This is a genomic window from Enterobacter sp. TMH.L2, from assembly GCF_050847315.1.
In the GTDB taxonomy this organism is placed as follows: domain Bacteria; phylum Pseudomonadota; class Gammaproteobacteria; order Enterobacterales; family Enterobacteriaceae; genus Cedecea.
Genome location: NZ_CP193791.1, coordinates 57,672 through 973,721 on the forward strand (window position 1 = coordinate 57,672; position 916,050 = coordinate 973,721).

The following is a 916,050-nucleotide window of genomic DNA, read 5'->3' on the forward strand; positions in this document are numbered from 1 at the left end:
TAGCCGAGGTCGATGGTCATGCCGCGTTTTTTCTCTTCCGGCAGGCGGTCTGCGTTCACGCCGGTCAGCGCCTGAAGTAGGGTGGTTTTGCCGTGGTCGACGTGCCCGGCGGTGGCGATAATCACTGGGCGAGTCCCTCCAGCAGCAGCGCTTCGTTTTCGAGGCAGCGCAAATCCAGCCACAGGCGGCCCTCGGCCACGCGGCCAATCACCGGCCTTTCCAGCGCGCGCAGAGTTTGCGTCAGCGAGGCGAGCGTTGTGCCACGTCCATCTTTTGGCGTGAAGGTCAGAGCGGCACCGGGCAGGCGATCAACGGGTAAAGAGCCGCTGCCGATTTGCGACATGCACGCTTCAACGCGCACGTCGAACCGCTTGCCAAAGCGCTCTTCAAATGCGGGCAGCAGGCGGCTGGCCTGCCGGTGGATATCTTCGGCGCTGCGGGTCAGCAGGCGCAGGGTTGGCAGGCGTTCAACCAGCGTTTCCGGGTGCTGGTACAGCCGCAGTGTGGCTTCCAGCGCCGCCAGCGTCATTTTGTCGGCCCGCAGCGCACGCTTCAGGGGGTGGCTCTGAATGCGCTCGATCAACGCCTTTTTGCCGACGATAATCCCGGCCTGCGGGCCACCGAGCAGTTTATCGCCGGAGAAGCTCACCAGGCTCACGCCATCGGCGATCAGCTGCTGCGGCATCGGCTCTGGCGGCAGGCCCCACTGGCTTAAATCCACCAGCGAGCCGCTGCCCAGATCGGTGACGACCGGCAGGCCTAGTTCGTTGCCCAGCGTAACCAGCTCGGCCTCGCTAACGGCTTTGGTGAAGCCTTCAATGTGGTAATTGCTGGTGTGGACCTTCATCAGCAGCGAGGTATTTTCCCCTGCTGCCGCGCGGTAATCTTTCAGGTGCGTGCGGTTGGTGGTGCCGACTTCAACCAGCCCGCAGCCCGCCTGACGCATGACGTCGGGGATGCGAAACGCGCCGCCAATCTCCACCAGTTCGCCGCGAGAAACCACCACTTCACCGCCGTCTGCGCAGGCCGCCAGCATCAACAGAACCGCCGCCGCATTGTTATTGACGATGCAGGCGTCTTCCGCCCCGGTCAGCTCACAAAGCAGGTCGGCGATGGCGCGATCCCGGTGGCCGCGCCCGGCATCGTCCAGTGAATATTCCAGCGTGACGGCGGAGCGCATGGATTCCGTCACTGCCGCGATAGCTTCTTCAGCCTGTAATGCCCGGCCAAGATTGGTGTGCAGCACGGTACCGGTCAGGTTGAACACGGGCTGGAGAGCGCTGCGCTGGCTGGCCTCGAGCACGCTACGCGTTTTCTTCGCCCAGTCCTCGCTCCAGTCCGGCAGCTTGCTTGCCGAGCGGATGTGCTCGCGCGCTTCGTTTTGCAGCGTTCTCAGCGTGGCAACCACGCGGGTATGGCCGAACTCGGCAAGCAGGGCGGTAAAGGCGGCTTCGCGCAGCAGGCGGTCGGTCGCCGGAAGATGGCTAAAAAGTGTTTGAGCTGTCGTCATGGCAAGGACTGAATTAAGAAATTTGTGGGCGATATTACAGGGGACAGCGTCCCCTGTCCTGGCCGCAGATCATGCCGCGGGCGGTTCGGTACGGGCAAAACTCTCGCGCTGGAACAGCTGTTCTACCAGCTTGACCAGGTGAGGGCGGTTCACGCACCAGCCCGGTGAAACGCGGCGGAAATTAAGATAGCCCACTGCGCAGGCCGCGGAAATACTGGCCAGATCGAGCGGCTCGGCGGCCAGGGTGCCGTCGGCGGCGTATTCTTCCAGCAGGTCGAGGGCGCGGCCAATCTTCTCGCGCTGACGCACCAGGACTTCTTCAGACTGCTGTTCCGCCGGGCGCAGTTTCTCACGCACCGACGTTAACGCCGCGTCCAGAATGCCGTCGGAAAGCGCCTCAAGCTGGCGCACTTTCAGCGCCGCTTTTGGGTCGTGCGGAATGAGCTCTGGCGCAATGTTTAGCAGCTCAAGGTATTGGGCGATGATCGGCGAATCAAACCAGCGCTCGCCTTCATCGGTGATAAGCGTAGGGACTTTGCCTAGCGGGTTGTACTGCGGAGCCGGGCTGTCGCCAACCCACGGGTTGACGTTAATAAATTCAAAACTGAGGCCTTTTTCAAGCAGGATGACCGAGATCTTTCGCACGTAGGGGCTGGTGTAATTACCGATCAGTTTCATGACATTATCCGTTTTTGCCAACTTGAGGTAAGTATGAAACAGATACCCAACATTGGTGAAAAAGTCTACGCCTGCTGCGCTTTTATGTAATCAACGAAGGCACGCAGCGCGCTGGGCATGTATTGCCGATTTGGGTAATAGAACTGGAACGGCGGCAGCGCAGGCAGCCAGTCTTCGAGCATTGAAACCAACCTGCCGCTTGCCAGGTGTTCTTCTACCTGCTGCTGATAGAGATAGCCGATGCCTGCGCCGCACAGCACCGCTCCCAGCTCAGAGTCGAGATCGTCCACGATGATGTTGCCGCACGGCGTCACTTCCAGCTTGCCCTCCGGCCCGTAAAACTCCCAGCAATAGGGGCGGCCGCTGTGAAAACGAAAGATGACGCTGCAGTGGTTAACCAGCTCGCGAGGGTGCATTGGCGCAGGGTTTTGCGCCAGGTATTCCGGCGTGGCGACGACGCAAATCCTCGCTTTTGGGCCGATGGGAACGGCAATCATGTCTTTTTCCACCGTGGTGCTCAGCCGTATCCCTGCGTCGTACTCCTGCCTCACGATGTCCACCAGCCTGTCGTCGGTGGTCACTTCGACTTTGATGTCGGGATAGCGGGCGGTAAACCCGGCGACCAGCGGCATCAGCACAAGGCGTGAAGCCAGCCGCGAACTGTTGATTTTGAGGGTGCCCATCGGCGTGTCCCGAAACGAGTTCACCTCATCGAGAATAGTATGAATCTCGTCGCAGGCCGGGCGCAGGCGCTCGTAGAGGTTGTTGCCAGCCTCGGTCAGCGAGACGCTGCGGGTGGTGCGGTTGAACAGCCGAATTTTCAGGCGCTGCTCGAGCTGTTTGATGCCGTGGCTGATCGCCGAAGGAGACAGCCCCAGCTCGTCTCCGGCGGCGCGAAAGCTTTTGTGCCGCGCCACGGCGATAAAGGTCGCGAAGTCGGTAAAATTCAGCGCCATTAGTGAAAATCCTTCATTAACCCATCTCAAATACTACGTTTTACAGAATTATCCAGCGGTCGTAAAGTGAACGTACATCCCCACTGTCTGAGATAACTCCATGAAATCAGAGAATATGTATATTGTTTGGGCGCACCCGCGCAGTGAGTCGCTAACCGCGCAGGTGGTGCAGGAAATTCAGGGCGAGGCGGCCGAGTGCGGCATTAACGTCTCCTCCCTCGATCTGTACCGCAGCGGCTTTAACCCGGCGCTGGGCATGGAAGATGAGCCGGACTGGAACAACCCGCAGAAACAGTATTCCCCGGAAGTTCATCGCTTGTTTGGCGAGTTAGAAGATAAAGACACCGTGGTGATCGTGTTCCCGGTGTGGTGGTACAGCTTCCCGGCCATGCTCAAAGGCTATCTGGATCGCGTGTGGAACTTCGGCCTGGGCTACGGGCCAGGCAGCACGCTGGGCAATAAGAAAATCCGCTGGGTGGCGCTGGTCGGCGGCTCACAGGCCGGGTTTGTGAAATATGGCTGGGAAAAAAACATGGCCGATTATATTCACGGCTCAATGGGATATTTGGGCGTGGAAGATGCAAAAATTGAGTTCCTCTATAACACCATCGGCGTGGAAGAGGGGATTGGCGACAGCGACGCCCATTACCAGCAGCTGTTTGCTCAGGCGCGCGGCATTGTCGCGGACTTAGATAACTAACTTTTCATTCCAGCGCGGCATTCAACGTCGCGCTTTCTGCCAGCCGCTTCGCTGTAATTTACTTTCATCCCTTTCTTGCCCGCCGTTTGTTGTCAACGCCCAGATTTTAACTGGATCACATTAGGATTAATCTGCCCCAAAATACTTTGTGAAGTAGGTCACAAATAAATAACAAAGACGTCATAACAAAATGTGATTTTAGTCACATTAAAAGGTCAGTCAGGGTTAAAAATTCCACGGTGTACTTTTTTTACACTGCAATTATGTGATCGTCATCACTCAATGTGGAAGGTGGATCCCTGAGTATTAGTGATCTAAATCACATAATTAGGCGGTTGCTGGACAGATTAACGATTCAGTGCCAGATTCGCGTCACTTTACTGCATAAGGCCGGCGACCCTGCCGCTACGTTAACAATAAACCTCGGGCTGCTTTTCAGCGCGGAACACCAACAAGGGGTATGTGTATGTCATCCGATATCAAGATCAAAGTGCAAAGCTTTGGTCGTTTCCTCAGCAATATGGTTATGCCAAATATCGGGGCGTTTATCGCCTGGGGTATTATCACGGCCTTATTTATTCCTACCGGATGGTTGCCAAACGAAACGCTGGCGAAGCTGGTAGGCCCGATGATCACTTACCTGCTGCCGCTGCTGATCGGCTTTACCGGTGGTCGCCTGATTGGCGGTGACCGCGGCGGCGTGGTGGGTGCGATTACTACCATGGGCGTTATCGTCGGGGCAGATATGCCGATGTTCCTCGGCGCAATGATTGCGGGTCCTCTGGGCGGCTGGGCAATCAAGCACTTCGACAAATGGGTCGACGGTAAAATCAAATCCGGCTTTGAAATGCTGGTGAACAACTTCTCTGCCGGTATCATCGGGATGATCCTGGCGATTCTGGCATTCCTCGGCATCGGCCCGGCGGTTGAAGTCCTGTCCAAAGTTCTGGCGGCAGGCGTTAACTTCATGGTTGTGCACGACATGCTGCCGCTGGCGTCTATCTTTGTAGAACCAGCTAAGATCCTGTTCCTGAACAACGCCATCAACCACGGTATCTTCTCGCCGCTGGGTATTCAGCAGTCCCACGAGCTGGGCAAATCCATCTTCTTCCTGATTGAAGCGAACCCGGGTCCGGGTATGGGTGTTCTGCTGGCGTACATGTTCTTTGGGCGCGGTAACGCTAAGCAGTCTGCGGGCGGCGCGGCAATCATCCACTTCCTGGGCGGTATCCACGAAATTTACTTCCCGTACGTGCTGATGAACCCACGTCTGATCCTGGCCGTTATCCTCGGCGGTATGACCGGCGTGTTCACCCTGACCGTGCTGAACGGCGGCCTGGTGTCTCCGGCTTCCCCGGGTTCTATCCTGGCGGTACTGGCAATGACGCCGAAAGGCGCGTACTTCGCTAACATCGCGGCTATCTGTGCGGCAATGGTTGTCTCCTTCGTGGTCTCCGCCATCTTGCTGAAAACCAGCAAAGTGAAAGAAGAAGACGACATCGAAGCTGCGGCTCGCCGTATGCAGGAAATGAAAGCCGAATCCAAAGGTGGCTCAGCGCCGCTGGCGGTAGGTGCTGGCCTGTCTAACGACCTGAGCCACGTGCGTAAAATCATCGTTGCCTGCGACGCAGGGATGGGGTCCAGCGCCATGGGCGCAGGCGTGCTGCGTAAGAAAGTGAACGACGCTGGCCTGAAAAATATCTCCGTGACCAACTGCGCGATCAACAGCCTGCCGGACGACGTTGACCTGGTGATTACCCACCGCGACCTGACCGAGCGTGCGATGCGCCAGGTGCCGCAGGCGCAGCATATCTCCCTGACCAACTTCCTCGACAGCAGCCTGTACGCTAACCTGGTTGAGCGTCTGGTGGCTTCCCAGAATCTGAGTCAGAAAGAAGAAAAAGTCATGCACAGCCTGGAAGACAGCTTTGTTTCCAGCGAAGACGCGGTGTTCAAGCTGGGCGCGGGTAACGTGTTCCTCGGCCTGAAAGCCAGCAACAAAGAAGAAGCGATTCGCTTCGCTGGTGAACAGCTGGTGAACGGCGGCTACGTGCAGCCGGAATACGTGGACGCGATGTTTGAGCGCGAGAAACTGACCCCGACCTACCTGGGTGAAGGTATCGCGGTTCCTCACGGCACCGTGGAAGCAAAAGACCGCGTGCTGAAAACCGGCGTGGTGTTCTGCCAGTACCCGGAAGGCGTTCACTTCGGTGAAGAGCCGGAAGACGTGGCTCGCCTGGTGATCGGTATTGCAGCCCGCAATAACGAACACATCCAGGTCATCACCAGCCTGACCAACGCGCTGGATGATGAGTCGGTGATTGAGCGCCTGGCGCACACCACCAGCGTCCAGGAAGTGCTGGATTTGCTGGCCGGTAAGAAATAAGACCCTGCCCCTCACCCCTGAGGGGCAGCAGGTGCAAAGCATTACTCCCTCTCCCCTTTTGGGAGAGGGCTAGGGTGAGGGGATTCGCATACAGTATCCTTACCCCAGCCCTCACGGGTGAAATAATCAGGAAGGTTAACGCAATGAAAGCATTACATTTTGGTGCAGGTAATATCGGTCGTGGCTTTATCGGTAAACTGCTGGCGGACGCCGGTCTGCAGCTGACTTTTGCCGACGTAAACCAGGTGGTTCTGGATGCCCTGAACGCGCGTCACAGCTACCAGGTTCACGTAGTCGGCGAGCAGCAGCAGATTGATACCGTCTCCAACGTGAATGCCGTCAGCAGCATCGGCGACGACGTTGTGGCCCTTATCGCTCAGGTTGATCTGATCACCACCGCCGTCGGCCCGGTTGTGCTGGAGCGCATCGCACCAACGCTTGCCAAAGGCCTGGAACTGCGCCGTGCGAACGGCAACGAAACGCCGCTGAACATCATCGCCTGTGAAAACATGGTGCGTGGCACCAGCCAGCTGAAAGAGCACGTCAAGAAAGCGCTGTCTGCTGACGCGTGGGCGTGGGTAGAGCAGCACGTTGGCTTTGTCGATTCTGCAGTTGACCGCATCGTTCCGCCGTCTGAATCCGCCACTAACGATCCGCTGGAAGTGACCGTGGAGACCTTTAGCGAGTGGATTGTCGATAAAACCCAGTTTAAAGGTGACCTGCCGAACATTCCTGGCATGGAACTTACTGATAATCTTATGGCGTTTGTCGAGCGCAAGCTCTTCACGCTGAATACCGGGCATGCTATAACCGCGTACCTCGGTCAGCTGGCCGGGCACCAGACTATCCGCGATGCCATTCTTGATGAGAAAGTGCGCGCCGTAGTGAAAGGGGCGATGGAAGAGAGCGGTGCGGTGCTGATTAAGCGCTACGGCTTTGAAGCCGACAAACATGCCGCGTACATCAAGAAAATCCTCGGTCGTTTCGAAAACCCGTATCTGAAGGATGACGTGGAACGCGTTGGCCGCCAGCCGCTGCGTAAACTCAGCGCGGGTGACCGCCTGGTTAAGCCGCTGCTGGGGACGATTGAGTACGGTTTGCCTCACGCTAACCTGATCAAAGGGATTGCGGCGGCAATGCACTACCACAGCGAGCAGGACCCGCAGGCGCAGGAGCTGAAGCAGCTTCTGGCAGATAAAGGCCCGCAGGCGGCGCTGGCGGAAGTGTCCGGTCTGGATGTAAACAGCGAAGCCGTGACTGAGGCGGTGAAGGCGTATAACGCCATAGCGTAACCCTATGCAGGCGCGGTGGATACCGCGCCTGAAACATGTTTAGTGATGCAGGCAAAAATGGAAGAAACCCAGGCCTTTGAAAACCGCGTGCTTGAGCGACTGAATGCCGGCAAAACCGTAAGAAGCCTGCTGATTGCTGCCGTCGAGCTGTTAACCGAAGCGGTAAATATCCTGGTGCTGCAGGTGTTCCGCAAGGACGACTACGCGGTGAAATATGCGGTTGAGCCACTGCTGGACGGCGACGGCCCGCTGGGCGACCTGTCGGTACGCCTGAAGCTTATCTACGGGCTGGGCGTGTTGAACCGCGCCGAGTACGAAGACTGCGAGCTGCTCATGGCGCTCCGGGAAGAGCTGAACCACGACGGCAACGAGTACAGCTTCACCGATGACGAAATGCTTGGCCCGTTTGGCGAGCTGCACTGCGTGACGGCGCTGCCGCCGACGCCGACCTTCGTTGATGGCAGCGATCCTGAACTGCTGGCGATGCAACGTCAGCGCTATATGCAAATCGTTCGCTCCACGATGGTCCTTTCCCTGACTGAGCTGATCTCCCGGATCAGCTTAAAAAAAGCCTTCCAGAAATAGCCGCTTTTCGCCCTGTCCCTCAGGATCGTGTATCCTTGCCAGCAAGCCATCTTTATTCACGGTAAGTCAAAATGAAAGAAATCGAAAAAGCAGAAATTAAACGCCTCAGCGACCGTCTGGACGCTATCCGCCACGAAATGCCAGGCCTGCACCTGATCAACGAAGCGGAAAAATATGCCGAGCTGGAAAAAGAGCGGCAGAAGCTGGAAATCGAAATCGCTCGCCTGCAGGCGGTGCGTAACCAGAAGCTGAGCAAAGAAGCGCAGAAGCTGGTAGCGCTGCCGTACAAGCGTGCGATTACCAAAAAAGAGCAGGCCGATATGGGCAAGCTCAAGAAAAGCGTGCGTGGCCTGGTAATTGTCCATCCGATGACCGCTCTGGGTCGCGAGATGGAACTGACCGAGATGACCGGTTTCTCCCGCACGGAATTCTGACCGCGTTCTCTTTTCGGTGAAATAAGCCGATAAAACCCGCCTCATCAGCCTGTTAAATCTCCACCCGGCTCTATAGTTAAATGCCGGGTGTGGATTTCTTCTACCCCAGCCCCACCACTGGACAATTTGCCCGCCTTACTGCGAGGCCGCAGGGAATGCCAACCCGTTGTTTATCTTTCTTGCTGCGAGAGTAAACATGAAAAATAAGGCTTTGACTCTGGTTCCCGTCTGTCTGGCCGGTTTAACCGGCATGCTTCCCTTTCCTGCCACCGCCGCCTGTTCGTCGTCAACGCCGAATAGCGGGGACACCGTGACCTGTAGCGGCTCGGGTATTCCGCCGGTGGTTGCCACCGCAGGCAGCAATAACGTTACGATTAATCTCGACTCAACTGTGACCGGGAGTTACTCGCTGACCACCCAGGCGACGCCATTTTCGGTGGACAGCGGCAGCAGTATCAACAGCGCCGGGGCGCTGACTCTCTCTGATAACGGCACGGGCGTGGCGAACCGTGGGGCGCTGTTGCTGGGCGTGAATAACGGTAATACGCTGACTAATGGTGCGACGGGCACGCTGACCACCACCGGGGCCTACAACGACGGCATGGCCGCTAACGGTAATAACAATACGCTGATCAATAACGGCACTATCACCACCAGCGGTAACAATTCTTACGGCATGACCGCAGCCTGGGGGCAGAGCAATCCTGGCGCTGCAGGAAATACCATCACCAATACCGGCACCATCTCCACATCAGGGAATAACGCCAGGGCTATTTCGCTGCTGGGCGGCAGCGGCACGGTGAACAACAGTGGGACGCTGACCACTTCCGGGCGAGATGCGCCCACGGTGTTTTTGCAGGGCAACAACGCCACGCTAAATAACAGCGGCCTGATTCAGGCCACCGGCACCGCGTCCTCCAGCGGCAGCGTGGACGGCGTGGTAGCAAACACGCTCGGCAGCAGTTTTAACACTACGATCAATAACCTGGCCGGCGGGCAGATCGTCAGCAATAACGGCATCGGTATTCGTTCGACTAACGGTAATATCACCATCACCAACGCCGGGCTGATTCAGGGCGGAAGCGGCACGGCAATTCTCAGCGGCAACGGCAGCATTTCGCTGATCCTCCAGACCGGCTCGCAAATTGTTGGCCTGGCCGATGGTGGGCGAGGCAATAACTCCGTGACATTAGAAGGGACGGGTACCTCCTCTAACGCCTTTACCAATTTTCAGACGCTGACCATGACCGGCAGCGACTGGACCTGGGCGGGTACTGGCGCGTTTACCACTGCCCTCGTGCAGAGCGGAACGTTGGATCTTACCGGCATGCTAGGTACCAGTACGGCTTCCGTAACGGCTTCGGTAAGCAACGGCGCGACGCTGCAAGCGAACTCAACCAACTTGCCGCTTTCGGTCTCTAATGACGGGATGGTGCGTTTCCTGCAAAACAGCGACGGCAGCTATTCGGGGAAGATTACCGGCAGCGGAGCTGTTGAGAAAAGCGGTGGCGGCCTGCTGCAGGTAACGGGGGCCAACACTTACACCGGGGGGACAACGCTGACCGGCGGCACGCTGCAGGCTGCAGCAGACAGTGCGCTCGGTGAAGCTACGGGTGGACTTATCTTTAACGGTGGCACGCTTCGGCTCGGCAGTTCGTTCGATCTTGCGACATCCCGTGCGATATCAGTGACTGCCAATAACGGGACGTTTGACACTCAGGGATTCACCTCCGTTGTTGGGCAGGGGATTACGGGGGCTGGTGCGTTAACTAAACTGGGCGGCGGTACGCTGGTGCTCAACGGCGTTAACAGCTATGCGGGTGGCACGGCTGTTAATGCCGGTACGCTGGTTGTAGGCGACAGCGCTCACACCTCTGCGGCAGCTGCAGGCGGCACCACCGTGGCGGCCGGAGCCACGCTGGGTGGTTATGGTACGGTGAATGGTGACGTGACGAACAGCGGAACGCTGGCGGTAACAAATGCGCTGCCGATTCTTTCTGCTGGCCCGCAGGGCAATTTCCAGATTTACGGCAACCTGACCAACGTGGGGCTTGTTCAGCTGGCTGGTAGCGGCGTGGGGAATAGCTTGACCGTAGCCGGAAACTATAGCGGTCAGAACGGCGTGATTGCGCTGAATACGGTCCTGGCGAGTGATGGGGCTGCGTCTGATAAGCTTATCCTCAGCGGCGGTAGCGCTTCGGGCAGCAGCACGCTGAAGGTCACTAATATCGGCGGGGCCGGGGCGCAAACTACGGCAGACGGTATTCAGGTGGTGCAGGCCACTAACGGTGCGACCAGTACGGCAAATGCCTTCACTCTTTCTGGAGGCACCGTCAGCGCCGGGGCTTATTCCTATTATCTCGCCAAAGGCGGCGTCTCCGACGGCAGCGGTGGGAGTTGGTATTTGCGCAATACGGTTGTGCCGGATTCGACAACGTCGGTCACCCCGGCGGAAGAAACGCCTGAGTCCATCGTGGATGCTTCTCACGGCGATGAGACGCTGAATGTCTACCGGCCAGAAGTTGCGCTGTACGCCGAAGCACCTGCCGTGGCCCGCCAGCTTAACCTGCAGCAGATCGACACCTTCCACGACCGTCAGGGCGAGCAGAGTCTGCTGGGCAGTGATAACAAAGCGCCAGCTTTTTGGGCCAGAAGCTGGGGAAGCCATGCGGATATTCATCAAAATGGAGATGTGAACCCGTCCTTCAACGGTACATTGTGGGGGCTGCAGCTGGGGCAGGATTTGTATACCGCCACTGAGGATAATGGGGCGACACATCACTTCGGTATCCTGTTCGGATTCTCCAGAGCGACCGGGGATGTCGATGGCTTTGCGCTGGCAAAACAGGGCATGCGCGTCGGCAAACTGCAGCTGAATAACTACAACTACGGCGGCTATTGGACAAGAGTTGCGGCTTCCGGCTGGTACACGGACGCGGTGTTAATGGGCAGCGCGCTGCGGCTGAATACTAACTCGGTCAACGAGGTGAATGCTTCTTCCAGCGGCAATGCGGTGACCGGCTCTGTTGAGACGGGGCTGCCCGTTTCCCTCGGTGAAGGCGTGACGCTTGAACCTCAGGTACAGCTGATCTGGCAACGAACCTCGCTGGATTCGCTGAACGACGGTGTCTCCGATGTTCGCTGGAACAATGGCAATACCTGGCAGGGGCGGGTTGGGGCCCGGCTGCAGTGGGCGTTTGAGGCGAGCGGCGTGAGCTGGAAGCCTTATCTGCGCGCTAACGTACTGCGGTCATTCGGCCAGGATGATGAAACCGCTTTCGATAGCAGCACAACCATCGCCAGCAATGTCGGGCAAACGGCCGGGCAAATCGGGGCGGGGCTGGTGGCGCAGGTGAGCCAGAACGGCAGCCTTTATGCTACGACAGGCTATCTGACAAACTTCGGCGGCGAACGCCAGCGGGTAGTGACCGGCAATGTCGGCGTGCGCTGGAATTGGTGACTGCTCTGCGGGGGCCAGGGCTTTGCCAGCGTCGCTATTATCATGATGACTTTGTGTTCAGTTTTTTTGAAATAGATAAGCGAATTGTTCCGCTAACAAACAAAGCACGGCGGCGCTATTCTTATCTCATCGAAGGCAGTCAGCCTTCCAACTAAACAAAACGCAAAGGTAATCATCATGAAAAGAATCAAATATTTTGCCGTAGTTATGACTCTCGCTGCTTCCTTCTCCGGCTTCGCTGCGGAAACTCAGCCAGCTGTCAGCCAGAAAATGGGCACCGTATCGGTCAGTGGCGCGTCTAACCTCGACAGCCTGCAACACCAGCTGCAGCAGAAAGCCGAGCAGGCAGGCGCGAAGTCTATCCGCATTGTTTCCGCCGGCGGTGATAACAAAATGTACGGCGTGGCTGAAATCTACAACTAAGTCTTGAATCACGCAGTATGGGCCGCCTTGTGCGGCTCGTGTTTTATCTGAATTCCCGGGCCAGCAGGCCAAAAATCCAGTCATCCTGCCAGCGTTCGTTCAGCCAGTAGTTCTCCCGCAGCGTTCCTTCCGGCTGAAACCCGACTTTCTCCCGCACTTTCTTCGACGGAAAATTTCCGGCGGTGACCGTGGCCACAAGCTTGCGGATGCCGACCTCCGCAAATGCAAAGGCGCACACCTCGTACAGCGATTCATACCCGTAGCCCTGACCGTGAAACGATGGGTCGAGTAAAAAGCCGACTTCCGCGATATCGTCCTCACGCAGAATGAAGCCGGTGACGCCAATCGGCACGCCGGTTTTGCGGTGACGCATCACCATACAGAGCCAGTGGCGGCTGCCCGGCTGCCAGTTGGGAAGACGGGCGTCAAAAGCCTGGCGAATCTCTGTCTCCGGTCGGTTATCGGCCACGTAGCGCATGACGTCCGGCTGCTGCTGCAGGTAGCGGAAAAGTGGCCAGTCGGCTTCGGTGATTTGGCTGAGCGCCAGGCGTGGCGTCAAAAGCGTCGGCATGGCGTTAATCCACAATAAACAGGACGGCACCTGATGCCGTTGAGGAACGGTGAGGCTCCGCGCCGTCGGCCACCTGGTAACTCATACCCGGGGTTAACGTAAACTGGCGGCCATCTTCCAGCTCAGTTTGCAGCTCGCCCTTCAGGCACAGCAAAACGTGCCCTTTTTGGCACCAGTGATCGGCCAGATAGCCGGCGGTGTATTCCACCATGCGCACGCGGATGGGCCCAAACTGCTGCGTGCGCCAAAGCGCTTTGCCGGTGATGCCGGGGTGTTCGGTGGGGATTAGGGTGGCCCAGTCGGTGGTATTAAAAGGCAAGTCGGTGATGTTCATGCGGCTCCTGAGTATTGTTGTTGTTGTCTGGTCCTCCTTTTGATAGCAGTAAATAAAAAACGGTGCCAGCGTGTGGCACCGCTTAAGCGTTATTCCCAGCGGGATAAATCATCCCTCGTCAGCCCCATATCCCTGAGTTGTTCCGGACTAAGTTCGCGTAACGCCCGTAAAGTCTGGCGGCGCTGGCGGCTGCGGCGAAAATACTGGTAAAGCATTACCAGGCCATAAAACGGTCTGCGATGGTGGTTCTCTTCAAAGCCCATGCTGTGACTCCTCGCGGTTTGCCTGGGGGTAATCATGGGGCCAGCGGGCAAAAGCAGACAGATTCAAAAATTACTTTTCTTTAACATACAGAAGGGCTAAAACATGAGCTGAATGGCATTTTTTGCGCCATTCTGTATCGGTTTTTCCTTCTGTATGGCTTCCGGTGAGGATACAGCATGACGCGTTACCAACATCTCGCCACGCTGCTGGCTGAGCGCATTGAGCAGGGGCTTTATCAAAGCGGGGAGCGCTTGCCTTCGGTGCGGAGCCTGAGCAGTGAACACGGCGTCAGTATCAGTACCGTGCAACAGGCGTATCACGTCCTGGAAGACCAGCAGCTGATTTCCCCTCAGCCACGTTCCGGCTACTTTGTTTCGCCGCGCAAAGCCGTGCCGCCTGTGCCGCGCTTAACGCGTCCAGTACAGCGCCCGGTGGAAGTGACGCAGTGGGATGCGGTGCTGGAATTGGTGAACTCCCGGCAGGATTGCGAAGTGATCGCCTTCGGCAGCGGATCACCGGATCTCACCCAGTCGACGATGAAACCGCTGTGGCGAGAAATGGGGCGGCTCGCGCAGTACCAGGAGCCTGAGCTGCTGGGCTACGACGGTATGTTCGGCGTGAAAGCCCTGCGCGAGCAAATTGCCCGCCTGATGCTGGACAGCAACTGCATGGTGAATGCCGATGAGATCGTGGTGACCAACGGCTGCCATGAAGCACTGTCGATTGCGATTCGCGCGGTGTGTGAGCCGGGGGACATAGTGGCGGTTGAGTCGCCGTCATTCCACGGCACCATGCAGATGCTGCGCGGTTACGGTGTTAAAGTAGTTGAAATTCCTACTGATTCTGTCACCGGCATTAGCCTGGAAGCACTCGAGCTGGCGCTGGAGCAGTGGCCCATCAAAGCCGTGATTCTGGTAGCCAATTGCAATAATCCTCTTGGCTTCATCATGCCGGAGGCGCGTAAAAAAGCGGTGATGAATCTTGCCCGGCGCTTTGATATCGCCATCATCGAGGATGATGTCTACGGTGAGTTGGCCTATGAATACCCGCGCCCTATGACGATCAAATCCCTGGATGTGGATGGCCGCGTCCTGCTGTGCAGTTCGTTTTCAAAAACGCTGGCACCGGGGCTGCGCGTGGGCTGGATTGTGCCGGGACGTTACCTCGACCGCACGCTGCACACCAAGTATATCGGCACCGGCAGCAGCGCGACCTTCACCCAGCAGGCGGTAGCGGCCTTTATTCGCAACGGGCATTACCACCGCCATATCCGGCGTATGCGCCAGCACTACCAGCGCAATCTGGAGGTGTTTACCTGCCGCGTGCGGCAATATTTCCCCTGCGGGATTTGCGTCAGCCGGCCTCAGGGGGGCTTTTTGATGTGGATTGAACTCCCGGAAGAAGTCGATGCGGTGCGGCTGGGCAGCGCATTGAAAGAGGCAAAAATCCATATTGCGAGCGGCTCGCTGTTTTCAGCCTCTGGAAAATATCGCCAATGCCTGCGGTTGAACTATTCTTTGCCGTTCAACGCCGTTACCGAGGCGGCCCTGAAAAGATTGGGCGAAATCGTCGAATGTGAGATTTGAAAATGCCCGGCTAAATCGCTCTTTTTATCGCCATTGATTCCCGGCGGGCTGCTTTACACTCGGCTGTAATGGCGAAGTGTGGCCTTGGCATTAATAACCATAAAAAATAGCCGCCTGGGGCGGAAAAAAGCCGTTTTTTCTGCGTTCGGCAACGTAAGGCCGGACATCGACAAAGGACTATCATGAGCAGCGCAACATTGCAGATGCGGGAGCACTTTGAGACGTGTCTGGGGATTATTCGGCAGGCTTCACTTCAGATCCTGCCGCTATTGAATATTCGTGCCGCCGAAGGCAAAGATCCGCAGTGGTTTTTCCAGCAGCTGGAGCAGGCCCGTATGGCGCTGGGCAGTTGGGGGGCGGTGGCGAAACGGCTGAATCTTAACGACTCCGAAATTTCACAATTCACGCTGCTGCTGCGCCATTTGCAGCAGCTGGTGCCGCAGTATGAAAGCGGGCAGGAAGTTAGCCAGAACCAGCTCCTCGCCGCCTTGCGCTTCACCAGTTATCTGGAGCATGTGCGCTTCAAACAGCCCTTGCTGGGCTACTCCACCGAGCTTTCCTCCGACGTTGACAGGCTACAGAAAGGCGCCCAGCAGCAGATGCGCGCCATTGAACTGATGCTGAAAGGGCTGGTCAATCAGGCGTGGGAAAACCAGGCGGAGCTGGTTAATCAGCTAAAAAGCCAGTTTGGGGCTGACAAAGTTCGCCGCTGGCTGAAGCGAGGCGAGCGGGGCGATGTGCTGAGCGGCATGAAGTTCAGCGAGCTGGCGCTGATGCTGGTGGATAAGAAAGAGTTTGCCCATCACTACGCCAAAGTTTACCAAAACTCGCCTCAGTTGGGTTTTCTTATCGACCAACGTAAAACCCTGCAAATCTTCCTCGATGGCACCCGTCAAATCCGCAACGACCTGATGCACAAGCAGCCGCTCACGAGCGTGCAGGTGGCTTTGCTGGATAGCTATTTCGGTGAAATCAGCGGCCCGGTACAAAAAGCCTTTAGCGAAGGCCGCACTAAAGTGAATCCCTCCTCGCTGCTGGACGCGGATGATGCGGCACTGCAAAGCTACCTTGACCAGGCGCGTAAAAATCATGCGGCCCAGGGCGGCGATCCGGCAGAGATCAGAGAATCCATCGAGCGTTATGACCCGCGCACGGCCAAAAAACAGCATGATACTACCGACATGATCTCCACCGCGCTGTGGGCATCGGTAGGGATTGTGGTGGTGGCAGTGGCGGTGATTGGCCTCTATCTGTTAAGTGATGCCACTTCAAAACCTGAGGTGACGGCGGCTCCGCCAATAGTGAGTACGCCGGTGCAGCAGAAAGAGCGGCCGGAATCCAACAGCCCGCGGGATATGCTTGCCAATATGGGCATCACCTGGGACGAAAATAACCTACGGGCGGCGATTAACCGTAATGACGCGCGTATTGTGCGCCTGTTTATGCAGGGCGGGATGAACTGGAAAGTCTATTTTGCCGAGCAGGCGCTGGCGGCGGATGACCGCGATGTGCTGACCATTTTGCTGCAATACCGCCCGCAAATGGACGAAACCCGGCCCTGCCGCAGGCTGATTGGCTCCACCGAGTTAGGCATGAAGAAAGGGCAAAAGCTGACTTCGCTGAGAAAGCAATTCCTCGCCAGCTTCTGCAGTTCAGCCCCGGCGGTACAGCGCCAGAAAGAGGAAGTAGAGCGCGCTCAGCTGCGCCTGGCGGCGCAGAAGCAGCGCTACGAAGATGCGACCGCCCAGGGGCTGGAGCCAGAGCCGGTGGATGAGCAGACCGTCAAAATTCAGCAGGCGATATACAACGCGATGCGCTAGCCGTGCCGGGCAGCCTTCGGGCTGCCCAATGCATTACAGCAGCCCTTTATCACGGAACGTCGCGGCGGTGGCTTCATTCAGATCGTAGCTCGCCAGATCCTGCGGGCTGACCCACGCGTACTGCTCAAACTCTTCGTTAAGGGTTATCTCGCGGTTTTCGCTGATGCAGTCGAACATCAGATAAATCATGTACACCTGCTCCTGGCTGCCGTCGGTGTAGGTTTTCACCCGCACGTCATCGCGGAAGGTCCACGGCTCAATGTGCGAGATAATCAGCGCTTCCCCCAGCTCTTCCCGGATCTCACGCCGTAGCCCTTCTGCCATGGTTTCACCCGGCTCAATGCCGCCACCGGAGAGCGCCCACTGGCCGGGAAACACCCCGCGATCTTGTGGCATTTTGCACAGCAAATATTGGCCCTGATTCTGGATTATCGGGCAGGCAATCACTCTTTGTCGCATGGTCATCTCCCTGAAAATAAGCCGCTGAGTTATAGCACAGATAAGAAAAAGGGTCTGCGCGCTGGCAGACACCTGGGGGAGAATTTTATCCGTTAATACAATAATATTTTTATAATAATTTCATTCAATATATTAATTAGATGAATGCATAAAGATAAATAAAGTAATTTTGTTTTATGTTGTGAGTGAAAATAATGATTGAGGTCTAAGTTTTTACTGTAAATATAAAAAGCATTACGCACCGTATGTATCTGCCGCTTATCATAAGTGACGCTCAAGATGAGCCTCGTTAACAATATACCAGGAAGGTATTTATGCCGGCACTTCAGTTCCCCTGTAAGATATTCAAAACCCAGAAAAAGATGGATGACTATACCGCCAGCGATATGCGCTGCGGCGACCTGTCCGAAATCGATCTGAAGGCCCGGTTTCATTTGGTGGATGTTTCCACCAGAGTGAACCCTTACACGTTGACGGCAATCAGCCCCTTCAGCCAGCCGCAGTCAATGTTCCACGGATCCCGAGGGGAAGGTGATAAACTGACCCAGAGGGAGTGCGCAAACATCCTTTTTGATGAGTTTCGGCACCTATCCCGTCCGTTTGCGTGCCACTCCCCTTACAACATGCTGATTAAGCTGATGATTTCCCATATGCAGAAAAATAGCGACAAATCGTTCTGCCATCCATTACTGGATAGCGCGTTGGAGGCGCATATTTTAAGTGATAGTTCGTCTGAAAACAGTACAAGACTCCGTTTGCAGAAAGTTTTCGGGCAGTATATTGACTGGGAAAACAAACGTTATCCATTAAAAGACATAAAAAAATTAGGGGAGGCAATTATGCGTGGAAAATTGCCAAAATTTGACCGCTTCCAGGACAACTTTAACGGCCTGGGCATCACTGTGCACGATACCTGGGCAACGCATATCACGATTAAGTCCCTGGTAGTTGGTAAAGAGCGATATCGTGCCGTTGTGCATTATAAAGTCCAGGACCACTTTGGGCTGGATGATGAGGACATTTCAAAGGTGAAATTTAACCAGTTCCGTTTTTTCCGGATCTGGTTTGTCCTTCAGCGCTACAGCGAGTTTGCCTTTAAACCCTTTATGACCAATATGCAAGCCACCATTGAAATTACCGGGGGGCGCAATGACATTCAAAAATAAGAAAGCAGTTTCCTTGCTAGTTTTTGCGAGCTGTGTGTTAGCAGGTTACCTGCTATGGGAGTCACTTCGCCCGGTGGAGATTGTCGTCGTGCATCAGAGAAATACCTATAGCGATGTTTTAGTTAAAAATTTCCCTTTGACGAGTAGAGGTAAAATAAACTGGTGGCTGCAAAATCAAGAGATGCTAAAAGCGAAGTATGATATTCCAGGGCCTGAATACTACAGTGGCCACACTATTACGATTTGGCTTTTCGGTGAGGGCTATAAAGAAGAGGGGAAGTATGACCGACTCTGTTTCGATGATATGAAAACAAAAGTTAACTGCATTGATAAGGATGTGGTTTTCATTGTTGACTACAGTAAAAATACGGGGTTAGAGCTCACTGTTAATGGCAGTATCTATAGGCTGGAAGAAAATGGAAATCTTATAAAGATATATTGAGATGTTTTGTTTTTTTGATGTTCAATGTGATCGCTACCATTGAAATTACCGGGGGGCGCAATGACATTCAAAAATAAGAAAACACGTTTTATGTTACTTGGGGTGGGCTGTGTGTTGGCGGGTTACCTGCTATGGCAGTCATTTTGTCCGGTGGAGATTGTCGCTGTTCATCAGAGAAATACCTATAGCAGTGTTCTGGTTAAAAACTTCCCTTTTACGAAAAAAGGAAAAATAAACTGGTGGCTGGAAAACAAGGATATGCTGAAAGCCAGATATGATATTCCAAGGCCTGCATCTTACGGTGGCTACACGATTATTTTTTGGCTTTTCGGTGAGGGCTATAAAGAAGAAGGGAAGTATGACCGACTCTGTTTCGATGATATGAAAACAAAAATCAACTGCATTGATAAAGATTCAGTTTTTAGAATCAGTAACAGTAAAAATAGAGGGCTTACGTTCACGTTTGATGATGGCATTTATAGGCTGGAAGGAAATGGAAGTATTAAAAAGATAGATTGAGATGTTTTGTTTTTTTGATGTTCAATGTGATCGCTACCATTGAAATTACCGGGGGGCGCAATGACATTCAAAAATAAGAAAGCAGTTTCCTTGCTAGTTTTTGTGAGCTGTGTGTTAGCGGGCTATCTGCTATGGCAGTCACTTCGTTCGGTGGAGATTGTCGCTGTTCATTACGATGGTAACTATAGCGATGTTTTGGTTAAAAATTTTCCTTTGACGAGTAGAGGTAAAATAAACTGGTGGCTGGAAAATAAAGATATGCTGAAAGCGAAGTATGATATCCCAAGACCTGCATCCTACGGCGGCTATACGATTATTTTCTGGCTATTCGGTGAGGGGTATAAAGAAGAAGGAAAGTATGATCGACTTTGTTTCTATGATATGAAAACAAAAGTCAACTGTATTGAGAAAGATTTAGTTTTTAGAATCAATTACAGTAAAAACGCAGGGTTGGAGCTCACTGTTAATGGCAGTATCTACAGGCTGGAAGAAAATGGAAATCTTATAAAGATATATTGAGGGTATGTTTTTTATTGATGATTACTGTGGTGGGGGCATTAACAATACAGCACTTTCTCTGCTATTCAAGCATAAGAACATCTCTCAGCCCGGCTGGTGAAAATCACACAATCCGGGCTGAGTTTCCTCAACTTAATCTGCAAAACCCTTTAGAAGCGATACTGAATTCCGACGCCATAGGTGTAGCTGTCGTTACTCAGGCCCGCTGACCCGCTGCCCTGGGTCCAGGTTTCCCCAGTATTATTATTACGGGTTTTTGTTGATGCTTTTGCTTCGGAAAAACGCGTCCACGTTAATTCCGTGTACAGCCGGGTATTTGGCGTGACGTAATAACCGGCGGAGACGGTTGCAGCATAATAATTGGAATGACTACTTTTCTCGCTAAAGCTCAGCTGACGCATATAGTGCTCGTCATTATCCTGAGCATTAACCAGCGGGCTGAATTTAAATTGCCCTGCAATATCAAAGTACTGATAGCGGTAGCTACTGGTCAGCCCAATATACGGCACGCTGAATTTCTGACTATACCCAATTCCCGGTTTCCCGGCGGGGAATTCACCGATAAGTGCACCGTTGAAATAATTGTATGAGCCGCCTCTCGCCGTCCAGCTATAGCGAGTTTCCTGGTAGCCGGTTACCACGCCGAGATTGTATGTCGGCTCCTTCAGCAGCCAGCCGGTAAGATTGAAATCGAACTGGTTGGCATAATTCAGGCTGGTATCCGGGTGGGTAGATTTGTCGCTCCAGTGGCTCTGGCCAGGCGTTTGCCAGTCATAGTCGGACATATGCGAGCCGCGAGAGGCGAAGGTTGTCCAGCCGTTAGCATTGAGGGTGATGTAGCGCTGTGCGTCCCAGCTAATACCGCCTTTAATAATAGGGGTATTTTTGATTTTCCATTTCAGTTCACTTAATTTACTGCCATCACCTTGATTATAAACGAGCTCTTTAGATTCTCCGTTTAAAACGCTGGTGGAAATATTCGTGCTAACTGCATCGGGTGAAAAATTAAAGCTGGTTGAAGCGAGCAGCGCCGGGCTAAACAGCAATGCGGCGGCTACAGGCAGGTGTTTTTGCTTGTGCATGATGTATCGTTCTGTTTTCTATCACATTGGTTTGGTGTTGCAAAAAATAAACCTGTACGGACAGGTTAAGGGCCGTAAAGGGTTATTGTTGCGCGATAAATTATGTTGTTGAAAATTATTATTAGTTTGTCTTGCCAGGCAAAACGGGGGCTATTTTATGGACCGTTCCTTGACAGGGGAAAGATTATTTTCTACTGGTGAATATTTGAGCGGTGAATCGTTTGATTTTAAAGAAAATTAAAATTGTAGCTTTTTGTTACAAGGATATATCATAACTATTCATATGTATTTATTGAGGAAATTTAGCTTAAGTCGAGTTTGGTGAATTTAAATATGTAAGCGAACTAATAATTATTTGGCGATGAAAGCTCTGCTGCCCGTAGCATATTCATTTCATTCTCTTTTTTACATAATGCATGCCACCGCGCCGCTGAGCACTCGGCGTAATATCGAAAAAACGTAAAGCTGCTACCCTGCATGCCGACACTACATCCAGACACTTTGACCAGGAATGACTTATGGAGCCGTTACTGACCACCCCGCGCCTGACGTTGCGCAAGTTCACTCGTGCCGATTTGCCCGTTTTTATTGAATATCGTAACCAGCCGGAAGTTGCTCGCTACCAGAGCTGGGATGGCTATAGCGATGCCGATGCCGAGGCGTTTTATGCCCAGCAGGCGTCGCTGGGCTTTAATACCGATGAAAGCTGGTTTCAGATTGCGGTGGTGCGCAGCGAAGACCAGCGTTTATTGGGTGACGTTGCCGTTCACTTCTTCGATGAAGGCCAGCAGGCAGAGTTGGGCATGACCTTTGATGAGAGGCATCAGCGTCAGGGCTTTGCTTTTGAAGCTTTGCGCGGCGCGATTGATCTGTTGTTCACCACCTTCAACAAGCATCGCCTGGTGGCGACGGTTGATGCCAGGAATGACGCCGCCGCTGGCCTGCTGGAAAAGCTGGGTTTTCGTCGGGAAGCACACTTTCACAAGAATATTTTCTTTAAAGGTGAGTGGGGGGATGAATATGCCTATGCGCTATTGCGCAGCGAGTGGAAATAAACAATAGCCTGCTTAGCGGGCCATTGTTTATTTAGCCGTGGCCAGTAGCGAATAATATCAGTGGGCCAGTGCAATATTCACTTAGCGTTATTTTATGATTTTGTGCGTTTTAATTTAGCGCCTAAGACGATGTTTAGCTTTTGTTTAACCTTTAATTTACATTCTTACTATACTCGTTCCAATCCCTTTCAGGTATGCATTCGCTGTCTTCCGGCGGCGTGCTTCTATTCGTCTTTCAAAAAATAAAATGTTCCGGAAATTCATCTGTTAAAGGCATTGTCCGGAGCAGTGGCAAGGACACCAATATGTCAGATTTAAACATCACTCTTGATACCGCGGCCCTGACGCATCCGCTTTCTCAATGGGGCAATACGGCTGCTGAGTCGGCTGTGAGCGAGCTGGAACAGGGCAAAGTTGTTTTTCTGCCGCAGCTGGCGTTTGCGCTGACCGAACAGGAAACCGCGCTGCTTAACCCAGCGGTCGTGGATCCGAAACGTAAAAACATCAGCTATCAGCCCCTGAAGGATAAATTGACCGGCGTGGCTGTAGCCGGGCAGGAGCCAGAAGTTCGCACCCTGCTAAAACGGCATTACGAATCTTGCCTGCAGCTGATTGCCACTCTTCTGCCGGAATACCAGCAGGTGCTACATTCGCCGACCAACAGCCTGCGCCTGCACCCCGTTAAGCAGTGGACGCAGAACACTTCCTGGCGTAAAGACGACAGCCGCCTGCACGTGGACGCGTTCCCGTCCCGGCCCAACTATGGCGAGCGTATTTTGCGTATTTTCACCAACATTAATCCGGCCGGTGAAAGCCGCAGCTGGCGCGTGGGTGAAGCCTTCCCGACGCTGGCCCAGCGCTTCCTGCCGCGCCTGAAAAGCTATTCCCCGGTAAGCAGCTGGCTGCAGAACGCCGTCGGCATTACCAAAAGCCGCCGCAGCCATTACGACCACCTGATGCTGCAGATGCACGACGCGATGAAGGCCGATGCGGATTATCAGAAGCAGGGCCCGCAGGTGGCCATTGATTTCCCACCGGGCAGCAGCTGGATCTGTTTCTCTGACCAGACGCCGCATGCCGCGATGGGCGGGCAGTTTATGCTGGAGCAGACGTTTTTACTGCCGGTAGACGCCATGCAAAATCCACAGCATTCCCCGCTGAAGGTGCTGGAAGGACTGCTACGTAAGCCGCTGATTTAGCCATAATGAGCGCGTGTAAAAAGCCGCTGGTGCGGCTTTTTTATTGGTAATCCGTAGAGGCAAGACTGCGCTATTTATTTTCTGAAGTAAGTAATGATTTTTTGTAGAAATGAAGGTGAAATTTCTTTTTTTGCCCACGATGGATTAAGTAAATCATCGGGCGATAAGTATAAGTTGCCGTCATCGTCCCGGACTTTTGCATTGAGCGCGGCGGCGATATCCAGCATTTTGCAATACAATGCCTGAGCAGGCGATTTTGCAGAAATATTCCCTGTATGCCAGTCCAGCCAGTTAATTTCATCCCCTCGCCAGATGACATGATAGGGTCCATTTATGGGCGAAAAGCTGAGTTCAGGATCGTTATTTACATACTGAATCCATTCTTCTGCAAGAATAGGATTACTCTCCCCATCCCATGCATGTTCCGTTCTGGTGATATACATTTCCCAGCCCATAATATATCTCCGCTTTGTACATTATTTTTGATATCAGTTTATGCAGAGATAAATATCATGGCTGGATGTTTTTCCACAGATATAAAAAAGGCCAGAGCGATCTCTGACCTTTTAGGCGTTTCCCAGGGGAATTAACGCATGGTGACAAACTCTTCCGCTGCGGTCGGGTGGATCGCCACGGTGTTGTCGAAGTCTTTCTTGGTCGCGCCCATTTTCAGCGCCACGGCGAAGCCCTGCAGGATTTCATCCATGCCGAAGCCGATGCCGTGGATCCCGACGATTTTCTCGTCCGGGCCAGCACAGACCAACTTCATGCGGCACGGCTGGCGGTGAGAGGTCACGGCGGTGTACATGGCGGTGAAGGAGGATTTGTAGACCTTCACGTTATCGTCGCCGTACTGCTCGCGCGCCTGCGGTTCGGTCAGGCCCACGGTGCCGATTGGTGGGTGGCTGAACACCACGGTCGGCACGTTGCTGTAGTCCAGATGCTCGTCCGGCTTGTTGTTAAACAGGCGCTCGGACAGGCGGCGACCGGCGGCAACCGCGACAGGGGTCAGCTCAACCGCGCCGGTGTTATCGCCCACGGCATAAATCCCCGGCACGTTGGTGTTCTGGAACTTATCTACCTTGATGTAGCCTTTGGCGTCCAGCTCAACCCCGGTTACCTGCAGGTTGAAGTTGTCGTTAGCCGGTTCGCGGCCGATCGCCCAAATCAGGGTGTCGACGGTTTCCGCCCGGCCATCTTCCAGCTCAAGCGTCAGGCTGCCGTCTGCATTTTTCACGACCGCTTTCGGAATCGCGTTGGTGTGCAGGGTTGGGCCTTCTGCTTCGATAACCTCCAGCAGCGTTTCAACGATCAGCGGGTCGAAGGTGCGCAGCGGCGCATGTTTGCGCACGAACAGGTGCGTTTCTGAACCCAGAGCGTTAATCACGCCCGCGATTTCCACCGCGATATAGCCTGCGCCAACAACCGCCACGCGTTTTGGCAGGCCCGGCAGCTCGAAGAAGCCGTCGGAGTCGATGCCGTACTCAGCGCCAGGGATGTTCGGGTGGCTTGGGCGGCCGCCGGTAGCGATCAGAATATGGTCTGCGGTGATGGTTTCGCCGTTAACTTCCACGGTGTGGGCATCCACGAACTTCGCAAAGCCGCGGATCACGTCCACTTTATTCTTACCCAGTACGTTGTCGTAAGAGGTATGAATACGGTCGATATAGGCGGTGCGGCTGGCGATCAGCTTGTCCCAGTCGAAGTGGTTCAGCGTGGTGTCAAAGCCGTAGTCCGGGCCGTAGTTGTGGATCGCTTCGGCGATCTGCGCCGCATGCCACATCACTTTTTTAGGCACGCAGCCGACGTTCACACAGGTGCCACCCAGATCCTTCGCCTCAATCAGTGCGCATTTCTGCCCATACATTGCCGCACGGTTAATCGAGGCGATACCGCCGCTGCCGCCGCCAATGGCGAGGTAGTCATAATGTTTGGTCATGATGTTTCCCTTTTGAGTCGAAAATTAGGCGCGATTGTAGCGCGCCGGGATAAAGGTTCTACCGATTACTGTGATAGCCACGTCATACTTCAAGCTGCAGCGGCATTGGCTAGCTTTCTTATTCAGGCACAATCCAGCTCAGCGTGGTGGAGCCGGTCCCCGTTGGCACCAGCTTTTTGTGCAGCCACGGCAGCACGTTCGCCATCTGCTGTTCCAGCTTCCACGGCGGGTTAATCACAATCATGCCGGAAGCCGTCATGCCGCGCTGGTCGCTGTCCGGGCGAACCGCCAGTTCGATCTGCAGGATGCGGCGGATGCCGGTCTCTTCCAGGTCGCGGATCATGCGTTTGATTTGCTGACGCAGCACCACCGGGTACCACAGCGCGTAGGTGCCTGTGGCAAAACGCTTATAGCCTTCGGCAATCCCTTTCACCACGTCCTGATAGTCGGTTTTGATCTCATACGGTGGGTCGATGAGGATCAGACCGCGACGGGAAACCGGCGGCAACTTGGCTTTCAACTGCTGGTAGCCGTCGGCGCGCTCGACGCGGGCCCGGTCGTCTTTCTGGAACTCAGAGCGCAGCAGCGGGAAGTCGGACGGATGCAGCTCGGTCAGCTGCAGGCTGTCCTGCTCGCGCAGCAGGTGGCGGGCAATCAGCGGAGAGCCAGGGTAATAACGCAGGTTGCCGCTGCGGTTCAGATGCTTCACCGCGCCAATATAGGCTTCCAGTTCGGCAGGCAAATCGTCCTGCTGCCAGATGCGGGAGATACCTTCCAGATACTCGCCGGTGCGCTCCGCATGTTCGCTGCTCAGCTGGTAACGCCCGGCGCCTGCGTGAGTGTCGAGATAGAGAAACGGTTTCTCCTTCTCTTTAAGCGATTCAATAATCAGGCTTTGAACGGTGTGTTTTAGTACGTCGGCATGGTTACCGGCGTGAAAGCTGTGGCGATAGCTGAGCATGAGGGATGGTGTTCCGCAAATAAGAAAACAAATTTCCCACAGTTTACCGCAGATTGCGGCGGATTACCGCCCGGGCGCGGCGCTGTTTCAGTTGGGGAGAAAGCGTTTCAAAACATAACGGTGTCATAAAAATGTCAAATCACCAGGATAGCGTCGCTGCCAGGCAAGGTAATCGTTTGAATAAAAGGAAAAATAATGAAACTTCGTATTTCTGTGCTGGCCGCCGCGTTAGCCGTCTCTCTGCCCGCGCTGGCGAAAGATGTGTCTCTTCCTCAGGCCGCGGCGATAGCCAATAGTGTGACCCCGGCCAACAGCAGCCAGGCGTTTGATGAGATTGAAATGCAGTCTCTGGCGGCGTTGCGCGCTGCCCTGAAAGGCGATGCGGATAAACTGACCCGCGACCAACTGGATAAAGCGAAGCAAAGCAAAAAGCTGGCGGATACCGCCTGGCTGAAGGCGAGCGGCTATGACTTCCAGACGAAAGCTAACCAGAAGGCGGGTATTGAGCTGCTTTCTGCCTTCAGCAAGTTGCCGGACTCGGTGATTAAGCAGAACCTTGAAACCGTCACCAACATCAACCTGAACGCCGTGCAGACTTCGCGCCATCAGGCGCTGGCGGATGCCGAGGGCATCAACCACCTTTACTTCCTGAGCGATGCCATGGGGCCGCGCCTGGGGAAAGCCTTCCTGGCCGCCTACGATAAAGGCGAGCTGAGCAAAGCCGCGGCGCTGATTAAAGCCTCCGAAGTCAGCACCAGCGCAGCGAAGAAGCACTTCAATAACCCGCGTCCGTTCCTGATCCAGGGCAACACCATTCACCTCGTGCCGGACGATGTGGTGATTAAAGACAACAAACCGTACACCGCAGACGGCGGCTCCTTCCCAAGCGGCCACACCAACACCGGCTACACCGATGCGCTGCTGATGGCCGAAATGGTGCCGGAGCGCTTTGAAGCCCTGGTTGAGCGCGGTGCGCGCTACGGTTACTCGCGCATTGTGCTGGGCGTGCATTACCCGCTGGACGTGATGGGCTCCCGCATGGTGGCGCAGCGCAACGTCGCCAACTATCTGAACGACCCGAAATACCGTGCGTTGTTTAACGAAGCTCGCGATCAGCTGCGTACCGCGCTGGAAAAAGAGTGCGGCACCACTTTGGCCGAATGTGCGAAATCTTCCGCAAAAGACGATCCGTACCGCGCCCCGGCGATGAAAGAACTTTACCGCTTCACCATGACTTACGACCTGCCGCAGCAGAAGGGTGAGAAGCAAGCCCTGAAAGTACCGCAAGGGGCGGAAGTTTTGCTGGAAGCCGCGCTGCCTAAGCTTTCCGCCTCCCAGCGCCGCGACCTGATGGTGAAAACTGCGCTGCCTGCGGGCTACCCGCTGTCCGGCACGACGGCAGACCAGCAGTTCTGGCAGCGCCTGAACCTGCCAGCGGCCTACGCCATGGCCGCGAAATCCCACTGATTTATCCCCTGGGGCAGCGCCTGCTGCCCCATTTCCCGGCGACCACAGCGCAACGCCCGGGATTGAAATTCGCTACACTTAACCCCATGCTAGACTCCATGCACAAAGCGCCGCTTGAGCGCTTCTCTCTCCCTTTTAATCAGGAACGCGCTTATGACCAATCCTTTACTGACCTCTTTTGAGCTGCCGCCGTTTTCCGCCATCAAACCTGAGCATGTTGTTCCGGCCGTGACTAAAGCGTTGGACGACTGCCGTGCGGCGGTGGAAAGCGTGGTTGCGCAGGGCGCGCCTTATAGCTGGCAGAACCTGGTTCAGCCGCTGGCAGAAGTGGACGATCGCCTGGGCCGCCTGTTCTCCCCGGTCAGCCATCTGAACTCGGTACAGAACAGCCCGGAGCTGCGCGAAGCCTATGAGCAGACGCTGCCGCTGCTGTCCGAATACAGCACCTGGGTTGGCCAGCACGAAGACCTGTATAATGCCTACCGCGACCTGCGTGACGGGGCGAACTACGCCAGCCTGAGCGTCGCCGAGAAGAAAGCGGTGGATAACGCGCTGCGCGACTTCGAGCTGTCCGGGATTGGTCTGCCAAAAGACAAACAGCAGCGCTACGGGGAGATCTCCGCTCGCCTGTCCGAGCTGGGGTCCACCTACAGCAACAATGTGCTCGATGCCACCATGGGCTGGAGCAAACTGATCGCCGACGAAGCCGAGCTTGCCGGAATGCCGGAAAGCGCCTTAGCCGCAGCGCGCGCTCAGGCGGAAGCCAAAGAGCAAGACGGCTGGCTGCTGACGCTGGATATCCCAAGCTACCTGCCGGTGCTGACCTACTGCGACAACCGTGCGCTGCGCGAAGAGATGTACCGCGCCTATTCCACTCGCGCTTCTGACCAGGGCCCGAATGCCGGGAAGTGGGATAACACCCCGGTGATGGAAGAGATTCTGGCGCTGCGCCACGAGTTGGCTCAGCTCCTGGGCTTTGGCAACTACGCGGAAAAATCCCTGGCCACCAAAATGGCGGAAAACCCGCAGCAGGTACTGGAGTTCCTGTCAGACCTGGCCAAACGCGCCCGTCCGCAGGGTGAAGCCGAGCTGGCTCAGCTGCGCGCCTATGCGAAAGAGCATTACGGCGTGGAAGAGCTGGAGCCGTGGGACATCACCTGGTACAGCGAAAAACAGAAACAGCATCTCTACAGCATCAGCGACGAACAGCTGCGCCCGTACTTCCCGGAAGAGCGCGCGGTAAATGGCCTGTTCGAAGTCGTGAAGCGCATCTACGGCATCACCGCCAAAGAGCGGAAAGATATCGACGTCTGGCACCCGGACGTGCGCTTCTTCGAGCTGTATGACGACCAGGGCGAGCTGCGCGGCAGCTTCTATCTCGACCTCTACGCTCGCGAGCACAAACGCGGCGGGGCGTGGATGGATGACTGCGTGGGCAAAATGCGCCGCGCCGATGGCTCACTGCAAAAACCGGTGGCCTATCTGACCTGTAACTTCAACCGCCCGGTGAACGGCAAACCTGCGCTGTTTACCCACGATGAAGTGATCACCCTGTTCCATGAATTTGGTCACGGCCTGCACCACATGCTGACCAAAATCGAAACCGCGGGCGTGTCCGGTATCAACGGCGTGCCGTGGGATGCGGTCGAGCTGCCGAGCCAGTTTATGGAAAACTGGTGCTGGGAGCCGGAAGCGCTGGCGTTTATCTCCGGCCATTATGAAACCGGTGAATCTCTGCCTGTTGAGCTGCTGGAAAAAATGCTGGCGGCGAAAAACTACCAGGCAGCGCTGTTTATTCTGCGTCAGCTGGAGTTCGGCCTGTTCGACTTCCGCCTGCATGCGGAATTCAACCCGGAGCAGGGCGCGAAAGTGCTGCAGACGCTGGCCGAAATTAAGAAACAGGTTGCCGTGGTGCCGGGGCCGAGCTGGGGCCGCTTCCCGCACGCCTTCAGCCATATATTTGCCGGTGGTTACGCGGCGGGTTACTACAGCTACCTGTGGGCCGACGTGCTGGCGGCGGACGCGTTCTCTCGCTTCGAAGAAGAGGGTATTTTCAACCGCGAAACCGGCCAGTCGTTCCTCGATAACATCCTGACCCGTGGCGGTTCGGAAGAGCCGATGGAGCTGTTCAAACGCTTCCGCGGGCGCGAGCCGCAGCTGGACGCGATGCTGGATCACTACGGTATTCAGGGTTAAGCCACCACGTGAAAATCTGTTTACTGACTGAAGCAGGCGCCGACTCCGGCGCCTTATCTGTTTTGAGCGAGCGCTGGCAGCTCGAGCATGATGAAGAGGCGCTGATGGCGCTGGTGCTGACGCCTGAAAGGCTGGAGTTACGCAAACGCGACGAGCCAAAGCTAGGCGGCATTTTTGTTGATTTTGCCTCCGGCGCGATGGCGCACCGCCGTAAGTTTGGCGGCGGGCGTGGCGAAGCGGTGGCAAAAGCCGTGGGCGTGAAGGGCAGCTATCTGCCAGACGTGGTTGACGCGACGGCGGGGTTAGGGCGGGATGCCTTTGTGCTGGCGTCCGTAGGTTGCCGCGTGCGGATGCTGGAGCGCAATCCGGTGGTAGCCGCGTTGCTGGATGACGGCCTGCGCCGAGGCTACGAAGATCCTGAAATCGGTGGTTGGCTGCAGGAGCGATTACAGCTGATTCATGCCTCAAGCCTGACGGCGCTCAGCGATATCACGCCGAGACCGGATGTGGTGTATCTCGACCCGATGTTCCCCCACAAGCAGAAAAGCGCGCTGGTGAAGAAAGAGATGCGCGTTTTCCAGTCTTTGGTGGGGCCGGATGAAGATGCAGACGGGCTGCTTGCCCCAGCCAGAGCGCTCGCGAAGAAAAGGGTCGTTGTGAAGCGCCCGGACTACGCGCCGCCGCTGGCCGACGTCGCCACGCAGAATGCTGTGGTGACCAAAGGGCACCGGTTTGATATTTATGCCGGGACGCCGGAGTAATTACTAAAAAGCTGGAAAGTGCCTCGCAGAAGAGATTGCTTCCCCTCGCAACTTTACGGCTGCATCGGCATGTTGTATGCCATGCAGCCGATCCGACGTTATGCCCGCCAGCTCAGGTACCAGATGACTCCCGAAGAGAACTTGCTGTGGTATCAACTCCGCAGCAGGTGTTTTGCTACGTTTAAGTTTCGTCGCCAGCATCCGGTTGGGCTTTATATCGTGGACTTTGCCTGCTGCGCTGCTCGCCTGGTGATCGAGCTGGACGGTGGGCAGCATGAGATGCAAAAGGGCTATGATGAACGAAGAACGACGTATTTGAATGAGCAAGGGTGGCGGGTGAGGCGGTTCTGGAATAACGAACTGCGGGAGAATCTGGAGGGGATGTTGACGGTGATTCTGCAGGATTTGAGTGAGCTGTGACCCTCACCCCGGCCCTCTCCCTGGAAGGGAAAGGGGGGAAAATCAAAGGATTGGGCTCTATCGAGTCCCCTCTCCCCTTTGGGGAGAGGGTTAGGGTGAGGGGCAATACCGTTACTCGTCTTCTTCATCACGCAGTGGAACAATCAGCATATCCACATGCACGGTATTGATCAGCTGGCGTGCAGAGGACATCAGCTTGCTCCAGAAATCCTGGTGGTGACCACAAACCACTAAATCCATATCGTATTTTTTAATGGCATCGACCAGCACCTGGCCCAGATCGCCGCTGCCGCTCAGGGTTTCGGTAATCGGGTAACCTGCCCCGGTAGACAGCTCGGTGAGCGCGTGGTGAGTCTCTTCGGAAATGCGTTTCTGCATATCGCCCAGATTGACATCAATCAGCCCGGTATACAGATCGGAGTAATTCACATCGACATGAATCAGGGAAACTTTCGCGTTGTAAGGCCGAGCCATGGAGACGGCTTTTTCTACCAGGACTTTACTCTCAGGGGAGAGGTCAACCGCGATCAGAATGTGTTTGTAAGCCATAATGTTACTCCTTCCATAAGTTATCGATGACTCTCGCCGTCATCTTTTAAACCGTAGCGGCATGAGCTACGGTCACCCGATCTAAAGACTTCAATTGTAGATGGTATTTCGCTTTTATCGAACCTTCTTCAGCCCGACAATGCGCCATCCCTCAATCACATTCAAGCGAAAAATGAATGCGGCCACTTTGATAAAGATTAACGCGGTGGTAAAAAAATTAAGGGATCTCCTACACTATTAAATGAGCCGGGCGGGAAGAGATCTGTGACCTGTATCGGTTATTCGTTGCAGGATTGTCTGACAGGGTTTTCGGGGAGAGCGGTCGTCCCGAAGCAAAGGCTTCGAGGGCTTCGCCGGGAGGGGTACATGATCAGCACCGTCGCGCTGTTCTGGGCGCTTTGTGTAGTTTGTGTGGTGAATATGGCGCGCTATTACTCTTCACTGCGCGCGTTACTGGTGGTGCTGCGCGGGTGCGATCCGCTGCTGTATCAATACGTTGATGGCGGCGGTTTTTTCACCTCACATGGTCAACCCAGCAAGCAGGTCAGGCTGGTGCGCTATATCTACGGCCAGCGCTATGTCGATCATCATGATGAAGAGTTTATTCGCCGCTGTGAGCGCCTGCGCCGCCAGTTTATTCTGACGAGTTCGCTGTGTGGTCTGGTGGTGATTAGCCTGATTGGATTAATTATCTGGCACTAGTTGTAGGGCAGCGTTATGGACAAGCATAAAAAAAGCGGGCCAGTTTCCTGACCCGCTTTTTCTTTGGCTACGGCTTACACGAAGCGCAGCGCAATCCAGTACAGCCCGCCCGAGAGCAGAATCGAAGCCGGTAAGGTGAATATCCAGGCCATCAGGATATTGGTTACCGTCTTACGCTGCAGGCCGCCGCCGTCCACGATCATGGTCCCTGCCACGGAGGAAGAGAGCACGTGGGTAGTGGAAACCGGCATCCCGGTGTAGCTTGCCAGACCGATAGAAACGGCTGCCGTCATCTGCGCGGACATCCCTTGCGCATAGGTCATGCCTTTCTTACCGATCTTCTCGCCGATGGTGGTCGCCACGCGACGCCAGCCGATCATTGTACCCAGACCAAGAGCCAGAGCCACCGCCAGAATAATCCAGACCGGCGCGTACTCGATGGTGCTAAGCATGTCGCCTTTCAGTTTCTTCAGCAGGCGCTGGTCGTCGGCGCTCACTTCCGGCAGCTTCGCCACTTTATCGGTGGTGTCGGAGATGCACAGCATAATGCGACGCAGCTGGCTACGCTGCTCAATACTGAGCTTGTCGTAGCTTTCGATATCCGTCAGCATCAGCTTCGCGCGATCCAGCGCGTTAATCGCGTTGGCCGGGTGGCAGTGGAACTGAGCCGGTTCAGTTGCGCCCGCTTCCGGAGAAGGGATCAGCTGTTCCGAGCCGGTGGCTTTCTTCAGCAGGTCAGGGCGTTGCTGGAAGAAAGTTTCGACGTTGTTCACCGCATCGCGAGTACGGGTGATTTCGTAGCCGGAAGCATTCATGTTAACCACGAAGCCCGCCGGTGCGACGCCAATCAGTACCAGCATAATCAGACCGATGCCTTTCTGGCCGTCGTTAGCGCCGTGAGAGAAACTCACGCCGATAGCGGACAGGATCAGCGCGATACGCGTCCAGAAAGGCGGCTTTTTCTTGCCGTCTTGCTTTTCACGTTCCGCAGGCGTCAGGTGAATACGCTGCTTTTTCTTGGTGTTGCTCCAGTAACGGCGCAGCAGGAAAATCAACCCACCGGCAATCACCAGCCCGACAATCGGGGACAGAATTAAGGAAGCGAAGATCCCAATGACTTTCGGGATATTCAGCGCGTCGACAACCGAGGTGCCGGTCAGCAGCGCGTTGGTCAAACCGATACCGATGATGGCACCGATAAGCGTATGGGAGCTGGAGGCCGGCAGACCAAAATACCAGGTGCCGAGGTTCCAGATAATAGCGGCCAGTAACATAGAGAACACCATGGCGAGACCATGAGAAGACCCTACGTTTAACAGCAGATCTGTAGGCAGCATATGCACAATGGCATAGGCCACGCTCAGCCCACCGAGCAGAACGCCGAAGAAGTTAAACAACGCAGCCATTGCCACCGCAAGTTGCGATCGCATAGCGCGGGTATAAATTACCGTTGCTACTGCGTTGGCCGTATCGTGGAAACCATTAATGGCTTCGTAGAACAGCACAAATGCCAGAGCAAGCAAAAGTAAAAGCCCGGTGTGAAGATCCAGGCCGGCAAACAAATGTAGCATAGACGTTACGCCATTTTGAGGACATGAACGCGGCGCATTATGTAAGACAACCTCCACCGCGGCAAAGTGAAATCTGGACTTTTTTTGATTTTAGTCGCCATCTGGCGCACAGGTGGAATGATTTACATTTTGTTTATCAATCACCTGCATTTGTTATTCACCTTAAAGCTGGTGCGACCAGCCTCAGGTCTTTACAATCCGTTGCCTTAAGCATAGTCGGGAGTCGGTCGTGGAAAAGTTTGATGCCATTATTATAGGTGCGGGTGCAGCTGGAATGTTTTGTGCGGCGGTTGCCGGGCAGGCGGGCAGCCGCGTATTGCTGATTGATAATGGGAAAAAACCGGGCCGTAAAATCCTGATGTCCGGTGGCGGACGCTGCAACTTTACCAACCTTTATGTCGAGCCTGCGGCGTATCTGAGCCAAAACCCGCATTTCTGCAAATCTGCGCTGGCCCGCTACACCCAATGGGACTTTATCGACATGGTGGGCAAGCACGGCATCGCCTGGCACGAGAAAACTCTCGGGCAGCTGTTCTGCGACGATTCTGCCCAGCAGGTAGTCGATATGCTGGTGGCCGAATGCGAGAAAGGCAAAGTAACAATGCGCCTGCGCAGCGAAGTGCTGAGTATTGAACGCGACGAGCAGGGGTACACCCTGCAGCTAAACGGCGGCAGCGTGCAGGGCGCGAAACTGGTTATCGCCAGCGGCGGTCTGTCGATGCCGGGGCTGGGGGCGACGCCGTTCGGCTATAAAATCGCCGAACAGTTTGGCCTGAATGTGCTGCCGACCCGCGCGGGCCTGGTGCCGTTCACGCTGCATAAACCTTTGCTCGAACAGTTGCAGGTGCTGTCCGGTGTCTCGGTGCCGTCCGTCATCACCGCAGAAAACGGCGTCAGCTTCCGTGAAAGCCTGTTGTTTACCCATCGCGGCCTGTCCGGCCCTGCCGTTCTGCAGCTTTCCAGCTACTGGCAGCCGGGCGAATTCGTCAGCGTGAATCTGCTGCCGGACACCGATCTGGACGGTTTTATTCATGAGCAGCGCAACGCGCACCCAAACCAGAGCCTGAAAAACACGCTGGCGATGGTGCTACCGAAACGCCTGGTTGAGTGCCTGCAGCAGCTGCAGCAGATCCCGGACGTCACGCTGAAGCAGCTCAACAGCCGCCAGCAAAGCGAGCTGATTGACACCCTGCAAGCCTGGCGCGTTCAGCCCAACGGCACCGAAGGCTATCGCACGGCGGAAGTGACCCTCGGCGGCGTGGATACCAACGAACTTTCCTCCCGCACCATGGAAGCGAAAAAATCCCCGGGCCTCTATTTTATCGGCGAAGTGATGGACGTCAGCGGCTGGCTGGGCGGCTATAACTTCCAGTGGGCCTGGAGCTCCGCCTGGGCGTGCGCGCAGGCTTTGGTTGATGCAGGTTAAGCATTGTTGTCCCCTGCCAGCATGAAAAGGAAGCCATGATGAAGATAGAAAACTATCAGGAAACCGATTTTGCCGGTGTACAGCGCCTTTTAACCAGCGTTTTTGGGAAGGATCATGCGGTGGCCCTTACTCAGGAATTGGCGCTTCGCCTGGTCATTCATCATCCTCAACATTCAGACGTCATTATCGGCCATGCAGCGCTATATATGCGTGAAATGTCCTGCCAGGAGCAGCGCTTTTTAGCTGGAATCATCGGCGATGTGGCTGTCGCCCCCGAGTTTCAACGGCAGGGATTAGCGGCAAGCATGCTGAAAGAACTTCATCAGTGTTTGAAAGATAAAAAGAGCGATTATTCCTTTTTGTTTGCCTACCGGGAAGGCGTCTACAAATCCTCAGGTTACCGGCAGCTAACGCTGCCTATTCGCTACTTCGATGTGGTGGATAACAGGTGGAATACCTACGTCTATAACGGCGGCATGATTCGCTCTACGTCGAAGGTAGCGCTTGAGGGGATAATCGATTTTAACGGCAGGGTTTATTAATGAAGCCCGGTATGCCGGTGAACGACAGGCGCCGTGATAGATTGTGATATGTTATGCACTATTGCAGCTATTTGAGGGCTAAACGTGACAGATTATGACGCATTGCCTGAACAGCGCCAGGCGATGATCCACCAGATCCTGACCGAAACGGGCAGGGTGATCGGGGCTGATGTGGCGCGGAAGCTGGGCGTATCCGAGCACACCATCCGCCGGGATCTGCAGGAGCTGGCGCGTCGCGGCCTGTGCAAAAAGGTTTATGGCGGGGCCATCAGTCAGTTCCAGCAGTCTGCCAGCTTCGAAACACGCGTGTCCCAGGATGTGGGTGAGAAATCCCAGGTGGCACGGAAGTGCGCCGGGATGATCCAAGCTAATACCTGCGTGTTTCTCGACGCCGGTTCAACCTATCTGGCGATGGTGGAGTTTATCCCCGAAGAGCTGGATCTCACCATTGTCACCAATTCCCCGCAGATTGCAGCGGCGCTGAGCGGGCGCACGCGGGGCGAACTGATTCTGTTGGGCGGCAAAGTTAACCCGCTGACCGGCAGCACGCTGGGTTCCGACACGGTCAATCAGCTGCGCGGCATGGTTTTCGACCAGACCTTTATCGGCGTGTGCGGGCTGGATCCGCAGGCTGGCCTGAGCGCTGTTTATTACGAAGACGCCTGTTTTAAGCGGGAAGTGCTGAGCCAGAGTAATGAGGTGATCGCCGCCGTGACGGCCAACAAGATGTCCCAGGTGGCTCGCTATAAAGTGGCACCCTGCGAAGACATTGATATTGCGGTGGTGAGCGCCGAAACCAAAATTGCCGATTTCGGCGGCGTTAACCTGCGGATTGAAATTGCGGGCTAGCGGAACGGGCGGCTAAGAACCCGCCCTGCTTCAACCTTATTTTTGCAGCGCCAGCAGGCTTTTTATCGTGTGCTGGACCGCGCTTTCATCATTGCTGCCGGTAATAAACCGGGCTGCGGCCTTGGTTTCTTCAAACGCATTACGCATCGCGAAGCTGTATTCCGCCTGAGCCAGCAGCTCCAGGTCATTATACCCGTCGCCAAAGGCGAGAGTCTCCGCCGGGCTGACGCTCAGTAACTGCTGGAGCCTTTGCACCGTTGTCCCTTTATGGACGCCATAATCCGCAATATCTATCCACGCCGCTTCGGACACCACGATGTAGACATCCTGTTCAAACGGCCTGAGTACCGGGCGAGTCTGCGGGCAGTTTCCGGCTTCGTCATAGACGCTTATCTTCACGAAATCACAATTGAGTTCGGCAAAAGAGTCCACCAGCGCCAGGCTGGCGTAGGACTGGCGCATTTTGTCCTGCAGCCGCTGCGGCACGTCTTTGCGAATAAACGCGCTTTCGCTGCCGCAGGCAACAATCACGTGGCTGTCACTGGCTGCTTCCAGCGTGTCGATAATGCGTAATCCCAGCGCATTGTTGATAAGCGATTCGTAGACATATTCGCCGTTCCTTTTAATGCGCGTGGCGCTGTCGCCGATGATCCATAAATCCTCGCGGTAATCGGCGAACAGCTCTTCTACCCGCTGGCACTGCTTGCCGGTACAGGCGGCGAAATGGACGCCTTGCTCGGCCATTAAGCGGTGGGTCTGGGCAAATAATTTACGGTCATAGTCGCCGTGGCTATTGAGAAAAGTGCCGTCCAGGTCGGTAATAATTAGCTTTATCATGTTGTTATCCCATCGGTAAGTGTTCTGTAGGCGTTTATATTTTTAGTTTTGAAACGAAGGGCAGGTTGCGGTACTTGTTTTGCCACGGCATGCCGTAGCCAATGAGCAAATCGTCATTGTCCATCATCCAGGCATAACATTGCTCGGCGGGGATCTCTACGCGGCCAGGCTTCACAAATAAGGTGGCGATGGAGAGCGATTTCGGAGCGTAATGTTCGATTAAATGCTCGACCAGACGCTTCATGGTCCCACCGGACTCAATGGCGTCATCCACCAGGATAACGTCCTTCCCCCTGATGCCAATATTGTCGTGGTAAACGATGGTAGAGCTGTTGTTTCTGTCGCCAGGCGTGTGCGGGCAGGAAATATAGTCCATTGAAATATCGAAGGTGAGCTGCCTGACCAGATCGGCGGTAAACAGAATCCCACCGGGCACGACCGTGATCACTACCGCTTCGTGATAGCGACTGTTCAGCAGCCGGGCGACTTTGGTGACGCCTTCGGCAATCGTCGACTCATTCATCACGATCTGTCCTACATGATTGTTTCTCACTGCTGCATCCTCGCTAAAGTGTCATTGCTCGTTGTTGCTCGATTAAAATAAGATCTAATGCTCGATTGTGCAATGTTAGCGTGATGACAGCGTATTTTTTGTGATCTAAAACGATCGTGCAGGCAGGGTATGCTCAATGCTGCATTACCGAGCATTGAGCAAAGGGATCTACTGGCGGAGATTGAAACGGATTGGCAGCGTGAGGGTTATTTGCGGCTGGCCTGGCGCAATATCATCCGTGGGGGCGGGCAGCGGAACCGCGCGCGTCGGCAGGGCAAGGGCTTCGCGATCCAGCGTTGGCGTACCGCTGCTTTTTGCCAGCGCCACGCTAAGGACCTGGCCCTCCCGGTTCAGCGTCAGGCTCAGATAAACCACGCCCTGGGCCTGCTGACGTAAAGCCTGAGCCGGGTAACGTTTGAAGCGGTCGAGCCGCTGGCGCAGTAGCCCGACCCAGTTCACTTCGCCTGGGCTGGGGGCGCTCACCGCGCTGCTTCCTGCCCTGCCGGCGCTTTGCTGCGGGTGGCTGGCGGGCGCATGCGTTTCAGGTGCAGGAGGTGTAGGGGCCGGCGGCACTTCCGCATCGTGCGGCTTAACCGGCTGAGGTTTGGCGATGATTTTATGGTGCATTTTTTTAGCCACAACGAGCTCCGGGTTCGGGGCCTCCACGCTCTTCACCGCTTCTTTTGACTCGGCCTTTTCCTGAGGTGCGGCCGACTGGATCTGTTTGATCTTATCGGGCTGCTTGGCTGGCGTGGCGACAGAGGCCGGATCGTCTGTCGGGAGGATCATCAGCGCAATAGGCGGTGGCGCGGTGGCCGGTTGTTCCTGAGTGGGCCGGTTGGTTAGCCAGAGAAAAACGCCCGCGTGCAGCAAGAGCGCCAGCACCAGCCCGATGCTGCGGCGTGTGGGAGGCAGGCCGTCGGACCAGGCAGGAAAGGGCTGTCTTATCGGCAGGGTAGAAGGCATGACAAAATACTCCGCAGCCGGGCTAAAGGCTGTTGTTTCAGTGGGGATAAGAGAGAGGACACGCGAAACGCCCAAACGGGCAGGCTGACATGAATAACGAGACAACTGACATGGATTACTCCGTCTCGAAGCATTATTCACTGCGTGAAAGGCTGACCCAGTAACGAGATAGCGTATTTATTCTGACGGGCAGGACGCGGGGTAATGCAGCCAGAATCCGATCGGTATCCGCCAGCGGGAAAACGCCGGACAGCCGCAGGGCAGCAATATCTTCGTCGCAGCGAAGAACGCCGGGGCGGTAGCGGTTAACTTCCCGCAGAAAATCGCCCAGCGGCATATTGTCGGCCAGCAGTTTGCCGTGCGCCCAGCCAGGCTCTTTTTCACCGCCGTGCAGGCCCCCGGATTCAGCCCCGCTGAGCCATGCGCCCTGGCCCGCCGCGAGCTGTAGCCCGGCGAGGCCGGAGCTGCGCGGATAAAGCCGGACTGCGCCGTGGTAAACCGCCACGCGGGTAAGCCCCGGTTCCAGCTTTACCCGGAATTGGGTGCCCAGTGCGAGCACTTTGCCCTGTGGCGTCGTCACGCTAAAAGGCCGGGGCCATGCCGCCCGCTTTTCCTGCTGCCCGGTCGTAATCAGCAGGTCGCCGCCGAGCAGCTCAATCTGGCGCTGTTGCCCGGTAAAATCCACGTTTAGCGCGGTTTGGGTGTCCAGTAATAGGCGGCTGCCTTCGCTGAGTTCAACCTGCCGCTGCTCCCCAGTCCCGGTGCGATAATCGGCAATGAACGCTTCCCAGCCGTGCTGCTGTCGCCCCCATTCCAGCGAACCACCGAGTAGCAGCAGAGCGCCTAATCCTTTTAGCGCCCGACGCCTGCCGCTGTTTTTTAACGAAGAGAGGCTCTGCCGCGCCAGTTTGCCGTCAACCTGCCGGAAGCTGGCGCAAACCGCCTCAACGTGCCGCCAGGCTCGCTGATTCTCGGCGCTGGACGCCAGCCATTTTTGCCAGTCGGCTTTATCCTGCTCGCTAACGTCGTCCGACATCATCAGCGTCAGCCATGAGGCGGCGGCCCAGGCGCTGTCCCGGTCGATGGCTTGCCCGTTTTGGTCAATAAAAGGATGGGAGGTCATGAGCTGAGCGCGAAGAAACAGTGCAGGTTGGCTCGCTGGAGATACTGCTTCACGGAGCTGCTGGAAACGCGCAGGCGCTCGGCGATATCGCAATAGCGCATTCCCTGCAGGTGGGCCAGCAAAAAGGCTTCCCGCACCTGCGGCGGCAGGCCGTCCAGCGCAGCATCAATCTGTTCCAGCACTTCCAGAATCAGCAGTCGGGTTTCAGGGGAAGGGTGTTCCATTTCCGGCTGAGTCGCCAGCGCCTCCAGCCAGGCCTCTTCGATTTTCTTGCGGCGATAATGGTTGGCAATCAGCCGTCTGGCGACCGTGGCAAGAAAAGGACGTGGCTGGCGAATGGAGGCCAGATCGGGGCTGACCAGAATATTAATAAAGGTGTCCTGAGTCAGATCCTGCGCCTGTTCCGGGCAGCCGACTTTGTTGCGAAGCCAGTGGTAAAGCCAGCGCTGATGATCGCAGTAAAGCTGCTGCGCAACCTGTTGGGAACGGGACATGATGTGACTCACCATTGATCGGTATCAGGGCGTGATAAATATTTAAATGATAATCATTATTATTTTCATTTCTCTATTTTTATGTCAAGAGATTGCGAAGTATTAATGTATTTTTGCGGGCGACGAGAACGCAGCGCCAGCACTGGCGCTGCGGGTAACACACTAGAATTTCTGCGAAATGGTCAGCTTAACGTTGCGGCCGATACCGGACACGGATTCACCCAAGTACGGGTAGTAGTCGGTGTTAAACAGGTTGTCGACGGCAATGCGGGCTTCCATGCCTTTCACCTGCTCCGGCTGCCAGGACGCAAACAGGCCCTGCAGCGCGTAGCCGCTGGTTTTTGGCAGCGCCCAGATGCCCGCTAACGGGTCGCCATCCTGCGGGGAGCGATCCTGTTTACGCACCATGTCCATGGTCCAGCCGAAGGTCATGTTCCACTCCGGGGCTTTTACGCCCAGCGTAGTGTGGGCGGTGACCGGTGGAATTTCTGCGATCCAGGTTTGGTTGCCCCACGGGTCGCGCGGAGAAGCGTCACGCTGCCCACGAATGGTGGAGAAGGAGAAGCTGCCGAAGATACGGCGGCTGTCGTAAAACGATTCAATCTCCAGGCCCTGGATGGTGTAGCCCGGCAGGTTACGATAGTTCGACAGCGGAGAACCGCAGTTAGCGCCACTTTTCACCGACTGCGCCTCGCACAGCACGCCGCGACGGTAGAAGATTTCATCTTTGCCGCGGTTGCGGAATAGCGTGGTACGAATCTGTACGCTGTCGTCGTCCGCCAGCAAATTATTGAAGTTCAGGATCATCCCGCCGCGAACGCTGTTAATGGTTTCCACTTTCAGGTCGCGGCTGGTGCCGGACACGTTAGACTGCGCGTACTGCACGGTGTACTGCTCATCAATGGTCGGCGCTCGCCACGTGCGGGTCACATCGGCAAACAGCGACACATTCGGCGTGGCTTTCCAGACCAGCCCAAGCGCAGGCGTAAAGCCGTGATAACTTTTGCTGCTGTAGTCGTGGCCGACTTTAGGATTACTGCTGTTGTACATTGAGGCGATGTTTGGCTCACCGGTATTGGTGACGCTGTCGTAGCGCACGCCCGGCGTTACGGTGACGCTGCCGAGCGTCATGCTGTCCTGCAGATACAGGCCGCGCGTTTGCTGTTCCCCGGCGGGCATGTAGTACGGCTGGAAGTAGCCGTAGTTGTAGGCGGCATTTTTCTTGTAGCCTGGGTAGTACATCAGCGCATCGCGTTGGTTTTTATGCCAGCTTGCGCCGATTTCCAGCAGGTGATCCACCGGCCCGCTGCTGAAGCGGCTCTTGTTGCTGATCTCCACCAGGTTGTCTTTGTAATCCACCCAGCTCTCATTGCCGAGCGAGCCCAGGAAGCTGGACGCTCCGGCGGAGTCGGGGCGGGTATCATGCTGTTTGGTTTTGGAGTAAGCGTAGTTCAGTGTCAGATCCAGCCAGGGCTTGTCCGCCGGGGCCAGGTTCCACTTCACGGAGTAGTTTTCGTCGGTCTGGTTGCGGTACACCAGCTTCCTGCGCCAGGCCTCGTCTAACCCGTATTTGTCGACATCCGCCTGACTCGGGGCGGCAATTTCGTCCCGCTTGGCGGCGAAGGGCTGCCAGCCGGTGGATTCGGAATGCATGGCCGAAAGCGTCAGCGTCTGCGCGTCGGTCAGGTAGAGATTGGTTTTGGCAAGCCAGGTCCCCTGGCGGTTAGCGGAATAGTCGAAATGCGTGCCGTCCGGGCGGGTAATATTGCCGCCATCGCGTTTGCTGGCGTAGAGCATCCCGTCGGCAAAGCCTTCTGTCGTTCTGCCATACAGTGCGCCGCTGTAGATATTCTGGTTGTCGTTGGTGTGGAAACCGTACTTCAGCATGCCGCCAAAGTTTTCGCCGGGCTGTAAGAGGTCGGCCGCGTCTTTGGTGACGATTTTGATGCTGCCGCCAAAGCCGCCGTTGCCGTTGGCGAGGTTAAACGGACCCTTATCGACGTCGATTTGTTTGATTAGCTCTGGTTCGATAAACACCGACCCCTGGCGGTACTTCTCAAACCCTTTGGGCGCGCCGTCCAGCGTCACTTTGATGTCCTCCATGCCGCCCATGCCCCAGATATTCAGGCTTTGCCCGCCCGGGCGCGGTGAACCTGCGGAAGAGACACCCGGCAGCTTATCAAGCAGGGCGGCGACGTTATCAGCCTGAATGCGCTCGATATTCTCTTTTTTCAGCGTTGAGCGCCCGGCCACGACGCTGTCATCCAGGCCGCTGAGCACGGAAAGCTCTGGCACGATAATCGGCGCGTTCTCGCCAGAGGCTGCCGGAAGAGAAACAAGCCGATAGCTATTGCCGTCGCGCACGGCTTTCAGGCCGCTGCCCGTCAGCAGATGATCAAACGCGCTTTGTACGGAATAAGTTCCTTTGAGGCCTGAAGTCGTTTTGTTTGACGTCTGATCCGGGGTGAAGACCAGCAGCACGTTGGCGTCATTCGCCAGCGTTTGCAGGGCGCCGCTCAAAGGGCCGGCAGGCACGGAAAATGCTTGGCTGGCGGCTGAGGAGGCTTCTGCCGCCCAGGATAATGTCGGTAAACCAGTTGCCAGCGCCAGCAGGCCGGATAAGGCGATGCCGGACGCAAGCGGGGCGCGAGGGAGCTGTGCAGGTTGGCTCGCGTCGGAAATGGCCGTAGCCTTTCCGTTATTTTTTATCGTCATGATGTATCCCTGAAGGTGAGTCACAAGAAGTACTGCTTCAGAGAGGTCACGCGAGACTGAAAATCAGGCAGAAAATTTTTAAATTAAAAACGGCCGTCGGGTTCTACATCGTCAGCACTATGCGGAATCGTGCCTTGCCGGACTTCATTTTTTGCCACGCTTCGTTGGCCTGTGCCAGCGGGAATATTTCCGTCATCGGCTGCACGTTGTTCAGCAGGCTAAAACGCAGAGCGCTTTCGGTTTCATACGGGGTGCCGGTCAGCGAGCCTTCGATTGACAGCTCCCGGCCAACCACCATACCCGGAGAAAGCACGAGCGGCTGCTGGCCGACCCCGAGCACCATCAGCTTGCCTTTGGGCTGCAGGGCAGGCAGCAGAGAGGACGCGATAGCGTTGTCCGTGACCGTGGTGACGATCGCCTTTACACCGCCGAGTTTTTTCAGCGCTTCGGCAGGATTATCCAGGCTGCTGTCGAGATAATCGCGGGCACCCAGCGCCAGCGCAGCTGGTGGTTTATCGCTTCCACGCCCGATGGCGATAACCCGGAACCCCATTTTAGCGGCATACTGCACGGCAAGGTGGCCCAGGCCGCCAATGCCGAGGACTGCGATGCTGTCTCCCGGCTGAGCACCTGATTTACGCACTGCGTTAAAGGTGGCTATTCCGGCGCAAAGCAGCGGCGCGGCGTCGACTGCGCTTAGCGCATCCGGGATTGCTACAAGGCCGGTCGCCTTCGCCAGCATCATTTCGGCATAGCCGCCGTCCTGCGAGCTGCCGACGACCGGCTGGTGGCTGCAAAGCGTGAACTCGCCGCGGCGGCAGGCATCGCATTCATTGCAGTGCCCGCCAAGCCTGCCCACGCCAACCCGCTGCCCAACATGCAGGCCAGAAGGTACGCCACTGCCAAGTTTCAGCAGTGTGCCGACAACTTCATGCCCCGGCACGCGCGGGTAAGCCACGTTCTTTTCCGTGCCGTCGATAACGCCGCCGTCAGCGCCACAGATGCCGCAGGCTTCTATTTTTATCAGCACTTCGCCTGCGCCAGGTTCTGGTACGAGGCGCTCGACAAGTTCGAGGCTACCGTTGCCGCTGGCCTGCATCGCTTTGTAGGTCATTTGCATTCTCCGGTGAAAAAAACGGCACCCTCAGGAAGGATGCCGCTTAGGCTCAGGCTTTTGGCAACGCGTCGAACGCGTCCAGGGCGCGAGCGGTGTAGGTCAGCGCCGCCCCGGTGTTCAGCGAAATGGCGACCGCCAGCGCCTCGGCAATCTCTTCCCGGGTTGCGCCGTGTTTTGCGGCGGCTTTAACGTGTACCGACAGGCAGCCGTCGCAGCGGGTGGTGATCGCCACCGCCAGCGCAATCAGCTCGTGGGTTTTGGCATCCAGGTGGCCCATGGCGGAAGCACCCGCGTCCATCTTCATCAGCCCTTTCATAAACTCCGGCTGCAGCTTCGCGTAATCGCCCACCACACCCAGTAATTCTTCGCGATGTTCATTCCAGTTCAGCAACATACAAACCTCTTCAGTTAATTTCAGGCGACGCTATAAATGCGGACTTCCGGGGCGGCGTTCAGGAACGGTTTCAGGGCTTCAACTACGTCGCGGGTGAACAGGTCAGAACCCAGATAGGCTTCGGCCTGGGCGGCGGTGTTAAAGCCGTGCAGTACCTGGACGTCCTGCTCGCGGATCAGCAGTTCCTTGGAGACTGCACCGTCGATGGTGGTCAGGAAGGCCGTTTTGTACTGCTGGTAAACGCCCGCGGCTGCGGCGCGATTCTGCGCGCTGATATCAAGGGTGATTTGCAAATAAGCCATGGTTCACTGCCTCTTGTTGTGTGGCTCATGCCGTTGCACGAGCGGAGATGAGGGAGAAAAAAGCGGCAGAGCGAAGAAGAAAAAGGCTGCCGCTTGCCTCTCCGTGTTGGCGCATTATGTGAATCAGTGTGAGGGTTAACAAATGACTTAATCTTGACTGGCAAGATAGATTTTCTTCTTTGGTGGGTGGTTTTTTTGCTGGCCTGGTGATTCTTGTTCATTGTGGATCTGTCTGTCGTGGCGGCTTTGCGCAGAATAGGAAGCCAATCTGAGTATCTGGAGCCACCATGCAAAATAGAAGCGCGTTGCCGCTCAGTCAGCCGACTGCTCACCCGCAAACCCGAGGCTGGATCAGCGGCTTTTTGGGGATGCTTATTTTTAGCGGCTCGCTGCCGGCCACGCGCGTTGCGGTGCTGGAGCTTGATCCTCTTTTTCTGACGGCGATACGAGCCACTCTTGCGGCGCTGCTGGCGGCCGGCACGCTGCTGATTTTGCGGCAGCCGCGACCGCAGCGGGGAGACTGGCTGCCGCTTTGCCTGGTGGCCGTCGGCGTGGTGCTGGGTTTCCCGCTGCTGACGGCTTTAGCACTGCAGCACACAACCTCGGCACACTCGCTGGTCTACATCGGCCTGCTGCCGCTGGCGACCGCCTGTTTTGGCGTGTTGCGTGGAGGAGAAAGGCCACAAGCGGCTTTCTGGCTGTTTTCTCTGGCGGGTGCTGCGCTGGTGGCAGGTTTTGCTTTGAGCCACGGGACAGCAAGCAGCTGGCAGGGCGATGCGCTAATGCTGGGCGCCATTGCGCTGTGCGGGCTGGGTTATGCTGAAGGTGCGGTGCTCACCCGGCGGTTGGGCGACTGGCAGGTGATTTCGTGGGCATTGGTAATTTCTCTGCCGCTTAGTGCCGCGGCTACTGCTTTTACCGTTCCGTCGGCGGGAGACGCTATCAGCGCTCAGGCATGGCTCGCGCTGGGCTATGTGTCGCTGTTCAGCATGTGGATAGGGTTTATTTTCTGGTATCGCGGCCTTGCATTGGGCGGGATTGCCGCCGTCGGGCAACTGCAATTGTTACAGCCCTTTTTTGGTCTGTTGCTTGCCGGATTGCTGCTTCATGAAGAAGTACATACATCGATGATTGCCGTGATGCTTGGCGTGCTGGTTTGCGTGTTCGGCGCTAAGCGCTTTTCCCGCTAAAAAGAAAAACCGCCGGGGAAGGCGGTTTCTCAGAGGTTAGTCGATATTCAGCTCGGAGAAGCTGGTAATGACTTTGCCGACAATCCCGTAGTCGATAGCTTCTTTCGGCGACATCCAGTAGTTACGGTCGGTGTCCTGCTTCACCTTCTCCAGCGGTTGGCCGGTGGCTTCTGAGATCATCTTGTTCACGCGATCGTGCATGCGGATGATCTCTCTGGCTTCGATCTCAATGTCCGTGGCCTGGCCGCGCACGCCGCCCAACGGCTGGTGGATCATAAAGCGCGTGTTTGGCAGCGAATAGCGGTGCTTTTTGTCCGCCGCGAGGAAGATGGTGATCCCGGCGCTGGCAACCCAGCCGGTGCCGATGATATGGACTTCCGGCTTGATGAATTTGATCACGTCATGAATGGTGTCCGCCGCCTCAACGTGGCCGCCCTGGCTGTTGAGGTACAGCTTGATGGGTTTGTCGTTGATGCTTTGCAGCAGCAAAAGCTGGGCAACCACCTCTTTGGTGATCGCCTGAGTGATTTCGCCGGAGATAATAATCGAGCGGGAATCCAGCATTTTTTGCTGCATCAGTCCTGAGGCATTGGCGGGGGTGGCGCTTTCTTCAGGTTCATCTTTTTCTAAATAGGTCAGCATAATCAGGCTCCTGCCAGGTTTATGGCGTAATCAGGGATGCACTTGAGCATAGCACTTCATCCAGACGCTGCACGGCGCGAACGATCTCTTCGTCGCTGTAACCACCGAGGCCCAGCAGAATGCCGGACTTCTGTTTTTCTGGGGTAAACATGTGCGACACCGCACGAACGGCGATTCCGGCCTGCATTGCCCGCTCCACAACCTGATGGTCGTCCAGGCCCTGGCGCAGCCAAAGCACCATGTGCATGCCCTGGTCGCAGGGCTGAAGCCAGGCCACGTCCGGGGAAATGTATTGTTCTACCGCCGCCATTAACACGCGGCGTTTTTCGGCATAAACACCGCGCATTTTGCGCAGGTGGCGGTCGAGGTGCCCCTCTGAAATAAAGCTCGCCAGCACATGCTGGTCTGCCCCTGGCGGCTGCCTGTCCATCAGAATGCGTGCCCCGCAGAAGGCGGAAACCAGCTGCTTGGGCACTACGGCGTAGCCGAGACGCAGCGACGGGAAGAGGATTTTGCTGAAGGTGCCGAGGTAGATAACGTTCTCCGGTCCCAGGCCCTGCAGCGCCGGGAACGGGTGGCCCGCGTAGCGCATCTCGCTGTCGTAGTCGTCTTCAATGATCCAGGCCTGGTTGGCCTGCGCCCATTCCAGCAATGCGGCGCGGCGCGACATGCTGAGCGGCATGCCCAGCGGGTACTGGTGCGAGGGCGTGACAAACGCAGCGCGGGCGTTGGGGGCCAGCTTTTTCCCCAGCTCAACGTCCAGCCCTTCGTCGTCCACGGCGACTCTGACCATGCTACGGTCGCGGAACATCGTCTCAAACAGCGAAGTCGTACCTGGGTAGCCCGGCTCTTCCATCCAGACGGCATCGCCTGCCTCCAGCAGGATTTGCAGGGTCAGGTACAGGCCGTGCTGGTTGCCGGAGGTGATGATGACCTGCTCCGGGGTGCAACGCACCGAGCGCGACTTTCTGACGTATTCACAGATAGCCTCGCGCAGAACCAGAACGCCTTGCGGATCGGCATAGCCCGACGGGGCACCGGCACCCCGCGCCCGAATGCGGTTGCCTAGCCTGCGCCACACGTCGTCCGGAGCCGTGTCGCCAACCGGAACGGAAACGGCAAACGGCTTCGGCGCCAGCGTTTTAAGCTGCTCGCCTACTCTGGCAAAAGCCTGAGCCTGGGCAGACAGCGGGATGGCTGCTGCTGTACGAGCCGCCGGTTCGGGCTGCGGGCTTTCCGGGGCGTAGGCCACGCGGGTGCCGGAGCCGTGTTTCGACTCCAGAAACCCTTCCGCAACCAGCTGCTCGAACGCCTCCAGCACGGTGCCGCGCGCCACGTTAAGGGCGCCCGACAAGACGCGGGTGGAGGGCAGCAGGTCGCCGCTCTTCAGTTCGCCTTTGTGAATGGCGTTTTTCAGCGCTTTGGCTAGCTGCAAACTAAGCTGCCCGCTGCGGCGGTCAAGCTCGCCAATGGCGGGGATATCTACTGCTCGGGCTTTACGTGACATGAATTGTGGCTCGGTCATATAGCTGTAATCTGGTTCTTTATCATAAACCACTTCGAACATAAGCTGGGCAAAATTACCGCAAATGAAGGTCTGCCCATGTATATTCCTCGCCCTTTTCAGGAGCCCGATATGGCTGTGCTGCAGCGGCTGATTCAGGCCAATCCCCTGGGCCTGCTGGTTGTACAAATCGAAGGTGTGCTGGAAGCGTTTGATATTCCCTTTGAGCTTTGCCCTGATGAGGGGGAGTTCGGCGCGCTCCGCGCGCACATTGCCCGTGCGAACCCGTTGTGGCGCGGCCTTCAGCCCGAGCAGGATGTGCTGGTGGTGTTCCGTGGTGCACAAGGTTATATCTCCCCGAGCTGGTATCCGGGCAAGCAGGAGCACCACAAGGAGGTGCCGACCTGGAACTACCAGACCGTGCAGGCGCGGGGGAGGATTGCGGTGCGGGACGATGCGGATTTTGTCCTGCGGCAGATAACCAGCCTGACGCGGCACCAGGAAGCGCAGAGCGAGCTCCCGTGGCAGGTAAGCGATGCGCCTCCTGAGTTTATCGGCTCAATGCTTAAAGCGATTGTCGGGATTGAAATCCCTCTGGCTTCGCTGGTCGGCAAGACCAAGCTCGGCCAGAACAAGAAGTCTGAGGATCAGGCCGGGGCCGCGCAGGCACTAATGGCAAAGGGTGAAGTGGCCATCGGCGAGGCGATGTTAAGCAGCCTCGCAAAGCGTCGTCAGACTTAACATTCGGGCTGCTGAAAGAGGGTGAGCAGCGTGGTGATTGGCTCGTCCAGTGGGGCTAAATCCTTTTTCACGATCAAATGCAGGGGCGTGGCACGCCTTGCCCCGTGACTGAGCGGGAGCGGTTTAAGCGTGCCGTTTTCAATCTGCGGAGCAATCCGTTCTTCAGGCAGCCAGCCGTAGCCAACCTGCCAGGTCACGGCTTCGCACGCGGCATCAAGCGTGGAAAAGGTCCAGTCAGCCGTGGGCGAGGATTCGCTGCTATTTTGCCCGGCAAGGCGGATCAGCGGATAGTTCGCCAGGTCCGCCTCTTCTAAGGGGGCGGGAAGCTGATGCAGGGGGTGATCGCGGTGCGCCACGGCCACAAAATCAACGTTTCTGAGCCACTGCCCGCGGCCCGTAAGATCCTGACGGCGGGTTAGCACCATGACATCCGCTTCTGCCAGATCGGCTGTGTCGGTTTCCAGAATCTCCGTCAGATGAACCTGCGTGCTGGCATGTAATCGCTGAAACTGATGGAGGATGGCGAACAGGCGGGCGCGCGGGAATATGCAGTCCACCACTAAGTCTATGCGGGTGCGGATGCCGTTTTTTAACGTAGCAGCGCGGCTTTCAACGTAGTGAAAGCTTTTCAGCAGCGGGCGAACCTGCGCCAGCAAAAGTTCCCCTTCAGGCGTCAGTACCGCCTTACGCCCTTCTGGCTTCAGCAAGCTAACGCCAAGCCGCTCCTGAAGTAATGCAAGGTTATAGCTGACGGAGGACTGGCTGCGGAAAGTGGCTTCTGCCGCTTTGGCGAAGCTGCCCAGCTCAATGACCAACTCCAGAAGTGCCCACTGCTCAAGGGTTGTTTTATGCATATCATCTAAAAAATGGATGAATTTGATACAAAAGTAGCGTTATTCATCGAAAATGTGAAGGTCTAAGATGCGCTTAACCCCACAGAGGAGCGCCATCATGAGTCACTTTGATAAACACGATTTAAGCGAGTTCGTCGGCAAACATCTGGTTTATACCTACGATAATGGTTGGAACTACGAAATTTATGTAAAAAATGCAACTACCCTGGATTACCGGATCCACAGCGGCATTGTGGCCAATCGCTGGGTGAAAAATCAGGATGCGCACATTGTGCGTGTGGCAAGCAGCGTGTACAAAATTTCCTGGACTGAACCTACGGGTACGGACGTCAGCCTGATTGTGAATCTCGGCGATAAGCTGTTCCACGGGACGATTTTCTTCCCGCGCTGGGTGATTAATAACCCGGAGAAAACGGTGTGTTTCCAGAACGAGCATATTGCGAAAATGGAAGCGTTCCGCGAGGCTGGCCCGGCTTATCCAACGGAAGTTATTGATGAATTTGCCACCATCACGTTTGTTCGCGACTGCGGCGAGAATAACGAAGCGGTGATTGCCTGTGCCGCCAGCGAGCTGCCGGCGGACTTTCCAGAAAACCTGCAATAAGCGTTAGCCCGGCAGGCGTTTTTTCGGCCTGCCGGGACCCAGCAGAATCGCCAGTTTCGCCCCGCCCTGGGTAGATTCCATGAGGATTTTACAAACGCTGGTGAGCGGCACCGAGAGCAACATGCCCACCGGGCCGAGCAGCCAGCCCCAGAAGAGCAGGGAGAGAAATACGACGAAAGTCGACATCCCCAGCCCACGCCCCATCATGCGGGGCTCCAGAATATTCCCCAGTACCATGTGCACCACCAGGAACAGCGCCCCGACCATCAGCATCTCATAGGTGCCGTTGAGCAGCAGAGCCTGAATCATCGGCGGCACGGCGGAGATCACCGACCCAATATTGGGAATGTAGTTGAGCAAGAAGCCCAGCACGCCCCACATCAGCGCAAACTGCACGCCCAGCAGCTTTAGCCCCAGCCAGATAACGATGCCGGTCAGTAAACTGATAAAGGTCTTCAGCGCCAGATAGTGGGTGACGCCTTTCAGCGCTCGGTGCATGCCGGCGATATGCAGCTTAGGGTTGGCCAGCGCAAAACGGAGTTTATAAGGTACATGGCGCACTTCAAACAGCATAAAAATCACCGTCATCGCCAGTAGAAGCACGCTGGCCATCGCCCCGGAAAGCCCGGTCATCAGCGTTGTGGCAAAGGTCATCAGCTTGTCGGAGTCCAGCTTTTGCAGCAGGCGTTCCGGCGACAGCGGCAGGTGCAAAAACGGCATCGCGTGCTCGATTTCACGCACTTTCTGCGTCAGCAGTTTGTTGAACTGCGGCATTTGTTCCATGAAGTCATTCATCGACGTTGCCAGCACGCCAACCAGCAAAGTGAGCATCACCAGCATGACCAGCACCACGATGGCAATCGCGAGCGGGCGGCTGAGGCCGCGGCGCATAAACCAGGTCACCAGCGGGTTGAGAACAATGGCGAAAAATACCGCCAGCAATAGCTGAACGATGATGTCGGCTGCGGCGTGAATACCGGCGAGAATAATCACCAGGGCCGCGAGTTTGAGCAATATATGCAGGCCGGTCTTATCAGGTTGTGGGGCTGTCATGCAGACGTCCGATCGGGAAAATGTGCTTTTAGTGTAGTACTTCCTGGCAGGGCGACGGCGGCAGTCTGTCTGAAAATGAAGGAAAAAAATGGCCCCGCGGAGGCGGAGCCATTGATGTATCGCGCGGCGATTACTTGATGACGATGGTGTTGATGATGTTTTCCGCGTTGGTCTGCGCCAGCTGCTGGTTATCCGCAGGCAGCGTGATTTGCATGGTCAGCAGTTTATCGTCCACTTTGCCAATGATGATGGAAGAGTACGCGGTCTGTCCTTTGGCGGAGATCACGCTGTCCAACTGCTGCAGGGTGTGGCCTTTAATCTCGATGGATTTGTTGGTTACCACCTGAAGCTGCGGGTCGCGTGCGCGCTGCTGCTCTTCCAGGCCTTTTGCCAGCGTGGCAAGGTCGCTCGTCGGGTTGTCGCTGACAATCACGATCACCGCTTTCTGGCCGGTTGCGTCAGAATAAACGTGCATGTTGTTGGACTGGGTGCCCACCTTGCCGCTCTGATCGCTCATGTCCGCTGGCAGGGCAAAGCTCAGCTTGCCGTCCAGCAGTTCAACTGGCTGACCGCTGGCGCTGCTGGCTTCCGCCGCGCCGGTGGTGGCGGTTTTGCTGTCGTTATTATCACAGGCGGCAAGACCCACTACCAGCAGGCCAATACCGACATATTTTACCAGTTTGCGCATCGCGTTCTTCCTTTCCGTTAGCAAGCCAAAAGGCCAATCCCTGCATCTTAACACAAGATATTCAGCCCGCGTTTAACCAGGCTGCAGCGCGGAGATTTCAGATTTATCTGCGAGGCGTTTCAACAGCATATTCAGCAGAACGCCGTACATCGGCAGGAAGAATACCAGGCTAATAAGCACTTTGAAGCAGTAATCGACCACGGCGATTTCTACCCAGTGCTGGGCCATAAAGGCGTCCGGGCTGCGCCAGAAAGCGATAAAGAAGAACGACAGCGTATCGCTCACGTTACCGAACAGCGTGGACACCGTTGGGGCCAGCCACCAGCAGTGATTCTGGCGCAGGCGGTTAAAGACGTGCACGTCCAGAATCTGGCCGAGCGCGTAAGCCATGAAGCTGGCAACCGCGATACGGGCAACAAACAGGTTGAAGTGGGTTAGCGCTTCAAAGCCCTGCCAGCTTCCCATGTAAAACAGCGAGGAGATGCCGTAGGAGATCACCAGCGCCGGGATCATCACTGCGAAAATAATCCGCCGCGCCAGCGGAGCGCCGAAAATACGCACCGTGAGGTCGGTCGCGAGGAAGATAAACGGGAAGCTGAAGGCGCCCCAGGTGGTATGAAACCCAAAGACGGAGACCGGAAGCTGAACCAGATAGTTGCTGGAGGTGATCACCAGCAAATGAAAAAGCGATAGCCAAAACAGCGCATTAGTGCGCTGGCGAGTGCTGAACTGCATCATGTTGTAGCCTTTTTAGTAGTGGGGTGAGGGAACCCAGTCAAAAATGTAAAGCGCGGGGATGATACTGCTTTAGTTTCTCAATGCAATGGTTAATTTTAACGCAATCGTTCACGCGGCTTGCGCCAGATTTTACCCGGCGTAAACTAGCGCGGTTTTTGACGACCTGAGAGTGCTATGACCGATTTGTTCGCAACCCCTGACCACACGCTGGATGCTCTTGGCCTGCGCTGCCCGGAGCCGGTGATGATGGTGCGCAAAACCGTGCGCAATATGCCCGTCGGCGAAACGCTGCTGGTGATAGCCGATGATCCGGCCACTACGCGCGATATCCCCGGTTTCTGCCGCTTTATGGAGCACGAACTGGTGGCCAGCGAAACCGACGCGCTACCTTACCGCTATTTGCTGCGTAAGAGTCATTAATCCCCTCACCAGGCTAATCCGCTGCTCAGAAAAAGAGGGCGGGTGATATGCCAAATCGCCGTGACAGTTTGCGGATGTGATCGGTGGTTAGCTGGCGTTCACCGCTGAGAATGCGGGAGACCATCGACTTGCTGCCAATCTCTTGTTGAAAATCGCTCTGTTTTAGATGGTGATGCTCCATCAGGGTTTTCAGTATGGCTATCCCGGCAGGTATGGCCTGCATTTCCTCGCGGAACGCCTGCACGTCAGGCTGCGCGTTTTCCCAGGCCTGGATCTTACTACTGAGAATCTCAACCAGCGGACTTTCTGGATCATTGATGAGCAGATATTCGACCAGCTCCAGCGCAGCCAGATAATCTTTTTCGCAGGTGCTGCCTGCCAGTAGCGGAACCGCTGTTTTTAAAGCTTCGGCGGCCTTCAGTGCATCCGCAATCATCGCTTCTTTCCCCGGTGTTTTTCAGTAAATCGCATGTATTCGCTGTGCGTCATGACGTGGCGGATGTAGAACTTCTGGCTGGTAAAAAAGATAAGTGCAATCAGCCTGAGTTCATTTCCGGCTATGTTGATGACGTAATGTTTATCGAGATATTTAAAGTTATCCAGCGTGGGATAAATCCGCTTAAGTGAGTCCGGTGTTGGGAAGAAGCCTTTTTCCAGCACTTTGCCAAGGATTTGCAGTTCCTGCTTATGTCTGGGAAATTTTTGACCGGCTTCCACAAGCGCCTTAAGCGTAATCAGGTGCATCACTTCATCCTGAAGTTGACTGATTGGCAATTAATATGCCCATAAGTTGCCAATCAGTCAACTTATGGGCGGGGATTTATTTTTACACAGGGGCATCCTTGCCCCTGCTTGCGGAGTAAAAAACCGGAAGCTGCCTCGAAAACTATTTCTTCCGCAGCAGGCGAATGGCGTTCGCCGTGACCAGCGCGGTAGCGCCTGAGTCTGCCAGCACCGCCAGCCACAGGCCGGTCAGGCCGAGCAGGGTGGTGACCAGGAAAATCCCCTTCAGCCCCAGCGCAATCGTCACGTTCTGGCGAATGTTGTTATGGGTTGCTCTGGCGAGCCGTACCATACCTGCCAGTTCGGTCAGACGGTTGTGGGTTAGCGCGGCATCTGCCGTTTCCAGCGCGACGTCGGTGCCGCTGCCCATCGCGATGCCGATGGTCGCCGCTTTCATCGCCGGGGCATCGTTGATGCCGTCGCCGACCATTGCCAGCGGCGCGGTGGCATTGAGTTTATTCACCGCTGCCACTTTGTCTGCCGGCAGCAGGCTGGCGCGGTAATCAATGCCAAGCTCGCGGGCGATTGCCGCCGCCGCGCGTGGGTTATCCCCGGTCAGCATTACGCCCTGAATCCCGAGCTGGTGGAGTGCCGTAACCGCTTCGCGGGCATCGCTGCGCAGCGTATCGCGCATGGCGATGGTGCCCAGCAGTTGCCCCGCACGCAGCACTACGATCACCGTCTGGCCCTCTTCTTCCTGCTTCGCGATCCGTCTTTGCCAGGTTTCGCTGAGTGTCTGGCCGTCAAGTTTGGACGGTGAACTGAGCAGCAGCGTTTCGCCCTGAATGCTGGCTTCTACGCCAACCCCGGCGAGAGCGCGGTGATTTTCTGCGGCGACAGGAGGCAAGTTGCGCTGTTGCGCCGCGTTGACAATGGCCTGCGCCAGTGGGTGGGTGGAACCTTGTTCAACCGCTGCGGCGAGCGCCAGAAGCTGGTCTTCTTCTGTTCCTTCTTCCGCCGCTATGGCCGTAACCTGAGGTTTACCTGCCGTCAGGGTGCCGGTTTTGTCGAACGCGACCTGCTGGATTTGACCGAGACGTTCCAGCGCGGCCCCGCCTTTAATCAACGCGCCTCGACGAGCCGCCGCGGCAAGACCTGAAGTAATGGCCGCAGGCGTGGAGATAACCAGCGCGCATGGGCAGCCGATCAGCAACAGCGTCAGGCCTTTATAGATCCACGGTTCCCAGCCCTGGCCGAAGAACAGTGGCGGGATGATGGCGGTCAGCAGCGCGAGCAGCATGATGATCGGCGTGTAAATCCGGCTAAAACGATCGATAAAGCGTTCGATAGGCGCACGGCGCTCCTCGGCTTCTTCAATCAGCCGCAAAATGCGGTCGATGGCGCTGTCGCCGGGCTCGGAAATTACCTCCAGCTGAACAAGGCGATCTACGCTGGTGCTGCCTGCGGCGACTTTTTCGCCCTGCTGGCGCTCTACCGGCACGGATTCCCCGGTCAGGGCACTTTCGTCAAAGCTGGCAAAACCGCTGAGCAGGCGGCCGTCGGCGGGCAGTCTGCCTCCGGCGGCAACTTCAATCACGTCGCCTGGGCGAAGATCGGCCTGCGCGACGGTTTCGCGCTCGCCGTCCCGGAGGCGAATAGCGACGTCCGGCTTTAGCGCCATCAAGGCGCTTACCCCGCGGCGTGCTCGGCTGGCGGCATAGGATTCGAGGCGTTCGCCGATGAGGAACAGCAGCAGAACCATCGCCGCCTCGGCGGTGGCGCCGATAAACAGCGCGCCGATTGCGGCGACGCTCATCAGCGTTTCAATGGCGAACCAATTGCCGCTGCGAATCAGGCGCACGGCCTGGCGCGCGATCGGCCACAGGCCAACCAGCGTGGTGGCGATAAACGCCAGGTTGCCGAGCGGATGGTTGAATTGCTCGAGCCCCCAGCTGATCACCATCAGGACGATGAGCAGGATCAGCGGCAGGTTCTCTTGCAGGCTGCTGCTTTTTTCCTGCTTCGGGGCGCTGGCGTCGTTCAGCGTGTAGCCTGCGGCCTTGACCGCTTTTTCTACGTCGTCGCGAATGTCTCTTGAGGCGCTGACCAGCAGTTTTTCGGTAGAAAACACCACCTGAACTTGCTGCACATCGCTCACCTGTTTCACCGCATTTTCCACTTTGCGTGCGCAGGCCGCGCAGTCCATTCCCGCGACATGCCAGCTGTAGCGGCTGCCGTTGTCGGCAATTTCTGGCTCTGGTTTTTGTGCAGAGCAGGCGTCATCTGCGCAGCAGGAGGGGCCTTCCGCCTGCAGCGGGCTTAGTTTGGCAAACGCAAACTGCGGTGGCTTTTTGCCGTCTTGAGGTGTGTTGAGCATGGCGCCCTCCGGTAATGATAATTTTCTCATTACCGATGTTACTCTCTGGAGTTGACTCCAGAGTCAAGCGTCTTTTTTACCGCCGGATATTTCTGGCTGGCCGGCGGCAGTTTTCAGGATTGGCCTTTGCTTCCCCACGGCGCTTCCCCTAGTATTATCCGCAGGTCGGGATGAGAATGAATCGATGAAAAAACCACTGACAATCAAGGATATTGCGGAGCTGGCGCAGGTGTCTATCGCCACGGTCTCCCGGGTGCTGAACAATAACAGCTGGGTGGCGGACAAAACGCGTAGCCGGGTTGAAAAAGTGATTCAGGAGCATAACTTCAGCCCGAATCTGCTGGCGCGGGGGATGATTTCCAAGAAAACCCAGACGCTGGCGATTGTCGTTTCCGATATCAGTAACCCCTACTTTGTGATGCTGGTGGCGCAGATTGAGCACGAAAGTCTGCGGCTGGGCTACAAGGTCACGCTGTACGACACGCAATCGGCAAACAGATCCTCCCGCGAAGCACCGGTGGTGCCCGAAGAGCATATTTTTAATTCCATTACCGACAGCCAGATAGACGGCGTGATCATTCTCGGCGGTAATATCGACTACAACGACATTGCCGCGACTTATCTGCAGGAACTGAAAAAGCTGATCGCCACCGTGCCGGTCGTGGTCGTGGGGCGTAACCTGCCGGGCGTGGAATATGCCTGCGTTGAACGCGATCAGGCGGGATGTGTGCGCTTAGCCACTCGTCACCTGATTGAGAAAGGTTACCGGCGCATTGGTTTTATCGGCGGGTCAAAGAATGTATATATTACTTGCGAGCGCGAGGCGGTATTTCGGGCCGAGCTGGAAGCTGCGAAATTGCCGGTAGAAAATAGTTTTATTGTGCTGAATAACTTTTATTTACAGCATGGCTATGAGGCAATTGAAACGCTGATTTCAACGAATACAAGCTTGCCGGATGCCATTGTGGCAATTAACGATCATGTTGCCAAAGGCGCGATCCGTGCGCTAAAGGATCACAATCTGTCTGTGCCAGATAATATCGCCATAGTGAGCTGTGAATATTTCCCTGGCAGCGAGTATTTTATTCCCCGCATTGCCACTGTTGACCACCAGAATGCTTTGATTGGCAAAGCGGTCATGACAAAGTTAATGGCTATTTTGAATGAAAATGCTGCCGGTATCGCAGTCGAAAAAATACCTCTTACGCTATTGAACGGCGAATCCTGTTAGTTTTCAGCGGCGGATCTCTTTTTCAGACATCCGCCCGTTTCTCCCCTTCACGTTATTTTTTGATCTCGCTAACAGTTGCGCGATCTGGCGTTGACAAGCCTCGTCAGACTCCTCTAGCCTAAAACCTGAAAACGTTTTCAGGTTTTGATTACAGGAGAGCCGATGAAACCGACAATGATGACCTATATCCATGAAGAGCAGGCGACATTAAGCGCCATGCTGTCTCGCTATCCGTCCGATCTTCCGGTGCTCGGTGGGAAGAAAGAGTGGCTGGTGCTGGCCACGGGCTCCAGCATTAACGCGATCAAAAGCGCGAAGTACTACGTGGAAAAACTGGCGGACGTTCGTGTCACCGTCGAAGAGCCGTTCCACTTTCAGCATTACGAAAAATTCAGTGATACCACGGATTTGGTGATAGGCGTTTCCCAGAGCGGGGAAAGCACCTCGACCCTCAACGCGATTCAGCATATTCGCCAGACTCACCCGGCCAAAACGGTGGGCATCACCAGCAAAGCCGGGAGCGAGCTTGCCCGCGCCGTGGACCACTTGATTGATATCGAGATCGGCGAGGAACGCGTCGGCTACGTCACCAAAGGGTACGTTGCTACGATCCTGAAATTTATGCTGCTGGGCGTGTTTGTCGCTCGCCGCAGCGGGAAGATCGACGCTGAACAGGAAGCGGCTGAGCTGCATAAGCTGGACGTTGCGGTGAAATCGATTCCGGGCGTGATTGCCGACACCGAAGCTTTTTTCACCCAATGGCAGGCCGAACTGGCCGCTTCCCCGCGCTTCACCTCAATTGGCTACGGGCCGAGCGTCGGCGTGATCAAAGAGATGGAAACCAAGTTTGCCGAGACGATTCGCGTGCCATCCCAGGGCGTTGAGCTCGAAGCGTTTATGCACGGGCCTTATTTCGAAGTGAATGGCAGCCACCGGATGTTCTTTATTGATACGCCGGGCGTGGCTCGCGAGCGTTTATTACTGCTGAAAGCCTATGAGCAAAAATATACCGACTACGTGTACACCATCAAATTAGGTGAGGACAACGATCCGCGCACGCTGGCGGTGAAAGCCAATATTGATGAGTTTATTGCTCCGCTGATCATGGTTATCCCTTTCCAGATATTGGCTCACCATATTGCAGAGGCAAAGGGCAATAATCTGCCGCAGCGGATCTTTACCGATTTTGGCGTGTCCGTAAAAAGTAAAACGAAGCCAGGCGATTACGCCTGAGGCACAGTATTCCCTACACAATAATAACGTCCCTACCTTGCTACTGAGGAATGATTATGGCTACCTTCAGTCAACTTGCCCGACAGATAATTCAGCATGTCGGCGAGGCAGAAAATATAGAGCATCTTACCCACTGCGCAACCCGTTTGCGTTTTACTATCAAAGATAAAAGTAAGATTAATAAAGATGAGCTTTATAAGTTGCCAGAGGTAGTCAAACTGGTTGAAAACCCAGGGCAATTCCAGATTGTTATTGGGCCAAAAGTTGAAAAAGTCTTTCTGGCTATCACGGCGCAGATGGGGGAGCCGTCCTCAGAAGAAGCCTCTGCGCCGCAGGGCTCGATGATTAATCGCCTGCTGGCCACGCTTTCCGCTATTTTCACGCCTTACATCGGCGTGCTGGCGGGCGTGGGGGTGGTGAAAGGGATTGTGGTGTTGCTGCAAACAATGAACCTGGTGGATACCCATTCGTATGTGTTCACCGTGTTCAATGCGCTTTCCAGCGGCGTTTTCGTCATGCTGCCGCTGTTTATCGCGGTAACGGCTGCGGAGCGCTTTAAGGCCAATAAATTTAGCGCCCTGGCGCTGACGGCGGCGATGATTTTCCCGCTGACGGATGCCAGCGTGCCCGGGGCCTTCCACGTTATGGGCCTGGCGCTGAACGTGAAAATCTACGGCGGGGCGGTGATCCCGGCGGTCTTTGCCGTGCTCTTCCTGAGCCACGTCGAACGCTGGCTGAAAAAGGTGATCCCGGAGATCGCCGCGCTGGTATTCGTGCCTTGTTTGTCGCTGATCGTCAGCGGCTTTGTGGTGTTCACCGTGATTGGCCCGGTGGCTGACTATGTTGGCGTCGGCATCGCCAACGGCTATGCGTGGCTGTACAACCTCAGCCCGGTGATTTCCGGTGCGCTGTTAGCGGGGATTGGGCAGCTGTTCGTGGTGTTTGGCGTGCACTGGGGCATTATCCCGCTGGCGTTAATTAACATTCAGGTCAACGGCTATGACACCATTATGGCGATGTTTATGTCGGCGGTAATGGGGCAGTTTGGGGCGGTATTTGGTGCCATCTTTATTGCCCGTAACCTGAAAGATAAGCAGATTGCGATTTCCGCTTCGCTCTCCGCTTTCTTCGGCATTACCGAACCGGCGCTGTACGGCGTTAACCTGAAATACCGCATGTTATTTGTTTTCGGCTGCATTGGCGCAGCGCTGGGCGGCGGGATTACCGGCCTCCTGGGCGTGAAAACCTACAGCTTCCTGCCGGTGCTGAACGTGTTCGAGCTGGGGCTGTTTAGCGGGCCGGAATCGAAGATGATTTACGAGGTGATTGCTATCGCGGTGGCGTTTACGGTGCCTGCGGTGTTGACCATTATCTACGGCAAAACCCGCAGGCTGGAACCTGCCTCCCTGGCGGAAGGCAGGCGTTAACCTCAGATATACAGGGCGCGAACAATCATAAAGTGCCCGGCAAAGTAGCAGGCGGCGGCAATGGCGCTGTCGCCTCTGAAGCGGTGACGATAGTGGCTGACCAGCCAGACAATGTTGCCCAGCAGCAGCAGGCTAGCCCCCACAAACCCGGAGAAGTTCGGGGCCGTCGGGCGGAAGAAATAAAGCTCGGCGGCAAGCCAAACCATCACCAGCGTCATACCGATAAACGTCAGAATAGGCACGCGCAGCGCTTCCAGCCGCGTCCAGATAGTCGCGACCAGCAGTGCGCCAATAATCAGCAGAGCCAGCGGTAGCGGCCAGAAAATGGCCAGGCTCATCTGGCTGGCAAAATAGATGGTGTACAGCAGATGCGAAAGGAAGAATGCCCCCACGGCGTAAAGCAGACGTTGAGTGGGCAGTAGCGTGAGCGCATCGCCGACCAGCGTTGCCAGAAGACCCGCCACAATCAGGTAGCCGGCCGCTTCAAACATCGGTGCCTGCCAGGCCAGCAGCAGCAGGAGCAACAGGGTCAGCGGCTTGAAGAGCCAGCGCTGCCAGGTGGCGCCGCGCCAGGAAGCATCAATGTAAATCCAGGCCGATAACGCAACAGCAATAAATGACCAAAGCATGGCATATCCTTATTTTAATTGTTGGCGTAACACCGTTCAGTCTAGTGGCTAAGCGGCGCAGATGACAACGGCGCGGCGCCAGGGTTATGCTGAAAAGTGTCTGACAATTAGAGAAAAAGCCATGAGCAAGCCCCCAACTTTCATTATTGCCATCGTTGTGGTCATCGTCGTAGCCGCCTCCTTTCGCTATTTTCAGCAGCGCCGCCAGAATATCGAAAACGACGCGGCGCCGCTGAGCGTAAAAAAAGTGGTGGTGGCGACCAAGCGTGAAAAACCGTCCAACGACCGACGTTCGCGCCAGCGTGAAGTCACTCCGCCGGAAGACTCGATTCGCTATGAGGTTTGGTTTGCGCCACAGAGCGGCGGGATGGAAATGAAAATGCGCGTTGAAGCGGCGGAATACCATGCGGTATCGGTGGGAGATAAAGGTACGCTGAGTTACAAGGGGACGCGCTTTGTCAGCTTCGTCCCCGAAGAGACTCACTTGCCCTGACGCAGCTTTTTCTGCCAGACCAGCAGCTCAAACACGCCAAAAACGAAAATCTTAATCTGTTCACCGCGGGCAAGCGCCGGGCCGTCTTTCGGCTGTGTGGCTTTCAGCAGGCTCAGCTGCAGGCCGTGCATAATCACCATGAAGATCAGCGCGACGTTAACGAAAATGTTCAGCGGGCGCGGATAAGGGTGAACCAGGTTAAAGATCAGAAAGCCCCAGACGCAAAGCATCAGCAGGCGGCCAAAGTTAATCAGAATCGGCATTATGCGGCTCCTTGAGCTTCACGAATAAACAGGCGATAAGCCACCTGACCGGCGACTTTTTCACGGTGCAGCGCCCAACTGGCAGGCACCGCTGGCAGACCATTTTCCACTTCACTTTCTACGTAGATTAGCGCGTCATCCGCCAGCCAGCCGTTTTTCTCGAGCAGGCTGAGCGTTTCATCCAGCAACCCCTTACGGAACGGCGGGTCGACAAAGACGACGTTGTGCTGCGTGCCGGGCTGCGCGAGCACATTCAGCGTATTGGCGTTGAGCACTTTGCCATTGCTGGCTTTTAAGGTCGCGAGGTTCTTTTGCAACTGCTGGGAGACTGCGCGATCCATTTCAATCAGCGTCGCGCTGGCGGCATAGCGGGAGAGCGCCTCCAGTCCGAGCGCGCCGCTGCCGGCAAAACAGTCGAGGCAATGGGCATCTACCATTGACGGGGCCAGCCAGTTGAAAAGCGTTTCGCGCACGCGGTCTGTCGTCGGGCGCAGGCCGGGGCTGTCCGGCACCGGGAGTTTTCGGCCGCGCCATTGGCCGCCGATGATGCGAATCTGGCCGGAACCAGAGGATTGGGGTTTCTTCATTGCTCTCACTGCGATGCTAAATTTTGCGGTTATTCTAGCGGCGCACGCCCGGCCAGGAAACCTTAATCCACTGGCGTGATGCGGCGCCGGGAAAGTGATAGACTAACGCACTATTTTTTATGCCCGTGGCAAGCAGAATCGGGTCTGTGCCATGAATTAACAGCGAGGAGTGTAGTCGCAAATGGCGAAAGAGAAAAAACGTGGCTTTTTTTCCTGGCTGGGATTTGGCCAGAAAGAGCAGCAGCCGGATGTCGAAGCAGAACAAAAAGTAATAGAAGAACAACCGGTTACTGAGCAGGCTCCCGCGCAGGATGAACCTCAACAGCCTCAGGCTGTCGAGCAGGAACAGCAGGACTTAGTTAGTGAGCACTCACTGGAGGAGTCCGAAAAGTTTGCTGAGCAGGTCGTGGAGGTTAACGCCCAGCTTGCAGAAGAAGCGGAAGAGAAAGCGCTGGCGGCCGAGCCGGAAGTGACCGTTGAGCCCGAGATCGTGGCTGAACCAGAGCCTGTGGCGGTTATCGAGCCAGAACCCGTTGTCGAACCTGAGGCCGTTGTCGAACCTGAGGTGATTGAACCTGCGGCTGTTGTTGCAGAGCCGGAAGTCATTGAGCAGCCTGTTGCGGCCGTGGAGCACGAAACGCTGCCGTTGCCGGAAGAGATTGCCGAAAATGTAAATCAGCCTGACGAGTGGCAGGCCGAGCAGGACGAAATCGTCAACGAAGAAGTGGCTGAAGCCGAGGCGCTGTTCGCGCACGAAGCTGCCGTGGAAGATGAAGCCGTGGCTGAAGAAGCGGTTGATGAAGAGCCGGAAGAAGAGGCTGTCGAAGAGACTGCTCCGGTTGCCGTGCAGCAAGAGCAGGAAAAGCCGACCAAAGAGGGCTTCTTCGCCCGCCTGAAGCGTAGCCTGGTCAAAACTAAACAAAACCTCGGTTCCGGATTTATCAGTCTGTTCCGCGGCAAGAAAATCGATGATGATCTGTTTGAAGAGCTGGAAGAGCAGCTACTCATTGCCGACGTTGGGGTTGAGACAACCCGGAAAATCATCACCAACCTGACCGAAGGCGCAAGCCGCAAGCAGCTTCGTGACGCGGAAGCGCTGTACGGTCTGCTGAAAGAAGAGATGAGCGAAATCCTCGCCAAAGTGGACGAACCGCTTAATGTGGAAGGCAAAACGCCGTTTGTTATCCTGATGGTTGGCGTTAACGGCGTGGGTAAAACCACCACTATCGGCAAACTGGCTCGCCAGTTCGAGCAGCAGGGCAAATCCGTGATGCTGGCGGCAGGTGATACCTTCCGTGCGGCAGCGGTTGAGCAGCTTCAGGTTTGGGGCCAGCGCAACAATATTCCTGTTGTCGCCCAGCATACCGGCGCGGACTCCGCTTCAGTTATCTTCGATGCTATTCAGGCGGCGAAGGCGCGTAACATTGATGTGTTGATTGCCGATACCGCAGGGCGTTTGCAGAATAAATCGCACCTGATGGAAGAATTGAAGAAAATTGTCAGGGTTATGAAAAAGCTGGACGAAGATGCCCCGCATGAGGTTATGCTCACCCTCGACGCCAGCACCGGTCAGAATGCCATAAGCCAGGCTAAACTGTTCCACGAAGCGGTGGGGCTGACGGGCATCACCCTGACCAAACTGGATGGTACCGCCAAGGGTGGCGTAATCTTCTCTGTGGCAGACCAGTTCGGCATTCCGATTCGCTACATTGGCGTCGGCGAACAAATTTCTGATTTACGACCGTTTAATGCGGGCGACTTTATAGAGGCACTTTTTGCCCGAGAGGATTAACAATGATTCGCTTTGAACACGTCAGTAAAGCCTATCTCGGTGGGAGACAAGCGTTGCAGGGAGTGACCTTCCATATGCAACCGGGCGAGATGGCCTTTCTGACCGGCCATTCTGGCGCAGGGAAGAGTACTCTGCTCAAGCTTATCTGCGGTATCGAACGGCCCAGCGATGGGAAGATTTTTTTCAGCGGCCATGACATTAGCCGCCTGAAGAGCCGTGAAGTGCCGTTCCTGCGTCGTCAGATTGGGATGATCTTCCAGGATCACCACCTGCTGATGGACAGAACCGTGTACGACAACGTGGCCATCCCGCTGATCATCGCGGGCGCCAGCGGCGAAGATATTCGCCGTCGCGTGTCTGCGGCATTAGATAAGGTCGGCCTGCTGGACAAAGCGAAGAACTTTCCTATCCAGCTTTCCGGCGGTGAACAGCAGCGCGTGGGCATCGCTCGCGCCGTGGTAAACAAGCCGGCTGTGCTGCTGGCGGATGAACCGACCGGGAACCTTGATGATGCGCTGTCGGAAGGTATTCTGCGCCTGTTCGAAGAGTTTAACCGCGTGGGCGTAACGGTGCTGATGGCGACTCACGATATAGGGCTTATCTCACGTCGCAATTACCGTATGTTGACCCTCAGCGACGGCCATTTGCATGGAGGCCTGGCAGGTGAATAAACACAGTGCGCTCAACCATATCAAGCGCTTCAGCAACAAGCTGGATAAAATCAACCAACTGAATAAGTTAGGCGACCTTGGCCGTTCGGTGAAAAAACGTGGCAAAGGGCCGCAGTCTAAAAGTAAATCCCTGAAAGGCGGCGTGAATGAGCAGTTCCGCTACGCCTGGGAAGGGGCGCTTCAGGATCTGAAGAGCAAGCCGCTGGCGACCTTCCTGACGGTCATGGTGATTGCCATCTCCCTGACGCTGCCGAGCGTTTGCTATATGGTTTACAAGAACGTAAACCAGGCGGCGACCCAATATTATCCGTCCCCGCAAATCACCGTTTACCTCGATAAGGCGCTGGACGATAACGCCGCGCAGCAGGTGGTGGGCGCGATTCAGGCGGAGGAGGGCGTGGATAAAGTTAACTACCTCTCCCGCGAAGAAGCGCTGGGCGAGTTCCGTAACTGGTCGGGCTTTGGCGGCGCGCTGGATATGCTGGAAGAGAACCCGCTGCCCGCCGTGGCCGTGGTGAACCCTAAACTGGATTTCCAGAGCACGGATCATCTGAATACGCTGCGTGATCGCGTGGCGAAGATTCATGGCGTCGATGAAGTGCGCATGGATGACAGCTGGTTTGCCCGCCTGGCGGCGCTGACCGGGCTGGTCGGGCGAGTGGCGGCGATGATCGGCATCCTGATGGTTGCAGCGGTGTTCCTCGTCATCGGTAACTCCGTGCGTTTGAGCATCTTTGCCCGCCGCGATACCATCAACGTGCAGAAGCTTATCGGGGCAACCGACGGCTTTATTTTGCGTCCGTTCCTGTATGGCGGTGCGCTGCTGGGCTTTAGCGGTGCGTTTCTGTCGCTGATCCTGTCTGAGATTCTGGTGATGCGCCTCTCTTCGGCGGTGACGGAAGTGGCGCAGGTGTTCGGGACTAAGTTCGATATCAGCGGGTTGGGCTTTGACGAATGCCTGCTGCTGTTGCTGGTCTCGTCGATGATCGGCTGGCTGGCAGCCTGGCTTGCCACTGTTCAACATTTACGCCGTTTTACGCCGGAGTAAAAAGTTTTTGATATACTCATTCCCTGCTACGATAACGTCGTCCGCAGGGAGTGCGTTTTACACCGTAGTGACCCCTGCGATGCTGCAATAACCGTCACACTTTGTGTGTAATCTATTCACAGCTTTACATTGAACTTGTGGATAACATCACTGTCTGAGAGTACAGTGAAGGGTACGGTCTGGGCCTGACGTGTTGTCGGTGCGCCTCAGCCACTTGAATGGCAAGCCGTACTTAGTCTCTAAGAGAGGGTTTGAATGACCAAAGAAATGCAAAATTTAGCTTTAGCCCCTGTTGGTAACCTGGAGTCGTATATCCGGGCTGCAAACGCCTGGCCGATGTTAACGGCTGAGGAAGAGAAGGAGCTGGCTGAAAAGCTGCATTACCAGGGCGATCTGGAAGCAGCGAAAAAGCTGATCCTGTCTCACCTGCGCTTTGTTGTTCATGTTGCGCGTAACTATTCCGGCTACGGCCTGCCGCAGGCAGACCTTATCCAGGAAGGCAACATCGGCCTGATGAAAGCAGTACGCCGTTTTAACCCAGAAGTGGGTGTTCGCCTGGTCTCCTTTGCGGTGCACTGGATCAAGGCTGAAATTCATGAATACGTGCTGCGTAACTGGCGTATTGTGAAAGTCGCGACCACCAAAGCACAGCGTAAGCTGTTCTTTAACCTGCGTAAAACCAAGCAGCGCTTGGGCTGGTTTAATCAGGACGAAGTCGAAATGGTGGCCAACGAGCTTGGCGTGTCCAGCAAAGACGTGCTTGAGATGGAGTCACGCATGGCGGCGCAGGATATGACTTTCGACATGTCGAATGACGACGACGCTGACGGTCAGCCGATGGCGCCGGTGCTCTTCCTGCAGGATAAGTCTTCCAACTTTGCCGATGGCATTGAAGACGACAACTGGGAATCTCACGCCGCAGACAAACTGAGCGATGCGATGCAGGGCCTGGATGAACGCAGTCAGCAGATCATTCGCGCGCGCTGGTTAGATGAAGACAACAAAAGCACGCTGCAGGAACTTGCAGACCGCTATGGCGTTTCCGCCGAGCGCGTTCGTCAGCTTGAAAAGAACGCGATGAAAAAATTGCGCGCCGCTATCGAAGCTTAACGCCAATACACATGTCGCACTAAGAGCGCCCCACTTTATGTTGGGGCGTTTTGCTTTTTATGCTCCGGCATACATGCCAGCAGCACGGTAAACGCCGCTTCCATTTCGCTCTCCGGCAGGCTGGCGAACCCCATCAGTAATCCCTTCTTGCGCCGTTCGGTCAGGTAGTAACGCGATAAGGGCCGCACAAGAATATTGCGGGCGTTCGCGCGCTCAGCAATCGCCACATCATCGGCTTCATCAGGCAGATTCAAAATCAAATGCAGCCCGGCGTTATCGCTAAAATCTGACAGCGCCTGTGGCCCGCAGTGGCGGGAGATCAGGTCGGTCAGGAAGGCGCGACGGCGGCCGTAGAGCAGGCGCATCCGGCGAATATGGGCCGAATAATGCCCGGCGGTAATAAACTCTGCCAGCGCCTGCTGAATAAGCGAATGCCCGCCGCGATACAGTTCCGCATGGGCGGTTTTCAGGTCATTGACCAGCGGGCGAGGCAGCACGACGTAGCCGAGCCTTAAGCCCGGATAAAGCGTTTTACTGAAGGTGCCGATGTAAACCACCGGCGCGTCGGTGACCAGCCCCTGCAGCGCCGGAATAGGCTGGCCAGAAAAGCGAAATTCGCTGTCGTAGTCATCTTCAATAATCCAGCTGCCGTGCTGGCGGGCGAGTGCCAACAGGCGCTGGCGGCGCTCCAGGCTCATCACCGCCCCCAGCGGGTACTGATGAGACGGCGTGACGAAGATTAAGCGCGGCGCTTCGCTCACTTTCTCCGGCGGGCAAAGGCCGTTCTCATCGACGGTGAGCGGCGTGACCCGCACATCATTCATCGTCAGTACGTGGCGGATGCCCCAGTAAGAAGGTTCTTCGATCCACGCCAGGTCATCTCTGTCGCACAGCATCCGGGTGACCAGATCGATAGCCTGGTGGATCCCTTCGGTGATCAGGATTTGGTCGACCTGGCAGTTTACTCCTCGGGAAACACGCAGGTAATCGACCAGCGCATGCTGCAGTTCAGGTGTACCGCCGTTGCAGCTATAGCTCAGGCGCTCCGGTTTAGGACGGCGGCTGATGCGCGCCTGGATCTTGCTGAATAGCGGATGAGGGAAGGCGTTGACGTCTGGTACACCGGGAATAAAAGCTCCCCACTGGCGCGGGCTGGCGCTCACCTGAGAAAGAAGATGCTGCCCGCGGCGGGAAATAGATACCTCATGAGCCGGAGCCGTGCCACCTTCGGCAGGGCTTCCCGTGGAGGTGAAGCGATCCGGCAGCGTTTTTTCAACAAAAGTGCCGCTGCCCTGGCGGGATGAAACGTACCCCTCGGTCATAAGCTGCTCATAAACTGTTAACACAGTGTTACGGGAAATGCTGAGTTCGCTGGCTAAGTCGCGGGAGGCGGGCAGGCGGCTGTGGGGCGGCAATGAGCCATCCAGAATGGAACGGCGCAGCGCGTTATAAAGACGTTTATGCAGCAGGATATCGGTCTCTGCCTGTAGCCTGACAAGAATCAAATCACCCACTAAGTCTCGCAATTGGATCCCTCAGATAAACTGAATTGGCACTCGATTATAGGGCCAATACCTGTGTAAATAAACGACATTGTTTCTGATTTGTTGCGATAAAGTGACTGACATAACAGGAGAGACCAAGGTGAAAAGTGCAGAGCTGAATCAGCGCCGTTTACAGGCCACGCCGCGCGGTGTGGGCGTGATGTGTAGCTACTTTGCAGAGAAGGCAGAGAACGCCACTCTGTGGGATGTGGAAGGCAACGAGGTTATCGATTTTGCCGCCGGGATCGCCGTGCTGAACACCGGCCATCGTCACCCGAAAGTGATTGCCGCTGTAGAAAAACAATTGCAGGCCTTTACCCACACGGCTTACCAGATTGTCCCCTATGAAAGCTACGTTTCACTGGCCGAGCGTATTAACGAACTGGCGCCGATTGACGGCCCGGCGAAAACCGCGTTCTTCACCACCGGTGCGGAAGCGGTTGAGAATGCGGTGAAAATCGCCCGCGCTTATACCAAACGTCCCGGCCTGATCACCTTCGGCGGCGGCTTCCATGGCCGTACCTTTATGACCATGGCGCTGACCGGCAAAGTGGCACCGTACAAAATCGGTTTTGGCCCGTTCCCAGGCTCCGTCTACCACGCGGTCTACCCGAACGCCGCTCACGGCGTGACGACTGACGATGCGCTCAAAAGCCTGGACCGTATCTTTAAAGCCGATATCGCCGCGGATCAGGTGGCGGCCATCATACTGGAGCCGGTTCAGGGAGAAGGCGGCTTCAACGTGGCGCCCCCTGAATTTATGCAGGCGCTGCGCCAGCTGTGCGACACCCACGGCATTCTGCTGATTGCCGATGAAGTGCAGACCGGCTTCGCACGTACCGGCAAGCTGTTTGCGATGGACTATTACGACGTCAAAGCCGACCTGATGACGATGGCGAAAAGCCTGGCCGGTGGCTTCCCGCTGTCCGGCGTTGTGGGCCGTGCCGAAGTGATGGATGCCCCTGCGCCTGGCGGCCTGGGCGGCACTTATGCGGGCAACCCGTTGGCGGTTGCGGCGGCTCACGCGGTGCTGGATGTAATCAACGAAGAACAGCTGTGCAAACGTGCCACCCAGCTTGGTGAACACCTGAAAGAAGTGCTGAATCAGGCGCGCCAAAGCTGCCCGGCAATTGTCGACGTGCGTGGGCAAGGCTCGATGGTTGCAGTGGAGTTTAACGATCCGCAGACCGGGAAACCTTCGCCGGAGTTTACCCGCGAAGTTCAGCTGAAAGCTCAGGCACAAGGACTGCTGCTGCTGAGCTGCGGCGTCTACGGCAACGTTATCCGCTTCCTTTATCCGCTGACCATTCCTGATGCTCAGTTCACCAAAGCGCTGGCCATTCTGTCCAGAGTGCTTAAGGGCTAATCCCCGTAGTTTGCGGCGGCAGGGAAGCCCGCCATACACAAGGCGGCCGCAGCATTTTTTCCCCAGCGTGAAGTGGTTTATCACCCTGATATCCCCTGTTTTCCGGCGGACGTTACCGCCGGAGTAATACGGAAAATATTATGTCTGAAAACTCCACCTTCTCTCCCGCCGTTGTGCGCGGGGAGCGGACTGCTGTCCCCGGTAAATCCCTGAGTTTCGTTGAAGGCGTGTCGATGATTGTCGGCACTAACATTGGTGCGGGCGTGCTTTCTATCGCCTATGCCTCGAGCAAAGCGGGCTTCTGGCCGCTGCTATTCTGGCTGGTGCTGGTGGGCAGCCTGACCACCGTGACGATGCTTTACGTCGCTGAATCGACGCTGCGTACCCGCCAGCATTTACAGCTCAGCGGGCTGTCGCTGCGCTATGTCGGGCGCTTTGGCGCGCTGATGATGTTCCTTTCCGTCTGCGTAAACAGCGTCGGGGCGTTGACCGCCTATATGACCGGCAGCGGCAAACTGCTGCACTCTTTGTTTGGTATCTCCCCGGCCCTGGGCAGCGTGCTGTTTTTTATCCCGGCTGCGGGCGTGCTCTACATGGGCCTGAAAGCCATCGGGCGCGGGGAAAAGTTTATTAGCGTCGGCATGGTGGTGATGATCGCGGTGCTGGTGATTGCGACTTTGCTGAAAGAGACGACCAGCGTCGGCTACCTGCTTGAAGGCAACTGGCTTTATATGGTGCCGGTGTTCAACGTGGTGGTGTTCTGCTTCTCGGCGCAGTACATCGTGCCGGAGATGGCGCGTGGTTTTGCCGACAAGCCCGAAAAGCTACCTAAAGCCATCCTCGTTGGCATGGTGGTGACCTTCGCGCTGCTGGCTCTGGTGCCGATGTCGGTCATCATGCTTAACGGGCTGGACGATATCTCTGAGGTGGCGACGATTTCCTGGGGGAAAGCGCTGGGAGAGTGGGCATTCTTCTCGGCGAACCTGTTTGCACTGTGCGCCATGCTGACGTCGTACTGGGGACTGGGCGGGAGTTTCCTGACCAATATCTTTGACCGCTTCCGCTTGGGCAGCGATGAGCCTTCTCTGAAGCGTTTTCTGGTACTGCTGGTGGTCGCGATCCCGCCGTTTGTGCTGGCCTACAGCGGGCTGGTGTCGTTCGTGAATGCGCTCTATTTTGCGGGCGTGTTCAGCGGCGTGATTTTGTCGATTATGCCGATCCTGATGATTAAAGGCGCCCGCCGCAGCGGCGATGTCACGCCCGGCTGGACCTGCCCGGCATTTATGACCCACCCGCTGATCCAGATTTTCATCGTGTTGCTTTACCTCTGCAGTGCCGTTTATGCGGTTGCTTCCGCTCTGGGATATTTGCCGGCAGGTTGGTGATTCCGAGGTCTGCTCCCCCGCGCCCGGAGGCTTTCCGGCGCGGTTATTTTTTTGTCACATTCCCGTTATCTAACCTTCAAATATGTCTTTCCAAATTATCGCAAATGGCGCTATGTTTAGCATAGTGTGCTGCCGTAGCGCCGGCTGCTGCCCTTAAGTTAGCTATCATATGCTTTTCTTATACCTACAAGCAGAATAATGCGCTAATAAACAACAACACAACAAATTCAATAACCATAACAATGGGGACTCTCAGGATGAAAATGACGGGTAAAGCCTTACTGGCAGGATGCGTTGCACTGGCAATGAGCCACGCGGCGATGGCAAAAGATATTAAGGTCGCGGTAGTAGGGGCAATGTCTGGGCCGGTCGCGCAATACGGCGATCAGGAGTTTACCGGTGCCGAGCAGGCGGTGGCTGACATTAACGCCAAAGGCGGGATCAAAGGCGACAAACTGGTTATCACCAAATATGACGATGCCTGTGACCCGAAACAAGCGGTCGCGGTAGCGAACAAAGTGGTGAACGACGGCATCAAGTACGTGATCGGTCACCTGTGCTCTTCTTCTACTCAGCCAGCGTCTGACATTTACGAAGACGAAGGCATTCTGATGATCACCCCGGCAGCTACGGCACCGGAGCTGACCGCGCGCGGCTATAAGCTGACTCTGCGTACTACCGGTCCCGACTCCGACCAGGGCCCAACCGCGGCGAAATACATTCTGGAACACGTGAAGCCTAAGCGCATTGCTGTGATTCACGATAAGCAGCAGTACGGCGAAGGTCTGGCGCGTTCCGTGCAGGATGGCCTGAAAAAAGGCGGCGCTAATGTGGTGTTCTTCGACGGGATCACCGCCGGTGAGAAAGATTTCTCCACGCTGGTTGCTCGCCTGAAGAAAGAGAACATCGACTTTGTTTACTACGGCGGCTACCACCCGGAAATGGGGCAGATCCTGCGCCAGTCCCGCGCTGCTGGTCTGAAAACTCAGTTCATGGGGCCTGAAGGCGTAGCGAACGTTTCCCTGTCTAACATCGCCGGGGATTCAGCAGAAGGCCTGCTGGTGACCAAACCGAAGAACTACGATCAGGTTCCGGCCAACAAACCGATTGTGGACGCGATCAAAGCGAAGAAACAGGATCCAAGCGGCGCATTCGTCTGGACCACCTACGCAGCCCTGCAGTCGCTGGCTGCTGGCCTGAACCAGAGCGCAGATCCGGCGGCTATCTCTAAATACCTGAAAGGGGCGACCGTGGATACCGTGATGGGGCCGCTGTCGTGGGATGAGAAAGGCGACCTGAAAGGCTTTGAGTTCGGCGTGTTCACCTGGCATGCCAACGGCACAGCCACCGACGCAAAATAAAAGCAAACGGCAACCAAAGGGTTGCCGTTTTAGTGTTTAGTCCCTCTCCCTCCGGGAGAGGGGCGGGGTAAGGGCAGCTTACCTCCCCCAACCGCCGCTCTGCTCGCAGAACCCGGAAGCCTGCATAAACGCCGTCATCACGGCACGATCCTCAACGCCAACATCTGCCAGCCACCAGTGTTTAATCGCCGGGTTATCCCGCATAACCTCTTCCAGCAAATATTGCCCCACGCCCCGGCGGCGGGTAATTTCACGAACGCGCAGAGAATCCAGCGCTCCGGCATCCCCTGTGAGCGTGACGCGCACCGCGCCGAGCAGGCGTTCGTTAAATTTTGCGGCGTAGATCCTTTCATTGTCGCTAAGGGTCAGTGAACCGCTGGAGTATTCCGGCCAGATCTTGCCGAGGTCAATTTTATCCTGAGCGCTAAACTCAAACAGACGAATGATAGTGAGTTTCATAAGTGACCTAACCAAAAAGCGGGAAAACCCCGAGTGTAACCAATTTATTTGCCTCAGACGCTTTATCTTTTTTATGCCGTTCAGCAGTTGATTACTTTTTAGCGAAAAGATAAGCCAGCCTTTAACGCGGCAGATTGAATCCTGACCAGGATAAAGCACTAAAATCCAGTGAATTGTTCGGCTCTTTGTACCGCTATTTTATGCTGATTTTGGTGCTTTTTTTTGTTTAACTATGGCGAAATACAGAATATTATCTCTACTTAATCGCCTGAAAAATAGAGAGTTTAGTCTGATAAATTGTAAAATTTACCGCTAACTCCTTAACGGCACTGATAAAAATGGTCATTGATTATAAAAGGTACTGAGTGCTTTTTAACCAAGTTATGGGGATGGAACGAATGAAGATGAACGCGAAGACATTACTGGCCGGGCTGGTGGCGTTGGCCGTGTCTCACGCGGCAACCGCGGGTGATATCAAAGTGGCTGTTGTCGGGGCAATGTCAGGCCCGGTCGCGCAGTGGGGCGACATGGAATTTAACGGTGCTCGCCAGGCTATCAAAGACATCAACGCCAAAGGCGGGATCAAAGGCGACAAGCTGGTTGGCGTTGAATATGACGATGCCTGCGACCCAAAACAGGCCGTGGCGGTTGCCAACAAAATCGTTAACGACGGCGTGAAGTACGTTATCGGCCACCTGTGCTCCTCTTCCACCCAGCCGGCTTCTGACATCTATGAAGATGAAGGCATCCTGATGATCACTCCGGGCGCGACCAACCCTGAGCTGACCCAGCGCGGCTACGGCATGATCATGCGTACCGCTGGCCTCGACTCTTCCCAGGGTCCAACGGCGTCCAAATATATTCTGGAACACGTTAAGCCGCAGCGCATCGCGATCATCCACGATAAGCAGCAGTACGGCGAAGGTCTGGCGCGCTCCGTGCAGGATGGCCTGAAAAAAGGCGGCGCAAACATCGTGTTCTTCGACGGGATCACCGCCGGCGACAAAGACTTCTCCACTCTGGTGGCGCGTCTGCAGAAAGAAAATATCGACTTCGTTTACTACGGCGGCTACTACCCGGAAATGGGGCAGATCCTGCGCCAGGCACGCGCCGTTGGCCTGAAAACCCAGTTTATGGGGCCGGAAGGCGTGGGTAACGCTTCTCTGTCCAATATCGCTGGCCCTGCGGGCGAAGGGATGCTGGTCACCATGCCTAAGCGCTATGACCAGGATCCGGCCAACAAAGCTATCGTTGATGAGCTGAAAGCGGCGAAGAAAGACCCGAGCGGCCCGTATGTGTGGATCACCTACGCGGCAGTTCAGTCTCTGGCCACCGCCATGGACCGCACCGGCAGCAAAGATCCTGCTGCGCTGGTAAAAGATTTAAAAGCACACGGTGCGAACACCGTGATTGGGCCGCTGAACTGGGATGAGAAAGGCGATTTGAAAGGATTTGAATTCGGTGTCTTCCAGTGGCACGCCGATGGTTCGTCCTCCGTGGCGAAGTAAGGCGAAGGCTGCACAGTCATCCCACCCCCGGCCTATGTCGGGGGTTTTTAAAAGGTTAAGTTATGTCCGAGCAGTTTCTCTACTTCCTGCAGCAGATGTTTAACGGCGTCACGCTGGGCAGTACCTACGCGCTGATCGCCATCGGTTACACGATGGTGTACGGCATTATTGGCATGATCAACTTCGCCCACGGCGAAGTGTATATGATCGGCAGCTACGTCTCTTTCATGATCATCGCCGCGTTAATGATGCTCGGTATTGATGTGGGCTGGATGCTGGTGGGCGCAGGTTTTATTGGCGCCATTATTATCGCCAGCGCCTACGGCTGGAGCATTGAGCGCGTCGCCTACAAGCCGGTGCGTAACTCCAAGCGCCTGATCGCGCTGATTTCCGCCATCGGGATGTCTATCTTCCTGCAAAACTACGTCAGCCTGACGGAAGGTTCGCGCGACATCGCGCTGCCAAGCCTGTTTAACGGGCAGTGGATTGTGGGGGCGAGCGATAACTTCACCGCCACCATCACCACCATGCAGCTGGTTATCTGGGTTGTGACCTTCCTGGCAATGCTGGCGCTGACGCTGTTCATCCGTTATTCCCGCATGGGCCGCGCCTGCCGCGCCTGTGCTGAAGACCTGAAAATGGCCAGCCTGCTCGGGATTAATACCGACCGCGTTATCTCGCTCACCTTCGTCATCGGTGCCGCGATGGCGGCAGTGGCTGGCGTACTGTTGGGCCAGTTCTACGGCGTAATCAACCCGTACATCGGCTTTATGGCAGGGATGAAAGCCTTTACCGCGGCGGTACTTGGCGGCATCGGCAGTATTCCTGGCGCCATGATTGGCGGCCTGATCCTCGGCGTGGCCGAAGCGCTGACTTCAGCCTACCTGAGCACGGAATATAAAGACGTCGTCTCCTTTGCGCTGCTGATTGTGGTGCTGCTGGTGATGCCTACCGGGATCCTGGGTCGTCCGGAGGTTGAGAAAGTATGAAACCGATGCATATTGTTTTTTCGCTGCTCTCCGCAGCCATGTTCTTTGTTTTAGCATCGGTATTTATGGGCGTTCAGCTTAGCCTGGACGGCACCAAACTGGTGGTGAACAGCGCGCCTTCCGTGCGCTGGGAATGGGTCTTCATCGGCACCGCTGCGGTGCTGGTGTTCCAACTGCTGCGCCCGCTGTTCCAGAAGGGCATGAAGAAAGTGTCCGGGCCGAAGTTTGTGCTGCCGGCGCTGGATGGTTCCACGGCTAAGCAGAAGCTGTTCCTGGTGGCGCTGCTGGTTGCCGCTGTGGCGTGGCCGTTCCTTGTTTCACGCGGCACCGTGGACATTGCTACATTAACCATGATTTACATCATCCTCGGCCTGGGGCTGAACGTGGTGGTGGGGCTGTCTGGCCTGCTGGTGCTGGGCTATGGCGGCTTCTACGCTATCGGCGCTTACACTTTTGCGTTGCTGAACCACTATTACGGCCTGGGCTTCTGGACCTGCCTGCCGCTGGCGGGGCTGGTGGCTGCTGCCGCAGGCTTCCTGCTCGGCTTCCCGGTGCTGCGCCTGCGTGGTGACTACCTGGCGATCGTGACGCTGGGCTTCGGGGAAATCGTCCGTATCCTGCTGCTGAACAACACCGATATTACCGGCGGCCCGAACGGCATCAGCCAGATCCCAAAACCGACCTTCTTCGGCCTGGAGTTTAGCCGTACCGCCCGTGAAGGCGGCTGGGATACCTTCAGTAATTTCTTTAACGTGGCCTACGACCCGAGCGACAGGATTATTTTCCTGTACCTGGTAGCGTTGCTGCTGGTGGTGCTGTCGCTGTTCGTGATTAACCGCCTGCTGCGTATGCCGCTTGGCCGCGCCTGGGAAGCGCTGCGCGAAGATGAGATCGCCTGCCGTTCGCTGGGCCTGAACCCAACCCGTATCAAGCTGACTGCGTTCACCATCAGCGCCGCTTTTGCGGGCTTTGCCGGAACGTTGTTCGCCGCACGCCAGGGCTTTGTCAGCCCGGAATCCTTCACCTTCGCCGAGTCGGCGTTTGTGCTGGCGATTGTGGTGCTCGGCGGGATGGGCTCGCAGTTCGCGGTGATTCTGGCCGCTGTTCTGCTGGTGGTTTCCCGCGAGCTGATGCGTGACCTGAACGAGTACAGCATGCTGGTGCTCGGTGGCCTGATGGTGCTGATGATGATTTGGCGTCCACAAGGCTTGCTGCCGATGACGCGTCCGCATCTGAAGCTGAAGAAAGAGCAAGTGAAAGGAGAGCAGGCATGAGTCAGCCATTGTTATCCGTAAGCGGTCTGATGATGCGTTTCGGCGGCCTGCTGGCCGTCAACAATGTCTCGCTCGAGCTGCATCCACAGGAAATTGTTTCGCTTATCGGCCCGAACGGCGCCGGTAAAACCACGGTGTTTAACTGCCTGACCGGCTTTTACAAGCCGACCGGCGGCACCATTTTGCTGCGCGACCAACACCTGGAAGGCTTACCGGGCCAGCAGATTGCGCGCATGGGCGTGGTGCGTACCTTCCAGCACGTTCGCCTGTTCCGTGAAATGACGGTGATTGAGAACCTGCTGGTGGCGCAACATCAACAGCTGAAAACCGGTATTTTCTCGGGCTTGCTGAAAACCCCAGGCTTCCGTCGCGCCCAGAGCGAAGCGCTGGACAGAGCGGCCACCTGGCTCGAACGTATCGGGCTGCTGGAGCACGCTAACCGCCAGGCAAGCAACCTGGCCTATGGCGATCAGCGTCGCCTTGAAATCGCTCGCTGCATGGTGACCCAGCCGGAAATCCTGATGCTGGATGAACCTGCCGCCGGCCTTAACCCGAAAGAAACCCATGAGCTGGATGAGCTGATCATGGAGCTGCGCAATCACCACAACACCACGGTGTTGCTGATTGAGCATGACATGAAGCTGGTCATGGGCATTTCTGACCGTATCTACGTGGTGAACCAGGGAACGCCGTTAGCCAACGGCACGCCGGAGCAAATCCGCAACAACCCTGATGTCATTCGCGCCTATCTGGGTGAGGCTTAAGATGGAAAATGTAATGCTGTCGTTTGACAAGGTGAGCGCCCACTACGGCAAAATTCAGGCGCTGCACGACGTCAGTCTGCATATTAAACAGGGCGAAATTGTTACGCTCATCGGCGCTAACGGCGCTGGTAAAACGACGCTGCTTGGCACGCTTTGCGGCGACCCGCGCGCGGCCAGCGGCCGCATCGTGTTTGATGGCAAAGATATTACAGACTGGCACACCGCGCGCATCATGCGTGAGGCCGTGGCGATTGTGCCGGAAGGGCGTCGAGTTTTCTCCCGCATGACGGTAGAAGAGAACCTGGCGATGGGCGGCTTTTTTGCCGAGCGTGACCAGTTCCAGTCGCGTATTAAACGCGTCTACGATCTGTTCCCGCGTCTGCACGAACGCCGCATTCAGCGGGCGGGTACCATGTCCGGCGGTGAGCAGCAGATGCTGGCGATAGGCCGCGCACTCATGAGCCAGCCGCGTCTGTTACTGTTAGATGAACCGTCGCTGGGTCTGGCGCCTATCATCATCCAGCAAATTTTCGACACCATTGAGCAGCTGCGCAGCGAAGGGATGACCATCTTCCTCGTGGAGCAGAACGCCAACCAGGCGCTGAAGCTGGCTGACCGGGGCTACGTGCTGGAAAACGGCCACGTCGTGCTGGAAGACACCGGCGATGCGCTGCTGGCGAACGAGGCAGTAAGAAGCGCCTATCTGGGCGGCTAATAAAAAGCATAACGGCAACTTCGGTTGCCGTTTTTTTTGTTTGCACTCTCTCCCTGTGGGAGAGGGAACAGCATGGGTTGAGTTTGAATTATTCAGGGAATACACGGGGAAAGAAAAATATATCTCCCGTCGACAAAGAAACATTTCATTCACTCCGCTGTAACTATTCTGTCATCCAGCCGTTATTTTTCTGTCATTCGAGCGTGTCATGTTACCTCGCGAGCATAAAACGCGTGATTTCGCGCATCCGGCACAACAAGAGAGATAACCGAATGACATCGTTACGACACACAGCTTTAGCGCTGACGCTTGGTCTGGCATTTGCCTCCCAGGCGATGGCCGTTACCACGATTCCTTTCTGGCATTCAATGGACGGGGAACTGGGTAAAGAAGTGGATTCTCTGGCAAACCGTTTCAATGAAACGCACCCTGATTACAAAATTGTGCCGGTTTATAAAGGCAACTACGATCAAAGCCTGGCGGCGGGTATCGCGGCATACCGTTCCGGTAACGCCCCGGCCATCCTGCAGGTATATGAAGTTGGCACCGCGACCATGATGGCTTCCAAGGCTATCAAACCGGTCTACGAAGTGTTTAAAGACGCTGGCATCAACTTCGACGAATCTCAGTTTGTCCCGACCGTGGCCGGGTACTACACCGACTCTAAAACGGGCCACCTGCTGTCCCAGCCTTTCAACAGCTCCACCCCGGTGCTGTACTACAACAAAGACGCTTTCAAGAAAGCCGGTCTGAACCCGGATCAGCCACCTAAAACCTGGCAGGACGTGGCGGCATACAGCGCCAAACTGCGCGCAGCGGGCATGAAGTGTGGCTACGCCAGCGGCTGGCAGGGCTGGATCCAGTTGGAGAACTTCAGCGCCTGGCACGGCCTGCCGTTCGCCACCAAAAACAACGGCTTTGACGGCACTGATGCCGTGCTGGAGTTCAACAAACCTGAGCAGGTGAAACACATTGCCCTGCTGGAAGAGATGAACAAGAAGGGCGACTTCACCTATTTCGGCCGTAAAGATGAGTCTACCGAGAAGTTCTACAACGGTGACTGCGCGATCACTACCGCGTCTTCCGGCTCTCTGGCTGACATTCGTCAGTACGCGAAATTCAACTACGGCGTAGGCATGATGCCTTACGACGCAGACGTGAAAGGCGCGCCACAGAACGCCATCATCGGTGGGGCAAGCCTGTGGGTAATGCAGGGCAAAGACAAGCCAACCTACAAAGGCGTGGCCGAGTTCATGCAGTTCCTGGCTAAACCAGAAATCGCCGCTGAATGGCACCAGAAAACCGGCTACCTGCCAATCACCACCGCCGCTTACGAGCTGACTCGTAAAGAAGGCTTCTACGACAAGAATCCGGGTGCGGACACCGCAACTCGCCAGATGCTGAACAAGCCACCGTTGCCGTTCACCAAAGGCCTGCGTCTGGGCAACATGCCGCAGATTCGTACCGTGGTTGACGAAGAGCTGGAATCCGTCTGGACCGGTAAGAAAACGCCACAGCAGGCGCTGGACGCTTCCGTTGAGCGTGGTAACCAGCTGCTGCGCCGCTTCGAGCAGTCTACCAAGTCTTAAGTTCTACCCTCGTCCCCTCCCGAAAAGGAGGGGGCAAAGTACCGCGCTCTCTGTCACAGGAGGGCGTTGTGCTAAGGGGCAAAGCATCGCCTGTTCTAACATTAACCGAGTAACCCTATGTCATCATCTCGCCCGGTGTTCCGTTCAAGTTGGCTACCTTATGCGCTGGTTCTGCCGCAGCTGATCATCACCGTCATTTTCTTTATCTGGCCGGCGGGCGAAGCCCTCTGGTACTCGCTGCAAAACCTTGACCCGTTTGGTCTGTCCAGCCATTTCGTTGGCCTGGATAACTTCGTGCAGCTTTTCCACGATAGCTACTATCTGGACTCTTTCTACACCACCATGATCTTCAGCGGGCTGGTGGCGGGCTGCGGGCTTCTGGCTTCGCTGTTCTTCGCCGCGCTGGTGGATTATGTGGTGCGCGGCAGCCGTTTTTATCAAACGCTGATGCTGCTGCCCTATGCCGTTGCACCCGCCATTGCCGCGGTGCTGTGGATTTTCCTGTTTAACCCAGGGCGCGGGCTAATTACCCACACGCTGGAAGAGTTTGGCTACAACTGGAACCACGCGCAGAACAGCGGGCAGGCCATGTTCCTGGTCGTGTTCGCGTCCGTGTGGAAACAGATTAGCTACAACTTCCTGTTCTTCTTTGCCGCTTTGCAGTCGATTCCGCGTTCGCTGGTGGAAGCCGCAGCCATTGACGGAGCTGGCCCCGTGCGCCGCTTCTTCTTTATCTCGCTGCCGCTGATTGCCCCGGTGAGCTTCTTCCTGCTGGTGGTGAACCTGGTGTATGCCTTCTTCGACACCTTCCCGGTGATCGACGCGGCAACCGGCGGTGGCCCGGTGCAGGCAACCACCACGCTTATCTACAAGATTTATCGCGAAGGGTTTACCGGGCTGGATCTCTCTTCCTCGGCGGCGCAATCCGTGGTGCTGATGCTGCTGGTGATTGTCCTGACGGTGGTTCAGTTCCGCTTCGTTGAACGTAAGGTGCGCTACCAATGATTGAGAACCGTCGCGGGCTGACTATCTTCAGCCACACCATGCTGATTCTGGGCATCATCGTCATTCTGTTCCCGCTGTACGTGGCATTTGTTGCCGCGACGCTGGACAACAAAGCCGTCTTCGATACGCCGATGACGCTGATCCCCGGTACTCACCTGTGGGAAAACATCAGCTACATCTGGACCAACGGCGTGGCGGTCAACAGCGCCCCGTTCGGCCGGATGCTGTTTAACAGCACGGTGATGGCGCTGGTGATCACCATCGGCAAAATCGCCGTGTCGATGCTGTCGGCTTTCGCCATCGTCTGGTTCCGTTTTCCGCTGCGTAACCTGTTCTTCTGGATGATTTTTATCACCCTGATGCTGCCGGTCGAAGTGCGTATTTTCCCGACGGTTGAGGTTATCTCTAACCTGAAAATGCTCGACAGCTACACCGGCCTGACGCTGCCGCTGATGGCGTCGGCCACGGCCACGTTCCTGTTTCGCCAGTTTTTCATGACGCTGCCAGACGAGCTGATGGAAGCGGCCCGCATCGACGGCGCCTCGCCGATGCGCTTTTTCTTTGACATCGTGCTGCCGCTGTCCAAAACCAACCTGGCGGCGCTGTTCGTGATCACCTTTATCTATGGCTGGAACCAGTATCTCTGGCCGCTGCTGATTATCACCGATGCCGATCTGGGCACCGCCGTGGCGGGTATCAAGAGCATGATTGCCAGCGGTGATGGCGTGACGCAGTGGAACCAGGTGATGGCAGCGATGCTGCTCACGCTTGTTCCACCGGTTGTTATTGTTTTAGTTATGCAGCGCGCCTTTGTGCGTGGTCTGGTTGATAGCGAGAAGTAGGAACCTTTCATGGCTGGTTTAAAATTACAGGCAGTAACCAAGAGTTGGGACGGTAAAACCCAGGTGATTCAGCCGCTGACCGTGGACGTAGCGGATGGCGAATTCATCGTGATGGTCGGGCCTTCTGGCTGCGGGAAATCTACGCTGCTGCGTATGGTCGCCGGGCTGGAGCAGGTGACCAGCGGGGATATCTGGATCGACAGCCAGCGCGTCACCGACATGGAGCCCAAAGAGCGTGGCATCGCCATGGTGTTCCAGAACTATGCGCTCTATCCGCACATGACGGTGGAAGAGAACATGGCCTGGGGCCTGAAAATTCGCGGTCTGGGCAAAGAACAGATCCGCCAGAAAGTGCTGGAAGCCGCCCGTATTCTGGAGCTGGATGCGCTGTTAACTCGCCGCCCGCGCGAACTATCTGGCGGCCAGCGCCAGCGCGTTGCCATGGGCCGCGCCATCGTGCGCGATCCGGCGGTATTCCTGTTTGACGAACCGCTATCCAACCTTGATGCCAAGCTGCGCGTGCAGATGCGCCTTGAGCTTCAACAGCTTCATCGCCGCCTGAAAACCACCAGCCTGTACGTGACGCACGACCAGGTTGAGGCCATGACCCTCGCCCAACGCGTGATGGTGATGAACAAAGGCGTGGCGGAGCAGATTGGTACGCCAGTCGAGGTTTACGAGCGCCCGGCGAGCCGCTTTGTGGCAAGTTTTATTGGCTCTCCGGCAATGAACCTGCTGGATGGCAACATCAGTATCGACGGCTCACGCTTTGAGCTGGACGGCGGCGATGCGTTGCCGACCGGCAGCCAGCGCCTGCAGTGGGTTGGCCGGCCAATGACGCTGGGTATCCGCCCGGAACATATTGCGCTAAGCTCACAGGCTGCAGGTGGCATCCCTATTGTGGTGGAAACCCTTGAAATGCTGGGGGCTGATAACCTGGTTCACGGCCGCTGGGGCGGTCAAAAAGTGGTGATTCGCCTTGGGCATCAGGAACGCCCGCAGCCGGGCACCACGCTTTGGGTGCATCTGCCAGAAGAACATCTGCACTTCTTTGATGGCAAAAACGGACAACGTTTATGAGCAACTGGCCTTACCCAAAAATCGTCGCCCACCGTGGCGGCGGTAAACTTGCGCCGGAAAACACCCTTGCGGCAATCGACGTCGGAGCGCGTTACGGCCACACCATGATTGAGTTTGACGCCAAGCTCGCGCGCGACGGGCAAATCTTTCTGCTCCACGACGACACGCTCGAGCGTACCAGCAATGGCTGGGGGGTTGCCGGCGAACTGACCTGGGACAATCTGCTGAAAGTTGACGCGGGAAGCTGGTTCAGCCGTGAATATGCGGGCGAGCCGCTGCCGCTGCTTTCTCAGGTGGCTGAACGCTGTAAACAGCACGGCATGATGGCCAACATTGAGATCAAGCCAACCACCGGCCTGGAAACCGAAACCGGCAAAGTGGTTGCGCTGGCTGCCCGTGAGCTGTGGATCGGGCAAACCGCACCGCTGCTTTCTTCTTTTGAGATTGAAGCTCTGGAAGCCGCACAGCTTGCGGCCCCTGAACTGCCTCGCGGTCTGCTGCTGGATGAATGGCGTGATGACTGGCAGGAACTGACGACCCGGTTACAGTGCGTGTCTATTCACCTGAATCATCAGCTGCTTGATGAGGCTCGGGTGAAGGCATTGAAAGCCGCTGGACTGTATATTCTGGTTTATACCGTGAACGTTCCCCACCGCGCGGCCGTGCTGCTGCAGTGGGGCGTCGATGCCATCTGTACCGACCGCATCGACGAGATAGGCCCGGACTTCTCCGCATAACGCCTTACGGCGTGACTGGCGGCGGCAGCGTTGAACTGTTTGGCTTCAACATGCCGCCGTTATTCCCTCTTAGCATCCCACCATTGGTGTTCGGCAGCGGGTTCATGCCCGGCTGCGACTGCAGGACACGCTGCTGATTATTGTTCAACTGCGTCTGAAGCTGCTGTTGTTGAAGCTGATTTTGCGATTGTATCTGCTGCTTTAACATCCCCTGCTGCTGAGACTGCTGCGTTTGCATCTGCGTCAGCATCCGCTGCTGGCTCGGGTTCTGATAGACCGGCAGGTTAGGGTTGTTGGTCGTGTTGAGCGGCTGTGCGAGCGCGGTTAGCGGCAGCAAGGCTGCCAGAAGCCATACCTTTTTCATCGTTATCTCCTCCCATCAGGGGTTGCTTAAGTTTACTCCGTTTCCTTTATCACGGTGATTATTTCGGATTTGTGAACCAGGCTTAAGCGGGGACTTTCCCCGGGTAAATGAGGATATAACGATGATAAAGCAGTGGAAAATTTTACGCTGGGTAGCGATTCCAGCCCTGACAATCGGGTTGTGTTTGACGGTTATAGCCGCTCCTCCGCCGGTCTCTTATGGCGTGGAAATGGACGTTTACCATCCGGTGCGCGCGGAGCACGGTATGGTGGCTTCGGTGGACGCAGCGGCGACTCAGGTGGGCGTCGATATTTTAAAGCAGGGCGGTAATGCGGTAGATGCCGCGGTCGCCGTGGGTTATGCCCTTGCGGTCACGCACCCGCAGGCGGGCAATATCGGCGGCGGTGGTTTTATGATGCTGCGCACTAAAGACGGCAAAACAACCGCGATAGACTTCCGGGAAATGGCGCCGGAAAAAGCCAGCCGGGATATGTTCCTCGATGATAAAGGCAATGCGGACAGCAAGAAGTCGCTGACCTCGCACCTGGCTTCCGGCACCCCGGGTACAGTGGCAGGCTTTAGCCTGGCGCTGGAAAAGTACGGCACCATGCCGCTGAATAAAGTAGTGCAACCGGCTATCAAACTGGCACGAGACGGCATCATTGTGAACGATGCGCTGGCGGACGACCTGAAACAGTACGGGGCGGAAGTGATCCCGAATCACGCCAACAGCAAGGCTATCTTCTGGAAAGCGGACGGAGAGCCGCTGCAGAAAGGTGACAGGCTGGTGCAGGCCAACCTGGCAAAAAGCCTGGAGATGATTGCCGAGCAGGGGCCAGATGCCTTCTACAAGGGGGTGATTGCTGACCAGATTAGCGAAGAGATGGCGAAGAACGGCGGGCTGATAAGCAAGGCGGATTTGGCCAATTACAAAGCCATTGAGCGTCAGCCCGTCAGCGGGGAATACCGTGGCTACGAAGTCTATTCCATGCCGCCGCCGTCTTCCGGCGGGATCCACATCGTGCAGATCCTCAATATTCTCGAAAACTTCGATCTGGCGAAATACGGCTTTGGCAGCGCGGACGCCCTGCAAATCATGGCCGAGGCGGAAAAATACGCCTACGCCGACCGCTCTGAATACCTCGGCGATCCGGACTTTGTGAAGGTGCCGTGGCAGGCGCTGACCAGCAAGGCTTATGCGAAATCGCTGGCGGAGAAAATTGATATCAACAAGGCTCGCCCGTCGAGCGAAATCAAGCCGGGTAACCTGGCCCCGTATGAAAGTAACCAGACCACACATTTCTCCGTGGTGGATAAAGACGGTAACGCCGTGGCGGTGACTTATACGCTGAATACTACCTTCGGCACCGGGATCGTGGCCGGGAATACCGGCATTCTGATGAACAACCAGATGGATGATTTCTCCGCTAAACCGGGCGTGCCGAACGTGTACGGTCTGGTCGGTGGGGAAGCCAACGCCGTGGGGCCGCACAAGCGCCCGCTATCTTCTATGTCGCCAACTATCGTGGTGAAGGACGGGAAAACTTGGCTGGTCACGGGCAGCCCAGGCGGGAGCCGAATTATCACCACCGTGCTGCAAATGGTGGTCAACAGCATCGATTTTGGCATGAACGTGGCAGAAGCGACCAACGCGCCGCGCTTCCATCACCAGTGGCTGCCGGACGAACTGCGGGTGGAGAAGGGCTTTAGCCCGGATACGCTGAGGTTGCTGAAAGAGAAGGGGCAAAACGTCCAGGTGAAGGCTGCGATGGGCAGCACGCAAAGTATTATGATTGCGCCGGACGGCAAGCTGTATGGCGCGTCTGATCCACGTTCGGTGGATGATTTAACCGCGGGGTATTGATTGCCCCCCGCACAGAGAGGGCGGCAAGAAACACGCTTGTTTTCCCCCTCTCCCTTTTAGGGAGAGGGTCGGGGTGAGGGTAAAAATCACTCCGGCTTAAAACGCGCCATAAAATAGGCATCCACATACTCGCCGTCGCGCAGCGCAAAGCGCTTTCCGGTGCCTTCCACCTCGAAGCCAAACTTGCGGTACACCGCCAGCGCAGCCGCGTTATCGGTATACACCGTCAGCTCGATGCGCTCGATGCGCAGCCACTTATCGCACAGGCCAACCATTTCCTTAAGCAAAGCCGAAGCGATGCCTTTCCCCTGATGATCGTAATGCACGCCCATGCCGAAAGTGGCGACGTGGCTGCGGCGTGGGGACTGTTCCACCGTGACCGTTAGCTGCCCCACAATCTCATCGTCGATGCATGCCACCAGATGTCGGCTCCCCGGTCTGGGGTCGGTAATTCGGTCCAGCCAGGCTTTTAGAGGAGGATGAGGTAGCTGCAGCGTGTCGCGGTAAAGCGCCGGATGGGCATACATTTTCTGTAAAGCTTCCGCATCGCCAGGTTCGGCGTGACGCACAACAACTGATTTCATCCTTTTCTCCTCAATGAGTTATAGAAAACCTTTTAAACATCATTGACTTTGAACAATAAGTCAACGCTATTTTTTTCAAAAAACGCTTTACAAGTGCGAATGATAATGATTATTATTGCCATGCGTTCAGGGGAGACCCCTACGGAGACATCCTGAAAGCACGACATTGCTCACATTGCTTCCAGTATTACTTTAGCCAGCCGGGTGCTGGCTTTTTTTTTGCCCTTCTTATTTGAACCCGTAGCCGCGTTGGCTGCGCTCAGTTGCCCGAATCACTTACCGAAGTAAGCTCATCGGGATGCCTTCCCTTGCCGCCTTGCTACAGCGCCAACTCCTTTGGGCAAACCTTTGTCCGGTTTTAATAAAACGTGGGTGAAAAATGCAGTAAGGTACAGGCAGCTCAAATCAAAAAGGACAATGAAATGACTCTGCACTGTGCCTTCATCGGCTTTGGTAAAAGTACCACCCGCTATCACCTGCCGTTCGTTTTGGTTCGTAAAGACAAACTCAACGTGGCCCATATCTTCCGCCGCAGCGAAAAGCCGGAGCTGGAACAACAGCCGCAGTACGCGGGCATTCACTTCACCAGCCAGCTCGATGACATTCTCAATGACCCGTTGGTCAAACTGGTGGTGATTTGCACCCACGTTGACAGCCATTTTGAGTACGCGAAAAAAGCGCTCGAAGCGGGTAAAAACGTGCTCGTGGAAAAACCTTTCACCCCGACGCTTGCCGAAGCGCGCGAGCTGTTTGCGCTGGCAAAAGAGAAGGGCCTGGTCGTGACGCCTTACCAGAACCGTCGCTTTGACGCCTGCTTCCTGACGATGAAAAAAGCCATCGAGAGCGGCAAGCTCGGCAAGATTGTGGAAATTGAAAGCCACTTCGATATGTATCGCCCGGATGCGCCTGCGAATCCTGGTAAACCGGCGGACGGCGCTTTCTACGGCCTGGGCGTGCACACCATGGACCAAATCATCTCCCTGTTTGGTCGCCCGGAGCATGTCGCCTATGACATCCGCAGCCTGCGCAACAAAGCTAATCCGGACGATACCTTTGAAGCCCAGCTGTTCTACGGCGACCTGAAAGCGATCGTGAAAACCAGCCATCTGGTGAAAATCGATTACCCGAAATTTATCGTGCACGGTACCAAAGGCTCGTTCGTGAAGTACGGCATCGATCAGCAGGAAACCAGCCTCAAAGCGTACATCATGCCGGGTGAGCCAGGGTTCGGGGCCGACAGCAGCGTAGCGACGCTGGAGTATGTTAACGAAGCCGGGGAAACGGTGCACGAGGAGTGGAAACCGGAAGTTGGCGACTATGGCCGCGTCTATGATGCGCTGTACGACACGCTGATCGGCGGCAAGCCTAATTACGTCAGAGAAATTGAAGTTCTCACCAACCTGGAAATCCTCGAGCGCGGTTTTGAACAGCCTTCTCCTGCGACAGTAAGCCTTGCCTGATAACTTTTTGACTCCTCCAACTCGTTCACTTTTTTTGAACAGAGGAGTCAATTTTCACCCTCTATGATCCTCCGCGAAATGGGTCCACACTTATCCCATCAAACGAATTGCGGAGGACATACCATGATCTACTTAAGAAAAGCACAGGACCGCGGCCATGCGAACCACGGCTGGCTGGACAGCTGGCATACCTTCTCTTTTGCCGACTATTATGACGCCAACTTTATGGGCTTTTCGGCGCTGCGGGTCATTAACGAAGACGTGATCGACGCGGGGCAGGGTTTTGGGACCCATCCGCACAAAGACATGGAAATCCTGACCTATGTGCTGGAAGGCGCGGTTGAGCACCAGGACAGCATGGGCAATAAAGAACGCGTGCCTGCGGGTGAGTTCCAGATCATGAGCGCCGGGACAGGGATCCGTCATTCTGAGTACAACGCCAGCCAGACCGAACCGCTGCGCCTGTACCAGATTTGGATCATTCCAGAAAAAACCGGGATTACGCCGCGCTACGATCAGCGCCGTTTTGATGCGCCTCAGGGGCGCCAGCTGGTGCTTTCCCCGGATGCACGCGACGGTTCGCTGAAGGTTTACCAGGATATGGAACTGTCCCGCTGGGCGCTGGCCAAAGACGAACAGTCGGTTTATCAAATTCCGGCCGACCGCCGCGTCTGGATCCAGGTCGTAAAAGGCGATGTGTCCATTAACGGTACGCAGGCAAAAACCAGCGACGCGATCGCGGTCTGGGATGAACAGGCGATTTCCGTTCACGCCAACGAAGCGAGCGAGATCCTGCTGTTCGACCTGCCACCGGTATAACGTTACCCGTCACAGCCTGCCCCTGAAAAAGGGGCGGGTTTTCTTTTGTCCGTGCTAAACTCGGCTGTCGAAACTCACAAGTCGCGCAGGACAATGAAAAAGAAAAGACCGGTACTACAGGATGTTGCAGATCGCGTTGGGGTGACCAAAATGACGGTCAGCCGTTTTTTACGCAACCCGGATCAGGTGTCTGCCGCGCTGCAGGTTAAAATTGCCGCCGCGTTAGATGAACTGGGCTATATCCCGAACCGTGCGCCGGATATCCTTTCTAATTCAACCAGCCGGGCCATTGGCGTCCTGCTGCCTTCCCTGACCAACCAGGTGTTCGCCGAAGTGCTGCGCGGCATTGAAAACGTCATTGATGCCCACGGTTACCAGACCATGCTGGCTCACTACGGCTATAAGCCGGAACTGGAGCAGGAGCGTCTGGAATCCATGCTGTCCTGGAATATCGACGGCCTGATCCTGACCGAGCGCAACCACACGCCCAGAACGCTGAAAATGATTGAAGTTGCCGGTATTCCGGTGGTGGAGCTGATGGACAGCGTTTCTCCTTGCCTGGATATCGCCGTAGGTTTTGATAACTTCGAGGCGGCTCGTCAAATGACGGCCAGCATTATTGCCCGTGGTCATAAACACGTGGCTTACCTGGGTGCGCGCCTCGATGAACGTACCCTCATCAAGCAAAAAGGCTACGAGCAGGCGATGCTCGACGCCGGGCTGACGCCGTACAGCGTGATGATTGAAAACTCCTCGTCTTATTCCACCGGCATTGAACTGCTGCGCCAGGCAAAACGCGAATATCCGCAGCTCGACAGCATCTTCTGCACCAACGATGACTTAGCGATTGGTGCGGCCTTTGAATGCCAGCGCCAGGGGCTGCGTATCCCGGAAGATATGGCGATTGCCGGTTTCCACGGCCATGATATTGGGCAGGTAATGGAGCCGCGTCTGGCGAGCGTGCTGACCCCGCGAGAGCGCATGGGGCGTATCGGCGCAGAGCGTTTGCTGGCGCGTATTCGCGGTGAAATCATTACCCCGAAAATGCTGGATTTAGGTTTTACGTTGTCGCCGGGTGGCTCGATCTAGGCCAAATTTTTTTATTTGATGTAGCTCACACTTATACACTTTGCAAGCTAATGGTTATTGCTTATTGCTCAGCCAGACCGGAAAATGTTATCGGTAACAGTTACCCGTAACAAAACCAGGCGCATTGCTTTGTGTCAGAGTCGGAGCCATCATGAGCACTACTAACCACGACCACCACATTTACGTCCTGATGGGCGTCTCCGGCAGCGGTAAATCCGCCGTTGCCAGCGAAGTTGCCCATCAGCTGAACGCCGCGTTTCTTGACGGCGACTTCCTGCACCCCCGCAGCAACATCCTGAAAATGGCCTCCGGCGAGCCGCTGAACGACGACGACCGTACCCCGTGGCTGAAAGCGTTGAACGATGCCGCGTTTGCGATGCAGCGCACCAACAAGGTTTCGCTGATCGTCTGCTCGGCGCTGAAAAAGCACTATCGCGACCTGCTGCGTGACGGTAACCCGAACCTCTCCTTCATCTATATGAAAGGTGATTTTGAAGTGATCGAAAACCGTCTGAAGGCGCGGAAAGGCCACTTCTTTAAAACCCAGATGCTGGTGACCCAATTCGAAACCCTGCAAGAACCGCAGGCGGATGAAAAAGACGTGCTGATCGTCGATATCGACCAGCCGCTGGACGGCGTCGTCGCCAGCACCCTCGCATTGATCAACCAAGGCAGCGCAGAGTGAGTACATTAACGCTTGTTTTAACCGCGGTCGGCTCCGTGCTGCTCCTGCTGTTTTTAGTGATGAAGGCGCGTATGCACGCCTTCGTGGCTTTGATGGTGGTTTCTATTGGTGCCGGGCTTTTCTCCGGCATGCCGCTCGACAAAATTGCCGACACCATGCAGAAAGGCATGGGCGGGACGCTGGGCTTCCTGGCGATTGTGGTCGCCCTGGGTGCCATGTTCGGTAAAATCCTGCATGAAACCGGCGCGGTGGATCAGATTGCCGTCAAAATGCTGAAATCCTTCGGCCACAGCCGTGCGCACTATGCGATTGGCCTGGCCGGCCTGATTTGCGCGCTGCCGCTGTTCTTTGAAGTGGCTATCGTGCTGCTAATTAGCGTGGCATTTTCAATGGCGCGCCACACCGGGACGAACCTGGTGAAACTGGTGATTCCGTTGTTTGCTGGCGTCGCTGCCGCTGCGGCGTTCCTGTTGCCGGGGCCTGCGCCGATGCTGCTGGCCTCACAGATGCACGCTGACTTTGGCTGGATGATCCTGATTGGCCTGTGCGCCGCGATCCCGGGCATGATTATCGCCGGGCCGCTGTTCGGGAACTTCATCAGCAAATTTGTTTCGCTGGAAATTCCGGAAGACATTTCCGAGCCGCATCTGGGTGAAGGCAAGCTGCCGTCCTTCGGTTTCAGCCTGTCGCTGATCCTGCTGCCGCTGGTGCTGGTTGGCCTGAAAACTATCGCTGCTCGCTTTACCGCGCCGGGTTCTTCGCTGTACGAATGGCTCGAATTCATCGGCCATCCGTTTACTGCGATTCTGGTCGCCTGCCTGGTGGCTATTTATGGCCTGGCGTATCGTCAGGGCATGGATAAAGAAAAAGTGATGGCGATTTGCGGCCAGGCGCTGCAGCCGGCGGGCATTATCCTGCTGGTTATCGGTGCCGGTGGCGTGTTCAAACAGGTGCTGGTTGACTCCGGCGTGGGCCCGGCACTGGGCGAAGCGCTGACCGGGATGGGCCTGCCTATCGCGATTACCTGCTTCGTGCTGGCGGCGGCGGTGCGTATCATTCAGGGTTCCGCTACCGTGGCCTGTCTGACGGCGGTTGGCCTGGTGATGCCGGTTATCGAGCAGCTGAATTATAACGGCGCTCAAATGGCGGCTCTGTCGATTTGTATCGCCGGCGGTTCTATTGTGGTGAGCCACGTGAACGACGCGGGCTTCTGGCTGTTCGGTAAGTTTACCGGCGCAACCGAAGCACAAACGCTGAAGACCTGGACGATGATGGAAACCATTCTCGGCACCACCGGGGCGATTGTCGGGATGATTGCGTTCAGCCTGCTGAGTTAAAGTATCCTGACCAGAAAAAAGGCAGCGCTCTTCGGAGGCTGCCTTTTTTATTACTCCTGAACAGGCTTTCTCCCAGAGGGAGGGATGTCCTACCCCCGCATCCAGGCGCGGATGCCGTCCAGGAACATCTGGGTGGAAATCATCACCAGCACCAGCCCCATCAGACGCTCCAGGGCGTTAACCCCTTTCTCACCCAACAGGCGCAGGAACAGGGAAGACTGCAGCAGAATTGCCACGGTACCGCCCCAGGCCAGCATCAGGGCGGCCACTAAATGCCCCATCTGATTTGGATACTGGTGCGAAAGCAGCATCAGCGTCGCCAGCAAAGAAGGGCCAGCAACCAGCGGAATCGCCAGCGGTACGATAAACGGTTCTTCACCCGCAGGCAGGCCGGATGAACTGCCTTCCTGGCCTGGGAAAATCATCTTAATGGCAATCAGGAACAGAATGATGCCGCCTGAAATCGACACGGTTTCAGCGCGTAAATTCAGGAAGCCAAGAATTTTTTCCCCGGCAAACAGGAAGATAAGCATCAGCAGCAGAGCAATAAGCAGTTCGCGGATCATAATGGCCCGGCGGCGCTTTGGCTCCGTGTGTTTTAGGACCGACATAAAGATCGGCAGGTTACCCAGCGGGTCCATAATCAGGATCAGGAGTACCGCGGCGGATATGATTTCAGTCATCTGTTTTCCCCAAAATCTGGCAAGTTGTTTCTGGTAATAAGCTTTGTTTCTGACTCGGTGGATATCATTGATTAATTTCACTTGCGACTTTGGCTGCATTTTGTAAGGTGGAGTGATGTTCTGGCCCACGGCCAGCGCTTACACACGCAATCATCTCTGCAGGATTAAGTCGCTATGAAAAATGTTGGTTTTATTGGCTGGCGCGGTATGGTCGGCTCTGTACTCATGCAACGCATGGTGGAAGAGCGCGATTTTGACGCCATTCGTCCGGTTTTCTTCTCCACTTCCCAGCTTGGGCAGGCAGCCCCTACGTTTGCCGGCACCACCGGCGGTACACTGCAGGACGCATTTGATCTGGAAGCGCTGAAGGCGCTGGATATCATCGTGACCTGCCAGGGCGGCGATTATACCAACGAAATCTATCCAAAGCTCCGTGAAAGCGGCTGGCAGGGTTACTGGATCGACGCAGCTTCTTCTCTTCGCATGAAAGATGACGCGATTATTATCCTCGACCCGGTAAACCAGCACGTTATTCAGGAAGGCCTGAACAAAGGTGTGAAAACCTTCGTCGGCGGTAACTGCACCGTCAGCCTGATGCTGATGTCCCTCGGCGGCCTGTTTGCCAACGACCTGGTTGACTGGGTTTCCGTGGCGACTTACCAGGCGGCATCCGGCGGCGGCGCGCGTCATATGCGCGAGCTACTGAACCAAATGGGCCAGCTGTACGGCGAAGTCTCTACCGAACTGGCAAATCCGGCTTCCGCTATTCTTGATATCGAACGTAAGGTCACCGAACTTGGCCGCAGCGGCAAACTGCCGGTGGATAACTTCGGCGTGCCGCTGGCCGGGAGCCTGATCCCGTGGATCGACAAGCAGCTCGACAACGGCCAGAGCCGTGAAGAGTGGAAAGGCCAGGCCGAGACCAACAAAATTCTTGCGACCTCTGCTGTTATCCCGGTTGACGGTCTGTGCGTGCGCGTTGGCGCGCTGCGCTGCCACAGCCAGGCATTCACCATCAAGCTGAAAAAAGACGTGTCTATTCCTACCGTGGAAGAGCTGCTGGCCGCGCACAACCCGTGGGCGAAAGTGGTGCCAAACGACCGCGATATCACCATGCGTGAACTGACGCCTGCCGCGGTAACCGGCACGCTGTCGACGCCGGTTGGCCGTCTGCGCAAGCTGAACATGGGGCCGGAGTACCTTTCCGCCTTCACCGTCGGCGACCAGCTGCTGTGGGGCGCCGCCGAACCGCTGCGCAGAATGCTGCGGTCACTCGCATAATTACACTTATTTACCTGAGGGGCTTTGTGGCCCCTCTTTTTTTGCCCGTAATTTAAGGTACAACGGAATTCATTAATTAATTTCACGAGGAGTTAATAAAGCGTTGGCTATGCTTAAGTCAGCACGCGCAAGCGTTTTGGCGAGTATTGGGCGAACTGGCTTACAGGAGTTGCGCGCCGTTCGTCGGGGTCAATGATAAGTGTCGTATCCGCACGCAGGCGTAGGGCGGGTCATCGGTGACACATAAAAAAGGAAAATGCCATGTCTGTTCTGCCGGAAAGAGACGTGATTAATGCGCTAATTGCGGGTCATTTTGCCGATCCGTTTTCCCTGCTGGGAATGCACCAAACCGACGCCGGGCTTGAAGTTCGGGCACTCCTGCCTGACGCCACCGAAGTGTGGGTTATTGAGCCTAAAACAGGGCGTAAAGTCGCCCAGCTCGACTGCCTCGATTCCCGCGGCTTCTTCTGCGGGCTGATCCCTCGCCGTAAAAATGCTTTTCGCTACCAGCTTGCCGTTGTCTGGCACGGCCAGGAAAACCTGATCGACGATCCCTACCGTTTTGGTCCTTTGACTCAGGAGCTGGATAGCTGGCTGCTCTCAGAAGGCACGCATTTACGCCCTTATGAAACGCTGGGTGCGCATGCAGATACCATGGACGGCGTGACCGGAACGCGTTTCTTGCTGTGGGCCCCCAACGCCCGTCGCGTTTCCGTGGTAGGGCAGTTTAACTATTGGGATGGCCGCCGCCATCCGATGCGGCTGCGGCGCGAAAGCGGCATTTGGGAGCTGTTTATCCCCGGGGCGCACAACGGCCAGCTTTATAAATTTGAATTGCTGGACGCCGAAGGGCGGCTGCGTATTAAAGCCGATCCTTATGCTTTTGAAGCGCAAATGCGCCCGGAAACGGCCTCGCTGATTTGCGGCCTGCCGGAGAAAACCACGCTCAGCCCCGAGCGGCAGAAAGCTAACGGTTTTGATCAACCCATCTCCATCTATGAGGTGCATCTCGGCTCCTGGCGTCGCCACACCGACAATAATTTCTGGCTCAGCTACCGCGAACTGGCGGATCAGCTCATTCCCTACGTCAAAGAGATGGGCTTTACCCATCTTGAACTGCTGCCGGTTAACGAGCATCCGTTTGACGGCAGCTGGGGCTATCAGCCGCAGGGGCTTTACGCGCCGACGCGTCGTTTCGGTACTCGCGACGACTTCCTCTATTTCATCAGAACCGCCCACGAAGCCGGGCTTAATGTTCTGCTGGACTGGGTACCGGGCCATTTCCCGACGGATGACGCCGGGCTGGCGAAGTTCGACGGCACCGCGCTGTATGAACACGGCAATCCGCAAGAGGGCTACCACCAGGACTGGAACACGCTGATTTACAACTATGGCCGCCGGGAAGTCAGCAACTATCTGGTGGGCAACGCGCTCTACTGGATTGAGCGGTTTGGCATTGACGGCCTGCGTGTGGATGCCGTGGCGTCGATGATTTATCGCGACTATAGCCGGGAAAGCGGCCAATGGGTGCCGAATGAGCACGGCGGGCGTGAGAACCTGGAAGCGATTGCGTTTTTGCGTAGCACTAACCGCATCATCGGCGAGCAAACCCCGGGGGCGGTGACCATGGCGGAAGAGTCCACCGATTTTGCCGGTGTCTCTCGCCCACCAGGTATGGGCGGCCTGGGGTTCTGGTTTAAGTGGAACCTGGGCTGGATGCACGACACGCTCGATTACATGAAGCTTGACCCGGTATACCGCCAGTACCATCACGACAAAATGACCTTCGGCATGCTGTACAACGGCACCGAAAACTTTGTGCTGCCGCTGTCTCACGATGAAGTCGTGCACGGCAAAAAATCCATTCTTGATCGTATGCCGGGGGATGCCTGGCAGAAGTTTGCCAATCTTCGCGCCTACTACGGCTGGATGTGGGCATTTCCAGGCAAAAAGCTGCTGTTTATGGGCAACGAATTTGCCCATGGGCGAGAGTGGAACCACGACAGCAGCCTCGACTGGCACCTGCTGCAGGGCGGCGATAACTGGCACCACGGCGTGCAGCGCCTCGTACGCGACCTGAATCATACCTATCGGCGTCATGCGGCCTTGCATCAGCTGGATTTTGACGGCTACGGCTTTGAATGGCTGGTGGTGGAAGATAAGGCCAATTCAGTCTTTATTTTCGTGCGGCGTGATGCCGAGGGCAATGAAGTGATTGTCGCCAGCAACTTTACGCCGGTGCCGCGTTACCACTATCGCTTCGGCATCAACCAGCCAGGGCGCTGGCGCGAAGAGCTGAATACCGACTCCATGCACTATCACGGCAGCAACGCCGGTAACAGCGGCACGGTGCGTAGCGAGGCGGTGCCAAGCCACGGTCGCGACCATTCGCTGTGTATTACGCTACCGCCGCTGGCCACGCTCTGGTTGATCCGCGAGGGGGACGCATGACGCAGCTTACCCAAGGCAGTCCGGCTCCTTTTGGGGCGTATTTCGACGGCAAAGGCGTTAACTTCACGCTCTATTCCGTGCATGCGGAAAAGATCGAGCTGTGCTTGTTCGACGAGCATGGCCACGAGCGCCGCTACGACATGCCTGCGCGCTCCGGGGATATCTGGCACGGCTATTTGCCGGATGGCAAGCCGGGGCAGCTGTACGGCTACCGGGTTCATGGCCCGTGGGCACCTGAGCAGGGCCACCGTTTCAACCCGGCGAAGCTGCTGCTCGATCCCTGTGCTCGCGTGGTCGTCGGCGGGGCAGAAGATCACCCGCATTTTCACTGCGGCTACGATGAGCCCAACCTTGAAGACAGCGCCCCGCACATGGCGAAGTGCGTGGTGGTCAGAGAAAAATTTGACTGGGAAGACGACCGGCCGCTCCGAACGCTGTGGGGCAACACGGTTATCTATGAAGCTCATGTTCGCGGGCTGACGTTGCTCCACCCCGGCATCCCGGAAGAGCTGCGTGGGACTTATGCCGCGCTGGGGCATCCGGTGATGATCGACTACTTCAAGCGCCTGGGCATCACGGCGCTTGAGCTGCTGCCCGTGGCGCATTTTGTTACCGAGCCACGCATTTCCCAGCTTGGGCTGAGTAACTATTGGGGTTACAACCCTCGCGCTTTCTATGCCGTTGAAAGCTACTACGCGATAGACCAGAACCCCCACAACGCTGCCAACGAGCTGCGTGGCGCCATCAAAGCGCTGCATCAGGCCGGTATAGAAGTGATCCTCGACATTGTGTTGAACCACAGCGCGGAGCTGGACAAGGACGGCCCAACGCTGTCGCTGAGCGGAATCGACAACCGTAGCTATTATTGGTTAATGGACAATGGCGATTACCAGAACTGGACCGGCTGCGGGAACACCCTGAATCTCAGCACGCCGGGCGTGGTTGCCCTGATGATCGACTGCCTGCGCTACTGGGTGGACAGTTTTCACGTGGACGGTTTCCGGTTCGATTTGGCTTCGGTAATGGGGCGCACGCCCGAATTTCGGCATGACGCCCCGCTGTTTGAGGCAATCAAAAACGATCCTCACCTGTCGCAGGTGAAGCTGATTGCGGAGCCCTGGGACATCGGCCAGGGCGGTTATCAGGTCGGTAATTTCCCTCCGCTGTTTGCCGAATGGAACGATCATTTCAGGGACGGGATGCGCCGCTTCTGGCTCCAGCAGGATCTCTCTTTGGGCGGCTTCGCCTGCCGCTTTGCTGGCTCGAGCGACGTTTATCGCCACGGCGAAAGGCCGCCTTCCACCAGCATTAATTTAATCACCGCCCATGATGGTTTTACGCTGCGGGATTGCGTAAGTTTTAACCAGAAGCATAACGAAGCCAACGGCGAAGATAACCGCGACGGCACCAACAGCAATTTTAGTAACAACTATGGGTTTGAAGGGCTTGAAGCCAGCTTGATTACCAAGGAACGGCGGCGCGACAGCGTGCATGCCCTGCTCACCACGCTGCTGCTCTCGCAGGGCACACCGATGCTGCTTGCCGGGGATGAACACGGCCACAGCCAGCACGGCAACAACAATGCCTACTGCCAGGACAACGTGCTGACCTGGCTTGACTGGGCTGAGGGCAATGACGGCCTGACGGCCTTTACGGCGGCGCTCCTCCAGCTTCGACAGGCTATCCCGGCGCTGACCGCCAACCGCTGGTGGGAAGAGGGTGATGGCAACGTCCGTTGGCTGAATAAAGACGCACAGCCCCTGAACGTCGATGAGTGGCAAAACGGCGTACATCGCCTGCAAATCCAGCTGTCCGACCGCTGGCTTATCGCAATTAACGCGACCGAAGAAGTTGCGGACATCGTTCTACCTGAGGGGGAATGGCACGCTGTTCCTCCGTTTGCCGGAGAGGACAACCCGGTCGTGATGGTTGTATGGCATGGTCCCGCGCACGGAGTTTGCGTGTTCCACAAGTCATGAAAAAGGAGTTCGTCATGGTTAGGTTTGAGAAAAACGATCCGCTGATGTTGGCCCGCCAGCTGCCCATCAAATCCGTTGCGTTAATTCTGGCCGGTGGCCGCGGGACTCGACTGAAGGATCTCACGTCGACCCGCGCCAAGCCTGCTGTTCACTTTGGCGGCAAGTTCCGCATTATTGATTTTGCGCTATCCAACTGCATTAACTCCGGCATTCGCCGCATTGGGGTGATTACTCAATATCAATCGCACACCCTGGTGCAGCATATTCAGCGCGGCTGGTCTTTTTTCAGCGAAGAGATGAACGAGTTTGTGGATTTGCTGCCCGCCCAGCAGCGCGTACACGGTGAAAACTGGTATCGCGGCACGGCGGACGCCGTGACCCAGAACCTCGACATTATTCGACGTTACGACGCCGAATATGTGGTCATCCTGGCCGGGGACCACATCTACAAGCAGGACTACTCGCGCATGCTGATCGATCACGTCGAAAAGGGCGCACGCTGCACCGTGGCCTGCATGCCGGTGCCGGTGCATGAAGCATCAGCGTTTGGCGTTATGGCGGTGGATGCGGACGAAAAAATTATCGATTTCGTGGAGAAGCCGGAAAACCCGCCGACGATGCCCAACGACAGCAGTAAGTCTCTGGCCAGCATGGGCATTTACGTTTTTGATGCGGATTACCTGTTTAAGCTGCTGGAAGAAGATGACCGGGATGAAAACTCCAGCCACGATTTTGGCAAAGACATTATCCCGAAAATCACTCGCGCGGGAGAAGCTTACGCCCACCCGTTCCCGCTCTCCTGCGTACAGTCCGACCCTAACGCCGAGCCTTACTGGCGCGATGTAGGCACGCTGGAAGCCTACTGGAAAGCGAACCTTGACCTGGCCTCGGTGATGCCGGAACTGGATATGTATGACCAGGCCTGGCCGATCCGCACCCATATGGAGCCGCTGCCGCCCGCTAAATTCGTTCAGGATCGCTCCGGCAGTCACGGCATGACGCTGAACTCGCTGGTGTCCGGCGGCTGCATTATTTCTGGTTCAGTCGTTGTGCAGTCGGTGCTGTTTCCTCGAGTGCGTATCAACTCGTTCTGCAACATCGATTCATCCGTCCTGCTGCCGGACGTTATTGTCGGTCGCTCCTGCCGATTACGCCGCTGCATTATCGACCGCGCCTGCGTGATCCCTGAAGGCATGGTGGTTGGCGAAAATGCCGAAGAGGATGCGCGCCGTTTTTATCGCTCTGAAGAGGGCATTGTACTGGTCACGCGTGAGATGCTGGCGAAGCTGCAGGGCTAAAACGCGTAGAAGATTGGCCTGCGCAGGGTGATGCCGTGCGCGGTTATTTTATCGTTCGGCGTTGCCTGATGATTAAGACACAGCGCCGCGACTTTCCATATGGGAGCGATAATGCAGGTCTTACATGTCTGTTCCGAGATGTTTCCTTTGCTGAAAACGGGCGGCCTTGCGGATGTGCTGGGCGCTTTGCCTGCGGCACAAATTGCCGGCGGCGTTGATACGCGCGTTCTGCTGCCCGCCTTTCCTGATGTGCGGCGAGGAATCGAAGATATTCAGGTGGTTGCCCACCGACAGACGTTCGCAGGCCCAATGCGTCTGCTCTACGGCCACTACAACGGCGTTGGTATTTACCTGATTGATGCCCCCCATCTTTATGAACGCCCGGGCAGCCCATACCACGACACGAACCAGTTTGCTTACCAGGACAACGTACTGCGCTTTGCGCTGCTTGGCTGGGTTGGGGCGGAAATGGCCTGCGGCCTGGATCCTTTCTGGCATCCCGATGTGGTGCATGCCCACGACTGGCACGCCGGGCTGACGCCGGCCTATCTCGAGGTTCGCGGGCGGCCAGCCAGGTCGGTATTTACCGTCCATAACCTCGCCTACCAGGGAATGTTCTATGCTCATCACTTAAGTGAAATTGATTTGCCGTGGTGGGTCTACGATATGAACGGGCTGGAATTCCACGGCCAGATTTCGTACCTGAAGGCCGGGCTTTACTATGCCGACCACATTACCGCCGTCAGCCCAACCTATGCTCGGGAGATTACCGACCCGCATTTTGCCTATGGCATGGAAGGGCTGCTGCGCCAGCGCCAGCGTGAAGGGCGCCTGTCGGGCATTTTAAACGGCGTGGACGACAAGATCTGGAACCCGGAAAGCGACCTGCTGCTGGCCTCGCGGTATAACCGCGATTCGCTGGAGGAGAAAGCCGAAAACAAACGCCAGCTGCAGGTAGCGATGGGGCTGAAGGTGAACGACAAAGTCCCGCTGTTCGCGGTGGTCAGTCGGTTAACCAACCAAAAAGGGCTGGATCTGGTGCTTGAGGCATTGCCGGGGTTGCTGGAGCAGGGCGGGCAGCTGGCGCTGCTGGGTGCCGGGGATTCCGTGCTGCAGGAAGGGTTCCTGGCGGCGGCGGCCGAGCATCCCGGCCAGGTCGGCGTCCAGATTGGCTATCACGAGGCATTTTCCCACCGCATCATGGGCGGTGCCGACGTGATTTTAGTCCCGAGCCGCTTTGAGCCCTGCGGCTTAACGCAGCTCTACGGTCTGAAATATGGCACCTTGCCGCTGGTGCGGCGAACCGGTGGTCTGGCTGACACCGTGTCTGATACTTCTCTCGAGAATCTGGCTGACGGTGTGGCGACCGGTTTTGTGTTTGAAGACAGTAATGCCTGGTCGCTGCTTCGCGCGATCCGGCGTGCTTTCGTGCTGTGGTCCCGCCCGTCGCTGTGGCGTTTTGTGCAGCGGCAGGCAATGAATATGGATTTTAGCTGGCAGGTAGCGGCGCAGTCATACCGCGACCTTTATCAACGCTTGATGTAATTACCCATACACCAGGAATCACTGATATGAACGCACCCTTTTCCTATGCATCACCCACGCTGAGCGTCGAGGCGCTTAAACACTCGATTGCCTATAAGCTGATGTTTACGGTGGGGAAAGACCCTGCCATCGCCAATAAACACGAGTGGCTTAACGCGACGCTGTTTGCCGTGCGCGACAGGCTGGTGGAGCGCTGGCTGCGTTCCAACCGCGCCCAGCTTTCCCAGGAAGTCCGCCAGGTTTACTACCTGTCGATGGAGTTTCTGATCGGACGCACGCTGTCGAACGCGCTGCTTTCCCTCGGCATCTATGAAGATGTGAAAAATGCCCTCGAAGAGATGGGCCTCGACCTCGAAGAGTTGATTGACGAGGAGAACGACCCCGGCCTGGGCAACGGCGGTTTGGGGCGTCTCGCCGCCTGTTTCCTCGATTCGCTGGCGACCCTGGGGCTGCCTGGGCGTGGCTACGGCATTCGTTACGACTACGGGATGTTCAAGCAGAACATCGTTGATGGCCGCCAGAAAGAGTCGCCGGACTACTGGCTTGAGTACGGCAACCCTTGGGAGTTTAAACGCCACAATACGCGCTACAAGGTGCGTTTCGGCGGGCGTATTCAGCAGGAAGGGAAAAAGTCTCGTTGGGTCGAAACCGAAGAGATCCTCGCGGTTGCCTATGACCAGATTATTCCGGGCTACGACACCGACGCGACCAACACGCTGCGGCTGTGGAACGCTCAGGCGAGCAGCGAGATCAACCTCGGTAAGTTTAACCAGGGTGATTATTTCGCGGCGGTGGAAGACAAAAACCACTCCGAAAACGTGTCCCGCGTGCTTTATCCCGATGACTCGACCTATTCCGGGCGTGAGCTTCGCCTGCGCCAGGAGTATTTCCTGGTTTCGGCGACCATGCAGGACATTCTGAGCCGCCATTATCAGCTGCATAAAACCTACGCCAACCTTGCGGATAAAATTGCGATTCACCTGAATGACACTCACCCGGTGCTGTCGATTCCGGAGTTGATGCGGCTGCTGATTGACGAGCATAAGTTTGAATGGGAGGAAGCGTTCGAAGTGACCTGCCAGGTCTTCTCGTACACCAACCACACGCTGATGAGCGAGGCCCTGGAAACCTGGCCGGTGGACATGCTCGGCAAGATCCTGCCGCGCCATCTGCAGATCATCTTTGAGATTAACGACTACTTCCTGAAAACCCTGCAGGAACAGTACCCGAACGACACGGGGCTGCTGGGCAGGGCATCGATCATCGACGAATCCAACGGCAGGCGAGTGCGGATGGCCTGGCTCGCGGTGGTGGTCAGCCATAAGGTGAACGGCGTGTCTGAGCTGCACTCCAATCTGATGGTGCAGTCCCTGTTTGCCGACTTCGCCAGTATCTTCCCGATGCGCTTTAGCAACAAAACGAACGGCGTCACGCCGCGCCGCTGGCTGGCGCTTGCCAACCCGGCGCTGTCTGAAGTGCTGGATGAGAATATCGGGCAGACCTGGCGGACGGACTTAAGCCAACTGAACGACCTGAAGCAGCACATTGACTACCCGACGGTGCATCAGGCGGTGCGTAAGGCCAAGCTGGCGAATAAAAAACGGCTGGCGACGTACATTGGGCAGCAACTGAACGTCGTGGTGAGCCCGGACGCCTTATTCGACGTGCAGATTAAGCGCATTCATGAATATAAGCGCCAGCTAATGAACGTCCTGCATGTGATCGCCCGCTATAACCGCATCAAGGCCGATCCTGAGGCGGAATGGGTGCCACGCGTGAATATTTTCGCGGGTAAAGCGGCGTCGGCCTATTACATGGCGAAGCATATTATTCATCTTATCAACGACGTTGCGGAGGTCATCAACAACGACCTGCAGGTTAAAGATAAGCTGAAGGTGGTGTTTATCCCCAACTACAGCGTCAGCCTCGCCCAGTTGATTATTCCGGCGGCAGATCTCTCCGAGCAAATTTCGCTGGCGGGAACCGAAGCTTCGGGGACCAGTAACATGAAGTTTGCGCTTAACGGGGCGTTGACCATCGGGACGCTGGACGGCGCCAACGTGGAGATGCTCGACCACGTCGGCAAGGACAACATCTTTATCTTCGGCAACACCGCAGAAGAGGTGGAGACACTCCGCAGTAAAGGCTACAACCCTCGGGAGTATTACGAGAAGGATGAAGAACTGCGCCAGGTGCTGACGCAAATCGCGACGGGGGCATTCAGCCCCGGGGAGCCGGGGCGCTATCGGGACTTAGTCGACTCGCTGATTAACTTTGGCGATCACTACCAGGTGCTGGCGGATTACCGCAGCTATGTGGACTGTCAGGACAAGGTGGATGAGGTTTACCAGCAGCCGGAGGAGTGGACTATCCGCACGATGCACAATATTGCCAATATGGGCTATTTCTCGTCAGACAGGACGATTCAGGAGTATGCCGACGAGATTTGGCATATTAAGCCGGTGAGATTGTAACTTTTCCCCTCACCCTAACCCTCTCCCCACGAGGGAGAGGGGATCAGAACAAGGATGCTTCTTCATCCCCTACTTAGATGGGAGAAAAGGACCAAATTCTTTTCCCCCTCTCCCTTTCAGGAGAGGGCCGGGGCGAGGGGAAAACTCAGCACAGCTCCAGCTGCACGTTATTCTCTTTAATCACCTGCATCACTCCTGCGGGCGGCACCACGTCGGTATACACGGTATCCACCAGGCTAATACTGCCCAGATTCACCATCGCATTACGGCCAAACTTCGAATGGTCCACGACCAGCAACACGCTGCGAGAGTTTTCGATAATCGCGCGCTTGGTGCGAACCTCGTGGTAGTCGAACTCAAGCAGCGAGCCGTCGCTGTCGATCCCACTGATGCCGAGAATACCGAAGTCGAGACGGAACTGGGAAATGAAGTCCAGCGTGGCCTCGCCGATAATGCCACCATCGCGGCTGCGCAGCTCTCCGCCGGCCAGAATGATACGGAAATCTTCTTTAGCCATCAGCGTGTTCGCCACGTTGAGGTTGTTGGTCACAATGCGCAGATTGCTGTGATTAAGCAGCGCATGCGCCACGGCTTCCGGCGTCGTGCCGATGTCGATAAACAGCGTGGCGCCGTTAGGAATTTGGCTGGCAACCTTCTGCGCAATACGCTCTTTTTCTGCGGTTTGCGTTGCTTTTCGGTCATGCCACGGGGTGTTAACCGAGCTGGAGGGCAGGGCCGCCCCGCCGTGGTGGCGCAGGATCATATTCTGATCGGCCAGGTCGTTTAAATCCCGGCGGATGGTTTGCGGGCTGACGGCAAACTGTTCCACCAACTCTTCGGTACTGACGTATCCCTGCTGCTTAACCAGCTCAATAATCGCGTCATGACGTTGTGTCTGCTTCACAAGCTACTCCAGCATTGTTATGTTCGTTTTCGCGCATTCAGGGTATCTACCAGCGCCATCGCCAGGCCAACCAGCATGCCGGTCAGGTGCGCTGGAATGACAGCGGACTGAGTGAAGACCTCAATAACCAACCAAATTACCGCAAACGCCAGCAGCCCGCGCTGCATCTGAATGCCGCTGTCGGGATCTCGCTCTCCGCGCAGCCAGACATAACCCATCAGCGCAAACACCGTGCCTGACAGGCCGCCAAACAGTGGGCCGGTAAATTTTGCCTGCATAAAACCGCTCAGAAGGGTGGAGATAAGCGTAAGCGTCAGCAGTTTGCCGGTGCCGAGGCGTTTTTCGAGCGCGCCGCCTAAATACCACCACCATAGTAGGTTAAAGAGGATATGCAGCAAGGAGAAATGCAGTAATCCGTGCGTGAAATAGCGCCAAAACTCAAAGCGCTGCTCGGGCACGAGCGGCCAACCAAGCACGGAGATCACCGGACCGAAGCCCACGATATTGAGCAGGACAAACAGCGCGATACACACGCCGATGACGATAAGCGTCAGCGGGCCGGCGCGCTCTTTTATAGTGGCGAAAAAAGGATAGCGTTTATAGCTGAAACCCACGCCGCTGTGGCCGGTACTCCAGCTGGCGGCCTGGTAGCGCGGGTCGCCAGGGTTCGCGACGAACTTTTCCAGCTCGGCGCGGACATACTGTACCTGGTTCTCATCCGCCAGCCAGACATCGCTTTGCGTATGTTGCTGAATCGTAAGAATAACGCCCTGAGTTGCCATGTAATCGACAAAAGCCTGCGCCACGCGCGGGTTGGCGAAAGAGGTAATCATGATCATGAAAGTTTAACCAACTTCGTCTATAAAGCCGTACAAAGGCAAGCAGTATACCTGCAGGGAGCGACAAGGGCTGAACTTTACGCGCCGTGAGCGACTTCAGCCGGGAAATGGCGGTGCCAGGCATCAAAGCCACCGTCGATGCTGTAGACCTGGTCATAGCCTTGCTGCAGCAGATATTGGGCGGCGCCTTTGCTGCTGTTGCCGTGGTAGCACATCACCATGACCGGCGTGTCGAAGTCGGTTTGCTGCATAAAATTCACCAGCGTGTCGTTGGTAAGGTGGTAAGCCCCCGGCGTGTGTCCCATGGCAAAGCTCTGCGGATCGCGGATATCCACCAATACCGCCTGCTGCTGCTGGAGTTTCTGGTGTGCTTCTTCCACACCAATACATTCAAATTGATCCATGGTTTTACTCGTCGAGAAAGAAAGGAAACAAGGGGCATGTTAAGGCATCGCGCCCCGCTGGCGCTGATATTAACGCCAATATGTTATCCATATCACGTAGAAATGTTTTTATTTCGTTACCAAAGCGGGCGAACACTTGCTATCATGAGCGATATCGAACATTTTTGAGCTTTAACGAAAGTGCGTGAGGGCAACATGGAAACCAAAGATCTGATTGTTATTGGCGGTGGAATCAACGGCGCCGGTATTGCGGCGGACGCCGCTGGCCGCGGGTTATCCGTGTTGATGCTGGAGGGACAGGATCTGGCCTGCGCGACCTCTTCCGCCAGCTCGAAGCTGATTCACGGCGGCCTGCGTTACCTGGAGCATTATGAGTTTCGCCTGGTGAGTGAGGCGCTGGCGGAGCGTGAAGTGCTGTTGAAAATGGCGCCGCACATTGCCTTCCCTATGCGCTTTCGTTTGCCGCACCGGCCGCATCTTCGTCCGGCCTGGATGATTCGGACTGGCCTGTTCATGTACGATCATCTGGGGAAACGCACCAGTTTGCCGGCCTCGACCGGCTTGCGTTTTGGCGCAGATTCAGTGCTCAAGCCTGAGATCGTGCGCGGTTTCGAATATTCCGATTGCTGGGTGGATGATGCTCGCCTGGTGCTGGCTAACGCCCAAATGGTGACCCGCAAGGGCGGAGAGGTGAAAACCCGTACTCGCGCCACCAAAGCAACCCGCGAAAATGGGCTGTGGGTCGTTGAAGCGCAGGATATTGATACCGGCGAAACCTTTACCTGGCGCGCGAAAGGCCTGGTGAACGCCACCGGTCCGTGGGTGAAAACCTTCTTTGACGAAGGGCTACATCTGCCTTCGCCTTACGGTATCCGCCTGATCAAAGGCAGCCACATCGTGGTGCCTCGCGTGCATACCCAGAAGCAGGCTTACATCCTGCAAAACGAAGATAAACGTATTGTGTTTGTGATCCCGTGGATGGACGAATTCTCCATTATCGGCACCACCGACGTGGAATACCACGGTGACCCGAAAGCGGTGCAGATTGATGACAAAGAAGTGAGCTATCTGCTGAACGTTTACAACGCGCATTTCAAAAAGACGCTGACCAAAGATGATATCGTCTGGACCTATTCTGGCGTGCGCCCGCTGTGTGATGACGAGTCTGATTCTCCGCAGGCGGTAACCCGTGATTACACGCTGGATATTCATGACGAAAATGGTCAGGCTCCGCTGCTGTCGGTCTTTGGCGGTAAGCTGACGACCTACCGTAAGCTGGCTGAACATGCGCTGGATAAGCTGGAGCGTTACTACCCGAATATCGGCCCGGCCTGGACCAAAGAGTGCCGCCTGCCTGGCGGTGACATCGGTGGCGATCGCGATGATTATGCGGCCAAACTGCGCCGTCGTTACGGTTTCCTGACCGAAAGCCTTGCCCGTCACCTGGCGCGCACCTATGGCAGCAACAGCGACCTGGTGCTGGGCGAGGCCAAAACCCTGGGCGATCTGGGCGAAGATTTTGGCCATGAGTTTTATGAAGCCGAGCTTCGCTACCTGGTTGAGCATGAATGGGTCAGATGTGCGGAAGATGCACTGTGGCGCCGCACCAAACTGGGCATGTGGCTGAACGAAGAGCAGCAGGCGCGGGTGGCGCAGTGGCTGGTCAAGCAGGCGGCTAAAGCGGGACTGTCGCTGGCGTCTTAAAGAGAGTTGAACCCTTTTCAGTCCGAGTGTTGGCAGGTTCCGCTCATCTTCAGATTTTTATCCCCCCTCTCCCCTATGGGGAGAGGGCCGGGGTGAGGGGCTGAAACTAGCCTTCAGAATATCTCCAGCTAAACCCCATACCCCATCATCTTCAGTAATTTCTGTGCATGCTGTACCGCGTCCTGACGGTGCGCCACGCCCAGCTTCTGGTAAAGATTTCGGATATGCGTTTTGATGGTGGTGGCCGCAACATCCAACTCTCCGGCGATCTGCTCGTTGCTATAACCGGAATAAATCAGCCCCAATACCTGCCATTCTCGCTGCGTCAGCGGGCTGGTACGGATAAGCTCCGGCACTTCCGGGTGATTCAGCAGGCGGTTCACAAAGCTTTCATCAAAATGCGCAAACTTATGGCGGTGGTGCTGGTTTATCTCACGCAGGATGCGTTGAGCGCGGTGCTGATCCAGCTCCGGCAGCGTGTTGAGCTGAATAAGCTGGCGCAGCTGCTGCGCCATCGCTTCCCCTTCGATAACGAAGTGACTGATAAACCCGGTGCGGTTTGCCAGCGCCAGAGCTTCCAGCAGCACGCGCTGAGCGTCACTTTTTCTGCCCGCCTGCCAGTAAAGCTGGTTGAGCAGCAGCAGGTTGCGGTTAAGGTCGCTCATCAGACGCAGGCTGCGGGCGTTTTCGTTAAGTTCTTCCAGCACCATTTCCGCCGGATCGTACTCACCCAGCAGGATTTGTACGCGGGCGATATTCCGCCACTGGCTTTGCAGGAAGTGGTTATTGGCAAATTCAGGCTTCGGCGTCTGGCGCAGCCAGTTGGCTGCCGACTTTTTATCGCCAATCATTTGCCAGTAAATCACCCGCACCTTGTCGGCGTTGGAGACCCAGTCGCTGTGCCAGGGACCGTTCCCAAGCAAATTTTCAAGGCGATTAAGGTGATTGCGAGCATTATCCAGGTCACCGCGCGCCAGTGAGCATTGCACCAGCAGCGCCAGACACTGGAGCTGTTGCTGCGGCTGGAAGCTGGAAAGGACCTCCATTCCGCTGCGGGCTGCCGCTTCGGCTTCATCCAGCCGGGCCCAGGCCCAAAGCAGCTGGGCGCGGATACGCTGTAGAAACTCATGCAGTGGCAATTGTTCGAGGTGCTGCTCGCGGATCAGCACAAAGGCTTTCTCCTGGGTTTCCCAGGCGGCCTGTAAGAATCCCTGAGCCAGCAGGATTTCGCTTTGCTGAATGAGACTCCACAGCGCGTAGTGCCACACATCGTGGCGGCGGGCCATTTGCTCGGTCTGCTGCATAACGGAAAGAGACTTCGTCAGATCGCCTTTGCAGTGCAGCACTTCGCCGTGAACCGAAGTTGCTACTATGCGGCTGTAAAAATTGGCCAGCGGCAGCATTTCCAGCGCGACCATGGCCAGACGCTCGGCTTCCGCCGGATCGCCCGCGTTGATGGCAACCTGGGCTCTCAGGGCGTTAAATTCACCGTGCAATGTGTCGTCGATGACCAGGTCCATTTCCTGCTCGGCCCTTGCCAGCAGGGTATTCACTTCGCCGTAGCGGTGCTGGCTTTGCATCAGCCAGGCCTGCAGCAGCACAAGTTTTGGGTTTTCCAGCAGACTTTCCCAGGGCAGCGCCTTCAGTGACTCCTCGAGCAGCGTCAGTTCGCTGTGGTTAAACAGCGCCCACGCGTGGCCCAGCAGAATATCGCGCAGCATATTGGCGTCACCTGCCGCCAGCGCGTGGTGAATAGCCTCGCTTGGGAAGCCTTGCGCCATCCAACTTTCGGCGGCCGCCCGGTGAATATCCGGCAGCTCTGCGGCCAGCTCCCACTGGCAGCGCTGGCGAAGGAAACTGCCAAACAGCGGGTGGAAGCAAAACCATTCGCCGGAATCGTCCATACGCTGCAGGAACAAGCCCTGGCGCTCAATCTCCTCCAGCCGCATCTGGCCATTTTCTTCACCCGTTACCTGGATGATCAATGCGTCATTCATTGAGCGCAGGATGGAGCTTCTCAGCAGGAAGTTGCGGGTATCGGCATCAACGTTGTTCAGGACTTCATCCACCAGATAATCTGAAAGATGGCTGGCGTTAATGCCCGAGAGACGGCGTGCGGAATGTTGAGCTGGCGTATTGCTCTGGCGCGCGGACAAGGCGATTAACTGGAGCGCCGTTACCCAGCCAGCAACGTCATCACACAGGCGGCTGCTGTCCGCTTGTTCAATCGGCGTTGCCAGGCGGTTGTCGAAGAACTGTTTGGCTTCCTGATGCGTAAAGGCGAGCTGCTGGCTACCAATTTCCAGGAGCTGATCGCGCACGCGAAGGTTGGCAATGCCAAGCTGCGGGAGATTGCGCGACAGGATCACCAGTGTCAGGTTTTCTGGCTGGTGGCGAATGAAAAAGCGCATGGCTTCATGAATAACCGGGTTGGCAATCAGATGATAATCATCAATCACCAGGTACAGCGGTTTGTCCCACCCCGCCAGCTCAATGAACAGCTGAGAAAAGAGCGAAGACAGGCTGGCGTATTGCCGCTTTTGCGCCATGATTTCGCTACTGGCGCAGTGGCCGCCGGTGGCGTGCTGCACGGCGGCAATCAGGTAGCTGGCAAAGCGCTCCTGCTGGTTATCTCCCTCATCAAGGGAATACCAACCCAGCTCTTTTCGCCCCGCCGCCCACTGCGACACGAGGGTCGTTTTACCATAACCGGCCGGGCTGGCGATCAGCGCTAAGCGATAGTTGGCGGCAGTTGAAAGCTTCACCAACAGGCGATCGCGAACCACAGTGTTTTCCAGCCGAACGGGGCGGCTTAATTTGGATGGGATTAACATAGTTGATCACTTCACTGTGTATAAATTTCCCCGGCATTTTTCGCGCTGCAGGGCGGGGCTGCCGGACTGCAGAGAAAATAATGGAGGGAAAAGTTCAAGGATGCGATTTTTTTTACGCTTCGTAATTAATGCTTACGGATAAGGTCTGCCAGAATGCTTTTTATTGCAAGGTTGTTGAACTTTCCGAGCTCGGTAAGTTGCACCCTGTCACAGTTCCATTTTTTCATGAATGCGATTGCTCACTGCTTGTGGCAGCGCGGCTGAAACCTGTTACACCGCCGCATCGAGTGGCAGAGATCACATTTTTCGCTCATCCTCGCTACTCCTCCCCGCCTAATCCGCGCCGGGAGGAGGAACTCCCACGGGCTGCCCGGCACACTAACGGGTAATGATTTTCGAACATTACAGGACCGATTTTCTATGTCACAGCCGATCTTCAGTAAAGAACAGTTCCAGTCCGCTCTGACGCGCCAGTGGCAGCGTTATGGCCTCCATGATGCCAGTGAAATGACTCAGCATCAGTGGTGGCAGGCGGTTAGTGGTGCGCTTGCAGAGCACTTAGCGGCTCAGCCAGCAGCAAAACCTGAAGCCAAACAGCGCCACGTAAACTACATCTCGATGGAGTTTCTGATAGGCCGCCTGACGGGGAATAACCTGCTTAATCTTGGCTGGTTCACTGAGGTGAGCGATGTGCTGAAGGATTACCAGATAAACCTCACCGATTTACTGGAAGAAGAAACGGACCCGGCTTTAGGCAACGGCGGGTTGGGACGGCTTGCGGCCTGCTTCCTGGACTCAATGGCCACGGTCGGGCAATCGGCCATCGGCTATGGCCTGAACTATCAGTATGGCCTGTTCCGCCAGTCCTTTAAGGACGGCAAACAGATGGAAGCCCCGGATGACTGGCAGCGCGGGAGCTACCCTTGGTTCCGCCACAACAGCGCGCTGGATGTGCAGGTGGGCATTGGCGGGAAACTCGTGAAGGACGGTAAGCATTCCCGCTGGGAGCCAGCCTTTATTTTCCAGGGCGAGGCGTGGGATTTACCGGTGCTGGGCTACCGAAATGGCGTGGCGCAGCCGCTGCGCCTGTGGCAGGCAAAACATGCTCATCCATTTGATTTGACTAAATTTAATGACGGTGAGTTTCTTAAAGCCGAGCAGCAGGGCATTGACGCTGAAAAGCTCACCAAGGTGCTCTATCCGAATGACAATCACCTGAACGGTAAAAAGCTGCGCCTGATGCAGCAGTATTTCCAGTGTGCCTGTTCGGTGGCTGACATTCTGCGCCGCCATCATCTGGCAGGCCGCAAGCTCGCCGAGCTGCCGGCCTACGAAGTGATTCAACTGAACGATACCCACCCAACCATCGCTATCCCTGAGCTGCTTCGCGTGCTGATTGACGAACATCAGCTTAGCTGGGATGACGCTTGGGCGATTACCAGTAAAACGTTCGCCTACACTAACCACACCCTGATGCCTGAAGCTCTGGAGTGCTGGGACGAGAAGCTGGTGAAAGCGCTGCTGCCTCGCCATATGCAAATCATCAATGAGATTAACAAACGCTTTAAGCTGCTGGTCGACAAAACCTGGCCGGGGGATGAAGCCGTCTGGGCGAAGCTTGCCGTGGTGCATAGCAAGCAGGTACGTATGGCTAACCTGTGCGTGGTCGGAGGCTTTGCGGTGAACGGCGTTGCGGCGCTTCATTCTGAGCTGGTGGTGAAAGATCTGTTCCCGGAATACCACCAGCTGTGGCCGAACAAATTCCATAACGTGACGAACGGCATTACGCCGCGCCGCTGGATCAAGCAGTGCAACCCGGCGCTTGCCACGCTGTTCGACAAGACGCTGAAGAAAGAGTGGGCGAATAACCTCGACGTGCTGGAAGGACTGGAAAAGCACGCCGATGACGCCAAATTCCGCCAGACCTGGCGCGAAATCAAGCATCAGAACAAAGTAAAACTGGCTGCATTTGTGAAGGCTCGTACCGGCATCGTGATTAGCCCGGATGCGTTGTTCGACGTGCAAATCAAACGCCTGCACGAATACAAACGTCAGCACTTGAACCTGCTGCATATCCTGGCGCAGTACAAAGAGATCCGCGAGAACCCGAAAGCAGACCGTGTGCCGCGCGTTTACCTGTTTGGCGCGAAGGCGGCTCCGGGTTATTACCTGGCCAAAAATATTATCTTTGCTATCAACAAAGTGGCTGAGGCGATCAACAACGATCCGCTGGTGGGCGACAAACTGAAGGTCGTTTTCCTGCCGGACTATTGCGTATCTGCGGCGGAGATCATGATCCCGGCGGCTGATATTTCCGAACAGATTTCGACTGCCGGTAAAGAGGCATCCGGCACCGGTAACATGAAGCTGGCGCTGAACGGCGCGCTGACGGTGGGGACGCTGGACGGTGCCAACGTTGAAATTGCAGAGAAGGTGGGTGAAGAGAATATCTTTATTTTCGGCCACACCGTCGAGCAGGTTAAAGCCCTGAAAGCCAAAGGCTATGATCCGGTGAAATGGCGCAAAAAAGATAAAGTGCTGGATGCCGTGCTTAAAGAACTGGAGCAGGGCAAATACAGTGAAGGAGATAAACACGCCTTTGATCAGATGCTGCACAGCATCGGCAAAGAGGGCGGCGATCCTTACCTGTTGATGGCGGACTTCACTGCTTATGCCGAGGCGCAAAAGCTTGCCGACAAACTTTATCTGGACCAGGAAGCCTGGACGCACGCCGCCATTTTGAACAGCGCCCGTTGCGGCATGTTCAGCTCCGATCGCTCGATCCGCGATTACCAACAACGTATCTGGCAGGCAAAACGCTAAGGGAGCGCCATGGAGAGCAAACGTCTTGATAGCGCCGCTCTGGCGGCGGGTATCAGCCCTAACTACATCAACGCCCACGGCAAACCGCAGGCTATTCCTGCGGAGACAAAACTGCGTCTGCTCGAGGCCATGAACCGCACCGCTGTTGCAAAAAAGTCGACCGATCCTGTGCCAGCGGTTCAGGTTTTCACTGCCGGGCAGCGAATGCAGCTGACGCTGGAAGGCGAGGGTGAATTTAGCTGGACGCTGACCACTGAAGAAGGTCATACCCACCGCGGGCAAGTTTCCGGTGGGAAGACGTTATCGCTGCCGACAAAGCTACCCGAGGGCTACCATTCGCTGGTGGTCAGTCGGCAAAAGCAGAGCTGGACGAGCCGAATTATCGTCGCCCCGCCGCGCTGCTATGAGCCGGACGCGTTACTGCAGGGCAAAAAGCTGTGGGGGGCGTGCGTGCAGCTTTATACGCTGCGCTCGGTGGCTAACTGGGGCATCGGCGACTTTGGCGATCTGAAGCAGATGCTGGGGGATGTGGCGAAGCGGGGCGGGGCGTTTATCGGCCTCAACCCGATTCATTCGCTTTACCCGGCTAACCCGGAGAGCGCCAGCCCATACAGCCCTTCGTCACGCCGCTGGCTGAATGTCATCTATATCGACGTCAATGCGGTTGAAGATTTCCAGAACAGCAAAGCGGCGCAGACGTGGTGGAAAACATCCGCAGTGCAGAAACAGCTCCAGGACGCTAGAGATGCCGAGTGGGTGGATTATTCCGCCGTTACGGCCCTTAAAGTTGCGGCGCTGCGTTTAGCGTGGCAGCAGTTCTCGTTGCGTACAGCCAGCGATGAACAAGTCGTCGCGTTTGGCAGGTTCGTTGCGGAAGGAGGAGAAGGTCTGTTCTACCAGGCTGCCTACGATGCGCTTCATGCCAGCCAGGTTAACGAAGATCCTCTGCGCTGGGGCTGGCCGGTGTGGCCGGAAGGCTATCGCGACGCCCATAGCCCGGAAGTGAAGCAGTTCTGCGAGCAGCATTGCGATGAGGTTAACTTCTGGCTGTGGCTGCAGTATCTCGCCTGGCGTCAGTTTAAGGCCTGCTGGGATGCCAGCCAGCATGACGGGATGCCGATTGGCCTTTATCGCGACCTGGCGGTGGGCGTGGCGGAAGGCGGCTCTGAAACCTGGTGTGACCGTGAGCTTTACTGCCTGAAAGCCTCCGTTGGCGCGCCGCCGGATATTCTTGGCCCGTTAGGCCAAAACTGGGGGCTGCCGCCGATGGATCCCCACGTCATGGCCGCTCGCGGCTATCAGCCGTTTATCGAACTGCTGCGCGCCAATATGACCCACTGCGGCGCCCTGCGCATTGACCACGTTATGTCGATGCTGCGGCTGTGGTGGATCCCCTACGGCGAGACGGCGGATAAAGGCGCCTATGTGCAGTACCCGGTGGACGATCTGCTTTCGATTCTGGCCCTGGAAAGCCAGCGCCATCGCTGCATGGTGATTGGTGAGGACCTCGGTACCGTGCCGGTTGAAATCGTCGACAAGCTTCGCGACAGCGGCGTTTATTCTTACAAAGTGTTGTACTTCGAACACGACGGAGAGAAGCAATTCCGGGCTCCGGCCACATGGCCTAAGCAGTCGATGGCGGTTGCCACAACGCACGACTTGCCCACGCTGCGTGGCTACTGGAATAGCGGTGATTTAACGCTGGGCAAAACGCTGGGACTTTACCCTGATGAAGAGGTGCTGGCGGGGCTGTATGAAGACCGCGAAAGGGCTAAACAAGGTCTGCTGGACGGGCTGCATAAATACGGCTGCTTGCCGAAGCGGGCGGGACATAAGGCCGCGTTAATGACGATGACCGACACGCTCAACCGTGGAATGCAGCGTTATATAGCCGACAGCCATAGCGCGCTGCTGGGGCTGCAGCCGGAGGACTGGCTGGATATGGCCGAGCCGGTGAATATTCCTGGTACCAGCGATCAGTATAAGAACTGGCGGCGCAAGCTAACCGTCTCTCTGGAAGCGATGTTTGCCGATGAACGGGTGAATAAGTTGCTGAAAGATTTGGATAAGCGGCGTAAGAAGACGTAGTTTCGTCTCACGTTTCTCGGTCTATTCCCTCTCCCTTTTAGGGAGAGGGTTAGGGTGAGGGGCAAACTAATAGTAAGAGTGCTCACCGCGCTGGTGTTCGGTCAGGTCACGCACGCCTTTCAGCTCAGGGAACTCAGCCAGAAGCTGTTTCTCGATCCCTTCTTTCAGCGTCACATCTACCATTGAACAGCCGTTACAGCCGCCGCCAAACTGCAGAATGGCATAGCCTTCGTCGGTAATTTCCATCAGCGTGACGCGACCACCGTGGCCCGCCAGCTGTGGGTTAACGGTCGCCTGCAGCATATACTCAACGCGCTCCATCAGCGGCGCGTCGTCAGACACCTTACGCATTTTTGCGTTAGGCGCTTTCAGCGTCAGCTGGGAACCGAGCTGGTCGGTGACGAAGTCGATTTCGGCATCTTCCAGATAAGGCGCGCTCAGCTCATCGACATAAGCGGTTAACTGCTCGAACGGCAGCGCCGTGTCGGTCGCTTCAACCGCATCCGGCGGACAATAAGACACACCACACTCCGCATTCGGGGTGCCAGGATTGATTACGAATACGCGGATTTGCGTCCCTTCTTCCTGATTTGCCAGCAACTTGGCAAAGTGGGATTGTGCAGCATCGGAAATACGGATCATAACGATTGCTCAATAGTTGACTATTTTAGTCGGTTATAATACGCCCATCATCGAGGGTCTACAAGGTTCGACACAGGCACCATACCTGGACAGTCGCCGCGCCCTGCCTTTTCAGCAATCGCGCTATCTCCGCAACAGTACTACCCGTCGTCACGACATCATCCACAATCGCCATATGGCGACCCGCAACGGGAATTTCAACCCTAAAGATGCCTTTCAAATTCCTCTTTCTTTCCTTTGCTGTCAACGTATGTTGGGCTGGCGAGGCGCGTATGCGTTTGATTGCAGAGGGATAATGCTCCAGCCCTAGCCAGCGAGACAGCGGAGTAGCAATAAGTGCGCTTTGGTTATAGCCGCGCCGCCACGCTCGGGTATGGTGCAGCGGTACACTCAAAATAGCATCAGGCAAATGAAGCCTGCCCTCTCGCCTGGCTGCCAGAATACGCAGTAGCAAAAGGCGGGCTAAGGCCGGTGCAAGCGAGGGCGTTCCGGTAAATTTCAGGTGATGAATCAGCGTGCTTAACGGCGGCAGGTAATCTGTCACATAGGCCATTGCGTCCCACTCAGGCGCTCTTTGCAGGCAACGTCCGCAGGGCAAATGCCCGCTCAACGCCGGCAAACCACACTGTAGACAGCAGGCCAGGGGCTGAAGCAGCGAGGCGCTGCAGCAGGAGCAAATGCCCCATGTCGGACGGGCAAGCGGTAACCGGCATAGCCAACAGCGGCCAGGGATTGCTAGCATAGCGTTCTCCTTGCTGATGAAAATGAGAACGGTAACTGATGAGTGAGCTGTGGTGGCAAACAAAAGGTGAAGGAAAACGCGATCTTGTGCTGCTGCACGGATGGGGACTGAATGCGGAGGTTTGGCACAACATAGAATCCGAACTCGGCTCGCAGTTTCGGCTGCATCTGGTCGACTTACCGGGGTATGGCCGGAGCAGGGGGTTTGGTGCGCTAACGCTGGAGGAAATGGCCGACATTGTGCTGGCTAAAGCGCCTGAATGTGCCACATGGCTTGGCTGGAGCCTCGGTGGGCTGGTAGCAAGCCAGGCTGCGCTCGCCAGGCCTGAACGCGTGAATGCGCTGGTGACGGTGGCTTCCTCACCCTGTTTTACCGCCGCAGAAGACTGGCCGGGCATTAAACCGGACGTGCTGGCCGGGTTCCAGCAGCAGCTAAGCGAAGATTTTCAGCGTACCGTGGAGCGTTTTCTGGCGTTGCAAACCCTGGGCACAGAAACCGCGCGCCAGGATGCTCGCCTGCTGAAAACCGTTGTTCTGGAACAGCCGATGCCGGACGTGGCCGTGCTTAATGGCGGGCTTGAGATCCTGAGAACCGCCGATCTGCGCCAGGAGCTTTCGCATTCTGCAATACCGCATTTACGTCTGTATGGCCGACTGGACGGGCTTGTGCCACGGAAAGTGGTTCCCCTGCTGGACGCCCTGTGGCCGCAGTCCAGCTCGGTTATCTTCGACAAGGCCGCCCACGCGCCGTTTATCTCTCATCCGGCTGAATTCTGCCAGGCTCTGCTGGCCTGGGGGCAACAACGGCTTAGCTGACGGGCAGTAAAAAGGCGGGGTAGCCCGCCTTTCATCAGATTAACTTAACGCAGTGCCCAAAGTTCCCGGGCGCACTTTTTCCCTTCTGGACAGCTTTTGCAGCTTCCCGTCAGGCAACTGCTCGGATCTTCGCTGATGCGTCTGGCTTTGCCCATCGCTTCCAGTCGATCGAGCATGGCGGCTACCAGCGGCAGAGGCGTGGCAAGCTGCTGGCTTATCTGCTTCGCTTCCAGGCGGCCCTGAAGCGCCAGGGCGTTACGGATATCAATCAGGCTTGCCATCATCGCTCCTTAGTGACAGTCGCCGGTGCTGCTTTGGCAGCAGGACGACGGCGTTTTTCTGGTGGCGAGCAGCGATACGTCCACGCGACTTCTTGCCCGGCGCAGCCCGCCAAGCAGCAGGACGTTGAACAATACCACCGCGAGGATGCAAATCAGGCTGAACTGCGGGTGCTCGCTGAAGGTGACGCTCTGGTAGTAAAGCGTGGAGAGCGAATAGGCAATGTTCAGCCCCCACAGCACAGAAAACGTCATCCAGCCCCGGCTCGATTCACGGGCGATGGCTCCCATCACCGAGATGCACGGAATATAGAGCAGAACGAAAATCAGATAGCTGTAGGCGGCGGCTTCGCTGCCGAATTTCGTGCTCATCACGCCCATCGGCCCGGAGGACATTTCACCGTCGCCTTTGCTTGCCTCAATCGGGTTCGCCAGCACGCTCAGGCTGAAGGTGTTTTTCAGCCCCTGCCAGGTTTCATCGGCGGCAGCGCCCAGTTCATCAAGCAGGTTAAAGCTTGCGGCATCAAACTCTTCATTGTGAATATCTTCGGCGGTATAGAGGGTATTTAACGTGCCGACCACCACTTCTTTGGCCATCGCACCGGTAAACAGCCCAACGGTAGCCTGCCAGTTGTCATCATGGACACCAATCGGCTTAAGCAGCGGCGTCAACACACGGCTGACGGAGGCAAGGGCAGAATCATTGATGCTATCTACTGGCTTGCCGCTAAAGGAGAAGCTGTTCAGGGCGCCGATGAAAATACTGACGATCACGATGACCTTCCCGGCGCGAAGCACGAAGCCTTTCAGGCGCTGCCAGGTCTGTAAAATCAGGCTCTTGAGGTGAGGGACGTGGTAAACCGGCAGCTCCATGACAAACGGCGAAGCTTCGCCGCGCATGATGGTGTGCTTCAGCATCAGGCCGGTGAGAATAGCCATGACAATGCCGAGAATATAAAGCGAGAACACCACCAGCGCGCCCTGCTGGCCGAAGAATGCGGCGGCAAACACTGCGAAAATCGCCAGGCGCGCACCGCAGGACATAAACGGCGCCATCATGATGGTCATCAGCCTTTCGCGCGGCGCATCAAGGGTACGGGCGCCCATGACCGAAGGCACGTTACAGCCGAAGCCGACAATCAGCGGCACAAAGGATTTACCCGGTAAACCCAGCGACTGCATCAGGCGATCCATCACGAAGGCTGCTCGCGCCATATAGCCGGAATCTTCGAGGAAGGAAAGGAACAGGTACATCATGCCGATTTGCGGCACCAGCGGCAGCACGGTATTGATCCCGCCGCCAATCCCCTGGGCCAGGAAAATCGTCAGCCATTCAGGGAAGTGCAGCGTATAACCGAGCCACTGGATGCCGTGAATGAATATCGCCACCGAGCCGCCATCAAAAATAGGCTGCAGCGCGCCGCCGATGTTAATCGCCAGCAGGAACATCAGATACATCACCAGCATGAAGATTGGCAGGCCGAGGTAACGATTGAGGATGATTTTATCCATCGCCACCGTCAGCCGGTTGGGTTCGGCTGTCAGGCTATTGCTAACCGCGTCGCAAATGGAAGCGATGCTTTGGTAACGAGCATCTGCGATCAGCAGCGCGGGATCGTCAATGGTCTCAGCCAGGCGCGCGCGCGCCGAGTCAAGTTTGTCTGTGGCATTGCCCGCATACGCGAGGCTGTAGATATCCCCTTCCAGCATCTGCAGCGCCAGCCAACGGCGCTGCGTCACCGGCATTTCCTGCGGCATATCCTCGGCCAGCTTTTTTGCCTCTTGCAGCAAAATCTGCGGATAGTGCACCAGCTCGTTTTTCTCGTTGGGCTGCTTGCGGTCAATGGCGAGTTTCAGGCTTTCAATACCGCGCCCGCGAGTAGACACCAGCGGCACGACGGGACAGCCGAGACGGGCGGCCAGCGCGTCGATGTCGATGCGAATTGCCTGTTTCTCGGCAATATCCAACATATTGAGCGCCACCACGCACGGGATGCCCAGCTCGAGTAGCTGGAGCGTCAGGTAGAGGTTACGCTCAAGGTTAGAAGCATCCACTACGTTGATTAACAGATCGGCATCGCCGCTCAGGATGTAGTGGCAGGCGATTTGCTCATCAAGCGAAGTTTGTGACGAAATGGTGGTGAGTGAGTAGGTGCCGGGTAAATCAACCAGCGTGACCTGGTGCTCAAGGGTGGAAAACTGACCTTCTTTGCGTTCTACGGTGACACCCGCCCAGTTCCCCACGCGCTGGCGGGCACCCGTCAACTGATTAAATAACGTGGTTTTACCCGAGTTAGGATTGCCGATTAAACCTATGGTTAAGTTTTTCATTTTATTCGTAAACTTCGTTGAATGTGCAAAATAACGCGAACGTTTCCCCGCCGTTACGCCACGGCTTCGATATTGACCAGCGCGAGATCTTTTTTGCGCAGTACCAGGCTTACGCGGCGCGTTTCAATATGAATAGGGTCGCCGAGAGGTGCCACGCGGACGACGTTGAATGAGGAACCCGGCAACATGCCAAGGGACAATAATTTTTGGCGATAAGCCGGACTGATTTCACTGGCGAAGCCGGTAATTTTCCACGCGCTATTCGGTATGAATTGCATAAGACCTACTTAGAGCTGGGCTCTGCATTGACGCTGACTGAATGATCGTTTTATTCACGAGCGATGCGTGTAATAAAAACGAATTAAGCTATCGGAAGAAAGAGAAGAAATATCGTTCAATGCAATGATAATGAGAATGGTTACTGTCGACAATATTTATTTTTCTGAGTGAATTTAACCAAAATAGGAATTTTTCTGGCTGATTTAGTGGGGTTGCTTTTAACGAGCAGAAGAAAGTGGTTTCTTAATTGCATGAAAAATAGAGTAATGGCTTCTCTTTGGTGAACGATGAATGTTATTTCGTTATTGCCGATGTTACAGGGATGATAATTGCTGGTTTCATGGCGGGGTAGATATTGAAAATTGATTTAGATCAAGAGTAGGTTATTTTTCTGCTTTTTGTCGGCGATGGAAAAAATAAGACCTCTCCCCGAAGGGAGAGGTCAGACAATTAACGCTTCTTGCCCATCGCAGCGGCCAGCGCATCCATCATCGCGCTATTCCCACCGGCGGCATTTTCACGCCCGCGCGGTTTTTGTTGTGCTGTTGGCCTGCCTTTTTGCTCGCGAGGTGCGTTGCCACCCCCATTACCGCGACGGCTGCCACCTTCGCCAGGCTGTTCATCAAGGCGCATGGTCAGGGCGATGCGTTTCCGCTGCAGGTCCACTTCCAGGACTTTGACTTTAACGATATCGCCCGCTTTCACCACTTTGTGCGGATCGTCGATGAATTTGTCCGACAGGGACGAGATATGCACCAGGCCGTCCTGATGTACACCGATGTCGACAAATGCGCCGAAGTTGGTGACGTTCGTCACCGCGCCTTCCAGCAGCATGCCCGGCGTCAGGTCGTTCATGGTTTCCACGCCTTCAGCAAACTGTGCGGTCTTAAACTCAGGGCGCGGGTCACGGCCCGGTTTTTCCAGCTCTTTAATAATGTCCGTCACGGTAGGGACACCGAAACGCTCATCGGTAAACTGGCTGGCCTTCAGATCGCGTAATTCGCTGCTGTTGCCCATCAGGTCCTGCAGCGCCTGCTGAGTGGCGGCCAGAATACGTTCGACCACCGGATAGGCTTCCGGGTGTACGGTAGAGGCATCCAGCGGGTTATCGCCGTGGTTGATGCGCAGGAAGCCCGCACACTGCTCAAAGGCTTTGGGCCCCAGGCGGCTGACTTTCAGCAACTGCTGGCGGTTCTGGAAGCGGCCATTTTCGTCGCGCCAGTTGACGATGTTCTGCGCCATCATGCGGGTCAGGCCAGCCACGCGGGTCAGCAGCGGCACGGAAGCGGTGTTGAGATCCACGCCAACTGCGTTCACGCAGTCTTCGACGACTGCATCCAGTTTTTTCGCCAGCTGAGTCTGGCTGACGTCGTGCTGGTACTGGCCCACACCGATAGATTTCGGGTCGATTTTCACCAGCTCGGCCAGCGGATCCTGCAGACGGCGGGCAATCGAGACCGCGCCGCGAATAGACACGTCCAGATCCGGGAATTCCAGCGCCGCCAGCTCGGAAGCTGAGTAAACGGAAGCGCCGGCCTCGCTGACGATCACCTTCTGGGCGGTGACTTTCGGGAACTGTTTTTGCACATCCAGGAAGAAGCGCTCGGTTTCACGGGATGCGGTACCGTTGCCGATAGCGACCAGCTCGACGTTATGTTTTTCACAAAGGGCAGCCACGGCCACGGCGGCTTTCGCAGCCTGACCGGTATGCGGATAAATAGTATCGGTTGCTACCAGCTTGCCGGTGGCGTCAACCACCGCGACTTTTACGCCAGTACGCAGGCCCGGATCGAGGCCCATGGTGGCGCGCAGGCCAGCCGGGGCCGCCATCAGCAGATCGTGAAGGTTGCGGGCGAAAACGTTGATGGCTTCATCTTCGGCGCGTTCGCGCACGGTGCCCATCAGCTCGGTTTCAAGGTGCATTAACACCTTGATGCGCCAGGTCCAGCTCACCACGGCCTTACGCCAGCTGTCGGCCGGGGCATTGTTCAGGCGCAGATTCAGGTGAGAGATGATCAACTGCTCGCAGTAGCTCTCGCGCGGGGGCTCATCAAACTGCGGGTCGGCATTCAGCGACAGCTGTAAAATACCTTCGTTACGCCCGCGGAACATCGCCAGCGCGCGGTGAGAGGGAACGGTGGCAATGGCTTCGTGGTGGGCGAAGTAGTCGCGGAATTTCGCGCCTTCTTCCTCTTTACCGCTTACCACGGCGGAAACCAGATGCGCATTTTTCCACAAATAGTCGCGCACTTTTGCCAGCAGAGCGGCATCTTCGGCGAAGCGTTCCATCAGGATGTAGCGTGCGCCGTCCAGCGCGGCCTTGGTGTCGGTGACGCCTTTGTCGGCATCCACAAAGCGAGCGGCTTCCTGCTCCGGGTCGTGTGAAGGTTCGTTCCACAGCAAATCCGCCAGCGGCTCAAGGCCGGCTTCGATGGCGATTTGCCCGCGGGTACGGCGCTTGGGTTTATACGGCAGGTAAAGGTCTTCGAGTTCGGTTTTGCTCAGCGTGCCGTTGATGGCACCGGCAAGTTCGTCACTCAGTTTACCCTGCTCGGCAATAGACTTGAGGATGGACTGACGGCGCTCTTCCAGCTCGCGCAGGTAGCTAAGACGAGTCTCCAGTTGACGCAGTTGCGTGTCATCCAGACCGCCGGTGACTTCCTTACGATAACGTGCAATAAACGGCACGGTATTCCCTTCATCCAGCAGGCGAACGGCGGCTTCCACCTGTTCGTTTCTGGCCTGAAGCTCACCCGCAATAATGCGGCAAAGCGAATCATTCATCATGGCTTTTCATCTGTGTAGTACGGAAAATTCAGCAAACAGTTATACGGATCGGGGCGCGAAAATGCCAGCCGACGACCCACGGATATTGGGTTTCAGACAGTTCTGTGCACATTACTCGGGTTTAGGGTACTCAATTTCATTGACGTACCACTGCGCTTCTCCCGCCGGCGTTTGCACCACGGCTAAATCGCCCACTTCTTTTTTGAGCAGCGCGCGCGCCATCGGCGAATCAATAGAAATGTAGTCCTTGCGGCCAAAAATCTCGTCGTAACCAACGATGCGAAAACGCAGCATGTCGCCGTCGTCGTTTTCAATTTCGACCCAGGCGCCGAAGAAGACTTTGCCTTCCTGCTGCGGTGAGTAATCGACGATTTTCAGGCGCTCCAGAGATTTGGTGATGTAGCGAACCCGGCGGTCAATTTCACGCAGGCGTTTTTTGTTGTACTGATAGTCGGCGTTTTCGCTGCGATCGCCGAGGCTGGCGGCCCAGGTCACTTTTTTGGTCACTTCGGGGCGCTCTTCACGCCACAGATAATCCAGCTCTTTTTTGAGCTTTTCGTAGCCTTCACGGGTGATTAACGGCGTTTTCATCTTTCTGCCCTACAGCCTGTAAAATCAGAGTGTGATTTAAACCGATGCTCAATAAGGAATGCAACCGGTGCATTTTGGGAAGCAAGTCACCAAATTTTGATTTAAAACGTTGATAACCGACTGTTTAATATGCTTTGTAACAATTTCGACTAGAATGTATACCAGAATTGACTGGTTGTATTAGCGCAGTTTTTTAAGAATACACACTCAACTGTTCGAGCCTTTGGGAGTACAAACGATGCAAGAGAACTATAAAATTCTGGTGGTCGATGACGACATGCGTCTGCGCGCGCTGTTAGAGCGTTATCTCACCGAGCAGGGCTTCCAGGTTCGCAGCGTCGCTAACGCCGAACAAATGGATCGCCTGCTGACCCGTGAATCCTTCCACCTGATGGTGCTGGATCTCATGCTGCCGGGCGAGGATGGTCTTTCTATCTGCCGCCGTCTGCGCAGCCAGAGCAACCCAATGCCGATCATCATGGTGACCGCGAAAGGCGAAGAAGTTGACCGTATCGTCGGCCTGGAAATCGGCGCTGATGACTATATTCCTAAGCCGTTTAACCCGCGTGAACTGCTGGCCCGTATTCGTGCGGTCCTGCGCCGTCAGGCGAACGAACTGCCGGGTGCGCCTTCTCAGGAAGAAGCAGTTATCGCTTTCGGTAAGTTCAAGCTGAATCTAGGCACTCGTGAAATGTTCCGCGAAGACGAGCCAATGCCGCTGACCAGCGGTGAGTTTGCGGTACTGAAAGCGCTGGTCAGCCACCCGCGCGAGCCGCTTTCCCGCGACAAACTGATGAACCTGGCCCGTGGCCGTGAATACTCCGCGATGGAGCGTTCCATTGACGTGCAAATCTCCCGCCTGCGCCGGATGGTGGAAGAGGACCCGGCGCATCCGCGTTATATCCAGACCGTTTGGGGTCTTGGCTACGTCTTTGTCCCGGACGGCGCTAAGGCATGAGGCGAGTTCGCTTCTCCCCCAGAAGCTCGTTTGCCCGTACGCTGTTGCTGATCGTCACCTTGCTGTTTGTCAGCCTGGTGACGACTTATCTTGTCGTTCTGAACTTCGCGATTCTGCCGAGCCTGCAGCAGTTTAATAAGGTGCTGGCGTACGAAGTCAGAATGCTAATGACCGACAAACTGCAGCTTGAAGACGGCACCCAACTTGTGGTGCCGCCTGCGTTTCGTCGTGAGATTTACCGCGAGCTGGGCATTTCACTTTACTCCAACGAGGCGGCGGAAGACGCTGGCCTGCGCTGGGCGCAGCACTACGAGTTTCTGAGCCAGCAAATGGCGCAGCAGCTTGGCGGCCCGACCGAAGTGCGCGTTGAGGTGAACAAAAGCTCCCCGGTTGTCTGGCTGAAGACCTGGCTGTCGCCGAATATCTGGGTCCGCGTTCCGCTGACCGAAATCCATCAGGGCGATTTCTCCCCGCTGTTCCGCTACACGCTAGCGATCATGCTGTTGGCGATAGGCGGCGCATGGCTGTTTATTCGAATACAGAACCGACCGCTGGTCGACCTGGAGCACGCTGCGCTGCAGGTCGGTAAAGGGATTATTCCTCCTCCTTTGCGCGAATATGGCGCTTCGGAAGTGCGGTCGGTAACGCGGGCGTTTAACCATATGGCCGCGGGTGTTAAACAGTTGGCCGATGACCGCACGCTGCTGATGGCGGGCGTTAGCCATGATCTACGCACGCCGCTGACGCGTATCCGCCTGGCGACTGAAATGATGGGGCAGGAGGATGGCTATCTGGCCGAGTCGATTAACAAAGATATCGAAGAGTGTAATGCGATTATCGAACAGTTTATCGACTACCTGCGCACCGGGCAGGAGATGCCGCTGGAGATGGCGGATCTCAACGGCGTGCTCGGGGAAGTTATTGCGGCAGAAAGCGGTTACGAGCGTGAAATCGATACCGATCTGCAGGCCGGCGAAATCCGCCTGAATATCCATCCGCTGTCTATCAAGCGCGCGGTGGCGAATATGGTGGTGAACGCGGCGCGCTACGGCAATGGCTGGATCAAAGTCAGCAGCGGCAGCGAATTAAACCGCGCCTGGTTCCAGGTGGAAGATGATGGCCCAGGCATTGAGCCAGACCAGCTTCAGCATCTGTTCCAGCCGTTTGTTCGCGGCGATAGCGCCCGCAGTACCAGCGGCACCGGGCTGGGTTTAGCCATCGTGCAGCGCATCATCGACAACCATAACGGGATGTTGGATCTCGGGAAGAGCGAGCGGGGAGGGCTGCGAATCAGGGCTTATCTCCCGCTGCCGATAACCCGGGTGGTGACTCATCGGGAAAGCTAGCTGGCCTGTGGCCCAATAAAAAACGAACCCCGAAGGGTTCGTTTTTTTTCGTCTAATGCTTCAGATTTACAGCTTCGGACCGGCTTCGACCAGGGCCGCACCGGCAGGAGTATCGGTGTATTTCTCGAAGTTTTCGACAAACAGCTTCGCCAGTTGCTCAGCTTTTTCCTGCCACTGCTCCGGGGACGCGTAGGTATTACGCGGGTCCAGAATTTGGGTATCAACGCCCGCGAGCGAGGTTGGAATGGCGAGGTTAAACATCGGCAGCGTAAAGGTTTCTGCGTCGTCCAGCGAGCCGTCGAGAATAGCGTCGATGATCGCGCGGGTGTCTTTGATAGAAATGCGTTTGCCGGTACCGTTCCAGCCGGTATTCACCAGGTACGCCTGGGCACCGGATGCCTGCATGCGTTTCACCAGCACTTCAGCATACTGCGTTGGGTGCAGCGACAGGAACGCTGCGCCGAAGCAGGCGGAGAAGGTTGGCGTTGGCTCAGTCACGCCGCGTTCGGTACCCGCCAGTTTGGCGGTAAAACCGGACAGGAAGTGGTACTGAGTCTGGTTCGCGGTGAGGCGGGAAACCGGTGGCAGTACGCCGAAGGCATCCGCAGTCAGGAAGATGACTTTAGTGGCGTGACCCGCTTTCGACACCGGCTTAACGATGTTGTCGATGTGATAAATCGGGTAAGAAACGCGGGTGTTTTCCGTTTTGGACGCATCGTCGAAGTCGATTGTGCCGTCGGCACGGACGGTCACGTTTTCCAGCAGCGCATCGCGGCGAATCGCGTGATAGATATCCGGCTCAGCTTCTTCTGACAGACGAATAGTTTTCGCGTAGCAGCCGCCTTCAAAGTTAAACACACCGTCGTCGTCCCAGCCGTGCTCATCGTCGCCAATCAGGCGGCGTTTCGGGTCGGTAGACAGCGTCGTTTTACCGGTGCCGGACAGGCCGAAGAACACCGCCACATCCCCTTTTTCACCGACGTTTGCCGAGCAGTGCATGGAGGCGATGCCCTTCAGCGGCAGCAGGTAGTTCATGATAGAGAACATCCCTTTCTTCATCTCGCCACCGTACCAGGTGCCGCCGATAAGCTGCATGCGTTCAGTCAGGTTAAACGCCACAAAGTTTTCGGAGTTCAGGCCCTGTTCTTTCCAGTTTGGATTGGTACATTTAGCCCCATTCATCACCACAAAATCAGGCTCAAACGTTGCCAGCTCTTCGTCCGTTGGGCGAATAAACATGTTTTTCACGAAGTGTGCCTGCCAGGCAACCTCGGTGATAAAACGCACTGACAGGCGGGTATCGGCGTTGGCCCCGCAGAAAGCGTCAATAATAAACAGGCGCTTGCCCGACAGTTGATGAGTGACGAGCCATTTGAGCTGGTGCCAGGTTTCTTCGGAAAGCGGTTTGTTATCGTTTTTGCCTTTACCGTTGTCGGCCCACCATAAGGTGTCGCGGGTGGTGTCATCGCGGACGATGTATTTATCTTTTGGAGAGCGACCGGTAAAGATCCCGGTATCTACGGAGACGGCGCCTAAGTTAGTGACCACACCGCGCTCAAAACCCTGCAGGTTAGGGTCGAGTTCTTCGCGGTAAAGGGTGTCGTAATCGGGGTTATAGACGACTTCGCTGACGTCATGAATGCCATAAGCCTTGAGATCTTGCGGGGTTATGCCTTTAACTCGCATTTCACTGCTCCTTAGCCAATTTATACTGCCGAATATTGTAGGGTTGTTTAGGGGGTGTTAACCGCGACCACTATCATAAATTTACGCGCCTGCTTAAATTTAACAGGGGAAATGCACAGGGGATGCCGCAACGGGGGCAGAGTATGGCAGGAATTCGCTGGCTTTCGGGGAAAATATGGCAGATATGTTAATAATTAGGATAATAACGAAGAACTTTGTGAATGAACGCGCTCTCATGCGCAACGCAATGAAACAAGAGCGTCATTTGCAAGTCGCAGCAGGTCGTTACACTAAGTCAAAAATGAGCTAATAAGGGATGACAACTATGTTCATGTCTGAACCGTTGCCTAAGGCGACCCGCTGGGGGATTTTGCTGGTGGGGTTTCTTTTAGGCGTGGTGCTGTACCTCACCGAAGGAGACAGGGTGAGTAGCATCTGGCTGCGAGGGGATAATCAAGCCCTGTATCTGCGCTCCCTGTCCGTAGTGCTGGCGGCGACGCTGGCGCTTATCACCGTGCGTTTCAATGGCCTGCGATTTTGGGGCCTGGCGTTGCTCCCCTTGCCGATTGTGGCGCTGATGAGCGGCTGGGTGAACTGGACGACCCAGGGGCTGGAAAGCTGGAGTCGGCACGATATTGTGCTGGGGTATCTCTGTTCGCTGGCTGTGATGCTGTTTCTGACCTTGCCCTGGCTGCAGGGGCGGCTGCACTCGAATCGCGGTTGGGGAGGCTGGCAGGTATTCTACGGCCAGCTCTGGCGGAACGGTATTACTCTGCTGCTGACCGGGCTGCTGGTGCTCTTTTTCTGGGGCGTGCTGGCGCTTTGGGCCGGGTTATTTAAGCTGGTGGATATCGCCTTCTTTGATCGCCTGTTTTTCAGTTCATCGGCGTTTGCCTGGATTGCTACCTGTACGGCAGCGGCGCTGGCGGTCACGCTTTGCCGTGACCAGGTTCGGGCTATTAACGCGGTAAAACATTTCTTCAGCGTTTTTGTCACGGGTCTTTTACCGCTGCTGTCGCTGATTTCCCTGATGTTTTTGGCGACGCTGCCGGTGGTTGGCCTGGGGTCTATTTCACTGCACTTTTCCTGTAATGCGCTGCTCAACACGCTGACGCTGATGGTGATGGGCACTGCCGCAGTGGCTTATCATCCGGAAAGAGAAACCCGACCTTATCCTGCTCTGCTTGATGGTGCGATAAAGCTGACGTTATTGCTGTCGCCGGTTTATGCCTTGCTGGCAAGCTATGCGCTGTGGTTGCGCGTTTCGTCATACGGCTGGACGCCAACAAGGGTATATGCGGCGCTGATAACCTTCACCGTATTGGTGTGGGCCTTTGGCTATGTCGTCACGCTCGTTCGCCAGCGTCGGGAGACTGTTCTACAGCCGGGAGGGATTAACCGCGCGGTGCTTTTGCTGGCGCTGGCCTTGCTGGTCGCGGTGAATTCCCCGCTTCTGGACCCTTACCGGATCAGCGTTAATAACCAAATGGCGCGTTACCACAGCGGCGTCCTGAAGCCCGAGAAGGTGAGTATGACCATGCTGCAATACGCCGGGCGGCGGGGCTACGATGCGCTCAGCGAGCTGCAAAAAGACCCGGTGTTTGTCGCCAGTCCCGATCGCAGAAGGCAATTGGCGATGCTGTTGAGCAATGGCAAAACGGGCGGTGTGGCGGTGGCGAAGCTGACGGTTGAATCTCTGCGTCAGCGTATCGTGCTGGCGGATAAAAATCGCGTGCCGGAAAACGCGTGGTGGCAGGCCATGGTAAAAGATGAAAGTTACCAGGCTCGCGAGTGTCTGGATGACGAGGATAAGTGTCTGCTGGTTGGGATGGATTTGAACGGCGACGGGCAGGATGAATGGCTGCTGTGCCAGCCGGAAATGAGCTACTGCAAAGTGTACGGCAAGATAGACGGGAGCTGGAAGGATATCGGCCAGGCCCGGGATCTGGATAAAAACCAGATGATGTCAGCGCTGAAGCAGGCCGCCTCTGAAGGAAAACTGACGGCTGCGCCGAAGGTCTGGCAGGACGTGATGGTGCAGGGGCAGCGGGTTAAAATCGACTATTACCGCTGAAAAAAAACGCCTCCGATTGGAGGCGTTATGCAAACTTAGTGAACCTGCGGATCCGCCGGAGAGGCATTGTTGCGGATCGCCGTGATGTCCATGGAGTCAAACACATAGCGGCTGCCACAGTAATCACAGTTCATGTCGATTTCGCCATCTTCGGCCAGAATACTGTCGACCTCTTCATCCGGCAGCGTGCGCAGCGCGTCAGCACAGCGCTCGCGTGAGCAGGTGCATTTGAACTCTACGTCCTGAGGATCGTACAGCGTGACTTCTTCTTCGTGATACAGGCGCCATAGCACATCGTTCGCTGGTAGCGTCAGCAGCTCTTCGGCCTTGATGGTTTCGGTCAGCGTCGCGAGGTGGTTGAAGTCGTCGGTTTCCGCGTTTTGCGCCGGCAGAACCTGCAGCAACATACCGCCCGCCGCCGCTTTACCGTCTACTTCACCGGTACGAATAAACAGACGAGTTGGCAGCTGCTCGGAACGCATGAAATAATCTTCCAGGCAGGCGGCCAGCGTATCCCCTTCCAGACCGACCACGCCCTGATAGCGCTCGCCTTCGCTTGGGGAGATGGTGATCACCAGATAACCGTTACCCACCAGATCTTTTAATGCAGCATCCGCCGGGATATCACCCTGTACACGCGCTACGCCGCGCATTTGCTGTTTGTTGTTGCCGTTAATCACGGCCAGCGTCATCGGGCCATCGCCCTGAAGCTGAACGGTGATATCTCCGTCAAACTTCAGCGTGGCGGTCAGCAGGCTGGTGGCGACCAGCAGTTCGCCCAGAATTTTTTTGACCGGCTGCGGGTAATCATGGTTTTCCATGATCTGCTGCCAGGTTTCGGAAACCGTCACCAGCTCGCCGCGCACGGCGTGGTTTTCAAACAGATAGCGGTGTAGTTGGTCGTGTTGAGTCATCGTCATCTCTCTTACTGGTCGGCGAATTTACGCTTCGCCACCGTGTTTAAATTTCATCAAATCTCGCCGCTCTTTTTTATCCGGGCGGCGATCGGGATGCGGCATGCTCAGCGCGTTCATTTTGCGCGCCAGCGCCACTTTTTCCCGTTTGGCGATGCTTTCCGCCGTCTCTTCATAAAGCTGAGAGGCTTCTGCGGCTGGCCTGCGCTGTTCGGTAATACCCAGGACGGATACGGTGCGCTCGTCGTTTCCCTGGCGCAGCGTGAGTACCGCATGAAGCTCAACCAGTTTGCTTGGCTTACTGCGCTGGCCGTTGTAGTGCACTTTCCCGCCTTCAACCATTTCCCGCGCCACCGCACGGGTTTTGTAAAAGCGTGCGGCCCACAGCCATTTATCCAGGCGTACGCCCTCGGCAGTTTTTTCTTTCATTGCGCCTCCTTAAGCGGAAAGCGACGGGATCAGGCTACGGTAATCGCTCAGGCCTGGGTGGCGCTCAAACGTTTTTTCCGCTTCACCTGAGTCCGGGTTGAGGACGCCAAAGCAGTAGCGAATCCCAAACGTTGCGGCTGCATCAAGAATCGCTTCGCTGTCGTCGATAAAGACGGTTCTGGCCGCATCGAATCCGGTATGCCCGGCCACCGCCTGCCATAAACGCTGATCTTCTTTCGGATAACCAAATGTGTGGGTGGAAAGTAATAAATCAAGGTGCTGGTTCAAACCCGTGTGCTCAAGCTTCACCGCCAGGTTATGCGGGTGCGCGTTGGTGAGCAGAATGCGGCGCTTGCCGCTGGCTTTCGCCGCTTCAAGAAACGGCACGGTATCTTCACGCAGCGCGGCCTTTGGCCCTTGTTCGGTGGTCATGCCACAGATATCCAGCCCGAGGCGTTCGCTCCAGTAGTCGAGACAGTACCAGTTTAGCGTATGCTGCACGGCGTGGTATTCGCGGGAAATTAATTCATACGCATCCTGCAACGGAATGCCGCGCTGAAGGCTAAGGGTTTCCGGCACCAGCTTTTTCCAGAAATGGTTATCAAAGGCCAGGTCCAACAGGGTCCCGTCCATATCCAGCAGCAGGGTGTCCACGTCCTGCCAGGCAATAGCACCAGACATAGCTTTAGTCTCGATTGAGAGAAAATTGCGTACCAGGGTAGCACAACCCGGTACGCAAAGTTTACCCGTAGCGGCTACTTCAGCGGCGTAGGCGGAGTCAGTGTGGGGTTGAGGCAGCTATCATAATAGCGCTGAATTTCAGCCAGCCTCGTACTGGCACGGCGATAGCGAGTCACCGCCAGAACGCCGTTTATCGCGGCGCAGGCCAACATCGCAATCAGCATCAGAGAAATGCCGATGTAGCTCCAGAGGCTATGAGTGTCTGAGATCCGATGCAGGGTGACGTGCTGTGTGCCGTTGGCATCCGTGTAGATGCCGGTAATGATCCCTTCGGCGTGGAACGGCGTGTGCAGCAGCATTTCCGCCAGTCGCTGAAATTCGGTCCATTGTTCCTGGGCCGGGAAGTCATACAGCGACATTGGCGGCAGCGGCTGGTCTACGAAATCACCACCTTCATCGTTGATGATGATGTACCCGCCTGGGGCAGGGCTATTTAATGCCTGTGCGGCGCGGGCGGTTTCACGAATAAAGAAAGGTGCGGTTGAGGTGGCCACCAGGTTATCCAGCGACTCGGCGCTAACTGGCCGTAGAAGGACGTTCACCCCGGTCAGTTTTCCTGAATCCGCGCGCTTGATCAGGGAATCCCAGTCTTTAGTGTTGCCCAGGTTTACTAGCGCATTCTTCAGGCGGACGCACTCTTCTTCTGCGGTACACAGCGCCTGGGTTTTTTTCACAATCCCGGCAAAATCATCCAGCAGGACCATGCCGGATTTCTGAATGGCGTCCGCGAGCTGTGGGTTAACTTTGCTGTCACCTTCTCCACCCTGAGGATGAATTTGCCCGCTGACGGCTTTGGTCAGAGCGACCGCTTTGTCCATGATGTCGGACTCCGGCAAGGGCAGAGGGCGGGCGGTATTCCAGATGATCTGCGAGCAGTCGAAGGGGGTGAATGGGAAGTTTTGCCGCGAGCGATAACCGCCTGGCGTTTGAATATTACACATCCCCGTGCCATTCACTCTCAGCGTATCGCCTACCTGCAGCTTGTATTTGGCGAGTTCCTCAACGCTGGTGGCCTCGATGGACTGAGCGCCCTTCAACCATGAGGCGCTAAGCTTGATAGGCATTTCCAGCGGCACCCAAATAGTCATCATCAGCAGGACCAGCAGCGCGCCGGCGGCAACCAGCAGGTTACGCACCCAGTGCTGTAGCGGGAAGTTACGCACTTCATCATGGAGTGAAAGGAAACGTCCCTGACGCACCACATGGCGGTCAAGATAGATATCAATATCGGTTTTCTGCCCCAGATCTTGAGCCACAAAAGGCTGCCAGTGGGGCGGATACACCAGATCGATAATGCCCAGGGAGATGTTGTTCATCTGTTCCTGGTCAGACTCGCCGAACAGCCCCCAGCGTTTGGGTGTGCCGCGCAGGCAGTGGATCTCGCGCAATGCCGTTTTCGCCGGCGGGGCAAACAGGCCCCACAAACCGGCGGCAATCAGCAGGACGGCGCCGCCAATTAACCAGGGCAGGAACACTGACGGCGTCACGAGACTCAGGAACAGCATGATAAAAGCGATGCAAATAAGCGCGGCTTCGCGCACGCCGTCGGGGCGGCTCAGGGAATACTCTTCCTGAGTTTCCTGGCGAATGTTTAGCAGCTCGATTTGCTCGCTTTCTTCGCCGCGAATGGAGGCCTGATTGCCTGAATAGCCTTCCAGGGCGTACTGCTGCACATCCAGCGTATCGTTTTGCAGCGTATTGCCATTGAGCGAAATCACCAGCGGGATGCTGCTCGTCCGAATCAGGTCTACGTCGTTATCGTTGGTGATGTACTGCTCCCAGAGCGGCGGGAGGTGAACTTCAACAGAATCAAGGTAATAACGCCATTTATTGGCGTCATCGGCAGAGAGGCCGTAGCGAGTGATCGACCGGGTCAGGGAGAAAACTGTACTGCTTTGCGCGGTGAGCGTTAGTCTTGGCAGTGGATTGCTCGCGCCGGAGGGGCCAATCAGCTCCTGGGAACGGGAATAACGCTCGAGGTAATTTTCGACGGCAACGCGCTCTTCTGGGGTTAGTTTGCGCGTGGTGGCACCGGAGAAGGAACGATCGTGCGAAACCTGGGCACGTAGCTTCAGGCTTCGCCAAATCAGCCATCCGGCAATCAGTGCGCAGGCCAGCATAGCAGCTAACAGAAATAATAAGGTGCTCATGCTTTCCCCATCAAACAATCGTCTTTTTCATCAAACTCGGCAAAAGATCGGCCTTTCAAATGGTTAAGGAGTCAGAAGTCATTATCGGCAGGTAAAGCTGCAAACTTGAGCTATTTTTAAGGCGACCGACTTACAGTAACACAATGTTAGCAAAGCGACTTCGTCCGAAATACAAGTAAATTCCTATTCAATAGTACCTGCCTTGACAGCGGGTAAAATTACGTGTTTTAGCGCGCCAAACGTTACAAAAATGTAAATAATAGCCAATGCTCGTTGCACGATATGTGCGGCATACCGCACAATAACTTACCTCTTTCACTGTTGAACCCGGCCACATGAGCAAATCACTAATAAAACCAACGATTTTAAATGTCGAAACCGTGGCGCGTTCGCGGCTGTTTAATGTCGAAACGGTGGATCTGGAATTTAGCAATGGCGTTCGCCGCGTCTATGAACGCATGAAACCGTCTTCCCGCGAGGCGGTAATGATAGTGCCTGTTGTTGATGACCACTTGATCTTAATCCGTGAATACGCGGTTGGCACAGAATCCTATGAACTAGGGTTCTCTAAAGGGCTGATCGACCCGGGCGAAACGGTATTTGAGGCCGCTAACCGTGAGCTGAAAGAAGAAGTGGGCTTTGGCGCGAACCGGCTAACGTTTCTGAAAAAGCTGACGATGGCCCCGTCCTATTTCTCGAGCAAAATGAACATTGTGATTGCGGAAGATCTGTATCCCGAATCCCTGGAAGGGGATGAGCCGGAAGAACTGCCGCAAGTACGGTGGCCGCTGGCGAACATGATGGATTTGCTCAATGAAGATGATTTCAGCGAGGCGCGTAACGTCAGCGCTTTGTTCCTTGTCCGGGAATGGTTAAGGCAGCAGGGCAGGCTGAAAGACTGACCGCTAAAGAATGAAAAAGGGCCGCTAAGCGGCCCTATACTATTTTGGGTTGGATTAGAACAGCTCGTGCTCTTCCCCGTTATCGATAAGCGTCGTGCCTACTTCATGCACGGCCTGTTGCGTAGGCTGCGTACCTTCGATGAAATACTCTTCACGACTGTTGCCGCCGTTGGCTAACTGCCCGGTACTGCGATCAATATTGACAGTGACGATACCCGGTGGTGGCGTCATCGGCTCTTCTGGCACACCCGCCAGCGCGATTTTCATGAAATCATCCCAGGCGGGCTGGGCGCTCTTCGCGCCGCCTTCGTAGCCGGAGATCTGATCTTTAATCGCGCCTGAAGCCGTGGTGCGGCCAAGGTCGCGGCGATGGTCGTCAAAGCCAATCCAGACTGACGTGACCACGCCCGGGCCGTAACCGGAGAACCAGGCATCTTTCGAACTGTTGGTTGTTCCGGTTTTGCCGCCGATATCCTTACGCTTCAAATCACGGCCTGCTCGCCAGCCGGTTCCCTGCCAGCCCGGCTCACCATAAATGTTGCTGTTAAGCGCACTTTTGATCAGGAAAGACAGCGGCGTGTTGATCACGTGTGGCGCATACTCCTCGCCCTGTGCTTTTGCCACCAGACCGCGGTTAGCTTGCTCCAGTTGAGGCATCGGTACGCTGCTGTTTTGCGGCGTTTGCGAAACGGCAACGTCTTCTACGTCCTGGTTTTCCAGTACCGTTGATTTTGGCGTATCGCCGTAAATGACCGGAATATCGCAGCTGGCACAGGCAACCTTAGGCCTGGTCTCAAACACGGTATTACCCGCGTCGTCGACGATTTTGGTGATGTAGTAAGGGTCAACCAGGAAGCCGCCGTTTGCCATGACGGAGTAACCGCGAGCAACCTGCATTGGCGTAAATGAGGCGGAGCCCAGGGCCAGCGATTCGGTATGCACAATATTTGCTGCAGGGAAGCCAAAGCGCTGCAGATATTCTGCGGCATAATCGACGCCCATCGCCCGCATCGCACGTACCATCACCACGTTCTTGGACTGGCCCAGACCCTGACGCAGACGAATCGGCCCGGCGTATTGGGCCGGAGAGTTCTTAGGCCGCCAGTCGGAGCCTGCCCCGGCATCCCAGCGTGAAATAGGCACGTCATTAAGAATGCTTGCCAGCGTCAGGCCTTTGTCCATGGCTGCGGTATACAGGAAAGGTTTGATGTTTGACCCTACCTGACGCAGCGCCTGGGTCGCACGGTTGAACTTGCTTTGGTTAAAGTCAAAACCGCCGACCAGCGCCAGCACGGCGCCATCGTGTGGATTGAGTGAAACCAGCGCCGAGTTAACGTCGGGCACCTGGCTAAGCCACCAGGCATCGTCCACCTTGCGTACCCAAATCTGCTGTCCGGCCTGTACCACGTCCGTTACTTTGCGTGGCGTAGCGCCTTGCGCGGTGTCGGAACGATACGGACGCGCCCAGCGCATGCCTTCCATACTCAGTGAAACAGAGCTGCCGTCGGCCAGCATGGCCGTGGCTTCATCAGGTACGGCGCGGGTGACAACCGCCGGGAAGAGCGGGCCATAAACCGGGAGGCTTTTCAGCGAATCGGTGATTTTTTTCTTATCCCAGGCGCTTTCTCCCACTTTCCACAGCACATTAGATGGGCCGCGGTAGCCATGGCGCATGTCGTAGGCCATGACGTTGTTGCGGACGGCATCCTGGGCACCCTGCTGAATTTTACGGCTCAGCGTGGTGTAAACCTTGTAGCCATCTTCGTAAGCTTTATCGCCGTAGCGGGCGACCATGTCCTGACGCACCAGCTCTGAAAGATATGGCGCGGAGAAGGCGATTTCAGGCGTGTGATAGCTGGCGTCAATCGGCTGACTACGTGCTTCATCGTACTGGCTTTGGCTGATGTAACCTTCGCTCAGCATGCGCGACAGCACCACGTTACGGCGTGCCGTTGAACGATCCATGGAGTACAGCGGGTTAAACGTTGACGGCGCTTTAGGCAACCCGGCAATCACCGCCATCTCGCTCAGGGTCAGCTGATCGACCGTTTTGCCGAAGTAAACCTGAGCGGCAGCGCCGACGCCATAGGCGCGGTAACCGAGGTAGATTTTGTTCAGGTAGAGCTCGAGGATCTCGTCTTTGTTCAGCATCTGTTCAATGCGAACCGCAAGAAACGCTTCCTTAATTTTACGCATCAGGGTGCGTTCGGGGCTCAGGAAGAAGTTACGCGCCAACTGCTGCGTAATGGTACTTGCGCCCTGAGAAGCATGGCCTGAGAACAGCGCTACGCTTGCAGCACGGAAGATGCCCACCGGGTCAACGCCGTGGTGCTCATAAAAGCGGCTGTCTTCTGTTGCGATAAACGCTTTTACCATCACCGGAGGGATCTGGTTCAGGGTCAGTGGAATACGGCGTTTTTCGCCGTACTGAGCGATAAGCTCGCCGTCAGCGCTGTAAACCTGCATTGGAATCTGCAGTCGCACATCTCTCAATGTCGCCACGTCGGGCAGCTGGGGCTCGATGTATTTGTATAAACCGTAAATCGAGCCAGCTCCCAGCAGAACGCAACAGACTGCAAGGATTAATAAATACTTTACGAACTTCACCTTAAATTTCCCATCAGGTTTCAATTGGGCAGTTTCTAAACAACCGCGCGGTAGTATAAAGGCAAGCCAGGAGCTTTGATATACCCGTTACTGTTTCGGGGTCAGGGCTGTTTATCATCCGGATAAGGAGATCGAAACCATGATGTTTCCTGGTTGGCGGATTGGCCTGGATATTCAGGCGGAGGGCATACGTGCCGCAGCCGTACAGTGGCACCGGCAAGGGTGGCAGTTGCGCCATTGGTGGCATTTACCTTTCCCGAAACAAACACTTGCGGACGGCATGTTACCCGAACTGGACACACTGCGCGAGGTACTTGCCGCATGGCGTAAAGAAATCCCCGTGCGCCATCATCTGCGGGTTGGGTTTCCTGCACAGAGGGCTTTGCAACGCCAGGTTCCCAGGCCTCCCCAGCGGTTACAGGAATCGGCTCAAGAGAAGTATATCTCGGGTGCAACGGCTCGCCAGTTGCAAATGCCCTCGGAACAACTTTGCTACGACTACCTAGAGGATGATTCGTCATTTTCCGTGACGGCGGCGAAACAGGCGGATATTGCTGCATTGCAGGCCATTTTTGCCAGCATGAATCTCTTTCCCCGGACGATAACGCCGGGAGACAAAATTCTGAGCGCCTTGCCTCAGAATTGTTATCCAGCGCATTGTCGTTTTCTGGTTCATGAAGAGCCGGGCTACTGGCTGTGGGCATCAGTCAATAACCGCAAACGTTCCGGCTGGCTGGATAAACGGCAGACAGTGGATTTCCCGGCTCTATGTCAGCAGTTGGAGGCCAGCGCCGACGAAATTGCCTTTAGCCATGCCGATGCCGGGCGCTCCTGGCCTGCCGGAGCAGAAAGGCTAAATGCCTGGCAACCCCTTGTCCGCCAGCAGCCGCCGTTGCCGCGTCATGGCGGGCTTTACACGCTCGCTTTGGGGCTCGCTCTGGGAGCCGAACGCTAATGATGCCGCTGATGAACCTTCTGCCATGGCGGCCGTTAAAACGCCGTCATCGGCTAAAACTTTGGGGCAGCCTTCTCATATGTGGCGTGCTTTTAATGATGGGGCTGATGCTGCTCTGGACTCAGTTTCTCGCCATGAAAGTGCGCTGGCAACAGGCCCAGTCAACCCAATATGAGGTGCAGGAATCCGCCCTGAAGACGCTGTTATCACGTCAGCTAACAGAGTTGAAAGATAACCAGCAGCGGTGGGCGATATTGCAGGCGGAGGGGATGCGGAAAGGCAACATTTCACGTTGGGAAAACGTGCTGAATATGCTGGCCTCACGCTTGCCCGAAAACAGCTGGCTGCAGAGTGTTAGCTGGCAAAATGAAAGCGCAACCATCTCTGGCGTAGCGGGAGATGCACGGGAACTGGTGCAGGTTGAAGCAGTTCTGGCTGATTTACCCGGGGCGTTTAAGGTCAAGCCCGGTGAGTTGCGTGATGAAAAACACAAAGGTCTGGTCTTTACCTTCATCTTAAACGCCCCGGATGGCGAACATGCTCAGTAACCTGGATCGCCTCATTGACGGGCATGTTGCATATCGGGTGTTGAGCCTGTTGGTGTGTCTGTTATTAACCGCTTTAGCCTGCTTATGGCTGCTGGTTTGGCCCCTGCGACAAGAATTGCAGGTGAAGGAACAGCACAACCAGCAGCGCTGGCAGCATGTGCTCTCGCAGCAGCGGAAAATTGCCGTTTTGCCGAAACCAGAGCCGCTGCCTGATGCGGTGCCGCTGGAGACGTTTTCTGCCATGGCTGCGGTAAAACGGTCCGGCGGGAGACTGGTGATGTGGCGGCCTGAACCGCGACATTCTGTGTTGGAAATGCTGCTTCCCTGGCCCAATGTGCCGCCCCTTTTTAAGGAACTGACCAGCTATTCAAGCCTGAAGATACCGGCGTTTATCTTGAGTGAGGCCGGGGAAAAAGTGCGGGTTTTGCTTACTCTGGAGTTTATCGATGAAAGCCGCTAGTTGGATGTTACTGGCCGCACTCAGCTCGCCTCTGCAGTCGTCACCGCGTAATCCTTTTCTTTTACCCGTATCACCCTGTGAAGCGCTGCTTAAGCGGCTTGATGGCTGGCAGTTACGCGGCGTGTTTTACCCGACTGGCTCTGCAGAAAGTCTTGCCTTAATGCAATTCTCGGGGAAACGCTGGCAAAGGGTAAAAGAAGGTTTGTTTCTGGAGCCTGGTGTGCAGGTGACCACGCTTCTTGAGCGGCAGCTGAGAGCTTCGCTCAACGACGCCTGCGAAGGACGCTACTACCACTGGAAAATAGAGGGAAGAGTCAATGATAAGGCACATCGTGGCAGGCGTACTGATGCTGATGCCCCTGACGGCGTGGACGAATAATCGCGTCACTCTGACGCTAGATGAAACGCCTGTCGTACAGGTGTTGCAGGCGCTGGCCGAGCAGCAAAACTTTAACGTGATGATTGCGCCTGAGGTGACGGGGAATCTCTCGCTACGTTTGGCCGATGTGTCGTGGGAGCAGGCTTTCCAGCAGGTACTCAGATTAGCAAACCTGACTTCGTCGAAGACGGGCAATATTCTTCAAATCCAGCAGAAACAGGATCCGGCGCAACGGCGCGCTCAGCAAGAGGCCGCTCGTAAGCAAAAAGCGCTTGAGCAGCCGCTGGTACAAGCGGTTTATACGCCGCGATATGCTGAAGTTGCCGACCTTGCCGCGGGGATCAAAGCTAATGAAGAAAAACTGCTTGGGCCCAAGGGCGGCATTACCGTGGATAAACGCACAAACCGGCTGGTGGTGCGCGACAGCCAGCAGGCGCAAAAGCGTGTTGCGGCCTGGATTAAAGACATGGATGTTTCGATGGGGCAGGTCGAGCTGTCCGCGCATATTGTCACCATCAACCAGGATAAGCTGCGAGAGCTTGGCGTGAAGTGGAGCGCCCCGGTAGGTGAGACGGCATCCGGGTTATACCAAACCACAACTGTCTCAAGTGAGTTAGCCGTAAACGCGGCAACCACAACGGTAGGGTTTAATATTGGCCGGATCAACGGCCGTATGCTTGAGCTTGAGCTCAGCGCGCTGGAGCAGCAGCAACAGCTGGAAATCATCGCCAGCCCACGCTTGCTGGTCGCACACCAACAGTCTGCCAGCATCAAGCAGGGTACTGAAATCCCGTATCAAGTCTCTAATGGCAAGAATGAAGCCACGTCGGTGGAATTTAAGGAGGCGGTGTTAGGTATGGAGGTCATGCCGACGATAAGTCACCACGGAACCATTCGCCTGCAGCTTCGCATCAGTCAAAATATGCCAGGACGCAGCATCCAGCACGCAGATGGGGAAGCCCTCGCCATTGATAAGCAAGAGATTGAAACGCAGGTCGAGGTGAAGGATGGTGAGACGCTGGCGTTAGGCGGAATCTTCCAGCAGCAGAACAACCACACCAGGGATAGCGTTCCTTTACTGGGAAATATTCCTTTTATCGGCCAATTGTTCCGGCACGACGGGAAAAAGCACCAACGTCGGGAATTGGTCGTGTTCATTACGCCCAGGTTGATTGCATTACCTTAGCGTGTTTCCTCTTCCGCCTGCGGGTTTTTCTGCCAAACAGCACCCAGGTGTTTGACGGCAGAGAGGAATTAGCTTACAAGGTGTACCGTTTCGGGAGGCTGGGTATTGAGAGCCTGCGGCCGGTAAAGCTGGCGCACGGTTTTCATCCCAAGCTGGGCGCCAGGTGATTTATTCGGTTGCCAAACCCCCTTGAGTGTTGAGATAATTTTTAGTCTGATTCTCGAACTCACGCTTATGAGGTTTCAGTTCATGTCCCGCCGCAGCAAGTTGTTACCGGGCGGGTTTATCATCAACGAATTGTCTTAGTAGTACCGAAAAAATGGCAGAGAAACGCAATATCTTTCTGGTTGGGCCTATGGGTGCCGGCAAAAGCACTATTGGGCGTCAGTTAGCTCAGCAACTCAATATGGAATTTTTCGATTCTGATCAAGAGATTGAGAAACGTACCGGAGCTGATGTGGGCTGGGTATTCGACGTTGAAGGCGAAGAAGGCTTCCGCGATCGCGAAGAAAAAATCATCAACGAACTCACTGAAAAACAGGGCATCGTGCTGGCTACCGGTGGCGGTTCTGTGAAATCTCGTGAAACCCGCAATCGTCTTTCCGCCCGTGGCGTAGTGGTTTATCTTGAAACCACGATTGAGAAACAGCTTGCACGTACTCAGCGCGATAAAAAACGTCCGCTGCTGCAGGTTGAGACTCCACCTCGTGAAGTTCTGGAAGCGCTGGCAGGTGAACGCAATCCGCTGTATGAAGAGATTGCCGATGTCACAATTCGCACCGATGATCAAAGCGCCAAAGTGGTCGCAAACCAGATCATTCATATGCTGGAAAGCAACTGATTCTGGCTTAATCAAGAAACGCCTGCGGGCAAAGCAACAATAAGGTGGGCTCCGCGTAATGGAGAGGCTGACAGTCACTCTCGGGGAACGTAGTTACCCTATTACCATTGCCGCCGGGTTATTCAATGACCCGGCTTCCTTTTGGCCGCTGAAGGCTGGCGACCAGACCATGCTGGTTACCAATGAAACCCTTGCACCGCTCTATCTGGACAAGGTTCGTGGTCTTCTGGAACAGGCAGGCGTTAAAGTGGATACCGTCATTCTTCCGGATGGCGAGCAGTTTAAAAGCCTCGCGGTGCTTGATACCGTCTTTACGGCGCTGTTGGAAAAACCTCACGGCCGCGACACCACCTTGATTGCTTTAGGCGGTGGCGTTGTGGGCGATTTAACCGGTTTTGCCGCAGCGAGCTATCAGCGCGGGGTGCGTTTTATCCAGGTCCCTACCACACTGCTTTCGCAGGTGGACTCCTCCGTTGGCGGTAAAACTGCCGTTAACCATCCCCTCGGCAAAAACATGATTGGCGCGTTTTACCAGCCCGCTTCGGTGGTGGTGGATCTCGACTGCCTGTCGACTTTGCCTGCTCGGGAGCTGGCTTCGGGCCTGGCGGAAGTCATTAAATACGGCATCATTCTGGACGGCGAGTTCTTTGACTGGCTGGAAGAAAACATCGACGCATTGTTAAAGCTGGACGGCAAGGCAATGGCGTACTGCATTCGTCGTTGTTGTGAGCTGAAAGCCGAAGTTGTTGCCGCAGACGAGCGAGAAAGCGGCTTACGTGCTTTACTGAATCTGGGTCATACGTTTGGCCATGCCATTGAAGCTGAAATGGGCTATGGCAACTGGCTGCATGGCGAAGCCGTGGCGGCCGGAATGGTGATGGCGGCGCGTACCGCTCAGCGCCTGGGTCAATTCAGTGAGGCAGAAGTTCAGCGCGTGATTGCGCTGCTGGTGCGAGCCGGGTTACCGGTTAACGGGCCGCAGGAAATGTCCCCTGACGCGTATATGCCCCACATGATGCGTGACAAAAAAGTATTAGCCGGCGAGCTGCGTTTGATTCTGCCGCTGGCGATAGGGAAGAGTGAAGTGCGCGGTGGAGTACCGCACGATGTCGTTCTATCAGCCATTGCTGATTGCCAGCAGGCTTAACAACTAGAATTTTTATAGTATTTAACTTCGGGCGTGATGCAGAGATGAGCATACGCCTTTGAGTGGGGTGTTAAATGGATGAGTTTAAACCAGAAGACGAGCTGAAACCCGATCCAAGCGATCGTCGTCCTGGGCGTTCCCGCAAACCTGACGAGTTCGATAAAGAACCGCAGATCAACGTTGATGACGTCGATCTTGATGCGGACGATCGTCGTCCTTCTCGTTCACGCCGTGAGCGTGAAGAAGAGGTTGAGGAAGAGTACGAAGGTGATGACGGCCTGGCCGCAGAGCCTCGTCCGGCGCGTGGGCGTAAAAAGGCAGCAAAACAGAAAGCACCTGCTTCTCGCCAGCACATCATGATGGGCGTCGGGATTCTGGTCCTGCTGCTGCTTATCATCGGCATCGGTTCAGCCCTGAAAGCTCCTTCATCTACCCCAGATACTGCCGAGCAAAAACCAGGCGCGGAGAAGAGCATCGATCTCTCCGGTTCGAACGGTGCGGCACCTGCCGACCAGGCAAATGCTGCTCAGCCACAGGCAGGGAATACCTCAGTAGCTGGCCAGCAGAATCCGCAGGATGTTTCCCTGCCACCTATTTCTTCTACACCAACCCAGGCCCAGACGCAGCCGCAGCCGGAAGGGCAGCAGCGCGTTGAGGTTCCTGGAAACCTGAATAACGCCCTGACTCAGCCTCAGCAACAGGGCCAGATTGACAACGTGGTGAGCAATTCCACGCTGCCAACTGAACCCGCTACCGTCGCGCCAATCGCTGGCAGCAAAACCGAACCGCGTAAGCTGGCCGGCACCCAGGAGCCAACCCGCACCGTTGAATCTCGTCCTGAGCGCAAGAAAACGGTGATTGAGCCTGTGCGTAAAGCCGAGCCTAAACCACAGGTGAAAGCTGAAAGCAAACCAGTGGCAACGGTGAAACGTAGCGAACCTGCCCCGGCGGTTTCTGCTCCGGTCACTGCACCATCAACCAGCGCAGCTACTTCAACCCCGGCTCCGAAAGCAACAGCATCTACTGCGCCAAAAGCAGCACCGCAAGCTGCAGCGACGGCCAGCACTGGCGGCACGGTAACGGGGGATGCGAGCGCCATTAAGAGTGCGCCAGGCAGCCACTACACGCTGCAGCTGAGCTCTTCTTCAAACTCCGCAAACCTGAATGCGTGGGCGAAAAAAGAGAATCTGCAGCACTATATGGTTTACCAGACTCAGCGTAACGGTCAGCCTTGGTTCGTGCTGGTGAGCGGTGTTTATGCCACGAAAGACGATGCAAAACGCGCGGTGACAAGCCTGCCGGCAGACGTTCAGGCTAAGAATCCGTGGGCAAAACCTATTCATCAGGTGCAGTCTGACCTCAAGTGAAAATAAGCGCAGTCGCTGTCGGAGCCTTTCCACAGCTGGATAAGGTGTAAATAGTAAGACAGCATGAAAAAAAATCGCGCTTTTCTGAAATGGGCAGGGGGGAAATTCCCCCTGCTGGACGACATAAAAAAGCATCTGCCGGAAGGCGACTGTCTGATTGAGCCCTTTGTTGGCGCGGGGTCGGTATTTCTTAATACCGACTACTCACGCTACGTCCTCGCCGATATCAATAGCGATCTGATTAACCTCTACGACATTGTCAAAAACCGCGCAGATGAGTACGTGCGGGAGTCTCGTTTGCTCTTTACCAAAGCGCAAAACGAGGAAGCGATTTATTACGCTTGCCGCACTGAGTTTAACCAATGCACTGACAAATTCCGGCGCGCGGTGTTGTTTTTGTACCTCAACCGCCATTGTTACAACGGCCTGTGCCGTTATAATCTGCGCGGTGAATTTAACGTGCCGTTTGGCCGCTACAGCAAACCTTATTTCCCTGAAGAGGAACTGTACAACTTTGCCGAACGGGCTAAAAATGCCACTTTTGTCTGCCAGTCTTATGATGTCAGCATGGTAAACGTTGCTGCGGGTTCCGTAGTGTATTGCGATCCGCCCTATGCGCCGCTTTCCGCCACCGCCAACTTTACCGCTTATCACACGGACAGCTTCAGTATGGTGCAGCAGCAGCACCTGGCCGAGCTGGCTGAAAGGCTGCGGGAGCAGAGTATTCCGGTGCTGATTTCTAATCATGACACCGAGCTGACTCGCCAGTGGTATCAGAACGCCACCGATTTCCATAAGCTGCAGGTTCGCCGCAGCATCAGTCGAAACGGTGGTAAACGTAACAAGGTGGACGAACTTCTGGCCCTTTATAAAGCGAAGGTTGCCTGAGCCGTTTCGCCCGCCGCCGAAAGATGAATGACTCCTGGAGAAGCGGATGAAACAGTATTTGATTGCCCCCTCAATCCTCTCTGCCGACTTCGCCCGACTGGGCGAGGATACGGCTAAAGCACTTGCCGCAGGTGGTGACGTCGTCCATTTTGACGTTATGGACAACCACTACGTCCCTAACCTGACGATGGGGCCGATGGTGCTTAAGGCGCTGCGCGATTACGGTATCACTGCGCCTATCGACGTTCACCTGATGGTGAAACCCGTTGACCGCATCATTCCTGATTTCGCCGCGGCCGGTGCCAGCATTATTACCTTCCATCCTGAAGCCTCTGAACATGTCGATCGCTCTCTGCAACTGATCAAAGAACACGGCTGTAAAGCGGGCCTGGTGCTGAACCCGGCGACCTCGCTTTCCTGGCTGGATCACGTCATGGACAAACTGGATGTCATTTTGCTGATGTCCGTCAACCCTGGTTTTGGCGGCCAGTCGTTTATTCCACACACGCTGGAAAAACTGCGCCAGGTTCGCGAACGTATTGATGCCTCCGGCTATGATATTCGCCTTGAAGTGGATGGCGGCGTCAAAGCCGACAACATTGCGGAAATTGCCGCCGCGGGCGCGGATATGTTCGTTGCAGGTTCCGCTATTTTCGGCCAGCCTGATTATAAAGCGGTGGTTGACCGCATGCGTTCTGAACTGGCTAAGGTAAGTCATGGATAAGTTTCAAAAAATTCGGGGTGTTGCCTTCGATCTCGACGGCACGCTCATCGACACGGCGCTTGGCCTGAGTCAGGCCGTTGATCTGGCGCTTTATGCGCTTGAACTGCCTGTGGCCGGCGAAGATCGCGTTGTCACCTGGATCGGCAACGGCGCAGATATCATGATGCAGCGGGCGCTTAAGTGGTCGCTGAAAGATAAAGAACCCGACCTCGCCCAGCTGAATATGGCGCGCAAACTGTTCGATCGCTTCTATGCGGAAACGGTGGAAGAGGGGAGCTTCTTGTTCCCGGGCGTAGCCGCAACGCTTGCTGCACTGAAAGAAAAAGGCCTGCCGCTCGCCGTCGTCACCAACAAACCCACGCCTTTTGTCACGCCGCTGCTGGAAGATCTGGGCATTGCCCATTATTTCCAGACCATCATCGGCGGGGACGATGTGAAAGAGAAAAAGCCACACCCGGAAGCGCTGTACAAAGTCATGGAAACCCTGGGGCTGGCGGCGGATGAGCTGCTTTTTGTCGGCGATTCCCGTAATGACATTCAGGCTGCACAGGCGGCCGGCTGCCCAAGCGTCGGCCTGACCTGGGGCTATAACTATGGCGAAGCGATTGGGCTGAGCAACCCGGACGTTGTGTTCGATCGTTTCGAAGACTTATTGCCCGCTTTCGGGCTACCACCTTTAGCAAATCAGGAAGCAGAACATGAGTAAGCCCATCGTATTTAGCGGCGCCCAGCCGTCAGGCGAATTAACTATCGGTAACTACATGGGTGCGCTGCGTCAGTGGGTAAACATGCAGGATGATTATCATTGCATTTACTGCATCGTTGACCAGCATGCGATCACCGTTCGTCAGGACCCGACCGCGCTGCGCAAAGCGACGCTGGACACTCTGGCGCTGTATCTGGCCTGTGGCATTGACCCGAAAAAAAGCACCATCTTTGTTCAGTCCCACGTGCCGGAGCACGCGCAGCTGGGCTGGGTGCTGAACTGCTACACCTATTTCGGCGAGCTGAGCCGCATGACGCAGTTCAAGGACAAATCTGCCCGCTATGAAGAAAACATCAACGCCGGCCTGTTTGACTACCCGGTGCTGATGGCCGCAGACATTCTGCTGTATCAGACCAACCAGGTCCCGGTGGGTGAAGACCAGAAACAGCATCTGGAGCTGAGCCGCGACGTGGCCAGCCGCTTCAACGCGCTGTACGGCGACATCTTCAAAGTGCCTGAGCCATTTATTCCTAAGTCCGGTGCCCGCGTGATGTCCCTGCTGGAGCCGACCAAAAAGATGTCCAAGTCTGACGATAACCGCAATAACGTCATCGGCCTGCTGGAAGATCCGAAATCCGTGGTGAAGAAGATCAAGCGCGCGGTAACCGACTCCGAAGAGCCGCCTGTGGTGCGCTACGACGTGAAAGAGAAGGCGGGCGTTTCTAACCTGCTGGACATTCTTTCCGGCGTCACCGGCAAAGCGATTCCTGAGCTGGAAGCCAGCTTTGAAGGCAAGATGTATGGTCATCTGAAGGGCGAAGTGGCGGAAGCCGTGTCCGGTATGCTGACCGAGCTTCAGGAGCGCTATCACCGTTACCGTAACGACGAAGCTTTCCTGCAGCAGGTCATGAAAGAGGGCGCTGAAAAAGCCCGCGCCCGCGCCGGAGAGACGCTGAAAAAGGTCTACGAAGCGATCGGTTTCGTCGCTCATCCATAATCTTTCCCTATGAATAACCCGCCGCCTGGCGGGTTATTTCTTTTTTGTGACTGCATTCTCCTTTTGTCATTTTCCCCTTTGCCATCTATATTCAATTTTATGAAGATATATTCATTCAATAAATTGAAGATAACCGATGAGCCGCAGCTTTATTAAAAAAGAGGGCGTTGCCCAGTCCAGCCTGGCCCGTTATTTACTGGGTGAGAAATGTGGTAACAGGTTGAAAACCATAGATGAATTAGCTGGTGAATGCGGCTTTTCCGTTGGCCTGACGCAGGCCGCGTTGAAGACGCTGGAGAAGGCCGGGGCCGTGAGCGTTGAGCGCCGTGGCCGCAACGGCAGCTACCTGCTGAGCATGGATAACAAAGCCCTATTGGCGTTCGCGGACATCGGCAATGTAGTGTGTGCTATGCCGCTGCCGTACACCCGGCTTTATGAAGGGCTTGCCAGCGGTCTGAAGGCGCAGTTTGACGGGATCCCGTTTTATTATGCCCATATGCGTGGGTCGGATGTTCGCGTGGAATGTCTGCTGAATGGCGTTTATGACCTGGCCGTCGTGTCCAGGCTGGCAGCGGACAGCTACCTCAGCAACCCGGATCTTTTTATCGCGCTGGCGCTGGGGCCGCACACATACGTGGGCGAGCACAAGCTGATTTGCCGCGCCGGGCAGCAGGAGAGCATCCGCCGTATTGGGATTGATCCTCGTTCGGCGGATCAGCGCATCATGACGGATGTGTATTTCTCCGGGCAGGATGTGGAATTGCTTGATGTGTCGTACCACGAGTGTCTGCACAGAATCGCGAAGGGCAGCGTGGATGCGGTGATTTGGAACGTCAGCAACGAAGCCGATTTGACGGCACTGGGGCTGACTGCCCTCCCGTTAAGCGGGGACAAATGCTTCCTGACGGCATCGGAAGCGGTGGTGCTGACGCGAAGTGAAGATATCCCTATTCAGCAATTGCTGAGAACGGTGGTGGATAAGAATGCCCTGCTGGCGCATCAGCAAAGCGTGCTGAGCGGTGAACAGGAACCAAGCTATTGACAGAGGTAATCAGTATGGAAGACCGGCTCAATCTGCTCTGTGAGGCAGGCGTCATCGACCGGGATATTTGTGATGGCATGAAAGTGGTTGTGACGCAGCTGGAGACCCACTGGGCTATTCCGCTGCAGAACGATCAGGGGGCAATGGCCATCACCCACATGGCTAACGCGCTGATGCGCAGCCGCCGTGGGGAAGAGGTGAACCCACTGGATGAAGAGCTGTTGGCGGAGATTAAAACCGACAGCGTCTTTGGTGATGTTGAGCAGGCCCACCACGCATTGCTGGCGCCGTTCAACGTGCAGCTGCATCCGAACGAAGAAGGGTATCTGCTGGCTAACCTGTTCAGCCTGTGGCTGATTCATAAGGGCTAACGGATTTATTTGCAGCGTTTTTTCTTAGCTTAAATATTCAAAAAAATGATTATTTAAGAGGTTTATTTATCAGGTCGCGAGGCAAGGCATGTTTATTGAGGCACTCAAGGCACAGAACCCGGCGTTGATTGATGCGGCCAGAACGCTTTGGCGGCAGGGCGCGGTACTTCCCGATACCTGGATTATCGATGTCGATCAGGTTCTGGAGAACGGCCGGAAACTGCTCGCGGCCGCGCAGAAGCACGGCATCACGCTCTACTTTATGACCAAGCAAATCGGGCGTAATCCCTGGCTTGCCAACAAGCTGATTGAGTTGGGCTTTAAAGGCGCCGTGGCCGTTGATTTTAAAGAAGCCCGCACGCTGCGTGAAGCCAATGTGCCCGTCTCACATGTGGGCCATCTGGTGCAGGTGCCGGTGGCCCTGGTCGAAGAGAATGTGAACGGCGAGACGGAAATCATCACACTTTTCTCGCTGGAAAAAGCCCGCGAAGTGTCCGATGCCGCGCTGGCGAGCGGGCGTGTTCAGGCTGTAATGCTGAAGGTATTCGCCGAGTACGACCGACTTTACCCGGGCCAGGAAGCTGGTTTTCCGCTCGGTGAGCTGGACGGCGTGGTACGTGCCATTCGCGCAATGCCGGGCATTCGGCTTGCCGGGCTGACGCATTTCCCCTGTCTGCTCTGGAACGAAGAGCAGCAACAGACGCAGCCAACCCGCAATTTGATGACGCTGCTGAAGGCGCGGGACTTGCTGCACGAACAGGGGATTGAGATCGAGCAAATCAACGCGCCGTCGGCCTCAAGCTGCAGCACTTTCTCCATTCTGGCCGAGCACGGAGTAACTCATGCCGAACCGGGCCACGCGCTGACCGGCACCATTCCGGCGAACCAGCATGGCGATCAGCCCGAGGCGATAGCCATGCTCTATCTGACAGAAGTTTCCCATCAGTTTCAGGGCAAAAGCTATTGCTTCGGCGGGGGATATTATCGTCGCGGGCATGCGCAGAATGCGCTGGTGTTCAGCCGCGATGTGCAGCCCGAGCAGGCGCGATTGCTGCCGCCAGACAACACCAGCATTGATTATCACCTGGCGCTGGAGGGCGGCTATCCCGTTGGCAGCCCGGTGGTGATGTGCTTCCGCACGCAGATTTTTGTCACCCGCAGCGATGTGGCGCTGGTGTCCGGCATCCAGAGCGGGAACCCGGTGCTCGAGGCGCTGTACGACAGCCTTGGGCATCCGATTCCGGGAGGTCAACATGAGTAAGTTTCTGGTGCTGGTCATAGACAGCTTCGGCGTGGGCGCAATGGACGATGTACCGGACGTCAGGCCGCAGGACATCGGCGCGAATACCTGCGGACATATCCTGCAGCACTTTCCCGACCTGCGTTTACCCACGCTTGAGAAGCTGGGCCTGATTAACGCGCTGGGCTTTACGGCCAATGTGATGCTGCCGAACGCCGATGCCGCGTATGGCACAGCCGCACTGCAGCATGAAGGCGGGGACACTTTTATGGGGCACCAGGAAATTTTGGGCACAAGGCCACAAACGCCACTCCGTATGCCGTTTTCTGCAGTGATCGACGACGTAGAACGTGAACTGGCTGACGCTGGCTGGCAGGTTGAACGCAGAGGTGGCGAGCTGCAGTTTCTGTGGGTAAATCAGGCTGTCGCCGTGGGAGATAACCTTGAGGCCGATCCTGGACAGGTGTTTAACATCAGCGCCAATCTCAGCACCATACCGTTTGAGCAGGTACGCGCCATTGGTGAAGTCGTGCGCCGCTGCGTCAAAGTGGGTCGGGTCATTGCCTTTGGTGGCTTGCTTGAGAGCAGCGAGCAGCTGATTAACGCCGCGGAAGAGAAACAGGGGCTTTATGTCGGCATTAACGCCCCGCGTTCCGGGGTATACAAAAGTGGGTTCCAGGTGGTGCATATGGGCTACGGCGTGGATGCCAGCGTTCAGGCTCCACAGCAGCTGCATCAGGTCGGTGTTAAAACCGTGCTGGTGGGTAAAGTGGCTGATATTGCGATTAACCCGCACGGCATCAGCTACCAGAATCTGGTCGATTCGCAGCGCATTCTTGATATCACCCGGGATGAGCTGAATAAACCTGGCAGCGCCTTTATTTGTACCAACATTCAGGAAACCGATCTGGCGGGCCACGCTGAAGACGTTGCGCGCTACGCCGAGCGGCTTGAGCTGGTAGACAAAAACCTGGCTCTGCTGATGGCCGATATGCAGGTCGGGGATTGCCTGGTCGTCATGGCGGATCACGGAAACGACCCGACGATTGGCCACAGCAAGCACACTCGTGAAAACGTGCCGTTGCTGGTTTGGCAGCCCGGTATAACAGGCACTTATCTGGGCGCACGCGCTACGCTTTCTGATGTCGGCGCCACGGTTTGTGACTTTTTTAGGGCAGCCGCGCCGCAGAACGGAACGTCGTTCCTGCCGCTGCTGAATGTCTCTTCAACAGGTGGAGTGAATCATGACGGGGTATAAGCATATCGATCCATCGGGCTATACCTATGCCCACGAGCATCTTCATATCGATCTTTCCAGCTTCAAGGACAACATCGATTGCCGACTGGATCAGTACGAGCTGATTTGCGGTGAAATGAAGTCACTCTACGCGCAGGGTGTGCGCAATATCATTGAAATGACCAACCGCTACATGGGGCGCAACCCCCAGTTCCTGCTGGATATCATCCGTGATACCGGAATGAACGTGATGGCCTGCACCGGTTACTACCAGCACGATTTCTTCCCGCCGCACGTGGCCACCACGCCGGTTAAAGTGCTGGCGCAGGAGATGATCGATGAAATAGAAATTGGCATCGACGGCACGGCGTTAAAAGCGGGAATCATCGCGGAAATAGGCTCCAGCGTGGACGTTATCACCCCGGTGGAGAAGCGAGTTTTCCAGGCGGCAGCCATCGCGCATCATGAAACCGGCAGGCCGATTTCAACCCATACGTCATTCAGCACCATGGGCCTTGAGCAACTGGCGCTTCTGAAGTCATGGTGCGTGGATCTTTCCCGCGTCACCGTCGGGCACTGCGACCTGAAAGACAATCTGGACAACATCCTGCGGATGATTGATCAGGGCGCCTACGTCCAGTTCGATACCATCGGCAAAAACAGCTATTACCCGGACGAAAAACGCATTGCGATGCTGAGCGCGCTTAAAGATCGCGGACTGCTCGACCACGTCATGCTGTCGATGGACATTACTCGTCGCTCCCATTTGAAAGCGAACGGCGGGCCAGGTTTTAACTATTTGCTTACCACGTTTGTGCCGATGCTGCTGGAGGCCGGTTTCAGCCAGCCAGACGTCGATTTGATGTTACGTGACAACCCCTCTGTCTTTTATAAGTAAGGATTTCCCATGAAAAAGATCGGTGTCGCTGGCCTACAGCGCGAACTCATCAAACAAACCATCGAAACCGCCGCGCCGGGCAGCTTCGAAGTGTTTATCTATAACGACATGGACGCCGCGCTGAAGGTGAAATCCGGCCAGCTTGATTACTACATTGGGGCCTGTAATACCGGGGCAGGTGCGGCATTGTCTATCGCCATCGCGGTGATTGGCTACAACCGCAGCTGCACCATCGCTAAGCCCGGCATTAAAGCGAAAGAAGAGCAAATTGCCCGCCTGGTTTCAGAAGGCAAAGTGGCGTTTGGTCTCTCCGTTGAGCATATCGAGCACGCCATCCCGTTGCTCGTTAATTACTTAAAATAAAGGCATCCGTATGGAATTCTACCTTCACCTTGTTGTTGTTGCCTTGCTGACCGGGATGACGGCTTTACTGGCGCACCGCTCCGCGGCGGTGTTCCATGACGGGATTCGACCGATTCTGCCGCAGCTTATTGAAGGCAATATGAACCGCCGCGAGGCGGGGAGTATCGCTTTCGGCCTGAGCATCGGTTTTGTGGCTTCCGTCGGGATCTCCTTCACCCTGAAAACCGGGCTGCTTAACAGCTGGCTGCTGTTCCTGCCGACCGACATCCTCGGCGTGCTGGCGGCCAACAGCGTGCTGGCGTTTGGGCTGGGTGCCGTTTGGGGGATCCTGATCCTGACCTGCCTGGTGCCGGTCAACCACCTGCTGACCGCGCTGCCGGTAGATGTTCTCGGCTCGTTGGGTGAGCTGAGTTCTCCGGTAGTATCTGCCTTTGCGCTATTCCCGTTGGTCGCGATTTTCTACCAGTTTGGCTGGAAGAACAGCCTGTTCGCGGCGGTGGTTGTGCTGCTGACTCGCGTGCTGGTGGTGCGTTTCTTCCCGCAGCTGAACCCGGAGTCGATCGAGATTTTCGTGGGTATGATTATGCTGCTGGCGATTGCGATTTTTCAGGATCTGCGCTCCCGGGATAAACATGAACACGATGCTCACGGGCAGTCGGTGTTTGAAGAACGGACGTCCCGTATTATCAAGAATTTGCCGTATATCGCCATCGTTGGTGGGCTGATCGCCACCGTTGCCAGCATGAAGCTGTTTGCGGGCAGCGAGGTCTCCATCTTTACGCTGGAAAAAGCCTACAAGGTTGGGCTGGATCCGACCCAGTCTCAAAGCCTGATTGATCAGGCCGCACTGGCTGAGTTTATGCGTGGCCTGGGCTTTGTGCCGATGATTGCCACGACGGCGCTGGCGACCGGCGTTTATGCCGTGGCCGGGTTCACCTTTGTATTCGCCGTCGGCTACCTGATTGCTAACCCGCTACTCGCTTTTGTGGTCGGGGCGCTGGTGATTTCCGCTGAAGTCCTGCTGCTGCGCTCTATCGGGAAATGGCTGGGCCGCTATCCTTCGGTGCGTAACGCCTCGGACAACATCCGCAACGCGATGAACATGCTGATGGAGATGGCGCTGCTGATTGGCTCTATCTTTGCTGCCATCAAAATGGCGGGTTATACCGGCTTCACCCTTGCGACAGCGCTGTACTTCCTGAACGAATCGCTGGGTCGCCCGGTGCAGAAAATGGCCGCGCCGGTTGTGGCGGTGATGATAACCGGCATTGTGTTGAATATTCTGTTCTTCTGCGGCCTGTTTATCCCGGCCTAAGGGGGGTATGTGGAAAGCTGGCCATTGCAAAGCCTGAGCCTGGCTCAGGCCCAGCAGAAGCAGTTCGCCCTGGTGGATATCATCTGCCGGCATTTTCCTGGGGCTGATTTTCTGAGCCTGGGGGATATCGGCCTGGTGCCCGGTCTGAATCAGCCCAGCACCACGCAGCGGGTTGAGGCCGTTCTGGCTGATTTCTTCTCTGCGCCAGCCGCCGCGCTGGTGCAGGGAGCCGGCACCGGGGCTATTCGTAGCGGGCTGGTGGCATTGCTAAACGCTGGCGATAAGCTGCTGATTCATCAGGCTCCGCTGTACCCAACCACGGCGGTTATCGCCGAACAGATGGGGCTCGAGCTGATTCGGTCAGATTTCAATACGTTAAATGATGTGGAAGCCGCTATTGCGGCTCATCGTCCGGCTGCAGCTTTGATTCAGCATTCCCGCCAGACATTGGATGACGCCTATTCATTGGCTGATGTGGTGGCCTGTTTTAATCGCCACGCTTTGCCGTCGCTGGCCGACGATAATTATGCGGTGATGAAGGTCGACAACATCGGCTGCGAGTGTGGAGCCACGCTGTCGACCTTCTCCTGCTTTAAGTTATTCGGCCCGGTGGGCGTTGGCGTTGTGGTCGGTGATAAATCGGCCGTTCAGGCTGTGCGTCAGAGCATGTACTCCGGCGGCAGTCAGGTGCAGGGCTTCCAGGCTATGGAGGTGCTGCGCGGGTTAGTCTTCGCCCCGGTGATGCATGCCGTTCAGGCGCAGGTGAACGATGCGCTGGTTGCGTTATTGTCTCAGGGCGCTGTGCCTCAGGTTAAAAGTGCATTTATCGCCAATGCGCAGTCGAAGGTGCTGCTGGTGGAGTTTCATCGACCTATTGCCGAAAAAGTGTTGGCGGCCGCACAAAAGCTGGGTGCATTACCTTATCCGGTAGGCGCAGAATCTAAGTATGAAATCCCGCCGCTTTTTTATCGGCTTTCCGGGACCTTTAGACAGTCTGAGCCGGAGCTGGAAAAGCGGATGATCCGCATCAACCCGAACCGCAGCGGCGCAGAAACCGTGTTAAGAATTTTGCGGGAAAGCTGTGCAGAGGCAGAAAAGTAAAAGGGAGGCTGGTGCCTCCCTTGGTATTTAATGGTTTGAGAACCAGTTTAGCCTGTCACGAAGGCTCACCACTCGACCTACAATAATCAGCGCCGGGCTGCCAACCTGGGTGGCCAGCTCGCCTAATTGGTTTAGGGTGCCGTCCACAACGCGCTGATTCACCGCCGTGCCGTTTTCTACCAGCGCAACCGGCATGCTCTCTTCCATCCCGTGGGCGATCAACTGCTGCTGAATAGCCGAGGCCTGATTAAGCCCCATGTAAAACACTAGCGTTTGTTTCTCTGCCGCCAGGTTAGCCCAGTCGAGTTCGCCTCCGGTTTTCAAATGGCCGGTGACCAGGCGCACGCTTTGCGCGTAATCCCGGTGAGTAAGCGGAATGCCTGAGTAGGCGGAACAGCCGGAAGCTGCGGTGATCCCCGGCACGACAGAGAACGGAATTCCGCCGTTGCACAGCGTTTCCAGCTCTTCACCGCCGCGCCCGAAGATAAACGGATCGCCGCCTTTCAGGCGAACTACGCGTTTACCTTTTTGCGCCTCCCGCAGCAGGATTTGGTTAATCTCTTCCTGCGGCACGCAGTGGTAGCCCGCCCGCTTGCCGACAAACACGCGGTCTGCATCGCGGCGGACCAGATTCATGATGTCGTCCGACACCAGGCGGTCATAAACTACAACATCGGCCTGCTGAATTTGCTGCAGGCCTTTCAGCGTCAGCAAGCCAGCATCGCCGGGGCCAGCGCCAACCAGCACCACTTCACCGCGGTGATCGAGCGGGGTGGAGAACAGCGATTCCGTCTCTTTTTCAACGGCAAGCTGGTCTTCGTTGGCCAGATACTGCGCCAGGCGATCGTTAGTGAAAAATTTCTCCCAGAAGCGGCGGCGCTCGCCCATGGTGGCAAAAGTTTGTTTCACTCGGCCACGCAGAGTACCTGCAAAAGCGGCGATTTTACCCAGATGCAGTGGCAGGCTGGCTTCCAGCTTTTCGCGCAGCAGTCGGGCCAGAACAGGGGACGTGCCGCCGGAAGAGACGGCGACCATCAGCGGGGAGCGGTCGATAATCGACGGCATAATGAAGCTCGCCTGTTTCGGCGCATCCACCACGTTGCAGAAGATCCGGCGGGATTCAGCGGCGTCGCTAACCTGCTGATTCACCTCATCGTTGTCGGTGGCGGCAATTGCCAGCCAGCTTTCGTCCAGCAGCGTTTCAGAGAACGCCCCTTCGGCCAGCGTCAGCATATTTTGCTCAGCCCACACCCTAAACTGTGGGCTGAATTCGAGGGCGTTAACGGTGATGTGCGCACCTGCCTCCAGCAATAAACGCGCTTTGCGTTCAGCGACATCGCCACCGCCTACCAGCAGGCAGGCGCGGCCACGTAACTGACAAAATATCGGCAGGTGATCCACGGTCAATCCTCAATTAATTACGTGCGGTTTCCGCTGCGCCTGCGGCGGCAGGCTGCGGGCGTTCGGCTTTCGGCGTAGCATACCAATAACCCAGACCCATGAATACCACGCCGGAAAGGGTGTTCCCCAGCGTGACCCACAGCAGGTTATGGCCGATGCCGGACAGCGTGTAAGCCTCGCTATGATGACCAAACCAGGACAGGGCAAACAGCGTCATGTTGGCGATGGAGTGCTCGTAGCCGGAGGCAATAAATGCCAGCAGGCACCACCAGATTGCGATGAACTTCGCCGCCCCTTCGGTGCGAATTGCCATCCAGATTGCCAGGCAAACCAGCCAGTTACACAGCGCCCCTTTAAAGAACAGCACCATCGCTGGTGCAGTGGTTTTTGCCAGCGCGACGGCGTGCACGATACTGGTATCTACCGGTAGCAGACTACCGCCGCCCCAGCTATACAACAGCGCGACAAATACCGAGCCGACCAGGTTGCCCAGCCAGGTTTGCGGCAGAATCGCCCACATCTGGCCGTGAGAGATGGTGCCGGCTTTCACGCCGAAGGTCAGGAACATGGTGTGCCCGGTGAACAGCTCGGAACCGGCGATAATCACCAGCGTCAGGGCGATCCCGAAGGTCGCCCCCATCACCAGCGGACGAATGGCCGGATCGAGTAAATTACCGAGGGTGAAAATCAGGATGATGCCAAGGCCAACGTAGGCCCCAGCCATGGCGGAACTGACCCAGAAGCCCAGAGGATTTGTCTGCGAGAGACGGTTAATGCGCGCGGCATTCGCTGCACACTTATTGATGGTGTCGGTGAACATTTTTGCTATCCCAATGAAGTTAAAAAATAAAAATTAAAAAAAAACTGATTTCCCCTCACCCTAACCCTCTCCCTGGGGAGAGGGGATCGCCGGAGAAGCCTTTGTGACTTTCTCCCTCTCCTGGAGGGAGAGGGCCGGGGTGAGGGCGAATGGATTACGCTTTTATCTGCACCAGCCCGTCCTGCACGCGCGCTTCATAGTGCGGTACGGAACGGCTTTCATCTTCCAGGCACAGGCCGTCCCGCAGGCGGAAGTGCTGCTTTTTCAGCGGGCTGGCAACCCACAGCTCGGCCTGATGTTCTGCAATCAGTCCGCGGGAAAGCACGCTGGCTTCAAAGAACGGGTCGATATTACTGATGGCGTAAACCTGCTCGTCTTTACGCGGGCGGAAAATAGCCACCTGCGCCGAACCGACGAGGGCGCAAACGCCGGTTGCTGGCAGGATATCGTCTAGCTGACAAACGGTTGTCCACTGGCTCATGCGTGTTCCTCCACTTCTACCAGAGTGACCGGAATACGCTCATGCGGCGTGGCCGGACGGTGTTGATCGCGCTCGCTAACAATTTGCACATTCGGGTCGCGCTGCGGGCTGTTGATAAAGTGTTTGAAGCGAACCTGCGCCTGCGGCGTGTTCACAGTTTCCGTCCACTCGCAGATTACTTTTTCGCGCAGGCGGTTAAGCTCCGTTTCAAGCTGATCGTTCAGGCCCAGCTTGTCATCGACAATCACGCTACGCAGGTAATCAATGCCGCCTTCCAGGTTTTCCAGCCAGACGGAAGTACGGGTAAGTTTGTCGGCGGTGCGGATGTAGAACATCATGAAGCGGTCGAGATACTTGATGATGGTGTCGCGGTCGAGGTCCGCCGCCAGCAGGTCCGCATGGCGCGGTTTCATGCCGCCGTTACCACACACATACAGGTTCCAGCCCTTCTCCGTGGCGATAATACCCACGTCTTTGCCCTGCGCTTCCGCACATTCGCGGGTACAGCCGGAGACACCAAACTTCATTTTGTGTGGGGTGCGGATGCCTTTGTAGCGGTTTTCCAGCTCGACGCCAAAGCCTACGCTGTCGCCTACGCCGTAGCGGCACCAGGTGCTGCCGACGCAGGTTTTCGCCATACGCAACGCTTTGGCATAGGCGTGGCCGGTTTCGAACCCGGCTTCAATCAGCTGACGCCAGATTTCTGGCAAATCGTCCTTTTGTGCGCCGAACAGGCCGATGCGCTGAGAGCCGGTGATTTTGGTATACAGGTTGTATTCGCGGGCGATACGACCCACTTCCATCAGTCCCTCAGGCGTGATTTCGCCGCCTGCCGAGCGCGGGATCACCGAGTAGGTGCCGTCTTTCTGAATGTTGCCGAGGAAGTTATCGTTGGTGTCCTGCAGCGGCGTCAGCTCAGGCTGCAGGACGTAGTCGTTCCAGCAGGAAGCCAGCAGCGAACCCACGGTGGGTTTACACACTTCGCAGCCGTAACCCTTGCCGTATTTGTGCAGCAGCTGGTCGAAGGATTTGATTCCTTCCACGCGGATCAGGTGGTACAGCTCCTGGCGCGAGAAGGCAAAGTGTTCGCACAGGTTGTTGTTCACTTCGATACCGGCTTTGGCCAGCTCGGCGTTCAGCACCTGAGTCACCAGCGGGATACAGCCACCGCAGCCGGTCCCTGCCTTGGTTTCGGCCTTCAGCGCCGCCACGGTGTGGCAGCCTTTGTTGATGGCTTTGATCAGGTCGCCTTTGGTGACGTCAAAGCAGGAGCAGATCTGCGCGCTTTCCGGCAGCTTATCGACGCCGATAGACGGTTTGCCGCTGCTGGCGTGTGCCGGCAGGATCAGCGCATCCGGGTTTTCCGGCAGCTCAATTGCGTTCAGCACCAGCTGCAGCAGGTTGCCGTAGTCGCTGGTGTCGCCCACCAGTACGGCACCAAGCAGGGTTTTATTGTCTTCGCTAACTACCAGGCGCTTGTAAACCTCTTTGCTTTCATCGAGGTAAACGTAGCTGCGGGCGTTAGGCGTGCGGGCGTGCGCATCGCCAATGCCGCCGACATCAACGCCGAGCAGTTTCAGCTTGGCGCTCATGTCGGCGCCTTCAAAGGTGTTTTCCGTGCCGAGCAGGTGGTCGGCCGTGACCTGAGCCATTTTATAACCCGGCGCAACTAGCCCAAAAACGCGGTTATTCCAGCTGGCACACTCCCCGATGGCATAAATATCCGGATCGGAAGTCTGGCACTTATCGTTGATGGTGATCCCGCCGCGCTGGGCCGTTTCGAGCCCGCATTGCGTAGCCAGCTTGTCCTGCGGACGAATACCGGTGGAGAAGACGATGAAATCCACTTCCAGCTCGCTGCCGTCAGCAAAACGCATTGTTTTACGGGCTTCAGTGCCCTGCTGGACGATTTCCTGGGTGTTTTTGCCGGTATGCACACGCACGCCCATGCGCTCGATTTTGCTGCGCAGTTGTTCGCCGCCCATGCGGTCAAGCTGCTCGGCCATCAACATTGGCGCGAATTCGATAACGTGGGTTTCCACGCCAAGGTTTTTCAGCGCCCCGGCCGCTTCCAGCCCCAGAAGGCCACCGCCGACGACGGCCCCGCGTTTGCTGCGGCGGGCGCAGGACTCAATGGCATTAAGGTCTTCGATGGTGCGGTAAACGAAGCAGTCCTGGGTTTCAGAGCCTTTAATCGGCGGGATCCACGGGTAAGAACCTGTCGCCATCACCAGTTTGTCGTAATAAACGGTGCGGCCGGTATTGGAATGGATCACTTTTTCCTGGCGATTGATGGTGATGGCACGTTCGCCAACCAGCACTTTTACGCCATGTTTTTCGTAGTAGCCGTCGCGGACAAGGGAGAGTTCTTCAGCGGTATGATGGGAGAAATAAGAAGAAAGGTGTACGCGATCGTAGGCTTTACGCGGCTCTTCACAAAATACGGTGATGTCGAACTGGTCCGGCGGGGCCTTATCAAGTAAGTCTTCGATAAAGCGATGGCCAACCATGCCATTACCGATAACTGCGATTCTGACTTTGCTCATAATTGCCTCAATTTCTTTTCTATTACCGCCTACCTTAACGATTCAGCTGTGGTGATTATTGATGCAAATCAAATGCGCCTTTATATACCCATTAAGAGGTATATCATTGATTTTGATGTGCTTTTGTAAGTTATGGAATTGTCTGGTTTTCCGCCAGTAGCAGGCGTTAGAGGATATTCAGTTCAGCAAAGGGTTCGCGCGGAGCCGGGCAACAATCAAGTCAACAAAAGTGCGTACTTTGGCGGAAGCGTGGCGGCCTTCGGTATGCACCACATGTATGGGGAGTGGCTCAAGCTCGTATTCGCTCAGTACGATTTGCAGTTCCCCCTCGTGCAGGGCTGGCGCTATCTGATAATCCAGGACTCGCGTCAGCCCCCAGCCTGCTTTTGCGGTGGCAATCGATGACTCGTTGTTGTTGCACTGGAGCGCGGCGTTGATCATGACGCGTTGTTCACCCGCAAAGCGCCACTCCGGTGAGGCCCAGGCACTGGCCGAAGAGACAATACGGTGGTTTTTGAGGTCCGCAGGTGTCAACGGTGTGCCATTTTTTTCCAGGTAACCTGGGGAAGCGCAAACGACCCGGCGCACGGTGCCGACTTTGGTTGCCGTCAGCCCTGAATCGGGCAAATGCCCAATGCGAACGGCGACATCGATTCCTTCTTCGATGATGTTTACCTGGCGATCAACGAACAGTGACCGGGCGCGCATGGTTGGCCACGCATCAAGATAATCAGTGATCGCCGGCAAGACGAATTTCTGGCCGAACAGCACAGAGGCGGTAACCGTCAGGATCCCAGATGGCGTGGCATAGGAGCCTGCCGCTGCCGCCTCGGCTTCCTCTATGCTGGTGAGAATCGTGCGGCAGTCGTTGAGATATCGCAGGCCAGGTTCGGTCAGCTTCACTGTGCGAGTGGTGCGGATAAACAGTCGGGTTCCGATGACCTCTTCCAGGGCAGTAATCGCACGTGTGACCACTGGCGCACTGATATGGAGCTGGCGTGCCGCAGCGGCAAAACTCTCGGTTTCTGCGACTTTGACGAAAATTTTCATCGCCTGCCAACGATCCATGCGCAACCTCATCACCTGCCTGAAAGGAATTTCAGTATCGGGTATTCGCCGGGTATGGCGCAATCCCGGTATTACAGCTCAAGCTGAATGCGGTTTTCTTCTCCCGCAGGCAGCTGCGCCGGAACTGCGCAGCAAATCAGGACCTCATCATCTGCCGTGCTTGCGGACGGTATTTTCGGGTAGGTGACTGAGCCTTTAAGGAGTTTAGTCCGGCAGGTTCCGCAGTGGCCTTCCCGGCAGCTGAATTCCGGACTTAATCCGCGGGCTTCGGCCAAGTCTAAAAGCGAACCTGAATCCGGCATCCAGCGAGCCTCTTTTAGCGATTGCATAAAAGCAACTGGCACGGGGCTGGTGGCCGGAGGCAGGGCGTCAGATTTTGGCATTTGGCTGGCTGTGGTGCGAACCAACGCTGAGGGACCAAAGGCTTCGGCATGGATTCTGTCATCGCCGATGTTGTATTTCCGCAGTCCGTCATAGAGAGATTGGGTGAACGCCGCCGGGCCGCAAATATAGAAATCGTAGTCGTTAAACTGCAGACGGCTCGTGAGCAGCGACATATCAATATGACCATGCACGTCATAGTCTTTATCTGGCCGGGCATCGCCTGGCTGGCTGAGGACGCGAATCGCCTGCACGGCGCCTTTAGCCGCCGCGACCAGTTCGCCAATCTCGTGAGTAAAAGGTAAATCTTCCAGCTGTCTTGATGCCTGGAACAAAAAGGTTTGTCGAATACGTTGTTTGCGTAACCCTTCATAGACAATGTGCCGCAGCATGGCGAGCATCGGGGTAATGCCGACGCCGCCTGCCAACAGGACGGCCGGACGTGGCTCGTGGGCATTCAGAGTGAAATTACCCGCCGGAGCTCGGACGTCAATGCTATCGCCAATGGAAACGCTGTCGTGCAAGTGCCGGGAGACACTTCCGTCCCGCTTAACGCTGATGCGGTAAAAAGCATCTGAGGGAGCCGAGGAAAGTGTGTAAGTGCGGATAACCGGCGCCTCTGCGCCATCAGGCTTCACGCGAATGGGTAAATGCTGCCCGGCGAGATGAGGCAGCAGGCCAGCATCGTCGTCAGGTTGAAGATAGAAAGATCGAATCGAGCGGCTCTCATCCTCAATCTTCGCCACGCGAAAAGGCCGCCAGCGGGTGGCGAGTTCCGTCGCTTTCAGGCGGTTGCTGGCTGCCTGCCAGTCTCCGGTCATCAGCGAATGAGGAGAAAGCCCCTCGGCTTCAAACTTCCAGCGCAGCGCCAGCGCGTTGCGGCGGCGTACAACCCGACGGGCTTTAAACGTCCATAGCCGTTCTGCGCCCTGGAAGGCGGCGATTTCCGGTGAGTCCAGAATGACTTTTGCTTCGCCGGTCATTTGCAGCATGTCGCCGGTGTTAAAGTCCACGAACAGCAGGCCAGCCTGGCCGTTAAGCAGGATGTTACCGAGCGTGGCAAAAAAGAGATTGCCGTTGAAATCGGGAATGGTCAGCGTGCCGTCGTCGCCGACCCGGATGAAGCCCGGTTTGCCGCCGCGGTGGGAAACGTCGGCCTGTCGCTTACCTTCTCTTCCGGCCCAGGAAGCGACAAAAAAGGCATCAGCTGCCTGAATCATTGCGCTTGCTTCAGCGTCCAGCCCCGGAAGGGTCTCTACCGTACCACCTGCATGACTACCGGGCGCGCGGCTAAAAGTGAACTCGCGGAGCTGAATATAGCGCGGGCAGTTGCCAAAGCTTTGGTCGACCTCGACCTGAAAACCGTTGTCCGTTTGCAGGAGCGTGCCGTTCATCCGGTTACGCCGCCGGGTATGAAGCTCGATTCCCAGCAGGCCAATGGAGGCGCGATCCCGTATTCCTTCGGCGGCCGGATCTTCCGTTGTCAACGACGCCGCAATTGTCAGACGGGTCGACGTCGGAGATGTGATAAAACCGGGATCGCCTTCCAGAAGTGTTGCCCACGCTTCACCATTCTGAGAGATGCTGCCGATGACGATAAAAGGCAGCTGAGCGTAGAAGTCACGATGCTGCTCGGGCATGTGATCGCGTATCACTCGCTGGCCTACCTCCGCCATGCGTTCGGTTACGCCGACCTTGTCCTGAAGGAATATTTCACCTTCATGCCAGACGGACTTCTTCGCCAGCTTATCGCTCATTTATTTGCTCTCCCCGGAAGATCGAGATCAGGCGACGGCGTTCAGACCGGCGGCCGTTTTCACGAAAGGCACAAATCCCGGCAGTGCTTCGATACGGCGCAGGAAGGCGTTAACGGCCGGGTAATCAGAAAGATCAACATTCCCTTCAGGTGCGCTGGAGGTGTAGCTGTAAATGGCAACGTCGGCGATGGTCGGGTGGTCGCCGACCAGCCATTCACGGCCGGCAAGATGTTGCTCAAGTCGCCCCAGGACCACGTGTGCCCGGGCAATCACCTCATCGGGATTAAATTTTGCGCCGAAAACCGTCACCAGGCGCGCAGCTGCCGGACCAAAAGCGAGGTCTCCCGCCGCGACGGAAAGCCAGCGTTGAACGGCTGCCGCACCCTGCGGGTCTTCCGGTAACCATGCACTTTGGCCGCTTTTTTTCGCCAGGTAGACAAGAATGGCATTGGAGTCAGGGATCAGCGTGCCTTCGTCATCCAGCAGTGGCACCTGTCCAAACGGGTTAAGCGCCAGGTATTCCGGCTGTTTGTTGGCGCCCGTTTTCAGATCCAGTTCAACAACTTCATGGGGGAGACCGAGCAGGGAAATGAATAAGCGTGCGCGGTGGGCATGGCCTGAGAGAGGGAAGCTATAGAGTTTCATGCTTAGAGTCCTGATTGGCTGAGCGGGAAGATCCCCGAACGATGCAAACAGGTTGCCACAGGCAATAATGGGCAGGAATAAGCCTTATCGGTAATTCATTATTGCGAAAAACGTAATAATAGCGGGAGGGAGAGTGAAAGAACCCTCTCCCCGTTAAAGGAGAGGGTGAGTCGCAGGACTATCAGTGTGCCGCAGCCTCTGCGCCATGGCGGCGGTGCCTGGTGACGAACCCAAGCAGCAGGCACATGACGAAGACGACAGCGTACAGGCCATTGGCGGTGTGCAGAGCAGCCAGAGGGCCACTGTGCGCCACGATTGGACCAGTGACGATGAAGGTCAGCATGGTGCCCACGGTGCCGCAGGTCAGGACAAAGTTAACCAGTTTCGGGGAAGAGACTTTGGTCTGCTGTGAACCCAGGGTGATGATCGTGGTGTAAATGGCGCTGGAGAAGAAACCAAGCGACAGAATAAACCAGGCCAGATGAGCCGGATCACCGTGGTTGAACAGGTACATCAGCACGGTGGCTGCCCCGGCGAGCACGGTCAGAATGCGCTGCAGGTCGAAGAAACGCAGGATGAAGCTGAACGCCCACATGCCGAACATGTAAGACATCCAGAAGTCACTCACCAGCTTACCGGCATCGTTGATGCTCATGCCCAGGCCTTTGGCATATTCCGGAACCCAGGAAATAAAGCCCAGCTGGCCGAGGATGTAGCACAGCGCCGCGATGGACAGGAACAGCACGCCGATGCCCCATTTTTCTTTGGTGACAGGCTGGTCGTCTTTCTTCGCATGTTTGCCCAGCGCCGGGAATTCACAGCCCAGGGTCAGCAGGAAGATAGCGACATAGACCAGGCCGATACATACGTAGACCCAGTACCAGTTGATGCTGCGAGCCAGCAGAATAGCGGCGACCATCGGGAAAATCATCCCGGCCATGCTGAAGAAGGAGTCGGTAAACAGCAGGCGGGAACCGCGCTGACGCCCTTCATACATATGGGTGATCAGGAAGGTACCAATCGACATGGTTATCCCGCTCACAAGGCCCAGTACGAACATGGATGCGGAGAAGATAGCCAGGTTATGACCGAAGATCAGGCCAGCGACGGCCAGCACCATCAGCAGGAAACCAAAGCGCAGCTGGGTTTTCAGCGGCACGATTTCCATCAGCCAGGCGTTCAGGAAGATAGAGATTAAAATACCGGCATTAAGGAACGTAAAAGTATTACTCATGCTGGACACCGGCAGATTAAAGTACTCTGCGATGTTTCCCATCACCATCCCGGTGACGATCACCAACGCGCCAGTCAGGGCGTAGGAGAAGAAGCTAATCCATAAGAGCTTGGTTCGGTTGCTGTTAGTCATAACGAGCCTGTGCAAGGAAATGTAAAGCGCATTGACAGCGCGGCGGACGGGCAGATTTTAGTCATTTGCGTGATCTATTTAAATGAATTATGAATTTATTGCTGAAATAAACTGACTGAATCATGAGGTGTGTCACATATTTCAATCTATTTCAGCGTGTTGGCGCGGCAACTCGTTGATTTGCGTGTAAGTAAAAAACCGTAAATGGCTGGCGTCGGCTGCGGTGCCTCTTTACAATCAAGCCACTTGCTTCACTCACTGCCTTCGTAAGGAATTGTTCATGCTCAAATCGACACTGGCGGCTGTTGCAGCTGTATTCGCCCTCTCTGCGCTTTCACCTGCGGCGCTGGCTGCAAAAGGCGATCCGCACGTCCTGTTGACCACCTCGGCTGGCAATATTGAGCTTGAGTTAAATAGCCAAAAAGCGCCGGTTTCGGTCAAAAACTTCGTGGATTACGTCAACAGCGGTTTTTATAACAACACGACCTTCCACCGCGTAATCCCGGGCTTTATGATTCAGGGCGGCGGTTTCACCGAAGATATGAATCAGAAGCAGCCTAACCCGCCTATCAAAAACGAAGCGGACAATGGCCTGCGCAATACCCGCGGCACCATTTCTATGGCGCGCACCGCAGACAAAGACAGCGCCACCAGCCAGTTCTTTATCAATGTGGCCGATAATGCCTTCCTGGATCACGGCCAGCGTGACTTTGGCTACGCCGTATTTGGTAAAGTGGTCAAAGGTCTGGACGTTGCCGATAAAATTTCCCAGGCGCCAAGCCATGACGTCGGCCCGTACCAGAATGTGCCGACTAAACCTATCGTGATTCTTTCCGCGAAGGTCCTGCCTTAAGTATTTCTGCGCGGGCCTCAATCGCCCGCGCTACGCCTTCCCTGAAGCAGAGAATTTCAATAAGTGGTGAGCCTGGCGTTGGAAAGCGACTAGAATAGCGCGTTCTTTTTTGCCCTGGAGCTGCCATGTTACTGCTTATCGACAACTATGATTCCTTCACCTGGAACCTCTACCAGTATTTTTGCGAACTGGGTGAGGAGGTGTTGGTTAAGCGTAACGATGAAATTGGGCTGGACGATATTGAGCGCCTGACCCCTGACAAGTTGGTGATCTCTCCAGGCCCTTGTACCCCGACCGAGGCAGGTATTTCACTTGCCGCCATTAATCACTTTGCCGGGCAGCTACCGATTCTTGGCGTTTGTCTCGGACATCAGGCTATTGCGCAGGTGTTTGGGGCGGCTATCGTGCGGGCCGAACAGGTGATGCATGGCAAAACCTCCGCCATCAGCCATAACGGCAGCGGCGTATTCCGTGGGCTGAATAATCCGCTGACCGTGACGCGCTATCATTCGCTGCTCATTGATCCCGATACTCTGCCTGACTGTTTTGAGGTCACGGCCTGGACGGACAAACAGGAAATCATGGGCATCCGTCACCGCTCGCTGGATCTTGAGGGCGTGCAGTTCCACCCGGAAAGTATTCTCAGCGAGCAGGGGCATGCGCTGCTGGCGAATTTCCTCCAGAGATGAATTGTCACTTGCCTGTTTTTGGTTTTTTATGCATATTTCGTGATTATATTTTCATTGGTGTCTAACGCATAAAAACGGGTGGGGAATAAATGACAACTGAACAATCAGCGGTTACGCGGGCAACCTTCGATGAAGTGATTCTGCCGATTTATGCACCAGCAGAATTTATTCCAGTGAAAGGGAAAGGCAGCCGCGTGTGGGACACCGCCGGGAAGGAGTACGTGGATTTTGCCGGAGGCATCGCCGTGACCGCACTGGGGCATTGTCACCCTGCGCTGGTGGAGGCGCTGAAAACCCAGGGTGAAACCCTGTGGCACACCAGCAACGTTTTTACTAATGAGCCCGCCCTGAAACTTGCCCGTAAGCTGATTGATGCCACCTTTGCCGAGCGCGTCGTCTTCATGAACTCCGGTACGGAAGCGAACGAGACGGCTTTCAAGCTGGCTCGCTATTATGCTTCGACCCGCCATAGCCCGTACAAAAGCAAAATCATCGCCTTCTACAATGCGTTTCACGGGCGTTCGCTGTTCACCGTTTCCGTGGGGGGACAGGCTAAATACTCCGACGGCTTCGGCCCGAAACCTGCCGATATTATTCATGTGCCGTATAACGACCTCGCGGCGGTGAAAGCGGTGATGGACGATCATACCTGCGCGGTGGTGGTGGAGCCGATTCAGGGCGAGGGTGGCGTGACCGCCGCGACGCCGGAATTCCTGCAGGGGCTGCGCGATTTGTGTGATGAGCACCAGGCGCTGCTGGTCTTTGATGAAGTGCAGTCCGGCATGGGCCGCACGGGCGAGCTTTTCGCTTACATCAACTACGGCGTCACGCCAGATATTCTGACCAGCGCCAAAGCGCTTGGCGGTGGTTTCCCGGTAAGTGCTATGCTGACCACCCATGAAATTGCCTCCGCGTTCCACGTCGGCAGCCACGGTTCTACCTACGGCGGCAACCCATTGGCCTGTGCGGTGGCCGGGGCGGCTTTCGATATCATCAACACGCCGGAAGTCCTCAAAGGTGTGGCGGACAAACGTCAGCTTTTCGTTGAACAACTGCAAAAGATAAACGCACAGTTCGATCTGTTCAGCGACATTCGCGGCATGGGGCTGTTGATTGGTGCAGAGCTTAACGAGAAGTACAAAGGGCGCGCCCGCGAGTTTCTCTACGCTGGCGCGGCAGAAGGTGTGATGGTATTGAACGCCGGGCCGGACGTTATGCGCTTCGCGCCTTCGCTTATTGTCGAGGACGCGGATATCCTGGAAGGGATACAGCGCTTCGCCAAAGCGGTTGCCAGCGTGGTAGCCAGCTAAGGCTAACCCGAGCGTCGCAGACGGCGGTTGAGCCAGATCCCATGATGAGGCCGCTGGCGCCAGGCGACCGAGGAGATGGTATGCATGGTGTTCAGGTGGCCAATAATCCGCTGTAAATGCTGCTCCATGGTGCTTAACGGCCCCGTGGGCAGCGTGTCCGATTCCAGGATATTCGTGTCGTTCGACCCGCCAGGCCCGTCATACTCCAGCCTTTGCTGGCACCGCTGTAACCCAATCTCACAAGACTGTAGATATTTCTGCGCCAGGTCCGGCGTCAGCATGTTGTGTTCGCGCGCCAGCGTGGTCATGGCGTTGATATGCTCGACGATGAACTGGCTGTGCGTCACCCAAAGTTTCATGTCTGCCAGGTAGTGGGAGTTAAATCCTGGCTCCTGCATCGCCTGATTGAGCGAGTTGAACAGCGCATTGTGCGCCTGGTTGACCCGCATACGCTGCCAGGCCAGCGGCGTGGGCTCTGGATCGTTGCTCAATATCAGCCGAATAGCGTCCTGGTCCGCCTCCAGCGCGTCGTGGGCGTTCTGACGCAGCAGGCCGGTTTGCCACTGTGGCCACAGCCAGATCATGCCGCCAAAGGCGATCAGGCAGCCGAGCAGAGTGTCTATCAGCCTGGGAATAATGTAACTCTCGGCGCTGAGGGTGATGAGCTGCAGGGTATATACCGCCGTGACGGTGAAGCCAATGGTGGCCCAACCGTAGCTTTTGCGGATAAACAGGTAACTCACCAGCGTAATCATTAACATCGCCAGCAGGGTGTAGCTGTCCGGGACGTGGAAGTGCAGGGTGATACCCGCGATACACAGCCCTGCCATGGTACCTGCCGCCCTGTGAACAATGCGCACCCGCGTTGCACCGTAGCCGTTTTGCGTCACGAACATCACCGTCATTAGGATCCAATACGGCTTTGGCAGGTGTAAGAAGGAGCCCAGCAGGCTGGCAATGGTCAGCATCACACCTAAGCGCGCGGAGCTGCGCAAAGCGGAGGATTTAAACGAGAGATAGCTTTTCAGGGCCGGGAAAAACGGTAAACGGCGTTCCCTGTCCTCCATTAAATCCCTCACGTACAGCGGCCGCTGGGTTTTCAGTACCCGGGCAATGCGGCTGAAGTGGTAATGGCAGAACTGCCCCACTGGATTGTCCGGATTCTGGCGGGCGATTTTTTCCAGGGCGTCGATCTGCTTATCCATGGTAAAGCGCGTTGGATAGCGGTGGTAAAGAATATCGTCTGCCAGCACGCGCAGGCGCGCGGCGATGGTTTGAGCATTCCAGCGGATCACGGCTTCCGCATGGCTTTGCTCGACCAGTTTTTGCACCTCTTCAGGCTGATGCAGGCTAACCGAAATGTGTTCCTGCAGATCCAGCGCAACCTGGAAAGCGCGTAACAGACGCTTGTAGCCGTTTTGCTGGTTGGCCGATAGCATATGCAGCTGCTGGTAGCAGGTAGTGATCAGGTCGACGGCTTTTTGCTGGCGGGCCAGCAGCGGCGGCAGCGCTTTTTCCGGGTCGGTATGCTGGGTCAGCAGGCTGTACTTTGCTTCGCAGTAATCTGCCAACTGGCGGTACAGCAGGCTGAGCGACTCCCTGAGCGGTTGTTCACGCCATAGCCGGAACCAGAACCAGTTGAAGGCGCCGTACCAGATGGTGCCGAAGATATAGAGCACCATGGGCTTCCAGATCGGCATATTCCCGGCCATGCTGAGCGTAAAAATAGCGGCGATCAGCGATGCGGGCAGCAGGCGGGCGTGAAGTGAGCTGATTTCTGCCGTCACACCGAGCAGCAGAGCCATGACGATCAATATCGCCGGCAGCGGGATGTGGGTGTAAAGCAGCAGAAGCTGCAGGATAAGGCTGCTGAGAGCGAACAGACTGCCGCCGATGATCAATCGTTTGAAGAAGCGCTTGTGCGGCGTGTCCAGCCCGGCAATGTTGCAGCAGGCGGGAACTAACGAGAAGAGAAGGCCGTTTTGCAGGCTGCCAAGCAGCAGGCCGACAGCCACGGGAAGACACAGCACCAGCGTTTGCCGCAGCGCGTAGTTAACTTCTGGGTGGTAAATTAATCTCTTCCACATAGCCTGAATTGTAGAGACAAAAAAGGCGTGTTACCGAAGCGACACGCCTTTATAAGGGCTAATTAACGGGTGCCGTAAACGACAATCGTTTTACCGTGGGCGGAAATGAGGTTCTGATCTTCCAGCATTTTCAGAATACGGCCAACGGTTTCGCGGGAGCAGCCCACGATCTGACCGATTTCCTGGCGGGTGATTTTGATTTGCATCCCGTCCGGGTGGGTCATGGCATCCGGCTGTTTAGCCAGGTTCAGCAGCGTCTGAGCAATGCGGCCGGTCACGTCGAGGAAGGCGAGGTTGCCAACTTTCTCAGAAGTTACCTGCAGGCGGCGCGCCATCTGGGAAGAAAGACGCATCAGGATGTCCGGGTTGACCTGAATCAGCTGACGGAATTTTTTATAGGAAATTTCAGCTACTTCACAGGCTGACTTGGCGCGAACCCAGGCGCTACGCTCCTGGCCTTCTTCGAACAAACCTAATTCACCAATGAAATCACCCTGATTCAGATAAGAAAGGATCATCTCCTTGCCTTCTTCATCTTTAATCAGAACAGCTACGGAGCCTTTGACGATGTAGTACAGCGTCTCCGCCTTTTCACCCTGGTGAATCAGCGTGCTCTTCGACGGATACTTATGAATGTGGCAATGAGACAAGAACCATTCGAGAGTCGGGTCTGTTTGCGGTTTGCCAAGCACCATGCGCGGTTATCCTCTGTTATAAACTGGCTACCAAAGACAAGACGCGGAACCTCTTGTCTGGCGTTGCAATCGTGAAATTTTCCCAAGCCCTGGGAGCTGGCGGGCAGGTTAACCCTGCGGCCTGTAATTAGTCGTTTCCTCTGCTTACGGCATAAACGTCTCTGTATCGCAGCAGCATCCGGATTGTTTTAGCATAGCTTTTGGTTAGTGTCTTGTATTGTCTCGTTTCAGCATGACCTGGATCGCCTTACGTTGCCAGTTTTCACGTAGACGCGTAATCTGAAAGAAATTTTTATTACGGGAGTAGGTAAAATGCAGGCACGTGTTAAATGGGTGGAAGGCATGACCTTCCTCGGCGAATCCGCTTCTGGCCACCAAATTCTGATGGACGGGGACTCCGGGGATAAAGCGCCAAGCCCGATGGAAATGCTGCTGATGGCCGCGGGCGGTTGTAGCTCAATTGACGTGGTGTCGATTCTGCAAAAAGGCCGCCATGATGTGACGGATTGTGAGGTGAAACTGACTTCCGAACGTCGTGAAGAAGCACCTCGTCTGTTCACCCGCATTCATTTGCATTTTGTTGTGACCGGGAAAGAGCTGAAAGAAAGTGCGGTTGCCCGCGCCGTTGAGCTGACCGCAGAGAAATATTGCTCGGTGACGTTGATGCTGGAGAAAGCCGCAGAGATTAGCCACAGCTACGAAATTATTGAAACCTAAGTAGAAAAGGGCGGTATACAGACCGCCCTTACGCCATCAGGCAATTTTCCTGCCTTCTGCCAGCCGCTGCACCAGCGGGGCCATGATCAGCTCCATCGCCAGCCCCATTTTCCCGCCCGGTACCACCAATGTATTGATGTGGGAGATAAACGACCCCTGCAACATTGCCAGCAGATAAGGGAAGTCGATGTCGTCCAGCCCACGGAAGTGAATGACCACGAAGCTTTCGTCCAGCGACGGAATGGCTCGCGCGGCAAACGGGTTAGAGGTGTCTACCGTCGGAACGCGCTGGAAGTTGATATGGGTACGTGAGAACTGCGGCGTAATGAAGTTGATGTAATCGTCCATGGAGCGCACTACGGAATCCATCACCGCTTCCCGTGAATGGCCGCGTTCGCTGGTATCGCGCACCAGTTTCTGAATCCATTCCAGGTTAACGATGGGCACCACGCCTACCAGTAAATCGACGCAGTCGGCGACGTTATGTTGAGGGGTGACTACACCGCCGTGCAGGCCTTCGTAAAACAGGACGTCAGTGGGCTCCGGGAGCGGCTGCCAGGGCGTAAAAGTACCCGGCACCTGGTTCCACGGCACCGCTTCATCGTAGGTATGCAGGTATTTACGCGCTTGCCCTTTGCCGGTCTGGCCGTATTCGATAAAGGTTCGTTCCAGTAACCCGAAGTCGTTGGCGTCTGGCCCAAAGTAACTAATATGGCGGCCAGCATCGCGTGCTTTGCGGATAGCCATGTCCATTTCCGGGCGGGTATAGCGGTGGAAACTGTCGCCTTCAACTTCAGCGGCGCGCAGGTTGAGCTGCTGGAAAATCTTGCGGAAAGCGAGGCTGGTGGTCGTGGTGCCGGCGCCGCTGGAACCTGTGACCGCAATAACCGGGTGTTTGGCTGACATAGGGTGAAAACTCCGTGAGGGATCGGAAAAGAGATCTGTATCTGCTTGTTATACTTTTCAGCCAGTATAGATCACCCTGCCAGTCAGCGGTCAGCCGCGAAACTGCCCGCGCGGCATAATGTTCACCGTTTCATGGAGTTCAGACCAAACCAGCACGGCCTCGCCGCTTTGTAACTGGCGCTTCACGTCGGCGACTTTTTGCGTCAGCGAGCGCTCCTGCTCACCATAATCGGTGCCTTCCCGTAATACAAAAGATTCAATCAAATTGTCGAGCGTTTCAGGGTCGAGATCTTGCCAGGGAATGATCATTTCAGTGGTCCAGGAAGCGGGTTAGCCAGTCGGGAATGCGCTGCTCAAGCCACATCTGTGGGCGCAGCAGAGTCCCGCCGACAAAGCCAACGTGGCCGCCGTAAGTCGTGAGCTGGTAGTGGATATTGGGTGGCAGCGTTTCGCGATCCGGGATGACGTGGTGATCCATAAACGGGTCGTCTTTGGCGTGGATAATCAGCGTCGGAGCGGCAATTTCCGGCAAAAGCGGCATGGCGCTGCACTGGCGATAGTAGTCCAGCGCGTCGGCAAAGCCATGGATCTTCGAGGTAATTAAGTCATCGAACTCGCGAATGCGGCGCAGGCTTTTCAGCTTGCGGAGGTCGATAGGCAGCGAGCCAGGGTAGCTCTTCAGCTTACGGGCGGCATTTTTCTTCAGCAGATTCAGCAGGTAATGCTGATAGACGCGCGAGAAGCCCTGCTCCATGTGGTAGCAACACTGCTCAAGCATCAGCGGGGCGGAAACAATCACGCCGGCTTTCAGCGTGCAGGCAGCGCCCTGTTTTGCCATCAGGCAGGCGAGCATGTTCCCACCCAGCGAAAAACCAACTGCGGCGGTGGGGACTTCACCGTAGCGCTGGTTTAACCATTCGAGGAAGTAAGTACCGTCTTCGGTTTCGCCGGAGTGATAAATGCGTTCTTTACGGTTCGGCACGCCGCTGCAGCCGCGAAAATGCATCACCACGCCCAGCCAGCCGCGTTTTTTCGCCGCTTCTATCATGCCGTGAGCATACGGGCTGTGGAGGCTGCCTTCGAGTCCGTGAAACACGACCAGGCGAGGTTTGTGCATAGCGGTTTGCGGATCTTCGCTCCACGCAAGATCGACAAAATCCCCGTCCGGCATATCCAGCCGCTGCCAGTGGGGTTTGAAATTGATTCGACGACGAATCAAACGTGGGATCATGGTTTGCAGATGCGGGTTACTGAGTCCGCGCATCGGGCGGAAATCGTCACCTTCATCATGATGAATATTCAATTCTAAAGGACTTGTACTGGCCATATCACACTGTTAGTTTCGTTTAGTTCGCTAATTATTCTTCGGGTGTGGAGCACCCAATTCATGGACTTAACGCTTTTTCTTTCGATGCTGGGCTTTCTCTGGGTCGCCGCCATCACACCTGGCCCTAATAATACGCTACTTACCGCATCCGGGGCGAATTACGGTTTCTTCCGCAGCCTGCCGCTGATGATTGGCATCATGCTCGGAATGCAGTGCATTTTAGTGCTTGTTGCCTTCGGCGTAGGCAGCTTAATCCTGCTTTACCCCGCTCTGCACCTTATCCTGAAGATTGCCGGGAGCGTTTACCTTTTGTGGCTAGCCTGGAAAATTGGCACCGCGAAATACGAGCGCCTGGAAACGGATGCGGCCCCGCCGTCTCCGGTACCTTTCTGGCAAGGTGGCCTGCTGCAGGTGATTAACCCTAAAGCGTGGCTGATGGCGCTGGGCGCGGTAGCCAGTTTCAGCCTGGCGGGCGCAGCCTACCTGCATTCCGTGGCGATGATTAGCGTAGGGATTGCGCTGGTGAACATTGTGGCCGGGGTTATCTGGATAGCCTTTGGCAGCCTGATTGGCCTGTTCCTGCGCAGCCGTCGCTCCTGGGCTATTTTCAACGTCAGCATGGGCGTGTTAACCGCCGCCTGCGTGCTGCTTATCTGGCGTTGAGGGCAAACCCTCTCCTCGCGAGGAGAGGGAAACGTTCGCGTTTAGTCGGCCTGCAGCATCTGTTCAAGCTGTTCCTGAATATCCAGCCATTCCATCTCGCACTCTTCCAGCGCCGACTTCACTTTTACCTGCGTTTGCAGGCATTCGTTCATCTCGGCTTTACGGCTCTGGTCGTAGATAGCGCTGTCTGCCAGCTTGTCTTCTACTTCTGCAAGCTGAGCGTTCAGCTTTTCCATCTGCTTTTCAAGCTGGGTAATTTGCTTGCGCAGCGGCTGAGTTTGGGTGCGAAGTTCGGCTTCACGGCGCTTCTGGTCCTTGCGGGCCTGGGCGCTGTTGGCATTATCTTTCGCTGATTCCGCGGGCTGATTCTCCTGTTTTTGCAGGTCGCTCAGCCACTGTTGGTAATCCTCGAGGTCGCCATCGAAAGCTTCCACTTTGCCGTCGTGCACCAGGTAGAGATCGTCCGTGGTGGAGCGCAGCAGGTGGCGGTCGTGCGAAACCACAACCAGCGCGCCCTCAAAGTCGATTAGCGCTTCGGTCAGCGCCTGGCGCATGTCGAGATCGAGGTGGTTCGTCGGTTCATCGAGCAGCAGCAGGTTAGGGCGCTGCCAGACAATCAGCGCCAGCACCAACCGGGCTTTTTCACCGCCGGAGAAACGCGCCGTTTGTTCCGTGACTTTATCGCCCTGGAAACCAAAGCCGCCCAGATAGTCACGCAGTTGCTGTTCCAGCTCGCGTGGGGCAATACGAGCCAGATGCTGAAGCGGCGATTCATCGGCGCGCAGGTATTCCAACTGATGCTGGGCGAAGTAGCCGAGCTTGATGCCTTTGGCCAGGCCGATGTCACCCTGCAGCGGCTGTAATTCACCGGCCAGCAGTTTGATTAACGTGGATTTCCCCGCCCCGTTTCGGCCCAGCAGGCCAATACGCGAGCCAGGAACAAGGTTCAGCTTGATGGAGTTGAGGATCACTCGCTCGCCGTAGCCTGCGCTGACCTTTTCCATCCTCAGCAGCGGGTTGGGAAGGTTTTCTGGCGCACGGAAGCTGAAGTGAAACGGGTTATCGACGTGAGCCGGGGCAATCAGCTCCATGCGCTCCAACATTTTCACGCGGCTCTGCGCCTGCTTGGCTTTGGACGCTTTAGCTTTAAAGCGATCGATAAAGCTTTGCAGGTGGGCCACTTTTTGCTGCTGGCTTTCGTACATCGACTGCTGTTGAGACAGGCGAGTTGCGCGCTGGATCTCAAACGACGAATAGTTGCCGGTGTACTCGAACATATTTTCCTGTTCGATGTGGATAATTTTATCGACCACCGGATCGAGGAAGTCCCGGTCGTGAGAGATAAGAATCAGGGTACCCTGGTAGCTTTTCAGCCAGCGCTCCAGCCAGATGACCGCGTCCAGATCGAGGTGGTTAGTTGGCTCATCGAGCAGCAGCAGGTCGGAACGGCAAATCAGCGCCTGGGCAAGGTTAAGACGCATGCGCCAGCCGCCCGAGAAATCGCTTACCGGGCGTTCCAGCTGTTCATTGCTGAAGCCCAGACCGTGCAGCAGGCTGGAGGCGCGTGAGCGAATGGTCCACGCATCGACCGCGTCCAGCTTGCCGTGAACCAGCGCAATGGCGTGACCGTCGTTGCGTTCGTTGGCGACGTTTAGCTCGGCTTCCAGCTTGCGGAATTCACGGTCGCCGTCGATCACATACTCTATCGCCGGCATCGCAAGGGCGGGCGTTTCCTGATTCACCCAGGCAAGCTGCCAGTTGCCGGGAAAGCTTGCGCTCCCGCCATCGGCGCTTATCTCGTTTTTCAGCAACGCCAGCAGCGTGGATTTCCCGCAGCCGTTTTTACCCACCAGGCCGACTTTTTGCCCGGGGTTGATGGTGGCGGTGGCGTTATCCAGCAGAACGCGGGTGCCGCGACGAATTTGTAACGAGGAGAAAACAATCATAAAGCGCCGTATGTTCAGAGTATGTTAAATTGTCATTGTAATTCGTTAACATGTCGCCTGGGCAACAGGTCGGGCTGCATGGTAGCCCAAAATAATGACTATGACGACGCCCTGGAGGGTAATGATGTCGCAGCCGCCGAAAGTTTTGCTGCTGTATGCCCATCCGGAATCCCAGGACTCGGTGGCTAACCGGGTTTTGCTTCAGCCGGCTCTGCAGCTTGAAAATGTGACCGTGCACGATCTCTACGCGCACTATCCCGATTTCTTTATCGATATTTATCACGAACAGTCATTGTTGCTGGAGCACGATGTCATTGTTTTTCAACACCCTCTTTATACCTACAGCTGCCCTGCGTTGCTGAAAGAGTGGATGGATCGCGTCCTAAGCCGGGACTTTGCCAGCGGCATCGGAGGCAACGCGCTGGCGGGAAAGTACTGGCGCAGCGTGATCACCACCGGCGAGCCGGAAGGGGCCTATCGCTATGACGGCTATAACCGCTTCCCCTTAACCGAAATTTTACGACCTTTTGAGCTCACCGCGGCGATGTGCAAGATGCACTGGCTGATGCCGATTATCGTTTACTGGGCTCGCCGCCAGTCTAAGCCGGAGCTGCAAAGCCACGCGAAAGCTTATGGTGAGTGGCTGGCGAATCCGTTGCCGATGGGAGGCCGTTGATGGAAGGTTCTGATTTACTGTTGGCGGGGGTGTTGTTTCTCTTCGCGGCGGTTGTTGCTGTCCCGGTTGCCGCACGTTTAGGTATTGGCGCCGTGCTGGGTTATTTGCTGGCAGGTATCGCTATTGGTCCCTGGGGCTTAGGGTTTATCAGCGATGTTGATGAAATCCTGCATTTCTCCGAACTGGGCGTGGTGTTCCTGATGTTTATCATCGGGCTGGAGCTGAATCCGTCGAAGCTATGGCAACTGAGGCGCTCTATCTTTGGCGTTGGGGCGGCGCAGGTGATTCTCAGCGCGGTGGTGCTCGCGGGCCTGCTGATGCTGACGAATTTTTCCTGGCAGGCGGCAGTGGTGGGCGGCATCGGCCTTGCGATGTCTTCCACAGCGATGGCGCTGCAGCTGATGCGCGATAAAAGCATGAACCGCAGCGAATCCGGTCAGCTAGGCTTTTCGGTCCTTCTGTTCCAGGATCTGGCGGTGATCCCGGCGCTGGCGCTGGTGCCGCTGCTGGCCGGAAACGGCGACGATCATACCGACTGGATTAAAGTCGGCCTGAAGGCGTTGGCGTTTATCGGCATGCTATTGGGCGGGCGCTATTTGCTTCGCCCGGTTTTCCGCTTTATTGCCGGCTCCGGGGTGCGTGAAGTCTTTACCGCGGCTTCGTTGTTGCTGGTCCTTGGCTCGGCGCTGTTTATGGATGCGCTTGGGTTCTCTATGGCCTTGGGGACGTTTCTGGCTGGCGTGCTGCTGGCGGAAAGTGAATATCGCCACGAGCTTGAGATTGCTATCGATCCGTTCAAAGGCCTGCTGCTGGGGCTGTTCTTTATCTCTGTTGGCATGGCACTGAATCTGGGCGTTTTGTTCACCCATTTACTGTGGATTGCAGTGAGCGTGGTTGCGCTGGTGGCGGTGAAAGCCACCATTTTGTATGGCCTGTCGCGGGTGTATGGTTTGCGCAGCTCTGAGCGGCTGCAGTTTGCGGGCGTGCTAAGCCAGGGCGGCGAATTTGCCTTCGTGCTGTTTTCCGCGGCGGCCTCACAGAAGCTGTTCCAGGGCGATCAAATGCCGCTGCTGCTGGTCACGGTTACGCTGTCGATGATGACCACGCCGCTGCTGATGAAAGGTGTGGATGCGATTCTTGCCCGGCGGTTTAATCCGGGCGAGGAAACAGAGGAGACGCCTTACGTTGAGGACGATCATCCGCAGGTTATCATCGTCGGATTTGGGCGTTTTGGTCAGGTGATAGGCCGCCTATTGATGGCGAATAAGATGCGTATCACCGTTCTTGAACGGGATATCAGCGCCGTAAGCCTGATGAGAAAATACGGTTATAAGGTGTATTACGGCGATGCGACGGAAGTGGAACTGTTGCGTTCGGCGGGAGCGGAAGAGGCCAAATCCATTGTTATCACCTGCAATGAGCCGGAAGATACGATGCGGATAGTCCATCTCTGTCAACAACACTTTCCACATCTTGCCATACTGGCGCGTGCTCGCGGCCGCGTAGAGGCACATGAATTGTTGCAGGCCGGCGTTAAACTGTTCTCGCGTGAAACCTTTTCCAGCGCCCTTGAGCTTGGGCGTAAGGCCTTGCTCACGCTGGGTATGCATCCTCACCAGGCGCACCGGGCTCAATTACATTTCCGCCGACTGGATATGCGTATGCTGCGTGAACTGATGCCAATTCATACGGACAGTGCGCAGATTTCCAGGGTGCGGGAAGCCCGGCGTGAGCTGGAAGATATTTTTGAACGTGAAATGCAGCAAGAGCGTCGGCAGCTGGACGGCTGGGACGAATTTGAATAAGGGTGAAGCCAATGTCAGTGCGTAAGCGTTTTATTGCCGGGGCCGTTTGTCCCAAATGCCAGGCTAAGGATTCTCTCGCGCTGTGGCGCGAGAACAACATTGATATCGTTGAGTGCGTAAAGTGTGGCCATCAGATGCGAGAGGCCGACAAGCAGGTTCGCGAGCACGTTCGCGAGCAGGAGCAAGTGATAGGGATTTTTCATCCCGACTAGCGAGATGGAGCAGCTTTTTTTAAGCTAGAGGGTACAGCGGCGCAGATTTCCGCTACAATCGGCGCCAGTTTTTTCCCTACGCTCGTTCAGGAGATATCATGAAAGTAGCAAAAGACCTGGTGGTCAGCCTGGCCTATCAGGTACGTACAGAAGACGGTGTGTTGGTCGATGAGTCTCCGGTGAGCGCGCCGCTGGACTACCTGCACGGTCACGGCTCCCTGATTTCTGGCCTGGAAACGGCGCTGGATGGTCACGAAGTTGGCGACAAGTTTGACGTTGAAGTGGGCGCGAACGACGCTTACGGTCAGTACGACGAAAACCTGGTGCAGCGCGTACCGAAAGACGTCTTCATGGGCGTTGACGAGCTGCAGGTTGGTATGCGCTTTATGGCGGAAACCGATCAGGGTCCAGTGCCGGTCGAAATTACCGAAGTGGAAGACGAGCACGTTGTGGTTGACGGTAACCACATGCTGGCCGGCCAGAACCTGAAATTCAACGTGGAAGTTGTTGCTATCCGCGAAGCGACCGCTGAAGAGCTGGCCCATGGCCACGTTCACGGTGAGCACGACCATCATCACGACCACGATCACGAGGGTTGCTGCGGTGGTCACGGCCACGATCACGACCATGGTCACGAGCATGGTAAAGGTGGTTGCGGTAACGGCGGCTGTGGTTGCCACTGATCGCTGTGAATGAGAAAAGGCCGCATTAGCGGCCTTTTTTACGTCTGTTATTCAGTAATGCGGCGGCGGCGTCTCTTCGGACTCTGAAGCGATCATCGACGGCTGGCTGGCCTTGAGCTTTTCAACCAGCAGACGGAAATGCTCGCGAAGTTTGACCATCTCAAGCTCGTGCGCCGTCACGGTCTGGTTCAGCTCTTCAATCGTAATCTCCTGAAAGGCAAGACGACTCTCGAGATCTTCCAGCCGTTGTTCGGTGGATTTAGTGTGCATGGCGGTTCCTCTTTTGCCTGCGCGATGGACAATATGCGGTGATTTTACTGAAAATGACCCAGCTTTACAGCGCAGAAGCACGTTGAAGGAAACTTCTTTAAACAAAAAGAATCTCAATTTGACTCGATAACTCGCTGAGAGATTGTGTAGATTTCTTTCACGACGTTATAGTACGTCACTTAGCTTATTTGAAACCCTGGGGTGAGAGGCCCCGGCCCTTGGAGAAATGGATGAAATCATTATTTAAAGTAACGCTTCTGGCGACCACAATGGCCGTTGCCCTTAATGCCCCTGCTTTTGCGGCGCCTGCTGCAGCGAAAGATGCACCTGCGGCTCAGGCTGACAGCAAAGCGGCCTTTAAGAACGACGACCAGAAAGCTGCCTATGCATTAGGCGCATCGCTCGGGCGTTACATGGAAAACTCCCTGAAAGAGCAGGAGAAACTGGGGATCACCCTGGACAAGGCTCAGCTGATCGCGGGCGTACAGGATGCGTTTGCGGATAAGAGCAAACTGTCTGACCAGGAAATCGAACAGACTCTGCAGGCGTTCGAGACTCGCGTAAAAGCCTCCGCTCAGGAGAAAATGGAGAAAGACGCTAAAGAGAACGCGGACAAAGGCAAAGCCTTCCGTGATGCTTTCGCCAAAGAGAAAGGCGTTAAAACGTCTTCTACCGGCCTGATGTATAAAGTTGAGAAAGACGGTACCGGTGATGCGCCGAAGGATACCGATACCGTTGTGGTTAACTACAAAGGTACGCTGATCGACGGTAAAGAGTTTGATAACTCCTATACCCGCGGTGAGCCACTGTCCTTCCGCCTTGATGGCGTGATCCCAGGCTGGACCGAAGGCCTGAAAAACATCAAGAAAGGCGGCAAGATCAAGCTGGTTATTCCACCAGAGCTGGCTTATGGCAAAACCGGCGTGCCGGGGATCCCTGCCAACTCTACGCTGGTGTTTGAAGTTGAGCTGCTGGACATTAAACAAGCGCCAAAAGCTGACGCTAAGCCAGCCGCTGCTGCAGATGCTAAAGCCGCTGACGCAGCCAAAAGCAAGTAATTAGCAGGTTGTTTGAGCCGCCGCCCACCGGGCGGCGGTTTTGTTTTTGGCACCAGTCTTTATTCCCCCCACGCGTAATGAGGAGAATAAAGACTGGAAAGCACATCTTACGTTGTATTACCTTAGCGGGCAGCGTTTCAACCGAGTATGAGTCTGCCCTGACACCATCAAAGCGCGACAGGCTCTCTTTAGAGTAAATTGCTGGCAACGTCTTTTATTCATAACACGCTCAATTTGCAGCAATAAAAATAATGGACGAAGTCTGCTGATTTACCCCAAACGCCCGAGAACCCCGTTGTCCGGACGTTTGTCATCAATCTGAGAGGGTGGTATTTTTTCATGTCCAATTCGCTTTTAACCAACGAAACCAGTGAACTTGATTTGCTGGACCAGCGTCCTTTTGAACAAACCGACTTCGAAATATTAAAATCCTATGAAGCGGTCGTGGACGGGTTAGCGATGCTGATTGGCTCCCATTGCGAAATCGTTCTGCACTCCCTGCAGGACCTGAAATGTTCAGCTATTCGTATCGCTAATGGTGAGCATACCGGGCGAAAAATAGGCTCGCCAATTACCGATCTGGCCTTGCGCATGCTGCACGATATGACCGGGGCCGACAGCAGCGTCTCTAAATGCTACTTCACTCGTGCAAAAAGCGGTGTTCTGATGAAGTCGGTGACGATTGCGATTCGCAACCGCGACCAGCGTGTGATTGGTTTGCTTTGCATTAACATGAACCTCGACGTGCCGTTCTCCCAGATCATGTCGACCTTTATTCCACCGGAAACTCAGGATCAGGAAGTGCCGTCTTCGGTAAACTTTGCGTCCTCCGTGGAGGATCTGGTGATGCAAACGCTGGAATTCACGATTGAAGAAGTGAATGCCGACCGTAACGTCTCAAATAACGCCAAGAACCGCCAGATAGTGCTCAACCTCTATGAAAAAGGGATCTTCGACATCAAAGATGCCATCAACCAGGTTGCCGATCGGCTGAACATTTCCAAACACACCGTTTATCTCTACATTCGCCAGTTCAAAAACGGCGACTTCCTCGGTCAGGATAAGTAATGCGTTTTGCCTTGATGGTTACTGGTCCGGCTTATGGGACGCAGCAGGCAAGCAGTGCATTGCTGTTTGCCCGGGCGTTGCTGGCGGAAGGACACTCGCTGGAGAGCGTTTTTTTCTACCGTGAAGGGATTTATAACGCCAATCAGCTGACCGCCCCGGCAAGCGATGAAGTTGATCTTGTCCGTGAGTGGCAGAGCCTGAGCGCGCAGCACGGTGTGGCTCTGCATATTTGCGTGGCTGCGGCATTGCGTCGCGGTGTGACCGATGAAGAGCAGGCCAAATCTTTGGGGCTCAAGGTGAGTAATCTCCAGCCTGGCTTTACGCTTAGCGGCCTCGGGGCGCTGGCAGAATCCGCGCTTACCTGCGAAAGAATGGTGCAGTTCTAATGAAACGTGTCGCTTTTGTTTTTCGATCGGCGCCGCACGGCTGCACGGCTGGCCGGGAAGGGCTGGATGCATTATTGGCGACGTCGGCACTGTCAGAAGATATCGGCGTGTTCTTTGTTGGCGATGGCGTTCTACAGCTGCTGCCGGGGCAACAGCCTGCCAAAGTGCTGGGCAGGGATTACATCGCCACTTTCCGCATTTTGCCGCTGTACGATATTGAACAGTGTTTCCTTTGCGCTGCCTCAGTAAGGGAAAGAGGGCTTTCGGGGCAGGCATCCTGGGTTATCGATGCGGAAGCGCTTGAGCCTGATGCGCTTCGGGAAAAACTGAATCAGTACGATGTGGTACTTACCTTCTGAGGCTCCTATGCTGCATACCTTACGTCAGTCGCCCTTCCAGTGTGATATCACCGAGATTCTGCGTTATGCCCAGCCTGGTGACGATTTACTGCTTATTGAAGACGGCGTGATTGCCGCGCTGAATGGCAGCCGGGCGCTTGAATTACTGCTTTCCGCCCCCATTACTGTTAGCGCTCTGCAAGAAGATGTTGAGGCTCGTGGCCTCTCTGCTCAAATTTCGTCCAAAATTGAGCCTGTCGGCTATACTGACTTCGTCAGATTAACGATAAAACATAGCCAGCAGTTCGCCTGGTGAGGGCGGATCGCTGTATATTTCTTGACACCTTTTCGGCTCAGCCCTAAAATTCTGCGTCCTCATATTATATGAGGCCGTTTTATTACGTGTTTACGAAGCAAAAGCTAAAACCAGGAGCTATTTAATGGCAACAGTTAACCAGCTGGTTCGCAAACCACGCGTACGCAAAGTTGCAAAAAGCAACGTGCCTGCGCTGGAAGCTTGCCCGCAAAAACGTGGTGTATGTACCCGTGTATATACCACCACTCCTAAAAAACCAAACTCCGCACTGCGTAAAGTTTGCCGTGTGCGTTTGACTAACGGTTTTGAAGTCACCTCCTACATCGGCGGTGAAGGTCACAACCTGCAGGAACACTCCGTGATCCTGATCCGTGGTGGTCGTGTTAAAGACCTGCCAGGTGTTCGCTACCACACCGTTCGTGGTGCGCTTGACTGCTCCGGCGTTAAAGACCGTAAGCAATCTCGCTCCAAGTATGGCGTGAAGCGTCCTAAGGCTTAATGGTTCTCCGTTAAGTAAGGCCAAACGTTTTAAATTAATGTCAAAATAAACTCTTTGAGTTTTGGACAATCCTGAATTAACAACGGAGTATTCCTATGCCACGTCGTCGCGTGATTGGTCAGCGTAAAATTCTGCCGGATCCTAAGTTCGGATCAGAGCTGCTGGCTAAATTTGTAAATATCCTGATGGTAGATGGTAAAAAATCTACTGCAGAATCTATCGTTTATACCGCGCTGGAAACCCTGGCTCAGCGTTCTGGTAAAAACGAGCTGGAAGCTTTCGAAGTCGCTCTGGACAACGTCCGTCCGACCGTCGAAGTTAAGTCCCGCCGTGTAGGTGGTTCTACTTACCAGGTTCCAGTTGAAGTTCGTCCGGTTCGTCGTAATGCTCTGGCAATGCGTTGGATCGTTGAAGCTGCTCGTAAACGCGGTGATAAATCCATGGCTCTTCGCCTGGCGAATGAACTGTCTGATGCTGCAGAAAACAAAGGCACTGCAGTGAAGAAACGTGAAGACGTTCACCGTATGGCTGAAGCCAACAAGGCGTTCGCTCACTACCGTTGGTAATAAATCCTTCGTAGTGTTACCCAAGCGGGCGCTTCATGAAGCTGCCCGCTTTGGGTTACTTAACTTGAACGTCCCAGGATATAGAGGAATCAAATGGCTCGTACAACACCCATTGCACGCTACCGTAACATCGGTATCAGTGCACACATCGACGCCGGTAAAACCACGACTACCGAACGTATTCTGTTCTACACCGGTGTAAACCACAAAATCGGTGAAGTTCATGACGGCGCTGCAACCATGGACTGGATGGAGCAGGAGCAGGAGCGTGGTATCACCATTACCTCCGCTGCAACTACTGCATTCTGGTCTGGTATGGCTAAGCAGTATGAACCGCACCGCGTAAACATCATCGACACCCCAGGGCACGTTGACTTCACCATCGAAGTAGAACGTTCCATGCGTGTTCTTGACGGTGCAGTAATGGTTTACTGCGCAGTTGGTGGTGTTCAGCCACAGTCTGAAACCGTATGGCGTCAGGCTAACAAATACAAAGTTCCACGCATCGCGTTCGTTAACAAAATGGACCGTATGGGTGCAAACTTCCTGAAAGTTGTAGGCCAGATCAAATCCCGTCTGGGCGCGAACCCTGTTCCGCTTCAGCTGGCGATTGGTGCTGAAGAAGGTTTCACCGGCGTTATCGACCTGGTGAAAATGAAAGCCATCAACTGGAACGATGCAGATCAGGGCGTTACCTTCGAATACGAAGATATCCCAGCTGACATGCAGGACCTGGCTGACGAATGGCACCAGAACCTGATCGAGTCCGCTGCAGAAGCCTCTGAAGAGCTGATGGAAAAATACCTGGGCGGCGAAGAGCTGTCCGAGGAAGAAATCAAGAAAGCTCTGCGTCAGCGCGTTCTGAACAACGAAATCATCCTGGTTACCTGTGGTTCTGCATTTAAGAACAAAGGTGTTCAGGCGATGCTGGATGCGGTAATCGATTACCTGCCAGCACCAACCGACGTACCGGCAATCAACGGTATTCTGGATGACGGTAAAGACACGCCGGCTGAGCGTCACGCAACTGACGACGAGCCGTTTGCTGCTCTGGCATTCAAAATCGCCACTGACCCGTTCGTTGGTAACCTGACCTTCTTCCGCGTTTACTCCGGCGTTGTTAACTCCGGTGATACCGTGCTGAACTCCGTTAAAGCTGCTCGTGAGCGCTTTGGCCGTATCGTTCAGATGCACGCTAACAAACGTGAAGAGATCAAAGAAGTTCGCGCAGGCGACATCGCGGCTGCTATCGGTCTGAAAGACGTAACTACTGGTGACACCCTGTGTGATCCAGATTCGCCTATCATTCTGGAGCGTATGGAATTCCCAGAGCCGGTAATCTCCATCGCCGTTGAACCAAAAACCAAAGCTGACCAGGAAAAAATGGGTCTGGCTCTGGGCCGTCTGGCTAAAGAAGACCCATCATTCCGCGTATGGACTGATGAAGAATCTAACCAGACCATCATCGCCGGTATGGGTGAACTGCACCTCGACATCATCGTTGACCGTATGAAGCGTGAATTCAACGTTGAAGCGAACGTCGGTAAACCTCAGGTTGCTTACCGCGAAGCGATTCGCGCTAAAGTTACCGATATCGAAGGTAAACACGCCAAGCAGTCTGGTGGTCGTGGTCAGTACGGTCATGTTGTTATCGACATGTACCCACTGGAGCCGGGCTCTAACCCTAAAGGTTACGAGTTCATCAACGACATCAAAGGCGGCGTAATTCCTGGCGAATACGTCCCTGCCGTTGATAAAGGCATCCAGGAGCAGCTGAAATCTGGTCCACTGGCGGGTTATCCGGTTGTTGATCTCGGCGTGCGTCTGCACTTCGGTTCTTACCATGACGTTGACTCCTCCGAACTGGCGTTTAAACTGGCCGCTTCTATTGCCTTCAAAGATGGCTTTAAGAAAGCTAAACCAGTTCTGCTTGAGCCTATCATGAAGGTTGAAGTTGAAACTCCGGAAGAGAACACCGGTGACGTTATCGGTGACCTTAGCCGTCGTCGTGGTCAGCTGAAAGGCCAGGAATCTAACGCTACTGGCGTACAGATTCATGCTGAAGTTCCGTTGTCTGAAATGTTCGGGTACGCAACTCAGCTGCGTTCTCTGACCAAAGGTCGTGCATCTTACTCCATGGAATTCCTGAAGTATGATGACGCACCTAACAACGTTGCTCAGGCCGTAATCGAAGCTCGTGGCAAATAAGCCAACGCTTTTAACACAATGATCCCGTGCTCTCTCCACAAGGGGAGGGCACAATAGTAAGGAATATAGCCGTGTCTAAAGAAAAATTTGAACGTACAAAACCGCACGTTAACGTTGGTACTATCGGCCACGTTGACCACGGTAAAACCACTCTGACCGCTGCAATCACTACCGTTCTGGCTAAAACCTACGGTGGTTCTGCTCGTGCATTCGACCAGATCGATAACGCACCAGAAGAAAAAGCTCGTGGTATCACCATCAACACCTCCCACGTTGAGTACGACACCCCGACTCGTCACTACGCGCACGTTGACTGCCCAGGGCACGCCGACTACGTGAAAAACATGATCACCGGTGCTGCTCAGATGGACGGCGCTATCCTGGTTGTTGCTGCGACTGACGGCCCTATGCCTCAGACCCGTGAGCACATCCTGCTGGGTCGTCAGGTTGGCGTTCCTTACATCATCGTGTTCCTGAACAAATGCGACATGGTTGATGATGAAGAGCTGCTGGAGCTGGTTGAAATGGAAGTGCGTGAACTTCTGTCTCAGTACGACTTCCCAGGCGATGACACTCCAATCATCCGCGGTTCTGCTCTGAAAGCGCTGGAAGGCGAAGCTGAGTGGGAAGCTAAAATCGTTGAACTGGCTGGCTTCCTGGATTCTTACATCCCAGAACCAGTACGTGCAATCGACCTGCCGTTCCTGCTGCCAATCGAAGACGTATTCTCCATCTCCGGTCGTGGTACCGTTGTTACCGGTCGTGTAGAGCGCGGTATCGTTAAAGTAGGTGAAGAAGTTGAAATCGTTGGTATCAAAGATACTGCGAAATCTACCTGTACCGGCGTTGAAATGTTCCGCAAACTGCTGGACGAAGGCCGTGCTGGTGAGAACGTAGGTGTTCTGCTGCGTGGTATCAAACGTGAAGAAATCGAACGTGGTCAGGTACTGGCTAAGCCAGGCTCAATCAAGCCGCACACCAAGTTCGAATCTGAAGTGTACATCCTGTCCAAAGACGAAGGCGGCCGTCATACTCCGTTCTTCAAAGGCTACCGTCCACAGTTCTACTTCCGTACAACTGACGTGACCGGTACCATCGAACTGCCAGAAGGCGTAGAGATGGTAATGCCAGGCGACAACATCAAAATGGTTGTTACCCTGATTCACCCAATCGCGATGGACGACGGTCTGCGTTTCGCAATCCGTGAAGGCGGCCGTACCGTTGGCGCTGGTGTTGTTGCAAAAGTTCTGAGCTAATCCTCTGATACTTTAATGCAATAGTGAAAAGGGCATCTTAGGATGCCCTTTTTTATGTTTGAAATTTGCTGTTTGCCAGTGAAAGCGATCGCTTACTGCAGTTGGCATCAGTTTTTGCATTTGATTACCATTCTCTGTCTTCTGCCCCGCCGTACTCCTTGTAAAGCCAATCATTCTCATTTACAATTTGCGCAGTTTTTGAGCGGGAGTGATCATGTACGTTTGCTTGTGTAACGGTGTAAGCGATAAGACAATTCGTCAGGCGGTGCGACAACATCACCCGCAGTCTTTTCAGCAACTTAGAAAGTTTATCCCGGTGGGAAATCAGTGCGGGAAGTGCGTTCGACAGGCGCGTGAAATCATGCAAGACGAACTGATGCAGATCCCGGAATTTAAAGAGATCGCTTAAAACACGCTCATTTTTTTGACTTACACCCTGTGACATCTACGCTTCAATAAGTGGAAGCGGAGGATGTCAAAATGAAAGGTGATGTTAAGATAATAAATTATCTCAATAAATTATTGGGAAACGAGCTTGTCGCGATTAACCAGTATTTTCTGCATGCCCGCATGTTCAAAAACTGGGGATTAAAACGTCTGAACGACGTTGAGTACCACGAGTCCATCGATGAAATGAAGCACGCCGATAAGTACATCGAACGTATTCTCTTCCTCGAAGGCATTCCAAATCTGCAGGACCTCGGCAAGCTGGGTATTGGGGAGGATGTCGAAGAAATGCTTCGCTCTGACCTGAGGCTGGAACTGGATGGTGCAAAGGATTTGCGTGAAGCCATCGCCTATGCCGATAAAGTGCATGATTATGTTAGCCGTGACCTGATGATCGAAATTCTGGCCGATGAAGAAGGCCATATCGACTGGCTCGAAACGGAACTGGACCTCATTCAGAAGCTGGGCATTCAGAACTACCTGCAGGCCCAGATACGCGAAGAGTAACCCCGTATGATCAAGACAGAGGGATTTCCCTCTGTCTTCTTTGAAACCTTATCCAAATACCTGCCAGCAAAAATTCCCCCATCCTGAGAGCGCAAGCCAGGGGCCAAAAGGCATTTCAGCGCTGTCACGGCACCCGATCAGATAAAGTATTCCGGCATAAGCGATGCCCAGGGAAGATGCCAAAGCGACAATGAGAGGTAGATGCTGCCAGTAGCTCCAGGCTCCAATTGCCGCCAGTAGTTTGAAATCACCATAACCTAATCCTTCTTTGCCGGTAGCATAACGGAATACTTGAAAGGTAACCCACAGGAAGAGGTAGCCGGCTATCGCGCCGAATACGGCATGATGAACATGGTGAGGGTTAACCAGACTATGAAACAACAATCCCAGCCACAGTAAGGGTAGGGTAAGTCTGTCTGGTAGAAGCATGGTTTTGAAATCACTCAAGCTTAGCGCCAGAGCCAGGCAAAAATAGAGCAACGCAGCGACGGGGAGTAGCCAGGCGATCTGTATGTCGGTCAGTATCATCTTTTTATCCCGCTGAGGATTAAGCCCTCGGATACTACGCGGGTGTGCTGGCTAAACCTATCAACCTTCTAATTTGGCGTGTGATAATGCGCAATGCCTCGAAGATATAGGGAAGGTAAGGCATGAAACTCACTAAATGCAGGATGTCGGTGAAATTTCAACCCATATGACTTGCAAGCTGCCTTGAAACCCGTATAATGCGCGGGCTGTCTTAATAGACCGCTGGTTCAATATGAACCCTGATAGCAGTCAGTCGAAGCAATTCAGTTGCTATCAAACAATGTCCCCAATTGGGGGACTATGTATGAACGATTACACTCCTCCATCAATCGTAATGGATGTGAGTAGTAATTTTTTTCGTCTATAAAATAATTGGAGCTCTGGTCTCATGCAGAACCAAAGAATCCGTATCCGCCTTAAAGCGTTTGATCATCGTCTGATCGATCAATCAACTGCGGAAATCGTCGAGACTGCTAAGCGCACTGGTGCGCAAGTCCGTGGTCCGATCCCGCTGCCGACCCGCAAAGAGCGCTTTACCGTTCTGATCTCCCCGCACGTCAACAAAGACGCGCGTGATCAGTACGAGATCCGCACTCACAAGCGTCTGGTTGACATCGTTGAGCCAACTGAGAAAACCGTTGATGCTCTGATGCGTCTGGATCTGGCTGCCGGTGTAGACGTGCAGATCAGCCTGGGTTAATCAGGTCATTGACGATTGAGAGGTTGAAACAATGATTGGTTTAGTCGGTAAAAAAGTGGGTATGACCCGTATCTTCACTGAAGACGGCGTTTCTATCCCAGTAACCGTAATCGAAGTAGAAGCAAACCGTGTTACTCAGGTTAAAGACCTGGCTAACGACGGCTACCGTGCTGTTCAGGTGACCACTGGTGCTAAAAAAGCTAACCGTGTAACCAAGCCGGAAGCTGGTCACTTCGCTAAAGCTGGCGTTGAAGCTGGCCGTGGTCTGTGGGAATTCCGTCTTGCTGAAGGCGAAGAGTTCACCGTAGGTCAGGACATTAGCGTTGAACTGTTTGCTGACGTTAAAAAAGTTGACGTAACCGGTACCTCTAAAGGTAAAGGTTTCGCAGGTACCGTTAAGCGCTGGAACTTCCGTACCCAGGACGCTACCCACGGTAACTCCTTGTCTCACCGCGTTCCGGGTTCTATCGGTCAGAACCAGACTCCGGGCAAAGTGTTCAAAGGCAAGAAAATGGCAGGCCAGCTGGGTAACGAACGTGTCACTGTTCAGAGCCTGGACGTAGTACGTGTTGACGCTGAGCGCAACCTGCTGCTGGTGAAAGGTGCGGTCCCGGGTGCAACCGGTAGCGACCTGATCGTTAAACCAGCTGTGAAGGCGTAAGGGGATAGCAATGGAATTAGTATTGAAAGACGCGCAAAGCGCGCTGACTGTTTCCGAAACTACCTTCGGTCGTGACTTCAACGAAGCGCTGGTACACCAGGTTGTTGTTGCTTATGCAGCAGGCGCCCGTCAGGGTACTCGTGCTCAGAAGACCCGTGCTGAAGTAACTGGTTCCGGCAAAAAGCCGTGGCGCCAGAAAGGTACCGGCCGTGCGCGTTCTGGTTCTATCAAGAGCCCGATCTGGCGTTCCGGTGGCGTAACCTTCGCTGCTCGCCCGCAGGACCACAGTCAAAAAGTTAACAAAAAGATGTACCGCGGCGCGCTGAAAAGCATCCTGTCCGAACTGGTACGTCAGGATCGTCTGATCGTTGTTGAGCAGTTCTCTGTTGAAGCACCGAAAACCAAGCTGCTTGCTCAGAAACTGAAAGATATGGCTCTGGAAGATGTGCTGATCGTGACCGGTGAACTGGATGAGAATCTGTTCCTGGCTGCTCGTAACCTGCATAAGGTTGACGTGCGCGATGTAGCTGCAATCGACCCAGTTAGCCTGATCGCCTTCGACAAAGTCGTTATGACTGCGGAAGCAGTTAAGCAAGTTGAGGAGATGCTGGCATGATCCGTGAAGAACGTCTGCTGAAAGTACTGCGCGCGCCGCACGTATCTGAAAAAGCGTCTACCGCGATGGAAAAAACCAACACCATCGTACTCAAAGTTGCGACTGACGCGACCAAAGCAGAGATCGTTGCTGCTGTACAGAAGCTGTTCGAAGTTGAAGTAAAAGACGTTAACACCCTGGTAGTTAAAGGGAAAACTAAACGTCACGGACAGCGTGTTGGTCGTCGTAGCGACTGGAAAAAAGCTTACGTCACCCTGAAGGAAGGCCAGAATCTGGACTTCGTCGGCGGCGCTGAGTAAGTCGGAGGAGAAAGACAATGGCAGTTGTTAAATGTAAACCGACATCTCCGGGTCGTCGCCACGTAGTTAAAGTGGTTAACCCTGAGCTGCACAAGGGCAAGCCTTTTGCTCCGTTGCTGGAAAAAAACAGCAAATCCGGTGGCCGTAACAACAATGGTCGTATCACTACCCGTCATATCGGTGGTGGTCACAAGCAGGCATACCGTATTGTTGACTTTAAACGCAACAAAGATGGTATCCCGGCAGTTGTTGAACGTCTTGAGTACGATCCGAACCGTTCCGCGAACATCGCGCTGGTTCTGTACAAAGATGGCGAACGCCGTTACATCCTGGCCCCTAAAGGCCTGAAAGCTGGCGACCAGATTCAGTCTGGCGTTGATGCTGCAATCAAAGCGGGTAACACCCTGCCGATGCGCAATATCCCGGTTGGTTCTACCGTTCATAACGTAGAAATGAAACCAGGTAAAGGCGGTCAGCTGGCTCGTTCCGCTGGTACCTACGTGCAGATCGTTGCTCGTGATGGTGCTTACGTTACCCTGCGCCTGCGCTCCGGTGAAATGCGTAAAGTCGAAGCTGACTGCCGCGCTACCCTGGGCGAAGTTGGCAACGCTGAGCATATGCTGCGCGTTCTGGGTAAAGCAGGTGCTGCTCGCTGGCGTGGTGTTCGTCCTACCGTTCGCGGTACCGCGATGAACCCAGTCGATCACCCACATGGTGGTGGTGAAGGTCGTAACTTTGGTAAGCACCCGGTATCCCCGTGGGGCGTTCAGACCAAAGGTAAGAAGACCCGCAGCAACAAGCGTACTGATAAATTTATCGTACGTCGCCGTAGCAAATAATTTTAGAGGATAAGCCATGCCACGTTCTCTCAAGAAAGGTCCTTTTATTGACCTGCACTTGCTGAAGAAGGTAGAGAAAGCGGTGGAAAGCGGTGACAAGAAGCCCCTGCGCACTTGGTCCCGTCGTTCAACGATCTTTCCTAACATGATCGGTTTGACCATCGCTGTCCATAATGGTCGTCAGCACGTTCCAGTCTTTGTTTCCGACGAAATGGTCGGTCACAAACTGGGTGAATTCGCACCGACTCGTACTTATCGCGGCCACGCTGCTGATAAAAAAGCGAAGAAGAAATAAGGTAGGAGGAAGAGATGGAAACTTTAGCTCAACATCGCCATGCTCGTTCTTCTGCTCAGAAGGTTCGCCTTGTTGCTGACCTGATTCGCGGTAAGAAAGTGTCGCAGGCTCTGGATATTCTGACCTACACCAATAAGAAAGCGGCTGTATTGGTTAAGAAAGTACTGGAATCTGCCATTGCTAACGCTGAACACAACGATGGCGCTGACATTGACGATCTGAAAGTCGCGAAAATCTTCGTAGACGAAGGCCCTAGCATGAAGCGCATTATGCCTCGTGCAAAAGGTCGTGCAGATCGCATCCTGAAGCGCACCAGCCACATTACTGTGGTTGTGTCCGATCGCTGAGACTCTGGAGACTAGCAATGGGTCAGAAAGTACATCCTAATGGTATTCGCCTGGGTATTGTAAAACCATGGAACTCAACCTGGTTTGCGAACACCAAAGAATTCGCTGACAACCTGGACAGCGATTTTAAAGTACGTCAGTACCTGACTAAGGAACTGGCTAAGGCGTCTGTATCTCGTATCGTTATCGAGCGTCCTGCTAAGAGCATCCGTGTGACCATTCACACCGCTCGCCCAGGTATCGTTATCGGTAAGAAAGGTGAAGACGTAGAAAAACTGCGCAAGGTCGTAGCGGATATCGCTGGCGTTCCTGCACAGATCAATATCGCCGAAGTTCGTAAACCTGAACTGGACGCAAAATTGGTTGCTGACAGCATCACTTCTCAGCTGGAGCGTCGTGTGATGTTCCGTCGTGCGATGAAGCGTGCTGTACAGAACGCAATGCGTCTGGGCGCTAAAGGTATCAAAGTTGAAGTTAGCGGCCGTCTGGGCGGCGCCGAGATCGCACGTACCGAATGGTACCGTGAAGGTCGCGTGCCGTTGCACACTCTGCGTGCTGACATCGACTACAACACCTCTGAAGCGCACACCACTTATGGTGTAATCGGCGTTAAGGTATGGATCTTCAAAGGTGAGATCCTGGGTGGTATGGCTGCTGTTGAACAACCGGAACCGGCTGCTCAACCTAAAAAGCAGCAGCGTAAAGGCCGTAAGTAAGGAGAGTCGCTGATGTTACAACCAAAGCGTACAAAATTCCGTAAAGTGCACAAAGGCCGCAACCGTGGTCTGGCGCAGGGTACGGATGTTAGCTTCGGCACTTTCGGTCTGAAAGCTGTTGGCCGTGGTCGTCTGACTGCCCGTCAGATCGAAGCAGCACGTCGTGCAATGACCCGTGCAGTTAAGCGTCAGGGTAAGATCTGGATCCGTGTATTCCCGGACAAACCGATCACCGAAAAGCCGCTTGAAGTGCGTATGGGTAAAGGTAAAGGTAACGTGGAGTATTGGGTTGCCTTGATCCAGCCAGGTAAAGTCCTGTATGAAATGGACGGCGTACCTGAAGAGCTGGCCCGTGAAGCCTTCAAGCTGGCAGCAGCAAAACTGCCTATCAAAACCACCTTTGTAACTAAGACGGTGATGTAATGAAAGCAAAAGAGCTGCGTGAAAAGAGCGTCGAAGAGCTGAACACCGAGCTGCTGAACCTGTTGCGTGAGCAGTTCAATCTGCGCATGCAGGCTGCAAGTGGCCAGCTGCAACAGACTCACCTGCTGAAGCAGGTTCGTCGTGATGTTGCACGTGTTAAGACTTTACTGACTCAGAAGGCGGGTGCGTAATGACCGATAAAATCCGTACTCTGCAAGGTCGCGTTGTCAGCGACAAAATGGAGAAATCCATTGTTGTTGCCATCGAACGTGTTGTGAAGCACCCGATCTACGGGAAATTCATCAAGCGTACGACCAAACTGCACGTACATGACGAGAACAACGAATGCGGTATCGGTGACGTGGTTGAAATCCGCGAATGCCGTCCGCTGTCCAAGACTAAGTCCTGGACGCTGGTTCGCGTTGTAGAGAAAGCGGTTCTGTAATACAGTACCCTTTCTCAAACAAATAAACGGCTCAGCGATGAGCCGTTTATTTTTTCTACCCATATCCTGGAACCGGTGTTATAATGCCGCGCCCTCGTTTATGGGGCTTTTTAACGACCTGATTTCCAGGTCCCGAAGTAGTAGTTGACATTAGCGGAGCACTGAAATGATCCAAGAACAGACTATGCTGACCGTGGCCGACAACTCCGGCGCACGTCGCGTAATGTGTATCAAGGTTCTGGGTGGCTCGCACCGTCGCTACGCAGGCGTCGGCGACATCATCAAAATTACCATCAAGGAAGCAATTCCTCGCGGTAAGGTGAAGAAAGGCGATGTGCTGAAAGCGGTAGTGGTGCGCACCAAGAAGGGTGTTCGTCGCCCGGACGGTTCTGTCATTCGCTTCGATGGCAATGCATGCGTTATTTTAAATAATAACAGTGAGCAGCCAATCGGCACGCGTATTTTTGGGCCGGTAACTCGTGAACTGCGTAATGAGAAGTTCATGAAAATTATCTCTCTGGCACCAGAAGTACTCTAAGGAGCGAATCATGGCAGCGAAAATCCGTCGTGATGACGAAGTTATCGTGTTAACCGGTAAAGATAAAGGTAAGCGCGGTAAAGTAAAAAATGTCCTGTCTTCCGGCAAGGTCATTGTTGAAGGTATCAACCTGGTTAAGAAACATCAGAAGCCGGTTCCGGCCCTGAACCAGCCAGGCGGCATCGTTGAAAAAGAAGCTGCAATTCAGGTTTCTAACGTTGCTCTCTTCAACGCGGCAACCGGCAAGGCTGACCGTGTAGGCTTTAGATTCGAAGACGGCAAAAAAGTCCGTTTCTTCAAGTCTAACAGCGAAACTATCAAGTAATTTGGAGTAGTACGATGGCGAAACTGCATGATTACTACAAAGACGAAGTAGTTAAGAAACTCATGACTGAGTTTAACTACAATTCTGTCATGCAAGTCCCTCGGGTCGAGAAGATCACCCTGAACATGGGTGTTGGTGAAGCGATCGCTGACAAGAAACTGCTGGATAACGCAGCAGCTGATCTGACAGCAATCTCCGGTCAAAAGCCGTTGATCACCAAAGCACGCAAATCTGTTGCAGGCTTCAAAATCCGTCAGGGCTATCCGATCGGCTGTAAAGTAACTCTGCGTGGCGAACGCATGTGGGAGTTCCTTGAGCGTCTGATCACTATTGCTGTACCTCGTATCCGTGACTTCCGTGGCCTGTCCGCTAAGTCTTTCGACGGTCGTGGTAACTACAGCATGGGTGTCCGTGAGCAGATCATCTTCCCAGAAATCGATTACGACAAAGTCGATCGCGTCCGTGGTTTGGATATTACCATTACCACTACTGCGAAATCTGATGATGAAGGCCGTGCTCTGCTGGCTGCCTTTGACTTCCCGTTCCGCAAGTAAGGTAGGGTTACTTCATGGCTAAGCAATCAATGAAAGCACGCGAAGTAAAGCGCGTTGCTTTGGCTGAAAAATTCTTCGCTAAACGCGCAGAACTGAAAGCTATCATTTCTGATGTGAACGCGACCGACGAAGACCGTTGGAACGCTGTTCTCAAGCTGCAAACTCTGCCGCGTGATTCCAGCCCGTCCCGTCAGCGTAAACGCTGCCGCCAGACTGGTCGTCCACATGGTTATGTGGGCAAGTTCGGGTTGAGCCGTATCAAGTTACGTGAAGCCGCCATGCGCGGTGAAGTACCTGGCTTGAAAAAGGCTAGCTGGTAATTGTCACCAATTGAATCACGGGAGTAGAGACAGATGAGCATGCAAGATCCGATCGCGGATATGCTGACCCGTATCCGTAACGGTCAGGCCGCGAACAAAGTTGCGGTCACCATGCCTTCCTCCAAGCTGAAAGTGGCAATCGCCAACGTGCTGAAGGAAGAAGGTTATATTGAAGAATTTAAAATTGAAGGCGACATCAAGCCTGAACTGGAACTGACTCTTAAGTATTTCCAGGGCAAGGCTGTGGTAGAGAGCATTCAGCGAGTCAGCCGCCCAGGCCTGCGCATCTATAAGAAAAAAGATGAGCTGCCTAAAGTTATGGCCGGCATGGGTATTGCTGTCGTTTCTACCTCTAAAGGTGTTATGACTGATCGTGCAGCGCGCCAGGCTGGTCTTGGTGGCGAAATTATCTGCTACGTAGCGTAATTGGAGGAATAAAATGTCTCGTGTTGCTAAAGCACCGGTCGTTGTTCCTGCAGGCGTAGAGGTAAAACTCAACGGTCAGGTTATTTCGATCAAAGGTAAAAACGGCGAGCTGACTCGTACTATCAACGATGCTGTTGAAGTTAAACACGCTGAAAATGCTCTGACTTTCGCTCCGCGCGAAGGCTTTGCAAACGCGTGGGCCCAAGCGGGTACCACTCGTGCGCTGTTGAACGCAATGGTTGTCGGTGTTACCGAAGGCTTCACTAAGAAGCTGCAGCTGGTTGGTGTAGGTTATCGTGCAGCCGTTAAAGGCGACGTGGTGAATTTAGCCCTGGGCTTCTCTCACCCTGTTGAGCATAAGCTGCCTGCGGGTATCACTGCTGAATGTCCGACTCAAACTGAAATCGTGCTGAAAGGCGCTGATAAGCAGATGATCGGTCAGGTTGCAGCTGATCTGCGCGCCTACCGTCGTCCTGAGCCTTACAAAGGCAAGGGTGTTCGTTACGCCGACGAAGTCGTGCGTACCAAAGAGGCTAAGAAGAAGTAAGGTAACACTATGGATAAGAAATCTGCTCGTATCCGTCGTGCGACCCGCGCACGTCACAAGCTCAAAGAGCTGGGTGCAACTCGCCTGGTGGTACATCGTACCCCGCGTCATATTTACGCACAGGTAATTGCTCCAAATGGTTCTGAAGTTCTGGTAGCTGCATCTACTGTAGAAAAAGCTATCACTGAGCAACTGAAGTACACTGGAAACAAAGACGCCGCTGCAGCTGTAGGTAAAGCTGTTGCTGAGCGCGCTCTGGAAAAAGGCATCACCGTTGTTGCTTTTGACCGTGCTGGTTTCCAATATCATGGTCGTGTCCAGGCACTGGCAGATGCTGCCCGTGAAGCTGGCCTTCAGTTCTAAGGTAGAGGTGTAAGATGTCTCACATCGAAAAACAAGCTGGCGAACTGCAGGAAAAGCTGATCGCGGTAAATCGCGTATCTAAAACCGTTAAAGGCGGTCGTATTTTCTCCTTCACTGCTCTGACAGTGGTAGGCGACGGTAACGGTCGTATTGGTTTTGGTTACGGTAAAGCGCGTGAAGTTCCAGCAGCGATCCAGAAAGCGATGGAAAAAGCCCGTCGCAACATGATTAACGTCGCGCTGAACAGCGGCACCCTGCAGCACCCTGTTAAAGGCGTGCACACAGGTTCCCGCGTGTTCATGCAGCCGGCTTCCGAAGGTACCGGTATCATCGCCGGTGGTGCAATGCGCGCCGTCCTGGAAGTCGCTGGTGTTCATAACGTCCTGGCTAAAGCGTATGGTTCCACTAACCCGATTAACGTGGTTCGTGCAACTATCGATGGCCTGGCGAATATGAAATCTCCAGAAATGGTCGCTGCCAAGCGTGGTAAATCCGTTGAAGAAATTCTGGGGTAATTGACCATGGCAAAGACTATTAAAATCACTCAAACCCGCAGTGCAATCGGTCGTCTGCCGAAACACAAGGCAACGCTGCTTGGCCTGGGTCTGCGTCGTATTGGCCACACCGTAGAGCGCGAGGATACTCCTGCTGTACGCGGTATGGTCAACGCGGTTTCCTACATGGTTAAAGTTGAGGAGTAAGAGATGCGTTTAAATACTCTGTCTCCGGCCGAAGGGTCTAAGCACGCTTCCAAGCGTCTGGGTCGTGGTATCGGTTCTGGCCTCGGTAAAACCGGCGGTCGTGGTCACAAAGGTCAGAACTCTCGTTCTGGTGGTGGCGTACGTCGTGGTTTCGAAGGTGGTCAGATGCCGTTGTACCGTCGTCTGCCGAAATTCGGTTTCACCTCTCGCAAAGCAATGATCACGGCAGAAGTTCGTCTGTCCGATCTGGCGAAAGTTGAAGGCGACGTAGTTGACCTGAACACGCTGAAAGCAGCAAACATTATCGGTATTCAGATCGAGTTCGCGAAAGTGATCCTGTCTGGTGAGGTAACTCGTCCGGTAACTGTTAGCGGCCTGCGTGTGACCAAAGGCGCTCGTGCTGCTATCGAAGCTGCTGGCGGTAAAATCGAGGAATAAGTAGCAGATGGCAAAACAACCGGGATTAGATTTTCAAAGTGCTAAAGGCGGCCTCGGCGAGCTGAAACGCAGACTGATGTTTGTTATCGGTGCGCTGATTGTGTTTCGTATTGGCTCTTTTATTCCGATCCCTGGTATTGATGCCGCTGTACTTGCCAAACTGCTTGAGCAACAGCGAGGCACCATCATTGAGATGTTTAACATGTTCTCTGGTGGTGCTCTCAGCCGTGCTTCTATCTTCGCACTGGGTATCATGCCGTACATTTCGGCATCGATCATCATTCAGCTGCTTACCGTGGTTCATCCCGCGTTGGCAGAGCTGAAGAAAGAAGGGGAATCTGGTCGTCGTAAGATTAGCCAGTACACCCGTTACGGCACTCTGGTGCTGGCAATATTCCAGTCAATCGGTATTGCTACCGGTTTACCGAATATGCCTGGTATGCAGGGCCTGGTGTTAAACCCAGGCTTTGCATTCTATTTCACCGCTGTTGTAAGTCTTGTCACCGGGACAATGTTCCTGATGTGGCTGGGCGAACAGATTACTGAACGTGGTATCGGTAACGGTATCTCAATCATAATCTTCGCGGGTATCGTTGCGGGACTTCCGCCGGCCATTGGCCATACCATCGAGCAAGCAAGGCAAGGCGACCTGCACTTCCTCCTGTTGCTGTTGGTTGCAGTATTAGTATTTGCAGTGACCTTCTTCGTTGTTTTTGTTGAGCGTGGCCAGCGCCGCATTGTGGTCAACTACGCTAAACGTCAACAGGGTCGTCGTGTCTATGCTGCGCAGAGCACACATTTACCGCTGAAAGTGAACATGGCCGGGGTTATCCCTGCGATCTTCGCCTCCAGTATTATTCTGTTCCCGGCGACCATCGCGTCATGGTTCGGGGGCGGTACCGGTTGGAACTGGCTGACAACAATTTCGCTGTATTTGCAGCCTGGGCAACCGCTTTATGTGTTACTCTATGCGTCTGCAATCATCTTCTTCTGTTTCTTCTACACGGCGTTGGTCTTCAACCCGCGTGAAACAGCAGATAACCTGAAGAAGTCCGGTGCATTTGTACCAGGAATTCGTCCGGGAGAACAAACGGCGAAGTATATCGATAAAGTAATGACCCGCCTGACTCTGGTTGGTGCGTTGTACATTACCTTTATCTGCCTAATCCCGGAGTTCATGCGCGATGCAATGAAAGTGCCGTTCTACTTCGGTGGGACCTCACTGCTGATCGTTGTTGTCGTTATCATGGACTTTATGGCTCAAGTGCAAACTCTAATGATGTCAAGTCAGTACGAGTCTGCATTGAAGAAAGCGAACCTGAAAGGCTACGGCCGTTAATCGTCGCTTGAGAAGTTACGGAGAGTAAAAATGAAAGTTCGTGCTTCCGTCAAGAAATTATGTCGTAACTGCAAAATCGTTAAGCGTGACGGTGTTATTCGCGTGATTTGCAGCGTAGAGCCGAAGCATAAACAGCGTCAAGGCTGATTATCTCGCATATTTTTCTTGCAAAGTTGGGTTGAGCTGGCTAGATTAGCCAGCCAATCTTTTGTATGTCTATGCGTTTCCATTTGAGTATCCTGAAAACGGGCTTTTCGGCATGGGACGCATAATCTAAATAGTAGGAGTGCATAGTGGCCCGTATAGCAGGCATTAACATTCCTGATCAAAAACACGCCGTGATCGCGTTAACCTCGATCTACGGTGTCGGCAAGACTCGCTCCAAGGCCATTTGCGCTGCGGCGGGTATCGCTGAAGATGTTAAGATCAGTGAGCTGTCTGAAGAACAAATCGACACGCTGCGTGACGAAGTTGCCAAATTTGTCGTTGAAGGTGATCTGCGCCGTGAAGTGAGCATGAGCATCAAGCGTCTGATGGACCTTGGTTGCTATCGCGGTTTGCGTCATCGTCGTGGTCTGCCAGTGCGCGGTCAGCGTACTAAGACCAACGCACGTACCCGTAAGGGTCCGCGCAAACCGATCAAGAAATAATCGGGGTGATTGAATAATGGCAAAGGCACCAATTCGTGCACGTAAACGTGTAAGAAAAACAGTCTCTGACGGCGTGGCTCATGTCCATGCTTCTTTCAACAACACCATCGTTACTATTACCGATCGTCAGGGTAATGCGTTGGGTTGGGCAACTGCCGGTGGTTCCGGTTTCCGTGGTTCTCGCAAATCCACTCCGTTTGCAGCTCAGGTTGCAGCAGAGCGTTGCGCAGAAGCCGTGAAAGAATACGGTATCAAGAACCTGGAAGTTATGGTTAAGGGTCCTGGCCCAGGCCGCGAATCAACTATTCGTGCTCTGAACGCCGCTGGTTTCCGCATCACTAATATTACTGATGTGACTCCAATCCCTCATAACGGTTGTCGTCCGCCGAAAAAACGTCGCGTATAACGCGTCCGTTTTCTAGGATTGTTGGAGAAAGAAAATGGCAAGATATTTGGGTCCTAAGCTCAAGCTGAGCCGTCGTGAGGGCACCGACTTATTCCTTAAGTCTGGCGTTCGCGCGATCGATACCAAGTGTAAAATTGAACAAGCTCCTGGCCAGCACGGTGCGCGTAAACCGCGTCTGTCTGACTATGGTGTGCAGTTGCGTGAAAAGCAGAAAGTTCGCCGTATCTACGGTGTGCTGGAGCGTCAGTTCCGTAACTATTATAAAGAAGCAGCTCGTCTGAAAGGCAACACCGGTGAAAACCTGTTGGCTCTGCTGGAAGGCCGTCTGGACAACGTTGTTTACCGTATGGGCTTCGGCGCTACTCGTGCAGAAGCACGTCAGCTGGTTAGCCATAAAGCTATCATGGTAAATGGTCGCGTTGTTAACATCGCTTCTTATCAGGTAACTCCGAATGACGTAGTCAGCATCCGTGAGAAAGCCAAAAAGCAATCTCGCGTTAAGGCCGCTCTGGAGCTGGCTGAGCAGCGTGAAAAGCCAACCTGGCTGGAAGTTGATGCTGCCAAGATGGAAGGTGTGTTCAAGCGTAAGCCTGAGCGTACCGATCTGTCTGCGGACATTAACGAACACCTGATCGTCGAGCTTTACTCCAAGTAAAGCTTAGTACCAAAGAGAGGACACAATGCAGGGTTCTGTGACAGAGTTTCTAAAACCACGCCTGGTAGATATCGAGCAAGTGAGTTCGACGCACGCCAAGGTGACCCTTGAGCCGTTAGAGCGTGGCTTTGGCCATACTCTTGGTAACGCACTGCGCCGTATTCTGCTTTCGTCGATGCCGGGTTGCGCGGTGACTGAGGTTGAGATTGATGGTGTACTGCACGAGTACAGCACCAAAGAAGGCGTTCAGGAAGATATCCTGGAAATCCTGCTCAACCTGAAAGGGCTGGCGGTAAGAGTTCAAGGTAAAGATGAAGTTATCCTTACCCTGAATAAATCTGGCATTGGCCCTGTGACCGCAGCCGATATCACCCATGATGGTGATGTCGAAATCGTCAAGCCGCAGCATGTGATCTGCCACCTGACCGATGAGAACGCTGCTATTAGCATGCGTATCAAAGTTCAGCGCGGTCGCGGTTATGTGCCGGCTTCTACCCGAATTCATTCGGAAGAAGATGAGCGCCCAATCGGCCGTCTGCTGGTCGACGCCTGCTACAGCCCTGTAGAGCGTATTGCCTACAATGTTGAAGCCGCGCGTGTAGAACAGCGTACCGACCTGGACAAGCTGGTCATCGAAATGGAAACCAACGGCACAATCGATCCTGAAGAGGCGATTCGTCGTGCGGCGACCATTCTGGCAGAACAACTTGAAGCTTTCGTTGACCTACGTGATGTACGTCAGCCGGAAGTTAAAGAAGAGAAACCAGAATTCGATCCGATCTTGCTGCGCCCTGTTGACGATCTGGAATTGACTGTCCGCTCTGCTAACTGCCTCAAGGCAGAAGCTATCCACTATATCGGTGATCTGGTACAGCGTACCGAGGTTGAGCTGCTCAAAACGCCTAACCTGGGTAAAAAATCTCTTACTGAGATTAAAGACGTGCTGGCTTCTCGTGGTTTGTCTCTGGGCATGCGCCTGGAAAACTGGCCACCAGCAAGCATTGCTGACGAGTAACCGGATCACAGGTTAAGGTTTTACTGAGAAGGATAAGGTCATGCGCCATCGTAAGAGTGGTCGTCAACTGAACCGCAACAGCAGCCATCGCCAGGCTATGTTCCGCAACATGGCAGGTTCACTGGTTCGTCATGAGATCATCAAGACGACCCTGCCTAAAGCGAAAGAGCTGCGTCGCGTAGTTGAGCCGCTGATTACTCTTGCCAAGACTGACAGCGTTGCTAATCGTCGTCTGGCATTCGCCCGCACTCGTGATAACGAGATCGTGGCAAAACTGTTTAATGAACTGGGTCCGCGTTTCGCGAGCCGTGCAGGTGGTTACACTCGTATTCTGAAGTGTGGCTTCCGTGCTGGTGACAATGCTCCGATGGCTTACATCGAGCTGGTTGATCGCGCCGAGTCTCAAACAGAAGCTGCTGCAGAGTAATCTGTAGTAACGTAGAAAAACCGGGCTTGCCCGGTTTTTTTATATCCAGAATATCCCCTTCTCTCTTTTCCCCGTATTCTTGTATTACTCCCGATAATTTTGAGGTCGCTATGTGGTTGCTTGATCAATGGGCAGAACGGCATATTCTTGATGCGCAGCGAAACGGAGAGTTCGAGGGGCTAGTCGGTAGCGGTGAGCCTATATTGCTCGACGATGACAGTCATGTTCCTCCCGAGCTCCGTGCCGGATACCGTCTGCTAAAAAATGCAGGTTGCTTGCCGGCAGAGATGCAGCAGCGGAAGGATGCCATTGAGCTGGTTGATCTGCTAAAAACGGTGCATATTCAGAGCGAGGAATATCAGGCGATCGGTAAAAAGCTCGCACTGCTTGAGCTTAAGCTCCGACAGGCGGGTATAAGCACCGACTTCTTACGTGGTGAGTATGCCGTAAAATTGATGCAGCATATCGATGAGGAAAGGTGATGTTTCGTATAGGTGAACTGGCAAAACTGGCGGATGTGACGCCGGATACTATTCGTTACTACGAAAAGCAAAACATGATGGATCACGAAGTGCGAACTGAAGGTGGTTTTCGCCTGTATAGCGACAGCGATCTTCAGCGTCTTAAATTCATTCGTTACGCTAAGCAACTTGGTTTCACGCTTGAGGCCATCCGGGAGCTTTTATCGATCCGTATCGATCCTGAGCATCATACTTGCCAGGAATCGAAAGGGATTGTGCAGAGCCGGCTGAGTGAGGTTGAGTCTAAAATCAAAGAATTGCAGAATATGCGGCGCTCGCTGCAGCGTCTGAATGATGCTTGTTGTGGCAGTGCACACAGTAGCGTTTATTGTTCTATCCTTGAAGCGCTGGAACAGGGAGCAAGCAGCAAAAAATAGCCGCTTGATCTTTTACAGGCTCAGGCATAGACTCGCGGCGATCGTTTAACCCATCTGGAGTAACTATGAGCACCAAATATCGCCATCAAAAAGGGCAAATTAAAGATAACGCCATTGAAGCGCTATTACATGACCCACTGTTCAGGCAAAGAGTTGAGAAGAATAAGAAAGGGAAAGGCAGTTATCAGAGAAATGAGAAACACGGCAAGAGAGGTAACTGGGAGGCCAGTGGCAAACAAGCAATTCGCTTTTTTACCACTGGCTTTCTGCTTTTAATAACCAGTATTAATTCCGTTGGTTCTGCTCTTTCAGCAGGTCACGAATCTCGCTCAGCAGAACTTCCTCTTTAGACGGTGCCGGAGGTGCGGCAGGCTCTTCCGCTTTTTTACGATTCAGTTTATTGATCACTTTGATGGCCATGAAGATGGCAAACGCGACAATCACGAAGTCAAAAATATTCTGAATAAATACGCCGTAGTGCATCACTACCGCAGGAACATCACCCTGGGCATCACGCAATGTTAAAGCAAACTGTTTAAAATCAACGCCACCAATCAGCAAACCCAGTGGTGGCATAATAATATCCGCTACCAGGGAGGAAACAATCTTCCCGAATGCTGCGCCAATAATCACACCTACTGCCAAATCAACAACGTTCCCGCGCATCGCGAATTCGCGAAACTCTTTTAAAATGCTCATTAATCTCTCCTTGTGCCGGCTGACAGTAATAATTCTAACAAAGGTTATCTTAATTTCCATTGCTACAAGAAATAAGAATTTTTTGTTAATTCCATAATTTTAAAATGGTTTTTGTATGAAGAAACAGAGCAGAAAATATTTCTGCTCTGATGAGTTTAGAGGAAGAATGGGCTTGGTTGGAACAGGCGTTCGACATCGCTGACAAATTTCTTATCCGTTAAGAACATAATGACGTGATCGCCCTGTTCTATACGTAGGTTGTCGTTGGCAATCATCACATCATTGCCACGTACAACCGCACCAATGATCGTGCCAGGCGGCAGTTTAATCTCATCGATGACTCGACCCACAACGCGAGAGGTGCTTTCATCTCCATGAGCCACGGCCTCAATGGCTTCTGCAACGCCACGGCGAAGAGATGAAACGCCAACAATATCGGCTTTACGCACATGTCCGAGCAGAGCAGAAATGGTTGCCTGCTGAGGTGAAATCGCAATATCAATCACGCTCCCCTGCACTAAATCGACATAGGCATTACGCTGTATGAGGACCATGACTTTTTTGGCGCCCATTCGCTTAGCCAGCATGGCCGACATGATGTTAGCTTCATCATCGTTGGTGACCGCAATAAAGAGATCAACCTGATCGATATGTTCCTCTGCTAACAGTTCCTGATCTGAGGCGTCACCATAAAATACGATGGTATTTTGCAGCATTTCTGCAAGTTCAGAAGCTCGCTGCTGATCGCGCTCGATCAGTTTTACGCTGTAATCTTTCTCGAGACGATGTGCTAAACCTGCGCCGATATTACCGCCTCCCACCAGCATGATGCGCTTGTAAGGTTTTTCGAGGCGCTGAAGTTCGCTCATTACCGCACGGATATTTTGTGAAGCGGCAATAAAGAAGACCTCATCACCGGCTTCAACAATGGTTGAACCCTGCGGGCGAATAGGGCGGTCGTGACGGAAAATGGCTGCGACACGAGTATCGATGTGCGGCATATGTTCGCGCATGGTGGAAAGTGCATTACCCACCAGAGGACCACCATAGTAGGCTTTTACTACTGCCAGGCTAACTTTCCCTTCGGCAAAATTCACGACCTGAAGTGCCCCCGGGTACTCAATCAGGCGGTAAATATTGTCGATAACCAACTGCTCAGGAGCAATCAGGTGATCGATGGGAACGGCTTCTGCATTGAACAGTTTTTCTGCATCGCGAACATAATCGGGGGCTCGAATGCGGGCAATTCTATTAGGCGTATTAAACAGAGAATAAGCGACCTGACATGCGATCATGTTCGTTTCGTCAGAGCTGGTGACTGCGACCAGCATGTCTGCGTCATCGGCCCCTGCTTCACGAAGTACGCGGGGATGAGAGCCGTGGCCCTGGACTACGCGGAGGTCAAACTTGTCCTGCAGGCTGCGCAGGCGGGCCTGGTTAGTATCGACGACGGTAATATCGTTGTTTTCACCGACCAGATTTTCTGCCAGAGTGCCGCCGACCTGGCCTGCACCCAGAATGATTATTTTCATCGTTTATCGCTTCACGAGTGATGAAACTTATGACTCACCCTGCAGGGAGTCAGCTCTTAATTAGCTTAGCGTAATAGAAGCCGTCACCGTCGTCTGCTGCAGGCAGATTTTGAATGCCCGGAGCCTTATTGTCACCGGTTTCTACCAGTTTGGCATCGGCATGACGCGCCAGAAACGCGCTCACCTGATCCTTATTCTCGTCCGGGAGAATAGAACAAGTGGCATAGACAAGCGTCCCGCCGGTTTTAAGGTGAGGCCAGATAGCATCCAGAATCTCTTTCTGCAAAGCAACGAGTTCTGCGATATCCCTGTCGCGACGCAGCCATTTGATGTCTGGATGGCGACGAATAACGCCGGTTGCTGAGCATGGCGCATCAAGCAAAATACGGTCAAACTTAGTTTCGCCACACCACTGAGCAGGGAAACGGCCGTCTCCCTGTTTTACTTCTGCTTTCATGCCAAGGCGTTCAAGATTTTCATGCACGCGTTTCAGGCGCTGGGTGTCAACGTCGACGGCCATCACTTTTGCATTCGGGGCCGCTTCCAGAATATGCGTTGTCTTACCGCCCGGTGCGGCACAAAGATCCAGAATAGTTTCACCGTTTTGCGGATCTAAAAGATCGACGCTGCCCTGAGCTGAAGCATCCTGCACGGTCACCCAGCCTTGCTCAAAACCAGGTAATGCCTGAACGGGAGCGGGTGAATCAAGGCGAACAGCATCCTGGTATTTGGGATGTATATGGCCTTCCAGACCAGCCTCAGCCAGCAAAGCCATCCATGCTTCACGCGTATGGTGCTGGCGATTTACGCGCAGCCACATTGGAGGGCGCTGGTTATTAGCATCGACAATGGATTCCCAGCAGTCCGGGTAAGCTTTTTTCAAACGCTGCAGCAGCCAGGCCGGGTGCAGAAAACGGCTTTCATGCTTAGCAGCTTCTGCCATCAGGTTTTCTTGCTGGCGCTGGAACTGACGTAGTACGCCATTGATTAAGCCCTTAAAAGCCTGGCGCTTAATCGCGATGGCACCTTCAACGGTTTCAGCCAGCGCAGCATGCGCAGGAATACGGGTATACAGAAGCTGATAGATGCCGACCATAATTAAGTAATGGATTGTGCGCTGCTTTCCAGTCATCGGGCGTGACATGAGTTTGCCAACCAACCAGTCCAGCTGCGGAAGGGTACGCAGCACGCCGAAGCACAGCTCCTGCAGCAGGGCTCTGTCTTTATCAGACACTTTCTGCTGTACCCCAGGCAGTACATTACTTAATGATTGTCCTTGCTCGACAACTTGTTCAATTGTTTGGGCAGCCAGGCTGCGAAGATTCAGTGTTTTTTTCATTATCGTGCTCTGGTTTTTCCAGCGCTATAAACAATAATGCCCAGGTTACCCTGAGCGTATAAATGCGGCTTTATCAGGAGAGGACTGTACCAGGTTCAAACCATTCACGGCGTGAGTTCAGCAGGTCCTGCGCTTTCATGGCTTTTTTACCTGCAGGCTGCAGTTCTTCAAGATTCAGAATGCCCTCGGCGGTCGCAACCTGGATGCCTTGTTTACTGGTGGCCAGAATGGTGCCCGGTGCTGAATTTGTCTGGGTGTTGATCGCCGACGCGCGCCAGACTTTTAGCGGCTGCCCATCGATTTCTAGCCAGCTCATTGGCCATGGGTTAAAAGCACGGATACAGCGTTCCAGTTGAACGGCAGAAAGGTTCCAGTTGATGCGGGCTTCTTCTTTGCTGAGTTTCTCAGCATAGGTCACCAGCGCTTCGTCTTGAACCTCCGGCGTAGCGGTACCGTTGGCTAGCTGTTCCAGCGTGTCCAGAAGGCCTTTAGGACCCAGCCCTGCTAGCTTATCGTAGAGGGTTCCGCTGGTGTCTTCTGCCTCAATCGGACAAGAGAGTTTATACAGCATGTCGCCGGTATCGAGGCCGATATCCATTTGCATAATGGTGACGCCAGTTTCAGCATCCCCGGCCCACAAAGAACGTTGGATCGGTGCCGCACCACGCCAGCGTGGCAGCAGTGAACCATGAACATTTACGCAGCCCAGGCGAGGCATATCGAGTACCGGCTGAGGCAAAATCAGGCCATATGCAACCACCACCATAACATCGGCGTTGAGGTCGGCAATCAACTGCTGATTTTCCGCTTTACGCAGCGTAGCCGGCTGAAAGACAGGAATGCCTTTCTCTTCTGCCAGCACTTTTACCGGGCCTGGCATGAGTTTTTTGCCGCGGCCTGCCGGACGATCTGGTTGGGTAAATACACCAACGACCTGGTGCTGAGAAGACAACAGCGCGTCAAGGTGACGCGCTGCGAAGTCTGGGGTTCCGGCAAAAATAATACGCAGAGAATCTGACACGTTGTTTGTTGTCCTTAAGCTTTCGCTTTCAAACGGTCGAGTTTTTCAACTTTCTGGCGAATACGTTGCTGTTTCAGCGGCGACAGATAATCGATAAACAGTTTACCGACCAGATGATCCATTTCGTGCTGGATACAAATCGCCAGCAGGCCATCTGCTTCCAGTTCAAAGGCTTTACCGTCACGATCCAGCGCGCGAATTTTCACTTTTTCTGCACGAGGTACCAGCGCACGCTGTTCAGGGATGGACAGGCAACCTTCTTCAATACCGGTCTCACCGCTTTTTTCCAGCAGTTCCGGGTTAATCAGTACCAACTGTTCGTCACGGTTCTCGGATACATCAATCACGATGATGCGTTGGTGAATATCTACCTGCGTAGCCGCCAGGCCAATGCCTTCTTCGGCGTACATAGTATCGAACATATCATCAACGATACGCTGAATGTCCGCATTCACTTCTTCAACCGGTTTAGCGACTTTGCGAAGGCGCTCGTCGGGAATATGTAATACTTGCAAAACTGCCATAAATTTCCAGAGCTGTGTTCAGTAGTAGAAAGGATTATTCCCTCTATTCTAGACATTTCCCCGGCTGATTGACAGCATCAGTGACCAATCGCAAGGATTGCTTTGATGGCCTGTGGCAGGGGGATTGAGTGCAGATAATGGAGATTTGGCTACGTCTTATGGCTGTTAAGGGGCTGAGTGGGGATAAGTTCCTAAAAATAGCCCACTTCCTGGAACGATGCCCAAGGGTAGAAAGGGAGAGTCTGCTCGCGGCGGGATTAAATGCCCGAGAATGTGCATTATTTACTGCATTTAATGAGCGTCAGCTTGAAGCGAGTCTTCTCTGGCTCGATAAGCCAAGTCACCATCTGCTGACGGCGGAAGACGCCCTTTATCCTGAGCAGCTCAGAGCCATAAATGATTATCCTGCCGCTCTGTTTGTTGCCGGTGAACCTTCACTACTCAGCCAGAACCAGATTGCAGTTGTCGGTAGTCGCAACCTGTCAGATTACGGCGAGCGCTTTTGCCGGCAGTTCTGCGAAGCGCTTGCACAGTCTGGACTGGTGATAACCAGCGGGTTGGCATTGGGCATTGATGGGGTGGCGCACCGTGCGGCACTGAGAGTCAAGGGCAAAACCATTGCTGTGTTGGGGAATGGATTAGGCAGCGTTCATCCTAAACGTCATGCGATGTTAGCCCGGCAAATTCTCGAGCAAGAAGGGGCAGTGCTATCCGAGTTTCCCCTTTCCTGTACGCCCTGGCCCTCGAACTTTCCGTGGCGTAATCGTGTCATCAGTGGGCTGAGTAGAGCCGTTTTTGTCGTAGAAGCCGGTGAACGAAGTGGATCTCTGGTGACTGCCCGCTATGCCGTTGAACAGGGAAGAGAGGTATTTGCTCTGCCCGGTACGGTAGGAAGTCCTGGGAGCGATGGCCCACACTGGCTTATTCAGCAAGGGGCTAATCTAGTACGAAGTCCGCAGGATATCCTCGATTATCTCGCCTCTGAACTCCATTGGCTTCCCGCTTCGCACAATGTGTCAATATATTCGCCAAATCAACAGGACGGCGCATTGCCATTTCCCCATCTGTTGGCTAACGTAGGAGATGAGGTTACACCTGTTGACGTCGTCGCTGAACGTGCCGGCCAACCTGTGCCAGAGACGGTAGCTCAGTTACTCGAACTGGAGTTAGCAGGATGGATCGCAGCTGTACCCGGCGGCTATGTCCGATTGAGGAGGGCATGCCATGTTCGACGTACTAATGTACTTATTTGAAACCTACATCCACAGCGAAGCAGAAATGCGCGTTGATCAGGATAAGCTGACGAGCGATCTCACCGACGCTGGTTTTGATCGTGAGGACATTTTTAACGCATTAGTGTGGCTTGAAAAGCTGGCCGACTATCAGGATGGCTTGACCGAACCGATGCAGCTTGCTGCCGATCCTCTCTCTATGCGTATTTTTACCGCAGAAGAGAGCCAGCGGCTTGATGCAGACTGTCGGGGCTTTTTACTGTTCCTTGAACAGATTCAGGTGTTAAATCTCGAAACCCGCGAAATGGTGATTGAGCGCGTGCTGGCGCTCGACACAGCAGAATTCGAACTGGAAGATCTGAAGTGGGTTGTACTGATGGTGCTGTTCAACATTCCGGGGTGTGAAAACGCCTACCAGCAAATGGAAGAATTACTCTTCGAGGCAAATGAAGGTATGCTGCACTAAATTAAGTTGCAGCATGAGATGTTATGGCCAAGTCAGCACTGTTCTCGGTGCCAAAAAATGAACCCTGCCCCCAATGCGGGGCAGAGTTAGCAATACGTTCCGGTAAACACGGCCCATTTTTGGGCTGTTCCCATTACCCGGAATGCGATTATGTTCGCCCGTTAAAGAGCCAGGCCGATGGGCATATTGTTAAAGTACTTGATGGCCAGCAATGCCCGGTTTGTCAGTCGACGCTCGTGCTACGTCAGGGGCGGTTTGGCATGTTTATCGGCTGCAGCAATTACCCTGAATGCGAACACACGGAAATCATTGATAAACCCGATGAGACGGCAATAGCGTGCCCCCAATGCCAAAAAGGGCAACTGGTTCAGCGTCGTTCTCGCTACGGGAAAACGTTCTGGTCCTGTAACAGCTACCCGGACTGTCAGTTTGTCATTAATGTTAAACCGGTAGCGGGTATCTGCTCTGAATGTCAGTATCCGCTGCTTATTGAAAAGAAAACGGCTCAGGGCGTGAAACGTTTCTGCGCCAATAAACAATGTGGAAAGCCGGTAACGACGGAACAAGCCAGTGAATAATAACCTGCCTGAAGGCCAGCTCGCGCAGATCGTAGCGGCCCTGAAAGAAGAACAAGTCATCGCCTACCCAACCGAAGCCGTCTTTGGCGTTGGTTGCGATCCCGATAGTGAACTCGCAGTTACTCGCCTGCTTGAGCTGAAACAGCGTCCGGTAGAGAAGGGACTTATCCTTATCGCCGCCAATTTTGAGCAGCTGAAACCTTATATTGATGCCGCTGCGCTTAATGAAGCACAGCTTTCGGTGGTGTTTGCAAACTGGCCTGGCCCGGTGACGTTTGTTTTCCCGGCTTTGCCCTCCACCCCAAAGTGGCTGACCGGGCGTTTTGATTCTTTGGCGGTGCGTGTGACCAATCATCCGCTTGTGAAAGAGCTATGTCTTACCTACGGTAAGCCTCTGGTGTCTACCAGTGCGAACCTTACGGGCTTGCCTCCGTGTCGCAGTTCGGAAGAAGTTCAGCAGCAGTTTGGCCAAAGTTTCCCTGTACTTATGGGGGATACCGGTGGGCGGCTTAATCCTTCAGAAATACGCGATGCCTTAACCGGCGAACTCTTCCGTCAGGGGTAATTATGGAAACTTTCGCCGTCTTTGGTAACCCTATTCAGCACAGCAAATCTCCTCTTATTCATCGCCTTTTCGCAGAACAATTGGGAATTGAACATCCTTATGGACGCGTGCTTGCTCCGTTAGACACTTTTGCTGAAACACTTGAAGCCTTCTTCAATAAAGGAGGGAGGGGAGCCAACGTCACCGTCCCTTTTAAAGAACAAGCTTTTACTCGTGCAGACGAGCTAACAGAGCGGGCGGCGCTGGCAGGTGCGGTCAATACGCTCAAGCGCCAGGAAGATGGACGTTTGCTTGGAGACAATACGGATGGTATTGGCTTGTTGAGCGATCTTGAACGTTTGAAACTGATCAAACCCGGCGATCGTATTCTGCTGGTGGGGGCCGGCGGCGCAGCGCGTGGTGTACTGTTGCCCTTGTTATCATTAGATTGTGCGGTCACGATAACCAACCGTACGTTTGCCAAAGCGGCAGAACTAGCTGATTTATTCAGCCATACGGGAAGTGTTAACGCCGTGGCAATGGATCAGCTCGAGGGGCATGAATTCGATTTACTGATCAACGCCACGTCCAGCGGGATTGGCGGTGAGATCCCTGCGCTGCCGGTTTCTCTCCTTTCCCACCGTGTAAGTTGCTACGACATGTTTTACCAGAAAGGGCTGACGCCATTCTTGAACTGGGCTACGAGTCACGGTGTAGTGTCTTACGCGGATGGTCTTGGCATGCTGGTGGGGCAGGCTGCACACGCTTTTATGCTTTGGCACGGCGTCATGCCAGATGTCGCGCCAGTTATTGAGGCGTTGAAAAGAGAAATGGCGGCGTGAACCAGGCCATTCAGTTCCCGTCTCGTGAAGTCTGGGATGAAGAGCGGCAGGCTATCCGTTTTCCTGCGCTGGTGCAGGGGTTCCAGGTTGAGTGCGCGATAAGCTCATTGGCCATTGCCAGCCGCTTCGGCGGCAATGGCGCCGAAGAGTGGCTTTCTTTATTTCGGGAATATCGTTGGGATCTTGAAGAAGAAGCCGAAGGCCTGATCGAAAGTGAGCAGGAAGGCGATCAAGGGTGGTACTGGCTATCCTGAGCCAGATACTCATCTTTCCAGCGCACATAATTGTTAGCGGAGTAGGTTAATCCGGCCAGCTCCGCTTCAGTCAGGCGGCGAATCTGTTTCACCGGACTGCCTAAATAGAGAAAGCCGCTTTCCAGGTGCTTGTTCTGGGGGACCAGGCTACCGGCACCAATCATCACATCATCTTCTACTACTACTCCATCCAATAGGATCGACCCCATTCCAACCAAGACGCGATTGCCGATCGTGCAGCCGTGCAGCATTACCTTATGGCCCACCGTCACATCTTCACCAACGATCAGCGGGTTCCCTTCAGGTTTATAAGAGGACTTATGGGTAACATGAAGCACGCTGCCATCCTGGATGTTGGTGCGTGCTCCAATTGTCACGGTGTTTACGTCCCCTCGAATAGCAACTAACGGCCAGATACTGACATCATCCGCCAGTTTTACGTCACCAATGACCACGCTGGTGGGATCAACCATGACTCGTTCATCGAGTTGAGGGAAAGTTTTTTGAAAAGCACGCAGTACCGCAGACATAAACACCTCAGGGAAATTCATTACAGAAATAGACTGTGGCCGCTTTCTTGAGCAATGGCAAGGGAGTAAAGGGCGATAAAGAGGGCAGATCGAACAGGATCTCAGCGAAAAGAGTGAAAACTAAACATTCAGAAAAAAAGATCGAAAAAGTACTTGTGCTAAAAAGTGGGATCCCTATAATGCGCCTCCATCGAGACGGCACAGTGAATCACTTCACAAATTAGCCGGTTCGATAAAGAGAAAAAATCCTGAAAATCGGGGTTGACTCTGAAAGAGGAAAGCGTAATATACGCCACCTCGAGTTAGCAAGCGAAAGCGCCTAACTCACTGCTCTTTAACAATTTATCAGACAATCTGTGTGGGCACTCGCAGGATTGATATCTCAGCATCTTCGGATGCAAACAAATATCAAGTCTTGAAGAGTGACTACTGATTTTATAAACAGTTTTAATTCTTTGAGCATCAAACACTTTTAAATTGAAGAGTTTGATCATGGCTCAGATTGAACGCTGGCGGCAGGCCTAACACATGCAAGTCGAGCGGTAACACGGGGAGCTTGCTCCTGGGTGACGAGCGGCGGACGGGTGAGTAATGTCTGGGGATCTGCCTGATGGAGGGGGATAACTACTGGAAACGGTAGCTAATACCGCATAACGTCGCAAGACCAAAGAGGGGGACCTTCGGGCCTCTTGCCATCAGATGAACCCAGATGGGATTAGCTAGTAGGTGGGGTAATGGCTCACCTAGGCGACGATCCCTAGCTGGTCTGAGAGGATGACCAGCCACACTGGAACTGAGACACGGTCCAGACTCCTACGGGAGGCAGCAGTGGGGAATATTGCACAATGGGCGCAAGCCTGATGCAGCCATGCCGCGTGTATGAAGAAGGCCTTCGGGTTGTAAAGTACTTTCAGCGAGGAGGAAGGCATTAAGGTTAATAACCTTAGTGATTGACGTTACTCGCAGAAGAAGCACCGGCTAACTCCGTGCCAGCAGCCGCGGTAATACGGAGGGTGCAAGCGTTAATCGGAATTACTGGGCGTAAAGCGCACGCAGGCGGTTTGTTAAGTCGGATGTGAAATCCCCGGGCTCAACCTGGGAACTGCATTCGAAACTGGCAAGCTTGAGTCTTGTAGAGGGGGGTAGAATTCCAGGTGTAGCGGTGAAATGCGTAGAGATCTGGAGGAATACCGGTGGCGAAGGCGGCCCCCTGGACAAAGACTGACGCTCAGGTGCGAAAGCGTGGGGAGCAAACAGGATTAGATACCCTGGTAGTCCACGCCGTAAACGATGTCGACTTGGAGGTTGTGCCCTTGAGGCGTGGCTTCCGGAGCTAACGCGTTAAGTCGACCGCCTGGGGAGTACGGCCGCAAGGTTAAAACTCAAATGAATTGACGGGGGCCCGCACAAGCGGTGGAGCATGTGGTTTAATTCGATGCAACGCGAAGAACCTTACCTACTCTTGACATCCAGAGAACTTTCCAGAGATGGATTGGTGCCTTCGGGAACTCTGAGACAGGTGCTGCATGGCTGTCGTCAGCTCGTGTTGTGAAATGTTGGGTTAAGTCCCGCAACGAGCGCAACCCTTATCCTTTGTTGCCAGCGGTTCGGCCGGGAACTCAAAGGAGACTGCCAGTGATAAACTGGAGGAAGGTGGGGATGACGTCAAGTCATCATGGCCCTTACGAGTAGGGCTACACACGTGCTACAATGGCGCATACAAAGAGAAGCGACCTCGCGAGAGCAAGCGGACCTCATAAAGTGCGTCGTAGTCCGGATTGGAGTCTGCAACTCGACTCCATGAAGTCGGAATCGCTAGTAATCGTAGATCAGAATGCTACGGTGAATACGTTCCCGGGCCTTGTACACACCGCCCGTCACACCATGGGAGTGGGTTGCAAAAGAAGTAGGTAGCTTAACCTTCGGGAGGGCGCTTACCACTTTGTGATTCATGACTGGGGTGAAGTCGTAACAAGGTAACCGTAGGGGAACCTGCGGTTGGATCACCTCCTTACCTAATAGATACAACCCGCGTAGTGCTCACACAGATTGTCTGATAGAAAACGAGCAGTAAAACCTTATAGGCTTGTAGCTCAGGTGGTTAGAGCGCACCCCTGATAAGGGTGAGGTCGGTGGTTCAAGTCCACTCAGGCCTACCAAATTCTCCGCTATCCTGCGTTACAGCACCACTCACATACAAAAGTATGCTTCGTGGCGCTGCGCCTTGACCAGCGATGAATTCATGGTAATCGAAGGTTTTACGAAATCGATGGGGCTATAGCTCAGCTGGGAGAGCGCCTGCCTTGCACGCAGGAGGTCAGCGGTTCGATCCCGCTTAGCTCCACCATCATTTCATGCGCCAAAACTTACTTCAGAGTGTACCGGTGACGGTGTACTGCGAAGTATTTGCTCTTTAACAATCCGGAACAAGCTGAAAATTGAAACGACATGTCGTCTCATTCTTCCGTAATAAAGAATGAGGTTAAGACATGTTCGAGTCTCTCAAATTTTCACAACAGCGATTGTGTCTTACGAGACATCTTCGGGTTGTGAGGTTAAGCGACTAAGCGTACACGGTGGATGCCCTGGCAGTCAGAGGCGATGAAGGACGTGCTAATCTGCGATAAGCGTCGGTAAGGTGATATGAACCGTTATAGCCGGCGATTTCCGAATGGGGAAACCCAGTGTGATTCGTCACACTATCATTACGTGAATACATAGCGTAATGAAGCGAACCGGGGGAACTGAAACATCTAAGTACCCCGAGGAAAAGAAATCAACCGAGATTCCCCCAGTAGCGGCGAGCGAACGGGGAGCAGCCCAGAACCTGAATCAGTTTGTGTGTTAGTGGAAGCGTCTGGAAAGTCGCAGGGTACAGGGTGATACTCCCGTACACTAAAATGCACATACTGTGAGTTCGAAGAGTAGGGCGGGACACGTGGTATCCTGTCTGAATATGGGGGGACCATCCTCCAAGGCTAAATACTCCTGACTGACCGATAGTGAACCAGTACCGTGAGGGAAAGGCGAAAAGAACCCCGGCGAGGGGAGTGAAAAAGAACCTGAAACCGTGTACGTACAAGCAGTGGGAGCCTCTTTATGGGGTGACTGCGTACCTTTTGTATAATGGGTCAGCGACTTATATTCTGTAGCAAGGTTAACCGTATAGGGGAGCCGCAGGGAAACCGAGTCTTAACTGGGCGTTAAGTTGCAGGGTATAGACCCGAAACCCGGTGATCTAGCCATGGGCAGGTTGAAGGTTGGGTAACACTAACTGGAGGACCGAACCGACTAATGTTGAAAAATTAGCGGATGACTTGTGGCTGGGGGTGAAAGGCCAATCAAACCGGGAGATAGCTGGTTCTCCCCGAAAGCTATTTAGGTAGCGCCTCGTGAACTCATCTTCGGGGGTAGAGCACTGTTTCGGCTAGGGGGCCATCCCGGCTTACCAACCCGATGCAAACTACGAATACCGAAGAATGTTATCACGGGAGACACACGGCGGGTGCTAACGTCCGTCGTGAAGAGGGAAACAACCCAGACCGCCAGCTAAGGTCCCAAAGTCATGGTTAAGTGGGAAACGATGTGGGAAGGCACAGACAGCCAGGATGTTGGCTTAGAAGCAGCCATCATTTAAAGAAAGCGTAATAGCTCACTGGTCGAGTCGGCCTGCGCGGAAGATGTAACGGGGCTAAACCATGCACCGAAGCTGCGGCAGCGACACTATGTGTTGTTGGGTAGGGGAGCGTTCTGTAAGCCGTCGAAGGTGAACTGTGAGGTTTGCTGGAGGTATCAGAAGTGCGAATGCTGACATAAGTAACGATAAAGCGGGTGAAAAGCCCGCTCGCCGGAAGACCAAGGGTTCCTGTCCAACGTTAATCGGGGCAGGGTGAGTCGACCCCTAAGGCGAGGCCGAAAGGCGTAGTCGATGGGAAACAGGTTAATATTCCTGTACTCGGTGTTACTGCGAAGGGGGGACGGAGAAGGCTATGTTAGCCGGGCGACGGTTGTCCCGGTTTAAGCATGTAGGCGGAGCGTTTAGGTAAATCCGGACGCTTATCAAACGCTGAGGTGTGATGACGAGGCACTACGGTGCTGAAGTAACAAATGCCCTGCTTCCAGGAAAAGCCTCTAAGCATCAGGTAACATTGAATCGTACCCCAAACCGACACAGGTGGTCAGGTAGAGAATACCAAGGCGCTTGAGAGAACTCGGGTGAAGGAACTAGGCAAAATGGTGCCGTAACTTCGGGAGAAGGCACGCTGTCATCAGGTGAAGCCCCTCGCGGGTGGAGCTGAAGGCAGTCGAAGATACCAGCTGGCTGCAACTGTTTATTAAAAACACAGCACTGTGCAAACACGAAAGTGGACGTATACGGTGTGACGCCTGCCCGGTGCCGGAAGGTTAATTGATGGGGTTATCCGCAAGGAGAAGCTCTTGATCGAAGCCCCGGTAAACGGCGGCCGTAACTATAACGGTCCTAAGGTAGCGAAATTCCTTGTCGGGTAAGTTCCGACCTGCACGAATGGCGTAATGATGGCCAGGCTGTCTCCACCCGAGACTCAGTGAAATTGAAATCGCTGTGAAGATGCAGTGTACCCGCGGCAAGACGGAAAGACCCCGTGAACCTTTACTATAGCTTGACACTGAACATTGAGCCTTGATGTGTAGGATAGGTGGGAGGCTTTGAAGCGTGGACGCCAGTCTGCGTGGAGCCAACCTTGAAATACCACCCTTTAATGTTTGATGTTCTAACGTAGACCCGTGATCCGGGTTGCGGACAGTGTCTGGTGGGTAGTTTGACTGGGGCGGTCTCCTCCTAAAGCGTAACGGAGGAGCACGAAGGTTAGCTAATCACGGTCGGACATCGTGAGGTTAGTGCAAAGGCATAAGCTAGCTTGACTGCGAGAGTGACGGCTCGAGCAGGTGCGAAAGCAGGTCTTAGTGATCCGGTGGTTCTGAATGGAAGGGCCATCGCTCAACGGATAAAAGGTACTCCGGGGATAACAGGCTGATACCGCCCAAGAGTTCATATCGACGGCGGTGTTTGGCACCTCGATGTCGGCTCATCACATCCTGGGGCTGAAGTAGGTCCCAAGGGTATGGCTGTTCGCCATTTAAAGTGGTACGCGAGCTGGGTTTAGAACGTCGTGAGACAGTTCGGTCCCTATCTGCCGTGGGCGCTGGAGAATTGAGGGGGGCTGCTCCTAGTACGAGAGGACCGGAGTGGACGCATCACTGGTGTTCGGGTTGTCATGCCAATGGCATTGCCCGGTAGCTAAATGCGGAAAAGATAAGCGCTGAAAGCATCTAAGCGCGAAACTTGCCCCGAGATGAGTTCTCCCTGACCCTTTAAGGGTCCTGAAGGAACGTTGAAGACTACGACGTTGATAGGCTGGGTGTGTAAGCGTAGCGATACGTTGAGCTAACCAGTACTAATGATCCGTGAGGCTTAACCTTACAACACCGAAGGTGTTTTAGAGACGAAAGATTTTCAGCTTAGTTCAGGATTAAAGCTCATGGTCATAAGAATGACGGTGAGTAACAGAATTTGCCTGGCGGCCGTAGCGCGGTGGTCCCACCTGACCCCATGCCGAACTCAGAAGTGAAACGCCGTAGCGCCGATGGTAGTGTGGGGTCTCCCCATGCGAGAGTAGGGAACTGCCAGGCATCAAATTAAGCGTGCTGATATGGCTCAGTTGGTAGAGCGCACCCTTGGTAAGGGTGAGGTCCCCAGTTCGACTCTGGGTATCAGCACCAATTTTTAGATTAAAGTTCGGCACGTAGAAAAGAATTTGCCTGACGGCCGTAGCGCGGTGGTCCCACCTGACCCCATGCCGAACTCAGAAGTGAAACGCCGTAGCGCCGATGGTAGTGTGGGGTCTCCCCATGCGAGAGTAGGGAACTGTCAGGCATCAAATAAAGCAAAAACCCCGACCGAAAGGCCGGGGTTTTTTGCTTTCAGAGATGTGCAAAACAGCATAAAAAAGGCCGCGTCCGCGGCCTTTGTCGTTTAATGGATAACCTGAGACAAGAAAGCTCGCGTTCTTTCCGATTTCGGATGGGCAAAAAACTCTTCAGGCGGTGCCTGCTCTACGATCTCTCCACGGTCCATAAAGATAACCCTGTCGGCAACGGTACGCGCAAACCCCATTTCGTGAGTCACGCACAGCATCGTCATCCCGGATTCGGCCAGGCCAATCATGGTATCCAGCACTTCCTTCACCATTTCCGGGTCAAGCGCAGACGTCGGTTCATCGAAGAGCATGATTTTAGGCTTCATGCATAGCGAGCGAGCAATGGCCACACGCTGCTGCTGGCCACCGGATATTTGCCCCGGGAATTTATGCGCATGTTCAGCGATTCGTACTCGTTCGAGATAATGCATCGCCAGCGCTTCCGCTTCTTTCTTCGGCATCTTACGCACCCAAATCGGAGCCAGGGTGCAGTTCTGCAAGACCGTTAAATGCGGGAACAGGTTAAAGTGCTGAAAGACCATGCCGACTTCGGTACGGACTTTTTCTATATTGCGGAGATCGTCATTCAACTCTGTGCCGTCAACGACAATACGCCCCTGCTGATGCTCTTCAAGATGGTTAATACAGCGAATAGTCGTTGATTTCCCGGAGCCCGATGGCCCACACAGCACGATACGCTCACCCTGCTTCACATTGAGATTTATATCTTTTAAAACATGAAATTGCCCGTACCATTTGTTCACATTTTCCAACGTGATCATCGTGTCGGCAGCCTGCAGTGTCATTTTACTCATCATAATCCTTAGTGCGGCGTGCGGCCGGTGTGGAAGCGCTTCTCCAGATGCTGGCTGTAGCGCGACATACTGAAACAGAAAATCCAATAGACGATAGCGGCAAAGACATAGCCTTCTGTCGACATCCCCAGCCAGGCCGGATCGACAGTGGCTTGCTGTACGCTACTAAACAGATCGAACAGGCCGATGATGATCACCAGACTGGTGTCTTTAAACAGCGCAATAATCGTGTTCACCAGCCCCGGGATCACCAACTTCAGGGCCTGAGGTAAAATCACCAACCCTTGCATTCTCCAGTAACCAAGCGCCAATGACTCTGCTGCCTCATATTGCCCTTTGGGCAGAGCCTGCAGCCCGCCACGAACCACCTCGGCCACATAGGCTGACTGGAATAAAATCACCCCGACCAATGCCCGAATCAGTTTATCGATGGTGGTGCCTTCCGGTAGAAACAGCGGCAGCATCACGGAAGACATGAACAGCACCGTGATCAGCGGTACACCTCGCCAAAATTCGATAAACATTATTGAAAGGATTCTCACAACCGGCATGCGCGATCGTCTGCCCAGTGCCAGCACAATACCCAGCGGCAGGGCGCCTGCGATGCCGACGGAAGCAATGATCAGCGTGAGGGTTAATCCGCCCCAAAGACGAGTCTCCACGCGGTCCAGCCCCAGGAATCCACCGTACATCAAGACCCAAACGAGGAGCGGATAGGCCACGGCCCAGGCGGCGATATAGCGACCACGGTGAGGAAGCGACTTCCAGAACATTGCGGCTACGGAAAGTAACCCAATGATCAGTGCAAGGTTGATGCGCCAGCGCAATTCGTGAGGATAAAGTCCATACATAAACTGCCCGAAGCGGTCGTGGATAAAGACCCAACACGCCCCTTCCTGAGTACAGTCGGCTCTTGTCTCACCGACCCAATTCGCCTGGAAAACCGCCCAGTTCAGAAGCGGAGGGATAAGCGTCCACATCAGCCCGAGACAAAGCAGTGTGAGCAGAGTATTCAGCCAGCTGGAGAAGAGATTTTTACGCATCCAGCGCCAGATTCGTTCCGGGTGGTTAGCTGCCTGGCGGGCGTCGTGCGCCGTTAAAACTTTAGTCATCGACATTCCTTAACGCTCGACGAGGGCGATACGGCGGTTATAGACGTTCATCAGCAGCGAAATAACCAGGCTGATAAGCAAATAAACGGACATCGTGATAGCGATGGTTTCGATAGCCTGGCCCGTTTGGTTAAGCACGCTGCCGGCAAACAAAGACACCATATCCGGATAACCAATGGCTGCTGCCAGGGAAGAGTTTTTGACGATGTTCAAGTACTGGCTGGTCAACGGCGGAATGATGACTCTCAGCGCCTGGGGCACAATCACCTGGCGAAGCGTCACCTGCTTAGGCAGACCCAGGGACAAAGCCGCCTCATGCTGGCCAAAGGGGACGGACTGAATACCTGAGCGAATGATTTCCGCGATAAAGACCGAGGTGTAAACCGACAGCGCCAGCGTTAAAGCCGCCAGTTCAGGGATAAGTACAATCCCACCGCTGAAGTTGAAACCGTGCAGAGCTGGAATATCCCAGTGAAGGGCTGCCCCGAAGATCAAATGCGCCAGCAGCGGAAGCACAACGATCAACGCGATCGTCACGGGCCAGGTGCGACGAATCTGCCCGGTTCTCATTTGGTGCATTTTGTTATAGCGATACAGGCCAGCAGAAACGATCAGTGCGCACAGAATGGCAACCGCAAATGCCAGCAGACCTTCCCCCATAATCGGAGCCGGAAGAGACAGCCCGCGATTGCTCAGGTACATCAGGCCAAAGGCATCCAGAGCCTGGCGTGGGCCCGGCAGATTACGCAGCACGGCAAAGTACCAGAAGAAAATTTGCAGCAGTGGGGGGATGTTGCGAAACGTCTCTATATAAAAGGTAGAGAGTTTACGCACCAGCCAGTTATCAGAGAGGCGTGCCAGGCCCACAAAGAAGCCGATAAATGTCGCGAATACAATACAGAGAACAGACACCAGCAGGGTATTCAGCAGCCCAACAACAAAGACTTTGCCGTAGGTATCTCCCTGATCGTAGTCGATCAGATGCTGGACAATGCCAAACCCGGCGGCGCGATCGAGAAAGGCAAAACCGGAGGTAATACCGCGGCTGTCCAGGTTGGTAATGGTGTTGTGAATCAAATAAACCGCCACGCCAATAACCAAGGCGATGGCGATGATTTGATACAGCCAGGCGCGAACCGAGGGGTTAGAAAAAGATAAGTCGGCCTTCACGGCTGGGCGGTGATGACGCATAAGCAAACCTCAGTAACAGGAACATAAATCTGGGGCACCGCAATGGGCAGTGCCCTGTTCTGGTATGTCGCTTAGCGAACTGGTGGGGCGTACTGAATCCCACCGTTGTTCCACAGGTTGTTCTGGCCGCGTTTGATTTTCAGCGGGCTTTGGGCACCGACGTTAGTCTCGAAAATCTCAGCGTAGTTACCGACCTGTTTCACGATGTTGTAGGCCCACTTGTTGTCCAGCTTCAGGTCTTTGCCGAAATCACCTTCTTTCCCTAACAGGTGCGCCATATCCGGCGTGGTCGGGTTGGCGGCCATCTGGTCGACGTTTTTAGAATTAATGCCCATCTCTTCGGCATTCAGCATGGCGAACAGCGTCCAGCGCACGATGGAGAACCAGTCATCGTCCCCGCGGCGTACAACGGGTCCCAGAGGTTCTTTAGAGATGACTTCTGGCAGCACAAGCCACTCTGCCGGATTGCTGAGCTTGATGCGCAGGGCGTACAGCTGAGACTGATCTGAGGCCAGAGTATCGCAGCGCCCGGACTCCAGCGCTTTGGCCGACTCGTCTGAACGGTCAAAGGTGACCGGCGTGTACTTCATCTTATTGGCTTTGAAGTAGTCGGCGACGTTCAGCTCGGTGTCGGTCCCGGCCTGAATACAAACCGTGGCGCCGTCGAGCTCTTTCGCGCTTTTGAGGCCGGCTTTATTGTGGGTCAGGAAGCCGATACCGTCGTAGTAAGTGACGCCGGTGAACACCATCCCCATGCCCGCGTCGCGGGAAGAAGTCCAGGTGGTGTTACGGGAAAGAATATCTACCTCACCAGACTGCAGCGCCGTAAAGCGCTCTTTTGCTGTCAGAGGCGTGTATTTGACTTTAGAAGCATCGCCGAAGACTGCCGCCGCCACGCCACGGCAAACATCCACATCGATTCCGGTAAACTTGCCGCTGCCGTCAGCGTAAGAAAAGCCCGGCAGACCATCGCTGATTCCACATTGCACGAAGCCTTTCTTTTTGACGGCATCCAGCGTGGTGCCTGCATGAGCCTGATTAGCCATCGCAAACAGCGTGCCGGTAGCGACCAGAGTGGCGATCATCATCTTCTTCATAAATGCATCCTGAGTGGCAAAATTATCGTTATTGGCGAAATGGCATCCGGGAGGTGCCAGATCCGTATTCGTGGCAAATGCCCGAGTCATAGTCTTTAAAGCAAAGGGGATGCCAGGTTTTTGCGGGGGCGTCTTATGAAGAAGAAGGCAGGTAGCCATGAAGGTATGGGCAAGAAAATGCGCCGAAATAGTGCAGGCCTGCAACTAACGGCGCATTTCAGAGCAAAATGATTCAGGTGTTGCAGGAAGAAGAAACAAAAAAGCGCGAGAGCCTCGCGCTTTGGTCGAGGGGAGAACTTATTTGGTGAGTGCCACGATACCCAGGGCTACGCCTGCCACTGCAGCGGTACCGGCGGCAATCGCGCCAGCGGTTTCCCAGTTATCCTGAGTGGTGCCTTTCATACAGGTATTGGTGTGCACCAGGCGCCCCTGGTCATCATAGACCGGTACGCAAGGGGAATCGGTCGCACAGCCAGCCAGAAAAGTAGTGAGCAACGCGACAGCGATGAATTTAGTCATTTTGAACCTCGGTTTTACCAAACGCCGGAACAGGGATTGCTCTCGTAGGTGCCCATAACGGTACGAAGCTTTCACGGATGCTGCACCGGTGTGAATGTGGCTATTTTACCACTGCGACTCAGACCACAGGATCGGGGAATAATTGCAAAGCGTGTGAAGTGTAAACAAAGTGAAGGAAAGGGCGATGCAGCGATGAATGATGAGGAAAAACGTCAGATTCGGGGTGTAGAAAAGAGAAAAGGCGCTTTCCCATGCCGAGTCGCGCCTTTTCACAACACTAACTGATTAGTATCAGTTCATGCCGTATTTTTTCAGTTTCTTACGCAGCGTACCGCGGTTGATACCCATCATCAGGGCAGCGCGGGTCTGGTTGCCGCGGGTGTATTGCATCACCATGTCCAACAGTGGCTGTTCAACTTCAGCCAGTACCAGCTCATACAGGTCATTCACATCCTGACCATTCAGTTGAGCAAAATAGTTCTTCAGTGCCTGTTTAACCGAGTCACGCAGGGGCTTTTGAGTTACCTGATCCTGAGAGTTAACGGTGGAAACGGTCAGTACGTCAGAATTTACGCGTTGTTCGAACATAGTTCTGTCAGCTCTTTATTTCATTACGCAAGATTTTCGAAGTATGCCTCCAACGCCTCCAGCTGTTCGCTGGTATCCTCAATGGCGTTGAATGTGCGCCGAAACTGGTCATCTGGAGCGTGCTCCTGGAGATACCAGGAGACGTGTTTACGAGCAATTCGGTAACCTTTTACATCGCCATAAAAGCTATGCAGTTCCCGAACGTGCGAGCAAAGTAAGCGCTTCACCTCTGCCAGAGGCAAGGGGGGCAGCAGCTCTCCAGTGTCCAGATAATGCTGGATTTCCCGAAAGATCCAGGGTCTTCCCTGAGCCGCACGGCCTATCATCAGGGCATCAGCCCCCGTATAGTCAAGTACAGCTCTGGCTTTAAGCGGGTCAGTAATGTCACCATTCGCGATAATCGGAATGGAAACTTTCTGCTTAACTGCCCGAATGCTGTCGTATTCAGCATCGCCCTGGAATAAACAGGCGCGTGTGCGTCCATGAATTGTCAGAGCCTGAATCCCACAGTCTTCAGCCAGTTGGGCAATCTCTACACAGTTACGGTGCGCGGGCTCCCAGCCGGTACGAATTTTCAACGTCACAGGAACATCCACTGCCTTCACTACCGTCGTCACGATGTCCTTTACCAGACTCGGGTACTGTAGAAGCGCTGAACCTGCCAGCTTACGATTCACCTTTTTTGCCGGACAACCCATATTGATATCAATAATCTGGGCGCCATTAGCCACGTTAATTCGCGCGGCTTCTGCCATCTCTTCCGGTACGCTGCCGGCAATCTGCACGGTGCGAATACCCGGTTCATCCACATGAACCATGCGTAAACGGGATTTATCGCTCGCCCAAACTTCTGGGTTAGAGGACATCATCTCGGAAACGGTTAACCCGGCTCCCATCTCGTAGCACAGCGTCCTGAATGGTCTGTCAGTGATGCCAGCCATAGGTGCTGCGATCAGGCGATTTCTGAGCTGGTGGTGTCCGATGCGCATGAGTTAAGAAATGACCATACTGTGCCTGCAAGGCGGCGTATATTACGCATTTTTCACACGAGATGAAAGGCCAAACTTTGAACAATCCTCTGTCACAGATCAATGAAGCGGCAACAAATGCGGCCAGAATACGTAATTCATTCAATTAATCAGATGGTTAGGATTTTTCGTTTATTTCATGCTGTTTTAAATTTTCCTGAAAGTTAGCAGAAATATGCTGTCCAACAGGCTATTTTTACCAGATAAACCGCTGTTTTTGTGGTCAGTTTTGGGGTTTTTATGCGAACAATCTCTCATTTTTACATGTGGCTTGATCACTAAAACTGGCTGAAAACGGCACACGGCCCGATGTCCGTATGCCGTTATTTTGATCAGCCGTGCTTGCGGCCGGTGATACGGCACCACTCTTCTTTTTCCGCAACCGGGTCAAGCGTGAACTTATCGGCATAAGCTTCACATACCCCTTCGGCTTGGCTTGCCAGAACGCCGGAAAGGCCAAGTAAACCGCCCTCAACCGGCAGCACGCTGATTAACGGCGATAACTCACGCAAAGGGCCTGCCAGGATGTTAGCGACCACCACGTCGGCGCTCATGACTTCTGGCTGGTCTTTCGGCAGGTAAAGCTCAAGCCGGTCAGAAACACCGTTACGCTCAGCGTTATCGCGGCTCGCCTGAATTGCCTGCGGATCGATATCGATGCCGATAGCTTTTGCGGCCCCCAGTTTAAGGGCGGCAATCGCCAGGATCCCGGAGCCGCAACCGAAGTCGATCACAGTTTTGCCCGCCAGGTCCAGGCCGTCGAGCCATTCGAGGCACAGCGAGGTGGTTGGATGGGTTCCGGTGCCAAACGCCAGACCCGGGTCGAGCATCACGTTCACGGCAGTTTCATCCGGCACATCGCGCCAGCTTGGGCAGATCCACAGGCGGTTGCCGAAGCGCATTGGGTGGAAGTTGTCCATCCATTCGCGCTCCCAGTCTTTATCTTCCAGCTGTTCCACTTTGTGGTGGAAACCCTGGCCTAACAAAGGGCAGTGCTCGAGGATAGCGGCAACTTCTTCCATGTCGGTTTCCGCGTCATACAGGCCGATAACGTCGGTATCGCCCCAAAGGCGAGTTTCACCCGGCAGCGGTTCAAAGACCGGCGTGTCGTGGGTGTCCTGGAAGGTGACGGAAACCGCCCCGCTTTCAATCAGCGCATCGCCTAAGCTTTCAGCGTTGCCGCCGGTGGTGTTAATTTTAAGTTGGATCCATGGCATGGCGAAACTCTTTATTTATCAGTAGTGGAAACAAGAAGGGGTTCCGGAACGTGGCGACCAAAACGGTTACCTATCAGGAACGCCAGCAAGCTGAACAGGAGCGAAGGCACAATCGGGTGGAAGCCCAGGAGCTGCAGGCCAAAACTGGCGAGCACCGCGTACAGTCCGCCGCCGACAATCATGCCGCTCAGCGCGCCTGCTGCGTTCGCTTTCTCCCAATAGAGGCCCAGCACCAGCGGCCACAGGAAAACGGCCTCAAGGCCCCCGAAGGCCAGCAGATTAAGCCAGATAATCATCTCAGGTGGTCGCCAGGCTGCCAGCATCATCAGAATGCCCAGCACCAGCGTAGTGGTGGTGGAAATGCGCTTCAGGCGGCGCTCCTGATGAATTTTAGTCGGACTTGCGCTAAGCCACAGGTCTTTCACGATCGTCGCGGAGGCCTGCAGCAAGTGGGCGTTCACGTTGGACATAATGGCGGCCATTGGCGCGGCCAGGAACAACCCAGCGGCCCAGGGCGGCAGAACCTGCATCATCAGCGTAGGGATAACCAGATCCGGCACCGTCAGGCCCGGGAGTACCGCTCTGCCCAGCGCGCCAGCAAGGTGCATACCCAGCATCAGGATTGCGACCACAATGGTGCCTATGATGATGCCGCGGTGCACGGCTTTGCTGTCTTTATAAGAGATGCAGCGTACCGCCGTGTGGGGCAGGCCGATCACGCCAAAACAGACCAGTACCCAGAAGGAAGCCATAAACGTTGGCGTCAGAATATCACCCGCGCCCTGAGGGCTGACGAGTTTCGGATCGATGTGTTCTAACGTTTGTACCGCGTTGCCCAGCCCGCCAGCGGCATGAACCACGCCGACCAGCAGCACGATGGTGCCTATCAGCATCACCATGCCCTGCATGGTGTCATTGAGCACGCTGGCGCGGAAGCCGCCGAAGGACGTATAGAGCGCGATGGTGATCCCGAAAATCAGCAGGCCAGTTTCATACTTTATCCCTGCGGCGGTTTCCAGCAGCCGCGCGCCACCGATGAACTGGACGGCAATCGCGCCAACAAATGCGACCAACAGGCTAATGCTGGCAATCCAGACGACGGCCCGATTCTGGTAGCGAGCCTGGAGCATGTCATTCAGCGTGATGGCGTTATAGCGGCGTGCCAGGATAGCGAATTTCTTCCCGAGGATCCCCAGAGAAAGCCAGATCGTCGGGATCTGAATCATGGCCAGCAGCACCCAACCCAAACCGAACTTATAGGCTGCACCCGGGCCGCCGATAAACGAACTGGCGCTGATGTAGGTGGTGGTGAGCGTCATGGCCAGGACGAAGCCGCCCATCGAACGGCTGCCGAGGAAATATTCACTCAGAAAGGTGCCGGATGTGCGCTGGCGCATGGCATATACGGAAAGACCAAAGACCGCGATCAGGTAGATAACCAGCACGGCAATCACTTCATTTTGCATGGTCATCCCCCAGAGGAATGTCGCGGAATAAGTATTTCACCATCAGCCAGCAAAGCAGGATAAACAGTAGCGGCACCAGCAGGCAGGCCATCTCGAACCAGTGCGGCAAGCCGGTGATCCCCTGTGTATTGTCAGGTAAGTAAGCAGCCACTAACCATGCGGCAAGATAGAGCAAGGTCAGCCAGAGCGCCCAGCGCGCTTCTTTATGGGCCTGAACAAAACGGTTGTCCATTTTTGTCCCTTGAGTTCGCAGAAAGCGGGGATTGTAACGCATCCATCCTGTTGGAGGATAAAAAAAGAAAAAGGCCGGAAATCCGGCCTTTTGTCGACATGTTCAACGGAAACTTAGTGCTGAAGACCGAGTTTCTTCTCCAGATAGTGGATGTTGGTTCCACCGTGCTGGAAGTTTTCGTCGTTCATGATTTTGGTCTGCAGATCGATATTGGTTTTGATGCCATCGATAATCAGTTCTGCCAGGGCGTTTTTCATGCGGGCAATAGCCACTTCACGCGTTTCGCCGTAGCAGATGAGCTTCCCAATCATTGAATCGTAGTACGGCGGTACTGTGTAACCGGCGTAGATATGCGATTCCCAACGCACGCCAAAACCACCAGGCGCGTGGAAGCGCGTGATTTTGCCCGGGCTTGGCAGGAAGGTGTTCGGGTCTTCGGCGTTGATACGGCATTCCACCGCGTGGCCGGTAACGTGAACGTCTTCCTGTTTGATGGACAGCGGCTGACCGGCTGCGATACGCAGCTGCTCTTTGATCAGGTCAACGCCGGTGATCATTTCGGTAACCGGGTGTTCTACCTGAATACGGGTGTTCATTTCGATGAAATAGAACTCGCCGTTTTCGAACAGGAACTCAAAGGTACCTGCGCCGCGATAGTTAATGTCGATACAGGCTTTGGCGCAGCGGTCGCCGATGAATTTACGCAGCTCAGGCGTGATGCCCGGGGCTGGTGCTTCTTCAACGACTTTCTGGTGGCGGCGCTGCATGGAGCAGTCACGTTCAGCCAGATAGATAGCGTGCCCCTGGCCGTCGGCCAGAACCTGAATCTCGATATGGCGTGGGTTCTCGAGGTATTTCTCCATGTAAACCATGTCGTTGTTGAAAGCCGCTTTGGCTTCCGCACGGGTCATGTTGATGGATTGCTCGAGCTCCGCGTCGCTGCGCACTACGCGCATACCACGACCGCCGCCGCCGCCGGAGGCTTTGATAATCACCGGGTAGCCGATGCGTTTTGCATGGGCACGGTTTTTATCCATGTCGCCGTCCAGTGGGCCGTCAGAACCTGGTACCGTCGGTACGCCCGCTTTTTTCATCGCGGTGATCGCGGAAACTTTGTCGCCCATCAGGCGGATAGTTTCAGCTTTCGGGCCGATGAAGATAAAGCCGGAACGCTCAACCTGCTCGGCAAAGTTGGCGTTTTCTGACAGGAAGCCGTAACCCGGGTGAATCGCTACCGCGCCGGTGATTTCCGCCGCAGAGATGATTGCCGGGATGTTCAGGTAGCTTTTTACGGACGGAGCCGGGCCGATACAGACCGTCTCATCCGCCAGTAATACGTGTTTCAGATCGCGGTCCGCACTTGAGTGCACAGCGACAGTCTTGATGCCCAGTTCTTTACAGGCACGAAGAATACGCAGTGCAATCTCGCCGCGGTTGGCGATGACAATTTTATCCAGCATGTTCGCCTCGTTACTCGATGACGACCAGCGGCTCGTCAAATTCTACCGGCTGACCATTCTCAATCAGAATTGCTTTCACCACACCGGCTTTATCTGATTCGATCTGGTTCATCATTTTCATTGCTTCAACGATGCACAGGGTGTCGCCCACGTTAACTTTCTGGCCCACTTCCACAAATGCTTTGGCATCCGGGCTAGGGGTACGGTAGAAGGTACCGACCATTGGGGAACGTACGATGTGACCACTGACTTCAGCAGCTGCAGGGGCTTCCATTGCTGGGGTTGCGGCTGGTGCAACGGCCTGAGCCAGACCCGGCTGTGGCTGCGGCTGGTACATTGGCGCAGCGTAAGCCTGTTGCATCATTGGGAAACCAGCGTTTGCCGGGGAGCGGCTGATGCGTACAGACTCTTCGCCTTCAGAAATTTCCAGTTCAGCGATGCCTGATTCTTCAACCAGCTCGATCAGTTTTTTAATCTTACGAATATCCATGAGTGGGTTCCGTACTCTTTGTTTAGATGGATTTTGACAGGCGTTTTACCGCCGTCTGTAAAGCATATGAATAGCCGTCAGCGCCTAATCCGCAGATCACGCCGATGGCCTTATCTGATAGATAGGAATGATGGCGGAACGGTTCACGCGCGTGCACATTGCTGAGGTGAATCTCGATAAACGGGATATCCACCGCCAGTAACGCATCGCGCAGCGCGACGCTGGTATGCGTGAACGCGGCCGGATTAATCAGGATAAAGTCGACAGTGTCTTTGGCCTGATGAATTCGGTCAATCAACGCATATTCGGCGTTAGATTGCAGGTGACTGAGCGTCACGCCAAGGCTGGTTGCCTCCGCCTCAAGCGTGTTAACAATTTCTGCTAACGTCTGGTGGCCGTACTTCTCCGGCTCCCGCGTGCCCAGCATGTTTAGATTAGGGCCATTCAAAAGCAAAATGTGAAATTCACCCGACATCGTGCTGCCATCTCCTGCGATTAGTAGGCAATTTACAAAATATACCTAAGTTTTCCGGTTGTCACCTTTTCGAACCGAAAATGGTCGTCAGAAAAAACCGAAGTCGCACATTATAACGATTTCGTAGCATTTGGCAGCTAAATACTGGTCTTATCAGGGAAGATGATCAACCGATATCCAGTTAAGGATACCGATCGATGTTTATTCTGCGGAGAAGCACACGCTTTTTGGCTAGCGCCACCACTGGCGAAACTTCTTGTAGCGAAGTGCAAGAAGAATGATCGCGCCCAGCGCATAAAGCAAGGGTTGAGGGGACAAAATCTTAACCGACCAGAGGAAATGAATCGGTGCGAGGATCGCGACCAGATAGACGAAGTTATGCAATTTCTGCCAGCGGGCACCCAAAAAACGCTGCGCTCGCTGGGTCGACGTCACGGCCAGGGCCAGCAGGATAATCCAGCAAATGATACCCAGCGTAAGATAAGGGCGGGAAACCAGTTCCTGGCCAAGCAGGCCAAGATTGCTGATCCCTAGCTCAAGCAGGGAATAGCTGGTGAGGTGCAGCGTCGCCCAGACAAAGCACCACACGCCCAACAGGCGGCGGGTACGAATCAATAGCGGCTGTTTAGCGTAACGCGCGAGTGGCGTGACAAGTAACGTCGCCAGCAGCAGTTTGAGCGCCATTCTGCCGGTAAAATGCTGAATGTCTTTTGCCGGGTCGGCGCTAAAAAATCCCTGGCTTGCCGCGTAAAACAGCCAGACGAAGGGCAGGAAAGCGGCCAGATGAAGCCCCACTTTCAGCCAGGTAATCTGTTTTACCGTCAGGCGCACTCAGAAGTTCTCCTTCAGGTTCAGGCCGCGATACAGCGAGGCGACCTGGTCTGCGTAGCCGTTGAACAGCAGGGTGGGCTGGCGCTTAACGTCCAGCACGCCGCCCGAGCCAATAAAGCGTTCTGAAGCCTGTGACCAGCGAGGGTGATCAACGTGCGGGTTTACGTTGGCGTAGAAACCATATTCATTCGGTGCGGCAAGGTTCCATGTCGTAGGCGGCAGCTCGCGCACCAGTTTTATGCTGACAATCGATTTAATGCCTTTAAAACCATATTTCCACGGCACCGTAAGGCGAATCGGTGCGCCGTTTTGCGGCGGCAAAGCTTTACCATAAACGCCCACGGTTAACAGCGTGAGCGGATGCATTGCTTCATCCAGCCGCAATCCTTCTACATAAGGGTATTGCAGCCCACCCCCGATAAACCGGTCCTTTTGGCCCGGCATCTGCTCCGGGTCATAAAGCGTTTCAAAGGCAACGTATTTTGCGTTGCTGGTGGGCTCAACCATAGCGAGCAGCTTGTGAAGCGGGAAGCCAATCCAGGGGACGGCCATCGACCATGCCTCAACGCAGCGCATGCGGTAAATGCGCTCTTCCAGCGGGAAGCGCTTATAAAGGTCATCGTGATCGAGCGTCATGGGTTTAGCCACTTCGCCGCTGACTTTAATCTGCCAGGGATCGGTTTTTAGCCCGCCGGCGTTAGCGGCAGGGTCGGCCTTATCCAGGCCAAATTCATAGAAGTTGTTGTAGCCCGTGACTTTGTCTTCCGGGGTCAGGGCCAGTTTGGCCTGGTACTCTTCTGGCTTAGTGAACGTCAGCGGTTTGCCGGCAGGTGCCGGGGGGCGATCGTGACCTTTGAACCAGGACAGAATATCGGCGTTGGCTGTCTGAGGGAGTGACAGGGCGGCCGCGCTGATGCCCAGCGCTTTCAGTACCTGGCGGCGCTTCATCATAAACACGGATTCTGGCGTAACGTCGGCTTCGGTGAGCCGGGTGACCTTTTTCATGACGTTCTCCTCGTAGCGATAGCCTAAGCATGACCGAGAGAAAGCGTTCCGGCGAATATGTCACGAAAAATTGAAATTTGAGGAGCGACAGGGCGTCGCTCCTCGGGCAAGGTTTAACGCACTTTTACCAGGGTTCTGCCCTGAGCGGCGTTGTTAATGATATCGCTGGCGTACTTTGGCGCTTCTGCCAGGCCGATTTCGGTCGTTGCTTGCTGGTAGAAGGCATCCGGCAAGTCTTTCACGAGGCGTGCCCAGGCGGCCGCGCGGCGATCCGGCGGCGTCATGACGGAATCCACACCCTGCAGGCGAACATTACGCAGAATAAACGGCATGACGGTGGTTGGTAGCGCGAAGCCACCGGCTAAGCCACAGGCCGCCACGCAGCCGCCGTAGTTCATTTGCGCCAGAACTTTCGCCAGCACTTTATCGCCGACGGTATCAATGGCGCCGGCCCAGAGCTGTTTTTCCAGCGGACGGGTTTCGGCGAACTCATCGCGGCCAAGAATACGGTCGGCACCGAGGCTGCGAAGGTAATCATGCGTACTTTCGCGGCCGGATACGGCGGCCACCTTATAGCCCAATTTGTGCAGCAGCGCGATGGCAGCGCTGCCTACGCCGCCGCTTGCGCCAGTGACGACGATTTCGCCGCTTTCTGGCGTCACACCTGCGTCTTCAAGTGCCATCACGCAGAGCATCGCGGTAAAACCGGCCGTGCCGATAATCATCGCCTTGCGCGCATCTAAACCTTCGGGCATTGCAACCAGCCAGTCACCTTTTACCCGCGCGGCTTCCGCCAGGCCGCCCCAATGGTTTTCTCCAACGCCCCAGCCGGTGAGCAGCACCGCCTGGCCTGGCTGAAAACGAGCGTCCTCACTGGTGAGCACTTTGCCAGCAAAGTCGATGCCCGGCACCATCGGGAAATTACGAATGATTTTGCCTTTGCCGGTGATGGCCAGCGCGTCTTTGTAATTCAGGCTGGAGTAATCAATCTCCACGGTGACGTTGCCTTCTGGCAACGCGTCGTGGTCGATCGTTTTTACCGCGGCCAGGGTTTGGCCTTCGGACTGTTCCAGGATTAATGCCTGCATGGGCGTTCCTCGGTCGGTAGCAATGGGAAAAAAATCTTAGCAGACTATACTCCGATACTGATGTGAAGAGCCGACCTGACGCAATAAATGCTCAGAAATTCCCGAGGGGTTTCGTTTGCCTGAGGTCGGCCTTTGCTATTTAATGCTTCCTCGTTTGGGGCCCATGATGAGTGTGGTTAATTTTCACTAACCGGAGTTAACACAGGGATGCGATTAACGACGAAACTTTCAGCCTTTATTACCCTTTTAACCGGGCTTGCGATTTTCGTTACGCTCTTTGGGTGCCTGCTAAGTTTCTATAACTCTGTTCACGACAAAACTCAGCAGCGCATTATGGCGGTTGCCACGATCGTTGATAACCAACTGGTCTCACGCTCACCCCAGGATCTGGTGGATCACTTTAGCGAGCTGATGATACCGGTGGATATCACCGAAATTCGCCTGATGGCGGATAAAACTTACCTCTTCCAGCACGTTTTACCCGAAGGCTATCGCCCGGCAGGGACGCAATATACCTACCGCACTATTAACGTCGCGTTGATGAAGCACCCAGGTATGACGCTGCAGCTGACTTATCTCGACCCGATTGCTGTCTACTATCACGCCATGTTTACCACGACGCCATTAACTGCGGCGGTCGCTTTTATGCTGGTGGTGCTCTTCCTGGCCGGGCGCTGGCTGAGACGACAGCTTTCCGGGCAAGAGCTGCTGGAAATCAGAGCCGGAAAAATCATTAGCGGGGAGCGAGGGGCAGAAGTGCGTGGTTCCGTGCATGAATGGCCGCCGCTGGTGAGCAGCGCAATGGATACTCTACTTTCGGACCTGCAAAGCGCCAGCGAGCAGCGAAGCCGCGTGGATACCCTCATCAGGGCATTTGCCGCCCAGGACATTAAAACCGGCCTCAATAATCGTTTGTTCTTTGATAACCAACTGGCCACGCTGCTGGAAGGCCAGGAGCAAGTCGGTGCTCACGGCGTGGTGATGATGATTCGCCTGCCTGATTTCGAGCTATTAAAAGAGACCTGGGGCAACGGCCCGGTTGAAGAATACTTATTCACTTTGGTTAACCTGCTCTCGACCTTTGTGATGCGCTACCCTGGCGCTTTATTAGCCCGCTATTTCCGCAGTGATTTTGCGGTATTGCTGCCGCACCGAACGCTGAAAGAAGCGGATGGTATCGCCAGCCAACTCCTCAATTCCGTGGATGCACTCCCGTCAACCCGTATGGTTGATCGCAGCGATATGCTGCACATTGGCATTTGCGCATGGCGCAGCGGGCAAACAAAAGAGCAGGTTATGGAGCATGCGGAAATCGCGACCCGCAACGCCGCTTTCCAGGGGGCCAACAGCTGGTCCGTCTACGACGATAAGCTCCCTGAACAGGGCCGGGGCAACGTGAAATGGCGCACTTTGCTTGAGCAGGTCCTCAAGCAGGGCGGCCCGCGCTTTTACCAGAAACCCGCGGTTGATAAGCATGGGGTGGTTCACCACCGTGAAATCATGTGCCGTATCTTCGACGGTGAGCAGGAAGTTTTGTCGGCTGAATACATGCCGATGGTCAGGCAATTTGGTTTATCCGAACAATATGATCGGCAGATCGTGTCCAGGCTGTTGCCGCTGCTAAACTTCTGGCCGGAAGAAACCCTTGCCATTCAAATTACCGTTGACTCGCTGATTCGCGCCCCATTCCAGCGCTGGCTGCGTGATTCGCTGATGCAGTGCGAAAAATCGAAGCGCGCACGGATTATTTTTGAACTTGCTGAGGCAGATGTCTGTCAACACATCAGCCGATTGCAACATGTTGTAAGGTTAATCACTGCATTAGGGGCAAGGGTTGTGATTATCCAGGCGGGATTAACGGTCGTCAGCACAACTTATATAAAAGAGCTGGATGTGGAGTTAATTAAGCTGCATCCGGGTCTGGTCAGAAACATCGGCAAGCGTACCGAAAACCAGCTTTTTGTGAAGAGCCTGGTTGAAGCCTGTAATGGGACGCGAATCCATGTTTTTGCCACAGGAGTGAGGACCCGCGGCGAGTGGCAGACGCTGATTGATAACGGGGTTGCGGGGGCGCAGGGCGATTTTATCGCCGCATCTCAGCCGCTTGACAGTAATGTGAAAAAATATTCACAAAGATACTCGGTTTAACCTGCCGTTTGCCATTATTTCACGTAGAATAACGCGCGCTGCATCTCAAGGGGGCTAGTCAGCCTGCCAGCCAGATTGTCGCAGCCGTTATGAACCGGTTTGCTGCTGTTAGCTGTTCGTTTATTCTACCGCGTTTGCCGCATTTCTGAACGCCATGTAGGAAGACGTTTCAAAAGTGTTACAGCCGTAGTGAACTGCACTATTTTTCACCGTTGCAGAACATTTTTGCGCCTTGTCGCTGTAGCGTGTGGTTGGTAAAGTAAGCGGATTTTGTATCCGCCCCAGCTTTCAGGATTATCCCTTAGTATGTTGAAAAAATTTCGTGGCATGTTTTCCAATGACCTGTCCATTGACCTGGGTACTGCGAATACCCTGATTTATGTGAAAGGACAAGGCATCGTACTGAATGAGCCCTCCGTTGTGGCCATTCGCCAGGACCGCGCCGGCTCGCCAAAAAGCGTTGCGGCCGTAGGCCATGATGCTAAACAGATGCTGGGCCGTACCCCGGGCAACATCGCGGCTATTCGTCCGATGAAAGACGGCGTTATCGCTGACTTCTTCGTGACTGAGAAAATGCTGCAGCACTTTATCAAACAGGTTCACAGCAACAGTTTCATGCGCCCAAGCCCGCGCGTGCTGGTGTGTGTGCCGGTAGGTGCTACCCAGGTTGAACGCCGTGCTATTCGTGAATCCGCACAGGGTGCAGGCGCACGTGAAGTGTTCCTGATTGAAGAACCTATGGCTGCGGCAATTGGCGCAGGCTTGCCGGTATCTGAAGCAACCGGCTCCATGGTTGTGGATATCGGTGGCGGTACCACCGAAGTGGCCGTTATCTCCCTGAACGGCGTGGTTTACTCCTCTTCCGTACGTATCGGCGGTGACCGCTTCGATGAAGCTATCATTAACTATGTGCGCCGTAACTACGGTTCACTGATTGGTGAAGCGACCGCGGAACGTATCAAACACGAAATCGGTTCTGCCTACCCGGGCGATGAAGTGCGTGAGATCGAAGTTCGCGGCCGTAACCTGGCTGAAGGTGTGCCACGCGGCTTCACCCTGAACTCTAACGAAATCCTCGAAGCATTGCAGGAGCCACTGACCGGTATTGTTAGCGCGGTGATGGTAGCGCTGGAACAGTGCCCGCCAGAGCTGGCATCCGATATCTCCGAGCGCGGTATGGTTCTGACCGGCGGTGGCGCATTGCTGCGTAACCTCGATCGCCTGCTGATGGAAGAGACGGGTATCCCGGTAGTAGTTGCAGAAGATCCACTGACCTGTGTTGCCCGCGGCGGCGGCAAGGCACTGGAAATGATCGACATGCACGGCGGCGACTTGTTTAGCGAAGAGTAACAGCCACAGGCCAGGGGGAGCTTTGCGCTGCCCCTGCTTGCTGGTTTGGGAATACGCATAGCCTATGAAGCCAATTTTTAGCCGTGGCCCGTCGCTACAGATTCGCCTTATTTTGGCGGTGCTGGTGGCGCTTGGTGTCATTATCGCCGACAGTCGCCTCGGTATGTTCAGCCAGATTCGAACATACATGGATACAGCCGTCAGTCCTTTCTATTTTGTCTCTAATGGTCCCCGTGAATTACTCGACAGCGTGTCTCAAACGCTGGCCTCGCGCGACCAGCTTGAACTTGAAAATCGGGTTCTGCGTCAGGAGTTAATCCTGAAAAACAGTGAATTGCTGATGCTGGGTCAATACCGGCAGGAGAACGCGCGCCTGCGCGAGCTGCTCGGTTCCCCGCTGCGTCAGGATGAACAAAAAATGGTGACCCAGGTCATCTCCACCGTTAACGATCCGTACAGCGATCAGGTGGTGATCGACAAGGGCAGCGTGAACGGCGTGTACGAAGGTCAGCCGGTTATTAGTGATAAAGGCGTTGTCGGCCAGGTTGTCGCCGTCGCGAAGCTGACCAGCCGGGTGCTGCTGATTTGCGATGCCACTCACGCGCTGCCTATTCAGGTACTGCGTAACGATATCCGCGTGATTGCCGCCGGTAACGGCTGCACGGACGATCTGCAGCTGGAGCATCTGCCGGCCAATACCGATATTCGTGTCGGCGATGTGCTGGTGACTTCTGGTCTTGGCGGCCGCTTCCCTGAAGGCTACCCGGTTGGCGTTGTATCATCCGTTAAGCTGGATACCCAGCGCGCCTATACCGTGATTCAGGCTCGTCCTACCGCCGGTCTGCAGCGTCTGCGCTATCTGTTGCTGCTTTGGGGCGCGGATAAAAACGGTTCGTCGCCAATGCCGCCAGAGGAAGTCCACCGCGTGGCCAATGAGCGCCTGATGCAGATGATGCCTCAGGTTCTGCCGCCGCCGGGTTCAATGGGCCCTCCTGCGCCGGTCCCAGCGCCAGCAACCGGTATCACACAGCCTGCTACGGGAGCACAGTAGTGGGAAGTTATCGCAGCCAGGGCCGTTGGGTTATCTGGCTTTCATTTTTGATTGCCCTGCTACTGCAGGTCATGCCCTGGCCGGATGACCTCAAGTTTTACCGGCCGGATTGGGTATTGTTGATTCTGCTTTACTGGATTTTAGCCCTGCCGCACCGCGTTAACGTCGGGACGGGTTTTATTGTGGGCGCCATACTGGATTTGATTAGCGGCTCCACGCTCGGCGTGCGTGCTCTATCATTGAGTATTGTGGCTTACCTGGTGGCGCTGAAATACCAGCTTTTCCGTAACCTCGCCCTTTGGCAGCAGGCGCTGGTTGTCATGCTGCTCTCGCTGGTCACAGACATCATTGTTTTCTGGTCAGAATTTTTAGTGATCAACGTCTCTTTCAGACCGGAAGTGTTCTGGAGTAGTGTAGTTAACGGTATCCTGTGGCCCTGGATTTTCCTGTTAATGCGCAAAGTTCGCCAGCAATTCGCTGTGCAATAAAAGGTAAACATGACTACGTTGTATCTGGCATCCGGTTCGCCTCGCCGTCAGGAGCTTCTGACCCTGCTGGGCGTTTCTTTCGAGCGTCTCGTGCCTGGCATTGAAGAACAGCGGCAGCCGCACGAAAGCGCGGAACAGTATGTTCGCCGTCTGGCGCGCGAAAAAGCGCAGGCCGGGGTGGAGATGGCCGCCGAAGATTTGCCTGTACTGGGTGCGGATACAATCGTTATCTTCAACGGCGAAGTGCTGGAAAAACCACGGGATACAGAGCATGCCGCACAGATGCTACGTTTGCTCTCAGGCAATCAGCACCAGGTGATGACGGCAGTTGCTATCGCCGACGCCAGTCAGGTGCTGGAAGCGTTGGTGGTGACCGATGTGACGTTCCGCCGCTTATCCGAACAGGATATTGCCGATTATATTGCCAGCGGTGAACCTATGGACAAAGCCGGAGCTTACGGCATTCAGGGGCTTGGTGGCTGTTTCGTTAAAAGGATTAATGGCAGTTATCATGCAGTGGTGGGATTACCGCTGGTGGAAACTGGTGAGTTGCTGAGCAATTTTCACGCGCTGCGTGACGGACGAGGAAAAGATGACGGCTGAACTATTAGTCAACGTTACCCCATCAGAGACGCGGGTGGCCTATATTGACGGTGGCATACTGCAAGAAATTCATATTGAGCGCGAAGCGCGCCGCGGAATAGTAGGGAATATCTACAAAGGTCGCGTTAGCCGGGTGTTGCCTGGAATGCAGGCGGCGTTTGTAGATATTGGCCTGGACAAGGCGGCATTCCTTCATGCTTCTGACATTATGCCGCACACCGAGTGCGTCGCCGGTGAGGAGCAAAAGAACTTTAGCGTGCGCGACATCGCCGAACTGGTTCGCCAGGGGCAGGATTTAATGGTGCAGGTGGTCAAAGATCCGCTGGGCACCAAAGGCGCTCGCCTAACCACCGACATCACGCTTCCTTCCCGTTACCTCGTTTTCATGCCCGGCGCTTCTCACGTAGGTGTTTCCCAACGTATCGAAAGCGAAGCCGAGCGCGACCGCCTGAAGCGTATCGTGAATGAGTATTGCGATGAGCAAGGTGGCTTCATTATTCGTACCGCTGCGGAAGGCGTGTGTGAAGAAGATTTAGCCTCTGATGCGGCTTACCTGAAGCGCGTCTGGACCAAGGTCAGCGAGCGTAAAAAACGCAATCAAACCCGCTACCAGATGTACGGTGAACTGGCGCTGGCCCAGCGCGTATTGCGTGATTTTGCCGACGCGGCGTTGGACAGAATTCGCGTTGATTCCCGCCTGACTTACGAAATGCTGCTGGAATTTACCGCCGAGTACATGCCGGAGATGACCAGCAAAATCGAGCATTACAGCGGCCGCCAGCCGATTTTCGATCTCTACGACGTTGAGAATGAAATCCAGCGTGCGCTGGAGCGTAAGGTGGAACTGAAGTCTGGCGGCTATCTGGTGATTGACCAGACCGAAGCGATGACCACGGTGGATATTAATACCGGCGCGTTCGTGGGCCATCGCAATCTCGACGACACAATTTTTAATACAAATATCGAAGCGACTCAGGCCATCGCGCGCCAGCTCCGGCTGCGTAATCTGGGCGGCATTATCATCATCGACTTCATCGATATGAGTAATGAAGATCACCGCCGCCGCGTGCTGCATTCTCTCGAACAGGCGCTGAGCAAAGATCGCGTGAAGACCAGCATTAACGGCTTCTCCCAGCTCGGCCTGGTCGAGATGACTCGCAAGCGCACGCGCGAAAGCGTAGAGCATGTGCTGTGCAACGAATGCCCGACCTGCCACGGTCGCGGCACCGTAAAGACGGTGGAAACGGTTTGCTACGAAATTATGCGTGAAATCGTTCGTGTGCATCATGCCTACGATTCCGACCGTTTCCTGGTCTATGCTTCTCCTGCGGTGGGCGAGGCGTTGAAAAGCGAAGAGTCTCACGCGCTGGCTGAAGTAGAAATCTTTGTGGGTAAACAGGTCAAAGTTCAGATTGAACCGCTCTACAATCAGGAGCAGTTCGACGTCGTGATGATGTAAATACGCAAATGCGCATTGCAGACGACTGACAAACCTCTGATGATAGAAGAAATACCAGACGTTTAGTCAAAAAAAACAGGAAAATCAATTCGTTGATTTTCGGCTGATAATCACAAAGAGGGAAAAACCACGCTTTTTCCCTCTTTGTCAGCAACCTCAAATGTGCGGATGCGCATTTTGCCCGTAAGGCTGACAAGGAGAGAAAGGTGAGGCGACTGCCCGGCATTCTGCTGCTCACAGGCGTAACGTTGGTTGTTATCGTCGCGCTACTGGTGAGTGGCCTGCGGCTCGTTTTGCCGCACCTGGATGCCTGGCGGCCCGCGCTGCTGGATAAAATTGAAGCCGCCACCGGTTTGCCGGTGGAAGTCAGTAAGTTACAGGCAAGCTGGGAGAATTTTGGCCCCACGCTTGATGTTCGCGACGTTAAGGCCGGCCTCAAAGACGGCGGTACGCTGAGTATCAAACGCGTTACGCTGGCGCTGGATGTCTGGCAAAGCCTGCTGCACGCTCGCTGGCAGTTTCGCGACCTGACCTTCTATCAGCTGCAAATGCGAACCAACACGCCGCTCAGCCAGAACGGCGGAGATGGTACGCTGGAAGCGGACAAAATCAGCGATCTTTTCCTTCGTCAGTTCGATCACTTCGATCTTCGCGACAGCTCCCTTAGCTTCCTGACGCTCTCCGGCCAGCGGGCCGAACTTTCTATTCCTCAACTGACCTGGCTTAACGGTAAAAACCGCCACCGCGCAGAAGGCCAGGTCAGCCTGTCCAGCTTTAACGGCCAGCACGGCGTGGCCAACGTTCGTATGGATCTGCGGGATGAAAACGGGATTCTGAACAACGGCAAGGTCTGGCTGCAGGCAGATGACGTCGACGTGAAACCCTGGCTGGGCCGCTGGATGGAAGACAATGTCGACCTGAAAAGCGCCCGTTTTAGCCTCGAAGCCTGGATGGATGTGAAAGAAGGGGATATCAGCGGCGGCAGCATCTGGCTGAAAAAAGGCGGGGCAAGCTGGCCGGGTTCCGGCAGCGTGACGCACTCGCTTTCGGTCGATAATCTTACCGCTCAGGTCAGCCGGGAGAAATCCAGCTGGCAGATCTCCGTCCCTTCTACCAATATCACGCTGGATGACCAGGCGTGGCCGAAAGGCTCGCTCTCTGTGGCCTGGGTAGCCCCGCAGGATGTAGGCGGGAAACAAAGCCAGCGCAGCGATGAACTTCGCGTACGCGCCAGCAATATGGAACTTGACAGGTTTAATGGCCTGTTGCCGATTGCCGCCAAAATTTCGCCGCAGCTGGGGGATATCTGGACTTCGCTGCAGCCTCAGGGCCACATTGACGTGCTGGCGCTGGACATTCCACTCCAGCAAACCGAGCTGACTCGTCTGCAGGCCCGGTGGAAAGATGTGAGCTGGAAGCAGTGGAAACTGTTGCCTGGCGCGGAGCACTTCTCAGGATCGGTGACCGGCAGCGTCGCAAACGGGCAGCTTAATGCCGAAATAACCGACGCAAAAATGCCTTATGAAACCGTCTTCCGCGCGCCGCTTGAGATTGAGAAAGGCGTAGCGACGCTTGCCTGGCAGAAAAACGCAGACGGCTTCCAGCTAGACGGCAAGAATGTCGACGTTAAGGCTCGCTCCGTTTGGGCGCGTGGCGATTTCCGCTACTTCCAGCCCGCCAGCGGCGATCCGTGGCTGGGCATTTTGGCGGGCATTAGCACCGATAACGGTGCGGACGCCTGGCGCTACTTCCCGGAAAACCTGATGGGCAAAGAGCTGACGGATTATCTCAGCTCGGCGATTCAGGGTGGCCAGGCCGATAACGCCACGCTGGTGTACGGCGGCAACCCACATCTTTTCCCCTACGAGCACAACGAAGGCCAGTTTGAGGTGTACGTCCCGCTTCGTAACGCAAAATTTGCTTTCCAGCCGGACTGGCCTGCGCTGGAAAACCTCGATATCACGCTAGATTTCATCAATAACGGGCTGTGGATGAACAGCAAGTCGGTCAAGCTGGGCGGTGTAACGGCCACTAACTTGACGGCAAACATCCCCGATTATGCCAAAGAAAAGCTGCTGATAGATGCCGACATCAATGGCCCGGGCAATGCGGTAGGGCCTTATTTCAAAGATACGCCGCTGGAGGATTCCCTGGCTGCCGCGCTGGATGAACTCCAGATTGGCGGCGATGTGAATGCCCGCTTACATCTGGATATTCCTCTCACTGGTGAAATGACAACGGCCAAAGGCGATGTGCGGCTGAACAACAACACGCTGCTGATCAAACCGCTGAACAGTACGCTGCATAATCTGAGCGGCAAATTCAGCTTTACCAACGGTGACCTGCAGAGTGAAGCGATGAGCGCGAGCTGGTTTAATCAGCCGGTGAGCCTGAACTTCAACACCAAAACTGGCGATAAAGACTATCAGATTGGCGTCAACCTGAGCGGCGACTGGCAGCCCAATAAAACCGGTGTGTTGCCGAAGCAGGTCAACGACGCGCTCAGCGGAAACATCGCGTGGAAAGGCGACGTGGGTATTACGCTGCCTTATCACGGCAGCGCCAGTTACAAGGTCAATCTGGCGGGCGATCTGAAGAATGTGAGCAGTCACTTACCTGCGCCTGTAGATAAAAAATCCGGGGCAGCGCTGCCGCTGAATATCGCCGTTAAGGGCGATTTAAAGAGCTTCGATCTCACGGGCAATGCAGGCGCGCTCAATCACTTCTCCAGCCGCTGGCTGCTGAATAAGAAACTCACCCTCGACCGGGCTATTTGGGCGACGGACAGTAAAACTGTGCCGCCTCTGCCAGAGCAACCGGGCGTGGAGCTCGATCTCCCTGCAATGGACGGCGCTCAGTGGCTGGCGCTCTTCAGTGAAGGCGCGGCGGACAGCGTTGGGGGATCTGCCGTCTTCCCGTCCGCAGTGACACTGCGGACCCCGGCATTAACGCTGGCGGGCCAGCAATGGCATAACCTGAGCCTGGTTTCTCGCCCGGAGATGAACGGCACGCAGGTTGAGGCCCAGGGGCGTGAAATTAATGCCTCGCTGAACATGAAGAACAACGCGCCCTGGCAGGCCAGCGTTAAGTATCTTTATTTCAACCCGAACTGGAGCGTTCTCCCGAGTGGTGCAAACGGAACGGAGACGCAGCAGGTCCCGGAAAGCGGCGATACGCTTAGCTTCCGTGGCTGGCCAAATGTGCAGCTGCGCTGCGCGGAGTGCTGGCTGTGGGGACAGAAATATGGCCGTATCGATGGGGATGTGACCATTAATGGCGACACGCTGCAGCTGGCCAATGGGCTGATTGATACCGGCTTTGCTCGCCTCACCGCCGACGGTGAATGGGTGAATAAACCCGGCAGCGAACGTACTTCCCTGAAAGGCAAGCTGAAGGGCGAGAAGCTCGACGCGGCCGCGAACTTCTTTGGCGTGAAAACGCCGCTGCAGGGCTCTTCTTTCGACGTTGATTATGACCTGCACTGGCGGGCGGTACCCTGGAAGCCGGATGAAGCTTCGCTGAACGGTATTCTGCATACCAGGCTGGGGAAAGGGCAAATTACCGACGTCAGCACGGGCCATGCGGGCCAGCTTCTGCGCCTGGTCAGCTTTGACGCGCTGCTTCGCAAACTCCGTTTCGATTTTAGCGATACCTTTGGCAGCGGATTCTACTACGACTCGATTCGCAGCACCGCCTGGATAAAAGATGGCGTATTGCATACTGACGACACGCTGGTTGACGGGCTTGAGGCGGATATCGCGATGAAAGGCTCGGTAGACTTAGTCCGTCGCGAGCTAAATATGGAAGCGGTTGTTGCCCCTGAAATCTCCGCGACGGTAGGCGTGGCTACCGCTTTTGCGGTTAACCCAATAGTCGGCGCCGCGGTGTTTGCCGCCAGTAAAGTGCTTGGCCCGCTGTGGAGCAAAATCTCGGTGCTGCGCTACAGCATTACCGGCCCGGTAGATAAACCGAAAATTGATGAAGTGCTGCGGCAGCCGCGCACCAGCGAAGCTCACTGATTTGACGTTAGCGGTTAATTGCCGCAAGCTCCATAAATAAACCATTCCTCGCCAAACGGGCGATAAGCAATAAGAGTAGCGAAACGATGAGTCTTAACCTGGTAAGTGAGCAGTTGCTGTCTGCGAATGGCTTAACCCATCAAGATCTGTTTTCCATTCTCGGGCAGCTGTCCGAGCGCCGTCTCGACTACGGCGATCTCTATTTCCAGTCCAGCTATCATGAATCCTGGGTGCTGGAAGACCGTATTATTAAAGACGGTTCATGGAATATCGATCAGGGCGTTGGCGTTCGTGCGGTTAGCGGTGAGAAAACCGGGTTTGCCTATGCCGATCAAATTACTTTGCAAGCGCTGGAGCAAAGCGCTCATGCGGCCCGCAGCATCGTTCGTGAGCAGGGCGACGGGCGCGCCCGTACGCTGGGTAACGTTCCTCACAGCGCGCTTTATACCAGCGCCGATCCGCTGCTAAGCATGACGCGTGAAGAGAAGCTCGACATCCTGAGACGCGTGGACAGCGTTGCGCGCGCCGCGGATGCTCGAGTGCAGGAAGTTAGCGCCAGCCTGACCGGGGTGTATGAATTGATTCTGGTTGCGGCCACGGACGGGACGCTGGCGGCAGATGTTCGCCCTCTGGTGCGCCTGTCGGTTAGCGTTCAGGTTGAGGAAGACGGCAAGCGCGAACGCGGTGCAAGCGGCGGCGGCGGTCGTTTTGGCTATGAGTATTTCCTGGAAAGCGTGAACGGCGCAGTGCGGGCTGATGCCTGGGCGAAAGAAGCCGTGCGCATGGCGATGGTTAATTTGTCCGCCGTTGCTGCTCCGGCGGGAATGCTTCCGGTGGTACTGGGCGCAGGCTGGCCAGGCGTGCTGCTGCACGAAGCGGTCGGGCACGGTCTGGAAGGCGACTTTAACCGTCGCGGGACTTCGGTCTTCAGCGGCCAGATGGGCCAGCTGGTGGCCTCCGAACTCTGTACCGTGGTGGATGATGGCACGATGGCTAACCGCCGTGGTTCCGTCTCTATTGATGACGAAGGCGTGCCGGGTCAATACAACGTGCTGATCGAAAACGGCATTCTTAAAGGCTATATGCAGGACAAGCTCAATGCCCGCCTGATGGGCGTGGCGCCTACCGGGAACGGTCGTCGTGAGTCCTATGCCCACCTGCCGATGCCGCGCATGACCAACACCTACATGCTGGCTGGGAAATCCACGCCGCAGGAGATTATCGAGTCCGTGGATTACGGCATCTTCGCGCCAAACTTCGGCGGTGGTCAGGTAGACATCACCTCCGGCAAGTTTGTGTTCTCCACCTCGGAAGCCTACCTGATTGAAAAAGGGAAGGTGACCAGGGCAGTGAAAGGCGCCACGCTGATTGGGTCCGGCATCGAAACCATGCAGCAAATTTCGATGGTTGGGAACGATCTGGCGCTGGATAATGGCGTCGGCGTCTGCGGTAAAGAAGGCCAAAGCCTGCCGGTTGGCGTCGGCCAGCCAACCCTGAAGGTTGATAACCTGACCGTGGGCGGCACTGCCTGAGTCAATATGAGGCCGGACTAGCTCCGGCCCGTTTGTTTTGCCTTCCCGTTCCTGCCCTGCACGCCCTGATAAAGCTCCGCTACCTTCACAAAATAGTTCGTCAGATAGTTAATACATACCTGCACCTTCAGCGGCAGTTTGTCTTTTTCGGTATACAGCGCGTACACCGGACGGGGATCGGACTGATAGCGAGGGAACAGGATCTCCAGCTGTCCGCTATTGATCTCGTCGATCACCCACATCAGCGGCGCATAGCCAATACCTGCCCCGGCTTTCAGCCACCGGCTGAGCGTCATCGGATCGTTGGTGACAAAGCGGCCCTGCGGCAACAGGCGGGTCGAGATCCCTTCGGGCGCAATCAGCTCAAATTCATTATCCGGCCGGATGCTGTATTCCAGCCATGAATGGTTAGCCAAATCAGCCGGTTTTTCCGGCGTACCGTGAATGTGCAGATAGCTTTTGGCGGCACAAACCACCATTGGCATTGACCCCAGCCTGCGGGAAAACAGGCTCGAATCCTGCAAAGCGCCGACGCGAATGACCAAATCAAGACCATCGGCAATCAGGTCAGGTGCCGGTATGCCGGTGACCAGGTTGACGGTCAGGCCGGGATGTTCACGCAGCATTTCGGCGGTCATGTCGGCGAGAACATTCTGTGCCATAGTTGAAGAGCTACCGATGCGCAGCGTGCCGATAGGCGTGTTGTTAAAGGCGTAAAGCTGCTCGTGGACTTCCTGTGCTTCGTGCAGCATTTTGCGGCAGCCTTGATAATAAATTTTGCCGGCTTCGGTCAGGCCAATGCTGCGGGTGCTGCGGTTAAGCAGTTTAACCTGCAGCTCATCTTCCAGCTTGGACACGATCTGGCTGATGGAAGATACGCTCATTTGTAGCTGCCTTGCGGCAGCGGTGTAGGAGCCAAGTTCAACGACTTTGGCAAACACCGACATACGTTTCAGTCGTTCCATTGTTCACTCTGAGTGAAAAGTGATTTAGATCACACATTATAGATAACAGGGTAACAGTTACGTTAATATATTATTATTAACATAACTCATACCGCACGCTCGCCCGCCTTTTCTGGCCTCTCCGTCGCGGTTTGTCGTCGAGTTATGTATCGCCTGCATTATCTTATCAAGGTCAAAATGAGTCTATTTCCGGTTATCGTAATATTCGGTCTTTCCTTTCCGCCGATATTCTTCGAATTAATTCTGTCGCTCGCCGCGTTCTGGCTGGCGCGTCGGCTGCTGACCCCAACCGGCATTTATGATTTTGTCTGGCACCCTGCATTATTCAATACAGCGCTCTATTGCTGCCTTTTTTATCTGATTTCGCGTTTGTTCGTTTGAGGTTGATGTGAAAATACTAACAAGAAACATAACCCGTACCGCTATCACGCTTTTGCTGGTGCTGCTGGCCTTCATCGCTATCTTCCGTGCGTGGGTGTTTTACACCGAATCCCCGTGGACACGAGACGCGCGTTTCACCGCTGACGTTGTTGCCATTGCGCCGGACGTGTCCGGGCTTATCACCAGCGTGAACGTTCAGGACAACCAACTGGTGAAAAAAGACCAGGTGCTGTTCACCATCGACCAGCCGCGCTACCAGAAAGCGCTCGAGCAGGCCGAAGCAGACGTGGCTTATTACCAGGCGCTGTCCTCTGAAAAACGTCGTGAAGCCGGGCGGCGTAACTCCCTTGGCATTCAGGCCATGTCGCGCGAAGAGATTGATCAGTCCAACAACTCGCTGCAAACCGTTCTTCATCAGCTAGATAAAGCCCAGGCGACGCGCGATCTGGCCAAACTAGACCTGCAGCGCACGGTCATTCGTGCCCCAGCGGACGGCTGGGTAACCAACCTTAACGTGCACACCGGGGAATTTATTAACCGCGGCGCAGCGTCCGTCGCGCTGGTGAAACAGAATTCGTTCTACATTCTGGCCTACATGGAAGAGACTAAACTGGAAGGAATTCGTCCGGGCTATCGCGTACAGATCACGCCGCTTGGCAGTAACCGCGTGCTGCGCGGCAGCGTCGACAGCATCTCTGCCGGGGTGACAAACGCCAGCAGTACCAGCGATTCAAAAGGCATGGCAACGGTCGACTCCAACCTTGAGTGGGTCCGCCTTGCTCAGCGTGTGCCGGTCAGAATCCGCCTTGATGAACAGATGGGGAATCTGTATCCCGCCGGAACAACGGCCACTGTCGTTGTGACGGGAGAAAAAGACCGCAAAGCGGAGAATGACTCAGCCTTTATTAAGCTGATGCATCGTCTGCGCGAGTTCGGTTAAGCAGGCCGCTATGTATAACATTTCCAGGCTGCACGTCCGCTTTGCGATAAAGCTCGCTTTCGCCATTGTTCTGGCGGTGTTTGTCGGTTTTCACTTTGAGCTGGAAACGCCGCGCTGGGCGGTGCTGACCGCCGCGATTGTGGCCGCCGGGCCAGCCTTTGCCGCTGGAGGAGAGCCTTATTCCGGGGCCATACGCTACCGCGGGATGCTGCGCATTATCGGGACATTTATTGGCTGTGCGGCCGCGCTGGTCATCATTATCACGCTGATCCGTGCCCCGGTTGTCATGCTGCTGGTGTGCTGTATCTGGGCCGGATTCTGTACCTGGATCTCCTCGCTTGTTCGCGTCGAAAACTCCTATGCCTGGGGCCTCGCGGGCTACACTGCGCTGATTATTGTGGTCACTATTCAGGTTGCTCCGCTGACTACGCCGCAGTTTGCCGTTGAACGCTGTAGCGAAATCGTTATCGGGATTGTGTGTGCCATCGTCGCCGACCTGCTGTTTTCTCCGCGTTCCATCAAGCAGGAGATTGACCGGGAACTGGATAACCTGCTGGTGGACCAATACCGCCTGATGCAGCTTTGTATTGCCCACGGCGACAAAGAAGAGGTGGATAAAGCCTGGAGCGGGCTGGTGCGTAAAGTCACCGCGCTGAACGGCATGCGTGCCAACCTGAATATGGAATCCGCCCGCTGGGCGAAGGCCAACCGACGCCTGAAAGCGATCAACACCCTTTCGCTGACGCTGATCACCCAGGCCTGTGAAACTTTCCTGATTCAAAACACCCGGCCCGAATACGTCACGCCAGAATTCCGCCAGCTTTTTTCCGTCGAAGTGGAAACCGCCGACGACGTTTATAAGCGGATGAAAGTGCTGCGCCGAGCGATATCTGCGATGGGCGAAAAGGCCACACCGATAACCATCGGATCCTGGGTTTCCGCCTCGACTCGCTATCTGTTGCTGAAGCGCGGGTTTATCAGTAATAGCCGCGTGAGCGCGATTGAAGAAGAAGTGCTGAACGGTGAAGCGGTGGTGAAGGTGGAATCCGCCGAGGGCCATCACGCGATGATTAACTTCTGGCGCACGACGATTTCCTGCGTGCTTGGAAGCCTGTTCTGGCTCTGGACCGGCTGGACATCCGGCAGCGGCGCGATGGTGATGATTGCGGTGGTGACGGCGCTGGCAATGCGCCTGCCTAACCCGCGCATGGTTTCGCTCGACTTCCTGTATGGCATGCTGGTGGCGCTGCCGCTCGGCGCGTTCTACTTCCTTGTGGTGCTGCCGTCCACGCAGCAGAGTATGCTGCTGCTGTGTATCAGCCTTGCCCTGCTGGGCTTCTTTATGGGCATTGAGGTGCAGAAGCGGCGGCTGGGTTCTATGGGGGCGCTGGCCGGGACGATAAATATTATCGTGCTGGATAACCCGATGACTTTCCATTTCAGCAGCTTCCTCGACAGCGCGCTGGGGCAGATCGTCGGTTGTTTCCTGGCCATGATGGTGATCCTGCTGATCCGAGATAATTCGAAAGAGCGCACGGGCCGCACGCTACTGAACCAGTTTGTCTCCGCTGCGGTATCGGCGCTGACGACTAATAATGCCCGGCGGAAAGAGAACCACCTTCCGGCGCTGTATCAGCAGCTGTTTTTACTGTTGAACATGTTCCCTGGCGACATAGATCGTTATCGCCTTGCGCTGACGCTAATCATCGCGCATCAACGCCTGCGCGATGCGCCTATCCCGGTCAATGACGATCTCTCTGCCTTCCACCGGCAGTTGCGTAAAACGGCGGATAAGGTGATTTCTGCCAGCAGTGATGATAAGCGAGAGCGCTATTACGAAAGCCTTTTAGGCGAGCTGGAAATCTATCAAGAGAAGCTTCGCCTGTGGGAAGCGCCGCGGCAGGTCACCGAGCCGGTGAAACGGCTGGCAGACATTTTACATCGCTACCGGCACACGCTGATTAACGCCTGAGCCCAACCTTAGCCTGAAGAGCCGACGCCTGCGTCGGCTTTTTTCTATCTATACTTAACTGCGGTCCATGGGATGAACACTTATGAACAGGAGCTATTATGACGAATCAGACACTCCCGCAAAGTGAGCTTTTTAAAACCGGCTATCTGGTCGCAGGCAAGTGGCATTCGCTCGAAGACACTTTTGATGTGCTGAATCCTGCTACGGGAGAAATAGTGGCCAGAGTGGCAAGAGCCGGCAAACGAGAAACCGAAGCCGCGATTGAGGCCGCCAGCAAAGCTTTCCCCGCCTGGCGGGCGAAAACTGCCAAACAGCGATCTGAAATTCTCTACCGTTGGTTTGAACTGATGCTGGCGAACAAAAGCTGGCTCGCCCGGTTAATGACCCTTGAGCAGGGGAAGCCGCTCAAAGAGGCTGAGGGTGAAGTGGATTACGCCGCCAGCTTCATTCAATGGTTTGCTGAACAGGGCAAACGCGCCAACGGCGAGATTATTCCTCCGGTTAAGCCCGGTTCTCGCATTCTGGCCACGCGTGAACCCGTCGGCGTAGTCGCGGCAATCACGCCGTGGAATTTCCCCATGGCGATGCTGACCCGCAAGCTCGGGCCTGCTCTGGCCGCTGGCTGTACCGGAGTGATAAAGCCCGCGAATAACACGCCTCTTTCCGCTTTTGCTTTGCTTGAACTGGCGAAGCAGGCCGGCGTGCCGGACGGCGTATTGAATGCCGTGGCCGGGAAAACCCAGGAAATTAGCGATGCCATTATGGCCAGCCATCAGGTGCGCAAAATCTCCTTCACGGGTTCAACGGCGGTGGGCAAAACGCTGATGCGTAATGCCGCAGAAACGATGAAAAAAGTGTCGATGGAGCTGGGGGGCAATGCGCCTTATATCGTGTTTGATGACGCGGATATTGATGCGGCGGTAAAAGGTGCCATTGCTAACAAATTCCGTAATGCTGGCCAGGTTTGCGTCAGCGTTAACCGTTTCTTCATCCAGCAAAATGTGTACGACAGTTTTGTGAATAAGCTTGCTGCAGAGGTTGGGAAGCTGAAAGTAGGCAACGGCCTGGAAGAGGGCGTGATTGTCGGGCCGCTGATTGAGCAATCTGCGGTGGAAAAAGTACGAGAGCATGTTGATGACGCGCTGGCGAAAGGTGGGAAAGCGCTTGTCGGCGGCAAGCCCCATGCGCTGGGCGGCAATTTCTGGCAGCCCACCGTTATCATCAACGCTAACGATGATATGAAACTGGCCAGGGAAGAGACGTTTGGCCCCCTTGCGGCCTGCTTCCGCTTTGAAACGGAAGAAGAGGTCATCGAAAGAGCCAACAATACGCCATTTGGGCTGGCGGCCTATTTCTATACCCAGAATTTACAGCGCGTTTTCCGCGTCTCTCAGGCTCTGGAAAGTGGCATGGTTGGGATCAATGAGTGTGCTGTTTCTACGGAACTTGGGCCCTTCGGCGGCGTGAAAGAGTCGGGGTTAGGGCGTGAAGGCTCCGTGCTGGGGCTGGACGAGTTCCTTGAAGTGAAAACGCTACATATCGGCGGGCTTTAGCTCAGCGCTTGCTTAAAAGAGTCGGGGCGGCAGCGATGAAAAAATTTACTTTTGATTTTAACCACATCGAGGACAACCTGGCTTTCTATCGCCAGTTTGCGGAGCAACTCGCGCTACGCAAAGAGCAGGTTCACGACCTGGATAGCCTGTGGGACGTGGTCACGGCGTCAATGTTACCGCTGCCCGTGGAGATCGAATTTGCGCATTTGCCGGAGAGCAAGCGGCGCAGGTTCGGGGCGCTCATTCTGCTTTTTGACGAGGCAGAAGAAGAACTGGAAGGCCAGCTCCGCTTTAACATTCACGGCTAGCGTTTGAGCCGCGGCCATAAAAAAGCCCCCGGCGAGCGGGGGCAAAGTCGTAGGACAAGTACGACGAGGGTTTATTTGTACAGCTCTGCGGTTGCGTGCCAGTTATCGCCGCTACGGGCTTCAATCACGCGGTAAGCAGAGGCACCTTGTTCTGTGGCTTTCTGGGACAATTCCTGACGCATATCCATTGGTGCGCTGCCGACCTGGCTTACAGAAATGGAACCCATGGATTGCAGGCCTTGAGCTTGTTCGCTGTTGATCTGGTGTGCGGCAGCGTTAGCGCCTAAAGAGATAAAGGACAGCAGGCTCAGTGCGGCGATAGTTAATTTGGTTTTCATAGTCTTTACTCCTGAAGGTTTAACGTGGCGGCCGGAAGGGCTTAATCGCGATTTTTCTACTTAGGGCCGCCGAGGCTTAACGTTTCTACTCAACTCTATTCAACTGGCTTAGGGCTAAGAACGCTTATTTGTACAGTTCTGCCGTTGCGTGCCAGTGTCCACCGGTGCGGGCTTCGATCACGCGATAAGCGGAAGCGCCGTTTTGCTCAGCTTTTTGGTTCAGCATTTCGTGCATATCCATCGGAGAACTGCCGATGTCATCCACGGAAACGGTACCCAGTGACTGGCGATTCTGCGCTTGCTGAGCGTCGATAGAGTCAGCGGCGAAAACGCCGAATGACAGAGCGGAGAGCAGGCTGGCGGTAACTAAAGTGGCTTTCATGTTCATGGTTTTTTCCTCGTCGTATTCTTTTGGTTGGGTCATCGTTCTGTGACCCTCATCACGAAATCAAGTATACACTAGTTACGGTAAAAATTAATACCCTGCTAATTGTTGCCTATGCAACTTTAAATTAACGAAATGATTTTTTATTCCTGATAGTTATTAAAAAGACGTTTTTATCACGGCTTTTTTGTTAAATATAAGTAAAATCATAGATATGGGTGAATTTGACTATTTGTGCGGTAACACGCAGAACAATGCCCTGTGGAATGGTATTGAAGCAATTCCATACGCTGGATTGAGGTTTATTTACGGAAGATTACCAACTGAGAGGCCCGCCGCGTCATGACGGCGGGCTGAGAAGAGGGGGAGTGATTACAGCTCTTGTTCGAACAGCACCAGGATGGCTTCGTACAGCTCTTTCACCGTGAAGTTATTGGCTGGCGTGGTGAAAATAGTGTCGTCCCCGGCAATGGTGCCCAGAATACCTTCCGCTTTTCCCAGTGAGTCCAGCAGGCGAGCAATGAGCTGTGCGGCGCCAGGGCTGGTATGGATCACTACGACGGCGTCGTTATAGTCGATATCCAGAACCAGGTTTTTTAGCGGGCTGGAGGTCGTCGGGACGCCCAGCTCGGCAGGCAGGCAGTAGACCATTTCCATTTTTGCATTACGCGTTCTTACCGCGCCGAATTTGGTCAGCATGCGGGACACTTTGGATTGGTTGATGTTTTCGAAGCCGTCGTTTTGTAACGCCTGAACTATCTCGCCCTGTGAGCTGAATTTCTCTTCTTTAAGTAATGCTTTGAAAGCCTTTACTAATTCTTCTTGTTTTGAGGAGTTACGCATAAATAACCTATCCTGGGTAAAAGAGATAACATTATTATGCATTTAAATGAATTTTTATGCAAATTGTTCATCTTCCTTCAGGTGCCTGATTTTACGGCGGCCTGAATAGCGTGGGAGAATCATCCGGCGGAGATCAGCCTGAAATAATGTTATGAAAGCGGGCGATTTTATCAAATTTCGTTATCGGCGAACATGCCTGTGTCACGACTCGCAAATAAGCTTCAAAGTAAATTAAATGTTATCAAAATGATGTTGTTTTGGTGTGCGCGGAGGGGTAATGTAACCGCCGTTGATGTAACCACATCAGGTCGTGACCGGGCGCTATGGCGTCGTTCCTCCCGGCGAGTAAATGCAGCAGCAACGCGGTCGGTGATTGCTTTATATCGCAATCTGGCGGCGGGAAGATTGTAATTACCTCCTCTCTGGATTATGGTCGCCACCGCATGGAGTTACGGCACGATTTTGCTAACCATAATAAGGAGTTTAGGATGAAAGTTGCAGTCCTCGGCGCAGCTGGCGGTATCGGCCAGGCGCTTGCCCTTCTACTTAAGACCCAACTGCCTTCAGGCTCAGAACTCTCTCTGTATGACATTGCGCCAGTAACCCCAGGGGTTGCGGTGGATCTGAGTCATATCCCGACTGACGTGAAAATCAAAGGTTTCTCCGGCGAAGATGCTACCCCTGCGCTGGTGGGTGCAGATGTGGTGCTGATCTCCGCAGGTGTTGCACGTAAACCAGGTATGGATCGTTCCGACCTGTTCAACGTGAACGCGGGTATTGTGAAAAACCTGATCGAGCAAGTGGCGAAAACCGCCCCTAAAGCTTGCATCGGTATTATTACCAACCCGGTAAACACCACCGTGGCGATTGCCGCAGAAGTGCTGAAAAAAGCGGGTGTTTACGATAAGAACAAACTGTTCGGCGTCACTACGCTGGATATCATCCGCTCCAACACCTTTGTTGCCGAGCTGAAAGGCAAGCAGCCAACGGATATCGAAGTCCCGGTGATTGGCGGCCACTCTGGCGTAACCATTCTGCCGCTGCTGTCCCAGATCCCTGGCGTGAGCTTCACCGAGCAGGAAGTCGCTGACCTGACCAAACGTATCCAGAACGCGGGTACTGAAGTGGTTGAAGCGAAAGCCGGTGGCGGGTCCGCAACGCTGTCTATGGGCCAGGCTGCGGCTCGTTTCGGTCTGTCTCTGGTTCGCGCTTTGAAAGGCGAAAGCAACGTTGTGGAATGCGCTTACGTTGAAGGCGACGGCGAGCACGCACGTTTCTTCTCCCAGCCGCTGCTGCTGGGTAAAAATGGTATCGTTGAGCGTAAAGCTATCGGCACCCTCAGCGCATTTGAGAAAAACGCGATGGAAGGCATGCTGGATACCCTGAAGAAAGATATCCAACTGGGCGAAGAATTCGTTAAGTAATCGACGCCTGGATAAAAAAAACCGGAACTCAGGTTCCGGTTTTTTTATGTCTGCCGTTTAGCTTCCGGCGGGGTATTCCTGCACGGTGACCTGCAGCGTGAGTTTCTTGTCTTCACGCATGACTTCGACCGGAATCACCGAGCCTGGGCGAATTTCCGCCACCTGGTCCATGGTTTCCAGCGCCGAGATAGCCGGTTTGTGGTTAACCGAGATAATCACGTCGTTAACCTGAATACCAGCCTGAGCTGCCGGGCCGTCCGGGGATACAGCATTAACGATAATCCCTTGTAGCTGATCGATGCCGGTGGAAGGGCCATGCAGCGGGGTGATTTCTCTGCCGCCAATGCCGATGTAGCCTCGAATAACCCGGCCATCGCGGATGAGCTTATCCATTATTTTGGTCGCCAGTTGGGTCGGTATCGCAAAACCAATCCCTTCCGGCGTTTCGCCGTCATTGCTCTTGTCAAACGACAGGGTGTTGATGCCCATCAGTTCCCCGAGCGAATTCACCAGCGCCCCGCCGGAGTTACCGCGGTTAATTGAGGCGTCAGTTTGCAGGAACGACTGTCGGCCCGAAGGGCTCAGGCCGATGCGGCCGGTCGCGCTGATAATGCCCTGCGTGACCGTCTGCCCCAGGTTGTAAGGGTTACCGATGGCCATGACCACATCGCCAATATGGGGCTGGCGCTTGCCGTTAATAGGAATGATCGGCAGGTTGGTGGCGTTGATTTTCAGCACAGCCAGGTCGGTCAGGCTATCGGACCCAATAAGCAGGGCTTCAAACACTCGCCCGTCCTGGAGCGCAACGATGATTTGCTCGGCATCGTTGATCACGTGTTTATTGGTAATGATGTAGCCGCGTCCGTCCATGATAACGCCGGAGCCGAGCGTCTTGATTTGAAGCTGGTTTTGGCCGTTATTGCCGACGCTGCGATTGTATACGTTCACTACCGCCGGGGCAGCGCGGCGCACGGCCGGATTAAAGCTCATCGGCGTTTCGTCGGTGCTGTCATATTGTGCCGGCGCAAGTGGGCCAACGGCTTTGCGTAACGACGGCATCGCGAGCAGCAGCAGCCCCGCAACAATCAGCCCAATGATCACCGAACGTAAGATCTTTAGAAACATGAGTTTGAGTTAATAAGTGAGAGATCGACCGCAGAATAGCATGAGTTGGACGGACATCGTACAGACGATGTCCGTTTCTCTGCTTCCGTTAACGCAACAGCAAATAGAGGCTCTGTTCGCCGCGAACAACATGCAGCGCAATGACCGCAGGCTTGGTTTCCAGCACTTTGCGCATTTCGGCGATAGTATGAATTCGCTCACGGTTAATGCCGACGATGATATCGTCTTTGTGCAGACCAACCTGAGCCGCAGGCGTGCCTTTATCCACGTTATCCAGACGAATGCCCTTGCCGCCGTCCTTCAGTTGCCCATCGCTTAGCGTGGCACCCTGCAGCGCTGGCAGGATCATTTCTGCGCTTGCGGAAGAGGCGGTGCTCTTGTCCAGCGTCACGTTCACTTCCAGTGGTTTGCCGTCGCGCAGCAAGCCCAGTTTCACCACGGTGCCGGGCTCGGTTGTGGCAATTTTCGCTCGTAATTCGGCGAAACTGCTCAGCGGGTTACCGTTCAGGCTGGTGATGATATCCCCGGCTTTAATGCCCGCTTTTGCCGACCCTGACTGAGGCAGAACTTCACTGACAAAGGCACCACGCTGGGTGGAAAGGTTAAACGCTTTGGCGATGTCGGCGTTCATCTCCATGCCTTTGATTCCCAGCAGGCCACGTTTGATTTCACCAAATTCCATCAGCTGTTTGGCGAGGGTTTGGGCCATATTGCTCGGGATAGCAAAACCAATTCCTACGCTGCCGCCTGCGGGAGCAAGAATCGCAGTGTTGATGCCAATCAGTTCGCCGTTCAGGTTGAGCAGCGCGCCGCCGGAGTTACCCCGGTTGATTGAAGCATCTGTTTGAATAAAGTTTTCCAGACCTTCAAGGTTCAGGCCGCTGCGGCCCAGTGCGGAAACGATGCCGGAAGTCGCTGTTTGACCGAGGCCAAATGGGTTACCCACCGCAACCGCAAAATCACCCACTTTGAGCTTGTCAGAGTCGGCCACTTTGATTTCGGTAAGCCCGGTCGCGTTTTGCAACTGAAGTAGCGCGATGTCGCTCTGATCGTCCCCGCCAATCAGTTTGGCATCAAATTCACGCCCGTCATTCAGCTGCACGCTGATTTTCTGTGCCTGATTAATCACATGGTTGTTGGTCAGGACATAGCCTTTTGCGGCGTTGATGATGACGCCGGAACCCAAGCCTTCAAACTGCTGAGGTGTGTCGGAGGGGGCTTCATCGCCGTAGAATTTTTTGAACTCTTCCGGCACTTTCTGGCTGGACGCTGAGGCGGTGCCTTCAACCTGTACGCTGACGACCGCCGGTAAGACTTTTTCCAGCATCGGCGCAAGGCTTGGCAAAGCCGGCTGGCCTGGAACCTGGGAAGGCAGTGACGCGCTTGCCAGAGGGGATACGCCGAGCGTCAGAGCGACGCTTAACGCTAATGCATTCAACAGCCGTGTTTGTTTCTTCATTGGATGCTGGCTCTCGTCACCTGGAAAAAGGAATGCCCACTCACGCAATTGATGTTATTGAAAGATCAATCGACTCACAATGGCGTAATAAGAAAGCACAAGATAATTAAATGATAGCTGGGTCAGGAAAGGATGGGGCACCTGAACTGTGCCCCGGAAAAGCTAAAACAGGGATTAATCGCGTTTTGCACCGGCGCGAAGCAGGCCGGAAGCACCGTCTGAATAATCACGCGGCATCTGAACCGGCGCCTGATCGTTCCCGGCTTCAGACTCGGCAAGACGGTTACGGAACGGATTGGCTTCCGCTGTCATCTCCGGCAGCAGGCTGCTGGAGCTTTTTGCCATGTGCTGATACAGCTGGCGATAATCGTGTGCCATGTTATCCAGCAGCTCGGCGCTGCGGGCAAAATGGCTGACTAACTCTTCGCGGTACTCTTCAAGCTCCGCTTTGTTTTTTTCCAGCTCATACTGCAGAGCTTGCTGTTGGCGCAGCTTACGATTGCCGAAACGCATGGCTACGGCGCCGATAATAAGGCCCACTACTAACCCAATAAGCGCATATTCCCAAGTCATGAACTTCTCCCGTTATCTTGTGATTCCGTAGGGTAATGTAGCCACTATAACCGTTAACCTAAGAGAAGTGGAATCCTGACGCTGCATCGCTTAGGGTAGAACGGCCTTTTTTTGGACAACCGGTTCGAAAAAGGCAGTGAACGGCTATCCGATTATAAAGGGAAGATAATAATACCATGCAAAATCTCTCTCCTGCATCGCGCTACCAGCAGGCCCTGGCAGAAGGCAGTTTTCAACCTGATGATGTGCAGCGCGAAGCGATTATGCGCCTGGACGCTATCTGGCAAGCATTGTCCGTTGCACCTACACCCGCGCCTGCCGGTGGGTTGCTGACTAAGTTCGGCAAGCTGTTCGGTAAAAAAGAGGTTCAGGCCGGGCAGGAGCCAGCCCGGGGTTTGTATATGTGGGGAGGCGTGGGGCGAGGTAAAACCTGGCTGATGGATATGTTTTTTCAGAGTTTGCCGGGAGAGCGCAAACTCAGGCTGCACTTTCACCGCTTTATGCTTCGGGTTCACGAAGAGCTGGCGCAGCAGCAGGGCCACACGGATCCGCTGGAAATTATTGCTGACGGCTTTAAGGCCGAAACGGATGTGCTGTGCTTCGACGAATTTTTTGTCTCTGATATCACCGATGCCATGCTGCTGGGTACATTAATGAAAGCGCTTTTTGCGCGAGGCATCACGCTGGTGGCCACGTCGAACATCCCGCCGGATGATTTGTACCGCAATGGGCTGCAGCGCGCGCGGTTCTTACCCGCCATCGAAGCAATCAAACGCTATTGCGACGTGATGAACGTGGATGCCGGGATTGATTACCGCCTGAGAACGCTGACTCAGGCGCACCTTTGGCTGTCACCGCTGAATACAGACTCCGCGCTGCAAATGGAAAAGCTTTATGTCGCTCTGGCCGGGGCAAAGCGCGAAGGGGCGCCGGTACTGGAAATCAACCATCGGCCAATGGTGACGATGGGGGCCGCAAACCAGACGCTGGCTATCGATTTCAGCACGCTATGCGTGGACGCGCGCAGCCAACATGATTACATCGCGCTTTCGCGCCAGTTCCACACCGTCCTGCTGTTTAATGTAACGGTGATGACAACGTTGATGGAGAGTGAGGCACGCCGTTTTATCGCTATGGTGGACGAATTCTATGAGCGCCACGTTAAGCTGGTGGTGTCTGCTGAGACCGAGCTATTCAATATTTATCAAGGAGAAAGGCTTAAGTTTGAGTTCCAGCGTTGTCTTTCCAGGCTGCAGGAAATGCAAAGTGAAGAGTATTTACGCCGGCCTCATCTGCCGTGACGATGAATATGTGATATCAACGACAAATTGTGGTCGATCTTTGAGGTCGACTTCTCTATAATCTTGCGACCCCACGTTACAACCAAAGTTTTTTTCCCAAAACTTTTGTCGTGCCGGCATAGGCTATTCGAAGGGGTAGGTTTGCTGGACAATGTCGCGTGAACCTCGACTGATTTTAAACGTTTGGGTGTTCACCAACGTGTAACTATATATTGGGTAAGCTTTTAATGAAAACTTTTACAGCTAAACCAGAAACTGTACAGCGCGACTGGTATGTCGTTGATGCTGAAGGTAAGACCTTAGGTCGTCTGGCTACTGAACTGGCTCGCCGTCTGCGCGGTAAGCACAAAGCGGAATACACTCCGCACGTTGATACTGGTGATTACATCATCGTTCTGAACGCTGACAAAGTTGCTGTAACCGGCAACAAGCGTACTGACAAAGTGTACTACCACCACACCGGCCACATCGGTGGTATCAAACAAGCGACCTTTGAAGAGATGATTGCCCGCCGTCCTGAGCGTGTGATTGAAATCGCGGTTAAAGGCATGCTGCCAAAGGGCCCGCTGGGTCGTGCAATGTTCCGTAAACTGAAAGTTTACGCGGGCACCGAGCACAACCACGCGGCACAGCAACCGCAAGTTCTGGACATTTAATCGGGATTATAGGCAATGGCTGAAAATCAATACTACGGCACTGGTCGCCGCAAAAGTTCCGCAGCTCGCGTGTTTATCAAACCGGGCAACGGCAAAATCGTTATCAACCAACGTTCTCTGGAACAGTACTTCGGTCGTGAAACTGCCCGCATGGTAGTTCGTCAGCCGCTGGAACTGGTCGACATGGTTGAGAAACTGGATCTGTACATCACCGTTAAAGGTGGTGGTATCTCTGGTCAGGCTGGTGCGATCCGTCACGGTATCACCCGCGCTCTGATGGAGTACGATGAGTCCCTGCGTTCCGAGCTGCGTAAAGCTGGCTTCGTTACCCGTGATGCTCGTCAGGTTGAACGTAAGAAAGTCGGTCTGCGTAAAGCACGTCGTCGTCCTCAGTTCTCCAAACGTTAATTGTTCTCTGCCTGTTCAGGCAGCAAGACAGTTGGCAAAAAGCCCGGTCCTGGTACCGGGTTTTTTTATGCCTGTAATTTATATTATTGCTTTTAACGTTTTGAAATTATTTGCCTTTCAGGCAAATTCGATATACGACCACCACAAAACCAGTAAAATCTGGTAAACTATCATCCAATTTTCTGCCCAAATGTCGGCATCCAGTTGTTTTCGCCCTGATAAGGCGTCAGCGATGTTTCGGCGAAGCATTGGGTAATAACGGTCAGGTTAGTCGCCGCTTGCGGCTATTAGCAGTAATTTTCTGGATAAACTTGGAGGTTTTCATGGCTGTCGCTGCCAACAAACGTTCGGTGATGACGCTGTTTTCCGGTCCTACTGACATCTACAGCCACCAGGTCCGTATCGTCCTGGCTGAGAAAGGTGTTAGCGTTGAAATTGAGCATGTGGAAACGGATAACCTGCCTCAGGATCTGATTGACCTCAACCCCAATCACAGCGTACCGACCCTGGTTGACCGCGAGCTGACGCTGTGGGAATCCCGCATCATCATGGAATACCTTGATGAGCGTTTCCCGCACCCACCTTTGATGCCGGTTTATCCGGTTGCGCGTGGTGAAAGCCGTCTGTACATGCACCGCATTGAGAAAGACTGGTATTCGTTGATGAACGTGGTGATGAACGGCTCAGCGCAGGAAGCGGAAGCCGCTCGTAAGCAGCTGCGTGAAGAGCTGTTGAGTATCGCCCCGGTCTTTACCCAGAAGCCTTTCTTCCTGAGCGACGAGTTCAGCCTGGTCGACTGCTATCTGGCTCCGCTGCTGTGGCGCTTGCCGCAGATGGGCATTGAGCTGACAGGTGCGGGCTCCAAAGAGATGAAAGGGTACATGACCCGCGTCTTCGAGCGTGACTCCTTCCTGGCCTCTTTGACCGAACCTGAGCGCGAAATGCGTCTGCAGACCCGAGGCTAATTGATGGATATGTCGCAGCTGTCGCCGCGCCGTCCTTATCTGCTGCGGGCCTTTTATGAGTGGCTGCTGGATAACCAGCTCACGCCACATCTGGTGGTAGATATCACACTACCGGGCGTACAGGTTCCGATGGAGTATGCGCGTGACGGGCAAATTGTGCTGAACATCGCCCCGCGAGCCGTAGGGAATCTGGAGCTGGCCAATGACGAAGTGCGCTTTAACGCGCGTTTCGGCGGCGTACCTCGCCAGGTTAACGTACCTATGGCTGCCGTGCTGGCTATCTATGCACGTGAAAATGGCGCGGGCACCATGTTTGAGCCGGAAGCGGGCTATGATGAAGACGCTGAAAGCCACAACGATGACCAGCCCGTTATCGGTGAGACTGAAACAGTTATGCAGGTTATTGACGGCGATCGCCCGGATCACGGCGATGATGACAATAACCCGGATGACGATCCGCCGCCGCCGCCTCGCGGTGGTCGCCCCGCACTGCGCGTGGTGAAATAACAAAAAGCCAGTCGAAAGACTGGCTTTTTTTATGGAGGATTCGGCGCAATCTGGCAGCCTGAGCCGCCAGATTTTAACGCTTATACTTCGAGGAAGTTCATAATCCCGTCAGCCGCCTTACGCCCTTCAGCAATAGCGGTGACCACCAGATCGGAACCACGAACCGCATCGCCACCGGCGAAGATTTTCGGGTTGCTGGTCTGGAAAGCGTTCTCGCTAGCTTCTGGTGCGAGAATGCGCCCCTGGCTGTCCAGCTCAACGCTGTGCTGCTCCAGCCAGGTCATGCTGTGAGGGCGGAAACCGAAGGCCATTACCACCGCATCGGCTGGCAATACGTGCTCGGAGCCGGCGACGATCTCCGGGCGACGACGGCCATTCGCATCCGGCGCACCCAGCTCGGTACGGGCCACTTTCACACCGCACACCCGGCCATTTGCGTTAATTTCCACGCCCAGCGGCTGCAGATTGAACTGGAACTCCACGCCTTCTTCGCGCGCGTTTTTCACTTCGCGTTTAGAGCCCGGCATATTTTCTTCGTCACGACGGTAGGCACAGGTCACGTGGGTTGCACCCTGGCGCACTGAAGTACGCACGCAGTCCATAGCGGTGTCCCCGCCGCCCAGCACGACAACGCGTTTACCTTCCATGCTGACATACGGCTCTTCAGCTGTTTCGCCGAAGCCCATGATCTGCTTGGTATTGGCGATGAGGAACGGCAGGGCGTCATACACGCCAGGCGCGTCTTCATTTTCGAGACCACCGCGCATCGACTGATAGGTGCCGACGCCCAGGAACACGGAATCGTATTCGCTCAGCAGCTCGTCCATCTGCACATCGCGGCCCACTTCGGTATTGAGTTTGAATTCAATCCCCATCCCGCTGAAGATTTCGCGACGCTTGGTCATCACCTCTTTTTCCAGCTTAAAGGCTGGAATACCGAAGGTCAGCAGACCGCCGATTTCTGGGTGTCGGTCGTAAACCACCGCCTTCACGCCGTTACGTGCCAGAACGTCGGCACAGGCAAGCCCGGCAGGGCCTGCCCCGATGATAGCCACGCGTTTACCGGTTTGCTTCACGCCGGTCAGGTCCGGCTTCCAGCCCATCTCAATCGCTTTATCGTTGATATAGCGCTCGATGTTACCGATAGTCACCGCCCCGAACTCGTCGTTCAGCGTACAGGAGCCTTCGCAAAGGCGGTCCTGCGGGCAAACGCGGCCGCAGACTTCCGGCAGGCTGTTGGTCTGGTGAGACAGCTCGGCTGCCTCAATAATGCGCCCCTCATTGGCCAGTTTCAGCCAGTTTGGAATGTAGTTATGAACCGGGCACTTCCACTCGCAGTACGGGTTGCCGCAGGAGAGGCAGCGGTCGGCCTGAGCCTTGGCCTGCCCCTCAGAGAACGGCTCGTAGATTTCCACAAATTCAATTTTGCGGATCTTCAGCGGCTTCTTCGGCGGATCAACGCGCTGCAAGTCGATAAATTGATAAACGTTTTGACTCATCGTGACCTCTTACTGCGCCTGCACCCGCAGCTCAGCTGCGGAACGACTGCGGTGACCCAACAATGCTTTAACATCACTGGACTTCGGTTTAACCAGGGTGAATTTCGAGGCGAATGCCGGCCAGTTGGCCAGGATTTCTTCGCCGCGCTGGGAGCCGGTCAGCTGAACGTGTTCGGTGATCATGCCTCGCAGGTGCTCTTCATGAATCGCCAGCTCTTCCACACTGAGTAATTCAACCAGTTCCGGGTTCACGCGTTTGCGGAATTCACCGTCTTCGTCCAGTACGTAGGCGAAACCGCCCGTCATACCAGCCCCGAAGTTAACCCCCGTTTTGCCCAGAATACAGACGATACCGCCGGTCATGTATTCACAGCCGTTATCGCCGATGCCTTCAACCACGGTGATCGCCCCGGAGTTACGTACCGCGAAACGCTCGCCTGCACGGCCTGCGGCATACATCTTCCCGCCGGTGGCGCCATACAGGCAGGTGTTGCCGATAATGGTCGCTTCGTGGCTGCGGAAGGCTGAGCCTACCGGTGGACGCAGAGAAATCAGCCCGCCCGCCATACCTTTACCGACATAGTCGTTGGCATCGCCGGTCAGGTGCAGCTCAACGCCGCCCGCGTTCCAGACGCCGAAGCTCTGGCCTGCGGTGCCGTTAAAGTGCGCCTTGATTGGGTCAGACGCCAGGCCTTGATCGCCATGTTGCTGGGCAATGTAGCCGGAGAGCGAAGCTCCAATCGAACGGTCGGTGTTGCGAATATCAAACCAGAACGTTTTACTCTGCTTGTCGTCCACATACGCCTGTGCCTGGTTCAGCAGCTGTGCGTTAAGGTCGCCCTTATCGAACGGCGGGTTATGCTCGGTGCAGTACACCGCTTTGCCCGGCATCGGTTCAGCCGTTTTCAGCAGGGCAGAGAGATCCAGCTTCTGCTGCTTCGCCGTAAACCCGTCCAGCTCTTTCAGCAGGTCGGTACGGCCAATCAAATCAACCAGACGTTTCACGCCCAGCAGCGCCATCAGTTCTCGGGTTTCGCGGGCGATGAATTCAAAGTAGTTGGTCACTTTGAACGGCAGGCCGTGGTAATGGTTTTTACGCAGTTTGTCATCCTGAGTTGCCACGCCGGTAGCGCAGTTGTTCAGGTGACAAATTCGTAGGTATTTACAGCCCAGCGCAACCATTGGCCCGGTACCGAAGCCGAAGCTTTCTGCCCCAAGAATTGCTGCCTTGATGATGTCGAGGCCGGTTTTCAGGCCACCGTCCACCTGCAGACGAATCTTATGGCGCAGGCCGTTAGCCACCAGTGCCTGCTGGGTTTCCACCAGACCAAGTTCCCACGGGCAGCCCGCGTATTTCACGGATGACAGTGGACTTGCCCCAGTGCCGCCGTCGTAGCCGGCAATAGTAATCAGGTCCGCATAGGCTTTGGCTACGCCCGTTGCGATGGTGCCGACGCCCGGTTCGGAAACCAGCTTCACGGAAATCATCGCCTTCGGGTTAACCTGCTTCAGGTCGAAAATCAGCTGCGCCAGATCCTCGATAGAGTAAATATCGTGGTGAGGCGGAGGGGAAATCAGCGTCACGCCCGGCACGGAGTAGCGCAGCTTGGCGATATAAGGCGTCACTTTATCGCCCGGTAGCTGACCGCCTTCGCCCGGCTTCGCACCTTGCGCAACTTTAATCTGGATAACGTCGGCGTTGACCAGGTAGGCAGGCGTCACCCCGAAGCGGCCGGAAGCAACCTGCTTGATACGGGACACTTTATTGGTGCCGTAGCGCGCCGGATCTTCGCCGCCTTCGCCGGAGTTAGAGTTCCCGCCGATGCTGTTCATCGCTTCAGCCAGGGATTCGTGTGCTTCCGGGCTCAGAGCGCCGATGGACATTGCCGCGGTATCGAAGCGTTTAAACAGCTCGGTCGCTGGCTCAACGTCTTCAATTTTGACGGACTCGTCCTGCGGATTCAGCGCAAGCATATCGCGCAGCGTGGCGACCGGGCGCTCGTTAACCAGTTTCGCGTATTGCTGATAGTCGCTGTACTCGCCGCTTTGCACCGCTTTTTGCAGCGTCTGCACTACGTCCGGGTTATAGGCGTGGTATTCCCCGCCGTGAACGAATTTCAGCTGGCCACCCTGATCCAACGGCTTACGTACCAGCCAGGCGCGTTTGGACAGGTTCAGCAGATCCTGCTGGAAGTCGCCGAAGCCTGCCCCGCCGATGCGGCTGACCGCGCCCTGGAAGCAAAGCTCGGACACTTCTTTATGCAGACCCACCGCTTCGAACAGCTTAGAGCAACGGTAAGAGGCGATAGTCGAGATGCCCATTTTGGACATGATCTTGTACAGCCCTTTGTTGATGCCGTTGCGGTAGTTTTGCATCACGGTGCGGTAGTTTTTATCGATGGCGCCGTTGTCGACCAGCTTCGCCAGGGTTTCATAGGCGAGATACGGGTAGATAGCGGTCGCACCGAAGCCCAGCAGCACGGCGAAGTGGTGCGGATCGCGGGCGCTGGCGGTTTCAACAATGATGTTGGCATCGCAGCGCAGGCTCTTCTCAACGAGGCGAGTCTGGATGGCGCCTACGGCCATCGGGGCCGGAACCGGCAGGCGATTTTTCGCAATATTACGGTCGGACAACACCAGCAAGACGGTGCCATTCCGAACCATGCGTTCAGCTTCGTCGCACAGCGCCATCACCGTTTCGTGCAGCGACTTCTCGGTCACGTCATAGGTGATGTCGAGCGTATCGGCGCGATAGTGTTCCTCTTCCAGCGTGGTGAGCTGCTGGAAATCAGACCACAGCAGAATCGGCGATTTAAAGCTCAGGCGGTGTGCCTGGCCTTCTGCCTCGCAGAAGACGTTCATTTCACGGCCAATGCTGGTGGCCAGGGACATAACGTGCGCTTCACGCAGCGGATCGATTGGCGGGTTGGTCACCTGCGCAAACTGCTGGCGGAAGTAATCGTAAATAATGCGTGGCTGGCTGGAAAGCACGGCAAATGGGGTGTCATCGCCCATTGAACCCACGGCTTCCTGGCCATTCTCGCCCAGCACGCGGATCACTGAATCCAGTTCTTCGCTGCTGTAGTTAAACTGTTTCTGATAGCTGGCAAGCGTATCGTCGTCCAGCTCCCGCGAACCTACTTTTTCATCCGGCAGGTCTTCAAACGGCACCAGGCGGCGAACGTTGTTCTCCATCCACTCTTTATACGGATGGCGGCTTTTCAGCTCGGCATCGGTTTCAGCGGAGTGCAGAATACGCCCGACACGGGTGTCGATAACCATCAGCTCACCCGGGCCAACGCGGCCTTTCTCTACCACTTCATCCGGCTGGTAGTCCCAGATCCCGACTTCAGAGGCGCAGGTGATGAGCTTGTCTTTGGTGATCACGTAGCGCGCCGGACGCAGGCCGTTACGGTCCAGGTTACAGGCGGCGAAACGTCCGTCAGACATCACGATCCCGGCCGGGCCATCCCACGGCTCCATATGCATGGAGTTAAAGTCAAAGAAGGCGCGCAGCTCAGGATCCATGTTCGGGTTGTTCTGCCATGCAGGCGGAACCAGCAGACGCATGGCGCGCACGATATCCATCCCGCCGGCCAGCAGCAGCTCAAGCATGTTATCCATGGAGCTGGAGTCGGAGCCGGTTTCGTTCACGAACGGCGCAGCGTCGTGCAGATCGGGGATCAGCGGCGTCTGGAATTTATAGGTACGGGCGCGCGCCCACTGGCGGTTACCGGTGATGGTGTTGATTTCGCCGTTGTGCGCCAGATAGCGGAACGGCTGAGCCAGCGGCCAGCGTGGCACGGTGTTGGTGGAGAAGCGCTGGTGGAACAGGCAAATGGCCGATTCCAGGCGCAGGTCCGCCAGGTCCAGGTAGAAGCGCGGCAGGTCAGCCGGCATACACAGACCTTTATAAATGTTCACCAGGTTAGACAGGCTGCAGATATAGAAGTCTTTATCTTCCTGGATACGTTTTTCGATACGGCGACGGGCGATAAACAGGCGGCGTTCCATATCACGAGGGCGCCAGCCCGCCGGGGCGTTAACGAATATTTGTTCAATACGTGGCAGAGAGGAGAGGGCGATTTCACCGAGCACGTCTTTGTTCACCGGCACTTCACGCCAGCCAACAATAGACAGGGTTTCGTTTTGCAGCTCTTCTTCAACAATGCGGCGGCTGGCGCGGGCAAGCGCGTCATCCTGGTTCAGGAAAATCATGCCAACGGCATAGTTCTTGGCCAAACGCCACTGGCGTTCTTCTGCAACAATGCGGAAGAAACGATCGGGTTTTTGCAACAGCAGGCCACAACCGTCGCCGGTTTTACCGTCGGCAAGGATGGCACCACGGTGCTGCATACGGGCTAGCGCGTGAATAGCGGTACGCACTACCTTGTGGCTAGGTTCGCCTTCTATGTGGGCGATCAGGCCGAAACCACAGTTATCCTTCTCAAGGGATTTATCGTACAACATATCAGTGAACCTCCCCAGGCTCTACGTTACTCCCAACCGTTTGCGCGTGGACGCAGCAAGGGCATGGCGACGGGGTTTGCGCATCATACGCTTGCCTCGCGTGTCGCCCTCTTAATGTCCAACGCATCCGGTGTCACAAGTGTTGAGGACTTGCTTTAGAGGGAATCTCAATTACTGCATAAATATGATGGGCACAGAACCCATCCAGAAAGCTTCCAGCGGATTTCCAACTTATCGGGAAAGAGCACACAGGTCAAATGGCATTCTTATTTATACGGAATCGTACTAAGAGTGGCTTAATTAAATGAATTTAATGGTTTTTTTTGCTTTTTTGGCTATGGGGGGACGACGGTGAACGCCGAGTGTTATGTGATCGTCCTCACTATCCGAAAGGCCGTGAAACTCCAGACCATGCTGGCATGAATGATATTGCCAGCATGATATGCTACTTAACCCCCGCGGAGTGCAGCATGACACTGTTTTTCACCGTTCGTCATATTCTTTAAATAAAGGGCGGCGTCATAAGGAAAAGTAATCAAGTGCTATGTGAATAGAGTTGCACTTATTTTGAGTTTATATGCAGTGGATAAGGCTGCGCCAAAGCGATTGATCCAGGTCATCGCCGGTGCGAGAAGAAAATGGCAGGCTAGGTCCCTTTTTCGGGACGGCCCATCAGATTATGCAGTTACAGAAATTAGTCAATATGTTTGGCGGCGATCTCTCTCGTCGCTATGGGCAAAAAGTCCATAAACTCACGCTGCATGGTGGTTTCAGTTGCCCCAATCGCGATGGGACTATCGGGCGAGGCGGCTGTACTTTTTGCAACGTGGCCTCTTTCGCTGACGAAACGCAGCAGCACAATTCCATCGCTGAGCAGCTCGCACACCAGGCCAGCCGGGTGAACCGCGCTCAGCGTTATCTGGCCTATTTCCAGGCCTATACCAGCACCTGGGCTGAAGTGCAGGTGTTGCGGTCGATGTACCAGCAGGCGGTGAGCCAGACCAGCATCGTGGGGCTGTGCGTCGGTACCCGGCCTGACTGCGTGCCCGACAGCGTGCTGGATTTGCTAAGCGATTATCATGCACAGGGCTATGAGGTATGGCTGGAGCTGGGGTTACAGACGGCGAATGACAAAACGCTGCACCGTATCAACCGGGGGCACGATTTTGCCTGTTATCAGGAAACTACCCGACGGGCCCGAGCGAGAGGTTTAAAAGTTTGCAGCCATCTTATTGTCGGTTTACCGGGTGAAGGCCAGCAGCAATGTATGGACACGCTGGAGAAAGTGGTTGAAACCGGTGTGGACGGCCTGAAGCTGCATCCTTTGCATATTGTTGACGGCAGCATAATGGCCAAAAGCTGGCGGGCTGGTCGCCTTGAGGGGATCGCGCTGGATGAGTATGTCGTCACCGCGGGAGAAATGATTCGCCATACACCGCTTGATGTCGTGTTCCATCGTATTTCGGCTAATGCCCGGCGCCCAACCTTGCTTGCGCCTTTATGGTGTGAGAACCGCTGGGCCGCGATGGTGGATATCGACAGGTATTTGCTGACGCACGGGGCGCAGGGGTCAGCGCTGGGTACGCCGTGGGATCTCTCAGTTCTTTCGTAAATCCTGAGCCCGGTTCCTTTTTGCGGTATATTTAGCGCATCCAAGGCGAAGGAATCGTTCCATGAAGCAAATTCGGTTATTGGCGCAGTATTACGTTGATCTTATGGTGAAGCTGGGGCTGGTGCGCTTCTCCCTGCTGCTGGCCTCGGCGCTGGTCGTGCTGGCGATGGTGGTGCAAATGGCCGTCACCATGCTGCTGAGCGGCCAGGTTGAAAGTATCGACGTTGTCCGCTCTATCTTCTTTGGTTTATTGATTACGCCCTGGGCGGTTTACTTCCTGTCGGTTGTGGTAGAACAGCTTGAGGAGTCCAGGCAGCGGCTGTCGAAGCTGGTGGAAAAGCTGGAGGAGATGCGCGAGCGAGACCTCATTCTGAACGTGCAGCTTAAGGACAATATCGCCCAGCTAAACCAGGAAATCGCCGACCGTGTCAAAGCGGAGGCCGAGCGCCAGACCATGCTGGAGCAGCTCAAAGTTGAGATGCAGGAGCGTGAAGAGACGCAAATCCGGCTTGAGCAACAATCCTCTTTCCTGCGCTCTTTCCTTGATGCTTCGCCCGATCTGGTCTTCTATCGCAACGAAGACCGGGAGTTTTCAGGCTGCAACCGGGCGATGGAGCTGCTGACCGGCAAGAGCGAGAAACAGCTTATCCATCTCAAGCCGCAGGATGTGTACTCTGCCGAAGCCGCTGACAAAGTGCTGGAAACAGACGAAAAAGTGTTTCGTCATAATGTCTCTCTGACCTATGAGCAGTGGCTGGATTACCCGGATGGCCGCAAAGCCTGCTTTGAAATTCGTAAAGTGCCTTATTACGACCGTGTAGGTAAACGCCACGGGCTGATGGGCTTTGGCCGCGATATTACCGAGCGTAAACGCTATCAGGACGCGCTGGAGCGTGCGAGCCGGGATAAAACCACCTTCATCTCCACCATTAGCCACGAGCTGCGTACGCCGCTAAATGGCATTGTCGGCCTGAGCCGTATTCTGCTGGACACCGATCTCACCGCCGAGCAGACCCATTATCTGAAAACGATCCACGTGTCGGCCATCACGCTGGGAAATATTTTTAACGATATCATTGATATGGATAAGCTCGAGCGCCGCAAAGTGCAGCTCGATAACCAGCCGGTGGATTTCACCAGCTTCCTTGCCGATCTGGAAAACCTCTCAGGCCTGCAGGCTCAGCAGAAAGGGCTGTCATTTGTGATGGACCCAGCGCTGCCGCTGCCGCACAAGGTGGTGACGGACGGGACGCGTCTGCGCCAGATCCTCTGGAACCTGATCAGCAATGCCGTGAAGTTCACGCCGAAAGGGGGATTAGTCACGGTACGCGTTCGTTACGAAGAAGAGAGCTGCCTGCGCTTTGAGGTTCAGGACTCCGGGATTGGCATTCCGGTGGACGAGCAGGACAAAATCTTTGCTATGTACTATCAGGTTAAAGACAGTCACGGCGGCAAGCCCGCGACAGGAACGGGGATTGGGCTGGCGGTTTCTCGCCGTCTGGCAAAAAGCATGGGCGGGGATATTACCGTGACCAGCAAGCCGGGTGAAGGTTCGCTGTTCACGCTGACCGTTCAGGCGCCGAGCGTGGCTGAGGAAGTGGAAGACACGCTGGAAGATGACGATATGCCGCTGCCAGCCCTGCATGTGCTGCTGGTGGAGGATATTGAGCTTAACGTCATCGTGGCGCGTTCTGTACTCGAGAAGCTTGGCAATAGCGTTGACGTAGCAATGACTGGGAAAGATGCGCTGGAGATGTTTATACCGGGCGAATATGACCTTGTGCTGCTGGATATCCAGTTGCCGGATATGACCGGGCTTGATATTTCTCGCGAGCTGAATAAACGCTTTAGCAAAGAGGAACTGCCGCCGCTGGTGGCGCTCACGGCCAACGTGCTGAAAAACAAGACTGAGTATCTTGAGGCCGGGATGGATGACGTGCTGAGTAAGCCACTCGCCGTGCCGGCCTTGATGTCGATGATCCAAAAATTCTGGGATAAGCAGATAACGGATAAGGAGCCTGTGGTGACAAAAGTCGATAGTGAAAAACAGCAAGCATTACTCGATATTCCGATGCTCGAACAATATATCGAGCTGGTGGGCCCAAAACTCATTACCGATGGCCTGGCGATGTTTGAAAAAATGATGCCGGGTTATTTAGAGGTGCTCGATTCCAATATGACCGCGCGGGATAACAAAGGCGTGGTGGAAGAGGGGCATAAAATTAAAGGTGCGGCAGGCTCCGTTGGTTTGCGGCATTTACAGCAGGTTGCCCAGCAAATTCAGTCCCCGGACTTGCCTGCGTGGTCTGATAATGTCGGTGAATGGATCGAAGAGCTGAAACAAGAGTGGCAACATGACGTTAGCGTATTAAAAGCGTGGGTTGCGGAAGCTGGAAAAAAATGACCCCGGCCAGGCCGGGGTGCGCGAATACTGCGCCAACACCAGGGAAAACAGGGTTGCGCCTTTTTTAGCGTTGAATTATTGAACGGCACAACCAGCAATTCGCGGGCTGTCAGCCATATAAGATAGCAAACCTTAAAATATTTGTTACGTGAATCAGTAAAATATGTGAAGCATAGCGATCAAATTAACGTGGTTGATACTGATTCACCCGGAACGAAAAGGAACTGACGGATGAAAAAAATAGGCGTAGTGCTGAGCGGCTGTGGGGTTTATGACGGCAGTGAGATTCATGAGGCCGTATTAACGCTGTTGGCCATTTCTCGCGCTGGTGCGGAAGCCGTTTGCTTCGCGCCGGATAAACCTCAGTCTGACGTGATCGATCATTTAACCGGCGAAGCTGCAGCAGAAACTCGCGACGTGCTGGTGGAGGCTGCGCGTATTACTCGTGGCAATATTCAGCCGTTGCGTGAAGCTTTGTCTGAAAACCTTGACGCATTGATTGTGCCCGGCGGTTTTGGCGCGGCGAAAAATCTAAGCACTTTTGCTTCAAAGGGGGCAGATTGTGAGGTTGATGCCGATCTCCGTCGCGTTGCACGGGAATGCCACGAACAGGGCAAGCCGCTCGGTTTTATGTGTATTGCCCCGGCGATGCTGCCAAAGATTCTGGATATGCCTGTGCGTCTGACCATCGGCACCGACATCGATACCGCAGAGTTACTGGAAGCCATGGGGGCAGAACACATCCCTTGCCCGGTGGATGATATCGTGGTGGACGAAGAACAGAAGGTTGTCACCACTCCTGCTTACATGCTCGCGCAAAATATCGCTGAGGCCGCTGCCGGGATCGACAAGTTGGTTGCCCGCGTGCTGGAACTTAGCGCATGAGTAAAGGGCGTTTCGCGCCGTGGCAGTGGGTTAAACGCTGGCTGTTAAAAGCGGTTCTGGCGGTTTTGGCGATTTGGTTCATGGGCATCCTGGTCTTCCGCTTCCTCCCGGTGCCGTTTTCCGCAGTGATGGTGGAGCGGCAGTTCAGCGCGTGGTTCAGCGGTAACTTCGGTTATGTTGCCCATTCTGACTGGGTTTCCATGGATGATATTTCGCCGTGGATGGGGCTGGCAGTGATCGCCTCTGAAGATCAAAAATTTCCCGAGCACTGGGGCTTTGATACTGATGCCATCGAAAAGGCGCTGGCCCATAATGAACGCAACGAAAATAGGGTACGAGGCGCGTCGACGCTTTCCCAGCAAACCGCAAAAAATTTGTTCCTGTGGGATGGACGGAGCTGGCTACGCAAAGGGCTGGAAGCCGGCCTCACGGTGGGGCTCGAAACCGCGTGGAGCAAGCGACGTATTCTGACGGTGTATCTCAATATTGCCGAATTTGGTGAAGGTGTTTTCGGCGTGGAAGAAGCCTCCCGCCGTTACTTCAACAAGCCAGCTAGCCGCCTGACACCTGCCGAAGCAGCGCTGCTCGCCGCCGTCCTGCCTAACCCAGTTCGTTTTAAGGCTAATGCGCCTTCAGGTTATATTCGCCAGCGCCAGCAGTGGATTTTACGACAGATGCGCCAGCTGGGCGGAGAGTCGTTCCTTGAGCAGCACAATTTAAAATAAGCCGCATCCAACGCACTCGCGCGCTCTCCACGACAAGGTAAACGCTATGATGACCTCTTGCCTGAAAGAAGATACCGCCCGGCAAATTGTCCAGCGCACCATGAACATCATCGATCACTCGGTGAATGTGATGAGCGAGCAGGGGGTGATTATTGCCTCTGGCGATCCACGCCGTCTTTATCAGCGCCATGAAGGTGCTGTCCTGGCGCTGACGGAAAACCGGACCGTGATTATTGATGAGGCTTCTGCCCGGCGGCTGAAAGGGGTTAAACCCGGTATTAATTTGCCCATCGTCTTTCGCCAGAAAATCGTTGGCGTGGTGGGGATTTCTGGTGAGCCAGAGAAAGTGCAGGCTTATGCCGAACTTGTCAAAATGGCGGCCGAGCTGATCCTTGAGCAGGCGGAAATGCTTGAGCAAAATCAGTGGGAAAAGCGCTATCGGGAGCAGCTCGCCGCGCAGATTATTTCAGGCCAGCAATGTCTGGCGGAACTGCGCCCTATGGCCAGCGGCCTTGGCGTAGACCTTGAATTGCCACGGGTTGCGCTGATGATTCATTTTCCCTCTCGAGATGTTTTGCGTCAGCGGGAGCTGCTCGAGCGGCTTGGCGGCTATGACAACCAGGCATTAGTCACGCCATTCGGTTTTGAACAAATCGCAATGCTACTACCCCTGGGCGGTGGCCGGCCTGAGGAGTGGCAGGCATTGCTGAAAAAAACGCTGCGCAAACTTCATTCTCAGCTGCTGGCGCATTTTGAAGTCACCCTGTCAGTTGGGGGATGCTTCGACGGCGACGACGCGTTACGACGATCCTGGCTTAGCGCCGTGGCGCTGCATGAGATGGCTTCACGGCAAAAAATTGGCCGGTCGATTTTGTACTATCAGGATCTTTTATTGCCTGTGCTGCTCAACGGACTTTCCGGCAGCTGGCAGGCCGAGGAAATGGGGCGAGCATGGAAAACGCTTTGTGAAGCCGATCCGAAAGGCGTGCTTCGCCGCACGCTGCGCTGCTATTTTGAACAGAATTGTGATCTGTCTCAAACGACAAAATTGCTGCATATTCACGTCAATACATTGCGCTATCGGCTAAGTAAAATAGAGTCGATAACGGCTTTAGATATTAATAAGTTAGATTCGACTCTTCAGCTGTTTATTGGTATGCAGCTCAGCGACTGATTTGTAGTAATCTACAAGAAAACGTTTCTTTCACCGCCCATTTTCTGGTGTTTTCTCTCAAGCTATTTGCAGCCCGCTCAGGGTAATGTCCCGCCGTACCTTTCGATCTCCCTAAAAAAATCAAAACAGGAGTGATTCATGACCACGGTTTCGGCTCTGGGCGCCCTGGTGGCGCTGGTTGTTTCTATTGTCCTTATTTTACGCAAGGTTCCTCCGGCCTACGGCATGATTGCTGGCGCTCTGGCTGGCGGGTTAGTTGGCGGTGCTGATTTAGTGCAGACGCTTTCGCTTATGATTACCGGGGCGCAGGGGATTACCAATGCGGTACTACGCATTCTCGGGGCAGGCATACTGGCGGGCGTGCTGATTGAGTCCGGGGCAGCCAACACAATTGCCGAAACCATTGTCCGTAAGGTGGGTGAGAAAAGGGCGCTGTTCGCTTTGGCAGTGGCGACCATGTTGCTGACTGCCGTCGGCGTATTTATTGATGTTGCCGTTATCACGGTCTCTCCTATTGCCCTGGCGATTGCCCACCGGGCCGATATTTCGAAAATGGCTATACTGCTGGCGATGATTGGCGGCGGGAAGGCCGGCAACGTTATGTCGCCCAATCCTAATACGATTGCGGCGGCTGACGCTTTCCACGTTCCACTCACCGACTTAATGATGGCGGGCGTTGTACCGGGTCTGTTTGGGCTGGTGCTCGCCTATTTTCTGGCGAAGCGGTTGCAGCATCGGGGTTCTAAAGTTGCCAGCAGTGAGTTGATTGCCGGGGAAAAAGAAAAGGCCTTGCCTGCGTTTGGCGCGGCAATAGCTGCGCCGCTGGTGGCTATTTGCCTGCTTGCACTTCGCCCGATTGCCGGCATTGCGATTGATCCGCTGGTTGCGTTGCCGATAGGCGGCCTGATTGGGGCTATAGTGATGGGGCAGTGGCGGCAGACAAATCATTTTATGGTGTCGGGGCTGGCGCGTATGTCTCCGGTGGCGATTATGCTGCTGGGGACCGGAACGCTGGCCGGGATCATCGCCAACTCCGGCTTGAAGGATGTACTGATTAACGGTTTAACGGCCTCCGGTATGCCGTCCTACCTTCTGGCACCTTTTTCCGGGGCGCTGATGTCCATGGCTACCGCATCAACAACGGCAGGAACGGCGGTGGCTTCTGCGGTGTTTAGCTCAACGCTTGTCGATATGGGAATTTCTGCACTCGCCGGGGCGGCAATGATCCATGCCGGGGCGACGGTGCTTGACCATATGCCGCACGGCAGCTTTTTCCATGCCACCGGGGGCAGCGTGAATATGCAGGTTCATGAACGCTTAAAACTGCTTCCCTACGAAACAGCCGTTGGTTTGGCCATCGCTTTTGTTTCAACCCTGATGTTTGGTGTGTTTAATTTAGCGGGTTAATGAGGTTGCCATGAAAATTGTTATTGCCCCCGATTCTTTCAAAGAGAGCCTGAGCGCGATGCAGGTCGCCGAGGCCATTGAGCAAGGTTTTCGCGAGATTTACCCGAATGCAGAGTATATCAAGCTGCCGATGGCCGACGGAGGAGAAGGGACCGTTGAATCGATGGTTGCCGCGACGCACGGGCAAATTATCCCTGTAACGGTGACCGGCCCGCTGGGGCTGCCTGTTGAGGCTTTCTTTGGCATCACGGGCGATGGCGAAACAGCCATCATTGAAATGGCGGCCGCTTCAGGGCTGCATCTGGTGCTGCCCGAAAAACGAAATCCGCTGCTGACCGGCACTTTTGGCACCGGGGAGCTTATTCTGGCGGCGCTGGATCGCGGCGCACGTAAAATCATTATTGGTATCGGTGGCAGCGCGACCAACGACGGCGGGGCCGGCATGATGCAGGCGCTGGGCGTCAGGCTTCGTGATGCACAGGGTAATGAGCTTTGCGCAGGCGGTGCTGCCCTGGCTGAGCTTGCAGAGATTGATGTTAGCCAACTGGATGCCCGCCTGGCACAGTGCGACATTCTGGTGGCCTGTGATGTCGATAATCCGCTGTGCGGTGAGCGCGGTGCGTCAGCGGTCTTTGGGCCGCAGAAAGGCGCTACGCCCGAGCAGGTTATGCAGCTTGATACTGCACTCAGGCATTATGGCGAACAGCTGGAGCACATCAGCGGTAAGGATGTGATTGCCGTGGCAGGTGCCGGGGCGGCAGGGGGCATGGGAGCGTCTTTGTTTGGTTTGCTTCATGCCCGCCTGCAGCCCGGTGTGGAAATTGTCACCGAAGCTTTGCGGCTTGCCGAGGCTGTTCAGGGGGCGGACCTGGTTATCACCGGAGAAGGGCGTATAGACAGCCAGACCATTTATGGCAAAACGCCGATAGGCGTGGCGAGAGTGGCGAAGCGTTTTCAGGTGCCGGTTATCGCGCTGGCTGGCGGTATGACGACTGATTACGGCTTAGTCCATCAGCACGGGCTCGACGCTGTATTTTCGGTGCTTAATCGGGTTCAGACGCTGGCGGAGGCGTTGGAAAAGGCGGGCGAGAATATTTGCGTGACAGCGCGTAACGTTGCCGCAGTATGGAAAATAGGGCGCGGTTAGATCCGCGCACAGCGGTTAGTCTTCGTCAAATCCGGCATTGAACAGAGCAATCACGGCCGCCAGGGCTTGCTCTTCTTCCGGGCCTGTGACTTCTATTTCTATGTGGCCTCCTTTGGCGGAGTCCAGCATCAGGAGGGCAATCACGCTGCTGGCTTCAGCTTCGGTGCCCGCTTCGTTTCTCAGCATCACTTCTGCGTCAAAACTTTGTACCAGCTCAAACAGTTTCATCGCCGGGCGCGCGTGCATGCCCAGCTTGTTGGTGATTTCAACGGTCTGCTTTACGCTCATGTTTTACGTTTTTCCAGCGTGCGGTGACGGGACTGGACGTTCTTCCCGCGTGAGCGGAAGTAGTCAGCCAGCTGCTCTGCAATATAAACCGAACGGTGTTTACCGCCGGTACAGCCAATCGCCACGGTCAGGTAGCTACGGTTGTTGGTTTCAAGCATCGGTAACCATAACTCAAGATAGCTGCGGGTCTGGTAGATAAAATTGTGTACTTCTGTGTGCCTGTCGAGGAAGGCGGCGACAGGGCGATCGAGGCCGGTCATTGGACGCAGTTTTGGATCCCAGTGCGGGTTAGGAAGAAAACGCACGTCGAACACATAATCGGCGTCAATCGGTATGCCGTGCTTAAAGCCAAAAGACTCGAACACCATGGTGAGTTCGCGTTCACGTTTACCCAACAGACGAGTACGCAGCATCTCCGCCAATTCGTGTACCGACATTTCGGAGGTGTCGATGATCAGGTCCGCGCGGGATTTTAGTGGTTCGAGGAGATCGCTTTCTTCGTCAATCGCACTTTCCAGAGAGAGATTTTTGCTGGAAAGCGGATGAAGGCGGCGCGTGTCACTGTAGCGGCGGATTAGCGTATTACGATCGGCATCAAGGAACAGCAGCTGCGGAGAAAAAGCGTCCGGCAGGCTGTCCATTGCGTGCTCGAAGATTTCCGGCGACTCCGGCATGTTGCGCACGTCTATGCTGACGGCAGCAGAGATTTGCCGATCGGCAAGCGTTTTTGCCAGCTCTGGCAACAGGACAACCGGCAGGTTATCCACGCAATAGAATCCCATATCTTCCAGTGCGCGCAAGGCTACAGACTTCCCTGAACCTGAGCGGCCGCTGACAATCATCAGCACCATGTAATCATTCTCCCGATTTATCTGTCTGAGACATCAAACGCGCCGATTATTCATTTTCGCTGTCGTGATCGACTTCTGTTTCAGTAATTATCTGGTAAAGCTCTTCGTCACTGCCGGCTGAGCGCAGCCTACGACAAATGGTTTTATCCGCCAGACGCTTGGCCACCAGGGAAAGCGTGTGCAGGTGGGTTTTTGTCTGGTCAGCAGGTACCAGTAACGCAAATAACAGGTCAACCGGTTGATTGTCGATGGCATCAAAAGCGATTGGCGTTTCCAGTTGAATAAAGACGCCGACGGCGCGAAGCGTATCTTCCTCCAGCTTGCCGTGGGGAATAGCGATACCGTTGCCAATGCCGGTACTGCCCATACGCTCACGGGTCAGTACGGCTTCGAAAACGACCTGCGGTGGAAGGCCAAGCTGTTTGGCTGCCAGTTCGCTGATGATTTCCAGCGCACGTTTTTTACTCTGGCAGTGGACGCCACTGCGAGTACATTCCTGGTTAAGGACATTGCTCAGTTGTAGAGCGGAATCGTTGTTCATCATAAGTTCACCTAAGCACTTTTGTGCAAACGGCCCGCGACTTAAGCAGCGGGCCGGCCATATGCACATCGGATGCCCGGATTATCAGTGTTGTTTTAGTTTATCTTTGTGTTTTGTTAACTGTCGGGCCAGTTTATCAATCAGGCCGTCAATCGCCGCATACATGTCCTGGCCTTCGGCACTGGCATGCAGTTCTCCACCGTTCACATGCAGCGTAGCATCCGCTGTATGGGTGACTTTTTCCACCTTTAATACAATATAGACCTGGTTGATTCTTTCGAAGTACTGCTCCAGTTTGGCAAACTTCGAGTTCAGAAATTCACGCAGTGCTTCAGTGATCTCGACGTTTTGTCCCGTAATGTTGAGCTGCATAGTGTCTTCCTTATCGGTAAAGTCACACCAGCTGTTTACGCTGGTTTGACGGTGGAATGGATAAAGACTCTCGGTACTTCGCAACTGTGCGGCGCGCCACCATAATACCTTGATCCGACAGTATTGAGGTTAACTTACTGTCGCTCAGCGGTTTGGCGGGGTTTTCCGCAGCAATTAACTTCTTCACCAGCGCCCGAATTGCCGTGGAGGAGGCTTCACCGCCGCCTTCGGTATTGACGTGGCTGGAGAAGAAATATTTCAATTCAAAGATGCCGCGTGGGCTATGCAAATATTTCTGAGTGGTCACCCTCGAAATTGTCGACTCGTGCATGTCCACTGCCTGAGCAATATCGGCCAGCACCATCGGTTTCATATGCTCTTCACCGTGCTCAAAGAAGGCCTGCTGCTGTTCGACAATGCATCGGCTCACGCGCAATAACGTATCATTGCGACTTTCCAGGCTTTTAATCAACCATTTCGCTTCCTGCAGGTTGCTGCGGATGAACTGCGAGTCGCTGTCATTGCGCGTGTTGCCGCTCATGGCTGCGTATTGCTGATTGATTTTGAGGCGCGGGATGCTGTCTGCGTTAAGCTCTACAACCCAGCGCGTCAGGTGCTTACGCACCAGTACATCAGGAATAACGTACTCAGGTTCACCCGTTTGGATCGACTGGCCGGGGCGAGGATCGAGGGACTGAATCAGGCACATGGCCTCTTTAAGCGCGTCCTCTTTGATACGCGTGACCCGCATCAACGTCCGGAAGTCGTGATTTGCCAGCAGATCTAAATGATCGCTAACAATAAGCCGGGCTTCCGCCAGCCATGGGGTCTCTTTGGCGTACTGAGAAAGCTGAATTAACAGGCAATCGCGTAAGTCTCGTGCTGCGACGCCGACGGGATCAAAACGTTGGATGCGTTTGAGGACGGCTTCCACTTCGTCAAGGCTTACATCGTCGTGGCCCAGACTTTCCAGAATGTCTTCCAGCGGCACGGTGAGATACCCGGTTTCATCCACTGCATCGACAATAGACGTCGCGATAGCGGCGTCCGTATCGGAAAATGGCGTCAAATCGACCTGCCACATCAGGTAGTCCTGCAGGGACTGGGTGGTCTCGCCCTGGTAGACAGGCAGCTCGTCGTCCAGATAGTCAGTTCCCGTACCTGAAGGCGTACCAGCGGTGTAAATTTCATCCCAACTGGCATCCAGCGGCAGCTCATCGGGCATCTCTTTCTGCTCGAGGGCTTCACGGGTGTCCATTGCTTCGCTCTCAGGCACTTCCTGAGTATCGATCTCATCATGCAGGTCGGTTTGCTCAAGCAATGGATTACTGTCCAGTGCCTGCTGGAGTTCTTGCTGAAGCTCTAACGTTGAGAGCTGAAGCAGACGGATGGCCTGCTGCAGCTGGGGCGTCATAGCAAGTTGTTGGCTAAGCCGTAATTGCAAACCTTGCTTCATGTTCAGAGCAAACGTCCTCAAATAAGTCGTGTAAGACTTCCCACCCTATCAGAGTCTGAACTCTTCGCCCAGATAGACTCGCTTAACTTGCTCGTCTTCAAGGATTTCTTCCGGTGTACCGTGGGCAATCAGGTGCCCCTGACTAACGATGTAGGCGCGTTCGCAGACGGCCAGCGTTTCGCGGACGTTATGGTCTGTAATCAATACGCCGAGGCCGCTGTCACGCAGGTGCTCGATAATGCGTTTGATATCAATAACGGAAATAGGATCAACCCCGGCAAAGGGTTCATCCAGCAAAATGAACTTCGGGTTTGCCGCAAGCGCGCGAGCAATTTCTACGCGGCGGCGTTCACCGCCGGACAGTGACTGCCCGAGGTTATTACGCAGGTGCGAGATATGGAACTCTTCCATCAGCTCGTTAGCGCGATCGTCACGCTGCTCTGACGTCAGATCATCGCGAATCTGCAACACCGCCATCAGATTATCAAACACGCTCAGGCGGCGGAAAATGGACGCTTCCTGCGGCAAATAGCCGATGCCGCGACGTGCTCGAGCGTGCAGCGGCAGCAGACTGATGTCTTCTTCATCAATAATGATGTTACCTGCATCGCGTGGCACGATCCCCACTACCATATAAAACGTCGTGGTTTTACCGGCGCCGTTTGGCCCGAGCAGCCCAACGATCTCACCTGATTTAACGGTCAGGCTGACGTCTTCGACTACGCGGCGGCCTTTGTAGGCTTTGGCCAGGTTTTTCGCAATTAAAGTTGCCATAACGAATCAGTTACTCTTTTTCGGTGCCGGTTGCTGGCCGTTTTTGTTTTGCAGCTGAGACGGCACCAGCACGGTGGTCACGCGTTTGCCTTTCTCGCTAAACGCCTGCATTTTTTGCTCTTTCACCAGGTAGGTGATCTTGTCGCCGGTGATGTTGCTGTCCAGCTGTTCAAGGTAAGCGTTGCCGGTCAGTACAACGAAATCTTTAGCCAATTCATAATGCATGGTGGACGCGTGGCCTTTAACCGGCTTACCGTTGTCCTGCATTTGATAGAAAGTAGCTGGGTTACCGTAGCCATCAATCACCTCTTTGCCTTGTTCACCGCCTGGGCGGGTCACAACGACTTTATCGGCGTTGATTTTGATCGTGCCCTGAGTCACAACGACATTGCCGGTAAAGGTAACGACGTTGCCCTGCATATCGAGAGACTGTTGGTCGGATTCGATATGAATAGGTTGGTCGGTGTCACCGGTCAGTGCCCAGGCTGACAGCGGTACGGCAAAAAGCGAACCAAGCAGAACAAGTTTAAGGCTGAGTTTGTTTATTCTGGATTTCATATGAGGTTTTAACCTTTTCAATCAGCTGTGCAGTTTGGCTGCGTAAGTTGCCACGCATTTTCAGGCCACTGGAGTTAAATGTGGTGCCGTACAAAGTCACCAGGTCGTCAGAAGCGACATCCTGAGTAATTAAATTCACCTGCGCATTGTCCGTCGTGATTCTGCGTAACTGAGAGTCAGGTGTTAACGCTGTGACGACGACGTTGCCATACAAATAAAGCATTTTGTCATCGGTAAGTTTGGCGCGATCCGCCTGAATTTCCCAGGTGGCGATTTTATTTTCATCGTACTGGGTCATGACGGGTTTGGTGAACCATGAAATACCCGTATCCGAGAAGTATTCAACGTGTTGAGCAATAAGCTTATAGTTCAGCGCGCCCTGTGGGTTGTATACGACTGTCGTGGAAAATTCGCTTTGATAAGTTGGCGTATCGCTGTTAACGGTTATGCCGGACTCGTCCTTCTCCGTCAGATTCAGGCCGATAAGCACTAATGCCGCAATGGCAAGCAGGAAAATAATCCAACGTCTGGTCTTGCTCATATGGATTGCCCTTTTGCCTCATCAAGCTTGCCTTGCGCCATCAACAGGAGATCGCAGATTTCCCGCACTGCGCCTCGCCCGCCGCTGATTCTGGTCACGTAATCCGCTTTTGGCGTCAATAATGGGTGGGCGTCTGCAACGGCAACGCTTAAACCGACCCGTTCCATGACTGGCCAGTCGATCAGGTCATCGCCAATGTAGGCAACCCGATCGGGAGAAAGCGCAACCTTTGACAACAGATCGTGGAACGCCACAACTTTATCGGATTGCCCTTGATAAAGGTGGGTAATGCCCAACGTTTCGCAGCGATCTTCCAGCAGTTTTGCTTTCCTGCCTGTAATAATAGCGACTTCAATTCCGGAGGTCAGGGCGCAGCGAATGCCATAGCCATCGCGTACGTTAAAGGCTTTCAGCTCTTCACCGCTGTTGCCCATGTAAATAAGGCCGTCAGACATTACGCCGTCAACGTCCAGAATCAGCAGGCGAATCTCTTTCGCTTTCGCTATGACCTGCGCGCTTACCGGCCCGTAGCAGGTATTAAGCAGCGCATCATGGTTACTCATTAAGGCTAATCCTTTTTTAAACTACGCCCGCGCGTAGCATGTCATGCATATGTACCACACCCAGCAACTGGTCGCCATCCGCCACCATAACCGAAGTAATATGGCGTGACTGCATCAGGTTTAATGCGTCCACAGCTAATGTGCCAGGGCGTACGCGAATGCCTCCCGTTGTCATGACATCCGCAATACGTAAGGTATGTAAATCAACACCCATATCGAACACGCGACGTAAATCGCCATCGGTAAAGATGCCCTCTATTTTCATCAGGTCATTGCAGATGACCGTCATCCCCATATTTTTACGTGTAATCTCCAACAGCGCATCCCGCAAAGAGGCTTCTTTGCTTACGTGCGGGATATCATCACCCGTGTGCATGATATCGTTCACGCGGAGTAATAGCTTACGCCCCAGCGCGCCGCCAGGATGAGACAGAGCAAAATCTTCAGCGGTAAAACCACGAGCTTTCAGTAACGCCACGGCCAGCGCATCGCCCATAACCAGCGTCGCCGTTGTGCTGGAGGTTGGCGCGAGGCCGAGAGGGCAAGCTTCCTGAGGCACTTTGATGCACAGATGAATATCCGCTGCACGACCCATTGAGCTTTCCGGGCGGGCGGTCATGCAAATCAAAGGCACCTGAAGGCGCTTTAATACCGGGATGAGCGCCAAAATTTCGTTCGACTCGCCGGAATTAGAAATCGCCAGGATGATATCCTGTGCCGTGACCATGCCTAAATCACCGTGGCTGGCTTCTCCTGGGTGCACAAAAAAGGCTGGCGTGCCGGTACTGGCAAAGGTTGCCGCGATTTTTTTCCCAATATGACCCGATTTTCCCATCCCCATGACAACAACTTTACCAGGACAATAGAATATCTTCTCACAGGCCAGCGAGAAATCGTCGTTGATGTACTGGTCGAGTTGAGCCAGGCCTTCACGTTCAATATTGAGCACGTCTTTGCCCGCTTGTTGAAAGTCAAAACCCGGCGCTAAATCTATATGAGACATAATTCCCGTTTCCGCTTTATTCGACGACAGGTGGCGCAACGAACCACAGCACCACAATCCATATGATGAATCCACATGTTAACAGAGCGCCCGCGAGCTTGCCGATTTGGCGAGGTTTGCGCCAGCAGAGCAGGGCAAAAACAGCACTTACCGCTAACATCAACCAATAATCCCGGGCAAAAGCTAACGGGTTGAGGTGGCCCGGTGCCACCAACGCAGGAATGCCAAGCACAAACACAACGTTAAAAATGTTCGAACCGATGATATTACCAATCGCAATGTCATCTTCGCCCTTGCGCGCGCCGGCTATGGCGGTCGCTAATTCCGGCAGACTGGTACCAATCGCAATGATCGTCAAACCGATAACCAGTTCGCTTACGCCAAAATAATGGGCAAGCACCGAGGCATTATCGATGACCATCCGCGTTGCCATCGGCATAATAACCAACGCCACTCCCAGCCATAAAAATGCGACGGACAGACTGCCTTCTTGAGGGAGTTCGGCCTGCTGCTCCCGCGTCAGACTATCGATCCCCTGCCGTTCAGCAAGGCGGCCTATTCTAATGATAAAGAGTAGATATAACACTGCGATTGTCAGCAGCATGACGCCCTCGGCCTGCGTCAGTTCACCGTCATAGAGAAACAGACCTGCGGCGGCACTCACCGCCAACATTAGAGGCAATTCACGACGTAGAATATCGGAATTAACGGTAAATGGGTGCAGCAGCGCGGCGAGCCCCAGGATCAGCATAATGTTAGTGATATTTGAGCCGATAGCTGTCCCTACGGCCAAATCCAACTGGCCGTGCAGCGCTGACGTACTGGCGATGATAATTTCAGGCAGTGAAGTGCCAATGCTGACCACCGTCATGCCGATAATCAGCGGCGGGATCCCGATGCTGCGACAAAGTATCGCTGCGGCGAAAACTAAACGGTCGGCACCATAGACCACCAGGAGTAAACCAATAATTAATAGCGCCGTAGCTAACAGCATGAAAAATCCTTTATTAGGGTATAATCGCCGATCCTGGGGGGCTGAAGGGTCGGGCAAAACGAAGTGCAGCCTGAGCCTGGCGATAAGTCTTAATTCTGACTTTATGCGGCGAAAAAGTAAAACAAATGCCAGCTTTCGCTAACCTGCGCAGGTAATATTCTGTAAAAATGTTGGGTTTTAGCATCCCTTTGAGGCCATGCTTGCCGGCAAACATAAAAAAGGAAGGGCGATGAGTCAGACAGAAGCCAATCTGGTTGAGATCCGTGGGATGAGTTTCTCTCGCGGCGAGCGCCAGATCTTCGAGAATATTTCGCTGACGGTACCACGCGGCAAGGTGACGGCGATCATGGGGCCATCGGGGATCGGTAAAACTACGCTGTTGAAGCTTATTGGTGGGCAGATCCAGCCGGACAGCGGCGAGATCCTTTTTGATGGTGAGAACGTACCGTCGATGTCGCGCTCACGGCTTTTTACCGTGCGTAAACGCATGAGTATGCTGTTCCAATCCGGCGCCTTATTTACCGATCTTAATGTGTTTGAAAACGTGGCTTATCCACTGCGTGAACATCTTCAGTTACCAGAACCGCTATTGCACAGCACGGTGATGATGAAACTGGAAGCCGTGGGGCTTCGCGGGGCGGCCAATCTTATGCCTTCTGAATTATCTGGCGGGATGGCGCGCCGCGCGGCGTTGGCCCGTGCTATAGCGCTTGAGCCAGACTTGATTATGTTTGATGAACCTTTCGTCGGACAGGATCCCATTACCATGGGCGTGCTGGTTAAGCTTATTTCAGAACTTAACAGCGCTCTTGGCGTCACCTGCATTGTGGTATCACACGATGTACCAGAAGTATTAAGCATCGCGGATTACGCTTATATTGCTGCCGATCAGCACATTGTTGCTCAAGGTAGCCCGGCGGAATTGCGTGAAAACCACGATCCACGCGTTAGACAGTTCCTTGATGGGATCGCGGATGGCCCGGTGCCATTCCGTTATCCAGCCGGGGATTATCAACAAGATTTATTACCTGGAACGAGGAGCTAAACTGCTCATGCTGCTAAATGCACTGGCATCTCTCGGGAGACGCGGGATAAAAACCTGCGCTTCGTTTGGACGTGCCGGACTGATGTTATTCAACGCGCTGGTAGGGAAACCGGAGTTTCGCAAGCATGCGCCGTTGCTGGTTCGTCAGCTTTATAATGTCGGCGTACTGTCGATGTTGATCATTATGGTTTCCGGCCTGTTCATCGGGATGGTGCTTGGCTTACAGGGCTATCTTGTGCTGACGACTTACAGCGCTGAGTCGAGTCTAGGCATGCTGGTGGCGCTTTCACTGCTCCGTGAACTTGGCCCGGTTGTTGCCGCGCTACTGTTTGCCGGGCGTGCGGGTTCTGCTTTAACCGCTGAAATTGGCCTGATGCGTGCGACGGAACAGCTGTCCAGCATGGAGATGATGGCTGTCGATCCGCTGCGCCGCGTCGTTTCACCGCGATTTTGGGCTGGGGTTATCTCGCTGCCGCTTCTGACGCTTATCTTCGTTGCCGTGGGCGTTTGGGGTGGTGCTCTGGTGGGCGTGAACTGGAAAGGCATTGATGCCGGTTTCTTCTGGTCAGCAATGCAAAATGCAGTCTCATGGCGGCTGGATTTGGTTAACTGCGTCATTAAAAGCGTAGTCTTCGCCATTACCGTAACGTGGATTGCGTTATTCAACGGGTACGATGCTATTCCGACTTCTGCCGGGATTAGCCGGGCAACCACGCGCACCGTTGTGCACGCTTCTCTGGCCGTTTTGGGCCTCGATTTTGTGCTGACAGCACTGATGTTTGGGAATTGAGTTCATGCAAACAAAGAAATTTGAAGTTTGGGTTGGTGCTTTTCTGCTGGTCGCGCTGGTCGCTATTATTTTTCTCTGCCTGAAAGTGGCGAATGTTACCTCTCTGCGTAGCGAACCGACTTATCGGGTATATGCCACCTTCGACAACATCGGTGGCCTGAAAATGAGTTCGCCGGTTCGTCTTGGTGGTGTTGTTATTGGTCGAGTTGATGGTATCGCTCTTGACCCGAAAACCTATTTGCCTCGCGTAACGCTGGACATTGAACAGCGCTACAACCAGATTCCGGATACCAGCTCTCTGGCGATTCGCACGTCTGGCCTGTTGGGTGAGCAATATATTGCTCTCAACCTCGGCTTTGACGACCCGGAACTGGGGTCATCTATGCTGAAAGATGGCAGCACCATTCAGGATACGAAATCTGCTTTGGTTCTTGAGGATCTGATAGGTCAGTTCCTTTACAAGAGCGGCAACGGCGACAATAAGAATTCTGGCGATGCTGAAGCACATTCCGCAGGCCATACTGATGCTGCACCGCAGTCAGGTACTACGAATTAATTTAAGAGGAACAAGTGATGTTTAAGCGTCTTATGATGGTAGCTATGTTGGTTATCGCCCCATTTGCGATGGCGGCAGACCAGACCAACCCTTACAAATTAATGAATGAGGCGGCGCAGAAGACCTTTGATCGCCTGAAAAACGAGCAGCCTCAAATTCGACAGAATCCGAATTATCTGCGGGATATCGTTGGCCAGGAACTGCTGCCTTATGTTCAGGTAAAATACGCGGGGGCGCTGGTGTTAGGGCGTTACTACAAAGATGCCACGCCTGCGCAGCGTGACGCTTACTTCAAGGCTTTTGAAGAGTACCTGAAGCAGGCCTATGGTCAGGCGCTGGCGCTGTATCACGGTCAGACTTATCAAATCGCCCCGGAGCAACCTCTTGGCAATGCTGATATTGTGGCGATCCGTGTGACGATAATCGATCCAAATGGGCGTCCACCAGTGCGTCTTGATTTCCAATGGCGTAAAAATAGCCAAACCGGGAACTGGCAGGCATACGATATGATTGCCGAAGGGATCAGCATGATCACCACCAAACAAAACGAGTGGAGCGACCTGCTCCGTACGAAAGGTATCGATGGTTTGACCGCGCAGCTGCAGTCGATTTCGAAACAGCCAATTACCCTGGACAGTAAAAAGTAATGGCGGAAGAACTAAGCTGGAAGCAGGACGGTGCAACGCTGCATTTCTTCGGAGAGCTGGATGGCGTCACCGTTAATTCGCTTTGGCAGCAGCGTGAGAAAATGGTCACGGGTATCAATCTCTTTGAGCTAAGTGGCTTAACTCGCGTTGATACCGCCGGGCTGGCGTTGCTTATTCACCTGACAGCCATCGTGGCTCGCCAGGGGAACAAGATTGAGCTTAGGGGCGCTACTGATAATTTGCGCACGCTGGCTCAACTCTACAATCTGCCAGAGGCGCTATTGCCACATCTGGCAGGCTAATGATTTCAGCACGTTACTTTCAAAGCCCTCGAACTGCTAAGTTCTGGGGCTTTTTGCTTATTTAAGCGGACGCCACTTTCCTCTAAGATGTGTGGCTTATTTCATCATTTATTAATCGACGAATAGATACCCCATGGAAAATCATGAAATTCAGACAGTGCTGATGAACGCACTGCCCCTCCAGGAAGTCCACGTCTCAGGCGATGGCAGCCACTTTCAGGTTATAGCGGTGGGTGAGTTATTCGCCGAGTTAAGTCGCGTCAAAAAACAGCAAACCGTGTATGCCCCGCTGATGGAATTTATCGCGGATAATCGCATGCATGCTGTGTCTATTAAGACCTATACGCCAGAAGAGTGGGCGCGCGATCGCAAACTGAATGGTTTTTGAATCATCGGCTCAGGCTGGTGATAACGTTTTGAATTTAAAAGAGAGCAGTTTCAATGGATAAATTTCGTGTGCAGGGGCCTACCCGCCTGAGTGGAGAAGTCACAATCTCAGGGGCTAAAAACGCCGCGCTGCCAATCCTCTTCGCCGCGCTTCTGGCGGAAGAGCCGGTAGAGATTCAGAACGTTCCAAAACTGAAAGACATTGATACCACGATGAAGCTGCTGAGCCAGCTGGGTACCAAAGTTGAGCGCAACGGTTCCGTCTATATTGACGCCAGCGGCGTAAATATTTTCTGTGCGCCATATGACCTGGTGAAAACCATGCGAGCCTCTATTTGGGCGCTAGGACCACTGGTTGCTCGCTTTGGCCAAGGGCAGGTTTCTCTGCCTGGTGGTTGTGCCATTGGCGCTCGTCCGGTGGATTTGCACATTACTGGTTTGGAGCAGTTGGGTGCGGAGATTAAGCTCGAAGAAGGCTATGTTAAGGCGTCGGTAAATGGCCGCCTTAAAGGTGCTCATATCGTGATGGATAAGGTCAGCGTGGGTGCAACCGTGACCATCATGAGTGCGGCCACGCTTGCGGAAGGCAAAACGATCATTGAAAACGCTGCCCGTGAACCGGAGATCGTCGATACTGCGAACTTCCTTAACACCCTGGGCGCGAAGATCAGCGGTGCGGGCACCGATCGTATTACTATCGAAGGCGTTGCTCGTTTGGGCGGGGGCGTTTACCGCGTGCTGCCTGACCGTATTGAAACCGGGACGTTCCTGGTGGCTGCGGCAATCTCTGGCGGTAAAATTCTTTGCCGTAACGCACAGCCGGATACTCTGGATGCTGTTTTGGCGAAACTGCGTGAAGCTGGCGCGGAAGTTGAAACGGGTAAAGACTGGATCAGCCTTGATATGCATGGCCAACGTCCAAAAGGCGTAACGGTGCGTACTGCTCCGCACCCAGGTTTCCCTACCGATATGCAGGCGCAATTCACCCTGCTGAACCTGGTGGCGGAAGGGACGGGCGTTATCACCGAAACTATCTTCGAAAACCGCTTTATGCATGTGCCTGAATTAATCCGTATGGGCGCGCATGCTGAGATCGAAAGCAATACAGTTATCTGCCACGGTGTCGAAAAGCTTTCCGGCGCTCAGGTAATGGCAACCGATCTTCGTGCGTCTGCAAGTCTGGTTCTGGCGGGCTGCATCGCAGAAGGGACAACGATAGTGGATCGTATTTACCACATTGATCGCGGCTATGAGCGTATTGAAGATAAGCTTCAGGCGCTGGGGGCTAAGATCGACCGCGTCAAGGGAAGCGAGTAAACATCCTCCCTTAAAGACGGATAGCCGGGGCATGCCCCGGCTTTTTTATAGCTGCCGGATCTTCCGTGTTCGGTCGATAAACTCACGTGTCACCGGGTCGTGGTAGCGTGAAGGCCAGATAACCTGCGGTGCAACACCTAAAGCCTTAGCGATAATAAACTCCCCTTTGGGCCAGGGGCGAGACAGCGCATTGGCGAGTGTTGATGAGCTTAAACCTGACTGGCGTGATAAGGCCGCGAGCGACGTTTTCTTTTTTCGCAGTCCGGCAATAATGTCCGCCGGATGCCAGTCCACAAATTGATTTTCCATAATCTCTCCCTGTGATCTTACTAATCCTGCTCTGAGATGAGCGATGGCACAGGAAATTTATAACATAAAAATTTCCAAATAATTCCAGTAAGTGCAAGGAATAATAGATTCTGTGTTTTCATCCGCAAATATGATGAAAGCTAGTGAGAATGAAATATTTAGGAAAGAGGGAAGGGTTGAGGACCTGTTTTACTGGAAACTTTAGCGCGCCAACTGGCGCGCTAAAGTTGATGTTAGTGGTCGCGTTGAACGGACATGTGCGCCAAAGAAATTAGCGCTTCACGGTAAGGAGTATCAGGCAGCACAGAAAGGGCATCGATTGCTTTATCTGCCTCTTCTTCGGCGCGTTGACGAGTCCATTCCAGAGAACCGCAATCCGACATAGCTCTCAGTACGGGATCCAGTAAATGACGGCCATTTCCCTGTTCGATCGCTTCACGAATCATCTGAGCCTGCTCTGGTGAGCCGTTGCGCATGGCGTGTAACAGCGGCAGCGTCGGTTTGCCTTCGTTCAGATCATCGCCGACATTTTTACCCAGCGTTTGCCCATCTGAGCTGTAATCCAGCAGGTCATCAATGAGCTGGAACGCAGTACCCAGGTACCGCCCATAATCCTGCAGCGCTTTTTCCTGAATCTCCGTTGCGCCTGCCAGAATTCCAGAGCATTGAGCCGCAGCTTCAAACAGGCGGGCCGTTTTGCTGTAAATGACCCGCATATAGCTTTCTTCAGTAATGTCTGGGTCATTACAGTTCATCAGCTGTAGCACTTCGCCTTCAGCGATAACGTTTACGGCCTCTGACATCACCTCCAGCACTTTCAGCGAACCGAGGCTGGTCATCATCTGGAATGCTCGCGTATAGATGAAATCACCGACCAAAACGCTCGCAGCGTTGCCGAAAGCGGCATTGGCTGTGGCTTTACCCCGACGCATATCTGATTCGTCCACGACGTCATCATGAAGTAGCGTGGCGGTATGTATAAATTCGATCAGCGCTGCAATTCTGACATGTGCTTGCCCTTCGTAAGCAAGCGCCCGCGCGGCAAGCACGGCAATCATTGGGCGGATGCGTTTACCGCCACCGCTGACGATGTAGTAGCCCAACTGGTTGATCAGTTGAACATCGGAATTCAATTGCTCAAGGATTGTCGCATTGACACCCGCCATATCTTGCGCGGTTAACTCATTAATTTTTTCTAAATTCATCGCAAAAGTCTGGCTTTCGTCCTGTTTATTCCATATCCATATGGCATAACGAGAGGGTTGAGGTTCGATACTGTAGTACAGATTGTACTGAAAAAACGAGGCAGATAAACGGTGTGTGTGCTGTTGCGTTTTTTTTCTACGGTAATTGACGATCGGGCTTGTCAAACCCTCACGATTTGCGTAATATTCGCGCCCTATTGTGAATATTTATAGCGCTACCTGAAACCTATGTAAGGTAAGCGCGGAAAGCGGAGTTTTATATGTACGCGGTTTTCCAAAGTGGTGGTAAACAACACCGAGTAAGCGAAGGTCAGACCGTTCGCCTGGAAAAGCTGGACATCGCAACTGGCGAAACTGTTGAGTTCGCTGAAGTTCTGATGATCGCAAACGGTGAAGAAGTCAAAATCGGCGTTCCTTTCGTCGATGGTGGCGTTATTAAAGCTGAAGTCGTTGCTCACGGTCGTGGCGAGAAAGTTAAAATCGTTAAGTTCCGTCGCCGTAAACACTATCGTAAGCAAGCGGGCCACCGTCAGTGGTTCACTGATGTGAAAATCACTGGCATCAGCGCCTAAGACCTGAGGAGTAGATTAAATGGCACATAAAAAGGCTGGCGGCTCAACTCGTAACGGTCGCGATTCAGAAGCAAAACGCCTGGGTGTAAAACGCTTTGGTGGTGAAACTGTACTGGCTGGTAGCATCATCGTTCGTCAACGTGGCACCAAATTCCACGCTGGCAACAATGTAGGTTGTGGTCGTGACCACACCCTGTTTGCTAAAGCAGACGGTAAAGTGAAATTCGAAGTTAAAGGCCCGAACAATCGTAAATACATCAGCATCGTTGCTGAGTAAGTTTTTCGGTCCGGTAACGGATGAAAGCCCCGCAACGTGTTGCGGGGCTTTTTACATTGTACGCCTGGTAAATTAAGACAGGGAATGGGCATGGGGCAGCAGGCGGGAATCGGTATTCTTTTAGCGTTAACCACGGCGATGTGCTGGGGGGCGTTACCCATAGCGATGAAGCAGGTGCTTCCGGTGATGGCGCCACCGACCGTGGTATTTTATCGATTTCTGATGGCCAGTATTGGCCTGGGTATTTTTCTTGCGATTCGGGGGAAATTACCGCCGCTCAGGATGTTCCGTAAGCCCCGGTGGCTAGTGCTGTTAGCGATCGCCACTGGGGGATTATTTGGCAACTTTCTGCTCTTTAGTTCTTCCCTGCAGTATTTAAGTCCTACTGCGTCTCAGGTTATTGGCCAGCTTTCTCCTGTCGGGATGATGGTGGCGAGCGTAGTAGTGCTAAAAGAGAGAATACGTGGCACGCAGATTATTGGTGCCATGATGCTCTTGTGTGGTCTGGTGATGTTCTTCAACACCAGTCTTGTAGAGATTTTTACCCGCCTGACGGATTACACCCTTGGTGTTATCTTCGGCGTGCTGGCGGCAACGGTTTGGGTCAGCTATGGTGTGGCGCAGAAAGTGTTATTACGCCGGTTAGCCTCACAGCAGATCCTCTTTTTGTTGTACACTTTATGTACTATTGCACTTTTGCCGCTGGCAAAACCTGGTGTGATTTTCCAGCTCAATAGCTGGCAACTGGCATGTCTGGTTTTCTGCGGTCTGAATACGCTGGTAGGCTATGGCGCGCTCGCTGAGGCGATGGCGCGCTGGCAGGCCTCCCAGGTTAGCGCCATCATTACGCTAACCCCGTTATTTACGTTGCTGTTCTCAGACCTGCTGTCTCAGGCCTGGCCCGAGTATTTCGCCATACCGATGCTTAACCTTGTGGGTTATATCGGGGCTCTCGTGGTTGTGGCTGGTGCGATGTATTCCGCGATTGGCCACCGCCTTTGGGGGCGCTGGCATAAAACCGAAACGGTCACGCCGGTGCAGCGTTCGGGCGAATGATTTACGGAGAAGTAAGATGAAGTTTGTTGATGAAGCAACGATCCTGGTCGTAGCAGGTGATGGCGGTAACGGCTGCGTTAGCTTCCGTCGTGAAAAATATATCCCGAGAGGCGGCCCGGACGGTGGTGATGGTGGTGACGGTGGTGACGTATGGCTTGAAGCCGACGAGAACCTGAATACGCTTATCGATTATCGTTTTGAAAAGGCCTTCCGCGCAGAGCGTGGCCAGAACGGCCAAAGCCGCGATTGTACCGGTAAACGTGGGCATGACGTCACTGTAAAGGTACCAGTGGGTACCCGAGTGATCGATCAGGGCACCGGTGAAACCATGGGCGATATGACGCAGCATGGTCAAAAGCTGATGGTTGCCAAAGGCGGCTGGCACGGTCTGGGTAATACCCGTTTTAAATCCTCCGTAAACCGTACCCCACGTCAGAAAACGATGGGGACTCCGGGTGAAAAACGCGATCTGCAGCTAGAGCTGATGCTGCTGGCCGATGTCGGTATGCTGGGTATGCCAAATGCGGGTAAATCTACCTTTATCCGCGCGGTATCTGCAGCGAAGCCAAAAGTGGCTGATTATCCGTTTACTACGCTAGTGCCAAGCCTGGGCGTTGTTCGTATGGACAATGAAAAGAGCTTCGTTGTCGCGGATATCCCGGGGCTTATCGAGGGCGCAGCTGACGGTGCTGGTCTGGGCATTCGCTTCCTTAAGCACCTTGAGCGCTGCCGCGTATTGCTGCATCTCATTGACATTGAGCCTATCGATGGCTCTGACCCGGTTGAAAACGCCCGCATCATCGTTGGCGAACTGGAGAAATACAGCGAAAGCCTGGCGTCAAAACCTCGCTGGCTCGTGTTTAACAAAATCGATCTGATGGATAAAGCGCAGGCAGAAGAAAAAGCGAAAGCCATTGCCGAAGCGCTTGGTTGGGAAGATAAATACTACCTGATCTCCGCTGCCAGCCAGATGGGCGTCAAAGATCTCTGCTGGGATGTGATGACCTTTATCATCGAGAACCCCATTACGGCGGCTGAGGTCGCTAAGCAGCCAGAGAAAGTCGAGTTTATGTGGGATGATTACCATCGCCAACAGCTCGATGAAATGGAAGCTGAAGCAGAAGAAGACTGGGATGACGACTGGGATGATGAAGACGACGAAGGCGTCGAAATTATCTACCAGAAGTAAGTCTCAACGAAGAAGGCCGGTGCTCCCGGCCTTTTTTATTGGATGTTGTTCGGAAGCCAGCAGTCAGCCTGCAAGCCGCCTTCCGCACGATTGCCCAACGCCAGGCGGCCATGGTGAAGTTGAACAATCCGCTGCACAATGTTCAGACCCAGTCCGCTACCGCCATAGCGTTGATCCATACGCCTGAAGGGCTCGGTGATTTGTTGAAGATATTCGTTTTTAATGCCCGGGCCGCTGTCGGCCACGCTCAAGATCGTTCCACCCTCTTTTTCCGTCAATGCTATATGAATTTCGCCTTTTTCCGGGCTATAGCGGGAGGCATTTTCCAGCAGGTTACGCAACATTAAACGCAGCAGCACGGCATCACCTTGCACGGTCAGAGCGGATGCTGCAGGCCAGATTAGCTTTTGCGAGCGCTGTGCCGCCAACTCTTCCATTTCCATTTTAAGCGGCGCCATGATGTCGTCACTCCAGACCAGCGTATTGTAATGCCCGCTGGCCAGAGCTTGCCCGGCGCGCGAAAGCATCAGGAGCTGTTCAATGGTATGCATAAGCTGATCGATACGTGTTAGCAGCATCGGGGCCTGCGCTACTCCATTTTTTACCATCAATTCCAGATGTAACCTGAGACCAGCAAGCGGTGTTCTCAGTTCATGGGCCGCATCGGCAGTGAATAAGCGCTCCTGTTGAATCGTATGATCCAGCCGGCCAAGCAGCTGGTTGAGGGAATTGGTTACGGCCACCATTTCGTCCATGTCGGAAAACATAGGCAGGGGAGTGAGGTTGTCGGCTGAGCGGTTAGCCAGGCTTGAACGCAGCTGATTCAGCGGGCGGGTTATCCAGGTAATTGCCCAGAAAGAGAAAAACAGCGTAAAGGCAACCATGACCAGAGAAGGCACCAACAGGGAAGCAATCGCTTCACGAATCTCTTTTTCGACCTGCTGGTTTCGGGCTTTTGCGGAGAGCGTTTCACTCACCAAAAAACCAATCTGCTCACGGCTCTCATGCCACAGCCAGACAACGCTAATCAACTGGAAGAAAAGAAGAATAAGCGCCAGCAGGATCATCAGGCGCCGGCGCATGCTGCTCATGAGCGGCTTTCCAGCCGGTAGCCAACGCCGCGCACGGTTTTGATTCTGTCTTTGCCTAATTTTCGGCGTAGGTTGTGAATGTGTACTTCAAGGGTGTTGGAGCCGGGATCGTCCTGCCAGCTGTAAATATCCTGCTGTAGCGTTTCACGGTGGACCGTCTGGCCGATTCGCATCATCAGGCGTGTCAGAAGAGCGAACTCTTTGGGCGTAATTTCTACAGCCTGATTGGCGAGTAGCACCTGCTGAGTCTGCAAATTGAGGGTTAAATCGTCTTCCTGAAGCAGATTGTCGCTGTGTCCCTGGTAGCGACGAATCAGCGCTCTCGCACGCGCCTGCAGTTCTGCAAGCGCAAAAGGCTTAACCAGATAATCATCCGCGCCGGAGTCCAGACCATTTACTCTGTCTTCAAGCGCGTCACGAGCCGTCAGGATAAGCACCGGATTTTTTACCCCACGCCGACGCCATTGACTCAACAGCGTGGCACCGTCTTTGTCCGGAAGCCCCAGGTCGAGAATGATCAGGCTGTATTCACCGCTTTGCAACAAGGCATCAGCCTCCGCAGCCGTCGCGGCGCAGTCCAGCGCGTAGCCTTCCCCACCTAACGCCAGCGCAAGACCTTCCTGTAACAGTAAATCGTCTTCAACAATAAGCAGTTTCATAACTAGTTATTCTGGTAAATGTCTTTGTAAAGCCGGCTTTCGAAGCGCACTAACGGGATGCGGCGATTACGCTGGTCCGCTGGTTCAACGGCATAACCAGAGAGATACTGCACAAAGGCCATGCGCTGCCCGCTTGCCGTGGTGATGAAGCCAGCCAGATTATAAACACCCTGCAATGAACCCGTTTTCGCCGACACTTTCCCATCCACGCCAGCCTGATGTAGGCCGGCACGATACTGCAGAGAGCCATCGTAGCCCGCGAGCGGCAGCATAGAGATAAAGTTTAGCTGATTATCGTTCTGCGCGATGTATTGCAGCACCTGCATCATTGTGGCTGGTGAAATCAGGTTATGACGCGAAAGGCCTGAACCATCGACGACAATACTGTTCCCCAAATCTACGCCCGCTTTTTGGCGCAATATCTGGCGTACAGCATCAGCACCTGCCCGCCAGGTGCCAGGAACACCCAGCCGGTTATGTCCGATGGTCCTGAATACGGTATCGGCAATCATGTTGTCGGATTTCTTGAGCATGATTTTAAGCAGGTCATGCAACGGGGCTGACTGTTTGCTGGCTATCACCGTGCCCGGTTCGTTGGGTTGAGTCTGGCGCAGCAGTGTTCCGCTATAGCTGATTCCTGCCTGCTTCAGTTCATCTTTAATGATGGCACCTGCATAGCTTGCACCATCCTGAATGGCAAAGGCTAAGGGCAGCGGATCGGCACGTTGTGTAAGGCAGCCGGTAAGCGTATAGCGGTTGAGATCGCCCGGGACAACATCCAGTTCGCAGTATTGGGCGTCAGGAGAACCTTTGGCCAGCGTTCTGACCTGACTAAACATCACGACCGGATAGTACGAAGCAATGCGGATATAGGCTAAATCGTCAGCTTTTGGCGCGCTGTATAAGGAAATAGAGAAGCAGTTACGGTCCACGATGGCGGCGGCGGGTGGTGCGCTGAAGCACTGTGTCATGTCGTTCCACGGCCAGCCCGGTGCTTTATCGTGGCTGGCGAAAATAGACGTGTCGACCAGCACGTTGCCCTTAATCTGTTGGACGCCCGCTTTTTTTAATTCGGCAACCATGTTGCGAATATCCTGACGCTTAAGCGTAGGATCTCCGCCGAAACGAGCGATAAGATCGCCGTTAAGTACGCCATTATCGATTTGAGCACGGCTTTCCAGCGTGGTGGTAAAACGAAAATCCGGGCCCAACTGAAGGAGCGCCGCTAGCGCCGTAATCACTTTCTGCGTACTGGCAGGCAGAGCCATTTGTTGGCTGTGATAATCAATGAACGGGCTTGTCGCACCGACTTTTTGTACCATCAGCGCCAGGTTCGCCCCGTCAGGCAACTGGGAGGTGTACTCTTCAACGTTCGCAGCCTGAACATTGATGGCTACGGCAGCGGTCAACCCAATGACAAATCTCAAAAATCGCATAATCTCGCGGTAACGGCCTGGAAACGTGACCGCCATACTACGGTGCATTATGGTGCAAAGTAAACGATGACCCTCAGGGAACTCCAGGGTAAAATACCGGTCAATTTGAAAACTGTTACTGACCTGGAGTCATTACCCCGGGTCGGTTTTCTTTTATTTGTTGCCGGAGAGACTTGCGTTACCGGCCATGCTCTTAAGCCAGCACGGTGTTTACCCTGCTGCAGAGGACTGATTTTAAGAGGTATAACAAATGCAACCTATTCCGATGACCTTACGTGGCGCTGAACAACTCCGCGAAGAACTGGATTTCCTGAAGTCCGTTCGTCGCCCTGAAATCATTGCTGCGATTGCTGAAGCTCGCGAGCATGGCGATCTGAAAGAAAACGCTGAGTATCATGCCGCGCGTGAGCAACAGGGCTTTTGCGAAGGCCGCATCCAGGATATCGAAGCGAAGCTTTCTAATGCTCAGGTGATCGACGTCACAAGAATGCCAAATAACGGCCGTGTGATCTTTGGTACTACCGTAACAGTATTGAACCTGGACAGTGATGAAGAGCTTACTTATCGCATCGTTGGCGACGATGAGGCTGATTTTAAAAAGAATCTTATTTCTGTAAACTCGCCTATTGCTCGCGGTCTTGTGGGCAAGGAATGCGACGATGTTGTCGTAATTCGCACGCCGGGCGGTGATGTCGAATTCGAAATCTTAAAAGTAGAATATTTGTAATTTTTACTACGCTGGCTAAAGGGTTGGCGTATTGTAAAGAAAAGAAAAAGGCCGCATAGCGGCCTTTTATCAACGAACATAGCGTGGCATTTTGCACACCTCTGCTTATTTCGGCAGAGAAATCTTACGCTCTTTAGAAGGGCGGTAGAGCACCAGCGTTTTACCGATGACCTGTACATTACAGGCGCCGGTTTCCCGCACGATGGCATCCACAATTAAGGTTTTGGTTTCGCGATCTTCCGTTGCGATCTTCACCTTGATTAATTCATGGTGCTCAAGCGCTTGTTCAATCTCGGCCAGTACCCCTTCGGTCAAACCATTATTGCCAAGCATAACCACCGGCTTGAGCGGATGGGCCAGACCTTTTAGGTGCTGTTTTTGTTTAGTACTCAGATTCATCGTATTTTTTGCTTACGTTGGGATTGAAAACGGTTCATTCTACCGCCATCTCCAGTGTATCGCCAAATCGGCTGTGCTGATTGTTAGTTAGCCTGCTATTCACGATGAACAAAGTTGGATATTGAGATGACAGGTAAGAAGCGTTCTGCCAGCTCCAGTCGCTGGCTGCAGGAACACTTTAGCGATAAATATGTTCAACAGGCACAGAAAAAGGGGTTGCGGTCCCGTGCCTGGTTTAAACTTGATGAAATACAGCAAAGTGACAAACTTTTTAAGCCAGGAATGACTATTGTAGATCTTGGTGCTGCACCCGGCGGGTGGTCACAATATGTCGTGACGCAAATCGGGAATCAGGGGCGAATCATCGCTTGCGATCTTTTACCAATGGATCCTATCGTTGGTGTGGACTTCCTTCAGGGCGATTTTCGTGATGAATTAGTCGTCAAGGCCCTGCTGGAACGTGTTGGTGACAGTAAAGTGCAGGTTGTCATGTCAGATATGGCGCCAAACATGAGCGGGACACCGGCAGTCGATATTCCCCGCGCTATGTACTTGGTTGAACTGGCACTGGAAATGTGTCGGGACGTGCTGGCGCCGGGCGGTAGTTTTGTAGTGAAAGTGTTTCAGGGCGAAGGTTTCGATGAATACCTGCGAGAAATTCGCTCCCTGTTTACGACGGTTAAAGTTCGTAAACCGGACTCTTCTCGTGCCCGCTCACGTGAAGTGTACATTGTAGCGACCGGGCGCAAACTATAGTACCCTGACGCTGTTTGTTAACACAGTTGTAATATGAGGTTAATCCCTTGAGTGACATGGCGAAAAACCTAATACTCTGGCTGGTCATTGCCGTTGTGCTAATGTCTGTATTCCAGAGCTTTGGGCCCAGCGAGTCAAATGGCCGTAGGGTGGATTACTCCACTTTCCTGTCTGAAGTTAATCAGGACCAGGTTCGCGAAGCGCGCATCAACGGACGTGAAATCAACGTTACCAAGAAAGATAGTAACCGATACACGACTTACATCCCCGTTAATGATCCCAAGCTGCTTGATAATCTGATTACCAAGAACGTGAAAGTTGTGGGCGAACCGCCTGAAGAGCAGAGTCTGCTGGCAACTATCTTCATTTCCTGGTTCCCAATGCTGCTGCTGATTGGGGTCTGGATCTTCTTTATGCGTCAAATGCAGGGCGGCGGTGGCAAAGGTGCCATGTCGTTCGGTAAGAGCAAGGCGCGCATGCTAACGGAAGACCAAATCAAAACCACCTTTGCGGACGTCGCTGGCTGTGATGAAGCGAAAGAAGAGGTGGGTGAGCTGGTTGAATACCTCCGTGAGCCGAGCCGCTTCCAGAAACTGGGCGGTAAAATCCCGAAAGGCGTCCTGATGGTCGGCCCTCCGGGTACGGGTAAAACGCTGTTGGCAAAAGCGATTGCTGGCGAAGCGAAAGTACCGTTCTTCACAATTTCCGGTTCTGACTTTGTTGAAATGTTCGTTGGTGTTGGTGCATCCCGTGTGCGTGACATGTTCGAACAGGCCAAAAAAGCGGCACCTTGTATTATCTTCATCGATGAAATCGATGCCGTAGGTCGTCAGCGTGGTGCTGGTCTGGGCGGTGGTCACGACGAACGTGAGCAAACCCTGAACCAAATGCTGGTTGAGATGGATGGCTTTGAAGGTAACGAAGGGATCATCGTTATTGCGGCAACTAACCGTCCTGACGTGCTTGACCCTGCGCTGCTGCGTCCTGGTCGTTTCGACCGTCAGGTTGTCGTGGGTCTGCCAGATGTTCGTGGCCGTGAGCAAATCTTGAAAGTTCATATGCGTCGCGTACCGCTTGCACCGGACATCGATGCCGCAATTATCGCTCGTGGTACACCTGGCTTCTCTGGTGCCGATTTGGCTAACCTGGTAAACGAAGCTGCGCTGTTTGCTGCTCGCGGTAACAAGCGTGTGGTGTCGATGGTTGAATTCGAGAAAGCGAAAGACAAAATCATGATGGGGGCAGAACGCCGCTCCATGGTGATGACGGAAGCGCAGAAAGAATCGACCGCTTATCACGAAGCAGGCCATGCGATTATCGGTCGCCTGGTACCGGAGCACGATCCGGTCCATAAGGTAACGATTATTCCTCGTGGCCGCGCGCTGGGTGTGACCTTCTTCCTGCCTGAAGGCGACGCAATTAGCGCCAGCCGTCAGAAACTGGAAAGTCAGATTTCCACGCTGTATGGCGGCCGTCTGGCTGAAGAGATTATCTACGGGGCAGAACATGTTTCTACCGGTGCGTCGAACGACATCAAAGTAGCGACTAACCTGGCTCGTAACATGGTGACTCAGTGGGGCTTCTCCGACAAACTTGGCCCGCTGCTGTATGCGGAAGAAGACGGTGAAGTATTCCTGGGCCGTTCAGTGGCAAAAGCGAAGCATATGTCTGATGAGACTGCGCGTATCATCGATCAGGAAGTTAAATCCCTGATTGAACGCAACTATGCCCGTGCTCGCCAGTTGCTGAATGAGAACATGGATATTCTGCACACCATGAAAGACGCATTGATGAAGTATGAAACCATCGATGCCCCGCAGATTGACGACCTGATGGCGCGCCGTGAAGTTCGCCCGCCAGCGGGTTGGGAAGATGCGAGCAAAAACAGCAATAACTCTGACAACAACGGTACCCCGAATGCGCCACGTCCGGTTGATGAACCACGTACGCCAAATCCGGGCAACACGATGTCTGAGCAACTGGGCGACAAATAAGACGCTCACGGAGATGTTTTTGCAGTAATCTATAAACCCCGGGCCTGCCCCGGGGTTTTTGTTTTTGTACAGCCTAAGACGAACGCAAAGGAAGAAGAATGAAACTCACCGCGCAAGGCTCCACGCTGGATCTCTCGCATCCTCACGTCATGGGGATTTTAAACGTCACGCCGGACTCCTTTTCCGACGGTGGTCAGCACAATTCCCTGGTTGAGGCCCTCAAGCATGCAAATGCGATGATCAATGCCGGGGCGACAATCATCGATGTTGGCGGAGAGTCAACCCGGCCTGGCGCGGCAGAGGTGAGCACAGAAGAAGAACTTGAGCGCGTTATTCCGGTGGTCGAAGCGATTGCTCAACGGTTTGAAGTCTGGGTCTCAGTGGATACATCAAAAGCCGAAGTTATTCGCGAATCTGCACGAGTAGGGGCGCATCTTATCAACGATATTCGTTCCTTAACGGAGCCAGGTGCGCTAGCTGCCGCTGCGGAAACGGGGCTCCCTGTTTGCCTGATGCATATGCAGGGCGAACCGAAAACGATGCAACAGGCACCACAGTACGATGACGTATTTGCCGATGTGAATCGCTTTTTTGTGGAGCACATTGCCCGCTGTGAAGCCGCAGGGATTTCAAAAGATAAATTGCTGCTCGACCCGGGCTTTGGTTTCGGTAAGAATCTCTCCCACAATTATCAGTTATTGGCTCGCCTTTCGGAATTTCATCACTACGGTATGCCGCTACTGGTAGGCATGTCCCGTAAATCGATGGTCGGGCAACTGCTTAATGTTGGCCCGGATCAGCGCCTGAGCGGTAGCCTTGCCTGCGCGGTGATTGCTGCGATGCAGGGGGCTCAAATTCTTCGCGTTCATGACGTAAAAGAGACTGTTGAAGCTATGCGCGTGGTCGAAGCTACGCTTTCAGTGAAGGAAAACAAATACTATGAGTAACCGTAAATATTTTGGCACCGATGGTATCCGTGGTCGCGTGGGCGATGCACCTATTACCCCTGATTTTGTTCTGAAGCTTGGCTGGGCTGCGGGTAAAGTCCTGGCTCGTCATGGTTCGCGTAAGATTATTATCGGTAAGGACACGCGTATTTCCGGCTACATGCTGGAATCTGCACTGGAAGCAGGTCTGGCTGCAGCCGGGTTGTCTGCTTCATTTACTGGTCCAATGCCTACGCCTGCAGTTGCTTATTTAACTCGTACATTCCGCGCTGAAGCCGGGATTGTTATCTCCGCCTCACACAACCCGTTCTATGATAACGGTATAAAATTCTTCTCGATCGACGGGACTAAACTGCCGGATGAGGTCGAAGAAGCTATTGAAGCGGAGATGGAAAAAGAGATCACCTGTGTGGATTCGGCGGAGTTGGGTAAAGCCAGCCGTATTGTCGATGCAGCAGGGCGCTATATTGAATTCTGCAAAGGCACGTTCCCAAACGAACTGAGCCTTAATGGCCTTAAAATCGTCGTAGACTGCGCCAACGGCGCGACTTACCACATTGCCCCGAATGTATTGCGTGAACTGGGTGCAAAAGTCATTGCCATCGGCTGTGAGCCGGATGGGGTGAATATTAATGAAAAATGCGGTGCGACCGATGTGCGTATGCTGCAAGAGCGCGTGCTGGCGGAAAAAGCCGATCTAGGCATCGCGTTTGACGGCGACGGCGACCGGGTAATTATGGTGGATAACCAGGGCCTTAAAGTCGATGGCGATCAGATCCTTTATATCGTTGCCCGGGAAGGATTACGTCAGGGGCAGCTTCGCGGCGGTGCCGTGGGTACGCTAATGAGCAATATGGGACTTGAAGTCGCGCTGAAGCAGTTGGGTATTCCTTTTGCCCGCGCGAAAGTTGGCGACCGCTATGTTCTGGAAAAACTGCAGGAGAAAGGCTGGCGAATTGGGGCTGAAAACTCCGGTCACGTCATTCTGCTGGACCAAACCACCACCGGTGACGGCATAGTCGCAGGTTTGCAAGTGCTTACCGCAATGGTTCGTAACCATATGAGCCTGCACGATCTCTGCAGCGGAATGAAATTGTTCCCGCAGATTCTGGTTAACGTTCGCTTTACCGCAGGCAGCGGCGATCCGCTTGAAAACGAAGAGGTCAAGCGCGTTACGGCTGAAGTGGAAGCTGCATTGGGCAGCCGTGGCCGGGTGTTGCTGCGTAAATCCGGAACGGAGCCACTCATTCGCGTGATGGTCGAGGGTGAAGATGAAGCCCAGGTTACCGCGTTTGCTCATCAGATCGCAGACGCAGTGAAGGCCGTTTAATATTTTTTCTTCGCAAACTGATTGAAAAGGCGGCAGTTGCCGCCTGTTTCTTTGGTGGAAATTACTTGTTTGCTGTTTTTTTCCGCAGTCAGTGCATTGTTAATAAATTGCCCTTGCGCACCAGTCTGGCTTTGGTTAGTATTCTCACCCGCTTCAGTGGGTAATGACAAACGTATCCGCTTAACTGGTTTGAAGCAATTGGCGTGCGGTAACCCCGCAAGGAACAGGTTGATTATGTACGAAGCTCTTTTGGTTGTTTTCCTTATTGTAGCGTTGGGCCTTGTCGGTCTTATCATGCTGCAGCAAGGTAAAGGCGCTGATATGGGAGCCTCCTTCGGAGCAGGCGCTTCCGCTACGTTATTCGGTTCAAGTGGTTCTGGTAACTTCATGACCCGCATGACCGGTGTGCTCGCAACGTTGTTCTTTATTCTGAGCCTGGTTCTGGGTAACCTCAGCACCAACAAAACCAGTAAAGGAAGCGAGTGGGAAAATTTAAGTCAGCCAGCACAAACTGAGCAGACTGCGCCAGCGGCACCTACCAAGCCGAGCAGCGATATCCCGCAGTAAGTTTGTCAGCTTCAATGCGGTGACATGAAGGTTACCGTGTTCAAAGAGTGCCGAGGTGGTGGAATTGGTAGACACGCTACCTTGAGGTGGTAGTGCCCGATTGGGCTTACGGGTTCAAGTCCCGTCCTCGGTACCAAATCCTAGCAATTCTTGCATTTAATGCAATTCTGGCGTAGTATTTGCCACGTTTTCGGACGCGGGGTGGAGCAGCCTGGTAGCTCGTCGGGCTCATAACCCGAAGGTCGTCGGTTCAAATCCGGCCCCCGCAACCACTTTCCCTGAGAGTTCTTTTTCAAATATACTGTGAACACCAGTTTCGGTGCCTTCGCGAAGAATTTAGAAAAAAATTCTCCTGGACGGTGTCCGGGCCGCAGTTGCGGCATACAGGGTTCAGTTATATAAAGCCCCGATTTATCGGGGTTTTTTGTTATCTGACTTTAGAATAACTGGGCTATATGCCCTTTTTTTATGTCTTGGGGGTGGGCTTGTCCACATTAGAGCAAAAATTAACAGAGATGATTTCAGCACCGGTCGAAGCACTGGGCTATGAACTTGTAGGCATCGAATTCGTTCGGGGCCGCACGTCTACGCTGCGCATCTATATTGATAGTGAAGATGGCATCAATGTTGATGATTGTGCTGATGTCAGTCACCAGGTCAGTGCCGTACTGGATGTCGAAGATCCCATCACCGTGGCCTATAACCTGGAAGTGTCCTCACCTGGCCTCGATCGCCCAATGTTCACCGCAGAACACTACGTTCGTTTTACCGGCGAAGAAGTGAGCATTGTATTGCGTATGGCTGTGCAAAACCGCCGCAAATGGCAGGGTATTATTAAAGCCGTAGACGGTGAGATGATCACGGTAACGGTCGAAGGAAAAGACGAAGTGTTCGCGCTGAGCAACATCCAGAAAGCGAACCTGGTACCCCACTTTTAATAGTTTGGATTGAGGTGAAAACCCAGGATGAACAAAGAAATTTTGGCTGTTGTTGAAGCAGTTTCCAACGAAAAAGCGCTGCCGCGTGAGAAGATTTTCGAAGCGCTGGAAAGTGCGCTGGCAACGGCGACCAAGAAAAAATACGAGCAAGAAATTGACGTTCGCGTTGAGATCGACCGCAAAAGCGGTGATTTCGATACCTTCCGCCGTTGGGTTATCGTTGAAGAAGTCACTCAACCTACGCGTGAAATCACTCTCGAAGCGGCTCAGTTTGAAGATCCGGCTCTCGGCCTCGGCGATTACGTTGAAGACGAAATTGAGTCCGTCACCTTTGACCGTATCACCACTCAAACGGCGAAGCAGGTTATCGTGCAGAAGGTTCGCGAAGCCGAACGTGCGATGGTAGTAGATCAGTTCCGCGATCAGGAAGGTGAGATTGTTACCGGTGTAGTGAAAAAAGTTAACCGCGACAATATCTCCCTTGAACTGAAATCGGAAGGCATGTCCGGCAACGCTGAAGCTGTGATTCTGCGTGAAGATATGCTGCCACGTGAAAACTTCCGCCCAGGCGACCGCATTCGCGGCGTGCTTTACGCAGTACGTCCTGAAGCTCGCGGTGCGCAGTTGTTCGTTAGCCGTTCCAAACCTGAAATGCTGATCGAACTGTTCCGCATTGAAGTGCCGGAAATCGGTGAAGAAGTTATCGAAATTAAAGCCGCCGCACGCGATCCGGGCTCTCGGGCCAAAATCGCCGTGAAAACAAACGACAAACGTATCGACCCGGTCGGTGCTTGCGTTGGTATGCGCGGTGCGCGCGTTCAGGCGGTTTCTACTGAGTTAGGCGGTGAGCGTATTGATATCGTGCTGTGGGACGACAACCCGGCGCAGTTTGTTATCAACGCAATGGCACCGGCCGACGTAGCATCCATTGTTGTCGACGAAGACAAACATACGATGGATATCGCGGTAGAGGCAGGCAACCTGGCACAGGCCATTGGCCGTAACGGTCAGAACGTTCGCCTGGCATCACAGCTGAGCGGCTGGGAACTCAACGTTATGACCGTTGATGACCTGCAGGCTAAACATCAGGCTGAAGCGCATGCGGCTATTGATACCTTTACCAAATACCTCGATATTGACGAGGATTTCGCCACCGTGTTGGTCGAAGAAGGTTTCTCCACGCTTGAAGAACTGGCCTATGTGCCAATGAAAGAGCTGCTGGAAATCGACGGCCTTGATGAAGATACCGTGGAAGCATTACGCGATCGCGCTAAAAACGCGCTCACCACACTGGCTCTGGCACAAGAAGAGAGCCTTGGCGATAAAAAACCTACTGAGGATCTGCTGAACCTCGAAGGGATGGATCGCCCGCTGGCCTTTAAACTGGCTGCTCGTGGTGTTAGCTCGCTGGAAGACCTTGCCGAGCAAGGTGTTGACGACCTGTCTGATATCGAAGGCTTAACGGATGAGAAAGCCGGCGAGTTGATCATGGCAGCGCGTAACATTTGCTGGTTTGGCGGCGAAGCGTAATAAACTGTAGCAGGAAGGAACAGCATGACAGATGTAACCGTAAAAGCGCTGGCCGCAGAGATTCAGACCTCCGTGGACCGCCTGGTACAGCAATTTGCTGATGCAGGGATCCCGAAGTCTGCTGATGACTCCGTTTCGGCGCAAGAGAAACAAACGCTGCTGGCTCACCTGAACCACGAACATGGTTCAGGCCCAGACAAGTTGACTTTACAGCGCAAAACGCGCAGTACTTTAAACATTCCAGGTACCGGTGGGAAAAGTAAATCGGTACAAATCGAAGTCCGCAAGAAGCGCACCTTTGTGAAACGTGATCCGCAAGAGGCAGAACGCCTTGCTGCGGAAGAACAGGCGCAGCGTGAAGCGGAAGAGCAAGCCCAGCGTGAGGCAGAGGAAGCTGCCAAACGTGCGGCACAAGAAAAAGCTAAGCGTGAAGCTGAAGAACAAGCTAAGCGCGAAGCCGCTGATAAAGCGAAACGTGAAGCTGCGGAAAAAGACAAAGTGAGCAATCAACAAACTGATGAAATGACGAAAGCCGCCCACGCCGAGAAGTCTCGCCGTGAAGCGGAAGCTGCTGAACTGAAGCGTAAAGCTGAAGAAGAAGCCCGTCGCAAACTCGAAGAAGATGCCCGTCGCGTGGCGGAAGAAGCCCGTAAAATGGCTGAAGCTAACGCTGGCGTTTGGGAAGAGCAGGAGAAGGTAGAAGACGATAAGTCTGACTATCACGTCACCACTTCCCAGCACGCTCGTCAGGCAGAAGACGAAAACGATCGTGAAGTTGAAGGCGGCCGTGGTCGTGGTCGTACTGCAGCTAAAGCGCCGCGTCAGAAAAAAGCTGGCGGTAAGCACGGCGAGTCTAAAGCTGACCGTGAAGAAGCTCGTGCAGCCGTTCGCGGTGGCAAAGGTAAGCGTAAGCCAAGCAGCCTGCAGCAGGGCTTCACCAAGCCAGCACAGGCCGTTAACCGTGACGTTGTGATTGGTGAAACCATCAGCGTTGCTGAACTGGCTAACAAAATGGCCGTTAAAGGCTCTCAGGTCATCAAAGCGATGATGAAGCTGGGCGCAATGGCGACCATCAACCAGGTTATCGATCAAGAAACCGCTCAGCTGGTTGCTGAAGAGATGGGCCACAAAGTTATCCTGCGTCGTGAGAACGAGCTGGAAGAAGCGGTAATGAGCGACCGTGACACCGGCGCTGCGGCAGAAACCCGTGCACCGGTTGTGACCATCATGGGTCACGTTGACCACGGTAAAACTTCTCTGCTGGACTACATCCGTTCTACTAAAGTTGCCTCCGGCGAAGCGGGTGGTATTACCCAGCACATCGGTGCTTACCACGTAGAAACCGACAACGGAATGGTTACCTTCCTGGATACCCCAGGTCACGCAGCATTTACTTCTATGCGTGCTCGTGGTGCTCAGGCAACGGATATCGTTGTTCTGGTTGTTGCTGCCGATGATGGCGTAATGCCACAGACTATCGAAGCTATCCAGCACGCAAAAGCGGCGCAGGTACCGGTAGTTGTCGCGGTGAACAAAATCGATAAGCCAGAAGCGGATCCGGATCGCGTTAAAAACGAACTGTCCCAGTATGGCATCATGCCGGAAGAGTGGGGCGGCGAAAGCCAGTTCATCCACGTTTCTGCAAAAGCCGGTACCGGTATCGACGACCTGCTGGATGCAATCCTGCTGCAGGCCGAAGTTCTGGAGCTGAAAGCTGTCCGTAAAGGTATGGCAAGCGGCGTGGTCATCGAATCCTTCCTGGATAAAGGCCGTGGTCCGGTTGCTACCGTTCTGGTACGTGAAGGTACCCTGAACAAAGGCGATATCGTTCTGTGTGGCTTCGAATATGGCCGCGTGCGTGCGATGCGTGACGAGATGGGGCGTGAAGTGACCGAAGCGGGTCCTTCTATTCCAGTTGAGATCCTCGGCCTGTCCGGCGTGCCTGCCGCGGGTGACGAAGTGACCGTTGTTCGTGACGAGAAGAAAGCTCGTGAAGTTGCTCTGTATCGTCAGGGTAAATTCCGTGAAGTGAAACTGGCTCGTCAGCAGAAATCCAAACTGGAAAACATGTTCGCCAACATGACCGAAGGCGAAGTGTCTGAAGTGAACATCGTGCTGAAGGCAGACGTTCAGGGTTCTGTGGAAGCAATCAGCGACTCCCTGCTGAAACTGTCTACCGATGAAGTTAAAGTTAAAATCATCGGTTCCGGCGTGGGTGGGATCACCGAAACTGACGCAACGCTGGCTGCAGCATCCAACGCCATTCTGGTTGGCTTCAACGTCCGTGCTGATGCGTCTGCGCGCCGCGTGATTGAAGCAGAAAGCCTGGATCTGCGTTACTACTCCGTCATCTATAACCTGATCGACGAAGTGAAAGCGGCGATGAGCGGTATGCTGTCTCCAGAGCTGAAACAGCAGATCATCGGCCTGGCTGAAGTTCGTGATGTCTTCAAATCACCGAAGTTTGGCGCGATTGCTGGCTGTATGGTTACCGAAGGTGTGGTGAAACGTCACAACCCAATCCGCGTACTGCGCGACAACGTGGTTATCTATGAAGGTGAGCTGGAATCCCTGCGCCGCTTCAAAGATGACGCAAGCGAAGTCCGTAACGGTATGGAATGTGGTATCGGCGTTAAGAACTACAACGACGTGCGCGTGGGCGATATGATCGAAGTCTTCGAAATTATCGAGATCAAGCGTACCATCTCCTGATAGCCGTACCGCATCAACTATCTTAGGGGGGCCGTGTGCCCCCCGTTTTGTCTGGAGAAATTATTATGGCGAAAGAATTTGGTCGCCCGCAGCGCGTTTCTCAGGAATTGCAGAAAGAAATTGCCATTATCCTGCAGCGTGAAATTAAAGACCCGCGTCTGGGCATGATGACCACCGTTTCTGGTGTTGAAGTCTCCCGTGACCTGGCGTATGCCAAAGTATTTGTGACCTTCCTGAACGACAAAGACGAAGATGCCATCAAAGAAGGCATCAAAGTTCTGCAGGACGCGTCGGGCTATATCCGAACTTTAGTTGGCAAGGCAATGCGTCTGCGCATCGTGCCTGAGCTGACCTTCTTCTACGATAACTCGCTGGTTGAAGGGATGCGCATGTCTAACCTGGTTTCCAATGTCATCCGTCATGATGACGAGCGTCGCGTGAATACGGACGACAGCAAGGAGGATTGATGAGTCGTCCTCGTCGTCGCGGTCGTGATATTCATGGTGTACTGTTGCTCGATAAGCCTCAGGGCCTTTCGTCCAACGACGCACTGCAAAAAGTAAAACGTCTTTATAACGCGAACCGCGCGGGTCATACCGGGGCGCTGGATCCGCTGGCGACCGGTATGCTGCCGATTTGCCTTGGTGAAGCAACGAAGTTCTCCCAGTACCTGCTGGACTCCGACAAACGTTATCGCGTGATTGCCAAACTTGGGCAGCGCACGGACACGTCAGATGCCGACGGCATTGTGGTTCAGGAGCGCCCGGTTAACTTTAGCACCGAGCAGCTTGCTGCCGCGCTGGAGAGCTTCCGCGGGGATACCGAGCAGGTTCCATCGATGTACTCTGCGCTTAAGCATCAGGGTAAGCCCCTGTACGAATACGCGCGCGCGGGGATTGAGGTTGAACGTGAAGCTCGCCCAATCACGGTGTACGAGCTGTTGTTTATTCGCCATGAAGGGGATGAACTGGAGCTGGAAGTCCATTGCTCTAAGGGAACGTACATTCGTACAATCGTTGACGATCTCGGTGAAAAACTTGGCTGTGGGGCGCATGTTATCTTCCTGCGTCGTCTGGCTGTAAGTAAATATCCGATTGAGCGGATGGTCACTCTGGAGCAGCTTAATGAGCTGGTAGAACAGGCACATCGGCAGGAGCGCGAGCCAGCGGAAATGCTGGATCCGCTGCTGATGCCGATGGACAGCCCAGCCTCCGATTTCCCGCTGGTGAATTTGCTGCCTGAAGTTGCCGTCTACTTTAAAAACGGTAATCCAGTTCGGGTGGCAGGCGTTCAGGCCGAAGGGTTGGTGCGCGTCACCGAAGGCGAAGAGAAGAAATTCATCGGTATGGGTGAAATCGATGGCGAGGGCCGGGTTGCTCCGCGTCGTCTGGTCGTCGAATATCCCGTCTGACTTTTGCCGCTACCTTGCGGTAAAAGGGCGCTACAGGTAAAATAGCGCGGCTTAACGGCTGGCCGATTGTTTAACAAACGGTTCAGACGTGCACTGGGGTTGCTGAATTAGAGATCGGCACCCTGTTTATTTATCTATAATGTTGGAGTTGAAAATGTCTCTAAGCGTTGAAGCTAAAGCTAAAATCGTTTCCGAGTTTGGTCGTGGTACTAACGACAGCGGTTCTACCGAAGTTCAGGTTGCACTGCTGACTGCACAGATTAACCACCTGCAGGGTCACTTTGCAGAGCACAAAAAAGATCACCACAGCCGTCGTGGTCTGCTGCGTATGGTTTCTCAGCGTCGTAAACTGCTCGACTACCTGAAACGTAAAGATGTAGCACGTTACACTGGCCTGATCGAGCGCCTGGGTCTGCGTCGCTAGTTCTTGCGAGTTTCAGAAAAAGGGGCCTGTAAGGGCCCCTTTTTTCAACCAGACGGCAGCAATTCTATGGAAACTAATGTATTGTTGCTGAGTGTGATCTTTATTGCAGAGGTTCGCGCGGCTAATGAGAGGCTTTACCCGTCAGAGCGGGTTAGGATTGTCATTAGTCGCGAGGATGCGATGAAGGTCGGGTACCAACGGCGGCGCGTGAAGCCACGTGCTGCCCGTCATTTTAAAGGATCTTATTTTGCTGAATCCGATCGTTCGTAAATTCCAGTATGGCCAGCATACGGTCACGCTTGAAACCGGCATGATGGCTCGCCAGGCTACCGCTGCTGTAATGGTAAGCATGGATGACACCGCGGTATTCGTTACCGTTGTTGGCCAGAAAAAAGCCAAGCCAGGCCAGGACTTCTTCCCGCTGACCGTTAACTATCAGGAGCGTACCTACGCTGCTGGTCGTATCCCAGGTAGCTTCTTCCGTCGTGAAGGCCGTCCAAGCGAAGGCGAAACCCTGATTGCGCGTCTGATTGACCGCCCGGTTCGCCCGCTGTTCCCTGAAGGTTTCGTCAACGAAGTGCAGGTTATCGCCACCGTTGTCTCCGTTAACCCGCAGGTTCACCCTGATATCGTAGCCATGATCGGTGCTTCTGCAGCACTGAGCCTGTCCGGTATTCCGTTTAACGGCCCAATCGGTGCCGCTCGTGTGGGTTACATCAATGACCAGTACGTGCTGAACCCGACCGCTGAAGAACTGAAAACCAGCAAGCTGGATCTGGTTGTTGCCGGTACCGAAAGCGCAGTGCTGATGGTTGAATCCGAAGCTGAACTGCTGAGCGAAGACCAGATGCTGGGTGCCGTTGTCTTCGGTCACGATCAGCAGCAGGTTGTTATCAAAGAAATCAACGCGCTGGTTGCCGAAGCCGGCAAACCACGTTGGGACTGGCAGCCTGAAGCGGTAAACGAAGCGCTGAATGCGCGCGTTGCCGCACTGGCTGAATCCCGTCTGAGCGATGCTTACCGCATCACTGAGAAGCAAGAGCGTTATGCACAGGTTGACGTCATCAAAGCTGACGTTATCGCGACGCTGACCGCAGAAGACGAATCTCTGGATGCCGCTGAACTGTCTGACATTCTGCACGCTATCGAGAAAAACGTTGTTCGTAGCCGTATCCTGGCTGGTGAACTGCGCATCGATGGCCGCGAAAAAGACATGATTCGTGGTCTGGACGTGCGTACTGGTGTTCTGCCGCGCACTCACGGTTCTGCACTGTTCACTCGTGGTGAAACTCAGGCGCTGGTTACCGCCACGCTGGGTACTGCACGTGACGCACAGACGCTGGACGAGCTGATGGGCGAGCGCACTGACAGCTTCCTGTTCCACTACAACTTCCCTCCGTACTCCGTAGGCGAGACCGGGATGGTAGGTTCGCCTAAGCGTCGTGAAATTGGTCACGGCCGTCTGGCGAAGCGTGGCGTTCTGGCCGTTATGCCAGAAGCTGACAAATTCCCGTACACCGTTCGTGTGGTTTCTGAAATCACCGAATCTAACGGTTCTTCTTCCATGGCCTCTGTGTGCGGTGCATCTCTGGCACTGATGGACGCTGGTGTGCCAATCAAAGCCGCCGTTGCGGGCATCGCGATGGGCCTGGTGAAAGAAGGCGACAACTTTGTTGTTCTGTCCGACATTCTGGGTGACGAAGATCACCTGGGTGACATGGACTTCAAAGTAGCCGGTAGCCGTGAAGGTATCTCTGCGCTGCAGATGGATATCAAAATCGAAGGTATCACCCGCGAAATCATGCAGGTGGCTCTGAACCAGGCTAAGGGTGCGCGTCTGCACATTCTGGGCGTGATGGAGCAGGCTATCGACGCACCGCGTGGCGATATTTCTGAGTTCGCACCACGTATTCACACCATTAAAATCAACCCAGACAAGATCAAAGACGTGATCGGTAAGGGTGGGGCTGTGATTCGTGCGCTGACTGAAGAAACCGGCACCACCATCGAAATCGAAGATGACGGTACCGTTAAAATCGCAGCGACCGACGGCGACAAAGCGAAACACGCTATCCGTCGTATCGAAGAGATCACCGCGGAAATCGAAGTGGGCCGTATCTATAACGGTAAAGTCACTCGTATCGTTGATTTCGGTGCGTTTGTTGCTATCGGCGGCGGTAAAGAAGGTCTGGTTCACATCTCTCAAATCGCCGACAAGCGCGTAGAGAAAGTGACTGACTATCTGCAGATGGGTCAGGAAGTTCCGGTGAAAGTACTGGAAGTTGACCGTCAGGGCCGCGTCCGTTTAAGCATTAAAGAAGCAACCGAGCAGTCTCCGGCAGAAGGTGCAGCACCAGCCGCGCCAGAAGCTGAGTAAGGTTTGCCAATTAAGCTCTCCATGGTGACATGGAGAGCTGTTTGTTACGGGACAGGATGTCTCGTTTGCAGCCGGGGGACAGGACGTTCATCCATTTGTTGTCTTCGGGAGTAGGAAATGAAGCCTTTTTTGCGCTGGTGTTTCGTTGCGACAGCTATCACGCTGGCCGGATGCAGCAACTCTGCCTGGCGTAAGAACGAAGTATTAGCGGTGCCATTGCAGCCTACGCTGCAGCAGGAAGTGATTCTGGCACGCATGGAACAAATACTTGCCAGTCGGGCTTTAACCGATGACGAACGCGCACAGCTTTTATATGAGCGCGGAGTGTTGTATGATAGCCTCGGTCTGAGGGCTCTGGCGCGGAATGATTTTTCACAAGCGCTGGCCATCCGTCCCGATATGCCTGAAGTATTCAATTACTTAGGCATTTATTTAACGCAGGCAGGCAATTTTGATGCTGCCTATGAAGCGTTTGATTCTGTACTTGAGCTTGATCCAACTTACAACTACGCGCACTTAAATCGCGGTATCGCCCTCTATTACGGTGGTCGTTATCGTTTAGCGCAAGATGATCTGCTGGCGTTTTATCAAGACGATCCCAACGATCCTTTCCGTAGCCTGTGGCTCTATATTGCTGAACGCAATTTGGACGAAAAACAGGCCAAAGTGGCGCTACAACAGCGTCTCGAGAAATCGGATAGAGAGCAATGGGGATGGAATATTGTCGAGTTCTACCTGGGCAACATTAGCGAAAAAGAGCTAATGGAACGCCTCAAGGCGGACGCAACGGATAACACCTCGCTCGCTGAGCATCTCAGTGAAACCAACTTCTATTTAGGTAAGTACTACCTAAGTCTGGGGGATAAGGACAGCGCCAAGGCACTGTTCAAGTTAGCGGTTGCTAACAACGTACACAACTACGTTGAGCATCGTTATGCATTGTTGGAATTAGCGCTCTTGGGCCAGGAGCAAGACGACCTGGCAGAATCGGACCAGCAATAGCTGACGAACAACGATCGTCCCATAAACTTTTTAACTAAAGTCATCACCTTCACGGGTGAGGGCGTTTTTGTTCGTTAATCAATCAAATTTGAGCCGGTTCACACTTTTCAATGAAAATTGCAGATCAATTTCACGATGAGTTACGTAGACTGGCCGCCATCAACGAGGCACATGTACTACATGACTGATATCATCGAAACCACTTTTTCTGATCTGGGGCTGCACGCCTCCATCATTCAGGCCCTGAACGATCTGGGCTACGAAAAGCCATCACCCATTCAGGCTGAGTGTATCCCACACCTGCTGAATGGCCGCGACGTTCTGGGTATGGCCCAGACCGGTAGTGGTAAAACCGCAGCGTTCTCTCTGCCGCTGCTGAACAACCTCGATCCTGAGCTGAAAGCACCGCAAATCCTGGTGCTGGCCCCGACCCGCGAACTGGCGGTTCAGGTTGCTGAAGCCATGACGGATTTCTCTAAACACATGCACGGCGTGAACGTTGTTGCCCTTTACGGCGGTCAGCGTTATGACGTGCAGCTGCGCGCTCTGCGTCAGGGACCACAGATTGTTGTGGGTACCCCAGGGCGTCTGCTTGACCACCTGAAACGCGGCACTCTGAACCTGTCCGGCCTGAAAGGTCTGGTCCTGGACGAAGCAGACGAAATGCTGCGTATGGGCTTCATCGAAGACGTTGAAACCATCATGGCGCAGATCCCGGCTGAACATCAGACCGCGCTGTTCTCTGCCACCATGCCGGAAGCGATTCGTCGTATTACCCGTCGCTTCATGAAAGATCCTCAGGAAGTGCGCATTCAATCCAGCGTGACTACTCGCCCGGACATCAGCCAGAGCTTCTGGTCTGTTTATGGCATGCGTAAAAACGAAGCGTTGGTTCGTTTCCTGGAAGCAGAAGACTTTGATGCGGCGATTATCTTCGTTCGTACCAAAAACGCGACTCTGGAAGTGGCTGAAGCGCTGGAGCGTAGCGGTTATAACAGCGCCGCGCTGAACGGTGACATGAACCAGGCGCTGCGTGAGCAGACCCTAGAGCGCCTGAAAGATGGTCGTCTGGATATCCTGATCGCCACCGACGTTGCGGCCCGTGGCCTGGACGTGGAGCGTATCAGCCTGGTTGTTAACTACGACATCCCGATGGACTCCGAGTCTTACGTTCACCGTATCGGCCGTACCGGTCGTGCTGGCCGTGCTGGCCGTGCGCTGCTGTTCGTTGAGAACCGCGAGCGTCGCCTGCTGCGCAACATCGAACGCACCATGAAGCTGACGATTCCTGAAGTAGAACTGCCAAACGCAGATCTGCTGGGTGAGCGTCGTCTGGCTAAATTCGCCGCTAAAGTTCAGCAGCAGCTGGAAAGCAGCGATCTGGATCTGTACCGTGGCCTGCTGGCAAAAATTCAGCCTTCCGCTGAAGAAGAGCTGGACATCGAAACGCTGGCTGCAGCATTGCTGAAAATGGCTCAGGGTGAACGTCCTCTGATCCTGCCACCAGATGCACCGATGCGCCCACGTCGCGAATTCAAAGAGCGTGACGATCGCTTCGAACGTCGCGGCGACCGTAATGACCGTGGCCCACGTGGCGACCGTCCAGAGCGTGGTGGTGAAGATCGTCCGCGTCGCGAACGTCGTGATGCTGGCGATATGGAACTGTACCGCATTGAAGTGGGCCGTGATGATGGTGTTGAAGTGCGTCACATCGTTGGCGCTATCGCTAACGAAGGCGACATCAGCAGCCGTTACATCGGTAACATCAAGCTGTTCGGGACCCACTCCACCATCGAGCTGCCGAAAGGCATGCCGGGTGAAGTTCTGCAGCACTTTACCCGCACTCGTATTCTGAACAAGCCGATGAATATGCAACTGCTGGGTGACGCGCAGCCTCGTCCAGAGCGCAGTGGCGAACGCCGCGGCGGTCGTGACGGCGGTGGCCGTGGCTTCGGCGGCGAGCGTCGTGAAGGCGGTCGAGGCCCACGTCGCGAAGGCGCTGGTGCCGGTGCTGGCCGTAGCTTCAGCGGTGAACGCCGTGAAGGTGGCCGTGGCCCGCGTCGCGAAGACGGAGCTGCAACCGCACGCCGTCGTTTCGGTGATGCATAATTGACCTATAATCTGCCGTATTATTTTTAAACGGCAGTGATAAAAGCCCCGGTTATTGCAATCGGGGTTTTTTTATCCCTTTTGTACTCATGTACTGGTACAATGAACCGCATAAGACAATTTCGTCGTGCTCAGTTTTTCAGGGATTCGATATGACAACGTTAACCGCCCCCGGCACAAAGCCTTCATTAATTGGCGGGGTGATGATCATCGGTGGGACAATCATTGGTGCAGGGATGTTTTCGCTCCCGGTGGTGATGTCGGGGGCCTGGTTCTTTTGGTCGCTGGCTGCGCTGGTCTTCACCTGGTTCTGCATGCTGCATTCCGGGCTGATGATCCTGGAGGCGAACCTGAACTACCGCATCGGCTCCAGCTTCGACACTATCACTAAAGATCTGCTGGGGCGCGGCTGGAACGCGATCAACGGCCTGTCGATTGCGTTTGTGCTTTATATCCTGACTTACGCCTATATTTCTGCCAGCGGCTCCATCCTGCATCATACGTTTTCAGAGATGTCGCTGGACGTGCCGGCTCGTCTGGCGGGGCTGGCTTTTGCGCTGGCTGTGGCGTTTATCGTCTGGCTGAGTACCAAAGCGGTTAGCCGCATGACGGCCATTGTGCTTGGTGCGAAAGTCATCACTTTCTTCCTGACCTTCGGCAGCCTGCTTGGGCACGTCACGCCAGTAACGCTATTTAACGTGGCGGAGAGCAATGCCTCCTACACGCCCTATTTATTAATGACGCTGCCGTTCTGCCTGGCCTCTTTTGGCTATCACGGCAATGTACCTAGCCTGATGAAGTATTACGGCAAAGATCCTCGCACCATTATTCGCTGCCTGGTTTACGGCACGCTGATGGCGTTGGGGCTGTATACCATCTGGCTGCTGGGAACGATGGGGAATATTCCACGCCCTGAGTTTATTGGCATCGCGGAGAAGGGCGGCAACATTGACGTGCTGGTGCAGGCGCTGAGCGGCGTGCTCAACAGCCGAAGCCTGGATTTGTTACTGGTGGTGTTCTCGAACTTTGCGGTGGCGAGCTCATTCCTCGGCGTCACGCTGGGGTTGTTCGATTACCTTGCGGATCTGTTTGGGTTTGACGATTCCTCACTGGGGCGTTTGAAAACGGCGCTGCTGACTTTCGTCCCGCCGATTGTCGGCGGCCTGCTGTGGCCGAATGGCTTCCTGTATGCGATTGGCTATGCGGGACTGGCGGCGACTATCTGGGCGGCCATTGTCCCTGCGCTGCTGGCGAGAAAATCACGTAAACGCTTTGGCAGCCCGAAATTCCGCGTCTGGGGTGGCAAGCCGATGATCGTCCTGATTCTGATCTTTGGCGTGGGCAATGCGCTGGTACACATCTTGTCTACCTTCGACGTCCTGCCGGTCTATAAGTAAATGCTAACGGGCCCTCCGAGCTGAGAGGGCCCCACACCACGTTAGCCTAAAAGCTCTTCTTTCACCTGCATGGCCAAATCGAACGAATGTAAGCGCGCCTGGTGATCGAAAATCTGGCCGTTAACCATAATTTCATCCGCTTCAGTTTCGCGCAGAACGGACTCCAGGCCGTGGCGCACCTTCGCTTTATCCCCCACCAGAGACATGCTCAGTGCCTGCTGAACCCCATATTGCTCAGAGGCAGACCAAAGCTGGTGCATATTCTCCACCGGTGGCGGAAGCTGCCCGGTTTCACCGCGACGGAGGCGAACAAAAGCCTGCTGCATGGAAGTAAACAGGAACTCGGCATCGCGGGTGCTGTCTGCCGCCACGATATTGATGCAGACCATCGCGTAAGGTTTTGCCAGCCGCTCGGACGGCTTGAAGTTTTCACGGTAGAGCTGCAGCGCCCGGAACAGCATATCTGGCGCAAAGTGCGAGGCAAAAGCAAACGGCAGGCCCAGCTGTGCCGCCAGTTGAGCGCCGTACAGGCTGGAGCCTAATAGCCAGACCGGTACCTTTTCGCCATAACCCGGCACGGGGCGTACATGCGGGTTCGGATCGCGGGCATCAAACCAGTCCACCAGCTCAGCAACATCCCGGGGGAAGTTATCCACGTCGCCGCTCATATGGCGTCGCAGCGCCCTCATGGTCGGCTGATCGCTGCCCGGCGCACGACCAAGTCCGAGATCGATACGCCCCGGATAAAGCGCATTGAGGGTACCGAACTGCTCGGCAATCACCAGCGGGGAATGGTTCGGCAGCATCACGCCGCCGGAACCTAAATGCAGCGTGGTGGTATTCGCGGCCAGGTAACCAATCAGCACCGAGGTTGCCGCGCTGGCAATACCGACCATATTGTGATGTTCCGCCAGCCAGTAGCGGTGGTAGCCGCGTTTTTCGGCCAGCCGGGCGAGATCCAGAGAGTGGGAAAAAGCCTCCTGCGCCGAGGAGCCTTGAGGGATCGGCGCTAAATCCAGCACCGAGAAAGCAACATTTTTGTCAGTCATAACCGCTCACTTTAGTTACAGCGTAGTCATCAGATTGAAGGTCTTCTTCCAGCCTGGCGCAGGAATACCGCGCCGGCCAGAAAAGCTGCACTTTTAATAGTGCATTAAACGATGACCAAATTTGTTAACAAAGTGAGCTATTATCAGGCCCGAAGCTCCAGCCCGGCGACGCGTCGCCAGTAGCCGTTACAGTCGCTGCGGTTGGCCAGCGGCAGCGGTGCGCTACCGTTCTCATTAGCGCGGAAGGCGTTCAAAATATCCAGCGTCCCTAAGCCCATGGGGGACAGCCGAACAATATCCACCAGCCCTTTCATCGACGTCAGCTCATTGCCGAGGTTATAGACATAGCCGCTCATGGTCTGAATGCCGTTCAGCACAAAGACCTGCTGCTGCTCCTGAGAGCGCATATCCCGGCCATTGGGGTACTTAATGCAGCAAGTTTCGCATTCGTCCTTGGCGCGGTCTTCGGAGCGGGCGGTAAAGCAGCGGGCGGAATAAGCCAGCGGCAGATGGCCATAGCTCAGCACTTCCACTTCGAATTTGTCACGAATGCCGAGCTCATCGCACTGGTTGAGCATATTGGCTAACCAGTCGCGGGAAAGCTCGACCGGCATACACCAGCGCGTCATGCCCTGTTTTAATAACAGGCGCAGCGTCACGGCGTTATAGCAGTTGAGCGCATGCCCGGCGACAAACGGCAGTTTGCGTTCGGCGGCCATATTCACGCTGCCGATATCATTGGCTTCAATCAGAAAGTCGCCGTTTTCTACATAGCGCTTCAGTTCCCCCAATTCTGACGGAGCCTGCACCAGCGCCAGCGTGGAAAGCACCACCTGCTTGCCCTGGCCTGCGAGCATTTTCGCCATATCCAGCCAGTCGCTAACTTTGGTTGCCCGGCGCTTGCTGCATACCGCTTCGCCCAGGTAAATCACATCGGCCCGGCTTTTCGCCGCGGCTTGATAAAACTTTTCCAGCGTCTCTTTTGGCCAATAGTAAAGCACCGGCCCTAATGAATATTTCATGCTTTTCCCTACTGCCATTTGCGGTGATAGGCACCAAGCGTTGTTTGCGTGCCTTCGGCCATAGATCCCAGGGTCTCCATCCAGGTAGGTTGGGCCTGGTAGCCTTTGGGATCGGCCATACAGCGATCGATAGCCTGGCGCCAGACTTTTGCCACCTGAGTCACATAAGCCGGACTGCGCTGGCGGCCCTCGATTTTCACCGACGCAATATTGGCGGCGAGCAGCTCCGGCAGCAGTTCGAGCGTGTTAAGGCTGGTGGGTTCTTCCAGCGCGTGGTAAGGCCTGTCGTCAACCAGATAACGCCCTTTGCAGAGGGTGGGATAGCCCGCATTTTCGCCGTCTTGATAGCGGTCAATCAGCACGTCGTTGAGACGGGACTCCAGCCCCTGGGACGTCTGCTGCCAGCGCACAAAGCGAGCGGGAGAGCAGGCACCCACGGTATTGGGCGACTCGCCGGTAAGGTAAGACGAAAGATAGCAACGCCCTTCCGCCATAATGCACAGGCTGCCAAAAGCGAAGACTTCCAGCGGCACCGGCGTGACGCGAGCGAGCTGTTTGACCTGATGAATAGAAAGCACGCGCGGGAGCACCACGCGGGCAACATCGAAGTGGCGATGATAAAACCGGATCGCTTCTTCATTGGTGGCCGAAGCCTGCACCGATACATGGCGCTCGATGTGTGGATAGCGCTCAGCGGCATATTCCAGCATGGCTAAATCTGCCAGGATCAGCGCATCGGCACCCAGTTGGGCGGCCATATCAACCGCCCGCTGCCAGCGGGAGTAGCCGTCCGGGTGGGCAAAAGTATTGATGGCAATATGCAGCTTACGGCCGCGAAGATGCACGTAGCTGACGGCTTCCTGCAGCTTTTTCTCGGTGAAATTAAGACCGGCAAAATGACGCGCATTGGTATCATCTTTCAGGCCGATGTACACCGCATCTGCACCGTTATCGATGGCCGCTTTCAACGCCGGAAGGTTTCCGGCCGGGCAAAGCAACTCCATATTTTATCCTGAATCATAGGGGGCATGAATACGTGCCCGCGCTGCACAGGGACGGGCAGCATAATTGTTAACGAACCGGAATTTTAGTTAACCTGTCGGCGACAATTTTTGATTTGGGGCAGAGAAAGGCGTATTGCTTAGTGTAGCCGCCGCCAATTCGGCCCCGCAGCAACCTGCGGAATTGTTGATTTGGCGCGCCATCGGGAATTGTCGTTATGGCAAAATAGCGACAAATCTTTTAAAGGAGTTAAACCCGTGTTCGAAAAACTGCGTTCTCGCCTGGTTCAGGCTGGTCCTTCTTTGCTGCGGGTTCCGGTCAAGCTAACCCCTTTTGCCGTTAAGCGTCAGGTCCTGGAGCAGGTGCTGGGCTGGCAGTTTCGTCAGGCGCTGCAGGATGGCGAGCTGGACTTTCTGGCAGGCCGCTGGCTAAGTATTGAAGTACGCGATCTGGGCCTGAAGTGGTTTACTTCCGTTGAGGACAATAAGCTGCTGGTGTGCGACGATGCACCTGCAGATGTGAGCTTTAGCGCTGAGGCCAACGATCTGTTGCTGATCGCCGCTCGCAAGCAGGATCCTGATACCCTGTTTTTCCAGCGTCGTCTGGTCATTGAAGGCGACACGGAACTCGGGTTATATGTGAAGAATCTAATGGATGCCATTGAGCTGGATGCCATGCCTAAACCGCTGCGCATCCTGCTATTACAGCTGGCTGATTTTGTTGAGGCGGGTTTGAAACACAACGCCGCCCCTGAAGGTAATTCGATAGGTGAGCCATGTTAATTCGTGTAGAAATTCCCATTGATGCACCCGGCATCGACGCGCTGCTGCGCCGTTCCTTTGAAGGTGAGGGTGAAGCTGAGCTGGTGAAAGCACTGCGGGAAGACGGGCTGTTAACGCTGGGTCTCGTCGCCACCGACGATGAAGGGCAGGTGATTGGCTACGTGGCCTTCAGCCCGGTCGCTGTAGAAGGCGAAGAGCTGCAGTGGGTGGGGCTTGCACCGCTGGCGGTAGATGAGTCGGTTCGCGGGCAGGGCATTGCCAAACAGCTGGTATACGAAGGGCTGGATTCTCTGAATGAGTTTGGCTATGCCGCCGTGGTCACGCTGGGTTCGCCGGAGATGTATGGTCATCTTGGCTTCCAGCCTGCGGCCCGTTACGATCTGCGCTGCCGCTGGCCTGGCACCGAAGCGGCATTCCAGGTTCATCCGCTGGCGGATGATGCCCTGAACGGCGTCAGTGGCCTGGTAGAATATTCTGACCACTTCAACACCGTTTAGCGAGTTTCCCCTTGAAGGCTTGTCAGCAGGTCTTCAAGGGCTACCTTGCCCACCACCAGCCGCTCTTTCTCGGCCTTGCTCAACTGTTTAATTCGGTATTCGGCCCGCAGCGCCAGCGACCGGTTGCCCACCACCTGACTAAATACCAGATCCAGCTCCCCCTTGCCGCGCAGCGCCTTGGCTCCTTTCCCTGACTGATGCTGGGCAAAGCGGCGAGCTACGTCGGTGGTGATGCCGGTATAAAGGCGGTTATCGGGGCAGCGAATTAAATAGAGATACCAGGGAGTCATAGGGCGGGCGCATAATTAACATTTGTCGCAGAGTAACACTGTTCAGGATGACGATGGAATCACTCAATGCCATCAGCCGCTGGCTGACAAAACAACATGTTCTCAGCTACTGCGTGGGCAGTGGGCACTCGCTTTGGTGCGCGAACGCGTTTTACGTTTTCGACCCTGAACGCGTGGCCTTTTATCTGTTGAGCGAGACTTCATCCCGCCACGGTGAGCTGATTGGGGAGCAGGCCCCGGTCGCCGGGACGATAAACGGCCAGCCCAAAACCGTGGCGCTTATCCGGGGCGTACAGTTCCGGGGGGAAATTCGTCTGCTGGCGGCAGAAGAAGCGGCTGACTTTCGTATTCGCTACCTGAAGCGTTTCCCGATAGCCAAAGTCATGTCGGCCCCGATGTGGGAAATTCGGCTCGATGAGATAAAAATGACGGACAACACGCTCGGCTTCGGGAAAAAGCTACACTGGCTACGTGACGAGTAAATTCATTCTCAGGAGGCAGTATGAGTCGTGTTCTGATCGTCGGCGCCACGGGGCTTGTGGGCGGCCATTTACTCCGCCTGCTTAGTCAGGACTCGCGCGTTACCTCGATTGTGGCACCCACCCGCCGTCCGCTGCCGGTAGCGCTGAACAAGGTTGTTAATCCACACGATCCACAGCTGTCAGACGCGTTCGCGCAGGTCACGGAACCGGTTGATACGGTCTTTTGCTGCCTGGGTACAACACTTCGCGAGGCCGGCAGCAAAGAGGCGTTTATCCTGGTCGATTACACACTTGTCGTGGACGCCGCTCTCACGGGCCAGCGGCTTGGGGCAAAACAGATGCTGGTGGTCAGCGCGCTGGGCGCGAACAGCCGCTCGCCGTTCTTCTACAACCGCGTGAAGGGTGAAATGGAAGATACGCTGATAGCGCAAACCTGGCCGCGTCTGACTATTGCCCGTCCCTCAATGCTGCTGGGACATCGCCAAACCCGTCGCTTAAACGAAGTCGTCATGCTGCCGATTTTTAAAATGCTGCCCGGCAATCTCAAAGCCATTGAATCGCTGGACGTGGCAAAAGCCCTGCTTTTTGAAGCGTTCAACCCCGTTCGGGAAGGAGTAACTATTGTTAATTCTGCCGAACTACGAGAACGCGCTCAGTACTATGCCGTGGAGTAATTGTTCCAGAGAGCTTATGTGGCATTATTTACGTTGGTTTTGTAAATAAAAGCCACATTATTACATGGCTTTTTAATAGCAAAGGCATGCCGCTCAATAAACTATTGAGAAGATAACTGTCAGGTGTTAAAGGCTAAATATTAAAAGGACTGCAGGTAATCAATATATCCTTTGGCGCTATTTTCCAGCTGCTGGGCGGAAACTTCATATTCAGCCCCATAAAATGCGTAGAAGGGCTGATAATCCGCTTCGACATATTTCGCGGTCATTTCAAACGGCAGAAGTATTTCCTGTAACGAATGCTGATAGCGCCCATCACGAGAAAAATCCTCCTCTTTGATACCGGCGCTTACCGCCAGCGCGAACTTACGGCCTCTGAGCTTATGCCCGCTGGTAGAGCCGTAGGCCCAGCCATAGGTAAAGACCTCATCCAGCCACTGCTTTAACAACGGTGGGCTGTTAAACCAGTACAGCGGGAATTGCAGAATAATTTTATCGTGCTGTTCAATCAGTTTCTGCTCCCTTTCCACATCAATAACACCATCTGGATAAGCCTGATAAAGATTGTGGATTGTATATAACTCTGGATGAGTTTCTAATTCGCTTACCCAACGCTTATTAATTTTAGACTCATTAATATTCGGATGAATAACAATAATTAACGTCTTCATGGTTTATTCCTCTTGAGGTGTTTGTCCGTTGGCATTTATTTGATGTTTGCATCATAGGAGGCTTTAAATTAAAGTACAATACTGTCATTGTTGATATGTACTATACCAAAGGATAGTGTTATGAGCGAAAAGGCTGTGCCGGATTCTTGCGCATTTATGGGCGACACGGGCTTTGCCTACACGCTGTCGCTGGTGAATGGGAAATATAAAATGATCATTCTCTATGCGCTGGCTGAGCATAAGCCGGTGATTCGCTTCAACGAGCTCAAGCGCAGCATTGAGACTATTTCGTTCAGAACCCTGAGCCTGACGCTGAAAGAGCTGGAGAATGACGGGTTGATTATCCGGAACGAATATCCGCAAATTCCACCCAAGGTAGAGTACAGCCTTTCAGAGCGTGGTAAGTCGCTGATCCCGGTTTTGGATATGATGTGTGAATGGGGAAACGTGCATCGTCATGATGTGCTGCAGTGAAGCTTCCCGCCGGCTATCGGGAAGCCTGATTTAACGCAGATGATGAACGACCTGGTTACTGCTGCCTCGCCAGATAAGCGCCGGGTCTTTTAAATCCTGAACAAACTTACCGTCCACCAGCACGTTGATTAACGCTACCACTTCCTGCTGTGCGGCGTTCAGTTCATCAATCTTATATCCCGTCCACACCCAGATGTCCTTGCCCGGGCATTCAGTACGCACGCGCTGCACCAGCTTTAGAATCTCGGGCACGTTCTGCGGATGCAGCGGATCGCCGCCCGAAAGCGAGATTCCCTGGCGCTTAACGCGGGTGTCGTTCAGGTCGGTAATAATGCGATCGGCCATTTCTGCGGTAAACGGCATGCCCGAATTTACGCGCCAGGTGCTTTTGTTGTAGCAGCCGGGGCATTCATGCACGCAGCCTGAGACAAACAGCGTGCAGCGAGTGCCGGGGCCATTGACGATGTCGACGGGGTAGTACTGGTGATAATTCATTTTCGCATCTCAATTGACGCCATAGCTGCCTCACTCACCCCGGCCCTCTGTCACAGGAGAGGGAGAAAACCAGCGCGCGGCGTAAGTATTTACACAGACAGTTCCCTCTCCCCTTAGGGGAGAGGGTTAGGGTGAGGGGAGTTCGCTTTATGGCTTAACCGATCTGCCCGTTGCCCAGGTGCTTCACGCGGCGCTTAACTTCTTCCTGCTTGCCGGCGTTAAACGGACGTGCGTCCGGGCTGCCGAGATAACCGCATACGCGGCGGGTAACCGACACGCGCGCCGCATCGTGGTTACCGCATTTCGGGCAGGTAAAGCCCTTGCTGGTACATTCGAACTCGCCGGTGTAGCCGCACTCGTAGCATTCATCGATTGGCGTATTGGTGCCGTAGTAAGGCACGTGCTTGTAGCTGTAATCCCACACATCTTCCAGCGCCCGCAGGTTGTGCTGGATGTTCGGGTACTCGCCGTAGCAAATGAAGCCGCCGTTAGCCAGAGGTGGGTAAGGTGCTTCGAAGTCGATTTTGTCGTAAGGATTCACCTTTTTCTCCACGTCGAGGTGGAAGCTGTTGGTGTAGTAGCCTTTGTCGGTAACGCCAGGAACGACGCCGAACTCAGCGGTATCCAGACGACAGAAGCGGTCGCACAGGTTCTCACTTGGCGTGCTGTAGAGGCTAAAGCCGTAGCCGGTTTCTGCCTTCCAGCTGTCGGTGGCTTCGCGCAGACGAGCCACGATAGCAACAGCTTTCTTACGCAGGGCTTCGCTGTCATACACGTGCTGATTACCGAACAGGGCGTTCACCGTTTCGTGGATGCCGATGTAGCCCAGGGAAATGGACGCCCGGCCATTTTTAAAGATCTCAGACACGTCGTCGTCGGCCTTCAGGCGCACGCCGCAGGCGCCTTCCATATAGAGGATCGGGGCCACTCGGGCTTTGACGCCTTCCAGGCGGGCAATGCGGGTCATCAGCGCTTTACGCGCCAGCAGTAAGCGTTCGTCCAGCAATTTCCAGAAGGTGGCTTCATCCCCTTTGGCTTCCAGCGCAATGCGCGGCAGGTTCAGGCTGATCACGCCGAGGTTGTTACGCCCGTCGTGGATCTGCTCGCCGTTTTCTTCGTATACGCCGAGGAAGCTGCGGCAGCCCATTGGCGTTTTAAACGAGCCGGTGACTTTCACCACCTGATCGTAGTTAAGGATGTCCGGGTACATGCGTTTGGACGCGCATTCCAGTGCCAGTTGCTTAATGTCGTAGTTGGCGTCGCCGAACTTATGGTTCAGACCGTCCTGGATCGCAAAGACCAGTTTTGGGAACACCGCGGTCTTGCGATTTTTACCCAGGCCGGCGATGCGGTTGCGCAGAATAGAAGTCTGGATCAGGCGTGATTCCCAACGGGTACCGAGGCCAAAACCAAAGGTGACAAACGGCGTCTGCCCGTTGGCGGTATGCAGGGTATTCACTTCGTATTCAAGGGACTGGAAGGCGTCGTAGCACTCCTTCTCGGTGCGGGAGTGAGCATATCCCTCCGCGTCGGGGATCTGCCACTCTTCAGCAATTTTACGGTGCTTGTTAAAGCTTTCGGTCACAAACGGGGCCAGCACTTCGTCAATGCGGTTGATGGTGGTTCCGCCGTAAATATGGCTGGCAACCTGGGCGATGATCTGCGCGGTAACCGCCGTTGCGGTAGAAATGGATTTTGGCGGTTCGATCTCGGCGTTACCCATTTTAAAGCCGTGGGTCAGCATACCTTTGAGATCGATAAGCATGCAGTTGAACATCGGGAAAAACGGAGAGTAGTCGAGATCGTGATAGTGAATATCGCCGCGCTCGTGCGCGAGCACCACGTCGCGCGGCAGCAGGTGCTGCTTGGCATAGTGCTTGGCGACGATCCCGGCCAGCAGGTCGCGCTGGGTAGGAATCACTTTACTGTCTTTGTTAGCGTTCTCGTTGAGCAGGGCGGAATTAGTCTGCTCAACCAGGCCACGAATTTCCTGGTTCAGGCGGCCACGCTTCTCGCGCTCAATATCGCGGTCATGGCGATACTCAATATAGGCGCGCGCCAGCTGCTTGTAGTTTCCGGCCATGAGCTGGTTTTCTACGGCGACCTGGATCTCGCCGATGTCGACCTGGCTGCGACCGGCCATCTGCTGACTGACGATATCTGCGACGGTGGCGCAATAGTCCGCGTCATCGACTCCCGCTGCTTTAGCTGCACGCAGAATGGCTTCTCTGATGCGCTCTGAAGTGAAAGGTACCTTGCACCCGTCTCTTTTCATCACATGCGGTGTCATGATTTCTCCGTTTATTTTTAGGTTATCCACAAATGTAGGGGGATCTCCGGGAGCTCGTAGCCAGTTGTCCTGTCAAAATTTCCCGAAAGTTGGCCCTTTTTATCCACAGATAATCCCCAAGCTTATCCTGAGGGCGTTGTCGTTATAATAGTCGATGAATACAACATGTAGGGCCGGGATGCATTCTAAGTTCTATATATAGTGATTTGCATCAAACATGTTTGCGATTTTATTGATTCAGAACAAAGTAAATCGGGGGCGGTAGAAACGGCGGGCGTTGTCTATGGGAGGGAAATTATCCGATTAATTTTTCGTATAAATATTCTACAAACACCCGAGTCTTTGGCGGGATTTTTCCTCCGGCATACTTCACCCAGAGCTGCTGCGGCTCGGGGGCTGAACCCTGCAAAATCGGCACTAACTTGCCTTCGGTGATGGGACGGGTGAGATACCAGTCGGCGAGATAAACGATCCCCATGCCGGACAGCGCGGCATCCATCAGAGAATCCGGCGAGGTGGAGATAAACCAGGCTGAAGGCTCATCAAACAGTGTTTCGTTATTCATCCATTGCTGAAGGCGCCCGGTGCCGGAGTTGCGGTGGATGAGGCAGCGATGCTTCGCGAGATCTTCCGGCGTTTGTGGCGTTCCGTGTTGAGCTAAATATGCCGGTGACGCCGCCGTAATCATTTTCGAGGTATACAGCTCGCGCGCCACCACGCGGTTATCTCTTACCGTGCGGTGGCCGATGGCCACGTCAATGCGCTCGCCAATGAGGTTGACGCTGCGGGCTTCCATCGACATCTCAAAGCGAATCAGCGGATAGCGCCGCTGGAATTCGGCCAGGATCGGCATCAGGCAGTGGCGGCCAAAGCCAGGGATCACGCTGACGCGCAGCAGCCCCGAAGGTTCCGCCCCCGGATTAACCAGCGCCTGGTTCAGCGCCTGCCACAGCGGAGCGACCTCTTCACGCAGCGCAGTCCCTTCTTCGGTCAGTACCACAAAGTGCGTATTGCGCACAAAGAGCACGATGCCCAGCCGCAGTTCAAGCTGACGTATGCTTTTGCTCACCGCCGCGGGCGTAATGCCCAACTGACGGGCTGCCTCGGAAAAACTCTGGCAGTCTGCCGCCGCCAGAAAAGCGGGAATGAGCCGATGAACGTCAGCGGAAAGCATCATACTTGTAACCTTTGGTTGAAACAGATGTGCCATGTTATGGACTACAGGTAAGCCCTGTCATCTGAAAAGATAGCCTCATCCCAAAAATGAGGTCTGAAAGATGAATAAAATATTAGTGCTGGCGGCACATCGTGCCCCTGAAGAATCCCGTATTAACCGCGCTGGCGTTACGGCCCTGAAAAGCATCGCAGGCGTCACCGTGCACGAACTTAAGCGTGAGTACCCGGATCATCAGATTGACGTTGAGCGTGAACAGGCGCTGCTGGTGGAACATGACGCGATTGTGCTGATGTTCCCGTTCTGGTGGTACAGCTCCCCGGCGATCCTCAAAGACTGGCAGGATCAGGTGCTAACCTTTGGCTTTGCCTATGGGACTAACGGCACCGCGCTGCACGGCAAAAAGCTGATGGTCATGACGTCGACGGGCGGCCAGGCGGAGGCTTATCGTGCAGAAGGTGCTAACCGCTACACGGTGGAAGAGCTGCTGCTGCCGTTCCACGCGATGGCGAATAAGACCGGTATGATCTGGCAGGCACCTGCGCTTATTCAGGGGGCGAATACAATTACGGAAGCGCTGATCGACGAAGGCGTCAACGGCTGGCTGAGCCGGGTTCAGGCGTTGAAAGGGTGATTTTTATTCTCACCCCGCAGGGGGGAAGGGGGATAAACAACGGGCAAAACAGTACTCAATCTATCCCCTCTCCCTTTAAGGGAGAGGGTTAGGGTAAGGGTCGGAAGCGGCATTGGGGATTAAGCCAGCGTCCTGGACTAACGCTTAATCCAGTACACCGCCTCAAACGGCCTCAGGCTCATCTCCGCAGGTTTAGGGGCGGCATCAGCGTAGTTACTCATCAGTACTTCCCATTCACCTTCGTGCCCTTCCAGCTGCAGCCATTGCGCCTCTGCGCTAAGGTTTGCGGCAACTACCAGCGTCTGGCCTTCATGTTGGCGGCTGTAACTCCACACCAGCGGGTGCTCCGGCAGCAGATCCTGATAATTCCCCCAGGTCAGCACCGGCTCTGCCTTACGCAGCTTGATCAACTGCTGGTAGGTATAGAAGACCGACTCTTTGTCCTCCAGCGCCGCTGCGGCGTTGACCGTCTGGTAGTTATCGCACAGGCCAATCCACGGCGTGCCTTCGCTAAAGCCGGCATTACTGCCCGCATCCCACTGCATCGGCGTGCGGCTGTTGTCGCGTGACTTACTGGCAAGAATAGCCATCAGCGTGTTGCTGTCGCGTCCAAGGGTTCGCAGCTCGGCAAACATATTCAGGCTTTCCACGTCGCGGTACTGATCGATGCTGGAGAAATGCGGATTGGTCATCCCAATCTCTTCCCCCTGATAGATGTACGGCGTGCCTTGCATGCCGTGCAGCACCATCGCCAGCATCTTCGCGGAGGTGGTTCGCAGCTCGCCTTCGTGACCAAAACGGGACACGATGCGCGGCTGGTCGTGGTTACACCAGAACAGCGCGTTCCATGCCACGTTGTGCATACCCTGCTGCCAGTGGTTGAAGATTGACTTCAGCTCCACGTAGTCAGGTTTTGCCAGCGTCCATTTCTCACCGCCAGGATAATCCACCTTGAGGTGATGGAAGTTAAAGGTCATCGACAGCTCGCTGCCGTCGAGAGCGCCATATTTCTGGCAGTTATCCAGCGAGGTGGAGGACATCTCGCCGACGGTCATCAGGCCGAGCGGCTTAAAGGCATCGCGGCTGAATTCCCGCAGGTACTCGTGAACCCGTGGGCCATCGGTGTAAAAACGACGTCCATCCCCGCCGTTCACGTCATTCGGGAACGTCTGGTCTTTTGAAACCAGGTTAATTACGTCGAGGCGCAGGCCGTCTACGCCGCGGTTGGCCCAGAACTCGCAAACCTGCTTCAGCTCGGCGCGAACCGTCGGGTTTTCCCAGTTAAGGTCTGCCTGCTCAGGCGCGAAAAGATGCAGATAGTATTGCCCGGTTTCCGCCTGCCACTGCCAGGCGTTGCCGCCAAACTTCGAACGCCAGTTATTCGGCAGAATATCCGGCGTGCCGTCGCGCCAGATATAGAACTCGCGGTACGGGCTGTGTTTATCCTGCGCCTGCTTGAACCAGTCGTGCTCCGTGGAGGTGTGGTTAAACACCATATCGAGCACCAGACGAATACCGCGCTGGTGGGCTTCGGCCACCAGCAAATCAAAATCTTCCAGCGTGCCGTAGGTCGGATCTATCGCGCAGTAGTCAGCGACGTCGTAGCCGTTATCTATCTGAGGCGACACATAAAACGGCGTCAGCCAAATGGCATCAACACCCAGCGTTTTGAGGTAATCCAGACGCCGAATCACGCCCTTCAGATCGCCGGTCCCGCTGCCGGTCGTGTCCTGGAAACTCTTCGGGTAAATCTGGTAGATGACGCCGTTCTGCCACCACGGAGGAGTGATATTCATAGCGAGTTCCTGCTAGCTGAAGGGGCGGAATTGCCCCATAAACTGATGACAAACTTCTGGCAGTAGAAAGAACCGTAAGTGCCATCAAAAATAAACAAGGAAAATCAACGGGCTGATTTTCAGCTGATAACCCACAAAGCGAGAAAAAGTCACTTTGCTCTGACGAAAAGGGGGCATTTCTGCCCCCGGTCTATCTCACTACACCACCAGCAGCGTGCCCTGGCGGAATTTACGCTTGTAGACGATGGAGGTCAGGATAATCGGCACAATCACCGCGATAACAATTGCAATGGCGTAGACGCCCCAGAACTTAGGCTGAATGGACAGGATGCCCGGCAGACCGCCGACGCCAATCCCGTTCGCCATCACGCCGTTCAGGCCGCACAGCAGGCCAGCCAGGCCGGAACCGACCATCGCGCACAGCATCGGGAAGTGGTACTTCAGGTTGATCCCGTACATAGCCGGTTCGGTGACGCCGAGGTAGGCAGAAATGGCCGCCGGGACGGAGATTTCACGTTCATTCTGCTTGCGGCTACAGATAATGATGCCGACAACCGCAGAAGCCTGCGCGATGTTAGACAGCGCAATCAGCGGCCAAACCGGTGTCCCGCCCAGGCTCTGGATCATCTGCATGTCGATGGCCAGCGTGGTCTGGTGAACGCCGGTAATCACCAATGGTGCATACAGGAAACCAAACAGCGCGGCGCCGATAGGGGCGAAGCTGCCGGTCATCAGGTGGCGAACCGCGAACGCCACGCCGTCGCCGATCATACGGCCAAACGGCCCGATGACGGTGTGCGCCAGGAAAACTGCCAGGATCAGCGAGCAAACCGGCACGATAACCAGATAAAGATAATCCGGCACGATGCGCTTCATACGAGTTTCGATGAAGCCGAGCGCCAGACCGGCCAGCAGCGCCGGGATAACCTGCGCCTGGTAACCGACTTTCTCAATAGTGAACCAGCCGAAGTTCCACACTTCCGGGATCTTGGTGCCCAGTTCGTAGGCGTTCATCAGCTGCGGGGAGACCAGCGTAACGCCCAGCACGATGCCGAGGATCGGCGTGCCGCCCATTTTCTTCACCGCAGACCAGCAAATGCCCACCGGCAGATAGAAGAAGATCGCTTCACCAATCAACCACAGGAAGTCATAGACGGTTTTCAGCGCCGGGTACATCTGGGCAAGGGTTTCCCCGTTGCTCATCGGCAGGTCGCCAATGACGTTACGGAAACCGAGGATCAGGCCTCCGCTGATAAGCGCAGGCAGCAGCGGGAAGAAGATCTCTGCGAAGTGGGAGATCAGCTGCTCGTGCCATTTCATATTTTGACGCGCCGCCGTCTTGGCCTGCTCTTTGTCGGCGGAGTCCAGCCCGGTCGTGGCGATCAGCGCTTTGTAGTAATCATCCACATCGGTACCGATAACCACCTGGAACTGGCCGGCATTGGTAAAGCAGCCTTTCACCATGGGCAGATTTTCGATCTCTTTAGGATGGGCATTTTCGGGATGGTTCAGCACAAAACGCAGTCGGGTAATGCAGTGGCTGACGGTGGCGATATTCTCGCGCCCGCCAACCAGTTCGATCAGTTTGTCGATGTCTTGTTGTTTTACTTTGCTCATAAGTAACACCCTGGGTAGGAGGTAATGACCTGTTGTAAGGGTAGCCAGGTTTCTATTTTGCGAAAATGGGAACGTTCCCGAAACCGGGCGAAGATCACAAAATCCCGATCAGGGGCGGTTTTATTGCAGGTGACTAGGGATGACGATTTGCCGCAGCTGTTGGCCCTGAGAAATCTGCCCGATCAGCTGTAAAGCCGCGGCACGACCGGCTTCGGCGTAGCCTGGGTCAACGGTAATGATTTCAGGATGCAAGAATTTCATCAGCGGCGTGTTCCCCACGCTCGCCAGTTGAATATCGCTGCGGTTTTGCTGCTGGAGATATTTGCTTGCGCCCAGCGCCAGGGTGTCAGTGGCGCACAGCAGGGCGGTGGTTTTCGGGGTCAGAACTTCAACCACATGCTCGTAGCCCTGCTTCATGGCAAGGCCGGGCAGGGCGGCATTTGGAACGATATCGTGGTCACGGCAAAAAGCGAGATACGCCTGGTGGCGGCGGTAACCGGTGGTGACGTCGCCGTGCGGTACGCCAAGGAAGCTGATGTCCCGGTGACCCTGCTGATAAAGCGTGGACATCAGGATGTGAATAGAGCCTTCATCGTCATAACACACCGAAGCGAAGCCGCTGGCGTCTCGCGCCATCAGCACCAGCGTGGAACGCCATGGCTGCAGCACTTTCTCGTTGATGCCGGTGAAGCCAAACAGAATCACGCCGTCGATGTTGCGGCGGCGCAGCATGCCAAGATGCTCCTCAACCATCTCTGGTGAGAACTGGCTTTCCATCATGATCGGATCGTAGCCCTGCTCGTAAAGGCAAGGCAGCATGGTTTGCACCGCCAGATTTTCCGACAGTGAGTCCAGGCGGGTCACGATAATGGCGACGACTTTATCGCTTTGGCCCCGCATCGCGCGCGCCGAGCGGGAGGGGGAAAACTCATGCTGCTGCATTACCGCTTCAACCCGTTCCCGCGTGCGGGCGCTGACGCCGCTTTCATTGTTCAATACGCGAGAAACGGTAGATTTCCCCACGCCGCTCAGGCGGGCAATATCTTTGATGGTAAGGCGACTTTGCATGGTTGTTCTTTTCCCTGGCGGTCACGGTGCAAATTGGTTGGTTAGACAATGGCGGCTAGCCCTGTTCCCTTTGGGACACGAATGCGGTGATTGTCACTCGTTTGCCACCAACCTGTAATCCGGATTATTTAGAATATACTTATCAGGAGTAAAGTTTTAACGCGCTATCCCGTTCCCGATATGGGCAAAATCTGGTTTACAGACGGTTTAGTTTTACGGGCGTAGTATACCTGGCATTCTCATTATGCCAGAAGGCGTAATGCTATTTTTCTTTCAACGCTACCGGAGATGACATGGAACCCGATCCCAGTCCTCACCCTGAAGTAACAGGAATTTTCCGGTAAGCCACAGGTTAACGCCCGCTGCCTTACCGGTTTTGTAAGGCAGTGACGACCGCTCTCTTTTACGTCCCTGCTTGTTGATGCTCTCCTGCCTGATGCAGCTTTGTTGCGCCTGCAGGAAACTTAGGTACCGCTCAAGACGGTGCTAAGGACGTTTATGCAATTCAAAAACCTCACGCGCCAGCTGATGTCCCAGCTGAGCCGCCATCTGCCGCGCCGCCTGGTGCAGCGCGATCCTATGCCTGACGGGAAAGTGGTGGCGAAGGCCGCCGATATTCCGGCGACGCTGACCCAGGCCTGCCTGAAATATGCCGCCGCCAGCGAAGAGCAGCTCTACGTTGAGTTTGGCAGCCACCCGGAAGGGCTGGACGCTCGCGAAGTCGAAAAGGCGCGCGAAACCCACGGTCTGAACCAGATCCCGGCGCAGCAGCCCGCGCCGTGGTTTGTGCATCTCTGGGTTTGTTACCGCAACCCGTTCAACCTGCTGCTGACGGCGCTGGGGATTTTCTCCTACGCAACGGAAGATGATCTGTTTGGCGCCAGCGTCATCGCGCTGATGGTGGTGATTTCCACGCTGCTGAACTTCATCCAGGAAACCCGCTCCACCCGCGCGGCGGATGCGCTGAAGGCGATGGTTAGCAACACTGCGACCGTGCTGCGTGTGATCAACGAACAGGGTGAATATGCCTACGTCGAAGTTCCGCTGGACCAGCTGGTGCCGGGGGATATCGTTAAGCTTGCCGCAGGTGACATGATCCCGGCGGATCTGCGCGTGATTCAGGCGCGTGACCTGTTTGTTGGCCAGGCGTCGCTGACCGGGGAATCTCTGCCAGTCGAGAAAGTTGCCGTCAGCCGCCAACATGACCAGCACAACCCGCTGGAGTGCGACAACCTCTGCTTTATGGGCACCAACGTGGTCAGCGGTACCGCGCTGGCGATGATTATCGCCACCGGCGGCAACACCTGGTTCGGCCAGCTTGCCGGACGTGTCACCCAGCAGGAAAGCGAACCTAACGCCTTCCAGCGGGGTATCAGCCGCGTAAGCTGGCTGCTGATCCGCTTCATGATGGTGATGGTGCCGGTGGTGCTGCTGATTAACGGCTTCACCAAGGGCGACTGGTGGGAAGCGGCGCTGTTCTCGCTCTCCGTTGCCGTCGGCCTGACGCCGGAAATGCTGCCCATGATTGTGACCTCTACGCTGGCGCGCGGGGCGGTCAAGCTGTCGAAGCAAAAAGTCATTGTGAAACACCTGGATGCTATCCAGAACTTTGGCGCGATGGACATCCTGTGTACCGATAAAACCGGCACCCTGACGCAGGACCGCATCGTGCTGGAAACCCACACCGATATCTTCGGCGAACAAAGCGATCGCGTGCTGCATACCGCCTGGCTGAATAGCCACTACCAGACCGGCCTGAAAAACCTGCTCGACGTGGCGGTACTGGAAGGCGTCGATGCCGATCACGCCCGCACGGCGGTTGCCCGCTGGCACAAAATAGATGAAATTCCTTTCGACTTTGACCGTCGCCGCATGTCGGTTGTGGTCTCCGAGCAGGCCGACGTGCATCAGCTAATCTGCAAAGGCGCGCTGCAGGAGATCCTCAACGTCTGTACCCACGTGCGCCACGGCGACGAAATCGTACCGCTCAGTGAAGGGATGCTGACGCGTATTCGCAGCGTAACCGACTCGCTAAACAGCCAGGGGCTGCGCGTCGTTGCCGTTGCCACCAAATTCCTGCCAGCCCGCAGCGCAGACTACAGCCGCGTGGATGAGTCCGATCTGATCCTCGAAGGCTACATTGCCTTCCTCGATCCGCCGAAAGAAACCACCGCTCCGGCGTTAAAAGCGCTGAAAGCCAGCGGCATCGCGGTGAAAATCCTGACCGGTGACAGCGAACTGGTCGCGGCGAAAGTATGCCGTGAAGTCGGCCTGGAAGTCGGCGACCTGATTATCGGCAGCGACATCGAAGAAATGAGCGATGACGAGCTGGCTCGTGTGGCGCTGCAAACCACGCTGTTTGCCCGCCTGACGCCGATGCACAAAGAGCGTATTGTTCGCCTGCTGCGCGGTGAAGGCCATGTGGTTGGCTTTATGGGCGACGGCATCAACGATGCTCCAGCGTTACGTGCGGCGGATATCGGTATTTCCGTTGATGGCGCGGTGGATATCGCCCGTGAAGCTGCCGACATCATCCTGCTGGAAAAAAGCCTGATGGTGCTGGAAGAGGGCGTGATTGAAGGCCGTCGTACCTTCGCCAACATGCTCAAGTACATCAAAATGACCGCCAGCTCCAACTTCGGCAACGTCTTCAGCGTGCTGGTGGCCAGTGCCTTCCTGCCGTTCCTGCCGATGCTGCCGATCCACTTACTGATTCAGAACCTGATGTACGATGTCTCGCAGGTCGCGATCCCGTTTGATAACGTCGATGATGAGCAAATCAAGCAGCCGCAGCGCTGGAATCCGGCTGACCTGGGCCGCTTTATGGTGTTCTTCGGGCCGCTCAGCTCCATCTTCGATATCGTGACCTTCGGCGTGATGTGGTGGATTTTCAAAGCCAATTCCCCGGAAGCGCAAACGCTGTTCCAGTCCGGCTGGTTCGTGGAAGGCCTGCTGTCGCAGACGCTGATTGTGCACATGATCCGTACCCGTCGCATTCCGTTCCTGCAAAGCCGTCCGGCCTGGCCGCTGATGGTGATGACGCTGCTGGTGATGGCGCTCGGGATTGCGCTGCCGTTCTCCCCGCTGGCGGAGTACCTCCACCTGCAGGCGCTGCCGCTGAGCTACTTCCCGCTGCTGGTGATCATCCTGGCAGGCTACATGATGCTGACTCAGGCGGTAAAAGGTTTCTATAGCCGCCGTTACGGCTGGCAGTAATCCAAATATTGACGAGATGTGATCCACGTCTCGCCACCGCCTTGCTGAAAAATCCTTCACGTGATAACAGATTGTTTTTGCTGTTTTCTGGCCCGTCACGTGAAAGGATTATCCATGTTCAAATCGCTTCGTTTCAGCCTGCTGGCCGCAGGTATCGCCGTTGCCTGCCAGGCGCAGGCCGCCCCGGCAGGGGATCTCCCGTTAATGCCCTGGCCGCAGCAGGTCGAACTCCCGGCCACGCAGGGCAGCCTGGCGCTGACTAACGCCGTGTCTATTGCCATTATCGGCGACAAGCTCGACGGCGCCATTGACCGCTGGCGGCAGCGTATCAGCCTGCAAACCGGCTGGCAGCTTCAGCCTGCGGCTGCACAGCCGGCCAAACCCACGATTGCTATTCAAATCAAACAAGCCGTTGATCCACTGCCTAAAGCTGACAGCGACGAAAGTTATGCCTTAAGCGTGACGGCGGACGGCGTGAAGCTCACCGCTAACACGCGATTTGGGGCAATGCGCGGCATGGAGACCTTGCTGCAGCTGATTCAAAATGGCCCGCAAAACACGTCGATTCCTTATGTAGAAATCAAAGATGTCCCGCGCTTCCCGTGGCGAGGGCTGCTGCTTGATTCGGCTCGCCACTTTATGCCGGTGAACGACATTCTCCGTCAGCTGGACGGGATGGCCGCCGCCAAGCTGAACGTCTTCCACTGGCACCTGACGGACGATCAGGGTTGGCGCTTTGCGTCGACTCATTATCCAAAGCTGCAGCAGCTGGCGAGCGACGGGCAGTTCTATACACAGGCGCAAATGAAACAGGTGGTACGCTATGCCACCTCGCTGGGCATTCGCGTGGTGCCGGAAATCGACCTGCCGGGCCACGGTTCAGCGCTGGCTGTCGCTTACCCTGAGCTGATGAGCGCGCCGGGGCCTTACCAAATGGAGCGCAACTGGGGCGTCCTGAAGCCGTTGCTAAACCCGGCAAACGAAGCGGCCTACAAATTTGTTGATACGCTGATTGGCGAAGTTACAGCCATTTTCCCGGACAGTTACTTGCATATCGGCGGCGATGAGGTGGATGACACCCAGTGGAAAGAAAACGCCGCCATCCAGCAATTTATGAAGCAGCACAACCTGGCGGACTCTCATGCGCTGCAAACGTACTTCAACCAGCGGCTGGAGAAGATCCTCGAGAAACATAAGCGCCAGATGATGGGCTGGGATGAGATTTATCACCCGGATCTGCCGAAGAACATTTTGATCCAGTCCTGGCAGGGGCAGGATTCGCTGGGGGCGATTGCGGCCAAAGGCTACAAAGGCATTCTGTCCACGGGCTTTTACCTCGATCAGCCGCAGTCCACCGCCTACCATTACCGCAATGAAATCCTGCCGGTTGGGCTAAACGGGGTGGATCACATCCGCGAGGCCGACAGCGCACAGAGCTGGTTCTTCAACATGCCTCGCCTGAAAGGCAGTGCGGTAGAGGGCAGTTTTACGCTGGTGAAAAGTGACGGCGGCTGGCGCGGATTTATCGACTTCAAGGGCAAATCCCGCCGTGCAGTTCATGACGTAAAATGGCTGAACCCAACTCAGGTAACCTTTACGGTAGACACCTGGATGGGGGAAACGCGCCCGGTAGTCACGCTGGAAAACGACAAGCTTAATGGCTACTTCCTGGTGGGCAACGTGCGCTATCCGGCGACCGGGCAGAAGCTCGAGGGCATCCCGGATGGCAAACAGCCTGTGGTCCCAACCGAAGCGCAGATGAGCAATATCCTCGGCGGCGAAGCGGCGCTGTGGGCGGAAAACGTGATCTCCCCGCTGCTGGATATCAAGCTCTGGCCGCGGACTTTTGCCGTAGCCGAGCGGCTGTGGTCGGCTAAAGACGTCACAGACGTGGACAATATGTACCAGCGTATGCAGGCCATTGATGCCTGGTCCACGGTCTCCGTTGGCCTGCGTCAGCACACCGAGTCCGTTACGCAGCTCACTCGCCTCGCCGGTACACCGGAGATCATGCCTCTGCAAATCCTCGCCCAGGCCATTGAGCCGGCGCAGTACTACACGCGCCAGCATCTGAAATTCCAGGCCGGGAATTACAACCACTTTGAGCCGCTGAACCGCTTTGCCGATGCGCTTGGGGCCGAAAGTGGGCAGGTCAGGGCGATTAACGGTTGGGTGGACAAACTGATTGCCGACAGGGAAGACGGGAACAGTGCGGAAGCGTTGCGCCATATCTTCACTCGCTGGCAGAACAACACCCCGGATGTATTGGCGCTGATCGACGGCAACTACGTGCTAAAACCGCTCAAGCCGGTTGCTGAAGACGTGGACAAGCTCGCCGGGCTGGGCTTAAGGCTGACGGATTTGGTGGCGAAGCAAGGTTCGCTCAGCGATGACGAGCTGAAGGCCATTCAGGCTCAGCTGGATGCTGCGGCGCAGACTCGTGATGAAGTGGTGATTGCGGCGGTGTATCCGCTGGAGAAACTGCTGCGGGCTGCCGTGAAGTAAGAAAGAAATGGCCCCGTGAAAGCGGGGCCAGAAGCAAAGCGCGACGGCGAACTAGCGGCGAACGGCGATAGCTTCGATTTCGATTTTAACGTCTTTCGGCAGACGAGCCACTTCAACGCAAGAGCGAGCCGGGAAGGTCGCATTATGTTCGTTGAAGAAAGCTTCGTAGGTGGCGTTCACGGTCGCGAAATCATTCAGATCTTTCACAAACACGGTGGTTTTCACGATGTCGCCCACTTTCAGGCCCGCGGATTCAACGATAGCCTTCACGTTTTCCAGGGACTGACGAGCCTGAGCGGCTACATCTTCCGGCACTTCGCCGGTTTTTGGGTTAACCGGGATCTGCCCGGAAGTGATGATCATGCTCCCGAGATCGACACCCTGAACATAAGGACCGATAGCGGCCGGTGCATTTTCCGTGCTAAGCGTACGTGACATACTTTCTCCTTAGTATTGGATATAAACTCCGCCCATTATAGGGACGGGAAATTGCTTGTCATTAGTGGTCGTTAATCTACCAGAACCACGTGGCGAGCGAACTCTTTCTCGCAATACTTGCACTTCAGGCTGATATCGTCGGCGCGCTGCTTCACGGCGAACGAAGAAGCCACCGGCTCGTTGTGGCTGATGCAGTTGGTGTTCGGGCACAGCAGCACTTTCTCGATGCGATCCGGCAGGCTTGGGGTGCTTTTGCCCACCACTTCGTATTCGTCGATGCGGTTCACCGTGGCGTGCGGGGCGTACAGCGCCAGCTGATTCACCTGCTCGTCGGTCAGGAAAGTATTTTCAATTTTGATCAGATCTTTGCGACCCAGCTCGCGGGACGGCAAATTCAGGCCGATGGTAATGCGCTGGTCGGTTTCGGTCAGTTGGAACAGGGTCAGCAGCTTAAAGCCAACCTGAGCCGGAATGTGGTCGATAACGGTGCCGCGCTTGATGGCTTCAACCTGTAATTTATTATCGTGCGTCATCTTCTTGTCCTCTCACTTAAACCAGTTCGCGATTCAATACCAGCGCCAGCAGCGCCTGGCGAGCAAAAATACCGTTCCCGGCCTGCTGGAAGTACCAGGCATGCGGCGTGCTGTCTACGTCGGTGGTGATCTCATCCACGCGCGGCAGCGGGTGCAGCACCTTCATGTTTCCGCGTGCGCCGGCCAGGTCGGCGGCGCGCAGGATAAACTGCGCCTTAACGTTGGCGTACTCAGACGGATCCAGACGCTCTTTCTGCACGCGGGTCATATACAGAATGTCCAGCTCGCCCACCACTTCGTCGATAGACTCGTGGCGGCTCCAGGCAATGCCTTTTTCATCCAGCATGTCGAGAATGTACTGCGGCATCGCCAGGGCATTTGGCGCGATGAAATAGAAGCGGTTGCCGTTGAACTTCGCCAGCGCCTGGGCCAGCGAATGCACGGTGCGGCCATATTTCAGGTCGCCGACCATGGCGATATTCAGGTTCTCCAGGCGGCCCTGAGTTTCCTGAATGGTGAATAAATCCAGCAGGGTTTGGGTCGGGTGCTGGTTCGCGCCATCACCGGCGTTCAGCACCGGGATCTCACCGGAAAACTCGGTGGCCAGGCGGGCCGCGCCTTCCTGCGGGTGGCGCATCACAATGGCGTCCACGTAGGTACTGATGACGGAGATGGTATCCGCCAGCGTCTCACCTTTCTTGCCCAGCGAAGTGTTGCTGCTGTCGGAGAAACCCACCACGGACGCGCCCAGACGGTGAATGGAGGTTTCAAACGAGAGGCGGGTTCGGGTCGACGCTTCAAAGAAGCAACTGGCGATAACTTTGTGCTTCAGCAACTCCGGCTGTGGATTAGCTTTTAGCTTTGCCGCGGTTGCCAGCACCAGTTCAAGTTCTTCACGACTGAGATCATTGATGGAAATGATGTGTTTTTTATAGAGCGGGTTAGTCATGCTTCTCTCCTGTTCTCGGGCCGACGGGCAAAAAAAAGGCCCCTCAACGAGGGGCCTTAGCAATTTGGGAATTTAGACATTCGACGGTGCAACGGGAAGAAAAACGCCCTGCCGCGTCTGCTTTCAGACGTCGAGCTGCGACATTTTTTTGAACACAGTAAACCATGCTTCCTCCCGGCAAATTGTGGCGCATTATACGCGCGTGGGTGTTCTCTGCAAGCGCTAAAATCACACTTTTTCATGGGCGCTGCAATCGGTTGCGGTGCATTCAGGCCTGGCCCAGCATACGCATGATGCGGCGATGCACCAGCGGCGTTTTTTGCACTTCACGCGGCGCAATCCAGACCACGCTGCTGCCGGCGACCACGCCCAAAATCTCTGCGATGGCGTGATGATCGAGAATTTTTGCTATCGCTTTGCCGTAACCTGACACCGTATGCACCATGACAAATTCACTGTTGTGCTCAACGCTTAACACCATTTCGGCCACCGAACGCGCCGCGTTGGGCTGGGGCAAAGTCTGCGGGCTAAGAGCATAGATTTTTTGCCCTTTGGCATTGCGCAATTTGATAACGCCCAGCAGCTTGAGCAGGCGGGAGACGGTGGACTGACTGATGGCTTCGAAGCCGTGCTGTTTCAGGTCATGGCGCAGTTGCTCCTGGGAGTGATAACTCTTGTGGCTGATGAGCTGTTGGCACAGTTCAAGCTGGCGCTGCTCTTTCTCGAACGAGAGGCGGGATGTCCTCATGATCTCTATACACTCCTGTGATGGCCGGTGCGTTTTCATTGCACGGTGGATGAACGTAATTTATTGATAGAAATGATTTTTATTAATTTTATCTTTTTAAAATGTTGCCAATGGATGGAGATGAAGCGTTTAACGCCACAATCGTGGCGTTAATGGCGTCAGGCTATCTGTAAATTTCCACTTATGACCAGTTTTAATGTCCATGCTGCCAGAGCCAGAATGGCCACGGCGATCGCCAGTTCATAGCTTTTCAGCAGCGGCTGACCCTGGGTTTTTTTCTGCCACAGGAACACCAGAATGCCCGGCGTGAATAACAGCGAGCTCAGCAACATCGAATCGCCTGCGGCGTAGCAAAGCCAGAAGCCGTAAGCCGTGGCAATCAGGCCAAGCACGATGCCGCCGGTTCGTGATTCCCCCTGTCCATAGCGCTCCCCGGTCCAGGCCAGCTTCAGCCCGTAGGCTGCGCTGAACAGGTACGGAGGCAAAATGGCCGCCGTGGCAATGGAGAATAGCGCCTGGTAGCCGGCGGCGTAGAACAGGGTAAGGATCAGGAAGAGCTGAATTAAGCCATTGGTGATCCACAGTGAAAACGAAGGTGAATGACGGGCGTTCTCTTTGGCGAAAATTTTAGGGAAAATGCCGTCAATTGCCGCGACACGCGGTAATTCTGCGGCAAACAGCGTCCAGGCCAGCAGCGCGCCGGCTACGGACAGAATCACGCCTCCGGCAACGAACTTCGCTCCCCATGCCCCGACCACGCTTTCCAGCACGCCGGCCATCGACGGATTCTTCAGCCCGGCCAGGCTCGCCTGATCGAGGATCCCCATCGACAGCACGCTGACCAGCACGTAAATCGCCAGCGCGCCCAGCAGACCAATGACCGTTGCCTTACCGATATCCTCACGTTTTGCGGCCCGGGCAGAAACAACGGTTGCCCCTTCAATGCCGATAAACACCCAGGTAGTTACCAGCATGGTGTTTTTAACCTGGTCGAAAATTTCCGGGCGAGATCCTTCGACCAGCATCATGCGGCCCCAGAAATCCGCCGTGAACACGCCAATCCGAAAGGCAATCAGCACCGCGACAATAAAGACCAGCAGAATGATGACCTTGACCACGGTGAGGATGGTGTTGATGTAGGCGGCTTCTCGCACCCCGCGAAGTACCAGGGCATGAACTAACCAAAGCACGATGGAGGCGCCGATAATCGACGGCAGGTTATTCCCGTCGCCAAACACCGGAATGAAAAAGCTCATGGCGCTGAACAGCAGCACCGCGTAAGAGACGTTCCCGAGCCAGGCGGAGAACCAGTAGCCCCAGGCGGACTGGAAGCCAATAAAGTCGCCAAACCCGGCCCGGGCATAGCTGTAAACGCCGCCGTCAAGATCCGGGCAGCGAGCGCTGAGATTCTGATAAATAAACGCCAGGCAAAGCATGCCGACGCCGGTAATGGCCCAGCCGATCAGCAATGCGCCGGGGGACGCTACCGAAGCAAAGTTTTGCGGCAGGCTGAAAACGCCCCCGCCAATCATGGAGCCTATAACCAGCGCCACCAGCGCGCTGAGTCCGAGTTTTCTTTCACTGCTTGTGGAGGTGTCTGCGGCACCTTCATGGGTAACATCGGCCATTTCCTTTTCTCCCGCTGCGCGAAGCAGCACAAGGGCAATACGGGCAGCGAGGGGTTCCCACTGCCCGACAGCGTTACGCGCCGAGCGTGGCGACCATCACGGCTTTAATGGTGTGCATGCGGTTTTCGGCTTCGTCGAAGACAATGGAGTGTGCTGACTCAAAGACTTCCTCGGTCACTTCCAGCCCCTTCAGGCCGTAGGTTTCTTCGATCTCTTTGCCGACTTTGGTGTGTTCGTTATGGAAGGCAGGCAGGCAATGCATGAACTTGACGTTCGGGTTGCCGGTCGCATTAAGAACGCTCTGGTTAATCTGGTAGGGCGTCATGATGCTTACGCGTTCAGCCCAGGCTTCTTTAGGCTCGCCCATCGAAACCCAAACGTCCGTGTAGAGGAAATCCACGCCCGCAACGCCTTCTTCCACGCTGTCCGTCAGCATGATGCGGCCGCCGGTTTCTTTGGCGATGGCGCGGCATTGCTCGACCAGCGCTGCTTCAGGCCAGAAGGCTTTCGGCGCGACAAGACGAATATCCATGCCCATTTTGGCTGCGCCCACCATCAGGGAATTGCCCATGTTGTTACGGGCATCGCCGAGATAAGCGAAGGAGAGATCCTGCAGTTTTTTACCCGGAGCGTGCTCCAGCATGGTCATCAGGTCGGCGAGGATCTGGGTCGGGTGAAATTCATTGGTTAGCCCGTTCCACACCGGCACGCCAGCGTATTCCCCCAGCTCTTCGACAATGTCCTGGCCATAGCCGCGGTATTCAATCCCGTCGTACATCCGCCCCAGCACGCGAGCGGTATCTTTCATGGATTCTTTATGGCCGATTTGCGAGCCGCTTGGCCCCAGATAGGTCACCAGCGCGCCCTGGTCAAACGCGCCAACCTCAAAGGCGCAGCGGGTACGGGTGGAGGTTTTCTCGAAAATCAGCGCGATGTTTTTACCGCATAGCGTTTTTTTCTCAGTTCCGGCCTGTTTGGCGGCCTTCAGTTCACGAGCAAGATCGATGAGGTACTGAATTTCTGCCGGTTTAAAGTCGAGGAGTTTCAGGAAATTACGGTTTTTTAGGTTGATAGTCATTTTCGTTATCCTTTGAATGAGAAGTTTTTTTACCCTCACCCCGGCCCTCTCCCTGGAAGGGAGAGGGGGGAAATGCTGGTGATTCTGTTTCGTTTCCTGTCCCCTCTCCCCTGGGGGAGGAGGAAGTGCAGGCGGCTCGGTTTTATCCCCTCTCCCCTAGGGGAGAGGGTTAGGGTGAGGGGGCTTTCACGGCTCCCGAATTAACGTGCCTTTCTCCCCGGCCAGAATTGCCGGGCCATCCTCCAGCGCACCTATCCCGGCGATACCGTGGCAACTGGCGACAAAGTGACTGCAGGCGGACACTTTTGGCCCCATCGAGCCTGCATCGAAGCTCATGCTTTCAAGCTCGGCTGGCGTCACGCTGGTGAGCGGGCGCTGCGCTGGTGTGCCCCAGTTGAGATAAACGGCGTCTGTGTCAGTGAGGATCAGCAGGGCGTCGGCCTCTATCTGGCGAGCCAGCAATGCGGCGGAAAGATCCTTATCAATGACGGCTTCAATCCCGTGGTAGCCATCGGCTTTCTCCACCACCGGCACGCCGCCGCCGCCGTTACAAATAACCAGGTGGTCACGCTGGATAAGCGCCGTAATGGCATCGCTTTCGACGATGCGTTTAGGCAGCGGGGACGGCACCACGCGGCGGAAATACTGGCCATCTGCTTTTACCGACCAGCCTTTGTCACGTACCAACGCATCCGCCTGCTCCTTGTTGTACACCGGGCCGATGTACTTGGTCGGATTGCTAAAGGCCGGATCCTGCGGATCCACTTCAACCTGAGTCAGCAGCACGCTGACTTCGCGGTCAGGCAGATGATTTTTCAGCGCCTGCTGCAGCATGTAGCCGATCATTCCCTGGCTCTCAGCGCCGAGAACGTCCAGCGGATAAGGACTTACGTTTTGGTAGGCGCTGTTTTGCAGGGCCAGCAGGCCGACCTGCGGACCGTTGCCGTGCACCAGCACCACGCGCCAGGCGTGGGTGAGCTGGGCGATAGTTTTTGCCGCCAGCTCAATATTTTTACGCTGCAGGTCGGCTTCCAGCGGTTCACCACGCTTCAGCAGGGCATTCCCGCCGAGCGCGACTACGAGAGTGGGTTTCTGTTGCATATGCTTTCCTCCCTTAAATCCCGTCGCGTTCCAGCGGGCAGCTCATGCAACGCGCGCCGCCACGTCCGCGGCCCAGTTCATCGCCTGGAATAGGCAGGACGGTGATCCCGGCTTTGTCGTATTTCTCGTTGGTCCAGATATTGCGTTCGTAGCCGATGACCACGCCGGGGCGAACGGTCAGCACGTTGTTGGCGTCGTTCCACTGTTCGCGCTCGGCTTCAAAAGCATCGCCGCCGGTGGTGATGAGCTTGACCTGATCGATACCCAGCGCTTTTTCGATGGCGTTCACCAGGCTGGTTTCCTGCTGGCGTTTGATGCCGCCGTGGCCGTCAGGGGTTAACGTCCAGCACTGCACGTCTTTGCGGACGACTTCCGGGTAAACGGAGAAGGTGTCGAGATCGAGATGAGTCATGACGGTATCGAGGTGCATACAGGAGCGGTGCTTCGGTAGCTCGACGGCAATCACGCGTGTTGCCTGTTGATGCCTGAATAATGATTCAGCGAGGAACTCAATGCCCTGAGGGGTGGTTCGTTCGGACATGCCAATTAATACCGCACCCCGGCCAATCACTAATACGTCACCGCCTTCCAGCGTGGCATGATCGTAATTAATATTTTCGTCGCCGTAATACTTGATGAATTTCCCGTCGGTGAATGCCGGATGCCAGCGATAAATGGCCCTTAAGTTATTTGTTTCGCGCTGGCGAGCGGCTTTTGCCATTGGGTTAATAGAGACGCCGTTATAAATCCAGCAGGAAGTATCTCGGGTGAATAAATGGTTGGGGAGCGGCTTCATAATAAAGTCTGTTGTGGCATGAATATCCACGACCATATTTTTAATGTGTGTCGGAATTTCCCCGTAGGTCAGCCCGCCGGAAAGGCGACGGGCGAGTTCACGATGTGGCATATCAGCCAGCCAGCCGCGAACGTCCGAGGCGAATGCCGGCCCGAGCCGATAGTCTGAAATCTGGGTGTTCAGCAGCCAGGCCTTGGCATCGCTGACGTCCAGCGTTTGCGTCAGCAGGTCGGTTAGCAGCAGAACTTCCACGCCCTGGCCGCGCAGTGTATTGGCAAAAACGTCGTGCTCTTCACCGGCGCGCTCAACGGAAAGCACATCGTCAAATAACAATTCCTGACAGTTTGAAGGGGTAAGTCTTTTCAGGCTGAGGTTTGGGCGATGCAGCATCACGCTGCGTAGTTGACCTATTTCGGAGCCGACATAATGTTTGTCCATGACTATTCCTTTGCATTAATTCGGAGATAGACGTGCCATTGGCGCAATGAATATTGCGTCGCGATTTTATTAACCTGTAAAGTTTTCTTCGAGGCGTATATTAATTTCTTCACAACCATTTAATGTGAGATTTATCACGCGCTCAAGGTGGTTTTTATTTGTTTTGTTATTAATTGATGGCTGTCAGAGAACGGTGATTTAACTGAGATTGATGAATGCATAATTATACGATAAATCGTTTTTAATTATTTTGGTGTGTTAAAAATATGTAAGTTTATTCCTAAGGGTGAATGTCGCAATGTATTGATTATCATTGATTTTTATTTTCTGTTTGCATGATTATTCATTATGGAATCTGTTTAATGCCGTGAAGAGAAGTTCACGGAAAAATAGTTATTTTTATTTTGCTATTAATGCAGTGCATGCAAACTGTGAGCGCAGCGGATTTATTCTTTTTATCTTAATGAAAACAGACTGTTGTGTGGGGCATAAAAAGAGAGGGAGATGAGGTTATGTCCTTTTAGTGCATAAAAAATGCTGGGCGTGCATCAGACGCGCAACATTTTTAGTAATAACCAGGCGGGAGAAAAGAAAACCCCTCGGGCGGAAAGCCGCCGAGGGGCCAGGAGAAGCCCTGGGAGCGAAGAAACTAGTTTGCCAGCGTGGCGACCATCACGGCCTTGATGGTGTGCATCCGGTTCTCAGCCTGGTCGAACACCACGCTGTGGGAGGATTCAAAAACTTCGTCGGTGACTTCCATGCCGCCGTGCAGATCGAACTCCAGCGCCATTTGTTTACCCAGCGTGGTTTGATCGTCGTGAAACGCCGGCAGGCAGTGCAGGAATTTGACCTGCGGGTTGCCGGTTAACGCCAGCATGGCGCTGTTGACCTGATAAGGGCGCAGCAGGGTGATTCGCTCGGCCCACTTCTCTTTGGCTTCGCCCATCGACACCCAGACGTCGGTATAGATGAAATCCGCCCCTTTAACGCCCGCGGCAACGTCTTCGGTTAACGTGATTTTTCCGCCAGTCTTTTCGGCCATGGCTTTGCATTCGGCGACCAGCTTTTCATCCGGCCAGCAGGCTTTAGGCGCCACCAGGCGCAAATCTAGCCCGGTCAGCGCGGCAGCTTCCAGCATGGAGTTCCCCATGTTGTTGCGCGCGTCCCCGGCGTACACCAGCGTCATCTCATTCAGGTTTTTGCCCGGCAGGTGTTCCTGCATGGTGAGCAAATCCGCCAGCAGCTGGGTCGGGTGATATTCGTTGGTCAGGCCGTTCCACACCGGTACGCCCGCATAGCTGGCAAGGGTTTCGACGATATCCTGGCCGTAGCCGCGGTACTGGATGCCGTCATAAATGCGCCCCAGCACGCGAGCGGTATCTTTAATTGATTCTTTATGCCCGATCTGACTGCCGCTTGGGCCGAGATAAGTGACGCGGGCGCCCTGGTCGTAAGCGGCAACTTCGAAAGAGCAACGAGTACGAGTCGAATCTTTTTCGAAGATGAGCGCAATGTTTTTACCAGTAAGATGCTGAATCTCCGTTCCTTTTTTCTTTTCACTTTTCAGCTTGGCGGACAGGGTCAGCAATTCGTTCAGTTGAGCAGGGGTAAAATCGAGCAGCTTAAGAAAGTTTTTCTGATAGAAGTGACTCATTTTTTCCTCGCAGGGCGCAAGCCTTAATTGAATTAAAATTCAATTTATATGTATGAATATTCAATTGCAACCCCGTGTGTTAAAACTTTGCGGTGAAAGGTGGAGGCAAACCCCGGCGTGTGTGAAAATGAGAGTATCTGCCGACACATTTGAGGAAAGGGCCATGGCAAATCCAGAACAGCTGGAAGAACAGCGCGAAGAAACACGTTTAATCATTGAAGAACTGCTGGACGACGGGAGCGACCCGGACGCGCTGTACACCATCGAACACCACCTTTCTGCGGATGATTTCGAAACGCTGGAGAAAGCGGCCGTTGAAGCGTTCAAGCTGGGTTATGAAGTGACTGACCCGGAAGAGCTGGAAGTGGAAGAGGGTGATACCGTCATCTGCTGCGATATCCTGAGCGAATGCGCGCTGAACGCTGAGCTGATCGGTGCCCAGGTTGAGCAACTGCTGAACCTGGCCGAGAAATTCGGTGTGGAATACGACGGCTGGGGCACCTACTTCGAAGACCCGAACGGCGAAGAGGGTGAAGAAGACGGCGACGAATATCAGGACGAAGACGACGACGGCGTTCGTCACTAAAAGTAAGAGGCGCAGCGGCGTTCAGCCGCTGCGCCTGGCATGTGTCATTCTTACCCGATCGGGCAAAATTCTCTTTTTTCCTTTCTTCTTAAATAAATGATTTTCAGGCCGCCTATTCTGCCTTAGCATCGTCATCTTGTATTAAAAATGCGCAAATGAGGCTAAAGTCTCGCCATTTCAATTATCAGTCAGCACAGGATGTGTAATATGACAGCTTCCAGTCTTACTCCCTCCTCGCCCCCGGCACAAAAAACGCCCAGAACAGGTTTTGAAAAGTGGCAGGACGGTATTAATAAGGCCCCCGGCGATACGCGGTGGAATGCCTGGGATTGTGACATCCAGCGGGTAGTCGATGGATACAATCGCCATCTCTCCTCTACGCCAGGCTACAGGACTTTGGACTGGCATCTGATTAAAGCGATGGTCTGGGTCGAAACGGGAGCCCTGAGCTCAGAATGGCATTTCCGACCGATGCAAATCGGTGTTAAGGGCGATCCTGGGATGACATCTTTCCTGTCCGGTAAGGAAGGCGGTGAGCTCATCCTGCCTGACGCGTGGAAAAAACAGTTAACCGTCGCCACGATCAGAACCACGCCGTTAAATAACCTGCGTGCGGGCATCGGGTACCTGCTGATGCGTATGGCGCAATTCGAGCACCGAACGATACTCACTGTTGACAGCAAAATTTATGACGTCACCGTGAAACCCGGTGACAGCCTGGCAAAAATAGCGAAAGCGCAGGGAAGCACTCTGGAACTGCTGCAAAAGCTTAATCCACAGGTCAAGATTCTCCGTGCAGGTCAGACGCTCAAGTGCCAGAAGGCAAACGCTCGCAGAGTGATTGCCGGATGGCGGAGCATTTCTACCACGACGATCGCTCTTCGCTATAACGGCGGCGGCGATCCTAACTATTCCAGAAAACTCGATTACGCATTATCACTGATTAAAAAAGGGAAGAGCGCTTTATGCAAATGACACTGAAAGCTTGCCTGGTTATCGCCGCTTGTCTGCCGATGCTGGCGCTGGCTGACGATCCTCAGCCAGTTAAGGATGCCACGGCCCTGCGAGAAGCGTGTAGTGAATATGCGGAAGCGGGGATGCGTGACTGTCTGATTAAGCAGTCGAAAGAGAGTGAGCAAGTTTTGGAAAAAGCCAGCAAATCCGCCGCCACCAGAATCGCCGAATGGGATGAAGACCAGCGCTATATCGAGAAAGCTAGCGCAGCGCTCGAGACATCAAATCAACGGTTCATTCATTACCGCAACGGTCAATGCCAGCTTGCGGCTTCGCTCAGCGGAGGTGCGGCAGGCAATGCGCGTGAAATCAGGCGGCTGTCTTGCATAGCTGAACTCAACTATGGTCGCGCTGAGCAGCTAACCCACGCGGTTTCAGGGCTAGCCGTGAAATAGTGCAGCACGCTCTTTGTTGCCGGGCTTACTGACAAAAGTGTGGGCAGTGATTATGCTGTCCTTTACGAAAAGTAAGCGGTGCAGCGGCGTTCAGCCGCTGCGCATCAGGATATCCTCATGGACTACCAGCAACTCCTCTCCCCGATTACCCAATTCCTGCAGTGCCCGACGCCCGAGGCGTGGATTCAAAAGGCACGTCGCCCGGAAAATCTGCCGCTGCTGCTAACCGACCACATGGTGTGCGAGCTGAAAGCCGCGCAAACCGCGATGCTGCTGATCCGCAAATACGTTGCCGATAAAGAGAGTTCCCAGGCGCTGCTGGCCTGGCTGCAGCCTTATGAAGCCTTTACCTTCCGTGACGGCGAGGAACCCGATTTTCTCTCGCTCCACAAAGGGCTGAGCAAAAGCATCATGCCGAAAACGGCGAACGGCTGGGGGCAGCAGCTTATCGACAGCATGGTGCTGCTGATCAAAGAAGAGCTGCACCATTTTTGGCAGGTGCGGGAAATTATGATTGCCCGTAACATCCCGTACGCCAAAATCACCGCCAGCCGCTACGCTAAAGGTTTACTGAGTGAAACTCGCACTCATGAACCGCTGATGCTGGTCGATAAACTTATCTGCGGCGCCTACATTGAAGCGCGATCCTGTGAACGATTTGCCGCGCTGGCGCCGCACCTGGATGATGAATTACAGCGTTTTTACCTGTCGCTGCTGCGCTCCGAGGCGCGCCATTATCAGGATTATTTAACCCTGGCGGAGCAGATTGCCGGGGGCGATATCAGTGAACGCGTGCGTTTCTTTGGCAAGGTTGAGGCCGGGCTTATCCAAAGCCATGACGACGAGTTTCGTTTCCACAGCGGCGTACCCGCCGCAGAGTAGAAGGATGTACCATGAACTGGACCCACGTCATTATTGCAGGCTATGTCGGGGCTGTGATCGCCGCGGTGGTAGCGGTATTCCGCAAGAAGGGCTGGGTTGGTAAAGCGGGCGCGGTGGCCATTGCGCTGGTTGCTATCATGGCGTGGAACATCTTTGACGTACAATACCTTATTCCTCGCGATCGGGCCGGGCAGGAACTGGCCGGGCTGGATGACGCGATGGCCCGGATGCCGGTTTACCAGGTGCTGAAAGAGCAGGAACCCGCGCTGTGGATGTCCATTCGCCAGCAGGCGGTAGAGATGCACCAGCAGGGGAAAACCGAGCAGGAAGTGATCGACACCATCCAGCCGCAGATCCTCGCGGTGGAGACGAAGCGCCTGCAAAGCGCGACGGACGACAACGTCGTGGCGTTTATGCAGGTGAACATGCAGCAAACGGCGATGGTGCAAAAATCCAGTGACGACGCCTGTTTCCGCTTCCTGTTTCCGGACGTGAAGGGCGGCATTAACTCCACGAAAATACTGCCTAAGGATGTGACGATGCGCCGCATGCAGGTGGATGCGGCGATGATGCGTTCCGCCTACGGCGCAGACAAACACAGCGTAACTGACGCCGAGCGCGATCAGGCCCGCAAAGACATTCAGCCCATCGTGCAGCAGTTGACTAAGCGCTACGGGAGCGACCTCCAGCTTATGTCGGACCCGCATAAAGCGGTGGGCAAAGAGGGGCTGGTCTGTAACCAGGTTCAGGAGCTGTGGCGCAACGTTCTGCAACTGCCTCCTGCCCGCGCGGCCGGGATCATTCGCCTGTCGGTTGCGCAGGAATAACCCGTAGCGATAGCGATCGAAATCGCTTAAGGCTTGAACAGCTACGCGCTTATCGCTAAGGTAAGCGCGTTTTTTTACCTTCCTGGAAAGCATCATGACCGCTATCGCCCTTATCGACGACCACCTTATCGTCCGCTCCGGCTTTGCCCAACTTCTTGGGCTGGAGGCGGATTTTCAGGTCGTGGCCGAGTTCGGCTCCGGACGCGAGGCGCTGGCCGGGCTGCCGGGGCAGGGCGTGCAGGTGTGTATCTGCGATATTTCAATGCCGGACATTTCCGGGCTGGAGCTGTTAAGCCAGTTACCAAAAGGAATGGCGATCGTCATGCTGTCGGTGCACGACAGCCCCGCGCTGGTGGAGCAGGCGCTAAACGCTGGCGCGCGCGGCTTTTTATCCAAACGCTGCAGCCCCGACGAACTAATTGCCGCCGTGCGCACGGTGGCGACGGGCGGGTGCTACCTGACGCCGGACATTGCCATGAAGCTGGCCGCCGGGCGGCAGGATCCGTTGACGAAGCGCGAGCGGCAGGTGGCTGAAAAGCTGGCGCAGGGCATGGCGGTGAAAGAGATTGCCACCGAGCTGGGACTTTCGCCAAAAACGGTGCACGTGCACCGCGCCAACCTGATGGAAAAGCTCGACGTCAGCAACGATGTGGCGCTGGCGCGACGCCTGTTTGACGGTTGGTGATGCGACCTTTCTTCTCGCGGCTGATTGCCGTTATCGCCAGTTTCTTTATCTTTTCCGCCGGCTGGTTTTGCCTGTGGAGCATCAGCCTGCATCTGGTGGAGCGGCCTGAGCTGGCGGTGCTGTTATTTCCCTTTGGATTGCGTTTAGGGCTGATGCTGCAGTGCCCGCGCGGCTACTGGCCGGTTCTGCTGGGCGCGGAGTGGCTGATGCTTTTCTGGCTCGCGCAGGAAGTGGCGCTGGCGCATCTGCCGCTGTTAATGCTGGGCGGAGTGCTCACCGTCCTGCCGGTGGCGCTCATTTCACGTTATCGTCATCAGCGTGACTGGCGGACTCTGCTGCGCCAGGGCGGGGCGCTTATCGCGGCCGCTTTGCTGCAGTCGCTGCCGTGGCTGAACCAGGGCAGCGATGCCCTGAATGCGCTGCTGCTGACCCTGACCGGTGGGTTAACGCTGGCGCCGACCTGCCTGGTACTCTGGCACTATCTGACCAGCACCGTCTGGCAACCTCTTGGCCCGGCGCTGGTTTCCCAGCCGGTTAACTGGCGCGGGCGGCATCTGATTTGGTATTTACTGCTGTTTGCCGTCAGCCTCTGGCTGCAGTTGGGGTTACCCGCCGAACTCTCCCGCTTTACGCCGTTCTGCCTGGCGCTGCCGATTATCGCCCTGGCCTGGCACTACGGCTGGCAGGGAGCGCTGATTGCCACCCTGATGAACGCCATCGCGCTGATTGCCAGCCAGACCTGGCACGATCATCCGGTGGATCTTCTGCTTTCATTGCTGGCTCAAAGCCTGACCGGGTTATTGCTGGGCGCAGGGATCCAGCGCCTGCGTGAACTGAACCAGTCTTTGCAAACCGAGCTGGCGCGAAATCGCCGCCTGGCCGAACGCCTGCTGGAAACCGAAGAAAGCGTGCGGCGGGAAGTGGCGCGGGAGCTGCATGACGACATTGGGCAGACCATCACGGCGATCCGTACCCAGGCCGGGATCGTGCAGCGGCTGGCGCCAGAAAGTGAGGGTGTTAAGCGCAGCGGCGCGCATATCGAACAGCTTTCGCTGGGGGTTTATGACTCCGTTCGTCGTCTGCTGGGGCGCTTACGTCCGCGCCAGCTGGATGATTTATCGCTCGAGCAGGCGATTCGTTCCCTGATGCGCGAAATGGAGCTGGAAAGTCGCGGCATCGTCGGCCATATCAACTGGCGAATCGATGAGCCTCTGCTTAGCGAGGGGCAGCGCGTGACCCTGTTCCGCGTTTGTCAGGAAGGGCTCAATAACATCGTGAAGCACGCCAGCGCCAGCGCGGTAACGCTCCAGGGCTGGCAGCAGGACGAGCGGCTGATGCTGGTGATCGAAGACGACGGCAGCGGTTTGCCGCCGGGGTCCGGGCAGCAGGGCTTTGGGCTTACCGGCATGCGTGAGCGCGTGACGGCGCTGGGCGGGACGCTCGCTATTTCCTGCACTCACGGCACGCGCGTCAGCGTTAGCCTGCCATTACGTTATGCCTGAGGGGCGAGCATGTTCAGTTTTTTAAAAGTCCCGGCAAGCGCTGCGCCGCTTAGCGAAAAAAGTGAGATTGATGCCCGCTACCGCTACTGGCGTCGTCATATCCTGATCACTATCTGGCTCGGCTACGCGCTGTTTTACTTTACCCGCAAAAGCTTTAACGCCGCCGCGCCAGAAATCCTCGCCACCGGCGTGATGGAGCGCACCGATATCGGCCTGCTGGCGACGCTGTTTTACATCACCTACGGCCTGTCGAAGTTCTTCTCCGGGATTGTCAGTGACTTTTCCAATGCCCGTTACTTTATGGGCATCGGGCTGATAGCTACCGGCATTGTGAATATTCTGTTTGGCTTCTCGACCTCGCTTTGGGCGTTTGCGCTGCTGTGGGCGCTGAACGCCTTTTTCCAGGGCTGGGGATCGCCGGTTTGCGCCCGGCTGCTGACGGCGTGGTATTCCCGCAGCGAGCGCGGCGGCTGGTGGGCCGTCTGGAACACGGCGCACAACGTGGGCGGGGCGTTAATCCCGATCATCATGGGCGCTGCGGCGCTGCAGTACGGCTGGCGTGTCGGGATGATGATCGCCGGTGGCCTGGCGATTATCGCCGGGTTATTCCTCTGCTGGCGGCTACGCGACAGGCCGCAAACCGTGGGCTTGCCTGCGGTGGGTGACTGGCAGCATGACGCCCTGGAAATCGCCCAGCAGCAGGAAGGCGCGGGGCTGACGCGCAAAGAAATCCTCTACAAGTATGTGCTGGTTAACCCTTACATCTGGCTGCTCTCGCTGTGCTACGTGCTGGTGTATGTGGTGCGGGCGGCGATCAACGACTGGGGTAATCTTTATATGTCCGAAACGCTGGGGGTCGGGCTGGTTACCGCGAACTCGGCGGTGACCATGTTTGAGCTGGGCGGATTTATCGGTGCCCTGGTGGCGGGCTGGGGCTCGGACAAGCTGTTCAACGGCAACCGTGGCCCGATGAACCTGATCTTCGCGGCAGGCATTCTGCTTTCCGTGGGCTCGCTATGGCTGATGCCCTTTGCCAGCTACGTGATGCAGGCGGCCTGTTTCTTTACCACCGGCTTCTTCGTGTTTGGGCCGCAGATGCTGATCGGCATGGCGGCGGCAGAATGTTCGCACAAAGAGGCGGCGGGCGCGGCGACGGGGTTTGTCGGGCTGTTTGCCTATCTTGGCGCCTCGCTTTCCGGCTGGCCGCTGGCGCGGGTGATCGACATCTGGCACTGGAGCGGTTTCTTTGCCGTGATCGCGATTGCCGCCGGGATATCGGCTTTGCTACTGCTGCCGTTCTTGAACGCCCAGGCCCCGCGCGAGGCTAACGAAGCGTGATACTCCTCACCCTTTTGCGCCATAAAGGGCAAAACTAAGAAATTTTCCCGGTTCGGCCTGGACGCTGTCTCAGGCCAGTTTGCTCGCTGATTTTTACAATGCCTGCCATTAAGCAGGTATTCAAATCAGGAGTCATCCATGCTGGCCTTTCTAAACCAGGTGCGTAAGCCCACCCTGGATCTGCCGCTCGAAGTGCGGCGAAAAATGTGGTTCAAACCGTTCATGCAGTCGTATCTGGTAGTGTTTATTGGCTACCTGACGATGTACCTGATCCGCAAAAACTTTAACATCGCCCAGAACGACATGATCTCCACCTACGGGTTGAGCATGACACAGCTTGGGATGATCGGCCTCGGTTTCTCCATTACCTACGGCGTGGGCAAGACCCTGGTTTCTTATTACGCAGACGGGAAGAACACCAAGCAGTTCCTGCCGTTTATGCTGATCCTTTCCGCCATCTGTATGCTCGGCTTCAGCGCCAGCATGGGCGCAGGCTCGGTTAGCCTGTTCCTGATGATTGCTTTCTACGCTCTGAGCGGTTTCTTCCAGAGCACCGGCGGGTCGTGCAGCTACTCGACCATCACCAAGTGGACGCCACGCCGCAAGCGTGGCAGCTACCTGGGCATGTGGAACATCTCCCACAACCTCGGCGGCGCTGGCGCGGCCGGTGTGGCCCTGTTTGGCGCTAACTACCTGTTTAACGGCCACGTTATCGGGATGTTTATCTTCCCGTCCGTTATTGCCCTGATTGTCGGTTTTATTGCCCTGCGCTACGGCAGCGATTCCCCTGAGTCCTACGGCCTCGGCACCGCCGAAGAGCTGTTTGGCGAAGAGGTCAGCGAAGAAGACAAAGAAGCCGAAGACAATTCGATGACCAAATGGCAGATCTTTGTTGAGTACGTGCTGAAAAACAAAGTGATCTGGCTGCTGTGCTTCTCCAACATCTTCCTGTACGTGGTGCGTATCGGTATCGACCAGTGGTCCACCGTGTATGCTTTCCAGGAGCTGAAACTCTCCAAAGAAGTGGCGATTCAGGGCTTCACCCTGTTTGAAGTGGGCGCGCTGGTTGGCACGCTGCTGTGGGGCTGGCTGTCTGACCTTGCCAATGGCCGTCGTGCGCTGGTGGCCTGCGTAGCGCTGGCATTGATCATCGCCACGCTGGGCGTGTACCAGCATGCCAGTAATCAGTACGTTTACCTGGCTTCGCTGTTTGCCCTTGGTTTCCTGGTCTTTGGCCCGCAGCTGCTGATCGGCGTGGCGGCAGTCGGCTTCGTGCCTAAGAAAGCTATCGGCGCGGCCGACGGCATCAAAGGCACCTTCGCTTACCTGATCGGCGACAGCTTCGCCAAGCTGGGCCTGGGGATGATTGCCGACGGGACGCCAATCTTCGGTCTCACCGGCTGGGCCGGCACGTTCGCTGCCCTGGATGCCGCCGCAATCGGCTGTATCGTGCTGATGGCCATCGTCGCCGTGTTTGAAGAGCGCAAAATTCGCCGCGAGAAAAAAATTCAGCAATTGAACATCGCTTAAGCGCATTCTGAACTGTTCCAGCCCGGCATAACGCCGGGCTTTTTTATGCCCGCGAATAACGCCAGCGCGAGGCATTACTGGGTAAAGTGATTGCGCTATACTGCCCGGCATTCATTGATAGCAAATTGTCGTTAAGCTGCCGGGTATTTAACTTCATGATTTGGATTATGTTAGCCACGCTTTGCGTGGTGTTTATTGTCGGCTTTCGGGTGATCACGTCGGATTCACGGCGGGCTATTCGCCGACTGAGTGAGCGGCTGGGGATCGACGTGGTGCCGGTTGAATCGATGATCGATCAAATGGGGAAAGCACAGGGCGACGCGTTTTTACAGTATTTGCACCGCCCGGATGAGTCCCATTTGCAAAATGCGGCGCAGGTTTTGCTGATTTGGCAGATGGTGATTGTCGACGGCAGCGATCAAAATCTCCAGCAGTGGTATCGAAGGCTGCAAAAAGCCCGGCTTGCCACACCGATTACTGACGCTCAGGTTCGCCTGGCACAGGGGTTTTTACGAGAGATGGAGCCGGAGAAGCCGGAGATCACGGCTTTTCAGATGCGCTATAACGGCTACTTCCAGCCTGAAGATGGCGTGCACTGGCTGCACTAGTGCACGCTGTTTCACAGAGAATTACAGCGTTTTGAGCATGGTGACTTCGCAATCCACATGGCCGGTGCAGCCTAGTGGGGCAGGAATATGCTCAAAGCCTAAATGTTCGTATAGCCCAACGGCTTCTTTCAGAAACGCGGTGGTTTCCAGGTAACAGCGCTTGAAGCCCTGATCCCGGGCGTGATCCAGCGCCTGCAGCGCCAGTTTCTTGGCTAATCCCTGGCCGCGAACTACCGGCAGGAAATACATTTTCTGCAGCTCACAAATGTCCGGCTCGCTACACGATAACGGCGCCACGCCGCCGCCCCCCACCACTTCGCCGTTGATTTCTACCACCCAGTACGCATGGCCTGGCTGGCTGTAGAGCTGATAAAGCTCGTCAAGATTAGGGTCGGCAACGGTGTAGCCTTTATCGGCGGTCAGGCCGTATTCGGCGGACACCTGGCGAATAACCCGGGCGATAGCCGAATTGTCTTCGGCAGCAATCCGGCGCAGCTGGAGCTTCACATCGACCGGGGCTGTGGTGTTCATCATGTGACTCATAGGCTTAGGGAAGGATAAAAGCAGTTAATAGCACTTCATTACGGAGGGCGCAAGCTGCATAAAAAACGCCCCACACCGAGGTGCGGGGCGAATTATGCCTGGGGCCGATTACAGCGCGGCGATAACGGCCTGCTGTTCAATCAGCTTCGCTTTGGCGTCGGCAAAGCCTTCGAGACGCTCACGCTCTTTGGCGACAACGTCAGCTGGCGCGCGGGCGACAAAGCCTTCGTTGGACAGTTTGCCTTCGATCTTGCCAATTTCGATTTCGATCTTCGCTACTTCTTTCACCAGACGCTCGATCTCAGCGGCTTTATCTACCAGACCGGCCATCGGGATCAGCAGCTCTGCGCCGTCGATAATCTTGGTCACGGAAACCGGACCTTTATCATCGACCGGCAGGATGGTGATGCTCTCCAGGCGAGCCAGATTTTGCAGGAAGGTGCGGTTTTCGCTCACGCGACGAATCGCTTCTTCGCTGCAGCCGCGCAGCAGTACGTCCAGACGTTTGCCTGGCGCGATGTTCATCTCGGCGCGAATGTTACGCACCGCGGTGATCACGTCCTTCAGCCATTCGGTATCTGCGAACGACGCTTCATCAACCTGAGACGCATCGTAGGCCGGGAATGACTGCAGCATAATAGTGTCTGCGGTGATGCCCTTCAGCACTTTCACGCGCTGCCAGATGGTTTCGGTGATGAATGGAATGATCGGATGCGCCAGGCGCAGCAGACCTTCGAGCACGTTCACCAGCGTATTGCGGGTGCCGCGCAGTTCGGCTTCAGAACCGCCGTTCATGACCGGCTTGGTCAGCTCCAGATACCAGTCACAGAACTGGTTCCAGGTGAACTCGTACAGGATGTTGGCGGCGATGTCGAAGCGGTAGCTGTCCAGCGCTTCACGGTATGCTTTCACGGTGCGGTTGAACTCGGCCAGGATCCAGCGATCGGCCAGAGACAGCACCATTTCGCCGCCGTTGAAGCCGCAATCCTGCTCTTCGGTGTTCATCAGCACGAAGCGGCTGGCGTTCCAAAGTTTGTTACAGAAGTTGCGGTAGCCTTCCAGGCGCTTCATGTCCCAGTTGATGTCGCGGCCAGTAGAGGCCAGCGCCGCTAGGGTGAAGCGCAGGGCGTCGGTGCCGTGCGGCTCGATGCCGTTCGGGAACTGTTTCTCGGTGCGCTTGCGGATTTTCTCCGCGAGCTGCGGCTGCATCATGTTGCCGGTACGTTTCTCCAGAAGATCTTCCAGAGAGATGCCGTCCACCATGTCCAGCGGGTCGATAACGTTGCCTTTGGATTTGGACATCTTCTGGCCTTCGTCATCGCGAATAAGGCCGGTCATGTAGACGGTCTTAAACGGCACCTGCGGCTTGCCGTCTTCATCTTTGATGAAGTGCATGGTCAGCATGATCATGCGGGCAATCCAGAAGAAGATGATGTCGAAGCCGCTGACCATAACGCTGGTCGGGTGGAAGGTGCGCAGCGCTTCGGTGTTTTCCGGCCAGCCCAGGGTGGAGAAGGTCCACAGGCCAGAGGAGAACCAGGTGTCCAGCACGTCTTCGTCCTGGTTCAACGCCACGTCGGCACCCAGGTTGTTTTCGGCGCGAACTTCCGCTTCGTTGCGGCCAACGTACACGTTGCCTTCCGCGTCGTACCAGGCCGGGATACGGTGACCCCACCACAGCTGACGGGAGATACACCAGTCCTGAATATCGCGCATCCAGGAGAAGTACATGTTTTCATACTGCTTAGGCACGAACTGGATGTCGCCCTGCTCAACGGCTTCTACCGCCACTTTTGCCAGCGGCGCGGTACGCACATACCACTGGTCGGTCAGCATTGGCTCAATAACCACGCCGCCGCGGTCGCCGTAAGGCACGGTCAGGTCGTGGGGTTTGATTTCATCCAGCAGGCCCATTGCATCGAACTTCGCGACCACGGCTTTACGTGCTGCAAAGCGCTCCAGTTTCTGGAATTCAGCCGGGATGTCGGAGGCGTAAACGGTGGACTCTTCGCCGTTGGTATCGAACACTTCTGCGGCTTCACGGATATCCCCGTCGAAGGTCAGAATGTTGATCATTGGCAACTGATGGCGGCGGCCAACTTCGTAGTCGTTAAAGTCGTGCGCCGGGGTGATTTTCACGCAGCCGGTGCCTTTTTCCATGTCCGCGTGCTCGTCGCCCACGATAGGAATGCGGCGGTTAACCAGCGGCAGTACCACGAATTTACCAATCAGGTCTTTATAACGCGGATCTTCCGGGTTAACGGCCACGCCGGTATCACCGAGAACGGTTTCCGGGCGGGTGGTGGCGACAATCAGGTAATCTTTACCGTCTGCGGTTTTGGCACCGTCGGCCAGCGGGTAACGCAGGTGCCACATGGAGCCTTTTGACTCGCGGTTTTCAACTTCGAGATCGGAAATCGCGGTACGCAGTTTCGGGTCCCAGTTGACCAGGCGCTTGCCGCGGTAAATCAGGTCTTCTTTATAGAGACGGACGAACACTTCTTTCACCGCGTTGGACAGGCCTTCGTCCATGGTGAAGCGCTCGCGCTCCCAGTCTACGGAGTTACCGAGACGACGCATCTGACGGGTAATGGTGCCGCCGGATTCTGCCTTCCACTGCCAGATTTTGTCGATGAACGCATCGCGGCCGTAATCGTGGCGGGTTTTGCCTTCTTCGGCGGCGATTTTACGTTCTACAACCATCTGCGTTGCGATACCGGCGTGGTCGGTGCCCGCCTGCCACAGGGTGTTTTTGCCCTGCATGCGCTGGTAACGGATCATGGTATCCATGATGGTTTGCTGGAAGGCGTGACCCATATGCAAACTGCCGGTGACGTTCGGCGGTGGGATCATGATGCAGAAGCTTTCCTGGCTGGTGTCGCCATTCGGTTTGAAGTAGCCCTGCTGTTCCCAGTGCTCGTAAAGCGGCTGTTCGATATCTTGCGGGTTATATGTCTTTTCCATTGTCTGCTATGTCGTTCCCGGCGGGGTATAGGTCGCCGTAGTCAAGTGGAAACCGGCAACGCGGTACGCTTTGTAGCGCTCGCGGGCCAGTTGTTTCTGGGATTCTTCGTAAGGTACGAAGTCTATCACTTCCAGGAAAGCGGTGGCAAAATCTGCGAACTGTGGCAGCAGGCTAATCAGCAAATCCCGGGGGGCGCTGCCGCGGCGCTGAGGCCATGCCAGCTCAACCGGCGCGCCGTAGCGTGGGCCTTCACCAGCCAGATTGTGCGGGACGAATGCCTGAGCATCTCGCTGCCAGAGCGCTTCGTCGAGGCGAATCGCCTGCTGCTCGTTTTCGCAGGCGACCAGTACCCGCTTGCCTGCACGGAATCCATCCGCAGCCAGCTCGCACACCAGCTGTTCCACGGCACTTAGCCCTTCGGCATGAGTGTCGTTATCCAGCAGGTAAAACGTTGCGTTTTTCATGAGACCAGCTTGTTAAGTTGAATGTTGTTGCCCCTCACCCTAACCCTCTCCCCAGAGGGGCGAGGGAACCAAACGGCGTTTTTTATGCCCGTCCGGGGTGAGGGTAAAGCTTTACGCTTACTCTTCGCCGTTAAACCCGGAACGGTTCAACAGGAACTGGGACAGCAGGGCGACAGGGCGGCCAGTTGCGCCTTTTGCCTTGCCGGAGCGCCATGCGGTGCCGGCGATGTCCAGGTGAGCCCAGTTGTACTTGCGGGTAAAGCGAGACAGGAAGCACGCCGCCGTAATCGCGCCACCAGGACGGCCGCCAATGTTTGCCATATCGGCAAAGTTGGACTCCAGCTGTTCCTGATACTCGTCACCCAGCGGCAGACGCCATGCGCGGTCACCGGCTTGCTCAGACGCGCTTATCAGCTCGTGCGCCAGCGGATTGTGATTCGACATCAGGCCGGTGATGTGATGGCCAAGGGCGATTACGCAGGCGCCGGTCAGCGTTGCGACGTCGATAACCACTTCTGGCTCGAAGCGCTCGACGTAGGTCAGCACGTCACACAGCACCAGACGGCCTTCGGCATCGGTATTTAGCACTTCAACGGTCTGGCCGGACATCGTCGTCAGCACATCACCCGGGCGATAAGCGCGCCCGCCTGGCATATTTTCACAACCGGCAAGGACGCCAATGACGTTCACCGGCAGGTTCAGCTCCGCCACCATGCGCATCACGCCGTAAACGGAAGCCGCGCCGCACATGTCGTACTTCATCTCATCCATGCCTTCGGCAGGTTTGATGGAGATACCGCCGGAGTCAAAGGTTAAGCCTTTGCCAACCAGCACAATCGGACGAGCATCCGGGGAGGCATTGCCTTTATATTCAATCACCGACATCAGTGATTCGTTCTGCGAGCCTTCGCCTACCGCGAGATAGGAGTGCATGCCCAGCTCTTTCATCTGCTGTTCGCCAATCACGCGGGTGACCACGTTTTTGCTGAACGAGTCCGCCAGTTGACGAGCCTGAGAAGCCAGGTAAGCGGCGTTACAGATGTTTGGCGGCATGTTGCCGAGATCTTTCGCGGCTTTGATGCCGGACGCGATAGCCAGGCCGTGCTGAATGGCGCGCTCACCGCTGGTCAACTCACGACGAGTTGGCACGTTGAACACCATTTTACGCAGCGGACGGCGTGGTTCGGTTTTGTTGGTTTTCAGCTGATCGAAGCTGTACAGCGTCTCTTTAGCTGTCTCAACCGCCTGGCGTACTTTCCAGTAGGTGTTACGGCCTTTGACGTGCAGTTCGGTCAGAAAGCAAACGGCTTCCATTGAGCCGGTGTCGTTGAGCGTGTTGATGGTTTTCTGAATCACCTGCTTGTACTGGCGCTCATCAAGCTCGCGCTCTTTGCCGCAGCCAATCAACAGAATGCGTTCAGACAGCACGTTCGGTACGTGGTGAAGCAATAAGGTTTGCCCTGGTTTTCCTTCCAGCTCACCACGGCGCAGAAGCGCGCTGATGTAGCCATCGCTGATTTTATCGAGTTGTTCTGCGATCGGGGACAGGCGACGCGGTTCAAAGACTCCCACAACGATGCAGGCACTACGCTGTTTCTCGGGGCTACCGCTTTTTACACTGAACTCCATGCACTACGCTCCTGAATCTTAAAGACAACGGCGGGGGCTACAGGCTAGAATTGCAAGCTTTCGTAACTCATCTCCGCTGTTGCGATGACTTCGTGTTAATCTTAACGAATGGATTTACGTTTTCTATTGTGTCTGAACATCGTCCCGTAATGCGAGTTCGCCGGGCTATCTAATCTTAGCGATGTTTTCGACGATTAAAGAGAATAAATGACGTATAAGCGATGAAACAAGCGATTTTCCTGCAAAAAGACTCGTTTCTACAGGCGTATTTAATGTGATTATCATAAAGTATCTGGTTCGGGAGACGCTTAAGAGCCAACTGGCGATCCTTTTCATCCTGCTGCTGATTTTCTTTGCTCAGAAGCTGGTTAGGATCCTCGGTGCTGCGGCCGACGGCGAAATCCCGACAAATCTGGTTTTATCTTTGCTGGGTTTAGGTGTGCCTGAAATGGCGCAGCTAATCCTTCCCCTGAGCCTTTTCCTCGGCTTACTGATGACGCTCGGCCGCTTGTACACCGAGAGTGAAATCACGGTAATGCATGCCTGCGGTCTGAGTAAAGCAGTACTGGTCAAAGCCGCGATGGTTCTCGCACTCTTCACCGGAATTGTGGCCACCGTAAACGTGATGTGGCTGAACCCGTGGTCCGCTCGTCACCAGGACGAAGTGCTGGCTGAAGCCAGAGCGAACCCTGGTGTGGCTGCCCTGGCGCAAGGGCAGTTCCAGGTGGCGACCAACGGCAGCGCGGTGCTGTTTATCGAAAGCGTGCAGGGCAAAACATTCAACGATGTTTTCCTTGTTCAGGTGCGTCCGAAGGGCAATACACGTCCTTCCGTGGTGGTCGCGGACTCTGGCCAAATCTTCCAGCGCCCGGACGGCACGCAGATTGTTAAGCTGAATACGGGCACGCGCTTTGAAGGAACCTCAACGCTGCGCGATTTCCGTATTACAGATTTTAAAGACTACCAGGCCGTGGTGGGCCATCAGGCGGTGATGCTTGATCCCTCCGATATCAGCCAAATGAGCATGACCGAATTGTGGAAGAATCCGGAGCCTTCTGCGCGAGCCGAGCTGCACTGGCGCCTGACGCTCATCATGTCGGTGGTGATTATGGCCCTGATGGTAGTCCCGCTGAGCGTGGTGAACCCGCGTCAGGGGCGGGTGCTGTCGATGCTTCCAGCCATGCTGCTCTATCTGGTCTTCTTCCTGCTGCAAAGCTCTTTGCGTTCCAGCGGGTCAAAGGAAAAGCTGGACCCGATGATTTGGATGTGGGCGGTCAACCTGGCGTACCTGGCGCTGGCCGTTGCCCTGAACCTGTGGGATACGGTACCGATGCGCAAAGTGCGTGCCCGCTTTAGCTATAAAGGAGCGGCTTAAATGTTTGGCGTACTTGACCGTTACATCGGTAAAACCATCTTAAACACCATCATGATGACGCTGTTTATGCTGGTGTCGCTGTCGGGAATCATTAAGTTCGTTGACCAGTTGAAAAAAACGGGCCAGGGTTCTTATTCCGCAGCGGGTGCGGGGATGTACACCCTGCTCAGCGTGCCAAAAGATGTTCAGATCTTCTTCCCGATGGCCGCGTTATTAGGCGCGCTGCTGGGGCTGGGGATGCTGGCTCAGCGCAGTGAGCTGGTGGTGATGCAGGCGTCCGGCTTTACGCGTATGCAAATCGCTTCCTCGGTAATGAAAACCGCGATTCCGCTGGTTCTGCTGACAATGGCAATCGGCGAGTGGGTTGCCCCGCAGGGCGATCAAATGGCGCGTAATTACCGTGCGCAAATGCTGCTTGGCGGCTCATTGCTGTCCACAACCAACTCCATTTGGGCGAAAGACGGCCATGACTTCGTATATATCGATCACGTCAACAGCGAGACAGAAATTGCCGGCATCATGATTTACCACTTCAACGGTGAGCGCCGCCTGCTTTCGGTTCGCAATGCCGCGGCGGCGAAGTATGACGCTGAGCATAAAGTCTGGCGCCTGTCGCAGGTTGACGAGTCAAATCTTTCCGATCCAAAGCAGATTACCGGGTCGCAAACCGTGAGCGGGGAATGGAAAACCAACCTGACGCCCGACAAGCTTGGCGTGGTTGCGCTTGATCCTGACTCGCTGTCGATCAGTGGGCTTTATGATTACATCAAGTACCTGAAAACCAGCGGCCAGGACTCCCGACGCTACCAGTTGAATATGTGGAGCAAGATTTTCGCCCCGGTCTCGGTGGCGGTAATGATGCTAATGGCGCTGTCGTTCATCTTTGGCCCGCTGCGTAGCGTGCCGATGGGCGTACGAGTGGTGACGGGGATAAGCTTCGGTTTTATTTTCTACGTGTTGGATCAGGTGTTTGGCCCGCTAACGCTGGTGTACAACATTCCGCCGATTCTGGGGGCGCTACTGCCTAGCGTGACCTTCCTGCTGATCAGCCTCTGGATGCTGACGAAAAGAGCGGGATAAGTTTACCCTCACCCTAACCCTCTCCCTAAAAGGGAGAGGGGATCTCACTGATACTCTTCTGTGTTTCTTGCCTTTTAGTGTTTCTTTCCCCCTCTCCCTTTGGGAGAGGGCCGGGGTGAGGGAAATCAGTGAATAAACATCACCGACACACACAAGATCCCGATAATCAGCGTCAACAGATTCGCCAGCGAACGCCAAGGCTTAAGCGCGGGCACGAGATATGTCGACAGGGTTGGCATAATAAACAGAATCAGTGCGATAAGGGGCCCGCTGATGGCGTAAATCATCGCCAGCGCATTCGGGTTGATATAGCACACCACGAAGGTCAGCAGCGAAATCAGGGTAATAGACAGCGCCCGGCAGAAGGCCCGGCTTCGGTTCATACCTGCCGCGCCCAGCGTGGACTTAACAATCGCCGTCGCCCCTTCAATCACCCCGAAATAGGTGCCCAGGAACGACTTGGACATCGCCACTATCGCAACGATAAAGCCTGAAATACCCAGCCAGGCCGGCGTACCCGGCACCATCGACAGCGCCGACAGGATGGTCAGGCCTTGCGCCTTCGCCGCTGTAATATCCTGAGCCGGAATAGACAGGAAGCAGCTAAACACGAAGAACAGCACGCTGCAGCAAATCACAAAATAGGCGACGCGCATGATTTTCTTGCTGTTATTCATCGCGCTTTCGCCGTGGCTTTCGCGCTGCGCTACGGCAAAAGTAGAAATAATGGGCGTGTGGCTGAAGGCGAAGACCATCACCGGAATCGACATCCAGATCTCACCCAACGCGTGGCGGTCGAGGACTAAGCCCTCGGTCAGTAAGGAAGTCTGCCAGCTGCTGGTCAAATAGAGGGATAAAAACAGGAAGTAGGCAATCAGCGGGAAAACCAGGAATCCCATCACTTTGATGGTGACTTGCCGCCCCATCAGGAAGATCAGGTTCAGCGCCGCAACGACGCCAAGGCTAACCAGCACTCTGATTGTGGTCGTAATCGGCCCGTGTTTGGCTAACTGCTCGATGAGCGAATTGGTAATCGCGACGGCATAAATCAGGATCACCACAAAAAACGCGACGAAGTAGAGCCCGGTGATCAGGTTGCCGATTGTTTTGCCGTAGTAGTGGGTCACGGCGCTGGTGATGCCGCCGCTGCCTGGAGTTTTTGCCGACAGGATAAACTGGCAGAGCGCCCGGTGCGGCCAGTAGGTCAGCGGGTAGGCGATCAATGCCGTAAGAAGCAGAACGATGGCGCCGGCTGAGCCGAGCTGAATAGGGAGAAAAAGGGTTCCTGCGCCAACGGCAGTACCATATAAGGCGAAACTCCACAAAGTTTCTTCTTTTGTCCAGAATTTGCGCATTATTTAATCTTTTCTTCTGACTGATTTCCAAAAACCGGCGTAATCTAGCACAAAACTGACCTGGTGAGTCATGTGGCTGTTATTGCAGAGGTTATTACCCTCACCCCGGCCCTTTCCCTGGAAGGGAGAGGGGGAAAGAAAGAAGCACTGGCTCAATTGAACGGGCAGAAAGAGAAAGATCCCCTCTCCCTTGAGGGAGAGGGTCAGGGTGAGGGGGAAATCGCAGAGCCTACCGCTTACGCCCCCCCATAATGCTGCCCAGTACGCCGCGAATAATCTGGTTCGTTACCTGCCTGGCCGCACTCTTTGCCATCGTCTGCACCACGCCATCGCGCTTGCCGCCTCGTGGCCCGGTGCTGCCGAACAGAATATCCTTCAACCCGCCGAGAATTCCGTCATCCACCGCCACGCCCTGACCTTTGGCCGGTGGCGCGTCCTGCTGCTCTCCCGCGGCCTGCACGCCTTTTTGAAGGATCTCGTAGGCCGATTCCCGGTCAATCACTTCGTCATATTTGCCGTACAGCGGGGAGTGATTCAGCAGGCCGTTACGCTCGTCGTCCGTCACCGGCCCCATGCGCGAACAAGGGGCGATCACCATCGCGCGCTCGACCACAGTCGGGCTGCCTTTGGCGTCGAGGAAGGAGATTAGCGCCTCGCCGGTGCCCAGTTCCTGAATAGCCTTTTCAGTATCGAAAGCCGGATTCGCTCGCATGGTTTGCGCCGCCGCTTTTACCGCCTTCTGATCTTTGGGCGTAAAGGCACGCAGGGCGTGCTGGACGCGGTTACCCAACTGGCCAAGCACAATGTCGGGCACATCGGCAGGGTTTTGCGTCACGAAGTACACGCCGACGCCTTTGGAGCGGATCAGCCTGATCACCTGCTCGATTTTATCCAGCAGAACCTGCGGAGCGTCGTTAAACAGCAAATGCGCTTCGTCAAAGAAAAACACCAGTTTCGGCTTGTCGAGATCGCCCGCTTCCGGCAACTGCTCATAAAGCTCGGACAGCATCCACAGCAGGCTGGCGGCGTACAGCTTCGGCATCTGGTAGAGCTTTTCCGCCGACAGAATATTGATGATCCCTTTGCCGTTTGCGTCGGTACGCATCCAGTCTTTGATATCCAGCATCGGCTCGCCGAAGAAATACTCCGCGCCCTGCTGCTCAAGAGAAAGCAGCCCGCGCTGAATGGCCCCGACGGAAGCGCTGCTGATATTGCCGTACTGCGTCTGGAAGGCTTTGGCGTTATCACCGATGTACTGAGTCAGGGCGCGCAGGTCTTTAAAGTCCAGCAGCGGCAGGCCCTGGTCGTCCGAAATGCGGAAAATGATCTGCAGCACGCCGCTTTGCACATCATTCAGGTTCAGCAGCCGTGCCAGCAGCAAAGGCCCGAGATCGCAGACGGTGGCGCGAACAGGATGCCCTTTCTCGCCGAAGATATCCCACAGCACCACCGGATTGCCGTGCGGCGACCAGTCCGTCACGCCGATATTGGCAAGCCTGGCGAGGAGCTTCTCAGACTCGGCACCTTCTTCGGCCACGCCGGTTAAATCTCCCTTCACGTCGGCCATAAACACCGGCACGCCAATCTCTGAGAAGGACTCAGCCAGCTTCTGCAGCGTCACGGTTTTGCCCGTCCCGGTTGCGCCGGTGATCAACCCGTGGCGGTTCGCCATGTTGGGCAAAATATGCAGTTCAGTCTCTTTGGTTCTGGCAATCAGCAGTGGTTCAGTCATGAGCGTTTCCCTGTGGCAACATTTGTCTAAAGCATAGCCTTCCGCACGAATTGAGCATCAGGATCTTCCCATGTTTACCCCCTCGGCCCGGCGAAGGTCTATGCTTGGCAGATCTCTTACACAACCAGGGAAAGCTATGTCCAGATTCTTTTATAACGATCGCAAGCAGTTGGTTAACGATGCCATCGAAGGCGTCATTGTCAGTTCCCGCTACCGCAACCTTGTGCGGCTGGATATCGACCCGGCCATCCGAGTGGTGGCCCGCAGCGACTGGGACAAAAGCAAAGTGGCGATCATTTCCGGCGGCGGCTCCGGCCACGAACCCGCACATGTGGGCTTCGTCGGCAAAGGTATGCTTACCGCGGCGGTGTGCGGCGACCTGTTTGCCTCCCCGAGCGTGGATGCGGTGCTGAACGCCATTGTCGGCGTCACCGGGGATCGCGGCTGCCTGCTGATCGTCAAAAACTACACCGGCGACAGGCTGAACTTCGGCCTGGCCGCCGAGAAAGCAAAAAAGCACGGGCTGAAGGTCGAGATGGTGATCGTCGGCGACGATATTTCGCTGCCGGATAACAAACAGCCGCGCGGCATCGCTGGCACAGCGCTGGTGCACAAAATTGCGGGCTATGCCGCAGAGCAGGGCAAATCTCTCGGCGACGTGCGGGACATCGCGCAAAAGGCCTGCGACAGCATTGCCAGCATGGGCGTGGCGATGCAAACCTGTAACCTGCCGGGCAGCGATGATGCAGAAGGGCGCATTAAAGGCGGCCACGTCGAGCTTGGGTTGGGCATTCACGGAGAGCCGGGTGCCAGCACCGTGGATACCCAAAACAGCAAAGAAGTGATTGCCACGCTGGTGAAGCAACTGCGCAAAGCGACAGGCAAAGAGAGCGACCTGGCGGTGCTGATCAACAACCTCGGCGGCGTTTCCTCGCTAGAAATGGCGCTCCTGACCAAAGAGCTGATGCATTCGGATCTCGGTTCTCAGATTAAATATCTGATCGGCCCCGCGCCGCTGGTCAGCGCCCTGGACATGAAAGGCTTCTCGCTCTCCGCCATCAAGCTGAGCCCGGACTTTATTCAGGCGCTTGAATCTGACGTGGAAACCGCAGGCTGGCAGCCGATGGTGAAATACCACCCGATGCCGGAGCAGAAGCAGGCGGTTATCCGCGAAGACCACGCGATAAAACCTTCCGCTAACGACGAGGTGAAAGCCCAGGTAGCAAGCGTGACCCAAACGCTGATCGCCCAGGAGAACCACCTTAACGCTCTGGACGCCAAAGTGGGCGACGGTGACACCGGCTCCACCTTTGCTGAAGGCGCGCGCGACATCGCCAACCTGAACGACAAAGGCAAGCTGCCGCTGAACGATACCGCCGCGCTGCTGGGCCTTGTAGGCGAACGACTGGCAACCGTGATGGGCGGCTCCAGCGGTGTGCTGATGTCGATCTTCTTCACCGCCGCCGGGCAAAAAGTCAGTGAGAAGCAGCCGCTGGCGGAGTCTCTGCTGTTTGGCCTGGCGCAGATGAAGCGCTACGGCGGGGCGGATCTGGGCGACAGAACGTTAATCGACGCCCTGCAGCCAGCGCTGGAAGCGCTGAGGGATAAAGACCTGAAAGCCGCCGCGAAGGCAGCAGAGAAGGGCGCGGCCGACACGGCGAAGATGCAAAAAGCCAACGCCGGGCGTTCGTCCTATGTGAACAGCGACAACCTCGATGGCGTGAAAGATCCGGGGGCGGTCGCCGTGGCTGAGGTATTTGCCGGTCTGGTTAAGTGACTAAAAAGGCTCCCGAGGGAGCCTTTTTTACATCAGAAATCCGCTTTCAACACCACGCGGTAGCGGGCTTTGCCGTCGCGCACATGCTGGATGGCTTCGTTGATTTTCGACATCGGGTACAGCTCGATCTGCGGCTGCACCTTCGCCCGGCCCGCCAGCTTCATCAGCGAACGTAGCTCGTGCGGGGAGCCGGTTGCCGACCCGGAGAGGCTGCGGTCCCCGGCAATCAGGGTGAAGGCCGGCACCTCGAACGGCTTCATGACTGCGCCAACCGTGTGGAAGTTGCCACCGTACGCCAGCGCCTTGAAGTACGGCATCCAGTCCAGGTCGACGTTGACGGTGTTGATGATCAGATCAAACTGGCCTGCCAGCGCGGTTAACGCGGCCGGATCGCGGCTGTTCACCACTTTATCTGCACCCATCGCCAGTACTTCTTCTTTTTTGGACGGGTTAGAGCTGAACGCCGTCACCTCGCAGCCCATGGCGTGCAGCAGCTTGATAGCGATGTGCCCGAGGCCACCGATGCCGATCACGCCCACGCGGCTGGTGGCGGTGATGTGGTGCATCAGCAGCGGTTTAAACACTGTAATGCCGCCGCACAGCAGCGGCCCGGCGGATTCGATATCAATAGAATCCGGCAGCGGGATTACCCATTGCCAGTCCGCGCGAATTTTGTCGGCGAAGCCACCGTGGTTTACGATGGTCGGCACGCTGCCTTCCTGGCAGTTTATCTGGCTGCCGCTGATACACGCATCGCAGTGGCCACAGCTTCTTGCCGTCCAGCCGATGCCGACGCGTTGGCCAACTTTTAGCCCTTTGTTCTGTGCCGCCGACCCCAGCGCGTGCACGCGGCCAATCACCTCATGCCCGGCGACCAGCGGATACTGCGAGAACCCCCATTCGTTGTCGATCATCGACAAATCCGAATGGCAGATACCGCAGTACTCGACTTTTACCTCGACATCTTCCGGCAGCAGATCGCCCGCGTCGAAATCCTGAAGCGCCAGCTCCGCACCGGCCTTCGGCGCGGCATAACTTTTGATAACAGACATCGCTCTTCCTCCATATTGGCTCTGCAACCAGTGTAGAACATTGGGGGGAGGAGCGACCTGGTGGAATGTGCCCAGGAGGGTTAAAGCTTTACCCAGCCGCCGCCCTGTTCCGCCGAAGCGTAGAGCGCGGCGACGATCTGCTGCACGACATAACCCTGTTCGGCATCGGCCACCATGGCTGCTTCGCCCTGAACGTGGCGGACAAAGTTTTCCATGGCGCGGAAATGGCGGCGATCGTCGGCGGCCTCCCGATGCTGGAGCGTTTCCAGCTTGCCGTCGCGGTCGTGATAAATATGCGCCGGGAACAGCGTGGCACCGGCGCGTTCGCCGCAGAACTCAACGTTCATTTGCGAGGTTTCTTCCACGTTGAGAATAAAAGAGGTGTCCAGGCGTAGAATTCCGCCGCCCTCGAACTCCACCACGCCGAACAGCGCGTCTTCCACCGTATAAAGCGCCGGATCCCACTCGCCAAATTGCCCGCTGTTTTTCGTGTTGCCCAGCCTACGGAAGCTGTGGGCCATCACCCGCGTTACTTTGGGGAAGCCGAGCACATAAAGCGCGGCGTCCAGCATGTGAATGCCGAGATCGATCAGCGGGCCACCGCCCTGCGAATCCTTGCTGATGAAATTCCCCCACGACGGCACGCCGCTGCGGCGCAGCGCTTTGGCCGTGGTGACATAGACATCCCCCAGCGCCCCGGCCTGAACCTGCTCGCGCAGCAGGGCGCTGTCCAGCGCAAATCGATGATGGAAATTGTAGGCCAGTACCCGGTTGGCCTTTTTCGCCGCTCGCCGCATCTCGTCGGCCTGTTCCACCGTCATCGCCGGAGGCTTCTCGCACAACACATGGCAACCCGCCTCCAGAGCCTGCATCACGTACTCATAGTGCAGAATATTGGGCGAGCAAACGCTGACGATCTCCGGCTTCGCCTCACGTAGCATCTGCCCGACATCGTCATACGCCGCGGGGATATTTAACTTATCCGCAAATGCCTGAGTACGCGCCAGATCGCGCCCGCAGGCAGCCACCAAAGCCAGAGAAGGATTAGTCGCATAGTAAGCCGCGTGCACGTTCTCGGCGATCTGCCCCGGCCCGATGATGGCGACTCGCATGGGGGGAGTGGGATTGGACATGGGGGCTCCATTGTGTGGCCATGCTGAAAGCAAATCACATCGCAAACGAGCGGGAATGTAAACCGTAGAGTTGTTCATGGATGGGGAAATGAGGAAAACGGCAGGTCGCTGAAAAATTCAGCACTTAACGCCACTTACGCACAGCGCCGCTTGCAAGGCCGCCAGCGACAGGTATAATCCACAACGTTTCCGCATACCCCTTCAGTGCCGAAGTGGCGAAATCGGTAGACGCAGTTGATTCAAAATCAACCGTAGAAATACGTGCCGGTTCGAGTCCGGCCTTCGGCACCATCGATATGCAAATGAAAGCTACCTACGGGTGGCTTTTTTTGTGTCTGAGAATTAGAAATTATCCTTGTTTTATTATTACACTGGAAATAATTATTCTTAACTAATGTGTTCAATAAATAATGCTTATATGTGACTTCAGAAAGTCAACTACTTAATTTAGTAGTTGGTACTAGTAATTACATAATAATTTCCGCAGTAATGGAAATTATGAATATCACTTTTAATGTTCAAGGGATTAGTGGTTTTCTGTAATGAATTAAGTAAAAGTTCTATGGAGATCATTAATTAGCTCGTATAAAATAGGCGAATTCTTACTTTAGAGAACATGAAGTTATGTGCGCGATCACATTACGTAAAGCGTTAGGTGTACTTGCGAAGTCATCTTCGTTTTCAGTTACTACGGTGACAGATCGACAAAAGGATGATTTCGATCAGTTAAAGGAACAACTTTTTGTTAAACAAGAGATTGAAACCGAATTACAACGCTATCTGGATGTTGCTAAACTCGGTGAAATCATTTTTTTGTGCGGTAGTAGCGGGGACGGAAAGTCCGAAATTTTAACCCGCTGTCAGTCCGATCCGCGTTATCAGCGGCGATTTATTTTCCATCTGGATGCCACTCATAGCTTTGCCCCTCGACAATCAGCCATTGATGCTTTGAATGAGTTATTTGCTAATCATCATCAGCAGTCGTCTCCATTGCTCATTGGCATCAACACCGGAATGCTTGCTAACTTTGCCCGAGAAGGCGCTGAATGCCATAAGGTGATCCGGTCTGCAATTGACTCATTTTTATCAGGGCAGCAGGATGCAAGCCGTCCTTACCGTAACGAGAATTGTTCTTTTTTTGATTTTGAACACTATCCTAAATTCCAGTTTAACGAAAATAAAAACTATTCATCATTTATTAAAACCTTATTAGATAACTTAACTCGTGACGATGATAATAATTTATTTCAGTTTATCTTTCGGCGCGATGAGTCAATTAATCCAGATCTAAAAGAGGTCGCAAACTTTAAATTGCTTTGCATGCCTGGCGTGCAGAATGTATTAATTACGCAGCTCTTTAAAGCGCGGTTGATTAAAGACCAGTTTGTTACAACCCGAGCGCTGCTAGATTTTTTGCATCATCTGCTGATGGGGCCTGGCTACTTATTTGATAACCTCTTCATCGGTGCAGAAAATGATCTGATTAAAAAAGTTTCCGATTTTGATCCTGCCAGATTGCACACCTATGAACTTGATCAGTTTGTTTTGCGCTATGAACTGGGGCTGGTTGACGCTGATCTCGATGGTTTTTTAGCCGCACTTGGGCCGTTGCACATTAAGTTTGATCGCCAGAGCGTTAAGCCCGGTGACGCAACCTCCTTGATCCGGCTTTTCTGGCTATTACAGCACGAATCGTTGGGTAATGATTATCATCGGAGATTTTCCGTGTTCTTTAACGAATCGTTGTTTGAACGTTACTCAGAAATCTGGCACTTGCATAGAAATTACACAGCAGCTCCGGAGCAAAAAAGATCACTGAATCGCTTCTATGCTTTTGAGCTTATCGCGGGTATCCAGCGCTATGCTAACCGCAAAGCTCCTGAATTAAGTATGCAAAAAGAAGAGTTCTTTTTGGGGGAGTTTGGTGGGGTAAAAATAACCGCACCGGTAGAGGTGAAGCCTGATTGGGATGCTATTCGTAATAAACATACGGCTCACCCAACTGGCTTCGATGTCTATTTAAAGGTGGGGCGAAATCCACTGCCGCATATCCATATCGGGCTTAATTTGTTCGAATTGTTGGACAAGTTGAATAATGGCTATCGTCCGAATAAATACGATAAAAATGCCATCGTGTTACTGGATGAAATTGTTGAGTTGATCGCGGAGCAGGCTAAATCCTGCAGCGAAATTAAATTTTATGATGGCAGACAACGGGTTTATCGTGCAAAGGCGGATGACGATATGATCACTATTAGCGGTATGGAGGGCTAGCAGAATGTACCCTATCGCAAACGAGTTAAAAGTGGGTAACAATCAACTGGATAGTTACCTGCCTGTGCGCAATAAAAATAACGATATTAGCTGGCAATTCGTCACCGGTCTGGTCCTTAGCTACGCCCTGAAACGCAAAATCGAAGCTTACGTTCCCGAACAATTCCGTGAAGATTGTAAAATACATCTGCAGGAGCTGCTTGATGAGCCTGCATTCTGGTCCGTGCTGGAACGGATGTATTTTTCCAGTCAGGATATTTTCCGTGTCTCCCCACTTTTTTTACTGTTCCACGCCCAGTTTAATGGTGAAAAAATAAGTGCGGGCTCAACGGCAGATAAACGACTTGGCACGCTGTTTGCCAATTTGATGGGAGATTTCAGCCTTAGTTATCCCATACAGGACAGACTGAACTTCATCGAGCAGCAAATGCTGAATAAGCTCAATGAAAAAATAAAGCTGTTGGGGAAAGGACCGTTTGCCGAAGAGCAACCGTATCTTCCGTATATGGTAACGTGTTTTCAGTCTGATCTGGCATTTCTGGCAGAACATCCACAGTACCTTTTACAGGAATTGACCAACACCCTCCGTTTGTACGCTTTTAGTTGGTGCGCTCAACTAGCGCTCAATCTGGACAACTGGCAGGATGGCGAACCACAAAGCAAATCACTGTTTTTTATTCTTGATAGCGAAAAAGCCAGCTCCGAACGGGAAAAGGTGAAACGTTATGGCTATAGGTTATTCGCCAGCCAGAGAGAAAAACTGTTCCCGATACTTTCCGCGTTGGAGGTGTTGCAGGTAAAAGGGGCGAAAAAACGCCCTCTCTGGCAGGTATATCAGGATTGTTTGAGTTATTCTGGCACCCCAAATCAAGTGTTAGATGAGCTTAATGATTACATACAAAAATTTATTAGTAAGGAAGAACGAGATCTTCCAGCTCGTGAACGCGCTACAAATCTGGAAAGTGCTTTCAAACAGCTATTATCCGTTGCCATCGAGCAATTCCAGGATAAAAAAACTAACCGTGCGGATATAAATAAGAACTACATTAACGAGCTGGAAAACCAGATTTGCACTGATTTCATTCAGGTCCGTGGTCGGGCAGGGAAAGTGCTGGTACTGAATCAGGATCGTCTTCTGTTACTGACCAATCTCACTGTGGGCAAAAATGACAAACTCCGCCTGCATGAACTGCTGCGTGGTTTTGAACAGCGCGGTTTTTATCTGGACAACCAGTCGGCGCAAACGCTGGTGGCGTTTTATGAACGCATGGGAAATGTAGAGCGAATGAGTGATAGTGGAGACGCCGTGTATGTCCGTAAAACAGTATGAAACCTATCTGGCAGAAACCTTTATTGAATGGGTAGGTGGCATCATTCAGCCCGGTGAGCGCTACCAGTTCAAATCTCCCGATCCCGATAATGCCCTAAAACTCTGGGAAGCATTCGTCTCTCTGGCGGACGGCAATCAGTTGGAAATTGCGCCAGGGCAATATATTGATTGCCTCCCCTGCAATGGTGTTCAGCTTATTCCTGTACTGCACGGAGCCGAGGCTCCAGCATTCACAGAAAACTACATTTCTCATTTGCGTGATGAAGTTGCAGGTCGCAGCGGCATTTTTGCCCAAACAGCGCTGTTGATTATTCACAACAGTATGCTCGATACCCTGATTAACAGCACCAAAGACGTAGCGGCACCGGATGCTATTTGGTACCCACAAACTTTCAGTCATCAACTGGAAAAGCTTATTACCACTGATAGTAACTGTTCGGAATTGTCCCGTTGTTTGCTGGAGGATCAACTGGCGACGGTACTGGATGAAGGCGCGACCGTATTTGGTTTCTCGTCGCTGTATCGCTTGCTGGATGATGGCAATCTGGATTTCTCCGAGCTTCATCTGTTTAAAGATGATGAACTACTGAACTATAGCCAGAAACAGCTACGCACACGACTGAATGAAAACCGGAAATTATATCGCCAGATAGAAGATAGTGTTGAACGCTACAGTGGGCAGCTGGAGAATGTGCTGCCTGAGTTTAGTTCAAAATTCATTCAGGAGCATTTTTATGATAAAGATGACTGGCGTGAGCTCGATTTCTCCGACTATAGGAAAGAGAAAGAACAGAATAGTGAACAAAAACTGGTGCTGGAGAACGTCTCAGTCGTAAACGGCGAGGTTTGGCGACGGGCGAAAAGCGCCAGTAAGGCAGGCAAACGTGACATCAGCCTGCTGGTGCAGGTGCAGCCAGGGCAATCAAAGGCTGAGCTGGAGTTCAGTTTTCAGGGTAATGATCTTCAGGATAACCAGGTAAGGATTGCCCATAATCGTCAGTTAAAGAATGCACCTTTCTGGCGTACCAGCCGGGCGGGCGGCAAGACTTCCCGCATTATGGCGTCGGTGCCTTTTGATGGGCATCCCTGCTTCTTTAGTCTCGAACTGACCAACCGTAATAATTCAGCCGAAGAGTATAAATTTCGCCTGTTATTGGTCGAACAGGGGCAATTCTGGCTAAACGATATTCAGCACTGCTACCGTGTTGAGCCAGGTAAAGATCAAATAACCCTGCAACTGGAAGATAACACGCTGCGTATTGCCGAGTCTGGCAACTTGATCTGTACTTTGGATGACGAGAGCGAAGACATCGACTGCCTGCATTATGCTCAGGTGAATTTTGAGACGCTGGCAAATCAAAGTGACCTGGTTCAGTTTGCGCTCGTTTCCGGTGATTCCCGTCTGTCGTTTAACATCGAGGGGCCGGGAGCAGAAGAAGGGCTAGCGTTGCCGTTGCTTTTTGACCAAAGTCGTTTCAATAAGTTGTTCAAAGAAGAGGGTAATGCAACCTGGAACCGACTAAAAGGGCGCATCATACTCGATAATACTGAACACAAGGTTGTAGGTGTACGCCAGCAGTTGTTGATACTGGAAGCCTCATTAATTGAGCAACGTCTGCTGGGTACGGGAAGTGACGATAGTGAGTTTGCGCTGGATGAACTTCTTGCCAGCTACCCCGATCTCCATAACGCCTATGAGCAGTTATTTGCCTACTATCATCGTCGTAACACACTACCGAGCCTGGTGTCGTGGTCAGCAGAATATCGCACACTGGTCAGCTACATTGTTACTACGTTTGAGCAGTCACTCCAGCAAATCGGCCAGAGCAGAGCGCTGACAGCGCACGAGAAACGTCTTCTGCATCTGGGGATCTGCCGCAATGATAGCCATGAGCGTCTCTCACCACTGCACCCATTAGTGCTGGCCTACCATCTACAACTGGCAGAAACTATCGTTGCGGAGTTGGAACAGCACGATTCGGCTTCATTTGCCACACTACCGCCGATCACTCTTGATCGCTTGATGGTTTCCGGGTTAATGCCGTTTGTTTACCACAGTGAGCATGAATACGCGCAACTACAGCCGGTGGAGGAAAACCGCTTCTGGATTGATGTGGTTCCTCAGCGACAGGTTAGTCATGACTACATTAAGCGTCTGGTAAAAGACAAACTCAATGAGTTCACAGACGCTTACGCCCGGTTGTTCCAGAGCGCTGAAAACAGTGCGTTGATTATCAATGCTATTAATCAAGGGAATGCAAAAGAATTGTTTCTGGGATTAGTAGAATATTTTAAGGAAGAAAAAGAGCACGCTATTTCGGTTCATGTGAACTGCTACGATGAACGTTTGCTACCAAATATGTTCGATCACTTTGCTGAAAGTGGTAGCTATGAGCAGCTTAAAAACGATCTCGATCTGAACAGCGGCGTATGGCGGGCGGAAGCCGATATGCTGATTGATTTGCTGCGTAGCCGGTTAACGTTCAGCAAGTTTGTCCTGCCGTCAGAAAGCGACAAGTTGGCCTATGCACATCTGGCATTTTTCACCAATACAGCACCTGTGGATTGCCGCCAGATCCGCATTGAAGATGCGTCCAGCGGGGTATTGTGTCATGGGTTGATCGCTGGGGAGGGGGCCGAAACGCAGGGGGATGCTTACTTTACCGCGTTTGGACTGCGTGATGTGGTTACTGAGTCCTACTGCGCCCTACGTCTTGCCCGACTAATCGGCTGCCTGTGGCAACCCGCACGTCAAAGCAACAGCCAGTATCATGGACAAGGGATCGGCCTGGCAGTGAGTGGCAATTTTAAACAGCTGCTCAATTACTCTTACAATAGCGCGCTCTGGACCACCATCATTGATCCTAAAGTCACCCTCGACTTTTTCACCAGTCAGAAAGATGTGGTGCTTATCCACTATTCTGACCAGTACACCAGTTGCGCAGGCTACGATGCCGTCACCGTCACGAAGCAGGTTGATTTGTTCCTGCGGTTGCTCCAGACCGGAAGCCAGTCAGGGCAACCTGCTGTTGATAGTCAGCATCTACTGGCTGAATTTAATGCCTTTAACGGTGAATGGCTGCTGAAAATGCTGCGCTCCAGTGAAAGGGAGCGTAAAGAGAAACATGGCATTATTGGTGCGTACAAATTTGTGCAATCCATGCTGCATCAGTCCGATATATGCTGGATTCCGTTATCGGTGGCCGAAATGATCCGCGTGTCCGGCAATGTCGGGCTGAAAATGAAAGAGAGTGATTTATCGAGAAATTTACAGGGTTATCGTAACGGTGCGATCTCTGATGATGTGCTCTTTGTTGGTTTCAAAGAAAACCGCCTCTATCTATTGCCTCTGGAAGTTAAAACCGGGGCGCGACCGGACTACAGCTATGCAGGCCAACAGGCTCGTGAGTTGAAACGCTACTTACAGCAGGACATTCTGGAACCACAAACGCTGGCATCACAATTGTACCGGGCGCTCTTTATTCGTCAGGTGCTGATGCAGGTGGAGAAACTGCGTCTGTACGGTGTGCTGGACAGCAACAAACTGGCTCCCTTGCTGGGTCGACGTGAATGGTGGTTAACGGGCGACTATCAGTTAGGTGAGTTGGCCGACTATGTGGACGGCTTCGTCGTGGCTCATGTGGACAGTGCAACCTGCTTCGATCTCTCTTATAAAGAGACAGCGGAGAATATTTTACAGATAGAAATCCCTTATTCACTGCTGCCTGCGTTGATTGCGGCGCAGGGGGATGAACCACCGTTGGCGGAACGTTACCGGGTGCCGGAAAAATACCGGCTTGAGCCTGAGTGTTATGCCAGTCCGTCACAACCCGAAGTCGTGGTAGAAGTCACAACACCGACTGCTGCACAGTCCATTTCGAAACCTGAGTCGGAGTCGTTACAGCCTGCTGTACCGGTGGCGACACCTGATATTAGCGATACTCCATTACAGGTCCTGTTTGGTCATGATGCTGTGCGTCAGAGCCCGTTACATTGGGAGCCAACCAACACCGCCAAGTTCATGAATACCAATACGGGCATTATTGGAACGATGGGCACCGGTAAAACCCAGTTTACTAAATCGCTGGTCACACAGTTGATGCGTAATCAGTCCTGTAACGTTGAAGGTAAACCTATTGGTTTGCTGATCTTCGACTACAAATCAGACTATGTGGACGAGGCTTTTATTGATGCTACGGGGGCCAAAAAGTACAAGTTATTTAAGCTGCCTTACAACCCCTTATCTCTTTTTGGCGACACGCCAATGTTACCAATCCACACCGCTGGTGGACTATCGGAAACGATGGCGAAAGCCTATGGGCTGGGCCATAAACAGCAGCTCAAATTAGAAAATCTGATTTTAGAATGCTACGAAGCGGCAGGTATTTCGGCGGAAGATCCGACAACATGGTCAAGGACTGCGCCGACAATTGAGGATGTATGGCAGCGCTTCCTCGATCAGGAGAAGGTTGAAGAAGATTCGCTTTACGCAGCACTTTCTAAACTGGCGCGTTACAAGATATTCGAGACTATCCCGGAGAAGATGACCAGCCTGTACGAATTGATTGACGGCGTCACCGTGATCGAACTGGCTGGTTACCCGCCAGAAGTGCAAAACCTGGTAGTCGCACTTACGTTGGATCTGTTTTACGCTCAGATGCAAAAGCGCGGTAAACCGGTGGTGCGGGGGGATTATCGTCAGCTCACAAAAATGATTCTGGTGGACGAAGCCGATAACTTTATGCGTCAGGATTTTTCCAGCCTCCGTAAGATCCTTAAAGAAGGCCGTGAGTATGGCGTTGGTGCGATCCTGTCAACGCAGGAGATCACTCACTTTAAGACCGGGGAAAATAATTATGCCTCTTATATTTTGACTTGGGTGATCCATCGTGTTTCTGAAATTAGGAACGCGGATATCAAGGCGGTATTTAACGTTGATGATAAAGGAGAGCAGGAATCTTTGATGGGGCAGATTCGGCAGCTTGAGAAGCATTTTAGCCTGTATGTTGATGGAGATAAGCAGGTTAAGAAGATGCGTGATAAGGCATTCTGGGAGTTAAATCATGAAAAATAAGATGTTTCGCCCGGCATATAGTGCTAAATCCTCTATTTCTTTCGGTAAGGGAGTCCAGTCATGGGGAAGGTGAGGCATAGTCCATGGGGGAGTGTCCTCAAAGAGTTATGGGGACGGATTGTTAACACATTTAATAGTATCTCTTTCATTGCTTTTTTTCTTGCAGGAATACTTTTTGTCGGTGGTGTTGGATTATGGCTTCCTTACTTGTCAGCAATAATATCTGGGGATGAAAATGCATCATTTTTTGAGAGTGTAAATGTTTTTACTTATTCGTTTGCTATACTTGGAACCTTATGTGTGGATGTGATCTTAAATAACCAAAAATCTACAAAGGATTTTTTAGGCTTAGGGATGATATTTGGTGTTCTTGCTCTTATTTGTTGTGTTGTTGGGTACTTAACAACAAAGACAGGAAGTTCATATTTATTGAATATTGGTACCCTTATTACATTGCTTATATTTATATGTGCTAATGTAAATGACGATAAGTTTGATAATGATACCTCTCGAGCCGAACCTGATCCTACTGGATATCAAGAGGCTGCCCTATCTAATATTAAAGATGGTGAAAGAAATGAATAAATTCCCAATGAAGTTGCCAGCAATTAAAGTAGAACAACCGTTAGGGGATTTTTATGTTGTATCGATTCCTGCTGAAGTTTTGCTAGAAGTATGCTATACAATTCGAGCTGAGATATTAGATGGTTATGAAGACCAATCTATCTCTCACGTTGGTACATTTATCAATAAATTAGTTGGTAACCAAAGGGTTACAACTAGGTCTCGGCTTGAGGAAATAAAGAGATATACTGAAACAGTAGATGCTAGTTTCCCAAACTCAATTATATTGGGTGTTAATTACTCTAGTAATGGAACTTTAGTTACAGATGAAGCTGTACGCTGGGATATAGAGCAAAAAGATAATGGTTTTTATTATCTTACGATTCCAACAGGAGAGAAATTAGCTTCTATTATTGATGGTCAACATCGAGTCTTTGGATTTACTAATTCAAACTGCAAAGATATGGAGTTGTTATGTTCAGTATATTTAGATCTCCCATTAGCTTATCATGGTAGAATCTTCACCAATATAAACATTAATCAAAGACGAGTGGATAAAAATCTAGCTTATAATCTATTCCAATTTGATATGGAACAAGGTGAGCCATCATCTTGGTCACCAGAAACTCTTGCAGTTTATTTCACTCGCGTTTTATCAGAAGATGAAAAATCACCACTTAGAGGAAAGATAAAACTAGGCGTCGTGAATGGAGGTTCAAATTCAACTATATCAATGGCATCAATAATTGATGGGATTTTATCATTAATTACAAGTAATCCAAAAACCGACAGAGATATATTGCAAACTAAAAAAGTTTCTGAAGGTCGTGATAGAAATATGCTGATGAGTATGCCATATAAAGCCCCTTTGAGAAAGTTATATATTGACAATAAAGATAAAACATTATTTGATATCATTTTAAATTTTCTTGAAGCTATTGTAAATAATCTATGGAAATATAATGTATTCAAAAAAACACTAGGTATACAGGCATGCTTTGATTTTCTTAAAATAATCTGCGAAGATGATGGCTATTTACACTTTGATATTAACGAATTGTTTGAAAAATCATCGCTTGTTAATTTTGACGATCCATTTTTTGGTGTTCAGTCAAAATTAAGGGTTAGAATTAAAAACACTCTTATTGTTGCTTCAGGAATAAAAATGCTGAGTGATTTGAATATAAAAAATGATGCGGATTATTCAGAGTACGAAAGACTATTAGCGGATATCTAAAAAATTACGCAATGCCGAAATTTTATTTTTGGCATTGCGTATAAGGTAAATAATAAGTTATAAGGCTTTAACTATCGATAATAATGTACGATAATTTCTTAATCCTGCAATTCCATCTTCAACATGCGATGCCCATGCCTTAATTACCTCCCTCTGCTCCAGTTGCGGATAAAGCATCTTTAAAATCAATTCCGTAGCTTGCAACGTTTCCCCTAGCCACGTAATTTTGTCCAACACCAGCGTACCATCCAGCTTCTTATTATCTCTCTCCGGCGAATAGCGAAACTCACTCTCTACCGAGCGGAAAAACGCCAGTCGGGCGGCAACATTGGGTGTAATCCCAGTATACCCTTTAAGCTTTTTAAGCTGATCTTCAGTCTGACGGCTAAGCGCCATTCGATTTGGGAGCATCAGATAGCCTCCTTAGTTAATTCCCAGAAATAACCAGGTTTCAGGGTCGATGATTTAGTATGTGCATTAAACACAATCTCATAAGCATGAGAGATATCATCACGCAACTGATCGACAAAATAGCGTTCATCTACTTCAGTATCGGTAGAAAGCAATACAACCTGATGACTGGCTTCAGGGAAGTAGTGATTAATCAATTTATCTCGATGTTGAGAGTCCAGACGACCCAATGGTGTATCAATGATCACTGGTAAATCACGGCCAGAGGTTTTCGCCAGCGCCTCAAGAATAGCAATTGCATAAATCTGTTTTTCACCAGCAGAAAGTAACTTACGGTTAATTACTGAGCCATTCTCATCAATTAATTCAACATCAAACGTTTGAGGGTTGATATGTGCACTAAGTTGTAAATCCTCTTTGCGAGCCAACTTACGGTAAGCAAGCTCGAAGTTTGTCGACAGCGTTTTTACCCGAGCCTGGGTTAATACATCACTGTAGCGATCGAGTAAATTTATCGTTTCCTGAGCATTCTTAAACGCACTGCTATAAATGTGCTGATAACGAGCGGCGTCATGCGCTTTTTGAATCTGGCGAACACAATCCAGTTGCTGCTGTTTTGTACGTTTAGCATCTTCCAGCAATGACCGATATTTCTGCAATTGGGTTTCGCGCTGCCTATCTAGGCCACGTAATTTTTCAAAGAGATCCATCAGCTGATCATCTTCAGGAGCGCGGGCAATATTAGCAGCCGCTTGTTCTAACTGTTGTTCAATCTCAGATAACTGTGTGCGATAAAGCTCAAAACGCTGCCATGCTCTTTTACTATCTATCTCAATAGACTGTTGAAGCATACCTGCTTCACGCTCAGAGATATCAAAGAGCAAATCACCTTTTGGTTTCGTTGCCATATAATCTTTTAGATTATCGGTAATCGCTTCAGCTGCTATTTTGCCAGTCCCTGCAGAACGAAATGCAATATCATTTCTGAGTTGCGTTAAAAACTGGCTCAGCTCTTTTTCAAAGCTTTTTGCCTGTTTAATCTGCGTTTCATCAGCAATTTGTTGCAGCAAACGAGACAAAATAGTGGGCGCAAGCGCATAAGGTAGCGAGCCATCGCATTCTTGTCTCAGTGCTTTTTCCAGATGTTCTTTATCTTTTAGCAGTGTTTCGACTTTCTGTTTTTCCTGCGCTTTAGTCTGGGCAAAAGCGCCCCCCTGAGCATTTAGCAAGCCTTCATAACGGGTTATATCTTTAGACAGAAACTCAATCCGCGATTTGGCAAAATCGGCGCTTTCCAGCAGTGCTTCTGTCTGGCAGGCTAATTCTTTACTCTGTTTTTCAAGCTCTGCAATCTGTTGTTGCTGAGAACTTGCTAGCTGACTGGATTGCTGACGCTTAACAAAAATCATTAAATCGTTACGCAGTTTAGAGATGAGATCCAGCCCCAATAAGCGTCGTACGGCAGTACGTAAAATATTACCGGATTCGTCCTCAGCAAGTTCTGCAATTTTCTCGCCATCGAAAAAGAACAAATCAGCAATGCCATGCGGAATTAACTCATTTAGAAATCCCTGGCACTGATCGTAATCCAGCTCACTGAGTGGCTGCCCATCCTGTTGCAGAGAGAGTCGGTCTTTTTTGCCCTTTTTCCATGCTCGCGTAACGGTAAATTCCGCTTCATGGCCGCCCTTATTGTAGGTGAAGGTCAATTCAACAGCTGCTTCTTCAGGTTGCTCATTATAGTACGCGCCGTTGTGAATTAACGAGCTAAGCTGCTCAATATATTCCTGTTGCTGAGTTGCAAGGCCAAATGCCAGCCGACCATACAACGCCAGACGGATCGCCGACAGAATCGACGTTTTTCCCGCACCGTTTAAACCACCAAACAGCACAATAGGGCGATGATTCACTTCTTGCGGGCGCTTTCTTGGCGCCAGATCAATGGTGTGAGTACCGTTAAATACCCGAAAATTATGTAATACTAGTTGTTTAATGAGCACGTTCGTTTTCCTCCTCGATTAAAACAGAGGATTCGCTGGAATCGACAATTCTGCGCTGTAAAACCTGAAGTTCAGCTTCCAGCCTAATGACTTCTTCCTGATGAATATCCCGGTCATTACGTTTTTGTAGCGCTGCCTGTTGCTGCTGTATTTCTTCGAGACTGCCCCAGTCCTGTTTTAGAATGGTACCGAGCTTGTCAAAAATTCCCTGACGGCGGCTTAGCCCTTCCATTGACACTTCCAATTCAATCAGCTTCATGACCATCTCGGGTGCAACGTCAAACCCCTGAGCTATCTGCACCAACAAATCTGCATCGCTGGCGTCAAAGCGAGACTGATCATCAACTACCCAGTCTAGATCCCGCTGATACACGTCACGGTAAATACCGGGTAATGTGTCATACCAGTCTGGTTCATTAGGATCTTTCAACCACTCCTGACGGATAGCGTGCAGCTCTGGCTGGGTAATTAGCGTAATCGTATGGCCTTGTGCATTTAAATCGCGCTCAATCTCCAGCAACTCTTTCAGCCACTGCTGGCGATATTTAAGCCAGTAGGGGCCGGGAACATGCTTACGCTCGGCACTAATTTCTTCGCCATCTTTGGCATACTGATAACTGACCTTGCCAGTACGACGCTTGTAGTTGCGAAACGTATCTTTATTCACTGGATCGGTGGTAAACGCCAGCAGATCGCGGAATTTCAGCAGTGGAGACATCCACTCTTCACCATTCTTGATCAGGCTCTCCATTGCTTTATCTTTAGTGACCACAGTACAGGTCCAGCAGCCAAAGCGGGAGTTACCACAGGAAGGGGTGCTTTCATCGATCACCAGGGGGCACTCACCCTGTGCGGACGAGTCCATATACAGCGTCCACAGAGGACGGTTGTTTCCACCCCACGGGCTTTCCCATTCGTCGATATCTTCAGGAGCATAGCGGAACGCGCCGCGCAGCAGTTTCCAGACGTCTTCTACATCCCAGGTATCAATAGGGGTATAGATAAACGCATTTGCCAGCGTGGTATGCCGGGCCAGGCGTGAGCCATCAATTTTGTGCTTTGCGATGACCTGCGCACGGGAGGCACTCTCGCTACTACGTGAGCCGAGGACAACAATCACTTCATCAAACTGGCTGACCTTATCTTTAATAAAGTCGCTCACCGGATTGATTTTCATACGCTCGGTGCACCAGCGAAAACTACGGGTTGGGGCCGGATAACCTTTCCCTAGTAAATTGACCCAGAAGGTTTCATTAGTTTTGGGCATCACGGCATGTTGAGTGATCGGCAGGCCATTACGTTTTGCGCCTGCCTCAATCTGCGCCATGGTTTTCTTAATCAGATCCACGACCACTGGTGTTTCCACCAGTGTATCTGATGACACCAGAAAAACATCTTTGCTGCGCATTTCCGGGGGCAGGCCGAGCAGGGCCAGATACACCAGCGTGATCACGGCGGAAGAATCTTTCCCGCCGCTATAGCCAATTACCCACGGACGCTTATCCGCGAAATAAATTCTTTGAACCTCAGCAACATATTCGGCCAGAGGGCGTCCGGCGAACTGCTCCTGATTAATAAAATCTTCGTATTCGGCCAAATCGTAGGCCTGAACTAATTTACTCATGAGACAACCATTTGAGCTTCAAGCTCCTGTTCTTCAGGAGTGAGGGGAATTGAGAGCGCGGTTTTTAGTGCATTGCAGGTAAGTTGGATCGCCGTACTGGTTTTACTCAGCTTGCCGTGCTGCATCGCGCGTTTGATTAGATCCGGATTGTTTCTGCGCCAATTAAAGGTTTTGAGTGCAGCAATTTTCTCCGGCCACTGCTCGGGGTAGTCTATCAGCAGGGCATACCCCAGTTGTCCGAGTGCCTGCAAACCAATGCCGTGAGCGTGAACATAGTCCTGACGTAGTTGAACCGGTGAAACTTCTTTTTTTGCGGCTAACTGCCAGTCCGGCATTACATGATAAATAGTCTGCCAATAGCGAGTTGCTATCTGGGTACATTCTTCAAAATTGCCCTCTTTAGGATCTTTTCCCAGCAACGCACGGGTAGCTTGTTTGATGCTGCTTAACGTAAATAATTTATTTGACCGCTGACTGATACCGGATTTTTCTAGCTCAGTCATTCCGACAAACGGCTCTACGGACATTGCCAGATAACGTGCCAGATTTGAACTGGCATCCCGATGATCATACAACGATGCCAGTGACGGGCTGGGACGAATAGCGTATTTATTCAGATCGGCAAACATCTGTTGGCTGCGTTTTAATCCTTCATCGACAAAAAACAGCACCGGAATGTTATCCTGCCCCAACTCTGGGCGTGCTTCTAGAGCATCTTCAATTGCTTTACGACGATGCTGACCGTCATTGATCAGAATTTGCGCATCCATCGGTACGCATAACGTTCCTAGGTTATTTGTACCTGGGTGCTCATCAAACTGGACGTCAACGGCAATGGATGCTGTAAGCGCAGAGAACACATAATCTTTTGGATTTTCCAGAAGATAACGCACCATTTCGGGGATACGCGATTTATTCAGCGTGCGCTGTGCGCGTAGCTCAGGCGGTACGTCATTTTCATCAAAGCTGAATATCTTGGGAATGATGCGCATCGGGCACGTGGCGATGTAGAAAGGACGACCAGCCTGAATGCCACGTATAGCTGGAAAAGAGTAGCAGTAATCTGCATCAACACTAGCCATGCGGTTATCCATGTAAAAAGTGAATGAATTTATGTACGCAATATTTTACGTAACTAATGAGTTGATTTACAGTCTTTTTTACGTAATATTTTGCGTACTAAGATCCATTAATCCATGTAATATTAGTGGTTATCAGTGGCTGAGAAGCTGCTGCACGTTTTTGTGCCTCAATTAAGCTGCATCAAACTAGTCGGAGCTCGTTTCATACCTGCTATTGCACGATACCTTAAAAAAGGGAAACAGATGATTGGAAAAGTAGACACCATGAGTTGTTAAGCAGTTGATTATTTTCGCTTTCTTTAACAATGAGGTTTTTCTGTTAACCTGGACCTGTCATTTCTTTTAACATACTCGAAGAGAGCCGGCTGTCTTTTTTAATTGAGCAGATAGCGTTACATGACACCAAATATATAACTCAATTATTCAAGTGCTGATATCTATGGACAGCGTTAAGTGGTAATTCTCTGTTTCAGAATATGTGGTGAAAAAATCTTAAAAGAGTTGAGCGTTATCTAAATGTGTTCTCGGCTCAAGTGAAAATATCATAATAAATTAGGTAATTTTATATGAATGGTAAATATGGATCTTTGATCGTGAAAACGATGATTACAGCCATACTCCCTCTTTTTTTTGGGAGCTTGCTGTTTTCAGGATTGATTGAAAGCTATAAGAATGATATGAGCTCTCGGAAAGAAATATTAAACGATTACTATCGACCAATGAGAGATGCACGGAATGATTGCCAGAAGAAACATAACGAGCTTTTTTTGCAGTATGGTTTAGTTGCTGGGACTTTAAAGCTTTTTGCAGATGAAACTAAGCGGGTAAGTAAAATGAATTTTAATAGGATCACATATGAACAAGCAATTTTTTATGTTTCAGTAGTTGATACATTTCGCACTGAGCAGGGAAAATTGAATGAGCTCAAAAAAAATGTATCTGATTGCACCAGTGTGTTGAATCGTATGTATACAGAGTTATCAGTTGTTACGGGCAGCTATGATGAATTTGTAAGGATTCTTGCACAAAGAACAGCGTTAATAAATGATCTGTATAGCAAAAGGGCCGATTTTGTGAAGAACTCAAATGGCGATCTAAACGAAGATGAATATATGAAGGTGATTCATGATTTTATCTCATTAGACTTTTCAAATGACGCACTAATAGCTGATAAATTGGAATCTATGCAAAGTGTGATTCTACCGTTGATTCCAACTTATTTGGGTATTGGTGAGAATGAGAGGAAAGTTTTTGATGCAGAGCATGATATGTTTGTAAAGTTGAATGAAATATATTTAGAGGAAATGAATTCTCGTTTTAAGAGAGGGGTTATTGCACGTTTGTTTTTCTGATTTTATTATTGTGAATAATTCTTATGTTTTTTATTGTGCTGTAGTTTTGTGTTATTCTTGAGTTATTTCACATGCGAAATAAAAATTTGATAGGAATATTAATTTTTTAGATGATTTATCCAGTTATACGAACCTAATGCTCAGGCATTAATATGCCGGAGCCTTTAGCAAGTCTGCCAAGTGGTTTCTATGCTTATAGGTTTTTAATGCCTCTAAACAACCTCTTCCTTTCAATCACCCCCCCACCTTCCCCTACATACCGCTCAGGTCATATCTCACTCGGATGCACCTCAAGCGCTTTAGCTATCAAAAATTCGCCTTTCGGCCAAGGGCGCGTAAGCGCATCCGCCAGATGCCAACCTTTAACCATGATTCCCTCCAACTATTAATTTAACGGTTATTTCTTAGTTAGGTAGTTAACTTAAAAGAAAAGGAAATCGCTGGGTACTACTCAGAACGTAGCCTTACACTAGTGAGGAGTAGAACGAAAATAACGTTGTCTTTTGATATTAATTTAACCAATCATATACATGGATTGCAAATTGATGTGGTTATTTTATGAGTGTTGTTTAAATAATAAAATACGTTCTATGAAAAATTATTTTAATATTTGCTTTCCTTCTTTAGCTAACGCTAACTTGTGACCACTATCTCACTTTGCACGATTTAAGAACAATCTCCCAACTGGTTATTAGCTTTAATTATCACAGGGTAGTACGATGGGCAATTAATCATAACACGAAAAGGGATTTTTAATGGTAGTTGGTGAAAGGACAAAACCTACATCAGGTACACCTATAACTCCCGGAGGAGTCAGGCAGTTAACATTAGGTGAGATTGCATTAGCTAAGACACTTTATGGTAACAGTATAAATTACAGCAGGGTTTGGGTTCATAGGAAAAGTTATCTTCCCTTCAATCTACAGCCAGTTGGTGTTGCCATGAGCCCAAATGGAGAGATGTGGTACAGGGAAGGTACATATTCACCGGATTTTTCGTTAGAGAAAGAGATACAAAAAAAGCACTTATTCATGCATGAGATGATGCATGTATGGCAATCCCAAAAAGGGATGTTTGTAATAACAAGAGGAATGTTCTCCCGGTTCGCCGATTATAGCTACAGTCTGGACAAAGCTGATTTACTTCGTTACGGATTAGAACAGCAAGCGTCAATAGTCAGTGATTATTGGCTTTTGTTAAATTATGGCTTGCAGGGTCATAGCGACTTGCATGAATATCGTAATTACAATGCTAATGAACCTGTCCATTCATTGATCTCAAGATACAAATCGATTTTAAAGGGGTTCCCTGGGTGAGGAAAATAGCGTCTATATTTACGATTGTGATTATGCTTACAGGTTGCCCTGGGGGTAAACCTGCGCCACAGGTAAGATATACTTACATCAATGATGAAAAGCTATGTTTCAGCGTTGTTAAAAATGATGTATTGAATTATTACCGAATAGAATCAATTCAGGAAACAGGATACGCCGTAATAAAAAATGATGAAGGGCTACATCTAACATATCCCGATAATTGTATCAATGTGAAATGGAAGTACGGTTATAGCTATGTCATTTCTTATGGCCTGAATGATAAACGCTATATACACCGATTTTTTATTGACAACAATGGGCAGCTCACCAATACGGACTATTAATAATGTCTTTGCCTGCTTATTTATTTTTAGCGGAAATGGAGTGCAAATTGTTGGCGATTGTATACTGCCTGCCGGGGGGCTACAGGGTTATAAGCAGGAACTCAAGAGTCAGTGAATTTTTCTTGGGAATGATCCACACGATCGGTGCCGGATAAAACAGGGAATAGATTATGCCAAACAACACGGTTATTAAGAGCCTGCATTGTACGTTAACGGCTGTGCTGTTATTGCTTGTGGGCGGCTATGCGGCATATCAGTATTACTTCAATGGCTCGCCGAATGATGTGTTTTTCGCCCGCCAAAAAGTCACCGATACTACGTTCTTATATATCACCCGCTACAAAGGCGGAGGCGCTATTTTTTCGGATGTCTATCGCTATTATCTGGGTGGTAACCTACCGGGCGATCCAATGGAGCATCTGACGAATCGTACCCCTTTTTTGATATCAGCAGTAAGCAATGCGCAGGTTACGGGCTCAGGTTACGGGCTATGGCAACCATCTTAACGTCACGCTCACCGGCCGTGTGTATTCGTTTACTAACTCTGACTTGTTCTATTCCGATGGCGTCGCGATTATGCCGGTTATCAGCTTTACGGCTAACGGCAGTCGTTATAATTCCCGCACCAATCGCGCCGGGCTCCCAACATAAACCCCAGCCACCAGAATATCTTTCGTCACCACGCTGCCTGCGCCAATCACCGCGCCGCTGCAAATATGCTCCGTCAGTATAGTGCTGCCGCTGCCTATGGTGACGTTATCGCCGAGGGTAATGGCTATCCAGTTCTCCGGGTTGGGGTCTGGCCTGCCGCTGCGAAACAGGTCGTTGGCGAAGGTGACGCCGTGGCCGATAAAGCAGTTTTTGCCGGTGGTGACGTTTTCGCACAGGAACGAGTGGGACTGGACGCGGGTACCAGAGCCGATCATGCAGTGGCGCTGGATCTCAACAAAAGGCCCGACGAATACGCCGCTCTGCAGCGTGCATTCGTAGAGGTTAACTGGCTCCACAACAGTCACATTGTCGGCTGCAATCACATCCCGGATGCCGCTTTTGAGGATTTTCATTGTTGTTTGCCCCGGTGAGTAGAATGAATTGTATTGAGCATAACTGATGAACTTTTAGGAGTGCAATTTATCGTAGAGCCATTAGTGGCGATATAAATCAACATTTCTGATGTGAATAAAATCTCAATTAAGAAATCTGAATTCAGACTCTTAATAATGTACAACATTTACATAGCGGCTAGTGGCTGCTTATCATGGCGGGCTACCTGGATGGTATAGACAAGAATATACAAGGATGTGATGTATGTCGGCATTGAAATTTCCCTGCAAGATATTTGAAACCCAGAAAAAGATGGATGACAAAAACGCCAAAGATATGAAGTCCGGCGATCTGTCCGAAATCGATCTGAAAGCAAAATTCCACCTGACAGATATTTCTATAAGTGTAAATCCTTACACGTTGACGGAGATCCCTTCGTATGAGCATCCGATGGTACAGTTCTTTCGCCCTAAGAAGGAGGTAAAAAAACTGACAAAATGGGAGTGCGCTCGCATCCTCTTTGATGAGTTCCGGTATTTATCACGTCCTTTTTCGTGGGATGGCCCTTACACCTCTTTGATCGAACTAATGATCACGCACATGCAAAAGTGTGGCGGGAAGTCTTTCTGTCATCCATTACTGAACAGTGCGCTGGAAGAGCAAATATTGAGCGATCGCTCGAAGGAAAACAGTACGCGGCTTCGTCTACAGGAGGTTTTTAGGGACTACATTGACTGGGATAAGAAGTGTTATCCAGTAGAGAAAAAACAGGAGCTCATTGATGCAATTATGGAAGGAAGGTTGCCAAAATTTGATCGCCTCCAGGATCGGGTAAATGGTATGGGAATTACCGTGCATGATACCTGGGCAACGCATATCACAATTAAGTCCCTAACGATTGATAAAGAACAATATCACGCTGAAGTTCACTATAAAGTTCAGGATCATTTTTGGATTGGATGATGATGATATTTTAAAAATAAAATTTAAAAGTATTCGATTATTTCGTATATGGTTTGTCCTGCAACGCTACAGCGAGTTTGCCTTCAAACCCTTTATTACCAATATGGAAGCCACTATTCATATTATTGGGCGGCGAAATGCAGTTAAAAAATAAAATGATGGTGGGTTTTTTCTGTCTGGCTGGATGTATAGTGGCAGTATACTGCTTATGGCTGTTCTTTCGAACCGTTGAAATCGTCGCTGTTCATCAGAGAAATAACTACAGCAGTATTTTGGTCAAGAACTTCCCGTTCACAGACAAAGGTAAGATTGACTGGTGGTTAGAAAATAAGGATGCACTTAAAGCAAAGTATGATATTCCAAAGCCTGCATCTTATGGGGGTTTTACTATCACTATTTGGCTTTTTAAGGATGGCTATAAAGAAGAGGGTAAGTATGACAGGCTTTGTTTTGATGATATGAATACCAAAATAAACTGCATTGATAAAAACAGAGGAATTACATTTACTGTGGATGATGCTATTTATCGAGAGGAAGAGAACGGTAAGATTTTCAGGCTTGAATATTAAAATATAATTTCTGCAGTTTTGAATAAACAGAAAATGCTTTATATTTTAGTCAGTTTTTTGGAGTGATTAAATTGAAAGGTAACATAATAAGGGGACTGAAATTTCTAGCTGGCGGTCTATTGGCAGGATATTGCTTATGGTTAGCATTTCGACCAGTTGAAATTGTTGGAGTTCATAAGCGAAATAGTTACAGCCACATTTTAGTGAAAAACTTCCCCTTAACAAATAAAGGTAAAGTACACTGGTGGTTGAAAAACAAAGCCATGCTCAAAGAAAAATATGATGTTCCAGGTACAGGGAAAGATGCTTTTTTTGAAATTATATTTTGGTATTTTGGGAACGGTTATGTAGAAACCGATGGTTACGATCGGCTATGTTTTGACGATCTGGAGCCACCGTTAAATTGCATCGATAAAGATAAAGCTTTTACGGTGTGGCAGGATAGATATAAAAATACAGTAGTTATTTTTCGTGATGGTCAATATCGATTAAGCGAAAAAGGGGATCTGATAAAATATCAGTGAACGCCCGTTCCCCTGAAGATAACTCCATCAGCACAAAGCCCCGGCCTTCCGGCCAGGACTTCACAGGCTGCTACTTCGTATAGAACTTATAAGTCACCGTATAAGGTACTTTCAGCGTCGCGCCAAAGGTCGCCGGGTCGCAAACCGTGGGGCCGGTTACGCCGCCGTGGGTGTCCACACGCTGGGTGCTGTTCACGTTGGCGAACAGGCCCGGCTGTGCGTCTGAAGTGCCGGTCAGCAGCAGCCACGGAATCGAGCCTTTATCTTTCGACGGGCGAGTGGCGCTTAGCGCTCCGGCTACCACGCTGCCGTCCGTAGCCTGCCAATGCGTGCCGTCGAAGTGTTTGCCGACGAGGTGCTTCAGGCCTTTGTCGCTGAACATAACCGGCTCAACCACGGTAACGTCGTCGCTGGCAATCACGTCGCGGATGCCGCTTTTCAGGATTTTCATCTTGGTTTGTCCTGGCGAATAAAGTGGTCTCCATTAGACAGAGGTCACTGCCCAACGGCCACAACTTTTTGGAACCACCGGCTACATAACATTTTTTTTATCCCATAAATTTCTAAGCGTCAAATTCTGACTATCGAAAAATAAGAAATCGGGACATAGATTATATTGAGCGTTGGTTTTATGCTGTGGAAAAGCAAACCTTAAGGAAAAGGAATGAGCGCACAGGCGGAAGAGGGCAGCCTCAGAAGAATGACATTGGGCGAAATTGCAATGGCTCGCCGGGTTTTCGGCGATTCAATTTCTTACAGCCGAGTATGGATTCATTGCGACAGCTATCTCCCGTTCGGCCTGCAGAAACAAAACTACGCGATGACGCCAAACGGAGAATTGTGGTACCGCAAGACGATGTATAAAGATGATTTCTCATCTGGCAGCGTCTTTCTTGAAGATAAATATGTTTTTATCCATGAACTGGGCCATGTGTGGCAACATCAACACGGGCAATGGGTAAGGCTAAGGGGGGCTTTTAGCTGGGCGGCTGAATATACCTATAAATTAGATAAAGAGGCGCTAATAGATTATTCCCTGGAGCAGCAGGCCTCCATTTTAGCGGATTACTGGCTGTTATTGGTTTATGGTATAGACGCGTGGTCCTACTACCAAAGGCCCGGGCGGATGGGGAAATACAGAGGTACAGAAAGTAGCCGTGAAGTTCCGGTGCTGTATCGCAAAATAGTCACAGGGAAGGTGAGAACAACTCTATGAGAAAATGTTTGTTAGCCGCTGCCGTGCTCTTGCTGGCCGGGTGTCCTGGTCCGGGCGACAGAATGGTGCCGCGTCAGCCTGCAGAAGTCGTGGCCAAAGGTAATATTGTTTGCGTGGTGTCTCCGCTTGGCAGCGACGAGCGCATAACGGCCGTGCAAATTAACGAAGGGCATGGGAACGTGCAGTACAAGACTTTCGATGATGCTCCAGTTTATGTCGCGAAGGGAGACTGTCTGCCAGCCTTTGGTTTTACCTTCTCTCCCGGCAAAAAATACTCAGTCGCTTACGATGTAAAATCTGATAATTCTTCCTCTCATCTGGTCACCGCAGAGTTTTCTGTCACGGAGAACGCTTCCGACGGAATAAGTATTCAGCACCCGAATTAGTGCTTACTCTCTGAATTGATCCCAGCAGCATAAAGCCCTGGCAGTAAGGCCAGGGCTTTATGCTGCTACTTCGTATAGAACTTATAAGTCGCCGTATAAGGCACTTTCAGCGTCGCGCCAAAGGTCGCCGGGTCGCAAACGGTTGGGCCGGTTACGCCGCCGTGGGGGTCCACGCGCTGGATGCTGCTCACGTTGGCAAACAGGCCTGGCTGCGCTTCGGAAGCACCGGTCAGCAGCAGTCATGGAATCGAGTTTTTATCTTTCGACGGGCGAGTGGCGCTTAGTGCGCCGGCCACCATTTTGCCGTCCTGCATGCCTGGCCCGCAGTTCGGACTAGTGTGCACGTGGAAGCCGTGAATGCCCGGCGGCAGGCCTTTCAGGGTACCGGCTCCGATCTAGCAGTGGCGCTGGATCTCAACAAAAGGCCCGACGAATACGCCGCTCTGCAGCGTGCATTCGTAGAGGTTGACCGGCTCCGCAACGGTGACGTCGTCGCTGGCAATTACGTCGCGGATACCGCTTTTTAGTATTTTCATTGTTTTCTGCCCCGGTGAGTAGAATGAATTTTATTGAGGATAATTCATGGCCTTTTAATGAGGCAATTTGTCGTAGAGCTCTGGGGAGCGACGTAAATCAACATCTCTGATATGAATAAAATCCCAATTAAGAAATCTGAATTCAGACTCTTAATAATGTACAACACTTACACAGCGGCTAAAGACTGCTTATCATGCCTGGCTACCGGGATGATAGAGACAACAATATACAAGGACGTGATTTATGTCGGCATTGCAATTTCCCTGCAAGATATTTGAAACCCAGAAAAAAATGAATGACAAAAACGCCAAAGATATGAAGTCCGGCGATCTGTCCGAAATCGATCTGAAGGCAAAATTCCACCTGACAGATATTTCTGCAAGTGTAAATCCTTACACGTTGACGGAGATCCCTTCATATGAGCATCCGATGGTGCAGTTCTTTCGCCCTAAGAAGGAGGTAAAAAAACTGACAAAATGGGAGTGCGCTCGCATCCTCTTTGATGAGTTCCGGTATTTATCACGTCCTTTTTCGTGGGATGGTCCTTACACATCTTTGATCGAACTAATGATCACGCACATGCAAAAGTGTGGCGGGAAGCCTTTCAGTCATCCATTACTGAATAGTGCGCTGGAGGAGCAAATATTGAGCGATCGCTCGGAGGAAAACAGTACGCGGCTCCGTCTGAAGAAAGTTTTTGATATCCAAATTGATTGGGAGCGTAGATGTTATCCTGCAAAATATAAAAATGAGCTAACAGAAACAATTATGAACGGAATACTACCAAAATTCGATCGTCTTCTGGATCGGGTGAATGGTATGGGAATTACCGTGCATGATACCTGGGCAACGCATATCACAATTAAGTCCCTAACGATTGATAACGAACAATATCATGCTGAAGTTCACTATAAAGTTCAGGATCATTTTGGATTGGATGATGATGATATTTTAAAAATAAAATTTAAAAGTATTCGATTATTTCGTATATGGTTTGTCCTGCAACGTTACAGAGAGTTTGCCTTCAAACCCTTTATTACAAATATGGAAGCCACTATTCATATTATTAGGCGGCGAAATGCAGTTAAAAAATAAAATGATGGTGGGTTTGTTCTGTCTGGCTGGATGTATAGTGGCGGTATACTGCTTATGGCTGTTCTTTCGATCTGTTGAAATCGTCGCTGTTCATCAGAGAAATAACTACAGCAGTATTTTGGTCAAAAGCTTTCCGTTCACGGACAAAGGTAAGATTTATTGGTGGTTAAAAAATAAGGATGCACTTAAAGCAAAGTATGATATTCCAAAGCCTGCATCTTATGGGGGTTTTACTATCACTATTTGGCTATTTAAAGATGGCTATAAAGAAGAGGGTAAGTATGACAGGCTCTGTTTTGATGATATGAATACCAAAATAAACTGCATTGATAAAAACTCTGTTTTTACTATAAGGAATAGTAAAAACAGAGGAATTACATTTACTGTGGATGATGCTATTTATCGAGAGGAAGAGAACGGTAAGATTGTCAGGCTTGAATATTAGAATATAATGTCTGCAGTTTTGAATAAACAGAAAATGTTTTAGCTTTTAGTCAGTTTTTTGGAGTGATTAAATTGAAAGGTAACATAATAAGGGGACTAAAATTTCTAGCTGGCGGTCTATTGGCTGGATACTGCTTATGGTTAGCATTTCGACCGGTAGAAATTGTTGCAGTTCATAAGAGAAATAGTTACAGCGATGTATTAGTAAAAAATTTTCCTTTTACAAAAAAAGGGAAAGTACACTGGTGGTTGAAAAACAAAGCCATGCTCAAAGAAAAATATGGTGCTCCAGGGCCAGACAAGGATGGTTTTTATGTAATTACATTTTGGTATTTTGGGGACGGTTATGTAGAAACGGATGGTTACGATCGGCTATGTTTTGACGATCTGGAGCCACCGTTAAATTGCATCGATAAAGATAAAGCTTTTACGGTGTGGCAGGATAGATATAAAAATACAGTAGTTATTTTTCGTGATGGTCAATATCGATTAAGCGAAAAAGGGGAGCTGATAAAATATCAGTGAACGCCCGTTCCCCTGAAGACAACTCCAGCAGCATAAAGCCCCGGCCTTCCGGCCAGGGCTTTATGCTGCTACTTCGTATAGAACTTATAAGTCGCCGTATAAGGCACTTTCAGCGTCGCGCCAAAGGTCGCCGGGTCGCAAACCGTGGGGCCGGTTACGCCGCCGTGGGTGTCCACACGCTGGATGCTGCTCACGTTGGCGAACAGGCCCGGCTGTGCGTCTGAAGTGCCGGTCAGCAGCAGCCACGGAATCGAGCCTTTATCTTTTGACGGGTGAGTGGCGCTTAGCGCGCCGGCCACCATTTTGCCGTCCTGCATGCCTGGCCCGCAGTTCGGACTAGTGTGCACGTGGAAGCCGTGAATGCCCGGCGGCAGGCCTTTCAGGGTACCGGCTCCGATCTAGCCGTGGCGCTGGGGAACGACGTAAATCAACATCTCTGATATGAATAAAATCGCAATTAAGAAATCTGAATTCAGACTCTTAATAATGTACAACACTTACACAGCGGCTAAAGACTGCTTATCATGCCTGGCTACCGGGATGGAAGAGACAACAATATATAAGGACGTGATAAATGTCGGCCTTACAATTTCCCTGCAAGATATTTGAAACCCAGAAAAAGATGGATGACAAAAACGCCAAAGATATGAAATCCGGCGATCTGTCTGAGATTGAACTGAGGGCGAAGTTTCATTTGGTGGACGTTTCCACAAGGGTAGATCCTTACACAATGACGAAAATAAGCCCATTCAGCCAGCCGCAGTCGATGTTCCACGGCTCCCGGGGAGAAGGTGAAAAACTGACCCGGTGGGAATGTGCTGAGATCCTTTTTGATGAGCTCCGGCACTTGTCCATACTGTTTGCGCTGCACCGCCCGTACAACCTGCTGATCGATCTGATGATCACACATATGCAAAAAGGTAATGGCAAACAGTTTAGTCATCAATTACTGAATAGCGCATTGAAGGCACATATTGTTAATGACAAAACCAAAAATAGTACTCTTCGTTTATTAAAAGATGCTCTGGATGCGGAGATCGACTGGGAAAATAAAAGCCTATCTTCTAACGGTAAAAGTGAGCTAAATAAAGCTATTCTAGATGGTAAACTTCCTAAGTTTGATCGTTATAAAGATAATTTTAATGGCCTGGGAATTACCGTGCATGATACCTGGGCAACGCATATCACAATCAAGTCTCTATATATTGATAAAGAGAGATATCACGCTAAAGTTCACTATGAGGTTCAAGATCATTTCGGGCTGGATGATGATGATATTTCTAAGGTCAAGTTTAAGTATTTTCGATTTCTTGGTATTTGGTTTATTCTTCAGCGCTACAGCCTGTTTGCGTTCAAGCCTTTTATGACAAATATGGACGCCACAGTTGATATATACGGAGGGCGTAATGAGAGTAAAAAATAAAAACACTCTCTCTACTATATATATATCCATATTTTTGCTAGCAAGTTATCTTATTTGGCTGTCAACTCGTCCGGTGGAAATTATCGCTGTTCATAAGGACGGTAACCATGCCTCTGTTTTGGTTAAATCATTTCCATTTACAGATCTGGGCAAGATCAACTGGTGGCTTAAAAATAAAAAAATGCTTAAATTTAAATATGATATTCCCAACCCTGGTCCAAACGGCTCATTTACAGTTGTTTTCTGGGATTTTGGTGAAGGCTATAAAGAAGAAGGGAAGTATGACAGAAGGTGCTTTAAGGATAAGAAAACAAAGAAAAACTGCATTGATAAAGACTCACTCATGTTTGTTAAGGATAGTAATAATACAGGGGTTTCATTTTGGTTGGAAAGTGGTATTTATAGTATAAAAAATGATGAAATGGTGCGGGAGGATTATTAATCTGGAAATGAATCTCTTCATATTATAATTGTTATATTGAGTATTATTCTGTTGTCTATCAATCGTATTAATGTTTTTCAAATGAGTGACATGCTTCTAAACCCCTTGTAACCAATATGGAGGCCGCAGAGGGAATTAATGAAGTGCATGATAAAAAAATTCATGGATGTGGTTTTTAACTGGATGAGTATTATTTTTCGGCAGGATTTGACCATCCTTATGCCCTGTCGATTTTGGTGTTAATGACGGTGAGTATTGCAGAACTAAAAATGCCGAGAGGATAAAAACTAAATATCAATAAGCACCCGTTCCCCTGAAGACAACTCCATCAGCACAAAGCCCCGGCCTTCCGGCCAGGACTTCACAGGCTGCTACTTCGTATAAAACTTATAAGTCGCCGTATAAGGTACTTTCAGCGTTGCGCCAAAGGTTGCCGGGTCGCAAACCGTGGGGCCGGTTACGCCGCCGTGAGTGTCTACGCGCTGGATGCTGCTCACGTTGGCGAACAGGCCTGGCTGCGCTTCGGAAGTGCCGGTCAGCAGCAGCCACGGAATCGAGCCTTTATCTTTCGACGGGCGAGTGGCGCTGAGTGTACCGGCCACCACGCTGCCGTCCGCGGCCTGCCAGTGTGGGCCGTCGAAGTGTTTGCCGACGAGGTGCTTCAGGCCTTTGTCGCTGAACAGGTCGGCTTCCGGGGCCTGGAATACCCAGCTCCCGGTTTTGGCTTCGGCGTCCGCCGCCGCGCAGCGGTAGATCTGCACGCCTCTGGCATAAAGCTCGGTTTGCAGGTGCTCACCTTTGGGCGCGTCGATGGAGGTATCGGCCGCGTTCGCCAGGGCCGGAAGCCCGCCCATCATCAGCGTGAAACACGCCGCCGTTAAAACACGCTTGCTCATGACGTCACTCCACAAACCATACGTGCGCCGCCACCGCCGAGCATTGCCGGATGGTCAGAGTGGTTGTCGCCGCCGGCGTGGATCATCAGCGAGTGGCCTTTTAAGTCTGACATGCGCAGGCGAGGAGCCAGCACCGGATAGGTCGCGGTACCGTCGCTGTCGACGTACAGCGCAGGCAGATCGCCGAGGTGGCCGTTGCCCCACGGGCCTTCATGTTTGCCGGTGTGGGCCGGATCAAGGTGGCCGCCCGCCGCCAGGCCAGCCACCATTTTGCCGTCCTGCATGGCGGGGCCGCAGTTCGGATTAGTGTGAACGTGGAAGCCGTGAATGCCCGGCGGCAGGCCTTTCAGGTTCGGCGTAAAGACCACGCCGTACTGGGTGGCGTGGTATTCAATGGTGCCCGCCGGGGTGGAAGTGCCGCTGGCGTCGACGGTGTTCATGGCGACAGTGGCGGCCTGTGCCAGCCCGGTGCAGGCAAGGGCGGTAATACTCAGCGCCAGATTTAATGTTTTTAACTTATTCATCGTTTAACCCCGTACTTTTATTAGAAGGTGCAAAAAACAGATGTCGCAAAATTTTGTGCTGCGGGCTTATGCGCGGCAGTCAGCTGGTTATAACAAACTGTTTTGCGAGTTGTTTGATTGCTCTGATAGGTAAAATTGTGGGTTGAAATTCAGCGTGAAGATTTTTAAAAACAATATTTTCATAAAGTTATCCTGTGATCTTGAGCGATTAAAGGGAGAGGCCTGAATGAAAATAGAAACGGATAAGGCAGTAAAAAGAGAGAGTGAAAAAGACCTGCTAACGATCGTTAAAAATTATCTCGCTGCTGTGCCTGAAATAAAGTGTAGATGAATACGCTGAGTGGGTTGAACGCGGTCGCTGAAAATCTCGAGATTTTTAAAAAGCCTTTAATTTTCATCCGGCTTGATAAATAAGATATATCCGAATAGCAAAAGGGCCGCTTAGCGGCCCTTAAACTGAATAAAACGATTTAAGCCAGCGGCCGGGAGCCAATCATTCGGGCGCTCTTGATCCACGCCATAGATCCCATCACCGCAATTGCCGTCAGCAGGATGTATTCCAGCGACATGGCATATACGCCCTGAATGGCGTAAATCACCACGCTAATCACGTCGATAACCACCCAAAGCAGCCAGTTTTCGACGTATTTACGCGTCATCAGCACCATCGCGGCAATCGACAGGATCAGCATCGCGGAATCCCACAGCGGGAAGGCATCTGGCTGCAGCTGCGGCATCTCAACCGCCACGCCGACACTCTGCATAATGCCCACCGCAATATGGGTCAGCACGGCGAAGACCGGGTCGATGAAGAAAGTCATCAGCGCGATGGCGACCAGGCAAACTGCCGCCAGCGTGAACGCCTTGCTGCGCGGCAGCCAGCGGATTTTCAGCGCGGCCTCGTTGGCCTCGTTCTGGCGGCTCCACGCGTACCAGCCGTAAATGTTGGCGGCGAAGAAGAACACCTGCAGCAGCAGGCTGGCGTAAAGCTGGATCTGGAAGAAGATCGCCGCAAACAGCGTGACGTTAATCAGGCCGAACAGGTAGTTGATGATCTTCTCTTTGCTGGCGAACCAGATGCAGAGCAGGCCGAAGACGGTGCCGATGGCCTCGATCCACGACAGCGCGTAGCCGCCCTCGCCGAGCGGAATGGTGACCATCACATTCTTAATGCTGAAGAAATCCATGATTACTGCTCCTGGCTGTCAAGATAGAGCGCTTCGAGGGCGAGTAAAATCTCGCGGGATTCACCCTGCAGGCAGGAGTGTTCCTGCTGCTGGTAGTTGTTAATGCCTTCTTCCAGATTGCCGCTGTGCTCAACCACCACGTTAAGCACGGAGGCGATGCGCAAACCGCGCAATGCGCCAACTACCATCAACGGTGCCGTTTCCATATCCGCAGCCAGAATGCCCTTGCCGGACCAGAACTGGTTAATCTCGTCTTCGCGTTCGGTGTAGAAGCTGTCGTGGCTGCGCACATAGCCGCAGTGGCTGGCGTAGCCCAGGCGTTTGGCCTGCTGAGTCAGGTGGTGCACCAGGCCGATGTCCGCGCAGGCCGGGTAGCCTTTGTCGATGTACATCTGGCTGGTGCCTTCGTCCCGCACGGCGGCGGTGGCGATCACCAGGTCGCCGAGGCGGATGTGGTTTTGCATCGCCCCGCAGCTGCCGATACGGATGAGGTTGGTGACGCCGATCTGGCGCAGCTCTTCCACGGCGATGGCGGTAGAAGGCCCGCCCATGCCGGTGGACATCACCAGCACTTCCACGCCGCGGAACCAGCCGCGCAGGGCGCGATATTCCCGGTTGCTGCCGAAGTCTTCCACGTTGTCCAGAAACTGCGCGACGTGTTCCACGCGTTTCGGATCGCCCGGCAGGAGCGCATAACGGGCGTGCGTCATCTCCCGGCTGAGCCGGATATGGGGCTGGAGTTGGGTCATGATAGTTACCTGGCGTTAAATGAGCCATTTGGCATGGCTCAGGATTGGCTGCTGTTATTTAATGTTCGGCGTGCTGGCGCAGGCGCTGAGGGTCGAGAACCTGAATCTGCTCGCCGTGAATCGCAATGATATTGTCTTCCCGCAGTTCGGATAAAATGCGGTTAATGCTGCGCGGAGCCACCGCAAACTGCTCGCTTAATTGCTGCTTATTAAGCGGAATACTGCCCTGTATTTGCTGGTATTTCTGCCACAGCACCAGGCAAAGACGCTGATGTAACGAATAAAGAATGTCTTCCCCGGCCTTTTTGGAGAGCTGATAATATTGATCGCTCACGGCCTGTAATATTTTTTGATTAAAGTAATTGTCTAACCCCAGCCAGCGAATAAACTCTTCCCGCGTCAGCACTAAAAGTGCCGCGTCGCTAACCGCTTCTACCGAGCAGATGTATTGCCGCCGCTCGAATATTTCCAGCTCCCCCAGAATGTCGCCTTTTTTATAGCGCGCCTGGGAATATTTTCGCCCGTCGTCGGCGGTGGTGAAAACGTCGATTTCCCCTTTAACAATCAGGTGGAATTCATCGCAAATTTCCCCCTGGCGAAAAATCAGCGAGCCGCGTGGGTAATGTTTTAGCTGCCAGCTGCGCAGAATATCCAGCGGGCAATACTTCAGCAGCTCATACAGCACCGGGTCGCCGGTCACGCGTTCAATGACGTTCAGCCAGTCGCCGGGTCTGTTCTCGTTTTTCATGCTGTTCACTATAAAATTTCCCGTCAAATAAGGACAGGACGCCCGTCCCGCGTTGCCCACAGATTAGCGTGAAAACTGCCAGCGGGATCTTAAATCCGCATCGTGGCCGGGACATTTGTCCCGCCAGGGCGCAGGTGGGGTGGGCGATTTGTTTGTTTTTCGTACATACTGTTTTTGACGTTCACCCAATCTATTAACTGTTTATGATTTTAATCAAGGAGTTAACATGTCTGGTTGGTTCGAATTAAGCAAAAGCAGCGACGGGCAGTTTAAGTTCGTGCTCAAGGCGGGCAATGGCGAAGTGGTCCTCACCAGCGAGCTGTATAAAACCCGCGCCTCGGCGGACAACGGTATCGCCTCCGTGCGCACCAACAGCCCGCTGGAGGATCGCTACGACAAGAAGGTTGCCAGCAACGGGAAGTTCTACTTCAACCTCAAGGCCGGCAATCATCAGGTGATTGGTACCAGCCAGATGTACGCCACGGAGCAATCCCGGGATAAAGGCATTGCCTCGGTGAAAAATAACGGTGGAACCGAAACGGTGAAAGACAAGACTTAACCGGAACCAGGGCGGCGGGGCAATCCGCGAGCATTCACCTGGGTGATGTTTTCGCGTGATGCTGCCCCGGCCGCCTTTTCCCGGTCGCAGCCTCAATGGCTTGTTGTTTATCGCCGGGAGCCTGGCCGTAAAAATGAAAGTTGAATCCTCCCCTGCGGCTCATCGCCCTTTAGAACTTCACCTGTCCACAGCGAGTCAAACGCCCGGCACGGATCTCTCGCTGCTTGTCTCGCACATCAAAGGCAAAACCGGCATCGTGCCTGAGCACCTTATCCCGCTTCAAAAAGTCGCCTCGGAACACAATTGCATCATTGGCGTTCGCCCGGTGGACAAGCTGGCAACGGCGCTGATTGAGGCCGGGTATCCGACCAAAGGATTTCACATCAAGGGGAAAAGCGCCTCGTGGGGGCCGCAGGCGGGGTTTATCTGCGTGGAGCAGCGGTTCAGCAAGCTGGAGAACGCCTCGCCCGAGCGAATCGCGAAGTTTAACCTGCAAACGCAGGCCTGCATTGTTGACGGGCATGCTGCCGCCGTGCCGCTGGAAGTTTCCCAGAGCCGCCTGCACGACCTGTTTGAGCAGGGGCTTATCGACAAGCTGTCACCTGAGAGCGCCGGCGGCGTGAGCCATCTCAGGGCCAGCGGGCCAGGCGGGGAGCCTTATGCGTTTGAGGCCCGGCGCCTGCCGGGCAGCGGAGAAGCGCGGTATCAAATTTCCCATCACGGTGCACCCCTGCAGGTGCTTGCCCCACACGCTGAAGCCCGGCCCTTCACCGCGGATTATGATCTGCTGGTCATCGCCCCGCACGTCAGCGAGTTAGGGCCTGAGGATAATTTGCAGGTGCCGGATGTGTCGCATCAGGTATTTCGCCAGCGGCTGGAAAATTACCGCACGCTGCCTGAGCACCAGGCGCTGCGCGGGGACTATGACAGCCCGGCGAGTTTCTACCGCAAGAGCGACGAGGAAACAGGCAACACGAGCGAGCGCGCCCGCAGGATGATTGGCGTGCTAAACCTGGCGCTGGTGGGGGACGGGGAAAAAGTGGTGCATCACGCAACGGACAGCGCCAACCCGGTTACCGATCCTGAGAGCAACTACCCGGCCACGTTCGCGCTGCCCCATAAAATCGGGCGCTTTGCGCCTTTGTGCATTATTGAAAACAAAGACGATCTTGCGGAGCTGGTGCTTCAGGCCAAGAACGCGGGCTACCACGTGCCGCTGAATCCGCTGTGGGAAAAGGAGGTTCTTGGCGTGCGCAGCGACAGGTTTACTGCCGCAAAGTTAACGCTGGAGGCGGCGCAGTTCACAAGGCCGATTCGGCAGCGCTAAAGTCGCGTTTCGATATATCGCAGGGAGAAATCCCAAAAGCGCATTCATTGTTCAAAAAATAATCGCCGGCGGGTCGATACTGAAACCAGAAGCATATGACTTACCCAAAAGTTAACTCACAGAGGGATATGCTGATGAACAGAGATCTACAGGCAGTAAAGAATTTTGATTTTCTGGCGCGGAGCTTCGCGCATATGCAGGCTTCGGGGCAGCAGGTGAATCTCCAGGCCGTGACAGGCAACATGAGCCGTGAGCAGAAAACGTGGTTCTGCGAACGCTTCAACCAGTATTGCGAAGAAGAATTCCGGGCCGCCGAGCTCGAACATTGAAATAACGGGCCATGCGGCCCGTTAAAGTTGCAGACGAAGAAGGAAAAAGCGTGGTTTTTCCTTCTTTGTGGCTAGCAGCCGAAAATCAATGGATTGATTTTCCAGTTTATTTTCAGGTGACAGATTGCAGAACTTTATCCGCATGAGCTTTGTCATCAGTCTCGACGGGCCAGATGGCCCGTTATCTGTTTTAGCCCTTCAAAACGCCTGTTTCATCCAGACTCTCGTCAATTACCTGTTATCCGGCTGGGCGCGAACGTTGTTCAGCCCGCTGGTGTTGATCCGGTATGGCTGCCCGTTGCTGGATTTAATCAGCTTCTTGGTTCTGAGCTTTTTGAACACGGCCAGCGTGCAGTCGCTAAGCAGTAACCCTTCGCGGGAGTAACATTCAACGGCGGTGACGCGGCCTGACGAGTCGCGAGTGTGAACGATGCGTCCCCCTTTCGCTAAAACGTGAAGGGTACGCTGTTCCTGACGGGATAAATTCATGCTGAAAAACCTTTTCATCATCATGTGCAAAACGTGCCAACACAACGCGTGTGTTCGCATAAGAGTTAAGCGCAGTGATAATCAGTCCGGCCTGTGACAGGCGGGGCACTGATTATCAGATGATGACATTCTCCAGCATCAAGCCTCTGAGTAAGTTCGGTAGAAATAACGGGCGGATAATAACACAGAAAAACTAAAGGGAAATAATTAAGGGATCCAGTTGTCCCACGCTGGCTGCGGCGAAAGCTCCCCTACGAGGAAATCAATAAACGACCTGACCTTAGGATTGCTGTATTTGCTCGGGAAATAGAGGGCGTACAGCGCATGGGTTTCGTAAGTGATGATGCCGTCCAGCAGCAGCGGGGTTAGTTCATCCTTTTGAATATGGTCGCCAATCAGATAGGTGGGCAGGTAGGCGACGCCCTGATTTTCCAGTACGGATTTAAGCAGTACCAGGCTGCTGTTGGCCTGGATTGGCGTACGCATTTTTAGCAGGTGCTGCCGTTCGTGCTCGTCGGTAGTTTTAATCTGCGGTGTCAGCCCTGGGTAAACCAGGCAGTCGTGCGTGACCAGATCCGTGCGTTTGCCCGGCATCCCTTTCTTGCTGAGGTAGTCTGCGGTGGCACAGTAAGCCCAGCGAACTGGAGCCAGTTTGCGCATGGCGTAATTTTGCGGCGGAGAGGTGGATATTCGCAGGGCGATATCGAAGTCGGATTCATTAAGATTAATAAAGTTATCGTTGAGGTCAATATAAAGATTCACATCGGGGAAGTTCGCCCGGTATTTATCAACAAGGTTGACCAGCCTGGCGTAGCCAAACGCAATAGAACAGGTGATGCGCAATTCACCCTGCGGATTGTTGTAATAGCTTGATGTGGTATTTAGCGTATCGTCGAATTCTTTAATTAACTTATTAGCGCGGTTAAACAGATATTGCCCCGCATCGGTTAGCGTGATGCTGCGGGTCGTTCTTTTGATAAGCGTTGTGCCCAGTAAATCCTCCAGCGCCGCCAGGCTCTTGCTCACCGCCGAAGGCGACACGCTGAGCTGTGCCGCCGCTTCAGACAGCCCGCCGCAATCGATAATTTTGACGAATACCTCGAGATGCTTGAGTGAAATTGGCGCGCTCATTTTTTCCTTTTATTCACAAGTGATTTGAGGAAACGGTATTAATTCCCCATACCAATCCAATTTCAAAAGTGTAACTATTGCGCTGTAGTAAATAAAGAAGTTGGAAAATGAATTTTATACATTATTAGTGATTTTCATCACAAAAGCCCGGGGATTTAATTACAGCAGTTGGTAATTGTGATTTTCGTCCCAGTTATTATTACTTTTATTGAGAAGGTATCCTTTATGTGGACACGCCTCGAACCCTACAAATCATCTTTTGTTCTTTTATTTGCTCTCATTGTCGGCGGCTTGCTGGGTATTTATGCCCCAACTTACGCCATTAAATTACAACCTGTCGGGCAAATATTCCTCAACCTGTTGTTTATGATTATTGTGCCGCTGGTTGGCGTCAGCGTGATGTCATCTATTGCCGGCATGACCGACCTTAAACGGTTAGGCCGCATCATGGTGGTTATTTTTATTGTTTCCATCGCCATGGCGCTTATTCCCGCCGCAGGCATTGTGCTGCTGGCGCTTTGGTACAACCCGGCACAGGGCGTGACCATCGATCTTTCCCATTCGGTGAAAGGCGGCTCGGGGGAGATGGATTTTGTCAGCATGGTGACCACCAGCGACTTTGTCGGGTTGTTCTCCAAGTCGAACATCCTGGCGCTGATCGTGATTGCGATTATCGCCGGTGTAGCGATTGGTCAGTCGGCGGATGCGGGTAAACGCATCGCCGCTCTGCTGCAGGACGCCAACACCGTTATTATGAAAATTGTCTCTATTATCATGAAGGTGGCCCCTGTCGGCCTGGGCTGCTACTTCGCTGCAACCATGGCGAGCCAGGATGCTTCTCTGCTGATGACCTTCGCTCGCGCCATCGGGTTATTTATGGCGGCAACGCTTATCTATTACGTGCTTGGCTCCATTTTCTATTCGTGGATTGGCGGCGGGCTTCCGGCAGTAAAAGCGTTCTGGAAACACGCGATTGAACCTTCCGCGACCGCGCTGGGTACCTGTTCTTCGCTCGGTACTCTGCCGGTTACGCTGCGTGCGGGCAAGGCAATGGGCATCAACCCTGAAATTGTCGATGTCTCGATTCCGCTGCTGGTGAACCTCAATAAAGGCGGCGTGGCGATGATTGCCGCGTTGAAAATCGTCTTTATCTATTCGGTTCTTGGCCTGCCATTTACCAGCGAAACCTTCTTCCTCGCGATGCTGATTGCTGTGCTGTCGGCCATTATCGTTGGCGGCGTGCCGGGCGGCGCGTTCCTCGGGGAGATCTTTATTGTCACGACGCTGGGGCTGCCGATGGAAGCCATCCCGCTGCTGGTGGTGCTTGGCACCATTACCGATGCACCGGCCACGCTTATCAACGTGATCCACGATCTTAATGCGGCACAAATCGTTGAACGCTTCGCCGGAAAGAAGCGTGGTGAACCGGAAACCAGCGCTCCGCTGGCCGCAAACAGCCTCGCTGGCTAAGCCCTCTGAATGGAATGAATCAGGAAATAACGGGAGAATTTTATGAAACAGAAAAGTCATCTTGAAACTCAGCTGATCGTCGCCGGGCGTGAAAAACGCTACACCCAGGGGGCGGTAAATGCGGTCATCCAGCGCGCGTCCTCGCTGGTATTTGACAGCGTAAAAGCCAAAAAATTTGCCACTGCCAACCGGGCAAACGGCGAACTGTTCTATGGCCGCAGAGGCACGCTGACGCATTTTTCCTTCCAGAAGGCGATGACGGAGTTAGAAGGCGGTGCCGGGTGCTCGCTTTATCCGTGCGGCGCGGCGGCGGTCACCAATGCGATTCTGGCTTTTGTCAGCGGCGGAGATCATATCCTGATGACCGGCGCGGCCTATGAGCCAACGCAGGATTTCTGCAACAAGATCCTGAGCAAATTCAACGTCTCAACAACGTATTACGATCCGCTGATTGGCGCCGGGATCGCTGAGCTCATCCAGCCGAATACCCGCGTTGTTTTCCTTGAGTCTCCGAGCTCAATTACCATGGAGGTTCAGGACGTGCCCGGCATGATTAAGTCTATTCGCGCCGTTAACCCGGAAATTGTTGTCATGCTGGACAACACCTGGGCCGCCGGGGTGCTATTCCGTGCGCTGGATTATGGTGTAGATATCTCGATTCAGGCCGGGACCAAATACACCATCGGCCATTCGGACGGCATGTTGGGGACGGCGGTTGCCAACGCACGCTGCTGGGATCGCCTGCGTGAAAACTCGTACCTGATGGGCCAGACGCTTGATGCCGATACGGCGTATATGGCTGCCCGTGGCCTGCGCACGCTGGGAGTCAGGCTGAAGCAGCATGAGGAAAGCAGCCTCGCGATTGCCCGCTGGCTGTCGGCTCATCCGCTGGTGGAGCGGGTTAACCATCCTGCTCTGGCTGAATGTCCGGGACATGCGTTCTTCGAACGCGACTTTTCCGGCAGCTCCGGCCTGTTCTCCTTTGTGCTAAAACAGCGCCTGACGGACGAGCAGCTTGCGGGTTACCTGGATAATTTTACGCTGTTCCATATGGCGTATTCCTGGGGCGGGTTTGAGTCACTGATCCTGGCCAACCAGCCGGAAGAGCTGAACGACATTCGTCCGGCAGGTAAGGTGGACTTCAGCGGCACGCTGGTGCGAGTCCATATTGGCCTGGAAAACGTTGAAGAACTGATTGCTGACCTGGAAGCCGGTTTTACCCGCATCGCCTGATTCCCTCTTTTGCCGCCCGCAAGGGCGGCTTTCTCGCCCGAGTTATTCTGCTATTCCCTTTGTCGCGGAATAAAATATTCGTGATTGTGTTCACGCACATGGAATAAAATATTCCATACTATGCACAACAGAACACACATAACGGATGTCCCGATGAAAATTAACTTAACCAAACTGGTCACCGAAGGCCGCAATCCGGCCAGCTCGGAAATCGACACTCTGCCCACCTTAGAGATGCTTAAAGTTATTAATAACGAAGACAAGCGGGTGCCGCTGGCGGTGGAAGCCACGCTGCCGCAGGTCGCTCAGGTTGTCGATAAAGTGGTGGCGGCTTTCGCCCAGGGCGGCAGGCTGATTTACAGCGGCGCAGGAACGTCCGGCCGTCTGGGGATCCTGGATGCAAGTGAGTGCCCGCCAACCTTTGGCACGCCGCGTGAGCAGGTCGTCGGGCTGATTGCCGGTGGGCATCCGGCCATTTTGCAGGCGGTAGAAAACGCCGAAGACAACCGTGAAATGGGTGAGCAGGATCTGCGTAACCTGAACTTCAGCGCGCGTGACGTGCTGGTAGGGATTGCCGCCAGCGGGCGCACGCCTTACGTACTGGGCGCTATGGCCTATGCAAAAAGCGTGGGGGCCACCGTTGCCGCGATCTCCTGTAATCCGGGCAGCGAAATGAGCCTGGCGGCGGATATCGCCATTGAACCGGTCGTCGGCCCGGAAATCGTCACCGGCTCTTCACGTATGAAGGCCGGGACGGCGCAAAAGCTGATCCTGAATATGATCACTACCGGGTCGATGATTCGCAGCGGCAAAGTCTACGGCAACCTGATGGTGGATGTGGAAGCCACCAACGCCAAGCTGATCCAGCGCCAGGTCAATATTGTGGTGGCGGCGACCGAATGCAGCCCGGAGCAGGCCGAAGCGGCGCTTAGCGCCTGCCGCCGCCACTGCAAAACGGCGATCTTCATGCTGCTGAGCGGCCTGTCAGCCGAAGAGGCAAGCGATCTGCTGGCGAAAAAACAAGGCTTTATACGTGAAGCATTACGGGGGTTAAACAGGTAGCTATGGCGAAAATCACCGGCTCGATGATGGCAGACATCCTGCGCCTGACGGGCGGCAGCGGCAATATCCTTGTCTGCGGCAACTGCATGACGCGTCTCAGGCTAACGCTCAAAAACAGAGATCTCGTTCAGCACGACGACCTGAAGAAAATCCCCGGCGTGATGGGCGTGGTCAACGGCGACGACCAGCTGCAAATTATTCTCGGCCCCGGCAAAGCGCAAACCGCCAGCGAGCTGATGAATGGCCTGTTAAAGCAGGGGGGCTTAAGCGAGCCGGAGCGTGGCGAAAGCGCGGACCTGGCCGCGCTCGCCAGCCAGAACAAACAGCAGATGAAGGCGAAGCAGAACAGCGCGGTGCATAACTTCCTCACTAAGTTTGCCACCATCTTCACGCCGCTGATCCCGGGCTTTATCGCCGCCGGGCTGCTGCTGGGTATTGCCACGCTGCTGCAGCAAACGCTGATCGTTGAAGGCACAGCGCCTGCGGCCTGGCTGACCCAGCTTATTGCCTATATGAAGGTGTTCAGCATCGGGCTGTTTACCTTCCTGAGCATTCTGATTGGCTTCAACACCCAGAAAGCTTTCGGCGGCACCGGCGTGAACGGGGCGATCATCGCCTCGCTGTTTATTCTGCGCTACGTGCCGGAAGGCAAGGTGGGCTACTACGCCGGGATGGATACCTTCTTCGGGCTGGCTATAGACCCGCGCGGCAACATTATTGGCGTGCTGCTGGCCTGTATGCTCGGGGCGTGGATCGAACGCCAGGTTCGACGGATGATCCCGGACAACCTGGATATGATCCTCACCTCGACGATCACCTTATTGATCACCGGGGCGATCACTTTTGTGGCGATCATGCCCATCGGCGGCGAGCTGTTCAAAGGCATGTCCTGGCTGTTTATGCACCTGAACGGCAACCCGTTCGGCACGGCGATTCTGGCCGGGCTGTTCCTGATTGCCGTGGTGTTTGGTATTCACCAGGGATTTGTCCCGGTCTACTTCGCGCTGATGGATGCCCAGGGCTTTAACTCGCTGTTCCCGATTCTGGCGATGGCCGGTGCGGGGCAGGTGGGCGCGGCGCTGGCTCTGTTTGCCCGCTCGCCGAAAGGCTCGGTCCTGCGTACGCAAATCAAAGGGGCGATTATTCCCGGCCTGCTGGGCATTGGTGAGCCGCTGATTTACGGCGTGACGCTGCCGCGCCTGAAGCCGTTTATTACCGCCTGTATCGGCGGCGGCATCGGCGGGTTCTTTATCGGGCTGGTGGCCTGGCTGGGGCTGCCCGTCGGACTGAATACGGTGTTTGGGCCGTCAGGTTTGGTGTCGATTCCGCTGATGACTTCCCATCAGGGGATCTTCGCCGGGATGGCGGTTTACGTTGCCGGGATTGTTATCGCCTATGTGGCCGGGTTTATCATGACCTGGTGTTTTGGCAGTAAGAACGTTGATTTGACTTAAGTTAATATGACTCTTGCCCGCCCGCCTTCTGCGGGCGGCGTTATTCCCGCTCAGCAGCTAACCTTGCCCACTTTTTTTCTAAGGACGGAAAGGCATTAGCGATAATTTTTTATTCTTTTATGGAATCGTTGCCGTTGGAAATACTGCTCTCTCCCCCGAGACAGGAGCAGAATCATGGCAGCAAAACGACACTCACTCTGGCTGGTTGCACTGGCCCTAATTGCGGCTCAGGCCCACGCGGTGGACGTTACCGTGGCGTACCAAACCTCCGCCGAACCCGCCAAAGTTGCGCAAGCCGACGACGCTTTTGCCAAAGACAGCGGGGCGAAAGTGGAATGGCGTAAGTTCGACAGCGGCGCGAGCGTGGTGCGTGCGCTCGCCTCGGGCGATGTGCAAATCGGCAATATCGGCTCCAGCCCGCTGGCCGTTGCCGCCAGCCAAAACGTACCGATTGAAGTCTTCCTCCTGGCCTCCCAGCTCGGTAACTCTGAAGCGCTGGTGGTCAAAAAAGGCATCAAAACGCCGCAGGACCTGATCGGCAAACGCATCGCCGTGCCGTTTATTTCGACTACCCATTACAGCCTGCTGGCTTCCCTCAAGCATTGGGGCATCAAGCCGGATCAGGTTCAAATTCTAAATCTTCAGCCTCCGGCAATTATTGCCGCGTGGCAGCGCGGGGATATCGATGCCGCTTACGTCTGGGCTCCGGCGGTGAACGAGCTGGAAAAAGACGGCAACGTGCTGACGGACTCGGCGCAGGTGGGCAAATGGGGCTCCCCGACGCTCGACGTCTGGGTCGTACGTAAAGACTTTGCTGAAAAACATCCTGATGTGGTCACCGCTTTTGCCCGCAGCGCCGTTGCGGCTCAGAAAGGCTACCTCGACAATCCTGACGGCTGGCTTCAGCAGCCGGACAACCTGAGCAAGCTTTCGCGCCTGAGCGGCGTACCGGAAAACGACGTCCCGGGGCTGGTGAAGGGCAATACCTACCTGACGGCGAAGCAGCAGGTTGAGCAGCTCAGCGGCCCGGTGAATAAAGCCATCGTGGACACCGCGCACTTCCTGAAAGAGCAGGGCAAAGTGCCGGCGGTCGCCACCGATTATAGCCAGTTTGTGACCGACCGCTTCGTGAAGCCGCTGGCGCAGTAAACAGGAGACACGGCGATGCTACAGGTTTCGCATCTCAGCGCGGAGTACGGCGGTAAGCCGGTACTCGACGACATTAATCTGACGGTGGACGAGGGCGAGCTGCTGGTGGTGCTCGGCCCTTCCGGCTGCGGTAAGACCACGCTGCTTAACCTGATCGCCGGTTTCGTTCCCTATCATTCCGGCAGCATTACGCTTCAGGGCAAAACGGTTGCAGGCCCCGGCGCCGAGCGCGGGGTTGTTTTTCAGAACGAAGGGCTGCTGCCCTGGCGATCGGTACTGCATAACGTGGCCTTCGGGCTGCAGCTTGCCGGGCAGGCTAAGCTCGAGCGGGAAGAGATTGCGCTCGACATGCTGCGCAAGGTTGGGCTGGAAGATAAGGCGAAAAACGCCATCTGGCAGCTTTCGGGCGGGCAGCGGCAGCGGGTGGGCATTGCCCGGGCGCTGGCGACGAAGCCCCAGCTTTTGTTGCTGGACGAGCCTTTTGGCGCGCTGGATGCCTTTACCCGCGAGCAGATGCAAACTCTAATGCTGAAGCTGTGGCACGAAAGCCGTCGGCAGGTGTTGCTGATCACCCACGACATTGAAGAGGCGGTCTTTCTGGCGACGGAGCTGGTCTTGCTCTCGCCAGGCCCTGGCCGCGTGCTGGAGCGGCTTCAGCTTGATTTTGGCCGTCGCTTTGCCGCCGGAGAGCCGTGCCGAAGCATCAAATCCGATCCAGAATTTATCGCCAAACGTGAATACGTGCTGAGCCGCGTGTTCGATCAGCGGGAGGGCTTCTTATGAGCATAGTGATTCAGGACAAACCCGTGCGCCGCAGGCTAGCCTGGCGCTGGCCGTTTTCGCGTCAGCTTACTCTAAGCGCAACCACGCTGGTGGCGTTGGTGCTGCTGTGGTGGTGGGTGGCGGCGCAGCATTGGATAAGCCCGCTGTTTCTGCCGCCACCGGGGCAGGTGCTGGCGAAGCTTATCACCATCGCCGGGCCGCAGGGCTTTATGGACGCCACGCTTTGGCAGCATCTGGCCGCGAGCCTGGGGCGCATTCTTACCGCGCTTGCCGCTGCGGTGTTGATAGGCATCCCGGTGGGCATTGCAATGGGGCTGAGTCCCACCGTGCGCGGCATTCTTGATCCGCTGATCGAGCTTTACCGCCCGGTGCCGCCGCTGGCCTATTTACCGCTGATGGTGATTTGGTTTGGCATCGGCGAGACATCCAAAATCCTGCTGATTTATCTCGCGATTTTTGCGCCGGTGGCCATGTCCACCATGGCGGGCGTGCGCAGCGCGAAGCAGGTACGCATTCGTGCGGCTCAGGCGCTCGGGGCATCTCGCTGGCAGGTTATCTGGCATGTGATTTTGCCGGGCGCGCTGCCGGAAATTCTGACCGGATTTCGCATTGGGCTGGGCGTGGGCTGGTCCACGCTGGTGGCCGCAGAGCTTATCGCCGCCACGCGCGGGCTGGGCTTTATGGTGCAGTCCGCCGGTGAGTTTCTGGCGACCGACGTGGTGCTGGCCGGGATCGGCGTCATTGCCGTCATCGCATTCTGTTTAGAACTGGGGCTACGGGCGCTACAGCGCCGCCTGACCCCGTGGCATGGAGAAGGGCAATGAGTGAAAAAGTGAACATTAAGCCGTTGGGGCCGTATATCGGGGCGCAGGTTGACGGCGTGGATTTAACGCGCGGCCTGAGCGACAACCAGTTCGAGCAGATTTACCACGCGCTGATCCGCCATCAGGTGCTGTTCTTCCGCGAGCAGGAAATTACGCCCGAGCAGCAGCGCGCGCTGGCTCTGCGTTTCGGCGATCTGCATATTCACCCGGTTTACCCGCATGCCGAAGGCGTGGAAGAAATTATCGTGCTGGATACCCACAACGATAATCCGCCGGATAACGACAACTGGCACACCGACGTGACCTTTATTGAAACGCCGCCTGCCGGAGCGATTCTGGCGGCGAAGCAGCTGCCGGAAACCGGCGGCGATACGCTGTGGACCAGCGGGATTGCCGCTTATGAGGGGCTGTCCGAGCCGTTTAAAAAGCTGTTGTCCGGGCTCGAGGCCGAGCACGATTTCCGTAAATCGTTCCAGGAGTATAAGTACGCCCACAGCGAAGTCGAACACCAGCGCTGGCGCGAAGCCGTGGCGAAGAACCCGCCGCTGCGCCATCCTGTGATTCGCACGCATCCGGTCAGCGGGAAACAGGCGCTGTTCGTCAACGAAGGCTTTACCACGCGCATTGTTAACCTGACAGAAAAAGAGAGCGAGACGCTGCTGGGCTTCCTGTTTGCCCACATCACCAAACCAGAGTTCCAGGTACGCTGGCGCTGGCAGCAAAACGATATTGCCATCTGGGACAACCGTGTGACGCAGCATTACGCCAACGCCGATTATCTCCCGGCTCGCCGTATCATGCACCGCGCGACAATCCTCGGGGATAAGCCTTTCTGGCGCGGCTGAGCATCCGAAGGTGTGATTGATATTTGCTCTTTTGGTGGTTATTATAACCACCAAATTTCACTTCATGGATGAAGGAATGACAAGCGCAGAGCTGATAAGGATGTTGAAAAAGTTGGGATGGCTACACGTGCGTACCAGAGGCAGCCACCACATTTTTGAAAAAGAAGGTGAGGCAAACCCTGTCGTGGTACCCCACCCAACCAAGGATTTGGCCCCGGGAACGTTGCATAAAATTCTTAAGCAACTGGGTGAGAAATGAATAAGTGGCGTGCCAACGAGTAGCGCTTTCAGGAGAGAGGAACGTATGAAATATCCTGTGTATTTGCACCAGGCCGAAAGTGGAAGCTGGTCAGGGTTTGTGCCGGATATTGAAGGCTGCTATTTCGCCGGAGACACCATCGATGAGGCTATCGATGACGCCCATGGCGCGATTAATGCTCATCTGGAATATCAAAGCGAGAAAGGCAGAGCGGTGCCTGTTGCTCTGACGATTAACGATCATAAAAATGATGAGAGTTGCCAGGGGGGCGTTTGGGGATTTGTTGATATCGATATTACCCGGTACGAAGGTAAATCGGTAAAATTGAATATTACGTTGCCACAATCCTTGCTGGCGAGAATCGATAGCTATGTCAGTGGTAATAGGGAGTACGCCAGCCGAAGTGGTTTTTTAGCAGAGCTGGCTCGCCGTGAATTAACTAAACGCCTGTAGCTTCTCATCACGAATAAGGCCCGCCAGGTGCGGGCCTTGTTGTTTTTACAACTTAAGCCCGCACCTTCACCGTAACCAGCACCGCTGTCAGCAGCATCAGGCTGCCGGACAAGATAAGCGGGGCCAGCAGGCCGAGGTTATCCAGCGCGAGGCCGCCTATTGCCGCCCCGCAGGTGTTGGCCAGTTGAATCACGGCCACCTGAATTGACCCGGCTTTTTCCGCCTGATCCGCCAGCGAGCGGGTGATCCACGTTGACCAGCCGACCGGCACGAGGGCAAAGGCCAGCCCCCAGACAATAGCAATCACCGATGCCACGGCTTTGTTCGTCCCCCACAGCACCAGTACCGCCGCGCTGATAGCGAGAATTAATGGCGCGCAGGCCAGGGCCAGCTTGAGCGATCGTTTCAGGATCGGGGCGGAAAGAGAGGTGCCGACGAAGCTGGCAATACCGAAGCTCAGCAGCACCAGCGTCAGGCCGTCCACGTCAAAGCCCGCCAGGGTCATATAAACCGGGCGAATATAGGTAAAGAACGAGAACTGCCCGGCGAACGCCATGAAAATTGCCAGCATACCCGCCAGCACGCCCGGGCGTTTGAGCAGGCCAAACATGTTTTGCTTCTGGTGCGCCGCTTCCCCTGGCAGAGAAGGCAACGCTTTCCAGACCCAAATAATACAGGCGACGCCCATCAGGGCGGCGGCGTTAAAGACATTGCGCCAGCCGATGATCCCCCCGAGGAAGCTGCCCAGCGGGGCGGCAATCACTAGCGCAATCGAGACGGCTCCGAAGATAACGGACAGCGCCTTAGGCACCGTGCGCGCGGGCACAAGGCGCATGGTCAGCGAGGCCGACATTGCCCAGAACCCGCCCAATGCCAGCCCAAGACAGGCGCGACCAAGCAGCAGCAGAGAGAAGTTGCCCGCGAACGAAACCAGTAGGCAGGAGGCGGTGAGCAGCACGGCAAAAAGCAGCACCACACGGCGGCGATCGGTCGATCCTATCAGGTTGGTGACAAACAGGCTGGCAAACATCGCCACAAAGGCGGTGACCGTGACCGACTGCCCGGCAAGGCCTTCGGAGATATTCAGTTCCTGCGCCATCGGCGTCAGCAGGCTAACCGGCAAAAACTCAACGGTAATCAGGCAGGCCACGCAAAACGCGATGGCAAAGACTGCCGACCAGTTGGGGCGTGTTACTGAGGTTGCCGGAATGGTATGGGGGGCGGTTTCATTCATCCTGAAGTCCTGGGTCAAAGTTTGGGGCAAGCCTTCCAGTGTATCACCGCTTGCGCAACGTCTTTAACCTTTTGGCAACTTCACTCAGTATTGCGCGGCAGGCGTTCAAGATCCCTTTATCTGAATCAAACAAAAAATAAACAAATTTAACAAAAAACGAACAATTTTCCGGGGCTAAGAGAATAATATAACCCCCTAAATTAACGAGGCTTTTATCTCTCCAGAATCATTTTCCCGAAAGGTTTGCCTGGTCATTTCTTAGGCGTTATTAAGACCGAGCTTATGCAACATAAAGAATTGGTATCTATTACTTAAATAAAATTTAGCTTAATTTAGTCATACTTCGTAGCCCATCACGAATATATAAAAATTTCATCTTGAATTATTAAAGATAACTTTATACGGCACATTAAATAATGTGCTGGGGAAACGTTTGTCTTTAATTCTAATGAAACCACTGAGCATTCTAAGGAATTCCCACAGGATGTGGGGAATGCGTTATGCGGTCATTTAAGACCGATGATGATTCAAACGGAGTCATGAAGGATGCCTGACTCCGATGTGCGTTTTATATATGAAGGAATACCCATGAAATTAAGCAAAATCGCCTCTTCTCTGATCGCAACCGTTGCTCTGGTCAGCAGCGCCGCTAACGCAGCAGATCCTGTTACCGTTAATGGCGGGACCGTGCACTTCCAGGGCGAGCTGGTTAACGCCGCTTGTGCGGTAAGCACTCAGTCCGACGGCCAGATCGTTAAACTGGGCCAGTACCGTACCGCCGCTTTCACCAAAGTGGGCGATACCTCTTCCCAGATCCCATTCAACATCGTTCTGACCGATTGCGATAGCACCGTGGCGGCCACCGCTTCTGTGGCATTCACCGGCCAGACTGATGCGACCGACCCAACGCTGCTGGCGGTAAACTCCAGCGGGAACGCAACCACCGCGAAAGGCGTGGGTATCGAGATCCTGGATCGTACCTCTAAGACCCTGTCTCCGAACGGTTCTACCTTCTCTACCGCTCAGACTCTGAACGACGGTGAGAACACCATTCCGTTCACCGCTCGCTATAAAGCAACCGCTGCCACCGCGACTGCCGGTGCTGCGAACGCGGACGCAACTTTCGTTATGAAATACGAATAATCAGCCACGGCTGAGAGCACAGGGATGATTCAGCCTCACGGATGAGGCTTGTCCGACGCGAGTCCAGAGAGGACGATGATGATAAGGAAAATCCTGCTCCTGGCGATGCTGGCTGCGGTGAATCCCGTTCAGGCAAAGCGCATTGTGGTTATCCACGGTGGGGAAGTGCATATGCAGGGTGAGCTGGTTAACGGCGCCTGCGCCGTCGCACCTGAAAGTCAGGAAATGACGGTGCAAATGGGCCAGTACCCGAGCAACGTATTTAAAGATGTTGGCAGCTACGCGCCGCCCAGCATCCCTTTTACCCTTCGGCTGACGGACTGTCGCCCGGAGGTTTATGACCATGTGGGCATCGCGTTTCAGGGATCTACTCCTGCGGAAGATCCTCTGGTCTTTCTGGCCACGTCCAGCGTAAGTGGCAATGACGCCAGCAGCGGCATTGGCCTCGCATTATTCGACCAACAGCAGCAGCTGATTATTCCCAATAGCGAACCGGCGTCTTATTCGGAAATAACTACGCAGGAAATGAGTTTTCATTTTACTGCCCGTTATCGCGCGGTTTCTAAGCATATGTCGCCCGGAAATATTCGCTCTGACGTCTGGTTCACGCTGGTTTATCCCTGAACCTCTGCTTTTCCATTCTGGCTATTTTGATGGTACCTGTCGTGATGAACAAATTATATAAAGCCGCTTCGGCACTGATGCTCTCTTTAATGATGATGACTTTTAATGCGCAGGCTGCGGGCGGTATTGCCCTGGGCGCTACGCGCGTTATTTATCCGGCCGACGCGAAACAAACTTCGCTGGCCATCACCAACAGCGATCCGAAAGAGCGCTTCCTGGTGAACTCATGGATCGAGAACGATCTCGGCCAGAAAGAGAAAAGTTTTGTGGTTACGCCGCCGCTGTTTGTCAGTGAGCCAAAAAGCGAAAACACGCTGCGTATTATCTATGCCGGGCCGGCGTTACCGACGGATCGCGAGTCTATTTTCTGGATGAACGTGAAGGCCATTCCTTCCGTGGATAAAAACAGCGTTGAGGGAAAAAACGTCCTTCAACTGGCGGTGCTTTCCCGCATCAAACTGTTTGTACGCCCTAAAAATCTGCAGATGCAGCCGGAAGATGCGCTGAAAGAGATTCGCTTCGCGCGCAACGGTCAGTACCTGAAGATCAGTAACCCGTCGCCTTACTACGTTTCACTGGTCAACCTGAAAATGGGGAGTGAAAAACTGCCTAACACCATGGTGGCACCGAAAAATAGCGTGCAGGTTGCCGTACCGTCCGGCGTTCAGGGGGCGGTGAGCTTCCAGACTGTGAACGACTACGGCGCGGTGACTAAAGCACAAGCGGGTGTCATGCAGTAACGCCAGGCGGGCAAAGGGAAGCAGGTAAATCATGAAGAGATCAGTCTCGCGTAAAGTGTTTACGCTAGCGCCGCTGGCGGCGACCATTGTGGCCTCATTTTGGCCCGCGTTCGCTGCCGCTGAGAGCTATTTCAACCCGGCATTTTTGTCGGACGATACCGCGGCGGTGGCGGATCTGTCTCGCTTCGAAAAAGGCAGCAGCCAGCCGCCGGGCGTTTATCGCGTGGACATCTGGCGCAACGATGAATTTGTTGCCACCGAAGACGTGCATTTTACGGCGACGGAATCGAAAGTCCCTGCTTCTGAAGCCGTGAAGTCCGGCGGGCTGACGGCCTGCCTCGACGTCGACTGGCTCAAGCGGCTCGGGCTGAATATGCTGGCGTATCCTGAGCTGGCGAAATATAAGTCCGGGGAGTGCGTCCCCTTGACTACGGCCGTGCCAGGCGCTGAAATGAGCTATGACTTTTCGCGTCTGCGACTGGATATTAGCCTGCCACAGGCCTCTTTAATCAACAGCGCCCGCGGTTACATTCCACCGGATCAGTGGGATGAAGGGATCCCGGCGGCGTTGCTGAACTATACCTTCACCGGCAACCGCGGCACTTACAACGACAGCTACTATCTGAACCTGCAAAGCGGCCTGAATCTGGGCCCGTGGCGCCTGCGCAATAACGGGGCCTGGAACTACACCAGCGGCGATGGCCACCACCAGAATCAATGGCAGAACATCAGTACGACGCTGCAGCGCACGATTATCCCGCTCAAGGGCGAGCTGGTCATGGGCGACAGCAACACCGGCAGCGATGTGTTCGACAGCCTCGGGTTTCGTGGGGCGCGCCTCTATTCTTCCGACAGCATGTACCCGGACAGCCTGCAGGGCTACGCGCCAACCGTGCGCGGGATTGCCCGCACCAACGCCAAGATTGTTGTCCGCCAGAACGGCTACGTGATTTATCAGAGCTATGTCTCTCCGGGCGCGTTTGCCATCAGCGACCTTAACCCGACCTCTTCAAGCGGTGACTTAGAGGTTACGGTAGAGGAGAAAGACGGCTCTGTGCAGAAATACTCCGTGCCTTATTCCACCGTGCCGATGCTGCAGCGTGAAGGCCGGTTTAAATATGATGTGGTGATGGGGGATTTCCGCAGCGGGAATAACCAGCAGGATAAGCCGTTCTTTACTCAGGGTACGTTGATTGCCGGTCTGCCGAACGGCTACACCGCCTATGGTGGGACACAGCTGGCAGAGCGCTATACCGCCGTTGCGTTAGGTGCCGGGAAAAACCTCGGTGACTGGGGGGCGATTTCGCTCGATCTTACCCATGCGCGCAGCAAGCTGGCGGATGACAGCGATCATCAGGGGCAGTCGCTGCGCTTCCTGTACGCCAAATCCCTGAGCGGCTACGGAACTAACTTCCAGCTGCTGGGCTATCGCTACTCCACGCGCGGTTTTTACACTCTGGATGATGTGGCCTACCGGAATATGGAAGGCTACCAGTACGAGTGGCAAAACAATGACAGCAACCGGCAGGAACTGGTGGCGACCAGCTATCACAACCTGCGCTACAACAAAAAGGGCCGATTTCAGGTCAATATCTCCCAGTCTCTGGGGGATTACGGCTCGGTCTATGTTTCCGGCAGCCAGCAAACTTACTGGGGAACCGATCAGGACAACACCTGGTACCAGCTGGGGTACTCCAGCGGCTGGCGCGGGATCAGCTACTCGCTTTCCTGGTCGTGGAGTAAGTCGCTCGGCCTGGCAGACACCAACCGGATTGTCGCCTTCAACCTTTCGATTCCGTTTAGCACGCTGCTTGGGCACGGTTATTCGCGCGATACGGCGCTGGATCGTGCCTACGCCACGATGGCCACAAGCCGCAGCTCTGACGGCAAAAACAGCTGGCAATCCGGGGTCGGCGGCACGCTGCTGGAAGGTCGCAACCTGAACTACAGCGTGAGTCAGGGGCATACCAGCAATAACGGCTATTCCGGCAGCGCCACTGCCAACTGGCAGGCCACGTACGGCACGCTTGGCCTGGGCTACAACTATGACCGCAACCAGCATGACTTCAACTGGCAGGCTTCCGGCGGCGTGGTCGGCCATGCGGACGGGGTGACCTTCAGCCAGCCGCTGGGCGACACCAACGTATTGATTAAAGCGCCGGGCGCTTCCGGCGTCAGCATTGAAAACCAGACCGGGGTGAAAACCGACTGGCGTGGCTATGCCGTTATGCCGTATGCCACGGTTTACCGCTACAACCGCGTAGCGCTCGACACCAACACAATGGACAACCACACCGATATTGAAAACAACGTCAGCAGCGTAGTGCCGACGGAGGGTGCCCTGGTCCGCGCCACCTTCGATGCCCGAATTGGCGTGCGCGCCATCCTCACCGTTAAACGCGGCGACCGCCCGGTGCCGTTTGGTTCCGTGGTGCGGGAAGAGCAAAGCGGTGTGACCAGCATGGCCGGTGACGACGGGCAGATTTACCTCAGCGGCCTGCCGCTGAAAGGCAAATTGCTGATCCAGTGGGGCGACGGGAAGGGTTCCCAGTGCCGCGCCAACTATTCCCTGCCGGAAGAGAGCCTGAAACAGGCTGTCGTCATGGCAACCGCCACCTGTTCATAGCGTGCGGAGAGATTCAGGAAGATGAAAATGAAACTGAAAAATTTGATGGCCGGGTCGCTGCTGCTGGCGTTTGCTGCCCCAGCTCTGGCGACGGTTTGTGAAAACGAGCTTAAGGTCCCAACCGATATTTCGTACGACCTGTCTGACAAATTTAATAGTAGCAACAACAACGTCGGGCAGATCGTGACTCTGAGTGAAAAAACAGGGCTGATTGGGGTGAATGCCATCTGTCCTAAAGGAACGTCGGGGAATACCACCAAGCGTAGCTATGTTACCGATTTACCCATTCAGGAAGTGGTGGGGAGTTATAAATATCTGAAGATAAATGATTACCTTAATGGCGCCATGAAAATAAACGACAGCTATGCAGGTGATTTTTATCCGCCGGTGAGCTACATGCAAATGGGGTCGCACCCTAACGTATCGAAGAACAAACCTTTTGGGGTCACGGATTCGAAGCTGGTGTTTCGCCTTAAAGTCACCCGCCGTTTTATTAACATGGTGCCGATTCCACGCCAGACGATGTTCCGGGTCTACGTAACGACGACCTCTGCGGACCCGTTAGATACCGTCGTTTACACCATCAGCTACAGCGGCAAAGTTGAAGTCCCGCAGACCTGCGAAATCAACGCCGGGCAGGTGGTGGAGTTTGATTTTGGCAGCATCGGGGCATCGTTATTCAGCCAGGCCGGGGCCGGTAACCGCCCGCAAAGCGTGACGCCGCAAAGTAAAACGGTCGGCATCAAATGCACTAATATAGATGCCCAGGCTTACCTCACGCTGCGCCTTGAGGCTGAGAAAAGCAGCGGCAATATGATGATATCCGATAACAGCGATCTGGGCTTTATCGTGGCGAACGCCAGCGGTACGCCGCTGACGCCAAACAACCTTGGCAGCAAGATTAATTTCCAGCTTGATGATGCCGCTGCGGCCCGGGTGGGAATTCGCGCCTGGCCGGTCAGCGTGACGGGCGTTAAGCCGAAGGAAGGGCCGTTCACGGCTCGTGGCTATCTGCGCGTTGATTTCGACTAAGGGGACCTGATGAACAAGTTTATCCTGAGCGCGCTGGCGCTGGTCCCGATACTCTGCGTGCCCTCAGTGAAAGCGGCCTCGCCGCTGGGGGAAATCAACGTTGAGCTGCATGGAACAATCGTGGATTACACCTGTGTCGTGGAGACGGGCGGGGACAATAAGACGGTGAAGCTTGGCTCGTGGCCGACCAAACAGCTGCGCACCGCCGGGAGCACAACTCAGGCAATGCCGTTTAACCTGAAGCTAACCGGCTGCCCGCCGAGCGGTACCGCCTCTATCACCTTTAATGGCAAGAGTACCGGCACGGGACTGCTGGCGCTAAACGCTGCCAGTACGGCGAAAAATGTGGCCATTGAGCTACTGAATGAGGATAAGTCCCGATTGTTGTTGAATGATGCCAGTAAAACGATGCCGGTTGATGCCAACGGCGATGTGACGCTCAAGTTTTGGGCAAACTATATTGCCACGGCGGACAACGCGGATGCCGGGCTGGCCAATGCGGATGCGACGTTTCTGATTAACTACAATTAAAGCATCGTTAATGGTTCCAGAAAATAACCGGGAGGAGTCTTCCCGGTATTTCCGCTTCCGGTGCGTAATGGTCCTTTATAGCAGTTCATGCACCTTGGCATAGTCAATCAGCTCGACAATGGAAGTGAGTCCGAGTTTAGAGAATATATTAGCTTTATGTGCGCTAATGGTCTTGTTACTCAGTAATAGCTGTTCGGCAATCTCTTTATTCGACAGGCCGTTTGCCAAATAACGCAAGACTGTGATTTCGCGGTTGGATAACGGCATATCGTCCATCGTTCCCCGGCGTGATTTATGGCTGCTGATAAAATGCAGCGTTTCCGAAGGGAAAAAGGAGTAGCCAGAAAGCAACATTTCAACCGCGTTAAATATATCTTCCTGTTCCTTACGTTTGCTCACAAATCCATTGGCGCCGGCCTGAATAGCGCGCCCTGCGTAAAACGACTCTGATTTTGACGACAGGAAAAGGATTTTGGTTTTTTCCTGTAATCCTTTGATTCTTTTAAGTAATGTAAAGCCATCTGTGTTGGGGAGTTCAACGTCAAGAATCACCAGATCGACTGGATTCGCGCGCATATAGTCGATAACTTCCCGACCATCATCTGTTTTTAAAACAACATTAATATCTTTATTTTTCTGGAGGAGAACTTCTATCGACATTCTGACAATAGGATGCTCGTCCATAATGATTACGGATGCCGGTTTCATTTTTTTTTGCCTCGATTGTTTGATAAAAACATCGCTTTGACACAGCGTCAATGGCAGCGAAAGTGATAAACAGTGAGTTGGCGGTTGCCGGTCTTTATGCGGGAACCTCCTTGTTTTTTTTAACTCTCTTCCTTTTTAAATTCGTTATTGTCGGCGGGATAATGACTACCTAAATAACTTCACATGTAATCCTTATAGATGCCATGGCAAATATAAATATGTGATGAGGTGATTATACAGCGCAGTTTTTGTGGGAAAAGTCTGATGTTCCTGGAATAAGTCTAAGTCAATACGAAATGCTGTGTAGTTAATTGACCTTTTTCTAAATTGAATTAACGAACCTAATTTTTTAGTTAAGGTGGGTTAAAAGACTTTTTATTGGAGAAAAAATGACATTTAGTTCTGAATGTTGTTATTTTGTTTTGGATCAAAAAGTGCTGAATGGCGTCATAGCGGAATAATTGCTTCCAGGAATAGTTGTAATTGTTAATTTTTTGTTTGTTTTTAACTCAATTTGAACATTGAAATTAAGTAAATTCTTAAAATATCTTATGCCTCAGTAGGTTAGTTCGATAGCCAATGTGCGCTATTTGCAACAGAAATTTCATGTAGAAGGTGCAGCAATTTACTGCGGTTATCGAGCGCCAGTCGGGTCAGCAAAACGTTGAAGCGATAAACGACGTAATGATAGGGTTTCTCAAGTAAAAGGGCGATTGATTTCAATGACTCTCCGCGGCTCAGCGCCAGTAAAATCGCCCACTCTCTGAGGGAAAAAACCTGCGTGTCGTAACTCGCCGCCAAATCTGGGTCGCCGGGGCTTAAAGCCTGTTTCAGTTTGTCCGGGGGCAGACGACGCTCGACAATCTTGCAGCCAACGGCCTGCTGAATAAATCGTGTGATTTCGGGCTTTCGCTGCGCGCTAAGCAGCATGATTTGGTGTTGCGGCGTGGTGATAATTTGTTGGCGAATGGCCTTCAAAACGTCAAGTGTGGGGATCTCCAGACTGTCGAGGTCGACGATCAGTCGCGGTACGGGAGAGTGCACCTGATGCGCGATAACGTCATTCAGCGAAGAGAGCACGGGAATGTTAAGGCGATGGAAAAGAGTGCCGGTGATTGCGCTGCTGAGGAAATTGTCGGCAGAAACGAGGATGGCGTCGGGCTTCTTTGGTTTTTGCCCCCCAATCAATTGCTGTTGAATATATTCGAGTCGATCAAAAAAAAGTGGCGCGGTGGAGTTGGCGGGGTTTAGAAGATAATCAGTCCTGGTACGACGGTGTTTATTTCGCCTCATAGCTGCGCACATAAGCCTGCTCACAATGACAAGGTATCAGAGAGCAGCCAGCGTTTATGCGGCCATAAATAGCCTTGCCCGAAGCTGGCACCTGACTGGCGAGCGAGCTCGAGATGATGTGTGTCTTCGATACCTTCAATGATAATGTGAGGTGAAATGTCCGCGCACTGTGCGACCAGGCGTTGAAGTACCCTGGGATTTTTACCGAGCGTCCAGAATGCTTGCTTATCAATTTTTACTCCGCCGACATCAATGGCGTAGCGGTGGAAGCTTTCAATACAGCCCTCGGTAAGGTCATCCAGCCATACCGATATCCTTTGTTGCTGTAACAGCTTAATTCGCTCCCGCAGGCAAAGCTGATGCCGCCTGGAGCACGTATCAAAAAGTGGAGCATCCTGTATCTCAATTGTTATCCATGATTCACAAACATCAAGCAGCCGGGCGAATAGCCGCTCGTCAATCAGCGCCATAATGGGAAGGTTAAGGAAGAAGCTACCGGATGCCTGTCGGGACTTCAGCAGGTTGGCCTGACGGCAAAAAAGCGTCACGCTGTCGGCTGCCGACAGGTTCGCAAAAAAAACCTCGGAATCGCGTGATGGCGCGGCGAGCTGGCTGAGTACTTCGTGGCTAATAACGTGTCCGCTAAATAAATTAACAATCGGTTCCAGACGGAAACCGGAAATATGCTGGTCAACAGATAATAAATTGTTATCTCTAGAAATATTTATCATTATTTTGTCGCTAATTGTGACAGCTATAACTGAATTGCTGAGCAATCAATGCCCTGAGAGGAAGAGGTGGTGTGCTTTCAGCAAATTTGGAGATTTTTCTGAGCGTATTCTCTCAGCGCCTCGAATGAGTGAATACCGGGGATGGCTTATTCCAGGTTGCGAAAATTCGCAACCCTGAAGAGTGAAGGGCGCGTTTTTTTTATATTTAAGAGTAATTCCCTGGCATAATAAGAAAGTACTTAATTAAATAATTCAATCCAGCAAGAACGGCAGATTGAGTTTGATATAATTCATGAGTTTATATTGGCTCTTGATATTAAGTTTTTTCATAATCGACAGTCGTTTATCCCGCGCCGTATTTTCATCAATATGCATAATAAAAGCCGCGTCAATCAGCGAGTAACCACAGGCCATTAGCTTCAGTAATTCACGCTCCTGCATGTTGAAATGCCGCGTTGTGCAGTAGTGGCAAATAGACGTAGGCACGGGCAGGGTGTTTTTTTTGCGCCGTTCTGGATCTATCCAGGGGGCCAGTTTGAGCCTGACATCTTCAACCTCATCCTCACGGTAGATAGACGGCAGCATATACAGGCAGGGACGAAACATCAGGTTCTCCTGATCCTGCTTTTTACAGATGAGGATCACCCGCTGATGGCGCGTCGTCTGCGGTATTTTGTAGCAGTTGGCGGTTGACCAGTTGTCGTCTAGCGCGAAAAAAACCAGATCGGCGACGTCCTGGTGCGCCAACGGTAGGAAATGATAAGTCTCGCTAAACTGACGGCAGAGCTGCTGGATAATAATTTTAATGCCATTGGCAAAATGGCTATTTCTTTCACAGATAGCAACGGTAAGCATGCCTTCCTCCGGGCTGGTTGACTATTAAAAAAATGATAGTGAAAAAAACTCGGATTATGAATGTGTTACGACTTAACCCCGCAGGTGTGGAGGATGAATTATTGCCAGGCCATTTCCTGGGAGTAGCAGAAAAAACGGCAAAAAAACGCTTTGGGTAAAGTTTTCTGCTGTTACGCCGATGATTAAGACTTGTCTTACAGGGAATGAGAAGCAATGTTAAACCGTATCAAAATCGTTACAAGCTTACTGGTCGTCCTGGGGCTGTTTGGCATTTTGCAGATAGCTTCCGGCGGATTGTTCTTCAATGCGCTGAAGCAGGACAAAGAAAATTTCACCGTTCTACAAACCATTCGTCAGCAGCAGTCAACGCTGAACGGCAGCTGGGTCGCGCTGTTGCAGACCCGTAACACCCTGAACCGCGCCGGTATTCGCTACATGATGGATGCCAATAAAATTGGCAGCGGTGCAACCGTTGAAGAACTGATGGCGATTGCCAGCACTTCGCTGAAACAGGCTGAGGTTGAGTGGGCGGCTTATGAAGCTTTACCGCGCGATCCACGCCAAAGCGACGCGGCCGCACAAGAAATTAAGCGCAACTACGATATTTATCACGGTGCGCTGGCAGAGCTGATTCAACTGCTTGGCGCGGGGAAAATTAATGAATTCTTCGATCAGCCAACCCAGGGGTATCAGGATGGCTTTGAGAAGCAATACGTTAACTATCTGCAGCAAAACGACCACCTTTATCAGGAAGCGGTCGACAGCAGCAACAGCTCCTACAGCATGGCGATTTGGATCCTGATTGGCGTCCTGATTGTGGTGCTGGTGGTGATCCTTGTGGTCTGGCAGGGGATCCGCACCACGCTTATCTCTCCGCTGAATCGCCTGATCGAAAGCATTCGCCACATCGCCAGCGGCGATCTGGTGCGCAAAATCGACGTGGAAGGCACCAACGAAATGGGGCAGCTGGCCGAGAACCTGCGCCATATGCAAAACGAGCTGGTGATTACCGTGGGTGAGGTCCGCAACGGCGCGAATGCCATTTATAGCGGCGCCAGCGAGATTTCCATCGGCAATAACGATCTCTCTTCTCGTACCGAACAACAGGCGGCTTCGCTTGAGGAAACGGCCGCGAGCATGGAGCAGCTGACTGCCACGGTTAAACAGAATGCTGAAAACGCCCGTCAGGCTAGCCAGCTGGCGCTAAGTGCCTCTGAAACCGCGCAGCGCGGCGGTAAAGTCGTGGACAATGTGGTGCATACCATGAGCGAAATTGCCGGCAGTTCGCAGAAAATTGCCGACATTATTAGCGTCATTGACGGCATCGCCTTCCAGACCAACATCCTGGCTCTTAACGCCGCCGTTGAAGCTGCCCGTGCGGGTGAGCAGGGACGTGGTTTTGCCGTGGTAGCCGGGGAAGTGCGTAATCTGGCGCAGCGTAGCGCGCAGGCCGCGAAAGAGATCAAAACCCTGATTGAGGATTCGGTTAGCAAGGTGGATACCGGCTCAACGCTGGTTGAAAGCGCCGGGGAAACCATGGGGGAAATCGTTAATGCGGTGACCCGCGTAACCGATATCATGGGTGAGATTGCCTCTGCTTCTGACGAGCAAAGCCGCGGGATCGATCAGGTTGGATTAGCGGTTGCAGAAATGGACCGTGTGACCCAGCAGAACGCCGCGCTGGTGGAAGAGTCTGCCGCCGCCGCCGCTGCGCTGGAAGAACAGGCCAGCAGGCTCACGCAGTCCGTTTCCGTATTCCGTATCGCTCAGGAACGCCAGGCCAAAGCCCAGGCCGCTGCGCCGAAGGCTGTTGTGACGACGGCTGCCCCGCGTAAAGCCGTGGCTGCTACGTCTGACGATAACTGGGAAACCTTCTGATTCGAGCTGTATAGGAACAACAAGGCGGGTAGCTCAATGCTGTCCGCCTTTTTTATATCCTCGCTACCATTTCCAGCGCGTCGCTGTCCTGAAGCCAGTCGCGCGAATTGATCCTCAGCATTTCCATAAAGGTCGTCCCTGCGGTGGACAACCGCCCTATACTGGGGCAAACGATGTTCACGCTGGTTGCCGGCAGCACTTCTTTAAGCGTCAGTGGCCGAAGGTTTTTTTCATAGCCAGGAAAGCGAAGCCTGACCGAAGTCCACATGCTAACAATGGGCGCCTGTTCCATCATGCGCGCCATAATCCACGGCGAGGAGCAGTGCACAATCGTCGGCGGTAGCGGCAGGTTATAGCGGCGGAAGACCTGGCCCAGAATAGAGTGCTCTCCCGGCTCATCCCAGTCCAGCCAGGGAAATTGCATCAGGCTTTTCAGCGTGGTGGTGTGGGTGACGGGATGATGCTCGCCGGCAATGATGGTGTTGCTGAGGGCGTAGAGCGTTTCCTGGTAAAACGTGCCGATGGGCGTTCCGCTGGCACTGGTCATCACCGCCATATCCAGCCGCTGATTAGCGAGCGCATCCAGAATCTGGAGCGGCCTGCCTTCCATGGCGATTAACTTCACGCCGGGAAAGCGGCTCTGGTACTGGCTCATTGTGGTGCTAAAGGGACCGTAAGAGGCGGCGGAGGTAAATCCAATGCGCAGCTGACGCATGGCTTTTCCGAGCAGATTATCGATTTCATCCCGCGCCTGATGTAACGAGCGATCGATATCCCTGGCATGGCGCAACAGCACTTGCCCGTACTCATTTAGCGTCACCCCCCGTGATGAGCGTTGCAAAATTGGCATGCCGATTTCCGTCTCCAGCTCCTGAATGGTTTTGGAAATAGCGGGTTGAGTGAGATGCAGCACCCGGGCAGCCTTGCCTATGCTGCCCTGTGCGGCAACTTCCAATAATACATCTAATTGATTTATTTTGATTTTCATTTGTCACTCCGCCATCGGCTTTCGCCATAGTGCAAAAAATGCACTTTCAGGATACGAAGAATATAACCAAAGCCATAACTAATTTTTATGTTTGCGATGTTCTTTTTTTATGCAGATAGTCGAATCACCCTCAGAAGTCACAGCCCGACATGCAAAAAATAATGAGAAGGAAGTGAGCATGAAATCATCTGCAAGTACTGCCTCAGCGGCTAGCGGGTTGATCGCCGCGATGCCGCCTCAAAGCCGTCCTCTGGAAGAGCGAACCAGCGCTAAGTCTCTGGTGGCGGTAACATTGGGAAACGGATTAGAAATCTATGATTTTGCGGTTTATAGCTTCTTTTCAGTGATCATTGGCCACCTTTTTTTTCCCTCCAGTAATGACTATGTTTCGCTGCTGCTGGCGGTAGCGACCTTTGGCGTCGGTTTTGTGATGCGCCCATTGGGCAGCCTGGTGCTGGGTAACTATGCGGATAAGCATGGCCGCCGTTCCGGGATGACGTTGATCCTCGGACTGATGGCCCTTGGCGTGATGCTGGTGGCGTTTGCGCCGACTTACAGCCAGGTCGGAATACTGGGGCCCATCGTGTTGATTGCTGGCCGCCTGCTGCAAGGTTTTTCCGCCGGGGGCGAAATCGGCGCGGCAACCAGCTGGCTGATGGAGGCCGGAGATAAATCCCGGCGCGGGCAGCGCGTGAGCTGGCAGATGACCAGCCAGGGCGGCGCGGCACTTTTTGGGGCGGCAATGGGAGCAGGATTGAGCCACTACCTCAGCGAAGAGGCCCTGTACGATTGGGGCTGGCGCGTGCCCTTTATTCTGGGTCTGGCGATCATGCCCATTGGGATGTACATCCGGCGCCATTTGCCGGAAACGCATCATACTGAAGCGACTCCCCAAAAGGAGAACTCGGCCAAAATCCTCTGGCGGGAGCATCGTCGGGCTCTGCTGTTGGGCATTTTGCTGATAATGAAAGGCACGACAACGTTCTACATCATCATTTATTACATGCCTGCATACATGGTGAACACGCTGCACATGCCGGCGGCGACCTCCTATTGGATAAGCCTGACGGCGGCGCTGATGACGCTCCTGATCCCTTTTTTCGCAGGAAAGTTGGCGGACAGGCTGCCCAGACGTAAGCCGATCATGACGTTCTGCTTTGCCGTTTCACTCTTGTTGGTTTGGCCAATCTTCGCGTCGATTTTGAACGGTATGCCGCTGTGGATCACTATTGCGTTAATCGCTGTCGATCAGGTGCTGGCGAATGTGTGCACGGTGGTGCTGTTCCTGCTGCTGCTCGAAGCATTTCCGAAAACGGTTCGGGCCTCGGGCATCAGCATTGTGTATGCCGTTGGCGTCACCCTATTTGGCGGCTTTGCGCAATTTAACGTGACCTGGTTGCTTAAAGCGACGGGTCAGCCGATGACGCCGGCCTGGTATCTGATTTTTTGCTCTTTCGTTTCGCTGGCGGCGCTGCTTGTCTGGCGGGAACGGAAAACGCAACCTGACGCTTAATACAAGGAGCTACCTATGTTGATTAAAGAGATTCTGGATCGTGAAGAAGAGATGATCGCCCTTCGGCGTGATTTCCACCAAAACCCGGAACTGGGGTTTGAAGAGTTCCGCACCAGCGATCGTATTGCTGAACTGCTGACCGGCTGGGGTTATGAAGTACATCGCGGGTTAGGCGACACCGGGGTGGTTGGGACGCTAAAAGTGGGAAGCGGTAGCAAAAGATTGGGGATCCGCGCCGATATGGACGCGCTGCCGATGCAAGAGCAAACCGGGCTGCCCTGGGCAAGCCAGGTGGAAGGTAAGATGCATGCCTGCGGGCATGACGGCCACTGCGCCATTCTGCTTTCTGCGGCTCGCTACCTGGCGGAGAAGAAGCCTTTTAACGGGACGCTGCATCTGATCTTTCAGCCGTCGGAAGAAAAGATCGGCGGTGCTAAGCGGATGATCGACGACGGTCTGTTCAGGCTGTTCCCGTGCGACGCGGTGTTTGGGCTGCATAATTTCCCCCTGATCCCCGCTGGTCAGTGGGTGACGAAGCCGGGGGCGCTAATGGCCTCTTCTGACAGCCTGACTATCACGCTGGAAGGTAAAGGTGGGCATGGTTCGATGCCGGAGCACTGTATCGATCCTACGATTGCCGGAGCCTCTATTGTGATGGCGCTGCAAACTATTGTCTCTCGCAATATCGATCCGCAGGATGCGGCGGTGGTGACCGTGGGCAGCCTGCAGAGCGGCACAACACACAACATTATTCCGCACACAGCCGTGCTGAAGCTGAACATGCGTGCCTTTAAAAAAGAGGTTCGTGAGGCGCTCAAACAACGGGTTGAAACCCTCGTCCACGCTCAGGCGGAAAGTTTTGGCCTGAAGGCCTGTATAGAGGTGGATTTTGGTTATCCGGTGACGATAAATAACGAAGCACAGACGGCATTCGCGCTTCAGGTTGCCCGGGATACGTTCGGCGCGGATAACGTCGCGGATCCTCAGCAGGTGAAGAGCATGATGGGCAGCGAGGATTTCTCTTTTATGCTGGAAGAGGTGCCGGGGTGTTATCTCTGGCTGGGTACGGCGACGGGGAAAGACGACTATTCAGTGCATCATCCTCTGTATCAGTTTAACGATGCCTGTATTTCGGTGGGGGCTACATATTGGGTTCGGTTGAGTGAGGCATTTTTACGCTGAGAATTTCCCCCTGACGCTTTCCTTTGCGGGAGCGTCAGGGGGCGGAGCGTTACTCGGCGTCTTTCGGGGCTTCGCGGTTTTCCAGTTCGGTCAGTCGCTGCTCCAGCAGAGCCAGTTTCTCGCGGGTGCGCAGCAGGACCTGAGTTTGCACGTCAAACTCTTCGCGGCTCACAAGGTCAAGACGGGTTAACTGAGACTGCAGGATCTGGCGTACTTTCTTCTCCACATCATCCCCGAACTCACGAATCCCTTTCGGCATTGACTCATGGACCTGGCGGGCGATTTGTTCAATTTTTTTCGGGTCAATCATAGCGGCTTCCATTATCTGGCGAGTAATAGGGCTAATTGTAATGCCTGATTGCCAGGGGATAAACTGGAAATGTTGCCTGTGTAATCGTTGCCCACAAAAATGATTAGCGCTATAGTGAACCTGCTTATTCTCAGGGCGGGGCGAAACTCCCCACCGGCGGTAAATCAGCGAACGCTGAAAGCCCGCGAGCGCTTCAGGCTTTGCCTGAAGGTCAGCAGATCCGGTGTAATTCCGGGGCCGACGGTTAAAGTCCGGATGGGAGAGAGTAACGATCACGTCAGGCCCTGGCCTGCCCGCGTTATTTTTTTAGCTCCTAAGACTGCCCTGATTCTGGTAACCATAATATTAATGAGGTTTTTATTACCATGAATCAGACGCTACTTTCTGCATTTGGCACCCCGACTGAGCGCGTTGAGCGTGCTCTTGATGCGCTTCGCGAAGGCCGTGGCGCTATGGTTCTCGACGATGAAAATCGTGAGAACGAAGGCGATATGATCTTCCCGGCTGAAACCATGACCGTGGAGCAAATGGCGCTGACCATTCGCCACGGGAGCGGCATTGTTTGCCTGTGCCTGACCGACGAACGCCGTAAACAGCTCGATCTGCCGATGATGGTCGAAAACAACACCAGCGCTTTCGGCACCGGGTTTACCGTGACCATCGAAGCCGCTCACGGCGTGACAACCGGCGTTTCCGCAGCCGACCGTCTGACCACCGTTCGTGCAGCTATTGCCGACGGCGCTAAGCCGAGCGACCTGCACCGCCCTGGTCACGTTTTCCCGCTGCGTGCGCAGCCGGGCGGCGTGTTAACTCGCGGCGGCCACACCGAAGCCACTATCGACCTCGTTTCCCTGGCCGGTTTCAAACCTGCGGGTGTGCTGTGTGAACTGACCAACGACGACGGCACCATGGCGCGTGCGCCGGAGTGCATCGAGTTTGCCCGCAAACATAATATGGCGGTTGTGACCATCGAAGATTTGGTGGAATATCGCCAGGCGCAAGCGCGTAAAGCCAGCTAAAAAAGTAAAGCCCGGTCAGCGCGATCGGGCTTTTGTTATTCACTCCCGCCTCGCTGTTTTCGTCTTTTCAGACCTGTTCAAAATTTCTGATGATCATCATCATGCTTATCTGAGTTCTTCCCACAAAAATTGGGCGTAATCTGTGTGTATTGAATCTTAGCCATTTAAGGACACCATCATGACAAGCCCACGTATGCCCGCGCTGTTCCTTGGCCACGGTAGCCCGATGAACGTGCTGGAAGATAACCGCTATACCCGCGCCTGGGCTCAGCTCGGCGAAACGCTGCCGCGGCCAAAAGCGATTGTGGTGGTGTCGGCCCACTGGTTCACCCGTGGAACGGGCGTGACCGCGATGGAAGCGCCGAAGACGATTCACGACTTTGGTGGTTTTCCTCAGGCGCTGTATGACACGCATTACCCGGCACCTGGCTCGCCTGAGCTGGCGCAGCAGCTGGTTGAATTATTGGCACCAACGCCGGTGGCGTTAGATAAAGAGGCATGGGGCTTTGACCACGGCTCGTGGGGAGTGCTGATCAAGATGTACCCTAACGCGGATATCCCGATGGTGCAGCTGAGCATTGACAGCACGAAGCCGGCAGCCTGGCATCTGGAGACTGGCCGCAAACTGGCCACGCTACGTGACCAGGGCATTATGCTGGTGGCGAGCGGTAACGTGGTGCATAACCTGAGAACTGCGCGCTGGCACGGTGAAAATACACCTTACCCCTGGGCTGAGTCGTTTAACGACTATGTTAAAGCCAACCTGACCTGGAAGGGGCCTGCGGAGGAGCATCCGCTGGTGAACTATCTCAGTCATGAAGGCGGTTCACTGTCTAACCCGACGGCGGAGCATTTCCTGCCGCTACTTTATGTCCTGGGCGCGTGGGACGGCAAAGAGCCGGTGACGATTCCGGTCGACGGCATAGAGATGGGATCGCTAAGTATGCTGTCGGTTGTGGTAGGATAAACAAAAAAGCGCCCAATGGGCGCTTTTTTAATGCTCTATTCCACAAAGATATGCGGATAGAAACGGGAAAGATCCTGCGTAATAAGCTCGCGATCCTCACGAATCCCGATCCCTGCAGGCTGATCGTTAATAAGCCAGCTGCCAATCAGCGTATAGCTGTCGCCGAATTTTGGTAGCGGATAGAACTGCTGGACGATCATGCCTTCTTCGCCGTACGGCCCGTCAACGCGCGCGATCTCCTGGCCATTCTCGATGATCTTCACGTTGGCGCCTTCGCGGGAGAAGATTGGCTTCACGACGTATTTTTCCATCGGCGGGAAGTTATCTTCGGCGAAATAAGCCGGCAGCAGGTTAGGGTGGCCCGGGAACATCTCCCACAGCATCGGCAGCAGGGCTTTGTTGGAGATAATGCTTTTCCAGGCTGGCTCCAGCCAGCGCACGCCGGCATCTTCCAGCTTGGTGGAGAACATCTCGCGGAGCATGAATTCCCACGGGTAGAGCTTGAACAGGTTGCTGATAACCTGATCCTGCAGGTCGGTAAACTGACCTTTTTCGCCGAGGCCAATTTCCTCGATAAACAGGAACTCACTGGCGACGTCAGATTCGGCGGCGCAGTCCTGCAGATACTGCACGGTGCCGCGATCTTCTACCGTGTCCTGACAGCAGGCAAAGTGCAGCAGATTGAAACCATGCTGCTGCTTGAGTTCGGCGAAACGTTCGATCAGCTTTTCCTGCAGGCTGTTGAACTGGTCTGCGCCTTCGGGCAGATTGCCCGCCGCCACCTGATCTTCAAGCCAGATCCACTGGAAGAAAGCCGCTTCATACAGCGACGTTGGCGTATCGGCATTGTTTTCCAGCAGCTTGGGTTCACCCACGCCATCCCACGCCAGATCCAGGCGGGAATAAAGGGAGGGCTGCTGGCTGCGCCATGATTGGCGAACAAATTCCCAGGTGTGTTTCGGAATGCGGAAACGGGCCATTAGCTCGTCGCTGGCCACCACTTTTTCCACAACCTGCAGACACATTTGATGCAGCTCGGCGGTGACCTCTTCCAGGCGTTCAACCTGAGCCAGCGTGAGCTTGTAATAGGCGTCTTCACACCAGTACGGCTCCCCGTACATGGTGTGAAAATTGAAGCCGTATTCCGTGGCTTTTTCGCGCCAGTCCGGGCGTTCAACGAGAGAAACTCTTTCCATGATTTATCAGCCGCCCATCGAACGGCTGCTGCCGGAGGTGGCGCTGCTGCGCTGCATGGTGGATTGCTTGGCCACTGACTCACCAAAGCCGCCGCGAGTCACCGTTGAGGTGGTCGCAGGTTTTGGTGCCATCGCACTTTTCGGAACGGTTGTCGTCCGGCCTGGGGTGGCCGCGCCGTAGCTTTTACCGCTGGCATCGGCGTACTTGCCGTAAGCCGGGCTGGCCGGGTTTTTTGAGGTAAACAGCGGCTGCTGCGCAAAGCCCGCGCCGCCGCCCATCAGACGGCCCATCATGTAGCCCGCCATCAGCGGCATCCAGAAGCTGCCGCTTTGCTGCGGTTGAGCCTGAGCCTGGCTTTCGCCGGCAAGGCTTGCCTGAGCAGGGGCTGGCTGGCACTGGCCTTCGCCAAACTCGGCCACGCAGGCTTCACGGGAAGCGTACTTCGGTGCCGTGCGCTCGGCTTCTTTCAGAGCGTTATTATAGGCGGTGGTACATTCCGCGCTTTTGCTCGGGTTTGCCTGCGAGCAGTCGTCCGCGTTTTGGTACATTGAGACGGTTTCGTCGCTTTGTTCACAGCCGGCCAGCATAAAGACGGCGGTGACCGCCAACGCCACCGGCGTTAAATGGCGTGCGTTCCAGCTTTTGCGGAACGATGAATGATTTATATTTTTTGTCCGTTTCATTTAATCAGTCCTGAGCCCAGTAGGTTTGGTGCTAAGGATAGGGGATGAGCGGTTGAAATTGAAGCGATGTTGGCCTGTTGGCAGGAGATCTTTACGTTGCCTTACGTTCAAACGCGAGACAGAAAAAAAGGGGCGTAAAAATACGCCCCTTTCGTTGGCATTCCGGCGATTAATTAGCGAATGGGTTCGCTTTTTTCCCGCTGGTGGCCGCAGCCGGAGTGGCATGAGTTGCCTTAGTGGAAGCCGTCGCTGGCGCGGTGTTGTAACCGTCAGCGCGGGCATCCTGCTCTGGGGTTTCCGGCGCAACGCTGTCCGCAGAGGTTGAAACCGGTTTGCCCAGCGTATTGTTCAGCGCAATCAGATCTTGCTCGTTCAACGTACCCAACGCTGATTTAATATTCAGCTGGTTAATCAGGTAGTTATAACGTGCGCTGGAGAGTTGCTGTTTGGCGTTATACAGCGTGGTGGTCGCATCCAGCACGTCAACGATAGTACGGGTACCCACCGAGTAACCGGCTTCCATCGCATCCAGGGAGCTTTGCGCAGACACCACGGCCTGTTTGTAAGCGTTGATGGTGCTGATAGAGGCGTTCACGTTATTAAAGGAAGAACGCACGGTCTGTACCACGCTGCGGTGCGCGCTTTCCAGCTGCTCGCTGGCACCCACAAAGTTGTACTGAGCCTGTTTAACCTGAGAGTTAACCTGGCCACCCTGGTACAGCGGCAGGGAGAAGCTCAGGCCAACCTGGTTCTGCCCTTTATAGCTGTTGTCATACTGCGAATTGCCGGAAGTTTTAGAACCATTGTAGCTGTTGTTAGTGACGCCGCTGGATGCGTTCAGGCTCAGCGTCGGCAGATGACCATCTTCAGCCAGGCGAATTTGTTCGCGCGCCAGATCCTGGCTCAGGCGAGCCTGAAGCAGGCTAAGGTTGCGTTTTTCAGCATCTTTTAGCAGGTTGTTGACCGCATCTGGCTTGCTGGTTTTGAAACCGTCTACGTTCAGAGAAGCCAGGCTCAGATAGTCGTTCCCGGTGACCTGACGCAGTGATTCCACCGCGTTGTCCAGGTTATTACGGGCGGTGACTTCATTCGCCAGCACGGTGTCGTACTGCGCGCGGGCGTTCTGCACGTCAGTGATGGCGACCAGGCCTACGTTAAAGCGCTGAGTGGTTTGATCCAACTGGCGGTAAATGGCCTGTTTCTGCGCTTCAGTATAGGAAAGCGCGTCAATGGCGCTCAGCACGTTGAAATAGGCTGTGGCCGTGTTCAGGATCAGAGACTGCTGATCGGTCTGGAAGCTGACGTCCTGAATCCCCGCGGTTTTTTCCTGCAGGCTCAGTGCGCGCCATTTCGACATATCAAAAATGGTTTGCGTCAGCTGTAACGTTGCGCTGGTCGTGTTGGAGTTAATACCGTTAGAGTCGCGGAAACCGTTACCGTAGGTGTAATCTGCACCCAGGCCCAGCTGTGGCAGTAATGGGCTGCGTGCTTCATTAATTTTTTCGAATGCGGCGTCACGGTCAGCAGCGGATTTACGCAGGTCCGGGTTGCTGGTGCGCGCCTGTTGATAAACCTGCAGCAGGTTTTCTGCCTGGCTCATGGCGCTGAAACCCGTTAGGCTCAGACCGATAAGAATGGGGAGCAGTTTCTTCATTTGCATTCCTTGTTGTGAAGCAGAATTATTTTGTTTAACGCCGACAGGAGTCAAAGATGATCGCCGATTCTACAGATTCCGTCAGCCGGGCAGGTTGGCGTAAAGTGCCATCTACCTTAATTTTCACCAATCTACCACATCAAAATTGAAAGGGCAGTTACGCAGGGTTGAAATCGCCCGGCCAGCGCCCATTTGTCATCAGGACATCATCTATGAACAAGTCAGAAAAGCTAGAGGCTACTTTCGCCAAAAAGGATGTAGAAATTATTGCACGGGAAACGCTTTATCGTGGCTTTTTTTCACTCGATCTTTATCGTTTTCGTCATCGTTTATTCAACGGCGAAATGAGTGGCGAAGTCAGGCGCGAAATTTTTGAACGCGGTCACGCTGCGGTGCTGCTACCCTATGACCCTGTGCGTGATGAAGTCGTGCTGATAGAGCAGATTCGTATCGCGGCCTGGGACACCAGCGAAACTCCATGGCTGTTAGAAATGATCGCCGGCATGATTGAAGAGGGCGAAAGCGTAGAAGATGTTGCGCGTCGTGAAGCCGTAGAAGAAGCTGGCCTTGCTGTGGGCCGAACCAAACCGGTTCTGAGCTATTTAGCCAGCCCCGGCGGCACCAGCGAAAGGTTGTCTATTTTAGTCGGAGAAGTGGATGCCACTCAGGCCAAAGGTATTCATGGCCTGGTGGAAGAAAACGAAGATATTCGTGTTCATGTGGTGAGCCGGGAGCAGGCTTACCAGTGTGTCGAAGAGGGGAGCATCGACAACGCGGCGACGGTCATCGCTTTGCAATGGCTGCAGCTGCATTATGAGCAACTAAGAAAAGAGTGGAATCACTGATTATGAAGCGCTATACCCCTGACTTCCCCGAAATGATGCGTTTGTGCGAAACCAACTTCGCGCAGCTGCGCCGTCTGTTGCCGAAAAATGATGCAGCGGGCGAAACGGTAACCTATCAGGTTAATAGCGCCAGATATCGATTAACTATTTCAGAATCAACACGTTATACCACCCTGGTGGAAATAGAACAAACGCACCCCTCGGTGAGTTACTGGAGCCTGCCGTCAATGTCGGTCAGGCTGTATCACGACGCGATGGTCGCGGAAGTGTGTTCAAGCCAGCAGATCTTTCGCTTCAAAGCGCGATATGATTATCCGAATAAAAAGTTGCATCAACGCGACGAAAAGCATCAAATTAACCAGTTTCTTGCTGATTGGCTGCGCTACTGTTTAGCGCATGGAGCAATGGCCGTGCCTGTGTATACCTAGTTTTTTTAGGGTTGAGGACGGTTAACGGCACAACGCCCTGAATAATGGATGGTATTGATACCCTGAATGAATCGAGCTGCCGCCTGGATATCAGCAGCTTAAGTGTGGTGGGTAGTAAGTGTGCGTGAAACCTAAGGACACCATTTGGAAAGCCTGTTAACCCTTCCTGTGGCCGATGGAGGCCGAATCAGGATATTGCAAATAACCGATACCCATTTGTTCGCTGGAAAGAACGAAACGCTGCTCGGGATTAATACCTGGAAGAGCTATCAGGCGGTGCTGACCGCTATTCTGGCCGAACAGCGTGCCTGCGACTTACTGGTGGCAACCGGGGATTTGGCCCAGGATCACAGCGTGGAGGCTTATCAGCACTTTGCTGAAGGAGTCTCCCGCATTTCTGCGCCTTGCGTTTGGCTGCCGGGTAACCACGATTTTCAGCCTGCAATGTTTAACGCTCTGCAGGAAGCGGGTATTTCCCCGGCCAAGCGCGTTTATATCGGCGATCGCTGGCAAATCTTGCTGCTGGACAGCCAGGTCTTTGGCGTTCCCCACGGTGAACTGAGCGACTATCAGCTGGAATGGCTTGAGCGTCAGCTGGCTGCGGCTCCAGAGCGTCACACCCTACTTTTGCTGCATCATCATCCTCTTCCTGCCGGCTGCAGCTGGCTGGATCAGCACAGCCTGCGCAATGCTGCCGCACTGGATGCCGTGCTTAAGCCCTGGCCGCAGGTGAAAACGCTGCTTTGTGGGCACATTCATCAGGAACTGGATCTCGACTGGAACGGCCGCAGAATGCTGGCCACGCCTTCGACATGCGTCCAGTTCAAACCCCACTGCGCCAATTTCACGCTCGACACCATTGAGCCGGGGTGGCGCTGGCTCGATCTTTATCCTGACGGCAGCCTGACGACGGAAGTTTGCCGTTTGCAAAGCGGTAAATTCAGCCCTGATACGGCTTCTGAGGGTTATTAATGCCTGCGTTACTGTATCTGCACGGGTTTAATAGCTCCCCGGCCTCCGCAAAAGCGACCCGTTTTAAGGCGTGGTTGGCTCAGCATCATCCTGAAATTGAGATGATTGTGCCTCAGTTACCGCCTTATCCGGCAGAGGCTTCCGAACTGCTAGAGTCGCTGGTGCTCAAACGTGGAGGAGAGCCACTGGGCATTGTGGGGTCTTCCCTCGGCGGTTATTACGCGACCTGGCTTTCGCAGTGCTTTACGCTGCCTGCGGTGGTGGTTAACCCGGCGGTTCGCCCTTTTGAGCTGCTTGTGGGTTACCTTGGTAAAAACGAGAACCCCTACACCGGGCAGCAATATGTGCTAGAGTCACGCCATATTTACGATCTGAAAGTCATGCAGATTGACCCGTTGGAAGCGCCAGACCTGATTTGGCTGCTGCAACAAACGGGCGATGAGGTGCTTGATTACCGCCAGGCCGTAGCCTACTACGCGCTCTGCCGCCAGACGGTGAAACCCGGTGGCAATCATGCCTTCACGGGCTTCGAAGATTATTTCACACAGATTGTCGACTTCCTCGGCTTGCGCTGAGGCCTGACGGCCGATTTCCTGTTTCGCTATCTGAATGAATAAACCATGACGCAATCCTATAATGCCGATGATATAGAGGTACTCACCGGGCTTGAGCCTGTTCGCCGCCGCCCGGGGATGTACACTGACACCACTCGTCCTAACCATTTAGGACAGGAAGTCATTGATAACAGCGTGGATGAGGCGCTGGCAGGTCACGCTAAGCGCGTGGATGTCATCCTGCACGCCGACCAGTCGCTGGAAGTCATTGATGACGGGCGCGGGATGCCTGTTGATATCCATTCCGAAGAGAAGGTCCCGGCCATTGAGCTGATCCTTTGCCGTCTGCATGCGGGCGGTAAATTCTCGAATAAAAACTACCAATTCTCCGGCGGCCTCCACGGCGTAGGGATCTCTGTGGTTAACGCCCTTTCCAAACGCGTTGAAGTGACCGTCCGCCGCGACGCTCAGGTATACAGCATCGCTTTTGAAAACGGCGAGAAGGTGCAGGATCTGGAAGTGATTGGCACCTGCGGGAAGCGCAATACCGGGACCAGCGTGCATTTTTGGCCGGATGAAAGCTTCTTCGACAGCCCGCGTTTTTCCGTTTCACGCCTCAGCCATCTGCTGAAAGCGAAAGCGGTACTGTGCCCGGGGGTTGAGATTACCTTTACCGATAAGGTGAATAATACCGAGCAGCGCTGGTGCTACCAGGACGGCCTGAACGACTATCTGTGCGAAGCCGTAAATGGCCTGATTACCCTCCCGGAAGCGCCGTTTATCGGCAATTTTTCGGGCGACACCGAAGCCGTTGACTGGGCGCTGCTCTGGTTGCCGGAAGGCGGTGAGCTGCTGACGGAAAGCTACGTAAACCTGATCCCAACCATGCAGGGCGGTACTCATGTTAACGGCCTGCGTCAGGGGCTGCTCGATGCCATGCGTGAGTTCTGCGAATACCGCAATATTCTGCCGCGTGGCGTGAAGCTCTCTGCGGAAGATATTTGGGAACGCTGCGCCTATGTGCTGTCGGTCAAAATGCAGGATCCTCAGTTTGCTGGCCAGACGAAAGAACGTCTCTCCTCACGCCAGTGTGCGGCCTTTGTCTCCGGCGTAGTGAAGGATGCTTTCAGCCTGTGGCTGAACCAGAACGTACAGGCGGCAGAACAGCTGGCAGAGCTGGCTATTTCCAGCGCTCAGCGCCGGATGCGCGCCGCGAAGAAAGTTGTGCGTAAAAAGCTGACCAGCGGGCCAGCGCTGCCGGGTAAGCTGGCAGACTGTACTGCGCAGGATTTAAGCCGGACCGAACTATTCCTGGTGGAAGGGGACTCGGCGGGCGGCTCCGCGAAACAGGCTCGCGATCGTGAATATCAGGCGATCATGCCGCTGAAAGGGAAGATCCTGAACACATGGGAAGTTTCTTCTGACGAAGTACTGGCCTCGCAGGAAGTGCACGATATTTCTGTGGCGATCGGTATTGATCCAGACAGTGAAGATCTGAGCCAATTGCGCTATGGCAAGGTCTGTATCCTTGCGGATGCGGACTCCGATGGTCTGCACATTGCCACGCTGCTGTGCGCGCTCTTTGTGCGCCACTTCCGGGCACTGGTGAAAGGTGGTCACGTTTACGTGGCGATGCCGCCGCTCTACCGCATCGATCTCGGTAAAGAGGTTTATTACGCGTTGGATGAAGAAGAAAAAGCCGGCGTGCTGGAACAGCTTAAGCGCAAGAAAGGCAAGCCAAACGTGCAGCGCTTTAAAGGGCTGGGCGAGATGAACCCGCTTCAGCTTCGCGAAACCACGCTTGATCCGAATACGCGCCGTCTGGTTCAACTGACCATCAGCGATGAAGACGACCAGCGCACGCTGGCGACAATGGATATGCTGTTGGCCAAAAAGCGTTCGGAAGATCGCCGCAACTGGCTGCAGGAAAAAGGCGACATGGCCGATATCGAGGGCTAAACGTTTTTCTCCAAAACGTAAAAGGGATGGCTCAGGCCATCCCTTTTTGCATTCTCAGATGCCAGTTACTTCACGGCTTCTTCGAGAATGCGGATATGCACTTCCAGCACGTCGTCTTTCACGCGGGCGCTATGTTCTTTCATGTGGGCCGTCTCAAGATGGGCTTCCAGATGCGCAACGCTTTCCCATTTTTCCAGCATGAAGATGGAGTCCGGGGCGGTAGTCTGGAACGCGACCTGGGCGTTATGATCGACCAGCGGCGCGTAGCCGTGGCAGCCTTCTTCCTTCAGCACGGTTGGAATAATTTTCTCAAACGCTGCAATTACCGCCTGGCGATGGTGTGACCCAGGGCGTGTACGAATTTCTGCAATCACTGTCAGCATGACTAACTCCTTATGTTATCCGGCAAACAGTTAAGCAAAAATACCAGCCAGATGCTTGCGATATTCTGCTACATAATGTGGCACATCAGGTGCCTTGATGACGTCATTAGCGATAAAGGTTGGCAGCCCTTCCATGCCCAGAAACTGGTTAGCCTTGTGGAATGGAAGATAAACGCCGTCTACGCCAACGCCATGGAAAAACTGATCTTTTTCGGTGAAAGCTTCTAAAGGTGCGTTCCAGGTCAGGGACATCATGTAGGTTTTTCCCTGAATCAGGCCGCCGGAACCATATTTTTTAGAGGCGTCTGAACGGGTACGGCCGTCGCTGGCATACAGCGAACCGTGGCCTTCGGTGAACACATCGTCAATGTACTTTTTGACCGTCCACGGGGCGCCCATCCACCAGCCCGGCATCTGCCAGATGATGCTGTCTGCCCAAAGGAATTTCTCAACTTCCGCTTTAACGTCATATTCGCTGTCTGCGCGGGTGACCTGGACATCATGCCCGAGGTCGCGCAAATAGCTTTCCGCGACTTCGGTCATGGTGTCATTAAGCTGGCCGTTGGAATGACCGAATTTTTTACCGCCGTTGATAATCAGGATGTTGCTCATTGTTAGCCCTTAAATAATTACGCTTGCCAATCATTATAATGAGAACCTTACTGTGAAAAAATGACCAGGATGTGCAAAGACTTTTGCTGCACGAGCAATAATCCGGCTGAAATTTCTCAGTTCCAACGGATGCAAACCCTAAAACCACCGCTTTCTGCGTTGCCGAAAGTTGCCCGCATACCGTGCAACGCCGCAATTCGACTAACGATTGACAACCCCAGCCCGCTGCCGGTTTTTAGCTGCCCTGGTGGGCGAAAGAAGCGTTCCCCCAAAGAGGCAAGATATTCAGCGTTCACGCCCGGTCCATTGTCGATAACCTCAAGCTCATTCTCCTTAAGTACGACGTTCACAACGCTGCCTGCAGGGCTGTAGCGGACGGCGTTATCAATGATATTGCGCAACATCAACCCAAGCAGAAGTGGCTGAACGAGCTGGATGACTGGTTTTTCCGGCATCTGCAGGTGGATATCAATATGCTCTCGCTGGGCCGCGTGCCAGGCTTCCATCACGCTTTCCTGAAGCAGAGTCTGCAGTGACACGTCCTGGACATCATTCAGTTCAGCCAGAGAGTCCAGCCGGGAAAGCGTCAGCAGCTGTTCAACAAGACGGGAGGCTCGGTCAATGCCCTGATGAAGCTGGTTCAGCCCTTGCTCTCTGACTTGGGCATCATCTTCCGCCAGTTGAGCCACCTCTGCCTGTACCTTCAGGGCCGCAAGCGGGGTTCGGAGTTCGTGGGCGGCATCGGACGTAAAGCGCCTTTCACGCTGCATAAATGCTTCTGTACGCTCAAAGAGCTGATTTAAGGCATCCACAAGGGGCCTGACTTCCAGCGGGAGAGGCTGAGTCTCGAGTCTGCTGTTGTCACCGGGGGGGCGACGCTGTAGTTTTTGCGCCAGTTTTCGCAGCGGTGCCAGCTCTCTGCTGACTAACCCAATCAGCAGGACCAGCATCAGCGGCAGTGCTATTAACCAGGGCGTGAGCTGAGCGGACACGATATCCAGAGCCATATCGTTCCTGTAGTCCCACTCCTGACCGACCACGATACGATAACGACCATCAGGCGTTGTCAGCCAGACCAGACGCCAGAGATCGTCATCATCATCGAGTTGCCCATCAGTAAATCCGTCCCTATGCCATGAATAGATCAGTCCTTTACCGCTGTCGCCGTCATTGAGCACAAGCCTGCCCTCAGCGGTAAAAATGGCGAAGGCTAATGTGTCATCATCGAGCTTACCGCGATGTTTTTTCAGAATGTTTTTACTGCGAGGAAGCTGTGGCTCGGCGCTGTTTGCGCCATCGAAATCCAGCACGCTTAGCCGCTTAGCAAAAAGCAGTTGTTGGGTATCGAAGAGCTTGTTGAGCGATTTACGGGCTTCATACCAAGCGGCGGCACTGGCAAAGGCTGCTGCTGCAAGGGTCAGCACTATAAAGCCTACGGTCAGGCGTGTGCGTAAGCTTTTGGTCAACGTTCTTAGCATGCATCACCTAACGTATAGCCGATGCCGTGTACGGTGCGAATAAAACCGCTGCCCAGCTTTTTACGGAGATGATGGATGTGAACTTCAAGGGCGTTGCGCGAGACTTCATCGTCCCAGCTATAGATTTTTTCCTCGATCAGTGTGCGTGGCAGAACACGCCCGACATTACGCATAAGCAGCTCGAGTAAAGCGAATTCCTTAGGCTTTAGCTGTAGGGGCTCGCCGTTGAGAGATACCGTATGGTTTGCCGGAGAAAGTACGACATTTCCGTGGGTAATCTCTGGCTGCGCGTGGCCGTGCGCCCGGCGGATGAGTACCTGCAACCGCACTGCCACTTCTGTCAGGGCGAATGGTTTGCAAAGGTAGTCGTCCGCACCCAGCTGTAATCCTTCAATGCGCTCTTCCAGCGAATCTCTGGCAGTCAGGATTAGTACGGGCTGACTGTGCCCCTCTTTACGCCAGGCGCGCAGAATATCCAGGCCATCCATGCCCGGGAGACTGAGATCCAACACTACGGCGTCGTAGGGGGCCAGGCCAAGTGCGGCTTGCCCCTTTGGCCCATCGCTAAACCAGTCAACTGCAAACCCCATTTTGATTAATCCGGCTTTAATGCCGTCACCAATTAGTGGGTCATCCTCAATAAGTAACAGGCGCATGGCGCACTCCTTGTTGCTGCCGTTAAGACGAGCAGTAAATACCTGTCGTCTTTGTGTGTACAGAAGAAAAGCCTGCTCCTTCGGCAAAGACCGCAAATTTGTAATAAAAAACACTTCCTGCCGAGGGGTTAAGATCTCGTTAAGATTTGGGCGCTTTACTAGGGGCTAAGAAACGAAAGGAGAATTACATTATGAAAAAGACAGCCGCTTTATTTGCCATTATCGCTTTAACTTCAGCCCCTCTATTTGCTGCTCAGACCGGCGGGTTTGTTGACCCTAATGCCTCGGTACAAACTCAGCCTATACAGCAGGGCGGCTTTGTGGGCCCAACGGGGAGTAAAACCACGGTAAAACAGGCCAAAACGTTATCTGATGACACTTGGGTGACGCTGACCGGTAAAATTGAGCAGCGCATTGGTGGTGAAGATTATATTTTCCGCGATGCAACCGACAGTATCAACGTAGACATTGACCATAAGCGTTGGAACGGCCAAACGGTTACTCCTCAGGACACCGTGGAAATTCAGGGTAAAGTGGATAAAGACTGGAACTCGATAGAAATCGACGTAAAGCAAATTAACAAACTGAAGTAACGCTGAAAATGCGGCTTGCCCATATGGGCTGCCGCTTCGTATAAAGCTATTCATCGCTATGACTCAACAGGCCAGATAAGGTACTATCGGCGGCAATTACGCCGATTGTGGCCACAATCGGTTCGTCAGTTTGAGGATGAATGAGCAATGAGTGATTTGACTCATGATGGTGCTGAGCGTCTTGCGCTACACGAATTCACGGAAAATGCGTATCTCAACTATTCCATGTACGTCATCATGGACCGCGCCCTGCCGTTTATTGGCGACGGGCTCAAGCCGGTTCAGCGTCGAATCGTATATGCGATGTCGGAGCTGGGGCTAAACGCCAGCGCAAAATTCAAAAAGTCAGCCCGTACCGTGGGTGATGTGCTGGGTAAATACCATCCGCACGGCGACAGCGCCTGTTATGAAGCGATGGTGCTGATGGCGCAGCCGTTCTCTTACCGCTATCCGCTGGTGGACGGGCAGGGGAACTGGGGCGCGCCGGACGATCCTAAGTCCTTTGCTGCCATGCGTTATACCGAATCTCGCCTGTCGAAGTACGCGGAGCTGCTGCTCAGTGAGCTCGGGCAGGGAACGGTAGACTACATCCCGAACTTTGACGGAACCCTGCAGGAGCCAAAAATGCTGCCTGCGCGTTTACCGAACATCCTGCTTAACGGGACAACCGGCATTGCGGTAGGGATGGCAACAGACATTCCTCCGCATAACCTGCGTGAAGTCGCCCAGGCCGCCATAACGCTGATTGACCAGCCAAAAACGACGCTGGACAGCCTGCTGGATATCGTCCACGGTCCGGATTATCCGACCGAAGCGGAAATCATCACGCCGCGTGAAGATATTCGCAAAATCTACCAGAACGGGCGCGGCTCCATCCGCATGCGTGCGGTGTGGCGCAAAGAAGACGGCGACGTTGTGATTACCGCGCTGCCTCATCAGGTGTCAGGTGCTCGCGTTCTGGAGCAGATTGCCAGCCAGATGCGTGCGAAAAAGCTGCCAATGGTTGAAGACCTGCGCGACGAGTCGGATCATGAAAACCCGACCCGGCTGGTGATTGTGCCTCGTTCCAATCGCGTAGACGTTGAGCAGGTAATGAACCATCTGTTCGCGACCACCGATTTGGAAAAAAGCTATCGCGTTAACCTGAATATGATTGGCCTTGACGGTCGCCCGGCGGTGAAAAACCTGCTGGAGATCCTCAGCGAATGGCTGGTCTACCGTCGTGACACGGTGCGCCGCCGCCTGAACTACCGTCTGGAAAAAGTCCTTAAACGCCTGCATATCCTCGAAGGTTTGCTGGTAGCGTTCCTCAATATCGACGAAGTGATTCATATCATTCGTACCGAGGATGAGCCGAAGCCGGTGCTGATGTCTCGTTTTGATATCAGCGAAACGCAGGCCGAAGCTATCCTTGAGCTGAAGCTGCGTCACCTCGCCAAACTGGAAGAGATGAAGATCCGCGGCGAGCAGAACGAGCTGGAAAAAGAACGCGATCAGCTGCAGGGTATTCTCGCTTCAGAGCGCAAAATGAACACGCTGCTGAAAAAAGAGCTGCAGTCGGATGCCGATACCTACGGGGACGACCGTCGCTCTCCGCTGCACGAGCGCGGTGAAGCGAAGGCGATGAGCGAGCATGACATGGTGCCGTCTGAACCGGTGACGATTGTGCTGTCGCAAATGGGCTGGGTGCGCAGCGCCAAAGGCCACGATATTGACGCGCCGGGCCTGAGCTATAAAGCCGGTGACAGCTACCTTGGCTCAGCCAAAGGTAAGAGCAATCAACCGGTGGCGTTCATTGACTCCACCGGGCGAAGCTACGCGCTGGATCCTATCACGCTGCCGTCAGCGCGTGGTCAGGGTGAGCCTCTGACCGGTAAGCTGACGCCACCGCCGGGTGCGACGGTTGACTATGTGCTGATGGCCGCAGACGATCAGAAGCTGCTGATGGCTTCGGACGCAGGCTATGGCTTCGTCTGTACCTTTAACGACGTTGTTTCACGCAACCGCGCAGGTAAAACGCTGATTTCCCTTCCGGATAACGCCCGCGTCCTCCCTCCGCTGGAAATTCACAGCGCAGACGACATGCTGTTGGCGATCACCGCCGCCGGGCGCATGCTGATGTTCCCGGTGAGTGATCTGCCTGAACTGTCGAAAGGCAAGGGTAATAAAATTATCTCTATCCCGGCAGCCGAAGCGGCGAAAGGTGAAGATAAGCTGGCACATCTGTTTATCCTGCCGCCGCAGAGTACGCTGACGCTGCACGTCGGGAAGCGTAAAATTAAGCTGCGCCCTGAAGAGTTGCAGAAAATTACCGGTGAGCGAGGCCGCCGCGGGACGCTGATGCGTGGCCTGCAGCGTATCGACCGCGTGGACGTCGATTCCCCAATGCGGGCTGGAGCTGGAGACAGCGAAGAATAATCCGGGTTACGGCGGCAGCGTTGCCGCTGTCCGGTGTGTTTTACGCTAAAGCCGATATACTTATCAACGGCTTCGGCTCATGAGGTAGTTATGCTAGCGATTGTACGTTTTATTATTGTCGTTATTTACTGCATCCTGGTATGCATCTTTGGTTCAATTTATTGTCTGTTTAGCCCGCGTAATCCGCGCCATGTGGCAACTTTTGGGCACCTTTTCGGGCGTCTGGCGCCGGTATTCGGTCTCAAGGTTGAAACCCGCTTACCTGCCGGGGCAGAAAACCATCCCACCGCGATTTACATCGGTAACCATCAAAACAACTACGATATGGTGACGGCCTCGAGTATCGTGCAGCCGCCGACGGTAACGGTTGGGAAAAAAAGCCTGGTGTGGATCCCGTTTTTTGGCCAGCTTTACTGGCTGACGGGCAACCTGTTGATTGACCGGGATAACCGGGCAAAAGCCCACGGTACTATCTCCCAGGTTGTCGAGCAGATTCGCAAACGTAATGTTTCTATCTGGATGTTCCCGGAAGGGACCCGCAGCCGTGGTCGGGGCCTGCTGCCGTTTAAAACCGGGGCGTTTCATGCCGCGATTGCCGCGGGCGTGCCGATTATTCCGGTGTGCGTTTCCAATACCAGTAATAAAATTAAGCTAAACCGTTGGAACAACGGGTTGGTCATCGTCGAAATGCTGCCGCCAATTGATACCAGCGCTTATGGGAAAGATCAGGTCCGTAAGCTGGCCACTGACTGTCGTGAACTGATGATGGCCAAAATCGACGAACTCAATCAAGAAGTTGCCGCGCGTGAAGCCGCCGGCAAAGTTGAAAAGAATCAGGCGAGTTAAATGCCGCCTTTGGCGGTACGGTTTGTATCGCCTTTCGTTATTCAGTTTTACATGGAGCAATTATGTCACTCAGTCGGCGTCAGTTTATTCAGGCATCCGGAGTTGCGCTTTGTGCCGGCTCGGTGCCGCTGAGGGCAAACGCGGCAGGGCAGCAGCAGCCTTTACCTGTTCCCCCTCTGCTTGAATCTCGTCGCGGCCAGCCCTTATTCCTGACGCTGCAGCGCGCTCACTGGTCATTTACCGGCGGCGCGAAGGCACCCGTTTGGGGCTTTAACGGGCGCTATATGGGGCCAACCATTCGCGTCTGGAGCGGGGATGACGTGAAGATGATCTACAGCAACCGTCTGCAGGAAAATGTTGCGATGACGATTGCTGGCCTGCAGGTGCCGGGGCCGCTGATTGGCGGGGCCGCACGTATGATGTCGCCGAACGTAGACTGGGCGCCCGTTTTACCCATTCGCCAGCGAGCCGCTACGCTGTGGTATCACGCCAACACGCCGAATCGCACCGCAAGGCAGGTTTACAACGGCCTCGCGGGGATGTGGTTAATTGAGGATGAAGTCAGCAAATCTCTGCCAATCCCTAACCATTACGGCGTGGATGACTTCCCGATTATCATCCAGGACAAGCGGCTCGACAACTTCGGTGCGCCAGAGTATCAGGAGCCCGGCAGCGGCGGTTTTGTTGGCGATACGCTGCTGGTGAACGGGGTGCAAAGCCCGTACGTGGAAGTGTCCCGTGGTTGGGTGCGCCTGCGTTTGTTGAACGCCTCAAACTCGCGTCGCTACCAGCTGCAAATGAGCGATGGTCGCTCCATCGCGGTGATTTCCAGCGATCAGGGGTTCCTGCCGGCACCCGTTTCGGTCAAGCAGCTGTCGCTGGCACCGGGAGAGCGGCGAGAAATTCTTATCGACATGACCGAAGGCAAAGAGGTCTCGATTACCGCCGGTGAAGCGGCGGGGATCATGGATCGCATTCGTGGTTTCTTTGAGCCGTCGAGCATTTTGATTTCCACGCTGGTGTTAACGCTGCGTCCTACCGGGCTGCTGCCGCTGGTGACCGACACGCTGCCAATGCGCCTTCTGCCGGAAGAGATTATCGGCGGTAACCCAACGCGCAGCCGTGAAATCACCCTCGGTGACGATCCGGGCATTAACGGCCAGCTGTGGGATATGAAGCGGATTGATATTCAGACTCAGCAGGGCACCTGGGAACGCTGGACGGTGCGCGCTGATACGCCGCAGTCTTTCCACATTGAGGGCGTTAGTTTCCTGGTGCGCAACGTCAACGGGGCTTCGCCGTTCGGGGAAGATCGCGGCTGGAAGGATACCGTGTGGATAGACGGGCAGGTTGAGCTGCTGGTCTACTTTGGGCAGCCTTCCTGGGAGCATTTCCCGTTCCTCTACTCCAGCCAGACGCTGGAGCTTGCCGATCACGGCTCCATCGGTCAGCTATTGGTTCAGCCCGCACCCTAGTTTTTACCCTCACCCTAACCCTCTCCCTACAAGGGAGAAGGGATAGCATGGGACTCTACGCAGAGTCTTTTTCCCCTCGCCCCTTTGGGGAGAGGGCCGGGTGAGGGGCGTAAAACACCGAATAACCCTTCAAAGATTACTGCTAATAGGCGTATAATCGCCGCCCTTTTGTTCATTTCTACATCATCTCTTCGGAAATATTATGAGCGCCAAAAGCCTGATCCAGCCGGAACGCGAACTCTTTTCATGGCCTCAATACTGGGCCGCCTGTTTTGGTCCGGCACCGTTTTTACCCATGTCTCGAGCGGAGATGGACGAACTCGGCTGGGACAGCTGCGACATCATTCTCGTCACCGGCGATGCCTACGTGGATCACCCCAGCTTTGGGATGGCCATCTGTGGCCGTATGTTAGAGGCGCAGGGTTTCCGTGTCGGTATCATTGCTCAGCCGGACTGGTCTTCTAAACAGGACTTTATGCGCCTCGGCAAGCCGAACCTGTTCTTTGGCGTGACCGCCGGGAACATGGATTCGATGATTAACCGCTACACGGCGGACCGCAAGCTGCGCCACGACGATGCCTACACGCCGGATAACGTGGCAGGCAAGCGCCCCGATCGTGCTTCTCTGGTTTACACCCAGCGCTGCAAAGAAGCGTGGCGTGATGTGCCGGTGATCCTCGGCGGCATCGAGGCCAGCCTGCGCCGTACCGCGCATTATGATTACTGGTCTGATACCGTGCGCCGCTCGATTTTGGTTGATGCCAAAGCCGATATGCTGATCTTCGGCAATGGTGAACGTCCGCTGGTGGAAGTGGCGCATCGTCTGGCTAACGGAGAAGGGATCGCTGACATTTGCGACGTGCGTAATACCGCCATCATGCGCAAAGAAGCGATGCCCGGCTGGGCAGGCGTCGATTCCACCCGGCTTGATACGCCAGGAAAAATCGACCCCATTCCGCATCCTTACGGGGACGATCTCCCCTGTGCCGACGGCAATAAACCGAAGGACAAGAAGGCGGATGAAACCAAAGCTGTAACCGTGCAGCCCCCGCGACCAAAGCCGTGGGAAAAGACCTATGTTCTGCTGCCGTCCTTTGAGAAGGTGAAGGCCGATAAGGTGATGTATGCCCACGCTTCGCGGATCCTGCATCATGAAACTAACCCCGGTTGTGCCCGAGCGCTGATGCAAAAGCACGGCGATCGCTATATCTGGATCAACCCTCCGGCAATCCCGCTTTCTACCGAAGAGATGGATAGCGTGTTCGCGCTCCCCTACCAGCGTGTGCCTCATCCTTCCTACGGCAAGGCCCGCATTCCGGCCTATGAGATGATCCGCTTCTCGGTGAACATTATGCGCGGCTGCTTCGGCGGCTGCTCTTTCTGCTCCATCACCGAGCATGAAGGCCGCATTATTCAGAGCCGATCCGAAGATTCCATCATCAGCGAAATCGAAGCGATGCGCGACAGCGTGCCGGGCTTTACCGGCGTAGTGTCCGATCTCGGTGGCCCAACGGCCAATATGTATATGCTGCGCTGTAAGTCGCCGCGCGCGGAGCAAACCTGCCGTCGCCTGTCGTGCGTTTACCCGGAAATTTGCCAGCATATGGACACCAACCATCAGCCGACCATCGATCTCTACCGCCGTGCCCGCGATCTGCAGGGCGTGAAGAAGATCTTGATTGCCTCCGGCGTGCGTTACGATCTGGCGGTTGCCGATCCGCGCTACATCAAAGAGCTGGCCACTTACCACGTGGGCGGTTATCTCAAAATTGCCCCAGAGCATACCGAAGAAGGGCCGTTGTCGAAGATGATGAAGCCGGGGATGGGCAGCTATCATCGCTTTAAAGAGCTGTTCGATACCTATTCGAAGCAGGCTGGCAAAGAGCAGTATCTGATCCCATACTTTATCTCCGCGCACCCTGGGACGCGTGATGAGGATATGGTGAACCTGGCGCTGTGGCTGAAGCAGCACCGGTTCCGCCTCGATCAGGTTCAGAACTTCTATCCGTCGCCGCTGGCTAACTCAACCACCATGTATTACACGGGCAAAAATCCGCTGAGTAAGGTGAACTACAAAAGCGAGGATATCGTCGTGCCTCGCGGTGACCGCCAGCGCCGCCTTCATAAAGCTCTGCTGCGCTATCACGACCCGGCTAACTGGACGCTGATCCGTGAGGCGCTGGAGGCGATGGGGAAAAAGCACCTGATTGGCGGCAGACGTGAATGCCTGGTGCCTGCCCCGACCCTGGAAGAGATGCGTGAGGCCCGCAGGCATGCTCGTCACGCCCGCCCGGCGCTGACGAAACATACCCCGCTTGCGCACCAGCGCCGTCCGGCAGCAGCAGGAAAGAGGAAGCCGCATGTGAAGTAACGGCGTGCTTTCATGCCGCTGTCATTTTTTTCTGCGACAAAGAGAAGTGGGAATCCCTGTCCGTCGGGTCTGGTGCTAAGCTGCCCGGCGGCCTCTTTGCTGAAATGAGAAATGAACATGTCTAACCCGCTGTACGTTTTTGACCTCGACCACACCCTGATTGACGCCGATTGCAGCACTCTCTGGAGCCGTTTTCTTTCTCGCGAAGGGCTGATCAAAGACCCTGATTATCTGGCCAAAGAGCACAAGCTGATGCTCGACTACCAGCGTGGCGAAATGAACATTCACGAATACGTTGGCGTCACGCTGGCCCCGCTGGCCGGCATGACAGTTGCCGATGTCGATACGCTGGTGGCTCGCTGCGTAGAAAATGATGTACTGCCGCTGGTTTACCCGGAGGCGAAGCGCCTGATTGAGCAATTACACGCTCAGGGCCAGCAGATGATGATCATCTCTGCGTCGGTCAGCCTGCTGGTGAAGGCCATTGCGCCGCGGCTGGACATTGAACACGCCATCGGTATCGACCTGGTGACCGGCAATAACGCCTACACCAGCGTGATAAGCGGTGTGCCGAGCTATCAGACAGGTAAAATTACCCGTCTGAAGGAGTGGCTGACGGTGAACCCCGAATACAGCGGAGAACTGACGTTTTATACCGACTCTATTAACGACCTACCGCTCTGCCTTGAGGCCGACAAAGTGCTGATGGTAAATCCTTGCCAGAAGCTTGCGGCGCAGGGCGCTCGCTACGGCTGGCAAACGCTGAGCTGGTCTTTATAGCGGAACCGGGGCATGGCGAAAACCGTGCCCCGTTTAGGCGTTATTGCGGAGAATACAGCGGCACCGGCTTCCCGGTGATATAGCGGCGGCGCAGCCAGGCAGAAATAGCATCCATCGCCATTACCACGCAGACCAGAATCAGGGTGATAAACATCACCACGTCCCAGTTCCACAGCCGCATGTTCTCGGCATAAACCAGGCCGACACCGCCCGCGCCGACAAAACCCAGCACCGCCGCTGAACGGGTGTTGGACTCAATCTGATACAGGCTGAGGGAGAGAAACGCCGGGAACGACTGGGTGAAGATCCCGAAGCGGTGCTTCTGAATGCCCGCCGCGCCCACGGCGGTTAATCCCCGGCTCGGAGAGCGTTCTACCGCTTCGTGCCCCTCGGCATACAGCCTGCCCAGTAAGCCGGTATCCTGCATGATAATTGCCAGTACGCCAGCCAGCGGGCCAAGCCCCACGGCGCGCACAAATATTAGCCCCCAGATTGCCATATCCACGCCGCGCAGCAGGTCGAACAGGCGGCGCACCAGCAGCGCAATGATCCTTGCCACCGGGCCCTGCATGATATTGCGGGCGGCAAAGAACGACAGCAGCAGCGCCAGCACAGTGGCGGTTAGCGTCCCGGCAAAGACAATGGCGAGCGTAATAGCGATTTGCGAGAAGTAATAGGCGAACGGCCAGTTAACAAAGTCATGCCAGACAAACATGCGCAGGAAATAGCGCCCGAGCTGAGCGATGCCGGTCAGGATTTGCCCGGAGTCGATGCCGAAAGTGAAGAAAAACCAGACGTAGTAGCCGAGGATGGCGGCGGCCAGCAGGCCGATGTGACGCAGATATCGTCCCTGCATCCGGTAAAGTTCGCGGTGCTGCTCGCGGCTTTTAGCGATATCCGGTGTTGCCTGTGAAATGCTCATTTTTTCCCCTCCAGAACCCAGCGGCGCAGCCTGCCGGACAGGACATCGAGGATGGAAACCACCACGATAATCAGCAGCAGCGTGATGCTGACCTGGTCGTAGCGGTCGAGTTTAATGTTGGTCATCAGCTCCTGGCCGATCCCGCCCGCGCCAACGAGGCCGAGAATGGTGGAGGAACGGAAGTTAATTTCAAAGCGCATAAAGCTGTAGGACAGGAAGATCGGTTTCACCTGCGGCCACAGAGCGAAGCGCACGCGCTGAAGTGGCGTGGCACCGCAGGCCACCAGGCCGCGCACAGGTTTGTCGGACGCGCTTTCGATGGCTTCGTAAAACAGCTTGGTCAGGCTGCCAATGGTGTGCAGGGCCAGCGCCAGAAACCCCGGAATAGCGCCAATACCAAAGGCCATCACGAACATCACCGCCCATGCCAGCTCCGGCATCGTTCTCAGGAAGGCAACTGAAGCACGAACGCCGAAGCGCACGGCGGGCGGTGTCCAGGTATTACCGGCGGCCAAAAATGCCAGCACAGCGGCAATGCAGGTCGAAATCAGCGTCGACGCCAGCGCCAGCTGCAGCGTTTCCCAAATCAGCGGCAGCTGAATCGGCAGGCGGTATCCCCAGTAGGCCAGCGAGCCTTTGGTGTGGACGTCGGCCAGCAGAACCGGGAGGTGCAGCGTCGGCAGGGTTTCGAACATGTAGTCGAGGAAGTTTGGCAGCGATTGCCAGATGGTGGTCAGGCTGAACTCTGCGATATGACCGGCGGTAAGATACAGGCCTACCAGCAGCAGGGACCAAATCAGGGTGTCGCGCTTCTGGCGCATTCTGACCTGGTGATAGTAACGCTCAAATTCCGTATTCAACATCATCACTTATTATCCGGTTTGTTTCCGGTGACGGGTTGCCCCGTCCTGATAAAAAAGCACCCAGGCAGGCTGCCGGGGTGCGATTTTTATGCGGTGGGCGTCAATTAGCGAGCGCTAACCAGCTCACGCTTCATGTCGATAATCTGCTGGAAGTCAGCCACTGACGCCGGGCCGATGTGCTGGGTGCCGCCCATCGCCTTCACAAAGCAGCCGTGATCTTCTTTATCCAGTTTTTTCACCGCATCCACCACTTTGGCCTTGAAGTCAGCTGGCAGCTTGTTGCTGACCAGGATCGGGCCGTTCGGGATCAGTGGTGAGGTCCAGATGATGCGGATCTGCTTCATCAGGTCAGGGTGATCCATACGGATCAGGCGGTTAAACGCCCCGGCGGTGTAGCCGTCGTTATAGTCGCCAACCATGGAAGCCCAGGTCACCGCGCCAGCAAACTGGCCGTTCAGCACGCCCAGGATGTCCTGTTCGTGGCCGCCGGAGAAGGTGACGCTGGAGAAGAAGTTGTTGTATTTGTTGTCCGCGGTGCCGCCGAGTTTCTGTTTGAACTCGTGGTTCGGGATCAGATAGCCAGAGGTGGAGTCCGGATCCGCGAAGCCGAAGGATTTGCCTTTCAGATCTTCGATGGTTTTGTACGGACTGTCGGCTTTCACGATCACTACGGAGTGGTAGCCGCGGGACTGATCTTTATCGTCAACCGCGATGCCGACGATATCCACCGCTTTCGGGTCGTTCATGTACACCGAAGCGTAGGAAGAAGGAGACATGCTCAGCACCAGGTCGACTTTACCGCCGATCAGGCCCTGAATAACGCCAGAGTAGTCAGAAGAGTTACGCAGTTTAGTGTCGACATTCAGTTCTTTATCCATGAACTGCTTCACACACTGGTTATCACCAATTTGCTGGGTCGCATTCTGCCCGCCGAGGATCCCGAGGTTCAGTTCGCGCGGCTGGTCAGCAGCCATAGCGTGGCCTGCAATCACAAGGCCAGTAATCACTGCGGATAAACGTAATGCGCCAGTCAGTTGCTTTTTCATTATCATTGCCTGTGTTGTATCAATTGGAGAGAGAATTAATGCACTTGATTGATTTCATCGCCGTACAAGAGATGCAGCACGTCGTCCGTTAACATCGACGGATGACCGTCAAACACGATATTTCCTTTTGCAACCCCGATAACGCGGGTGCAGTACTCTTTCACCAGCTCGATGGAATGCAGGTTCACCATCACGCTGATGCCTTGCTCACACACTTCACGCAGCACTTTCATGATGCGTTGGGTATTTTTCGGGTCGAGTGAAGCCACCGGCTCATCGGCCAGCAGAATGCTTGGGTTTTGCATCAGCGCGCGGCAAATAGCGACGCGCTGCATCTGGCCGCCGGAAAGGTTCTCGGCGCGCTGCAGGGCGTGGGGCAGCATGTTCATCCACTCCAGAAGCGAAATAGCGCGGGCGCGGTCTGCTTCAGGGAAAACCTTAAACAAGGATTTCAGCGTGGAGGTCTGGCTCAGGCGACCCAGCAGGACGTTAGTCAGCACGTCCAGTCTTGGCACCAGGCAGAAGTCCTGGAAGATCATGCCGCATTCGGTGCGCCACTGGTTCAGAGCGCGACCGCTGAGTTTAGACACATCGTGCGGCATCCCGACTTCCGGAAAGCTGAGGATCTCGCCCGACGTGGCAGAATGCGTACCGTTAAGAATATGCAGCAGCGTAGATTTACCTGCGCCTGAACGGCCAATCACGCCCACCAGTTCACCGGCATGCAGGTCGAAGTTAATGTCGTGCAGCACGGTCTGGTGTGCGTTATAGGCCTTACTCAGACTCTTAACGCTCAGGACTTTACGCCCCGGCGCGGGCGCAAACTGCGGCAGCGACTCCAGGTCAGAGTTGGTAACTACGGCAAGGGATCTGTTCATAACCATTCCAAATGAGTTAGCGAAGCTGGCCCTATTTATCGTGGTGTTGTGTGACTTTTTGATTACGGCTAAAAGAACAAATAATGAACGCCGTGAAAATTCACGCGACGATCAAACAGATGTGTTACACGTAGAAAGCGCTGGGGCAGGGGGTGTGCGGGAAATAAAAAACCACCCTGCGGGTGAAGGCGAAGGTGGTTTTGGGGACGAAAAGAGAAGCCGGATTTAGCCGACAAACACGTCCGGGTCTGGCCCAAGGCGTTTGCCGCTGTCGAGCTTCGCGATTTCAGCCAGCTCTTCTTTGTCCAGCCGGAAGTCGAACACGTCAAAGTTTTCAGCAATACGGGCAGGCGTGACCGATTTAGGGATAACCACCAGCCCGCTATCGAGGTGCCAGCGAATCACCACCTGAGCCGGGGTTTTACCGTATTTGTCCGCTAAATCACGAATGATTTTCTGATCAAACACGCCTTCACCGCCCTGGGCCAGCGGGCTCCAGGACTCGGTCTGGATTTTGTGGGTCGCGTTCCAGGCGTGGAGCTGGCGCTGTTGCAGCAGAGGGTGCAGCTCAATCTGGTTGATCACCGGGCTAACGCCGGTTTCGTCGATCAGCCGCTGGAGGTGATTAAGATTGAAGTTACACACCCCAATACTCTTCGCCAGCCCCTCTTTTTGCAGCTCAATCAGCCCTTTCCAGGCTTCGAGATAATGATCTTTACTCGGCACCGGCCAGTGCAGCAGGTAGAGATCGACATAATCAAGCTGCAGTTTTTCAAGGCTGTCTTCCAGCGCCTGGCGGGGCCGCTGCTGGTCGCTGTTCCAGAGTTTGGTGGTAATAAACAGATCGTCACGCGCAATGCCTGCGCTTTTCAGCGCGGCACCTACGCCGTCCTCGTTTTTGTAGGCGGCGGCGGTATCAATGGAACGGTATCCCACTTCCAGGGCTTTCTCAATGGCCGTTCTGACCTGGTCGTTGCTGGCCTGCCAGACACCGAGCCCAAGCTGCGGCATTACGTTGCCATCCTGGAGCTTGATTAAGGTTGGATGAGTCATGCGTACCTCCTTAATAGTGCGAAAAACACCGGGCAAGCCCGGTGTAAGTTTTGTATTAAGTCTAGTCGAAACTCAGGCGATCAAATCGCTAACCTGGATTCTCTTAGCGCGCGGCTTCGTAAATGCGGCGGCTAACGTCCAGCGTAATGTCCTGATGTTCGCCCAGCTTAGTCATGCCTTTTTCTTCCAGTTTCACCAGCAGAGCAGGGATGGAGCTGCCGTCCAGGCCGTAGGCGGACAGGCGAGTCGCGGTGCCCATTTTCTCGAAGAAATTGCGGGTTGCTTCGATGGCCGCATCAATACGCTCTTCTTCGCTGCCGGAGGTGATGTTCCAGACGCGTTCTGCGTATTGCAGCAGTTTGGCGTGCTTCTCGTTACGCTTTTCATTCATCAGCGAAGGCAGAACCACCGCCAGCGTTTGAGCGTGATCCAGGCCGTGCATCGCGGTCAGTTCGTGGCCCAGCATGTGGGTCGCCCAGTCCTGCGGCACGCCAGCCCCGATCAGGCCGTTCAGCGCCATTGTTGCAGCCCACATCACGTTCGCACGCACGTCATAGTTTTCAGGATCTTTCAGCGCTTTCGGGCCGTCTTCGATCAGCGTCAGCAGAATGCCTTCCGCAAAACGATCCTGCACTTTGGCGTTGACCGGGTAGGTCAGGTACTGCTCGATGGTGTGAACAAAGGCATCCACCACGCCGTTAGCAACCTGTTTAGGCGGCAGGGTGTAGGTGTAAACCGGATCCAGAACCGCAAAGACAGGCTGCACGAAGTCAGACATGAACGCCTGTTTGTCGCCGGTAGAGCGGCGGGAAACCACTGCGCCTTTGTTAGATTCGGAGCCGGTGGCCGGCAGCGTCAGCACGGAACCCATTGGGATCGCGCTTTTCACGTCGCTACCGCGGGTCAGCAGAATGTTCCACGGATCGATATCCTGCGGATAGTGCGCCGCAGCGGCGATAAATTTAGTGCCGTCGAGCACGGAGCCACCGCCGACTGCCAGCAGGAAAGTCACGTTTTCTTTACGCGCAATCTCTACGGCTTTCATCAGCGTTTCGTAAGACGGGTTAGGTTCGATGCCGCCAAACTCCAGCACGTCGAGGCCTTTCAGCGCGTCTTTAACCTGGTCCAGTACGCCAGTTTTAATCACGCTGCCGCCGCCGTAGGTAATCAGTACGCGAGCGTCGGCTGGGATCTGGTCACGCAGTTCTGCCAGGGAGCCTTTACCAAACAGGATGCGGGTTGGGGTATGAAGATTGAAGTTATTCATGATGGGTTTCCCGTTCGTTAGATGAGTCACATTGCTAAATCTGATGGTGCCTATTGTGGTCCGCCACGCTGCCTCTCTCAATGCATATTCCTGCCTTTATCTTGCCTGTTTCTCCAAATGACTGGAGAAATCGCAGAATCCATCGCACACTGTAAGCCGGATAAAAAGCGCCGTGGAGACGTAAGAAATGAACCGCCAGGCTATCTGCCAGCAGCTGACGGATAAAATCAATCAGCTGATTTTAAAAGAAAAGAGTGATGTATTTTTTGATGGCGTACGGCTGATGTACGGCACCAAACCGATGGCGCGTACCCCGGTCATGTACGAGCCGGGCATTGTTTTTCTCTTTTCGGGTCATAAAACAGGTTATCTTAATGACCGCGTATTCCGCTATGACGCCAATGAATACCTGCTGCTGACGGTGCCTTTACCCTTCGAGTGCGAAACTTTTGCGACGGCAGACGTACCGCTCGCCGGGATGCGTGTGAAAGTGGATATCCAGCAACTGCAGGATTTGCTGATAGACATCGGAGAAGACGATCTCTTCCGTCCGCAGTCCTGTACCGACGGGATAAATTCTGCCGAACTGTCGGAAGAAATTCTTTGCGCTGCAGAGCGATTGCTGGATGTATTAGAGAGGCCTCTCGATGCCCGAGTCCTGGGCAAGCAGATTATCCGTGAGATCCTTTATCACGTTTTGACGGGCCCAAGCGGCGGGGCGCTACTGGCGCTGGTAAGCCGCCAGACGCATTTTAGCCTGATCAGCCGCGTGCTGCGCCGGATTGAAAACCAGTACACCGAAAACTTGTCGGTGGACCAGCTGGCAGCCGAGGCTAACATGAGCGTTTCTGCGTTTCATCACAACTTCAAGTCGGTGACCAGCACGTCGCCGCTGCAATACCTGAAAACTTACCGTCTGCATAAGGCAAGAATGTTAATGCTGCATGACGGTATGAAGGCAAGCGCGGCGGCTATCCGCGTGGGCTACGAGAGCGCGTCTCAGTTTAGCCGGGAGTTTAAACGCTATTTTGGCGTGACGCCGGGGGAAGATATGGCGCGGATGCGGGTTATTTAATGAGGCAAAAGCGAAGAGCGAATAAGTCGGGCTTATCCGCTCTTTCTTCATCAAGCAGGGTTACGCGGCGCTAACCTTTTTTTTCAGCACCACAAACACCGTGCCGACCAGGCCCACAATCAGCAGAGCAACCGGCAAAATCATCAGGAAGGTCATCACCTGATCTTCATGGCGCTTAACAAAGGGGATCATGCTGAGCGCGTAGCCCAGGCTAATCACAACGCCGACCCACAGCAGGCCGCTTAGCCAGTTAAAGAACTGAAAACGGCGGTTGCTGAGGCCGGAAATCCCCGCCATGGTAGGCAGCAGAGTACGAACAAAGGCCAGGAAGCGGCCCGCGAGCAGCGCCAGTAAACCGTGGCGGTCAAACATTTGCGTGGCGCGCTGGTGGTACTGAGTTGGCAGCTGTTTCAGCCAGCCTTTAACCGTGCGGGTGTTGCCGAGCCAGCGCCCTTGTAAATAGCTAAGCCAACAGCCCAAACTGGCTGCGATGGTTAAAATCACCAGCGTCGGTACAAAGCCCATCACGCCTTTGGCGATCAGCGCTCCCGCGAGCAGCAACAGGCTATCGCCCGGCAAAAATGAAGCAGGAAGTAGCCCATTTTCCAGGAACAGCGTCGCAAACATAACGCAATAGACAATGCCAATCACATGGGGGTCGGCCAGCGCGGCAAAATCGTGATGCCAAAGCGCCTCGACAATATTTTGTATAACAGCCATAGGTATTCCTGTGGAACCGCTTATTGAGTTCGCCCCGAGTATTACACCCGCAACTTAGGCTCACCTTAATTTCTACACATTGTACTGCTAAAATCTTCTCGACACCTTGATCCCAGGCTCAACAAAATCCCGATAATGGCAAAAAACTGTTCCACGATTACCGATAAACGGATTTTTTAGGCAATACGCTGGAAACCCGCTTCCAGATCCGCCATCAGATCGTCCACGTTTTCCAGGCCAATATGAAGGCGAACCAGGGTGCCGCTAAAGTCGACGCCGCCTGCCGGGCGGAGCTCCGCCAGCTCATCGGGCTGATTAGCGAGAATAAGCGATTCATAGCCGCCCCAGGAATAGGCCATGCTGAAATACTCGAAATGATTGAGGTACTGTTCATACTCTTCATCACTCAGCCGCTTTTTCAGCACAAATGAGAACAGCCCGCTGCTGCCCGTAAAGTCACGTTTCCAGTATTCATGCCCTTTGCTGCCGGGCAGCGCTGGATGATTCACGCGCTCAACCTGCGGATGCTGTGCCAGCCATTCGGCGACTTTTAAGCTGCTTTCTTGATGCTGACGCAGGCGAACACCCAGGGTCCGAATACCGCGGCTGGTCATATACGCGGTGTCTGCATCCAGCATTTGCCCCATCAGATAGGCATTCTCGCGCAGCTGATCCCAGCATCGGGCATTGGATACCGCGGTGCCAACCATCGCATCCGAATGGCCAATTAAATATTTGGTTCCCGCCTGAATGGAGATGTCGATGCCGAACTCCAGCGCTTTAAACAGCACGCCAGCCGCCCAGGTATTGTCGATCATGATGATAGCGTCGGGGGCAACGCGCCTTACCGCTGCGACAATCGCCGGAATATCGTGGACTTCCATCGTAATAGAACCGGGGGATTCCAGAAAAACGACTTTGGTATTCGGCTGAATCAGGCTGGCGATATCGGCACCAATCTCCGGCGCGAACCAGCCAGTGCTAACCCCAAGCTTTGAGAGAATTTTGGTACAGAAATCCTGCGTTGGTTCATAGGCCGTTTCGGTCACCAGAACGTGATCGCCCTGTTCAACAAAGGCCAGAATTGTATTAGCCACCGCGGCGGCGCCGCAGGGAAAGAGGGCACAGCCCGCGCCGCCCTCAAGTTCACACATCGCTTCCTGCAACGAGAAATGGGTCAGCGTGCCGCGACGGCCATAGAACAGCTCGCCCTTAGCGCGGTTAGCGGTGGCCTGCTTTTTGGCCTCAACGCTTTCAAAGACGAGGGAGGAGGCGCGCTGAATCACGCTGTTAACCGAACCCTGAGTAAACTTCTTGCTGCGCCCGGCGTTGACCAGCGCCGTTTCGATGTGTTTTTCCGCCATTTCCGCTTCCCCGTCTAACCATCTGGATGTCTGGACGTAAATTAACACAGAATGGGCAAAGGGCATCATGCCGTTTTCTCAGGTTGGCGAAAAAAGTCATCATTTCGCCATGTGGGCGCTTTTCCTGCGTAAGCGCAAGGAATGCTTCAACAATTTCCGGCAGTCTGCAAATACTAATGAGAACGACTATCAATTCGATAGTTTTTTGATATATTAGTCTCAGTTTTGACATTTATTTCTCGCTGGAGCGTAAGACGTGACGAGTAATCTGATGCAGACGGATCTGTCCGTTTGGGGCATGTATCAACATGCTGACATCGTAGTGAAGATCGTGATGATTGGCCTGATTCTGGCCTCTGTTGTCACCTGGGCCATCTTTTTCAGTAAGAGCGTGGAGCTGATCACCCAGAAACGTCGCCTCAAGCGAGAGCAGCAGCAGCTGGCTAACGTGCGCTCCCTGAACGAAGCGAGCAGCGCGGCAGAAGCCTTTGACAGTAAAAGCCTGAGCACGCTGTTAATCAACGAAGCCCAGAACGAACTGGAACTTTCAGCCGGCGTGGAAGATAACGAAGGCATTAAAGATCGTACCGGCTTCCGCCTTGAGCGCCGCGTGGCCGCCGTTGGGCGTCACATGGGGCGCGGTAACGGTTTCCTGGCCACCATCGGTGCGATTTCACCGTTCGTCGGCCTGTTTGGTACCGTTTGGGGCATCATGAACAGCTTCATCGGTATCGCTCAATCCCAAACCACTAACCTGGCGGTCGTTGCCCCGGGCATCGCAGAAGCGCTGCTGGCGACGGCAATCGGCCTGGTTGCTGCCATCCCGGCGGTGGTTATCTATAACATCTTCGCGCGTATGATCGGCAGCTACAAAGCCAGCCTCAGCGACGTTGCCGCGCAGGTTCTGCTGCTGCAAAGCCGCGATCTGGACCTGGATGGTACCGCTCAGCCGCGTCCGGTGCGTAATACCCAGCAACTGCGAGTAGGTTAATGCCCCATGGCAATGCGTCTGAACGAAAACCTCGATGACAATGGTGAAATGCACGAAATCAACGTTACGCCGTTTATCGACGTGATGTTGGTGCTGCTGATCATCTTCATGGTGGCGGCGCCGCTGGCAACGGTGGACGTGAAGGTTAACCTTCCGGCCTCCAGCAGTGAACCACAGCCACGCCCTGAGAAGCCGGTTTATCTGTCGGTAAAAGCCGATCATTCGATGTTTATCGGTAATGACCCGGTAACCAAAGAGTCGATGGTCAATGCGCTGATTGCCGCAACCGAAGGGAAAAAAGACACCACCATTTTCTTCCGCGCGGACAAAACGGTGGACTACGAAACGCTGATGGACGTGATGGATACGCTGCACCAGGCAGGGTATTTGAAGATTGGCCTGGTCGGCCAGGAAGTCACGAAAGCGAAGTAAGTGGGGATGACCCTCATCACGGCCCTCTTCCTCTTGGGAGAGGGTGAAAACAACTCAAGTTTATTCTCTCCGTAGTTGTTACGTTCACCCGTAAATCTTTTTCCCCTGCGCGTTCAGAGCACGGTGAACGTGTCCGGGGAATAACGCCATCCCCCGAACAGCCCCGGCGCCCGGCGAGCTCATCGCCGCTGAAGCGGTAAACCCACCGGCTATCACCCAAACATTCGGGGTCGTTCGCGATTCGTTCCTGACGATCGCTCTCTTTCGCTGTTCCCGACAGCTCAACCCCGCCTGAGTTGGGTCATAGCCTGGGGCGATGAGAGCCGGGGACAAGGGCGTGGCGGTGTGACTTGCAGCGACTGTTGCGTTCAGCGTTGCTTTGAGCTTAAAGCGAGGCTCGGTTCCGGCTTAAATCGCCACCGTTTTCTCTCCGACTGGCCAGGGTCCGGACGCCGGGAGCGGCCGGAGGCTGAGAGCGTCGGGAGCGCATCTCAGCCGACCCAGGACTGGGAGATAAAACGGAGGTCTGCCGCTTCAGCGGTCGATTTATTTGGCCGGGAGTCCGGGGTCTCGGGGGAGTGACGGTGACTCCACCGAGTCGTTCACAAGTTTGGGGGCTGCATATAAAGCTGTGCTTGAGGTGAACGGAACCTTAGCTGAACCTTCATATAGCTTATTTGTGACTAACAGACAGCCAAAGAGAGAAATCGTTAAATTTTATTACTCTTTATATTCCCTCGCCCCACTGGGGAGAGGGCCAGGGGAAGAGGCAAACCCCACTCACAGCGTAGAACTCTTCCACGTCTTCTCTGCAAGACCACGGGTCATCGACAGCGTCTGGGCTTCCTGCTCTTTCAGGCGCTGATAATGCCCTTCCAGCCGCTTAAGAATCTGCTCTTTAAGCTTTGGATGATGGCTGAGGATCTCCTCCAGCACCGCCCCATACACCTCTTCTTTGGCACGCCACGGGAAGATTTCACGGCGATTCATCCACTTCAGGTCGATAAGCGCCGAAGTAATATCCGTAACTTCCTGCGTATTACGGGTGATATTTTCATTCTTAAGGCGAACCAGAATCGCTATATTTTTACTTAACGTAAATTCATGGTCTTTATTTTCATCAGCGCTAATTAACAAGGGCTGTTTTTTTAGAGGTTCTGCCATAGCACTACTCCTCAATTGAATAGCATAATGGCCAGGGTTTTTCTTGGGTCATTTGATTAACCCAAATTTCCTGCTCCTTGCTACCCACCCAGGCGGTTTTGTCTTCGATAAGCATCTGCAAATCGGCGGCACTAATAAGTTCTTTTTCAACCAGTTCGCCAATCAGGGCGTGTAACGCCTCTATCCGAACTGCGCACAGCAGACGCTCTTTAATATGACGATCGGTTTCTTCAAGCAGGCGGTTTTTGGCCTGCCCGGCATAATGACTGCCGCTCAGGATGTTTTTTTCCAGCGTTAAAATCTTGTCCTGAACGACTTCCGACGTGGTACTATTTTCAGCTTCTGCAGGGAGCGTTGACGGTGCAACAACGGGATAGCGCCGTGGTAAGAAGTGTTCAGGCAGCATCGAATGTGATCCTTTGAAATCGGTTCAATATTCAGGTTCAGAGATTCGCGATATGATGCCTCAATTCAAAAATAAAAAAAACAGGAGTTTCTTATGCACAGCATATTTTATTCTATTGTCACCATTTTGATTTTGTTGTGTGCTGTATTGGTTATGCTCAAGGAGTTTAGCGCTTCAAATAATAAGAAAAATCGTGCGGCGGGTGAAATACAATCCATCACCACCAGCGAAGAGCGGGAAGATTATTTTGGCATGCTGATGTCTAAAATTACGCCCAGCTATTATTGGCGTATTAATAGTGAGTATATTGATTTTACTCACGCCACAATTAAAAAAATGCGTATCGATGAACTGACTTCACAGCCGGTTTTATTTAGTGCCCAGCGCCGCTGCAGTGATTTAAATTCGGCGGTGTATAAATATTATGACAATATTAAAAAACGCTGTGCCGAAGGTGAGCAGGTGCCATTGTCAGATATTGAAGTGCTGAATCTGCGCCAGTGTTTTAACGAGTTTAGCCGCGACGCTTATCCTGCACTGGTCGCGTTGGTATGGCCACAGTATCAGCGCCCGGAGATCGACCTGAACAGCGTGTGAGCCCTGTAATCCTGCGTCTGGGGCTCACGCTTAAACGCCGGAATTCGCTATAATGACGCCCTTTTGCTATTTCCAGACAGGACATTATGGAACGTTTTATTGAGAATGCGATGTACGCCTCGCGCTGGCTTCTGGCCCCGGTTTACTTCGGGTTATCTCTGGCCCTGCTTGCGCTGACGGTGAAGTTTTTCCAGGAGATCATTCACGTTCTCCCGAATATCTTCTCGATTGCGGAGGCTGACTTAATTTTGACCCTGCTCTCGCTGGTGGATATGGCGCTGGTCGGCGGCCTGCTGGTGATGGTGATGTTTTCCGGCTATGAGAACTTTGTCTCGACGCTGGATATTTACGAAGGCAAAGAGAAACTAAGCTGGCTGGGGAAAATGGACTCTGGCTCGCTGAAGAATAAAGTTGCGGCATCCATCGTGGCCATCTCTTCTATCCATCTGCTGCGTATTTTTATGGACGCTAAAAACGTGCCGGACAACAAGCTGATGTGGTACGTGATCATCCACCTGACGTTTGTGCTGTCGGCGTTTGTGATGGGCTATCTCGACAAGCTTTCCCGCAGCGGGAAATATTAAAAACTAAGCCCCTGTTTACAGGGGCTTTGGCTTTTATTTGTCGGACGATGCCTGCCACAGATTTAGCTCGCCATCGGCGACGTGGCGGTCAATTCGCTCCAGCTCTTCTGCGGTAAAGTGCAGATTATCCAGCGCTTTCACATTCTCTTTTAGCTGTTCTGCCCGGCTGGCACCGATCAATACTGAGGTGACGCGCTCATCTTTCAGCAGCCAGCTCAGCGCCATCTGTGCCATTGTCTGGCCACGCTCCAGCGCCATCTCGTTGAGTAAGCGCAGGCTACTGAGATTCGCCTCGGTCAGCATCTTTTCATTCAGCCCGCGAATTTTATTGCCTTCCACCTGCATCCTTGAGCCTTCCGGGATGCCGTTCAGGTATTTGCCGGTCAGCAGGCCCTGGGCGAGCGGGGTAAAGGCGATACAGCCGCTGCCGTTGTGCTGCAGCGTGTCCAGCAGGCCGCTTTTATCGACCCAGCGGTTTAACAGGTTGTAGGAGGGCTGGTGAATAAGCAGCGGAATTTTCCATTCTCGCAGCAGATCGGCCATTTTCTCTGTTCTTTCGGCGGAGTAAGAGGAGATCCCGACGTAAAGCGCTTTGCCGCTTTGCACCGCATGTGCCAGGGCGCTGGCCGTTTCTTCCATCGGCGTTCTCTCATCCACGCGATGGGAATAGAAGATATCGACATACTCCAGCCCCATGCGCTTCAGGCTCTGATCCAAACTTGCCAGCAGGTACTTACGTGAGCCGCCGGAACCATAAGGGCCTGGCCACATGTCATACCCCGCTTTGGTGGCAATAATCAGCTCGTCGCGGTAGCTGCCAAAATCCTGCTTCAGCAGGCGGCCAAAGTTTTCTTCCGCCGAGCCCGGAGGCGGCCCGTAGTTATTCGCCAGATCGAAATGCGTAATACCCAGATCGAACGCGGTGCGCAGCAGATCGCGCTGGGACTCCAGCGGACTCACGCCGCCAAAACTGTGCCACAAGCCGAGAGAAAGCGCGGGCAGCTGCAGGCCGCTCTGGCCGCAGAAGCGATACTGCATGGATTGATAACGCGACGGGCTGGCTTCGTAGGGCATGGTGTCTCCTTAGGGTAAGAGTTATTTTTGAAACGTTGTTTCCATCTTAACCCTGCGGAGACATTCGGCAATCCGAAAATCAGGCCTCCGGCGAGAGCGCGCTGTGGGGCGTGCCCTGATAATACGCGAGCGCCACCATCAGCGACTGCACCAGGCAAAGCGTGGCGGACTGCGAGCGGAAGGCGTCTACCTGCGCCTCTTTCACCACAAAACAGAGATCGCTAAACGTGGCGAATGGGCTAATTTGGCTGTCCGTGATCACTATCTGGCGAGCGCCCGCCTGGGCGGCAATTTCACTCACCATCAGCGTCTCTTCGGCATACGGGGAGAAGCTTATCGACACCACAATATCTTTCGCTTTCACCCGGTTAACCTGCTCTCGCAGCATGCCGCCAAGCCCGTCCAGCAGCACGGCGCGGCAATCCAGATGGCTCAGAGCGTAGGTCAGATAAGCCGCCACGCTAAAGGAGCGGCGCAGGCCGACAACGTAGATCGTGTCTGCTTCGGCCAGCAATTCCACGGCACGCTGCAGCATTTCCGGTTCGGTACGGGCGGCCAGCTGCTGCAGGGCCTGAGCATTTGAGCGGGCAAACTCCTGCAAAATATCCAGCGGGGTTTCCGGCACGGCTTCGCTGCCCAGCTCACGGAACAGCCTCGCCCGATCGGTATAGCTGGCCGTCTCTTCCACCAGATTCATGCGAAACAGCTGTTTCATTTCGTTGAACCCGCTGAAATCAAAGGCATTGGCAAAGCGGATAAGCGTTGAGGGCGGCACCTCCGCCCGTTCGGCAATGGCGGCTACGGTATCAAATGCCACGCTATTGGTGTTATCCAGCACGTAGCGGGAAACCTGCTGCAGCCTTTTGCTCAGGCCGTCGTAGCGGTCGCGGATCTGCTGCTGGAGTTCGCTCAGGGTTGTCGCGGTGGTCAATTTGCCATCCTCAAAAGTATTCGCTGAAACGTATTTAAGCGTAGTACTGGCAAAAATGAAACAGATGCACCAAAACTGGCGGGGGCTGAAACGACACTGACGTCTCAGTCTTTGCACCTCATTCTGCGGGTTAACATAAAAACGAAGTGTTGATCACAATAATCAACATTTATTTTATTTGAACTTAAAATGGAATGTTTGTTTCATATACAGTGTTCGGGAGACAACCCTAACAGCAAGAGGCCAGAGATGGAGACGGTAGCGAATTTTATCCACGGTGAATGCGTCGCGGGCGAAGGCCAGCGGGTACAGGCGATCTTTAACCCGGCGACCGGCGCGCAGATCCGCCAGGTCGCCATGAGCACGGCCAGGCAGACGGAGCAGGCCATTGCCGCTGCCCAGCAGGCGTTTCCAGGCTGGGCTCGCCAGTCTCCGCTCAAGCGCGCCCGCGTGATGTTCCGCTTTAAAAGCCTGCTTGAGGAACACATGGACGGCCTGGCGAAGCTCATCAGCGAAGAGCACGGCAAGGTTTATTCTGACGCGGTGGGCGAACTGACCCGCGGCCTTGAAGTGGTGGAATTCGCCTGCGGCATCCCGCATCTGCAAAAAGGTGAGCATTCGGCTAACGTGGGTACGGGCGTGGACAGCCATTCTCTGATGCAGCCGCTTGGCGTCTGTGCGGGGATCACGCCGTTTAATTTCCCGGCAATGGTGCCGATGTGGATGTTCCCTATCGCGCTGGCAACCGGGAATACCTTTGTGCTCAAACCGTCGGAAAAAGATCCGTCTCTGTCGCTGCGTCTGGCTCAGTTGCTGAAGGAAGCCGGGCTGCCGGACGGCGTGTTTAACGTGGTGCAGGGCGATAAAGAAGCCGTGGACGTATTGCTGACCGACCCAAGGATTCAGGCCGTTAGCTTTGTCGGCTCTACGCCGATTGCCGAATACATTTACCAGACCGCTTCTGCCCACGGCAAGCGCTGTCAGGCGCTGGGCGGGGCGAAAAACCACTGTATTTTGATGCCGGATGCCGATCTGGAGATGGCAACTAACGCCATTATGGGGGCGGCTTTTGGTGCCGCGGGGGAACGCTGCATGGCGCTTTCGGTGGTGGTTGCCGTGGGGGATGAAACCGCAGATGCGCTGTGTGCTGGGCTGGAAAAACAGCTTGCTACGCTGCGTGTGGGGCCGGGCCTTGGGCAGGAGCCGGAAAACGAAATGGGGCCGCTCATTTCTGCACCGCACCGGGCCAAAGTGCTGGGCTATATTGATAGCGGAGAGCAGCAGGGCGCGACGCTGCGCGTGGACGGTCGGGGCCTCAGGCTGGCAGGCCATGAAGGCGGCTATTTTGTTGGCCCAACGCTGTTTGACCATGTCACGCCTGAGATGACCATTTATAAAGAAGAGATTTTCGGCCCGGTACTGAGCGTGGTGCGCGTGCCGGATTACGCCAGCGCGCTGGAACTGATCAACAAGCACGAATACGGCAACGGCACGGCGATTTTTACCCGTGACGGTGGTACCGCAAGGCGATTCACCGAAGAAGTTCTGGTGGGCATGGTCGGCGTGAACGTGCCTATCCCGGTGCCGATGGCTTTCCACAGCTTTGGCGGCTGGAAGCGTTCTATCTTCGGGCCGCTGAACGTGCACGGCAGCGACGGCGTGCGTTTCTATACGCGGATGAAAACCGTCACCGCTCGCTGGCCGGAAACCAGCCATCAGCAAGGATCTGCATTCTCAATGCCGACGCTGGGCTAAGGGGAGGAAAGATGACCACACACCGCATGACCATGGCGCAGGCGCTGGTCAGGTTTTTAAACCAGCAGTACGTTGAAATCGACGGGCAGGAAGCGCCCTTTGTGGAAGGCGTAATGACCATTTTCGGGCACGGCAACGTGCTCGGGCTTGGGCAGGCGCTGGAGGAGGACCCCGGCCACCTGAAGGTGCATCAGGGCTGTAACGAACAGGGCATGGCGCATATCGCCACCGGCTTCGCTAAGCAACACCGGCGGCAGCGTATTTACGCCGTGACTTCATCCGTGGGGCCGGGGGCAGCCAATATGGTGACTGCCGCCGCAACGGCCACCGCCAACCGTATTCCGCTTCTGCTCTTGCCCGGCGATATTTACGCCAGCCGCCAGCCGGACCCGGTGCTCCAGCAAATCGAGCAGTTTCATGACCTGAGCATTAGCACCAACGACTGCTTCCGGCCGGTGTCCCGTTACTGGGACAGAATCAACCGCCCGGAACAGCTGATGAGCGCCATGATTAGCGCCATGCGAGTGCTTACTAACCCTGCGGATACCGGCGCGGTAACGATTTGCCTGCCGCAGGATGTGCAGGGTGAAGCCTGGGATTATCCGCAAAGCTTCTTTGCCCGGCGAGTGCACCATATCGAGCGGCGTCCGCCGGATGAAAATCGGCTACATGCCGCGCTAAAGCTCATTGCCAGCAAGCGTCGTCCACTGGTTATTTGCGGCGGTGGGGTTCGCTATTCCGGCGCGCATCAGGTTTTTCAGGATTTTGTGGAACGCTTCGGGCTACCGTTTGCCGAAACCCAGGCCGGAAAAGGTGCGCTTGTAAGCGAGCACTCACTTAATCTGGGAGGCCTCGGCGTGACGGGCGGCCTGGCGGCTAACCTACTGGCCCCGCAGGCGGATTTAATCATCGGCGTAGGCACCCGGCTGACCGACTTTACCACCGGCTCTAAATCGCTGTTTTCACCCGAGGCTGAGTACCTGCTGCTAAACGTAGCCGAATTCGACGCCCTGAAGCTGGACGCCACGCCGCTGGTGGCCGATGCCCGGATTGGGCTAGAGCAGTTGACTGCCGGGCTGCATCAGGCTGGCTATCACGCCGCCTGGCAGAACGAAGCTGCTAACGCTCAAGCGGCCTGGCGCGAGGAGTGCCAGCGGCTGTGGACTCGGCAATGGCAGGCGGGAGAAGTCCCTGAAGTGGCGGGCCATCTGGACGAAACGTTGCAGGAATACAGCCGTGAGCTAGGTACGTCATTGACTCAAACCCGCGTGCTGGGCCTGGTGAATCAGCATATTGAAGACGACGCTATCGTGGTGGGCGCGGCGGGTTCGCTGCCGGGGGATTTACAGCGCCTGTGGCAGGTAAAAACGCCGGACAGCTATCACCTCGAATACGGCTATTCGTGTATGGGCTACGAGATTGCCGCGGCGGTTGGGGCAAAGCTCGCGAAGCCGCAGCAGCCAGTGTATGCGATGGTGGGGGACGGTTCTTACCTGATGCTGCATTCCGAGCTGCAAACCGCCGTGCAGGAAGGGATAAAAATCACCATTCTGCTGTTCGATAATGCCGGGTTCGGCTGCATCAATAACCTGCAGATGGGCCACGGCATGGGCAGTTTTGGTACCGAAAACCGCCATCGAAATCCACACAGCGGCAGGCTGGATGGCCCGCTGGTGAAGGTCGATTTTGCCCAAAATGCCGAAAGCTACGGCTGCAAAGCCTGGCGGGTCAATAGCGAGGCGGAGCTGCTTGCCGCGCTGGAGGCATCCCGGCATGAGCCTGGGCCAACGCTGCTGGATATCAAAGTGCTGCCTAAAACTATGACCCACGACTACCAAGCCTGGTGGCGCACCGGAGACGCTCAGGTTGCTCGCTCGAGCACGGTGGCCGATGCCGCTGAACAAACCGCCGCTAAGCTCAAAAACGCCCGTCAGTACTAACCCTTCAGCATTCCGCTGGACTGTCTGGCGGAATGTTTATTTCATTTTTGCTTTATTCTCTTCTCGTACTGGAGCATGGGCGCGCTCTTCCTCTCAAATCCCTTCTCTGTGCAGGTTTTAATTCATTCGGCGTTGTGATTTTGCTAACAAAATACAGCCGATAAATTATCAAAATGTTAACCTCTGCGCAAAAATGAAACTTTCACTCTGCATTAAAATGAAATAAATGTTTTATTTAAGGCGTCGTTATTCAGCTGCATGTGAAAGCCGGAAGATCCGGCTCATGACCCTACTGCAACACCACTTTCGGGAGCCGCCATGTTTAACATTGCTTTACTGGGCGCGGGCCGTATCGGCCAAATCCACGCCGCCAATATTGCCGCCCATCCCCATTCCACCCTCTGGTCCGTTGTCGATCCTAATGCAGAAAACGCCGTGCGCATTGCCGAAAAATACCAGGCGCGCCAGCAGAGCGTTGCCGAGGCGATGAGCGACCCGGAGGTTCATGCGGTGCTGATCGCCTCGGCGACCGACACTCACGCTGACCTGATTGAGCTTGCCGCCAAACACGGCAAAGCGATCTTCTGTGAAAAGCCGGTGCATTTGGATCTGGCCCGCGTGCGCGACTGCCTGAAAGTGGTGAAAGCTCATAATGTGCCGCTGTTTATCGGCTTTAACCGCCGCTTTGACCCTCAGTTCCGCAAGCTGAAAAACGAAGCGCTACAGGGGCGCATCGGCACGCCGGAATCGCTGGTGATTATCTCCCGCGACCCGTCGCCGCCGCCCGCTGAATATGTGCGTGTCTCCGGCGGCATGTTCCGCGACATGACCATTCACGACTTTGATATGGCTCGCTTCATCATGGGCGAAGAGCCGGTGGCCGTGTATGCCCAGGGCAGCAATCTGGTAGATCCGGCGATTGGTGAGGCAGGCGACATCGACACTGCTTTTATCGTCCTGAAATATGCCTCCGGGGCGCTGGCGACCATTGTGAACAGCCGCCGCTCGGCCTATGGCTACGACCAGCGTCTGGAGCTGCACGGCGCTAAGGGCCTGCTAACAGCGGGCAATATCCTGGAAAACCAGGTTCAATTCTTTGGCGACGGCGGGAACACCAGCGCGTTGCCAGAACACTTCTTCCTCCAGCGCTACAAAGATGCCTACGCCGCCGAATGGCAGCACTTTGTTGCCGTCCTGCGCGGCGAGGCCAAACCCGAGTGCAGCGGCGATGACGGTGAACGCGCCCTGTACCTGGCCGACAAGGCGCTGGAGTCACTGCGTAGCCAGCGCGAAGTTGCTTTGTAACCTCCGAAGACCCTACACGTAGAAGAGAGATAACAATGAAAAAGCTGATCCTCGCCGCCCTCATCGCCCTGACCACGGCTCCGGCGCTGGCCGAAAACGAACAGATTGTTTTTAGCACCCCCAACCTTGCGATGCCGTTTGAAGTGCATATGCAGCGCACCGCCGTGCAGGCCGCCAAAGAGATGGGCGTCAAGCTGCAGGTTCTCGACAGCCAGGGCAGCTCTCCTAAGCAGGTCGCGGACCTGGAAAACGCCATCACCCGTGGCGCTCAGGGCTTTATCGTTTCGCCAAACGACGTTAACGCCGTGTCGAGCGCGGTAGGGGAAATTCAGGATGCCAAGCTGCCGGTGGTGACACTCGACCGCTCGGTTGTTAGCGATAAGCCGGTGCCGCACTTTGGTGCCAACAACTATAAAGGCGGCCAGGCGGTGGCGGACTTTGTGAAAGCCAAATTCCCTGACGGCGCGGACATCGTGCTGCTGACCGGGCAGCCTGGCTCCTCCTCCAATATCGAACGTACTAAAGGGATCCGCGATGGTCTGAAAGCCGGGGGCGATAAATACAAGATCGTCGCCGATCAGACCGGGAACTGGATGCGTTCCGAAGGCATGCGCATCGTTGAAAGCGTTCTGCCGTCTCTGCCGAAAAAGCCTCAGGTGATCCTCTCCGCCAACGACGATATGGCGCTCGGCGCGATTGAAGCGCTGCAGGGCCAGGGCATGAAGCCGGGTGAAGTGCTGGTGACCGGCTTTGACGCAGTGCCGGAAGCGCTGGCCCGCGTACGCGATGGCTGGATGGCGGCAACCGCCGATCAGCGCCCTGGTTTTGCGGTGAAAACGGCGATGAGCCAGCTGGTGGCCAACATCCGCGAGAAGAAGGCGATTACCGGGGCAGATTACGCGCCCACGATGATCACCAAAGATAACCTCGATCAAGCAGAGCGTATCGGCGAAGCCGGCAAATAAATCTGAACGTGCCCGTCCGCCTGCGGGCGGGCGCAACAGAGGAGCAGTCTGATGTCGCAACCTTTACTGAAAGTGACCGACCTGGCGAAGAGTTTCTCCGGCGTTTGGGCGTTAAGCAGCGCGCAGCTCAGCGTCGGGCAGGGGGAAATCCATGCCCTGCTGGGGGAAAACGGCGCGGGAAAATCCACGCTGCTGAAGGCGCTGGCCGGGGCGCAGCCGCAAACGCGCGGTGAGATCTGGTTCAACGGTGAAACGCTTTCTGCGGATGACTCGCCGGTAGCGCGCCAGAACAAAGGCATTATCACGATTTATCAAGAATTTAACCTGCTGCCCAATATGACGGTGGCGGAAAACATGTTTCTTGGCCGCGAGCCGCGCCGCCGCAACCTGATCGTCGACAGCAAAGCGGTGAACCAGGAAGCGCAGGTCATTCTGGATTATTTGCAGCTCAACGTTGCGCCGACGACCGCCGTGGCCCGCCTGAGCGTTGCCCAGCAGCAAATGGTGGAGATTGCCAGGGCGCTGACGCTGAACGCCCGGCTGATCATTATGGATGAGCCATCCGCTGCCCTGAGCGACAGCGAAGTTGAGAGCCTGCACCGCGTGGTGCGCGAGCTGAAAGGCCGTGGCGTCAGCATTATTTATGTGACTCATCGCCTGCATGAAGTCTTCCAGCTTTGTGACCGTTTCACCGTGTTTCAGGATGGCCGCTATACCGGCTCCGGCGACGTGGCGGGCACCAACGTGGAGCAAATTATTCGCCTGATGGTCGGCCGAGACGTGGTGTTTAACCGCCGCGATGCCAGCCTCACGCACCATGCAGACAAGCCCATCCGCCTGGCGGTGAAGGGGCTGAGCCGTGAAAAGCCGCCGCTTGATCCACACGGCATTGCGTTGAAAGACATCAGTTTCCACGTGCACGCCGGAGAAGTGTTGGGCATCGCCGGACTGGTAGGTGCCGGGCGGACCGAGGTTGCTCGCTGCCTGTTTGGCGCAGACAAATTCACCACCGGCAGCTTCGAGCTGGACGGCAAACCTTACCGGCCTCAAAACCCGATGCACGCGCTGGACCAGGGCATCGCGCTGGTGCCGGAAGATCGTAAAAAAGAAGGGGCGGTGCTGGGCCTGTCGATCCGCGACAACCTGTCGCTCTCCAGCCTTTCGTCCCTGCTGAGCTGGCGCTATTTCGTTAGCCCGCGTAAAGAAGATGCGCTGATTGAGTCCTACCGGCAGGCGCTGCAAATCAAAATGGTTAACGCCGAACAGGAGGTGCGCAAGCTCTCCGGCGGGAACCAGCAAAAAGTGATCCTGGCGCGCTGTATGGCGCTGAATCCAAGGGTGTTGATCGTCGACGAGCCGACTCGCGGCATTGACGTAGGCACGAAATCTGAAGTGCATCAGGTGCTGTTTGATATGGCTAAGCGAGGCGTGGCGATGATCGTGATCTCTTCCGACCTGCCGGAAATTCTCGCGGTGTCGGATCGGATCATCACCCTCAGTGAAGGGCGAGTGACCGGCGAACTGCACGGCGACGAAGCCAACGAAGAACGGCTGATGACCCTGATGGCCATCAACCATAGCGCCTTAAGCGCCGCATAACGGGGGAGCCCATGACGCAGATGATTACCAAAAGCCAGACGCCGGCAAAAAGTGCCTCACGCTTCGATCCGATCGCTTTCTTCGAGCGCTTCGGGGTGCTGATCTTCATGTTCCTGCTGCTGATCTTCTTCCAGTCGCAGAACAGCAACTTCCTGTCCGAACGTAATATTTTCAACATCCTGACCGAGGTTTCTATCTACGGGATCATCGCGGTGGGCATGACCTTTGTCATTCTCACGGCGGGTATCGATCTGTCGGTGGGTTCGATCCTGGCCGTGTGCGCGATGACCGCAGCCTACGTGATCAAGGGGGATAACTTTACCACTGTCGATCCGAACGCCTGGGGCGGCTTTAGCTGGCTGCTGGGGTTGGGGATTTGCCTGGCGCTCGGCACGCTGATTGGGTTCCTGCACGGTCTGGGCGTCACTCGGCTGCGTCTGCCGCCGTTCATTGTCACGCTGGGCGGGATGACTATCTGGCGCGGCCTGACGCTGGTGATCAACGACGGCGCGCCAATTGCCGGGTTTGATGCCGGCTACCGCTGGTGGGGACGCGGCGAAATGCTCGGCATCTCGATACCTATCTGGATCTTCGCCATCGTCTCGATTCTGGGCTATCTGGCGCTGCATAAAACTCGCTGGGGGCGCTTTGTGTATGCCATCGGCGGCAACCCGGAAGCGGCTCGCCTCGCCGGGGTTAACGTGAGGCGCGTGCTGGTTAGCGTGTATGTGGTGATTGGCTGTCTTGCCGGGCTGGCGGGCTTTGTGCTCAGCGCCCGATTGGGCAGCGCTGAAGCGGTAGCGGGGATCTCCTTCGAGCTGCGCGTTATCGCCTCGGTGGTGATCGGCGGGACATCGCTGATGGGCGGCTACGGGCGGATCAGCGGCACGATCATCGGCGCCATCATCATGGGGATCCTGATTAATGGCCTGGTGCTGATGAACGTGTCGGCCTACTACCAGCAGATCATTACCGGGCTGATTATCGTACTGGCGGTGGCGTTTGATACTTACGCCAAGAACCGGCGCGGCGCGCTGTAGGGATTGCCCCTCATCCTAACCCTCTCCCATTCAGGGAGAGGGCTGGGGTGAGGGTACAAAGGCTGGTCACGACTTCAGGAACAACACATGAAAAAGGTCAGAATTGGTTTAATCGGCACCGGCTACATCGGCAAAGCCCACGCCATCGCCTACGCCCAGGCGCCGACGGTCTTTGACCTGCAGGGCGAACTGGTGCGTGAAATGGTAGCGGAAGTCACGTCGGAGCTGGCGGCAAAACGCGCCGCGGCGTTTGGGTTTAATCGCTCCACCGGCGACTGGCGCGAACTGGTGGCGGACCCGAACATTGACGTGGTGGACATTTGTTCCCCAAACCACCTGCATAAAGAGATGGCGCTGGAAGCTATTCGCCACGGCAAGCACGTCTATTCAGAAAAGCCGCTGGCGCTTAACGCCCGCGACGCACGCCTGATGGTGGATGCTGCCGATTTGGCTGGAGTGAAGACATTGGTCGGCTTCAACTACATGAAGAACCCGACGGCGCAGCTGGCAAAGCAGATCATTGCACGCGGTGAGATCGGGGAAGTGATCCATTTCTACGGTACCCACAATGAAGACTATATGGCCGATCCGCTTTCGCCGATCCACTGGCACTGTTTCAAAGAAACCGCCGGGCTTGGCGCGCTGGGGGATCTGGCGGCGCACATCGTCAATATGGCGCAGTACCTGGTGGGCGATATCCACGAAGTCTGCGGTGACCTGAAAATCGTGGTGCCGGAGCGCCCGGCTTCCGCTGGCAGCAGCGAGATGATCGCCGTGGAAAACGAAGATCAGGCCCACGCGATGGTGCGTTTTGAAGGCGGCGCCCAGGGCGTGATCGAAACATCACGTGTCGCCAGCGGTAGAAAAATGGGGCTGACCTGGACAATCACCGGCACGAAAGGGGCGTTGAGCTTTACCCAGGAACGCATGGCGGAGCTGAAACTTTATCTGCAAAGCGATCCCGAAGGCCGCCAGGGGTTCCGCACGCTGCTGGTTGGTCCGGCTCACCCGGATTACGGCTCGTTCTGTATGGGGGCGGGGCACGGCATTGGCTTTAACGATCAAAAAACGGTGGAAGTACGCGATCTGATCGACGGCATTGCCACTGATAAGCCGATGTGGCCGGACTTTGAAGAGGGCTGGAAGGTGTCGCGCATTCTCGACGCTATCGCCCTGTCACACCAGCAGGGGCGCTGGGTCAACGTATCTGACATTGTCTGAGGACGAAGCATGAAAGAAAAGCAGTTGGATCTGATTTGCATGGGGCGGGTCGCGGTAGATCTCTACAGCCAGCAGATTGGTGCGCGGCTGGAAGATGCCAGCAGCTTCGCCCGTTATCTTGGCGGCTCCTCCGGCAATGTGGCCTACGGTACCGCTCGCCAGGGGCTGAAATCTTCTATGCTGGCGCGCGTTGGCGACGAGCACATGGGGCGCTTTCTGCGCGAAGAACTTAGCCAGGTCGGCTGCGACACCAGCCATTTAATTACCGACAAAGAGCGGCTGACGGCGCTAGTGCTGCTGGGCATCAAAGATCGCGACACTTTCCCGCTGATTTTTTACCGCGACAACTGCGCGGATATGGCGATTACGGCGGACGATTTCAGCGAAGAGTACATTGCCTCTGCCCGCTGCCTGGCGATTACCGGCACGCACCTCTCAAACCCGTGTACCCGTGAGGCGGTGCTGACTGCGCTGAGCTATGCCCGCCGGAACGATGTTCGCACCGTGCTGGATATTGATTATCGCCCGGTGCTGTGGGGGCTGACTTCCCTCGGCGACGGCGAGACGCGCTTTGTTGAAGCCGAACAGGTCACAACCCAGCTGCAAACGGTTCTGCATCTTTTTGATGTGATTGTCGGCACCGAAGAAGAATTCCACATTGCCGGCGGGTCAATCGACACGCTCGCGGCACTGAAAAAAGTGCGACAGAACACCGAGGCGACGCTGGTCTGTAAGCGTGGAGCGCAAGGTTGTTCCGTGTTCCTCGGACTGATTCCTGACTCGCTGGATGGCGGAATAAACGTCAGCGGCGTGCGCGTGGAAGTGCTTAACGTGCTGGGCGCGGGGGACGCGTTCATGTCCGGCCTGCTGCGCGGCTACCTCAATGACGAAGGCTGGGAGCAGGCCTGCCGCTATGCCAATGCCTGCGGTGCACTGGTGGTTTCACGCCATGGCTGCGCCCCGGCGATGCCAAGCAAAATTGAGCTGGATGATTACCTTTCGCGTGAACATCAGGTGCCTCGCCCGGATCTCGACGCACGCCTGAATCACCTGCACCGCGTCACCACGCGTCGACGCCAGTGGCCGGAACTCTGCGTGATGGCGTTCGATCACCGCAGCCAACTGGAAGAGATGGCGCTGAAAAGCGGCGCGGATTTACGCCGTATCCCGATGCTTAAACAATTGATTTTACAGGCTAGTCGCGAAGCCGCTCAGCGTGCCGAGCTGGAGGGCAAAGCCGGGCTGTTGTGCGACGGCACCTTCGGCCAGGACGCGCTGAATTCCATCACCGGTGAAGGCTGGTGGATCGGTCGCCCGATTGAGCTGCCAGGGTCACGCCCGTTGGAAATGGAACACGGCAACATCGGTTCGCAGCTGATTAGCTGGCCGCAGGAACACATTGTTAAGTGCCTGGTCTTTTTCCACCCGGAAGATGCCCACGCTCTGCGTCTGGAGCAGGAGCAGAAGATTGCCGAAGTGTACCGCGCCTGCTGCCAGTCGGGCCACGAGCTGCTGCTGGAAGTTATCCTCCCGGCGAATATGCCGCGCAGCGACGAGCTTTATCTCAGAGCCGTTTCCCGCTTCTACAACCTCGGTATCTACCCGGACTGGTGGAAGCTGCCGCCGCTGAGCAACGCTGGCTGGGCGGCCCTGAGCGAGCTGGTGGGTAAACGCGATCCCCACTGCCGCGGCGTGGTGATCCTCGGCCTGGATGCCCCGATAGAGGTGCTGCGTGATGGCTTCAATGCCGCCGCTAATTACCCGATTGTGAAAGGCTTTGCGGTAGGGCGCACGCTGTTTGGCGAAGCTTCGCAGGCCTGGTTAAAACGCGACATCGACGATGCGCAGCTGGTGGCGCGCATCCGTGACAATTACCTGCGGCTGATCGCCCTGTGGCGCGAGCGCGGCCAGCATAAACAATAAGGAGAGCATTATGACCGTGCATTTAGGCATTAACCCGCTGACCTGGACCAATGACGATCTGCCTTCTTTGGGCGCCGACACGCCGCTGGACACCTGCCTGAGCGAAGGAAAAGAGGCCGGGTTTGAAGGTTTTGAACTGGGGAATAAATTCCCGCGAGAGGCCGGCGTGCTGGGGCCGATTCTCGATAAGCATGATTTGAAGCTGGTCTCCGGCTGGTATTCTGGCCGTTTGCTTGAGCGCTCCGTTGAGCAGGAAATTGAGGCCGTGCAGCCGCACCTGACGCTGCTGCGCGAGCTGGGGGCGAAGGTGTTGGTATTTGCCGAAGTCACCCACTGCATTCACGGGGAGCAGCAAACTCCGGTGCATTTACGGCCCCGTTTCCCTGCCGAACGCTGGCAGGAGTACGGCGAAAAGCTTACGGCGTTCGCCCGTTATACCCAGCAGCAGGGCGTGCAAATTGCCTATCACCACCATATGGGAACGGTGATTGAGAGCGCGGATGACGTGAATAATTTGATGGTTCACACCGGGCCGGAAGTCGGGCTGCTGCTGGACACCGGGCATCTGACTTTTGCGGGGGCCGATCCGCTGGCGGTGGCCGAGCGCTGGATCTCGCGCATTAACCACGTGCATTGCAAAGATGTGCGCGCTGGCGTGCTGGCGGACGTGAAAAACCGCAAAACCAGCTTCCTGGATGCGGTCCTGAGCGGCGTATTTACCGTGCCGGGCGACGGCTGCGTGAACTACCCGCCGATCATGGCGCTGCTGAAAAAGCATGGCTATCAGGGCTGGCTGGTAGTTGAGGCTGAGCAGGATCCGGCGGTGGCACACCCGATGACCTACGCGCGGCTGGGCTACGCTAATTTGAGCCGTTTTGCTCGCGAAGCCGGGCTGATTTAAGGAGGGAGCATGGCCGAATTACTTTCCCGCTGGCAGCGGCCGGACGCGCAGGGGCAGACGCAGTGCGTCACGCCGGAAAACGCGGGCTGGGGCTACGTGGGATTCGCCGCTTATCAGCTTCAGGAAGGGCAGGTTCTGGAACTGCCCGCCGTGGAGGAAGAGCGTTGCCTGGTGCTGGTCGCAGGACGTGCGACGGTGGACACGCCGCTCGCTCGCTTCCCTGAAATAGGCGACCGCATGAGCCCGTTTGAGCGCCGTAAACCCTGGGCCGTGTACGTGACGTCCGGCGAGACGGTTAAGGTTCTGGCGCTCACCGCGCTCGAACTGGCCGTTTGCTCCGCGCCGGGTAAAGGGACTTACGCCACGCGACTGATTGCCCCGCAGGATATTGATGCCGAGGCGCGCGGCAAAGGCCACAACCAGCGCTATGTCCACAATATTCTGCCGGAGGATAAGCCCGCCGACAGCCTGCTGGTGGTGGAGGTGTATACCAACGAGGGCTGCACCAGCTCGTACCCGAGCCACAAGCACGACACCGATAATCCGCCCAACGAAACCTATCTCGAAGAGACTTATTATCACCGCCTCAACCCGCCGCAGGGGTTCTGTCTGCAGCGTGTGTATACCGATGACCGCTCGTTGGATGAGTGCATGGCGGTGTACGACAAAGACGTGGTGAAAGTGCCGAAAGGCTACCACCCGGTGGCGACGGTGGCCGGATACGACAGCTATTATTTGAACGTGATGGCGGGGCCGGTACGCAAGTGGATGTTTACCTGGGAGAAAGATCACGCCTGGGTTAACGGCAGCGAGTACGGGAACAAATAAACTGGCTGAGTCACTTTTTAACAAAGGCTGCCCGCTGAGGCAGCCTTTTTCTTTGGGCCCCGACCTGCCGGAATATGTCTGTTTAAACGAAGCGCGACTGCACAAAACCGTTGGCAGAGGTGTATGATAACGGCTTCTCTGTCAGGTTAATTTTAACGTGCAGACGACAATCCGCGTGACCTTTGCCGCCTGCCTGATTTAGGTTGGACACATGCATACAGGAACACCAGACAACGATTCGCCCTTTGGTACACTTCTGGGCTATGCGCCGGGTGGCGTAGCGATTTACTCCTCTAATTACGGCAGCCTCGACCCGAAAAATTACCCCGAAGACGCGGAGTTTCGCAGCTACATCGGCAACGAATACATGGGCCACAAATGGCAGTGCGTGGAGTTTGCCCGCCGCTTTCTCTTCTTAAACTACGGCTTTGTCTTCACCGACGTTCACATGGCGTGGGAAATCTTCTCGCTGCGATTTTTACGTCAGGTGGTGAACGACAATATTCTGCCGCTGCAGGCCTTTGCGAATGGCTCAAAACGAGCGCCGGAGGCGGGCGCGTTGCTTATCTGGCAGAAGGGCGGCGAATTTCATGAAACCGGCCATGTCGCGGTGATCACTCAGCTTATCGGCAACAAAGTGCGCATCGCCGAGCAGAACGTGATTCATGCGCCGTTACCCGTCGGGCAGCAGTGGACGCGCGAGCTAACCCTGGTTGAGCGCGACGGTCACTACACGCTGCAGGATACGTTTGCCGACACGTCGATTCTTGGCTGGATGATTCAAACTGAAGAGACGACCGACAGCGAGCCGCAGCCGGAAATCGGCGGTGAAGCGCTAAAAATTGGTGGGGCTCGCCTGGCCAATAAGCGCCAGTTCGACGGCAAATGGCTGAATGAAAAAGATGAACTCCAACTGGCCTATATACAGGCCAATGGCCACATTATTAATAAAGATCCTTGCCAGTATTTCACTATTACCGAAAGCGCCGAGCAGGAACTGATCAAGGCCACCAACGAGCTACACCTGATGTACCTGCACGCCACGGATAAAGTGCTGAAAGACGACAGTCTTCTGGCACTCTTTGATATTCCCAAAATTCTCTGGCCGCGTCTGAGGCTTTCCTGGCAATGGCGCCGCCACCAGATGGTCAGCGGCCGCATGGATTTTTGCATGGATGAGCGCGGGCTGAAGGTGTACGAATACAACGCCGATTCAGCCTCCTGCCACACCGAAAGTGGGCTTATCCTTGAGGAGTGGGTTAAGACGGGATACCGGGGAACCGGGCATAATCCGGCGGAAGGGTTGCTGGAAGAGCTTACCGGAGCCTGGAAGCACAGCAGCGCCCGGCCGTTTGTCCATATTATGCAGGACAATGACGCCGAGGAGGATTACCACGCGTTGTTTATGCAGCGTTCGCTGATGCAGGCCGGGTTTGACACCAAAATATTGCACGGCCTGGGCGAGTTGAGCTGGGACAGCGCCGGGCAGCTTATTGATAATGACGGCCGGGCGGTGAACTGTGTCTGGAAAACCTGGGCGTGGGAAACCGCGATTGAGCAAATTCGTGAGGTTAGCGAAACCGAATATGCCGCCGTGCCGATCCGTACCGGCCATCCACAGGGAGAAGTGCGCCTGATTGACGTCTTGCTTCGCCCGGAAGTGCTGGTGTTTGAACCGCTGTGGACGGTGATCCCCGGTAATAAAGCCATTCTGCCGGTGCTCTGGCAGCTGTTCCCGAACCACCGTTACCTGCTGGATACGGATTTCGAGGTGAACAACCTGCTGTCAAAAACCGGCTACGCGGTGAAGCCAATTGCCGGGCGCTGCGGCAGCAATATCGATCTGGTCAGCCACCATGATGAACTGCTGGATAAAACCAGCGGCAAGTTCGTGGATCGCAAGAATATCTATCAGCAGCTGTGGTGCCTGCCGAAGGTGGATGGCAAGTACATCCAGGTCTGCACTTTTACCGTGGGCGGCAGCTACGGTGGCACTTGCCTGCGTGGCGATGATTCGCTGGTGATTAAAAAAGAGAGCGATATCGAGCCGCTGATTGTGGTCAAAGACAGGTAGCGGTTGATCGTACCTAAGGATGAGTTGATGGCCCGGATGTTGCTTCGATCCGGGCAAGTCGCCCGCTTATACTACGGTAGTTCATCTATTCTGTTTCGGCATAGCCTGCGCTATTTCTTATTTCTATCGTGGTTATCCATTTTATTAATCTGCGATTATTTTAATAAAATTAACGCCAGGCTGTAGATAGGGCTTCTTTGATTTTTTGTTGATGTGTTTTTTTTGTTTGCATTTTAAATATAGATAATTCAATTGATTACGGTTTTTTCTTGATGATTTTAAATTTTTATTGTCTGGGGTTGAGGCTGGATATAACATAACCGCACTGCGGTATTGATGGTGTTTATATAAAATATGCGAATCATAATTTATGTAAATGTTTTATCCGGAGAGCGTGGTTTCCTGGCGGAGGATATTACCAGGCTGGTGCGCTAAGATATCCTGGGTGGATTGAACGAAATGCAGGGATTTTGCTGTCGTAGTAATGTTGAGACAGCAGTAAAAGGGAGTTTTTGTGAGAAAAGATAAAAAAATCATTCTTGATGATAATGTTCTTAATGCTTCTAAAAAGAGAATCGATTGGGTATTCGATACCTTTGATCAGGTCTGCGTCTCTTTTTCCGGTGGAAAGGATTCCAGCGTGCTTTTTCACCTTGTGGCTGAAATCGCTCGCCGCCGGGAGCGTCAGTTTGACGTGCTGTTTATCGACTGGGAAGTTCAGTTCCAGTATACCATCGACCATGTATTGCGACTCAGGCAGCAATATGACGATATCGTTGGGCATTTTTACTGGGTCGCTTTGCCGCTAACCACGGTGAACGGGGTTTCGCAGGCTCAGCCGGAATGGATTTGCTGGGAGAAGGGCGTGGAATGGGTTCGCCAGCCGCCGGAAGACGCCATTACCGATCCAAACTTCTTCCCCTTCTATCGATATGGCATGACCTTTGAAGAGTTTATGCCAGCGTTCTCGCGCTGGCTTTCCGGCGATAAAGGTCTGGCCACGTTAACCGGTATCCGGGCCGACGAATCCCTCAACCGTTTTTTAGCGCTGGCTTCACAAAGCAAAACCCGCTATGCCGATGATAAGCCCTGGACTACGGCCAGCCGGGAGGGCAATTTTTGTGTCGCTTATCCTTTGTACGACTGGAAGGTACGGGACATCTGGATTTTTAACGGCAAATACAAAGCTGCCGGAAACCCGCTTTATGACCTGATGTATCGCGCCGGTGTCCCTATGAAAGCGATGAGGGTGTGTGAACCTTTTGGCCCGGAGGCGCGCCGTGGGCTTTGGCTCTACCATGTTCTGGAGCCGGAAACCTGGTCCCGGGTATGCATGCGCGTAGCTGGCGCCAATAGCGGCGCTATTTATGCGCACCAGAGCGGTTCTTTCTATGCCCGCAATACTAGCATCACAAAACCGAACCATTTAACCTGGCAAGAGTACGCCATGTTTTTACTGGCATCGATGCCGGAAAAAACGGCGGAGCATTACAAGAATAAAATTGCCATTTATTTAAAATGGTATAGAGAACGAGAGTTTCCAGAAAACATCCCTGATGAACAGGATAAAGATTCCGGCTCGAGAGATATACCCTCGTGGCGACGGATATGTAAGACGCTATTAAAGAATGACTTTTGGTGTCGGACGCTATCATTTAGCCCTAATAAGTCACTGCACTACGACCGGTACCTTGAAAGGATACAAAAGAAACGACAAATGTGGGGGATCCTCTGATGCTTAATACGCTATTAAAACAACTGGATAATTATCTTTCTTCCGTCGAATCGGATGAGTCAAAAGTGGCCGCAATCAATGAAGTCAAAAAAGTCATGCATCAGCACAGCCCTTTTAAAAAAGAGCCGGTTGATTGTGTCCTTTGGATTCGTGAGGGCGATATTGTGGCCAATGATTATAACCCTAACGTTATGGCACCCGTTGAACGAAGCTTGTTACAGCTTTCAATTGAGACAGATGGATTCACTCAGCCTATTGTGGTGACGCCGCTGAAAGATAAGTTTCAGGTCGTGGATGGGTTTCACCGGCATTTGGTAGGAAAAACATCGCCTGTGGCAAAAAAGAGAATTAACGGTTTTCTTCCTATTACGGTGGTAAACCTGGAATCCAGTGGCGAAGCCGAATGTATTGCCGCGACGGTGCGTCATAACCGGGCGCGTGGAAAACATCAGGTAACGGCGATGTCCGATATTGTCCGCGATCTTTCCCGTCTGGGCTGGGATGATTTGAAAATCGGATCAGAATTGGGGATGGACGCTGATGAAGTGCTGCGCCTGAAGCAGATTAGCGGCCTGTCTGAGCTGTTCAGTAGCGAACAGTTTAGTGATGCGTGGACGATAAAATAGCGCGTTTTAAATAGTAAAAATAAAAACCGCTTTTGGGGGGCTTTAAGTTGTGTGTCTGGACGATAAATATTGTAGGTGCAAATGATTAATGGCGTTATAAGAGTCTTAATTAATGTATGTTAATGTTTTAATGAACGTATTTTGAAGTAGTTAAGCCAATTTTTGTTGAGTTTATATTTGATGGTGTTTAATGTGTTTTCAATGTTCACCATTTTCTAATGTAAGGTTTTTATGTTAAATATTAACTTGAAAAAGTTTGGCGAGAAACTTGACAAGAATAAAATTGCAAGGTTTAGAGATGAATATCTAAATAAAAAATATAGTGAACTGGAGACTAAGAGAATACTCGATGGTTGGCGGCGGCGAACCGATATAAATGGCGATCTTAAAATTATTCATACTGTTAGTAGCGTGTGTAGTATGAGTCGAGCTGGTCGAAATGTTATATCTCCATTCGAGCAACGTTCTGCTGTGTCGATCTTAAATAGTTGGGATGTTATTTCATGTTGCTGCATTGCAAAAAAAATACCGGCTCGTTTAGCGGGATGTGGTGGAGCACCGCTCGCTATTACATTGGATTTAAATGTACCTGTGCAAAATATTCTGGGCACTCACCTACAGGATGTATCATTCCCTAATTTTGCGGGTAGGGAGGGAGCTGTTCCTTCAGGAGCACTGGTCGATAGTTACGCTTTGGCAGACGCTATATTTCAAGGGAAAAATAGGCCTAATAAGCATAACTTTATAATGAATAAACCTTATAATACTTTGTTATCAGTTGAGGAAATTCACCATCATATGATGCGTCAACAAACTGCGGCCAACTACAATGAGATTATAGTCGTTGGGCGAACTGGCCTGAATATGTATTCTGGACTTCCTGCAACAGATATAATCAGATTAAATGGAATATCTTACCGTCCTTTTTATGCAGGGATCGAGGATCTTCTCTCCAGTGGACAGATCGGTCCTCAACTGATAGAGATGGTTCTTGGAGATTTAGAATTTATTAAAAAATTACTGCGAGTAAATAATCTTAAAGAATTTACTTGCTGTTGGTCGAAGCGAGGGTTATTGCGCGTAAATCCATTGAACCAGGTTATTATCAATGCTGGATTTGAGCAAAGCTCTCATTCTCCTGAGATTTTTAAATTATCAAATTATAGTTTTGCCTAATATGCATTCTCAATATTAGCCCTGAAAATTTGTATCGTGTAAAACGGGAACGTTTTTGAACAACGCTTGCGCTGGCCCCTTATGGGGTGAGTCTGAGGGATGAGACGAATACTAAAACGTCAGGAACGTTTTTGAACAGCGCTTGCGCTGGCCCCTTATGGGGTGAGTCTCAGGGATGAAACGAATACTAAAACGTCGGGAACGTTTTTGAACAGCGCTTGCGCTGGCCCCTTATGGGGTGAGTCTCAGGGATGAAACGAATACTAAAACGTCGGGAACGTTTTTGAACAGCGCTTGCGCTGGCCCCGAAGGGGTGAGTCTCAGGGATGAGACGAATAATCGACTTTCAGTTCGATGCAGAGTCCGTTTCGCCAAAAGCAAAAAACCCGCCATAGGCGGGTTCTTCTAAATAGTGGTGCCCGGACTCGGACAAAAACGTCGGGAACGTTTTTGAACAGCGCTTGCGCTGGCCCCGAAGGGGTGAGTCTCAGGGATGAGACGAATAATCGACTTTCAGTTCGATGCAGAGTCCGTTTCGCCAAAAGCAAAAAACCCGCCATAGGCGGGTTCTTCTAAATAGTGGTGCCCGGACTCGGACAAAAACGTCGGGAACGTTTTTGAACAGCGCTTGCGCTGGCCCCGAAGGGGTGAGTCTCAGGGATGAGACGAATAATCGACTTTCAGTTCGATGCAGAGTCCGTTTCGCCAAAAGCAAAAAACCCGCCATAGGCGGGTTCTTCTAAATAGTGGTGCCCGGACTCGGAATCGAACCAAGGACACGGGGATTTTCAATCCCCTGCTCTACCGACTGAGCTATCCGGGCAACGGGGCGCATTAAACCGTAAACCCCATTCCGCGTCAATGGCTTTGTTGCACGGCACGGTGCGTTTGCCTGATTTATGTGCGGGCTGTTACAGACTTCATGTTGAACCCCCTGGCAGAAGGTGCCATGATTGCGCCAGTTTTCTTATCCACTACGGGGCGCCTTGATGTTCACTCTCAATTCCCATGCATCTTTCGGGATGGTGCTCGTCCGTGCGGCTATAACCTTCCGAAGTCCCTTGCTCACCATGCGGTGAGGGCAATGCTTGCTCGCTGCAGGACATCAGTAAAATCAGGAATCTCCTGGTTTTACTGATGTCTGGCGGTCGAAGTGGATTCACACCTAAGACCTTCAGAACGCCTTCGTTGGGGAATTTTCCCTTTGCCGTGCCGGATGGCACTCACTCATCCTTGCAGACGGGGATTTGTGCTTATGAAATCACTGAAAATTGCCGCCAGCCACGACGTGGCTGCATTACTCTCAACGCATCGTGAAGTGGTCACGCTCGACGAGACCGACTTCACCGATGTGGCGGCAGTTGTCATCTCCGTTGCGGACAGCCGCAGCGGCATTCTGGCCTTGCTTAAACGCTCGGGTTTTAATTTGCCGGTGTTTATTTTTAGCGAAACCGCCGTTGACGGTTTGCCTGCGGTAACCGGCGTGATTGCCGGGAAAGCGCAGGATTTTCTGGAGCTGGAAACCGCGGCCAGCGGCTACGAAGAAGATCTGTTGCCACCGTTCTTCAACACGCTGACCAAATACGTGGCGATGGGCAACAGCACTTTTGCCTGCCCGGGGCACCAGCACGGGAAATTCTTTAAAAAACACCCGGCGGGACGGCAGTTTTATGATTTCTTTGGTGAGAACGTATTTCGTGCAGACATGTGCAACGCGGACGTTAAGCTGGGTGACCTGCTGATCCACGAAGGCTCAGCTAAGCACGCGCAGAAGTTTGCCGCGAAAGTTTTCCACGCCGACAAAACTTATTTCGTGCTTAACGGTACCTCTGCGGCGAACAAAGTGGTGACCAATGCTCTACTGACACGCGGCGATCTGGTGCTGTTTGACCGCAACAACCATAAATCAAACCACCACGGCGCACTCATCCAGGCCGGTGCTACGCCGGTTTATCTGGAAGCTTCCCGCAATCCCTTTGGCTTTATCGGCGGCATTGATGCGCACTGTTTTGATGAGAAATACCTGCGGGAGCTGATTACGGAAGTGGCACCTGAACGAGCTCAGGAGGCAAGGCCTTTCCGCCTGGCGGTGATCCAGCTCGGCACCTATGACGGCACAATTTATAACGCTCGCCAGGTGGTAGATAACATCGGCCATCTGTGCGATTACATCCTCTTTGATTCGGCCTGGGTCGGCTACGAGCAGTTTATTCCGATGATGGCGGACTGTTCGCCGCTGTTACTGGAGCTGAATGAAAACGATCCGGGGATCTTTGTCACTCAATCGGTTCACAAGCAGCAGGCCGGATTCTCCCAGACTTCGCAGATCCATAAGAAAGATAACCATCTTCGCGGTCAGGCCCGTTTTTGCCCGCACAAGCGGCTTAACAATGCTTTCATGCTGCATGCTTCAACCAGTCCGTTTTACCCGCTGTTTGCCGCGCTGGATGTAAATGCCAAGATCCACGAGGGAGAAAGTGGTCGTCGCCTGTGGGCGGAATGTGTGGCACTGGGCATTGAAGCACGCAAGGCGATTATCGCTAACTGTAAGATGATCAAACCGTTTATTCCGCCGGAAGTGGCCGGGCGGCCGTGGCAGGATCACCCCACGGAGAAGATTGCTCAGGAGCGCCGCTTCTTCAGCTTTGAACCCGGTGAGCGCTGGCACGGTTTTGAAGGTTATGCGAAGGACGAATATTTTGTCGATCCCTGCAAGCTGCTTCTAACCACGCCGGGCATCGATCCCGAAACCGGGCGCTACACCGAGTTCGGTGTGCCAGCGGCAATCCTCGCTAACTATCTGCGTGAAAACGGAATTGTGCCGGAGAAGTCGGATCTTAACTCGATCTTGTTCCTGCTTACCCCGGCGGAGAGCCACGAGAAGCTGGCTCAGTTGGTGGCCATGCTGGCGCAGTTTGAACAGCATATTGAGGACGACACGCCGCTGGCGGATGTGCTGCCCACGATTTATCAGAAATACCCGGTGCGCTACAAGGGCTACACCCTGCGCCAGCTTTGCCAGGAGATGCACGATCTGTACGTGAGTTTTGAGGTCAAAGAGCTGCAGAAGGCGATGTTCCGCAAGGAGAGCCTGCCTGCCGTGGTGGTGAACCCGCAGGACGCCAACATCGAGTTTATTCGCGGCAACGTGGAGCTGGTGCGCCTGAGCGAATCTGAAGGACGTATCGCGGCGGAAGGCGCGTTGCCTTATCCTCCGGGCGTGCTTTGCGTGGTGCCGGGTGAAGTTTGGGGCGGGGCGGCACTGCGTTACTTCCTGGCGCTGGAAGAGGGCGTGAATATGCTGCCGGGCTTCTCCCCTGAGCTGCAGGGCGTGTACAGCGAGACGGATTCGGACGGCATTAAGCGGCTGTACGGCTACATGCTGAAGTAAGAGGGAATAGCCCCTCACCCCAGCCCTCTCCCCAAGGGGGCGAGGGAGGAAAGAAGGGTGAAGAAGTGTATTCCCGGAAAGTCCCCTCTCCCTTTTAGGGAGAGGGTTAGGGAGAGGGTAAATTACCGCCGGCGATAGCTCTTCTGGGCGTTATTCACTTTGTACAGGTAACGACGAGACTCTGCGGACGGATGTCGCGTGGTCAACGTTTGATAGACATCGCCCGGCGCCATGCTGTTAATCAGGCTAAACGCCTGCATCTTATCGTTAGAGAACACCCGCAGCACGCTGCCCGCGCCGCCGTTATAGGCCGTAATCACCGCATAGCGACGTGACGTTGGGTTATCAATCTGCCCCAGATAGCTGTTCTGCAAAATCGCCAGATAGGCCGTGCCGGTATCAATGTTGCTTTCCGGGTCGAACAGGAAGCTGCGGCTTGGTTTGCCCCATTTCCCCTGCGCCTTAAACACGTCAACCCCGGCGCTGTGCTGAACAACCTGCATCAGGCCCAGTGCATCCGCGTGGCTTACCGCATACGGGTTGAAGCTGGATTCCGTCTGCATGATGGCCAGAATCAGTGACTCGTCCACGCCGTATTTCTTCGACGCTTTACGCACCATACCGATGTATTTATGTGCTCGTTTGTCGAGGTGGTTAGGCACAAGATTGATGGTCACGCTATAGACGATTTTCAGCCCAGTACTGCGCTTTTGCAGGCGCGTTTGCAGCAGGTAGTCGGCAAACTTCGTCGCACGGCCTTCCCAGCGAATGGGCTGGCCGGTGTTATCCACGACCTGCCCGTAAAGGAACGGCTCTTTGGAGATCTGGACGTCGTTGGCATCGGAATAGAGATCTATTGAGCCAGGATCGTCTCCCATCAGCAGGGTGGTAATGATGGCCTGGCGCAGGTGCGCGGCAGGATCGGTGCCCGCGATGGTCTCAACGGTGATGGTACCTTCATCAAAGTTGATATGGCTACGCGTCAGATATTGGTCGGTGTATTTGACGTAATCTTTCGGGCCTGCGATCAGGACCTCTTTCATACCCCAGATATTTTCGATGTTGTTGGCAAATTGCCCCATCAAAATATCAAACCCGTTGGTGTCCTTTACGTAGGCTTCGTTAAAAGCGTCATCGCCTTTTTTACTGGAACAGGAGATCAGCAACGGGGCCACGAGAGCCAGCGCGAGAAGTTTTTTCATCATTCCGTGTATGCGTGTTGTGTTTGCAAAAAGGTGCCGACGATTACTGTTTTTCTGGCGGGGTGAAGCCTTCGATATGGACTTCTTTCCCTTCAAACAGGAAATTGACCATCTCGTTTTCCAGCTCTTTGCGGTGTTCCGGGTTCATCATGCTCATCTTTCTTTCATTGATCAGCATGGTCTGCTTGGACTGCCACTGCGCCCAGGCTTCTTTGGAGATTTCGTTGTAGATCCGCTTGCCCAGTTCGCCCGGGTACAGCTGGAAATCCTGGCCTTCAGCGTCGCGCTGCAGGTAAGTACAAAAAATCGTTCTGCTCATGATTATTCCTCTTCTTCGGCACGAACGGGCGCTAAGGCAACCGGTTCGGCTCGTAATTGTTGTAGCAGGCGTTCCACGGGAGCCGCCAGCCCGACAGACGGTGGCTGGCCTAAGTTATACCAGAGAGCGGGGCCTTCATCCATGCAGCTGTCCATGGACGACACCGGAAGCCACATCGGCACAATGTCTAAGTGGAAATGGCTAAAAGTGTGGCGGAAAGCCGTTAACTGCGTGAGATTATCTGCCGGAATACCTCTCTGCTCCAGCCAGCGATGTAATTCCTGTTCTTCAGCGAACTGTGGGAAGCAGAATAGGCCTCCCCATAGCCCGACCGCCGGACGCTGCGCCAGGAAGACTTCATCGCCATGCTGCATCATCAGCATATAGCCGGTGCGTTCAGGCAGCGTCACTTTAGGCTTCTTGCCGGGATAGTTCGCCCAGCTGTGGTTGGCATAGGCCACGCAGCCGTTGTTCAGCGGGCAAAGCTCGCATTTTGGCTTTGAGCGGGTGCAGACCATGGCCCCGAGGTCCATCATCGCCTGATTAAACTGGCTAACGCCCTGTGCAGGGGTTACGCGTTCGCTGATTTCCCAGAGGCGGTTTTCAACCTCTTTTTTGCCCGGCCAGCCGGAAACGGCATAGCAACGGGCGAGCACGCGCTTTACGTTGCCATCGAGAATCGGGAAGTGTTTACCCAACGAAAGAGACAGAATCGCGCCTGCGGTTGAGCGCCCGACGCCAGGCAGGTCGGCCACTTCGTCATACGTTTCAGGGAAAACGCCACCGTGTTTATTGGCAACCTGCTTAGCGGCTTTATGCAGATTGCGCGCACGAGCGTAATAGCCCAGCCCCGTCCACAGGTGCAGCACTTCGTCCAGCGGGGCGTTCGCCAGGTCGGTCACGGTGGGGAAACGCGCCATAAAGCGCTCAAAATAAGGGATGACCGTCGCGACCTGGGTTTGTTGCAACATTACCTCAGAGAGCCATACTTTATAAGGCGTTTTCTCCTGCTGCCACGGCAGGGTTTTGCGCCCATACTTGTGGTACCAGTCGAGGACTTGTTGGGCGAATTGAGGAGCTTGCATGGTCAACGCGGGATATCCGGCAAAGGTGTAATAAAGGAGCCGATTCCAGCACAGCGGCGTAAAGCTGTAAACCGGAACTTTCTGCCACTTGCTTCTCGTCCTTAACTTTGGATAATGCCCGTTTCCCGAACACTAAGCGAAGCGTTAAGAAAACCATGAAGAATGACGTCATTTCACCGGAATTTAATGAAGAAGGCCGTGTGCTGCGCCGCATCCGCAGCTTTGTCCGTCGCCAGGGGCGTCTGACAAAAGGCCAGCAGCATGCGCTGGATAACTACTGGCCGGTGATGGGCGTTGAGTTCCAGGCCGAGCCTGCCGACTTTAGCGAGATTTTTGGCCGCGAAGCGCCTGTCACGCTGGAGATCGGTTTTGGTATGGGCACTTCGCTGGTAACCATGGCACAAACCAATCCGCAGCATAACTATCTCGGTATTGAAGTGCATTCGCCGGGCGTGGGCGCCTGCCTGAGCACCGCGCATGAGGCCGGCGTGGAGAACCTCCGCGTGATGTGCCACGACGCGGTGGAAGTGCTGGAAAACATGATTCCTGACAATTCTTTGAACATGGTTCAGCTGTTTTTCCCTGATCCATGGCATAAAGCACGTCATAATAAACGCCGTATTGTTCAGGCACCGTTTGCTGACCTGGTAAAACGCAAGCTGAAGCTGGGCGGCGTGTTCCATATGGCTACCGACTGGGAACCTTATGCTGAACATATGCTCGAAGTGATGTCCTCTATCGAAGGGTATAAAAACCAGTCGGAGAGTCACGACTACGTACCGCGTCCGGACTCACGTCCGGTAACCAAATTTGAACAACGTGGCCATCGTCTTGGTCACGGCGTATGGGACTTAATGTTCGAGAGGGTGAAATAATGGCAAAGAATCGTAGCCGTCGTCTGCGTAAGAAAATGCATATCGAAGAGTTCCAGGAACTGGGCTTCTCGATTGCCTGGCGCTTCCCGGAGGGCACTTCCGAAGAGCAAATTGATAAAACCGTGGACGAGCTGATCGCCGAAGTGATCGCGCCGAACAAGCTGGCGTTTGACGGCAGCGGTTACCTGGTCTGGGAAGGTCTGGTGTGCATGGAAGAGATTGGCAAATGCACCGAAGAGCATCAGGCGCTGGTGCGTAAATGGTTAGAAGACCGCAAACTCGAAGATGTTCGCATCAGCGATCTGTTCGACGTCTGGTGGGATTAAGCTTTAGCAAAAAACAGGCTGGTTAATTAACCAGCCTTTTTTTCAGGAGCTGATTTTTCAGGAGAAAATATGATCCGTAAGGTTCTTTTAGGCGCGCTGCTGGTCACCGCCGCTTCGGCACACGCGGACTATCAGTGCAGCGTCAATCCACGTGATGACGTGGTGATTAACCCGCAGTCCGTGCAGGTTGTGGGTGAGAACGGCAATCTGGTCATCGCGCCTGACGGCAGCGTGCAATACAACGGTGTTCAGAAGACGCTGACCGCCGCACAGCGCCAGCAGGCGCTGAACTACCAGAAAGCTCTGCGCACGGATTTACCGTGGATCGATAATGGGGCTCGCTCTCGCGTAGAGAAAAGCCGCGTCGCGCTGGACGGCATTATTGCTAAACAGGTTGGGGAAAGCAGCAGCATGCGTAATCGCCTGACCAAGCTGGATGCCCAGTTAAAAGAGCAGATGAACCGGATTATTGAGCGCCGCCAGGACGGGCTGACGTTCCATTATAAAGCGGTCGATCAGGTGAGAGCCGATGGTCAGCAGTTGGTGAACCAGGCGATGGGCGGCATTCTGCAGGACAGCATTAATGAAATGGGCGCGCAGGCGGTGCTGAAAGGCGGCGGCAACCCGCTGCAGAATGTGCTGGGTAACCTGGGCGGTCTGCAAACGGCGGTTCAGAACGAATGGAATAATCAGCAGGCTGATTTTGAACAGTTCGGCCACGAGGTGTGTAACCGGGTGGTGTCGCTGGAAAATCAGCGTAAAGGGCTTGTGGGGGCGCTGAAGTAATTTTCCCCTCACCCTAACCCTCTCCCCTAAGGGGAGAGGGGATAAACCATGTTCCCTTTCGCCAGTTCTTTCCCTCAAAGAGAGAGGGAATAAGTCATGTCGCCCATCACTTGTTTTCCCCCTCTCCCTCTGGGAGAGGGCCGGGGTGAGGGTAAAAACTTACGCTTCGTCGGCTAAAAACAGCTCCAACAGGGAATTTAAAAACAGTTTCCCGTGCTCGGTTATCTGCCAGTGTTCATCCGTTTCCGTCATATAGTTTTTCGCCAGCGCCTCATCCAACTGCGGGCGAATTATCGCTTCATCTAAACCGGTATAAAGCGTGAACTCACTGCGTGGTGCGGCCTCCAGCAGGCGGAAACGGTTCATAAAGAATTCGAACGGTTTGTCTGCCTGCTCAACGTCATGCTGGCGGTCGAGGTACTTTCCTTCCATGTAGCCGCGCGGATGGCGCGTTTTCGCCGTGCGCGTAATACGCCCGTCCGGGAAGGAGATTTTGCCGTGCGCGCCGCAGCCAATCCCCAAATAGTCGCCAAAGCGCCAGTAGTTCAGGTTGTGCTGACACTGATAACCGGGCTTAGCATAGGCTGAGGTTTCGTATTGCTGGTAGCCCGCGGCGGTCAGTAGCTTATCGCCTTGCTCGAAGATATCCCACAGCGCGTCGTCGTCCGGTAACTTCGGCGGACGTGATCCAAACAGCGTGTTCGGCTCGATGGTCAACTGATACCAGGAAAGATGCGGGGGATTCAGGGCAATGGCCTGGCGCAGATCGTCCAATGCCTCTTCGAGCGACTGGTCAGGTAGGCCGTGCATCAGGTCAAGGTTAAAGCTGCGCAGCCCCAGGCCGCTTGCCAGGTTCGCGGCACGTTTGGCTTCACCCGCATCATGAATACGGCCCAGGCGCTTTAATTTGGGCTCGCTAAAGCTCTGAACGCCGATAGAAATACGATTCACACCCGCTTTCTGGTAGCCAACAAAGCGGTCGGCTTCGACCGTGCCGGGGTTGGCTTCCATGGTGATTTCTGCGTCGTCTGCCAGCTTCAGGCGTGAGCGCACGCCGTCCAGCAGCGTTTGCATGGCTTCGCTGGAGAGCAGGCTTGGCGTACCGCCACCAATGAAAATAGTCTTTACCTCACGCCCCTGAGCAAGCGCCATGTCGCGGTCGAGGTCGTGCAGCAGATGGCTCACGTATTCGTCGTGCGGCACGTCGCCTTTCAGCGCGTGGGAGTTGAAGTCACAGTACGGGCACTTCTGTACGCACCACGGGATGTGAATGTAGAGACTAAGAGGTGGCAAATTAGCCATTACGCATTGCTTCCAGTAACAGTTTCAGCGCTTGCCCACGGTGGGAGATCGCGCTCTTTTCATCGCGGGTTAGCTCCGCCGCGGTTTTACCCTCGGAAGGAACGTAGAAGATAGGATCGTAGCCAAAGCCACCTTGCCCTGCTGGCGCCTGGTTAATCACGCCCGGCCAACTACCGTGAAACACCAGCGGCGTTGGGTCTTCCGCGTGACGCATATAGACGAGCACGCAGTGGAACTGAGCCTGGCGTTTATCGTCCGGCACGTCGTTGAGCGCTTCCAGAAGCTTGTCGAGGTTCTGCCGATCGCTGGCATCCTCGCCCGCGTAGCGTGCGGAATAGATACCCGGTGCGCCGCCCAGCGCATCCACCGCCAGGCCGGAATCGTCGGCCAGCGCCGGTAGCCCGGTCACTTTAGCCGCATGGCGAGCCTTGAGAATCGCATTCTCAATAAAGGTCAGGCCGGTCTCTTCGACAGACTCTACGTTCAGCTCGGTTTGCGCGACCACATCGAAGCCAAAATCCGCCAGCAGACTGGCGAGTTCACGCACTTTACCGGCGTTACCGGTAGCTAATACGACTTTTTGCATAGTCAGTCCTGTGTTATTCGAGGGGGGCAATCAATGCCGCGACTTCCGTCGGGATCTGCTGCGGGCCGATAATTTTAACTTGTTTATGGCGACCAAGTTCGCCTTTCTCTATCACGACCTGGCCTTTCGCTACCCTGAATTGTTTGGCCAGATATTTTACCAGGTGAGCGTTGGCCTGCCCGTCTACCGGTGGTGCGGTGATGGCGACTTTTAACTCGTCGCCATGCATACCGACCAGGCTATCGCGGCTAGCCTTGGGCTGAATATACAGCCGCAGAACCAGCCCGTCAGGCTGCTGTGTCACAGCACTCAAATCGCGTACCAAAGGCCAGGGAACAGGTCCATACCGAGGTAGTTCAGCGCATAAAGAATAAGAATGACCACCATGGCGGAGAAATCAATGCCGCCCATCGCAGGCAAGATGCGGCGAATCGGCGCCATCATTGGCTCGGTCATTTGCATCAGCACGTATTCAATAGGGCTGCGGCCCTGGCTTATCCAGCTCATCAGGGAACGAACGATGATCACCCAGAACACCAGGGTACCGGCTGATTTCAGCAGCGACAGCACGCCGATGAGTAAGTTTAATGGATCGAGCGACAGCCCGCCGGACTGGATCAGCAGCAGAATAGGGAATTTCAGCGTGGTGAGTATAAATGCCACCAGCAGGGATGAGGTGTCAATAGGGCCCAGGGATGGCAGTACGCGACGAAGCGGTCCGACAACGGGCTGGGTAACTTTAACGATGAACTGGGCAAACGGGTTGTAGAAATCACAGCGCGCCCACTGCATCCAGATACGGATAAGCAGCACCATTACGTAAAGCTCAATCAGGGTTTTGACCAGGAAAGTCAACGTAAGCATGGTTTTCCTCAAAAATGATGGTGATTAACGAGCGGGATAATCCCGCGCGCCGAAAATAGCGGTTCCAATGCGCACCATGGTGCTGCCTGCGGCAATCGCGGCTTCCATGTCATCGGTCATGCCGAGAGATAATGTATCGATCGTGGTAAAGCGGGCTTTGAGTGCATTACAGGCCTCTGCCATTTTGCGGCAAACGGTAAGTTGGCGCTCGTAATCCGGTTCTGGCGCAGGGATGGCCATCAGGCCTCGCAGCGTCAGTCCCGGTAAGGCCGCCACTTCGGCAGCTAACTGCTCCAGCTCACTCAGCGCGATGCCGGACTTACTGTTTTCGTCGCTGATATTAATTTGAATCAGTACGTTTAGCGGCGGCAACGTCGACGGGCGTTGTTCGCTCAGTCTGCTGGCAATTTTCAGCCGATCGACGGTATGGCACCAGTCAAAATTCTCCGCCACAAGGCGGCTTTTATTCGACTGCAGCGGCCCGATAAAGTGCCACTCCAGCCCTGTTACACCTTGTTCAGCAAAGTGGTGAATCTTATCCACGCCTTCCTGCACATAGTTTTCGCCAAAGGCGCGTTGCCCGGCAGCAATCGCTTCTGCGAGGGCGCTCGCAGGCTTGGTTTTGCTGACTGCAAGCAGAGTCACTTCTTCGGGGCTTCTGCCGCAACGTGCCGCAGCGGCTGAGATTTTCCCATGTACCTGTGCCAGATTGTGCGCTATCTCATTCATGATCGTTGGAAGTGATATGGATATCGAAGAAATTGTGGCCCTTAGTGTAAAGCATAATGTCTCCGATCTACACCTGTGCGCGCGCCAGGCGGCACGCTGGCGAAAGTGTGGCAGGCTGGAAGCGTGCCCGGAGAAGGTGCCGGAAGTCGAAGAGGTTCTCAACGGATGGTTAAATGAGGAGCAAAAGTTGCAGCTTAGTCGCGCCGGCCAGCTCGATTTTTCCCTCACGCTCGCGAACGGCATCAGGCTACGTGGCAATGCTTTTCTCCATCAGGAAGGTTATTCGCTGGCGCTTAGATTACTCGCATCTTCTTGCCCGGATCTGCATACGCTTGGCGCACCCTCCCAACTGAAGGCGCTTTTACGGGAAAGTGAAGGGCTGATACTGGTGACAGGTGCTACCGGGAGCGGGAAGTCTACAACCCTTGCCGCGATGATTCAGCATCTCAATCAGCATCTTGACGGCCATGTGCTAACGCTTGAAGACCCCATCGAATTTATTCACGCCTCTGGCCGCTGCCTGATTCAGCAGCGCGAGCCCGGTCTGCACTGTGAAAGCTATGCAGCAGCGCTAAAAGCCGCTTTAAGGGAAGATCCGGACGTCATCCTGCTGGGCGAGCTCAGGGATAGCGAGACGGTTGGCCTGGCGCTGACCGCGGCAGAAACAGGGCATTTGGTTCTGGCGACATTGCACACACGCGGTGCTGCTCAGGCGGTAGAAAGGCTGGTGGACGTGTTCCCTGCTCAGGAGAAAAGCCTGATTCAAACTCAGCTTGCCGGAAGCCTGAAAGCGGTGCTGGCACAAAAGCTTGTACCGGCGACTGACGGTGGCCGGGTGGCGCTGTACGAACTCTTGGTCAATACCCCGGCTGTGGCAAATTTGATTCGTGAGGGGAAGACGCATCAACTGCCTGGCGTGCTGCAAACCGGCCAGCAGCATGGCATGCAAAGCTTTGCCCAGAGCGAGGCGCTGCTGCTGCGTGAAGGTAGGATTGCTGGAAACGATCGGGCAGCCAGCGGGCCATGGGAGGCGACGTTTTGAACGCTTTTATTGCCGTGATGTGTATTTGTGTGTATATTATCCATCATTCAGGGAGAGCATGATGACCTCTGCTGAGCTGATAAAGGAATTGAGGGCCACGGGGTGCGAACCCGTCAGGCGTTCCGGGGGTAGCCACTGGATCTGGTGGTCACCTACAACCGGAAAAACGTTCCCCGTTCCGCATCCCAAAAAGGATTTGCCCGTCGGTACCGTCAAATCCATTCGTAAAATGGCAGGCATTTAGCCTGTCGCTGCCGGAGGTTGATGATGTTTTTTTCCGTTGGTGTGGAATTACCCGCAACTGAAAACGAAGCGTTTGGCCTGGTCGTGCCCGCGCTATGCAATGATGAATTTGGCTGCGTATCGGCCGCAGACAGTCAGGCGGATATCGCCCCGATGGTGCAGGATGCGGTGCTGTCGATTGTGGATTTAATGGTGGAGAGCGGCAAAGACATTACTCAACTGTGTGATGCGGGGCCTTTTGCTTATGCCGCAGACCCGGAGTACGGCTACTGCCAGCAATGGCTGCTGGTTGATGTGGATTTATCCGCGCTGGAAGGAAAGCAGCAGCGGCTAAACATCATGCTGCCAGACGCGCTGCTGCGGCGTATTGATTCCCGGGTAAAACAGCCCTCTTCAGGCTACCGGGACCGCAGCCATTTTTTGGCGATTGCCGCAAGGCATGAACTGCTGAACGCAGGGAACGACGCGCCCGGCAGTTAAGTCCTTCACGGGTGGTACTCGAACCAGCTTTCAAGAATAATCACCGCAGAAGCGGAGTCGATGCTGCCTTTGTTGAGGGCGCGGAAACCACCGTGTTCGAATAACCCGGCGCGGGCTTCGACGGTGCTCAGCCGCTCGTCCTGCAGGGAGACTTTCACTCCAAAGCGGCCGTGCAGGCGGTTCGCAAACTTGCGGGCTCTCGCCGTCAGGGGTTGTTCGGTGCCATCCATATTCAGCGGCAGGCCGACAACGACTTCTTCCGGCTGCCACTCTTTCAGGATTTTTTCTACCGCATTCCAGTCCGGAGTGCCGTCCTGCGCCTTGAGCGCGGTTAACGGGCGCGCAGTGCCGGTAATGCGCTGGCCGATGGCGACGCCGATACTTTTGGTGCCGAAGTCAAAAGCCATTAAAGTTCCACTGCTCATCAGGCGTGCCCCGCTTCGCTTGGCATGGTGTGGATATCGATACCAATCAGACGGGCGGCCTCGCGCCAGCGCTCTGAAATGGGCGTATGGAACAAGATCTCAGGCGAAGCAGGAGCCGTCAGCCATGAGTTTTCCATGATCTCCTGCTCAAGCTGCCCCTTTTCCCAGGAAGCGTAGCCGAGGGCAACAATCACCTCTTTCGGCTGTTTGGCCGTGCCTAACGTTTCCAGCACATCACGGGAAGTTGTAATCACCGTGTCGTCGGAGATGCGAATGCTTGAGCCGAAGTTGTCCGGCGGTGAGTGCAGAATAAACCCGCGATCTTCCGCCAGCGGGCCGCCGATAAATACGGGTTTATCCAGTCGAATCGTAGCGTCGCGCGGGTCTGGTTCTATTTTTAGCTTTTCGAGAACGCCATCCACCTGCAGGTTTTCCAGCGGTTTATTGATGATAATGCCCATCGCGCCTTCATCGTTGTATTCACAGATATAAACTACGGAGCGCTTAAATAAAGGGTCCTGGAGAGCCGGCATGGCAATAAGAAAGTGATGCTGTAAATTCATTGTCAGAGGTTCTGATCCCGGTTGATAAAAGCGGCAGTGGCTGCGCGAAGTGTGGCCAGCTTACCACTAATGAAGGAGGGCGGGCTACCCGCCGTGAATCGTGCCTTCGAAGGGGGAAGGCGGGTAACAGCTACCCGCCAGATGCGCTTAGTGAGCGAGGCGTTTTTCGATGGCGTCGAACAGCATCCCGGTGATCGACACAGGGAATTCAGCTTCGATTTCGCGGATGCAGGTTGGGCTGGTGACGTTAATCTCGGTCAGGCGATCGCCGATAATATCCAGACCAACAAAAATCAGCCCTTTGGCTTTCAGCGTAGGCCCAACGCGGCGGGCAATTTCCCAGTCGCTGTCGGTCAACGGACGTGGTTCACCACGGCCACCGGCGGCCAGGTTACCGCGGGTCTCACCACCCTGCGGAATACGAGCCAGGCAGTAAGGTACCGGCTCGCCGTCGACCACCAGCACGCGTTTATCACCGTCTTTAATGGCAGGCAGGTAGTTCTGCGCCATGCAGTAGCGGGTACCCAGTTCGGTCAGCGTTTCGGCGATAACGCCGATGTTTGGGTCATCCTGTTTCACGCGGAAAATAGAGGCGCCACCCATACCGTCCAGCGGTTTCATAATGATGTCGCCGTGCTGCTGCCAGAAGGCTTTCAGCTGAGCTTTGTTACGGGTGACCAGCGTTTCCGGCGTTAAGTCGGCAAACCAGGCGGTGAACAGCTTTTCGTTACAGTCGCGCAGGCTCTGCGGTTTGTTAACGATCAGCGTGCCTTTCTCTTCTGCGCGCTCAAGAATATAGGTCGCGTAGATAAATTCAGTGTCGAACGGCGGGTCTTTGCGCATCAGTACCACGTTCAGATCGGCCAGGGCGATATCTTGCTCGGTGCCAAACTCATACCACTTATCGTAGTTCTGCTCGACGCTGAGCAGGCGCGTGCGGGCACGCGCTTCGCCGTTGTTCAGATACAGGTCGGCCATTTCCATGTAGTGCAGTTCGTAACCACGACGCTGCGCTTCCAGCAGCATGGCGAAGCTGGAGTCTTTTTTAATGTTGATGTGTGCGATGGGGTCCATCACGATGCCGAGCTTGATCATTGTTGTTCTCCTTTAGCCCAGGTCGCCAAAGCGCACCTGCAGTGCGGTGATGGCGGTGAGCGCGGTGGTCTCAGTACGCAGAACGCGCGGTCCCAACAGAATATCAGTAAATTGGTGCTCTGCGGTCATGGCAATCTCATCTGCAGACAGGCCGCCTTCCGGGCCAATCAGCAGGCGGACGCGCTCGACCGGCTGCGGCAGCGTGTTGATGCTGGCGCTGGCTCGCGGATGCAGATTGAGCTTCAGGGCGTCATCCTGCTCGGCGCACCAGGCGGCCAGGTCCATCGCCGGGCGAATGTCTGGCACCCGGTTGCGGCCGCATTGCTCACAGGCGGCAATCGCAATCTTTTGCCACTGCTGGCGTTTCTTGTTCAGCCTTTCCGCATCCAGTTTTACCCCGCAGCGCTCGGAAAACAATGGTGTAATCTCGTTCACACCCAGCTCCACGGCTTTTTGAATGGTGAATTCCATCTTTTCGCCGCGGGACATGACCTGGCCGAGATGCAGCCAGAGCGGTGACTCACGGTCGTCCTCGTTGCCCGCCAGGATTTTAACGCGCACGCTTTTTTTATCCGCCTGCACGATTTCCGCGTCGAACACCTGATTGCTGCCGTCGAACAGCTGAATAGCCTGGCCCGCGCTCATGCGCAGCACGCGTCCAACGTGGTTAGCCGCATCTTCGCTCAGGGCAACGTCCTGGCCAACGGAAAGATTTTCAGGATGGTGAATGCGGGGTATACGCATGAAGTGAGTTCCGGTTAGTTGCGCTGCAGGAATGGGCTCTTATCCTGACTCTATCCCAAAAAGGGAGAGGGGATTTTCGCCCCCTTGTTCTGTAGGTCGAGGGCGATATTCGTCACAGCAAATAAAGAATTGCCGCTAGTGTAGGTTAGCTGTTTCGCGCCTGGCAAGCCCGCAGCACATATGGATTATGATTGCCCTGGACTTTCGCAATGCGCTCATCCCGCTCGCACTCCCAGGTGTTGACCGGATAGCGTTTATCCCAGGCCTGGAATAATTGAGTCTGCTGGCGAGAAAGCGACAGCTGGTATTGGTCGCGCATGTAGAAATAAGTGCGCGCAATTGCGCCTCGAGCGCGTTCCGGCGGCTCGGCCACTTTGTCCTTAAAATCAATTTTCATTGCGCACTGGCCGTATTGGCTTTCGCCGCCGTTCCATTGGCTGTACATGAAGTTATTTCTGTCGGCGTTAACCTCGCCCACGGCAGGCTGCAGGTTGTGCATATCGCTTTCTATTTTGCGGTATACAGGATCTTTGGCGCAGTTTTTACGTCCACCGTCTTGCCAGCACTGCAGCAGGTGGCCGAACTGCCAGGCAGGCATGACGTGCTCCCATTCAATGCGGGTGGCCCGGTTTTCGTTCTTCCGCACTTTATAGCCACAGGACTCAAGGTCCGGGATACCCTTTTTACCCTGCCAACTAATTTTACAGCCGCAGTAGAAGTCGCCCGGAGCATCGGCGTTGACCTTGACGCCTGCGGTTTTTGCTTGTGCGAAGCTATTGATGCCGTTGCTGAAGGCGGGAAGTGAACTGAAGGCTGCAACGAATGCAACAGCCCAAGAAATTTTGCGAGACATTTCCAGAATCCTTACTAAAACGTGCCCGCACCCTACCTGATCGGATATCCAGTTTCAATCAGAGGCAGTGTAAAAATTCCAGAAATAAACGATTAATTACATGGGGTTGTAACGTCTAGTTTTAATAACTGGCCGCAATGAGTGCAGCGATATTCGGCTTCGCCGCGCAGCACCCGATTGTGGCGGCGCACGGTGAGCTGATGCTGCTGGCAAGGGCAGCGGTAGGGGAAGGTATTTTTGCGTACCGAATCGACTTCAAATTTATGCGTGCGGCGGGCCGGGACGCCGAGCACGGTTTCCATCATCCATTTCCATTCCTTGCCGTGGGGGGCGACGCGGCCAAAGTGCTTCCATACCAGCAGGTGAGCCAGCTCATGGGGGACAACTTCTGCGACAAAAGCCTGCTGATTTTCCATCAGCAGCACCGGATTCAGGCGAATTTCGTTGCTTTCCAGCCAGGCAGTGCCGGCGGCGGTGCCGCGCTGCTGATAGACCACTTTGGGCTCAGGATAATGGGTGCCTAAATGCGCGTTGGCCTGCTGAAGTTTTTCACGCAGACAGCGCATAACGGCTTGCTGGAGAGCGATAGGGAGTCTGAGGGCTTTCATACCGGCAGAGAATAATGGGGCAGGAAGCGCGGTGCAAGCCCCTCCCGTTACCGGAAGGGGCTTTCAGGACTCAGTTGTGTGCGCCGATTTCGCGTAATTTACGGCCTTTCATCAGGTTACGTTCGATGTGTTCCAGAGAGACATGTTTCGTCTCAGGAATAAGCCACAGCGTCAGGACGATAAAGAACAGGTTCAGCGCCGCATAAACCCAGAAGGTGTTAGCGTTGCCCAGCGTGTTCAGCATAGTCAGGAAGGTGGCGCCGACAATCATATTGGCAATCCAGTTGGTGGCGGTGGAGCAGGTGATGCCGAAATCGCGCCCTTTGAGCGGCTGGATTTCCGAACACAGCACCCAAATCAGCGGGCCAGCGCTCATGGCGAAGCCAACGATAAACATCAGCAGCATGGCAACCGCAAAGTACTGCGCGCCCTGGGAATGGATGCCGACGTGTAGCATGGTGCCCAGCACGCCCATGCCGACGGCCATGACCAGGAAGCCGAGCACCAGCGTAGGTTTACGTCCCCAGCGGTCAACCAGACCGATAGCAATAAAGGTAGCCAGCACGTTAATCAGGCCCACGATCACGGTGCCCCACATTTGCTGCGTGGTATTCGCGAACCCGGCAATTTCGAAGATTTTTGGTGCGTAGTACATGATGACGTTCATGCCGGTGAACTGCTGCATGACCTGCAGCAATACGCCAAGAAAGACCGCCCGGCGGAAGTTCGAGTTGTCCTTAAACAGCGACCACCCGCTTTGCTTCACCTTCAGGCTTTCGCGGATTTCTTCCAGCTCACGTTTCGCCTCTGCGCTGGTATCGCGCAGGCGCAGCAGCACGCGTTCAGCATCGTGGAAGCGGCGCTTGGCGGCAAACCAGCGCGGACTGTCCGGCAGGAAGAACACGCCAACCAGCAGTAGCAGAGCGGGAAGGGTGATCACGCCCAGCATCCAGCGCCAGGATTCGGTGTAGCTGAAAGCTGTATCGGAGAGATAAGCGCCCAGAATACCGATGGTGATCATCAGTTGGTACATGGAGATCATGCTGCCACGGATCTTCTCCGGCGCAATTTCTGACAGGTAAAGCGGGGCGGTGTAGGAAGCGACGCCAACGGCCAGGCCCAGCAGGACACGAGACACGATCAACACTTCAACGTTGGGCGCAAAGGCCGAGAACAGGGAACCGAGCACAAACAGCACGGCACCTATCATCAGGCTGTATTTTCTCCCCAGTTTGAAAGAGAGCCAGCCGCTGCCGATGGCCCCGACGGCTGCCCCGAACATCATCGAACTCACCACCCATTCCTGGGTGTGGGAGGTGATGGCGAAGTCTTTAGCGATAAACGGCAGCGCACCGGCAATCACCCCAATGTCCAGGCCGAACAGCAGGCCGGCGAGCGCGGCGAGGAAGCAGACAAAAAAGGTCATGCTTTTGTTGGAGCGCCCGGTTTTTTTATTGTCAGGCATATCGCCCTCCACGTGGATTTTTTCGGATTTGACGTTTTTAAGGGTAGGGCAGTAAACGGCGGAAGTGTGTGATGATAATCACAGTGATGTAATCGTTTACACTAGAGGTCTAAATTGAGAGGAAACTTAATGTTGATAAGACAGGGAATTTACGGCTAATAAAATCCGCCCTGCGGTTAAAAATCGGTGTTTGATGAGCTGTTATGTAACAAATGATGTGCCTGAACGCACATATGAATAAAAGTGGCAATAAAGGCTATTCCTGTTATGTGTAATCGGTTTCAAATTGTTGCCGGTGATAGCAGGGAGCCAGGAGAAGAGAAATCTGTAGGTACAGAACCAAAAAGCAAAAGGCCAGCATAAGCTGGCCTTTAAAGTACAAAGCGGTGGCGGGTTATTTCAGGCCAGCGGCTTCACGCAGCAGTGCGGCTTTGTCGGTTTTTTCCCATGGGAAATGTTCGCGACCAAAGTGACCGTATGCGGCGGTTTCTTTGTAGATCGGATGCAGCAGATCCAGCATCTGAATCAGGCCGTATGGACGCAGGTCGAAGAACTCGCGTACCAGCAGGGTCAGCTGCTCGGTAGAGATTTTCTCGGTACCGAAGGTTTCCACCATGATGGAAGTAGGTTCTGCCACGCCGATAGCGTAAGAAACCTGAATTTCGCAGCGGTCAGCCAGGCCAGCGGCGACGATGTTTTTCGCGACATAACGCGCAGCATAGGCAGCAGAACGGTCAACTTTAGACGGATCTTTACCTGAGAATGCGCCGCCACCGTGACGAGCCATACCGCCGTAGGTATCAACGATGATTTTACGCCCGGTCAGACCGCAGTCACCCATTGGGCCACCGATAACAAAACGGCCAGTTGGGTTGATGTGGTATTTGGTGGAGGCGTTCAGCCACTCGCCCGGCAGAACTGGTTTGATGATCTCTTCCATCACCGCTTCCTGCAGGTCTTTCAGCGCGATGTCTTCAGAGTGCTGAGTGGACAACACAACCGCATCAATACCGACGATTTTACCGTCGTCGTACTGGAAGGTGATCTGGCTTTTCGCGTCCGGGCGCAGCCACGGCAGGGTGCCGTTTTTGCGCACTTCAGCCTGACGTTGCACCAGACGGTGGGCGTAGGTGATTGGCGCTGGCATCAGCACGTCGGTTTCGTTGGTCGCATAGCCAAACATCAGGCCCTGATCGCCCGCACCCTGTTCCAGCGGATCGGTACGGTCAACGCCCTGATTGATGTCCGGGGATTGTTTACCAATCGCGCTCAGAACAGCGCAGGAGTTGGCGTCAAAGCCCATATCTGAATGCACATAGCCGATTTCACGCACGGTTTTGCGGGTGATTTCTTCGATATCAACCCACGCGCTGGTGGTGATTTCGCCGCCAACCAGAACCATACCGGTTTTGACGTAGGTCTCACAGGCTACGCGTGCTTTCGGATCCTGCTCGAGGATCGCGTCAAGGACGGCGTCGGAGATTTGGTCAGCGATTTTATCAGGATGCCCTTCAGATACAGACTCGGACGTAAAGAGGTGTTTAGCCATATTTTCTTCACCCTAAGAGGATTTATTTAGTTCAGGCTGCTGCTCTACGCCACAGCGGTGGCGAGATAGACCAACCCGGGAACTTATTGCCACAGATTGAAAAACAGGCAGTCTAACAGTTAATCAGTATAGATGGATTAACATCTGGACGGCCATTTTAGATTAGACAATCGGCAGATAGCCAGAATTTTTTAGGGTAACGGCAACATGTGATAAATCTTGAGTGGAAAGTGGAGCTGACACTGCTGGCAATTTACACATTTTGTTTTGCTTTTTACCCCTTATATGGGTATAAAGCGGCGCGCGCGGCTTAATCAAAAGCACACGATTCGTGTTGCCCACTTCCAGCCGGGTTGAGCAATTATTTAGAGCCTGTCAGGTACAGTGTTCGCAGCTTTGGCTTGTCGCATACATATTCAACGTATGCGTGGAGGTGATACAAGTAATGAACCGCCGTCATTCATATAACCCAGCACGCCGTTCTGGCGCGCGTATGCTCCTCGCAGCCTGCATCTCATGTTTTCAAACTTGCCGATGTTTTACCCATCTCGGCGCTTCTCAGGATCCCCGGGCCGGTCTGTAATCCGCCGTGGTAACTGAACAAGGGCGCTCTTGTATTACAAGAGTTTTCTCGTGGTTTCGCCGTCCTGTCATACAGGGTTCGGATACGTGTTTTACAATGATATGAAAATGAAACCGGTCGCACAGCCTGGCTGTCAGCGTCTTGTGCTGTCAATGCGCGCTGTTAATGGGTTGTTATTGCAGGATACCCCTGCGATAGTAGTCAACTGTTTTGCACAATCGACAAAATTTGAGGTTCGCCATGACTGACAAAATCACTTCTGTTTCGGGTTCGTCAGTGGGCGAGCAGGATGTACATCGTTCCATTCAGGAGGTTGCCATGAGCTCCGAGGAAGCCAGCAAGATGCTGCGTACATACAATATTGCCTGGTGGGGCAATAACTATTATGACGTTAACGAACTGGGCCACATCAGTGTTTGCCCGGACCCGGACGTTCCTGAAGCTCGCGTGGATCTCGCCGAACTGGTGAAAGCGCGTGAAGCTCAGGGCCAGCGCTTGCCTGCGCTGTTCTGTTTCCCGCAGATCCTGCAGCACCGCCTGCGTTCGATTAACGCCGCCTTTAAGCGTGCGCGTGAATCCTACGGCTACAACGGCGACTATTTTCTGGTTTACCCGATCAAAGTTAACCAGCACCGCCGTGTGATTGAGTCGCTGATTCATTCCGGCGAACCGCTGGGCCTGGAGGCGGGTTCTAAAGCCGAGCTGATGGCCGTGCTGGCGCATGCGGGCATGACCCGGTCGGTTATCGTCTGTAACGGCTATAAAGACCGCGAATACATCCGCCTGGCGCTGATCGGCGAGAAGATGGGCCATAAGGTCTACCTGGTTATCGAGAAGATGTCCGAGATCGGCATCGTGCTGGAAGAAGCCGAGCGACTGAATGTGATCCCTCGCCTGGGCGTTCGCGCACGTCTGGCCTCTCAGGGATCCGGTAAATGGCAGTCTTCCGGCGGTGAGAAGTCCAAATTTGGCCTCGCGGCAAACCAGGTTCTGCAGCTGGTGGAAATCCTGCGTGAACGCGGCCGCCTGGACAGCATTCAGCTGCTGCACTTCCACCTGGGTTCGCAGATGGCGAACATTCGCGATATCGCCACCGGCGTTCGTGAGTCCGCGCGCTTCTACGTTGAGCTGCATAAGCTGGGCGTGAACATCCAGTGCTTCGACGTTGGCGGTGGCCTGGGCGTGGACTACGAAGGGACACGCTCCCAGTCCGACTGCTCCGTTAACTACGGCCTGAATGAATACGCGAACAATATTATTTGGGCGATTGGCGATGCCTGCGAAGAAAATGGCCTGCCGCACCCGACGGTGATCACCGAGTCTGGCCGCGCCGTGACCGCGCACCACACAGTGCTGGTTTCCAATATTATCGGCGTGGAGCGTAACGAATATACCGAAGCAACTCCACCTGCGGTTGACGCCCCTCGCGCACTGCAAAGCATGTGGGAAACCTGGGAGGAGATGCATCAGCCTGGGACTCGCCGCTCGCTGCGTGAATGGTTGCACGACAGCCAGATGGACCTGCACGATATCCACGTCGGCTACTCCTCCGGAGCATATAGCCTGCAGGAGCGTGCCTGGGCAGAACAGCTTTACCTGAACATGTGCCACGACGTGCAGAAGCAGCTTGATCCAAGCAACCGCGCGCACCGTCCAATTATCGACGAACTGCAGGAGCGCATGGCGGACAAAATGTACGTCAACTTCTCGCTGTTCCAGTCGATGCCGGATGCGTGGGGGATCGATCAGCTTTTCCCGGTACTGCCGCTGGAAGGGTTGAATCACGCGCCTGAGCGCCGTGCGGTGCTGCTGGACATTACCTGCGACTCCGATGGGGCAATTGACCACTATATTGATGGCGACGGCATAGCCACGACGATGCCGATGCCGGAATACGATCCGGAGAACCCACCGATGCTGGGCTTCTTCATGGTGGGTGCGTACCAGGAAATCCTGGGCAACATGCACAACCTGTTCGGTGACACCGAGGCTGTGGACGTCTTCGTCTTCCCTGATGGCTCCGTGGAAGTTGAACTGTCTGACGAAGGTGATACCGTGGCGGACATGCTGCAGTACGTGCAGCTCGATCCGAACAAGCTGCTGACTCAGTTCCGCGACCAGGTCAAGAACACCGGTCTTGACGATGCGCTGCAGCAGCAGTTCCTCGAAGAGTTCGAAGCGGGTCTGTACGGTTATACGTATCTGGAAGACGAGTAAGCTATCGCTTCCCCTCTCCTCTTCAGGGAGAGGGGCAAAGAGCGAGCAATAGCCTATACTCTCTTGAACCTGTATGAATTAGCGGCGATAATCCGCGCAATAAATAGTAGTCACCCAATCCAATCCCTTCCTCGTCGGGTTTAACGACGCGGAGGGGATTTTTTTTAGGCGTTTTTTAACCCCAACCGAGAGGTCAGACAATGAGCACCTTAGGCCACAAATACGATAACTCCCTGGTATCTAATGCCTTTGGTTTTTTACGTTTCCCGCTGAATTTCCAGCCGTACGATAGCGATGCAGACTGGGTGATCACCGGCGTTCCGTTTGATGCGGCAACTTCCGGTCGCGCAGGCGGCCGCCATGGCCCGGCAGCGATTCGTCAGGTATCCACCAACCTGGCATGGGAAGGAAACCGCTTCCCGTGGAACTTCGACATGCGCGAGCGTCTGAACGTTGTGGACTGCGGCGATCTGGTTTACGCCTTCGGCGATGCCCGTGAGATGAGCGAAAATCTCCAGGCGCACGCTGAGCGTCTGCTGGCTTCCGGCAAGCGTATGCTTTCCTTCGGCGGTGACCACTTCGTGACTCTGCCGCTGCTGCGTGCTCACGCGAAGCACTTTGGTAAAATGGCGTTGGTGCATTTTGATGCGCACACCGACACCTACGCGAATGGCTGCGAGTTCGACCACGGCACGATGTTCTACACCGCGCCAAACGAAGGCCTGATCGATCCGAACCACTCCGTGCAGATCGGTATTCGTACCGAGTTCGACAAAGATAACGGCTTCACCGTGCTGGATGCCTGCCAGGTAAACGATCGCGGCGTAGACGACATTATTGCCCAGGTTAAGCAGATCGTCGGCGACAAGCCGGTTTACCTGACCTTTGACATCGACTGCCTGGATCCCGCGTTTGCGCCGGGAACCGGTACGCCGGTGATTGGTGGCCTGACGTCCGATCGTGCTATCAAGCTGGTTCGGGGCCTGAAAGATCTGAATATCGTGGGGATGGACGTGGTGGAAGTGGCTCCAGCCTACGACCAGTCTGAAATCACCGCGCTGGCTGCGGCAACGTTGGCGCTGGAAATGCTGTATATCCAGGCGGCCAAGAAAGGCGAATAAGCCTTTAAATACCGCCCCGTTGGGGGCGGTATTGCTTTATTTAATCCCATCCGCTGCCATGCGGTCGCGGATATGCTGGGCACGAGCGGCAGACGCCGGGTGGTCGTCCAGCATGGAGCTTTGACGGCCCTCGTCGAGCTTAGCCAGTTTCTCGAAGCTGGTGGCAAGACCGGTCGGGTTGATGCCGCGTTTGCGCAACAGATCGTAAGAGTAGTCGTCCGCTTCAGATTCCTGACGCTGGGAGAACTGAGCGTTCACCAGTTTTTCGCCTAAATCCCCAAGCTGAGACTGCGACAGGTTGCCAATCACGCCGCCTGCGGATGCGGCAGCAACGCGGGCTGCGTTAGCCCCGAGCGCGACCTGCATCCCTTTTTTCACGTGGCCCAGCGCGACGTGCCCCATTTCGTGGCCAATCACCGCTTCAACTTCGTTGTCGTCCATCATGTCCATCAGGCCGCTGTAGACGCGGATGCAGCCGTTCGCCATGGCGAAGGCGTTGACGTCTTTGGTCACATAAACTTTATAGTTAACCGGCAGACCGTTGATGTTATCCCCCAGCGCGGAGGCAATTTTGTTCAGCCGCTGGGTGTATGGACTGTCTGCCGGGGCTATCGTAGCTTTGCTGTCCTGCTGCTTACAGGCATCATCGCTCAGGGTTTTCACCTGCGCATCGCTTAAAGTGTAGGCCTGGAAAGCTTCGGCTCCAGAGGTCAATAGCCCGTTGGAATCCATTCCCTGGCAGCCGCTCAGCAGGGCTGCGACGCTCAGGCTCAACAATATTGGGCGCATCTTCATGGCCATTTTCCTTTCTTTATAATAGGTAAAAACAGAATCGGATTTACCGCAGGCGAGGCGGCTCCAGAACCAGTATAAAGAAGAATAAATGGCCTGCGCATCAGGTTGCGCAACTTGCGAGCGTTATCCAGAGATTTCTTACCCTGTCAACGGCACGCCGCATGTACATGACCATTCCCCTGGTGTACATTGTTGTCACATTTTCGGGCGTAGCCCATAACGCATCGTAGTCAAGGCGCGACCTTCAACCATCCGATCTGGAGTCAAAATGTCCTCTCGTAAAGAGCTTGCCAATGCTATTCGTGCGCTCAGCATGGACGCAGTACAAAAAGCCAAATCCGGTCACCCGGGTGCCCCTATGGGCATGGCCGACATTGCCGAAGTCCTGTGGCGTGATTTCCTGAACCATAACCCACAGAACCCTTCCTGGGCAGACCGCGACCGCTTCGTGCTGTCCAACGGCCACGGTTCTATGCTGATTTACAGCCTGCTGCACCTCAGCGGTTATGATCTGCCGATTGAACAGCTGAAAAACTTCCGTCAGCTGCACTCCCAGACTCCGGGCCACCCGGAAGTGGGCTACACCGCCGGTGTTGAAACCACGACTGGCCCACTGGGTCAGGGTATTGCGAACGCGGTCGGTATGGCTATCGCAGAGAAAACGCTGGCGGCACAGTTCAACCGTCCTGGCCACGACATCGTGGACCACTTCACCTATGCATTTATGGGTGACGGCTGCATGATGGAAGGCATCTCTCACGAGGTTTGCTCCCTGGCTGGTACCCTGAAGCTGGGTAAACTGGTTGCGTTCTATGACGACAACGGCATCTCCATCGACGGTCACGTTGAAGGCTGGTTCACCGACGATACCGCAAAACGCTTCGAAGCCTACGGCTGGCATGTCGTGCGTGGTGTAGACGGCCACGATGCCGCGGCTATCAAACGTGCAGTAGAAGAAGCGCGTGCGGTGACCGACAAACCATCCCTGCTGATGTGCAAAACCATCATCGGTTTCGGTTCCCCGAACAAAGCCGGTACCCATGACTCTCATGGCGCCCCGCTGGGTGATGCAGAAATCGCACTGACCCGCGAAGCGCTTGGCTGGAACCACGCACCGTTCGAAATCCCTTCTGACATCTACGCGCAGTGGGATGCGAAAGAAGCGGGTCAGGCTAAAGAAGCCGCATGGAACGAGAAGTTCGCTGCCTACGCGAAAGCCTTCCCGCAGGAAGCCGCAGAGTTCACTCGCCGCGTGAAAGGCGAAATGCCTTCTGACTTCGACGCAAAAGCGAACGAGTTCATCGCTAAGCTGCAGGCTAACCCATCCAAGATCGCCAGCCGTAAAGCGTCCCAGAATGCTATCGAAGCGTTCGGCCCGCTGCTGCCGGAATTCCTGGGTGGCTCCGCTGACCTGGCGCCTTCTAACCTGACTATCTGGTCTGGTTCTAAAGCAATTAACGAAGATACCGCCGGGAACTACATCCACTACGGCGTGCGCGAATTCGGTATGACCGCTATCGCCAACGGTATCTCCCTGCACGGCGGTTTCCTGCCGTACACCTCTACCTTCCTGATGTTCGTAGAATACGCCCGTAACGCGGTGCGTATGGCTGCGCTGATGAAACAGCGTCAGGTGATGGTGTATACCCACGACTCCATCGGCCTGGGCGAAGATGGCCCGACTCACCAGCCGGTTGAGCAGGTTGCTTCCCTGCGTGTGACCCCGAACATGAGCACCTGGCGCCCATGTGACCAGGTTGAGTCCGCAGTCGCGTGGAAGTACGGCGTTGAGCGTCACGACGGCCCGACCGCGCTGATCCTTTCCCGCCAGAACCTGGCTCAGCAGGATCGTACCGAGCAGCAGCTGAAAGACATCGCTCGCGGCGGCTACGTGCTGAAAGATTGCGCAGGTCAGCCAGAGCTTATCTTCATCGCTACCGGCTCTGAAGTTGAGCTGGCGGTGGCCGCATGGGACAAGCTGACTGCCGAAGGCGTGAAAGCGCGCGTGGTGTCCATGCCGTCTACCGACGCGTTCGACAAGCAGGATGCGGCTTACCGTGAATCCGTGCTGCCGAAAGCCGTTTCTGCTCGTGTGGCTATCGAAGCCGGCATCGCTGACTACTGGTACAAATACGTTGGCCTGAACGGCGCTATCGTGGGCATGACCACCTTCGGTGAGTCTGCTCCAGCGGAACTGCTGTTCGAAGAGTTTGGCTTCACCGTGGAAAACGTGGTGAAACAGGCTAAAGCGATTCTGTAATCCGTCTCGCTAACTATCAGGGTCGCTTCGGCGGCCCTTTTTTATGCCGATTATTCCACTTATACCCTGTTCTTTATTCCACCATCGGGGCGCTCAGTTGCAGTTATTCCACCAAAACTGTGATGTACGTCAGAAGTTGAGCGGAGCATGTTGGGGTATCGTTCCTTTTATTCCCGCTTTCGCTTAACATAGCTGAAGCGTTTCAGTCGAATAAATGTTCGACAATTAAGCAAACAAGTGCAGTTTCATGAGTGCGAGGATTCCCCTCAGGCGGTTGCTGGATTACTCTGTCAGCCACTAAATCCCAGGGATTCTGGCAGGAGAGATATGACCGTACGCATCGCTATTAATGGCTTCGGTCGCATTGGGCGCAACGTGGTACGTGCTTTGTACGAATCTGGTCGCCGTGCGGAAATTACCGTGGTAGCAATCAACGAACTGGCAGACGCTGCGGGTATCGCGCATCTGTTGAAGTACGATACCAGCCACGGTCGCTTTGCCTGGGATGTTCGCCAGGAGCGTGAAGTCCTGTTTGTGGGCGATGACAGCATTCGCCTGCTGCATGAACCGACCATTGAAGCGCTCCCGTGGCGTGAGCTGGGCGTTGATATCGTGCTGGACTGCACCGGCGTGTTCGGCTCCCGCGCTGACGGTGAAGCCCACCTTGCGGCAGGGGCGAAGAAAGTCCTGTTCTCACACCCTGGCGGTAACGACCTCGATACAACCGTCGTCTACGGCGTGAACCATGAGCAGGTCGAAGACAGCCACCGTATCGTCTCCAATGCCTCCTGCACCACAAACTGTATTATTCCAATCATTAAACTGCTGGATGAAGCGTTTGGCATTGAGTCCGGGACGGTCACTACCATCCACTCGGCCATGCACGATCAGCAGGTGATTGACGCTTACCACCCTGATTTGCGACGCACTCGTGCGGCGAGTCAGTCGATCATTCCGGTGGATACGCGTCTTGCGGCCGGTATCACGCGTATTTTTCCACAATTTAATGACCGTTTTGAGGCGATCGCGGTACGCGTTCCCACGATAAACGTGACGGCCATTGATTTGAGCGTGACGGTCAGAAATTCAGTAAATGCATGTGAAGTCAACCACTTGCTGCAAAAAGCGGCACAGGAAGCATTTCATGGTATAGTTGACTATACGGAATTACCGTTGGTCTCTACTGATTTTAACCACGATCCGCACAGTGCAATCGTCGACGGCACGCAAACGCGGGTCAGTGGGCAACATCTGATTAAAACTCTAGTCTGGTGTGATAACGAATGGGGCTTCGCCAACAGGATGCTCGACACCACGTTGGTTATGGCTCAATGGATTTCAGGTAAGGCGCACGTTGCGTCTGCAAAACTTTAAGAATCAACGAGAGGATTCACCATGTCTGTAATTAAGATGACCGATCTGGATCTGGCGGGCAAACGCGTATTCATCCGTGCCGATCTGAACGTGCCGGTTAAAGACGGGAAAGTCACCAGCGATGCGCGTATCCGTGCATCTCTGCCGACCATTGAACTGGCGCTGAAACAGGGTGCTAAAGTCATGGTGACTTCTCACCTGGGTCGTCCGACCGAAGGCGAGTACAACGAAGAATTCTCTCTGCTGCCAGTGGTTAACTACCTGAAAGACAAACTGTCTAACCCGGTTCGTCTGGTAAAAGATTACCTGGACGGCGTAGAGGTTGCTGCCGGTGAGCTGGTTGTTCTGGAAAACGTTCGCTTCAATAAAGGCGAGAAAAAAGACGACGAAGCACTGTCCAAAAAATACGCTGCACTGTGCGATGTGTTCGTGATGGATGCTTTCGGGACTGCACACCGTGCGCAGGCCTCTACTCACGGCATCGCTAAATTTGCTGACGTTGCTTGTGCAGGCCCGCTGCTGGCTGACGAACTGGAAGCACTGGGCAAAGCTCTTAAAGAGCCGGCTCGCCCAATGGTTGCTATCGTTGGCGGTTCTAAAGTTTCTACCAAACTGACCGTGCTGGACTCCCTGTCCAAAATCGCTGACCAGCTGATTGTTGGCGGCGGCATCGCGAACACCTTCGTTGCAGCTCAGGGCCACAACGTAGGTAAATCCCTGTACGAAGCAGACCTGGTTGATACCGCTAAAGATCTGCTGACCCGTTGCGATATCCCAGTACCAACCGACGTGCGTGTGGCAACCGAGTTCTCCGAAACTGCGACCGCAACCCTGAAGTCTGTGAACGACATCAAAGACGAAGAGCAGATTCTGGACATGGGCGACGTTTCCGCTGAGAAACTGGCCGTGATCCTGAAAAACGCGAAAACCATTCTGTGGAACGGTCCGGTTGGCGTATTCGAATTCCCTAACTTCCGTAAAGGGACCGAAATCGTTGCCCGTGCTATCGCAGACAGCGAAGCCTTCTCCATTGCAGGCGGCGGCGACACTCTGGCCGCTATCGACCTGTTCGGTATCGCAGACAAAATTTCCTACATCTCTACCGGCGGCGGCGCATTCCTTGAGTTCGTGGAAGGCAAAGTACTGCCAGCTGTAGCAATGCTCGAAGAGCGCGCTAAGAAGTGATTCCTACGGGCAGGGTAACCTGCCCGTTGATTTATTGCCGCCCGGCAAGATTCAGGACGGTGATTCGATTTTTCCAAGGCCTACAGGACACATCAACATGTCTAAAATTTTTGATTTCGTAAAACCAGGTGTTGTAACTGGCGACGACGTACAGAAAATCTTCCAGGTAGCAAAAGAGAACAACTTTGCTCTGCCAGCCGTTAACTGCGTCGGTACCGACTCTATTAACGCCGTTCTGGAAACCGCTGCGAAAGTAAAATCTCCGGTTATCGTTCAGTTCTCTAACGGCGGTGCTGCATTCATCGCTGGTAAAGGCGTGAAAACTGATGTTCCACAGGGTGCTGCTATCCTGGGCGCAATCTCTGGTGCACACCACGTACATCAGATGGCTGAACACTACGGCGTGCCGGTTATTCTGCACACTGACCACTGCGCTAAGAAACTGCTGCCGTGGATCGACGGCCTGCTGGACGCGGGTGAAAAACACTTTGCCGCTACCGGTAAACCACTGTTCTCTTCCCACATGATTGACCTGTCCGAAGAGTCTCTGGAAGAAAACATCGAAATCAGCTCCAAATACCTGGCTCGCATGTCCAAACTGGGCATGACCCTGGAAATCGAACTGGGCTGCACCGGCGGTGAAGAAGATGGCGTGGACAACAGCCACATGGACGCTTCTGCTCTGTACACCCAGCCAGAAGACGTTGATTACGCTTACACCGAACTGAGCAAAATCAGCCCACGTTTCACCATCGCAGCTTCCTTCGGTAACGTACACGGCGTGTACAAACCAGGTAACGTGGTTCTGACCCCGACCATCCTGCGTGATTCTCAGGAATATGTTTCTAAGAAACACAACCTGCCGCACAACAGCCTGAACTTCGTCTTCCACGGCGGTTCCGGTTCTTCTGCTCAGGAAATCAAAGACTCCGTAAGCTACGGCGTAATCAAAATGAACATCGATACCGATACCCAGTGGGCAACCTGGGACGGCATCCTGAACTACTACAAAGAAAACGAAGCTTACCTGCAGGGTCAGCTGGGTAACCCGAAAGGCGCTGACCAGCCGAACAAAAAATACTACGATCCACGTGTCTGGCTGCGCGCAGCTCAGACCTCTATGATCGTTCGCCTGGAGCAGGCATTCAAAGAGCTGAACGCGGTAGACGTTCTGTAATTTGAGCTAATATTTGCTTCGATAAAAACCCGCCTTGGCGGGTTTTTTTATATTCAAATATAAGCGTAATATTTGCAGCCATTTTTAATTCTTTGTTTTATGCACCTTACTCTGAGTAAATAAACGTCAATATTGATAAGTTTTCAGTCTGAATAAGAGTTTATGGCTGGTTATATGAATTTATTATCTCCATAAATTTCTTTTATTCAGGATGTTTAGGTTGACCTTAATCATGGAAATAGCAAATTATAAAACATTAACTCATTGTTATTTATGGGTTTATATTCATTTGGTTGCTTGTTGTACTGATGAGGGTTGAGCTCTTGTGAGTCGCCGCACATAACATAGTAGGGAGAATACGTAAGATCGCCGCCATTGATAACTTATTAGGCATGGCGCTTTATGGATAATACGACATTACCTAAAACACAGCACCTGGTTGTATTTCAGGAAGTGGTAAGAAGTGGTTCATTTGGCTCTGCGGCGAAGCAGCTAAGTTTGACTCAGCCTGCGGTAAGTAAAATTATCAGCGATATGGAAGCCTTGTTTGGTCTGGAGCTTATCATTCGCAAAAATACCGGTGTTCAGCTTACGGCTGCCGGTAAAGTACTGCTCGGTTACGCCGAGTCGATTACCCGCGAAATGCGCAACATGTGCAACGAAATGAACAGTCTGGTCGGTAGCGAAGCGGTAGATGTTTCATTCGGCTATCCTTCACTTATCGGTTTTACCTTCCTGCCGGGCATGATGAAAGCCTTTAAAGAGCAGTATCCACAGGCTGAAGTTTCAATGTTTGAAGCTCAACTTTGCTCCTTCTTACCGGCGATACGTGACGGCAGGCTGGATTTTGCCATCGGTACGCTGAGCGATGAGATGCTGCTTCAGGATTTGCATATCGAACCCCTGTTTGAATCAGAGTTTGTTCTGGTAGCCGGACGAACACGAACGCGCGGAGGCGTGATGACGCTCCGCTCATTAAGCCATGAGCAGTGGGTGTTGCCTCAAACCGAAATGGGCTACTACAGTGAACTTCTGACCATCCTGCAACAGAACCATATCACCAGCGATAAAATCATTAAAACCGACTCAGTTGTCACCATTTATAACATGGTGTTAACCGCCGGTTTCCTGACGATTATTCCCCGTGAAATGATCGCACCTTTTGGCTCTCAGGAGTTTGTTCAAATTCCATTAACGGATGAATTACCTGTTGCACGCTATGCTGCGGTATGGTCGAAAAATTGCCGTATAAAAAAATCAGCGGCGACTCTGGTTGAATTAGCCAAAGTGCATTCAGTGCGTAGTAAATATCAATTTAATAAATTAACGGTGGTGGCTTAGCTTACTTAGCATAATCACTTTTTATCACTCATTAAATTAAAAAGGCGAGTTTTTATTATTCGCTACGAATATCTTTTATTGCTTTGATGCGGAGATCAACATGCATATAGATAATGAATTGCCAGTCACAATTAACGATGTTCTTGAAGCGAAAAAAAGAATATCTGGATTTGTGTATAAAACCGGGATGCCTCGCTCTAATTATCTTAGCGAATGCTGTAAGGGCGACATCTATTTGAAATTTGAAAACATGCAGCGTACCGGTTCGTTTAAAATGCGCGGTGCTTTCAATAAACTCAGTTCACTGAGTGAAGAAGAAAGAGCCCGGGGCGTGGTGGCCTGTTCTGCGGGTAACCATGCTCAGGGTGTTTCATTGTCATGTGCGCTGCTCGGTATTAACGGCAAAGTGGTGATGCCTAAAGGTGCACCGAAGTCAAAAGTTGCCGCCACGACTGACTATTCAGCTCAAGTGATTATCCACGGCGATAATTTTAACGAAACCATCGCCAAGGTCAGCGAAATTGTTGAGACGGAAGGGCGTATCTTTATCCCACCTTACGATGATGAAAAAGTCATTGCCGGGCAGGGGACGATTGGCCTGGAAATTCTTGAAGACCTTTACGACGTCGATAACGTGATTGTGCCGATTGGCGGCGGCGGCCTGATTGCCGGCATTGCGGTAGCCATTAAATCCATTAATCCAACAATTAATATTATTGGCGTGCAGGCGGAAAACGTCCACGGCATGGCTTCCTCTTTCCGTACTGGTGAAATTACCGCGTATCGGGCAGGCAGCACGTTGGCTGACGGCTGCGACGTTGCCCGCCCAGGAAAGCTAACCTTCGAAATCGTTAAAAAATTAGTCACCGATATTATTTTGGTTAGTGAAAACGATATCAGAAATAGTATGGTCGCACTTATTCAGAGAAACAAAATTGTCACTGAAGGTGCTGGTGCGCTGGCTTCTGCTGCATTATTAAGCGGCAAGCTTGACCAGTACATTAAAGGCCGGAAAACCGTGAGTATTATTTCTGGTGGAAATATCGATTTGTCTCGTGTTTCTGAAATTACTGGCGCAGCGGAAGCCTGCCTGGTCTAAATAAGGATCTTCATTATGAGTAATGTAGAAACAACCCTTGTTGGTCAAAAAGAGTCCTCCCTGTGGCGTAAGTCCGATACCACCTGGACTTTAGGTCTGTTTGGTACCGCCATTGGCGCTGGGGTCCTGTTTTTCCCGATTCGCGCGGGCTACGGCGGGCTTATCCCAATACTTATCATGCTTGTTCTTGCCTATCCGATAGCCTTCCTTTGCCACCGCGCGCTGGCAAGACTGTGCCTTTCCGGCAGCAATCCGTCGGGGAATATCACCGAAGTTGTCGAGGAGCATTTTGGTAAAACGGGTGGCGTCGTTATCACCTTCCTTTATTTTTTCGCGATTTGCCCGCTGCTGTGGATTTACGGCGTCACCATTACTAACACCTTCATGACCTTCTGGGAAAATCAGCTCCAGCTGATGCCCTTAAATCGTGGACTGGTAGCGCTATTCCTGCTGATGCTGATGGCCTTTGTCATCTTCTTTGGTAAGGATCTGATGGTGAAGGTGATGAGCTGGCTTGTGTTCCCATTTATCGCCAGCCTGGTCATTATTTCCCTGTCGCTTATTCCCTACTGGAATTCAGCGGTTATCGATCAGGTGAACCTGAGTGAAATCGCGTTGACCGGCCATGACGGCATCCTGGTGACCGTGTGGCTCGGGATTTCCATCATGGTGTTCTCCTTTAACTTCTCGCCGATCGTCTCTTCCTTTGTGGTGTCGAAGCGTGAAGAGTACGAAGCGGACTTCGGGAAAGCCTATACCGAAGACAAGTGCTCAAAAATCATCTCGCGTGCTAGCATGTTGATGGTTGGCGTGGTGATGTTCTTCGCCTTTAGCTGCCTGTTCACGCTGTCGCCACAGAATATGGCCGAAGCAAAAGCGCAGAACATCCCGGTGCTCTCCTATCTTGCTAACCATTTCTCTTCACTCTCTGGTTCGAAGTCTACTTTTGCCACGGTGCTGGAATATGGCGCATCGATTATTGCCCTGGTCGCCATTTTCAAATCTTTCTTCGGCCACTATCTGGGCACGCTGGAAGGGTTGAATGGCCTGGTCCTGAAGTTTGGCTATAAGAGTGACAAAACGAAGGTTTCCGAGGGCAAACTTAATCTGATCAGCATGGTGTTTATCATGGGGTCAACCTGGGTTGTCGCCTACGCCAACCCAAATATTCTTGACCTGATTGAAGCGATGGGCGCCCCGATCATTGCCTCGTTGCTTTGCCTGCTGCCGATGTACGCGATTCGCAAAGTGCCGGCGCTGAGCAAATACAAAGGCAGAAGTGAAAATATCTTTGTTACCGTGATCGGCTTACTGACGATCCTTAACATCGTATACAAAATCTTGTAATTAACTGTCATTGGCTCAGGATGAGTGAACGTTAATATGAATGAATATCCGGTAATATTAACCATAAATTGCGGTTCATCTTCGGTTAAATTCTCCGTGCTGGATGAATTAACCATGGAGCCACTTTTAACGGGTATTTGCGAAGGTATAAATACCGAAGCCGCAATGCTTATCGTTAATAGCGGTGAGCCGGTGAAGCTGGCGCATTCTGATTATGAGGATGCGCTGGCGGCAATCTCCCTCGAGCTTGAAAGACGTCATTTGACCGAAAGCGTGGCCTATATAGGCCACCGCATTGCTCACGGCGGGGCGATTTTTGGCGAGTCGGTATTGCTTACGGACGATGTCGTGGAGCAAATCCGCGCGGTCTCGCCTCTCGCGCCGCTGCACAACTATGCCAATCTCAGTGGCGTGGCTTCGGCCAGGCTGCGCTTCCCTGGCGTGCCGCAGGTTGCCGTGTTTGATACCAGCTTTCACCAGACGATGAAACCTGAAGCCTATCTTTACGGCCTGCCATACCGCTATTTCAACGAGCACGGCGTCAGGCGTTATGGATTCCACGGGACCTCTCACCGCTATGTTTCCATGCAGGCAAGCGAGCTACCTGAACTGAAAGGGCGTTCATTGGGGCTGGTGATTGCTCATCTGGGCAACGGGGCTTCAGTGTGCGCGGTTGTTGACGGGCAAAGCGCTGATACCTCGATGGGGATGACGCCGCTGGAAGGTTTGATCATGGGGACACGCTGCGGCGATGTCGACTTTGGGGCGATGGTGTGGCTGGCAAGGCAGACCGGGCAGTCGCTGGACGATCTTGAGCAGGTGGCAAATACCGAGTCAGGGTTGTTGGGGCTTTCAGGTATATCTTCTGACTTACGGACGCTGGAAAAAGCCTGGCAGCAGGGGGATACCCGCGCGGAGTTGGCTATCAACACGTTTGTACATCGTATTGCCAAAACCATCGGCGGACACGCAACTTCGCTGCCACATTTTGATGGGCTAATTTTTACTGGCGGCATTGGTGAAAACTCCGCGCTTATTCGCCGTCTGGTTATTCAACATTTACGGGTATTCGGTTTCGAACTGAATGAAGAAAAAAATATGCGGCCTAATTCTGACGGCGAGCGTGTTATTTCAACCCAGAATTCGGCAGTACTGTGTGCAGTTATTCCGACCAACGAAGAAAAAATGATTGCTCTTGATGCCCGTGAATTGGGCAAGGCATCGGAGCTTGCGGCATTCGCTTAATTTTATTTGCGGTACAGAGGATTGAATGCATGAAAATGGATATTGATATTTCCCATGATAATTATGCTCAGGCCTGGCAGCAGTTTCGTGGGGAATGCTGGCAGCATGAAATTAATGTTCGGGATTTTATCCAGCAAAACTACACGCCGTATGAGGGGGATGATGCGTTTCTGGCGAGCGCAACATCTGAGACGACGGCGCTCTGGGAAAAGGTGATGGAGGGTATTCGCGTTGAAAATGCCACTCATGCCCCGGTCGATTTTGATACTAACGTGGCCACGTCCATTACCGCCCATGCCCCCGGTTACATTATCCAGCAGCATGAGAAAATTGTTGGCCTTCAGACGGACCAGCCGCTAAAGCGCGCGCTGCATCCTTTCGGCGGCATCAATATGATCAAAAGTTCGTTTGAAGCCTATGGCCGCAAAATGGACCCTGAGTTTGAGTATCAGTTTACCGAGCTGAGGAAAACGCACAATCAGGGCGTGTTCGACGTTTATTCGCCGGATATTCTGCGCTGCCGCAAGTCCGGCGTACTGACTGGGCTGCCTGATGGTTACGGGCGTGGCCGAATCATCGGCGATTACCGCCGCGTGGCGCTGTACGGCATTGCTTATCTGGTTCGCGAACGTGAGCTACAGTTTGCCGATCTGCAGCAAAAGCTTGAACGCGGCGAGGATCTTGAGGCAACGATTCGCCTGCGAGAAGAACTGTCGGAGCATCGCCACGCACTGCTGCAAATACAGGACATGGCCGCTGGCTACGGTTTCGATATCTCGAGGCCGGCGAGCAACGCACAGGAGGCGATTCAGTGGCTTTATTTCGCCTATCTGGCGGCGGTGAAGTCGCAAAACGGCGGAGCGATGTCGCTGGGGCGCACCGCAACCTTTATCGATGTTTATATTGAGCGCGATCTTCGCTCTGGCCTGCTCAATGAGCAACAGGCGCAGGAGCTTATTGACCACTTTATTATGAAAATCCGCATGGTGCGCTTCCTGCGCACGCCGGAGTTTGATTCGCTGTTCTCCGGGGATCCTATTTGGGCAACGGAAGTGTTAGGCGGAATGGGGCAGGATGGTCGTACTCTGGTGACCAAAAGTACCTTCCGCTATTTGAATACGCTTTACACCATGGGGCCTGCGCCGGAGCCGAATTTGACCATCCTTTGGTCTGAGGCGCTGCCGAAAGCGTTCAAGGTTTATGCCGCCAGAGTGTCGATTGAAACCTCGTCATTGCAGTATGAAAATGACGATCTGATGCGCAGCGATTTCGCCAGCGACGACTATGCGATTGCCTGCTGCGTTAGTCCGATGGTGATTGGCAAACAGATGCAGTTCTTTGGCGCTCGCGCCAACCTGGCAAAAACGCTGCTGTACTGCATCAACGGGGGAATGGATGAAAAGCTGAAGATCCAGGTTGGGCCGAAAACGCCAATGTTGCTCGACGATGTGCTGGACTACGACAAGGTGATGACCAGCCTCGACAGCTTTATGGATTGGCTGGCGGTGCAGTACGTGACGGCCCTGAACCTGATCCACTACATGCACGATAAATACAGCTACGAAGCTTCGCTGATGGCCCTGCATGACCGGGATGTTTACCGCACGATGGCCTGCGGCATCGCCGGGCTTTCGGTGGCGGTGGATTCACTTTCTGCCATCAAACACGCCGTGGTTAAGCCGGTGCGCGACCATACCGGGCTGGCGGTGGATTTCGTGATTGAGGGCGACTATCCGCAATACGGCAATAACGACGATCGCGTGGACGCCATTGCCTGCGATCTGGTTGAGCGTTTTATGAAGAAAATTCAGGCGCTGCCAACTTATCGCGATGCCGTGCCGACGCAGTCTATTTTGACCATTACGTCGAATGTGGTTTACGGGCAAAAAACGGGGAACACGCCAGATGGCCGCAGGGGAGGAACGCCGTTTGCACCCGGTGCGAACCCGATGCACGGGCGAGACACTAAAGGAGCTGTAGCCTCGTTAACCTCCGTGGCTAAGCTGCCGTTCAGCTACGCAAAAGATGGTATCTCTTATACGTTTTCCATCGTGCCTGCGGCGCTGGGGAAAGAGGATTCCATTCGCTGCCTGAACCTGGTCGGCTTGCTTGATGGCTACTTCCACCACGATGTCAAAACGGAAGGCGGGCAGCACCTGAACGTCAACGTGTTGAACCGTGAAATGCTGATGGATGCCATCGCGCATCCTGAAAATTATCCGACACTGACCATTCGTGTTTCTGGCTACGCGGTGCGTTTCAACGCGCTTACCCGCGAGCAGCAGCAGGATGTTATTTCCCGGACCTTCACACAAACGTTGTAAGCCCACTTTTAGCCCGGACATTCGTCCGGGCTTTTCCCTTTTTTTGCCGCATTAATACGCAATTTGAGATCAATTTTGTGACGTACTTGGCACATCCATGCGTTTTTGTTTACCCTTTACGGTTTGAACTGCCTTACCGGGCGGAGAAACTTTTCAGACAAGGAACAGTAAATGGAAGATCTCAACGTAGTAGACAGTATTCATAATGCGGGGGGCTGGCTGGTACGCAATCAGGAGCTGCTCCTGAGCTATGCGGTAAATATCGTCGCCGCCGTGGCCATTTTGATCGCCGGGATGATCGTTGCCCGTCTGGTCTCCGGAGCCGTTAATCGCCTGATGCTGGCTCGCAGCATCGACAGCACTGTCGCCGACTTTCTTTCCGCGCTGGTGCGCTACGGGATTATTGCCTTCACGCTGATTGCGGCCCTGAGCCGTGTCGGGGTGCAGACAGCTTCGGTGATTGCCGTGCTGGGTGCCGCCGGTCTGGCCGTTGGTTTGGCGCTGCAGGGTTCCCTGTCCAACCTGGCCGCAGGCGTGTTGCTCGTTACCTTCCGCCCGTTCCGTACCGGGGAGTATGTCGATCTCGGCGGCATTGCGGGCACCGTGCTGAACGTGCAAATCTTCTCCACCACGCTGCGTACCGTGGATGGCAAAATCGTGGTTGTGCCGAACGGCAAAATCATCGCCGGGAATATCATTAACTTCTCCCGGGAACCTGCCCGCCGCAACGAGTTCATCATCGGCGTGGCCTACGATGCCGACATCGATCAAGTTAAGCAGATCCTGACTGACATCATCACCAGCGACGAGCGCGTGCTGAAGGATCGCGACATCACCGTGCGCCTGAACGAGCTTGGCCCTTCATCCGTCAACTTTGTGGTGCGGGCATGGAGCAAAAGCGGTGACCTGCAAAACGTTTATTGGGACGTGCTGGAGCGCATCAAGAAAGCGCTTGATGCCAACGGCATCGGTATTCCTTATCCGCAAATGGACGTTCACGTTCGCCAGATGAAAGACTCTGATAACGCATAACCTTCGGGGCCAGCTTTCGCTGGCCTTATTTTCACCTGCAATGATTAGCTATACTTATAAGCGATTAAAAATATCAATTTCCTCTAATAATTTTTGCGCATTACACTCACGCTCAATGATGAACAGTTAAAGGGTGTGTCGCGTGTTATCTTATTATTTTCAGGGTATTGCATTGGGAGCCGCGCTAATTCTGCCGCTGGGGCCGCAAAATGCCTTCGTGATGAATCAGGGCATTCGTCGCCAGTACCATCTGATGATTGCTTCCCTGTGCGCGTTGAGCGACATCATTCTGATTTGCGGCGGGATTTTTGGCGGCAGCGCCATTCTGATGCAGTCTCCCTGGCTGCTGGCGCTGGTCACCTGGGGCGGCGTGGCATTTCTGCTGTGGTATGGCTGGGGTGCGCTGCGCACGGCGATGAGCAGCAACCTGGAGCTGGCTTCGGCCGAAGTGTTGAAGCAGGGGCGCTGGAAAATCGTGGTCACCATGCTGGCGGTGACCTGGCTCAACCCGCACGTCTATCTGGACACCTTTGTGGTACTTGGTAGCCTGGGGGGCCAGCTTGCGGACGAAGCAAAACGCTGGTTCGCGCTGGGAACCATTAGCGCCTCCATTCTCTGGTTTTACGGCCTGGCTATTCTTGCCGCCTGGCTGGCCCCTCGTCTTCGTACCGCAAAAGCACAGCGCATTATCAACGGGGTGGTTGGGATTGTGATGTGGTTTATTGCCGCTCAGCTGGCTCGGGATGGCGTGCAGCACATCGCGGCACTCGTGGGCTAATTCGCCATAATCTGATAGACAAGTTACCATTACAGGCTAAGCTTGCTGGCAGACGTCGGGAGTTTGTTGAACGGCGTAATCACAGTGGAACGTAGCACGGAGGAGTTACAGTGAAGTTTAAAATTTTAGCATTAGCCGCGTTAATGGGATTAGGTTCTGTTTCTGTGCAGGCGGGTGAGTTGCCAAACGGCCCTCACGTGGTCACCTCCGGGACAGCCAGCGTCGATGCCGTTCCTGATATCGCCACGCTCGCTATCGAAGTCAACGTGTCCGCTAAGGACGCCGCTTCTGCCAAAAAACAGGCCGACGATCGCGTGGCGCAATACCTGACCTTCCTGCAGAAAAATGGCGTAGAGAAGAAGGACATCAATGCCGCTAACCTGCGCACACAGCCAGAGTATGACTACCTGAAAGACGGTAAAACTCAGTTGAAGGGCTACCGTGCGGTACGCCAGGTGGAAGTCACGCTGCGTCAGCTGGATAAAATGAACGAGCTGCTGGATGGCGCGCTGAAGTCCGGTCTGAACGAAATCCGTTCCGTGTCGCTGGGCGTTGCGCATCCAGAAGAGTACAAAGACAAAGCACGTAAAGAAGCGATTAACGATGCAACCCGCCAGGCGAAGCTGCTGGCCGAAGGCTTTAACAGCAAGCTGGGCCCGGTCTACAGCGTGCGTTACCACGTGTCTAACTACCAGCCCGCGCCGATGGTTCGCATGATGAAAGCGGACGCGGCTGCACCGGCTTCCGCTCAGGATACCTACGATCAGCAGACTATTCAGTTTGACGATCAGGTCGATGTGGTGTTTGAACTGCAGGGCGCACAAACCCCTGCGGCACCTGCTCAGTAAGATGTGATCTTCACCTTAACCCTCGCCGCAGCCGGCGAGGGTTAATCAAAGCGTTATTCCGTATCCTGCCTCAAGACCTTGTGCCCGTACTCCAGCAACGCATCCGTCACGTTGCGCATCATGCGGCTTTCCGGTGCAAAGCGGTGCCAGTAGAGCATGCGGCGCTGCAGCAGACCCGGTGTCAGGTCGATTAATTCCCCGCTATTTAACTCGCGCTCAATTTGCAGGTGCGGGATCATACAGCACGTTGTGCCCTGGCGAGCCAGCTGCACAAAGGCCTCCGAAGAGTTAACGATGTGGCACGGCACGCTGCCAGGGGACAGATCAAAGTTCTGCTGTAAAAATGCCTGATGCATATCGTCGAGATGATCAAAGGCTACGGCAGGGGCTTTTAGCAGCGCCGATCGCGTGACGCCATTCGGGAAATAACGCTCGGCAAAATCTTTCGACCCCACAAACAGATAGTCCAGCGCGCCCAGGCGATCCACCAGGCAGCTCGGCAGCGGCTGAGGTTGGATGGAAACCGCCCCAACCACTTCCCCGCGACGCAGGCGTTCCTGAGTACGGGTTTCATCTTCCACCTGAAGATTCAGGCGAATGGGGGAGTCGGCCAGAACCGGCGCAAGGGCCGGTAGCAGCCAGGTGGCCAGACTGTCGGCGTTAACTGCCAGCGAAAGCAGCAGCGGCGTGGAGCCGGTTTGCTCATCGCCCAGCCACTCTTCTTCCAGCAGTTCCACCTGACGTAAAAGTGCCAGCAGTTTTTGGCCCTGTTCGGTGGGGCGGGGCGGCACGGTACGCACCAACAATGGCTGGCCGAACATCGTTTCCAGTTGCTTAATACGTTGTGACACCGCCGACTGAGTAATGCACAGCTTCTGCGCCGCACGCTCAAATCCTCGTTCACGAATTACCGCATCCAGCGCCTGCAGCGTTCTGTAGTCCGGGCGTTTCATTGTTGTTCATCTGCTCCTGATTTCGTCGTGCAGCCACTATGACATAAATTTGCCGCTGATTCAGACCAAATCAGCAAGCTGACATTGTGTTTGAACGTGATGGGGTTTGCAGTGCGGCAAAGCCGGGGACATTTTTCCGCCGCATGCTCTATAATGCGCGTCAGTTTCCACATCACAGGCATAAAATTATGACGCAGGATGAACTGAAAAAAGCAGTCGGATGGGCAGCACTCCAGTATGTGCAGCCGGGCACCATTGTGGGCGTGGGCACGGGCTCAACCGCCGCGCATTTTATTGATGCTTTGGGCACCATCAAACACCAGATTGAAGGTGCTGTTTCCAGCTCCGACGCTTCTACCGCGAAACTGAAAAGTCTTGGGATCCCCGTGTTCGATCTCAACGAGGTGGATTCATTAGGCGTCTACGTCGACGGTGCCGATGAGATCAACCACCAGATGCAGATGATTAAAGGCGGTGGCGCAGCGCTGACTCGCGAGAAAATCATCGCCTCCGTTGCCGACAAGTTTGTTTGCATCGCGGACGCCTCCAAGCAGGTTGATATTCTCGGTAACTTCCCGCTGCCGGTGGAAGTGATTCCTATGGCGCGCAGCGCCGTCGCGCGTGAACTGGTAAAACTGGGTGGTCGCCCGGAGTACCGTCAAGGCGTGGTCACGGACAACGGTAACATCATTCTGGATGTGCATGGTTTGAGCATCATGGAACCGATGAAGCTGGAAAACATCATCAACGGTATGCCTGGCGTTGTTACCGTGGGCCTGTTTGCGAACCGTGGCGCGGATGTGGCGCTGATCGGTACCGCTGACGGTGTAAAAACCATCGTGAAATGATCTGACCGGGGCGCGTTCTGCGCCCCAAAAAACCGTATAAAAAATGACAAATTATTTTAACCGCATTTTTGGTGACATATATCACATTTCGGTAACGGTTCTGTGATTCATGCCTGGTTCACTCTCCCGCTCAGCATTTTATTCTGACTCTCGCCGCCTTATTCCCGCCTGACGATACGGCGACGCAATCGTTCATATTGCCCCAAACGTAGATTTTGATATTTTGACAGAAGGGTAACTTATAGGCGGTGGCGCATCACCGCCTAAAAACGAATACAACAGCACTGAAAATAGGGTCGGGAAATGGCAAAAGTATCACTGGATAAAGACAGAATTAAATTCCTGCTTGTGGAAGGCGTGCACCAGAAGGCGGTAGACAGCCTCCGTGCAGCGGGATACACCAACATTGAATTCCATAAAGGCGCGCTGGATTCCGAAGCGCTCAAAGAGTCGATCCGTGATGCTCACTTCATTGGCCTGCGTTCCCGCACCCATTTGACCGAAGAGATCTTTGCCGCGGCTGAAAAACTGGTGGCTGTAGGCTGCTTCTGCATCGGCACCAACCAGGTTGATCTGGATGCGGCGGCGAAGCGCGGTATTCCGGTGTTCAACGCCCCGTTCTCGAACACCCGTTCCGTTGCTGAACTGGTGATTGGTGAATTGCTGCTGTTGCTGCGCGGCATTCCTGAAGCTAACGCCAAAGCGCACCGTGGCGTGTGGAACAAGCTGGCGGTAGGCTCTTTTGAGGCCCGTGGTAAAAAGCTGGGCATCATTGGCTACGGCCACATCGGTACGCAGCTGGGGATTTTGGCTGAATCCCTGGGGATGCACGTCTACTTCTACGATATCGAAAACAAGCTGCCGCTGGGCAACGCGACTCAGGTTCAGCATCTCTCCGACCTGCTGAATATGAGCGATGTGGTTAGTCTGCACGTGCCGGAAAACGCCTCCACCAAAAACATGATTGGCGCGAACGAGCTGGCCTTGATGAAGCCGGGCTCTCTGCTGATCAACGCCTCTCGCGGTACGGTGGTAGATATTCCTGCTCTGTGCGGTGCGCTTTCGAGCAAGCATCTGTCTGGTGCGGCTATCGACGTCTTCCCGACCGAACCGGCCACCAACAGCGATCCGTTTAACTCTCCGCTGTGCGAGTTTGACAACGTGATCCTGACCCCGCACATCGGCGGCTCAACTCAGGAAGCGCAGGAAAACATCGGCCTGGAAGTGGCGGGCAAACTGGCGAAATACTCGGATAACGGCTCTACGTTGTCTGCGGTTAACTTCCCGGAAGTTTCTCTGCCGCTGCACGGGGGCACCAGCAGCCGCCTGCTGCACATTCATGAGAACCGCCCTGGCATTCTGACCGCGCTTAACCAGATCTTTGCTGAGCAGGGTATCAACATTGCCGCTCAGTTCCTGCAGACCACGCCGCACATGGGTTACGTAGTAATTGATATTGATGCGCCGGAAGATGTGGCTGAGAAAGCGCTGAAGTCAATGAAAGCGATTCCGGGCACCATCCGCGCCCGTCTGCTGTACTGATCTGACCATGGCCTCTTCCCCGAAGGGGGAAGGGGGAAGGGGCATCACCACTGCCAAAGGCGCGATGGCGTCACCACGGCAGGCAAAGGAATATCCCACTGTTCTACCGGCAACGTCTCCACCTGCTGGCAATCATGCGCCAGGCCAACCGGGTAGAAACCGTGCTGCTGCCAGTGCTGCAGCGTTCTGTCGTAAAACCCGCCGCCCATCCCCAGACGCTGGCCTGTTTCATCGAAGGCAACCAGCGGCGTGACCAGTACATCCAGCTTATTCAGCGGTAGCACGTCGCGAACATCCAGCTTAGGCTCAAGAATTTTCAGGCGATTGGTGACCAGGTGACTTTGCGGCGTGTAGCGTAAAAACAGCAGGTTGCCGGGGCTAAAAGGATGAAGCACCGGGAGATAAACGTTTTTGCCTGCCCGCCATAAAGCCTGAATCAGCGGGGTGGTATTCAGTTCCCCGTCGAACGAGAGAAACAACGCTACGGTCTGAGCACGAATGACCGGCTCAAACGCCAGCATGCGTTCAGCAGCCTGTAGGGCAAAGGTTTGTTGTTCTGGGGGAGTGAGTGAGCGGCGTCGCTGCCGAATCGTTTGGCGAATGTCCTGACGAAGCGTTGAGGTTAACGGGATATGCGTCATGATGGCCGGGTAGTAAAGAGGGAATCTCCGAGATGCCGCCGCAGGCTGTAACCCTTGAACCCTTGGTTCAAGGTGAGTGTGTCGTCATGGTTTTAAGGCTTCTCGGACGGACCGAGCATGCTCACCAACCGCGGAGCGCCACACTCTTGTGGTATGAAATATCGGCTCAGGGGACTGGCCCGCTTGCAAACATCTCAGAGAAATTTTGTCTTCGAAGTTACTCTACCACAGTCAACTGCGAAGTGTTATTCAAACTTTGGACCCTGTCGGTCTGCAATGCGACCTTGCTCAAGCAATGCTTGTTCGATGGTCTGCTGTAGCATCCGAATACGCTCTTCCATATTGGCGGCGTAGTCACGGGTTTTCGACTTTTCCTGAGCCAGTTCGTAGCAAATGTTAAGTGCTGCGATGAACACCAGCTGCTCGGTATTTGTGACTCTAGTGCGAACTTTTAAATCTTGCAACCGCTGATTCAGCTCTTCCGCAGCCTGATTCAGCGCATCCTGTTGTTCAGGCGGACAATTCACGCGCAATGAACGACCGAAAATTTGAATATCGACTGGTTGTGCAGACATGCCACCTTCCTGCTGTTTACTCGCCTGCCTTTACGCTACCGGCCCCGGTAGCGGAAGGGGCGCCACTATAGCTATCCCGATATCAAGATACAAGCCCTTTTCTGGTATCTGCGGGGGTCCTGGTGGTAGCATAACACACACTATTCCTGCCAACGATGACGAATGCGCATGTCAATACAGAACGCAATGCCGGACTACGACTTAGTCGGCCAACTTTTGAACCAACAGGGTGTGGGTCTGACGCCTGCAGAAATGCACGGCTTGATCAGCGGCATGCTGTGCGGTGGTAACAAAGACACCAGCTGGCAAACGCTGCTGCATGACCTGACTAACGAAGGCCTGGCCTTTAGCCAGAACCTCGCTGATCCGCTGCGCCAGATGCACGGTGCCATTGGCGATGCGCTGGAAGACGAAGGCTTCCTGTTCCAGCTTTACCTGCCGGACGGGGATGATGTCTCCGTTTTCGATCGCGCCGATGCGCTTTCCGGCTGGGTAAACCACTTCCTGCTGGGCCTCGGCGTCATGCAGAGCAAACTCGACAAAGTCACCGGTGAAACCGGCGAAGCCATTGACGATCTGCGTAATATTGCCCAGCTGGGTTACGACGAGGACGAAGACCAGGAAGAGCTGGAGATGTCGCTCGAAGAGATCATTGAATATGTGCGTGTTGCCGCGCTGCTGTGCCACGACACCTTTACTCACGCGGCACCGACCGCGCCAGAGGTACGCAAACCTACGCTCCACTAACGATCAAAAAATCAGGAGATGTGATGACCCAGCAGGAATTTCTTCGCCGCCGCCAGGCGCTACTGGCGAAAATGGTGCCCGGCAGCGCTGCGTTAATTTTCGCGGCCCCGGAAGCGACCCGCAATGCCGACAGCGAATACCCTTATCGGCAGAGCAGCGATTTTTGGTACTTCACCGGCTTTAACGAGCCGGAAGCCGTGCTGGTGCTCATTAAAAGCGATGAGTCGCATAATCACAGCGTGCTGTTCAACCGCGTGCGGGATAAAAGTGCAGAAATTTGGTTTGGCCGCAGGCTTGGCCAGGACGCTGCCCCGCAGAAGTTAGGGGTGGATCGCGCGCTGTCCTTCAGCGAAATCGGTGAGCAATTACATCTCCTGCTAAACGGTCTGGATGCGGTTTACCACGCTCAGGGCGAGTACGAATATGCGGATAACATCGTTTTTGCCGCGCTGGATAAGTTGCGTCGTGGTTCGCGTCAAAATCTCGCTGCGCCCGCAACCCTGACCGACTGGCGTCCGACGGTACACGAACTACGCCTCTTCAAATCCGAAGAAGAGATTGCCGTTATGCGTCGTGCCGGCGAGATTTCCGCGCTGGCGCATACTCGTGCCATGCAGGCCTGCCGCCCGGGAATGTTTGAATATCAGCTCGAGGGTGAAATTCACCACGAGTTTACTCGCCACGGCGCGCGTTATCCTTCGTACACCACTATTGTGGGTGGCGGTGAGAACGGTTGCATTCTGCATTACACCGAAAACGAAAGTGAACTGCGCGACGGAGATCTGGTGCTGATAGACGCCGGATGTGAATACCAAAGCTACGCCGGAGACATCACGCGCACTTTCCCTGTTAACGGCAAATTCAGCCCGGCGCAGCGTGAAATTTACGACATCGTGCTGGAATCGCTCGAAACCTCGCTAAAACTCTACCGGCCGGGCACGTCCATGCAGGAAGTGACGACGGAAGTGGTGCGCATCATGGTTAAGGGGCTGGTGAAGCTCGGTATTCTGAAAGGCGATATCGATCATCTGATCGCCAATAACGCCCACCGCGCGTTCTTTATGCATGGCCTGAGCCACTGGCTGGGGCTGGACGTGCACGACGTGGGCGCTTACGGGCAGGACAGGTCACGCGTGCTGGAGCCGGGTATGGTCATCACCGTCGAACCTGGGCTTTATATTGCTCCGGATGCGGACGTGCCCGCGCAGTATCGTGGCATTGGCATCCGCATTGAAGACGACATTGTGATCACCAAAGACGGCAACGAGAACTTGACCGCCAGCGTGGTGAAGTCGGCAGACGATATCGAAGCGCTGATGGCAGCGGCGCGTCAGCCATGAGCGTCATCATTGTTGGCGGCGGGATGGCGGGGGCGACGCTGGCATTAGCCATATCGACCCTCACCCAGGGGAAATTGCCGGTGCACCTCATCGAGGCGATTGCCCCGGACTCAGCCGCTCATCCGGGGTTTGATGCCAGAGCCATCGCGCTCGCCCAGGGCACCCAGCAGCAGTTGGCCCGCATTGGCGTATGGCCTGCGCTCGTCGACTGCGCCACGGCAATTAAAACCGTGCACGTCAGCGACAAAGGCCACGCCGGCTTCGTCACCCTTGAAGCTGAGGATTACCAGATTGATGCGCTTGGGCAGGTTGTGGAGCTGCACGACGTCGGGCTGCGTCTTTTTAGCCTGCTGCGTAAAGCGCCTGGCGTAACGCTGCACTGCCCGCAGCGCGTTTCGTCGTTTACCCGGCATGAGCATAGCGTGCAGGTTGTGCTGGATAACGGCGTTGAGCTGCAGGGCAACGTTTTGGTTGCCGCGGATGGCACCCGTTCTAAGCTGGCGGCGCAGTGCGGCATCACCTGGCAGCCGCAGAGCTACCAGCAGATCGCCGTGATTGCCAACGTCACTACTTCTGAACCCCATCATGGCCGGGCATTTGAGCGCTTTACCGAATTCGGGCCAATCGCCATGCTGCCGATGTCCGACGGGCGCTGCTCGCTGGTCTGGTGCCATGCGCTGGATGCCCGTGACGAGGTTGAAAGCTGGAGCGAAGCAGCGTTTTGTCAGCAGCTTCAGCGTGCCTTTGGCTGGCGGCTGGGGCGAATTACCCATGCAGGCATTCGTCATCATTATCCTCTGGCGTTACAACAGGCTTCTCAGACCGTATCCCATCGCCTGGCGCTGGTAGGCAATGCCGCGCAAACGCTGCATCCGATAGCCGGGCAGGGGTTCAACCTTGGCCTGCGCGACGTTATGTCGCTGGCTGAAGGGTTGGCAGAGGCGCACGCTGCAGGCACGGATGTCGGCAGCTTCCCGGTTCTGGCCGCTTATCAGCAGCGCCGTGCCGCAGATAAAGCGGCAACCATTGGCGTCACTGACGGGCTGGTTAAGCTGTTTGCTAACCGCTGGGCACCGCTGGTGGCGGGCCGTAACCTTGGCCTGATGGCGATGGAACATTTTACTCCGGCACGAGACGTGCTGGCTCAGCGCACCCTGGGTTGGGTGGCGCGTTAAAGGAGAGTCAATTTGCAAAGCGTAGATGTGGCGATTGTCGGCGGCGGCATGGTGGGGCTGGCGGTGGCCTGCGGACTTCAGGGCAGCGGCCTGCGCGTTGCGGTCATTGAAAGTCATCTTCCCCAGCCGCTGGGGCCTGACGCTGCCCCGGAACTGCGCGTTTCGGCTATCAATGCGGCGAGCGAAAAGCTGCTGACGCATTTGGGCGCGTGGCCAAAAATCAGCGAGCGAGCCAGCAGCTATCACGGGATGGAAGTCTGGGAGCGAGACAGCTTCGGGCAAATCGCCTTTGATGATAAGAGCTTCGGTTTTAGCCACCTGGGGCACATCATCGAAAACTCGGTGATCCACCAGGCGCTGTGGCAACGTGCGGAGCAATGCAGCGACATCAGCCTGATGGCACCCGTGGACATTCACCAGGTCGCCTGGGGTGAAAACGACGCGTTCCTGACCCTGAAAGACGGCACAATGCTAACTGCAAGGCTGGTGGTGGGCGCAGATGGCGCCAACTCCTGGCTGCGGGACAAAGCCGATATCCCGCTGACGTTCTGGGACTATAACCATCATGCGCTGGTAGCGACGATTCGCACCGCCGAGCCGCATCAGGCCGTCGCACGTCAGGTGTTCCACGGCGAAGGCATTCTGGCATTTCTGCCGCTTTCTGACCCACATCTTTGCTCTATTGTCTGGTCGCTGCCGCCGGAAGAAGCGGCTCGTATGCAGCAGGCCGACGATGAAGCGTTTAACCAGGCGCTTTCCGTTGCGTTTAACATGCGTCTCGGCCTGTGTTCTGTTGAAAGCGAGCGCCGCACCTTCCCGCTGACGGGCCGCTACGCCCGCAGCTTTGCCGGCCATCGTCTGGCGCTGGTGGGTGATGCCGCCCATACCATTCACCCGCTGGCCGGACAGGGCGTCAACCTCGGTTTTATGGATGCCGCGGAATTGATTGCGGAAATTCGCCGCCTGCATCGCGAAGGCAAAGATTTTGGGCAGCATCTCTACCTGCGTCGCTATGAGCGCAGCCGCAAGCACAGCGCGGCGGTGATGCTGGCCAGTATGCAAGGCTTCCGCGATTTGTTCGCCGGCAGCAACCCGGCGAAAAAACTCCTCAGAGATATTGGCCTGAAGCTTGCCGATACGCTGCCGGGAGTTAAACCTCAACTGGTTCGCCAGGCGATGGGGTTGCAAGATCTGCCATCCTGGCTGCAATAAATACTCGTCATACTTCGAGCTACACGGGGGTGAGCAGTACTCACCCACCTGATGGAATCTATAGTGATAACCCCGTCACATTTCCCTTCCCGATGATCGGGAAGGGTATCTGCTCCCTCGTTTGAAATATTCTAATCTCAGGACAAATCTCGGATTACATTTTCTAATCTTACAAATTATGCGATGTAGTCAATTTGTTTCTGAAATGGTCGTAAATGTTAGCCAGTGCTAAATTCGACACTAAATACCTGCTGTTAATGTGGAGTGAATCGCATTTTTACAGTGAATTACTCTGCACACTTCCTCTCCCATTTGGGTCATAAGCTAATGCAATGACCGTTTTTCGCTTATGGTTTACGCCCCCGTTCGGTGGTAAGTTCAGGTCAAAGGTAACGTTTGCGTCGCTATCGGGGAACGGTGGCGATGCCGGGTTTCGTCTGACGGTTGGCAAAGCCAAATCCGCCTTGCCACCAGATGGTTAAAGAGGAAAAGATGACTCAACAGACCCCCTTATTTGAACAGCACACGCTCTGCGGTGCCCGCATGGTTGATTTCCACGGCTGGATGATGCCGCTGCACTACGGCTCGCAAATTGATGAGCACCACGCCGTACGCACCGACGCCGGTATGTTCGACGTGTCGCACATGACCATCGTCGATCTGCACGGCAGCCGTACCCGCGAGTTTCTGCGTTACTTGGTCGCCAACGACGTCGCCAAACTCACCCAGCCGGGCAAAGCGCTTTACACTGCCATGCTCAATGCTTCCGGCGGCGTGATTGACGACCTGATTATCTATTTCCTCACCGAAGACTATTTCCGCCTCGTTGTTAACTCCGCTACTCGTGAAAAAGACCTTGCCTGGATCAACCAGCACGCTGAACCGTTTGGCGTGTCCGTCACCGTGCGTGACGACCTGGCGCTGATTGCCGTTCAGGGGCCGAATGCGAAAGCCAAAGCCGCCACGCTGTTTAGCGAAGCGCAGCGTAAAGCCGTTGAAGGCATGAAACCGTTCTTTGGCGTGCAGTCTGGTGATTTGTTTATTGCCACCACCGGCTACACCGGCGAAGCGGGCTATGAAATTGCGATGCCGAACGACAAGGCAACGGGATTCTGGGCGCAGCTGGTTGAAGCGGGCGTTAAGCCTTGCGGCCTGGGCGCTCGCGACACGCTGCGTCTTGAAGCTGGCATGAACCTTTACGGCCAGGACATGGACGAAGGTGTTTCTCCACTAGCCGCGAACATGGGCTGGACCATCGCGTGGCAGCCTGAAGATCGTGATTTTATCGGCCGTGAAGCGCTGGAAGCACAGCGCGCGAACGGTACCGAAGAGCTGGTTGGCTTGATCATGACCGAAAAAGGCGTATTACGTAATGAGCTGCCGGTACGGTTTACCGACGCGCAGGGCAATACGCACGAAGGGGCAATCACCAGCGGCACCTTCTCGCCAACGCTCGGCTACAGCATTGCGCTGGCTCGCGTCCCGGCGGGCATCGGTGAAACGGCGATCGTGCAGATCCGCAACCGCGAAATGCCGGTCAAAGTCACCAAACCTATTTTTGTTCGCGCCGGTAAGCCGGTCGCGCTTTAAATTTTGAAATCAGGTATCAGGAGAAAACAATGAGCAATGTGCCGAACGAACTGAAATACAGCAAAGAGCACGAATGGCTGCGTAAAGAAGCTGATGGCAGCTACACCGTAGGCATCACCGAACACGCACAGGAACTGCTGGGCGACATGGTATTTGTTGACCTGCCTGAAGTGGGCGCCACCGTTTCTGCCGGTGATGATTGTGCCGTTGCTGAATCCGTGAAAGCGGCTTCTGACATCTACGCCCCAATCAGCGGTGAAATCGTTGCGGTCAACGACGCGCTGAGCGACAGCCCGGAGCTGGTCAACAGCGAACCTTACGGCGAAGGCTGGATCTTCAAAATTAAAGCCAGCGACGAAGCACAGGTTGCCGCGCTGCTGGATGCTTCTGCCTATGAAGCACTGTTAGAAGACGAGTAATTTTTAAACCCCTCTCCCTGGTGGGGAGGGGAAACCATTTCAGGAATCACCGCTCATGACCCAGTCTTTACGTCAGTTAGAGAATCACGAAGCGTTTATCGATCGTCACATTGGCCCGGACGCGCAGCAGCAGCAAGAGATGCTGGAGACCGTCGGCGCGAAGACGCTCCCAGACCTGATCGCCAGCATTGTCCCGCAGGATATTCAGCTTGCTGAGCCGCCTCAGATTGGCGCCGCGGCGACCGAGTTTGCGGCCCTGGCAGAGTTAAAAGGCATTGCCAGCCGCAATAAACGCTTCAAAACTTACATTGGCATGGGTTACACCGCGGTACAAACGCCGCCGGTGATTCTGCGTAACATGCTGGAAAACCCAGGCTGGTACACCGCCTACACGCCTTACCAGCCTGAAGTTTCCCAGGGGCGTCTTGAAGCGCTGCTGAACTTCCAGCAGGTCACGCTTGACCTGACCGGCATGGATATCGCTTCCGCTTCTCTGCTTGATGAAGCTACCGCGGCAGCCGAAGCTATGGCGATGGCTAAGCGCGTCAGCAAGCTGAAAAACGCTAACCGTTTCTTCGTGGCCTCTGACGTTCATCCACAAACGCTGGACGTGGTGCGTACCCGCGCGGAAACCTTCGGTTTTGACGTCATTGTCGATGATGCGGCGAAAGTGCTGGACCATCAGGATGTGTTCGGCGTGCTGCTTCAGCAGGTGGGCACCACCGGCGAAGTGCATGATTACACGGCTCTGATTGCTGAGCTGAAACAGCGTAAAGTTGTGGTCAGCGTAGCCGCAGATTTCATGACGCTGGTGATGCTGACCGCGCCGGGCAAACAGGGTGCGGACATTGTCTTCGGCTCTGCCCAGCGCTTCGGTGTCCCAATGGGCTACGGCGGCCCGCACGCGGCGTTCTTCGGCGCTCGCGATGAATTTAAACGTTCCATGCCAGGCCGTATTATCGGCGTTTCCCGCGATGCCGCTGGCCGCACCGCGCTGCGCATGGCGATGCAAACCCGCGAGCAGCACATCCGCCGCGAGAAGGCGAACTCCAACATCTGTACTTCCCAGGTGCTGTTGGCGAACATTGCCAGCCTGTATGCGGTCTTCCACGGCCCGGCTGGCCTGAAACGCATTGCAGGCCGCATCCACCGCCTGACCGACATTCTGGCCGCTGGTCTGCAGCAGAAAGGTCTGGTTCTGCGCCACAAACACTGGTTCGACACCCTTTGTGTTGAAGTGGCTGATAAAGCCGCCGTGCTGGCGCGTGCCGAAGCGCGTGAAATTAACCTGCGTAGCGACATCCTGAACGCGGTAGGCATCACTCTTGATGAAGCCACCACCCGTGAAGATGTTGTTGCTCTGTTCGACGTGCTGCTGGGCGATGCTCACGGCCTGGATATCGACAAGCTGGATCGTGACGTTGCCAACGACAGCCAGTCCATTCCGGCTCCGATGCTGCGCGACGACGAGATCCTGACCCACCCGGTCTTTAATCGCTACCACAGCGAAACCGAGATGATGCGCTACATGCACTCTCTGGAGCGTAAAGATCTGGCGCTCAACCAGGCGATGATCCCGCTCGGTTCCTGCACCATGAAGCTGAACGCCGCGGCCGAAATGATCCCGATCACCTGGCCGGAATTTGCCGAGCTGCACCCGTTCTGCCCGGCAAACCAGGCCGAAGGCTACCACCAGATGATCGCCCAGCTGTCCGACTGGCTGGTGAAACTGACCGGCTACGACGCGCTGTGCATGCAGCCGAACTCCGGCGCCCAGGGCGAATACGCTGGCCTGCTGGCTATCCGCCGCTACCACGAAAGCCGCAACGAAGGCAGCCGCAACATCTGCCTGATCCCAAGCTCTGCGCACGGTACCAACCCGGCTTCGGCGCAAATGGCGGGTATGGAAGTGATCGTCGTGGCTTGTGATAAACAAGGCAACATCGATCTGCAGGATCTGCGTGTTAAAGCCGAACAGGCGGGCGAAGCGCTCTCCTGCATCATGGTGACTTACCCGTCCACTCACGGCGTGTACGAAGAAACGATCCGCGAAGTGTGCCAGATCGTGCATCAGTTTGGGGGACAGGTTTACCTGGACGGCGCCAATATGAACGCCCAGGTGGGGATCACCACGCCGGGGTATATCGGCGCGGACGTTTCACACCTCAACCTGCACAAAACCTTCTGCATTCCGCACGGCGGCGGCGGCCCGGGCATGGGCCCAATCGGCGTGAAAGCGCATCTGGCTCCGTTTGTACCGGGCCACAGCGTGGTGCAGATTGAAGAGATGCTGACCCAGCAAGGCGCGGTTTCCGCCGCCCCGTTTGGCAGCGCCTCTATTCTGCCAATCAGCTGGATGTACATCCGCATGATGGGCGCGGACGGCCTGAAGAAAGCCAGCTCCGTAGCGATTCTGAACGCCAACTACATCGCGACCCGCCTGAAATCCGCGTATCCGGTGCTCTACACCGGCGCGAATGGCCGTGTGGCTCACGAATGTATTCTGGATATTCGTCCGCTGAAAGAAGAAACCGGCATCAGCGAGCTGGATATCGCCAAGCGCCTGATCGACTTCGGCTTCCACGCGCCAACCATGTCGTTCCCGGTAGCGGGCACGCTGATGGTTGAGCCAACCGAATCCGAAAGCAAAGTGGAGCTGGACCGCTTTATTAATGCGATGCTGTCCATCCGCAGCGAAATCGACCGCGTCGTTGCAGGCGAATGGCCGCTGGAAGACAACCCGCTGGTGAACGCGCCGCACACTCAGGATGAAATTGTTGCCGAGTGGGCGCACCCGTACACCCGTGAACTGGCGGTCTTCCCGGCAGGTCTCAACAATAAATACTGGCCAACCGTGAAGCGCCTTGACGACGTTTACGGCGACCGCAATCTGTTCTGCTCCTGCGTGCCGATGAGCGAGTACGAATAGTATTTACAGATTGAATCAAGGGCACTTCGGTGCCCTAAAGACTGCTGACAATCCTCTAGTGATAGTAGAAATGCTAGACGATTCGTCAAAAAAATAAGGAAAATCAATTTATTGATTTTCGGCTGATAATCACAAAGAGGAAAAAACCACGCTTTTTTCCTCTTTGTCATCAACCTTAAGGGCACTTCGGTGCCCTTTCTTGTTTCTGGAGAGTCACATGAAGATAGCTTTGGTCACCGGCGGCAGCCGGGGAATGGGTAAAGCAACCTCGCTTTTGCTGGCTCAGCATGGTTATAAAGTGGTGGTGAACTACCTCCGCAATAAGCAGGCTGCGGATGAAGTGGTCAAGACGATCATTGCCCAGGGCGGAGAAGCGCTGGCGCTGCGGGCGGATATTGCCGATGAGCTGCAGGTGATGGCGATGTTCGCCGAAATCGATAACGCATTTGGGCCGCTGACCGCGCTGGTGAATAACGCCGGCATCTTGTTCCAGCAATCGACCATTGAAAACCTTACGGCGGAACGTATCAATCGCGTGCTGACGACAAACGTTACCGGATATTTTCTCTGCTGCCGGGAAGCGGTGAAGCGCATGGCATGGCGTCACGGTGGGGAAGGTGGAGCCATTGTGAATGTCTCTTCTGCCGCGTCCCGCTTAGGCGCTGCTGGGGAATATGTTGACTATGCCGCGTCCAAAGGAGCCGTTGATATGTTGACCACCGGGCTGGCGGTAGAGGTTGCCGCGCAGGGGATCCGCGTAAACGGCGTGCGGCCCGGTTTTATTTATACCGAAATGCATGCTTCCGGTGGAGAAGCGGGAAGAGTTGATCGGGTGAAAACGGCATTGCCGATGCAGCGCGGCGGTCAGCCGGAAGAGATCGCGGAGGCCATTCTATGGCTGCTGAGCGAAAAGGCATCTTACGTGACCGGCACCTTTATTGATGCGGCAGGTGGGAAATGAGTTCGCTACGCCAGAAGAGGGTGAGACTGGCGTAGCGTCAGGCTTATTGCTTGCTCATGCTGTCTTTCGCCATACCGTCTTTGGCCATGCTGTCTTTGCCCATAGGGTCTTTGCTCATCCCGTCTTTCTTCATGCCATCTTTGGACATGCAATCTTTCTTCATGCCGTCTTTGTTCATGCCGTCTTTACAGGTGTGGGTCATTTTGCCCATGCCGTCTTTGGCCATGGAATCCTTGCTCATCGAGTCGGCAGCGTTAGCCCCGGCGATACCGAACAGCATGGTGGAGCACAGCAGGGCAGCGTAGATCTTTTTCATGATGTATTTCCTTGATTTTGCAGTGAGACAGAGAGTTAACTACCACCGAACCAGTTATAGCCCTGGTCTTCCCAGTAGCCGCCGGGGTAGCGATTGGTGACTTCAATGACCTGAATATGCTTCGGGTTCTTGTAGCCGAGTTTGGTAGGGATACGCAGTTTCATCGGGTAGCCATATTTGCGCGGCAGGACTTTGCCATCCCAGGTTAAAGCAATCAGCGTTTGTGGATGCAGCGCGGTGGCCATATCAATGCTGGTGTAGTAGTCATCCGCGCATTTAAAGCTGACGTATTTGGCTCGCAGGTCGGCGCCAATCCCTTTCAGGAACAGGGCAAAAGGGACGCCGCCCCATTTACCGATGGCGCTCCAGCCTTCGACGCAGATATGGCGGGTCACCTGGCTGACCTGCGCCATCTGGTGCAGCTGTGCCAGCGTCCACGGGCGCTTGTCGGTAATTAGCCCGGCAAGCTCCAGGCGGTAGCTGTCGCCGTTGATGTCCGGCGCCTCGTCCTCGCCGTAAAAGGCGTTAAACGGGAAGTTAGCGTCGATCATGCTTTCCGGGTAAACCGGTGCCAGTTGGCTGCCGTTAAACAGCCAGGCCTGAATGCGGTCGTTAAAACGTGAAATCTTGCTGAGCGAACTTTCAACCGTGGCGTTATCGCTGATATCGCAGCCGGTGAGCATCGCGATGCCGCCGAGCGTTAAGCTCTGCTTTAAAAAACGACGGCGGCCTTCCTGCGTGAGCTGCTTATTAATCAGCTGCGTCGCTTCTTTAATGATTTCGTTTTTATCGCTCATGTTTCTTCCTCAGCGGCCACGGAGCATGGCGAGCAACGTGCGGGGCACCAGCGCCACCATCAGCAGATGAATCACCACGAAACCGACCAGGGCGGACATGGCATAAAAGTGGATAAACCTCGCTGTGTCATAGCCGCCAAGCAATTCTCGCAGCAGGGCAAACTGCACGGATTTCCACACGACGAGGCCGGAAATAACCAGTAGCAGGCTATCGGCGATAACAAACAGATAGGCCGCCTTTTGCACCATGTTGTAATGGCTCAGGTCAGCGTGGGCTAATTTCCCCCGCAGCGCCGCAAAGGCGTCCTGGAAGAATTCGCGAGGCGATAAGGGCCAGTATTTCTGCTTAAAGCGGCCGCTGAAGAGATTGCACAGCAGATAAATCACGCCGTTGACCGCAAACAGCCACATCCCGGCGAAGTGCCACTGCAGCGCGCCACCCAGCCAGCCGCCGAGTGTCAGTTCGTTGGCAAACTGGAAATGAAACAGCGGAGAGGCGTTATAAATGCGCCAGCCGCTGGTGACCATAATCAGGATCGCCAGCGCATTCAGCCAGTGGCAGAGCCTCAGCCACAGTGGGTGAATGAGCGTTGGGGCGGTATGCAGCGTTGAGCTTTCCATCGTCCGGCTTCCTCGTGATTCGATGCAGCGAGTATTGGCCAGATTTGTTCCCCATTGCCTCACGCAAAGTTAAATTAAATGTGACAACTTAACCGACGCGAGTTGTGTAAACTTTGGCTATGCCAGCGTGTGGGGACAGACAAAGTGAATCAGGCAAAAAAAATACTGATCGTAGAAGACGACGAAAATATCGCCGAGCTTCTGCAGCTGCATTTGCGGGAAGAAGGCTTTGAAATTGTGCATGCCGCCGACGGCAATCTCGGCCTGGAAAAGCTCAGGCAGGGCGGCTGGGATGCGCTGATTCTCGATCTGATGCTGCCCGGCGTCGATGGCCTGGAGATTTGCCGCTTTGCCAGAAGCATGACGCGGTACACGCCGATTATTATGATCAGCGCCCGCTCCAGCGAAACGCACCGCGTGCTGGGGCTTGAGCTGGGCGCGGACGACTACCTGGCGAAACCGTTTTCAATGCTCGAACTGGTCGCCCGCGTGAAGGCGCTGTTCCGCCGTCAGGAGGCCATGAGCCAGAACCTCAAGATAGACGCCGGCACGCTGACTTTTGGCCCGCTTACGATTGATCCGCTGGCCAGAGATGTTCGGCTGAATCAGATGCCGATAGATCTCACCCCGCGTGAGTTTGATTTGCTGTACTTTTTCGCCCGCAACCCGGACAAAGTGTTTTCGCGGCTGCACCTGCTCAACCAGGTTTGGGGCTACCAGCACGAAGGCTATGAGCACACCGTAAACACCCACATCAACCGGCTGCGCATCAAGATTGAAGATAACCCGGCGGAGCCGAATTTTATCCGCACCGTGTGGGGTAAAGGCTATAAGTTTACCGCCCTGATACGTGAGTAACCCTATGCGAATTCTTACGCTTTCCCGCCGCCTGACGCTGGTTTTTGCCGTGTTGCTGCTGACCGCCTGCGCCTTTTTGGGCTGGCTGCAGGTGCGTACCAGCACGCAATACAGCCAGGCCGTGATTCAGCAACTTTCCGGTGACCTGGCGCAGCACATCAACCAGAGCTACCCTCTGCTCGGGCAGGACGGGCTGAACAAAGACTCGGTCCGCACGCTGTTCGACCATCTGATGGCCGTTAACCCCAGCGTGGAAGTTTATCTGCTGGATAAACAAGGCAATATCATTGGTGATGCAGCCCCGGATGGGCATATTAAGCGCCAGCAGGTCGATCTCGCTCCGCTACGGGCCGCGCTGAACGGCGGCAAATTCCCGCTTTATGGCGACGACCCGCGCAGCCTGGACGGGCAGAAAGTGTTTAGCGTGGCGCCGATGATGCGAGACGGCAAGCTGGAGGGCTATTTGTATGTGGTGCTGCTGGGGGAAACCTACAATCAGCTTGCCAACAGCGCTCAGTTTGATGCCGTTTTAAAGCTAAGCCTGTTTCTGCTCAGCCTGGTCTGCGTGCTGGGGTTGGTGGTAGGCGGCCTGGCGTTTCGCTGGATCACACGCCCGTTACGCGAACTTTCGCAGCACGTTAAGGCGCTGGAATCAGGAGGGATGGCCGAAATGCAGGCCATGGCGGCTCTGCCGCAAAATCCAGGAGGAGATGGGGATGAGCTGGCCCAACTGCGTCACGGGGTGATTGCTATGGCCGGGCGAATCTCCGAGCAGTGGCATAGCCTGACTCAGCAAGATCAGCTGCGGCGCGAGTTTATCGCCAATATCTCCCATGACCTGAGAACGCCGCTAACGTCGCTGCATGGTTACCTGGAAAGCCTCTCGGTCATGTCGGCTACGCTGAGCGAGGCGGAGAAAAAGCGCTATCTGGATATTGCGCTGGCCCAGAGTCAGAAGGTTGGGGCGCTGGCTCAGTCGCTGTTCGAACTGGCCAGGCTGGAATACGGGGTGGTGAAGCCACACAAAGAGAGCTTCTCCCTGAGCGAATTGCTGCAGGATGTGTTCCAGAAATTTGAGCTTCCGGCGCAAACTCGCCAACTTGAACTTTTAGCTGACATCCAGCCAGGACTGCCGCTAATTGAAGCCGATGTCAGCATGATCGAGCGTGTGTTGACCAATCTGTTGGACAACGCCATCCGCCATACGCCGGACAAAGGCATGATTTCAGTCCGGCTGTGGAAAGAGGTGGATAAAGTCATGGTGCAGGTCAGCGACAGCGGGCCAGGCATTCCGCAGGAGCTAAAAGAGGGGCTGTTTGTGCGGCCTTCGATTGTGAATCAATCCCGGCTCAGGGTTGGCGGGCTTGGGCTGATGATTGTGCGCCAGATGCTGCAACTGCACGGCAGCGACATTTCGCTGGTGGACCAGCCAAAGCGCGGGGCCTGCTTCCGGTTTGGGTTGCCCGTTTAAATAAAAAAGGCGCCATGAAGGCGCCTTTTGCTTATCAACGCTAAACCACCTCCTATGGAGGTGGTGATCGTTTAGAGATTCTCGCCATTGCTGGCGATCACTTCCTTGTACCAGTTGAAGCTCTTCTTGCGGGAGCGCGACATATCTCCAGTGCCGTCGTCGTGTTTGTTGACGTAGATAAAGCCGTAGCGCTTGCTGTACTGGCCGGTGGTAAACGACACGCAGTCGATGCAGCCCCATGGCGTGTAGCCCATCAGATCCACACCGTCGTAGGTCACGGCTTTTTTCAATTCCTCCACGTGAGCGCGCAGATAATCAATGCGGTAGTCATCGTTGATGGAGCCGTCTGCCTCTACTTTGTCGTAGGCGCCAAAGCCGTTTTCCACGATGAACAGCGGCTTCTGGTAGCGCTCATACAGTTCGCACAGCGCATAGCGCAGGCCAACCGGGTCAATCTGCCAGCCCCAGTCAGAGGCTTTGACGTGCGGGTTTGGCACGCTACCCTGGAAGCCGGAAAGCGCATCGCCGCTGCCGCCTTCGGCCTGAACGGCGTTCGTCATGTAGTAGCTGAACCCGAGATAATCACAGACGCCTTCGCGCAGGATCTGCTCGTCACCGGCTTCCATTTTAATGTTGAACTCGCGGCGTTCCCATTCGTTCAGTACATAAGACGGGTAATAGCCACGCAGCTGCACGTCGGTAAACACATAGCGTTCACGCATTGATTCTTGCGCAAACATTTGGTCTTCAGGCTTACAGGAGAAGGCGTACAGAGGCACCATGGCGAGCATGCAGCCGATTTTCATCTCAGGGTTGATGCGGTGGCCGATCTTCACCGCCATTGCGCTCGCCACAAACTGGTGGTGCAGCACCTGGTACATCACCTCTTCCGGGTTGTCGTGCTCAGTGTAAACCACACCGGAGCAGCAGTAGCCGAACAGCGGCGCGCGCCAGTTACGCTGGTTATTGATTTCGTTAAAGGTCATCCAGTACTTCACTTTGCTCTTGTAACGCTCGAACACGACTTCGGCGAAACGAACAAAGAAATCGACCACTTTTCGGTTGGTCCAGCCGCCGTATTCGGTCACCAGGTGGTGCGGCATTTCGAAGTGGGAGAGGGTGATGACCGGCTCGATATTGTATTTCAGCAGCTCATCGAACATATCGTCGTAGAACGTCAGGCCAGCTTCGTTAGGCTGCTGCTCGTCGCCGTTGGGGAAAATGCGGGTCCAGGCAATGGAGGTACGGAAGCATTTGAAGCCCATCTCGGCAAACAGCTTAATGTCTTCTTTGTAGCGGCCATGAAAATCAATCGCTTCGTGGTTCGGGTAGTATTTCCCGGCTTCGACCTGCAGAGTTATCTCGCGCGGGACGCCGTGGGCGCCGCCCGTCAGTACGTCACAAATGCTTGGGCCTTTACCGTCTTTGTTCCAGCCGCCTTCCACCTGGTGAGCGGCAACCGCACCGCCCCATAAAAAGTCCTTCGGTAACTTAAGTTGTTTCATATTCTTTCATCTCATTGTTAGCGCATGAAATAATGTGCGTAGGTTCACATCGTCGCGCTGAAAGTATTATTTCTGCTTTGGAGTCTAACAAATGAAAACGGATTGTCACGATATAACAAATAGCGTGAATTGTGATTTGTCACAAATATAAAACAAGGTGTTTTTTATAGCATTCTTTTTGCCAGGCGGCGGCCAATGGTTTCAAGAATATAAATAACGGGGATTTGTGTGGTGATGTCATACACACCGGCGATACGTACCGGTGGAATATGCCAGGAAATATTAAAGTCGGCTAATTTCGCCAGCGACGAGTTTTCATGGCTGGTGACAGACATCACTTTACAGTGGTGAAGGCTGAACTGGCTGGCAAAGCGCAGGATCTCCTCCGTCTCGCCGGAAACCGAAAGCACAATAGCCAGCGCGTTTCGTGCCATATCATTGGTGACCGGAAAATAAGGATCATCAATATGGTTGCTAAATTTACCAACGTTTGAGAAAAAACGTGCACCATATTTAGCTAAAGCACCGGATGTTCCCGCGCCAACAAAAATAATACGCTCGGAGGAGCAAATAATATCAACGGCGTGGTCGATTAAATTATCGAATTCTTCATTATTGGTACTTTTAAAAAAACTGATAATTTCGCTGCTGCCGAAATTAGCGGGCTGAGTTTCCGTTTGCTCCAGATATAATTTAAAACGAACGCGAAACTCGGAATACCCTTCACAGTTGAGTTTGCGGCAAAAACGTAACACGGTCGTGGTGGAGACTCCTGCGGCATCCGCCAGCTCTCGAATGGTCATGTACATGACTTTGTCTTTGTTTTTAATGACAAAGTTGTACACCATCATTTCGAGGCCGTTCAGGGTGGCGATTGCCGCATGGGTAAACATACTTTTTCTTCCTGCTGGTACGGTGCTTACGGATGACTGGAACTAACGCAGCCAGCCTTTCTCGTGCGCCCGATATAATTGACGCTCGACATGTTGCCACAATTCCGGCCAGCTTTCTCCCACCTGCGCATTGCGAGTTAATACCTGCTGCAGGGAAATATTATTCTCTCGCCAGCTCTGCCCTTCGTTATGCAGGTTAAGCAGAATAGGTAAAATGCGATCCAGCGCCCCGGCAAAGCGGGCGTCGGGCGTGGTGCCTGCCTCATATTCTTGCCACAAAGCCAGAAATTGTGGCCCCTGCGGCGCAGGCAACAAACCAAACAGACGCCGTGCCGCCGCCGCTTCTTTTTCGGCGATGGCTTCACGGGCCGCAATGTCATAAACCAGCACATCGCCAACATCGATTTCTACGATGTCGTGCAGCAGCGCCATTTGGATCACGCGCTGAATATTCACCTCTTTTTCGGCCCAGGGGGCGAGGCTCATTGCCGCCATAGCGAAGTGCCAGCTGTGCTCGGCAGAGTTTTCATGTCTTTCATGACCGATGATTTTGGTGCGACGCTGAACCAGCTTCAGCTTATCAATCTCCATCAGGAAATGGATAACCGCACTCATTTCACCAAATGCCTGTTGCATCGTATTTTCCCTGTTTTTTGGCTGTCGTTTGATTGTAAAAGAAATCCTCCAGGCTGACGAAGGGCGTCGTCACAGACGCTCACATATTTATTTTAGCTTACATGTGTTCACTGGAATCATTCTCAGTTAGGCTAGGAACGCTGCGTTATTCTTCTTTATCTCGGGAGGAGCCAGATGGCTCGTAAACCACTTGTCGCGCATGGATATTCTCTGGCAGAGGAAGTAGCCAATAGCATTAGCCACGGCATTGGGTTGGTGTTCGGTATTGTTGGCCTAGTGTTGTTGCTGGTGCAGGCGGTCGATGCCAATGCCAGCGCAACGGCAATTACCAGCTACAGTCTTTACGGCGGCAGCATGATCCTGCTGTTTCTCGCCTCAACGCTTTACCACGCTATTCCACATGAGCGGGCCAAGCGGTGGCTTAAAAAGTTCGACCACTGCGCCATTTACCTGCTGATCGCCGGCACGTATACCCCGTTTTTGCTGGTAGGGCTCAACTCGCCGCTGTCAAAAGGGCTGATGATTGTTATCTGGAGCCTGGCGCTGGCGGGGATCCTGTTTAAGCTCACCATTGCACACCGGTTTAAGGTGTTGTCGTTGGTGACCTATCTGCTGATGGGCTGGCTGTCGCTGGTCGTCATCTACCAAATGGTGGTCAAACTGGCACCGGGCAGCGTTACGCTGCTGGCGATTGGCGGTATTGTTTACTCGCTGGGGGTGATTTTCTACGTCTGCAAACGTATTCCGTACAACCATGCCATTTGGCATGGGTTTGTGCTGGGCGGCAGCGTCTGCCATTTCCTCGCGATTTATCTCTATATTCGTTAAAGCGTCTAACTCGCCAAAATCAAATTACTGAGCCCCGGTTTCGGGGCTCAGTGTTCGATTAATTTTCTTCCAGAGAATAGGGCAGTGGCTCCAGTGAGAGCTTGCTGTTTGCATCATCACGCACGCGCAAGACGCTGTTCGGTTCAAGATCGTTGTTCATCACCGCCTGCACAACAAGACGGCCATCTTCTAATCGTGAAGCGGCCAGCACGGTGCCGGTACGACGCCAGTTTTCACCCATCTGCAACTCAAGATCTTCGCCTGCTTCAGGCACGCGGCTTGCGCTCCCGGCCAGCAGCCAGAGTGCGCGTTTATTTGCCCCGCGGAACTTGGCTCGGGCAACCATTTCCTGGCCGGTGTAGCAGCCTTTTTTAAAGCTGATACCGCCCAGCGCCTGAAGGTTTGTTGCCTGTGGAATAAACTGAGCGCTGTTTACACTATCAATGACCGGCAATCCACCCTCGATATCCAGCGTCAGCCACTGCTGGCTATCATTACGCTGTGCTTCTTCACTGAGTTTTTCGGTTAACGTCTGAGCCGTTTCTTCGTCAGTGACAATCAGGAAGCGCTCCGCCGGCAGATTTAGCCACAACAGAGTTGTTGCGCCGTGCTGGACAACCTGAGTATCTTCATCCGGCAGCGTAGTGAAAACGGCTGCAAGCGCAGAACGCGCCTGGAAACCCGCCAACCCTAACAGGACGCTGGCGTCATCCGCATTGAAAGTGACTTTGGAGAAAACGGAATATTTCTTCAGCTCTGTAAGCTGGGCGTCACGCAGGTTGCGGCGCTCAATAAACGCAAAGCCTTCGCCCCGATGGAACAGACGCAGGTTACTCCACATCTTCCCTTTGGCATCGCAATGGGCGCAGAGCAGATGCTGGCCCGCGTCAAGTTTCGCGACGTCGGCAGTCACCTGACCCTGAAGATATTTCTCAGTGTCTGCACCCACGGCAGTCACGAGAGCCCAGTCGTCGAGCGTCATTAGTGTCAGCGGTAGACGGGCGGCGGCACTGGGCTGGCGAGGAGGAAACGGATTAAAAGCCATAACAAAGATCCCGGGTTATCCAACGGTTTAATTTCTCAATGGTAAAAGAGCCAGAGGGCAATGCAAGCAGTTTGATAACGCCATTCGTGCGTTTGCGTGTTGCCTCGGGGAATCTTGTGCAATCGGTGCTGTTACACGGGTTTGTGTGGGGAAAGCGCGCACAATGGAACATTCAGGTAATCCCGGTGACGAAAACACGTTACACTAACTCCGTACCCAACTTGATGGCTAAGCAGGAAAGTGCACATGGATATCAATAATAAAGCCCGAATTCACTGGGCATGCCGCCGTGGAATGCGCGAGCTCGATATTTCGATTATGCCGTTCTTCGAACATGAATACGAAACGCTCAGCGACAGCGACAAACAGCTGTTTGTTCGCCTGCTGGAGTCTGACGATCCAGACCTGTTTAACTGGTTGATGAATCACGGTAAACCAGCAGATGCCGAGCTTCAGCGTATGGTTGCCCTGATTCAGACACGGAATAAAGAACGTGGTCCTGTGGCAATCTGATCTCCGGGTTTCCTGGCGCGCGCAATGGATGTCGTTGCTTCTCCACGGCCTGGTGGCGCTATTCGTGCTGCTAATGCCGTGGCCGATGAGCTACACGCTGGTCTGGATGCTGCTGCTTTCCCTTGTGGTTTTCGACAGCGTGCGCAGCCAGCGCCGCATTCACGCTCGCCAGGGCGAAATTAAACTGCTGACGGATTTTCGTCTGCGTTGGCAGGGGCGTGACTGGGATATCGTCGGAAATCCATGGATGATTGACAGCGGGGCGATGCTAAGACTGCGTTGTGCCGGAAAGCATCGTTGCCAGCATCTTTGGCTGGCGGCTGACAGCATGGACATCGGTGAATGGCGCGATCTACGCCGCCTGCTGATGCAGCAACAGGCGAGCGGAAGCGGGCAGATTTAAGCGAAGCGTTCGGCCATTTCGCCAAGAATTTGCTCGCACCAGGTTTCAATGCGTTCGTCGCTCAGGTCGTACTGGTTGGTTTCATCCAACGCCAGGCCAACAAACAGCTGCCCGTCGGCAATGACCGGTTTTGGGCTGGTAAATTCATAGCCTTCTGTTGGCCAGTAGCCGATGAACTGTGCCCCGCGCGGTGCCAGCTTGTCGTGCAGCATGCCTAACGCATCCAGGAACCACTCACCGTAGCCAAGCTGATCGCCCATGCCGTAAAGCGCCACGAGTTTGCCTTCCAGGTTCAGGTCATCCAGCTGCGGCCAGACGGTTTCCCAGTCTTCCTGCAGTTCGCCAAAATCCCAGGTCGGTATGCCCAGGATCAGAACGTCATACTGCTCCATCATGGCCGGGGCATCGTCTTTCAGGTTGTGAAGCGTCACCAGTTCAGGACCAATAATGTCGCGAATTTTTTCGGCGGCCATTTCGGTGTAGCAGGTGCTGGAGCCGTAAAAAAGACCAATGTTCATAGCAATAACAACTCATTTTAATCGCGTGCAGATGGCCAAGTGTACCAGATCCCATTCGCCATCATGCATAATGGACACAATTCGCCAAATCAGGAGTGGAGCGTGGAGCAGGATAAGATCCGTATCGAACAGTTTCTGGATGCGCTGTGGCTGGAAAGAAATCTGGCCGAAAATACGCTCAGCTCTTATCGCCGCGATCTCACTATGGTGGCCGAGTGGCTGCAGCGTCAGCAACTCAGTTTTTTAACCGTTCAGGCTTCGGATCTCCAGTCGCTGCTTGCGGAGCGCGTCGAGGGCGGTTATAAAGCCACCAGTTCCGCGCGGTTGCTCAGCGCTATGCGGCGGTTATTTCAGTACCTGTATCGCGAAAAAATGCGGGAAGACGACCCCAGTGCGCTGCTTTCATCGCCCAAACTTCCCCAGCGTTTGCCGAAGGATTTAAGCGAGGCTCAGGTTGAACGGCTGTTGCAATCTCCGTGTGTCGATCAGCCTATTGAACTGCGTGATAAAGCCATGCTTGAAGTCTTGTACGCAACCGGGCTGCGCGTCTCGGAGCTGGTTGGGCTGACAATGAGCGATATCAGCCTGCGGCAGGGCGTGGTGCGAGTGATTGGTAAAGGCAACAAAGAGCGTCTCGTGCCGCTGGGCGAAGAGGCGGTGTACTGGATTGAAGAGTACCTGAAGTATGGCCGCCCGGAGTTGTTAAACGGGCAGTCTCTGGATGTGCTTTTCCCCAGCAATCGCGCACAGCAAATGACGCGGCAAACCTTCTGGCACCGCATTAAGCACTATGCCGTGCTGGCCGGTATCGACAGTGAAAAACTGTCTCCGCATGTGCTACGCCACGCTTTTGCCACGCACCTGCTGAACCATGGCGCGGATCTTCGTGTCGTACAGATGCTGCTGGGCCATAGTGATTTGTCCACCACACAAATTTATACACATGTAGCGACGGCGCGTTTACGCCAGCTGCATCAACAGCACCACCCTCGAGCGTGAGTGCTACAAGAGATAAAGGAATCCTCATGAAAAAAGGTTTTTGGCTGCTTTCGCTGCTGGCCGCTTCCGTTTCCGGTATTGCTCACGCGGATGACGCCGCTATTAAACAATCTTTGGCGAAGCTGGGCGTGCAGGGCGCAGAGATTCAGGCTGCACCGGTTGCCGGGATGAAAACTGTGTTGACCGATAGCGGCGTACTTTATGTCACCGAAGACGGCAAACATGTGATTCAGGGGCCGCTGTATGACGTGAGCGGCGCTCAGCCGGTGAACGTGACCAACCAACTGCTGATCGGCAAGCTGAACGCGCTGGAAAAAGAGATGATTATCTACAAAGCGCCGAAGGAGCAGCATGTGATTACGGTGTTCACCGACATCACCTGCGGCTACTGCCACAAGCTTCATGAAGAGATGAGCGACTACAACGCGCTGGGGATCACCGTGCGTTATCTGGCATTCCCTCGTCAGGGGCTGCAAAGCCAGGCCGAGAGCGACATGAAGTCTATCTGGTGCGCGAAAGACCGTAACAAAGCGTTCGATGCCGCAATGAAGGGCGGTGATGTGGCACCGGCAAGCTGTGACATTAACCTGGCTAACCACTACAACCTGGGCGTGCAGTTTGGCGTGCAGGGGACGCCAGCGATCGTGCTGAGCAACGGCAGCATGATCCCGGGTTATCAGGGGCCTAAAGAAATGAAACAAATGCTGGATGCCCACAAGCAGTTAATGAAAGCGGGTGGTTAATTTCGGGTGAAACAGCAAACGCAACTCCGCCGCCGGGTCGTTGACAGCTCGGTGGCGCTTCCGGCTACGCTGCCTCCTTTGTTACAGCGGCTGTATGCCAGCCGGGGCGTGCGTGGCGAACAAGAGCTGGAGCGCGGCGTAAAAGGGATGCTGCCGTGGCAACAGCTCAGCGGCATCGATCGGGCCGTGGTCATGCTTTATAACGCCTTTCGCGAAGGCTTGCGCATCATCGTTGTCGGCGATTTTGATGCCGATGGGGCAACCAGTACCGCGCTAAGCGTTCTGGCCCTGCGCAGCATGGGGGCTGAGAATATTGGCTACCTGGTGCCTAATCGCTTTGAGGATGGTTACGGGCTTAGCCCGGAAGTGGTCGATCAGGCCCATGCCCGCGGTGCGCAGGTGATCGTGACCGTCGACAACGGCATCTCATCCCATGCGGGCGTTGAGCGCGCCCATGCACTGGGGATCCCGGTGCTGGTGACCGATCACCACCTGCCAGGGGAAACACTTCCCGCTGCTGAAGCTATCATTAACCCGAATCTCGCCGACTGCGCATTTCCATCTAAATCCCTGGCTGGTGTCGGCGTCGCGTTTTATCTGATGCTGGCGCTGCGCACGCATCTGCGTGATAACGGCTGGTTCGAACAGCGTGGGTTGGCCATTCCGAATCTTGCAGAACTGCTCGATTTAGTCGCGCTGGGCACCGTGGCGGACGTTGTGCCGCTGGATGCCAACAACCGCATTTTGACCTGGCAAGGGTTAAGCCGCATTCGCGCGGGGAAATGCCGTCCCGGCATTCGCGCGCTGCTTGAAGTGGCTAATCGTGAGCCGCAAAAGATCGCCGCCAGCGATCTGGGCTTTGCGCTGGGGCCGCGCCTGAACGCCGCAGGCCGACTGGATGATATGTCGGTTGGCGTGGCGCTGCTGCTCAGCGAAAACATTGGTGAAGCGCGTATGCTGGCTAACGAGCTGGACGCGCTGAACCAAACGCGGAAAGAAATTGAACAAGGCATGCAGGTCGAAGCGCTGACCCTTTGCGAACAGCTGGAGCGCAGTAGCGAAGCCCTGCCTTACGGGCTGGCAATGTATCACCCGGAATGGCACCAGGGCGTGGTCGGCATTCTGGCCTCGCGCATCAAAGAGCGTTTCCACCGCCCGGTCATCGCGTTCGCGCCTGCGGGAGACGGCACGCTTAAAGGGTCCGGCCGTTCAGTTCAGGGGCTGCACATGCGTGATGCCTTAGAACGTCTGGATACGCTTTATCCGGGCATGATGCTGAAGTTCGGCGGTCATGCCATGGCCGCAGGCTTGTCGCTGGAAGAGGCTCGCTTTGAGGAGTTTCGCCAGCGTTTTGGCGACCTGGTCGGTGAGTGGCTGGACCCGGCGTTGTTACAGGGGGAAATCTGGTCCGACGGTCAGCTGTCCGCGCAGGAGATGACGCTCGAAGTGGCGGAGATGCTCAGAGACGCCGGGCCGTGGGGGCAAATGTTCCCGGAGCCGCTGTTTGACGGCAAGTTCCGTATTCTCCAGCAGCGCCTGGTGGGCGAGCGTCACCTGAAGGTGATGGTGGAGCCTGTCGGTGGCGGTCCGCTGCTGGACGGTATCGCCTTCAACGTGGATACCACCCGCTGGCCGGACAACGGTGTGCGCGAAGTTGAGCTGGCCTACAAGCTGGACGTGAACGAGTTCCGCGGCAACCGCAGCGTGCAGCTTTTAATCGATCATCTCTGGCCGATATAGCCCGCATTCTCGACGCTGCTGCAGCGTTAATTACTTGGCTATATGTCAGGGAGAATGCTACAAAATGCGGCGTAAATCCGGTAAACTTTCCGGTTTACGACCGCATTTCGTCTTCTGAAATCAACATAAGAAATTACGCATGTTTGAAATTAACCCGGTAAAAAGCCGCATCCAGGACCTCACAGAGCGCAGCGACGTTCTTAGGGGGTATCTTTGACTACGATGCCAAGAAAGAGCGCCTCGAAGAAGTAAACGCCGAGCTTGAACAGCCCGATGTCTGGAACGAACCTGAACGCGCACAGGCGTTGGGGAAAGAACGTTCCTCATTGGAAGCCATCGTCGACACGTTAGATCAGATGTCTCAGGGCCTGGAAGATGTCTCCGGCCTGCTGGAGCTGGCGGTAGAAGCCGACGATGAAGAGACCTTTAACGAGGCCGTTGCCGAGCTGGATGTGCTGGACGCCAAACTGGCGCAGCTTGAATTCCGCCGCATGTTCTCTGGCGAGTACGACAGCGCCGACTGCTACATCGATATTCAGGCAGGCTCAGGCGGTACGGAAGCGCAGGACTGGGCGAGCATGCTGGAGCGTATGTACTTGCGCTGGGCAGAAGCTCGCGGTTTCAAAACCGAAATTATTGAAGAGTCTGAAGGCGACGTGGCGGGCATCAAGTCCGTGACCATTCGCATTCAGGGCGATTATGCCTTTGGCTGGCTGCGTACGGAAACCGGCGTTCACCGTCTGGTGCGTAAGAGTCCGTTTGACTCCGGTGGCCGCCGCCATACCTCGTTCAGCTCCGCGTTTGTTTACCCGGAAGTGGATGACAACATTGATATTGACATCAACCCGGCGGACCTGCGCATTGACGTTTATCGCGCATCCGGTGCGGGTGGTCAGCACGTTAACCGTACGGAATCTGCGGTACGTATTACCCATATTCCAACCGGCACCGTGACCCAGTGCCAGAATGACCGTTCTCAGCACAAGAACAAAGACCAGGCGATGAAGCAGATGAAGGCGAAGCTGTACGAGCTGGAAATGCAGAAAAAGAATGCTGAGAAGCAGGCGCTGGAAGACAACAAATCGGATATCGGCTGGGGCAGCCAGATTCGTTCTTACGTCCTCGACGACTCCCGCATTAAAGATCTGCGCACCGGGGTTGAAACCCGCAACACGCAGGCTGTGCTGGACGGCGATCTGGACAAATTTATCGAAGCAAGTTTGAAAGCAGGGTTATGAGGAACCAACATGTCTGAACAACAAGCACAGGGCGTTGACGCAGCAGCCGATCTTAACAATGAACTGAAAGCGCGCCGTGAGAAGCTGGTAGCTCTGCGTGAGCAGGGTATCCCATTCCCGAACGATTTCCGCCGCGATCACACCTCAGACCAACTGCACGCTGATTTCGATGCGAAAGAGAACGAAGAGCTTGAAGACCTCGGCGTTGAGGTAAGCGTGGCTGGTCGTATGATGACCCGCCGTATCATGGGTAAAGCGTCCTTCGTGACCTTACAAGACGTTGGCGGCCGTATTCAGCTGTATGTCTCCCGTGATGACCTGGCGGAAGGCATCTACAACGAGCAGTTCAAAAAGTGGGACCTGGGCGATATCCTGGGCGCGCGCGGTAAGCTGTTTAAAACCAAAACCGGCGAGCTGTCCATTCACTGTACCGAACTGCGTCTGCTGACCAAAGCGCTGCGCCCGCTGCCGGACAAATTCCACGGCCTGGCCGATCAGGAAACCCGCTATCGCCAGCGTTATCTGGACCTGATCGCTAACGAAGAGTCCCGCAATACCTTTAAAGTGCGCTCTAAAATCATGGCCGGCATCCGCCAGTTCATGGTGGGCCGCGACTTTATGGAAGTTGAAACCCCAATGATGCAGGTGATCCCTGGCGGCGCATCCGCTCGTCCGTTTATCACGCACCATAATGCGTTGGACATCGACATGTACCTGCGTATCGCGCCAGAGCTGTACCTGAAGCGTCTGGTGGTGGGTGGGTTCGACCGCGTCTTCGAAATCAACCGTAACTTCCGTAACGAAGGCATCTCCCCGCGCCATAACCCAGAGTTCACCATGATGGAACTCTATATGGCTTACGCGGACTACAAAGATCTGATTGAGTTGACCGAATCCCTGTTCCGTACTCTGGCTCAGGACGTGCTGGGCACCACCGAAGTGCAGTATGGCGAAGAGACCTTCGACTTCGGCAAACCGTTTGAAAAGCTCACCATGCGTGAAGCTATTAAAAAGCACCGTCCAGAAACCGACCTGGCCGATCTGGATAACTTTGACTCTGCGAAAGCCATCGCGGAAAGTATCGGTATCAAAGTTGAGAAGAGCTGGGGCCTGGGCCGCGTAGTGACCGAAATCTTCGAAGAGGTTGCGGAAAGCCACCTGATTCAGCCGACCTTCATCACCGAATACCCGGCAGAAGTCTCTCCCCTGGCGCGCCGTAACGACGAAAACCCGGAAATCACTGACCGCTTTGAGTTCTTCATCGGTGGCCGTGAAATCGGCAACGGCTTCTCCGAGCTGAATGATGCGGAAGACCAGGCGCAGCGTTTCCAGGACCAGGTTGATGCGAAAGCGGCAGGCGACGACGAAGCGATGTTCTTCGACGAAGACTACGTCACCGCGCTGGAGCACGGTCTGCCGCCAACGGCGGGTCTGGGTATCGGTATCGACCGCATGGTTATGCTGTTCACCAACAGCCACACGATCCGCGACGTTATCCTGTTCCCGGCTCTGCGTCCGACTAAGTAACGCCCTCATTCCCCTCCGTAAGGAGGGGGATTTTCCTCAAGTTCATCAACGTTTCCGGGGCCTGGTTTGCGCAAGGAAAGCATTTTAAAACGCTGGCACATCACCGCTTTCATTATCATGACGAGCCTGATGCTGACGGCCTGCTCCTCCTCAAAACCAGCCAAAAGTACCCGAAACGAAGGCACGTTTAGCGGCGCGGTTTACACCGTTAAGCGCGGCGATACGCTCTCAAAAATTTCCAGAATGACCGGCAGCAGCGTGGGTGACCTCGCCCGACTGAACGGGATCCCTGCGCCTTATACTATCCAGGTGGGCCAGCGTATTCGGATCAAAGGCTCAGGCTCTGCAAGCCGGCCGAAAAACACCGCCATGGCCAAAAACACCACTGCGCCAGCTCGTTCGCAAAACACGACCATAGCAAAGGTGGCGCCGCCGCCGGTGGGAGCACGCTGCTGGTTGTGGCCGACGAAGGGCAACATTGTTGAACCGTTCTCCAGCAGCGACGGCGGCAATAAAGGCATTGATATCTCAGGCTCTCGCGGGCAGCCTATTTATGCTTCCGGCGCGGGAACGGTGGTTTATGTCGGTAACCAGCTGCGCGGCTACGGCAATCTGGTGATGATCAAACACAGCGAAGAGTACATCACCGCCTATGCCCACACCGACACGATGCTGGTTAATACCGGAGAGAAAGTGAAGGCAGGGCAGAAAATTGCCACGATGGGCAGCACTGGGGCGGATTCGGTGCGTTTGCACTTTCAGATTCGCTACCGGGCCACAGCAATTGACCCTCAGCGTTACCTAAAACCGTCGTGTTAATTTAAAAAGTGCTTGAAAAACCATCACCTGGACACAAAGGCACTTGCCAGCGAGTGCTGAAAGTCTATAATGCGTAACGCACCTCAAAGCGGGCGTAGTTCAATGGTAGAACGAGAGCTTCCCAAGCTCTATACGAGGGTTCGATTCCCTTCGCCCGCTCCAACCTCCTTAGAATATAAAGAAACTTTTCTTCAGACAGTGAATCAGTCTCGCTAAAGCAGATACAACTTTCACTGCCCATTTTTCTTCGCCAGTACTTGTTGCGTGATTGTGACCCTGACCCAAAATCCTGCTCCATTCAGAAACAGAATTCCGGCATGATAATGACTCCCTGAACGGAGGTGGTGCCGATGAAAAAGTCACGATTCACCGAAGAGCAGATTGTCTTTGCCCTGAAACAGGCCGAACCGGGTACGAGCGTGCCCGAAGTTTGCCGTAAGCTGGGTATCTCCGATGCCACGTTTTACACCTGGCGAAAAAAATACGGCGGGATTTCCCCTTCTGAGCTGAAGCACATGCGGCAGCTTGAGGAAGAGAATCTCAGGCTGAAGAAGCTGGTAGCCGATCTGAGCCTCGACAAGTCCATGCTGCAGGATGTGCTGGAAAAAAAGAACTGACGCTGGCGTGTCTGCGTGAATGGGGCCGGGATTTGCAGGCACGTTACGGGGCCAGCGAGCGGCAGATCTGTTTTGCACTACGGATCAGCCGCAGCGCTTTCCGCTACCGTGCTGTGGCGGCAGACGACAGCGCGCTCCGCCTGCGTATCAGGGAGATCACTGAAACCCGGGTCCACTATGGCTACCGCAGAGTTCACGTCATGCTCAGGCGGGAAGGCTGGCGGGATAATCACAAACGCATTTACCGGCTCTATCGCGAGAAGGGTCTGTCCCTGCGCCTCAAACGCCCGCGCCGAAATAAATCGGCACAGCGGCGACAGCCCCAGCCTCAGGGGTTGTATCCGAACTATGTCTGGAGCATGGATTTTGTATCTGACGCCTTATTTGACGGGCGTCGGCTACGTCTGCTGACGGTCATTGATCTCTACACGCGCGAATGTCTGGGGATTTGCGTGGGTCAGAATCTGCACTCAATGGAGGTCGCAGAGATGCTGAACGCCATTGCACTCAGACGTCCCTTACCACAATGGCTGAAAACCGATAATGGCTCTGAACTTGCAGGGAAAATGCTGTACAAATGGGTGTACGAAAGAGGGATCCGCATCGACTTCTCACGACCGGGAACGCCCACGGACAATACGACCGTGGAGTCGTTCAACGGCAGACTGCGGCAGGAGTGCCTGAACGAAAATTGGTTCATGTCGCTTGAGGATGCCCGGTGCAAAATCGAAGCCTGGCGCATACACTATAACCAGAGACGTCCTCATTCTGCGCTGGGCTGTATGATCCCGTCCGAATTTGCTGAAAAGTCTGCCGGTTGCCAGAACATGCAACCAACATGAAGCCGGTTATTCCTGATTATGACTGGAGCATATTCGGGGTCAATCTTACTTTAGGCCAACAAGTCAGTCATCATAGAAAAGGGGGCAGTGTAGTGAATTAAATTTCGTGATTTAAAATAATGATGTTACACCAATAGCTTTCAATAATATTAACTGTGATCTCTTACTGATTGACTGCACTATCCTCCACGCAGCAGAGCGTAAATAACAAATTAAAAGTATATTGATTCAATTGCGTATCATTAGATATTAAAGAAACGTAAAATATTGACGCGTACAGAAACATCCAGTAACTTGATTGAGGTGTATGATGGTATCAATTTTACTTTTAAGGATAAATTATGAGCGCATGGAAAAAAACTAACGTACGCATTTTGTTGTGGGCGACTTTCATTGGTGGTGCGATAAGCTCATTAGTTAAATCAGGTACTGAAGTTAATATGCCACCTCGTCTCGCAGGGGAAGTTTCTCCTCCCGCGTTGAACATTGATGCCTGGTTGGGCTGGCTGGGGGTTAACTCGCACTCGATGGATTACATATACCAAGGAATTACTATTCCCGGTGCTGTAATGCTCTATCATTGGCTATTTAGTTTTATCTTTGCTGGCATTTATATTTTACTCTCAGCTTATGTGCCAAAAGTTAGACTTTGGTATGGTGCGGCTTATGGAGTCATCATTACGTTTGTTATGCACGGATTCCTTATACCTGCACTGGGTTTCCGTTATCCAGTTTACCTTGGCGGAAAAACTGGTTGGCTGTGGAATTTGAACGGTTACGAATTCTGGAGTGAACTATTAGGGCATATTTGTTGGTCTGTATCAATTGAGTTTAGCCTCATTGCAGTATTGGCAATTTTTTCTCGGCCTATTATTGGTGTATGGACGAAAGATATCGTTAAGTAAATATATTTGGCAGGCTTAGGCCTGCCAAGGATAGATTTTTACAGTATGGTAGTGGGGTTTTATTATTGTACGAGTGAAAATGTTTCCAGAACTATAGTTACCCAGCCAAGTGTGTTTTTGTTAGTTTAGTTAAAGTGAGTTATTTTAAAGTTAACAGCTTGCATTTAATCTCTTTGAAGGGGTGTCAGTTTAATCAAATCTTGTTTTTATCTTTTTTACGAAGAATGATTTTCCGCATGTCCCAAGGTTAATATTCAAAATTAACGAATTTCAATTTATTTAACTAGTTTTTTTTCAATTTTCGTAACTTTCAAAAAATTAAATGTAAATTGATATTGTTGCATATACATATCTAAATATGGCTATATGAAATATATCCTTTGATTTTTTTAGTCTTATCCTGCAAGGGGGGTGTAACTTCCGCTGTAATAAAGTAATTTCCTGAAAACAGATCTCATTTGTAGCCCTTGAGTAGTAATTAATTTCTTTTTTTTCTAATTTGAAAATTGGCATCATTTATTTGTGAAGGCGCGCAGTCTGGAGTCTGAATATTGATGTGGATCATTAATTATATTTTTTTGTGTAAGGAGCGATTTTTATTTTGCAATTAATTCAGCATATCAATTTTTTTGTTTTAACCACTTTAAGTATACGGCGATTAATTTATTATAAAATACTGGGTATCTACAGAACTATAGTTCACTAGCGCAACAAACTTTATTGGCCTGTGATGCTAAATAATAAATTATAATTATTATTTAATGTTTTTACTTTTTGTGCTGTTGTTTGCTATTGATTTTTATGTAAATAGATGAGAGTGTTCACGCTCGTCAATATATGAAACAGTTATTAAGTAGTTGTGTGATTTTATTGTATAATGAGGATGAAGGATGATTTTAATTACCAAACATGTTGAAAAAGGTTTTGAATATGGAGCTGAAATTAAAGGTTTACAACAGAATACAGCATCTCTATAAAGTTATCTCAAGAGATAGTCTATTTATTCCTGCAGTTGAAACGCATTGTAGGCTTATGATTGAAGAGTTCAAGAAAGATAGGTTATATTATAAATATATATTTAGTAATAATCGCTTTGTCATTTCGACTGTGACTGCATCTGTTTTTTTTAATAAGGATGAAGCTTTTTTGTCTGACGTTGTGAGCGAGTGTTTGACTACGGGGTTGGTTAGTCATAATACAATTACATCTTTGTTGTTGTTATTTAATGTTAGTGGAAGGATTTCACTTAGGGAGAGTGATAATGACAAAAGGAAAAAAAGTTTTAAGATAACAAGAAAAGGTAGGTTAGATATTATAAAATTGTTGAACACAATGGTTCCTGCACTAAGCTTGATGTTTGAAGGCCCATATAATCCTAAGATTATATCTGATGATCAGATTTCTGTTTTTTTTAAATCATACGCAAAAATCCACAGATCTTCACTATTTATTATTAATTTTGTCAATGATTTGGATGTTTTTATTTCAAAAGATTCAGGCCATATGATTCTTGTTTATCTCTATATGCTTGCCATAGAGGATAATAAGCCAAAAGCGATATTAAGCTTAGTATCTAAAGAATGTGGTGTTTCTAGAACGCACTTGAGAAATATACTAATTGCGGCCGAAGAAATAAACATGCTCTCTTTTAACAAAAAAACTGGTGAGATAACTATTTATGAGTCTTTTGTTAAAATGTTTACTTCGTATATGGCTTATTACTTTTCTTTCGTGCAGTTTGGGCTGGAAGGCGGGCATCTTTCAGACAATGCTGATTAAGTCTGTTCTGGCTATTATTATAATGACTCATCTCTGTATGATTTTTTTAGGTTGGCGCCTCCAGAGAGGCGCTTTAGAGTTCTACCGTATTCCTTCTTGTCAGAAGGCGTATTTCACTCCCAGCATACCCTGAGTGTCCCGGTAACTACCTGACCCCATCTGTTGCGCCACGTTGCCCCATGCGCTCAGATTTTCGCTTATGTGGCCCTCAACACCAGTTTTTAGCTCTGCCACATTGCGTTGCCCCTGAAGATATGCACTGCTTTCACCCATCTTCACGCCATAATCCTTCGCGGTATAAACCCAGTTTGCTTCCACAAAAGGTTCAAACTGACGGAAGGAACCTTTGTCATGATGGCTCTGTCCGGTCATTGACAAGCGTACACCCAGGCGTGTCTGGACGTTATCACTTCCCCTGCCTTCCACTTTCGTACCGTTGACTTCCGTGTGATTATCGGCTTTCACGCCGGACCATAGCACCTGTGCCTGGGGCGTTATGTAAACGTTGTTTTCCATTCCGCCGGAGGTTCTGTATGAACCCGTATGGAAAACATACCCCGTTTCCAGTGACGCGCTCAGACCTTTTGATTTGTACTTCTCATACGCCAGTTCATCACCTTTAACGGAGTTATCGAACCAGTTCCATGCCATCCAGCTGTCTGCATACAGGCCGGTTTTGTCCTTCGAATTCTGGTGCCAGGTGCTGTAGACACCAGCGCTGTAACCCCACACAGAGCCTTTTGAGTTATAACCGGACAAAGTGTTACGGGAATTACTGTACTGTTTACCGTAGCCGCCCATCAGACCAAGATGCCACGCATCGTCGTTGCCGGTGCTGCCGTTGAAGATATCTGCCCCCATCTGGAAGACTATCCGGTTTGCGGCGTATTTTGACTGACCGTCCGAGACATGTCCTTCCGTATGGCCCCCCACAGAGCGTACCCACAGACTACTTTCGTGACGCTCTCCGGTGGCCAGGTTTGTGTATATCATGCCACTTTGACGGTCTTTGAGACGCATGTTGAACATTGTTGCGGCTGCCTGAAGGTTGGCGGCGTAATTTCCTCGCTCAGGACGATAAGTGTGTCCGGTATCGGCATTGTTATGAGTTCCATTACTATTACCGTTATTATCGTTATTGCCGTTATTATCGTTATTGCCGTTATTACCGTTATTACCGTTATTACCGTTATTACCGTTATTACCGTTATTACCGTTATTGCCGTTATTACCGTTATTACCGTTATTACCGTTATTACCGTTATTATTTTCACTCTGACTGGTGAGATACCAGTTATTGTTATTCATGCCGGAAGGGGTACCCTGCTGGAGATGATACTCATAACTGCCGGCTACAATTCGCCCTTTCTGAATAAAGGCACCGGAGGCGGAGTTACCGGTGGAAATAACTTCAATTCCCTCCAGGGTCTGTGCCCCGATACCGCCTTCGTTGGCGACCCTGATGTAGGTGGTGCCGGAAGCATTCCCGCTGATGGTCAGCTTATCTGTCAGGCTGTCATCGCCACCCAGCACAGTTCCGAGAGAAACTGTACCGCCATTTCCGGTCCAGTCGCCTTCCACGGCCAGGGTCTGGCCCGCATTAGTGGCTCCGTTATTAATCATTACCAGTCCGCTGTTAATCATGTCACCGTACAGTGTTACTGCTTTCGGCAGTGCATCTGCGCCGGTATCATTAATTAATACGGTACCACTGTTGTTCAGTGTGGTGACGGTCTGGCTGTTGCCGCTGAGATTAAGGGTCGCACCTTCAGCTACCGTCACACCGGAGGTGGAGGCAAAAGTATCCTCAACACCGGTTTTAAGTGTGCCGCGGCTGACCGTAGTAGTACCTGTGTAGGTATTGGTGCCAGTCAGTATGAGGGTGCCGTCACCCTCTTTGGTCAATGTCTTACCGTCCCATACACCATCGGCACCATTGATATTATCGGCAAGTATTGTGCCTATGTTGAGTACTGCTCCGCCTTTAAGGTCAAAGGTTCCATAGCCATCACCTGCGGTATTGTTCCACCGCAGGCTGTAGATGATGGAGTTTCCATCATCTGAAAGAGACATCTTTGCGTAGTCTGTTGCGGCCTCTGTCAGCAGCTCGTTGATAACATTCCCTGATATAAATCCGCTAATGCCTGAGGTGGTGGTGGCCAGTGTGTAGGTGTTCTGCTGCCATTCACTGATATTTCCACGCAGGGTAACGGTACTTTCCAGAGAAACCGAATCTGCCTTTAGCACAGAGTCCCAAGTGGGGTTATTGAAGGTGAGCGACGTGTTCCTGGCGAAAGAGGCTTGCCCCGTTAGGGTGAGCATCTTACCGGAGAGTGTTAAGCTGGTATAAGCATTCGCCGTCAGATTTCCGGTAACTGTCGTGGCGTCATCGCTGGCAATGGAGAGGGTATTGAAAGTGTCGGTTTCTGAAAGAACGATGTCACCGTTGATCTCTGAACCAGATTTAAGGATCAAATAATTATCATTGCTGGTTAAACGAATTGCCGCACCGCCCGTTCCGCTAGTACCATTGGTTCCACCGTTCCCGTTACCCGCGTTACCACCTGCACCCCGATCAATAGTTCCGTTGTTAATAATAGTCAGGTTGCCTCCAACTAAGGCATCGCCACCAATACCACCATTACCACCTATGCTCGTATCTGTAGTTGAACCTGAGCCACCTTTACCGCCACTACCGCCGCTAATCCTTCCATTATTGACGATGTTAAGGTTATCGCCACTTATACCTGCGCCTCCAGAGCCTCCTTCACCTCCGTCACCAGGTCCCGACCAACCCCATTCGTTTAGGTCCACGCCGCCCGTGCCACCGGAACCACCATTACCCCCCGAAATTACGCTATCGTTAAGGATGGATAGATTCTTACCGGCGATAGCTGTACCTCCCGAGCCTCCTGCGCTGGCGATCTGAATACCAAGAACATCACCACCACTACCGGCTTCCCCACCCGCTAGCACTCCACCTGTGTTATTGTTGATAGTAAGGTGATTCCCAGATATTGCATTGCCTCCTGCTCCGCCAGAACCCATGGTGAGATATCGACCGGTGCCTCCACCCGCATCGCCGCCGTTACCGCCCGTTAGTATTGCACCATTATTAAATATAGTAGCTGTCGATATGCTGACTGCGTCCCCCCCATTACCGCCATTACCGCTTTCAGAACCATTGCCCATTGCTATGGTACCTGCCCCTCCAATCCCCCCAGCTATATTAGCGTCAGTAATGCTGATGGGGTTATCCTCAGGTTTAAAAGTACTGGTCGTAAATTCATAAGATGATGAACCATCTGATCCATTGATTCCATTCGATGAGTCAACACCGTTACTGCCTTTATTTGACTGGAGGAAATAGGTCACTCCATTCCCAAGTAGTGTTATGTTTTTTGTTTCAGCGACTGATGAACTATTAATTCCGCCTAAAAAAAAGACAATAGAGAAAATCACTTTTTTTTTCTTATGTGAACGGCTCAATTCCCCACCAGCCATCCAGGCTCGCTGAGTTGAATTCCATGCGAGGTGATATCTATGGTTCACTTGGTTTCCTCTTAGGTTATGAATTGAAAATAAAAATTTGAAATAAACGTCGATATCTGGAGAGGGAAAGATGGCAGGAAAGCACACACCAATCCTTATTTTATTTCTCGGGAATTATATGTCTAAAGAAAATCTTTTTTTCTTATAATAATAACTCATGGAGTATCCCTACTATTAAATCCATTAAAAAAGTATCATGAATTTCTTACATGCCGGGAATGCCCGGCAATCCTCGGTTACGTTCATTCACAAACTGTAAAAATGCCAGTTGCCGTAGTCCCGTCTTCTCAAGAATTTTTTTTCGGTGCGCGTAGAGTGTTTTGACCGGTTTTCCTGTCATGCGGGAAAGTAACGGTAGGCTAACCCCGGATAAAAAAAAGGGGAGCATGCGACGCTCTGTGAATGTCAGTCTTATGCTTTCGACGCGGGTGCTTTTTCCCAGAGCGTGTTGTCCTGACTGACGCAAAGCGAACTGTAATGAGGTAATATCCTGTCGCTGACTAAGGCTAAGGCATCTCTGGTTTGCAAATGGACATAATCTCCCGCTCTCATCACACGTCAGCCAGATCCGAACTGCATCAGGACGAAGGGCATGAAGAGCGTTCAGAGCCGTCCATTCTCCCCGAAACACAATCCGGCTGTCCACAGCAAGAATTATACGTCCTGCAACCTCGATTTCTGGAGGAATATATCGCGAACTGAACCCCACCCGTAGACAAACCATCTCGGGCAACAGCGCGGTAAGGCCCGTGTATAACCAGCAATTCTCTGTCAATACAATCAGTAGCACTTCATTGTTCATGTCTCTCACCGTTTCATGTAAACAGGTATTCCGTTATGCGGGAAACGCATTTTCTCTGATAGTTTTTTTCTGTATACGTAGGCTGTACTGATACTGGTGCCGAGAATGCAGGCTATATGTTTCATGCTGACGTCTTGTGCTAATAAAGTCAGAGTTCGATACTCAGGCAGGGTGAGTGCGCCAGCACTATAATTTGCAGCAGTAATTTTTCCATTATCGGGTATTCGGCGTATACTATTTGCCAGTCGTTCAAGTCCACTGTCTGAGGATAAAACTGCATGTACATTGGCAAATTCGGTCAATAATAAGAGTGACAAAGGATATAACGTTGGGCTAGAGATAATAACGATGCTTTTTATATTCAAAATCTGAGGCTGTGTTATAAAGTCATAAAATGTAGATTCATCAAGATTAACAAAGTAAAGATTTTTTCTGCCCGCTATCTCAGCAATTGCCATGATTCCCTTTCCAAAAAAAGAATCATTTTCCGGCCAGTAACCACACTTATCCATGTGAGTCTCCTGCGTGACATTAAAAAGCACGTTATTAATTATGACCAAAAAAAGAATGCCAACCAATGAAAAACACAAATTCAGACAGGCCCACAGTGTAGTTTACATTGATTTCGCACCGACTCAGAGGTTGTAGCGAAATAGTATACACATAACAACAAAATAGTCAAAAACGATCAATTATCTTTTTGTGATAGGCTTGGGCTATCAGAGGAATGCAATTGATCGATTCATCCTATTTTAATCAAGCGTGAGGTCGCAGATATCAAGGATGCTTGGATAAATAAGCCAAAAGAACCGTCAGTAAATACGCCAGACAAGCACATATTAAAGAAACTTAAATTAATGGAACATTTTTGTATTTATCACCTTGCGTGAGTATCAGCCTGTTAACTTTAAAAAAATGGATATTTGAGCAACTTTGTATTTATGATGGTGTTTTATTCTTTGTGAACGCCAATGAGCCATATGAAAACAATATCACCCAGGCCATTTCAGTTATGGATGACCCTTGCCGGAGCAACGGTGATGCTCTGTATTATTCTTATATGCTCGGGTTTGTGGATGCAGTACCGCGCAATGACTGCTGGTGTGAGCGGTATACTCAGGCTTACTGATGAATACTATCAACCAGCATCCGCCACGCTTAGTCGGATTAGTGAAGCAGGTGCTCATGACTGCGAAACAATCCTGCCGTTGCTGACATCTCTGGCAACGCTAACACCTTACACCAGGAGCGCGGGGATCATTTCAGGCAAGACAATAATCTGTTCCTCCTTCAGCGGAAATAAATCCTGGCCTGTTAAAAGCATTTTTCCGGATGTGAGTGTGTCTGACGGGAATATGCCGGCAGTGGCCTCATCAATCTCGATGAACCCCGGCCACGGCGACTCTGTGATTGTCTATACCCGGATGCTGAAGGAAAATATTTACGCCTATACGGTACTGGACACCCGTTACATGCGGGAGCTGATTAAGGTGATGGCCGGTAATACCCACCTGAACTACGCACTACAGGCAGGGCACGGGCGGTCTGTCACCCTGGGGGGGCCCCGGGGTGACCACGAAGTTCTTACCTCGCTACAAATACAGGCAGGTGATATCAGGGTGTCGGCTTATTCGACCCTCCGTAGCTGGCTGTACTTCAGTACTGAAGGCATCCCGATAATTCTTCCTGCATTTCTTTTATTTTCATTCCTGTCAGGTACTTTCTGGAAACGATGGCATGCTGCTCGTATTTCCCCTGCATCCGTGATAAGCAGGGCAATAACAGAAGGAGAGTTTTTTGTCTGCTATCAGCCGGTCTGTGATATTTCAGGACACTGCCATGGTGCAGAAGCCCTGATGCGCTGGAGAAGAAATAACGGCAGGTTGATCCCTCCGGACGTGTTCATTCCTGCGGCAGAATCAGAAAAAATGATGGGGCCCTTAACGCGTCACCTGATGAGGCTTATTGCTAATGATGTTAAAGAGTGGATCCCCACGGGAGAGTTTCATCTGAGCATAAATATTGCATCGGAGCACCTCGCCGGAGGAGAGTTTATAGGGGATATGAGGGCGTTTCGTGACAGTATTCCTTCTTCGTTATCCCTTGTGGCGGAGATTACCGAACGCACACTCATTGAAAATACAGAGAAAACTGTTACCCATCTGTCCCAGTTGCGTGAGGCAGGTATAAAGGTTGCTATAGATGATTTTGGAACCGGCTATTGTTCCTTGTCTATCCTGCAAATCCTGCCTGCAGACTTTCTCAAAATTGACAGATGTTTCACAGAAACGATCGATTCTGCCAACGGAGACACCCCAGTGCTTGATGCCATTATCACCCTCAGTAAAAGACTGAAACTTACCATGATTGCAGAGGGTATCAGCACCAGGAAGCAGGCCCTGTTTATGAGTAATAATCAGGTAATGTTACTGCAGGGGTACCTGTTTTCACAGCCTCTTGATGCAGCTAACTTTAGAAAGTGGTATCTCAGAAATGTTTACTACATGAATACAACTTCCAAGGTATAATCAACGGAGATGCCGCTATATTTCCGCGGAAGCATTGTCGTATAAAGTTCCGGTAATAAGCTCAGCCAGATGATGGTCTGTGGCTTCCCAGAAAATGGCCAGTTTAGCCTCACTGAGGTCGTGATTTTTTGTAGATGGTTTTCTCCGGTGGCTCTTTATACCGTAACTGGCGGAGCATATAAACAAGTCTTTCTATTTAATTGTTCTTTCATACTGCAGCATATAGATCTTAAAAATTAGCGGGTTAAGAATAATATCAGGGGGAGCTTAAGTAGATTAATCATTTTCATTTGAAAGTAAAATACCAACAGTGACATTCCTACTGGTTGAATAGCCAATCTGGATTGTTCTTCACTCTTTGTTAACACTGGGGTGCAAAGAGAGCACAATTTATGCTAAACTTCTTCTAAGGAAGACAGTGATTTATTTATCGAATATGTGCCCTGACATATACACAGATAAAAACGAATAATTAGTGCGCGATTTATATTAAAGGAAAAAAAATGACGGCTTACCATATCCATGAGGTTTTTTTAGTAAAAATCGCACACCTGCCTCTTTCAGACAGTTATTATCTTGAATCAGACCATTTAGTCTCATAAAAGACGATGATTTCATCTGAGAGACTGGGTTTGGTGCTTGCATTGCCATCTGCTTCAATAATTATATTTCTTATTATAGTTGTACTTTCCGGAAATAACTTTCAAGATCGTTTCAAACAAGTTAAGGAAAATAATCTAACTGTTTCAGTTCAGGCAGAGCATGTGACAAAGAAAAGTAAGGAAACGATTATCTGCTTTTACCTGCAGCAAAGTATGATTGGTGTTAAGAAAAGAACTTTTCTCAAGCAGCAAATGCTACAAGTAGCAGGTAAACTGAGAGCTATGGCACGACGTATCTCGCGTAATGTCCCCCCGTGCAAGAAAAAAATGTTCACATTGGTTACGCCTGGATTGATTTTCCCAGTCACTGGTAATCCGATATTACAATGATTCTGATGTAGTCAAGTTCGATAAATCCGAACAGTAACCTTCAGGCAAAGCGGATGCCTGACTATAGGTATATCAAACAACATGGGTCGATTCATTTGAAATGCATGTCTGATCACAGACCTGGTTGCAACTGGTCCGTATCGTACTGGATCATGTATCTTCCTCAGGGATATATTAATATCCATAAAATGAGAGATTGCCGCAATATAAATTTGGTTTGCAGGCAGTCTTGAAACAGGAGATGCCACTTTTGCTACCACTCATCTAGTGAAATGATGCCGCTCAAATTCTACCACATGAGGATCTCATTTAAGGTTTTGATGCCTAGTTTTGCAGCAACCCGTGAACGCATTCCATAGATGGTTTTGTTTGACACCTTATATCTCCATGCTTCCTCGTCCACCGTCATCAGGTTAAAAAAACATTTCAGTGTTCTGTACTCGGTAGCCGTCAGGCGTCCGCTTCTTTTTCTGCTCAGTGAGGTGAGCCTCTCTGTCATTAAACCTTCGGAACATAACTCAGGAAGTATTAACTGACCGGAGTTTAATACAAAGGAGTTTCCATTAGCAGATTTTAAATAATCTGCGACGGGGAGTAAGCTATGTTCCGTAATAATAAATGATGGCTGCATCCGTCTCATCTCCGCCCAGTTTGAAAGAACGATTTCTTTGAGAGACCACTTCGCAAGATTCAATACCATTATTTCTTCTTCTGGTGTTTTTCCTGAAAACAAATGAGCTAAACCTTCAGAAAAAAAACGGTCCCTAGCTGGGTAAACGGTCAAAGTCATTGCCTGATCCTTGTATGCTTAATGTTCGGATGAAATCTGGTCTAACCTGTTCATATTTTTAGCAACGATCGATCAAAATCCGGTAGTATGATAGGTATTGACTATCATGTATTGGATTTTGATCGTTATTTACGATCAAAATACTTGATATCGATCAGATTGTCTCTTAATATCCACCAGGAAAAGAAAAATTTATTAACGTAACCTATTGATTGGTAGGTAAGTAAATGGAATTAAGAGTTTTCAGGCTGACGTTACTCGCAGTATCCGCATTTTTCATGCAGATAAATCCAACCTCAGGTGCAATGTACGTTTATCCCATGGAGGTATCTGTAGGTCTTAAAGGAGCCAGCCAGATAAAAGTCATCTCCCAGGACAATGATGTTCAGTTTATTAAAGTCAGTCTCAAGCAGATATTTCAACCCGGGACAGCGCAGGAGAAGGAGAAAACTAGTGATGCGTTTAGTGTTGCCGGACTGATTATTACGCCGCAAAAGATTGCGCTCTCTCCTGCAAGTGAGCGAGTGGTCAGACTTGTTTCTGTCATGCCTCCAGAAAAGGAAACAACGTGGCGTGCTTATTTTGAAAGCGTAAATGAAGATAACTTTATTGTGCAGCAAGGCGATTTAAAAAAATCGACAGCAACCGCAAGTATCGGCGTTAATGTTGTTTGGGGCGCACTTATTCACGTCGCGCCTGAAAAAGTTCAGGCAAGCCTTTTATTTATCGATGGTAGTGGCAAGGTGTTAAATAATGGCACAATCCGTATCCCGGTAAAAGAAGTGGGGGTTTGTGACCAGTCTGGCCAGTGTCAGTGGATAAAAGTGTCTGCAACCATATATCCGGATACAGAGGCCCGCCTGGCGGGGATCACATTCTCACGCGATAAAAAGTATCGTATTAAATACGTAAACTGGATAACAGAAAAAACCGAAGAAATCTCTTTGTCTCTATAAAGAGACTATTACTCCGTCCCCGACACCAGGGAACAACAATATAAGGAATGTTCGATGAAAACTCAGATTAAAGTTATTTCATTTGTCAGCGTGCTTGTCACTACCTTCAGTGTGAATGCTGTCCAGCGTGATATTACTGTCACGGCAAATATCGACCCTACGGTCGATGTCACACTTGCTGATGGATCACCTCTGCCGTCATCTATCGCCATGCAGTACCTGCCAGGCAAAGGTCTTGCCGCCCATAAAGAGAACATCAAGTTCTGGTCCAATACTGCGGACCGTGCGCTAAACGTCAGCCTGGCAAATACACCGTCGCTCACGGATGCGAATGGCGCTAACCCTATTCCGCTAAGTGTGTCCGTCAATGGCACCGCCCTCTCCACGACGGCGACAAGCCTTGCTTACGCCACCACATTCCCAAGCGGGATTACGAATGGCTCGTCGACCATGCCGTTGGTTATTTCACAGACCACGCCAGGCGCAGTTTCTGCAGCAGGGACCTATACCGGCATTGTAAGTCTTGTCGTGACCCAGGCCACTGCAGCAGCGGGCGGCTGACAGAGATAAGAATAATGACAGGGGAAACCCTGTCATTAGACAGGACTTCATGGATGAATATACGATTCACGTTTCTGGCCGTAATGATAAGCGCGTATTCAGTCTCTCTGACGAGTAATGCATCATTGCGCGTACCCAGGGGATTTGAAGAGCTGGCCCGGGGTCAGACTATTCTCACGGAAGTCTCACTGTACGGACAATCGCTGGGGGTTTTCAAGAGCTGGGTGGATCTTGAAAGCATCCAGTTCATACAACCGGACGCGTTGATATCTTCCATCCTGAGGGCATATCCGGACAACCCTCGGCTCAGCATCATGCTGCATAAGTCTCTGGATAAACCGTTTCGCCGCAACAGCCAGCTCTCCTGCAGTACGGGCGGTAACCAGCCCGGATGCGATTTTCTGGACACTCAGACGGTTGACGTTATCTATGATGAAAATAATGGCAGGATAAATCTTTTTATTGCCCGGGATTATTTGCCAGCTAAAAAGCAGGACAATATTTATTACGACGTAAGCGCAGAAAGCCGTAATGCGCTCATTCATCAACAAAATGTCAATTTCGTTGCGGACAGGCGTTATCAGTCTGTGTCGCTTCAGGGTAACGGTACGTTGGGCGTTAGCGACGGGGGTTATCTCAACCTTGACTGGAATCTTCAGGGGCAACGTTCAGGCAATCAAAGCACGCATGATGTATCCGTCAATAATGCTTACATCAGGCAGGATTTTTTAAAGCGGATTTATGTGCAGGCAGGTGTCATGGACGCCCGGGACATATTCAGCAATACCGGGGGGAATATCAATCTCAGTCAGTTACCCCTGGGTAAAATTCGTGGCGTCAGGACGGGCTCGACGCTTGCATGGATAAACATGGATAAGGTCTCAACCGGCACGCCTGTCAATCTGTTTCTCTCACGTGATGCGAGAGTCGATGCTTATCGGGAAGGACAGCTACTGGCTTCATTTTATTTAAAAGCCGGTGCACAGATTCTGGACTCCCGGGCATTCCCTCAGGGAAGTTACACGCTTACTTTACGGATTTTTGAGGATAACCAGCTGGTAAGAACAGAAACAGTCCCTTACACCGGGCTGGGAGAACTTTCATCCCGCACGTTACAATGGTTTATTCAGGCGGGAGTACCGGACGCGGACGGGATCTTCAGTGAGCGCACCGACAGGCAGGTCGTTCAGGCCGGGCTGAGGCTGCCGGTGAGCAATAACCTCGCTCTGACCACTGGTTCAGCTTTTTTCAATACTGCGCGTTTCTGGGAAAGTGCGCTGGACTGGGCGCACGGTTTTGATTCCGGATGGCTTGACGGGCTTCTGACGTCGAGAGTCAGCTATCTGCACGGAAGCGAAGGCTCAAGAGGTAATATTCAGCAGGCAAATTACAGCGATGGTTTTTCGCTCAGTTTTTATCGTAGTGCAATGACGGCCCCGGAGTGTAACAGTCAGGGACTTCATCGCTACAGCATAAACGGTTGCTACAAGAGTAGTAGCGTGATGTTTTCTGTCCCGCTGGATAAGTGGTATGCCACACTCGGATTTGCCCGCAACAGTAACCGGGGGCGGTATGTCTATCGCCGGGATATAGCTGATTTTGACCCGCGTGACCGGACGGCTGTTCCCTGGGAAAGAATTTATCAGACTCACTCTGAAAGCCGGACATGGCAGGCGGGCCTCACGCGCACGATTAATCTCAATGAGATTAATATCACATCAGGCATCAATGCCTTTTTTCGAAATGACAGCGCATTTAATGCTCCGGATAAAGGCATGTTTATTACGCTTTCGTTCTCTGCAAGCAGGAATGGCGTGGACGGAAAGCGAAGTACATTTTCTGGCGGAGCAAACTGGCAGACCAGTAAGCGGGGTAATGACGGGCTGGGTTATAACATTGCTGCCAGTCAGTACAGCGATGAGACGGGGGAAAACGAAACAGGTGTGTCGCTTAACGGCGTGAATACGGGCACGCTGACCGCTTCAGCTTATGGCCGTATGGGGGGGCAGTACGGCGCGGGGTCCCTGACCGTCAGTGACGCCTGGGACCGGACAAGTGGGGAACATCTGCTCAACGGTAGCGGTAATTACAGCTCCTCCCTCATCCTGGATCGGGATGGGCTGGCCGCTGGCCGCTGGGGAGATGGAACGCCTTCTTCAGCAATAACTGTGGGTGTTGAACAGCAAGACACCCCAGAAGTATCGCGGGTAAATGTCTCTGTGGACACCGGTGGAAGGAGTGAGGTGAGAGGCAACAGCAGGGCGCTTTTTACTGTGCCGGGTTACAGGGAAAACCAGTTTGACGTCACGGAGTCCGTTGCCTCCCCTGAGGGAATAAGCAGTGAGATAAGCCGGGGTACCGGAGCAAGAAAAGTCTTCATGACTCCAGGAAAGGTCTTTAACCGGGCTGTGAGCGTGCAAACGCGCTACACGTGGCTTGGCCAGTTGCTGGATAACAACCGCCACCCACTTGAAGGGGTCATCCCGCTTAATGTGATGGCATGGACGCCTCTGGGTAACGGAAGTTTTACCCTTCAGACGACGAGAAAGGTGGAAAAGTTGTACGTTGTGAAAAACGAATCCTACTGGCAGTGTGGGATGAAGGTCAGCATGATGAGAGATGTTATTCGTTATGTCGGGGAAACGAGGTGCCAGCGTACAGATCTTGCAAGGCTGCCTGCGGCAGAACAAAAGCAGGTTGTTCTGATGACTGCAGGGTTAAGTGATCATACGAAAAATACCGCTATGAATAATTAAGGCGTAAATATGTATTTTAAAAATGTTTTACTATACTTAATCTCATTTTTATCCATTGTTTCATTCTCTTGTAAAGCTATTTACGAGCCACCGATGAACAGAACTACAAATCTTACAGCTGAATTTGATAAAAACTCACTACCTGCTTCTTTAATTATCTGGAATGCTTTATCAGGCGGTCAGGATGATACTAATGGACAAAAATGGGGAAGAAATACACTAACCTGCCTTAATGCTACAGACACCACATATGGAGCTTGTGCGACTACGTCTTCGTGGTGGTACAACTCAACAGACAACAGACTTTACGTAAGACTGTCTTTTTCTCTTAAAGGAAGTTCAACTAAAGTTGATTTAAATATTACGCCTATAAAACAATGGAATGTTATTTCTGGAGGTTGTGCAGGACAATCCAAAAACACCCCTGCTTCAATGACTACTGGCTGCGATAATGCTTTAATCGTGACCAGTGATTTCACTTACAGCATTCCGCAAAGTGAGCTTGCCAAACTCTCATCTCCAGGCACCTGGACCGCTACGTTGAAGCAAAATTTACGTTTATGGGACAATGGATATGGAATATTGGGTGTTTGGAGTGCGGATATATCATTGACAGTGACAGACCTTAAAAGTCAGCAAGTTTATTTCCCAACATTCCCTTATTCAACCCCCCAGGTAAATCTTAATTTATCCAATCGCACTGGCACTAAGAATACACAAAGTATGAGCGGTAAGTCTGTATTAGATATGTGTCTATATGATGGGAAAAACTCGACAAGCTCTCAGGTTAATATGATATTCAGCGACGAGAGAGCGAGTGCTCCAGGAAGGCAGCCTGGATTTTTTTCTGTTTATCGAAATGGCGCTGACAAAAGTCAGGCTGAAAACAGAGTTGATTACCAGCTTAGCGTATTAAACCCTACATCCGGACAGTCACAGATTATAAGTAATGGAGCGGAGGTTTTATGGAAAAATACGAATGAAAGAAAAATTCAGAGACAAGTTGTTATTCCCGGTGTTTCGGGTGTTTCTTTATGCGTGCCAGCACCATTAACATTTACAACACCGCAATTCCGCTTTGCCGATAAGTCAGCAGGAATATATAGTGGGAAACTCACTGTTATATATACACCATCTACCCAGTCTAATTTAACTAACTAGAGCGTACGTTAAATACGACGAGCTATTGCAATAAATGGATTTCTATTACAAGGTTCGCTATGCTGAGCAGATTTACTTACATTATTACAAATAACTTTAGCTATGGACGTGTTTAAATGATAAGCGTTATTGCAAGGGTGACTAGTAAACCATAAAATTTCTTAGTGGACGGTATAATAGGCATTAGCTCTCAAGTAGAGAGAGTATATAAAGGGTTATAATTTGGATGCTGGTCGCCTTTTAATCATCTTTCCATGGTGGGTGGAGAGCTTAGCTGATGGATGTAGTTGCAGATAAAAGTACCGTTGTGCCAATCGAATACGGCTAAAACGAACTCTCTGATCGGCACTTGCAGGTAGACTGGTGCAGGGCTGGAGACAAGGTTGCGCTCTACCTTTTTCTTTAACGCGAATGACCTTCCCCCTGAAAACAGTGCCAGGCTAAACTGAAGTCTCCGGTCTTTCTTCCATCTCAAAGAGAGGCACACCGCCATGAAAAAGACCCGTTATACCGAAGAACAGATAGCCTTTGCGCTGAAACAGGCCGAAACCGGTACTTGCATCGGGGAAGTCTGCAGAAAAATGGGCATTTCTGAAGCCACTTTTTATAACTGGAAGAAGAAATTCGCTGGTCTGGGCCTGACAGAACTGCGTCGTTTGCGGCAGCTGGAGGATGAAAATCAGCGGTTGAAAAAGCTTGTCGCTGACCTGAGTCTGGACAAAGAGATGCTGCAGGAGGTACTGAAGCAAAAGTTCTGAGGCCGGCTCAGAAGCGTCAGGCGGTACATTTCCTGCGGGAAGCTTACCGTATCAGTGTCCGGCGGGGATGTGGACTGCTGATGCAGAGCAGAACCGTTTACCACTGGCAGAGTCGGCGGGATGATCGAGCGATTACCCTTCGCATCAGGGAAATAGCGGAAACCCGGATCCGCTACGGCTGCCCGCGTATTCATATTCAGTTGCGACGGGAAGGCTGGCCTGTTAACCACAAGAAAACACACAGAATCTATTGTCTGGAAGGACTGAACCTGCGGAGAAAGCGTCCGCGCAGGCATGTCAGTGCAGCGCATCGCCAACAGCGCCCCTTCCTGACCGGTGTCGATTAGTGCTGGAGTATGGATTTCGTGTCGGATAATCTGTTTAACGGACGGCGTTTTCGGGTGTTAACTGTAGTGGATAATTTTAGTCGTGAGTGTCTGGCGATCCACGCAGGAAAGTCGCTGAAGGGCGAGGATGTGGTCGCTGTGATGGAAGCATTACGCTTACTGAGTAAACGCCAGCCTGTGCGTATTCAGACAGATAACGGCAGCGAGTTTATCTCGAAGAGCCTGGATAAATGGGCGTATGAAAATGGGGTGACAATGGACTTCTCTCGTCCAGGAAAGCCGACAGATAACCCGTTTATTGAATCATTTAACGGTAGTCTGCGGGATAATGCCTGAACATTCACTGGTTCCTCTCACTGGAAGATGCGCAGAATAAACTCGACAGCTGGCGCAGGGAATATAATCATGGGAGAACGCATTCATCATTAAATGACATGACCCCGGCTGAATTTATCCGGAGCCTACAAAAAGACGAAGATCTCTGATTTAGCACTGCATTGATTTTGGGCCAGGGTCAAAAACCCAGAAACCTCAAAAAGTGCGTGGAACTAAAACGGGTGTACTTACACCGGGACTTAACCCGGCACGGCCACGAGCTTGCGTATATAAAGATCTGTTGCTAATTTTTCAGGGTATTCATTGGATTACAGATAGCATAAATTGAAGAGAAAATCGTTATTCTGGCGGTCAAAAACGTACATTGTTGCCGGATCATACCCAGCATTACGTTCCCGGCCCCTGAATAACAGAGACAGATGCTGAAACGGTGATGTTTCATTCAGGCTAAAAATGAATCAGGGGGTTATGTATGTTTACAGATCTTCAGGGAAAAGTGGCTGCAGTAACAGGCTCCTCCAGAGGAATAGGGGCTGCAATTGTTACCCGCTTAGTTGAAGAAGGCATGAATGTCGTCATCAATTATCATTCAGACAAAGAAGAAGCGCAGGCGCTGGCTGATAAACTGAACGGCCTTAAGTCGGGAAAAACGACCATATTTGGCGGTGATATCAGTGATGAAAATACTGCCCATGACTTCGTTACGGCTGCGATAGATCATTTCGGAAAACTGGATTTGCTGATTAATAACGCCGGGATTGAAACTCAAAACCCGACGCACAGAATAAGCCTTGATGACTGGCGCAGGATCATTGACGTCAATCTTACCAGTTTTTTTCTCACCGGGAGATCTGCGCTTAACTACTTTTTAGAAAACGACATTAAAGGCAATATTATAAATGTGTCATCTGTTCACGAGATCATTCCCTGGCCGACTTTCGCCAGCTATTCTGCCAGCAAAGGGGGAGTACGTATGCTGACTCAATCCCTCGCGCTGGAATATGCTGCAAAGGGCATCCGGGTTAACGCTATTGGGCCGGGTGCTATAAACACGCCCATGAATCAGGATAAAATGAGCGATGAGACGTTACGTGTGGAGCTGGAAACGCTTATTCCAATGAAGTATGTCGCTGAGCCAGAGGTTGTTGCAAATGTTGCCGCCTGGCTGGCTTCAGACCAATCAGCCTATATTACCGGGCAGACCATTTTTGTGGATGGCGGGATGACGCTGTATCCCTCATTCCAGGGTGGGAAGGGCTGAATCATGAGTGAAGTGAAATCTGTCACTTCACTCTTTCAGTCACCGCATAAGCGGTCTCAGAAGTCCTGAGACAGAATAGTCGTCGGGCGTTTCTTCACAGACGAGTTACGCGCTGTGACAACAATTTATCGACTATATCTGCAAAATTGGCAGTAGAGGCAATAAATACGCTAATACCGCGCGGGATAAGAACAATGCTTATGTAGTACGCTTGTTATCTTGCCAGCCTGTGTCCGCAGAGGCTCAGGCAGTTACAGCTTTCCGCACCTTTTGGAAGTACACTGTAAGATGGTCAAGTTGTATACCTTAGCGTAATTGCTGGACTGAACGTACCGGCTCTGAAAGTGGTGCGTGGAAGACCAGTCTGATGAGATACATCGTCTCTGATGGTGAAAGAGTCAACATTGCCACAGAACGTTTATATTCATCTTTGTTTAAGACTGAAAGTCAGTTGCATCAAGACAATCATTTTCTTTTATAACATGTATATTCTGGTCAGTTGCAACTAAGTTTTGCAAGGTATGAGTGAGCTATTTTAAAGAATAAACAGGATGATGGGTGTCATCCACGTCATTCTACTTTCATTTAACGTAAATATTATGCCAAAAATATTTATTTCAAAAAGCAGTCTGGAAGTGAATGCAGCAATTATTTAATGCGTTCTGTGCACAAAAAAATAGAATATATCCTCAGCCCAGGGTATTCTCGATTAAAATAATAGGGGTATTCGTTGATTAACTATATATCAGCAGATGTTTCACCGTCGGTAATGCATTTTAAGTCATAAAGGTTTTATCTGAAAGCTGTCCCGTTGTTGGTTGTGAATCCGAGGGGATCGCAGCTATATATTCTGCAATCAGGAGTCGAACTTTGTTGTAAAAAAGGTTTTTAAACTATTTCCCAGGTAGGGAGACATACATTCTATGCAATATGCACGAACGATGACAAAGAAAGACTGGCTTTATATTCTCCGACAGTTACGCCACAAAGAGTCACTGCAGAAAATCATAGATAAAAAAAACTACGAGCTCAGTGATGCTGAACTGGCCGTTTTCTGGGGAGCCGCAGATCATCGTCTGGCTGAGCTTATTACCGGAACTTTATACGACCATGTTCCAGTGGAGATATGGCGGCATGTCCGTTGATTACATCTTCGGGGTTATATTCATATTGTATTCATTTCTGAGATACCACGTCCTAAAATTAGCTGCATCCAGAGGCGGTGAAAACAGGTATCCCTGCAGTAGCATTACCTGATTATTACTCATAAACAGGGCCTGCTTCCTGGTGCTGATACCCTCTGCAATCATGGTAAGTTTCAGTCTTTTACTGAGGGTGATAATGGCATCAAGCACTGGGGTGTCTCCGTTGGCAGAATCGATCGTTTCTGTGAAACATCTGTCAATTTTGAGAAAGTCTGCAGGCAGGATTTGCAGGATAGACAAGGAACAATAGCCGGTTCCAAAATCATCTATAGCAACCTTTATACCTGCCTCACGCAACTGGGACAGATGGGTAACAGTTTTCTCTGTATTTTCAATGAGTGTGCGTTCGGTAATCTCCGCCACAAGGGATAACGAAGAAGGAATACTGTCACGAAACGCCCTCATATCCCCTATAAACTCTCCTCCGGCGAGGTGCTCCGATGCAATATTTATGCTCAGATGAAACTCTCCCGTGGGGATCCACTCTTTAACATCATTAGCAATAAGCCTCATCAGGTGACGCGTTAAGGGCCCCATCATTTTTTCTGATTCTGCCGCAGGAATGAACACGTCCGGAGGGATCAATCTGCCGTTATTTCTTCTCCAGCGCATCAGGGCTTCTGCACCATGGCAGTGTCCTGAAATATCACAGACCGGCTGATAGCAGACAAAAAACTCTCCTTCTGTTATTGCCCTGCTTATCACGGATGCAGGGGAAATACGAGCAGCATGCCATCGTTTCCAGAAAGTACCTGACAGGAATGAAAATAAAAGAAATGCAGGAAGAATTATCGGGATGCCTTCAGTACTGAAGTACAGCCAGCTACGGAGGGTCGAATAAGCCGACACCCTGATATCACCTGCCTGTATTTGTAGCGAGGTAAGAACTTCGTGGTCACCCCGGGGCCCCCCCAGGGTGACAGACCGCCCGTGCCCTGCCTGTAGTGCGTAGTTCAGGTGGGTATTACCGGCCATCACCTTAATCAGCTCCCGCATGTAACGGGTGTCCAGTACCGTATAGGCGTAAATATTTTCCTTCAGCATCCGGGTATAGACAATCACAGAGTCGCCGTGGCCGGGGTTCATCGAGATTGATGAGGCCACTGCCGGCATATTCCCGTCAGACACACTCACATCCGGAAAAATGCTTTTAACAGGCCAGGATTTATTTCCGCTGAAGGAGGAACAGATTATTGTCTTGCCTGAAATGATCCCCGCGCTCCTGGTGTAAGGTGTTAGCGTTGCCAGAGATGTCAGCAACGGCAGGATTGTTTCGCAGTCATGAGCACCTGCTTCACTAATCCGACTAAGCGTGGCGGATGCTGGTTGATAGTATTCATCAGTAAGCCTGAGTATACCGCTCACACCAGCAGTCATTGCGCGGTACTGCATCCACAAACCCGAGCATATAAGAATAATACAGAGCATCACCGTTGCTCCGGCAAGGGTCATCCATAACTGAAATGGCCTGGGTGATATTGTTTTCATATGGCTCATTGGCGTTCACAAAGAATAAAACACCATCATAAATACAAAGTTGCTCAAATATCCATTTTTTTAAAGTTAACAGGCTGATGCTCACGCAGGTGATAAATACAAAATTGTGCAATTCATTCAGGTTTCAGTGATATGAGTTTACCTGGAACATCTCCCTCTCGGTTATTGTTGTTTATTCCCACCCGCGCACTTAATATTTTCAAACTGATGCTTGATTAATACAGGCGACATCGATCGATTACCACCTTTTGATAGTCACAGGCTATCATGTGGTTATAATTGATCGTTTTTGACTATCCTTTGATTGTGTGTATAATGATCAAAATACACTGTTGTCGCGAGAATTCTATGTGTAAACAACACCATAGCGTCTGACTGAGATTGTTTATTTTCATCTGTAGCCGTTCTTTTTTTGCTCGTAAGTAATAGCCTGGTTTTTAATCCTGGGAAGGAAAATCACATGGATAAGTGCGCGTGCTGGCCCGAAAATGAGCCTCTTTCTGGAAAGGGGTTCATGGCTATTGCTGAGATAGCGGGCAGAGAAAATCTTTACTTTGTTAATCTTGATGAATTTCCATTTTATATATTTTTAATATGTCCTCAGGTTTTTAATTTAAAAAGGGGCATTGTTATCCCCTGCCAGGCGCTATATCCATTGCCGCTCTTATTATTGACCGAGTTTACCTCTGTATATGCCATATTCCCCTCAGACTGCAGGCCTGAGCGGGTTGCCGGTGAGATTAGGCAGGCACCTGACAACGGAGAAAAAAATATCCAATACTCCGAAACCCGTTTTCTCACGCCTTTTGAATTCAGGCTTCTGCACTTATTCATGCGGGCAGTCAGTATGAAAGATATCCCCTGCACCATTCTATGCACGGCCTGCGTATACCAGGAGCTATCAGAGAAAATGCAGCTCACGCACAAGGGAATGTCCGTTTACATGAAGCGGTGCGGGATATGAAAAACGACGTGATGCTGATTGTATTGACTGAAAACCACTGGTTATACACGGGGCTTGCTGCACTGCTGCCTGAAATGGACTCCCTCCGTGTCGGATTCAGTTCGCCATACCTGCCTCCGGAGGTCAGGGCTGCCGGGCGGGTCATCATCGCGGTGGACAGCCGGATTGTGCTCCGGGGGGAGTGGTCGGCCCTGAATACCCTTCATGCGCTTCGACCAGATGCCATCCTGGTCTGGCTGGCCTGCGAACAGAGCGGCAGGTTATGTCCGTTTGCAAATCAGAGATACCTCTGCGTTAGTCAGCGACAGGATATTACCTCGTTACGCCTGGCTTTACGTCAGTCAGGGCAATACTCACAGGGAAAATTTGCCCGTATCAAAAATATTAACCTGACACTCACCGAACGTCACATGCTGCCGTTTTTTTTGTCAGGGATGAGCATTCATCTGGTTTCCCGTATAACCGGAAAACCCTTAAAGACACTCTACGCACATCGAAAAAAAATTCTTGAGAAGACCGGAATGCGGCAACTGGCATTTCTACAGTTTGTGAATGAACGAAACCAGGGATTACCAGGCATTTTTGGCTTAGAGGGCGTTAATAAATAGAAAACAAATTTGAAGCGGCATGAGGATGCAAGAAGGAAGGGGGGAGCCCCTCCCGATGCAAGCCTCCGTATCGCGCCGTGGAGTGGCCTTCAGAGAAACGGCAGCTGACGCATCACGGCATTGCAACTTACAACCCCCGTTCTCTGGAACTCACTTATTTGTACACAGCCGACGTCCGGACAGAACCGGCGTAATTTATGGAGTCATTTGTGAAGACATCATCCTTAGTTCCCGTGTCGCTGAGAATGCGATTATTTGCCTGGCTAAACATCGCCGTACAGGCAGCCTTTCCCCTGGCGGTCGCTTTTACGCCCGCGGTCGCCGGCACGGCCGGCAGTGACGGACGTTTTCTGCATGAGCAGGCAGTTTCAGCAATGCAGACCCGGGTGTACACCCTTGGTGAAGGGGAGAGCGTTTCGTCCGTTGCCAGAAAATACAATATGTCCGTAGATTCACTGCGTAAACTGAACCAGTTCCGCACTTTCGCTCACGGATTTGACCACCTGCAGGCGGGGGATGAGCTGGACGTTCCTGTGGCTCCGCTCCCGGAAGTTCGCTGGGATGATACGCCGTCAGGGGCGGTTTCAGACAAAAAGGAAAAGGAAGATGATGCGCAGACGAAAGTCGCCGGCTATGCCTCACAGGCCGGTAATTTCATCTCAGCCAGCACCAGAAGCGACGCGGCAGCGTCCATGGCGCGCGGGATGGCGAGCGGTGCTGCCAGTGGTGAAATTCAGCAGTGGCTGAGTCGTTTCGGTACGGCCCGAGTGCAGCTGGATGCGGATAAAAATTTCTCTCTGAAAAACTCACAACTTGACCTGCTTGTCCCGTTGTACGAACAAAAGGACAGGCTTGTTTTTTCTCAGGGCAGCATTCACCGCACCGATGACCGGACTCAGGCTAATCTTGGTGCCGGCGTCCGGCGCTTCTATGATGCATGGATGTTCGGTGCCAACAGCTTTCTCGATTACGACCTGTCCCGGGACCACGCCCGTGCCGGCGCCGGCCTTGAATACTGGCGAGACTTCCTGAAGCTGGGCTTTAACGGATATATCCCCCTGACCGGGTGGAAGGATTCCCCTGACCTGACCGATTACCAGGAGCGTCCGGCCAGAGGCTGGGATGTCAGGGCACAGTACTGGCTTCCGGCGCTGCCGCAGCTCGGCGGCAAGCTGACCTATGAGCAGTACTATGGCAAAGAAGTCGCCCTGTTCGGCATTGACAGTCGACAGCGTGACCCGCACGCCATTACGGCGGGGATTAACTATACGCCGGTGCCGCTGCTGACGTTCAGTGCAGAGCAGCGTCAGGGGGCCGGGTCAAACGCCGAAACACGCTTTGGCGTGGACATGAATTACCAGCTGGGTATGCCCTGGCAGCACCAGATTAATCCGGACGCGGTGGCTGCCATGCGCAGCCTGGCCGGTAGCAGATATGACCTGGTGGAGCGCAATAACAACATCGTGCTGGAGTACCGCAAGAAAGAGGTTATTCGCCTGAAGACGGCCGATCTGGTGACGGGGCATACCGGGGAGCAGAAGTCTCTGGGGGTATCCGTCAACAGCAAGTACGGTCTGGAGCGCATTGACTGGTCGGCTTCATTACTCATCGCCGCGGGAGGAAAAATCGTGCAGAGCGGAGAGGACTGGGCCGTGGTGATGCCGGTTTACCGGGCTGACGTCAACAGCTATACCGTGCAGGGTGTGGCGGTGGACAGAAAAGGAAACCGCTCAAATCAGGCTGAAACTCAGGTGACGGTGCAGGCGCCTCAGGTCAGCGCGGTGCAGAGTACGTTCACGCCCGCCACCTCTTCGCTGGCTGCGGACGGCAGGAGTGTGCAGGCTCTGACCCTGAGTCTGCGGGACGGGAATAACCAGGCGGTGGACATGGATGTGAAGGACATCAGCCTGAAAAACAGCACGCTGAAAAGCGCCACGGTATCGGCACTGACCCGAAAATCCGCGGGCGTGTACACCGTGACGGTGACGGCGGGCACGGATGTTGAGACGGTGACGTTAACACCGTCGGTAAGTGGCGTCACGCTCTCCCCGGCCGGAGTGACCATCAGCAGCACCACGCCGGATGCGGGACAGTCGGTGTTCACGGCGAGCCCGGAGACCATTGCGGCTGACAACGCGGCCACCTCTACGCTGACACTGGTTGCGAAGGACGCGCAGGGTAACGCCCTGACGGGGCTGAAGGACAGTCTGACATTCACGGTAAAAGACAGCGGTGGTCAGACACCGGCCAGCGGTATCATCACGGAAAGCGCCATCACGGAGAGCAGCACAGCGGGTACCTACACGGCTACCCTGAAGGGGACCACGGCGGGTCAATATACCGTGGTGCCGGAGTACAACGGTACCGCGATAGGCAGTCTGAGTGCAACGGTGACGCTGACGGCCACCACGCCGGACCAGAGCCAGTCCCTCATCGCGCGGGACAAGGACACCTACGTCTCAGGCGACGACATCACCATCAAGGTGACGCTGAAGGACAGGAACGGCACGGCCCTGACGGGCGATGCGGGCCTGCTGACCACCTCCACGGTGACGGTGCCGAACGCAACGCTTAAAACGGACAGCAGCTGGAAGGACAACAGCGACGGAACCTACACGGCGACGTACACGGCAGGGACGATGAGCACAGACAATCAGGCATCGCTGAAGCTTGCCGGGTGGGACACGCCGCCGAAGTCTGAGAAGTATGCCATTACGCTGAGAGATGAGGCCCCCGCATCCATCAATACGCATGTCAATGCTTACACCTTTACACAGACCAGTGAAGAGGGGACATTCCCGACCACCGGCTTTACCGGGGCGACGTTCACCATCGTGCCGAAGGACAGCAAGAGCGCGACTGACTACACATGGAAATCCGACGCCAGCTGGGTATCAGTGGCCAGTGGAGTGGTGAAGTTCACCGGCACGGGGACGGGCAGTAAAGTGACCATCACCGGCACCCCGACCAGTGGTCAGGGGAAAATCATTAAGTACAGCTTCACGCTTAAGAGCTGGTTCATAAATAGCGGAGCTACAACTAATACCTGGGCTGAGGCAAACACGTACTGCTCATCGCAGTCAGGGTATAGTATGCCAACGGTTCTACAGATGACCGCCAGCAAACTAGGAACCGTTTCAAAACGCAGTGCGATAGGCCATCTGTGGAATGAGTGGGGTGACATGTCTTCGTATAGTAAAGGGTTCAGCTCAGCATTCTCCTGGACATCAGATGAGTATGACAGCACAGCGCACTACGTGGTTACGCTCGGCAATGGGAACGTGAACTACCGGGATAACGATAAACAATCCGCGGTAGTCAGGGATGTAGCCGTCGTGTGTCGTCAGGGTCTTTAGCATTTAGTCTTTAGTTTTTAACCTTTGGTTTTTATTTTTAATGATGATTTTTTATTCACCCCCGCGCTCCCGCGGGGGTGAATGAGGAGAATGAATGATGGAGATAAAGGAGAAGCTGGCGCTGAGCGCCCGTCCGGGCTGCCTGACGCTGCGGGCTCAGGTTGCGGATTTGCTCATAAAGCCGGCGGCACTGCTGAAGGTGTTTATTTCTGGCGCGGGGGGCGATGGCCTGCATCCCGGCCTGCGTGAACCACAACACCCACAATTGCTGAAAACCGATAATGGCTCTTAATTTGCAGGGAAAATGCTGGACAAATGGGTGTACGAAAGAGGGATCCGCATCGACTTCTCACGACCGGGAACGCCCACGGACAATGCGACCGTGGAGTCGTTCAACGGCAGGCTGCGGCAGGAGTGCCTGAACGAAAACTGGTTCATGTCGCTGGAGGATGCCCGGTGCAAAATCGAAGCCTGGCGCATATACTATAACCAGAGACGTCCTCATTCTGCGCTGGGCTGGATGACCCCGTCCGAATTTGCTGAAAAGTCTGCCGGTTGCCAGAACATGCAACCAACATGAAGCCGGTTATTCCTGATTATGACTGGAGCATATTCGGGGTCAGGGTCACTGCACAAAGGTCAGGTTGAATCATTTTACTTTGGCCATCCCCTGGTCGAAATGCGTCTGGTGAGCCGAGTCTTTGAAATTTAATGTCCTTCAGCAACACCAGAGGCTTCACTATCACAATCTTTTCAACAATGCCTTTGTTTTAATAATTCTAAACAAGATCAAGATATTGCCCTCTTATATAACTTGTAGCCTTTTTTATTTTGTAACGAACCCTTGCGCGTAACCAATCTGAACACTCCCAACTCTGATCGGTAAAAAAATCCTTAAACTTAATTTTAGCAATTTCTCTCTGAGTTAATCCATTATTATACAAGTCATAGAATGACAGATATTCTTGTGTATTTTTCATTGATTTTGTTGTTAAAGCGCAATTTTCTCCATATAAAAAACTAACAAGTCGCAAGTTATTAACTAAGCTTGATTTGTTTAATGAAAAGAACAAAAAATTTTCATTACTGGATAATGCATCCTCTGTTATTATTTGTACATAACCATTTTCATTATAATATTTTGTAATGACACCAATACCCTTTATTTCCAATGATTTATTAATTAATCTCAAGTCTATTTTTGAAGTGCCATAGATGTCATGCTCAGCACACTCTGCAACCTTTGCATAAAGTGTTCTTCTGCTAACTTTAGGACACCAAAAAACGTCTAATGGTGATGATGTATATGGATCAACAAAATTCACCAACCCCCATGATGCTGCAGCGTTATTTACTATTGCTTTTGAGTTTTTTTCTTGAGCCACTTTTAACTGCATTTCATTCCAGCACTCTCTATAGCTATCATTTCTTCTAAGAAATTCCCATGCAAAATCAGTATACATTTATTACTCCTTTTTTTATTCATCCCTTTAAGAATTTCTGATAAATATTTTTTTTAAATTTTCTCCCTTACATTTTAAATGGCTTTATTTATTATTCTAAATAATGGATTCATTTACTATTACTAATTTAGTTCTGATCTTGAGTTATGCAATAGATTTGACATTTTCAAGAGTGGTTTTAGGATTTTAAGATAGGACTTTTACACTATTAGATAAATTAATGTGAGAGGTATAAAGTATGATGTTTATTATAAGCGACTGTATTGATCGTGATTCAGGCAAGGCAGTTATAAAAAACATAAAAGGACAGGTGTGTGAAATTTACTCATGTTACGAAAGAGATATCATAAAAAAATTCATCTCTCGTAAACCATCAGCAGTAGTCATTAGTGATTTTTTTTTGCTTAGGGATAGCAATGCGTATGAAATATTATTTCATGCGAAAAAAAATAATAGATTACTCTTTATTGTTTCAGATCTTTCAACTTTTAGAGAGGAATATATTCCTGTCGATTACAAAATAATTGTCATAGGGAATAATACTTTGTCAGAGCTTTTGAAGGATAAAGTTAGTAATTTCCTTGTTAAACAAGAATTTAAAAATAAAATTTTAAGTTACAGCAGGACTGAAAGTGAAGTTATTAAATGCCTTTGTGAAGGGAAGAGTGTTAAAGATATTTGCAATCAACATTCCTTCATGGAAAAAACTTTGTCAACTCATATTGGTAATATCAAAAAAAAATCAGGGCTTAGGAGTAAGCAGCAACTGTTTTATTTATACATAATACAAAAAAAGATAAATGATTTTTTACAAAAATCATGAAAATGAAGAGTGAAGTTAATGAGTGATGTCGCCTCTAAAATTTACAATAATAACCTTCAACGTTATGCATCGTATTTTCTAAAAAAATTACAGATCAAAAAGGATTTTTCTTCAACCATCTTGTATTTTTTACTTTTGAAAAAAAAATTGATGCGAACACTATAATTAAAATGCATATTATTTTATTTGCATCAAAACAACCAAGTAAGAATATGAATGAACTGTACAGAAAGAACGACACAAAGGATGACGGTTTATACTGGGTTATTTTATTTGTTTTTTTACAACCACACCACCTACATCTTGTGTCATTGATGTGAATAATCTTATTACAATGGTGGCAGCCTCTATAGTCATGCTTGAATACATGATAGTAATTTTCATAACTCTCTTTATTAATCATTTTATTATCCTCTAGAGAGAGATTGCATTCCAGTTGAATCAATACTATTCAAATTCTTATTTTTTAGCAGGGAGTATTTTCTTTTGTAAATTTTATACGTGATGGTAGTCACCTGCCCCCTGGTTTCGATAAAACCTTCAGTTAGTAATGTCGGTTGGTTTTTCTTCATATTTCCTGTTTCGCCAGTCCGTTGCGAATTCAGCTGGTGTCTGGTAATCCAGCGATGAATGGGGACGGCACTCGTTATAATCCTGCCGCCAGTCATTAATCGTTTTCCGGGCATGAAGAATATCGCTGAACCAGTGTTCATTCAGACACTCATCGCGAAAGCGTCCGTTAAAACTCTCAATAAATCCGTTCTGCGTTGGCTTACCTGCCTGGATAAGCCGGAGTTCCACACTATGCTCAAAGGCCCATTGATCGAGCGCGCGGCAGGTAAATTCCGGGCCCTGATCGGTTCTTATTGTCGTCGGATATCCCCGAAACAACGCGATGCTGTCCAGAATACGCGTGACCTGAACGCCTGAAATACCGAAAGCAGCGGTGATCGTCAGACACTCCTTCGTGAAATCATCCACACAGGTCAGGCACTTGATCCTTCGACCGTTGGCCAGTGCATCCATAACGAAATCCATCGACCATGTAAGATTCGGTGCATCCGGGCGCAGAAGCGGAAACCGTTCGGTCGCCAGCCCTCTACGGCGTCGTCTGCGTTTTACGCTCAGTCCATTAAGGTAGTAAATACGGTATACCCGCTTGTGATTGACGTGAAGGCCCTCCCTACGCAGCAACTGCCAGATGCGCCGATAACCAAAACGTCTGCGTTCAAGCGCCAGCTCGGTAATACGCCCAGATAAATGTGCATCAGCAGCCGGACGCTGATCATCATAACGGCAGGTCGACAGGGACAAACCTGTAAGCCGGCAGGCACGACGTTGCGACAGACCGGTCGCATCAAACGTCAACACCACGGCTTCCCGCTTCTGACCTGTTGTCAGTACTTTCGCCCCAGAGCCACCTGAAGCGCCTCCTTATCCAGCATGGCTTCGGCAAGCAGCTTCTTGAGCCTGGCGTTCTCTTCCTCAAGCGACTTCAGGCGCTTAACCTCGGGCACCTCCATACCGCCATACTTTTTACGCCAGGTGTAAAAGGTGGCGTCGGAAATGGCGTGCTTACGGCAGAGCTCACGGGCAGAAACCCCGGCTTCAGCCTCGCGGAGGATACTGATGATCTATTCGTCGGAAAAACGCTTCTTCATGGGGATGTCCTCATGTGGCTTATGAAGACATTACTAACATCGGTGTGTATTAATCAACGGGGAGCAGGTCAGCGGGCAATGGGTGTTACGTGGTCGACCTGACTCATCAGTATGTCTGCCGTGACGGCCGTGTCTCTGCTCAGCTGGCGCCAGGCCATGACTGACGACAGCAGTGTAGTCAGGATTGCGGGTACGAGAATTCCGGCAGCAAGCGCTCTTTTTCGTAATTGCATTATTTGTCCTGTGAGGTCTTTCCATGAGTACACTATCACTATTTAGTGACGTTATAGTCATTAATCCCTTTCCATTTCAGTGTTATTTAAACAGGTGACGCAGCGGGATGTACTCTGTAATGAATATAAGCGCAGGTTTTAAGGCGGGTAATTATTTTTTTTGAACAGGGTGGATATCGTTCTGACAGCCTCATTCATTTTCGTTATCTCTGCAGAAATCTGGCTGCTTTCGGGGAGCAGGATATGGCGGACTGGCATGCTGATAAGTCTTTATCTGCTGCAGTGAGAAGAATGCTGCTCTGGACCAGGAAACAGGTCTGCTGTCAGGATTATTGGGTAATTACCTTCGAAGGGAGAACTAAGCTGTGACACTCAAAATGACCATTCTGGTCGAAAACCATCTTTCCCCGCACGCGGCTGCAGGAATGCAGGCCCGTGCAGGCCTCTCCATTCTTCTGGACGACGGAGAGAGCCGGATACTGTTTGACTCCGGTGCGGATGAAACCGTTGTTCGCAACGCCAGGCTGATCAACGAGCCGCTGACAGACCTGGACGCGGTTGTATTATCCCACGGGCATTACGATCACTGCGGCGGAATAACGTCTCTTGCCCCCGGGACGAGGATTATCTGTCATCCCGGCATTTTACAGGAAAGGTATGCCGCCGTCAGGCTTCCAGGAAAGGTCATTCCTCTTAAGAAACTTTCGGTCGTGGAGCGTTTTCGCGGACTTAACGTGGAGTACAGTAAAATCCCGCGGGTCGTGGCAGGACGTTTTGTCTGGAGTGGTGAAATCCCCGTGGAAAGCCCGAAGCCTTGGGGTTATACCGATTACAGGAACGCCACGCCTGATTATGTGTCTGATGAGGGTGTGCTTATCTGGTGCTCATCACGCGGGCTGGTCATTATAACCGGGTGTGGCCATCGTGGGCTGGAGAACACCGTTCGCCACTGCATGAACATTACGGGGGAAAAACGCGTGTACGCCCTTATCGGGGGATTTCATCTGCGGGCAGCATCACCGCTCAGGCTGATAAGGCTGAAAGCTTTTTTGCGTGAGATCGCACCTGAGCAACTGCTGGGCTGCCACTGCACAGGAAGATGGGGAAAACTGTGGCTCAGGAACACGCATCCTGTCGCCTGCGGAGATACCGTTATTTTTGAAGAGTAAGTCTGTGATACAGGCTCATCCTGTCATTCGGTCTGCACCTGTCTCGTTTGTGTCGTCTTACTGTCAGGCCCGTGTCGTGTACTGTGCCGGCAGGAAATGCGAATATCTTAGCCGCTACCAACATACACCAGATATGAGGTTATCGATGACCGTCGCAGAGAAAGTGAAAGCCCTTCGCCTGAAGAAGGCCTGGTCTCAGGAGCAGCTGGCAGAAGTCGCCTCGCTTTCAGTCAGAACGGTTCAGCGTACTGAAAAAGGGAAGAAACCTGGTCTTGAAACGTTGAGTGCGCTTGCCTCAGCCTTTGACGTCAGCGTATCTGAGCTCCTGGAAGAGGCCGGGGATGCCGTTAACACGCTGGATGAACGTATCAGTGATGCCAGAGCCCAGGTTGCCCGGGAAATGACGTTTTGGCGGATACTAACAAGGGCTCTTCTGACATGCACCGCAATGATGGTTATAAACTATCTGCTTACTCCGGAAAGTTACTGGTCCCTTGTAGTGACGGCCATATGGTGCACTCTGGTTATGTTCAGGGGGGCAGGGTGTTTGTTATTCATGATCGGCTTAAGTCATGGCAACAACGCAGGTTGAATAAACTCCTCCGTCCGGGCACAAAAAAGGAAAATAACCTTCGGGCAATCAAGTAAAACGCTGGAGCCATTCTCTGCGGCTAAATGTAATCATCATTAAGCGAAAAGGAAAAACGATGAACCTGTCTGAATTTTTACTTCATGTACCGTTCTGGGTCTGGCTCCTGCTGATTTTTTTACTTCGCCGTGGTTTTGCCGCCCTTTATGACAGAGAGATGAAAATCGGACGGCTTTTTTTGCTCCCTGTACTGTTTCTTGTCTGGGGAGGCTACGGAGTTATGACTGAAACAGAAAGGGCAGGAGTAAGTCTCACCATGATGGTCGCAGGATTACTCGCGGGAGGAGCACTCGGCTACTGGATGTGGGGGGCACAAACTCCCCTGCAGGATTCAGGCAACCCAGGTACGGTTATCAGGGCCGGGACGCCGCTGACGCTGGGCATGATCGTTATTACTTTTTGTACAAAATTCATTCTTACTTCAGCCCTCTTCCTTCAGCCTGGCCTTGCGGCGTCAGCGAGCTTCTGTCTGCTAATGGGTGGGCTCACCGGACTGAATGATGGAGTATTCTGGGGAGGCACACTAAGGATATTTATACCATGGTACAACAAACATCTCACTCAATTGTGAATTGAACCATTTATGTGTATTTTATTTTTAATAGTAACTCCTCAAATGTATTCCAAAAGGGAAAATTATGCTGATAATTATGAACGGGTTGCCGGGTTCTGGAAAAAGTACTGTAGCAAAAATGTTGTGCGAAAAATTGAGCGCTGTGTATTTACGGGTGGATACTGTAGAGCAGGCCATTCTTTCGGCGTTTGAAACAGAGAGAAAGCCCGGGCCTGAAGGGTATTTTGTCATATATGCATTAGCACGTGAGAATCTTAAGCTAGGGTCAACGGTGGTGACAGATTCGGTTAATGATATTAATCTTGTGCGTGATGCTTTTCGTGATATAGCTATATCACTGGAAATTCCATTCATAGAAATTGAAATAATTTGTTCGGACAAAGAACAGCATCGGCATCGAGTGGAAAACAGAGTTTCAGATATTCCCGGTTTGACTGTACCTGACTGGGGAAAAGTGCAAAGCCGTCACTATGAACGATGGTACAGGGAACATATTCAACTTGATACAGCGAAATTAACAGTTACTGAGTGTGTAAACAGAATCCTGGCATTAACAGAGCAAGACAGGATTGGAAACAATCTAACTATACATCGGTAGTAATCGTTAATTTTTCTTACGCTGTATGAACGTCTGGTGTATCGAACGTGGCGTGATATTTAGGAGCTTATCGGATAGCCGCCACCGTAGCCTCGTACCAGATAAGGCTCTAAGCTTCGTCTAAGACAGGCGTCGTATTACTTTAATCACCAGGCATCAAGGCCTTCCCATGCTTTAAGAGAACGTGCCCGGGCAGTCTGAGTATACGTTTATTCAAACAACAGCGCTTCGCTCAGAAGCCAGCTCCTGAAGGTTTTGACCACAGGGCGCATGATTCTGGATTTAGAATATGTCAGCCAGTAGCTGCCGGCGTTGACCTCAGTTTCGAAGGGCTGCACAACCTGCCCGGATGTGAGCTCCCGTGTAAACATTTTCAGGGGAACCAGCGCCGCGCCGCCGGAATGTATAACGGTCTGGATCATCAGTCCTGACGAGTCATAGACCGTACCGCTGATGACAGCAACGTCCTCGCCGGCCTCACGGAACCAGTCTTCCCATTCATTGATCCGGTAAGAACGGAGCAGCCTCTCGTTCAGCAAATCACGTGGTGCGCGAAGCCGCCCGGCCATTTCCGGGTCGCATAGCACGCCAAACGGCGCGTCGAATATTTTTTCATTATTGGTTGAGGGCCATATCCCGGTACCAAACCTGATAGCCAGATCGAGCCCCTCTGCAGCAATATTGACGATATTATTGTTAATACGCAGACGGACATCCACATGGGGATGAAGCGTCTGGAAACGCCCCAGCCTGGCCTCAAGCCAGCCAAGGGCAAACGTGCCTACACAGCCCAGCGACAGGACTTCCTTATATTCCCCGCCTTCAAACTTATGATAAATATTTTCTATTGTCCGAAACGCCTCGTGCAGTCCGCCATAGAGGATCGCGGCTTCCTCTGTGAGCTCCAGACTGCGGGACTGTCGTCTGAAAAGCGTGATACCCAGACGCTCCTCAAGAATTCTGATTTGCTGGCTGACGGCGGCTGGGGTAACGAAAAGCTCTTTCGCGGCCCGGGTAAAGCTGAGGTGTCTGGCGGCAGCCTCAAAAGATTTGAGGGCCTTCAGGGGAGGTTTTTTTCGCATAGGACATCCTTTAGATTTTCTTTAAATTAATACAAATTTTTATCGTTTGCCAGCATTCAAGATTATCAACATAATCCCGCTTCCTGACCGGTGCGACATACTTGTTATTTATTGCGAAATTTATAATTAATTAAACCGGGCTTTAAATTTTTATTTGCGGCTGGCGATTATTCGCATTTATCTGCGGATTAACACAATGAATGCATCCCAAAGTATTCATTAACATCTCGGTAATCAGCTCACTGAACAATATTTATTAGGGAAACCTGGATGAAGAGAAAATCACTGTTTCTGGCCGTGGCCAGCCTGCTGGCCGCCAGTTATGCCAATGCTGGCCAGATGACGACCGAGCAGCAAATTGCTGAGAAATCTGCACAGATATTTCATGACACTAATCCTCCGGCTATGGTCATGGCCATTATTCAGAATGGTCAGGTGACATATCGTGCCTATGGTGAAACGGCTAAAGGCAACCATACCAGCCCCACGCCCGACTCGCTGCTTCGGGTCGGCTCTATGTCAAAAATTCTGGCCTCAGAGCTGCTGGTTAAGCTTGCCGATAAGGGAGCGCTCAGGCTGACCGACACGCTTCAGAAGTATGCTCCCCCGGGGATGACAGTACCTGAGGTGAGCCGCGGCAATCCCGTTACCCTGATTTCGCTTGCCACACATACCAGCGGGCTGCCGCGACTTATCCCGGGTCAGGCACCAGCCGGCTCAGCTCCGTTCACGTGGCCGGACAGGCCTGCCCGCTGGAACTGGCTGAATCAGAAGCCGACCCTGACCGCGCCGTGGGAACAGGCGCAGTATTCTAATGTGGGATACGATCTGCTGGCCGATGCTATGGAAGCTGCAGGTAAAAAACCCTACCTGCAGCTTATGCGGGAAAATGTGACGGGCCCGCTGGGCATGAAAGACACCACCACCCAGCCTGACAGCGCTCAGTGTCAGCGGCTCATGGAAGGCTCTGGCATCGATCCTGCCGGTCCCTGCACGGATACAACGGCAGCCGCCGGCAACGGCGGGATGTATTCCACCGCAAGGGACATGGCGAGCTGGATGCAGCATCTGTTGAATATCCGTCATCCTGAAAAGCCAGCGCTCAGAGCCGTTCAGCAGGCAATGTACGTGCAGAGACAGCAACTCAAATCCATTACGGGTCTGGATTTAGCAGGGAAAGCGCAGGGGCTGGGAATGGGTTGGGTCTTTATCCAGCCTTCGGTTGACTCCCCGGTAATGATCCAGAAAACCGGTGGTGGCGGCGGTTTTATGAGTTATATGGTTTTGGTCCCCGGCGAAAAAACGGGGATCTTTGTCTCTGTGACAAAAGTGGATCTGGATATGTTCTCAGCCTTAACGCGTGAAACGAACAGCCTTATCCCGCTCCTGTTAAAAGCAGCCCCCGGGGAACGCATCAGTCCGGCTTCATAACGGGTCGGGTGGCAGCATCTGACTCCATAAAAAACGGGTGCTGTCAGCGGAAATGTGCCCGGATTTCGCCAGAACCCGGCTCCTCGCAGAACAACACCTGTAATGTATTTCCCTGGGTATATTGGGGCAAACTCGATAATCGATAGTAAGACTGCCTGGGCAACTCACTATGTGACGACAGGTATCACGTATTGCCTGAATTCTAACCTGAACCTGGATATTGCTTACAAATTCAACAACATCACGGGGCTGCCAAAAGTTCACTCAGAATAACGAAGATGCTTTGATAATGGGCATAACATACCAGTTCTGATAGGACCCTCAGGTTGCCAGGGCAGTAATCAGAATGATGCAGAGTGACGTGTATTTCGGGTTGAGGTTGCATCAGATGCTTCACATGGTCCGAAAGTGCACCAACAGTCTGGCCGAAGAGGTCCTGTTGGCTCAGTATTTAACTTTTAACACATTAATTTAACATGCAAAATAAAGGATACTAATATGAAAATGATTCGACTTATGATAATCCCCTTGCTGGCTGGAATGTGCACGCCAGCACTATCTACACCAGTCAATATCACTGATACAATACAAACCACAGAAGACCATATCAAAGGTCGGGTTGGTTTTACTGAAATAGACTTTTTATCCGGAAAGGTACTGGGTAGTCATCGCCATGAAGAACGCTTCCCTATGATGAGCACATTCAAAGTTTTGTTATGTGGGGCAGTATTAGCACGCGTTGATAAAGGGCTTGAACAGCTTGAACGCAGAATTACCTATAATGAGCATGACCTGGATGACTATTCACCAGTAACCAGTCTGCACCTTGCAGATGGAATGTCGGTTTCTGAATTATGTAATGCTGCCATTACCACCAGTGATAATACTGCTGCAAATTTATTGCTATCAACAATTGGCGGGCCGGAGGGATTAACCCAATTTGTGCGAAGCACTGGTGATAATTATACACGACTAGATCGACACGAACCCAGCCTGAATGAAGCGCTACCTGGCGATGAGCGTGATACTACCACTCCGGCTGCAATGGCTCAGACGTTACGAAAATTGTTAAATGGGAGTCTCCTCAAGATAGCATCACAGCAAAAATTAATAACGTGGATGCAGGAAGATAAAGTTGGCGGGCCTCTGTTCCGCTCTGTACTGCCAGCTGGCTGGATGATAGCGGATAAAACAGGAGCAGGTGAACACGGCTCTCGTGGCATCGTTGCATTGTTGGGGCCCAGAGGAAAACCATCCCGAATAGTTATTCTCTATATTACCAATACTCATTCATCCATGAATGAACTTAACGAACATATTGCAGGGATCGGAGATTCAATTATTAAGCACTGGTAATATGTTTTCAAAGATTAGTTCACTCCAGACCCACACTTTGGTATTCCGGACTGTAAGATGAGTGGCTAAGACAACTTGTTTTCCATGTAATTAACAGGTGAATCTTGGCCGCTTTCAGAGTAGGTATCTCATCGTCTAGGTGAAAGTTATCTGTAGCGATGCAGACTGCGTAGGCAGTGAATGAGCCGACAAATTATCTATGTAATATTTGAGGTAATTTGGGTAATGTACTTCACCAAATCATCCAGTTCGATTCGTTCACCGGGCAGAGAGCTGATGGCCTGAGGTAGGTAATCAGTAAAATATTTTATTCCGCTTGTAAGTATCCCGCTTAACCGAACCATTCACTTTTAGAGATCTTCCGACATACTGATTATGTTCCCGAGGAGATCGCCATGCGTAAAGCACGATTCACCGAACACCAGATCATCGCTGTGCTGAAGTCCGTCGAAGCCGGACGCACCGTCAAAGATGTCTGCCGCGAAGCGGGTATCTCTGAGGCCTCTTACTACAACTGGAAAGCGAAGTTTGGCGGGATGGAAGCCTCTGATATCAAAAAGATGAAAGATCTTGAGGACGAAAACCGCCGCCTAAAACAGATGTTTGCCGACCTGAGTCTGGAAAACCGCGCACTAAAAGACGTCATCGAAAAAAAGCTTTAAAGCCAGCGATAAAGCGTGAACTCGTCAGCTATCTGAAAGAGGTGTTTTCGATGAGTGTACGTCAGGCATGCAGGATGTTATCGCTGAGCAGGACGGTTTATTTTTACCAGCCCGATACCCGGCACAATGAACGGGTGATCCAGGCACTGACTGAGCTGGCGGAGCGCTATCCGCGATACGGTTTTAAGAAGCTGTTCCAGCTTCTGCGCAGGCAGGGGCACACCTGGAACCATAAGCGTGTTCACCGGATTTACTGCCTGCTGAAACTGAATTTTCGTCGTAAGGGTAAACAACGTCTGCCGGTACGCAATCCGGCTCCGTTGATAATGCCGGAAGCGCTTAATCAAAGCTGGTCCATCGATTTTATGCACGATGCGCTGGTCTGTGGCCGGCGCTTCCGTACCTTTAATGTGGTGGATGATTTTAATCGCGAAGCCCTGGCGATAGAAATCGACCTGAATATTCCGGCTCAACGGGTCGTCAGGGTGCTGGACAGGATAGTGGCAAACCGTGGATATCCGCTGAAGATGCGTATGGACAACGGGCCAGAACTGGTCTCACTTGCGCTGGCGCAATGGGCCGAAGACCATGGTGTGGTGCTGGAATTTATTAAACCAGGCAAACCGACACAGAATGCCTTTATCGAGCGTTTTAACCTGACGTACCGGACAGAAATCCTGGATTTTTATCTGTTCAGAACACTGAATGAAGCACGGGAAATTACTGAGCGCTGGTTGATGGAATATAACAGCGAGCGACCTCATGAGTCCCTGAATAACCTGACGCCGGAAGAGTATCGGCTGATGGCTGAAAAACCAGAAACCTCAAAAAGTGCGTGGAACTAAAACGGGTGTACTTACAAAATGTTTACTTCGTATATGGCTTATTACTTTTCTTTCGTGCAGTTTGGGCTGGAAGGCGGGCATCTTTCAGACAATGCTGATTAAGTCTGTTCTGGCTATTATTATAATGACTCATCTCTGTATGATTTTTTTAGGTTGGCGCCTCCAGAGAGGCGCTTTAGAGTTCTACCGTATTCCTTCTTGTCAGAAGGCGTATTTCACTCCCAGCATACCCTGAGTGTCCCGGTAACTACCTGACCCCATCTGTTGCGCCACGTTGCCCCATGCGCTCAGATTTTCGCTTATGTGGCCCTCAACACCAGTTTTTAGCTCTGCCACATTGCGTTGCCCCTGAAGATATGCACTGCTTTCACCCATCTTCACGCCATAATCCTTCGCGGTATAAACCCAGTTTGCTTCCACAAAAGGTTCAAACTGACGGAAGGAACCTTTGTCATGATGGCTCTGTCCGGTCATTGACAAGCGTACACCCAGGCGTGTCTGGACGTTATCACTTCCCCTGCCTTCCACTTTCGTACCGTTGACTTCCGTGTGATTATCGGCTTTCACGCCGGACCATAGCACCTGTGCCTGGGGCGTTATGTAAACGTTGTTTTCCATTCCGCCGGAGGTTCTGTATGAACCCGTATGGAAAACATACCCCGTTTCCAGTGACGCGCTCAGACCTTTTGATTTGTACTTCTCATACGCCAGTTCATCACCTTTAACGGAGTTATCGAACCAGTTCCATGCCATCCAGCTGTCTGCATACAGGCCGGTTTTGTCCTTCGAATTCTGGTGCCAGGTGCTGTAGACACCAGCGCTGTAACCCCACACAGAGCCTTTTGAGTTATAACCGGACAAAGTGTTACGGGAATTACTGTACTGTTTACCGTAGCCGCCCATCAGACCAAGATGCCACGCATCGTCGTTGCCGGTGCTGCCGTTGAAGATATCTGCCCCCATCTGGAAGACTATCCGGTTTGCGGCGTATTTTGACTGACCGTCCGAGACATGTCCTTCCGTATGGCCCCCCACAGAGCGTACCCACAGACTACTTTCGTGACGCTCTCCGGTGGCCAGGTTTGTGTATATCATGCCACTTTGACGGTCTTTGAGACGCATGTTGAACATTGTTGCGGCTGCCTGAAGGTTGGCGGCGTAATTTCCTCGCTCAGGACGATAAGTGTGTCCGGTATCGGCATTGTTATGAGTTCCATTACTATTACCGTTATTATCGTTATTGCCGTTATTGCCGTTATTACCGTTATTACCGTTATTACCGTTATTACCGTTATTACCGTTATTACCGTTATTACCGTTATTACCGTTATTACCGTTATTACCGTTATTACCGTTATTACCGTTATTACCGTTATTACCGTTATTACCGTTATTGCCGTTATTGCCGTTATTGCCGTTATTGCCGTTATTACCGTTATTACCGTTATTATTTTCACTCTGACTGGTGAGATACCAGTTATTGTTATTCATGCCGGAAGGGGTACCCTGCTGGAGATGATACTCATAACTGCCGGCTACAATTCGCCCTTTCTGAATAAAGGCACCGGAGGCGGAGTTACCGGTGGAAATAACTTCAATTCCCTCCAGGGTCTGTGCCCCGATACCGCCTTCGTTGGCGACCCTGATGTAGGTGGTGCCGGAAGCATTCCCGCTGATGGTCAGCTTATCTGTCAGGCTGTCATCGCCACCCAGCACAGTTCCGAGAGAAACTGTACCGCCATTTCCGGTCCAGTCGCCTTCCACGGCCAGGGTCTGGCCCGCATTAGTGGCTCCGTTATTAATCATTACCAGTCCGCTGTTAATCATGTCACCGTACAGTGTTACTGCTTTCGGCAGTGCATCTGCGCCGGTATCATTAATTAATACGGTACCACTGTTGTTCAGTGTGGTGACGGTCTGGCTGTTGCCGCTGAGATTAAGGGTCGCACCTTCAGCTACCGTCACACCGGAGGTGGAGGCAAAAGTATCCTCAACACCGGTTTTAAGTGTGCCGCGGCTGACCGTAGTAGTACCTGTGTAAGTGTTGGTTCCGGATAAAATAAAGCTGCCTTCACCATTTTTACTTATGCCTCCCCTGCCAGAAATCTTGCCTGAAAATGTGGTAGCGGTGCCAGCAGTATTATTTTCCGTGAGGGTATTATCGCCTAGTAGAATCTCTCCTTTTCCGGATAGGGCATTTACTTGCTGATTGTAACCTCCAAGATCTAAACTGGCACCAGAGTTAACGACCAAGCTGTGGGAGGTCATGATTGCATTTTCCACACCCGTCTTGAGCGTTCCTTTCTCAATCAGAGTATCGCCAGTATAAGTATTGTTACCGCCTAAAATCAGCGTTCCATCTCCTAATTTTTGTAGGCTGCCCGTACCTGCTATAATGCCTGAAAGTGACATGCCTACACTGTTAGTGTCTAATGAAGAGATACTATTTCCATTTAGATTGATATCGATGCTGGATGTTAGCGTCGATTTGTATGCCTGAAGGATTCCACCGTCGAGAGTAAAAAGGGGTGGAATACTGCTTCCCCCATAAACAATGCCGTTCTGCCCGCCAATGGACAGTTTGCCGCCATTGGAAATGATCATCTCCGTAGTGCCAGCAGAACTTGTCGCAAGGTATAATTTGTCTGCAACGGTGATGCTTGCTCCGTCGGTAACCGTAGTTTTGGCTGTACCTTCATCTGCGCCGAGATAGAAAGTATTAACATTTAACGCTGAGCCCTCACCCATGACGGTAATAGCGGTGTCAGAATTGTCATTGCTGTTACCGGCAGCGAGCATATCTGCATTGACAATGCCACCATTAGATATATTGAGATATCCAGTTCCACCTCGGCCGTAACCAGTCCCCCCCATACTTAGTAATGCTCCATTAGAGACATTAACAATACCTCCATCGGATACGTTTAGTTCTCCGATAAAACCTTGAGATCCAATTGTTAATTGCTGAAATGGGGTGCCGGCCGCATCGCGGCCAGGCTTTACAGTCAGAGCTGAACCATTTCCCTGTACGTTAATCGTGCCTTCAGCGCCATATCCGGTGTAAACATCAAACGAGTTAACCTTGCCGCCATCGATAATGTTGAGAATATTGTTTTTACCTCCTCCAGCATTACCAACACGGATCTGGGGGCTGGTTAGTGAGGAGCCATTTCCGGAAACTACAATATATGACGACAGACTGTTATCGCTTCCAATGAAAATATTTTGCTCTGCTAACACAGTTGCACCATTTTGCACCTGCATATAAGCTTCTTTATCGCCCGATGCAGCACCGTTACCGATACTTATGGTGCCGCTTAGCGGTAATGTATTAGTATACTTTGCGGCAATTGATGTGCCCGATCCTGTAACAACAAAATTTGATGAGGTATTATATTTTTCACTGTACGTGAGAAAGCTTGCAAATTCTCTTGAACCACTTTCGTATACAGTGTCACTTGATGCTGAAACTCCAAAGTTTATTCCATAAGCGATCATGGAAATCGACATGGCAATTTTTTTAATTTTCAAAGCATATTCCTTAAGCTCTGGTGTTAATGAGTGGGTAATTTATAATTGATACTCTGGTGTTTTTATTTTTATGAGGTTGCTTTGAATCTTTGCAAAAAAAAATATTAATGTATTAGCATTATCAGATAGGGGGGCATGCTCCTTTTCTTATGGCGCTTTCAGGTAAGCTACCGCCCGTTACTATACCAAGTACACTAGGGAAAATAATTATCAATACTTGTGGCGAGTTACTATCAATGAACATGCATTTATTTGCGCCTTATTCATCCTCATATGAAGAGTTCACGTATGTGAGTTCATTCCCAGACGAGAGTACAAAGAATACCAAATTAAATAAATGTCAAAAAAAAGCACCAAAGTTTGTTACTGAAAGTTATTGACATTACGAAAAAATGTATTTTATTCCCCGTGAGCTTGGTGAACCTTAAGGTTGTATTATTTAGGAGAGATGTTTTATGAGAAAAATTTAGAGAATTCAAGTGGATTGGTAAGTAATATCATTGAGTTATGAGGTTGATGTTTCTATTCCCCCAGTTGTCTTGGTTCATCGACTCCTTAGCCTCTATATATTAAGGCGCAACTTCATCGTTAAATTTATTTTTGGGTGCTCATTTATCACTCAATAGATAAAGCGCTAACGCATATAGATTAACCCGCTCCAAGTGAGAAGAATTGTTACATCTGGTTATTTACCAGACTCTACGCGATAGTTTTCGGAATAGTTCCCGTTATTTCATATGTTCACTAATTTATGTTTAAATACTTGAGCATTGTTCCCTTGATTCCCTTTTCTTAAACATGTTTATAGTTACCCGGCTTGATTAACGCTTTCCCCTGCGATGTTCGATAAGCGTTGGCATCCCGCAAAGAATAAGCGCAGCCGCAATACTCCTGCTGATAAAACTGCTCGCGTTTGCAGATCTCTACCGTGCGCGCGGAGCCACCTTGCTTACGCCAGTTGTGGGTCCAGTAAAACATTCCCGGATGACGCGCCGCTGCTCGCTGGCCGCATTCGCAAACCTGCTGAAAATTCTTCCAGCGTGAAATTCCCAGCGAACTGCAAATCGCCTCGAAGCCGTGTTCAGCCGCGTACAGCGCGGTGCGCTCCAGGCGCATATCAAAACAGGCCGTACAGCGCGCGCCGCGCTCGGGTTCCCATTCCATACCTTTCATGCGCGCAAACCAGTTATCGGCATCATAATCCGCGTCGATGAAGGGCACGCCGTGTTGCCCGGCAAACCGCTTATTCTCCTCCTTACGGATGAGATACTCCTTTTGCGGATGGATATTGGGATTGTAGAAAAAAATCGTAAAGTCGATATCCGAGGCAAGCAAAGCCTCGATGACTTCGGAAGAGCAGGGCGCGCAGCAGGTATGCAATAACAGCTTGTTTGCACCGTCCGGCAGCACAAGCTTCGGGCGCTTAAATTCGGTGGTTGTCATGATATGTTGGCGGAAAGAAGGAAAACGGCGTGGATTGTACCACTAAAATTGTGGTCAATGGGCTTTGCCAGCTTAAGGTGAGGCGGGAGACTGCTTCTCCCACCTTAGCTAACAGTTATTCCTGCCCTGATAAATGCATCCCGACGTACCGCTCATAGCGGCTTTTTTTCAGGAACGTTAAATCCACCAGCACCAGCCCATCGACGCAGTTGTTGAAGGCCGGGTCGCTGCCAAAATCAATAAACTGCACACCGCCCGGCTCGCAGAGTTCCGAATATTGCTTATACAGCGTCGGGATGCCGCAGCCCATATTGCTGAGCAGGGATTTTAACCGAGTCAGATCTTCGCCGTAATCCTCTCCCTTGAACTGCGCCAGCACGTCGGGGAGGCTTGCCGGGTAAGGGCTGCGGGACGAGGCCAGCGGATGGCTCGCCGGGAACCACAGCCGATAAAAGGCGACAAGCAGATCGCGTGCGTCCGGCGGCAGGCCACCGGAAATAGATACCGGGCCGAACAGGTAGCGATATTGCGGGTAACGGGCCAGGTAAGCGCCAATCCCCGACCATAAATAGTCCAGGCCACGGCGGCCCCAGTAGCGAGGTTGAATAAAGCTGCGCCCCAGCTCGATGCCGTGCTGCAGCACATCGTCCATTTTTTCGTCGTAGTGGAACAGGCTATAGCTGTAAAGCCCGTCTAAACCGCGTTTTTTGATCTGCTGAGCGGTAGGCATAAAGCGGTAGGCGCCGACGATCTCCAGGTCCTGCTCATCCCAAAGGATTAAATGCAGGTAATCGTCATCATACCTGTCGAGATCCCGGCGTTTGCCGCAGCCTTCACCTACGGCGCGAAATGCTATCTCACGCAGGCGACCAAGCTCGCGCAGCAGCGGAGCCTCTTCTTTGGTGTCGTTTCGCTGCCAAAGATAAATCACTTTATCGTCGGCGGTTCGGCCCAGACACTCGGCTTTAGCCAGCTCCCGGCGCAGCGTGGCCCGGTCTTCCGCCCGGGCAATCGCGCTTTCCGTTGTGAATTTGCCGGACAGCCCTTTACCCAGCAGCTGAACGTGCTGGCGGCACTTTTTAGCCAGTTCGCGCGGGATTTGCTGTGGACTATGCCAGCTTTCCCAGGGAATGCGCTGGCCAAGCGTGATTGGCAAAGTGGAGTTGCGGCGGCGGAACATTTGCTGCATCAGCAGCAGCAACGGCAGCGCAGGGGAAACCATCGCGCCAGCATAAAACAGGGCGCTGTTACGCGCGTGGATAAAGGCCGGCAGAAGCGGCACGCGGTACTTCGCGGCAAGCTTAATGAAGCCGGTGTGCCAGTGTCCTTCGGCAATGCCTTCCCGGGATAAACGAGACACTTCTCCCGCCGGGAAAAAGATCAGTACGCCGCCGTTTTGCAGCTGCTGTTCCATCTGCACAAGCGATGATTTAGGCGTGCGGCCATTGATATTGTCGACCGGGATAAACAGAGAACTCAGCGGTTCGAGGTGATTGAGCAGGCGATTGGTGACGACTTTAACATCGCGGCGGACGCGGGAAACGGCATACAGCAGCGCCAGTCCATCAAGCGTGCCCGTTGGATGGTTGGACATCATCACCACGGGGCCACTTTCAGGGATATTTTCTAATTCACGGGGAGAGATATTACAGCGGATTTGCAGGTGGTCCAGTACCTGTTCGACCATGTCGAGGCCACGAAGATGAGGGTATTGCCCGGCAAAGGCCTGAAACTCTTCCTCATGCAGCAGGCGTCTTAACAGATTTTTTTGCCAGGGTGCAGGCTTAGCCTGAGGCCAAAGATCGTCAAGTACGTTATCGATACTAAACATGTCAGCTCCTCCTAACTTCCTGTTGGTGAAAGTATAAGCAAAAGATGAAGTTTTCGTGTCAGTGAGGTGATGTTTCAGGGATACGCGCAGAAGCGGTGCCGATTTTTTATTCCGCAGTGATACATCGATGGGGGGTTAACGCGATTTTGGGCTTAGGTAATGGGGTAAACCCTGATGAGTTGTAGGTTAATGGCGAGTGTTTCGTGAAAAAGCGTGATTTTTATTTAATTAATTGTTTTTAATGAATTTTAATTTTGGTTGTTTGAGATTTTATTGTCAAGATGAAAGCGCATTTAATGAGATTTTTATCATGAAAAATGAGAGTTAAGTCGATTTTTAATCTAAAAACCCTCTATTAGACACTAAAGTTACTCTTCGTCCTGATGATTTTTCAACGATCTACGCTAAAGTAGCCGCCGCTGGCTAACGACCAGCCTATGATTAAAAATCTGCAACCGAACGCCGGGAACGGCGTTTTATCAACACCGCATCAAAAAAAAGATAACCTATGGGAGTTCACAGATGAGTCACTCTGCGACGAAAACAAAAACATTTTTCGGGCATCCGTACCCGTTAAGTTCGCTCTTCCTCACCGAAATGTGGGAACGTTTTTCTTTCTACGGGGTTCGCCCGCTGCTCATTCTGTTTATGAGCGCCGCGCTGCTTCAGGGCGGGATGGGGCTGCCGATTGAGCAGGCATCCGCCATTGTCGGGATCTTCGCCGGCGGTGTGTATATCACGTCTTTACCGGGCGGCTGGCTGGCCGATAACTGGCTCGGGCAGCGCCGCGCCGTCTGGTATGGCTCGCTGATTATTGCCCTCGGCCACCTCTCGATTGCGCTGTCGGCATTCGTGGGCAACACCTTCTTCTTTGTCGGCCTGCTGCTGATCGTCCTGGGAACCGGGCTGTTCAAAACCTGTATTACCGTCATGGTCGGCACGCTGTACAAAAAAGAAGATACCCGCCGCGACGGGGGCTTCTCGCTGTTTTACATGGGCATCAATATGGGCTCGTTTATTGCCCCGCTGATCATCGGCCCGCTGCATGAAAAATACGGCTGGCATATGGGCTTTGGCCTGGGTGGCTTAGGGATGCTGGTTGCGCTGTTCATCTTCCGCTTCTACGCCATTCCGCAAATGCGCCGCTACGACAAAGAAGTCGGCCTGGATTCCACCTGGAACCGCCCGACGACCGAGCGTAAAAACGTCGGTAAATGGGTGACGCTTGCCATGGCGCTGCTTGCCGGGCTGGTGGTACTTATCTCCAATGGTACGATTCCGTTCAACCCGACGGTGATAGCGAAAAGCTCCGCCTACATCATTTCTACCTGCGTGGGCCTCTACTTCCTGTTTATGTTCTTCTTTGCGGGCTTAACCAGCAGCGAGCGTTCGCGCCTGCTGGCCTGCCTGATCCTGCTGATTGCGGCGGCGTTCTTCTGGTCTGCCTTTGAGCAGAAGCCGACCTCCTTCAACATCTTTGCGCGTGACTATACCGACCGCCAGATGGGCAGCTTTGAAATCCCGACGATCTGGTTCCAGTCGATCAACGCGCTGTTTATTATCCTGTTAGCCCCGGTCTTCAGCTGGTTCTGGCCGTCGCTGGCTAAGCGTAATTTGAACCCGAGCAGCATGACGAAATTCGTTATCGGCATTCTGTTTGCGGCGGCAGGTTTTGCGGTGATGATGGCGGCGGCAAACCAGGTGCTGGCGACGCAGAGCGGCGTTTCTCCGTTCTGGCTGGTAGGGAGCATCCTGCTGCTGACCCTCGGTGAGCTGTGTCTGAGCCCAATCGGCCTCGCGACCATGACGCTGCTGGCACCGCAGAAAATGCGCGGCCAGGTGATGGGGCTGTGGTTCTGCGCCAGCGCGCTGGGTAACCTGGCGGCGGGTATTATGGGCGGGCACATCAAAAAAGATCAGCTTAGCTTGATGCCGGAGCTGTTCTCCCACGTCTCTATCGCCCTGGTTATCTGCGCCGTTGTGCTGGCCGCGCTGATTATTCCGGTCAGAAACATGCTGAGAAACGCGGATGCCAACGAAGCTAAATAACGGTTTTTAAGCACCTGGCCCGGTAGCCTTTATGGGGTACCGGGCCTTTTTATTTTGTGGGCCGCTACTGCACATCAGTCGAACGACTTACCGTTTCCCACGCCTCAATATCTGCTTCCATTCGCTCAAGCTTCTCTTTGACGAAGGTAACGGCGTCGCTGCCCAGGAGCAGGGTTGCCGGTGGATGAGGGCTGTCGATAAGCGCCAAAATTGCTTTGGCGGCTTTGATCGGATCGCCCGGCTGCTGCCCGCTGCGTTTCTGGCGCGCGTCGCGAATCGGGCCGAAGCTCTGGTCATAATCGCTGATGCTGCGCGGGCTTCGCACCATAGATCGCCCGGCCCAGTCGGTTCTGAAGGAACCGGGCTGCACGGCGGTGACCGCGATATTAAAAGGCAGGAGCTCTTTGCTCAGCGTTTCGGAGATGCCCTGCAGGGCAAATTTGCTGCCGCAGTAGTAGCTGATACCGGGCAGGGTGATAAAGCCGCCCATCGAAGTGATATTGATAATATGGCCCGTACGACGAGTGCGGAACCCAGGCAAAAAGGCTTTTATCATCGCGACGGCGCCAAATACGTTGACGTTGAACTGGTGAATCAGTTCGCTCATCGGGGATTCTTCCATCACCCCCTCGTGCCCGTAGCCTGCGTTGTTGACGAGTACATCAATAGCGCCAATCTCCTGTTCCACCGAAGCCGCCAGCGGGGCTGCGGCATCAAAGTCGGTGACGTCCAGAATTCGGGCAAAACACTTGCCGGGTGCCAGCGCCTCAAAGGCTTCCTTCGCCTGGTGATTACGCACGGTTCCAACCACGCGGTGTCCGGCTTTCAGGGCTTCTTCTGCCAGCGAACGGCCAAAGCCGCTGCTGACGCCGGTAATTAAAAATAACTTCGACTGGCTCATTATTATGTCCTCCGTTAATGGGAGGTAAATCGTAGGGCTGGAAGGACTGAGTGAGTAGCCTGGATCCTCTCTGATGTTTGCCTATTCCTATGAGGTGTCTGGACGAGGTGAGGTTTCACTGCCAGACTCTGCCAACATTTCCCTTGGCCAGATGAACCGCTATGACAAACGCCAGCCTTCTGGCCAGTAAACAAATGGTTGAGCTTCTGGATCGGTTAACCCCGCATGAAGGCTACAATCTCACCGCGCTGAACGAAGTCCGTTTCTTACGCTCTAATCGCCCGCTGATGCGAACCCCGGTTCTTTATGAGCCCGGCATTGTGATTGTGGTGCAGGGGCGTAAACGGGGTTTTTTAGGTGAGGATGTCTATTTATATGATGCCCAGCACTACCTGATGGTTTCCGTGCCCGTGCCGTTCACCATGGAAACGGAGGCCAGCGCCGAAGAACCCATGCTGGCTATCTACATGAGGTTAGACTTTACGCTGGCTGCGGAGGTGATGCTCGCGCTCGATGGCCGAGGCATTGAGCTGGCCTGCGAGCCACGCAGCATGATGTCCAGCCCGATGGACGAAGCGATGAGCGCCTCCGTACTGCGTTTCCTCCAGGTGATGTCGACGCCGCTGGATGCCGATCTCTTGGGGCCGGCTATGATGCGGGAGATTTATTATCGGGTACTGACGGGCGCGCAGGGGCAGACGTTACGCAGCGCGCTGACGATGCAGGGGCAGTTTGGCAAAGTGGCGAAGGCGCTGCGCAAGCTTCATGCTGAATTTAATGCGCATCTGGACGTTGATGCTCTGGCAAAAGAAGCGGGCATGAGCGTGCCCACTTTCCACAGCCATTTCAAAGCGGTGACCAACACTTCCCCCATGCAATATCTCAAATCCACAAGACTGCATCAGGCGAGATTGTTGATGCTGCGAAACGATCTGACCGCTTCGGCGGCCAGCGCCCGCGTGGGCTACGAAAGTGTGTCGCAGTTCAGCCGCGAATTTAAGCGTCTTTTTGGGCTCACGCCGCTTAGCGAGGTGGCGCGCATGCGGCAGCATTTTTCCATGCCGGCCCCGCTTGCAGAGTCGGCATTTATCTCTTCCCACTGAAGAGGTTAGTACCGGTATTTCTTATCCAGAATTCGGCAGGTTGTATAAGCCCCGGCGGCGCAGAGCAGCGCGGGGGCAAAATAGCCGTGATCCATATGGGTAAACTCCATCACCAGCGCCACGGCGGTGATTGGCATCTGCATCGAAGCGGCTAAAAACGCCGCGCCACCGACCAGCGCAAAGCTGCCCACGTCCCCGCCAGGGAAGACAAACTGCCAGACCACCGCCAGCAGCAGGCTTAGCAAAGCGCCCACCGTTAAGCCCGGCGTCAGCAGCCCACCCTCAGCGCCGCCTCGCAGGACGGCGAGGATCACCAGCATTTTCAGCGCCAGCAAAATCGCCGCGAAGTTAAAGCTCAGGCCGTTGCTGATGGCAAGCTGCATCGGACCTTTGCCGTTGCCCGGCAGCTGCGGGAACCACAGGCTAAGCACGGCCAGCAGCGCAAAGGCCAGCAGGCAAAATACCGGCATCTGCCAGTTAGTTTTTACCTGCGTTCTCACGCTTGTTGTCGCCTTGCGGAACAGCCAGGCTGCATAACCGAGCAGCGGGCTGGCAACAATGGCCCAGGCGATAAACGCGTGGGGAAGCGCAAAAGAAGCGAAGTGATACTGCGACTCATCCCCCAGCCCCAGCGTGGCGACCCAGGCCGCTACTGCCGAAGTGATAACCGCCGCCAGCGCTTTCTCCCAGCTGAACGAGATCAGCAGCACTTCCAGCGTGAACAGCGCTCCGGCAAGGGGCACGTTATACACCGCAGCCAGGCCCGCGCCCGCGCCGCAGGCAATCAGCGTCCGGGTTTCATCCGGCTGCAGGCTGAACTTCCGGGCGAGGAGCCCGGCCGCCAGCGCGCCCATTTCCCGAGGGGCCACTTCACGCCCGAGCGGGGAACCCAGCGCAACGGTAATGATTTGCAGCAAAGCATGAACAGTGGTGGTGCCCGTAGGCATCGGCACGGCAGGATTTGCCACGGCGGCAGCGATAGACACTCTTTTCTTGCCGTAACGCGCGAGCAGCCACCAGCCAAATCCGGCGACGGCCCCGCCGCCAAGAATCGCCGCGACCCGGCGTAAATGCGTGGCGTCCGTCACGCCCTCAAGGAACGTCTCGCTCCCAACCAGTTGGTCAATGCTGTAGCCAAAAGCCAGGTGCTGAATAGCGTGTAAAATCAGCGCGAGAAGCATCCCCGCGATGCCGGCAAGAATGCCGGTAAGTACGACCGCAATCAGGCGCACAAGGTAGTGTTTAGCGTCAGCCTGGTCAGCTTGCTGGGTCATATTGGGATCCTTAACGCGGGAAAATTCGATGATAAGGGAGAAGAATTAAACAGTTAGTATAAATGTAGCATTCATCCGGCCCGAATCTCTCTCACCTTTCCCCACGCAGATTGCCCTTGTTTAACTCGCTTTCTGGCATGCCGCAAGCAGCATGCCTGCCACAGCGGCAGCGCCCAGCAGCCGGAAAGCCGTTGCCCACTGTGTTATATCGGGAGCCTGCCCGAGCACGACGGAAAGCACCGCCAGCATCATTGCCCCGGCCATATACTGGCTGGTGGCCATCAGGGCGCTGGCGCGTCCCTGTTGATCAAGCGGGGTGGATGACAGCCCCACAGCGAACATCGCCGGGAAGATGAGCCCGTGGCCAAGCCCGCTTAAGGCGATACCACTGATAAATACTGCAGACAGCGGGGACGCCACCCCGACGGACAGCAGCCCCAGCCCCAGTGCCGAACAGGCAAACCCGACGGCCAAAACCGTGGCGCTGGCGTAACGGGCCGTCAGGCGGGTAAAAAGAGTATTGCCCGCGACGATTAATAGCGCGAGCGGCGTGAACATCAGCCCGGTGGTAACGGCATCCTGCTGCAGCGTCTGCTGCCAGAATAGCGTCATGGCATAAAACTGGCTCCCCACGCTTGCCATATAACAGGCGCTGCTGAGCCAGCCCGTTTGCAGGCCCAGCAGAGCGCGAAGCGAGCGGGCCAGTAAAGGCTGAGGGGCGTAGCGCTCGTGCAGAATAAACAGGATCCCCATGGCAACGGCGAAGCGGTTGGCAATATAGTCAGGCTGCCCGGTTTCGCCATAGCGCATCAGCGCCCAGACCAGTGCCCCGGCGGCGAAGCACCCGACCAGCGACCCGATGCCCGTCTGCTGTTTTTCGCCCTGCGTTCTGAGCGGGAGATAATCCCGGCGAACCAGCCACAGCGCAAGCAGCCCCGGCGGAATGTTAATAAAGAAAATGGTTCGCCAGTCCAGCGCGGCCAGGATCCCGCCCAGTATCACGCCCGCAACCAGACCCAGCGCGCCGATGGCGCTCCATATCGCCAGCGCCCGTCGGTGCGCCTCGCCGTGAAACCGCTGCGCCATCAGCGCCAGTACCGCAGGCTGCAACAACGCTGCCGCCATCCCCTGTCCGCAGCGGGCAATGAGCAGCAGCGTGCCGCCCTGCGCCAGCCCACCAACCGCTGACGAGAGTAAAAACAGCGCCATGCCGAAGCTGAACATCCGGCGTGCCCCCAGCCGGTCGCAGAGGCTGCCGCCCGCCAGCAAGAGGGCGGCAAACGTCAGGCCATACAGGGAAACCACCCACTGCATCTCGCTGAGAGAAAGATTCAGGCTCTGCGCCAGCGTGGGGAGCGCGACGTAGACAATTGCATAGTCCAGCGCAATCAGCGCCTGTGCAATGCCGGGCGCGGATAAAGCGCGCCAGGACCCGGCGGCGGGTTTCGCATAAGTTTGTGTCATCGGCGTTTCCTGCTATTTTCTCTGTGATGAATCATTTTCATCATTTGATGAGCGTGAATAACAGGCTAAGCCTTTGTTTATGGTGCAATCAAAATCATATAATTCAGCCAAGGATGAGTTAAATTCACTCATGAAAAATCGTCGACTCCCGCCACTCACGGCCATTCGGGCCTTTGATGCCGTGGCACGCCACGCCAGCTTTAAAGCGGCAGCGGAAGAAATTGGCGTGACGCCCACCGCCATCAGCCACCAAATTCGCCTGCTGGAAGATTCGCTGGAGCAGCGATTATTCACTCGCTCTGCTAGGGGCGTGGCGCTGACTGCGGCGGGGGAGATTCTGTTTCGCGCCTCCGGAAACATGTTCACCATGCTGCGCGAGGCCGTTGAGTCCATAGCTACAATATCTCAGCCCGGCACGCTCACGCTCAGCACTACTTCGAACTTCCTGACTAACTGGCTGGTGCCGCGTTTACCGTCTTTACATCAGCAGCATCCCTCGCTGGAGCTGCGCTTTCACAGCGGCGTAGCGCTGGCCGATCTCCACGGAAAAATGGCGGACTGTGCGGTGCGTTACAGCATGCAGGCCGATGAATCTCTCGACAGCACGCTGCTGCATAGCGACAGCTTTGTGCTGGTGGCAAGCCCGCAGCTAAAGCTCAGGAGCGTGAAGGATCTCGCGGGGATGACGCTGTTTCATATTGATAACCGGCATGTGCCCAGCCCGGAACCCAGCTGGCAGCACTGGAGATCCGTCTTTGGGCCTGAAGATTTGGATGTGCAGAGCGGCATTCATTTTGACGACGAAACCCATGCGATTCAGGCGGCGATAGCCGGGCAGGGGATTTTGCTGGCAAGCGAGCTGCTGATTCGCCGGGCGCTGCAGCAGGGCTTGCTGCATATTGCGCTGCCGGGCGCGCTGCCTGGGGCGAACTATTATTTTGTGACCAGCCACGAAAAGGCCCGGAGAGAAGATGTGCGGCAGGTTAGGGCGTGGTTGCAGCAGGTGTTTGAGGCAGGTGGCTGATGATTGCCCCTCACCCTAACCCTCTCCCCAAAGGGGAGAGGGGATTGGATCGAGTTTGGTTTCTCCCCTTTCCCCGGAGCGTACAGGAGGGATGAGGGGGACTGGATCGAGCAGAGATTTTCCGTCGGTTTTCCCCCTCTTCCTTCCAGGGAGAGGGCCGGGGTGAGGGTCTGGTTATTCCCCGGATTCCCACCGTTTCAACAGCAGGCTTGCATTCACGCCGCCAAAACCAAACCCGTTCGACAGCGCATAGCGCAGCGTCTGCGGCCGGGCGGTAAGCGCCACCAGATCCAGCCCGGCCGCCTCTTCATCGGGGTGATGCAGATTCAGCGTCGGCGGCACAACCTGGTCACGCAATGCCTGAATAGTAAATATAGCCTCGATGCCGCCCGCGGCGCCCAGCAGGTGGCCGGTGGCGGATTTCGTTGACGTCACAGCCACCGGAAGCGTGCCGAAAAGCGCTTTAATCGCCGCCAGCTCGCCTTTGTCGCCGACCTGCGTCGAGGTTGCGTGCGCGTTGATATGGTCAACATCCGCGGCTGCAATGCCGGCCTGGCGAAGGGCCGCCTCCATTGCTCGCCTTGCGCCGTTGCCGTCTTCCGGCCCGGCGGTCAAATGCCAGGCATCCGCGCTAGTGCCGTACCCGACCAGCTCAGCCAGCGGCGTTGCGCCACGAGCCATGGCGTGTTCCAGGGATTCAATCACGATAAGCCCGGCGCCTTCGCCCATCACAAAACCGTCCCGGTCACGGTCGAACGGGCGTGAGGCGGCTTCGGGATTGTCGTTGGAGGCGGTAGACAGCGCGCGTGCGGCAGCAAATCCGGCCAGGCTGACGCGGTGAATGGCCGCTTCTGCGCCGCCGCAAAGGGCAATATCAGCCTCGCCGCTGCGGATCAAGCGGGCGGCATCGCCAATGGCCTGGGCTCCGGCGGCACAGGCGGTCACCGGGGCACCAATCGGCCCACGAAAGCCGTGCGCAATGGACACATGCCCGGCGGCAAGGTTGGCGAGGAAAGAGGGGATGGTAAACGGCGACAGGCGACGTGGCCCGCGCTCGTCCGTGGTGCGCACTGCATTGGCTATTTCGCTGAAGCCGCCGATCCCGGTGGCAATCACCGTTGCGGTACGATCTTTCTCTTCCTGCGAAGCTGGAGACCAGCCCGCCTGGGCGAGCGCTTCATGGGCGGCAACCAGTGCAAACTCGATGAACCGATCCATCTTTTTACGTTCTTTGGCGGAGATCGTCGCCAGCGGATCAAAGCCGTGCTCAGGATCCTGTTCTACGGACGGCACCTGACCGGCCACTTTGCAGGGGATATCTGCCACGACGTTCTCATCCAGCGCCGAGATGCCGGATTTTCCCGCCAGCAGCGACGGCCAGACATGCTGCACGCCACAGCCCAGCGGGCTGACGATACCCATACCCGTGACCACAATCCTTTTCGCTGAAACGCCCATCATTATTCTCCTGAAATATCAGTGTGGCTGCGGCTTTTTCATTAACGGAACCAGCATCGCAGCAATCAAAAAACCTATCATGATCAGGTAAAAAGCATCCGAAAATGCCTGAGTGCGTGCCTCGCGCAGTGCCAGGGAGGACAAGTTTTTTAGCGCCCCGCTGGTGGCGGCATCCGGGGACAATCCCTGCGCGGCCAGGCTGGCGGCGCTGCGCTGGACAAAATCCGTCATCGCGAGGTTAGCGGTATTGAGATGATCGGCCAGGCGGCTGTAGTGCAGGTTGGTTCTGTCATTCAACACCGTGCCGCACAGCGCAATGCCGATAGCGCCGCCGAGGTTACGCATCAAGTTGAACAGCCCGGAGGCAAGCTTAAGCCGCGCGGGCGGCAGGCTGCCCAGCGTTAACGTCACCGTAGGCGCGACGGCGAACTGCTGCGCAAGGCCGCGAAACGCCTGCGGTAGCAGCAGTTGGTCCGCGCCCCAGTCGTGGGTGATCGGCACGAAGCTGTACATCGAAATGGCAAAGCCGATCAGCCCGGCCATCAGCAGCCAGCGGAGATCCACGCGGTTTGCCAGCCAGGCATAAAAGGGAATCGACATCACCTGGAACAGGCCAGTGGAAAACACCGCCAGGCCGATTTCCAGCGCGCTAAAGCCGCGTACGCTGCCGAGATACAGCGGCGTTAAATAGATCGTGGCGAAAATGCCCACCCCGGCCATAAACGAGAAATAGCAGCCGAGGCTAAAGGTTCTGTCCTTGAGCGCCCGCAGGTCCATCACCGGCTGGGCGTGGCGCAGCGTTCGAATAATAAAGGCGATGCCGCACAGCAGCGCTATCCAGCCGGTTGTGGCGATGGTGTTGTCATCAAACCAACCCCAGCGCGGGCCTTCTTCCAGCGTATATTCCAGGCAGCCGAGCGAGGCCGCCAGCAGCAAAATACTGAAATAGTCCGCGCCGCGCAGCAGCGAGAAATCAGGACTATCCACCTTCACCAGCAGCGGCACGGCGACGGCGATATAAATCCCCGGGATGACGTTAATAAAGAACAGCCAGTGCCAGTTGAAGTTCTCGGTGATCCAGCCGCCGACGGTGGGGCCAAGCGTCGGAGCCAGCGAAGCTAGGCCGCCGATGGTCGCGGCGGCAATAACGCGCTGTTTGCCCTGAAAGAAAGCGAAGGCGGTGGTAAACACCAGCGGGATCATCGAGCCGCCCGCCAGCCCTTGCAGGGCACGGAAGGCAATCATGCTTTGAATATTCCACGCCCAGCCGCAGAGCAGGCTCATCAGGGTGAAGCCTGCCGCCGAGGCGGCAAACAGCCAGCGGGTGGACATCACCCGCGCCAGCCACCCGGACAGCGGAATAATAATGATCTCGGCGATCAGGTAGCTGGTTTGCACCCAGACAGTTTCATCATCCCCAGCCGAAAGGCCGCCGCCGATATCCCGCAGCGACGCGGAGACGATTTGGATATCAATCAGCGCAATAAACATCCCGACGCACATGCTGGCAAAAGCGAAGATCTTTTTTGCCATTGGCATAGAGATGCCCTGCGGCATCGGTGCGGCCTGGGCGGTGCTCATCGCGTGCTCTTTTGATCGACGGTAACGATGACCGACAGCCCCGGACGAAGCACATCCAGTTTTGCGCCGTCACCTTCCAGCGCTATCCGCACCGGAACCCGCTGAACGATTTTGGTGAAGTTCCCCGTAGCGTTTTCCGCCGGAAGAATGCTGAACCGGGAGCCGGTCGCCGGAGAGACGCTGGCAACGTGGCCCTTAAAGGTGTGGTTCGGCAGCACGTCGGCCACCACGGTCACCGGTAAACCGGCTCGCATGTGCGCCAGCTGGTTTTCCTTGAAGTTGGCATCGACCCAAAGCCCCTGGGAAGGCACCAGCGAGAGTAGCTGCATGCCGCTGGTCACGAAGGAGCCGGTCCACGCGCGGCGGTTACCGATCACGCCGTCGAACGGGGCGCGAATTTCGGTATAGCTGAGATTCAGCTTCGCCATCGCCAGGTTAGCCTGCGCCTGTTCCAGCGCGGCCTGGGTTTGTTTTTCACGGGCATCAAGCACCGCGAGCTGGCGCTGGGCGACGGCTTTGTCGGCCAGGGCTTTGCTTTGTTCCGCTCGCGCCCGGCGATAATCCGCCGAGGCGTTGTCGCGTATTTGGGCTGAAATGGCGCTCGAGGCTTCCAGGGCGTTATAGCGGCGGTTGTCGTTGGCTGTTTTGTCCGTTGCCGCCGCCGCTGCCGCTAAAGAAGCGGTGGAACCTTCAATCGTTGCCTGCTGCAGCTGGCGCGTGGCGGCGATATCCGCCAGCGCAGCCTGCTGGGCGGCAACTTCCCCAAGGGCTTTCGCCAGCGCGGCCTGGTAATCACGATCGTCAATGCGGATCAGCAGGTCGCCTTTTTTCACCGCCGTGTTGTCCTGCACCGCAATCTGTTGAATGTAGCCGGAGACTTTGGTTGAAATGGCGCTGATATCCCCGCCGATGTAGGCGTCGTCAGTCGACTGAATAAAACGCCCGCTGTGCCACCACCATGTACCATAGCCTGCGGCCGCCAACACCGCGGCACCAAGTACGGTTAGCGTAATCAATTTTTTCTTATGGGCGGCGTTCATTACTGGTGTTCTCTGTACGGTTCTGGCTGGAATTTAAGCCCGGCGTCGCCGGCGTGTTTACGCTGCAGGTAGTCGTGGCGGTATTTCATCATCGGTGAGGCCGCCGGACCCGGCACCATGGCGTATTTTCCAGGCTCAATCAGCTCGCCGGTTTCTTTATCGGTAAGAATGGGCTCTACCGGGCGCTGGGTTTCGCGCTCAACCAGCTGCATCTGACGCCCTTCGGGCGCGAAGTGGCGGTTGCCCCATTCCGCCAGTGCCAGAATCACCATGCGGAAATCACGCCCGCTTTGGGTGAGGTGATATTCGTAGCGCGGCGGCGAGCTGCTGTAGCAAACCTTCTCCAGTAAGCCATCATCAACCAGCTCTTTCAGGCGGCGCGAAAGAATATTGGGCGCCACGTTGCTGCTCTTCTGAAATTCATCGAAGCGGGTAAAACCGGCCAGGGCATCCCGCAGGATCATGATGCTCCAGCTGTCGCCGATACGGCCAAGACTGCGGGCAATGGGGCAGGGAGCGCTGCACAGAGGTTCGTTTTTCATGGTTCGATCCGGGGGCGGGGTTATCGTCTGGTGACAAATTGGCATAGTGACTTTCAAAATGCAAGTTACTAAATACAGCGCTGATGAAAGTGACTTGATCGTAACGTCACGGATATATTCAGAAAGGCGTCGTTCTTAAACGAAAAGTGCGGATTTAAAATCTTTTCAGTTGACTTATGTCGGCGTTAAATTCTGATTTATTTTATGGGATGGCTTTTCCATAAATCCAGGTAATAAATAATATACCCGCCCAAGTCTCGCACAGGATTACCTATGCTTAAGAATGCCAGCGTTCGAAGCGTTATTGTCTATTTTTTGGCAATATCCTTTTTAGTTATAGATTTCTTAGCATTTGCTTTATCAGCTAGCGTGCTTGTTTTAGCCATGCTTAATATTGCCTGGGTTGTCTTACTCTTCTCCCTGTGGACGTATATGACAATATATCTTGTACGGCCCATTAATAACGTTAAGCGGAGCATTGACGAAATTAATTCGGGGAATTTATCGGTGCATATCCCTGAGTTTGGTAATAATTGTGCCGGACGATTGATTCCGGGCATAAATACGCTTTCCGCCGAAATTACTACCCTGGTAATGGATATTCGCAAGTCGTCCCAGTCGGCCAAAGCGCTTTCTGAAAGCCTGGCGCACCAGAGCGCCACGCTGTCGGTGAAAACCGAGCAGCAGTCGGCGATGCTGATTCAGACGGCATCGAGCATGGAACAGATTTCCGCCGGGACAAAAAACAATGCCGACAGCACCCGTGAGCTGAGCGATATCACCAGCGGCGCGCACCGTTCGGCCAACCACGGCAGTGACCTGATGCAGAAGCTGACCAGCAACATGACCTCAATCACCGACTGCGCCAACAAGATGACGGAGATCATTACCATCATCGACAGCATTGCCTTCCAGACCAATATCCTGGCGCTGAACGCTGCGGTGGAAGCCGCCCGCGCCGGGGAACACGGCAAAGGCTTTGCGGTGGTGGCCGGTGAAGTCAGAAATCTGGCGCATAAAAGCTCGGAATCGGCCAAGAACATTAAGTCGTTAATTGATATCACCAACCAAAACGTTCTGCAGGGCGCAAGCCTGGTCTCCGAAGCGGAAAAAAATATGAAGGATATTGTTTCCGGTTCAGAAAATATCGACGCGCTAATGGGGCATATTTTTATCTCCACCAACGAACAGGAAAAAGGTATTCAGCAAATTACCACGGCGCTCTCCGAACTGGAGAAAGTCACCCAGGGGAACGTAGCGGTGGTGGAAGAGCTGGCCGGATCTTCAGAAGTGCTGAATAAACAAGTGTTCGAGCTGGAAAAAAGAACCAGTAGCCTGCATTTGGGGGCAAGCGATGAGGCAAGCGTAATATTATCGCCCCAGCTGGCACCGCGCCGGGCGTTAAAAAGAGAAGAGGAACACTGGCAGGCGTTTTAATCTTTAACTTTAGAGCAAATAATAAAAGGCTCCGACGCATGAATATGCCGGGGCCTTTTATTTTTCAATGACTTTTTCATTGTGATGCAGATCACATTAAAGCATTGCTTCGGGCCAAAATGCTGCTTTATCGACCGTTCCCCCCTGGTTTTTGCCTGCAGAAATAACCGTGACCTCCGATATCGGTTAACAACGTGGTTACAAAACACGCCATTCCCTCGCGCCAGGCGCCGGGGGCACTCCGGGATGTAGTTTTCTAAGGAACGAGAATGAAACTAAGTAATTTGCGTGTAGGCGTCAGGCTGAGCGGCGGTTTTTTCCTGCTGTTGTTTTTAATGATTCTGATGGGTATCGGCGCCAGCCTGTTCAGCCGGAATAATGTTCACGCCGTCGATGAGATGATTAACCAGCATTTGCTGAAGGAAAGGCTGGTCGAGGAATGGCTGGCGCAGGTCGACAAGAGCAGCGGGAACGCTATCGCGGCAATGGGAACTGAAAATGCGATGCTGCGTAAGAAACTGCTCGCCAGCATTGCGCAGAATTCGGCGGTCACCACCCGAGTCCAGTCCCAGCTCACATCTTTGATTGCGTTGGAAACCGGCAAACACCTGCTGGCGAATCTTGTCCCCGTGCGTGAAAAGTATTTGCAGGTTCGTTCCGAAGGGTTGGCCCGGGCTGAGCGGAGCGAACATGAGGGCATGGATAGCTATATCTCGGAACGTTTTATTCCGATAAGCGAAGAATATCGGCAGGGGCTGCAGGCTCTGCTGGATTTCCAAAAACAGCTTATCGACAACACGCATGCCAGCATTCAGAAAAACTCCCGTAATAATGAGCTGCTCATGTTGCTGCTAGTGGCGCTGGGTGTGGCGCTGGGAGCGGCAACGGCCTGGTACATAACCCGGAGTATTACGCATCCGCTGCTGCAGGCCGTTAACGTTGCCGGCAGAGTGGCGCAGGGCGATCTCACCGCCAAAGTGCATGTGCATGCGAAGGACGAGCTGGGGCAGCTCATGCATTCATTGCAGGAAATGATTACTTCGCTTGGGAGTACGGTTAGGAACGTCAGCAGCGGGGCGGAAAGTATTGCCCTGGCAGCGGATGAAATTGATGCCGGGAACCAGGATCTCGCCTCACGAACAGAGGAACAGGCGGCGAGTGTCGAACAAACTGCCGCGACCTTAGAGCAGCTAACGTCGACGATCAAGAGCACCGCCAGTCATGCCCATCGGGTGAATACGCTGTTTAATGAGTCCGGAGAAATGGTCAAGGCCAACAGCGAACGTATGCACGTGGTGGCCGATGCCATGGGCGAAATCCATGCTGATGCAGGCCGGATGACCGATATCATTGCGGCCATTGAAGGAATTGCTTTCCAGACAAATATCCTGGCATTAAATGCCGCCGTTGAGGCTGCCAGAGCCGGTGAACAGGGGCGCGGTTTTGCCGTGGTAGCCGGGGAAGTGAGAACGCTGGCGCAGAGAAGTTCGGCCTCCGCGAAAGAGATTCGTGACATCATTAGCGCATCCGTGAACAAAATCACCGATGGCCGTAAGCTGGTCACGGAAGCGGATGAGGGCATGCAGGAAATCGTTGAAAACGTTGCCCGCGTGCGGCAGCTGGTGGATGAAATTGCCCGCGCGAGTCATGAGCAAAGCGACGGCATCGCGCAAATTAATGCTGCGATGGGGCAGATCGATACCACCACTCAGCAAAACGCCTCCCTGGTTGAGCAGTCCTCCGCGGCCAGCGGTTCCCTGAAGGAGCAGTCCGGCTTGTTGCTCAACAGTATTCGTGTCTTCACCCTACATCAGGCGTAGTTCCTCAGAGGCAGATATCCTGCCTCTTTTTTTCGCTATTTCAACTGCTCGTAAATCAGCAGCAGCGCAATGATTACCATGAGGACACCCGAAAGCATACTCACCCTGCGAGCGGCCTGAGGGCGGGTGCTTAAGAGCGCTCTTGAACCGTAACCAATCAAGAGATAAATCAGGGTACAGGTCACCAGGTGCATCGCACCCAGAGCGGACATCTGCTGCGCCACTGACCACTTCCCCTGGGGATCGGTAAACTGCGGTAAAAGGGCCAGAAAAAGCAGAAACACTTTCGGATTCAGGCCGCTGATACACATCCCTTTGATGGCCCACTGTTGCCAGTTACCGTTGTTCTGAGCGGCGGCGTTCAGCCCGGGAGGGCTGCGCAAAATAGTGAGGCCAAGCCAGAGCAAATAGAGCGCACCCAGCAGCGTTAGGACGGATAAAGCGAGTGGATGTCCGGCGAGCAGAACCCCCACGCCGGCAACAACAATGATTGTCGCGATAGCATGGCCCGACATCAGTCCGGCCACGGCAGGAATAATTCTGCGGCCATTGATTCCGGCGCTGATGGTGTAAGCCCAGTCAGCCCCAGGGGTGATGATTAGCAGGAACGAAACCAGCCAGAATCCTGCGGCAAGGCTCATCGCCATGATGGTATTTCTCTCTTGGATAACGGGAAAGAAAGAATACGGTTAATCCCCGGCAATGGGCTTTCAATGTTATGCTCAAAACTCTTGTTAAAAGAGAGAATATTCCAAATGGATAGCGTAGACAGAAAAATTCTTGCTGAACTCCAGGCCGATGGGCGTCTGTCCATTACCGACCTGGCCGAGCGGGTTAACCTCAGCCTCTCGCCGTGCCATCGTCGGCTCAGAGCGCTGGAGCAAGAGGGGGTCATTACGGGCTATCGGGCTAACCTTGACCCGGGCAAGATGGGCTTTAATTTTGTGGCTCTGGTCTTTGCGACGCTCAAAGAAGGGGACAGAAAGGCCGTCAGCGCGTTTGAAGAAGCTGTGGAAGATATCCCGCAAATTGTGCTGGCGCAGAGACTGTTTGGCGACCCGGACTATCTGATGCAGGTCGTAACCCGGGACCTGCCTTCGTTCCAGGCGCTGTATGACAGAAAACTATCGGCCATGCCCGGTGTGCAGCATCTCCGCTCGACGCTGGTGATGAAAACCGTGGTACAGGACAGGCCCTTTCCGCTGGAGAAATTAAAATAGGCCTGCATGTTACGATGTGATTTTTCCGCCATCGTTCTCTGGCTGCTTTATGGGCTTATTGGCCGTATTTCACTTTTGCCGCGGGTGCTGAACAACACCAGCGGCACGGCAACGGCGTACACCACAATCACCGACAGCCAGATAGCGCCTGGCCACGAATCCTGCACCACAAAGTAGAAGCTTGAGAAGCCCAGCGGGGCAATGATAGACGCGAGGCTGACCGCCGAGGCCAGAATTCCCTGCAACTGGCCCTGGCTGGCTTCATCTACTTTCCGGGTGGCTAGCGCCTGCAGGGCCGGGGCGCCAACGCCGCCCAGCCCGAACAGCGGCATAATCACAAACACCTGCCAGCCTGCTTGCACAAAGGCCAGCATCGTCAGCGCAATACACGAGCTACAAATGCCAAACAGCACCGCGCCGCGCTCCCCCAGCCAGCGGGTTATCGGGCCGGGAAGCAGCGCCTGCGTCAGCGTCTGGCAGATGCCATAAGCGCCGAGAGAAAGCCCAATCCACAGCCCGTTCCAGCCGAAAGTATCGGTCCCCCAAAGCGCCCAGCAGGTGCCGTATACTTCGCCGGTTGCGCTCAGAATGAAAAAGACCATCGCAATCGGGATTAGCCCTTTCAGGGTGAAAATGCGGCGCAGAGGCTGCAGGGGATTGAGTACGGCAAAGCTGAACCGTTGGCGGGCGGGTTCGCGGGATTCCGGCAGCATAAACAGCGCCATCAGCAGGTTAACGGTGTTTAGCACGGCAGCCGCAATAAACGGCAGCCGCACCCAGGTATCGCCCAACAGGCCGCCAAGCACCGGGCCGATGATAAACCCGGCCCCAAACATGGCGTTAAACAGCCCGAAGCGACGGGCGCGTTTATCCGCCGGAGTGACGTCGGTGATGTAAGCCATCGCCACCGAGACGTTCGCGCTGGTCAATCCGGCGATAGCGCGGCCCAGCAGCAGCATCCACAGGTGCGGGGCGAAGGCCATGATCAAATAATTCACGGCGGCCCCGATAAGGGATACGAGCAGCACGGGGCGGCGACCATAGTTGTCGCTCAGCGCCCCCAGCAGCGGGGCGAAAACAAACTGCATCAGGGCATACAGCGCGGTCATGATGCCGATCCAGTGGGCGATATCCGGGGTGTGTGTCACCTTTTCCAGCAGGCGCGGCAGAATCGGAAAGATCAGGCCGATGCCGACGGCATCCAGGCAAATGGTGGAGAAAATGACAACCAGCGCTTTGTTCATGTTTACCTGTACTAAGTACCAATATATACTCAGTACATAATTATCCATTCCGCAGGATCCTGTCAATGTCCGTCGATCGCCGAACCCTGAACCGACTCGCCACCCGCCAGAAAATTTCTAATGTCGCCACCCGGCTGTTTCTGGAAAAGGGCTTTGAACAGGTGACGATTGACGAAATCGCCACGGCGGCAGAGGTGGGAAGAATGACGGTGTTCAACCACTTCCCGCGCAAAGAGGATATGTTCTTCGACCGCGAAGAAGAGGGGCTGCAGATGCTGCGCCGTGCGCTGAGTCAGCGGGATAAAAACACGGGGCCGCTGGAAGCGCTGCGTCGCTTTGCTCACCATCTGGTGGAGCAGAATAGCCCGGTGGTGGCTTTCTCCGTGGCGGGGCAGGGGTTTGTCTCGACGATTGAGCACAGCCCGGCACTGAAAGCGAGAGCCAGGGAGATTCGGGATGAATTTGCCCAGGCGCTGGCGCATGAGCTGGCCGCCGGGGCCGGCCTTGAAAAAAGCGACCCGCACACTCAGCTGGCGGCAGGCCTGGTGTTGGCCACGTGGAGCGCGGCGCTGATTCAGGCTCATCGAACTTTTAGCCAGACGCTGAGCAACGCCGCCGCCGCCGCCGTATTTCTTGACCTGATCGACAGAGGAACCGCGGGCGTTATCGCGGCAATGAACGGGACAGTTTACGGCGAAAAATTACGGCATCAGGGCATTGTCGGCTGAGCTGAATTTCAGTAGATTTATCGTTTTCGGAGTTAGAAAAATGTCCGTCACCGATGCGCTTCTTGCTTTCACGCTAGCCGCCACGCTGCTCACGCTTACCCCTGGTCTCGATACCGCCCTTATCCTGAGAACTGCCGCCGCCGAAGGGGGCAAAAAAGCTTTTCATGCCGCGCTTGGCATCGACGTAGGCTGTTTTGTGTGGGGGGCGCTGGTTGCCTTTGGACTTGGCGCTCTGTTGGCAGTTTCTGAATTTGCCTATACCTTGCTCAAGTGGTGCGGTGCCGCGTATTTATGCTGGCTGGGTATTCAGCTGCTTTTGCGTCCTCGCCAGAGTTTTAGTCTTGCCTCCGCTGACTCAACCCGAGCCAGCAACTGGTTTTTGCGCGGCATGTTAGGCAACGTGCTTAATCCGAAAATGGGCGTGTTCTACGTCTCTTTCCTGCCGCAGTTTATCCCCTCCGGCCATTCGCCGATCCTCTGGACTTTCCTGCTGGTTTCTATTCATGCGGTGCTTGGCACGCTGTGGTCCCTGACGCTGATTCTTGCCACGCGCTACGCTTCCGGCGTGCTAAGAAAGCCTGGCGTTGTGAAGTGGATGGATCGCGTTACCGGCTGTGTGTTTCTGCTCTTTGCCGCGAAGCTGGCCATCAGCCGACGTTAAGTCTGTTTCGCCGTCAGCATGCCCGGCGTCTGGCCGGTCATGCTGCGGTAAAAGTAGATAAAGGCGCTGTCGCTGGAAAAACCTAGCTCCGAGGCAACAACGGTAACCCGCGCGTGGCTGGCCAGCATTTCCACCGCCTTCATTAAACGCCACTGCTGCCGCCATGGCTGGTAGGAGAGGCCGGTTTCCCGGAGGAAAATACGGCCAATGGTGCGCTCGCTTGCGCCGGTTACGCTGGCCAGTTCGTTGAGCGGCGGCGGCAGCGTGTCGCCCGTCAGGTGGCGCAGCCGCTTATCCTGAGGGAAGCGCAGCGTCATCGGGACTTCTTGTGCGGCATTCAGTTCCGCTACGCACAGGGCGGCCATGTGCATCGGGGCGCCTTGTTCCCAGTCCGTTTCCCAGGCGCTGGCCGAAATCCTCTCCAGCAGTTCGTTGAGCAACGGCGTGACGTTGAGCACCAGCGCGGTGGCGGGCAGCGTGGGGTAACGTTTTATATCAAACCAGATTGAGCGGTAGGCCACGCTACTTTTCATTTCTGCCCGATGGCTGACGCCGCCGGGGAGCCAGGCGACTTTACCCGGCGGCAGCAAAGAGAGTACCTGGCCTTCATCCAGCGTGAGCTTCACGCAGCCTTCCCGGGTAAACAGCAACTGCCCCATCCGGTGTCGATGTAGCCCGGAATCATGATCCCCAAGTTCAGCCTGCACGCCAATCACGCCGTTATGCAGCGCGTCAGGGTTAAATTCTGCATCCGCACTTAGCCAGCTCATAATGTCTGATTTCCGATATTAAATGTCATAATGTTTATAATGATTCATCTGACGTTTTCCTACAATAGCGCCTCTTTTTGAGGAGGACGTATTGTGAAAACACATCGCGGTATGGCGCTCTTAACGGCGCTACTGATGTTTCCGCAGATTGTGGAAACCTTTTATAGCCCGGCACTGACCGATATTGCCGGGTATTTCGCGGTCAGCGCGCAGGATGCATCCTGGACGCTGTCCATTTATTTCCCGGGCTTTGCCCTCGGCGTTCTGGTCTGGGGACGGGTATGCGATCTGGCTGGCCGTAAGCCAGCCCTGTTGCTGGGCCTGGCATGCTACGCAGTAGGGTCGGTCCTTGCGCTGCTGGCGCACGATTTCAGACTGCTGCTCGCGGCACGCGTTATCGCGGCCTTTGGTGCGGCGTCCGGGTCGGTTGTCACCCAGACGATACTCCGGGACCGCTTTAGCGGGCAGACGCTGGCAAAGATCTTCGCTTTTATGGGCATTGCTCTGGCGGTAAGCCCGGCGATAGGCCTGTGGGCGGGCGGGATGCTTGTTTCCTGGGGCGGTTTCCGGGGAGTGTTTGATGCTCTTGTGGCGCTTGCCCTGCTGCTCTTTATCTGGAGCGCCTGGCGGCTGGAAGAAACTCGCTCTGCGCAGCATCAGAGTCAGCCCATCGCCAGCGTCGCGGTGCGAATGCTGAAAGATATGCAGATCTGGCGTGCAACGGCGCTGGTCGCGCTGTTTAACGTGAGCCTGTTCAGCTATTACGGCCTGGCGCCGTTTATGTTTGAGCGGTTTGGCATGGAGCCCGGTACATTTGGATTAAGCGGTGTCCTGCTGGCGCTTGGCTCTTTGGCTGGCGCGCAGCTTAACCATCAACTCATCCAGCGCGGCACGAGTTCAGCCACGCTTTTACGCCTCGCCTGTATCTGCGGCCTGATCGGGAGCCTGGGCGTTGGTCTGCTGTCGGCCAGCCCGTGGTTCCTGGCACCGATGTTTATGGTGATGCTGGCTTTTTCGATGGCAATTCCGGTGGTGCTTGGCACTGCGCTCAGCGCCTACTCAGATTGCCGGGGGACGGCAGGCGCACTTTTCGGCCTGGTCTATTACGTGCTGATTGGCGCCGGGCTTTTCGTTGCCGGCTGGGGACAACGGCTGGATATGACGCTGATCGTATGTGCCGTGGGCATTACGCTTATCGGTTGGAAACATTTACGGAGATAATACTCTGCGCCCTCTCCTCGTGGAGAGGGCCGCATCGCTAAGGCAACAGTTACAGCAGTCCACCCAGATTCACATACTTGGTTTCCAGGTACTCTTCTAGTCCACAGTCGGAGCCTTCGCGGCCGAGGCCGGACTCCTTCACGCCGCCGAAAGGCGCGACTTCCGTGGAGATAATCCCTTCATTAACGCCGACCATGCCGCTTTCCAGTTGCTGTGTCACCCGGAAGGCGCGGGCGAGATCGCGGGTATAAAGATAGGCGGCAAGGCCAAACGGCGTGCCATTAGCGCGTTCAATCGCCTCCAGTTCATCGCTGAAGCGGAAGCAGGCCGCCAGCGGGCCAAAGGTTTCCTCGCGGGCCAGCAGCATGGCTTCGGTAGCGTCGGCCAGCACGGTAGGCTGGTAGAACGATGCGCCGAGGGCGTGACGCTCGCCGCCGCACAGCAGGCGCGCGCCGTGCTCAAGGGCGTCCTTCACGTGGGCTTCCACTTTCTCAACCGCTTTCTGGTGAATCAGCGGCCCCTGCTGTGCACCCGGTGTCAGGCCAGGGGCAACTTTCAGCGCCCGCGCGGCGGCAGCGAGTTTCTCAACAAACTGCTCATACACGCCGGCCTGGATGTAGAAACGGTTAACGCACACGCAGGTTTGCCCGCTGTTGCGGAATTTGGCCGCCATCGCACCCTCTACGGCGGCGTCAATGTCCGCATCGTCAAAGACGATAAACGGTGCGTTACCGCCCAGCTCCAGCGACAGTTTTTTCACGGTATCCGCCGCCTGGCGCATCAGCAGCTTGCCGGTTGGCGTGGAGCCGGTGAAGGAGATTTTACGCACCGTCGGGCTTGCCATCAGCGTGCTGCCGATTGCCACGGTATCACCGGTGACGGCGTTAATTACGCCAGCCGGGACGCCTGCCCGTTCGGCAAGCACGATAAGCGCGAAGGCCGATAGCGGTGTTTCGTTCGCCGGTTTAATCACGGCGGTACAGCCCGCTGCCAGCGCGGGGCCGAGTTTGCGGGTCAGCATCGCCAGCGGGAAGTTCCACGGGGTAATAGCCGCGACCACGCCAACGGGCTCCTTGAAGGTGAGGATTTGGTTACCCGCTTTTGTAGAAGGAATGGTTTTGCCGTTGGCGCGTTTGGCTTCCTCGGCAAACCATTCTATAAAGCTGGCGGCGTAGGCCACTTCGCCTTTGGCCTCAGCCAGTACTTTGCCCTGTTCGGTGACCATCAGTTCTGCCAGTTCGGCCTGATGCTCCATGATCAGCGCGAACCAGCGCTGGAGGATCTGCGAGCGGGCTTTGGCGGTTAATGCTCGCCAGGCGGGCAGGGCGGCGTGTGCGGCAGCGATGGCTGCCTCGGTCTCTTTTGTTCCGGCGCTGGCTACCTGAGCTACCACTTCATCGGTTGCCGGGTTTAATACGGCATAGCGCTCGGCTTTGTCACGCCATTCACCGTTGCAGTACCAGCCAGTACGAACCAGTGCGTCAAAGCTGCTCATGCGATGTTCCTTGTGGTTACGTTGTCGATAAACAGGCCGCGAGCGGCGCGGCTCTCACGCGCAATACGTTTGCCTGCGGTGTAGTCGTTGATGACGTCGCACGGCGTGTAGTTACGCTCCAGTTCGTAGCGCTCATCTTCATCCAGCGGTGTGCCGAGTGCGGCAATTGCGCTGTCAATTTGCTGTACAGAATCTGCGCCAACCAGCATGCAGTCCACGCCCGGATGGTTCAGGACCCACGCCTGAGCAATTTGTGCCGGAGGCAGGCCGCGCAGCTGGGCTACATGGCTGACGGACTGCGCAACGTTTCGGGAGGTGATGTCCGCGTACATCTCCTGGGTGAAGAAGTCGGTCTGGTTGCGCACGGAGGTAAAGTCACAGCTCAGCAGGCCGCGGGCGAGTGGGCTAAAGACTGACACGCCAAGCCCCTGGTCGCGGCAGAAAGGGATCATTTCCCGCTCTTCTTCGCGGTAGGCGCAGTTCAGCTGCAGCTGCATATTGATGGGTTTCGCGTAGCCATAGCGCTCGCAGCACCAAAGGATTTTCGCCAGTTGCCAGGTGTACATGGTGGAAACGCCGACGTAGCGCGCTTTGCCACTGCGCACGATGTCGTTCATCGCCGCCCAGGTCTCTTCGACAGGCGTATTCACGTCGAAGTAGTGCAGCATGTAGATATCGACGTAGTCGGTGCCGAGGCGCTTCAGGCTGCCGTCGATGCTTTCCATGATGTGTTTGCGTGAATGGCCCTGGTTGTTAAAGCCGGTGCCGATGGGGTATCCGACTTTGGTGGTGAGGACCAGGTCATCGCGGCGGGCAATGCGTTTTAACACGTTGCCGACCACTTCCTCCCCCGCGCCGCTGGAGTAGAAGTCCGCGAGGTCGATAAAGTTAATGCCGGATTCCAGCGCGTGACGGATCAGCGGCTCGCTTTGCGACTCGTCAAAAATCCAAGGTTTCCACTGTTTGCTGCCCATGTTCATGGTGCCGAGGCACAGGCGAGAGACTTTCAGGCCGCTGTGGCCCAGATTGACGTATTCCATTTCGCCTCCTCAGGCTTTTGGGGTGTAGAAAGGGTTACCGAGCTGCGGCAGGGCGTCGGCAATCTGGCTGCGCTGCGGTAGTTTGCCCATGGCCGCGCGGATGGCCTGGCGGCAGGCGCGGTAGTTGTTGTGGTACACCTCGTCGATATCGTTGCAGCCGGGATTGACCCAGTTGGCGGTGACGATGCACCAGCTGTCTTCCGCTTCCGGCGGCAGCGTGCCGTCCAGAAGTGCTTCGGTGACCGCTTTGGCGATGGCGGCCTGAGAGGCTCCCCAGGTGGCATTGCCGTGCAGCTCGCCGCTGATTTCCGCTTTGTTGACGTACAGCGTCATCGGTTTGGCCGGAACGTTAGGTTTGATCACCACCATAAACGGGCAATGACCCTGGCTGGGTGAAGCGAGGCTGCTGGAAAACGCCTGGCCAACCACGCCGCTGCGTGGGCCAATCATGATGTTGATGTGCGAGGCGTTAACGCCGTTACCTTCAAACCCTTCTCCGATATACATTTCCACGAGACTTCTCCTGTTAAGCGTGAGCGTTATTTAGCCGGTTCAGCGGCGGCATTGCCGTGGCGCTGGGCCGGATCGTGAGCGGCATCGACCAGGGTTAACCCTTTGGTTTCAGGCGCCCAGGCGAGAGAGACAACGGCACCGATGACGAGGATCAGCGCCAGCATGCCGGTGGTGGCCTGCATGCCGTAATTCAGAATGGCCAGCGGCAGTAAGCCGGTGCCGATGGCGGAGCCGAGGCGGCTCATGGAGGTGGCAAAGCCGACGCCCATCGAGCGCACTTCCGTCGGGAAACTTTCAGCCGGGAAGACGCCCACCAGATTGCTGACCGCCGACATCACCAGCGTGAAGGCGGCAAAGAACAGAATTAACCAGCCGGACTGGCTGACCGGAATGATGCTGAGCATCACCAGGCAGGCGGCGAGGAAGACGAACGAGCCGATCAGGAAGCCACGGCGCGAGCAGACCACCGTCAGCAGGATCCCGAGCAGCGCGCCGACGATCAGCAGGGCGTTCAGCAGTAGGTCGGTGGTGAAGTTATTGTTCAGCCCCATTACCTGCAGAATCGACGGCAGGAAGGTGTATATGGCGAAATACGGGATCACCAGGCAGACAAAAAACAGACTGTTGAAGGCGGTGCGGCGGCGGTATTTCGGCCCGAACAGCGACATAAAGCGCTGTTTTGAGGCGACGGGGGCTTCATCCACCAGCAGCACGTTAGGGCCGAAGTGTTTATGGACAATCGCCATCGCTTCTTCTCGTCGCCCTTTGCCCATCAGCCAGCGCGGGGATTCCGGCGTGCCGATGCGCATCAGCAGAATAATCAGCGCGGGCAGAGCGGAAGAAGAGAGCAGCCAGCGCCAGGCGTCCGGCCCTAGCGCCGTCAGGAAGTGCCCGGCAAAGCCTGCGGCCACGTAGCCAAAGGTCCAGATCACGCTGAATGAGCCGAGCAGGACGCCGCGATGTTTTCGGGGGGAAAACTCGGCCAGCATAGTGTGGCCGACGGAGAAGTCGCCGCCGAGGCCGATGCCGACCATTACCCGCAAGAAGAACAACTGTTCTGGCGTGGTGGCGAAAAACTGCAGCGCCGAAGCGAGGGTTATCACCACGAAGCTGAAGCAGAAGATCTTCTGGCGGCCAACGTAATCGGAGATCCAGCCCAACACCAGGCTGCCGAGAAACAGGCCGATCAGCGCCGAACTGCCGAGCATCCCTTCCCAGAAGGGCGTTAACCCCATTTGAGGTTTGATTTGGGCCAGCGCGAAGCCGATGACGCCGAGCACGTAGCCGTCGGTAAAGTGTGCGCCGAAGGTCAGGCCGGCGATTTTGATATGGAAACGGTTTAACGGCACGTCATCCATACGGGTGTACTGTTGTGTCAGGTGGGACATGATGCCTCCTCCTGTGAGGTGGTTTTGTAGGGTATTTGTATTTTTTATGTTTCAAGTACGTTAACAATGTGGCAGTAAAGCGCCTCAGCAGGCGAGTGCGTTTTAGTCATACCCCCAGGCAAAAAACGCATGTGATCCTCCTCCTGTTTTGCAGAAATAGCTGCGGCGGGGGATGGTGTTTCAGGGCAGGTTAGAAACATATTATTAACATGACTGGCGCTCGCCCGCGGATAATGACAACAATGAGAAAACTCCCGTCACTCAGTATGTTAAGGGTCTTTGAAGAGACTTGCCGGACGCTTAGCTTTAGCAAAGCGGCGCAGGCCTTGTGCATTACCCAGAGCGCGGCCAGTCGGCAAATCAAACAGCTCGAGGCGTTTCTCGGCAAGCTGCTGTTCGTGCGTACCCACAGCGGGCTGGAGTTGACCCAGGACGCGATGCTGCTGTTGCCGGTGGTACGCCAGTCTCTGGATATTCTTGAAGAGGGCGTGTGCCACGTTCAGCTGCGCAATCCTCTCCAGCATCTTCGCCTGCAGGTTGCTCCGACCTTTGCCACCCGCTGGCTGGCACCGCGGCTGGTGGCGCTTCGCCAGCGCAACGGCCAGCTACAAATTGCCCTTATCAGCGAAACCCGGCAGAAATACAGCGATTTTGACTGCGCCATCCGCTTTGGCACCCGCCAGGAAAGTGAAGGACGGGGGCAGTGGCTGTGCCATGAAAAACTGCTGCTGGTGGCAAGCCCGCTGCTGATGATTGACGGCGTCTTTCCCCCGCTGGCCTCGCAGCCACAGCTGCATATTCTTAACGGCGACATCCGACTGGATAACTGGTCGCGCTGGCTTGCTGCGAAGGGAGAAAATGACAGTCTGCTTTCCGGCGGGCTGGAGTTCAGCACCGAGGATCAGGTGATCAACGCCTGTGTGACCGGGGCAGGCTATGCGGTGCTCGACAGGATGATGATCCGCAACGAGCTGCGTGGCGGGTTATTGGTGCCGCTGGCAGAGCTGGAGCTTGAAAGCGGAAATGGTTACTGGCTGGAGATCCCCCAGGGTAAGCGGGAGCTGCCGCGAGTCGGCTATTTTAGCGACTGGGTTCAGGCCGAGATCGCTCGTTTTTGGGGGGAGGAAGAGGGGGAATCTTCCCGGGCAAAGCAGCTTCTTTTCCGTGAAGAACCGATAGCCCTTTCTCTCTAATGTGATCTCAATGAGAGTTAACATATATTTTTCATTCGATTAATTTCCACAACGTGCTGAGAGTATGCTTCGCCAAACTCAACGCAGTCTCTGACCTGACACGCCATGAAAAGTGAGTTGGATCGCATTTCTATTTCTGAAAAAAAAACAAATCTCAATATTTGGTGGTTGTTTTTAGGATTATTCTTGGGAATAATGGCGCAATGCTTTGCTTCTCTTCAACCATGCTCGGTTCTATGAATGCGTGGTGTTAAATATCATTGATTATTTTGTTGTTATTTAGCTCTGTGCTCAATCCATTGGTTTCCTGTCGGTATAGTTTCGTCTGGCATCTATTATGAGTTGGTTAACATGTCCGCAATTGAATTAAAAAATGCTCCTGTGGAAGATATCCGTGCGTTTTCGGTGATAACTGAATCGAGTCAGGAAATTGATTTGATTCACCTGTTAAGTACCCTTTTCGCGGCAAAAAAAACGATAATTGCTATCACATTTGCTGCTGCATTAGCCGGGTTGGGCGTTAGCTTTTTGATGCCGCAGAAATGGTCAAGCAAGGCCGTTATTACGCCGCCAGAATCCTCTCAGCTAATCGAGTTGCACCGCGCGATGGTTGAGCTGACGGTTCTGGATGCAGCACCTAATGTCGACGCCGGGCATGTTTATCAAGCCTTCCTGAAAGACTTTGACTCGCAGGCGTTGCGTGAAGAGTATTTGGCCAATTCTGAGTATGTTAAAAAGCTTGTTAATGCCGTTAACTCGGACGATAGCGTAAAACTACACCAGGCTATTCAGGAAACGGCTGCAAAATTCAAATCGGTAAATACCGCAGATTCTAAACTTCCGGATGCCATCCCCTATACCTCATGGGCTTTAAGCTTCACTGGACCGAATCCAGAAGAGGCCAGGGAAGTGCTGAGCGGTTATATTCACTTTATTGCGCAGCGAGTTAATCAGGATGTTGTGCAAAATTTACGCTATAGCGTTGAATTAAAAAGCGCGGTAGAGAAAGATAAACTCGATCTGGATAAGAGAAACCTCGAAAACCAGCATAAAGTTAATATTCAGCGTCTGGGCTACTCGCTTGAAGTTGCTAACGCGGCGGGAATTAAAAAGCCGGTATACAGCAATGGGCAAGCGGTAAAAGACGATCCTGATTACTCGGTTGCGCTGGGGGCTGATGGGCTGGCCGAAAAACTGAAAATTGAATCCGCGCTTAAAGATGTGGCGGAATTAAACGCCAGCGTTCAAAACCGGGAGTACTATTTAACTAAACTGGAGCAGGTCAAGGTTAACGACGTTGACTTCCAGCCCTTCCGCTATCAAATGAATCCTTCTTTGCCGTTGAAAAAAGAAGGCCCGGGGAAATCCCTCATCGTCGTGCTGGCGGCTTTGCTTGGCCTGATTGGCGCCTGTGGCTACGTGCTAATGCGCAATGTCATGGCCGATAGGCAGAAAAAGCTGGAAATTGTTTAGCGCGCTGCATTCCTTTTAAAGCCTCCCTTCGGAGGCTTTTTTCTTACCGGAATAAGGGTTATAACCGAAGGGAAATGGCAAAAGGGGATGACAATGAAAACGATTGGGCTGCTGGGCGGCATGAGCTGGGAATCCACCATTCCTTACTACCGATTAATTAACGAAGGGATCAAGCAGCGTCTGGGCGGGCTGCATTCGGCCAAAATTGTGCTGCACAGCGTCGATTTTCACGAGATTGAGGCCTGCCAGTCTGCCGGTGAGTGGGACAAGGCCGGTGAGATGCTGGCTGAGGCGGCGCTGGGGCTGCAAAAGGCCGGGGCTGAAGGCATTGTGCTGTGTACAAACACTATGCACAAAGTCGCGGAGCATATTGAATCCCGCTGCTCGCTGCCGTTTCTGCACATCGCCGACGCCACCGGGCGGGTGATTGCGGCTCAGGGCGTAAGCCAGGTGGCCTTGCTGGGCACGCGCTACACCATGGAACAGGATTTTTATCGTGGCCGCCTGCAGGCGCAGTTCGGGATCCGCTCGATTATTCCTGACGCCTCCCAGCGTCAGCGTATCAACCAGATAATCTTCGATGAGCTGTGCCTCGGGGTGATCAACCCTGAGTCGAAGCGCTATTATCAGCAGGTGATTCAGGCGCTGCAGGCGCAGGGGGCGGAAGGGGTTATTTTCGGCTGTACCGAAATTGGCCTGCTGCTCAGCCAGCAGGACTGCCCGCTGCCGGTGTTTGATACCGCCGCCATCCACGCCGCCGATGCAGTTCGCTTTATGTGCGGTGAAGAGTAATCTTTTATCCTTATATATCAATTAAATAATCGTAATTAGTGTTTTTTCCCCACGACGAGCCGGGTCATGCCCGGCCGCTAATGTGTTATAAATTTGTTATGTAGCGCACATTATTCCAAAAAGCTGCTCCTCTGAAATCCTCACACTACAGGCGATTGCGCACAGCAATGGCTTTTCATCATGTCTGCAACCGGAGTTATACAATGCCTGTTTCCTTACTGGCGCTGGCGATGAGTGCGTTCGCCATCGGCACGACGGAGTTCGTGATTATGGGACTGCTGCCCGAAGTGGCAGGGGATCTCCATGTCTCCATTCCCTTCGCCGGCTGGCTGATCAGCGGCTATGCGCTGGGGGTCGCCATTGGCGCGCCTATCATGGCGCTGCTGACCGCCCGACTGCCGCGCAAGCTGTCGTTAATTTTGCTGATGGTGATTTTCATTGTTGGCAACCTGCTGTGCGCCCTCGCGCTGAGCTACAACTTCCTGATGCTGGCGCGCGTTATTACGGCGCTGTGTCACGGCGCGTTCTTCGGGATTGGCGCAGTCGTCGCGGCAAGCCTCGTACCTGCCGGGCGCAAGGCTTCGGCGGTAGCGCTGATGTTTACCGGCTTGACGCTGGCTAACGTGCTGGGCGTGCCGATTGGCACCTGGTTCGGACAGCTTTACGGCTGGCGAGCTACTTTCTGGGGCGTGGCCGTTATTGGGGTGATTGCGTTTCTGGCGCTGGGAGTGAGCCTGCCTTCGCAGAAAGATGAAGAAGCCACTGACTTAAAAAGCGAAATCAAAGCGCTGGCGCACGGCAAGCTTTGGCTATCGCTTAGTATGACGGTGTTCTTCTCTGCGGCGATGTTCGCGCTGTTCAGCTATGTTGCACCGATGCTGCTACAGGTGACAGGCATTACGCCAGAGGGCGTGAGCTGGACGCTGTTCCTGATCGGTGCGGGGCTGACGGTGGGGAACATTCTGGGTGGGCGGCTGGCGGACTGGCGAGTCTCGTTCAGCCTGATCCTCAGCTTCAGCCTGATTGCGGTCTTCTCGTTACTGTTCAGCTGGACAAGCCATGCCGCATGGCTCGCGGAAATCACGCTGTTCCTGTGGGCGATGGCGGCGTTTGCCACGGTACCGGCGCTGCAAATCAACGTGGTGCTGCACGGCAAAGAAGCACCTAATCTGGTGTCCACGCTGAATATTGCGGCCTTTAACGTCGGCAATGCGCTCGGTGCCTGGGTTGGCGGCACGGTCATTGATCGTGGCTTCGGCCTGACGGCGGTGCCGGTCGCCGCGGCTGCGCTGGCAGTGGTTGGCCTGATACTTTGCCTGATTAACTTTAGCAACGGCACGGGGCATCAGCAGCCGGTGACCGGGCAATAAGCTAGCGGTTGAGCAGCGCGTTGAGCGGGTCGCTATACAGATGCATGTTGTGCTGTAAGTGGTCGCTGAACGCGCTGACCAGGGCTGATGCCGGGCGGTGCAGGGGCCGAATCAGGCTGACGGTAAAAGGCACCGCCACGCTGAACGGGCGTACCACCACGCCGCGTTCGTGGTAATCCAGCGCGGTTAACGGGTTGACGATAGACACGCCAGCCCCCGCCTGAACCATCGCGCAGACGGACGCGGCGCTGTGCGTTTCCACCACCATTCTTCGTTTTACGTCATATTCCTGAAACAGCGAGTCCAGCAGTTGCCGATAGCTGTCGGTTCTAGACAGGCTGATGTAATTTTCCCCGGCAAAATCCTGCGGTGTGAGTTCTGCTTTCGCGGCTAGTTTGTGCCCGGCGGGCAGCACGCAAACTTCATTCAGAGTGAGTAGGGTTTGGCGTTCCGTCCCGGCAGGCGTGGTGATGTTTTCCGTCAGCCCCAGGTCGTGGCGTTGGGCGGAAAGCCACTCTTCCAGCAGCGGGGATTCCTGCGGCACGATGTTCAGGCTGAGCTCCGGGTAGCGGGCCAGGAAAGGGTGTATCAGGCGCGGCAGAAATGACTGAGAAAATACCGGCAGGCAGGCAATAGACAGTTCGCCCTGGCGGAACTCACGCAGGCTTTCGGCGGCATTAATAATACGATCCAGCCCGTACCAGGAGCGCTGAACTTCTTCAAACAGCCGCAGTCCCTGAACGGTGGGGTAGAGGCGGCCCCGACTGCGCTCGAACAGCTGCAGGCCGATAAGCTTTTCAAAGCGCGCCAGCTCCCGGCTGACCGTGGGCTGGGAGGTGTGCAGCAGGCCTGCGGCTTCGGTGAGGTTGCCGGCCGTCATCACGGCGTGGAAGATTTCGATGTGGCGCAGGTTGATGGCTGGCATGGTGTTGTTCCGCTGATGTTGATTACCCTCACTCCGGCCCTATTCCTTGAAGGGGAAACAGAAATTGCATCGGGGCAATTTACTGTCCCCTCTCCCCTCTGGGGAGAGGGTTAGGGTGAGGGGCATTTTCTAAACCATATCATATTTGAATAGACTCGCTAGAAAACGATATTTTTTATCCCTCACTTTCTGTGGCGTAATAGGGAAAATGACGTTTACCGGAGTTCACCATGCCACGCTCGCTGCACGACACCACCACCGCGCTGAACGCGCAAAACTTGCTGACCCTGCCCGCTGAATTTGGCTGCCCGGTTTGGGTATATGATGCGGAGATCATTCGCCAGCAAATTGCCAAACTGCGCCAGTTTGATGTGATTCGCTTTGCCCAAAAGGCTTGCTCGAATATCCACATCCTGAAACTGATGCGTGAGCAGGGCGTGAAGGTGGATTCGGTGTCGCAGGGGGAAATCGAGCGCGCGCTGGCGGCAGGCTACAAGCCGCTGGAAAACCCGGATGATATCGTCTTTACCGCCGACGTGATCGACAACGCCACGCTGGCGCTGGTGGCCGAGCAGAAAATCCCGGTCAATATCGGATCTGTGGATATGCTGCATCAGCTCGGCGAAGTCTCGCCAGGGCACCGTGTCTGGCTGCGTATTAACCCGGGCTTTGGACACGGGCACAGCCAGAAAACCAACACCGGCGGCGAGAACAGTAAGCACGGTATCTGGCTGAGCGATATGCCGAAAGCGCTGGAAGCTATGCAGCGCTACGGCATTCATCTGGTGGGAATCCATATGCACATTGGTTCCGGCGTGGATTATGGCCATCTCGAACAGGTGTGCGGCGCGATGGTGCAGCAGGTCATCGACTTCGGCCAGGATCTTGAGGCGATTTCTGCGGGTGGTGGGCTGTCCATTCCTTACCGCGAAGGTGAGGAAACGATCAATACCGATCACTATTTCGGCCTGTGGAATACCGCGCGCGAAAAAATTGCCGCTCATCTGGGGCACCCGGTGAAGCTGGAGATCGAGCCGGGGCGTTTCCTGGTGGCGGAAGCCGGGGTGCTGGTTTCGCAGGTGCGCGCGGTGAAAGATATGGGATCCCGCCACTTTGTGCTGATCGACGCTGGTTTTAACGATCTGATGCGTCCGTCTATGTACGGCAGCTACCACCATATTTCTGCGCTGGCGGGTGACGGGAGGGATCTGTCCGCACTGGAGCCGAAAGAAACCGTGGTGGCGGGGCCGCTGTGCGAGTCCGGGGATGTATTTACCCAGCAGGAAGGCGGCAAGGTAGAAACCCGCCTGCTGCCGCCGGTAAAACCGGGTGATTACCTGGTGCTGCACGATACCGGCGCATACGGGGCTTCTATGTCCTCTAACTACAATAGTCGTCCGCTGCTGCCGGAAGTGCTGTTTGATAACGGCAGCGCGCGCCTGATTCGCCGCCGCCAGACGATTCAGGAGCTGCTGGCGCTCGAGCTACTTTGAGACTTTCCGTCCGGCCTCGAAAAAGGGGCCGGGCGCAACGGAGTCCCTCAGTACCAGCGTCCCCACAAATGGCGGGATGGGGGCTAACGGTTCGCCGCTCGCTAGCTTAATGGCCTGATCGATGGCGGTAATGATCATGTTGTCGATGGGCAGATAGACGGATGACAGCGCTGGTTCCAGCCACTGGGCGCTAGGCGCGTCATCAAAGCCGAACAGCGAAATATCCTGTGGAATACGGATCCCGGCCTGGTGCAGCGCTTTAGAGGCACCCAGCGCCATATCGTCGTTACAGGAAAACAGCGCACTGAAGGTCACGCCGCTGGTCAGCAGCTCCTGGCACAGGTGGTGCCCTTCGGTCATGCTGGAATCCCCGTATTTCACCCGGCTCTCATCCCACGCAATGCCATGTTTTTGCAGTGCTTTCCGGTACCCCATCAGGCGCGCCTTGCCGGTTGGCGTGGAAATAGGCACGGTAATGCAGGCAATTTCCCGGTGACCTTGCTGGATCAGGTATTCGGTGGCCTGAAAGGCGGCATCCTGCTGCTCGAAGAAGACGCAGCGTTCACGGGCCTGGGTGACGTCCCGGTTAATGACGACCAGCGGCACCTGAATCGCATTCATCAGCGACATCAACGCCCGTTCGCTCATAAAACGCGTGTAGAGAACGATGGCGTCGCAGTGCCTGTCCGCCAGCATTTGTACGGCATCCAGCTCTTTTTCAGGCGTGTCATGCCCGTCGGTGACAATCAGCTGTTTACCGTAGAATTCCGTGCGGCGTGAAGCCTGCTGCAGCAGGCGCCCGAAGTAGAAGCCATCGAAGGTGGAGACAACCAGCCCGATACTGTTGCTGCTGCGGTTTGCCAGCGATCGTGCCAGAAAATTAGGCTTATAGCCCAGCTCTTCCATGGCCTTAAATACCTGTTCGCGGGTGCTTGCTTTAACCTGTCCGGTGCCGTTTAACACGCGAGATACCGTCGCTTTGGAAACCCCTGCGCGTAACGAGACATCTAACATTGTTACCATTGTTTCCTTCCCGATCTGGACGCTGTCGCGATTTTCCAGCAGTTTATCACAGGAGTTTCGCCCGCAAGCGGCCTTGCCGTTTCGCCGTGCAAATTGTCGTCCCGGATCACGCTTTCAGAATTTGGTGTGGTTTTTTAGGAGTATATCGTTGTGAAAATTGTCCCGTTATACCAGGCCCCTCAGCACGCAGAGCAAGTCACGGAGTGGCTTTGGCAGGCGTTTGGCAGTCAGGAAAGCCGAGGCTTTTTTGCGTCTATTGTTGCCGCCAGCCAGCGGGAAGGCGAAATGCCCCTGACGTTTATTGCGCTGGAGGGCGAAAAGATGGTGGGGACCGTGGGGCTGTGGCGCTGTGATTTGATCAGCCGGCAGGATCTCTGGCCCTGGCTGGCGGCGCTGTATATTGATGAAAGCCAGCGAGGAAAGGGACTGGGCGAGATTTTACAGAGACACGTCGTGGAATATGCCCGCCAGCTGGGTTTTGAGTCTTTGTATCTGTATTCGGCCTGTAAGACCTATTATGAACGGTTTGGCTGGCGCTACATTGGCGACGGGCTGGATTACCCCGACCAGCCCGTACATCTTTATCAACTTACGCTTTAAGTGTTGTCGCCCGGAGAGGCCACCGAATGTCGGCGCACCAGCGTCGGGCTGAACATATGGGTGATTTCCGGCAGCGGCAGGTTTTCGGCCAGCGCCAGCGCGAGCTCTGCTGCCTGAGTCGCCATGGTCACAATCGGGTAGCGAACCGTGGTCAGCCTGGGCCGCACGTAGCGTGAAATTAACACGTCATCAAAGCCAATCAGCGAAATCTCACCGGGTACATCAATGCCGTTGTCGTTCAGCACGCCCATCGCCCCGGCGGCCATTGAGTCGTTGTAGCAGGCCACGGCGGTGAAGTTTTTGCCGCGTCCCAGCAGCTCCGTCAGGGCCTGCTCGCCGCCGCTTTCATCGGGTTCACCAAAGGTCACCAGACGCTCGTTGACGGGGATATTGTGCTCGCGGAGCGCGTCGTAGTAGCCCTGAAGGCGGTCTTCTGCGTCCGATATCTGGTGGTTGGAACAGATGTAGCCGATGCGGGTGTGCCCCTGCTGAATCAAATGGCGCGTCGCAAGCCAGGCGCCGTAGCGGTCATCCAGCGCAACGCAGCGCTGCTCAAACCCTGGCACAATGCGGTTAATGAGCACCATACCGGGGATTTGCTTCATCAGCGAAATTAGCTCCTCATCAGGGAGTTTTTTGGCGTGAACGACCAGCGCCGCGCTGCGGTGGCGAATAAGCTGTTCAATGGCCTGGCGCTCTTTTTGTTCGCTGTGGTAGCCATTGCCGATAAGCAGGAAGTTGCCGGTGCGGTAGGCAACCTGCTCCACGGCTTTAACCATCGCGCCAAAGAAGGGGTCGGAAACGTCGCCCACGATCAGGCCAATGGTTTCCGTGGCCTGTTGGGCAAGGGCTCTCGCGTTAGCGTTGGGATGATAATTCAGCGCTTCCATGGCGCTATTCACCGCCTGCTTTGAGGCATCGCTGGCTTTTGGGGAGTGGTTGATGACGCGTGAAACCGTGGCGACAGACACACCAGCCAGCCGAGCCACATCCTTAATTGTCGCCATGAAAAGCCTTCCTGTTAGGGGTAATCGTTTACACTGCGTTTAGTTTTACGGAATTCCCTGATGACTGCAAGGCAACAACTGATGGGAATATCGCAAAGTAGAGCAAAATCAAGGTGAAAGCGTGTAACGGTTACACCTGCTTCAAGAGGTTGCCTCTTTTTAGTGCATGTCGCGGATTTTTAAACGTTTCCGCCCAAATCTTTGCTTACATTTTGCAGTCGGCTGTTGCGATTTCAGCATAGCTTAATGGAAGACGCCGCTGCTACATTTGTGGTCCCAGAGGTATTGATAGGTGAAGTCAGCGATTATTTGCTGATCCTATGAATTACACCAACCTGCGCGGATGCGCAGGTTTTTTTTTGCCTGAATCCAGCCGCCTGTAACAAGAATCGAAAATTTAAACACCTGGTTGCACTTGGGCTCATTCCCTTGCTTTTTGCCGCTGGTTTCGCCGCTGGCGGCACGAGACAATTCAGATCCCAGAGGTATTGATTGGTGAGAATTCCTGGTACTCTGCTGAGTACAATTCTTTTGCACCAACCTGCGCAGATGCGCAGGTTTTTTTTTGCCATTTTTTGAGCCCCCTCCCGCACTTAACGCAACTGGTGTACTCTGCGACTCTACACTTAATGCTGACCGACAGACGACAAAGAGAGTCGCTATGCTTCTTGCTTTTTTCCGTGCGCTATTTCGCATTCTGTTCCGGGTAACTCTTTCCGGCGATCCGCAGGTGCTTCAACGCCAGCGGGTGCTGATTGTGCCAAACCACGTCTCATTTCTGGACGGGATCCTGGTTGCACTTTTTCTGCCGGTGCGCCCCGTATTTGCGGTCTACTCCTCAATAAGCCAGCAGTGGTTTATGCGCTGGCTTAAGCCGCTCATTGATTTTGTTCCGCTGGACCCGACCAAACCGATGTCTATCAAGCACCTGGTGCGCCTGGTGGAACAGGGGCGCCCGGTAGTGATTTTCCCGGAAGGACGCATCAGCGTGACCGGATCGTTGATGAAAATCTACGACGGAGCTGGATTTGTGGCGGCCAAAGCACAGGCCACGGTGGTGCCTTTGCGCATCGACGGCGCGGAGCTGACTTTCTTTAGCCGCCTGAAAGGGCTAGTAAAACGCCGGGCTTTCCCGCGTATTACCCTGCATCTTCTTCCGCCAACGTCGATTGCAATGCCAGAAGCCCCACGGGCCAGGGATCGCCGTAAAATGGCCGGCGAGATGCTGCACCAAATCATGATGGAAGCGCGCATGGCCGTGCGCCCGCGTGAGACGCTTTTTGAGGCGCTGCTGGCGGCGAAAGATCGGTATGGTTCGAGTAAAAACTGCATTGAAGACATAAATTTCAAGCCAGATACTTACAGTTCGCTGCTGAAAAAAACGCTGTTTGTGGGCCGAATCCTCGATAAATACAGCGAACAGGGTGAAACCATTGGTTTGATGTTGCCGAATGCGGCGATCAGCGCGGCGGTGATTTTTGGCGCTTCATCCCGGGGCCGTATTCCGGCAATGATGAACTACACGGCTGGCGTAAAAGGGCTGACCAGCGCGATTACGGCGGCGCAAATCAAGACGGTCTTTACCTCCCGGCAGTTCCTGGATAAGGGCAAACTGTGGCACCTGCCGGAACAGCTGACGCAGGTGCGCTGGGTGTATCTGGAAGATTTAAGGTCCACCATCACCCTGCAGGATAAAGTGTGGATCTTTGCTCATCTGCTTGCGCCTCGCCTGGCCCAGGTGAAACAGCAGCCGGAAGATGCGGCGATGGTGCTGTTTACCTCCGGCTCGGAGGGCAATCCAAAAGGCGTGGTGCACAGCCATAAAAGCCTGTTGGCCAACGTAGAGCAGATTCGCACCATCGCGGACTTCACCGCCGATGACCGGTTTATGTCCGCGCTGCCGCTCTTCCACTCTTTTGGCCTGACGGTCGGGCTGTTCACGCCGCTGCTGACCGGGGCGGAAGTGTTCCTTTACCCAAGTCCGCTGCATTACCGCGTGGTGCCGGAGCTTATTTACGACCGCAATTGCACGGTGGTCTTTGGCACCTCGACGTTCCTCGGCAACTATGCCCGTTTTGCTAACCCGTATGATTTCTTCCGCCTGCGCTATGTAGTTGCCGGGGCAGAAAAGCTGCAGGAAAGCACGAAGCAGCTGTGGCAGGACAAGTTTGGCCTGCGCATTCTGGAAGGCTACGGCGTGACCGAGTGCGCGCCGGTGGTGTCTATCAACGTGCCGATGGCGGCGAAACCGGGCACCGTGGGCCGCATTCTTCCGGCAATGGATGCTCGTCTGCTGGCTGTGCCCGGTATTGAACAGGGCGGAAGGCTACAGCTAAAAGGGCCAAACATCATGAACGGCTATCTGCGCGTGGAAAATCCGGGCGTGCTGGAGAAGCCTGAGGCTAAAAATGGCCTGGGTGAGATGGAACCCGGCTGGTACGACACCGGCGATATCGTGACCTTTGACGAGCAGGGCTATTGCGTGATTCAGGGGCGTGCGAAGCGCTTTGCCAAAATCGCCGGGGAGATGGTGTCGCTTGAGATGGTCGAACAGATGGCGATCGGCATTTCGCCTGACAAATTGCATGCAACGGTCGTTAAGCACGACGCCGCCAAAGGCGAGGCGCTGGTGATGTTTACCACCGACAGCGAGCTTAACCGCGAAAAACTTCTGCATTATGCGCGTGAGCACGGCGTGCCTGAGCTGGCGGTGCCACGCGATATTCGCTTCCTCAAACAGCTGCCTGTGTTAGGCAGCGGAAAACCAGATTTTGTCACCCTGAAAGCACAGGTTGATGAAGCGGAGAAAGCCCATGGCTGAACAGGCTGGCAATAGCGGTTCGTTGTGGTCCCGGGGAATGATGGCGGTCACCGCGGCGCAGTTTTTATCGGCTTTTGGCGATAACGCGCTGTTGTTCGCCACGCTCGCGGTGCTCAAGCAGCAGTTCTACCCGGACTGGAGCCAGCCCGTGCTGCAAATGGTGTTTGTTGGCGCGTACATCCTCTTTGCGCCGTTTGTGGGACAGGTGGCCGACAGTTTCGCCAAAGGGCGAGTGATGATGCTGGCGAACAGCATGAAGCTTGTGGGTGCGGCGGTCATTGCGCTGGGGCTGAATCCTTTTGTCGGCTACACGCTGGTGGGCATCGGCGCGGCGGCCTATTCACCGGCTAAATACGGCATTCTCGGCGAGCTGACCACTGGCGATCGGCTGGTGAAGGCCAACGGCCTGATGGAGTCTTCTACCATTGCGGCGATCCTGCTGGGATCCGTTGCCGGCGGCGTGCTGGCAGACTGGAACCTGACGGCGGCGCTGGTTGTCTGCGCGCTGGTTTACGGCGGGGCGGTGGTTGCCAACGTCTTTATCCCTAAACTTGCCGCCGCGCGCCCCGGCCAGTCGTGGCGTTTCAAGCCGATGACGCACAGTTTCTTTTCCGCCTGCCGCAGCCTTTGGCGCAGCGGAGAAACGCGCTTCTCGCTGGTAGGCACCAGCCTATTCTGGGGGGCGGGCGTGACGCTGCGATTCCTGCTGGTGCTGTGGGTACCGGTGGCGTTAGGGATCACGGATAACGCGACGCCGACTTACCTTAATGCGATGGTGGCGGTTGGGATTGTGGTGGGGGCCGGAGCAGCCGCGAAGTTGGTGACTTTGGAAACCGTTGCCCGCTGCATGCCCGCCGGGATTTTAATCGGCGTTGGCGTACTGATTTTTGCTCTACAGCATTCTCTGTTGCCGTCTTACGCTTTGCTGGTGTTGATTGGCCTGTTGGGCGGTTTCTTTGTGGTGCCGCTTAACGCGCTGCTGCAGGAGCGCGGCAAGCACACGGTCGGGGCAGGTAACGCCATTGCCGTGCAAAACCTTGGTGAAAACACGGCCATGCTTTTGATGCTGGGTCTGTTCTCACTGGCGGTGAAAACCGGGGCGTCCATCGTTGGCATTGGCATTGGATTTGGGGCGGTGTTTGCGCTGGCGATTAGCGCCCTGTGGCTGTGGCAAATCAAACATAAATAGCAAAAAGGCCCTCTTTTGGAGGGCCTTAGTTTTTTACGGTGCCGGGTAAGTATAGAGGCGATGCACCGCTTCAATCTCCTCAATCACCTCTTCGCTTAGCGTCAAATGCAGGCTTTCAAGGTTGGTTTTCAGCTGTTCCAGCGTCGTGGCGCCGAGCAGCGTGCTGGCCACAAACGGCTGACGGCGAACGAAGGCCAGCGCCATTTGCGCCGGGTCGATATTATGGCGTTTAGCTATTTCTACGTAGGCCGCAACGGCTTTTTGCGACTGCTCGCCGCTGTAGCGGGTGAAGCGGCTAAACAGCGTGTTGCGAGCGCCGGCCGGTTTGGCTCCGTTAAGGTATTTGCCCGACAGCACGCCGAAGGCTAGGCAGGAATAAGCGAGCAGCTCAACGCCTTCGTGCTGGCTGATTTCAGACAGGCCAACTTCAAAGCTGCGGTTTAACAGGCTGTAGGGGTTTTGAATGGTCACGATGCGCGGCAGATCGTGTTTTTCCGCAAGCTGCAGGTAGCGCATCACGCCCCACGGGGTTTCGTTCGAGACGCCGATATAGCGAATTTTCCCGGCACGCTGGCACTCGGTCAGCGCTTCAAGGGTTTCCAGCAGCGTTACCGGCAGCGAGGTCGTGTCGCTCCAGGTGTAGCCCAGTTTGCCAAACATGTTGGTCTGACGCTGCGGCCAGTGAACCTGGTAGAGGTCGAGGTAATCGGTTTGCAGGCGTTTGAGGCTGGCATCCAGCGCCTCGCGGATGTTTTTCCGGTCGAGGATCTGGTTTGGGCGGATGCCCGCGTCGTTGTTGCGGGTGGGGCCAGTGACTTTGGAAGCAACAACCAGTTTTTCGCGGTTGCCGCGAGCTTTAAGCCAGCTGCCGACATAGCTCTCGGTTAAGCCCTGGGTTTCCGGGCGCGGCGGCACCGGGTACATTTCCGCGACATCAATCAGATTCACGCCCTGACTGACGGCGTAGTCGAGCTGCTGGTGGGCATCGGCCTCGCTGTTTTGTTCACCAAAGGTCATGGTTCCCAGCCCCAGCGTGCTGACTTCAAGTGAACTGTGGGGGATACGGTGATAGTGCATAGCCGGCTTCCTGTTGTTCTTTTGACTCGTCAGGCATCGTTACCCGACAAAAGGTCTATAAACATGGCAGAGGCCGGAGCAAAGCGAAAGAGGGGAAAAGAAGAAAAATCATCAGGCCAGCCGAGGGGCTGACCCTGCGAGATTAGCGCTCAATAATCTGGGAAACGTCGTTGCGGTTGATCTGCATTTCATTACCTTGCTGGTCACGATAGCTTACCAGACCGGTATCTTCATCGACCTTCGGCTTGCCCTCGGTCAAAATCATTCGTCCATCTTTGGTGGCCATTACGTAGTCACTGCTGCAGCCTGAAACGGCAAAGGCAAGACCAATGGCGGAGATTGCTACTGCCCATTTAGTCATCGGTATGTTCCTCGTCAGGAAGGGATCTTGTTAATAAGTTTAGTAATAACCTGATGAACAGGGGAAAGAAAGCGGTAAATTCTTAATAGGACGAGGGAAATGTAACATTCCCCGGTACTTACTGACAGAACCCTGGATTCCATTCTCTGCGGCGGCTATTAGAGCGTGAAGTGCCGTGCGAGAAGAGCTGCGGTGAAATTCTTCTTTAAGTAGAAGCCGCGAGGTAACGTGAGAATAGGTGAGCCGTCCGCGCCAATAGCCTCTGTTAACGCCCGGCTGTTGGCGGCTTTTGGCCGCAGCTGCAGCACTTCGCCGTGACGGGCGGTAATGCGCTCGACCTGGCCCAGCACGATCAAATCCATCAGTTCTTCCCAGTCCAGGCGCAGCTGCTGTTCTTCCTCTTCTGAAGGGCTCCATAATAGCGGAGAACCCACGTGCCGCTCGGCAAGCGGGATCTGCCTTTCTCCCTCAACCGGGATCCACAGCACGCGCTTGAGCTTATGCCGCACATGGCTGGTTTCCCAAATGACGCCGCTATTACCGGTTAACGGCGCGACGCAGACGAACGTGGTTTCCAGCGGACGGCCAAGGCTATCCACCGGGATCGTTTTCAGTTCGATCCCGAGCGCGGCAAAGTCTTGCTCGGGCTTGCTGCCCGCGCTGGCACCCAGCCACAGCTCCAGCAGCACGCCAATCCAGCCTTTATCGCGCTTCAGGTCTTTCGGCGTCTGTAAGCCAGCGCAGGCTGCCAGTTCGCCCAGAGTATAACCGGCGACGCTTTGCGCCTGTTGGAGCAGCTCGGCTTCACTGCGTGGGGGCGTGATGAGCGGACGTATTGGTTGCATAACTCGTTGATGTTTTTTGGTTAAAAAATGAACGCACTTTGTGCACAGCGAAAGCTTAGTTTAGTCGTCTGAGGATAAGATTAACAATATTCTGATTTATAATGAGTTTTTAAAGTCAGCCGTTTCGTTGCAGCAACGTTAAAAAGGCTTTTCCAAATCTGGTCACTGACAATGAACAGGATCTTACACCATGTTATCCACAGAAAAGTGGGATAACTGGGAAAAAGCATGACTACTGGTTCCATTTACAGCCTTGACGAGGCGCTAAAATACAATTTATCACCGATTTGTGACTAACTTGTTGGCACAATCTGTGGATAAAAACAACATTGTGCGATCTTTCATCAGTAGACGATCTTCATATGTGACGATCATCACATTATGAAACTCGTGTGTCATTTTTATAGTATTATGATTATGAAATTTAAAGGCTTTAATGTGTGGCAGGATTGCTCCTTATTTTAGTTGTCCTGAGTTGTCCCGATGTAATTCGGTAGTTCTTCACAGTTATATCCACAGAAAAAGTGAATAAAACCGCCGGTTTTGACCGTCCCCTGTTTATAACCCGGCTCTCTTTTGTGAGTTATTCAAATGTTATTCCATGCGAGCGCCGCCGAGAGAGTGGTTTACCGCCTGACACTTGTATGAAACAATCGATGCAATCTAAGTTTGTTTTGAGGTAGTCCGGTGATCGATGATGATGGCTACCGCCCCAACGTTGGGATCGTAATATGTAATCGGCAGGGACAGGTGATGTGGGCGCGACGCTTTGGCCAACATTCCTGGCAATTTCCCCAGGGGGGTATTAATCCTGGCGAGTCCGCTGAACAGGCAATGTACCGGGAGCTTTTCGAAGAAGTCGGTCTACAAAGAAAAGATGTTCGCATTCTTGCCTCGACCCGAAACTGGTTGCGTTACAAATTACCTAAACGTTTGGTGCGTTGGGACACAAAGCCGGTTTGTATCGGCCAAAAACAAAAATGGTTTCTTTTGCAGTTGCTGAGCAGCGACGGTGAGATCAACATGCAAACCAGCAGTACGCCGGAATTCGATGGCTGGCGCTGGGTCAGTTATTGGTATCCGGTCCGTCAGGTTGTTTCATTCAAGCGCGATGTCTATCGCCGGGTAATGAAAGAGTTTGCCAGCGTGGTGATGCCACTGCAGGAAGTTACGCCACCACGCAATAACTCGCCGGCATGGCGACGTAAAAGAGGTTAAGTCACGCGAAAAATGCTCACCCGTCTGCGAGAAATAGTCGAAAAGGTCGCCAGTGCCCCGCGCCTCAATGAGGCGCTGGACATTTTGGTGACTGACATCTGCCTTGCGATGGATACCGAGGTTTGCTCGGTTTATCTCGCCGACCACGAGCGCCGCTGTTTTTACCTTATGGCGACGCGTGGGTTAAAGAAACCGCGCGGCCGCACCGTCACGCTTGCCTTTGATGAAGGTATTGTTGGCCTGGTTGGGCGGCTCGCGGAGCCGATTAACCTTGCAGATGCGCAAAAACACCCCAGCTTTAAATATGTGCCCGCCGTAAAAGAGGAGCGTTTTCGTGCGTTCCTCGGCGTGCCTATTATCCAGCGCCGTCAGCTTCTGGGAGTGCTGGTTGTTCAGCAGCGTGAACACCGGCAGTACGATGAGAGCGAAGAGTCTTTCCTCGTTACGCTGGCGACGCAAATGGCCGGGATATTATCGCAGTCTCAGTTAGCGGCCCTGTTTGGACAGTATCGCCAGACCCGTATCCGCGCGCTGCCTGCGTCGCCTGGCGTGGCGATTGCCGAAGGCTGGATGGACACAACCGTCCCGCTGATGGAGCAAGTTTTTGAAGCGTCGACCCTGGACACGGCGCTTGAGCGTGAGCGTCTGACCGCCGCGCTGGAAGAGGCTTCCGGGGAATTCCGCCGCTACAGCAAGCGTTTTGCCGCCGGGGCTCAGAAAGAGACTGCGGCGATTTTCGATCTTTACTCTCACCTGCTGACCGACGCCCGCCTGCGGCGTGAGCTTTTTGCTGAAGTGGATAAAGGCCTGGTCGCTGAATGGGCCGTGAAAACGGTGGTGGAGAAGTTTGCTGAACAGTTTGCCAGTCTTTCAGATAGCTACCTGAAAGAGCGAGCGGGCGACCTCAGAGCGCTGGGGCAGCGCCTGTTGTTCCACCTAGATGACACGATTCAAAGCCCGAATACCTGGCCTGAGCGCTTTGTGCTGGTTGCCGATGAACTTTCAGCCACCACGCTTGCCGAACTGCCGCAAAACCGTCTCGCGGGCGTTGTCGTGCGCGATGGTGCGGCAAACTCTCATGCCGCCATTATGGTCCGTGCGCTCGGTATCCCAACCGTCATGGGCGCGGATATTCAGCCATCGGCTCTGCATCGCCGAATGCTGATCGTGGACGGCTATCGCGGTGAATTGCTGGTGGATCCTGAGCCGGTTTTGCTGCAGGAATACCAGCGCCTGGTGACCGAGGAGAACGAACTTAGTCGCCTGGCGGAAGATGATGTGGAGCAGCCCGCGGCGTTAAAAAGCGGCGAGCGGGTGCAGGTCATGCTGAATGCCGGGCTTAGTCCTGAGCATGAAGAACAGCTTGGTAGCCGTATCGACGGCATCGGGCTGTACCGCACCGAAATTCCTTTTATGCTGCAAAGCGGTTTCCCGTCCGAAGAAGAGCAGGTTGCACAGTATCAGGGCATGTTGCAGATGTTTAACGACAAACCTGTGACGCTGCGAACGCTGGACGTCGGGGCGGATAAACAGCTTCCGTATATGCCTATCAGCGAGGAGAATCCCTGTCTTGGCTGGCGAGGCATTCGTATTACGCTGGATCAGCCAGAGATCTTTCTGATCCAGGTTCGCGCCATGCTGCGTGCGAATGCGGCCACGGGGAATTTGAGTATCCTGCTGCCGATGATCACCAGCATTGATGAAATCGATGATGCTCGCAGACTTATCGATCGTGCGGGCCGGGAAGTCGAAGAGGAATTAGGCTACCAGTTGCCGAAGTTCAGGCTTGGGGTGATGGTTGAAGTGCCTTCCATGGTGTTCATGCTGGGGCATCTGGCCGGGCGTATTGATTTTATTTCCGTTGGTACAAACGACCTGACTCAGTATCTGCTGGCGGTTGACCGTAACAACACGAGGGTGGCTAACCTTTACGATAGCCTGCATCCGGCGATGCTGCGTACGCTGAACCTGATTGCCCGTGAGGCCGAGCGCTATGACCTCGATCTGTGCCTGTGCGGTGAAATGGCTGGTGACCCGATGTGCGTCGCGATTCTTGTGGGCATGGGGTACCGTCATCTTTCAATGAACGGCCGTTCCGTCGCGCGTATTAAATACCTGTTACGCCATATTCAGCTTGAAGAAGCCGAAGTGCTTGCTCAGCGTACCCTTGAGGCTCAAATGGCGACAGAAGTGCGCCACCAGGTAGCGGCGTTTATGGAGCGCCGCGGCATGGGTGGCCTGATTCGCGGTGGGCGCTGATCCGTTCTCAATGTCCCGATCTCACCGGGACATTTTCCCCGTCTGACAACAAGGGAAAAAGCGTGGTTTTTCCCTTGTTGTGGCCCATCTTCCGAAAACCCCAAAGGGGTTTCCCTGTTCGTTTTCTTCGATGCCTGGTGTTGGTTCACACTCCCGGATACGCGCTGAATGCCCCGGTACCACCGGGACATTACACATCTTTTACAACTTCCGTAATCAATCACTCTGGCTGTTTGTGCTATGATCCGCTGCTTTCGGAGCGCATCGAGAGTGGTGCGTACTTGCCACTCACCTTCTATTTTGGGTGAGGTAACAATAGCTTGTGGTGACAGATGAATAGTGGCTATCTGCGTTTCCCTGAATTTGATCCGGTGCTTTTCTCCATCGGGCCGGTTTCCCTGCACTGGTACGGGCTCATGTACCTGGTCGGGTTCGTGTTTGCCATGTGGCTTGCCGGGCGCCGCGCCAGCCGTCCGGGCAGCGGCTGGACGAAAAATGAAGTAGAGAATCTGCTGTATGCAGGTTTCCTTGGCGTGTTCCTGGGGGGACGCCTGGGCTATGTCTTCTTCTACAATCTGCCGGTCTTCCTTGCCGATCCTCTCTACCTGTTCAAAGTCTGGGACGGCGGTATGTCCTTCCACGGCGGCCTGATCGGTGTTATCTGCGTGATGATTTGGTTTGCGCGCCGCACCAAGCGTACTTTCTTCCAGGTCTCTGATTTTATTGCTCCGCTGATCCCGTTTGGTTTAGGGGCTGGGCGCCTCGGCAACTTTATCAATGGCGAACTGTGGGGCCGCGTTGACCCGAACTTCCGCTTCGCCATGCTGTTCCCTGGTTCACGCAGTGAAGACGTTGGCCTGCTGGCAACGCACCCGGAATGGCAATCGCTGTTCAATACCTACGGCGTACTGCCTCGCCACCCGTCTCAGCTTTATGAGCTGGCGCTGGAAGGGGTTGTCCTGTTCATCATCCTGAACCTGTTTATTCGTAAGCCTCGCCCAATGGGGGCCGTCTCTGGCCTGTTCCTGATTGGCTACGGTGCGTTCCGTATCATCGTCGAATTCTTCCGCCAGCCGGATGCGCAGTTCACCGGCACCTGGGTACAGTACATCAGCATGGGGCAGATCCTGTCGATTCCGATGATTGTTGCCGGTATCATTATGATGGTCTGGGCTTACCGCCGTCCGCAGCAGCAACTTTCGTGAGGTGACATGAAACAGTATCTTGATTTGATGAAAAAAGTGCTCGAAGAGGGCACGCCAAAAGCGGACCGTACCGGTACCGGCACGTTGTCGATTTTTGGGCATCAAATGCGCTTTAACCTGCAGGAAGGCTTCCCGCTGGTTACCACCAAAAAATGTCACCTGCGTTCGATCATTCATGAGCTGCTGTGGTTCCTGAATGGCGATACCAATATCGCGTACCTGAAGGAAAACAAGGTGACGATTTGGGACGAATGGGCGGATGAAAACGGCGATCTCGGCCCGGTTTACGGCAAGCAGTGGCGTTCCTGGGCAACCCCTGACGGGCGTTATATTGATCAGCTAACCACCGTGCTCAACCAGTTGAAAAACGATCCCGATTCTCGGCGCATTATTGTCTCTGCGTGGAACGTGGGCGAGCTGGATAAAATGGCGCTGGCCCCTTGCCACGCGTTTTTCCAGTTCTATGTGGCAGACGGCAAACTCTCTTGCCAACTCTACCAGCGCTCTTGCGACATCTTCCTTGGTTTGCCGTTCAACATCGCCAGCTATGCGCTGCTGGTGCATATGATGGCGCAGCAGTGCGACCTGGAAGTGGGCGACTTTGTCTGGACCGGGGGCGATACGCACCTGTACAGCAATCACCTGGAACAGACACGTCTGCAGCTAACCCGTGAACCGCGCGCGCTGCCTAAGCTGGTTATCAAACGTAAGCCGGAGTCATTGTTTGACTACCGTTTCGAAGACTTCGAGATTGAAGGCTACGATCCGCATCCGGCGATCAAAGCGCCTGTCGCCATTTAACCTGCCGACAGAGTGACAGAACCGGTGCCTGAGTGCGCCGGTTTTTTTTGCCCTGGTTTTGCTTCTTCGGCATTGATTCCAGAGCGTATACAACTCTCCGTAACGCCTTAATTATCTTCCGATATGTGTCGCATCATCTGATTTGCGAACTGGCTGATTCAACCTCTGTGGCCCACACTCCTCCCATGAAAATCAACCAACGTGGTTTTAGCATTATTGAGGTGATGGTGGTGATAGCCATTGTTGCCGTACTCAGCGCTGGTGGGCTTCACGGCTGGCACGAGTGGCAGCAGAGAGTGCAGTTGCGGCAAACGGCTCAGCAACTGAGTCACTTTCTCTCGCGGCTAAGAAATGATGCCAACTGGCACAACCAAACCCATCTTTTGGCGCTGCATCAATTGGGGAAAAGCTGGTGCCTGACAAGCCGTGCCGCTGAAGAAAACTGTTCGGGAAACTCAAATCTGACGTTTACCCCCGAGTTTGACGATATCGTCGTGGAGGATATGACTGCCGGGTTAGGTTTCTACGGTATTCGCAACACAGCCTGGCCAGGCCACCTTATTGTGAAAAGTCAGGTCGGGCGCTGGAAAGTGACGCTCTCGGTTTGGGGGCGCATCCGGCTGTGCGAAATGTCCGGAGACAAGTCATGTTGAGCGCTCAGAGAGGGTTTACGTTACTCGAAACGCTTATTGCGATGGCCTTGAGCAGCGTGCTGCTGCTAGGCACTTCAAGGCTTTTCCCCGCTTTGCAGGGCGAGGTTTTACGCCAGTACAGCTACGTTGCTCAGCAGGAAGCGCTTTGGCAAATGGCGTTCACCGTTGGAAAAAATTTACAGCGTGCGGGTTATTGCCGAGGGAAGTGTCAGGGGGAGGCTGTAAAGCTTATGAACAACGGAAACTGCGTGGTATTGCAGTGGGATGCCAACGGTAATGGCCGGTGGGACACGACCCCTGGTAGTCAAAATGAACAGACGGGCTATCGCTTGCGTAACGGCAGCCTGGAGACTCAAAAGGGCGTAGAGCATTGTGAAGGTACCGGCTGGGAAAGAATGTCTGACCCGACGCAATTGGTGGTGCAGCATTTTTCCGTGGTTCGCCTGAATCGCAAAACCGGCAGGCCTTTATTCCTCGTGAGTCTTGCTGCATATCTGAAGCAAGGTGGGCGTCCTGTGGAGCTTAGCTACACGGTGAGTGGAGAAAATTCATGAGCGGCAAGCAAGAGAAAGGGAGCACCTCTTTGCTGATGGTATTGATGCTGCTTGCAGTTGGTTCTCTGATGCTGAGTGGGCTTTCCCGGCAACTTAGCGCCCAGCGCTTTGAGGTTGCCGCCGAAATTCAGTTTATTAAAAATCAGACGGCTGCAAGATCTGCGCTGGCATGGGGGGAAAAACAAAGCTGGCAACCCCAGAGAAGCTGGCAATGTCAGTTTGAGTCGCGTAATCAGTGGCACGCCTGCCTGCATCTAACCGATAAAGGTGAGGCCTTACTGGCTGCTTCCGGTTCTGTTGCCGGGCCCACGCTACCGTTCACATTGTGGCGCTGGGGGGGACTTCAGGGGAATAAATTAGTGGCCTCCGCGCAGGGCTGGCTGGATTTTTGCCCTTTACTGGACGATGACTTATGCAAACTGCCTCGATAGTTTCCCGGCAGCATGGGTTCAGCCTCCCGGAGGTGCTATGTGCCCTGGCGCTGTTTGCGATAGTGATGACCGCATTGCTGGGGTACCACGGTGTATTGCAGCAGGGTTTCACCAGCCAATGGCAGCTAAGGCAGCTGTGGCGAGTCGCGCGTGAGCAGACCGAGCCAGAAGTTCCTCCACTTTCAGATGCATGGAATGTGCATCAACAGCAGACATCGTCTTTGGGATGTGTCAGCATCGACGTTACTGTAACAAGTCCAGAGGGCCGGATAGCGCAGCTTTTGAGGCTCGATTGCCCACGGTCAGAACAACGTCAGGAGTAGCGATTTCATGTTGCGTGTCTACCATTCCAACCGCCTTGATGTGCTGGAAGCCATTATGGAGTTCATTGTGGAGCACCAGCCATTGCCGGATCCTTTTGAGCCGGAAGTGGTGCTGGTGCAAAGCACCGGGATGGCGCAGTGGCTGCAAATGACGCTGGCACAGAAGTTTGGTATTGCGGCGAACATCGAGTTTCCGCTGCCCGCCAGCTTTATCTGGGACATGTTCGTGAAGGTATTGCCCGATATCCCGGAAGTGAGCGCTTTCAACAAGCAGAGCATGAGCTGGAAGCTGATGACGCTTATCCCCAATATGCTCCACAAGCCAGAGTTCAAGATGCTTGGCCACTATCTGCAGGTAGACGACAGCAGCCGTAAGCTGTTTCAGCTTTCTTCCCGGATTGCCGACCTTTATGACCAGTATCTTGTCTATCGTCCCGGCTGGCTAAGCCGCTGGGAGAAGGGCGAGCTTGTCGAAGGCGTGGGAGAGTCTCAGCTCTGGCAGGCTCCGCTCTGGGCGGAACTGGTGCGCTACACCGCTGAGCTGGGGCAGCCAGAATGGCATCGAGCCAATCTCTACCAGCGCTTTATTAGCGCTCTTGAGAAAAGCGAGGTTTGCCCGACGGGGCTCCCATCTCGCGTCTTTATTTGTGGGATTTCCGCTCTGCCACCGGTGTACCTCCAGGCTCTGCAGGCGCTGGGTAAGCATATCGACGTCCATGTGCTATTTACCAACCCCTGCCGCTACTACTGGGGGGATATTAAAGATCCCGCGTTCCTTGCTCGTCTTGTCAGCCGCCGTCGTCGTCGGCATCAGACAGAACAAGAGCAGACCTTGTTTAAGGACAACGACAATGCCTCTTCGTTGTTCAATGAGCTTGGTGAGCAGGATGTGGGGAATTCCTTGCTGGCCTCTTGGGGGAAATTAGGGCGCGACTACGCGTTTTTGCTTTCCGAGCTGGAGCGTTTTGAAGAGATCGATGTTTTTGTCGATTTAGAACCCGATAACCTTCTCCACGGCCTGCAAAATGACCTGTTGGAGCTGAAAGATTCGCAGGTGCTGGGGCTGACGGCTGAGGAGTATGAACACAGTGACGGTAAACGGCTGCTGGATCTTAACGATCGTTCTTTGACATTCCATGAGTGCCATAGCCCGCAGCGAGAAGTTGAAGTGCTGCACGATCAACTGCTGGCGATGCTGGAGGCCGATCCAGAACTTACCCCGCGTGATATCATCGTGATGGTTGCGGATATTGATAGCTACAGTCCGTTTATCCAGGCGGTATTTGGTAGCGCGAAGGATGAGCGTTGGCTGCCGTTTGCCATTTCTGACCGTCGGGCGCGCCAGGCTCACCCGGCCCTGCAGGCGTTCATTTTACTGCTTGGCTTGCCGGAAAGCCGTTTCGCAGCAGAAGATGTGCTTTCATTGTTGGAAGTGCCTGCCCTGGCGGCGCGTTTCTCTATTGATGAAGAAGGGCTGCGCTATCTGCGTAAATGGGTAAATGAATCAGGTGTACGTTGGGGCATTGATGATGACAACGTTCGTGAACTGGATCTGCCTGCGACCGGGCAGCATACGTGGCGGTTTGGCCTGACCCGGATGCTGCTTGGCTATGCGATGGAAAGCCAGGCTGGGGTCTGGGATTCTGTGCTGCCCTATGATGAGTCCAGCGGCCTGATTGCCGAACTGGTGGGGCAACTTGCGGAGTTGCTGATGCAGCTGAACCGCTGGCGTCAGCTGTTAACTCAGGAGCGCCCTTTAGACGAATGGTTGCCGCTATGCAGGGACATGCTGAACAGCTTCTTCCTGCCTGATGGTGAAACAGAAGCCGCACTGGCGCTGATTGAGCAGCAGTGGCAGGAGATGATTGAAAAAGGCACTGATGCAGCCTACCAGCAGCCCGTGTCATTAACCTTGCTGCGTGATGAACTGGCCCAGCGTCTTGACCAGGAGCGCATCAGCCAGCGCTTCCTCGCCGGGCCGGTAAACTTCTGTACCCTGATGCCAATGCGCGCCATTCCCTTTAAGGTCGTTTGTTTGCTGGGCATGAATGACGGTGTCTATCCGCGAGCGCTTGCGCCATTGGGCTTTGACCTGATGAGCCAGCACCCGCAGCGCGGGGACCGCAGCCGCCGAGACGATGACCGCTATCTGTTCCTGGAAGCGCTTATTTCGGCCCAGCAGCGGCTGTACATCAGCTATATCGGCCGTTCGATTCAGGACAACAGCAGGCGTTACCCGTCGGTGCTGGTGGAAGAACTGCTGGATTATATCGCTCGCAGTCACTACCTCCCCGGAGATGCTGAATGTAATGCAGATGACAGCAGTGAGCATGTGAGAAAGCATCTGGTCACGCTTCATGCCCGAACACCTTTTGACAGCACCAACTACCTTGCCGGAGGCGATGGGCAAAGCTTTGCTCAGGAGTGGCTGCCAGCGGCAAGCGGCAGCGGCGTAGCGCATGCCCACTTTATTCAGCCTTTGATTGCGGATCCCTGGGGCGACATCTCCCTTGAGCAGCTCCAGCGCTTTTGGCGGCACCCGGTGCGGGCATTTTTCCAAATGCGTCTCGGCATTAACTTCCGCCTGGAAGATACCGAATTGCCGGATGAAGAGCCTTTTACCCTCGATGTACTCGATCGTTTTCAGTTAAACCAGCACCTGCTTAATGCTCTGGTTCAGCAAGATGATCCGCACCAGCTGTTTGTGCGTTACCGGGCAGCTGGCGTTTTACCTTACGGGGCCTTCGGTGAAATCTTGTGGGAAAACCAGCGGAATGAAATGCAAATGCTGGCTGAAAAAGTGCTGGCCGAACGGCAAAAAGGGGAAAGCTGTGAAGTGGATCTTCACATAGACGGAACCAGAGTGACGGGCTGGCTGTCGGACGTACAGGCTGATGGTTTGCTGCGCTGGCGCCCTTCGGTGCTGAATGTGGCTCATGGCATGCAGCTGTGGATTGAACATTTGGTTTACTGTGCGAGCGGCTATTCGGGCGAAAGCCGAATGTTCGGGCGCAAAGATTCACAGTGGCGTTTCCCTCATATGGCACAGGACGAAGCTAAAGCCTGGTTGTTGCAACTGATTGAGGGTTATAAAGAAGGTCTCCGTCAGCCATTGCTGCTGCTGCATAACAGCGGTGGCGCGTGGATAAAAACCTGTTATGACCCACAAAATGATGCCATTTTATGGGATGAGGAGACGCAGCAGAAAGCCCGGACTAAGCTGCTTGCTGCCTGGGAAGGAAACCATATGGTGGAAGGGGAAGGGGCTGATATTTGGCTGCAACGTTTGTACCGTACCCTTGATGCCGAGTATTACGAAGCGATTATCGCAGAGGCCGAGCGCTACCTGCTGCCTCTGTTCAGATTCAACCAATCCTGAACAAGGATTGTATAAAAATTGCACAGCCCGGTGAGTTCAATTATGATGCGATTTCTTGCTCAGGGCTGGCGAAGTATAACAACGGCGTTCGACGGATAGCTTCGAAAAGTTGTTAATGATGAGTAAGTTAGTGAAGACGAGGTTTGTGAATGCCTAAATGCAGCACCTGGTTTACCGCGCTTTTCTTGTTCGTTGCTCTTTGGGCACCCTGCAGTCAGGCAGATAACGGATGGCAACCGATTCAGGACACCATCCGTAAAAGTGAAAAAGATCCTCGTCAGTATCAGGCTATTCGTTTAGATAACGGTATGACCGTGCTGCTGGTTTCCGATCCGCAGGCGGTGAAGTCGCTGTCAGCGCTGGTGGTGCCGGTTGGCTCACTGGAAGATCCAGATGCTCACCTTGGGCTTGCCCATTTTCTGGAACATATGACGCTGATGGGGTCCAAAAAATATCCGGACCCGGATAGCCTGTCTGAATTCCTCAAAAAACATGGCGGCAGCCACAATGCCAGTACCGCCACCTATCGAACCGCATTTTATCTTGAAGTAGAAAACGATGCGCTCGACGGTGCCGTAGACCGCCTGGCCGACGCCATTGCTGAACCTAACCTCGCGGCACAATATGCCGAGCGTGAACGTAACGCGGTAAACGCCGAGTTGACGATGGCCCGTGCGCGTGACGGGATGCGCATGGCACAGGTTAGCGCTGAAACCATCAACCCTTTACACCCGGCGGCGCGTTTCTCCGGCGGCAACCTTGAAACCCTGCGTGACAAACCCGGTAGCAAGTTGCTCGACGCGCTGGTGGCATTCAGAAATAAGTACTACTCGGCAAACCTGATGAAAGCCGTTATCTACAGCAACAAGCCTTTGCCTGAACTGGCGAAGATTGCCGCTGAAACTTACGGCCGCGTTCCTGACAAAAATATCGAAAAGCCGGTTATCGATGTACCGGTGGTGACTGACGCGCAAAAAGGGATCTTCATCCACTATGTGCCGGTCATGCCGCGCAAGGTGGTTCGCGTTGAGTTTCGCATTGATAACAATAGCGATAAATTCCGCAGCAAAACCGATGAGCTGATTGGGTACCTGATCGGCAACCGTAGCCACGATACGCTGTCGGATTGGCTGCAAAAGCAGGGGCTTGCGGAGAGCATTCGCGCGGATTCTGACTCGATGGTGGCCGGTAACAGCGGTGTTTTCGCCATCTCCGTCTCCCTGACGGATAAAGGCCTGGCCAATCGTGACCAGGTGGTTGCGGCGATATTCAGCTATCTCGATCAGTTGCGCGCCAAAGGTATCGATAAACGTTACTTTGACGAGCTTGCACACGTGCTGGATCTCGACTTCCGTTACCCGTCCATCACCCGTGATATGGACTATATCGAATGGCTGGCGGATACCATGCTGCGCGTCCCGGTCACCCATACGTTAGATTCCGCAAATATCGCTGACCAGTACGATCCTGACGCGATTAAAGCGCGTCTGGATATGATGACGCCGCAAAATGCCCGCGTGTGGTATGTCAGCCCGCAGGAGCCACACAATAAAACGGCTTATTTCGTTGATGCGCCTTACGAAGTTGACAAAATTCCTGCGCAGACCTATGCCGACTGGCAGCAGAAGGCAGATGCTATCAAGCTTGAGCTGCCTCAGCTGAATCCTTACATTCCCGATGACTTCACGCTTTATAAGCCACAGAAGCAGTACGACCATCCTGAGCTGCTGATCCACGAGCCGGATCTGCGGGTGGTGTATATGCCGAGTCGCTATTTTGGCAACGAGCCAAAAGCGGACGTGACGCTTGTGCTGCGTAATCCACAGGTGATGAACAGCGCGAAGAATCAGGTGCTGTTTGCTATCAATGATTACCTTGCGGGCATTGCGCTGGATGAACTCAGCAATCAGGCGTCGGTTGGCGGCATCAGTTTCTCATCTAACGCCAATAGCGGGCTGATGATTAACGCCAACGGCTATACGCAGCGCCTGCCGCAGCTGTTTGAAGCGCTGCTGAAGGGCTATTTCAGCTATACCCCAACGCAGGAACAGCTGGATCAGGCCAAGTCCTGGTATGCCCAGATGATGGATTCGGCGGACAAAGGCAAAGCCTTCGAGCAGGCGATTGCGCCGGTGCAGATGGTTTCGCAGGTGCCTTATTTTGAGCGTAGTACCCGTCGGGCGTTGCTGCCGGAGCTGACGCTTAAGGACGTGCTGGATTATCGTGAGCGGTTGAAAACCAACTCCCGGCCTGAGTTTATGGTCATTGGCAACATGTCTCCAGAGCAGACCAAACAGCTGGCGGAAAACGTCAAAGCCCAGCTGGCTCCGAAGGGGGGAGAATGGTGCCGGAATGACGATGTGCTGATTAATAAGCAGCATCTGTCGATGTTTGAAAAAGCCGGAAGCAGCACCGACTCGGCGCTGGCGGCGGTTTATGTACCCAAAGGCTATAACGAAGCCACCAGCACGGCCTATGGCTCAATGCTGGGGCAAATCATTCAGCCCTGGTTCTATAATCAATTGCGTACACAAGAGCAGCTTGGCTATGCGGTGTTTGCTTTCCCTATGTCCATTGGTCGCCAGTGGGGAGTGGGGTTCCTGCTTCAGAGCAGCGATAAGCAGCCAGCTTACCTGTATGAGCGGTTTAAAGCGTTTTATCCGGTTATCGAGAAAAAGCTGCGCGGCATGAGCGACGCCGAGTTTGCCCAAATCCAGCAGGGGATGATTGCCCAGATGCAGCAGGCGCCTCAAACGCTTGCGGAAGAAGCGGCGCAGCTTAGCAAAGATTTCGACCGCCGAAACATGGCGTTTGATTCCCGTGATAAAGTGATAGCCGAAATTAAGAAATTAACGCCGCAGAAGCTGGCTGATTTCTTCCATCAGGCGGTGATAGCTCCCCAGGGAATGGCGGTGTTGTCACAGATTTCCGGCAGCCATAACGGCAAAGCAGAGTATGCAGCTCCAAAAGGGTGGAAAACCTGGGAGGGGGCACGCAGTCTGCAGCAGGCGTTACCACTAGTAAGCGAGAAATAATGACCGATGTAACTGCGCAGCCCCTTGATCCTTTAAGTTTGCCGCTGTTCGGCGAACGGTTGATAGAAGCTTCCGCGGGGACCGGTAAGACCTTTACCATTGCCGCACTTTATTTGCGGCTGCTGCTGGGCTTAGGGGGAGAGAATGCTTTCCCCCGTCCGCTGGGGGTTGAAGAACTGCTGGTGGTGACTTTCACCGAAGCGGCCACCGAAGAACTGCGTGGCCGTATTCGGGCGAATATCCACGAATTGCGCATTGCCTGTATTCGTAACCGCACCAAAAATCCACTGATACAAAACTTACTTGCCCAGATTACCAACAAGCAGCTCGCTGCCCGCACCCTGCTGTTAGCCGAACAGCAGATGGATGAGGCCGCTATCTTCACGATCCACGGCTTTTGCCAGCGGATGCTCAGCCTCAACGCTTTTGAGTCCGGGATGCTGTTCGAGCAGCAGCTACTCGAGGATGAATCCTTGCTGCGCCGTCACGCCTGTGCTGATTTCTGGCGGCGTCACTGCTACCCGCTGCCAAAACCTGTGGCGCAGGCGATGAGTGAGGAGTGGTCGGGGCCGGAAGCGCTTTTAAGGGATATCAATAGCTGGCTTCAGGGTGAACAGCCCCAGTTGAAACAGCCCCCGGCGGATGATGAAACGCTGCTGGCTCGCCATGAAAAAATAATCGCCGCTATCGACGGGGTCAAAGTTCAATGGAGAGCAGCCGCGGGTGAGCTGGCAAGCCTGATTAGCGATTCTGGCGTGGATAAACGCAGCTACAGCAGTAAACATTTGCCAAACTGGCTGGAAATTGTTGGCCAGTGGGCGCAGCTGGAAACCACCAGTTATCAGCTCCCTGAGGCGCTGGCGAAGTTTGCGCAAAGCACGCTTGAAGAGAAAACCAAAAAAGGCGAAGTGCCCCGGCACCGCCTGTTCACCGCCATCGACGCATTGCTTGCAGAGCCGCTAACGCTGCGTGACCTGGTGATTGCCAGAGCCATGGCGGAAATTCGCTATATTGTTCAACAGGAGAAGCGCCGCCGCGGCGAACTGGGCTTTGACGATATGCTGAGTCGGCTCGATGAATCTCTGCATCAGCCCGGCGGCGACGCTTTAGCGACGGCGATCCGCAGCCGTTTCCCGGTGGCGATGATCGATGAGTTCCAGGATACCGACCCGCAGCAGTACCGTATCTTCCGCCGCCTGTATATCAAGCAGCAGGGCACCGCGCTGTTGCTGATTGGTGACCCTAAGCAGGCTATTTACGCTTTCCGCGGCGCCGATATTTTTACCTACATGAAGGCGCGTCAGGAAGTTAGTGCCCACTACACACTGGACACTAACTGGCGCTCGTCACCCTCGATGATCCACGGCGTAAACACGCTGTTCCAGCAGGTTGAGAATCCGTTCTTATTCCGCCAGATCCCGTTCCTGCCGGTTAAATCAGCGCCCCGCAACGGTGGGCTACGGTTCACGGTCCAGGGTGAAAGCCAGTCGGCGGTGAAAATGTGGCTCCAGCCGGGGGATGGCGTCGGTGTAAGTGATTACCAACAAGCGATGGCATCGCAGTGTGCACGGCAAATTCGAGACTGGCTCACCGCCGGGCAACGGGGGGATGCGCTGCTTTGGCAGGGGGATGACGCCCGGCCGCTCAGGGCATCGGATATGACGATTCTGGTTCGTAGCCGCGGAGAAGCGGCCATCGTACGTGATGCGCTGGGCGCGCTAAATATTCCTTCGGTGTATCTCTCTAACCGCGATTCGGTGTTTGCTACCGTTGAGGCACGTGAGCTGCTGTGGGTGCTACAGGCCGTACTGACGCCTGAAATTGAGACGGCCATGCGCAGCGCCATTGCGACAGCCATGTTCGGGCTGGATGCCCATGCTATCGAGTCTCTGAACAACGACGAACTGGCCTGGGATAATCTGGTTGACGAATTCTTTGGCTACCGCGAGCAGTGGCTTAAGCGGGGCGTGATGCCCATGTTAAGAGCCTTAATCGGGGCGAGAAATATAGCTGAAAACCTGCTGGCCACGCCGGGAGGAGAGCGCAGGCTGACCGATATTTTGCACATCAGCGAACTGTTACAGGAAGCCTCGGCAGAAATGGAGAGCGAGCATGCGCTGGTGCGCTGGCTGGCGCAGAGGATTGCCGAGCCGGACAGCAACGCTTCCAGTCAGCAGTTGAGGCTCGAAAGTGATAAACATTTGGTGCAGGTGGTGACCATCCACAAATCCAAAGGGCTGGAGTATCCGTTGGTCTGGCTGCCGTTCGTGGCCAACTATCGCCCACAGAGCAGCGGCCTTTATCACGACCGAACCACCTTTACCTCACTTCTGGATTTGAGCAACGATGCGGAAAGCCTGGGGCTGGCCGAAGAAGAACGTCTGGCGGAAGACTTGCGTCTGCTCTATGTGGCATTGACCCGCTCCGTCTGGCACTGCAGCTTGGGCGTTGCGCCATTGTTCCGCGGTTCGAGAGCTAAAAAAGGCAACAGCGACCTGCACCTCAGTGCGCTGGGCTATTTGCTGCAAAAAGGGGAAGCGCTCGATGCAGAGGGACTGCGCCAGGCGCTTGATGGTCTGAAAAGCGAAGCCATCGACGTTGAAACACTCTCTTCCGGGGACGATACTCCGTGGCAGCCGCGGCCCGATGCTTTGCCCGAGCTTGCCGCCCGTCAGCTCAAGCGTCGAATCACCGATAACTGGCGCGTGACCAGTTATTCTGGTCTGCAGCAGCACGGCAACAGTCGGGTTCTGGATTTAGTGCCACGCCTGGACGTTGACGCCGTTGGGGAAGCCCCGGAGCAAAGTGAGCCGTTACTTACGCCGCATACTTTCCCGCGCGGGGCTTCACCGGGTACTTTCTTACACAGCCTTTTCGAAGAGATTGATTTTACACAGCCAGTACAGCCTGAAGAGACAGAAAAACACCTGCTTGCCAATGGGTTTAGCGGCGAGTGGGAGCCGGTGGTGAGCCGCTGGCTGGAAGAGGTGCTTGCTGCGCCGCTCAATGACACCGGCGTTGCCCTGAACCTGCTTTCTGCGAAGGAGAGACAGGTGGAGCTGGAATTTTATTTACCTATCGACAATGAGCTACAGGCGCCGGCGTTAGACGGTCTGGTTCGCCATTACGACCCGCTGTCTGCTGGCTGCCCGCCTTTGGACTTCCGTCAGGTGAAGGGAATGCTGAAAGGGTTTATCGACCTGGTGTTCCGCTGGCAGGGGCGTTACTACCTGCTGGACTATAAATCTAACTGGCTGGGTGAAGACAGCAGCGCCTACACCCAGGAGGCGATGGCGAAGGCGATGCAGTCTCACCGCTACGACTTGCAGTACCAGCTCTACACGCTGGCGCTGCATCGCTACCTGAGCCACCGTATGGCCGGGTATAACTACCAGCAGCACTTTGGTGGGGTTATCTATTTGTTCCTGCGAGGCGTGGAGCAGGGTAAGCCCGAGCAGGGTATTTTTTCTACGCGACCGGACGTCAGACTGGTTGAAGCAATGGATGCGCTGTTCGCCGGGGCAGCAGAGGAGATCCCACAGTGAGTATGTCTCAGCTACTCAACCAGGCGGTGGTGCTGAAAGCTCTCAGGCCGCTGGATTCACAGTTTGCCATGATGGTGGCTAACGATAAGCAGCCCGCCGTTATGCTGGCCGCAGCGCTGTTGAGCCGTGAATCAGGCGAGGGGCATGTCTGCCTGCCGCTGGAGCGCATCAGGCCCGAATATGCCTTCGCTGGCAAACATCCTGAACTTGTGGCTCAGCTTTTTGCCGAGGCGGAGCCTACTTCGGGCTGGCACAGCGCATTACTGGCTTCCCATTCGGTCAGTTCGGGCGACGAACCCACGCCGCTGAAACTCATTGATAACCGCCTTTACCTCAACCGTATGTGGAGCAACGAGCATCGGGTGGCGGCCTTCTTCGGTGAACATAACCAGCCTGTTGCGGTGGATGAGACCCGGCTTCGCGAAATCCTCGACGCGCTGTTTGGTAACAGCCCACAGACGGACTGGCAGAAAGTGGCCGCAGCGGTGGCGTTGACCCGACGTATCTCAGTTATTTCCGGCGGGCCGGGAACAGGTAAAACCACAACGGTGGCAAAGCTGTTGGGCGCGCTGGTTCAGCTTTCCGATGGCCAGCCCGTGCGCATTCAGCTTGCGGCGCCTACGGGCAAGGCGGCCGCACGCCTGACGGAATCGTTGGGAAGTGCGCTGCGCCAGCTGCCACTCAGCGATGAGCAGAAAAAGCGCCTGCCTGAAGAGGCTTCGACGCTGCACCGGCTTTTAGGCGCGCAGCCAAACAGCCAGCGGTTGCGCCACCATGCCGGGAATCCTCTGCACCTGGATGTGCTGGTGGTGGATGAGGCGTCGATGGTAGATCTGCCGATGATGTCCCGGCTGATTGATGCTTTACCGGAGCAGGCCCGCGTCATCTTCCTCGGAGACAGAGATCAACTGGCTTCCGTAGAGGCGGGGGCGGTGCTGGGCGATATCTGCCATTACGTGAACGACGGGTATTCGGCTGAGCGTGCGGAGCAATTAAATCGGCTCACGGGCTGTGAGATACCCGTGGGGGAGAGCACCCGGGCGAGCGCGCTGCGTGACGGGCTTTGCCTGCTGCGTAAGAGCTATCGGTTCGACAGTCAGTCCGGTATCGGTCAACTGGCATTTGCCGTTAATGCCAGCGATAGCAGGCAGGTGAAAGCTGCGTTTGGACAAGGGTTTACGGACATATCACTGCAGCCGCTGCTGGAGCCGGAAGATTATACGGCGATGATTGCCGACGTGGTCAGCGGCTACGGCGAGTATTTGCAGCTGGTACGTCAGAAAGCCGCGCCTGCTGAGATCATTGATGCCTTTGGCCGTTATCAGTTGCTGTGTGCTTTACGTGAAGGACCTTTCGGCGTCAGCGGCCTGAATGAGCGTATTGAGCAGGCGCTGGTACAGGCGCGTTTGATTCAGCGGCCTTCGCAGGCGCTGTCCCGCTGGTACGACGGGCGTCCGATGATGATTGCCCGCAATGATAGCTCGCTTGGCTTGTTTAACGGCGATATAGGTATTGCTTTGCAGCGTGAGGAAGGGCTTCGCGTCTGGTTTTCAATGCCGGATGGTTCAGTAAAATCCGTTCAGCCCAGCCGCCTGCCTGCACACGATACGGCCTTCGCCATGACCGTGCATAAATCTCAGGGTTCTGAATTTGACCACGCCGCGTTGGTATTGCCGAATCAGTTTGTGCCGGTGGTGACGCGTGAGCTGGTGTACACCGCGATCACGCGAGCCCGTAAGCAGCTGTCGCTGTATGCCGATGAACGCGTGTTGAATAAAGCGATAGCCACGCGTACGGAGCGCCGCAGCGGGCTTATGGCGATTTTCTCTGGAGAATAAAAGACAAAGGAAGGCACACTTTATGCCTTCCTTTTTTTCAGGTCAGGTCGGCCATCAGCACTTTTGATTTGCGCTGATAGTTGTACATCTCTTTTTTGCTCGCCGGCAGCAGCTCCACGTCCACCGGCAGGAAGCCCCGCTCCTGGAACCAGTGGATGCTGCGGGTGGTCAGCACGAACAATTTACTCAGCCCCATCTGCCGCGCCTGGTTGGCTATACGGTTCAGCAACTCTTCGCCCCGGGACGAACTACGGTAGTCAGGGTGCACCGCGACGCAGGCCATTTCGCCGATGCTTTCTTCCGGGAACGGATAAAGCGCAGCGCAGGCGATGGTCAGGTTATCCCGTTGAATAATCGTGAACTTGTCGATCTCCATTTCCAGCTGCTCACGGGAGCGGCGCACCAGGATCCCTTGCTGTTCCAGCGGGCGGATCAGCTCAAGAATACCGCCGATGTCGTTGATGGTGGCGCGGCGGATCTGCTCTGCGCTTTCCATCACAATTTGCGTGCCGATCCCATCGCGGGAGAACAGTTCCTGCAGCAGGGCACCATCTTCCTGATAGCTGAGCAGGTGGCTGCGGCGCACGCCGCTGCGGCAGGCCTTCACCGCTCCGCGCAGGAAGCGCACTGTGCCGGAATGATAGTCGCCGGTGCTTTCCAGGGCTTCAATACGCTGCTGAGCCTCGTTCGGGAACAGCTCAGAAATCACGTTCCCCAGGTCGTCGGTCACGCCCTGAGCGGAGCAGAACCCAATCATTTTCTCTGCCTTCAGCTTAACCGCAAGCTGGGTGGCCACTTCTTCGGAGGTAAGGTTAAAGCTTTCCCCCGTCACGGAAACCGCGACTGGCCCCATCAGTACAATCGCGCCGCTGTCCAGCTGGCGGTGAATGGCTTCTTCATCAATACGGCGGACGCGCCCGCTGTGGCAGTAGTCCACGCCGTCATCCACGCCCAGAGGCTGTGCGATGATAAAGTTACCGCTGACCACGTTGATATGGGCACCCTGAAGCGGCGTATTACCCAGGCTCATGGAAAGTCGCGCGGTGATGTCGAGCTGAAGCAGCCCTGCAGCCTGTTTCACCAGTTCGAGGGTTTTTGCGTCGGTGACTCGGGTGTGTTTATGGTAAACCGGCTCGTGGTGGTGTTCGGCCAGGTTTTCGTCAATCTGCGGACGCGCGCCGTACACCACGACCAGGCGAATGCCCAGGCTGTGAAGCAGGCCAATATCGTTGACGATGCTGGAAAAGTTTTCATGTTCAATGGCTTCGCCGCCGAGCATGATGACAAACGTTTTTCCCCGGTGGGCATTAATATAGGGAACAGAATGGCGGAATCCCTGGACCAGTTCAGTTCTGCGTTCCTTTACCACGGCACACCCTCATTGCATGATTATTCGTAATTTGTGTATTTTTATTCTTTTATGGCGTTCGGTGCAAGCGCCAATTTTCATCCAGGATAAAATTCCTCCTCCCTGACTTTTTATCTCCTTTTCTGAACGTTTACCCTTTTATAGATGACAGTAACCGCGTGTTTCGCTAAAGTTTTTGGCTCAAAAAATAAATTCGTCTATTCAGTGATTTTATCGCTCAGGGGAGCCATGCCAGATTCCAGTTCGTTAATGAGTCGCCGCCGTTTACTTCAGGGTGCCGGAGCCATGTGGTTGTTGAGCGTCAGCAAGGTCGGTTTTGCTGCCTCAAGCCAGGTGATCGCCGTGCGCGTCTGGCCGGCCTCGTCTTATACCCGCGTGACGCTGGAATCTAACCATCAGCTGAAGTACCGCCAGTTTGCGCTCAGCAACCCGGAGCGGGTTGTTGTGGATATTGAAGGGGCGCATTTAAATTCAGTTTTAAAAGGCATTGGCAGCCAGGTTCGCGGCGACGATCCCTTCATTAAATCCGCCCGCGTGGGGCAGTTTGATCCCAAGACCGTGCGCATGGTTTTTGAATTGAAGCAAAACGTGACCCCGCATTTGTTTGCGCTGGCCCCGGTCGCCGAATTCAAAGAGCGCCTGGTGATGGATCTTTATCCCGCCAACATGAATAGCGAACAAGATCCGCTGCTGGCATTACTGGAAGATTACAACAACGGCCAGTTAGACAAGAAAATGCCGGCGGAAAAAGGGCCGAAGCCGGGTAAAGCCGGGCGGGACCGGCCGATTGTCATCATGCTTGATCCAGGCCACGGCGGCGAAGACCCCGGTGCGATAGGCCCAAACAAGACCCGCGAAAAAGATATTGTGCTCAGCATTGCGCGCAGGCTGAAGGCCCTGCTCGATAAAGAGGGCAATATGAAGGCCTACATGACGCGCAATGAAGATGTGTTCATCCCGCTGAAAGTGCGCGTTGCCAAGGCGCAAAAACAGCGAGCCGACCTGTTTGTTTCTATTCATGCGGATGCATTTACGACCGCTGCCGCGCGCGGATCGTCGGTCTTTGCGTTGTCCACTAAAGGGGCGACCAGTACGGCGGCGAAATACCTGGCGCAAACGCAGAACGCCTCGGATTTAATTGGCGGCGTGGGCAAAAGTGGGGATCGCTATCTCGACCACACGATGTTCGACATGGTGCAGTCGCTGACCATTAACGACAGCCTGAAGTTCGGGAAAGAGGTGCTTAACCGGCTGGGGAAAGTGAACAAGCTGCATAAAAACAGCGTCGATCAGGCCGGGTTTGCGGTGCTAAAAGCGCCGGATATTCCATCTATTCTGGTGGAGACAGCGTTCCTGAGTAACCCTGAAGAAGAGCGCAAGCTGCGTACGGCCAAATTCCAGCAGGAAGTTGCGGAGTCAATTCTGGCGGGGATTAAGGCGTACTTCTCGGATAGCTCAAGGCTGGCAAGACGGGGCTAAAATGGCTGATAAAGGCGGGAGATAAACCTGCCTTATTTTTTATGAACGGCAGAAACAAAAAAACACCCGTAAGGGTGTTCTCAATGTTGGTTGCGGGGGCCGGATTTGAACCGACGACCTTCGGGTTATGAGCCCGACGAGCTACCAGGCTGCTCCACCCCGCGTCCGTCATACTACTCTTTTTAATGATTTTTCATCATTGCGCTGTTAAATCAGCGACTTTTAATTGGTTGCGGGGGCCGGATTTGAACCGACGACCTTCGGGTTATGAGCCCGACGAGCTACCAAGCTGCTCCACCCCGCGTCCGTGGATGCGCACTATACTCCGCTCGCTTTTTGATGCAACCCTTTTTTCGAGTAAATACCTGAATTTCCCCTTAGTTGTTGAATTAACCCGCATAGTGGCCATAAAACAGACGTTTTTGCTGTGAGGGGTGTGCAACTCGTTTAATTCTGGCGGCGCGTTTGCTATCTTCGGCGAGGCATACAGAGGCAACGAGCAGGGCGAAAGGTAAATGAAAGGACGTTGGATTAAGTACACAGCGGCGGGGGCCATGTTAGCGATGCTGGCCGCCTGTTCATCAAAACCGACCGATCGCGGTCAGCAATATAAAGACGGGAAATTCTCCCAGCCTTTCTCACTGGTGAATCAGCCTGATGCGGTTGGCGCGCCTATCAACGGCGGCGACTATGCCGAGCAGGTTAACCAGATTCGTTCTGCTTCTCCCCGCCTCTATAATAACGGCAGCGATATCTATAATGCCGTGCAGCAGTGGCTGCGTGCCGGGGGCGATACCCGCCAGCTGAAGCAGTTCGGCCTTGATGCCTGGCAGATGGAAGGGGCTGACAACTACGGCAACGTGCAGTTTACCGGCTACTACACCCCAGTGATTCAGGCTCGTCATACTCGCCAGGGCGAATTCCAGTACCCTATTTACCGCATGCCGCCAAAACGTGGGCGTCTACCGTCCCGCGCGGAAATCTACGCCGGTGGGTTGAGCGACAGCTACGTGCTGGCCTACAGCAACTCTCTGATGGATAACTTCATCATGGATGTGCAGGGCAGCGGCTACATTGATTTTGGCGATGGTCAGCCTTTGACCTTCTTCGGCTATGCCGGTAAAAACGGCCACGCTTATCGCAGCATCGGCAAGGTGTTGATCGACCGCGGCGAAGTGAAGAAAGAAGATATGTCGATGCAGGCGATTCGCCACTGGGGAGAAACCCATAGCGAAGCGGCAGTGCGGGAGCTGCTTGAGCAGAATCCTTCTTTTGTCTTCTTTAAACCCGCAAGCTATGCGCCGGTGAAAGGCGCGAGCGCGGTACCGTTGATTGGACGTGCCTCCGTGGCGTCTGACCGCTCCATCATTCCTGCTGGCACCACGCTGCTGACCGAAGTCCCACTGCTGGACAATAACGGGAAGTTCACCGGCCAGTACGAGCTGCGCGTGATGGTGGCGCTCGACGTTGGGGGGGCGATCAAAGGTCAGCACTTCGATATCTATCAGGGCATTGGCCCGGATGCCGGGCACCGCGCGGGTTGGTACAACCATTACGGGCGCGTCTGGGTGCTGAAAGCGGCCCCTGGCACGGGCAGCGTTTTTAACGGTTAATGCTGCAGCGTTTCCACCTTTATCTACGGGCTGTATAATCAGCCCGTTTTTATTTCTGAGGATTTCCCCGATGTCTGTTGTTCTCTCTGATGCCTGGCTGCAACGCTTTGGCGGCACCGCTCGTCTGTATGGCCAGGCGGCGCTTCAGCTTTTTGCAGAAGCGCACGTTTGCGTGATTGGCATCGGCGGGGTGGGCTCGTGGGCGGCAGAGGCGCTGGCGCGAACCGGGATTGGGGCTATTACGCTTATCGACATGGATGACGTTTGCGTCACCAACACCAACCGCCAAATCCATGCCCTGAAAGACAGCGTAGGCCAGGCCAAAACGGAAGTCATGGCCGCACGCATCAAGGAGATCAATCCTGAATGTCGGGTTACGGTGGTGGATGACTTTATTACCGCTGACAACGCCGCTGAGCTGCTTAGCCAGGGATTCAGCTATGTTATCGACGCCATTGACAGCGTGCGGCCAAAAGCGGCGCTGATCGCGTATTGCCGCCGCTATAAGATCCCGCTGGTGACCACGGGGGGAGCCGGTGGGCAAATCGATCCGACGCAGATTCAGGTTAGCGATCTGGCAAAAACTATTCAGGATCCGCTGGCGGCGAAGCTGCGTGAACGCCTGAAAAGTGATTTCGGCGTGGTGAAAAACAGCAAAGGGAAGCTTGGCGTAGACTGCGTATTTTCAACTGAAGCGCTGGTGTATCCGCAGGCTGACGGCTCAGTTTGCGCGATGAAAAGCACCGCCGAAGGCCCAAAACGGATGGACTGTGCCTCGGGCTTTGGGGCGGCGACCATGGTAACCGCCAGCTTTGGTTTTGTGGCGGTGTCTCATGTGCTGAAGAAGATGATGGCGAAGGCGGCACGAACCGCCGCCTGATTAACCCTCGTGCGCGGCCTGTTGAACGGCCGCGGCAAGGGCCGTAAGCCCGCTGCTGCGGGAAGCGCTTAGCTGATGGCGAAGCCCCAGATCGTCAAACAGACTTAGCGGATCGTTTTCCAATAGCTGCCGGGCGGTTTTCCCCTCTACCGCGGTCAACAGCACCGCCAATAAGCCACGAACGATGCGTCCTTCACTGTCACCGTAAAAGTGCAGCGTTCCGTCCGGCAGGCGCTCGTGGCCCAGCCAAACGCGATTTTCGCAGCCGCTGATTTCAATACTCTCGGTTTTTAATGCCTCCGGCAGCGCCGGCAGCTTCTTACCCAATAAAATCAGCTGGCGGTATTTGTCTTCCCACTGCCGCTGCGCTTCGAAGGTGGTACGCAGCATATCTGCGTTAATTTCTGTACCAAAGGGATGATTAGCCTGCATTCAGTCCACCAGAATATCGAGGGCGCGATCGACTGCGGCGAGCAGTTCGTGCACATCCTGCTGTGTGTTGTAAGGGGCGAAAGAGGCGCGCAGCGTTCCGCTAACGCCTAATGCGGCCATCAAGGGCTGCGCGCAGTGCTGGCCCGCCCGCAGCGCAATGCCTGATTCGGCCAGCAGCGTGACCATATCGCTATGGTGAACGCCCGCAAAGTCAAACGCCAGCAGGCTGGAGTCCTGACTGCGGAAGCTACGGAAACCGGGGCGTTTTGCCAGCTCGGACTCCGCGAGCGTGGCCAGGCTACGGCTCCAGTTTTCCGCCTGCTGTAAATCGACAGTTTCAAGCCATTCCAGCACAGCGCTAAGGCCAATGACGCCCGCGACGTTTGGCGTCCCGGCTTCAAAGCGGTAGGGCACTGGCTGAGTCTTAAACCCGTCGAATGAGACATGGGTAATCATTTTCCCGCCGCCGAGCCACGGCGACATCTGCTCAAGGAGATCTGCTTTGCCATAGAGCGCGCCGATGCCGGTCGGGCCATACAGTTTATGGGCGGAAAAGGCGTAAAAGTCGATATCCAGCGCCTGCACGTCCGGCGGGCAGTGAACAATGCCCTGCGCGCCATCAACCATCACGACGGCGCCTGCTTTGTGGGCAAGCTTGATAGCTTTTGCAAGATCGGGGCGGCCCCCGGTGACGTTAGACATTTGCCCAAGCGCCAGGATACGAGTTCGATCATTCAGCAATGCAGGAAGCTGGTTAAGATCGGGCAGAGCCTGGTCATTCAGCGGCAGTTTCACCACTTTCGCACCGGTTTGCTCAGCCACCATCAGCCACGGCACAAAATTGGCGTGATGTTCTGCCTCACTCACAATGATTTCATCCCCGTCTTTGAGGCGAGGGCGGGCATAGCACTGCGCAACCAGGTTTATGGCTTCGGTTGTGCCCCGGGTCCAGACCACGGATCTACCGCTTTCGGCGTTGATCAAACGTGCTACCTGGTCACGTGCCGCTTCGTAGCGCGCCGTCAGACGCTGCGCTTCTGGAAACTGGCTGCGGTGAACGTTCCCGGCACTCAGGCTGTAAAACTGTTGGGTAGCGTCGATCACGGCCTGGGGTTTTAGCGCCGTGGCCGCGCTGTCGAGATAGACGCCTGCATCTGCCAGCGCGGGAAATTGCGCACGAAAATGAGCGGGGTTAAATGCTGTCATGGGGATCCTCAGTTCAATGCACAGATCGTCGCGCAAAACTGGCATTGGCACAAGGTTTCCGTCTTTCTCGGAATTGTCTGTTTCTCCTGGCAGAATGTGAGAAGCAGGTTATGCTAATTATTGTTGGACTAATATTTAAGCATGTTAGTAGGAAAGACTTAAACAGCATTAAACGCTATCCACAAGGAGAAGAATAATGAACAAATCTATCGCTATTGTTTCTGCCTGTATGATGACCTTTGCACTTGCAGCTTGTTCCAGCCCGAACTACATCATGCACACCAACGATGGACGCGCGATTGTCTCTGAAGGTAAGCCAAAAACCGATGACGAAACAGGGATGATCAAGTACAAAGATGCTAACGGCAATATGCAGCAGATTAACCGTTCGGACGTGAAAGAGATGGTTGAGCTGAAGAAGTAAAACTGCAGGCAAAAAAAAGCACCGCATTCGGCGGTGCTACATTAATCACTATGGACAGACAGGGTAAATGTACAGGAAGTGAAAAGGGGTAGCTTAGCTACCGTGGTCCGAAATGTCAGACCAATTGCAAACACAACAACACAACATCACAACCGTAAGCCAAAAGCCCTCCAGAACACGCATTCCAGACAACTTTTCGTTCCGACTCAGGAAGTGCCGCCACTATAGGTATTTGCTGGTGCATCCTCAACGGACAATTTATAATGGCTCAGATAAAAAAAACTAATAGGTAAACAAACACTATCTGTTTGTTAACTCTTATTAACACTTAAGCCAAATAACCCCATGTCTAAGCGATTACCCCCTCTGAATGCGCTGCGCGTTTTTGACGCTGCGGCTCGTCACTTGAGTTTTACTAAAGCGGCTGAGGAACTGTTCGTTACTCAGGCCGCGGTAAGCCACCAGATCAAGTCCCTGGAGGATTTTCTTGGCTTGAAGCTGTTCCGCCGCCGTAACCGATCGTTGCTGTTGACGGAGGAGGGGCAGAGTTATTATCAGGATATTAAAGAGATTTTTTCCCAGCTGACGGAAGCCACCCGCAAGCTGCAGGCGCGCAGTGCAAAAGGCGCGCTGACGGTGAGTTTATTGCCCAGTTTTGCGATTCACTGGCTGGTGCCTCGCTTAACAAGCTTTAACTCAGCTTATCCGGGCATCGACGTGCGAATTCAGGCGGTGGACCGCCAGGAAGACAAGCTGTCTGACGACGTGGACGTGGCGATATTCTATGGGCGGGGAAACTGGCCGGGGCTAAGAGTCGAAAAACTTTATGCTGAGTATTTGCTGCCGGTTTGCTCACCTATGCTACTAACCGGCGACAAACCGATTAAAACGCCGGAAGATTTGGCCAGGCACACTTTATTGCATGACGCTTCGCGCCGCGACTGGCAGACTTATACCCGCCAGCTTGGCGTGAGCCATATTAATGTCCAGCAAGGGCCCATTTTCAGCCACAGCGCAATGGTACTCCAGGCCGCGATTCACGGGCAGGGGATTGCGCTGGCCAATAACGTCATGGCCCAAACGGAAATCGAAGCGGGCCGTCTGGTATGCCCGTTCAATGATGTGCTGGTAAGTAAAAACGCCTTTTATCTGGTTTGTCATGACAGCCAGGCAGAACTGGGTAAAATAGCCGCGTTTCGACAGTGGATCCTGGCAAAGGCGGCCAGTGAGCAAGAAAAATTCCGTTTTCGCTACGAACAATAAGCAACCTTCGCGTGGCGCGGCCACGCCTTACTTTAGGGTTACACCATGACCAGCCGATTCATGCTGATTTTTGCCGCCATCAGCGGTTTTGTTTTTGTTGCCCTGGGCGCCTTTGGGGCGCACGTATTGAGCAAGTCTCTGGGTGTTGCAGAGATGGGATGGATCCAGACCGGGCTTGAATATCAGGCGTTTCACACGCTCGCGATTTTTGGCCTTGCGGTGGCAATGCAGCGTCGCATCAGCATCTGGTTCTACTGGAGCAGCGTCTTTATGGCGTTAGGCACCGTATTATTTAGCGGCAGTTTGTACTGCCTGGCCCTGTCGCACCTGCGGCTGTGGGCGTTTGTTACCCCGGTGGGCGGCGTCAGCTTCCTGGCCGGTTGGATATTGATGTTAATTGGTGCTGTGCGCCTGAAACGTAAGGGCGTAAGCCATGAATAAAGTGATTTTGTACTGCCGCCAGGGATTCGAGAAAGAGTGTGCGGCAGAGATAACCGACAAAGCGGGTCAGCGCGGTGTCTACGGCTTTGCCCGCGTTAAAGAGCACAGCGGTTATGTCATATTTGAATGCTATCAGCCGGAAGAGGCGGAAAAGCTGGCGCGCGAGCTGCCGTTCAGCGACCTGATTTTTGCCCGCCAGATGTTTGTTGCCGGCGAGCTGCTAAAGGATTTGCCGCCGGAAGACCGCATCACGCCTATTGTCGGCATGCTGCAGGGCGTGGTGGAAAAGGGCGGCGACCTGCGGATTGAAGTGGCCGACACCAACGAAAGCAAAGAGCTGATGAAGTTCTGTCGCAAGTTTACCGTGCCGCTGCGTGCCAGCCTGCGCGAAGCCGGAGTGCTGACCAACTACGAAACGCCGAAGCGTCCGGTTGTGCATGTGTTCTTCATCGCCCCCGGCTGCTGTTACACAGGTTACTCCTACACCACCAACAATTCGCCGTTCTATATGGGCATCCCGCGCCTCAAGTTCCCGGCGGATGCTCCAAGCCGCTCCACGCTGAAGCTGGAAGAGGCGTTTCACGTCTTTATTCCCGCCGATGAATGGGACGAGCGTCTGGCCAACGGCATGTACGCCGTGGATTTGGGTGCCTGCCCGGGCGGCTGGACCTATCAGTTGGTAAAACGCAATATGTGGGTTTCGTCCGTTGATAATGGCCCGATGGCGCAGAGCCTGATGGACACCGGACAGGTCACCTGGCTGCGCGAAGATGGCTTCAAATACCGCCCGACCCGCACCAACATCTCCTGGATGGTCTGCGACATGGTGGAAAAACCGGCGAAAGTAGCCCATTTAATGGCAACCTGGCTGGTAAACGGCTGGTGCCGTGAGACTATCTTTAACCTCAAGTTGCCGATGAAAAAGCGCTACGAAGAGGTGTCGCAAAACCTGGCGCAGATCCGCGAAATCCTCGAGAGCAACGGGATTAACGCGGAAATCAAAGCCCGCCAGCTTTACCACGATCGTGAAGAAGTGACCGTTCACATCCGCCGTTGGTGGGCGGCCGTGGGTGGCCGTCGCGACGAGCGTTAATGACCAACCCCTTGCTCATCCGGACAAGGGGAGTTCTTTTGCGTTATGCAGAAGGCAATGCACCAGGCAACCTTAGCTGCTGTAAGTTCCCGTCGAGCTGTAAATCCGTCTCAAGCCTTGCCACCTGGCGGCTGATAAACGCACTTTCTCTGTGCAGCTCCAGCTTCTTACGCCATTTTTCCGGGACTTCATCGAGCCGCTGATAGAGCGTTTCCAGGTCAGAAAACTGGTTAATGAGCTGTGTGGCGCTTTTAGGGCCAATACCGGGCACGCCGGGAATTTTGCTGCTGCTGATGCCCGCCAGCCCCCAGAAGTCCCCCAGTTGTTCCGGCTGAACGCCATATTCCTGAGCAATAAAGGGCGCATCCAGCCAGCGTTTTTGGAAGTAGTCGCGAATTTGCAGCGTTGGGGCCAGCAGCTGGCAATAGCCTTTGTCGGTGGACACAATGGTTGCCCGATGGCCACCGGAGGCGACTTTCACCGCCAGCGTAGCCGCAAGATCGTCCGCCTCGTTGCCTTTTGAATGCCAGCACTGAACGCCACGACGGGTAAAAGCATCCCGCAGAGCCGGCATTTCGGCATGCAGGTCGTCTGGCATTGGCGAACGGCCCGCTTTGTAGTCGGGCAGAACCTGATGCCGCCAGCCTTCGCGACGTTCTTCGTCATCAAACACTGCCACCGCATGAGTAGGCTGACTGTGGCCAATAAGCTGGTCCAGCGCATGCAGACATGTATCGACACAGGGCGAACCCTGCACCGCATGTATGCGGCGAATCAGGTTCAGGGCATCGACGATAAGTAAATGAATAGCCATAAGAAATTAACTCGTCACTCTGATGGGCCTACCCTAACACTTCCCGCCATGATGAGCTATTCTCATCGCAGCATTCAGGAATGCCTCTCGCAAAACCTTATCGGGGCCGGGTGGAAAGCCATTGCGTAGTTGTTAGCGGGCTATGTATATTTCTAACGCATAAAAAAATAGAGAACATCAATATGAGTAATACTAAACACCTCGCGCAACGCATTCAAAACCTGCAACCCTCGGCCATCCGCGAACTTCTTAAGCACAGCAAAATGCCTGGCGTGATTTCACTGGCTGGCGGCATTCCTTCCAGTGAGCTGTTTGACAGACAAGGGCTGGAGCTGGCGACCCGTAAAGTGCTGGAAGAGAACTTTAACGACGCTTTTCAGTATGGCCTGACCGAAGGCAATTCCGAGCTGCGTGACCAGCTAGTTGAGCTGTGCAAGGCTCGCGGGATTACTACGCGCAGCGACCAGTTGCTCATCACCTCTGGCTCTCAGCAGGCGTTGGATTTGCTGATTCGCGCGCTGGCCGACGAAGGCGACGTTTTTGTCGTTGAGCGCCCAACCTATCTGGCTACGCTGCAAATCCTCAGTTTGACCGCCGCGAAGGTTGAATCCGTGGGTGGGGACGAGCACGGCATGATTGTCGATGAGCTGGAAGCTTTGCTGAAAACCACGCGTGTGAAAGGCGTTTATCTGGTGCCAACCTTCGGTAACCCAAGCGGCACAACGCTGAGCGCTGAGCGTCGCGAAAAGCTGGTGAAACTGGCTGCCGAACATGATTTTGTGATTATTGAAGACGATCCGTACGGGGCGATTAGTTTTACCGATCGTCGCGAGAAGACCCTGATTCAGGTCGCCAAAGAGTTAGGGCATGAAGACCACGTGGTTTATACCTCAACATTCTCGAAAATTCTGGCTCCGGGGCTGCGTGTCGGCTGGATTATTCTGCCGGAGTGGATGAAGCAAAAGGTCGCCATTATTAAGCAGGCGACTGATTTACACGCTAACTCGTTTACGCAGGCGCTGGCGGCGGCTTACCTGAAACTGGGGCGTCTTGAGCCTCAGATTGAGCTGATCCGTGAGGCCTATAAGCAGAAGTGCCTGACGCTGTCGCGCCTGCTGGAAGAAGAGCTTGGTGAGCACATTACCTTTAACCAGCCGCAGGGCGGGATGTTCCTTTGGGCCGCTTTCCGCTACGACTTTGATACCACGGCGTGGCTACAAAAAACGCTGGAGAAAGGCGTGGTGTACGTGCCGGGAGAGTTCTTCTTTAGCGATCATGCGGATAAACGCACGCTGCGCTTCTCTTACGCAACGGCAACTGATGAGCAACTGGTTGAGGCCGTGAAGCGTTTGAAAGCGGCGCTCTAAGAAAAAGGCTCCCAACCGGGAGCCTTAAAGGTTGCTGACAAAGAGGAAAAAAACGTGGTTTTTCCCTCTTTGTGGTTATCAGCCGAAAATCAATAAAGTGATTTTCCTGTTTTTTAACCAGTCGGCGGATCTTTCTTTTTCACCGGAAGTTGGTCAGTCGTCTGAAAGGCTCCCAGCCGGGAGCCTTAATTTTTAGTCACAGGCGACAATTTTCAGCGCCAGGCCACCGCGAGAGGTTTCGCGATACTTGGCGTTCATGTCCTTGCCCGTTTCATACATTGTCTCGATAACCTTATCCAGACAGACGCGAGGCTCGCTGGTGCGGCGCATGGCCATACGTGCAGCGTTCACGGCTTTAACTGCCGCAATGGCGTTACGCTCGATGCACGGAACCTGAACCTGGCCTGCAACCGGGTCACACGTCAGCCCCAGATTATGCTCCATGCCGATTTCCGCAGCGATACACACCTGAGTAGGGCTACCGCCCAGCAGCTCAGTAAGGCCTGCCGCTGCCATTGAACAGGCTACGCCCACTTCCCCCTGGCAGCCTACTTCGGCACCGGAGATGGAAGCGTTCATTTTGTACAGAGAACCGATAGCACCGGCGGCCAGGAAATAGCGGGCGCAGGAGTTAGCGTTCACCTGACGAATGAACTTGTCGTAATACGCCAATACCGCCGGAACAATACCGCAGGCCCCGTTTGTTGGAGCGGTGACCACACGGCCACCGGCAGCGTTTTCTTCGTTCACCGCCAGCGCGAACATATTGATCCAGTCCACAACTGCCATCGGATCAGAGTTGTTTTTATCGGTGGTCACCAGCATACGACGCAGGGCTGCAGCACGGCGCGGAACGCGCATTTTGCCCGGCAGCACGCCTTCTGTAGTGATACCGCGTTCAATTCCGCTGCTCATCACTTCCCAGACCGCCGCAAAGTGGGCGTCGATCTCTTCCTGGCTATGCAGAGCTCGTTCGTTCTGCATCATCAGGCCGGAAAGCGATAAGCCCGTTTCACGGCAGTGTTTTTGCAGGTCTGCAGCATTCTGATACGGATACGGCACGCTGACCGGGTTTTCACTCTGCGCACCAAAATGTGCTTCATCAACGATGAAGCCACCGCCGATAGAGTAATAGGTCTGAGAGTAAAGAGCCTTGTCGCCAGCCAGAGCGGTGATGCGCATACCATTCTCGTGGAGCGCCAGGTTGTCGGCATGGAAGTTCATGCAGCAGTCCACCGGGAATTCAACTTCATGCTGACCGTTGGCCAGCATCAGGCGCCCGTGGGTGTTTACATCCTGGATGAAGTGCGGAATAGCGTCGATATCTACGGTGTCCGGCAGGTTACCCGCCAGGCCCATGATGATCGCGATATCGGTATGGTGACCTTTACCTGTCAGGGACAGAGAGCCATAGACATCCACAACAACACGAGTGACATCGCGCAGGATCCCTTGCTCAATCAGATCATCGGAAAATTGTTTACCGGCTTTCATCGGGCCGACGGTATGTGAGCTGGAGGGGCCAATACCGATTTTGAAAATGTCGAATACGCTAATCATAAGATTTCCCTGCGTAAGTGACTTGAGAAGAGAGAGCCGCCCGAGCGGGCGGCTTTATAAGGCTTAGCTGAACAGCGAGTAGAAGATAGCGGAGATAGCAATCAGACCCATAATCACAACGAAGACGTTACTGATATGGCCGCTGTACTTACGCATCGCCGGCACTTTCTGAATGGCATACATCGGCATCAGGAACAGGATCATCGCAATAACCGGGCCGCCCAGAGTTTCAATCATCCCGAGGATGCTTGGGTTCAGCGTCGCTACTGCCCAGGTCGTGACCAGCATGAACAGCGCGGTAATTTTGTTCAGTTTACCGATTTCAATGCTCTTGCCTTTGCCGCGCAGAGACTTAATGACCATGCCGTTAAAGCCTTCACGTGCGCCCAGGTAGTGGCCGAGGAAGGATTTGGTGATGGCAATCATCGCAATGATTGGCGCCATCCAGGCGATAACCGGTGCATTAAAGTGGTTAGCCAGGTAAGACAGGATAGAGATGTTCTGCGCTTTTGCCGCGGCCAGGTCAGCAGGGCTCAGGCTCAGCACGCAGCTGAACACGAAGAACATTACGGTCAGCACCATCATGATGTGTGCACGAGCCAGGATGCTGGAGCATTTTTTCTCAGCGCCATCGCCGTACTCTTCGCGTTTAGCCACGGCGAAGGAGGAGATGATAGGGGAGTGGTTGAAGGAGAACACCATAACCGGAATTGCCAGCCACAGGGTCATCCACAGGCCGCTGCCGGTTGCCGGGGTTGCGCTGAAGGACAGGGTTTCAAACGCCGCACCGCTCCAGTTTGGAATCAGGTACAGCGCCAGAATCATCAGAGCCGCAACAAATGGGAATACCAGGATGCTCATCGCTTTGACGATCATCTGCTCGCCGAAGCGCACGATAGTCATCATGCCGACAATCAGAATCAAAGAAAGGATAGCGCGCGGCGGTGCAGTCATGCCCAACTGGTGGGTGATGAAGCTGTCCACGGTGTTGGTGATAGCCACGCTGTAAACCAGCAGGATCGGGTAGATAGCAAAGAAGTACAGCAGGGTGATGAGCTTACCTGCGCCAACACCAAAATGCTCTTCTACAACTTCGGTTATATCTTCGCCCGGGTTTTTACCGGACAGCACGAAGCGGGTCATACCGCGGTGTGCGAAGAACGTCATTGGGAAAGCCAGAATCGCCATGATGAACAGGGGGATCAGGCCACCAACGCCGGCGTTGATTGGCAGGAACAGGACGCCTGCACCGATAGCTGTACCGTACAGGCCCAGCATCCACATGGTGTCGGTCTTGCGCCATGCGCCTTTTTTCTCAGCAGAGACAATACTGCCGGTTTGAGTGGTTTCCATTTACATCTCCAAAGGAATGTTTCGTGCAATGTTTAAAAATTCGCAGTTAACGCGATGTGTGTGGCTTAACTGCTGAAACTAAATTCTGGCCGGGCGCGTTTTTGAAGTAGTTGTGGCCCGTAACTATCGGCGGGCGGAAAGATACATTTATGTCATCACTGTATCAGTGATCGCGATCCCAAATGCGATAATCTACGTTTGTTAAGCAACAAATCCGCATAACAGTCTGTTCATGGACATCAACATGACATTTATGCTCGCGAAGCCTAGCACTTGTGGATGATGCAATAAATTAAACCTGACCAAATAACTCGGTTTTTGCCAAAGAAAGTGCCTAAAACAGCATTTTTCAACGAGTATTTGCTTCAGGTCGCAATGTTTGTGCTTTTAAGTGTGAGCGCAATCGATTAAATGGCAGCTTAGTATCGGTACCGAGGTAGGGCTTCAAACGCTGGCGGTTGGCAGAGAAGATCTGTTTATCAAGTTTGTGGGGGTGAAAAGGAAGACGGATCCTTCAGCAGCGCTATCGCGCAATACGCCGAATAACCCATCTTCGACAGAACGTTCGGTTCTCCGTTCCCTAGTCCGCCTGAGCATCAAACAATAGCGTCACGACTCCCTTCCAGGTTGAACCTGGGGATTTCACCATCGTTTCAACGCCGGGTTTCCGGACTTTAAAATCAACCTGTGAGCGACGATGAACAACAAACTCGCCGGGAGGTAAAATAACATGGCCAGCCGGTAACGAATTCAACAGCAGATTTCTGGCTTCTCTTCCGTTTTCCGTTTTATAACCCGGTAAGGTGAGAGAAACCTCCAGCGGTATTTTTTCTCCGGTGGGGGATGTTGTTTCGCGTAACGCACAAGCCCCCTCCAAATCATACTCACAGCGCATATTGACAGTGAAGCCGGACGTGGACGACAGGGTGAAGGGGACTTCCTGACTCAGGGAATCAGGGACACGCCCACCGTTTGCCCACTGGCTCCAGCCGCCTTTCGGGGCCAGGCTGACCTTGATAAATTCCGCGTCGGAGGGAAACTTCACCTGGAAGGCATGGCGTACGGTCGCCTTTATTTTTATTCTAATTTCAGTGTCAGAGGTTGTTTCGGCATTAAAGTCAATATCTTCGCCTTCACCAACGGTATAAACCACTTCACCCTCGTACTCACCGCTATAAACACCTAATGGATTGGGTGTTTCTAACGTATAGCCAAAGCTAAAATCGGAAATACGAACATCACCTTGAAAAGAGTTACTAAGCTTCCGCCAGCAGGTCAGCTTTTTTTCTGGCACTCCCCATCCATGTCTGAACACATTATAAGAAGTACCAACGCCAATCCGCCCTGAGCACCCGCCCTGAGGATAACGACCCGCGCCGTTCATTGCATTAAACATGTTATATCCATCTAACGACGTGTGTTGCATACCAAAAAAAGCCAGACGAAATACCCCTGTAATTTGATTCCCTGTTTTATCATCTCTTAAAACAATATTCCTTGCCGTGCCATCAAGTGATATTGATGTATAATTGCGTGGGTTATCACTCGTATAGTCAAAATATTTTTCCGCCGATACCCCAGGAATCAAAATACTGAACTCCCCCACGTTACAAAGCGTAGAGTGCTGAGAGCAAAATCCTGAGACCGGGGTAGTATTCACAAACGCATTCTTCTGCGGCTGCTGCAGGTCGGCGATAAACTCCGTAGTGACGTCCACCGTTGCAGCGTTGACTGTGGATATCATCGCCAATAAAAGCAGCGCGGACAGTGCTGCCGTATTTCTTCTGCGAAACAGGGCGTTATTAATGAAGTCGATAATATACATCTGTCGGGTAAACATTATATGTCCTTATTCCTGGCTGCTTTGCTGGCCGCATAGCCTGCGTTCCCCGCCAGCGGTAATTCGTCACAGGTCAGATTGCCGAGGAAAATAATCTCATCGGCCGTTTTCTGCGTGGTGGGATTCAGGCGTATTTCACACTGGTTCATTGCGCGGTATTCCACCGCCAGCACCGGGTTGTTTTCATGCACTTCGAGGGTGAACAGCCCGTCGGATTCGGTGACTGTCCTGCCGGCATGATTCACCACCTGAGCACCGCCCAGGGCGTGGCCATTGCCGTCCACCAGGCGCCCCATCACCGTCACCGTTTTCATCACTTTCACGGAATACGCACTGACGCCCCCGCGAATATGCTGGTAGCTCAGGTATTCAGGCTCGACTTTCAGCGCCGGGGCTTCCGTGCCGGGGAAGTCAATCTGCACCGTGCCGGGTTGCCAGGCATCGACCGGAATGAAGTTCCTGCCCGGTTTGAGCGGCACGGCACCGCCCGGATAAAGCGCCACCAGTTCGGCATTTTTATCGTCGGAGGAGACATCCACTATCATGCCGCCGCCCTGATAATGTGCCGCCTGTTTCGACATTGTGACCCGCCCGCCACCCAACGCCAGCAGGCTGCCGGTATTGAGGCCGCCGGACAGCCTGCCGTCCAGCGTTGAGCTCTGCCCCCAGAAAGTGCCCGCCATCATCGGCGTATCAAACTGGTTGTAAGTGCTGAACCCTGCGCCGTGGCGGTCCGCCGTCAGCGTCGCCGTCGTCATCTTCACGGGGCCTTTGTCCCAGGTCTGATTGACCGAGGCGGAGGTATAGAGATCCCGGCTGCCGCTGGTATCCGTTCGGCTGCCGACGCTGATATTGCCGCTGCGTTTCTGCCCGCCGAGCGCGAAGCTGGCGGAGAGACTCACGCCGCGGTTGCGTAACGTGCTGCCATTGCCGTAGGGGCGATCAAACGCGGCCAGCCGCCAGTTAATGGCGTTCCCGGCAAGTACGGTACGGGTATTAAAGCCCACGTCGGCACCGATACCGCTGTGACGGCTTCTGTGCGTCAGACGGGCGGTGAGGCTGTTCTCGCTGTTCAGGCGCCAGGTGGTGGACAGCACGCTGCTGTGTTCCAGCGAAGGGCGAGCCGTATACCGGTAGGGTTCATCTTCCTGGCGATACCAGCTCCGGCTGTGGCTGAGGGCGACGTTACCCTTTGCGTGCGACCATATTCCCTGGGTATCAAACCCGTGACCGGTGAGATTGCTCCGCCAGATATTACCGTACAGCTGCACCGGCTTTGCCGCCTGCCAGTCGAGTGAAACCCCGGCCTGACGCTCTTCCCCCGTCTTCTGCACGGCCACGCCGACCGTCGCCAGCGGATGCAACAGGTAATTGACGCTGGCCCCGGCCGCAAATTCACCGTTATCTTCACTCTTGTCACTGTTCCACAGCGTCTGCTGCTGCCCGGCGAACACGTTATAGCGCAGGCGCTGGCCCGGCGTTCGCCAGCGGGTGGGTTTATTAATCGTTTCAGTGACCCTGCTGCTCTCACGGCCGTCTTCAATGAGGCGAATTTCAACTTCATAGATACCGGCTGGCAGCGGCACGGTGTCTAACATTTGCAGGCCGGGTTCAACAGGCTGAGAATTTATCAGGGTGCCGTCGCGGTAAATTTCAGCCACACCTTCACGGTTGGCGGAGACGTAGACGGGATAAAGCGCCGGAATATCCCCGCCCTTCAGTAGTGCATCGCCGCTGCCCGCCATCATGCCCGCCAGCGTGCTGATACCGCCTCCCGGCGTATAAGGCTGGCGCAGCAGACCCTGGCTGTCCGGCGTAAATAGCCCGGTACGGAGAAAGTGTTGCTGAAATTCACGCTGAACGTAGAGAGAGGTTATGGCATGGCGGGAAGTGCTGCCGAGGCTGTTGCTGCGGGTCTGGTCATGCTGAAACTGGCTCATTAATGTCCAGCTCCCCAGCGCCGCCTCCAGGCCCCCGTTCCAGCTCATGCTTGACTGCTGCTCGCTGCCGCTGAGGTTAAGCTGGTTATTCAGCAGCAGGCCTGAATCCCCATCTTCGGGTAAGGTATACCAGTATTTATTCGCGTCGTTTCCCGGTTGCTGCGTGAGTAAAACGAGGCGGGCATCGCTCAGGCTGTAATCCGCCGCCAGCAGCCCCGGCGGGCAGGCATGGTCACTGCACTTCCCAAGCGGAACAAAGTCAGTGAACGCCTTTAACCAGCGCTGGCGTTCGGCCTCGCTAAACTCACTGTCGCCGTTATCAGTAAAATGGATAATCCTGGCCCGGTTATCCTCCGTCACGATGATCATGGCATCGCCCAGGACCCGGTTATCTACCATGATGCGGGCTGAAAGCGGGGCATTGAAGAAATACGCCTGAAAATCATCCGGCATAGCCGCTGCCTGGCTGGCAAGCGTCGCAGGCTGAGCCCAAACATTTACACTGCTGAAAAGCAGAAATAACGACCCTGTTAATGGACGCAAGAATCCCATAATATCAAACGCCTGAAATTTTCTTTCCGAAGAAAGAAAAGAGAAATCCCTCTCTCTTTTCTCCTCAATGCACGATTGTTCGGTAACCGAACAATCCATGAATACTGCTGCCGCTAAAATTAAGGCGTATCGGTATCAAACATCATGGTCACGGCCCCGATGTAGGTCCCGGCCGTTGGTTTAGAGCCAGCCGCTTTCTGGCTTACCGTCAGGGTGGCCGTTTTCTCTGCTGCGGCTTCGGTCGTGTTGTACAGCGTGACCGCTGACACGGCGTCAACCGGCAACGTCTGGCCGGCAATGGCCACCTGGAGATCGATAGTATCCGTACCGCTGGCCGAGCTGAGCACAGGCTGCCCGGACAGATAGGCTTTGATGCTCCCGCCGGAATTTTTCATTTGCAGCTGCTGAGAAAACCCATCCAGAGAGCCCGTCGCCGCATTCCATGCCATTTTTTGCGTCTGGGCATTCCAGCCGTTAACTGGCGTGACGAAGAAATCAGTAGCAGGGACCGCCGCCTCTACGTTGAAATCAACCTGCAGAGGGGCAGCGTGAACCGCCGATGCCGTCGCCAGAAGGGCACCGAGTAAAGTGATTTTTTTTGCGTACATATATCATTCCTTTTGATAAGAGAGAGAACAGGGTTACTTCAAATTACGAACCTGATTTCAGCGCCTTTTTTTGACTACCTTCATTCAGCGTGTAGTGCCAGATTTTTTGCGGCACAATGTCCCGCTCCAGGCTCCGGCCGGGCCTTAATTGAATATTGACGGGGGGGCTACAGTCTTTAAGTGTTGCATCGCAGGATTTCAGGTCGCTGATAACCACGGAGGCATTCCCCCTGTTGCTGATACGCAGTTTTTTACCTTTATCCGTAATTTGCGTATCGAAGCGAACACTATCGGGATGAACGGTCACAATGGTGCCAAACCCGGTGAGTACGCTGACGCTGGCGTTGATGGCATCCTGATACTTTTCAACTTCGTCCTTGCTGAGCGTAAATTCATCCCTGTTTTTCGGCACGACGGGAATATAACGCACGCGATAATAAGACTCTTTATTCCGGGCGCCGGTATAGACCAGTCTGTTGGTTTGCATTCCGCCTGCAGGGATAATTAGCCGCGGCGGGGACGAAATAACCCCGGCGCCCTGCCCGTTAACAATGGCCGCATTATCAAGCGGAATTTCCTTTGCCGGGCTGTGCTCGTTATAAACTATTTCACTAACCTCAACGCGTACAAATGCCGTGGCATCCCCGGAGTTATAAATGCGTTTGGCGAGGGTGTTTTTACCGGAATAGATATACTCATTTAACGGACCCACATTGATCACCGGGCCAGCAAAAGCGTGCATAGGCAGAACGATGAAAACAGCTAAGAGCAAGTTATGAGTTAGGCCACGAGCAGGCATAAAAGCCACCACTGCAAAGTTTTGATTGGGAGCGTATTTGAGCATGACTTACAGGCTGCTCAGTGTTTTTTTCTCTTAATTAATGTTTTTTCTCTCTTAATTAAACTGCGCATGCTGCAATGATGTTTTAAATATAGTGCGATCGTTTGTTTTAATGCTTCTGAATAAAGAGATGTGCGGCGAGGTGCTGCGATCTTGTTTTCATCATAATAATGCATATTTGATAAATAGTTGTAAGCATTGTAAATGATTGGTTTAGTACGAAAGACAACAACTCTATGAAACTTGATATTTCTTGGGGGCGGCAGATGATGATTTTATATTATTGAAATGGGGGATCTATTAGGCCATTGCCATTAATGTGAATGAGATTATATAGAGTAATATGTAAAACCAGAGCGTTATTTATTTAAAAGCACGATATAAATCAGGGGGGAGAGCTTAACAAATATATTGCAGAAGCATTTTAGACGCGGTTTTAAATGGTTATCTTCATTGTAAATAATGAACGTGGAAGAGGAAAAAGAAGGGCGACCGCTGGCCGCCCTGGAAGGTTAACGCACTATTTCGTAGCAGGGAATGTAGGCGCTGCCGGGCAGCTTCATGCGGTGCTGGGCGACAAAGCCCTGCAGCAGAACATCCATGCGTTTCATCATGTCCGGGTCCCCGTGCAGTTTGTACGGGCCGTATTTTTCGATGGCATGAATACCTGGCTCCTTCACGTTGCCGGCAACGATGCCTGAGAAGGCGCGCCGCAGCGAGGCGGCCAGCTTTTCCGCAGGCTGATCAGGGTAGAGCTGCAGGTTAGCCATGTTTTCGTGGGTCGGTTCAAACGGCATCTGCAGATCCGGCGAGATGCGAATGGACCAGTTGAAGCCGTAGGCATCACCGGTTTCACGGCGGTTCTCTTTCACCTGTGGCATCGCTTTTTTCATCAGGCGGGCGACTTCAGTTGCGTCGTCGATGATGATTTTATAATGCTGTCGTGCTTTCTCGCCCAGGGTGCTAACGATGAATTCATCCAGCACACGGAAGTAATCCGCGCTCTCTTTCGGCCCGGTGAGGATCAGCGGCAGTACCTGATCGTGGTTGTGCGGATTCATCAGAATACCAAGCAGGTAGAGCAGCTCTTCTGCGGTACCGACCCCGCCAGGGAAGATAATAATGCCGTGGGCAATACGCACGAACGCCTCAAGGCGTTTTTCAATATCCGGCATGATGATCAGCTCGTTGACCAGCGGGTTAGGCGGCTCGGCGGCGATAATCGAAGGTTCCGTCAGGCCGATAAAACGCCCTTCTTTATAGCGCTGCTGGGCGTGGCCGACGGCAGCACCTTTCATCGGTGCTTCCATCGCCCCCGGCCCGCAGCCGGTGCAGATATTCAGCTCGCGTAGGCCGAGCTGAGTGCCCACACGGCGGGCATACAGGTATTCGTTTTCGTTAATGGAGTGCCCGCCCCAGCAAACCACCAGGTTCGGGGCTTCACCCACGTGCAGCGCGCGGGCATTTCGTAAAATAGAAAACACCACGTTGGTGATATGAATAGAGTTTTCTTTGTTCAAATGCTGAAAACGGCCTGCGTTGGTAATCTGGCCGTTAACAAACAGAATATCGCGCAGGACTGCAAACAGGTTAGCCTGCAGCGCACGGATGATTCGGCCGTCAACAAAGGCGTCTTCCGGGGGGTTAATCAGTTCGAGTTTTACGCCACGTTCACGGCGTAACACATTGATGTCAAAGTTCTGGTAGCGAGAAAGCAGCTCTTTGCTGCTGTCGGTTTGACTGCCGGAATTAAGGACCGCCAGTGAGCAGTTACGAAACAGTTGATAAAGGTCGCTGCTGGCGGTGCGTTTAAGCATATCGACTTCCAGCTGCGACAACATATCCATTGAGCCAAGCGGGCTAATATGTGTAATCAAGTGAACTCCTTACGGAACGAAAAGTGCCGTTCTCACAGATTACAATAGCCCTGGCTTGTTCACTTTAACAACCCGTAAACCACATTCACTTTTGGCGCTGGGAGCTATTTCGCACTTATTGGCGGGTCAGGCGGCCAAAAGCAGGATGGAAATCGGTATTCGTCCGCCACGGGTTAATGTCCAACCCGCCCCGACGCGTGTAGCGTGCGTAGACGCTGAGCGAGTGCGGCTGGCAGAAGCGCTGCAGGTCATTAAAGATGCGCTCTACGCACTGCTCATGAAACTCGTTGTGATGGCGGAAGGAGACCAGATAGCGCAGCAGCTTTTCGCGATCGATTTTTGGACCACGATAGCGAATCTGTACGGAGCCCCAGTCTGGCTGGTGGGTGATCAGGCAGTTGGACTTCAGCAGGTGGCTAACCAGCGTCTCTTCCACGATCTCATCCCCCGCGGCCTGTTGCAGATAATCTGCATTGAAGTCGTAGCTGTCGATGGTGATGTCCTGCTCATCGATGCATTCTCCGCTGAACGCTGCGATTTCCTGGCCTTCCAGCTCATGCAGGCGGAACAGCACCACGCTGACGTCGCCTTCGGCGCAGGCGCTTAAATCACGCTTCAGCGTTGCCTGGACGGTTTCCCAGTCGGCGAAGCGGGTCTGGTTGAAGCTGTTCAGGTAGAGCTTAAAGCTTTTGGACTCCACAAGATTGACGCTGTTGGCGTCTAACTGCACATGGCCCACGGCGACCTGAGGCAGGCCATTACTGTTCAGCCATGAGAGTTCGTAGAGCGTCCAGATGTCGCCGCCGCTGAATGGCAGGCTGTCAGCGTGGAGGCCAAGCGGGTCGCGATTCAGACTGCGCGGTACGGCCTGCAGTAGCGAAGGCTGGTATTGATCCTGATAAGCCGTGGGCTTACCCAGCGTCAGGCCACTTAGAGCCTGGTGATTTTCGTAGGACATGTTTCACCGAGATAAAGGTACAATTGGCTTTTATTGTACCCCAGCCTACGCGAGTGAGAAATTAATGAACGAAGTCGCCTTTGCCCTTAAAGAGTTTACCCGCCGTTTTTGCGACCAGTGGCAGGAGGAAACGGGAGGCTGGCCTGCCAGTGAAGCACTGTACGGCATTCCTTCGCCGTGCATTGTAACGACCACCGGGGGAGACGTGCGCTGGCAGCCCCAGCCGTTTATACCCGAAGCGGATTTAAGCGCCGTAGAGCGAGCATTGGATATTTCCCTCCAACCTGCCGTTGAAGCGTTTTACACCACGCAATTTGCCGGCGATATGCCCGCCGAACATGGGAATACTGCGCTGACGCTGCTGCAGGCGTGGAGCGAGGACGACTTTGTTCGCGTGCAGGAAAATTTGATTGGTCATCTGGTGACGCAGAAGCGTTTGAAGTTATCTCCGACGCTATTTTTAGCGACGACTGACGATGAAATGGAAGTTGTCTCACTGTGCAACTTGACAGGTGAAGTGGTGCTTGAAAGAATCGGCACCCCGCAGCGGACCGTGCTTTCCGCCTCTCTTCCTGACTTTCTGAATGCCTTAACGCCACAGGTGATCTAGCTTTTTTGCCCAAGGCCTTGTGAGAGATCTCTTACAAGCCATGTGAGAGATCGCTACATTTGACGGCAGATGAAAGCGACTCTCATTTGTCGATACCTTTATAAAACAATGAGTTATTTTTGTTTTAGGAAAGTTCCGAATGAAAGTTTTTGCCCGCAGCACCGCTGCATCCCTTGTCACATGCGGGCAAATAGGGGATTCTATATCCATCGACAGGATGTCGACGTAATGAAGGAGACATTAGGATGATGTCGCTTCTTACAAAAGGAACCCGCCGGGATGGCGAACAAGGAAGGCTTCACAGATGAAGCATGGATAACTCAGGCAGAGTTAAAGGACACCTCCAGGACGGAGAATGAGAGCCGTAACAGGAGTGCGGTGGGTCAGGAAGACTTAAGGATTTCGCGTCAGGATGATGTTGGACACCCATCAGGATGATGGCAGCAGGAAGCCCTGGCGATGGATTGCTGGTCAGGAGACCAGAGGACAAAGTTGTCATGGATGAGCAGGGAGCATAAAAAGTAGCTGGATTAGCTGCGAAACGAACCGGGAGCACTGTGTAAACAGTGCTCCCTTTTTTTATGCCTTTTTCACGGGCAGCGAAGAAGTGTTATTCTGTACCGCTCTTTTCCACTGACGAATGAGGTTTTCATGGAGCGCCAGACGCTGGTTCGCCATCATTTACTCACCATTGAGCAGATCCTGCGCGATCATTCCCTCTGGCAGGGCCTGCCTCCCGATCCCACAGCATTCGAGAGCACGCAGCCTTTCTGCATGGATACGCTGCAGCCCCACGAATGGTTACAATGGGCCCTGATCCCTCGTATGCACGCGCTGCTGGACAGCCAGCATCCTCTGCCTGACGCCTTTGCTATCGCCCCTTATTATGAGATGGCGCTGGATGCGACGCATGCCGTGCGTGAACCTCTCCTTGCCGTGCTGCTTGAGCTGGATGCACTGTTTGACGCGGAACAGGGTTGATGCTGGAGATTATTTACCAGGATGAATGGCTGGTTGCCGTGAACAAACCGTCCGGCTGGCTGGTTCACCGCAGCTGGCTGGACAGGCACGAAAAAGTCGTGGTGATGCAAACCGTCCGCGACCAGATTGGCCAGCACGTTTTTACCGTTCATCGCCTCGACAGACCAACCTCTGGCGTGCTGCTGATGGGGCTGTCCAGCGAAGTAGGTCGTCTGCTGTCACAGCAATTTGAGCAGCATCAAATGCAGAAACGCTACCATGCCGTGGTGCGCGGCTGGCTGCAGGACGAAGCCGTGCTGGATTATCCGCTGGTTGAAGAGCTGGATAAAATCGCCGATAAATTTAGCGACCAGGACAAAGGGCCACAGCCCGCAGTGACGCATTATCGCGGGCTGGCAACGGTCGAAATGCCGGTGGCGGTGGGGCGCTATCCAAGCGCGCGCTACAGCCTGGTGGAGCTTGAGCCAAAGACTGGCCGTAAACACCAGCTTCGGCGGCATCTGGCGCATCTTCGGCATCCCATTATTGGCGATTCCAAACACGGCGATTTGCGTCAGAATCGCGGGGCGGCGGAGCATTTCGGTTGCCAGCGCCTGATGCTGCATGCCAGCCAGCTCTCTTTAAAGCATCCTGTTACCGGGGAACCGCTGACGCTAAAAGCGGGGCTGGATGAGACCTGGATGCAAATGCTGACACAATTTGGCTGGTGTGGTCAGCTACCGGATGTTGAAAATAGTGAGTATGATCCGGCGAGCTGCCAGGATAAGCCTTGTCTCTAATTCTTAAGGAGTTACCGATGGCCGAAGTGGGTATTTTTGTAGGCACGATGTACGGCAATGCGCTGTTAGTGGCGGAAGAAGCCGAAACTATTCTGAAAAAACACGGCCATCAGGCAAAGGTGTTTGAAGATCCCGACCTGACCGAGTGGCAATATTACCGCAACCATTATGCGCTGGTGGTCACGTCCACGACGGGGCAGGGCGATCTGCCGGACAGCATTGTTCCACTTTTTCAGGCCATCAAAGATCAGTTGGGTTACCAGCCTGAACTGCATTACGGCTTGATTGCGCTGGGTGACAGCAACTACGACCACTTCTGCGGCGGCGGCAAGCAGTTTGACGCTTTATTGCAGGAGCAGGGCGCGACACGCATTGCTGAGGTTTTAACGATTGACGCCAACGACCATCCGGAGCCTGAAGTGGTTTCCGGCCCGTGGGTTGAGCAGTGGGCGACTTTACTGAAGTAAGTGAAAACAGGGTGGGTAAGCGGCGCATACCCATCCAGAAAAGGTCTTAATTAAGCGGGGGTTCGTGCTCGCGACGGTAGGCGCCGGGAGAGGTATTGAACCGTTTCCCGAACGTGCGGGTAAAAGATTGCTGCGAATCGAAACCGTAGCGCACTGAGATATCGAGGATTTTGTCCTCGGTATTTTTCAGATCTTCTGCCGCTAACTGCAATTTACGTTCACGAATGTAGGCGCCGAGGCTTTTCCCCGCCCAGTCTGAGAACATCCGCTGCAGGTACCACTTCGAGTAGCCGGACTGCCTGGCGACTTCTTCAATACGCAGCGGGCGCTGCATGTTGCCATCGACCCACTCAAGCAGAGATTCCATAAAATCTTTAGGCATGGACATATCACCTCCTTCTACATCTTGCTCGTTCGATAATTGATAACGCTATTCCCACCAGGCATCGAAGGCCTGACGCGGTTGACTGACTTCCAGTATTTGCCCCATTTCCGGCGTGAGCAGCTGATAGCTGCGGCCTGCGCTGGCGGTGGCTATGCGGCGGAAAGGCTCGTCCCAGCTGTGGTTCGCCAATGCAAAACGGCCTGCGTGCCCTGGCACCATGGTTTTCGCCCCCAGGTCTTCCGTCGCCTGAGCGGCTTCTTCCGGCATCATGTGGATGTATTTCCAGCCTTCGTCATACTGGCCGTTTTCCATGATCGCGAGATCGATATCGCTAAATTGCTCACCGATCTGTTTGAAATGCGGGCCGTAGCCGGAATCGCCGCTGTAATAAACTTTTCGCTGCGGCGTGACGAACATAAAACTTGCCCACAGCGTTTTGTTGCCGGTTAACCCGCGGCCAGAGAAGTGACGTGCCGGCAGGGCGTGAATCGTTAATTCATCGTCAATGGCGACTTTTTCCTGCCAGTCCAGTTCGTGGATAAGCGCGGGATCGAAGCCCCAGGCTTCAAAATGTGCGCCAACGCCAAGCGGGGTGACTACCTGCTTAATCTTTGGCTTAAGCGCCCGCAGCGTGGGGTAGTCCAGGTGATCCCAGTGATCGTGAGAGATGATCAAAGTGTCTATGTCCGGCATATCTTCCGCTCGCCACGGATAATCGCCCGCAAACGCTTTGTTCAGAAAGGCGAACGGGGCGGCATAGTGGCTGAACACCGGATCGATAAGAATGCGTTTGCCGCCGAGCTGAATAAACCAGGAGGAATGGCCCAGCCACACCACCAGATCCTGCTGTTTATCAAGCTTTGCCAGATCGGTTTTGATCAGCGGCAGGGGACGATCGGGTTTTACCGTATCTGGCCGGGCGAAAAAGAAATCCCACAGCGCCGCAATGCGACCGCGTTTGTCGGTCATCATTGGCGTGTCCTGCTGATTGTGGAACTTGCCGTCGCGGTACTGGGGGGATTGCTGGATGCGTTCAAGGCGGCTGCCCTGCGGCAGTTTGCCAAATTCAGTCATCGGGAACAGCGCAGCACTAGTGGCAGTAAGGCCTAATAACATAATCACGACCATGAATTTTAGGGTTAACGAACGCTTGCCAGATTGCGCGGCAGCCATAAAGAATTCTCGTAGAAACTGTGCGGGTTATATTGCTATTGAGTGAGTAAACACTCATTATAAGCAGGCAAGGTCAACCGTCAACAAAATTTACGGTATGATAAAGAACATGACATTCAGCGATCGCGGCGATCCCGATGGTTGAAATCCTATCCACTCAGATAACTGGCTTGTGAGGAACCGTGGCTCGTCCAAAAAGTGAAGATAAACGATTAGCATTACTCGATGCGGCAACCGATGCGATAGCGGAACTGGGATTAGGGGCGGCGACCTCTTTAATTGCCAGAAAGGCGGGCGTTGCCGAAGGGACATTGTTCCGTTATTTCCCGACTAAAGACGAGTTGCTGAACGCCGTTTATCTTCATCATAAGCAAGATCTTGGCAACGAGCTGATGAAGACCTACGATCGACATGCCTCAAGCAAAGAGCGCACCAGGACGGTGTGGGGGAATTACATCGACTGGGGGCTGGTGAATATGAATGCGCGTAAAGCGATGCGCCAGCTGGCGGTTTCCGGCAAGATCACGTCCGAAACGCTGGAAATGGTTTACCTTGCTTACCCGGATCTGCGTGACCTGTCGAAGGAATGTATCACCAACGAGGCGCTGACCGGCATTGAGTCGGCATTTGCCGACGCTATTTTCTTTGGCCTGGCCGAAACCACGATGGAATTTGCCGGACGCGATCCTTCACGCAGGGATGAATACAAATCTGCCGGCTTCGACGTGATGTGGCGCGGCATGACTAAAGGCTAACTTTTTTGTAAAAGCGAAGAGGGCGTGCGGGATCCCTCTTCGCATCCGATTTAAGCTCAAATCTGATACTTCTTCGCTTCCCGCGCGACATTATCCATTTCGTCCAGTAGCTCCAGAATTTCAGGCTCCATCTCCTCTGGTGCTACGCCGTGACGCAGCTCGTGCTCGAGCGTCTGGCAGAGTTTTTTCATCCGAGGGACACCGCTGTAGCTGCAGCTTCCGTGCAGTTTATGCACGATATCAATTAATCCTTCGGGCTTGTCGCCCACCAGCTGTTCTTCGAGAACATTTCTCACTTCCGGTAAAAACGCCAGCAGCATGTCAAGCATCTCCCGGGCGAGATCGGCTTTGTTGGCGGCCTGCCGCAGCGCCAGGTTCCAGTCCAGCGTCTTATTGATATTAATTGCCGGCGGGACGGGGTCTTCCTGCTGAACGGGAAGCTGGCCGATATTGCCCGGATGGTAGCGCATCAGCAGGCGATGCAGCTTTTCTTCTTCAATCGGCTTGGCGAGATAGTCGTTCATGCCGGCGCTCATGAGTTTCTCTTTTTGCCCCGCCAGCGCGTGGGCGGTAACAGCAATCACCGGGGTTTGCTGGTGATGTGGCAACTGGCGAATCAGCTCGCAGGCGCGGATGCCGTCCATTTCCGGCATCTGAATGTCCATCAGGATAATATCGATGTTCATTTGTCGGGCGCGCTCCAGCGCCTGCGTGCCGCTTTCACACAGCACAACTTGCTGAACTCTGTCTTCGAGTAACGCGCCGATCAGCTTCAGGTTGGCCGGGTTATCGTCCACCGCCATGACGGCCATCGGCAGCTTATCGCTATGTTCAACGAACGGCAGAGCCAGATTAGATTTCGGGCAGCTTTCAAGCAGCATCGGGAACAGGCGCGTAGAGGTTATCGGTTTTAACAGGCAGCCCGCCACGCCCTGGCGCTTAAGCTCTTCCGCCCCGACCTGGGTATGGCAGGGCAAGGCCAGAATCAGGCAATCTGCCATGGTGACCGCTTTGGCGAGCTTAGGGTTTGCCAGCGTGAGCGTTTCTGTAAAGGTGACGGGAATGCCACACAGCAGAATATCGTAATGCTCATCGGGCAGTCCGGTGAGGGACGGGCTGTGCACGACGTCCAGCGGCGTATTTTGCAGCAAATTCAGGGTGCTCTGCGCGGCGGTTGCGTTTGGCTCGACGTAGCCGAGGCGTTTACCTGCCAGTTTGTCCAGCACTTGCCTGTCGTTTACGGCGTTCGGGTTCAGATCCAGGCTGATGTGGAACCAGAACGTTGAGCCCCGATTCGGTTTACTGTGGAAGGAGATATCACCGCCCATTTCATTCACCAGCTTCTGGGTGATCACCAGCCCCAGCCCGGTACCGCCGTGGCGGCGGGAAATACTGGCATCCGCCTGGCGGAAGGCCTGGAAGAGACGCGATTGTTCCTGTTCAGGAATGCCGATGCCGGTGTCGTGGATCTGCATTTCAATCTGAACTTTGTTGTTCCCTTCCGCCCTTTTTTCCACCAGCAGGTCGATGTTGCCGGTTTCGGTGAATTTAATCGCGTTACCCACCAGATTGGTGACCACCTGCTGCAGGCGCAGAGGGTCGCCAATCACATTATCCGGCACGTCATTTTTGATGTTTAGCGTCAGCTCAAGGCCTTTGTCGTGGGCGGAATGTGCCAGCAGAGTTACCACTTCATCCAGCGTGTTGCGCAGCGGGAAGGGAATGGATTCCAGCAGCAGCTTGCCCGCTTCGAGCTTGGAGAAGTCCAGCACGTCATTAATGATGGTGAGCAAGTTATTGGCCGAGCGTTCAATAGTGTAGAGGTGATCGCGCTGGGTTGGGGTCAGGTCGGTTTTTAAGGCCAGACGAGTGAAGCCAATAACGCCGTTGAGCGGCGTTCGCAGCTCGTGGGACATATTTGCCAGAAACTCAGATTTTATACGGGCGGCTTCCTGAGCCCGCTTTTTGGCAAGATCGAGCTCCACGTTCTGAATTTCCATCTGCTCAAGGGTTTCACGCAGATCGGATGTGGCCTGGTCGACGTTGTGCTGCATCTCTTCGTGATACGCCGTCAGCGACATTGCCATCGAGTTAATGCCGTTTTTCAGCATATCCAGCTCGCCCAGCATAAACCCTTCCACGCGGCTGTCGAGCTGCCCGCGGCGAATGCGGTCCACGGTATTTACCATATTGCGGATCGGCCCGGTCACGTCGCGCATCAGGCGATAGGCAAACAGCATCGCAATGCCGATACAGAACAGCATCATCAAAGTGGAGATAAAGATTTCGCGGTATTGCTGCAGGCGAACGGATTTGAGATCCAGCTCCATGGCGACGTAGCCGAGGGTGCTGTTGCTTTGTTTGACGTTGGTTTCAGCGGACTCATCCGGTGAGTATCTTTCGGAAATAATCGGCATTCGCAGGATCATAATGTCGCCCGCGCGGGTGACGGTGAGATCTTTCGGGGGCTTTTCCCCGTCGGGCAGCTTCAGGCGAGCGGCGTTATGCTGAAAATTAGAGGTAACGAACAGCTTGTTACTGTCATCGTAAATTGAAATGCCCCGCACGATATCCGAATGGCGGCGGTGCAGCACGCTGACTAACTGGCGAATCGACTCCCGGCTGTGGAAGTTCATGCCGTATTCGCTGGAGACCGCCAGGGGCTCAATAATACTGGCGCCGGCATCTTCCAGCTGACGCTGTAAGTCATTGTAACGATGGACAACGAAAAAGATGCTGAGCAGCAAACCGACCAACAGCGTCGGGGCCAGAATCAGGATCATCATACGTGCGCGCAGGCTGTAGTTGGTCATGGGGTTCCGATATGGGACAATAAAAGCAACAGTGACATTTGAGAACACATCTACTTACATCATGGCGCAATTCTACTCTGCAAAGCGACGCGATACGAATCGTGAATTACTTACCGTGACCGTCACCGACCTCGATCCATTTGGTCAGGGCGTCGCGCGCCACAAAGGCAAAGCGCTCTTTATTCGTGGGGCACTGCCCGGCGAACAGGTTGAGGTTCGCATTACCGAAGATAAGCGTAGCTACGCTCAGGCTGAGGTAAAGCGCCGTTTAAACGACAGCCCGGAAAGGGTGAAGCCGCGTTGCCCGCATTTTGGGGTTTGCGGCGGCTGCCAGCAGCAGCACGCGAGCGTGGCGCTGCAGCAGGAGGCAAAATCAAAGGCGCTTGGGCGGATGATGGGCGAGCGCGAACAGCCTCGTCAGGTGGATGAAATTATTTCTGCCGGGGCATGGGGATACCGGCGTCGCGCGCGGCTGGGGTTGAATTATCTGCCCCGCACGCAAACCTTACAGATGGGTTTTCGTAAGGCGAGCGATAAAGCGCTGGTGGATATTCATCATTGCCCCGTCCTGGCGCCCCGGCTTGAAGCATTACTGAATCCTTTACGCCAGTGCTTGTCTGAATTAAATATCGTGCACCGGTTAGGGCACGTGGAACTGGTTCTGGCCGACGGTGGGCCGCTGATGGTGCTGCGCCATTTGGCCCCGCTCAGCAAAGACGATAGGGAAAAACTGGAACAGTTTTCGCATTCCCATCAGGTGGCGTTATTCCTCGCCCCGGACAGCGACAGTCTGGAATCCCTGGCCGAGGAAGAGCCCTGGTATCATTCAGACGGGCTACGCTTAACCTTTAGTCCACGAGATTTCATCCAGGTTAACGACGCGGTGAATCAGCAAATGGTGGCGCGCGCGGTCGAGTGGTTGGAGGTGCAGCCTGAGGATCGGGTGCTAGATTTGTTCTGCGGAATGGGGAATTTCACCCTGCCGTTGGCAAAACGAGCCGCCGCGGTCGTGGGGGTCGAGGGCGTTGCTGCGCTGGTGGCGAAAGGTGAATATAATGCTCAGCGTAATGCGCTGAAAAACGTGACATTCTTCCATGAAAACCTGGAAGATGACGTGACGCGTCAGCCCTGGGCGCAACAAGGATTTACTAAAATATTGCTCGACCCGGCGCGTGCCGGTGCGGCGGGTGTTATGCAGCACGTCATCAAACTGGCGCCGAGCCGCGTGGTGTACGTTTCCTGCAACCCCACCACGCTTGCGCGCGACAGCGAAACGTTGCTGGCCGCCGGGTACCACATTAAACGACTGGCCATGCTCGATATGTTCCCCCACACCGGGCATCTGGAGTCTATGGCGCTCTTTGAGCGTAATTGAAAGGGTTAATCAGGCGTATTGGCCTGAGCGTTAGCCCGACAGGAGAGGATAATGGTTGCGGTAAGAAGTGCACATCTCAACAAAGCTGGCGAATTTGCGCCCGAAAAATGGATTGCAAGCCTCGGGATTTCCAACCAGCAATCGTGTGAACGCTTAGCCGAAACCTGGGCGTATTGTGAACGCCAGACCAAAGGTCATCCTGACGCTGAACTATTGCTGTGGCGCGGCGTGGAGATGGTCGAAATCCTCTCTATGCTGAGCATGGACAACGATACGCTGCGTGCCGCGCTGCTGTTCCCGCTGGCGGATGCTGGCGTAGTCAGTGAAGAAGTGATGCTGGAAAGCGTCGGCAAGCAGGTGGTGACGTTGATTCACGGCGTGCGCGACATGGACGCGATCCGCCACCTGAAAGCGACCCATAACGACTCCGTTTCTTCCGACCAGGTGGATAACGTTCGCCGCATGCTGCTGGCGATGGTGGATGATTTCCGCTGCGTGGTCATCAAGCTTGCGGAACGTATCGCCCATCTGCGTGAAGTGAAAGATGCGCCGGAAGATGAGCGCGTACTGGCGGCCAAAGAATGTACCAACATTTACGCCCCGCTGGCGAACCGCCTTGGTATTGGCCAGCTCAAATGGGAGCTGGAAGATTACTGTTTCCGCTACCTGCACCCGGAAGAATATAAGCGTATCGCGAAGCTGCTGCACGAGCGCCGGATCGATCGCGAGCAGTACATCGACGACTTTGTCGGCACATTACGTTCTTCGATGAAAGAAGAGGGCGTAAAGGCTGAAGTTTATGGCCGACCAAAACACATCTACAGCATCTGGCGCAAAATGCAGAAAAAGCACCTCGCGTTTGACGAGCTGTTTGACGTGCGTGCGGTGCGTATCGTCGCCGAGCGCCTGCAGGATTGCTACGCGGCGCTGGGGATAGTGCATACTCACTTCCGCCATTTGCCGGATGAGTTTGACGACTATGTCGCAAACCCTAAACCGAACGGCTACCAGTCTATTCATACCGTGGTGCTTGGTCCGAACGGCAAAACCATAGAGATTCAGATCCGCACCAAGCAGATGCATGAAGAGTCTGAGCTGGGCGTGGCCGCGCACTGGAAGTACAAAGAAGGCAATGCGCGCAGCGGCAGTTCCGGCCATGAAGACCGCATTGCGTGGCTGCGTAAGCTTATCGCCTGGCAGGAAGAGATGTCCGACTCGGGCGAAATGCTTGACGAAGTCCGCAGCCAGGTCTTTGACGACCGCGTGTATGTGTTTACGCCTAAAGGGGACGTGGTTGACCTGCCTGCTGGCTCGACGCCGCTGGACTTTGCCTACCATATTCACAGTGATGTCGGGCACCGCTGCATCGGGGCGAAAATTGGCGGGCGCATCGTGCCGTTTACCTATCAGCTGCAAATGGGTGACCAGATCGAGGTCATCACCCAGAAGCAGCCGAACCCTAGCCGCGACTGGCTGAACCCTAACCTCGGGTACATCACTACCAGCCGCGGGCGCGCGAAGATCCACAACTGGTTCCGCAAACAGGACCGGGACAAGAACATTCTTGCCGGACGCCAGATTCTGGACGACGAAATTGAGCATCTGGGCATCAGCCTTAAGGAAGCAGAGAAAACGCTGCTGCCGCGCTACAACTTCAACGAAATTGAAGAGCTGCTGGCGGCCATCGGCGGGGGCGACATCCGCCTCAACCAGATGAGCAACTACCTGCAGGCGCAGTTTAATAAGCCAAGCGCCGAGGAGCAGGATGCCGCCGCGCTACGTCAGCTGACGCAAAAAAGCTATTCGCCGCCGCAGTCGCGCAGTAAAGACAATGGTCGTGTGGTCGTTGAGGGCGTAGGGAATCTGATGCACCATATCGCCCGCTGCTGCCAGCCGATTCCGGGGGATGAAATCGTCGGCTTTATTACCCAGGGGCGCGGGATCTCGATTCACCGTGCCGACTGTGACCAGTTGGCCGAGCTACAATCCCACGCGCCGGAACGTATCGTCGATGCTGTTTGGGGGGAAAGCTACTCCAGCGGTTATTCGCTGGTGGTGCGCGTCACGGCGAACGACCGCAGCGGCCTGCTTCGCGACATCACCACGATTCTGGCGAACGAAAAGGTCAACGTGCTTGGCGTGGCCAGCCGCAGTGACACGAAACAGCAGCTTGCCACCATCGATATGACTATCGAGATCTATAACCTGCAGGTGCTTGGGCGCGTGCTGGGCAAACTCAACCAGGTGCCGGACATTATCGATGCCCGCAGGCTGCACGGCTAATTGATTGTCCCTCGCCCCTAAGAACAATTCGACTCGATCCAGCCCCCTTTCCCTTTTAGGGAGAGGGGGGCTGGTGAGAGTAAAAAAACAAGGAATTACAATGAGTCAAATCGACCGCCTGCTCGGGATCATGCAGCGTCTGCGTGACCCTGAAAACGGCTGCCCGTGGGATCGCGAGCAAACCTTTGCCACCATCGCCCCTTACACGCTCGAAGAAACCTATGAAGTGCTCGACGCCATTAATCGTGAAGATTTTGACGACCTGCGCGGCGAGCTGGGTGACCTGCTGTTCCAGGTGGTGTTTTACGCCCAGATGGGGCAGGAAGAAGGGCGCTTTAATTTTGAAGATATCTGCCAGGAGATTGGCGACAAGCTCGAGCGCCGCCACCCGCATATCTTTGCTGACGGCGACGCCGCGACCAGCGGTGAAGTGCTGGCGAAGTGGGAGCAAATCAAAATTGAAGAGCGCGCGCAGAAGGCACAACACTCGGCGCTGGACGACATCCCAGAGGCGCTGCCCGCGTTGATGCGAGCGCAAAAAATCCAGAAACGCTGCTCAAACGTCGGCTTTGACTGGAAGACGCTTGGCCCGGTGCTGGATAAAGTGCACGAAGAGATCGACGAAGTCATGTTTGAAGCCCAGCAGGCCGTGGTGGACGAGGCAAAGCTGGAAGAAGAAGTGGGTGATTTATTGTTCGCCACCGTCAATCTGGCCCGCCATTTGGGCACCAAGGCTGAGGTGGCGTTACAAAAAGCTAACCGAAAATTCGAGGCTCGTTTCCGAAAAGTGGAGGCGATTGTTGCCGCTCAGGGGTTAACCATGGAGCAGGCCGGGCTGGAAATTATGGAAAAAGCCTGGCAAGAAGTGAAACGCCAGGAAACTGAAATCTAAAGCGTTTTTGCTATCAGCTGCACTTTTTAGCGCTTTTTATTTAACAAGCGATTGATTTGCGTCAAAAACATTTCTCACGGAAGGGCTATTTTCTTAGCCTGACTGTGGGGCCGGATTGATTTCCGGGGAACAGAATGAATGTTTGTGGCGCCCATGCTGTTCGGGTATACTACTTTCCCGTCCTGGTTATTCCATCGTCTTTAAACCTAACTTCTCAGGTTCAGCATGACAACGAACTATATTTTTGTGACCGGCGGGGTCGTTTCCTCTCTGGGTAAAGGCATTGCCGCAGCCTCCCTCGCAGCTATTCTTGAAGCCCGTGGCCTCAACGTATCCATCATGAAACTCGATCCGTACATCAACGTCGATCCGGGTACCATGAGCCCTATTCAACATGGGGAAGTGTTCGTTACCGAAGACGGCGCTGAAACCGACCTGGATCTGGGTCACTACGAGCGTTTCATCCGTAACAAGATGAGCCGCCGCAACAACTTCACCACCGGCCGTATCTACTCTGACGTTCTGCGTAAAGAACGCCGTGGTGACTATCTTGGCGCGACCGTGCAGGTTATCCCGCACATCACCAACGCCATTAAAGAACGTATTCTGGAAGGCGGCGAAGGCCACGACGTGGTGCTGGTTGAAATCGGCGGCACCGTCGGTGACATCGAATCCCTGCCGTTCCTTGAAGCGATTCGCCAGATGGCGGTAGAAGTGGGCCGTGAGCACACGCTCTACATGCATCTGACGCTGGTGCCTTACATGGCCGCAGCCGGTGAAGTGAAAACCAAGCCGACTCAGCACTCCGTAAAAGAACTGCTTTCCATTGGTATCCAGCCAGACGTGCTGATCTGCCGTTCTGACCGCGTTGTACCGGCCAACGAACGTGCGAAGATTGCATTGTTCTGTAACGTTCCAGAGAAAGCGGTAATCTCTCTGAAAGACGTCGATTCTATCTATAAAATTCCAGGCCTGTTGAAATCCCAGGGGCTGGACGATTATATTTGTAAACGATTCAGCTTGAACGCGCCGGAAGCTAATCTGGCAGAATGGGAACAGGTTATCTATGAAGAAGCCAACCCAACGGGCGAAATCACTATCGGTATGGTCGGCAAGTACATTGAACTGCCGGATGCCTATAAGTCGGTGATTGAAGCGCTGAAACACGGCGGGTTGAAAAACCGTCTGACCGTGAACATCAAGCTGATTGATTCACAGGATGTTGAAACCCGTGGCGTTGAGCTGCTGAAAGGTCTGGATGCGATTCTGATCCCTGGCGGCTTCGGCTACCGCGGCGTTGAAGGCAAGATTGCCACCGCGCGCTATGCCCGTGAAAACAACATCCCGTACCTCGGCATTTGCCTGGGTATGCAGGTTGCGCTTATCGAGTTCGCCCGTAACGTGGCGGGCATGGATAACGCCAACTCCACTGAATTTGTGCCAGACTGTAAGTACCCTGTGGTGGCGTTGATCACCGAGTGGCGCGATGAAGAAGGCAATGTTGAAGTGCGCAGTGAGAAGAGCGATCTGGGCGGCACCATGCGCCTCGGCGGCCAGCAGTGCCAGCTGACCGACGGTAGCCTGGTTCGCCAGATGTACGGTGAGCCAACTATTGTTGAACGCCATCGCCATCGCTACGAAGTCAACAACATGCTGCTGAAACCGATTGAAGCAGCTGGTTTACGTGTTGCAGGTCGTTCCGGTGATGACCAACTGGTGGAAATCATCGAGGTGCCAAATCATCCATGGTTTGTTGCCTGCCAGTTCCACCCGGAATTCACTTCGACTCCGCGTGACGGGCACCCACTGTTTGCAGGCTTCGTGAAAGCCGCCGGTGAGTACCAGAAACGCCAGGCGAAGTAAGCAGAGTTAGAACGGCAACGCGCGACATTTTCGCGCGTTGTTTGTCTGGAGTTTTAGTTTAACGTTGTGACTTGAGGAAAACCTACTATGTCCAAAATTGTGAAAGTGATCGGTCGTGAAATCATCGACTCCCGCGGTAACCCGACTGTTGAAGCCGAAGTTCACCTGGAAGGCGGTTTCGTTGGTCTGGCAGCTGCACCATCAGGTGCTTCTACCGGTTCCCGTGAAGCTCTGGAACTGCGCGATGGCGACAAATCTCGTTTCATGGGTAAAGGCGTACTGAAAGCTGTTGCTGCGGTTAACGGCCCGATCGCTGAAGCTGTGCTTGGCAAAGATGCTAAAGACCAGGCTAACATCGATAAGATCATGATCGATCTGGATGGCACCGAGAACAAATCCAAGTTTGGCGCAAACGCCATTCTGGCTGTTTCCCTGGCTGCGGCTAAAGCTGCTGCTGCCTCTAAAGGCCTGCCGCTTTACGCTCACATCGCTGAACTGAACGGCACCCCAGGCAAATTCTCTATGCCTCTGCCAATGATGAACATCATCAACGGCGGCGAGCACGCTGACAACAACGTTGATATCCAGGAATTCATGATTCAGCCTGTTGGCGCGAAAACTCTGAAAGAAGCGGTACGTATCGGTTCTGAAGTGTTCCACAACCTGGCAAAAGTGCTGAAGTCCAAAGGCATGAACACTGCTGTGGGTGACGAAGGTGGCTACGCGCCTAACCTGGGTTCCAACGCAGAAGCGCTGGCTGTTATCGCTGAAGCGGTTAAAGCAGCAGGCTACGAGCTGGGCAAAGATGTTACCCTGGCAATGGACTGTGCAGCGTCTGAGTTCTACAAAGACGGCAAATACGTTCTGGCTGGCGAAGGCAACAAAGCGTTCACCTCTGAAGAGTTCACTCACTTCCTGGAAAACCTGACCAAAGATTACCCAATCGTTTCTATCGAAGACGGTCTGGACGAATCTGACTGGGCTGGTTTCGCATACCAGACCAAAGTGCTGGGCGACAAAATCCAGCTGGTTGGTGACGATCTGTTCGTAACCAACACCAAGATCCTGAAAGAAGGTATCGAAAAAGGCATCGTTAACTCCATCCTGATCAAATTCAACCAGATCGGTTCCCTGACCGAAACTCTGGCTGCGATCAAAATGGCGAAAGACGCTGGCTACACTGCGGTTATCTCTCACCGTTCTGGCGAAACCGAAGATGCGACCATCGCTGACCTGGCTGTGGGCACCGCTGCTGGCCAGATCAAAACCGGTTCCATGAGCCGTTCTGACCGTGTTGCTAAGTACAACCAGCTGATTCGTATCGAAGAAGCTCTGGCTGCACAGGGCACCCCAGCACCGTTCAACGGTCTGAAAGAAGTTAAAGGCCAGTAAGTTCTTACTGCTGCTTTAGACTTTGAAAAACCCGCTTCGGCGGGTTTTTTTTCGTCTTTGGTTTTTACGAAATGAACAAGGCCGGGATCTTACCGGCCTTCAGGCTGATGACAAACCTCATGCGGATAAAATTCTGCTTTTACAGCGAACGGATCACTTCGCGCAGCAGACGGACCCGAGGCTCGATACTGTTCAGCTCCAGATATTCGGAAGGGGAATGGAAACCCGCGCCGACAGGGCCAAACCCGTCCAGGGAAGGTACGCCCAGGGCCGCCGTGTGGTTGGCGTCTGAGCCGCCTCCCACCGCCTGCCAGCGCACTTCTACGTCGACAGCCTGACCGGCTTTTTCCACCAGCTTCATCAGTTTTTCCGTTTCAGCAGAAGGGGACATCGCGGGCGTTTGTGCCTGCTGTTCGACGATGGTTAACACATCAGGCTCGAACTGGCGGTGGCGGAACGACTGAACGGCCTCGTTAACCCGCAGATATTCGTCGTTATCATTGAAGCGGAGATCGACAATCATCTCCGCGCGATCCGCCACGATATTCGCCCCAACGCCGCCGGAAATCACGCCGGTGTTCAACGTGGTACCCTTCGTCGTATCGGCCAGATCGCTGATTGCCAGCACCGCGTGGGCGAGCGCTTTCACCGCAGAACGGCCTTTTTCCGGATCGTTGCCCGCATGGGCGGCTACGCCTTTAAAAGTCAGGCGGTAACGGGCCATGCCTTTTCTGGCTTTCACCAGAGAGCCGTCGGCTCTTGCCGCCTCGCATACCAGCACGCAGCGGCTGCGTTTTGCTATGCCGCCTATCCATTCGTGTGAATGGGCTGAACCCGTTTCTTCGTCCGGGTTCATGGCCACGGCGATAGCTAACCGATCAAGATCGGCTTTGTCCAGGCAGCGTAGAGCCCAAAGAATAGATAACAACCCGCTTTTCATGTCTGACACGCCTGGCCCATAGGCGCGGTCGCCTTCAATGCTGAAAGGGCGCTCTGAGACGGTTCCCGGCGGGAAGACGGTATCCATATGCCCCACCAGCAATACGTCGTACTGTGTGGCGTCAGGCTTATTCGTGGCGAACAAACCCGGCCCCACTTTGTTCCCCAGGTCGACGCTGTCGCAGTGCCAGTTTTCTGACAGATACCATTGCTGAAAGATACGGCTGACTTCTTCCACACCCGCAACGGTGGCGGTGCCGCAGTCGATATTCACGACGCTTTTTAACTCTTGAAGATACTGTTTCAGATCCATGGGTTACTCCAGAATAAGCACGCGCATGATCAGCATGGCGCAAAATGCGTTGAGTACGGAAAGGGCTATCATCAGAGGAATGCGTTTCGCCGGAATACCGACCACGCCGAGGATACGCCCGGCGTATTGCACCTGAGAGCCCATCAAATAGATGGCCGGTGCGAGAATCGCCAGGTGTTCGCCGCTGAGAATGCCTCTTTCAAACAGGCTGATAGCGACGCCTACGCCGCCGCCCATCGACATCCAGCCGCCGATGAGCACTGCAGCGGCTTCACCGGGCAGTCCAAAGAGTTTCATTACCGGGCCAAACAGCCACGCCATGCCCTGCAGCGCACCCGTCAGCTCAAGCGCATAGATAATAATGAATGCCATCAATACGTTAGGTAGCGTACTGGTTGTGGCGATGGTCCAGCCTTTGCGCGCGCCGGCAACAAAGACATCGGTGATCATCGGTTTTGCTGCATCAGCCATGTTGCGCCTCCGTTTTTGTTTTCCGTTCTGTGACGTTCAGGATCAGGCGCATCATGTTTGCCCCTACGATTTTCATCATGAACATCACGGCGACGCACATGCCGATAGAGCTTGGCACGGCCTGGCTGCCGTCAACGGCGATCAGCGTGAAGAGCACGGCCCCGGAAGAGAAAAAGTTGGTGATCATGGCGCCAGCGGAAAACTGGAACATAGTGAACACGGTTTTTTCTTTTTCGGTAATCTGGCCTTCATCGGCAAGCACGCGGGTGAGTGACGCGCCAACGTCGGTACTCTGCAGGCTGCCGATTAGCGCAAGGCCCGTGGCACCGGGCACGCCCATCAGGGGACGAAGGAGAGGGGTCAGCAGTTTTCTTGCGGCCCGCAGCGCGCCGTAGTGTTCCAGCACGTTAATCATGCCCAGCGCAAACATCACGGCGGGAATCAGGCCAAAAGCGAAGAGAAAACCGTCCATTGCGCCATACCCGCCGTTGCCGCGGAAGGCGCTTTTGGCAACATCCAGCGATTCTCCGGCCGGGTTAACGCCGCTGACCACTTTGCCAAAGGCGCCGTTTAGCGTGGTGAAGTCAAACACCCCGTACCAGTTTTTTCCGCCTAACAGGCCAGAAAAAAAGACCATCGCAAACAGCAGGCTAAACCAGGCGGCGGGCCCAACTCTTTGTTGTCCGGGAACAGAAGAATCATCCATTTATCATTTCCTTATGTAATTTCAGGGGGAAAGCCAGAGGGATGCTAGAAGTTAGCAATACGTGCTGTTATGACGACGATCAACATGAGGAACGAACGTTTAATCACCATAAGAAAGTTGAGAACTGGCACACAGTAACCGTGAGAATAGAGAATGTTTGCGCGACATGGGCATCAGGTATCGCCGTGGTGCAGCCGCTTTCGCATGATCTCCATCGCCAGTTCTGCGATAATTACTTTTTGTGACTATGACTGAGATGATTATGCAGTACCCGATTAACGAGATGTTCCAGACCCTGCAAGGGGAAGGCTATTTTACCGGCGTGCCCGCCATTTTTATTCGCCTGCAGGGTTGCCCGGTAGGCTGCGCCTGGTGCGATACCAAACATACCTGGGATAAGCTCGCGGATCGTGAAGTGTCGCTGTTCAGCATCCTGGCCAAAACTAAAGAAAGCGATAAATGGGGCGCGGCAAGCGCCGAAGATCTACTTACCGTGATTGGCCGCCAGGGCTATACCGCGAGGCATGTGGTGATTACCGGCGGTGAGCCGTGCATTCACGACCTCACGCCGCTGACAGATTTGCTCGAGAAAAACGGGTTTAGCTGCCAGATAGAAACCAGCGGCACGCATGAAGTGCGCTGCACGGCAAATACCTGGGTGACGGTTTCCCCGAAGGTGAACATGCGCGGCGGGTACGACATTCTCTCCCAGGCGCTGGAGCGCGCGGATGAAATTAAGCACCCGGTTGGGCGTATGCGTGACGTCGAAGCGCTGGACGAACTGCTGGCTACGTTGACGGATGAGAAAAGCCGCATCATCGCGTTGCAGCCTATTAGCCAAAAAGAGGACGCGACGCGTCTGTGCATCGAAACCTGCATCGCGCGCAACTGGCGCCTGTCGATGCAGACGCACAAGTATTTGAATATTGCCTGATGAGCAAAGCCGGGTGTAGCCATCACACCCGGCGTAAACCGTGAGTTAAGCGTTGGACCAGCTTTGAATCGAGTCCGTGTTATCTAACTCGCCGTGCATCACCTGATACGATTTTTTCAGAATCACGTCAGTGTGCTGCGTTAACTCCCTGAAAATGCCTTTGTTTAGCGCCTCATAGCGTTTAGCGTTGCTTTCAACGGGCATAAACACGTCTTTGACCCGCACCATTTTTTCGACGGCGGTTTCATAGCTGGTATACAGCCCCAGCCCGACGGCGGTGTTGATTGCCGCTCCCAGACTTGCGCAGCCGTTGATCGCGTTACGCCTGACCGGCAGGTTAAACACGTCGGCAAAGATCTGCATAAACAGGTCGCTGTTGGAGCCGCCGCCAGTGATGATCACATGTTTGGCAAAGTGGTCCATCTCATGGCACATATTGTCGTAGTTGTTTTTCAGCGTCAGGGCGATGCTTTCGAGGATCGAGCGGTAAATCCACGCGTAGTCCATGCTGGAATCAAAACCTATCATGATCCCACGCTTAAACGGTTCCCAGGGGTTGGTCAGCCAGTCCAGCACGGTCATTAAGCCGTTACAGCCCGGCGGCACCAGCGCGGCTTTCTTGTTCAATAACCCTTCCGGGGAAAGATTCTGCGCTTTGGCATCCTGAATCAACGACTCGCCCAGCATGTCCCGCAGCCAGCTTACCGTCCACATCCCTTTGCGGATGCCGTAGCCCTCATACAACAGCGTTTCAGGCACAGACGACATAATGGGCCAGTAGGCCACGGGGGCTTTTGGCAGCGTTTTGCCGTTCATCATCAGCGCGATATAGGTGCCGAGAGAAATCACTGCCGTTTCATCATCCAGCAGCCCGGCCCCAAGCGCTTCAACCGGCTTATCGCTGGTGGTACAAACGACCGGTAATCCGGCCGGGAAGCCCGTAGCCTTCGCTGCGTTTTCTGTGAGATGGCCAATGACCGTGCCCGGCATCTGAACATCAAACAGCATGGTGCGTGGAATATTAAATTTCTTCAGCACTTCGCCGTCGTCGCTCCATGACCACGTTTTGTAGTCCACCGGCCACTGGCCAAAATAGTTGGCGATATTGTCTTTGAACTCGCCGGTTAAGCGATGGGACAGGTAACCCGAGAATGAAGTCACCCAGGCCACATCAGGATTTGTGTGCTCGTAGGGGCGGGTGACGCGGGCATCCTGCCAGCTGATCAGCGGCGCAGCTGGGGTGCCGTCGGCCTTTAATAAGGCGCGACAGCAGCGTATGGAGCCGAGGCCAATCCCAACTATCGCACTTATGTCTCCTGTGAAGTGACTCATTAAATCCTGCCCGGCGCGGCACAGCGAGTCCCACAGATCGTCGTCAGGGTGTTCGGCGGTATCCGCGTCCGGCGTGTACATCGGCTGCAGCTGCCCCTTGCCTTCGCAGACGATATTACCTGCCAGATCGTACATCACGACTTTTGTACTCTGGCTTCCACCATCAATCCCAATGATGTATTGCTTCGACATTGCCTTTCTCCTTCAATTTTCCCTCATCACTCGCCCGTTGCGGCCAGCGATGCCAATTTTTCCTGTGCGATGTCGGCGGCGCGAATTTTGCGAATCAGCAAAAAGGCAAACACGATGACCATGCACAGTGCGGCTAATCCCATCAGCCACATGTTGCGGTAGGCTTCTTCTGCGGGCAGGGTGTCCTGCCAGTGGCCGACAAGCGGGTATACGAATACGTCCGGCAAGAAGCCGATGACCGAACAGATACCCACGGTGGTTCCCATAATATAGGGCGGCGTTCTCGCTTCGCCGGGGCAGGCCCAGTACAACCCGCGTGAGGCGTAACAGGTGAACCCCAGCAGCAAAATAAGCCCAATGCCCATCGCAACGGACTGAGGATTGGCGTTGGTCGCCAGCAGCGCTATTAGTGCGACTGCGCCAACAATAGAGAGCAACTGCACCACGCGAGTGGGCGATTTAATTCTGCTGTAGGTCGTAATAATGCCGCCCAGCGGGCCGCAAAAGGCGCGGAAGATTTTATTGATCACGATGCCCATGTAGCTGGCGGCCACCAGCGACATGCCGTACATCTCGGTCAGATAGTTGGTGGAATAGCTCAGGATGGCATAAATGGTGTAAACCCCGAAGATCACCATACTGCAGTACCAGGTGGTACTTATCCGTAAAACGGACAGAATATCTTTGAGCTGGAAGGCCGGTTTTTTGGCTGCCTGAGCACCTTCTGTGCGGCCGGTAAAGCCGTCGCTGACAAAGAACCAACACAGCACGCCAAGCGCAATATAAACGCCGCTGTAGATAAGAATAACGGCTTTAAGGCTGTTGGCATCTTCCGGCGCAAAGCGCGAAAACACCCACATGGTGAATACCGCCAGCGCCATCACGCCGACGCCGCGCAGGCCTTCCATCCAGCCCATAATTTTTCCCTGCTCGCTATGATCCCCCAGCAGGGAAGCCGCCTTAATGGAGACCGACCACAGCATCAGAATGGTGGTCACGGCGAAGGCGACCTGAATGACGATCATTACCCACAGCGGCGGATAGAAAGCCATCACAATCCCCAACAGGCCGGTGGCAATCATCGCCAGCGTCATCATTACGCGGTGAGAGAATTTATCAGCAATAATTCCACTCGGCGCATAAAGGATAATTGCGGTTATTCCGAAAGTACTCATAATTAAGCCTATTTCGGTATTGCTAAACCCCATAAATTTTGCCATGGGGATTTGGTAAATATACCTTAAATAAGCAAGGTCAAAACTTACACCACCACTGATACTTATTATTGCCAGCGTTAGCCAGCGACGAAAATTTGAATCACGCATGGTGTGCTCTCAGTAATCAGGATTGTTAAAGACAAAAAAAAGAGAAAAGTAACCAATCCCCTTTTAAGGGCTGATTACTTTTCTCATGGGCTCTAGTAATTGCGGAGATTATTAACATGCAGCGTGTTTTTTTAGTGTGAGAAATATCACGATATTGGTTTTCACGGCGAATAATTTAGCGATAGAACCCTCTTGTTAATGAGTTGTGATGTTGATCACACAACATGCCCCCACCGCTGTGATACTTATTTTAGCCAGTTACTAGAGACGATGAGAAAAGTAACTTCCCTTTCGGGGGGAGCTTGCTTTTCTCATTTTTTTTGCGTTTAAAAAATTTAAGGAGTTCATCATGTCGCTCAGCGCACTCAACGAATTCTCACTGGACTTCTTCTCGCTCAAGGGGAAGACGGCGATTGTCACCGGCGGTAACAGCGGGCTGGGGCAGGCCTTCGCCATGGCGCTGGCTAAGGCTGGCGCGAATGTGTTTATTCCAACGGTGGTGGAAGAGAAAGGCGAAACTCGTCAACTAATTGAACAACAAGGCGTAAAAGTGGCGTTTATGACCGTGGATATCACGGAGAAAGGTGCCCCGGCTCAGGTCATCGCCCAGTGCCTGGAAACCTTTGGTTCGGTGGATATTCTGGTCAACAACGCCGGGATCTGTAAGCTCAACAAGGTGCTGGATTTCGGCCGCGCCGACTGGGACCCGATGATCAACATCAACCTGACCGCGGCGTTCGAATTAAGTCACGAGGCGGCCAAAGTGATGATTCCGCAAAAGCACGGAAAAATTATTAATATCTGTTCGCTATTTTCTTATCTTGGCGGCCAATGGTCTCCGGCTTATTCCGCCACAAAACACGCGCTGGCCGGTTTAACGAAAGCGTATTGCGATGAATTAGGCCAATATAATATTCAGGTGAACGGTATTGCGCCTGGTTATTATGCCACCGATATTACTACCGAAACGCGTAAAAACCCGGAAACCAACAAGCGCGTACTGGATCATATTCCAGCCAACCGCTGGGGTGAAACGCAGGATCTTATGGGGGCAATGGTTTATTTATCCAGCCGTGCTTCAGATTATGTTAATGGCCATTTGTTAGTCGTTGATGGTGGTTATTTAGTCAGGTAGTTTTCGCAGGGTGGTTCCTGCTTTCTCTTATTTATATCCGTATTCCCTTATTTGTCAGGAAGGAGTTGTCATGTCTTTATCTCGCGAAGCAATTGTGGATCAATTAAAAGAAATCGTTGGTCCACAGCAGGTTATTACCGATGAAAAAGTATTACAGAAAAACAGTATCGACCGGTTCAGAAAATATGCGGATATTCATGGCGTGTACACTCAGCCGCTGCCGGCCGCGGTAGTGAAACTGCAGAACACTGAGCAAGTCTCCAGCGTACTGGCGTTTCTCAACAGCAACCACATCACCTGTATCCCGCGAACCGGCGCTTCCGCAACGGAAGGCGGCCTGGAAGCGGTGGTGAAAAACTCCGTGGTGCTGGATGGCTCGGGGCTGAACAAGATTGTCGATATCGACATTGAAAACATGCAGGCCACCGCCCAGTGCGGCGTGCCGCTGGAAGTGCTGGAAGACGCCCTGCGTGAAAAAGGCTACACCACCGGCCACTCGCCGCAGTCCAAACCGCTGGCACAAATGGGCGGCCTTGTGGCAACCCGCAGCATCGGCCAGTTCTCAACCCTGTACGGGGCGATTGAGGACATGGTGGTTGGTCTGGAAGCCGTGTTCCCGGACGGCAGCATCACGCGCATTAAAAACGTGCCGCGCCGTGCCGCTGGCCCGGACATTCGCCACGTGATCATCGGCAACGAAGGGGCGCTCTGCTACATCACCGAAGTAACGGTAAAAATCTTCAAGTACATGCCGGAAAACAACCTGTTCTACGGCTACATCCTCGACAACATGAAGACCGGGTTCAACATCCTGCGTGAAGTGATGGTGGAAGGCTACCGTCCGTCGATTGCCCGCCTGTATGACGCCGAAGATGGCACCCAGCACTTCACCCATTTTGCCGACGGCAAATGCGTGCTGATCTTTATGGCAGAAGGCTCTAAGCGCCTGGCTGAAGCGACCGGCGCGGGCATCGAAGAAATTGTTGCCCGCCACCCGGAATGCAAGAAAGTGGACAGCAAGCTCATCGAAACCTGGTTCAACAACCTGAACTGGGGGCCAGATAAAGTGGCCGCCGAACGTGTGCAGATCCTGAAAACCGGCAACATGGGCTTTACCACGGAAGTTTCTGGCAGCTGGAGCTGCATTAATGAGATTTACCACAATGTGATCGAGCGCATTCGCAACGAGTTCCCACATGCGGGTGATATCACTATGCTGGGCGGCCACTCTTCCCACAGCTACATCAACGGCACCAACATGTACTTTGTGTACGACTACAACGTGGTGGGCTGCAAGCCGGAAGAGGAGATCGACAAGTACCACAACCCGCTGAACAAAATCATCGTGGAAGAGACGATTCGCCTCGGCGGCTCGATGGTGCACCACCACGGGATCGGCAAGCACCGCGTGCACTGGTCCAGGCTGGAGCACGGCACCGCCTGGCCAATCATGCAGGGCCTGAAAGATCAGTACGATCCGAACGGCATCATGAACACCGGCACGATTTGGCCGATTGAAAAATAATCGCACATAACCGCACGGGTCGGCTCTCAGGAGCCGACCTCTTCATTTACGGATCGACAAAGGAATCAGTATGCACGCCGAACCGGTTCGTATGGATGACCTGCCGCTTAATCGCTTTCATTTACGCATTGCCGGGCTGACCTTCGGCGCTCACTTGACGGACGGCTACGTGCTCGGCGTAATTGGCTTTGCGCTGGTGATGATTGCGCCGCAAATGAGCCTGACGCCGCTTCAGGAAGGATTAGTGGGCGGCTCGGCGCTGTTTGGGCTGTTTCTGGGCAGCCTGGTGCTGGGCTGGATCTCCGATCATATTGGTCGTCAGAAAATCTTTAACTTCAGCTTCGTGCTCATCACACTGGCCTCCTTTTTACAATTTTTCGTTAGTAACGTAGAGCAGTTGATTCTGCTGCGGGTGCTGATTGGCATCGGGCTGGGCGGCGACTACTCCGTGGGCCACACCATGTTGGCCGAATTTGCCCCGCGCAAACATCGTGGCGTGTTGCTCGGCGCTTTTAGTGTGGTCTGGACGCTGGGTTATGTGCTGGCGAGCCTCATTGGGCATCAGCTAGTGGAGAGCGGGCCGGAAGCCTGGCGCTGGCTGCTGGCGTCGGCCGCGTTGCCTGCGTTGTTAATCACTTTCTTGCGCTGGGGCACCCCGGAATCTCCTCGTTGGCTGCTTCGCCAGGGGCGGGTGTCCGAAGCGCATCAGATTGTGCGCCGCTGCTTCGGCGAACATGTTGTTATTAGCGATGAGATTGCGGTGCCAACTTCCCGCCATCTCCGCACGTTGTTTTCCGGGCAATACTGGCGGCGTACCGCGTTTAATAGCCTGTTCTTTGTTTGCCTGGTGATCCCGTGGTTTGCGATTTATACCTGGCTGCCGTCCATTACCGGGCTGCTGGGTATGCAGGATGGCCTGACCGCCAGCCTGTTGCTGAATGTGGTGCTGGTGGTGGGCGCGATCGCGGGCCTGGTGCTGACCCACCGCTGCTCAAGACGCGGCTTCCTGATCGGCGGTTTTCTGGTGCTGTTCTTCAGCCTTACCGCACTGGCGCTGGTGCCGGAACAACACGGCACCCTCATCCTGCTGCTGTTCTTTGTTTTTACGCTGACCATTTCGGCGGTCAGCAACCTGGTCGGCGTTCTCCCCGCTGAGAGTTTCCCGACGGATATTCGCTCGCTGGGCGTAGGGTTTGCGACGTCGATGAGCCGCCTGGGTTCGGCAATTAGCACCGGACTGCTGCCGGTGGCGCTGGTCTCCTTCGGGGTGCAAAACACCATGCTGTTGCTGAGCGCGGTTCTGATGCTGGGCCTGCTGGTTTCCGTCTTCTGGGCGCCGGAAACGCGAAACATGAGCCTTGTGGCCGCGTCCGGGAATAAAGAGCAGCCGCCGGGGGTGAATCATGAACATTCTGTTAGCCTTTAAGGCCGAGCCAGACCTCGCCATGCTGGCGGAAAAAGACTGGCTGACCGCCGGACAGGGCAGCCTGGACACCTCGATAACGCGCCCTTGTCTGGGAGAAGATGAGGCGGCTGCCGCGGAGATACTGCTGCGTCAGGCTGAAGGCTTAAACCTTACCGCCTTAAGCATTGGTCACGAGCGGGCGGACAGCTTTCTTCGCCAGTTCAAAGCGCTGGGGTTCCTGCGAGCCGTTCGGCTGCAGCCGGATGACGAGCTGACTTTTTCTCCCGCCTCAGTGGCTGCCTTGCTGGCCGCATGGCAGCAGCAACATTCTCAATCTCTGGTGGTCATGGGCTCACGCAGCGCCGAAGGCAACAGCGGCCAGACGGGGTTTTACCTCGCCGAACAGCTGGGCTGGCCGTGTTTCACTCAGGTCTATGATTTCACGCTCGATGCTGAACGGCAGCAGCTTTGCCTGAAACAGCGGCACGGCGCAGGAAAACGCAGCCTGACCGTGCGGCTGCCTGCGGTGCTGATGATTGAAAGCCGTGGCGATTACTGCCTGAGAACGCCTGGCCTGCGACAAAAGCTGGCGGTGAAAGCTTCGGATGTTGAGGTCTTGCCAGTGAAAGTCCCTGGTCATGAGGAGGCATTCTCTCCTCTGGTCGGGCTGGATCACCCTCAGCGGCAGCGCGGCGGCTTAATTATTCAGGGCAGCGATGTGCGCGAAAAGGTCCGCAGCCTCTACTGTGACTGGCTACGTAAAAGGATGAAATCATGAAAATTGCCCTGGTTTTGCCTGAAGCGAGGCAAGCGTCGGCGCTCAGTGAGATAGGGCATTTCATTGCGTGCAGTGAAATGGCACCAGAACATGTCGAAGCCTGGCTGCTGCCGGAGAGTGAATTCAGCGAGCCGCTGCTGGAGGGGTTGTATACCCATTTTGTGTCTGCCCCAGTAGACATGCTGTTATTCCCTTCTGGCTGGCAGGGCGCGGAGCTTGCCACCCGGCTGGCTCACCGGCTGCAAGGGGAGGCGTGGAGCGCGATTAACGACGCGGATTTTGCCCGGCAGGTGGTGCGCAAAAACGCCTATGGCGGCGCGCTGGTGGCTGAGCTTCAACTGCACAATAAGCCCTGGTGCCTGAGCGTAGCCGCCGCGCCGGGAGCCAAACCCTGGCAACCGGAGATCGAGTATGTACCGATTCCCGTGGCAGCACAGAAGCCCGCCTGGCTGCTTGAATCCCGGGCAATTGCCGATGAAGCCGAATCCGGCCTGGCCGATGCCAGGCTTGTGCTGGCGGTGGGACGGGGAGTTGGCAGCCCTCAAGCCATGGCGCAGGTAGAGGAGATTGCCTGCTGTCTGGGCATGGAAACCGGCGCCAGCCGCGAAGCGGTGATGCACGCCTGGTGCAGCATGGACAAACTGCTGGGGATGTCCGGTACCCAGGTTGCCGCAGACGTTTGTATTGCGGCAGGTGTCTCCGGCGCACCGGCCTTTATCAGCGGTATTGCCCACAGCCGGTTCATTGTTGCCATCAACAACGATCCGCAGGCGGCGATTTTCCGCCACGCCGATGTGGGGATCGTCGATGACCTGCTGCCGGTGCTAACCGAGCTGCAAACCTGTGTCAGGGAAGATATTTAGCCAACTGCCAGACGCCGGTATTGGTGGTGGAGATAGCCAACGCCCCGGCGCTGAGTGCGTTGTTGGCGTCCTCTGCGTCGCACACCAGGCCACCGGCAATCACCGGCAGGTCGATTTTTTCTGTGACCCATTTCATCACTTTCGGCATACATCCCGGCAGGATCTCGATGCAGTCCGGGTTCGACTGGGCCACCTGTTTATCGATGTTGTGGTAAGAGATGGAATCGACGATAAACAGCCGGTGAATGGCAAAGAACCCCTGCGCCCTGGCCGCTTTCACCATTGGCGCTTTGGTACTGATCACGCCGTCGGCCTGGGTCACCAGTTTCAGAAAGTTAATCACAATCTCTTTATTCGATGTCCCTTCCAGTAAATCGACGTGCACCAGCGCGTATTTATTCGCCTTCTTAATTTGCTGCACGATGCCGGTAATGGTGCAGATATTGCCGTACAGCACGGAAATCACCTGGCAGTCGGATTCCAGCGCCAGCTGCAGGCTCTGGTTATCTTTTACCGCTGCAATCAGCGGGTGTTGCTTGAGTAGGGACATCAGGGACACAGCTTGGACTCCATTAACCAAAGCGTAATTGGATGCCGCAGCCTGCGGGCGGGTAGTGCCAGCGGCTGAGGGTTTGTTCGTCGCACAGCAGGCGGCAGGTGCCGCACTCCAGGCAGCCGGCGGTATCAATGTGCAGGCTGCCGTCTTCTTTCTGTCGGTATAGCCCGGCGGGGCAGGCTCGTACCAGCAGAGTAAGCTGTTCGATATCGGGATCATCTGCGGGGACAATGTGTGGTTTCTCCGCAGGTTGCCAGGCGTTTCTGGCCAGTTTCTCATGCAGGTTCACAGGCTGCGCCCTCCGCGAAAAATGTCTTTAACCAGTCTGGAAATACCCGTTTTGCGGGCATGTTTCCACAGCAGGCTGCTGAGCCGTGGCGGCGGTGAATGCTGGGGATCAAAGATATCACGCTGCAGCTCAGCCAGCAGGTGCGGATAGTCCTGAAACAGCCCCGGCGTTTGTAAAAAATCAGGCATTTTGCGATAGCGCTCCAGCACCGCCCACAGCGAAGTGCACGCCAACTGGTGGCGGTACGCCTGATGAAGATCGACACTGATATTTTCTTGTAGCGCTTGAATCAGCGTTTGCGCCGCCGCTTTTGCCGAAAGCGCCGCCAAATCCATGCCGCGCACGGTGAAACCGGTATTGATACAGAAACGGGCGCTGTCGCCCACCAGCAAATAGCCGGGGCCGGCCAGGCGCTCGGGAAGCCCGTTCAGGCCACATTCAGGAATCAGATGCGCGCCGTATTCCACCAGCTCGGCACGGCGCAGAAGCGGGCGCAGCGTCGGGTGCTGCTTGAAGTTTTCCAGCAGATCGGGAAGCGAAGCAGAGGCAGCCCGAATTGAAGATAGCGGGCAGACAATGCCGACAGACAGCGTATCTAGATTGGTATAGAGGAACCCGCCCGCAGGCTGTTCACCGCAGATGCCGCCGGTGAACAGCCAGGCGGCACCGGCGTTACCTTCAAGCGAGAAGCGGTTCTCGAGATCTTCTTTCGGTAGCGCCAGCATTTCTTTCACGCCAACGGCAACGCTGTGCTCGGGTAACTTGTGCAACAGCTTGTGCTGTTCCGCCAGAAGGGTATTGGCCCCTTCGGCGATAACCACGGCTTTGGCGCTCAGCACTTCGCCTTCGATCACCACGCCGCTCACCGCGCCGCTTTCAACATGCAGGCTATCGACCTGAGTCGCCGTCAGGCACTGCGCGCCCGCTTGTTCAGCCTGCTGGAACAGCCACGGATCCAGCCGGGCACGCAGCACGCTGTATGACGCTGCCGAAGGGTGCTGGAAACTCAACGTCGTGGACGTTTCTGCCGTCAGCGCGGAGAGTTTTTCATGGGTGATACAGCGTTCGAGTGGTGCGGCGCGAGAAAAATCAGGAAAGAGGGCATCAAACGCGGCGGTGTAAAGCCTGCCGCCCGACAGGTTTTTGCCTCCCGGCTGAGTTGCCCGCTCAACAAGCAGAACATTTAGCCCGGCGCGCGCGCACTCTACCGCGCAGCAGGAGCCTGCGATCCCCGCGCCAACGACGATAATATCGAAATCTGTAGTGGCCATCCCGTGCACCTTTTAGTTGCGACGTCGCAGCTTACCAAAGTGGGATGAAAATTAGCTTGATGGGGGACGCAGAGAGGAAAAGTCCGGAGTGATTTCCGGACTTTTTTTAGCTTATTCGCCGCGGTAGACGCAGCCTGCGGTGCAGGTTTCTTTGATCATCACCGCGCTCAGCAGCGGCACAACAGGTTTCATCTGATCCCAAATCCATTTCGCCAGCACTTCGCTGGTGGGGTTTTCAAGCCCTGGGATATCGTTCAGATAATAGTGATCGAGGCGATCGTAGGTTGGCTTAAACGCGGCTTTCAGCTCGGAGAAGTCCATGATCCAACCGGTATAAGGATCTACCTCGCCGGTGATTTCCAGGCGCACCATAAAGGAGTGGCCATGCAGGCGACCGCATTTGTGACCTTCCGGGACGTGCGGCAGGCGGTGGGCGGCTTCGAAGGTAAAATCTTTAAACAGGGTGGTGGACATCATTCGACTCTCTGGAATTCAAAAAACCGCCGCATGATAGCGGAATGGACTATTTTTCGCATTAACTAAACGGCGCATTGCCCTGCAGCATGGTGTAAATAGCGGTGAATGCGCTGAAATCTTATATTCATCAGGTAGTTAGGTAATCACTTTTAACACTATGATTTACCTGAAAAAACGATTAGTCGTTTTAGTTATTTATTATTTCCATCCCTTCTTTAATTGTTGATAACCTGCTGGTTAACCTTGACTCATTACAGTCTGTAAGCCCTTTTTTGCCCTTTGCTACTGGAAGCTAAATACGTATGACTTCTCAGGTTCCACCGAGCGCTTTGCTGCCGTTAACGCCGGACCAGCTGGCACGCCTTCAGGCGGCGACCACTGATTTTTCAACCACTCAGCTGGCCTGGTTATCCGGTTATTTCTGGGGAATGATTAACCAGCAGCCTGGTGCTGTCGCGGCGGCTCCGGCCCCTGCGGCAGAAGTCCCAGTGATTACGCTAATTTCCGCGTCGCAGACCGGCAACGCACGCCGCGTGAGTGAGCAGCTGCGGGACGACCTGCTGGCGGCGAAGCTGAACGTCAATCTGGTGAACGCGGGCGACTACAAATTCAAACAAATTGCCCAGGAAAAACTGCTGATTGTCGTCAGTTCCACGCAAGGGGAAGGGGAGCCGCCTGAAGAGGCCGTGGCCCTGCACAAATTCCTGTTCTCGAAAAAAGCACCGAAGTTGAACGGCACCGCGTTTGCCGTCTTTGGCCTCGGTGACAGCTCGTATGAATTCTTCTGCCAGTCAGGCAAAGACTTCGACAGTAAACTGGCTGAATTAGGCGGCGAGCGCCTGTTGGATCGCGTTGATACCGACGTAGAGTACCAGCCTGCCGCCCAGGCATGGCGCAGCCAAATCGTTGAACTGCTGAAATCCCGCGTCCCGGCCGAAACACCGGCTCAGGCTGCCGCGACGGCCACGGGCGTGAGCAACGAAATCTTCACCAGCCCTTACAGCAAAGAATCACCGTTGACCGCCACGCTTGCGGTGAACCAGAAAATTACCGGCCGTGACTCCGATAAAGACGTGCGCCATATCGAAATCGATCTTGGCGACTCCGGCATGCGCTATCAGCCGGGCGATGCGCTTGGCGTCTGGTATCAGAACGATCCGGCGCTGGTGAAAGAGCTGACGGATCTGCTATGGCTGAAAGGCGATGAAAGCGTCACCGTCGATGGCAAAACGCTGCCGTTAAGCGAAGCGCTGCAGTGGCACTTCGAGCTGACGGTCAACACCGGCAATATCGTTGAAAACTACGCCCAGCTGACCCGCAACACGGCGCTGCTGGAGCTGGTGGGCGATAAAGCCAAATTACAGCATTACGCGCAGACCACGCCGATTGTGGACATGGTGCGCTACGCCCCGGCAGAGCTGACGGCTGAACAGCTGACTGGCCTGCTGCGTCCGCTCACACCGCGCCTTTATTCTATTGCCTCTTCGCAGGCGGAAGCTGAAACCGAAGTCCACATTACCGTGGGCGCGGTGCGCTATGACATCGAAGGCCGTGCCCGCAGCGGTGGCGCTTCAGGTTTCCTGGCCGACCGCCTTGAGGAAGATGGCGAAGTGCGCGTGTTCATTGAACATAACGATAACTTCCGCTTACCGGCCAACCCTGAAACCCCGGTCATTATGATTGGCCCCGGCACCGGCATCGCCCCGTTCCGCGCCTTTATTCAGCAGCGCGACAGCGACGGCGCTGGCGGCAAGAACTGGCTGTTCTTTGGCAACCCGCACTTTACCGAAGATTTCCTTTATCAGGTGGAATGGCAGCGCTACGTCAAAGACGGCCTGCTGACGAACATCGATTTAGTCTGGTCCCGTGACCAGCAGCATAAAATATACGTACAAGACAAACTGCGCGAGAAAGGCGCGGAACTGTGGCGCTGGATTCAGGAAGGTGCCCACATTTACGTCTGCGGCGACGCCAACCGTATGGCGAAGGACGTTGAGCAGGCGTTACTGGAAGTGGTTGCCGTCCACGGTGGCATGGACACCGAAGCGGCAGATGAATTTTTAAGTGAGCTGCGCGTTGAGCGCCGTTATCAGCGAGATGTCTACTAATGAGTGAAAAACACCCTGGCCCTCTGGTGGTCGAAGGCAAACTGGTCGACGCCGAACGCCTGAAGCGCGACAGCGATTTTCTGCGCGGCACCATTAAAGAAGATCTGCAGGATGGCCTGACCGGCGGTTTCAACGGCGACAACTTCCTGCTGATCCGCTTCCACGGCATGTATCAGCAGGATGACCGTGATATTCGAGCCGAACGCGCTGAGCAGAAGCTGGAGCCGCGTCACGCGATGATGCTCCGCTGTCGCCTGCCGGGGGGGATTATCACCACCCAGCAGTGGCAGGCTATTGATAAGTTCGCCGAAGATAAGACTATCTACGGCAGCATTCGCCTGACCAACCGCCAGACGTTCCAGTTCCACGGCATTCTGAAGAAGAACGTCAAGCCCGCGCATGAAATGCTGCACGAGGTGGGCCTGGACGCGCTGGCGACGGCCAACGACGTGAACCGTAACGTGCTGTGTACTTCTAACCCGGTAGAGTCTGAGCTGCATCAGGAAGCCTACGAATGGGCGAAAAAGCTCTCTGAGCACCTGCTGCCGCGCACCCGCGCCTACGCCGAGATTTGGTGGGACAAAGAAAAAGTCGCCACCACCGACGAAGAGCCGATTCTGGGGCCGACCTATCTGCCGCGTAAGTTTAAAACTACGGTAGTGATCCCGCCGCAGAACGACGTGGATCTGCACGCCAACGATATGAACTTCATCGCGATTGCGGAAAACGGCAAGCTGGTTGGCTTCAACCTGCTGGTCGGCGGTGGCTTGTCCATCGAGCACGGGAATAAAAATACCTATGCCCGCACGGCAAGCGAATTCGGCTACATTCCGCTGGAGCATACTCTGGCGGTAGCGGAAGCGGTGGTGACAACCCAGCGCGACTGGGGAAACCGTACCGACCGTAAAAATGCTAAAACCAAATATACCCTTGAGCGCGTTGGCGTTGACGTGTTTAAGGCGGAAGTTGAGCGCCGCGCTGGCATCAAGTTTGAGCCAACCCGCGCATACGAATTTACCGGCCGCGGCGATCGTATTGGCTGGGTGAAGGGCATTGACGACAAATGGCACCTGACGCTGTTTATCGAAAATGGCCGCATCCTGGATTACCCTGGGCGACCGCTGAAAACCGGTCTGCTGGAGATAGCCAGGATCCACAAAGGTGATTTCCGCCTGACGGCAAACCAGAACCTGATCGTCGCCGGTGTGCCGGAAAGCGAAAAGGCTAAAATTGAGAAGTTGGCAACCGAGTCTGGCTTGATGAATGCGGTTACGCCGCAGCGTGAGAACTCAATGGCCTGCGTGGCGTTCCCGACCTGCCCGCTGGCGATGGCGGAAGCCGAACGCTTCCTGCCGGAGTTTGTCACCAAAGTTGAGCAGGTGATGGATAAACACAAAGTGCCGGATGAGCACATTGTGATGCGTGTTACCGGCTGCCCGAACGGCTGTGGCCGCGCGATGCTGGCCGAAATTGGCCTCGTGGGGAAAGCGCCAGGGCGCTACAACCTGCACATTGGCGGCAACCGTATCGGGACGCGTATTCCGCGCATGTATCGCGAAAATATCACCGAGCCAGAGATCCTCAGCTCGATTGATGAGCTGGTGGGCCGCTGGGCGAAAGAACGTGAGACCGACGAAGGCTTTGGTGATTTTACCGTACGCGCTGGGATTATTCGCCTGGTGCTCGATCCGGCCAGGGATTTGTGGGACTAGTTTTTTCCCCTCACCCTAACCCTCTCCCCAAAGGGGAGAGGGGATTAGCATAACGATTGCCTGGCTTCGCTTCCCCCTCTCCCTTCCAGGGAGAGGGCCGGGGTAAGGGTCATTGATTACTAAGTGAGGCACGTATGTCCGTACTTGATTTAAACGAACTGAACACCCTTCCTAAAGTCGAACGCGTCATGGCGCTCGCCGAAGTCAACGCTCAGCTGGAAAAACTTAGCGCGCAGCAGCGCGTGACCTGGGCGCTGGAAAATCTGCCTGGGGAATTTGTGCTCTCGTCCAGCTTCGGCATTCAGGCCGCCGTGTGTCTGCATCTGGTCACGCAGCAGCGCCCCGATATCCCGGTGATCCTGACCGATACCGGCTATCTGTTCCCGGAAACCTACCAGTTTATCGACGAGCTTACCGACAAGCTGAAGCTGAATTTGCAGGTGTTCCGCGCGACCGAAAGCCCGGCCTGGCAGGAAGCGCGTTACGGCAAACTGTGGGAGCAGGGCGTGGAGGGCATTGAGCGCTACAACGACATCAACAAAGTTGAGCCGATGAACCGCGCGCTGAAAACGCTGGAGGCGCAAACCTGGTTTGCTGGCCTGCGTCGTGAACAGTCCGGCAGCCGCGCCAATTTGCCGGTGCTGGCCGTACAGCGTGAAGTCTTTAAAATTCTGCCGATCATCGACTGGGATAACCGCACGGTTTACCAGTACCTGACCGAGCACGGGCTGAAGTACCATCCGCTCTGGGATCAGGGCTATTTGTCCGTCGGCGATACCCACACCACCCGTAAATGGGAACCTGGCATGGCAGAAGAAGAGACGCGCTTCTTTGGCCTCAAACGCGAGTGCGGTTTGCACGAATAAATACCCCCTCGCCATTGCGGCGAGGGGAAAATCACTTCCCGGCCTTCGCCAACTCTTTCACCAGCGGGAGCAGAATACGCACCGTGTCATGGCTGCGGCGCTTAATTCTGCCCGGCAGCGCTTTATCCAGATACTCGAGGTTGTCGAGCGTGGCGTTATGCCAGCTGGTACCGTCTGGAAATGCCTTGTTTTTACTGCGCTGCTGATAACCGTCTTTCGCCCCAAGCGTCCAGTTGGTGGCTTCCACGGACAGCACCGGGATCCCGGCCTTGTCGAATGGTTCAGCATCGCCACAGCAGCCGGTGCCTTTCGGGTATTTCGTATTCAGTCCCGGATTGCTGGTGGCCTGAATCCCAGCGCGATGAGCCAGCGTCAGCGCGCGATCGCGGGTCAGTTTACGCACGGCCGCAGGCGTTGATGCCCCGCTATTGAAGTAGAGCTTATCGCCAACGATCAGGCTGTCCAGGTTGATCACCAGCAGCGTGTTGGCCTGCTCCGCTTTGCTCATGCGCTCCAGAATATTTTTCGCACCCAGGGAGCCAATTTCTTCTCCACTGGTGGCAATAAAGCGGATGCCGTAGCGGGTAGGAATATCTTTCAGGCGCTCGGCCAGCTCCAGCATGACGCCAAGGCCGGAAGCATTATCGTCCACGCCCTGCAGCGTGAGGCCGCCGAGATTATTGTCCACGTCTTTATCATTGAGCGGCGTATAGGTGTCCAGATGCGCCATGATAATAATTTGCTGCGGTAGTTTACCTTCACGGGCGGCAATCACGCTGCTGGTAGTGACGTTATGCCAGGTCTGATGTCCCGCTTTCGTGGTGTAGATATAGCGGGTATTAAACTGGCGAATATCGCTCTGGTATCCCCAGCTTTTAAACTGCTGCTGAATATAATCTGCGGCCAGCATTTCGGCAGGGCTGCCGGTCATTCGGCCCGGAAAATAAGTCGCGATATGGCGGGTTTGCTGGTCGGCAAGGTCGCCCTGCTGCGTGACCTTCGCCACTGCGGGAAAGCTAAAGCACGCGCCCAGCGCCAGGCAAATCACCGAGCGGCGCAATGCGGAAAACATAGTACGTCCTTATTCATCTTTATTAGTCGGAAATTTTAAGCGCCGTTAGTATGAAACTGTGAGCCAGGTTAAACAATTTCATTTGCTCTTAAACCCGCGAAAAAACGACTGGTTAAGCACATTTTGTCGTTAGCTTTGCCGTGGCGTTATTCTTTTCGGGAACTAGTCATTCCAATTCGTAATTTCATAACAAATAAGCCCAAGACTTATAGTCCCCTTAGATTAAATCTCAAGCGGCTGCGATGAACGGCCGCGGCGCATCTGCTTAAGGGAAGGTTATGGACCAAAAACGACTCACTCACTTGCGGCAACTGGAAGCTGAAAGCATCCATATTATCCGTGAGGTCGCTGCCGAATTTTCTAATCCGGTGATGATGTATTCCATTGGGAAAGACTCTTCGGTCATGCTCCATTTGGCCCGTAAAGCTTTCTACCCAGGTACGCTGCCGTTCCCGCTGCTGCACGTTGATACCGGCTGGAAATTCCGCGAAATGTACGAATTCCGTGACCGCACGGCGAAAGCCTACGGCTGCGATCTTATCGTACACCGCAATCCTGAAGGTGTAGCGATGGGTATTAACCCGTTCGTTCACGGGAGCGCCAAGCATACCGATATCATGAAAACCGAAGGGCTTAAGCAGGCGCTGAATAAATACGGTTTTGATGCTGCCTTTGGCGGCGCGCGCCGCGATGAAGAGAAATCCCGTGCGAAAGAGCGTATTTACTCTTTCCGCGATCGCTTCCATCGCTGGGACCCAAAAAACCAGCGGCCTGAGCTGTGGCATAACTACAACGGCCAGATAAATAAAGGCGAAAGTATTCGCGTGTTCCCACTCTCTAACTGGACCGAACTGGATATCTGGCAGTACATCTACCTGGAAAATATCGACATCGTTCCGCTGTATCTGGCGGCACCGCGTCCCGTGCTGGAGCGCGACGGTATGCTGATAATGATTGACGACGATCGTATCGATTTGCAGCCGGGTGAAGTGATTGAACAACGTATGGTGCGCTTCCGTACCCTGGGCTGCTGGCCGCTGACCGGCGCGGTGGAGTCAACCGCACAGACGCTGCCGGAGATCATCGAAGAGATGCTGGTTTCCACTACCAGTGAACGCCAGGGACGCATGATTGACCGCGACCAGGCCGGCTCGATGGAGCTGAAAAAACGCCAGGGTTATTTCTAAGGAGCCGCCAGATGAACACCACTATTGCACAACAAATCGCTGATGAAGGCGGCGTCGAAGCCTACCTGCACGCCCAGCAGCACAAAAGCCTGCTGCGCTTTTTGACCTGCGGCAGCGTCGATGACGGTAAAAGCACCCTGATTGGCCGCCTGCTGCACGACACACGCCAGATTTATGAAGATCAGCTCTCGTCGTTGCATACCGACAGCAAACGTCACGGCACGCAGGGCGAGAAGCTCGACTTAGCGTTGCTGGTGGATGGCCTGCAGGCCGAGCGCGAGCAGGGCATTACCATCGACGTGGCCTACCGCTATTTCTCCACCGAGAAACGCAAATTCATTATTGCCGACACGCCGGGGCACGAACAGTACACCCGTAATATGGCGACCGGGGCCTCAACCTGCGACCTGGCGATCCTGCTGATCGACGCCCGCAAAGGTGTGCTGGATCAAACCCGTCGGCACAGCTTTATCTCCACGCTGCTGGGGATCAAACATCTGGTGGTGGCGATCAACAAGATGGATCTGGTGGCGTTCAGCGAGCAGACCTTCGAGCAGATCAAGCAGGATTACCTGACCTTTGCTCAACAGCTGCCGGCGGACCTGGATATCCGTTTTGTGCCGCTTTCCGCGCTGGAAGGGGATAACGTCGCCAGCGCCAGCGCTCAAATGCCGTGGTACAGCGGCCCGACGCTGCTAGAAGTGCTGGAAACGGTAGAGATTATTCGCGGCGTGGAGCAGCAGCCAATGCGCTTTCCGGTGCAGTACGTGAACCGCCCTAATCTCGACTTCCGCGGCTATGCGGGGACGCTCGCTTCCGGCACCGTTAGCGTAGGCCAGCGCGTCAAAGTGCTGCCGTCTGGCGTGGAATCAAGCATCGCCCGAATCGTGACTTTTGATGGAGATTTGCAACAAGCCGGCGCGGGGGAAGCGATTACCCTGGTGCTGAAAGACGAAATCGACATCAGCCGGGGCGATCTGCTGGTGGAAGCGACTGAATCGCTGGCCGCGGTGCAGAGCGCGAAAGTGGATGTCGTCTGGATGGCGGAACAGCCGCTGGTACCGGGCCAGAGCTTTGATATCAAAATCGCCGGGAAGAAAACCCGTGCGCGCGTCGACAATATTCAGTACCAGGTTGAAATTAACTCGCTGACTCAGCGCGTGGTAGAAAGTTTGCCGCTGAACGGAATTGGGCTGGTGGATCTCACCTTCGATGAGCCGCTGGTGCTCGATAAATATCAGTCCAACCCGGTGACCGGCGGGCTGATTTTCATTGACCGACTGAGCAACGTGACCGTCGGCGCTGGCATGGTGCGCGAGCCGCAGACAGAGGTTTATCAGGAACCTTCGGCCTACAGCGCGTTTGAGCTTGAGCTTAACGCCCTGGTGCGTCGCCACTTCCCACACTGGGGCGCGCGCGATCTGCTGGGAGGCAAATAATGGCCGACCATGATGAAAACGTGGTCTGGCATGCTCATCCGGTGACGCGTGAGCAGCGTGAAGCCTTGCACAAGCACCGCGGCGCGGTGCTGTGGTTTACCGGCTTGTCCGGCTCCGGGAAATCGACCGTAGCCGGTGCCCTTGAGCAGGAGCTGCATAAACTTGGTGTAAGCACGTACTTGCTTGATGGCGACAACGTGCGCCACGGCTTGTGCAGCGACCTGGGCTTTAGCGATGAGGACCGCAAGGAGAACATCCGGCGGGTTGGCGAAGTGGCTGGCCTGATGGTGGATGCGGGCCTGGTCGTGCTCAGCGCGTTTATCTCGCCTCACCGGGCTGAAAGGCAAATGGTGCGCGAGCGGGCCGGGGAAGGGCGTTTCTACGAAGTGTTTGTGGACACGCCGTTAGCCATTTGCGAAACGCGCGATCCTAAAGGGCTTTACAAGAAGGCCAGGGCTGGGGAGCTGAAGAATTTTACCGGGATTGATTCGGCGTATGAGGCGCCGCTGCGGGCCGAAATTCACTTAGACGGCGAACAATTAGTAACAAATTTAGTGGCCCAAATATTAGACCTGCTGCGTCGCGACGATATCATCAATTGCTGAAGACGCCCGGAAGCACAACGCTTCCGGCCATCAGGGTTATGAAATCAGTTATGCGCAACAGCACGAATATCGTTATCTCTCAGGCTGAACCCAGCCCGACGGTCGAGGAAACAACCTGGTCACTGCCCGGGGCGTTTATCGGCTTTTTGTCGTGGCTGCTGGCGCTAGGTATTCCCTTTTTGGTCTATGGCCCCAACACGCTCTTTTTCTTCCTCTACACCTGGCCATTCTTCCTGGCGCTGATGCCGGTCGCGGTGGTGGTGGGGATTGCCCTGCACTCCATCTTGCGTGGCAAGCTGCTGTTCAGCTGTGTGGCTACGCTGCTCTCCGTGGCGCTGATGTTCGGCGTGCTCTTCATGTGGCTTATGGGTTAGCCGTGCCGAACTGCGTCAAACCGTAACAGACTATTTATGGGCAACGTTAAGCTAAACTTGCTCCAATCGCGCATGAATTCGCGTTATGTGGTAAATTCTGGCGCGATTTGGCGCGCAGGGTGGCTTGCCGCAGTGGAGTCGACGAAAAAGTTGTGGGATGATTGTGCCGTTTTTCAGGGGGCAGGATGGGTAAACTAACGCTGCTGTTGCTGGCCTTGCTGGTCTGGCTTCAGTATTCGCTGTGGTTCGGAAAAAACGGCGTACACGATTACACGCGCGTCAGCGAAGATGTCGCTGCGCAGCAGGCAACCAATGCCAAACTAAAATCTCGCAACGATCAGCTTTTTGCCGAAATTGACGACCTCAACGGCGGCCAGGAAGCGATCGAAGAGCGCGCTCGCAACGAACTCAGCATGACCAAGCCGGGAGAGACTTTCTACCGCCTGGTGCCGGATGCCTCCAAACGCGCAGCCAACGGTAATACCTCCAACGCCGGGCAAAATAATCGATAACTCAGCATAAGTGAAAGGCATGGCAGACTCCTCCCCGGACGTAATTGCCGTGGTACCGGCCGCCGGTATCGGCAGCCGTATGCAAACGGAATGTCCTAAGCAGTACCTACACATCGGCGACAAAACGATTCTCGAACACGCGGTGGCTAGCCTGATGGCGCATCCGCGCGTGGGCCAGGTGATCGTGGCTCTCAGCCCCAACGACACCTATTTTTCCTCTTTACCGCTGGCAACCCATCCTCGCGTCACCGTGGTGACTGGCGGCAAGCAACGTGCAGATTCCGTGCTGGCTGGCCTGCAGGCCGCAGGTAATGCTGAATGGGTGCTGGTGCACGATGCCGCACGCCCCTGCCTGCACCGGGACGACCTGAATAACCTGCTGGCGATTACCACCGGCAGCAAAGTCGGCGGTATTCTGGCGGCCCCGGTTCGCGACACCATGAAGCGGGGCGAGCCAGGCAAAGGGCTGATTGCCCATACGGTTGATCGTGAAGATCTTTGGCATGCCCTGACGCCGCAGCTTTTCCCTCTCGAACTTTTGCGCAGCTGCCTGCTGCGCGCGCTGGATGAAGGTGCCACTATTACCGATGAAGCGTCGGCCCTCGAATATTGCGGCTTTCATCCAGAACTGATTAGCGCCCGGGCGGATAATATCAAGGTGACTCGCCCTGAAGATCTCGCCCTGGCGGCTTTCTATCTTACGCGGTTAACCCAAACGGAGAATTTATAATGCGTATTGGACATGGTTTTGATGTTCATGCTTTTGGCGGCGAAGGCCCGATTATTATTGGCGGCGTTCGTGTCCCGTTCGAGAAAGGGCTGCTGGCTCATTCCGACGGCGACGTTGCTCTGCATGCCCTGACCGATGCGCTGCTGGGTGCCGCCGCACTGGGGGATATTGGCAAGCTGTTCCCGGACACCGATCCTGCTTTTAAAGGGGCGGACAGCCGTGAGCTGCTGCGTGAAGCCTGGCGCCGGATTCAGGCCAAAGGTTTTACCCTCGGGAACGTAGATGTGACGATTATCGCCCAGGCGCCGAAAATGGCCCTGCACATCCCGCAGATGCGCGTGTTTATTGCCGAAGACCTCGGCTGCCATATGGATGACGTCAACGTCAAAGCAACCACCACCGAGAAACTCGGCTTTACCGGCCGCGGCGAAGGTATTGCCTGCGAAGCCGTGGCGCTGCTGCACAAGGCCGGCAAGTAATGGACATGCAAAACCTGACGTGGCTGCACGGCAAGCCGCAGGGCAGCGGCGTCATCAAGGCCAGCCCAGAAGATTTCGTGGTGATCGAAGATTTGGGCTTTGGCCCGGACGGTGACGGTGAACATCTGCTGCTGCGTATTCTGAAAAGCGGCTGCAATACACGTTTCGTGGCCGATGCTCTGGCGAAATTCCTTAAAGTTCATGCGCGCGAAGTCAGCTTTGCCGGGCAAAAAGACAAACATGCGGTGACCGAACAGTGGTTCTGCGTTCGCCTGCCGGGCAAAGAGATGCCGGACATGAGCGCTTTTACGCTCGAAGGCTGTCAGGTGCTGGAGTTTGCTCGCCACCGCCGCAAGCTGCGCTTAGGCGCTCTGAAGGGAAACCGCTTTACCCTCGTGCTGCGCGAGGTAAGCGATCGCCACGAGATGGAGCAGCGCCTGCAGGCCGTAGCGGAGCAGGGCGTGCCTAACTATTTCGGCAGCCAGCGTTTTGGCATCGGCGGTAATAACCTGCATCAGGCGAAACGCTGGGCAGAAAGCAATGCGCCGTTGCGCGACAGAAATAAACGCAGTTTTTGGTTGTCGGCAGCCCGCAGCGCGTTGTTTAATCAGATTGTTAGCCAGCGCCTGAAAAAAACAGACTTTAATCAAGTTGTTGATGGCGATGCGCTACAATTGGCAGGGCGCGGCAGCTGGTTTGTGGCGACCCCGGAAGAACTTCCTGGTCTGCAACAGCGAGTGAATGACGGCGAACTGCTGATCACCGCTTCGCTCCCGGGCGATGGCGAGTGGGGAACGCAAAATGCAGCGCTGGCTTTTGAGCAGCAATCCGTGGCGGATGAAGAGATTCTGCTGGGGCTGCTGAAGCGTGAGCGAGTGGAAGCGGCGCGCCGTGCGATGCTGGTTCAGCCGAAAGAGCTGAGTTGGAACTGGTGGGATGATGTCACCGTCGAGCTGAACTTCTGGTTACCGGCGGGAAGTTTTGCCACCAGCGTTGTCAGGGAACTCATGAACACAGCGGGTGATTATGCGAATATTGCTGAGTAACGATGACGGAGTCCATGCGCCTGGTATTCAGGTGCTGGCGAAGGCGTTGCGTGAATTTGCCGAGGTGCAGGTGGTGGCGCCGGACAGAAACCGCAGCGGCGCATCAAACTCGCTGACGCTGGAGTCATCGCTTAGAACCTTTACCCTCGCCAACGGGGATATCTCCGTTCAAATGGGAACGCCGACGGACTGTGTCTATCTCGGCGTCAATGCTTTGATGCATCCGCGCCCGGATATTGTGGTGTCGGGCATCAACGCCGGGCCAAATCTCGGCGACGACGTTATCTATTCCGGCACCGTTGCGGCGGCGACGGAAGGGCGTCATTTGGGGCTCCCGGCGCTGGCCGTCTCGCTGGATGGCCATCAGCATTATGAGACCGCTGCGGCGGTCACCTGCTCTATTCTCCGGGCGCTGGCTCGGGAGCCACTGCGCACCGGGCGCATTCTGAATATCAACGTTCCAGATTTACCGCTGGACCAAATCAAAGGCATTCGCGTCACGCGCTGCGGCAGCCGTCATCCGGCAGACCAGGTGATTCGCCAGGAAGATCCGCGTGGCAACACGGTGTACTGGATTGGTCCACCGGGGGAAAAACTGGATGTTGCACCGGACACCGACTTTGCCGCCGTCGACGAAGGCTATGTGTCTGTGACGCCGCTGCATGTCGATTTAACCGCACATAGCGCCCATGAAGTCGTTGGCCACTGGCTTGAAAAAGCCGGAGTTGAGGCGCAATGGTAAGCAAACGCGTACAGGCTCTTCTCGATCAATTACGTGCCCAGGGCATCAAGAATGAACAGGTTCTTGAGGCTATTGCACAGGTGCCGCGTGAGAAGTTTGTCGACGAAGCGTTTGAACACAAAGCCTGGGAAAATACCGCGTTACCTATTGGGTCTGGTCAGACTATCTCTCAGCCGTATATGGTAGCGAGGATGACGGAGCTGCTGGAGCTGACGCCGCAGTCAAAAGTGCTGGAAATTGGCACCGGGTCTGGCTACCAGACCGCGATTCTGGCGCATCTGGTAGGGCATGTTTGCTCCGTGGAGCGTATCAAAGGGCTGCAATGGCACGCCAGGCGTCGCCTGAAGCAGCTGGATTTACACAATATTTCGACCCGTCACGGCGATGGCTGGCAGGGCTGGCAGGCAAAAGCGCCGTTCGACGCTATCATTGTGACAGCGGCACCGCCGGAAATTCCCACTGCGCTGCTGTCGCAGCTGGATGACGGCGGCATTCTTGTTTTACCCGTGGGGGACGACCGGCAGTTTTTGAAGCGCGTGCGGCGCCACGGGGATGAATTTTTAATCGACACGGTAGAAGCTGTTCGCTTTGTGCCCTTAGTACGCGGCGAATTAGCATAACCCGGAAATATCCGGTTTTTTTGCTGCCAATTCGGCGTAACGTAGCCGAATTCAGCAAAAGCTGGCGTGGATTACGCCGCTTTTCTACAGTGTTTTATGCATATCTGGTTGTTATCATTTTGGGGGATAAATGAGCGCGGGAAGCCCAACTTTTACTTTACGCCGGGCGGCGATGTTGACGCTAACCAGCCTTTGGCTGGCAGGCTGTACAAGCAACAATAATACCCAGGCGCCGATCAGTTCCGTTGGCGGCAATGGCAGTTCTTCAGGCTCTTCAACCGGCAGCCTGCTGGTGACGAAGCCACCGACAATGTCCGCTCCGATCCAGCAACCTCAGATTCAACCCGTGCAGCAGCCACAAATTCAACCGGTTCGCCAGCCTCAGGCCCAGCCCGTAGCGTCAGAGCCTGTACAGACTGAAAATGGCCGCATTGTCTACAACCGTCAGTACGGCAACATCCCTAAAGGAAGCTACGCGGGCGGCAGCACCTACACCGTTAAACGCGGCGATACTCTGTTCTACATTGCGTGGATTACCGGGAACGACTTCCGTGACCTGGCGCAGCGCAACAACGTACCGGCGCCATACGGTCTGGAAGTAGGGCAAACCCTCCAGGTCGGCAACGCCTCCGGCACGCCAATCACCGGTGGGAACGCGGTGACCGCCGCCGATGCCCGCGCGCAGGGCGTCGCGACGCCGGTTGAACAAAACTCAACCAGGGTAGTTGCTTCTAAACCGACAATTACGTATTCTGAGGATTCAGGTGAACAGAGTGCTACTAAAATGTTACCGGGCAATAAGCCAGCTGAGACTGTTGTCACAGCACCGGTGACGGCACCTGTGGTTAGCTCTACCGAACCTACCGTCAGCAGTACGTCTAACAGCTCGCCAATTTCAACCTGGCGCTGGCCGACCGACGGTAAGATCATCGAAAACTTTGCGGCAACCGAAGGGGGCAACAAAGGGATCGATATCGCTGGCAGTAAAGGACAGGCCATTATCGCGACCGCCGCAGGGCGCGTGGTATATGCCGGTAACGCGCTGCGCGGTTACGGTAATCTAATCATCATCAAACACAACGATGATTATCTGAGTGCCTACGCCCATAACGATACAATGCTGGTCCGGGAACAAGAAGAAGTTAAGGCGGGGCAAAAAATAGCTACCATGGGTAGCACCGGAACCAGTTCTACACGATTGCATTTTGAAATTCGTTACAAGGGGAAATCCGTAAACCCGCTGCGTTATTTGCCGCAGCGATAAACCGGCAAAACATTCATTGAGTGTATTGCCCAGGGATCACGGGTAGGAGCCACCTTATGAGTCAGAATACGCTGAAAGTTAACGAGTTAAACGAAGACGCGGAATATGATGAGAACGGAGTTGAGGCTTTTGACGAAAAAGCCCTTGTAGAAGAGGAACCCAGTGATAACGACCTTGCAGAAGAAGAGCTGCTGTCACAGGGTGCAACACAGCGTGTACTAGATGCGACTCAGCTTTATCTTGGGGAGATCGGTTACTCTCCATTATTAACAGCCGAAGAAGAAGTTTACTTTGCTCGCCGCGCGTTGCGCGGTGATGTAGCCTCCCGCCGACGCATGATCGAAAGTAACCTGCGTCTGGTGGTAAAAATTGCCCGTCGCTACAGCAATCGTGGTCTGGCGCTGCTGGATCTGATTGAAGAGGGCAATCTGGGGCTGATTCGTGCGGTTGAGAAATTCGATCCGGAACGTGGGTTCCGTTTCTCAACGTACGCCACATGGTGGATTCGTCAGACCATCGAACGGGCAATCATGAACCAAACCCGTACGATTCGCCTGCCCATTCACATTGTGAAAGAGCTGAACGTTTACCTGCGTACCGCTCGTGAACTCTCCCACAAGCTCGACCATGAGCCGAGTGCCGAAGAGATTGCCGAGCAGCTGGATAAACCGGTTGATGACGTTAGCCGTATGCTGCGTCTCAACGAGCGCATTACCTCGGTAGACACCCCATTAGGTGGTGACTCTGAGAAAGCGCTGCTGGATATCCTCGCGGACGAGAAAGACAACGGCCCGGAAGACACCACGCAAGACGATGACATGAAACAAAGCATCGTGAAGTGGCTGTTCGAACTGAACGCTAAGCAGCGTGAAGTGCTGGCCCGTCGTTTTGGTCTGCTGGGTTATGAAGCTGCGACGCTGGAAGATGTGGGTCGTGAAATCGGCCTGACTCGCGAACGTGTTCGTCAGATTCAGGTTGAAGGCCTTCGCCGTCTGCGTGAAATCCTGCAGGCTCAGGGGCTGAACCTCGAAGCGCTGTTCCGCGAATAATCGACTCTTCAAATAAAAAAGCGGTGATGCAAATCACCGCTTTTTTTATGCCTGCCGTTTGGTAACGTCTACACCAAACTCTTCAGCCGATAGATCCACTCCAGCGCCTGACGCGGAGAAAGAGAATCTGGATCCAGGTTCTCCAGCGCCTCGACGGCAGGGGATGTCTCTTCCGCCGTGGCCAGCAGCGACATTTGCGTCCCATCCACCTGGCTTGCGGCCGCATTGCCGGAAATGCTTTCCAGCTCGCGCAGCTTCTGACGCGCACGTTTGATCACGTCTTTTGGCACACCCGCCAGCGCGGCTACGGCCAGGCCGTAACTCTTGCTCGCCGCGCCGTCCTGCACGCTGTGCATAAAGGCGATGGTATCCCCATGCTCCACGGCATCCAGATGGACGTTAGCCACGCCTTCCATTTTCTCCGGCAGCGTGGTCAGCTCGAAATAGTGGGTAGCGAACAGCGTCAGCGACTTAATACGGTTGGCCAGGCTTTCGGCGCAGGCCCAGGCCAGCGACAGGCCATCATAGGTCGATGTGCCGCGGCCAATCTCATCCATCAGGACCAGGCTGTGTTCGGTCGCGTTGTGCAGAATGTTGGCGGTCTCTGTCATCTCCACCATGAAGGTTGAGCGACCGGAAGCCAGGTCATCGGCAGCGCCTACGCGGGTAAAGATGCGATCAACCGGGCCAATTTCTGCCTGCTGAGCTGGCACAAAACTGCCGATATAGGCCAGCAAAGCAATTAACGCGGTCTGGCGCATATAGGTACTTTTACCGCCCATGTTCGGGCCGGTAATGATCAGCATTCTACGCTGAGGGGAAAGGTTTAGCGGGTTAGCGATAAACGGTTCGCTGAGCACTTGTTCCACTACCGGATGGCGGCCCCCGACCAGCTTAATGCCGGGCTTGTCCGTCAGCGTCGGGCAGGTGTAGTTCAGGGTATAAGCGCGCTCGGCCAGGTTCACCAGCACGTCCAGCTCCGCCAGCGCGGTAGCGCTTCTTTGCAGCGCTTCCAGGTGCGGCAGCAGCAAATCAAACAGCTGATCGTAAAGCTGTTTCTCCAGCGCCAGCGCTTTGCCTTTGGAAGTCAGGACCTTGTCTTCGTACTCTTTTAACTCGGGAATAATGTAGCGCTCGGCGTTTTTCAGCGTCTGGCGGCGAACATAGTTGATCGGCACCAGATGGCTTTGGCCGCGGCTGACCTGGATGTAGTAGCCGTGCACGGCGTTAAATCCCACTTTCAGCGTATCAAGGCCCAGGCGTTCGCGTTCGCGAATTTCCAGGCGATCCAGGTAGTCAGTTGCGCCATCGGCCAGGGCTCGCCATTCGTCCAGCTCTTCGTTATAGCCGGGAGCGATAACGCCGCCGTCGCGCACCAGCACCGGTGGCGATTCGATAACCGCCTGCTCAAGTAATTCGCGCAGCTCTACAAATTCACCCATCTGCTCGCGCAGGGTTTGCACGTAGTCGGTGCTTACGTCAGACAGGGTCTCGCGCAAGGCGGGCAGTTGCTGGAAGGCATAACGCATACGAGCCAGATCGCGTGGGCGAGCGGTGCGCAGCGCCAGACGGGCAAGGATACGTTCCAGGTCGCCGACCTGACGCAGCGTAGGCTGAATATCTGCGGTGCGCTCCTGCAGGGCCGCAATAGTTTGCTGCCGCCGGGTGAGCACATCGACGTTACGCACCGGCATATGCAGCCAGCGTTTGAGCATACGGCTGCCCATCGGCGTCACGGTGCAGTCCAGCACCGAGGCCAGCGTGTTCTCCACGCCGCCGGACAGATTCTGGGTGATCTCAAGGTTACGGCGGGTGGCTGCATCCATAATGATGCTGTCCTGCTGCCGGTCCATGGTCACGGAACGGATATGCGGCAGGGAAGTGCGCTGGGTATCTTTGACGTACTGCAGCAGACAGCCGGCGGCGCAAAGCCCATGGTGGGCGTTCTCGACGCCAAAGCCGGTCAGGTCCCGAGTGCCAAACTGCAGATTTAGCTGCTGGCGCGCGGTTTCAATCTCGAACTCCCAAAGCGGGCGGCGGCGCAGGCCACGGCGGCCATCAATCAGGCTCATCTCAGCGAAGTCTTCCGCATACAGCAGCTCCGCCGGATTGGTGCGCTGAAGTTCGGCGGCCATGGTTTCACGGTCTTCCGGTTCGGTCAGGCGGAAGCGCCCGGAACTGATGTCGAGCGTCGCATAGCCAAAACCTTTGCTGTCCTGCCAGATTGCCGCCAGCAGGTTATCCTGGCGCTCCTGCAGCAGCGCTTCGTCGCTGATGGTGCCCGGCGTGACGATGCGAACGACTTTACGCTCAACCGGCCCTTTGGTGGTTGCCGGATCGCCAACTTGTTCGCAGATGGCCACGGACTCACCAAGGTTCACCAGTTTAGCCAGGTAATTTTCCACCGCGTGATGAGGCACGCCCGCCATTGGAATCGGTTCGCCCGCAGAAGCCCCGCGCTTGGTCAGGGAGATATCCAGCAGTTGAGAAGCGCGTTTTGCATCGTCATAGAACAGCTCGTAGAAGTCACCCATACGGTAAAACAGCAGGATGTCACGGTGCTCGGATTTAAGACGCAGATACTGCTGCATCATCGGGGTGTGGGCGTCGAAGGTTTCGCTAGTACTCATGGAGTGATGATATCCATTTCGTTGAATTTTAAGTGGTTAGTGATGTTTCTGGTTCTCATTATTGCTCACTAATACGGCGTAAACTGCACGCGGGAATCGCCCCGCAGATGGCCCATGATAACGGAGTATCAAAGGCAGGAAAACAGCGGTTAAACGACATTGCTGAAAGCCTCGCAACGCGTTGCTGTTCTGATATGTTCTAGCGGCGGCTGGCTGTAATACCGCAGTTTGGCGAACGTTCTCGCCTTCATTCTGTTTAAACGGTTAAATTCCAGGGTGTCTATGAGAAAGTGGGTACTGGCGGGCGTGCTGGCAGTGACGGGGTGCGTTTCTTTTCAACAGCTTGATGAGGGTTTGCGTGGCCTCGTGGGCCAGGATAAAACCGTCGCATTTAAAATATTAGGCTACCCCGATAATCAGCAAACGTTTGACGACACGAAAGTTTATACGTGGATAACGAACAGTACGGGAGCCGAGCCTTATATTTCGCCGCAAACGACCACCGGTACGGTCAACGGTAAACCGTTTGAGGCCACGACAACACAAACCACGTTTGTGCCGGTTAACTACAGCTGCAAAATTCAGATCTCTACCGACAGCAAAGGCATTATCAAAGACTATAAATACAACAGCACCGATCCCAGCGTGATGGGCTGCATGAACTACATTAAAAGCCTTAATAATTACTATAAAAGATAGATCCCGCCCGATCCGGCAACGTATTTGAGTTGCCGGATGTTGCGTTTAGACACATCTTTTTGACCCTGTTTTCAGGAACTCAATTTTCAGTGACCCACTTATCAGAAAACATCCCAACATCGGAGATAACCATGTTTTCTGCAGTCGGTCAGTCAAATCGCGTTCAGCCCGCCGCTCTTAACACCAGCGGAAGGATCCACCCTGATATTAAAATTAAGCCGCCGGTAAACGATCCCGTTCAGGCCCTGGCTAACCTGTTCCGGGATAACAAGCTTGCTTACCTGGGCGACGTGCATGGTCAGCTTGCGATCCCTGAATTTGTCGGCCATGCCATTCCCGAGTTGAAAAAGGCTGGTGTGGATCTGCTGGCGGTAGAGTTTGTGAAATACAGCGATAACGCCTTGTTTCGCGAAGCGCTGGCTCATGGCAAAGAGGCGACAAAAAACTTCATCATGAACGCCTGGTCAAAACACGGCGAGGCCTGGGTAGATAAGGTTGCCGGGGCACTTTATGAAGCGCACAAAGCGGGTATTTCCGTCGCCGGCATTGACCGCCATATTCCCGGCGCTGCGCCGAAAACGCCGATGGAAGCCATCAAATACATGAACAAACGGCTGGCGCTCAATATTGCCTGGAACGCTGCGGCAGAAAAAGAAGAGCGTGCCATTGGCGCACGTAAAACGCTGGTTTGGGGCGGCGGCGGTCATTTTCACCATAGCCGTGAACAAGGCCCTAAAGATATGCGTCCCGGCCCTGTGGTTTCTTTCGACTCGAGTGGTAAAGCCCCAGGCTGTTCGCTGAACGAGAAAGACGACAATAGCCACCTGGTGATTAATTTCCCGAAATAAAAAAACGGGGAATGGCGATTCCCCGTACTTTGTAGGCTCAGGAGGCAACCTGGAAAACGCTGACGGTTTCACGCAGAACGCGAGATTGCCTATCGAGAGAGGTTGCCGTGGAGGACGTCACCTCAACCAGCGCGACGTTTTGCTGCAGGTTTTTATCCATCTGCGCAACGGCCTGGGCAACCTCATTCACGCCGGTCGCCTGTTCTGCTGAGTTATGCGCAATTTCGTTCACAATGCTGTTCACCTGGCTGACGGTGGTTAAAATCTTGCTCATGGTTTCCGCCGCCTGATCGATCTCCTGCGCCCCGCTGTTTACCCGCTGCACTGAGCCGGTAATCAGGCCTTTTATTTCTTTCGCGGCGCTGGAAGAGCGTTGAGCAAGGGCTCGAACTTCAGTGGCGACAACGGCAAAACCCCGGCCTTGTTCACCCGCTCTGGCGGCCTCAACGGCGGCGTTCAGTGCCAGAATGTTAGTCTGGAAAGCGATCCCCTCGATCACGGAGGTAATGTCCGCAATACGTACGGATTCCTGAGTGATCTCCTCCATAGTACTGACGATCCCCTGCACCATTTCACTTCCCTGGGTGACTTCGCTGGCGGCAGAGCTGGCAAGTTTGCTGGCGTACTGCGCGCTTTCCGCATTGTTCCGCACCGTGCTCGCCACTTGATCCATCGCCGCTGATGTTTGCTGCAGCGCCGCAGCCTGGTTCTCCGTTCTTGCAGAAAGCGAGCTACTTCCTTTGGCAATTTCCGCGCTGGCGCTCGCCACACCCTCTGCGTTCTGGCGAACTTCCAGCACCAGCTGGCGCAGCGCATTCTGCATATGGCTGAGCGAGGCCAGAATACTGCTGGAATCTTTTTTACGCAGCTCGGGCGTTTGCGTCAGATCTCCGGCGGCGATGGCGTTGGTCATACGCAGTAAATCAACCGGTTCACCGCCGAGGGAAAGTGTGATTTTGCGTGTGGTTGACCAGGTGATCAGCAGTCCAATCGCCACGGCAACCAGCGCCAGGGTAAGCATCAGAAGGTGAAATGTTCGCGCAATACCGCGCGCCGTATTCGCCAAAGCGTCGTTAAGCTGAGTCTCCATGTCGATAAAACCGTTAATGGTGGCCAACCAGTTAACAAAAGCAGGACGAGCCTGATTGAGGATGACCTGGCGCGCGCCCTCCACATCGCCTTTTTGCTGAAGAGCGATAATCTCATTCACCAGCGGGAGCGTTTGCTGCTCGGCCTCTTTTATCTTTTCGTACTGAGTACGCTCTTCGGGCGTCACGTCGCTGCCTTGGGCAAAGATGCCTTCCATCGGCTGAACGGAGGCCTGGTAATCCTGCTCCAGCTTGCGGATGTGTTCCACAACGCCCTGCAGTTCGCCTGCCGGCACCAACGTCACGTCGCGGATGGCAATTGAACGGTCATGTACGCTGCCCCTGAAATTAACGGCGTAGCGCTGTTTAACGTTATTGACATCGTTGATGGCGATCAATGCGTTGTTTATTTTATTTACCTGCATAATCGCCACCAGCGTCAGCATAATCAGCGTTAATAAAATAATGATAAAGCTGCCGCTTATTCGCGAACCTACGGAAAGGTTTTTAAACATAATAACTCTCTTTTAATTAATATTGAGCGTGATGTTAATGGTGTTGTCGGAGTATTTTCCTGCAGTGGATACAGGAGGGTAAGTTGTCTTGCTGGCTTACAGGGTGGAAAGGAAATTAATCTGCAGGCAAAAAGTTGTCAATAGGGCGGATTTTTAACGATGCGCGCAGTGTTGGTAGCGATGAAATAATTTATTCCATAACTAACAATGGCTTTTATTTTTGCTCTCCCTAAGCTAAATGATGTTGTTTTTAGTTTGAAGTTTCACTTTGTTTCTATGTTTTAAACTTGGCGTCGGTGACTTGTAATCATTCACTCGGTACGTTCGTTACGTCTGCTAACAAAAGTTTATTATTTTTTTAATGTTTAACTTTTTTACCTATTGATGAAAAAGGCCGAACCGGTGTTTTTAATGTTCACATTTCCGGAATATATAAAAAGTAATAACAATCATTCCCCTGCTTTTGATAGTGGAATACGGACGGTAAAAATTTTTAATTACCTGGGAATAAATGCTCATTTCGTTCGTCCTATGTGCTCCAAAACCCAATGCCGTTTCATTATTGTGAGCCGATCCTATGCGAGAACCTCGTCCGTCTTTCTGCGCGATGTTTAAAAATTTACGCTACCCGCAGCAATTTTTACTGCGTGGCACCGTGATAGTCGCCATTCCGTTAGCCCTCTGCCTGCTGTTTGCCTGGGCGTGGGGGGCCCTGACGCCGGGGCGTTTATCCCCCGACAAGCTGGTTAATGCGCTGGAAAAAACGGGAGGAGAGCACCCCGGCTACCGCCGCAATCATGCCAAAGGGGTCTGTGTGGTGGGATATTTTGACTCCAACGGTAGCGCCAGCGCGCTGTCGAAAGCAACGGTGTTCCTGCCGGGCAATACGCCGGTCATTGGCCGCCTGGCAATTGCTGGCGGTAACCCCAACGCGCCCGATGGTGCGGTGCCAGTGCGCAGTATGGCGCTGCAGTTTATCACCCGTGATGGCCAGGAGTGGCGTACCGGGATGAACGCGCTGCCGTTCTTTAGTGTCGCAACGCCGCAGGGCTTCTACGATCAGCAAATGGCGGGTATTCCCGATCCTAAAACGGGCAAACCCGATCCAGCCAAAATGAAAGCATTTATCAGCGCTCACCCGGAGGCAAAGCCGTTTTTTGCCTGGGTGAAGGGCTATGTGCCGACGTCGAGCTGGGCAAGTGACAGCTACAACAGCCTGAACGCCTTCTTATTTACCAATAAAACTGGGGACGTTCATGGCGTGCGCTGGAGTATGCAGTCGCAAACCCCCGGCGTGCCGGTGACGGCGGAGGACAAAGCGAATCCTTTGTTCCTGCAGCAGGACATCAAGCAGCGCCTGCAGCAGGGGCCGCTGAAATGGGATTTGATTATCAGCGTGGCTGAAAAGGGCGATGTGATTAACGATGCGACAAAAGCCTGGCCCGATAGCCACCAAAAACTTAACGCAGGCACGCTGGTGCTCACTGCCGCACAAGATCAAGCTGACGGCAACTGCCGGGACATCAACTACGATCCTCTGATCTTGCCGGAAGGTATTTCTGGCTCAGACGATCCGCTGCTTAGCGCGCGCTCTGCGGCTTATTCATCATCCTTCAATCGCCGCACGCATGAAGAAGCTCAGGTAAATAAAGGGGGCCGGTTATGAGCAAAGTGACGTATTTTCACCCTCTGCTGCGCGTCGTTCACTGGGCGATGGCGCTGATGATCGTGGCAATGCTGTTTATCGGCGTGGGGATGGTGTCCACGGTGTCGGCATTACACGCTTTTTTATACTCACTGCATAAACCGCTTGGCGTCGCCATTCTGCTGCTGGTTATCCTGAGGGTTTATCTCCGCCTTCGTTATAAAACGCCGTCGCTCCCGGCGAATCTGCCGGGTTTTCAGGTAGCGCTGGCACATTTATCCCACTGGCTGCTCTATCTTCTGATGGTAGCCCAGCCGCTGGTAGGCTGGGCCATGCTCTCTGCCGCGGGCTATCCTGTGACGCTGGGGCCTGGCATCACGCTACCGGCGCTGGTGGCGAAAAATATTGAGCTTTATGCCGTGCTTCGGCCGCTGCATACCTGGCTTGCTCTGCTGCTGTTCGTCATCGTAATTCTGCATCTGACTGCCGCATTATTTCATGCGCTGCTATTGCGTGATGGCGTGTTCAGCAGTATGACGGGCTACAAAGGCCGGGGCTAACATCGCCAGTGGAGTAAATCATGTCAAAACTGAGCGAACAGGAAGTACGGGAAATGCTGCCGCATCTGCAGCGTTTCGCCCTATGGCTCACGCGCAATCCTCATGCCGCGGAGGATTTGGTGCAGTCCTGCCTTGAGAAAGCATTTACCCGCGAGAGGAATCTGGCGGCAAGGGAAAGCCTTCGCAGCTGGCTGTTCTCTATTCTCTACCGGCAATTCATTGACGGCGAGCGGCGAAAAAGACGCTATCAGCGTATTTTGTCGTTGTTTACCGGCGATGAACACCCGGTGGCCGCGTCAACGGAGGAGATGCTGATCAACGACGATATGCTGGCGATGTTCAGCCAGCTTCCCGTGGAGCAGCGCGCATTACTGCTGCTCATCAGCGTAGAAGGTTTGAGCTATAAAGAGGCGGCTGAGTCGCTGGATATTCCGTTGGGAACCGTGATGTCGCGTTTGTCCCGAGCCAGAAAACAGCTGCAAAAATGGGATGAAGGCACGCCATCCACCCCGGCGTTAAGGAGATTAAAATGAAATCGCGCATACCTGACGAGCAGGATCTCCATGCCTGGGTTGACGGGCAGCTGGATGACGAGCGCAAAAAGTGGGTTGAGCACTATTTGCAGCAGCACCCCGAGCAGGCCGCACAGGTCAAAAAATGGCAGGCCGATGCCCGGCGTTTACGTCTTTCGCTGGACGAATTTGTGCCACAGGTTTCTGCCCCTGCTTCGGAAGTACAGCGGGCGCGGCAGCAAATCCAGCGCACTCGCCGGTGGCGGTTAGCCGTTGCTTTTAGCCTGCTGTTCTCCGTCGGCATGGGCGGCGTGGCCGGGTGGCAGCTGCATGCCAGCGAAGTTCTGCGGCAAATTCTGCCGATGGAAGATGCCGTGCAGGCCTATCGTCTGGTGAACAGTGGCAGCGTGAAAGCGCTGGACGTTGTGGCCAGCGATCGCGCGGAGGTGAATAACTGGATGAGTCGCTACTTTATTAACGGGGCGCTGGCACCAGACCTCGATAATTACGGTTTTACGCTGGTGGGCGGGCGTTTAATGGTAACCGAGCAGGGGCCGGCGGCGCTGGTGGTCTACCGGGACGCTCAGGGCACGCGCGTGGCGTATTATATCCGGCCCTCCGGCATGTTTACGCTGGGGAAAGGGGAGCGACAGGCCGATAACCTGACCGCGCAGTACTGGAGCGATCGCCGCTATAACTACGCGATGATAAGCCCGGCCAATGACAGCCAGACGGCGAGGTTACAACAGGCGGTAGCGCAGTACGCGGGGGATGCGCGAGCAATTTAATGCAGGCGTCGGTTTATTCGCCAATGTCAGAAAAAATATACCATTTTTGCCTGAAGGTCTTATCCTGAATGGAGTGAGGCGGCACTCGGATCCCCCGAAGCTGCCTCCGTCATTCCTGAAGGATAAAACATGATATCTACACATATTGGCTTCCCGACTGAAACGGTAGCGGTATTTCTTGCGCTTTCGGTGGGTGCCATTTTTATCGACCTCTTTATGCACCGCAAAGACGAGCCCATCTCGCTGAAAAGTGCCGCATTGTGGTCGGTGTTCTGGGTTGCAGTGGCAATGCTTTTTGCCGGTTTTTTATATCTTCATCACGGCGCAGAAGTCGCCAGCCTGTTTGTCACCGGCTACGCGCTTGAGAAGGTGCTTTCCGTCGATAATCTGTTTGTGATGATGGCGATTTTTGCCTGGTTCGGCATTCCGGATCGCTACCGGCACCGCGTGTTGTACTGGGGCGTTATCGGCGCGATTGTTTTTAGAGGCATTTTTGTGGCCATCGGCACCGGGCTGTTGTCGCTGGGGCCTTATGTTGAAATCGTGTTTGCGCTGATTGTGGCGTGGACGGCGGTGATGATGCTCAAAGGCAACGATGGAGAGGACGAAGTTGAGGACTACTCTCAGCATCTGGCTTATCGGCTGGTAAAACGCTTTTTCCCTCTTTGGCCAAAGCTTGCCGGGCGCAAATTCCTGCTTAACCAGGCTGAGGTTGACCACGAGCTGGCGAAGCCAGAAAACCAGGCCATCACCGTTGGGCGAGTAAAAAAAGCCACGCTGTATGCTACGCCGCTGATGCTTTGCGTGGCGGTGGTTGAACTGTCTGACGTGATGTTCGCTTTTGATTCTGTCCCGGCCATTATTGCCGTCAGCCGTGAACCGCTGATCGTCTACAGCGCAATGATGTTTGCGATACTTGGCTTGCGTACCCTGTATTTTGTGCTGGAAGCGTTAAAACAGTATCTCGTTCACCTGGAAAAAGCGGTGGTGGTGCTGCTGTTCTTTATCGCCGTTAAGCTCGGGCTTAACGCCAGCGAACATATCTGGCACCACGGGTACAGCATTTCGGCCACCGCCAGCCTGTACGTTGTGTTGGGCGTGCTGGCCGTGGGCATCATCCTCAGCGTTATGTTCCCGGCAAAAGCGGAATCAAGCGACAGTAAGAACTGAACAGGATGAAGGACGCCTTCGGGCGAGGGCGTCCTGATGACGAGACTCAGAGATGTTTGTCGAGGCGTAATCTTTCGATAGGTGAGCGACGACGAGATTTGGCGCGGTGGAAGTGGCGCCAGTGGTAATCCCTGGCTGCGGTCAGCAGCTCATAATCCCCTCTTGAATCCCCCCAGGCGCGCAAATGCAGCTGGTTAAGCGGGCCATAAATCTGTTCCAGACGCTGAATCTTTTGATCGCAGCGGCAGTTATGGCCGTTAATGCGGCCGGTTAACACGCCGTCCACCACTTCAAGCTGAGTGCCGATGAGCTTCACGCCCAGACGTTCGGCGAACGGCAGCAGCACGATGGCCGGAGACGCAGAGCACAGCGTAACTTCAGCGCCAGAACGCAGCTCAGCGGCAACCGCCATCAGCCCACGCGGGCGCATCATTTTTTCGAAGTTTTTCGCGCAATACACTTCGGCTTTATCCTTAACCCACTGCTCATTCACGCCGGTTAAGAAGGTTGAAATCAGGATTTCTTTTAATTCATCGCGGGTCAGTTTCCGGCGCAGGCATTTGAGCGTCGGAATGACCATACGCATCATCTTGCGCGCGAAGGTTTTGCGCCCAAAGGCAAACCGCAGGAACGGGACAAAGCTATCGCTATGGGTCAGCGTGCCGTCAAAATCAAAAACCGACAGAACGCCTGGCGAAGGATCATTCATAACAACCATAGATTCCCAACTTTCCTTTTTATCTGTTCGTCGCGAGGGCATCTTGCGAACGATGGGGAAATTATAAACTTTTAAATCCCGCTACGGAAACCATCGCGAAATGTGATAGGGTAGCCGAATGAACATAAATCACACCGCACTTATCGTTATCCGCTGGTGGCTGTCTCTTTAGAGGCGGCAGGAATTCGTTCACCCTTTTCTAATAGCCGCCGGAAGGCGGCTATTTCGTTTAACTGTTCGCCCTCCGGCAAGATTTATCAGCCTCAGGAGGCAGTTATGAGCAGTTCACACGCTTTACAGCAAACCATTCTTACCGGCGACCGTCCAACCGGCCAGCTTCACCTTGGGCACTACGTCGGCTCACTGCGTAAACGCGTTCAGCTTCAGGATGAGCACCAGCAGCACATTTTGGTCGCCGACCTTCAGGGGCTAACCGACAACGGCAGCCGCCCGGAGAAAGTCGCCGAAAACATTCTGCAGGTGATGGCGGACTACCTGGCGGTTGGCATTGATCCGCAGAAAACCACAATCTGCCTGCAATCCTCTCTGCCAGCGCTGGCCGAACTCACCATGTTGTATATGAACATCGTGACCGTCGCCCGGTTGGAAAGAAACCCGACGGTAAAAAGCGAGATAGCCCAGAAGGGGTTTGCTCGCTCTTTGCCTTCTGGTTTTCTTGTCTATCCGATAAGCCAGGCCGCGGATATTACCGCATTTAAAGCCAGCCTGGTGCCGGTGGGGGACGATCAGCTGCCGATGATCGAACAGGCCAATGAAATTGTGCACAAGATGAATAGCTTGATGCCGACGCCGATATTAACCCCCTGCAAAGCGTTGCTCAGCCCGGTCAGCCGTCTGCCGGGCATTGACGGTAACGCTAAGATGTCAAAATCCCTGGGCAATACGCTCACCCTTTCCGCCAGCGAACAGCAGATTCATCAGGCGGTGAGCGCCATGTTTACCGACCCGGATCATCTGCGCGTCAACGATCCGGGAAAAATTGAAGGCAATGTGGTGTTTACCTATCTGGATGCTTTCCATGAAGACAAAGAGAACGTTGAGGCGATGAAAGAGCACTACCAGCGCGGCGGGCTGGGGGATCGGCAGTGTAAAAACGAGCTGGAAACCTGTCTGCAAAACCTGCTGGCGCCGATCAGAGAGCGGCGAAATCGCTTTATCGAAGATAAGCCTTATTTGCAAGAGGTGTTGAAAGCCGGGAGTGAGAAAGCGCGAGCGCTGACGCAGCAAACGGCGGACGAAGTGAAACGTGCGCTGGGGCTGCCGGTGCTATTTTAACGGCAGAAGGGCGCGAGACGGCGAACATCGACGCTTTAGTCAGCCAGCCGGTGAAGCCTGACAGAGCAAGGGCTGGTGGAATACAACCGCCCGCGCTCTCATAATTTTTGAAGAATCTGGCAGTGAAGCGTACCTGCAGGGCTGAAAAACCACAAAGCTTAAATAGCACGTGGCATCCAGGCAGGTATGCTTACGGCAACATGATGACAAGTCCTAAAACTCGACAAACACGGTGCCGAAGTATCTGCCCTCCGCAATAGCCTGAATGGCCTCTGGCGCCCGCTCTATCCCATTGACGATGACATGTGGAAACACGATATCCCCTGTTTGAAGCCATTCTGCAAATCTCGTATCCCATTCCGCGTGAGCATCCGGGTCGTCGTCAGCGCTGTATCCGCGTATCGTGATCTTTTTCAGGAGGATCTGGACTGAATCGAGCTCGACGGGGGCTTCCCGTCCCGTTCCTGCATCAGCGAGCTGGCCCGACAGAGCCCCGACGATCGCAATTCGGGCACCTGGGCGTGCAGCCACGATGGCTGACTGCAGTTGTTCCCCGCCTACGCAATCGAGCACGACATCAATACCTTCCGGAGCGACTTCACGCAGCTGTGCCACGTCGCTGCCGCTGCCCCGAATCACCGCCGCGTCGTAACCTAATTCCTTAACAAGCCGTCCGGCTTTTTGCCTGGAGCTTGTGCTGCCAATCACTCGTCCAGCGCCAAGCTGTCGGGCGATTTGCCCGGCCATAGAGCCTATTGCGCCAGCCGCGCTGGTGATAAGGACGGTATCACCGGGCCTGATTTCAACGCCTCGCGTCAATGCCGCATAAGCCGTCGAGCCATGCGAAAGGCTGGCGACGTCCGGATAAACTCGGCTATCAACACGGACGCACTCCGCGAGCGGGACGGCGGCATACTCGCGCCAGCCCATGAAATGCCGAACCCGATCGCCCGGCCTGAGTTCACTCCCCGGGGGAGAAGAAAGGACCTCGCCGAGCGTTTCCTCCGCCAGAGTGTCGCCCGGCTTCAGCGCCGGAAACGGTACGCCAGGGATGGCTTCGGCGCCCTCGCTGATCATCATGCGCAGCGAGGCGGAGACTCGCGAATAACGGTTCCTGACCAGAACCTCATCGTTTTGTGCAACGGGTAAAGCCACTTCGACTATCTCAAAGTCAGAAACCTTTGGGCGGCTGGTGGGTCTGACCTTGAGTCGGAGTTCACGGCTTGTGGCTGGCAGAGGATGCACCTGACCAATCCTTGTATAATGTGAGCCTGGAGTTCACATTTTGAGTTGGAGGCACAGTGATGTCTACTCGCATTCAGCCGTGCGATAACGGGATGCGGAAGCTCCCAAAGCAGAAGCGTTCTCAGGCGACAGTGAGCGCGATCGTCGAGGCTGCGACTCAGGTTTTAGGTGAAAAAGGCTGGCGATACTTCACCACCAATGAAGTGGCCGAGTTTGCGGGTGTCAGCATCGGGTCGCTTTACCAATACTTTCCCAACAAGCTCGTACTCGTAGAGGCCATTAGAAAGAAGCATTTCAGCGATGTTATCAACGTCCTGCAGGCTGCCAGTGAAAATACCGAGGATGTGAACCAGAGCTTCAACCTGCTGATCGAAGGCATGCTGTCGGTACATGGGGCACATCCCGCTCTACATCGGGCCCTGGTGGAAGAAGCCCCCCGGAGCGACGAGGCTATTTCGGCTCACGCCGAATTTGAAAAAAAGTATAACGAGTACTATCTCGCCCTTGTTTCCCGGTATGGGGCGCGACGGAATGCCCAGGATATTCAGACAGCGGCGTGGACATTATCCGCTGCTATTGAAGGGGTTGTGCACCAGGCGGCCTTGCGCGGATTGACCGGTTCACCGGCGCTGAAGCGGGAATTGGTTCAGTTGCTTTTTGGGTACTTAAGAGGGCAGACAGCATAAACACAGGCTTTTACTTTCCGCCTGTGTGTCTTTGAATCTTCCCTCCCAGGAGACTTCAACCGGCTGGCATTGGGCAACGAGTGGCGGTTTTTAATAACCGGCTTATGCATCTGTTACGCCACTTTTGGACGTAACAGAGCTTTAGCTATCTCGTTTAGCCTGCTATATCGACGTGAGCTAAAAATTTCCGAAACCATTCACAGATTTTTTAGCTCCCGGAAAGCGTCTTTCATACGGCGCAGTTTGGCAAAGACTTCCCAGTTGGCGCTCTCCATGCAACCCAATCGGGAACGTATGGAAGCCCGATCGACGCGTAGAAACGGATTGGCCGCGAGCTCCGTCGCCAGTGTCGATGGAACGGTCGGCATGCCCGCTTGTCTCTTGTCCTCTATCAGCGCGATCTGCTTCAGCAGATCGGCGTTGTCTGGTTCGATTGTGAGCGCGAAGCGGGCATTGTCGGCGGCGTATTCGTGCGAGGAATAGATGAGCGTTTCAGGCGGCAGCGATCTTATTTTATCGATCGAAGCCCACATCTGGGCCGGCATAGCTTCCTGGACACGCCCGCAGCCAAGATGAAAGATGGTGTCGCCGGAAAAGAGAAGTCCGGCCTCCTTGAACCAAAAGGCGATGTGCCCGCTCGTATTCCCCGGCACGTCGATAACCAGGGCAATATGCTCCTCCAATGCTACCGTATCGCCTCCGATCACGCCCCGATCGATACCCGGGATATCATCCACTTCGGCCGCCGGGCCAATGACGCGTGCCCCTGTTTTTCGCTTGATCTCCGTGTTGCCTGAAACGTGGTCCCAATGATGGTGCGTATTAAGGATCAGATCTACGCGCCTCCCTTCAAGCACATCCAGTACCGAACTGGCCTCGGTTGGATCAACGACGGCCAGGGCACCTGTCCGTAAATCTTCTATAAGGAAAATATAATTATCTTCGAGAACGGGCAGGATCTGCACCGATAACCCATTGCACTTTTCAACGATCATCCTGGACTCCTGGAAACAATAAAGCGCGGCGCTGTTTGATGGGAAATTAGAGCGCCGCTGAGGCATTGAACCCCGAATGAATAACCGCTGCCGCCGGCGCCGGGTATTGGCCGGCGGCTTGCGATCTACTTACTGCTCAGCGCGGGGGCAGACCTTCTGCCGCGCGTGCGGCCTGAACGCTGGGGCGCTGTTCCATGCGCTGCATGAATCGCTCAATGGCCGGGTAAACGGACATGTCGATCCCAACGCGGGGCGGCCAGTTCAGTACGTTATAGAGATAGGCATCAGGTGCCGAAAATTCGTTGCCGAGCACATAGTCGTTGTTCGACAGATGCTCTTCAACAAAGGCGAACCGACCTTTGAGGAATCCTTCGGCGTAGCGGTTTTTCGCCGCATCGTCGAAAAAGGGCTGGAACATCGTCGACATCCCTTTGGCAAGGTCGGTCGCGATGACATTGAGCCATTCCAGTGCGCGATAGCGCTCCTGCGTGCCGAAGGGTGGCAGCAGGTTAAGGCCGGGGTTCTGGTCGGCGATCCACTGCAGAATAACTGCACCTTCGGTAATCAAGTCACCGTTATCGAGCACCAGAATCGGAATGAAGCCTTTCGGGTTCACATCGAGATAATTGCCCTCGACAGTCGTCTTCGTGGCGAAGTCTACTTTGACCAGATCGAAGGCAAGGCACGCCTCTCGCAGCGCGATGGCCGGGGAAAGCCCGCAAGAGCCAGGGGAGTAATAGAGTTTCATGAGTCCTCAGATTTAATGTTGAGCTTGTTGGCGGTTATGGTTCGAGGATTTCCAGCGTTTCGACCATGCGGATCGCCCGGGAGAAGTTCGCCAGGTTGACCGACGTTCTTGTCGCCTTGGCGTGTAATTCCTCAACCCGCTCGCGGGTGGCATCAGTGCGCAGGCGCACCACATACCGGATTTCGTCATAGCCGGGATTCACGCTGTCATCCAGGCCCAGGAAACCTCGCAGGTCCAGTTCACCGTCAGTTTCGATTTCAAGACTGTGGAGGGTGATGCCCATGGCGGCCGCATTCGCCGCATAGCCGACTGACATGCAGGCGTTTAGCGCTGCCATCAGCAGTTCCTGTGGGTTAGGCGCGGTATTCTGTCCCAGCAACTGGGCCGGTTCGTCGGCGGCAATCTCGAAATGGCGTGCGTGTTTCTCGCCCCCCAGTTCGTAATGATCGACGCTCGCTACCGTCCGCGTCTGGCCCTGCCATTTCGTTTTAACGTTGAAGCGGATTGCGCCCCTGGCCGGGTTGTCGCGCACGTCCTGGGCGAATTGTTGCAGGTCGGCGACGTTGATACCGTTTACGGTTTTGCCCATCATATGATCCTCCAGAAGCCGCTCTGCGGCTGGTTGTCAAAGTCAGATTGCCTTGCCGTTTTGGCGGCTTTCTTGCGGCCATCTTAAACATGGCCTGTAGTCGGAAAAAGCCATGTAAATGGATATGACTGTTCGAAATAGCGAACAATGACAGGCAGCCAATTCGGGGCTCGAGCTTCAAGATATGTCCAGCCGGCAGGAGAGTTTCCCGGTCGGGTTACCCTCCCGGGTAGGGCTATGGCTCCGGCTTCAAGCTAGCTGGGATGTGCGGGGCGGGGTCAAGGCAGGTGGGATCGTTTTCGAAGAAGTGGGGGCCAGTGGCAACTCAACGCCATGACATGAGAAGTTAAGTGCGACGGGCACGACGGGCTGTCGCCGGGGCCATACCTGGATGCTTCGCAAAAAGCTCGACAATCCACTCCACAAAAACGCGGACCTTGGTCGATAGATGGCGATTCTGCGGATACACCACATGAATAGGCATCGGATCATTGCTCCAGTCGTCGAGTATCAACTCGAAACGGCCATCTTTCAGCATGGGTTCCATCAGGAACGCCGCCATTTGCACGATGCCCAGGCCGGATAAGCCAGCCGCGGTATATGCATAACTGTCATTCAGTGCGATGGGGCCGGTGAGAGGACGCTTGATACGTTCCCCCTCACGGGAAAAATGCCAATCAAAAATCTGGCCAGTGCGGGGCGAAAAATAATTCAGGCATTGATGATGCACCAGATCGTCCGGGTGCAGGGGGCGGCCATGACACTTCAGGTAGGACGGGGCCGCGCAGGTCATGTAGTGCATAACGCCCACGCGACGTGCAATCAAGCTAGAGTTGCGTAGCTCGCCGACCCGCACGGCACAATCTACGCCCTCCTCGATCAGATCGACTGAGCGATCGCTGCAGCCCAGTTCTAGCCTGATGTCAGGGAAACGGGCAAAGAAATCAGGCAGGGCGGGCACCAGAACTTCGCTGGCAAGACCGGTGGGGGCATCGACCCGCAGCCGTCCTTTTGGACTGAGCCTGGTGCTTGAGAGCGATTCTTCCGCTACGCGAATCTCCGTCAAAATGCGTAAACAATGTTCGTAGTAGGCGGCACCGTCCGCGGTGACGCTGCAGTGACGTGTGGTACGGTTCAGCAGCCTGACCCCCAGCGTTGTCTCCAGCGTCTTAATCAGCGTCGACACCGTCACTTTGGGCAGCTTCATGGCTTCCGCCGCACGACTGAATCCGCCGGCGTCAACCACCTGCACAAAGACTTCCATCGCTTGAAATTTATTGTTCATCTCAGGGCTTATTGTTCGCTATTTTGAACGGTTATATCAATTTAGATCACTTTTTTAAATGATATGCCCTGCCGACGCTTCCGGTAACGCATTGCGGCGGTTTGGCAGAGGGAAGATTCATCTCCGGGCTGCCAATAAGTCGCGACCAGAGACCCGTCGAGTATGACGTGAGGGGCCAGAGAGACATATTCAGATGAGTAATTATGGATTACCATTATTGCGAAACTTTCGCGAACATTCACAGGGACAGCCCATCAGATGCGTTATTCAGCCGCAGCACTTCTTCCTATGCTGGTTTTACTCTCTGCCTGTAGCAGTAAGCCGAAAACCGCCGAACAGCAGACGACCAGCGGCACGCCGTCTGGCGGTTTCCTGCTCCAGCCACAGCACGATGTCTTTATGCAAACCGGTGATTTTGCTTACAACCCGGAAGCAGAGAAGTTTATCGACAAAATGGTGAATGAGCATGGCTTTGACCGTCGCCAGCTGCATGAAGTGTTGTCCCAGGCCAAACGTCTGGATTACGTGCTGCGCCTGATGGATCAGCAGGCACCGACGACCGCGCCGCCTGCCGGGCCGAACGGGGCATGGCTACGCTATCGCGCTAAATTCATCACGCCGGATAACGTACAGAACGGCGTTAAGTTCTGGAACCAGTATGAATCGGCCCTGAACCGCGCCTATCAGGTTTATGGCGTGCCGCCGGAAATCATCGTCGGGATCATCGGGGTTGAAACCCGCTGGGGCCGCGTGATGGGTAAAACACGCATCGTGGATGCTCTCGCGACGCTTGCCTTTGCCTATCCGCGCCGCGCGCAATACTTTGCGGGCGAACTGGAAACCTTCCTGCTGATGGCGCGTAATGAAGGGGACGATCCGCTGGCGCTCAAAGGCTCCTTCGCCGGAGCAATGGGTTACGGGCAGTTCATGCCTTCCTCATTTAAAGAGTACGCGGTGGACTTCAACGGCGACGGGCACGTGAACCTGTGGGATCCGGAAGATGCCATCGGCAGCGTGGCGAACTATTTCAAAGCACACGGCTGGGAGAAGGGCGACATGGTTGCCGTGCCGGCCAATGGGCAGGTACCGGGGCTGGCTAACGGCTTCAACACCAAATACTCAGTGGCGGCGCTGGGCCAGTCCGGCCTGAGCCCGCAGGGCGCTTTGGGCAACCATCAGGAAGTGAGCCTGCTGCGCCTGGATATGGGCGATCGTTACCAGTACTGGTACGGGCTGCCAAACTTCTACGCCATTACCCGCTACAACCACAGCACCCATTATGCGATGGCGGTCTGGCAATTAGGGCAGGCCGTCGCGCTGGCTCGCGTTCAGTAATACGTTTTATCGCCCCCGCTTGGGGGCGATAAAGGCGGTTCTCAAATACCTGCCTGGTGAAAATCATGCAGGTTAATTGCCCCCAGCAGCCTGCCGTTTTCATCCACGACCGGCGCCGCGCTAATGCGTTTTTTCATCAGCATCTCTTTGGCATCTATCGCCCGGGTTTCGGCATTCAGTACCGTGCCATTCTTCGTCATGGCATCTTTGATCCCGGCTTCCAGCTTACCGCCGCCCACCAGCCAGCGGCGCAGGTCGCCATCGGTAAAGACGCCGGCAACTTGCTGCGCTTTGTCGCAGACGGCAACCAGCCCCAGGCCTGTGCGGCTTAGCTCCAGCATGGCATCCATGACGGAGGCGCTGTCCGCCACCTGTGGGAGCTGCTCGTGGGTGCGCATCAGATGATGAACCCGATTTAACAAACGGGCACCTAACGCACCGGCAGGGTGGGAACGCGCAAAGTCCTCTTCGTTAAAGCCGCGCTCCTGCATGACGGCCATGGCCAGTGCATCGCCCATCATTAATGTATTAACCGCGCTGGAGGTCGGCGCCAGGCGCATCGGGCAGGCTTCACGCTCTACCGAAATATCTACGGTGGCAAAGGCCGCTTTCGCCAGCGGCGACTCAGCTTTGCCGGTAATCGCAATCAGCTTAACGGCCTTTTCCTGCAGGCGAGGAATAATTAAATCCAGCTCTTTCGCATGGCCGGAATAGGAGATAAACAGCAGGATGTCGCGGCTTTCGATCATCCCCAAATCGCCGTGTAACGCTTCGGCGGGGTGAACGAAGAAGGCAGGCGTGCCGGTGCTGGCAAAGGTGGCGGCAATTTTCTTCCCGATATGCCCGGACTTGCCCATGCCGGAAACAATCACTTTCCCCTGACAGGTGAGCACGGCGTTGGCGGCGGCGACAAAATCTTCGCCAAGTCTGTCCGGCAGGCGGCTCGCTTCCTGTAATTCCAGCAGCAGGGTTTCTCGTGCGGCGTCAATCATTCGCTGATGCATCTTCTTCTCCGGTAACAATCACTTTCACGCCTTTTTCACACAGCGCGGTGAGGAATTCGTGGCTAATGCCGCCGTCGGTGATGATCGTATCCACTCTCTCCAGTCCGCAGACAATATTCGGGCTTTTACGGCCAAATTTTGAGGAGTCGGCCATCAGGATCACTTCGCGCGCCGCGTTGCACATCGCTTTGCTGACGGTATAAACCTCGTTGTAGGTTGTGACCCCGGCGGTGAGATCGATGCCATCGGTGCCCATAAAGAGCCTGTCAAAGCTGAAGTGTTCGAAGGCGTTTTCCGCCAGTTGGCCATGAAACGAGGCTGATTTCTTACGGAAGGTGCCGCCGGGCATCAGAATGGTTTGTTCGTTGTCCAGCTCAGACAGCGCGTTGACGATATGCAGGCTGTTGGTCATCACCGTAATGTTATTGAAGTGCTGGAGCAGCGGGACCAGCTGCAAAACGGTGCTGCCCGCATCCAGAATAATGGAATCGCCATCGTGGATATACTTGACCGCCGCCTCGGCAATTTGCTGTTTTTGCTGGGTATTGATCAGCGTTTTGTGGTCAATGGGCGGATCGGGTTCGTCTTTACTGAGCACTACGCCGCCATAGGTGCGAAGCACGGTGCCAGCCGTTTCAAGCAGCACCAAATCTTTACGGATCGTGGTGCCGGTGGTTTGAAAATGCTGGGCGAGATCTTCCACCGAGCATTTTCCCTGCTTTTGCAGATGTTCCAGGATCGCCGCCTGCCGCTGACGTGGTTTCATAGGCTCTTATTACCTTGCAATAAATTTCGATTCGGTAATTTCGCAAGCAATAAGCATTCGAAACGAAATTAACCCTGTTTCAGTTTAAGCGCTAATGATAGAGCATTCTGACAATCACGATCATGGGGAAAGATCACATCGGGCTGCAATTCCTGCCGATTCATGCCGTGTAGCTGCATTACTGGCTGTGGGAGGGCAAAAACCGTCAGGCCTTTCATTATCAGGCTGTCGCGGACGTTTTGCCGCTCATCAAAGGCGAGGGCAATGACCACTCTGGGCCGAAAACGCCCGGATGAACGGCCTACGCCAACGGCACCCTGCTGGCAGAGCCGGTCAAAGGCCCGATTAAAACGGCGAATTTGCCAGCCGCCGAGCAGTAGCTGGCTTAGCCAGGCGATCGCCGCCAGGGCGATCAGTGCATTCATCATGCATCCTCCTTTGGGCAGCCTCTGGCTGAGGGCCAGAGGCAACCGGTGACCCGAGAGTTAAAACATAACCTGCCCGCCGGTGACGTTGATCGACTGTCCGGTACAGTAAGAGGCTTTATCGCTGGCGTAAAACAGGAGCGTGTTAAGCACATCCTGGTAGTCACAGCCGCGTTTTAAGGGGACTTTGTCGATGTAGTATTGCTCTACTTCGTCAGCAGGAATGCCGAGTTTTTCCGCGTACTGCGGCAGCAGAGACTGGAACATTGGCGACTTGAGCAGGTTACCCAACATGAGCGCATGCACCGTGATGCCGTATTCCGCCAGATCGAGGGCGAGAGACTGCGTCAGCCCCACGCCACCGAATTTCGCCGCGCTGTAGCCGGAGTTGTGCTTGCTGCCGACCTTGCCGGACTTTGAGTTAATCTGGATGATGCGGCCTTTAATCCCGTCGCGAATCATCAGGCGGGAGAACTCCCTGGCGCACAGGAAGTACCCCACAAGGTTTACCTGCAGCGAACGGTCAAAATCCCCCAGAGCGAAATCACCAATAAACGCCGCTTTGGCGATGCCCGCACTGTAAACCAGCAGATTGACCTGGCCGAAAATCTCGTCCACGCCGTGAGCCAGTGCGGTAACGCTTTGCTCGCTGGTGGCGTCCGAGCCAAATCCCCAGGCAGAACCCGGCCCGTACTGGTCGTTAATTTCCTGCGCGACGCGGGCCGCTTTCTCACTTTGAATATCCACCACGGCAACTTTGTAGCCTTCCTGGGCCAGCCCATGGCAGAGAAACGCCCCGAGCGTTTGCCCTCCACCGATGACAACGGCAACCTGATTCATGTTTTACTCCTTTGATTAAATGACAATGTTTATGCAACAAACTTCAGCTGGCAGCCGGGTTCAATGCCCTGAGGCAGCGGGCCAGCGACGTGTACGGTGCCAGGGTATTCCGCCCGTGCTTCACCATCGAAGCGCAGGGTGATGTGCCCGAGCTCCTGCAAGTTTTGCTGGGCCACGTCGCCGACGGCGGTAACGGCGTAATGTTGGCCATTGAGTTCAAAGTGGATACCTGGCTTTAGCTGGCCGGTCAGCTCGCCGTGGCAGTGGATAAAGCAGTAATCCTGAATATCCGCCGGGGCGCCTTCCCGAAAGGTAATAAGCATGTTGTCTGCCAGCGCCTCGCGAGCGCACTCTCCAATCTGGACGATGGTGGTCTGGTAAATGGTTTGCATGGGGCTTTCCTTTATTGGTAGATGAAGCCGGACACCAGCCAGGCAATTAGCACGGTAGGGGCGCCCGTTAAAAAGCGCCCGACCAGCACAGAAGGCACGCCGACGCGCACCGTTTCCTGGCGCGCTTCCGCCAGAGACAAGCCAACAGGAATAAAATCGCAGGCGGCCTGGGCGTTAATGGCGAACAGCGCGGGCAGCGCCAGGTGAGGAGGGATATGTCCGAGGCCAATCTGCACCCCAATCAGCACCCCGATGACCTGCGCAATCACCGCCCCAGGGCCAAGGAAAGGTGAGAGCAGGGGGAAGGAACAAATCAGCGCGAGCGTAATCAGACCGAGAGGGTTATTGGCCAGCGGGGCCAGGCCGTGGGCAATCCAGTCGCCCAGCCCGGAGGCCATAATGATGCCAATCAGCGCCGACACGAAGGCCATAAAAGGCAGAATCGTTTTCAGAACCGTGTCGATAGTGTCGCGCCCCGCCTGAAACAGCACGGCGACGGCTGAACCCATTCCCATACCGACTTTGGCCAGCAGGCCGTCGCTTTGTTCGGTAATTTTTTTGCTGGCGTCGTAGTCCCGCGCTGGCGCAGGTTTGCGCTCGATCTGCGGTTCGCCATCGGCCCAACTAATGTTTTCTTCCCGGACGCCTGAGACGTAAATATCTTCAACAATGTACTGCGCCAGGGGACCTGATTTGCCGGTGGCGTGGATATTGATCGTCGGGATGCGGCGTTTAGGGTAGAGCCCGCAGCGCAGCGTGCCACCGCAGTCTATGATTGCCAGCGCAATTTCTGCCTCCGGCGGCTCGCCGTCTTTAAAACCGTCTACCGCCTGGCAGCCGGTCATTTCACTCAGCTTATCGACGATTGCCGGGCGCGTACCCGCCGTGATGTAAACGATCTTTTTGCTCGGATCGACCGGGACGATCAGCGGCCCGCCCCATCCACCCTGGCCTTTTTCAATACGAATGCTTTGAGTCATGATTTTTCCTTAGAGGCGGACCTGGCGTTCCAGCTCAATGCCCATTTTTTTCTCGAAAATCGAGGTGGTGAGATCGGTTATCCAGCCGCGGAAGAAGTTGGTAACCAGCCCAACCAGCAAATAGCTCACTGCAAGCGGGGCCAGCGGCAGGCCCAGCGTCGTTAACCCGCTGGCAATGCCCAGATAAACAAACAGTTCGCCAGGGTTGATGTGGGGAAACAAACCGTTCATCGAATGGCAGCTATACGATGCGGCGGCGTAATAGCTCGGTTTGTACTTCTCAGGCATAAAGCGTCCCAGACTTAGCGTCATCGGATTGCAGAACACGAAAGTGCCGATGCAGGGCAGCAAGAGGTAACGCGAAACGGGGTTGCCGGCGCAGCGCTGCGCCATACGTTCAATGCGGTGCTGGCCGATAAAGTTAATCAGCGCGTTCATTATCACCAGCAGGCTGATCAGCAGAGGGAGAATGCCGGTCACCATACCGGTAAAGACCTCTCCGCCTTTCTGAAACAGGCCAATAAACCACTCCGCCCCGTGGGTAATCATGTCGATCATTTCTGTCTCCTGTAGGGTTATCTGCTCACCGTTGTTCCCGGTGGTGGCTCATATTAATCATTTTGAAATGCGTAAATATGTTATTTAGATCTCATTGTGAAATATAAATCTATCAGTTTGAAAGATTATTGGGTGGTGAAAGAGGTGAAAAAATGACGTTCTGATTAACGGAAGGGAAAAGGGGGCTTGATTGAGGGTTCGTTTATGCCGAGGTGTAAAACAGTAATTTACAAGGACTACTGGGTAGACTATGTTATGTTATAACGAAACAATATTGGTGCCGGTATGTCTGTTGCAGCTCCCTCTTCACTGTTTAGCCTTTCCGGGCTATTTCGCGCGGCCCTTGTCGCGCTGCTGATCCTCGGCCTGTGGGGCGCCATTCATTGGGCGGTTATCCTGCCATGATCGAACTGCAGAATCTCGAGCTGGGCTATTACGGCAACGTGGTTGTGTCGGCCCTCAGCGGCCAGTTTCAGCGCGGCAGCATGACGGCGGTGATTGGGGCGAACGGCTGCGGTAAATCGACGTTGTTAAAATCCCTGGCCGGGCTACTGCCTCCCATTTCTGGCAGCGTAAAGTTTCAGGACAATATGCGCCCGCGCATTGCCTGGCTGCCGCAGTTAGGGGAGATGGATCGGCAATTTCCCGCCACGGTTTATGACGTGGTTTGTATGGGGAGCTGGCCGGGACGCGGGCTGTTTTCCGGCCTTCGTCGCCAGCACCGTGAACGCGTGACGGAAGCGATTGAGCGCGTGGGATTAAGTGAGCATTACCTGCGGCCGATTGATGTGCTCTCAGGGGGACAGTTTCAACGCATGCTGTTTGCTCGCCTGCTGGTTCAGGACGCACCGCTGGTCCTGCTCGATGAGCCGTTCACCGGCGTGGATGCACAGACCAGTGAATTTTTAATGGAACTGATGTGCCAGATGCACCGGGATGGCAAGACGCTTATCAGCGTGCTGCATAACAACGAGCTGGTACGCCGGCATTTTCCTGAAGTCTTGCTGCTCACCCCGGAGGGTTACCAGTGGGGTAACGCCGACGAAGCCTTAGCGCAATATGCTTCCTTTCGCCCACGCCTGGTACAAACTGCATGATTTATCACCTTTTTATTGAGCCGTTTGTGGCTTACGGCTTTATGCGCCGCGCGCTGGTGGCCTGCCTGTCGCTTTCTCTGAGTACCGTTCCGCTTGGCATTTTTCTTCTGCTTCGTCGTATGAGTCTGGTGGGTGACGCGCTTTCTCATGCCATTTTACCCGGCGTTGCCGTGGGTTATCTGGTTGCCGGTATGTCTCTGGTGGCAATGGGCATTGGTGGGTTTGTCGCTGGCGTGCTGGTGGCTTTACTTTCCGGCTGGGTTAGCGCCCGGACGCCGTTAAAAGAAGATGCCAGCTTTGCCGGATTCTACCTTGGGTCGCTGGCACTCGGCGTGACGTTGATATCATTGCGCGGTTCAAGCGTTGACCTGCTGCACCTGCTATTTGGCTCAATTCTCGCCGTGGATGGTGAGGCTATTAAGTTTGTGGGGCTCATTGCAAGCGTGACGCTGATTGCGCTGGCGCTGCTTTATCGCGGCCTGGTGCTGGAGTCGTTTGACCGCAGCTTTTTACAGGTGAACAACCGGCTGCTGCCGTCGCTGATACACGGCACGTTTTTGGCGCTGCTGGTGCTTAACCTGGTGGCCGGTTTCCAAATCCTCGGCACATTAATGTCCGTTGGCCTGATGATGCTCCCCGCCATTGCCGCGCGCTGCTGGGCTAAGACATTGCCGGGCTCGATCGCTCTTGCCGTGGTGTGTGGCCTGATTTGTGCCTGGTTAGGGCTGGTGTGGTCTTTCTACGCCTCGTTACCCGCCGGGCCGGCAATTGTGCTTACCGCGAGCGTCGCATTCTTTATCTCAATACTTTTCGGACCGCGCAGCGTGCTTGCAGGGAGCCTGCTGCGTAGGAAATTGGCAATCATAAAGGGGGTTAAATGAAACGTTTAGGGATTGGTATTGCGCTGGCTCTGGCGCTCTCCAGCCAGATGGCTGCAGCGAAAACGCTGAATGTAGTGGCAAGTTTTACCGTGCTGGCCGACATGGCTAAACAGGTTGGCGGCGACCACGTCAAAGTCACCAGCCTGGTGGGGCCGGATGGCGACCCGCATAGCTTTGAACCTTCGCCGAAAGACAGCGTCGCGTTGCGTAATGCGGATGTGGTGATTGTAAGCGGGCTCGGCATGGAAGGGTGGATGGATCGCCTGGTGACGGCCTCCGGCTACAAGGGCAAAGTTATCGTGGCTTCCCAGGGAATTAACACCCGCAGCATGGAAGAAGACGGTAAATCAATCACTGACCCACATGCGTGGAACAGCGCGGCAAACGGGGCAATCTACGCGGAAAATATCGCTGCAGCGCTGGTTGCTGCCGACCCACAGGATGCAGCGGCTATCCGTAAAAGCGGCGATAGCTATGCAGCTCGCCTGAAGCAGCTAGACGGCTGGGCGAAAAAACGCTTTGCGGATGTGCCGCAGGCTAAACGCAAGGTACTGACCAGCCATGATGCATTTGGCTACTTTGGCGAGGCTTACGGCGTCACGTTCCTGGCACCAGTGGGCTTTTCCACCGAAGCTCAGGCCAGCGCCAGCGACGTTGCATCTCTGATTAAACAGTTGAAAGATGAACATATCGCCACCTACTTCATCGAAAATCAGACCGACCCACGTCTGGTGAAGCAAATTGCCAGCGCGACCGGCGCTAAGCCCGGCGGTGAGCTTTATCCTGAGGCGCTTTCAGGCCCTGGCGGCCCGGCAAGTACCTACGAAAAGGCGTTCAAGCACAACGTGAACACCATCGCCAACAGCATGAAGTAGTTTTTCTCCCGGCCAGCTTTCGCTGGCCGTTCCATTTCTGGAATCCTTCCCGAGTATCCCGATGTAATCCCCTGCAACGTCCGTAAAGTGCTATCGTGTTGGCTAATGATATGTCTACAATCGGAGCCAGCATGACAGACAGCGCATTGTTTGAGCTAAGCCAGCGGGTAGGGAATGGCCTTGGGCAGCTTGGGGCCACCGTGACTACTGCAGAATCTTGTACCGGCGGCTGGATCGCGAAAGTGATTACTGACGTTGCCGGCAGCTCAGCCTGGTTTGAGCGGGGCTTTGTGACCTACAGCAATGAAGCCAAACATCAGCTGATCGGCGTGAACGAAACCACGCTGGAAGCCTATGGCGCCGTCAGTAAAGGCGTGGTGCTTGAGATGGCTCAGGGAGCGCTTGCCGTCGCGAAAGCGGATTATGCGGTTTCTGTCAGTGGTATCGCCGGGCCAGATGGCGGCACGCCAGAAAAACCGGTCGGTACGGTGTGGTTTGGGTTTACGGATAAGCACGGCAGAACGCTGGCAAAAGTGCAGCGCTTTGACGGCGACCGCGATGCCGTTCGCCGCCAGGCCACGGAATTCGCCCTGCAGAGCCTGTGGGACGATTTTCTAAAAAATAAACTTGATACTGTATGACTGTACAGTATAATTGCCTCAACGAAACAGTATTGAGAACGCGGGGTTGCGAATTATCGCATCACTCAGCATGACAGGAGTAGAAATGGCTATCGACGAAAACAAACAGAAGGCGTTAGCGGCAGCACTGGGCCAGATTGAAAAACAATTTGGTAAAGGCTCCATCATGCGCTTGGGTGAAGACCGCTCCATGGACGTGGAAACGATCTCTACCGGTTCACTTTCTCTGGATATCGCGCTGGGCGCCGGCGGCCTGCCAATGGGCCGTATCGTAGAAATTTACGGGCCTGAATCTTCCGGTAAAACAACGCTGACCCTGCAGGTTATTGCGGCCGCACAGCGAAGCGGTAAAACCTGTGCGTTCATCGATGCTGAGCACGCGCTGGACCCGGTTTATGCCAAAAAGCTGGGTGTTGATATCGACAACCTGCTGTGTTCCCAGCCGGATACCGGTGAGCAGGCGCTGGAAATCTGTGACGCGCTGGCACGTTCTGGTGCGGTTGACGTCATCATCGTTGACTCCGTTGCGGCGCTGACGCCGAAAGCGGAAATCGAAGGTGAAATCGGCGACTCTCATATGGGCCTTGCGGCACGTATGATGAGCCAGGCAATGCGTAAGCTGGCGGGTAACCTGAAGCAGTCCAACACGCTGCTGATCTTCATCAACCAGATCCGTATGAAAATTGGCGTGATGTTCGGTAACCCGGAAACCACGACCGGTGGTAACGCGCTGAAATTCTACGCGTCTGTCCGTCTCGACATTCGTCGTATCGGTGCAGTGAAGGATGGCGAAAACGTCGTCGGTAGCGAAACCCGCGTGAAGGTCGTGAAAAACAAAATTGCCGCGCCATTTAAACAGGCTGAATTCCAAATCCTCTACGGCGAAGGCATCAACTTCTACGGTGAGCTGGTTGACCTGGGCGTGAAGCACAAGCTGATTGAAAAAGCGGGTGCATGGTACAGCTACAACGGTGAAAAAATCGGTCAGGGCAAGGCAAACGCCAGCAACTTCCTGAAAGAGAACAAGCCGATGGCGGAAGAAATTGAGAAGAAACTGCGCGAAATGCTGCTGAATAACCAGGACAGCACGCCGGACTTCACGGTTGATGACCACGACGAAGACGCGGTCGAAACTAACGAAGACTTCTAAAACAAGACAAAGGGCTGCTAACGCGGCCCTTTGTGCTTTCTCTCTCCTGATATCGATCTTTGCCACACGACCCTATGTCTGACAACACCGCTTCTCCCCGCCGCAGCCCTTTTGCCCGCCTTCTGGATAAGGCGACCCGTATTCTTGCCATGCGTGACCACAGCGAATATGAGCTGCGCCGTAAGCTGGCAACGCCTTCTGTCTTTGCGGCAAAATTTGCTAAAGAGGACGAACCTGAGGTCACTCAGGAAGACATTGATAAGGTTATTGCCTGGTGTTACGAACACCGCTGGCTGGACGACGTGCAGTTTGCGTCACGTTTTATTGCCAGCCGCAGTCGGAAAGGGTATGGACCGCAGCGTATTCGGCAAGAACTGAAGCAAAAGGGCATCGAACGGGCCATTGGGGAGTCCGCGATGATAGCCTGTGAAATTGACTGGCCGCCGCTGGCGCGCGAACTGGCCGAACGCAAGTTTGGCTCGCCGCTGCCAACAGAGTGGCAGATGAAGGCTAAAGTGCAGCGTTTTCTTCTCTATCGTGGCTTCTTTATGGAAGACATTCAGGAGATCTGGCGAAATTTTGCTGATTAGGGCCACACTGGATTTTACTTCCCTCGCCAGAAAACTTATCTTATTCCCACTTTTTTCCAGGTAAGCTGGCCTGAGCCGTCTGCGTTACGGCCGTCATGGCAGCTTTACAACTCTTCGTTAGCTTGATTCCAGGATAATTATGAGCAAGAGCACCGCTGAGATCCGTCAGGCGTTTCTCGATTTTTTCCATAGTAAAGGCCACCAGGTTGTAGCGAGCAGCTCCCTGGTCCCGAACAACGATCCGACTTTGCTGTTTACCAATGCCGGGATGAACCAGTTCAAGGATGTTTTCCTGGGCCTCGACAAACGTAACTATTCCCGCGCTACAACGTCTCAGCGTTGCGTCCGCGCAGGCGGCAAGCACAACGATCTGGAAAACGTCGGTTACACCGCGCGTCACCATACCTTCTTCGAGATGCTGGGTAACTTCAGCTTTGGCGACTATTTCAAACACGATGCGATTAACTTTGCCTGGGAACTGCTGACCGGCGAAAACTGGTTTGCGCTGCCGAAAGAACGCCTGTGGGTGACCGTCTACGAAACCGATGACGAAGCCTATGAGATCTGGGAAAAGGAAGTGGGTGTGCCGCGGGAGCGCATTATTCGCATTGGCGATAATAAAGGCGCAGCCTTCGCATCCGATAACTTCTGGCAGATGGGTGACACTGGCCCTTGCGGTCCTTGCACCGAGATTTTCTACGATCATGGCGATCACATCTGGGGCGGCCCTCCGGGAAGTCCTGAAGAAGATGGCGATCGCTACATTGAGATCTGGAACATCGTGTTCATGCAGTTCAACCGTCAGATCGACGGCACGATGCTGCCTCTGCCAAAACCTTCTGTAGATACCGGTATGGGTCTGGAGCGTATTGCAGCTGTTCTGCAGCACGTTAATTCCAACTACGATATCGACCTGTTCAAAAAGCTGATTCAGTCCGTTGCCGAAGTGACCGGCGCGACCGATCTGTCGAACAAATCCCTGCGCGTTATTGCGGACCACATTCGTTCATGTGCATTCCTGATCGCGGATGGCGTAACGCCTTCTAACGAAAACCGCGGTTACGTTCTGCGTCGCATCATTCGTCGCGCTATTCGCCACGGCAACATGCTGGGTGCGAAAGACACCTTCTTCTATAAGCTGGTTGGCCCGCTAGTCGAAGTCATGGGTTCCGCAGGCGAAGAGCTGGCCAAACAGCAGGCGCTGGTTGAGCAGGTTCTGAAAACCGAAGAAGAGCAGTTTGCCCGCACGCTGGAGCGTGGTCTCGCACTGCTGGATGACGAACTGGCGAAGCTGAAGGGCGACACGCTGGATGGCGAAACCGCTTTCCGCCTGTATGACACCTACGGATTCCCTGTGGACCTGACGGCTGACGTGTGCCGCGAGCGCAACATCAAAGTTGACGAAGCCGGCTTTGAAGCCGCAATGGAAGAGCAGCGTCGTCGCGCGCGCGAGTCCAGCGGTTTTGGCGCAGACTACAACAGCATGATCCGCGTGGATTCTGCGTCTGAATTTAAAGGCTATGACAGCCTCGACCTGAACGCGAAAGTGACCGCGCTGTTCGTTGACGGCAAATCCGTTGACCAGATTACTGCTGGTCAGGATGCTGTCGTGGTGCTGAACGAGACGCCATTCTATGGTGAGTCCGGCGGCCAGGTTGGCGACAAAGGTACCGTCAAAGGTAACGGCGTTGATTTCGCGGTTGGCGATACTCAGAAATACGGCCAGGCCATCGGCCACCTGGGCAAGCTGGTTTCCGGCGTGCTGAAAGTCGGCGACAGCGTGGAAGCGAAAGTTGATGAAGCTCGTCGCGCTCGTATTCGTCTGAACCACTCCGCAACGCACCTTCTGCATGCCGCGCTGCGTCAGGTACTTGGTACCCATGTTGCTCAGAAAGGCTCCTTGGTAAACGACAAAGGCCTGCGCTTCGACTTCTCTCATTTTGAAGCGATGAAGCCGGCTGAAATCCGCGCCGTAGAAGATATCGTTAACGCGCAGATTCGCCGTAACCTGCCTGTTGAGACCAACGTAATGGATCTCGAAGCAGCGAAAGCGAAGGGCGCAATGGCGCTGTTTGGCGAGAAATATGATGACCACGTGCGTGTGCTGAGCATGGGGGACTTCTCCACCGAGCTGTGTGGCGGTACTCACGCATCCCGTACGGGCGACATCGGTCTGTTCCGCATTGTTGCGGAGTCCGGTACGGCGGCTGGGGTGCGTCGTATTGAAGCCGTGACTGGCGAAGGCGCACTGGCCAATCTCCATGCGCAAAGCGACCAGCTGCACGACATCGCTCAACTGCTGAAAGGCGACAGCCAGAACCTGAACGAGAAAGTCCGTTCGGTGCTGGAACGTACCCGCCAGCTGGAAAAAGAGCTGCAGCAGTTGAAAGAACAGCAGGCTTCGCAGGAGAGCGCAAACCTCTCCAGCAAAGCGGTTGAAGTAAAAGGCGTTAAATTACTGGTAAGCGAGCTGAGCAACGTCGAGCCTAAGATGTTGCGCACCATGGTCGATGACCTGAAAAATCAGCTCGGCTCCGCCGTAATTGTTCTGGCCACCGTGGCAGAAGGGAAAGTGTCTCTGATTGCTGGTGTCTCCAAAGAGGTGACCGACCGCGTGAAAGCGGGGGAACTGGTGGGGATGGTTGCACAGCAGGTAGGCGGCAAAGGGGGCGGTCGTCCTGATATGGCTCAGGCGGGTGGTACAGACGCAGCGGCATTGCCGGGCGCACTGGCCGGCGTTGAGGCCTGGGTTACGGCAAAACTCTGAAAATAACTAAAAGTGTAATTGCGCCATAACTGTTCTCAGTTATGGCGTACTACCATTTACACACTATCAATAATGATAAAGTCAGGTTGAAGTTGTGTATATCGGCTAAACTTAGATATAACAGAGTGTAATGCTATGACAGAGTGCGTGTTATCTATTTGTCATTCGTTACGATTTCGCGTTATATGATGGATAATGCCGGGATACAGAGACCCGACTCTTTTAATCTTTCAAGGAGCAAAGAATGTTAATTCTGACTCGTCGAGTTGGTGAGACCCTTATGATTGGGGATGAGGTGACCGTGACTGTGCTTGGGGTAAAAGGCAACCAGGTCCGTATCGGTGTTAACGCCCCGAAGGAAGTCTCTGTACACCGCGAAGAAATCTACCAACGTATCCAGGCTGAAAAATCCCAGCAAACGAATTTCTAAAAATATCGCGCCTCGCTGAAATCTACAGCGAGGCGCACCTCTTCTGCCTGCTGTTTCCTTTCTCTCCCGTTAACGTCATTTTTGCTTCGCTTATCAGCGTGCCGTTTCTGCGCGCGTATTGCCGTTTGCCTGTTGATAAAACACTCTTTTTGTCTCCAAATTACGCTAATCGAGCGTGATTTGTGCAATCGATAGCGAGTAGGGAAAAATTGTTTGACTTATAAGTCCCAGAAAGTAATATGTGCGCCACGCAGCGACGAGAAGCTCTTACGAGTAACTCGAAGCACTCGAAAGAGGCGTGTGGTGAGGTGGCCGAGAGGCTGAAGGCGCTCCCCTGCTAAGGGAGTATGCGGTCAAAAGCTGCATCCGGGGTTCGAATCCCCGCCTCACCGCCATTTTGCATCCGTAGCTCAGCTGGATAGAGTACTCGGCTACGAACCGAGCGGTCGGAGGTTCGAATCCTCCCGGATGCACCATTCTTCTCCGGTATTGCCTGAGAGTGTAGGTAGTACTGAGTCAGCAGTAAAAGCAGTAATCCCGATGCATCCGTAGCTCAGCTGGATAGAGTACTCGGCTACGAACCGAGCGGTCGGAGGTTCGAATCCTCCCGGATGCACCATATTCTTCCTCATCATTAGCGATGACGGTGTGAAAGAGAAAGTTACTTTCTCCGCAAGCACCAGGGAGGATAACGTTGCTTCAGCAACGGCCCTTTAGGGCGAGCCTTCGGTGAGTCATCCTCCCGGATGCACCATTTTCTCCGGTATTGCCTGAGAGTGTAGGTAGTGCTGAGTCAGCAGTAAAAGCAGTAATCCCGATGCATCCGTAGCTCAGCTGGATAGAGTACTCGGCTACGAACCGAGCGGTCGGAGGTTCGAATCCTCCCGGATGCACCATATTCTTCCTCATCATTAGCGATGACGGTGTGACAGAGAAAGTTACTTTCTCCGCCAGCACCAGGGAAGATAACGTTGCTTCAGCAACGGCCCTTTAGGGCGAGCCTTCGGTGAGTCATCCTCCCGGATGCACCATCTTCATCAGTGTTGCGGCATGATGAGCGACACTGAATCAGCAGTAAAAGCAGTAATCCCGATGCATCCGTAGCTCAGCTGGATAGAGTACTCGGCTACGAACCGAGCGGTCGGAGGTTCGAATCCTCCCGGATGCACCATATTCTTCCTCATCATTAGCGATGACGGTGTGAAAGAGAAAGTTACTTTCTCCGCCAACTCCAGGGAGGATAACGTTGCTTCAGCAACGGCCCTTTAGGGCGAGCCTTCGGTGAGTCATCCTCCCGGATGCACCATTTTCTTCCTCATCATTAGCGATGACGGTGTGAAAGAGAAAGTTACTTTCTCACCAGCACGACTCACCCCTTCAAACTTCATTTAAATTCCCCTGTTACAAACATACCGTTCAGCTTTTCATACTCCTTATTCGCAATATCGCCTCTACCCGCAGACAGCGACAATTTCAGCCATTTACGCTAAAGTACCGCCTCGACATTCAGTGAAGTGAGGGTGAGATGTACGATCGCTATGACGGTTTAATCTTTGATATGGACGGCACGATCCTTGATACGGAGCCGACTCACCGTAAAGCCTGGCACGAAACCCTTGGCCGCTATGGCATGAGCTTCGACGAGCAGGCGATGGTTGCCCTGAATGGCGCGCCAAGCTGGAAAATTGCTGCTGCAATTATCGAAAGCCACAATGCCGATCTCGATCCCCACAGTCTGGCGGCTGAAAAAACTGTTGCCGTTCGAGCCATGCTGCTTGATACCGTGCGTCCGCTGCCGCTGATTGAAGTGGTGAAAGCCTGGCATGGCCGCCGTCCGATGTCGGTCGGCACAGGTAGCGAAAGCGATATTGCAGAAGCGCTGCTTAAGCATCTTGGTTTACGTCAGTATTTTGCGGCGGTCGTGGCAGCAGATCATGTTAAACACCATAAGCCAGCACCTGATACCTTCTTACGCTGCGCCGAACTGATGGGCGTGGCGCCGGAAAAATGTGTGGTATTTGAAGATGCTGATTTTGGTCTTCAGGCGGCGCGTAGCGCGGGAATGGATGTTGTGGACGTGCGCCTACTGTGAGCGACACGCTATCGCTCCTTTCACTGTTCACCAGCAGTTTCCTGAGCGCGACGCTGCTGCCGGGGAGCTCAGAAGCGGTACTTGTGGCGCTTCTGGTTGCCGGTAGCGGCCCGGTATCGGTTCTTGTGATAATAGCAACAATCGGTAATAGCCTTGGCGGTATGACTAACGTTATTCTGGGGCGCTTTTTCCCGCAGCGTATACAATCGCGCTGGCAGGGGAAAGCGACCGACTGGTTGACTCGTTTTGGCCCAGCGACGTTGTTACTGAGCTGGATGCCGCTGATAGGCGATCTGTTATGCCTGCTGGCCGGGTGGTTACGCCTGAGCTGGGGGCCGGTGATATTCTTTTTATGCCTTGGCAAAGCGCTACGCTACATCGTTGTCGCGGCTGCAACGGTACAAGGCATGGCGTGGTGGCACTAATTGCGTGGGATGAGTCTTCATCACCGGCGAAAACAATTATGCTTATTAAAATAAATTCGACAGGCGGGAGGTCAATTTGATCCCGGACGTATCACAGGCTTTGGCCTGGCTGGAAAAACACCCTGAAGCAGTAAAAGGCATTTGCCGTGGTCTTGAGCGTGAAACGCTGCGCGTGACGCCAGAAGGCGATTTAGCCACCACCGGGCATCCTGAAAGCCTTGGCTCAGCGTTTACACATAAATGGATTACCACGGACTTCGCCGAAGCCCTCCTGGAATTTATTACCCCGGTTGATGGTGACATTGACCATATGCTGACCTTCCTGCGTGACATTCATCGCCACACGGCGCGTGAACTGGGCGAGGAACGTATGTGGCCGCTAAGTATGCCGTGTTACATCGACGACGGTCAGAACATCGAGCTGGCCCAGTACGGTTCTTCTAATGCGGGGCGCTTTAAAACGCTGTACCGCGAAGGGCTGAAAAATCGTTATGGCGCGCTGATGCAGACCATCTCCGGCGTGCATTACAATTTCTCCCTGCCGATGGCTTTCTGGCAGGCAAAATGCGGCGTACAGGACGCAGAAAGTGGCAAAGAGGCCATTTCTGCTGGTTATTTCCGCCTGATCCGCAACTATTACCGCTTTGGTTGGGTTATCCCTTATTTGTTCGGTGCTTCTCCGGCTATTTGCTCTTCATTCCTGCAGGGCAAAGAGAGCGCGTTGCCGTTTGAGAAAACCGAATGCGGCATGTATTACCTGCCGTATGCCACGTCATTACGCCTGAGCGATCTGGGTTACACCAACAAGTCGCAGAGCAATCTGGGCATTACCTTCAACGATCTGAACACCTATGTCGATGCGCTGAAGCGGGCGATTAAAACCCCGTCGGAAGAGTACGCTCAGATTGGTTTGATGAAGGACGGCAAGCACCTGCAGCTCAACACCAACGTGCTGCAAATTGAAAACGAACTCTATGCGCCGATTCGTCCAAAGCGCGTGACGCGTGACGGAGAATCGCCGTCGGATGCGCTGCTGCGCGGCGGCATCGAGTATATCGAAGTGCGTTCGCTGGATATCAACCCGTTCTCGCCAATCGGCGTGGATGAGCAGCAGGTTCGCTTCCTCGACCTGTTTATGATTTGGTGCGTACTGGCGGATGCGCCGGAGATGAGCAGCGACGAGCTGCTGTGCACCCGCACCAACTGGAACCGAGTGATTCTGGAAGGGCGCAAACCTGGGCTTACCCTTGGTATTGGCTGTGAAACGGCTCAGCACCCGCTGTCAAAAGTAGGCAAAGATCTGTTCACCGATTTACGCCGCGTGGCGGAAACGCTGGACGGCATGACCGACAGCCAGGAATACCAGCAAGTTTGTGACCAACTGGTTGCCAGCTTTGACGATCCAGAATTAACGTATTCAGCACGTATTTTACGTTCTATGATTGATAACGGGATTGGTGGCACCGGCCTTGCGCTGGCGGAACAATACCGTCAGATGCTGATTCAGGAGCCGTTGGAGATTTTAACCGCGGATGCCCTGCAGAAAGAGCATGATGCTTCATGGCAGCGTCAGCGGGATATTGAGGCGGCGGATACGGAGTCGTTCGATAGCTGGCTGGAAAAGAATGCCTGACAGAAAAGAAAATGGCCACATACTTGTGGCCAAATATTCATCTCTGAATAACAGGGATGATGATAACAAATGCGCGTCTTTCATATACTCAGACTCGCGTGCGTAAAAATAGTTTCAATTATTTTTAAAAAAAATCATTTTATCGGAGGTGACCAGATGCCGTTGTTGGATAGCTTCACAGTCGACCATACTCGTATGGGTGCGCCTGCAGTCCGTGTAGCCAAAACTATGCACACGCCACACGGTGACACCATTACGGTGTTTGACCTGCGCTTTTGTGTCCCAAACAAGGAAGTGATGCCGGAAAAAGGGATCCATACTCTGGAGCACCTGTTCGCCGGTTTTATGCGTGACCACCTGAACGGGAACGGGGTAGAGATCATCGACATCTCCCCAATGGGCTGCCGCACAGGGTTCTACATGAGCCTGATCGGTGTCCCGGCAGAGCAGCGCGTGGCGGATGCCTGGAAAGCGGCGATGCAGGACGTGCTGAAAGTGAAAGAGCAAAACCAGATCCCAGAGCTGAACGTTTACCAGTGCGGGACTTATCAGATGCACTCTCTGCAGGAAGCGCAGGATATCGCGCGCCACATCATTGAGCATGGCGTCAGCGTCAACAGCAATGATGAGCTGGCTCTGCCGAAAGAGAAGCTGCAGGAACTGCACATCTAGTTTTGTGCACACAGTAAAAAGGAGCCATATGGCTCCTTTTTTTACGCCTGCGGTATGCTATCGTCATCTTTTTGCTCACGAAACGAACTATGTCCACCAGCCTGAAATTCAGTTTTGCCACGCGGCCGCTGGTTCCTTTTGCCCATGATTACAGCCATGGTGCCTCGGAGCCCTGGCACAGTCACGACTGCGCCCAGCTGCTGCATACGCTGAGCGGCGTTGTGCGCGTCGAAACCGGGCAGGGGATTTGGGTGGTTCCGCCGGGGCGCGGCGTCTGGTTACCCGTTGGCACTCAGCACCGCCTGCAAATCATCGGCCACGTAGCGGCGCGCACATTGTTTATTGATCCGTTTGCCCGGGCTGACTTACCGTCGGTTTGCCAGGTCGTGCAGATATCCGCTTTACTGCGCGAGCTGATTATCTGCTCGCTCCAGTTACCGGAAGCTTACCCGGCGGGAAGTCGGGCAGAGCGAATTTACGAGCTTATCCTCGATGAGATTCGGGGCACCGCCGCGCTGCCGTTTAATCTTCCCGAGCCGCAGTCACCGGGGCTACTGGCGCTGTGTCGCCAGATTCAGGCGGAACCCGGTCAGCCCTGGACAAACGCGCTGGCCGCTGAACGGCTTAACGTCAGTGAGAGAACCTTGCTGCGCCATTTTCGTCAGCAAACGGGTCTGGCGTTTAGCGAATGGCTGCGCAGGGCAAGGCTGATGGCGGCGCTTGAGCGCCTTGCCCAGGGGCAGTCCGTGCTGCGCGTTGCGCTGGATCTGGGGTATGAAAGCCACAGCGCCTTCAGCGCTATGTTTCGGCGAACGCTCGGCGTTTCACCGAGCGAATATTTCTTCTCTGATTAACCCTCGGGCAGCGCGTTTAACAGCGCCTGGAGCGACGCGCGCGAGACATCATTATCAATGCCGGTTCCCCAGCGGCTCATGCCTTCCCTGAAGGTGCAGCGGATATAAGCGGCCGAGCGGCTTTCGCTGTGCCTGCCGAGCGTATGCTCATGATAATCCTCAATAGAAAATACCAGGTTAAAACGAGATTTGAGGGCATCGGCTGCGGCGGAAAGTAAACCGTTGCCTTTGCCCTGCAGAGCGATAACGCCGCCGTGCGTCTGAACGTGGGCCCACAGCCGGAGTGAACCATCGGCCTGGCTCTCCGTCCGGTAATCCAGCAACTGACGCGGGGCGGTTTGATGCGGGCCGTAAAGTGTGCGGAACAGCTGCCACAGGGCGCTCAGCGTCATCTCGTTCCCCTCCCTGTCGGTTTGCGCCTGGACGTGGCGACTAAAGTCCTGCTGTAAACCGCGCGGCAGCACCAGGCCGTGGTTTTGCTCCAGCATCCACGCGGCACCGCTTTTCCCGGACTGGCTGTTGACGCGGATCACGGCTTCGTAGCTGCAGCCAATATCGTTCGGATCAACGGGCAGATAGGGCATTTCCCACCGCGCTGAGCTGGACTCGCCCCGCGCGGTAAAACCTTTCTTAATGGCATCCTGATGCGACCCGGAAAAAGCGGTAAAAGCGAGCTTCCCGGCGTAAGGATGGCGAGGGTGCACCGGTAACTGATTGCATTGTTCAACCAGTTCCACCACCTGCTTCATATCGCTGAAATCCAGCTGCGGCGAAATCCCCTGGCTATAAAGGTTCATCGCCAGCGTGACCAGACAGACGTTCCCGGTACGCTCGCCGTTGCCAAACAGGCAGCCTTCCACCCGATCCGCACCGGCGAGGATCGCGAGTTCGGCGCTGGCCACGCCGCTGCCGCGATCGTTATGTGGATGTACGCTGATGCACACCGCATCCCGGCGGGAGAAATGGCGGCAGAAATACTCAATCTGGTCGGCATAGACGTTGGGCGTGTTCACCTCCACGGTGGCGGGCAAATTGATAATCATTGGTCGATCGGGAGATGGTTCCCAGACATCCGCCACCGCTTCACAAATTTGCAGAGCAAAATCCGGTTCGGTGAAGCAAAAGGTTTCCGGGGAATATTCATAGCGCCAGCGCGTCTGCGGGTTAGCCTCACACAGCGCTCGCACCTGGCGCGTGGCGGTGACCGCCAACTGAACGATCTCTTCTTTACTCTGGCGGAAGACCAGCCTGCGGAACAGTGGGGCGGTGGCGTTGTACAGATGCACCGTGGCGCTGTGTACGCCTGCCAGGGATGCAAAGGTGCGTTCAATCAGGTCGCTGCGCGCCTGGGTCAGCACCTGAATGGTGACATCTTCAGGAATACGATTTTCTTCAATCAGCTGACGCACAAACTGGAAGTCGGTTTCTGAGGCGGCAGGGAAGGCGACCTCGATCTCTTTGAAGCCGCACTTCAGCAGTAAATCCCAGAAGCGCAGCTTGCGGGCCGCGTCCATCGGCTCGGCCAGCGCCTGATTGCCGTCGCGCAGGTCAGTGGAAAGCCAGCGAGGAGCGTGCGTCAGGGTTCTATCCGGCCACTGTCGGTCGGGTAACTGAATCGGCGCATGGGCGAGGTATTTTTGCGATGGGTTGGTCAGCATCAGGATTCTCCAGGTCATGTGGTCTGTTTATCCTGGCGAATAATCTGGGCAGGGGCTGGCGCAAAGCTGACAACCTGTGTGGCGAAACCGCCAGGTTGAGGCAAAGAAAAAGGAGCCCGAAGGCTCCTTTAGGGAGGAATGTCAGTGTGCGCCACCGCCGCCACCGCCGGCCCCGAAAGGCGGTTTGGCAAACCAAACCAGCCCAAGCAGCAGAATAAATACCCCTGCCGAGAACCAGAAAATCTCGTTGGCGGAGATGATCAGCCCCTGGTTGGTGATCTGCTGGGCGATGTAGCCGGAAGCCTGTTGGTGCGACATGCCCAAGCCCTGAAGCTGGTTGTAGGTTTCAACCGAGTTCGGGTTATACGGCGTCACAGACTCGGTGAGCTGCGCATGGTGCAGTGACTCGCGGTTCGTCCACAGCGTGGTGGTTATCGACGTCCCAATCGAACCCGCCAGCGTACGGGTAAAGTTCGACAGGCTCGACGCCGCGGCAAGGCGCTCCGGCGGCAGGCCAGACAGGGTAATCGTGGTCAGCGGCATGAAGAAGCACGCCACCGCAAAGCCCTGAATAAACTGCGGCCAGGCCGACGCGGCGAAGTCCATCCCCGGCTCAAAGGTATAGGCGCGCCAGTAGAAGCACACCGCATACATAATGAAGCTGAAGGTCACCAGACGGCGCATATCGAGCTTGTGCGCGAAGCGGCCGATAATCGGCGACAGCAGCACCGGGATGACCCCCACCGGCGCGGACGCAAGCCCGGCCCAGGTTGCGGTATAGCCATACACTTCCTGCAACAGCTGCGGCAGCAACACAATCGCGCCGAAGTAGAGCATGTAGGCGAGACTGATACACAGGCAGCCGATGGTAAAGTTTCGCGACTTAAACAGCGACAGGTCGACTATCGGATTATCGTCGGTCAGCTCCCAGACAATCAGGAAGCTGATGGTGACCACCGCAATCACCGTCAACACGATGATTTCGGTCGAGTTAAACCAGTCCAGCTCTTTACCCCGGTCGAGCATGATCTGCAGGCTACCGATCCCCAACACCAGCAAGGCCAGCCCTACGCCATCAATGCGGCGCTGCTCGGTGCGGGTTTCGCGGCCTCGCAGGGCCTGCAGGCCCATCAGCACCACGACGATACCAATCGGCACGTTGATGAAGAAGATCCAGCCCCAGTGATAGTTGTCGCTGATGTAGCCGCCCAGAATCGGGCCGCAAATCGGCGCCACGATCACCGTCATCGACCACAGCGCCAGCGCAATGCTGCGCTTGGCGGGCGGGTAGTTGCTCAGCAACAGGCTCTGGGACAGCGGAATCAGCGGCCCGGCAACGATCCCCTGGATAACGCGGAAGAAGATCAGCATCGTCAGGCTGTTCGACATGCCGCACGCCCAGGAGGCGATAGCAAACAGCACGGTCGACCACAGGAACAGCCTCACTTCCCCGAAGCGTTTTGCCAGCCAGCCGGTGATCGGGATTGAGATGGCGTTTGCCACCCCAAACGAGGTGATAACCCACGTCCCCTGGCTCAGGGATGAGCCCAGGTTACCGGCAATCGTCGGGATAGCCACGTTAGCGATGGTGGAGTCCAGCACCTGCATAAAGGTCGCCAGCGACAGGGCGATGGTCATAATGACCAGCTGGGCGCCTTCTAGCGGTTTTTGTTGTGCCATACACCCTCCGCTTTATTAACCCGCATTGGCCTGAATAATCTGGTCAATAAGCTGGTTAGCCGGCGTCAGATTCAGCTCACGCGCGTTACTTTCGTAAACCGGCGTGGTGCGGGTCTGAGAGGACAGTACGCTCCCGTCGCGGTTGCTGGTATCCACATTCACCAGCGTGGACAGGCCGATACGCAGCGGATGCTGTTCAACCTGTTTGGCGTCCAGTTCAATACGTACCGGCAGACGCTGAACCACTTTGATCCAGTTCCCGGTGGCGTTCTGTGCTGGCAGCAGCGAGAAGGCGCTGCCGGTGCCCATATCCAGGCCGACAACTTTCCCGGTGTACTTCACGTCGTCGCCGTAGATATCGCTGACGATGGTGGCCGACTGGCCAATGCGCATATGCGCCAGCTGGGTTTCTTTAAAGTTAGCGTCAACCCACATACCGCTGGCCGGTACGATGGCCATCAGCGCCGTGGACGGGCTAATTTGGGCGCCAACCTGCACGGCACGGCGGGAAACATAGCCGGTCATTGGGCTGACGATGGTGGTACGCTGCAGCGCCATCCAGCTGTTACGCACTTCGGTCGCCGCCTGTTGAACCGCAGGCTGCTCTTCCAGTTTGGTGCCGAGAATCATGGCCTGGTTAGCATTGTATTGCTGCACGGCCACATCCAACTGAGCCTGAGCGCTGGTGACGGCATCACGGGCGTGCTGCAGTTCTTCGCGGCCAATCAGGTTGGCGCTGCCCAGCGGAATACGGCGGTTCAGGTCGCTTTGCGCCTGGGCCAGAGCCGTTTTCTGCAGTTCGATATTGGCCTGATATTGCTTGCTGTTGATCATCAGCTGGCGAGTCTGCCGCACGCTGGAGGCCAGTTGGGTTTTGGCCTTTTCAAACGCCTGTTCGGCGTCGGCGCGGTCGAGGCTGACCAGCACATCACCCTGTTTCACAAAATCGGTATTGTCCGCCCAGACTTTGGTGACGCTACCGGAGACCTGGGCCATGATCTGCACCTGGTTGCCTGCCACATAAGCATCATCGGTCTCTTCAAAGTGACGCAGCACCAAAAACCAATAGATTCCATATGCCACAGCAATAATGACAAAGAGCAAGGTCAACAAGATCAGGGCGCTTTTACGTTTCCCTTTCTTGTTAGCCGGTTGCTGCGGGGCTTGAGTCTCCGCATTTGCGCTCATGCTAATCTCCACCTGGTTATTATTATTTCCGGTCAGCTGAGCCGACCTGTTAGACCTGACAGGCCAGCAAGGAGATTGCTGGCCTGAGCGTTGTTTTGAAATCGGATTGTGGTCAGACGTACAGACGGTAAAAGCTTAGCTCAGAGCTTCAAGGATCACTTTGTCCTCTTCCATCTGGTCGAGGCGGTTGAGCAGCTTACGGGTGATTGTTTCCAGCTGTGTTTTTTCGTCAGCATCCAGAGCGGACCACAGTTGATGCAGGCAGTTATGCTGCGGTGGCAGGACCTGTCTCAGGAATTCGTGACCTTTTTCGGTCAAATGCAGATGCAGGCAGCGGCGGTCATTGTCGCTTTCACGGCGCTCAATCCAGCCGCGTTTTTCCAGCTCATCGGCAATACGCGTGGCGTTGGTGCGGGATGAACCCAGCGCGCAGCTCAGCTCAGAAGGCTGGATGCTGTGATTTTCCTGGGACTCAAGGGTAATGAGTGCCATGAATAAGGTCTCGTTGATCCCCTGCGCCTTCAGCATCTTATTGCGGTTTTCCAGCAGTTTACCCTGCATGTGCATACAAAGACGCGTCAACAGAACTTCCTGGTACGGGAACTCCTGATAACGTTTGGCGCGGAACTTCAGCATTTGTTCTATGGGCGTGAACGAACTATCCATTTTGGCATAACCTCATTAGTTGCAGCCGATATAGTAACGATGGTGACAAATAAAGTAAATGTATTATTTATACGTTTGTATACGTTTATATACGTTTGGTTGTTGCCACCATCGGCGTAAACCACGCTAAGCCGTAGCCCAGAGTGCTAAGCAGCGTGGGGAGAGAAAATGGGTTTCGAGTGGTATAACGGCGTTTAACGGCAGCGAAGCCGGAGGCTTTGTGTCTTGAGGACAGGAGAAATGGCAATGGAAACGCTGCTTTCAGACTGAAGAACAATTTCGCCCCGTGGCGGTTGTCGGCTGAAACAGTTGCGGGTCTATCCATATAGGGTGTTAATAAATAACCTGCGTTAATGTCACTCGAATTAGTAAACGGGGACAACCTTAACAGACTGTCCCCGCCATTACATCTTCAATTTCCCTTACGGGAAGCGACAATATTGCGCTAATCGGCCTGCCGCTGGTATCCGCGCCACCACACTACCAAATTTAGTAGGGCGACGCTGGCGCCGGCAATGCACACCCCGTTCCAGCCGGCATGTTGGTAAGCGCTCGCTGAAATCAAAGAACCCGCCGCGCCGCCGATGAAGTAGCTGGTCATGTACCCGGCGGTCAGTCGGTTACGGGCTTCCGGCATCATGCGGTATATCAGGCTCTGGTTGGTGATGTGGACGCCCTGGACGGTGAGATCCAGCACCAGGATACCCACAATCAGGGCGAGGGCAGAGAACTGACCAAAAGCGATTGCGGCCCAGGAAAGTAACAGCAGCAGCAGACCAATGGTGGTGGTGTGATGCCCTTTGCCCTTATCAACCAGCCCGCCTGCGGGGCGAGCGCCGAGCGCGCCAGCGGCTCCCGCAAGGCCGAACAGGCCGATAACCCCTTCGGAATAGTTAAACGGCGGCGAGGCCAGCAGGAACGCCATCGACGTCCAGAGAATGCTGAAGTTGGCGAAGGTCAGGCAGCCCAGCAAGGCGCGGGTGCGCAGCAGGCTGTTTTTAATAAACAGGCTGAAGATTGAGGTCAGCAGTTGCGGGTAGTTGAGGTGGCTGTCCTGCTTCACCTGCGGCAGTCCGCGCCACAGGGCCAGCGCCATCAGCGCCATCAGCACGCTGGCAACCCAATAAACGGTGCGCCAGCCGCCAAGGCTTGCCAATAAACCCGCGACGGTTCGCGCCAGCAGAATCCCGAGCAGCAGCCCGCTCATGATAGTCCCGACAACCTTCCCGCGCTTTTCCGGTGCCGCGAGCGTCGCGGCAAAGGGCACAAGAATCTGCGCGACCACGGAGAAGAGCCCGGTCAGCGCGGTGCCCAGAATCATCATCCACAGGGACTGGCTGGTGGCGGTGATCAGCATCCCACCGGCTGCCAGCAGCGTCATAAAGACGATCAGCCCCCGGCGCTCGAACATATCCCCAAGCGGCACCAGCAGCAACAGCCCTGCGGCATAGCCGAGCTGTGCAGTGGTAACGATAAATCCGGCCTGATTCACCGAGAGCGAAAAGGCGTTTGCGATGGTGTCGAGCAGCGGCTGCGCGTAATAGTTGCTGGCAACCGCGAGGCCGGTCGCGACGGACATCAGGACGATCAGCGCCGGGCTGAGTCCGTGAGTATTGTTTTTCATTATTATCTTCAACTTGCCAAAGAGAGGTCTGAATAATAGCGAAAAATGATGACAGCAGAAGCGAAGGTGGGTGTCGGATCGTGCGGTTATTGACCCTCACCCCGGCCCTCTCCCTGGAAGGGAGAGGGAGAAAAGAAGGAGAAGAGAAAAGGTGTTTGTCTGTTTATCCCCTCTCCCCTTTGGGGAGAGGGTCAGGGTGAGGGGCGGTTTATTTCGCCGCCAGTGCCTCTTTCACCCAGCCGTCAAACTGCGCCTGGTGCGCCTTAATCCAGCCGTCGACGTGGCCGTTAATGTCGGCCTCAGAAGACTTACCGTTATGCATCATCGCATTCTGGGCATTGATATCCGCCAGCGGCAATTTCATGACGGCAAACAGCTTCGCCGCCTGTGGGTTTTTCTCGGCCCAGGCCTTGTTGGCGACAATGTGCATGGTGTTCACCGGGAAGCCGTAGTTCGCCCCGTTAGGCAGTTTAGTATCAATATCTTTCTGCTCGCCCGGCAGGGAAGAGAACGGCACCTGCAGCCACACCACGTCTTTGCCCGGCTTCAGCACATCGCTCACCCAGTACGGTGTCCAGGTGTAATACAGCACCGGCTTACCTTCTTTGAAGCGCGCGATAGTGTCGGCCATCATCGCCGAGTAGTTGCCGTGGTTCACGGTCACGGTATTCGCCAGCTTATAGGCTTCATTCTGATGATTAATCACCGCCTCGCAGCCCCAGCCTGGCGTACAGCCCATCATGTCAGCTTTGCCGTCGCCGTTGCTGTCGAACAGTTTGGCGATTTTCGGATCTTTAAGCTGCTCGATATTGGTGATGTGGTACTGGTCAGCGGTTTTCTTATCAATAAGGTAGCCCTGAGCCGCGCCGGTCACGAAGGTGCCTTCCCGGTAGAATTTCTTGCTCCCGCCCGCAGCGGCGTACATATCATCATGCAGCGGCTGCCAGTTAACGGCGGTGAAGGTGGCGTCGCCGGAAGCGATGGAGGTGTAGCCTACGTTATAGTCCACCTCGCTTGGCTTGTTCACGGTGTAGCCCATTTTTTCTAGCGCGCGGCTGACCAGCAGCGTCTGGAAGGTTTCTTCGGCGATGGTGCTCTGTACCGGCTGAACGGCAATGCCTTTGCCCGGCAGGTCTGCGGCAAAAGCGCTGGTGGTAACGAGTGTCGCAAGAGCTGTGGCTAAAATAGCGTTGTGTCGCATCGTTATTCCTTTTTAATGGTGATGGGGCGAGGGGCGGCCGAAGCCGCCGCCAGGCTTATTTCATGAAGGGACGGGTCACAAGACCCAGCGGGCCGGTGGTATACCAGCGGAGGTTGCCACGGGAGCGGGAATCGCGCCCAATGGACTGAGTCAGGCGGTCGAGAATAATGGCCAGGATCACGATCCCCACGCCACCGACCGTAGCCAGACCCATATCAAGGCGGCCAATGCCGCGCAGAACCATCTGGCCGAGCCCGCCCACGGCAATCATCGACGCGATAACCACCATCGACAGCGCCAGCATCAGCGTCTGGTTAACGCCGGCCATAATGGTTGGCATCGCCAGCGGAAGCTGCACTTTGAACAACATCTGGCGCGGGCTGGCACCGAATGAGCGCGCCGCTTCGACCAAATCTTCCGGCACCTGCTTAATGCCCAGGATAGTCAGGCGCACGATAGGCGGCAGGGCAAAGATAATCGTCACCACCACGCCAGGCACGTTGCCGATGCCGAACAGCATCACGATAGGCACCAGGTAAACAAACGCCGGGGTGGTCTGCATGGCATCCAGCAAGGGGCGAACGATTTTTGCTGCACGTTCGCTGCGCGCCAGCCAAATCCCGAGAGGCAGGCCGAGGACCATACAAAACAGCAGGGCCGTCAGCACCAGCGCGAGAGTGACCATCGCCTGCGACCAGGCCCCAATCGCGCCAATGGCGACCAGCGAGATCAGCGTGGCGACGCCCATGCCGAGGCTGGACATTTGCCAGGCAATCAGCGCAAAGACGATAATCGCGACCGGCGCGGGCATCCCCAAAAGCAGCTGCTGGAAGCCGCTGAGAATATAATCCACCGGCACGCGAATGCCCTGGAACACCGGGCGGAAATGGGTCACCACCCAGTCGATCCCCTCCGTCACCCAGCTGTCGAGAGGGATCAGCGTTTTGTGGAACGGATCCAGAATATTGAAATGTTCAGGCGCGGCTGCCGGGGCCGAATTCAGCCAGTCAGCGCCTCCGCTGGTGGCCGCATCCGACGCCGGAGCGCCCCATGCGTCTGCAGAACCTGTTGCCTGACTGGTTGCGGCGTCTGTTGCCGCGCTGCCGGTATCCCATGGATTAGTTGCGTCACTCATTGACTTGCCCCCTCACGATCTAATGCCTGCAGCAGCACCCCTTTTGAGATGATGCCCACGTACTGCCCCTCTTCGCTGACCACCGGCACCGCGCACGGAGCCTGGCCGACATGAGAGAGCAGATCGCTCAGCGAGGTTTCGGCGGAAACCGCCTCCGGGGAAGCCAGGAACGCATGGTCCAGACCTTCGCCCGCCGCCAGTGCCGCTTTTAGCGAATCGGTGGAGACGATGCCAAGGAATTTTTGTCCGCGCTCAATGACATAGCCATATTCGCGGTCGTCATCCTGCAGCAGTTTCAGCGCCGAACGAGGGCCAAAGCCGCTGGTTTTACGCAGTAACCCAGCCGGGCTGCGGCGGGCAATATCTTTGGCGCTAAAGACCTGGCTGATGTCCACGCCGCGGAAGAAGGTGCGCACGTAATCGTTGGCCGGATTATTTAAGATTTCATCCGGCGTACCGACCTGCACCACTTCGCCGCCCTGCATAATGGCAATGCGATCGCCAATACGCATGGCTTCGTCGAGATCGTGGGAAATAAACACGATGGTGCGCTGATGTTTTGCCTGCAGCTTAATTAATTCGTCCTGCATTTCGGTCCGAATTAAGGGGTCAAGCGCGGAGAAGGCTTCATCCATAAGTAATATGTCTGGATTTATGGCCAGCGCACGGGCTAGACCTACGCGCTGACGCATCCCGCCGGACAATTCATCGGGGTAAGCATGGGCATAATTCTCAAGTCCGACCTGACGTAGCGCATCCAGCGCTTTTTCATGCCGTTCTTTGACCGGAATTCCCGCAAGCTCCATACCGAAAGCGGCATTATTTAACACCGTCATATGCGGCATTAAAGCAAAGGACTGGAAGACCATTGCGATCTTTTTTTTGCGCACCTCGCGGAGTTCTGAGTCTGATATTTTGGCAATATCAATGCCGTCAATCAGTACCTGTCCACGGGTGGGTTCAATCAGGCGATTGAGAAGGCGAACCATGGTGGATTTTCCTGAGCCGGACAACCCCATGATGACAAAAATCTCGCCTTCTTCAATGGCCAGACTGGCGTCTTTTACGCCAAGCGACAGACCCGTTTTTTCCAGTAATTCACTCTTGGAAATGCCCTTCTCAATGTATTTGAACGCGCGCTGTGGATGTTCGCCAAATACTTTATATAAATTCTTCACTTCTAATTTAATTGCCATGCAATAAACGGCTTCCTGTATTTAATTTATTTATAGATGATTCCTGATGGAAATAATGACCGGTATATACCCTAACATACTAAGAATCTGAGGCAACCCTCGATTCTGTGATGTCAAAATATCCGCGCGATGAATGTGGGAGAAATTTCCCATGAGCACTGGCCTGAGAGCGAATAAGTGCGGTGGAATATTTTTTGTCAATGAGGTGAATATTCAGCCTGAATTTGGGTGATTCAGGCTGAAATGACAGGCGTATTACGGCTGAGCAATTAAATTAATGACGGCAGTTTTATTCCGGTTAAGCAGCCATTGGGCTTTGTCTTTAAATGTATTATTTTCCCGCCAGGCATGTGCGGCGGTCACCATATTTTCCAGCGCCTCATCGGGCTTGAACGGCTCGATATTGGGGTACGGCCACGGGGTTTGGCTATCGACAAACTGGGCGATGTACAGATAGCCATTTTGCAGGCTGTGTTCACCGCTTTTGGCCTGCCAGACGTTGACCCCAACTTTTTCACCCAACAGCCCTAACGGGTTCCAGGCATCGAGAATAAAGTTGCTGTAGTGCCAGGAACGCGTGCGCTCAATTTCCGTCACCGGCACGCCTTTGGCGTCAAACTGCACCGGAATGCGCTGGGTGGCAGAAATCAAACGCTGTTTGGCCGCGTCCTTATCCCCCAGCCACAGGGCAATCGCGGCGGCCTGAACGTCGTACCAGGTGCCATGATTATTTTCAGCCGCAGCCTCTTTTTGGCCGTTTTCGCTGGTGGTCAGCCACTGGTAATAATCCCGGTACCACTGCCTGAGCGAGCGCCAGGTTTTATCATCCAGCTTTCCGCCGTCGTGCAGCAGCTCAATGGCATCGATAAGCCGCACAAAGCCGCGTCCGTCGAGAATACCAGTGCCGCGCACGCCTTTTCTCCCGGGAATGGTTTGGGCGTGAGCGAGATTCGGCGTCATCCGGGTTTCCGGCGTGATAAACCAATTCACCAGCTGCTGGCGGGCTTTATCCGCGTAGGTATCTTTACCGGATAGCTGCCAGGCCAGCGCCAGATTCCATACGTCATCGGTCATGCTGTTCAGGCGGGCTTTATCGCTTTGCTTGCCGACGGCGACGGGATTGATCTGGCCATCTTTTCGCACCCACGGCAGGCCGTCGGGGCTTTTAGGATCGGGCCACCAGTAGTCAGAAAAGCTGTAATAGTCGTGAGGATCGCCTGCCGGTGCGCCGGGGCTTTTTTGGGTGATGCTGTAGAGCGGATGAATTAGCGCCTGGTCGGCTTTATGCTTAAGGGCTTGCCAGGCGGGCATCAGGGCCGGGTTTTGCTGGCTAATCTCTTGCTTACTGTGCGCCAGCTGTGCCGTGTCCAGCAGCAGCGGGGCGCCAAAGGCTAACGGTGCGCTGCCGCAAAGCAGCGCCAAAACAGAACAACGAAATAACGACATAGGCCACCTCGCAAAATGCTCAACGGCCAGATTACTAGAAATCCCAGTCCTCGTCCTCGGTTTCCACCGCCTTGCCCATTACGTAGGAGGAGCCTGAGCCGGAGAAAAAATCGTGGTTCTCATCGGCATTGGGGGACAACGCCGCGAGAATGGCCGGGTTAACTTCCGCCATCTCCGCCGGGAACAGCGCCTGGTAGCCCAGGTTCATTAGCGCTTTATTGGCGTTGTAGCTCAGAAACGCCTTCACTTCGTCTTCCCAGCCCAGTTCACGGTAAAGCGTTTCGCTGTACGCCAGCTCGTTATCGTAGAGATCCATCAGCAGATCGAGGGCAAAGTTTTGCAGCTCGGTCTGGCGCTCGCGGCTCTGCTGCGCCAGCGCTTTCTGGTACTTGTAGCCGATGTAATAGCCGTGCACCGCCTCGTCGCGGATGATCAGCCGAATGAGATCGGCGGTGTTGGTCAGCTTGCCGCGGCTGGAGTAATACATCGGCAGCCAGAAGCCGGAGTAAAACAGGAAGGACTCGAGAAACACGCTGGCAATTTTCTTCTTCAGCGGGTCGTTGTCCCGGTAATGGCCCAGAATAATCGAGGCTTTACGCTGCAGGGCTTCATTCTGCTCGCTCCAGTCGTAGGCGGCGTCCACATCTTTGGTCTGGCAGAGCGTGGAAAATATCGAGCTGTAGGAACGGGCATGCACCGCTTCCATAAAGCTGATATTCGACATCACCGCCTCTTCGTGTGGCGTCAGCGAATCGGCCATCAGCGCGGGGGCACCCACGGTATTCTGAATAGTGTCCAGCAGCGTCAGTCCGGTAAACACGCGGATAACGAGCTGCTGCTCCTGCTCGCTGAGCGATTGCCAGGCCGGAATATCATTAGAGAGCGGCACCTTCTCCGGCAGCCAGAAGTTACTGGTCAGGCGGTTCCAGACCTCGAGGTCTTTATCGTCCTCGATTTTGTTCCAGTTGATGGCGCTTACGCGCGTCAGTTGCGTCATTTTCTTTCCTTGTCCTTTAGCCTGGTACTTTGCGTTATAGCGCGCAGGACACGCAGCCCTGCACCTCGGTGCCTTCCAGCGCCAGCTGCCGCAGACGAATGTAGTAGAGCGTTTTAATGCCTTTCTTCCAGGCATAAATCTGCGCTTTATTGATGTCGCGGGTGGTGGCGGTATCGCGGAAGAACAGCGTCAGCGAAAGCCCCTGGTCAACGTGTCGGGTGGCCTCGGCATAGGTGTCGATGATCTTTTCCGGGCCGATATCGTAGGCGTCCTGGTAAAACTCAAGATTGTCGTTGGTCATAAACGGGGCGGGGTAGTACACACGCCCGGTTTTACCCTCTTTACGGATCTCAATCCGGGAGACAATCGGGTGGATGCTCGAAGTCGCGTGATTGATGTAAGAGATTGATCCCGTCGGCGGGATAGCCTGCAAATTCTGGTTATACAGGCCGTGCTCGCGTACGTCGTCGCATAGCTGCTGCCACTGTTCGCGCCCTGGAATCGCAATCCCTGCTTTGGCAAACAGCGCCCGGACTTTCTCCGTTTTTGGCTCCCACGTTTGTTCGAGGTACTGTCGGAAATATTCGCCGCTGGCATAGCGCGACTGTTCGAAACCGGCAAAACGCTGCTGTCGCTCCCGGGCTAAAGCGTTGGAAGCGCGAAGCGCGTGCCAGGTGATGGTGTAGAAATAGATATTGGTGAAATCCAGCCCTTCGGCTGAGCCGTAGGCAATGCCCTCGCGCGCCAGGTAGCCGTGCAGGTTCATTTGCCCGAGGCCAATAGCGTGGGAGGCGGCATTCCCGGCTTCAACCGACGGCACCGAGCGAATATGGCTCATATCAGACACCGCCGTCAGGCCGCGAATGGCGGTCTCCACGGTGCGGCCAAAATCCTCAGAGTCCATGGCATGGGCGATGTTCAGCGAACCAAGGTTGCAGGATATGTCTTTGCCCGTTTGCGCGTAATCCAGGTTTTCATCGTAGGTCGAGGCGCTGTTTACCTGCAAAATTTCCGAGCAGAGGTTACTCATGTTAATACGCCCGGCAATCGGGTTGGCCCGGTTAACCGTGTCCTCAAACATGATGTACGGGTAGCCGGACTCAAACTGGATCTCCGCCAGCGTCTGGAAGAAGTCGCGAGCGTTGATCCAGCTCTTACGAATCCGATCGTCCTCCACCATTTGCTGATAAAGATCGTTGACGCTGATGTCGCCAAACGGCTTGCCGTAGATTCTTTCCACGTCGTAAGGCGAAAACAGCGCCATCTGCTGATTGGTTTTGGCTAGCTGGAAGGTGATATCCGGAATAGTCACCCCGAGCGACAGCGTTTTAATGCGGATCTTCTCATCGGCATTTTCCCGCTTGGTATCGAGGAAGCGCAGGATATCCGGGTGATGCGCGTTGAGGTAAACCGCCCCCGCGCCCTGGCGTGCGCCAAGCTGGTTGGCGTAGGAAAACGCGTCTTCCAGCATCTTCATTACCGGGATCACGCCCGATGACTGGTTTTCAATGCGTTTGATGGGCGCCCCGGATTCACGCAGGTTGGAAAGCAGGAAGGCAACGCCGCCGCCACGTTTGGACAGCTGGAGCGCCGAGTTAACCGCGCGGCCAATCGACTCCATATTGTCTTCAATCCGCAGCAGGAAGCAGGAAACCAGCTCGCCCCGCTGCTTCTTACCGCAGTTGAGGAACGTTGGCGTGGCAGGCTGGAAACGGCCGCTGAGCATCTCTTCCATCAGGCGTGTGGCAAGCGGCTCATCTCCCTGCGCCAGGGTCAGGGCCACCATGCAAACACGGTCCGGGAAATGTTCCAGATAGTGCTTTCCGTCCCAGGTTTTCAGGGTGTAGCTGGTGTAGTACTTCCACGCGCCTAAAAAGGTCTGGAACTGAAAGCCGCTGCCGTGCGCTCTGTCGAACAGTTCAAGGATAAACGGGCGCGAATAGCGGGTTAGCACGGCATCGTCGTAATAGTGCTCGGCCACCAGATAGTCCAGCTTCGCCTGCCGGCTAGGGAAGCTAACGGTGTTCGGTAAGACGTGCTGTGCAAAGAAGCTTTCCACGGCCTGTTTATCTTTATCAAACTGGATGTTTCCCTCTTTGTCATAGAGGTTGAGCATGGCGTTCAGGGCGTGGTAGTCCACGCTTTCCGTTGCTAAACGGACTGCTTCTGTCGTTGCCAAAATTCGCTTACTCCCTTACGCACGTTGTCGATGTCTTGCGGGGTGCCCAGTAGCTCAAAACGGTAGAGGTAAGGCACCTGGCATTTTTGTGAAATGACGTCCCCGGCCCGGCAAAACCCTTCGCCAAAACTGCGGTTACCGCTGGCGATCACGCCGCGGATCAGCGCGCGATTGTTCGGGTTGTTCAGGAAGCGGATCACCTGCGGCGGTACCGCCCCGGCAATGCCGCCGCCGCCATAGCTGGGCACGATTAAAATGTAGGGTTCCGTCACTTCCAGGCGCGCTTTTACCTCCAGGGGAATGCGTAAGGCGGGCAGTCCCAGGCGTTCGATAAAACGCAGGGTGTTTTCCGACTCGCTGGAGAAGTAGACGAGGGTGCTCATGCGCTGGCAGCAACGCACAGGCGATTGATCATATCCGGGCGAAAACCACTCCAGCTTTCGGCTTCGGTCACCACCACCGGCAGCTGACGAAAGCCTTTGGCCCGCAGGTCGTCAGCCGCTTCCGGATACTGATCGAGGTTGATCATGTCGAAGGCAAAACCCCGGCTCTCCATCGCCCGTTTTGTAGCATGACACTGAACACAGTCATCTTTAGTGTAAATAGTAATGCGCATGATTCGTATTTCCCTTTAGAATAATGGAACGCCGCATAAAGTGGACAGCGGGTGGTGTGTTCGTACTGAAAGAAATACTAGATGTTGATTTTAAAATTTGCAACCACGCAAGATATAGTGTTTCTGTGATTTTTTGTAGGGGGTTGAAAAGTGTAGGGGAAGGGGGATCTTTTTCAGTAGAAAGAGCTTTATCTATGAAAGAACGGTTGAGATTCCGTTCACTTGTAATCCTGTTTCCTCTGCACGTTCAAAGCACGTGAACGTGTCAGGTGGCCCCTGACAACCCCCGGCGCCCTGCGAGCTCGTCGCCGCTGAAGCGGTAAACCCACCGGTTATCACCCAAACATTCGGGGTCGTTCGCGATTCGTTCCCGACAGCTCAACCCCGTCTGAGTTGGGTCATAACCGGGGGCGCTGAGAGCCGGGAACAAGGGCGTGGCTGTAAGACTTGCAGCAACGTTAACGTCCCGTGTGGCTGCAGGTTAAAAGCGAGGCTCGGCTCCGGGCTTAAATCGCCTCTGTTTTCTCTCCGACTGGCCAGGGTCCGGACGTCGGGAACGCATCTCAGGCGACCCAGGACTGGGAGATAAAACGGAGGTCTGCCGCTTCAGCGGTCGATTTATTTCGCCGGGAGTCCGGGTTCTTAGGGGAGTGACGGTGACTCCCCTAAGACGTTCACCGGTACAGTGGCTGCATATCAAACAGGTCTGGAAGTGAACGTAATATTCTCCAGGCTACATAGAACGTGTTTGTGTCTCAAAGACAAAAAAATCTCTTACTGCCGCATCCCAATCGCAACGCGGTTAAACGCATTCATCATGCTGGCCGCCAGGGTCAAATCTACAATCTCCTCGGCGCTGAAAAACTGCAGCAGCGGCTGGTACACATCATCTTCGGCATTGCTGTCGGCAATCAGGGTGAGCGCTTCTGCCCATGCCAGCGCCGCACGTTCTTTCTCCGTAAACTGGTGGCTGACTTTCCAGCCCGCCAGTGAATCCAGCTTCACCTGGTCAACGCCGGATTTACGCAGCGCTTTGGCATGCATCTCCAGGCAATAGGCGCAGCCGTTAATCTGCGACACACGCAGGAAAACCAACTCGATCAGCTCGTTGCTCAGGGGGCCATTTTCCAGCCCCTGCAGCGCCTGCCGCATCGGTTTGATCACGTTGGGGGAGAGTTCATAGTAAGGCTGACGTAATTCGATCATGGTGTGGCTCCTCAGGTTGGTGTGAGGGCAATTTACCACTATGATGGACTATCAAAGAGAGCCATAAATTAACTAAAAAACCAGACCATGAAACAAAAATTTGCGCCGCTTACCGTGACCTCTCATCCCGCTCAGCCGCGCTACCAGCAAATTGCCCGTCAGCTAAAGCAGGCGATAAACAGCGGTGAACTGGCGGCAGGGAGTCGCCTGCCGTCCAGCCGGACGCTGGCGCTAGAGCTGGGGGTTGCCAGAGCCACGGTTGAGAACGCTTATGGCGACCTGGTGGCTCAGGGCTGGCTGGAGCGACGTGGGCAGGCCGGCACTTTTGTGAGTCCATCGGTGAAGCACGATCCCGGTGGTCAAAACATTTCGGCCGCTCACCCGCAGGGCGCGCCCAGGCCTTTTCAGATGGGGCTGCCCGCGCTGGATCTCTTCCCTCGGGCTATTTGGGCGAGGCTTGTGGGGCGGCGTTTGCGGCAGCAAACTCGTTTTGACCTGATGCTGCCGGAACCCAGCGGGGAAGCCTCATTGAAGCAGGCGATTGTGGATTACCTGCGCTTCTCCCGCAGCATTGACTGCCAGCCGGAGCAAATCTTTATTACCCCCGGCTTCCAGGCTGGTATTGCCCTGATCCTCGCCACGCTTGCACGGCCCGGGGATGGCATCTGGCTGGAAGATCCGGGCTACCGCTTTGTTCGGCCTGATTTTGTAAAAGCGGGGATGGCGATCCGGGCGATCCCCGTGGACGATGAGGGCATGCAGGTTGATTACGGCGTGAACCATTTTCCCAATGCCCGTTTTGCACTTTTGACGCCTGCGCACCAAAGCCCGTCAGGCGTGGCGCTCTCTCTTTCACGGCGACACGCGCTGCTGGAATGGGCCAGTCGGGAACAAAGCTGGATCATTGAAGATGATTACGACAGCGAGTTTCGCTACCACGGCAAGCCCTTGCCGCCGCTAAAAAGTCTGGACAGCCCGCAGAGGGTTATTTACGCGGGGACATTCAGTAAGTCGATGTTTCCGGCCCTGCGTGTTGCATGGCTGGTGGTGCCTTCCCACGCGGTAGAAGATTTTCAGCGTCAGGCTCGCAGGCAACCCTGTACCGCTCCAATACTTATTCAGCAGGCTATCGCCGACTTCTTGCGGGAAGGGCATTTCTGGCGGCACTTAAAAAAAATGCGTCAGTGCTACGCCGAACGCCGGTTATGGCTCGAGGAGGCGCTACGTGAGCAAGGGTTTACGGTTGTGCCTCAGGAAGGCGGCATTCAGATGGTGATGCACGTCGAAGGTGACGAGTTGATTATCGAGGGCAAAGCCAGAGCCGCAGGACTTGCCGTCCAGGCACTCAGCCACTGGCGAATTGAACATCATGGGCCCGGTGGTTTGCTGCTGAGTTTTACCAATATCAGTTCGTATGAAATGGCCCAGCGCTATGCGCTTCAACTGCGGTTGGCCATAAAGTAAAAACCCCGGCGAATGGGGCCGGGGTTACAACGCGCATTTAGTCTCATTTATCGACTGTTAAACGCCTGGGGTTAGCGGCGTGACACCAGCAATGCCCCAAGGACAATACCTACCGCTGCGCCAATCCCCACGCTCTGCCAGGGTTTATCGCGAACATAGGAATCTGCGCAGCCAACAGCATCTCGCGCGGCTTGCGTCACTCGGCCCTGATTACCGTTAATCCTTGCACGGGTCTCTTTCAGAAGCGCTTCGGCTTTTTTACGTGCGGCATCAACTTCATCTTTCGCATCGCTACCGAAGGATTTCAATACATCTTCCAGCGTATCTGCCAGCTGACTGACATCGTTATTGATTTCGTCTACCTGATCGTCAACGTTATTTTTGTTTGCTCGGCTAGCCATTATTGTCTCCCTTTTTAAGATGTAACGCTAAGTGTAGACCATGGATTTTAGTTATGGGCCGGCGCAAAGCCTTTGCCGGCCTTTCTGGACAATTCCGAAAGCGTTGCCAATGCTGCTTATTGTATGGTTGCGATGCAGTAAATGATGACGAGGAAAATCTATGTATTTACGACCGGATGAGGTGGCCCGAGTACTTGAGAAATCGGGTTTTACCATGGATGTGGTAACGGCAAAAACCTACGGCTACCGTCGTGGTGAGAATTACGTTTATGTTAACCGCGAAGCGCGCATGGGGCGCACCGCTCTGATTATTCACCCTACCCTGAGAGAGCGCAGCCAGTCGCTGGCCGAACCGGCTTCAGAGATGAAAACCTGCGATCACTACCAGCAGTTCCCGCTCTATCTTGCCGGCGAAACGCACGAGCACTACGGTATTCCGCATGGTTTCAGTTCCCGTATTGCGCTGGAAAGATATCTGACAGGGTTATTTGGCGAGTCTGAATAAGTGAACGACTGGCTTCAGGCCAGTCGCCTTTGCATGCCGGGACTCAGGCGCCCGCTTTCACGCCCATCTGGCCGCTGACGCGAAACAGTCGGCGGCAGAAATCCAGGAAGTAGCCGTAAGCGGCACCCATCATCATCGACACCAACAGGTTCGAGGTCACGGCAGCCACAATCTGGTGCCAGTCAGCGCCCACGCTCCATAAAATCAGCACGTAAACCGGGGACTGGAAAGTCACATAAGCCAGCACGTCAGCCAGGTTTTTCGCCCAGCTCGCCGGGGTCATGCGGCGCGCGGTGCGCATAAAGGCATCGCGGTAGAAGCCATAGGGCCAGGCGATAATAATGTTGACCGGCACGGCGACCAGGCGGGAAGAGAGCGACTGCTCGAAGGTCATTCCTGAGAGGAAGATCTCAATCATCATGTTCACTACCGAGCAATACACTACCATTGCAAAAATATCTGCGGCGGCATGGCGTAAGCGTGACTCAGGGGAAAACATAATGTTGACTCCGGTTTAAAAGTAGTCGCTTGCGCTACTTTTATGGCTAATTATTGGTGTTATAAAACATGTAAATCACTGGGCGTAGAGTATGTCACTGCAATGTTTTCATCAATTAGCTATAAATTTTTATTTATAGGTTTTTTGTCGATAAAGTGCGTTGAAACACACTTTGCCGCTGGCATTTCCTGATTTTGTGGTTCCGTTTTTAATTTCTTATTGATTATCAACGAGATGATTTAATTACGTCTTAATGCACAACATCCCCCAAAAACTCCGGGTTTTAGGGATATCCATCGCGCTTAGAATCGTTATATAATTATTTATATAGCGAGTGATGAGGAGTCGCTGATGGATAACCATTTTGGTAAGGGCCTGATGGCCGGAATGAAAGCCCGACAGGCCGACAGCGCAGTTAACGTGGAGCGTTTCTGCGCGGATTACAAACGCGGCTTTGTGCTGGGCTTTACTCACCATATGGCCGAGCAGACCGGCGATCGCCAGCGTGCAGCCTGGGAAGCCGGGGTGTTAACTCGCCGCTATCAGCTGGATAAAGAGTCTGTGGCTGACTTTCTGAAAGAGGTCAACGCGGACGTTGTGGTTCGATGTTTCTTTGCGGGTTATGAGAAGGGCTATTGATTGCTGGCCTGGATTGCCGCCGTGCCCGGTTGTTTATGAATGGCGACGACAAGGATAGGGGCACTTTTATTGAGAAGAACGGCGTGATTAACCTCACGCCGTTTTTTGTTGCTTAGCAAACGCCGAAATCGCCTTCTTCCTGGTACAGCGAAACCGAATCTGCTTTCAGCGTCAGTTGATCCGCACCTAAGGTCGCGGCCGGGACGCAAATCAAATCTTCTCCCTGAACCTCAACCACCTGTAGCTTAGGGCCGCCCTGTTTGGGCTGCACCACATCACCTGGTTTGAACATAGAAAAACCTCTGAATGCTAAGGGAATTTAATGCGGTTTTGCCGCCTGATAACCATAGATCAGAAATCGAGGCGGATAAAGTAAGATACGCTAGCGCCGGTTCCACGGCAGCCAGGCCAGTAGACGTGCCATACCGCAAAATCCGCTGATACCTGCGAACAACAAACCTGCTCCAACAGAGCCGGAAAGCAGGAAAAATCCGCTATTAACGCTGTACCCGAGCACGACCCCAAGCAGGATTAACGTCCCCGCCACAATTTGTACCTGCCGCATGATTGGCAGAGGCTGGCTTTTATCCGCCAGAATCTCCTGCCCGCCTTTTTTCCATGCTTCGAGGCCCCCGGCCAGCAGCATGACCTGGGCCGGTTCGGCAAGTGCCGCCAGCTTTTGGGCATGCTGAGAAGAACGCATTCCGGACTGACAGTGGAAAATCACCACGTCGTGAGGATCTAGCGGCCCCAGCCTGGCGCCGTTTTCAATGGCGGAAAGCGGCATCAGATGCGCCTCTGGAATGTTCTCACGGGCATGTTCATCCGGTTCGCGGATGTCGATCAGCGCGGCACCGTCGGCAATGAGCTTTTTCGCTTCTTCTGGCAAGATGGATGAAATAGTCATGATGTTCCTCAGGGGCAGTAAATGGTTTTCAGCGTCGCGATCACTTCGCGTACCGCGCTATTTTTGATGAAATAGAGCACACGCTGAGCATTACGCTGGTGCGCTATGAGCCCTTCATCCTTCATTTTCGCCAGATGCTGGGAGGTCGCTGAGGGGCTCAATCCTGCGGCGGCGGCAAGTTCTCCGGCCCCGGTGCCTGGGGAGTCGAGCAGCAGGCAGAGGATCAGCAAACGCCGGGGATTACTCATGGCTTTTAGCAATTTGGCGGCTTCGTCCGCACTGGACTGAAGCTGGGAAAGTTCAGGTGTCATGATTTTTACTTTAGATAACTCTAAATTTAGTAAATGCTAAATTAAATTTTCAACAAAGGAAAGAGTGTGCGGGCAATTCTGGTACGGCATGGCGAAAGTGAGGGGAATAAACAGGGGATTATTCAGGGGAGGCTGGAAAGCCAGCTCACGGCGCGGGGGCTCCGGCAGAGCTTTGCGCTGGCTGCCGAGTTGGCCGATTTATCCGTCCCCCATATTTATACGTCACCGGCGCTGCGTGCACAGGGCACGGCTAATGTGCTGGCCAGTGAATTGCGCAGCCAGACAACCGTGGATGAACGTCTACAGGAACGTGATTTTGGCCCACTCCAGGGGCTAAATGTTATCGAGGCGCAAAAAACACATCCCGAGCTGTTTAATACCCTGCTATCGGGCGAGCCACATCGGGTGACTCCTGAAGGGGAGTGCCTGGATAACGTTAGTCGCCGCCTGTTTTCCTGCCTGAACGATTTGAATGAACGCCACCGGAACGACACGGTGATTATTGTGACTCACGGCCATGCTTTGGAAATTGTCCTCTGGCAATTGAAAGGCGCTTTAATTACCGACGATCTCAGACAATATGGACATCAAAACTGCAGTTATAGCATCGTGGATATTGAAGGGGAATGTATCAGCCTGGCCAAATGGGGGATTGCGACTCATCTGCGTGACATCAGATAGACATTCTTGAGGCTGTTTAAGTTTGGTGATGGTTTATTTGTTGTACTGAAATACGGTTTTTAACTGCTAAATAAAAGTGGTCCACGTTAGGGCCGTTTGAACGCCGCCACTGTGCGGCGTTTTTTTATTCTCGACTTACCGTGTTGCGAGCGGCGTTACGCCAGGCTCTGGGTGACAGCCCGGTTTCGCGCTTAAAGGCGTTGCTAAAAGCGCTTTCGGAGGTGTAGCCGAGGGACTGGGCCACCATGGCAATTTGGTCTGCCTGCTCGCGCAGTGCTTTCTCCGCCAGCCGCATACGCCACTGGGTAAGATAAGCCACAGGCGTAATGCCCGATACGTTACGGAAATACTCCGCAAATGTGGTGCGCGACATCGCACAGGCTTGGGCGAGATCTTCCAGGCGCCAGCTCCGAGCCGGGTTGGCGTGGATAAGCTGCAGTGCCGGGGCTAGGCGGGCATCTCCCAATGCGCGTAGCAAACCTGCCGGAAGCGAACTGCTGGTTTGCAAATGGGCACGAAGGATCTGAATAAACAGCAACTGCGAAAGCTGCGCGGAGGCGAGCTGGGTGCCGGGCTGGGCCGTTTCTCTTTCGGCAATCAGCTGATCGAGCAGCCAGCGGAAAGACGCCGCCTGCGGGGATGCGGCCGGGATGTGAATCCACTGCGGCAACACCTGAGCAAGCATCTGCCCGCGATGCGGATCCAGCAGGACGTGGCCGCCCATATACTCAAACTCTTTCCCTTCTCCCAGAGCGGCGTAATTCCGCTCCCCGGCCTTAAAAACGCTCATCGCATCGACCGGTTTGATCTCTGGTGAGCTGGCGACAATAAACGCCCGCCTGGCATTCAGCAGGCCGACATCGCCGGTGCAAAAATAAATCGGTTCCGCTTGGCCTTCGAGCATCACCCAGCAACTGCCTTTGACGATGGCGAAGAACTTAATTTTGTCCGGAGGTGGGAAGTGAAGCGCCCAGTCGCCGCCCGCGGTAAAGCCGCCGGTGACCAGCGACTCGGCGTCGGCAAATTTGAGGATTTCAGAAAAAGGATCGGTGTGCATTTCCGTACTATCGCGCAAGTAGAACGGACTATCAAGCATTCAAAATCCAGCTGACCGGCTTTATTCTGCGCAGCAAGTGAACGTATGCCGCCTGCTTGCCAGGCCACAGAGGACCAAAGCATGACAAAAGATATTGTATTAGTTACCGGTGGAACCGGATTTATTGCCCAGCACTGCATCATTACCCTGCTGGCAAAAGGCTATGAAGTTCGCACCACCGTACGTTCTGCTGACCGCAAAGCAGAAGTGCTCCAAAACCTGAAAGAGGGCGGCTGTGAGCCCGGGGAGCGCCTCTCCTTTTTCATCGCTGATTTAATGGCGGATGAAGGCTGGGCTGAAGCGATGGCCGGGTGCCGTTATGTGATGCATGGCGCATCGCCGACGCCTTCCGGCAACCACGCCACCGACGAGGACTGGATCAAACCTGCGGTGGACGGCAACCTGCGAGTGCTCCGCGCCGCAAGCTTTGCCGGGGTTAAGCGCGTCGTCCTCACCTCAGCCTTTGGGGCCGTTGGCGTCGGGCACCCGGCAAGCCATCGCCGCCCGTTTGATGAAACGGACTGGAGCGACGTGTCCGGCAAAGTGTGGCCCTATCAAAAATCGAAAACGCTGGCGGAAAAAGCCGCCTGGGACTTTGTGGAGAAAGAAGGGCGTGGCCTGGAGCTGTCGGCGGTGAACCCGGTGGCGGTAATGGGGCCGGTATTGGGGCCTGATTTTTCCCATTCCACGCGGCTGGTGAAAAACATGCTGGATGGGCAAAAAGGCAATCCGAACATCAACTCTTGTTTTGTGGATGTGCGCGACGTGGCCGATTTGCATTGGCTGGCGATGACGCACCCTGCCGCCAACGGCGAGCGCTTCCTTGCCAGCTCCGGCCACAGCCTGCTGATGGTTGAGGTGGCGAAAATTCTGCGCAAACAACTCGGCGAAGCCGCCAGCAAAGTCGCTACCCTCGCGCTGCCCGACTGGATGGTGCGCCTGGCTGCGCACAAAAATCCGGGCATGAAAGGATCGCTGACTCTGCTGGGCGTGGACATGAACGTGACCAACGCGAAAGCGGTGAACCTGCTCGGCTGGGTGCCACGTCCACCGGAAGAAGCGATTGTGGCCACCGCCGAAAGCTTTATTCGCCTGGGCTTACTGGAAAAATAAAGGCTACCGCTTCGCGCTTAGCAGCATCGCTGACAGCAAGGCGATAAGCCCGAAAAGCGACATCAGCAGCCACGCGGTGTGGTACTGCTCGCTGGCAAGGGCGCTGCCGGACACGGCCACAAACACCGCCACGCCTATGGCGGCCCCAATTTGCCGCGAGGTGTTAATGATCCCGGTGCCGGTGGCATATTGCTGCGCCGGGAGCGCCGCCGTACCGCCTGCGATAAACCCCGTCTGGCCGATACCCGCTCCGGCTCCGGTCAGCATCAGCGCAGGCAGATAGGCCAGCAGATAGTCCGGTTCGGCGCTAAGGGCGCTGTACCACCAGAGGCCGGCTATTACATATAAAATACCGGCGGCGATGGTGAGTTTTTTAGGGGAGACCCCCGTTCTGCCTGCGATCAACGCCGCGACAACGGCGGTGCCAGGGCCGAGGCCAAAAGCGGCGCCTGCCTCGACGGTCGGCCAGTGCCAGACCTGGGTCAGATACAGGCTACCGCCCAGCAGCATGATGGCAAATCCCATGTAGAAAAAGGCCATGCCAAGCGTGGCCAGGGTAAACGCAGGCACGCGGAATACCCGCAGGTTTAGCGCCGGGGCGGGCTGCGTCAGGCAGCGACGAACGAACAGCGTCAGGAAGACGAACGCCCCGCCCAACACCGTCCAAAGCCTGACGCTGGCGAAGCCCCAGTCGCTGGCCCAGGAGATCCCGGCCACCAGCAGCGCAAGCCCCGCAACCAGCATTAGCGAGCCGAGAATATCCGGGAAACGGCTCTTTACGATCTCCGTTTCCGTCAGGTGCTTGCTCAGCCACAGCGCCGGGATTGCCACCGGCAGGTTGATCAGGAAGATCAATCGCCAGTCGATATTCACCAGCGCCCCGCCGAGCATTGGGCCAAGCGCGGCGGCAACTGAGCCGGTAGCTGCCCAAATCCCTACCATTTGCTTATGGCGCTCTTTTGGGTACGCCGCCAGCAGCAGCCCCAGACTAGTGGGGATCATCAGCGCTGCGCCAATGCCTTTCAGGCCCCGAGCGCAAATCAGCGAGATAACATCCGGGGCAAAAGCACAGGCTATGCTCGCCACCGAAAACACCGCCAGACCTGCCTTGAAGATACGCTTGCGGCCGTAAATATCCGCTATTCGGCCTGCGGGCACCAGAAACGCTGCGAAGGCAATGGAATACGCGCTGATCACCCAGGACAGCGCCTGGTTAGTGGCCCCGGCAAAGCTATCGCGAATAGCCGGGAAAGCGAGGTTAACGACAAACAGGTCTAGCGACGACAGCACGCTTCCCGCGCCAATCACAATCATGACCCAGGCGGACACTCGCGCGCTGGCCTGGCTGACGGACGGTGAATCCGTAGAATGAGACATACTCTGCTCCGAAGAAAGTAAGAACCTTAAAACGCAGGAGTATGAAAAGGTCAGCGGCGGCGGTATTGGATATTTGAAAAGTGTGCGCTAACAAATTGTGCGGGCGTGATGCCGAAGCAGCCTTTGAAGCGGCGAATCAAATGGCTTTGATCGAACAGGCCAACGGCGGTGGCGACGTCCGAAGCAGGCTGGCCCGCGCGGAGCATTTGCCTGGCGGAGTCCATGCGGACTCTGTTGAGGTAGGCGTGCAGCGACAGGCCATAAGCGGCGCGAAACAGTTGGTTCAGCCGAACCCGGCTCAGGCCGGATGCCTGCGCCATATCTTCCGTGGTCAGCGGGGAGGCAAAGCTGGCATGAATCAGGTCGCGGACTTTGGCAATTCGCGGCTCGCGGCGTTCTTCCTGCGGCGTAAACCGGCGGGTGGAATAGCGGCTTAGCAGCGGCTTCAACGCGTCAATCAGCAGCACTTCCAGCGCTAAGTTATCCTGCGATTGAAACAGCGTGCGGTGTAGCGTTTGCAGCCTGGCGACGATATCAGGATCGCTCAGGACCGGGCTGGTGAAGCACAGTCCGTGGCCGGGATCCAGTTCCAGCTCGTGGGCAATGCCGTCCACAACCCAGGGCTGGACGTAGAGCATGCTGTAGGTGTAGCCCTGCTCGGAATAAACGCTGCCGTCGTGGGCATCCCCCGGATTCACGATCATCGCACTGCCGGCAGGCGCGATAATCGAGCCGCGGCCCAGCCCCACTTTAGAGGCCCCGACGTCCATAGTGCCGATCACAAAGTAATCGTGGGAGTGGCGCTCGTAGCGGTGCTTATTAAAATGGGCGTGCAGGCCCTGGAGCCCCTGCGACGGCGCCGCGACGAACTGTGTCCACTCGTTGGCGAGAAGCTCCATATGACCTCGTTATTTGAACGGCTGCTGGGCCGCCGCGCCTGGCGTGTGCTGGTGGGCGTAAACCTGGAGATGGCAGTACGCAGCCCGATAAAGGGGGACGTTCAGGCCGTGTCGAGTGGCGCGGGTAATCATATCGCCGACGATGGCATCACCTTCCAGGCGTGGCGCGTTGCTGGCAATGTCGCGCCTCATCGAGGCGGCCCAGGCGGATTGTGGATCCAGCAGGCGTTTTTCGATGCTGGTGATTTCCGTCTGCGGCAGCGCATAGCCTTCCGCTGCGGCGACGCTCAGGCTCTCCGAAATCGCCTGTTTCATCAGCGCCTCTCCGTCCCGTGTCGCCATGATATCTCCCACCGTGCCACGCATCAGGCAGTTCATTAACGCGCCGGAAGCCAGCATCACCCATTTGTTCCAGAGCGCCTGCATGATGTTATCTGACAGGGCGCGTGCGCCTGCGGAAGAGGCTAAAAGCGCGTAAACCGCTTTTGCTACATCAAGCGTTGCGGGCGATCTCGCGCCGACAACAATTTGATCCGCCGCACCCATCTGTTTGATCTCGCCGTTGGCGTTAAGCGTGGTGGCAATATAAGCCGCGCCGCCGAGCACCCGGTCGCGGCCAAAACGAGCGTCAAGCTCGTCGTAAACCGAGAGGCCATTGAGGAAAGGCAAAATGGCGGTAGAAGGGCCAACTGCGGGCGTAATGTCCTCGATAGCCGCCTGCAGATCGTACGTTTTGCAACTGAGCAAAATCAGATCGTAGTCCGACCGGAGGCTCTCACGGGTGACTGCGTTAACCGGGGCGTTAAAATCGCCCAAACTGCTTTCCAGCCGCAGCCCTTGCTTTGCCAGCAGCTCAGCCCGTTTTGGCCGAACGAGAAAAGTCACGTCAGCGCCGGCCTGAATCAGCCTTGCGCCGTAATAACCCCCGATTGCACCTGCCCCAACCACCAGTATTTTCATTACTTTTCTCGCTGAGTTTACGTTGATCTTACCCGACTTAGCTTTCGCTGGGTTCGGGGTTTCTGATTCGACCCGCCGAACGCCAGCGGGTGAGGTCGTCGGCGCCTGGCCCCAACTCCACCATGACGTCCTGCGGCGAAACTTGCTGCCCGGTTTCGGTATCCACGAGGGCAACTTTCACTTTATGGCCGCTGCTGCCGTCCACCATAAAAAGCGACGGCCCCACAAGGCCCGGGATATTCCACTTACTGCCTATCTGCATCATGCTCAGCAGCACCAGCCCGATATCCCGCCCTTTTTCGGTGAGCAAATATTCGTAGCGTTCCGGTCTCGTCTGGTAGCGCTGCCGGGTAATTAACCCTTGCTCTTCAAGCGCTTTTAACCTGTCGGATAGTGTGGCATTGGTGATGCCGCTGGAGCGGCGAAAATCGTCGTAGCGGCGGAGGCCTAAAAACAGGTCCCGCATAATTAGCATTCCCCAGCGGTCGCCTAAGGCTCCCATCACGCAGGCGATGGAGCAGGTCATACCTTCAAAACCTTTCGAGCGCATAGCGTTCCTTATTTTTCATCAACGTGGACCCGGTAACAGTCTATAGCCGGATCTCTGCCTCCGGCCAATGGTTACGCTGCAGTTGATCTTTTTATTGTTACTCTTATTATAAGAGTTAATGGTGGAAGGGCAAGTTTTAAACAGCCCGATGCCAGAGAACCGTCGCTCATTTACCCAGGTGAATCTTGATGAAATCTACGCGTACCCTTACGAAAATCAGTCTGTTGCTAAGCCTTTTGCTGGCCGGTACCGGGCTCTCCAGCCCCGTATTTGCCGCCCCCGCAGCAGCACCCGCGGCGCCCTGGGATACTCAGCTCAACCCGGCGGCACATCAGGCCAATGCCGTATTCAATGACTACAAGTTTCGGGATGGTGAAACGCTGGCTCAGGTGAAGTTACACTACGCCACGCTCGGAAAAGCACACCGAAATGCGCAGGGAGAGATTGATAATGCGATTCTCGTGCTGCACTGGACGGGGGCGGACAGCCGGGCGCTGCTGAGCCCTGTCTGGACTAAATCCCTCTACGGGCCAGGCCGCCCGCTGGACTCGAGCCGCTACTACCTGATTTTTGCCGACAGCATTGGTCACGGCCAGTCGAGCAAGCCGAGTGACGGCTTAAAGGCAAAATTCCCCAACTACGATTACGGCGATATGGTTGATTTGCAGCACAAGCTGGTGACCGAAACGTTGGGCATTAAACATCTGCATGCCGTGATAGGGATGTCGATGGGGGGCATGAATGCCTGGCAGTGGGCGGTGGCGTATCCGAGCATGATGGACGGCGTCATGCCGGTGGTGTCGCTGCCGATCAAAGTTTCCGGGCGTAATCTGCTGTGGCGCAGAATGATCGTGGACTCGGTACGAGCCGATCCGGCCTGGCACAACGGCAATTATACTCAGGCACCCGAGAGCTGGCTTCAGGGCTACAACATCCTGCGAATGATGATCGACAGCGCGCCGGATCTGCAAAGAACGATCCCGGACGAGGCCGCGGCGGACAAGTTCCTGGCGAACAACCGTTTCACCGCCAACCATATCGACACCAACGATGTGATTTATTCGCTCAAATCCTCCTTCAGCTATAACCCGCAGCCTGACCTGAACAAAATCACCACCAAACTGTATGCGCTGAACTTTTCGGATGACGAGTTCAATCCGGACAGCCTGCGCGTGCTGGAAACCGAAGTGCCGAAGCTAAAACAGGGCCGCTACGTGGTGCAGGCAGGCACGCCAACATCGCCGGGGCATTTCACCATGACGCGCCCGGATCTGTGGGCGAATCACGTCGGCGAGTTTATGCAATGGATTGGCGATAAACGAGTTAAGCGTCCTGCCAGTAGGGCGGAGAGCCAAACTTCGCCATAAAAAAGTCTATTGCGGTGCGGGTGTTGAGCGACGGAAAACGCCCGCCGGGGTAGAGCATATAGAGTGAATGGTCGGTGGCGCTGTAGGACGCGGTGTAATCCGTCATCATCGGGATAAGCCGCCTGGCCCGTAGCGCATCGCTGATTTGCCAGTCCGGGAACAGCACGATCCCCGCGCCATCTTCTGCCGCTTTCACCAGCATTTCAGCGTTGCCGGAGATGATTTTAGGCTCCGGCGTGAGCTGTACTTTTTCTTCGCCCTGCGTGAAATACCAGCGCTGTAGCCCCATCAGGCCGCGGTAGGCCAGCAGTTTATGGCTGTGCAACTCTTCGGGCTTTTGCGGCGTGCCGTAGCGTGCGAGATAGGCCGGGCTGGCGACCAGATAAGCGCGCTGGCGGGTAATAAAACGCCCGTGCAGTGAGCTGTCCTGCATCGGCGAGATACGCAGCAGCAGATCGGTGCCGTCCGCCAGCGGGTCGATGTAGTTATCGGTCAGGTTTAGCTCCAGCCGCAGCGCCGGATAACGTTCGCTGAATTCAGCAATCCACGGGGCGATGTGACGCAGGCCGAAAGACACCGGCGCGTTGAAGCGAAGCACGCCGCCGGGCTGCTGGCGGCGCTCGCTAATTTGGTTTTGCGCCTGCTCAAGCTGGCTCAGCATTTCCCTGAACGCTGCGGCGTAAATATTCCCCGCCTCGGTGGCGACCACGGCTCGCGTGTTGCGGTAAAGCAGCTGTGTCTCCAGCGATTGCTCAAGCTGAATTACGGTGCGGGAAACGGAAGAGGGGGAAAGGTTCTCCTGGCGGGCCACTTCTGAAAAGCTGCCTTCGCTGATAACGGCAAGGAAGAGGCGCATTGAGCGCGCATTTATCTGGCTCAGATCTTTCATTTGTGCAATTTCCGCAAAAGTCCTTAATGGATTATACGGTTTTTCGCTACGTCCGGCAGAGTTATCCTCCCCGGCAAGTAACGATGTCCGGTTTCGCCGGGCAAGCACAGAGAGGATGGTATGAGCAATACAGTTTTGGCTTTTGACGAAGCCGTACGTCAGCGTTTTTCATCCAGAGCGTTTCTGCCTACGCCGCTGACTGAGGCACAAATTCGGGATGTTTTGCAGGATGCCCAGCATTCGCCGTCCAACTGCAACACGCAGCCGTGGAACGTCCATATTGCCTCCGGCACAACCAAAGATGCGCTGCAAAAGATGATGATTGAGAACGATACGGCGGGTAACGTCACGCCAGATTTCAGCTTCAGCTATGACGATTTTCACGGAGATTATTACGAGCGCAGCCAGCGCCAGGCGAAGGTTTATTACGATGCGCTTGGCATCGCCCGTGACGATAAAGAGAAGCGCCGCGAAGCGTATCTGCGTAACTTCAACTTCTTCGGTGCACCACATGTAGCGTTCCTGTTTATGCCGTCGTTTGGCGACAACGTGCGCGTGGCGTCCGACATCGGTATGTACGGGCAGAGCTTCCTTCTGTCTTTGGCAGCGCGCGGTTTTGCCGGAATTCCGCAAACGCTGCTCGGCTTCCATGCCGATGCGACGCGTAAAATTCTTGGCGTGCCGGACGAGTATCGCCTGCTGTTCGGGATCTCCTTCGGCTATGCCGATCCGGACGCGCCTTCTGCTCAGGTTCGCATGTGGCGCCAGAGCGTGGACGACAGCGTGACGCTGCATAACTAGCGGCTGAGCGGGCGCTCCTTTTTCATGCCGATGGCCAGGGCCAGCAGGATCGCCGCCAGCGAAAGCGCGCTGGTGAGATCGGGAACCTGGCCAAGAATCAGCGCTGAGCTGAGCATGGCGAAGACCGGGATCAGCAGAGAAAGCGGTGCCACGCGGGAAGCCGGGTATGTGTGAAGCAGGGTATTCCAGCCCCAGTAGCAGAAGTGCGTGGCGGCATAAACCTGGAACAGCAGCGAAAACACGGCCTGTTTATCGATATTCTGCGCCAGCGAAGTGAAGGGCGCGGAACCGTGCCAGGCCCAGGTCAGCAGCACCAGCGGCACAGGGGGAAACAGGCTGGCCCACACCACAAAAGCAAAGATCTCTTTCACGCCGGAAAGTTTGATGATGATGTTCCCGGCGCTCCAGGCCAGCGCGCTGATCACAATCAGTATCAACCCGGTTAGCGTTGCGCTGCCGGCGCTATCCAGCACCACGCCAGGCAGCCCCGCCGTCGCCAGAACAATACCGCAGCGCTGCGGGCGCGTAAGGCGTTCGCCAAACAGCAGAACACCCCAGCCCAGGGTAAAAAAGGCGCTGAGCTGGATAAGCAAGGCGGCGCTGCCGGGCGGCACGCCAAACGCGATACCCAGATTGATCAGCGCCCACATCGCCACGCCAAAAATCAGGCCATAGGCCGCTACCCAATGTAAGGCTACTGCCGGGCGTTGGATAAAGAAAACCCACGGCAGGGCGGCAAATGTAAATCGCAGGGCGGTTAGTAGAAGGGGATCGATATGGGCCAGCCCGAGCCGGGTAAGAGGAAAGTTAATCCCCCAGGCGGCGGTGACGGCCAGGGCGAGAAAAAGGTGTTTGCGCTGCATGTCTGTGTCCGGTGAAAAGTGTCGCCGGGACTGTAGCGCTTCCCGAATTGGCCTGATTTTATTAACGGGTCAATTTTTGTTAAAATTGGGCCATGCAAAATAACATCACAGCAGTTTATCAGGATTCGCCTCAGGCAATCATCGTCACGGAAAAGCACTTCGCCGATGGGGATTGCTTCCCGGTGCACAGCCACGATCGCGGGCAGTTTGCCTACGCCGCAAGCGGCGTCATCTCCGTGGAGACGCCAGATGGAAACTGGGCAGTGCCGCCGCAGTGCGCCATTTGGGTGCCGGGCGGCCTGGTTCACGCCATGCAAATGCGCGGGCCGGTCATCATGCTTAACGGCTATATCAGTGATGCCGCAGCGCACAGGCTTAGTCTGCCGCAGACGAGCCAGGTTTTTGGCGTGTCAATACTGCTACGTGAGCTGCTTGCGCAGGCCGTGGCTCTGGCTGAGGCTTCCCAACCTGAAGGGCGAGACCGGAGCCTGCTTGATTTTCTGCTCTATGAAATTGCCTCGATGCCCGCGCTTTCTCTCAATGCCCCGCTGCCCGACGAACCTCGTCTGCAGGCGGCCTGTCGGGCGTTCTTACTGGCACCTTCGCTGGAAACGTCAGTCGATGATATGGCTGCGCGCGTGGGCATGAGCCGCCGAACCTTTACCCGCCAGTTCAGGCAGCAGACCGGCATCAGCTTTGTAGCATGGCGGCAACAGGCCTGCCTGCTGGCGGCGATAGGTCGGTTAGGTGAAGGGGAGGCGATCACGCGCATTGCGCTGGATTTAGGCTACAGCAGCCCTGGGGCTTTTTCTGGCGTGTTTAAAAAAGCGCTGGGGAAAACGCCGGGACGATATTTTGCTGAAAAACGGACAGATTGAGGCAATAAAAAAGCCGCTTTCGCGGCTTATTGTTTAAAGAAAGCTAATTATTCAGTGACCTTTTTCTTCAGGTCAGCAGCGCCTTCTTTGGTCTTATTCCAGCCTTTTTCAGCACCTTCTTTGGTTGCGTCCCAACCTTTCTCGGTGCCTTCTTTGGTTTTATGCCACGCCTTCTGGGAGCCTTCACTTATCTTGCTGCCCGTGCTGTCGCTCTTCCCTTCGGCGGCGTGTTTCGACTTAAGCTTCAGCTCTTCGCCTTTGTTCTCTGCCTCGTGCAGTTTCTCTTTGGCGGTGTTCGCGCCTTCGTGTGCTGCAGCGACGGTCTCATCGGTTGCATGTGTGGTGGTCGCGGCAAAAACAGGGGCAGCCAGCAGAATTGCAGATAAAGCGATGATCGTTTTTTTCATAATATCCTCAACAAACGTTATCAGTCCTTATGACCGAGAGTAAGCCTGGCACAGCGAAGCGGATGTTGCCTTAGGTAATATTCCTAAATGATTCAGGATGTTCACGGCTGGTGGATATATTCTGCTGAATAATCCACCAGAAGATAGGCTTATGGGTGGCGAATAAAACGCCCTATACGCTGCCGGAGCAGGCGATTCTCCTGGCGCAGGCGTTCGTTCTCCTCCAGCAGGGTGAGCGCCACGGCGATGCCCGGCCAGTCGAGTTCTAATTCTCGTCGTAGCCGCAATGCCCGCTGCGCTATGTTGATCGCGTGGTCGTCAAACTGCCACGGCCTGACTTCAAAATCGTAAGGCTCGACGACGCCAAGACCGACGATCTCATTGAGTTCCTCCTCCTGAATGCCGGTGTGCAGACAGAACTCGGTGATGGTAAAAGTGACGGTGACGTTAGCCATTATTTTTTCCCCCAATCTTTGCGCGGATTGAACGCCGACTGGGCGTCTGCCAACTGTTGCCAAAGCGCCGCAGCGTTTTCATCCGGCTTAGGCGGCATCACGATTTTGATCACCGCGAACAGGTCGCCGGTGTGCTGTTTGCTGACCAGCCCTTTGCCCTTGATACGCAGCTTCTGCCCGGCCTGGCTGCCGGCAGGAATGGTCATCAGAATGCTGTCTTTGAGCGTAGGAACCTCGACTTTTGCCCCCAGCGCGGCTTCCCACGGGGCCAGCGGGAGCACGACTTCAAGGTTGTGGCCGACGATGTCGAACAGCGGATGCGGCGCGATATGAATCACCAGCCACAGGTCACCGTTTGGCCCACCGTTTTCACCCGGTGTGCCCTGGCCTTTGAGCCGGATGCGTTGCCCGTCTCCGACGCCTGCCGGGATTTTTACATTCAGCGTTTTCGGGATTTCCTGTTCGACGATACCAAACACGTTATAGACCGGCAGCTTGTAGCTGATGGTGCGGCTGTGTTCGGCCAGCGTCTCTTCGAGGAATACGGCAACTTCGATTTCTAAATCGTGGCCGCGCGCGGCGTGCGGCTGGCGAGAATGCCTGGCCTGCTGGCCAAACATAGACGAGAAGATATCTTCGAAGTCCTGGGCGTTGTAGCTTTGCTCGCCGCCCTGGTGGAACTGCTGATTAAACTGCGGGTCGTTGCGGTGCTGCCACATCTGGTCGTACTCGGCGCGGCGCTGCTCGTCGCTCAGCACTTCCCAGGCTTCCGCCACTTCTTTAAAGCGGGCTTCTGCGTCGGGCTCTTTGCTGACGTCGGGGTGATATTTGCGCGCCAGGCGGCGGTAGGCGGTTTTGATGGTTTTGAGTTCGTCCGTCGGTTTCACGCCCATGATGGCGTAATAATCCTTTAATTCCATAGCGTTATCTCGCATAAATCGGTGCATGCAGAACAGAATGTGCGGAAAAGTGTCGCCGATAAGTATAGGCCCGTTGCGGGAAGGTGGGGCGGTGATGGCGGGTTTTTTCGGGCCAGGGATCTGGCCAGAATTTATGACACCTTAAGCCTCGGACGCTGTTGAAAATTTATCCCGACAGGCGTATTGTTTATGTACGGTTTTTTTCCGTACACCTTAAGGTGTTCATTGATTTCATCCTCCTGCTGACACCTGCGGCAGGTCGGGGAGTAAATACAGGATGTCAGCTTTAAAAAAACAGCGCATCGACCTCAGATTGAGTGACGACGACAAAAGCATGATCGAAGAGGCGGCAGCCATGTCCAATCAGACGATCACCCAGTTTATGATTGCCTGTGCGTCGGCTCGCGCTGCGGAAGTGATCGAACAGCATCGCCGCCTGGTGCTAAATGAAGCATCGTGGAACCGAGTGATGGATGCCATTAGTAACCCGCCTGAACCGGATGACAGGCTAAAACGTGCAGCAAGGCGTCTGAAAGACATGGAGTAAGCCGTGGCCGACCTGACTATTGAATTGTTTTCAGCAGACACCGCCTATGATTTTCACGGCTTTGACTGCGGAGAAACGTCTCTGAATGCTTTTCTCGCCGAACACTTTATTCGCCAGCACAATGGCCGCTTTTTACGTGGCTATCTTCTCGTGACCAAAGACGCCAACCCCAAAGTCCTGGGCTACTACACCTTATCCGGCAGCTGTTTTGAAAAAGAGGCGCTTCCGTCGAATAGCCAGAAACGAAAAATTCCTTATGCCAATGTGCCCAGCGTGACGCTGGGGCGACTGGCTATTCATAAAGATCTGCAGGGCAAGGAATGGGGTTCAACGCTTGTGGCTCACGCGATGAGAGTGGTTTATTTAGCGTCACAGGCGGTGGGCGTTCATGGGATTTTTGTCGATGCCATTAACGACAATGCGAAGCACTTTTATCAAAAATTAGGCTTTATTGCGCTGGTGGGGAAAAACGCTAATTCGCTTTTTTATCCAACCAGGTCGATTGAAAAATTATTTGAAGAAGAATAAACGATCTATTTGATCCCCCGCCAGTTTCAGACTTACTGAATTGAAATCTAGTGCACTTCCTTCTATGGTCTGAGATCGGAGAATGATCGAGTATTTTCCGGGCACCTGCCTCTGGAATATTTTAATAAAGACTAAAAGGAATCTCGTTTTGAAAACTTATCATATCGCTACCCTGGCATCTGTTTTTCTGCTGGCCGCCTGTGCTGGCCCGCAGTCGGCAAAAACATCGCAAATTAAAGACCTGACCGCCCCGCAAAGCATCGCTTTTGCCGGCAAAACCTACGGGCAATCCTTCACTCGCTCAACGCCGCAGCAGGCGGTGTGGGAATACACCACCGACGGTGAAAAAGCCGAAAACTGGCAGTGGACCCGGCTGATTACGGTTAACCAGATCAAACTCAATGCCCCGCTTGACCGCTGGATGCAGGCGACGGCGGTGGAGTTAAACCGCACGGTGCCGAAGCCACATTTCGATATAGCGAAAAATGGCGACGTGGCCGAGGTTCGGATTATCTATCTGCCGAAGCCGGGGGACGCAAAGCAAAGCGGCTACGAGTCTGACGTGTGGCTCGCCCGTGAGGCCTGCGGCGGCATCGTCAACCTGCAGTTTGCCCGCCAGTATCCCGCCGACGCGAAAGTAACCGAAAACGACATGGTGAAGCGTATTAAGGCGGATAACGACAAAGATATGGCGGCATTGCAGGCGTTAAACTGGAAAGCGGAGTGCCGCTAACCCGGGTCCCCGGTCGAATCAGGCCGGGGCATTTTATTACACCTCAGCGGCATGACTTATTATTCAGCATGGCAAAGACTTGTATTAATTTACCGGCCTGCCAGAATTCATTTATTGAATAGTTTACTCCCGTAACTTATTGAAAATGAGCTTTCGATTATTTTGAGCTGGGTCCCAGGGAAAGCTCAGATTGCTTCAAAAAAAACCTGACATTTGTTATATTGTGCTGATTGCTTATTCACCTAAGCGGTGCCAAAAAGAACAAGATCCACCGCGACCCAGGAAAATGAAATGTTAGATTACCGCTTCCCGACAGCTTTGCAGATGGTTCTCAGCGTAGCGATGGCGGAGCAAATGGGTGAACGTTCGACCAGCGCAATCCTCGCCTACGGCCTGGAAGCCAACCCGAGCTTTATCCGTAAACTGATGGTTCCCCTCACGCGCGACGGCATTATTGTCTCGACGCTGGGGCGCAACGGTTCCATTCATCTTGGCCGCCCGGCCGAAGAGATAACCCTGCGAGATATTTACCTGTCAGTGATTGAAGACAAAAAGATTTGGGCTTCCCGCCCGGACGTGCCTGCCCGCTGCGTGGTGAGCGCCAACGCCTGCTGGTACTTTAAAACGATTGCGGAAGAAGCCGAAGAGGCGTCGCTGGCGGTGCTGGCTCGCCATACTGTGGCCAGCGCGCTGGAGAAAGTGAAAAAGAGCGATACCAGCGGCTGCCAGCCGGTGCCTGAGCTAGAGGCGCTGTACAAAAAAGGCCATTAAGCGCCGCAGCCACTTTCCGCAGAAATAAAAAACCGCCTCTTTGAAAGGCGGTTTTTTATTGGGCTCATCAGGCAGTTTTTACACCGCCTGATTTAGGGCATTCACGCCTCGACAGTTTTTGCCTGGGTTTTGCCGCGCGTAACGAGCTTACGCAGCGTGACGTAGAACACCGGCGTCAGGAACAGACCAAACAGCGTCACCCCTAACATGCCCGAGAACACCGTCACCCCGGTCACGCCGCGCACTTCTGCCCCCGCGCCATGGCCCAGAATCAGCGGGATAGTCCCGGCGATAAAGGCAATCGAGGTCATCACGATAGGGCGCAGACGCAGGCGGCAGGCTTCCAGCGCGGACTCCATAATGCCTTTGCCCTGCATCTCCAGCTCGCGAGCGAACTCGACGATCAGGATAGCGTTCTTACAGGCCAGACCCATCAGCACCACCAGCCCGACCTGGACGAACACGTTGTTATCGCCCCCGGTCAGCCAGACGCCAAACAGCGCGGACAGCATGGTCATCGGCACGATCAGGATCACCGCCAGCGGCAGTGTCCAGCTTTCGTACAGCGCGGCGAGCACCAGGAACGCCAGCAGCACCGCCACCGGGAAGACGATCATCGCCGTGTTGCCCTGGGTTGCCTGCTGGTAGCTCAGATCCGTCCATTCGATGTTCATCCCGTTCGGCAGCACCGGGCCGGACATGGCGGCCAGTTTAGTCATAGCCTGAGCGGAAGAGAGCACGCGTGGATCGGCATCCCCGATGAGATCCGCCGCCGGGTAGCCGTTGTAGCGGATCACCGGGTCCGGTCCGTAGGTGGTGGTGATTTTCACCATGCTGCCGATCGGCACCATTTCACCCTGGCTGTTGCGGGTGCGCAGGTTGCCGATGTCTTCCACGCTGTCGCGGAACTGCCCGTCGGCCTGGGCCATCACGCGCCAGGTACGACCAAACTCATTGAAGTCGTTCACGTAGGACGAGCCCAAATAAGTCTGCAGCGTGCCGAACAGGTCGGTCAGCGACACGCCCTGGGCTTTGGCTTTGTCGCGGTCTACCTGCACATCCAATTGCGGCACGTTCGCCTGGTAGGTGGAGATCGGGAAGTGCATCCCCGGCGTTTGCATGATCGCGCCGGACATGGTGTTCACCGCGGTTTGCAGCGCCCCGTAGCCTAAGCCCGCCCGATCCTGGATATACAGCGAGTAGCCGGAACCCTGGCCCAGGCCCAGAATTGGCGGCGGCAGAATTGAGAAGCCGAAGCCTTCCTGAATTTGCGAGATTTTGGCGTTGATCTCGGCGTTAATTTCCGCCGCGGTATGTTTGCGCTCACCGAACGGCTTCAGGCCGAAGAACACCGTGCCGGTATTCGGCGTGTTGGTGAACTGCAGCGCGTTGAGGCCAGGGAATGCCACCGCGTAATCCACGCCTTCGGTGTTCATCCCGATTTCGCTCATCTTGCGGATCACTGCGTCGGTGCGCTCCAGCGAAGAGCCTTCCGGCATCTTCACGCCGCCGATCAGGTAGAGCTTATCCTGGGTCGGAATAAACCCGCCCGGCACGGTTTTGAACATCACTCCGGCAGCACACAGCAGCAGCACGTACACCGCAAACACCGCGCCACGGCGGCCAAGGGTTTTACTCACCAGGCCCTGGTAGCCGTCCGAACTGCGGTGGAAGAAGCGGTTGAACGGGCGGAACAGCCAGCCGAACAGGCGGTCGATCAGCCGGGTAGGCATGTCCTTCGGCGCGCCGTGCGGCTTCAGCAGCAGGGCCGCCAGCGCCGGGGAGAGCGTCAGGGAGTTAATCGCCGAGATCACCGTCGAAATGGCGATGGTCACCGCGAACTGCTTGTAGAACTGCCCGGTGACGCCGGAGAGGAACGCCATCGGCACGAACACCGCGCACAGCACCAGGGCGATAGCGATAATCGGCCCTGAAACCTCGCGCATGGCCTGGTGCGCCGCCTGCAGCGGGGCAAGCCCTTCTTCGATGTTACGCTCGACGTTCTCCACCACCACGATGGCGTCATCCACCACGATACCGATGGCGAGCACCAGCCCGAACAGACTCAACGTGTTCAACGAGAAGCCAAGCAGATAAAGAATACTGAACGTCCCCACCACTGAAACCGGGACGGCAATCAGCGGGATAATCGACGCGCGCCAGGTTTGCAGGAACAGGATCACCACCAGCACAACCAGCACCACGGCTTCCAGCAGGGTTTGCACCACCGCCCGAATGGAGTCGCGCACGAACACGGTCGGGTCATAAGGTGCCGCCCACTTCATGTCTTCCGGGAAGCGAGTGGACAGCTCGGCCATCTTGGCGCGCACGGCGTTAGACAGATCGATGGCGTTGGCGCCGGGGGCCTGGAAGATACCGATCCCGACCGCATCTTTGTTGTTCAACTGGGAGCGCAGGGCATAACTGCCTGAACCCAGCTCGATACGCGCCACGTCACGCAGGCGAACCAGCGACCCGTCCGTGGCGGTTTTCAGGATGATGTTGCCGAACTCTTCTTCGCTGTGCAGGCGGCCCTGGGCGTTAATGGAGATCAGGAAGTCGCTCGCTTTTGGCAGCGGCTCAGCCCCGAGCTGACCGGCAGAGACCTGCACGTTCTGCTCCTGCATGGCCGTGACCACGTCAGAGGCCGTCAGGCCACGCGCCGCCACTTTGTTCGGATCCAACCACACACGCATGGCGTATTCGCCGGAGCCGAAAATCTGGATCTGCCCGACGCCCGGCAGGCGCGCGAGTTCGTCCTTCACTTTCAACGTGGCGTAGTTACGCATGTACAGCGAGTCGTACTTGCCGTTCGGCGAGAACAGATGCACCACCAGGGTTAGCGTCGGCGATTGTTTCTGGGTGGTGATGCCGAGGCGGCGAACGTCTTCCGGCAGGCGAGCTTCGGCCTGGGAAACACGGTTCTGCACCTGAACCTGCGCCTGATCCGGATCGGTACCCGGACGGAAGGTCACGGTTGTCACCAGCACGCCGTCAGAGCCTGCAACGGATTTCATGTACATCATGTTTTCGACGCCGTTAATCGCTTCTTCCAGCGGCGTCGCCACGGTTTCAGCGATCACTTTCGGGTTGGCGCCAGGGTATTCCGCCCGGACCTGCACGCTTGGCGGCACGACGTCCGGGTATTCACTGATCGGCAGCAGCGGGATCGCGATAAGCCCCGTAATAAAAATCAGAATCGACAGCACCGCCGCAAAAATCGGCCTGTCGATAAAAAAGCGGGAAAAGTCCATGCGTCGGATTCTCTGGTAAGGGATCAGTTAACGGCAGCGCTGGTAGCGGCCATGGCGACAGGTTTCGCGTTCACCGGCATGCCCGGCATAAACACTTTCTGTAGCCCGTCGACGATGACTTTATCGCCAGGGTTCAGCCCCTGCTGCACGATGCGCAGCCCGGCGGCCAGGCGGCCCGGCGTGATGTCGCGGCGCTGGGCCTTGCCGTCTTTATCCACGATGTAGACGTATTTTCTGTCCTGGTCAGTCAGCACCGCTTTGTCGTTGATCAGCAGGGCCTGGAACTCTGCACTACCCGGCAGGCGAACGCGGGCGAACAGCCCCGGCGTGAACTGACGCTGGGCGTTATCCAGCAGGGCGCGCATGCGGATGGTGCCGGTGCTGGCGGTGAGCTGGTTGTCGAGGAAGTCTACGGTGCCCTGATGCGGGTAACCTTCTTCGCCGGACAGGCCAATTTCAACCGGCAGGGCTTTATGGTCGCTGGACGCGCCCTGGCCGCTGCGGGCGAGGTTCTGGTAGTGCAGATAGGTGGATTCATCCACGTCGAAGTAGGCGTAAACCGTCTTCTGAGACACCACGGTGGTGAGCACGCTGGCGCTGTCGCCCGCCGTTACCAGGTTACCGCTGGTGATCAGCGCGCGGCTGGCACGGCCGTCGATCGGGGCGGTGACTTTTGTGAAGTCGAGGTTTAGCTGAGCCGCGTCAACCGCCGCTTGTGCCGCACGAATATCGGCGTCGGCCTGGGTAGCGGCGGAGCGGCGCTGTTCCCACTCTTCGCGGGAGATCACGTTGGTGCCGATCAGCTTGTCGGTGCGGCTGGCTTCGCTGCGGGCAAGGCTGGCCTGGGTTTTGGCTCTCATCAACGCCGCCTGCGCCTGTTCCAGCGCGGCGCGGTAGGTTCTGTCGTCGATGGTGAACAGAACTTCGCCTTTCTTCACTTCCTGGCCGTCGGTGTAGTTCACTTTGTCGATATAGCCGGAGACGCGGGGGCGGAGCTGAACGCTTTCCACCGCTTCGATGCGGCCGTTAAAACTATCCCACTGGCTGACGGGTTTCACCACCACGTCGGCGACGCTCACGGCTGGTGCCTGCGGCACGGCGTTTTGTGCGACTCCCCGGTCGCATCCGGCGAGCAGCGCGGCAAGCAGTACCGGCCCCAACACGCGCAGATGAAGGCTAACCCAATGTTTTTGCAGGCTCATTATTCTTATTCCGATAGTTGAAGTCGGCCGGGCAAGACGCAGCGGAGGGTGCCGCGCCACTTCCTTTGTCCGGGCTGACCTGAGGCCATTTGTGTCGCTCATCGGCACAAAATGTGTATCAATTACGAATACAGTATCGCGGCGATTGTAGGAAGGCGTAGAACTAAGTGCAAGAATAATTGTTGCACTTTCTGTGCTATTTGTGCCATTCGAAAAAGGCCCATTTGTAACGAGGGTTTAATGTAACAATAAAACTTGCAATTATTGTCAAAGCAGGTCAGATTTAAATGCAACTGATAAAGATGCTTTTAACAAACCCGCAGGGGAGAGAGACAATGAGCACCGATGCCTTCATGCATGATTTACTCGGCTGGATTGATACCCACCTCGACAGCCGCCTCGACATCAATACCGTTTCAGCGCGGGCAGGGTACTCGAAGTGGCACCTGCAGCGGATCTTCAAGCAGCACACCGGCTACAACCTGGGTGAGTACATCCGCGCGCAAAAGCTGAAGAAATCCGCCGAGCGCCTGAGCCGCACCGCAGAGCCGATCCTGAACGTGGCGATCTCCCTGGGCTTTGACTCCCAGCAGTCTTTCAACCGCAGCTTTAAGCGCCAGTACGGCATCGCGCCGGGCGTATGGCGTCGGCAGTTGGCTCACTCCGGGAACCGCTATGGGGCCTGAGGTTTTTTGCATGCGGGAAATCCGCTTTATACTCGGTTACACCCGACGATAAACCCCGGCAATGACTCCGGGGTTGGCGTCACACTTTAGACTCTGCGCGGCTTCGGCGCGATCACGTCCTCGATAAACGCTTTGACCTGCTTCTGCCTGCGGGCGGAAAAGTTACACACCTTGCGCAGCGTCTGCATGATCTCCGGCTCTTCCGACGGCGGCAGCGGCTCTTTGGCCGTTAATATCAGGCAGCCCGGCAGAACCCGCACCTCCACGCTTGTGCCCGTATCAAAACCCGCTTCCGCAAGCCAGAATCCATTCAACGTTATGGCGGGTGAAGGCTGGAATTTTTTCGAATCTCGAATGTAGCCCACAGTATAAGTCCTTGTTGTTGTGGGGATGTGCTTCTCTGGCTTATTATGCTCGTTAGTCATAATCAACTCTCGCTCGTTAGTTGGTTGTGATTAGCGGTTAGGGCGGGTTGCCGCCTGCCTTAATCGCGCTTTCTTTTGGATCTCTTCTTTACAGCTATTCTTACTGCTTAAAACTGCTTACTTCATGCGGGGATTATACCTTGGCACCCTGTTTGACTGGGAAATAGGGGAGGGAAATGGAATGCGGCTCGCAGAAAAAATATGGATGGATTTACAGGGGAAAGTTGAGGCTGTGGTGACTTGATTTCTATTAGAAAAACAACTGGGAAAAATATAATGATTGGAAATAGTTACATATCGCTCAATTCAGCATTAAGAGGATTTTTTTCCCGGTGTTGCTATTCGCAGCTTTTTCAGCCCACAGCGCCACTTATGAAGATATTCAACGTTTCAATAGCAGCTTGAAACCTGGAGATAAGATCGAATGCAAGATTTTTGGGGAATTGAATGGTAGGTCAGGTTAAAACACCAGTAGCATGTTACTACACGGAGAGGTATCGCTATATCTAAGGTATCAAACAGATGCGATAGTTTTTCTGTATGACCTTGAATAGTAAACCTACAGATATCCTTTATTGCATCTCGAAGTAACCATGATGCATACTGATTGATTCATGAAAATGAATGATTGTTGGATATGCATTTTTTGTCGAAGCTAAAGTTTTCTAACGGACTTTTGCTTACGTTACGAAATGGTATGGAAAGCGTTGCGCAATGTGCCTAGGCATGGCATGGGAACGGTTGCGTGTAATCAGTAATACTCCCATATTCAACTTCTTCATGATATGTTAGTGAGAACTTGACGGCTGCTTGTGTTGCCCGTGCGTAAAAACATAAATTAATTGGATGGATCATGAAGGAATCAGTCAGCGCATCATTAATCATTCAAGGTAAACATAGGTTTTATAGTCTAACTCTTCCTATCGAAATCATAGCAAGTTGCTGTTCTCCTAATCCTCGCTCCGAAGACCCTGAGGAAGGGTTTCAACGAAGTTTAGATGAGAATAGAGCGGAATCAATCGCAAGTTATATTTATAATGGTGGTGTGATACCATCAAGTATTATTCTTTCAGCCCAAGCATCTGCTGATTTTGAATACAATAGTAAGAAGAAAACCTTAAGTTTTAATAACGACATTAAATCATTCTTGATTATAGATGGTCAACACCGTGCTTATGGTTTTAGAAAATTATATGAAAAAGGGTTTGATGATAAAAAATTACGTATTCCAGTTGTTATTTTTTCAGAATTAACACCGATTGATGAAGCAAGATTATTCATTGATGTAAATACATTACAAAAGCCAGTTCCTAAAGAACTATTGCTGGATATCAAAAAACTAGCTGAAACCGAGAATGCAGAAGAGGAAATGCTAGATCTGATCTTTACTCTATTCGAGGAAAATACAACCAGTTCATTGGTTGGGAAATTATCTAGATTCGAAAAGAAAAGAAATCTTATATCAAAAGTGACATTTTATGAAGCTTTTAAATTAATATTGCGAGCTTTTGATATTTCTAGTCCACAACGGTTGTTTGAGATTGTCAACGCATATCTGTTTGCAGCTGAAGATTTATTAAATGCTCAAGGTATTAGTTTTGATGAGGTGATAATCAAACCTACATCATTCAAAATATTGATTGGTCACAGCAAGGCTGTTATTGCAATGATATTCGATAATTCACCTGAATCCTCTAGCTTGATTAGCGAGCATAAAAAATATTTGAAAAGAAGTTTGAATGGAAATATAGCAACTATATTAAATAATCGAGCCACCGCTAAATCTATCGAATTACTTGATAATAAATTGCTTAAAAGAAATATTGTAATATGACAAATCTCGTTAAAATTGAACGACTCTTTAAAACAATATCCTGCCCCCCAATTTTGGGGGCAGGTAGGGTTGCGCATGGAAGAACTATTGAGAAGTTAGATAATCTTGATTTCGCATTGACTAATGTAGTAGTTCAGCCAAATCAAGTGTTGACACTACAGATGATAGACTCTAAAGAGTTTGCATATTATATGTCAGGAGAAGCTAATAGGTTTTTCCTTGCCTCAATGATCTCCTTAGATAGGGCAAAAAATGATGATAGTGAAAATTTATCATGGCAGATTGTTGAGCATTATTATGCAGCGTATTATGCAGTGCATTACTTGATTCGTGTATCAGGCACTAGTTTAACTAATATTGATAAGGCGGCACTCAGTACTATTTTGAGAGCAAATATAACGGGGAGTGTCTATCAGGGGCTAGCAAGTGGGTTAAACTTGATGTGTTATGATCAGTTATGTGAAAATGTAGTGTTGCATAAAAAAGATAAAAAAGGAGGCTCTCATATTGACGCATGGGCGTCTTGGGTCTCGGTTATTGAAAAACTACTGTTGGCGGCTAATTTAGATATTGAGGAATATACAGAGAGTGCCGTGTCACTCTCTGAACATCTTAATTTTATTAGAAGAAGTAATGATACGTTTAGTCCCACAGTAATTCGAAATGAAATAAATTATCAGTTTTCTAACAATGCCTGGTGTTTTGACGATCTAACTAAAAATAAAATAAATAGAGTGAGGCGTGTATTATCTGAAAATAACATATCACTTAGTGGTAATGGCGATTTGCTTGAAAATTTGATTTGTAATAATAATTTTATTATATCGTTGGCTAAAAAAGTTTTCTTATCAGCTTCGGAGAATAACTCAAAAAGTATTTGTAGAAGTTTGTTAAATAAATATAAAAGGAAAATTCCCGCCTTGATATGAAAAGGTGGGAAGGTTTTCATTAGCTTGAATATTCAGTATATTAATTTTTATCTCATCACCTATCCAATGATTAAATTCTTCAACCTTTTTTGTAATGATGAAAATTAATTTCTTAAAAATACCTTACAGCCTTTCTTTATGATCTCATCCCTATCATTATAGGCGGTACGCGGTGAGCAGCCATAGTATCGACACGGCTAACGTTCTGACATTGCCGGGTTTCCATAGTTTTATGCACCTCAAAAATAATAAAGCTTTATGAGGTGCCTAACAAGGTGCCTAGAAGGTTCGGATTTAATTAGTTCAGTTCGGACTGCACGAGATAAATTGCAAACACAAAAAAGCCCGCATAGCTTGAACCATGCGGGCTTTCAGGACTTCGTATCGGGCTCTGGTAACCGTCAACAAAGGATTTTGGTGGGCTGGCGGAGTCTGAATTGGCCTGCTAACCACCTGAATTAAAATGTTAATTATTCAATTCAATTATTCTTTGGTGCCTAAGAAGGTGCCTAAAACTAATTTTCATTTTATCGGTCCGCTTGGCCTTATCTTACAAGGCTGCTCAGGAGATGGCGAGAGCTGGTTTCGACAATCACCTCGCCGGGCTCCTCTGCGATACGCAGAGTAAGCCCTTGAGCATTAACGGCAGCTATCAGTTCAGCGAGCTCGATACCGTCAACATCGACCGCGATTTTCCCCATGTTCAGCGCCAGCACGTTGATGCTGTCAGCGTTAAGGTTCAGACCGATTTTCACTGTGTTTTGTTCTCTCGATACCGGCCCGTTGTGATGCTGGTTATGGTACTGTAGCCGCTGCTTACTATCAGTCCGGTTGCACGACGGGCACGCAGAATATCGATGGCACCAATCAGCGGTGAGCACTCGCTGAGGTTGAAACGGCTGTTGTCGGTGCGCACCAGTTCATACCTTTCCACAATGAAATTGACAGCATCACACAGGGAGATACCGGCGTTGATGTGCGCCTGAATCACGCTGTCGTCGCCAAACGGTGTGTCGTTGAGCGTGAGGCCATAGTGTTTATCCAGCAGATGTGTGAGCAGCATTTGCCAGACCTGCTCGGGCGACGGGCAGGGTTCAGCCGCCCGTGGTTCGGGTAAGGGTAAATTTTGCATGTGGTGTGATCCTGTTGTCAGATGCGGTAGGTCAGCCGGTGACTGCCGGAGAGGGATAAATCGCGATGTAAACGTAACCGTGTGAACCGAGCGTATCGGCTTGGCAGGTCAGCCCAATGTGATGCAGGGTAACGCGTTGCTGAAGGCGGGGATTCAGCTCTCCAGTTGAAAGCATCTGTTCCAGCTGTTTCATTATTAGCGGAAAAGCCTGGTCCAGACGCAGTGCTTCAGTGTTGCTGAAGTCGCCGTTAAATCCTGCCCGGTCAGCCAGAAAGTGCAGCCGGTGGCCTTCCTGCACCAGCCTGGCACCGAAACACGGCGTTTTATCGCACGTGAGCCCCCATCGTTCAGAATGCATATGTCCTCCTTCAGGACCAGCCGCGTTCGGCAAACGAGACAATCTTTTTACTGCCGACAATCAGATGGTCCAGCACTCGCACCTCAACCAGCGCCAGCGCTTTTTTCAGCCGTTCAGTGATACGCCGGTCGGCCTCGCTGGGCTCGGCATATCCGGAGGGGTGATTGTGGGCAAAGATGGCAGCGGCGGCGTTGTGCCGTAATGCGGCTTTAACCACCTCGCGGGGATGAATTTCTGTGCTGGCGATGGAGCCATGAAACAGGGTTTCGTGTGCCAGCAGCCGGTTCTGGTTGTCCAGAAACACCACCATAAACACTTCCCGCTCCAGCCCTGCAAGGTTAAGCCTCAGCCAGTTGCGGGTGAGTGCTGTTGAAGTAAACGCCACGCCGGGCTCGCGCAGGTGATTTTCTATAAGCGTCAGTGCGCGTTTTATGGTGCGGTGTGATGAAAGTGGAAGGGGTAATACGGCCGTTTCCATAATGTCCTCCGGGATCAGTCGATGATGTGCATGATGGCGCTGCTTTCAGGATGGCTCAGCGCAAATTCTCGCAGGTGATAGTAGTGTTCGCTCATGGCAGGGCTGCCGGTTCTGCAGGCGTGATGGCTCCAGTTCAGCAGGCAGACACTGATGCCAGCCGCTTCGCTGCTCATCTCCGCGCTGTTGCCATTCAGTTTGTTGAACAAGGCCCAGTTGTCTTCGCTATCGGGTGCGATGAAGGCACCACCGTTGCTGAGCGTGTAATAATTCCAGTATCCACCGTTGTAGGCTTCACACAGGCGATCCATCCAGGCAAAAGCGCGAGGCTCCAGCAGCATCCATTGCGGAATTTTGCCGAAGTGCTTGGGCCAGAAGTTAAGACGCTGCCTGTCCGGTACGGGTGACGCGGTGATGAGTGCTGTGGTTTGATCCATGTTGATTCCGTATTAGTCGTTTAATAAACAAAAAGGCCATGCTTCCCGGAGGAGGCATGGCCTGACGTTGATTAATTTGCGGTCTGTTAAAAAACGCTTAACCGGCAGTATTTTTGCAACCGCTAAGTTCGTTCAGCACTTTTCTCGTATTTCCTGTGCTAGGCGTGAAACTGCCTACTTTTTTATCGTTCACATAGACATCGAATGCGGCAGTGTTACCCAGCGCGTCAATAAATGAAATCCAGGCATTATCACCATTTCGCCATCCCAGCGAGGCAGGTATGGGAAACTGCTGGTCATCCATTACTACAGTGATGGATGTTTGCTCATCGCGAGAATCGGCACGGTTGCCGTCTGGCAGGTCGATAAGCACTTTGTGCTGCAGTACATTCTGCGCATCCGGGTTTATCGTGCAGTTGAGGTTAAAAGTGGCATTCTGCTGGTTTGTAATCAGATATTCGGTGACACCCTGGCCGAAGCCACTGCTCCACATGTTAGGAACCGCAAAAGAAGTAATGGGAAATAAGAATATAGTTAAAATCGATAGTTTTTTCATATCCAAACCTCAACTGATTATATTTTATTTTTTGTCAGGCCATTTATAACGGAATACTTCCTTTCCATTATACAGTCCGACCATGTCATCAAACTGAGGTCTTTTACTGTTAGGCCGAAATGTTACTTTCATGTTGGGACTGCACAACTCCTTAGCTGTTACATTAAATTTGACATCAGGAGTGATTGTGTAACCCTTTGCAATATAATCTGTTACGCTGTTCTTGTTACCAGGGTTGATCCATCCCCAAACGCCAGCCTCGCAATTTTTCGAAGGTGCGGAGCGTATCAGAATAAATCCACCAGTCGCGTCAATTTCTGTAGCCTGGCACGTTTTTCTTACCTGCTGGTAAGCATTGCACCAAAACCTGTTGCCATTCTTATTGTTGACTGCTGCAGGTAACACACCTTTATAAAGGTTGGATGCCTCCGCTGAATTTGATGAAATTATTCCAGTTGCGATTCCAGATATTAATAACAATAATTTTGTTTTTTTCATTTTATGGTCCTTTTATTTGGTTAAATACTTTTGGTACTAAAGGAAGATATAATGTCTTCGATACACTGAAAGTGAGGTAATGCCTTGAGAAATTCCGGGCGTAAAAGCACGCTGGTGAACTCTCTTTTTGGTGTAAACATCTCTGAATGAAACGTGACGGAATGAATGATGTGCAGCGGGAAAACGGTTATTTGCCCGAGATGCTCTCCTGCCAGAAACCAGCCACCGGCACTGAAAATTAGCCGGTAAGGTGCAAGGCCATCACAACGGCATCCGTCGGCGAGCAAGGTAATAAGACGTTGTTCAGTCGCAGCTCTAACCAGGCGTGTAAAAATACCCGGACGGGGTGGTGAAGCTTGTGATTCCTGATGCCACACAAGGCACGGCGGCGAGCCCTGACGATTCAGAAGTGAGCTGACCAGATGACTGTCCATATCCGGAAACAGCGAACCTATACCTGACTGACGGGCAAATTGCATCGCAGCCTCTTCCCTGAATTCATGCCGCCCTCCCGTCAACAGACGGCAGCAGCCGTTCTGATATTCGAGATCGAGGTAAATCAAGCGTTCGCGAAAATCACGCTGCAGCGTGCGTTCCGAAACACCAAACTCTGCCGCAAGCAAACGCACATTCAGCGTTTCACCAGCGATCAAGCGGCTGATAATCAGCGACAGCCGGACAGACAGGCGATCATAGCGACGCTCAGCCTGAGACATTTATGATCTCCATAACAGGTAAGTAATTAATAAAGATGGCGTTACTGTAATGTGCGCAGTGGACAGGTTATGTCGGCGGCGCGTGGCTACGTGGTTAGTGCGGAACGATATGCTGGGTGCGAAGTGAGGAGGTGTTACAGGTTTACAGCTGGTATTATCATCTCCTGATGCAGACAGGTTGTGTCGGTGATGCTGGAATTGTCTGTAAACCAATGGATAAACGAAATAATCCACCGTCTACATGATGAGGTTTCATTTAGTCAGAAGAAAATCCAGTCCCAGACAGCACGCGCCATCGACACTACGGCATCCCGGACACTATTAATCACGGCTTTAAATGACTGAGGTAGAGTCGTTGTCGCTGAATCAAACACTGCACCGGTCGCACGACCGAAATCTTCACGCGCCTGCTTTTTTACGGATTCACTGCACAACCTCTCGTGCAGTTGCGTTGCCACAGGGCTGGTCGCTCGATCCGGGAGGCAACTCATCATGGTTTCGACCAGCAGTGGGAGATTCCATTCCGTTCTGGCAGAGATGCTGCACACTGGGTTAAAGGGTGAGAACAGGTGGCGAATGGATTCCTTTTTGGCATCAATATTAGCCGACTGATTCGATGATGGTGTATTGCTGGTGGCATCCCATTCATGGCTGGGTTCAATTTTATCGGCCTGATTGATAACAAAGAGTACACGAAGCTGATAGTCAGCCATCACCTGCTGATAAAAGCGCTCATCAATAGAGAAAGCGCGATCATCAGCTTTGATAACCCATAGGATCAGATCCAGCTCAGGAAGAATATTGCGGTACAGAGCTTCGTACTCCTCATCGCGCATTTCACTTTCACCAACGCCCGGCAAATCAACCAATACCAGGCTGTGGCTGCCGCTGTAAACACGAAAATGCAGTGCCTCTCGAGTACAAGCGGTGACATCACTGACAGGTGTCACTTCTCCGGCAAACAGTGCGTTGCATAAACTACTTTTACCAGAGCCCGTTTTACCCATGATGCCAATCACGGGTTCGTATCTGCTGAGTGTGTGAAAGTGGTCGAGGATAAGATTTCGAACAGTGGCAGGAAGCGAAGCCAGCGGCTTCTCAATGGCCTGAAGGCCGTCAGATTTTGTCATACAGAGATCTCAGCGTGAAAATAAAAATCCCCGCGATCCTGTAAGGATGCGGGGGACTCAGTGAGATGATATATATCTGAAATTATTTAGAATGTGCGGCAAGTAAGATCGAGGACATGTCCGATTTTGTCTAATCACGAATCATACACCGCTGTTGAGTGCAATTTGAACAACTTGTATCTCATTGAGGTTCTGGCGGGCTGCTTTGTGCAAGGAGCGGGCATTGTTTACAGTTCTATAAGCTGTTATTGCAAATATCATGCTGATGGAATCAAGTGACTGAATATTAATGGAAAAAATTTTAAATGATGAATTGCATCTTGTGCTTGTTAGGCTTTTTCTATAACAGGCATCGTTCTTCAGCAGGGCACGATGTTAAGATAGGCATTAGTCAATTAAAGCGGTATACCATCTTGCAGGGTGAATTTTGAACATCTCATTGCTATGTCGTAATTGATTGAATTAAAAGTTTAACTTTAAGTTGCTTAGTCAACCAAAAATTTTTGTTTAAAAAGCGTTCGACACTTAATGCTGCTTGGATGGGATTGTCATGGAGATGTGAGAGATATGCAAAGTTCTGAGAAAGAAACTCGGATTGCTGTTATCGATAGTCAATTGTGCATTGCTGGGTGGGATGTACAAGATCCAACCAAAGTTGTGCAAGAATTTGATATCCTCACGAACCAATCAGAAGGTGTGGCTGAACCTCACCAGGAGTATGGTGGGCACCAGTTCAGTGACTATGTGCTCTTAGGGAAAGATGGCAAACCACTTGCAGTAGTCGAAGCTAAGCGCACTAGTAAAGATGCGGCTCTGGGCCGTGAGCAAGCGAAGCAGTATTGCTACAATATCCAGAAGCAATTGGGTGGTGAGCTACCCTTCTGCTTTTACACCAATGGGCACGAGCTTTATTTCTGGGATCTAGAAAACGCACCGCCGCGTCAGGTCTTAGGTTTCCCCACGCGAGACGATTTGGAACGCTTTGCATACATCCGTCGCAATCGAAAGCCGTTGACGCAGGAATTCATTAATACCTCAATTGCTGGTCGTGACTACCAGATCCGTGCTATTCGTTCGGTGCTTGAAGGTATTGAACAAAAAAGGCGTGACTTTCTTCTGGTTATGGCCACTGGCACAGGCAAAACGCGCACTTGCATTGCCATGGTTGATGCTTTGATGCGTGGCGGACATGCTGAAAGGGTACTATTTCTCGTGGATCGCATCGCTTTGCGCGAGCAAGCATTGGCTGCTTTCAAAGAGCACTTGCCGAATGAACCGCGCTGGCCAAATGTGGGGGAAAAGCTGATTGCAACGGACCGCCGCATATACGTCGCGACCTACCCGACAATGCTCAACATCATCCGGGATGATGTGCAGCACCTGTCGCCGCACTTCTTCGATTTCATCGTCGTTGATGAGAGCCATCGCTCGATCTATAACACATTCGGCGAGGTACTCGATTATTTTAAAGCCATCACATTAGGGCTGACTGCCACGCCAACTGATATTATCGACCACAATACCTTCCAGCTATTTCACTGCGAAGACGGTATTCCCTCGTTCGCTTATACCTATGAAGAGGCTGTAAACCACGTGCCGCCTTATCTCTGCAATTTTCAGGTTATGAAGATTCAAACCAAATTCCAGATGGAAGGTATCAGCAAACGCACTATTTCGTTGGAAGACCAGAAAAAGCTGATCTTGCAAGGCAAGGATGTCGAAGACATCAATTTTGAGGGTACCCAGCTTGAAAAGCAGGTGATCAACAAGGGTACCAATACTCTGATCGTCCGCGAGTTCATGGAGGAGGCAATAAAAGATGCCAACGGAGTACTGCCCGGTAAGACTATCTTTTTCTGCGCCACCAAGGCCCATGCCCGGCGTATGGAAGAAATCTTCGATAAACTCTATCCGCAATATCACGGAGAACTGGCTAAGGTGCTGGTATCGGAAGACCCACGAGTCTATGGGAAGGGGGGCCTTCTCGACCAGTTCACTAACAATGACATGCCGCGCATTGCCATCAGCGTGGATATGCTCGACACTGGTATTGATGTACGTGAAATCGTCAACCTTGTGTTCGCTAAGCCAGTCTATTCTTACACCAAGTTCTGGCAGATGGTCGGGCGCGGCACGCGCCTGTTGGAAACCAGCAAACCCAAGCCTTGGTGCCTTAAAAAGGATATGTTCCTGATCCTCGACTGCTGGGACAACTTCGAATACTTCAAGCTCAACCCAAAAGGCAAAGAACTCAAACCGCAATTGCCATTGCCGGTGCGTTTGGTCGGCCTGCGGCTTAACAAGATCGAGAAGGCTTATGACCGTGGTCATGCCGATATTGCCAGTCGTGAAATTGCCAAGCTTCGCGTGCAGATTGCAGCGTTGCCCAAAGAGTCGGTCGTAATCAAGGAGGCTGTCGTAGCTCTGGTGCGGCTGGAGGATGACAACTTTTGGATTAATCTCAGCCACGACCGACTGGAATTCTTACGTGCTGAAATCAAACCTCTGTTCCGTACTGTTTCTGAGGTCGATTTCAAGGCTATGCGCTTTGAGCGCGACCTGCTTGAATATTCTCTGGCTGTGCTTGATGAAAACAAGGAACAAGCCGAAATACTCAAAGAAGGCATCGTCGAGCAGATCAGTGAATTACCGCTGTCCGTCAGCTTTGTGCAACAAGAAGAAGCGCTGATCCGCATGGCACAAACTAACCACTATTGGGTCAAAGCCGATGAGAATGCGTTCGATGTTATAGTCACCAAGCTCGGCCCTTTGATGAAGTTCCGTGAAAAAACTAGAGGCGAGGAGCAAACTAAACTTGATTTGGTCGATGAGATTTATAAGAAAGAATGGGTGGAATTCGGGCCGCAGCACGAAGCCGTCAGCATTACCCGCTACCGTGAAATGGTCGAAAACTTGATTACCGAGCTGACCGAGCACAATTCGGTGCTACAGAAAATCAAGAACGGTGACGCGGTGAGTAGCCAGGAAGCCAATGAACTGGCAGAGGTACTGCATGAAGAGCATCCGCACATTACCGAAGATCTGCTGCGTCAAGTTTATAAGAACCGTAAGGCACGTTTCGTTCAGTTCATCCGCCATATCCTTGGCATAGAAGTGCTTAAAAGCTTTCCTGATGAGGTCAGTGCAGCCTTTGACCAGTTCATCCGCTCCCACACGACGCTCAGCAGTCGGCAAATGGAATTCCTTAATCTGTTGAAGAATTTTATTGTCGAGCACGAAAGGATTGAGAAGAAAGACTTGATTAACGCCCCCTTCACGGTAATCCACCCTCAAGGTATTCGTGGCGTGTTCAACCCATCTGAAATTAACGAGATTCTGCAACTGACCGAACGGTTGGTTGCCTAAAAACAGGCCATACCATGTTACAGAACAACCCCGAACTAAAATCTAAAATCGACCTGCTATGGAACAAATTCTGGAGCGGTGGCATCAGCAATCCGCTTACTGCCATAGAGCAAATTACCTACCTGCTGTTTATGAAACGGCTTGATGAATTGGATCAAAAACGGCAGGCCGATGCTGAGTGGACGAATGAAGAATACACTTCCAAGTTTGAAGGTACCTGGATTCCGCCTGAGGAGCGTAATTGGCCCGTGGCGGAACAGCGCCCCATTGACAAACGTACGCTGCGTTGGAGCGAATTCAAGCGTATGCAGGCTGAAGAGATGTTACAGCACGTACAGGGCAAAGTATTTCCCTTCCTGAAAGATCTGAACGGTGCCGAGTCCAGTTTCACCCACCACATGAAAAACGCTGTGTTCATCATTCCCAAACCGGCGCTGTTGGTTGAAGCAGTAAAGACTATCGACGATATTTTTGCGGTGATGGAAAAGGACTCACAAGAGCATGGTCAGGCCTTCCAGGACATCCAGGGCGATGTTTATGAAATGCTGCTTTCGGAAATCGCCACTGCAGGCAAGAATGGCCAGTTCCGAACCCCTCGCCATATTATCAAGTTGATGGCCGAGCTGGTGCAGCCTCAGCTGGGTCACCGCATTATCGATCCGGCCTGCGGCACTGGCGGATTTTTGCTGGGTGCGTATCAATACATCGTTACCCAGTTGGCTATCAACGCCGGTACCAAGAACCTTGTACCCGATGAAGATGGTTTTATCCGCACCTCAGTTGCCGCAACATATGATGAAAAACGCCAATTCGTCCTGCAAGAAAGCCTGTACGGCTACGACATTGACGCAACTATGGTGCGCTTAGGGTTGATGAACCTGATGATGCACGGTATCGATGAGCCCAATATTGACTATCAGGATACTTTGAGCAAAGGCTACAACGAAGAATCCGCCTACGACATCGTGCTGGCCAACCCACCGTTTACTGGCAGTATCGATAAGGGCGACATTAATGAAGCCTTACAGCTGGGCACTACTAAGACTGAGTTATTGTTTGTCGAAAACATCTATCGCTTGCTGAAAAAAGGCGGTACCGCCTGCGTGATCGTGCCGCAGGGTGTGCTGTTCAGCTCCGGCAAAGCCTTCAGAGACTTGCGCCAAACCCTGGTGGAACGCTGCGACCTCAAAGCCATTATCACCCTACCTAGCGGCGTGTTCAAACCCTACGCCGGAGTCAGCACAGCCATTTTACTGTTCACCAAGGTTTGGGGAGCAAAAGACAAGATTACGAAACCTGCTACCGAACACGTCTGGTTTTACGAAATGGCCGCTGACGGCTACTCGTTAGACGATAAGCGTACTAAGCAGGAAGGTTGTGGTGATCTGCAAGACATCATCACTAAGTACCGCAACCGCAATGTTGGGACCGACGCGGACCGAACTGGCAAGTACTTCATGGTACCGCGCAGCGAGATTGCTAATGAGAATAACAACTTCGACCTCTCATTTTCGCGCTATAAGGAAGATGTATTTGAAGAAGTGAACTACGACGCACCTGACGTAATTTTAGGTCGGCTGATCCAGGCAGAAGTAGGAGATGTTGATGAAGCGGAACTAGCCAAGGTGCAAAGCGGCATTGTGCGCGAGTTGCTGGAATTGAAGGGGATGTTGGGATGAGACAAGAAAAATTGTCTGAACTCTTGGACATCTCTATCGGTCGTACTCCCTCAAGAAGCGAGCCTAGTTATTGGGGAAAAGGATATCGCTGGGTTTCCATTCGCGATCTAAGCTCGAAAATAGTTACAGAGACAAAAGAGCAAATCACGAATCGAGCCGTCACAGATGCTCGATGCAAAATCGTAAAAAAAGGGACTTTGCTTTTCAGCTTTAAACTATCCATCGGCAAGATGGCATTTGCTGGTTGTGATCTTTTCACAAACGAAGCGATTGCAGCCTTTGCAATCAAAGACGAGAAACAGCTGAACCCAGAGTTTCTTTACTACGCATTACAATCAGCAACCTATGGCGGTTCAAACCAAGCCGTGATGGGTAAAACACTCAATTCGAAATCGCTTGCTGCAATCAAAATTCCTTTACCGCCCCTCGACGACCAAATCCGCATTGCCCATCTGCTTGGCAAGGTTGAAGGGTTGATTGCCCAACGGAAACAGCACCTGCAACAACTCGACGATCTGCTCAATAGCATATTTCTGGAGATGTTTGGCGATCCGGTACGGAATGAGATGGGGTGGGACAAACCCAGCCTGAAAGCCTTAGGGAAAATTTCTACGGGGAATACGCCACCCAGAAATGATCGTGCCAATTATGATGGCGATTTCATCGAATGGATTAAAACAGACAACATTACTAGGGATGCTATTTTCATTACACCTGCTGCAGAGTTTCTTTCTGAGGTTGGTGCGAGAAAAGCAAGAACGGTGACGAATGGTGCTTTGCTTGTGGCCTGTATCGCGGGAAGCGTCGAGTCGATCGGGCGTGCAGCATTAACAGACAGGACTGTGTCGTTCAATCAGCAGATCAATGCCATTCAGCCTGGAAAGGATGTGAATCCACGGTATTTGTATAGATTGTTTAAGTTGTCTCAGACCTACATACAGAGCCATGCTACGAAGGGAATGAAGAAGATTCTGACAAAGGGGGATTTTGAGAAGATCACGATGATCAAACCACCCATTGAAATCCAGAATCAATTTGCTGTCATCGCTGAAAAGATCGAAACCCTAAAATCTCGCTACCAGCAGAGCCTCACTGACTTGGAGTGCCTTTACGGTGCACTGAGTCAACGAGCATTCAATGGCGAGCTGAATCTATCACAAGTACCGATGCCAATACCGCCGACCCAAGAAGTCACCACTATTTCCCAAGGAGAGCAAGCCACCATGCCTGCCCTCGTTGTAAAAACTGTACCTGCCATTCATTTGCCCGATATCGATAATCTGCTGGCTGCTTTGGAAAATGCTGCGGCTCGCAGAACATTGATTACAGAATGGCTGGAAGCCTATCGTACACAACTTGCTGACACACCGTTTTCGTTACAACAATTTATGGAGCTGGCACAAAATCGACTGGCGGAGATTCATCCAGACAGCGTATTTATGCTAGGGACAAGAGATCTTGAACATATCAAAGATTGGGTATTCGAGTCGCTGGCGACCGGAAAACTGTCCCAGGTGTTTGACGATGCAAGCAATTGTATTGAGCTCAAGTCTGTTATCGAGCAAGGTCTGATATGAAACTACTACGTCTGAAGATCACCGACCCGGCAGGCTTTCGCAGCCTGCCCTGCGGTTTTGAGCACCATTTTCGCACGGAGTGGAATTTGCAGGATGAATTCGCAAAAGCTGACCACTTTGCCCCCTTCGTCTGCGCCGGACCGAATGGCAGCGGTAAATCCAACTTACTTGAAGTTCTGGCTGCAATCTTCTTTCAGCTGGAAATTCTGCGTGTGCGTCGTAGTTTTCTTCCTGAAGCATTGCAAGATGATACTCTGGATCTTTCACCCATTTCCTTTGAGCTAGACTATTTGATCCAAGTCCTTCCTGAATACCGTAGCTCTAACAGTCCCGAATGGGCTAAAGTGCATGTTAGGAAAAATGCCGGTGAAACGGTGCGCATTCTTTGGGAAAACCAAAGTGACTTTGGTTCGGACATAAATGAATCATTCACTAATAGCCATATTGATATGCTCTTGCCCCAGTATGTGCTCGGTTACTCTTCTGGCGAGAACGAAATCCTTAGTCTTCCTTTTTTTAAGATGCGCTTTGTACAGTTTGATGAGTACTACAACGCACTTACCCAGCAACTTCCATATCCCGGTCACCCAGAAACCAGACTTGCATATCTTGATAACGGATTCAGCCAGGCTATCTTGCTGTGCAACTTGCTGTTTATCGATGAGGATGATTTGCGACCTTTCCGCGAGGATGTTGGAATTGAAGGGCTGCAGGAATTCCGCATTATCGTTCGTCGTAGTGTTGAACTGCGACCAGAACAACTTGCTGCTTTTGCTAGTGAAGATGAAAATCAATACCAATTACCTGAAGACATAGTCAATAGTAATCCCGCTCTACAATTCCATATCGATGAACAGGGGGGACTCCATTATCGTCTAAATATTCTCCACTTATTGGAAGGCGACGAAAGATCTTCTCTAATGATTAATGCCTTACAGCGATGCGCTACCTTGAGTTACGTCGATGATGCTACTGATACGCTAATCTTAGATTACCGGGTTAATGAGGCAACTAAGCAAGCCTTCCGTGAAAACTTTGACGGTTCACCATTGGCTCTATTCCAGGCATTTCAGGTGTTGTTAGCCCTAAACCTTTATCTTGTAAGTGATACGCTTAAGTCGGATTTGTATACTTCAACCAGCCACTATGTTAGTGAAACAGTACCGACGCTAGCATCTGATGAGCGAATCATGCGCTTTAAACATTTCTATTTCAGGAAAATAGGGGTCGAGAAGCCGATGCTTCTCAAAGAGCTATCGGATGGCGAACACCAGTTATTGCATAGCCTTGGTTTGTGTGTGCTATTTCGTGACACTAACTGCCTGTTTCTGCTAGATGAGCCTGAAACCCACTTTAACCCAAATTGGCGAGCCAGTTTTATCACCCGCTTGCGTCAGTGCTTACCTGATCAAAAATATGTGGCGCAAGAAATGTTGATCACAACCCACACACCGTTTCTGATTTCAGATAGTAAGCCAGACAAGGTTTTGGTATTCAGCAAAGATGAAGCAACTGGTGTTGTCAGCATCAATCCCCCGGGCTACAACACTCTGGGTGCTTCTATCAACAAGATCACGATGAACACTTTTGGCAAACGTGAAACTATTGGTGGCTATGCACAAACCCTGCTCGAAGATTTGCGAAGACGTTTTGAGGAGGGTGGAGAGGATCGGGAAGCTCTTATTACCGAAATTCAGCAGCAATTAGGTGACTCGGTAGAAAAACTATTGTTGATCAAAACAATTCTTGACCAAAATGCACAAGGTAGCGAGAAGGAGTAAAGTTGATGCTGTTTACTTACACTTATGTACCACATCAAATGGAGAGGATGCAGCGGTTTGTTAATTTCATTTTCTATCAAGTGTGGTGTAGGTCGAGGAAAGCAGGGGAATATGACTTGGCTCTATTTGATGCTAATCCGCCTCTAAAAGAGGTAATGACCTCTTTTGCATATGGTGATACTGAGGCTGGTGATCGTTTTTCAAGTCAAGTTCAAGCTATTTATAAAAGTTTCTCCGAGCTCTCGCGAGAGCAAATAGCTCAGTTTAAACGGTGGTACCAAGGTAATAATAATCTGGAAAAGGTATGTGCCAATACGCCGAATACTCAACTAGCCCGTTACGCTGACATCGCGGTGAACCATAAAAAGCTGTCAGATCAACTCGGTACGTTTTTCAAAGGATTATACTCGCAGTCATTGCTGGATCTCGCTTCTTTGCGGGCCAAAATTGGTGATATTGACGATCATTACAAGAACTTCGTGCAAATTAATAAAGTTGGGAAATGCCCGTTTTGTGGTATCAGTGACTTACTTGGCGAATACCATACTAAACGCGAAGCTTACGACCATTATCTGCCTAAGGCATTGTATCCTTTTAACTCTATAAACTTTCGTAATCTCGTGCCTACCTGCCACTACTGCAATAGTAGCTATAAGACTAGTAAGAACCCTGTCTACATGCCACAAGACCCTGCAGGAGCTGTTCGTCGTCGCGCGGTTTTCTATCCATATAAATCTGTGACTCATTCCATCGAGTTACAAGTTACACTGCAAACTTCAGACATAGAAAACTTAGAACCTAACGATATCGCCCTGCAATTTGGTCCAGATACCGTTGCGGAAGAAATCGATACATGGAAGGAAATTTACGGTATTGAAGAACGCTACAAAGCTAAATTCTGCGGGGGAAATGGTGGAAAGTACTGGCTAGTGCAAGTGCTTGACGAATGGAGAATGGATGGCCGAAATCCCTCTGATTTTCTGACAACTCTAGAGCGTCAGACTCGAAATCGTCCATACGCCGACTGCAACTTCCTAAGGAAACCGTTCCTTGATGCGTGTGAGGCTCGAGGTCTTTTGCAGGATTTGTAGTGCTTGTGACCGATTGAAAAAAACCAGCTGATCAGTATGGTGCCACGGGTGGCGAAAGCTCGCTACGTTCATCGCCGAGATACAAACCGAATACCAACTGATTTTTTGCCCCAGACTGACCATCCACAGAGCATTAACCACAATATTATTATTCGGCTCTGAGCATCTAGAAACAGCTTCTTCATCTACTGACTAATAACCAACCATTGCTCTGCCTCTACTTCATACAGTTCCACTTGGATGACATATATCCGAACGGTACGTTTGAGGCAGTTATTTTGGTAGAATAGCACTTATTACACTTTCGTTAGTCCATAGCAAGTTCATCGAACTGACAGCAAAAATTTCACTGGCAGTGAAATTTTATTGCTTTGGATCAAAGTCTATGGTCTACTGATCACAGGTCAGGCGTTCCGCCTGAGCTGTGTTCTTTAAAATGATTGTTCTCATCGTAACAGCGAAGGTCTAGCGTAATAGCCTGTTTATCAGGCCGCTCCTTCATCCGGTGTTGGAGATTTTGACGGGCAGACCAGCGTCATCGGTCAGTCTGAAGCACGTTCGTCATGATGGTGATTCGTAGCCAGTCGCGATATGCGGCCACTGGGCAACTGCACTATCGGAATAAACGGGGCTTCATCGTCGCGAAGACTGGTGTTGGGCTTGCGCATCGGGTTGGCTCCTTTCGGCCATCGCCTTGTTACGGGGCTTCGGCGTTTTGCCGATTCAAAGGAGAGCAATATGAAACACGATACTTTAAAGAACACCATCGCAACGCTTGAAAAGCTGCGCGATGCTCACTGCAGCCAACTCGATGCTGGCGCTCTGGCAGAGCTGGAAGATGTATTGCGTCAGTTACGCATTCATCGTGACAGTCCGGTAAAAAGCGGGTTCCGGTTTGACGATATTGTCTTCCGGGCCCTGCGTATTATTGACGTTGTAATTCGTCTGATCACAAACATTGATTATTGGATGAAATAATGCAACAGAGCCAAGACGCAGCAGGCCCAATATTTATTTGTGGGGTTAATTATGAATATCGGACAGGCCATCAAGTTATGTCGGACCAGAAGAAAAATTTCACAGACAGATTTAGCGCAAAAAGCTAAATGCTCTGTTTCCTATCTTTCCATGCTGGAAAACAACAAACGCGATCCAACGCTTTCAACTCTTACCAGCATTGCTTCTGCTCTCAACATTCCTGTTAGCATTATTTTCTTTATTGCAGCAGAGGCCGGTGATCTTCAAGGTATTGATAAGGGGCTTCAGGGAGAACTTGCACGCACTGCGTTGGAGCTGCTTAATGATTCACACTCCGTCTGATTCACCTTTCTATAGCAAACGACGCATCAGCAGCATGGCAGCGCTATCAAAGGCGCTGAACGTCTCTCTTATCGAACTCTGCAATCTAGCCAACCGAGCGGATCATATGTACCGACTCGCCAATACAATAACTAAGCCTGACGGAAGTGTGCGTCAGACTTGGGATGCATATAAACCTCTCAAAAAGATACACCGTAGCATTAGACGTAATATTCTGGATTCAGTTATTTATCCTGCATACCTGACAGGTAGTCTGAAAGGTTGTGATTATAAAGTTAACGCATCATTGCACGTTGGCGCAACAATTGTAGTTAATGAAGATATCACGCGTTTTTTTCCGTCAACTTCAACCGCAATAGTGCAAAGCATATGGCTGTATTTCTTTGGCTTCAGTCGGGAAGTGGCTGAATGTTTGACTAAACTGACGACCCGACACGGGGAGTTGCCTCAGGGAGCTATCACCAGTTCATTTCTGGCTAATCTGGCGTTTTGGAAGGATGAACCGGCACTGCAAGCCAGTCTCCGAGCGCGAGGAATAATCTACTCTCGCTACGTTGATGATATTGCCGTCTCTTCAGTGAACTTTCTTGATAATCCGACTAAAACGAATGTAATAGCCTCGATTTATGGCATGCTTTTCAGGCACGGCTACCAGCCCAAACGCACTAAACACGAAATCAAAACGTCCGGAGACCGGATGGAAGTTACTCGGCTTTCGGTGAATTCTAAGCCTGGTCTCTCTTCTGCCAAGCAGAGTCAGATACGCTCGGCAGTTCATCATTTGGAGCAAGCTTTTCTGAGGGGCGAAATTATCGAGTTCGATAAGGGTCCATACGCAAAAACCTTGGGACAAGTTCATTTATTCGGCAGATTCCATCCAGGTAAAGCAAAAAAACTAAAGCAGCGTTTGCTTGCTCTTAAGAGTATGGGGCGCACAAATATGTGCCCGTAGTGTAGGAATTAGGGCAAAAACTTTTACTAAGGTGATGATGTGGCAATCTTTGACATTGAAAAGGACGAATTACTTCGGCTCTCCGATACTCAGCTAGAAGAGCTGATTGCTAGGCTAGCGGAAGCTGAAGTAGCAATGCACGGCCATAGCCCAGCATGTGTAAATTGGTCCGGTTCAATTACAGCCCCTGACGGAGGAATTGATATCCATGTTCAGATTCCAGTTGATCAACTGAAAGCAGGCTTTCTTGTAAGGCCTAATACGGTCTTTCAGGCAAAGAAACATAAAATGCCAAAGGCTGCAATTGAGAAAGAAATGGGCTCCGGCAAAGCGCTTTCACCCATCATATCTGAACAAGCCAGAAAGCAAGGCAGCTACATCATTGTCAGCCTTGGTGATGATTGTTCGCCGTCAGGAAAGGCGGAGCGTCTCAAAGCAATGAGGGAGGCAGTAAAAGATGATCTTAACAAAAATAATCTTCATCTCGATTTCTACGACCGATCCAAACTCATTCAATGGTTGCGCCAACATCCGTCAGTCATGTTGTGGGCAAAAGGGAAGCTTGGACAAGGATATTCTGGTTGGCAACCATACGGTGCATGGAGCAATCCACCACAGGGTGTTACAGACACTTTAATCTCAGCCCCAGGTGTAACCATCACCTTACCATCGGGAAAGGGGCAAAAACTCAAAATTGATGAAGCAATTAACCCAATGCGTACCCTTATTCGTTCGACGAATAAGGCGGTTCGTATTACTGGATTGTCTGGTGTTGGGAAGACTCGGATCGTTCAGGCGCTATTTGATGAATCTATTGGAACAGATGCGCTTGACCGAACAGTAGCTATTTATGTTGATACTGGCTGTGAGCCAGTACCGTCAGCTACAGCAATGCTTGATAAGCTGATCGCTGAGGGCCGACGAGCAATTATGATCCTTGATAATTGCCCATCAGAACTCCATGCTTCGCTTGCCAGCAAGGTATCAGCAGCAGGAAGAGAAGTAAGCCTTCTCACTATCGAGTACGACATTAAGGATGACAAACCACAGACAACTGAGGTCATTCACATAGAGACTGATGGTCCAGAGGTGGCAGAGCAACTCCTTGTCCGTCGCTTCCCTTCTATTGGCCAGAATAATGCTCGTCGGATTGCTGAGTTCTCAGATGGAAATGCAAGAGTTGCATTGGCTATAGCGGAGAGAGGGGAGGAAGGTGAGAATTTGGCTCTGCTTTCTGATACTCAGTTGTTTAATCGCTTGTTTGAACAGCGTAATAATCCCGACAGTAATTTACGGGAGCAAGCTGAAACATTGTCACTGGTTTACTCTTTCTCGGTATCGAGTACAGATGCATCTACCGATGAACTGGAAATATTGGGTGAGCTCTTTGGGTATTCCAAAGTCCAATTATTCAAAGCTGTTACAAAGTTGATGGAACGTCACGTTGTTCAGAAAAGATCCCACTGGAGAGCCATCCTCCCCCAAGCAATTGCTAACAAACTAGCAGTATCTGCACTTAATAGTATCCCAGTTGATCAACTCAGGACGACCTTTGAAACCTCGGGGCGGCAACGTTTATTGATGTCGTTCGCACACAGGCTGGGACTGCTACACGACCATGCTGTGGCTAAAGAGATCGTTAAAGCTTGGTTGCACCCTGAAGGGCTGCTTGGGCAGATAGTAAACCTAGATGATGTATCGACACGAATACTTCATTATGTCGCACCAGTTGCCCCTGAAGTTTTGCTTGAGCGGATTGAAGAAACGCTTGTTACGTCTAATTTTGAGAATATTAAATCACGCTACAATCCACAACGAACAGCAATTATCAACTTGTTGCAGTTACTTGCGTATGAATCGAGATACTTTGAACGATGCATTAAGCTCTTAGTCTGCATCGCAGACCAGGAAAGCGCGAGCAATAATTACGATTCGATTCGAAATAAGATAACAAGGTTTTTCCAACCTTATTTATCTGGCACCCATGCTTCCTTGGAGCAACGTATTGCGAGCATGAATGAATGCATTGCATCAGGTATGGCCAGGCGTAGAGGGCTGGGCATCAAAATGCTTGAAACGGCTCTCGGCGGACCACCGTGGACAGGATTCGGGATTAACGAGTTTGGTGCTCGGCCAAGAGATTATGGATTTAGACCCAGTTACGATGAACTTGTTGAGTGGCTGATCGCCTTCATCGACACTGTGGTTAGAATAGGAACTTCAGGAGTTCCCGAGCTTGAAGACGACGCTCGGCGCATCTTGGCTGATAAGTTTCGCTGGATTTGGCGTCATGAGGGAATAAGAGAAAAATTAATTGATGCGGCTCGCATGTTCCATGCCTACCGTCCTTGGGGTGAGGGTTGGAAAGCTGTCCGCTCAACAATTTATTTTTTTCATACGCATAGAAAAGATAACCAAGATATTGAACCATTGCCGGAAATGCTTGTGACGCTTGAACAAGAATTGGAGCCTAATGGCCTGGTTCCGGCAGTAATGGCGTATGTACTCAGTAATGGGCGCGATTTTTGGACGCTAAATGCCGATTTTGAGCATGAAGGACCTAATAAATTTAGAAAAATTAAGGAAATAATCGACGCTAAAGCTTTCGGATTGGGGCAAGAATTTGCAGTATCTACACATGAACTTGATGAGTTGGGCCCTAATATATTTTCACGAGGTGGGATGCCCTATCGCATCGAATTTGGTAAAGGCTTAGCTAGAGGGGCCCCTGATCTGCGAGTCTATTGGCAGCAACTAGTCAATCAATTGGATCTACAACACAAATCTCAAAGTGATTTCTCGGTCATTCGAGGTTTCATTGAAGAGACTAATTCTATCGATTCAGCATTAGCACAGGAACTGCTCGATCAGTGCGCACAGCATTCTGAGCTTCGAACCGAGCTAGTCAACCTACATCCTTGGCGGAAGTTTACTGAAATCGACTTAGATCGCTGCATGCCGCTTCTGGATGAACATGACATCCGGCCTCACATGTATGGAGCGATTCTTTGGGGAGCGGCGTTCACTAATTTGCCAGAAAGTCGTGTTCTCGAGCTCGCACAGAGACTTCTGAGCAAACCGGATGGTGATGAGGTTGTTTTGGAAGCGCTGAGTATGAAAGTAGCTGATGAAGGAGATATTGCTGACACACTAGGTCCTGCACTACGAAAGATAGGCCTATCAGCTGCAATCCAGAGATTCCGAAGAGATCACAATGATCTAGGCGGGGGGCTAGATTATGCTATGGAACATGTTATCAATGTCGCATTGCGCTTCGATGGCAACGAGGCTGAAAAGTTAGAATGGTTGAATACAATCTTCGCTGTCGTTGATGAGCATTTTGGCAATGTTTATTCTTTCGAAGAAGCTATCGGTATTACCGCTGCATTGATGCCAAAAGAGTTTCTCAGTCGCGTTTTTGATAGTACCGAGGAACAACAAAGGCGGCTGCATTTTATCAATCATGATGATTCATATCCGTCTCCTCTTACGAAAATAGATGTAGGCACTTTGATTGAATGGTGCGAAACCAATAATGATCCTCACGTATGGGCTTCAGTCGCTTCAGGATTAAACCTATGGTCGAAGGACGATGAGCAAGGCCGTATTTACTTGCAGGATGATGCACTGAGTTTTCTAGAAGCCTCACCCGAGCCAGGAGCAATCCTTGAGATTTTTGCCGAACACGTAACTCCTTCATCATGGTCAGGTAGTCGTGCGAACGTGATGCAACCTAGGGTTGAAGCCATAGGCAAATTGGTCACCCACGAGAGTACAGACATATCTAAGTCAGCTAAAGCTGTGTATGAAAAACTGACTCGTTGGGTTGAAAACGAAAAAGAACGCGAACAACGAGAAGATAGTGAAAGGGAACAGCGGTTTGAATAACGGCTAAGAGCATAGCAAGGAGAAAGTAATGGAATCTGCACGTGATAAACTACCGGCAACAAACTGCCTGATATGTCATCTAAATTAAGAAAAAAATGGCCATTCCTCTGCTACAGCTGCTACGTGTAGCAGCTGTAGCAGTCTAACAGACGGAGTAAAACATTTTCTTTATCACCCCATGTGACATGGCTGGCAAAGAATCTGCACGATCCCACAAAGCTGCTCCCGCTCATATCGGGCATCTTGTGAGATTCCTGCCAGCAGGATGATGTTACTGATATCTTCTCCCGGGCATCTCAGGTAATAAATCAGATCATCGATGCTGAGAAGGCAATTAAAGAGTGTGCTTTCACTCAGAATGCCAATCAGGCTGCCACTCAGCTCCTCTACGGTAAGAATTTTATCTGCCCGGATAAGGTCGGCAAGTATTTTATTGTCGTTACAACACTCTTTTTCTTTAATGTAACGACTAACTTTACCCAAAATATCATCAAATTTTTTAAGCAGCCCAGAGATTGCATGAGGGTAAATACCTAAAGGATCGACCTCATGCAAATAGCTTACTTTCCTTATCATAAGGTTATACATTTTTACCGCGCGCATAATCACAAAATTGTTAGCAAAAGATGCTATTGGTGATATTACTCCTCGCTGATTAACAACTCGATAATCAGTGAGAACGCCTTGGTTCGCGAGTATACTATTAATCATGGAAAGCAATACGCCATCCCGAATTTTATTTCTTTCTAGTTTTACTTTAAGAGCCAGTTTGATAACAGAAAAGGCGGCTGGCAAGAAACCAATCGGCAATTCTTCAATGTCTATATCATTCACCAGGGTCCAAGCCCCAGCCAGTTCTTCTCGACTCAGAAGGCAAATGAGCGACAGGAGTTTAGCATAAGGCTCTATTACATCAGAATGGTTGGAGGAGTTAAGGCATGCCGACATCTTAATAAAATCCCAGCCTGAGTAACTACGTAGCTGGTTCGTATCAAAAACAATTTTCCTGAGCTCAATTATGTAGCGGTATGGTTCTTCGTCTAAAGTCACAGAGATAGGTGCGATCGCTTTCCTGTTCCAGAACCAAGTGATGCTATGCAGCAGAGTCTCATCACACTGTTCAGAATAAATATAATGATACAAGCTTCTGTTTATTGAATTACAGAAAATTCCATGTTCCGTCATCCTTCTATAAATCCCGGACAATGAAATGACCAATGCCGTGTGTTTCTCGAATTCAAGCAAAAAATTAAGTGAGAGGTATGCACGTTCCACTGCAATTAATCTGGCGTCATTTGCAGTGACGTCCTTCCCTGATATGAATGACTCTATATATTCAGTTCTGCTGAGTGTTATTTTTTGCTTAATTGTGTCATTTTTTTGTCCATTTCCCTTCCGGATATTTGCAATATGGCTGAAAATAGAGCTCAAGTGATCTTTATAAGAAAAATCCAGTGTGCCTATATACTCACGCAGGTAATCTCTTACACCGGCGTAAACACACTCACTGCCACTTTCAACAGAGGGGCAGTGTCTGCTATTTAAAAATTGGTGAATATGGAAATAGAAATGCGTTTCATCATTAAGTTGTAATGTTTTATAAATTTCTAGAGCAATGACGGGTGGCATAGCTTCCTGCAGGTATCGCCGGGCTATCTGGTTGTTGTCTAGGCGGGAAAATACAGGAATGTGTATTAGCGCATTGTACAGTTGCTCGTACCTGGCAAAGATCTCCCACCTCTGTTCTTTGCTGAACACCCCGTTGGTATCAACAATGTCCGAAACACTGTCATAGCAGTGCTTGGCAAACGCCTGATGAAATGAAAAACCGCTGTTATTGCGTGTTTCCCTGTGCTTGTCATTCTTAACGAACAGGCCAAAAGACTGATACAGAACATACATCATTTCAGCAAATGAATGACTCCTCACATACCCTCCGGTTGGTTTCCGTTTCTCTACGGGGACAGTATCACAGAGCATGCGGCAAAGTTCGAGGACTGCCAACGATATCCAACAGGAGAACAATACATGACAAATCCACGTGAGCTTCAGTGCTTTTCTGACCAGCCCCTGCGCATCCTGCGCATGTCCGAACTAACTAAATTGCTCGGCATATCGAGATCAAGCATCTATGAAAAACTGAATCCAAAATCCAGGTACTACGATGCAGACTTTCCAAAACCCGTCAGACTCGGGGTCGCATCTGTCGGCTGGCGCTCCATCTCAGTGGAAGAATGGATAGCATCCCGAACAGTGCAATGCTGAGGATGCCGCAGGCTTATGTCAAAACCAAATGAAGAATTGTGCCTCGAGCTCTTAACCTTACCCCGTTACTACCGGCGGCTGCTGGAGTATTTATATTATAAAACAGGAGCGCCGGTTGAGATTCTGTTACCAGTTATTCTGGGCGCGATGTCTCTGGCATGCCAGGACATGTTTGATGTTGAACCCATTCCGGGGCGAAGGTACCCAACATCGCTGTTCATCCTGATACTTGCAAAGTCAGGGAGCAGGAAATCAACCATCTTCAGAATAGTACTGGAGGCAGTGACTCAGCTAGAACAGGAAATCGATTCAGATTTTCGTGAAGAAGTGATCCGGTATGAACGGGCGCTGGTGCTCTGGAAAGCAGAAGCCGCTGCATTTGAGAAGTGTTATAAAAAAGCGGTGACTCAGGACGCAGATTCAACGCAAGCCCATCAGGCACTGGATGATGCTCACCGTCGGAAACCTGTAAGACCTGTCAAAAGACGCCTGATGACAAGTGATCCTACCAATGAGGCTTTAGGGAAAGAGCTGGGGCTGGGATATCCGGTATTGATGCTTGTGTCGGATGAATCAGGAGGTTTACTTGACGGTAACCTGTTCCGCAATACCCCGCAGCTCAACGCTCTGTGGTGTGGCGATACGATCAACGTGGCAAGGGCATCCACGGAAAGCTATACCATTTGTGATGCCCGGTTTGGGATGATGCTGGCAATGCAGCCGGAATTATTTGATAGCTTCCTTAGCCGTCATGGGAAAAAGATGCGCCATTCAGGATTTCTACCCCGCTGTATGCTGGTAGATCTGGATCAGGTGCCTGAGGTTTGTAGACCTGAACAGGTAAACCAGATTGACGGATCTTTGCTTCAGGAGTTCTTTACCACTCAGATAAAGCATTTACTGGCTGGAGTACAGCGTAGAAAAGAGGGAGCCAAAAGAACCTGTGTAACTTTCTGCCATGAAGCACAGGCGTTATTCGAGGAAACTGATGCGTCAATACGCGAGCATATGAAACCCGGGGGAGCTTTACAGCACTACGATGATTTTTCGTCCCGGTTTGTGGAACATGCATCCCGGATAGCTGCTGTTATGCAGATATTTATTACTCCTGATTCACCAATCGTTACTAAGGACACGTTGATATCCGCCCTAAATTTAACCGAATGGTTTCTTAATCATTTCATTACAAAAGTGGACTCAACTCGCGAACAATCGGATGATGAAAAAGTCCTGTTATGGCTTGAGGACCATCTCGCCGTGAATGGTTCTTTCGAGTTCAGGAGAAACGATATCATTAAGAAAGGTCCTTATTGTGTCAGACGTGCCGACCGACTAATGCCTGCACTGCGGAAACTTGAGAGAAAAGGAAAGGTTCAGTTATAAGATGAGTGCGGAATCAATTACGTCAGGTTCATTGGTGCTGAAATGGACCCTGTTGAGCTGGCAGTTAAAACAAAAACGCCAATTCATCTTAGTGGGCCGTTATTTATGAGTAAATTGCCCGTTAAATAACTTCAGAGTGATTTAACGGGGTTTTAAATTAACGTCAATAAACTCAAAGTCAGATGTGTAGCGGCTTCCGCTACCTCTGGTTACCTGTTGATGTACATTTAAAATACACGGTATAAGTATTATATGCTTGGAGCACAGTTAACACGCATGCAATAAATAAACACATATACTACTAATGACCTTAATTAACTGAAAACCATACCAGTCAAATCTGTGCTTAATGCAACTCAGATACCTGAGCCCATTACAGCCTGCTAAAGGCATGATGCTGGAAGACGGCTGTCAATGCTCTGTAGCACAAGAATATATGGAAAAAAAATGACCAGTCCTGTTTACACACCTTACGGAAGGGAATTTGAAGAATTCATTAAAATGGCCAAAAATAAATATAAATCAGAAATGGAGCGTTATATCCTGCGAAGAATTATGGAGGTGGCAGAAAATACCTTCGAGCGGCGTAGCCGGATATTCTCTTTCTTTACTGTCTTGAGATTCTCCAGAGATCACATCACTGACGATCCAGACTCACTCACCTGTATTCAGCGCACAGATATGGGGGCAATAACCCGTTGCATGGAGTCCATTAAAAGCCAGATACGGGAAGAGCATAAGCGTTCGGGCCGATCAGGCTCCCCTTCTTATCCTGCATATGCCTGGGTCCGTGAGCGTGATTCCAGTGCATATCCCCATTATCATCTGACACTGCTGTTCGACCGCAACGTTTATGCATTCCGGGGGAATTATTCCCTGTACAATGGCGACAATATGGCAAACCGCGTTCAGAAAGCCTGGTGTAGTGCTCTGGAACTGGCCTATCCGGATTATGCACATTTAGTCGAGTTTAATCAGAAAACGTATTGGCTGGACCGTAATGATGCTATTCAGCGAAATCATGAATATGTTGATTATCTCATGCGACTGGCTTATCTGGCTAAAGAAAACACCAAAGATGTTCACAGCAGTTACCGTAACTTTGGTACGAGTCAGATGATTACCGCAGGCAAAGAAGATGCCAGCTAATAGCATAATGCCGTTCACTTAATCTCCCGAAGTTTATAGCCGAACGGATATTTAGGCGGAATATAAAGCACCGAACGATCATATCTTCGGTGTTTTTTTCTGACAGAATGAATGCCTTTACGTATTCTCTCATTCTTTTAAGATGCTTAGGTATGTTTCCGGCAGCTGCTCCCGCGCTGACCCGTACCTGCGAAACCAGTATAATGAGGGCTGCCACGAAGCTTATCCGGGTCGGTAAAACACCTGCCTCGCTGGCAATATCTGTCATCTATTTTCTAGACCATCGCACTCTTCTTCCGGCTTGATGCCGAAATTATTCATCAATTTCATAGGCTTTGTGAATATATCATGGAGAAACTAATTTTTAGTTAAGATAAATCTATGGGTAGTCACTGAAAAAAACAGCGTAGTTGCACGCTTTAAAGGGAAGAGGTTCCAGCATCAGCTGGCAAAATTCAGTGTGCCACTACAAACCTTTTAGATGTAGCTGCCGATGAGTCCGCATCGTGCCCAACATCTGGGCACAATGTAATTAGGCCGAAGCAATTAATTTGATACCTTTATACCCGCCGTCAATAATACTTCCCCGGTCTGCCGCTGTAACAAAATTTGCCCACCACTGCATCATCGGGCGTCGTTGCTCAAGGTAATCGCTGCGGTTATAGGCCCGACGAACCTCATTCTTGTCCACATGTGCTAGCGCTGCCTCAATGACATCAGGAGGAAAACCTTGCTCATTGAGCGCGGTGCTGGCAATTGAACGCAACCCATGTGATACAAGGATACCGCCGAATCCCGCTCTTTTAAGCGAGGCATTTACCGTTTGGCTATTCATCGACTGAGTGGGCTTCAAACGGCTTGGAAAGATGAATTCCCGGTTGCCACTTAACGGTTTCATCATCTCTAATACAGCAATTGCTTCATCTGACAATGGGACGGTATGGTCACGGTTCATTTTCATACGTGATGCAGGGATCTTCCACTCTCGCGAATCCATGTCTACCTCTTCCCAACGAGCCTCTGCCGCTTCAGCAGGGCGGGTGATGGTGAGAAGTTGCCACATGAACAGGCATCGTGTTGAAAGACTAATGCTGGCTGTTCGCATCGTCTGCATTAACTGAGGCAACTGATCGGGACGAATGCTGGGCATGTTTTTCTTCTGCGGCTTCTCGAATGCCTTTCCAATATTGACACTCGGTACCGCATCAATCAGCCCCGTGTTTTGGGCATAGATCATGACCTCATTGATGCGCTGGCACAGGCGACGAACGGTTTCCAATGCTCCTCTGGCCTGAACCGGTTGTACAGCCTGAACCAGAGTATGAGCTTTGATATCTGTAACGCTGACGTCACCAATCGCAGGAAAGACATCTCTTTCCAAAGATCGCCAAATGTCCTCAGCATAGTCCTCGGTCACGCTGGCTTTCTTCACATTCCACCAACGTTCTGCCACGAGTTGGAAAGTATTAGTTTTGGCTTCAAGCGAACTGCGCAGTTGTTCTTGCTGATGTTCCTGGGGATCGATTTGTTTCGCCAGGAGTGAGCGAGACTCTGCCCGATAGCTTCGAGCATCGGCAAGCGTAACTGACGGGTAGGAGCCAATGCTCTTTTTCGCTCGCTTCTTGGTGACAGGGCGAATGTAGCGAAACTGCCAGACTTTACTTCCGCTGGATTTGATCAGTAGCTCAAGGCCATCGCCATCATAGAGCACATAGTCCGCTTCCATGGGTTTGGCAGATTCGATTTCCTTAACGGAGAGTGGTTTAGTTTGTCTTGCCATTGCCGGGTTTCCATAGTTTTAGGCACCTCAAAAACAATAAAGCTTTATGAGGTGCCTAACAAGGTGCCTAAAAGGTTCGGATTTAATTAGTTCTCTTCGGACTTCGCGGGACAAACTGAGGGCACAAAAAAGCCCGCAGGGCTTGCGCCGTGCGGGCTCTTAGGACTTCATCGGATGACTCTGGTAATCACCGATGGAGAATTTTGGTGGAGCTGGCGGGAGTTGAACCCGCGTCCGAAATTTCTACATCCTCGGTACTACATGCTTAGTCAGTCTTTACATTCGCCGGGCAACTGCGGACAGACACGCCATTACCAGACTATCCTGATTAGTTTTAATGCTTCAACCCCAGGCAAGGCATCCACACGATCTCTTTTGGGTTTGACCTCTCTTTGATCCCCGTCTTAAGAGCGGAAGCTAGGGAGAGAGGGCTCAGAGCAGGTTATTAAGCTGCTAAAGCGTAGTTTTCGTCGTTTGCGACTATTTTTTTGCGGCTTTTTACGAGGCCAACCGCCCCTCGGCATGCACCTTGGGTTTCGCAAATCCCGTCGAATCCAGAATCAGCCCCAATGTGTACCGGCGAGTATAACAGATTTATTACGCGCGTGACCAGCCGTCTAAAGAGAAATCCCGCTGAGTGCCATTCGTACAAAATTCCTTCAGCACCAGCGGGATAGGCGGTCAATTAACGTTCGCGTAGCGCCTCGCGGGCACGGTTGAACGGCTTAATCAGGTACTCAACAATGGTTTTCTGCCCGGTTTTAATATCCACGGTCGCCACCATCCCCGGTGAGATGGAGAAATGGTGGCCCACTTTGTTCACCAGGTAGTCCTGGTTGGTGCGGATAAACACCCGGTAGTAGACGATTTCCGGCTTCACCTTGTCCTGAATGGTGTCCGGGGAGATGGTTTCCACGGTGCCTTCCAGCCCGCCGTAAATGGCGTAATCGTAGGCGGTGATTTTCACCAGTGCGTGCTGGCCGGGATGGATAAAGGCGATGTCGCGCGGGGAGAGCCGGGCCTCAATCAGCAGGTGATCGTCCACCGGCACAATCTCCATCATCTCGCCGTTCGGCGGAATAACGCCGCCGATGGTGGTCACCTGGATGTTCTTCACGATGCCGCGCACCGGCGAGCGCACGGTCATGCGGTTCACCGAATCTTCACGCCCTTTGATGATGGCGTCCAGCATGTCCACTTCGGCATTGGCCTTCGACAGCGCCTCGCGCGCCTGCACGTAATACTGCGAGCGCAGGTCAGTGATCCTTAAGCCCAGGTCGCTTTTCTGCCGCTGCAGGCGCAGCACTTCCACATGGCTCGCCGCGCCACTTTTCACCAGTCGCTGGGTGATATCCAGCTCTTTGTTGACCGACGTCAGCGCGTCCCGCAGCTCGGCTTCGGAGTCGTTCAGCTGCGCCCGGCGGGTTTTATACAGCCGGGTTTCGGAGGCGAGCAGGTCCGGAAACGCTTTGAGCGAGTCCGGGAATTTCAGCGGCTGATCGTTCACTTCGGCGTAAAGCCGCGCGCTGGAGGCCAGAGAGGCGCGGTAGCGAGCTGTGCTTTCCCCGACGTTGGACTCGGAGCGGGTCGGGTCGAGGCGGGCGACGATTTGCCCGGCCTGCACTTTATCGCCCTCGTGCACCAGCAGCTCGGTGACTATCCCGCCGTCCAGCGACTGCAAAATCTGCTCGCGGGAACTCGGCACTACTTTCCCGGTGCCGGTGGAGACTTCGTCCAGCGTGCCGAACCACGCCCAGACGCCGAACAGAGCAAACAGCAGCGTGATGAGCAGGATAATGCGGCTCGCCCCGGAAAACTCGCTTTCGCGCTGGATGTCCGGGTCATCCATGGTGACGTCATGCTGACTGGTTTTCATTGTTCCACTCCCGCGGTGGTGTCTGGGCGGCGGCCGGGGCCTGAGCCTGTGCCGGTCTTGCGGCGCCGAGCGCCTGCGCCTTCGGTGCATCCATTACCAGCTGGCCGTCTTTCAGCACCAGCACGCGCTCGACCAGTTCGAGCACCGGCACGCGGTGGGTGGCGACGACCAGCGTGCGGTGCCCGAGCCACTGGTTCAGCCGCTGAATAAATTCCCGTTCGGTATGGTCGTCCAGCGAGGCGGTGGGCTCGTCGAGCAGCACGATGTTGGGCGAGCGCAGCAGCATCCGCGCCAGCAGGATCGACTGACGCTGCCCGCCGGAAAGCCCGCTGCCGCCTTCCATGATCGGATGATCCAGGCCTTTGGGCAGGTGCTTCACGAAGTTGCTCGCGCCGCTCACGTCCAGCGCCTCGAAGATAGCCTCGTCGCTGGCGTGCGGCGCACCCAGGGTGAGGTTTTCCCGCAGCGTGCCGTAGAACAGCCGCGCGTTCTGGCTCAGGAAGCCGATGTTGCGGCGCAGATCAGCCATATCGATTTGCGACATCGCGAGATCGTCGAGCCGGGCTTCGCCGCTGGCGAGATCGACCCCGCCCGCAAGCGCCTGCAGCAGCGTGGATTTGCCCGCGCCGTTGCGCCCGAGCACGGCAATGCGCTCGCCGCGCTGGATCTCAAGGCGGGCAATGCGCAGCGGAATGCGCGGATCTTCGCTGTGGTATTTGAACTGCGCGCTTTCAAACAGGTAGTGGCCGTGAAGGATGTCTTTATGGATCAGGTTTTCATCGCGCTGGGTTTCCACCGGCAGCTGCATGATGCTGTCCAGCCCCTGTTTTGCGGCTTTGACCTGCTGCCAGCGGGCGAGCACGCCGCACAGGTTGGCCATTGGGGCAATCATCCTTGAGGCCAACATCGAGGCGGCGACCATGGCCCCGGTGGTCATTTCACCTTCAATTACCAGCGGCGCGCCGAACAGCACCACTACCACAAACACCAGGCTCTGAATGGTGATCCCCCAGCTGATTAAGCCCTGGGTGAGTTCGCGGGTTTTCAGGCCAGACTCGGCGGTAATGCGGATGTAGCTGTTCCACTGCTGGAGGAAGCGGTTTTCCGCCTGCATCAGCTTGATGTCCTCCAGCCCCTGTACGCTTTCCACCAGCACGGCATTGCGTAGGGTGGATTCGTGGGCGGCCTGGTTGGCCAGCGTGGCGAGCTTTTTCTGCAGCAGCAGGCCGGGCAGCACCATCACGATGGCGGCGACCGGCGCGATCCACGCCAGCTGCGGGGCAATGATCGCCAGCACCCCAACGAACAAGATAAAGAACGGCAGATCGACGATCGTGGAGATGGTTGAGGAGGTGATCATCTCGCGGATCTGCTCCAGCTCGCGCAGCTGAGAAATAAAGCTGCCGGTGGAGCGGGGCACGGCGCTGTTGCGCAGCCGCAGGGCGTGGCTAAAGACGCGATCCGAAATGCGCATGTCGGCCCGCTTGCCCAGCACGTCCATGATGTTGCTGCGCGTGACTTTCAGAATGAAGCCGAACACCACGGCGATCAGCACCCCGGTTGCCAGCACGTAGAGCGTCGGGTATGACTGGGCCGGGATCACCCGGTCGTATACCTGCATCGAGAACAGGATCCCGGCCAGCGACAGCACATTCACCCAGAAGGCCGCCAGCATTACCGGGCCGTAAGGGCGAATGTCCAGCATGATCAGCTCTTTCATCCAGTCCGGGCTGAAGCGAGAGATATAGGCGTCGACGCGGCTGTCTTTCAGCGCCGAGAGCGGGCGCAGGGCGGCCACAAAGCGGATCTCCGGTAGCAGCTTGCTGAGCGACTGGCGGTTGGTGTGGCGTTCGTCGTCGAAGTAGCAAATATCCACGGTGTCTTCGCCGTCAAACTGCTCGATCACCGCGATCTGGCCGTTGGCTAAGTCCACCACCACCGGCAGCCGCCACTGGGATATCGCTTTTTCGGTGTTGCCGAGCAGATGGAAGGACAGCCCGGCCTGGCGCGAAAGCTGGGTCAGCGCGGCGACTTTAGTTTTGTCTTTGAACCACGGCGCGTTGGCCTGAATGGTGCCGGGGGAGCAAACCACGCGGTAGTGCCCGGCGACGTGACTGATGGCGTGGGCCCATTGGGTCAGGGCCTGTTCGCTTAAAAACTCCTCATTGGGAGAGGCTGTCTGGCTCATGGCTGAATCTCCAGGGACTGGATGTTGCGGTGTTCCAGACCAAATGCGGTGCGTAATTTGCCGGTGTTATACAGGCAGTTAAGCTGCAGTTGATGGAGCTGGCTCAGCGTTTGTTGTTGGGCGAAGCGCGCCTGGAAGACTTCCTGCTCGGCGTTGAGCACGTCCAGCAGCGGGCGGGAGCCCAGGTCGAGATACTGCTGTTGGTACAGCTCGCGGGTGCGGGCGCTCAGCTGTTCCTGGCGCTGCAGCACCTGGAGCGCGGTGGCGAGGCTAATGGCCTGGCTGCGGGATTCCAGCAGCTTCTGGCGCACGTCCAGGCGAACCCTGTCGATACCGGACTGCGCCGCTTCCAGCGCATGGCTGGCGGCGTTGCGGCGTGCCGTCAGGCCACCGCCCTGGTAAATCGGCATTTCGACGCGGATATACGCCGAGTATTGCGTGCGGTTCAGTACTTCGCTGCCGGAATAGTTGTTGTTCAGGTAGTGCTGCACGGACGGCTCCAGCGAGATGGTCGGCGTCATCTGCGAGTTGGCGTAGTCGAGGTTAGCCTGCGCCACGTTGGCCTGCGCCCAGGCGGCAAGGACGGCGGGCACCAGGCGATCGTCCGGCTTCGCCACGTTACAGCTGTTATTCAGCTTCTGCGGGAAATCAGGGCTGACTTTGTTGAGGCTGGTCCAGCCGAGCTGGCTCATCAGCGTCGCCTGGGTGCTGTCGAGGTTGGATTCGTACTGGATCAGCTGCGAGCGGGCTGATTCGATACGCGCGTCGGTTTGCACCACATCGGACATCGAGGTTGCGCCCTGGTCGTTCCGCTCCTGAGTCAGCCGGCCAATGGCGGTCAGCGCGTCCAGCTGTTCTTTGGCGATGTCGACCATTTGCTGCCAGAGCTGCACCTGCACCATCGCCGAGGCGGTGTCGTGCCCGACGGTGTCAATGCTCACCAGCACGTTGGCCTGGGCCTGGGCTTCTCCGGCGGTTTCCGCGCGGACCTGGCTTGCCACTTTGCCGAAGTCGTAGAGCATCTGGGACAGAGAAAGCACCAGCGACGGGCTGTAGCCGCTGTTGGTGTAAGTATTGGTGTAGCCGTTGTTCATCCCGGCGCTGATCTGCGGGTAGTACTTAGATTTGGCGACGTTGATTTGTTCGGACTGGCCGTAAAGTTTGCCGATAGCTTCACGAATACTGGGGTGCCAGGTCACAGAGCGGTTGACCGCGTCGTTCAGCGTTAAGGTTCCGGGCGCAGGGGCATTCAGCGGGAGGGCAGTGGAGCCATCGAGTGAGGGGAGCTCTTGTTGTTGAGCCAGACCCTGAGTCGTAATAGAAGTAGGCGCGTCGTTGGCCCAGGCCTGGAGTGAAAACAGACCGCAAGCCAGCCATAACGCAACAGGCCGTAATTTTCCCATATTTTTTCCCTAATAAATGGCACTGCGTTTTTGTCTTATTCCCCGGGCGTCTGTGCGCCCGGGGATTTATCGCAACTACTATCAGGCAACAATGTGGTTGTTCTGGATCAGCTCATCGAGTGTGGTGTGCACGTTCTCCAAAGTGACAAGAGTGGTTGAGTGGTATGTGCCGGCGGTACCGTCACGGTCGATGGAAATCACCGTGTTGTTGCCGACGCTTGCCACGCTCAGGTAATTACCCAGCGATGAGGCCTGCCCGTTCCAGCCGACCAGCAGGTCGTGGATGTTGATCTGGTCCCCGTTGGCGAGCGAGAAGTTCTTCCAGACGTCCGATCCGTTGCCACCGGTGCCATCGGCCGCGCCGCCTGCAAGGACGTGGTACACCAGCGTATCGGCGTAGGCCGAAGAACCGGTGATAATGTCCCCATATGCGGTACTGACGATTTGCGGGTTCATGTTAATGGTCAGGGTGGCGGTGTCCGTATGCCCGTTCTGATCGTTCAGAGCGTAGGTAAAGACCTCTTTGTTGGTGATTGACCCCGGCGATACCCCCGGATTCAGGGTGTAGGTGTAGTCGCCGCCGATACCAATTTTCAGCGTGCCGTACTGCCCCTGTATCGTGGCCACCGCGTCGCTGTTGCTCATCGGGTTCAGCGTGGCCGAGCTGCCGTTGGCGCCGGTAATTGTCATCAGCGTATGCACGCTGCCAAGCTGGTCAGACGCACCTGCGGAGTCAGTCCCGTCGTACAGGTTGCCGTGTACGATGGTGCTTTGCGCCGTGAAGCTATCCAGCAGGTTTGACGTCCCGGTGACCGTTGGCGTGATGGTGATCGTGCCCAGCCCCAATGGCCCCATGTTCCCGACATAGCTCAGCGTCCAGGTGCCTGAGTGCAGATCGGTGATTGGAATGGTTGCCGTGCCGCCCAGCAGGGCGCTGCCGCTAAAGGTGCCGGTATAGGTGTGACCCTGGCCGTCGCTTAGCGTCCAGCTGACGGACAGTCCACCCAATACCAGACCGGAAGCCACTTTGAACACAATGTTGGCCCCGCTAAGCACGGTGTTATCCGCAATGTTAAAGGTGCCGCTGCCGTTGCCGTGGGTAGAGGCCAGCAGCGCCGTGTTCCAGGAGGCTGACCCAACGTTGGCGCTAGCGTAAGCCGCAGTGTTTTGCGTCGACGTGATAGCCATGATGGAGCTGATGTCGTTCACGGCATCCACGGTATGCGGTGTGGCGGTGATGTTCAGCGACGCGGTACCGGTATCCCCGTTTGGCGCGGTCACGGTGTACACGAAGCTGTCTGGCGTATTGATGCTGTCGGCTCCCACGCCGGATTTCAGCGTGTAGGTGTAGTTGCCGTGGGCATCAATGGTCAGCGTCCCGAACTTACCGTTGATGGTGGTGGTACCGGTCGCGGAAACTGCCACGCCGTTCACCGCCGTCAGCAAGCTGCCTGCCGGCGCGACATCGTCCTGCATCACGTTCCCGGCAGTTGAGGCCGCCAGGCTGTCCACCGCGTAGGTGTGATCCTGGAGGATATTCAGCGTGTAGCTGGTCAGCAGTGAGACACCGCTCGCGTTCATCAGCAGGAACAGGTAGTCCCCGCCGCCCAGGGTGACGGTCAACTGGCCTGAGGTGCCGCCCAACAGCGGAGCCGTTAGCCAGGTTTTCTGCACCTGGAACTGCTCGTATTGCTGGGTCGCCACGTTGAACTTGTAGATGTACAGGTCGAAGGTGGAGAGCAGCGCCACCCCGCCCACGCTGGCCTGCAGCGTCATGGTGCGCGTCGATCCGTCTGCGACATCAAACAGAATCGGGTTGCTCATGTTAGCCAACAGGTTGAGGTTGACCACATTCCCCAGACCGACGCTCAGCACCGACAGACCCGTTTGCTGTGAAGCCCCGTGGTCAACGGCGACAACATCGGTGCCGAAGGTCAGCGAACCGGTGTTATCCGTGGCGGTGACCGTACTGGCCGGGGCACCGTTGCCCAGGGTGACAATCAGCTGCGCAGAGTCGCTGATGCCATTTTGGGTAATGGTGTAGGTAAAGTTCTCGGTACGGCCCAGCACCGCGGCTGAGGTGTTGGTTAAGGTGTAGGTATAGCTGCCGTCCTGGTTGATATGCAGGGTGCCGTATTTACCCTGAATATCCAGTCCGCCAGCGCCAACCGTATGGGAGACGCCCTGGCCATCGGTAATAGCCGTGACCACGGTGCCGGTAGGGGCGTTGTCCACAGCCCCACCAGGACCCGGATCGGTAATGACGTTCCCGCTTGAGGTGGTGGTTCCGCTGACCACGCCGGCGCTGGTCTGCTCGACGGTCACCGCAAGGTTGGTCGCTGCACCTGTTGCCAGCAGGCTGGTGTTGTAGCCCAGCACGCGGTATTGCCCTTCGCCCAGTCCGTCAAGGTTCAGGGTAACGCCGGTAGCGCCCAGGGTCAGCAGGTTCAGGAACTGCGGCAGTGAAGAGTCGACAACCGTCGTCCAGGAGTTAGTGGTCGCGTCAAATTTCTGAATAGCGATTTCCAGCGTATTCAGCAATGACAGTACCACGCCGGTGGCGGCGGCATTAATGGTGATATGCCCCGTTGCTCCGCTGCCGATGGTGAAGCCGACCTGGGCGGTATTGCTGCCCAGAACCGACGCCACGTTCCCCAGAGCGCCAATCAGTAGGTTGCCATAGCCACTGTAGTGCGAGGTGGTGATGTCTGCGTTGCTGGTCAGCGCCAGATCGACCACGTTGCTGCTGGCCGAAAGTGGCAGAATCGGCGCGGTGATCGAGAGCGATGGAGAGACGTTACCCGCCGCATCCGCGGCAGATATTGACAGCGACTGGCCTTCAATCTGGCGAGTCGGCAGGGTGATGCTGAACGCGCCGGACGCATTCGCCGTGCCGGTGACGGTGATCCCGCCCGGCAGCGTGATGGTCACGGTGCTGTTAGCTTCCGCGACGCCAGTGATCGTCGACCCGTCGGCGCTGATAACCCCGGTTGGGATCAGCGGTGGAATAGTATCGACAATCACCGAGGTCGGCAGAGACGCCCCGCCCGTCCCGTTGGCGTTGGTTGCTGTGGCGGTAAAGGCGTGCACGCCATCACCCAGCGCACCGGTTGGGGTAAACGTCCAGACGCCGCTCGCGTTGGCGGTGACCGTCCCCAGCAGCGCCCCGTTGTCGTAGATCTTGACGGTGGCGTTGGCTTCGGCGGTGCCGTTGATCGTTGGGCGAGTGTCGTTGGTGCTCTGACCGTTACCCACCACGCCGGTTTTCGGCAGGACATCGTCCACGATGCTGGTGATCACCGGCAGCCCTGGCACACCGGTAAACGGTGCGGTGAAGCTGGCGGAAACGCCGATGTTCCCGGCGGCATCCTGAGCGAAGGCCAGCAGCGGCTGGGCGCTGGTTTGCGCAGGGGAGAGCGTAATGCTGAAGTTCCCGTTGCCGTCAGCCTGAGCCGTACCCAGAACGGTACCCGTCGCCGAGGTAACGGTCACTTTGCTGTTGGCTTCCGCAACGCCGGTAACAACTGTACCAGTGGCGTTGACCGTCAGACCTGTTGGCGCCAGCGGCGGGACGGTATCGACAATAATACCGGCTGGTACGGACGGAACGCTGACGTTACCCGCCGCATCCGTTGCGGTGACGGTGAACGAGTGGTTGCCCTGAAGCAGAGGCAGCGTTGGCGTGAACGTCCAGACGCCGCTGCCGTTTGCCGTTGTGGTACCCAGCAGCACGCCGTTATCAAAGATATTGACCGTGGCGTTGGCTTCGGCGGTCCCGTTCAGGGTTGGGCGCGTATCGTCCGTTGGCTGGTTGTTACCTACCGGGCCAGTGATCGGGCCGACATCATCTACCACAGAGGTTATCGCAGGCTGGTTAGGCGCCACGGTATCCACCACGATGGTGAAGCCTGCCGTTGGGCTACTGATTACGCCTGCACCGTTGGTCGCGGTGATGGTAAAGGTATGCGAGCCGTTTGCCAGCGCGGTCGGCGGGGTAAAGACCCAAACGCCCAGGGCGTTAGCCGACACGGTGCCAATCAGGTTGCCGCCATCGTAAATCTTGATGGTGCTGTTGGCATCTGCTGTCCCGTTCAGGGTTGGGCGTGCATCGTTAGTGGCCTGGCCGCTGGTTAATGGCCCGACCGTGCCACCGGCGACATCGTCCACCACAGAGGTCAGCACCGGCGTATTCGACACGCCGCTGGCGATGGTCAGGGTAAAGCCAGCCGAAGGTACGCTGGTGTTGCCTGCCGCATCGGTCGCGGTGACGGTGAATACGTGTTGGCCGAGAGGCAGCGCGGTCCCAGGCGTGAAGGTCCATGCTCCCAGGGCACTGGTCGTTACGGTGCCAATCAGGTTGCCATTATCGTAAATATTAATGGTGGAGTTAGCTTCCGCTGTCCCACTGAGGGCTGGCTGAGTGTCGTCCGTTGTCTGTCCGCTCACCAATGGTCCCTGAACCGGACCAACGTCATCGAAGGCCTGAACCACAATCGGCTGAGTAGGCGCAATGGTATCCACCACCACGTTAAACGGTGTTGACGGCAGGCTGACGTTGCCCGCAGCGTCCGTCGCGGTCACGGTCAGCGCATGGCCACCGTTAATCAACGGTGTGGATGGCCTGAAGGTCCAGGCTCCGCCCGCATCTGCCTGGACGGTGCCAAGCAGAACACCGTTGTCGTACACGCTGACGGTGGCATTGCCCTCAGCGGTACCGGTGAGGACCGGACGGGTATCGTCGGTGACCTGGCCGTTAGACAAGTTGCCGACGATTGGGCCGACGGCATCCGCCACGTTACTGATAACCGGCGCGTTCGGTGCAATGGTGTCGACGGTCAACGAGAAGCCGTTCGACGGATTACTGACGTTGCCAGCCGCATCGGTCGCGGTCACGGTTAAGGTATGCGCCCCGTTGCCGAGTGCGGCCACAGGGGTTAGCGTCCACGCGCCAGATCCGTTGGCAATAGTGGTGCCGATCAGGTTGCCGTCGCTGTAAACCTTAATGGTGGCACCGGCTTCCGCCGTCCCGCTCAGAGAAGGGCGGGTTTCATTGGTGGCCTGGCCGTTGGTGATTGGCCCCAGCACCGGCGCGGTATTGTCCAGCACGGTGACGATCACCGGTGGGTTCGGGGCGACAGAGTCAATATTCACGCCAAACGAAGCCGCATTACTCACGTTGCCAGCGGCATCCGTCGCCGTAACGTTCAGGGTATGTGTCCCCTGGCCCAGCGGTGCGGACGGGGTGAATGTCCAGACGCCCAGCGCATCCGCCTGGGTGGTTCCCAGCACGTTATTGCCATCTTTCACCGTGATGGTGGCGTTGGCTTCCGCCGTGCCGCTCAGGGTTGGCTGAGTGTCCTTCGTCAACTGGCCGTTGATCAGCGGCAGGTTAGTGCCCGGCTGAGTCTGGTCGTCGATGACCGAAAGAATGACGGGCACTACAGGCGGCACGGTATCGACCACCACGTTGAACCCTGTGCTTGGGCCGCTGACGTTGCCTGCCGCATCCGTGGCGGTCACGGTGATGTTATGGCTGCCATCCAGTAGCGGAACCGTTGGGGTAAAGCTCCAGTTCCCACCCACCGGTACCGTTACGGTGCCGATCACCACGTTTCCGTCCTTGAAGGTCAGCGTGGTACCCGCCTCGGCGGTGCCGCTGAAGGTTGGCGTATTGTCGTTAGTCGGCTGGCCGGAGATGACTGGCTGCGATGTGACATCGTTGATGACGGTTGATATCAACGGTGTGGTTGGGGCGACAGTATCCACATTGACCACAAAGCCGGTGGACGGCAGGCTGACGTTCCCGGCGGCGTCTGTCGCCGTGACGGTCAGGGTGTGAGAACCCTCGCCAAGGTTAGTGCCTGGCGTAAAGGTCCAGATGCCGAGGGCATTCGCGGTGACGGTACCGATGATGGTGCCGTTATCGATAATGTTCACCGTGCTGCCAGCTTCCGCCGTGCCGCTCAGGGTTGGCGTTGGGTCGTTCGTGGCCTGGCCATTGGTCAACGGCCCGACTACGCCGCCTACTACATCGTCTACCACGGAGACAATCACCGGCTGGGCTGGTGGCGTGGTGTCGACAATGATGGTGTAGAGCGGAGACAGGCCGCTCGTCTCAAGACCGACGGTCTGGCTGACGGCAAAGGTATGCGGGCCCTGAGTTAGCGGGGTAGTGAGCTGATACGTCCATGTGCCGCCGGCGCCGACGGGCACAGAAGTGAACAGCACGCCATCAATGTAAACATGCACGACCCCGCCCGCGGAGGCACCTGAACCACTCAGGGTAGGTAAAGTATCATCGGTCGATTTCCCGTTGCCGACGTTACCGGTTATGGCGCCCACGTTATCGTCTACCAGATCGATGGTTGGCGGATGCGGCAGGATGGAGCTGGTTGCGGTGAAGTTAATGCCCGCGCTTTGGTTACCCGCTGGATCCTGAGCAATAGCCGTCAGGGTTGCGCCGGTGGTTTGAGCCGGTGACATCGTAACGGTCCAGGTACCCAAAATCGGGTCAGCCACGCCGGTGCCCAGCACGTTGCCGCTGGAGTCTTTGATGATAACCGTTGCCCCCGGTTCAGCGGTACCGGCTACAAGCGTACCGGTAGGGTCGGTGATCGGCAGCACCACAGGGTTTGGTGGCGGAGTGGTATCGACGTTAATCACAATCGGCGCAGAAGGCCCCACGCTGTTGCCTACGTCATCCACCGCTTTGATGGTAATGCTGTGTGCACCTTCCGGCAGCACGGAGGTGGTGATACTCCATGTGCCATTGGTGGCCACGACACCGGTACCCAGAATCGTCGTGCCATTGGTGTCGTACAGCGTAATCGTACTGCCGACTTTGCCGGTGCCGGTAAAGGTTGGCGTGGTGTCATCAGTGAAGCTGCCGTTAACCAGTGGGGTCTGGATCGGGCCCACGTTATCAATGATTTCCACGACGACCGGCGCGGTGAGCGGCACGGTATCGACGGTCAGTACATAATCGGTGGATGGCCCGCTGACGTTCCCGGCTTTATCGGTTTGTTCGGCGGTGATGGTATTCACGCCGTTGTTGAGCGCGGTATTCGGCGTAATGGTCCAGTTACCGGAGCCATCCACTACCGCAGAGCCTATCGCTGTGCTGCCGTTGTAAAGCGTGACGGTCGCGCCGATTTCACCCGTGCCGTGGAACACCGGCTTCGTATCATCGGTAATGCCGTTGGTAATTGGCCCGGTCACCGGACCCACGCCGTCATCTACGGTGCCGATAGTCGGCGCCGCCGGCGGCGTTGTGTCTATGGTGATCGCGATCGGGGCTGACGGCAGGCTGATGTTGCCCGCCGGATCGGTCACCTGGACGGTAATGTTATAGGTCGTTTCGGTAAACGGCGTTGACGGGGTCACGCTCCAGGTCCCGTCGGAGCGCACGGTGGCTGTGCCGATCAGGTCGTTCCCGTTGTTGTAGACGTTGATGGTTGAGCCAGCGATGCCGGTCCCGCTAAAGGTTGGCGTGGTGTCATTGGTACTGCCGCCAGGAGCGACGGGACCGACCACCGGAGGCACATTATCGGTCACGACTGGTGCCGTTGGCTGAGCCGGAGGCGTCGCGTAAACCGAGAGCGTGAAGCCAGAAGAAGGCATCCCCGTGTTGCCCGCCGGATCCGTTGCCACGGTAGTGAACACGTGCGTCCCGCTGCCCAGCGGTGAGGTTGGGGTGATTGTCCAGCTCCCGGTCGCGTCTACGGTGGCCGTGCCAATTGGCGTTGTCCCCCCGTCGACGTACAGGGTAATAGTGGCCCCAATTTCACCTTTGCCTGAGAACACGGGTTCCGTACTTTGGGTACTGCCGCCGTTAATCAGCGGAGTCTGCGTGTTTGCGACGTTACCCAGCGCCCCGTCGATGGAAGGCGCTCCCGGCGGAGTCGTATCGATAATAACAATCTGGGTTGCGGCATTACTGGTATTCCCGGCGGCATCGGTCACGTACACATTGATGGTGTGCGAACCTTCGCTTAGCGGCTGGGTTGGCGTAAACGTCCATGCGCCGCTGCCGTTTGCCGTCACGGTGCCGATCAGCGTGTTGCCATCGTAAATATTCACGACTGCGTTAGCCCCGGCGGTGCCGCTGATAACCGGTTTGGTATCGTCGGTAGAGGTGCCCGGCAGGACTGGCCCGGTGACGCTCCCGACGGTATCCAGAATTTCGCCTATCACCGGCGTGGCCGGCAGCGTAGTAATCAGATTGATGTCCCACGCCGGGGAATGCGCGGTGACGTTGCCTGCGGCATCCGAAGCCGTGACCGTAAAGGAATGTGGCCCGTCCAGCAGCGGCGTGGTTGGCGTAAATGTCCAGGTGCCGTTGCCGTTAACGGTGGTGGTGCCCAGGACGTCCAGTCCGTCGTAAACCGTGATGATAGATCCCGGTTCGCCGCTGCCGCTCAGGGTTGGCGTCGGATCGTTGGTGGCGCCGTTATTGCTGACCGGCCCGGTCACGGTGCCCACATCGTCATACACCTGGGTAATCGTTGGGGCGGTAGGGGCGATGGAGTCTACGTTGATGTTAAAGGCGGCGCTCGGCTGGCTGACGTTGCCTGCGGCATCGGTGGCGGTCACCGTCAGGCTATGCAGGCCCTGGCCAATAGAGGTGGTCGGCGTAAAGGTCCAGGCTCCGCTGCCGTTGGCGCTGACCGTGCCGATCAGCGTCCCGTTGTCGTAAATCTTCACGGTTGAGTTAGCTTCAGCCGTACCGGAGATCGTCGGTTTATCGTCGTTAGTCAGATCGCCGTTGTTCAGGTTACCGGTATGCTCAGGCACATTGTCGACCACGGAACCGATGATCGGCATATTCGGTGGGGTGATATCCGGGGCGGTGACCGGGGCGTTCGGGCCGATATTCCCTGCGGCATCCGTGGCGTTCACTTCCACCAGCTGGCCGTTCGCCTGCGGGGTTGTCAGGGTGATGCTAAAACTGCCGTCCGGTCCGGCAACGGCCTGGCCCAACGGATTGCCCAGCGCGTCGGTCACTTTCACCGTGCTGCCAGCCTCGGCTTTACCGGTCAGTACCGAGCCGTCTTCATTGAAGGTGAGGTTGGTCGGCAGCGCAGGCGGCGTATGATCCTGGGCAATGACGGCGGCAGGCGTACTGACGTTGTTCGCGGCGTCCGTCGCAGTGACCATCAGCGTCTGGCCGTTTAGCTGCGGTGGCGTGAGCGGGGAAATATCAAATGTGCCCGTGCCGCTGGCGATACCAACGCCAATCACATTGCCGTTACCGTCCCAGACGGTGACGGTACTGTTCGGTTCGGCGGTACCGGTCACATGCAGGCCATCAGCGCTCACGGCCAGCCCGGTTGGGGCATTCGGTGGCGTGTGATCCGGGGCAGGAATAGCGGCACCTGGTCCGGTATTACCCGCCGCGTCGGTCGCTTTGGCGGTTAAGATCTCCCCGTTAAGCTGAGGTGGGTTCAGCGTCACGCTGAAGTGGCCGGTACCGTCCGCCGTGGCCGTACCGAGCACGGTGCCGCTGGCGTTTGTGATGGTGACCTTGCTGTTGGCTTCTGCTGTCCCGGTGAGCGTTGTCCCGTCGTTAGAGACGGCCAGTCCGGTGGGCAGTATCGGAGGCGTGGTATCCACGACGACGCCAAACGGTGAGGATATCCCGCTGGTGCCGTTAGTATTCGTGGCCGAAAGCGTAAAGTTGTGGGGGCCATCAAGCAGCGGCAGGAGAGGAGTGAAGCTCCAGTTGCCACCCGCATCAGCCAGGGTGGCACCAATGAATAAGCCATTGTCGAAAATAGTGATAGTCGATCCCGCCTCGGCGGTGCCTTTCAGCGTTGGGCGGTTGTCATCCGTTGGTTGACCGTTCGTCAGCGGCCCCTGGATCGGGCCGACATCGTCAGTGACCGAAATCAGAACCGGAATGGTCGGGAAGCCGGAGTTTGACGCCGGGAAGGTGGTATCCGGCCCCATGTTACCCGCCGCATCCTGCACTTGGGCAGTCAGCGTGCCGCCATGCGTTTGGGCCGGGGTGAGGGTCAGGGTGAAGTGCCCGGTTTGGTCAATTTGTGCCGTACCCAGTACCACGCCGTTTGGACCGACAACTTTCACGGTGTCACCGGCCTCACCTGTCCCGGTAACGGTTGTGCCGTCCTGGCTTACGGTGTCAATGGTGACCGCCACCGGTGGAAGGGTGTCCACGGTGAAGGTTGGGCCGACGGTCACGCTACTAATGTTGCCCGCGAGGTCGGTCTGCTGCAGCGTAATCGCGTGCGGGCCATCAGCCAGGGCGATAGAAGGCGTAAAGCTCCAGTTACCGTCATTGCCCACGGTGACCTGACCAATTGGAATACCGTTATCAAAGATGGTTAACGTACTGCCCGCTTCCCCGGTGCCGCTGAAGGCCGGTTTGTTATCATCGGTAATGCCGTTGTTGGCGATAGGGCCGGTGATAGAGCCGACCGTGTCGAGGATCTGATCGAGTACCGGCGGATTCACGACGGTATCGACAATGACGGTGTAGGACGTGGAGCTTCCGCTATCGCCGCGAATATTCGAGGCCGTGGCGGTGAAGCTATGCGGGCCGTCGGGCAGATTGGCGACGGGGGTAAAGGTCCAGATCCCCCCCACGAGCACGATGGTGGTGCCAATCTCTACGCCATTATCAAAGATATGAATCGTCTCGCCGACGACGCCTGTCCCCTGCAGGGTTGGGGTCTGATCGTTGGTTGGCTGATTGTTGGGTACGGTGCCAACGATCGGCGGGACGTCATCAATGATGGTGGTAATCACAGGGATGGTCGGCAGCGGGAAGAACGGCGCGGTGGCTTCTCCCGGCGGGCTGACGTTGCCTGCTGCATCGGTAGCCGTGACCTGGAGGTGACTGCCGTCAAGCTGCGGCGTGGTCAGGGTGATGCTGAATACGCCAGTAATAGGCGCAGCGGTACCGGTACCAATCACGTTCCCGTTCGCATCTTTGATGGTGACGGTGCTGCCTGCCTCGGCAATCCCCGTCACTATGTCGCCATTAGCGCTGACAAGCAGGCCGGTCGGTTCGGCAGGCGCGGCGGTATCTACAGTCACGGTATAGCTGACTGACGTGCCGCTGTCTCCCCGAACGTTAGATGCCATAGCGGTGAAAATGTAGGCGTTATCCACCAGCGGTGTGGTTGGCGTAAAGCTCCAGGTGCCGTCCAGGCCGACCTTAGTGGTACCGATCTCACTCCCGTTGGCATAGATATGAATGGTGTCCCCGGCTTGTCCACTCCCCTGCAGGGTTGGCGTGTTGTCGTTGGTTGACTGCCCGTTCCCTACGTTACCGGTGACTGGCGCGACGTCGTCAAGAACGCCGGTAATCACCGGCAATACCGGCGGGAGTACGTCCGGCGCGGTCACGTTGGCCGGAGGACTGTTGTTGCCCGCCGGATCGGTGACGACCACGGTCAATGTTTCACCGTCTACCTGCGGCGTGGTCAGGGTGATGCTGATATTGCCATTGTTATCGGCAGTACCTGACCCGACGACTACGCCGTTCGGGTCTTTAATGGTGACGGTGCTACCCGCTTCGGCATGGCCGGTAACGATTTCCCCATCCGGGCTAACGGCCAGACCGGTTGCCGGCCCCGGAGGAGCGGTGTCAATGGTGACGGTATACGCCGGGGATGGGGCGGTTTCGCCCCTTTCGTTACTCGCCGTGGCAGTAAACACATGGGAGCCGTCGGCCAGCGCGCTACCCGGGGTAAAGCTCCAGGTTCCGCCGGCGCCTACCACGACCGTCCCAATCTGTACCCCGTTATCGTAGATGTGAATGGTCGTGCCAGCCTGGCCGGTGCCGTTCAGCGTGGGAGTATTGTCGTTGGTTGGGGAGTTATTGCCTACGTTGCCGCCGTTAGGCGCACCCGGGTTATCGTTAATTACGCCGGTGATAGCTGGCTCATCCGGCAGCGGGATATTCGGTGCGGTAATGGTGGCACCAGGACTGCTATTACCTGAGGGATCGGTCGCCGTGACGGTCAGTATTTCGCCGGTTATCTGCGGGGTGGTCAAAGTAATAGTGAAGCTGCCGTCGGTGCCCGCCGTGCCAGTGCCTATCACGTTGCCATTGGCATCTTTTACCGTAACTGTGGATCCTGCTTCAGCATGGCCGGTCAGGGTATCACCGTCTGGGCTAACGGCCAGATCGGTTGCAGCCGCAGGTGGCACGGTGTCAATGGTGATGGTATAGGCCGGAGAGGTTGCGCTTTCGCCCCTTTCATTTGTCGCCGTGACGGTGAAAGAGTGGGTGCCGTCAGCCAAAGCAGTGCCTGGCGTGAAGCTCCAGGTCCCATTGGCGCCGACCACAACGGTGCCAATCTGCACGCCATTATCGTAAATATGCACCGTGGTACCGGCCTGACCGGTGCCGTTCAGCGTTGGCGTGTTGTCGTTGGTTGAAGTGTTGTTCCCAATGTTTCCGCCGGTGCCCGGGGTTTCATTGGCGATGTTGGTTATGTGCGGCTCATCAGGTAACGGGATATTTGGGGCGGTGATGTTTGTTCCAGGTCCTGTGTTGCCGGACGGATCTGTCGCGCTGGCGGTAAGGATGCCGCCGTTAATTTGCGGGGAAGTTAACGTAATTGTGAAATTGCCATCGCTGCCCGCGGTGCCAGTGCCGACTACGTTCCCGTTCGCGTCCTTGATGGTTACCGTACTGCCCGCTTCGGCGTTACCGGTAATGGTTTTCCCGTCAGCTGAGATAGCAAGACCCGTGGGAGCCGGAGGAGGCGTGACGTCCGGTCTGCCCGGATTTCCAGGGTTGCTACCGCTGTCTGAGTGCCCGCCGCCGCCGCTAGAGGCGGCAGCGATCGCACCGCCTGCGGCAACGGCCAGCCCGCCCAGCACCCACGGCCAGAGGGCGCCGCCTTCGGCATGTGCGCCGGTGGCGGTCATGATCGCGTCAATATTGGCAATTTGCTCATAGTGAGCTGCGGTTTCTGGATCCTGAACCCACCAAAGCACGCCGTCATGGCCTTCCAACACTAGCTGGTTGCCACCCTGATCGGCAAAGGCGTAGTAGTTTTTGATGGTAATGGTTTCGCCGGAATGGAGTTTGATCACCAGATCCTGGCCTGAACGCGTGTAGCTGGCGACCTCTTCACGTTCAATTTTTAGCTCGACAATTGAAGGGCCTTTTAAGGTGATTTCAGAGGCTTCGACGTTGTTTTTAACGCCGGTTAATTTAGAGATAATTAAAATTGAACGCATTGTTATCACTCCATTCGCGATGAACGTGGTGGTAGTCAGTTGCCCGGCATAATGTGTTGATTACCGAAAGCAAAATTTTTAGGTGTAAAAGGCCCTTCGCGATGTATTGGCGAAAAAAGGCCTGTATCAAAAAATTGATGACAGTGATTGTTAATAAACAGGGCGTTTCCGGTGCGGAATCGAAATTAGTTAATTCTCAGGGTCATAGGCTCGTCGTTTATTAAATAGAGACTATTGATGATATAGACAGGAAAAAATGAAAGCGCAACTTAAGCCATATTTAACACTATGTAAGTCACTCTAAAGTACCAGTGAACGTAGCGGGATCACCCAAACGGCTGAAGCTAGTTCCCATGGTGTATCTCAGGTGCCGTTGTGCTTATTGCATTGAAAGATTTAAGATAAGTTTTAGCCGTGCTTTTGTATTATCCCGGATGAATTGAGACTTCAGGCATAAAAATCCCTGAGTCTGAAAGGGATATAGTGCCTTTTTTGGTGGGTTATTTTGTTTTGTAAAGAAGAAAGGTATGGAAGAAATTATCTATTTTGTGAAGTGTATATAGATGGTCGCTGAGGCAGGAAATATTATATATCTATGAATTTGTGGTTTTCAGTGGGGAAGATAATTGTGAAGGAAAGTAGCATATATTATTTAGTGTCGCTTAACTCATTCAGATGCTCCAATATTTGACTGCGCAATAATAGCTGATAATTAAAATTGCGTGTGTTTTTTTATACTGGCTCTTCAGAAGAAGAGCCAGTGGAGTGCGGGGCTGAAAGAATCGCCTTAACGGCCGGCGTTTTTCATGATGCGGGCTTTATCTACAGCCCATTCGCGATCCTTCGCATCGGAACGCTTATCATGCTGCTTCTTACCTTTCGCTACGCCGATTTTCACTTTGCACCAGGCGTTCTTCCAGTAGAGGGACAGGGCGACGATGGTATAACCGTCGCGGCTGACGCTACCGAACAGGTTGTCCAGCTCGCGCTGGTTAAGCAGCAGTTTTCGGGTACGGGTAGGATCGCAGACGACGTGGCTGGAGGCGACGGTCAGCGGCGTGAAGTTGGCGCCAAACAGATAAGCTTCGCCATCTTTAAAGATAACGTAGCTGTCGCCGATGTTTGCCTTCCCGGCACGTAATGATTTTACTTCCCAGCCTTGCAGCGCGAGACCCGCTTCAATCTCATCTTCGATAAAGTATTCGTGGCGGGCACGCTTGTTTAGCGCAATGGTGGCTGAGCCTGGTTTGTGTGCTTTTTTCTTAGTCATAGTGCTGCTCAGTATATGTAATCCAGGAGTTCAAAGACACCCCGCGGCCTGCGCGAGGAGGAAGCGCTTATCTTAGCATGAGCGGCAGAGAGTTTTTGTTTGCGCGGTGATAAATGTTATTATTTGTCCGATTTATGACTCCCAGGAATTGTTATGCCGCAGATTAGCCGTACTGCTTTGGTGCCCTACAGCGCCGAGCAGATGTACCAGTTAGTGAACGACGTGAATTCGTACCCGGAATTTTTACCTGGCTGCACCGGTAGCCGGGTGATTGACGCATCGGCTAATCAGATGACGGCGGCGGTCGACGTTTCAAAAGCCGGGATCAGCAAAACCTTTACTACCCGAAATACCCTGACCGACAATCAGAGCATCCTGATGCATCTGGTGGATGGCCCCTTCAAAAAGCTGATGGGTGGCTGGAAGTTCACGCCGCTCAGTGAAGATGCCTGCCGGATTGAGTTCCAGCTTGATTTCGAATTTACCAATAAGCTTATTGAGCTGGCCTTTGGCCGTATCTTTAAAGAGCTTGCCGGCAGCATGGTTCAGGCATTCACTACCCGCGCCAAAGAGGTTTACCGTGCCGCGTGAGATTCAGGTTGAGGTGGTTTATGCCCTGCCGCAAAAACAATACCTGCGCCAGGTTAAGCTTGAGGAAGGCTGCACGGTTGAGCAGGCGATTGTCGCCTCTGGCCTCCTTGAACTTCGTGACGATATCGATCTGACGAAAAACAAAGTCGGTGTTTACAGCCGCCCGGTAAAGCTGGGGGATAAAGTGAATGACGGCGATCGGGTTGAGATTTACCGGCCGCTAATTGCCGACCCGAAAGAATTACGTCGCCAGCGTGCGGAACGTTCTGCCCAGAAATAATTCTGTGTGAAAGTGACAAAAAAAGGTGCCTGAGGCACCTTTTTTTATGCATCGATCCAGCCTTATTCCCCTTTGGTCAGGGCCGGTTTGTTGTCGATGTTGGTCAGCACGCCGCTGCTGTTAAAGGTCAGGGTCAGCGTCTGCTGAGTCACGTTCTCGTGGCCCGGCTGCTGGCGGAAGACATAGAACCAGGTATTGGTGCCGAACGGATCGGACATCATTGGCGTCCCGAGGGTGTAGGCCACCTGTTGTTGGGTCATGCCCACGCGGAGTTTGGACACATCATTAGGTGCCAGATAGTTACCCTGGTTGATGTCTGGGCGGTAAACCACTCGCTCCAGAGTGGAACAGCCTGCGGTCAACATCAGAAGAACCGCTGCGGCAGCAGTCAGCATTTTACAACGCATAGTGATTTGATTCCTTTTCGGGCCGGAGTAGTGCGTGGCTCATTCGTATTATGCCGATGATAATAGACCTTTAAGCAGTTTAAAACCTCAAGGCGCTCAACTCTGACAGTGGGAGCATAAAAAAGTTGGTTGAAAAGGTGGCAGAAAGTCGGATTAGCGAGTGGGGTGGGTGTTTTTTGCACAATGCACGGCGCAGGATACACCGTGCATTGTAAGCCTCAGGCGGCCAGCAGCTCTTTGGCATTGGCCAGCGTGTTGCGTGTCACTTCACTGCCGCCGAGAAGACGAGCAAGCTCCTGTAGGCGAGAACGTTTGTCCAGCGGCTGCATATGCGTTTCGGTCATTTCCCCGTCGGTTTCTTTGCTGACGAAGAAATGGTGGTGACCGCAGCCGGCAACCTGCGGCAGGTGAGTGACGCACATCACCTGAGTAGACTCGCCAAGCTGACGCAACAGTTTACCCACCACCGCGGCGGTCGGGCCGCTGATCCCCACGTCGACTTCATCGAAGATCAGCGCTGGTGTTTCCATTTTACGGGCGGTGATCACCTGAATCGCCAGCGCGATGCGAGAAAGCTCGCCGCCCGAGGCCACTTTTGCCAGCGGCTGCAGCGGCTGCCCTGGGTTGGTGCTGACGCGGAAATCAATGCGGTCAGCGCCTTCAGCGGTGAGGTGGTTTTCGTTAAATTCGACGTCAATGGCGAGCTTTCCGTGCGGCATGGAGAGCGAATGCATGCTTTCCGTAATCAACTGGCACAGTTCATTGGCATGTTTGGCCCGGCTTTGGTGCAGCGCCTGCGCCACGGCAAGCGCCTGCTGATGATGCTGGGCAACGGCCTGCAGCAACGCTTCCAGCGACCCGGTTTGCTCATCCAGTAACTGCTGTTCATCCAGCAACTTCTGGTGGAAATCGGGTAGCTCTTCAGGCGTGATGTGGTGCTTACGTGCCAGAGAGATCTGACGAGAAATACGCTGTTCCAGTTCATAAAGACGGTTTGGATCCAAATCCAGACGATCGCAGTAATGGCGTAGTTCGTCGCTGGCTTCGGAAATCTGAATGGCGGCTTCTTCCAGCATATCCAGTACGCCAGAGAGCTTGTTATCCATGCCCACCAGTTCACCCATGAGGTGGCGCACGGTATACAGCTGACTTTGTAGATTGCTTTCTTCCCCGTCGGCCAGCACGTCCAGCGCCTGCTGGCTGGTGGAGAGCAGCTGGCCGCTGTTGGCGAGGCGCCTGTACTCTTCATCAATCAGTTCGAATTCACCGGCAACGGGAGAAAACTCATTCAGCTCTTTGAGCTGGTAGTGAAGCAGTTCGGCTTTGGCTGAACGCTCCTGAGCCAGTTGCTGATGCTGCGCCAGAGTACGGCAGCTTTGGTGCCATTCGCGGTAGCGTTCTGCCATTTGTTGAATCAGCGCCTGCTCGCCGGCATAGCCGTCCAGAAGCGTTTTTTGATGCTCGGGCTTGAGCAACAGCTGGTGGGCGTGCTGGCCATGAATCTGGATAAGCAACTGACCGAGATCGCGCAGTTGGGAAAGGGGCACGGCGGTACCGTTGATAAAGCCCCGGGAGCGGCCATCGCTGCTGATCACGCGGCGAAGCAGGCATTCGCTGCCGTCTTCCAGCTGGTTTTCTTCCAGCCAACGTAGCGCAGCCGGGGTGTCTTTCAGGGAAAAGCGGGCGCAGAGATCCGCGCGATTTGCACCTGAACGCACCATATCCGCTTCCGCGCGACCGCCCAGGCACAGGCCCAGCGCATCTATGGCAATAGATTTACCGGCACCGGTTTCCCCGGTAATGGCCGTCATCCCGTGATGAAAGTCTATTTCAAGTTCACGAACGATAGCGAAATTGCTGATGGTGAGTTGAGCGAGCATGACCACTCTCCTGTATGAAAAATCATAACTGTGTTTTCATACAGTATAAACTGGTTTTATATACAGTAAAGTGGCCAGGTAGTTTTTTAGAACAATTTTTTTGACCAGCCGAGTTTCGAACTTAATGTGTTGAAATAGCTGTAGTCTTTCGGGTGAATCAGATTGAGGTGGTAGTCGCAGCGGCGAATGAGTACGTCTTCACCTTCCTGAATAGGCAAAGCAATCTGGCTGTCGCAGCTGATTTCAAGGTCACTTCGCATATGGGAAAAACGCAGGCGAATGGTGCTGCTGCTGTTGATCACCAGCGGGCGCGCAGACAGCGTGTGCGGGAACATCGGCACCAGCGTAATAGCATCCAGCGAAGGCGTAAGAATCGGGCCGCCAGCGGAAAGCGAGTAGGCGGTCGAGCCGGTCGGCGTGGAGATAATCAGCCCGTCAGAGCGCTGTGAAAACGCAAAGATTTCGTCGATATAGACTTCGAACTCAATCATATGCGCGACTTTACCGGGGTGAAGCACCACTTCGTTTATCGCTGTACTGAGGCGCGTAGGCGTATCATGCTGACAGACCTGGGCTTCGAGCAGGAAGCGGCGTTCGGTGATGTAATGCCCTTCAAGAACGTCCGCCAACTGCTGCTGGGCATTGTCCGGGTCAAGGTCGGTCAGGAAACCCAGGTTGCCACGGTTGATGCCAATGACTTTTATGTCATAGCGAGCAAGCACCCGAGCGGCGCCCAGCATATTGCCATCCCCGCCGACGACCACGGCCAAATCAGCCTGCTGGCCTATCTCCGCCAGCGTGCCGGTTTTCACCTGCTTGAGGTTTAGCTCCTGGGCGATTTGCTGTTCCACCATCACTTCATAGCCTTTGGCGCACAGCCAGCGATAGAGCATTTCATGCGTGGTCAGAGCGGTGGGGTGACGCGGATGCCCGACAATACCGATGCAGTTGAAATGTTTGTTCATTATCCTGGTGGTCCTTATTCGCAGACGTTCCTGCGACAATATGACAGGTTCCCTTGAAACCCTGAAACTGATCCCCATAATAAGCGAAGCAGCGAGATGAATGCTAAAAACGCGGAGAATTTCATGAGTAGTAAAGAACAGAAAACACCTAACGAGCAAGCCCCGGAAGATATCGTCATGGATCAGCACGAAGAAGTCGAGGCCGTAGAAGGTGCCGATGTCGTGGATCCGCGCGACGAAGAGATTGCAAATCTGCAGGCTCAACTGGCAGAAATGAAGCAGCGCGAGCGTGAAATTGAGCCGCGCCACCAGGCTGATTTAGCTAACCTGCGTCGCCGTACCGAACAGGATATCGAGAAAGCGCACAAGTTCGCCCTGGAAAAGTTCGTGAACGAACTGCTGCCGGTTATCGACAGCCTGGATCGCGCGCTGGAAGTGGCCGACAAGTCCAATCCGGATTTAGCCCCAATGATCGAAGGCATTGAGCTGACCCAGAAGTCGATGCTGGATGTGGTTCGCAAGTTCGGCGTGGAAGTGGTGGGCGAAACTAACGTGCCGTTTAACCCGGACGTGCACCAGGCGATTGCGATGGTTGAATCTGCCGACGTTGCACCAAATAACGTGCTGATGGTGATGCAGAAAGGTTACACCCTGAACGGCCGTACTATTCGTGCCGCGATGGTTTCCGTAGCCAAAGCCTGATTTATTGCCGAAAGTAAAAAGCCAGCCCGGAGGCTGGCTTTTTTACGTCTATTGCTCAACGCTTTGCCGCAAAGGCTTCACCGGCGTGACGCGCACCTGCTTAATCATGTTGTCCTGTACGTCTAGAATATCGATGTCGTACTGACTGAGCCGGATGCGGGTTCCAGCCGCCGGGATTTCCTGAATTTCTTCCAGAATCATCCCGTTTACCGTGCGGGCGTCGTCTTCCGGCAGCGTCCAGTTAAAGGCTTTATTGAGTTCTCGCACGTTGGCGCTGCCTTCTATAATGACCGAGCCGTCGTTTTGCGGCGTCACTTCTTCCGCAAGCGTAGGGGACATGGACGTGGTGAAGTCACCGACGATCTCTTCCAGAATATCCTCTACGGTCACCAGGCCCTGGATATCGCCGTATTCATCTACCACCAGGCCAACTTTCTTTTTATTGCGCTGGAATTTCACCAGCTGCACGCTGAGCGGGGTGCCTTCCGGCACAAAGTAAATCTCATCGGCGGAGCGCAGCATCACCTCTTTGGTAAACTCTTTTTTCTCAGTCATCAGGCGGTAGGCTTCGCGGACGCGCAGCATGCCGATGGCATCATCCAGATTGTCGCGGTACAGCACGATGCGGCCGTGCGGGGAGTGCGTTAACTGGCGGACGATGGACTTCCAGTCGTCATTAATATTGATGCCGACGATTTCGTTCCGCGGCACCATGATGTCGTCGACGCTGACCTTTTCCAGATCCAGGACCGACAGCAGCATATCCTGGTTGCGCCGCGAAATTTGCGAGCGGGATTCATGCACGATGGTTCGCAGCTCGTCTTTGCTGAGGGCGGTGCTAATAATGTTGTCAACCTTGATGCCAACCATGCGCATCAGCAGACGGGTAATAGTATTCAGCAGCCAGACCAGCGGCATCATCAGGAACTGCAGCGGGCCGAGCAGCCAGCTGCTTGGATAGGCGACTTTTTCGGGATACAGCGCGGCGATGGTTTTAGGCAGGACTTCGGCAAACACCAGCACAACAAAGGTTAAAACACCGGTTGCTATTGCCACGCCTGCGTTACCGTAAAGGCGGATGCCGACGATAGTCGCTAATGCAGAAGCCAGAATATTGACCAGGTTGTTCCCGATTAACACCAGGCTAATCAGGCGGTCTGGCTTGCGCAGGAGTTTTTCAACGCGCTTCGCTGCCCGGTTGCCCTGTTTGGCGCGGTGGCGCAGGCGGTAGCGGTTTAGCGTCATCATGCCGGTTTCTGACCCGGAGAAGTATGCGGACACCACCACCATGATGATCAGGGTGACGATCAGCGTGGTGGTTGAGATGTGTTCCAAAAGTGATTTCCTTTAAGAGATTAGCTAACGAACTGCTGCAGGACACGGCTGCCAAAATAAGCGAGGGTTAAAATGCCCGCGCCGGCAACGTTGAACCAGACTACGCGGCGGCCGCGCCATCCTTCATGATAGTGCCCCCACAGCAGAACGACGTAGACAAACCAGGCGAGAATCGACAGCACGGCTTTATCGACGTTTTCCATGCTGAACAGGTTCTTCATGTAAAACAGGCCGGTGCACAGCGTCAACGTCAGCAGGACAACGCCCACCTGGGTGATATGAAACATTTTACGTTCGATCACCATCAGCGGCGGCATTTCCGCGCTGAAGGCCAGCTTTTTGTTCTTTAACTGGTAGTCAATCCACGCCAACTGCAAAGCGTACAGCGCGGCAATGATCAGCGTCGCATAGGCAAAGAGCGACAGGCCGATATGCACCATCATTCCCGGTGTGGCTTCGAGATGGGTGATAAATTCGTTGGGCATAAAGGTCGCCAGCGCCAGATTTATCAGCGCAAAGGCGTAAACAATCGGTAACAGCAACCAGCCGCGATTACGAGAGGCGACAATGGTCATGACCGTACAAATCATCAGGCTGACGAGGGAGCCTACGTTCAGCAGGCTCAGGTTTTGCCCGCCATCGACGGTAAAGAAGCGCGCTTCCAGCGCCAGCGCATGGCTGACCAGGGCAATAGCGGCGGACAAAATGGCAAAGCGTCGCCATCCGCTGTTCTTCCGCAGAAGACCGGGAATGATCAGCGCCAGGCTGACGGAGTAGGCTACAAGCGCAAGAATGGCGAAAACGGGCATAGTAAGATGTCGGTCAAATTGGCCAGAGAACAAAAAAGCCAGTATAACGTTACCTGCCGCCTGCTCCAACCGTTGGATCACACCCGAGGCGGCTTCATGATATAATCCGCCAAATTCAGTTTTGTGTCGCGAGCAGCGGCCCCAGTTACCACGTTAGGCAAAATACCATGTTTGATAATTTAACAGACCGTCTGTCGCGTACCCTACGCAATATTAGCGGCCGTGGGCGGCTAACCGAAGAAAACGTTAAAGAGACGCTGCGCGAAGTGCGCATGGCGCTGCTGGAGGCGGACGTTGCGCTGCCGGTAGTGCGTGATTTTATCAGCCGCGTTAAAGAAAAAGCGGTGGGGCATGAAGTCAATAAAAGCCTGACCCCGGGCCAGGAGTTCGTCAAAATCGTTCGCGCTGAACTGGTTTCCGCGATGGGCGAAGAGAACAGCAGCCTGAACCTGGCGGCTCAGCCACCGGCAGTCGTGCTGATGGCCGGTCTGCAGGGCGCCGGTAAAACCACCAGCGTCGGTAAGTTAGGTAAATTCCTGCGCGAGAAGCAGAAGAAAAAAGTGTTGGTGGTTTCAGCGGACGTTTATCGCCCTGCGGCGATTAAACAGCTGGAAACTCTGGCCCAGCAGGTTGAGGTGGACTTCTTCCCGTCTGACGCGCAGCAAAAGCCTGTCGATATCGTTAATGCCGCGCTGAAAGAAGCGAAGCTGAAGTTCTACGACGTGCTGCTGGTGGATACCGCTGGTCGTCTGCACGTCGACGAAGCAATGATGGACGAAATCAAACAGGTTCATGCCGCGATTAAGCCGGTAGAAACGCTGTTTGTGGTCGATGCCATGACCGGTCAGGATGCGGCGAATACCGCGAAGGCCTTCAACGAAGCGCTGCCGCTGACCGGCGTTGTGCTGACTAAAGTGGACGGCGACGCCCGCGGCGGTGCGGCACTGTCTATTCGCCATATCACCGGCAAACCAATCAAGTTCCTCGGCGTGGGGGAGAAAACCGAAGCGCTGGAGCCGTTCCACCCGGACCGTATTGCCTCCCGTATCCTCGGCATGGGCGACGTGCTGTCGCTGATTGAAGATATCGAAAGCAAGGTTGACCGCGCGCAGGCTGAGAAGCTCGCCAGCAAGCTGAAAAAAGGCGATGGCTTTGACCTGACCGACTTCCTTGAACAACTCAAGCAGATGAAGAACATGGGCGGCATGGCGAGCATGATGAGCAAGCTGCCGGGCATGGGCCAGTTGCCGGATAACGTCAAATCCCAGATGGACGACAAAGTGCTGGTGCGTATGGAGGCGATTATCAGCTCGATGACGCTGAAAGAACGTGCGCAGCCGGACATCATCAAAGGCTCCCGCAAGCGCCGTATCGCGCAGGGTTCCGGCATGCAGGTGCAGGACGTTAACCGCTTACTGAAGCAGTTTGACGACATGCAGCGCATGATGAAGAAAATGAAGAAAGGCGGCATGGCCAAAATGATGCGCGGTATGAAAGGGATGATGCCACCAGGTTTCCCTGGCCGCTGATTGACTTAGTTTACTTGCCATTTTGACGCCGGGATGTGATCAAAATGCTCACGTACCGGGTGTACGCTCCGCTTTCTGCGCGCACGCCGACGCCAAACTGACCGCGACACCGACGGTCACAAAAGGCAAAGTTTATTAAGTGCTGATTGCTTTTTAGCTAGAAATGAGTAAAATTTTCGGGCTTTTAATATGACACCGGGCTCCATCCCTCGATGGGGCCCGGCGTTTTATTCACTAAAGAGGATGTTATGGTAACTATTCGTTTAGCACGTCACGGCGCTAAAAAGCGTCCGTTCTACCAGGTTGTCGTTACTGATAGCCGTAATGCACGTAACGGTCGCTTCATTGAGCGCGTTGGTTTCTTCAACCCTATCGCTAACGAGAAAGAAGAAGGCGTTCGCCTGGATCTGGATCGTGTAGCACATTGGGTTGGCCAGGGCGCAACCGTTTCTGATCGCGTTGCTACGCTGATCAAAGAAGCTAAGAAAGCAGCTTAATCTGTCACGGTGGTCATGATGAGCAAGCAACTCGCCGCACAGGTTCCTGTTAACCCAATTGTGTTGGGCAAGATGGGCTCCTCCTACGGTATTCGTGGTTGGCTCAGAGTGTTTTCCTCCACCGAAGACGCCGAAAGCATTTTTGACTACCAGCCTTGGTTTATCCAGCGCGGCGGTCAGTGGCAGCAAGTACAGCTGGAAAGCTGGAAGCACCACAATCAGGATCTGATCATCAAGCTGCAAGGCGTTGACGATCGGGATGCCGCGAATCTTCTGACCAATTGCGAAATTGTCGTGGATTCAACGCAGCTGCCGGCTCTTGAAGCGGGTGACTACTACTGGAAAGACCTTATGGGCTGCCAGGTAGTGACCACTCAGGGCTACCAGCTCGGTAAAGTCATCGACATGATGGAAACCGGCTCGAATGACGTTCTCGTCATCAAGGCAAACCTGAAGGATGCATTTGGTATCAAGGAGCGGCTGGTTCCGTTCCTCGATGGGCAGGTTATCAAGAAAGTCGATCTCGCTACTCAAACCATTGAAGTAGACTGGGATCCTGGTTTTTAAAACTCCGAAATCATACGGTAGTCGCTAGCATAGTGGGGATTGGCTTGTGTTTATTGGTGTCGTTAGCCTGTTTCCTGAGATGTTCCGCGCAATTACCGATTACGGGGTAACTGGCCGGGCAGTAAAAAATGGCCTGCTGAGCATTCAAAGCTGGAGTCCGCGCGACTTCACCTATGACCGGCACCGTACCGTGGACGATCGTCCTTACGGTGGCGGACCGGGAATGTTGATGATGGTTAACCCTTTGCGGGAAGCTATCCACGCAGCGAAAGCAGCGGCAGGGGAAGGTGCTAAGGTTATCTATCTTTCACCTCAGGGGCGCAAGCTTGATCAAGCGGGCGTCAGTGAACTGGCAGCAAATGAGAAGTTAATTCTGGTTTGTGGCCGTTACGAAGGGATCGATGAGCGCGTGATCCAAACCGAAATTGACGAAGAATGGTCAATCGGCGATTACGTTCTCAGCGGCGGTGAGCTACCAGCGATGACGCTGATTGACTCAGTCTCCCGGTTTATTCCGGGCGTTCTGGGGCATGAAGCATCGGCAACCGAAGATTCGTTTGCTGAAGGGTTGCTGGATTGCCCTCACTACACCCGTCCTGAAGTGTTGGATGGCATGGAAGTACCGGCAGTGTTATTGTCGGGGAACCATGCGGAGATTCGCCGTTGGCGCCTGAAACAGTCGCTGGGCCGCACCTGGCTTAGAAGACCTGAACTTTTGGAAAACCTGGCTCTGACTGAAGAGCAAGCAAGGTTGCTGGCGGAGTTCAAAAAAGAACATACGCAACAGCAACATAAACATGATGGGCAGGCGTAAGCCCCCTTAACCCCAAAATAGTTGGAGTTGCAGCAAGATGGCAAGCGAGTGAATCCCGATGAGCTTACTTCAGTAAGTGATTTGGGTGAAGGAGAGCAGCCAGCGCAGATGCAGCTTCAAATATGACGGGGAAATATCAGTTTACCCAGGATAAGAGATAAATTATGAGCAATATTATTAAGCAACTTGAACAAGAACAGATGAAACAGGATGTACCTTCCTTCCGTCCGGGCGACTCCGTGGAAGTGAAAGTATGGGTCGTTGAAGGTTCTAAAAAACGTCTGCAGGCATTTGAGGGCGTGGTTATCGCTATCCGTAACCGCGGTCTGCACTCTGCATTCACTGTTCGTAAAATTTCCAACGGCGAAGGTGTTGAGCGTGTATTCCAGACTCACTCCCCAGTAATCGACAGCATTACTGTTAAACGTCGTGGTGCCGTTCGTAAAGCTAAACTGTACTACCTGCGTGAGCGTACTGGTAAGTCTGCTCGTATCAAAGAGCGTCTTAACTAAGATTCGCTTAGGCGACATCCAAATAAAAGGGCTGCCATCTGGCAGCCCTTTTATTTGGGAAAAAGAAAGCATAGTGCGCTTGTAAAGGCCATCACTCTGGCTGAATAAACATGTGAATTGTGTTTTGTTGTTTGCCCCAAACAGTCGAAAACCACGTTTTTCGGCTGTTTGTCACCGGACTGAAAGGGCTGCCATCTGACAGCCCTTTTTTATGCTCTAAATCTGCTTTGATTATGGGGCGGTGATAACGACCGCGACGCGGCGGTTTTCCGCTCGGCCTTCGCCAGTGTTGTTGCTGGCCACCGGGTATTTCTTACCCAAACCTTGGGTTGTGAGGTTGCTGCGTGGGATGTGAGCACCTTCGGCCCAGGCATCTGCCACGATATTAGCGCGCTTGAGGGAGAGCTGTTCGTTGTAGCCGTCTTCACCGTAGTTATCCGTGTGACCATCCATGCGGGCGTGTTTCAGGCCGGTCGCAGAGAGTTTAGCGGCCATACTCTGGATGGTCTGGTAGCTTTCAGGCTGCAGCTTGTACTGGTTTTTACCAAACAGGATCTTGTCTGACAGTCCAAGTGACCAGCCGTCGTTTGACTCAGAGAATCCGTACGAGCGCATCGCGGCAACCTGTTCAGGAGAGAACGTCGATGGCGGTGCCTGACAGCCAGTTAACAGAAACGAGAAGAGGATTGCCGGTGCAAATAAGCGTGAAGCTTTCATAATGTATCCCTTTGGGGCGGTTTTATTAGCAACTCACGTTGCTTGTGTTTTTCTATGTACATATTGCGATCAGCAGTTTCCATCAGGCTTTCCGCTGAGGTGATATCTTTCGCGAGCGCAACGCCGATGCTTAGGGTCATGGTGACCCAGTGCTCGCCTGGTAAAAGGATCGGCTGCTCGACCATTTCTTTTAACTGTTCCAGCACGGAAGCGGCTTGTTCTTCGCTGTTCACAGAATGAAGCAGCATGGCAAATTCGTCCCCGCCGAGACGGAAGGCGAGGTGGCGCGTATTGGCATACACCTGTAACCGTTTTGCGACTTCAATAAGCACAGCATCCCCGGCCGCATGTCCCCAGGTATCGTTAACAAATTTGAAGTTGTCGCCGTCCATAAACAGCAAGGCGCTGTTCTGGAGTATTTCGGGATCTGCAATCAGTTTATCCAGCGCGGTTCGGAAGGCTGCTCGGTTTGCCAGGCCTGTCAATGAGTCCTGCAGGGCCGTTTTCTGCAGCGAAGCATTTTTCAGCTGAAGCTGTTTTTGCCATTCTTCCATCTCATCAAGCAGGCTGTTGAAGTCCTGGGCAAAGAGGTGAAACTCCTCAATTTTTTCCGGTGATACGCGGCGAGAAAAGTTACGGTTGCTGCGAACGTCGTGGACAACGTCAGTAATATTCTGCAGCGCGGCATCAATATCGCGATGTAAATGGCGTGAAATGCCTAAGGCGATAACTGACGCGAGTAAAATACAGGCCGTCAGCACGCCTAATGAGAGCCAGACAAACAAAGTCACGGTAGCATCCGTGCCTATCAGCCGCATTTCCCCGATGATTTTCCCGTTATGCCAGATAGGCTGCCTGATCGGATGAGGATATAGCCACCGGGTCACCAGGCCACTCACCATGTCATGCTGAGACGGCTTATCTGCCTGCCAGTGCGTGAGCTCCTGACCATTAACATCTACCACCTTTGCGGCGGTGAATTGCCCTTGCTTGCCCAGCACGGCCAGGGTTTCATTGGCCGCGGTGCCATCACGGAAAACAACGGCGGCTTCCAGGCTATGACTTACAGTCACCGCCAGCAATTCGAGGTTTTTTTGCGCATACTGTTTTAGCGTCAGCATCGAAGCGACGGAAAGCAGCAGCCAGACAGCCAGCATGGCAATAACCACGCTGATTATGCTGATTCTACGTAACGTTCCTTTAAACGTTGGACGTGACGGTGTAGTCAAATCCTTATTCATGACTATTATTCCCTGGCCGAGCCAGCAGTAATACATCCGGACTAACCCTGACGCCGCTGCGGCTGAGGGCATCAAGGTTTACCGAAAAAGAAACTGCGTCATTATGAATATTCAGGCAGAAAGCACTGCCAATTATGCATTGTGGGTTCTGCTCGGCAATTAACAATAAAGGCCGGGATTGATAACGTTCTATTAATTGCAACTGCTGTTGTGGTGACTCGTTACCAAAATATATCCCGTCGCAGTTCGCTCGCAATGCCTCGTCTGATGACTGAACGAGGAGGGGTTGATATGAAATATCGCTATTTTTTGTGCTTAGCGTCGTGGCATAGGCTGCCGTTGAAAATATGCAGAGCTTTGGAAGCCCCTGTAGCTGAGGCCAGCGGGTGTAGCTGACAATCCCGGCCACTGTAGTGCGGACTTTGTCGGGCAGCACGGGGCTTGTTGCCTGTGCAGCCTGCATCCTGAATATCGTTAGCGCGAGGACGATAAACGTTAAAAATAACGTCAGCCCGCGGAGTTGAGACGTGGTTTTCACGTGCCACCAGCCCAAAAGCATCCTGGCCGGTGAAGCCAGTCTTTATTATTTATGATGTTGCCTTTGAGCATATCACTCCCACGTATTTCCGTCATTCATTCCCAGGTGTGATGATATTCCTGATTATCCAAAATAATAACGAGAATAACCCTGGAATGATGCTGTAAATCGTTATCGGTTTCCCCACGAAAAACGCACACGTGGGGGATAATATCAGCATAGAAGGTGGAATGAATTTTTACGCGCGCTTTTGTTTAGTCATGCAGGTTTGACCGTAAAATGTGCATTTTTATGTTTTGTGTAATCTTTTATTTACGAATTTGGCGATTGCATGCGGCATTTAATTGGTTGTGTAGCGATTAATTTACGTATAATGGATTGAAATCTTTACTGTCGGCGGTTACAGTAAGGCCTCCTCTACGAGGAAACGACTATCGCAAACGAGCTAAATACAGGGCAGACATCATGCAAAAAGACGCGCTTAACAACGTTCATATCTCTGACGAACAGATACTCATCACGCCGGATCAGCTTAAAGCGGAATTTCCACTCACTGCGGCTCAGGAAGCGCAAATTGAGCAGTCCCGCCAGACGATCTCCAATATTATTGCTGGCCGCGATCCGCGCCTGCTGGTTGTTTGTGGACCTTGCTCGATCCACGATCCGGAAGCTGCGATTGAATACGCTCGTCGTTTTAAAGATCTGTCTGAACAAGTTAGCGATAGTCTGTACCTCGTGATGCGCGTCTATTTTGAAAAGCCTCGTACGACCGTGGGTTGGAAAGGGCTTATCAACGACCCGCACATGGATGGCTCGTTTGATGTGGAAGCAGGGCTGAAAATTGCGCGTCGCCTGCTGGTTGAGTTGGTAAGCCTGGGGCTGCCGCTGGCAACCGAGGCGCTGGATCCCAATAGCCCGCAATACCTGGGTGACCTGTTTAGCTGGTCTGCAATTGGTGCCCGTACCACTGAATCCCAGACTCACCGCGAAATGGCTTCCGGTCTTTCTATGCCGGTTGGTTTTAAAAATGGGACTGATGGCAGTCTGGGCACGGCGATTAACGCGATGCGCGCCGCGGCAATGCCGCACCGCTTCGTGGGCATTAACCAGGCAGGGCAGGTTTGCCTGCTGCAGACTCAGGGTAACCCGGATGGGCACGTGATTCTGCGCGGCGGTAAAGCACCTAACTACAGCCCGGCGGATGTTGCCCAGTGTGAAGTCGAAATGCAGAAAGCAGGCCTGCGTCCGTCCTTGATGATCGATTGCAGCCACGGCAACTCAAATAAAGACTTCCGTCGCCAGCCGGGCGTGGCCGAATCCGCCATTGCCCAGATTAAAGATGGTAACCGCTCTATTATTGGCCTGATGATTGAAAGTAATATCCATGAAGGGAATCAATCATCAGAGCAGCCGCGTAGCGAAATGAAATACGGCGTGTCCGTTACCGATGCATGCATCGACTGGGAAACTACGGACAGCCTGCTGCGTGAGATCCACAAAGATCTGAGCGGCGTGCTGGCGGCTCGTCAGGCATAAGAGGTTTACTATGGTGGCTGAATTGACCGCACTGCGCGATCAAATCGACGAAGTAGATAAAGCACTACTGGATTTGCTGGCTAAGCGGCTGGAACTGGTAGCAGAAGTGGGTGAAGTAAAAAGCCGCTTCGGCTTGCCGATTTATGTGCCGGAGCGAGAAACCTCCATGCTGGCGTCTCGCCGCAAAGAGGCTGAAGCTCTGGGCGTTCCGCCGGATTTAATTGAGGACGTGCTGCGCCGCGTGATGCGCGAGTCGTACTCCAGCGAGAACGACAAGGGCTTTAAAACCCTGCATCCTGCTTTGCGTCCGGTGGTGATTGTTGGCGGCGGTGGCCAGATGGGCCGTCTGTTTGAAAAAATGTTGACGCTTTCCGGCTACCAGGTTCGTATTCTTGAAAAAGAAGACTGGGACAAAGCACCGGCGCTGCTGGCCGATGCGGGCATGGTGATTGTCAGCGTACCGATTCATATCACCGAGCAGGTTATCGCTAAGCTGCCTCCGCTGCCGGCGGACTGCATCCTCGTGGATTTAGCGTCGGTGAAGAATGGCCCGCTGCAGGCGATGCTTGCCGTACATTCGGGCCCGGTTCTTGGCCTGCACCCGATGTTTGGCCCGGATAGCGGCAGCCTGGCAAAACAGGTTGTGGTCTACTGTGATGGTCGTCAGCCTGAAGCCTATCAGTGGCTGTTGGAACAGATTCAGGTATGGGGTGCGCGCTTGCACCGCTCCAGCGCGGTTGAGCATGACCAGAACATGGCGTTTATTCAGGCGTTGCGCCACTTCGCGACCTTCGCCTATGGCCTGCATCTGGCGGAAGAAAATGTGCAGCTTGAACAGCTGCTGGCGCTGTCTTCGCCGATTTACCGCCTGGAGCTGGCGATGGTGGGCCGACTGTTTGCCCAGGATCCACAGCTTTATGCCGACATCATCATGTCGTCGGAAAGTAACCTGGCGCTGATCAAGCGTTATTATAAACGGTTCGGCGAGGCGATCGGCCTGCTGGAACATGGCGACAAGCAGGCGTTTATCGACAGCTTCCGGAAAGTGGAGCACTGGTTCGGGGATTACGCGCAGCGTTTCCAGAATGAGAGCCGCGTTCTGTTACGGCAGGCAAATGATAACCGTCAGTAGGTGCCAAAAGGTCTTATAATCAAAAGCCAGTGGGAGTTTGCCCGCTGGCTTTTTTGTTTGTCAAAAGGATCCCTGAAATGGCTGAGCCGCAGTTGCTGTTCGACTATACCGGTCACTTACCCGAATGCCCTACGTGGAGTGCAGAAGAAGGCAGCCTCTACTGGACGGATATTCTGGAGAATGAAATCCACCGCTACCATCTGGCCAGCGGCAAACATGACGTTATTCAGTTTTCTGAAGAAGTAGGCTGTTTTGCCTTGCGTGAGTCCGGCGGATTTATCGTGGCGATGAGAAGCGGTATCTGGCTAACCAATAATACTGGGCTGATCGTGGGCAAAGTCTGTGATAACCCGAGCAACCCGGATTTGGCGCGTTTCAACGATGGCGGCACCGACAGGCAGGGGCGTTTTTATGCCGGCACGTTCTGGGGGCCAGGGGATTACAACGGCGCGTTACTTTGCCGGGTGGATAACGATTTGACGCCGCATGTAGTTCAGCATGATATTCATGGCGCAAACGGGCTTGCATTTAGCCCGGACGGCAAATGGATGTATACCTCTGACACGCCCAATGCCGTGATTTACCGCACGCCGCTGGATGAGCAAGGCGAGCCAGGCCGACGTGAAGCCTTCAGGCGGTTTGCCGAAGGTGAGGGTATTCCTGATGGCGCGGCGATGGATTGCGAGGGCTATTACTGGACGGCGTTGTTTGATGGCTACCGCATTGTGCGCATTTCTCCTCAGGGTGAGATTGTGGAAGAGCATCGCTTGCCCGTGCGTTGCCCGACGATGGTCTGTTTTGGCGGCGAGGATATGAAAACGCTGTTTATTACCACCACCAGAGAAAACATGGATGAAGATGAAGTGGCCCGATTACCGCTTTCCGGGGCGCTTTTCACCCTCCGCGTTGCGGTGGCCGGAATGGAAAAACTGAAGTTTCGGGAAGTGTGATTTGTGCAGCCCGGTTTTAGCCGGGCTGGCATTGTGATCAGGCCGGGTCGACCGGTACCACGTTTTCGCTTGGGTAGCTGCCGAGCACTTTCAGAGAGCGAGTAATTTCCCCCAACTCGCGCAGCGCCTTACGCATACTCTCATCTTTCAGGTTTGCCTGAATATCCAGATAGAACATCTCTTCCCAAGGGTTACCGTTGATTGGGCGCGATTCCAGCTTAGTCATGATCAGACTGTGGTTGCGTAATACCAGAAGTGCTTCTACCAGGGCACCGGCCTGCTGGCCAGTCGCCATCAGCAATGTAGTTTTCGCTGGTACCTGATCGGACACTTCGACGGCCTTACGAGCCAGAACGATGAAGCGGGTGATGTTCTGGGTCTGGTTCGCGAGGTTACGTTCCAGCACCTGCAGGCCATAAAGTGCGCCGCCGGCTTCGCTGCCCAAAGCGGCAACGCGAGGAGAGTTGGCCTGAGCGACTTTTTCCATCGCGGCAGAGGTACTTTCGGTGTATTCAATTTTCCAGTGTGGATAGCGATTAATGAACTGGCTGCACTGCTGGAAAGGTTGAGGATGACTATAAACCGTTTGGATTTCCTCGAGATCGGTGGAACCGGAAACCAGTACGCAGTGGTCAATCGGCACGGTCATTTCGGCAACAATCGACAGGCTGGTGTGCTGCAGTAGATCGTAGACGTCATTTATGGCCCCGGAACTTGTGTTCTCGATTGGCACGACAGCGTAATCGGCCTGGCCGGTTTCCACCTGATTGAAGATGTCGTGGAATTTGGCACAGCCGCTTTCGATGAACTGCTCAAAGTGGCGCGCGGCATACTGGCGCGCAGCAAGATGAGAATAAGAACCTTTGGGGCCGAGGAAAGCGACGCGGGCAGAGTGAGGGTTCGTTTTGTTCAGGTGCTGCTGCAGCAGAGTTTGCTGGGTCAGAACAGAATCTTCAATAATGAGCTGGAACAGGCGCGTGATGTAGTGGGCATCGAGATGGTGACCTTTACCAAGAGTAATCAGGCGTTCCAGTAAATCTCTTTCACGATCGATATCGCGTACCGGGCGGTGAGAAGCGAGTTTGGCTTTGCCAACTTCAACCGCTAGCAGGCGGCGCTCTGCCAGCAGGGCTAACAGCTTTTCATCCAGCGCGCTGATTTTATCGCGCAGGGCCAGCAACGGATTAATTTCGGTCATAACGCTACCTTTTCGGTGTCCATAAAAAAAGCCTCCCGGTTGGGAGGCTTGTTTGTTCGTCTTCGCATTCTTTATCACACGACGAATTGCCTCCCAGTCAGGGGAAGGTAAAAAAGAATGCGAAGAAGAACGGGAAAAGTTTCATGTCAGGTTTCCTGAGGAATCTGAGAGGTAAAGTACCTGCTCTGTTTTCGTTCTGTCAATAAAAAACGCGCCCGGAGGCGCGTTGCGGTGAGTGGAAGGAGAGTGATGTATTACTCTTCGTCAGCTTCTGCTTCTGCGAAGGACACGTCTTTCACTGAACCTGCTGCGCGACGTGCTTCACCTTTGTGTTGCACTTTATTTAACTGCCGCTCCAGTTTGTTGATCAAATCATTGATAGCCGTATACATATCTTCATGTCTGGCACTGGCTACGAGGTGCCCATTCGGTGTGTTAATCGTGGCATCAGCCACAAAACCTTGAGGCTCTTTGGACAAGATAATATGTGGATTAATGAGATGAGTTTGCCACTTGTCCAGTTTGCTGAGACGGTCGGCGACATGCTGGCGAATAGCTGGGGTGATTTCCATTTGCTTGCTGGTAATGTTCATTGTCATAAATTTACCTCTTGTCTTTACCGTCTTGGTAACTCCAGCATACCGTTCTTAATGTCAAAATGTGTGATGTAAATCACGTTATTTTGTCACTTTTTGTCAAGGAGACCTTTTTGTGAGGCAGGACAGGATATGTGCTTTTAAGGCTTGTGGTTATCAGAAATCACGTCCATATTGGATGGGATGACCTGACGCTAAACCGTTTCAGTTTTCGCGTCGGCAGATAAAAAAACGGCAGCCGAGGCTGCCGTTTTTCTTGTTATATTGTCGATCAGGTGTTGCTGCTGTTGGCGGCAATGATCTTCGCGACTTTCTCTGCCTGACCCGGCATCTGCAGCTCGCGGTAGGCATTTTCCATCAGCTTCAGGCCATCACGGGTGGCCTGAGTGTCAGGATAATCACGCAGCATACCTTCTACGCGATTAACTACTGCCACCCACGCGCCGCGTTTCGTGTAATATTGCGCCACGGAAAGCTCATACTTCGCCAGGCGATCTTTCAGGAACACGAGACGTTTAGTCGCATCGGTAACGTACTGGCTGTTCGGGTAGCCGCGCACCAGCTTCGAGAAGTCGTTAAAGGCATCGCGTGCGTGCTGTGGATCCCGGTCGGAACGGTCAACGCCGAAGAAGCCCTGCAGCGCACTGTCATCCAACGCCATGTCCGTCAGGCCACGCATGTAAAGTACGTAGTCGATGTTTGGATGCGTTGGATTGAGGCGCATAAAGCGATCGATCGCCGCCTGAGCTAGCGGTAAGTCCGCATTTTTGTAGTAGGCGTAGATCAGGTCGAGCTGCACTTGCTGAGAGTACGGGCCGAATGGATAGCGGTTATCCAGCGCTTCCAGTTGCGTTATCGCCGCTTTAAAGTTACCGTCCTGCAGCTTTTGCTGGGCAGTCGCGTAGATCTCAGAAGGCGGATTATCAGGAACCTCATCCTTGGAACTGGAGCAACCAGCCAAAGCCAGGCTCAACGTGGCCGCTGCCACCAGATATTTCATGCGCGTCATGACGTTTGACTTTCCTAAGTAATGTTATTTCCGGGAGAGTTCGTGTTCCGGCTCCCGATAAAGACCAGCTACAATAGCACATTATATTAAACGGCATTGCCGTAAAACCCAACGTTAACGAAAGAAGCTGTCTATGGCACAACTAGTACAACTCACCGAAACGGTGTCCGATTCACAACTGGGTCAACGCTTAGATCAGGCATTGGCCGAATTGTTCCCGGATTATTCGCGTTCGCGCATAAAAGAATGGATTCTTGACCAGCGAGTTACGGTCAACGGCGTTGTCTGGGACAAGCCGAAAGAGAAAGTGTTGGGTGGCGAAAGCGTAACCATCAATGCTGAAATTGAAGAAGAGGTCCGCTGGGAGGCTCAGGATATCCCGCTGAATATCGTCTACGAAGATGAAGATATTCTGGTGATCAACAAGCCACGCGACCTCGTTGTGCACCCCGGTGCAGGCAATCCGGACGGTACTGTGCTCAATGCGCTGCTGCACTATTACCCGCCAATTGCGGATGTGCCTCGCGCGGGCATTGTTCATCGTCTGGATAAAGACACCACCGGCCTGATGGTTGTGGCAAAAACTGTCCCGGCGCAAACTCGCCTGGTTGAAGCCCTTCAACTGCGAGAAATTACCCGTGAGTACGAAGCCGTTGCAATTGGTCATATGACAGGCGGTGGTACGGTTGAAGAACCAATCAGCCGCCATCCAACTAAACGTACCCACATGTCAGTGCATCCAATGGGCAAACCGGCGGTCACTCACTATCGCATTATGGAGCACTTCCGCGTGCATACGCGCCTGCGTTTGCGTCTGGAAACCGGCCGTACTCACCAGATCCGCGTTCACATGGCGCATATCAGCCATCCGCTGGTGGGCGATCAGCTTTACGGTGGCCGTCCTCGTCCGCCGAAAGGCGCATCGGAAGAGTTCGTCAGCGTACTGCGCAAGTTTGATCGCCAGGCCTTACACGCAACCATGCTGCGCCTGTACCATCCTGTCAGTGGTATTCTGATGGAATGGAGCGCGCCAATCCCACAGGATATGGTTGAACTGATCGAAGCTTTACGCGCTGATACCGAAACCCATAAAGACCAACTGGACTGGCTATGACCAAAACGATCGTCCCGCACTGGCCTCTTCCTGAAGGCGTTGCTGCCTGTAGCTCAACCCGCGTGGGTGGCGTTAGCGTCGCACCGTATGACTCGATGAATCTGGGTGCCCATTGCGGCGACGATCTGGCTGATGTTGAAGAGAATCGTCGGCTATTTTACGCAGCCGCAGGCTTGCCTTCGAAGCCGGTCTGGCTTGAGCAGGTTCACGGGAAAACTGTGTTGAAGCTAACGGGCGAGCCATATGCCTCAAAGCGAGCGGATGCTTCTTATAGCAATACGCCGGGGACGGTTTGCGCGGTGATGACGGCGGATTGTCTGCCGGTGCTGTTTTGTAATGAGGCCGGAACTGAAGTTGCGGCAGCGCATGCTGGCTGGCGCGGTTTATGTGAAGGCGTGCTCGAAGAGACGGTAGCCTGTTTCCAGGATCGCCCACAGAATATTCGCGCCTGGCTAGGGCCGGCAATTGGCCCTCAGGCGTTCGAAGTGGGGCCGGAAGTTCGCGAAGCCTTTATGGCGAAGGACGAAAAAGCGGCAAACGCTTTTAGCGCAGCGGGCGAAAAGTACTATGCTGATATCTACCAGCTTGCAAGGCAGCGGCTGGCGAACGTGGGTGTTACGCAGGTGTACGGCGGTGACCGCTGTACCTGGACCGAAAGTGGCGATTTCTTCTCATACCGTCGCGACAGAACAACGGGTCGTATGGCAAGTTTCATCTGGCTGATATAACCTATCGAATCAAGACGATCCAGTGCGTGTCGCTCGCGCTTCATATATTTCAGGTCATTAACCTTGAATAATTGAGGGATGACCTCATTTAATCTCCAGTAGCAAATTTGACCTGTTTATGGGAGGAGTTATGCGTCTGGATCGTCTTACCAATAAATTCCAGCTTGCTCTCGCCGATGCCCAATCTCTTGCTCTTGGGCACGACAATCAATTCATCGAACCTCTGCATCTGATGAGCGCTCTGCTCAATCAGGAAGGGGGCTCTGTGCGTCCGTTACTGACCTCTGCGGGAGTCAACGCGGGCAAATTACGTACCGACATCGAGCAGGCATTAAGCCGCCTGCCACAGGTAGAAGGCACCGGCGGCGACGTTCAGCCTTCTCAGGATTTGGTGCGTGTACTGAACCTGTGCGACAAACTTGCACAAAAAAGAAACGACAACTTTATTTCGTCAGAACTGTTTGTTCTGGCGGTACTTGACTCACGCGGCACTCTGACCGACCTGCTGAAAGCGGCAGGCGCAACGCCAGCCAACGTAACCGCCGCGATTGAGCAAATGCGTGGAGGGGAGAACGTGAACGATCAAGGTGCCGAAGATCAACGTCAGGCATTGAAGAAATACACAGTTGATTTAACTGAGCGAGCTGAACAAGGCAAGCTGGACCCGGTAATCGGTCGTGATGAAGAAATTCGGCGTACTATCCAGGTATTGCAGCGCCGTACCAAAAATAACCCGGTACTGATTGGTGAACCGGGCGTGGGTAAAACAGCCATCGTCGAAGGGCTTGCACAACGTATCATTAATGGCGAAGTACCTGAAGGTTTGAAAGGCCGACGCGTGCTTGCGCTGGATATGGGCGCGCTGGTGGCCGGTGCCAAATATCGCGGTGAGTTTGAAGAGCGTCTCAAAGGTGTGCTCAACGATCTCGCTAAGCAGGAAGGCAACGTCATTCTGTTTATTGATGAGCTACATACCATGGTTGGCGCAGGTAAAGCCGACGGCGCAATGGATGCCGGGAACATGCTTAAGCCAGCCCTGGCTCGAGGTGAATTGCACTGCGTTGGCGCAACCACGCTCGACGAATACCGTCAATATATAGAGAAAGATGCCGCGCTTGAGCGTCGTTTCCAAAAAGTGTTTGTAGCAGAGCCTTCTGTAGAAGACACCATTGCGATTCTGCGTGGGCTGAAAGAACGCTATGAGCTGCATCACCATGTACAAATTACCGACCCGGCGATTGTCGCGGCAGCTACGCTGTCCCACCGCTATATTGCCGATCGTCAGCTGCCGGATAAAGCCATCGACCTCATCGACGAGGCCGCATCCAGCATTCGTATGCAGATAGACTCCAAGCCGGAAGAGCTTGATCGTCTTGACCGCCGTATTATTCAGCTCAAGCTGGAACAACAGGCGTTGAAGAAAGAATCTGATGAAGCCAGTCAGAAACGCCTCAGCATGTTGAATGAAGAGCTGGAAGATAAAGAGCGTCAGTATTCGGAGCTCGAAGAAGAGTGGAAGGCGGAGAAAGCCTCGCTGTCAGGTACGCAGACCATTAAGGCTGAGCTTGAACAGGCGAAAATAGCAATCGAGCAGGCTCGCCGCGTGGGTGACCTTGGGCGGATGTCTGAATTGCAGTACGGCAAAATTCCAGAGCTGGAAAAACAGCTGGCCGCGGCAACCCAAAGCGAAGGGAAAACCATGCGTCTGCTGCGTAATAAAGTGACGGATGCAGAAATCGCTGAAGTCCTGGCTCGCTGGACCGGGATCCCGGTAGCCAGAATGCTGGAAGGTGAGCGCGACAAGCTATTACGTATGGAAAAAGAGCTTCATCAGCGTGTGATTGGCCAGGATGAAGCCGTCGAAGCTGTCTCTAACGCGATTCGTCGTAGCCGTGCTGGATTGTCCGATCCTAATCGCCCAATAGGTTCGTTCCTGTTCCTGGGGCCAACCGGGGTAGGTAAGACTGAGTTGTGCAAAGCGTTAGCGAACTTTATGTTCGACAGTGACGATGCGATGGTGCGTATCGACATGTCCGAGTTTATGGAGAAACACTCCGTATCGCGGCTAGTGGGTGCGCCTCCGGGTTATGTCGGTTATGAAGAAGGTGGCTATTTGACGGAAGCCGTTCGTCGCCGTCCTTATTCCGTTATTCTGCTGGATGAGGTAGAGAAAGCGCATCCGGATGTGTTTAACATTCTGTTGCAGGTTCTGGACGACGGCCGTCTTACCGATGGGCAGGGCCGTACTGTTGATTTCCGTAATACGGTTGTCATTATGACCTCTAACCTTGGTTCAGACTTAATTCAGGAGCGTTTCGGTGAACTGGATTACGGCCATATGAAGGATCTGGTGCTGGGCGTTGTTAGTCAAAGCTTCCGTCCGGAGTTCATTAACCGTATTGATGAGGTTGTTGTCTTCCATCCTCTTGGGGAGCGCCACATTGCTTCTATTGCTCAGATTCAGCTGCAGCGTCTGTACAAACGGCTGGAAGAGCGTGGCTATGGCGTAAGTATCTCTGACGACGCATTGAAGCTCATCAGCGAGAACGGTTACGACCCGGTCTACGGTGCTCGTCCGTTGAAACGCGCTATTCAGCAGCAAATTGAAAACCGATTGGCTCAGCAAATCCTTTCCGGTGAGCTGATTCCTGGAAAAACAATCAAGCTGGAAGTCAAAGACGACCGCATTGTGGCTGTGCAGTAAGTCACTCAACGTAAAAAACGAGCCCATTTGGGCTCGTTTTTGTTTGTAAAACAGCCATTGCTGGCTGGGCTTTATTCTTTTTGCCTAGAAAGTGAGCGGTCAGAAAGTTTTTTCAGATTAGGGGTTGTCAGGCTCTGAGAACTCCCTATAATGCGCCTCCACTGACACGGCGAAGCGGCTTCGAAAGCGGTTTCACAACCCGGTAGTCAGTCAGACGAAAGCGAAAATAAACGCTTGACTCTGAAAGAGGAAAGCGTAATATACGCCACCTCGAGTTAGCAAGCGAAAGCGACTGACTCACTGCTCTTTAACAATTTATCAGACAATCTGTGTGGGCACTCGCAGGATTGATATCTCAGCATCTTCGGATGCAAACAAATATCAAGTCTTGAAGAGTGACTACTGATTTTATAAACAGTTTTAATTCTTTGAGCATCAAACACTTTTAAATTGAAGAGTTTGATCATGGCTCAGATTGAACGCTGGCGGCAGGCCTAACACATGCAAGTCGAGCGGTAGCACAGGGAGCTTGCTCCTGGGTGACGAGCGGCGGACGGGTGAGTAATGTCTGGGGATCTGCCTGATGGAGGGGGATAACTACTGGAAACGGTAGCTAATACCGCATAACGTCGCAAGACCAAAGAGGGGGACCTTCGGGCCTCTTGCCATCAGATGAACCCAGATGGGATTAGCTAGTAGGTGGGGTAATGGCTCACCTAGGCGACGATCCCTAGCTGGTCTGAGAGGATGACCAGCCACACTGGAACTGAGACACGGTCCAGACTCCTACGGGAGGCAGCAGTGGGGAATATTGCACAATGGGCGCAAGCCTGATGCAGCCATGCCGCGTGTATGAAGAAGGCCTTCGGGTTGTAAAGTACTTTCAGCGAGGAGGAAGGCATTAAGGTTAATAACCTTAGTGATTGACGTTACTCGCAGAAGAAGCACCGGCTAACTCCGTGCCAGCAGCCGCGGTAATACGGAGGGTGCAAGCGTTAATCGGAATTACTGGGCGTAAAGCGCACGCAGGCGGTTTGTTAAGTCGGATGTGAAATCCCCGGGCTCAACCTGGGAACTGCATTCGAAACTGGCAAGCTTGAGTCTTGTAGAGGGGGGTAGAATTCCAGGTGTAGCGGTGAAATGCGTAGAGATCTGGAGGAATACCGGTGGCGAAGGCGGCCCCCTGGACAAAGACTGACGCTCAGGTGCGAAAGCGTGGGGAGCAAACAGGATTAGATACCCTGGTAGTCCACGCCGTAAACGATGTCGACTTGGAGGTTGTGCCCTTGAGGCGTGGCTTCCGGAGCTAACGCGTTAAGTCGACCGCCTGGGGAGTACGGCCGCAAGGTTAAAACTCAAATGAATTGACGGGGGCCCGCACAAGCGGTGGAGCATGTGGTTTAATTCGATGCAACGCGAAGAACCTTACCTACTCTTGACATCCAGAGAACTTTCCAGAGATGGATTGGTGCCTTCGGGAACTCTGAGACAGGTGCTGCATGGCTGTCGTCAGCTCGTGTTGTGAAATGTTGGGTTAAGTCCCGCAACGAGCGCAACCCTTATCCTTTGTTGCCAGCGGTTCGGCCGGGAACTCAAAGGAGACTGCCAGTGATAAACTGGAGGAAGGTGGGGATGACGTCAAGTCATCATGGCCCTTACGAGTAGGGCTACACACGTGCTACAATGGCGCATACAAAGAGAAGCGACCTCGCGAGAGCAAGCGGACCTCATAAAGTGCGTCGTAGTCCGGATTGGAGTCTGCAACTCGACTCCATGAAGTCGGAATCGCTAGTAATCGTAGATCAGAATGCTACGGTGAATACGTTCCCGGGCCTTGTACACACCGCCCGTCACACCATGGGAGTGGGTTGCAAAAGAAGTAGGTAGCTTAACCTTCGGGAGGGCGCTTACCACTTTGTGATTCATGACTGGGGTGAAGTCGTAACAAGGTAACCGTAGGGGAACCTGCGGTTGGATCACCTCCTTACCTAATAGATACAACCCGCGTAGTGCTCACACAGATTGTCTGATAGAAAACGAGCAGTAAAACCTTATAGGCTTGTAGCTCAGGTGGTTAGAGCGCACCCCTGATAAGGGTGAGGTCGGTGGTTCAAGTCCACTCAGGCCTACCAAATTCTCCGCTATCCTGCGTTACAGCACCACTCACATACAAAAGTATGCTTCGTGGCGCTGCGCCTTGACCAGCGATGAATTCATGGTAATCGAAGGTTTTACGAAATCGATGGGGCTATAGCTCAGCTGGGAGAGCGCCTGCCTTGCACGCAGGAGGTCAGCGGTTCGATCCCGCTTAGCTCCACCATCATTTCATGCGCCAAAACTTACTTCAGAGTGTACCGGTGACGGTGTACTGCGAAGTATTTGCTCTTTAACAATCCGGAACAAGCTGAAAATTGAAACGACATGTCGTCTCATTCTTCCGTAATAAAGAATGAGGTTAAGACATGTTCGAGTCTCTCAAATTTTCACAACAGCGATTGTGTCTTACGAGACATCTTCGGGTTGTGAGGTTAAGCGACTAAGCGTACACGGTGGATGCCCTGGCAGTCAGAGGCGATGAAGGACGTGCTAATCTGCGATAAGCGTCGGTAAGGTGATATGAACCGTTATAGCCGGCGATTTCCGAATGGGGAAACCCAGTGTGATTCGTCACACTATCATTACGTGAATACATAGCGTAATGAAGCGAACCGGGGGAACTGAAACATCTAAGTACCCCGAGGAAAAGAAATCAACCGAGATTCCCCCAGTAGCGGCGAGCGAACGGGGAGCAGCCCAGAACCTGAATCAGTTTGTGTGTTAGTGGAAGCGTCTGGAAAGTCGCAGGGTACAGGGTGATACTCCCGTACACTAAAATGCACATACTGTGAGTTCGAAGAGTAGGGCGGGACACGTGGTATCCTGTCTGAATATGGGGGGACCATCCTCCAAGGCTAAATACTCCTGACTGACCGATAGTGAACCAGTACCGTGAGGGAAAGGCGAAAAGAACCCCGGCGAGGGGAGTGAAAAAGAACCTGAAACCGTGTACGTACAAGCAGTGGGAGCCTCATTTATGGGGTGACTGCGTACCTTTTGTATAATGGGTCAGCGACTTATATTCTGTAGCAAGGTTAACCGTATAGGGGAGCCGCAGGGAAACCGAGTCTTAACTGGGCGTTAAGTTGCAGGGTATAGACCCGAAACCCGGTGATCTAGCCATGGGCAGGTTGAAGGTTGGGTAACACTAACTGGAGGACCGAACCGACTAATGTTGAAAAATTAGCGGATGACTTGTGGCTGGGGGTGAAAGGCCAATCAAACCGGGAGATAGCTGGTTCTCCCCGAAAGCTATTTAGGTAGCGCCTCGTGAACTCATCTTCGGGGGTAGAGCACTGTTTCGGCTAGGGGGCCATCCCGGCTTACCAACCCGATGCAAACTACGAATACCGAAGAATGTTATCACGGGAGACACACGGCGGGTGCTAACGTCCGTCGTGAAGAGGGAAACAACCCAGACCGCCAGCTAAGGTCCCAAAGTCATGGTTAAGTGGGAAACGATGTGGGAAGGCACAGACAGCCAGGATGTTGGCTTAGAAGCAGCCATCATTTAAAGAAAGCGTAATAGCTCACTGGTCGAGTCGGCCTGCGCGGAAGATGTAACGGGGCTAAACCATGCACCGAAGCTGCGGCAGCGACACTATGTGTTGTTGGGTAGGGGAGCGTTCTGTAAGCCGTCGAAGGTGAACTGTGAGGTTTGCTGGAGGTATCAGAAGTGCGAATGCTGACATAAGTAACGATAAAGCGGGTGAAAAGCCCGCTCGCCGGAAGACCAAGGGTTCCTGTCCAACGTTAATCGGGGCAGGGTGAGTCGACCCCTAAGGCGAGGCCGAAAGGCGTAGTCGATGGGAAACAGGTTAATATTCCTGTACTCGGTGTTACTGCGAAGGGGGGACGGAGAAGGCTATGTTAGCCGGGCGACGGTTGTCCCGGTTTAAGCATGTAGGCGGAGCGTTTAGGTAAATCCGGACGCTTATCAAACGCTGAGGTGTGATGACGAGGCACTACGGTGCTGAAGTAACAAATGCCCTGCTTCCAGGAAAAGCCTCTAAGCATCAGGTAACATTGAATCGTACCCCAAACCGACACAGGTGGTCAGGTAGAGAATACCAAGGCGCTTGAGAGAACTCGGGTGAAGGAACTAGGCAAAATGGTGCCGTAACTTCGGGAGAAGGCACGCTGTCATCAGGTGAAGCCCCTCGCGGGTGGAGCTGAAGGCAGTCGAAGATACCAGCTGGCTGCAACTGTTTATTAAAAACACAGCACTGTGCAAACACGAAAGTGGACGTATACGGTGTGACGCCTGCCCGGTGCCGGAAGGTTAATTGATGGGGTTATCCGCAAGGAGAAGCTCTTGATCGAAGCCCCGGTAAACGGCGGCCGTAACTATAACGGTCCTAAGGTAGCGAAATTCCTTGTCGGGTAAGTTCCGACCTGCACGAATGGCGTAATGATGGCCAGGCTGTCTCCACCCGAGACTCAGTGAAATTGAAATCGCTGTGAAGATGCAGTGTACCCGCGGCAAGACGGAAAGACCCCGTGAACCTTTACTATAGCTTGACACTGAACATTGAGCCTTGATGTGTAGGATAGGTGGGAGGCTTTGAAGCGTGGACGCCAGTCTGCGTGGAGCCAACCTTGAAATACCACCCTTTAATGTTTGATGTTCTAACGTAGACCCGTGATCCGGGTTGCGGACAGTGTCTGGTGGGTAGTTTGACTGGGGCGGTCTCCTCCTAAAGCGTAACGGAGGAGCACGAAGGTTAGCTAATCACGGTCGGACATCGTGAGGTTAGTGCAAAGGCATAAGCTAGCTTGACTGCGAGAGTGACGGCTCGAGCAGGTGCGAAAGCAGGTCTTAGTGATCCGGTGGTTCTGAATGGAAGGGCCATCGCTCAACGGATAAAAGGTACTCCGGGGATAACAGGCTGATACCGCCCAAGAGTTCATATCGACGGCGGTGTTTGGCACCTCGATGTCGGCTCATCACATCCTGGGGCTGAAGTAGGTCCCAAGGGTATGGCTGTTCGCCATTTAAAGTGGTACGCGAGCTGGGTTTAGAACGTCGTGAGACAGTTCGGTCCCTATCTGCCGTGGGCGCTGGAGAATTGAGGGGGGCTGCTCCTAGTACGAGAGGACCGGAGTGGACGCATCACTGGTGTTCGGGTTGTCATGCCAATGGCATTGCCCGGTAGCTAAATGCGGAAAAGATAAGCGCTGAAAGCATCTAAGCGCGAAACTTGCCCCGAGATGAGTTCTCCCTGACCCTTTAAGGGTCCTGAAGGAACGTTGAAGACTACGACGTTGATAGGCTGGGTGTGTAAGCGTAGCGATACGTTGAGCTAACCAGTACTAATGATCCGTGAGGCTTAACCTTACAACACCGAAGGTGTTTTAGAGACGAAAGATTTTCAGCTTAGTTCAGGATTAGATTGATGGTTATATGGAAATATAACGGTCAATAACAGAATTTGCCTGGCGGCCGTAGCGCGGTGGTCCCACCTGACCCCATGCCGAACTCAGAAGTGAAACGCCGTAGCGCCGATGGTAGTGTGGGGTCTCCCCATGCGAGAGTAGGGAACTGCCAGGCATCAAATAAAACAGAAAACCTCAGCCTGATGGCTGGGGTTTTTTGTTTATGTGGTATCAGGATATTCTCTGCACGAGGATGGACATGCGACAAACGTGTCGGGAACACGTTTGAACGCCGCGTGCGGCGGCCCCGGAGGGGCGAGTATCAGGATGATACGCGTATTGTAGGGAACGGCCAGGCATCAAATCAGCATTAACCCCGACCGAAAGGCCGGGGTTTTTTGCTTTTTTAAAGCATACTTTTTCACAAAAATCTCCGCTTGCTCACAAAAGTTAATGTAACAACTCCGCAACAAGATACTTCACCTCACAAAATTTCTTTCTCCTGCTTTACTGGATCCTGGGTTATTAGACCCATTCAGGAAGACAGGAGAAGAAAATAAAATGATTGAAACAACAGGTGAATCAAATATTGTGCCGTCGGCGGCTGATACCCGTCGTCGCGTCTGGGCCATTGTGGCTGCTTCATCAGGGAATCTGGTTGAGTGGTTTGATTTTTATGTTTACTCGTTCTGCTCACTCTATTTTGCTCATATCTTTTTCCCAACGGGAAACACCACGACTCAGCTTCTGCAAACCGCCGGTGTCTTTGCCGCAGGTTTTTTGATGCGACCGATTGGAGGCTGGTTATTCGGGTATATTGCCGATAAGCATGGACGTAAAAACTCCATGCTTATCTCAGTGTGTATGATGTGTTTTGGATCGCTGGTCATTGCCTGCCTGCCTGGATACGCCACCATTGGCACATGGGCCCCTGCATTATTGCTTTTAGCACGCCTGTTCCAGGGGTTATCTGTTGGAGGGGAGTATGGCACCAGCGCAACTTACATGAGTGAGGTGGCGGTCGAAGGTCGTAAAGGGTTCTATGCCTCATTCCAGTACGTGACGCTCATTGGCGGGCAGCTGGCCGCGTTGTTTGTTGTGGTTGTTCTCCAGCAAGTGCTAAGTGATGAAGATTTGCGTAGTTGGGGATGGAGAATTCCCTTCGCGATTGGAGCCGTACTGGCGATAGTTGCTCTCTATCTTCGCCGTTCTCTGGATGAAACATCGGATAAAGCAAGCCGCGCGCACAAGGATGCCGGTACGCTTTCCGGGCTGTGGAAAAATAAAAAAGCCTTCATTATGGTGCTTGGTTTCACCGCCGGCGGCTCCCTGGCTTTCTATACCTTCACCACCTATATGCAGAAATATCTGGTGAATACTGCGGGGATGCATGCGAACACGGCCAGCGCGTTGATGACCTGTGCGCTGTTTATCTTCATGGTACTTCAGCCGTTTTTCGGTGCACTGTCGGATAAAATTGGTCGTCGAAGTTCTATGCTTTGTTTTGGCGGACTGGCAGCGGTGCTGACTGTGCCTATTTTGACGGCACTGCAGAATGTTAGCTCACCTTATGCGGCCTTTGCTCTGGTGATGGCGGCGATGCTAATTGTCAGTTTTTACACTTCAATCAGCGGCATCCTTAAGGCAGAAATGTTCCCGCCGGAAGTCCGTGCGCTAGGTGTAGGTCTGTCTTATGCCGTTGCAAATGCCTTGTTTGGTGGCTCGGCAGAATATGTCGCCTTATCGCTGAAATCGATGGGCAGCGAAACGACCTTCTTCTGGTATGTCTCTGCGATGGGGGCGCTGGCATTTGCTGTTTCTCTGTTGCTGCACCGTAAAGGCAAAGGGATCAAGCTCTAGAAAGAAAAAGCCCTGCAGTGCAGGGCTTAAACGTTTAGAGAATACGGCTTATTAGTCGGTCGATACGGATACGGCGCAGGCGGCGAATCAGCTTGCGAACTTTCACCGGATATTCGGCGATGCTTTGCAGATCGCGATAATGCTTAACAGCCGTCGTATGGGTGCGGATAAGCTCCAGCTCCTTGGTGCGAATGCCTTCAAGCTCTCTTTTGGGATCGTGAATCAGCAGAGCATTTTCCAGATCCAGGCGCCACGCGCGCGGATTAAGGTTATTCCCGGTCAGCAGCATCCACTCGTTGTCCACCCACATGCCTTTCAGGTGGTAACTGTTATCCCCATCTTTCCACAAACGCACAATCAACTGCCCGGTATTCACATAATATTGCAGGCGGCTCAGGAAGCGGCGCAGGTTAATTTCATAGAGATAAGGTAGCGCGCCAATAATCTTGAACGGCTGATCTTCCGGAATATAAAAATCATTCGCTGTCTTATCGCCAACGATAATCTCAACCTGTTTACCGTCCCGCAGCAGCTGTATGATATTGCGGACCAGGACAGCTGGCAGGTTGAAGTATGGCGTGCAGATAGTCAGCTTCTGCTCTGCGCAAGGCATAAGATGGAAGATGGTTTTATTCAGCAGGCTGGATTTTCCCAGACCGACCAGCGGCGTAACCGAGAGCTGATCGTTATCTGCATCACCGTGGAAGATAAAGCTAGCGTCACGCAATTCCTGGCGGAAGAGACGGATATCGTTTTTGATTTCTGGGCTTTTTACGCGCTCAGCGACATCTAAGCGATGAACCGCCCGGCCATTTATCAAATTCTGGTTAACCCAGCCATGCATGATATCTGCCAGGGCGCGATTGCGAATGATTTGATAGCGGTCATAGCGATATTTATCGTGCTGATGCAGGTAAACATCGTTGAGGCTGGCTCCGCTATAGATGACGCTGTCATCAATAATAAAGCCTTTGAAATGCAGCACGCCAAGGGCTTCGCGAGTATTGACGGGAACGCCATAGACAGGAACATTCACGTCGGGGAACTGCTCGGCCATGCGGTGATACCAGTCCGCATTGGTGTTGGACGCGGCAACACCAATACGTCCGCGCTGGGCACGGTGCCAGTCAACCAGCACGGAAACATCTAAATCTGGCCGCTGCTGTTTGGCTTGATAAAGCGCGGACAGAATTCCTTTGCCGCCGTCATCCTGTTCAAGATACAACGCAATAATACAAATACGCTGCGTTGCGCTGGCGATTTTTTTCAACAGCGTTTCGCGGAAATCCGCAGGGGAGAACAGGGTTTCTACATCATCAACTGATTGAGAAAGCTTCGGTAACTGGGCAAGGTGTTGTTGATGTTTATTACGCTTAAATTTAGACAACATCACAGTGCTTATCTTCTCTCTTCATTGGATGGCCTTCTGCAAAATCCAGACGTCAGAACTTGCTGATAATACCACTACTACTGCGCAAAGTGAGTATGTTTTCCAGTACCTTACTCACGAATCTGCGCTTTTGCTCAACGGAAGCGTCAGACTTACAATGCCGTCTTCCAGCTGAATATCGACGCTGAAACCCAGTTTACGGGCCAGGGTAATCATGCCCTGATTGTTCGGCATCGTTATGCCATTCAGCCGTTGAAGGCCATGCTCTCTGGTGTAATCGATGAGCTTAGTCAGTAAGCGTCGGCCGAGTCCGAGGCCTTTTAAGTCGGAGCGAACCAGCACGGCGAACTCGGCATCAACGTTGTCAGGGTCTGAAATGGCGCGTGTGACGCCGAGGATCTCATCGTTGTCTTTTATTCTTCTGACTGCAACGAACGCCATTTCTCGATCGTAGTCGATCTGCGTCATATTGGCTAAATCTTCGTGGGTAAATTCATTGATCTCGCTGAAATAGCGATAGTAGAGATCCTCTTTTGTTACCTGGGCAATAAAACGCTGCAGCTGAGGTTCGTCCTCGGGCAGGATCGGCCGGAACAGGCAGCGGTCACCGTTCTTAAGCTGCACCAGCTCTTCAAGCTGATGAGGATAAGGACGCACGGCCAGCCTGGCATCAGCATCCCCCGTAAATTCGGCCAATTCCAGAGTGACGTCGAGCAGGGTGAATTCACTGCCGGATGCCAGTAGAGGGTGAATATCGAGTCTGACAATCTCGGGGCAATCAACTATCAGGTTAGAGACTTGCACCAGAACTTCGCTGATCCCGGCGATATCCAGCGGGCGTAATGCGCTCCGGCTACGGATCTTGCCGCTTTTGATCGCCTGAATGACAAGGTATCGGGCCAGGTTCATGTTTAGCGGGGGGAGGGCTACCGCCGCCTGCCTTTCAGGTCGCCACTCTACGCCGCCTTCGCCCAGCATGATCAATGGACCAAATACCGGATCGTGCTCAACGACGACTCTTAGTTCCTGTGCGCCTGCGCGGTTTGCCATGCTTTGCACCAGCAGGCCGTGAATACGAGCCTGGGGCCAGGCCATTTTTACACGGTCGATGATGGCTTCGGCGGCCTGTTGTACTTCACTGGCCGTTCTCAAATAGAGCATAACGCCCTGAACTTCCGACTTGTGGGGAATATCCGGAGAACGAAGCTTTAATGCGACGGGATAACCAATTTGCTCTGCGATATGCACCGCTTCTGCACTGTCTCCAGCAATCCATGTCGACAGGGTCGTTAAGCCATAAGCTTCAAGTACCGGCCTGACTTCATGGGTATCCAGCGTCGTGGCTCCCTGATGCAAGGCCTGCTGAATCAGATGGTGGGCGTCGCTAGTGTTTGCCGTCAGGTTAGCCGGCAGGGCCGGCGTTTCGCGCAATTGCTTCTGGTTACGGCGATACTCGACCATGTGCATAAACGCCGTGACCGCACCCTCTGGCGTTCTGTACGTCGGAATACCGGCATCGCTAAACAGGCGTCTGGCTTCCTGGGAGGAATACTCTCCGCACCAGTTGGTGACAATGGTGAGATATTTGCCACGAGGATGCCGCTGCAGAAGATCGATCAGGGCAAGAGCGCTTGCGGTTCCTGGGGCGGCGGCACTGGGGGAATGGATAACCATTAAGGCATCAAAATCATGGCTATCCAGCAATTTCTCTATGGCCAGCAGGTACCGGCCAGGCGTCGCGTCATCCCTTAGATCTATCGGGTTTCCTGCCTCAACGCCAGGAGGAAGCACGCCCGCAAGAGCCTGCAGAGTTTCTTCACTTAACGTCGCTAGTTTGCCATTACGTATCCAAAGCTCATCAAGGGCCAGCGCCGCAGGTGCCGCGCCGTTGCTGACAATCATCAGTCGCTCACCGCGCAGAGGTCGCATGTGGCTAAGGGTTTCTACGGCGGAAAAGAGCTCATGCGTATCCTGGACCCGAAGTAAACCTGCTCGTTGTATCGCCGCGTCCCAGGCGGCATCCAGGCCCGGATGGGTTTTCAGTAGCGTTTGTGCTTTGCTGCTGCGCCCGCTTTTGATGACCAGAATCGGCTTGTTACGTGAGGCGCTTCTTGCGGCGGAAACAAAGCGTCGGGCATCGCTCAGATGTTCAAGATACAGCAGGATGGCGCTGGTTTTCGTATCCCTGGCCAGATAATCAAGCAGTTCATCCACGTCGATATCCAGGCTATCGCCAAGCGCAATAAACCAGGAAAAGCCCATCTCGCGCTGCTGTGCCCAGTCCAGAATGGTGTTGGACACTGCGGCAGACTGAGAAATAAACGCCAGTTTGCCTTTTTGGATGGGGACTGGAGAAAAGCTGGCATTAAGCCCCTGCCAGGGAGCCAGCAGGCCAAGGCTGTTTGGGCCAAGCAGGCGAATTTGCCAGCGAGCGGCACAGGCCAGCAATTCGGGTAATTGCTCGGGTGGGGCAGATAAAATAATGCAGGCCTTGCAGCCTTTATTACCCAGGGCTTCCAGTAGCGTAAGATTTCGCCGGGAATGCGTACAAACAATAGCGAGGTCAGGAGCCAGCGGCAGGCTGGCAATATCCGGCCAGGTAAGCACTCCGCACACGGCTTTGTGAGTCGGCGTTACCGGCATTACCGGACCATTGAAGCCGCCAGCAAGCAAGTTGCGCATCATTAAATAACCGGCGCGGTCGGCTTTTGCCGAAGCGCCGATAACGGCAATGGATTTTGGACGCAGCAGCGCTTCCAGGCCTCGTTGACTCACGACGCTCTCCCCTGAGTGATGTTCAGGAGAGTCTAAACGTTTTCTTCCACTTCTGCTGTGACGCTGCCCTGATGATGGGGTTTCCCCGCCAGATAGCGCTCGCGGAAAAGAGTGAAATGCTGGGTTAATCCTTTGGACGCTACTACATCTCCCGCCAGTTCTAGCAGGGCTGCGGCGACTTCCGCGGTGCAATACTGGCCGTCCGCATGGGCCTCGCGCAGGCGATAAGCTGAGGTAATACTTAAATCTACGGAAATTATCGGCAGCGCATCGAGATAAGGGCTTTTACGGAACATTTTACGTGCTTCAGTCCACGTGCCATCAAGCATGATAAATAGCGGTGGCTTACCGGTGGTTGGTGGCGTGGTCAGTACCTCGCGACTTGCATCGGCATAAGAGGCGGGAAAAACTACCATTGGCTGGTAATCCGGGTTAGCGACAAGATCCAGCAGCGCCTGAGGGGGCTCCGTGCGCGACCATTGAAATGCCTCCGTTTCCGGCAAAATATCGGCAATAAGCCGCCCGGTGTTACTCGGCTTCATCGGTTCGGTGTCAA

General features: G+C 54.0%; 846 protein-coding genes, 17 tRNA genes, 7 rRNA genes, 2 other RNA genes, 6 pseudogenes, 1 riboswitch and 1 other annotated feature (2 of these 880 running past the window's edge). Of the genes and pseudogenes, 517 read left to right on the forward strand and 361 right to left on the reverse strand.

The features are described 5' to 3' along the window. The 4 genes from selB to ACREYP_RS00270 form a co-directional block, all read right to left on the reverse strand. Positions 1-125, reverse strand: the start of a protein-coding gene (gene selB / locus ACREYP_RS00255; protein ID WP_336818984.1) for a selenocysteine-specific translation elongation factor. It extends 1,711 nt beyond the left edge of the window; the window shows 125 of its 1,836 coding nt (coding positions 1-125); the start codon lies at positions 123-125; the stop codon falls past the left edge of the window. Then, positions 122-1,510, reverse strand: a complete 1,389-nt coding sequence (selA, locus tag ACREYP_RS00260) for an L-seryl-tRNA(Sec) selenium transferase (RefSeq protein WP_336818986.1) — start codon at positions 1,508-1,510, stop codon at positions 122-124. Before selA ends, selB begins: the two co-directional genes overlap by 4 nt. Positions 1,511-1,579: 69 nt before the next feature. After that, positions 1,580-2,188 (reverse strand): glutathione S-transferase, encoded by a 609-nt coding sequence (locus ACREYP_RS00265; RefSeq protein WP_166994769.1) that lies wholly within the window; start codon positions 2,186-2,188, stop codon positions 1,580-1,582. Between the two features lie 65 nt (positions 2,189-2,253). After that, on the reverse strand, positions 2,254-3,144 hold the full coding sequence (locus ACREYP_RS00270; protein WP_336818988.1) for a LysR family transcriptional regulator: 891 nt from the start codon (positions 3,142-3,144) through the stop codon (positions 2,254-2,256). A gap of 100 nt (positions 3,145-3,244) precedes the next feature. Between ACREYP_RS00270 and ACREYP_RS00275 the strand changes: the two genes are divergently transcribed. The 7 genes from ACREYP_RS00275 to ACREYP_RS00305 all read left to right on the forward strand — a co-directional run bounded on the left by ACREYP_RS00275 (position 3,245) and on the right by ACREYP_RS00305 (position 12,424). Beyond that, positions 3,245-3,844 carry an NAD(P)H oxidoreductase gene (locus ACREYP_RS00275; protein WP_336818990.1) on the forward strand — a complete coding sequence of 200 codons (600 nt, stop codon included), beginning with the start codon at positions 3,245-3,247 and terminating at the stop codon, positions 3,842-3,844. Positions 3,845-4,310: 466 nt separating this feature from the next. Beyond that, positions 4,311-6,230, forward strand: coding sequence for a PTS mannitol transporter subunit IICBA (locus tag ACREYP_RS00280; protein WP_336818991.1), 1,920 nt, complete (start codon positions 4,311-4,313; stop codon positions 6,228-6,230). A 143-nt stretch (positions 6,231-6,373) separates the two neighbouring features. After that, the gene (gene mtlD, locus ACREYP_RS00285; RefSeq protein WP_336818992.1) at positions 6,374-7,522 is read left to right on the forward strand and encodes a mannitol-1-phosphate 5-dehydrogenase; all 1,149 of its coding nucleotides are present in this window, start codon (positions 6,374-6,376) and stop codon (positions 7,520-7,522) included. Between the two features lie 45 nt (positions 7,523-7,567). Then, the gene (gene mtlR, locus ACREYP_RS00290; RefSeq protein ID WP_008458691.1) at positions 7,568-8,107 is read left to right on the forward strand and encodes a mannitol operon repressor MtlR; all 540 of its coding nucleotides are present in this window, start codon (positions 7,568-7,570) and stop codon (positions 8,105-8,107) included. A 71-nt stretch (positions 8,108-8,178) separates the two neighbouring features. Continuing rightward, positions 8,179-8,541 carry a YibL family ribosome-associated protein gene (locus ACREYP_RS00295; protein WP_008458687.1) on the forward strand — a complete coding sequence of 121 codons (363 nt, stop codon included), beginning with the start codon at positions 8,179-8,181 and terminating at the stop codon, positions 8,539-8,541. A 196-nt stretch (positions 8,542-8,737) separates the two neighbouring features. Beyond that, positions 8,738-12,001 (forward strand): autotransporter outer membrane beta-barrel domain-containing protein, encoded by a 3,264-nt coding sequence (locus ACREYP_RS00300; RefSeq protein WP_336818994.1) that lies wholly within the window; start codon positions 8,738-8,740, stop codon positions 11,999-12,001. A 177-nt stretch (positions 12,002-12,178) separates the two neighbouring features. Continuing rightward, positions 12,179-12,424, forward strand: a complete 246-nt coding sequence (locus ACREYP_RS00305) for a YdgH/BhsA/McbA family protein (protein WP_498881055.1) — start codon at positions 12,179-12,181, stop codon at positions 12,422-12,424. Positions 12,425-12,467: 43 nt separating this feature from the next. Here the strand turns inward: ACREYP_RS00305 and ACREYP_RS00310 are convergent, their stop codons facing one another. From ACREYP_RS00310 to ACREYP_RS00320, 3 genes are all read right to left on the reverse strand, one after another. Continuing rightward, on the reverse strand, positions 12,468-12,995 hold the full coding sequence (locus tag ACREYP_RS00310; protein ID WP_498881056.1) for a GNAT family N-acetyltransferase: 528 nt from the start codon (positions 12,993-12,995) through the stop codon (positions 12,468-12,470). A 4-nt stretch (positions 12,996-12,999) separates the two neighbouring features. Continuing rightward, positions 13,000-13,329: a DHCW motif cupin fold protein gene (locus ACREYP_RS00315; RefSeq protein ID WP_008458680.1), complete on the reverse strand. Its 330-nt coding sequence runs from the start codon at positions 13,327-13,329 to the stop codon at positions 13,000-13,002. Positions 13,330-13,418: 89 nt separating this feature from the next. Continuing rightward, a complete protein-coding gene (locus ACREYP_RS00320; RefSeq protein ID WP_008458678.1) occupies positions 13,419-13,592 on the reverse strand; it encodes a DUF1127 domain-containing protein in 174 nt (57 codons plus the stop codon). Positions 13,593-13,769: 177 nt separating this feature from the next. Here ACREYP_RS00320 and ACREYP_RS00325 point away from each other — a divergent pair, with 177 nt between their 5' ends. Continuing rightward, positions 13,770-15,179: an aminotransferase-like domain-containing protein gene (locus ACREYP_RS00325; protein ID WP_336818999.1), complete on the forward strand. Its 1,410-nt coding sequence runs from the start codon at positions 13,770-13,772 to the stop codon at positions 15,177-15,179. A 182-nt stretch (positions 15,180-15,361) separates the two neighbouring features. After that, on the forward strand, positions 15,362-16,999 hold the full coding sequence (locus ACREYP_RS00330) for an STY4199 family HEPN domain-containing protein (RefSeq protein ID WP_336819001.1): 1,638 nt from the start codon (positions 15,362-15,364) through the stop codon (positions 16,997-16,999). 33 nt (positions 17,000-17,032) lie between these two features. Here the strand turns inward: ACREYP_RS00330 and nudI are convergent, their stop codons facing one another. Further along, on the reverse strand, positions 17,033-17,458 hold the full coding sequence (gene nudI, locus ACREYP_RS00335; RefSeq protein ID WP_008458672.1) for a nucleoside triphosphatase NudI: 426 nt from the start codon (positions 17,456-17,458) through the stop codon (positions 17,033-17,035). A 314-nt stretch (positions 17,459-17,772) separates the two neighbouring features. Between nudI and ACREYP_RS00340 the strand changes: the two genes are divergently transcribed. Genes ACREYP_RS00340 through ACREYP_RS00355 form a run of 4 tightly spaced genes read left to right on the forward strand, consistent with a single transcriptional unit; the run spans position 17,773 to position 20,104 of the window. Next, on the forward strand, positions 17,773-18,624 hold the full coding sequence (locus tag ACREYP_RS00340; protein WP_336819003.1) for a YPO3983 family protein: 852 nt from the start codon (positions 17,773-17,775) through the stop codon (positions 18,622-18,624). Continuing rightward, on the forward strand, positions 18,608-19,066 hold the full coding sequence (locus tag ACREYP_RS00345) for a DUF943 family protein (protein WP_498881057.1): 459 nt from the start codon (positions 18,608-18,610) through the stop codon (positions 19,064-19,066). The genes ACREYP_RS00340 and ACREYP_RS00345 overlap by 17 nt, the downstream gene beginning before the upstream one ends. Positions 19,067-19,126: 60 nt before the next feature. Then, complete coding sequence (locus tag ACREYP_RS00350) at positions 19,127-19,585, forward strand: DUF943 family protein (RefSeq protein WP_336819006.1); 459 nt, start codon at positions 19,127-19,129, stop codon at positions 19,583-19,585. 60 nt (positions 19,586-19,645) lie between these two features. After that, positions 19,646-20,104: a DUF943 family protein gene (locus ACREYP_RS00355; protein WP_008458665.1), complete on the forward strand. Its 459-nt coding sequence runs from the start codon at positions 19,646-19,648 to the stop codon at positions 20,102-20,104. 149 nt (positions 20,105-20,253) lie between these two features. On the opposite strand, the gene ACREYP_RS00360 is transcribed toward ACREYP_RS00355, so the two are convergent. Beyond that, positions 20,254-21,186, reverse strand: coding sequence for an omptin family outer membrane protease (locus ACREYP_RS00360; RefSeq protein ID WP_336819008.1), 933 nt, complete (start codon positions 21,184-21,186; stop codon positions 20,254-20,256). 518 nt (positions 21,187-21,704) lie between these two features. Here ACREYP_RS00360 and ACREYP_RS00365 point away from each other — a divergent pair. After that, positions 21,705-22,241 (forward strand): GNAT family N-acetyltransferase, encoded by a 537-nt coding sequence (locus ACREYP_RS00365; protein ID WP_336819010.1) that lies wholly within the window; start codon positions 21,705-21,707, stop codon positions 22,239-22,241. Between the two features lie 305 nt (positions 22,242-22,546). Further along, on the forward strand, positions 22,547-23,440 hold the full coding sequence (gene kdoO / locus ACREYP_RS00370) for a Kdo hydroxylase KdoO (RefSeq protein WP_336819012.1): 894 nt from the start codon (positions 22,547-22,549) through the stop codon (positions 23,438-23,440). A 74-nt stretch (positions 23,441-23,514) separates the two neighbouring features. Here the strand turns inward: kdoO and ACREYP_RS00375 are convergent, their stop codons facing one another. The 3 genes from ACREYP_RS00375 to ACREYP_RS00385 form a co-directional block, all read right to left on the reverse strand. Next, positions 23,515-23,895 carry a hypothetical protein gene (locus ACREYP_RS00375; protein WP_336819014.1) on the reverse strand — a complete coding sequence of 127 codons (381 nt, stop codon included), beginning with the start codon at positions 23,893-23,895 and terminating at the stop codon, positions 23,515-23,517. Between the two features lie 131 nt (positions 23,896-24,026). After that, positions 24,027-25,379: a glutathione-disulfide reductase gene (gorA, locus tag ACREYP_RS00380; protein WP_008458659.1), complete on the reverse strand. Its 1,353-nt coding sequence runs from the start codon at positions 25,377-25,379 to the stop codon at positions 24,027-24,029. Between the two features lie 118 nt (positions 25,380-25,497). After that, positions 25,498-26,340 (reverse strand): 23S rRNA (adenine(2030)-N(6))-methyltransferase RlmJ, encoded by an 843-nt coding sequence (locus tag ACREYP_RS00385; protein WP_008458656.1) that lies wholly within the window; start codon positions 26,338-26,340, stop codon positions 25,498-25,500. Between the two features lie 195 nt (positions 26,341-26,535). Here ACREYP_RS00385 and ACREYP_RS00390 point away from each other — a divergent pair, with 195 nt between their 5' ends. The 4 genes from ACREYP_RS00390 to ACREYP_RS00405 all read left to right on the forward strand — a co-directional run bounded on the left by ACREYP_RS00390 (position 26,536) and on the right by ACREYP_RS00405 (position 31,184). Then, on the forward strand, positions 26,536-27,807 hold the full coding sequence (locus ACREYP_RS00390; RefSeq protein ID WP_166878598.1) for an acid phosphatase: 1,272 nt from the start codon (positions 26,536-26,538) through the stop codon (positions 27,805-27,807). A gap of 153 nt (positions 27,808-27,960) precedes the next feature. After that, positions 27,961-30,003 carry an oligopeptidase A gene (prlC, locus tag ACREYP_RS00395; protein ID WP_336819017.1) on the forward strand — a complete coding sequence of 681 codons (2,043 nt, stop codon included), beginning with the start codon at positions 27,961-27,963 and terminating at the stop codon, positions 30,001-30,003. 8 nt (positions 30,004-30,011) lie between these two features. Further along, a complete protein-coding gene (gene rsmJ, locus ACREYP_RS00400) occupies positions 30,012-30,764 on the forward strand; it encodes a 16S rRNA (guanine(1516)-N(2))-methyltransferase RsmJ (protein WP_085540213.1) in 753 nt (250 codons plus the stop codon). A gap of 81 nt (positions 30,765-30,845) precedes the next feature. Beyond that, positions 30,846-31,184 carry an endonuclease domain-containing protein gene (locus tag ACREYP_RS00405; protein ID WP_336819021.1) on the forward strand — a complete coding sequence of 113 codons (339 nt, stop codon included), beginning with the start codon at positions 30,846-30,848 and terminating at the stop codon, positions 31,182-31,184. A gap of 111 nt (positions 31,185-31,295) precedes the next feature. Here ACREYP_RS00405 and uspA read toward each other — a convergent pair whose 3' ends face one another. Next, a complete protein-coding gene (gene uspA, locus ACREYP_RS00410; RefSeq protein ID WP_008458645.1) occupies positions 31,296-31,733 on the reverse strand; it encodes a universal stress protein UspA in 438 nt (145 codons plus the stop codon). A 366-nt stretch (positions 31,734-32,099) separates the two neighbouring features. Between uspA and uspB the strand changes: the two genes are divergently transcribed. Then, on the forward strand, positions 32,100-32,435 hold the full coding sequence (gene uspB / locus ACREYP_RS00415; protein ID WP_008458643.1) for a universal stress protein UspB: 336 nt from the start codon (positions 32,100-32,102) through the stop codon (positions 32,433-32,435). A gap of 74 nt (positions 32,436-32,509) precedes the next feature. Here uspB and pitA read toward each other — a convergent pair whose 3' ends face one another. Further along, complete coding sequence (gene pitA / locus ACREYP_RS00420) at positions 32,510-34,006, reverse strand: inorganic phosphate transporter PitA (RefSeq protein ID WP_008458642.1); 1,497 nt, start codon at positions 34,004-34,006, stop codon at positions 32,510-32,512. Between the two features lie 229 nt (positions 34,007-34,235). Between pitA and ACREYP_RS00425 the strand changes: the two genes are divergently transcribed. The 3 genes from ACREYP_RS00425 (at position 34,236) to ACREYP_RS00435 (ending at position 36,823) form a co-directional block, all read left to right on the forward strand. Continuing rightward, a complete protein-coding gene (locus ACREYP_RS00425; protein WP_336819023.1) occupies positions 34,236-35,432 on the forward strand; it encodes a BaiN/RdsA family NAD(P)/FAD-dependent oxidoreductase in 1,197 nt (398 codons plus the stop codon). Between the two features lie 35 nt (positions 35,433-35,467). Beyond that, positions 35,468-35,974, forward strand: coding sequence for a GNAT family N-acetyltransferase (locus ACREYP_RS00430; protein WP_336819025.1), 507 nt, complete (start codon positions 35,468-35,470; stop codon positions 35,972-35,974). A gap of 84 nt (positions 35,975-36,058) precedes the next feature. Beyond that, the gene (locus ACREYP_RS00435) at positions 36,059-36,823 is read left to right on the forward strand and encodes a DeoR/GlpR family DNA-binding transcription regulator (RefSeq protein ID WP_034809200.1); all 765 of its coding nucleotides are present in this window, start codon (positions 36,059-36,061) and stop codon (positions 36,821-36,823) included. A gap of 36 nt (positions 36,824-36,859) precedes the next feature. Here ACREYP_RS00435 and ACREYP_RS00440 read toward each other — a convergent pair whose 3' ends face one another. The 9 genes from ACREYP_RS00440 to ACREYP_RS00480 all read right to left on the reverse strand — a co-directional run bounded on the left by ACREYP_RS00440 (position 36,860) and on the right by ACREYP_RS00480 (position 45,324). Then, positions 36,860-37,660, reverse strand: a complete 801-nt coding sequence (locus ACREYP_RS00440) for an HAD-IIB family hydrolase (protein WP_336819027.1) — start codon at positions 37,658-37,660, stop codon at positions 36,860-36,862. A gap of 34 nt (positions 37,661-37,694) precedes the next feature. Then, positions 37,695-38,213: a phosphoribosyltransferase gene (locus ACREYP_RS00445; RefSeq protein ID WP_336819029.1), complete on the reverse strand. Its 519-nt coding sequence runs from the start codon at positions 38,211-38,213 to the stop codon at positions 37,695-37,697. Positions 38,214-38,381: 168 nt separating this feature from the next. After that, positions 38,382-39,179: an energy transducer TonB gene (locus tag ACREYP_RS00450; protein ID WP_498881058.1), complete on the reverse strand. Its 798-nt coding sequence runs from the start codon at positions 39,177-39,179 to the stop codon at positions 38,382-38,384. A 133-nt stretch (positions 39,180-39,312) separates the two neighbouring features. Beyond that, entirely contained in the window at positions 39,313-40,302 is a 990-nt protein-coding gene (locus ACREYP_RS00455; protein WP_336819034.1) for a FecR domain-containing protein, read from the reverse strand. Beyond that, the gene (locus ACREYP_RS00460) at positions 40,299-40,796 is read right to left on the reverse strand and encodes a sigma-70 family RNA polymerase sigma factor (RefSeq protein WP_166878574.1); all 498 of its coding nucleotides are present in this window, start codon (positions 40,794-40,796) and stop codon (positions 40,299-40,301) included. Before ACREYP_RS00460 ends, ACREYP_RS00455 begins: the two co-directional genes overlap by 4 nt. A 162-nt stretch (positions 40,797-40,958) precedes the next feature. After that, complete coding sequence (locus ACREYP_RS00465; RefSeq protein ID WP_336819036.1) at positions 40,959-43,511, reverse strand: TonB-dependent receptor; 2,553 nt, start codon at positions 43,509-43,511, stop codon at positions 40,959-40,961. Between the two features lie 103 nt (positions 43,512-43,614). Continuing rightward, complete coding sequence (locus ACREYP_RS00470) at positions 43,615-44,631, reverse strand: alcohol dehydrogenase (protein ID WP_336819038.1); 1,017 nt, start codon at positions 44,629-44,631, stop codon at positions 43,615-43,617. A 46-nt stretch (positions 44,632-44,677) separates the two neighbouring features. Beyond that, complete coding sequence (locus ACREYP_RS00475) at positions 44,678-45,022, reverse strand: carboxymuconolactone decarboxylase family protein (RefSeq protein ID WP_336819040.1); 345 nt, start codon at positions 45,020-45,022, stop codon at positions 44,678-44,680. Between the two features lie 20 nt (positions 45,023-45,042). After that, the gene (locus ACREYP_RS00480) at positions 45,043-45,324 is read right to left on the reverse strand and encodes a hypothetical protein (protein ID WP_008458622.1); all 282 of its coding nucleotides are present in this window, start codon (positions 45,322-45,324) and stop codon (positions 45,043-45,045) included. A gap of 287 nt (positions 45,325-45,611) precedes the next feature. On the opposite strand from ACREYP_RS00480, the gene ACREYP_RS00485 reads away from it, so the two are divergent. Further along, positions 45,612-46,514 carry a DMT family transporter gene (locus tag ACREYP_RS00485; protein WP_008458619.1) on the forward strand — a complete coding sequence of 301 codons (903 nt, stop codon included), beginning with the start codon at positions 45,612-45,614 and terminating at the stop codon, positions 46,512-46,514. Positions 46,515-46,550: 36 nt separating this feature from the next. Here the strand turns inward: ACREYP_RS00485 and ACREYP_RS00490 are convergent, their stop codons facing one another. Then, the gene (locus ACREYP_RS00490; RefSeq protein ID WP_008458618.1) at positions 46,551-47,156 is read right to left on the reverse strand and encodes an ATP-dependent Clp protease proteolytic subunit; all 606 of its coding nucleotides are present in this window, start codon (positions 47,154-47,156) and stop codon (positions 46,551-46,553) included. Between the two features lie 19 nt (positions 47,157-47,175). Then, on the reverse strand, positions 47,176-48,663 hold the full coding sequence (pdxR, locus tag ACREYP_RS00495; protein WP_336819042.1) for a MocR-like pyridoxine biosynthesis transcription factor PdxR: 1,488 nt from the start codon (positions 48,661-48,663) through the stop codon (positions 47,176-47,178). A gap of 129 nt (positions 48,664-48,792) precedes the next feature. Here pdxR (ACREYP_RS00495) and ACREYP_RS00500 point away from each other — a divergent pair, with 129 nt between their 5' ends. Next, positions 48,793-49,401 carry an FMN-binding negative transcriptional regulator gene (locus tag ACREYP_RS00500; protein WP_498881059.1) on the forward strand — a complete coding sequence of 203 codons (609 nt, stop codon included), beginning with the start codon at positions 48,793-48,795 and terminating at the stop codon, positions 49,399-49,401. Here ACREYP_RS00500 and ACREYP_RS00505 read toward each other — a convergent pair. Continuing rightward, positions 49,398-50,255, reverse strand: a complete 858-nt coding sequence (locus ACREYP_RS00505) for a LysR family transcriptional regulator (protein WP_336706531.1) — start codon at positions 50,253-50,255, stop codon at positions 49,398-49,400. The two genes, ACREYP_RS00500 and ACREYP_RS00505, sit on opposite strands and share 4 nt — an antisense overlap. 97 nt (positions 50,256-50,352) lie before the next feature. Between ACREYP_RS00505 and ACREYP_RS00510 the strand changes: the two genes are divergently transcribed. Then, entirely contained in the window at positions 50,353-50,859 is a 507-nt protein-coding gene (locus ACREYP_RS00510) for a phenolic acid decarboxylase (RefSeq protein WP_336819045.1), read from the forward strand. A gap of 3 nt (positions 50,860-50,862) precedes the next feature. Here ACREYP_RS00510 and ACREYP_RS00515 read toward each other — a convergent pair whose 3' ends face one another. The 3 genes from ACREYP_RS00515 to ACREYP_RS00525 form a co-directional block, all read right to left on the reverse strand. Then, positions 50,863-51,912: an AI-2E family transporter gene (locus ACREYP_RS00515; protein ID WP_008458610.1), complete on the reverse strand. Its 1,050-nt coding sequence runs from the start codon at positions 51,910-51,912 to the stop codon at positions 50,863-50,865. 130 nt (positions 51,913-52,042) lie between these two features. Beyond that, complete coding sequence (locus tag ACREYP_RS00520; protein WP_336819046.1) at positions 52,043-52,600, reverse strand: DcrB family lipoprotein; 558 nt, start codon at positions 52,598-52,600, stop codon at positions 52,043-52,045. A gap of 72 nt (positions 52,601-52,672) precedes the next feature. Continuing rightward, positions 52,673-53,338 carry a 7-cyano-7-deazaguanine/7-aminomethyl-7-deazaguanine transporter gene (locus ACREYP_RS00525; protein WP_034809192.1) on the reverse strand — a complete coding sequence of 222 codons (666 nt, stop codon included), beginning with the start codon at positions 53,336-53,338 and terminating at the stop codon, positions 52,673-52,675. A gap of 174 nt (positions 53,339-53,512) precedes the next feature. Between ACREYP_RS00525 and tusA the strand changes: the two genes are divergently transcribed. Further along, positions 53,513-53,758: a sulfurtransferase TusA gene (tusA, locus tag ACREYP_RS00530; protein ID WP_008458604.1), complete on the forward strand. Its 246-nt coding sequence runs from the start codon at positions 53,513-53,515 to the stop codon at positions 53,756-53,758. A gap of 25 nt (positions 53,759-53,783) precedes the next feature. Here the strand turns inward: tusA and ACREYP_RS00535 are convergent, their stop codons facing one another. The 3 genes from ACREYP_RS00535 to zntA form a co-directional block, all read right to left on the reverse strand. Beyond that, positions 53,784-54,194 carry a helix-turn-helix domain-containing protein gene (locus ACREYP_RS00535; protein WP_008458601.1) on the reverse strand — a complete coding sequence of 137 codons (411 nt, stop codon included), beginning with the start codon at positions 54,192-54,194 and terminating at the stop codon, positions 53,784-53,786. Continuing rightward, positions 54,191-54,502 carry a type II toxin-antitoxin system HigB family toxin gene (locus tag ACREYP_RS00540; RefSeq protein WP_008458599.1) on the reverse strand — a complete coding sequence of 104 codons (312 nt, stop codon included), beginning with the start codon at positions 54,500-54,502 and terminating at the stop codon, positions 54,191-54,193. Before ACREYP_RS00540 ends, ACREYP_RS00535 begins: the two co-directional genes overlap by 4 nt. Before the next feature lie 142 nt (positions 54,503-54,644). Beyond that, positions 54,645-56,858 carry a Zn(II)/Cd(II)/Pb(II) translocating P-type ATPase ZntA gene (gene zntA, locus ACREYP_RS00545; RefSeq protein ID WP_336819047.1) on the reverse strand — a complete coding sequence of 738 codons (2,214 nt, stop codon included), beginning with the start codon at positions 56,856-56,858 and terminating at the stop codon, positions 54,645-54,647. A 184-nt stretch (positions 56,859-57,042) separates the two neighbouring features. Here zntA and ACREYP_RS00550 point away from each other — a divergent pair, with 184 nt between their 5' ends. The 3 genes from ACREYP_RS00550 (at position 57,043) to ACREYP_RS00560 (ending at position 60,749) form a co-directional block, all read left to right on the forward strand. Then, positions 57,043-58,089, forward strand: a complete 1,047-nt coding sequence (locus ACREYP_RS00550) for a LacI family DNA-binding transcriptional regulator (RefSeq protein WP_336819048.1) — start codon at positions 57,043-57,045, stop codon at positions 58,087-58,089. Positions 58,090-58,251: 162 nt separating this feature from the next. Continuing rightward, entirely contained in the window at positions 58,252-59,322 is a 1,071-nt protein-coding gene (locus ACREYP_RS00555) for an SIS domain-containing protein (RefSeq protein ID WP_336819049.1), read from the forward strand. Positions 59,323-59,378: 56 nt separating this feature from the next. Further along, positions 59,379-60,749 carry a PTS transporter subunit EIIC gene (locus ACREYP_RS00560; protein WP_336819050.1) on the forward strand — a complete coding sequence of 457 codons (1,371 nt, stop codon included), beginning with the start codon at positions 59,379-59,381 and terminating at the stop codon, positions 60,747-60,749. A gap of 2 nt (positions 60,750-60,751) precedes the next feature. Here ACREYP_RS00560 and ACREYP_RS00565 read toward each other — a convergent pair whose 3' ends face one another. Beyond that, positions 60,752-61,378: a lysoplasmalogenase gene (locus ACREYP_RS00565; protein ID WP_008458586.1), complete on the reverse strand. Its 627-nt coding sequence runs from the start codon at positions 61,376-61,378 to the stop codon at positions 60,752-60,754. A 121-nt stretch (positions 61,379-61,499) separates the two neighbouring features. On the opposite strand from ACREYP_RS00565, the gene ACREYP_RS00570 reads away from it, so the two are divergent. Further along, the gene (locus tag ACREYP_RS00570) at positions 61,500-61,871 is read left to right on the forward strand and encodes a DUF2500 family protein (protein WP_166994700.1); all 372 of its coding nucleotides are present in this window, start codon (positions 61,500-61,502) and stop codon (positions 61,869-61,871) included. On the opposite strand, the gene ACREYP_RS00575 is transcribed toward ACREYP_RS00570, so the two are convergent. Together ACREYP_RS00575 and rsmD are read right to left on the reverse strand one after the other, a co-directional pair. Continuing rightward, complete coding sequence (locus tag ACREYP_RS00575; RefSeq protein WP_096754169.1) at positions 61,859-62,128, reverse strand: DUF1145 family protein; 270 nt, start codon at positions 62,126-62,128, stop codon at positions 61,859-61,861. The two genes, ACREYP_RS00570 and ACREYP_RS00575, sit on opposite strands and share 13 nt — an antisense overlap. 5 nt (positions 62,129-62,133) lie before the next feature. After that, positions 62,134-62,721, reverse strand: a complete 588-nt coding sequence (rsmD, locus tag ACREYP_RS00580) for a 16S rRNA (guanine(966)-N(2))-methyltransferase (protein ID WP_039288607.1) — start codon at positions 62,719-62,721, stop codon at positions 62,134-62,136. A 181-nt stretch (positions 62,722-62,902) separates the two neighbouring features. On the opposite strand from rsmD, the gene ftsY reads away from it, so the two are divergent. The 4 genes from ftsY to rpoH all read left to right on the forward strand — a co-directional run bounded on the left by ftsY (position 62,903) and on the right by rpoH (position 67,342). Continuing rightward, positions 62,903-64,513 carry a signal recognition particle-docking protein FtsY gene (ftsY, locus tag ACREYP_RS00585; RefSeq protein ID WP_336819051.1) on the forward strand — a complete coding sequence of 537 codons (1,611 nt, stop codon included), beginning with the start codon at positions 62,903-62,905 and terminating at the stop codon, positions 64,511-64,513. Between the two features lie 2 nt (positions 64,514-64,515). Further along, positions 64,516-65,184, forward strand: a complete 669-nt coding sequence (ftsE, locus tag ACREYP_RS00590; RefSeq protein ID WP_008458576.1) for a cell division ATP-binding protein FtsE — start codon at positions 64,516-64,518, stop codon at positions 65,182-65,184. Continuing rightward, positions 65,177-66,232: a permease-like cell division protein FtsX gene (ftsX, locus tag ACREYP_RS00595; protein ID WP_008458575.1), complete on the forward strand. Its 1,056-nt coding sequence runs from the start codon at positions 65,177-65,179 to the stop codon at positions 66,230-66,232. Before ftsE ends, ftsX begins: the two co-directional genes overlap by 8 nt. A gap of 255 nt (positions 66,233-66,487) precedes the next feature. Next, positions 66,488-67,342 (forward strand): RNA polymerase sigma factor RpoH, encoded by an 855-nt coding sequence (rpoH, locus tag ACREYP_RS00600; RefSeq protein ID WP_008458573.1) that lies wholly within the window; start codon positions 66,488-66,490, stop codon positions 67,340-67,342. A 35-nt stretch (positions 67,343-67,377) separates the two neighbouring features. Here the strand turns inward: rpoH and pdxR (ACREYP_RS00605) are convergent, their stop codons facing one another. Continuing rightward, positions 67,378-68,868 (reverse strand): MocR-like pyridoxine biosynthesis transcription factor PdxR, encoded by a 1,491-nt coding sequence (pdxR, locus tag ACREYP_RS00605; protein WP_336819052.1) that lies wholly within the window; start codon positions 68,866-68,868, stop codon positions 67,378-67,380. 118 nt (positions 68,869-68,986) lie between these two features. Here pdxR (ACREYP_RS00605) and ACREYP_RS00610 point away from each other — a divergent pair, with 118 nt between their 5' ends. From ACREYP_RS00610 to ACREYP_RS00620, 3 genes are all read left to right on the forward strand, one after another. Further along, positions 68,987-70,252 (forward strand): 4-aminobutyrate--2-oxoglutarate transaminase, encoded by a 1,266-nt coding sequence (locus ACREYP_RS00610; RefSeq protein ID WP_336819053.1) that lies wholly within the window; start codon positions 68,987-68,989, stop codon positions 70,250-70,252. Positions 70,253-70,392: 140 nt separating this feature from the next. Further along, entirely contained in the window at positions 70,393-71,637 is a 1,245-nt protein-coding gene (locus ACREYP_RS00615; RefSeq protein ID WP_498881060.1) for an amino acid permease, read from the forward strand. Positions 71,638-71,894: 257 nt separating this feature from the next. Next, positions 71,895-72,998 (forward strand): branched-chain amino acid ABC transporter substrate-binding protein, encoded by a 1,104-nt coding sequence (locus ACREYP_RS00620; protein WP_498881061.1) that lies wholly within the window; start codon positions 71,895-71,897, stop codon positions 72,996-72,998. A gap of 78 nt (positions 72,999-73,076) precedes the next feature. Here the strand turns inward: ACREYP_RS00620 and panM are convergent, their stop codons facing one another. Beyond that, positions 73,077-73,457, reverse strand: a complete 381-nt coding sequence (gene panM, locus ACREYP_RS00625) for an aspartate 1-decarboxylase autocleavage activator PanM (protein WP_008457952.1) — start codon at positions 73,455-73,457, stop codon at positions 73,077-73,079. 398 nt (positions 73,458-73,855) lie between these two features. Here panM and livK point away from each other — a divergent pair, with 398 nt between their 5' ends. The 10 genes from livK to ugpQ all read left to right on the forward strand — a co-directional run bounded on the left by livK (position 73,856) and on the right by ugpQ (position 83,960). Further along, positions 73,856-74,965 carry a high-affinity branched-chain amino acid ABC transporter substrate-binding protein LivK gene (livK, locus tag ACREYP_RS00630; RefSeq protein ID WP_039288573.1) on the forward strand — a complete coding sequence of 370 codons (1,110 nt, stop codon included), beginning with the start codon at positions 73,856-73,858 and terminating at the stop codon, positions 74,963-74,965. 62 nt (positions 74,966-75,027) lie between these two features. Further along, positions 75,028-75,954 (forward strand): high-affinity branched-chain amino acid ABC transporter permease LivH, encoded by a 927-nt coding sequence (gene livH, locus ACREYP_RS00635; RefSeq protein ID WP_008457946.1) that lies wholly within the window; start codon positions 75,028-75,030, stop codon positions 75,952-75,954. Next, positions 75,951-77,228: a high-affinity branched-chain amino acid ABC transporter permease LivM gene (locus ACREYP_RS00640; RefSeq protein WP_008457943.1), complete on the forward strand. Its 1,278-nt coding sequence runs from the start codon at positions 75,951-75,953 to the stop codon at positions 77,226-77,228. Before livH ends, ACREYP_RS00640 begins: the two co-directional genes overlap by 4 nt. Beyond that, positions 77,225-77,992: a high-affinity branched-chain amino acid ABC transporter ATP-binding protein LivG gene (gene livG, locus ACREYP_RS00645; protein WP_008457941.1), complete on the forward strand. Its 768-nt coding sequence runs from the start codon at positions 77,225-77,227 to the stop codon at positions 77,990-77,992. Before ACREYP_RS00640 ends, livG begins: the two co-directional genes overlap by 4 nt. Before the next feature lies 1 nt (position 77,993). Further along, positions 77,994-78,707: a high-affinity branched-chain amino acid ABC transporter ATP-binding protein LivF gene (gene livF / locus ACREYP_RS00650; RefSeq protein WP_336819055.1), complete on the forward strand. Its 714-nt coding sequence runs from the start codon at positions 77,994-77,996 to the stop codon at positions 78,705-78,707. 272 nt (positions 78,708-78,979) lie between these two features. Next, positions 78,980-80,296 carry a sn-glycerol-3-phosphate ABC transporter substrate-binding protein UgpB gene (gene ugpB / locus ACREYP_RS00655; RefSeq protein ID WP_008457936.1) on the forward strand — a complete coding sequence of 439 codons (1,317 nt, stop codon included), beginning with the start codon at positions 78,980-78,982 and terminating at the stop codon, positions 80,294-80,296. Positions 80,297-80,413: 117 nt separating this feature from the next. After that, positions 80,414-81,301 (forward strand): sn-glycerol-3-phosphate ABC transporter permease UgpA, encoded by an 888-nt coding sequence (gene ugpA / locus ACREYP_RS00660; protein ID WP_008457934.1) that lies wholly within the window; start codon positions 80,414-80,416, stop codon positions 81,299-81,301. Then, positions 81,298-82,143, forward strand: a complete 846-nt coding sequence (gene ugpE, locus ACREYP_RS00665; protein WP_008457932.1) for a sn-glycerol-3-phosphate ABC transporter permease UgpE — start codon at positions 81,298-81,300, stop codon at positions 82,141-82,143. Before ugpA ends, ugpE begins: the two co-directional genes overlap by 4 nt. A 9-nt stretch (positions 82,144-82,152) precedes the next feature. Continuing rightward, complete coding sequence (locus ACREYP_RS00670; RefSeq protein WP_008457931.1) at positions 82,153-83,223, forward strand: sn-glycerol-3-phosphate import ATP-binding protein UgpC; 1,071 nt, start codon at positions 82,153-82,155, stop codon at positions 83,221-83,223. Then, entirely contained in the window at positions 83,220-83,960 is a 741-nt protein-coding gene (gene ugpQ / locus ACREYP_RS00675) for a glycerophosphodiester phosphodiesterase (protein ID WP_336819056.1), read from the forward strand. The genes ACREYP_RS00670 and ugpQ overlap by 4 nt, the downstream gene beginning before the upstream one ends. Before the next feature lie 4 nt (positions 83,961-83,964). On the opposite strand, the gene ACREYP_RS00680 is transcribed toward ugpQ, so the two are convergent. Further along, entirely contained in the window at positions 83,965-84,324 is a 360-nt protein-coding gene (locus ACREYP_RS00680; protein ID WP_008457926.1) for a DUF2756 family protein, read from the reverse strand. A gap of 121 nt (positions 84,325-84,445) precedes the next feature. Here ACREYP_RS00680 and ggt point away from each other — a divergent pair, with 121 nt between their 5' ends. Further along, positions 84,446-86,188 carry a gamma-glutamyltranspeptidase gene (ggt, locus tag ACREYP_RS00685; RefSeq protein WP_498881062.1) on the forward strand — a complete coding sequence of 581 codons (1,743 nt, stop codon included), beginning with the start codon at positions 84,446-84,448 and terminating at the stop codon, positions 86,186-86,188. Between the two features lie 86 nt (positions 86,189-86,274). Here the strand turns inward: ggt and ACREYP_RS00690 are convergent, their stop codons facing one another. Next, the gene (locus ACREYP_RS00690; protein WP_008457923.1) at positions 86,275-86,772 is read right to left on the reverse strand and encodes a GNAT family N-acetyltransferase; all 498 of its coding nucleotides are present in this window, start codon (positions 86,770-86,772) and stop codon (positions 86,275-86,277) included. A gap of 422 nt (positions 86,773-87,194) precedes the next feature. On the opposite strand from ACREYP_RS00690, the gene ACREYP_RS00695 reads away from it, so the two are divergent. From ACREYP_RS00695 to gntU, 5 genes are all read left to right on the forward strand, one after another. After that, complete coding sequence (locus ACREYP_RS00695) at positions 87,195-88,232, forward strand: oxidoreductase (RefSeq protein ID WP_336819057.1); 1,038 nt, start codon at positions 87,195-87,197, stop codon at positions 88,230-88,232. Between the two features lie 123 nt (positions 88,233-88,355). Then, positions 88,356-89,051 carry a pirin family protein gene (locus ACREYP_RS00700; protein WP_166867980.1) on the forward strand — a complete coding sequence of 232 codons (696 nt, stop codon included), beginning with the start codon at positions 88,356-88,358 and terminating at the stop codon, positions 89,049-89,051. Between the two features lie 93 nt (positions 89,052-89,144). Then, a complete protein-coding gene (gene gntR, locus ACREYP_RS00705) occupies positions 89,145-90,140 on the forward strand; it encodes a gluconate operon transcriptional repressor GntR (RefSeq protein WP_008457915.1) in 996 nt (331 codons plus the stop codon). Positions 90,141-90,291: 151 nt separating this feature from the next. Then, a complete protein-coding gene (gntK, locus tag ACREYP_RS00710) occupies positions 90,292-90,825 on the forward strand; it encodes a gluconokinase (RefSeq protein WP_008457913.1) in 534 nt (177 codons plus the stop codon). After that, complete coding sequence (gene gntU / locus ACREYP_RS00715) at positions 90,822-92,162, forward strand: gluconate transporter (RefSeq protein WP_008457911.1); 1,341 nt, start codon at positions 90,822-90,824, stop codon at positions 92,160-92,162. The genes gntK and gntU overlap by 4 nt, the downstream gene beginning before the upstream one ends. A gap of 89 nt (positions 92,163-92,251) precedes the next feature. Here gntU and ACREYP_RS00720 read toward each other — a convergent pair whose 3' ends face one another. Then, positions 92,252-92,845 carry a YhgN family NAAT transporter gene (locus ACREYP_RS00720; protein WP_008457909.1) on the reverse strand — a complete coding sequence of 198 codons (594 nt, stop codon included), beginning with the start codon at positions 92,843-92,845 and terminating at the stop codon, positions 92,252-92,254. 174 nt (positions 92,846-93,019) lie between these two features. Between ACREYP_RS00720 and asd the strand changes: the two genes are divergently transcribed. The 6 genes from asd (at position 93,020) to glgP (ending at position 103,873) form a co-directional block, all read left to right on the forward strand. Next, positions 93,020-94,126 (forward strand): aspartate-semialdehyde dehydrogenase, encoded by a 1,107-nt coding sequence (asd, locus tag ACREYP_RS00725; RefSeq protein WP_166867984.1) that lies wholly within the window; start codon positions 93,020-93,022, stop codon positions 94,124-94,126. 261 nt (positions 94,127-94,387) lie between these two features. Then, positions 94,388-96,577 carry a 1,4-alpha-glucan branching enzyme gene (gene glgB, locus ACREYP_RS00730; RefSeq protein WP_008457905.1) on the forward strand — a complete coding sequence of 730 codons (2,190 nt, stop codon included), beginning with the start codon at positions 94,388-94,390 and terminating at the stop codon, positions 96,575-96,577. Continuing rightward, positions 96,574-98,556 carry a glycogen debranching protein GlgX gene (gene glgX / locus ACREYP_RS00735; RefSeq protein WP_336819059.1) on the forward strand — a complete coding sequence of 661 codons (1,983 nt, stop codon included), beginning with the start codon at positions 96,574-96,576 and terminating at the stop codon, positions 98,554-98,556. The genes glgB and glgX overlap by 4 nt, the downstream gene beginning before the upstream one ends. A gap of 14 nt (positions 98,557-98,570) precedes the next feature. Continuing rightward, a complete protein-coding gene (glgC, locus tag ACREYP_RS00740; protein ID WP_008457902.1) occupies positions 98,571-99,854 on the forward strand; it encodes a glucose-1-phosphate adenylyltransferase in 1,284 nt (427 codons plus the stop codon). 111 nt (positions 99,855-99,965) lie between these two features. Continuing rightward, a complete protein-coding gene (gene glgA, locus ACREYP_RS00745; RefSeq protein WP_008457900.1) occupies positions 99,966-101,399 on the forward strand; it encodes a glycogen synthase GlgA in 1,434 nt (477 codons plus the stop codon). A gap of 26 nt (positions 101,400-101,425) precedes the next feature. Continuing rightward, positions 101,426-103,873: a glycogen phosphorylase gene (gene glgP / locus ACREYP_RS00750; protein ID WP_008457899.1), complete on the forward strand. Its 2,448-nt coding sequence runs from the start codon at positions 101,426-101,428 to the stop codon at positions 103,871-103,873. 145 nt (positions 103,874-104,018) lie between these two features. Here the strand turns inward: glgP and ACREYP_RS00755 are convergent, their stop codons facing one another. From ACREYP_RS00755 to glpE, 3 genes are all read right to left on the reverse strand, one after another. Next, entirely contained in the window at positions 104,019-104,777 is a 759-nt protein-coding gene (locus tag ACREYP_RS00755; RefSeq protein WP_008457897.1) for a DeoR/GlpR family transcriptional regulator, read from the reverse strand. A gap of 17 nt (positions 104,778-104,794) precedes the next feature. Continuing rightward, a complete protein-coding gene (glpG, locus tag ACREYP_RS00760; RefSeq protein ID WP_008457895.1) occupies positions 104,795-105,616 on the reverse strand; it encodes a rhomboid family intramembrane serine protease GlpG in 822 nt (273 codons plus the stop codon). 77 nt (positions 105,617-105,693) lie between these two features. Then, positions 105,694-106,020 carry a thiosulfate sulfurtransferase GlpE gene (glpE, locus tag ACREYP_RS00765; protein ID WP_008457894.1) on the reverse strand — a complete coding sequence of 109 codons (327 nt, stop codon included), beginning with the start codon at positions 106,018-106,020 and terminating at the stop codon, positions 105,694-105,696. 195 nt (positions 106,021-106,215) lie between these two features. Here glpE and glpD point away from each other — a divergent pair, with 195 nt between their 5' ends. Next, a complete protein-coding gene (gene glpD / locus ACREYP_RS00770) occupies positions 106,216-107,724 on the forward strand; it encodes a glycerol-3-phosphate dehydrogenase (RefSeq protein WP_008457892.1) in 1,509 nt (502 codons plus the stop codon). Positions 107,725-107,852: 128 nt separating this feature from the next. Here glpD and malT read toward each other — a convergent pair whose 3' ends face one another. Beyond that, positions 107,853-110,558 (reverse strand): HTH-type transcriptional regulator MalT, encoded by a 2,706-nt coding sequence (malT, locus tag ACREYP_RS00775; protein ID WP_008457891.1) that lies wholly within the window; start codon positions 110,556-110,558, stop codon positions 107,853-107,855. A 420-nt stretch (positions 110,559-110,978) separates the two neighbouring features. On the opposite strand from malT, the gene malP reads away from it, so the two are divergent. Then, a complete protein-coding gene (gene malP, locus ACREYP_RS00780; RefSeq protein WP_336819061.1) occupies positions 110,979-113,381 on the forward strand; it encodes a maltodextrin phosphorylase in 2,403 nt (800 codons plus the stop codon). A gap of 9 nt (positions 113,382-113,390) precedes the next feature. Next, positions 113,391-115,469 carry a 4-alpha-glucanotransferase gene (malQ, locus tag ACREYP_RS00785; RefSeq protein ID WP_336819062.1) on the forward strand — a complete coding sequence of 693 codons (2,079 nt, stop codon included), beginning with the start codon at positions 113,391-113,393 and terminating at the stop codon, positions 115,467-115,469. A gap of 66 nt (positions 115,470-115,535) precedes the next feature. Here the strand turns inward: malQ and nfuA are convergent, their stop codons facing one another. Then, entirely contained in the window at positions 115,536-116,111 is a 576-nt protein-coding gene (nfuA, locus tag ACREYP_RS00790; RefSeq protein ID WP_008457887.1) for a Fe-S biogenesis protein NfuA, read from the reverse strand. A gap of 58 nt (positions 116,112-116,169) precedes the next feature. After that, the gene (gene gntX, locus ACREYP_RS00795) at positions 116,170-116,853 is read right to left on the reverse strand and encodes a DNA utilization protein GntX (protein ID WP_336819063.1); all 684 of its coding nucleotides are present in this window, start codon (positions 116,851-116,853) and stop codon (positions 116,170-116,172) included. A gap of 38 nt (positions 116,854-116,891) precedes the next feature. Here gntX and bioH point away from each other — a divergent pair, with 38 nt between their 5' ends. Further along, positions 116,892-117,668 carry a pimeloyl-ACP methyl ester esterase BioH gene (gene bioH / locus ACREYP_RS00800; RefSeq protein WP_336819064.1) on the forward strand — a complete coding sequence of 259 codons (777 nt, stop codon included), beginning with the start codon at positions 116,892-116,894 and terminating at the stop codon, positions 117,666-117,668. Between the two features lie 44 nt (positions 117,669-117,712). On the opposite strand, the gene feoC is transcribed toward bioH, so the two are convergent. From feoC to greB, 5 genes are all read right to left on the reverse strand, one after another. Further along, entirely contained in the window at positions 117,713-117,949 is a 237-nt protein-coding gene (gene feoC, locus ACREYP_RS00805) for a [Fe-S]-dependent transcriptional repressor FeoC (RefSeq protein ID WP_336706716.1), read from the reverse strand. A 9-nt stretch (positions 117,950-117,958) separates the two neighbouring features. After that, positions 117,959-120,277, reverse strand: a complete 2,319-nt coding sequence (feoB, locus tag ACREYP_RS00810) for a Fe(2+) transporter permease subunit FeoB (RefSeq protein ID WP_008457876.1) — start codon at positions 120,275-120,277, stop codon at positions 117,959-117,961. A gap of 53 nt (positions 120,278-120,330) precedes the next feature. After that, positions 120,331-120,555 carry a ferrous iron transporter A gene (gene feoA / locus ACREYP_RS00815; RefSeq protein WP_008457875.1) on the reverse strand — a complete coding sequence of 75 codons (225 nt, stop codon included), beginning with the start codon at positions 120,553-120,555 and terminating at the stop codon, positions 120,331-120,333. Between the two features lie 451 nt (positions 120,556-121,006). Next, complete coding sequence (locus ACREYP_RS00820) at positions 121,007-123,343, reverse strand: Tex family protein (RefSeq protein ID WP_336819066.1); 2,337 nt, start codon at positions 123,341-123,343, stop codon at positions 121,007-121,009. A gap of 111 nt (positions 123,344-123,454) precedes the next feature. Beyond that, a complete protein-coding gene (gene greB / locus ACREYP_RS00825) occupies positions 123,455-123,934 on the reverse strand; it encodes a transcription elongation factor GreB (protein ID WP_008457871.1) in 480 nt (159 codons plus the stop codon). Positions 123,935-124,172: 238 nt separating this feature from the next. On the opposite strand from greB, the gene ompR reads away from it, so the two are divergent. Together ompR and envZ are read left to right on the forward strand one after the other, a co-directional pair. Further along, on the forward strand, positions 124,173-124,892 hold the full coding sequence (gene ompR / locus ACREYP_RS00830) for an osmolarity response regulator transcription factor OmpR (protein WP_006177890.1): 720 nt from the start codon (positions 124,173-124,175) through the stop codon (positions 124,890-124,892). Continuing rightward, positions 124,889-126,238 carry a two-component system sensor histidine kinase EnvZ gene (gene envZ, locus ACREYP_RS00835; RefSeq protein ID WP_008457865.1) on the forward strand — a complete coding sequence of 450 codons (1,350 nt, stop codon included), beginning with the start codon at positions 124,889-124,891 and terminating at the stop codon, positions 126,236-126,238. The genes ompR and envZ overlap by 4 nt, the downstream gene beginning before the upstream one ends. Before the next feature lie 66 nt (positions 126,239-126,304). On the opposite strand, the gene pckA is transcribed toward envZ, so the two are convergent. Beyond that, complete coding sequence (gene pckA / locus ACREYP_RS00840) at positions 126,305-127,924, reverse strand: phosphoenolpyruvate carboxykinase (ATP) (RefSeq protein ID WP_336819067.1); 1,620 nt, start codon at positions 127,922-127,924, stop codon at positions 126,305-126,307. Positions 127,925-128,249: 325 nt separating this feature from the next. Here pckA and ACREYP_RS00845 point away from each other — a divergent pair, with 325 nt between their 5' ends. Continuing rightward, positions 128,250-129,998: a DUF4153 domain-containing protein gene (locus tag ACREYP_RS00845; RefSeq protein ID WP_336819068.1), complete on the forward strand. Its 1,749-nt coding sequence runs from the start codon at positions 128,250-128,252 to the stop codon at positions 129,996-129,998. Between the two features lie 35 nt (positions 129,999-130,033). Here ACREYP_RS00845 and hslO read toward each other — a convergent pair whose 3' ends face one another. From hslO to ACREYP_RS00865, 4 genes are all read right to left on the reverse strand, one after another. Further along, on the reverse strand, positions 130,034-130,912 hold the full coding sequence (gene hslO / locus ACREYP_RS00850) for an Hsp33 family molecular chaperone HslO (protein ID WP_008457859.1): 879 nt from the start codon (positions 130,910-130,912) through the stop codon (positions 130,034-130,036). A gap of 27 nt (positions 130,913-130,939) precedes the next feature. Next, positions 130,940-131,341 carry a ribosome-associated heat shock protein Hsp15 gene (hslR, locus tag ACREYP_RS00855; protein ID WP_336819069.1) on the reverse strand — a complete coding sequence of 134 codons (402 nt, stop codon included), beginning with the start codon at positions 131,339-131,341 and terminating at the stop codon, positions 130,940-130,942. Positions 131,342-131,350: 9 nt separating this feature from the next. Beyond that, a complete protein-coding gene (yrfG, locus tag ACREYP_RS00860; protein ID WP_008457854.1) occupies positions 131,351-132,022 on the reverse strand; it encodes a GMP/IMP nucleotidase in 672 nt (223 codons plus the stop codon). Positions 132,023-132,096: 74 nt separating this feature from the next. Further along, the gene (locus ACREYP_RS00865) at positions 132,097-134,232 is read right to left on the reverse strand and encodes an intracellular growth attenuator family protein (protein WP_336819071.1); all 2,136 of its coding nucleotides are present in this window, start codon (positions 134,230-134,232) and stop codon (positions 132,097-132,099) included. Between the two features lie 335 nt (positions 134,233-134,567). On the opposite strand from ACREYP_RS00865, the gene nudE reads away from it, so the two are divergent. Continuing rightward, the gene (gene nudE / locus ACREYP_RS00870; RefSeq protein WP_336706468.1) at positions 134,568-135,134 is read left to right on the forward strand and encodes an ADP compounds hydrolase NudE; all 567 of its coding nucleotides are present in this window, start codon (positions 134,568-134,570) and stop codon (positions 135,132-135,134) included. Between the two features lie 54 nt (positions 135,135-135,188). Here the strand turns inward: nudE and mrcA are convergent, their stop codons facing one another. Next, on the reverse strand, positions 135,189-137,741 hold the full coding sequence (gene mrcA / locus ACREYP_RS00875; RefSeq protein WP_008457847.1) for a peptidoglycan glycosyltransferase/peptidoglycan DD-transpeptidase MrcA: 2,553 nt from the start codon (positions 137,739-137,741) through the stop codon (positions 135,189-135,191). A 139-nt stretch (positions 137,742-137,880) separates the two neighbouring features. Here mrcA and ACREYP_RS00880 point away from each other — a divergent pair, with 139 nt between their 5' ends. The 20 genes from ACREYP_RS00880 to ACREYP_RS00975 all read left to right on the forward strand — a co-directional run bounded on the left by ACREYP_RS00880 (position 137,881) and on the right by ACREYP_RS00975 (position 155,506). Next, positions 137,881-138,696: a pilus assembly protein gene (locus ACREYP_RS00880; RefSeq protein ID WP_166994654.1), complete on the forward strand. Its 816-nt coding sequence runs from the start codon at positions 137,881-137,883 to the stop codon at positions 138,694-138,696. 107 nt (positions 138,697-138,803) lie between these two features. Next, on the forward strand, positions 138,804-139,244 hold the full coding sequence (locus tag ACREYP_RS00885; protein ID WP_336819072.1) for a PilN domain-containing protein: 441 nt from the start codon (positions 138,804-138,806) through the stop codon (positions 139,242-139,244). Next, the gene (locus ACREYP_RS00890; RefSeq protein ID WP_336819073.1) at positions 139,225-139,704 is read left to right on the forward strand and encodes a HofO family protein; all 480 of its coding nucleotides are present in this window, start codon (positions 139,225-139,227) and stop codon (positions 139,702-139,704) included. The genes ACREYP_RS00885 and ACREYP_RS00890 overlap by 20 nt, the downstream gene beginning before the upstream one ends. After that, on the forward strand, positions 139,691-140,083 hold the full coding sequence (locus tag ACREYP_RS00895) for a HofP DNA utilization family protein (protein WP_336819074.1): 393 nt from the start codon (positions 139,691-139,693) through the stop codon (positions 140,081-140,083). The genes ACREYP_RS00890 and ACREYP_RS00895 overlap by 14 nt, the downstream gene beginning before the upstream one ends. After that, positions 140,022-141,269 (forward strand): type IV pilus secretin PilQ, encoded by a 1,248-nt coding sequence (gene pilQ, locus ACREYP_RS00900; protein WP_498881063.1) that lies wholly within the window; start codon positions 140,022-140,024, stop codon positions 141,267-141,269. Before ACREYP_RS00895 ends, pilQ begins: the two co-directional genes overlap by 62 nt. 319 nt (positions 141,270-141,588) lie before the next feature. Further along, positions 141,589-142,110, forward strand: a complete 522-nt coding sequence (gene aroK / locus ACREYP_RS00905) for a shikimate kinase AroK (protein WP_008457837.1) — start codon at positions 141,589-141,591, stop codon at positions 142,108-142,110. A gap of 58 nt (positions 142,111-142,168) precedes the next feature. Next, the gene (gene aroB / locus ACREYP_RS00910) at positions 142,169-143,257 is read left to right on the forward strand and encodes a 3-dehydroquinate synthase (protein WP_008457835.1); all 1,089 of its coding nucleotides are present in this window, start codon (positions 142,169-142,171) and stop codon (positions 143,255-143,257) included. Between the two features lie 74 nt (positions 143,258-143,331). Next, positions 143,332-144,624, forward strand: coding sequence for a cell division protein DamX (gene damX / locus ACREYP_RS00915; protein ID WP_008457832.1), 1,293 nt, complete (start codon positions 143,332-143,334; stop codon positions 144,622-144,624). Between the two features lie 63 nt (positions 144,625-144,687). Beyond that, complete coding sequence (gene dam / locus ACREYP_RS00920; protein WP_166994640.1) at positions 144,688-145,512, forward strand: adenine-specific DNA-methyltransferase; 825 nt, start codon at positions 144,688-144,690, stop codon at positions 145,510-145,512. 46 nt (positions 145,513-145,558) lie between these two features. Next, positions 145,559-146,236, forward strand: coding sequence for a ribulose-phosphate 3-epimerase (gene rpe / locus ACREYP_RS00925; RefSeq protein WP_039288419.1), 678 nt, complete (start codon positions 145,559-145,561; stop codon positions 146,234-146,236). Further along, positions 146,229-146,942 carry a phosphoglycolate phosphatase gene (locus ACREYP_RS00930; protein WP_008457827.1) on the forward strand — a complete coding sequence of 238 codons (714 nt, stop codon included), beginning with the start codon at positions 146,229-146,231 and terminating at the stop codon, positions 146,940-146,942. Before rpe ends, ACREYP_RS00930 begins: the two co-directional genes overlap by 8 nt. Continuing rightward, complete coding sequence (gene trpS / locus ACREYP_RS00935) at positions 146,935-147,939, forward strand: tryptophan--tRNA ligase (RefSeq protein ID WP_008457824.1); 1,005 nt, start codon at positions 146,935-146,937, stop codon at positions 147,937-147,939. Before ACREYP_RS00930 ends, trpS (ACREYP_RS00935) begins: the two co-directional genes overlap by 8 nt. Positions 147,940-148,075: 136 nt before the next feature. After that, positions 148,076-148,981, forward strand: a complete 906-nt coding sequence (gene yhfZ / locus ACREYP_RS00940) for a GntR family transcriptional regulator YhfZ (RefSeq protein ID WP_336819077.1) — start codon at positions 148,076-148,078, stop codon at positions 148,979-148,981. 14 nt (positions 148,982-148,995) lie between these two features. Next, positions 148,996-149,352, forward strand: coding sequence for a hypothetical protein (locus ACREYP_RS00945; RefSeq protein WP_008457820.1), 357 nt, complete (start codon positions 148,996-148,998; stop codon positions 149,350-149,352). 88 nt (positions 149,353-149,440) lie between these two features. After that, entirely contained in the window at positions 149,441-150,613 is a 1,173-nt protein-coding gene (locus ACREYP_RS00950) for a YhfX family PLP-dependent enzyme (RefSeq protein WP_008457809.1), read from the forward strand. After that, on the forward strand, positions 150,606-151,850 hold the full coding sequence (locus ACREYP_RS00955) for a phosphopentomutase (RefSeq protein WP_336819078.1): 1,245 nt from the start codon (positions 150,606-150,608) through the stop codon (positions 151,848-151,850). Before ACREYP_RS00950 ends, ACREYP_RS00955 begins: the two co-directional genes overlap by 8 nt. Further along, positions 151,837-152,727 (forward strand): phosphotriesterase-related protein, encoded by an 891-nt coding sequence (locus ACREYP_RS00960; protein ID WP_008457803.1) that lies wholly within the window; start codon positions 151,837-151,839, stop codon positions 152,725-152,727. Before ACREYP_RS00955 ends, ACREYP_RS00960 begins: the two co-directional genes overlap by 14 nt. 9 nt (positions 152,728-152,736) lie before the next feature. Further along, the gene (locus ACREYP_RS00965; RefSeq protein WP_008457802.1) at positions 152,737-153,090 is read left to right on the forward strand and encodes a DUF2620 domain-containing protein; all 354 of its coding nucleotides are present in this window, start codon (positions 152,737-152,739) and stop codon (positions 153,088-153,090) included. A 10-nt stretch (positions 153,091-153,100) separates the two neighbouring features. Next, entirely contained in the window at positions 153,101-154,405 is a 1,305-nt protein-coding gene (locus ACREYP_RS00970) for a YhfT family protein (RefSeq protein WP_008457800.1), read from the forward strand. A gap of 9 nt (positions 154,406-154,414) precedes the next feature. Further along, complete coding sequence (locus ACREYP_RS00975) at positions 154,415-155,506, forward strand: PLP-dependent transferase (RefSeq protein ID WP_166994629.1); 1,092 nt, start codon at positions 154,415-154,417, stop codon at positions 155,504-155,506. Between the two features lie 27 nt (positions 155,507-155,533). On the opposite strand, the gene cysG is transcribed toward ACREYP_RS00975, so the two are convergent. From cysG to tsgA, 8 genes are all read right to left on the reverse strand, one after another. Then, positions 155,534-156,907, reverse strand: a complete 1,374-nt coding sequence (gene cysG, locus ACREYP_RS00980) for a siroheme synthase CysG (protein WP_336819079.1) — start codon at positions 156,905-156,907, stop codon at positions 155,534-155,536. Between the two features lie 13 nt (positions 156,908-156,920). Next, positions 156,921-157,727: a nitrite transporter NirC gene (gene nirC / locus ACREYP_RS00985; RefSeq protein WP_008457795.1), complete on the reverse strand. Its 807-nt coding sequence runs from the start codon at positions 157,725-157,727 to the stop codon at positions 156,921-156,923. A 154-nt stretch (positions 157,728-157,881) separates the two neighbouring features. Next, positions 157,882-158,208 carry a nitrite reductase small subunit NirD gene (nirD, locus tag ACREYP_RS00990; RefSeq protein ID WP_008457053.1) on the reverse strand — a complete coding sequence of 109 codons (327 nt, stop codon included), beginning with the start codon at positions 158,206-158,208 and terminating at the stop codon, positions 157,882-157,884. Further along, positions 158,205-160,754, reverse strand: coding sequence for a nitrite reductase large subunit NirB (gene nirB / locus ACREYP_RS00995; RefSeq protein ID WP_008457055.1), 2,550 nt, complete (start codon positions 160,752-160,754; stop codon positions 158,205-158,207). The genes nirD and nirB overlap by 4 nt, the downstream gene beginning before the upstream one ends. A gap of 177 nt (positions 160,755-160,931) precedes the next feature. Beyond that, positions 160,932-161,822 (reverse strand): LysR family transcriptional regulator, encoded by an 891-nt coding sequence (locus ACREYP_RS01000; RefSeq protein WP_336819080.1) that lies wholly within the window; start codon positions 161,820-161,822, stop codon positions 160,932-160,934. A gap of 71 nt (positions 161,823-161,893) precedes the next feature. Then, entirely contained in the window at positions 161,894-163,960 is a 2,067-nt protein-coding gene (locus ACREYP_RS01005; protein WP_336819081.1) for a 2Fe-2S iron-sulfur cluster-binding protein, read from the reverse strand. Between the two features lie 27 nt (positions 163,961-163,987). After that, the gene (locus ACREYP_RS01010) at positions 163,988-164,605 is read right to left on the reverse strand and encodes a glutathione S-transferase family protein (protein ID WP_336819083.1); all 618 of its coding nucleotides are present in this window, start codon (positions 164,603-164,605) and stop codon (positions 163,988-163,990) included. 181 nt (positions 164,606-164,786) lie between these two features. Further along, positions 164,787-165,971, reverse strand: a complete 1,185-nt coding sequence (gene tsgA / locus ACREYP_RS01015; RefSeq protein ID WP_008457065.1) for an MFS transporter TsgA — start codon at positions 165,969-165,971, stop codon at positions 164,787-164,789. 280 nt (positions 165,972-166,251) lie between these two features. On the opposite strand from tsgA, the gene ppiA reads away from it, so the two are divergent. The 3 genes from ppiA (at position 166,252) to argD (ending at position 168,823) form a co-directional block, all read left to right on the forward strand. Then, on the forward strand, positions 166,252-166,824 hold the full coding sequence (ppiA, locus tag ACREYP_RS01020) for a peptidylprolyl isomerase A (RefSeq protein WP_008457067.1): 573 nt from the start codon (positions 166,252-166,254) through the stop codon (positions 166,822-166,824). A gap of 125 nt (positions 166,825-166,949) precedes the next feature. Beyond that, positions 166,950-167,513 (forward strand): aminodeoxychorismate synthase component 2, encoded by a 564-nt coding sequence (pabA, locus tag ACREYP_RS01025; RefSeq protein ID WP_008457069.1) that lies wholly within the window; start codon positions 166,950-166,952, stop codon positions 167,511-167,513. 89 nt (positions 167,514-167,602) lie between these two features. Further along, the gene (gene argD, locus ACREYP_RS01030; RefSeq protein WP_336819084.1) at positions 167,603-168,823 is read left to right on the forward strand and encodes a bifunctional acetylornithine/succinyldiaminopimelate transaminase; all 1,221 of its coding nucleotides are present in this window, start codon (positions 167,603-167,605) and stop codon (positions 168,821-168,823) included. A 2-nt stretch (positions 168,824-168,825) separates the two neighbouring features. Here the strand turns inward: argD and ACREYP_RS01035 are convergent, their stop codons facing one another. Together ACREYP_RS01035 and crp are read right to left on the reverse strand one after the other, a co-directional pair. Next, positions 168,826-170,910: a YccS/YhfK family putative transporter gene (locus tag ACREYP_RS01035; protein WP_008457073.1), complete on the reverse strand. Its 2,085-nt coding sequence runs from the start codon at positions 170,908-170,910 to the stop codon at positions 168,826-168,828. A 62-nt stretch (positions 170,911-170,972) separates the two neighbouring features. Continuing rightward, on the reverse strand, positions 170,973-171,605 hold the full coding sequence (gene crp, locus ACREYP_RS01040; RefSeq protein ID WP_003852956.1) for a cAMP-activated global transcriptional regulator CRP: 633 nt from the start codon (positions 171,603-171,605) through the stop codon (positions 170,973-170,975). Positions 171,606-171,917: 312 nt separating this feature from the next. On the opposite strand from crp, the gene ACREYP_RS01045 reads away from it, so the two are divergent. Then, positions 171,918-172,322 (forward strand): OsmC family protein, encoded by a 405-nt coding sequence (locus ACREYP_RS01045; protein WP_336819085.1) that lies wholly within the window; start codon positions 171,918-171,920, stop codon positions 172,320-172,322. A gap of 36 nt (positions 172,323-172,358) precedes the next feature. On the opposite strand, the gene ACREYP_RS01050 is transcribed toward ACREYP_RS01045, so the two are convergent. The 3 genes from ACREYP_RS01050 to ACREYP_RS01060 all read right to left on the reverse strand — a co-directional run bounded on the left by ACREYP_RS01050 (position 172,359) and on the right by ACREYP_RS01060 (position 174,555). Further along, positions 172,359-173,228, reverse strand: coding sequence for a phosphoribulokinase (locus tag ACREYP_RS01050; protein ID WP_008457077.1), 870 nt, complete (start codon positions 173,226-173,228; stop codon positions 172,359-172,361). Between the two features lie 90 nt (positions 173,229-173,318). Beyond that, the gene (locus ACREYP_RS01055; protein ID WP_008457083.1) at positions 173,319-173,537 is read right to left on the reverse strand and encodes a YheU family protein; all 219 of its coding nucleotides are present in this window, start codon (positions 173,535-173,537) and stop codon (positions 173,319-173,321) included. A 1-nt stretch (position 173,538) separates the two neighbouring features. Continuing rightward, a complete protein-coding gene (locus ACREYP_RS01060; RefSeq protein ID WP_008457087.1) occupies positions 173,539-174,555 on the reverse strand; it encodes a hydrolase in 1,017 nt (338 codons plus the stop codon). Positions 174,556-174,615: 60 nt separating this feature from the next. On the opposite strand from ACREYP_RS01060, the gene ACREYP_RS01065 reads away from it, so the two are divergent. Then, positions 174,616-175,218 (forward strand): LysE family translocator, encoded by a 603-nt coding sequence (locus ACREYP_RS01065; RefSeq protein ID WP_008457089.1) that lies wholly within the window; start codon positions 174,616-174,618, stop codon positions 175,216-175,218. Positions 175,219-175,259: 41 nt separating this feature from the next. Here the strand turns inward: ACREYP_RS01065 and ACREYP_RS01070 are convergent, their stop codons facing one another. After that, the gene (locus ACREYP_RS01070; protein WP_336819086.1) at positions 175,260-177,164 is read right to left on the reverse strand and encodes an ABC transporter ATP-binding protein; all 1,905 of its coding nucleotides are present in this window, start codon (positions 177,162-177,164) and stop codon (positions 175,260-175,262) included. 124 nt (positions 177,165-177,288) lie between these two features. Between ACREYP_RS01070 and kefG the strand changes: the two genes are divergently transcribed. The 4 genes from kefG to slyD all read left to right on the forward strand — a co-directional run bounded on the left by kefG (position 177,289) and on the right by slyD (position 180,540). Further along, complete coding sequence (gene kefG, locus ACREYP_RS01075) at positions 177,289-177,840, forward strand: glutathione-regulated potassium-efflux system ancillary protein KefG (protein ID WP_008457093.1); 552 nt, start codon at positions 177,289-177,291, stop codon at positions 177,838-177,840. Continuing rightward, positions 177,840-179,645, forward strand: coding sequence for a glutathione-regulated potassium-efflux system protein KefB (gene kefB, locus ACREYP_RS01080; protein ID WP_008457096.1), 1,806 nt, complete (start codon positions 177,840-177,842; stop codon positions 179,643-179,645). Before kefG ends, kefB begins: the two co-directional genes overlap by 1 nt. An 11-nt stretch (positions 179,646-179,656) precedes the next feature. After that, a complete protein-coding gene (locus tag ACREYP_RS01085; protein WP_336819088.1) occupies positions 179,657-179,857 on the forward strand; it encodes a YheV family putative zinc ribbon protein in 201 nt (66 codons plus the stop codon). A 98-nt stretch (positions 179,858-179,955) separates the two neighbouring features. Beyond that, entirely contained in the window at positions 179,956-180,540 is a 585-nt protein-coding gene (gene slyD / locus ACREYP_RS01090) for a peptidylprolyl isomerase (RefSeq protein ID WP_008457098.1), read from the forward strand. Between the two features lie 51 nt (positions 180,541-180,591). Here slyD and ACREYP_RS01095 read toward each other — a convergent pair whose 3' ends face one another. After that, entirely contained in the window at positions 180,592-180,810 is a 219-nt protein-coding gene (locus ACREYP_RS01095; protein ID WP_008457099.1) for a protein SlyX, read from the reverse strand. 230 nt (positions 180,811-181,040) lie between these two features. Between ACREYP_RS01095 and fkpA the strand changes: the two genes are divergently transcribed. From fkpA to bfr, 11 genes are all read left to right on the forward strand, one after another. Continuing rightward, positions 181,041-181,868, forward strand: coding sequence for an FKBP-type peptidyl-prolyl cis-trans isomerase (gene fkpA, locus ACREYP_RS01100; RefSeq protein WP_008457100.1), 828 nt, complete (start codon positions 181,041-181,043; stop codon positions 181,866-181,868). A gap of 339 nt (positions 181,869-182,207) precedes the next feature. Continuing rightward, complete coding sequence (locus tag ACREYP_RS01105) at positions 182,208-182,936, forward strand: helix-turn-helix transcriptional regulator (protein WP_008457101.1); 729 nt, start codon at positions 182,208-182,210, stop codon at positions 182,934-182,936. Continuing rightward, positions 182,936-183,322: a sulfurtransferase complex subunit TusD gene (gene tusD, locus ACREYP_RS01110; RefSeq protein ID WP_166994599.1), complete on the forward strand. Its 387-nt coding sequence runs from the start codon at positions 182,936-182,938 to the stop codon at positions 183,320-183,322. Before ACREYP_RS01105 ends, tusD begins: the two co-directional genes overlap by 1 nt. Beyond that, on the forward strand, positions 183,322-183,681 hold the full coding sequence (gene tusC / locus ACREYP_RS01115) for a sulfurtransferase complex subunit TusC (protein WP_166994597.1): 360 nt from the start codon (positions 183,322-183,324) through the stop codon (positions 183,679-183,681). The genes tusD and tusC overlap by 1 nt, the downstream gene beginning before the upstream one ends. 7 nt (positions 183,682-183,688) lie before the next feature. Beyond that, positions 183,689-183,976, forward strand: coding sequence for a sulfurtransferase complex subunit TusB (gene tusB, locus ACREYP_RS01120; protein WP_336819089.1), 288 nt, complete (start codon positions 183,689-183,691; stop codon positions 183,974-183,976). Positions 183,977-184,100: 124 nt separating this feature from the next. After that, the gene (gene rpsL, locus ACREYP_RS01125) at positions 184,101-184,475 is read left to right on the forward strand and encodes a 30S ribosomal protein S12 (RefSeq protein WP_008457105.1); all 375 of its coding nucleotides are present in this window, start codon (positions 184,101-184,103) and stop codon (positions 184,473-184,475) included. 95 nt (positions 184,476-184,570) lie between these two features. After that, a complete protein-coding gene (rpsG, locus tag ACREYP_RS01130) occupies positions 184,571-185,041 on the forward strand; it encodes a 30S ribosomal protein S7 (protein ID WP_008457106.1) in 471 nt (156 codons plus the stop codon). A 93-nt stretch (positions 185,042-185,134) separates the two neighbouring features. After that, on the forward strand, positions 185,135-187,249 hold the full coding sequence (gene fusA, locus ACREYP_RS01135) for an elongation factor G (RefSeq protein ID WP_008457107.1): 2,115 nt from the start codon (positions 185,135-185,137) through the stop codon (positions 187,247-187,249). A 71-nt stretch (positions 187,250-187,320) separates the two neighbouring features. After that, positions 187,321-188,505, forward strand: a complete 1,185-nt coding sequence (gene tuf / locus ACREYP_RS01140) for an elongation factor Tu (protein WP_038478205.1) — start codon at positions 187,321-187,323, stop codon at positions 188,503-188,505. 214 nt (positions 188,506-188,719) lie between these two features. Continuing rightward, positions 188,720-188,914 (forward strand): bacterioferritin-associated ferredoxin, encoded by a 195-nt coding sequence (gene bfd, locus ACREYP_RS01145; RefSeq protein ID WP_008457135.1) that lies wholly within the window; start codon positions 188,720-188,722, stop codon positions 188,912-188,914. Between the two features lie 71 nt (positions 188,915-188,985). Beyond that, complete coding sequence (gene bfr / locus ACREYP_RS01150; protein ID WP_008457137.1) at positions 188,986-189,459, forward strand: bacterioferritin; 474 nt, start codon at positions 188,986-188,988, stop codon at positions 189,457-189,459. A gap of 48 nt (positions 189,460-189,507) precedes the next feature. Here the strand turns inward: bfr and ACREYP_RS01155 are convergent, their stop codons facing one another. Next, positions 189,508-189,987: a prepilin peptidase gene (locus ACREYP_RS01155; protein WP_008457139.1), complete on the reverse strand. Its 480-nt coding sequence runs from the start codon at positions 189,985-189,987 to the stop codon at positions 189,508-189,510. A gap of 388 nt (positions 189,988-190,375) precedes the next feature. On the opposite strand from ACREYP_RS01155, the gene rpsJ reads away from it, so the two are divergent. The 31 genes from rpsJ (at position 190,376) to ACREYP_RS01310 (ending at position 205,280) form a co-directional block, all read left to right on the forward strand. After that, entirely contained in the window at positions 190,376-190,687 is a 312-nt protein-coding gene (rpsJ, locus tag ACREYP_RS01160) for a 30S ribosomal protein S10 (RefSeq protein WP_001181005.1), read from the forward strand. A 31-nt stretch (positions 190,688-190,718) separates the two neighbouring features. Next, the gene (gene rplC, locus ACREYP_RS01165; protein WP_006178923.1) at positions 190,719-191,348 is read left to right on the forward strand and encodes a 50S ribosomal protein L3; all 630 of its coding nucleotides are present in this window, start codon (positions 190,719-190,721) and stop codon (positions 191,346-191,348) included. A 10-nt stretch (positions 191,349-191,358) separates the two neighbouring features. Further along, positions 191,359-191,964, forward strand: coding sequence for a 50S ribosomal protein L4 (gene rplD / locus ACREYP_RS01170; RefSeq protein ID WP_008457145.1), 606 nt, complete (start codon positions 191,359-191,361; stop codon positions 191,962-191,964). Then, a complete protein-coding gene (rplW, locus tag ACREYP_RS01175) occupies positions 191,961-192,263 on the forward strand; it encodes a 50S ribosomal protein L23 (protein WP_008457148.1) in 303 nt (100 codons plus the stop codon). The genes rplD and rplW overlap by 4 nt, the downstream gene beginning before the upstream one ends. Positions 192,264-192,280: 17 nt before the next feature. Next, complete coding sequence (rplB, locus tag ACREYP_RS01180; RefSeq protein WP_008457150.1) at positions 192,281-193,102, forward strand: 50S ribosomal protein L2; 822 nt, start codon at positions 192,281-192,283, stop codon at positions 193,100-193,102. Between the two features lie 16 nt (positions 193,103-193,118). After that, entirely contained in the window at positions 193,119-193,397 is a 279-nt protein-coding gene (gene rpsS, locus ACREYP_RS01185) for a 30S ribosomal protein S19 (protein WP_001138115.1), read from the forward strand. A gap of 14 nt (positions 193,398-193,411) precedes the next feature. Continuing rightward, positions 193,412-193,744 (forward strand): 50S ribosomal protein L22, encoded by a 333-nt coding sequence (gene rplV, locus ACREYP_RS01190; RefSeq protein ID WP_002919773.1) that lies wholly within the window; start codon positions 193,412-193,414, stop codon positions 193,742-193,744. Positions 193,745-193,761: 17 nt separating this feature from the next. After that, complete coding sequence (gene rpsC, locus ACREYP_RS01195) at positions 193,762-194,460, forward strand: 30S ribosomal protein S3 (RefSeq protein ID WP_006817277.1); 699 nt, start codon at positions 193,762-193,764, stop codon at positions 194,458-194,460. Positions 194,461-194,472: 12 nt separating this feature from the next. Next, a complete protein-coding gene (gene rplP, locus ACREYP_RS01200) occupies positions 194,473-194,883 on the forward strand; it encodes a 50S ribosomal protein L16 (protein WP_002438716.1) in 411 nt (136 codons plus the stop codon). Further along, positions 194,883-195,074, forward strand: a complete 192-nt coding sequence (gene rpmC / locus ACREYP_RS01205; protein ID WP_008457158.1) for a 50S ribosomal protein L29 — start codon at positions 194,883-194,885, stop codon at positions 195,072-195,074. Before rplP ends, rpmC begins: the two co-directional genes overlap by 1 nt. Next, a complete protein-coding gene (gene rpsQ / locus ACREYP_RS01210; protein ID WP_008457160.1) occupies positions 195,074-195,328 on the forward strand; it encodes a 30S ribosomal protein S17 in 255 nt (84 codons plus the stop codon). The genes rpmC and rpsQ overlap by 1 nt, the downstream gene beginning before the upstream one ends. Positions 195,329-195,494: 166 nt before the next feature. Further along, positions 195,495-195,866: a 50S ribosomal protein L14 gene (gene rplN / locus ACREYP_RS01215; RefSeq protein WP_008457164.1), complete on the forward strand. Its 372-nt coding sequence runs from the start codon at positions 195,495-195,497 to the stop codon at positions 195,864-195,866. 10 nt (positions 195,867-195,876) lie between these two features. Beyond that, positions 195,877-196,191 carry a 50S ribosomal protein L24 gene (rplX, locus tag ACREYP_RS01220; RefSeq protein WP_007724317.1) on the forward strand — a complete coding sequence of 105 codons (315 nt, stop codon included), beginning with the start codon at positions 195,877-195,879 and terminating at the stop codon, positions 196,189-196,191. 14 nt (positions 196,192-196,205) lie between these two features. Next, positions 196,206-196,745 carry a 50S ribosomal protein L5 gene (gene rplE / locus ACREYP_RS01225; RefSeq protein WP_008457169.1) on the forward strand — a complete coding sequence of 180 codons (540 nt, stop codon included), beginning with the start codon at positions 196,206-196,208 and terminating at the stop codon, positions 196,743-196,745. A gap of 14 nt (positions 196,746-196,759) precedes the next feature. After that, the gene (gene rpsN, locus ACREYP_RS01230; RefSeq protein ID WP_008457171.1) at positions 196,760-197,065 is read left to right on the forward strand and encodes a 30S ribosomal protein S14; all 306 of its coding nucleotides are present in this window, start codon (positions 196,760-196,762) and stop codon (positions 197,063-197,065) included. Between the two features lie 33 nt (positions 197,066-197,098). Then, positions 197,099-197,491, forward strand: a complete 393-nt coding sequence (rpsH, locus tag ACREYP_RS01235; RefSeq protein WP_008457173.1) for a 30S ribosomal protein S8 — start codon at positions 197,099-197,101, stop codon at positions 197,489-197,491. A 13-nt stretch (positions 197,492-197,504) separates the two neighbouring features. After that, positions 197,505-198,038, forward strand: a complete 534-nt coding sequence (gene rplF, locus ACREYP_RS01240) for a 50S ribosomal protein L6 (RefSeq protein WP_008457175.1) — start codon at positions 197,505-197,507, stop codon at positions 198,036-198,038. A gap of 9 nt (positions 198,039-198,047) precedes the next feature. Further along, positions 198,048-198,401, forward strand: coding sequence for a 50S ribosomal protein L18 (gene rplR, locus ACREYP_RS01245; protein ID WP_008457177.1), 354 nt, complete (start codon positions 198,048-198,050; stop codon positions 198,399-198,401). A 14-nt stretch (positions 198,402-198,415) separates the two neighbouring features. Then, on the forward strand, positions 198,416-198,916 hold the full coding sequence (gene rpsE, locus ACREYP_RS01250; RefSeq protein WP_008457179.1) for a 30S ribosomal protein S5: 501 nt from the start codon (positions 198,416-198,418) through the stop codon (positions 198,914-198,916). Positions 198,917-198,922: 6 nt separating this feature from the next. Further along, positions 198,923-199,102: a 50S ribosomal protein L30 gene (gene rpmD / locus ACREYP_RS01255; protein ID WP_004846568.1), complete on the forward strand. Its 180-nt coding sequence runs from the start codon at positions 198,923-198,925 to the stop codon at positions 199,100-199,102. Positions 199,103-199,105: 3 nt separating this feature from the next. Continuing rightward, positions 199,106-199,540, forward strand: a complete 435-nt coding sequence (gene rplO, locus ACREYP_RS01260; RefSeq protein WP_008457184.1) for a 50S ribosomal protein L15 — start codon at positions 199,106-199,108, stop codon at positions 199,538-199,540. A gap of 7 nt (positions 199,541-199,547) precedes the next feature. Then, the gene (gene secY, locus ACREYP_RS01265; protein WP_008457186.1) at positions 199,548-200,879 is read left to right on the forward strand and encodes a preprotein translocase subunit SecY; all 1,332 of its coding nucleotides are present in this window, start codon (positions 199,548-199,550) and stop codon (positions 200,877-200,879) included. Between the two features lie 30 nt (positions 200,880-200,909). Beyond that, positions 200,910-201,026, forward strand: coding sequence for a 50S ribosomal protein L36 (rpmJ, locus tag ACREYP_RS01270; protein WP_008457187.1), 117 nt, complete (start codon positions 200,910-200,912; stop codon positions 201,024-201,026). Positions 201,027-201,172: 146 nt separating this feature from the next. After that, positions 201,173-201,529, forward strand: coding sequence for a 30S ribosomal protein S13 (gene rpsM, locus ACREYP_RS01275; RefSeq protein WP_008457189.1), 357 nt, complete (start codon positions 201,173-201,175; stop codon positions 201,527-201,529). A 16-nt stretch (positions 201,530-201,545) separates the two neighbouring features. Next, positions 201,546-201,935, forward strand: a complete 390-nt coding sequence (gene rpsK / locus ACREYP_RS01280) for a 30S ribosomal protein S11 (RefSeq protein WP_008457192.1) — start codon at positions 201,546-201,548, stop codon at positions 201,933-201,935. Between the two features lie 34 nt (positions 201,936-201,969). Beyond that, on the forward strand, positions 201,970-202,590 hold the full coding sequence (gene rpsD / locus ACREYP_RS01285) for a 30S ribosomal protein S4 (protein WP_008457194.1): 621 nt from the start codon (positions 201,970-201,972) through the stop codon (positions 202,588-202,590). Between the two features lie 25 nt (positions 202,591-202,615). Continuing rightward, complete coding sequence (locus tag ACREYP_RS01290) at positions 202,616-203,605, forward strand: DNA-directed RNA polymerase subunit alpha (RefSeq protein WP_008457196.1); 990 nt, start codon at positions 202,616-202,618, stop codon at positions 203,603-203,605. Positions 203,606-203,645: 40 nt separating this feature from the next. Next, complete coding sequence (rplQ, locus tag ACREYP_RS01295; RefSeq protein ID WP_008457198.1) at positions 203,646-204,032, forward strand: 50S ribosomal protein L17; 387 nt, start codon at positions 203,646-203,648, stop codon at positions 204,030-204,032. Between the two features lie 110 nt (positions 204,033-204,142). Then, positions 204,143-204,514, forward strand: coding sequence for a DnaJ family domain-containing protein (locus tag ACREYP_RS01300; protein ID WP_336709775.1), 372 nt, complete (start codon positions 204,143-204,145; stop codon positions 204,512-204,514). After that, on the forward strand, positions 204,514-204,930 hold the full coding sequence (gene zntR / locus ACREYP_RS01305; protein WP_008457203.1) for a Zn(2+)-responsive transcriptional regulator: 417 nt from the start codon (positions 204,514-204,516) through the stop codon (positions 204,928-204,930). The genes ACREYP_RS01300 and zntR overlap by 1 nt, the downstream gene beginning before the upstream one ends. Positions 204,931-204,995: 65 nt before the next feature. Beyond that, the gene (locus ACREYP_RS01310; RefSeq protein WP_166879791.1) at positions 204,996-205,280 is read left to right on the forward strand and encodes an alternative ribosome-rescue factor A; all 285 of its coding nucleotides are present in this window, start codon (positions 204,996-204,998) and stop codon (positions 205,278-205,280) included. Here the strand turns inward: ACREYP_RS01310 and mscL are convergent. From mscL to def, 5 genes are all read right to left on the reverse strand, one after another. Beyond that, positions 205,216-205,629, reverse strand: a complete 414-nt coding sequence (gene mscL / locus ACREYP_RS01315) for a large-conductance mechanosensitive channel protein MscL (RefSeq protein WP_008457207.1) — start codon at positions 205,627-205,629, stop codon at positions 205,216-205,218. The two genes, ACREYP_RS01310 and mscL, sit on opposite strands and share 65 nt — an antisense overlap. A 155-nt stretch (positions 205,630-205,784) precedes the next feature. Then, positions 205,785-207,161, reverse strand: coding sequence for a Trk system potassium transporter TrkA (gene trkA, locus ACREYP_RS01320; RefSeq protein WP_008457209.1), 1,377 nt, complete (start codon positions 207,159-207,161; stop codon positions 205,785-205,787). A gap of 49 nt (positions 207,162-207,210) precedes the next feature. Further along, positions 207,211-208,500 (reverse strand): 16S rRNA (cytosine(967)-C(5))-methyltransferase RsmB, encoded by a 1,290-nt coding sequence (gene rsmB, locus ACREYP_RS01325; protein WP_336709773.1) that lies wholly within the window; start codon positions 208,498-208,500, stop codon positions 207,211-207,213. 73 nt (positions 208,501-208,573) lie between these two features. Then, positions 208,574-209,521, reverse strand: a complete 948-nt coding sequence (gene fmt, locus ACREYP_RS01330) for a methionyl-tRNA formyltransferase (protein WP_336819859.1) — start codon at positions 209,519-209,521, stop codon at positions 208,574-208,576. 14 nt (positions 209,522-209,535) lie between these two features. Then, on the reverse strand, positions 209,536-210,045 hold the full coding sequence (gene def / locus ACREYP_RS01335) for a peptide deformylase (protein WP_039288271.1): 510 nt from the start codon (positions 210,043-210,045) through the stop codon (positions 209,536-209,538). Positions 210,046-210,182: 137 nt separating this feature from the next. Between def and dprA the strand changes: the two genes are divergently transcribed. The 6 genes from dprA to ACREYP_RS01365 are packed head-to-tail and all read left to right on the forward strand — an operon-like array spanning position 210,183 to position 213,961. Continuing rightward, complete coding sequence (gene dprA / locus ACREYP_RS01340) at positions 210,183-211,298, forward strand: DNA-protecting protein DprA (protein WP_034808676.1); 1,116 nt, start codon at positions 210,183-210,185, stop codon at positions 211,296-211,298. After that, positions 211,270-211,743 carry a DUF494 family protein Smg gene (smg, locus tag ACREYP_RS01345; RefSeq protein ID WP_008457217.1) on the forward strand — a complete coding sequence of 158 codons (474 nt, stop codon included), beginning with the start codon at positions 211,270-211,272 and terminating at the stop codon, positions 211,741-211,743. Before dprA ends, smg begins: the two co-directional genes overlap by 29 nt. A 23-nt stretch (positions 211,744-211,766) precedes the next feature. Further along, on the forward strand, positions 211,767-212,321 hold the full coding sequence (locus tag ACREYP_RS01350; protein WP_008457218.1) for a DNA topoisomerase family protein: 555 nt from the start codon (positions 211,767-211,769) through the stop codon (positions 212,319-212,321). Beyond that, on the forward strand, positions 212,314-212,886 hold the full coding sequence (gene tsaC / locus ACREYP_RS01355; protein ID WP_008457219.1) for an L-threonylcarbamoyladenylate synthase type 1 TsaC: 573 nt from the start codon (positions 212,314-212,316) through the stop codon (positions 212,884-212,886). Before ACREYP_RS01350 ends, tsaC begins: the two co-directional genes overlap by 8 nt. Before the next feature lie 2 nt (positions 212,887-212,888). Next, on the forward strand, positions 212,889-213,707 hold the full coding sequence (gene aroE / locus ACREYP_RS01360; protein WP_166995990.1) for a shikimate dehydrogenase: 819 nt from the start codon (positions 212,889-212,891) through the stop codon (positions 213,705-213,707). Then, positions 213,704-213,961 (forward strand): DUF1488 family protein, encoded by a 258-nt coding sequence (locus tag ACREYP_RS01365; RefSeq protein WP_336819862.1) that lies wholly within the window; start codon positions 213,704-213,706, stop codon positions 213,959-213,961. Before aroE ends, ACREYP_RS01365 begins: the two co-directional genes overlap by 4 nt. Here ACREYP_RS01365 and ACREYP_RS01370 read toward each other — a convergent pair. Beyond that, positions 213,937-214,491, reverse strand: a complete 555-nt coding sequence (locus tag ACREYP_RS01370; protein ID WP_008457228.1) for a gamma carbonic anhydrase family protein — start codon at positions 214,489-214,491, stop codon at positions 213,937-213,939. The genes ACREYP_RS01365 and ACREYP_RS01370 overlap by 25 nt on opposite strands. Before the next feature lie 474 nt (positions 214,492-214,965). Between ACREYP_RS01370 and ACREYP_RS01375 the strand changes: the two genes are divergently transcribed. The 7 genes from ACREYP_RS01375 (at position 214,966) to rrf (ACREYP_RS01405) (ending at position 220,405) form a co-directional block, all read left to right on the forward strand. After that, a 16S ribosomal RNA gene (locus ACREYP_RS01375) occupies positions 214,966-216,505 on the forward strand. Between the two features lie 68 nt (positions 216,506-216,573). Then, positions 216,574-216,650, forward strand: a tRNA-Ile gene (locus tag ACREYP_RS01380). Positions 216,651-216,762: 112 nt separating this feature from the next. Then, a tRNA-Ala gene (locus ACREYP_RS01385) sits at positions 216,763-216,838 on the forward strand. A 206-nt stretch (positions 216,839-217,044) separates the two neighbouring features. Then, positions 217,045-219,951 (forward strand): 23S ribosomal RNA (locus tag ACREYP_RS01390). Positions 219,952-220,045: 94 nt separating this feature from the next. Further along, positions 220,046-220,161: ribosomal RNA gene (gene rrf, locus ACREYP_RS01395) — 5S ribosomal RNA — on the forward strand. A gap of 14 nt (positions 220,162-220,175) precedes the next feature. Continuing rightward, a tRNA-Thr gene (locus ACREYP_RS01400) sits at positions 220,176-220,251 on the forward strand. Positions 220,252-220,289: 38 nt separating this feature from the next. Continuing rightward, positions 220,290-220,405: ribosomal RNA gene (gene rrf, locus ACREYP_RS01405) — 5S ribosomal RNA — on the forward strand. Together the 16S, 23S and 5S rRNA genes with 3 tRNA genes alongside form the textbook arrangement of a ribosomal RNA operon. Before the next feature lie 99 nt (positions 220,406-220,504). Here the strand turns inward: rrf (ACREYP_RS01405) and ACREYP_RS01410 are convergent. The 16 genes from ACREYP_RS01410 to acuI all read right to left on the reverse strand — a co-directional run bounded on the left by ACREYP_RS01410 (position 220,505) and on the right by acuI (position 235,062). Beyond that, positions 220,505-221,263, reverse strand: coding sequence for an amino acid ABC transporter ATP-binding protein (locus tag ACREYP_RS01410; protein WP_039298264.1), 759 nt, complete (start codon positions 221,261-221,263; stop codon positions 220,505-220,507). Between the two features lie 8 nt (positions 221,264-221,271). After that, positions 221,272-222,375 carry an amino acid ABC transporter permease gene (locus tag ACREYP_RS01415; protein WP_336818797.1) on the reverse strand — a complete coding sequence of 368 codons (1,104 nt, stop codon included), beginning with the start codon at positions 222,373-222,375 and terminating at the stop codon, positions 221,272-221,274. Between the two features lie 9 nt (positions 222,376-222,384). Beyond that, positions 222,385-223,566, reverse strand: coding sequence for an amino acid ABC transporter permease (locus tag ACREYP_RS01420; RefSeq protein ID WP_336818798.1), 1,182 nt, complete (start codon positions 223,564-223,566; stop codon positions 222,385-222,387). 71 nt (positions 223,567-223,637) lie between these two features. Continuing rightward, positions 223,638-224,663 carry an amino acid ABC transporter substrate-binding protein gene (locus ACREYP_RS01425; RefSeq protein ID WP_336818799.1) on the reverse strand — a complete coding sequence of 342 codons (1,026 nt, stop codon included), beginning with the start codon at positions 224,661-224,663 and terminating at the stop codon, positions 223,638-223,640. A gap of 297 nt (positions 224,664-224,960) precedes the next feature. Beyond that, positions 224,961-225,182: a putative periplasmic lipoprotein gene (locus ACREYP_RS01430; protein WP_039288243.1), complete on the reverse strand. Its 222-nt coding sequence runs from the start codon at positions 225,180-225,182 to the stop codon at positions 224,961-224,963. Positions 225,183-225,473: 291 nt separating this feature from the next. After that, positions 225,474-225,770, reverse strand: a complete 297-nt coding sequence (fis, locus tag ACREYP_RS01435; RefSeq protein ID WP_000462905.1) for a DNA-binding transcriptional regulator Fis — start codon at positions 225,768-225,770, stop codon at positions 225,474-225,476. Positions 225,771-225,793: 23 nt separating this feature from the next. Further along, entirely contained in the window at positions 225,794-226,759 is a 966-nt protein-coding gene (dusB, locus tag ACREYP_RS01440) for a tRNA dihydrouridine synthase DusB (RefSeq protein ID WP_008454922.1), read from the reverse strand. Between the two features lie 371 nt (positions 226,760-227,130). Then, positions 227,131-228,015 carry a 50S ribosomal protein L11 methyltransferase gene (gene prmA, locus ACREYP_RS01445; RefSeq protein ID WP_336818800.1) on the reverse strand — a complete coding sequence of 295 codons (885 nt, stop codon included), beginning with the start codon at positions 228,013-228,015 and terminating at the stop codon, positions 227,131-227,133. Positions 228,016-228,026: 11 nt separating this feature from the next. Beyond that, positions 228,027-229,481 (reverse strand): sodium/pantothenate symporter, encoded by a 1,455-nt coding sequence (panF, locus tag ACREYP_RS01450; RefSeq protein WP_008454918.1) that lies wholly within the window; start codon positions 229,479-229,481, stop codon positions 228,027-228,029. Next, positions 229,471-229,713 carry a YhdT family protein gene (locus ACREYP_RS01455; protein WP_008454917.1) on the reverse strand — a complete coding sequence of 81 codons (243 nt, stop codon included), beginning with the start codon at positions 229,711-229,713 and terminating at the stop codon, positions 229,471-229,473. Before ACREYP_RS01455 ends, panF begins: the two co-directional genes overlap by 11 nt. Before the next feature lie 113 nt (positions 229,714-229,826). Then, a complete protein-coding gene (accC, locus tag ACREYP_RS01460) occupies positions 229,827-231,173 on the reverse strand; it encodes an acetyl-CoA carboxylase biotin carboxylase subunit (protein WP_008454915.1) in 1,347 nt (448 codons plus the stop codon). Positions 231,174-231,183: 10 nt separating this feature from the next. Continuing rightward, a complete protein-coding gene (gene accB, locus ACREYP_RS01465; protein WP_008454913.1) occupies positions 231,184-231,663 on the reverse strand; it encodes an acetyl-CoA carboxylase biotin carboxyl carrier protein in 480 nt (159 codons plus the stop codon). A gap of 22 nt (positions 231,664-231,685) precedes the next feature. Continuing rightward, positions 231,686-232,138: a type II 3-dehydroquinate dehydratase gene (gene aroQ, locus ACREYP_RS01470; protein WP_008454912.1), complete on the reverse strand. Its 453-nt coding sequence runs from the start codon at positions 232,136-232,138 to the stop codon at positions 231,686-231,688. Positions 232,139-232,369: 231 nt separating this feature from the next. Continuing rightward, positions 232,370-232,969: a protein-methionine-sulfoxide reductase heme-binding subunit MsrQ gene (gene msrQ / locus ACREYP_RS01475; RefSeq protein WP_336818801.1), complete on the reverse strand. Its 600-nt coding sequence runs from the start codon at positions 232,967-232,969 to the stop codon at positions 232,370-232,372. Next, positions 232,970-233,974: a protein-methionine-sulfoxide reductase catalytic subunit MsrP gene (msrP, locus tag ACREYP_RS01480; RefSeq protein WP_336818802.1), complete on the reverse strand. Its 1,005-nt coding sequence runs from the start codon at positions 233,972-233,974 to the stop codon at positions 232,970-232,972. 113 nt (positions 233,975-234,087) lie between these two features. Continuing rightward, entirely contained in the window at positions 234,088-235,062 is a 975-nt protein-coding gene (gene acuI / locus ACREYP_RS01485; protein ID WP_336818803.1) for an acrylyl-CoA reductase (NADPH), read from the reverse strand. Between the two features lie 207 nt (positions 235,063-235,269). Here acuI and csrD point away from each other — a divergent pair, with 207 nt between their 5' ends. The 8 genes from csrD to tldD all read left to right on the forward strand — a co-directional run bounded on the left by csrD (position 235,270) and on the right by tldD (position 247,712). Beyond that, positions 235,270-237,210, forward strand: coding sequence for an RNase E specificity factor CsrD (gene csrD, locus ACREYP_RS01490; protein ID WP_336818804.1), 1,941 nt, complete (start codon positions 235,270-235,272; stop codon positions 237,208-237,210). Between the two features lie 306 nt (positions 237,211-237,516). Continuing rightward, positions 237,517-238,560, forward strand: coding sequence for a rod shape-determining protein MreB (gene mreB / locus ACREYP_RS01495; protein ID WP_000913396.1), 1,044 nt, complete (start codon positions 237,517-237,519; stop codon positions 238,558-238,560). Between the two features lie 64 nt (positions 238,561-238,624). Then, a complete protein-coding gene (gene mreC / locus ACREYP_RS01500; RefSeq protein WP_008454901.1) occupies positions 238,625-239,611 on the forward strand; it encodes a rod shape-determining protein MreC in 987 nt (328 codons plus the stop codon). Continuing rightward, positions 239,611-240,099, forward strand: a complete 489-nt coding sequence (gene mreD, locus ACREYP_RS01505; RefSeq protein ID WP_008454899.1) for a rod shape-determining protein MreD — start codon at positions 239,611-239,613, stop codon at positions 240,097-240,099. The genes mreC and mreD overlap by 1 nt, the downstream gene beginning before the upstream one ends. A gap of 9 nt (positions 240,100-240,108) precedes the next feature. Continuing rightward, positions 240,109-240,702 (forward strand): Maf family protein, encoded by a 594-nt coding sequence (locus ACREYP_RS01510; protein WP_336818805.1) that lies wholly within the window; start codon positions 240,109-240,111, stop codon positions 240,700-240,702. Continuing rightward, positions 240,692-242,161 (forward strand): ribonuclease G, encoded by a 1,470-nt coding sequence (gene rng / locus ACREYP_RS01515; RefSeq protein WP_008454897.1) that lies wholly within the window; start codon positions 240,692-240,694, stop codon positions 242,159-242,161. The genes ACREYP_RS01510 and rng overlap by 11 nt, the downstream gene beginning before the upstream one ends. Before the next feature lie 206 nt (positions 242,162-242,367). Then, complete coding sequence (yhdP, locus tag ACREYP_RS01520) at positions 242,368-246,180, forward strand: AsmA2 domain-containing protein YhdP (protein ID WP_336818806.1); 3,813 nt, start codon at positions 242,368-242,370, stop codon at positions 246,178-246,180. Between the two features lie 86 nt (positions 246,181-246,266). Further along, positions 246,267-247,712, forward strand: coding sequence for a metalloprotease TldD (tldD, locus tag ACREYP_RS01525; RefSeq protein WP_336818807.1), 1,446 nt, complete (start codon positions 246,267-246,269; stop codon positions 247,710-247,712). A 17-nt stretch (positions 247,713-247,729) separates the two neighbouring features. On the opposite strand, the gene aaeR is transcribed toward tldD, so the two are convergent. Then, positions 247,730-248,677 carry an HTH-type transcriptional activator AaeR gene (gene aaeR / locus ACREYP_RS01530; RefSeq protein ID WP_034807694.1) on the reverse strand — a complete coding sequence of 316 codons (948 nt, stop codon included), beginning with the start codon at positions 248,675-248,677 and terminating at the stop codon, positions 247,730-247,732. A 177-nt stretch (positions 248,678-248,854) separates the two neighbouring features. Here aaeR and aaeX point away from each other — a divergent pair, with 177 nt between their 5' ends. The 5 genes from aaeX (at position 248,855) to ACREYP_RS01555 (ending at position 253,831) form a co-directional block, all read left to right on the forward strand. Further along, a complete protein-coding gene (aaeX, locus tag ACREYP_RS01535) occupies positions 248,855-249,058 on the forward strand; it encodes a p-hydroxybenzoic acid efflux pump operon protein AaeX (protein ID WP_008454892.1) in 204 nt (67 codons plus the stop codon). A gap of 7 nt (positions 249,059-249,065) precedes the next feature. Then, positions 249,066-249,998, forward strand: a complete 933-nt coding sequence (aaeA, locus tag ACREYP_RS01540; RefSeq protein WP_008454891.1) for a p-hydroxybenzoic acid efflux pump subunit AaeA — start codon at positions 249,066-249,068, stop codon at positions 249,996-249,998. 10 nt (positions 249,999-250,008) lie between these two features. After that, positions 250,009-251,970: a p-hydroxybenzoic acid efflux pump subunit AaeB gene (aaeB, locus tag ACREYP_RS01545; RefSeq protein WP_498881064.1), complete on the forward strand. Its 1,962-nt coding sequence runs from the start codon at positions 250,009-250,011 to the stop codon at positions 251,968-251,970. A 98-nt stretch (positions 251,971-252,068) separates the two neighbouring features. Next, positions 252,069-253,523, forward strand: a complete 1,455-nt coding sequence (locus tag ACREYP_RS01550; RefSeq protein ID WP_008454889.1) for an NAD-dependent succinate-semialdehyde dehydrogenase — start codon at positions 252,069-252,071, stop codon at positions 253,521-253,523. A 35-nt stretch (positions 253,524-253,558) separates the two neighbouring features. Continuing rightward, a complete protein-coding gene (locus tag ACREYP_RS01555) occupies positions 253,559-253,831 on the forward strand; it encodes a barstar family protein (protein WP_008454888.1) in 273 nt (90 codons plus the stop codon). Positions 253,832-253,902: 71 nt separating this feature from the next. Here ACREYP_RS01555 and yhcN (ACREYP_RS01560) read toward each other — a convergent pair whose 3' ends face one another. The 3 genes from yhcN (ACREYP_RS01560) to argR all read right to left on the reverse strand — a co-directional run bounded on the left by yhcN (ACREYP_RS01560) (position 253,903) and on the right by argR (position 255,397). Further along, positions 253,903-254,169 carry a peroxide/acid stress response protein YhcN gene (yhcN, locus tag ACREYP_RS01560; protein ID WP_008454887.1) on the reverse strand — a complete coding sequence of 89 codons (267 nt, stop codon included), beginning with the start codon at positions 254,167-254,169 and terminating at the stop codon, positions 253,903-253,905. A gap of 124 nt (positions 254,170-254,293) precedes the next feature. After that, positions 254,294-254,557, reverse strand: coding sequence for a peroxide/acid stress response protein YhcN (gene yhcN, locus ACREYP_RS01565; RefSeq protein WP_008454886.1), 264 nt, complete (start codon positions 254,555-254,557; stop codon positions 254,294-254,296). 369 nt (positions 254,558-254,926) lie between these two features. Further along, positions 254,927-255,397 (reverse strand): transcriptional regulator ArgR, encoded by a 471-nt coding sequence (argR, locus tag ACREYP_RS01570; RefSeq protein WP_008454885.1) that lies wholly within the window; start codon positions 255,395-255,397, stop codon positions 254,927-254,929. A gap of 488 nt (positions 255,398-255,885) precedes the next feature. Between argR and mdh the strand changes: the two genes are divergently transcribed. Continuing rightward, the gene (mdh, locus tag ACREYP_RS01575; protein WP_008454883.1) at positions 255,886-256,821 is read left to right on the forward strand and encodes a malate dehydrogenase; all 936 of its coding nucleotides are present in this window, start codon (positions 255,886-255,888) and stop codon (positions 256,819-256,821) included. A 57-nt stretch (positions 256,822-256,878) separates the two neighbouring features. On the opposite strand, the gene degS is transcribed toward mdh, so the two are convergent. From degS to zapG, 3 genes are all read right to left on the reverse strand, one after another. Then, positions 256,879-257,946 carry an outer membrane-stress sensor serine endopeptidase DegS gene (gene degS, locus ACREYP_RS01580; protein WP_008454882.1) on the reverse strand — a complete coding sequence of 356 codons (1,068 nt, stop codon included), beginning with the start codon at positions 257,944-257,946 and terminating at the stop codon, positions 256,879-256,881. Between the two features lie 88 nt (positions 257,947-258,034). Next, the gene (gene degQ, locus ACREYP_RS01585; RefSeq protein ID WP_336818809.1) at positions 258,035-259,405 is read right to left on the reverse strand and encodes a serine endoprotease DegQ; all 1,371 of its coding nucleotides are present in this window, start codon (positions 259,403-259,405) and stop codon (positions 258,035-258,037) included. A gap of 174 nt (positions 259,406-259,579) precedes the next feature. Continuing rightward, on the reverse strand, positions 259,580-259,978 hold the full coding sequence (gene zapG / locus ACREYP_RS01590; protein ID WP_008454880.1) for a Z-ring associated protein ZapG: 399 nt from the start codon (positions 259,976-259,978) through the stop codon (positions 259,580-259,582). 176 nt (positions 259,979-260,154) lie between these two features. Here zapG and zapE point away from each other — a divergent pair, with 176 nt between their 5' ends. From zapE to sspB, 5 genes are all read left to right on the forward strand, one after another. Then, complete coding sequence (gene zapE, locus ACREYP_RS01595) at positions 260,155-261,279, forward strand: cell division protein ZapE (RefSeq protein ID WP_336818810.1); 1,125 nt, start codon at positions 260,155-260,157, stop codon at positions 261,277-261,279. 227 nt (positions 261,280-261,506) lie between these two features. Then, positions 261,507-261,935 (forward strand): 50S ribosomal protein L13, encoded by a 429-nt coding sequence (rplM, locus tag ACREYP_RS01600; protein ID WP_008454874.1) that lies wholly within the window; start codon positions 261,507-261,509, stop codon positions 261,933-261,935. A 15-nt stretch (positions 261,936-261,950) separates the two neighbouring features. Further along, on the forward strand, positions 261,951-262,343 hold the full coding sequence (gene rpsI / locus ACREYP_RS01605) for a 30S ribosomal protein S9 (RefSeq protein WP_000829818.1): 393 nt from the start codon (positions 261,951-261,953) through the stop codon (positions 262,341-262,343). Between the two features lie 323 nt (positions 262,344-262,666). Beyond that, positions 262,667-263,308, forward strand: coding sequence for a stringent starvation protein SspA (gene sspA / locus ACREYP_RS01610; RefSeq protein WP_008454872.1), 642 nt, complete (start codon positions 262,667-262,669; stop codon positions 263,306-263,308). Between the two features lie 3 nt (positions 263,309-263,311). Then, positions 263,312-263,815, forward strand: a complete 504-nt coding sequence (gene sspB, locus ACREYP_RS01615; RefSeq protein WP_213715433.1) for a ClpXP protease specificity-enhancing factor — start codon at positions 263,312-263,314, stop codon at positions 263,813-263,815. 80 nt (positions 263,816-263,895) lie between these two features. On the opposite strand, the gene ACREYP_RS01620 is transcribed toward sspB, so the two are convergent. Further along, positions 263,896-265,314 carry a glutamate synthase small subunit gene (locus ACREYP_RS01620; protein WP_336818811.1) on the reverse strand — a complete coding sequence of 473 codons (1,419 nt, stop codon included), beginning with the start codon at positions 265,312-265,314 and terminating at the stop codon, positions 263,896-263,898. A 9-nt stretch (positions 265,315-265,323) separates the two neighbouring features. Then, positions 265,324-269,784, reverse strand: a complete 4,461-nt coding sequence (gene gltB / locus ACREYP_RS01625; protein WP_336818812.1) for a glutamate synthase large subunit — start codon at positions 269,782-269,784, stop codon at positions 265,324-265,326. A 679-nt stretch (positions 269,785-270,463) separates the two neighbouring features. Between gltB and mnmL the strand changes: the two genes are divergently transcribed. From mnmL to ACREYP_RS01660, 7 genes are all read left to right on the forward strand, one after another. Continuing rightward, positions 270,464-271,396 carry a tRNA modification radical SAM protein MnmL/YtqA gene (mnmL, locus tag ACREYP_RS01630; protein ID WP_034807687.1) on the forward strand — a complete coding sequence of 311 codons (933 nt, stop codon included), beginning with the start codon at positions 270,464-270,466 and terminating at the stop codon, positions 271,394-271,396. A gap of 61 nt (positions 271,397-271,457) precedes the next feature. Then, a complete protein-coding gene (gene arcB, locus ACREYP_RS01635) occupies positions 271,458-273,800 on the forward strand; it encodes an aerobic respiration two-component sensor histidine kinase ArcB (protein ID WP_336818813.1) in 2,343 nt (780 codons plus the stop codon). A gap of 231 nt (positions 273,801-274,031) precedes the next feature. Continuing rightward, complete coding sequence (elbB, locus tag ACREYP_RS01640; RefSeq protein ID WP_166877747.1) at positions 274,032-274,685, forward strand: isoprenoid biosynthesis glyoxalase ElbB; 654 nt, start codon at positions 274,032-274,034, stop codon at positions 274,683-274,685. After that, positions 274,682-275,410, forward strand: coding sequence for a monofunctional biosynthetic peptidoglycan transglycosylase (gene mtgA, locus ACREYP_RS01645; RefSeq protein WP_336818814.1), 729 nt, complete (start codon positions 274,682-274,684; stop codon positions 275,408-275,410). The genes elbB and mtgA overlap by 4 nt, the downstream gene beginning before the upstream one ends. 46 nt (positions 275,411-275,456) lie before the next feature. Continuing rightward, positions 275,457-276,584, forward strand: coding sequence for a sugar diacid recognition domain-containing protein (locus tag ACREYP_RS01650; protein WP_336818815.1), 1,128 nt, complete (start codon positions 275,457-275,459; stop codon positions 276,582-276,584). 138 nt (positions 276,585-276,722) lie between these two features. After that, on the forward strand, positions 276,723-277,991 hold the full coding sequence (locus ACREYP_RS01655) for a GntP family permease (RefSeq protein ID WP_008454840.1): 1,269 nt from the start codon (positions 276,723-276,725) through the stop codon (positions 277,989-277,991). A 10-nt stretch (positions 277,992-278,001) separates the two neighbouring features. Beyond that, positions 278,002-279,138, forward strand: a complete 1,137-nt coding sequence (locus ACREYP_RS01660) for a glycerate kinase (protein ID WP_336818816.1) — start codon at positions 278,002-278,004, stop codon at positions 279,136-279,138. Between the two features lie 15 nt (positions 279,139-279,153). Here ACREYP_RS01660 and npr read toward each other — a convergent pair whose 3' ends face one another. From npr to ACREYP_RS01715, 11 genes are all read right to left on the reverse strand, one after another. After that, positions 279,154-279,426 carry a PTS phosphocarrier protein NPr gene (gene npr, locus ACREYP_RS01665; RefSeq protein ID WP_008454837.1) on the reverse strand — a complete coding sequence of 91 codons (273 nt, stop codon included), beginning with the start codon at positions 279,424-279,426 and terminating at the stop codon, positions 279,154-279,156. Beyond that, positions 279,423-280,277: an RNase adapter RapZ gene (gene rapZ, locus ACREYP_RS01670; protein ID WP_008454836.1), complete on the reverse strand. Its 855-nt coding sequence runs from the start codon at positions 280,275-280,277 to the stop codon at positions 279,423-279,425. The genes npr and rapZ overlap by 4 nt, the downstream gene beginning before the upstream one ends. Before the next feature lie 46 nt (positions 280,278-280,323). Continuing rightward, positions 280,324-280,821 carry a PTS IIA-like nitrogen regulatory protein PtsN gene (ptsN, locus tag ACREYP_RS01675; RefSeq protein WP_008454834.1) on the reverse strand — a complete coding sequence of 166 codons (498 nt, stop codon included), beginning with the start codon at positions 280,819-280,821 and terminating at the stop codon, positions 280,324-280,326. 81 nt (positions 280,822-280,902) lie between these two features. After that, positions 280,903-281,190 (reverse strand): ribosome hibernation promoting factor, encoded by a 288-nt coding sequence (gene hpf, locus ACREYP_RS01680; protein ID WP_008454833.1) that lies wholly within the window; start codon positions 281,188-281,190, stop codon positions 280,903-280,905. A 22-nt stretch (positions 281,191-281,212) separates the two neighbouring features. Beyond that, positions 281,213-282,646, reverse strand: a complete 1,434-nt coding sequence (gene rpoN / locus ACREYP_RS01685; RefSeq protein WP_008454831.1) for an RNA polymerase factor sigma-54 — start codon at positions 282,644-282,646, stop codon at positions 281,213-281,215. Positions 282,647-282,694: 48 nt separating this feature from the next. Next, positions 282,695-283,420 (reverse strand): LPS export ABC transporter ATP-binding protein, encoded by a 726-nt coding sequence (gene lptB, locus ACREYP_RS01690; protein ID WP_008454830.1) that lies wholly within the window; start codon positions 283,418-283,420, stop codon positions 282,695-282,697. A 6-nt stretch (positions 283,421-283,426) separates the two neighbouring features. Then, on the reverse strand, positions 283,427-283,978 hold the full coding sequence (gene lptA / locus ACREYP_RS01695; protein ID WP_008454829.1) for a lipopolysaccharide ABC transporter substrate-binding protein LptA: 552 nt from the start codon (positions 283,976-283,978) through the stop codon (positions 283,427-283,429). Beyond that, the gene (lptC, locus tag ACREYP_RS01700) at positions 283,947-284,519 is read right to left on the reverse strand and encodes an LPS export ABC transporter periplasmic protein LptC (RefSeq protein WP_008454828.1); all 573 of its coding nucleotides are present in this window, start codon (positions 284,517-284,519) and stop codon (positions 283,947-283,949) included. The genes lptA and lptC overlap by 32 nt, the downstream gene beginning before the upstream one ends. Then, positions 284,516-285,082 (reverse strand): 3-deoxy-manno-octulosonate-8-phosphatase KdsC, encoded by a 567-nt coding sequence (gene kdsC, locus ACREYP_RS01705; RefSeq protein ID WP_008454827.1) that lies wholly within the window; start codon positions 285,080-285,082, stop codon positions 284,516-284,518. Before kdsC ends, lptC begins: the two co-directional genes overlap by 4 nt. 16 nt (positions 285,083-285,098) lie before the next feature. Next, positions 285,099-286,085: an arabinose-5-phosphate isomerase KdsD gene (gene kdsD, locus ACREYP_RS01710; protein ID WP_336818817.1), complete on the reverse strand. Its 987-nt coding sequence runs from the start codon at positions 286,083-286,085 to the stop codon at positions 285,099-285,101. 16 nt (positions 286,086-286,101) lie between these two features. Further along, entirely contained in the window at positions 286,102-287,079 is a 978-nt protein-coding gene (locus ACREYP_RS01715) for a calcium/sodium antiporter (protein ID WP_008454825.1), read from the reverse strand. A 229-nt stretch (positions 287,080-287,308) separates the two neighbouring features. Between ACREYP_RS01715 and mlaF the strand changes: the two genes are divergently transcribed. From mlaF to murA, 7 genes are all read left to right on the forward strand, one after another. After that, positions 287,309-288,124 (forward strand): phospholipid ABC transporter ATP-binding protein MlaF, encoded by an 816-nt coding sequence (mlaF, locus tag ACREYP_RS01720; protein WP_008454824.1) that lies wholly within the window; start codon positions 287,309-287,311, stop codon positions 288,122-288,124. A 7-nt stretch (positions 288,125-288,131) separates the two neighbouring features. Continuing rightward, positions 288,132-288,914 carry a lipid asymmetry maintenance ABC transporter permease subunit MlaE gene (mlaE, locus tag ACREYP_RS01725; RefSeq protein WP_008454823.1) on the forward strand — a complete coding sequence of 261 codons (783 nt, stop codon included), beginning with the start codon at positions 288,132-288,134 and terminating at the stop codon, positions 288,912-288,914. Between the two features lie 4 nt (positions 288,915-288,918). Next, positions 288,919-289,470 (forward strand): outer membrane lipid asymmetry maintenance protein MlaD, encoded by a 552-nt coding sequence (gene mlaD / locus ACREYP_RS01730; RefSeq protein WP_008454822.1) that lies wholly within the window; start codon positions 288,919-288,921, stop codon positions 289,468-289,470. A 17-nt stretch (positions 289,471-289,487) separates the two neighbouring features. After that, the gene (gene mlaC / locus ACREYP_RS01735) at positions 289,488-290,117 is read left to right on the forward strand and encodes a phospholipid-binding protein MlaC (protein WP_008454821.1); all 630 of its coding nucleotides are present in this window, start codon (positions 289,488-289,490) and stop codon (positions 290,115-290,117) included. After that, on the forward strand, positions 290,117-290,419 hold the full coding sequence (gene mlaB / locus ACREYP_RS01740; RefSeq protein WP_008454820.1) for a lipid asymmetry maintenance protein MlaB: 303 nt from the start codon (positions 290,117-290,119) through the stop codon (positions 290,417-290,419). The genes mlaC and mlaB overlap by 1 nt, the downstream gene beginning before the upstream one ends. A gap of 133 nt (positions 290,420-290,552) precedes the next feature. After that, entirely contained in the window at positions 290,553-290,807 is a 255-nt protein-coding gene (gene ibaG, locus ACREYP_RS01745; protein WP_008454819.1) for a BolA family iron metabolism protein IbaG, read from the forward strand. 53 nt (positions 290,808-290,860) lie between these two features. Next, positions 290,861-292,123 carry a UDP-N-acetylglucosamine 1-carboxyvinyltransferase gene (murA, locus tag ACREYP_RS01750; RefSeq protein WP_008454818.1) on the forward strand — a complete coding sequence of 421 codons (1,263 nt, stop codon included), beginning with the start codon at positions 290,861-290,863 and terminating at the stop codon, positions 292,121-292,123. A 45-nt stretch (positions 292,124-292,168) separates the two neighbouring features. Here the strand turns inward: murA and sfsB are convergent, their stop codons facing one another. Together sfsB and ispB are read right to left on the reverse strand one after the other, a co-directional pair. Then, on the reverse strand, positions 292,169-292,432 hold the full coding sequence (gene sfsB / locus ACREYP_RS01755) for a DNA-binding transcriptional regulator SfsB (protein ID WP_008454817.1): 264 nt from the start codon (positions 292,430-292,432) through the stop codon (positions 292,169-292,171). Positions 292,433-292,665: 233 nt separating this feature from the next. After that, positions 292,666-293,637 carry an octaprenyl diphosphate synthase gene (gene ispB / locus ACREYP_RS01760; RefSeq protein ID WP_008454813.1) on the reverse strand — a complete coding sequence of 324 codons (972 nt, stop codon included), beginning with the start codon at positions 293,635-293,637 and terminating at the stop codon, positions 292,666-292,668. Positions 293,638-293,897: 260 nt separating this feature from the next. Between ispB and rplU the strand changes: the two genes are divergently transcribed. From rplU to cgtA, 4 genes are all read left to right on the forward strand, one after another. Beyond that, a complete protein-coding gene (rplU, locus tag ACREYP_RS01765) occupies positions 293,898-294,209 on the forward strand; it encodes a 50S ribosomal protein L21 (protein WP_008454812.1) in 312 nt (103 codons plus the stop codon). Between the two features lie 19 nt (positions 294,210-294,228). Beyond that, a complete protein-coding gene (gene rpmA, locus ACREYP_RS01770) occupies positions 294,229-294,486 on the forward strand; it encodes a 50S ribosomal protein L27 (RefSeq protein WP_007673187.1) in 258 nt (85 codons plus the stop codon). Between the two features lie 90 nt (positions 294,487-294,576). Further along, entirely contained in the window at positions 294,577-295,542 is a 966-nt protein-coding gene (locus ACREYP_RS01775) for a DMT family transporter (protein WP_336818818.1), read from the forward strand. 16 nt (positions 295,543-295,558) lie between these two features. Next, positions 295,559-296,731 carry an Obg family GTPase CgtA gene (gene cgtA / locus ACREYP_RS01780; protein ID WP_008454808.1) on the forward strand — a complete coding sequence of 391 codons (1,173 nt, stop codon included), beginning with the start codon at positions 295,559-295,561 and terminating at the stop codon, positions 296,729-296,731. 35 nt (positions 296,732-296,766) lie between these two features. Here cgtA and pmrB read toward each other — a convergent pair whose 3' ends face one another. The 3 genes from pmrB to dacB are packed head-to-tail and all read right to left on the reverse strand — an operon-like array spanning position 296,767 to position 299,917. Next, positions 296,767-297,822, reverse strand: a complete 1,056-nt coding sequence (pmrB, locus tag ACREYP_RS01785; RefSeq protein WP_336818819.1) for a two-component system sensor histidine kinase PmrB — start codon at positions 297,820-297,822, stop codon at positions 296,767-296,769. Continuing rightward, entirely contained in the window at positions 297,819-298,481 is a 663-nt protein-coding gene (gene pmrA / locus ACREYP_RS01790; protein ID WP_008454804.1) for a two-component system response regulator PmrA, read from the reverse strand. Before pmrA ends, pmrB begins: the two co-directional genes overlap by 4 nt. A gap of 2 nt (positions 298,482-298,483) precedes the next feature. Beyond that, positions 298,484-299,917, reverse strand: coding sequence for a serine-type D-Ala-D-Ala carboxypeptidase (gene dacB, locus ACREYP_RS01795; protein WP_039305873.1), 1,434 nt, complete (start codon positions 299,915-299,917; stop codon positions 298,484-298,486). Between the two features lie 250 nt (positions 299,918-300,167). Between dacB and greA the strand changes: the two genes are divergently transcribed. Further along, positions 300,168-300,644 (forward strand): transcription elongation factor GreA, encoded by a 477-nt coding sequence (greA, locus tag ACREYP_RS01800; protein ID WP_008454799.1) that lies wholly within the window; start codon positions 300,168-300,170, stop codon positions 300,642-300,644. Between the two features lie 105 nt (positions 300,645-300,749). Here the strand turns inward: greA and yhbY are convergent, their stop codons facing one another. Beyond that, entirely contained in the window at positions 300,750-301,043 is a 294-nt protein-coding gene (gene yhbY, locus ACREYP_RS01805; protein ID WP_008454796.1) for a ribosome assembly RNA-binding protein YhbY, read from the reverse strand. A 126-nt stretch (positions 301,044-301,169) separates the two neighbouring features. Here yhbY and rlmE point away from each other — a divergent pair, with 126 nt between their 5' ends. From rlmE to glmM, 4 genes are all read left to right on the forward strand, one after another. Beyond that, on the forward strand, positions 301,170-301,799 hold the full coding sequence (rlmE, locus tag ACREYP_RS01810) for a 23S rRNA (uridine(2552)-2'-O)-methyltransferase RlmE (RefSeq protein ID WP_008454794.1): 630 nt from the start codon (positions 301,170-301,172) through the stop codon (positions 301,797-301,799). Positions 301,800-301,855: 56 nt separating this feature from the next. Further along, positions 301,856-303,793, forward strand: coding sequence for an ATP-dependent zinc metalloprotease FtsH (gene ftsH, locus ACREYP_RS01815; protein WP_008454792.1), 1,938 nt, complete (start codon positions 301,856-301,858; stop codon positions 303,791-303,793). A 98-nt stretch (positions 303,794-303,891) separates the two neighbouring features. Continuing rightward, positions 303,892-304,740, forward strand: coding sequence for a dihydropteroate synthase (gene folP / locus ACREYP_RS01820; protein WP_008454791.1), 849 nt, complete (start codon positions 303,892-303,894; stop codon positions 304,738-304,740). Next, on the forward strand, positions 304,733-306,070 hold the full coding sequence (gene glmM / locus ACREYP_RS01825) for a phosphoglucosamine mutase (RefSeq protein WP_008454789.1): 1,338 nt from the start codon (positions 304,733-304,735) through the stop codon (positions 306,068-306,070). The genes folP and glmM overlap by 8 nt, the downstream gene beginning before the upstream one ends. On the opposite strand, the gene ACREYP_RS01830 is transcribed toward glmM, so the two are convergent. After that, entirely contained in the window at positions 306,067-306,240 is a 174-nt protein-coding gene (locus ACREYP_RS01830) for a hypothetical protein (RefSeq protein ID WP_157141373.1), read from the reverse strand. The genes glmM and ACREYP_RS01830 overlap by 4 nt on opposite strands. 64 nt (positions 306,241-306,304) lie before the next feature. Between ACREYP_RS01830 and secG the strand changes: the two genes are divergently transcribed. From secG to mtr, 14 genes are all read left to right on the forward strand, one after another. Beyond that, entirely contained in the window at positions 306,305-306,637 is a 333-nt protein-coding gene (secG, locus tag ACREYP_RS01835; RefSeq protein ID WP_038478508.1) for a preprotein translocase subunit SecG, read from the forward strand. Between the two features lie 49 nt (positions 306,638-306,686). Beyond that, a tRNA-Leu gene (locus ACREYP_RS01840) sits at positions 306,687-306,773 on the forward strand. Positions 306,774-306,832: 59 nt separating this feature from the next. Beyond that, positions 306,833-306,909, forward strand: a tRNA-Met gene (locus ACREYP_RS01845). Positions 306,910-307,122: 213 nt separating this feature from the next. Then, positions 307,123-307,575: a ribosome maturation factor RimP gene (gene rimP / locus ACREYP_RS01850; RefSeq protein ID WP_008454786.1), complete on the forward strand. Its 453-nt coding sequence runs from the start codon at positions 307,123-307,125 to the stop codon at positions 307,573-307,575. A gap of 27 nt (positions 307,576-307,602) precedes the next feature. Continuing rightward, on the forward strand, positions 307,603-309,105 hold the full coding sequence (nusA, locus tag ACREYP_RS01855; protein WP_008454785.1) for a transcription termination factor NusA: 1,503 nt from the start codon (positions 307,603-307,605) through the stop codon (positions 309,103-309,105). A gap of 24 nt (positions 309,106-309,129) precedes the next feature. Next, on the forward strand, positions 309,130-311,817 hold the full coding sequence (gene infB / locus ACREYP_RS01860; RefSeq protein WP_008454784.1) for a translation initiation factor IF-2: 2,688 nt from the start codon (positions 309,130-309,132) through the stop codon (positions 311,815-311,817). Positions 311,818-311,882: 65 nt separating this feature from the next. Next, positions 311,883-312,284, forward strand: coding sequence for a 30S ribosome-binding factor RbfA (gene rbfA, locus ACREYP_RS01865; protein ID WP_008454782.1), 402 nt, complete (start codon positions 311,883-311,885; stop codon positions 312,282-312,284). Continuing rightward, positions 312,284-313,228 carry a tRNA pseudouridine(55) synthase TruB gene (gene truB / locus ACREYP_RS01870; RefSeq protein ID WP_008454781.1) on the forward strand — a complete coding sequence of 315 codons (945 nt, stop codon included), beginning with the start codon at positions 312,284-312,286 and terminating at the stop codon, positions 313,226-313,228. Before rbfA ends, truB begins: the two co-directional genes overlap by 1 nt. Before the next feature lie 154 nt (positions 313,229-313,382). Further along, positions 313,383-313,652, forward strand: a complete 270-nt coding sequence (rpsO, locus tag ACREYP_RS01875) for a 30S ribosomal protein S15 (protein WP_008454776.1) — start codon at positions 313,383-313,385, stop codon at positions 313,650-313,652. Between the two features lie 247 nt (positions 313,653-313,899). After that, positions 313,900-316,029: a polyribonucleotide nucleotidyltransferase gene (gene pnp / locus ACREYP_RS01880; protein WP_008454773.1), complete on the forward strand. Its 2,130-nt coding sequence runs from the start codon at positions 313,900-313,902 to the stop codon at positions 316,027-316,029. A 117-nt stretch (positions 316,030-316,146) separates the two neighbouring features. Further along, the gene (gene nlpI / locus ACREYP_RS01885; protein ID WP_008454770.1) at positions 316,147-317,031 is read left to right on the forward strand and encodes a lipoprotein NlpI; all 885 of its coding nucleotides are present in this window, start codon (positions 316,147-316,149) and stop codon (positions 317,029-317,031) included. Positions 317,032-317,141: 110 nt separating this feature from the next. Continuing rightward, positions 317,142-317,219, forward strand: coding sequence for a protein YrbN (gene yrbN, locus ACREYP_RS01890; protein WP_099458804.1), 78 nt, complete (start codon positions 317,142-317,144; stop codon positions 317,217-317,219). Beyond that, entirely contained in the window at positions 317,212-319,140 is a 1,929-nt protein-coding gene (locus ACREYP_RS01895) for a DEAD/DEAH family ATP-dependent RNA helicase (RefSeq protein WP_008454769.1), read from the forward strand. The genes yrbN and ACREYP_RS01895 overlap by 8 nt, the downstream gene beginning before the upstream one ends. Positions 319,141-319,292: 152 nt before the next feature. After that, complete coding sequence (gene mtr / locus ACREYP_RS01900; protein WP_336818820.1) at positions 319,293-320,537, forward strand: tryptophan permease; 1,245 nt, start codon at positions 319,293-319,295, stop codon at positions 320,535-320,537. A 41-nt stretch (positions 320,538-320,578) separates the two neighbouring features. On the opposite strand, the gene ACREYP_RS01905 is transcribed toward mtr, so the two are convergent. The 3 genes from ACREYP_RS01905 to ubiU form a co-directional block, all read right to left on the reverse strand. Next, the gene (locus tag ACREYP_RS01905; protein WP_008454765.1) at positions 320,579-321,586 is read right to left on the reverse strand and encodes a luciferase-like monooxygenase; all 1,008 of its coding nucleotides are present in this window, start codon (positions 321,584-321,586) and stop codon (positions 320,579-320,581) included. A 143-nt stretch (positions 321,587-321,729) separates the two neighbouring features. Continuing rightward, a complete protein-coding gene (locus ACREYP_RS01910) occupies positions 321,730-322,608 on the reverse strand; it encodes a U32 family peptidase (RefSeq protein WP_442892466.1) in 879 nt (292 codons plus the stop codon). 8 nt (positions 322,609-322,616) lie between these two features. Then, positions 322,617-323,612 (reverse strand): ubiquinone anaerobic biosynthesis protein UbiU, encoded by a 996-nt coding sequence (ubiU, locus tag ACREYP_RS01915; RefSeq protein WP_008454763.1) that lies wholly within the window; start codon positions 323,610-323,612, stop codon positions 322,617-322,619. A gap of 255 nt (positions 323,613-323,867) precedes the next feature. Here ubiU and ubiT point away from each other — a divergent pair, with 255 nt between their 5' ends. Both ubiT and ACREYP_RS01925 read left to right on the forward strand, forming a co-directional pair. Next, the gene (ubiT, locus tag ACREYP_RS01920) at positions 323,868-324,392 is read left to right on the forward strand and encodes a ubiquinone anaerobic biosynthesis accessory factor UbiT (RefSeq protein WP_008454762.1); all 525 of its coding nucleotides are present in this window, start codon (positions 323,868-323,870) and stop codon (positions 324,390-324,392) included. Next, positions 324,386-324,889: a GNAT family N-acetyltransferase gene (locus ACREYP_RS01925; protein ID WP_008454760.1), complete on the forward strand. Its 504-nt coding sequence runs from the start codon at positions 324,386-324,388 to the stop codon at positions 324,887-324,889. The genes ubiT and ACREYP_RS01925 overlap by 7 nt, the downstream gene beginning before the upstream one ends. On the opposite strand, the gene ACREYP_RS01930 is transcribed toward ACREYP_RS01925, so the two are convergent. Continuing rightward, positions 324,886-325,179 carry a GIY-YIG nuclease family protein gene (locus tag ACREYP_RS01930; protein ID WP_008454758.1) on the reverse strand — a complete coding sequence of 98 codons (294 nt, stop codon included), beginning with the start codon at positions 325,177-325,179 and terminating at the stop codon, positions 324,886-324,888. The genes ACREYP_RS01925 and ACREYP_RS01930 overlap by 4 nt on opposite strands. 53 nt (positions 325,180-325,232) lie before the next feature. On the opposite strand from ACREYP_RS01930, the gene ACREYP_RS01935 reads away from it, so the two are divergent. Both ACREYP_RS01935 and ACREYP_RS01940 read left to right on the forward strand, forming a co-directional pair. Beyond that, the gene (locus ACREYP_RS01935) at positions 325,233-325,661 is read left to right on the forward strand and encodes a YhbP family protein (protein WP_008454756.1); all 429 of its coding nucleotides are present in this window, start codon (positions 325,233-325,235) and stop codon (positions 325,659-325,661) included. A gap of 20 nt (positions 325,662-325,681) precedes the next feature. Continuing rightward, on the forward strand, positions 325,682-326,335 hold the full coding sequence (locus ACREYP_RS01940; protein WP_008454746.1) for an NAD(P)H-binding protein: 654 nt from the start codon (positions 325,682-325,684) through the stop codon (positions 326,333-326,335). A 140-nt stretch (positions 326,336-326,475) separates the two neighbouring features. Here the strand turns inward: ACREYP_RS01940 and ACREYP_RS01945 are convergent, their stop codons facing one another. Then, positions 326,476-327,006 carry an NAD(P)H-dependent oxidoreductase gene (locus tag ACREYP_RS01945; RefSeq protein ID WP_008454745.1) on the reverse strand — a complete coding sequence of 177 codons (531 nt, stop codon included), beginning with the start codon at positions 327,004-327,006 and terminating at the stop codon, positions 326,476-326,478. A gap of 120 nt (positions 327,007-327,126) precedes the next feature. Here ACREYP_RS01945 and ACREYP_RS01950 point away from each other — a divergent pair, with 120 nt between their 5' ends. Next, entirely contained in the window at positions 327,127-327,480 is a 354-nt protein-coding gene (locus ACREYP_RS01950) for a winged helix-turn-helix transcriptional regulator (RefSeq protein ID WP_008454744.1), read from the forward strand. Between the two features lie 30 nt (positions 327,481-327,510). Here the strand turns inward: ACREYP_RS01950 and nrdG are convergent, their stop codons facing one another. The 3 genes from nrdG to ACREYP_RS01965 form a co-directional block, all read right to left on the reverse strand. Further along, positions 327,511-327,975, reverse strand: coding sequence for an anaerobic ribonucleoside-triphosphate reductase-activating protein (nrdG, locus tag ACREYP_RS01955; protein ID WP_008454741.1), 465 nt, complete (start codon positions 327,973-327,975; stop codon positions 327,511-327,513). A gap of 154 nt (positions 327,976-328,129) precedes the next feature. Then, the gene (gene nrdD / locus ACREYP_RS01960) at positions 328,130-330,265 is read right to left on the reverse strand and encodes an anaerobic ribonucleoside-triphosphate reductase (protein WP_008454740.1); all 2,136 of its coding nucleotides are present in this window, start codon (positions 330,263-330,265) and stop codon (positions 328,130-328,132) included. A 295-nt stretch (positions 330,266-330,560) separates the two neighbouring features. Next, positions 330,561-331,442: a LysR family transcriptional regulator gene (locus ACREYP_RS01965; RefSeq protein WP_008454738.1), complete on the reverse strand. Its 882-nt coding sequence runs from the start codon at positions 331,440-331,442 to the stop codon at positions 330,561-330,563. Between the two features lie 100 nt (positions 331,443-331,542). Between ACREYP_RS01965 and ACREYP_RS01970 the strand changes: the two genes are divergently transcribed. After that, positions 331,543-332,073: an NAD(P)H-dependent oxidoreductase gene (locus ACREYP_RS01970; RefSeq protein ID WP_008454730.1), complete on the forward strand. Its 531-nt coding sequence runs from the start codon at positions 331,543-331,545 to the stop codon at positions 332,071-332,073. A gap of 137 nt (positions 332,074-332,210) precedes the next feature. On the opposite strand, the gene treC is transcribed toward ACREYP_RS01970, so the two are convergent. From treC to treR, 3 genes are all read right to left on the reverse strand, one after another. Next, on the reverse strand, positions 332,211-333,869 hold the full coding sequence (gene treC, locus ACREYP_RS01975; protein ID WP_008454729.1) for an alpha,alpha-phosphotrehalase: 1,659 nt from the start codon (positions 333,867-333,869) through the stop codon (positions 332,211-332,213). Positions 333,870-334,067: 198 nt separating this feature from the next. Beyond that, positions 334,068-335,486 (reverse strand): PTS trehalose transporter subunit IIBC, encoded by a 1,419-nt coding sequence (gene treB / locus ACREYP_RS01980; protein ID WP_008454726.1) that lies wholly within the window; start codon positions 335,484-335,486, stop codon positions 334,068-334,070. 120 nt (positions 335,487-335,606) lie between these two features. Further along, positions 335,607-336,554 carry a trehalose operon repressor TreR gene (gene treR, locus ACREYP_RS01985; RefSeq protein WP_008454725.1) on the reverse strand — a complete coding sequence of 316 codons (948 nt, stop codon included), beginning with the start codon at positions 336,552-336,554 and terminating at the stop codon, positions 335,607-335,609. A gap of 498 nt (positions 336,555-337,052) precedes the next feature. Between treR and mgtA the strand changes: the two genes are divergently transcribed. Continuing rightward, positions 337,053-339,770 (forward strand): magnesium-translocating P-type ATPase, encoded by a 2,718-nt coding sequence (mgtA, locus tag ACREYP_RS01990; RefSeq protein WP_336818822.1) that lies wholly within the window; start codon positions 337,053-337,055, stop codon positions 339,768-339,770. A gap of 114 nt (positions 339,771-339,884) precedes the next feature. Then, positions 339,885-342,275, forward strand: coding sequence for a beta-N-acetylhexosaminidase (locus tag ACREYP_RS01995; RefSeq protein ID WP_008454723.1), 2,391 nt, complete (start codon positions 339,885-339,887; stop codon positions 342,273-342,275). A 51-nt stretch (positions 342,276-342,326) separates the two neighbouring features. Here ACREYP_RS01995 and ridA read toward each other — a convergent pair whose 3' ends face one another. From ridA to argF (ACREYP_RS02040), 9 genes are all read right to left on the reverse strand, one after another. Then, complete coding sequence (ridA, locus tag ACREYP_RS02000; RefSeq protein ID WP_008454721.1) at positions 342,327-342,713, reverse strand: 2-iminobutanoate/2-iminopropanoate deaminase; 387 nt, start codon at positions 342,711-342,713, stop codon at positions 342,327-342,329. Between the two features lie 71 nt (positions 342,714-342,784). Next, entirely contained in the window at positions 342,785-343,246 is a 462-nt protein-coding gene (gene pyrI / locus ACREYP_RS02005) for an aspartate carbamoyltransferase regulatory subunit (protein WP_008454720.1), read from the reverse strand. Between the two features lie 16 nt (positions 343,247-343,262). Then, the gene (gene pyrB, locus ACREYP_RS02010) at positions 343,263-344,195 is read right to left on the reverse strand and encodes an aspartate carbamoyltransferase (RefSeq protein WP_008454719.1); all 933 of its coding nucleotides are present in this window, start codon (positions 344,193-344,195) and stop codon (positions 343,263-343,265) included. 268 nt (positions 344,196-344,463) lie between these two features. Continuing rightward, positions 344,464-344,943, reverse strand: a complete 480-nt coding sequence (locus ACREYP_RS02015; protein WP_008454718.1) for an arginine repressor — start codon at positions 344,941-344,943, stop codon at positions 344,464-344,466. A gap of 158 nt (positions 344,944-345,101) precedes the next feature. Then, positions 345,102-346,571, reverse strand: a complete 1,470-nt coding sequence (gene arcD / locus ACREYP_RS02020; protein ID WP_008454716.1) for an arginine-ornithine antiporter — start codon at positions 346,569-346,571, stop codon at positions 345,102-345,104. A 73-nt stretch (positions 346,572-346,644) separates the two neighbouring features. After that, positions 346,645-347,649 (reverse strand): ornithine carbamoyltransferase, encoded by a 1,005-nt coding sequence (gene argF / locus ACREYP_RS02025; protein WP_008454714.1) that lies wholly within the window; start codon positions 347,647-347,649, stop codon positions 346,645-346,647. A gap of 186 nt (positions 347,650-347,835) precedes the next feature. Then, on the reverse strand, positions 347,836-348,750 hold the full coding sequence (locus ACREYP_RS02030) for a carbamate kinase (protein ID WP_336818823.1): 915 nt from the start codon (positions 348,748-348,750) through the stop codon (positions 347,836-347,838). A 13-nt stretch (positions 348,751-348,763) separates the two neighbouring features. Beyond that, the gene (gene arcA, locus ACREYP_RS02035) at positions 348,764-349,984 is read right to left on the reverse strand and encodes an arginine deiminase (protein ID WP_008460769.1); all 1,221 of its coding nucleotides are present in this window, start codon (positions 349,982-349,984) and stop codon (positions 348,764-348,766) included. A gap of 649 nt (positions 349,985-350,633) precedes the next feature. After that, positions 350,634-351,638, reverse strand: a complete 1,005-nt coding sequence (gene argF, locus ACREYP_RS02040) for an ornithine carbamoyltransferase (RefSeq protein WP_008460770.1) — start codon at positions 351,636-351,638, stop codon at positions 350,634-350,636. Between the two features lie 163 nt (positions 351,639-351,801). Here argF (ACREYP_RS02040) and rraB point away from each other — a divergent pair, with 163 nt between their 5' ends. The 10 genes from rraB to ACREYP_RS02090 all read left to right on the forward strand — a co-directional run bounded on the left by rraB (position 351,802) and on the right by ACREYP_RS02090 (position 361,005). Further along, on the forward strand, positions 351,802-352,224 hold the full coding sequence (gene rraB / locus ACREYP_RS02045; RefSeq protein WP_008460771.1) for a ribonuclease E inhibitor RraB: 423 nt from the start codon (positions 351,802-351,804) through the stop codon (positions 352,222-352,224). A gap of 207 nt (positions 352,225-352,431) precedes the next feature. Then, positions 352,432-353,199, forward strand: a complete 768-nt coding sequence (locus tag ACREYP_RS02050) for a LysM peptidoglycan-binding domain-containing protein (protein WP_052154810.1) — start codon at positions 352,432-352,434, stop codon at positions 353,197-353,199. Further along, positions 353,190-353,633 (forward strand): lysozyme inhibitor LprI family protein, encoded by a 444-nt coding sequence (locus ACREYP_RS02055; RefSeq protein WP_336818825.1) that lies wholly within the window; start codon positions 353,190-353,192, stop codon positions 353,631-353,633. Before ACREYP_RS02050 ends, ACREYP_RS02055 begins: the two co-directional genes overlap by 10 nt. Positions 353,634-353,750: 117 nt before the next feature. After that, entirely contained in the window at positions 353,751-354,515 is a 765-nt protein-coding gene (gene miaE / locus ACREYP_RS02060; RefSeq protein WP_166877870.1) for a tRNA isopentenyl-2-thiomethyl-A-37 hydroxylase MiaE, read from the forward strand. A gap of 11 nt (positions 354,516-354,526) precedes the next feature. After that, a complete protein-coding gene (locus ACREYP_RS02065) occupies positions 354,527-355,342 on the forward strand; it encodes a topoisomerase II (RefSeq protein ID WP_336818826.1) in 816 nt (271 codons plus the stop codon). A 94-nt stretch (positions 355,343-355,436) separates the two neighbouring features. Beyond that, complete coding sequence (gene uhpA / locus ACREYP_RS02070) at positions 355,437-356,027, forward strand: response regulator transcription factor UhpA (protein WP_008460776.1); 591 nt, start codon at positions 355,437-355,439, stop codon at positions 356,025-356,027. Continuing rightward, positions 356,027-357,529 (forward strand): signal transduction histidine-protein kinase/phosphatase UhpB, encoded by a 1,503-nt coding sequence (uhpB, locus tag ACREYP_RS02075; protein WP_336818827.1) that lies wholly within the window; start codon positions 356,027-356,029, stop codon positions 357,527-357,529. Before uhpA ends, uhpB begins: the two co-directional genes overlap by 1 nt. A gap of 9 nt (positions 357,530-357,538) precedes the next feature. Beyond that, positions 357,539-358,867, forward strand: a complete 1,329-nt coding sequence (locus tag ACREYP_RS02080; RefSeq protein WP_008460781.1) for an MFS transporter — start codon at positions 357,539-357,541, stop codon at positions 358,865-358,867. 138 nt (positions 358,868-359,005) lie between these two features. Then, positions 359,006-360,397, forward strand: a complete 1,392-nt coding sequence (uhpT, locus tag ACREYP_RS02085; protein ID WP_039298084.1) for a hexose-6-phosphate:phosphate antiporter UhpT — start codon at positions 359,006-359,008, stop codon at positions 360,395-360,397. Positions 360,398-360,552: 155 nt separating this feature from the next. Then, a complete protein-coding gene (locus ACREYP_RS02090) occupies positions 360,553-361,005 on the forward strand; it encodes a DUF1198 domain-containing protein (protein WP_336818828.1) in 453 nt (150 codons plus the stop codon). Between the two features lie 21 nt (positions 361,006-361,026). On the opposite strand, the gene ACREYP_RS02095 is transcribed toward ACREYP_RS02090, so the two are convergent. The 4 genes from ACREYP_RS02095 to pepA form a co-directional block, all read right to left on the reverse strand. After that, a complete protein-coding gene (locus ACREYP_RS02095) occupies positions 361,027-361,548 on the reverse strand; it encodes a GNAT family N-acetyltransferase (RefSeq protein WP_085938923.1) in 522 nt (173 codons plus the stop codon). A gap of 108 nt (positions 361,549-361,656) precedes the next feature. Further along, a complete protein-coding gene (locus ACREYP_RS02100; protein ID WP_336818829.1) occupies positions 361,657-364,512 on the reverse strand; it encodes a valine--tRNA ligase in 2,856 nt (951 codons plus the stop codon). Between the two features lie 6 nt (positions 364,513-364,518). Further along, positions 364,519-364,977 (reverse strand): DNA polymerase III subunit chi, encoded by a 459-nt coding sequence (locus ACREYP_RS02105; protein ID WP_039287963.1) that lies wholly within the window; start codon positions 364,975-364,977, stop codon positions 364,519-364,521. A 117-nt stretch (positions 364,978-365,094) separates the two neighbouring features. Then, positions 365,095-366,606, reverse strand: coding sequence for a leucyl aminopeptidase (pepA, locus tag ACREYP_RS02110; protein WP_008460793.1), 1,512 nt, complete (start codon positions 366,604-366,606; stop codon positions 365,095-365,097). Positions 366,607-366,880: 274 nt separating this feature from the next. Here pepA and lptF point away from each other — a divergent pair, with 274 nt between their 5' ends. Both lptF and lptG read left to right on the forward strand, forming a co-directional pair. Further along, entirely contained in the window at positions 366,881-367,981 is a 1,101-nt protein-coding gene (lptF, locus tag ACREYP_RS02115) for an LPS export ABC transporter permease LptF (protein WP_008460795.1), read from the forward strand. Continuing rightward, on the forward strand, positions 367,982-369,061 hold the full coding sequence (lptG, locus tag ACREYP_RS02120) for an LPS export ABC transporter permease LptG (RefSeq protein ID WP_008460797.1): 1,080 nt from the start codon (positions 367,982-367,984) through the stop codon (positions 369,059-369,061). It begins immediately after the preceding gene. Positions 369,062-369,186: 125 nt separating this feature from the next. Here the strand turns inward: lptG and ACREYP_RS02125 are convergent, their stop codons facing one another. After that, the gene (locus ACREYP_RS02125; protein WP_336818831.1) at positions 369,187-370,416 is read right to left on the reverse strand and encodes an amino acid permease; all 1,230 of its coding nucleotides are present in this window, start codon (positions 370,414-370,416) and stop codon (positions 369,187-369,189) included. A gap of 229 nt (positions 370,417-370,645) precedes the next feature. Beyond that, positions 370,646-372,148 (reverse strand): helicase HerA-like C-terminal domain-containing protein, encoded by a 1,503-nt coding sequence (locus ACREYP_RS02130; protein ID WP_008460801.1) that lies wholly within the window; start codon positions 372,146-372,148, stop codon positions 370,646-370,648. 136 nt (positions 372,149-372,284) lie between these two features. Here ACREYP_RS02130 and ACREYP_RS02135 point away from each other — a divergent pair, with 136 nt between their 5' ends. Further along, positions 372,285-373,925 (forward strand): dihydroxyacetone kinase family protein, encoded by a 1,641-nt coding sequence (locus ACREYP_RS02135; RefSeq protein WP_498881065.1) that lies wholly within the window; start codon positions 372,285-372,287, stop codon positions 373,923-373,925. 32 nt (positions 373,926-373,957) lie between these two features. On the opposite strand, the gene ahr is transcribed toward ACREYP_RS02135, so the two are convergent. Continuing rightward, on the reverse strand, positions 373,958-374,977 hold the full coding sequence (gene ahr / locus ACREYP_RS02140; protein WP_498881066.1) for an NAD(P)-dependent alcohol dehydrogenase: 1,020 nt from the start codon (positions 374,975-374,977) through the stop codon (positions 373,958-373,960). Between the two features lie 80 nt (positions 374,978-375,057). Beyond that, positions 375,058-376,110 carry a Gfo/Idh/MocA family protein gene (locus tag ACREYP_RS02145; protein WP_498881067.1) on the reverse strand — a complete coding sequence of 351 codons (1,053 nt, stop codon included), beginning with the start codon at positions 376,108-376,110 and terminating at the stop codon, positions 375,058-375,060. Between the two features lie 206 nt (positions 376,111-376,316). On the opposite strand from ACREYP_RS02145, the gene ACREYP_RS02150 reads away from it, so the two are divergent. From ACREYP_RS02150 to ACREYP_RS02175, 6 genes are all read left to right on the forward strand, one after another. Next, a tRNA-Leu gene (locus ACREYP_RS02150) sits at positions 376,317-376,401 on the forward strand. Positions 376,402-376,734: 333 nt separating this feature from the next. Continuing rightward, positions 376,735-378,384 (forward strand): DNA phosphorothioation-dependent restriction protein DptF, encoded by a 1,650-nt coding sequence (gene dptF, locus ACREYP_RS02155; RefSeq protein WP_498881068.1) that lies wholly within the window; start codon positions 376,735-376,737, stop codon positions 378,382-378,384. A 4-nt stretch (positions 378,385-378,388) separates the two neighbouring features. Then, positions 378,389-379,714, forward strand: a complete 1,326-nt coding sequence (gene dptG, locus ACREYP_RS02160) for a DNA phosphorothioation-dependent restriction protein DptG (RefSeq protein WP_498881069.1) — start codon at positions 378,389-378,391, stop codon at positions 379,712-379,714. Further along, complete coding sequence (gene dptH / locus ACREYP_RS02165; protein ID WP_498881070.1) at positions 379,695-384,788, forward strand: DNA phosphorothioation-dependent restriction protein DptH; 5,094 nt, start codon at positions 379,695-379,697, stop codon at positions 384,786-384,788. Before dptG ends, dptH begins: the two co-directional genes overlap by 20 nt. Positions 384,789-384,848: 60 nt before the next feature. Then, positions 384,849-385,373, forward strand: a complete 525-nt coding sequence (locus ACREYP_RS02170; RefSeq protein ID WP_498881071.1) for a hypothetical protein — start codon at positions 384,849-384,851, stop codon at positions 385,371-385,373. After that, positions 385,366-386,589, forward strand: coding sequence for a ParB N-terminal domain-containing protein (locus tag ACREYP_RS02175; protein ID WP_498881072.1), 1,224 nt, complete (start codon positions 385,366-385,368; stop codon positions 386,587-386,589). The genes ACREYP_RS02170 and ACREYP_RS02175 overlap by 8 nt, the downstream gene beginning before the upstream one ends. A 57-nt stretch (positions 386,590-386,646) precedes the next feature. Here the strand turns inward: ACREYP_RS02175 and dndE are convergent, their stop codons facing one another. The 4 genes from dndE to dndB are packed head-to-tail and all read right to left on the reverse strand — an operon-like array spanning position 386,647 to position 391,706. Further along, positions 386,647-387,000 (reverse strand): DndE family protein, encoded by a 354-nt coding sequence (gene dndE, locus ACREYP_RS02180; protein WP_498881073.1) that lies wholly within the window; start codon positions 386,998-387,000, stop codon positions 386,647-386,649. Then, complete coding sequence (dndD, locus tag ACREYP_RS02185; protein WP_498881074.1) at positions 387,000-389,000, reverse strand: DNA sulfur modification protein DndD; 2,001 nt, start codon at positions 388,998-389,000, stop codon at positions 387,000-387,002. The genes dndE and dndD overlap by 1 nt, the downstream gene beginning before the upstream one ends. Then, positions 388,990-390,624: a DNA phosphorothioation system sulfurtransferase DndC gene (dndC, locus tag ACREYP_RS02190; RefSeq protein WP_498881075.1), complete on the reverse strand. Its 1,635-nt coding sequence runs from the start codon at positions 390,622-390,624 to the stop codon at positions 388,990-388,992. Before dndC ends, dndD begins: the two co-directional genes overlap by 11 nt. Then, the gene (gene dndB, locus ACREYP_RS02195) at positions 390,621-391,706 is read right to left on the reverse strand and encodes a DNA sulfur modification protein DndB (protein ID WP_498881076.1); all 1,086 of its coding nucleotides are present in this window, start codon (positions 391,704-391,706) and stop codon (positions 390,621-390,623) included. The genes dndC and dndB overlap by 4 nt, the downstream gene beginning before the upstream one ends. A 593-nt stretch (positions 391,707-392,299) precedes the next feature. Here dndB and ACREYP_RS02200 point away from each other — a divergent pair. Next, positions 392,300-393,058, forward strand: coding sequence for a hypothetical protein (locus ACREYP_RS02200; RefSeq protein WP_498881077.1), 759 nt, complete (start codon positions 392,300-392,302; stop codon positions 393,056-393,058). Positions 393,059-393,329: 271 nt separating this feature from the next. Here ACREYP_RS02200 and ACREYP_RS02205 read toward each other — a convergent pair. Beyond that, positions 393,330-393,410: pseudogene (locus tag ACREYP_RS02205) on the reverse strand (helix-turn-helix domain-containing protein); the annotation flags it as partial. Positions 393,411-393,813: 403 nt separating this feature from the next. Here ACREYP_RS02205 and ACREYP_RS02210 point away from each other — a divergent pair. The 3 genes from ACREYP_RS02210 to ACREYP_RS02220 all read left to right on the forward strand — a co-directional run bounded on the left by ACREYP_RS02210 (position 393,814) and on the right by ACREYP_RS02220 (position 395,224). Beyond that, on the forward strand, positions 393,814-394,374 hold the full coding sequence (locus ACREYP_RS02210) for a type IV secretion protein Rhs (protein ID WP_498881078.1): 561 nt from the start codon (positions 393,814-393,816) through the stop codon (positions 394,372-394,374). After that, positions 394,371-394,718, forward strand: a complete 348-nt coding sequence (locus tag ACREYP_RS02215; protein WP_336818841.1) for a putative T6SS immunity periplasmic lipoprotein — start codon at positions 394,371-394,373, stop codon at positions 394,716-394,718. Before ACREYP_RS02210 ends, ACREYP_RS02215 begins: the two co-directional genes overlap by 4 nt. Positions 394,719-394,888: 170 nt before the next feature. Further along, positions 394,889-395,224: a hypothetical protein gene (locus ACREYP_RS02220; protein ID WP_498881079.1), complete on the forward strand. Its 336-nt coding sequence runs from the start codon at positions 394,889-394,891 to the stop codon at positions 395,222-395,224. A 105-nt stretch (positions 395,225-395,329) separates the two neighbouring features. Here the strand turns inward: ACREYP_RS02220 and ACREYP_RS02225 are convergent, their stop codons facing one another. After that, complete coding sequence (locus ACREYP_RS02225) at positions 395,330-395,782, reverse strand: acyltransferase (protein WP_498881080.1); 453 nt, start codon at positions 395,780-395,782, stop codon at positions 395,330-395,332. 244 nt (positions 395,783-396,026) lie between these two features. Here ACREYP_RS02225 and ACREYP_RS02230 point away from each other — a divergent pair, with 244 nt between their 5' ends. From ACREYP_RS02230 to ACREYP_RS02245, 4 genes are all read left to right on the forward strand, one after another. Beyond that, positions 396,027-396,725, forward strand: a complete 699-nt coding sequence (locus ACREYP_RS02230; RefSeq protein WP_498881081.1) for a YPO3983 family protein — start codon at positions 396,027-396,029, stop codon at positions 396,723-396,725. After that, a complete protein-coding gene (locus ACREYP_RS02235) occupies positions 396,718-396,879 on the forward strand; it encodes a DUF3289 family protein (RefSeq protein ID WP_336818845.1) in 162 nt (53 codons plus the stop codon). The genes ACREYP_RS02230 and ACREYP_RS02235 overlap by 8 nt, the downstream gene beginning before the upstream one ends. Beyond that, entirely contained in the window at positions 396,863-397,294 is a 432-nt protein-coding gene (locus tag ACREYP_RS02240) for a DUF943 family protein (RefSeq protein ID WP_336818846.1), read from the forward strand. Before ACREYP_RS02235 ends, ACREYP_RS02240 begins: the two co-directional genes overlap by 17 nt. Before the next feature lie 65 nt (positions 397,295-397,359). Further along, positions 397,360-397,818 carry a DUF943 family protein gene (locus ACREYP_RS02245; protein WP_442892469.1) on the forward strand — a complete coding sequence of 153 codons (459 nt, stop codon included), beginning with the start codon at positions 397,360-397,362 and terminating at the stop codon, positions 397,816-397,818. A 70-nt stretch (positions 397,819-397,888) separates the two neighbouring features. On the opposite strand, the gene ACREYP_RS02250 is transcribed toward ACREYP_RS02245, so the two are convergent. Further along, a complete protein-coding gene (locus ACREYP_RS02250; RefSeq protein ID WP_336818848.1) occupies positions 397,889-398,269 on the reverse strand; it encodes a DUF3455 domain-containing protein in 381 nt (126 codons plus the stop codon). 213 nt (positions 398,270-398,482) lie between these two features. On the opposite strand from ACREYP_RS02250, the gene ACREYP_RS02255 reads away from it, so the two are divergent. Further along, entirely contained in the window at positions 398,483-399,034 is a 552-nt protein-coding gene (locus ACREYP_RS02255) for a type IV secretion protein Rhs (RefSeq protein WP_336818849.1), read from the forward strand. Continuing rightward, on the forward strand, positions 399,031-399,420 hold the full coding sequence (locus ACREYP_RS02260; RefSeq protein ID WP_336818850.1) for a putative T6SS immunity periplasmic lipoprotein: 390 nt from the start codon (positions 399,031-399,033) through the stop codon (positions 399,418-399,420). The genes ACREYP_RS02255 and ACREYP_RS02260 overlap by 4 nt, the downstream gene beginning before the upstream one ends. Positions 399,421-399,485: 65 nt before the next feature. On the opposite strand, the pseudogene ACREYP_RS02265 reads toward ACREYP_RS02260, so the two are convergent. Both ACREYP_RS02265 and ACREYP_RS02270 read right to left on the reverse strand, forming a co-directional pair. Continuing rightward, positions 399,486-399,809 (reverse strand): annotated as a pseudogene (locus tag ACREYP_RS02265) (DUF3455 domain-containing protein); the annotation flags it as partial. Positions 399,810-399,815: 6 nt separating this feature from the next. After that, positions 399,816-399,956 carry a hypothetical protein gene (locus tag ACREYP_RS02270; protein WP_336818851.1) on the reverse strand — a complete coding sequence of 47 codons (141 nt, stop codon included), beginning with the start codon at positions 399,954-399,956 and terminating at the stop codon, positions 399,816-399,818. Positions 399,957-400,200: 244 nt separating this feature from the next. On the opposite strand from ACREYP_RS02270, the gene ACREYP_RS02275 reads away from it, so the two are divergent. The 3 genes from ACREYP_RS02275 (at position 400,201) to ACREYP_RS02285 (ending at position 402,021) form a co-directional block, all read left to right on the forward strand. After that, on the forward strand, positions 400,201-401,052 hold the full coding sequence (locus ACREYP_RS02275; protein ID WP_336818853.1) for a YPO3983 family protein: 852 nt from the start codon (positions 400,201-400,203) through the stop codon (positions 401,050-401,052). Next, the gene (locus ACREYP_RS02280; RefSeq protein ID WP_336818854.1) at positions 401,036-401,497 is read left to right on the forward strand and encodes a DUF943 family protein; all 462 of its coding nucleotides are present in this window, start codon (positions 401,036-401,038) and stop codon (positions 401,495-401,497) included. Before ACREYP_RS02275 ends, ACREYP_RS02280 begins: the two co-directional genes overlap by 17 nt. A gap of 65 nt (positions 401,498-401,562) precedes the next feature. Further along, entirely contained in the window at positions 401,563-402,021 is a 459-nt protein-coding gene (locus ACREYP_RS02285; protein WP_442892470.1) for a DUF943 family protein, read from the forward strand. A 68-nt stretch (positions 402,022-402,089) separates the two neighbouring features. Here the strand turns inward: ACREYP_RS02285 and ACREYP_RS02290 are convergent, their stop codons facing one another. Further along, positions 402,090-402,368, reverse strand: coding sequence for a DUF3455 domain-containing protein (locus ACREYP_RS02290; protein WP_442892467.1), 279 nt, complete (start codon positions 402,366-402,368; stop codon positions 402,090-402,092). Between the two features lie 227 nt (positions 402,369-402,595). Between ACREYP_RS02290 and ACREYP_RS02295 the strand changes: the two genes are divergently transcribed. Together ACREYP_RS02295 and ACREYP_RS02300 are read left to right on the forward strand one after the other, a co-directional pair. Further along, positions 402,596-403,444: a DUF3289 family protein gene (locus ACREYP_RS02295; protein ID WP_498881082.1), complete on the forward strand. Its 849-nt coding sequence runs from the start codon at positions 402,596-402,598 to the stop codon at positions 403,442-403,444. Further along, on the forward strand, positions 403,428-403,886 hold the full coding sequence (locus ACREYP_RS02300; RefSeq protein WP_336818857.1) for a DUF943 family protein: 459 nt from the start codon (positions 403,428-403,430) through the stop codon (positions 403,884-403,886). Before ACREYP_RS02295 ends, ACREYP_RS02300 begins: the two co-directional genes overlap by 17 nt. A gap of 371 nt (positions 403,887-404,257) precedes the next feature. Here ACREYP_RS02300 and ACREYP_RS02305 read toward each other — a convergent pair whose 3' ends face one another. From ACREYP_RS02305 to ACREYP_RS02325, 5 genes are all read right to left on the reverse strand, one after another. After that, positions 404,258-404,782: a DUF3455 domain-containing protein gene (locus ACREYP_RS02305; RefSeq protein ID WP_336818858.1), complete on the reverse strand. Its 525-nt coding sequence runs from the start codon at positions 404,780-404,782 to the stop codon at positions 404,258-404,260. Then, a complete protein-coding gene (sodC, locus tag ACREYP_RS02310; protein WP_336818859.1) occupies positions 404,779-405,306 on the reverse strand; it encodes a superoxide dismutase [Cu-Zn] SodC in 528 nt (175 codons plus the stop codon). The genes ACREYP_RS02305 and sodC overlap by 4 nt, the downstream gene beginning before the upstream one ends. Before the next feature lie 470 nt (positions 405,307-405,776). Continuing rightward, positions 405,777-406,493 carry a nicotinamide riboside transporter PnuC gene (gene pnuC, locus ACREYP_RS02315; protein WP_336818860.1) on the reverse strand — a complete coding sequence of 239 codons (717 nt, stop codon included), beginning with the start codon at positions 406,491-406,493 and terminating at the stop codon, positions 405,777-405,779. Between the two features lie 2 nt (positions 406,494-406,495). Further along, complete coding sequence (locus ACREYP_RS02320) at positions 406,496-407,242, reverse strand: nucleoside phosphorylase (RefSeq protein ID WP_039287910.1); 747 nt, start codon at positions 407,240-407,242, stop codon at positions 406,496-406,498. 58 nt (positions 407,243-407,300) lie between these two features. Beyond that, positions 407,301-407,999: a Crp/Fnr family transcriptional regulator gene (locus tag ACREYP_RS02325; RefSeq protein WP_008460851.1), complete on the reverse strand. Its 699-nt coding sequence runs from the start codon at positions 407,997-407,999 to the stop codon at positions 407,301-407,303. A gap of 217 nt (positions 408,000-408,216) precedes the next feature. On the opposite strand from ACREYP_RS02325, the gene ACREYP_RS02330 reads away from it, so the two are divergent. From ACREYP_RS02330 to ACREYP_RS02340, 3 genes are all read left to right on the forward strand, one after another. After that, positions 408,217-408,549 (forward strand): YegP family protein, encoded by a 333-nt coding sequence (locus ACREYP_RS02330; protein ID WP_336818861.1) that lies wholly within the window; start codon positions 408,217-408,219, stop codon positions 408,547-408,549. Positions 408,550-408,682: 133 nt separating this feature from the next. Continuing rightward, a complete protein-coding gene (locus ACREYP_RS02335) occupies positions 408,683-409,876 on the forward strand; it encodes an anthrax toxin-like adenylyl cyclase domain-containing protein (RefSeq protein WP_336818863.1) in 1,194 nt (397 codons plus the stop codon). Between the two features lie 128 nt (positions 409,877-410,004). Continuing rightward, positions 410,005-410,205: a glycogen synthesis protein GlgS gene (locus tag ACREYP_RS02340; protein ID WP_071530516.1), complete on the forward strand. Its 201-nt coding sequence runs from the start codon at positions 410,005-410,007 to the stop codon at positions 410,203-410,205. A gap of 231 nt (positions 410,206-410,436) precedes the next feature. Here the strand turns inward: ACREYP_RS02340 and ACREYP_RS02345 are convergent, their stop codons facing one another. Beyond that, a complete protein-coding gene (locus tag ACREYP_RS02345) occupies positions 410,437-410,694 on the reverse strand; it encodes a YjhX family toxin (RefSeq protein ID WP_008460858.1) in 258 nt (85 codons plus the stop codon). Between the two features lie 207 nt (positions 410,695-410,901). Beyond that, positions 410,902-411,825: a LysR family transcriptional regulator gene (locus ACREYP_RS02350; RefSeq protein WP_008460859.1), complete on the reverse strand. Its 924-nt coding sequence runs from the start codon at positions 411,823-411,825 to the stop codon at positions 410,902-410,904. Between the two features lie 225 nt (positions 411,826-412,050). Here ACREYP_RS02350 and ACREYP_RS02355 point away from each other — a divergent pair, with 225 nt between their 5' ends. From ACREYP_RS02355 to ACREYP_RS02400, 10 genes are all read left to right on the forward strand, one after another. Then, a complete protein-coding gene (locus ACREYP_RS02355; RefSeq protein WP_008460862.1) occupies positions 412,051-413,295 on the forward strand; it encodes a dicarboxylate/amino acid:cation symporter in 1,245 nt (414 codons plus the stop codon). Positions 413,296-413,337: 42 nt separating this feature from the next. After that, positions 413,338-414,528 (forward strand): cystathionine beta-lyase, encoded by a 1,191-nt coding sequence (gene metC, locus ACREYP_RS02360; RefSeq protein WP_336818864.1) that lies wholly within the window; start codon positions 413,338-413,340, stop codon positions 414,526-414,528. Positions 414,529-414,681: 153 nt separating this feature from the next. Continuing rightward, the gene (gene murQ, locus ACREYP_RS02365; RefSeq protein ID WP_336818865.1) at positions 414,682-415,590 is read left to right on the forward strand and encodes an N-acetylmuramic acid 6-phosphate etherase; all 909 of its coding nucleotides are present in this window, start codon (positions 414,682-414,684) and stop codon (positions 415,588-415,590) included. A 2-nt stretch (positions 415,591-415,592) separates the two neighbouring features. Continuing rightward, entirely contained in the window at positions 415,593-417,044 is a 1,452-nt protein-coding gene (gene murP, locus ACREYP_RS02370; protein WP_008460868.1) for a PTS N-acetylmuramic acid transporter subunit IIBC, read from the forward strand. Between the two features lie 174 nt (positions 417,045-417,218). Beyond that, positions 417,219-418,193 carry a taurine ABC transporter substrate-binding protein gene (tauA, locus tag ACREYP_RS02375; protein ID WP_336708648.1) on the forward strand — a complete coding sequence of 325 codons (975 nt, stop codon included), beginning with the start codon at positions 417,219-417,221 and terminating at the stop codon, positions 418,191-418,193. 15 nt (positions 418,194-418,208) lie between these two features. After that, positions 418,209-418,976 carry a taurine ABC transporter ATP-binding subunit gene (gene tauB / locus ACREYP_RS02380; protein ID WP_336818866.1) on the forward strand — a complete coding sequence of 256 codons (768 nt, stop codon included), beginning with the start codon at positions 418,209-418,211 and terminating at the stop codon, positions 418,974-418,976. Continuing rightward, positions 418,973-419,800 (forward strand): taurine ABC transporter permease TauC, encoded by an 828-nt coding sequence (gene tauC, locus ACREYP_RS02385; RefSeq protein WP_336818867.1) that lies wholly within the window; start codon positions 418,973-418,975, stop codon positions 419,798-419,800. The genes tauB and tauC overlap by 4 nt, the downstream gene beginning before the upstream one ends. Next, positions 419,797-420,645, forward strand: a complete 849-nt coding sequence (gene tauD / locus ACREYP_RS02390; protein WP_336818868.1) for a taurine dioxygenase — start codon at positions 419,797-419,799, stop codon at positions 420,643-420,645. Before tauC ends, tauD begins: the two co-directional genes overlap by 4 nt. Positions 420,646-420,745: 100 nt before the next feature. Beyond that, positions 420,746-420,904, forward strand: coding sequence for a type II toxin-antitoxin system HicA family toxin (locus ACREYP_RS02395; protein WP_498881386.1), 159 nt, complete (start codon positions 420,746-420,748; stop codon positions 420,902-420,904). Positions 420,905-420,949: 45 nt separating this feature from the next. Next, positions 420,950-421,357, forward strand: coding sequence for a type II toxin-antitoxin system HicB family antitoxin (locus ACREYP_RS02400; RefSeq protein ID WP_008460879.1), 408 nt, complete (start codon positions 420,950-420,952; stop codon positions 421,355-421,357). Between the two features lie 52 nt (positions 421,358-421,409). On the opposite strand, the gene nepI is transcribed toward ACREYP_RS02400, so the two are convergent. After that, a complete protein-coding gene (gene nepI, locus ACREYP_RS02405; RefSeq protein WP_336818869.1) occupies positions 421,410-422,591 on the reverse strand; it encodes a purine ribonucleoside efflux pump NepI in 1,182 nt (393 codons plus the stop codon). Positions 422,592-423,179: 588 nt separating this feature from the next. On the opposite strand from nepI, the gene fimA reads away from it, so the two are divergent. The 6 genes from fimA (at position 423,180) to sfmF (ending at position 429,287) form a co-directional block, all read left to right on the forward strand. Beyond that, on the forward strand, positions 423,180-423,734 hold the full coding sequence (gene fimA, locus ACREYP_RS02410; protein WP_008460883.1) for a type 1 fimbrial major subunit FimA: 555 nt from the start codon (positions 423,180-423,182) through the stop codon (positions 423,732-423,734). Between the two features lie 78 nt (positions 423,735-423,812). Beyond that, positions 423,813-424,358: a type 1 fimbrial protein subunit FimI gene (gene fimI, locus ACREYP_RS02415; protein WP_008460884.1), complete on the forward strand. Its 546-nt coding sequence runs from the start codon at positions 423,813-423,815 to the stop codon at positions 424,356-424,358. A 44-nt stretch (positions 424,359-424,402) separates the two neighbouring features. Next, positions 424,403-425,098 (forward strand): type 1 fimbria chaperone FimC, encoded by a 696-nt coding sequence (gene fimC / locus ACREYP_RS02420; protein ID WP_008460886.1) that lies wholly within the window; start codon positions 424,403-424,405, stop codon positions 425,096-425,098. Positions 425,099-425,129: 31 nt separating this feature from the next. After that, a complete protein-coding gene (locus ACREYP_RS02425) occupies positions 425,130-427,724 on the forward strand; it encodes a fimbrial biogenesis usher protein (protein ID WP_008460888.1) in 2,595 nt (864 codons plus the stop codon). A 27-nt stretch (positions 427,725-427,751) separates the two neighbouring features. Then, complete coding sequence (fimH, locus tag ACREYP_RS02430; RefSeq protein WP_008460890.1) at positions 427,752-428,756, forward strand: type 1 fimbria D-mannose specific adhesin FimH; 1,005 nt, start codon at positions 427,752-427,754, stop codon at positions 428,754-428,756. Between the two features lie 9 nt (positions 428,757-428,765). Beyond that, positions 428,766-429,287, forward strand: a complete 522-nt coding sequence (gene sfmF / locus ACREYP_RS02435) for a fimbria assembly protein (RefSeq protein WP_008460892.1) — start codon at positions 428,766-428,768, stop codon at positions 429,285-429,287. 75 nt (positions 429,288-429,362) lie between these two features. Here sfmF and fimZ read toward each other — a convergent pair whose 3' ends face one another. The 4 genes from fimZ to fimW all read right to left on the reverse strand — a co-directional run bounded on the left by fimZ (position 429,363) and on the right by fimW (position 432,874). Further along, the gene (gene fimZ / locus ACREYP_RS02440; RefSeq protein WP_008460895.1) at positions 429,363-429,995 is read right to left on the reverse strand and encodes a fimbria biosynthesis transcriptional regulator FimZ; all 633 of its coding nucleotides are present in this window, start codon (positions 429,993-429,995) and stop codon (positions 429,363-429,365) included. A 564-nt stretch (positions 429,996-430,559) separates the two neighbouring features. Beyond that, a complete protein-coding gene (locus ACREYP_RS02445) occupies positions 430,560-431,300 on the reverse strand; it encodes a DNA-binding response regulator (protein WP_498881083.1) in 741 nt (246 codons plus the stop codon). An 8-nt stretch (positions 431,301-431,308) separates the two neighbouring features. Beyond that, positions 431,309-432,019: an EAL domain-containing protein gene (locus tag ACREYP_RS02450; RefSeq protein ID WP_498881084.1), complete on the reverse strand. Its 711-nt coding sequence runs from the start codon at positions 432,017-432,019 to the stop codon at positions 431,309-431,311. Between the two features lie 252 nt (positions 432,020-432,271). Next, positions 432,272-432,874 (reverse strand): fimbria biosynthesis transcriptional regulator FimW, encoded by a 603-nt coding sequence (gene fimW / locus ACREYP_RS02455; protein ID WP_008460898.1) that lies wholly within the window; start codon positions 432,872-432,874, stop codon positions 432,272-432,274. Positions 432,875-433,087: 213 nt separating this feature from the next. Here fimW and tsr point away from each other — a divergent pair, with 213 nt between their 5' ends. After that, positions 433,088-434,752 carry a methyl-accepting chemotaxis protein gene (tsr, locus tag ACREYP_RS02460; RefSeq protein WP_166878008.1) on the forward strand — a complete coding sequence of 555 codons (1,665 nt, stop codon included), beginning with the start codon at positions 433,088-433,090 and terminating at the stop codon, positions 434,750-434,752. Between the two features lie 52 nt (positions 434,753-434,804). On the opposite strand, the gene ACREYP_RS02465 is transcribed toward tsr, so the two are convergent. After that, positions 434,805-435,740, reverse strand: a complete 936-nt coding sequence (locus ACREYP_RS02465) for a LysR family transcriptional regulator (RefSeq protein WP_336818874.1) — start codon at positions 435,738-435,740, stop codon at positions 434,805-434,807. Between the two features lie 178 nt (positions 435,741-435,918). On the opposite strand from ACREYP_RS02465, the gene ACREYP_RS02470 reads away from it, so the two are divergent. Then, positions 435,919-437,253 (forward strand): MFS transporter, encoded by a 1,335-nt coding sequence (locus ACREYP_RS02470; protein WP_336818875.1) that lies wholly within the window; start codon positions 435,919-435,921, stop codon positions 437,251-437,253. A 15-nt stretch (positions 437,254-437,268) separates the two neighbouring features. Further along, positions 437,269-438,435 carry a M20 aminoacylase family protein gene (locus ACREYP_RS02475; RefSeq protein ID WP_336818877.1) on the forward strand — a complete coding sequence of 389 codons (1,167 nt, stop codon included), beginning with the start codon at positions 437,269-437,271 and terminating at the stop codon, positions 438,433-438,435. 49 nt (positions 438,436-438,484) lie between these two features. Here ACREYP_RS02475 and ubiK read toward each other — a convergent pair whose 3' ends face one another. Then, positions 438,485-438,745: a ubiquinone biosynthesis accessory factor UbiK gene (gene ubiK / locus ACREYP_RS02480; RefSeq protein WP_008460905.1), complete on the reverse strand. Its 261-nt coding sequence runs from the start codon at positions 438,743-438,745 to the stop codon at positions 438,485-438,487. A 122-nt stretch (positions 438,746-438,867) separates the two neighbouring features. Then, positions 438,868-439,016, forward strand: a riboswitch (FMN riboswitch). Positions 439,017-439,110: 94 nt separating this feature from the next. On the opposite strand from ubiK, the gene ribB reads away from it, so the two are divergent. After that, positions 439,111-439,764 carry a 3,4-dihydroxy-2-butanone-4-phosphate synthase gene (gene ribB / locus ACREYP_RS02485; protein WP_008460907.1) on the forward strand — a complete coding sequence of 218 codons (654 nt, stop codon included), beginning with the start codon at positions 439,111-439,113 and terminating at the stop codon, positions 439,762-439,764. A 178-nt stretch (positions 439,765-439,942) separates the two neighbouring features. Then, the gene (ygiD, locus tag ACREYP_RS02490) at positions 439,943-440,731 is read left to right on the forward strand and encodes a 4,5-DOPA-extradiol-dioxygenase (protein ID WP_008460909.1); all 789 of its coding nucleotides are present in this window, start codon (positions 439,943-439,945) and stop codon (positions 440,729-440,731) included. Positions 440,732-440,766: 35 nt separating this feature from the next. Here ygiD and ACREYP_RS02495 read toward each other — a convergent pair whose 3' ends face one another. The 3 genes from ACREYP_RS02495 to tolC form a co-directional block, all read right to left on the reverse strand. Continuing rightward, complete coding sequence (locus ACREYP_RS02495; protein ID WP_008460911.1) at positions 440,767-441,927, reverse strand: glutathionylspermidine synthase family protein; 1,161 nt, start codon at positions 441,925-441,927, stop codon at positions 440,767-440,769. Between the two features lie 6 nt (positions 441,928-441,933). Beyond that, complete coding sequence (locus ACREYP_RS02500; RefSeq protein ID WP_008460913.1) at positions 441,934-442,611, reverse strand: DUF1190 family protein; 678 nt, start codon at positions 442,609-442,611, stop codon at positions 441,934-441,936. Positions 442,612-442,780: 169 nt separating this feature from the next. Further along, positions 442,781-444,271 (reverse strand): outer membrane channel protein TolC, encoded by a 1,491-nt coding sequence (gene tolC / locus ACREYP_RS02505; RefSeq protein ID WP_336818878.1) that lies wholly within the window; start codon positions 444,269-444,271, stop codon positions 442,781-442,783. A gap of 206 nt (positions 444,272-444,477) precedes the next feature. On the opposite strand from tolC, the gene nudF reads away from it, so the two are divergent. The 5 genes from nudF (at position 444,478) to parE (ending at position 449,023) form a co-directional block, all read left to right on the forward strand. Continuing rightward, positions 444,478-445,110, forward strand: coding sequence for an ADP-ribose diphosphatase (gene nudF / locus ACREYP_RS02510; protein ID WP_008460918.1), 633 nt, complete (start codon positions 444,478-444,480; stop codon positions 445,108-445,110). Between the two features lie 2 nt (positions 445,111-445,112). After that, positions 445,113-445,538, forward strand: a complete 426-nt coding sequence (locus ACREYP_RS02515; protein ID WP_008460921.1) for a DUF1249 family protein — start codon at positions 445,113-445,115, stop codon at positions 445,536-445,538. Positions 445,539-445,682: 144 nt separating this feature from the next. After that, positions 445,683-446,510: a 3',5'-cyclic-AMP phosphodiesterase gene (cpdA, locus tag ACREYP_RS02520; RefSeq protein ID WP_166878031.1), complete on the forward strand. Its 828-nt coding sequence runs from the start codon at positions 445,683-445,685 to the stop codon at positions 446,508-446,510. Then, positions 446,510-447,085, forward strand: a complete 576-nt coding sequence (gene yqiA, locus ACREYP_RS02525) for an esterase YqiA (protein ID WP_008460923.1) — start codon at positions 446,510-446,512, stop codon at positions 447,083-447,085. The genes cpdA and yqiA overlap by 1 nt, the downstream gene beginning before the upstream one ends. Positions 447,086-447,130: 45 nt before the next feature. Beyond that, positions 447,131-449,023: a DNA topoisomerase IV subunit B gene (gene parE / locus ACREYP_RS02530; RefSeq protein WP_008460924.1), complete on the forward strand. Its 1,893-nt coding sequence runs from the start codon at positions 447,131-447,133 to the stop codon at positions 449,021-449,023. A gap of 65 nt (positions 449,024-449,088) precedes the next feature. On the opposite strand, the gene ACREYP_RS02535 is transcribed toward parE, so the two are convergent. The 4 genes from ACREYP_RS02535 to qseB form a co-directional block, all read right to left on the reverse strand. Further along, on the reverse strand, positions 449,089-449,406 hold the full coding sequence (locus ACREYP_RS02535; protein ID WP_008460925.1) for a putative quinol monooxygenase: 318 nt from the start codon (positions 449,404-449,406) through the stop codon (positions 449,089-449,091). 30 nt (positions 449,407-449,436) lie between these two features. Then, a complete protein-coding gene (locus ACREYP_RS02540) occupies positions 449,437-450,018 on the reverse strand; it encodes an NAD(P)H-dependent oxidoreductase (protein ID WP_039297985.1) in 582 nt (193 codons plus the stop codon). A gap of 116 nt (positions 450,019-450,134) precedes the next feature. Then, entirely contained in the window at positions 450,135-451,496 is a 1,362-nt protein-coding gene (gene qseC / locus ACREYP_RS02545) for a quorum sensing histidine kinase QseC (RefSeq protein ID WP_336818879.1), read from the reverse strand. After that, positions 451,490-452,152 carry a quorum sensing response regulator transcription factor QseB gene (qseB, locus tag ACREYP_RS02550; protein ID WP_166995188.1) on the reverse strand — a complete coding sequence of 221 codons (663 nt, stop codon included), beginning with the start codon at positions 452,150-452,152 and terminating at the stop codon, positions 451,490-451,492. Before qseB ends, qseC begins: the two co-directional genes overlap by 7 nt. Positions 452,153-452,343: 191 nt before the next feature. Between qseB and ACREYP_RS02555 the strand changes: the two genes are divergently transcribed. The 6 genes from ACREYP_RS02555 (at position 452,344) to ACREYP_RS02580 (ending at position 460,635) form a co-directional block, all read left to right on the forward strand. After that, positions 452,344-452,745 carry a YgiW/YdeI family stress tolerance OB fold protein gene (locus tag ACREYP_RS02555; protein ID WP_166995190.1) on the forward strand — a complete coding sequence of 134 codons (402 nt, stop codon included), beginning with the start codon at positions 452,344-452,346 and terminating at the stop codon, positions 452,743-452,745. A gap of 147 nt (positions 452,746-452,892) precedes the next feature. Beyond that, the gene (gene parC / locus ACREYP_RS02560) at positions 452,893-455,163 is read left to right on the forward strand and encodes a DNA topoisomerase IV subunit A (RefSeq protein ID WP_336818880.1); all 2,271 of its coding nucleotides are present in this window, start codon (positions 452,893-452,895) and stop codon (positions 455,161-455,163) included. A 90-nt stretch (positions 455,164-455,253) separates the two neighbouring features. Then, positions 455,254-456,009 (forward strand): 1-acylglycerol-3-phosphate O-acyltransferase, encoded by a 756-nt coding sequence (locus ACREYP_RS02565; RefSeq protein WP_008460931.1) that lies wholly within the window; start codon positions 455,254-455,256, stop codon positions 456,007-456,009. Between the two features lie 62 nt (positions 456,010-456,071). Continuing rightward, complete coding sequence (gene ftsP, locus ACREYP_RS02570) at positions 456,072-457,484, forward strand: cell division protein FtsP (protein WP_498881085.1); 1,413 nt, start codon at positions 456,072-456,074, stop codon at positions 457,482-457,484. Between the two features lie 202 nt (positions 457,485-457,686). Next, positions 457,687-459,855, forward strand: a complete 2,169-nt coding sequence (locus tag ACREYP_RS02575) for a B12-binding domain-containing radical SAM protein (protein ID WP_498881086.1) — start codon at positions 457,687-457,689, stop codon at positions 459,853-459,855. 117 nt (positions 459,856-459,972) lie between these two features. Then, the gene (locus tag ACREYP_RS02580; RefSeq protein ID WP_498881087.1) at positions 459,973-460,635 is read left to right on the forward strand and encodes an HAD family hydrolase; all 663 of its coding nucleotides are present in this window, start codon (positions 459,973-459,975) and stop codon (positions 460,633-460,635) included. Between the two features lie 40 nt (positions 460,636-460,675). On the opposite strand, the gene phnE (ACREYP_RS02585) is transcribed toward ACREYP_RS02580, so the two are convergent. The 6 genes from phnE (ACREYP_RS02585) to yqhD form a co-directional block, all read right to left on the reverse strand. Further along, positions 460,676-461,557: a phosphate/phosphonate ABC transporter permease gene (gene phnE / locus ACREYP_RS02585; RefSeq protein WP_498881088.1), complete on the reverse strand. Its 882-nt coding sequence runs from the start codon at positions 461,555-461,557 to the stop codon at positions 460,676-460,678. After that, a complete protein-coding gene (gene phnE, locus ACREYP_RS02590; RefSeq protein ID WP_034810028.1) occupies positions 461,554-462,423 on the reverse strand; it encodes a phosphonate ABC transporter, permease protein PhnE in 870 nt (289 codons plus the stop codon). Before phnE (ACREYP_RS02590) ends, phnE (ACREYP_RS02585) begins: the two co-directional genes overlap by 4 nt. A gap of 101 nt (positions 462,424-462,524) precedes the next feature. After that, on the reverse strand, positions 462,525-463,466 hold the full coding sequence (gene phnD, locus ACREYP_RS02595; RefSeq protein WP_008460942.1) for a phosphonate ABC transporter substrate-binding protein: 942 nt from the start codon (positions 463,464-463,466) through the stop codon (positions 462,525-462,527). Between the two features lie 35 nt (positions 463,467-463,501). Next, positions 463,502-464,344, reverse strand: coding sequence for a phosphonate ABC transporter ATP-binding protein (gene phnC / locus ACREYP_RS02600; protein ID WP_039287781.1), 843 nt, complete (start codon positions 464,342-464,344; stop codon positions 463,502-463,504). Positions 464,345-464,569: 225 nt separating this feature from the next. Further along, a complete protein-coding gene (dkgA, locus tag ACREYP_RS02605; RefSeq protein WP_008460946.1) occupies positions 464,570-465,397 on the reverse strand; it encodes a 2,5-didehydrogluconate reductase DkgA in 828 nt (275 codons plus the stop codon). A gap of 103 nt (positions 465,398-465,500) precedes the next feature. Further along, positions 465,501-466,664 carry an alcohol dehydrogenase gene (yqhD, locus tag ACREYP_RS02610; RefSeq protein WP_166995200.1) on the reverse strand — a complete coding sequence of 388 codons (1,164 nt, stop codon included), beginning with the start codon at positions 466,662-466,664 and terminating at the stop codon, positions 465,501-465,503. Between the two features lie 187 nt (positions 466,665-466,851). Between yqhD and ACREYP_RS02615 the strand changes: the two genes are divergently transcribed. Next, a complete protein-coding gene (locus tag ACREYP_RS02615; protein WP_336818882.1) occupies positions 466,852-467,739 on the forward strand; it encodes an AraC family transcriptional regulator in 888 nt (295 codons plus the stop codon). A 60-nt stretch (positions 467,740-467,799) separates the two neighbouring features. Here the strand turns inward: ACREYP_RS02615 and yghB are convergent, their stop codons facing one another. Then, entirely contained in the window at positions 467,800-468,459 is a 660-nt protein-coding gene (yghB, locus tag ACREYP_RS02620) for a DedA family general envelope maintenance protein YghB (protein ID WP_008460953.1), read from the reverse strand. A gap of 176 nt (positions 468,460-468,635) precedes the next feature. Then, a complete protein-coding gene (metC, locus tag ACREYP_RS02625) occupies positions 468,636-469,823 on the reverse strand; it encodes a cystathionine beta-lyase (protein ID WP_008460955.1) in 1,188 nt (395 codons plus the stop codon). Positions 469,824-470,079: 256 nt separating this feature from the next. Between metC (ACREYP_RS02625) and exbB the strand changes: the two genes are divergently transcribed. Together exbB and exbD are read left to right on the forward strand one after the other, a co-directional pair. Continuing rightward, positions 470,080-470,814 (forward strand): tol-pal system-associated acyl-CoA thioesterase, encoded by a 735-nt coding sequence (exbB, locus tag ACREYP_RS02630; RefSeq protein WP_166868526.1) that lies wholly within the window; start codon positions 470,080-470,082, stop codon positions 470,812-470,814. Positions 470,815-470,820: 6 nt separating this feature from the next. After that, entirely contained in the window at positions 470,821-471,246 is a 426-nt protein-coding gene (gene exbD / locus ACREYP_RS02635) for a TonB system transport protein ExbD (protein ID WP_008460960.1), read from the forward strand. Positions 471,247-472,026: 780 nt separating this feature from the next. Here the strand turns inward: exbD and ACREYP_RS02640 are convergent. Further along, positions 472,027-472,410 carry a hypothetical protein gene (locus ACREYP_RS02640; protein WP_008457003.1) on the reverse strand — a complete coding sequence of 128 codons (384 nt, stop codon included), beginning with the start codon at positions 472,408-472,410 and terminating at the stop codon, positions 472,027-472,029. A gap of 4 nt (positions 472,411-472,414) precedes the next feature. Further along, a complete protein-coding gene (locus ACREYP_RS02645) occupies positions 472,415-472,816 on the reverse strand; it encodes a hypothetical protein (RefSeq protein ID WP_008457005.1) in 402 nt (133 codons plus the stop codon). A 93-nt stretch (positions 472,817-472,909) separates the two neighbouring features. On the opposite strand from ACREYP_RS02645, the gene ACREYP_RS02650 reads away from it, so the two are divergent. Both ACREYP_RS02650 and ACREYP_RS02655 read left to right on the forward strand, forming a co-directional pair. Beyond that, a complete protein-coding gene (locus tag ACREYP_RS02650) occupies positions 472,910-473,413 on the forward strand; it encodes an ESA_00282 family adhesion-associated protein (protein WP_336818883.1) in 504 nt (167 codons plus the stop codon). Positions 473,414-473,499: 86 nt separating this feature from the next. Further along, entirely contained in the window at positions 473,500-473,997 is a 498-nt protein-coding gene (locus ACREYP_RS02655) for a TIGR00645 family protein (protein WP_008457009.1), read from the forward strand. Between the two features lie 33 nt (positions 473,998-474,030). On the opposite strand, the gene mgrA is transcribed toward ACREYP_RS02655, so the two are convergent. Both mgrA and ACREYP_RS02665 read right to left on the reverse strand, forming a co-directional pair. After that, the gene (mgrA, locus tag ACREYP_RS02660) at positions 474,031-475,071 is read right to left on the reverse strand and encodes an L-glyceraldehyde 3-phosphate reductase (protein WP_166995208.1); all 1,041 of its coding nucleotides are present in this window, start codon (positions 475,069-475,071) and stop codon (positions 474,031-474,033) included. Positions 475,072-475,150: 79 nt separating this feature from the next. Next, a complete protein-coding gene (locus ACREYP_RS02665) occupies positions 475,151-476,002 on the reverse strand; it encodes a MurR/RpiR family transcriptional regulator (RefSeq protein ID WP_336818884.1) in 852 nt (283 codons plus the stop codon). 249 nt (positions 476,003-476,251) lie between these two features. On the opposite strand from ACREYP_RS02665, the gene ACREYP_RS02670 reads away from it, so the two are divergent. The 14 genes from ACREYP_RS02670 to ACREYP_RS02735 all read left to right on the forward strand — a co-directional run bounded on the left by ACREYP_RS02670 (position 476,252) and on the right by ACREYP_RS02735 (position 495,090). Continuing rightward, the gene (locus tag ACREYP_RS02670) at positions 476,252-477,757 is read left to right on the forward strand and encodes a CoA-acylating methylmalonate-semialdehyde dehydrogenase (RefSeq protein WP_008457016.1); all 1,506 of its coding nucleotides are present in this window, start codon (positions 476,252-476,254) and stop codon (positions 477,755-477,757) included. 11 nt (positions 477,758-477,768) lie between these two features. Next, positions 477,769-479,697 carry a 3D-(3,5/4)-trihydroxycyclohexane-1,2-dione acylhydrolase (decyclizing) gene (iolD, locus tag ACREYP_RS02675; RefSeq protein ID WP_498881089.1) on the forward strand — a complete coding sequence of 643 codons (1,929 nt, stop codon included), beginning with the start codon at positions 477,769-477,771 and terminating at the stop codon, positions 479,695-479,697. Positions 479,698-480,015: 318 nt separating this feature from the next. Continuing rightward, positions 480,016-481,002, forward strand: a complete 987-nt coding sequence (iolG, locus tag ACREYP_RS02680; RefSeq protein ID WP_336818886.1) for an inositol 2-dehydrogenase — start codon at positions 480,016-480,018, stop codon at positions 481,000-481,002. 35 nt (positions 481,003-481,037) lie between these two features. Next, positions 481,038-481,967 (forward strand): sugar ABC transporter substrate-binding protein, encoded by a 930-nt coding sequence (locus tag ACREYP_RS02685; protein ID WP_008457022.1) that lies wholly within the window; start codon positions 481,038-481,040, stop codon positions 481,965-481,967. Positions 481,968-482,018: 51 nt separating this feature from the next. After that, complete coding sequence (locus ACREYP_RS02690; RefSeq protein ID WP_498881090.1) at positions 482,019-483,566, forward strand: sugar ABC transporter ATP-binding protein; 1,548 nt, start codon at positions 482,019-482,021, stop codon at positions 483,564-483,566. 11 nt (positions 483,567-483,577) lie between these two features. Continuing rightward, on the forward strand, positions 483,578-484,606 hold the full coding sequence (locus ACREYP_RS02695; protein WP_008457026.1) for an ABC transporter permease: 1,029 nt from the start codon (positions 483,578-483,580) through the stop codon (positions 484,604-484,606). Positions 484,607-484,693: 87 nt separating this feature from the next. After that, on the forward strand, positions 484,694-485,827 hold the full coding sequence (locus ACREYP_RS02700; RefSeq protein ID WP_336818888.1) for a Gfo/Idh/MocA family protein: 1,134 nt from the start codon (positions 484,694-484,696) through the stop codon (positions 485,825-485,827). A gap of 9 nt (positions 485,828-485,836) precedes the next feature. Further along, positions 485,837-487,750 carry a bifunctional 5-dehydro-2-deoxygluconokinase/5-dehydro-2-deoxyphosphogluconate aldolase gene (locus ACREYP_RS02705; RefSeq protein ID WP_336818889.1) on the forward strand — a complete coding sequence of 638 codons (1,914 nt, stop codon included), beginning with the start codon at positions 485,837-485,839 and terminating at the stop codon, positions 487,748-487,750. 10 nt (positions 487,751-487,760) lie between these two features. Continuing rightward, positions 487,761-488,651, forward strand: coding sequence for a myo-inosose-2 dehydratase (gene iolE / locus ACREYP_RS02710; RefSeq protein WP_008457033.1), 891 nt, complete (start codon positions 487,761-487,763; stop codon positions 488,649-488,651). Positions 488,652-488,660: 9 nt separating this feature from the next. Beyond that, entirely contained in the window at positions 488,661-489,479 is an 819-nt protein-coding gene (gene iolB / locus ACREYP_RS02715) for a 5-deoxy-glucuronate isomerase (RefSeq protein ID WP_008457035.1), read from the forward strand. A gap of 211 nt (positions 489,480-489,690) precedes the next feature. After that, positions 489,691-491,553: a bifunctional glutathionylspermidine amidase/synthase gene (gene gss / locus ACREYP_RS02720; protein ID WP_336818890.1), complete on the forward strand. Its 1,863-nt coding sequence runs from the start codon at positions 489,691-489,693 to the stop codon at positions 491,551-491,553. Between the two features lie 514 nt (positions 491,554-492,067). Next, entirely contained in the window at positions 492,068-493,288 is a 1,221-nt protein-coding gene (locus ACREYP_RS02725) for a phosphoadenosine phosphosulfate reductase (RefSeq protein ID WP_336818891.1), read from the forward strand. Then, complete coding sequence (locus tag ACREYP_RS02730) at positions 493,288-493,914, forward strand: IbrB-like domain-containing protein (RefSeq protein WP_336818892.1); 627 nt, start codon at positions 493,288-493,290, stop codon at positions 493,912-493,914. Before ACREYP_RS02725 ends, ACREYP_RS02730 begins: the two co-directional genes overlap by 1 nt. Positions 493,915-494,145: 231 nt before the next feature. Beyond that, positions 494,146-495,090, forward strand: a complete 945-nt coding sequence (locus ACREYP_RS02735; RefSeq protein WP_008457044.1) for a hypothetical protein — start codon at positions 494,146-494,148, stop codon at positions 495,088-495,090. Positions 495,091-495,837: 747 nt separating this feature from the next. On the opposite strand, the gene ACREYP_RS02740 is transcribed toward ACREYP_RS02735, so the two are convergent. Further along, positions 495,838-495,913, reverse strand: a tRNA-Phe gene (locus tag ACREYP_RS02740). A gap of 432 nt (positions 495,914-496,345) precedes the next feature. Here ACREYP_RS02740 and ACREYP_RS02745 point away from each other — a divergent pair. Beyond that, on the forward strand, positions 496,346-498,481 hold the full coding sequence (locus tag ACREYP_RS02745) for an ornithine decarboxylase (RefSeq protein WP_008461526.1): 2,136 nt from the start codon (positions 496,346-496,348) through the stop codon (positions 498,479-498,481). A 122-nt stretch (positions 498,482-498,603) separates the two neighbouring features. On the opposite strand, the gene mltC is transcribed toward ACREYP_RS02745, so the two are convergent. The 3 genes from mltC to mutY are packed head-to-tail and all read right to left on the reverse strand — an operon-like array spanning position 498,604 to position 501,087. Next, positions 498,604-499,683 carry a membrane-bound lytic murein transglycosylase MltC gene (mltC, locus tag ACREYP_RS02750; protein ID WP_008461527.1) on the reverse strand — a complete coding sequence of 360 codons (1,080 nt, stop codon included), beginning with the start codon at positions 499,681-499,683 and terminating at the stop codon, positions 498,604-498,606. A 43-nt stretch (positions 499,684-499,726) separates the two neighbouring features. Further along, positions 499,727-500,002 (reverse strand): oxidative damage protection protein, encoded by a 276-nt coding sequence (locus tag ACREYP_RS02755; protein ID WP_008461529.1) that lies wholly within the window; start codon positions 500,000-500,002, stop codon positions 499,727-499,729. 2 nt (positions 500,003-500,004) lie between these two features. Then, the gene (gene mutY / locus ACREYP_RS02760) at positions 500,005-501,087 is read right to left on the reverse strand and encodes an A/G-specific adenine glycosylase (RefSeq protein WP_336819450.1); all 1,083 of its coding nucleotides are present in this window, start codon (positions 501,085-501,087) and stop codon (positions 500,005-500,007) included. 155 nt (positions 501,088-501,242) lie between these two features. On the opposite strand from mutY, the gene trmB reads away from it, so the two are divergent. From trmB to ACREYP_RS02775, 3 genes are all read left to right on the forward strand, one after another. Continuing rightward, the gene (trmB, locus tag ACREYP_RS02765; RefSeq protein WP_166868480.1) at positions 501,243-501,962 is read left to right on the forward strand and encodes a tRNA (guanosine(46)-N7)-methyltransferase TrmB; all 720 of its coding nucleotides are present in this window, start codon (positions 501,243-501,245) and stop codon (positions 501,960-501,962) included. Beyond that, a complete protein-coding gene (locus tag ACREYP_RS02770; RefSeq protein ID WP_008461534.1) occupies positions 501,962-502,288 on the forward strand; it encodes a YggL family protein in 327 nt (108 codons plus the stop codon). The genes trmB and ACREYP_RS02770 overlap by 1 nt, the downstream gene beginning before the upstream one ends. Positions 502,289-502,357: 69 nt before the next feature. Then, entirely contained in the window at positions 502,358-503,074 is a 717-nt protein-coding gene (locus ACREYP_RS02775) for a YggN family protein (RefSeq protein ID WP_008461536.1), read from the forward strand. Positions 503,075-503,233: 159 nt separating this feature from the next. On the opposite strand, the gene hemW is transcribed toward ACREYP_RS02775, so the two are convergent. The 5 genes from hemW to ACREYP_RS02800 are packed head-to-tail and all read right to left on the reverse strand — an operon-like array spanning position 503,234 to position 506,555. Further along, positions 503,234-504,376, reverse strand: coding sequence for a radical SAM family heme chaperone HemW (gene hemW / locus ACREYP_RS02780; RefSeq protein WP_336819448.1), 1,143 nt, complete (start codon positions 504,374-504,376; stop codon positions 503,234-503,236). Continuing rightward, on the reverse strand, positions 504,369-504,962 hold the full coding sequence (locus ACREYP_RS02785) for an XTP/dITP diphosphatase (protein ID WP_336819446.1): 594 nt from the start codon (positions 504,960-504,962) through the stop codon (positions 504,369-504,371). Before ACREYP_RS02785 ends, hemW begins: the two co-directional genes overlap by 8 nt. Positions 504,963-504,975: 13 nt before the next feature. Next, positions 504,976-505,275 carry a DUF167 family protein YggU gene (yggU, locus tag ACREYP_RS02790; protein ID WP_008461542.1) on the reverse strand — a complete coding sequence of 100 codons (300 nt, stop codon included), beginning with the start codon at positions 505,273-505,275 and terminating at the stop codon, positions 504,976-504,978. After that, on the reverse strand, positions 505,272-505,826 hold the full coding sequence (locus tag ACREYP_RS02795) for a YggT family protein (protein ID WP_008461544.1): 555 nt from the start codon (positions 505,824-505,826) through the stop codon (positions 505,272-505,274). Before ACREYP_RS02795 ends, yggU begins: the two co-directional genes overlap by 4 nt. A gap of 24 nt (positions 505,827-505,850) precedes the next feature. After that, a complete protein-coding gene (locus tag ACREYP_RS02800; protein ID WP_008461545.1) occupies positions 505,851-506,555 on the reverse strand; it encodes a YggS family pyridoxal phosphate-dependent enzyme in 705 nt (234 codons plus the stop codon). A 16-nt stretch (positions 506,556-506,571) separates the two neighbouring features. On the opposite strand from ACREYP_RS02800, the gene ACREYP_RS02805 reads away from it, so the two are divergent. The 3 genes from ACREYP_RS02805 (at position 506,572) to ACREYP_RS02815 (ending at position 508,320) form a co-directional block, all read left to right on the forward strand. Further along, positions 506,572-507,597, forward strand: coding sequence for a type IV pilus twitching motility protein PilT (locus ACREYP_RS02805; RefSeq protein ID WP_336819445.1), 1,026 nt, complete (start codon positions 506,572-506,574; stop codon positions 507,595-507,597). 61 nt (positions 507,598-507,658) lie between these two features. After that, positions 507,659-507,841 (forward strand): type II toxin-antitoxin system HicA family toxin, encoded by a 183-nt coding sequence (locus ACREYP_RS02810; protein ID WP_166995303.1) that lies wholly within the window; start codon positions 507,659-507,661, stop codon positions 507,839-507,841. Between the two features lie 23 nt (positions 507,842-507,864). After that, positions 507,865-508,320, forward strand: a complete 456-nt coding sequence (locus tag ACREYP_RS02815; protein ID WP_166995305.1) for a type II toxin-antitoxin system HicB family antitoxin — start codon at positions 507,865-507,867, stop codon at positions 508,318-508,320. Positions 508,321-508,325: 5 nt separating this feature from the next. On the opposite strand, the gene ruvX is transcribed toward ACREYP_RS02815, so the two are convergent. The 8 genes from ruvX to metK all read right to left on the reverse strand — a co-directional run bounded on the left by ruvX (position 508,326) and on the right by metK (position 515,622). Beyond that, on the reverse strand, positions 508,326-508,745 hold the full coding sequence (gene ruvX / locus ACREYP_RS02820) for a Holliday junction resolvase RuvX (protein WP_008461550.1): 420 nt from the start codon (positions 508,743-508,745) through the stop codon (positions 508,326-508,328). Continuing rightward, the gene (locus ACREYP_RS02825) at positions 508,745-509,308 is read right to left on the reverse strand and encodes a YqgE/AlgH family protein (protein ID WP_008461552.1); all 564 of its coding nucleotides are present in this window, start codon (positions 509,306-509,308) and stop codon (positions 508,745-508,747) included. Before ACREYP_RS02825 ends, ruvX begins: the two co-directional genes overlap by 1 nt. Before the next feature lie 147 nt (positions 509,309-509,455). Continuing rightward, the gene (gene gshB / locus ACREYP_RS02830) at positions 509,456-510,403 is read right to left on the reverse strand and encodes a glutathione synthase (protein ID WP_008461555.1); all 948 of its coding nucleotides are present in this window, start codon (positions 510,401-510,403) and stop codon (positions 509,456-509,458) included. Positions 510,404-510,415: 12 nt separating this feature from the next. Then, positions 510,416-511,147 carry a 16S rRNA (uracil(1498)-N(3))-methyltransferase gene (rsmE, locus tag ACREYP_RS02835; RefSeq protein ID WP_336819443.1) on the reverse strand — a complete coding sequence of 244 codons (732 nt, stop codon included), beginning with the start codon at positions 511,145-511,147 and terminating at the stop codon, positions 510,416-510,418. 145 nt (positions 511,148-511,292) lie between these two features. After that, positions 511,293-512,000, reverse strand: coding sequence for a deoxyribonuclease I (endA, locus tag ACREYP_RS02840; protein WP_008461559.1), 708 nt, complete (start codon positions 511,998-512,000; stop codon positions 511,293-511,295). A gap of 92 nt (positions 512,001-512,092) precedes the next feature. After that, positions 512,093-512,608: a SprT family zinc-dependent metalloprotease gene (locus ACREYP_RS02845; protein WP_008461561.1), complete on the reverse strand. Its 516-nt coding sequence runs from the start codon at positions 512,606-512,608 to the stop codon at positions 512,093-512,095. A 70-nt stretch (positions 512,609-512,678) separates the two neighbouring features. Further along, positions 512,679-514,073: a sugar porter family MFS transporter gene (locus ACREYP_RS02850; protein WP_008461563.1), complete on the reverse strand. Its 1,395-nt coding sequence runs from the start codon at positions 514,071-514,073 to the stop codon at positions 512,679-512,681. Positions 514,074-514,467: 394 nt separating this feature from the next. Further along, complete coding sequence (gene metK, locus ACREYP_RS02855) at positions 514,468-515,622, reverse strand: methionine adenosyltransferase (RefSeq protein ID WP_008461565.1); 1,155 nt, start codon at positions 515,620-515,622, stop codon at positions 514,468-514,470. Positions 515,623-516,067: 445 nt separating this feature from the next. On the opposite strand from metK, the gene yqgG reads away from it, so the two are divergent. From yqgG to speB, 4 genes are all read left to right on the forward strand, one after another. Then, positions 516,068-516,205: a small protein YqgG gene (gene yqgG / locus ACREYP_RS02860; protein WP_442892298.1), complete on the forward strand. Its 138-nt coding sequence runs from the start codon at positions 516,068-516,070 to the stop codon at positions 516,203-516,205. Between the two features lie 152 nt (positions 516,206-516,357). Beyond that, entirely contained in the window at positions 516,358-516,453 is a 96-nt protein-coding gene (locus ACREYP_RS02865; protein ID WP_498881387.1) for a hypothetical protein, read from the forward strand. Continuing rightward, positions 516,446-518,422, forward strand: coding sequence for a biosynthetic arginine decarboxylase (speA, locus tag ACREYP_RS02870; protein WP_008461567.1), 1,977 nt, complete (start codon positions 516,446-516,448; stop codon positions 518,420-518,422). The genes ACREYP_RS02865 and speA overlap by 8 nt, the downstream gene beginning before the upstream one ends. A 200-nt stretch (positions 518,423-518,622) precedes the next feature. Further along, positions 518,623-519,543, forward strand: a complete 921-nt coding sequence (speB, locus tag ACREYP_RS02875; protein WP_336819442.1) for an agmatinase — start codon at positions 518,623-518,625, stop codon at positions 519,541-519,543. A gap of 36 nt (positions 519,544-519,579) precedes the next feature. On the opposite strand, the gene loiP is transcribed toward speB, so the two are convergent. Then, the gene (gene loiP / locus ACREYP_RS02880; protein ID WP_008461569.1) at positions 519,580-520,338 is read right to left on the reverse strand and encodes a metalloprotease LoiP; all 759 of its coding nucleotides are present in this window, start codon (positions 520,336-520,338) and stop codon (positions 519,580-519,582) included. Between the two features lie 268 nt (positions 520,339-520,606). On the opposite strand from loiP, the gene tkt reads away from it, so the two are divergent. From tkt to ACREYP_RS02940, 12 genes are all read left to right on the forward strand, one after another. Beyond that, positions 520,607-522,598 carry a transketolase gene (gene tkt / locus ACREYP_RS02885; RefSeq protein WP_008461570.1) on the forward strand — a complete coding sequence of 664 codons (1,992 nt, stop codon included), beginning with the start codon at positions 520,607-520,609 and terminating at the stop codon, positions 522,596-522,598. A 327-nt stretch (positions 522,599-522,925) separates the two neighbouring features. Further along, a complete protein-coding gene (epd, locus tag ACREYP_RS02890) occupies positions 522,926-523,972 on the forward strand; it encodes an erythrose-4-phosphate dehydrogenase (RefSeq protein WP_008461572.1) in 1,047 nt (348 codons plus the stop codon). 21 nt (positions 523,973-523,993) lie between these two features. Next, the gene (gene pgk, locus ACREYP_RS02895) at positions 523,994-525,157 is read left to right on the forward strand and encodes a phosphoglycerate kinase (protein ID WP_008461573.1); all 1,164 of its coding nucleotides are present in this window, start codon (positions 523,994-523,996) and stop codon (positions 525,155-525,157) included. Between the two features lie 97 nt (positions 525,158-525,254). Continuing rightward, positions 525,255-526,334 (forward strand): class II fructose-bisphosphate aldolase, encoded by a 1,080-nt coding sequence (fbaA, locus tag ACREYP_RS02900; RefSeq protein WP_008461574.1) that lies wholly within the window; start codon positions 525,255-525,257, stop codon positions 526,332-526,334. Between the two features lie 402 nt (positions 526,335-526,736). Next, on the forward strand, positions 526,737-527,675 hold the full coding sequence (gene tdcA, locus ACREYP_RS02905) for a transcriptional regulator TdcA (protein WP_034810145.1): 939 nt from the start codon (positions 526,737-526,739) through the stop codon (positions 527,673-527,675). A 100-nt stretch (positions 527,676-527,775) separates the two neighbouring features. Continuing rightward, positions 527,776-528,774 carry a bifunctional threonine ammonia-lyase/L-serine ammonia-lyase TdcB gene (tdcB, locus tag ACREYP_RS02910; RefSeq protein WP_336819441.1) on the forward strand — a complete coding sequence of 333 codons (999 nt, stop codon included), beginning with the start codon at positions 527,776-527,778 and terminating at the stop codon, positions 528,772-528,774. 15 nt (positions 528,775-528,789) lie between these two features. Next, complete coding sequence (gene tdcC, locus ACREYP_RS02915; protein WP_008461579.1) at positions 528,790-530,121, forward strand: threonine/serine transporter TdcC; 1,332 nt, start codon at positions 528,790-528,792, stop codon at positions 530,119-530,121. 36 nt (positions 530,122-530,157) lie between these two features. Next, positions 530,158-531,366: a propionate kinase gene (tdcD, locus tag ACREYP_RS02920; RefSeq protein WP_008461581.1), complete on the forward strand. Its 1,209-nt coding sequence runs from the start codon at positions 530,158-530,160 to the stop codon at positions 531,364-531,366. A gap of 29 nt (positions 531,367-531,395) precedes the next feature. Next, positions 531,396-533,690 carry a formate C-acetyltransferase gene (gene pflB / locus ACREYP_RS02925; RefSeq protein WP_166995254.1) on the forward strand — a complete coding sequence of 765 codons (2,295 nt, stop codon included), beginning with the start codon at positions 531,396-531,398 and terminating at the stop codon, positions 533,688-533,690. 171 nt (positions 533,691-533,861) lie between these two features. Next, positions 533,862-534,722, forward strand: coding sequence for a small-conductance mechanosensitive channel MscS (locus ACREYP_RS02930; protein WP_008461586.1), 861 nt, complete (start codon positions 533,862-533,864; stop codon positions 534,720-534,722). Positions 534,723-534,864: 142 nt separating this feature from the next. Further along, positions 534,865-535,500, forward strand: a complete 636-nt coding sequence (argO, locus tag ACREYP_RS02935) for an arginine exporter ArgO (protein WP_166878159.1) — start codon at positions 534,865-534,867, stop codon at positions 535,498-535,500. Between the two features lie 110 nt (positions 535,501-535,610). After that, complete coding sequence (locus ACREYP_RS02940; RefSeq protein ID WP_008461590.1) at positions 535,611-536,348, forward strand: oxidative stress defense protein; 738 nt, start codon at positions 535,611-535,613, stop codon at positions 536,346-536,348. A gap of 53 nt (positions 536,349-536,401) precedes the next feature. Here ACREYP_RS02940 and argP read toward each other — a convergent pair whose 3' ends face one another. Continuing rightward, on the reverse strand, positions 536,402-537,301 hold the full coding sequence (gene argP / locus ACREYP_RS02945) for a DNA-binding transcriptional regulator ArgP (protein WP_008461592.1): 900 nt from the start codon (positions 537,299-537,301) through the stop codon (positions 536,402-536,404). Between the two features lie 188 nt (positions 537,302-537,489). Here argP and rpiA point away from each other — a divergent pair, with 188 nt between their 5' ends. Then, positions 537,490-538,149 carry a ribose-5-phosphate isomerase RpiA gene (gene rpiA, locus ACREYP_RS02950; RefSeq protein WP_008461594.1) on the forward strand — a complete coding sequence of 220 codons (660 nt, stop codon included), beginning with the start codon at positions 537,490-537,492 and terminating at the stop codon, positions 538,147-538,149. Between the two features lie 303 nt (positions 538,150-538,452). Then, positions 538,453-539,691, forward strand: a complete 1,239-nt coding sequence (gene serA / locus ACREYP_RS02955; protein ID WP_008461595.1) for a phosphoglycerate dehydrogenase — start codon at positions 538,453-538,455, stop codon at positions 539,689-539,691. Positions 539,692-539,735: 44 nt separating this feature from the next. Here the strand turns inward: serA and ACREYP_RS02960 are convergent, their stop codons facing one another. From ACREYP_RS02960 to zapA, 3 genes are all read right to left on the reverse strand, one after another. Further along, positions 539,736-540,332 carry a 5-formyltetrahydrofolate cyclo-ligase gene (locus ACREYP_RS02960; RefSeq protein WP_336819439.1) on the reverse strand — a complete coding sequence of 199 codons (597 nt, stop codon included), beginning with the start codon at positions 540,330-540,332 and terminating at the stop codon, positions 539,736-539,738. 20 nt (positions 540,333-540,352) lie between these two features. Beyond that, positions 540,353-540,536: non-coding RNA, 6S RNA (gene ssrS, locus ACREYP_RS02965), on the reverse strand. Between the two features lie 41 nt (positions 540,537-540,577). After that, complete coding sequence (gene zapA / locus ACREYP_RS02970; protein WP_008461599.1) at positions 540,578-540,907, reverse strand: cell division protein ZapA; 330 nt, start codon at positions 540,905-540,907, stop codon at positions 540,578-540,580. A 168-nt stretch (positions 540,908-541,075) separates the two neighbouring features. On the opposite strand from zapA, the gene ACREYP_RS02975 reads away from it, so the two are divergent. From ACREYP_RS02975 to ACREYP_RS03010, 8 genes are all read left to right on the forward strand, one after another. Continuing rightward, a complete protein-coding gene (locus ACREYP_RS02975; RefSeq protein WP_008461600.1) occupies positions 541,076-541,654 on the forward strand; it encodes a YecA/YgfB family protein in 579 nt (192 codons plus the stop codon). A 23-nt stretch (positions 541,655-541,677) separates the two neighbouring features. Beyond that, on the forward strand, positions 541,678-542,994 hold the full coding sequence (pepP, locus tag ACREYP_RS02980; protein WP_008461601.1) for a Xaa-Pro aminopeptidase: 1,317 nt from the start codon (positions 541,678-541,680) through the stop codon (positions 542,992-542,994). Beyond that, positions 542,991-544,169, forward strand: a complete 1,179-nt coding sequence (gene ubiH / locus ACREYP_RS02985; protein ID WP_498881091.1) for a 2-octaprenyl-6-methoxyphenyl hydroxylase — start codon at positions 542,991-542,993, stop codon at positions 544,167-544,169. The genes pepP and ubiH overlap by 4 nt, the downstream gene beginning before the upstream one ends. A gap of 12 nt (positions 544,170-544,181) precedes the next feature. After that, positions 544,182-545,381 (forward strand): FAD-dependent 2-octaprenylphenol hydroxylase, encoded by a 1,200-nt coding sequence (gene ubiI / locus ACREYP_RS02990; RefSeq protein ID WP_336708718.1) that lies wholly within the window; start codon positions 544,182-544,184, stop codon positions 545,379-545,381. 492 nt (positions 545,382-545,873) lie between these two features. Then, the gene (gene gcvT, locus ACREYP_RS02995) at positions 545,874-546,971 is read left to right on the forward strand and encodes a glycine cleavage system aminomethyltransferase GcvT (RefSeq protein ID WP_336819432.1); all 1,098 of its coding nucleotides are present in this window, start codon (positions 545,874-545,876) and stop codon (positions 546,969-546,971) included. A 29-nt stretch (positions 546,972-547,000) separates the two neighbouring features. Continuing rightward, entirely contained in the window at positions 547,001-547,390 is a 390-nt protein-coding gene (gcvH, locus tag ACREYP_RS03000; protein WP_008461608.1) for a glycine cleavage system protein GcvH, read from the forward strand. A gap of 55 nt (positions 547,391-547,445) precedes the next feature. Beyond that, positions 547,446-550,319, forward strand: coding sequence for an aminomethyl-transferring glycine dehydrogenase (gcvP, locus tag ACREYP_RS03005; RefSeq protein WP_498881092.1), 2,874 nt, complete (start codon positions 547,446-547,448; stop codon positions 550,317-550,319). A 217-nt stretch (positions 550,320-550,536) separates the two neighbouring features. Continuing rightward, positions 550,537-551,280 carry an SDR family oxidoreductase gene (locus ACREYP_RS03010; RefSeq protein WP_336819430.1) on the forward strand — a complete coding sequence of 248 codons (744 nt, stop codon included), beginning with the start codon at positions 550,537-550,539 and terminating at the stop codon, positions 551,278-551,280. Positions 551,281-551,323: 43 nt separating this feature from the next. Here the strand turns inward: ACREYP_RS03010 and ACREYP_RS03015 are convergent, their stop codons facing one another. The 3 genes from ACREYP_RS03015 to ACREYP_RS03025 are packed head-to-tail and all read right to left on the reverse strand — an operon-like array spanning position 551,324 to position 553,014. Beyond that, the gene (locus tag ACREYP_RS03015; protein ID WP_008461611.1) at positions 551,324-551,596 is read right to left on the reverse strand and encodes a pentapeptide MXKDX repeat protein; all 273 of its coding nucleotides are present in this window, start codon (positions 551,594-551,596) and stop codon (positions 551,324-551,326) included. A 35-nt stretch (positions 551,597-551,631) separates the two neighbouring features. Beyond that, positions 551,632-552,393 (reverse strand): molybdopterin-dependent oxidoreductase, encoded by a 762-nt coding sequence (locus tag ACREYP_RS03020; protein ID WP_008461612.1) that lies wholly within the window; start codon positions 552,391-552,393, stop codon positions 551,632-551,634. Between the two features lie 9 nt (positions 552,394-552,402). Continuing rightward, positions 552,403-553,014, reverse strand: a complete 612-nt coding sequence (locus ACREYP_RS03025; protein ID WP_008461613.1) for a cytochrome b/b6 domain-containing protein — start codon at positions 553,012-553,014, stop codon at positions 552,403-552,405. 144 nt (positions 553,015-553,158) lie between these two features. Here ACREYP_RS03025 and ACREYP_RS03030 point away from each other — a divergent pair, with 144 nt between their 5' ends. Then, on the forward strand, positions 553,159-553,872 hold the full coding sequence (locus ACREYP_RS03030) for a winged helix-turn-helix domain-containing protein (protein ID WP_008461615.1): 714 nt from the start codon (positions 553,159-553,161) through the stop codon (positions 553,870-553,872). Positions 553,873-553,876: 4 nt separating this feature from the next. Next, a complete protein-coding gene (locus ACREYP_RS03035; protein ID WP_008461617.1) occupies positions 553,877-555,343 on the forward strand; it encodes a sensor histidine kinase in 1,467 nt (488 codons plus the stop codon). 71 nt (positions 555,344-555,414) lie between these two features. On the opposite strand, the gene ACREYP_RS03040 is transcribed toward ACREYP_RS03035, so the two are convergent. The 3 genes from ACREYP_RS03040 to ACREYP_RS03050 all read right to left on the reverse strand — a co-directional run bounded on the left by ACREYP_RS03040 (position 555,415) and on the right by ACREYP_RS03050 (position 558,377). Beyond that, positions 555,415-556,848: a 6-phospho-beta-glucosidase gene (locus tag ACREYP_RS03040; RefSeq protein WP_336819429.1), complete on the reverse strand. Its 1,434-nt coding sequence runs from the start codon at positions 556,846-556,848 to the stop codon at positions 555,415-555,417. A gap of 164 nt (positions 556,849-557,012) precedes the next feature. Next, the gene (locus tag ACREYP_RS03045; protein WP_008461621.1) at positions 557,013-557,741 is read right to left on the reverse strand and encodes a MurR/RpiR family transcriptional regulator; all 729 of its coding nucleotides are present in this window, start codon (positions 557,739-557,741) and stop codon (positions 557,013-557,015) included. Positions 557,742-557,783: 42 nt separating this feature from the next. After that, complete coding sequence (locus tag ACREYP_RS03050; protein WP_166878201.1) at positions 557,784-558,377, reverse strand: HD domain-containing protein; 594 nt, start codon at positions 558,375-558,377, stop codon at positions 557,784-557,786. A 174-nt stretch (positions 558,378-558,551) separates the two neighbouring features. On the opposite strand from ACREYP_RS03050, the gene trhA reads away from it, so the two are divergent. Then, positions 558,552-559,205 carry a PAQR family membrane homeostasis protein TrhA gene (gene trhA / locus ACREYP_RS03055; RefSeq protein WP_008461624.1) on the forward strand — a complete coding sequence of 218 codons (654 nt, stop codon included), beginning with the start codon at positions 558,552-558,554 and terminating at the stop codon, positions 559,203-559,205. 58 nt (positions 559,206-559,263) lie between these two features. Here the strand turns inward: trhA and ygfZ are convergent, their stop codons facing one another. After that, positions 559,264-560,250, reverse strand: a complete 987-nt coding sequence (gene ygfZ / locus ACREYP_RS03060; RefSeq protein WP_336819428.1) for a tRNA-modifying protein YgfZ — start codon at positions 560,248-560,250, stop codon at positions 559,264-559,266. Positions 560,251-560,496: 246 nt separating this feature from the next. Between ygfZ and sdhE the strand changes: the two genes are divergently transcribed. Together sdhE and ACREYP_RS03070 are read left to right on the forward strand one after the other, a co-directional pair. Continuing rightward, positions 560,497-560,763 carry an FAD assembly factor SdhE gene (gene sdhE / locus ACREYP_RS03065; RefSeq protein WP_008461626.1) on the forward strand — a complete coding sequence of 89 codons (267 nt, stop codon included), beginning with the start codon at positions 560,497-560,499 and terminating at the stop codon, positions 560,761-560,763. Then, the gene (locus ACREYP_RS03070; RefSeq protein ID WP_008461627.1) at positions 560,744-561,166 is read left to right on the forward strand and encodes a protein YgfX; all 423 of its coding nucleotides are present in this window, start codon (positions 560,744-560,746) and stop codon (positions 561,164-561,166) included. The genes sdhE and ACREYP_RS03070 overlap by 20 nt, the downstream gene beginning before the upstream one ends. Here the strand turns inward: ACREYP_RS03070 and fldB are convergent. Next, positions 561,163-561,684: a flavodoxin FldB gene (gene fldB, locus ACREYP_RS03075; protein ID WP_008461628.1), complete on the reverse strand. Its 522-nt coding sequence runs from the start codon at positions 561,682-561,684 to the stop codon at positions 561,163-561,165. The genes ACREYP_RS03070 and fldB overlap by 4 nt on opposite strands. Before the next feature lie 102 nt (positions 561,685-561,786). Here fldB and xerD point away from each other — a divergent pair, with 102 nt between their 5' ends. From xerD to ACREYP_RS03125, 10 genes are all read left to right on the forward strand, one after another. Beyond that, on the forward strand, positions 561,787-562,683 hold the full coding sequence (xerD, locus tag ACREYP_RS03080) for a site-specific tyrosine recombinase XerD (protein WP_008461629.1): 897 nt from the start codon (positions 561,787-561,789) through the stop codon (positions 562,681-562,683). A gap of 26 nt (positions 562,684-562,709) precedes the next feature. Beyond that, on the forward strand, positions 562,710-563,426 hold the full coding sequence (gene dsbC, locus ACREYP_RS03085) for a bifunctional protein-disulfide isomerase/oxidoreductase DsbC (RefSeq protein ID WP_008461630.1): 717 nt from the start codon (positions 562,710-562,712) through the stop codon (positions 563,424-563,426). Between the two features lie 6 nt (positions 563,427-563,432). After that, a complete protein-coding gene (recJ, locus tag ACREYP_RS03090; protein ID WP_008461632.1) occupies positions 563,433-565,166 on the forward strand; it encodes a single-stranded-DNA-specific exonuclease RecJ in 1,734 nt (577 codons plus the stop codon). Positions 565,167-565,305: 139 nt separating this feature from the next. Further along, positions 565,306-566,404, forward strand: a protein-coding gene (gene prfB, locus ACREYP_RS03095) for a peptide chain release factor 2 (RefSeq protein ID WP_156107000.1) whose coding sequence is annotated in 2 segments (ribosomal slippage) — positions 565,306-565,380 and positions 565,382-566,404 — 1,098 coding nt in all. Because the reading frame shifts where the segments join, the coding sequence is not laid out codon by codon here. A 9-nt stretch (positions 566,405-566,413) separates the two neighbouring features. Next, entirely contained in the window at positions 566,414-567,931 is a 1,518-nt protein-coding gene (gene lysS / locus ACREYP_RS03100; RefSeq protein WP_166995291.1) for a lysine--tRNA ligase, read from the forward strand. Positions 567,932-567,997: 66 nt separating this feature from the next. Beyond that, positions 567,998-568,750 carry an amidase activator ActS gene (gene actS / locus ACREYP_RS03105; protein ID WP_008461638.1) on the forward strand — a complete coding sequence of 251 codons (753 nt, stop codon included), beginning with the start codon at positions 567,998-568,000 and terminating at the stop codon, positions 568,748-568,750. Between the two features lie 88 nt (positions 568,751-568,838). Continuing rightward, positions 568,839-568,912, forward strand: a tRNA-Gly gene (locus tag ACREYP_RS03110). 188 nt (positions 568,913-569,100) lie between these two features. Beyond that, positions 569,101-570,209 (forward strand): IS3 family transposase gene (locus ACREYP_RS03115; protein ID WP_442892481.1). Its coding sequence is split into 2 segments (ribosomal slippage): positions 569,101-569,353 and positions 569,353-570,209, totalling 1,110 coding nucleotides; the frame shifts between segments, so codons are not numbered across the junction. A gap of 341 nt (positions 570,210-570,550) precedes the next feature. Then, positions 570,551-571,114 carry a DUF1440 domain-containing protein gene (locus ACREYP_RS03120; protein WP_008458541.1) on the forward strand — a complete coding sequence of 188 codons (564 nt, stop codon included), beginning with the start codon at positions 570,551-570,553 and terminating at the stop codon, positions 571,112-571,114. A 930-nt stretch (positions 571,115-572,044) separates the two neighbouring features. Further along, on the forward strand, positions 572,045-572,893 hold the full coding sequence (locus ACREYP_RS03125; RefSeq protein WP_157141414.1) for a hypothetical protein: 849 nt from the start codon (positions 572,045-572,047) through the stop codon (positions 572,891-572,893). Positions 572,894-572,992: 99 nt separating this feature from the next. On the opposite strand, the gene ACREYP_RS03130 is transcribed toward ACREYP_RS03125, so the two are convergent. The 3 genes from ACREYP_RS03130 to ACREYP_RS03140 all read right to left on the reverse strand — a co-directional run bounded on the left by ACREYP_RS03130 (position 572,993) and on the right by ACREYP_RS03140 (position 577,759). Further along, positions 572,993-576,397 (reverse strand): autotransporter outer membrane beta-barrel domain-containing protein, encoded by a 3,405-nt coding sequence (locus tag ACREYP_RS03130; protein ID WP_498881093.1) that lies wholly within the window; start codon positions 576,395-576,397, stop codon positions 572,993-572,995. Between the two features lie 253 nt (positions 576,398-576,650). Next, positions 576,651-577,247, reverse strand: a complete 597-nt coding sequence (locus ACREYP_RS03135) for a hypothetical protein (RefSeq protein WP_008461653.1) — start codon at positions 577,245-577,247, stop codon at positions 576,651-576,653. 5 nt (positions 577,248-577,252) lie between these two features. Beyond that, positions 577,253-577,759 carry a helix-turn-helix transcriptional regulator gene (locus ACREYP_RS03140; RefSeq protein ID WP_008461655.1) on the reverse strand — a complete coding sequence of 169 codons (507 nt, stop codon included), beginning with the start codon at positions 577,757-577,759 and terminating at the stop codon, positions 577,253-577,255. A gap of 468 nt (positions 577,760-578,227) precedes the next feature. Here ACREYP_RS03140 and ACREYP_RS03145 point away from each other — a divergent pair, with 468 nt between their 5' ends. Next, on the forward strand, positions 578,228-579,775 hold the full coding sequence (locus tag ACREYP_RS03145) for an EAL domain-containing protein (protein WP_498881094.1): 1,548 nt from the start codon (positions 578,228-578,230) through the stop codon (positions 579,773-579,775). A gap of 15 nt (positions 579,776-579,790) precedes the next feature. Here the strand turns inward: ACREYP_RS03145 and ACREYP_RS03150 are convergent, their stop codons facing one another. Then, entirely contained in the window at positions 579,791-579,961 is a 171-nt protein-coding gene (locus ACREYP_RS03150) for an Hha/YmoA family nucleoid-associated regulatory protein (protein ID WP_157141439.1), read from the reverse strand. 422 nt (positions 579,962-580,383) lie between these two features. On the opposite strand from ACREYP_RS03150, the gene ACREYP_RS03155 reads away from it, so the two are divergent. Further along, positions 580,384-580,767: a hypothetical protein gene (locus tag ACREYP_RS03155; RefSeq protein ID WP_166996009.1), complete on the forward strand. Its 384-nt coding sequence runs from the start codon at positions 580,384-580,386 to the stop codon at positions 580,765-580,767. Between the two features lie 289 nt (positions 580,768-581,056). Here the strand turns inward: ACREYP_RS03155 and ACREYP_RS03160 are convergent, their stop codons facing one another. Further along, positions 581,057-581,557: a hypothetical protein gene (locus ACREYP_RS03160; protein WP_008460567.1), complete on the reverse strand. Its 501-nt coding sequence runs from the start codon at positions 581,555-581,557 to the stop codon at positions 581,057-581,059. Between the two features lie 227 nt (positions 581,558-581,784). On the opposite strand from ACREYP_RS03160, the gene ACREYP_RS03165 reads away from it, so the two are divergent. The 7 genes and pseudogenes from ACREYP_RS03165 to ACREYP_RS03195 all read left to right on the forward strand — a co-directional run bounded on the left by ACREYP_RS03165 (position 581,785) and on the right by ACREYP_RS03195 (position 590,838). After that, entirely contained in the window at positions 581,785-582,513 is a 729-nt protein-coding gene (locus tag ACREYP_RS03165; RefSeq protein ID WP_008460566.1) for a fimbrial protein, read from the forward strand. 54 nt (positions 582,514-582,567) lie between these two features. Next, a complete protein-coding gene (locus ACREYP_RS03170) occupies positions 582,568-583,074 on the forward strand; it encodes a CS1 type fimbrial major subunit (protein WP_008460565.1) in 507 nt (168 codons plus the stop codon). Positions 583,075-583,127: 53 nt separating this feature from the next. Next, positions 583,128-585,830: a TcfC E-set like domain-containing protein gene (locus ACREYP_RS03175; protein WP_166996007.1), complete on the forward strand. Its 2,703-nt coding sequence runs from the start codon at positions 583,128-583,130 to the stop codon at positions 585,828-585,830. Positions 585,831-585,839: 9 nt separating this feature from the next. Next, positions 585,840-586,991, forward strand: a complete 1,152-nt coding sequence (locus ACREYP_RS03180; protein WP_008460563.1) for a CblD like pilus biogenesis initiator family protein — start codon at positions 585,840-585,842, stop codon at positions 586,989-586,991. Between the two features lie 491 nt (positions 586,992-587,482). After that, positions 587,483-588,581 (forward strand): annotated as a pseudogene (locus ACREYP_RS03185) (IS3 family transposase). A 323-nt stretch (positions 588,582-588,904) separates the two neighbouring features. Next, positions 588,905-589,693, forward strand: a complete 789-nt coding sequence (locus ACREYP_RS03190; protein WP_008460557.1) for a glucose 1-dehydrogenase — start codon at positions 588,905-588,907, stop codon at positions 589,691-589,693. 941 nt (positions 589,694-590,634) lie between these two features. Further along, positions 590,635-590,838 (forward strand): Hha/YmoA family nucleoid-associated regulatory protein, encoded by a 204-nt coding sequence (locus ACREYP_RS03195; protein WP_336819899.1) that lies wholly within the window; start codon positions 590,635-590,637, stop codon positions 590,836-590,838. Here ACREYP_RS03195 and ACREYP_RS03200 read toward each other — a convergent pair whose 3' ends face one another. Continuing rightward, positions 590,839-592,386: an EAL domain-containing protein gene (locus ACREYP_RS03200; RefSeq protein ID WP_498881095.1), complete on the reverse strand. Its 1,548-nt coding sequence runs from the start codon at positions 592,384-592,386 to the stop codon at positions 590,839-590,841. A gap of 469 nt (positions 592,387-592,855) precedes the next feature. Between ACREYP_RS03200 and ACREYP_RS03205 the strand changes: the two genes are divergently transcribed. The 5 genes and pseudogenes from ACREYP_RS03205 to ACREYP_RS03225 form a co-directional block, all read left to right on the forward strand. Further along, entirely contained in the window at positions 592,856-593,359 is a 504-nt protein-coding gene (locus tag ACREYP_RS03205; protein WP_008458550.1) for a hypothetical protein, read from the forward strand. Beyond that, positions 593,356-593,967: a transcriptional regulator gene (locus tag ACREYP_RS03210; protein WP_166996013.1), complete on the forward strand. Its 612-nt coding sequence runs from the start codon at positions 593,356-593,358 to the stop codon at positions 593,965-593,967. Before ACREYP_RS03205 ends, ACREYP_RS03210 begins: the two co-directional genes overlap by 4 nt. Positions 593,968-594,176: 209 nt before the next feature. Beyond that, a complete protein-coding gene (locus ACREYP_RS03215; RefSeq protein WP_336819889.1) occupies positions 594,177-597,323 on the forward strand; it encodes an inverse autotransporter beta domain-containing protein in 3,147 nt (1,048 codons plus the stop codon). 259 nt (positions 597,324-597,582) lie between these two features. Continuing rightward, positions 597,583-597,903 (forward strand): annotated as a pseudogene (locus ACREYP_RS03220) (integrase core domain-containing protein); the annotation flags it as partial. Positions 597,904-597,948: 45 nt separating this feature from the next. Next, positions 597,949-598,035: pseudogene (locus ACREYP_RS03225) on the forward strand (IS6 family transposase); the annotation flags it as partial. 67 nt (positions 598,036-598,102) lie between these two features. Here ACREYP_RS03225 and ACREYP_RS03230 read toward each other — a convergent pair. Then, a complete protein-coding gene (locus ACREYP_RS03230; protein ID WP_008458776.1) occupies positions 598,103-598,786 on the reverse strand; it encodes a transcriptional regulator domain-containing protein in 684 nt (227 codons plus the stop codon). A 238-nt stretch (positions 598,787-599,024) separates the two neighbouring features. On the opposite strand from ACREYP_RS03230, the gene ACREYP_RS03235 reads away from it, so the two are divergent. Further along, positions 599,025-599,609: a LuxR C-terminal-related transcriptional regulator gene (locus ACREYP_RS03235; RefSeq protein ID WP_008458777.1), complete on the forward strand. Its 585-nt coding sequence runs from the start codon at positions 599,025-599,027 to the stop codon at positions 599,607-599,609. 540 nt (positions 599,610-600,149) lie between these two features. Here the strand turns inward: ACREYP_RS03235 and ACREYP_RS03240 are convergent. Beyond that, a protein-coding gene (locus ACREYP_RS03240) for an IS3 family transposase (protein ID WP_336714332.1) occupies positions 600,150-601,243 on the reverse strand; the annotation gives its coding sequence in 2 pieces (ribosomal slippage) (positions 600,150-601,012 and positions 601,012-601,243; 1,095 coding nt in all). 625 nt (positions 601,244-601,868) lie between these two features. On the opposite strand from ACREYP_RS03240, the gene ACREYP_RS03245 reads away from it, so the two are divergent. From ACREYP_RS03245 to ACREYP_RS03260, 4 genes are all read left to right on the forward strand, one after another. After that, positions 601,869-602,672: an MBL fold metallo-hydrolase gene (locus ACREYP_RS03245; protein WP_008460143.1), complete on the forward strand. Its 804-nt coding sequence runs from the start codon at positions 601,869-601,871 to the stop codon at positions 602,670-602,672. Between the two features lie 145 nt (positions 602,673-602,817). Next, positions 602,818-603,264, forward strand: a complete 447-nt coding sequence (locus ACREYP_RS03250; protein ID WP_498881096.1) for a helix-turn-helix domain-containing protein — start codon at positions 602,818-602,820, stop codon at positions 603,262-603,264. 115 nt (positions 603,265-603,379) lie between these two features. Next, positions 603,380-603,892: a DUF6622 family protein gene (locus tag ACREYP_RS03255; RefSeq protein ID WP_008460141.1), complete on the forward strand. Its 513-nt coding sequence runs from the start codon at positions 603,380-603,382 to the stop codon at positions 603,890-603,892. Between the two features lie 67 nt (positions 603,893-603,959). Continuing rightward, positions 603,960-604,493: a P-loop nucleotide/nucleoside kinase family protein gene (locus ACREYP_RS03260; protein WP_008460140.1), complete on the forward strand. Its 534-nt coding sequence runs from the start codon at positions 603,960-603,962 to the stop codon at positions 604,491-604,493. Positions 604,494-604,702: 209 nt separating this feature from the next. Here the strand turns inward: ACREYP_RS03260 and ACREYP_RS03265 are convergent, their stop codons facing one another. Next, positions 604,703-605,575, reverse strand: a complete 873-nt coding sequence (locus ACREYP_RS03265) for a LysR family transcriptional regulator (protein ID WP_008460139.1) — start codon at positions 605,573-605,575, stop codon at positions 604,703-604,705. Positions 605,576-605,845: 270 nt separating this feature from the next. Between ACREYP_RS03265 and ampH the strand changes: the two genes are divergently transcribed. The 3 genes from ampH to ACREYP_RS03280 all read left to right on the forward strand — a co-directional run bounded on the left by ampH (position 605,846) and on the right by ACREYP_RS03280 (position 609,869). Then, positions 605,846-607,006, forward strand: coding sequence for a D-alanyl-D-alanine-carboxypeptidase/endopeptidase AmpH (ampH, locus tag ACREYP_RS03270; protein ID WP_008460138.1), 1,161 nt, complete (start codon positions 605,846-605,848; stop codon positions 607,004-607,006). A 498-nt stretch (positions 607,007-607,504) separates the two neighbouring features. Further along, complete coding sequence (gene blaLAP / locus ACREYP_RS03275) at positions 607,505-608,362, forward strand: LAP family class A beta-lactamase (protein WP_008460137.1); 858 nt, start codon at positions 607,505-607,507, stop codon at positions 608,360-608,362. Between the two features lie 395 nt (positions 608,363-608,757). Continuing rightward, a protein-coding gene (locus ACREYP_RS03280; protein WP_442892347.1) for an IS3 family transposase occupies positions 608,758-609,869 on the forward strand; the annotation gives its coding sequence in 2 pieces (ribosomal slippage) (positions 608,758-609,019 and positions 609,019-609,869; 1,113 coding nt in all). Positions 609,870-610,070: 201 nt separating this feature from the next. Here the strand turns inward: ACREYP_RS03280 and ACREYP_RS03285 are convergent. The 3 genes from ACREYP_RS03285 to olsF all read right to left on the reverse strand — a co-directional run bounded on the left by ACREYP_RS03285 (position 610,071) and on the right by olsF (position 616,674). Beyond that, a complete protein-coding gene (locus tag ACREYP_RS03285) occupies positions 610,071-613,400 on the reverse strand; it encodes an autotransporter outer membrane beta-barrel domain-containing protein (protein ID WP_498881097.1) in 3,330 nt (1,109 codons plus the stop codon). Positions 613,401-614,192: 792 nt separating this feature from the next. Beyond that, positions 614,193-614,843 (reverse strand): epoxyqueuosine reductase QueH, encoded by a 651-nt coding sequence (locus tag ACREYP_RS03290; RefSeq protein WP_008458534.1) that lies wholly within the window; start codon positions 614,841-614,843, stop codon positions 614,193-614,195. Between the two features lie 115 nt (positions 614,844-614,958). Next, positions 614,959-616,674, reverse strand: a complete 1,716-nt coding sequence (gene olsF, locus ACREYP_RS03295; RefSeq protein WP_166995960.1) for a bifunctional ornithine lipid synthase OlsF — start codon at positions 616,672-616,674, stop codon at positions 614,959-614,961. A gap of 522 nt (positions 616,675-617,196) precedes the next feature. Here olsF and ACREYP_RS03300 point away from each other — a divergent pair. Further along, positions 617,197-618,723 carry a peptide MFS transporter gene (locus ACREYP_RS03300; protein WP_008458531.1) on the forward strand — a complete coding sequence of 509 codons (1,527 nt, stop codon included), beginning with the start codon at positions 617,197-617,199 and terminating at the stop codon, positions 618,721-618,723. Positions 618,724-618,787: 64 nt separating this feature from the next. On the opposite strand, the gene ACREYP_RS03305 is transcribed toward ACREYP_RS03300, so the two are convergent. After that, a complete protein-coding gene (locus ACREYP_RS03305) occupies positions 618,788-619,624 on the reverse strand; it encodes an oxidoreductase (RefSeq protein ID WP_008458529.1) in 837 nt (278 codons plus the stop codon). A gap of 161 nt (positions 619,625-619,785) precedes the next feature. Here ACREYP_RS03305 and ACREYP_RS03310 point away from each other — a divergent pair, with 161 nt between their 5' ends. Next, positions 619,786-620,727, forward strand: coding sequence for an AraC family transcriptional regulator (locus ACREYP_RS03310; protein ID WP_008458527.1), 942 nt, complete (start codon positions 619,786-619,788; stop codon positions 620,725-620,727). Positions 620,728-620,732: 5 nt separating this feature from the next. Here ACREYP_RS03310 and ACREYP_RS03315 read toward each other — a convergent pair whose 3' ends face one another. Both ACREYP_RS03315 and ACREYP_RS03320 read right to left on the reverse strand, forming a co-directional pair. After that, the gene (locus ACREYP_RS03315) at positions 620,733-622,001 is read right to left on the reverse strand and encodes a chloride channel protein (RefSeq protein WP_008458525.1); all 1,269 of its coding nucleotides are present in this window, start codon (positions 621,999-622,001) and stop codon (positions 620,733-620,735) included. A 120-nt stretch (positions 622,002-622,121) separates the two neighbouring features. Continuing rightward, complete coding sequence (locus ACREYP_RS03320) at positions 622,122-623,465, reverse strand: MFS transporter (RefSeq protein ID WP_336819656.1); 1,344 nt, start codon at positions 623,463-623,465, stop codon at positions 622,122-622,124. 130 nt (positions 623,466-623,595) lie between these two features. Between ACREYP_RS03320 and ACREYP_RS03325 the strand changes: the two genes are divergently transcribed. Beyond that, entirely contained in the window at positions 623,596-624,489 is an 894-nt protein-coding gene (locus tag ACREYP_RS03325; RefSeq protein WP_336819654.1) for a LysR substrate-binding domain-containing protein, read from the forward strand. Between the two features lie 174 nt (positions 624,490-624,663). Here the strand turns inward: ACREYP_RS03325 and fabF are convergent, their stop codons facing one another. From fabF to ACREYP_RS03345, 4 genes are read right to left on the reverse strand one after another with little or no spacing between them, the layout of a single operon-like run. After that, positions 624,664-625,947, reverse strand: a complete 1,284-nt coding sequence (gene fabF / locus ACREYP_RS03330) for a beta-ketoacyl-ACP synthase II (protein WP_034809070.1) — start codon at positions 625,945-625,947, stop codon at positions 624,664-624,666. Between the two features lie 18 nt (positions 625,948-625,965). Continuing rightward, entirely contained in the window at positions 625,966-627,528 is a 1,563-nt protein-coding gene (locus ACREYP_RS03335; protein ID WP_166995958.1) for a DHA2 family efflux MFS transporter permease subunit, read from the reverse strand. Then, entirely contained in the window at positions 627,525-628,568 is a 1,044-nt protein-coding gene (locus tag ACREYP_RS03340) for an HlyD family secretion protein (protein WP_336819652.1), read from the reverse strand. The genes ACREYP_RS03335 and ACREYP_RS03340 overlap by 4 nt, the downstream gene beginning before the upstream one ends. Next, on the reverse strand, positions 628,568-629,110 hold the full coding sequence (locus ACREYP_RS03345) for a winged helix-turn-helix transcriptional regulator (protein WP_166995956.1): 543 nt from the start codon (positions 629,108-629,110) through the stop codon (positions 628,568-628,570). The genes ACREYP_RS03340 and ACREYP_RS03345 overlap by 1 nt, the downstream gene beginning before the upstream one ends. Before the next feature lie 273 nt (positions 629,111-629,383). Between ACREYP_RS03345 and ACREYP_RS03350 the strand changes: the two genes are divergently transcribed. Continuing rightward, entirely contained in the window at positions 629,384-630,547 is a 1,164-nt protein-coding gene (locus ACREYP_RS03350; RefSeq protein WP_336709257.1) for a methyl-accepting chemotaxis protein, read from the forward strand. A 269-nt stretch (positions 630,548-630,816) separates the two neighbouring features. Further along, positions 630,817-632,367 carry a methyl-accepting chemotaxis protein gene (locus ACREYP_RS03355; RefSeq protein ID WP_498881098.1) on the forward strand — a complete coding sequence of 517 codons (1,551 nt, stop codon included), beginning with the start codon at positions 630,817-630,819 and terminating at the stop codon, positions 632,365-632,367. 35 nt (positions 632,368-632,402) lie between these two features. Here ACREYP_RS03355 and ACREYP_RS03360 read toward each other — a convergent pair whose 3' ends face one another. Beyond that, the gene (locus ACREYP_RS03360; protein WP_008458507.1) at positions 632,403-633,014 is read right to left on the reverse strand and encodes a LysE family translocator; all 612 of its coding nucleotides are present in this window, start codon (positions 633,012-633,014) and stop codon (positions 632,403-632,405) included. A 108-nt stretch (positions 633,015-633,122) separates the two neighbouring features. Here ACREYP_RS03360 and ACREYP_RS03365 point away from each other — a divergent pair, with 108 nt between their 5' ends. Continuing rightward, complete coding sequence (locus ACREYP_RS03365) at positions 633,123-633,587, forward strand: Lrp/AsnC family transcriptional regulator (protein ID WP_008458505.1); 465 nt, start codon at positions 633,123-633,125, stop codon at positions 633,585-633,587. Positions 633,588-633,634: 47 nt separating this feature from the next. Here the strand turns inward: ACREYP_RS03365 and ACREYP_RS03370 are convergent, their stop codons facing one another. Next, positions 633,635-634,831, reverse strand: a complete 1,197-nt coding sequence (locus ACREYP_RS03370; RefSeq protein WP_336819648.1) for a TCR/Tet family MFS transporter — start codon at positions 634,829-634,831, stop codon at positions 633,635-633,637. A 65-nt stretch (positions 634,832-634,896) separates the two neighbouring features. On the opposite strand from ACREYP_RS03370, the gene ACREYP_RS03375 reads away from it, so the two are divergent. After that, positions 634,897-635,559 carry a TetR/AcrR family transcriptional regulator gene (locus tag ACREYP_RS03375; protein ID WP_498881099.1) on the forward strand — a complete coding sequence of 221 codons (663 nt, stop codon included), beginning with the start codon at positions 634,897-634,899 and terminating at the stop codon, positions 635,557-635,559. 40 nt (positions 635,560-635,599) lie between these two features. Next, the gene (locus ACREYP_RS03380; RefSeq protein ID WP_008458500.1) at positions 635,600-636,220 is read left to right on the forward strand and encodes a LysE family translocator; all 621 of its coding nucleotides are present in this window, start codon (positions 635,600-635,602) and stop codon (positions 636,218-636,220) included. Here the strand turns inward: ACREYP_RS03380 and ACREYP_RS03385 are convergent. After that, positions 636,217-636,990 carry an AraC family transcriptional regulator gene (locus tag ACREYP_RS03385; RefSeq protein WP_008458499.1) on the reverse strand — a complete coding sequence of 258 codons (774 nt, stop codon included), beginning with the start codon at positions 636,988-636,990 and terminating at the stop codon, positions 636,217-636,219. The genes ACREYP_RS03380 and ACREYP_RS03385 overlap by 4 nt on opposite strands. Before the next feature lie 93 nt (positions 636,991-637,083). Between ACREYP_RS03385 and ACREYP_RS03390 the strand changes: the two genes are divergently transcribed. Beyond that, complete coding sequence (locus ACREYP_RS03390; RefSeq protein WP_442892486.1) at positions 637,084-638,211, forward strand: multidrug effflux MFS transporter; 1,128 nt, start codon at positions 637,084-637,086, stop codon at positions 638,209-638,211. A gap of 49 nt (positions 638,212-638,260) precedes the next feature. Here ACREYP_RS03390 and ACREYP_RS03395 read toward each other — a convergent pair whose 3' ends face one another. Genes ACREYP_RS03395 through ACREYP_RS03410 form a run of 4 tightly spaced genes read right to left on the reverse strand, consistent with a single transcriptional unit; the run spans position 638,261 to position 642,647 of the window. Beyond that, positions 638,261-639,706: an NAD-dependent succinate-semialdehyde dehydrogenase gene (locus tag ACREYP_RS03395; protein ID WP_336819644.1), complete on the reverse strand. Its 1,446-nt coding sequence runs from the start codon at positions 639,704-639,706 to the stop codon at positions 638,261-638,263. Beyond that, complete coding sequence (locus ACREYP_RS03400) at positions 639,703-640,746, reverse strand: aldo/keto reductase (RefSeq protein ID WP_008458496.1); 1,044 nt, start codon at positions 640,744-640,746, stop codon at positions 639,703-639,705. The genes ACREYP_RS03395 and ACREYP_RS03400 overlap by 4 nt, the downstream gene beginning before the upstream one ends. A 9-nt stretch (positions 640,747-640,755) precedes the next feature. Continuing rightward, positions 640,756-641,259 (reverse strand): formaldehyde-activating enzyme, encoded by a 504-nt coding sequence (gene fae / locus ACREYP_RS03405; protein WP_336819642.1) that lies wholly within the window; start codon positions 641,257-641,259, stop codon positions 640,756-640,758. Between the two features lie 26 nt (positions 641,260-641,285). Continuing rightward, positions 641,286-642,647 (reverse strand): MFS transporter, encoded by a 1,362-nt coding sequence (locus ACREYP_RS03410; protein ID WP_166995939.1) that lies wholly within the window; start codon positions 642,645-642,647, stop codon positions 641,286-641,288. A gap of 242 nt (positions 642,648-642,889) precedes the next feature. Here ACREYP_RS03410 and ACREYP_RS03415 point away from each other — a divergent pair, with 242 nt between their 5' ends. The 4 genes from ACREYP_RS03415 to ACREYP_RS03430 all read left to right on the forward strand — a co-directional run bounded on the left by ACREYP_RS03415 (position 642,890) and on the right by ACREYP_RS03430 (position 647,475). Then, positions 642,890-643,840, forward strand: a complete 951-nt coding sequence (locus ACREYP_RS03415) for a LysR substrate-binding domain-containing protein (RefSeq protein ID WP_336819640.1) — start codon at positions 642,890-642,892, stop codon at positions 643,838-643,840. A gap of 351 nt (positions 643,841-644,191) precedes the next feature. Continuing rightward, a complete protein-coding gene (wzz(fepE), locus tag ACREYP_RS03420; protein ID WP_336819639.1) occupies positions 644,192-645,313 on the forward strand; it encodes an LPS O-antigen length regulator Wzz(fepE) in 1,122 nt (373 codons plus the stop codon). A 93-nt stretch (positions 645,314-645,406) separates the two neighbouring features. Beyond that, positions 645,407-646,105, forward strand: a complete 699-nt coding sequence (locus ACREYP_RS03425) for an aspartate/glutamate racemase (protein WP_166878276.1) — start codon at positions 645,407-645,409, stop codon at positions 646,103-646,105. A gap of 203 nt (positions 646,106-646,308) precedes the next feature. After that, positions 646,309-647,475, forward strand: coding sequence for an MFS transporter (locus ACREYP_RS03430; protein WP_498881100.1), 1,167 nt, complete (start codon positions 646,309-646,311; stop codon positions 647,473-647,475). 1 nt (position 647,476) lies between these two features. On the opposite strand, the gene ACREYP_RS03435 is transcribed toward ACREYP_RS03430, so the two are convergent. Next, positions 647,477-648,400 carry a LysR family transcriptional regulator gene (locus tag ACREYP_RS03435; protein WP_166878279.1) on the reverse strand — a complete coding sequence of 308 codons (924 nt, stop codon included), beginning with the start codon at positions 648,398-648,400 and terminating at the stop codon, positions 647,477-647,479. A 230-nt stretch (positions 648,401-648,630) separates the two neighbouring features. Between ACREYP_RS03435 and lysA the strand changes: the two genes are divergently transcribed. Then, positions 648,631-649,893, forward strand: a complete 1,263-nt coding sequence (lysA, locus tag ACREYP_RS03440; protein WP_008458484.1) for a diaminopimelate decarboxylase — start codon at positions 648,631-648,633, stop codon at positions 649,891-649,893. Here the strand turns inward: lysA and ACREYP_RS03445 are convergent. Further along, positions 649,885-650,916, reverse strand: a complete 1,032-nt coding sequence (locus ACREYP_RS03445; protein ID WP_071530500.1) for a LacI family DNA-binding transcriptional regulator — start codon at positions 650,914-650,916, stop codon at positions 649,885-649,887. The two genes, lysA and ACREYP_RS03445, sit on opposite strands and share 9 nt — an antisense overlap. Before the next feature lie 150 nt (positions 650,917-651,066). Here ACREYP_RS03445 and ACREYP_RS03450 point away from each other — a divergent pair, with 150 nt between their 5' ends. Continuing rightward, positions 651,067-651,516 carry a GNAT family N-acetyltransferase gene (locus ACREYP_RS03450; protein ID WP_336819637.1) on the forward strand — a complete coding sequence of 150 codons (450 nt, stop codon included), beginning with the start codon at positions 651,067-651,069 and terminating at the stop codon, positions 651,514-651,516. On the opposite strand, the gene galR is transcribed toward ACREYP_RS03450, so the two are convergent. Then, complete coding sequence (gene galR / locus ACREYP_RS03455) at positions 651,513-652,523, reverse strand: HTH-type transcriptional regulator GalR (RefSeq protein WP_336819636.1); 1,011 nt, start codon at positions 652,521-652,523, stop codon at positions 651,513-651,515. The two genes, ACREYP_RS03450 and galR, sit on opposite strands and share 4 nt — an antisense overlap. A 661-nt stretch (positions 652,524-653,184) precedes the next feature. Between galR and aas the strand changes: the two genes are divergently transcribed. Next, positions 653,185-655,344, forward strand: coding sequence for a bifunctional acyl-ACP--phospholipid O-acyltransferase/long-chain-fatty-acid--ACP ligase (gene aas, locus ACREYP_RS03460; protein WP_336819634.1), 2,160 nt, complete (start codon positions 653,185-653,187; stop codon positions 655,342-655,344). Then, positions 655,337-656,533 (forward strand): lysophospholipid transporter LplT, encoded by a 1,197-nt coding sequence (gene lplT / locus ACREYP_RS03465; protein WP_008458475.1) that lies wholly within the window; start codon positions 655,337-655,339, stop codon positions 656,531-656,533. Before aas ends, lplT begins: the two co-directional genes overlap by 8 nt. A 33-nt stretch (positions 656,534-656,566) precedes the next feature. On the opposite strand, the gene ACREYP_RS03470 is transcribed toward lplT, so the two are convergent. From ACREYP_RS03470 to mutH, 3 genes are all read right to left on the reverse strand, one after another. Beyond that, positions 656,567-657,610, reverse strand: a complete 1,044-nt coding sequence (locus ACREYP_RS03470; protein ID WP_336819633.1) for an NADP(H)-dependent aldo-keto reductase — start codon at positions 657,608-657,610, stop codon at positions 656,567-656,569. Between the two features lie 142 nt (positions 657,611-657,752). Beyond that, positions 657,753-657,971, reverse strand: a complete 219-nt coding sequence (locus ACREYP_RS03475; protein WP_008458470.1) for a YgdI/YgdR family lipoprotein — start codon at positions 657,969-657,971, stop codon at positions 657,753-657,755. Between the two features lie 158 nt (positions 657,972-658,129). After that, complete coding sequence (gene mutH, locus ACREYP_RS03480; protein WP_008458468.1) at positions 658,130-658,816, reverse strand: DNA mismatch repair endonuclease MutH; 687 nt, start codon at positions 658,814-658,816, stop codon at positions 658,130-658,132. A 687-nt stretch (positions 658,817-659,503) separates the two neighbouring features. Here mutH and rppH point away from each other — a divergent pair. The 12 genes from rppH to recD all read left to right on the forward strand — a co-directional run bounded on the left by rppH (position 659,504) and on the right by recD (position 678,057). Further along, positions 659,504-660,034: an RNA pyrophosphohydrolase gene (gene rppH / locus ACREYP_RS03485; RefSeq protein WP_008458467.1), complete on the forward strand. Its 531-nt coding sequence runs from the start codon at positions 659,504-659,506 to the stop codon at positions 660,032-660,034. A gap of 12 nt (positions 660,035-660,046) precedes the next feature. Then, positions 660,047-662,293: a phosphoenolpyruvate--protein phosphotransferase gene (gene ptsP / locus ACREYP_RS03490; RefSeq protein ID WP_008458464.1), complete on the forward strand. Its 2,247-nt coding sequence runs from the start codon at positions 660,047-660,049 to the stop codon at positions 662,291-662,293. 332 nt (positions 662,294-662,625) lie between these two features. Continuing rightward, positions 662,626-663,498: a prolipoprotein diacylglyceryl transferase gene (lgt, locus tag ACREYP_RS03495; protein ID WP_336819631.1), complete on the forward strand. Its 873-nt coding sequence runs from the start codon at positions 662,626-662,628 to the stop codon at positions 663,496-663,498. 6 nt (positions 663,499-663,504) lie between these two features. Continuing rightward, positions 663,505-664,299: a thymidylate synthase gene (thyA, locus tag ACREYP_RS03500; RefSeq protein WP_008458459.1), complete on the forward strand. Its 795-nt coding sequence runs from the start codon at positions 663,505-663,507 to the stop codon at positions 664,297-664,299. Positions 664,300-664,484: 185 nt separating this feature from the next. Next, a complete protein-coding gene (locus ACREYP_RS03505) occupies positions 664,485-664,952 on the forward strand; it encodes a prepilin peptidase-dependent protein (protein WP_008458457.1) in 468 nt (155 codons plus the stop codon). After that, entirely contained in the window at positions 664,946-665,506 is a 561-nt protein-coding gene (locus ACREYP_RS03510) for a prepilin peptidase-dependent protein (RefSeq protein WP_166995924.1), read from the forward strand. Before ACREYP_RS03505 ends, ACREYP_RS03510 begins: the two co-directional genes overlap by 7 nt. Continuing rightward, on the forward strand, positions 665,503-665,937 hold the full coding sequence (locus ACREYP_RS03515) for a DUF2509 family protein (RefSeq protein ID WP_336819628.1): 435 nt from the start codon (positions 665,503-665,505) through the stop codon (positions 665,935-665,937). The genes ACREYP_RS03510 and ACREYP_RS03515 overlap by 4 nt, the downstream gene beginning before the upstream one ends. Continuing rightward, positions 665,919-666,260: a prepilin-type N-terminal cleavage/methylation domain-containing protein gene (locus ACREYP_RS03520; RefSeq protein ID WP_336819626.1), complete on the forward strand. Its 342-nt coding sequence runs from the start codon at positions 665,919-665,921 to the stop codon at positions 666,258-666,260. The genes ACREYP_RS03515 and ACREYP_RS03520 overlap by 19 nt, the downstream gene beginning before the upstream one ends. Positions 666,261-666,267: 7 nt before the next feature. Further along, positions 666,268-669,639 (forward strand): exodeoxyribonuclease V subunit gamma, encoded by a 3,372-nt coding sequence (gene recC / locus ACREYP_RS03525; RefSeq protein ID WP_336819625.1) that lies wholly within the window; start codon positions 666,268-666,270, stop codon positions 669,637-669,639. 149 nt (positions 669,640-669,788) lie between these two features. Next, on the forward strand, positions 669,789-672,674 hold the full coding sequence (gene ptrA, locus ACREYP_RS03530) for a pitrilysin (protein ID WP_336819623.1): 2,886 nt from the start codon (positions 669,789-669,791) through the stop codon (positions 672,672-672,674). Then, complete coding sequence (recB, locus tag ACREYP_RS03535; RefSeq protein ID WP_498881101.1) at positions 672,674-676,219, forward strand: exodeoxyribonuclease V subunit beta; 3,546 nt, start codon at positions 672,674-672,676, stop codon at positions 676,217-676,219. The genes ptrA and recB overlap by 1 nt, the downstream gene beginning before the upstream one ends. Beyond that, on the forward strand, positions 676,216-678,057 hold the full coding sequence (recD, locus tag ACREYP_RS03540; protein WP_336819619.1) for an exodeoxyribonuclease V subunit alpha: 1,842 nt from the start codon (positions 676,216-676,218) through the stop codon (positions 678,055-678,057). Before recB ends, recD begins: the two co-directional genes overlap by 4 nt. Positions 678,058-678,094: 37 nt before the next feature. On the opposite strand, the gene argA is transcribed toward recD, so the two are convergent. Continuing rightward, a complete protein-coding gene (gene argA, locus ACREYP_RS03545; protein WP_008458442.1) occupies positions 678,095-679,426 on the reverse strand; it encodes an amino-acid N-acetyltransferase in 1,332 nt (443 codons plus the stop codon). 228 nt (positions 679,427-679,654) lie between these two features. On the opposite strand from argA, the gene amiC reads away from it, so the two are divergent. Continuing rightward, the gene (gene amiC, locus ACREYP_RS03550; RefSeq protein WP_166878320.1) at positions 679,655-680,905 is read left to right on the forward strand and encodes an N-acetylmuramoyl-L-alanine amidase AmiC; all 1,251 of its coding nucleotides are present in this window, start codon (positions 679,655-679,657) and stop codon (positions 680,903-680,905) included. A gap of 87 nt (positions 680,906-680,992) precedes the next feature. On the opposite strand, the gene ACREYP_RS03555 is transcribed toward amiC, so the two are convergent. Then, positions 680,993-681,069 (reverse strand) — tRNA-Met (locus tag ACREYP_RS03555). A gap of 63 nt (positions 681,070-681,132) precedes the next feature. Next, a tRNA-Met gene (locus ACREYP_RS03560) sits at positions 681,133-681,209 on the reverse strand. A gap of 211 nt (positions 681,210-681,420) precedes the next feature. Here ACREYP_RS03560 and mltA point away from each other — a divergent pair. Then, a complete protein-coding gene (gene mltA / locus ACREYP_RS03565; RefSeq protein ID WP_008458439.1) occupies positions 681,421-682,518 on the forward strand; it encodes a murein transglycosylase A in 1,098 nt (365 codons plus the stop codon). A 70-nt stretch (positions 682,519-682,588) separates the two neighbouring features. After that, positions 682,589-683,398 carry a tRNA cyclic N6-threonylcarbamoyladenosine(37) synthase TcdA gene (gene tcdA, locus ACREYP_RS03570; RefSeq protein WP_045783824.1) on the forward strand — a complete coding sequence of 270 codons (810 nt, stop codon included), beginning with the start codon at positions 682,589-682,591 and terminating at the stop codon, positions 683,396-683,398. Here tcdA and csdE read toward each other — a convergent pair whose 3' ends face one another. After that, entirely contained in the window at positions 683,399-683,830 is a 432-nt protein-coding gene (gene csdE, locus ACREYP_RS03575) for a cysteine desulfurase sulfur acceptor subunit CsdE (protein WP_166878328.1), read from the reverse strand. Beyond that, a complete protein-coding gene (gene csdA / locus ACREYP_RS03580) occupies positions 683,831-685,036 on the reverse strand; it encodes a cysteine desulfurase CsdA (RefSeq protein ID WP_336819617.1) in 1,206 nt (401 codons plus the stop codon). It lies immediately after the preceding gene. A 196-nt stretch (positions 685,037-685,232) separates the two neighbouring features. On the opposite strand from csdA, the gene ACREYP_RS03585 reads away from it, so the two are divergent. The 4 genes from ACREYP_RS03585 to rlmM all read left to right on the forward strand — a co-directional run bounded on the left by ACREYP_RS03585 (position 685,233) and on the right by rlmM (position 688,257). After that, positions 685,233-685,460, forward strand: coding sequence for a YgdI/YgdR family lipoprotein (locus tag ACREYP_RS03585; protein WP_008458430.1), 228 nt, complete (start codon positions 685,233-685,235; stop codon positions 685,458-685,460). A gap of 345 nt (positions 685,461-685,805) precedes the next feature. Continuing rightward, positions 685,806-686,723, forward strand: a complete 918-nt coding sequence (gcvA, locus tag ACREYP_RS03590) for a glycine cleavage system transcriptional regulator GcvA (protein WP_008458428.1) — start codon at positions 685,806-685,808, stop codon at positions 686,721-686,723. A 45-nt stretch (positions 686,724-686,768) separates the two neighbouring features. Next, positions 686,769-687,164: a DUF423 domain-containing protein gene (locus tag ACREYP_RS03595; protein WP_008458426.1), complete on the forward strand. Its 396-nt coding sequence runs from the start codon at positions 686,769-686,771 to the stop codon at positions 687,162-687,164. Continuing rightward, positions 687,157-688,257, forward strand: a complete 1,101-nt coding sequence (gene rlmM / locus ACREYP_RS03600) for a 23S rRNA (cytidine(2498)-2'-O)-methyltransferase RlmM (RefSeq protein WP_336819615.1) — start codon at positions 687,157-687,159, stop codon at positions 688,255-688,257. The genes ACREYP_RS03595 and rlmM overlap by 8 nt, the downstream gene beginning before the upstream one ends. Positions 688,258-688,300: 43 nt before the next feature. Here the strand turns inward: rlmM and xni are convergent, their stop codons facing one another. Next, positions 688,301-689,071, reverse strand: coding sequence for a flap endonuclease Xni (gene xni, locus ACREYP_RS03605; RefSeq protein ID WP_008458422.1), 771 nt, complete (start codon positions 689,069-689,071; stop codon positions 688,301-688,303). A gap of 182 nt (positions 689,072-689,253) precedes the next feature. On the opposite strand from xni, the gene ACREYP_RS03610 reads away from it, so the two are divergent. After that, positions 689,254-690,438 carry an aminotransferase-like domain-containing protein gene (locus ACREYP_RS03610; protein WP_336819612.1) on the forward strand — a complete coding sequence of 395 codons (1,185 nt, stop codon included), beginning with the start codon at positions 689,254-689,256 and terminating at the stop codon, positions 690,436-690,438. Between the two features lie 192 nt (positions 690,439-690,630). On the opposite strand, the gene ACREYP_RS03615 is transcribed toward ACREYP_RS03610, so the two are convergent. From ACREYP_RS03615 to queF, 8 genes are all read right to left on the reverse strand, one after another. Continuing rightward, entirely contained in the window at positions 690,631-691,998 is a 1,368-nt protein-coding gene (locus ACREYP_RS03615) for an L-serine ammonia-lyase (protein ID WP_336819611.1), read from the reverse strand. Positions 691,999-692,061: 63 nt separating this feature from the next. Then, a complete protein-coding gene (locus ACREYP_RS03620) occupies positions 692,062-693,351 on the reverse strand; it encodes an HAAAP family serine/threonine permease (RefSeq protein ID WP_008458416.1) in 1,290 nt (429 codons plus the stop codon). A 580-nt stretch (positions 693,352-693,931) separates the two neighbouring features. Continuing rightward, the gene (locus tag ACREYP_RS03625; protein ID WP_498881102.1) at positions 693,932-695,191 is read right to left on the reverse strand and encodes a hypothetical protein; all 1,260 of its coding nucleotides are present in this window, start codon (positions 695,189-695,191) and stop codon (positions 693,932-693,934) included. Further along, on the reverse strand, positions 695,191-697,584 hold the full coding sequence (locus ACREYP_RS03630; protein ID WP_498880889.1) for a CS1-pili formation C-terminal domain-containing protein: 2,394 nt from the start codon (positions 697,582-697,584) through the stop codon (positions 695,191-695,193). The genes ACREYP_RS03625 and ACREYP_RS03630 overlap by 1 nt, the downstream gene beginning before the upstream one ends. A 218-nt stretch (positions 697,585-697,802) precedes the next feature. After that, on the reverse strand, positions 697,803-698,291 hold the full coding sequence (locus ACREYP_RS03635) for a CS1 type fimbrial major subunit (protein ID WP_498880890.1): 489 nt from the start codon (positions 698,289-698,291) through the stop codon (positions 697,803-697,805). A gap of 43 nt (positions 698,292-698,334) precedes the next feature. Further along, complete coding sequence (locus ACREYP_RS03640) at positions 698,335-699,003, reverse strand: hypothetical protein (RefSeq protein WP_498880891.1); 669 nt, start codon at positions 699,001-699,003, stop codon at positions 698,335-698,337. A gap of 641 nt (positions 699,004-699,644) precedes the next feature. Then, positions 699,645-701,009: a nucleotide 5'-monophosphate nucleosidase PpnN gene (ppnN, locus tag ACREYP_RS03645; RefSeq protein ID WP_008458407.1), complete on the reverse strand. Its 1,365-nt coding sequence runs from the start codon at positions 701,007-701,009 to the stop codon at positions 699,645-699,647. Between the two features lie 115 nt (positions 701,010-701,124). Then, positions 701,125-701,967 (reverse strand): NADPH-dependent 7-cyano-7-deazaguanine reductase QueF, encoded by an 843-nt coding sequence (gene queF / locus ACREYP_RS03650; RefSeq protein ID WP_336709394.1) that lies wholly within the window; start codon positions 701,965-701,967, stop codon positions 701,125-701,127. 64 nt (positions 701,968-702,031) lie between these two features. On the opposite strand from queF, the gene syd reads away from it, so the two are divergent. From syd to ACREYP_RS03670, 4 genes are all read left to right on the forward strand, one after another. Beyond that, positions 702,032-702,577 (forward strand): SecY-interacting protein, encoded by a 546-nt coding sequence (gene syd, locus ACREYP_RS03655; RefSeq protein WP_008458402.1) that lies wholly within the window; start codon positions 702,032-702,034, stop codon positions 702,575-702,577. A gap of 651 nt (positions 702,578-703,228) precedes the next feature. Beyond that, entirely contained in the window at positions 703,229-703,558 is a 330-nt protein-coding gene (locus tag ACREYP_RS03660; protein ID WP_336819562.1) for a YqcC family protein, read from the forward strand. Continuing rightward, complete coding sequence (gene truC / locus ACREYP_RS03665; RefSeq protein ID WP_336819563.1) at positions 703,558-704,337, forward strand: tRNA pseudouridine(65) synthase TruC; 780 nt, start codon at positions 703,558-703,560, stop codon at positions 704,335-704,337. The genes ACREYP_RS03660 and truC overlap by 1 nt, the downstream gene beginning before the upstream one ends. A 17-nt stretch (positions 704,338-704,354) precedes the next feature. After that, a complete protein-coding gene (locus tag ACREYP_RS03670) occupies positions 704,355-704,804 on the forward strand; it encodes a flavodoxin (RefSeq protein WP_039297682.1) in 450 nt (149 codons plus the stop codon). 46 nt (positions 704,805-704,850) lie between these two features. Here ACREYP_RS03670 and ACREYP_RS03675 read toward each other — a convergent pair whose 3' ends face one another. Together ACREYP_RS03675 and ACREYP_RS03680 are read right to left on the reverse strand one after the other, a co-directional pair. Continuing rightward, complete coding sequence (locus ACREYP_RS03675; RefSeq protein WP_008458396.1) at positions 704,851-705,192, reverse strand: helix-turn-helix domain-containing protein; 342 nt, start codon at positions 705,190-705,192, stop codon at positions 704,851-704,853. Between the two features lie 42 nt (positions 705,193-705,234). Then, a complete protein-coding gene (locus ACREYP_RS03680; RefSeq protein ID WP_336819564.1) occupies positions 705,235-706,362 on the reverse strand; it encodes an MBL fold metallo-hydrolase in 1,128 nt (375 codons plus the stop codon). A gap of 182 nt (positions 706,363-706,544) precedes the next feature. On the opposite strand from ACREYP_RS03680, the gene ACREYP_RS03685 reads away from it, so the two are divergent. Then, entirely contained in the window at positions 706,545-707,117 is a 573-nt protein-coding gene (locus ACREYP_RS03685; RefSeq protein ID WP_008458392.1) for a TetR/AcrR family transcriptional regulator, read from the forward strand. A gap of 56 nt (positions 707,118-707,173) precedes the next feature. Here ACREYP_RS03685 and barA read toward each other — a convergent pair whose 3' ends face one another. Further along, positions 707,174-709,930 (reverse strand): two-component sensor histidine kinase BarA, encoded by a 2,757-nt coding sequence (barA, locus tag ACREYP_RS03690; protein ID WP_336819565.1) that lies wholly within the window; start codon positions 709,928-709,930, stop codon positions 707,174-707,176. 61 nt (positions 709,931-709,991) lie between these two features. Between barA and rlmD the strand changes: the two genes are divergently transcribed. The 5 genes from rlmD to eno all read left to right on the forward strand — a co-directional run bounded on the left by rlmD (position 709,992) and on the right by eno (position 717,735). Continuing rightward, positions 709,992-711,305, forward strand: coding sequence for a 23S rRNA (uracil(1939)-C(5))-methyltransferase RlmD (gene rlmD / locus ACREYP_RS03695; protein WP_498881388.1), 1,314 nt, complete (start codon positions 709,992-709,994; stop codon positions 711,303-711,305). A 51-nt stretch (positions 711,306-711,356) separates the two neighbouring features. Then, positions 711,357-713,588: a GTP diphosphokinase gene (gene relA / locus ACREYP_RS03700; protein ID WP_008458386.1), complete on the forward strand. Its 2,232-nt coding sequence runs from the start codon at positions 711,357-711,359 to the stop codon at positions 713,586-713,588. A 100-nt stretch (positions 713,589-713,688) separates the two neighbouring features. Then, entirely contained in the window at positions 713,689-714,480 is a 792-nt protein-coding gene (gene mazG, locus ACREYP_RS03705) for a nucleoside triphosphate pyrophosphohydrolase (RefSeq protein WP_498881103.1), read from the forward strand. A gap of 225 nt (positions 714,481-714,705) precedes the next feature. Continuing rightward, positions 714,706-716,343 (forward strand): glutamine hydrolyzing CTP synthase, encoded by a 1,638-nt coding sequence (gene pyrG / locus ACREYP_RS03710; RefSeq protein ID WP_008458383.1) that lies wholly within the window; start codon positions 714,706-714,708, stop codon positions 716,341-716,343. An 87-nt stretch (positions 716,344-716,430) separates the two neighbouring features. Then, a complete protein-coding gene (eno, locus tag ACREYP_RS03715) occupies positions 716,431-717,735 on the forward strand; it encodes a phosphopyruvate hydratase (protein WP_008458382.1) in 1,305 nt (434 codons plus the stop codon). 139 nt (positions 717,736-717,874) lie between these two features. Here eno and ACREYP_RS03720 read toward each other — a convergent pair whose 3' ends face one another. The 3 genes from ACREYP_RS03720 to ACREYP_RS03730 are packed head-to-tail and all read right to left on the reverse strand — an operon-like array spanning position 717,875 to position 720,164. After that, entirely contained in the window at positions 717,875-718,987 is a 1,113-nt protein-coding gene (locus ACREYP_RS03720; RefSeq protein WP_498881104.1) for a M20 family metallopeptidase, read from the reverse strand. 3 nt (positions 718,988-718,990) lie between these two features. Then, positions 718,991-719,458, reverse strand: coding sequence for a YjiG family protein (locus tag ACREYP_RS03725; RefSeq protein ID WP_008458378.1), 468 nt, complete (start codon positions 719,456-719,458; stop codon positions 718,991-718,993). Then, entirely contained in the window at positions 719,451-720,164 is a 714-nt protein-coding gene (locus ACREYP_RS03730) for a nucleoside recognition domain-containing protein (protein ID WP_008458376.1), read from the reverse strand. Before ACREYP_RS03730 ends, ACREYP_RS03725 begins: the two co-directional genes overlap by 8 nt. 262 nt (positions 720,165-720,426) lie before the next feature. On the opposite strand from ACREYP_RS03730, the gene queE reads away from it, so the two are divergent. Further along, positions 720,427-721,098: a 7-carboxy-7-deazaguanine synthase QueE gene (gene queE / locus ACREYP_RS03735; protein ID WP_008458374.1), complete on the forward strand. Its 672-nt coding sequence runs from the start codon at positions 720,427-720,429 to the stop codon at positions 721,096-721,098. Between the two features lie 45 nt (positions 721,099-721,143). On the opposite strand, the gene ACREYP_RS03740 is transcribed toward queE, so the two are convergent. Together ACREYP_RS03740 and ACREYP_RS03745 are read right to left on the reverse strand one after the other, a co-directional pair. Continuing rightward, on the reverse strand, positions 721,144-722,622 hold the full coding sequence (locus tag ACREYP_RS03740) for an FGGY-family carbohydrate kinase (RefSeq protein WP_498881105.1): 1,479 nt from the start codon (positions 722,620-722,622) through the stop codon (positions 721,144-721,146). Between the two features lie 26 nt (positions 722,623-722,648). Continuing rightward, positions 722,649-723,947, reverse strand: a complete 1,299-nt coding sequence (locus tag ACREYP_RS03745; RefSeq protein ID WP_034809055.1) for an MFS transporter — start codon at positions 723,945-723,947, stop codon at positions 722,649-722,651. A gap of 349 nt (positions 723,948-724,296) precedes the next feature. On the opposite strand from ACREYP_RS03745, the gene ACREYP_RS03750 reads away from it, so the two are divergent. The 5 genes from ACREYP_RS03750 (at position 724,297) to ACREYP_RS03770 (ending at position 729,653) form a co-directional block, all read left to right on the forward strand. Next, the gene (locus tag ACREYP_RS03750) at positions 724,297-725,082 is read left to right on the forward strand and encodes an SDR family oxidoreductase (RefSeq protein ID WP_008458368.1); all 786 of its coding nucleotides are present in this window, start codon (positions 724,297-724,299) and stop codon (positions 725,080-725,082) included. A gap of 70 nt (positions 725,083-725,152) precedes the next feature. Further along, positions 725,153-726,607: an FAD-binding oxidoreductase gene (locus tag ACREYP_RS03755; RefSeq protein WP_008458367.1), complete on the forward strand. Its 1,455-nt coding sequence runs from the start codon at positions 725,153-725,155 to the stop codon at positions 726,605-726,607. A 70-nt stretch (positions 726,608-726,677) separates the two neighbouring features. Continuing rightward, entirely contained in the window at positions 726,678-728,033 is a 1,356-nt protein-coding gene (locus tag ACREYP_RS03760; protein WP_008458365.1) for an MFS transporter, read from the forward strand. Next, positions 728,011-728,790, forward strand: a complete 780-nt coding sequence (locus tag ACREYP_RS03765) for an electron transfer flavoprotein subunit beta/FixA family protein (protein WP_498881106.1) — start codon at positions 728,011-728,013, stop codon at positions 728,788-728,790. The genes ACREYP_RS03760 and ACREYP_RS03765 overlap by 23 nt, the downstream gene beginning before the upstream one ends. Then, entirely contained in the window at positions 728,787-729,653 is an 867-nt protein-coding gene (locus ACREYP_RS03770; protein ID WP_498881107.1) for an electron transfer flavoprotein subunit alpha/FixB family protein, read from the forward strand. Before ACREYP_RS03765 ends, ACREYP_RS03770 begins: the two co-directional genes overlap by 4 nt. On the opposite strand, the gene ACREYP_RS03775 is transcribed toward ACREYP_RS03770, so the two are convergent. The 4 genes from ACREYP_RS03775 to queD all read right to left on the reverse strand — a co-directional run bounded on the left by ACREYP_RS03775 (position 729,637) and on the right by queD (position 732,246). After that, on the reverse strand, positions 729,637-730,212 hold the full coding sequence (locus tag ACREYP_RS03775) for a glycerol-3-phosphate responsive antiterminator (protein WP_008458359.1): 576 nt from the start codon (positions 730,210-730,212) through the stop codon (positions 729,637-729,639). The genes ACREYP_RS03770 and ACREYP_RS03775 overlap by 17 nt on opposite strands. 13 nt (positions 730,213-730,225) lie before the next feature. Beyond that, the gene (locus ACREYP_RS03780) at positions 730,226-730,498 is read right to left on the reverse strand and encodes a ferredoxin family protein (protein ID WP_008458357.1); all 273 of its coding nucleotides are present in this window, start codon (positions 730,496-730,498) and stop codon (positions 730,226-730,228) included. Then, the gene (locus ACREYP_RS03785) at positions 730,495-731,769 is read right to left on the reverse strand and encodes an FAD-dependent oxidoreductase (RefSeq protein WP_498881108.1); all 1,275 of its coding nucleotides are present in this window, start codon (positions 731,767-731,769) and stop codon (positions 730,495-730,497) included. Before ACREYP_RS03785 ends, ACREYP_RS03780 begins: the two co-directional genes overlap by 4 nt. Before the next feature lie 111 nt (positions 731,770-731,880). Next, positions 731,881-732,246, reverse strand: coding sequence for a 6-carboxytetrahydropterin synthase QueD (queD, locus tag ACREYP_RS03790; RefSeq protein ID WP_162473299.1), 366 nt, complete (start codon positions 732,244-732,246; stop codon positions 731,881-731,883). Positions 732,247-732,548: 302 nt separating this feature from the next. Between queD and cysJ the strand changes: the two genes are divergently transcribed. The 3 genes from cysJ (at position 732,549) to cysH (ending at position 736,932) form a co-directional block, all read left to right on the forward strand. Continuing rightward, positions 732,549-734,354 (forward strand): NADPH-dependent assimilatory sulfite reductase flavoprotein subunit, encoded by a 1,806-nt coding sequence (gene cysJ, locus ACREYP_RS03795; RefSeq protein ID WP_008458353.1) that lies wholly within the window; start codon positions 732,549-732,551, stop codon positions 734,352-734,354. Continuing rightward, positions 734,354-736,066, forward strand: coding sequence for an assimilatory sulfite reductase (NADPH) hemoprotein subunit (gene cysI / locus ACREYP_RS03800; RefSeq protein ID WP_498881109.1), 1,713 nt, complete (start codon positions 734,354-734,356; stop codon positions 736,064-736,066). The genes cysJ and cysI overlap by 1 nt, the downstream gene beginning before the upstream one ends. A gap of 134 nt (positions 736,067-736,200) precedes the next feature. After that, complete coding sequence (gene cysH / locus ACREYP_RS03805; protein ID WP_498881110.1) at positions 736,201-736,932, forward strand: adenylyl/phosphoadenylyl-sulfate reductase; 732 nt, start codon at positions 736,201-736,203, stop codon at positions 736,930-736,932. 31 nt (positions 736,933-736,963) lie between these two features. On the opposite strand, the gene ACREYP_RS03810 is transcribed toward cysH, so the two are convergent. Then, positions 736,964-738,004 carry an aminopeptidase gene (locus ACREYP_RS03810; RefSeq protein WP_008458347.1) on the reverse strand — a complete coding sequence of 347 codons (1,041 nt, stop codon included), beginning with the start codon at positions 738,002-738,004 and terminating at the stop codon, positions 736,964-736,966. 278 nt (positions 738,005-738,282) lie between these two features. Between ACREYP_RS03810 and cysD the strand changes: the two genes are divergently transcribed. The 12 genes from cysD to rpoS all read left to right on the forward strand — a co-directional run bounded on the left by cysD (position 738,283) and on the right by rpoS (position 748,051). After that, entirely contained in the window at positions 738,283-739,191 is a 909-nt protein-coding gene (gene cysD / locus ACREYP_RS03815; protein WP_498881111.1) for a sulfate adenylyltransferase subunit CysD, read from the forward strand. Positions 739,192-739,202: 11 nt separating this feature from the next. Then, on the forward strand, positions 739,203-740,630 hold the full coding sequence (cysN, locus tag ACREYP_RS03820) for a sulfate adenylyltransferase subunit CysN (protein ID WP_494493638.1): 1,428 nt from the start codon (positions 739,203-739,205) through the stop codon (positions 740,628-740,630). Then, complete coding sequence (gene cysC / locus ACREYP_RS03825) at positions 740,630-741,235, forward strand: adenylyl-sulfate kinase (protein WP_039287155.1); 606 nt, start codon at positions 740,630-740,632, stop codon at positions 741,233-741,235. Before cysN ends, cysC begins: the two co-directional genes overlap by 1 nt. Before the next feature lie 50 nt (positions 741,236-741,285). Then, positions 741,286-741,609, forward strand: a complete 324-nt coding sequence (locus tag ACREYP_RS03830; RefSeq protein WP_008458338.1) for a DUF3561 family protein — start codon at positions 741,286-741,288, stop codon at positions 741,607-741,609. A gap of 185 nt (positions 741,610-741,794) precedes the next feature. Then, positions 741,795-742,121: a cell division protein FtsB gene (gene ftsB / locus ACREYP_RS03835; RefSeq protein WP_008458337.1), complete on the forward strand. Its 327-nt coding sequence runs from the start codon at positions 741,795-741,797 to the stop codon at positions 742,119-742,121. A 19-nt stretch (positions 742,122-742,140) separates the two neighbouring features. Next, entirely contained in the window at positions 742,141-742,851 is a 711-nt protein-coding gene (gene ispD / locus ACREYP_RS03840; protein ID WP_498533068.1) for an IspD/TarI family cytidylyltransferase, read from the forward strand. Beyond that, positions 742,851-743,330 (forward strand): 2-C-methyl-D-erythritol 2,4-cyclodiphosphate synthase, encoded by a 480-nt coding sequence (gene ispF, locus ACREYP_RS03845; RefSeq protein WP_498881112.1) that lies wholly within the window; start codon positions 742,851-742,853, stop codon positions 743,328-743,330. Before ispD ends, ispF begins: the two co-directional genes overlap by 1 nt. After that, a complete protein-coding gene (truD, locus tag ACREYP_RS03850) occupies positions 743,330-744,376 on the forward strand; it encodes a tRNA pseudouridine(13) synthase TruD (RefSeq protein ID WP_008458331.1) in 1,047 nt (348 codons plus the stop codon). The genes ispF and truD overlap by 1 nt, the downstream gene beginning before the upstream one ends. Then, complete coding sequence (gene surE, locus ACREYP_RS03855) at positions 744,357-745,118, forward strand: 5'/3'-nucleotidase SurE (protein ID WP_039287134.1); 762 nt, start codon at positions 744,357-744,359, stop codon at positions 745,116-745,118. Before truD ends, surE begins: the two co-directional genes overlap by 20 nt. Beyond that, a complete protein-coding gene (locus ACREYP_RS03860) occupies positions 745,112-745,738 on the forward strand; it encodes a protein-L-isoaspartate(D-aspartate) O-methyltransferase (protein WP_008458329.1) in 627 nt (208 codons plus the stop codon). The genes surE and ACREYP_RS03860 overlap by 7 nt, the downstream gene beginning before the upstream one ends. Before the next feature lie 130 nt (positions 745,739-745,868). After that, the gene (gene nlpD, locus ACREYP_RS03865; protein ID WP_034809052.1) at positions 745,869-747,002 is read left to right on the forward strand and encodes a murein hydrolase activator NlpD; all 1,134 of its coding nucleotides are present in this window, start codon (positions 745,869-745,871) and stop codon (positions 747,000-747,002) included. A 56-nt stretch (positions 747,003-747,058) separates the two neighbouring features. Then, entirely contained in the window at positions 747,059-748,051 is a 993-nt protein-coding gene (gene rpoS, locus ACREYP_RS03870; RefSeq protein ID WP_008458325.1) for an RNA polymerase sigma factor RpoS, read from the forward strand. 68 nt (positions 748,052-748,119) lie between these two features. On the opposite strand, the gene mutS is transcribed toward rpoS, so the two are convergent. Beyond that, positions 748,120-750,681: a DNA mismatch repair protein MutS gene (mutS, locus tag ACREYP_RS03875; RefSeq protein WP_336819579.1), complete on the reverse strand. Its 2,562-nt coding sequence runs from the start codon at positions 750,679-750,681 to the stop codon at positions 748,120-748,122. A 282-nt stretch (positions 750,682-750,963) separates the two neighbouring features. Between mutS and ACREYP_RS03880 the strand changes: the two genes are divergently transcribed. Beyond that, positions 750,964-751,380 (forward strand): hypothetical protein, encoded by a 417-nt coding sequence (locus ACREYP_RS03880; RefSeq protein WP_008458321.1) that lies wholly within the window; start codon positions 750,964-750,966, stop codon positions 751,378-751,380. Between the two features lie 131 nt (positions 751,381-751,511). Further along, positions 751,512-752,228: a Type III secretion system effector HopBA1 gene (locus tag ACREYP_RS03885; RefSeq protein ID WP_336819581.1), complete on the forward strand. Its 717-nt coding sequence runs from the start codon at positions 751,512-751,514 to the stop codon at positions 752,226-752,228. Positions 752,229-752,265: 37 nt separating this feature from the next. Here ACREYP_RS03885 and ACREYP_RS03890 read toward each other — a convergent pair whose 3' ends face one another. Next, the gene (locus ACREYP_RS03890; protein WP_336819582.1) at positions 752,266-753,831 is read right to left on the reverse strand and encodes a methyl-accepting chemotaxis protein; all 1,566 of its coding nucleotides are present in this window, start codon (positions 753,829-753,831) and stop codon (positions 752,266-752,268) included. Positions 753,832-754,408: 577 nt separating this feature from the next. On the opposite strand from ACREYP_RS03890, the gene ACREYP_RS03895 reads away from it, so the two are divergent. From ACREYP_RS03895 to ACREYP_RS03915, 5 genes are all read left to right on the forward strand, one after another. Continuing rightward, positions 754,409-755,497, forward strand: coding sequence for a catalase family peroxidase (locus tag ACREYP_RS03895; RefSeq protein WP_442892485.1), 1,089 nt, complete (start codon positions 754,409-754,411; stop codon positions 755,495-755,497). After that, positions 755,494-756,036, forward strand: coding sequence for a cytochrome b/b6 domain-containing protein (locus ACREYP_RS03900; RefSeq protein ID WP_166995618.1), 543 nt, complete (start codon positions 755,494-755,496; stop codon positions 756,034-756,036). Before ACREYP_RS03895 ends, ACREYP_RS03900 begins: the two co-directional genes overlap by 4 nt. A gap of 20 nt (positions 756,037-756,056) precedes the next feature. Next, the gene (locus tag ACREYP_RS03905) at positions 756,057-756,569 is read left to right on the forward strand and encodes an RNA polymerase sigma factor (protein WP_008458310.1); all 513 of its coding nucleotides are present in this window, start codon (positions 756,057-756,059) and stop codon (positions 756,567-756,569) included. Next, positions 756,566-757,336: an anti-sigma factor family protein gene (locus ACREYP_RS03910; protein WP_008458308.1), complete on the forward strand. Its 771-nt coding sequence runs from the start codon at positions 756,566-756,568 to the stop codon at positions 757,334-757,336. Before ACREYP_RS03905 ends, ACREYP_RS03910 begins: the two co-directional genes overlap by 4 nt. A gap of 129 nt (positions 757,337-757,465) precedes the next feature. Next, a complete protein-coding gene (locus ACREYP_RS03915) occupies positions 757,466-758,506 on the forward strand; it encodes a TerC/Alx family metal homeostasis membrane protein (RefSeq protein ID WP_008458305.1) in 1,041 nt (346 codons plus the stop codon). A 46-nt stretch (positions 758,507-758,552) separates the two neighbouring features. Here ACREYP_RS03915 and ACREYP_RS03920 read toward each other — a convergent pair whose 3' ends face one another. Next, positions 758,553-759,224 (reverse strand): HAD-IB family hydrolase, encoded by a 672-nt coding sequence (locus ACREYP_RS03920; protein WP_008458304.1) that lies wholly within the window; start codon positions 759,222-759,224, stop codon positions 758,553-758,555. 276 nt (positions 759,225-759,500) lie between these two features. Here ACREYP_RS03920 and trpS (ACREYP_RS03925) point away from each other — a divergent pair, with 276 nt between their 5' ends. Further along, positions 759,501-760,520, forward strand: coding sequence for a tryptophan--tRNA ligase (gene trpS, locus ACREYP_RS03925; protein WP_336819585.1), 1,020 nt, complete (start codon positions 759,501-759,503; stop codon positions 760,518-760,520). Positions 760,521-760,733: 213 nt separating this feature from the next. Here trpS (ACREYP_RS03925) and ACREYP_RS03930 read toward each other — a convergent pair whose 3' ends face one another. Then, positions 760,734-761,765, reverse strand: a complete 1,032-nt coding sequence (locus ACREYP_RS03930) for an MDR family NADP-dependent oxidoreductase (RefSeq protein WP_336819586.1) — start codon at positions 761,763-761,765, stop codon at positions 760,734-760,736. Positions 761,766-761,824: 59 nt separating this feature from the next. Between ACREYP_RS03930 and ACREYP_RS03935 the strand changes: the two genes are divergently transcribed. Beyond that, entirely contained in the window at positions 761,825-762,451 is a 627-nt protein-coding gene (locus ACREYP_RS03935; RefSeq protein ID WP_336819588.1) for a TetR/AcrR family transcriptional regulator, read from the forward strand. A 197-nt stretch (positions 762,452-762,648) separates the two neighbouring features. Here ACREYP_RS03935 and gloB read toward each other — a convergent pair whose 3' ends face one another. The 4 genes from gloB to ACREYP_RS03955 form a co-directional block, all read right to left on the reverse strand. Beyond that, entirely contained in the window at positions 762,649-763,446 is a 798-nt protein-coding gene (gene gloB / locus ACREYP_RS03940) for a hydroxyacylglutathione hydrolase (protein WP_498881113.1), read from the reverse strand. Positions 763,447-763,582: 136 nt separating this feature from the next. Beyond that, positions 763,583-764,194, reverse strand: coding sequence for a glutathione transferase GstA (gene gstA, locus ACREYP_RS03945; RefSeq protein ID WP_336819592.1), 612 nt, complete (start codon positions 764,192-764,194; stop codon positions 763,583-763,585). Positions 764,195-764,228: 34 nt separating this feature from the next. After that, on the reverse strand, positions 764,229-764,786 hold the full coding sequence (locus ACREYP_RS03950) for an OsmC family protein (RefSeq protein WP_286180340.1): 558 nt from the start codon (positions 764,784-764,786) through the stop codon (positions 764,229-764,231). Positions 764,787-765,129: 343 nt separating this feature from the next. Beyond that, complete coding sequence (locus ACREYP_RS03955) at positions 765,130-766,068, reverse strand: LysR family transcriptional regulator (protein ID WP_336709851.1); 939 nt, start codon at positions 766,066-766,068, stop codon at positions 765,130-765,132. A 258-nt stretch (positions 766,069-766,326) separates the two neighbouring features. Here ACREYP_RS03955 and mltB point away from each other — a divergent pair, with 258 nt between their 5' ends. Continuing rightward, entirely contained in the window at positions 766,327-767,403 is a 1,077-nt protein-coding gene (gene mltB, locus ACREYP_RS03960; RefSeq protein ID WP_034809051.1) for a lytic murein transglycosylase B, read from the forward strand. A gap of 41 nt (positions 767,404-767,444) precedes the next feature. Here the strand turns inward: mltB and gutQ are convergent, their stop codons facing one another. From gutQ to srlA, 7 genes are all read right to left on the reverse strand, one after another. Beyond that, positions 767,445-768,407, reverse strand: coding sequence for an arabinose-5-phosphate isomerase GutQ (gene gutQ / locus ACREYP_RS03965; protein ID WP_008458285.1), 963 nt, complete (start codon positions 768,405-768,407; stop codon positions 767,445-767,447). After that, positions 768,388-769,173 carry a glucitol operon DNA-binding transcriptional repressor SrlR gene (gene srlR, locus ACREYP_RS03970; protein ID WP_336819594.1) on the reverse strand — a complete coding sequence of 262 codons (786 nt, stop codon included), beginning with the start codon at positions 769,171-769,173 and terminating at the stop codon, positions 768,388-768,390. Before srlR ends, gutQ begins: the two co-directional genes overlap by 20 nt. A 68-nt stretch (positions 769,174-769,241) precedes the next feature. Beyond that, complete coding sequence (gene gutM, locus ACREYP_RS03975; protein ID WP_008458281.1) at positions 769,242-769,601, reverse strand: transcriptional regulator GutM; 360 nt, start codon at positions 769,599-769,601, stop codon at positions 769,242-769,244. A gap of 57 nt (positions 769,602-769,658) precedes the next feature. Then, a complete protein-coding gene (srlD, locus tag ACREYP_RS03980; RefSeq protein WP_336819596.1) occupies positions 769,659-770,438 on the reverse strand; it encodes a sorbitol-6-phosphate dehydrogenase in 780 nt (259 codons plus the stop codon). A gap of 29 nt (positions 770,439-770,467) precedes the next feature. Then, on the reverse strand, positions 770,468-770,830 hold the full coding sequence (gene srlB, locus ACREYP_RS03985) for a PTS glucitol/sorbitol transporter subunit IIA (protein ID WP_008458277.1): 363 nt from the start codon (positions 770,828-770,830) through the stop codon (positions 770,468-770,470). Positions 770,831-770,841: 11 nt separating this feature from the next. Continuing rightward, positions 770,842-771,810 carry a PTS glucitol/sorbitol transporter subunit IIB gene (gene srlE, locus ACREYP_RS03990; RefSeq protein WP_336819598.1) on the reverse strand — a complete coding sequence of 323 codons (969 nt, stop codon included), beginning with the start codon at positions 771,808-771,810 and terminating at the stop codon, positions 770,842-770,844. Between the two features lie 9 nt (positions 771,811-771,819). After that, entirely contained in the window at positions 771,820-772,368 is a 549-nt protein-coding gene (gene srlA / locus ACREYP_RS03995; protein WP_008458272.1) for a PTS glucitol/sorbitol transporter subunit IIC, read from the reverse strand. A 401-nt stretch (positions 772,369-772,769) separates the two neighbouring features. Here srlA and ACREYP_RS04000 point away from each other — a divergent pair, with 401 nt between their 5' ends. The 18 genes from ACREYP_RS04000 to ACREYP_RS04085 all read left to right on the forward strand — a co-directional run bounded on the left by ACREYP_RS04000 (position 772,770) and on the right by ACREYP_RS04085 (position 786,475). Beyond that, entirely contained in the window at positions 772,770-773,465 is a 696-nt protein-coding gene (locus tag ACREYP_RS04000; protein ID WP_336819600.1) for a metal ABC transporter ATP-binding protein, read from the forward strand. After that, complete coding sequence (locus ACREYP_RS04005) at positions 773,462-774,346, forward strand: metal ABC transporter permease (RefSeq protein ID WP_008458268.1); 885 nt, start codon at positions 773,462-773,464, stop codon at positions 774,344-774,346. Before ACREYP_RS04000 ends, ACREYP_RS04005 begins: the two co-directional genes overlap by 4 nt. Beyond that, positions 774,343-775,221: a metal ABC transporter substrate-binding protein gene (locus tag ACREYP_RS04010; protein ID WP_336819602.1), complete on the forward strand. Its 879-nt coding sequence runs from the start codon at positions 774,343-774,345 to the stop codon at positions 775,219-775,221. The genes ACREYP_RS04005 and ACREYP_RS04010 overlap by 4 nt, the downstream gene beginning before the upstream one ends. 131 nt (positions 775,222-775,352) lie before the next feature. After that, positions 775,353-775,862 (forward strand): nicotinamide-nucleotide amidase, encoded by a 510-nt coding sequence (pncC, locus tag ACREYP_RS04015; RefSeq protein WP_336819604.1) that lies wholly within the window; start codon positions 775,353-775,355, stop codon positions 775,860-775,862. 85 nt (positions 775,863-775,947) lie between these two features. Further along, positions 775,948-777,012 (forward strand): recombinase RecA, encoded by a 1,065-nt coding sequence (gene recA / locus ACREYP_RS04020; protein ID WP_008458263.1) that lies wholly within the window; start codon positions 775,948-775,950, stop codon positions 777,010-777,012. A 74-nt stretch (positions 777,013-777,086) separates the two neighbouring features. After that, positions 777,087-777,602: a regulatory protein RecX gene (locus ACREYP_RS04025; RefSeq protein WP_336819606.1), complete on the forward strand. Its 516-nt coding sequence runs from the start codon at positions 777,087-777,089 to the stop codon at positions 777,600-777,602. Between the two features lie 139 nt (positions 777,603-777,741). Continuing rightward, on the forward strand, positions 777,742-780,369 hold the full coding sequence (alaS, locus tag ACREYP_RS04030; RefSeq protein ID WP_008458259.1) for an alanine--tRNA ligase: 2,628 nt from the start codon (positions 777,742-777,744) through the stop codon (positions 780,367-780,369). Between the two features lie 244 nt (positions 780,370-780,613). Continuing rightward, positions 780,614-780,799, forward strand: a complete 186-nt coding sequence (gene csrA, locus ACREYP_RS04035) for a carbon storage regulator CsrA (protein ID WP_008458257.1) — start codon at positions 780,614-780,616, stop codon at positions 780,797-780,799. Positions 780,800-781,101: 302 nt separating this feature from the next. Next, a tRNA-Ser gene (locus tag ACREYP_RS04040) sits at positions 781,102-781,194 on the forward strand. 4 nt (positions 781,195-781,198) lie between these two features. Continuing rightward, positions 781,199-781,275: transfer RNA gene (locus tag ACREYP_RS04045), tRNA-Arg, on the forward strand. 66 nt (positions 781,276-781,341) lie between these two features. Beyond that, a tRNA-Arg gene (locus ACREYP_RS04050) sits at positions 781,342-781,418 on the forward strand. 200 nt (positions 781,419-781,618) lie between these two features. After that, a tRNA-Arg gene (locus ACREYP_RS04055) sits at positions 781,619-781,695 on the forward strand. A gap of 198 nt (positions 781,696-781,893) precedes the next feature. Next, positions 781,894-781,970, forward strand: a tRNA-Arg gene (locus tag ACREYP_RS04060). Positions 781,971-782,324: 354 nt separating this feature from the next. Further along, complete coding sequence (yqaB, locus tag ACREYP_RS04065) at positions 782,325-782,891, forward strand: fructose-1-phosphate/6-phosphogluconate phosphatase (protein ID WP_039297558.1); 567 nt, start codon at positions 782,325-782,327, stop codon at positions 782,889-782,891. After that, a complete protein-coding gene (locus ACREYP_RS04070; RefSeq protein ID WP_008458252.1) occupies positions 782,888-783,316 on the forward strand; it encodes a YqaA family protein in 429 nt (142 codons plus the stop codon). Before yqaB ends, ACREYP_RS04070 begins: the two co-directional genes overlap by 4 nt. Before the next feature lie 76 nt (positions 783,317-783,392). Continuing rightward, complete coding sequence (gene gshA / locus ACREYP_RS04075; RefSeq protein WP_008458250.1) at positions 783,393-784,949, forward strand: glutamate--cysteine ligase; 1,557 nt, start codon at positions 783,393-783,395, stop codon at positions 784,947-784,949. A gap of 156 nt (positions 784,950-785,105) precedes the next feature. Beyond that, entirely contained in the window at positions 785,106-785,621 is a 516-nt protein-coding gene (gene luxS, locus ACREYP_RS04080) for an S-ribosylhomocysteine lyase (RefSeq protein ID WP_008458247.1), read from the forward strand. 89 nt (positions 785,622-785,710) lie between these two features. Continuing rightward, positions 785,711-786,475, forward strand: a complete 765-nt coding sequence (locus ACREYP_RS04085; protein ID WP_336819468.1) for an AraC family transcriptional regulator — start codon at positions 785,711-785,713, stop codon at positions 786,473-786,475. Here the strand turns inward: ACREYP_RS04085 and leuA are convergent. The 14 genes from leuA to ACREYP_RS04155 form a co-directional block, all read right to left on the reverse strand. Further along, positions 786,472-788,133, reverse strand: a complete 1,662-nt coding sequence (leuA, locus tag ACREYP_RS04090) for a 2-isopropylmalate synthase (RefSeq protein ID WP_336819532.1) — start codon at positions 788,131-788,133, stop codon at positions 786,472-786,474. The two genes, ACREYP_RS04085 and leuA, sit on opposite strands and share 4 nt — an antisense overlap. Before the next feature lie 141 nt (positions 788,134-788,274). After that, positions 788,275-789,813 carry a multidrug efflux MFS transporter permease subunit EmrB gene (gene emrB, locus ACREYP_RS04095; protein WP_008458243.1) on the reverse strand — a complete coding sequence of 513 codons (1,539 nt, stop codon included), beginning with the start codon at positions 789,811-789,813 and terminating at the stop codon, positions 788,275-788,277. A gap of 15 nt (positions 789,814-789,828) precedes the next feature. Next, positions 789,829-791,001, reverse strand: a complete 1,173-nt coding sequence (gene emrA / locus ACREYP_RS04100; RefSeq protein WP_008458242.1) for a multidrug efflux MFS transporter periplasmic adaptor subunit EmrA — start codon at positions 790,999-791,001, stop codon at positions 789,829-789,831. A 135-nt stretch (positions 791,002-791,136) separates the two neighbouring features. Continuing rightward, positions 791,137-791,667, reverse strand: a complete 531-nt coding sequence (mprA, locus tag ACREYP_RS04105; RefSeq protein WP_008458241.1) for a transcriptional repressor MprA — start codon at positions 791,665-791,667, stop codon at positions 791,137-791,139. Positions 791,668-792,112: 445 nt separating this feature from the next. Beyond that, complete coding sequence (locus tag ACREYP_RS04110; RefSeq protein WP_008458239.1) at positions 792,113-793,291, reverse strand: MFS transporter; 1,179 nt, start codon at positions 793,289-793,291, stop codon at positions 792,113-792,115. A 208-nt stretch (positions 793,292-793,499) separates the two neighbouring features. Beyond that, positions 793,500-794,492 (reverse strand): glycine betaine/L-proline ABC transporter substrate-binding protein ProX, encoded by a 993-nt coding sequence (proX, locus tag ACREYP_RS04115; RefSeq protein ID WP_336819470.1) that lies wholly within the window; start codon positions 794,490-794,492, stop codon positions 793,500-793,502. A gap of 55 nt (positions 794,493-794,547) precedes the next feature. Continuing rightward, positions 794,548-795,627: a glycine betaine/L-proline ABC transporter permease ProW gene (proW, locus tag ACREYP_RS04120; protein ID WP_336819471.1), complete on the reverse strand. Its 1,080-nt coding sequence runs from the start codon at positions 795,625-795,627 to the stop codon at positions 794,548-794,550. Beyond that, complete coding sequence (gene proV / locus ACREYP_RS04125; protein WP_008458231.1) at positions 795,624-796,823, reverse strand: glycine betaine/L-proline ABC transporter ATP-binding protein ProV; 1,200 nt, start codon at positions 796,821-796,823, stop codon at positions 795,624-795,626. The genes proW and proV overlap by 4 nt, the downstream gene beginning before the upstream one ends. Before the next feature lie 255 nt (positions 796,824-797,078). Further along, positions 797,079-798,269 carry an alginate lyase family protein gene (locus tag ACREYP_RS04130; RefSeq protein ID WP_336819472.1) on the reverse strand — a complete coding sequence of 397 codons (1,191 nt, stop codon included), beginning with the start codon at positions 798,267-798,269 and terminating at the stop codon, positions 797,079-797,081. 34 nt (positions 798,270-798,303) lie between these two features. Then, positions 798,304-799,266 carry a class 1b ribonucleoside-diphosphate reductase subunit beta gene (gene nrdF / locus ACREYP_RS04135; protein WP_008458229.1) on the reverse strand — a complete coding sequence of 321 codons (963 nt, stop codon included), beginning with the start codon at positions 799,264-799,266 and terminating at the stop codon, positions 798,304-798,306. Between the two features lie 34 nt (positions 799,267-799,300). Further along, the gene (gene nrdE, locus ACREYP_RS04140) at positions 799,301-801,382 is read right to left on the reverse strand and encodes a class 1b ribonucleotide-diphosphate reductase subunit alpha (RefSeq protein ID WP_498881389.1); all 2,082 of its coding nucleotides are present in this window, start codon (positions 801,380-801,382) and stop codon (positions 799,301-799,303) included. A 35-nt stretch (positions 801,383-801,417) separates the two neighbouring features. Then, a complete protein-coding gene (gene nrdI, locus ACREYP_RS04145; protein WP_008458227.1) occupies positions 801,418-801,828 on the reverse strand; it encodes a class Ib ribonucleoside-diphosphate reductase assembly flavoprotein NrdI in 411 nt (136 codons plus the stop codon). Beyond that, positions 801,825-802,061 (reverse strand): glutaredoxin-like protein NrdH, encoded by a 237-nt coding sequence (nrdH, locus tag ACREYP_RS04150; protein WP_008458226.1) that lies wholly within the window; start codon positions 802,059-802,061, stop codon positions 801,825-801,827. The genes nrdI and nrdH overlap by 4 nt, the downstream gene beginning before the upstream one ends. 774 nt (positions 802,062-802,835) lie before the next feature. Further along, on the reverse strand, positions 802,836-803,267 hold the full coding sequence (locus tag ACREYP_RS04155) for a carboxymuconolactone decarboxylase family protein (protein ID WP_008458225.1): 432 nt from the start codon (positions 803,265-803,267) through the stop codon (positions 802,836-802,838). A gap of 87 nt (positions 803,268-803,354) precedes the next feature. Here ACREYP_RS04155 and pdxR (ACREYP_RS04160) point away from each other — a divergent pair, with 87 nt between their 5' ends. Beyond that, the gene (gene pdxR / locus ACREYP_RS04160) at positions 803,355-804,731 is read left to right on the forward strand and encodes a MocR-like pyridoxine biosynthesis transcription factor PdxR (RefSeq protein WP_336819476.1); all 1,377 of its coding nucleotides are present in this window, start codon (positions 803,355-803,357) and stop codon (positions 804,729-804,731) included. A gap of 71 nt (positions 804,732-804,802) precedes the next feature. Here the strand turns inward: pdxR (ACREYP_RS04160) and ACREYP_RS04165 are convergent, their stop codons facing one another. Beyond that, positions 804,803-805,132, reverse strand: coding sequence for a DUF883 family protein (locus ACREYP_RS04165; protein WP_008458223.1), 330 nt, complete (start codon positions 805,130-805,132; stop codon positions 804,803-804,805). Between the two features lie 160 nt (positions 805,133-805,292). Here ACREYP_RS04165 and ACREYP_RS04170 point away from each other — a divergent pair, with 160 nt between their 5' ends. Further along, on the forward strand, positions 805,293-805,637 hold the full coding sequence (locus ACREYP_RS04170) for a DUF2002 family protein (protein WP_008458222.1): 345 nt from the start codon (positions 805,293-805,295) through the stop codon (positions 805,635-805,637). A 43-nt stretch (positions 805,638-805,680) separates the two neighbouring features. Here ACREYP_RS04170 and ACREYP_RS04175 read toward each other — a convergent pair whose 3' ends face one another. Continuing rightward, entirely contained in the window at positions 805,681-806,136 is a 456-nt protein-coding gene (locus ACREYP_RS04175) for an L-alanine exporter AlaE (RefSeq protein WP_008458221.1), read from the reverse strand. A 351-nt stretch (positions 806,137-806,487) separates the two neighbouring features. On the opposite strand from ACREYP_RS04175, the gene ACREYP_RS04180 reads away from it, so the two are divergent. Beyond that, the gene (locus tag ACREYP_RS04180) at positions 806,488-806,775 is read left to right on the forward strand and encodes a DUF2623 family protein (protein WP_008458220.1); all 288 of its coding nucleotides are present in this window, start codon (positions 806,488-806,490) and stop codon (positions 806,773-806,775) included. Positions 806,776-806,887: 112 nt separating this feature from the next. Here ACREYP_RS04180 and ACREYP_RS04185 read toward each other — a convergent pair whose 3' ends face one another. The 3 genes from ACREYP_RS04185 to ACREYP_RS04195 form a co-directional block, all read right to left on the reverse strand. Next, positions 806,888-807,067, reverse strand: a complete 180-nt coding sequence (locus tag ACREYP_RS04185) for a GDFGVC terminal motif YodC-like protein (RefSeq protein ID WP_008458219.1) — start codon at positions 807,065-807,067, stop codon at positions 806,888-806,890. 90 nt (positions 807,068-807,157) lie between these two features. Continuing rightward, positions 807,158-807,682, reverse strand: a complete 525-nt coding sequence (locus ACREYP_RS04190; protein WP_336819477.1) for a rhodanese family protein — start codon at positions 807,680-807,682, stop codon at positions 807,158-807,160. Positions 807,683-807,690: 8 nt separating this feature from the next. Beyond that, positions 807,691-807,993, reverse strand: coding sequence for a metalloregulator ArsR/SmtB family transcription factor (locus ACREYP_RS04195; protein WP_008458216.1), 303 nt, complete (start codon positions 807,991-807,993; stop codon positions 807,691-807,693). A 66-nt stretch (positions 807,994-808,059) separates the two neighbouring features. Here ACREYP_RS04195 and ACREYP_RS04200 point away from each other — a divergent pair, with 66 nt between their 5' ends. Continuing rightward, a complete protein-coding gene (locus ACREYP_RS04200) occupies positions 808,060-808,674 on the forward strand; it encodes a histidine phosphatase family protein (RefSeq protein ID WP_336819478.1) in 615 nt (204 codons plus the stop codon). A gap of 124 nt (positions 808,675-808,798) precedes the next feature. Here the strand turns inward: ACREYP_RS04200 and ACREYP_RS04205 are convergent, their stop codons facing one another. Continuing rightward, positions 808,799-809,770: an AraC family transcriptional regulator gene (locus ACREYP_RS04205; protein WP_336819480.1), complete on the reverse strand. Its 972-nt coding sequence runs from the start codon at positions 809,768-809,770 to the stop codon at positions 808,799-808,801. Between the two features lie 81 nt (positions 809,771-809,851). On the opposite strand from ACREYP_RS04205, the gene ACREYP_RS04210 reads away from it, so the two are divergent. Beyond that, entirely contained in the window at positions 809,852-810,883 is a 1,032-nt protein-coding gene (locus ACREYP_RS04210; RefSeq protein ID WP_336819481.1) for an SDR family oxidoreductase, read from the forward strand. A gap of 3 nt (positions 810,884-810,886) precedes the next feature. Here the strand turns inward: ACREYP_RS04210 and ACREYP_RS04215 are convergent, their stop codons facing one another. From ACREYP_RS04215 to ACREYP_RS04230, 4 genes are read right to left on the reverse strand one after another with little or no spacing between them, the layout of a single operon-like run. After that, positions 810,887-812,260 (reverse strand): MFS transporter, encoded by a 1,374-nt coding sequence (locus tag ACREYP_RS04215; RefSeq protein WP_498881114.1) that lies wholly within the window; start codon positions 812,258-812,260, stop codon positions 810,887-810,889. 50 nt (positions 812,261-812,310) lie between these two features. After that, positions 812,311-813,159: an AraC family transcriptional regulator gene (locus tag ACREYP_RS04220; RefSeq protein WP_336819486.1), complete on the reverse strand. Its 849-nt coding sequence runs from the start codon at positions 813,157-813,159 to the stop codon at positions 812,311-812,313. Between the two features lie 9 nt (positions 813,160-813,168). Continuing rightward, the gene (locus tag ACREYP_RS04225) at positions 813,169-814,119 is read right to left on the reverse strand and encodes a 2-dehydropantoate 2-reductase (RefSeq protein ID WP_336819487.1); all 951 of its coding nucleotides are present in this window, start codon (positions 814,117-814,119) and stop codon (positions 813,169-813,171) included. A gap of 37 nt (positions 814,120-814,156) precedes the next feature. Next, positions 814,157-814,669, reverse strand: a complete 513-nt coding sequence (locus ACREYP_RS04230) for a winged helix-turn-helix transcriptional regulator (protein WP_336709462.1) — start codon at positions 814,667-814,669, stop codon at positions 814,157-814,159. A 188-nt stretch (positions 814,670-814,857) separates the two neighbouring features. Between ACREYP_RS04230 and ACREYP_RS04235 the strand changes: the two genes are divergently transcribed. Then, positions 814,858-816,036, forward strand: a complete 1,179-nt coding sequence (locus tag ACREYP_RS04235; RefSeq protein WP_336819488.1) for an alpha/beta fold hydrolase — start codon at positions 814,858-814,860, stop codon at positions 816,034-816,036. On the opposite strand, the gene ACREYP_RS04240 is transcribed toward ACREYP_RS04235, so the two are convergent. After that, complete coding sequence (locus ACREYP_RS04240) at positions 815,993-816,925, reverse strand: LysR family transcriptional regulator (protein ID WP_336819490.1); 933 nt, start codon at positions 816,923-816,925, stop codon at positions 815,993-815,995. The genes ACREYP_RS04235 and ACREYP_RS04240 overlap by 44 nt on opposite strands. Positions 816,926-817,045: 120 nt before the next feature. Here ACREYP_RS04240 and ACREYP_RS04245 point away from each other — a divergent pair, with 120 nt between their 5' ends. Next, positions 817,046-817,726 (forward strand): nitroreductase, encoded by a 681-nt coding sequence (locus ACREYP_RS04245; protein ID WP_008458205.1) that lies wholly within the window; start codon positions 817,046-817,048, stop codon positions 817,724-817,726. Here the strand turns inward: ACREYP_RS04245 and ACREYP_RS04250 are convergent. Continuing rightward, positions 817,723-818,589 carry an EamA family transporter gene (locus ACREYP_RS04250; RefSeq protein ID WP_336819493.1) on the reverse strand — a complete coding sequence of 289 codons (867 nt, stop codon included), beginning with the start codon at positions 818,587-818,589 and terminating at the stop codon, positions 817,723-817,725. The two genes, ACREYP_RS04245 and ACREYP_RS04250, sit on opposite strands and share 4 nt — an antisense overlap. 92 nt (positions 818,590-818,681) lie before the next feature. Between ACREYP_RS04250 and ACREYP_RS04255 the strand changes: the two genes are divergently transcribed. Beyond that, positions 818,682-819,467 carry an AraC family transcriptional regulator gene (locus ACREYP_RS04255; RefSeq protein ID WP_008458203.1) on the forward strand — a complete coding sequence of 262 codons (786 nt, stop codon included), beginning with the start codon at positions 818,682-818,684 and terminating at the stop codon, positions 819,465-819,467. Between the two features lie 47 nt (positions 819,468-819,514). Here ACREYP_RS04255 and ACREYP_RS04260 read toward each other — a convergent pair whose 3' ends face one another. The 3 genes from ACREYP_RS04260 to cbpA all read right to left on the reverse strand — a co-directional run bounded on the left by ACREYP_RS04260 (position 819,515) and on the right by cbpA (position 821,249). Continuing rightward, positions 819,515-819,874, reverse strand: coding sequence for a KPN_00521 family repetitive protein (locus ACREYP_RS04260; protein WP_166869063.1), 360 nt, complete (start codon positions 819,872-819,874; stop codon positions 819,515-819,517). Between the two features lie 149 nt (positions 819,875-820,023). Further along, positions 820,024-820,329: a chaperone modulator CbpM gene (gene cbpM, locus ACREYP_RS04265; protein ID WP_008458201.1), complete on the reverse strand. Its 306-nt coding sequence runs from the start codon at positions 820,327-820,329 to the stop codon at positions 820,024-820,026. After that, positions 820,329-821,249: a curved DNA-binding protein gene (cbpA, locus tag ACREYP_RS04270; protein ID WP_008458200.1), complete on the reverse strand. Its 921-nt coding sequence runs from the start codon at positions 821,247-821,249 to the stop codon at positions 820,329-820,331. The genes cbpM and cbpA overlap by 1 nt, the downstream gene beginning before the upstream one ends. A gap of 277 nt (positions 821,250-821,526) precedes the next feature. Between cbpA and ACREYP_RS04275 the strand changes: the two genes are divergently transcribed. The 4 genes from ACREYP_RS04275 (at position 821,527) to oqxR (ending at position 823,828) form a co-directional block, all read left to right on the forward strand. Next, on the forward strand, positions 821,527-821,796 hold the full coding sequence (locus ACREYP_RS04275; protein WP_039297448.1) for a type II toxin-antitoxin system TacA family antitoxin: 270 nt from the start codon (positions 821,527-821,529) through the stop codon (positions 821,794-821,796). Between the two features lie 3 nt (positions 821,797-821,799). After that, positions 821,800-822,324 carry a GNAT family N-acetyltransferase gene (locus tag ACREYP_RS04280; RefSeq protein WP_336819497.1) on the forward strand — a complete coding sequence of 175 codons (525 nt, stop codon included), beginning with the start codon at positions 821,800-821,802 and terminating at the stop codon, positions 822,322-822,324. 148 nt (positions 822,325-822,472) lie between these two features. Next, positions 822,473-823,057, forward strand: a complete 585-nt coding sequence (locus ACREYP_RS04285; protein ID WP_336819499.1) for an HI_0983 family protein — start codon at positions 822,473-822,475, stop codon at positions 823,055-823,057. Between the two features lie 291 nt (positions 823,058-823,348). Then, entirely contained in the window at positions 823,349-823,828 is a 480-nt protein-coding gene (gene oqxR / locus ACREYP_RS04290) for an efflux pump transcriptional repressor OqxR (RefSeq protein ID WP_008458195.1), read from the forward strand. 101 nt (positions 823,829-823,929) lie between these two features. Here the strand turns inward: oqxR and oqxB are convergent, their stop codons facing one another. Together oqxB and oqxA are read right to left on the reverse strand one after the other, a co-directional pair. Continuing rightward, the gene (oqxB, locus tag ACREYP_RS04295) at positions 823,930-827,082 is read right to left on the reverse strand and encodes a multidrug efflux RND transporter permease subunit OqxB (protein WP_336819501.1); all 3,153 of its coding nucleotides are present in this window, start codon (positions 827,080-827,082) and stop codon (positions 823,930-823,932) included. A gap of 23 nt (positions 827,083-827,105) precedes the next feature. Then, on the reverse strand, positions 827,106-828,284 hold the full coding sequence (gene oqxA / locus ACREYP_RS04300; protein ID WP_172744482.1) for a multidrug efflux RND transporter periplasmic adaptor subunit OqxA: 1,179 nt from the start codon (positions 828,282-828,284) through the stop codon (positions 827,106-827,108). Positions 828,285-828,619: 335 nt separating this feature from the next. Between oqxA and ACREYP_RS04305 the strand changes: the two genes are divergently transcribed. Continuing rightward, positions 828,620-828,970 carry a helix-turn-helix domain-containing protein gene (locus tag ACREYP_RS04305; RefSeq protein ID WP_336819505.1) on the forward strand — a complete coding sequence of 117 codons (351 nt, stop codon included), beginning with the start codon at positions 828,620-828,622 and terminating at the stop codon, positions 828,968-828,970. A gap of 86 nt (positions 828,971-829,056) precedes the next feature. Here ACREYP_RS04305 and ACREYP_RS04310 read toward each other — a convergent pair whose 3' ends face one another. Beyond that, the gene (locus ACREYP_RS04310; protein ID WP_336819507.1) at positions 829,057-829,335 is read right to left on the reverse strand and encodes a SymE family type I addiction module toxin; all 279 of its coding nucleotides are present in this window, start codon (positions 829,333-829,335) and stop codon (positions 829,057-829,059) included. Positions 829,336-830,248: 913 nt separating this feature from the next. Between ACREYP_RS04310 and ACREYP_RS04315 the strand changes: the two genes are divergently transcribed. Continuing rightward, the gene (locus ACREYP_RS04315) at positions 830,249-831,229 is read left to right on the forward strand and encodes a DGQHR domain-containing protein (protein WP_336819509.1); all 981 of its coding nucleotides are present in this window, start codon (positions 830,249-830,251) and stop codon (positions 831,227-831,229) included. Continuing rightward, the gene (locus ACREYP_RS04320) at positions 831,226-832,158 is read left to right on the forward strand and encodes a hypothetical protein (RefSeq protein WP_336819510.1); all 933 of its coding nucleotides are present in this window, start codon (positions 831,226-831,228) and stop codon (positions 832,156-832,158) included. Before ACREYP_RS04315 ends, ACREYP_RS04320 begins: the two co-directional genes overlap by 4 nt. Before the next feature lie 605 nt (positions 832,159-832,763). On the opposite strand, the pseudogene ACREYP_RS04325 reads toward ACREYP_RS04320, so the two are convergent. The 9 genes and pseudogenes from ACREYP_RS04325 to ACREYP_RS04365 form a co-directional block, all read right to left on the reverse strand. After that, positions 832,764-832,913 (reverse strand): annotated as a pseudogene (locus tag ACREYP_RS04325) (DUF5983 family protein); the annotation flags it as partial. Further along, positions 832,910-833,290: a TA system toxin CbtA family protein gene (locus ACREYP_RS04330; RefSeq protein WP_498881115.1), complete on the reverse strand. Its 381-nt coding sequence runs from the start codon at positions 833,288-833,290 to the stop codon at positions 832,910-832,912. The gene ACREYP_RS04330 and the pseudogene ACREYP_RS04325, both read right to left, overlap by 4 nt. Positions 833,291-833,321: 31 nt before the next feature. Next, entirely contained in the window at positions 833,322-833,648 is a 327-nt protein-coding gene (locus ACREYP_RS04335; protein WP_107320048.1) for a type IV toxin-antitoxin system YeeU family antitoxin, read from the reverse strand. A 10-nt stretch (positions 833,649-833,658) separates the two neighbouring features. Beyond that, positions 833,659-834,126: a RadC family protein gene (gene radC / locus ACREYP_RS04340; protein ID WP_107320047.1), complete on the reverse strand. Its 468-nt coding sequence runs from the start codon at positions 834,124-834,126 to the stop codon at positions 833,659-833,661. Between the two features lie 14 nt (positions 834,127-834,140). Then, on the reverse strand, positions 834,141-834,560 hold the full coding sequence (locus ACREYP_RS04345; protein ID WP_107320046.1) for an antirestriction protein: 420 nt from the start codon (positions 834,558-834,560) through the stop codon (positions 834,141-834,143). A 97-nt stretch (positions 834,561-834,657) separates the two neighbouring features. Further along, positions 834,658-835,116 (reverse strand): YfjT/YkfB family phage-associated protein, encoded by a 459-nt coding sequence (locus tag ACREYP_RS04350; protein WP_107320045.1) that lies wholly within the window; start codon positions 835,114-835,116, stop codon positions 834,658-834,660. Positions 835,117-835,140: 24 nt separating this feature from the next. Continuing rightward, positions 835,141-835,614 (reverse strand): hypothetical protein, encoded by a 474-nt coding sequence (locus ACREYP_RS04355; RefSeq protein WP_498881116.1) that lies wholly within the window; start codon positions 835,612-835,614, stop codon positions 835,141-835,143. A 20-nt stretch (positions 835,615-835,634) separates the two neighbouring features. After that, positions 835,635-836,330, reverse strand: a complete 696-nt coding sequence (locus ACREYP_RS04360; protein ID WP_107320043.1) for a transcriptional regulator — start codon at positions 836,328-836,330, stop codon at positions 835,635-835,637. A gap of 260 nt (positions 836,331-836,590) precedes the next feature. Next, complete coding sequence (locus tag ACREYP_RS04365) at positions 836,591-837,460, reverse strand: GTPase family protein (protein WP_498881117.1); 870 nt, start codon at positions 837,458-837,460, stop codon at positions 836,591-836,593. Between the two features lie 567 nt (positions 837,461-838,027). Here ACREYP_RS04365 and ACREYP_RS04370 point away from each other — a divergent pair. The 9 genes from ACREYP_RS04370 to ACREYP_RS04410 all read left to right on the forward strand — a co-directional run bounded on the left by ACREYP_RS04370 (position 838,028) and on the right by ACREYP_RS04410 (position 853,114). After that, on the forward strand, positions 838,028-840,826 hold the full coding sequence (locus ACREYP_RS04370) for a type I restriction endonuclease subunit R (RefSeq protein WP_498881118.1): 2,799 nt from the start codon (positions 838,028-838,030) through the stop codon (positions 840,824-840,826). 14 nt (positions 840,827-840,840) lie between these two features. Further along, positions 840,841-842,505, forward strand: a complete 1,665-nt coding sequence (locus ACREYP_RS04375; RefSeq protein WP_498881119.1) for a type I restriction-modification system subunit M — start codon at positions 840,841-840,843, stop codon at positions 842,503-842,505. After that, entirely contained in the window at positions 842,502-844,082 is a 1,581-nt protein-coding gene (locus ACREYP_RS04380; protein WP_107320039.1) for a restriction endonuclease subunit S, read from the forward strand. The genes ACREYP_RS04375 and ACREYP_RS04380 overlap by 4 nt, the downstream gene beginning before the upstream one ends. Continuing rightward, positions 844,079-845,863, forward strand: a complete 1,785-nt coding sequence (locus tag ACREYP_RS04385) for a restriction system-associated AAA family ATPase (RefSeq protein ID WP_107320038.1) — start codon at positions 844,079-844,081, stop codon at positions 845,861-845,863. The genes ACREYP_RS04380 and ACREYP_RS04385 overlap by 4 nt, the downstream gene beginning before the upstream one ends. Before the next feature lie 5 nt (positions 845,864-845,868). After that, positions 845,869-846,954 (forward strand): hypothetical protein, encoded by a 1,086-nt coding sequence (locus tag ACREYP_RS04390; protein ID WP_498881120.1) that lies wholly within the window; start codon positions 845,869-845,871, stop codon positions 846,952-846,954. A gap of 738 nt (positions 846,955-847,692) precedes the next feature. Then, positions 847,693-847,932, forward strand: coding sequence for a hypothetical protein (locus tag ACREYP_RS04395; RefSeq protein ID WP_498881121.1), 240 nt, complete (start codon positions 847,693-847,695; stop codon positions 847,930-847,932). A 51-nt stretch (positions 847,933-847,983) separates the two neighbouring features. Then, positions 847,984-848,274, forward strand: coding sequence for a helix-turn-helix domain-containing protein (locus ACREYP_RS04400; RefSeq protein ID WP_107320036.1), 291 nt, complete (start codon positions 847,984-847,986; stop codon positions 848,272-848,274). Then, complete coding sequence (locus ACREYP_RS04405) at positions 848,255-849,226, forward strand: reverse transcriptase family protein (protein WP_107320035.1); 972 nt, start codon at positions 848,255-848,257, stop codon at positions 849,224-849,226. Before ACREYP_RS04400 ends, ACREYP_RS04405 begins: the two co-directional genes overlap by 20 nt. Before the next feature lie 39 nt (positions 849,227-849,265). Beyond that, entirely contained in the window at positions 849,266-853,114 is a 3,849-nt protein-coding gene (locus ACREYP_RS04410) for a hypothetical protein (protein WP_498881122.1), read from the forward strand. A 171-nt stretch (positions 853,115-853,285) separates the two neighbouring features. On the opposite strand, the gene ACREYP_RS04415 is transcribed toward ACREYP_RS04410, so the two are convergent. Further along, entirely contained in the window at positions 853,286-855,043 is a 1,758-nt protein-coding gene (locus ACREYP_RS04415; RefSeq protein WP_498881123.1) for a hypothetical protein, read from the reverse strand. Between the two features lie 156 nt (positions 855,044-855,199). Between ACREYP_RS04415 and ACREYP_RS04420 the strand changes: the two genes are divergently transcribed. The 3 genes from ACREYP_RS04420 to ACREYP_RS04430 all read left to right on the forward strand — a co-directional run bounded on the left by ACREYP_RS04420 (position 855,200) and on the right by ACREYP_RS04430 (position 857,911). Beyond that, on the forward strand, positions 855,200-855,379 hold the full coding sequence (locus ACREYP_RS04420; protein WP_234366573.1) for a helix-turn-helix transcriptional regulator: 180 nt from the start codon (positions 855,200-855,202) through the stop codon (positions 855,377-855,379). 15 nt (positions 855,380-855,394) lie between these two features. Beyond that, entirely contained in the window at positions 855,395-856,762 is a 1,368-nt protein-coding gene (locus ACREYP_RS04425) for a YfjI family protein (protein WP_498881124.1), read from the forward strand. Positions 856,763-857,209: 447 nt separating this feature from the next. Continuing rightward, entirely contained in the window at positions 857,210-857,911 is a 702-nt protein-coding gene (locus ACREYP_RS04430; RefSeq protein WP_498881125.1) for an inovirus Gp2 family protein, read from the forward strand. A 532-nt stretch (positions 857,912-858,443) separates the two neighbouring features. On the opposite strand, the gene ACREYP_RS04435 is transcribed toward ACREYP_RS04430, so the two are convergent. The 7 genes from ACREYP_RS04435 to smpB form a co-directional block, all read right to left on the reverse strand. Next, on the reverse strand, positions 858,444-859,691 hold the full coding sequence (locus ACREYP_RS04435; RefSeq protein WP_498881126.1) for an integrase: 1,248 nt from the start codon (positions 859,689-859,691) through the stop codon (positions 858,444-858,446). Positions 859,692-859,895: 204 nt separating this feature from the next. Then, positions 859,896-860,259: a transfer-messenger RNA gene (gene ssrA / locus ACREYP_RS04440) on the reverse strand. A 117-nt stretch (positions 860,260-860,376) separates the two neighbouring features. Then, positions 860,377-861,540: an HlyD family type I secretion periplasmic adaptor subunit gene (locus tag ACREYP_RS04445; RefSeq protein WP_336819534.1), complete on the reverse strand. Its 1,164-nt coding sequence runs from the start codon at positions 861,538-861,540 to the stop codon at positions 860,377-860,379. 7 nt (positions 861,541-861,547) lie between these two features. Further along, positions 861,548-863,755 (reverse strand): type I secretion system permease/ATPase, encoded by a 2,208-nt coding sequence (locus ACREYP_RS04450; RefSeq protein WP_336819517.1) that lies wholly within the window; start codon positions 863,753-863,755, stop codon positions 861,548-861,550. Continuing rightward, positions 863,752-865,158, reverse strand: a complete 1,407-nt coding sequence (locus tag ACREYP_RS04455) for a TolC family outer membrane protein (RefSeq protein ID WP_336819518.1) — start codon at positions 865,156-865,158, stop codon at positions 863,752-863,754. Before ACREYP_RS04455 ends, ACREYP_RS04450 begins: the two co-directional genes overlap by 4 nt. Positions 865,159-865,239: 81 nt before the next feature. Beyond that, positions 865,240-878,376 carry a BapA/Bap/LapF family large adhesin gene (locus ACREYP_RS04460; RefSeq protein ID WP_498881127.1) on the reverse strand — a complete coding sequence of 4,379 codons (13,137 nt, stop codon included), beginning with the start codon at positions 878,374-878,376 and terminating at the stop codon, positions 865,240-865,242. Positions 878,377-879,163: 787 nt separating this feature from the next. Next, positions 879,164-879,646 carry an SsrA-binding protein SmpB gene (gene smpB, locus ACREYP_RS04465; RefSeq protein WP_008458185.1) on the reverse strand — a complete coding sequence of 161 codons (483 nt, stop codon included), beginning with the start codon at positions 879,644-879,646 and terminating at the stop codon, positions 879,164-879,166. 153 nt (positions 879,647-879,799) lie between these two features. On the opposite strand from smpB, the gene ACREYP_RS04470 reads away from it, so the two are divergent. Both ACREYP_RS04470 and ACREYP_RS04475 read left to right on the forward strand, forming a co-directional pair. Continuing rightward, the gene (locus tag ACREYP_RS04470; protein ID WP_008458184.1) at positions 879,800-880,237 is read left to right on the forward strand and encodes a type II toxin-antitoxin system RatA family toxin; all 438 of its coding nucleotides are present in this window, start codon (positions 879,800-879,802) and stop codon (positions 880,235-880,237) included. Further along, on the forward strand, positions 880,227-880,517 hold the full coding sequence (locus tag ACREYP_RS04475; protein ID WP_008458183.1) for an RnfH family protein: 291 nt from the start codon (positions 880,227-880,229) through the stop codon (positions 880,515-880,517). The genes ACREYP_RS04470 and ACREYP_RS04475 overlap by 11 nt, the downstream gene beginning before the upstream one ends. A 62-nt stretch (positions 880,518-880,579) precedes the next feature. On the opposite strand, the gene bamE is transcribed toward ACREYP_RS04475, so the two are convergent. The 3 genes from bamE to nadK all read right to left on the reverse strand — a co-directional run bounded on the left by bamE (position 880,580) and on the right by nadK (position 883,769). Further along, a complete protein-coding gene (gene bamE, locus ACREYP_RS04480; RefSeq protein WP_008458182.1) occupies positions 880,580-880,924 on the reverse strand; it encodes an outer membrane protein assembly factor BamE in 345 nt (114 codons plus the stop codon). 218 nt (positions 880,925-881,142) lie between these two features. Beyond that, a complete protein-coding gene (recN, locus tag ACREYP_RS04485; RefSeq protein ID WP_336819522.1) occupies positions 881,143-882,804 on the reverse strand; it encodes a DNA repair protein RecN in 1,662 nt (553 codons plus the stop codon). Positions 882,805-882,890: 86 nt separating this feature from the next. Next, a complete protein-coding gene (gene nadK, locus ACREYP_RS04490) occupies positions 882,891-883,769 on the reverse strand; it encodes an NAD(+) kinase (protein WP_008458177.1) in 879 nt (292 codons plus the stop codon). A 123-nt stretch (positions 883,770-883,892) separates the two neighbouring features. Here nadK and grpE point away from each other — a divergent pair, with 123 nt between their 5' ends. Then, positions 883,893-884,471: a nucleotide exchange factor GrpE gene (gene grpE / locus ACREYP_RS04495; protein WP_008458175.1), complete on the forward strand. Its 579-nt coding sequence runs from the start codon at positions 883,893-883,895 to the stop codon at positions 884,469-884,471. Positions 884,472-884,519: 48 nt separating this feature from the next. Here the strand turns inward: grpE and ACREYP_RS04500 are convergent, their stop codons facing one another. Then, positions 884,520-885,806 carry an HlyC/CorC family transporter gene (locus ACREYP_RS04500; RefSeq protein WP_034808997.1) on the reverse strand — a complete coding sequence of 429 codons (1,287 nt, stop codon included), beginning with the start codon at positions 885,804-885,806 and terminating at the stop codon, positions 884,520-884,522. Positions 885,807-885,826: 20 nt separating this feature from the next. Continuing rightward, positions 885,827-886,615 (reverse strand): cytochrome C assembly family protein, encoded by a 789-nt coding sequence (locus ACREYP_RS04505; protein WP_008458173.1) that lies wholly within the window; start codon positions 886,613-886,615, stop codon positions 885,827-885,829. Between the two features lie 167 nt (positions 886,616-886,782). Between ACREYP_RS04505 and ffh the strand changes: the two genes are divergently transcribed. The 5 genes from ffh to rplS all read left to right on the forward strand — a co-directional run bounded on the left by ffh (position 886,783) and on the right by rplS (position 890,534). Continuing rightward, a complete protein-coding gene (gene ffh / locus ACREYP_RS04510; protein WP_008458172.1) occupies positions 886,783-888,144 on the forward strand; it encodes a signal recognition particle protein in 1,362 nt (453 codons plus the stop codon). A 248-nt stretch (positions 888,145-888,392) separates the two neighbouring features. Then, on the forward strand, positions 888,393-888,641 hold the full coding sequence (gene rpsP / locus ACREYP_RS04515) for a 30S ribosomal protein S16 (protein ID WP_008458171.1): 249 nt from the start codon (positions 888,393-888,395) through the stop codon (positions 888,639-888,641). 18 nt (positions 888,642-888,659) lie between these two features. After that, complete coding sequence (gene rimM / locus ACREYP_RS04520) at positions 888,660-889,208, forward strand: ribosome maturation factor RimM (protein ID WP_008458170.1); 549 nt, start codon at positions 888,660-888,662, stop codon at positions 889,206-889,208. A gap of 46 nt (positions 889,209-889,254) precedes the next feature. After that, positions 889,255-890,022 (forward strand): tRNA (guanosine(37)-N1)-methyltransferase TrmD, encoded by a 768-nt coding sequence (gene trmD / locus ACREYP_RS04525; protein WP_008458169.1) that lies wholly within the window; start codon positions 889,255-889,257, stop codon positions 890,020-890,022. A 164-nt stretch (positions 890,023-890,186) separates the two neighbouring features. Beyond that, positions 890,187-890,534, forward strand: coding sequence for a 50S ribosomal protein L19 (gene rplS, locus ACREYP_RS04530; protein ID WP_008458168.1), 348 nt, complete (start codon positions 890,187-890,189; stop codon positions 890,532-890,534). Between the two features lie 231 nt (positions 890,535-890,765). Here the strand turns inward: rplS and ACREYP_RS04535 are convergent, their stop codons facing one another. From ACREYP_RS04535 to yfiR, 3 genes are read right to left on the reverse strand one after another with little or no spacing between them, the layout of a single operon-like run. After that, a complete protein-coding gene (locus ACREYP_RS04535) occupies positions 890,766-891,251 on the reverse strand; it encodes an OmpA family protein (protein WP_008458166.1) in 486 nt (161 codons plus the stop codon). Then, positions 891,248-892,492, reverse strand: a complete 1,245-nt coding sequence (gene dgcN / locus ACREYP_RS04540; protein ID WP_008458165.1) for a diguanylate cyclase DgcN/YfiN — start codon at positions 892,490-892,492, stop codon at positions 891,248-891,250. Before dgcN ends, ACREYP_RS04535 begins: the two co-directional genes overlap by 4 nt. Continuing rightward, a complete protein-coding gene (gene yfiR, locus ACREYP_RS04545; RefSeq protein WP_157141415.1) occupies positions 892,485-892,955 on the reverse strand; it encodes a regulatory sequestration protein YfiR in 471 nt (156 codons plus the stop codon). Before yfiR ends, dgcN begins: the two co-directional genes overlap by 8 nt. Before the next feature lie 540 nt (positions 892,956-893,495). On the opposite strand from yfiR, the gene aroF reads away from it, so the two are divergent. From aroF to ACREYP_RS04560, 3 genes are all read left to right on the forward strand, one after another. Further along, entirely contained in the window at positions 893,496-894,566 is a 1,071-nt protein-coding gene (gene aroF / locus ACREYP_RS04550) for a 3-deoxy-7-phosphoheptulonate synthase AroF (RefSeq protein WP_336819525.1), read from the forward strand. Positions 894,567-894,576: 10 nt separating this feature from the next. Beyond that, a complete protein-coding gene (gene tyrA, locus ACREYP_RS04555) occupies positions 894,577-895,698 on the forward strand; it encodes a bifunctional chorismate mutase/prephenate dehydrogenase (RefSeq protein WP_008458161.1) in 1,122 nt (373 codons plus the stop codon). Positions 895,699-895,775: 77 nt separating this feature from the next. Further along, on the forward strand, positions 895,776-896,648 hold the full coding sequence (locus ACREYP_RS04560) for an SMP-30/gluconolactonase/LRE family protein (protein WP_166995728.1): 873 nt from the start codon (positions 895,776-895,778) through the stop codon (positions 896,646-896,648). 37 nt (positions 896,649-896,685) lie between these two features. Here ACREYP_RS04560 and pheA read toward each other — a convergent pair whose 3' ends face one another. The 4 genes from pheA to bamD all read right to left on the reverse strand — a co-directional run bounded on the left by pheA (position 896,686) and on the right by bamD (position 899,451). Beyond that, positions 896,686-897,846 carry a bifunctional chorismate mutase/prephenate dehydratase gene (pheA, locus tag ACREYP_RS04565; protein ID WP_336819527.1) on the reverse strand — a complete coding sequence of 387 codons (1,161 nt, stop codon included), beginning with the start codon at positions 897,844-897,846 and terminating at the stop codon, positions 896,686-896,688. Between the two features lie 21 nt (positions 897,847-897,867). Continuing rightward, positions 897,868-897,992, reverse strand: a sequence feature (Phe leader region). Continuing rightward, positions 897,944-897,991: a pheA operon leader peptide PheL gene (gene pheL, locus ACREYP_RS04570; RefSeq protein ID WP_193216298.1), complete on the reverse strand. Its 48-nt coding sequence runs from the start codon at positions 897,989-897,991 to the stop codon at positions 897,944-897,946. It overlaps the preceding feature by 48 nt. Before the next feature lie 108 nt (positions 897,993-898,100). Further along, entirely contained in the window at positions 898,101-898,445 is a 345-nt protein-coding gene (raiA, locus tag ACREYP_RS04575; RefSeq protein ID WP_008458158.1) for a ribosome-associated translation inhibitor RaiA, read from the reverse strand. 268 nt (positions 898,446-898,713) lie between these two features. After that, entirely contained in the window at positions 898,714-899,451 is a 738-nt protein-coding gene (gene bamD, locus ACREYP_RS04580) for an outer membrane protein assembly factor BamD (RefSeq protein ID WP_008458157.1), read from the reverse strand. A gap of 133 nt (positions 899,452-899,584) precedes the next feature. Here bamD and rluD point away from each other — a divergent pair, with 133 nt between their 5' ends. The 9 genes from rluD to ACREYP_RS04625 all read left to right on the forward strand — a co-directional run bounded on the left by rluD (position 899,585) and on the right by ACREYP_RS04625 (position 911,329). Beyond that, positions 899,585-900,565 carry a 23S rRNA pseudouridine(1911/1915/1917) synthase RluD gene (gene rluD / locus ACREYP_RS04585; protein ID WP_336819529.1) on the forward strand — a complete coding sequence of 327 codons (981 nt, stop codon included), beginning with the start codon at positions 899,585-899,587 and terminating at the stop codon, positions 900,563-900,565. Then, a complete protein-coding gene (gene yfiH, locus ACREYP_RS04590) occupies positions 900,562-901,293 on the forward strand; it encodes a purine nucleoside phosphorylase YfiH (RefSeq protein WP_166995732.1) in 732 nt (243 codons plus the stop codon). Before rluD ends, yfiH begins: the two co-directional genes overlap by 4 nt. 130 nt (positions 901,294-901,423) lie before the next feature. Then, a complete protein-coding gene (clpB, locus tag ACREYP_RS04595) occupies positions 901,424-903,997 on the forward strand; it encodes an ATP-dependent chaperone ClpB (protein WP_336819531.1) in 2,574 nt (857 codons plus the stop codon). Between the two features lie 447 nt (positions 903,998-904,444). Continuing rightward, positions 904,445-905,984: ribosomal RNA gene (locus ACREYP_RS04600) — 16S ribosomal RNA — on the forward strand. 68 nt (positions 905,985-906,052) lie between these two features. After that, positions 906,053-906,129, forward strand: a tRNA-Ile gene (locus ACREYP_RS04605). Between the two features lie 112 nt (positions 906,130-906,241). Next, positions 906,242-906,317 (forward strand) — tRNA-Ala (locus ACREYP_RS04610). A 206-nt stretch (positions 906,318-906,523) separates the two neighbouring features. Further along, positions 906,524-909,431 (forward strand): 23S ribosomal RNA (locus ACREYP_RS04615). Between the two features lie 97 nt (positions 909,432-909,528). Continuing rightward, positions 909,529-909,644 (forward strand): 5S ribosomal RNA (rrf, locus tag ACREYP_RS04620). A 386-nt stretch (positions 909,645-910,030) separates the two neighbouring features. Beyond that, positions 910,031-911,329 carry an MFS transporter gene (locus ACREYP_RS04625; RefSeq protein ID WP_336819092.1) on the forward strand — a complete coding sequence of 433 codons (1,299 nt, stop codon included), beginning with the start codon at positions 910,031-910,033 and terminating at the stop codon, positions 911,327-911,329. Between the two features lie 34 nt (positions 911,330-911,363). On the opposite strand, the gene pssA is transcribed toward ACREYP_RS04625, so the two are convergent. The 3 genes from pssA to ACREYP_RS04640 form a co-directional block, all read right to left on the reverse strand. Further along, complete coding sequence (pssA, locus tag ACREYP_RS04630) at positions 911,364-912,719, reverse strand: CDP-diacylglycerol--serine O-phosphatidyltransferase (RefSeq protein WP_034809554.1); 1,356 nt, start codon at positions 912,717-912,719, stop codon at positions 911,364-911,366. A 114-nt stretch (positions 912,720-912,833) separates the two neighbouring features. Beyond that, positions 912,834-915,494 (reverse strand): bifunctional acetate--CoA ligase family protein/GNAT family N-acetyltransferase, encoded by a 2,661-nt coding sequence (locus tag ACREYP_RS04635; RefSeq protein WP_498881128.1) that lies wholly within the window; start codon positions 915,492-915,494, stop codon positions 912,834-912,836. A gap of 32 nt (positions 915,495-915,526) precedes the next feature. Continuing rightward, positions 915,527-916,050, reverse strand: partial view of a tRNA-uridine aminocarboxypropyltransferase gene (locus tag ACREYP_RS04640; protein WP_008459533.1) — the 3' portion only. The gene runs 178 nt beyond the window's last position; the window shows 524 of its 702 coding nt (coding positions 179-702); its start codon lies off the right edge, out of view; its stop codon occupies positions 915,527-915,529.

Coding starts and splice junctions, on each gene's coding strand:
- rpoH (WP_008458573.1), top strand. CDS start 66,488: ATGACCAAAGAAATGCAAAATTTAGCTTTAGCCCCTGTTGGTAACCTG.
- rapZ (WP_008454836.1), bottom strand. CDS start 280,277: ATGGTGCTGATGATTGTCAGCGGCCGCTCAGGTTCAGGGAAGTCTGTA.
- slyD (WP_008457098.1), top strand. CDS start 179,956: ATGAAAGTAGCAAAAGACCTGGTGGTCAGCCTGGCCTATCAGGTACGT.
- recA (WP_008458263.1), top strand. CDS start 775,948: ATGGCTATCGACGAAAACAAACAGAAGGCGTTAGCGGCAGCACTGGGC.
- ACREYP_RS03200 (WP_498881095.1), bottom strand. CDS start 592,386: ATGAAAACAATATCACCCAGGCCATTTCAGTTATGGATGACCCTTGCC.
- ACREYP_RS04005 (WP_008458268.1), top strand. CDS start 773,462: ATGATTTATCACCTTTTTATTGAGCCGTTTGTGGCTTACGGCTTTATG.
- iolG (WP_336818886.1), top strand. CDS start 480,016: ATGTTTAACATTGCTTTACTGGGCGCGGGCCGTATCGGCCAAATCCAC.
- ACREYP_RS00895 (WP_336819074.1), top strand. CDS start 139,691: ATGAAAGCCGCTAGTTGGATGTTACTGGCCGCACTCAGCTCGCCTCTG.
- mltB (WP_034809051.1), top strand. CDS start 766,327: ATGCGTTATTCAGCCGCAGCACTTCTTCCTATGCTGGTTTTACTCTCT.
- aas (WP_336819634.1), top strand. CDS start 653,185: ATGCTTCTTGCTTTTTTCCGTGCGCTATTTCGCATTCTGTTCCGGGTA.
- ACREYP_RS00355 (WP_008458665.1), top strand. CDS start 19,646: ATGACATTCAAAAATAAGAAAGCAGTTTCCTTGCTAGTTTTTGTGAGC.
- sodC (WP_336818859.1), bottom strand. CDS start 405,306: ATGAATAAGTTAAAAACATTAAATCTGGCGCTGAGTATTACCGCCCTT.
- glgP (WP_008457899.1), top strand. CDS start 101,426: ATGAACGCACCCTTTTCCTATGCATCACCCACGCTGAGCGTCGAGGCG.
- fbaA (WP_008461574.1), top strand. CDS start 525,255: ATGTCTAAAATTTTTGATTTCGTAAAACCAGGTGTTGTAACTGGCGAC.
- ACREYP_RS02670 (WP_008457016.1), top strand. CDS start 476,252: ATGGAGACGGTAGCGAATTTTATCCACGGTGAATGCGTCGCGGGCGAA.
- tsr (WP_166878008.1), top strand. CDS start 433,088: ATGTTAAACCGTATCAAAATCGTTACAAGCTTACTGGTCGTCCTGGGG.
- degS (WP_008454882.1), bottom strand. CDS start 257,946: ATGTTTCTAAAGATCTTACGTTCGGTGATCATTGGGCTGATTGTTGCG.
- relA (WP_008458386.1), top strand. CDS start 711,357: ATGGTTGCGGTAAGAAGTGCACATCTCAACAAAGCTGGCGAATTTGCG.
- ACREYP_RS00690 (WP_008457923.1), bottom strand. CDS start 86,772: ATGAAATCAGTTGTTGTGCGTCACGCCGAACCTGGCGATGCGGAAGCT.
- surE (WP_039287134.1), top strand. CDS start 744,357: ATGCGAATATTGCTGAGTAACGATGACGGAGTCCATGCGCCTGGTATT.
- livK (WP_039288573.1), top strand. CDS start 73,856: ATGAAGATGAACGCGAAGACATTACTGGCCGGGCTGGTGGCGTTGGCC.
- ACREYP_RS02735 (WP_008457044.1), top strand. CDS start 494,146: ATGTTAAATATTAACTTGAAAAAGTTTGGCGAGAAACTTGACAAGAAT.
- ACREYP_RS03670 (WP_039297682.1), top strand. CDS start 704,355: ATGGCCGAAGTGGGTATTTTTGTAGGCACGATGTACGGCAATGCGCTG.
- ACREYP_RS03435 (WP_166878279.1), bottom strand. CDS start 648,400: ATGCCAGCCATCAACCTGCGCCACATCGAAATCTTCCACGCCGTGATG.
- ACREYP_RS01620 (WP_336818811.1), bottom strand. CDS start 265,314: ATGAGTCAAAACGTTTATCAATTTATCGACTTGCAGCGCGTTGATCCG.
- yrbN (WP_099458804.1), top strand. CDS start 317,142: ATGAAAATTGCAGATCAATTTCACGATGAGTTACGTAGACTGGCCGCC.
- aaeB (WP_498881064.1), top strand. CDS start 250,009: ATGTATAACATTTCCAGGCTGCACGTCCGCTTTGCGATAAAGCTCGCT.
- ACREYP_RS02015 (WP_008454718.1), bottom strand. CDS start 344,943: ATGAGGACATCCCGCCTCTCGTTCGAGAAAGAGCAGCGCCAGCTTGAA.
- galR (WP_336819636.1), bottom strand. CDS start 652,523: ATGGCGACAATTAAGGATGTGGCTCGGCTGGCTGGTGTGTCTGTCGCC.
- cysJ (WP_008458353.1), top strand. CDS start 732,549: ATGACTTCTCAGGTTCCACCGAGCGCTTTGCTGCCGTTAACGCCGGAC.
- lysS (WP_166995291.1), top strand. CDS start 566,414: ATGTCTGAACAACAAGCACAGGGCGTTGACGCAGCAGCCGATCTTAAC.
- ACREYP_RS00340 (WP_336819003.1), top strand. CDS start 17,773: ATGCCGGCACTTCAGTTCCCCTGTAAGATATTCAAAACCCAGAAAAAG.
- ACREYP_RS03255 (WP_008460141.1), top strand. CDS start 603,380: ATGAACCTGTCTGAATTTTTACTTCATGTACCGTTCTGGGTCTGGCTC.
- cysN (WP_494493638.1), top strand. CDS start 739,203: ATGAACACCACTATTGCACAACAAATCGCTGATGAAGGCGGCGTCGAA.
- tdcA (WP_034810145.1), top strand. CDS start 526,737: ATGGATAATACGACATTACCTAAAACACAGCACCTGGTTGTATTTCAG.
- gcvP (WP_498881092.1), top strand. CDS start 547,446: ATGACCCAGTCTTTACGTCAGTTAGAGAATCACGAAGCGTTTATCGAT.
- mtlD (WP_336818992.1), top strand. CDS start 6,374: ATGAAAGCATTACATTTTGGTGCAGGTAATATCGGTCGTGGCTTTATC.
- fimI (WP_008460884.1), top strand. CDS start 423,813: ATGATAAGGAAAATCCTGCTCCTGGCGATGCTGGCTGCGGTGAATCCC.
- mdh (WP_008454883.1), top strand. CDS start 255,886: ATGAAAGTTGCAGTCCTCGGCGCAGCTGGCGGTATCGGCCAGGCGCTT.
- epd (WP_008461572.1), top strand. CDS start 522,926: ATGACCGTACGCATCGCTATTAATGGCTTCGGTCGCATTGGGCGCAAC.
- glgX (WP_336819059.1), top strand. CDS start 96,574: ATGACGCAGCTTACCCAAGGCAGTCCGGCTCCTTTTGGGGCGTATTTC.
- ftsH (WP_008454792.1), top strand. CDS start 301,856: ATGGCGAAAAACCTAATACTCTGGCTGGTCATTGCCGTTGTGCTAATG.
- ACREYP_RS03140 (WP_008461655.1), bottom strand. CDS start 577,759: ATGGATAAGTGTGGTTACTGGCCGGAAAATGATTCTTTTTTTGGAAAG.
- ACREYP_RS03350 (WP_336709257.1), top strand. CDS start 629,384: ATGCTTAAGAATGCCAGCGTTCGAAGCGTTATTGTCTATTTTTTGGCA.
- gss (WP_336818890.1), top strand. CDS start 489,691: ATGCATACAGGAACACCAGACAACGATTCGCCCTTTGGTACACTTCTG.
- ACREYP_RS04395 (WP_498881121.1), top strand. CDS start 847,693: ATGAAACACGATACTTTAAAGAACACCATCGCAACGCTTGAAAAGCTG.
- rpoN (WP_008454831.1), bottom strand. CDS start 282,646: ATGAAGCAAGGTTTGCAATTACGGCTTAGCCAACAACTTGCTATGACG.
- ACREYP_RS03175 (WP_166996007.1), top strand. CDS start 583,128: ATGAATATACGATTCACGTTTCTGGCCGTAATGATAAGCGCGTATTCA.
- parC (WP_336818880.1), top strand. CDS start 452,893: ATGAGTGATTTGACTCATGATGGTGCTGAGCGTCTTGCGCTACACGAA.
- ubiH (WP_498881091.1), top strand. CDS start 542,991: ATGAGCGTCATCATTGTTGGCGGCGGGATGGCGGGGGCGACGCTGGCA.
- ACREYP_RS02220 (WP_498881079.1), top strand. CDS start 394,889: ATGCCAAACAACACGGTTATTAAGAGCCTGCATTGTACGTTAACGGCT.
- argR (WP_008454885.1), bottom strand. CDS start 255,397: ATGCGTAACTCCTCAAAACAAGAAGAATTAGTAAAGGCTTTCAAAGCA.
- ACREYP_RS04330 (WP_498881115.1), bottom strand. CDS start 833,290: ATGCAAAATTTACCCTTACCCGAACCACGGGCGGCTGAACCCTGCCCG.
- bamE (WP_008458182.1), bottom strand. CDS start 880,924: ATGCGTTGTAAAATGCTGACTGCTGCCGCAGCGGTTCTTCTGATGTTG.
- ACREYP_RS02270 (WP_336818851.1), bottom strand. CDS start 399,956: ATGAAAATACTAAAAAGCGGTATCCGCGACGTAATTGCCAGCGACGAC.
- gntR (WP_008457915.1), top strand. CDS start 89,145: ATGAAAAAGAAAAGACCGGTACTACAGGATGTTGCAGATCGCGTTGGG.
- rplR (WP_008457177.1), top strand. CDS start 198,048: ATGGATAAGAAATCTGCTCGTATCCGTCGTGCGACCCGCGCACGTCAC.
- phnE (WP_034810028.1), bottom strand. CDS start 462,423: ATGATGTTGAATACGGAATTTGAGCGTTACTATCACCAGGTCAGAATG.
- ACREYP_RS00515 (WP_008458610.1), bottom strand. CDS start 51,912: ATGACAGCCCCACAACCTGATAAGACCGGCCTGCATATATTGCTCAAA.
- ACREYP_RS00540 (WP_008458599.1), bottom strand. CDS start 54,502: ATGCACCTGATTACGCTTAAGGCGCTTGTGGAAGCCGGTCAAAAATTT.
- kefB (WP_008457096.1), top strand. CDS start 177,840: ATGGAAGGTTCTGATTTACTGTTGGCGGGGGTGTTGTTTCTCTTCGCG.
- gshB (WP_008461555.1), bottom strand. CDS start 510,403: ATGATCAAGCTCGGCATCGTGATGGACCCCATCGCACACATCAACATT.
- ACREYP_RS01005 (WP_336819081.1), bottom strand. CDS start 163,960: ATGAGCGATAAGCTGGCGAAGAAGTCCGTCTGGCATGAAGGTGAAATA.
- cysD (WP_498881111.1), top strand. CDS start 738,283: ATGGACCAAAAACGACTCACTCACTTGCGGCAACTGGAAGCTGAAAGC.
- rplV (WP_002919773.1), top strand. CDS start 193,412: ATGGAAACTTTAGCTCAACATCGCCATGCTCGTTCTTCTGCTCAGAAG.
- gcvA (WP_008458428.1), top strand. CDS start 685,806: ATGTCTAAGCGATTACCCCCTCTGAATGCGCTGCGCGTTTTTGACGCT.
- ACREYP_RS03935 (WP_336819588.1), top strand. CDS start 761,825: ATGTCTACTCGCATTCAGCCGTGCGATAACGGGATGCGGAAGCTCCCA.
- ACREYP_RS02800 (WP_008461545.1), bottom strand. CDS start 506,555: ATGAATGAGATAGCGCACAATCTGGCACAGGTACATGGGAAAATCTCA.
- ACREYP_RS03260 (WP_008460140.1), top strand. CDS start 603,960: ATGCTGATAATTATGAACGGGTTGCCGGGTTCTGGAAAAAGTACTGTA.
- ACREYP_RS03830 (WP_008458338.1), top strand. CDS start 741,286: ATGCGCAACAGCACGAATATCGTTATCTCTCAGGCTGAACCCAGCCCG.
- ACREYP_RS03375 (WP_498881099.1), top strand. CDS start 634,897: ATGTCCGTCGATCGCCGAACCCTGAACCGACTCGCCACCCGCCAGAAA.
- rplO (WP_008457184.1), top strand. CDS start 199,106: ATGCGTTTAAATACTCTGTCTCCGGCCGAAGGGTCTAAGCACGCTTCC.
- rpsH (WP_008457173.1), top strand. CDS start 197,099: ATGAGCATGCAAGATCCGATCGCGGATATGCTGACCCGTATCCGTAAC.
- cbpM (WP_008458201.1), bottom strand. CDS start 820,329: ATGGCTAACGTCACCGTCACTTTTACCATCACCGAGTTCTGTCTGCAC.
- rplE (WP_008457169.1), top strand. CDS start 196,206: ATGGCGAAACTGCATGATTACTACAAAGACGAAGTAGTTAAGAAACTC.
- ACREYP_RS00295 (WP_008458687.1), top strand. CDS start 8,179: ATGAAAGAAATCGAAAAAGCAGAAATTAAACGCCTCAGCGACCGTCTG.
- srlE (WP_336819598.1), bottom strand. CDS start 771,810: ATGACTCAAAGCATTCGTATTGAAAAAGGCCAGGGTGGATGGGGCGGG.
- nusA (WP_008454785.1), top strand. CDS start 307,603: ATGAACAAAGAAATTTTGGCTGTTGTTGAAGCAGTTTCCAACGAAAAA.
- ACREYP_RS01055 (WP_008457083.1), bottom strand. CDS start 173,537: ATGATCATTCCCTGGCAAGATCTCGACCCTGAAACGCTCGACAATTTG.
- ACREYP_RS02445 (WP_498881083.1), bottom strand. CDS start 431,300: ATGTGCGCAGCTATGAGGCGAAATAAACACCGTCGTACCAGGACTGAT.
- syd (WP_008458402.1), top strand. CDS start 702,032: ATGAACGAAGTCGCCTTTGCCCTTAAAGAGTTTACCCGCCGTTTTTGC.
- ACREYP_RS02770 (WP_008461534.1), top strand. CDS start 501,962: ATGGCAAAGAATCGTAGCCGTCGTCTGCGTAAGAAAATGCATATCGAA.
- ACREYP_RS00640 (WP_008457943.1), top strand. CDS start 75,951: ATGAAACCGATGCATATTGTTTTTTCGCTGCTCTCCGCAGCCATGTTC.
- yfiH (WP_166995732.1), top strand. CDS start 900,562: ATGACCAAAACGATCGTCCCGCACTGGCCTCTTCCTGAAGGCGTTGCT.
- ACREYP_RS00315 (WP_008458680.1), bottom strand. CDS start 13,329: ATGAACATCACCGACTTGCCTTTTAATACCACCGACTGGGCCACCCTA.
- ACREYP_RS02500 (WP_008460913.1), bottom strand. CDS start 442,611: ATGAAACGGACAAAAAATATAAATCATTCATCGTTCCGCAAAAGCTGG.
- ACREYP_RS00570 (WP_166994700.1), top strand. CDS start 61,500: ATGAGCAAGCCCCCAACTTTCATTATTGCCATCGTTGTGGTCATCGTC.
- ACREYP_RS04085 (WP_336819468.1), top strand. CDS start 785,711: ATGTCCACCAGCCTGAAATTCAGTTTTGCCACGCGGCCGCTGGTTCCT.
- endA (WP_008461559.1), bottom strand. CDS start 512,000: ATGTCTCGCAAAATTTCTTGGGCTGTTGCATTCGTTGCAGCCTTCAGT.
- mtlR (WP_008458691.1), top strand. CDS start 7,568: ATGCAGGCAAAAATGGAAGAAACCCAGGCCTTTGAAAACCGCGTGCTT.
- ACREYP_RS01550 (WP_008454889.1), top strand. CDS start 252,069: ATGACGAATCAGACACTCCCGCAAAGTGAGCTTTTTAAAACCGGCTAT.
- ACREYP_RS04210 (WP_336819481.1), top strand. CDS start 809,852: ATGACAAAAGATATTGTATTAGTTACCGGTGGAACCGGATTTATTGCC.
- secY (WP_008457186.1), top strand. CDS start 199,548: ATGGCAAAACAACCGGGATTAGATTTTCAAAGTGCTAAAGGCGGCCTC.
- tdcB (WP_336819441.1), top strand. CDS start 527,776: ATGCATATAGATAATGAATTGCCAGTCACAATTAACGATGTTCTTGAA.
- ygiD (WP_008460909.1), top strand. CDS start 439,943: ATGACAAGCCCACGTATGCCCGCGCTGTTCCTTGGCCACGGTAGCCCG.
- ACREYP_RS02340 (WP_071530516.1), top strand. CDS start 410,005: ATGCTGATGAACAGAGATCTACAGGCAGTAAAGAATTTTGATTTTCTG.
- fabF (WP_034809070.1), bottom strand. CDS start 625,947: ATGGGCGTTTCAGCGAAAAGGATTGTGGTCACGGGTATGGGTATCGTC.
- nudE (WP_336706468.1), top strand. CDS start 134,568: ATGAGCAAATCACTAATAAAACCAACGATTTTAAATGTCGAAACCGTG.
- ACREYP_RS03045 (WP_008461621.1), bottom strand. CDS start 557,741: ATGTTTACCCATGCGGCAATCGCCACCCTGAACGGCCTCGAAATGATG.
- ACREYP_RS03470 (WP_336819633.1), bottom strand. CDS start 657,610: ATGCACTATCACCGTATCCCCCACAGTTCACTTGAAGTCAGCACGCTG.
- yqiA (WP_008460923.1), top strand. CDS start 446,510: ATGCCTGCGTTACTGTATCTGCACGGGTTTAATAGCTCCCCGGCCTCC.
- ACREYP_RS03130 (WP_498881093.1), bottom strand. CDS start 576,397: ATGGCTGGTGGGGAATTGAGCCGTTCACATAAGAAAAAAAAAGTGATT.
- ACREYP_RS01050 (WP_008457077.1), bottom strand. CDS start 173,228: ATGTCAGCCAAACACCCGGTTATTGCGGTCACAGGTTCCAGCGGCGCC.
- ACREYP_RS01965 (WP_008454738.1), bottom strand. CDS start 331,442: ATGATGCTTTCCGCTGACGTTCATCGGCTCATTCCCGCTTTTCTGGCG.
- glmM (WP_008454789.1), top strand. CDS start 304,733: ATGAGTAACCGTAAATATTTTGGCACCGATGGTATCCGTGGTCGCGTG.
- ACREYP_RS02230 (WP_498881081.1), top strand. CDS start 396,027: ATGTCGGCATTGAAATTTCCCTGCAAGATATTTGAAACCCAGAAAAAG.
- ACREYP_RS00865 (WP_336819071.1), bottom strand. CDS start 134,232: ATGAGCACCTTATTATTTCTGTTAGCTGCTATGCTGGCCTGCGCACTG.
- ACREYP_RS03955 (WP_336709851.1), bottom strand. CDS start 766,068: ATGAACAATAAATTTCAAGCGATGGAAGTCTTTGTGCAGGTGGTTGAC.
- gloB (WP_498881113.1), bottom strand. CDS start 763,446: ATGATCGTTGAAAAGTGCAATGGGTTATCGGTGCAGATCCTGCCCGTT.
- olsF (WP_166995960.1), bottom strand. CDS start 616,674: ATGTTTAGTATCGATAACGTACTTGACGATCTTTGGCCTCAGGCTAAG.
- ACREYP_RS04335 (WP_107320048.1), bottom strand. CDS start 833,648: ATGCATTCTGAACGATGGGGGCTCACGTGCGATAAAACGCCGTGTTTC.
- pckA (WP_336819067.1), bottom strand. CDS start 127,924: ATGCGAGTTAAAGGCATAACCCCGCAAGATCTCAAGGCTTATGGCATT.
- ACREYP_RS04370 (WP_498881118.1), top strand. CDS start 838,028: ATGCAAAGTTCTGAGAAAGAAACTCGGATTGCTGTTATCGATAGTCAA.
- lptB (WP_008454830.1), bottom strand. CDS start 283,420: ATGGCAACTTTAATTGCGAAAAACCTGGCCAAAGCCTACAAAGGCCGC.
- ACREYP_RS02495 (WP_008460911.1), bottom strand. CDS start 441,927: ATGGAAAGAGTTTCTCTCGTTGAACGCCCGGACTGGCGCGAAAAAGCC.
- ACREYP_RS03475 (WP_008458470.1), bottom strand. CDS start 657,971: ATGACTAAATGGGCAGTAGCAATCTCCGCCATTGGTCTTGCCTTTGCC.
- hslO (WP_008457859.1), bottom strand. CDS start 130,912: ATGACTCAACACGACCAACTACACCGCTATCTGTTTGAAAACCACGCC.
- truC (WP_336819563.1), top strand. CDS start 703,558: ATGCTGGAGATTATTTACCAGGATGAATGGCTGGTTGCCGTGAACAAA.
- accB (WP_008454913.1), bottom strand. CDS start 231,663: ATGGATATTCGTAAGATTAAAAAACTGATCGAGCTGGTTGAAGAATCA.
- ACREYP_RS03265 (WP_008460139.1), bottom strand. CDS start 605,575: ATGCGAAAAAAACCTCCCCTGAAGGCCCTCAAATCTTTTGAGGCTGCC.
- aaeX (WP_008454892.1), top strand. CDS start 248,855: ATGAGTCTATTTCCGGTTATCGTAATATTCGGTCTTTCCTTTCCGCCG.
- ACREYP_RS02805 (WP_336819445.1), top strand. CDS start 506,572: ATGGATATCGAAGAAATTGTGGCCCTTAGTGTAAAGCATAATGTCTCC.
- thyA (WP_008458459.1), top strand. CDS start 663,505: ATGAAACAGTATCTTGATTTGATGAAAAAAGTGCTCGAAGAGGGCACG.
- gorA (WP_008458659.1), bottom strand. CDS start 25,379: ATGACCAAACATTATGACTACCTCGCCATTGGCGGCGGCAGCGGCGGT.
- ACREYP_RS04435 (WP_498881126.1), bottom strand. CDS start 859,691: ATGGCAAGACAAACTAAACCACTCTCCGTTAAGGAAATCGAATCTGCC.
- dusB (WP_008454922.1), bottom strand. CDS start 226,759: ATGCGCATCGGACACCACCAGCTCAGAAATCGCCTGATCGCAGCACCT.
- rimM (WP_008458170.1), top strand. CDS start 888,660: ATGAGCAAGCAACTCGCCGCACAGGTTCCTGTTAACCCAATTGTGTTG.
- truB (WP_008454781.1), top strand. CDS start 312,284: ATGAGTCGTCCTCGTCGTCGCGGTCGTGATATTCATGGTGTACTGTTG.
- ACREYP_RS03205 (WP_008458550.1), top strand. CDS start 592,856: ATGGATAAGTGCGCGTGCTGGCCCGAAAATGAGCCTCTTTCTGGAAAG.
- mprA (WP_008458241.1), bottom strand. CDS start 791,667: ATGGATAGTTCGTTCACGCCCATAGAACAAATGCTGAAGTTCCGCGCC.
- nfuA (WP_008457887.1), bottom strand. CDS start 116,111: ATGATCCGTATTTCCGATGCTGCACAATCCCACTTTGCCAAGTTGCTG.
- cgtA (WP_008454808.1), top strand. CDS start 295,559: ATGAAGTTTGTTGATGAAGCAACGATCCTGGTCGTAGCAGGTGATGGC.
- tdcC (WP_008461579.1), top strand. CDS start 528,790: ATGAGTAATGTAGAAACAACCCTTGTTGGTCAAAAAGAGTCCTCCCTG.
- ACREYP_RS03880 (WP_008458321.1), top strand. CDS start 750,964: ATGAGAAAGTGGGTACTGGCGGGCGTGCTGGCAGTGACGGGGTGCGTT.
- srlA (WP_008458272.1), bottom strand. CDS start 772,368: ATGATCGACATGATTACCCACGGGGCGGAGTGGTTTATTGGCCTGTTT.
- metC (WP_008460955.1), bottom strand. CDS start 469,823: ATGGCGGAAAAACACATCGAAACGGCGCTGGTCAACGCCGGGCGCAGC.
- ACREYP_RS02355 (WP_008460862.1), top strand. CDS start 412,051: ATGTGGACACGCCTCGAACCCTACAAATCATCTTTTGTTCTTTTATTT.
- yhbY (WP_008454796.1), bottom strand. CDS start 301,043: ATGAATCTGAGTACTAAACAAAAACAGCACCTAAAAGGTCTGGCCCAT.
- ACREYP_RS03620 (WP_008458416.1), bottom strand. CDS start 693,351: ATGGAAACCACTCAAACCGGCAGTATTGTCTCTGCTGAGAAAAAAGGC.
- rpmD (WP_004846568.1), top strand. CDS start 198,923: ATGGCAAAGACTATTAAAATCACTCAAACCCGCAGTGCAATCGGTCGT.
- radC (WP_107320047.1), bottom strand. CDS start 834,126: ATGGAAACGGCCGTATTACCCCTTCCACTTTCATCACACCGCACCATA.
- fimZ (WP_008460895.1), bottom strand. CDS start 429,995: ATGAAACCGGCATCCGTAATCATTATGGACGAGCATCCTATTGTCAGA.
- elbB (WP_166877747.1), top strand. CDS start 274,032: ATGAAAAAAATAGGCGTAGTGCTGAGCGGCTGTGGGGTTTATGACGGC.
- mtgA (WP_336818814.1), top strand. CDS start 274,682: ATGAGTAAAGGGCGTTTCGCGCCGTGGCAGTGGGTTAAACGCTGGCTG.
- ACREYP_RS00505 (WP_336706531.1), bottom strand. CDS start 50,255: ATGCATAAAACAACCCTTGAGCAGTGGGCACTTCTGGAGTTGGTCATT.
- ACREYP_RS02695 (WP_008457026.1), top strand. CDS start 483,578: ATGACGCAGATGATTACCAAAAGCCAGACGCCGGCAAAAAGTGCCTCA.
- ACREYP_RS03630 (WP_498880889.1), bottom strand. CDS start 697,584: ATGCCGGATGATTTTCAGGCGTATTTCTTCAATGCCCCGCTTTCAGCC.
- kdsD (WP_336818817.1), bottom strand. CDS start 286,085: ATGTCTCATATAGATTTAGCGCCGGGTTTTGACTTTCAACAAGCGGGC.
- ACREYP_RS00520 (WP_336819046.1), bottom strand. CDS start 52,600: ATGCGCAAACTGGTAAAATATGTCGGTATTGGCCTGCTGGTAGTGGGT.
- murP (WP_008460868.1), top strand. CDS start 415,593: ATGGCGAAAATCACCGGCTCGATGATGGCAGACATCCTGCGCCTGACG.
- ACREYP_RS01775 (WP_336818818.1), top strand. CDS start 294,577: ATGGGGCAGCAGGCGGGAATCGGTATTCTTTTAGCGTTAACCACGGCG.
- rlmE (WP_008454794.1), top strand. CDS start 301,170: ATGACAGGTAAGAAGCGTTCTGCCAGCTCCAGTCGCTGGCTGCAGGAA.
- rbfA (WP_008454782.1), top strand. CDS start 311,883: ATGGCGAAAGAATTTGGTCGCCCGCAGCGCGTTTCTCAGGAATTGCAG.
- ACREYP_RS04400 (WP_107320036.1), top strand. CDS start 847,984: ATGAATATCGGACAGGCCATCAAGTTATGTCGGACCAGAAGAAAAATT.
- ACREYP_RS01000 (WP_336819080.1), bottom strand. CDS start 161,822: ATGGATCGTTGGCAGGCGATGAAAATTTTCGTCAAAGTCGCAGAAACC.
- iolE (WP_008457033.1), top strand. CDS start 487,761: ATGACCGTGCATTTAGGCATTAACCCGCTGACCTGGACCAATGACGAT.
- pdxR (WP_336819476.1), top strand. CDS start 803,355: ATGAAACAAAAATTTGCGCCGCTTACCGTGACCTCTCATCCCGCTCAG.
- ACREYP_RS02465 (WP_336818874.1), bottom strand. CDS start 435,740: ATGAAAATCAAAATAAATCAATTAGATGTATTATTGGAAGTTGCCGCA.
- lgt (WP_336819631.1), top strand. CDS start 662,626: ATGAATAGTGGCTATCTGCGTTTCCCTGAATTTGATCCGGTGCTTTTC.
- arcD (WP_008454716.1), bottom strand. CDS start 346,571: ATGGCCGATGTTACCCATGAAGGTGCCGCAGACACCTCCACAAGCAGT.
- dkgA (WP_008460946.1), bottom strand. CDS start 465,397: ATGACTCATCCAACCTTAATCAAGCTCCAGGATGGCAACGTAATGCCG.
- malT (WP_008457891.1), bottom strand. CDS start 110,558: ATGTTAATCCCATCCAAATTAAGCCGCCCCGTTCGGCTGGAAAACACT.
- oqxR (WP_008458195.1), top strand. CDS start 823,349: ATGTTAGATTACCGCTTCCCGACAGCTTTGCAGATGGTTCTCAGCGTA.
- prmA (WP_336818800.1), bottom strand. CDS start 228,015: ATGCCATGGATCCAACTTAAAATTAACACCACCGGCGGCAACGCTGAA.
- ACREYP_RS01940 (WP_008454746.1), top strand. CDS start 325,682: ATGAGTCGTGTTCTGATCGTCGGCGCCACGGGGCTTGTGGGCGGCCAT.
- ACREYP_RS00955 (WP_336819078.1), top strand. CDS start 150,606: ATGAGTAAGTTTCTGGTGCTGGTCATAGACAGCTTCGGCGTGGGCGCA.
- nepI (WP_336818869.1), bottom strand. CDS start 422,591: ATGAATGAAACCGCCCCCCATACCATTCCGGCAACCTCAGTAACACGC.
- pncC (WP_336819604.1), top strand. CDS start 775,353: ATGACAGACAGCGCATTGTTTGAGCTAAGCCAGCGGGTAGGGAATGGC.
- ACREYP_RS03510 (WP_166995924.1), top strand. CDS start 664,946: ATGTTGAGCGCTCAGAGAGGGTTTACGTTACTCGAAACGCTTATTGCG.
- ACREYP_RS00405 (WP_336819021.1), top strand. CDS start 30,846: ATGCAGCCGATCCGACGTTATGCCCGCCAGCTCAGGTACCAGATGACT.
- ACREYP_RS01935 (WP_008454756.1), top strand. CDS start 325,233: ATGGAATCACTCAATGCCATCAGCCGCTGGCTGACAAAACAACATGTT.
- ACREYP_RS02700 (WP_336818888.1), top strand. CDS start 484,694: ATGAAAAAGGTCAGAATTGGTTTAATCGGCACCGGCTACATCGGCAAA.
- ACREYP_RS00345 (WP_498881057.1), top strand. CDS start 18,608: ATGACATTCAAAAATAAGAAAGCAGTTTCCTTGCTAGTTTTTGCGAGC.
- ACREYP_RS03595 (WP_008458426.1), top strand. CDS start 686,769: ATGACCAGCCGATTCATGCTGATTTTTGCCGCCATCAGCGGTTTTGTT.
- ACREYP_RS00430 (WP_336819025.1), top strand. CDS start 35,468: ATGATGAAGATAGAAAACTATCAGGAAACCGATTTTGCCGGTGTACAG.
- sdhE (WP_008461626.1), top strand. CDS start 560,497: ATGGATATCAATAATAAAGCCCGAATTCACTGGGCATGCCGCCGTGGA.
- mlaD (WP_008454822.1), top strand. CDS start 288,919: ATGCAAACAAAGAAATTTGAAGTTTGGGTTGGTGCTTTTCTGCTGGTC.
- ACREYP_RS02395 (WP_498881386.1), top strand. CDS start 420,746: ATGTTGAAAAAGTTGGGATGGCTACACGTGCGTACCAGAGGCAGCCAC.
- blaLAP (WP_008460137.1), top strand. CDS start 607,505: ATGAAAATGATTCGACTTATGATAATCCCCTTGCTGGCTGGAATGTGC.
- ACREYP_RS02210 (WP_498881078.1), top strand. CDS start 393,814: ATGGTAGTTGGTGAAAGGACAAAACCTACATCAGGTACACCTATAACT.
- ACREYP_RS04345 (WP_107320046.1), bottom strand. CDS start 834,560: ATGGATCAAACCACAGCACTCATCACCGCGTCACCCGTACCGGACAGG.
- mutY (WP_336819450.1), bottom strand. CDS start 501,087: ATGCAAGCTCCTCAATTCGCCCAACAAGTCCTCGACTGGTACCACAAG.
- ACREYP_RS03155 (WP_166996009.1), top strand. CDS start 580,384: ATGATTTCATCTGAGAGACTGGGTTTGGTGCTTGCATTGCCATCTGCT.
- ACREYP_RS03505 (WP_008458457.1), top strand. CDS start 664,485: ATGAAAATCAACCAACGTGGTTTTAGCATTATTGAGGTGATGGTGGTG.
- csdE (WP_166878328.1), bottom strand. CDS start 683,830: ATGCAGGCTAATCATCCCTTTGGTACAGAAATTAACGCAGATATGCTG.
- ACREYP_RS02845 (WP_008461561.1), bottom strand. CDS start 512,608: ATGAAAGCCCTCAGACTCCCTATCGCTCTCCAGCAAGCCGTTATGCGC.
- kefG (WP_008457093.1), top strand. CDS start 177,289: ATGTCGCAGCCGCCGAAAGTTTTGCTGCTGTATGCCCATCCGGAATCC.
- ACREYP_RS00965 (WP_008457802.1), top strand. CDS start 152,737: ATGAAAAAGATCGGTGTCGCTGGCCTACAGCGCGAACTCATCAAACAA.
- amiC (WP_166878320.1), top strand. CDS start 679,655: ATGCCAGATTCCAGTTCGTTAATGAGTCGCCGCCGTTTACTTCAGGGT.
- ACREYP_RS01410 (WP_039298264.1), bottom strand. CDS start 221,263: ATGAGTAAAATGACACTGCAGGCTGCCGACACGATGATCACGTTGGAA.
- ACREYP_RS02050 (WP_052154810.1), top strand. CDS start 352,432: ATGACAGCTTCCAGTCTTACTCCCTCCTCGCCCCCGGCACAAAAAACG.
- sfmF (WP_008460892.1), top strand. CDS start 428,766: ATGAACAAGTTTATCCTGAGCGCGCTGGCGCTGGTCCCGATACTCTGC.
- pepP (WP_008461601.1), top strand. CDS start 541,678: ATGACCCAGCAGGAATTTCTTCGCCGCCGCCAGGCGCTACTGGCGAAA.
- aroB (WP_008457835.1), top strand. CDS start 142,169: ATGGAGAGGCTGACAGTCACTCTCGGGGAACGTAGTTACCCTATTACC.
- ACREYP_RS03290 (WP_008458534.1), bottom strand. CDS start 614,843: ATGACAACCACCGAATTTAAGCGCCCGAAGCTTGTGCTGCCGGACGGT.
- ACREYP_RS02825 (WP_008461552.1), bottom strand. CDS start 509,308: ATGAATTTACAGCATCACTTTCTTATTGCCATGCCGGCTCTCCAGGAC.
- truD (WP_008458331.1), top strand. CDS start 743,330: ATGGACATGCAAAACCTGACGTGGCTGCACGGCAAGCCGCAGGGCAGC.
- feoB (WP_008457876.1), bottom strand. CDS start 120,277: ATGAAAAACTTAACCATAGGTTTAATCGGCAATCCTAACTCGGGTAAA.
- ACREYP_RS00325 (WP_336818999.1), top strand. CDS start 13,770: ATGACGCGTTACCAACATCTCGCCACGCTGCTGGCTGAGCGCATTGAG.
- pmrA (WP_008454804.1), bottom strand. CDS start 298,481: ATGAAACTGCTTATTGTTGAAGACGATTTACTGTTACAGGAAGGTCTT.
- ACREYP_RS00480 (WP_008458622.1), bottom strand. CDS start 45,324: ATGGCTTATTTGCAAATCACCCTTGATATCAGCGCGCAGAATCGCGCC.
- ACREYP_RS03760 (WP_008458365.1), top strand. CDS start 726,678: ATGCACGCCGAACCGGTTCGTATGGATGACCTGCCGCTTAATCGCTTT.
- folP (WP_008454791.1), top strand. CDS start 303,892: ATGAAACTCACCGCGCAAGGCTCCACGCTGGATCTCTCGCATCCTCAC.
- dam (WP_166994640.1), top strand. CDS start 144,688: ATGAAAAAAAATCGCGCTTTTCTGAAATGGGCAGGGGGGAAATTCCCC.
- ACREYP_RS00680 (WP_008457926.1), bottom strand. CDS start 84,324: ATGAAAAAGGTATGGCTTCTGGCAGCCTTGCTGCCGCTAACCGCGCTC.
- ACREYP_RS04360 (WP_107320043.1), bottom strand. CDS start 836,330: ATGTCTCAGGCTGAGCGTCGCTATGATCGCCTGTCTGTCCGGCTGTCG.
- ugpA (WP_008457934.1), top strand. CDS start 80,414: ATGTCATCATCTCGCCCGGTGTTCCGTTCAAGTTGGCTACCTTATGCG.
- mgtA (WP_336818822.1), top strand. CDS start 337,053: ATGCAATTCAAAAACCTCACGCGCCAGCTGATGTCCCAGCTGAGCCGC.
- pabA (WP_008457069.1), top strand. CDS start 166,950: ATGTTACTGCTTATCGACAACTATGATTCCTTCACCTGGAACCTCTAC.
- ACREYP_RS01970 (WP_008454730.1), top strand. CDS start 331,543: ATGAATAAAATATTAGTGCTGGCGGCACATCGTGCCCCTGAAGAATCC.
- ACREYP_RS00620 (WP_498881061.1), top strand. CDS start 71,895: ATGAAAATGACGGGTAAAGCCTTACTGGCAGGATGCGTTGCACTGGCA.
- tauD (WP_336818868.1), top strand. CDS start 419,797: ATGAGTGAAAAAGTGAACATTAAGCCGTTGGGGCCGTATATCGGGGCG.
- rplN (WP_008457164.1), top strand. CDS start 195,495: ATGATCCAAGAACAGACTATGCTGACCGTGGCCGACAACTCCGGCGCA.
- gcvT (WP_336819432.1), top strand. CDS start 545,874: ATGACTCAACAGACCCCCTTATTTGAACAGCACACGCTCTGCGGTGCC.
- eno (WP_008458382.1), top strand. CDS start 716,431: ATGTCCAAAATTGTGAAAGTGATCGGTCGTGAAATCATCGACTCCCGC.
- ACREYP_RS04170 (WP_008458222.1), top strand. CDS start 805,293: ATGTATTTACGACCGGATGAGGTGGCCCGAGTACTTGAGAAATCGGGT.
- ACREYP_RS04010 (WP_336819602.1), top strand. CDS start 774,343: ATGAAACGTTTAGGGATTGGTATTGCGCTGGCTCTGGCGCTCTCCAGC.
- ACREYP_RS01905 (WP_008454765.1), bottom strand. CDS start 321,586: ATGACTGACAAAAATGTTGCTTTCTCGGTGCTGGATTTAGCGCCGATC.
- ACREYP_RS02575 (WP_498881086.1), top strand. CDS start 457,687: ATGAGCGCCAAAAGCCTGATCCAGCCGGAACGCGAACTCTTTTCATGG.
- ACREYP_RS03195 (WP_336819899.1), top strand. CDS start 590,635: ATGACAAAGAAAGACTGGCTTTATATTCTCCGACAGTTACGCCACAAA.
- ACREYP_RS02565 (WP_008460931.1), top strand. CDS start 455,254: ATGCTAGCGATTGTACGTTTTATTATTGTCGTTATTTACTGCATCCTG.
- ACREYP_RS04235 (WP_336819488.1), top strand. CDS start 814,858: ATGAAATCTACGCGTACCCTTACGAAAATCAGTCTGTTGCTAAGCCTT.
- ACREYP_RS02865 (WP_498881387.1), top strand. CDS start 516,358: ATGCGCGCTGTTAATGGGTTGTTATTGCAGGATACCCCTGCGATAGTA.
- ACREYP_RS02105 (WP_039287963.1), bottom strand. CDS start 364,977: ATGAAAAACGCAACGTTTTACCTGCTGGATAACGACACTCATGCCGAA.
- tdcD (WP_008461581.1), top strand. CDS start 530,158: ATGAATGAATATCCGGTAATATTAACCATAAATTGCGGTTCATCTTCG.
- ACREYP_RS03250 (WP_498881096.1), top strand. CDS start 602,818: ATGACCGTCGCAGAGAAAGTGAAAGCCCTTCGCCTGAAGAAGGCCTGG.
- ACREYP_RS01095 (WP_008457099.1), bottom strand. CDS start 180,810: ATGCACACTAAATCCACCGAACAACGGCTGGAAGATCTCGAGAGTCGT.
- mutS (WP_336819579.1), bottom strand. CDS start 750,681: ATGAGTACTAGCGAAACCTTCGACGCCCACACCCCGATGATGCAGCAG.
- mlaC (WP_008454821.1), top strand. CDS start 289,488: ATGTTTAAGCGTCTTATGATGGTAGCTATGTTGGTTATCGCCCCATTT.
- ACREYP_RS03950 (WP_286180340.1), bottom strand. CDS start 764,786: ATGATGGGCAAAACCGTAAACGGTATCAACGTCGCCGACCTGCAACAA.
- npr (WP_008454837.1), bottom strand. CDS start 279,426: ATGAGCGTAAAGCAGACCGTTGAAATCACCAACAAGCTGGGCATGCAC.
- ACREYP_RS01085 (WP_336819088.1), top strand. CDS start 179,657: ATGTCAGTGCGTAAGCGTTTTATTGCCGGGGCCGTTTGTCCCAAATGC.
- rpsI (WP_000829818.1), top strand. CDS start 261,951: ATGGCTGAAAATCAATACTACGGCACTGGTCGCCGCAAAAGTTCCGCA.
- nrdH (WP_008458226.1), bottom strand. CDS start 802,061: ATGCGCATTACTATTTACACTAAAGATGACTGTGTTCAGTGTCATGCT.
- rlmM (WP_336819615.1), top strand. CDS start 687,157: ATGAATAAAGTGATTTTGTACTGCCGCCAGGGATTCGAGAAAGAGTGT.
- ACREYP_RS04470 (WP_008458184.1), top strand. CDS start 879,800: ATGCCGCAGATTAGCCGTACTGCTTTGGTGCCCTACAGCGCCGAGCAG.
- ACREYP_RS03520 (WP_336819626.1), top strand. CDS start 665,919: ATGCAAACTGCCTCGATAGTTTCCCGGCAGCATGGGTTCAGCCTCCCG.
- ACREYP_RS04380 (WP_107320039.1), top strand. CDS start 842,502: ATGAGACAAGAAAAATTGTCTGAACTCTTGGACATCTCTATCGGTCGT.
- uhpA (WP_008460776.1), top strand. CDS start 355,437: ATGACCGCTATCGCCCTTATCGACGACCACCTTATCGTCCGCTCCGGC.
- nudF (WP_008460918.1), top strand. CDS start 444,478: ATGAACAAGTCAGAAAAGCTAGAGGCTACTTTCGCCAAAAAGGATGTA.
- pepA (WP_008460793.1), bottom strand. CDS start 366,606: ATGGAGTTCAGTGTAAAAAGCGGTAGCCCCGAGAAACAGCGTAGTGCC.
- smg (WP_008457217.1), top strand. CDS start 211,270: ATGTTCGACGTACTAATGTACTTATTTGAAACCTACATCCACAGCGAA.
- rpoS (WP_008458325.1), top strand. CDS start 747,059: ATGAGTCAGAATACGCTGAAAGTTAACGAGTTAAACGAAGACGCGGAA.
- ACREYP_RS03310 (WP_008458527.1), top strand. CDS start 619,786: ATGACAAACGCCAGCCTTCTGGCCAGTAAACAAATGGTTGAGCTTCTG.
- gntX (WP_336819063.1), bottom strand. CDS start 116,853: ATGCTAGCAATCCCTGGCCGCTGTTGGCTATGCCGGTTACCGCTTGCC.
- ACREYP_RS03895 (WP_442892485.1), top strand. CDS start 754,409: ATGCGAGAACCTCGTCCGTCTTTCTGCGCGATGTTTAAAAATTTACGC.
- ACREYP_RS04275 (WP_039297448.1), top strand. CDS start 821,527: ATGTCAGCTTTAAAAAAACAGCGCATCGACCTCAGATTGAGTGACGAC.
- cysI (WP_498881109.1), top strand. CDS start 734,354: ATGAGTGAAAAACACCCTGGCCCTCTGGTGGTCGAAGGCAAACTGGTC.
- mtr (WP_336818820.1), top strand. CDS start 319,293: ATGACAACGTTAACCGCCCCCGGCACAAAGCCTTCATTAATTGGCGGG.
- loiP (WP_008461569.1), bottom strand. CDS start 520,338: ATGAAGATGCGCCCAATATTGTTGAGCCTGAGCGTCGCAGCCCTGCTG.
- crp (WP_003852956.1), bottom strand. CDS start 171,605: ATGGTGCTTGGCAAACCGCAAACAGACCCGACTCTCGAATGGTTCTTG.
- dndE (WP_498881073.1), bottom strand. CDS start 387,000: ATGCTCCCAAATCGAATGGCGCTTAGCCGTCAGACTGAAGATCAGCTT.
- dndC (WP_498881075.1), bottom strand. CDS start 390,624: ATGAGTAAATTAGTTCAGGCCTACGATTTGGCCGAATACGAAGATTTT.
- ftsB (WP_008458337.1), top strand. CDS start 741,795: ATGGGTAAACTAACGCTGCTGTTGCTGGCCTTGCTGGTCTGGCTTCAG.
- parE (WP_008460924.1), top strand. CDS start 447,131: ATGACGCAATCCTATAATGCCGATGATATAGAGGTACTCACCGGGCTT.
- dptF (WP_498881068.1), top strand. CDS start 376,735: ATGTGCGCGATCACATTACGTAAAGCGTTAGGTGTACTTGCGAAGTCA.
- ACREYP_RS00535 (WP_008458601.1), bottom strand. CDS start 54,194: ATGATTGCGGATGCACTGAAGGCCGCCGAAGCTTTAAAAACAGCGGTT.
- ACREYP_RS02685 (WP_008457022.1), top strand. CDS start 481,038: ATGAAAAAGCTGATCCTCGCCGCCCTCATCGCCCTGACCACGGCTCCG.
- argF (WP_008454714.1), bottom strand. CDS start 347,649: ATGACTATCAACCTAAAAAACCGTAATTTCCTGAAACTCCTCGACTTT.
- ACREYP_RS03340 (WP_336819652.1), bottom strand. CDS start 628,568: ATGAACGCCGCCCATAAGAAAAAATTGATTACGCTAACCGTACTTGGT.
- rsmE (WP_336819443.1), bottom strand. CDS start 511,147: ATGCGTATACCCCGCATTCACCATCCTGAAAATCTTTCCGTTGGCCAG.
- yqgG (WP_442892298.1), top strand. CDS start 516,068: ATGAACCGCCGTCATTCATATAACCCAGCACGCCGTTCTGGCGCGCGT.
- ispD (WP_498533068.1), top strand. CDS start 742,141: ATGGCAGACTCCTCCCCGGACGTAATTGCCGTGGTACCGGCCGCCGGT.
- mreC (WP_008454901.1), top strand. CDS start 238,625: ATGAAGCCAATTTTTAGCCGTGGCCCGTCGCTACAGATTCGCCTTATT.
- tsgA (WP_008457065.1), bottom strand. CDS start 165,971: ATGACTAACAGCAACCGAACCAAGCTCTTATGGATTAGCTTCTTCTCC.
- ACREYP_RS04560 (WP_166995728.1), top strand. CDS start 895,776: ATGGCTGAGCCGCAGTTGCTGTTCGACTATACCGGTCACTTACCCGAA.
- ACREYP_RS03585 (WP_008458430.1), top strand. CDS start 685,233: ATGAACAAATCTATCGCTATTGTTTCTGCCTGTATGATGACCTTTGCA.
- ACREYP_RS03210 (WP_166996013.1), top strand. CDS start 593,356: ATGAAAAACGACGTGATGCTGATTGTATTGACTGAAAACCACTGGTTA.
- ACREYP_RS01350 (WP_008457218.1), top strand. CDS start 211,767: ATGGCCAAGTCAGCACTGTTCTCGGTGCCAAAAAATGAACCCTGCCCC.
- ACREYP_RS02130 (WP_008460801.1), bottom strand. CDS start 372,148: ATGACTGAACCACTGCTGATTGCCAGAACCAAAGAGACTGAACTGCAT.
- cysC (WP_039287155.1), top strand. CDS start 740,630: ATGGCCGACCATGATGAAAACGTGGTCTGGCATGCTCATCCGGTGACG.
- ACREYP_RS04535 (WP_008458166.1), bottom strand. CDS start 891,251: ATGAAAGCTTCACGCTTATTTGCACCGGCAATCCTCTTCTCGTTTCTG.
- ACREYP_RS02090 (WP_336818828.1), top strand. CDS start 360,553: ATGATTTGGATTATGTTAGCCACGCTTTGCGTGGTGTTTATTGTCGGC.
- ptsP (WP_008458464.1), top strand. CDS start 660,047: ATGCTCACCCGTCTGCGAGAAATAGTCGAAAAGGTCGCCAGTGCCCCG.
- ACREYP_RS04505 (WP_008458173.1), bottom strand. CDS start 886,615: ATGCCCGTTTTCGCCATTCTTGCGCTTGTAGCCTACTCCGTCAGCCTG.
- rpsC (WP_006817277.1), top strand. CDS start 193,762: ATGGGTCAGAAAGTACATCCTAATGGTATTCGCCTGGGTATTGTAAAA.
- trkA (WP_008457209.1), bottom strand. CDS start 207,161: ATGAAAATAATCATTCTGGGTGCAGGCCAGGTCGGCGGCACTCTGGCA.
- ACREYP_RS03160 (WP_008460567.1), bottom strand. CDS start 581,557: ATGACTTTGACCGTTTACCCAGCTAGGGACCGTTTTTTTTCTGAAGGT.
- ACREYP_RS01415 (WP_336818797.1), bottom strand. CDS start 222,375: ATGACTAAAGTTTTAACGGCGCACGACGCCCGCCAGGCAGCTAACCAC.
- nirB (WP_008457055.1), bottom strand. CDS start 160,754: ATGAGCAAAGTCAGAATCGCAGTTATCGGTAATGGCATGGTTGGCCAT.
- qseC (WP_336818879.1), bottom strand. CDS start 451,496: ATGCTAAGAACGTTGACCAAAAGCTTACGCACACGCCTGACCGTAGGC.
- rpmA (WP_007673187.1), top strand. CDS start 294,229: ATGGCACATAAAAAGGCTGGCGGCTCAACTCGTAACGGTCGCGATTCA.
- ACREYP_RS02655 (WP_008457009.1), top strand. CDS start 473,500: ATGGAACGTTTTATTGAGAATGCGATGTACGCCTCGCGCTGGCTTCTG.
- ACREYP_RS03725 (WP_008458378.1), bottom strand. CDS start 719,458: ATGGCTGATGCAGCAAAACCGATGATCACCGATGTCTTTGTTGCCGGC.
- ACREYP_RS01510 (WP_336818805.1), top strand. CDS start 240,109: ATGACTACGTTGTATCTGGCATCCGGTTCGCCTCGCCGTCAGGAGCTT.
- aaeR (WP_034807694.1), bottom strand. CDS start 248,677: ATGGAACGACTGAAACGTATGTCGGTGTTTGCCAAAGTCGTTGAACTT.
- nrdG (WP_008454741.1), bottom strand. CDS start 327,975: ATGAATTATCACCAGTACTACCCCGTCGACATCGTCAATGGCCCCGGC.
- ACREYP_RS04240 (WP_336819490.1), bottom strand. CDS start 816,925: ATGAAAGATCTGAGCCAGATAAATGCGCGCTCAATGCGCCTCTTCCTT.
- rplU (WP_008454812.1), top strand. CDS start 293,898: ATGTACGCGGTTTTCCAAAGTGGTGGTAAACAACACCGAGTAAGCGAA.
- ACREYP_RS04355 (WP_498881116.1), bottom strand. CDS start 835,614: ATGAAAAAAACAAAATTATTGTTATTAATATCTGGAATCGCAACTGGA.
- luxS (WP_008458247.1), top strand. CDS start 785,106: ATGCCGTTGTTGGATAGCTTCACAGTCGACCATACTCGTATGGGTGCG.
- ACREYP_RS04260 (WP_166869063.1), bottom strand. CDS start 819,874: ATGAAAAAAACGATCATCGCTTTATCTGCAATTCTGCTGGCTGCCCCT.
- panM (WP_008457952.1), bottom strand. CDS start 73,457: ATGAAACTCACTATCATTCGTCTGTTTGAGTTTAGCGCTCAGGATAAA.
- tauC (WP_336818867.1), top strand. CDS start 418,973: ATGAGCATAGTGATTCAGGACAAACCCGTGCGCCGCAGGCTAGCCTGG.
- nudI (WP_008458672.1), bottom strand. CDS start 17,458: ATGCGACAAAGAGTGATTGCCTGCCCGATAATCCAGAATCAGGGCCAA.
- ACREYP_RS02930 (WP_008461586.1), top strand. CDS start 533,862: ATGGAAGATCTCAACGTAGTAGACAGTATTCATAATGCGGGGGGCTGG.
- dgcN (WP_008458165.1), bottom strand. CDS start 892,492: ATGAATAAGGATTTGACTACACCGTCACGTCCAACGTTTAAAGGAACG.
- ACREYP_RS01290 (WP_008457196.1), top strand. CDS start 202,616: ATGCAGGGTTCTGTGACAGAGTTTCTAAAACCACGCCTGGTAGATATC.
- srlB (WP_008458277.1), bottom strand. CDS start 770,830: ATGCAAACCATTTACCAGACCACCATCGTCCAGATTGGAGAGTGCGCT.
- fldB (WP_008461628.1), bottom strand. CDS start 561,684: ATGAACATTGGTCTTTTTTACGGCTCCAGCACCTGCTACACCGAAATG.
- lptG (WP_008460797.1), top strand. CDS start 367,982: ATGTTTGGCGTACTTGACCGTTACATCGGTAAAACCATCTTAAACACC.
- ACREYP_RS02540 (WP_039297985.1), bottom strand. CDS start 450,018: ATGAGCAACATCCTGATTATCAACGGCGGTAAAAAATTCGGTCATTCC.
- rpsP (WP_008458171.1), top strand. CDS start 888,393: ATGGTAACTATTCGTTTAGCACGTCACGGCGCTAAAAAGCGTCCGTTC.
- lptC (WP_008454828.1), bottom strand. CDS start 284,519: ATGAGCAAGACCAGACGTTGGATTATTTTCCTGCTTGCCATTGCGGCA.
- ACREYP_RS03615 (WP_336819611.1), bottom strand. CDS start 691,998: ATGATTAGCGTATTCGACATTTTCAAAATCGGTATTGGCCCCTCCAGC.
- ACREYP_RS03810 (WP_008458347.1), bottom strand. CDS start 738,004: ATGTTTTCCGCATTGCGCCGCTCGGTGATTTGCCTGGCGCTGGGCGCG.
- bamD (WP_008458157.1), bottom strand. CDS start 899,451: ATGACGCGCATGAAATATCTGGTGGCAGCGGCCACGTTGAGCCTGGCT.
- tolC (WP_336818878.1), bottom strand. CDS start 444,271: ATGCAAATGAAGAAACTGCTCCCCATTCTTATCGGTCTGAGCCTAACG.
- ACREYP_RS01930 (WP_008454758.1), bottom strand. CDS start 325,179: ATGACTCCCTGGTATCTCTATTTAATTCGCTGCCCCGATAACCGCCTT.
- bfr (WP_008457137.1), top strand. CDS start 188,986: ATGAAAGGTGATGTTAAGATAATAAATTATCTCAATAAATTATTGGGA.
- ACREYP_RS04155 (WP_008458225.1), bottom strand. CDS start 803,267: ATGATCGAATTACGTCAGCCTTACTATGAACTCTCCCCCAACGTGATC.
- ACREYP_RS01655 (WP_008454840.1), top strand. CDS start 276,723: ATGACCACGGTTTCGGCTCTGGGCGCCCTGGTGGCGCTGGTTGTTTCT.
- ACREYP_RS02175 (WP_498881072.1), top strand. CDS start 385,366: ATGAATAAATTCCCAATGAAGTTGCCAGCAATTAAAGTAGAACAACCG.
- rplB (WP_008457150.1), top strand. CDS start 192,281: ATGGCAGTTGTTAAATGTAAACCGACATCTCCGGGTCGTCGCCACGTA.
- ACREYP_RS04165 (WP_008458223.1), bottom strand. CDS start 805,132: ATGGCTAGCCGAGCAAACAAAAATAACGTTGACGATCAGGTAGACGAA.
- kdsC (WP_008454827.1), bottom strand. CDS start 285,082: ATGAGTAACCATGATGCGCTGCTTAATACCTGCTACGGGCCGGTAAGC.
- ACREYP_RS04625 (WP_336819092.1), top strand. CDS start 910,031: ATGATTGAAACAACAGGTGAATCAAATATTGTGCCGTCGGCGGCTGAT.
- pyrI (WP_008454720.1), bottom strand. CDS start 343,246: ATGACGCACGATAATAAATTACAGGTTGAAGCCATCAAGCGCGGCACC.
- ACREYP_RS00305 (WP_498881055.1), top strand. CDS start 12,179: ATGAAAAGAATCAAATATTTTGCCGTAGTTATGACTCTCGCTGCTTCC.
- ACREYP_RS03900 (WP_166995618.1), top strand. CDS start 755,494: ATGAGCAAAGTGACGTATTTTCACCCTCTGCTGCGCGTCGTTCACTGG.
- mreB (WP_000913396.1), top strand. CDS start 237,517: ATGTTGAAAAAATTTCGTGGCATGTTTTCCAATGACCTGTCCATTGAC.
- nirD (WP_008457053.1), bottom strand. CDS start 158,208: ATGAGCCAGTGGACAACCGTTTGTCAGCTAGACGATATCCTGCCAGCA.
- asd (WP_166867984.1), top strand. CDS start 93,020: ATGAAAAATGTTGGTTTTATTGGCTGGCGCGGTATGGTCGGCTCTGTA.
- ugpQ (WP_336819056.1), top strand. CDS start 83,220: ATGAGCAACTGGCCTTACCCAAAAATCGTCGCCCACCGTGGCGGCGGT.
- ppiA (WP_008457067.1), top strand. CDS start 166,252: ATGCTCAAATCGACACTGGCGGCTGTTGCAGCTGTATTCGCCCTCTCT.
- ACREYP_RS03410 (WP_166995939.1), bottom strand. CDS start 642,647: ATGTCCCACCTGACACAACAGTACACCCGTATGGATGACGTGCCGTTA.
- rplP (WP_002438716.1), top strand. CDS start 194,473: ATGTTACAACCAAAGCGTACAAAATTCCGTAAAGTGCACAAAGGCCGC.
- ACREYP_RS01910 (WP_442892466.1), bottom strand. CDS start 322,608: ATGAAATATTCATTAGGGCCGGTGCTTTACTATTGGCCAAAAGAGACG.
- dacB (WP_039305873.1), bottom strand. CDS start 299,917: ATGCGATTTTTGAGATTTGTCATTGGGTTGACCGCTGCCGTAGCCATC.
- bioH (WP_336819064.1), top strand. CDS start 116,892: ATGAGTGAGCTGTGGTGGCAAACAAAAGGTGAAGGAAAACGCGATCTT.
- ACREYP_RS04000 (WP_336819600.1), top strand. CDS start 772,770: ATGATCGAACTGCAGAATCTCGAGCTGGGCTATTACGGCAACGTGGTT.
- rpsD (WP_008457194.1), top strand. CDS start 201,970: ATGGCAAGATATTTGGGTCCTAAGCTCAAGCTGAGCCGTCGTGAGGGC.
- mgrA (WP_166995208.1), bottom strand. CDS start 475,071: ATGCCCTACGAAGCCAGCCCGTCGCGTTATCAATCCATGCAGTATCGC.
- qseB (WP_166995188.1), bottom strand. CDS start 452,152: ATGCGCCTGTTACTTATTGAGGATGACCCACTAATTGGTGACGGCATT.
- ACREYP_RS00970 (WP_008457800.1), top strand. CDS start 153,101: ATGGAATTCTACCTTCACCTTGTTGTTGTTGCCTTGCTGACCGGGATG.
- ACREYP_RS02850 (WP_008461563.1), bottom strand. CDS start 514,073: ATGCCTGACAATAAAAAAACCGGGCGCTCCAACAAAAGCATGACCTTT.
- infB (WP_008454784.1), top strand. CDS start 309,130: ATGACAGATGTAACCGTAAAAGCGCTGGCCGCAGAGATTCAGACCTCC.
- ACREYP_RS02240 (WP_336818846.1), top strand. CDS start 396,863: ATGCAGTTAAAAAATAAAATGATGGTGGGTTTTTTCTGTCTGGCTGGA.
- nrdE (WP_498881389.1), bottom strand. CDS start 801,382: ATGCTCAACCTCTATGACAAAGAGGGAAACATCCAGTTTGATAAAGAT.
- gcvH (WP_008461608.1), top strand. CDS start 547,001: ATGAGCAATGTGCCGAACGAACTGAAATACAGCAAAGAGCACGAATGG.
- oqxA (WP_172744482.1), bottom strand. CDS start 828,284: ATGAGCCTGCAAAAACATTGGGTTAGCCTTCATCTGCGCGTGTTGGGG.
- ACREYP_RS02145 (WP_498881067.1), bottom strand. CDS start 376,110: ATGTCCAATCCCACTCCCCCCATGCGAGTCGCCATCATCGGGCCGGGG.
- glpG (WP_008457895.1), bottom strand. CDS start 105,616: ATGATCATGATTACCTCTTTCGCCAACCCGCGCGTGGCGCAGGCTTTT.
- tusC (WP_166994597.1), top strand. CDS start 183,322: ATGAAACGTGTCGCTTTTGTTTTTCGATCGGCGCCGCACGGCTGCACG.
- ACREYP_RS03610 (WP_336819612.1), top strand. CDS start 689,254: ATGAGTAATACTAAACACCTCGCGCAACGCATTCAAAACCTGCAACCC.
- clpB (WP_336819531.1), top strand. CDS start 901,424: ATGCGTCTGGATCGTCTTACCAATAAATTCCAGCTTGCTCTCGCCGAT.
- ribB (WP_008460907.1), top strand. CDS start 439,111: ATGAATCAGACGCTACTTTCTGCATTTGGCACCCCGACTGAGCGCGTT.
- ACREYP_RS03170 (WP_008460565.1), top strand. CDS start 582,568: ATGAAAACTCAGATTAAAGTTATTTCATTTGTCAGCGTGCTTGTCACT.
- ACREYP_RS03430 (WP_498881100.1), top strand. CDS start 646,309: ATGCCTGTTTCCTTACTGGCGCTGGCGATGAGTGCGTTCGCCATCGGC.
- tldD (WP_336818807.1), top strand. CDS start 246,267: ATGAGTCTTAACCTGGTAAGTGAGCAGTTGCTGTCTGCGAATGGCTTA.
- rplS (WP_008458168.1), top strand. CDS start 890,187: ATGAGCAATATTATTAAGCAACTTGAACAAGAACAGATGAAACAGGAT.
- mltA (WP_008458439.1), top strand. CDS start 681,421: ATGAAAGGACGTTGGATTAAGTACACAGCGGCGGGGGCCATGTTAGCG.
- ACREYP_RS01300 (WP_336709775.1), top strand. CDS start 204,143: ATGTGGTTGCTTGATCAATGGGCAGAACGGCATATTCTTGATGCGCAG.
- ACREYP_RS03125 (WP_157141414.1), top strand. CDS start 572,045: ATGGAGCTGAAATTAAAGGTTTACAACAGAATACAGCATCTCTATAAA.
- ACREYP_RS03730 (WP_008458376.1), bottom strand. CDS start 720,164: ATGGATGATTCTTCTGTTCCCGGACAACAAAGAGTTGGGCCCGCCGCC.
- trmB (WP_166868480.1), top strand. CDS start 501,243: ATGAAGAATGACGTCATTTCACCGGAATTTAATGAAGAAGGCCGTGTG.
- ACREYP_RS02795 (WP_008461544.1), bottom strand. CDS start 505,826: ATGCTTACGTTGACTTTCCTGGTCAAAACCCTGATTGAGCTTTACGTA.
- malP (WP_336819061.1), top strand. CDS start 110,979: ATGTCACAGCCGATCTTCAGTAAAGAACAGTTCCAGTCCGCTCTGACG.
- rlmD (WP_498881388.1), top strand. CDS start 709,992: ATGGCGCAATTCTACTCTGCAAAGCGACGCGATACGAATCGTGAATTA.
- ACREYP_RS02345 (WP_008460858.1), bottom strand. CDS start 410,694: ATGAATTTATCCCGTCAGGAACAGCGTACCCTTCACGTTTTAGCGAAA.
- queF (WP_336709394.1), bottom strand. CDS start 701,967: ATGTCCTACGAAAATCACCAGGCTCTAAGTGGCCTGACGCTGGGTAAG.
- ACREYP_RS04250 (WP_336819493.1), bottom strand. CDS start 818,589: ATGCAGCGCAAACACCTTTTTCTCGCCCTGGCCGTCACCGCCGCCTGG.
- ACREYP_RS00555 (WP_336819049.1), top strand. CDS start 58,252: ATGAAACCGACAATGATGACCTATATCCATGAAGAGCAGGCGACATTA.
- nrdI (WP_008458227.1), bottom strand. CDS start 801,828: ATGAGCACCCTCGTCTACTTCTCCAGCGAGTCGGAAAACACCCTGCGT.
- ACREYP_RS03885 (WP_336819581.1), top strand. CDS start 751,512: ATGTTTTCTGCAGTCGGTCAGTCAAATCGCGTTCAGCCCGCCGCTCTT.
- ACREYP_RS03315 (WP_008458525.1), bottom strand. CDS start 622,001: ATGACCCAGCAAGCTGACCAGGCTGACGCTAAACACTACCTTGTGCGC.
- ACREYP_RS01105 (WP_008457101.1), top strand. CDS start 182,208: ATGTCCAATTCGCTTTTAACCAACGAAACCAGTGAACTTGATTTGCTG.
- ACREYP_RS03660 (WP_336819562.1), top strand. CDS start 703,229: ATGGAGCGCCAGACGCTGGTTCGCCATCATTTACTCACCATTGAGCAG.
- rplM (WP_008454874.1), top strand. CDS start 261,507: ATGAAAACTTTTACAGCTAAACCAGAAACTGTACAGCGCGACTGGTAT.
- rpsL (WP_008457105.1), top strand. CDS start 184,101: ATGGCAACAGTTAACCAGCTGGTTCGCAAACCACGCGTACGCAAAGTT.
- rpiA (WP_008461594.1), top strand. CDS start 537,490: ATGACGCAGGATGAACTGAAAAAAGCAGTCGGATGGGCAGCACTCCAG.
- ACREYP_RS03680 (WP_336819564.1), bottom strand. CDS start 706,362: ATGGCTGCCGCGCAATCTGGCAAGCGTTCGTTAACCCTAAAATTCATG.
- ptrA (WP_336819623.1), top strand. CDS start 669,789: ATGCCTAAATGCAGCACCTGGTTTACCGCGCTTTTCTTGTTCGTTGCT.
- proX (WP_336819470.1), bottom strand. CDS start 794,492: ATGCGACACAACGCTATTTTAGCCACAGCTCTTGCGACACTCGTTACC.
- ffh (WP_008458172.1), top strand. CDS start 886,783: ATGTTTGATAATTTAACAGACCGTCTGTCGCGTACCCTACGCAATATT.
- ACREYP_RS04455 (WP_336819518.1), bottom strand. CDS start 865,158: ATGGGAAAATTACGGCCTGTTGCGTTATGGCTGGCTTGCGGTCTGTTT.
- murQ (WP_336818865.1), top strand. CDS start 414,682: ATGAAAATTAACTTAACCAAACTGGTCACCGAAGGCCGCAATCCGGCC.
- yqaB (WP_039297558.1), top strand. CDS start 782,325: ATGTACGATCGCTATGACGGTTTAATCTTTGATATGGACGGCACGATC.
- ACREYP_RS03740 (WP_498881105.1), bottom strand. CDS start 722,622: ATGTCGAAGCAATACATCATTGGGATTGATGGTGGAAGCCAGAGTACA.
- ACREYP_RS00700 (WP_166867980.1), top strand. CDS start 88,356: ATGATCTACTTAAGAAAAGCACAGGACCGCGGCCATGCGAACCACGGC.
- ACREYP_RS04195 (WP_008458216.1), bottom strand. CDS start 807,993: ATGACACCTGAACTTTCCCAGCTTCAGTCCAGTGCGGACGAAGCCGCC.
- ACREYP_RS03400 (WP_008458496.1), bottom strand. CDS start 640,746: ATGGAATACGTCAATCTGGGCCACAGCGGCCTGAAAGTCTCTCGCCTG.
- ACREYP_RS02065 (WP_336818826.1), top strand. CDS start 354,527: ATGAACTGGACCCACGTCATTATTGCAGGCTATGTCGGGGCTGTGATC.
- fis (WP_000462905.1), bottom strand. CDS start 225,770: ATGTTCGAACAACGCGTAAATTCTGACGTACTGACCGTTTCCACCGTT.
- ACREYP_RS03785 (WP_498881108.1), bottom strand. CDS start 731,769: ATGGCCACTACAGATTTCGATATTATCGTCGTTGGCGCGGGGATCGCA.
- yhcN (WP_008454886.1), bottom strand. CDS start 254,557: ATGAACATGAAAGCCACTTTAGTTACCGCCAGCCTGCTCTCCGCTCTG.
- ACREYP_RS00310 (WP_498881056.1), bottom strand. CDS start 12,995: ATGCCGACGCTTTTGACGCCACGCCTGGCGCTCAGCCAAATCACCGAA.
- ACREYP_RS03135 (WP_008461653.1), bottom strand. CDS start 577,247: ATGAACAATGAAGTGCTACTGATTGTATTGACAGAGAATTGCTGGTTA.
- gstA (WP_336819592.1), bottom strand. CDS start 764,194: ATGAAACTCTATTACTCCCCTGGCTCTTGCGGGCTTTCCCCGGCCATC.
- trpS (WP_336819585.1), top strand. CDS start 759,501: ATGAGCAGTTCACACGCTTTACAGCAAACCATTCTTACCGGCGACCGT.
- mlaB (WP_008454820.1), top strand. CDS start 290,117: ATGGCGGAAGAACTAAGCTGGAAGCAGGACGGTGCAACGCTGCATTTC.
- ACREYP_RS04460 (WP_498881127.1), bottom strand. CDS start 878,376: ATGCGTTCAATTTTAATTATCTCTAAATTAACCGGCGTTAAAAACAAC.
- ACREYP_RS03190 (WP_008460557.1), top strand. CDS start 588,905: ATGTTTACAGATCTTCAGGGAAAAGTGGCTGCAGTAACAGGCTCCTCC.
- ACREYP_RS00365 (WP_336819010.1), top strand. CDS start 21,705: ATGGAGCCGTTACTGACCACCCCGCGCCTGACGTTGCGCAAGTTCACT.
- ACREYP_RS02030 (WP_336818823.1), bottom strand. CDS start 348,750: ATGCAACAGAAACCCACTCTCGTAGTCGCGCTCGGCGGGAATGCCCTG.
- ACREYP_RS00475 (WP_336819040.1), bottom strand. CDS start 45,022: ATGTTGCTGAACTGGAATGAACATCGCGAAGAATTACTGGGTGTGGTG.
- ACREYP_RS01650 (WP_336818815.1), top strand. CDS start 275,457: ATGATGACCTCTTGCCTGAAAGAAGATACCGCCCGGCAAATTGTCCAG.
- fimA (WP_008460883.1), top strand. CDS start 423,180: ATGAAATTAAGCAAAATCGCCTCTTCTCTGATCGCAACCGTTGCTCTG.
- dptH (WP_498881070.1), top strand. CDS start 379,695: ATGTCCGTAAAACAGTATGAAACCTATCTGGCAGAAACCTTTATTGAA.
- ACREYP_RS04405 (WP_107320035.1), top strand. CDS start 848,255: ATGATTCACACTCCGTCTGATTCACCTTTCTATAGCAAACGACGCATC.
- ahr (WP_498881066.1), bottom strand. CDS start 374,977: ATGTCTGTTATCAAAAGTTATGCCGCGCCGAAGGCCGGTGCGGAGCTG.
- phnC (WP_039287781.1), bottom strand. CDS start 464,344: ATGAACAGATCCCTTGCCGTAGTTACCAACTCTGACCTGGAGTCGCTG.
- gltB (WP_336818812.1), bottom strand. CDS start 269,784: ATGTTGTACGATAAATCCCTTGAGAAGGATAACTGTGGTTTCGGCCTG.
- pyrG (WP_008458383.1), top strand. CDS start 714,706: ATGACAACGAACTATATTTTTGTGACCGGCGGGGTCGTTTCCTCTCTG.
- proW (WP_336819471.1), bottom strand. CDS start 795,627: ATGAGTGACGCAACTAATCCATGGGATACCGGCAGCGCGGCAACAGAC.
- feoC (WP_336706716.1), bottom strand. CDS start 117,949: ATGGCAAGCCTGATTGATATCCGTAACGCCCTGGCGCTTCAGGGCCGC.
- pmrB (WP_336818819.1), bottom strand. CDS start 297,822: ATGAGCAGCATGCGCCGGCGCCTGATGATCCTGCTGGCGCTTATTCTT.
- ACREYP_RS01950 (WP_008454744.1), top strand. CDS start 327,127: ATGAGCGAAAAGGCTGTGCCGGATTCTTGCGCATTTATGGGCGACACG.
- ACREYP_RS04365 (WP_498881117.1), bottom strand. CDS start 837,460: ATGACAAAATCTGACGGCCTTCAGGCCATTGAGAAGCCGCTGGCTTCG.
- ACREYP_RS00950 (WP_008457809.1), top strand. CDS start 149,441: ATGTTTATTGAGGCACTCAAGGCACAGAACCCGGCGTTGATTGATGCG.
- ACREYP_RS03745 (WP_034809055.1), bottom strand. CDS start 723,947: ATGCGTGATTCAAATTTTCGTCGCTGGCTAACGCTGGCAATAATAAGT.
- ACREYP_RS04180 (WP_008458220.1), top strand. CDS start 806,488: ATGGATAACCATTTTGGTAAGGGCCTGATGGCCGGAATGAAAGCCCGA.
- ptsN (WP_008454834.1), bottom strand. CDS start 280,821: ATGATGAACAACGATTCCGCTCTACAACTGAGCAATGTCCTTAACCAG.
- ACREYP_RS02275 (WP_336818853.1), top strand. CDS start 400,201: ATGTCGGCATTGCAATTTCCCTGCAAGATATTTGAAACCCAGAAAAAA.
- ACREYP_RS00450 (WP_498881058.1), bottom strand. CDS start 39,179: ATGCCTTCTACCCTGCCGATAAGACAGCCCTTTCCTGCCTGGTCCGAC.
- rplW (WP_008457148.1), top strand. CDS start 191,961: ATGATCCGTGAAGAACGTCTGCTGAAAGTACTGCGCGCGCCGCACGTA.
- glgB (WP_008457905.1), top strand. CDS start 94,388: ATGTCTGTTCTGCCGGAAAGAGACGTGATTAATGCGCTAATTGCGGGT.
- ACREYP_RS03360 (WP_008458507.1), bottom strand. CDS start 633,014: ATGGCGATGAGCCTTGCCGCAGGATTCTGGCTGGTTTCGTTCCTGCTA.
- rplD (WP_008457145.1), top strand. CDS start 191,359: ATGGAATTAGTATTGAAAGACGCGCAAAGCGCGCTGACTGTTTCCGAA.
- hslR (WP_336819069.1), bottom strand. CDS start 131,341: ATGAAAGAAAAAACTGCCGAGGGCGTACGCCTGGATAAATGGCTGTGG.
- mscL (WP_008457207.1), bottom strand. CDS start 205,629: ATGAGCATTTTAAAAGAGTTTCGCGAATTCGCGATGCGCGGGAACGTT.
- ACREYP_RS00390 (WP_166878598.1), top strand. CDS start 26,536: ATGAAACTTCGTATTTCTGTGCTGGCCGCCGCGTTAGCCGTCTCTCTG.
- prlC (WP_336819017.1), top strand. CDS start 27,961: ATGACCAATCCTTTACTGACCTCTTTTGAGCTGCCGCCGTTTTCCGCC.
- ibaG (WP_008454819.1), top strand. CDS start 290,553: ATGGAAAATCATGAAATTCAGACAGTGCTGATGAACGCACTGCCCCTC.
- rpmJ (WP_008457187.1), top strand. CDS start 200,910: ATGAAAGTTCGTGCTTCCGTCAAGAAATTATGTCGTAACTGCAAAATC.
- rpsJ (WP_001181005.1), top strand. CDS start 190,376: ATGCAGAACCAAAGAATCCGTATCCGCCTTAAAGCGTTTGATCATCGT.
- ACREYP_RS03860 (WP_008458329.1), top strand. CDS start 745,112: ATGGTAAGCAAACGCGTACAGGCTCTTCTCGATCAATTACGTGCCCAG.
- ACREYP_RS04130 (WP_336819472.1), bottom strand. CDS start 798,269: ATGTCGTTATTTCGTTGTTCTGTTTTGGCGCTGCTTTGCGGCAGCGCA.
- yghB (WP_008460953.1), bottom strand. CDS start 468,459: ATGGCTGTTATACAAAATATTGTCGAGGCGCTTTGGCATCACGATTTT.
- ACREYP_RS00265 (WP_166994769.1), bottom strand. CDS start 2,188: ATGAAACTGATCGGTAATTACACCAGCCCCTACGTGCGAAAGATCTCG.
- tusB (WP_336819089.1), top strand. CDS start 183,689: ATGCTGCATACCTTACGTCAGTCGCCCTTCCAGTGTGATATCACCGAG.
- ACREYP_RS00465 (WP_336819036.1), bottom strand. CDS start 43,511: ATGACGATAAAAAATAACGGAAAGGCTACGGCCATTTCCGACGCGAGC.
- malQ (WP_336819062.1), top strand. CDS start 113,391: ATGGAGAGCAAACGTCTTGATAGCGCCGCTCTGGCGGCGGGTATCAGC.
- msrP (WP_336818802.1), bottom strand. CDS start 233,974: ATGAAAAAGGTCACCCGGCTCACCGAAGCCGACGTTACGCCAGAATCC.
- ACREYP_RS02080 (WP_008460781.1), top strand. CDS start 357,539: ATGTTCAGTTTTTTAAAAGTCCCGGCAAGCGCTGCGCCGCTTAGCGAA.
- ACREYP_RS02645 (WP_008457005.1), bottom strand. CDS start 472,816: ATGCTGCCTGAACACTTCTTACCACGGCGCTATCCCGTTGTTGCACCG.
- pssA (WP_034809554.1), bottom strand. CDS start 912,719: ATGTTGTCTAAATTTAAGCGTAATAAACATCAACAACACCTTGCCCAG.
- ACREYP_RS03370 (WP_336819648.1), bottom strand. CDS start 634,831: ATGAACAAAGCGCTGGTTGTCATTTTCTCCACCATTTGCCTGGATGCC.
- rsmB (WP_336709773.1), bottom strand. CDS start 208,500: ATGAAAAAAACACTGAATCTTCGCAGCCTGGCTGCCCAAACAATTGAA.
- ACREYP_RS02745 (WP_008461526.1), top strand. CDS start 496,346: ATGAAATCACTGAAAATTGCCGCCAGCCACGACGTGGCTGCATTACTC.
- rpsK (WP_008457192.1), top strand. CDS start 201,546: ATGGCAAAGGCACCAATTCGTGCACGTAAACGTGTAAGAAAAACAGTC.
- mlaF (WP_008454824.1), top strand. CDS start 287,309: ATGAGTCAGACAGAAGCCAATCTGGTTGAGATCCGTGGGATGAGTTTC.
- cbpA (WP_008458200.1), bottom strand. CDS start 821,249: ATGGAATTAAAGGATTATTACGCCATCATGGGCGTGAAACCGACGGAC.
- miaE (WP_166877870.1), top strand. CDS start 353,751: ATGGACTACCAGCAACTCCTCTCCCCGATTACCCAATTCCTGCAGTGC.
- ACREYP_RS00615 (WP_498881060.1), top strand. CDS start 70,393: ATGTCTGAAAACTCCACCTTCTCTCCCGCCGTTGTGCGCGGGGAGCGG.
- trhA (WP_008461624.1), top strand. CDS start 558,552: ATGGCTCGTAAACCACTTGTCGCGCATGGATATTCTCTGGCAGAGGAA.
- def (WP_039288271.1), bottom strand. CDS start 210,045: ATGGCAGTTTTGCAAGTATTACATATTCCCGACGAGCGCCTTCGCAAA.
- ACREYP_RS03355 (WP_498881098.1), top strand. CDS start 630,817: ATGAAACTAAGTAATTTGCGTGTAGGCGTCAGGCTGAGCGGCGGTTTT.
- speA (WP_008461567.1), top strand. CDS start 516,446: ATGACTGACAAAATCACTTCTGTTTCGGGTTCGTCAGTGGGCGAGCAG.
- ACREYP_RS02580 (WP_498881087.1), top strand. CDS start 459,973: ATGTCTAACCCGCTGTACGTTTTTGACCTCGACCACACCCTGATTGAC.
- oqxB (WP_336819501.1), bottom strand. CDS start 827,082: ATGGACTTTTCCCGCTTTTTTATCGACAGGCCGATTTTTGCGGCGGTG.
- livH (WP_008457946.1), top strand. CDS start 75,028: ATGTCCGAGCAGTTTCTCTACTTCCTGCAGCAGATGTTTAACGGCGTC.
- ggt (WP_498881062.1), top strand. CDS start 84,446: ATGATAAAGCAGTGGAAAATTTTACGCTGGGTAGCGATTCCAGCCCTG.
- murA (WP_008454818.1), top strand. CDS start 290,861: ATGGATAAATTTCGTGTGCAGGGGCCTACCCGCCTGAGTGGAGAAGTC.
- greA (WP_008454799.1), top strand. CDS start 300,168: ATGCAACCTATTCCGATGACCTTACGTGGCGCTGAACAACTCCGCGAA.
- fimC (WP_008460886.1), top strand. CDS start 424,403: ATGAACAAATTATATAAAGCCGCTTCGGCACTGATGCTCTCTTTAATG.
- rpsG (WP_008457106.1), top strand. CDS start 184,571: ATGCCACGTCGTCGCGTGATTGGTCAGCGTAAAATTCTGCCGGATCCT.
- rplQ (WP_008457198.1), top strand. CDS start 203,646: ATGCGCCATCGTAAGAGTGGTCGTCAACTGAACCGCAACAGCAGCCAT.
- pheA (WP_336819527.1), bottom strand. CDS start 897,846: ATGACCGAAATTAATCCGTTGCTGGCCCTGCGCGATAAAATCAGCGCG.
- ACREYP_RS02350 (WP_008460859.1), bottom strand. CDS start 411,825: ATGAGCGCGCCAATTTCACTCAAGCATCTCGAGGTATTCGTCAAAATT.
- ACREYP_RS00565 (WP_008458586.1), bottom strand. CDS start 61,378: ATGCTTTGGTCATTTATTGCTGTTGCGTTATCGGCCTGGATTTACATT.
- ACREYP_RS04450 (WP_336819517.1), bottom strand. CDS start 863,755: ATGAGCCAGACAGCCTCTCCCAATGAGGAGTTTTTAAGCGAACAGGCC.
- ACREYP_RS03385 (WP_008458499.1), bottom strand. CDS start 636,990: ATGAGCTGGCTAAGTGCGGATGCAGAATTTAACCCTGACGCGCTGCAT.
- ACREYP_RS03015 (WP_008461611.1), bottom strand. CDS start 551,596: ATGAAAAAGATCTACGCTGCCCTGCTGTGCTCCACCATGCTGTTCGGT.
- ACREYP_RS00275 (WP_336818990.1), top strand. CDS start 3,245: ATGAAATCAGAGAATATGTATATTGTTTGGGCGCACCCGCGCAGTGAG.
- ACREYP_RS01045 (WP_336819085.1), top strand. CDS start 171,918: ATGCAGGCACGTGTTAAATGGGTGGAAGGCATGACCTTCCTCGGCGAA.
- yhcN (WP_008454887.1), bottom strand. CDS start 254,169: ATGAAAACCAAATTAACTATCGCCGCACTGAGCCTGCTGTCCTTTATC.
- pilQ (WP_498881063.1), top strand. CDS start 140,022: ATGATAAGGCACATCGTGGCAGGCGTACTGATGCTGATGCCCCTGACG.
- ACREYP_RS01555 (WP_008454888.1), top strand. CDS start 253,559: ATGAAAAAATTTACTTTTGATTTTAACCACATCGAGGACAACCTGGCT.
- rpsS (WP_001138115.1), top strand. CDS start 193,119: ATGCCACGTTCTCTCAAGAAAGGTCCTTTTATTGACCTGCACTTGCTG.
- ACREYP_RS03025 (WP_008461613.1), bottom strand. CDS start 553,014: ATGGAAAGCTCAACGCTGCATACCGCCCCAACGCTCATTCACCCACTG.
- emrA (WP_008458242.1), bottom strand. CDS start 791,001: ATGAGCGCAAATGCGGAGACTCAAGCCCCGCAGCAACCGGCTAACAAG.
- ACREYP_RS04205 (WP_336819480.1), bottom strand. CDS start 809,770: ATGCTTGATAGTCCGTTCTACTTGCGCGATAGTACGGAAATGCACACC.
- ACREYP_RS00455 (WP_336819034.1), bottom strand. CDS start 40,302: ATGACCTCCCATCCTTTTATTGACCAAAACGGGCAAGCCATCGACCGG.
- ACREYP_RS03180 (WP_008460563.1), top strand. CDS start 585,840: ATGTATTTTAAAAATGTTTTACTATACTTAATCTCATTTTTATCCATT.
- ACREYP_RS02650 (WP_336818883.1), top strand. CDS start 472,910: ATGCACAGCATATTTTATTCTATTGTCACCATTTTGATTTTGTTGTGT.
- ACREYP_RS02250 (WP_336818848.1), bottom strand. CDS start 398,269: ATGAAAATCCTGAAAAGCGGCATCCGCGACGTGATTGCCAGCGACGAC.
- ACREYP_RS01925 (WP_008454760.1), top strand. CDS start 324,386: ATGTTAATTCGTGTAGAAATTCCCATTGATGCACCCGGCATCGACGCG.
- ACREYP_RS00670 (WP_008457931.1), top strand. CDS start 82,153: ATGGCTGGTTTAAAATTACAGGCAGTAACCAAGAGTTGGGACGGTAAA.
- aroK (WP_008457837.1), top strand. CDS start 141,589: ATGGCAGAGAAACGCAATATCTTTCTGGTTGGGCCTATGGGTGCCGGC.
- greB (WP_008457871.1), bottom strand. CDS start 123,934: ATGAAAACGCCGTTAATCACCCGTGAAGGCTACGAAAAGCTCAAAAAA.
- accC (WP_008454915.1), bottom strand. CDS start 231,173: ATGCTGGATAAAATTGTCATCGCCAACCGCGGCGAGATTGCACTGCGT.
- ACREYP_RS00350 (WP_336819006.1), top strand. CDS start 19,127: ATGACATTCAAAAATAAGAAAACACGTTTTATGTTACTTGGGGTGGGC.
- ACREYP_RS02960 (WP_336819439.1), bottom strand. CDS start 540,332: ATGACGCATATCCCGTTAACCTCAACGCTTCGTCAGGACATTCGCCAA.
- ACREYP_RS02535 (WP_008460925.1), bottom strand. CDS start 449,406: ATGCTGACAGTGATTGCAGAAATTCGTACACGCCCTGGGTCACACCAT.
- exbD (WP_008460960.1), top strand. CDS start 470,821: ATGGCAATGCGTCTGAACGAAAACCTCGATGACAATGGTGAAATGCAC.
- ACREYP_RS03635 (WP_498880890.1), bottom strand. CDS start 698,291: ATGTACGCAAAAAAAATCACTTTACTCGGTGCCCTTCTGGCGACGGCA.
- ACREYP_RS00460 (WP_166878574.1), bottom strand. CDS start 40,796: ATGTCCCGTTCCCAACAGGTTGCGCAGCAGCTTTACTGCGATCATCAG.
- hemW (WP_336819448.1), bottom strand. CDS start 504,376: ATGGCTAATTTGCCACCTCTTAGTCTCTACATTCACATCCCGTGGTGC.
- mnmL (WP_034807687.1), top strand. CDS start 270,464: ATGCAGTTACAGAAATTAGTCAATATGTTTGGCGGCGATCTCTCTCGT.
- speB (WP_336819442.1), top strand. CDS start 518,623: ATGAGCACCTTAGGCCACAAATACGATAACTCCCTGGTATCTAATGCC.
- tyrA (WP_008458161.1), top strand. CDS start 894,577: ATGGTGGCTGAATTGACCGCACTGCGCGATCAAATCGACGAAGTAGAT.
- ACREYP_RS02975 (WP_008461600.1), top strand. CDS start 541,076: ATGTCAATACAGAACGCAATGCCGGACTACGACTTAGTCGGCCAACTT.
- csdA (WP_336819617.1), bottom strand. CDS start 685,036: ATGACAGCATTTAACCCCGCTCATTTTCGTGCGCAATTTCCCGCGCTG.
- phnD (WP_008460942.1), bottom strand. CDS start 463,466: ATGAAAAAGCAACTGACTGGCGCATTACGTTTATCCGCAGTGATTACT.
- ACREYP_RS02690 (WP_498881090.1), top strand. CDS start 482,019: ATGTCGCAACCTTTACTGAAAGTGACCGACCTGGCGAAGAGTTTCTCC.
- ACREYP_RS04385 (WP_107320038.1), top strand. CDS start 844,079: ATGAAACTACTACGTCTGAAGATCACCGACCCGGCAGGCTTTCGCAGC.
- ACREYP_RS03020 (WP_008461612.1), bottom strand. CDS start 552,393: ATGAGCGATAAAAACGAAATCATTAAAGAAGCGACGCAGCTGATTAAT.
- ftsP (WP_498881085.1), top strand. CDS start 456,072: ATGTCACTCAGTCGGCGTCAGTTTATTCAGGCATCCGGAGTTGCGCTT.
- recB (WP_498881101.1), top strand. CDS start 672,674: ATGACCGATGTAACTGCGCAGCCCCTTGATCCTTTAAGTTTGCCGCTG.
- glgC (WP_008457902.1), top strand. CDS start 98,571: ATGGTTAGGTTTGAGAAAAACGATCCGCTGATGTTGGCCCGCCAGCTG.
- nirC (WP_008457795.1), bottom strand. CDS start 157,727: ATGTTCACCGACACCATCAATAAGTGTGCAGCGAATGCCGCGCGCATT.
- rplX (WP_007724317.1), top strand. CDS start 195,877: ATGGCAGCGAAAATCCGTCGTGATGACGAAGTTATCGTGTTAACCGGT.
- ACREYP_RS03235 (WP_008458777.1), top strand. CDS start 599,025: ATGATGTTTATTATAAGCGACTGTATTGATCGTGATTCAGGCAAGGCA.
- grpE (WP_008458175.1), top strand. CDS start 883,893: ATGAGTAGTAAAGAACAGAAAACACCTAACGAGCAAGCCCCGGAAGAT.
- ACREYP_RS00360 (WP_336819008.1), bottom strand. CDS start 21,186: ATGCACAAGCAAAAACACCTGCCTGTAGCCGCCGCATTGCTGTTTAGC.
- ACREYP_RS04175 (WP_008458221.1), bottom strand. CDS start 806,136: ATGTTTTCCCCTGAGTCACGCTTACGCCATGCCGCCGCAGATATTTTT.
- ACREYP_RS03230 (WP_008458776.1), bottom strand. CDS start 598,786: ATGTATACTGATTTTGCATGGGAATTTCTTAGAAGAAATGATAGCTAT.
- ACREYP_RS03750 (WP_008458368.1), top strand. CDS start 724,297: ATGTCGCTCAGCGCACTCAACGAATTCTCACTGGACTTCTTCTCGCTC.
- uspA (WP_008458645.1), bottom strand. CDS start 31,733: ATGGCTTACAAACACATTCTGATCGCGGTTGACCTCTCCCCTGAGAGT.
- ACREYP_RS03320 (WP_336819656.1), bottom strand. CDS start 623,465: ATGACACAAACTTATGCGAAACCCGCCGCCGGGTCCTGGCGCGCTTTA.
- ACREYP_RS03675 (WP_008458396.1), bottom strand. CDS start 705,192: ATGTCCATGCCTAAAGATTTTATGGAATCTCTGCTTGAGTGGGTCGAT.
- zapG (WP_008454880.1), bottom strand. CDS start 259,978: ATGACTTGGGAATATGCGCTTATTGGGTTAGTAGTGGGCCTTATTATC.
- ACREYP_RS00930 (WP_008457827.1), top strand. CDS start 146,229: ATGGATAAGTTTCAAAAAATTCGGGGTGTTGCCTTCGATCTCGACGGC.
- ACREYP_RS03365 (WP_008458505.1), top strand. CDS start 633,123: ATGGATAGCGTAGACAGAAAAATTCTTGCTGAACTCCAGGCCGATGGG.
- ACREYP_RS03445 (WP_071530500.1), bottom strand. CDS start 650,916: ATGGTAACAATGTTAGATGTCTCGTTACGCGCAGGGGTTTCCAAAGCG.
- rpsO (WP_008454776.1), top strand. CDS start 313,383: ATGTCTCTAAGCGTTGAAGCTAAAGCTAAAATCGTTTCCGAGTTTGGT.
- argD (WP_336819084.1), top strand. CDS start 167,603: ATGACAACTGAACAATCAGCGGTTACGCGGGCAACCTTCGATGAAGTG.
- ACREYP_RS03915 (WP_008458305.1), top strand. CDS start 757,466: ATGATATCTACACATATTGGCTTCCCGACTGAAACGGTAGCGGTATTT.
- ACREYP_RS03035 (WP_008461617.1), top strand. CDS start 553,877: ATGCGAATTCTTACGCTTTCCCGCCGCCTGACGCTGGTTTTTGCCGTG.
- ACREYP_RS00300 (WP_336818994.1), top strand. CDS start 8,738: ATGAAAAATAAGGCTTTGACTCTGGTTCCCGTCTGTCTGGCCGGTTTA.
- ACREYP_RS00490 (WP_008458618.1), bottom strand. CDS start 47,156: ATGCTGACCTATTTAGAAAAAGATGAACCTGAAGAAAGCGCCACCCCC.
- trpS (WP_008457824.1), top strand. CDS start 146,935: ATGAGTAAGCCCATCGTATTTAGCGGCGCCCAGCCGTCAGGCGAATTA.
- ACREYP_RS01035 (WP_008457073.1), bottom strand. CDS start 170,910: ATGTGGAAGAGATTAATTTACCACCCAGAAGTTAACTACGCGCTGCGG.
- ACREYP_RS04215 (WP_498881114.1), bottom strand. CDS start 812,260: ATGTCTCATTCTACGGATTCACCGTCCGTCAGCCAGGCCAGCGCGCGA.
- iolB (WP_008457035.1), top strand. CDS start 488,661: ATGGCCGAATTACTTTCCCGCTGGCAGCGGCCGGACGCGCAGGGGCAG.
- ubiK (WP_008460905.1), bottom strand. CDS start 438,745: ATGATTGACCCGAAAAAAATTGAACAAATCGCCCGCCAGGTCCATGAG.
- queE (WP_008458374.1), top strand. CDS start 720,427: ATGCAGTACCCGATTAACGAGATGTTCCAGACCCTGCAAGGGGAAGGC.
- ACREYP_RS02640 (WP_008457003.1), bottom strand. CDS start 472,410: ATGGCAGAACCTCTAAAAAAACAGCCCTTGTTAATTAGCGCTGATGAA.
- ACREYP_RS02305 (WP_336818858.1), bottom strand. CDS start 404,782: ATGAGCAAGCGTGTTTTAACGGCGGCGTGTTTCACGCTGATGATGGGC.
- ACREYP_RS01420 (WP_336818798.1), bottom strand. CDS start 223,566: ATGCGTCATCACCGCCCAGCCGTGAAGGCCGACTTATCTTTTTCTAAC.
- ACREYP_RS03890 (WP_336819582.1), bottom strand. CDS start 753,831: ATGTTTAAAAACCTTTCCGTAGGTTCGCGAATAAGCGGCAGCTTTATC.
- ACREYP_RS02755 (WP_008461529.1), bottom strand. CDS start 500,002: ATGAGCAGAACGATTTTTTGTACTTACCTGCAGCGCGACGCTGAAGGC.
- ACREYP_RS01430 (WP_039288243.1), bottom strand. CDS start 225,182: ATGACTAAATTCATCGCTGTCGCGTTGCTCACTACTTTTCTGGCTGGC.
- ACREYP_RS02475 (WP_336818877.1), top strand. CDS start 437,269: ATGTTGATTAAAGAGATTCTGGATCGTGAAGAAGAGATGATCGCCCTT.
- dptG (WP_498881069.1), top strand. CDS start 378,389: ATGTACCCTATCGCAAACGAGTTAAAAGTGGGTAACAATCAACTGGAT.
- tauA (WP_336708648.1), top strand. CDS start 417,219: ATGGCAGCAAAACGACACTCACTCTGGCTGGTTGCACTGGCCCTAATT.
- ACREYP_RS02815 (WP_166995305.1), top strand. CDS start 507,865: ATGTTTTTTTCCGTTGGTGTGGAATTACCCGCAACTGAAAACGAAGCG.
- tcdA (WP_045783824.1), top strand. CDS start 682,589: ATGTCTGTTGTTCTCTCTGATGCCTGGCTGCAACGCTTTGGCGGCACC.
- bfd (WP_008457135.1), top strand. CDS start 188,720: ATGTACGTTTGCTTGTGTAACGGTGTAAGCGATAAGACAATTCGTCAG.
- tkt (WP_008461570.1), top strand. CDS start 520,607: ATGTCCTCTCGTAAAGAGCTTGCCAATGCTATTCGTGCGCTCAGCATG.
- ACREYP_RS04185 (WP_008458219.1), bottom strand. CDS start 807,067: ATGTTCAAACCAGGTGATGTGGTGCAGCCCAAACAGGGCGGCCCTAAG.
- ACREYP_RS01995 (WP_008454723.1), top strand. CDS start 339,885: ATGTTCAAATCGCTTCGTTTCAGCCTGCTGGCCGCAGGTATCGCCGTT.
- panF (WP_008454918.1), bottom strand. CDS start 229,481: ATGCAAAATGAAGTGATTGCCGTGCTGGTTATCTACCTGATCGCGGTC.
- fusA (WP_008457107.1), top strand. CDS start 185,135: ATGGCTCGTACAACACCCATTGCACGCTACCGTAACATCGGTATCAGT.
- gutM (WP_008458281.1), bottom strand. CDS start 769,601: ATGATGAATGCACTGATCGCCCTGGCGGCGATCGCCTGGCTAAGCCAG.
- argP (WP_008461592.1), bottom strand. CDS start 537,301: ATGAAACGCCCGGACTACAGAACGCTGCAGGCGCTGGATGCGGTAATT.
- ACREYP_RS00890 (WP_336819073.1), top strand. CDS start 139,225: ATGGCGAACATGCTCAGTAACCTGGATCGCCTCATTGACGGGCATGTT.
- rpmC (WP_008457158.1), top strand. CDS start 194,883: ATGAAAGCAAAAGAGCTGCGTGAAAAGAGCGTCGAAGAGCTGAACACC.
- ACREYP_RS01455 (WP_008454917.1), bottom strand. CDS start 229,713: ATGGACAACCGTTTTGTTCAGGCCCATAAAGAAGCGCGCTGGGCGCTC.
- mltC (WP_008461527.1), bottom strand. CDS start 499,683: ATGAAAAAACTTCTCGCGCTGGCTCTCGTGGCCCCGTTGCTGATCTCC.
- ACREYP_RS02225 (WP_498881080.1), bottom strand. CDS start 395,782: ATGAAAATCCTCAAAAGCGGCATCCGGGATGTGATTGCAGCCGACAAT.
- ACREYP_RS01070 (WP_336819086.1), bottom strand. CDS start 177,164: ATGATTGTTTTCTCCTCGTTACAAATTCGTCGCGGCACCCGCGTTCTG.
- ACREYP_RS02615 (WP_336818882.1), top strand. CDS start 466,852: ATGAACCGCCAGGCTATCTGCCAGCAGCTGACGGATAAAATCAATCAG.
- nlpD (WP_034809052.1), top strand. CDS start 745,869: ATGAGCGCGGGAAGCCCAACTTTTACTTTACGCCGGGCGGCGATGTTG.
- nrdF (WP_008458229.1), bottom strand. CDS start 799,266: ATGACGCAACTGACGCGCGTAAGCGCCATCAACTGGAACAAAATCGAG.
- ACREYP_RS03345 (WP_166995956.1), bottom strand. CDS start 629,110: ATGAAAAACGAACCTCTGTGCAGCGCTCCCTGCCCCATTGCCCGCAGT.
- ACREYP_RS03395 (WP_336819644.1), bottom strand. CDS start 639,706: ATGAGCAGCTTTGACGCACTGGTTCGTACTGGCTGGTACTGCAACGGT.
- tusD (WP_166994599.1), top strand. CDS start 182,936: ATGCGTTTTGCCTTGATGGTTACTGGTCCGGCTTATGGGACGCAGCAG.
- uhpB (WP_336818827.1), top strand. CDS start 356,027: ATGCGACCTTTCTTCTCGCGGCTGATTGCCGTTATCGCCAGTTTCTTT.
- ACREYP_RS03920 (WP_008458304.1), bottom strand. CDS start 759,224: ATGGTTGTTATGAATGATCCTTCGCCAGGCGTTCTGTCGGTTTTTGAT.
- csrD (WP_336818804.1), top strand. CDS start 235,270: ATGCGATTAACGACGAAACTTTCAGCCTTTATTACCCTTTTAACCGGG.
- treB (WP_008454726.1), bottom strand. CDS start 335,486: ATGAGCAAAGTAAAACAACAAGACATCGACAAACTGATCGAACTGGTT.
- ACREYP_RS02400 (WP_008460879.1), top strand. CDS start 420,950: ATGAAATATCCTGTGTATTTGCACCAGGCCGAAAGTGGAAGCTGGTCA.
- srlD (WP_336819596.1), bottom strand. CDS start 770,438: ATGAATCAGGTTGCCGTTGTCATCGGTGGAGGGCAAACGCTCGGGGCG.
- ACREYP_RS04390 (WP_498881120.1), top strand. CDS start 845,869: ATGCTGTTTACTTACACTTATGTACCACATCAAATGGAGAGGATGCAG.
- ampH (WP_008460138.1), top strand. CDS start 605,846: ATGAAGAGAAAATCACTGTTTCTGGCCGTGGCCAGCCTGCTGGCCGCC.
- pnuC (WP_336818860.1), bottom strand. CDS start 406,493: ATGGATTTCTTCAGCATTAAGAATGTGATGGTCACCATTCCGCTCGGC.
- ACREYP_RS03910 (WP_008458308.1), top strand. CDS start 756,566: ATGAAATCGCGCATACCTGACGAGCAGGATCTCCATGCCTGGGTTGAC.
- feoA (WP_008457875.1), bottom strand. CDS start 120,555: ATGCAATTCATACCGAATAGCGCGTGGAAAATTACCGGCTTCGCCAGT.
- yfiR (WP_157141415.1), bottom strand. CDS start 892,955: ATGCAGGCTGCACAGGCAACAAGCCCCGTGCTGCCCGACAAAGTCCGC.
- ACREYP_RS02515 (WP_008460921.1), top strand. CDS start 445,113: ATGAAGCGCTATACCCCTGACTTCCCCGAAATGATGCGTTTGTGCGAA.
- livG (WP_008457941.1), top strand. CDS start 77,225: ATGAGTCAGCCATTGTTATCCGTAAGCGGTCTGATGATGCGTTTCGGC.
- ACREYP_RS02810 (WP_166995303.1), top strand. CDS start 507,659: ATGACCTCTGCTGAGCTGATAAAGGAATTGAGGGCCACGGGGTGCGAA.
- ACREYP_RS03755 (WP_008458367.1), top strand. CDS start 725,153: ATGTCTTTATCTCGCGAAGCAATTGTGGATCAATTAAAAGAAATCGTT.
- ACREYP_RS04245 (WP_008458205.1), top strand. CDS start 817,046: ATGAGCAATACAGTTTTGGCTTTTGACGAAGCCGTACGTCAGCGTTTT.
- csrA (WP_008458257.1), top strand. CDS start 780,614: ATGTTAATTCTGACTCGTCGAGTTGGTGAGACCCTTATGATTGGGGAT.
- ACREYP_RS02705 (WP_336818889.1), top strand. CDS start 485,837: ATGAAAGAAAAGCAGTTGGATCTGATTTGCATGGGGCGGGTCGCGGTA.
- yhfZ (WP_336819077.1), top strand. CDS start 148,076: ATGAGCCGCAGCTTTATTAAAAAAGAGGGCGTTGCCCAGTCCAGCCTG.
- ACREYP_RS04350 (WP_107320045.1), bottom strand. CDS start 835,116: ATGAAAAAACTATCGATTTTAACTATATTCTTATTTCCCATTACTTCT.
- ACREYP_RS03050 (WP_166878201.1), bottom strand. CDS start 558,377: ATGCAACAGGCATTTGGTGAAATGAGTGCGGTTATCCATTTCCTGATG.
- arcB (WP_336818813.1), top strand. CDS start 271,458: ATGAAGCAAATTCGGTTATTGGCGCAGTATTACGTTGATCTTATGGTG.
- rplC (WP_006178923.1), top strand. CDS start 190,719: ATGATTGGTTTAGTCGGTAAAAAAGTGGGTATGACCCGTATCTTCACT.
- ACREYP_RS00440 (WP_336819027.1), bottom strand. CDS start 37,660: ATGATAAAGCTAATTATTACCGACCTGGACGGCACTTTTCTCAATAGC.
- rluD (WP_336819529.1), top strand. CDS start 899,585: ATGGCACAACTAGTACAACTCACCGAAACGGTGTCCGATTCACAACTG.
- ACREYP_RS03165 (WP_008460566.1), top strand. CDS start 581,785: ATGGAATTAAGAGTTTTCAGGCTGACGTTACTCGCAGTATCCGCATTT.
- yrfG (WP_008457854.1), bottom strand. CDS start 132,022: ATGTCTGGTGCTATTGCCTGGCAGGACGTGGACACCCTGCTGCTGGAT.
- ACREYP_RS00550 (WP_336819048.1), top strand. CDS start 57,043: ATGAAAAAACCACTGACAATCAAGGATATTGCGGAGCTGGCGCAGGTG.
- glgA (WP_008457900.1), top strand. CDS start 99,966: ATGCAGGTCTTACATGTCTGTTCCGAGATGTTTCCTTTGCTGAAAACG.
- acuI (WP_336818803.1), bottom strand. CDS start 235,062: ATGCAGGCATTAATCCTGGAACAGTCCGAAGGCCAAACCCTGGCCGCG.
- ACREYP_RS01425 (WP_336818799.1), bottom strand. CDS start 224,663: ATGAAGAAGATGATGATCGCCACTCTGGTCGCTACCGGCACGCTGTTT.
- ACREYP_RS02320 (WP_039287910.1), bottom strand. CDS start 407,242: ATGACCCAACTCCAGCCCCATATCCGGCTCAGCCGGGAGATGACGCAC.
- damX (WP_008457832.1), top strand. CDS start 143,332: ATGGATGAGTTTAAACCAGAAGACGAGCTGAAACCCGATCCAAGCGAT.
- ACREYP_RS04420 (WP_234366573.1), top strand. CDS start 855,200: ATGTCCGAACTAACTAAATTGCTCGGCATATCGAGATCAAGCATCTAT.
- kdoO (WP_336819012.1), top strand. CDS start 22,547: ATGTCAGATTTAAACATCACTCTTGATACCGCGGCCCTGACGCATCCG.
- lysA (WP_008458484.1), top strand. CDS start 648,631: ATGCCACGCTCGCTGCACGACACCACCACCGCGCTGAACGCGCAAAAC.
- ACREYP_RS04320 (WP_336819510.1), top strand. CDS start 831,226: ATGACAAATCTCGTTAAAATTGAACGACTCTTTAAAACAATATCCTGC.
- treC (WP_008454729.1), bottom strand. CDS start 333,869: ATGAATATCACTCCTCCGTGGTGGCAGAACGGCGTCATCTACCAGATT.
- ACREYP_RS00720 (WP_008457909.1), bottom strand. CDS start 92,845: ATGACTGAAATCATATCCGCCGCGGTACTCCTGATCCTGATTATGGAC.
- tusA (WP_008458604.1), top strand. CDS start 53,513: ATGACCGATTTGTTCGCAACCCCTGACCACACGCTGGATGCTCTTGGC.
- ACREYP_RS03415 (WP_336819640.1), top strand. CDS start 642,890: ATGAGAAAACTCCCGTCACTCAGTATGTTAAGGGTCTTTGAAGAGACT.
- nrdD (WP_008454740.1), bottom strand. CDS start 330,265: ATGACACCGCATGTGATGAAAAGAGACGGGTGCAAGGTACCTTTCACT.
- ACREYP_RS00280 (WP_336818991.1), top strand. CDS start 4,311: ATGTCATCCGATATCAAGATCAAAGTGCAAAGCTTTGGTCGTTTCCTC.
- pgk (WP_008461573.1), top strand. CDS start 523,994: ATGTCTGTAATTAAGATGACCGATCTGGATCTGGCGGGCAAACGCGTA.
- ACREYP_RS04225 (WP_336819487.1), bottom strand. CDS start 814,119: ATGAAAATACTGGTGGTTGGGGCAGGTGCAATCGGGGGTTATTACGGC.
- ACREYP_RS00845 (WP_336819068.1), top strand. CDS start 128,250: ATGTTCATGTCTGAACCGTTGCCTAAGGCGACCCGCTGGGGGATTTTG.
- ACREYP_RS02775 (WP_008461536.1), top strand. CDS start 502,358: ATGATCCGTAAGGTTCTTTTAGGCGCGCTGCTGGTCACCGCCGCTTCG.
- ACREYP_RS00945 (WP_008457820.1), top strand. CDS start 148,996: ATGGAAGACCGGCTCAATCTGCTCTGTGAGGCAGGCGTCATCGACCGG.
- ridA (WP_008454721.1), bottom strand. CDS start 342,713: ATGTCACGTACGCTTAGCACGGAAAATGCACCGGCCGCTATCGGTCCT.
- raiA (WP_008458158.1), bottom strand. CDS start 898,445: ATGACAATGAACATTACCAGCAAGCAAATGGAAATCACCCCAGCTATT.
- arcA (WP_008460769.1), bottom strand. CDS start 349,984: ATGGACAAACATTATGTCGGCTCCGAAATAGGTCAACTACGCAGCGTG.
- ACREYP_RS02470 (WP_336818875.1), top strand. CDS start 435,919: ATGAAATCATCTGCAAGTACTGCCTCAGCGGCTAGCGGGTTGATCGCC.
- queD (WP_162473299.1), bottom strand. CDS start 732,246: ATGATGTCCACCACCCTGTTTAAAGATTTTACCTTCGAAGCCGCCCAC.
- zapE (WP_336818810.1), top strand. CDS start 260,155: ATGCAAAATCTCTCTCCTGCATCGCGCTACCAGCAGGCCCTGGCAGAA.
- ACREYP_RS00485 (WP_008458619.1), top strand. CDS start 45,612: ATGCAAAATAGAAGCGCGTTGCCGCTCAGTCAGCCGACTGCTCACCCG.
- rplF (WP_008457175.1), top strand. CDS start 197,505: ATGTCTCGTGTTGCTAAAGCACCGGTCGTTGTTCCTGCAGGCGTAGAG.
- envZ (WP_008457865.1), top strand. CDS start 124,889: ATGAGGCGAGTTCGCTTCTCCCCCAGAAGCTCGTTTGCCCGTACGCTG.
- ACREYP_RS04315 (WP_336819509.1), top strand. CDS start 830,249: ATGAAGGAATCAGTCAGCGCATCATTAATCATTCAAGGTAAACATAGG.
- ACREYP_RS02555 (WP_166995190.1), top strand. CDS start 452,344: ATGAAAAAGACAGCCGCTTTATTTGCCATTATCGCTTTAACTTCAGCC.
- ACREYP_RS02785 (WP_336819446.1), bottom strand. CDS start 504,962: ATGCAAAAAGTCGTATTAGCTACCGGTAACGCCGGTAAAGTGCGTGAA.
- yqhD (WP_166995200.1), bottom strand. CDS start 466,664: ATGAATAACTTCAATCTTCATACCCCAACCCGCATCCTGTTTGGTAAA.
- ACREYP_RS00470 (WP_336819038.1), bottom strand. CDS start 44,631: ATGCAAATGACCTACAAAGCGATGCAGGCCAGCGGCAACGGTAGCCTC.
- pyrB (WP_008454719.1), bottom strand. CDS start 344,195: ATGACTAACCCGCTCTATAAAAAACACATCATTTCCATCAATGATCTC.
- ACREYP_RS04230 (WP_336709462.1), bottom strand. CDS start 814,669: ATGCGCTCGAAAGGTTTTGAAGGTATGACCTGCTCCATCGCCTGCGTG.
- ACREYP_RS03120 (WP_008458541.1), top strand. CDS start 570,551: ATGAGCGCATGGAAAAAAACTAACGTACGCATTTTGTTGTGGGCGACT.
- dprA (WP_034808676.1), top strand. CDS start 210,183: ATGGAGATTTGGCTACGTCTTATGGCTGTTAAGGGGCTGAGTGGGGAT.
- ACREYP_RS02255 (WP_336818849.1), top strand. CDS start 398,483: ATGAGCGCACAGGCGGAAGAGGGCAGCCTCAGAAGAATGACATTGGGC.
- dsbC (WP_008461630.1), top strand. CDS start 562,710: ATGAAAAAAGGTTTTTGGCTGCTTTCGCTGCTGGCCGCTTCCGTTTCC.
- ACREYP_RS00880 (WP_166994654.1), top strand. CDS start 137,881: ATGATGTTTCCTGGTTGGCGGATTGGCCTGGATATTCAGGCGGAGGGC.
- ACREYP_RS04375 (WP_498881119.1), top strand. CDS start 840,841: ATGTTACAGAACAACCCCGAACTAAAATCTAAAATCGACCTGCTATGG.
- serA (WP_008461595.1), top strand. CDS start 538,453: ATGGCAAAAGTATCACTGGATAAAGACAGAATTAAATTCCTGCTTGTG.
- ACREYP_RS03625 (WP_498881102.1), bottom strand. CDS start 695,191: ATGTTTACCCGACAGATGTATATTATCGACTTCATTAATAACGCCCTG.
- aroQ (WP_008454912.1), bottom strand. CDS start 232,138: ATGTCGGGTGAATTTCACATTTTGCTTTTGAATGGCCCTAATCTAAAC.
- ACREYP_RS01715 (WP_008454825.1), bottom strand. CDS start 287,079: ATGCTGTTAGCTACGGCGCTATTAATTATTGGTTTACTCCTGGTGGTC.
- smpB (WP_008458185.1), bottom strand. CDS start 879,646: ATGACTAAGAAAAAAGCACACAAACCAGGCTCAGCCACCATTGCGCTA.
- ACREYP_RS03905 (WP_008458310.1), top strand. CDS start 756,057: ATGTCAAAACTGAGCGAACAGGAAGTACGGGAAATGCTGCCGCATCTG.
- pflB (WP_166995254.1), top strand. CDS start 531,396: ATGAAAATGGATATTGATATTTCCCATGATAATTATGCTCAGGCCTGG.
- proV (WP_008458231.1), bottom strand. CDS start 796,823: ATGGCAATTAAATTAGAAGTGAAGAATTTATATAAAGTATTTGGCGAA.
- ACREYP_RS03145 (WP_498881094.1), top strand. CDS start 578,228: ATGAAAACAATATCACCCAGGCCATTTCAGTTATGGATGACCCTTGCC.
- ACREYP_RS00960 (WP_008457803.1), top strand. CDS start 151,837: ATGACGGGGTATAAGCATATCGATCCATCGGGCTATACCTATGCCCAC.
- ACREYP_RS00320 (WP_008458678.1), bottom strand. CDS start 13,592: ATGGGCTTTGAAGAGAACCACCATCGCAGACCGTTTTATGGCCTGGTA.
- degQ (WP_336818809.1), bottom strand. CDS start 259,405: ATGAAGAAACAAACACGGCTGTTGAATGCATTAGCGTTAAGCGTCGCT.
- gntK (WP_008457913.1), top strand. CDS start 90,292: ATGAGCACTACTAACCACGACCACCACATTTACGTCCTGATGGGCGTC.
- sspB (WP_213715433.1), top strand. CDS start 263,312: ATGGATATGTCGCAGCTGTCGCCGCGCCGTCCTTATCTGCTGCGGGCC.
- ugpB (WP_008457936.1), top strand. CDS start 78,980: ATGACATCGTTACGACACACAGCTTTAGCGCTGACGCTTGGTCTGGCA.
- ACREYP_RS01370 (WP_008457228.1), bottom strand. CDS start 214,491: ATGTCTGCGGTACTGCGTGCTTTTCAAAAAACTTTCCCTCAACTCGAT.
- ACREYP_RS03335 (WP_166995958.1), bottom strand. CDS start 627,528: ATGAGCACCGCCCAGGCCGCACCGATGCCGCAGGGCATCTCTATGCCA.
- ACREYP_RS02100 (WP_336818829.1), bottom strand. CDS start 364,512: ATGGAAAAGACATATAACCCGCAAGATATCGAACAGCCGCTTTACGAG.
- ACREYP_RS02330 (WP_336818861.1), top strand. CDS start 408,217: ATGTCTGGTTGGTTCGAATTAAGCAAAAGCAGCGACGGGCAGTTTAAG.
- ACREYP_RS00525 (WP_034809192.1), bottom strand. CDS start 53,338: ATGATGCAGTTCAGCACTCGCCAGCGCACTAATGCGCTGTTTTGGCTA.
- ACREYP_RS00885 (WP_336819072.1), top strand. CDS start 138,804: ATGCTGCTCTGGACTCAGTTTCTCGCCATGAAAGTGCGCTGGCAACAG.
- fkpA (WP_008457100.1), top strand. CDS start 181,041: ATGAAATCATTATTTAAAGTAACGCTTCTGGCGACCACAATGGCCGTT.
- ACREYP_RS04220 (WP_336819486.1), bottom strand. CDS start 813,159: ATGGAGCTTCTCGCCAACGAGTGGACACAGTTCGTCGCGGCGCCGTCG.
- glpD (WP_008457892.1), top strand. CDS start 106,216: ATGGAAACCAAAGATCTGATTGTTATTGGCGGTGGAATCAACGGCGCC.
- ACREYP_RS01895 (WP_008454769.1), top strand. CDS start 317,212: ATGACTGATATCATCGAAACCACTTTTTCTGATCTGGGGCTGCACGCC.
- ACREYP_RS03040 (WP_336819429.1), bottom strand. CDS start 556,848: ATGAAACAACTTAAGTTACCGAAGGACTTTTTATGGGGCGGTGCGGTT.
- ACREYP_RS02300 (WP_336818857.1), top strand. CDS start 403,428: ATGAGAGTAAAAAATAAAAACACTCTCTCTACTATATATATATCCATA.
- ACREYP_RS00500 (WP_498881059.1), top strand. CDS start 48,793: ATGGCTGTGCTGCAGCGGCTGATTCAGGCCAATCCCCTGGGCCTGCTG.
- ygfZ (WP_336819428.1), bottom strand. CDS start 560,250: ATGGCTTTTAATCCGTTTCCTCCTCGCCAGCCCAGTGCCGCCGCCCGT.
- lptA (WP_008454829.1), bottom strand. CDS start 283,978: ATGAAATCCAGAATAAACAAACTCAGCCTTAAACTTGTTCTGCTTGGT.
- secG (WP_038478508.1), top strand. CDS start 306,305: ATGTACGAAGCTCTTTTGGTTGTTTTCCTTATTGTAGCGTTGGGCCTT.
- recN (WP_336819522.1), bottom strand. CDS start 882,804: ATGCTCGCTCAACTCACCATCAGCAATTTCGCTATCGTTCGTGAACTT.
- ACREYP_RS00560 (WP_336819050.1), top strand. CDS start 59,379: ATGGCTACCTTCAGTCAACTTGCCCGACAGATAATTCAGCATGTCGGC.
- ispB (WP_008454813.1), bottom strand. CDS start 293,637: ATGAATTTAGAAAAAATTAATGAGTTAACCGCGCAAGATATGGCGGGT.
- ACREYP_RS02170 (WP_498881071.1), top strand. CDS start 384,849: ATGGGGAAGGTGAGGCATAGTCCATGGGGGAGTGTCCTCAAAGAGTTA.
- ruvX (WP_008461550.1), bottom strand. CDS start 508,745: ATGAGCAGTGGAACTTTAATGGCTTTTGACTTCGGCACCAAAAGTATC.
- rpsQ (WP_008457160.1), top strand. CDS start 195,074: ATGACCGATAAAATCCGTACTCTGCAAGGTCGCGTTGTCAGCGACAAA.
- leuA (WP_336819532.1), bottom strand. CDS start 788,133: ATGCTGACCAACCCATCGCAAAAATACCTCGCCCATGCGCCGATTCAG.
- lplT (WP_008458475.1), top strand. CDS start 655,337: ATGGCTGAACAGGCTGGCAATAGCGGTTCGTTGTGGTCCCGGGGAATG.
- ACREYP_RS00510 (WP_336819045.1), top strand. CDS start 50,353: ATGAGTCACTTTGATAAACACGATTTAAGCGAGTTCGTCGGCAAACAT.
- cysH (WP_498881110.1), top strand. CDS start 736,201: ATGTCCGTACTTGATTTAAACGAACTGAACACCCTTCCTAAAGTCGAA.
- ACREYP_RS03515 (WP_336819628.1), top strand. CDS start 665,503: ATGAGCGGCAAGCAAGAGAAAGGGAGCACCTCTTTGCTGATGGTATTG.
- mazG (WP_498881103.1), top strand. CDS start 713,689: ATGAGTCAAATCGACCGCCTGCTCGGGATCATGCAGCGTCTGCGTGAC.
- ACREYP_RS04305 (WP_336819505.1), top strand. CDS start 828,620: ATGAGCACCGATGCCTTCATGCATGATTTACTCGGCTGGATTGATACC.
- ACREYP_RS02295 (WP_498881082.1), top strand. CDS start 402,596: ATGTCGGCCTTACAATTTCCCTGCAAGATATTTGAAACCCAGAAAAAG.
- ACREYP_RS01660 (WP_336818816.1), top strand. CDS start 278,002: ATGAAAATTGTTATTGCCCCCGATTCTTTCAAAGAGAGCCTGAGCGCG.
- ACREYP_RS04445 (WP_336819534.1), bottom strand. CDS start 861,540: ATGGATGACCCGGACATCCAGCGCGAAAGCGAGTTTTCCGGGGCGAGC.
- ugpE (WP_008457932.1), top strand. CDS start 81,298: ATGATTGAGAACCGTCGCGGGCTGACTATCTTCAGCCACACCATGCTG.
- nadK (WP_008458177.1), bottom strand. CDS start 883,769: ATGAACAAACATTTCAACTGCATCGGTATTGTCGGGCATCCGCGTCAC.
- treR (WP_008454725.1), bottom strand. CDS start 336,554: ATGCAAAGTCGCCTTACCATCAAAGATATTGCCCGCCTGAGCGGCGTG.
- ACREYP_RS02260 (WP_336818850.1), top strand. CDS start 399,031: ATGAGAAAATGTTTGTTAGCCGCTGCCGTGCTCTTGCTGGCCGGGTGT.
- ACREYP_RS04425 (WP_498881124.1), top strand. CDS start 855,395: ATGTCAAAACCAAATGAAGAATTGTGCCTCGAGCTCTTAACCTTACCC.
- ACREYP_RS00375 (WP_336819014.1), bottom strand. CDS start 23,895: ATGGGCTGGGAAATGTATATCACCAGAACGGAACATGCATGGGATGGG.
- zntA (WP_336819047.1), bottom strand. CDS start 56,858: ATGCTCAACACACCTCAAGACGGCAAAAAGCCACCGCAGTTTGCGTTT.
- rng (WP_008454897.1), top strand. CDS start 240,692: ATGACGGCTGAACTATTAGTCAACGTTACCCCATCAGAGACGCGGGTG.
- ubiU (WP_008454763.1), bottom strand. CDS start 323,612: ATGGAGTTGCTTTGCCCGGCCGGAAACCTTCCGGCGTTGAAAGCGGCC.
- ACREYP_RS03300 (WP_008458531.1), top strand. CDS start 617,197: ATGAGTCACTCTGCGACGAAAACAAAAACATTTTTCGGGCATCCGTAC.
- ACREYP_RS02335 (WP_336818863.1), top strand. CDS start 408,683: ATGAAAGTTGAATCCTCCCCTGCGGCTCATCGCCCTTTAGAACTTCAC.
- alaS (WP_008458259.1), top strand. CDS start 777,742: ATGAGCAAGAGCACCGCTGAGATCCGTCAGGCGTTTCTCGATTTTTTC.
- ispF (WP_498881112.1), top strand. CDS start 742,851: ATGCGTATTGGACATGGTTTTGATGTTCATGCTTTTGGCGGCGAAGGC.
- iolD (WP_498881089.1), top strand. CDS start 477,769: ATGACCACACACCGCATGACCATGGCGCAGGCGCTGGTCAGGTTTTTA.
- ACREYP_RS04430 (WP_498881125.1), top strand. CDS start 857,210: ATGACCAGTCCTGTTTACACACCTTACGGAAGGGAATTTGAAGAATTC.
- rraB (WP_008460771.1), top strand. CDS start 351,802: ATGGCAAATCCAGAACAGCTGGAAGAACAGCGCGAAGAAACACGTTTA.
- ACREYP_RS02125 (WP_336818831.1), bottom strand. CDS start 370,416: ATGCGCAAATTCTGGACAAAAGAAGAAACTTTGTGGAGTTTCGCCTTA.
- mlaE (WP_008454823.1), top strand. CDS start 288,132: ATGCTGCTAAATGCACTGGCATCTCTCGGGAGACGCGGGATAAAAACC.
- glpE (WP_008457894.1), bottom strand. CDS start 106,020: ATGGATCAATTTGAATGTATTGGTGTGGAAGAAGCACACCAGAAACTC.
- zapA (WP_008461599.1), bottom strand. CDS start 540,907: ATGTCTGCACAACCAGTCGATATTCAAATTTTCGGTCGTTCATTGCGC.
- argF (WP_008460770.1), bottom strand. CDS start 351,638: ATGAGTCACTTCTATCAGAAAAACTTTCTTAAGCTGCTCGATTTTACC.
- rpsN (WP_008457171.1), top strand. CDS start 196,760: ATGGCTAAGCAATCAATGAAAGCACGCGAAGTAAAGCGCGTTGCTTTG.
- selA (WP_336818986.1), bottom strand. CDS start 1,510: ATGACGACAGCTCAAACACTTTTTAGCCATCTTCCGGCGACCGACCGC.
- ACREYP_RS01155 (WP_008457139.1), bottom strand. CDS start 189,987: ATGATACTGACCGACATACAGATCGCCTGGCTACTCCCCGTCGCTGCG.
- ftsE (WP_008458576.1), top strand. CDS start 64,516: ATGATTCGCTTTGAACACGTCAGTAAAGCCTATCTCGGTGGGAGACAA.
- srlR (WP_336819594.1), bottom strand. CDS start 769,173: ATGAAACCACGTCAGCGGCAGGCGGCGATCCTGGAACATCTGCAAAAG.
- nlpI (WP_008454770.1), top strand. CDS start 316,147: ATGAAGCCTTTTTTGCGCTGGTGTTTCGTTGCGACAGCTATCACGCTG.
- ACREYP_RS00820 (WP_336819066.1), bottom strand. CDS start 123,343: ATGATGAATGATTCGCTTTGCCGCATTATTGCGGGTGAGCTTCAGGCC.
- ACREYP_RS03720 (WP_498881104.1), bottom strand. CDS start 718,987: ATGGATCTGAAACAGTATCTTCAAGAGTTAAAAAGCGTCGTGAATATC.
- rsmD (WP_039288607.1), bottom strand. CDS start 62,721: ATGAAGAAACCCCAATCCTCTGGTTCCGGCCAGATTCGCATCATCGGC.
- ACREYP_RS04190 (WP_336819477.1), bottom strand. CDS start 807,682: ATGACTATTTCATCCATCTTGCCAGAAGAAGCGAAAAAGCTCATTGCC.
- aroE (WP_166995990.1), top strand. CDS start 212,889: ATGGAAACTTTCGCCGTCTTTGGTAACCCTATTCAGCACAGCAAATCT.
- ACREYP_RS03425 (WP_166878276.1), top strand. CDS start 645,407: ATGAAAACGATTGGGCTGCTGGGCGGCATGAGCTGGGAATCCACCATT.
- dndB (WP_498881076.1), bottom strand. CDS start 391,706: ATGGCTAGTGTTGATGCAGATTACTGCTACTCTTTTCCAGCTATACGT.
- rpe (WP_039288419.1), top strand. CDS start 145,559: ATGAAACAGTATTTGATTGCCCCCTCAATCCTCTCTGCCGACTTCGCC.
- zntR (WP_008457203.1), top strand. CDS start 204,514: ATGTTTCGTATAGGTGAACTGGCAAAACTGGCGGATGTGACGCCGGAT.
- livF (WP_336819055.1), top strand. CDS start 77,994: ATGGAAAATGTAATGCTGTCGTTTGACAAGGTGAGCGCCCACTACGGC.
- phnE (WP_498881088.1), bottom strand. CDS start 461,557: ATGAGCATTTCACAGGCAACACCGGATATCGCTAAAAGCCGCGAGCAG.
- aroF (WP_336819525.1), top strand. CDS start 893,496: ATGCAAAAAGACGCGCTTAACAACGTTCATATCTCTGACGAACAGATA.
- ACREYP_RS01945 (WP_008454745.1), bottom strand. CDS start 327,006: ATGAAGACGTTAATTATTGTTATTCATCCGAATATTAATGAGTCTAAA.
- ACREYP_RS00385 (WP_008458656.1), bottom strand. CDS start 26,340: ATGCTCAGCTATCGCCACAGCTTTCACGCCGGTAACCATGCCGACGTA.
- xni (WP_008458422.1), bottom strand. CDS start 689,071: ATGGCTATTCATTTACTTATCGTCGATGCCCTGAACCTGATTCGCCGC.
- ACREYP_RS01065 (WP_008457089.1), top strand. CDS start 174,616: ATGGACTTAACGCTTTTTCTTTCGATGCTGGGCTTTCTCTGGGTCGCC.
- rpsE (WP_008457179.1), top strand. CDS start 198,416: ATGTCTCACATCGAAAAACAAGCTGGCGAACTGCAGGAAAAGCTGATC.
- emrB (WP_008458243.1), bottom strand. CDS start 789,813: ATGGCACAACAAAAACCGCTAGAAGGCGCCCAGCTGGTCATTATGACC.
- metK (WP_008461565.1), bottom strand. CDS start 515,622: ATGGCTAAACACCTCTTTACGTCCGAGTCTGTATCTGAAGGGCATCCT.
- ACREYP_RS02425 (WP_008460888.1), top strand. CDS start 425,130: ATGAAGAGATCAGTCTCGCGTAAAGTGTTTACGCTAGCGCCGCTGGCG.
- ACREYP_RS02730 (WP_336818892.1), top strand. CDS start 493,288: ATGCTTAATACGCTATTAAAACAACTGGATAATTATCTTTCTTCCGTC.
- ACREYP_RS03305 (WP_008458529.1), bottom strand. CDS start 619,624: ATGAGCCAGTCGAAGTTATTTTTAATTACCGGCGTCAGCAGCGGCTTT.
- ACREYP_RS02450 (WP_498881084.1), bottom strand. CDS start 432,019: ATGATAAATATTTCTAGAGATAACAATTTATTATCTGTTGACCAGCAT.
- hpf (WP_008454833.1), bottom strand. CDS start 281,190: ATGCAGCTCAACATTACGGGACAAAACGTCGAGATCACTGAAGCACTG.
- ACREYP_RS02055 (WP_336818825.1), top strand. CDS start 353,190: ATGCAAATGACACTGAAAGCTTGCCTGGTTATCGCCGCTTGTCTGCCG.
- fimW (WP_008460898.1), bottom strand. CDS start 432,874: ATGCTTACCGTTGCTATCTGTGAAAGAAATAGCCATTTTGCCAATGGC.
- pitA (WP_008458642.1), bottom strand. CDS start 34,006: ATGCTACATTTGTTTGCCGGCCTGGATCTTCACACCGGGCTTTTACTT.
- pdxR (WP_336819042.1), bottom strand. CDS start 48,663: ATGTCACGTAAAGCCCGAGCAGTAGATATCCCCGCCATTGGCGAGCTT.
- mutH (WP_008458468.1), bottom strand. CDS start 658,816: ATGCAACCAATACGTCCGCTCATCACGCCCCCACGCAGTGAAGCCGAG.
- sfsB (WP_008454817.1), bottom strand. CDS start 292,432: ATGGAAAATCAATTTGTGGACTGGCATCCGGCGGACATTATTGCCGGA.
- recC (WP_336819625.1), top strand. CDS start 666,268: ATGTTGCGTGTCTACCATTCCAACCGCCTTGATGTGCTGGAAGCCATT.
- ACREYP_RS00270 (WP_336818988.1), bottom strand. CDS start 3,144: ATGGCGCTGAATTTTACCGACTTCGCGACCTTTATCGCCGTGGCGCGG.
- ACREYP_RS03325 (WP_336819654.1), top strand. CDS start 623,596: ATGAAAAATCGTCGACTCCCGCCACTCACGGCCATTCGGGCCTTTGAT.
- gutQ (WP_008458285.1), bottom strand. CDS start 768,407: ATGCATCAGCGAATGATTGACGCCGCACGAGAAACCCTGCTGCTGGAA.
- ACREYP_RS04025 (WP_336819606.1), top strand. CDS start 777,087: ATGTCTGACAACACCGCTTCTCCCCGCCGCAGCCCTTTTGCCCGCCTT.
- ACREYP_RS04110 (WP_008458239.1), bottom strand. CDS start 793,291: ATGAAAAACAATACTCACGGACTCAGCCCGGCGCTGATCGTCCTGATG.
- ACREYP_RS00330 (WP_336819001.1), top strand. CDS start 15,362: ATGAGCAGCGCAACATTGCAGATGCGGGAGCACTTTGAGACGTGTCTG.
- fimH (WP_008460890.1), top strand. CDS start 427,752: ATGAAACTGAAAAATTTGATGGCCGGGTCGCTGCTGCTGGCGTTTGCT.
- ompR (WP_006177890.1), top strand. CDS start 124,173: ATGCAAGAGAACTATAAAATTCTGGTGGTCGATGACGACATGCGTCTG.
- ACREYP_RS02280 (WP_336818854.1), top strand. CDS start 401,036: ATGCAGTTAAAAAATAAAATGATGGTGGGTTTGTTCTGTCTGGCTGGA.
- ACREYP_RS04255 (WP_008458203.1), top strand. CDS start 818,682: ATGCAAAATAACATCACAGCAGTTTATCAGGATTCGCCTCAGGCAATC.
- ACREYP_RS03770 (WP_498881107.1), top strand. CDS start 728,787: ATGAAAATTGCCCTGGTTTTGCCTGAAGCGAGGCAAGCGTCGGCGCTC.
- ACREYP_RS01310 (WP_166879791.1), top strand. CDS start 204,996: ATGAGCACCAAATATCGCCATCAAAAAGGGCAAATTAAAGATAACGCC.
- ACREYP_RS03380 (WP_008458500.1), top strand. CDS start 635,600: ATGTCCGTCACCGATGCGCTTCTTGCTTTCACGCTAGCCGCCACGCTG.
- metC (WP_336818864.1), top strand. CDS start 413,338: ATGAAACAGAAAAGTCATCTTGAAACTCAGCTGATCGTCGCCGGGCGT.
- uspB (WP_008458643.1), top strand. CDS start 32,100: ATGATCAGCACCGTCGCGCTGTTCTGGGCGCTTTGTGTAGTTTGTGTG.
- ACREYP_RS01060 (WP_008457087.1), bottom strand. CDS start 174,555: ATGGCCAGTACAAGTCCTTTAGAATTGAATATTCATCATGATGAAGGT.
- ACREYP_RS02095 (WP_085938923.1), bottom strand. CDS start 361,548: ATGAGTCACATGATGAACACCACAGCCCCGGTCGATGTGAAGCTCCAG.
- tauB (WP_336818866.1), top strand. CDS start 418,209: ATGCTACAGGTTTCGCATCTCAGCGCGGAGTACGGCGGTAAGCCGGTA.
- ACREYP_RS02135 (WP_498881065.1), top strand. CDS start 372,285: ATGTCCAGATTCTTTTATAACGATCGCAAGCAGTTGGTTAACGATGCC.
- ACREYP_RS00695 (WP_336819057.1), top strand. CDS start 87,195: ATGACTCTGCACTGTGCCTTCATCGGCTTTGGTAAAAGTACCACCCGC.
- barA (WP_336819565.1), bottom strand. CDS start 709,930: ATGACCAACTACAGCCTGCGCGCACGTATGATGATCCTGATTCTGGCC.
- ftsY (WP_336819051.1), top strand. CDS start 62,903: ATGGCGAAAGAGAAAAAACGTGGCTTTTTTTCCTGGCTGGGATTTGGC.
- uhpT (WP_039298084.1), top strand. CDS start 359,006: ATGCTGGCCTTTCTAAACCAGGTGCGTAAGCCCACCCTGGATCTGCCG.
- ACREYP_RS03765 (WP_498881106.1), top strand. CDS start 728,011: ATGAACATTCTGTTAGCCTTTAAGGCCGAGCCAGACCTCGCCATGCTG.
- sspA (WP_008454872.1), top strand. CDS start 262,667: ATGGCTGTCGCTGCCAACAAACGTTCGGTGATGACGCTGTTTTCCGGT.
- ACREYP_RS01010 (WP_336819083.1), bottom strand. CDS start 164,605: ATGAAACTCTATAGCTTCCCTCTCTCAGGCCATGCCCACCGCGCACGC.
- ACREYP_RS03010 (WP_336819430.1), top strand. CDS start 550,537: ATGAAGATAGCTTTGGTCACCGGCGGCAGCCGGGGAATGGGTAAAGCA.